Origin of the sequence: Taibaiella lutea (genome assembly GCF_008629695.1) — a bacterium.
Taxonomy (GTDB): domain Bacteria; phylum Bacteroidota; class Bacteroidia; order Chitinophagales; family Chitinophagaceae; genus Taibaiella; species Taibaiella lutea.
The window spans coordinates 378,345-1,301,090 of sequence record NZ_VWSH01000001.1; the positions used below are offsets into that span (position 1 = coordinate 378,345).

The 922,746-nt window shown below is 38.9% G+C and carries 805 protein-coding genes, 6 tRNA genes, 1 pseudogene and 2 riboswitches (2 of these 814 running past the window's edge); of the genes and pseudogenes, 384 read left to right on the forward strand and 428 right to left on the reverse strand.

Features of this window, described 5'->3' with window-relative positions; all coding sequences use genetic code 11:
* From F0919_RS01635 to F0919_RS01645, 3 genes are all read right to left on the reverse strand, one after another.
* On the reverse strand, positions 1-1,293 hold the 5' portion of the coding sequence (locus F0919_RS01635) for a hypothetical protein (RefSeq protein WP_150030966.1). The gene continues 2,223 nt to the left of window position 1, outside the view; only the first 1,293 of its 3,516 coding nucleotides appear in the window; the start codon lies at positions 1,291-1,293; its stop codon lies off the left edge, out of view.
* A 110-nt stretch (positions 1,294-1,403) separates the two neighbouring features.
* Positions 1,404-2,075, reverse strand: a complete 672-nt coding sequence (locus F0919_RS01640) for a porin family protein (protein WP_150030967.1) — start codon at positions 2,073-2,075, stop codon at positions 1,404-1,406.
* 195 nt (positions 2,076-2,270) lie between these two features.
* Positions 2,271-2,933, reverse strand: a complete 663-nt coding sequence (locus F0919_RS01645) for a porin family protein (protein WP_150030968.1) — start codon at positions 2,931-2,933, stop codon at positions 2,271-2,273.
* A gap of 337 nt (positions 2,934-3,270) precedes the next feature.
* On the opposite strand from F0919_RS01645, the gene F0919_RS01650 reads away from it, so the two are divergent.
* A complete protein-coding gene (locus tag F0919_RS01650) occupies positions 3,271-6,054 on the forward strand; it encodes a 2-oxoglutarate dehydrogenase E1 component (protein ID WP_150030969.1) in 2,784 nt (927 codons plus the stop codon).
* Positions 6,055-6,217: 163 nt separating this feature from the next.
* Positions 6,218-7,576: a proprotein convertase P-domain-containing protein gene (locus tag F0919_RS01655; RefSeq protein WP_150030970.1), complete on the forward strand. Its 1,359-nt coding sequence runs from the start codon at positions 6,218-6,220 to the stop codon at positions 7,574-7,576.
* A 58-nt stretch (positions 7,577-7,634) separates the two neighbouring features.
* Here F0919_RS01655 and F0919_RS01660 read toward each other — a convergent pair whose 3' ends face one another.
* A complete protein-coding gene (locus F0919_RS01660) occupies positions 7,635-8,996 on the reverse strand; it encodes a GH1 family beta-glucosidase (protein ID WP_235903438.1) in 1,362 nt (453 codons plus the stop codon).
* 285 nt (positions 8,997-9,281) lie between these two features.
* Between F0919_RS01660 and F0919_RS01665 the strand changes: the two genes are divergently transcribed.
* A tRNA-Arg gene (locus tag F0919_RS01665) sits at positions 9,282-9,353 on the forward strand.
* 83 nt (positions 9,354-9,436) lie between these two features.
* On the opposite strand, the gene F0919_RS01670 is transcribed toward F0919_RS01665, so the two are convergent.
* Positions 9,437-11,032 (reverse strand): L,D-transpeptidase scaffold domain-containing protein, encoded by a 1,596-nt coding sequence (locus F0919_RS01670; protein ID WP_190277227.1) that lies wholly within the window; start codon positions 11,030-11,032, stop codon positions 9,437-9,439.
* Positions 11,033-11,309: 277 nt separating this feature from the next.
* Here F0919_RS01670 and F0919_RS01675 point away from each other — a divergent pair, with 277 nt between their 5' ends.
* Positions 11,310-11,825, forward strand: a complete 516-nt coding sequence (locus tag F0919_RS01675; RefSeq protein WP_150030972.1) for a GNAT family N-acetyltransferase — start codon at positions 11,310-11,312, stop codon at positions 11,823-11,825.
* On the opposite strand, the gene F0919_RS01680 is transcribed toward F0919_RS01675, so the two are convergent.
* From F0919_RS01680 to F0919_RS01690, 3 genes are all read right to left on the reverse strand, one after another.
* Positions 11,800-12,234, reverse strand: a complete 435-nt coding sequence (locus F0919_RS01680; RefSeq protein ID WP_150030973.1) for an SRPBCC family protein — start codon at positions 12,232-12,234, stop codon at positions 11,800-11,802. The two genes, F0919_RS01675 and F0919_RS01680, sit on opposite strands and share 26 nt — an antisense overlap.
* A gap of 128 nt (positions 12,235-12,362) precedes the next feature.
* Complete coding sequence (locus F0919_RS01685; RefSeq protein WP_150030974.1) at positions 12,363-14,423, reverse strand: M56 family metallopeptidase; 2,061 nt, start codon at positions 14,421-14,423, stop codon at positions 12,363-12,365.
* 72 nt (positions 14,424-14,495) lie between these two features.
* Complete coding sequence (locus F0919_RS01690) at positions 14,496-14,882, reverse strand: BlaI/MecI/CopY family transcriptional regulator (RefSeq protein WP_150030975.1); 387 nt, start codon at positions 14,880-14,882, stop codon at positions 14,496-14,498.
* A 110-nt stretch (positions 14,883-14,992) separates the two neighbouring features.
* Here F0919_RS01690 and F0919_RS01695 point away from each other — a divergent pair, with 110 nt between their 5' ends.
* From F0919_RS01695 to F0919_RS01705, 3 genes are read left to right on the forward strand one after another with little or no spacing between them, the layout of a single operon-like run.
* On the forward strand, positions 14,993-15,778 hold the full coding sequence (locus F0919_RS01695; RefSeq protein ID WP_150030976.1) for a hypothetical protein: 786 nt from the start codon (positions 14,993-14,995) through the stop codon (positions 15,776-15,778).
* Entirely contained in the window at positions 15,775-16,221 is a 447-nt protein-coding gene (locus tag F0919_RS01700) for a hypothetical protein (protein WP_150030977.1), read from the forward strand. The genes F0919_RS01695 and F0919_RS01700 overlap by 4 nt, the downstream gene beginning before the upstream one ends.
* Positions 16,222-16,229: 8 nt before the next feature.
* Positions 16,230-16,517: a hypothetical protein gene (locus tag F0919_RS01705; RefSeq protein ID WP_150030978.1), complete on the forward strand. Its 288-nt coding sequence runs from the start codon at positions 16,230-16,232 to the stop codon at positions 16,515-16,517.
* A 4-nt stretch (positions 16,518-16,521) separates the two neighbouring features.
* On the opposite strand, the gene F0919_RS01710 is transcribed toward F0919_RS01705, so the two are convergent.
* Positions 16,522-18,549 carry a tetratricopeptide repeat protein gene (locus tag F0919_RS01710; protein WP_150030979.1) on the reverse strand — a complete coding sequence of 676 codons (2,028 nt, stop codon included), beginning with the start codon at positions 18,547-18,549 and terminating at the stop codon, positions 16,522-16,524.
* A gap of 171 nt (positions 18,550-18,720) precedes the next feature.
* Between F0919_RS01710 and F0919_RS01715 the strand changes: the two genes are divergently transcribed.
* Positions 18,721-19,854, forward strand: coding sequence for a formimidoylglutamase (locus F0919_RS01715; protein ID WP_150030980.1), 1,134 nt, complete (start codon positions 18,721-18,723; stop codon positions 19,852-19,854).
* A gap of 214 nt (positions 19,855-20,068) precedes the next feature.
* Here the strand turns inward: F0919_RS01715 and F0919_RS01720 are convergent, their stop codons facing one another.
* The 3 genes from F0919_RS01720 to prmC form a co-directional block, all read right to left on the reverse strand.
* Positions 20,069-21,745, reverse strand: coding sequence for a C45 family autoproteolytic acyltransferase/hydolase (locus F0919_RS01720; protein ID WP_150030981.1), 1,677 nt, complete (start codon positions 21,743-21,745; stop codon positions 20,069-20,071).
* 220 nt (positions 21,746-21,965) lie between these two features.
* Positions 21,966-22,529 (reverse strand): ribosome recycling factor, encoded by a 564-nt coding sequence (gene frr / locus F0919_RS01725; protein ID WP_150030982.1) that lies wholly within the window; start codon positions 22,527-22,529, stop codon positions 21,966-21,968.
* An 87-nt stretch (positions 22,530-22,616) separates the two neighbouring features.
* Complete coding sequence (gene prmC / locus F0919_RS01730; RefSeq protein WP_150030983.1) at positions 22,617-23,474, reverse strand: peptide chain release factor N(5)-glutamine methyltransferase; 858 nt, start codon at positions 23,472-23,474, stop codon at positions 22,617-22,619.
* A gap of 206 nt (positions 23,475-23,680) precedes the next feature.
* Between prmC and recN the strand changes: the two genes are divergently transcribed.
* The gene (recN, locus tag F0919_RS01735; RefSeq protein WP_150030984.1) at positions 23,681-25,339 is read left to right on the forward strand and encodes a DNA repair protein RecN; all 1,659 of its coding nucleotides are present in this window, start codon (positions 23,681-23,683) and stop codon (positions 25,337-25,339) included.
* A gap of 837 nt (positions 25,340-26,176) precedes the next feature.
* Here recN and F0919_RS01740 read toward each other — a convergent pair.
* Entirely contained in the window at positions 26,177-27,205 is a 1,029-nt protein-coding gene (locus F0919_RS01740; RefSeq protein ID WP_150030985.1) for an Omp28-related outer membrane protein, read from the reverse strand.
* A 163-nt stretch (positions 27,206-27,368) separates the two neighbouring features.
* The gene (dnaG, locus tag F0919_RS01745; RefSeq protein ID WP_150030986.1) at positions 27,369-29,309 is read right to left on the reverse strand and encodes a DNA primase; all 1,941 of its coding nucleotides are present in this window, start codon (positions 29,307-29,309) and stop codon (positions 27,369-27,371) included.
* A gap of 243 nt (positions 29,310-29,552) precedes the next feature.
* Here dnaG and F0919_RS01750 point away from each other — a divergent pair, with 243 nt between their 5' ends.
* Together F0919_RS01750 and F0919_RS01755 are read left to right on the forward strand one after the other, a co-directional pair.
* Positions 29,553-31,568: a hypothetical protein gene (locus F0919_RS01750; RefSeq protein WP_150030987.1), complete on the forward strand. Its 2,016-nt coding sequence runs from the start codon at positions 29,553-29,555 to the stop codon at positions 31,566-31,568.
* A 136-nt stretch (positions 31,569-31,704) separates the two neighbouring features.
* Positions 31,705-32,985 (forward strand): chloride channel protein, encoded by a 1,281-nt coding sequence (locus tag F0919_RS01755; RefSeq protein WP_150030988.1) that lies wholly within the window; start codon positions 31,705-31,707, stop codon positions 32,983-32,985.
* A gap of 2 nt (positions 32,986-32,987) precedes the next feature.
* Here the strand turns inward: F0919_RS01755 and F0919_RS01760 are convergent, their stop codons facing one another.
* The 9 genes from F0919_RS01760 to F0919_RS01800 all read right to left on the reverse strand — a co-directional run bounded on the left by F0919_RS01760 (position 32,988) and on the right by F0919_RS01800 (position 43,290).
* Positions 32,988-34,082: a lipase family protein gene (locus tag F0919_RS01760; RefSeq protein ID WP_150030989.1), complete on the reverse strand. Its 1,095-nt coding sequence runs from the start codon at positions 34,080-34,082 to the stop codon at positions 32,988-32,990.
* Positions 34,083-34,172: 90 nt separating this feature from the next.
* Positions 34,173-35,402 (reverse strand): serine hydrolase domain-containing protein, encoded by a 1,230-nt coding sequence (locus tag F0919_RS01765; RefSeq protein ID WP_150030990.1) that lies wholly within the window; start codon positions 35,400-35,402, stop codon positions 34,173-34,175.
* A gap of 139 nt (positions 35,403-35,541) precedes the next feature.
* Positions 35,542-36,132 carry an acyl carrier protein phosphodiesterase gene (locus tag F0919_RS01770; RefSeq protein WP_150030991.1) on the reverse strand — a complete coding sequence of 197 codons (591 nt, stop codon included), beginning with the start codon at positions 36,130-36,132 and terminating at the stop codon, positions 35,542-35,544.
* A gap of 54 nt (positions 36,133-36,186) precedes the next feature.
* Positions 36,187-36,612, reverse strand: coding sequence for an SRPBCC domain-containing protein (locus F0919_RS01775; RefSeq protein WP_150030992.1), 426 nt, complete (start codon positions 36,610-36,612; stop codon positions 36,187-36,189).
* 32 nt (positions 36,613-36,644) lie between these two features.
* Positions 36,645-37,046, reverse strand: a complete 402-nt coding sequence (locus F0919_RS01780) for a hypothetical protein (protein ID WP_150030993.1) — start codon at positions 37,044-37,046, stop codon at positions 36,645-36,647.
* A gap of 2 nt (positions 37,047-37,048) precedes the next feature.
* Positions 37,049-37,858 carry an RDD family protein gene (locus F0919_RS01785; RefSeq protein WP_150030994.1) on the reverse strand — a complete coding sequence of 270 codons (810 nt, stop codon included), beginning with the start codon at positions 37,856-37,858 and terminating at the stop codon, positions 37,049-37,051.
* Between the two features lie 121 nt (positions 37,859-37,979).
* Entirely contained in the window at positions 37,980-40,256 is a 2,277-nt protein-coding gene (locus tag F0919_RS01790; RefSeq protein WP_150030995.1) for an NADP-dependent malic enzyme, read from the reverse strand.
* A gap of 115 nt (positions 40,257-40,371) precedes the next feature.
* Complete coding sequence (locus tag F0919_RS18755; protein ID WP_190277228.1) at positions 40,372-41,022, reverse strand: response regulator transcription factor; 651 nt, start codon at positions 41,020-41,022, stop codon at positions 40,372-40,374.
* 330 nt (positions 41,023-41,352) lie between these two features.
* Complete coding sequence (locus tag F0919_RS01800) at positions 41,353-43,290, reverse strand: ABC transporter ATP-binding protein (RefSeq protein ID WP_150030996.1); 1,938 nt, start codon at positions 43,288-43,290, stop codon at positions 41,353-41,355.
* A gap of 427 nt (positions 43,291-43,717) precedes the next feature.
* Here F0919_RS01800 and F0919_RS01805 point away from each other — a divergent pair, with 427 nt between their 5' ends.
* Positions 43,718-43,918: a hypothetical protein gene (locus F0919_RS01805; protein WP_150030997.1), complete on the forward strand. Its 201-nt coding sequence runs from the start codon at positions 43,718-43,720 to the stop codon at positions 43,916-43,918.
* A 445-nt stretch (positions 43,919-44,363) separates the two neighbouring features.
* Complete coding sequence (locus F0919_RS01810) at positions 44,364-44,648, forward strand: hypothetical protein (protein WP_150030998.1); 285 nt, start codon at positions 44,364-44,366, stop codon at positions 44,646-44,648.
* Positions 44,649-44,762: 114 nt separating this feature from the next.
* Here F0919_RS01810 and F0919_RS01815 read toward each other — a convergent pair whose 3' ends face one another.
* Positions 44,763-45,146 carry a VOC family protein gene (locus F0919_RS01815; protein WP_150030999.1) on the reverse strand — a complete coding sequence of 128 codons (384 nt, stop codon included), beginning with the start codon at positions 45,144-45,146 and terminating at the stop codon, positions 44,763-44,765.
* 15 nt (positions 45,147-45,161) lie between these two features.
* The gene (locus tag F0919_RS01820) at positions 45,162-45,947 is read right to left on the reverse strand and encodes an alpha/beta fold hydrolase (protein WP_150031000.1); all 786 of its coding nucleotides are present in this window, start codon (positions 45,945-45,947) and stop codon (positions 45,162-45,164) included.
* A 192-nt stretch (positions 45,948-46,139) separates the two neighbouring features.
* Here F0919_RS01820 and F0919_RS01825 point away from each other — a divergent pair, with 192 nt between their 5' ends.
* Entirely contained in the window at positions 46,140-47,957 is a 1,818-nt protein-coding gene (locus tag F0919_RS01825) for a T9SS type A sorting domain-containing protein (protein ID WP_150031001.1), read from the forward strand.
* 48 nt (positions 47,958-48,005) lie between these two features.
* Here the strand turns inward: F0919_RS01825 and F0919_RS01830 are convergent, their stop codons facing one another.
* From F0919_RS01830 to F0919_RS01865, 8 genes are all read right to left on the reverse strand, one after another.
* Positions 48,006-48,818, reverse strand: a complete 813-nt coding sequence (locus tag F0919_RS01830; RefSeq protein ID WP_216629351.1) for an alpha/beta hydrolase family protein — start codon at positions 48,816-48,818, stop codon at positions 48,006-48,008.
* On the reverse strand, positions 48,782-49,240 hold the full coding sequence (locus F0919_RS01835; protein WP_150031002.1) for an SAM-dependent methyltransferase: 459 nt from the start codon (positions 49,238-49,240) through the stop codon (positions 48,782-48,784). The genes F0919_RS01830 and F0919_RS01835 overlap by 37 nt, the downstream gene beginning before the upstream one ends.
* A gap of 152 nt (positions 49,241-49,392) precedes the next feature.
* On the reverse strand, positions 49,393-49,845 hold the full coding sequence (locus F0919_RS01840; RefSeq protein WP_150031003.1) for a GNAT family N-acetyltransferase: 453 nt from the start codon (positions 49,843-49,845) through the stop codon (positions 49,393-49,395).
* A 157-nt stretch (positions 49,846-50,002) separates the two neighbouring features.
* A complete protein-coding gene (locus F0919_RS01845) occupies positions 50,003-50,356 on the reverse strand; it encodes a helix-turn-helix domain-containing protein (RefSeq protein ID WP_150031004.1) in 354 nt (117 codons plus the stop codon).
* Between the two features lie 511 nt (positions 50,357-50,867).
* Entirely contained in the window at positions 50,868-52,265 is a 1,398-nt protein-coding gene (locus tag F0919_RS01850) for a methyltransferase RsmF C-terminal domain-like protein (RefSeq protein WP_150031005.1), read from the reverse strand.
* Positions 52,266-52,446: 181 nt separating this feature from the next.
* Complete coding sequence (locus tag F0919_RS01855; RefSeq protein ID WP_150031006.1) at positions 52,447-53,571, reverse strand: acyloxyacyl hydrolase; 1,125 nt, start codon at positions 53,569-53,571, stop codon at positions 52,447-52,449.
* A gap of 21 nt (positions 53,572-53,592) precedes the next feature.
* A complete protein-coding gene (locus F0919_RS01860) occupies positions 53,593-54,333 on the reverse strand; it encodes a glycosyltransferase family 2 protein (protein ID WP_150031007.1) in 741 nt (246 codons plus the stop codon).
* Between the two features lie 175 nt (positions 54,334-54,508).
* A complete protein-coding gene (locus F0919_RS01865; RefSeq protein ID WP_150031008.1) occupies positions 54,509-54,955 on the reverse strand; it encodes a PaaI family thioesterase in 447 nt (148 codons plus the stop codon).
* 75 nt (positions 54,956-55,030) lie between these two features.
* Here F0919_RS01865 and F0919_RS01870 point away from each other — a divergent pair, with 75 nt between their 5' ends.
* The 4 genes from F0919_RS01870 to F0919_RS01885 all read left to right on the forward strand — a co-directional run bounded on the left by F0919_RS01870 (position 55,031) and on the right by F0919_RS01885 (position 58,493).
* Positions 55,031-55,987 carry a hydrogen peroxide-inducible genes activator gene (locus F0919_RS01870; protein ID WP_150031009.1) on the forward strand — a complete coding sequence of 319 codons (957 nt, stop codon included), beginning with the start codon at positions 55,031-55,033 and terminating at the stop codon, positions 55,985-55,987.
* 79 nt (positions 55,988-56,066) lie between these two features.
* On the forward strand, positions 56,067-56,603 hold the full coding sequence (locus F0919_RS01875; protein WP_150031010.1) for a GNAT family N-acetyltransferase: 537 nt from the start codon (positions 56,067-56,069) through the stop codon (positions 56,601-56,603).
* Positions 56,604-56,615: 12 nt separating this feature from the next.
* Positions 56,616-57,065 (forward strand): hypothetical protein, encoded by a 450-nt coding sequence (locus tag F0919_RS01880; RefSeq protein ID WP_150031011.1) that lies wholly within the window; start codon positions 56,616-56,618, stop codon positions 57,063-57,065.
* Between the two features lie 165 nt (positions 57,066-57,230).
* The gene (locus F0919_RS01885; RefSeq protein ID WP_216629352.1) at positions 57,231-58,493 is read left to right on the forward strand and encodes a DEAD/DEAH box helicase; all 1,263 of its coding nucleotides are present in this window, start codon (positions 57,231-57,233) and stop codon (positions 58,491-58,493) included.
* A gap of 71 nt (positions 58,494-58,564) precedes the next feature.
* Here the strand turns inward: F0919_RS01885 and F0919_RS01890 are convergent, their stop codons facing one another.
* Both F0919_RS01890 and F0919_RS01895 read right to left on the reverse strand, forming a co-directional pair.
* The gene (locus F0919_RS01890; RefSeq protein ID WP_150031012.1) at positions 58,565-59,386 is read right to left on the reverse strand and encodes a universal stress protein; all 822 of its coding nucleotides are present in this window, start codon (positions 59,384-59,386) and stop codon (positions 58,565-58,567) included.
* A 202-nt stretch (positions 59,387-59,588) separates the two neighbouring features.
* Positions 59,589-60,122, reverse strand: coding sequence for a hypothetical protein (locus F0919_RS01895; RefSeq protein ID WP_150031013.1), 534 nt, complete (start codon positions 60,120-60,122; stop codon positions 59,589-59,591).
* 372 nt (positions 60,123-60,494) lie between these two features.
* Between F0919_RS01895 and htpG the strand changes: the two genes are divergently transcribed.
* The 10 genes from htpG to F0919_RS01945 all read left to right on the forward strand — a co-directional run bounded on the left by htpG (position 60,495) and on the right by F0919_RS01945 (position 73,169).
* Complete coding sequence (htpG, locus tag F0919_RS01900) at positions 60,495-62,390, forward strand: molecular chaperone HtpG (protein ID WP_150031014.1); 1,896 nt, start codon at positions 60,495-60,497, stop codon at positions 62,388-62,390.
* 892 nt (positions 62,391-63,282) lie between these two features.
* A complete protein-coding gene (locus tag F0919_RS01905; RefSeq protein WP_190277229.1) occupies positions 63,283-67,824 on the forward strand; it encodes a DUF6443 domain-containing protein in 4,542 nt (1,513 codons plus the stop codon).
* 4 nt (positions 67,825-67,828) lie between these two features.
* Positions 67,829-68,443 carry a hypothetical protein gene (locus F0919_RS01910; RefSeq protein WP_150031016.1) on the forward strand — a complete coding sequence of 205 codons (615 nt, stop codon included), beginning with the start codon at positions 67,829-67,831 and terminating at the stop codon, positions 68,441-68,443.
* A 248-nt stretch (positions 68,444-68,691) separates the two neighbouring features.
* On the forward strand, positions 68,692-69,156 hold the full coding sequence (locus F0919_RS01915) for a hypothetical protein (RefSeq protein ID WP_150031017.1): 465 nt from the start codon (positions 68,692-68,694) through the stop codon (positions 69,154-69,156).
* Between the two features lie 526 nt (positions 69,157-69,682).
* Complete coding sequence (locus tag F0919_RS01920; RefSeq protein WP_150031018.1) at positions 69,683-70,291, forward strand: hypothetical protein; 609 nt, start codon at positions 69,683-69,685, stop codon at positions 70,289-70,291.
* Positions 70,292-70,304: 13 nt separating this feature from the next.
* Positions 70,305-70,658: a hypothetical protein gene (locus F0919_RS01925; protein ID WP_150031019.1), complete on the forward strand. Its 354-nt coding sequence runs from the start codon at positions 70,305-70,307 to the stop codon at positions 70,656-70,658.
* A gap of 40 nt (positions 70,659-70,698) precedes the next feature.
* Entirely contained in the window at positions 70,699-71,358 is a 660-nt protein-coding gene (locus tag F0919_RS01930) for a hypothetical protein (RefSeq protein WP_150031020.1), read from the forward strand.
* A 235-nt stretch (positions 71,359-71,593) separates the two neighbouring features.
* Entirely contained in the window at positions 71,594-71,965 is a 372-nt protein-coding gene (locus F0919_RS01935) for a hypothetical protein (RefSeq protein ID WP_150031021.1), read from the forward strand.
* A 209-nt stretch (positions 71,966-72,174) separates the two neighbouring features.
* Complete coding sequence (locus tag F0919_RS01940) at positions 72,175-72,507, forward strand: hypothetical protein (RefSeq protein ID WP_150031022.1); 333 nt, start codon at positions 72,175-72,177, stop codon at positions 72,505-72,507.
* Positions 72,508-72,512: 5 nt separating this feature from the next.
* Positions 72,513-73,169: a hypothetical protein gene (locus F0919_RS01945; RefSeq protein WP_150031023.1), complete on the forward strand. Its 657-nt coding sequence runs from the start codon at positions 72,513-72,515 to the stop codon at positions 73,167-73,169.
* Between the two features lie 418 nt (positions 73,170-73,587).
* Here F0919_RS01945 and F0919_RS01950 read toward each other — a convergent pair whose 3' ends face one another.
* Positions 73,588-76,602: a right-handed parallel beta-helix repeat-containing protein gene (locus F0919_RS01950; protein ID WP_150031024.1), complete on the reverse strand. Its 3,015-nt coding sequence runs from the start codon at positions 76,600-76,602 to the stop codon at positions 73,588-73,590.
* 309 nt (positions 76,603-76,911) lie between these two features.
* Here F0919_RS01950 and F0919_RS01955 point away from each other — a divergent pair, with 309 nt between their 5' ends.
* Complete coding sequence (locus tag F0919_RS01955) at positions 76,912-77,604, forward strand: hypothetical protein (protein ID WP_150031025.1); 693 nt, start codon at positions 76,912-76,914, stop codon at positions 77,602-77,604.
* A 127-nt stretch (positions 77,605-77,731) separates the two neighbouring features.
* Here F0919_RS01955 and F0919_RS01960 read toward each other — a convergent pair whose 3' ends face one another.
* From F0919_RS01960 to F0919_RS01985, 6 genes are all read right to left on the reverse strand, one after another.
* Positions 77,732-82,057, reverse strand: coding sequence for a T9SS type A sorting domain-containing protein (locus tag F0919_RS01960; protein WP_150031026.1), 4,326 nt, complete (start codon positions 82,055-82,057; stop codon positions 77,732-77,734).
* On the reverse strand, positions 82,054-83,022 hold the full coding sequence (locus F0919_RS01965; protein ID WP_150031027.1) for a formyltransferase family protein: 969 nt from the start codon (positions 83,020-83,022) through the stop codon (positions 82,054-82,056). The genes F0919_RS01960 and F0919_RS01965 overlap by 4 nt, the downstream gene beginning before the upstream one ends.
* Positions 83,019-84,161, reverse strand: a complete 1,143-nt coding sequence (locus F0919_RS01970; RefSeq protein ID WP_150031028.1) for an ABC transporter substrate-binding protein — start codon at positions 84,159-84,161, stop codon at positions 83,019-83,021. Before F0919_RS01970 ends, F0919_RS01965 begins: the two co-directional genes overlap by 4 nt.
* Positions 84,162-84,237: 76 nt before the next feature.
* Complete coding sequence (locus F0919_RS01975; RefSeq protein ID WP_216629353.1) at positions 84,238-84,768, reverse strand: phage tail protein; 531 nt, start codon at positions 84,766-84,768, stop codon at positions 84,238-84,240.
* Positions 84,769-84,812: 44 nt separating this feature from the next.
* Positions 84,813-85,352 (reverse strand): phage tail protein, encoded by a 540-nt coding sequence (locus F0919_RS01980; RefSeq protein WP_150031030.1) that lies wholly within the window; start codon positions 85,350-85,352, stop codon positions 84,813-84,815.
* 58 nt (positions 85,353-85,410) lie between these two features.
* Positions 85,411-85,950: a phage tail protein gene (locus tag F0919_RS01985; protein WP_150031031.1), complete on the reverse strand. Its 540-nt coding sequence runs from the start codon at positions 85,948-85,950 to the stop codon at positions 85,411-85,413.
* A 329-nt stretch (positions 85,951-86,279) separates the two neighbouring features.
* On the opposite strand from F0919_RS01985, the gene F0919_RS01990 reads away from it, so the two are divergent.
* From F0919_RS01990 to F0919_RS02000, 3 genes are all read left to right on the forward strand, one after another.
* Positions 86,280-87,029: an aspartyl/asparaginyl beta-hydroxylase domain-containing protein gene (locus tag F0919_RS01990; protein WP_150031032.1), complete on the forward strand. Its 750-nt coding sequence runs from the start codon at positions 86,280-86,282 to the stop codon at positions 87,027-87,029.
* Between the two features lie 20 nt (positions 87,030-87,049).
* Positions 87,050-87,547, forward strand: a complete 498-nt coding sequence (locus tag F0919_RS01995; RefSeq protein ID WP_150031033.1) for a hypothetical protein — start codon at positions 87,050-87,052, stop codon at positions 87,545-87,547.
* Positions 87,548-87,714: 167 nt separating this feature from the next.
* Positions 87,715-88,251, forward strand: a complete 537-nt coding sequence (locus F0919_RS02000; protein ID WP_150031034.1) for a pyridoxamine 5'-phosphate oxidase family protein — start codon at positions 87,715-87,717, stop codon at positions 88,249-88,251.
* Between the two features lie 238 nt (positions 88,252-88,489).
* On the opposite strand, the gene F0919_RS02005 is transcribed toward F0919_RS02000, so the two are convergent.
* From F0919_RS02005 to F0919_RS02025, 5 genes are all read right to left on the reverse strand, one after another.
* The gene (locus F0919_RS02005) at positions 88,490-89,569 is read right to left on the reverse strand and encodes a sensor histidine kinase (protein WP_150031035.1); all 1,080 of its coding nucleotides are present in this window, start codon (positions 89,567-89,569) and stop codon (positions 88,490-88,492) included.
* Positions 89,570-89,613: 44 nt separating this feature from the next.
* Positions 89,614-90,441, reverse strand: a complete 828-nt coding sequence (locus F0919_RS02010; protein ID WP_150031036.1) for a CheR family methyltransferase — start codon at positions 90,439-90,441, stop codon at positions 89,614-89,616.
* Position 90,442: 1 nt separating this feature from the next.
* The gene (locus F0919_RS02015; protein ID WP_190277230.1) at positions 90,443-93,802 is read right to left on the reverse strand and encodes a hybrid sensor histidine kinase/response regulator; all 3,360 of its coding nucleotides are present in this window, start codon (positions 93,800-93,802) and stop codon (positions 90,443-90,445) included.
* Positions 93,803-93,980: 178 nt separating this feature from the next.
* A complete protein-coding gene (locus tag F0919_RS02020) occupies positions 93,981-94,742 on the reverse strand; it encodes an SDR family NAD(P)-dependent oxidoreductase (protein ID WP_150031038.1) in 762 nt (253 codons plus the stop codon).
* A gap of 73 nt (positions 94,743-94,815) precedes the next feature.
* Positions 94,816-95,241, reverse strand: a complete 426-nt coding sequence (locus F0919_RS02025; protein ID WP_150031039.1) for a helix-turn-helix domain-containing protein — start codon at positions 95,239-95,241, stop codon at positions 94,816-94,818.
* 183 nt (positions 95,242-95,424) lie between these two features.
* On the opposite strand from F0919_RS02025, the gene F0919_RS02030 reads away from it, so the two are divergent.
* Together F0919_RS02030 and F0919_RS02035 are read left to right on the forward strand one after the other, a co-directional pair.
* Entirely contained in the window at positions 95,425-96,174 is a 750-nt protein-coding gene (locus tag F0919_RS02030; protein WP_150031041.1) for a GLPGLI family protein, read from the forward strand.
* 10 nt (positions 96,175-96,184) lie between these two features.
* The gene (locus tag F0919_RS02035) at positions 96,185-98,929 is read left to right on the forward strand and encodes a TonB-dependent receptor (RefSeq protein ID WP_150031042.1); all 2,745 of its coding nucleotides are present in this window, start codon (positions 96,185-96,187) and stop codon (positions 98,927-98,929) included.
* Positions 98,930-99,062: 133 nt separating this feature from the next.
* On the opposite strand, the gene F0919_RS02040 is transcribed toward F0919_RS02035, so the two are convergent.
* The 3 genes from F0919_RS02040 to F0919_RS02050 form a co-directional block, all read right to left on the reverse strand.
* On the reverse strand, positions 99,063-99,527 hold the full coding sequence (locus F0919_RS02040; protein WP_150031043.1) for a low affinity iron permease family protein: 465 nt from the start codon (positions 99,525-99,527) through the stop codon (positions 99,063-99,065).
* A gap of 87 nt (positions 99,528-99,614) precedes the next feature.
* A complete protein-coding gene (locus F0919_RS02045; RefSeq protein ID WP_150031045.1) occupies positions 99,615-102,005 on the reverse strand; it encodes a GAF domain-containing protein in 2,391 nt (796 codons plus the stop codon).
* 53 nt (positions 102,006-102,058) lie between these two features.
* Positions 102,059-105,685 carry a BamA/TamA family outer membrane protein gene (locus F0919_RS02050; protein ID WP_150031046.1) on the reverse strand — a complete coding sequence of 1,209 codons (3,627 nt, stop codon included), beginning with the start codon at positions 105,683-105,685 and terminating at the stop codon, positions 102,059-102,061.
* Positions 105,686-105,907: 222 nt separating this feature from the next.
* On the opposite strand from F0919_RS02050, the gene F0919_RS02055 reads away from it, so the two are divergent.
* Positions 105,908-106,120 (forward strand): hypothetical protein, encoded by a 213-nt coding sequence (locus tag F0919_RS02055; RefSeq protein WP_150031047.1) that lies wholly within the window; start codon positions 105,908-105,910, stop codon positions 106,118-106,120.
* 83 nt (positions 106,121-106,203) lie between these two features.
* Here F0919_RS02055 and F0919_RS02060 read toward each other — a convergent pair whose 3' ends face one another.
* The 14 genes from F0919_RS02060 to rnhA form a co-directional block, all read right to left on the reverse strand.
* Positions 106,204-106,788 (reverse strand): phosphatase PAP2 family protein, encoded by a 585-nt coding sequence (locus tag F0919_RS02060; RefSeq protein WP_150031048.1) that lies wholly within the window; start codon positions 106,786-106,788, stop codon positions 106,204-106,206.
* A gap of 27 nt (positions 106,789-106,815) precedes the next feature.
* Positions 106,816-107,679, reverse strand: coding sequence for an SdiA-regulated domain-containing protein (locus tag F0919_RS02065; RefSeq protein ID WP_150031049.1), 864 nt, complete (start codon positions 107,677-107,679; stop codon positions 106,816-106,818).
* Positions 107,672-109,690 (reverse strand): polyphosphate kinase 1, encoded by a 2,019-nt coding sequence (gene ppk1 / locus F0919_RS02070; RefSeq protein WP_150031050.1) that lies wholly within the window; start codon positions 109,688-109,690, stop codon positions 107,672-107,674. The genes F0919_RS02065 and ppk1 overlap by 8 nt, the downstream gene beginning before the upstream one ends.
* A 25-nt stretch (positions 109,691-109,715) precedes the next feature.
* Positions 109,716-110,942 carry a Pycsar system effector family protein gene (locus tag F0919_RS02075; RefSeq protein ID WP_150031052.1) on the reverse strand — a complete coding sequence of 409 codons (1,227 nt, stop codon included), beginning with the start codon at positions 110,940-110,942 and terminating at the stop codon, positions 109,716-109,718.
* A 572-nt stretch (positions 110,943-111,514) separates the two neighbouring features.
* Positions 111,515-112,978 (reverse strand): DNA recombination protein RmuC, encoded by a 1,464-nt coding sequence (locus F0919_RS02080; RefSeq protein ID WP_235903439.1) that lies wholly within the window; start codon positions 112,976-112,978, stop codon positions 111,515-111,517.
* Between the two features lie 234 nt (positions 112,979-113,212).
* Positions 113,213-113,503, reverse strand: coding sequence for a hypothetical protein (locus tag F0919_RS02085; protein WP_150031053.1), 291 nt, complete (start codon positions 113,501-113,503; stop codon positions 113,213-113,215).
* Between the two features lie 99 nt (positions 113,504-113,602).
* Complete coding sequence (locus F0919_RS02090; protein ID WP_150031054.1) at positions 113,603-115,177, reverse strand: DHA2 family efflux MFS transporter permease subunit; 1,575 nt, start codon at positions 115,175-115,177, stop codon at positions 113,603-113,605.
* Positions 115,178-115,340: 163 nt separating this feature from the next.
* Positions 115,341-116,450 (reverse strand): HlyD family secretion protein, encoded by a 1,110-nt coding sequence (locus F0919_RS02095; protein WP_150031056.1) that lies wholly within the window; start codon positions 116,448-116,450, stop codon positions 115,341-115,343.
* Between the two features lie 39 nt (positions 116,451-116,489).
* Positions 116,490-117,851, reverse strand: a complete 1,362-nt coding sequence (locus F0919_RS02100) for a TolC family protein (protein WP_150031058.1) — start codon at positions 117,849-117,851, stop codon at positions 116,490-116,492.
* Positions 117,829-118,473 (reverse strand): TetR/AcrR family transcriptional regulator, encoded by a 645-nt coding sequence (locus F0919_RS02105; RefSeq protein ID WP_150031059.1) that lies wholly within the window; start codon positions 118,471-118,473, stop codon positions 117,829-117,831. Before F0919_RS02105 ends, F0919_RS02100 begins: the two co-directional genes overlap by 23 nt.
* Positions 118,474-118,716: 243 nt before the next feature.
* Positions 118,717-119,595, reverse strand: a complete 879-nt coding sequence (locus tag F0919_RS02110; RefSeq protein ID WP_150031060.1) for an SDR family oxidoreductase — start codon at positions 119,593-119,595, stop codon at positions 118,717-118,719.
* A gap of 75 nt (positions 119,596-119,670) precedes the next feature.
* Entirely contained in the window at positions 119,671-120,705 is a 1,035-nt protein-coding gene (gene fbp, locus F0919_RS02115) for a class 1 fructose-bisphosphatase (protein WP_150031062.1), read from the reverse strand.
* Between the two features lie 57 nt (positions 120,706-120,762).
* Entirely contained in the window at positions 120,763-123,804 is a 3,042-nt protein-coding gene (locus tag F0919_RS02120) for a M1 family metallopeptidase (RefSeq protein WP_150031063.1), read from the reverse strand.
* Positions 123,805-123,857: 53 nt separating this feature from the next.
* The gene (gene rnhA / locus F0919_RS02125) at positions 123,858-124,322 is read right to left on the reverse strand and encodes a ribonuclease HI (protein WP_150031064.1); all 465 of its coding nucleotides are present in this window, start codon (positions 124,320-124,322) and stop codon (positions 123,858-123,860) included.
* Positions 124,323-124,488: 166 nt separating this feature from the next.
* On the opposite strand from rnhA, the gene F0919_RS02130 reads away from it, so the two are divergent.
* Positions 124,489-125,241, forward strand: a complete 753-nt coding sequence (locus tag F0919_RS02130) for a menaquinone biosynthetic enzyme MqnA/MqnD family protein (RefSeq protein WP_150031065.1) — start codon at positions 124,489-124,491, stop codon at positions 125,239-125,241.
* A gap of 515 nt (positions 125,242-125,756) precedes the next feature.
* Here F0919_RS02130 and F0919_RS02135 read toward each other — a convergent pair.
* From F0919_RS02135 to F0919_RS02145, 3 genes are all read right to left on the reverse strand, one after another.
* Positions 125,757-127,916 (reverse strand): S9 family peptidase, encoded by a 2,160-nt coding sequence (locus F0919_RS02135; protein ID WP_190277231.1) that lies wholly within the window; start codon positions 127,914-127,916, stop codon positions 125,757-125,759.
* A gap of 206 nt (positions 127,917-128,122) precedes the next feature.
* Complete coding sequence (locus tag F0919_RS02140; protein ID WP_150031067.1) at positions 128,123-128,332, reverse strand: hypothetical protein; 210 nt, start codon at positions 128,330-128,332, stop codon at positions 128,123-128,125.
* A 187-nt stretch (positions 128,333-128,519) separates the two neighbouring features.
* A complete protein-coding gene (locus F0919_RS02145; RefSeq protein WP_150031068.1) occupies positions 128,520-128,825 on the reverse strand; it encodes an FtsB family cell division protein in 306 nt (101 codons plus the stop codon).
* A gap of 171 nt (positions 128,826-128,996) precedes the next feature.
* Here F0919_RS02145 and F0919_RS02150 point away from each other — a divergent pair, with 171 nt between their 5' ends.
* Complete coding sequence (locus tag F0919_RS02150) at positions 128,997-129,956, forward strand: transketolase family protein (protein WP_150031069.1); 960 nt, start codon at positions 128,997-128,999, stop codon at positions 129,954-129,956.
* Between the two features lie 287 nt (positions 129,957-130,243).
* Here F0919_RS02150 and F0919_RS02155 read toward each other — a convergent pair whose 3' ends face one another.
* From F0919_RS02155 to F0919_RS02170, 4 genes are all read right to left on the reverse strand, one after another.
* Positions 130,244-131,563, reverse strand: coding sequence for a TolC family protein (locus F0919_RS02155; protein ID WP_150031070.1), 1,320 nt, complete (start codon positions 131,561-131,563; stop codon positions 130,244-130,246).
* A gap of 59 nt (positions 131,564-131,622) precedes the next feature.
* Entirely contained in the window at positions 131,623-134,727 is a 3,105-nt protein-coding gene (locus F0919_RS02160; RefSeq protein ID WP_150031071.1) for an efflux RND transporter permease subunit, read from the reverse strand.
* A 285-nt stretch (positions 134,728-135,012) separates the two neighbouring features.
* Positions 135,013-135,573: a methyltransferase family protein gene (locus F0919_RS02165; RefSeq protein ID WP_150031072.1), complete on the reverse strand. Its 561-nt coding sequence runs from the start codon at positions 135,571-135,573 to the stop codon at positions 135,013-135,015.
* 63 nt (positions 135,574-135,636) lie between these two features.
* Positions 135,637-137,169 (reverse strand): GH3 auxin-responsive promoter family protein, encoded by a 1,533-nt coding sequence (locus tag F0919_RS02170; protein WP_235903440.1) that lies wholly within the window; start codon positions 137,167-137,169, stop codon positions 135,637-135,639.
* Between the two features lie 136 nt (positions 137,170-137,305).
* On the opposite strand from F0919_RS02170, the gene F0919_RS02175 reads away from it, so the two are divergent.
* From F0919_RS02175 to F0919_RS02195, 5 genes are all read left to right on the forward strand, one after another.
* Positions 137,306-142,825: a DUF7948 domain-containing protein gene (locus tag F0919_RS02175; protein WP_150031073.1), complete on the forward strand. Its 5,520-nt coding sequence runs from the start codon at positions 137,306-137,308 to the stop codon at positions 142,823-142,825.
* 165 nt (positions 142,826-142,990) lie between these two features.
* Entirely contained in the window at positions 142,991-146,992 is a 4,002-nt protein-coding gene (locus F0919_RS02180; RefSeq protein WP_150031074.1) for a DUF7948 domain-containing protein, read from the forward strand.
* A gap of 121 nt (positions 146,993-147,113) precedes the next feature.
* Positions 147,114-148,187: a peptide chain release factor 1 gene (gene prfA / locus F0919_RS02185; protein ID WP_150031075.1), complete on the forward strand. Its 1,074-nt coding sequence runs from the start codon at positions 147,114-147,116 to the stop codon at positions 148,185-148,187.
* Positions 148,188-148,251: 64 nt separating this feature from the next.
* Positions 148,252-149,217, forward strand: coding sequence for a Wzz/FepE/Etk N-terminal domain-containing protein (locus F0919_RS02190; protein ID WP_150031076.1), 966 nt, complete (start codon positions 148,252-148,254; stop codon positions 149,215-149,217).
* Between the two features lie 65 nt (positions 149,218-149,282).
* Complete coding sequence (locus F0919_RS02195; protein ID WP_150031077.1) at positions 149,283-150,734, forward strand: O-antigen ligase family protein; 1,452 nt, start codon at positions 149,283-149,285, stop codon at positions 150,732-150,734.
* 47 nt (positions 150,735-150,781) lie between these two features.
* Here F0919_RS02195 and F0919_RS02200 read toward each other — a convergent pair whose 3' ends face one another.
* A complete protein-coding gene (locus F0919_RS02200; protein ID WP_150031078.1) occupies positions 150,782-151,342 on the reverse strand; it encodes a hypothetical protein in 561 nt (186 codons plus the stop codon).
* On the reverse strand, positions 151,327-151,821 hold the full coding sequence (locus F0919_RS02205; protein WP_150031079.1) for a dihydrofolate reductase: 495 nt from the start codon (positions 151,819-151,821) through the stop codon (positions 151,327-151,329). The genes F0919_RS02200 and F0919_RS02205 overlap by 16 nt, the downstream gene beginning before the upstream one ends.
* Before the next feature lie 301 nt (positions 151,822-152,122).
* On the opposite strand from F0919_RS02205, the gene F0919_RS02210 reads away from it, so the two are divergent.
* The 5 genes from F0919_RS02210 to F0919_RS02230 all read left to right on the forward strand — a co-directional run bounded on the left by F0919_RS02210 (position 152,123) and on the right by F0919_RS02230 (position 155,016).
* Positions 152,123-152,494, forward strand: a complete 372-nt coding sequence (locus tag F0919_RS02210; RefSeq protein ID WP_150031080.1) for a cytochrome c — start codon at positions 152,123-152,125, stop codon at positions 152,492-152,494.
* Between the two features lie 75 nt (positions 152,495-152,569).
* Positions 152,570-153,709 carry an N-acetyl-alpha-D-glucosaminyl L-malate synthase BshA gene (gene bshA / locus F0919_RS02215; RefSeq protein WP_150031081.1) on the forward strand — a complete coding sequence of 380 codons (1,140 nt, stop codon included), beginning with the start codon at positions 152,570-152,572 and terminating at the stop codon, positions 153,707-153,709.
* 68 nt (positions 153,710-153,777) lie between these two features.
* Positions 153,778-154,467, forward strand: coding sequence for a class I SAM-dependent methyltransferase (locus tag F0919_RS02220; protein WP_150031082.1), 690 nt, complete (start codon positions 153,778-153,780; stop codon positions 154,465-154,467).
* Positions 154,468-154,537: 70 nt separating this feature from the next.
* Positions 154,538-154,762: a hypothetical protein gene (locus tag F0919_RS02225; RefSeq protein WP_150031083.1), complete on the forward strand. Its 225-nt coding sequence runs from the start codon at positions 154,538-154,540 to the stop codon at positions 154,760-154,762.
* The gene (locus F0919_RS02230; protein WP_150031084.1) at positions 154,759-155,016 is read left to right on the forward strand and encodes a Txe/YoeB family addiction module toxin; all 258 of its coding nucleotides are present in this window, start codon (positions 154,759-154,761) and stop codon (positions 155,014-155,016) included. The genes F0919_RS02225 and F0919_RS02230 overlap by 4 nt, the downstream gene beginning before the upstream one ends.
* 69 nt (positions 155,017-155,085) lie before the next feature.
* Here the strand turns inward: F0919_RS02230 and fmt are convergent, their stop codons facing one another.
* Positions 155,086-156,021, reverse strand: a complete 936-nt coding sequence (gene fmt, locus F0919_RS02235; RefSeq protein WP_235903441.1) for a methionyl-tRNA formyltransferase — start codon at positions 156,019-156,021, stop codon at positions 155,086-155,088.
* A 247-nt stretch (positions 156,022-156,268) separates the two neighbouring features.
* On the opposite strand from fmt, the gene F0919_RS02240 reads away from it, so the two are divergent.
* The 10 genes from F0919_RS02240 to F0919_RS02280 all read left to right on the forward strand — a co-directional run bounded on the left by F0919_RS02240 (position 156,269) and on the right by F0919_RS02280 (position 167,838).
* A complete protein-coding gene (locus tag F0919_RS02240; protein WP_150031085.1) occupies positions 156,269-156,829 on the forward strand; it encodes an RNA polymerase sigma factor in 561 nt (186 codons plus the stop codon).
* A gap of 35 nt (positions 156,830-156,864) precedes the next feature.
* On the forward strand, positions 156,865-157,692 hold the full coding sequence (locus tag F0919_RS02245) for a hypothetical protein (protein ID WP_150031086.1): 828 nt from the start codon (positions 156,865-156,867) through the stop codon (positions 157,690-157,692).
* A 49-nt stretch (positions 157,693-157,741) separates the two neighbouring features.
* The gene (locus F0919_RS02250; protein ID WP_150031087.1) at positions 157,742-158,155 is read left to right on the forward strand and encodes a hypothetical protein; all 414 of its coding nucleotides are present in this window, start codon (positions 157,742-157,744) and stop codon (positions 158,153-158,155) included.
* Positions 158,156-158,379: 224 nt separating this feature from the next.
* Positions 158,380-160,824 carry a PKD domain-containing protein gene (locus tag F0919_RS02255; protein ID WP_150031088.1) on the forward strand — a complete coding sequence of 815 codons (2,445 nt, stop codon included), beginning with the start codon at positions 158,380-158,382 and terminating at the stop codon, positions 160,822-160,824.
* An 85-nt stretch (positions 160,825-160,909) separates the two neighbouring features.
* Positions 160,910-162,031, forward strand: coding sequence for a glycosyltransferase family 4 protein (locus F0919_RS02260; RefSeq protein WP_150031089.1), 1,122 nt, complete (start codon positions 160,910-160,912; stop codon positions 162,029-162,031).
* A gap of 239 nt (positions 162,032-162,270) precedes the next feature.
* Positions 162,271-162,423, forward strand: a complete 153-nt coding sequence (locus F0919_RS18370; protein WP_190277232.1) for a hypothetical protein — start codon at positions 162,271-162,273, stop codon at positions 162,421-162,423.
* Positions 162,424-162,685: 262 nt separating this feature from the next.
* Positions 162,686-163,636, forward strand: a complete 951-nt coding sequence (locus F0919_RS02265; protein ID WP_150031090.1) for an MbnP family protein — start codon at positions 162,686-162,688, stop codon at positions 163,634-163,636.
* 3 nt (positions 163,637-163,639) lie between these two features.
* Entirely contained in the window at positions 163,640-164,671 is a 1,032-nt protein-coding gene (locus tag F0919_RS02270) for a cytochrome-c peroxidase (protein ID WP_216629354.1), read from the forward strand.
* Positions 164,664-165,743 (forward strand): cytochrome-c peroxidase, encoded by a 1,080-nt coding sequence (locus F0919_RS02275; protein ID WP_150031091.1) that lies wholly within the window; start codon positions 164,664-164,666, stop codon positions 165,741-165,743. Before F0919_RS02270 ends, F0919_RS02275 begins: the two co-directional genes overlap by 8 nt.
* Before the next feature lie 298 nt (positions 165,744-166,041).
* Positions 166,042-167,838 (forward strand): T9SS type A sorting domain-containing protein, encoded by a 1,797-nt coding sequence (locus F0919_RS02280; protein WP_150031092.1) that lies wholly within the window; start codon positions 166,042-166,044, stop codon positions 167,836-167,838.
* Positions 167,839-167,935: 97 nt separating this feature from the next.
* Here F0919_RS02280 and F0919_RS02285 read toward each other — a convergent pair whose 3' ends face one another.
* Entirely contained in the window at positions 167,936-168,859 is a 924-nt protein-coding gene (locus F0919_RS02285) for an isoaspartyl peptidase/L-asparaginase family protein (RefSeq protein WP_150031093.1), read from the reverse strand.
* Positions 168,860-168,950: 91 nt separating this feature from the next.
* Between F0919_RS02285 and F0919_RS02290 the strand changes: the two genes are divergently transcribed.
* The 3 genes from F0919_RS02290 to F0919_RS02300 are packed head-to-tail and all read left to right on the forward strand — an operon-like array spanning position 168,951 to position 171,798.
* Complete coding sequence (locus F0919_RS02290) at positions 168,951-169,763, forward strand: DUF3658 domain-containing protein (protein WP_150031094.1); 813 nt, start codon at positions 168,951-168,953, stop codon at positions 169,761-169,763.
* A 14-nt stretch (positions 169,764-169,777) separates the two neighbouring features.
* On the forward strand, positions 169,778-170,146 hold the full coding sequence (locus tag F0919_RS02295) for a polysaccharide biosynthesis C-terminal domain-containing protein (protein WP_150031095.1): 369 nt from the start codon (positions 169,778-169,780) through the stop codon (positions 170,144-170,146).
* A 17-nt stretch (positions 170,147-170,163) separates the two neighbouring features.
* Positions 170,164-171,798, forward strand: a complete 1,635-nt coding sequence (locus F0919_RS02300; protein ID WP_150031096.1) for a S8 family peptidase — start codon at positions 170,164-170,166, stop codon at positions 171,796-171,798.
* 3 nt (positions 171,799-171,801) lie between these two features.
* Here the strand turns inward: F0919_RS02300 and F0919_RS02305 are convergent, their stop codons facing one another.
* Entirely contained in the window at positions 171,802-172,941 is a 1,140-nt protein-coding gene (locus F0919_RS02305) for an RsmB/NOP family class I SAM-dependent RNA methyltransferase (RefSeq protein ID WP_150031097.1), read from the reverse strand.
* 178 nt (positions 172,942-173,119) lie between these two features.
* Here F0919_RS02305 and F0919_RS02310 point away from each other — a divergent pair, with 178 nt between their 5' ends.
* Positions 173,120-173,692, forward strand: a complete 573-nt coding sequence (locus F0919_RS02310) for a hypothetical protein (protein ID WP_150031098.1) — start codon at positions 173,120-173,122, stop codon at positions 173,690-173,692.
* Between the two features lie 127 nt (positions 173,693-173,819).
* On the opposite strand, the gene tamL (F0919_RS02315) is transcribed toward F0919_RS02310, so the two are convergent.
* The 6 genes from tamL (F0919_RS02315) to def all read right to left on the reverse strand — a co-directional run bounded on the left by tamL (F0919_RS02315) (position 173,820) and on the right by def (position 187,318).
* A complete protein-coding gene (gene tamL, locus F0919_RS02315; protein WP_150031099.1) occupies positions 173,820-176,183 on the reverse strand; it encodes a translocation and assembly module lipoprotein TamL in 2,364 nt (787 codons plus the stop codon).
* 38 nt (positions 176,184-176,221) lie between these two features.
* Positions 176,222-181,279 (reverse strand): translocation/assembly module TamB domain-containing protein, encoded by a 5,058-nt coding sequence (locus F0919_RS02320; RefSeq protein ID WP_150031100.1) that lies wholly within the window; start codon positions 181,277-181,279, stop codon positions 176,222-176,224.
* A gap of 175 nt (positions 181,280-181,454) precedes the next feature.
* Entirely contained in the window at positions 181,455-185,156 is a 3,702-nt protein-coding gene (locus tag F0919_RS02325; RefSeq protein ID WP_216629355.1) for a sensor histidine kinase, read from the reverse strand.
* Between the two features lie 108 nt (positions 185,157-185,264).
* Positions 185,265-186,032, reverse strand: coding sequence for a nucleoside triphosphate pyrophosphohydrolase (mazG, locus tag F0919_RS02330; RefSeq protein WP_150031102.1), 768 nt, complete (start codon positions 186,030-186,032; stop codon positions 185,265-185,267).
* Positions 186,033-186,342: 310 nt separating this feature from the next.
* Positions 186,343-186,735: a hypothetical protein gene (locus F0919_RS02335; protein WP_150031103.1), complete on the reverse strand. Its 393-nt coding sequence runs from the start codon at positions 186,733-186,735 to the stop codon at positions 186,343-186,345.
* Positions 186,736-186,739: 4 nt separating this feature from the next.
* Positions 186,740-187,318 (reverse strand): peptide deformylase, encoded by a 579-nt coding sequence (gene def, locus F0919_RS02340; RefSeq protein WP_150031104.1) that lies wholly within the window; start codon positions 187,316-187,318, stop codon positions 186,740-186,742.
* A 411-nt stretch (positions 187,319-187,729) separates the two neighbouring features.
* Here def and F0919_RS02345 point away from each other — a divergent pair, with 411 nt between their 5' ends.
* The 10 genes from F0919_RS02345 to F0919_RS02390 all read left to right on the forward strand — a co-directional run bounded on the left by F0919_RS02345 (position 187,730) and on the right by F0919_RS02390 (position 197,504).
* Positions 187,730-189,010 carry a TCR/Tet family MFS transporter gene (locus F0919_RS02345; RefSeq protein ID WP_150031105.1) on the forward strand — a complete coding sequence of 427 codons (1,281 nt, stop codon included), beginning with the start codon at positions 187,730-187,732 and terminating at the stop codon, positions 189,008-189,010.
* 79 nt (positions 189,011-189,089) lie between these two features.
* A complete protein-coding gene (locus F0919_RS02350) occupies positions 189,090-189,563 on the forward strand; it encodes a hypothetical protein (RefSeq protein WP_150031106.1) in 474 nt (157 codons plus the stop codon).
* A 95-nt stretch (positions 189,564-189,658) separates the two neighbouring features.
* Positions 189,659-190,858, forward strand: a complete 1,200-nt coding sequence (locus F0919_RS02355) for a GlmU family protein (protein WP_150031107.1) — start codon at positions 189,659-189,661, stop codon at positions 190,856-190,858.
* Positions 190,859-191,164: 306 nt separating this feature from the next.
* The gene (gene tpiA, locus F0919_RS02360; RefSeq protein ID WP_150031108.1) at positions 191,165-191,929 is read left to right on the forward strand and encodes a triose-phosphate isomerase; all 765 of its coding nucleotides are present in this window, start codon (positions 191,165-191,167) and stop codon (positions 191,927-191,929) included.
* Positions 191,930-192,012: 83 nt separating this feature from the next.
* Positions 192,013-192,420 carry a DUF3127 domain-containing protein gene (locus F0919_RS02365; protein WP_150031109.1) on the forward strand — a complete coding sequence of 136 codons (408 nt, stop codon included), beginning with the start codon at positions 192,013-192,015 and terminating at the stop codon, positions 192,418-192,420.
* Between the two features lie 91 nt (positions 192,421-192,511).
* Positions 192,512-194,200 carry a DUF4836 family protein gene (locus F0919_RS02370; protein WP_150031110.1) on the forward strand — a complete coding sequence of 563 codons (1,689 nt, stop codon included), beginning with the start codon at positions 192,512-192,514 and terminating at the stop codon, positions 194,198-194,200.
* Between the two features lie 241 nt (positions 194,201-194,441).
* A complete protein-coding gene (lepB, locus tag F0919_RS02375) occupies positions 194,442-195,680 on the forward strand; it encodes a signal peptidase I (protein ID WP_150031111.1) in 1,239 nt (412 codons plus the stop codon).
* Between the two features lie 87 nt (positions 195,681-195,767).
* On the forward strand, positions 195,768-196,571 hold the full coding sequence (locus F0919_RS02380) for an alpha/beta fold hydrolase (protein ID WP_150031112.1): 804 nt from the start codon (positions 195,768-195,770) through the stop codon (positions 196,569-196,571).
* A 4-nt stretch (positions 196,572-196,575) separates the two neighbouring features.
* Positions 196,576-197,079 (forward strand): shikimate kinase, encoded by a 504-nt coding sequence (locus F0919_RS02385; RefSeq protein WP_150031113.1) that lies wholly within the window; start codon positions 196,576-196,578, stop codon positions 197,077-197,079.
* A gap of 11 nt (positions 197,080-197,090) precedes the next feature.
* Entirely contained in the window at positions 197,091-197,504 is a 414-nt protein-coding gene (locus F0919_RS02390) for a DUF423 domain-containing protein (RefSeq protein WP_150031114.1), read from the forward strand.
* An 855-nt stretch (positions 197,505-198,359) separates the two neighbouring features.
* On the opposite strand, the gene F0919_RS02395 is transcribed toward F0919_RS02390, so the two are convergent.
* A complete protein-coding gene (locus F0919_RS02395; protein ID WP_150031115.1) occupies positions 198,360-198,869 on the reverse strand; it encodes a hypothetical protein in 510 nt (169 codons plus the stop codon).
* A 430-nt stretch (positions 198,870-199,299) separates the two neighbouring features.
* Between F0919_RS02395 and F0919_RS02400 the strand changes: the two genes are divergently transcribed.
* The 13 genes from F0919_RS02400 (at position 199,300) to F0919_RS02455 (ending at position 216,114) form a co-directional block, all read left to right on the forward strand.
* Positions 199,300-200,898: a hypothetical protein gene (locus tag F0919_RS02400; protein ID WP_150031116.1), complete on the forward strand. Its 1,599-nt coding sequence runs from the start codon at positions 199,300-199,302 to the stop codon at positions 200,896-200,898.
* Between the two features lie 47 nt (positions 200,899-200,945).
* Positions 200,946-204,458, forward strand: coding sequence for an RHS repeat domain-containing protein (locus F0919_RS02405; protein ID WP_150031117.1), 3,513 nt, complete (start codon positions 200,946-200,948; stop codon positions 204,456-204,458).
* A 56-nt stretch (positions 204,459-204,514) separates the two neighbouring features.
* The gene (locus F0919_RS02410) at positions 204,515-208,987 is read left to right on the forward strand and encodes a DUF6443 domain-containing protein (RefSeq protein ID WP_216629356.1); all 4,473 of its coding nucleotides are present in this window, start codon (positions 204,515-204,517) and stop codon (positions 208,985-208,987) included.
* Positions 208,988-208,989: 2 nt separating this feature from the next.
* On the forward strand, positions 208,990-209,613 hold the full coding sequence (locus F0919_RS02415) for a hypothetical protein (protein WP_150031118.1): 624 nt from the start codon (positions 208,990-208,992) through the stop codon (positions 209,611-209,613).
* Between the two features lie 360 nt (positions 209,614-209,973).
* Positions 209,974-210,471 carry a hypothetical protein gene (locus F0919_RS02420; protein WP_150031119.1) on the forward strand — a complete coding sequence of 166 codons (498 nt, stop codon included), beginning with the start codon at positions 209,974-209,976 and terminating at the stop codon, positions 210,469-210,471.
* A gap of 237 nt (positions 210,472-210,708) precedes the next feature.
* Positions 210,709-211,587: an RHS repeat-associated core domain-containing protein gene (locus F0919_RS02425; protein WP_150031120.1), complete on the forward strand. Its 879-nt coding sequence runs from the start codon at positions 210,709-210,711 to the stop codon at positions 211,585-211,587.
* Positions 211,587-212,300: a hypothetical protein gene (locus F0919_RS02430; RefSeq protein ID WP_150031121.1), complete on the forward strand. Its 714-nt coding sequence runs from the start codon at positions 211,587-211,589 to the stop codon at positions 212,298-212,300. Before F0919_RS02425 ends, F0919_RS02430 begins: the two co-directional genes overlap by 1 nt.
* Before the next feature lie 427 nt (positions 212,301-212,727).
* The gene (locus F0919_RS02435) at positions 212,728-213,357 is read left to right on the forward strand and encodes a hypothetical protein (protein WP_150031122.1); all 630 of its coding nucleotides are present in this window, start codon (positions 212,728-212,730) and stop codon (positions 213,355-213,357) included.
* A gap of 99 nt (positions 213,358-213,456) precedes the next feature.
* A complete protein-coding gene (locus tag F0919_RS02440) occupies positions 213,457-213,822 on the forward strand; it encodes a hypothetical protein (RefSeq protein ID WP_150031123.1) in 366 nt (121 codons plus the stop codon).
* 40 nt (positions 213,823-213,862) lie between these two features.
* Positions 213,863-214,357: a hypothetical protein gene (locus F0919_RS02445; RefSeq protein WP_150031124.1), complete on the forward strand. Its 495-nt coding sequence runs from the start codon at positions 213,863-213,865 to the stop codon at positions 214,355-214,357.
* Positions 214,358-214,683: 326 nt separating this feature from the next.
* The gene (locus tag F0919_RS18375; RefSeq protein ID WP_190277233.1) at positions 214,684-214,857 is read left to right on the forward strand and encodes a hypothetical protein; all 174 of its coding nucleotides are present in this window, start codon (positions 214,684-214,686) and stop codon (positions 214,855-214,857) included.
* A gap of 20 nt (positions 214,858-214,877) precedes the next feature.
* On the forward strand, positions 214,878-215,345 hold the full coding sequence (locus tag F0919_RS02450; RefSeq protein WP_150031125.1) for a DUF6843 domain-containing protein: 468 nt from the start codon (positions 214,878-214,880) through the stop codon (positions 215,343-215,345).
* A gap of 169 nt (positions 215,346-215,514) precedes the next feature.
* The gene (locus tag F0919_RS02455; protein ID WP_150031126.1) at positions 215,515-216,114 is read left to right on the forward strand and encodes a DUF6843 domain-containing protein; all 600 of its coding nucleotides are present in this window, start codon (positions 215,515-215,517) and stop codon (positions 216,112-216,114) included.
* 68 nt (positions 216,115-216,182) lie between these two features.
* Here the strand turns inward: F0919_RS02455 and F0919_RS02460 are convergent, their stop codons facing one another.
* On the reverse strand, positions 216,183-217,046 hold the full coding sequence (locus tag F0919_RS02460) for a hypothetical protein (protein ID WP_150031127.1): 864 nt from the start codon (positions 217,044-217,046) through the stop codon (positions 216,183-216,185).
* Between the two features lie 78 nt (positions 217,047-217,124).
* On the opposite strand from F0919_RS02460, the gene F0919_RS02465 reads away from it, so the two are divergent.
* Positions 217,125-220,115, forward strand: coding sequence for a hypothetical protein (locus F0919_RS02465; RefSeq protein ID WP_150031128.1), 2,991 nt, complete (start codon positions 217,125-217,127; stop codon positions 220,113-220,115).
* 15 nt (positions 220,116-220,130) lie between these two features.
* On the opposite strand, the gene F0919_RS02470 is transcribed toward F0919_RS02465, so the two are convergent.
* Positions 220,131-222,191, reverse strand: a complete 2,061-nt coding sequence (locus tag F0919_RS02470) for a BatA domain-containing protein (RefSeq protein WP_150031129.1) — start codon at positions 222,189-222,191, stop codon at positions 220,131-220,133.
* 211 nt (positions 222,192-222,402) lie between these two features.
* On the opposite strand from F0919_RS02470, the gene F0919_RS02475 reads away from it, so the two are divergent.
* From F0919_RS02475 to F0919_RS02485, 3 genes are read left to right on the forward strand one after another with little or no spacing between them, the layout of a single operon-like run.
* Positions 222,403-223,557 carry a sensor histidine kinase gene (locus F0919_RS02475; protein ID WP_150031130.1) on the forward strand — a complete coding sequence of 385 codons (1,155 nt, stop codon included), beginning with the start codon at positions 222,403-222,405 and terminating at the stop codon, positions 223,555-223,557.
* Between the two features lie 31 nt (positions 223,558-223,588).
* Positions 223,589-224,131, forward strand: coding sequence for a GNAT family N-acetyltransferase (locus F0919_RS02480; RefSeq protein WP_150031131.1), 543 nt, complete (start codon positions 223,589-223,591; stop codon positions 224,129-224,131).
* Positions 224,132-224,156: 25 nt separating this feature from the next.
* Positions 224,157-224,915: a helical backbone metal receptor gene (locus F0919_RS02485; protein ID WP_150031132.1), complete on the forward strand. Its 759-nt coding sequence runs from the start codon at positions 224,157-224,159 to the stop codon at positions 224,913-224,915.
* A gap of 4 nt (positions 224,916-224,919) precedes the next feature.
* Here F0919_RS02485 and F0919_RS02490 read toward each other — a convergent pair whose 3' ends face one another.
* Positions 224,920-225,453 carry a hypothetical protein gene (locus F0919_RS02490; protein WP_150031133.1) on the reverse strand — a complete coding sequence of 178 codons (534 nt, stop codon included), beginning with the start codon at positions 225,451-225,453 and terminating at the stop codon, positions 224,920-224,922.
* A 62-nt stretch (positions 225,454-225,515) separates the two neighbouring features.
* Here F0919_RS02490 and F0919_RS02495 point away from each other — a divergent pair, with 62 nt between their 5' ends.
* Positions 225,516-226,448 (forward strand): beta-ketoacyl synthase chain length factor, encoded by a 933-nt coding sequence (locus tag F0919_RS02495; RefSeq protein WP_150031134.1) that lies wholly within the window; start codon positions 225,516-225,518, stop codon positions 226,446-226,448.
* Between the two features lie 181 nt (positions 226,449-226,629).
* On the opposite strand, the gene F0919_RS02500 is transcribed toward F0919_RS02495, so the two are convergent.
* Positions 226,630-228,396: a T9SS type A sorting domain-containing protein gene (locus tag F0919_RS02500; RefSeq protein ID WP_150031135.1), complete on the reverse strand. Its 1,767-nt coding sequence runs from the start codon at positions 228,394-228,396 to the stop codon at positions 226,630-226,632.
* A 294-nt stretch (positions 228,397-228,690) separates the two neighbouring features.
* Positions 228,691-229,227 (reverse strand): thioredoxin family protein, encoded by a 537-nt coding sequence (locus F0919_RS02505; RefSeq protein ID WP_150031136.1) that lies wholly within the window; start codon positions 229,225-229,227, stop codon positions 228,691-228,693.
* A gap of 133 nt (positions 229,228-229,360) precedes the next feature.
* Between F0919_RS02505 and F0919_RS02510 the strand changes: the two genes are divergently transcribed.
* The 4 genes from F0919_RS02510 to F0919_RS02525 all read left to right on the forward strand — a co-directional run bounded on the left by F0919_RS02510 (position 229,361) and on the right by F0919_RS02525 (position 232,935).
* On the forward strand, positions 229,361-229,915 hold the full coding sequence (locus F0919_RS02510; RefSeq protein WP_150031137.1) for a UbiX family flavin prenyltransferase: 555 nt from the start codon (positions 229,361-229,363) through the stop codon (positions 229,913-229,915).
* Positions 229,916-230,023: 108 nt separating this feature from the next.
* Positions 230,024-231,139 carry a M42 family metallopeptidase gene (locus F0919_RS02515; RefSeq protein ID WP_150031138.1) on the forward strand — a complete coding sequence of 372 codons (1,116 nt, stop codon included), beginning with the start codon at positions 230,024-230,026 and terminating at the stop codon, positions 231,137-231,139.
* A 34-nt stretch (positions 231,140-231,173) separates the two neighbouring features.
* The gene (locus tag F0919_RS02520) at positions 231,174-231,746 is read left to right on the forward strand and encodes a DUF4240 domain-containing protein (protein ID WP_150031139.1); all 573 of its coding nucleotides are present in this window, start codon (positions 231,174-231,176) and stop codon (positions 231,744-231,746) included.
* Between the two features lie 169 nt (positions 231,747-231,915).
* On the forward strand, positions 231,916-232,935 hold the full coding sequence (locus tag F0919_RS02525; protein ID WP_150031140.1) for a bestrophin family protein: 1,020 nt from the start codon (positions 231,916-231,918) through the stop codon (positions 232,933-232,935).
* Between the two features lie 80 nt (positions 232,936-233,015).
* Here the strand turns inward: F0919_RS02525 and F0919_RS02530 are convergent, their stop codons facing one another.
* The 4 genes from F0919_RS02530 to F0919_RS02545 form a co-directional block, all read right to left on the reverse strand.
* Positions 233,016-235,253: a Tex family protein gene (locus F0919_RS02530; protein ID WP_150031141.1), complete on the reverse strand. Its 2,238-nt coding sequence runs from the start codon at positions 235,251-235,253 to the stop codon at positions 233,016-233,018.
* Between the two features lie 157 nt (positions 235,254-235,410).
* A complete protein-coding gene (locus F0919_RS02535; RefSeq protein ID WP_150031142.1) occupies positions 235,411-235,974 on the reverse strand; it encodes an L-threonylcarbamoyladenylate synthase in 564 nt (187 codons plus the stop codon).
* 63 nt (positions 235,975-236,037) lie between these two features.
* Positions 236,038-238,308 carry a zinc-dependent metalloprotease gene (locus tag F0919_RS02540; protein ID WP_150031143.1) on the reverse strand — a complete coding sequence of 757 codons (2,271 nt, stop codon included), beginning with the start codon at positions 238,306-238,308 and terminating at the stop codon, positions 236,038-236,040.
* A 33-nt stretch (positions 238,309-238,341) separates the two neighbouring features.
* Positions 238,342-238,923 (reverse strand): hypothetical protein, encoded by a 582-nt coding sequence (locus tag F0919_RS02545; protein ID WP_150031144.1) that lies wholly within the window; start codon positions 238,921-238,923, stop codon positions 238,342-238,344.
* Positions 238,924-239,110: 187 nt separating this feature from the next.
* Between F0919_RS02545 and pheT the strand changes: the two genes are divergently transcribed.
* From pheT to F0919_RS02565, 4 genes are read left to right on the forward strand one after another with little or no spacing between them, the layout of a single operon-like run.
* On the forward strand, positions 239,111-241,516 hold the full coding sequence (pheT, locus tag F0919_RS02550; protein WP_150031145.1) for a phenylalanine--tRNA ligase subunit beta: 2,406 nt from the start codon (positions 239,111-239,113) through the stop codon (positions 241,514-241,516).
* A gap of 50 nt (positions 241,517-241,566) precedes the next feature.
* Positions 241,567-241,839 carry a hypothetical protein gene (locus F0919_RS02555; protein WP_150031146.1) on the forward strand — a complete coding sequence of 91 codons (273 nt, stop codon included), beginning with the start codon at positions 241,567-241,569 and terminating at the stop codon, positions 241,837-241,839.
* Positions 241,840-241,841: 2 nt separating this feature from the next.
* The gene (locus F0919_RS02560) at positions 241,842-242,417 is read left to right on the forward strand and encodes a DUF6452 family protein (protein ID WP_150031147.1); all 576 of its coding nucleotides are present in this window, start codon (positions 241,842-241,844) and stop codon (positions 242,415-242,417) included.
* Positions 242,418-243,197 carry a DUF6048 family protein gene (locus tag F0919_RS02565; RefSeq protein ID WP_150031148.1) on the forward strand — a complete coding sequence of 260 codons (780 nt, stop codon included), beginning with the start codon at positions 242,418-242,420 and terminating at the stop codon, positions 243,195-243,197.
* Between the two features lie 11 nt (positions 243,198-243,208).
* Here F0919_RS02565 and F0919_RS02570 read toward each other — a convergent pair whose 3' ends face one another.
* From F0919_RS02570 to F0919_RS02580, 3 genes are all read right to left on the reverse strand, one after another.
* Positions 243,209-245,326 carry an endonuclease MutS2 gene (locus F0919_RS02570; RefSeq protein ID WP_150031149.1) on the reverse strand — a complete coding sequence of 706 codons (2,118 nt, stop codon included), beginning with the start codon at positions 245,324-245,326 and terminating at the stop codon, positions 243,209-243,211.
* A gap of 183 nt (positions 245,327-245,509) precedes the next feature.
* On the reverse strand, positions 245,510-246,268 hold the full coding sequence (locus F0919_RS02575) for a zinc ribbon domain-containing protein (RefSeq protein ID WP_150031150.1): 759 nt from the start codon (positions 246,266-246,268) through the stop codon (positions 245,510-245,512).
* A 3-nt stretch (positions 246,269-246,271) separates the two neighbouring features.
* Positions 246,272-247,372 carry a Nif3-like dinuclear metal center hexameric protein gene (locus F0919_RS02580; RefSeq protein ID WP_150031151.1) on the reverse strand — a complete coding sequence of 367 codons (1,101 nt, stop codon included), beginning with the start codon at positions 247,370-247,372 and terminating at the stop codon, positions 246,272-246,274.
* 38 nt (positions 247,373-247,410) lie between these two features.
* On the opposite strand from F0919_RS02580, the gene F0919_RS02585 reads away from it, so the two are divergent.
* Positions 247,411-247,734, forward strand: a complete 324-nt coding sequence (locus tag F0919_RS02585) for an eCIS core domain-containing protein (protein WP_150031152.1) — start codon at positions 247,411-247,413, stop codon at positions 247,732-247,734.
* Here the strand turns inward: F0919_RS02585 and F0919_RS02590 are convergent.
* The gene (locus F0919_RS02590; RefSeq protein WP_150031153.1) at positions 247,727-249,055 is read right to left on the reverse strand and encodes a bifunctional folylpolyglutamate synthase/dihydrofolate synthase; all 1,329 of its coding nucleotides are present in this window, start codon (positions 249,053-249,055) and stop codon (positions 247,727-247,729) included. The genes F0919_RS02585 and F0919_RS02590 overlap by 8 nt on opposite strands.
* A gap of 160 nt (positions 249,056-249,215) precedes the next feature.
* Here F0919_RS02590 and F0919_RS02595 point away from each other — a divergent pair, with 160 nt between their 5' ends.
* From F0919_RS02595 to F0919_RS18380, 10 genes are all read left to right on the forward strand, one after another.
* Complete coding sequence (locus F0919_RS02595) at positions 249,216-251,150, forward strand: T9SS-dependent choice-of-anchor J family protein (protein ID WP_150031154.1); 1,935 nt, start codon at positions 249,216-249,218, stop codon at positions 251,148-251,150.
* A gap of 222 nt (positions 251,151-251,372) precedes the next feature.
* Positions 251,373-253,310 carry a T9SS type A sorting domain-containing protein gene (locus tag F0919_RS02600; RefSeq protein ID WP_150031155.1) on the forward strand — a complete coding sequence of 646 codons (1,938 nt, stop codon included), beginning with the start codon at positions 251,373-251,375 and terminating at the stop codon, positions 253,308-253,310.
* 158 nt (positions 253,311-253,468) lie between these two features.
* Positions 253,469-254,206, forward strand: coding sequence for a T9SS type A sorting domain-containing protein (locus F0919_RS02605; RefSeq protein WP_150031156.1), 738 nt, complete (start codon positions 253,469-253,471; stop codon positions 254,204-254,206).
* A gap of 138 nt (positions 254,207-254,344) precedes the next feature.
* Positions 254,345-255,598: an ABC transporter permease gene (locus tag F0919_RS02610; RefSeq protein WP_150031157.1), complete on the forward strand. Its 1,254-nt coding sequence runs from the start codon at positions 254,345-254,347 to the stop codon at positions 255,596-255,598.
* Between the two features lie 24 nt (positions 255,599-255,622).
* The gene (locus tag F0919_RS02615; RefSeq protein ID WP_150031158.1) at positions 255,623-256,120 is read left to right on the forward strand and encodes a phosphoribosyltransferase family protein; all 498 of its coding nucleotides are present in this window, start codon (positions 255,623-255,625) and stop codon (positions 256,118-256,120) included.
* Positions 256,121-256,176: 56 nt separating this feature from the next.
* Positions 256,177-256,545: a hypothetical protein gene (locus F0919_RS02620; protein WP_150031159.1), complete on the forward strand. Its 369-nt coding sequence runs from the start codon at positions 256,177-256,179 to the stop codon at positions 256,543-256,545.
* Positions 256,546-256,644: 99 nt separating this feature from the next.
* A complete protein-coding gene (locus tag F0919_RS02625) occupies positions 256,645-257,334 on the forward strand; it encodes a 2-C-methyl-D-erythritol 4-phosphate cytidylyltransferase (protein ID WP_235903442.1) in 690 nt (229 codons plus the stop codon).
* A gap of 12 nt (positions 257,335-257,346) precedes the next feature.
* Positions 257,347-258,282 carry a LolA-like protein gene (locus tag F0919_RS02630; protein ID WP_150031160.1) on the forward strand — a complete coding sequence of 312 codons (936 nt, stop codon included), beginning with the start codon at positions 257,347-257,349 and terminating at the stop codon, positions 258,280-258,282.
* Between the two features lie 102 nt (positions 258,283-258,384).
* A complete protein-coding gene (locus tag F0919_RS02635; protein WP_150031161.1) occupies positions 258,385-259,638 on the forward strand; it encodes a competence/damage-inducible protein A in 1,254 nt (417 codons plus the stop codon).
* A gap of 37 nt (positions 259,639-259,675) precedes the next feature.
* Entirely contained in the window at positions 259,676-259,846 is a 171-nt protein-coding gene (locus tag F0919_RS18380; RefSeq protein ID WP_190277234.1) for a hypothetical protein, read from the forward strand.
* 40 nt (positions 259,847-259,886) lie between these two features.
* Here the strand turns inward: F0919_RS18380 and radC are convergent, their stop codons facing one another.
* Positions 259,887-260,588: a RadC family protein gene (gene radC / locus F0919_RS02640; protein ID WP_150031162.1), complete on the reverse strand. Its 702-nt coding sequence runs from the start codon at positions 260,586-260,588 to the stop codon at positions 259,887-259,889.
* A gap of 68 nt (positions 260,589-260,656) precedes the next feature.
* Positions 260,657-261,766: a DNA-processing protein DprA gene (gene dprA / locus F0919_RS02645; protein ID WP_150031163.1), complete on the reverse strand. Its 1,110-nt coding sequence runs from the start codon at positions 261,764-261,766 to the stop codon at positions 260,657-260,659.
* A 120-nt stretch (positions 261,767-261,886) separates the two neighbouring features.
* Between dprA and F0919_RS02650 the strand changes: the two genes are divergently transcribed.
* A complete protein-coding gene (locus F0919_RS02650; RefSeq protein ID WP_150031164.1) occupies positions 261,887-264,043 on the forward strand; it encodes a S9 family peptidase in 2,157 nt (718 codons plus the stop codon).
* Between the two features lie 201 nt (positions 264,044-264,244).
* On the opposite strand, the gene F0919_RS02655 is transcribed toward F0919_RS02650, so the two are convergent.
* On the reverse strand, positions 264,245-264,445 hold the full coding sequence (locus F0919_RS02655) for a hypothetical protein (protein ID WP_150031165.1): 201 nt from the start codon (positions 264,443-264,445) through the stop codon (positions 264,245-264,247).
* 117 nt (positions 264,446-264,562) lie between these two features.
* On the reverse strand, positions 264,563-264,763 hold the full coding sequence (locus F0919_RS02660; protein WP_150031166.1) for a hypothetical protein: 201 nt from the start codon (positions 264,761-264,763) through the stop codon (positions 264,563-264,565).
* Positions 264,764-265,439: 676 nt separating this feature from the next.
* Between F0919_RS02660 and F0919_RS02665 the strand changes: the two genes are divergently transcribed.
* The gene (locus F0919_RS02665) at positions 265,440-266,603 is read left to right on the forward strand and encodes a ligand-binding sensor domain-containing protein (protein ID WP_150031167.1); all 1,164 of its coding nucleotides are present in this window, start codon (positions 265,440-265,442) and stop codon (positions 266,601-266,603) included.
* 223 nt (positions 266,604-266,826) lie between these two features.
* On the opposite strand, the gene F0919_RS02670 is transcribed toward F0919_RS02665, so the two are convergent.
* Positions 266,827-267,177, reverse strand: a complete 351-nt coding sequence (locus tag F0919_RS02670; RefSeq protein ID WP_150031168.1) for a hypothetical protein — start codon at positions 267,175-267,177, stop codon at positions 266,827-266,829.
* A 250-nt stretch (positions 267,178-267,427) separates the two neighbouring features.
* Here F0919_RS02670 and amaB point away from each other — a divergent pair, with 250 nt between their 5' ends.
* The 11 genes from amaB to F0919_RS02725 all read left to right on the forward strand — a co-directional run bounded on the left by amaB (position 267,428) and on the right by F0919_RS02725 (position 278,992).
* Positions 267,428-268,957 (forward strand): L-piperidine-6-carboxylate dehydrogenase, encoded by a 1,530-nt coding sequence (gene amaB / locus F0919_RS02675; RefSeq protein WP_150031169.1) that lies wholly within the window; start codon positions 267,428-267,430, stop codon positions 268,955-268,957.
* 82 nt (positions 268,958-269,039) lie between these two features.
* A complete protein-coding gene (locus F0919_RS02680) occupies positions 269,040-269,669 on the forward strand; it encodes a TMEM175 family protein (RefSeq protein WP_150031170.1) in 630 nt (209 codons plus the stop codon).
* A 140-nt stretch (positions 269,670-269,809) separates the two neighbouring features.
* Positions 269,810-270,823 carry a hypothetical protein gene (locus tag F0919_RS02685; protein ID WP_150031171.1) on the forward strand — a complete coding sequence of 338 codons (1,014 nt, stop codon included), beginning with the start codon at positions 269,810-269,812 and terminating at the stop codon, positions 270,821-270,823.
* Positions 270,824-270,868: 45 nt separating this feature from the next.
* Positions 270,869-271,189: a hypothetical protein gene (locus tag F0919_RS02690; protein WP_150031172.1), complete on the forward strand. Its 321-nt coding sequence runs from the start codon at positions 270,869-270,871 to the stop codon at positions 271,187-271,189.
* A 90-nt stretch (positions 271,190-271,279) separates the two neighbouring features.
* Positions 271,280-272,359 (forward strand): PA0069 family radical SAM protein, encoded by a 1,080-nt coding sequence (locus F0919_RS02695; RefSeq protein ID WP_150031173.1) that lies wholly within the window; start codon positions 271,280-271,282, stop codon positions 272,357-272,359.
* Between the two features lie 85 nt (positions 272,360-272,444).
* Positions 272,445-275,075: a DUF2339 domain-containing protein gene (locus tag F0919_RS02700; RefSeq protein WP_150031174.1), complete on the forward strand. Its 2,631-nt coding sequence runs from the start codon at positions 272,445-272,447 to the stop codon at positions 275,073-275,075.
* Between the two features lie 2 nt (positions 275,076-275,077).
* Positions 275,078-276,346 carry a hypothetical protein gene (locus F0919_RS02705; protein ID WP_150031175.1) on the forward strand — a complete coding sequence of 423 codons (1,269 nt, stop codon included), beginning with the start codon at positions 275,078-275,080 and terminating at the stop codon, positions 276,344-276,346.
* A gap of 74 nt (positions 276,347-276,420) precedes the next feature.
* Entirely contained in the window at positions 276,421-277,077 is a 657-nt protein-coding gene (locus tag F0919_RS02710) for an outer membrane lipoprotein carrier protein LolA (protein WP_190277235.1), read from the forward strand.
* A complete protein-coding gene (locus F0919_RS02715; protein ID WP_150031177.1) occupies positions 277,055-277,717 on the forward strand; it encodes a hypothetical protein in 663 nt (220 codons plus the stop codon). The genes F0919_RS02710 and F0919_RS02715 overlap by 23 nt, the downstream gene beginning before the upstream one ends.
* Positions 277,704-278,078, forward strand: coding sequence for a hotdog family protein (locus tag F0919_RS02720; RefSeq protein ID WP_150031178.1), 375 nt, complete (start codon positions 277,704-277,706; stop codon positions 278,076-278,078). The genes F0919_RS02715 and F0919_RS02720 overlap by 14 nt, the downstream gene beginning before the upstream one ends.
* A gap of 323 nt (positions 278,079-278,401) precedes the next feature.
* Entirely contained in the window at positions 278,402-278,992 is a 591-nt protein-coding gene (locus F0919_RS02725; protein ID WP_150031179.1) for a hypothetical protein, read from the forward strand.
* Positions 278,993-279,116: 124 nt separating this feature from the next.
* On the opposite strand, the gene F0919_RS02730 is transcribed toward F0919_RS02725, so the two are convergent.
* The 5 genes from F0919_RS02730 to F0919_RS02750 all read right to left on the reverse strand — a co-directional run bounded on the left by F0919_RS02730 (position 279,117) and on the right by F0919_RS02750 (position 283,893).
* The gene (locus F0919_RS02730; protein WP_150031180.1) at positions 279,117-279,506 is read right to left on the reverse strand and encodes a DUF3037 domain-containing protein; all 390 of its coding nucleotides are present in this window, start codon (positions 279,504-279,506) and stop codon (positions 279,117-279,119) included.
* A complete protein-coding gene (locus F0919_RS02735; protein ID WP_150031181.1) occupies positions 279,484-280,281 on the reverse strand; it encodes a HipA family kinase in 798 nt (265 codons plus the stop codon). The genes F0919_RS02730 and F0919_RS02735 overlap by 23 nt, the downstream gene beginning before the upstream one ends.
* 126 nt (positions 280,282-280,407) lie before the next feature.
* A complete protein-coding gene (locus F0919_RS02740) occupies positions 280,408-282,447 on the reverse strand; it encodes a TonB-dependent receptor (protein ID WP_150031182.1) in 2,040 nt (679 codons plus the stop codon).
* A 73-nt stretch (positions 282,448-282,520) separates the two neighbouring features.
* Positions 282,521-283,129: a YdeI/OmpD-associated family protein gene (locus F0919_RS02745; RefSeq protein WP_150031183.1), complete on the reverse strand. Its 609-nt coding sequence runs from the start codon at positions 283,127-283,129 to the stop codon at positions 282,521-282,523.
* An 80-nt stretch (positions 283,130-283,209) separates the two neighbouring features.
* Complete coding sequence (locus F0919_RS02750) at positions 283,210-283,893, reverse strand: DedA family protein (RefSeq protein WP_235903443.1); 684 nt, start codon at positions 283,891-283,893, stop codon at positions 283,210-283,212.
* A 139-nt stretch (positions 283,894-284,032) separates the two neighbouring features.
* Between F0919_RS02750 and F0919_RS02755 the strand changes: the two genes are divergently transcribed.
* Positions 284,033-285,841 (forward strand): chloride channel protein, encoded by a 1,809-nt coding sequence (locus tag F0919_RS02755; protein ID WP_150031184.1) that lies wholly within the window; start codon positions 284,033-284,035, stop codon positions 285,839-285,841.
* A 16-nt stretch (positions 285,842-285,857) separates the two neighbouring features.
* Here the strand turns inward: F0919_RS02755 and F0919_RS02760 are convergent, their stop codons facing one another.
* Positions 285,858-286,430 carry a DinB family protein gene (locus F0919_RS02760; protein ID WP_150031185.1) on the reverse strand — a complete coding sequence of 191 codons (573 nt, stop codon included), beginning with the start codon at positions 286,428-286,430 and terminating at the stop codon, positions 285,858-285,860.
* 96 nt (positions 286,431-286,526) lie between these two features.
* Positions 286,527-287,168: an HAD family hydrolase gene (locus F0919_RS02765; protein WP_150031186.1), complete on the reverse strand. Its 642-nt coding sequence runs from the start codon at positions 287,166-287,168 to the stop codon at positions 286,527-286,529.
* A gap of 280 nt (positions 287,169-287,448) precedes the next feature.
* Between F0919_RS02765 and F0919_RS02770 the strand changes: the two genes are divergently transcribed.
* The 3 genes from F0919_RS02770 to F0919_RS02780 all read left to right on the forward strand — a co-directional run bounded on the left by F0919_RS02770 (position 287,449) and on the right by F0919_RS02780 (position 291,131).
* Positions 287,449-289,086: a CTP synthase gene (locus F0919_RS02770; protein ID WP_150031187.1), complete on the forward strand. Its 1,638-nt coding sequence runs from the start codon at positions 287,449-287,451 to the stop codon at positions 289,084-289,086.
* A gap of 176 nt (positions 289,087-289,262) precedes the next feature.
* On the forward strand, positions 289,263-289,775 hold the full coding sequence (locus F0919_RS02775; RefSeq protein ID WP_150031188.1) for a hypothetical protein: 513 nt from the start codon (positions 289,263-289,265) through the stop codon (positions 289,773-289,775).
* Between the two features lie 108 nt (positions 289,776-289,883).
* Positions 289,884-291,131: a M16 family metallopeptidase gene (locus F0919_RS02780; protein WP_150031189.1), complete on the forward strand. Its 1,248-nt coding sequence runs from the start codon at positions 289,884-289,886 to the stop codon at positions 291,129-291,131.
* A gap of 76 nt (positions 291,132-291,207) precedes the next feature.
* Here the strand turns inward: F0919_RS02780 and F0919_RS02785 are convergent, their stop codons facing one another.
* The 3 genes from F0919_RS02785 to F0919_RS02795 form a co-directional block, all read right to left on the reverse strand.
* Complete coding sequence (locus F0919_RS02785; protein WP_150031190.1) at positions 291,208-291,978, reverse strand: TerC family protein; 771 nt, start codon at positions 291,976-291,978, stop codon at positions 291,208-291,210.
* A gap of 60 nt (positions 291,979-292,038) precedes the next feature.
* Positions 292,039-293,058, reverse strand: coding sequence for a quinone-dependent dihydroorotate dehydrogenase (locus tag F0919_RS02790; protein WP_150031191.1), 1,020 nt, complete (start codon positions 293,056-293,058; stop codon positions 292,039-292,041).
* Positions 293,059-293,135: 77 nt separating this feature from the next.
* Positions 293,136-293,531: a helix-turn-helix domain-containing protein gene (locus tag F0919_RS02795; RefSeq protein WP_150031192.1), complete on the reverse strand. Its 396-nt coding sequence runs from the start codon at positions 293,529-293,531 to the stop codon at positions 293,136-293,138.
* Positions 293,532-293,979: 448 nt separating this feature from the next.
* On the opposite strand from F0919_RS02795, the gene carA reads away from it, so the two are divergent.
* Positions 293,980-295,113: a glutamine-hydrolyzing carbamoyl-phosphate synthase small subunit gene (gene carA / locus F0919_RS02800; protein ID WP_150031193.1), complete on the forward strand. Its 1,134-nt coding sequence runs from the start codon at positions 293,980-293,982 to the stop codon at positions 295,111-295,113.
* Positions 295,114-295,190: 77 nt separating this feature from the next.
* Complete coding sequence (locus tag F0919_RS02805) at positions 295,191-296,144, forward strand: NAD-dependent epimerase/dehydratase family protein (protein ID WP_150031194.1); 954 nt, start codon at positions 295,191-295,193, stop codon at positions 296,142-296,144.
* A gap of 74 nt (positions 296,145-296,218) precedes the next feature.
* On the opposite strand, the gene F0919_RS02810 is transcribed toward F0919_RS02805, so the two are convergent.
* Both F0919_RS02810 and F0919_RS02815 read right to left on the reverse strand, forming a co-directional pair.
* The gene (locus tag F0919_RS02810; protein ID WP_190277236.1) at positions 296,219-297,247 is read right to left on the reverse strand and encodes a T9SS type A sorting domain-containing protein; all 1,029 of its coding nucleotides are present in this window, start codon (positions 297,245-297,247) and stop codon (positions 296,219-296,221) included.
* Between the two features lie 104 nt (positions 297,248-297,351).
* Positions 297,352-297,822, reverse strand: a complete 471-nt coding sequence (locus F0919_RS02815; protein WP_150031196.1) for a redoxin domain-containing protein — start codon at positions 297,820-297,822, stop codon at positions 297,352-297,354.
* Positions 297,823-297,981: 159 nt separating this feature from the next.
* Between F0919_RS02815 and F0919_RS02820 the strand changes: the two genes are divergently transcribed.
* Positions 297,982-300,816 carry a M16 family metallopeptidase gene (locus F0919_RS02820; protein ID WP_150031197.1) on the forward strand — a complete coding sequence of 945 codons (2,835 nt, stop codon included), beginning with the start codon at positions 297,982-297,984 and terminating at the stop codon, positions 300,814-300,816.
* Between the two features lie 156 nt (positions 300,817-300,972).
* Here F0919_RS02820 and F0919_RS02825 read toward each other — a convergent pair whose 3' ends face one another.
* The 3 genes from F0919_RS02825 to F0919_RS02835 all read right to left on the reverse strand — a co-directional run bounded on the left by F0919_RS02825 (position 300,973) and on the right by F0919_RS02835 (position 305,568).
* Positions 300,973-302,211 carry a DUF445 domain-containing protein gene (locus F0919_RS02825; protein WP_235903444.1) on the reverse strand — a complete coding sequence of 413 codons (1,239 nt, stop codon included), beginning with the start codon at positions 302,209-302,211 and terminating at the stop codon, positions 300,973-300,975.
* A gap of 33 nt (positions 302,212-302,244) precedes the next feature.
* Complete coding sequence (locus F0919_RS02830) at positions 302,245-304,374, reverse strand: heavy metal translocating P-type ATPase (RefSeq protein WP_150031199.1); 2,130 nt, start codon at positions 304,372-304,374, stop codon at positions 302,245-302,247.
* Between the two features lie 105 nt (positions 304,375-304,479).
* On the reverse strand, positions 304,480-305,568 hold the full coding sequence (locus F0919_RS02835) for a glycosyltransferase (protein WP_216629357.1): 1,089 nt from the start codon (positions 305,566-305,568) through the stop codon (positions 304,480-304,482).
* Positions 305,569-305,632: 64 nt separating this feature from the next.
* Between F0919_RS02835 and F0919_RS18385 the strand changes: the two genes are divergently transcribed.
* The 5 genes from F0919_RS18385 to F0919_RS02855 all read left to right on the forward strand — a co-directional run bounded on the left by F0919_RS18385 (position 305,633) and on the right by F0919_RS02855 (position 310,265).
* Positions 305,633-305,785: a hypothetical protein gene (locus tag F0919_RS18385; RefSeq protein ID WP_190277237.1), complete on the forward strand. Its 153-nt coding sequence runs from the start codon at positions 305,633-305,635 to the stop codon at positions 305,783-305,785.
* 58 nt (positions 305,786-305,843) lie between these two features.
* Positions 305,844-306,089: a hypothetical protein gene (locus F0919_RS02840; RefSeq protein WP_150031200.1), complete on the forward strand. Its 246-nt coding sequence runs from the start codon at positions 305,844-305,846 to the stop codon at positions 306,087-306,089.
* A 110-nt stretch (positions 306,090-306,199) separates the two neighbouring features.
* Positions 306,200-308,611: a TonB-dependent receptor gene (locus F0919_RS02845; protein WP_150031201.1), complete on the forward strand. Its 2,412-nt coding sequence runs from the start codon at positions 306,200-306,202 to the stop codon at positions 308,609-308,611.
* A 444-nt stretch (positions 308,612-309,055) separates the two neighbouring features.
* Positions 309,056-309,490 carry an Hsp20/alpha crystallin family protein gene (locus tag F0919_RS02850; protein WP_216629358.1) on the forward strand — a complete coding sequence of 145 codons (435 nt, stop codon included), beginning with the start codon at positions 309,056-309,058 and terminating at the stop codon, positions 309,488-309,490.
* 214 nt (positions 309,491-309,704) lie between these two features.
* Positions 309,705-310,265, forward strand: coding sequence for a DUF1579 domain-containing protein (locus F0919_RS02855; protein ID WP_150031202.1), 561 nt, complete (start codon positions 309,705-309,707; stop codon positions 310,263-310,265).
* A gap of 77 nt (positions 310,266-310,342) precedes the next feature.
* Here the strand turns inward: F0919_RS02855 and F0919_RS02860 are convergent, their stop codons facing one another.
* Positions 310,343-310,501 (reverse strand): lmo0937 family membrane protein, encoded by a 159-nt coding sequence (locus F0919_RS02860; protein WP_150031203.1) that lies wholly within the window; start codon positions 310,499-310,501, stop codon positions 310,343-310,345.
* 87 nt (positions 310,502-310,588) lie between these two features.
* Positions 310,589-311,812, reverse strand: a complete 1,224-nt coding sequence (locus F0919_RS02865; RefSeq protein ID WP_150031204.1) for a BT_3928 family protein — start codon at positions 311,810-311,812, stop codon at positions 310,589-310,591.
* Between the two features lie 109 nt (positions 311,813-311,921).
* On the opposite strand from F0919_RS02865, the gene F0919_RS02870 reads away from it, so the two are divergent.
* Positions 311,922-312,371, forward strand: a complete 450-nt coding sequence (locus F0919_RS02870) for a GNAT family N-acetyltransferase (protein ID WP_150031205.1) — start codon at positions 311,922-311,924, stop codon at positions 312,369-312,371.
* Positions 312,372-312,436: 65 nt separating this feature from the next.
* Here F0919_RS02870 and F0919_RS02875 read toward each other — a convergent pair whose 3' ends face one another.
* The 3 genes from F0919_RS02875 to F0919_RS02885 form a co-directional block, all read right to left on the reverse strand.
* Entirely contained in the window at positions 312,437-312,970 is a 534-nt protein-coding gene (locus F0919_RS02875) for a DUF1599 domain-containing protein (RefSeq protein ID WP_150031206.1), read from the reverse strand.
* A gap of 36 nt (positions 312,971-313,006) precedes the next feature.
* On the reverse strand, positions 313,007-314,245 hold the full coding sequence (locus F0919_RS02880; protein WP_150031207.1) for a DUF1015 domain-containing protein: 1,239 nt from the start codon (positions 314,243-314,245) through the stop codon (positions 313,007-313,009).
* A 70-nt stretch (positions 314,246-314,315) separates the two neighbouring features.
* Complete coding sequence (locus F0919_RS02885) at positions 314,316-314,708, reverse strand: DUF4783 domain-containing protein (protein ID WP_150031208.1); 393 nt, start codon at positions 314,706-314,708, stop codon at positions 314,316-314,318.
* 240 nt (positions 314,709-314,948) lie between these two features.
* Between F0919_RS02885 and gpmI the strand changes: the two genes are divergently transcribed.
* Positions 314,949-316,481 carry a 2,3-bisphosphoglycerate-independent phosphoglycerate mutase gene (gpmI, locus tag F0919_RS02890; protein WP_150031209.1) on the forward strand — a complete coding sequence of 511 codons (1,533 nt, stop codon included), beginning with the start codon at positions 314,949-314,951 and terminating at the stop codon, positions 316,479-316,481.
* 84 nt (positions 316,482-316,565) lie between these two features.
* Here the strand turns inward: gpmI and F0919_RS02895 are convergent, their stop codons facing one another.
* Together F0919_RS02895 and F0919_RS02900 are read right to left on the reverse strand one after the other, a co-directional pair.
* Complete coding sequence (locus F0919_RS02895) at positions 316,566-317,141, reverse strand: Maf family protein (protein ID WP_150031210.1); 576 nt, start codon at positions 317,139-317,141, stop codon at positions 316,566-316,568.
* A 45-nt stretch (positions 317,142-317,186) separates the two neighbouring features.
* Complete coding sequence (locus tag F0919_RS02900; protein ID WP_150031211.1) at positions 317,187-318,146, reverse strand: geranylgeranylglycerol-phosphate geranylgeranyltransferase; 960 nt, start codon at positions 318,144-318,146, stop codon at positions 317,187-317,189.
* Between the two features lie 73 nt (positions 318,147-318,219).
* Here F0919_RS02900 and F0919_RS02905 point away from each other — a divergent pair, with 73 nt between their 5' ends.
* Both F0919_RS02905 and F0919_RS02910 read left to right on the forward strand, forming a co-directional pair.
* The gene (locus tag F0919_RS02905) at positions 318,220-318,585 is read left to right on the forward strand and encodes a hypothetical protein (RefSeq protein WP_150031212.1); all 366 of its coding nucleotides are present in this window, start codon (positions 318,220-318,222) and stop codon (positions 318,583-318,585) included.
* Positions 318,586-318,701: 116 nt separating this feature from the next.
* On the forward strand, positions 318,702-319,679 hold the full coding sequence (locus tag F0919_RS02910) for a cation diffusion facilitator family transporter (protein ID WP_150031213.1): 978 nt from the start codon (positions 318,702-318,704) through the stop codon (positions 319,677-319,679).
* Between the two features lie 175 nt (positions 319,680-319,854).
* Here F0919_RS02910 and pyk read toward each other — a convergent pair whose 3' ends face one another.
* From pyk to F0919_RS02955, 9 genes are all read right to left on the reverse strand, one after another.
* A complete protein-coding gene (pyk, locus tag F0919_RS02915) occupies positions 319,855-321,276 on the reverse strand; it encodes a pyruvate kinase (RefSeq protein ID WP_150031214.1) in 1,422 nt (473 codons plus the stop codon).
* A 98-nt stretch (positions 321,277-321,374) separates the two neighbouring features.
* A complete protein-coding gene (locus F0919_RS02920) occupies positions 321,375-322,298 on the reverse strand; it encodes a PfkB family carbohydrate kinase (protein ID WP_150031215.1) in 924 nt (307 codons plus the stop codon).
* Between the two features lie 61 nt (positions 322,299-322,359).
* The gene (locus tag F0919_RS02925; RefSeq protein ID WP_150031216.1) at positions 322,360-323,337 is read right to left on the reverse strand and encodes a bifunctional heptose 7-phosphate kinase/heptose 1-phosphate adenyltransferase; all 978 of its coding nucleotides are present in this window, start codon (positions 323,335-323,337) and stop codon (positions 322,360-322,362) included.
* An 18-nt stretch (positions 323,338-323,355) separates the two neighbouring features.
* A complete protein-coding gene (locus F0919_RS02930; RefSeq protein WP_190277238.1) occupies positions 323,356-324,192 on the reverse strand; it encodes an energy transducer TonB in 837 nt (278 codons plus the stop codon).
* A gap of 24 nt (positions 324,193-324,216) precedes the next feature.
* Positions 324,217-324,621 carry an energy transducer TonB gene (locus tag F0919_RS02935; protein WP_150031218.1) on the reverse strand — a complete coding sequence of 135 codons (405 nt, stop codon included), beginning with the start codon at positions 324,619-324,621 and terminating at the stop codon, positions 324,217-324,219.
* A 12-nt stretch (positions 324,622-324,633) separates the two neighbouring features.
* Entirely contained in the window at positions 324,634-325,038 is a 405-nt protein-coding gene (locus tag F0919_RS02940) for an energy transducer TonB (protein ID WP_150031219.1), read from the reverse strand.
* A 73-nt stretch (positions 325,039-325,111) separates the two neighbouring features.
* Entirely contained in the window at positions 325,112-326,752 is a 1,641-nt protein-coding gene (gene ade, locus F0919_RS02945) for an adenine deaminase (RefSeq protein ID WP_150031220.1), read from the reverse strand.
* A gap of 85 nt (positions 326,753-326,837) precedes the next feature.
* Complete coding sequence (locus F0919_RS02950; protein ID WP_150031221.1) at positions 326,838-327,302, reverse strand: methylglyoxal synthase; 465 nt, start codon at positions 327,300-327,302, stop codon at positions 326,838-326,840.
* Between the two features lie 25 nt (positions 327,303-327,327).
* Positions 327,328-327,867, reverse strand: a complete 540-nt coding sequence (locus F0919_RS02955; protein ID WP_190277239.1) for a TetR/AcrR family transcriptional regulator — start codon at positions 327,865-327,867, stop codon at positions 327,328-327,330.
* Between the two features lie 221 nt (positions 327,868-328,088).
* Between F0919_RS02955 and ffh the strand changes: the two genes are divergently transcribed.
* The 6 genes from ffh to F0919_RS02985 all read left to right on the forward strand — a co-directional run bounded on the left by ffh (position 328,089) and on the right by F0919_RS02985 (position 336,111).
* On the forward strand, positions 328,089-329,447 hold the full coding sequence (gene ffh, locus F0919_RS02960) for a signal recognition particle protein (protein WP_150031223.1): 1,359 nt from the start codon (positions 328,089-328,091) through the stop codon (positions 329,445-329,447).
* A gap of 243 nt (positions 329,448-329,690) precedes the next feature.
* Entirely contained in the window at positions 329,691-331,640 is a 1,950-nt protein-coding gene (locus F0919_RS02965; RefSeq protein WP_150031224.1) for a thiamine pyrophosphate-binding protein, read from the forward strand.
* Positions 331,641-331,674: 34 nt separating this feature from the next.
* Positions 331,675-333,264 carry a flavin monoamine oxidase family protein gene (locus F0919_RS02970; protein WP_150031225.1) on the forward strand — a complete coding sequence of 530 codons (1,590 nt, stop codon included), beginning with the start codon at positions 331,675-331,677 and terminating at the stop codon, positions 333,262-333,264.
* 178 nt (positions 333,265-333,442) lie between these two features.
* Positions 333,443-334,015, forward strand: coding sequence for a pentapeptide repeat-containing protein (locus F0919_RS02975; protein ID WP_150031226.1), 573 nt, complete (start codon positions 333,443-333,445; stop codon positions 334,013-334,015).
* A gap of 184 nt (positions 334,016-334,199) precedes the next feature.
* Positions 334,200-334,661 carry a transposase gene (locus F0919_RS02980; RefSeq protein WP_150031227.1) on the forward strand — a complete coding sequence of 154 codons (462 nt, stop codon included), beginning with the start codon at positions 334,200-334,202 and terminating at the stop codon, positions 334,659-334,661.
* Positions 334,662-334,932: 271 nt separating this feature from the next.
* A complete protein-coding gene (locus tag F0919_RS02985) occupies positions 334,933-336,111 on the forward strand; it encodes an acetyl-CoA C-acyltransferase (protein ID WP_150031228.1) in 1,179 nt (392 codons plus the stop codon).
* A gap of 98 nt (positions 336,112-336,209) precedes the next feature.
* Here F0919_RS02985 and F0919_RS02990 read toward each other — a convergent pair whose 3' ends face one another.
* Positions 336,210-336,872 carry a DUF1345 domain-containing protein gene (locus F0919_RS02990; protein WP_150031229.1) on the reverse strand — a complete coding sequence of 221 codons (663 nt, stop codon included), beginning with the start codon at positions 336,870-336,872 and terminating at the stop codon, positions 336,210-336,212.
* Positions 336,873-336,970: 98 nt separating this feature from the next.
* On the opposite strand from F0919_RS02990, the gene plsY reads away from it, so the two are divergent.
* Both plsY and F0919_RS03000 read left to right on the forward strand, forming a co-directional pair.
* Positions 336,971-337,600: a glycerol-3-phosphate 1-O-acyltransferase PlsY gene (plsY, locus tag F0919_RS02995; RefSeq protein ID WP_150031230.1), complete on the forward strand. Its 630-nt coding sequence runs from the start codon at positions 336,971-336,973 to the stop codon at positions 337,598-337,600.
* Positions 337,601-337,706: 106 nt separating this feature from the next.
* Complete coding sequence (locus tag F0919_RS03000) at positions 337,707-338,378, forward strand: spermidine synthase (RefSeq protein ID WP_150031231.1); 672 nt, start codon at positions 337,707-337,709, stop codon at positions 338,376-338,378.
* Between the two features lie 87 nt (positions 338,379-338,465).
* Here F0919_RS03000 and F0919_RS03005 read toward each other — a convergent pair whose 3' ends face one another.
* A complete protein-coding gene (locus tag F0919_RS03005) occupies positions 338,466-339,332 on the reverse strand; it encodes a sigma-70 family RNA polymerase sigma factor (protein WP_150032088.1) in 867 nt (288 codons plus the stop codon).
* Between the two features lie 260 nt (positions 339,333-339,592).
* Between F0919_RS03005 and F0919_RS03010 the strand changes: the two genes are divergently transcribed.
* The 3 genes from F0919_RS03010 to F0919_RS03020 all read left to right on the forward strand — a co-directional run bounded on the left by F0919_RS03010 (position 339,593) and on the right by F0919_RS03020 (position 342,263).
* Positions 339,593-339,976 (forward strand): START-like domain-containing protein, encoded by a 384-nt coding sequence (locus F0919_RS03010; protein WP_150031232.1) that lies wholly within the window; start codon positions 339,593-339,595, stop codon positions 339,974-339,976.
* 133 nt (positions 339,977-340,109) lie between these two features.
* The gene (locus F0919_RS03015; protein WP_150031233.1) at positions 340,110-341,582 is read left to right on the forward strand and encodes an LptF/LptG family permease; all 1,473 of its coding nucleotides are present in this window, start codon (positions 340,110-340,112) and stop codon (positions 341,580-341,582) included.
* Positions 341,583-341,600: 18 nt separating this feature from the next.
* Complete coding sequence (locus F0919_RS03020) at positions 341,601-342,263, forward strand: phosphatase PAP2 family protein (protein WP_150031234.1); 663 nt, start codon at positions 341,601-341,603, stop codon at positions 342,261-342,263.
* Here the strand turns inward: F0919_RS03020 and F0919_RS03025 are convergent.
* The 4 genes from F0919_RS03025 to F0919_RS03040 form a co-directional block, all read right to left on the reverse strand.
* Entirely contained in the window at positions 342,257-342,613 is a 357-nt protein-coding gene (locus F0919_RS03025; RefSeq protein WP_150031235.1) for a YraN family protein, read from the reverse strand. The two genes, F0919_RS03020 and F0919_RS03025, sit on opposite strands and share 7 nt — an antisense overlap.
* A 31-nt stretch (positions 342,614-342,644) precedes the next feature.
* The gene (locus tag F0919_RS03030) at positions 342,645-343,307 is read right to left on the reverse strand and encodes a DUF4159 domain-containing protein (RefSeq protein ID WP_150031236.1); all 663 of its coding nucleotides are present in this window, start codon (positions 343,305-343,307) and stop codon (positions 342,645-342,647) included.
* The gene (locus tag F0919_RS03035; RefSeq protein ID WP_150031237.1) at positions 343,300-344,016 is read right to left on the reverse strand and encodes an RsmE family RNA methyltransferase; all 717 of its coding nucleotides are present in this window, start codon (positions 344,014-344,016) and stop codon (positions 343,300-343,302) included. The genes F0919_RS03030 and F0919_RS03035 overlap by 8 nt, the downstream gene beginning before the upstream one ends.
* Before the next feature lie 77 nt (positions 344,017-344,093).
* Positions 344,094-344,702 (reverse strand): hypothetical protein, encoded by a 609-nt coding sequence (locus F0919_RS03040; protein WP_150031238.1) that lies wholly within the window; start codon positions 344,700-344,702, stop codon positions 344,094-344,096.
* An 81-nt stretch (positions 344,703-344,783) separates the two neighbouring features.
* Here F0919_RS03040 and thiL point away from each other — a divergent pair, with 81 nt between their 5' ends.
* Complete coding sequence (gene thiL / locus F0919_RS03045; protein WP_190277240.1) at positions 344,784-345,815, forward strand: thiamine-phosphate kinase; 1,032 nt, start codon at positions 344,784-344,786, stop codon at positions 345,813-345,815.
* A gap of 43 nt (positions 345,816-345,858) precedes the next feature.
* Here thiL and F0919_RS03050 read toward each other — a convergent pair whose 3' ends face one another.
* The 3 genes from F0919_RS03050 to F0919_RS03060 all read right to left on the reverse strand — a co-directional run bounded on the left by F0919_RS03050 (position 345,859) and on the right by F0919_RS03060 (position 348,410).
* Positions 345,859-346,944: an efflux RND transporter periplasmic adaptor subunit gene (locus tag F0919_RS03050; protein WP_150031240.1), complete on the reverse strand. Its 1,086-nt coding sequence runs from the start codon at positions 346,942-346,944 to the stop codon at positions 345,859-345,861.
* A gap of 84 nt (positions 346,945-347,028) precedes the next feature.
* The gene (locus tag F0919_RS03055) at positions 347,029-347,700 is read right to left on the reverse strand and encodes a YggS family pyridoxal phosphate-dependent enzyme (protein ID WP_150031241.1); all 672 of its coding nucleotides are present in this window, start codon (positions 347,698-347,700) and stop codon (positions 347,029-347,031) included.
* A gap of 26 nt (positions 347,701-347,726) precedes the next feature.
* Positions 347,727-348,410, reverse strand: coding sequence for a metal-dependent transcriptional regulator (locus F0919_RS03060; protein ID WP_150031242.1), 684 nt, complete (start codon positions 348,408-348,410; stop codon positions 347,727-347,729).
* A 194-nt stretch (positions 348,411-348,604) separates the two neighbouring features.
* On the opposite strand from F0919_RS03060, the gene F0919_RS03065 reads away from it, so the two are divergent.
* Entirely contained in the window at positions 348,605-349,900 is a 1,296-nt protein-coding gene (locus F0919_RS03065) for an ABC transporter substrate-binding protein (RefSeq protein WP_150031243.1), read from the forward strand.
* Between the two features lie 149 nt (positions 349,901-350,049).
* Here the strand turns inward: F0919_RS03065 and F0919_RS03070 are convergent, their stop codons facing one another.
* The gene (locus F0919_RS03070; RefSeq protein ID WP_150031244.1) at positions 350,050-351,144 is read right to left on the reverse strand and encodes an acyl-CoA desaturase; all 1,095 of its coding nucleotides are present in this window, start codon (positions 351,142-351,144) and stop codon (positions 350,050-350,052) included.
* A gap of 262 nt (positions 351,145-351,406) precedes the next feature.
* Here F0919_RS03070 and sppA point away from each other — a divergent pair, with 262 nt between their 5' ends.
* From sppA to F0919_RS03090, 4 genes are all read left to right on the forward strand, one after another.
* Positions 351,407-353,200 (forward strand): signal peptide peptidase SppA, encoded by a 1,794-nt coding sequence (gene sppA / locus F0919_RS03075; protein WP_150031245.1) that lies wholly within the window; start codon positions 351,407-351,409, stop codon positions 353,198-353,200.
* Positions 353,201-353,469: 269 nt separating this feature from the next.
* Positions 353,470-353,847, forward strand: coding sequence for a T9SS type A sorting domain-containing protein (locus F0919_RS03080; protein WP_150031246.1), 378 nt, complete (start codon positions 353,470-353,472; stop codon positions 353,845-353,847).
* A 100-nt stretch (positions 353,848-353,947) separates the two neighbouring features.
* Entirely contained in the window at positions 353,948-356,200 is a 2,253-nt protein-coding gene (locus F0919_RS03085) for a RelA/SpoT family protein (protein ID WP_150031247.1), read from the forward strand.
* Positions 356,201-356,348: 148 nt separating this feature from the next.
* Positions 356,349-356,954, forward strand: a complete 606-nt coding sequence (locus F0919_RS03090) for a WbqC family protein (protein WP_150031248.1) — start codon at positions 356,349-356,351, stop codon at positions 356,952-356,954.
* A 160-nt stretch (positions 356,955-357,114) separates the two neighbouring features.
* Here the strand turns inward: F0919_RS03090 and F0919_RS03095 are convergent, their stop codons facing one another.
* The gene (locus F0919_RS03095) at positions 357,115-358,101 is read right to left on the reverse strand and encodes a 3-hydroxyacyl-CoA dehydrogenase family protein (protein WP_216629360.1); all 987 of its coding nucleotides are present in this window, start codon (positions 358,099-358,101) and stop codon (positions 357,115-357,117) included.
* Between the two features lie 293 nt (positions 358,102-358,394).
* On the opposite strand from F0919_RS03095, the gene F0919_RS03100 reads away from it, so the two are divergent.
* The 5 genes from F0919_RS03100 (at position 358,395) to hxpB (ending at position 362,225) form a co-directional block, all read left to right on the forward strand.
* Entirely contained in the window at positions 358,395-359,054 is a 660-nt protein-coding gene (locus F0919_RS03100; protein ID WP_150031249.1) for a hypothetical protein, read from the forward strand.
* 117 nt (positions 359,055-359,171) lie between these two features.
* Positions 359,172-360,155 (forward strand): pyruvate dehydrogenase complex E1 component subunit beta, encoded by a 984-nt coding sequence (locus F0919_RS03105; RefSeq protein WP_150031250.1) that lies wholly within the window; start codon positions 359,172-359,174, stop codon positions 360,153-360,155.
* 127 nt (positions 360,156-360,282) lie between these two features.
* Positions 360,283-360,540: a BPTI/Kunitz-type proteinase inhibitor domain-containing protein gene (locus F0919_RS03110; RefSeq protein ID WP_150031251.1), complete on the forward strand. Its 258-nt coding sequence runs from the start codon at positions 360,283-360,285 to the stop codon at positions 360,538-360,540.
* 75 nt (positions 360,541-360,615) lie between these two features.
* Complete coding sequence (gene porG / locus F0919_RS03115) at positions 360,616-361,530, forward strand: type IX secretion system protein PorG (protein WP_150031252.1); 915 nt, start codon at positions 360,616-360,618, stop codon at positions 361,528-361,530.
* Between the two features lie 41 nt (positions 361,531-361,571).
* The gene (gene hxpB, locus F0919_RS03120) at positions 361,572-362,225 is read left to right on the forward strand and encodes a hexitol phosphatase HxpB (RefSeq protein WP_150031253.1); all 654 of its coding nucleotides are present in this window, start codon (positions 361,572-361,574) and stop codon (positions 362,223-362,225) included.
* Positions 362,226-362,291: 66 nt separating this feature from the next.
* On the opposite strand, the gene F0919_RS03125 is transcribed toward hxpB, so the two are convergent.
* The 3 genes from F0919_RS03125 to F0919_RS03135 all read right to left on the reverse strand — a co-directional run bounded on the left by F0919_RS03125 (position 362,292) and on the right by F0919_RS03135 (position 369,597).
* Positions 362,292-367,400, reverse strand: a complete 5,109-nt coding sequence (locus F0919_RS03125; RefSeq protein WP_150031254.1) for a T9SS type A sorting domain-containing protein — start codon at positions 367,398-367,400, stop codon at positions 362,292-362,294.
* A gap of 356 nt (positions 367,401-367,756) precedes the next feature.
* Entirely contained in the window at positions 367,757-368,089 is a 333-nt protein-coding gene (locus F0919_RS03130) for an MmcQ/YjbR family DNA-binding protein (RefSeq protein ID WP_150031255.1), read from the reverse strand.
* A complete protein-coding gene (locus tag F0919_RS03135) occupies positions 368,086-369,597 on the reverse strand; it encodes a phytoene desaturase family protein (RefSeq protein WP_150031256.1) in 1,512 nt (503 codons plus the stop codon). Before F0919_RS03135 ends, F0919_RS03130 begins: the two co-directional genes overlap by 4 nt.
* Before the next feature lie 197 nt (positions 369,598-369,794).
* Here F0919_RS03135 and F0919_RS03140 point away from each other — a divergent pair, with 197 nt between their 5' ends.
* Positions 369,795-370,832: a PhoH family protein gene (locus F0919_RS03140; protein ID WP_150031257.1), complete on the forward strand. Its 1,038-nt coding sequence runs from the start codon at positions 369,795-369,797 to the stop codon at positions 370,830-370,832.
* Positions 370,833-370,892: 60 nt separating this feature from the next.
* Here F0919_RS03140 and F0919_RS03145 read toward each other — a convergent pair whose 3' ends face one another.
* Positions 370,893-371,465, reverse strand: coding sequence for a hypothetical protein (locus tag F0919_RS03145; RefSeq protein WP_150031258.1), 573 nt, complete (start codon positions 371,463-371,465; stop codon positions 370,893-370,895).
* 17 nt (positions 371,466-371,482) lie between these two features.
* Complete coding sequence (locus F0919_RS03150; RefSeq protein WP_150031259.1) at positions 371,483-372,814, reverse strand: MATE family efflux transporter; 1,332 nt, start codon at positions 372,812-372,814, stop codon at positions 371,483-371,485.
* Between the two features lie 102 nt (positions 372,815-372,916).
* Here F0919_RS03150 and F0919_RS03155 point away from each other — a divergent pair, with 102 nt between their 5' ends.
* Together F0919_RS03155 and F0919_RS03160 are read left to right on the forward strand one after the other, a co-directional pair.
* Positions 372,917-373,726 (forward strand): DUF3822 family protein, encoded by an 810-nt coding sequence (locus tag F0919_RS03155; RefSeq protein WP_150031260.1) that lies wholly within the window; start codon positions 372,917-372,919, stop codon positions 373,724-373,726.
* Positions 373,714-374,256: an RsmD family RNA methyltransferase gene (locus tag F0919_RS03160; protein ID WP_150031261.1), complete on the forward strand. Its 543-nt coding sequence runs from the start codon at positions 373,714-373,716 to the stop codon at positions 374,254-374,256. Before F0919_RS03155 ends, F0919_RS03160 begins: the two co-directional genes overlap by 13 nt.
* A 54-nt stretch (positions 374,257-374,310) precedes the next feature.
* On the opposite strand, the gene F0919_RS03165 is transcribed toward F0919_RS03160, so the two are convergent.
* Both F0919_RS03165 and F0919_RS03170 read right to left on the reverse strand, forming a co-directional pair.
* On the reverse strand, positions 374,311-374,901 hold the full coding sequence (locus F0919_RS03165) for a Uma2 family endonuclease (protein ID WP_150031262.1): 591 nt from the start codon (positions 374,899-374,901) through the stop codon (positions 374,311-374,313).
* Between the two features lie 51 nt (positions 374,902-374,952).
* A complete protein-coding gene (locus tag F0919_RS03170; RefSeq protein ID WP_150031263.1) occupies positions 374,953-376,245 on the reverse strand; it encodes a DUF2130 domain-containing protein in 1,293 nt (430 codons plus the stop codon).
* A gap of 130 nt (positions 376,246-376,375) precedes the next feature.
* On the opposite strand from F0919_RS03170, the gene coaD reads away from it, so the two are divergent.
* On the forward strand, positions 376,376-376,834 hold the full coding sequence (gene coaD / locus F0919_RS03175) for a pantetheine-phosphate adenylyltransferase (protein ID WP_150031264.1): 459 nt from the start codon (positions 376,376-376,378) through the stop codon (positions 376,832-376,834).
* 69 nt (positions 376,835-376,903) lie between these two features.
* Here coaD and F0919_RS03180 read toward each other — a convergent pair whose 3' ends face one another.
* Positions 376,904-377,539 carry an NUDIX hydrolase gene (locus tag F0919_RS03180; protein ID WP_150031265.1) on the reverse strand — a complete coding sequence of 212 codons (636 nt, stop codon included), beginning with the start codon at positions 377,537-377,539 and terminating at the stop codon, positions 376,904-376,906.
* Positions 377,540-377,649: 110 nt separating this feature from the next.
* On the opposite strand from F0919_RS03180, the gene pyrE reads away from it, so the two are divergent.
* Positions 377,650-378,279, forward strand: coding sequence for an orotate phosphoribosyltransferase (pyrE, locus tag F0919_RS03185; RefSeq protein ID WP_150031266.1), 630 nt, complete (start codon positions 377,650-377,652; stop codon positions 378,277-378,279).
* An 80-nt stretch (positions 378,280-378,359) separates the two neighbouring features.
* Here the strand turns inward: pyrE and F0919_RS03190 are convergent, their stop codons facing one another.
* The 4 genes from F0919_RS03190 to panC all read right to left on the reverse strand — a co-directional run bounded on the left by F0919_RS03190 (position 378,360) and on the right by panC (position 380,715).
* On the reverse strand, positions 378,360-378,713 hold the full coding sequence (locus F0919_RS03190; RefSeq protein ID WP_150031267.1) for a cupin domain-containing protein: 354 nt from the start codon (positions 378,711-378,713) through the stop codon (positions 378,360-378,362).
* Positions 378,714-378,744: 31 nt separating this feature from the next.
* Positions 378,745-379,083, reverse strand: coding sequence for a n-acetylglutamate synthase (locus F0919_RS03195; protein WP_150031268.1), 339 nt, complete (start codon positions 379,081-379,083; stop codon positions 378,745-378,747).
* A 98-nt stretch (positions 379,084-379,181) separates the two neighbouring features.
* The gene (gene rpsP, locus F0919_RS18760; protein ID WP_150031269.1) at positions 379,182-379,700 is read right to left on the reverse strand and encodes a 30S ribosomal protein S16; all 519 of its coding nucleotides are present in this window, start codon (positions 379,698-379,700) and stop codon (positions 379,182-379,184) included.
* A 169-nt stretch (positions 379,701-379,869) separates the two neighbouring features.
* Positions 379,870-380,715, reverse strand: a complete 846-nt coding sequence (gene panC / locus F0919_RS03205) for a pantoate--beta-alanine ligase (protein ID WP_150031270.1) — start codon at positions 380,713-380,715, stop codon at positions 379,870-379,872.
* A gap of 281 nt (positions 380,716-380,996) precedes the next feature.
* On the opposite strand from panC, the gene F0919_RS03210 reads away from it, so the two are divergent.
* The 5 genes from F0919_RS03210 to rplS all read left to right on the forward strand — a co-directional run bounded on the left by F0919_RS03210 (position 380,997) and on the right by rplS (position 385,140).
* Positions 380,997-381,824: a glycogen/starch synthase gene (locus tag F0919_RS03210; RefSeq protein WP_150031271.1), complete on the forward strand. Its 828-nt coding sequence runs from the start codon at positions 380,997-380,999 to the stop codon at positions 381,822-381,824.
* A gap of 238 nt (positions 381,825-382,062) precedes the next feature.
* Positions 382,063-383,904: a glutamine--fructose-6-phosphate transaminase (isomerizing) gene (gene glmS / locus F0919_RS03215; RefSeq protein WP_150031272.1), complete on the forward strand. Its 1,842-nt coding sequence runs from the start codon at positions 382,063-382,065 to the stop codon at positions 383,902-383,904.
* A 201-nt stretch (positions 383,905-384,105) separates the two neighbouring features.
* Entirely contained in the window at positions 384,106-384,303 is a 198-nt protein-coding gene (gene rpmI / locus F0919_RS03220) for a 50S ribosomal protein L35 (RefSeq protein ID WP_150031273.1), read from the forward strand.
* A 64-nt stretch (positions 384,304-384,367) separates the two neighbouring features.
* The gene (gene rplT, locus F0919_RS03225) at positions 384,368-384,712 is read left to right on the forward strand and encodes a 50S ribosomal protein L20 (protein WP_150031274.1); all 345 of its coding nucleotides are present in this window, start codon (positions 384,368-384,370) and stop codon (positions 384,710-384,712) included.
* 59 nt (positions 384,713-384,771) lie between these two features.
* Complete coding sequence (rplS, locus tag F0919_RS03230; RefSeq protein WP_150031275.1) at positions 384,772-385,140, forward strand: 50S ribosomal protein L19; 369 nt, start codon at positions 384,772-384,774, stop codon at positions 385,138-385,140.
* Between the two features lie 162 nt (positions 385,141-385,302).
* Here rplS and F0919_RS03235 read toward each other — a convergent pair whose 3' ends face one another.
* The 4 genes from F0919_RS03235 to F0919_RS03250 form a co-directional block, all read right to left on the reverse strand.
* Entirely contained in the window at positions 385,303-385,872 is a 570-nt protein-coding gene (locus F0919_RS03235; RefSeq protein WP_216629361.1) for a MepB family protein, read from the reverse strand.
* 43 nt (positions 385,873-385,915) lie between these two features.
* A complete protein-coding gene (gene rpsT / locus F0919_RS03240; RefSeq protein ID WP_150031277.1) occupies positions 385,916-386,170 on the reverse strand; it encodes a 30S ribosomal protein S20 in 255 nt (84 codons plus the stop codon).
* Positions 386,171-386,249: 79 nt separating this feature from the next.
* Positions 386,250-387,482, reverse strand: coding sequence for a lytic transglycosylase domain-containing protein (locus tag F0919_RS03245; protein WP_235903446.1), 1,233 nt, complete (start codon positions 387,480-387,482; stop codon positions 386,250-386,252).
* Between the two features lie 171 nt (positions 387,483-387,653).
* A complete protein-coding gene (locus F0919_RS03250; protein ID WP_235903447.1) occupies positions 387,654-387,896 on the reverse strand; it encodes a Sec-independent protein translocase subunit TatA/TatB in 243 nt (80 codons plus the stop codon).
* A gap of 211 nt (positions 387,897-388,107) precedes the next feature.
* On the opposite strand from F0919_RS03250, the gene F0919_RS03255 reads away from it, so the two are divergent.
* The 4 genes from F0919_RS03255 to F0919_RS03270 all read left to right on the forward strand — a co-directional run bounded on the left by F0919_RS03255 (position 388,108) and on the right by F0919_RS03270 (position 394,950).
* Complete coding sequence (locus tag F0919_RS03255; protein ID WP_150031278.1) at positions 388,108-390,087, forward strand: DUF3857 domain-containing protein; 1,980 nt, start codon at positions 388,108-388,110, stop codon at positions 390,085-390,087.
* 31 nt (positions 390,088-390,118) lie between these two features.
* Positions 390,119-392,083, forward strand: coding sequence for a DUF3857 domain-containing protein (locus F0919_RS03260; protein WP_150031279.1), 1,965 nt, complete (start codon positions 390,119-390,121; stop codon positions 392,081-392,083).
* Between the two features lie 20 nt (positions 392,084-392,103).
* Positions 392,104-394,050 carry a DUF3857 domain-containing protein gene (locus F0919_RS03265; protein ID WP_150031280.1) on the forward strand — a complete coding sequence of 649 codons (1,947 nt, stop codon included), beginning with the start codon at positions 392,104-392,106 and terminating at the stop codon, positions 394,048-394,050.
* A 75-nt stretch (positions 394,051-394,125) separates the two neighbouring features.
* Entirely contained in the window at positions 394,126-394,950 is an 825-nt protein-coding gene (locus F0919_RS03270) for a DUF4846 domain-containing protein (protein ID WP_150031281.1), read from the forward strand.
* Here F0919_RS03270 and F0919_RS03275 read toward each other — a convergent pair.
* The 4 genes from F0919_RS03275 to kbl form a co-directional block, all read right to left on the reverse strand.
* A complete protein-coding gene (locus tag F0919_RS03275; RefSeq protein ID WP_150031282.1) occupies positions 394,947-395,492 on the reverse strand; it encodes a hypothetical protein in 546 nt (181 codons plus the stop codon). The genes F0919_RS03270 and F0919_RS03275 overlap by 4 nt on opposite strands.
* Before the next feature lie 96 nt (positions 395,493-395,588).
* Positions 395,589-396,782, reverse strand: coding sequence for a thiolase family protein (locus tag F0919_RS03280; RefSeq protein ID WP_150031283.1), 1,194 nt, complete (start codon positions 396,780-396,782; stop codon positions 395,589-395,591).
* 477 nt (positions 396,783-397,259) lie between these two features.
* On the reverse strand, positions 397,260-397,811 hold the full coding sequence (locus tag F0919_RS03285; protein ID WP_150031284.1) for a DUF4468 domain-containing protein: 552 nt from the start codon (positions 397,809-397,811) through the stop codon (positions 397,260-397,262).
* Positions 397,812-397,983: 172 nt separating this feature from the next.
* Entirely contained in the window at positions 397,984-399,174 is a 1,191-nt protein-coding gene (gene kbl, locus F0919_RS03290; protein WP_150031285.1) for a glycine C-acetyltransferase, read from the reverse strand.
* A gap of 147 nt (positions 399,175-399,321) precedes the next feature.
* Here kbl and F0919_RS03295 point away from each other — a divergent pair, with 147 nt between their 5' ends.
* On the forward strand, positions 399,322-404,841 hold the full coding sequence (locus F0919_RS03295; protein ID WP_150031286.1) for an alpha-2-macroglobulin family protein: 5,520 nt from the start codon (positions 399,322-399,324) through the stop codon (positions 404,839-404,841).
* Positions 404,842-404,903: 62 nt separating this feature from the next.
* Here the strand turns inward: F0919_RS03295 and F0919_RS03300 are convergent, their stop codons facing one another.
* Both F0919_RS03300 and F0919_RS03305 read right to left on the reverse strand, forming a co-directional pair.
* Positions 404,904-405,635 (reverse strand): LytR/AlgR family response regulator transcription factor, encoded by a 732-nt coding sequence (locus tag F0919_RS03300; RefSeq protein ID WP_150031287.1) that lies wholly within the window; start codon positions 405,633-405,635, stop codon positions 404,904-404,906.
* A 7-nt stretch (positions 405,636-405,642) separates the two neighbouring features.
* Positions 405,643-408,654: a ligand-binding sensor domain-containing protein gene (locus F0919_RS03305; protein WP_150031288.1), complete on the reverse strand. Its 3,012-nt coding sequence runs from the start codon at positions 408,652-408,654 to the stop codon at positions 405,643-405,645.
* Positions 408,655-408,802: 148 nt separating this feature from the next.
* On the opposite strand from F0919_RS03305, the gene pbpC reads away from it, so the two are divergent.
* The 5 genes from pbpC to F0919_RS03330 all read left to right on the forward strand — a co-directional run bounded on the left by pbpC (position 408,803) and on the right by F0919_RS03330 (position 414,021).
* On the forward strand, positions 408,803-411,019 hold the full coding sequence (gene pbpC, locus F0919_RS03310) for a penicillin-binding protein 1C (protein ID WP_190277241.1): 2,217 nt from the start codon (positions 408,803-408,805) through the stop codon (positions 411,017-411,019).
* 59 nt (positions 411,020-411,078) lie between these two features.
* A complete protein-coding gene (locus tag F0919_RS03315; RefSeq protein WP_150031290.1) occupies positions 411,079-411,753 on the forward strand; it encodes a hypothetical protein in 675 nt (224 codons plus the stop codon).
* 42 nt (positions 411,754-411,795) lie between these two features.
* A complete protein-coding gene (gene ypfJ / locus F0919_RS03320; protein ID WP_150031291.1) occupies positions 411,796-412,635 on the forward strand; it encodes a KPN_02809 family neutral zinc metallopeptidase in 840 nt (279 codons plus the stop codon).
* Between the two features lie 93 nt (positions 412,636-412,728).
* A complete protein-coding gene (gene gldA / locus F0919_RS03325) occupies positions 412,729-413,643 on the forward strand; it encodes a gliding motility-associated ABC transporter ATP-binding subunit GldA (RefSeq protein ID WP_150031292.1) in 915 nt (304 codons plus the stop codon).
* A gap of 33 nt (positions 413,644-413,676) precedes the next feature.
* Positions 413,677-414,021: a nuclear transport factor 2 family protein gene (locus tag F0919_RS03330; RefSeq protein ID WP_150031293.1), complete on the forward strand. Its 345-nt coding sequence runs from the start codon at positions 413,677-413,679 to the stop codon at positions 414,019-414,021.
* A gap of 103 nt (positions 414,022-414,124) precedes the next feature.
* Here the strand turns inward: F0919_RS03330 and fabD are convergent, their stop codons facing one another.
* The gene (gene fabD / locus F0919_RS03335) at positions 414,125-415,006 is read right to left on the reverse strand and encodes an ACP S-malonyltransferase (RefSeq protein ID WP_150031294.1); all 882 of its coding nucleotides are present in this window, start codon (positions 415,004-415,006) and stop codon (positions 414,125-414,127) included.
* A gap of 334 nt (positions 415,007-415,340) precedes the next feature.
* Between fabD and F0919_RS03340 the strand changes: the two genes are divergently transcribed.
* From F0919_RS03340 to bla, 5 genes are all read left to right on the forward strand, one after another.
* Positions 415,341-416,018, forward strand: a complete 678-nt coding sequence (locus F0919_RS03340; protein WP_150031295.1) for a metal-dependent hydrolase — start codon at positions 415,341-415,343, stop codon at positions 416,016-416,018.
* Between the two features lie 165 nt (positions 416,019-416,183).
* Complete coding sequence (locus tag F0919_RS03345) at positions 416,184-417,008, forward strand: ParA family protein (protein WP_150031296.1); 825 nt, start codon at positions 416,184-416,186, stop codon at positions 417,006-417,008.
* Complete coding sequence (locus tag F0919_RS03350) at positions 416,992-417,954, forward strand: ParB/RepB/Spo0J family partition protein (RefSeq protein WP_235903448.1); 963 nt, start codon at positions 416,992-416,994, stop codon at positions 417,952-417,954. Before F0919_RS03345 ends, F0919_RS03350 begins: the two co-directional genes overlap by 17 nt.
* Before the next feature lie 211 nt (positions 417,955-418,165).
* Positions 418,166-418,666, forward strand: coding sequence for a hypothetical protein (locus F0919_RS03355; protein WP_150031297.1), 501 nt, complete (start codon positions 418,166-418,168; stop codon positions 418,664-418,666).
* A gap of 73 nt (positions 418,667-418,739) precedes the next feature.
* The gene (bla, locus tag F0919_RS03360) at positions 418,740-419,471 is read left to right on the forward strand and encodes a BlaB/IND/MUS family subclass B1 metallo-beta-lactamase (RefSeq protein WP_150031298.1); all 732 of its coding nucleotides are present in this window, start codon (positions 418,740-418,742) and stop codon (positions 419,469-419,471) included.
* A gap of 131 nt (positions 419,472-419,602) precedes the next feature.
* Here bla and F0919_RS03365 read toward each other — a convergent pair whose 3' ends face one another.
* From F0919_RS03365 to F0919_RS03390, 6 genes are all read right to left on the reverse strand, one after another.
* On the reverse strand, positions 419,603-420,493 hold the full coding sequence (locus F0919_RS03365; RefSeq protein ID WP_150031299.1) for a UbiA-like polyprenyltransferase: 891 nt from the start codon (positions 420,491-420,493) through the stop codon (positions 419,603-419,605).
* 51 nt (positions 420,494-420,544) lie between these two features.
* On the reverse strand, positions 420,545-421,069 hold the full coding sequence (locus F0919_RS03370; RefSeq protein WP_190277242.1) for a DUF1573 domain-containing protein: 525 nt from the start codon (positions 421,067-421,069) through the stop codon (positions 420,545-420,547).
* 58 nt (positions 421,070-421,127) lie between these two features.
* Complete coding sequence (locus F0919_RS03375) at positions 421,128-422,396, reverse strand: anthranilate synthase component I family protein (protein WP_150031301.1); 1,269 nt, start codon at positions 422,394-422,396, stop codon at positions 421,128-421,130.
* Between the two features lie 21 nt (positions 422,397-422,417).
* Positions 422,418-422,870: a hypothetical protein gene (locus F0919_RS03380; protein ID WP_150031302.1), complete on the reverse strand. Its 453-nt coding sequence runs from the start codon at positions 422,868-422,870 to the stop codon at positions 422,418-422,420.
* Between the two features lie 105 nt (positions 422,871-422,975).
* Positions 422,976-424,241 carry an adenylosuccinate synthase gene (locus F0919_RS03385; protein WP_150031303.1) on the reverse strand — a complete coding sequence of 422 codons (1,266 nt, stop codon included), beginning with the start codon at positions 424,239-424,241 and terminating at the stop codon, positions 422,976-422,978.
* Between the two features lie 416 nt (positions 424,242-424,657).
* On the reverse strand, positions 424,658-424,936 hold the full coding sequence (locus F0919_RS03390; protein WP_150031304.1) for a hypothetical protein: 279 nt from the start codon (positions 424,934-424,936) through the stop codon (positions 424,658-424,660).
* A 195-nt stretch (positions 424,937-425,131) separates the two neighbouring features.
* Between F0919_RS03390 and F0919_RS03395 the strand changes: the two genes are divergently transcribed.
* Entirely contained in the window at positions 425,132-425,638 is a 507-nt protein-coding gene (locus tag F0919_RS03395; RefSeq protein ID WP_150031305.1) for an SRPBCC family protein, read from the forward strand.
* 191 nt (positions 425,639-425,829) lie between these two features.
* On the opposite strand, the gene F0919_RS03400 is transcribed toward F0919_RS03395, so the two are convergent.
* The 3 genes from F0919_RS03400 to F0919_RS03410 all read right to left on the reverse strand — a co-directional run bounded on the left by F0919_RS03400 (position 425,830) and on the right by F0919_RS03410 (position 428,490).
* A complete protein-coding gene (locus tag F0919_RS03400; protein WP_150031306.1) occupies positions 425,830-426,945 on the reverse strand; it encodes an FAD-dependent monooxygenase in 1,116 nt (371 codons plus the stop codon).
* 81 nt (positions 426,946-427,026) lie between these two features.
* Complete coding sequence (locus tag F0919_RS03405; RefSeq protein WP_235903449.1) at positions 427,027-427,863, reverse strand: helix-turn-helix domain-containing protein; 837 nt, start codon at positions 427,861-427,863, stop codon at positions 427,027-427,029.
* A 249-nt stretch (positions 427,864-428,112) separates the two neighbouring features.
* On the reverse strand, positions 428,113-428,490 hold the full coding sequence (locus F0919_RS03410) for a hypothetical protein (protein WP_150031308.1): 378 nt from the start codon (positions 428,488-428,490) through the stop codon (positions 428,113-428,115).
* 139 nt (positions 428,491-428,629) lie between these two features.
* Here F0919_RS03410 and F0919_RS03415 point away from each other — a divergent pair, with 139 nt between their 5' ends.
* From F0919_RS03415 to F0919_RS03425, 3 genes are all read left to right on the forward strand, one after another.
* Positions 428,630-429,343 (forward strand): hypothetical protein, encoded by a 714-nt coding sequence (locus F0919_RS03415; protein ID WP_150031309.1) that lies wholly within the window; start codon positions 428,630-428,632, stop codon positions 429,341-429,343.
* A 36-nt stretch (positions 429,344-429,379) separates the two neighbouring features.
* Positions 429,380-430,003: a class I SAM-dependent methyltransferase gene (locus tag F0919_RS03420; protein WP_150031310.1), complete on the forward strand. Its 624-nt coding sequence runs from the start codon at positions 429,380-429,382 to the stop codon at positions 430,001-430,003.
* Positions 430,004-430,608: 605 nt separating this feature from the next.
* Positions 430,609-431,604 carry a M28 family peptidase gene (locus tag F0919_RS03425; protein WP_150031311.1) on the forward strand — a complete coding sequence of 332 codons (996 nt, stop codon included), beginning with the start codon at positions 430,609-430,611 and terminating at the stop codon, positions 431,602-431,604.
* A 316-nt stretch (positions 431,605-431,920) separates the two neighbouring features.
* Here the strand turns inward: F0919_RS03425 and F0919_RS03430 are convergent, their stop codons facing one another.
* On the reverse strand, positions 431,921-432,433 hold the full coding sequence (locus F0919_RS03430) for a TlpA family protein disulfide reductase (protein WP_150031312.1): 513 nt from the start codon (positions 432,431-432,433) through the stop codon (positions 431,921-431,923).
* 70 nt (positions 432,434-432,503) lie between these two features.
* On the opposite strand from F0919_RS03430, the gene F0919_RS03435 reads away from it, so the two are divergent.
* Entirely contained in the window at positions 432,504-433,781 is a 1,278-nt protein-coding gene (locus F0919_RS03435; RefSeq protein WP_150031313.1) for a replication-associated recombination protein A, read from the forward strand.
* A gap of 195 nt (positions 433,782-433,976) precedes the next feature.
* On the opposite strand, the gene F0919_RS03440 is transcribed toward F0919_RS03435, so the two are convergent.
* The 9 genes from F0919_RS03440 to F0919_RS18390 form a co-directional block, all read right to left on the reverse strand.
* A complete protein-coding gene (locus F0919_RS03440; protein WP_150031314.1) occupies positions 433,977-434,585 on the reverse strand; it encodes a trimeric intracellular cation channel family protein in 609 nt (202 codons plus the stop codon).
* A 9-nt stretch (positions 434,586-434,594) separates the two neighbouring features.
* Positions 434,595-435,602: a Gfo/Idh/MocA family protein gene (locus tag F0919_RS03445; protein ID WP_150031315.1), complete on the reverse strand. Its 1,008-nt coding sequence runs from the start codon at positions 435,600-435,602 to the stop codon at positions 434,595-434,597.
* A 48-nt stretch (positions 435,603-435,650) separates the two neighbouring features.
* Entirely contained in the window at positions 435,651-437,543 is a 1,893-nt protein-coding gene (locus F0919_RS03450) for a RecQ family ATP-dependent DNA helicase (RefSeq protein WP_150031316.1), read from the reverse strand.
* Between the two features lie 5 nt (positions 437,544-437,548).
* Positions 437,549-438,451, reverse strand: a complete 903-nt coding sequence (locus tag F0919_RS03455; RefSeq protein ID WP_150031317.1) for a hypothetical protein — start codon at positions 438,449-438,451, stop codon at positions 437,549-437,551.
* Between the two features lie 178 nt (positions 438,452-438,629).
* Positions 438,630-439,772 (reverse strand): DegT/DnrJ/EryC1/StrS family aminotransferase, encoded by a 1,143-nt coding sequence (locus tag F0919_RS03460; protein WP_150031318.1) that lies wholly within the window; start codon positions 439,770-439,772, stop codon positions 438,630-438,632.
* Between the two features lie 60 nt (positions 439,773-439,832).
* Complete coding sequence (locus F0919_RS03465) at positions 439,833-440,759, reverse strand: aspartate carbamoyltransferase catalytic subunit (RefSeq protein ID WP_150031319.1); 927 nt, start codon at positions 440,757-440,759, stop codon at positions 439,833-439,835.
* Positions 440,760-440,837: 78 nt separating this feature from the next.
* A complete protein-coding gene (pyrR, locus tag F0919_RS03470) occupies positions 440,838-441,368 on the reverse strand; it encodes a bifunctional pyr operon transcriptional regulator/uracil phosphoribosyltransferase PyrR (protein WP_150031320.1) in 531 nt (176 codons plus the stop codon).
* A 146-nt stretch (positions 441,369-441,514) separates the two neighbouring features.
* On the reverse strand, positions 441,515-442,201 hold the full coding sequence (gene pdxH / locus F0919_RS03475; RefSeq protein ID WP_150031321.1) for a pyridoxamine 5'-phosphate oxidase: 687 nt from the start codon (positions 442,199-442,201) through the stop codon (positions 441,515-441,517).
* On the reverse strand, positions 442,194-442,337 hold the full coding sequence (locus tag F0919_RS18390) for a hypothetical protein (protein WP_190277243.1): 144 nt from the start codon (positions 442,335-442,337) through the stop codon (positions 442,194-442,196). The genes pdxH and F0919_RS18390 overlap by 8 nt, the downstream gene beginning before the upstream one ends.
* Positions 442,338-442,484: 147 nt before the next feature.
* Between F0919_RS18390 and F0919_RS03480 the strand changes: the two genes are divergently transcribed.
* A complete protein-coding gene (locus tag F0919_RS03480; RefSeq protein WP_150031322.1) occupies positions 442,485-442,664 on the forward strand; it encodes an Arm DNA-binding domain-containing protein in 180 nt (59 codons plus the stop codon).
* A gap of 108 nt (positions 442,665-442,772) precedes the next feature.
* The gene (locus F0919_RS03485) at positions 442,773-442,946 is read left to right on the forward strand and encodes a tyrosine-type recombinase/integrase (protein WP_235903450.1); all 174 of its coding nucleotides are present in this window, start codon (positions 442,773-442,775) and stop codon (positions 442,944-442,946) included.
* A gap of 119 nt (positions 442,947-443,065) precedes the next feature.
* Here F0919_RS03485 and F0919_RS18395 read toward each other — a convergent pair whose 3' ends face one another.
* The gene (locus F0919_RS18395) at positions 443,066-443,236 is read right to left on the reverse strand and encodes a hypothetical protein (RefSeq protein WP_190277244.1); all 171 of its coding nucleotides are present in this window, start codon (positions 443,234-443,236) and stop codon (positions 443,066-443,068) included.
* Positions 443,237-443,735: 499 nt separating this feature from the next.
* Between F0919_RS18395 and F0919_RS03490 the strand changes: the two genes are divergently transcribed.
* From F0919_RS03490 to F0919_RS03505, 4 genes are all read left to right on the forward strand, one after another.
* Entirely contained in the window at positions 443,736-443,987 is a 252-nt protein-coding gene (locus F0919_RS03490; RefSeq protein WP_150031323.1) for an N-acetylmuramidase domain-containing protein, read from the forward strand.
* 122 nt (positions 443,988-444,109) lie between these two features.
* Positions 444,110-444,598 carry a T9SS type B sorting domain-containing protein gene (locus F0919_RS03495; RefSeq protein ID WP_190277245.1) on the forward strand — a complete coding sequence of 163 codons (489 nt, stop codon included), beginning with the start codon at positions 444,110-444,112 and terminating at the stop codon, positions 444,596-444,598.
* A gap of 308 nt (positions 444,599-444,906) precedes the next feature.
* The gene (locus F0919_RS03500) at positions 444,907-445,818 is read left to right on the forward strand and encodes a hypothetical protein (RefSeq protein WP_150031325.1); all 912 of its coding nucleotides are present in this window, start codon (positions 444,907-444,909) and stop codon (positions 445,816-445,818) included.
* A 240-nt stretch (positions 445,819-446,058) separates the two neighbouring features.
* Positions 446,059-446,562, forward strand: a complete 504-nt coding sequence (locus tag F0919_RS03505; protein ID WP_150031326.1) for a hypothetical protein — start codon at positions 446,059-446,061, stop codon at positions 446,560-446,562.
* A gap of 346 nt (positions 446,563-446,908) precedes the next feature.
* Here the strand turns inward: F0919_RS03505 and F0919_RS03510 are convergent.
* The 3 genes from F0919_RS03510 to F0919_RS03520 all read right to left on the reverse strand — a co-directional run bounded on the left by F0919_RS03510 (position 446,909) and on the right by F0919_RS03520 (position 448,361).
* A tRNA-Lys gene (locus F0919_RS03510) sits at positions 446,909-446,981 on the reverse strand.
* A 66-nt stretch (positions 446,982-447,047) separates the two neighbouring features.
* Complete coding sequence (locus F0919_RS03515) at positions 447,048-447,707, reverse strand: heme exporter protein CcmB (RefSeq protein WP_150031327.1); 660 nt, start codon at positions 447,705-447,707, stop codon at positions 447,048-447,050.
* Between the two features lie 69 nt (positions 447,708-447,776).
* The gene (locus tag F0919_RS03520; RefSeq protein WP_150031328.1) at positions 447,777-448,361 is read right to left on the reverse strand and encodes a nitroreductase family protein; all 585 of its coding nucleotides are present in this window, start codon (positions 448,359-448,361) and stop codon (positions 447,777-447,779) included.
* 159 nt (positions 448,362-448,520) lie between these two features.
* Here F0919_RS03520 and F0919_RS03525 point away from each other — a divergent pair, with 159 nt between their 5' ends.
* Complete coding sequence (locus tag F0919_RS03525) at positions 448,521-449,210, forward strand: nucleotidyltransferase family protein (RefSeq protein WP_150031329.1); 690 nt, start codon at positions 448,521-448,523, stop codon at positions 449,208-449,210.
* A gap of 92 nt (positions 449,211-449,302) precedes the next feature.
* Positions 449,303-449,830 (forward strand): D-glycero-alpha-D-manno-heptose-1,7-bisphosphate 7-phosphatase, encoded by a 528-nt coding sequence (locus F0919_RS03530; protein ID WP_150031330.1) that lies wholly within the window; start codon positions 449,303-449,305, stop codon positions 449,828-449,830.
* Here F0919_RS03530 and F0919_RS03535 read toward each other — a convergent pair.
* The 7 genes from F0919_RS03535 to F0919_RS03565 form a co-directional block, all read right to left on the reverse strand.
* A complete protein-coding gene (locus tag F0919_RS03535) occupies positions 449,823-450,647 on the reverse strand; it encodes a hypothetical protein (protein WP_150031331.1) in 825 nt (274 codons plus the stop codon). The genes F0919_RS03530 and F0919_RS03535 overlap by 8 nt on opposite strands.
* Before the next feature lie 137 nt (positions 450,648-450,784).
* The gene (locus F0919_RS03540; RefSeq protein WP_150031332.1) at positions 450,785-451,894 is read right to left on the reverse strand and encodes an acyl-CoA dehydrogenase family protein; all 1,110 of its coding nucleotides are present in this window, start codon (positions 451,892-451,894) and stop codon (positions 450,785-450,787) included.
* Between the two features lie 100 nt (positions 451,895-451,994).
* A complete protein-coding gene (locus F0919_RS03545; RefSeq protein ID WP_150031333.1) occupies positions 451,995-454,211 on the reverse strand; it encodes a TonB-dependent receptor in 2,217 nt (738 codons plus the stop codon).
* 127 nt (positions 454,212-454,338) lie between these two features.
* Positions 454,339-454,432, reverse strand: a riboswitch (TPP riboswitch).
* Positions 454,433-454,558: 126 nt separating this feature from the next.
* On the reverse strand, positions 454,559-455,209 hold the full coding sequence (locus F0919_RS03550; protein WP_150031334.1) for a phosphatase PAP2-related protein: 651 nt from the start codon (positions 455,207-455,209) through the stop codon (positions 454,559-454,561).
* A 118-nt stretch (positions 455,210-455,327) separates the two neighbouring features.
* Positions 455,328-455,972: an endonuclease III gene (gene nth / locus F0919_RS03555; RefSeq protein WP_150031335.1), complete on the reverse strand. Its 645-nt coding sequence runs from the start codon at positions 455,970-455,972 to the stop codon at positions 455,328-455,330.
* Between the two features lie 107 nt (positions 455,973-456,079).
* Positions 456,080-456,790, reverse strand: coding sequence for a UMP kinase (gene pyrH / locus F0919_RS03560; protein WP_150031336.1), 711 nt, complete (start codon positions 456,788-456,790; stop codon positions 456,080-456,082).
* A 48-nt stretch (positions 456,791-456,838) separates the two neighbouring features.
* Positions 456,839-457,924 (reverse strand): mannose-1-phosphate guanylyltransferase, encoded by a 1,086-nt coding sequence (locus tag F0919_RS03565; RefSeq protein ID WP_150031337.1) that lies wholly within the window; start codon positions 457,922-457,924, stop codon positions 456,839-456,841.
* A gap of 146 nt (positions 457,925-458,070) precedes the next feature.
* Here F0919_RS03565 and F0919_RS03570 point away from each other — a divergent pair, with 146 nt between their 5' ends.
* Both F0919_RS03570 and nadD read left to right on the forward strand, forming a co-directional pair.
* Positions 458,071-458,298, forward strand: a complete 228-nt coding sequence (locus F0919_RS03570; RefSeq protein WP_150031338.1) for a FeoA family protein — start codon at positions 458,071-458,073, stop codon at positions 458,296-458,298.
* A gap of 26 nt (positions 458,299-458,324) precedes the next feature.
* Positions 458,325-458,900, forward strand: a complete 576-nt coding sequence (nadD, locus tag F0919_RS03575) for a nicotinate (nicotinamide) nucleotide adenylyltransferase (protein WP_150031339.1) — start codon at positions 458,325-458,327, stop codon at positions 458,898-458,900.
* Between the two features lie 9 nt (positions 458,901-458,909).
* Here nadD and F0919_RS03580 read toward each other — a convergent pair whose 3' ends face one another.
* On the reverse strand, positions 458,910-460,094 hold the full coding sequence (locus F0919_RS03580) for a hypothetical protein (RefSeq protein ID WP_150031340.1): 1,185 nt from the start codon (positions 460,092-460,094) through the stop codon (positions 458,910-458,912).
* A gap of 301 nt (positions 460,095-460,395) precedes the next feature.
* On the opposite strand from F0919_RS03580, the gene purL reads away from it, so the two are divergent.
* The 3 genes from purL to F0919_RS03595 all read left to right on the forward strand — a co-directional run bounded on the left by purL (position 460,396) and on the right by F0919_RS03595 (position 465,894).
* Positions 460,396-464,052 (forward strand): phosphoribosylformylglycinamidine synthase, encoded by a 3,657-nt coding sequence (purL, locus tag F0919_RS03585; protein ID WP_150031341.1) that lies wholly within the window; start codon positions 460,396-460,398, stop codon positions 464,050-464,052.
* A gap of 356 nt (positions 464,053-464,408) precedes the next feature.
* Entirely contained in the window at positions 464,409-465,056 is a 648-nt protein-coding gene (locus F0919_RS03590) for an outer membrane beta-barrel protein (protein WP_150031342.1), read from the forward strand.
* A 403-nt stretch (positions 465,057-465,459) separates the two neighbouring features.
* Positions 465,460-465,894, forward strand: a complete 435-nt coding sequence (locus tag F0919_RS03595; RefSeq protein ID WP_150031343.1) for an FKBP-type peptidyl-prolyl cis-trans isomerase — start codon at positions 465,460-465,462, stop codon at positions 465,892-465,894.
* A gap of 80 nt (positions 465,895-465,974) precedes the next feature.
* On the opposite strand, the gene F0919_RS03600 is transcribed toward F0919_RS03595, so the two are convergent.
* Both F0919_RS03600 and F0919_RS03605 read right to left on the reverse strand, forming a co-directional pair.
* The gene (locus F0919_RS03600; protein WP_150031344.1) at positions 465,975-466,613 is read right to left on the reverse strand and encodes a hypothetical protein; all 639 of its coding nucleotides are present in this window, start codon (positions 466,611-466,613) and stop codon (positions 465,975-465,977) included.
* A gap of 13 nt (positions 466,614-466,626) precedes the next feature.
* Positions 466,627-467,454, reverse strand: coding sequence for a glutaminyl-peptide cyclotransferase (locus tag F0919_RS03605; protein WP_190277246.1), 828 nt, complete (start codon positions 467,452-467,454; stop codon positions 466,627-466,629).
* 566 nt (positions 467,455-468,020) lie between these two features.
* Between F0919_RS03605 and F0919_RS03610 the strand changes: the two genes are divergently transcribed.
* Positions 468,021-468,383 (forward strand): hypothetical protein, encoded by a 363-nt coding sequence (locus F0919_RS03610; RefSeq protein ID WP_150031346.1) that lies wholly within the window; start codon positions 468,021-468,023, stop codon positions 468,381-468,383.
* A 49-nt stretch (positions 468,384-468,432) separates the two neighbouring features.
* On the opposite strand, the gene F0919_RS03615 is transcribed toward F0919_RS03610, so the two are convergent.
* The 3 genes from F0919_RS03615 to F0919_RS03625 all read right to left on the reverse strand — a co-directional run bounded on the left by F0919_RS03615 (position 468,433) and on the right by F0919_RS03625 (position 471,745).
* Positions 468,433-468,972 carry a TPM domain-containing protein gene (locus tag F0919_RS03615; protein WP_190277247.1) on the reverse strand — a complete coding sequence of 180 codons (540 nt, stop codon included), beginning with the start codon at positions 468,970-468,972 and terminating at the stop codon, positions 468,433-468,435.
* 330 nt (positions 468,973-469,302) lie between these two features.
* Positions 469,303-469,833: a hypothetical protein gene (locus F0919_RS03620; protein ID WP_150031348.1), complete on the reverse strand. Its 531-nt coding sequence runs from the start codon at positions 469,831-469,833 to the stop codon at positions 469,303-469,305.
* Positions 469,834-469,951: 118 nt separating this feature from the next.
* On the reverse strand, positions 469,952-471,745 hold the full coding sequence (locus F0919_RS03625) for a BamA/TamA family outer membrane protein (protein ID WP_150031349.1): 1,794 nt from the start codon (positions 471,743-471,745) through the stop codon (positions 469,952-469,954).
* A gap of 94 nt (positions 471,746-471,839) precedes the next feature.
* Between F0919_RS03625 and F0919_RS03630 the strand changes: the two genes are divergently transcribed.
* Entirely contained in the window at positions 471,840-472,910 is a 1,071-nt protein-coding gene (locus F0919_RS03630) for a hypothetical protein (RefSeq protein WP_150031350.1), read from the forward strand.
* Positions 472,911-473,193: 283 nt separating this feature from the next.
* Positions 473,194-474,285 (forward strand): fatty acid desaturase family protein, encoded by a 1,092-nt coding sequence (locus F0919_RS03635; RefSeq protein WP_150031351.1) that lies wholly within the window; start codon positions 473,194-473,196, stop codon positions 474,283-474,285.
* A gap of 105 nt (positions 474,286-474,390) precedes the next feature.
* Here the strand turns inward: F0919_RS03635 and F0919_RS03640 are convergent, their stop codons facing one another.
* The 8 genes from F0919_RS03640 to F0919_RS03675 form a co-directional block, all read right to left on the reverse strand.
* Entirely contained in the window at positions 474,391-475,008 is a 618-nt protein-coding gene (locus tag F0919_RS03640) for an ABC transporter ATP-binding protein (protein ID WP_216629362.1), read from the reverse strand.
* Positions 474,992-475,795: an acyl-ACP--UDP-N-acetylglucosamine O-acyltransferase gene (gene lpxA, locus F0919_RS03645; protein WP_150031353.1), complete on the reverse strand. Its 804-nt coding sequence runs from the start codon at positions 475,793-475,795 to the stop codon at positions 474,992-474,994. The genes F0919_RS03640 and lpxA overlap by 17 nt, the downstream gene beginning before the upstream one ends.
* A 108-nt stretch (positions 475,796-475,903) precedes the next feature.
* Positions 475,904-477,358 (reverse strand): bifunctional UDP-3-O-[3-hydroxymyristoyl] N-acetylglucosamine deacetylase/3-hydroxyacyl-ACP dehydratase, encoded by a 1,455-nt coding sequence (locus F0919_RS03650; protein ID WP_235903451.1) that lies wholly within the window; start codon positions 477,356-477,358, stop codon positions 475,904-475,906.
* Positions 477,359-477,499: 141 nt separating this feature from the next.
* On the reverse strand, positions 477,500-478,552 hold the full coding sequence (lpxD, locus tag F0919_RS03655; protein ID WP_150031354.1) for a UDP-3-O-(3-hydroxymyristoyl)glucosamine N-acyltransferase: 1,053 nt from the start codon (positions 478,550-478,552) through the stop codon (positions 477,500-477,502).
* Positions 478,553-478,719: 167 nt separating this feature from the next.
* Positions 478,720-479,931 (reverse strand): HD domain-containing protein, encoded by a 1,212-nt coding sequence (locus F0919_RS03660; protein WP_150031355.1) that lies wholly within the window; start codon positions 479,929-479,931, stop codon positions 478,720-478,722.
* Between the two features lie 203 nt (positions 479,932-480,134).
* On the reverse strand, positions 480,135-482,555 hold the full coding sequence (locus tag F0919_RS03665; RefSeq protein ID WP_150031356.1) for a hypothetical protein: 2,421 nt from the start codon (positions 482,553-482,555) through the stop codon (positions 480,135-480,137).
* A gap of 5 nt (positions 482,556-482,560) precedes the next feature.
* The gene (locus F0919_RS03670) at positions 482,561-483,715 is read right to left on the reverse strand and encodes a S8 family peptidase (RefSeq protein ID WP_150031357.1); all 1,155 of its coding nucleotides are present in this window, start codon (positions 483,713-483,715) and stop codon (positions 482,561-482,563) included.
* Positions 483,715-484,902, reverse strand: a complete 1,188-nt coding sequence (locus tag F0919_RS03675) for a hypothetical protein (RefSeq protein ID WP_150031358.1) — start codon at positions 484,900-484,902, stop codon at positions 483,715-483,717. Before F0919_RS03675 ends, F0919_RS03670 begins: the two co-directional genes overlap by 1 nt.
* Before the next feature lie 302 nt (positions 484,903-485,204).
* On the opposite strand from F0919_RS03675, the gene purH reads away from it, so the two are divergent.
* Complete coding sequence (gene purH, locus F0919_RS03680; RefSeq protein WP_150031359.1) at positions 485,205-486,716, forward strand: bifunctional phosphoribosylaminoimidazolecarboxamide formyltransferase/IMP cyclohydrolase; 1,512 nt, start codon at positions 485,205-485,207, stop codon at positions 486,714-486,716.
* A 125-nt stretch (positions 486,717-486,841) separates the two neighbouring features.
* Here the strand turns inward: purH and F0919_RS03685 are convergent, their stop codons facing one another.
* The 7 genes from F0919_RS03685 to F0919_RS03715 form a co-directional block, all read right to left on the reverse strand.
* Complete coding sequence (locus tag F0919_RS03685) at positions 486,842-487,459, reverse strand: OmpH family outer membrane protein (protein WP_150031360.1); 618 nt, start codon at positions 487,457-487,459, stop codon at positions 486,842-486,844.
* 129 nt (positions 487,460-487,588) lie between these two features.
* On the reverse strand, positions 487,589-488,410 hold the full coding sequence (locus F0919_RS03690) for an energy transducer TonB (protein ID WP_150031361.1): 822 nt from the start codon (positions 488,408-488,410) through the stop codon (positions 487,589-487,591).
* Between the two features lie 52 nt (positions 488,411-488,462).
* A complete protein-coding gene (locus F0919_RS03695; protein WP_150031362.1) occupies positions 488,463-489,017 on the reverse strand; it encodes an ExbD/TolR family protein in 555 nt (184 codons plus the stop codon).
* Positions 489,018-489,072: 55 nt separating this feature from the next.
* The gene (locus tag F0919_RS03700; RefSeq protein ID WP_150031363.1) at positions 489,073-489,756 is read right to left on the reverse strand and encodes an ExbD/TolR family protein; all 684 of its coding nucleotides are present in this window, start codon (positions 489,754-489,756) and stop codon (positions 489,073-489,075) included.
* 58 nt (positions 489,757-489,814) lie between these two features.
* Positions 489,815-490,654: a MotA/TolQ/ExbB proton channel family protein gene (locus tag F0919_RS03705; protein WP_150031364.1), complete on the reverse strand. Its 840-nt coding sequence runs from the start codon at positions 490,652-490,654 to the stop codon at positions 489,815-489,817.
* A gap of 173 nt (positions 490,655-490,827) precedes the next feature.
* The gene (mutL, locus tag F0919_RS03710) at positions 490,828-492,669 is read right to left on the reverse strand and encodes a DNA mismatch repair endonuclease MutL (RefSeq protein ID WP_150031365.1); all 1,842 of its coding nucleotides are present in this window, start codon (positions 492,667-492,669) and stop codon (positions 490,828-490,830) included.
* Between the two features lie 82 nt (positions 492,670-492,751).
* Positions 492,752-493,795, reverse strand: a complete 1,044-nt coding sequence (locus F0919_RS03715) for an AI-2E family transporter (RefSeq protein WP_150031366.1) — start codon at positions 493,793-493,795, stop codon at positions 492,752-492,754.
* A gap of 247 nt (positions 493,796-494,042) precedes the next feature.
* Here F0919_RS03715 and F0919_RS03720 point away from each other — a divergent pair, with 247 nt between their 5' ends.
* The 3 genes from F0919_RS03720 to F0919_RS03730 are packed head-to-tail and all read left to right on the forward strand — an operon-like array spanning position 494,043 to position 495,051.
* Positions 494,043-494,240 (forward strand): hypothetical protein, encoded by a 198-nt coding sequence (locus F0919_RS03720; RefSeq protein ID WP_150031367.1) that lies wholly within the window; start codon positions 494,043-494,045, stop codon positions 494,238-494,240.
* Positions 494,241-494,261: 21 nt separating this feature from the next.
* Entirely contained in the window at positions 494,262-494,639 is a 378-nt protein-coding gene (locus tag F0919_RS03725; protein ID WP_150031368.1) for a hypothetical protein, read from the forward strand.
* 25 nt (positions 494,640-494,664) lie between these two features.
* Positions 494,665-495,051, forward strand: a complete 387-nt coding sequence (locus tag F0919_RS03730) for a hypothetical protein (protein WP_150031369.1) — start codon at positions 494,665-494,667, stop codon at positions 495,049-495,051.
* Positions 495,052-495,108: 57 nt separating this feature from the next.
* On the opposite strand, the gene F0919_RS03735 is transcribed toward F0919_RS03730, so the two are convergent.
* From F0919_RS03735 to F0919_RS03755, 5 genes are all read right to left on the reverse strand, one after another.
* Positions 495,109-495,915 (reverse strand): M48 family metalloprotease, encoded by an 807-nt coding sequence (locus F0919_RS03735; protein WP_150031370.1) that lies wholly within the window; start codon positions 495,913-495,915, stop codon positions 495,109-495,111.
* 122 nt (positions 495,916-496,037) lie between these two features.
* Entirely contained in the window at positions 496,038-498,167 is a 2,130-nt protein-coding gene (gene dcp, locus F0919_RS03740) for a peptidyl-dipeptidase Dcp (RefSeq protein ID WP_150031371.1), read from the reverse strand.
* Between the two features lie 75 nt (positions 498,168-498,242).
* Entirely contained in the window at positions 498,243-498,773 is a 531-nt protein-coding gene (locus F0919_RS03745) for a hypothetical protein (RefSeq protein WP_150031372.1), read from the reverse strand.
* Between the two features lie 89 nt (positions 498,774-498,862).
* The gene (locus F0919_RS03750) at positions 498,863-499,720 is read right to left on the reverse strand and encodes an alpha/beta hydrolase (protein ID WP_150031373.1); all 858 of its coding nucleotides are present in this window, start codon (positions 499,718-499,720) and stop codon (positions 498,863-498,865) included.
* A gap of 33 nt (positions 499,721-499,753) precedes the next feature.
* Positions 499,754-500,569, reverse strand: coding sequence for a hypothetical protein (locus tag F0919_RS03755; RefSeq protein ID WP_150031374.1), 816 nt, complete (start codon positions 500,567-500,569; stop codon positions 499,754-499,756).
* Between the two features lie 75 nt (positions 500,570-500,644).
* On the opposite strand from F0919_RS03755, the gene F0919_RS18705 reads away from it, so the two are divergent.
* The 3 genes from F0919_RS18705 (at position 500,645) to F0919_RS03770 (ending at position 502,281) form a co-directional block, all read left to right on the forward strand.
* A complete protein-coding gene (locus tag F0919_RS18705) occupies positions 500,645-501,226 on the forward strand; it encodes a response regulator transcription factor (protein ID WP_317132532.1) in 582 nt (193 codons plus the stop codon).
* Between the two features lie 108 nt (positions 501,227-501,334).
* Positions 501,335-501,892, forward strand: a complete 558-nt coding sequence (locus F0919_RS03765) for a DUF4199 domain-containing protein (RefSeq protein ID WP_235903452.1) — start codon at positions 501,335-501,337, stop codon at positions 501,890-501,892.
* A gap of 2 nt (positions 501,893-501,894) precedes the next feature.
* Entirely contained in the window at positions 501,895-502,281 is a 387-nt protein-coding gene (locus F0919_RS03770) for a VOC family protein (RefSeq protein WP_150031375.1), read from the forward strand.
* Positions 502,282-502,486: 205 nt separating this feature from the next.
* On the opposite strand, the gene F0919_RS03775 is transcribed toward F0919_RS03770, so the two are convergent.
* A complete protein-coding gene (locus tag F0919_RS03775; RefSeq protein WP_150031376.1) occupies positions 502,487-503,461 on the reverse strand; it encodes a hypothetical protein in 975 nt (324 codons plus the stop codon).
* A 189-nt stretch (positions 503,462-503,650) separates the two neighbouring features.
* A complete protein-coding gene (locus tag F0919_RS03780; RefSeq protein WP_150031377.1) occupies positions 503,651-507,064 on the reverse strand; it encodes a methylmalonyl-CoA mutase family protein in 3,414 nt (1,137 codons plus the stop codon).
* Between the two features lie 171 nt (positions 507,065-507,235).
* Between F0919_RS03780 and F0919_RS03785 the strand changes: the two genes are divergently transcribed.
* Positions 507,236-507,505: a hypothetical protein gene (locus tag F0919_RS03785; protein ID WP_150031378.1), complete on the forward strand. Its 270-nt coding sequence runs from the start codon at positions 507,236-507,238 to the stop codon at positions 507,503-507,505.
* Positions 507,506-507,579: 74 nt separating this feature from the next.
* On the opposite strand, the gene F0919_RS03790 is transcribed toward F0919_RS03785, so the two are convergent.
* Positions 507,580-512,928 carry a S8 family peptidase gene (locus F0919_RS03790; protein WP_150031379.1) on the reverse strand — a complete coding sequence of 1,783 codons (5,349 nt, stop codon included), beginning with the start codon at positions 512,926-512,928 and terminating at the stop codon, positions 507,580-507,582.
* Positions 512,929-513,173: 245 nt separating this feature from the next.
* On the opposite strand from F0919_RS03790, the gene F0919_RS03795 reads away from it, so the two are divergent.
* Positions 513,174-513,644 (forward strand): hypothetical protein, encoded by a 471-nt coding sequence (locus tag F0919_RS03795; RefSeq protein WP_150031380.1) that lies wholly within the window; start codon positions 513,174-513,176, stop codon positions 513,642-513,644.
* A 120-nt stretch (positions 513,645-513,764) separates the two neighbouring features.
* Here F0919_RS03795 and F0919_RS03800 read toward each other — a convergent pair whose 3' ends face one another.
* The 4 genes from F0919_RS03800 to F0919_RS03815 all read right to left on the reverse strand — a co-directional run bounded on the left by F0919_RS03800 (position 513,765) and on the right by F0919_RS03815 (position 523,435).
* The gene (locus tag F0919_RS03800) at positions 513,765-514,631 is read right to left on the reverse strand and encodes a hypothetical protein (protein ID WP_150031381.1); all 867 of its coding nucleotides are present in this window, start codon (positions 514,629-514,631) and stop codon (positions 513,765-513,767) included.
* A gap of 223 nt (positions 514,632-514,854) precedes the next feature.
* Entirely contained in the window at positions 514,855-515,598 is a 744-nt protein-coding gene (locus tag F0919_RS03805; RefSeq protein ID WP_150031382.1) for a GLPGLI family protein, read from the reverse strand.
* A gap of 24 nt (positions 515,599-515,622) precedes the next feature.
* Positions 515,623-518,442, reverse strand: coding sequence for an outer membrane beta-barrel protein (locus F0919_RS03810; RefSeq protein ID WP_190277248.1), 2,820 nt, complete (start codon positions 518,440-518,442; stop codon positions 515,623-515,625).
* 214 nt (positions 518,443-518,656) lie between these two features.
* On the reverse strand, positions 518,657-523,435 hold the full coding sequence (locus tag F0919_RS03815; protein WP_150031384.1) for a translocation/assembly module TamB domain-containing protein: 4,779 nt from the start codon (positions 523,433-523,435) through the stop codon (positions 518,657-518,659).
* Between the two features lie 345 nt (positions 523,436-523,780).
* Between F0919_RS03815 and F0919_RS03820 the strand changes: the two genes are divergently transcribed.
* From F0919_RS03820 to F0919_RS03910, 19 genes are all read left to right on the forward strand, one after another.
* A complete protein-coding gene (locus F0919_RS03820; RefSeq protein ID WP_150031385.1) occupies positions 523,781-524,326 on the forward strand; it encodes a DUF7935 family protein in 546 nt (181 codons plus the stop codon).
* A 322-nt stretch (positions 524,327-524,648) separates the two neighbouring features.
* On the forward strand, positions 524,649-524,969 hold the full coding sequence (locus F0919_RS03825) for a hypothetical protein (RefSeq protein WP_150031386.1): 321 nt from the start codon (positions 524,649-524,651) through the stop codon (positions 524,967-524,969).
* Between the two features lie 563 nt (positions 524,970-525,532).
* A complete protein-coding gene (locus F0919_RS03830) occupies positions 525,533-528,907 on the forward strand; it encodes an RHS repeat protein (RefSeq protein ID WP_150031387.1) in 3,375 nt (1,124 codons plus the stop codon).
* Between the two features lie 96 nt (positions 528,908-529,003).
* The gene (locus F0919_RS03835; RefSeq protein ID WP_150031388.1) at positions 529,004-533,551 is read left to right on the forward strand and encodes an RHS repeat protein; all 4,548 of its coding nucleotides are present in this window, start codon (positions 529,004-529,006) and stop codon (positions 533,549-533,551) included.
* A 5-nt stretch (positions 533,552-533,556) separates the two neighbouring features.
* A complete protein-coding gene (locus F0919_RS03840) occupies positions 533,557-534,030 on the forward strand; it encodes a hypothetical protein (RefSeq protein ID WP_150031389.1) in 474 nt (157 codons plus the stop codon).
* Between the two features lie 369 nt (positions 534,031-534,399).
* A complete protein-coding gene (locus F0919_RS03845; RefSeq protein WP_190277249.1) occupies positions 534,400-535,095 on the forward strand; it encodes a hypothetical protein in 696 nt (231 codons plus the stop codon).
* Between the two features lie 56 nt (positions 535,096-535,151).
* Positions 535,152-535,571, forward strand: a complete 420-nt coding sequence (locus F0919_RS03850; protein ID WP_150031391.1) for a hypothetical protein — start codon at positions 535,152-535,154, stop codon at positions 535,569-535,571.
* A 948-nt stretch (positions 535,572-536,519) separates the two neighbouring features.
* Positions 536,520-536,876, forward strand: a complete 357-nt coding sequence (locus tag F0919_RS03855) for a hypothetical protein (RefSeq protein WP_150031392.1) — start codon at positions 536,520-536,522, stop codon at positions 536,874-536,876.
* Between the two features lie 132 nt (positions 536,877-537,008).
* Positions 537,009-537,263, forward strand: coding sequence for a hypothetical protein (locus tag F0919_RS03860; RefSeq protein WP_150031393.1), 255 nt, complete (start codon positions 537,009-537,011; stop codon positions 537,261-537,263).
* Between the two features lie 379 nt (positions 537,264-537,642).
* Positions 537,643-538,041: a hypothetical protein gene (locus F0919_RS03865; RefSeq protein WP_150031394.1), complete on the forward strand. Its 399-nt coding sequence runs from the start codon at positions 537,643-537,645 to the stop codon at positions 538,039-538,041.
* Between the two features lie 216 nt (positions 538,042-538,257).
* The gene (locus F0919_RS18805; protein ID WP_150032097.1) at positions 538,258-538,506 is read left to right on the forward strand and encodes an IS1 family transposase; all 249 of its coding nucleotides are present in this window, start codon (positions 538,258-538,260) and stop codon (positions 538,504-538,506) included.
* Positions 538,507-538,520: 14 nt separating this feature from the next.
* The gene (locus F0919_RS03875) at positions 538,521-538,877 is read left to right on the forward strand and encodes a hypothetical protein (protein WP_150031395.1); all 357 of its coding nucleotides are present in this window, start codon (positions 538,521-538,523) and stop codon (positions 538,875-538,877) included.
* A gap of 95 nt (positions 538,878-538,972) precedes the next feature.
* Positions 538,973-539,587, forward strand: a complete 615-nt coding sequence (locus tag F0919_RS03880; protein WP_150031396.1) for a hypothetical protein — start codon at positions 538,973-538,975, stop codon at positions 539,585-539,587.
* A 300-nt stretch (positions 539,588-539,887) separates the two neighbouring features.
* The gene (locus tag F0919_RS03885; RefSeq protein WP_150031397.1) at positions 539,888-540,376 is read left to right on the forward strand and encodes a hypothetical protein; all 489 of its coding nucleotides are present in this window, start codon (positions 539,888-539,890) and stop codon (positions 540,374-540,376) included.
* A gap of 209 nt (positions 540,377-540,585) precedes the next feature.
* On the forward strand, positions 540,586-541,170 hold the full coding sequence (locus tag F0919_RS03890) for a hypothetical protein (RefSeq protein WP_150031398.1): 585 nt from the start codon (positions 540,586-540,588) through the stop codon (positions 541,168-541,170).
* Positions 541,171-541,787: 617 nt separating this feature from the next.
* A complete protein-coding gene (locus F0919_RS03895; RefSeq protein ID WP_150031399.1) occupies positions 541,788-542,315 on the forward strand; it encodes a hypothetical protein in 528 nt (175 codons plus the stop codon).
* 173 nt (positions 542,316-542,488) lie between these two features.
* Positions 542,489-542,986 (forward strand): hypothetical protein, encoded by a 498-nt coding sequence (locus F0919_RS03900; RefSeq protein WP_150031400.1) that lies wholly within the window; start codon positions 542,489-542,491, stop codon positions 542,984-542,986.
* 237 nt (positions 542,987-543,223) lie between these two features.
* Positions 543,224-543,466, forward strand: a complete 243-nt coding sequence (locus F0919_RS03905) for a hypothetical protein (RefSeq protein ID WP_150031401.1) — start codon at positions 543,224-543,226, stop codon at positions 543,464-543,466.
* A gap of 54 nt (positions 543,467-543,520) precedes the next feature.
* Complete coding sequence (locus tag F0919_RS03910) at positions 543,521-543,877, forward strand: hypothetical protein (protein WP_150031402.1); 357 nt, start codon at positions 543,521-543,523, stop codon at positions 543,875-543,877.
* Here F0919_RS03910 and F0919_RS03915 read toward each other — a convergent pair.
* From F0919_RS03915 to tamL (F0919_RS03950), 8 genes are all read right to left on the reverse strand, one after another.
* Positions 543,874-544,908, reverse strand: coding sequence for a beta-ketoacyl synthase chain length factor (locus F0919_RS03915; protein ID WP_150031403.1), 1,035 nt, complete (start codon positions 544,906-544,908; stop codon positions 543,874-543,876). The two genes, F0919_RS03910 and F0919_RS03915, sit on opposite strands and share 4 nt — an antisense overlap.
* 5 nt (positions 544,909-544,913) lie before the next feature.
* On the reverse strand, positions 544,914-546,101 hold the full coding sequence (locus tag F0919_RS03920; protein WP_150031404.1) for a beta-ketoacyl-[acyl-carrier-protein] synthase family protein: 1,188 nt from the start codon (positions 546,099-546,101) through the stop codon (positions 544,914-544,916).
* Between the two features lie 3 nt (positions 546,102-546,104).
* Entirely contained in the window at positions 546,105-546,368 is a 264-nt protein-coding gene (locus tag F0919_RS03925; RefSeq protein ID WP_150031405.1) for a phosphopantetheine-binding protein, read from the reverse strand.
* A 38-nt stretch (positions 546,369-546,406) separates the two neighbouring features.
* Positions 546,407-547,423: a BtrH N-terminal domain-containing protein gene (locus tag F0919_RS03930; RefSeq protein ID WP_150031406.1), complete on the reverse strand. Its 1,017-nt coding sequence runs from the start codon at positions 547,421-547,423 to the stop codon at positions 546,407-546,409.
* Entirely contained in the window at positions 547,413-547,820 is a 408-nt protein-coding gene (locus F0919_RS03935) for a hypothetical protein (RefSeq protein WP_150031407.1), read from the reverse strand. Before F0919_RS03935 ends, F0919_RS03930 begins: the two co-directional genes overlap by 11 nt.
* A 10-nt stretch (positions 547,821-547,830) precedes the next feature.
* On the reverse strand, positions 547,831-548,982 hold the full coding sequence (locus F0919_RS03940) for a beta-ketoacyl-ACP synthase III (RefSeq protein ID WP_150031408.1): 1,152 nt from the start codon (positions 548,980-548,982) through the stop codon (positions 547,831-547,833).
* Positions 548,983-548,994: 12 nt separating this feature from the next.
* Entirely contained in the window at positions 548,995-549,894 is a 900-nt protein-coding gene (locus F0919_RS03945) for a hypothetical protein (protein ID WP_150031409.1), read from the reverse strand.
* Between the two features lie 529 nt (positions 549,895-550,423).
* On the reverse strand, positions 550,424-552,844 hold the full coding sequence (gene tamL / locus F0919_RS03950) for a translocation and assembly module lipoprotein TamL (RefSeq protein ID WP_150031410.1): 2,421 nt from the start codon (positions 552,842-552,844) through the stop codon (positions 550,424-550,426).
* A gap of 124 nt (positions 552,845-552,968) precedes the next feature.
* On the opposite strand from tamL (F0919_RS03950), the gene F0919_RS03955 reads away from it, so the two are divergent.
* Entirely contained in the window at positions 552,969-553,712 is a 744-nt protein-coding gene (locus tag F0919_RS03955) for an RNA methyltransferase (RefSeq protein ID WP_150031411.1), read from the forward strand.
* 130 nt (positions 553,713-553,842) lie between these two features.
* Here F0919_RS03955 and F0919_RS03960 read toward each other — a convergent pair whose 3' ends face one another.
* The 3 genes from F0919_RS03960 to F0919_RS03970 form a co-directional block, all read right to left on the reverse strand.
* Positions 553,843-554,691, reverse strand: a complete 849-nt coding sequence (locus F0919_RS03960; protein WP_150031412.1) for a DUF4292 domain-containing protein — start codon at positions 554,689-554,691, stop codon at positions 553,843-553,845.
* Positions 554,684-556,363, reverse strand: a complete 1,680-nt coding sequence (locus F0919_RS03965) for a tetratricopeptide repeat protein (RefSeq protein WP_190277250.1) — start codon at positions 556,361-556,363, stop codon at positions 554,684-554,686. The genes F0919_RS03960 and F0919_RS03965 overlap by 8 nt, the downstream gene beginning before the upstream one ends.
* A 137-nt stretch (positions 556,364-556,500) precedes the next feature.
* Positions 556,501-557,508, reverse strand: coding sequence for a sugar phosphate nucleotidyltransferase (locus F0919_RS03970; RefSeq protein ID WP_150031414.1), 1,008 nt, complete (start codon positions 557,506-557,508; stop codon positions 556,501-556,503).
* A 201-nt stretch (positions 557,509-557,709) separates the two neighbouring features.
* Between F0919_RS03970 and F0919_RS03975 the strand changes: the two genes are divergently transcribed.
* Both F0919_RS03975 and F0919_RS03980 read left to right on the forward strand, forming a co-directional pair.
* Positions 557,710-558,252 (forward strand): NADPH-dependent FMN reductase, encoded by a 543-nt coding sequence (locus F0919_RS03975; protein WP_150031415.1) that lies wholly within the window; start codon positions 557,710-557,712, stop codon positions 558,250-558,252.
* An 18-nt stretch (positions 558,253-558,270) separates the two neighbouring features.
* Positions 558,271-559,005 (forward strand): hypothetical protein, encoded by a 735-nt coding sequence (locus F0919_RS03980; RefSeq protein ID WP_150031416.1) that lies wholly within the window; start codon positions 558,271-558,273, stop codon positions 559,003-559,005.
* On the opposite strand, the gene F0919_RS03985 is transcribed toward F0919_RS03980, so the two are convergent.
* The 3 genes from F0919_RS03985 to recD are packed head-to-tail and all read right to left on the reverse strand — an operon-like array spanning position 559,002 to position 567,449.
* The gene (locus F0919_RS03985) at positions 559,002-562,412 is read right to left on the reverse strand and encodes a UvrD-helicase domain-containing protein (protein ID WP_150031417.1); all 3,411 of its coding nucleotides are present in this window, start codon (positions 562,410-562,412) and stop codon (positions 559,002-559,004) included. The genes F0919_RS03980 and F0919_RS03985 overlap by 4 nt on opposite strands.
* A 2-nt stretch (positions 562,413-562,414) precedes the next feature.
* Positions 562,415-565,603 (reverse strand): exodeoxyribonuclease V subunit gamma, encoded by a 3,189-nt coding sequence (gene recC, locus F0919_RS03990; protein WP_150031418.1) that lies wholly within the window; start codon positions 565,601-565,603, stop codon positions 562,415-562,417.
* 46 nt (positions 565,604-565,649) lie between these two features.
* Entirely contained in the window at positions 565,650-567,449 is a 1,800-nt protein-coding gene (gene recD / locus F0919_RS03995; protein WP_150031419.1) for an exodeoxyribonuclease V subunit alpha, read from the reverse strand.
* A gap of 162 nt (positions 567,450-567,611) precedes the next feature.
* Here recD and F0919_RS04000 point away from each other — a divergent pair, with 162 nt between their 5' ends.
* Complete coding sequence (locus F0919_RS04000; RefSeq protein WP_150031420.1) at positions 567,612-569,318, forward strand: hypothetical protein; 1,707 nt, start codon at positions 567,612-567,614, stop codon at positions 569,316-569,318.
* 89 nt (positions 569,319-569,407) lie between these two features.
* Here F0919_RS04000 and ygiD read toward each other — a convergent pair whose 3' ends face one another.
* On the reverse strand, positions 569,408-570,265 hold the full coding sequence (gene ygiD, locus F0919_RS04005) for a 4,5-DOPA-extradiol-dioxygenase (RefSeq protein ID WP_235903453.1): 858 nt from the start codon (positions 570,263-570,265) through the stop codon (positions 569,408-569,410).
* 481 nt (positions 570,266-570,746) lie between these two features.
* Here ygiD and F0919_RS04010 point away from each other — a divergent pair, with 481 nt between their 5' ends.
* A complete protein-coding gene (locus tag F0919_RS04010) occupies positions 570,747-571,544 on the forward strand; it encodes an SDR family NAD(P)-dependent oxidoreductase (RefSeq protein WP_150031422.1) in 798 nt (265 codons plus the stop codon).
* A gap of 665 nt (positions 571,545-572,209) precedes the next feature.
* Here F0919_RS04010 and F0919_RS04015 read toward each other — a convergent pair.
* Both F0919_RS04015 and namA read right to left on the reverse strand, forming a co-directional pair.
* On the reverse strand, positions 572,210-573,211 hold the full coding sequence (locus F0919_RS04015; RefSeq protein WP_150031423.1) for an alpha/beta fold hydrolase: 1,002 nt from the start codon (positions 573,209-573,211) through the stop codon (positions 572,210-572,212).
* A 47-nt stretch (positions 573,212-573,258) separates the two neighbouring features.
* Positions 573,259-574,326: an NADPH dehydrogenase NamA gene (gene namA / locus F0919_RS04020; RefSeq protein ID WP_150031424.1), complete on the reverse strand. Its 1,068-nt coding sequence runs from the start codon at positions 574,324-574,326 to the stop codon at positions 573,259-573,261.
* Positions 574,327-574,460: 134 nt separating this feature from the next.
* Between namA and F0919_RS04025 the strand changes: the two genes are divergently transcribed.
* Positions 574,461-574,943 (forward strand): RDD family protein, encoded by a 483-nt coding sequence (locus F0919_RS04025; RefSeq protein WP_150031425.1) that lies wholly within the window; start codon positions 574,461-574,463, stop codon positions 574,941-574,943.
* A gap of 87 nt (positions 574,944-575,030) precedes the next feature.
* On the opposite strand, the gene F0919_RS04030 is transcribed toward F0919_RS04025, so the two are convergent.
* The 4 genes from F0919_RS04030 to lon form a co-directional block, all read right to left on the reverse strand.
* Positions 575,031-575,657: an NAD(P)H-dependent oxidoreductase gene (locus F0919_RS04030; protein ID WP_150031426.1), complete on the reverse strand. Its 627-nt coding sequence runs from the start codon at positions 575,655-575,657 to the stop codon at positions 575,031-575,033.
* Between the two features lie 90 nt (positions 575,658-575,747).
* Entirely contained in the window at positions 575,748-576,143 is a 396-nt protein-coding gene (locus F0919_RS04035; protein WP_150031427.1) for an Rrf2 family transcriptional regulator, read from the reverse strand.
* 106 nt (positions 576,144-576,249) lie between these two features.
* The gene (locus F0919_RS04040; protein WP_150031428.1) at positions 576,250-577,416 is read right to left on the reverse strand and encodes an MFS transporter; all 1,167 of its coding nucleotides are present in this window, start codon (positions 577,414-577,416) and stop codon (positions 576,250-576,252) included.
* A gap of 139 nt (positions 577,417-577,555) precedes the next feature.
* The gene (gene lon, locus F0919_RS04045) at positions 577,556-579,970 is read right to left on the reverse strand and encodes an endopeptidase La (RefSeq protein ID WP_150031429.1); all 2,415 of its coding nucleotides are present in this window, start codon (positions 579,968-579,970) and stop codon (positions 577,556-577,558) included.
* Between the two features lie 189 nt (positions 579,971-580,159).
* On the opposite strand from lon, the gene F0919_RS04050 reads away from it, so the two are divergent.
* Entirely contained in the window at positions 580,160-580,870 is a 711-nt protein-coding gene (locus tag F0919_RS04050) for a hypothetical protein (protein ID WP_150031430.1), read from the forward strand.
* Between the two features lie 281 nt (positions 580,871-581,151).
* Here the strand turns inward: F0919_RS04050 and F0919_RS04055 are convergent, their stop codons facing one another.
* Positions 581,152-581,808: a DUF2461 domain-containing protein gene (locus F0919_RS04055; protein WP_150031431.1), complete on the reverse strand. Its 657-nt coding sequence runs from the start codon at positions 581,806-581,808 to the stop codon at positions 581,152-581,154.
* A 99-nt stretch (positions 581,809-581,907) separates the two neighbouring features.
* Between F0919_RS04055 and F0919_RS04060 the strand changes: the two genes are divergently transcribed.
* The 9 genes from F0919_RS04060 to F0919_RS04100 all read left to right on the forward strand — a co-directional run bounded on the left by F0919_RS04060 (position 581,908) and on the right by F0919_RS04100 (position 589,211).
* Positions 581,908-582,315 carry a DoxX family protein gene (locus F0919_RS04060; RefSeq protein ID WP_150031432.1) on the forward strand — a complete coding sequence of 136 codons (408 nt, stop codon included), beginning with the start codon at positions 581,908-581,910 and terminating at the stop codon, positions 582,313-582,315.
* Between the two features lie 95 nt (positions 582,316-582,410).
* Complete coding sequence (locus tag F0919_RS04065; RefSeq protein WP_150031433.1) at positions 582,411-582,716, forward strand: DUF4286 family protein; 306 nt, start codon at positions 582,411-582,413, stop codon at positions 582,714-582,716.
* A 106-nt stretch (positions 582,717-582,822) separates the two neighbouring features.
* Positions 582,823-583,521 carry a YjjG family noncanonical pyrimidine nucleotidase gene (locus tag F0919_RS04070; RefSeq protein WP_150031434.1) on the forward strand — a complete coding sequence of 233 codons (699 nt, stop codon included), beginning with the start codon at positions 582,823-582,825 and terminating at the stop codon, positions 583,519-583,521.
* A gap of 33 nt (positions 583,522-583,554) precedes the next feature.
* A complete protein-coding gene (locus F0919_RS04075) occupies positions 583,555-584,127 on the forward strand; it encodes a D-sedoheptulose-7-phosphate isomerase (RefSeq protein WP_150031435.1) in 573 nt (190 codons plus the stop codon).
* A 17-nt stretch (positions 584,128-584,144) separates the two neighbouring features.
* Positions 584,145-585,152 (forward strand): PDDEXK nuclease domain-containing protein, encoded by a 1,008-nt coding sequence (locus F0919_RS04080; protein WP_150031436.1) that lies wholly within the window; start codon positions 584,145-584,147, stop codon positions 585,150-585,152.
* 53 nt (positions 585,153-585,205) lie between these two features.
* On the forward strand, positions 585,206-586,336 hold the full coding sequence (locus F0919_RS04085) for a glycosyltransferase (protein ID WP_150031437.1): 1,131 nt from the start codon (positions 585,206-585,208) through the stop codon (positions 586,334-586,336).
* A gap of 177 nt (positions 586,337-586,513) precedes the next feature.
* Positions 586,514-587,326, forward strand: a complete 813-nt coding sequence (locus F0919_RS04090) for a LiaF transmembrane domain-containing protein (RefSeq protein WP_150031438.1) — start codon at positions 586,514-586,516, stop codon at positions 587,324-587,326.
* A 44-nt stretch (positions 587,327-587,370) separates the two neighbouring features.
* Complete coding sequence (locus tag F0919_RS04095; RefSeq protein WP_235903454.1) at positions 587,371-588,456, forward strand: sensor histidine kinase; 1,086 nt, start codon at positions 587,371-587,373, stop codon at positions 588,454-588,456.
* 26 nt (positions 588,457-588,482) lie between these two features.
* The gene (locus tag F0919_RS04100; protein WP_150031439.1) at positions 588,483-589,211 is read left to right on the forward strand and encodes a LytR/AlgR family response regulator transcription factor; all 729 of its coding nucleotides are present in this window, start codon (positions 588,483-588,485) and stop codon (positions 589,209-589,211) included.
* 109 nt (positions 589,212-589,320) lie between these two features.
* Here F0919_RS04100 and F0919_RS04105 read toward each other — a convergent pair whose 3' ends face one another.
* Genes F0919_RS04105 through F0919_RS04115 form a run of 3 tightly spaced genes read right to left on the reverse strand, consistent with a single transcriptional unit; the run spans position 589,321 to position 591,201 of the window.
* Positions 589,321-589,965 carry an ATP-binding cassette domain-containing protein gene (locus tag F0919_RS04105; RefSeq protein ID WP_150031440.1) on the reverse strand — a complete coding sequence of 215 codons (645 nt, stop codon included), beginning with the start codon at positions 589,963-589,965 and terminating at the stop codon, positions 589,321-589,323.
* 6 nt (positions 589,966-589,971) lie between these two features.
* On the reverse strand, positions 589,972-590,517 hold the full coding sequence (locus tag F0919_RS04110) for a TlpA family protein disulfide reductase (RefSeq protein ID WP_150031441.1): 546 nt from the start codon (positions 590,515-590,517) through the stop codon (positions 589,972-589,974).
* 9 nt (positions 590,518-590,526) lie between these two features.
* Positions 590,527-591,201: a protein-L-isoaspartate(D-aspartate) O-methyltransferase gene (locus F0919_RS04115; RefSeq protein WP_150031442.1), complete on the reverse strand. Its 675-nt coding sequence runs from the start codon at positions 591,199-591,201 to the stop codon at positions 590,527-590,529.
* Positions 591,202-591,261: 60 nt separating this feature from the next.
* Between F0919_RS04115 and F0919_RS04120 the strand changes: the two genes are divergently transcribed.
* On the forward strand, positions 591,262-591,879 hold the full coding sequence (locus tag F0919_RS04120) for a hypothetical protein (protein WP_150031443.1): 618 nt from the start codon (positions 591,262-591,264) through the stop codon (positions 591,877-591,879).
* Positions 591,876-593,057, forward strand: a complete 1,182-nt coding sequence (locus tag F0919_RS04125) for a serine hydrolase domain-containing protein (protein WP_150031444.1) — start codon at positions 591,876-591,878, stop codon at positions 593,055-593,057. The genes F0919_RS04120 and F0919_RS04125 overlap by 4 nt, the downstream gene beginning before the upstream one ends.
* A 55-nt stretch (positions 593,058-593,112) precedes the next feature.
* On the opposite strand, the gene F0919_RS04130 is transcribed toward F0919_RS04125, so the two are convergent.
* Together F0919_RS04130 and F0919_RS04135 are read right to left on the reverse strand one after the other, a co-directional pair.
* A complete protein-coding gene (locus F0919_RS04130) occupies positions 593,113-593,415 on the reverse strand; it encodes a hypothetical protein (protein WP_150031445.1) in 303 nt (100 codons plus the stop codon).
* 174 nt (positions 593,416-593,589) lie between these two features.
* A complete protein-coding gene (locus F0919_RS04135) occupies positions 593,590-596,214 on the reverse strand; it encodes a transglutaminase-like domain-containing protein (protein WP_150031446.1) in 2,625 nt (874 codons plus the stop codon).
* Positions 596,215-596,413: 199 nt separating this feature from the next.
* Here F0919_RS04135 and F0919_RS04140 point away from each other — a divergent pair, with 199 nt between their 5' ends.
* Positions 596,414-597,787, forward strand: a complete 1,374-nt coding sequence (locus F0919_RS04140) for an NAD-dependent succinate-semialdehyde dehydrogenase (protein ID WP_150031447.1) — start codon at positions 596,414-596,416, stop codon at positions 597,785-597,787.
* A gap of 80 nt (positions 597,788-597,867) precedes the next feature.
* Positions 597,868-598,473, forward strand: coding sequence for an SGNH/GDSL hydrolase family protein (locus tag F0919_RS04145; RefSeq protein WP_150031448.1), 606 nt, complete (start codon positions 597,868-597,870; stop codon positions 598,471-598,473).
* A 71-nt stretch (positions 598,474-598,544) separates the two neighbouring features.
* Here the strand turns inward: F0919_RS04145 and F0919_RS04150 are convergent, their stop codons facing one another.
* From F0919_RS04150 to F0919_RS04190, 9 genes are all read right to left on the reverse strand, one after another.
* Entirely contained in the window at positions 598,545-599,525 is a 981-nt protein-coding gene (locus F0919_RS04150) for an FKBP-type peptidyl-prolyl cis-trans isomerase (RefSeq protein WP_150031449.1), read from the reverse strand.
* Positions 599,526-599,589: 64 nt separating this feature from the next.
* A complete protein-coding gene (locus tag F0919_RS04155; protein ID WP_190277252.1) occupies positions 599,590-600,561 on the reverse strand; it encodes an FKBP-type peptidyl-prolyl cis-trans isomerase in 972 nt (323 codons plus the stop codon).
* Positions 600,562-600,612: 51 nt separating this feature from the next.
* Entirely contained in the window at positions 600,613-601,575 is a 963-nt protein-coding gene (locus F0919_RS04160; RefSeq protein WP_150031451.1) for an FKBP-type peptidyl-prolyl cis-trans isomerase, read from the reverse strand.
* A gap of 25 nt (positions 601,576-601,600) precedes the next feature.
* A complete protein-coding gene (locus tag F0919_RS04165; RefSeq protein ID WP_150031452.1) occupies positions 601,601-602,599 on the reverse strand; it encodes a DHH family phosphoesterase in 999 nt (332 codons plus the stop codon).
* 119 nt (positions 602,600-602,718) lie between these two features.
* Positions 602,719-603,231 (reverse strand): YkgJ family cysteine cluster protein, encoded by a 513-nt coding sequence (locus tag F0919_RS04170; protein ID WP_150031453.1) that lies wholly within the window; start codon positions 603,229-603,231, stop codon positions 602,719-602,721.
* Between the two features lie 62 nt (positions 603,232-603,293).
* Positions 603,294-604,361 (reverse strand): EndoS/ChiA family endoglycosidase, encoded by a 1,068-nt coding sequence (locus tag F0919_RS04175; RefSeq protein WP_150031454.1) that lies wholly within the window; start codon positions 604,359-604,361, stop codon positions 603,294-603,296.
* Positions 604,362-604,564: 203 nt separating this feature from the next.
* On the reverse strand, positions 604,565-605,053 hold the full coding sequence (locus tag F0919_RS04180; protein ID WP_150031455.1) for an asparaginase domain-containing protein: 489 nt from the start codon (positions 605,051-605,053) through the stop codon (positions 604,565-604,567).
* Between the two features lie 84 nt (positions 605,054-605,137).
* Positions 605,138-606,058: a phosphoribosylaminoimidazolesuccinocarboxamide synthase gene (locus tag F0919_RS04185; RefSeq protein ID WP_150031456.1), complete on the reverse strand. Its 921-nt coding sequence runs from the start codon at positions 606,056-606,058 to the stop codon at positions 605,138-605,140.
* A gap of 109 nt (positions 606,059-606,167) precedes the next feature.
* A complete protein-coding gene (locus tag F0919_RS04190; protein WP_150031457.1) occupies positions 606,168-606,731 on the reverse strand; it encodes a hypothetical protein in 564 nt (187 codons plus the stop codon).
* Between the two features lie 268 nt (positions 606,732-606,999).
* Here F0919_RS04190 and F0919_RS04195 point away from each other — a divergent pair, with 268 nt between their 5' ends.
* The 12 genes from F0919_RS04195 to F0919_RS04250 all read left to right on the forward strand — a co-directional run bounded on the left by F0919_RS04195 (position 607,000) and on the right by F0919_RS04250 (position 618,430).
* Positions 607,000-608,052, forward strand: coding sequence for a T9SS type A sorting domain-containing protein (locus F0919_RS04195; protein WP_150031458.1), 1,053 nt, complete (start codon positions 607,000-607,002; stop codon positions 608,050-608,052).
* A 141-nt stretch (positions 608,053-608,193) separates the two neighbouring features.
* Complete coding sequence (thrS, locus tag F0919_RS04200) at positions 608,194-610,131, forward strand: threonine--tRNA ligase (protein ID WP_150031459.1); 1,938 nt, start codon at positions 608,194-608,196, stop codon at positions 610,129-610,131.
* Between the two features lie 93 nt (positions 610,132-610,224).
* Positions 610,225-610,479, forward strand: a complete 255-nt coding sequence (locus tag F0919_RS04205; protein ID WP_150031460.1) for a DUF6922 domain-containing protein — start codon at positions 610,225-610,227, stop codon at positions 610,477-610,479.
* The gene (locus F0919_RS04210; protein ID WP_150031461.1) at positions 610,469-611,101 is read left to right on the forward strand and encodes a nucleotidyl transferase AbiEii/AbiGii toxin family protein; all 633 of its coding nucleotides are present in this window, start codon (positions 610,469-610,471) and stop codon (positions 611,099-611,101) included. Before F0919_RS04205 ends, F0919_RS04210 begins: the two co-directional genes overlap by 11 nt.
* 1 nt (position 611,102) lies before the next feature.
* Positions 611,103-612,272, forward strand: coding sequence for a glycosyltransferase (locus F0919_RS04215; RefSeq protein WP_150031462.1), 1,170 nt, complete (start codon positions 611,103-611,105; stop codon positions 612,270-612,272).
* Positions 612,273-612,324: 52 nt separating this feature from the next.
* Positions 612,325-612,948: a 16S rRNA (guanine(527)-N(7))-methyltransferase RsmG gene (gene rsmG / locus F0919_RS04220; protein WP_150031463.1), complete on the forward strand. Its 624-nt coding sequence runs from the start codon at positions 612,325-612,327 to the stop codon at positions 612,946-612,948.
* Between the two features lie 166 nt (positions 612,949-613,114).
* Positions 613,115-613,861 carry an ABC transporter ATP-binding protein gene (locus tag F0919_RS04225; RefSeq protein WP_190277253.1) on the forward strand — a complete coding sequence of 249 codons (747 nt, stop codon included), beginning with the start codon at positions 613,115-613,117 and terminating at the stop codon, positions 613,859-613,861.
* A gap of 12 nt (positions 613,862-613,873) precedes the next feature.
* The gene (locus F0919_RS04230; RefSeq protein WP_150031464.1) at positions 613,874-614,821 is read left to right on the forward strand and encodes a YihY/virulence factor BrkB family protein; all 948 of its coding nucleotides are present in this window, start codon (positions 613,874-613,876) and stop codon (positions 614,819-614,821) included.
* Positions 614,822-615,021: 200 nt separating this feature from the next.
* Positions 615,022-615,624 (forward strand): redoxin family protein, encoded by a 603-nt coding sequence (locus F0919_RS04235; RefSeq protein WP_150031465.1) that lies wholly within the window; start codon positions 615,022-615,024, stop codon positions 615,622-615,624.
* An 84-nt stretch (positions 615,625-615,708) separates the two neighbouring features.
* Positions 615,709-616,236: an RNA polymerase sigma-70 factor gene (locus F0919_RS04240; protein ID WP_150031466.1), complete on the forward strand. Its 528-nt coding sequence runs from the start codon at positions 615,709-615,711 to the stop codon at positions 616,234-616,236.
* A 6-nt stretch (positions 616,237-616,242) separates the two neighbouring features.
* Positions 616,243-617,184, forward strand: a complete 942-nt coding sequence (locus F0919_RS04245; protein WP_150031467.1) for a FecR family protein — start codon at positions 616,243-616,245, stop codon at positions 617,182-617,184.
* Positions 617,150-618,430, forward strand: coding sequence for an STN domain-containing protein (locus tag F0919_RS04250; RefSeq protein ID WP_150031468.1), 1,281 nt, complete (start codon positions 617,150-617,152; stop codon positions 618,428-618,430). Before F0919_RS04245 ends, F0919_RS04250 begins: the two co-directional genes overlap by 35 nt.
* A 549-nt stretch (positions 618,431-618,979) precedes the next feature.
* Here the strand turns inward: F0919_RS04250 and F0919_RS04255 are convergent.
* The gene (locus F0919_RS04255) at positions 618,980-620,341 is read right to left on the reverse strand and encodes a M20/M25/M40 family metallo-hydrolase (RefSeq protein ID WP_150031469.1); all 1,362 of its coding nucleotides are present in this window, start codon (positions 620,339-620,341) and stop codon (positions 618,980-618,982) included.
* A gap of 226 nt (positions 620,342-620,567) precedes the next feature.
* On the opposite strand from F0919_RS04255, the gene F0919_RS04260 reads away from it, so the two are divergent.
* The 6 genes from F0919_RS04260 (at position 620,568) to F0919_RS04280 (ending at position 623,427) form a co-directional block, all read left to right on the forward strand.
* A complete protein-coding gene (locus F0919_RS04260) occupies positions 620,568-620,876 on the forward strand; it encodes a hypothetical protein (RefSeq protein WP_150031470.1) in 309 nt (102 codons plus the stop codon).
* Positions 620,877-621,059: 183 nt separating this feature from the next.
* Positions 621,060-621,287 carry a hypothetical protein gene (locus F0919_RS04265; protein WP_150031471.1) on the forward strand — a complete coding sequence of 76 codons (228 nt, stop codon included), beginning with the start codon at positions 621,060-621,062 and terminating at the stop codon, positions 621,285-621,287.
* A gap of 32 nt (positions 621,288-621,319) precedes the next feature.
* Positions 621,320-621,955, forward strand: a complete 636-nt coding sequence (locus tag F0919_RS04270) for a hypothetical protein (RefSeq protein WP_150031472.1) — start codon at positions 621,320-621,322, stop codon at positions 621,953-621,955.
* 102 nt (positions 621,956-622,057) lie between these two features.
* Positions 622,058-622,501, forward strand: coding sequence for a 5'-nucleotidase (locus F0919_RS18710; protein WP_216629363.1), 444 nt, complete (start codon positions 622,058-622,060; stop codon positions 622,499-622,501).
* Positions 622,464-623,099 carry a 5'-nucleotidase gene (locus F0919_RS18715; RefSeq protein WP_216629364.1) on the forward strand — a complete coding sequence of 212 codons (636 nt, stop codon included), beginning with the start codon at positions 622,464-622,466 and terminating at the stop codon, positions 623,097-623,099. The genes F0919_RS18710 and F0919_RS18715 overlap by 38 nt, the downstream gene beginning before the upstream one ends.
* Before the next feature lie 55 nt (positions 623,100-623,154).
* A complete protein-coding gene (locus F0919_RS04280) occupies positions 623,155-623,427 on the forward strand; it encodes a hypothetical protein (protein WP_150031473.1) in 273 nt (90 codons plus the stop codon).
* A 54-nt stretch (positions 623,428-623,481) separates the two neighbouring features.
* On the opposite strand, the gene F0919_RS04285 is transcribed toward F0919_RS04280, so the two are convergent.
* Entirely contained in the window at positions 623,482-623,883 is a 402-nt protein-coding gene (locus F0919_RS04285) for a helix-turn-helix domain-containing protein (protein WP_150031474.1), read from the reverse strand.
* A gap of 179 nt (positions 623,884-624,062) precedes the next feature.
* The gene (locus F0919_RS04290; RefSeq protein WP_150031475.1) at positions 624,063-624,761 is read right to left on the reverse strand and encodes a hypothetical protein; all 699 of its coding nucleotides are present in this window, start codon (positions 624,759-624,761) and stop codon (positions 624,063-624,065) included.
* A 115-nt stretch (positions 624,762-624,876) separates the two neighbouring features.
* Here F0919_RS04290 and F0919_RS04295 point away from each other — a divergent pair, with 115 nt between their 5' ends.
* A complete protein-coding gene (locus tag F0919_RS04295) occupies positions 624,877-625,269 on the forward strand; it encodes a hypothetical protein (protein WP_216629365.1) in 393 nt (130 codons plus the stop codon).
* Between the two features lie 103 nt (positions 625,270-625,372).
* Here the strand turns inward: F0919_RS04295 and F0919_RS04300 are convergent, their stop codons facing one another.
* The 7 genes from F0919_RS04300 to F0919_RS04330 form a co-directional block, all read right to left on the reverse strand.
* Positions 625,373-626,062 carry a hypothetical protein gene (locus tag F0919_RS04300; RefSeq protein ID WP_150031477.1) on the reverse strand — a complete coding sequence of 230 codons (690 nt, stop codon included), beginning with the start codon at positions 626,060-626,062 and terminating at the stop codon, positions 625,373-625,375.
* Positions 626,063-626,078: 16 nt separating this feature from the next.
* Positions 626,079-626,591 carry a hypothetical protein gene (locus F0919_RS04305; protein WP_150031478.1) on the reverse strand — a complete coding sequence of 171 codons (513 nt, stop codon included), beginning with the start codon at positions 626,589-626,591 and terminating at the stop codon, positions 626,079-626,081.
* A gap of 196 nt (positions 626,592-626,787) precedes the next feature.
* Positions 626,788-627,204 carry an arsenate reductase ArsC gene (locus F0919_RS04310; protein ID WP_150031479.1) on the reverse strand — a complete coding sequence of 139 codons (417 nt, stop codon included), beginning with the start codon at positions 627,202-627,204 and terminating at the stop codon, positions 626,788-626,790.
* A 130-nt stretch (positions 627,205-627,334) separates the two neighbouring features.
* Positions 627,335-627,823 (reverse strand): GNAT family N-acetyltransferase, encoded by a 489-nt coding sequence (locus F0919_RS04315; RefSeq protein WP_150031480.1) that lies wholly within the window; start codon positions 627,821-627,823, stop codon positions 627,335-627,337.
* A 12-nt stretch (positions 627,824-627,835) separates the two neighbouring features.
* On the reverse strand, positions 627,836-628,309 hold the full coding sequence (locus F0919_RS04320) for a DUF6428 family protein (protein WP_150031481.1): 474 nt from the start codon (positions 628,307-628,309) through the stop codon (positions 627,836-627,838).
* 57 nt (positions 628,310-628,366) lie between these two features.
* A complete protein-coding gene (locus F0919_RS04325) occupies positions 628,367-628,693 on the reverse strand; it encodes an ArsR/SmtB family transcription factor (RefSeq protein WP_150031482.1) in 327 nt (108 codons plus the stop codon).
* Between the two features lie 151 nt (positions 628,694-628,844).
* Positions 628,845-631,142: a T9SS type B sorting domain-containing protein gene (locus F0919_RS04330; RefSeq protein ID WP_150031483.1), complete on the reverse strand. Its 2,298-nt coding sequence runs from the start codon at positions 631,140-631,142 to the stop codon at positions 628,845-628,847.
* A 225-nt stretch (positions 631,143-631,367) separates the two neighbouring features.
* Here F0919_RS04330 and F0919_RS04335 point away from each other — a divergent pair, with 225 nt between their 5' ends.
* A complete protein-coding gene (locus tag F0919_RS04335) occupies positions 631,368-632,438 on the forward strand; it encodes a ferredoxin--NADP reductase (RefSeq protein ID WP_150031484.1) in 1,071 nt (356 codons plus the stop codon).
* A gap of 191 nt (positions 632,439-632,629) precedes the next feature.
* On the opposite strand, the gene F0919_RS04340 is transcribed toward F0919_RS04335, so the two are convergent.
* The 4 genes from F0919_RS04340 to rpsU form a co-directional block, all read right to left on the reverse strand.
* Positions 632,630-633,337 carry an SAM-dependent methyltransferase gene (locus tag F0919_RS04340; protein ID WP_150031485.1) on the reverse strand — a complete coding sequence of 236 codons (708 nt, stop codon included), beginning with the start codon at positions 633,335-633,337 and terminating at the stop codon, positions 632,630-632,632.
* A gap of 144 nt (positions 633,338-633,481) precedes the next feature.
* Positions 633,482-633,781: a ribosome hibernation-promoting factor, HPF/YfiA family gene (gene hpf, locus F0919_RS04345; RefSeq protein ID WP_150031486.1), complete on the reverse strand. Its 300-nt coding sequence runs from the start codon at positions 633,779-633,781 to the stop codon at positions 633,482-633,484.
* An 83-nt stretch (positions 633,782-633,864) separates the two neighbouring features.
* Positions 633,865-634,758: a tyrosine-type recombinase/integrase gene (locus F0919_RS04350; RefSeq protein WP_262713940.1), complete on the reverse strand. Its 894-nt coding sequence runs from the start codon at positions 634,756-634,758 to the stop codon at positions 633,865-633,867.
* 163 nt (positions 634,759-634,921) lie between these two features.
* Positions 634,922-635,119, reverse strand: coding sequence for a 30S ribosomal protein S21 (gene rpsU, locus F0919_RS04355; protein WP_150031488.1), 198 nt, complete (start codon positions 635,117-635,119; stop codon positions 634,922-634,924).
* Between the two features lie 188 nt (positions 635,120-635,307).
* On the opposite strand from rpsU, the gene tsaD reads away from it, so the two are divergent.
* From tsaD to F0919_RS04370, 3 genes are all read left to right on the forward strand, one after another.
* Positions 635,308-636,324: a tRNA (adenosine(37)-N6)-threonylcarbamoyltransferase complex transferase subunit TsaD gene (tsaD, locus tag F0919_RS04360; RefSeq protein WP_150031489.1), complete on the forward strand. Its 1,017-nt coding sequence runs from the start codon at positions 635,308-635,310 to the stop codon at positions 636,322-636,324.
* Between the two features lie 80 nt (positions 636,325-636,404).
* The gene (locus F0919_RS04365) at positions 636,405-637,148 is read left to right on the forward strand and encodes a tRNA1(Val) (adenine(37)-N6)-methyltransferase (protein WP_150031490.1); all 744 of its coding nucleotides are present in this window, start codon (positions 636,405-636,407) and stop codon (positions 637,146-637,148) included.
* Between the two features lie 264 nt (positions 637,149-637,412).
* Entirely contained in the window at positions 637,413-639,587 is a 2,175-nt protein-coding gene (locus tag F0919_RS04370) for a T9SS type A sorting domain-containing protein (protein WP_150031491.1), read from the forward strand.
* A gap of 161 nt (positions 639,588-639,748) precedes the next feature.
* On the opposite strand, the gene F0919_RS04375 is transcribed toward F0919_RS04370, so the two are convergent.
* The 4 genes from F0919_RS04375 to F0919_RS04390 all read right to left on the reverse strand — a co-directional run bounded on the left by F0919_RS04375 (position 639,749) and on the right by F0919_RS04390 (position 643,163).
* Positions 639,749-640,507 (reverse strand): hypothetical protein, encoded by a 759-nt coding sequence (locus tag F0919_RS04375; protein WP_150031492.1) that lies wholly within the window; start codon positions 640,505-640,507, stop codon positions 639,749-639,751.
* Between the two features lie 146 nt (positions 640,508-640,653).
* A complete protein-coding gene (gene mnmA, locus F0919_RS04380; RefSeq protein WP_150031493.1) occupies positions 640,654-641,754 on the reverse strand; it encodes a tRNA 2-thiouridine(34) synthase MnmA in 1,101 nt (366 codons plus the stop codon).
* A gap of 128 nt (positions 641,755-641,882) precedes the next feature.
* Positions 641,883-642,929, reverse strand: coding sequence for a glycosyltransferase family 2 protein (locus F0919_RS04385; protein ID WP_150031494.1), 1,047 nt, complete (start codon positions 642,927-642,929; stop codon positions 641,883-641,885).
* Positions 642,930-642,944: 15 nt separating this feature from the next.
* Entirely contained in the window at positions 642,945-643,163 is a 219-nt protein-coding gene (locus F0919_RS04390; RefSeq protein ID WP_150031495.1) for a hypothetical protein, read from the reverse strand.
* A 216-nt stretch (positions 643,164-643,379) separates the two neighbouring features.
* On the opposite strand from F0919_RS04390, the gene queA reads away from it, so the two are divergent.
* Positions 643,380-644,429, forward strand: coding sequence for a tRNA preQ1(34) S-adenosylmethionine ribosyltransferase-isomerase QueA (gene queA / locus F0919_RS04395; RefSeq protein WP_150031496.1), 1,050 nt, complete (start codon positions 643,380-643,382; stop codon positions 644,427-644,429).
* A 199-nt stretch (positions 644,430-644,628) separates the two neighbouring features.
* Positions 644,629-645,786, forward strand: coding sequence for a hypothetical protein (locus F0919_RS04400; RefSeq protein WP_235903455.1), 1,158 nt, complete (start codon positions 644,629-644,631; stop codon positions 645,784-645,786).
* 20 nt (positions 645,787-645,806) lie between these two features.
* On the opposite strand, the gene F0919_RS04405 is transcribed toward F0919_RS04400, so the two are convergent.
* From F0919_RS04405 to F0919_RS04425, 5 genes are all read right to left on the reverse strand, one after another.
* The gene (locus F0919_RS04405) at positions 645,807-646,901 is read right to left on the reverse strand and encodes an ABC transporter permease (protein ID WP_150031497.1); all 1,095 of its coding nucleotides are present in this window, start codon (positions 646,899-646,901) and stop codon (positions 645,807-645,809) included.
* A 104-nt stretch (positions 646,902-647,005) separates the two neighbouring features.
* Positions 647,006-647,644: a hypothetical protein gene (locus tag F0919_RS04410; RefSeq protein ID WP_150031498.1), complete on the reverse strand. Its 639-nt coding sequence runs from the start codon at positions 647,642-647,644 to the stop codon at positions 647,006-647,008.
* Between the two features lie 21 nt (positions 647,645-647,665).
* A complete protein-coding gene (locus tag F0919_RS04415; protein ID WP_190277255.1) occupies positions 647,666-649,120 on the reverse strand; it encodes a SusD/RagB family nutrient-binding outer membrane lipoprotein in 1,455 nt (484 codons plus the stop codon).
* 20 nt (positions 649,121-649,140) lie between these two features.
* Positions 649,141-652,353 carry a SusC/RagA family TonB-linked outer membrane protein gene (locus F0919_RS04420; RefSeq protein WP_150031500.1) on the reverse strand — a complete coding sequence of 1,071 codons (3,213 nt, stop codon included), beginning with the start codon at positions 652,351-652,353 and terminating at the stop codon, positions 649,141-649,143.
* 294 nt (positions 652,354-652,647) lie between these two features.
* Positions 652,648-654,429 (reverse strand): ABC transporter ATP-binding protein, encoded by a 1,782-nt coding sequence (locus tag F0919_RS04425; RefSeq protein WP_150031501.1) that lies wholly within the window; start codon positions 654,427-654,429, stop codon positions 652,648-652,650.
* 112 nt (positions 654,430-654,541) lie between these two features.
* Between F0919_RS04425 and F0919_RS04430 the strand changes: the two genes are divergently transcribed.
* Positions 654,542-654,826 carry a hypothetical protein gene (locus F0919_RS04430; protein ID WP_150031502.1) on the forward strand — a complete coding sequence of 95 codons (285 nt, stop codon included), beginning with the start codon at positions 654,542-654,544 and terminating at the stop codon, positions 654,824-654,826.
* 78 nt (positions 654,827-654,904) lie between these two features.
* On the opposite strand, the gene F0919_RS04435 is transcribed toward F0919_RS04430, so the two are convergent.
* Positions 654,905-656,752 carry an amidophosphoribosyltransferase gene (locus F0919_RS04435; protein WP_150031503.1) on the reverse strand — a complete coding sequence of 616 codons (1,848 nt, stop codon included), beginning with the start codon at positions 656,750-656,752 and terminating at the stop codon, positions 654,905-654,907.
* Between the two features lie 166 nt (positions 656,753-656,918).
* Positions 656,919-657,248, reverse strand: coding sequence for a hypothetical protein (locus F0919_RS04440; protein WP_150031504.1), 330 nt, complete (start codon positions 657,246-657,248; stop codon positions 656,919-656,921).
* A gap of 204 nt (positions 657,249-657,452) precedes the next feature.
* Here F0919_RS04440 and F0919_RS04445 point away from each other — a divergent pair, with 204 nt between their 5' ends.
* The 5 genes from F0919_RS04445 (at position 657,453) to F0919_RS04465 (ending at position 661,204) form a co-directional block, all read left to right on the forward strand.
* Positions 657,453-657,992: a dTDP-4-dehydrorhamnose 3,5-epimerase family protein gene (locus F0919_RS04445; protein ID WP_150031505.1), complete on the forward strand. Its 540-nt coding sequence runs from the start codon at positions 657,453-657,455 to the stop codon at positions 657,990-657,992.
* Between the two features lie 83 nt (positions 657,993-658,075).
* A complete protein-coding gene (locus F0919_RS04450; RefSeq protein ID WP_150031506.1) occupies positions 658,076-658,849 on the forward strand; it encodes a 3-hydroxybutyrate dehydrogenase in 774 nt (257 codons plus the stop codon).
* Positions 658,850-658,965: 116 nt separating this feature from the next.
* Positions 658,966-659,802: an alpha/beta fold hydrolase gene (locus F0919_RS04455; RefSeq protein WP_150031507.1), complete on the forward strand. Its 837-nt coding sequence runs from the start codon at positions 658,966-658,968 to the stop codon at positions 659,800-659,802.
* A gap of 102 nt (positions 659,803-659,904) precedes the next feature.
* Positions 659,905-660,849 carry a GNAT family N-acetyltransferase gene (locus F0919_RS04460; RefSeq protein WP_190277256.1) on the forward strand — a complete coding sequence of 315 codons (945 nt, stop codon included), beginning with the start codon at positions 659,905-659,907 and terminating at the stop codon, positions 660,847-660,849.
* A gap of 16 nt (positions 660,850-660,865) precedes the next feature.
* Complete coding sequence (locus F0919_RS04465) at positions 660,866-661,204, forward strand: translation initiation factor (RefSeq protein ID WP_150031509.1); 339 nt, start codon at positions 660,866-660,868, stop codon at positions 661,202-661,204.
* Positions 661,205-661,211: 7 nt separating this feature from the next.
* On the opposite strand, the gene F0919_RS04470 is transcribed toward F0919_RS04465, so the two are convergent.
* Positions 661,212-663,080, reverse strand: coding sequence for an OmpA family protein (locus F0919_RS04470; protein WP_190277257.1), 1,869 nt, complete (start codon positions 663,078-663,080; stop codon positions 661,212-661,214).
* A 267-nt stretch (positions 663,081-663,347) separates the two neighbouring features.
* Between F0919_RS04470 and F0919_RS04475 the strand changes: the two genes are divergently transcribed.
* The 8 genes from F0919_RS04475 (at position 663,348) to F0919_RS04510 (ending at position 672,011) form a co-directional block, all read left to right on the forward strand.
* Entirely contained in the window at positions 663,348-663,824 is a 477-nt protein-coding gene (locus F0919_RS04475; RefSeq protein ID WP_150031511.1) for a hypothetical protein, read from the forward strand.
* A 155-nt stretch (positions 663,825-663,979) separates the two neighbouring features.
* Positions 663,980-665,422, forward strand: a complete 1,443-nt coding sequence (locus F0919_RS04480; RefSeq protein WP_190277258.1) for a lipopolysaccharide biosynthesis protein — start codon at positions 663,980-663,982, stop codon at positions 665,420-665,422.
* Positions 665,423-665,488: 66 nt separating this feature from the next.
* Positions 665,489-666,676 (forward strand): GTPase HflX, encoded by a 1,188-nt coding sequence (hflX, locus tag F0919_RS04485; RefSeq protein WP_150031513.1) that lies wholly within the window; start codon positions 665,489-665,491, stop codon positions 666,674-666,676.
* 330 nt (positions 666,677-667,006) lie between these two features.
* On the forward strand, positions 667,007-667,435 hold the full coding sequence (locus tag F0919_RS04490) for a hypothetical protein (protein ID WP_150031514.1): 429 nt from the start codon (positions 667,007-667,009) through the stop codon (positions 667,433-667,435).
* A gap of 79 nt (positions 667,436-667,514) precedes the next feature.
* Positions 667,515-667,961 carry a hypothetical protein gene (locus tag F0919_RS04495; RefSeq protein WP_150031515.1) on the forward strand — a complete coding sequence of 149 codons (447 nt, stop codon included), beginning with the start codon at positions 667,515-667,517 and terminating at the stop codon, positions 667,959-667,961.
* An 83-nt stretch (positions 667,962-668,044) separates the two neighbouring features.
* Complete coding sequence (locus F0919_RS04500; protein WP_150031516.1) at positions 668,045-668,473, forward strand: hypothetical protein; 429 nt, start codon at positions 668,045-668,047, stop codon at positions 668,471-668,473.
* Between the two features lie 313 nt (positions 668,474-668,786).
* Positions 668,787-669,206, forward strand: a complete 420-nt coding sequence (locus tag F0919_RS04505; protein WP_150031517.1) for a hypothetical protein — start codon at positions 668,787-668,789, stop codon at positions 669,204-669,206.
* A gap of 204 nt (positions 669,207-669,410) precedes the next feature.
* A complete protein-coding gene (locus F0919_RS04510) occupies positions 669,411-672,011 on the forward strand; it encodes an outer membrane beta-barrel protein (protein ID WP_190277259.1) in 2,601 nt (866 codons plus the stop codon).
* A 28-nt stretch (positions 672,012-672,039) separates the two neighbouring features.
* On the opposite strand, the gene F0919_RS04515 is transcribed toward F0919_RS04510, so the two are convergent.
* On the reverse strand, positions 672,040-672,816 hold the full coding sequence (locus F0919_RS04515; protein WP_235903456.1) for a tRNA pseudouridine synthase A: 777 nt from the start codon (positions 672,814-672,816) through the stop codon (positions 672,040-672,042).
* Positions 672,809-673,111: a DUF3817 domain-containing protein gene (locus F0919_RS04520; protein WP_190277260.1), complete on the reverse strand. Its 303-nt coding sequence runs from the start codon at positions 673,109-673,111 to the stop codon at positions 672,809-672,811. Before F0919_RS04520 ends, F0919_RS04515 begins: the two co-directional genes overlap by 8 nt.
* Before the next feature lie 92 nt (positions 673,112-673,203).
* Here F0919_RS04520 and F0919_RS04525 point away from each other — a divergent pair, with 92 nt between their 5' ends.
* Complete coding sequence (locus F0919_RS04525) at positions 673,204-673,686, forward strand: DUF6265 family protein (RefSeq protein ID WP_150031520.1); 483 nt, start codon at positions 673,204-673,206, stop codon at positions 673,684-673,686.
* Complete coding sequence (locus F0919_RS04530) at positions 673,686-674,309, forward strand: sister chromatid cohesion protein PDS5 (protein ID WP_150031521.1); 624 nt, start codon at positions 673,686-673,688, stop codon at positions 674,307-674,309. The genes F0919_RS04525 and F0919_RS04530 overlap by 1 nt, the downstream gene beginning before the upstream one ends.
* Before the next feature lie 10 nt (positions 674,310-674,319).
* Here the strand turns inward: F0919_RS04530 and mgtE are convergent, their stop codons facing one another.
* Positions 674,320-675,702 (reverse strand): magnesium transporter, encoded by a 1,383-nt coding sequence (mgtE, locus tag F0919_RS04535; RefSeq protein WP_150031522.1) that lies wholly within the window; start codon positions 675,700-675,702, stop codon positions 674,320-674,322.
* A gap of 197 nt (positions 675,703-675,899) precedes the next feature.
* On the opposite strand from mgtE, the gene F0919_RS04540 reads away from it, so the two are divergent.
* The 10 genes from F0919_RS04540 (at position 675,900) to F0919_RS04585 (ending at position 688,103) form a co-directional block, all read left to right on the forward strand.
* A complete protein-coding gene (locus F0919_RS04540; RefSeq protein WP_150031523.1) occupies positions 675,900-676,337 on the forward strand; it encodes a hypothetical protein in 438 nt (145 codons plus the stop codon).
* Positions 676,338-676,377: 40 nt separating this feature from the next.
* Positions 676,378-677,928, forward strand: a complete 1,551-nt coding sequence (locus F0919_RS04545; RefSeq protein WP_150031524.1) for a T9SS type A sorting domain-containing protein — start codon at positions 676,378-676,380, stop codon at positions 677,926-677,928.
* Between the two features lie 17 nt (positions 677,929-677,945).
* Positions 677,946-678,395, forward strand: a complete 450-nt coding sequence (locus F0919_RS04550) for a hypothetical protein (RefSeq protein WP_150031525.1) — start codon at positions 677,946-677,948, stop codon at positions 678,393-678,395.
* An 84-nt stretch (positions 678,396-678,479) separates the two neighbouring features.
* Positions 678,480-679,001 (forward strand): RNA polymerase sigma factor, encoded by a 522-nt coding sequence (locus F0919_RS04555; RefSeq protein WP_150031526.1) that lies wholly within the window; start codon positions 678,480-678,482, stop codon positions 678,999-679,001.
* Entirely contained in the window at positions 678,994-680,151 is a 1,158-nt protein-coding gene (locus F0919_RS04560) for a porin family protein (RefSeq protein WP_150031527.1), read from the forward strand. The genes F0919_RS04555 and F0919_RS04560 overlap by 8 nt, the downstream gene beginning before the upstream one ends.
* 73 nt (positions 680,152-680,224) lie before the next feature.
* Positions 680,225-680,647, forward strand: coding sequence for a hypothetical protein (locus tag F0919_RS04565; RefSeq protein WP_150031528.1), 423 nt, complete (start codon positions 680,225-680,227; stop codon positions 680,645-680,647).
* A gap of 175 nt (positions 680,648-680,822) precedes the next feature.
* Complete coding sequence (locus F0919_RS04570; RefSeq protein WP_150031529.1) at positions 680,823-683,117, forward strand: M4 family metallopeptidase; 2,295 nt, start codon at positions 680,823-680,825, stop codon at positions 683,115-683,117.
* 461 nt (positions 683,118-683,578) lie between these two features.
* Complete coding sequence (locus F0919_RS04575) at positions 683,579-684,331, forward strand: DUF6261 family protein (protein ID WP_150031530.1); 753 nt, start codon at positions 683,579-683,581, stop codon at positions 684,329-684,331.
* Positions 684,332-684,621: 290 nt separating this feature from the next.
* Positions 684,622-686,412 carry a T9SS type A sorting domain-containing protein gene (locus F0919_RS04580; protein WP_150031531.1) on the forward strand — a complete coding sequence of 597 codons (1,791 nt, stop codon included), beginning with the start codon at positions 684,622-684,624 and terminating at the stop codon, positions 686,410-686,412.
* Between the two features lie 152 nt (positions 686,413-686,564).
* On the forward strand, positions 686,565-688,103 hold the full coding sequence (locus F0919_RS04585) for an acyl-CoA carboxylase subunit beta (RefSeq protein ID WP_150031532.1): 1,539 nt from the start codon (positions 686,565-686,567) through the stop codon (positions 688,101-688,103).
* 36 nt (positions 688,104-688,139) lie between these two features.
* Here the strand turns inward: F0919_RS04585 and F0919_RS04590 are convergent, their stop codons facing one another.
* The 3 genes from F0919_RS04590 to era form a co-directional block, all read right to left on the reverse strand.
* Positions 688,140-688,847 carry a hypothetical protein gene (locus tag F0919_RS04590; protein WP_150031533.1) on the reverse strand — a complete coding sequence of 236 codons (708 nt, stop codon included), beginning with the start codon at positions 688,845-688,847 and terminating at the stop codon, positions 688,140-688,142.
* Positions 688,848-688,913: 66 nt separating this feature from the next.
* A complete protein-coding gene (locus F0919_RS04595; protein ID WP_150031534.1) occupies positions 688,914-689,819 on the reverse strand; it encodes a 1-aminocyclopropane-1-carboxylate deaminase/D-cysteine desulfhydrase in 906 nt (301 codons plus the stop codon).
* Positions 689,809-690,711, reverse strand: coding sequence for a GTPase Era (gene era / locus F0919_RS04600; protein WP_235903457.1), 903 nt, complete (start codon positions 690,709-690,711; stop codon positions 689,809-689,811). Before era ends, F0919_RS04595 begins: the two co-directional genes overlap by 11 nt.
* Before the next feature lie 71 nt (positions 690,712-690,782).
* On the opposite strand from era, the gene F0919_RS04605 reads away from it, so the two are divergent.
* Positions 690,783-690,854: transfer RNA gene (locus F0919_RS04605), tRNA-Met, on the forward strand.
* Positions 690,855-691,147: 293 nt separating this feature from the next.
* Here the strand turns inward: F0919_RS04605 and F0919_RS04610 are convergent.
* Both F0919_RS04610 and F0919_RS04615 read right to left on the reverse strand, forming a co-directional pair.
* Positions 691,148-694,945, reverse strand: a complete 3,798-nt coding sequence (locus tag F0919_RS04610; RefSeq protein WP_190277262.1) for a PAS domain S-box protein — start codon at positions 694,943-694,945, stop codon at positions 691,148-691,150.
* Between the two features lie 43 nt (positions 694,946-694,988).
* A complete protein-coding gene (locus F0919_RS04615) occupies positions 694,989-695,351 on the reverse strand; it encodes a response regulator (protein WP_150031536.1) in 363 nt (120 codons plus the stop codon).
* Between the two features lie 263 nt (positions 695,352-695,614).
* On the opposite strand from F0919_RS04615, the gene F0919_RS04620 reads away from it, so the two are divergent.
* Positions 695,615-695,851, forward strand: a complete 237-nt coding sequence (locus F0919_RS04620; RefSeq protein ID WP_150031537.1) for a hypothetical protein — start codon at positions 695,615-695,617, stop codon at positions 695,849-695,851.
* A gap of 75 nt (positions 695,852-695,926) precedes the next feature.
* Here the strand turns inward: F0919_RS04620 and F0919_RS04625 are convergent, their stop codons facing one another.
* The 4 genes from F0919_RS04625 to F0919_RS04640 form a co-directional block, all read right to left on the reverse strand.
* Positions 695,927-696,364, reverse strand: a complete 438-nt coding sequence (locus F0919_RS04625) for a VOC family protein (protein WP_150031538.1) — start codon at positions 696,362-696,364, stop codon at positions 695,927-695,929.
* Between the two features lie 23 nt (positions 696,365-696,387).
* Positions 696,388-696,840 (reverse strand): YciI family protein, encoded by a 453-nt coding sequence (locus F0919_RS04630; protein ID WP_150031539.1) that lies wholly within the window; start codon positions 696,838-696,840, stop codon positions 696,388-696,390.
* Positions 696,841-696,952: 112 nt separating this feature from the next.
* Positions 696,953-697,993, reverse strand: a complete 1,041-nt coding sequence (locus F0919_RS04635; protein WP_150031540.1) for a hypothetical protein — start codon at positions 697,991-697,993, stop codon at positions 696,953-696,955.
* 91 nt (positions 697,994-698,084) lie between these two features.
* Positions 698,085-698,636 carry a hypothetical protein gene (locus F0919_RS04640; protein WP_150031541.1) on the reverse strand — a complete coding sequence of 184 codons (552 nt, stop codon included), beginning with the start codon at positions 698,634-698,636 and terminating at the stop codon, positions 698,085-698,087.
* Positions 698,637-698,851: 215 nt separating this feature from the next.
* On the opposite strand from F0919_RS04640, the gene porW reads away from it, so the two are divergent.
* From porW to F0919_RS04655, 3 genes are all read left to right on the forward strand, one after another.
* The gene (gene porW, locus F0919_RS04645; protein ID WP_150031542.1) at positions 698,852-702,364 is read left to right on the forward strand and encodes a type IX secretion system periplasmic lipoprotein PorW/SprE; all 3,513 of its coding nucleotides are present in this window, start codon (positions 698,852-698,854) and stop codon (positions 702,362-702,364) included.
* 104 nt (positions 702,365-702,468) lie between these two features.
* Entirely contained in the window at positions 702,469-705,102 is a 2,634-nt protein-coding gene (locus F0919_RS04650) for a tetratricopeptide repeat-containing hybrid sensor histidine kinase/response regulator (protein ID WP_150031543.1), read from the forward strand.
* A 63-nt stretch (positions 705,103-705,165) separates the two neighbouring features.
* Positions 705,166-705,672 carry a response regulator gene (locus F0919_RS04655; RefSeq protein WP_150031544.1) on the forward strand — a complete coding sequence of 169 codons (507 nt, stop codon included), beginning with the start codon at positions 705,166-705,168 and terminating at the stop codon, positions 705,670-705,672.
* 136 nt (positions 705,673-705,808) lie between these two features.
* Here the strand turns inward: F0919_RS04655 and F0919_RS04660 are convergent.
* The 14 genes from F0919_RS04660 to F0919_RS04725 form a co-directional block, all read right to left on the reverse strand.
* A tRNA-Gln gene (locus F0919_RS04660) sits at positions 705,809-705,879 on the reverse strand.
* Between the two features lie 205 nt (positions 705,880-706,084).
* On the reverse strand, positions 706,085-707,515 hold the full coding sequence (locus tag F0919_RS04665) for an aldehyde dehydrogenase family protein (protein WP_150031545.1): 1,431 nt from the start codon (positions 707,513-707,515) through the stop codon (positions 706,085-706,087).
* 112 nt (positions 707,516-707,627) lie between these two features.
* Entirely contained in the window at positions 707,628-707,963 is a 336-nt protein-coding gene (locus F0919_RS04670) for a cupin domain-containing protein (RefSeq protein ID WP_150031546.1), read from the reverse strand.
* A gap of 12 nt (positions 707,964-707,975) precedes the next feature.
* Positions 707,976-708,878 (reverse strand): nuclear transport factor 2 family protein, encoded by a 903-nt coding sequence (locus tag F0919_RS04675; RefSeq protein WP_150031547.1) that lies wholly within the window; start codon positions 708,876-708,878, stop codon positions 707,976-707,978.
* Between the two features lie 76 nt (positions 708,879-708,954).
* Complete coding sequence (locus F0919_RS04680) at positions 708,955-709,770, reverse strand: KilA-N domain-containing protein (RefSeq protein ID WP_150031548.1); 816 nt, start codon at positions 709,768-709,770, stop codon at positions 708,955-708,957.
* Positions 709,771-709,900: 130 nt separating this feature from the next.
* Positions 709,901-710,896 carry a C45 family autoproteolytic acyltransferase/hydolase gene (locus tag F0919_RS04685; RefSeq protein WP_150031549.1) on the reverse strand — a complete coding sequence of 332 codons (996 nt, stop codon included), beginning with the start codon at positions 710,894-710,896 and terminating at the stop codon, positions 709,901-709,903.
* Positions 710,897-710,899: 3 nt separating this feature from the next.
* Positions 710,900-712,423, reverse strand: coding sequence for a biotin carboxylase (locus tag F0919_RS04690; protein ID WP_150031550.1), 1,524 nt, complete (start codon positions 712,421-712,423; stop codon positions 710,900-710,902).
* A gap of 156 nt (positions 712,424-712,579) precedes the next feature.
* Positions 712,580-715,321 (reverse strand): aminotransferase class I/II-fold pyridoxal phosphate-dependent enzyme, encoded by a 2,742-nt coding sequence (locus tag F0919_RS04695; RefSeq protein WP_150031551.1) that lies wholly within the window; start codon positions 715,319-715,321, stop codon positions 712,580-712,582.
* 3 nt (positions 715,322-715,324) lie between these two features.
* Positions 715,325-715,744: a VOC family protein gene (locus tag F0919_RS04700; RefSeq protein WP_216629366.1), complete on the reverse strand. Its 420-nt coding sequence runs from the start codon at positions 715,742-715,744 to the stop codon at positions 715,325-715,327.
* 333 nt (positions 715,745-716,077) lie between these two features.
* A complete protein-coding gene (locus F0919_RS04705; protein ID WP_150031552.1) occupies positions 716,078-716,977 on the reverse strand; it encodes a carbon-nitrogen hydrolase family protein in 900 nt (299 codons plus the stop codon).
* Between the two features lie 36 nt (positions 716,978-717,013).
* Complete coding sequence (locus tag F0919_RS04710) at positions 717,014-718,318, reverse strand: aspartate aminotransferase family protein (RefSeq protein ID WP_150031553.1); 1,305 nt, start codon at positions 718,316-718,318, stop codon at positions 717,014-717,016.
* Positions 718,319-718,971: 653 nt separating this feature from the next.
* Positions 718,972-719,042: transfer RNA gene (locus F0919_RS04715), tRNA-Gln, on the reverse strand.
* 80 nt (positions 719,043-719,122) lie between these two features.
* Positions 719,123-719,485: a hypothetical protein gene (locus tag F0919_RS04720; RefSeq protein WP_150031554.1), complete on the reverse strand. Its 363-nt coding sequence runs from the start codon at positions 719,483-719,485 to the stop codon at positions 719,123-719,125.
* 33 nt (positions 719,486-719,518) lie between these two features.
* Entirely contained in the window at positions 719,519-720,811 is a 1,293-nt protein-coding gene (locus tag F0919_RS04725) for an aminopeptidase P family protein (RefSeq protein WP_150031555.1), read from the reverse strand.
* Between the two features lie 132 nt (positions 720,812-720,943).
* On the opposite strand from F0919_RS04725, the gene hemW reads away from it, so the two are divergent.
* Positions 720,944-722,071: a radical SAM family heme chaperone HemW gene (hemW, locus tag F0919_RS04730; RefSeq protein ID WP_150031556.1), complete on the forward strand. Its 1,128-nt coding sequence runs from the start codon at positions 720,944-720,946 to the stop codon at positions 722,069-722,071.
* A gap of 55 nt (positions 722,072-722,126) precedes the next feature.
* Here hemW and F0919_RS04735 read toward each other — a convergent pair whose 3' ends face one another.
* Both F0919_RS04735 and F0919_RS04740 read right to left on the reverse strand, forming a co-directional pair.
* Complete coding sequence (locus tag F0919_RS04735; protein WP_150031557.1) at positions 722,127-722,378, reverse strand: hypothetical protein; 252 nt, start codon at positions 722,376-722,378, stop codon at positions 722,127-722,129.
* Between the two features lie 80 nt (positions 722,379-722,458).
* Complete coding sequence (locus tag F0919_RS04740; protein ID WP_150031558.1) at positions 722,459-723,523, reverse strand: hypothetical protein; 1,065 nt, start codon at positions 723,521-723,523, stop codon at positions 722,459-722,461.
* Between the two features lie 115 nt (positions 723,524-723,638).
* On the opposite strand from F0919_RS04740, the gene F0919_RS04745 reads away from it, so the two are divergent.
* Positions 723,639-724,415 carry an enoyl-CoA hydratase-related protein gene (locus tag F0919_RS04745; RefSeq protein ID WP_150031559.1) on the forward strand — a complete coding sequence of 259 codons (777 nt, stop codon included), beginning with the start codon at positions 723,639-723,641 and terminating at the stop codon, positions 724,413-724,415.
* A 243-nt stretch (positions 724,416-724,658) separates the two neighbouring features.
* On the opposite strand, the gene F0919_RS04750 is transcribed toward F0919_RS04745, so the two are convergent.
* Positions 724,659-725,123 (reverse strand): hypothetical protein, encoded by a 465-nt coding sequence (locus F0919_RS04750; protein ID WP_150031560.1) that lies wholly within the window; start codon positions 725,121-725,123, stop codon positions 724,659-724,661.
* Between the two features lie 71 nt (positions 725,124-725,194).
* On the opposite strand from F0919_RS04750, the gene F0919_RS04755 reads away from it, so the two are divergent.
* The 3 genes from F0919_RS04755 to mqnE all read left to right on the forward strand — a co-directional run bounded on the left by F0919_RS04755 (position 725,195) and on the right by mqnE (position 728,318).
* A complete protein-coding gene (locus tag F0919_RS04755) occupies positions 725,195-726,112 on the forward strand; it encodes a S66 peptidase family protein (RefSeq protein WP_150031561.1) in 918 nt (305 codons plus the stop codon).
* 136 nt (positions 726,113-726,248) lie between these two features.
* Positions 726,249-726,935: a YceI family protein gene (locus tag F0919_RS04760; RefSeq protein WP_150031562.1), complete on the forward strand. Its 687-nt coding sequence runs from the start codon at positions 726,249-726,251 to the stop codon at positions 726,933-726,935.
* A gap of 231 nt (positions 726,936-727,166) precedes the next feature.
* Positions 727,167-728,318, forward strand: coding sequence for an aminofutalosine synthase MqnE (mqnE, locus tag F0919_RS04765; protein ID WP_150031563.1), 1,152 nt, complete (start codon positions 727,167-727,169; stop codon positions 728,316-728,318).
* Between the two features lie 120 nt (positions 728,319-728,438).
* Here the strand turns inward: mqnE and F0919_RS04770 are convergent, their stop codons facing one another.
* On the reverse strand, positions 728,439-729,068 hold the full coding sequence (locus tag F0919_RS04770; RefSeq protein WP_150031564.1) for a porin family protein: 630 nt from the start codon (positions 729,066-729,068) through the stop codon (positions 728,439-728,441).
* Between the two features lie 154 nt (positions 729,069-729,222).
* On the opposite strand from F0919_RS04770, the gene F0919_RS04775 reads away from it, so the two are divergent.
* From F0919_RS04775 to F0919_RS04785, 3 genes are all read left to right on the forward strand, one after another.
* Positions 729,223-729,741 carry a hypothetical protein gene (locus F0919_RS04775; RefSeq protein ID WP_150031565.1) on the forward strand — a complete coding sequence of 173 codons (519 nt, stop codon included), beginning with the start codon at positions 729,223-729,225 and terminating at the stop codon, positions 729,739-729,741.
* An 87-nt stretch (positions 729,742-729,828) separates the two neighbouring features.
* Positions 729,829-731,214, forward strand: a complete 1,386-nt coding sequence (locus F0919_RS04780) for a LutB/LldF family L-lactate oxidation iron-sulfur protein (protein WP_150031566.1) — start codon at positions 729,829-729,831, stop codon at positions 731,212-731,214.
* A 55-nt stretch (positions 731,215-731,269) separates the two neighbouring features.
* Positions 731,270-731,668, forward strand: coding sequence for an ExbD/TolR family protein (locus F0919_RS04785; protein WP_150031567.1), 399 nt, complete (start codon positions 731,270-731,272; stop codon positions 731,666-731,668).
* 68 nt (positions 731,669-731,736) lie between these two features.
* Here F0919_RS04785 and F0919_RS04790 read toward each other — a convergent pair whose 3' ends face one another.
* The 3 genes from F0919_RS04790 to gcvT form a co-directional block, all read right to left on the reverse strand.
* Positions 731,737-732,363 carry an NUDIX hydrolase gene (locus F0919_RS04790; RefSeq protein ID WP_150031568.1) on the reverse strand — a complete coding sequence of 209 codons (627 nt, stop codon included), beginning with the start codon at positions 732,361-732,363 and terminating at the stop codon, positions 731,737-731,739.
* Positions 732,364-732,494: 131 nt separating this feature from the next.
* The gene (recQ, locus tag F0919_RS04795) at positions 732,495-734,723 is read right to left on the reverse strand and encodes a DNA helicase RecQ (RefSeq protein WP_150031569.1); all 2,229 of its coding nucleotides are present in this window, start codon (positions 734,721-734,723) and stop codon (positions 732,495-732,497) included.
* A 335-nt stretch (positions 734,724-735,058) separates the two neighbouring features.
* Positions 735,059-736,147, reverse strand: coding sequence for a glycine cleavage system aminomethyltransferase GcvT (gene gcvT / locus F0919_RS04800; protein WP_150031570.1), 1,089 nt, complete (start codon positions 736,145-736,147; stop codon positions 735,059-735,061).
* Between the two features lie 175 nt (positions 736,148-736,322).
* Between gcvT and F0919_RS04805 the strand changes: the two genes are divergently transcribed.
* Positions 736,323-737,336 (forward strand): VWA domain-containing protein, encoded by a 1,014-nt coding sequence (locus F0919_RS04805; RefSeq protein WP_150031571.1) that lies wholly within the window; start codon positions 736,323-736,325, stop codon positions 737,334-737,336.
* 56 nt (positions 737,337-737,392) lie between these two features.
* On the forward strand, positions 737,393-738,097 hold the full coding sequence (locus tag F0919_RS04810) for a tetratricopeptide repeat protein (RefSeq protein WP_190277263.1): 705 nt from the start codon (positions 737,393-737,395) through the stop codon (positions 738,095-738,097).
* A 102-nt stretch (positions 738,098-738,199) separates the two neighbouring features.
* On the opposite strand, the gene F0919_RS04815 is transcribed toward F0919_RS04810, so the two are convergent.
* From F0919_RS04815 to F0919_RS04830, 4 genes are all read right to left on the reverse strand, one after another.
* Entirely contained in the window at positions 738,200-738,835 is a 636-nt protein-coding gene (locus F0919_RS04815) for a carbonic anhydrase family protein (protein ID WP_150031573.1), read from the reverse strand.
* A gap of 46 nt (positions 738,836-738,881) precedes the next feature.
* Positions 738,882-740,531 carry a SulP family inorganic anion transporter gene (locus F0919_RS04820; RefSeq protein WP_150031574.1) on the reverse strand — a complete coding sequence of 550 codons (1,650 nt, stop codon included), beginning with the start codon at positions 740,529-740,531 and terminating at the stop codon, positions 738,882-738,884.
* Positions 740,532-740,757: 226 nt separating this feature from the next.
* Positions 740,758-741,051 carry a hypothetical protein gene (locus F0919_RS04825; protein ID WP_150031575.1) on the reverse strand — a complete coding sequence of 98 codons (294 nt, stop codon included), beginning with the start codon at positions 741,049-741,051 and terminating at the stop codon, positions 740,758-740,760.
* A gap of 129 nt (positions 741,052-741,180) precedes the next feature.
* Complete coding sequence (locus tag F0919_RS04830) at positions 741,181-747,246, reverse strand: alpha-2-macroglobulin family protein (protein WP_150031576.1); 6,066 nt, start codon at positions 747,244-747,246, stop codon at positions 741,181-741,183.
* Positions 747,247-747,439: 193 nt separating this feature from the next.
* Here F0919_RS04830 and F0919_RS04835 point away from each other — a divergent pair, with 193 nt between their 5' ends.
* Entirely contained in the window at positions 747,440-748,147 is a 708-nt protein-coding gene (locus F0919_RS04835; protein ID WP_150031577.1) for a ComF family protein, read from the forward strand.
* A gap of 125 nt (positions 748,148-748,272) precedes the next feature.
* Here F0919_RS04835 and smc read toward each other — a convergent pair whose 3' ends face one another.
* The 6 genes from smc to F0919_RS04865 form a co-directional block, all read right to left on the reverse strand.
* Positions 748,273-751,806: a chromosome segregation protein SMC gene (gene smc, locus F0919_RS04840; RefSeq protein WP_150031578.1), complete on the reverse strand. Its 3,534-nt coding sequence runs from the start codon at positions 751,804-751,806 to the stop codon at positions 748,273-748,275.
* Positions 751,807-751,984: 178 nt separating this feature from the next.
* Positions 751,985-752,140 carry a hypothetical protein gene (locus F0919_RS04845; RefSeq protein ID WP_150031579.1) on the reverse strand — a complete coding sequence of 52 codons (156 nt, stop codon included), beginning with the start codon at positions 752,138-752,140 and terminating at the stop codon, positions 751,985-751,987.
* 181 nt (positions 752,141-752,321) lie between these two features.
* Positions 752,322-753,320, reverse strand: coding sequence for a recombinase RecA (gene recA / locus F0919_RS04850; protein WP_150031580.1), 999 nt, complete (start codon positions 753,318-753,320; stop codon positions 752,322-752,324).
* 177 nt (positions 753,321-753,497) lie between these two features.
* The gene (gene accD / locus F0919_RS04855; RefSeq protein WP_150031581.1) at positions 753,498-754,349 is read right to left on the reverse strand and encodes an acetyl-CoA carboxylase, carboxyltransferase subunit beta; all 852 of its coding nucleotides are present in this window, start codon (positions 754,347-754,349) and stop codon (positions 753,498-753,500) included.
* 229 nt (positions 754,350-754,578) lie between these two features.
* Positions 754,579-754,878 (reverse strand): metal-sulfur cluster assembly factor, encoded by a 300-nt coding sequence (locus F0919_RS04860; protein ID WP_150031582.1) that lies wholly within the window; start codon positions 754,876-754,878, stop codon positions 754,579-754,581.
* 46 nt (positions 754,879-754,924) lie between these two features.
* Positions 754,925-755,350, reverse strand: a complete 426-nt coding sequence (locus F0919_RS04865) for a SufE family protein (protein ID WP_150031583.1) — start codon at positions 755,348-755,350, stop codon at positions 754,925-754,927.
* Between the two features lie 137 nt (positions 755,351-755,487).
* Between F0919_RS04865 and F0919_RS04870 the strand changes: the two genes are divergently transcribed.
* Entirely contained in the window at positions 755,488-756,675 is a 1,188-nt protein-coding gene (locus F0919_RS04870; RefSeq protein WP_150031584.1) for an exo-beta-N-acetylmuramidase NamZ family protein, read from the forward strand.
* A gap of 11 nt (positions 756,676-756,686) precedes the next feature.
* Here F0919_RS04870 and F0919_RS04875 read toward each other — a convergent pair whose 3' ends face one another.
* The 11 genes from F0919_RS04875 to F0919_RS04925 all read right to left on the reverse strand — a co-directional run bounded on the left by F0919_RS04875 (position 756,687) and on the right by F0919_RS04925 (position 765,179).
* Complete coding sequence (locus F0919_RS04875) at positions 756,687-757,379, reverse strand: SCO family protein (RefSeq protein WP_216629367.1); 693 nt, start codon at positions 757,377-757,379, stop codon at positions 756,687-756,689.
* Positions 757,285-757,875 carry a toxin-antitoxin system YwqK family antitoxin gene (locus F0919_RS04880; protein WP_190277264.1) on the reverse strand — a complete coding sequence of 197 codons (591 nt, stop codon included), beginning with the start codon at positions 757,873-757,875 and terminating at the stop codon, positions 757,285-757,287. Before F0919_RS04880 ends, F0919_RS04875 begins: the two co-directional genes overlap by 95 nt.
* Complete coding sequence (locus F0919_RS04885; RefSeq protein ID WP_150031586.1) at positions 757,847-758,617, reverse strand: YHYH protein; 771 nt, start codon at positions 758,615-758,617, stop codon at positions 757,847-757,849. The genes F0919_RS04880 and F0919_RS04885 overlap by 29 nt, the downstream gene beginning before the upstream one ends.
* Positions 758,618-758,647: 30 nt before the next feature.
* Complete coding sequence (locus F0919_RS04890) at positions 758,648-759,133, reverse strand: Spy/CpxP family protein refolding chaperone (RefSeq protein WP_150031587.1); 486 nt, start codon at positions 759,131-759,133, stop codon at positions 758,648-758,650.
* A gap of 1 nt (position 759,134) precedes the next feature.
* A complete protein-coding gene (locus F0919_RS04895) occupies positions 759,135-759,410 on the reverse strand; it encodes a hypothetical protein (RefSeq protein ID WP_150031588.1) in 276 nt (91 codons plus the stop codon).
* A gap of 55 nt (positions 759,411-759,465) precedes the next feature.
* The gene (locus F0919_RS04900; RefSeq protein ID WP_190277265.1) at positions 759,466-759,990 is read right to left on the reverse strand and encodes an RNA polymerase sigma factor; all 525 of its coding nucleotides are present in this window, start codon (positions 759,988-759,990) and stop codon (positions 759,466-759,468) included.
* Positions 759,991-760,075: 85 nt separating this feature from the next.
* Positions 760,076-760,441, reverse strand: a complete 366-nt coding sequence (locus tag F0919_RS04905; protein ID WP_150031590.1) for a CoA-binding protein — start codon at positions 760,439-760,441, stop codon at positions 760,076-760,078.
* 31 nt (positions 760,442-760,472) lie between these two features.
* The gene (locus F0919_RS04910) at positions 760,473-762,365 is read right to left on the reverse strand and encodes a monovalent cation:proton antiporter-2 (CPA2) family protein (RefSeq protein WP_150031591.1); all 1,893 of its coding nucleotides are present in this window, start codon (positions 762,363-762,365) and stop codon (positions 760,473-760,475) included.
* 8 nt (positions 762,366-762,373) lie between these two features.
* Positions 762,374-762,985: an NAD(P)H-dependent oxidoreductase gene (locus F0919_RS04915; protein ID WP_150031592.1), complete on the reverse strand. Its 612-nt coding sequence runs from the start codon at positions 762,983-762,985 to the stop codon at positions 762,374-762,376.
* A 271-nt stretch (positions 762,986-763,256) separates the two neighbouring features.
* On the reverse strand, positions 763,257-764,087 hold the full coding sequence (folP, locus tag F0919_RS04920; RefSeq protein WP_150031593.1) for a dihydropteroate synthase: 831 nt from the start codon (positions 764,085-764,087) through the stop codon (positions 763,257-763,259).
* Between the two features lie 3 nt (positions 764,088-764,090).
* Entirely contained in the window at positions 764,091-765,179 is a 1,089-nt protein-coding gene (locus F0919_RS04925; RefSeq protein WP_150031594.1) for an Ldh family oxidoreductase, read from the reverse strand.
* Between the two features lie 383 nt (positions 765,180-765,562).
* Between F0919_RS04925 and F0919_RS04930 the strand changes: the two genes are divergently transcribed.
* Positions 765,563-766,735 (forward strand): TlpA disulfide reductase family protein, encoded by a 1,173-nt coding sequence (locus tag F0919_RS04930; protein WP_150031595.1) that lies wholly within the window; start codon positions 765,563-765,565, stop codon positions 766,733-766,735.
* A 12-nt stretch (positions 766,736-766,747) separates the two neighbouring features.
* Here the strand turns inward: F0919_RS04930 and F0919_RS04935 are convergent, their stop codons facing one another.
* On the reverse strand, positions 766,748-767,620 hold the full coding sequence (locus F0919_RS04935) for a diacylglycerol/lipid kinase family protein (protein WP_150031596.1): 873 nt from the start codon (positions 767,618-767,620) through the stop codon (positions 766,748-766,750).
* 9 nt (positions 767,621-767,629) lie between these two features.
* On the reverse strand, positions 767,630-768,472 hold the full coding sequence (nadC, locus tag F0919_RS04940) for a carboxylating nicotinate-nucleotide diphosphorylase (RefSeq protein WP_150031597.1): 843 nt from the start codon (positions 768,470-768,472) through the stop codon (positions 767,630-767,632).
* A 210-nt stretch (positions 768,473-768,682) separates the two neighbouring features.
* Here nadC and F0919_RS04945 point away from each other — a divergent pair, with 210 nt between their 5' ends.
* Complete coding sequence (locus F0919_RS04945; protein WP_150031598.1) at positions 768,683-769,537, forward strand: energy transducer TonB; 855 nt, start codon at positions 768,683-768,685, stop codon at positions 769,535-769,537.
* A 237-nt stretch (positions 769,538-769,774) separates the two neighbouring features.
* Positions 769,775-771,436, forward strand: a complete 1,662-nt coding sequence (gene carB, locus F0919_RS04950; protein WP_150031599.1) for a carbamoyl-phosphate synthase large subunit — start codon at positions 769,775-769,777, stop codon at positions 771,434-771,436.
* Between the two features lie 571 nt (positions 771,437-772,007).
* On the opposite strand, the gene F0919_RS04955 is transcribed toward carB, so the two are convergent.
* Entirely contained in the window at positions 772,008-774,644 is a 2,637-nt protein-coding gene (locus tag F0919_RS04955) for a putative LPS assembly protein LptD (RefSeq protein ID WP_150031600.1), read from the reverse strand.
* 255 nt (positions 774,645-774,899) lie between these two features.
* On the opposite strand from F0919_RS04955, the gene F0919_RS04960 reads away from it, so the two are divergent.
* Positions 774,900-775,787, forward strand: a complete 888-nt coding sequence (locus F0919_RS04960) for an N-acetylmuramoyl-L-alanine amidase family protein (protein WP_150031601.1) — start codon at positions 774,900-774,902, stop codon at positions 775,785-775,787.
* A gap of 71 nt (positions 775,788-775,858) precedes the next feature.
* Here the strand turns inward: F0919_RS04960 and F0919_RS04965 are convergent, their stop codons facing one another.
* Positions 775,859-778,393: an AsmA family protein gene (locus tag F0919_RS04965; RefSeq protein ID WP_150031602.1), complete on the reverse strand. Its 2,535-nt coding sequence runs from the start codon at positions 778,391-778,393 to the stop codon at positions 775,859-775,861.
* A 123-nt stretch (positions 778,394-778,516) separates the two neighbouring features.
* Between F0919_RS04965 and F0919_RS04970 the strand changes: the two genes are divergently transcribed.
* Both F0919_RS04970 and F0919_RS04975 read left to right on the forward strand, forming a co-directional pair.
* Complete coding sequence (locus F0919_RS04970) at positions 778,517-779,014, forward strand: GNAT family N-acetyltransferase (protein WP_150031603.1); 498 nt, start codon at positions 778,517-778,519, stop codon at positions 779,012-779,014.
* Positions 779,015-779,082: 68 nt separating this feature from the next.
* Complete coding sequence (locus F0919_RS04975; protein ID WP_150031604.1) at positions 779,083-779,586, forward strand: hypothetical protein; 504 nt, start codon at positions 779,083-779,085, stop codon at positions 779,584-779,586.
* A gap of 41 nt (positions 779,587-779,627) precedes the next feature.
* Here the strand turns inward: F0919_RS04975 and plsX are convergent, their stop codons facing one another.
* From plsX to F0919_RS05010, 7 genes are all read right to left on the reverse strand, one after another.
* Complete coding sequence (gene plsX, locus F0919_RS04980) at positions 779,628-780,599, reverse strand: phosphate acyltransferase PlsX (RefSeq protein WP_150031605.1); 972 nt, start codon at positions 780,597-780,599, stop codon at positions 779,628-779,630.
* Positions 780,600-780,716: 117 nt separating this feature from the next.
* Entirely contained in the window at positions 780,717-780,929 is a 213-nt protein-coding gene (rpmF, locus tag F0919_RS04985; RefSeq protein ID WP_150031606.1) for a 50S ribosomal protein L32, read from the reverse strand.
* Between the two features lie 92 nt (positions 780,930-781,021).
* Entirely contained in the window at positions 781,022-781,588 is a 567-nt protein-coding gene (locus F0919_RS04990; protein WP_150031607.1) for a YceD family protein, read from the reverse strand.
* A 183-nt stretch (positions 781,589-781,771) separates the two neighbouring features.
* Positions 781,772-782,185, reverse strand: a complete 414-nt coding sequence (locus tag F0919_RS04995; protein WP_190277266.1) for a GxxExxY protein — start codon at positions 782,183-782,185, stop codon at positions 781,772-781,774.
* A 143-nt stretch (positions 782,186-782,328) separates the two neighbouring features.
* On the reverse strand, positions 782,329-783,231 hold the full coding sequence (locus F0919_RS05000) for a DUF58 domain-containing protein (protein WP_150031609.1): 903 nt from the start codon (positions 783,229-783,231) through the stop codon (positions 782,329-782,331).
* Positions 783,232-783,403: 172 nt separating this feature from the next.
* Positions 783,404-783,550: a hypothetical protein gene (locus F0919_RS05005; RefSeq protein ID WP_216629368.1), complete on the reverse strand. Its 147-nt coding sequence runs from the start codon at positions 783,548-783,550 to the stop codon at positions 783,404-783,406.
* Positions 783,551-784,457: 907 nt separating this feature from the next.
* Positions 784,458-784,679 (reverse strand): hypothetical protein, encoded by a 222-nt coding sequence (locus F0919_RS05010; RefSeq protein WP_150031611.1) that lies wholly within the window; start codon positions 784,677-784,679, stop codon positions 784,458-784,460.
* A gap of 147 nt (positions 784,680-784,826) precedes the next feature.
* Here F0919_RS05010 and F0919_RS05015 point away from each other — a divergent pair, with 147 nt between their 5' ends.
* The 3 genes from F0919_RS05015 to F0919_RS05025 all read left to right on the forward strand — a co-directional run bounded on the left by F0919_RS05015 (position 784,827) and on the right by F0919_RS05025 (position 785,826).
* Complete coding sequence (locus F0919_RS05015) at positions 784,827-785,081, forward strand: hypothetical protein (protein ID WP_150031612.1); 255 nt, start codon at positions 784,827-784,829, stop codon at positions 785,079-785,081.
* Between the two features lie 231 nt (positions 785,082-785,312).
* On the forward strand, positions 785,313-785,510 hold the full coding sequence (locus F0919_RS05020) for a hypothetical protein (protein ID WP_150031613.1): 198 nt from the start codon (positions 785,313-785,315) through the stop codon (positions 785,508-785,510).
* 115 nt (positions 785,511-785,625) lie between these two features.
* Entirely contained in the window at positions 785,626-785,826 is a 201-nt protein-coding gene (locus tag F0919_RS05025) for a hypothetical protein (protein WP_150031614.1), read from the forward strand.
* A gap of 9 nt (positions 785,827-785,835) precedes the next feature.
* Here F0919_RS05025 and F0919_RS05030 read toward each other — a convergent pair whose 3' ends face one another.
* The 4 genes from F0919_RS05030 to F0919_RS05045 form a co-directional block, all read right to left on the reverse strand.
* The gene (locus tag F0919_RS05030) at positions 785,836-786,048 is read right to left on the reverse strand and encodes a hypothetical protein (protein WP_150031615.1); all 213 of its coding nucleotides are present in this window, start codon (positions 786,046-786,048) and stop codon (positions 785,836-785,838) included.
* A 68-nt stretch (positions 786,049-786,116) separates the two neighbouring features.
* On the reverse strand, positions 786,117-786,344 hold the full coding sequence (locus F0919_RS05035) for a hypothetical protein (RefSeq protein WP_150031616.1): 228 nt from the start codon (positions 786,342-786,344) through the stop codon (positions 786,117-786,119).
* Positions 786,345-786,548: 204 nt separating this feature from the next.
* Entirely contained in the window at positions 786,549-788,141 is a 1,593-nt protein-coding gene (locus F0919_RS05040; RefSeq protein ID WP_150031617.1) for a tetratricopeptide repeat protein, read from the reverse strand.
* A 203-nt stretch (positions 788,142-788,344) separates the two neighbouring features.
* The gene (locus tag F0919_RS05045) at positions 788,345-789,496 is read right to left on the reverse strand and encodes a DUF3800 domain-containing protein (RefSeq protein ID WP_150031618.1); all 1,152 of its coding nucleotides are present in this window, start codon (positions 789,494-789,496) and stop codon (positions 788,345-788,347) included.
* Positions 789,497-789,663: 167 nt separating this feature from the next.
* Between F0919_RS05045 and F0919_RS05050 the strand changes: the two genes are divergently transcribed.
* From F0919_RS05050 to F0919_RS05060, 3 genes are read left to right on the forward strand one after another with little or no spacing between them, the layout of a single operon-like run.
* On the forward strand, positions 789,664-790,650 hold the full coding sequence (locus F0919_RS05050; protein ID WP_150031619.1) for a hypothetical protein: 987 nt from the start codon (positions 789,664-789,666) through the stop codon (positions 790,648-790,650).
* Positions 790,651-790,680: 30 nt separating this feature from the next.
* On the forward strand, positions 790,681-791,271 hold the full coding sequence (locus tag F0919_RS05055) for a hypothetical protein (RefSeq protein ID WP_150031620.1): 591 nt from the start codon (positions 790,681-790,683) through the stop codon (positions 791,269-791,271).
* Positions 791,272-791,294: 23 nt separating this feature from the next.
* Entirely contained in the window at positions 791,295-791,954 is a 660-nt protein-coding gene (locus F0919_RS05060; protein WP_150031621.1) for a hypothetical protein, read from the forward strand.
* A 213-nt stretch (positions 791,955-792,167) separates the two neighbouring features.
* On the opposite strand, the gene F0919_RS05065 is transcribed toward F0919_RS05060, so the two are convergent.
* The 3 genes from F0919_RS05065 to F0919_RS05075 are packed head-to-tail and all read right to left on the reverse strand — an operon-like array spanning position 792,168 to position 793,748.
* Entirely contained in the window at positions 792,168-792,668 is a 501-nt protein-coding gene (locus F0919_RS05065; protein WP_150031622.1) for a hypothetical protein, read from the reverse strand.
* A gap of 5 nt (positions 792,669-792,673) precedes the next feature.
* Positions 792,674-793,366 carry a DUF3800 domain-containing protein gene (locus F0919_RS05070; RefSeq protein WP_190277268.1) on the reverse strand — a complete coding sequence of 231 codons (693 nt, stop codon included), beginning with the start codon at positions 793,364-793,366 and terminating at the stop codon, positions 792,674-792,676.
* Positions 793,367-793,370: 4 nt separating this feature from the next.
* Positions 793,371-793,748, reverse strand: a complete 378-nt coding sequence (locus F0919_RS05075; RefSeq protein WP_150031624.1) for a helix-turn-helix domain-containing protein — start codon at positions 793,746-793,748, stop codon at positions 793,371-793,373.
* Between the two features lie 136 nt (positions 793,749-793,884).
* On the opposite strand from F0919_RS05075, the gene F0919_RS05080 reads away from it, so the two are divergent.
* The 6 genes from F0919_RS05080 (at position 793,885) to F0919_RS05105 (ending at position 797,910) form a co-directional block, all read left to right on the forward strand.
* Positions 793,885-794,409: a hypothetical protein gene (locus F0919_RS05080; RefSeq protein ID WP_150031625.1), complete on the forward strand. Its 525-nt coding sequence runs from the start codon at positions 793,885-793,887 to the stop codon at positions 794,407-794,409.
* A gap of 11 nt (positions 794,410-794,420) precedes the next feature.
* Positions 794,421-795,962 (forward strand): T9SS type A sorting domain-containing protein, encoded by a 1,542-nt coding sequence (locus tag F0919_RS05085; protein WP_150031626.1) that lies wholly within the window; start codon positions 794,421-794,423, stop codon positions 795,960-795,962.
* Positions 795,963-796,036: 74 nt separating this feature from the next.
* Positions 796,037-796,255 carry a hypothetical protein gene (locus F0919_RS05090; RefSeq protein ID WP_150031627.1) on the forward strand — a complete coding sequence of 73 codons (219 nt, stop codon included), beginning with the start codon at positions 796,037-796,039 and terminating at the stop codon, positions 796,253-796,255.
* Positions 796,256-796,263: 8 nt separating this feature from the next.
* The gene (locus F0919_RS05095; RefSeq protein WP_150031628.1) at positions 796,264-797,208 is read left to right on the forward strand and encodes an LPO_1073/Vpar_1526 family protein; all 945 of its coding nucleotides are present in this window, start codon (positions 796,264-796,266) and stop codon (positions 797,206-797,208) included.
* A 103-nt stretch (positions 797,209-797,311) separates the two neighbouring features.
* Positions 797,312-797,512 (forward strand): hypothetical protein, encoded by a 201-nt coding sequence (locus F0919_RS05100; RefSeq protein WP_150031629.1) that lies wholly within the window; start codon positions 797,312-797,314, stop codon positions 797,510-797,512.
* A gap of 50 nt (positions 797,513-797,562) precedes the next feature.
* Complete coding sequence (locus F0919_RS05105; protein ID WP_150031630.1) at positions 797,563-797,910, forward strand: hypothetical protein; 348 nt, start codon at positions 797,563-797,565, stop codon at positions 797,908-797,910.
* Between the two features lie 52 nt (positions 797,911-797,962).
* Here the strand turns inward: F0919_RS05105 and F0919_RS05110 are convergent, their stop codons facing one another.
* The 7 genes from F0919_RS05110 to F0919_RS05140 form a co-directional block, all read right to left on the reverse strand.
* Positions 797,963-798,895, reverse strand: coding sequence for an IS1595 family transposase (locus F0919_RS05110; protein WP_216629369.1), 933 nt, complete (start codon positions 798,893-798,895; stop codon positions 797,963-797,965).
* A 108-nt stretch (positions 798,896-799,003) separates the two neighbouring features.
* Positions 799,004-799,429: a hypothetical protein gene (locus F0919_RS05115; RefSeq protein WP_216629370.1), complete on the reverse strand. Its 426-nt coding sequence runs from the start codon at positions 799,427-799,429 to the stop codon at positions 799,004-799,006.
* Between the two features lie 227 nt (positions 799,430-799,656).
* On the reverse strand, positions 799,657-800,166 hold the full coding sequence (locus F0919_RS05120; protein ID WP_150031633.1) for a hypothetical protein: 510 nt from the start codon (positions 800,164-800,166) through the stop codon (positions 799,657-799,659).
* Between the two features lie 71 nt (positions 800,167-800,237).
* Positions 800,238-801,545, reverse strand: a complete 1,308-nt coding sequence (murA, locus tag F0919_RS05125) for a UDP-N-acetylglucosamine 1-carboxyvinyltransferase (protein WP_150031634.1) — start codon at positions 801,543-801,545, stop codon at positions 800,238-800,240.
* Between the two features lie 112 nt (positions 801,546-801,657).
* A complete protein-coding gene (map, locus tag F0919_RS05130; RefSeq protein WP_235903458.1) occupies positions 801,658-802,476 on the reverse strand; it encodes a type I methionyl aminopeptidase in 819 nt (272 codons plus the stop codon).
* Between the two features lie 15 nt (positions 802,477-802,491).
* Entirely contained in the window at positions 802,492-803,832 is a 1,341-nt protein-coding gene (locus tag F0919_RS05135; RefSeq protein ID WP_150031636.1) for a hemolysin family protein, read from the reverse strand.
* A gap of 218 nt (positions 803,833-804,050) precedes the next feature.
* Positions 804,051-807,104, reverse strand: a complete 3,054-nt coding sequence (locus F0919_RS05140; RefSeq protein ID WP_150031637.1) for a glycosyltransferase family 117 protein — start codon at positions 807,102-807,104, stop codon at positions 804,051-804,053.
* Positions 807,105-807,224: 120 nt separating this feature from the next.
* Between F0919_RS05140 and F0919_RS05145 the strand changes: the two genes are divergently transcribed.
* Both F0919_RS05145 and feoB read left to right on the forward strand, forming a co-directional pair.
* On the forward strand, positions 807,225-807,728 hold the full coding sequence (locus tag F0919_RS05145; RefSeq protein WP_150031638.1) for a DinB family protein: 504 nt from the start codon (positions 807,225-807,227) through the stop codon (positions 807,726-807,728).
* 151 nt (positions 807,729-807,879) lie between these two features.
* Entirely contained in the window at positions 807,880-810,000 is a 2,121-nt protein-coding gene (gene feoB, locus F0919_RS05150; RefSeq protein ID WP_150031639.1) for a ferrous iron transport protein B, read from the forward strand.
* Between the two features lie 493 nt (positions 810,001-810,493).
* On the opposite strand, the gene F0919_RS05155 is transcribed toward feoB, so the two are convergent.
* From F0919_RS05155 to F0919_RS05170, 4 genes are all read right to left on the reverse strand, one after another.
* On the reverse strand, positions 810,494-816,076 hold the full coding sequence (locus F0919_RS05155) for an Ig-like domain-containing protein (protein WP_150031640.1): 5,583 nt from the start codon (positions 816,074-816,076) through the stop codon (positions 810,494-810,496).
* Positions 816,077-816,466: 390 nt separating this feature from the next.
* On the reverse strand, positions 816,467-817,735 hold the full coding sequence (gene mtaB / locus F0919_RS05160; protein WP_150031641.1) for a tRNA (N(6)-L-threonylcarbamoyladenosine(37)-C(2))-methylthiotransferase MtaB: 1,269 nt from the start codon (positions 817,733-817,735) through the stop codon (positions 816,467-816,469).
* A gap of 86 nt (positions 817,736-817,821) precedes the next feature.
* Positions 817,822-818,397 carry a DUF6580 family putative transport protein gene (locus F0919_RS05165; protein ID WP_150031642.1) on the reverse strand — a complete coding sequence of 192 codons (576 nt, stop codon included), beginning with the start codon at positions 818,395-818,397 and terminating at the stop codon, positions 817,822-817,824.
* A gap of 81 nt (positions 818,398-818,478) precedes the next feature.
* Positions 818,479-818,730 (reverse strand): GlsB/YeaQ/YmgE family stress response membrane protein, encoded by a 252-nt coding sequence (locus F0919_RS05170; RefSeq protein WP_150031643.1) that lies wholly within the window; start codon positions 818,728-818,730, stop codon positions 818,479-818,481.
* A gap of 112 nt (positions 818,731-818,842) precedes the next feature.
* Here F0919_RS05170 and paaD point away from each other — a divergent pair, with 112 nt between their 5' ends.
* Together paaD and F0919_RS05180 are read left to right on the forward strand one after the other, a co-directional pair.
* The gene (gene paaD, locus F0919_RS05175; RefSeq protein ID WP_150031644.1) at positions 818,843-819,343 is read left to right on the forward strand and encodes a 1,2-phenylacetyl-CoA epoxidase subunit PaaD; all 501 of its coding nucleotides are present in this window, start codon (positions 818,843-818,845) and stop codon (positions 819,341-819,343) included.
* Positions 819,344-819,481: 138 nt separating this feature from the next.
* Positions 819,482-820,375 carry a cyanophycinase gene (locus F0919_RS05180; protein WP_150031645.1) on the forward strand — a complete coding sequence of 298 codons (894 nt, stop codon included), beginning with the start codon at positions 819,482-819,484 and terminating at the stop codon, positions 820,373-820,375.
* A 90-nt stretch (positions 820,376-820,465) separates the two neighbouring features.
* On the opposite strand, the gene F0919_RS05185 is transcribed toward F0919_RS05180, so the two are convergent.
* From F0919_RS05185 to F0919_RS18810, 3 genes are all read right to left on the reverse strand, one after another.
* A complete protein-coding gene (locus F0919_RS05185; RefSeq protein WP_150031646.1) occupies positions 820,466-823,435 on the reverse strand; it encodes a right-handed parallel beta-helix repeat-containing protein in 2,970 nt (989 codons plus the stop codon).
* Positions 823,436-823,709: 274 nt separating this feature from the next.
* Positions 823,710-825,167 (reverse strand): aldehyde dehydrogenase, encoded by a 1,458-nt coding sequence (locus F0919_RS05190; protein WP_150031647.1) that lies wholly within the window; start codon positions 825,165-825,167, stop codon positions 823,710-823,712.
* A 57-nt stretch (positions 825,168-825,224) separates the two neighbouring features.
* Positions 825,225-825,482 (reverse strand): cysteine-rich CWC family protein, encoded by a 258-nt coding sequence (locus tag F0919_RS18810; protein ID WP_150031648.1) that lies wholly within the window; start codon positions 825,480-825,482, stop codon positions 825,225-825,227.
* A 48-nt stretch (positions 825,483-825,530) separates the two neighbouring features.
* Here F0919_RS18810 and F0919_RS05200 point away from each other — a divergent pair, with 48 nt between their 5' ends.
* Together F0919_RS05200 and F0919_RS05205 are read left to right on the forward strand one after the other, a co-directional pair.
* Positions 825,531-825,734, forward strand: coding sequence for a hypothetical protein (locus F0919_RS05200; protein WP_150031649.1), 204 nt, complete (start codon positions 825,531-825,533; stop codon positions 825,732-825,734).
* An 11-nt stretch (positions 825,735-825,745) separates the two neighbouring features.
* Positions 825,746-826,216 (forward strand): nucleotidyltransferase, encoded by a 471-nt coding sequence (locus F0919_RS05205; RefSeq protein ID WP_150031650.1) that lies wholly within the window; start codon positions 825,746-825,748, stop codon positions 826,214-826,216.
* A gap of 61 nt (positions 826,217-826,277) precedes the next feature.
* Here F0919_RS05205 and F0919_RS05210 read toward each other — a convergent pair whose 3' ends face one another.
* From F0919_RS05210 to F0919_RS05245, 8 genes are all read right to left on the reverse strand, one after another.
* Positions 826,278-828,647 (reverse strand): ribonucleoside-diphosphate reductase subunit alpha, encoded by a 2,370-nt coding sequence (locus F0919_RS05210; RefSeq protein WP_150031651.1) that lies wholly within the window; start codon positions 828,645-828,647, stop codon positions 826,278-826,280.
* A 44-nt stretch (positions 828,648-828,691) separates the two neighbouring features.
* A complete protein-coding gene (locus F0919_RS05215) occupies positions 828,692-829,660 on the reverse strand; it encodes a ribonucleoside-diphosphate reductase small subunit (protein WP_190277270.1) in 969 nt (322 codons plus the stop codon).
* A 467-nt stretch (positions 829,661-830,127) separates the two neighbouring features.
* Positions 830,128-830,517, reverse strand: coding sequence for a hypothetical protein (locus tag F0919_RS05220; protein ID WP_150031653.1), 390 nt, complete (start codon positions 830,515-830,517; stop codon positions 830,128-830,130).
* 106 nt (positions 830,518-830,623) lie between these two features.
* The gene (locus F0919_RS05225) at positions 830,624-832,435 is read right to left on the reverse strand and encodes a T9SS type A sorting domain-containing protein (RefSeq protein ID WP_150031654.1); all 1,812 of its coding nucleotides are present in this window, start codon (positions 832,433-832,435) and stop codon (positions 830,624-830,626) included.
* A 98-nt stretch (positions 832,436-832,533) separates the two neighbouring features.
* A complete protein-coding gene (locus tag F0919_RS05230; protein WP_150031655.1) occupies positions 832,534-833,925 on the reverse strand; it encodes an NAD(P)(+) transhydrogenase (Re/Si-specific) subunit beta in 1,392 nt (463 codons plus the stop codon).
* A 113-nt stretch (positions 833,926-834,038) separates the two neighbouring features.
* Positions 834,039-834,371: a four helix bundle protein gene (locus F0919_RS05235; protein ID WP_150031656.1), complete on the reverse strand. Its 333-nt coding sequence runs from the start codon at positions 834,369-834,371 to the stop codon at positions 834,039-834,041.
* 87 nt (positions 834,372-834,458) lie between these two features.
* Positions 834,459-834,779 (reverse strand): NAD(P) transhydrogenase subunit alpha, encoded by a 321-nt coding sequence (locus tag F0919_RS05240; RefSeq protein WP_150031657.1) that lies wholly within the window; start codon positions 834,777-834,779, stop codon positions 834,459-834,461.
* A gap of 43 nt (positions 834,780-834,822) precedes the next feature.
* Positions 834,823-835,956, reverse strand: coding sequence for a Re/Si-specific NAD(P)(+) transhydrogenase subunit alpha (locus tag F0919_RS05245; protein ID WP_150031658.1), 1,134 nt, complete (start codon positions 835,954-835,956; stop codon positions 834,823-834,825).
* Positions 835,957-836,260: 304 nt separating this feature from the next.
* Between F0919_RS05245 and F0919_RS05250 the strand changes: the two genes are divergently transcribed.
* From F0919_RS05250 to F0919_RS05260, 3 genes are all read left to right on the forward strand, one after another.
* Positions 836,261-836,917 (forward strand): 3-oxoacid CoA-transferase subunit B, encoded by a 657-nt coding sequence (locus F0919_RS05250; RefSeq protein WP_150031659.1) that lies wholly within the window; start codon positions 836,261-836,263, stop codon positions 836,915-836,917.
* 214 nt (positions 836,918-837,131) lie between these two features.
* On the forward strand, positions 837,132-839,576 hold the full coding sequence (locus F0919_RS05255) for an outer membrane beta-barrel protein (protein ID WP_190277271.1): 2,445 nt from the start codon (positions 837,132-837,134) through the stop codon (positions 839,574-839,576).
* A gap of 206 nt (positions 839,577-839,782) precedes the next feature.
* Positions 839,783-840,763, forward strand: coding sequence for a DUF6427 family protein (locus F0919_RS05260; RefSeq protein ID WP_150031661.1), 981 nt, complete (start codon positions 839,783-839,785; stop codon positions 840,761-840,763).
* Between the two features lie 68 nt (positions 840,764-840,831).
* Here the strand turns inward: F0919_RS05260 and F0919_RS05265 are convergent, their stop codons facing one another.
* On the reverse strand, positions 840,832-841,443 hold the full coding sequence (locus F0919_RS05265) for a 4'-phosphopantetheinyl transferase family protein (protein WP_150031662.1): 612 nt from the start codon (positions 841,441-841,443) through the stop codon (positions 840,832-840,834).
* A 186-nt stretch (positions 841,444-841,629) separates the two neighbouring features.
* Between F0919_RS05265 and F0919_RS05270 the strand changes: the two genes are divergently transcribed.
* Positions 841,630-842,220 (forward strand): NifU family protein, encoded by a 591-nt coding sequence (locus tag F0919_RS05270; RefSeq protein ID WP_150031663.1) that lies wholly within the window; start codon positions 841,630-841,632, stop codon positions 842,218-842,220.
* Between the two features lie 62 nt (positions 842,221-842,282).
* Here the strand turns inward: F0919_RS05270 and F0919_RS05275 are convergent, their stop codons facing one another.
* The 3 genes from F0919_RS05275 to gcvH all read right to left on the reverse strand — a co-directional run bounded on the left by F0919_RS05275 (position 842,283) and on the right by gcvH (position 844,078).
* Positions 842,283-843,005, reverse strand: coding sequence for a lysophospholipid acyltransferase family protein (locus F0919_RS05275; RefSeq protein WP_150031664.1), 723 nt, complete (start codon positions 843,003-843,005; stop codon positions 842,283-842,285).
* A gap of 88 nt (positions 843,006-843,093) precedes the next feature.
* Complete coding sequence (locus tag F0919_RS05280; protein ID WP_150031665.1) at positions 843,094-843,564, reverse strand: hypothetical protein; 471 nt, start codon at positions 843,562-843,564, stop codon at positions 843,094-843,096.
* 136 nt (positions 843,565-843,700) lie between these two features.
* Positions 843,701-844,078, reverse strand: a complete 378-nt coding sequence (gcvH, locus tag F0919_RS05285) for a glycine cleavage system protein GcvH (RefSeq protein WP_150031666.1) — start codon at positions 844,076-844,078, stop codon at positions 843,701-843,703.
* A gap of 264 nt (positions 844,079-844,342) precedes the next feature.
* On the opposite strand from gcvH, the gene panD reads away from it, so the two are divergent.
* The 4 genes from panD (at position 844,343) to F0919_RS05305 (ending at position 848,746) form a co-directional block, all read left to right on the forward strand.
* Positions 844,343-844,687 carry an aspartate 1-decarboxylase gene (gene panD / locus F0919_RS05290; RefSeq protein ID WP_150032105.1) on the forward strand — a complete coding sequence of 115 codons (345 nt, stop codon included), beginning with the start codon at positions 844,343-844,345 and terminating at the stop codon, positions 844,685-844,687.
* A gap of 95 nt (positions 844,688-844,782) precedes the next feature.
* Positions 844,783-845,784, forward strand: a complete 1,002-nt coding sequence (locus tag F0919_RS05295) for a lysylphosphatidylglycerol synthase transmembrane domain-containing protein (RefSeq protein ID WP_150031667.1) — start codon at positions 844,783-844,785, stop codon at positions 845,782-845,784.
* A complete protein-coding gene (gene rfaE2 / locus F0919_RS05300) occupies positions 845,771-846,262 on the forward strand; it encodes a D-glycero-beta-D-manno-heptose 1-phosphate adenylyltransferase (RefSeq protein ID WP_150031668.1) in 492 nt (163 codons plus the stop codon). The genes F0919_RS05295 and rfaE2 overlap by 14 nt, the downstream gene beginning before the upstream one ends.
* 135 nt (positions 846,263-846,397) lie before the next feature.
* A complete protein-coding gene (locus tag F0919_RS05305) occupies positions 846,398-848,746 on the forward strand; it encodes an ATP-dependent helicase (RefSeq protein ID WP_150031669.1) in 2,349 nt (782 codons plus the stop codon).
* 60 nt (positions 848,747-848,806) lie between these two features.
* Here the strand turns inward: F0919_RS05305 and F0919_RS05310 are convergent, their stop codons facing one another.
* From F0919_RS05310 to F0919_RS05330, 5 genes are all read right to left on the reverse strand, one after another.
* Entirely contained in the window at positions 848,807-849,496 is a 690-nt protein-coding gene (locus F0919_RS05310; protein WP_150031670.1) for an alpha/beta fold hydrolase, read from the reverse strand.
* A 12-nt stretch (positions 849,497-849,508) separates the two neighbouring features.
* Positions 849,509-850,807, reverse strand: coding sequence for a cryptochrome/photolyase family protein (locus F0919_RS05315; RefSeq protein ID WP_150031671.1), 1,299 nt, complete (start codon positions 850,805-850,807; stop codon positions 849,509-849,511).
* Positions 850,808-851,614, reverse strand: coding sequence for an aminotransferase class IV (locus F0919_RS05320; RefSeq protein ID WP_150031672.1), 807 nt, complete (start codon positions 851,612-851,614; stop codon positions 850,808-850,810).
* 176 nt (positions 851,615-851,790) lie between these two features.
* Complete coding sequence (gene asnS / locus F0919_RS05325; RefSeq protein ID WP_150031673.1) at positions 851,791-853,221, reverse strand: asparagine--tRNA ligase; 1,431 nt, start codon at positions 853,219-853,221, stop codon at positions 851,791-851,793.
* A gap of 88 nt (positions 853,222-853,309) precedes the next feature.
* Entirely contained in the window at positions 853,310-854,728 is a 1,419-nt protein-coding gene (locus F0919_RS05330; RefSeq protein WP_235903459.1) for a CCA tRNA nucleotidyltransferase, read from the reverse strand.
* Positions 854,729-854,891: 163 nt separating this feature from the next.
* Positions 854,892-854,957: riboswitch (Fluoride riboswitch) on the forward strand.
* 46 nt (positions 854,958-855,003) lie between these two features.
* Between F0919_RS05330 and F0919_RS05335 the strand changes: the two genes are divergently transcribed.
* A complete protein-coding gene (locus F0919_RS05335; protein WP_150031674.1) occupies positions 855,004-856,353 on the forward strand; it encodes a voltage-gated chloride channel family protein in 1,350 nt (449 codons plus the stop codon).
* Positions 856,354-856,365: 12 nt separating this feature from the next.
* On the opposite strand, the gene F0919_RS05340 is transcribed toward F0919_RS05335, so the two are convergent.
* Positions 856,366-856,785: a hypothetical protein gene (locus F0919_RS05340; protein WP_150031675.1), complete on the reverse strand. Its 420-nt coding sequence runs from the start codon at positions 856,783-856,785 to the stop codon at positions 856,366-856,368.
* A 27-nt stretch (positions 856,786-856,812) separates the two neighbouring features.
* Entirely contained in the window at positions 856,813-857,790 is a 978-nt protein-coding gene (locus F0919_RS05345; RefSeq protein ID WP_150031676.1) for a GlxA family transcriptional regulator, read from the reverse strand.
* Between the two features lie 200 nt (positions 857,791-857,990).
* Between F0919_RS05345 and F0919_RS05350 the strand changes: the two genes are divergently transcribed.
* The 7 genes from F0919_RS05350 (at position 857,991) to F0919_RS05380 (ending at position 862,332) form a co-directional block, all read left to right on the forward strand.
* Positions 857,991-858,407 carry an SRPBCC family protein gene (locus F0919_RS05350; RefSeq protein ID WP_150031677.1) on the forward strand — a complete coding sequence of 139 codons (417 nt, stop codon included), beginning with the start codon at positions 857,991-857,993 and terminating at the stop codon, positions 858,405-858,407.
* 10 nt (positions 858,408-858,417) lie between these two features.
* Positions 858,418-858,867, forward strand: coding sequence for an SRPBCC family protein (locus F0919_RS05355; protein WP_150031678.1), 450 nt, complete (start codon positions 858,418-858,420; stop codon positions 858,865-858,867).
* A 47-nt stretch (positions 858,868-858,914) separates the two neighbouring features.
* Positions 858,915-859,322: a VOC family protein gene (locus tag F0919_RS05360; protein WP_150031679.1), complete on the forward strand. Its 408-nt coding sequence runs from the start codon at positions 858,915-858,917 to the stop codon at positions 859,320-859,322.
* A gap of 12 nt (positions 859,323-859,334) precedes the next feature.
* The gene (locus F0919_RS05365; protein WP_150031680.1) at positions 859,335-860,177 is read left to right on the forward strand and encodes a VOC family protein; all 843 of its coding nucleotides are present in this window, start codon (positions 859,335-859,337) and stop codon (positions 860,175-860,177) included.
* Positions 860,170-860,826, forward strand: coding sequence for a GNAT family N-acetyltransferase (locus tag F0919_RS05370; protein ID WP_216629371.1), 657 nt, complete (start codon positions 860,170-860,172; stop codon positions 860,824-860,826). Before F0919_RS05365 ends, F0919_RS05370 begins: the two co-directional genes overlap by 8 nt.
* Before the next feature lie 99 nt (positions 860,827-860,925).
* A complete protein-coding gene (locus F0919_RS05375; protein ID WP_150031681.1) occupies positions 860,926-861,765 on the forward strand; it encodes a metallophosphoesterase in 840 nt (279 codons plus the stop codon).
* A gap of 57 nt (positions 861,766-861,822) precedes the next feature.
* On the forward strand, positions 861,823-862,332 hold the full coding sequence (locus F0919_RS05380) for a GNAT family N-acetyltransferase (protein ID WP_150031682.1): 510 nt from the start codon (positions 861,823-861,825) through the stop codon (positions 862,330-862,332).
* Between the two features lie 66 nt (positions 862,333-862,398).
* On the opposite strand, the gene F0919_RS05385 is transcribed toward F0919_RS05380, so the two are convergent.
* Positions 862,399-864,594 (reverse strand): glutamine synthetase III family protein, encoded by a 2,196-nt coding sequence (locus F0919_RS05385; protein WP_150031683.1) that lies wholly within the window; start codon positions 864,592-864,594, stop codon positions 862,399-862,401.
* 176 nt (positions 864,595-864,770) lie between these two features.
* Between F0919_RS05385 and F0919_RS05390 the strand changes: the two genes are divergently transcribed.
* A complete protein-coding gene (locus F0919_RS05390; protein ID WP_150031684.1) occupies positions 864,771-865,124 on the forward strand; it encodes a hypothetical protein in 354 nt (117 codons plus the stop codon).
* A gap of 125 nt (positions 865,125-865,249) precedes the next feature.
* Here the strand turns inward: F0919_RS05390 and F0919_RS05395 are convergent, their stop codons facing one another.
* Both F0919_RS05395 and F0919_RS05400 read right to left on the reverse strand, forming a co-directional pair.
* Complete coding sequence (locus F0919_RS05395) at positions 865,250-866,131, reverse strand: flavin reductase family protein (RefSeq protein ID WP_150031685.1); 882 nt, start codon at positions 866,129-866,131, stop codon at positions 865,250-865,252.
* A gap of 175 nt (positions 866,132-866,306) precedes the next feature.
* The gene (locus F0919_RS05400) at positions 866,307-867,665 is read right to left on the reverse strand and encodes an MATE family efflux transporter (RefSeq protein ID WP_216629372.1); all 1,359 of its coding nucleotides are present in this window, start codon (positions 867,663-867,665) and stop codon (positions 866,307-866,309) included.
* Between the two features lie 325 nt (positions 867,666-867,990).
* On the opposite strand from F0919_RS05400, the gene F0919_RS05405 reads away from it, so the two are divergent.
* Complete coding sequence (locus F0919_RS05405) at positions 867,991-870,933, forward strand: TonB-dependent receptor (RefSeq protein WP_150031686.1); 2,943 nt, start codon at positions 867,991-867,993, stop codon at positions 870,931-870,933.
* 202 nt (positions 870,934-871,135) lie between these two features.
* Here the strand turns inward: F0919_RS05405 and F0919_RS05410 are convergent, their stop codons facing one another.
* From F0919_RS05410 to tgt, 5 genes are all read right to left on the reverse strand, one after another.
* Complete coding sequence (locus F0919_RS05410; protein ID WP_190277272.1) at positions 871,136-871,978, reverse strand: energy transducer TonB; 843 nt, start codon at positions 871,976-871,978, stop codon at positions 871,136-871,138.
* Between the two features lie 103 nt (positions 871,979-872,081).
* Positions 872,082-873,062: an ADP-glyceromanno-heptose 6-epimerase gene (rfaD, locus tag F0919_RS05415; protein WP_216629373.1), complete on the reverse strand. Its 981-nt coding sequence runs from the start codon at positions 873,060-873,062 to the stop codon at positions 872,082-872,084.
* Between the two features lie 19 nt (positions 873,063-873,081).
* Entirely contained in the window at positions 873,082-873,375 is a 294-nt protein-coding gene (locus tag F0919_RS05420) for a hypothetical protein (RefSeq protein ID WP_150031688.1), read from the reverse strand.
* A 63-nt stretch (positions 873,376-873,438) separates the two neighbouring features.
* Complete coding sequence (locus tag F0919_RS05425) at positions 873,439-874,527, reverse strand: LptF/LptG family permease (protein WP_150031689.1); 1,089 nt, start codon at positions 874,525-874,527, stop codon at positions 873,439-873,441.
* 70 nt (positions 874,528-874,597) lie between these two features.
* A complete protein-coding gene (gene tgt / locus F0919_RS05430) occupies positions 874,598-875,728 on the reverse strand; it encodes a tRNA guanosine(34) transglycosylase Tgt (RefSeq protein WP_150031690.1) in 1,131 nt (376 codons plus the stop codon).
* Between the two features lie 262 nt (positions 875,729-875,990).
* Here tgt and odhB point away from each other — a divergent pair, with 262 nt between their 5' ends.
* Positions 875,991-877,223, forward strand: coding sequence for a 2-oxoglutarate dehydrogenase complex dihydrolipoyllysine-residue succinyltransferase (gene odhB, locus F0919_RS05435; RefSeq protein ID WP_150031691.1), 1,233 nt, complete (start codon positions 875,991-875,993; stop codon positions 877,221-877,223).
* A gap of 112 nt (positions 877,224-877,335) precedes the next feature.
* On the opposite strand, the gene F0919_RS05440 is transcribed toward odhB, so the two are convergent.
* Both F0919_RS05440 and F0919_RS05445 read right to left on the reverse strand, forming a co-directional pair.
* The gene (locus tag F0919_RS05440; protein WP_150031692.1) at positions 877,336-879,645 is read right to left on the reverse strand and encodes an Ig-like domain-containing protein; all 2,310 of its coding nucleotides are present in this window, start codon (positions 879,643-879,645) and stop codon (positions 877,336-877,338) included.
* 131 nt (positions 879,646-879,776) lie between these two features.
* Positions 879,777-881,150, reverse strand: a complete 1,374-nt coding sequence (locus F0919_RS05445; RefSeq protein WP_190277273.1) for a DUF58 domain-containing protein — start codon at positions 881,148-881,150, stop codon at positions 879,777-879,779.
* A gap of 330 nt (positions 881,151-881,480) precedes the next feature.
* On the opposite strand from F0919_RS05445, the gene F0919_RS05450 reads away from it, so the two are divergent.
* Genes F0919_RS05450 through F0919_RS05460 form a run of 3 tightly spaced genes read left to right on the forward strand, consistent with a single transcriptional unit; the run spans position 881,481 to position 884,429 of the window.
* Positions 881,481-882,809 (forward strand): DUF4833 domain-containing protein, encoded by a 1,329-nt coding sequence (locus F0919_RS05450; protein WP_150031694.1) that lies wholly within the window; start codon positions 881,481-881,483, stop codon positions 882,807-882,809.
* A 31-nt stretch (positions 882,810-882,840) separates the two neighbouring features.
* The gene (locus tag F0919_RS05455) at positions 882,841-883,464 is read left to right on the forward strand and encodes a sterol desaturase family protein (RefSeq protein ID WP_150031695.1); all 624 of its coding nucleotides are present in this window, start codon (positions 882,841-882,843) and stop codon (positions 883,462-883,464) included.
* On the forward strand, positions 883,422-884,429 hold the full coding sequence (locus tag F0919_RS05460; protein ID WP_235903460.1) for a phosphatase PAP2 family protein: 1,008 nt from the start codon (positions 883,422-883,424) through the stop codon (positions 884,427-884,429). The genes F0919_RS05455 and F0919_RS05460 overlap by 43 nt, the downstream gene beginning before the upstream one ends.
* A gap of 96 nt (positions 884,430-884,525) precedes the next feature.
* Here F0919_RS05460 and F0919_RS05465 read toward each other — a convergent pair whose 3' ends face one another.
* The 11 genes from F0919_RS05465 to recG form a co-directional block, all read right to left on the reverse strand.
* Positions 884,526-885,026, reverse strand: a complete 501-nt coding sequence (locus F0919_RS05465) for a hypothetical protein (RefSeq protein WP_150031696.1) — start codon at positions 885,024-885,026, stop codon at positions 884,526-884,528.
* Positions 885,023-885,613, reverse strand: coding sequence for a class I SAM-dependent methyltransferase (locus F0919_RS05470; protein WP_190277274.1), 591 nt, complete (start codon positions 885,611-885,613; stop codon positions 885,023-885,025). The genes F0919_RS05465 and F0919_RS05470 overlap by 4 nt, the downstream gene beginning before the upstream one ends.
* Positions 885,610-885,966: a diacylglycerol kinase family protein gene (locus F0919_RS05475; RefSeq protein WP_190277275.1), complete on the reverse strand. Its 357-nt coding sequence runs from the start codon at positions 885,964-885,966 to the stop codon at positions 885,610-885,612. The genes F0919_RS05470 and F0919_RS05475 overlap by 4 nt, the downstream gene beginning before the upstream one ends.
* 100 nt (positions 885,967-886,066) lie before the next feature.
* On the reverse strand, positions 886,067-886,378 hold the full coding sequence (locus F0919_RS05480; protein WP_150031699.1) for a hypothetical protein: 312 nt from the start codon (positions 886,376-886,378) through the stop codon (positions 886,067-886,069).
* Positions 886,379-886,415: 37 nt separating this feature from the next.
* Complete coding sequence (gene creD, locus F0919_RS05485; RefSeq protein WP_150031700.1) at positions 886,416-887,798, reverse strand: cell envelope integrity protein CreD; 1,383 nt, start codon at positions 887,796-887,798, stop codon at positions 886,416-886,418.
* A 13-nt stretch (positions 887,799-887,811) separates the two neighbouring features.
* Positions 887,812-888,276 carry a Coq4 family protein gene (locus F0919_RS05490; protein WP_150031701.1) on the reverse strand — a complete coding sequence of 155 codons (465 nt, stop codon included), beginning with the start codon at positions 888,274-888,276 and terminating at the stop codon, positions 887,812-887,814.
* 36 nt (positions 888,277-888,312) lie between these two features.
* Complete coding sequence (locus F0919_RS05495) at positions 888,313-888,714, reverse strand: hypothetical protein (protein WP_150031702.1); 402 nt, start codon at positions 888,712-888,714, stop codon at positions 888,313-888,315.
* Between the two features lie 51 nt (positions 888,715-888,765).
* Positions 888,766-889,197 carry a hypothetical protein gene (locus F0919_RS05500; protein WP_150031703.1) on the reverse strand — a complete coding sequence of 144 codons (432 nt, stop codon included), beginning with the start codon at positions 889,195-889,197 and terminating at the stop codon, positions 888,766-888,768.
* 43 nt (positions 889,198-889,240) lie between these two features.
* Positions 889,241-889,540, reverse strand: a complete 300-nt coding sequence (locus F0919_RS05505) for a winged helix-turn-helix domain-containing protein (protein ID WP_150031704.1) — start codon at positions 889,538-889,540, stop codon at positions 889,241-889,243.
* Positions 889,540-890,178, reverse strand: coding sequence for a hypothetical protein (locus F0919_RS05510; protein WP_150031705.1), 639 nt, complete (start codon positions 890,176-890,178; stop codon positions 889,540-889,542). The genes F0919_RS05505 and F0919_RS05510 overlap by 1 nt, the downstream gene beginning before the upstream one ends.
* Positions 890,179-890,263: 85 nt before the next feature.
* Positions 890,264-892,372, reverse strand: a complete 2,109-nt coding sequence (recG, locus tag F0919_RS05515; protein ID WP_150031706.1) for an ATP-dependent DNA helicase RecG — start codon at positions 892,370-892,372, stop codon at positions 890,264-890,266.
* A 159-nt stretch (positions 892,373-892,531) separates the two neighbouring features.
* On the opposite strand from recG, the gene F0919_RS05520 reads away from it, so the two are divergent.
* From F0919_RS05520 to F0919_RS05530, 3 genes are all read left to right on the forward strand, one after another.
* Positions 892,532-893,521 carry a hypothetical protein gene (locus F0919_RS05520; protein WP_150031707.1) on the forward strand — a complete coding sequence of 330 codons (990 nt, stop codon included), beginning with the start codon at positions 892,532-892,534 and terminating at the stop codon, positions 893,519-893,521.
* Positions 893,522-893,539: 18 nt separating this feature from the next.
* Positions 893,540-894,547: a T9SS type A sorting domain-containing protein gene (locus F0919_RS05525; protein ID WP_150031708.1), complete on the forward strand. Its 1,008-nt coding sequence runs from the start codon at positions 893,540-893,542 to the stop codon at positions 894,545-894,547.
* A gap of 74 nt (positions 894,548-894,621) precedes the next feature.
* Positions 894,622-895,335 (forward strand): Crp/Fnr family transcriptional regulator, encoded by a 714-nt coding sequence (locus tag F0919_RS05530; RefSeq protein ID WP_190277276.1) that lies wholly within the window; start codon positions 894,622-894,624, stop codon positions 895,333-895,335.
* Positions 895,336-895,358: 23 nt separating this feature from the next.
* Here F0919_RS05530 and F0919_RS05535 read toward each other — a convergent pair whose 3' ends face one another.
* Positions 895,359-896,327, reverse strand: coding sequence for a KpsF/GutQ family sugar-phosphate isomerase (locus F0919_RS05535; RefSeq protein WP_150031710.1), 969 nt, complete (start codon positions 896,325-896,327; stop codon positions 895,359-895,361).
* Positions 896,328-896,388: 61 nt separating this feature from the next.
* A complete protein-coding gene (locus F0919_RS05540) occupies positions 896,389-896,961 on the reverse strand; it encodes a hypothetical protein (protein ID WP_150031711.1) in 573 nt (190 codons plus the stop codon).
* Positions 896,962-897,207: 246 nt separating this feature from the next.
* Here F0919_RS05540 and typA point away from each other — a divergent pair, with 246 nt between their 5' ends.
* From typA to F0919_RS05580, 8 genes and pseudogenes are all read left to right on the forward strand, one after another.
* Entirely contained in the window at positions 897,208-899,013 is a 1,806-nt protein-coding gene (gene typA / locus F0919_RS05545; RefSeq protein ID WP_150031712.1) for a translational GTPase TypA, read from the forward strand.
* 158 nt (positions 899,014-899,171) lie between these two features.
* A pseudogene (locus F0919_RS05550) lies at positions 899,172-899,549 on the forward strand (peptide chain release factor-like protein); the annotation flags it as partial.
* A gap of 324 nt (positions 899,550-899,873) precedes the next feature.
* Positions 899,874-901,079, forward strand: coding sequence for a serine palmitoyltransferase (gene spt / locus F0919_RS05555; protein WP_150031714.1), 1,206 nt, complete (start codon positions 899,874-899,876; stop codon positions 901,077-901,079).
* 165 nt (positions 901,080-901,244) lie between these two features.
* The gene (locus F0919_RS05560; RefSeq protein WP_150031715.1) at positions 901,245-902,384 is read left to right on the forward strand and encodes a hypothetical protein; all 1,140 of its coding nucleotides are present in this window, start codon (positions 901,245-901,247) and stop codon (positions 902,382-902,384) included.
* A 253-nt stretch (positions 902,385-902,637) separates the two neighbouring features.
* On the forward strand, positions 902,638-903,963 hold the full coding sequence (locus F0919_RS05565) for an inositol-3-phosphate synthase (RefSeq protein WP_150031716.1): 1,326 nt from the start codon (positions 902,638-902,640) through the stop codon (positions 903,961-903,963).
* A gap of 87 nt (positions 903,964-904,050) precedes the next feature.
* The gene (locus F0919_RS05570) at positions 904,051-904,497 is read left to right on the forward strand and encodes a phosphatidylglycerophosphatase A family protein (RefSeq protein ID WP_150031717.1); all 447 of its coding nucleotides are present in this window, start codon (positions 904,051-904,053) and stop codon (positions 904,495-904,497) included.
* A 154-nt stretch (positions 904,498-904,651) separates the two neighbouring features.
* Positions 904,652-905,053 (forward strand): GtrA family protein, encoded by a 402-nt coding sequence (locus F0919_RS05575; RefSeq protein WP_150031718.1) that lies wholly within the window; start codon positions 904,652-904,654, stop codon positions 905,051-905,053.
* The gene (locus F0919_RS05580) at positions 905,031-907,577 is read left to right on the forward strand and encodes a DUF5686 and carboxypeptidase-like regulatory domain-containing protein (protein WP_150031719.1); all 2,547 of its coding nucleotides are present in this window, start codon (positions 905,031-905,033) and stop codon (positions 907,575-907,577) included. The genes F0919_RS05575 and F0919_RS05580 overlap by 23 nt, the downstream gene beginning before the upstream one ends.
* Positions 907,578-907,659: 82 nt before the next feature.
* Here the strand turns inward: F0919_RS05580 and F0919_RS05585 are convergent, their stop codons facing one another.
* Entirely contained in the window at positions 907,660-908,046 is a 387-nt protein-coding gene (locus F0919_RS05585; protein ID WP_150031720.1) for an acyl-CoA thioesterase, read from the reverse strand.
* 220 nt (positions 908,047-908,266) lie between these two features.
* Here F0919_RS05585 and F0919_RS05590 point away from each other — a divergent pair, with 220 nt between their 5' ends.
* The 3 genes from F0919_RS05590 to F0919_RS05600 all read left to right on the forward strand — a co-directional run bounded on the left by F0919_RS05590 (position 908,267) and on the right by F0919_RS05600 (position 911,439).
* Entirely contained in the window at positions 908,267-908,704 is a 438-nt protein-coding gene (locus F0919_RS05590; RefSeq protein WP_150031721.1) for an HYC_CC_PP family protein, read from the forward strand.
* A 91-nt stretch (positions 908,705-908,795) separates the two neighbouring features.
* Entirely contained in the window at positions 908,796-909,155 is a 360-nt protein-coding gene (locus F0919_RS05595; RefSeq protein WP_150031722.1) for a heavy-metal-associated domain-containing protein, read from the forward strand.
* Positions 909,145-911,439, forward strand: a complete 2,295-nt coding sequence (locus F0919_RS05600; protein WP_190277277.1) for a TonB-dependent receptor — start codon at positions 909,145-909,147, stop codon at positions 911,437-911,439. Before F0919_RS05595 ends, F0919_RS05600 begins: the two co-directional genes overlap by 11 nt.
* Before the next feature lie 560 nt (positions 911,440-911,999).
* On the opposite strand, the gene nusG is transcribed toward F0919_RS05600, so the two are convergent.
* The 3 genes from nusG to F0919_RS05615 all read right to left on the reverse strand — a co-directional run bounded on the left by nusG (position 912,000) and on the right by F0919_RS05615 (position 912,963).
* Positions 912,000-912,575, reverse strand: coding sequence for a transcription termination/antitermination protein NusG (nusG, locus tag F0919_RS05605; RefSeq protein WP_150031724.1), 576 nt, complete (start codon positions 912,573-912,575; stop codon positions 912,000-912,002).
* 45 nt (positions 912,576-912,620) lie between these two features.
* Positions 912,621-912,818 carry a preprotein translocase subunit SecE gene (gene secE / locus F0919_RS05610; RefSeq protein WP_150031725.1) on the reverse strand — a complete coding sequence of 66 codons (198 nt, stop codon included), beginning with the start codon at positions 912,816-912,818 and terminating at the stop codon, positions 912,621-912,623.
* Positions 912,819-912,892: 74 nt separating this feature from the next.
* Positions 912,893-912,963: transfer RNA gene (locus F0919_RS05615), tRNA-Trp, on the reverse strand.
* Positions 912,964-913,297: 334 nt separating this feature from the next.
* Here F0919_RS05615 and F0919_RS05620 point away from each other — a divergent pair.
* The 3 genes from F0919_RS05620 to F0919_RS05630 all read left to right on the forward strand — a co-directional run bounded on the left by F0919_RS05620 (position 913,298) and on the right by F0919_RS05630 (position 916,615).
* Positions 913,298-913,996 (forward strand): LOG family protein, encoded by a 699-nt coding sequence (locus tag F0919_RS05620; RefSeq protein WP_150031726.1) that lies wholly within the window; start codon positions 913,298-913,300, stop codon positions 913,994-913,996.
* 133 nt (positions 913,997-914,129) lie between these two features.
* Positions 914,130-914,777: an O-methyltransferase gene (locus F0919_RS05625; RefSeq protein ID WP_150031727.1), complete on the forward strand. Its 648-nt coding sequence runs from the start codon at positions 914,130-914,132 to the stop codon at positions 914,775-914,777.
* Between the two features lie 167 nt (positions 914,778-914,944).
* On the forward strand, positions 914,945-916,615 hold the full coding sequence (locus tag F0919_RS05630; RefSeq protein WP_150031728.1) for a glucosaminidase domain-containing protein: 1,671 nt from the start codon (positions 914,945-914,947) through the stop codon (positions 916,613-916,615).
* 80 nt (positions 916,616-916,695) lie between these two features.
* Here F0919_RS05630 and F0919_RS05635 read toward each other — a convergent pair whose 3' ends face one another.
* The 5 genes from F0919_RS05635 to F0919_RS05655 all read right to left on the reverse strand — a co-directional run.
* Positions 916,696-918,486 carry a T9SS type B sorting domain-containing protein gene (locus F0919_RS05635; protein WP_150031729.1) on the reverse strand — a complete coding sequence of 597 codons (1,791 nt, stop codon included), beginning with the start codon at positions 918,484-918,486 and terminating at the stop codon, positions 916,696-916,698.
* 66 nt (positions 918,487-918,552) lie between these two features.
* Positions 918,553-918,963 (reverse strand): NUDIX domain-containing protein, encoded by a 411-nt coding sequence (locus F0919_RS05640; RefSeq protein WP_150031730.1) that lies wholly within the window; start codon positions 918,961-918,963, stop codon positions 918,553-918,555.
* A gap of 71 nt (positions 918,964-919,034) precedes the next feature.
* Positions 919,035-920,549, reverse strand: coding sequence for an SUMF1/EgtB/PvdO family nonheme iron enzyme (locus F0919_RS05645; protein ID WP_150031731.1), 1,515 nt, complete (start codon positions 920,547-920,549; stop codon positions 919,035-919,037).
* Between the two features lie 219 nt (positions 920,550-920,768).
* Positions 920,769-922,307, reverse strand: a complete 1,539-nt coding sequence (locus F0919_RS05650; RefSeq protein ID WP_150031732.1) for a DUF6600 domain-containing protein — start codon at positions 922,305-922,307, stop codon at positions 920,769-920,771.
* A gap of 103 nt (positions 922,308-922,410) precedes the next feature.
* A protein-coding gene (locus tag F0919_RS05655) for an aspartate aminotransferase family protein (protein WP_150031733.1) crosses the window boundary here: on the reverse strand, positions 922,411-922,746 show its end. 885 nt of this gene lie beyond the right edge of the window; the window shows 336 of its 1,221 coding nt (coding positions 886-1,221); the start codon falls outside the window, past its right edge; its stop codon occupies positions 922,411-922,413.

Below are 922,746 nucleotides of genomic sequence, written 5' to 3' on the forward strand. Positions count from 1 at the left end.
GACTGTAGTGTCCACCATTTTGTAAAGTATCTTACTCGCCGAAAAGGTGTCCAGCTTTATTTCAGGATAATAGGCCTGATCAATGTTGTCCCCAATACTTTGGAGGAAGCGTTTTTGTTCGCCGCTAAAACTCTGGGTATATGGCTGATTTTTGGAATCCTGATTGGAATAGGCATTCAGGCGTACGTTCCATTTTTTACCGATTTGCAGTTCGTCATAAGCATACAGCAATGTATTCAGGTAATTCCTGTCCTGATATTCAAATTCAAACTGTATTCTTTTATCCTGCGTAATTAACCTGCGTGGCATAAAGGTTATTTCACCGGTATTGTAATTGATTACATAATCTTTGTCTTCGCCTCTTTCCATTAATACACCGTCAATATAAACCTTCTCGGTTCCTGCCAGTACAATGAAAAATTGCTCACCGTTATTACCTGTAAGCTTGTATGGCCCCTGATTTCCTTCAATGCCCTGAATAATATTTCTTGAAAATTGCCCTTTGGCAATGGAAATGCTTGCACCTACTTTATTCCTGACTTTTGAACTTAAAGCAAAATCATCCTGATAAAAAAGCCCCTGCACTCTTTTATTAAAATTCAGGAAATAACTGTTGGGTCTGTCGAGGTTATAATCACCGGCTGTCAGTTTATGATTATCTTTCTGGAAAGTGATATAAATACGGTCAAACTCCTGAATTTGTTGTGTATTACCATCCGGTTGTATAGGTATGTTATTGTCGGTTATGGCAGCTTCAATCCTTACACTGTCGAGGATATAACCATTCATCTGAAGATTAAAGTTGGAATTTAACGTCAGATCCTGATTATTGCCGATGGACAGGCTTCGTCCGTAGGTTCCGTTATAGTCTATACTGTTGAAATCCACAAAGCCTCTGATAGATGTATCGCCCGCCGAATAGGAATAATTGAGAATAGGAATATTGGTTTCGATTTGTTCCAAACCTTTATGGGCTTTTTTCGAAGAAAACAACAATGGCAAAACCCTGTATTGCATGAAAACCGAATCGCGCTGCGGTTTTTTTTTCCAGACGAGGTATCCGGATTCTGCATGTAATTGATATGAAGAGTCGGGAACACCTGTAATATGGAAACTGTTGGTTGCCAATGATAGAGTATCAATCTTTAAAGTATCGGAAAAAGGGAGCGCAATGGTTTTGTATCTGAGATTGGAATGCAATAGCGTGGTATCTCTTACTTGTCCTTTCGCTGAGAAGCAGGAAACAAATAAAAGTATAAAAACTAAATGCAGGTATGTATAAAAATGTTTCAAAAACAACAAATATATCCAACGGGAAAAATACCGATTTATTTTTTGATGCGGGTAAATGAAAAACCGCACTGAAATTTCAGTGCGGTTTAAATAACATAAAATGATATTACCTATTTACTTTTGAGTTTAAAAGCATAGCCAACCGTAAATGAGACTCCCTTATTCATCATTGATGCGTCTCCACCAAAGTTTGAAAGATTGGCAAGTCCGAGACCATATTGAATACGACCATAAATTCCGAACGGCGTCCTGTATCCTGCACCGAAATTTAAGCCGTAATCAAGCGCTTTTATTTCATCTTCACCTGAACCGAAATTAATATCTTCTTCAGTTGTTTCATCGGGCATTCCTGTTATTTTAAGTGTACCTTTTGTTTTGCCTGATAAACCATAACCTAAGTATGGACCAACGGTAACAAAAATTCCTCCTAAGTTACCCATATCAAAGTCATATCCCAGGTTTAACGGAATTTCAAGATAGTTTAGGCTAATTGTGGTTTTTGAACTTGCGGTAACACCTAATATCGACAATGTAGTAGTTTCCTGTCCACCCTTCATGCTATATAAGATTCCCGGTTGTATAAAAAATCCGTTTGAAATAGGAATATTGAAATACAGACCTGCTTTTGCCCCCATTTTGCCGGAGATATCCTGTGAATTTCCGTTGTCATCTTTAATAGAAAGGCTGGAAAGGTTAATACCAGCTTCCGGTGCAATTGACATTTGAGCAAAAATACTTTGGGCAACAAATACCGTTGCAATAGTTAATAAAATCCTCTTCATACAGTAAAAATTTAATTGTTTAAATAGTTATTGCAAATTTCATGCCACAATTACATAATCTAAATTAAATTAACATTTTACAAGGTTATTCCAATAAAAATACCAAACACAGCCAGCAAAATTTTATTATCTGTTACAAATAAAAAACCCGTACTAATTTCAGTACGGGTTTTTACATTATATACAATATTATATTTAAATCTTAAAAGCATAACCGAGACTTAATGCCCAACCTTTATGCTTTATAGATGCATCGCCATCGCCGTTCGAGATATTCGCAAGTCCCAGGCCATATTGAGCACGTGCATAAACGCCGAATGGAGTCCTGTATCCTGCACCGAAATTCAAACCGTAATCAATTCTTTTTGCTTCATCATTACCTGAACCGAATTTAATGTCACTTTCATCATTCTGATCGGGCATTCCTGTTATTTTAACCGAGGTTTTGGCTTTTCCTGACAAACCATAACCAAGATAAGGACCTGCTGTTACAAATATGCCGCCTGCATTTCCCAAACTATAATCGTAACCTATGTTTAACGGAACTTCAAGATAGTTCATATTTAAAGAAAGCTTATAATTCACAGTAAAGCCCAATAAAGATTCGGTTCCGTTTTGCTGAGCACCTTTCATGCTGTATAACAATCCCGGCTGTATAAAAAATCCATGTGAAACGGGAATATTTACATAGGCCCCCACCCTTAATCCTACCTTGGAGGAAAAATCTTCAGAATTTCCATTATCATCTTTGGTAGTAAGATTCGAAAGGTTAATACCGGCTTCAGGGGCGATAGAGATTTGGGCAAATGTGTTTTGAGCGGTCAGAGCAGCTGCAATGATGATGATGATTTTTTTCATACTTTAAATTTTAGTTTACAATATTTATCTGTTACAAAGAACGTGCCAATTACTTTAAATAATGTGTAACTCGTGCTAAATTAACATTTTACCAACACCTCGGATTGAAATGAAAGATAACGTTCGTAACATCATTACAAGAAAAACAATATTTTGTTTAGGCAACGGGATTTTTATTTAACACGTGAAAATAACGACATACCCCTACGCAAAGTGAAAAGATTTTTAATTAGCAATGTATTTTCATTTATGTTAACTTTGCAAGCCTTATCGGCACATTTTGTGCCGATAATTTTATACTGAATTTTTAATCATTAATATTTCTTTTAGCAACGAAATGGAAGATTTTTCGTACATCACAAATTCGCATCCGGCTTATATTGAGTCTGTTTATAACGACTATCTGATTAATCCTAACACGGTTGACCCTGAATTAAAGAAATTTTTTGAAGGTTTTGATTTCGCCATTTCCAAATCAAATGGCAACGGAAAGGCTGCAACAGCGCCAACCACAAGTACCACGACTACAGAACAAGTTGCTTTTGGCTCTTATGTTACGGCTCCTACGGGTTTAAATAAAGAGTTTGGAGTTTATGAACTAATCCGCGCTTATCGTAAAAGGGGGCATCTTATTGCAACTACAAATCCGATTCGCCCGAGAAAAGACCGTACACCTCATCTGGAATTATCAGAGTTCGGCCTTACGGAAGCGGATATGGAAACTTCGTTTTATGCAGGTCATTTTATCGGTCTGGATAAAGCGCCGTTGAAAGATATTTATGCCAAGCTTAAAAAAATATATGCAGGTAATGTAGGTATTCAATATACTTATATGAACAGAATGGAAGCGAACATCTGGGCGCAAAACCATTTTGAGGAATTAATGCAACAGAAATTCACTTTGCCGGAACAAAAAAGGATTCTGGAGAAATTAAATTATGGTGTTATTTTCGAAAAATTCCTGAATACCAAATTCATCGGCCAGAAACGTTTCGGGCTTGAGGGCGGAGAAAGTATGATTCCGGCATTGGATGCTATGATCAATACTGCTGCTGAAGGCGGAGTGAAGGAAGTAGTGATTGGCATGGCGCATCGTGGCCGTTTGAATGTGCTTACGAATATCATGCGCAAAACCTACGACCAGATTTTTTCTGAATTTGAAGGAAATATGCCGTCAGACATGACCATGGGAAGCGGCGATGTGAAATACCATTTAGGTTTCCGCAGTATTGTAAAGACGCCTGCAGGTAAAGATGTAAACCTTCAATTATTGCCGAATCCTTCTCACCTTGAGGTAGTAGATCCGGTTGTGGCGGGTTTTTCAAGAGCGAAAGCCGATGTACTTTATAACAGTGAATACGATAATATTCTTCCTATATTGATTCATGGTGATGCTGCTGTTGCAGGACAGGGTGTCATTTATGAATTGTTGCAAATGAGCAAATTGAAAGGTTATGAAGTAGGTGGCACTGTTCACTTTGTAATTAATAACCAGATTGGTTTCACTACCGATTTTGATGATGCACGTTCTGCAGATTACTGTACGAGTCTGGCTGCAATGGTTCATGCGCCTGTATTACACGTAAATGGCGATGATCCGGAGGCCGTGGTAAAGGCATCTATTTTTGCGATTAATTACCGTCAGGAATTCAATGAAGATATCTTTATTGATATGGTCTGCTATCGTAAACATGGGCATAATGAAGGTGATGAACCTAAATTCACACAGCCTGCAATGTATGCTTTGATAGACAAGCACCAAAATCCACGCGAGGTTTATACCCAATATCTATTAGACAATGGTGAGCCTGAGGCACAGCAAATGGCTAAAGATATGGAGCAGAAATTCTGGAACGAATTGCAGGCCCGCCTGGATGAAGTAAAACAAAAGCCTTTACCATATACGTATCAGGAACCGGAAAAAAAATGGCAGGAATTGAGAAAATCAAAGCCTGAAGATTTCCATGCTTCTCCGGACACTTCTATTCCGGAAGCTGAAGTAAAGGATTTGTTTGCGAAATTAATGGCTATTCCGGAAGGTTTCAGTCCATTAAAGAAAGTGGATAAACTACTGAAGGATAAATCCAAATTATTAGAAACAGAGAACAAGGTAGATTGGGCAACAGGTGAATTACTGGCTTATGCAAGCTTAGTTGCAAAAGGCCATGATGTTCGCCTGAGTGGTGAAGATGTAAAACGTGGTACTTTCTCTCACAGACATGCCTGCCTGAGAGATGAAAACAACAACAATGAATATAGCCGTCTGAGTAATCTTGGCGAAGGTCAGGGCGAGTTCTATATCTACAATTCTTTATTGAGTGAATATGCTGTATTGGGCTATGAATATGGTTATGGCATGGCTAATCCGAGCAACCTGGTACTTTGGGAAGCACAATACGGAGACTTTGTAAACGGAGCCCAGATTGTGATTGACCAATATATTACGAGTGCGGAACAAAAATGGGCTACGCAAAACGGACTTGTAATGCTATTGCCTCATGGTTATGAGGGTGGCGGACCGGATCATAGCAGTGCGCGCCTGGAAAGGTTTTTACAACAAGCGGCAGAGAACAATATGTTTGTTACAAACATTACCACTGCTGCCAACTTCTTCCATGCATTGCGCCGTCAACTGGCATTGCCGTTCCGCATTCCGATGATTAACTTCTCTCCGAAAGCAAACCTTCGTCATATACGTTCTTATTCTGACGTAAGTGAATTTACAAAAGGCGGGTTCAAAGAGGTTATAGATGATCCGAATGTGAAGGATGTTTCAAAAGTGAAACGTGTATTGCTTTGCACCGGTAAGGTTTATTTTGATTTAAGCGAAAAACAATTAAGCGAAGGCCGCGAAGATGTTGCCATCATTCGTCTTGAGCAGATTTTCCCGCTGCCACAACAGCAATTGAATGCATTGTATGAAAAATACAAATCGGCACAATGGCTTTGGGTACAGGAAGAGCCTCGTAATATGGGCGCGGCTTCCTTCTTAAAAATGAACCTTGAGCATATAAATATCGGTTACTTAACGCGTCAGGCAAGCGCTGCAACTGCTACGGGTTTTGCACGTAAGCATGTTCAGGAACAAAGCATGCTGGTAAATGAGGCATTTGCTTTGTAAAGCGTAAATGAATATTTCAACAATAATAAAAGACAACTCTCGGGGGTTGTCTTTTATTATTTAAGTAGTTGCAAACATTGTGATTAACAACTGTTTTTCGGGAATCATAATTATCATTACTTTAGGGATTGTATATTCGCAAAAAAACCAAACAAAGCCATTCATGAATTTGCAGCTGCGCTCTCTTTTTCTGTTTGTTACATTTCTCTTTTTGATTTCAGGTACATCCAATGCGCAACGTTTCTGGGCAAAGGGCGATAAAATACATGACTTTCAGCATCAGTTCAGGATTGATACTTTTTCCATTGAGGTGAGCGGCTTACCGGATTCCATCAACAGCAATTTCGGTATTGCCAAAATAGCAATAGATATTCTGCACAAACGTGTTTCGGATTTGAAAATAGAATTATTGTCTCCCGACGGGACTTCCATCTGGCTTACCAATCGTAACGGAAGGGATTCAGGCAGCCATTATATCGGCACTTCGTTCAGCAGCAATGGCTTCAATGGCTATATTCATCAGGGCACTGCGCCTTTTACGGGAGAATATATGCCGGACGGAAGAATAGAGTTCCTGAATGACGGACAAAACCCTAACGGCACATGGAAGGTATTGGTCCAGGATTTGAAAGAAGGCATCAGCGGAGAACTTTATTATGCATGGATTCAATTTGAAAAAAACCCCATTCCTGTTTTTGTAAATGGCAGGTGTTCCATGAATAATCCTTCGGGATGTGTTGTTACAAAAGGTTATAATGACTCTGCTATGTTGCCCGACCTGTTAATGATTCCATCTTTTACGGTTAATCAGATACAGGAATACAAATGGAATGATCCTTTTTATCCCGGGCAGTTACGTTTTGCTGCAACAATGGGAAATGTGGGCGAAGGGCCATTGGAAATTTTTGGCAAAAATGAATGGTTTTGCGGCGATACACCTGCCAGAGACAGCGCTTCCAAATGTCCGAACGGCATGCATGTAAGGCAGAAAATTTATCAGAATGTATATTACAAGGAAGGAAGCAAAATTGTAAAAAAAGAAAGATTTGCAGGGTATAATTATTATGATACAAAGCCCGGCCATAATCATTATCATGTAGAAGATTGGGTGGCTTTCAGGTTAATGAAATATACTTTTGATACAAAAGGGAATATTACAAAGAAGCAACAGGTAGCACAGGGGCGCAAGGAAACTTATTGTCTGTTTGACTCAGGCATCTGTACGGAGCGGGACGGATTTTGTTATTATAACGACAGCACTTATACTGAAAAGAATTTACAGAACTACGGGCTTGGCACTTACACAGGTTGCCATGCCGAGTTTCAGGGAATTTCCGTTGGCGGTTATGATACTTACGGTATGATGTATGAGGGGCAGTACCTTGATTTACCCAAAAATCTTGCATCGGGTACTTATTATCTTGAAATAGAAATTGACCCAAAACATAATTATCTGGAGAAAGACCGGAGCAATGATACTTATGTTCAGAAAGTGGAGATTGCCTTGCAGCAAGGAAATTAATATTGCCAAGCCTTCTACTGTTTCATTAATTCAGCTTTATTAAATCCAATAGCGGCGATTATACCTCGCTTAAAAAATCGCGGAGCCACAATCCTGATTGTTTTACGATGCGTTCCTGTGTATCATAATCAACGTAGATCAAGCCAAATCTTGGATGGTAGCCTTCGGCCCATTCAAAGTTATCAGTAAGGCTCCACACGAAATACCCATCCACTTTTACGCCTTCGTTTTTCGCCTTTAATACTTGTAACAGGTGATCCTGAATATATTTCGTACGTTGTTCGTCCATAACTTTTCCCTGCACTACTTTGTCGGGAAATGCCGCACCGTTCTCGGTTATTATAATCTTTCTTATTTTTTCATAAGTACCGAACTTCTTTAAGATATGATATATAGAAGGCGGAAAAACTTCCCATTTCATATCGGTACAATCTACGTTACGCCGTTCTGCTTTTACAAGAGCAGCATGTATATATGGTGTAAAAACCGAAGCTTTTACTATTTCGCGGGTATAACATTGAAGGCCGATAAAATCGAAATCAAAAACCATATCCCTGTCATCATTACCAGACCTGTACCGATCGAGTTTCCGGAGAACAGGCACATCTGACTGCGGATAGCCCATGCCTATAAGCGGCTCAATAAAGGTCCTGTTTAACAAAGCATCTACCCGGTGTGCCGCCATCTGATCGCGATACCGTAACGATGCCGGTTCTATATGGGTACAGGAAAACGTAGTACCGATATTTGCATGTGGAACAATGTTACGTAATACTCTGCCGGCTGCTGCTGTAACCAAGGTGGTATGATGTACGGCTTTCAGATAGTTTGTCAGCCCGCTTTTTCCGGGTGCATGAACCCCTAAAAAATACCCGGCGCCTGTAAATACGGAGGGTTCATTCATGACCATCCAATTGCTTACACGATCACCAAAACTACGGGCACATAGCTCCGTATAATCTTCAAACCAGGAAACAATATCACGGTTTGTCCACCCTCCCTTTAATTCAAGTGCGTAGGGTAAATCCCAATGGTATAATGTAACCCAGGGTTCGATTCCGCATTCCAGCAAAAAATCAATTACTCTGTTGTAATAATCTATTCCACGCTGATTTACTTCGCCTATGCCGTTGGGCATTAATCGGGGCCAGCTTATGGAAAATCTGAAATTGGGGATATTTAACGAACGTATGAGATTAATGTCCGTCTTGTATAAATTGTAGAAATCGCACGCTTTACGGGCATCCTGCGTGCCTTTTATTTTACTTTTCTGAGCAGTGAAAACATCCCAGATAGACAAGCCCTTACCGTCTGTATCATGTGAACCTTCAATCTGAAATGCCGCGGTGGATACGCCCCATTTGAAATCTTTTCCAAATGATTCTTTATTCAGCAAGCCATACGATTGTTCCTCCTGCACAGGTAGTGTTCGTAAGGATTAATGAAGAAATGTAGATTGCATCGCTTTTAAAAAAAGCCATTCTTTAAAAAAAACGAGGTATTTGAATCTGAAATATTTCATACAATTTCTTTCAGACAAAGTAACGCCACAGATATAAATCAATAGTTACGGCATGATTAAGGAATTGTTAGTCTTTTAAATGCTTTTCGCTTCAATAAAATTTATTTTTGTGGCTTTGATTATATTTGTTGTCATAAATGTTGTCGTAAAATCATTACATTTGCAGCCGTTTAATAATAAATTGGTCTTGTAGTTCAATGGATAGAATAGAAGTTTCCTAAACTTTAGATCCCAGTTCGATCCTGGGCGAGACCACTAAAAATTATAAAACCCAAAAGTATAAAATACAATAGCAATGAGTTGAAACTCATTGCTATTGTATTTATTGACTAAAGACTTTAATAAAACTTCCTCATACTTTCGTCTCTTTTATACACGTCGTTAAGATACCGCAACTGATTACCGACACTGTCTTCTGCAACAGTCGCGTAAATGATATAAACCGGCAAACGGCGTCCTAATCTTTCTGTTTTTGTCTTCCGTGTTGAAATGATAGTATCTATCTTGTCGGCGGTAAATTTTTCATTATTCAGAATAATTTCCGCAAGCTGTTTCGGATTCTGGACACGCACGCAACCGGAACTCAAAGCTCTGTACCTGTTGCCGAAATTTTCTCTGTGGGGTGTATCATGCAGATAAATATCCCAGGCGTTCGGCAAATTAAATTTCACTTCACCCAAAGAGTTGTCGGCTCCGGGAGGCTGACGATAGGTATATCTTTTGTAATTGGAAATATTTACATTGCTTGTTACATCCTTACCCTTAGAATCAAATGCCCTGAGACCCTTTTTTGCCAAATAGGCACCACCTGATTTCCCTACGCCGGGACCAACATCGTTCTTTAGGATTGTAGGCGGCACACCCCAGGGCGGATTAAATACTATATTGGTCATATTGGCCCATATAGTCGGTGTCTGACGCGAAACTTTACCAACCACTACCCTGCTGTGAAACTGTACTGCGTCATCTTTTATATAGTCTACTTCCATTAAAGGAATCGTCACCCAAACCTGTTCGCCTTTCAGGTTTCTTGGCAATGCTCTTATCCTGTCCATATTTAACCTAAGGTGACGTATATAATCATCCGGCATCTGCTGTAAGGAGGCAATGGTATTACTATCTAATGTTCCTGTATTTTTCAGTTGATGGTAATATTGATAAGTGCTTATCCATCTTTTCAGCGTTTTAACCGTATCATCTTCAGATACGGCCACACCTTGCAGCTCCTTATTTAAAACCTGCATCAGAACGCTGTCATTCTTTAATGTTGCAATATGCTGCTTTGCATTTACATAATCAGAATCGTTCTTTAAATCCTGCCAGTTTATCAATGCCTTTTTCATCTGGTCATATATTTTTGAATCGGGCCGGAAAGTATCCAGGGATGGTAAAGTATTATCAGCTTTTAACGATGTAATAAGCAAAGCAGCACCGTAAAAGGAGGAATCATTCCTGGCAAACCAAAGCGAATCGCCTTTTTTAATATCTATGCTGCCAAGCAATAAATCTTTGGTGGCAAGCAACCAGGAATTTGTAAGGTCTTTGTCGAAAGCTACCAGAGAATCGAAGGGGTGTTCTTTTTGATCCTGAAACTGTTGCAATCCGGCTTCCAATCCTGCTATTCCATATTTGCCCGTGTCTAATCCGTCTTCCTGAAGTGTTTTCAATTGACTGATCAATAAAGTAACGGATGGTTTCAGGCCTGAAGCATCCATCCATATTGGTTTGTATTCATTCAGTTTGTAAGCATAGGCTGTATTCAGCAGGCCGTTGTTATCTTTCATTAATTGCCTGTTGAATGTAGAATCGTCCGTATTGCAAGGCGGCAAATCCTTTTGAATGGCTTCCTTAAATGATTCCACATCTACATAATCACTACTGAAAATACTATTTACAGGGTTGCTATCTTTGCCTTGGTTACAAGAGCAACACATTATTAAAACATAACATAAAAAGAAAGCACTAAAAATCAGATTTCCGGAACGCATAATTGTCGGTGGATGATAAAACATAGGTATATCAAATATCAGGCCAAGTTTTTGATTATTCTAATATTTTAGTTTTTTGTAACAAAATTCAGAGAAGATGATGGCGGAATTTCTGAAAGGAACATAAAGTCCGTATATCTATTCTGATGAAAACATTTAATAACTATTACCTTAATAATAAAAATACAACGGCAACGTTTTCAAGTATCAAAACCTTTTACGGATGGACAATATTACCTACACGCTTGCCGACATAAACCAGACCTCCATTATAGCTGATTTCAGAATCAAATTCCTGTTAGATTTTGGTGGACCACAGCCGATTGAAATTCAAAATAAACTACGGGAAGAGTTGCACGAATATTTCAACAAACACCTTGTTAACAATTCCTATATCTGCTATTTTGCTTCTGTTGATGATAACATAGCAGGTATCGGAGGGATGAAAGTCATTGAATATCCCGGCGGTTTTAAAAATCTTCAGGGAAAAAGAGGTTATATAATGAATATGTATACCTCGCCTGAGTTTCGCAAGAAAGGCATCTGCAGCACCATCCTTAAGAAATTAATGGAAACTGCAAATAATATGGGTATCTATTCATTTGAATTACATGCTACAAAAGAAGGAGAACCCGTTTACATAAAACAAGGATTTGAAAAGCACGACGAGCCCACTTACAGAAAATGGGATGAAGCTCAATTAAATAATTCTTTTAACCCTTCTCCAGTAGTTTTTTAAGGCTTTCCAACATCATGTTCCAGTTCTTTTCAGATGATTCTCTGGCTTTCTCTGTTGCATTTTTATCCTGGCTAAGCTTTACTTCCGTTTGATCTTTATCCGGATGCAAGGTTACCGTAACAGTATGATAATTTTCTTTTGAGTCGGCAGTTCCTTCAGAAGGACTGAAATGGGTGTATTTTAACTTTTGCTGAGGAATAATTTCAAGGATTTCACCTTTGTCTTCATAGGTTTTACCATCCATTTCCCCTTTCCAGGTTATGCTGCTGCCTTTTTCCCAATCGGACGTTACGGTAGTTCCAAACATATATTGCTTAATAATCGCAGGATTCACAAAAGCATCCCAAACAGTGTCGACCGTTGCATTTATTTGAATCTGTGCGTTTGCAATCAAATTATCTGATGACATAACTCTTAATCTTTGGTTATAATGTGAAAACACAAAGTATTACTGTTTGTTCGGGTTCATCGGAAAATATAAAACAAAAGCCGCAACCTATTCAGGTTACGGCTTTGCCAATGTGTATGAAATGCCAGCTACTCGTTTTGGCTGATGGCTAAGTTGTTTTTGCTTCCGGAAATATTGAGGGAAGCATTGCTGCCTTTTGGCAAATAATCCTGATAATCTGCAACAGGAACGCTCTTACCGTTTACCATAAGCACATTATTTTTATAGCTTACGGCAAAATTCTTGCTGCGGTCAATCAATCCGTTTTGTTCCAGCTTATTTAAAAGGCCTGTTGTTTTACCGTTACTGAAAGCCTGCTTCTTTGCGTCTATAGCTGTCCTTCTTGCATCGGCTGCTGTTCTCCTTGCATCATCAGCACTCCTTCTTGCATCTGCTGCATTTCTCAGGGCAATAGCTCTTGCATTGGAGGCAATTCTTAACGTGCTGTCTCTTACGACAGAAAGCTGTTGCAATTGTGTATTGCGCAATGTTTTCAGATTATTCATAGTCTGTACCCTGATGGTACGTAATGAATCCATAATTACCCTGCTGTTCAAGCCTGCCTTCTTACATTCAATCCTGGCCTCGTCCATAGCTTTCCTGACATCCTTCATGATTTTAGCCTTCGTGGCTTTATCCATGCCTTGTGCAGACTGGAAACCTGCGTTGATGTCATTACCGATATCATCCCAATTAATCTCTTTAATAGCCTGCTGTGCATCAGCTATGGATTTATTAATATCCGCCCAATCTACATTGTCTATTTCTTTCTGGGCATCGTCTATATCCTTTTGAGCATCATCAAAGCTTTTCTGAATATCATCAAAATCAATTTTGCTAAGCTCGTCACCAGCTTGAGACATGGCATTATTGATATCATCCCAGTTGATATTTGCCATAGCAACATTTGCGACATTCATTGCATCGCTGACTATATCATTGATATTAGGTGGTGCAGGCGGTTCCTGTGGATCAGGTGGCGCCGGAGGCTCTTCATTTGATTGTGTCTCTGCAGTATTTACGTCATTCGAGGTAACAGTAGAAGTTGATGAGGAGGTTTGCTCCATCTGTTTTGTGTGTTCATCTTTTTTAGGTTCCTGGGCAACTGTTGTGTAATAACAAAACAATATAGCAAAGAACATAAGGAAAGTAAGTGTCGCGAAAATGCTTTGCGGCGAACGTTTTGATGTGTTTTTCATTTCTACGATTCTTTTAATACGGTTTAATAATGAATGTTTTTTGTTGTTGCCCGCAGCGGCCATTGCAGGTAACGGGGATTTCTTACTTAATTCCAATTGAAATAATGCTTCGGCATATTTTACAGGCTGTGCGGTATGCTGCACTGTTATGTCATCACAGCAATGTTCCCTTTCCTTTCTTATAATACCGGAAAACCACCATACAATCGGGTTAAAGAACAGGAATACTTCCATTACACTCTGCAGAATGTTGAATAAGTAATCCATCCTTTTTACATGTGCCAGCTCATGTATCAATATTGCCTCTGTCTGTTGCCAGTCCAGCTTATTGATTAATGCCACCGGTAAAATAACAATGGGTTTCAAGTGCCCCATCATTAATGGAACATTGACATGTTCAGAGAAATAAAGCGATACATTTTTTTTAATCGCAATCAGCCTTAATAAAGATGAAAACCTTTCCTGAAAAGCAATAGAAACGGGCAGTACTTGTTTACGTATAGTTCTCAGGTTACCAAAAGAAATAATCATGCGCAAGCCCAGAAGCAATATGCCTAAAACGTAACAAATACTTATGGCAGGCAATATTTTTCTGAACGCCGGGGTATGATAAAGATGCTCAAGCCTTTGCCACCAGTGATGCGGAGCATTTATGATTGCATTGAAATCACTATTCGCTGTTTTATTATTATTTATAAATGCTACTAATGAAATGCTTTGCTGCTGTATGTGGATAGCAGTGTTCCATTCCACAAGGAAAGTAGTTATAAATAGAATAAACAAAAGCATGAAACTGCCATACAGCAAGCGATAACGGATATGTGCCTTTTTACAGAAAAACAATATTATCTGCAAAGGGAAGAACAAAAGCACACCTTGCCATAGCGAATGAAAAATGGCATAACCTAAAGCTTCTAAAAAGGGATGATACCATAAACTTACTTCGTTCATAAAACTATCATTTTAAAATTGCTATAGTAAATAATATAAACCTGAAAACTAATAAGGGACTGACCCTGGCAATTATTTCTTGTTACTTAACTTATCCAGATAGGCTTTTATTTCTTCCAGTTCTTTTGGCGAAGAAGTATGATTGCCCAATGCCTGCATTACCAATTGTGAAGCCGAACCGCTGAACATGGTATCAATCATTTTTTGAACCACCTGCTCTCTTGCCTTCTCTCTTTTTATAACGGCACTATAAACATGCATTTTTCCCTGGGCCTCGCGTGTCAGCATTCCTTTTTCAAACATTATCTGCATCAGCTTCAAAGTTGTTGTATAACCTGATGGCTTTTGCTTTTCAAGTACTTCATGTATGTCCCTTACAGTTGCAGTCCCTTTATCCCAAAGTATATTCAGAATTTCCATTTCACTATCTGTAGGTTTCAATTTCTCCGGCTTTGTCATTTTGTACTACGAATTAATTCGTAGCAAACATACGAACATTTTCGTAATGACAAAATTTATTTTCACTTTTTTTTATTTCCTACCTTTAAATTCTCAAAACCTATCACATCATGAATGCTTTTAGCCAAAGAAGTTCTTTACCATCCAGTATTACAACGGGCCTTATAGGTTGGATAGGCTTTATGTTCGTAGGGCCTTTGATTTTTGGCTTTACGGCACAACCCGAATGGCAGTTTCTTACAGGACTTGTGTCTGCATTAGTACAAGTTCTGGTTTTAAGGCTCGCTTTCTTTGTATTACAGATGCAACGACATATTTTGGTTGGCGCTTTCTGGGGACTGGTAACAGCGATTGGCATGTATTACGCTACTGCAAATCTGTTCCCCGAAATGAAAGAACATAATTTCTACTGGTTACTGACATATGCTTATATAGGCGCACCTGTCGGCGGATTTCTATCCTATTTCTATATCGACGATAAAAAGATTTTTGATGAAAACGGCGGTAAGCAGCCCGATACTGATTTCGGAAGAGACGCACATTGGATGGAGCCTTTTGCCTTCGGTGCGGTTGCCTATCTGATAGCGTATTTCCCCTTTACACATCTTGATTTGACAATAAACGTTTTTATAGTCGGAGCAATAAGCGGCGTGGCTGCAGCGGGGGCAAGTCATTTTTCGCCGGATAAATGGAAGAATTCTTTTCTGTTAATTTCTCTTATCATCATAGTGCTGGGAGGCTTGCAAGGCTTTCTTACAGGTCTTTTATTAAGAAGTTACAGCAATGAGTTTTATGCAAATCATTTACTTTTGGGTGCATCCGGCGGTATACTGACTTATATTATGACCTTTATCAGAGGAAGGTATCTGGCAAACAAAGAAGCGGCACAATCATGATTTTACAATTAATCTGTCACATCCTTCATATAGCAGCAACATGCACTTCTTTCGGAGGCCTGTTTTATTCAAGGATGGTATTGATTCCAAACCTTAAATATATACCCGAACCGACACGGGAAGTATATCTTAATAAAACTATCAAACGTTTCGGATACATCAAATGGACAGGTGTTATTATTGTTGTTGTCACAGGTATTATTCAATGGTTTGACATTTATCCGGATGTTATTGATAAAACAGATTATATCCTGGCATTTGCACTTAAAATGATTGGAGCAGCAGGCTTATTTTCCATTACTTTTTTGCTGGCATTACCTAATGAAAAATTAACAGGCATGCAACGTAACCGGAAATTCTGGTCGGGTTTAAACCTTTTTTGTGCATTAATAATATTAATCGGTGCTGCCTTAATGAGAGCTGTCAGAAGCGGCACTATTTAAATTCCAACATGAATATCACCGATCTCTTAATTGGACTTACATTGATGAACGCCATGCCCCATTTCATTCTGGGCACATGGAAAGGAAAAATGCTCAGCGGGTTCGGAACAGGTAATAAGCAAAATATGTTATGGGGACTGAGCAATTTTGTCGTTTCGATAAGCTTGTTCATTTACAAATACGGCATTAAAGGCTTTATTGAAAACCAGATATACCTTGGTGCATTGATCATATTGGTAACCTTCTTTTTCACCTCAGGTTTCTGGGTGAAATATTACAATAAGAAAGACAGTTAAAGCATTATTTTAAAATACCCTGAACCTTTATAATATCGGGATCATTAGGGTCTAACTGATAAGCCTTTATCCATGCTTGCTTAGCCTTTACAAAATCCTGGGTTTTAAATAAATACCCGCCCAAATCATACCAATATTTTGCCACATCGGGATTTAAGGCTATGGCTTTATTAAACAATACAATACCCTCCTGCCAACTTTGAGTTGCCCCCAGGCTATGCCCTTTTTGATATAATGCGTCGGCAAGCAGGTTGTAACAAGCCTTTTTATTTGGATGATCCGGATAAATTGCAAATGCTTTATCGAGGCAATATAAAGAACTGTCAAATTGTTGCAACCTTGCATAAGCCAGGCCAAGATTTATATAGGCGCTCCCCAGTTTCGGGTGCAGGTGAACAGCTTTCTGACCGTAATAAACAGCATTTTCAAGAAATTCATGTTGTGCTGCCGCTTCGCTGACCAATTCAGAATGCTCCACGCTGCTTTTGGCTGCATTGTTATTCAGCAAGGCACTTTCGGGCATTATCTTCACATCTGTCATTGCTAAGGTATCATCATTTTCCCAGGCCCTGTTTCTTGAAATTGTTTTTGCGGAATACAAAAACAAAACAGGCAAAACAATAATGAATATTACTACTCCATTAGATTTAAGTTTTCCGGAAAGCCAGACAATCAACGCACCTAAAACCATACAATATCCCAATGACGCATGAAAGGCCAGCCTTTCGCCCATAGTAGCGCCGAGATTGAAAATTAAATTGCTCACAAGGAAAAGTGTCAATACATAAATAGCAATTGCAAATGCAAGCCAATGTTTCTTTATCGAAGCGATAACGCCACTTACTAATATTCCTGAAAAAATGAAAATGCTTATCCATAAACTTATATCGCCAAAACTCTTATAAGGAATACTGTTATAGCCATAATCCGAACAAAGCTGATAAGGGAAAATACAGAGCCATAAATATTTCCACAACACAAAAAGCTTTGTGGCAAGAGCCTGTGAAGGTGTTGCCAATAAATAAGGATTATTCAGCAATTCTACATCCTGAACATTGGAAAGACCTGTCGCAACACCTGAACGCAGGAAATAATAGATACCGAATAAGGCAATCATACCAGCGAACAACCCTGTGAAGTTTTTTAATTTGAATGATGTGCGGGAAAATAAATAGAGTGATAATGGCAGCAGCACAAACAGCAGTGCGCCATATTCCTTCGAAAGCAAAGCACAGAAAAAACTAAACAGGCACAACACGATGAATTTCCATTTTCTGTTTGTTTCATACCGATGTGCGAAATACAGGGTCAGAATAATAAACAGGAATGAAAAAATTTCATCGCGGCTCTTTACATTGGCTACTACTTCCGTATGCAAAGGATGGGCCACAAAAAGGAGACAAACTATTAATGCCAACAACTTCTTTTCCCTGAACACAACCGTACTCAGGAATAAAAACAAAACGCAACATGTAAGGCTATAAAACAGAATATTATCGAAATGCCTTAGTGTAAAGCCTTTGGACAGGCAATCTTTATAATTATAAGCGCCGTCGCCATTCAAATCTTCTGAAGGATCGGGTTGGCCATTCTCATTGGTATCCCAGCAATTCTTTTCAAAATTGGCATTGGGACGCGTACCGATAAATTCCTGCTCCAATGCGAAACTGAAAACAGATAAAGGCCGGTAACGGCCACCTGAAAGCTGGGCAGAAGCATTGTTCTGGCTATAATAACTTTCAAATAAATCGTTCCTGAATATATCAGAAGTACCTGCAAGCCCTTTTAAAACAGGCTCATTTTTGCAAATGATTATTTCATCATCTAATGCATATTGATAATGCAAGGTATTTCCGTAAAGAATAAAACTTAAAGCGATCAGCAATACATAAGGTAAATAGCCCGATGTCAGCTTCGTTATCCATGTCACGGGTCTATTGTTATCATCAGTGACTATTGCAACAGTACTATTTTGAGCCCGGATATCTTTTACAGGCTTTTGTTTCTTGGCGGTCATAATGGCTTTGGTCATTCTTGATTGGGGGATAAATATACATGGAATTCCGGTTTTCAGATAATGATTCCGGAGCGATATTGTTATTTTTAAATACTGCAATATTCCATAGCGGAATCTGGATAAATTCTCCCCGAAAATTTCCTTCCTTATGGTATCTTTACCCGCACAATAAAAGATAATATTTTCATGGACGATTTATATTCGTTTTTTGCTACCAAACATTTTGCAGAACTTCCTTTGAATGATGCCGAACACGATTTACAAATAGGTAAAAGGATTCAGGCCGTTACAGATTACAACAACGACTGGAGCGAGGCCGAAATCGTTATTATAGGTTGCGGTGAACAAAGAGGGAAGGATATGCAGGCACCTTACAGCAATGCTGCAGATGCAGTCAGGGCTGAATTATACAAGATGTATGACTGGCACACTTCTATCAAAATTGCCGATATGGGCAACATACTGGAAGGTGCTACACCCGGAGATACACGCGCAGCATTACGTACGGTATTGCAGGAAGTAGAAGCTACGGGAAAAATTGCAATTGTTATCGGCGGTTCGCATGATTTGACATTACAACAATATGAAGCTTATAAAAAAGCGGAAAAAACCATCAATGCGGCAGTCATTGATATGAAAATAGATCTGGAAGAAACCGAAGGCATAAGTGATACAGGTTTCCTGATGGATATGCTTACCGAACAACCAAATTTCATACGTCATTTCAGCCATCTCGGGTTTCAAAGTTATTATGTAAACCCTGCCATGCTTGAAACGCTTGACAAGCTTCGCTTTGATTGCTTCAGGCTTGGAAGGGTGCGCGATAATATGGAAGAAATGGAGCCGGTTTTACGCAACTGCGATTTGCTTAGTATAGATATGAATGCGGTGAGGCATTGTGATGCACCTTTTGTCAAAGACGGTTCTCCCAATGGTTTCTTTGGCGATGAAATCTGTCAGCTTACCAGATATGCCGGAATGAGCAGTCAGTTATCTTCATTCGGGATTTATGGTTATGAACCTGCTCTGGATCTGAATCGTCAGGGTGCAAAGCTGGTTGCACAAATGCTTTGGTATTTTGTGGATGGATATCTGATCAGGAAAAATGAAGCAGCGCTTTCCAGTTTAGATGAATTTATCGAATACAATGTTGCATTGACAGGCAATGATACACAGTTTTTAAAAAGCAAGAAAACAAATCGCTGGTGGATGCAATTACCGGACGGAAGTTATACCCCTTGCAGCTATAATGACTACCTGACCGCCGGTAATAATGAAATTCCGGAACGCTGGTTCAGAGAGCAGGAAAGGATAGTTTAAATAAGTTGCCTTAAAATGAAAGCCGATAATAATTTATCGGCTTTCATTTTTTAATTACAGCATTAAAACGAGGCAATTATTAATTATAAAATAAAATATAAAAGATCACATTCTCCGGTTTGTCGTTTTTGGCATGGTTTTTGCACTAAACCATACATCTTTTCATAGTGTGCGGTTATGGTTCACGCGTCCTTCATTTTATGGAGGGCGCTTTCTATTTTCTGTTACTACTCATTTTTGCACATTCTTTTATCTTATCTTCTATTGCTTCCCGTTCCTTTACTGTTGCAATTTCTTTTGTAAGTGCAATACGATAATTTTCAATAGCGGCTTTATAATTTTTATGTGCTTTATAATAATCGCCTGTTAACCTGTAAGCATCGTAGTACTGCGGATCATTCTGAACGAAATTATTGACATTAATATTCAGTTTATCCATCCAGTCCATTTTTGTCTGCCGGAACAATAAAAACTTACGATAAACATCCGATTGAAGAAACGTGTCAGGCGCTATATTCAGATTTTCGTCAGCAATTTCAACATCCTGATGCAGACCATTCATGGCAAATATTTTCCGTAAATCGTAACAAACATATGCACCCATTTGCCAGGGCGAAGTGCTTACCCACATTCGCAAACTGTCCGGCATGAATATTACAGAATGGTGTGCCACAAACTGGTTAACAGCTTTTTCATTTCCTACTCCGATATCTGCTCCACCCAATCCCTTATAATCCCTGAGAATATTGGCAACTTTCTGCGGGGTCAATGGATAATTTTGTTGCAACAGTTCCTGTGTACGCTGGAACCTGTATACAGAAGCGCTTCCTGCCATTTGTTCTTCGTTCAGCTTCTGTGTTTTAAACAAATCGCTCTGATAATGATTGGCACATTCAATATTGTCTTTATTCGGGTCATAAACCGCCAAAGTATCGGGCGTCTTTTCTATGATAACAGATTTATGGTCTGCAGCGGAAGCAACCAGAAAACTCTCACTGACAAACATTTTCCTTTTATGTGCAATAGCTACAGCTTCCTTAATATTTCCGGCATATTGCAACACTTCTCTTGCTACCAGCGAAACAGGTGTTGCCGCTCCTGTGGGAATAGATGACCTTGCTGCATTAATGGTTACAGACAGGCCTTTATCATTCATACCTGAAACGACTCCGATAAAACCGCCCCATGTCACGAAAGCAAACTTATGACCCATTGAAGGCGCTACAAAAGAGACAATCTTATTCTTTGCAAATTCATCGCCTACCCAGAAATCAAAATTACGGCCTACAATCAAAGCACCGTTTTCAGTCTTCGTGTCCCAGGCGCTGAAAGACGTACAACCTACCAACATAAGATTTTGTAAAGCATGACCGATATCGTGCGCCGCATGGTAATTCAACTGACGGGAATAATTAGTACCAATCCACTGAAAACTATCGGAAGCTGCCAATGAAATACCATAAATCTCCTCTTTATACTCCTCTGTAACATGTGCCGGCAAATCACGGTTCATGAAGCCGACAATGTATTTCAGGAATTTGAGGTAAGAAGAAGAAGGAATCATTTTCTTTATCTGGTGCGTAAAAGCTTCTTCCTGAGAAACCACTAACTCCTTAGATAATTTCCCGTTTATAACACCCCGTTCAAAAGGCGTACCGGAGGTGTACATTTCGTACAAACCGTATTTATTTTTACGTAACCAATTATTGCCTATGGTAAATGCAGTGCTGTCTATATTCCGGCGTTGCAATTGTTCGGCACTCCTGTCTGAAACAACAGGCGGCTTTGCATCTGAAACTTTCCAGACATAAAAACAGAAAATGAGAACGGTTATAAGAATAATGCCTATAAACCAGGCAAAAAATCTGAGTATTTTCTTAAGAATGCGCATGTGCGGCAAAGATAGGAAGCATGGAGGTAATTAAATGGTTAAATGGGTGGATTGGTGTATGGCCGGATGATTGAAAAAACTGCTGAACTAAAAGTTGCTGTTATGGTGCCGGTCCCCAGCTTTTAAGATTTGTCAACTTTTGAAAGTTGACAATCTCTTTTTTACATCTGTACAAAAAAGCCGCGCAAAATTGCGCGGCTCTACAATATTTTAATAAAAATCAGATAGTCATGATTTCTTTCTCTTTGTCTTTGCAATGTTGGTCAACAGCAGCTATATTCTTGTCCGTAATACCCTGAATGCGTGTTTCCGCATCTTTTGCTTCATCTTCGCTCAAACCGTCTTTCTGTAGTTTCTTCACTTGTTCAATCATATCACGACGGATATTTCTCAATGCAATTTTGCCTTGCTCACCCTCAGCATTTACTCTTTTCACCAATTCCTTACGACGTTCTTCCGTTAATGGCGGTAAAAACAACCGAATCATGATACCATCATTCTGCGGTGTAACACCCAGATTAGCTTGCATGATAGACCTTTCTATAGGCTGGATCATGCTTTTTTCCCAGGGCTGTAAAGTCAGTGTACGCGCATCGGCTACCGTTACGTTTGCAACCTGGTTTAAAGGCGTCGGAGAGCCATAATAGTCAACCATCAAACCTTCCAGCATTTGCGGGTTTGCTTTCCCCGCTCTTACTTTCTGTAATTCGCCTTCCAAGTGAACAATGGCTTTGTTCATTAAATCACTTGTATTATGAATAATATTATCTACTTGTTCAGACATAATTTAATGTGTTTTTCAAGGGTAGCAAAAGTAACAAACAGGAATTCAAATGCCAAATTTTAGATTTGAGATGTTAGTGTCCGGGATTCAGGATTTCCAAGCCATCAGCATCCGGTCATTTTCCTGCATGTCCTTTCTTAATGTTGTATGCCAGTTCCTGCTATTGTAAAAAGACTGCGTTTCCTTTGCAAAATCCCGGTGTAATTCCATGAAAAGAACGCCGCTCTGATGCATTTTTTCCTGGGCGAAACCTTCAATGGCTTTATAAAATTGCTGTGCATCATTATTTGTCACGAATAAAGCCTGATGCGGTTCATATTGCAAAACATTCGGCAAAATAGTTTCTTTTTCCTGTAAAGTAATATAAGGAGGGTTACTCACTATAACATCAAATTCAGGGAGCAAGCCCCATGTTGCCTTGTCTAAAATATCGTTTTGCCTCCAGTCAATCTCCAGTCCGGTATCATTGGCATTCTTTTTAGCGATGTTCAATGCCCCTTCAGCAATATCAATAGCGGTTACTTTTGATTCCGGAATATGCTTTTTCAATGCCAGTGCGATGCAACCGCTACCTGTTCCGATATCTAAAATAGCAGGCTCTGTTATGTTTTGCGATTGACAATATTTAATAATCCAGTCTACCAATTCTTCGGTTTCCGGCCTTGGAACCAAAACATTTTCATCCACAAACAATTTCATATCCATAAAATAACATTCGCCCAAAACATATTGCACAGGCCGGTGTTGCAGCAATTCATTGATATAACCCTCCAGTTCCGCTTGCTGCAAATCCGTCAGTTCCTGCTTTGCATTCATTTTTTGTATCAGTCTGGTAAAGCCTGTAAGCGATTCCAAAACCCATACGGTTATGTTTTCTGCTTCTGAAACATCATATATTGTCTGTAATCTTTCGGTTAAATATTGATGCGCATCCTGAATTGTCATGCGGCAAAAATAGATTTTAAACAGAAAATATTATCCATAAAACCTTATAGGTTTTTGAAACCTATAAGGTTTAGGAGTTGAAACCTATAAGGTTTAGGAGTTGAAACCTATAAGGTTAAGTTTTGAAACCTGTAAGGTTTACCGCAGAAATAATTCAAAATGGCTTTTATTCCTGACACAACCATTAAATTTGCCATTGAATCATTATGCTACAGAAATTATACATCCGCAATTACGTACTCATAGATAAACTTGAAATTACATTCGACCCTTACCTGAATGTAATAACAGGCGAAACCGGTGCCGGTAAGTCTATTATACTCGGCGCATTATCGTTGATTCTCGGCGAACGTGCCGACACTTCCGTGCTGATAAACCGTGAAGATAAAAGTGTAGTGGAAGCCAGTTTCAAAACCGAAAAGAATATCTATTTCAATAGTCTGTTAAAGCGTGAAGAGTTAGACATCGAGCCTGTTACTATTATCCGCAGGGAAATAAGCGCAAGCGGTAAAAGCAGGGCTTTTGTAAATGATACGCCTGTAACGCTTACAACATTGAACGAGCTTACATCGGCATTGGTGGACATGCACAGGCAATTTGACAACCGCGCCTTGCAGGAGAATACTTTTATGTATGAAGTGATAGATGCTGTTGCGGAAAACCAGTCATTGTTGCAGGAATATAAACTACAATTCTCAGCCTATAAACAATTGCAACAGCAATATAAAAAATTGGCTGAAAGTCAGAGCCAGTGGCAGAAAGAAGCTGATTACAAACAATTTCTTTTTGATGAACTGGAGCAGGCTGCGTTTAAGGAAAACGAGATAGAAGATGCAGAAATTCATTTAAAGCAACTGAGCCATGCGGAACAAATAAAAGCGACGTTGCAATTGGTTTACGGTTCATTGGAAGAAGGCGAACAGCCACTTAATAATGAATTAAAGCGCATGCTGCAACAACTGCAAACAATTGTAAATGTGCAGCCCGGCACCGAAGCATTAGTACAAAGAATGGAAAGTGCATTGCTGGAATTAAGAGATATAGCAGGTGAGCTGGATGACCTGCAAGGCAAAGTGGATTTGGATCCTGAACAATTAAGCTTTTTACAGGAACGCATTGATGCCGGCTACAGGTTATTTAAGAAACACGGCGTTTCGGCTACTGCAGAATTATTAGCCATCTATGCGCAATTATCGTCTGAACTGGAAGCACAAAACAATTCAGACACAGCATTAAAACAATTAGAAGAACAAATAGCGCAATCGGAAAAAGAGCTGAATCATCAGGCTAAAGAATTGCATAACCGGAGAATTAAAACGGCTCCTGAATTTTCAAAGAAAGTAAACGAATTATTGAAACTGGTTGGCATGCCTAACGCCATTCTTCAGGTAGAAGTCAGTGATTCCAAAGCCTTGCATGAATTCGGAACCGACCATATTCAGTTTATGTTTGACGCCAACAAAAGCGGCAAATTCTCCCCTGTCGAAAAAGCGGCATCAGGCGGTGAAATGAGCAGGATTATGCTTTGCATTAAAGCGCTGACTGCAAAAGCGCTGGCGTTGCCGACATTGATTTTTGATGAAGTAGATTCAGGCATTTCGGGTGAAGCTGCGAAACAGGTAGGCATACTGCTGCGTTCTTTAAGCCAGTATCATCAGGTACTCTGCATTACGCACCAGCCACAGGTTGCAGGTAAAGGCACCAGCCATTATTTTGTTTATAAAACTACAGGGACCGATGATAAAGTAAAAACAAATATCAGGCTGCTGGATAATGATGAAAGAGTGCGTGCCATTGCCCAGATGATTGGTGGTGAAAAGCCTTCTGAAGCAGCAATGGAAAATGCCAAAGAATTGGTTGGATAATAGCATTTATAAAAAGACAATAACTTAAATAGCCGCCTTTACAGGCGGCTATTTAAGTTCATAATCCTGAAAGAACAGCACAGAATAAATTTTCATCATGTCCGTAAGATGACAAAAAAGCACAAGATGAACATTTTTTCGTATCAATAAGTTCCAACTATTAAACAAATCTGTTACTATAATTAACTTATTTGGTAATCTAATTAACTTATTTGTTACTATAATTAACTCATTTGTTAGTTTAATTAACTTATTTGGCAATTTAATTAATTTATTTGGTAATTAAATTAATCCACATGCCACTATAATTCTCAAATAAGTTAATTTAATTCATCTTTATGAGAATAAAATTAACTCTGTTGACAATTAAATTTACATAAAAGTGAATTTAATTCACTTTTATGAGAATAAAATTAACTCCACTGACAATAAAATTTACATCTAAGTGAATTCATTTCATTTTTATGAGCATAAAACTATCTCTATTGACAATTAAGTTTACATTTAAGTGAATTAAATTCATTTATTTGGTAATTAATTTAACTTATTCGACAATTAATTTAACTTATTTAACAATTATACTTACAAATAAATGAATTTAATTCATTTATTTGTTAATAATAGTATCAAAATACGTTCATTATTTGTCAAAGGCTTGCTGCTTTCTTTCTACCAACCTAAAATGCCTGTGTGCCGTTCCTGTCAACAGGAATAGGCATACAGGCATTTTTTCAAATGAAATTGTGTTGAAGGGATAAGATAGAAGATTATAACATGGAGTGCAAACCCTGTTGTGTTAGTGATAATTTCTCCCTGTCCCTCAATTATACAGTTGTCTTAGTTGTTAATTATCAAAGCCTCATGCTGCACGCCTTCATTACCATATATATTAATGCTGTAAGCACCGCTCATTAACATGGATGTAGGAATAAAAACATTATTGACACCCGTAGCATAATCTTTTCCCTTAATAGTTTGCACCACCCTGCCGCTCATGTCGGTAACATTAATGCTTAAATAACTTGCCTTCGCTAAATCAAAAGATATATTAGCGCCATTTCTGCCTGCCGGATTGGGAAATAACTTAACTCCCTTAAGACCGGAAATTTCAGCAATGCCGGTAGTTGGCAGAGATGCTTTTTTTGCATTAACTACTTTGTAGGTTGTTCCTTCCTTTTTATAGATAATAACATAAACTTCCAGTTTATTCGCAACCCATCCCTGTGCAATATCCATTGTAAAAGCCTTTGTATATTCAGCATTGGCATTTACAGATCCATTCACCAAATTTTGTCCCCAGGGCGACAAATCCGTATTCATCGACCCCCTTAAAATATGATGATGGCCTACCATTCCTGTTTGCCCGTTCTGAGTAGCCAATACGCTATCTTCAACCACATAAGCGGCTACATAATAATCGCCGGTAGTATTAGACCAGAATTTTGTTTTGGTATTTAAGGTAATCTTATTATTGGCGATAGTGTAAACACCTGCAGGACTTACAACCGGGGCTGTTGTATATACAGGATTATACACATTTTGAACACTACTCAGAATAAACCCGCCGTCCGTATTATTCACCATAAAAGTAGGATACCCCGTTATCGGGAAATTACTTTCAAATGCATCGTAGCAATTTGCATCCATTGTTGCAGGCGTGCTGGAACCCATAACACCAATATAGTATCCTTTATCTCCTAAATCTCCGATAATATCTTCTGCTAATTCCCAGCCCCATTCACCACAAGGGCCGCACCATGTTTCTGTGAACTTGAAAACAACCGAACGGGATTTCATGTCCGGTACCTGGGCAAAAAGTGTTGCTGACGCACTAACGCATAGTGCTGCAAGTAATAGCTTTTTCATTTTTTCTTTGATTAAAATTGTGAGGCAATCATTTGGTCAATGTAAATTTAAAAATTTAGAATACATTAACAAATATCAAGACACAACATATCCATGCGGTTATCAGCTATTTGTACACTATTGATAAGGAGAGGGTTCCTTTGAAACGGGGGGAAGATTACTGTTATCTGATGATTACAATCTTCATCAGTTCTTTTTCACGTTGCTTTAGCGCCTGGTGTGATTTTTGCAACATCATTATTTTCTGAATGTCCTGCTCATGTTGCATCTGTTTCATGTTTTCATTCAGCAAACGGCGCAACAGCTTCAGTTCAAAGTAGGCAAAGGTGCTGTCTATTTCTTCAATATAGATTTGTTCGCCATGCAGCACTTCCACTTTATGCTTAATATGCCAGTTCTGGCTCGGCACATAATTGACATGTAATAAATCTGCCGTTTTCTGGCGTATTACTTTGTCAAGATGGCTTGTAAAGTGGCGATGGTCGGGTATTTGCTGTGTTTCATTCCACAGGTTATAATATTCCATAACCATGCGTTTTGCCAGCGGACTTTCAAGCAGCTCCAGATCTATGGTTTCAAAAAATATTTGAGCAACCGTTCCCTGCTCTTTATAATCTTTATTTCCGTACTCTAACAGAATACGCAATAATTGCCATTCTTCGTTGTATTCCTTCCGGCCAATCTCAACAATGATCGATTCACCGGTTTCTTCATCAAAATAAATTTCAGGTTCATCTTCCACAGGTGCAGACTGTCCCTGCTTGCGCTCCTGTTGCCTCTGGTCCTGATTTAACCTGTCCCTGATGAATTTATTGACAAGATTGATCAGGCCGCTTTCATCAATATCCAGTTGCCTTGCACTTTCCTTTATGTAATCGGCCTGAATGGAAAAATCTTCCGTTTTATTAATCTTCGAAATCGTTTCGGCAATTTCGTTTACAAGATGCGATTTTTTCACAGGGTCATTCCCTATTTCCTTCAAACCCAGTCCCAGCCTGAACCTTATAACATCCTGCTTGTTTTCTTCAATAAATTTATTGAAAGCATCCGCTCCCTTTTTCTGAACAAAACTATCAGGATCTTCCCCGTCGGGAAGCAAAACAAGCTTCACATTAAAACTTTCAGACAAAGCCATATCCAAACCACGCATGGCAGCTTTAATACCTGCAGCATCGCCATCATAAAGAATGGTAAGGTTTTTGGTGAGATTACTAATAAGCTTTAATTGCCCTTCGGTAAGGGAAGTACCGCTGGAAGAAACGACATTGGTAACGCCGCCCTGGTGTAAAGAAATGACATCGGTATAGCCTTCAACCAAATAGCATTCATCCAGCTTACCAATGCTTTGCCGCGACTGATAAAGACCGTAAAGCACTTTATTCTTTACGTACAATTCATTCTCGGGTGAATTGACATACTTAGGCGCATGTTCCGATTTTTTCAGGATACGTGCGCCAAAACCTAATATTCTTCCGGTATTGCTGAAGATGGGAAATATGACACGGCCTTTATAATTATCGTAAGCCCTGCCATCCCTGACCTTTATCAGGCCCGCTTTTTCAAGCAATTCCTGTGTATGGCCTTTTGCCAAAGCCTCTGTAATAAATGCATCCCATTTATCCAGGCAATAACCCAATCTGAATTGCTCGATAATGTTGTTACGGAAACCACGTTCCTGAAAATAAGCGCCGCCAATCAATTGGCCTTCTTCATCATTGTGAAGGATATCTTCAAAATATTTAGCGGCAAATTCATTGACAATGCGAAGGCTTTCTTCAATCTGCTGTTGTTGCTTATATTCCTGCGGAGCCTCCGTTTCGTTAAGCTCTATCTGATAATAATCTGCCAACCAGCGTATGGCTTCCACGAAAGAAAATTTCTCATATTCTTCCACAAAAGAAACTACATCACCACCCTTTCCGCAACCAAAACATTTATAAATACCTTTGGAAGGATTGACATTAAAAGAAGGTGATTTTTCATTGTGAAAAGGACAATTGGCTATATAGCTTGCGCCACGTTTGCGCAGCTTCAAAAATTGTCCGATTACTTCTACTATATCGCTTCTGTTAATGACCTGTTGTATGGATTCCGGTGCTATCATCTCGGTTGCGAAGTTAAATTAATTGTAGATAAACGTTGATGAAGGAACCGCACTATCTTAAAAAATATCAGCTATGGTTATAACACATTTATAATTAATAGCAATTACTCCACACATTATTCCAAAGTGTGCGAATCATTATTCCAAAACAGCATAATTATTCATCTGACATTCATTGAAATCATGCGCGTGTTTTGTTTTTCGGTATTTTTGAAACAGGATTACATCCAATTGTGAAATTTCATGAGATATAAGATTCAACTGCGCCTGTTATTTTCATTACTGTTATTAGTCATCTATAGTGTTGCCGCAAGCGCTCAGATAATCCCTGTCAACCATCCGCGCAATCCTCAAAAGCGTTATGAAATTGATGCAAAACGCACCGGAACAGATATTAACAGTAATGATGCCTTACCGCGGTCGAGAGAATTTTTGCGGATTGACAGCAGTTACTACATCGGGTGGATGTATGAAGGCATGTATAAAGTAAATCACGCCGCTGATTTTTTAGGTTATAAAAATGCCATCACGCCGCTGAAAAAAGCTATTTATCAGCTGGAACGCGATTATGCGCGTTTGTTAAGAATCCGTACATCAGACTTAATGACCTATTTTCCTGCTTACCGGTTTCACATGGATTATTCGGTTATAGCTTATAATCTGATGGAGTGCTATAACAATACCGATCAGCCGGAAGAAGCCATGAAGGTAATCCGCAGGACATTAAAATGGAATTTTGAGAATGAGGGATATATGCAGTCTTACGATTACCTTGCCTGGACAGTGCACCGCAATCGTTTTTATACTTCATCAAAGTATTCATTTCTAAAAGATAACATTAATGAAAATGAAAAATTAGCGAATGCTTACCTGGATTCGGGCTTAAGGAAAATACATCTGGATAATGATTTGGTAAAGGGTTTCTTCCCTGGTTACGAAGCGGCAGCCAGGCTTGGCGTCTATCATTATAAATCGCTTTTGTACAGTTATTCTTTAAAAATCGATTCTGCCAATAAATATTACAACTTACTAAAAGAAACGGCCGCATTTCCGCATAATAACTATGCTACTTTTCAGGCCATTCAGGGAAAATTCAGAACAGCCGAGAAAGAATATGAATTTGCCAGTATGCAGGATGGAGCCGACAAACGCCTGCAGGAATGGGCTTATTACGGTTCTATAATAGACATTTATAAAGCACATCCGGAGCGGGCTACTGCCAGTATGAAAGACATGATTAAGGCAGTCGGTTCCACGCCCGGTTTCGGATGGTACAATATAGCGCTGGCAAGGGCCTGCGCTTATAACGGCGACGAAAAGGAAAGCGAAAGATATATCAATAAAGCAGAAGCATTCAAGGAAGTACATATAGGAACAACTTTGGGGCAAAGCCATTATGATTTCAGCATCAATATGGTGAAACTGATGAATAATATTGAACGTATTCAACAAATAAAATTTGAAAACAAGGGCTGGTGGTATTCGCCCTCAAACCTTGCTGAGGTTGCAAAAGAGAATAGCCAGAAATATTTATTACAATATTTAATCGTCAATCAATTTGCCAATAATCCCGAACGTGACCTGGTTATTTACAGGTTGTTTTCAACAGAAAGTACTGTAAGCTGGGATGAAATATGGTTCCTGATGCGCGATTTCAGTACAAAATTTTTCATCTCAAAGTTTGAACAGCAGCTGAAGGATGACCAAAGGCCATTGGTAAAGAAGTATTTTAAACTGTTCATGGCAAAGCTGTATATGCAAAAGGGCAATTATACCGAAGCGCAAAAGCTTTTATATGACATTCTGAACAATGAAAAAACTGATATTGAATATGAGAAACTCTTTGCAGCCCGTGTGTATGAAGCTCTGGCATTGTGTGCCAAAGAGAAAGACAATGATCAGGAATACAACGAAAGCGTGAATTCTTTCTACATTAATTTTCCGCAATTGCTTCCTTTCTCAGATGTAAAACCAAACCTGCGGTTGAGCATCATCGGAACGCCTGATGCAAAGGTGATAGAACGTCTGAAAGATTGTAATATCAACTGGATTACAAAAGGCGGCACCGACGCTCCGGAAGTAACTTTTCTTTTTGCCAATAACGGCAAAAAGAAAAGCGTTACTTATTACGTAATGGGCAATGGCGGCAGGGAATTGGTAAAGCGCAGTACTTATACTTACACCGATCCTGATGAAGCAGGGTTGACCCTGGCTTATAAACTGTTCAAAATTGAAAAGCCCGCAAAAGAGCATAAATAAAGTTAATAACAAGTCAAATCCTGTATTATAATCAGCTGCCCGGCTTTCATAGCTTAGTTTTGCAATTATTTCCTTTCATAAGGCTTGCTTTTAAGACTGCCAATCGGCAATTACTGCCGCCTAACCATTTTGCAAAATGCGAAAAACTATAATCAGGTATAATTATTTTAAATTATTTCTCACCTCCCTTCTTGTCGGAATGCTGGCTACTATGATTGCCGACTCATTAAAAAGAATCACAGGTTATTTCCAGGAAAATATTTTCCACAAAGTAGAACAACTACCGTGGCTTTTTATCATATTGCCATCTGTAGGTATTACTATTATTTATTTCCTCAGGAAATATGCCTTCAGGAAAAAACAAAACAAGGGCATTAAAGAAATTTACAAAACCATTGAAACGCGCAATGATAACCTGCCTTTGTTCAAAATCCCTTCACATTATATCAATGGTTTCCTTACTGTAATATTCGGCGGCTCTACCGGCATTGAAGTTTCTACTGTGGTTGCAACGGCTACTGTAGGTGCGGTAGCACATAAAAAAGGGAAAATAGCTTTTGCCTACAAAACCGAATTAATATGCGCAGGGGTTGCAGCAGGTGTCGCTACTTTATTCGGAAGCCCCCTGGCCGGATTACTGTTTGCAATGGAAGTAATAGCGAGAAAAGTAAATAAACCCATTTTGGTCAGCTGCATCAGCGCTACTTTTGTTTCATGGTTATATATGTACAAAATGAATAGCGGCAGTATATTCCATTTTGTTGTTTCCGGATGGAAAGGAAACGCAATCCCTTATTTCATATTGCTGAGCATTTTAGCCGGTCTGTTAGCCGTTTATTTCACCAAGTCTGTTATTTTTATTAAAGAAAGGTTTGCACGGATTGACAATAATTTCTTAAGAGTCAATATAGGAGCTATTTTGGTGGGATTATCCATTTTCTTTCTGCCACAATTATATGGTGACAGTTATCATGGTATTTCTGAACTGATACAACAAGCACAACAAAACAAGCCGACGTTTTCTTTTACACTTATATTGATTGCCATAATCTTAATAAAACCATTAGTGGCATCGCTTACATTGGGTGCAGGTGGCGATGGCGGTGTGTTTGCACCAAGTATAGTGACAGGGGCGGTATTGGGAATGCTGGTGGCTTATACATGCAATCATTTGTTCGGCCTGCATTTGATAATACTGAATTTCGCTTTGGTAGGCGCCGCATCTATGTTGAGCGCTGCTATTCATGCGCCGCTGACAGCTTTATTTCTTGCATGCAGCCTGGTGCCCGGCGGCTATATTATTTTCATCCCTATTCTGACAGGCTCTTTCATTGCAAAATATACAGCTCAATTTCTTTGCAGCTATAATGTTTATACCTACAAAGAATCCAAACCTGCAAAGGTTTTAAAGGCATGATGCTAATGGCTTTCAGGCAATTTTTCGCTCAGGTATAAATAAGCCTGAAACATGTGATGAATGAAAACATTGCTTTCCGAATCGGGAAACCTTTTATAGTAAGTGCTGTCGGCATACAGTAATACATAATTACCTGTTCTGACGAAATCGGTGCTATGATAATAATCCGGTATTATCAGGTCAGGCAATTGCTTCTGTACCTGCTTTGAAACATAACGTCCGAGATATTTTTCATAAACACGTTGCGCTTTCAGACCGGGTTTGCTTAAACGATTGAAAACATATTTACCTACCCAGTTCATCGGAAACTTTTGCTTCTTCATTAATTTGGGCGCAACAGCAAATACATTGGTTTTATTAAAATCATGTAATGTCTGAATGGTAATGGGTGTTTCCGGAACCCAATCCGCCGTATTGACCACGTTATACGCCCAGCCGCCATTGGTTATTTTTTCATAATCGTAAGCAAAATAAAGATTGCCGGGTTTGGGCCCCGCGCTGCAATAAGTCTTGAATCTTATATCCTGTGGCAAAATGTTTTCCTGTTGGAGATTGTATAAATAAGCAGTCATTAAATAGGTTATGGCCCCACCCTGACTATGTCCCATAATGATGAAATCTTTAATACCCGATTGGTATAAAGAATCTATTTTAGGAAGGATTGTTTTGGAAAGATAAGCGGCACTTAGCAGCCAGCCTACATGTACGGCAGCTTTAGGATCATCTGCAAGATGGTAGGAAAAAGAATCCGTATTACTCAGATGCAATACCCCAACGGCAGGCACCATAGCGGAATAGAAATTTGCCATCCAGCTTTCTTTACTTGCGGTAGTGCCTCTTATACTGATAATTGCAACTTTATCTTTCCTTATATATAAATCCCAGCGATTCTCCAGGCCCACTACGGGTGAGCGATACAGGAAAGTGCTATTGGCAGGAAGCGGAATATTAGCACGAAATGCGCTATCGCCAAACATGGAGTTAACTTTCAGCAATTCAATATATTCCTGCTTATCAAAACCGGGTTTGAGATGTTGTGACCATCCGTTCAAAAATAAAAAGACACATGCAAACAGACACAGGATAGCACTTTTCATAATGATGGTATTTATCTCCTTTCTCCAATATACGGATATGAAATATTTATTGAAATGAGCAGGAACATTTCCGGAAAGAATACATCTATACTACTCTTCTTTATTGCCGCCGGCATCATCCCATTCCATATTGGAATGTTCTCCGGTATTTTTTACAATATTATAAACCGGTTTTGCCTGACGGTAAATAGCAGTGCTGTATTTATTGCCTAATACAATAATGGTAAAATTGTCTTTGATAAAACGATAAAAGACAGTGTTGTTGCCGTGCCACCATCCGTTATGATAAATAATTTTATAACCGTCATTAAATTGCAGCATACGCCATCCGAAACCATAATTCTTCACACCGGGCCTTTCATTGGAATAACCTGTGTATGCCATGTTCTGCACTTTTTCACTTAGCAAGGTATGATTGTAAAAAGATTGGTCCCAGCGGTACATGTCTTCAACGGTACTGTAAATCCCTTTATCGCCATACACACCGTCTTCGGGTGTTTCTTTATAAACAGACCAATTGTATTGATAGCTTTGCGTAACAAAATCATTGATATTGCTGCGGTCAGCAGGATCATAAACGAAAGTATGTTTCATGCCCAAAGGTTCAAAAATGAATTCTTTCATGAATTTTTTATAAGGCATTTTTGCAACTTCTTCAACAATCCTGGCGAGCATGGCAAAATTGGTATTGCTGTATTCAAATCTTGTATTAGGCCTGGAGTTCAATCTGGGTTTGAATTTTGCAAGCAGCTGCAATAAATCTTCATTATACATAAACGCACTGCTCTTCCAGTAAGTGTTGCCCATTTTTGTATAGTCCGGCAAACCGCTGCGCTGGCTCAACAACATTGAAACCGTAATTTCCGGATAAGGAAAATCTTTCAGGTATTTCTGAACAGGCGCATCAATATTCAAGTATTTATTCTGATATAGCCATAGTATTGCTGTCGCCGTAAACGGCTTTGAAGTAGAGGCTAACTGACTTGATATATTGCGGCCTAATTTAGCTCCTGTTGCTCTGTTGCTGTAACCAAAATAACGTTCGTAAAGAATTTTTCCTTTATAGCCCACAAGGACACTGCCGTTAAATCCGTGTGCTGTTTCCCTTCCGTAAAAAGAATCCAACCTTTTAATAATGGCCTGACCCTCTGCCGAATTGGTATCGGCAAAACTAAGCTTAATGGAAGAATAGGTAGTGTTATCGGGACGCGGCACCGGCGGGCTTGCCAGCGCATTTTGTTCCGAAACCGTCTGGCAGGCAACAAAAAATACTATAAAAGTTAAAAGGAAAAAAGATATCTTGAAGTTTGGGTTAAACATATTGGTTAATGTAATAAAAGCCTATGAATATTAATTATACATGATTTGCAAATTAAATCAAGATAGCTTTAACATCCAACAAATTAAAAAAATAAAAAGTTCAGGGTTGTGCTGACAAAGTTAAGCGCTTGGGTTCTTGTCAGATGTTGTTTAACTCATTTTTGACATATTTGCTGACGTCGTCTATAAAATCGAAATAATATTGGTTCAGTTCATAATAATGTCCCACTAAAATTTCATAGGCTTTGTCGCTGCTGTCAAGGTATTTTGCACGTCTCACAAGTCCGTCAAAAGAATTTTTCATGCCTTTTAACGTCCGGTAATTATACAGCCAGTTACTGCTTACCATATATGGCAACATCTTTTGAAATTGTTCCGGCAGCCATTCCCTTTGTTTATCCAAATCTGCATAAACCTTTTGAGAAAAATCAAACAGGCTCTTTTCGGCAGGAAAGAAGTGAGGATCGTTGGCAAGGAAATGGTCGTAAAGGCTGTCCACAAAAGCGCCGGCATACAATCGGTAATCAGGCCTGAACAGATTTTTGGCTTTCAGGCTTGCCGGATGTTGATCTGCAAAGGCATCAATTTTTCGATGCAATTGAATCCCTTTTTTTATATTTTCCGGAAAGGAATCTAAAATAACGGAACCTTTCACATAATCGCCTATCATATTACCGGCAAGGGTTTCTGGGTTGCCAAATGATAAAACAGCGTGTCCGAGATAATTCAAAATGTATAAATTAAAGGATAAGAAAAAGCCGATGGAACAGGAATGACAATATAATTATTCTTGAGATTCAGCTACTTGCTTCAATGATTGTAAGATAGCATTCTCTGCTCCTTGCGGGTCTTCCTGAACTGCGCCGGGCCTGTTGTCATGCTGAACGATAGTAAGCATTGTACCATTATCTTTTGGTTCCAGGAGATAACTCATTTCAAAATAATTTTCCGGCTTGTCCTCCAGGTCCGGTCTCGGTGCAAATAAACTATACCTTATACTTTCATAAGGATGAACTTCTATAACTTTCCCCCATTGCTCAAAAACCTTATCTTCCCATGCTGTCCTGAATTTGATAGGACTACCGGCTTCCCAGTTTGTAATAAGCTCGCTTCCGAACTGCCATAGCTTTACAAGTTCAGGCTGCGTTAACGCATTCCAGACATTTTCCTGCGTTGTATTGATAATTATGCTCGATATATTCCTTGCCATTATTGGTTGTTGATTTTTGGAAATATAAATGGTTAGTATTTTCTTGTGTATAACGTACCATTTTGTTCGTAACCTATCGGAAGCTTTAAGGTGTCTTTATTCAAAAAAAGAAGCTTTAAAGGTTTGGGATGTTCTTTTCTGCCTTCCTTTACAGAGCTTATTATTAATAGAGAATCATTAACAACTTTGAAAGAACCCATGTCTTCATATTCAACAGCACCGTCATCAATACTTCTTCCTAATTTCCAATTGTATTCGTTGGTAAATAACAGTTCTATTACAGTCTCATGTCCAAATGTACTATCCACCTCTTTCCAAATCCAGGTGCCCGCTAAAAACGGCGGAAGATTTCTTTTGGATACACTCTTTTTTTGAGCAAATAAAGTGACTGAGACTAACAATAAAACAACAGAGCAATAAAACAATTTCTTCACAATTATTTGTTTTGCGTCAGATAATTGTAATCTTTCAGTAAGGTCTGCAGGAAAAAAACGGGTTCTCCGTTCATTTTTATGTTTAACACTTCTTCAATTCTGTAAGCCACCCGCATCATATAGTTTTCCGTATCCGTATTCAATTTACCGGCCAGTAAATTCCGTATGCCGTTAATGTCCCTGTCTGTCAGTTTCAAGACTTCAGGATAAACCGGTTGATAGGTCTGCCCTTGTAAATCCATAAAAATCGTTTCATGAATGTCCATTTTATATCTGGTGTCTACAACCACAGTACCTGCAGCCAAATCACCAAACCGTTGCGAATGTTTGGTTACGGCGATACAGATAATATCAGGCAATGAAACCACTCCCATGAAGAATGCAATTGTAAATAAGTAAATCGGGCTTGTGATAAATATCACTACGATAAGGAAATAATTGGCCAGACACAAAATCCATCTTAAAAGCAATTGAGAAATGGTAGCTGAAGCCCCTTCCATATTAATTACTTTAATGCCCATGAAAAATTTGCCGGGGCTTCTGCCGTTCATAAATATCTCGAACAATAAATGATAGAGCATTACCGGCACAAGAACGGTGCCAATCAGCAAAAGCAAGGAGAGATTGTCTTTTGTTATAGCATTCCATCTGTTTTCGTCAATCACATTCTGATAGACAAAAAACAACATGATATAACAATAAATAAAAACCACTAAAAGGTCGATGAGCCAGGCAAACATGCGCTTATAAAACGCTGCCAGCGAAAACTCAAGGTCAATATTAAAAGGTGTATTTATAGTGATTAATGCCATTTTATGAGTCGATAGTTGATAGTGGTTAGTTGTTAGTGATTAGTCGATAGTAGTAGGTTCATATCAGAATCTGAAGTAGCTTCTAATTTTGTGACTAACGACTATCAACTAACCACTAAATTTATTTACATTTAACCTGCGCATCCATTACGGCCATAGCAACCATATTGCAAATCTGCCTTACAGAGCTTCCCAACTGAAGAATATGTACCGGCTTTTTCAGTCCCAGCAAAACAGGCCCGATAACTTCAAACCCGCCTACTTCCATCAATAGATTATAAGCAATATTACCTGCTGCAAGATTCGGAAAAATCAAAGTGTTTACTTCTCCGTCTATCAGCGGTGAATTAGGATAGCTGTCTTTTAAAACTTCTTTATTAAAGGCCAGTGATGCCTGTATTTCGCCATCTACTATTAAACCTGGTTCTTTTTTCTTTACCATTTCATAAGCCTGCGCCACCATTCTTGCTTCGGGTGTGGTACTGCTTCCGAAATTGGAATAAGAAAGCATCGCTATTCTCGGTTCAATATTGAACTGGCGCACCTCTTTGGCTGTCAATAGTGTAATATCAGCCAGTTCTTCCGCAGTCGGATTCAGGTTGACTGTAGTGTCTGCCAGGAACAACGGACCCTGCGGACGTAAGATGATATACATACCCGCCACTTTCTTTACGCTTTCTTCCATGCCGATGATTTCCAGTGCAGGGCGAATAGTGTCGGGATAATTCCTTGTAAGGCCTGATATCAATGCATCAGCTTCTCCGGTTTCTACCATCATGCAACCGAAGTAATTTCTTTCACGCATGATTTTTTTAGCTTCATACATGTTGAAACCCTTGCGCTGTCTCTTTTCAAAAAACAATTCACCAAAACGGTTGCGTGTTTCCGTCATATCTTCACTTCTCGGATCAATGATGACGGCATCCTTCAAATCTATTTTATTATCTTTTAAAAGCTGGTTGATCTTGCGTTCATCACCTAAAAGAATCGGATGTGCAATACCTTCATCCTTCACTATCTGTGCGGCTTTCAGCACTTTTACATTATCAGCTTCGGCAAATACAACTTTGCGTGGTTCTTTACGAGCTTTATTGTACAACACCCTTACAATATAATTATCCAGTCCAAGCCTTGCCTGCAATTCGTGGTCATACTTTTCCCAATCAGTAATAGGCTGACGGGCGACGCCACTTTCCATCGCGGCTTTGGCAACTGCAGGTGCAACAGTAGTCAGCAATCGTGGATCCAATGGTTTGGGAATGATATATTGCGGACCGAAAGAAAGATTCTTTTCTCCGTAGGCCAACATAACCATATCAGGAACAGGCTCTTTGGCCATTGCAGCCAATGCCCTTACGGCAGCCATTTTCATGGCTTCGTTAATAGTAGTGGCACGAACATCCAAAGCGCCTCTGAAGATAAAGGGGAACCCGAGAACATTATTTACCTGATTAGGATAATCTGAACGGCCTGTTGCCATAATGACCTCCGGACGTGCAGCAATCGCGTCTTCCCAGGTAATTTCAGGATCAGGATTAGCCATCGCAAATACAATCGGTTTATCCGCCATGCTCTTGACCATATCGGCGTTTAACACACCTGCTTTGCTTAACCCGATAAACACATCAGCATTTACTAATGCTTCTTCCAAAGTATTTAATGGCGTATCAATAATAAATTCCTGCTTCATTTCATCAAGGCCGGAACGGGAAGTATTGATAATGCCTTTGCTATCGAGCATCAGTATATTGGCTTTGGAAGCGCCCAATTCAATATACAACTTTGCACAGGCAATAGCTGCAGCGCCTGCACCATTCACCACTATCCTTACTTCTTCTATTTTCTTATCTACCAGCTCCAATGCATTTATCAATGCCGCAGCAGAGATAATAGCCGTACCATGCTGATCGTCGTGCATCACCGGAATCTTCAATTCTGCTTTGAGCCTTTTTTCGATTTCAAAACATTCCGGCGCTTTGATATCTTCGAGGTTAATGCCGCCGAAAGTAGGCTCCAAAGCCTTTACAACAGTGATAAATTCCTCTACGCCTTTTGCATTCAGCTCGATGTCAAACACGTCGATGTCGGCAAATATTTTAAAAAGCACACCCTTTCCTTCCATTACAGGTTTCCCTGCCTCGGGTCCTATATCTCCCAGGCCCAAAACTGCGGTGCCATTGCTGATAACTGCTACCAGGTTGCCTTTGGCTGTATATTTATAAACATCTTCAGGATTGTCTTTGATAGCTAAACATGGTTCTGCAACGCCAGGAGAATAGGCTAAGGATAAATCACGCTGTGTTTTTGTATTTTTTGTAGGAACAACTTTTATTTTTCCCGGACGTCCCTGACTGTGGTAATCAAGTGCGTCTTGCTTATTAATCTTTCTGTTATTCATAGTTGACAAATTTAATCATTTAGCTGACATGGAGCGGCAAAATGATTCTGCAAATTTTGAAGCTTTTACTACACCGAATCTACCTGAAAGAATGCTTTCAAAGGATTGAATTTTATTAAATTAAATCAAACGCCAGCGCAAATTTATTCAATTGATAGTTTGAAGTAATGTTCAGCTTTTTTCGTAGGTTTTTACGATGTGTCTCTACCGTATGTGAAGATATTACAAGCTCCCGGGCAATTTCCTTTGCAGATTTTGAAAGCGCAAGCAGCCTTAAAATTTCTTTTTCCCGGACAGTGAGGTTGAGGAACAATTTTCTGTTTTTACGGAAGAAAATATATTCTTCCAATAAGCGTTCCAGTTTGGAATTGACATGCTGCTCTGCATCAACAGGTAATGAAATGGTAATACTCAAAAGCGGGTTTCCGTCAGGGCTTTGCATCAGAATTTTTGAAGTGCTGAAATGCCAGGACCATGGCATGGTTTCATCCCTCCTTACCTGCTGAAAATAAGAAACGGATTCATTTAGCTTATTTCCGTCAAACAATGCTTTTACCTTTGGCAAATAATCATCCAGATCTTCCTTATTGAAATAATTATAATAAACGGGTCCTGACATTTTAATTTCATCTAATGTGCGACCCAGGTATGCCTGTCCTCTTTTTGAAATATACTGAACAGAAAGGTCTTCAATTAAATGGATAATCACCACACCGGGAATATCATCAGCTATACCGTCTATTTCATTTATCTTCTGTATAATCATGCTCCTGACCTTTTCAGGTAAGCTTTTCATCATCGTCAATTGCTACCGGTATTGATTTGTTGGTTAAATATTTATTCAAATGAGATATTTTATCAATATTCATTTTACTACAAATATACCTTGATACGGGTATATAAGCAACACTTCCGTTCATCTATCTTTGTTATTGTTTGAAAGCCCCTTTGAACCATCCCTGATCATCAATGCAAAGGTTTTTTCTTTTGCTTTAAAAAGAGAAACGCTGACAAGGAATCAACCTTTGTCAGCGTATTAGTTTTATAAACAATCTGCCTTTACAGGTTCAGATTTCCATTCAACATTCAACCATTTTTAAGCCTCCAGCTCAATCATTTTTTCAAAAACAGTATCATACTCTTTCTGAACTTTTTCCAGATGGCTCACACAAAGCTTGTATTCAGCTTCTGTTTTCTGAAACTTTTCTTTGTCGGCATAAATTTCAGGATTACCCATATCCTGTTCCAGCTTTGCTTTCGCAGCTTCGGCTTTACCTAATTCCACCTCAATCTTTTCAAATGCCTTTTGCTGCTTTTGAAGTTCCTTCTTCTTGTCGTTCTGCTCTTTACTGTCAACAGGTTTCACTTCTTTCTTCACTTCCGCCACTTTCTTTGGTTCCTGCTTGGCAATACCTAATTGTTTCAGACGTTCCGCTTTTTCTTCTTTCCAATCGTGCCATTCATCATAGGTTCCCGGGAAGGCATTTACTTTACCATCTTCTATTTCCCAGTATTTATTTGCTGTACGGCTGACAAAGTAACGATCATGCGAAATAAGGATATAAGTGCCCTGGTATTTATTCAATGCTTCAATCAGTAATTCCACCGATTGAATATCAAGGTGGTTGGTAGGCTCATCGAGCAACAGGAAATTAGCTTTACCTGCAATAACTTTTGCAAGTGCAACACGGGCTTTTTCACCACCTGACAATACTTTTATTTTCTTGAAAACATCATCGCCTGCAAATAAGAAGCAACCTAATAGCTGACGTAATTCCAGCTCGGTCTTACCACTGCCGCAATTCTTCATTTCTTCCAGCAAAGTATTTTCCAGATGCAAGGATTCGAGTTGGTGTTGTGCATAGAAGCTTGCCTTAACATTATGCCAGCCGCTACGTTCGCCTTCAAATGATTCCATATCCGCTATGATACGCATCAGTGTTGACTTTCCTTTACCGTTTGCTCCGACTAATGCAATTTTATCGCCACGGTCAATTTCAGCATTCGCATGTTTCAATATATTTACATCGCCATAGCTTTTGGAAACATTCTTTAAATCAACAATAATCTTACCAGGCTGCTTTTCTACATCAAAACTGATATTCATCCTCGGTCCTGAACCTCCGGGCATTTCAATACGTTCAATCTTATCCAGTTTCTTTACAAGGCTTTGTGCCTGTTTCGCTTTACTGGCCTTGGCTTTAAAACGTTCTATAAAACGTTCCTGCTGATCAATATATTTCTGCTGATTCTCATACTCACGTTCCAGAAACTCCATACGTGTGGCCTTCTCCACTTCGTAAAAGGAATAATTACCGCTATAGCTGATAAGGTCTTGCTGGAATAGCTCTACAATGCGCGTCACCATTCTGTCCAGAAAATAACGATCATGCGAAACAATAATAACGGTGCCCGGATAGCTGGTAAGATAGCGTTCCAACCATTCAATGGACGGTAGATCCAGGTGGTTGGTAGGTTCATCCAGCATAAGGATATCTGGCTGTTGCAACATTAATTTTGCAAGCAGTACACGCATTCTCCATCCACCGCTAAAATTATTATAGGGTCTTTGTAAATCTTTTGTCGAGAAACCTAAGCCTTCCAGAACTTCAGCAGTACGATGTTCCATTTCGTAGCCGCCTGCCATTTCAAAATCATGCAAAGCCTCAGAGTAAGCCAATAGCAAATCTTCGTCATCGCCATTGGTTTCCAGATCCTTCATAATGCTTTCCATAGTTTTTTCAATGGCAACTGCTTTTTCAAAAGCAGTCATACCAACAGAAAGAATGGAGTTATCTGTAGAAAAGCTCAATAGATCCTGGTTAAAGAATCCGATTGTGGTATCATTGGCACGTTGGATATTGCCGCCGTCAATCGAATATTCACCCATTATCAAACGCAGCAAAGTAGATTTGCCTGCGCCGTTGGGCCCAATCAATCCAATGCGTTCGTTCTCTCCTATCTGCCAGTTTGCTTCGGTAAGCATAGGCCGTGCGCCGAAGGAAAATGAGACATTATTTAATGCTAATAACATATATATGCTAATGGCATCAGAAGATGCCTGTTTTTTTATTTGAGGTGCGAAATTAAGCTATTTATACGGAGCGGAGCTAAAAAACGGGAACATTGTTTGCCGCAACTAAGCCTTTTTATTAATCTTTCAGCTATAAGGAACCGGATTTGCAGCAGCTGAAGAAATTATCAAAAGCTGCAGAACTTCCGGGTTCTCCATTTCATATTACAGGTTGATTTCACAAGCATCTTCCGGCTATATAACACAATATATGTTTAAGCCTGTAATGGAAAGATTATGACTTCTTTATTTTACGGTTAATATGACAATAATTTTAAAATCAGGTGATTATACCTATTATAATCACAAGCGGACATTTTAATTTTGACCTCAGATTATTACTAACACCGATAAAGTTATATCTATCTGCAAACTTAATTTTTTTATCATGAGAAAATTACTGAAACCTAATGCTATATCGCCGGAAGTCATAGAAGCTGTTAAAAAAGACAGGATGTCACATGCTTTAAATGAATTGGTGTTCAAGTACAATATATCTTATCAGAACATTTCTATGATATGTAAAGGTATTGACAGGCAAAAAACAGTGATAAATTACAGACAGGAAAACATATATAGTCAGGGCTGAATCTCTTTTCCTGTTTGCAAACTCAGGTTATCGTTCTACCCTGTGAAGCAAACTATTCAGTGACCAGATTGTTATTAGCAGTATCTAACTGTACTATGGTCAATGAAACATTTAAAGCTTGAGTCCCTGCCGGCTGAGGTTATTGAATCCATAAAAAAAGACAGAAAGACGCTATCAATTGATGAACTTATGTTTAAGTATAATGTGTCTTCTGCCAATATCTCAAAAATCTGCAAAGGAATAGTAAGACAACGAAAAAAAAGGACTCATTAAAACAATAAACACCCGGCTTATGGCCGGGTGTTTATTGTTACTAAAGCAACATCCTGTAGTGCAGTAATACGCAGGAAATCCAAATGTTCTGTAAATATCCGGAACAGGTGAACCAAAACATAACGTTATTGTTACTATATCATCAAAGAATATTAACCAAACAAAATACGTTATGAAAAAGCTCCTCATTGCCTTAATGGCTTTTATATTTATGGCCCCTGTCTCTTTTGGACAACAAACTACAACAACAAAGAAAAAGACCAGAGCCAAAACACATACCACTGCGCGCAGAACAAAAAAGCAGCCGGTAAAACCTGCTGATACCAGTACCAGCGCTGCAATGAGAACACCCAAATCGGGCATGTTAACTAATGGAGCCGGTAAGACTGCTAAAATACAAACCACTACAAAGGAAAAAACCGACAACCTGAATGATATGGATGAATCAAGGAATTAGTCCTTTTTATGTTAATTCTACAGTTCATGTCAAAATATGAGGCATCCTGATTGCTCTTTTTACATTGCAACCGGGATGCTTCTTTTCTTTACATAGCAGACACCAGACGTGTTTCTATTTTCCCATACTGCTTTGATAAAGACCAAATACATTGCCGGCCGGATCGCTGAACTTTGCGGTCTTTTCTTTTGATTGCATATCAACTGAAATGATATTGCCGCCATACCGTGTAATTAAGTCAATTGTAGCAGGAATGTTTTCTACCATAATGGAAATAAGCATGCTGCCTTTTTCCGTAGCGGGTTTGAGATGGGTAAGCCATGTGCCGCTCACCTCTCCTACTCCATCATTGAAAGCAACGCTGCCGTCATCTCTGCGTCTGATTTCCCAACCGAAAACAGCTTCATAAAAATCTGCCGATACATTGACATCAAGAGACGGCATTTCTATATAACATATTTTACCGTTGCCGTAAGTAGGATGTTTGTTATCATTCATTGTCTGATATTTTTTTCAGGCTTTATCAAGAAAGGTTTCAATTAATGGTGCAGCATTGAATGCTGGCAATTTACCGTCATCCACTGATTCTATGGCTCCTAAATAAGTGCCATGTCCACCGGGGAATACCGCTAATTCACTATAGGAAATATTGCGACATATTTCAACGGCATGTTCCAGGCTTCCGACATCTTGATTACCATTGATAACGAGTGTTGGCATTGCAATAGATTGCATTTGTTCATCGGTCCAGCCTTTAAAGTTTTTCATCCGCTGCACATCCCTGTTAAACATATTCAGCAACCCCGCTTCGTCATTATTTGCTTTTAAATAACCTTCTTTTAAAACCTGTGGCAGCTGTTCCACTGTTACGCCGTCAAAGCCATTCCAAAACTGCGGATGAACAGCGCTTCTTTTATAAAATATGGAAGCCAATATCATTTTTCGGATCAGATGCGGATGGCGAAGCGCCATAGCTATCATGGTTTGCCCTCCGTTGCTGAAGCCTAAAAAGTCGGCATGTTCTATTTTAAGATGATGTAAAAGCGCGGCAACATCATATGCATCCTGTTCAAATGACAAACCTGTATCACGGTCATTAGTATGTCCGTGTGCCTGTAATTCCATTGCTATTACTTGCCTGTTCTTTGCAAGCAGCGGAATAATCCTGCCAAAGGTCGTTTCGATGGTTGATCCGCCGCCATGAATCAGCACAAGAGGCTTGCCTTGTCCATGAATTTCATAGTACATATTCAGTCCGTTGATTGCGGCATAGCTGCTTTTGAAATGGTTTTCCGTCATTGCTGGTTATTGTTATTGGGTTCAGGCAAATAAAATTACAGCATAATCCGATATTGTTATTCTTCTTTTTGATTAACCTTTTTTAACCTTATTTGGGGCATTGTTAACCCATGCATGCTTGTTGCCGGATTACTTTTGAACTATGCAAACCCGATACAGGTTTGTTATTATTCATAAGATAAAATTAAACTAATGAAAAGATTGTCGTTAACCGCGTCGTTGTTTATATCGGCATCATTAAGCTTTGCCCAGATAAGCAGCGGTGGATTTCCTTTAAGCATCAAAGAAAAACTAAATCCGGTACAGGCTGCCATACATAGCTATGAAGTGCCTGACTGGCAAAAAGCAATACGTGAAAACAAACTAAAAGCAGACAAAGGACTGGTAACGCCTTATGTCATCGGTCTTTTTACAAATACAGATATCGGCTTTCCGGAATCAGGAAGCTTCACTTATTTGCCTGACGGCAAAAAAATATGGAAGGCTGACATTAATATTGATGGCGCTCCCGGCATTGGTTTATACTATGACAGGTTTCACCTGCCTGAAGGCGTAAAATATTATATCAGCAATGAGAGCGGCAAACAGGTTCTGGGCGCTTACACCAAAGCTAATAACCAGGACGGTGCATTTGCCAATGAAGCTATACAAGGGCATATTGCACATCTGGAGCTGGATATTGATGCGGATGTGGCAATGGATGATATTAACTTGCATATTGAAAAAGCGTTGGTATATTATGCTTCGATTGACTATTTAAGCCGGTATGAAAACACAGCAGCAAAGCCTACTGACGGCGACCCGGACCCTTATAATCTGGAAGGACACAGCTCTACATGCGAAATCAATGCAACCTGCCCACAAGGAGCAAACTATGCCATACAACGCAAAGCTACTGTCCAGCTTATCATTCCTTTAGATTCGTCGGGACAAGCCGGTGTTTGTTCCGGAGCGCTTATTAATAATACAGGCAATACGCCTGCAAGTTGCACGCCTTACATACTCACGGCCACACACTGCGATTTGGCCAACAATAGCAATGTCGATGCTATTCCATTCAGATATATGCTGATTCGTTTCAATTTTGAAAAGGAATCCTGTAACAGTACTGTTCCGGCAACTGTCAGTACTTTGAATGGCGTTAACCTTGTAGCACGTGCCAATTATGTAAATGGCGCGGAGCCTCATATAAATGGCGACTTTATGTTGCTGAAGCCTAAAGCAGCAATTCCTGATTCCTGGGATGCTTATCTAAACGGATGGAACCGTTCGGCCACAATGCCTGCGCACCTTAACCCGCCTCAGAAATATATCGGTTTTCACCATGCCGCTGCTGACATTAAAAAACTGTACACAGATCAGGACATAGATCCTGATGGAGAGGCCGGTGGTTCTGATGGGCCCGGCACACATTGGGCAATTACTTCCATAGATACGGGAGGCATTGAACAAGGTTCGTCAGGTTCTTCTTTGTTTGACAAAGACGGTTATACTATCGGCATTGCTTCTGTAGCAGGCGATCCCGACAACAATTGTGCCATCAACTCAAAAGGCGGCCAGGCTTTTTATATGAAGTATGCCGCTTTCAGCAAAATAAGCTATGACTGGGATTACAGCATAGATGGCGATTCGGCTTACCGTAAATTAAAACCCTGGCTCGACCCGGTCAACACAGGTGCGATAACACTGAATCCGGTGAAGGCCAACTGTAATGTACCGGCAACAGGAGTCACGCAGGCTAAAGGAAAAGATTTAAACGGAAGCATTAATATCTATCCTAATCCAAATACAACGGGCATAGTAAACATTGCATTTAATTTTGCAGAGCAACGGAATATTCAACTGGAGATTTATAGTATAACGGGTACTTTGCTTAAGAAGATACAACTAAGCCATGTAGCAAAAGATAATTATTTCATTGATCTCAGCGCTTTCAGCAATGGTATGTATCTTTTAAAATTCAGTGACGGCAATACATCCGACACACAAAAGATTATGTTGAACCGCTAAAAGACAGATATTTATAAGCAATTAAAGGGCTGGCATTAATGTCGCCCTTTAATCATTTAAAAAGCCAATTACATAATCCGTTATTTCCTTGCGTTGCTGTTCGGTGGCATCGTCGTCCATATCATTATGAATGGTATTGGGCAGCTTTATAATTTTTATATCAAATTCCTTTTGTTCTTTCTCTGTTGGCAACACACCTTCATCTGCAGGCTGGTCGCTCGAACGCAGGGAATACACTTTCGGATGTTTTGTCCTCGGCAAAGCCATTCTTCTGTTATCCAGTGTAATAATCTTATCAGCAATACCGGGATATTTTTGCGGGAATAATGCGGTCATATCGCCACCATTGGAATGTCCGATAAGCGTTATGTGTTTAAAATCAAGATTTGGATGGCTTTTCTTTAATTCATTAATTACAAATAAGATGTTGTCTGCACCACGATCCCAGAACGGCCTTCTTACGATTTGAGGAATACCTTCCGAAGGTATTAAACTGTCTGTCGGTAGTTCGTGCTGAATACTTACTACAAAGAAGTCTTTTGCAGCCAGGTAGGCTGACAGATAGGAATAACTTAAATAACTGCCGCCATAGTTCTGCCCGTATCCATGATTGACAATAACCACTCTTTGCTTTTTGTTTATACCGGCGGCTTTGGAAGCATAGAATGCAACAGGAATTTGCCTGTTCCGCGCTTTATCAAACAACGTCAATGTATCTAAAGACGTTTCGGCGGTCACCTCTTTTCCATTAGTAACATTATTCTTTGCGGTTGAACAGCTTGTCAAAAACGGGATGACAAGGATTAAGCAATACATCAGGGTTCTCATTGCCAGTAATTTTTCATCAGGTCTGCAACCCATTCCGGTTGTTTAATTTCTCCTTCAGGTTGAAACTCTTTAAAAACGGGTTTTATATCCAGTATGGGCGTACCATCTATTGCATCAAGGTTTCGCACTTTGATGGTTCTGCCGCTATGTTCTAAAAGCTCAACAGTGCACAAGCCTATCTTGTTAGGCCTGTCTTTTTTTCTTTGTGCTAAAATACCGGCCAAAGGATAATCGGGGTTTCCTCTCGGCCGTCCTGAAAAAACAATGCTGCTATCGACTACTTTATCAAAATAAAAGATGATTTCAAGATGTGAGAAATCGGCTATGTTGTTGAAAGCTTCTGTGGGGATATGGTCTTCAAGTTCAATTACAGAAATGATTTCGGACCAATGATCATCAACGGGTGTGGTTCTTGAATTTGTAACGGTTGCAATCGGCAGGAGATTAATGCTCATGTGTATGAATATGTATTTTACATGCCTCAAATTACGGCATTCTGTTTATTCGGTCAACAGATTCATTCAATTTTTAATTTTGCATTCAATACCATTGGTTCAAAAAACATTTAACCTTTCATGGTATATTTTTTTCTATCCAGATGATATAACTATTTTGATGAAACTTTTCTGTTCATCCAATCGTCAAAGGTCATTTCAAATTTCAGCTCATTTTTTCCGTGCATTCCTATAACTTTCCATCCGGCATTTTTATAGAACGTTTCGGCTCTTGTATCGGGCGAGGTACCTAACCATACCTTGTTTTTTGTTTGTGTAAAATACCAGTCAAGCATGGTATCATGAAGCTTTTTACCTATTCCCTTGCCTTCACATTCCGGGCGTAAAAACAAAGCCCAGATATTGTTTTCTTTCAGATCTGCAATAGCAAAACCTGCTATCCTGTTATCCATCTCACAAACCCATCCTTTCCCTCTTTCAGTTATAAATACTTCGCAGTCCTTGTCAGTTACAAGGTTTGGATCTGATAATGCATTTTCAGTAACTGCATTTCTTACTTCCTGCATCTGTTTGATATCGCTTATTACAGCTTCCCTGATTATCATTTGTGAGTGTTTATGTTTGCGCAATTAAAGGGTAAAAATAATATACAAGATGCTTTCTTTGTCAGCATGAGAATGTGATTGAGGCAACTGTATTTTGTTTTCATATTTTATATTATTTGCTAACTTGGCAATAAATAAATGATTGCTTTTAACAAGCCTACTCCTCAATCTCTTTCTTCAAAACATCCGAAATATCATTCAATTTCTTGTAAGGCACCTTCGACATCATTTTTCTGAAATTCTTTTCCTTGTCACCCGTATGCAGTAACGGCCGCAGCGGATGATCCGCCGGTACTTTGGTAACGTCTGCCGGTTCCCACAGCAACAAATCATGAGGTTCGCACCAAAGCAAAGTACACAGCCGTTCCAGATATTTAAAATTGATACCTTGCTGTTTACCTGCAATCAACAGGTTAGCAATATTATGTGTAAACCCGTTATGTGTCAAAAAGTAATAGGGCCGTTCTATGCCCCTTGCAGTAAATACGGGATCCAGATTTAGTCTTATCATATCCTGATTTTAAATTTATTAAGACGATACTGATATACTATCAAAAATCATTCCAATTTTGGAGGAATGTGGCTATAATTTTAAAAATCCCGTTTATTTGGCAAATACTGAGTTTAATAATTCAACTTTCCATTCATTTATGCAAACTTTTATTTCATTTATATAAACTTCTTTTTCATTTATTTAAACCTCCATTGCCATTATTTTATCTTACGTTTCAATTATTAAAACTTTTTTCTTCGTTTTTTAAACCTGTAATTCTATTTATTAAACTTAAAATTTCATTATTGAAACTTTATTCTTCATTATTAAAACCTCCTTTTTAATTATGGAATCTTCTGTTTCAATTATTTTAACCCCCGACCTGATTATTCAAAAACCACTCCCGATTATTCGTAATCCGCGTTTCATAAAAAATAAATGCCCCCAAAGTATCTAAACTTCAGGGGCAATAACGCAACGATAAAATTACATATTCCAATTTCTGACAACTAAAAGCTAAAGTCAATAGCTACCTCAGCTCCATCCTTATCCTCCAGTTCTTCGGAAAATAGTTATTCATCCTGTTGGGCAGCCATTTTCCCCAACCCAGACCTAATCCTTCATAAGTCAGCAATTGCCAGCCTTTCACCGGATTGTCTTTCAGTACTTCTTCTTTCTTTAAAAACAACAAAGCCGTTTCCTTATCGGCCGCTACCCTTTTCACATCTCCCGACAGATGAATGCTCAACGCCAGTTCATGATCAGGTATGATGTCCTTACCTGCGATTTTTCCTAATGCAGTACCTGTTTTCTTTATCCTTAATAAAGGTTGCAGCAATTCATAGTCCTTTTTATGCGCGGCATGTATGCCATACCATTCTTCATTCTTTTCTATCAATGCAAAATCATTGTTCAGCCAGGCTTTCCAACGTTGTGTTTCATCTTTCGCCTTAGGATTGCCGCCTTTCTGCTGCTGTTTCTTTTGTTTACGTGCAGGTTCTTCCTGTTCTGCGGCCTCTTTCTTTCTGAAAGCAGCCAGAAAGAAACCTTCCCCATTCAGTTGCCAGGGGTAAAAACGGTAACCGGCCGCATGGTGTTTTTCTGAAACGGTTTCGGTTATGTTCCATGCTGTTTCTACAGGAATTTTCAATGATTCCATGCCCATGTTTTCACAAATCCAGTCGCATACCATTTCATTTTCTTCGGCGGAATAAGAACAGGTAGCGTATAACAATACGCCGTCCTGTTTCAATGCAGGCAAGGCGTCGGCTAATATTCTTTTCTGCCTTTCGCTGCAAAGCTTTACATGATCCCGCGACCATTCGTCAAGCGCATCTGCATCTTTGCGCCATAAACCGGAACCGGTACAAGGCGCGTCTATCAGCATTACATCAAAATATTCCGGCAGTTTTGCAAAATCCTTCGGGTCGTTATTACTGACCCAGGTATTCATTTGTCCCCAGCGGGTAAGGTTTTCGGCCAATACGGATGCACGCGTTTGTATCACTTCGTTGGATATCAGTAAATCTTCCTCATGAAGCAAGGAAGCCAGCAAGGTGCTTTTCCCTCCCGGCGCAGCACAAAGATCCAATACGCGCAAAGGCACTTCGCCACGCTGAACGGTATTTTTAAAAGCATGTTCCACAAACATCGATGAAGCTTCCTGCACATAATAAGCACCGGCATGGAACAATGGATCTAATGTAAATACAGGCCGTTCTGTAAGATAAACTCCGTAACTACTCCAGGGTACTGCCGGTAATTCTGGCTGGGAAAAATTAAGCTTGCAGGGATTATATCGTATGGAAGTAAGCGGAACCTGCTGATGCGCTGCTATAACAGCTGCTTCCGGAAGATGTCCCAATCCCGGCACAGCACTTATCTGTGGTATAATAGCCGATAACTTTGCCAATGCTGCTTGTTCCATGATGATACTTTGTAAGAGGTCTGTTTGTTTAGGAGCGTTAAGAGTTCCTTCGTTCCTCAGAATGACAATGTGATTGTGCTAAAAACATTTTTGAAACACCTATTATACTCCTCCTTATCATATCCCGGAATGAAGTATTTCTAATATGCTTTTGTACTATATTATTTACAGTATAAATCTATTAAAATCCAACCCCGATGCCCATTTCAAAAAACTCGGCAGTAGCGGCATGTGTTTTTAATAGGGCTGTAAAAAAAAGTTCCTTTAATGGCCCTTTCTCTTTTTGCACTAAATAAAAATTGCCTCCGAGCTTTTCGTAGATATTATCTGTCTGTTCATCCATCTTATGCAGATAATAACCTGCCTGAAACAAAATACCGAGTCGGCCAATCAGGAATTCGTTACCGAGGAATACGGCGGCCTGCGTCGATTCTTTGTATTCCTGTCCCTGAAAGTGTTCGATGCTTTTCAACTTGGCATATTTCGCCGAGTTATAAGTATAATCCACACCACCATATACTTTATTCTTGCTCCAATATCTTTTACTTACAAAAAGGGCACCTGTATATACGGGATTAAGAGGCCCGTCTGCCGGACTGCTTTCTATAAAAGCCATACTGTAACGTGCCTGTAACAACCACCTGTTCTTTAAAGGCTGTAAAGTACGTTTGATCAGTTCCGGTTTTGATGTAACAGGAAAATAACGCAGGCCAAAATGTGCGCCATACATATTGATACCAAGATTCGGCTGCTGAAAAGCTGCATTGGATACATGCGAAAAACATACTCCTGCCTGTAAATCCCAATGTTCGTTTACCTTCCAACGTATATCGGTTGAGAAAGGGCTTATGTTATTCCAGTGCCCGCCAATGGCAACATTTTCAAGGTTCGGGTTGGGTTCGCGTTCATAAGGTCTGGTATCGTAACCTACGCCCATGCCTGCTCTTACCGTCCATTCAAAATGGTCTCCTTTTATAATATTCAGCTGTATGTTGGGAAAAATACCGAATGCCTGTCCGTAAACATCGGGCATGTTATAATTATTGTAGTAAAAACCAATTCCAATCTGCGGGTAATGCCTCCGTTGCTGCCAGTCTTTCTGTCCGTAAGTTTTCTTTATCAGGTTGAGTTCAAAAGAGTAACTATGGTCGGGAATAGGCCCTGTGAATTTAGGCGTATGCTTAATCATTTTCCCGATGGTGAAATTTGTTTCTATGCCAAAACCTTTCCAGCCACCGTTTTCCTGCGCTACGGCATTATATTGAAAACAACATGTAACAAGAAAGGTAAGCAGCCAACGGTTCATGGAAATTTGCTGTTTGATAGCTTATTGATAGATTTTGTATTTAGCCAGTTTCCATTTATGCAAACGGTGTTGCAACGAAACCCGCAATACGCCCATGCCATATTTTGCGCTTCTGCTGAAGTTAATGCTGGAGGCTTCCTCAAAGTATTTGGTAGGGCAAGTAATTTCTGCAATCTCATATCCTTTCATGAATATCTGGGAAAGCATTTCATTATCAAAAACAAAGTCATCGTTATTAGCCATGAAATTAATATTGCGCAAAACTTCACCGGAGAATGCCCTGTATCCCGTATGGTATTCGCTTAACTTCTGGCCTATCAGTATGTTTTCAAATAAGGTAAGGCAACGGTTAAAAATATATTTATACATGGGCATGCCGCCGTTTAATGCACCTTTGCCCAATATTCTGGAACCTAATACCACAGGATATAATTCATTGGCAATGATATAGCACATGGAAGGAATCAGCTTGGGTGTGTATTGGTAATCGGGATGCAGCATAATTACGATATCGGCACCCAATTCCATTGCTTTGGTATAGCATGATTTCTGGTTGCCACCGTAACCTTTATTTTTTTCATGTCTTACAATATGCTTAATGCCCAGTCTGCGCCCTACTTCAGAAGTCTCATCCCTGCTATGGTCGTCCACCAACACAACTTCATCCACTATATCAAAAGGAATTTCGTTATAGGTTCTTTCCAGAGTTAAAGCTGCATTATAAGCGGGCAACACCACCACTACTTTTTTACCGTTAAGCATAGATTAAATAAAAAGTAAAAATTTAAAAGTAAAAATCCGGAGTTTTTAGTCGTTAGTTGATAGTCGATAGTATTGAAACTATTCTCTGACCACTAATTACTATTCTCCATTCATGATCCATCCGCCACTACTACCGATTTACTAACCACTGACAACTAATCACTATCGACTAACACTACCCCACCGGTTTTATCTTCATTCCGGTTGAAACAAGATTACTTGTTGCCTTGGAAAGCAATATACCGCTTTCATTATATACATGTACTTCAGAATTGATAATCTTTTTGCCATGCCTGATGATTTCGGCTTTTGCAGTAATGCGCTCGCCTTCTGCTGCGGCGTATAAGAAATCGATATTCAATGAAATACTGGTATAATGTCCTTCCGCCTCAAGGGAAACAATGGCCCAGCCTATCGCTTCGTCTATAACCAGAGACATCATGCCGCCATGAATATTGCCAAAGGGATTACACATTTCCTTCCTGATTAAAACGGAAATCTCTATTTTTCCTTTCTCTGCGGCTTCCAGTCTTGGCTTCATCCAGTTACCTGCCGGGGAGCGCGAATTATCCACTTCTCTTCCAATCCAGCCCTTAATTATCTCCAAAGCGTTCGTAACCATTATTATTCCTGTAAATTTTAAACCGTGCAAAGCTACAATCTATTATCTTTGTTTCCACGAAAAAATCAAGATATTATGACCATAACCCAATTAGAATATGTTGTATCTGTTGCGACGTACAAAAGTTTCGTTGCAGCGGCAGAGAAAAGTTTTGTGACACAACCCACTTTAAGCATGCAGATACACAAGCTGGAAGAGGAATTGAATGTCAGGCTTTTCGACCGCAATAAACATCCGATTGCAACTACAGAGGTTGGTGAGGAAATCGTAAAGCAGGCAAAGGTTATCCTTGCCGAAGCTGCCAAAATACAGGAGCTGATTCAACACAGGCAAGGAACTGTGGCAGGTAGTTTCAGAGTGGGTATTATTCCTACACTGGCTCCTTTTATATTGCCGCAACTGTTGGAAAACCATGCCAAAGCCCATCCGGAGCTGAAACTGGTGGTAACGGAATTGCAGACAAAAGACATCATCCGCAAACTGAAAGATGATGAAATTGACTGTGGTTTATTAAGTACGCCATTGGAAGAAAACCATATCAAGGAATATCCTTTATTCTACGAATCACTGGTGGCTTACTTCGGAAAGGATGAAAAGGCGTTGAAAAAACGTACTGTTTTGCCTGAAGATATAGATTTAAAACGCATCTGGATGCTGAACGAAGGCAACTGCTTACGTAATCAGATTATGAATCTTTGCAGTGAACATGTAGAGAAGCTGCAACAAGACCGTCCTTATCAATACGAATCGGGTAATGTAGAGACATTGCGCAAGATGGTGGATAAAAACGGCGGCGTAACGATTCTTCCGGAACTGGCAACCTTTGAATTCAATGAAGATCAGGCCGACAATGTCCGTTATTTTGATGGGGAAGAGCCTGTCCGCGAGATTTCACTGGTAACGAACGATCATTTTGTAAGGCTTACGGTATTACAAACCCTGATGGATGAAATACTGAAACTGGTGCCTGAAAAAATGCGTGTTCAAAAGAAGAATAGGAAGATTTTAAGAATACAAGCTGCGAAATTGTAATAATTCTAATCGTTTGGTGTAAAAGCCAAACGATTTTTTTGTTTTATTAATAAATCCTTTAATTACCTGACAATACATAATGAATTTTGATAATTACACCGTAAGATTATTGACCAACGATGATTTGCATCCTTATTTCCGGATGATTGAAAGAAACAGACACCGGCTGATGGATTACTTTGCGGGAACAACTTCTAAAACACATACATTGGAAGATACTGCTACCTTTCTTAGTGAGAACGTCCAAAAAGCAGCAGACAGAACTTATTTTCCTTATATTATAATTGACAATACGGACAATTCCTTCATTGGTTATATAGATCTGAAAAGGATTTCCTGGAACATTCCGAAAGCGGAATTAGGCTGTTTCTTTGATGAAAACTATGCAGGTAAAGGCATTGCAACAAAAGCGCTGCAATTGGCAACCGATTATTTCTTCCATGAATTCGGTATAAAGAAATTATTCCTTCGTACACATCCAAGTAATGCTTCTGCAAGGAGAATTGCAGAGAAATGCGGCTTTGAGGTGGAAGGACTTATCCGCTGCGACCATATTACAACTGCTGGTGAAATTGTGGATTTGTTGTATTACGGGAAGGTGAATGAAAGTAAATAGTGACGACATAGAATGGATAATATTCAACTATATATTGACAGCGGGAATGTTTTAAGACTGCAATTTCATGATGCCGTTCACCCCGAATTAGTTCCTATAAAAGCAGACCATTGGAATGCCATTTATAAAATTTATCACCATCAAACTTTGTTTGATCACGGGCTTTTTAGCAATAACTATTTTATTTGCAAACAACGAAAGCTTTTAATAATTGAAGAATATAACAGAACAATTTTGGATAAGGATAGTATTAAAACAGATGATGATGTAATTAAGAATTTAAGACTGTTTGATTTTAAAAGCAATAAAACCTGCAGGTTCTCTAAATTAACCGGTGGTTCGTTTTTATTGCAAAAATTTGTTGACAATAACTTTATATTTAGCAAGCAATATTCCGGTAAAATTTCAGAATTTGAAATTGATATAACAAGTACAATTCTTGTTGACTTCGGTAAACTTTAATTACATGAGATTTTAACCGGACAATAAATCCATTTCCACATTTTATGAAACACTATAGCGCAAAAAACAATAAAACCTTTGCTCGCATTTAGTTTTTGTACCTTTGACCACAATAAAACAGGTTGCAATAAAGCAATCCTTATTAAAAACAATATTTAGTTTACATTGATATTCGACGATTTTAATTTAGATGATGATGTGTTAGATGGCATTCATGCCATGGGTTACAAAACACCGACTCCTATTCAGGAACAAGCTATTCCGCTTATTTTAGAAAATAAAGATTTGATTGCCTGTGCACAAACCGGCACGGGAAAGACGGCCGCATTCATGCTGCCTTTGTTGCATAAAATCATGAACATGCCTGCAGACGGCATCAATACGCTTATTCTGGTTCCTACACGCGAACTGGCTATTCAGATAGACCAACAGGTGGAAGCTATGGGTTATTACCTGAATGTAAAATCCATTGCGGTTTATGGCGGCGGCAGCGGCCATAGCTGGGTGCAGCAAAAACAGGCTCTTACCAAAGGAACAGATATCATTATTGCAACGCCGGGAAGATTGATAGCTCAAATGCAGATGGGTGGCATGGATTTTTCGCATATAAAACACCTTGTGCTGGATGAGGCCGATCGCATGCTGGACATGGGTTTTTATGACGATATCATTAAAATAGTAACCGCCCTTCCAAAAGACAGGCAGACATTGTGTTTCAGCGCCACTATGCCACCCCGCATACGTAAGCTGACAGCACAGATACAGAATAAACCCGAGGAAATCACTATTGCTATATCCAAACCTGCAGCAGGTATCAGGCAATTGATATATTTAGCGCATAATGAACAGAAGCATAAACTTGTACTTGAAATTTTAAAGACGGGCAATTATAAATCTGTTATTATTTTTTCTTCAAGCAAGGAGAATGTAAAGCGGCTGGAAGGCGAATTACGCCGTTCCAAAATCAATGCCAAAGCCTTTCACTCCGATTTGGTTCAAGAAGAAAGAGAAGCTTTGATGCTTGATTTCAAGAATCAGAAAATCAATGTGCTTGTAGGGACGGATGTCTTGTCAAGAGGTATTCATGTAGAAGGTATTGATCTGGTATTGAATTATGATGTCCCACCCGACCCTGAAGACTATGTGCATCGCATCGGTCGTACTGCCAGAGCGGAAAACACGGGAACGGCCATTACTTTTGTGAATGAAAAAGACATGCGCCGTTTTTCTGCTATTGAGAAATTAATTGAACGCCAACTGGAGCAGGTGCCTTTGCCGGAAGGTTTTGGAGAAGGCCCTGTTTATAAAGTCATTAGTTCGGGCGGACATAAGCATCATCCTACCAATAAGAATAAGTTTAAAGGTAAGAAGCCCGGCAATCATCAGAACAAAACACATATCCACAAGAAGGGAGATGCTCCCAAATAAAAATTCCGCTCCTATCGAGCGGAATTTTGTTTAAAAGATTTTCTCCAATCTCAAAAATCTATTTCATCGGATCACTCCTTTAGTGTAACAATTGGAAGATTGTTTATCCGTGTCAATCTTTTGGTATGCCTTTGATTGAATATGCTGTACCACATGCCATGCGTACGTGGAATGACAAGCAATAACTGAATGTCGTGTTCCCTTACGTAATTTATAATGGTGGCGACTACATCTGAATTTTCAATAGATACATAAATCGGAGTGTATTCGGCAAGGTCCTGTTCCAGTTGTTGTTTGTGCAACAGCCTTTGATGTTCGTTCTTTTTATTGGGGATGTTGACGTGAATAATATGCAATTGTATATTTTCATTCTGCATCAGGTTCTTTATAAAATCCAGTTGTGAAGATGTCAGCGGACTGAAATAATCACAGGCGAAACCCATATTTGTTATAGCCGTATAAGAAACGGTTTTGGGTATAATTAAGGCAGGAATAGGAATCAGATGGAGAATATCTATAAAACTATCGTTCCAACCCCAGAATTCACCCTGGCTTTCAGGTGCGCCTGTAATCAAAAACTCCGGGCTGTATTCTTCCATCAGGTCCTTTATTGCATTTTCCTTTGTGCCGTAAGTCAGCCGATGTATAATGGAGATTTCAGGATAATTATCTGTAGCCCATTTCTTTTCTGCAACAAGTTTTTCTTCTGTGTTCTGTATGTTTTCTTCAATGCTTCCAAATGCCAGTGCATCGGCAGCATAATTAAGCGGCGCATCAAAATTGTGGATAAGGACAATTGCGTAATTTCTTTCGGAGCATAATGCACATGCGTATTGCAATGCATTTCTTGAAGTGTCTGTAAAGGCGGTATAAACTAATATTTCAGATTTCATTTCAAAATGGTTTTAGAAATATTCGGAGATGGGTATTATCAAAAAGGCTTTATTAAAAACGCCTGATTGTCTCTTACAAATTTACCACTTTTTTACCTCATTACGACATGGATATAAGTCAATTAATGCCTCTGTGTTATCTGTCTTACACAAAGAAAGCCGGGCTGTAAAAGCCCGGCTTTCTGTTACCATTTACCCATTCTTAGTGTCTTCCGTGTCCGCGACCATGATCATCACGGTCATTTCTGTTGTTCCAATCGTTTCTGTTATTTCTGTCTCCTCTGTTATTATCATGTCTGTCATTATTCGCATATCCATTGTGGTTGCCGTTATTGCCTCTGCCATAATTCCTGTAGTTATTCCAGTCTCTGTTCATTGGCTGACTGTATACATTGCGGTATCTGCCGTACATGGCAATGTCGTTCCTGTTTTGCATAAATGGATTTGGACGGTTGACCACTACTTTATAAGATCTGTACAAATCAAAGTTGCGGTATCTCGGAGGTAATTGCGCGCCATAAATCCAACGGTTGCCATTCATATAAACATATTGATTGCGCATGACGTCGTAATAAACGTTTATAGATGGGATGTAATAAAAGTCTGCATGATTATAGCCGCTTGGTCCCCATGCAGGTTGGTTTCCTATATTGATACTTACACTTAACTGAGCATTTGCTTGTTGGCTGAAAGCCAGGCCTGTAAATAAAAACAGGGCGATCATTACTTTTTTCATCTGTCTAAAAATTTAAGATTAATAATCCAGGATTCTCTTTTCCCTTTTGCTGATACTATGACTGAACACTTGTTCATTAGTTTACACGAAGGCTGAAAATCTGCTGCCGTTATCAATTCATTAGGAAATGGATTAGTCGTATATTTTTGAGTTGCCGGACATCTTTGAGATGTACGACAACTCAAAAATTGATGATGGATTAAAACCCCGAAGCTTTTGAATTTATGTCAGTCAAATTAAAAAATACTGCAAAACATTCACGAAGCATGTGAATTATAAGGCAAAAAATGCCAATTTGGCAACTATAATGAGTTTGGAATAACCTTTGTTCATTAGTAAGAGATAGTTCAAACATTAAAACTCAGAAACCTTATGCAAGAAAAAGGAAATATATCCATACACACGGAAAACATCTTTCCGATTATTAAAAAGTTTTTATACTCCGACCACGAAATTTTCCTTCGTGAACTGGTTTCCAATGCTGTTGATGCCACTCAAAAGGTGAAACGCCTTTCTTCTCTGGGTGAATTTAAAGGAGAATTGGGTGATTTAATGGTAGAAGTTTCTTTCGATAAAGAAAAGAAGACTTTAACCATCAGCGACCACGGTATCGGTATGACTGCTGAAGAAATCAAGAAGTACATCAACCAGGTAGCTTTTTCAGGAGCAACTGAGTTCATGGAAAAATTCAAGGAAGCAAAAGATGCCAATGAAATCATAGGTAAGTTTGGTTTGGGCTTCTATTCTGCGTTCATGGTTGCCCATAAAGTAGAACTGAATACATTGTCTTATCAGGAAGGTGCGCAACCTGCACGCTGGACTTGCGACGGCAGTACGGAATTCGAAATTACGGACGGCGACCGTACAACAAGAGGTACTGATATTATCCTGCATATCAATGAGGATTCAGAAGAATTTTTAGATGAACACAAATTGCGTGGCATCCTGGATAAATATTGCCGTTTCCTTCCTGTGCCTATTAAATTCGGCACGAAGACAGAAAGAGAGCCTGACGGAGAAGATGAAGAAGGAAAACCAAAATACAAAGAGATTACGGTTGACGATATCATCAACAACACAACGCCTATCTGGACGAAATCGCCGTCTGAACTGACAGATGAAGATTATCTTAACTTCTACCGCGAACTATATCCGATGAGCGAAGAGCCGTTGTTCTGGATTCATCTGAATGTGGATTATCCGTTTAATCTGACGGGCGTATTGTATTTCCCGAAAGTTAAAAATGAGTTTGAAATACAACGCAATAAAATCAAATTGTTCAGCCGTCAGGTATTTATTACAGATGAGGTAAAAGACATCGTTCCTGAATTCCTGATGTTATTGCATGGTGTGATTGACAGTCCTGATATTCCGCTAAACGTTTCCCGCAGCTTCCTGCAGGCCGATGGCAATGTGAAGAAAATCAACAATTACATTACGAAAAAAGTAGGCGACAAATTAAGCGAATTATTCAAAGCTGACAGAAAGGCTTATGAAGAGAAATGGCCTGATATCGGTTTGTTTGTGAAATACGGTATGATTACCGAAGAGAAATTTCACGACAAAGCAAAGGATTTTGTCTTGCTGCCAAATGTAAAAAAGGAATATTTCACTTTGAATGAGTATAAAGACAAGGTAGGCGAATTGCAGACGGATAAAGACGGGAACGTTATTTATCTGTACAGCAACGACGCAGCGAAGCAACATACTTTTATTGCAGCCGCTGAACGTAAGGATTATGATGTTCTGGAAATGAATCATCCGATTGATACACACTTTATTGCCCAGCTGGAACAGAAACTGGAAAAGACGCAATTAAAACGCGTGGATGCCGATATTATAGATAACCTGATTCCGAAGGAAATTACGGTTGAAAGTGTATTAAGCGAGGACCAAAGCAAAGAGGTGAAGGAATTGTTTGAAAAGGCCATCAACAAAACTACCATGAATGTAGATGTGATTGGTCTGAATCCGGAAGAGTTACCGGTAACTGTTACCATGGACGAGTTTATGCGCCGTATGAAAGATATGGCTAAAACCGGCGGTGGCGGTATGATGAGCTTTTACGGCAATCTTCCTGATAATTATAAAGTATCTGTAAATGGCAACCATAAACTGATTCGCAGAATGCTGGAAGAAAGCGATGCTGCTAAAAAGGAAAGCCTTGCGCGTCAGGCATTTGACCTTGCATTGTTATCTCAGGGAATGCTTACGGGCGCTGATTTAACGGACTTTGTAAACAGAAGCGTTGATTTGATAGGAGCTTAATACTGTAATTTAATACAGACAATTGCCGGTGGGATTATGCTCTCACCGGCAATTTTTTATTGAAATGTAAAGCTTGAGGTAGTATTGTTTCGGTACGTTTCATTATAATTTTTGAATAATTGAGCTAAAACCGGAAGCATTGTCAGCCGACGAGGGAAGCATAGCGGTATGAAGCGGAAACATAAAGCCTGAAAGGCAAGACAAAGCATCCGGAAAGCGGAACACAAACAACAAATACCTGTACAAAACAGGTAAGACGCATACAAACAGACATTAGAGACAAACAAAGCGCTCCGGCTTAAAAGCATAACGGTTAATTTTGAATACAAACAGACCGGAGCCTGAAACATTGTCAGCTGAAACGAAAACATACTGTTTGAAAAGCAGTACATACTACCTGAAAAGCGATACAAAGTGCGGAAATCAGAAACATGCTATGGTATTTAAAAGCAAACCATATAAAACGTTGAGATTTTTTTTTGCTTCTGAATGGAGCTGCATATTTCAAATAAAAAAATTAACTACCTGCTACAAAGAGCAAAAAAAATTTCATCTATAGAAATATATTATTACCTTTATTGCTGATAATATATAACCATTGTGTTTGTTTATCGCAACCCAAAAGAATGAATGCCTGTCACCTTTCTTCTCCGGGTCTCCTGACCAATATTCCAAGGCTGTTTTTTAGTATCGGGAGCTGACCACGCCCGATAAACTGTTTTTTTAACGGGCTGTAAAGCCCTTTAACAAGGTTTCTGTGTATGCGTATAGGATACAAAAATATTTTCCGCCTCCATGCTGCCTGCCGTTACCGGCCGGAGCCGGACCGCATTTTTACAAGCTCCGCGACCTCAGTTCTGCAACTTCAAACAAGCATAAAATCAGTATGATTATGAAGAAACTTTTTCGATTTACCTGTCGCATAGCAGTCTTATGCTGCCTTGCCTTCTTACTCGGGATACAGGCGCAGGCGCAGACTGTGGCGCCTACGTTAAACAAGCCTGACGGCAGTACTCTTCCCACGGGCGCCGTTACTTACCCGGGCATACATGACCTTAACAACAACAATGACCAGTATAATTATATACGGACTATTGTACCCGACCAGCCTGTACAGTCGCTGACGGGTTCTTTTTACCGCAGGCAAAGCACCGATTACTTTGACGGGTTGGGCAGGCCTTTACAAACCGTAGTGAAACGGGGCCATGCCAAGGGCAACGACCTTGTAAACGTGCATGTGTATGACAGCCTGGGCCGCGAGACCTACCAATACCTGCCTTATGCCGCACCGACAGCAGGTACGCTCGTGTTCGGCTATGTGCCGGGCAACATCAAGCTGAAAGACAGCACGCAGATGCGAGGCTTCTATGAACAGGCAGGGGCTGACGAGCAGCCTTACGGCATGACGCAATTTGACAACTCACCGCTGAACAGGGTGGTAAAGCAAATGGCCCCCGGCAAAAGCTGGGTGGGCGGCAGCCGTGGCGTAACTTATGACTACAGGACCAATGCAGACGGCACCTATCTGCTGGGCTCTTTTTATTATGTTGCCAAAGGCGCTTTCCCCCGTTTTACCATCGGCAATAATATGGGCGACCTGCCGCAATACGTAGGCAATTATGCGGAAGGGGAACTGTATATAACGGCAGTAACAGACGAAGACGGAAAGGTAACGGAGGAGATAAAGGACAAGCAGGGCAAGGTCATCATAAAGCGCAGCCTTTATACCAAACAGACTGCTCCGCCTTATGTACCATCGGCCCCTGCAAACATGTTCCCCAACAATTATACCTATACCATTTATGTGTATGACGACCTGGGCAGGCAAAGGGTGGTGATGCCGCCGGAGGCCTGCAAGCCTTCGATGGCCTATAATATATCCGGCAGTACAAGAACTTTTACCTATACCTGGAGCGTAAGCGCAGCACAGCTGTCGGGGCTCTGCTACCAGTACCTTTATGACGGGCGCAGCCGCCTGGTAGAAAAGAAGATACCCGGCAAAGAAGTAGAGTATTATGTATATGACAAAAGGGACCGGCAGGTATTCTATCAGGATGGTAATTTAAGGGGTCAACATTACTGGGCTTTTACCTTTTATGACGCATTGGACAGGCCTACAGCTACCGGAACTGCCGAATTTGACGCACCGAGGACACAAATGGTAGCTATCATAGAGCAGGATGGCAGCGTATTCCAGAATAATTCCATTTTTTACTATAGCTGCAACTATGGCCTTTTTCATGTTTATCCCCCATCCAACCTTCCTTATTGCAAATTATTGACCTATACTTATTACGACGATTATATGCAGGGCGATTTATCCAATTTTGCTTATGACAATGCACAATTTGCAGGCATTATCCTGCCTGCCAACAATACGGTGGTGGCAGCACCTGACAATGCATCGCTTGTGACAAGGGGGCTGCCAACGGGCAGCAAGGTACGCATCATGGACCCTGCGGACCCGAACGGGGACAACTGGCTGGTATCGGTCAACTATTATGATGACAAGAACAGGCTTATACAGACCCAGAGCCAGAACCTGCAGGGCGGCCTTGACATCAGCAGCAATATCTACTTCTTCCAGGGCATGCTGTACAAGAACATATTGAGGCACCAGAACCCCAATGCAGTGGCTATACCTGCAGGCGGGGCGATAGACCTGCTTACCGACTACAGGCTGGAAAATACCTTTGAGCGGAACCTCGGCGCTGCCGGCGGCAATGACCAGGTATGGAAGCATACCCAGAAGATAAACAACGGCATAGACTACGAGCTTGCTTTTTACGACTACGACCACCTGGGCCGGAATGTGGTAAAGCAGACCACGGCAGGGCTCAACCTGAATGCCTACAACATACGAGGCTTCCTGAACTATACCGCCTTCCGCAATTATAATACCGATACCCTCTTTGACGAAGCCCTTTATTATGACAAGGGCTTTGCAAGCAAACTTTACAATGGCAATATAGCCGGCATTACCTGGTGCGGCAGCGAAAGGAACAAGCGCAGGGCTTACGGCTACAGCTATGACAACCTGAACCGGCTGAACCATGCGGAGTTCAACCAGTATGACGGCAGCGGCTGGAGCAAAACACAGGGCTATGACTATACAGCTTCCAATATTGCCTATGACCTTAACGGCAATATCCAGTCGATGAACCAGATGGTAACGCCTGCCATAGGCGGCTCCGGTTCTTTAATGATGGATCAGCTGACGTATAACTATGAAGCCAACAGCAATAAATTAATAAAAGTAACGGATGGCGTGGCAGCCGCAACTACTACGGGATGGGGCCTGCCTGACTTTAAGGATGGGGCCAATGCTGCGGTGGAGTACCATTATGATGCCAACGGCAATATGGTAACGGACGACAACAAGCATATCACTTCCATTACCTATAACTACCTGAACAAGCCGGAGGTTATTACCGTTGACAGCGGCCAGATTACCTATGTGTATGATGCGGCAGGCAACAGGCTGCAGAAAAGGGTGCTTGCCACCGGGCCCAGCAATATCCCTCCGGGACAGACCGTTCCACCCTCTTCACTGGAAACATGGGACTACACCAGTGGCTTTGTATATAAGGACAATGAATTGCAGTACGTACTCAACGAAGAAGGCAGGGCAAGGCCGGCGGCGGTTGCCGTTCAGGATGCCAATGGCAACCAGACAGGAGATTACCTGACCAAATTTGTTTATGATTATTTTGTAAAAGACCACCTGGGCAATGTAAGGAGCACCATTACCTCCAAACCGATTGATGCGGATTACCTTGCGGCTTATGAGCTGGTATCGGCCAATGTGGAAGAACTGATATTTGACAATGTTGCAAGCGTGCGCGATATCAAGGGAGGCAGCACCTCGCCGGACGATAAGTATGCGGCAAGGCTGAACGGCGGCGAGGAAGAGCACCGCGTAGGCACTGCCATTGTATTGCAGACCCGGGCGGGCGACAAGTTCCGCATGAATGTGAGCGCCTTTTATGAGGGCGACTATACGCAAAGCGATGAAACAGGGACAAGTGCGCTTATAGAATCGCTGGCAGCTACCTTGATGGGCGGCGCTACGCCTTCGGGTGAGGTATTCGGCGAAACCCGGAATGCGTCTTTGATGCAGCAGGCACTGGGCAATCCCAACCTTGCATCGCAGCTGGCAACTTTAACGGGCAGCAACAACGATGTTGATGCGCCGAAAGCGCATTTGAACTATCTTTGGTTTAACGACAAGCTGGAGCTGGACATGGCGCACAGCGGCAGCTTTCAGGTGGCGAAAAATGTAAACGGTATTAACCAGTGGGTGAATATAGGCACAGGCGGCAGCAATACCGTTGACCTGAGCGGCCAGACGGGCATTTCCGATGGTGGTGTTACGATGCCGGGTAATGGATTCCTGCTGGTGTACATCGACAACCAGAGCATAGGCAAGGATGTATGGTTTGATAACCTGAATGTGGAGAATTATCAAAGCGAAGTATTGGAAGAGGATCATTATTATCCGTACGGGTTGACGCTGAATACAACGCCAAATAACTTGCTGACAGGACAACCGTATAAGTACAATACAAAGGAATTAGAAAAACATTTTGGTTTGGAAATGTATGATTATGGTGCGAGAATGCAAGATCCCCAATTAGGAGTTTGGCATCAAATAGATGCGTTTGCGGAACAAGCGCACAGAGAATCGCCATACTGTTATGCCGGTAATAATCCGGTAAAATATATAGACGTTCAGGGTAATTTTAAGTTCAGCAAAGCTACTTTAGATTATATTAAGCAACATTATCCGACAGCCTATAAATACCTTACACAAACGGACATTACTAAGGGTGGTAATATTATGGAGGTTGTCGCAAGCGACAGAAATTTAAATGCGATGGTTAACAACACTACATATGCCAATATCCCCTATAGCAAATACAATGCGAGAAATATGAAACTTACTAAAGGGGAAATCAAAAATGCATTTTCTTTTGGTAATGGGCCTGAAATTGTACTTAATATGGCACCCGGAAGATCAGGAAATGGAGATCCTGGAGACGGCGAACTGAATTTTGGTTATAATGAAAACGATGATGGAACGTCATACAGAACGCCTATTCAATTGAATGAAAGACTTTTTATGGCTTTAGAAAATGCTAAAAGCCCCCTTGCAAAAAAGGTAGCATTGGTAAATCTAGTTAGTATCTTGATTAATGAATATATGGAAGACTTTGGGCCTGACGATGAGCCAGCTTTGGATGCAAACGGGAAAGAAACGGAAAAAAGATATGGTAATCAACACGCCCAAAAGGAAATCTTTAACGGATTTATACCAGAACCCGGTAAAACCGATGCGTATTTCTGGATTCAACAAATCATGATTGATGTGCAAAATCAAAACAAATTCGACATTAAAGTTCCTGATTCACCAGACCCTAGTATTAAAGGATAGTATTATGAAACATTTATTGATTGTTCTTTTAACTGTAACGGCCATTTTTGCAAATGCACAAGATGACAAATGTATTAGCGTGTTTCCAAATGGACACTTTCTAAAATTTTTCCCGTATACATTTTATTTCGAAAATCCTGATTCAATATTGATGACGTATAACGATGCTCCTCTTCAACGGTATGGAGATGGATTTGTATTTTATGAAAGAAAGAATTCTTTTGGAATGCTAAAAGCGTATAATGTAACTCAAAAAGACACAGCCTTATTTTTTGAAAAGAAACTAAGATTTGTGGATCCTACCTTTACTATTGAATTCGCGGGACATCAGAGTGGTGATACAATAAGTAGAGATGAATTTAAAAATAAGTGGTTTTCAGTTTATCTACTTAATAATGAGATGTCATTTAGTATTCCGATTGAAGAGGCCTATTTATTATACCCAGAAAATGGGGAACTTAAAAAAGTTAAATTAGGAACTCCGACAGAATACGACCTTCCTTATGATTTTATTAGGTATGTAGTCGATTCCAATTCAAGTTTCTTTATACTGGATGTCACCATTAAGTTTGGATGGATTAACCATTTGCCGCCTGTTGTTTTTTATGTAAACGATTAACTATTTACAATCGTTTATTATTTCTAAAGCCAACCATGCCGAAGTTGACTTAAAAGTAGTAGCTGATATGATCTTGCCAGAACTAATATATAGGTTAACATATGAAATACTTCTTATTTTTATTGTTATGTGCAACGTATAGTATTGTCGACGCACAAAATATAAAGTGCACCAATGTATTTGCAAATGGCCAATATTTAAAGTGTTTCCCTTATACTTTCCAGTATGAGAATTCTGATACGATATTAATGACGTATAATGATATCCCATTGCATAAAAACGACAATGATTTTACATTGTATGAGTACAAGAATCCTTTTGGAATATTGAAAGCATATAAAGTAATCGGAAAAGATACAGGTTTGATTTTTGAAAAGAAACTTAGGTTTGTAGATCCTACTTTTACTGTTGAATTTGGCACCAAGGAAAGTGGTGACACATTGAATAGGAGTGAACTCAAGAACCGATGGTTTTCTGTTAATTTATACAACACTGAATTATCTTTAGGAATTCCAATTGTAGAAGCAAATATTTTATACCTTGATGACGGAGATCTCAAAAAGTTTAAAATAGCGTTGCCAAAAGAAGATGAGATCCCTGATGACTTGAGTAAATATATATTTGGTTCTTCAAATTTTTTCATATTAGACATTACGATCAAACTTGGAAGAATATATCATCTGCCTCCAGCAATTTTTTACTTGAAAGACTAAATTATCATGTAATGCTTCACATTAAGGTTACTTAAAAATGGTATCATAAAATCCTTATTTTCAATACTACCAAAGTAACTTCACAAATAAAAAAACGGATATAATTATTCATCCCATCCGGTAACCTTCAGCGTTTGTTTTAACAAAAAGCAGCCGGACATTTTTGTAATGTTCGGTTGTTTAAATATTTGCCGATGTGCATCGACAACCAGAGCATAGGCAAGGATGTATGATTTTACAACCTGAATGTAGAGAATTATCAAAGCGAAGTGTTGGAGGAGGATCATCATTATCCGTTCGGGCTGACGATGAATATGACTCCCATGCAGACAGGTATTAGTCTGAATGATTTTAAATTCCAGAACCAAAGACATGAAGATGATTTTGGGATTAACATATACAGCTTTAAGTATAGGAACATGATCCGCAGATTGGAAGATTTTGGCAGATAGATCCTCTTTCTGAAAAATATGTTTACAACAGTACGTATGCTTTTAGTGAAAATAAGGTTGTTAATGCAGTAGAGTTGGAAGGGCTAGAAGCGCAACTTATTAATGATGCAGCATGGAGAGAGGTAAAAGCTAGTTTTCAAAGCTTGGCCAACTCAATTGATAATCTTCTTACTTTTAGTGCTGAGACAGAGGTCAAAACAGATATTGGACCTAATACATCAACAGTTGCAACTTTCACCAAAACGGTACGGCCCAACTTTGGGGAAACGATTAACTTTATCATGACGGGTAATACCAATCAAGGGAACACGGCGCCACTTTTTACTACGAAAACAGAGTCCGAGGCGGCTGTTGTAACACAAGTCGAAGTGAAAACGTCCTTGGGAACCGGAAGCATATCAACATCGGTTAATCAGGAAGGAACGACGACTGTTAGCGCTGAAGGCTCCGTGAATACTCGTGGAGGAATTGTTGTCGGAGGGAATCTTTCTACAAGTTCAGATGGAAAAACGGAAGTAGGGGTAAGTGCTTCTGCAGGGACAAAGACAACAACTGTAAATGCAACGGCAACAGCTACTTCGGATGGAAAAAACGTAGGTTTTCAAATGGGGATGGGAATAGAATATACACAAGGAAAGCAAAGTATTACTAACTCCGTATTTGTAAACTTTGGACAACAATAATATTTATAGCAATATGGATAAAAGAAAGTTTTTAGCACTAACGCCGTTTGTGGCAATTGGTGTCATTTTGGTATGTTCTTGGTATGAAATGTTAAGTGTTTATCATTATGCATCGACTATTAAATATATAGCCTTGGCATTTGGAATAAACATGATTGTTTATTTTCTAAAATTCAGATATGGGATAATATTGACAGGTATTTTCCTAGTACTTGCCACAATTAATCTTACTCCATTATTTGTCACTACAGTTAACTCAAGCGTGAAAATAGCAGGAATTGTACTTCCACCGGTTGATTGGCGAGTTTTTTTATTGTTGATTTACTATTTTATTATTAATAGGTCATATTGGAAATGGCGGAAATAAACGGATTTCAATCTTGCCGCTCATTAAAAAAAATATACCAATGAAAAGAATAGCTTTAGTAGTTTCAATATCAATTTTGAGTTCAACTTCTTTTGGACAAACTGACAAAGAAAAAGATTCTTTAGTGAGCGAAATATGCAAAACAGTCAAGAAAACAAAGAAAATGTCTGATTCTGCAATCATAGTTTTTGTTTATCAAAAACATCTAACCCCCTTTCTATCCAACTATCCAAGTGACAAACGAGAAGGAATATCTGATGCCATTTATTTTAGACTTCAAAGAAACTGTTGGGAATTTAAAGATATCATCAATAGAAGATATTCTCCTAAGGGCGATTGGCAAGAAGTTGCAGAAAAGCCTAAAACTAAGTTGGGCAAGAAAGCTTGTATCCATTTTCTTGACTATAAAAAATATCAGTACATAGAAGCAAGTGGAGATACTGTTAACCTCTCTATTGAAAATGGATTTTGGATTGACAAATTTAAAGATGGCTCTTATTCAAAATTGAAATTTAATTGGGTAACCGACTGCGAGTTTGATATAGAGTTTATCGAAAGTAATAATGTTACGAGAAAAGGCTATAGCAAACCCGGAGATAAATACAGGTATCAGATACTTGAAAAGGCAGAACATTATTATTTGATATCGGTTGAAATTTCAGGCACGAATAGATACATGACATTCAAGATGTATTATTAGTCCAAATGTTGTATAATGAGGATCATTATTATCCGTATGGACTATGTTTAAACACCACGCCCAATAATTTGCTGACAAGACAACCGTACAAGTATCAGGGTATTGAATTGGAGAAACATTTTGGGCTGGAACAATATGAAAATACACAAGGCTGTATCAAAGCAGGAAGCACATGTACCATGAGGTGCATGCCAAGTAAATCCACCTCAACGCGATTATTAATATATAATTAATAATGGAATTACAAACTTATCTACAACGATTAATTGGCAAGACTGTAACAAATACTGTGATAACGACAAGTACTGTTATTGCAAGAAAAATAGATAAAGATGACCCCGATAATATAAAAACTGAATTAACATTTCAATTATATATTGATGATTATACTTTAAACATTTATAATCCAATTACAATATTGCCATCTGAAAAGGATTTTGCCGATGTAAAGGGCTTAAAAATTGTTGCCGTGGAAGAAAGCGATGAAAAAGCAGAGCTAATTTTTGACAATAGTTATAATCTAATTGTAGATATGCGAGATGAAGCTTATGATGGACCAGAAGCTTTATACTTAACTGGCCCCAATCATTTTTGGGTTGCGTGGTGAGTTTTCCTGTACTTAGAGTACGATATCAAACATAACTGTCCCCCGCTTGTGCGAGCGTTCCGGCCGTTCAATATTGTGTAATGAGTAATGTTTCAGAATTGACGTTACTTAAAAATGGTATCATAAATCCGGCAGAACGTTCACAGAATTTATTATAACAAAAAGCAGCCGGACATTTTTGTAATGTTCGGTTGTTTAAATATTTGCCGATGTGCATCGACAACCAGAGCATAGGCAAGGATGTATGGTTTTACAACCTGAATGTAGAGAATTATCAAAGCGAAGTGTTGGAGGAGGATCATCATTATCCATTCGGGTTAACGTTGAATACAACGCCGGTGCAGAATGGAGCCAATCCGCAACCATATAAGCTTACTACTAAAGAACTGGAATCTAACTTTGATTTGAATGTGTATGATTTTGGAGCGAGGAACTTTAATATGACAATCGGAAGGTGGAATTCAATTGACCAGTTGGCAGAAAAGTATTACAGTATTCCTTCTATAAAAAGTTACTATCATTATAAATTCCTAAAAAATTAAGAAACGTGAAAAATCAAATAATTCTGATTTCTGTATTTATTATTTTATCTTTTGGCTGTAATAATACAAGCGAAATTCGACATAGCTCACCTAAGGATAGTTTAGCAAACAATAACGAATCTAAAATACCTATAAAAAATGACAATCTAATTGACAGAGAGTCTCTTTTCAGACATGATGGTAATTTGTCATTTTCCCCTACAGGTGGGAATCCTGAAAATTTAGTTCTTGTCTTTTATAAGTTTGGAAATAATAGTGATACCAGTTGGAGCTTAGCTGCCTACAAATGTGATAGCACAATATTTATTAAGATAAATGAAATTACCCCTAAAAATATTGCAGAGAGTTTTAGCATGAACTATGACACGTTTGCCTTCAAAAAATACGATGGTTATTCTTGCAAATTGTCAACAAGCTTTTGGGGAAATTTAATTAATAAAATAGGTTTGGATTCATATCAAGTTAAGAGTTCAAGAAGGCGCGAGGTCGTAGGAGGAAGATCATATTCGTTGTATTATAAGTCCAAAGTAATTGTTGACAGCGATGATGATATGCCTTATTTAAAAAGAGTGGATAGCATATTTACAAAGAATATTATTAACAAAATAAATTATAGAGCAGCTCATCCACCATCTAAGTATGATGGGGATGCAACGCATTAATTTTTCCTGTTCAATGCCATTATTATCTGTACGGGTTAACGCTGAATACAACGCCCATGCAGAATGGAACCAACAAGCTGACGACTAAGGAACAGGAATCTAATTTTGATTTGAATGTGTATGATTTTGGGGCGAGGGCTTATGCCCCTACTGCACCGCATTGGTAGCAGATAGATCCACTTGCTGAAAAACGTTTCTTTATAATGTCAGCTTCCACCAAAGTAGTACCATGAATAATTAGGCAAAAAATGTTTAATTTAAAAACTAAAAAGACTTGAAATCTAAAAGCTATATCAATCTTAATTTTTATGTTTGGACGAAATGCTGAGATTTCAAATGACCACAAAAATAAAGCTCACACTATTGCGTGAGCTTTATTTCATTTTGAGGAAAGGCTTCAGGTATATTCAAAACGACCTTACTTATTCTTAATAAACTTTGCCACTTGTTTGTTTCCCAAATAGTTTGGTATAGAAACTATATAAACACCGGCGGAAAGCGAACTTATATCTAAGGTAATAATGCCTTTATCAAATTCAAGATGTGATTTTAGTACTGTGGTACCAACTATATCGGTAACCACCATTTCATGGATGCCACCTTCAAGCAGGTCAAACTTGACATTTAACTGGTCTGTTGCCGGATTAGGATATACTTGTATGTTTCTGTTAGCAGATGCAACAGGCCTGTCCAGAATATGAGTAGTAATATCCGGATGCCTGAAATACAGGTCGGGCGCTAAGTTATTAGACACCAATATACCTTGCAGCAGGTTTATCCATTTGTCGTCTTTGGTAAATTGCTGTGCAAGGCTTTGCAACTCTGCTTTTGAAACAGTGATGCCCTTCAGACGATCCAGTTTTATTTTCTCTGTAACAGCCCATATTTTTTCGTTATTGCCAGAGGGATTGAAACTTTGGAGTACTGCTGCCGCACCTGTAATATTGCCTGTTGCACGGGCATAGGTATAATCCACCATAAGCTTTTCATTATCGCTTAGTGTTCCCATGCCGCGATAGCTATTATATGCTTTTTGTATTTCCTCTTGTCTGCCTGAACCTGCAACAGCGTTGATGGCATTGATGGCTGTAAGTACATTACCCTGTATCTTGTAGTCGCTGTTTGCATGGATGCCCATGGAACCGTCGCTAAGCAGGTATAAAGGATACAACAATGAATCGTAGTTATTACATACCAGCTTCGGATCAGCCACGTACTGGCTCAGGTCGGTCTGTTTGGCGCAGGAAGCGGTGGAATGGTAATTGCCGCCGTGTGAAATGACATTTACATTATTGGTGGCATTGTAGTTATCATAAATATCAATAGCCAACGCATCGCTGTAGACATCAATAGCGCTGTTGAAATTCCGGTAGAAGGTATTCAACCCTTTTTCTGTTGGAGAACCAATAGTGGAACCGGAATAACCGAAACAACTAATCCCTGCATCTTCGTAATTGAAAAGAAAATTATTACGGATAACAGGTAATGATAAAGGGCTCCAATAATAGAATTCCATAGCTGTTCTCGTATCCAGTATGCAATTGCTGTGTATGGTGCTGCTGTTATCAATAGCATGAGCATAAATGCCATAGTTGGTTCCGGGATAATAATTGTCAAAATCGAGGTCAATTTCATTGCAGTTAATATTCAGGTTATAACAGTAAGCATTGTATATGCCCATATACCTTGAGTCTATGATATTGTTTTCTGCAACAATAGAATTGTTCACATAATCTAAACTTATGCCGTCGTCAAAACCTTTGATCGTATTGTTCCTGACATTTAAATATTGTTGGCTTTCGGCATAAATTGCTGCAAATGCATAATGGCTATATGAAAGATTATTTGCCAGGTCGCTTATTTCATTGTTGAATATAGTAACAGGCGCATAGCCGTTTGAAACGGCTATCTGCGCATCTGAACCGTAGGTTTGTTCATTTACCTCCATTTTATTATTCTCAATATCGCAAACACCCGTATTGGCAACCACATCAATTGACCTATACATATTGGTAAAAGTATTGGCGGTGATGTTAGCATAAGAATTTTCAAGATAAATACCCCTGTAAGTACTGTATGGAGGCGTATTGGGGTTATTAATATTACTGGATACAAAGCTGTTCTGGGATATATTTTCAAGATGGGAAGAATTGATACTTTCTATGCCGATAAGGTTTCTGTAATAATAATTTGAATCACAGGTGCTAAACACAGGTGTATCGCGATCTATCACAAACCTGTTGCCGGTAATGGCATAAGGGTAATTATATACACCTTCTATCCGTATGCCTTTATTGTCATTCAGGAACAGGTTATTATGAATCTTGGCAGTTCCCGTATCGGTTAGCTCCAATGCAACAAGCGCATTTTTAAAAGTACATTCTTCCACAATATTTCCATCCGTCTTTATGTTTACACCTAACCATGCATTGTTAATGATACATGGCCTGAAAACAGAATTGTTTGCCCTTAATAAAGCGCCATTCCTTATTTCGAGGCCGGAACATTCGTCAAATACAACATCGGAATTAGTTGCATCCAATATGGTATTATTACCTTCTACAATAAGGTTACCTCCCGTAACAAAAACCTTGCTGCCCCATACCTGACTTGAACTGATAATGGTAGAAGAAGCATCTATTACGGTGTATCCCGAACCTGGATCTGCAAGGTGGCAGCCTACGGTACTGTCTGTACAATCGCAACTGGTATAGCCCGGTTTCAAAAAAGCATTGTTTGTAGAGGAAAGAGTACCGCGCAGGTGAAAGCCATGCGGATTGGGGTTAGGACTTGGAAAGTCGTGTACGGTAACCTGTATGGCATATGTACCCGGTGGCATTGAAAGGAGTGATATACCTGTTATAGAACTCCAGTTGGTCCAGGAGGACGGAATAGTGACAGGAGGATCATCAGGAGCCAGCGTATGGACTATTGCAGAGGGTTTTAATACGATACGAAAATCGGATATATAGTTATCACGCGCCCAGTCGAGCGGGTTTATAATAAGGGTGGTGCTGTCACAAAGAACGAATTCCCGTTCCAGCGTAAACCAGTAAACGCCGCCTGAATCGGGAGTGTACCAGGTAGTAGGATTATAAAAGGTGATCCACTCGCTGGGAATTGAATTATTGGGTGGCGGAGCGGACTGAATATTCCAGGTATTGGTGTTAACAACGGCAGGGGTAGGTGTCGGACCCAATGATGGTACTGCAATATTCAGGTCCGGTGAACGGTCTATTACCTTCCAGGCCGGATCCGGACTGCCGCCGGGAAGCGCGGCTCCTGTAGCGGGATCTATACCTGTGCTGATATTAATAGTATTGGTATGGCAGTTTTGAGCAGAGGCGAATGTAGCAGAGGCGATAATAAGCGCAATTGAGGTAAATGCTTTTTGAATAAAAGCAGCAAAGGCCGGTTTGTAATGGCGTTTCATAATAAAAGGTTTGGTTTAGAATGTTTATAGAAAAATGAATTGATTTACATCAGCATTAGTTTTATGTTCTATGAATAAATATTATCAAATATCATAGTCATATATAAACTTATAGTTATGCTAAACAAAATATTATGTTAATTCATATAAGAAAACATCCTCCGCAAACCTTCCTGATTAGGTTGATATCAGGTCTTAAAATTTTATTTAATTAATTATCAATTATTTATAAAAAAGCAGAAATTTCTGGCACGGTATTTGATATATATCAAACAGGTGAAATTTTCACCAATTAAAATAAACTTAACTATGTCAAAAAAATTAGAAAATGACGTAAGGATGGCAAAGACCTTCCACGAGGTATTGAATACTTATCGGCATTTATGGGGCGATAACAAAGGATTCAAGCAGGAGGTCAACGAAAGCGTTGAGCTGATGGAACAAATGAAGCAGAGCAGAGTACTTGCTCAACAAAGAAGCCAGGGCTCAACAAAAACCAAGGCTGACCTGAAGGAAAAGGTCGTTGCCTTATGTATGAGCATTTCAGGATGCGCACTCGTGTATGCCAAAAAGAAAAATGATCTGGAGCTGGAGCAACAACTGGATTACAGCGCAACCAGGCTAAAAAGAATGGCAGGGAATAAACTTGCCGCTAAGCTTCAATATGTGTATGATGTTTTCAAAAAGTCAGGAGATTCGCTCAATGACTATGATGTGACTCCGGAACAGATAGAACTGTTCGGTGAGATGATAGAGGCTTACGCGGCCATGATACCGAAACCCCGAACTGTTCAGGTAGCAGTAAAGAACCAGCATCGCAGTACAAAGGAGCTGATGGAACTGATAAAGAAAAGCTTCTATAACATGGACAGACTGATGGCAAATATTAACAACAAGGATTTTGAGAGTGAATATAAAAGTGCGAGGATCATTATCGGGCTGGGCAGCAGGCATGAAAAACCGAAAGAAGAAAACGATAATAATAAGGAGCAGGAAGCATAGATGACACTGCTGCTTCACTCAGCAATTTATGTTCAACAATAATTAAAAATTGTTTAAGGTAATCGCATAACAAAAGCGGCTGTTCTATTGAACAGCCACTTTATTATTTTCAAATTACCGGGGAGGATTAATTCCTGATAACTTTTGATGTATAAACCATGCCTGAGTTGCTGATGATGGTCATATTGTAAATACCCTGGCCAAGACCTGACATATCCATAACGGTTTTATTGAAACCTTTCTGAAGATTCATTTCCTGAGTCAAGACTACTTTACCCATTACATCTGTAACGCGTATGTTCATCACTTCGTCTTTAGCAGAGTTGTATTCAACTGTCAGTTGAGACTTAACCGGATTAGGATAACAATTGAAGTCTGATTTTCCATCAAAATTAAGTGTGCGAATGTCAGAATAAACAATATTGCCTTTTTTGTCTTTTTCTGCCAGGCGATAGAAATTCATTCCGTTAAACGGCACTTTATCATAATAGTTATAGGACAACACAGATTGGCTATTACCATTAACAGCTTTAGAGGCTATAGAACCTATAGTCTGATAAGTTTTGCCATCCATGCTTCTCTGAATATCGAAACCTACATTCTCCATCTCACTTTGAGTAGTCCAATACAAACCAGCTACACCATTTTCTTTCCTTACATTGAAAGAACCGATGTTTACATATAACGGCGTGCCTAATGTATTGTTGGTATGAACATAGAACTGGCTGAAAGAAGGTATTGTCAATGAAACAGTCCAGAAATGCAATGAAGGGTTCCATTTTACACTGTCCGGGTGAATTAAAGTTCGTGTACCCGTACCTGCAACCAGGTCTCCTCCACTTACTTTTGTAACTACCAATGAATCAATACCTACCTGATCGGTAGGGTTCTGAGGCAATTTAGGGAAGCTATGGGCAGTAGCATAAACGTTGTAATCGTCAAAATCCTGCTGTGTGAAATATAAATTTACACTTCCTGCTCCATTGTTCTGCGGCGTAATCTGATACCAACGGGAAACAAACGGCCTACCCTGATAAACAGGAACAGAATCAACTACCGTTACATAACCCAACAAAGCACCTAAAGAGGCATTTTGCTTTACGGAAGCCAGCGTCTTACACTCATCATTATACATATAAGTCAGGCCGCCTATTACTACGTTGGTGCTGCTTGTATCGGCACCGTCAACAGAAACCGTATTTGTTTGATTTGACTGAGCCAATACACCGCCTACAGAAACTGTAACGGTATCTTTCTTAGTACAACTGTTGACATCTGTTGCTGTAACTATATAATTGGTAGTAACCGTAGGGCTTACAGATTGTGTTCCGCCACTTAAATTGCCCGGGGTCCAGTTGTAAGTATATCCGCCTGATCCACCTGTTGCAGTTGCATTTATGCTAATTGTGCTTGGTACGCAGATATTTGTATCAGCCGAAACCGTAAGATTCAATACTGTAGGTTGCGTAATATTAACTGTCTGTAGTTTGGTACAGCTATTGGCATCTGTAATAGTACAAGTCCAAACACCTACTGACAATCCTGTTACTGAAACGGTACCATCACCTGCAGGGTTACCTGGAGTCCAGTTATAAGTCAATGCGCCGGTACCGCCGCTTGCAGAAATCGTCGCAGCTCCATTGCTGCCACCGTTACAACTTATGTTTGTCTGAGAGGTAACACTTGAAGTAATAGCCGTAGGCTGTGAAATATTTACAGTCTGTAATTTGGTACAGCTGTTCGCATCCGTAATAGTACAAGTCCATACTTGAGCACTCAGACCAGACACCGAAACGGTACCATCACCTGTAGGGTTACCCGGAGTCCAGTTATAAGTAAGTGTGCCGGTACCACCGCTTGCAGAAATCGTCGCAGCTCCATTGGTACCACCATTACAGCTTACGTTTGTCTGGGAAGTAACACTTGAAGTAATAGCTGTAGGCTGTGAAATGTTTACAGTCTGTAATTTGGTACAGCTGTTCGCATCCGTAATAGTTACTGTGTAAACCTGAGCAGAAAGGCCTGTCGCTGATGCAGCTGTACCACCGCTTGGAGCCCAGCTGTAAGTCAATGTACCTGTACCACCACTTGCCGTAACAGTTGCGGAACCATTGGTACCACCGTTACAGCTTACGTTTGTCTGAGAGGTAACACTTGAAGTAATAGCTGTAGGCTGTGAAATGTTTACAGTCTGTAATTTGGCACAGCTGTTCGCATCCGTAATAGTTACTGTGTAAACCTGAGCAGAAAGGCCTGTCGCTGATGCAGCTGTACCACCGCTTGGAGCCCAGCTGTAAGTCAATGTACCTGTACCACCACTTGCCGTAACAGTTGCGGAACCATTGGTACCACCGTTACAGCTTACGTTTGTCTGAGAGGTAACACTTGAAGTAATAGCAGTAGGCTGTGAAATGTTTACAGTCTGTAATTTGGTACAGCTGTTCGCATCCGTAATAGTTACCGTGTAAACCTGAGCAGAAAGGCCTGTCGCTGCTGCTGCAGTACCACCGCTTGGAGCCCAGCTGTAAGTCAATGTACCCGTACCCCCACTTGCCGTAACAGTTGCGGAACCATTGGTACCACCGTTACAGCTTACGTTTGTCTGGGAAGTAACACTTGAAGTAATAGCTGTAGGCTGTGAAATATTTACAGTCTGTAATTTGGTACAGCTGTTCGCATCCGTAATAGTTACTGTGTAAACCTGAGCAGAAAGGCCTGTCGCTGCTGCTGCAGTACCACCGCTTGGGGCCCAGCTGTAAGTCAATGTACCTGTACCCCCACTTGCCGTAACAGTTGCGGAACCATTGGTACCACCGTTACAGCTTACGTTTGTCTGAGAGGTAACACTTGAAGTAATAGCCGTAGGCTGTGAAATGTTTACAGTCTGTAATTTGGTACAGCTGTTCGCATCCGTAATAGTTACCGTATATACCTGAGCAGAAAGGCCTGTCGCTGCTGCTGCAGTACCACCGCTTGGAGCCCAGCTGTAAGTCAATGTACCCGTACCGCCACTTGCTGTGACAGTTGCGGAACCATTGGTACCACCGTTACAGCTTACGTTTGTCTGAGAGGTAACACTTGAAGTAATAGCAGTAGGCTGTGAAATATTTACAGTCTGTAATTTGGTACAGCTGTTCGCATCCGTAATAGTACAAGTCCATACTTGAGAAGTCAGACCAGACACCGAAACGGTACCATCACCCGTAGGGTTACCCGGAGTCCAGTTATAAGTAAGTGTGCCCGTACCGCCGCTTGCAGAAATCGTCGCAGCTCCATTGGTGCCACCATTACAGCTTACATTAGTCTGAGAGGTAACAGAAGATGTAATACTGGTAACGGTTAACGTTGCAGTATTGGAAGAAGTATTACAGGATGTACCATTATTGTAAGCAATAACTTTATACTGGTAGCCTGACATACCGGCCGTTGCACCTGTTATAGAAAGTGTATTAGTAGCAGATCCCGAGTAAGTGGCATCATCTGTTATATCTGTAAAGCCACTGCCTGTATTCACCTGCCATTTATAAGATGTAACAGGAGAAGCCGTGGCAGTAAAGCTTGTGTTGGCCCCCGCGCAGATAGTACCGCTGGACGGTTGCGCCGAAAACACCGGAGTGGTACAGGTGGAAATGTAAGTACAACCTGAAGGCGCTCCTAAAAATGCAGAAGAGCTGGTACTCATCGTCCATTTGCTCGCATCCATCACTGCTGTGCGCAAAGCTGCTACATTGGCAAAAGGTGCGCCATTCGAACAGTTAAAGCGGCCTGACAGATAAATACCTGCTCCCGGGTTACCGGTCCAGAAAGCATTTGTACCGCCTGTCAATCCCGGTGGCATAGCGCTACCGTTGACGCTGCTTGCACATGCTGACCCATCCCAGCCGGCAATGGTGGTATTATTACCTGCATTGGTACAGTAAAAATAATGAATTCCGGCAATCAACGTAACACCGGAATTCGAGACTACTCCGCTACCTCCCTGGAAAGCTATGATCTGATCACCTACATTGGAAAGATTGAAGCCATTGCTGGCCATGGTACCATCTGTACGTGCAACGGTTCCATTTACTGTTTTGACTCCCGTGCTGGGATTAATAGTAAAAGCAGTAGCACTCGTGCCGCCACCACCAATAGTAACTTCTGTTCCGACTGGCAATGCACTTCCCGATGTCCAGGTTAATGCTCCTTCAGAAGTGCCTGCTGCAACCCAGCCACTGCCGGTATAACCTCTGTCGGTAAATGAAATTTGAGTATTTGAGGAAATAGGTACCAGCAAAACAAACGAAACGGTATCGCCGATAGTTGCACCTGCATTACTACTGAATGCAGTAAAAATAATACCGCCTGCCGAGAGCGTCGTTTGGGCCTTCGCTGAAGACCCGTTCAAAACAAATCCCAATAGCATGACTGCTGCAAGGAATGCTTTAAAAAGTGGGTGTAGGAATCGTTTCATACATTGATTGGTTTTTGGTTTGTTTGTAAATTGGTAAAAATCTGTCCTTTCTTTATGCCGAAGGATTCGAGCCGGTAACCACTCATAAATCCTTCATCTGTATAAATGATATTAACTTTTAATTGCGTGTTGTCTTTACATTGAATGATAAGCCCATTCATAGCGTCGATTGCGAGAACAGTACCCGGAGTAGTAGATACATCCGGCAGAGCCTCTGTGTTTACTGATGCTTCCACAATGCGGATATGCCATCCATTCCATTGCGAATAAGCTCCTTTATTCCATGGGTTACAGGCATTGACCAGAGCTTTAACAGATGAAGCATCCTGCGCGTTCCAATTAATGCAGACTTCCGACGGGCCGGGGCGCCTGTAATAATTTGCCATGGCTTCATTTTGGTCAGTACCTGATAATCCGGCCTGTAACACACCTATGAGCTGCGGCAAAATGCGCGCAGCCAGATATGAAAGATGTGTACAGAGTAATCCATGAGTAGTATCAGATTCTAAAGGCAATGACTGCTTCAGTATTATGGCTCCTTTGTCAATCCCACCATTAACAGTATGTATTGTAATGCCGGTTTCCCGTTTTTGCTGACGAATAGATTCAAATACCGGATCGGCACCGCGCATTTCAGGCAACAAACCATAATGAAAATTATAGAATTTGCCCGGATGGCTTTGCCAGGTCACTTCAGGCACCTTCCATGGGAAAGTCATTGTAAACACAAAATCAGGTGATTTCTTTTTAAGCCAATCTCCCAATTGTGCGTTAAGATTTTCCTTTCGCAACAGCATAAGCGGAATACCGGTCTGAGCTGATAACGACTTACAGAAATCCAGAACATCCGTATTATTCTCGGGTACGCCTAAAGCACAAAGCTTCCCCATATTATATAAAGCCTGAATAGCAGGTATAGCCATACGGTTATTGCACAATACGGCTATATGAGACGTATTACTCATGAATCTAAGCAGGCATATGAATTTAACCAGGAATTTGCTGTTTCGTCCAGCATTGCCAGTATGTTTTTGTCCATAGCCTTACGGTCTTCTTCCAGTCCTTCCACTTCAATAACGTCCACCTGGCAACCATTACCGGTTGCCACATCTTTAGTAACTGTAGCATAATAAACAGGCGCTTCGGTAAAGCGGTTTGAAGGATTTATATATACAGCACCTCTTGGAGATTTATATGAATATCCATCGGCAATATCTTCCGAAAGGTTTTGGGTGCCAACAATGACCTGGGCAGCTTCCCAGCCCAATAAGGAAAATAAGTTCGCCTTTGGACCATGCCCGGTTTTTCCAAGCATTGCAACAAATTCATTATTTTCCGGTGTATCTAATTTTAATGACCAGGGTACGGCGGAATACCAATCATTGCCTGAATGAGGAATTTTGGAAATCCATCCTTCATCAGCCATAAATCCGGTGCCATAAACACTGTGCCTTGCAAAAAGCCCGTATCGCTGACCTTCACGAAAGAAATCTTCTGTCATATCGCCACAGTAACTGGTTAAAAGAGCTGTCACTTCATTGTTATCCAAATATTCTGCCAACGGCTGCAATGTAAATTCTGCTTTTTTAAGCGGCCCCACATGATTAAACAAGATATTGGCACCTTGTTCTGCTACTGACATAGCATAAGAATAAGGAATGCGGTATCCGGCATCATAAAATGAACAGGCAAAAGCAAAATCCTTATGCCCTTGCGCTGTTGCCTTGCGCGTAATTGCGCGGCTGCAAAGGTTTCCCTGGAGTGAAATAAAGTACGCGTTGTCTAATTTTCCTGCAAACGGAGGGAAATGATATCCGCTGTCGAGCACTAACAATTTACGGCCCGAAGTTTCAAATAAAGGATGGATGAACTGAGCTGCAATCGGATTAATGTAACCAACCACAATATCAACTCCATCCAACAGCATCTGTTCACATTTGGCATATATTTCCTCATGTTTTGCGCCCACTCCTATATTGACACTTACTATCTGGTAATTCGCTTCCAGCCCCTCTTTCTTCAAATAAGCCCTGAACCCGTCGTGCAGGTCAAAAGCTATAGATGGGTATAATACGGAGCGGGGTAAAAGTAAACCTATTTTCATACAAGTGATTAATGCGGGAAATCCCTAACGGCCTGTACAGCCATTAGGGAACCCGGAAGTCTGATTATAAACAATTTTAGTTCCTTGACGGGAAAATCCCGTATATACATATAACGTAATTCATTCCTATATATGGCTGCGAAATTTGCATGGGTTGACTCGCTCCTGCGACGCCAAGATTAGCTGCAACCGTAATAGATCTCAAAGCAGAATCAGGTGTATCTGAGGAGTACAAACCGGCCAGGGATGCAAGGTTATTGCCACCGGGCGCACCCGTACTTCCACCATCACCCACGGCGCTGATGGTAAGCTTGTTACTTGCTGCCCCATGGGTGTGAGCAGGTAGATTCAATAGACTAAGTGTAACTTGTTCCGCTCCGTCTACCTGTCCCAATTGATATGTGGTAATTCCCGCTGCAGTGCCGGTACCTACCGGTACACGACTACGCAAATCAGGCAAGCAAAAAGTTGTGACGCCATTGCCGCCATAGGTTGTTCCCAGGAGGCTGAAAAGTGCCTGATTCGTATTAATAGCCAAAGTCTGGCCCTGGCAATAAAACCATGATTTAGGTTGAAAGTCTCCCGCAAACATGCGGATTTCTGACATAGTACCTTCCATATAGATTTGGATAATTAGGTTAATAAATAGGGTTAATTTCTGCTTGGATAAATACCTTCCAGACAAACAATGTAATTCAAAGCCATAATAGGTTGTATTATGCTAAAGGGCTGCCCGCCACCTGCTACTCCTACAGTCGGCACAACAGTCTGCCCACCTAAAGGAGAATCGGATGGGTCAGAAGAGTATGCTCCTGCCAACCCCGCCAATACATTGCCCGAAGGAGAACCTGTGGTTCCGGCGTCAGCCACAGTCGGAACCGAAAGATTTAACGATGCAGCATGGCTATGTGCAGGCATTTGGGTAGACAACATCGTAGCTGTTTCATGACCGCCCATTTCGCCCAGTTCTATATTACTTAAACCCTGGCCCTGGCCCGTACCAACAACCATACGTCCCAAGCAATTAGGTAAGGCGAATGTGGTCTGGCCATCGCCGCCATATGTAGTTCCTATTATTGAATAAGCAGCAGTATATACTGCAATACTCATTAAAGATCCGTCACAAAAGGCCCAACCCAAGGGAGCAAAATTTCCGGCAAAAATCCGGATTTCTCCTATATTACCTTCCATATATAATATTTTTTTATTAAAGTGATTAAATTTAAAAAATGAATTGCGTTACCGGGTGTTAACCTCTTGCCGGGAATACTCCTGTCAGACAAATGATATAGTTCATACCAAGCACCGGTTCCATAATAGAAAGAGGTTGATTGGAACCAGATACCTGTACTTGTAAGGTATAATTTGCCGGCTTAAGGGGTGTATCCGGCGGATCGGAAGAATACATTCCTGACAAAGCAGCCAGGATATTATTGCTTGGCGAAGGAGAGTTGCCTTCATCTCCGTAAGCTGGGATGGAAATACTCGCAGTTGCAGGATGGTTGTGCGGCGCCAGATTCAGATTGTTGAGCGTAACAGTATTGGTACCGATTGTTTCCCCCAACGTGTAATATGACAAGCCGGGTCCCTGTCCCGCTCCTATAGCGGTACGCCCTTTCAGGTTTGGCAATCCAAATGTGGTCTGGCCGTCGCCTCCATAAGTATTGCCTAAAATGGAAAACAATGCTGTATTGCTTCGGATGGCAAGAAGTGTGCCATCACAATACCACCAGCTCCTTGGTGCAAACGTAGAGGCAAATAAGCGTATTTCTCCTATGGTTCCTTCCATGGTTAAAGTGTTTTGGTGTTAAAAAATTGGTTAGATAAAAAGGTTAAAAACTCTTCGGACAAGGAAATCGTTAAAGTTCCCCATAAAGATAAAAAGTAAAATTTATAAAATTTGAATAGTTTATTATCAATACCCATTATTAATGCCGACCAATCTTAAATATAACAGAAAACCACTCTTAAATATGAAAATTAATGAGGCTGATGAATGAATAAATAAATCACACAGCATCTTTTACATAAGGATGTTTAACTATTACTTTTATTGTTCCATAAAATTATCTTTTAAATTGTGTATTCTTGCATAAGAACATAAAGAGCCAAAAACCAATGATAAAATACCTTAAAACTTCTCTGGTTTTCGATTCTGTCACACTCCAAAATGAATTCAGGAGCCATCAGGATAATAACTGGAAATCGCACTACAACAAATCACAATATGAAGGCGATTGGACCATTCTTCCACTTCGTTCCATTAACGGAAATCCTCATAATGTAATATCTACACATATTTTGCCGAAAGGGCTATCTTATCAAAATACGCCTCTATTAAAACAATGCCCTTACATACAATCTGTCATAGAGTCATTTAAATGCGAAAAAACAAGCATAAGGCTTATGAAGCTGAATGCCGGAGCACGCATAAAGGAACATACTGATCATGACATGAATATGGAAGCGGGGGAAGCACGGTTCCATATTCCGGTTCAAACCAATAAGGATGTCGCTTTTTACATAATGGAGGATCGCATCCCCATGTCAGCGGGAGAATGCTGGTACCTGAATCTTAGTCTTCCCCACAAAGTTCATAATGCAGGCAGCGAAGACCGGATTCACCTTGTAATAGATTGTGTGGTAAATGATTGGGTTAAAGCATTATTAACAGAAAAAGGCATCATAAGAAAAGATATTGATAAAATGCCGGAGCCGCGTGCGGCTGCTACTAAAAGGAATAACATTGAAAGCCCCGGTTCACCTATAAATTTAGCTGATAAAGCAAAAATAATAGCGGAATTACGCAGCATGAATACTAATGCGGCTTTACAATTGGCAGACAGCATGGAAAAGGAACCTGATTAACTTCTTTATAATTTACATTCATGGAGCAAAATTTATTGAAACGTGCCACAGACTTTCTTGAATCTATTGGCATCAAAGTATTTTATCAATCATTGAAGGAAGATACGTTTTTACCGGGTTTAGCTATTGATAAAGGCTGTATCTACATTGATTTAGACAAACTAAAACAACCGGGAGATATATTACATGAAGCCGGGCATATTGCAGTTGTACCTGCCATAGAAAGAACAGGGTTAACTGCTGACACAATCGGGAGCCGCAAAGAAAACATTGCGGAAGAAATGATGGCTATTGCATGGTCTTATGCTGCCTGTAAATACCTGGAGATCGACCCTTATTTTGTTTTCCACGAAGAGGGTTATAACGGCGGCGGCAACTATATTGCAGATCAGTTTAACCAAGGCAGTTATTTTGGCGTCCCAATGCTTCAATATGTAGGAATGACGGCAGAAGCAAAAATGTCAGCGAAGCTGAATATGCCAGCCTACCCCGCAATGTCCAAATGGTTGCGGGAATAACATTATCTTTTGTAAAAAACCCGGGATTATCCGGCTAATTCAAGTCTAAGGATAATTTCTCTTACCGGTTATTTCTAATGCTGAAAGCTCATTGCATTAATAGTTTTATGATAAATTTTAAAACTAAGTCATCCTTTGTTTGTAACCTATATCTAAACTAAAGGATAATGAACAGCATTAATAAAAACCAACCGGAACACAATTACGAAAATCTGGAAATGGCTGAGGCTATTAAAAAAATCAAAGATCTGACAGAGAAATCGGATACTTGTTTTTTCTGTACGAAACCATCTTCAGACGAATCGATGGGCACAAGACCTATGAGCATTCAAAAAACAGATGAGTCGGGCACTATGTGGTTTGTAAGCGCCAATGACAGCCATACCAATGAAGATATTAAATACAGTCCGGAGGTGAAGCTCTATTTTCAGGGTTCTACACACTCCGACTTCCTTTATATAGAAGGCAAGGCTACCGTCTCGGCAAACAAAGACGAAATTAAAGAATTGTGGAAACCGTTAATGAAAGTATGGTTTACGGAAGGTGAAGATGATCCACGTATTTCAATTATTAAGGTAAAGCCGACTACCGGTTATTATTGGGATACGAAGCATGGCAATACAGTAGCTTTCTTAAAGATGATAGCCGGCGCTGCCATGGGTAAAACGCTGGATGATTCTATTGAAGGAAATTTGAAAGTATAAATAGGGATAGGGTTTCACCCTATCCTATTTTCTGTCGTCCTTTCAGGACTTATAAGAATTTAAGACTTTGGTTGCAAAACAGGATAGGGTTTCATCATCCTGTTGTCTATCGTCCTTTCAGGACTTATAAGAATTTAAGACTTTGGTTGCAAAACAGGATAGGGTTTCACCCTATCCTGTTTTCTGTCGTCCTTTCAGGACTTGTAGAAACCTAATGTTTTTGCTACCAATAACGGTTTTATTTTTCCCATTCGAAATAAAATGTACTACCCTCGCCCGGTACTGTGTCCAGCCATATTTTACCACCTTGTTCTTCAACGATTATTTTCATAACATTCAAGCCAATACCTGTACTGGATTCCCGTTCAGAGGTTTTATTTCCTTTCCTGAACAGGCTGAATATATCCCATTTATCTTCTTCTGTCATTCCTGCACCATTATCCTTAACGCTGAATACATAATGTTTGTCGGTAACTTCACAGGCTACTTCAACAAGCCCTATTTCTTTATCATTATACTTTATGGCATTACTGATAAGGTTCTGAAACACCTGTTGCAGCTTTAATTTACGGGTATAAAGGGTTGGTAAAGTTCCCTTAATAGATAGCTTGATATTTGTTGGCGGGAAGAGTAGCCTAAAGATATCAAGGATAAGCTCGTTTAAATCTACTTCTTCTTTCTTCTGTTCATCATAACTTTTTTTGGAATAATCCAGAATGGAATCCACCATTGCTGCAAGGTGCATCGAAGCATCTTCAACAATATTCAATTTCTCACCCAATCTTTCTCTTTCAATAGTTTCAAGTTCATACAAAATGGTATTGACCATTAAAACAATTCCTGACAAAGGAGACTTAAGATCATGTGATACTGTATAAACAAAGCGTTCCAGCTGTGCCTTAACGGCTTCTACTTTCAACAGAGATTGTTTCAATTGCTGCTGGTAGTTGTATAAATGTTCAAACACATTTACTTTCGCACGTGTAAGGTTTATATCCAATGGTTTTTGCAGATAGTCAACTGCGCCTTCTTCAAAGCCCTTTAATACGTATTGTTCTTCTTTACTTATAGCTGTAACAAAAATGATGGAAACATCTTTTGTTTTAGTATTGGATTTCAAAAGCCGTGCTACTTCAAAACCGTCCATTTCAGGCATCTGAACATCCAGCATAATAAGGCCTATCTCATTGTTGCGAAGCATTATCTTTAAAGCCTCATAACCTGAATTTGCAGTAATAAAGGTCCGGCCTTCCTGTTCCAGTATATCCTGAAGCGCTATTAAGTTTTCCGGGCGGTCATCAACTAATAATATGGTCATTTTGGTTTGGTTTAAATTTTTCTTGTTCTATCCTGATAATCGGTCTACAGCTTTTTTTTGTAAACTTTCTGGGTATTTAAATATCTTGTAAATGTTTTGCTATGTGCGGAGGTTATCAAAGATTCCTTATCTCCAAGTGCCAAAAAACCACCGGGAGTAAGGCTATCGTTAAATAATCCAATCACTTTGTCCTGAAGCTGACGGTTAAAATAAATCATCACATTCCGGCACAAAATTAAATTAAACTCATTGAATGATGATTCCGTCACTAAGTTGTGGCGGCTAAAAATAACTTTGCTCAACAAGTCTTTATTAATAACAGCCCGGTTATTCTCAATGTTATAATATTCGGAGAAGCCCTCAGTCCCGCCTGCCAGATTGTAATTCCGTATGTATTCCTTCATTTCCGACAAAGGCAGACTACCAGCGCGTGCTGTTTTTATATTTTGCGGATTAATATCCGTAGCATAAATATTGGTACGATGTAATAACCCTGCCTCTTTAAGCAAGATACAAACGGAATAAACTTCCTGTCCGGTGGCACAGCCTGCATGCCATATTCTTATAACAGGATAGGAAGCCAGAATGGGGAAAATTTTCTCTTTCAGTTCAAGAAAAAAATCAGGGTTACGAAACATGGTTGTAACGTTGACTGTTATTTTCTCAAGCAAATAAGAAAAGGTATCCTTGTCATTCAGCAGAAAATACTTGAGGCTGTACACGTCTTTTATATTTCTGTGATGCATGAATGCATTCAGTCGCCGCTGAAATGAAGCTTCTGCATATCCTGAAAAATCATAGCCATATTGTTCTTTAATAATTGCAATTATTTCAGGTAAATGTGCAGTATTAATTTCATGTATAACCGTCATATCAGGACAACCAGATTCTTATCAATGAAAGTAATTTCTGTGAATTAATAGGCTTGGACATATAATCCGAAGCGCCAGCTTCAATACACAATTCCCTGTCATTGCTCATTGCTTTTGCCGTCAATGCTATAATCGGCAAATCACTGTATTTTTTATTGGAACGGATATTTCTCATTGCTTCGTAGCCATCCATTTCGGGCATCATAATATCCATAAGAACTATATCAATCTTAGCTTCTTTTTCCAGCATTTCCAAAGCTTCCAGTCCATTGCTTGCTGTTATGACTTCCATTTTGTGATTTTCAAGCAAGCCCACCAGGGCAAAGACGTTGCGCATATCGTCATCGGCTACCAATACTTTCTTACCATCGAGAATATTGCTGTCTTTCGGGCGTTCTTCTTTTGACGATTCTTCTTCCGGCTTATGATCATTGACGTGGAACATAAATATCTCAAGTTCATCTTTCAATCTCTTATGCGCCTCTTTGGATTTCATGACAATTGCCTCCGATATCTTTTTCAGGCGCATTTCATCGGTAGGAGAAATTTCCTGATCGATGAGGAGGATTAATGATGTACCTGCAAACAAATTGTTTTCCCTTATTTCCTGCAGGTTATCGAAGTGCCCCTCTGATGTACTGATATCGGCAAGAATACAATCATAGTGATGCTGCTTACCTAATTCAATAAGTTCGTTGATCTCCGAAACCTGATCAAATTGTACATCATCGGGTAAATTAACGATTAGCTGTTTTAAAGTTGCATCATTCGTATTTGCTGTGGACCAAATCAAAAGCCTGTGTTTAACGGCAGCTATATACGAACCAATATGATTAAATGTGTGTTCCAGTTCATCAATGGTTACAGGTTTTCTTACATATTCCACTATACCATTAACAGGGGCCTTATCTTCATCCATTGCTGAAATTACATGTACGGGAATAGATCTGAGTTCCGAATCTACTCTCAGTTCCTTCAGCACTTCCCAGCCATTCATAATCGGCATTTGCAAATCGAGAATAATGGCATCGGGCTTATGCCGTTTAGCCATTTCAAGACCTTCCTGGCCATTTACGGCAATAAGTGTTTTATAGGATTTTTCTTCTGCATAGTTTTTCAATATATTGGAAAATACCGGATCATCTTCTATTATCAAAATGGTTTTACCTTCACCGGAAAGTCTGTTTTCTTCAATGCCTGCAGGTAATTTATGTTGAATAGCGGGTTTAGCAGCTTCTTCTGCTATTATGAGCGGAAGTGACAAGCGGAATGTGCTTCCTTCTTTCAATTTACTTTCCACTGTCAATGTGCCTTTCAGCATTTTCGTAAGCTCTCTTGAAATAGAAAGCCCTAAGCCGGTACCGCCATACTTGCGATTTGTGCTGCCGTCTTCCTGCTTAAATGCTTCAAAAATAAGTTCAAGCTTGGACGGATCTATTCCGATACCTGAATCTGTGACTTTAAATGAAATGGTATTCGGATTGACCATTTCAATATTCAACGATACATTGCCTCCTTCAGTAGTAAATTTAAGCGCATTGGACAGCAGGTTCTTCAATATTTGTTCCAGCCTCTGAATATCAGTATTAATAACGGTTGCAGCATTCGGATCAACGTTTATACTAAACCGGATCTTCTTCATTTCAGACATTACGTCAAATGTCTCTTTCATGTGGTTTACTATACTTGAAACGGGAACCTGCTCAATTGACAAGTCGACCTTGCCGGCTTCTATTTTTGAAAGATCCAATATATCATTGATCAGCTTGAGCAAGTCTGAGCCGGAGTTACCAATAATCCTTGCATACTCCACTTGTTTGTCTGAAAGGTTTCTATCTTTATTATCGCCAAGAAGGTTAGCAAGGATCAAAATACTGTTCAAAGGGGTCCTGAGTTCATGCGACATATTTGCAAGGAATTCAGACTTGTATTTTGTAGATTGTTCCAATTCAGCTGCTTTCAAATCTATAGCTTGTTTAGCCAGTTCCAGAGCATCATGCTTTTCTTCCAATTCAGTATTGATTTGCTTCAATTCTTCTTCCTGCACTCTTAATTCCTCTTCTGAAGCCTGCAATACGGAGGTTTGGTGCAATAACTCTTCATTGCTTTGCTGAAGCTCTTCCTGTTGATTCAAAAGTATTTCCTGCTTTTCCTGAAGCTCCTGCATCAACTGATCCCTGTTCTCTGTAACCTGCAATGCGCTTAATCTTACGGCAATTGCCCCGGGTAACATATTCAAGAACGCCCGTTCCCTTTCGCCCGGAGACTGGAAAAAAGCAAGCTCCAGTACACATAACAATCGTTCTTTAAATCTTACGAAAATATAAACAATAGTACCAGGCAATATTTTTCCTGTTGCAGAAGACAAATGCCAGAAACCGGCAGGTATATTTTCAACATAGACTAACGGTTTGTCATTGCCGTGTTGATGTGCCAATAATACATCTAGATTTGTTTCTTTAATACTTTCAAATGCAATGCCACGTGATACAGCAGGCGCCAATTTGTTTTTAGCATCTGCTTCATTTACAAGGTAAATTACGCCGGAAGTTATTTCCGTGAAATCTATAATCCCGTCAAGGATAGTCTGAAGAAATGAGTTTACATCTTTGTTCTTCTGGCTTGCCTCCATAACTTTCTGAACACCGACTAAAACTCCGTTATTCAATGCTATCTGGGCACTCAGCGCTGCCTGGTCATCCATTCTGTCTTTTAGACTCAGCTCCACTTTACTGCGCTTTCCGAATTCAGAAGTAATATTATAACCCAAACCTAAAACTACGGCCAGAATGAGTATGCTTCCAATAAGTGTGACGGCATTGTTTATATCCATCGATTGTTGATTTGTGGCACGCCTCCGGACCAACAACATATTTTCATAAGCGTCCATATCATCAATGGATACTTTAATTTCATCCATTATTTTTATTTCCTGCCTGAAATATGCTTCTTCCTTAACATCATCGCCCCTTACTTCATTCAGGTTGATAGATTGCCATAAATCAAATATTTTAGTGATCTGGCTTCTGAGGTGCACTACATTTGCTGACTGAGCTTTATTGTCCTGAACCATTAATCCAAGTTCGCTTACAGACGCAAACACATCACTATTGCTGTTACTCTGAAAGATGTTATCAATGTCTTTATACCTTCTTTTCGCTCTGTTTATTTTAGCATTATCGTTAAGCCTGGTATTAATTTCCTGTAATTTTGATTTTACGTCTATGCTATGGCTAACCCATGACTCTGATAAGCGTTCTTTTACATTGGTATAGTAAAACAATGTGCTCATTGTAATTACAAGGATAATAGCACTAACAATGCCGATGTACAATTTGCTTTTGAAATTGAACTTATTCATATATGGCGTCATTTGATTTTTTGGCCCTACAAAGTAACAATCATAATTGAATATGACCGAAAATTCTTTTCTGTCTTTTTACTATTCGCCCCCTTTTCTTTATTGAGGTGTAACAAAAAAACGGCAGATAGTATAATTAACTATCAGCCGTCCTGAGAGAATGTGTCTTTTACCTGAATTACAACATCATTCCACCTGAAACTTCTATACGTTGGGCATTCACCCATTTGGCATCATCTGTGCAAAAGAAAGCAACAACGCTTCCTATATCATCTGGAAGGCCCACACGACCTAAAGCTGTGGCAGCAGCTACCTGATCGTTCAATGCTTTATCATCTCTTACTCTCCCACCGCCGAAATCTGTTTCAATAGCACCGGGCGCAACTATATTGACACGAATACCTCTGTTGCCCAACTCTTTTGCCTGATATTTTGTAAGTGTTTCCATTGCTCCTTTCATAGCTGCATAAGCACTGTAACCGGGGAAGGAAAAGCGTGCAAGCCCTGAAGAAATGTTGACGATACCACCGCCATCATTTAAAAACGGCAATGCCTGCTGTGTTAAAAAGAAAGGGCCTTTGAAATGAATATCCGATAAGAAATCAAACTGCTCCAATGTTGTTTCAGCAAAGCCCGCATGAACGCCAACGCCTGCATTGTTAACCAGAAAATCGATTTTATCCGTGCCGAAGGTTTCTTGTAAAGTAGCGCCCACCTGCTTCCAGAATGATTCAAAAGTATTTACATCGCCTACATTCAATTGAATGGTTGCTGCTTTCCTGCCGGATGATTCCAGTGTCTTAACAACAGCCATTGCTTCTTCTTCTTTGCTGTTATAAGTGAATATTACATCCATTCCTTTCTTTGCCAATGCAAGGACCATATCTTTTCCGAGACCTCTGCTTCCGCCTGTTACCAGGGCTATTTTTGTTTGTGTCATTTGAATTTTGTTTTAATTAATGATAAGGCAAAATTAATTGCGGCTATATTAAAAAAATGGTGATTAGCACAGATTAAATGGTGATAGTCTCAGTTTTTAAATAATGCCGTGCCGTTAAAAAGGCTTCTCTATATTGTTTAGGTGTTTGTTGGGTAAAACGTTTGAAGAATTTCGTAAAATTGGATGGATCATAAGTAAGTGTAGTTGCAATAGCATTTATGGACATATTATTTTTTTCCAATAATGATTTTGCGATTGCAATAATTTTATCCTGAAAAAATACACATGGATGAAAGCCAGTCACATGCTTTATCGTATCTGTCATGTGAGTAGGATGGATATGCAATACTTTAGCAATATCCCTTAATTCATACATTTCGTCAACGCGACCTTTAAGAAGGTCTGCCAAATGTTCGTCCAAAACTTTCAGAAACGCATCTGTAATTTCATATTGGCGCGCATGTATTTTCTTTACTGCTTGTTCCTGTTGTAGTTCCATAGTCTTCAAGAAAGAAAGGCAAAGTTAGGTACAATAATGTCCTGCAATTTCGATAATGCTTATAGTGTTATAGTGATAAGTTGTGTGCAGCACCATTAACCTTATTTAACCTTATTTGGGTGGTTGTTAACCCATTGTGGCAATGCCATAAAATAGTTTTGTATTTAATAAAACGAACACAAAATGAAACAACTATTCATCTTCATTGCTATGCTACCGTTGGCAGGCGTGTCAGCTCAGGACACGACAGGTGTCATTACTTACGAACAAATTATTTCTACTAATCTTGATAAAGATAATATTCCGGAAGGGCTTAGAAATGTAGTTCCTGCCGAATCTAAATCGGAAATGGAATTATATTTTACACCGGTTGCATCCTTGTATCAGGTAAGGGAAAACACTATAGCAAGTAATAATCAGGAATTTGACCAGGGCGGCATGAAGCTTCGGATTGAAACCAAAATACCGGATGACAAATATTATACTGACTTAATATCCCATAAAGTAACAGAGCAAAAAGATTTCATGGGGCGCATTTTTCTTATTGATCATGATGCCAGCGCTTCGAAATGGAAGTTTACGGGCCGGCAAAAGAAAATCCTTGATATGCCAAGCTCGGAAGCAATAAGTATTACGGATAAGGACACTACTATTGTATGGTTTACTACAAGCATCCCTGTAAGTGCAGGACCACAAGGACATTCAGGGCTCCCTGGAATGGTACTGGAAGTATTTATAGGTTCCAATATTCATCTGGTCGCCACAAAAGTTGAACCTGCCAATAAGGAAATCATAAAAAAGATAAAAGCTCCTACGAAAGGGAAAAAAGTGGATGAAGTTGCATTTGAAAAAATAGTAAAGGATAAGGAAGAAGAGATAAAAAAGCAATATGGCGGCAACGGCAACATAATCATCATGAGACAAACACGATAAAACAGCTACTATGAAAAGACTACTCTTTTTATCGCTTGTATTAATATTATGCTCGTCTGTAAGTTTTGCAGACAATCATCTGATTTCGGGAACGGTAAAAGACACGGCAGGCTCAGGTTTGGGCGGAGCAACAGTTTCTTTGCTCGATCCTTCGGACTCAACGCTTGTAAAATTCAGCATCACAAACAATAATGGCAATTATGCGATACCAGACATCGGTGAAGGTAAATTTTTGCTGCAGATAGCAATGATGGGCTTTTATACGGAATACAAAACAATTGAAATGCCTTCAATGAATCCGGCGGAATTCAATAATATCATTTTAAAAGAAAACCCCGATGCCAATGTCCTGAATGAAGTAATCATTTCGGGAGAAAAAGTGCCTGTAAGGGTTATAGGGGATACATTGGAATATAATGCGGGTTCCTACAAAGTGAAGCCCGATGCGGTAGTGGAAGATTTGTTACGCAAGCTTCCGGGTATGCAGGTTGATGAAAACGGCAATATAAAGGCGATGGGAAAAGATGTAAAAAAGGTATTGGTTGACGGAAAAGAATTTTTTGGCGATGACCCAAAGGTTGCCACAAAAAACCTGCCTGCAGATGCTATTGAAAAAGTGCAGACTTATGAAAAGAAATCGGATGAAAGCCTGTTTACCGGTATTGATGATGGAGAAAGAGATCAGACTATTAATCTTCAATTAAAAGCGGGTAAAAAAGCAGGCTATTTTGGCGAAGTAATGGGCGGGATTGGCGTTCCTGAACATTATGACGCTTCCCTGAAAGCATTTAAGTTCAGGGAAAAATCACAGGTTGCAGTACTTGGGATGGCCAATAACATCAATAAGTTCGGATTTACGTTTGAGGATTATCTGAATTTTAACGGTGGTATTGGTTCCTTATTGAAGAATGGAAGATTAGAAATGAACGCTGATGATGTTCCTGTTGATTTTGGTCAGCCGGTAACCGGAAAAATGAATACACAGGCATTAGGCCTGAACTATGGCTTGTTAAACAAACCCACTAACAGATTTAATGTAAGCTATATGGGATATGGGCTGCAAAAGCTTTTAGAACAAAAGACACATTCCATTAATTATACGGCGAATGGCAATTTTGAAAAACAGGATCTTTCCAATGAGAAAACAAATAATTACAACAATGGCTTGTCTTCATCATGGTACAATCAACTGGATTCAAGTTTGTTGTTAACAGCAAGTATCCATGGCCAGCTGACAAACAAAGACGGCAATGAAGCATTGAATTCACAATCTTATCTGGAATCAATGGTACAAAACAGCCTGACGAGTGCATCTAACAGCAATGGAGACATTATAAAAACAAACGGCTCTGTTAGCCTGGTAAAGAAAATGAAAGGTAAATGGCCTATGCTGCAATTACAGGGAGAGGGCAGTTATTCAAACAATAAGGATAACAACAAATGGCTGAACAACACAAAATATTTATCAGGGCAGGAATATATGGATCAGCAATTCCAAAACAATAAAAATACGTTGGGCAGTACAGCTTTAAACCTTTCCATTATAAGAAACATTGGCAAAGGATATTACCTGAAACCTTTTGCAGGCTTGGAATATAATAACGAAACAAGTATCCGGAATCAGGGGCCATCGAATGAAGGTGTAATAGCTATCGATTCTTTAAGCCCGGATTTTAATATTGTATCAACTGTTATTAAAGGAGGATTGGAACTAAAAAAGAACAACAAAAAGACACAAAGCAATATTGGTCTAAAGTTTGAAACCCTGCAAATGCAATCCGAACTGAACGGAACCGGAATTTCAGATAAAAGTTATCGTTATATGCTTCCATATGCCTTCTGGCAAAGAGAAATAGCGAGCGGAACAAGGCTTGGCATACGTTATAACACACAAATCAATACGCCCAGGGCAAGTCAGTTATTGCCTACAACTGACTACAGCAACCCCTTATTTCTTAGAAGCGGTAATGCTTTTCTGAAACCGGAATATGAGCATTCACTGAATCTTAATTACAACAGGTTTGATCAGTTCACCATGTCAACATTCTTTGTGTCGATGGATGGGAAATATACAAAAGACAAAATCGGCTGGAACCAAACCGTATCAACTAATCTGGTACAAAAACTGACTACTGCAAATCTGAAATATGACTGGAATGCGGGGTTGTCGGCTTATTATGCAAGGCCCGTACAAAAGATCAAACTAAACTTTAATGTCAGTATTAAAGAACGTTTCGATCAATCAATAAGTCAGGTGAATTACATTGACAATGTCAATAAAACATTCAATCATACTTTGGAGCTAAGTGTAAATAACCTTAACAACAATATTCTTGATGCAAGAATAGGCGGCAATATAAATATATCATCAACTCAGTATTCAATTAATACGGCATTGAATACTACTTATACGAATTATACCGGTTTTGCAAAAGTCAATTACCGGCCTGTAAAGAACTGGAGCTTCCTGCTTTCGATGGATATGACGCATTATACTTCCCAAAGCTATGATCAACCCATTACCATCCCATTAATGAAAGCTGAAATTACCCGATATGTCTTCGCTAATCAAAGGGGAGCCATTACCTTGAAAGGATTTGATCTTCTCAATAAAAACAAATCTATCCTGAGGGTGAGCCAACTGAACTATTTCATAGAACAACAATCAAGTATTATCGGGCGTTATGCGTTGTTGTCTTTCTCTTACAAACTGAATAAGATTGGTCAGGGAAATGCAGTCAACATAAGGCTTTAATAATTCGTTTGTAAAGTTTACAAAAATAGCGATGGGTTAAAAAATCAATAGCGATGGGTTAAAACCCATCGCTATTGTCTTTCGCCCTTTCAGGGCTTCCTGAATTATTTGAAATTATAAGATTTAAAGGTTTTTAATCGACATCACTACCAGTTGCTTTCAGCTTTTCCTTATGATTTTTTATGGCTGCATCAATAGAGTGCGAAGAATGTATGTCTTTGTCTTTTTTTGCTTTTTCGGCAAGGGTTACATAGAATTTATGGAGTACATCCAATTCTTCTTCGGTAAGATCTTCCACATCAACGATTCTGTTGCTGGTATGCCTGTTTGCTGCTATCAATTCATTCAACTTAATCTGAATAGCTTTGGAATCTTTGTTTTGAGATTTCTGAATCAGAAACACCATCAAAAAAGTAATGATGGTAGTACCCGTATTAATTACCAGTTGCCATGTATCGGAATAGTGAAATACGGGGCCGGAAACAAGCCATGCAATCACTACGCCTAACGCACAGCCAAAAGCCAGAGAACTACCTGTCCAACTTGTAATTTTTACCGATAATTTCTCAAAGAAACTATTCCTTTTACTCTTTTCCATGTTGAATGCTGAATTAAATTGCTTTATTAAAATTATTACAATAGTTCCAATAACTCCTATGCCATTTAAACAAAGCTAAGCAAACAATTAATGATTAACAGATACTATGTTCCCGTCTTTGTCAACCATTGGCGTGTTTAATTCATCATCCATTAAAACGCTTACTCTTATGGCTTTCAGGCCGGTAACACCTTGCAGTTCTTCCAGTTCTAAAAATTCAATTTCTTCGGTAAGTATTTGTTGATCCTGTAAGTAATGAATATGGGAAATATATTCTTCCACATCTTTCGGATGAAAATAAACCAGAGCAATTTTGCCGGGCTGTGTCAGACGTTGTTCGGTATCTTTAATTTTTACTTTATCAATACGTTTCTTAATCATTTCATACCGGATGTTATACGCACCTTCTACGTCAAAACGATGTTCATCGCTACGGAAACTTATATCAATAGTATTGGAATGGACAAAAATAAGTTGTGTGGTTTCCAGTTTCCTTGGCAGTTCCTGTTTTATAGCATGAGTCAATTTGGCAATTACAGCCATCGAATTCAATTGCCATAAACGCAGGTTCTTCAGGTATAAAGGATGGAACTCTTTATCGGGTGTAATGGACTGGCCGATGTAAATATCGTATTCCACACCATCACTCCTGTATTTTTCAAAATAACAGGGATAGGTTGATTGAATTTCAACATTCATTTGTTCCAGCAGGTTGCCAATCATCTGATTGAGCATCTGCAAGGAGGTTTCTAAAGAACGCCTGTTATTGAAAGCCACGCCTGAAGGACCTATTGCAATAAAATAATCATTGATAGGTTCTTTAAGCGAAGGATTGGTCTGCTGAAAATGAAGCAAAAAGGGTGTTACTTCTTCTTCAAAAAACAGGTTCAGTAAAAACTCATCGTCTGAAGTAATAAACTCACTTATTTGTTCTGACCATTTGCGGCATTTATAAATCATTTCACTTACTATGCCCAAATCCTTTTTGTGTCTTAATTTATCCAGCAATTCAATCAGAAACTGTAACTGGCTTTGCATATCGGCGCTTAGCGCCATGTTACGTTCCAGAGTTGAATTCCGTATGTCTATTGCGCCATAAAGGGGATGTACATCTTCAAAATAGACTTGTGCAACTTCAGCTTTGCCTTTTGATTTCTTTTGCTGTAAATAATCAAATGCAACTTCATTAAAGCGCCATTCTACTGAAGGTTGCAATGAGGTAAATTTCTCTTTTACGACGTTATCCAGTGTAATGCTGAAATCATCGATGGAAGTCTGTAAAAGCTGCTCCAGCAAAGGTATTGCCGGCTCAAGTGTTGCAAGAATATTTTCATTCATTACATTATCTTCCCAGGAATATACGGAAAGAATCCCGACGATTTGTTTCTGAAAAAATATGGGCAGGACGAGTAAGCCTTTTACGCCTATTCCCCGCAATATATCATACAACTTGTCTTCGCCTTCGACGGGTTTCAGGTTCTTGCGAAAAATAACTTCGGGCTGCTCGGTAAATTTCTGAATGGCTTCCATGTAGGACTGAATAGGCATATTGTACTTATCGCAGTCCTGGCGCATATTTTCGTTCAGGTTGTCAAAACAATTATTTATAAGCCTGCCGTTAAGTTTCACTACGGGCATAAGTGTGACATCAAAATACGGACTACCTAATATTTCACGTAATGCGTCTGTAATATCAGCATACACATTTTTTTCAGGAGACAGATTTACAATAATGTCTTTGATATGTTCAATGACTTGCTGCGTGGTGACGTCTTTTATCCTGATAATGGAAAAACCTTTGAACTTAAACTTTTCCAAAGGCAGAAATTGTTGCAAAATGTCTAATGCCCCAAGCCTGCTGTCTTCCAGAAGCTTTAAATTGTCAAATGCAATTTCGGGAAGTGTTCCATCAAATTCAATATCTATGAAACGTGTATCGAAATCCAGTAAAAAATATTTATTGAGCCCTGATTTTTCATCTTTAATATTATGAATAAAACCATGTTGTGCACTCAACGAATAGTTGTAAAAGCGTTCGAGGATAATGCTATAAATGATATTCAGCCTGTGGTGCTCGTTTTCGTCTGAAACAGAGGCTTCCAGAATATTTTTCTTTACTTCACCATTATGGTTACGCAACAAATTGAAAATCGCATTTGTACCGTAAAACAATTGTGGCTTAAAGGGCAGCGTGAGCGCCCAAAGTGTTTCATTTTCATCGGTCAGAGGAGCGGCAAGTGAGAGATGAATCAATTCAAAAATACCCGCAAAAGAATCCAGCTTATCTAATGTTATATCATCTTCCCAATGCGGAAAGGATTGCAGGCGGTCAAGAATATAAGACAACTGCTGCGATCGCACATCCCGGCGCGATTTTATTCTTTCTTTAAGATGATTTACAAAGGGTACTACGCTCAAAGCGGCATCAACCGGATCTCTCGTTCTATCGTTACTTAGGTTAAGCAAACTTACTTCCATAGTTTAAATGTTTGGTTTTTAATATGACAATGTCTTTAAACGAGTCATTGTCTTTAAAATCTGAATCCCATTGAAAATGAGGGATACCAGCCTTCCCGGGAATAGGCAACATTGAAACGAAGAACAGCCAGGCCTGCGGGGGTTAAAAATATACCGGCACCAACGCCATTATGCCATTCTGAGGAATTTTCCCCACCTTGCCATACCCTGCCTATATCATAAAAGCCTGCAACGCCGAATTGTCCTTTCAATATGTAGTTTCCGAAGCCGGGAAATAATATGCGAAGTTCCATATTATTGTACAAAGAATGTTGCCCTGCGAAACGATATTGTCGATACCCGAATAAATTTCCTTGACCGCCAAGGAACATAGATTGGTAAAATGTGGAAGAACCGATGGTAATGCCCCCTCCTATCCTGTCTGCAAATACAATTGTCTGCCTCGCATTCAAGCCTTTATATAAGGCTAATTCAGGCACTATTTTAATAAATGATTTGGAATATTTGTTCATTCCTTCATATCCTTCAAGCTGCACATTGAAATAGGCGCCCCAGGTTGGCAACAATTTATTATTGCGGCTGTCAAAAGTATAATTTGCCACAAAACCGAGGTGTGTCTTATCCGATTCTATAGTTGCACTGTCATAAGAATGTATTTTATCTTCGTTATTAATAAATCTTCCGATGTTGTCATCCTTTGAAAAATGATAATATTCCAAAGCGGGGCCGATGCTGAATGAGCTGTATTTTTTGCTTCTCCATCTGAATGCGGGATTTGCATCAATCAATGTAAAACGTGTGCGATGGTATCTCTGAAATCCGTCAAATTTAAAAAATGGTGTCTCATTGCCTCGCCCATAGAAATTCTGCGTATTATCAGGCGCTTTAATATCAAGGTCAACAATTATATCAGCGTTACCTACAGCTTTAATCCATTCGCCATCATACTTAATACGGAAAGCTTTGGTAGTAAAGGAATGGGAAACCATAAACTGTTGTGCGCTGCTGTATGGCCATCTCCGGAATCCTTCCTGATGCACATACCTTGCACCCAATCCCAATATTATTCCATCATCGGGGTTTATACCTGCCGTAACCAGTGGCGTTGTGGTGTTATAAAGGTTTACAGGTGTAAAGGCAGTGTTCATACTATCAACACCGTAATGAAATGAAAGTTTGTTAGTATTACCATAATAATGCTCCGGTTTCCTGTCGTAAATTTTTATGGTTTTCCTGCTCTGAATGATGTCATACTTCTTACTTCCTTTTCCTCCTATTAACCGCAGGTTTACTGTCGAAGACTGATTATTCACTATCACACTGTCATCACCTTTGCCAAGGAAGATTCTTATTTCCTTTGTTATATTCTTCGGAAAGGTTTTATAAACCAAAGTATCTTTTAATATTCCTTCTTTATTTATTTTACGAATGGTAATCACCGTACCTTTTCCATCGGGCGCATCTTCCGCCAGGACAAATTCATTTTTATCGCTTACCTGAATATCCACAATCTTATTGGCAAACTTGTAATAGGCTTCCATTGCTTTGTCCATGCCATCTCTTCTTTGCTTTAAATCCTTTAAAAGCCTGTCATGCTTCATGGAATATATCTCCGGTGGCATTTGCTGCAGTGATGTTTCCAAAACAGAATCGGTTACCTGTTTTTGAAAAAGATTACTTGCTTCTTTAAATTCCTCCATACTCATCTGGCTGGCGGGGTGCGCATTCAGAAATGATGATTTATACAAATAATATTTTGCCCCGGACATAACGTTTCCTTTAAATCCATAAACACGCGGCATTAAAAACAAGCGTTTTGCAAGCGTTGGCAAAATGCCTTCTGTTACATTCAAAACCATATCTCTGTCGCGCGGAATGGCTATATAAAATTTGTCTTTCCCTTTAGGGTTTTTATTATAGAAACGCCACTGGTCGCCATGTCTGTCCCAATCGGCAAACAAAACGTCCATCATTCTGGCCATCAAAAAGTTATGCGCGTCATAACTGTTGTCATTGTCATCCTGCATATCATCCAGGAATTTTATATAATTTTTGGAATCACCAAGCGGTTCTCTTTCTTCAAATAAAGAAACTTTCTTTTCAAATAATTTCTGGTACATGCCCAGATTTTTATCGGGAGCAACGATGCCTATGACCGGCGCTGCTTCGGGAACACCAAGGGCTTGGGCAACGGGCTTAACAATCAATGCGGAGTAAGGATGCTGCGCACTTGTAGCATCATCAAGCAAGAGATTTACAAATGTTCCCTGAAAGGACAAAGGCACAATGAGTTCGGTACTTTTTTCTACGGTGCGAAGGGTATATTCTTTGCCTGTAACAGAATCAACCAAACGTAAAGAAGTGGACTGAAAGCCGCCTCCCAATTTACCGGGTTTCAGATTGGGGCCTAATTCAGAAACACGCAAAACGGGCAGCCTGACGGGTGTACTCCATTCTTTCCTGAAATTGGCACCAAAGAAAAAGTTATAAAAGCCGCTGTTATGTTCGTAAGCGGGATGTACAGCGGTAACAACGCTGTCTGTGGTGATACTTTCAAAGGTTACATGCTCGAATTTGTCAAAGGGTTTTGCGTTCCAGTCATAGCTGAATGATGCTGAAATCAATCCGTTATTGTATTCATAGAAGGTAAAATGTACTTTTCCGTTATCCATCATATCTGCTGTAACATAACCCTGCGTAGCTTTTCCATAAAGAGAGTTTTTACCTTTAATGGTATGGTTTTCTTTTGCGCCGCCGCCGCTCACTATCTGAAAAATATTTTTTTCTTTATCATCGATAAGCTGTAAACCATGCTCATGGCCGGATATGTGAATAAGGTTGGGAAAATCCTTAAAGATTTCATCTACTTTCTGAATCATGTTTTTATACAAGGGATGATGAATGTCTTCGGGGTGCGAAAAAACACGACGATACAGGGGATAAATGCTGCCGAGAAGGGGGACGGGTATGTAAAGGTTTTCTTTTATTGCGGTGAAGGGGAATAAATGGTCTTTAAGGGAAAATTTGCCACCATGCGTACCATATGTTTCAAAAGGATGGTGCGTGGCAAGGAAAATGGTTTTATACCTGTTCTTATAAAATAAAGCTCTTAATGAAAGCAATATATCTCTTTCCGAAAGGCAATCGCATTCTACTTTTTTGTCTTGTTTAATAAAAGGGAAAAGCCACCATTCACTATCCATAAATATAACGACTGCACTGTCGCCAATATCTATGGCAACAGGATCGGGACAGCCATCGGAGGGAAGGAGTTTTAATAAGGAATCGTTTTGCGATGCTAAAAACTGCGATTCTTGCCGGATTTTGGCAAGGCCGTCCGGGCCCATCTTGTCCCAGTCGTGGTTACCGGGTATAAAGTAAACAGGTGCGCCTGCGGCACGCATGAGCTGATACTGGGATTCGAGAATTTTTTGCCCTGCTGTTTCTTCATCGGTTCCAGGCAAGCCCATGCCATGCGGATAAATATTGTCGCCCAGATACACAACGGTGGTTTTACCGGGAATGATACGGCTTGCGGCATCGGGAATCAACATTTTCTGTTGTAAATCCATTTCTCCGGCATCACCGATAAAAATGATCCTTGCACGGATGGAGTCCTGAGCATGTATCTGAAAAAAAGAAAATAAAGCAAGGATGACGCAAGTAAAAATTCTCATCATAAGCAGTTGGCAAGTGTGTTGGTTATTCTATGTTCAGAAAACATTATGATAAGGCAAGGTACTCAATATCCTGAAATTATTTAACTGCATGGGAGCGGATATAACTGCTGTATGCGCGCGCAGGTTGAGGGAAGGGGCAAAAGACCTCAGAGAACAAACGTTAAATCCTTCTTAAGGGGACTTTGATTTGCAACTTTGTACATGTACGTTAAATCTTTGTACATGGACATCAAATCTTTGTACATGGGCATCAAATCTTTGTACATGCGCGTTGGTACTTTGTACATGCGTGTCGGAACTTTGTACATGGACATTAAATCTTTGTACATGGGCATCAAATCTTTGTACATGGGCATCAAATCTTGGGGAATGCGTGTTGGAACTTTTTACATGGGCATTAAATCTTTGTACATGCACAAAAAGCCGACAACATGAATTAAAAAAATAGCGATGGGTTTGCATCCATCGCTATTTTGTGTCGTATTTGCAGGACTTAGTCCCAATTTATTTTATAAGGATTAGTACTTGAGTATCTTCTTCGTAAGCCAATGGCTCAGATAAGCACTGCCTATGCCTACTGCGGCGCCACAAGCTACGTCGGTAGGATAGTGTCTTCCCAGGCGCATTCTTGAATAACCGACGGAACCGGCCCATACGAATGCGGGAATAGTTATATACCATTTTTTATATTCCAAAGCCAATGTGGTGGCAGTGGCAAATGCCAATGTGGTATGACCGGAAGGAAAAGATTTGCCGTCGGAGTATGTTAGTGTATTTATTTCGGGATTGGACTGATAAGGCCGCGGACGGTTAACCAATGTTTTGATGCCTCCTGAAAGAGCCAGGCAAATGCCGACACTCATTGCTGATTCAACACCATTATGGATGGCTACTTTGTCTTTAAACAATAATCCGTATCCTAATGAACCCATTGTAAAGGTAGGAGCAACATAGTAAACCGAGTTACTGGTTCGTATCCAATACATTTGCGTTGCAGGATCAGACGCATTGATGGATTTCAGAATATTCATATCCAGGCTCTGACTGTAAACCTGACTGCACGACAGGGCGCACATGCTAAGCCCCACTACAACTCTCTTCATTTAGATACCAATTTTTTAAAAAAGAAATCATTTCTGCAACCCCTTATATGGAAACTTTAAAACTGTTCCATTTGGTGTATTGCCCGCCTCATTTGAGATGTAAAGGTTATTATCTATATCGAAACTAATGCCCTCGGGTTGAGGAAATAATGATTGATTTAATGTTACTGTCTGTTTAATATTCCACCGCTCGTCTGCCACTATTAACAAATGATTCACCGATGCCAGGATGAACCATTCTTTTGTCCTGTTGTTGAATGTTAGAGCAGAGGGCCTGATACGACCTTTGGATTTGCCTTTTGCCGACTTTAAGTTTTCGGTATTTATATTGAATTTACCAGTTAAAACGGGACTTCCATCCTCTTTTAATTGTAATTCATAACCACTTACGCCTGCGCTTTTGCCTCTGTCTGCGTCACAATTCTTGCACAATATAATTAATTTTCCGCTATTTCGGTCAAAATATAAACTTTCGTATTCACCTGCGGGAATTAAACTATTCCATTCTTTTACCGTATTTAACATACCTGTTTTAATTTCCGAGTATGGAAAAGTAATTAAAACACCGTCGCTCCTTAATACCACAACATAATCTTTGGTTATTGCAACATCTTCATAATCACCATGTTTACCGAATTTAACATGCTGAACCTGTTGCGGTGTATTGACATTCCAATAAAACAGTTTACCATCTTCGTCCTGAATGGCATAAATGGTGGAAGGATCGCCGGCATAAAACGTATTTCCTGAAATTTCTTTGAGGTCTGATACCATTTCATATTTAACCGGGGCATTAAAATCATAACCTGCCGGGCTATCCTGTTGTTTTTTTGTCTGACTGCAGGCAGTCAATGCTATGGAACATAATACGATTGAAAATACTTTATTCATATACCTGATTTTGAAAGAAATTAAAAATAGTTTCCTGAGAGCTTATGAGCGGAGCATTGCCTGCAACCAAAGGAATATTACGGGCATTTTCATCAATACTTACGGCAGCTGCGGTATCCTGCCATTGCATCTCGAGGAGTTTCCATATTTGTTGTTTCAGCTTGTTATCGTACAAAGGAAAGCAAACTTCAATTCTTCTGTAAATATTACGGTTCATCCAATCTGCAGAGCCTAAAAATGTTTTTTGATTGCCGTTATTGTGAAAAACAAAAATACGCGGATGTTCAAGATAGCGATCCACTATTCTCCTTACTGTAATATTTTCGCTTAAATCTTTTACGCCCGGCCGTACGCGGCAAATACTCCTTACAATCAGGTTTATCTTAACACCGGCAGCAGAAGCTTCGTAAAGCTTATTGATTAAAACTTCTTCTTCAAGATTGTTGAGCTTAATAAAAACAGCGGCGGGAAGGCCTTGCCGGGCATGCTGAATCTCCTGTTCAATATGTTTTAAAAATTCCGACTGGAGGTTGAATTGCGCTATCAAAAGGTGACGGAATCCGAAGGTATCGTTTATTAATGGTTTCCTTCTTTTTGCAAGAAAAATGAAAAGCATTTCCGCTTCACGAAGCATGTCGTTATTACAGGTCAGTAAAATATGGTCGGTGTAAAAGCGTGCGGTGCTTTCATTAAAGTTACCAGTGGAGAAAACGCCGTAATAGGTGCTTCTGTCATTAAGCTTACGTTTTACCAAAGCTACTTTGGCATGTACTTTCAGTCCGGGAATGCTATAAATTATTTTAACACCTGCAGCTTTCATCTTTTTAGCCCATCGAATATTATTGGCTTCATCAAAACGGGCTTTCAGCTCTACAAAAACAGTAACTTGTTTACCATTCTTTGCTGCGCTGATTAATGCATTGGCAATAACTGAATCGCCTGCAATCCTGTATAATGTAATGGAGATTTCGGTAACGTAGGGATCGATTGCGGCGGCATTGAAAAACTGTAAGACTCTTTCATAGCTCTGATAAGGAACGCTTACCAATATATCGCCCTTTTCAAGACACTCAAACATACTGCCGCATGGCAATGGAAAATGCTTTGCTTTCCAGGGAAGGTAATTAAACGTTTCATTCCTGAGGGGCAAGCCAGATAAATCTTTCAGGTTATGATATGCTCCGCCTTCCACCAATGTAGCAGCCTGTAGCTGAAAGGCTGTCATAAGCTTTTGCTTCAATGATGCTGACATTGATGCGTCATACAAAAACCTGGTAGCAAGACCGAAGTCACGAACGGCAATTTGTTCTTCAATCTTCAAAGCAATATCTCCTTTGAATTCATCATGAAGCTCCAGGTCCGCATCACGTGTAATCTTAAAGCTGTATACTTCCTGTAATTCAATGCCATTCAGCATTTCTGCCAGATGTGTTTTAATAATATCATCAATAGTAACGATATATTGAATGCCGTTTATGGTTTCGGTATAAAACCTGCCACATTCTTCTGCCGGAATGTTTATTATCAACACATCGTCCATAGATTTATGCTGACATGCAAAGGCAAGATAAATCTTATTGCTTTCAGGAAAGAAGTTTGGATGCTCTGAAAGCCATATTAGCTGCAGGAAAGCGCTGATTTTGTTCAGCATGAATTCCTTTGTTTTTTCCATCATCACTTCGGGCATCTTCTCACGATACACAAAATGAATATTGGCAGCATGCAGTAATGGCAGCAGTTCTTTGTTCAATATTTGTCCGAAAGATTGCTGCTGGTTCTTTATAATATTGTCTATTTCCTTTAACAGCAGTTCATTGTTTTCATCTTTAATTTGCTGCAAGGCCCTGATGGCAGGCATTCTTACTCTATAGAATTCATCAAGGTTAGAAGAAAATATGGACAAAAAACGAAACCGCTCCATTAAAGGCACATCCGTTTTTGAAGCCTGCAGCATGACTCTTTCATTAAAATAAAGCCAACTTACATCTCTGTTATTAAATCGATTCTCCAAAACAAATGAATTAAAATGCAAAAAATCAGGCGAAAAATATACTTGCTATAATGAAGGATAAAACTGCAAGAATTAAGCCAAACATAAAAATACTGTAAGAAATGCGCAACAATCTGTACTTACGTCCAAGTACTACGCCTTGTGAATAAACATCTCTTATAAGCGAGTCATAAAGAAATTCTTTATCTTCCATTACCTGATGCATGCCATCTGCATAATCATTCAGGTTCATTTTATAGAAGTTACCGAAAAACAAAAGATTGACTGTTTTTGCTTCCATATCCTGCTGTGTGAATTTCCCTTTAGGAATGGAAGGACGTGTGGCAAGTATGGAAAATATAATAGCAGAAACGGAAACGCCCAATGTCATGTAAGTGGGTATGGCAAGATGCGGATTGTGATCGAGCTTATTGAGCAATAAGCTGATAACTGCGGAAAGGATAATGGAATTAACGGTAATCATGATATGGGCTTTGTTATCGGCCATATCGCTTAAACGTTGATTATTGTTGGATGTAATCCTGAACATGGTTTCAATTCCCTTTTCAGGCCGGTTCTTATCTTTTTTAGGCTTCTCAGTAACGGCTTCTGCAACGACAACAGGGATTGATTTTTCCGGCTTATCCTTTTTAGGTTTATCGTCTTCCTCTGATTTTTCAGCCACTTTTTCCCTGAGTTTTGAAAGATGTTTTTCTTTTTCGTCATCGAGCAAAAGCCTTGCGTAGTCTGTAAAGTAACGATGTTCGGTCATAAATTTGATATTGCCTTCACGCCATGATGTTTTATTGATTTTATCTCCTTTGAATGCTTCTTTTTCTTTTCTTAAAGCACTGTTTTTATCAGAAAATGAATCTGTACCCAAATGAAACAAATCAGCATCACAAAGAATTTCTTCGATTAAGTGCTTTGGTGATTGAGGCATTTTAGTAGCACGAATACAACTTACAACTGCTGCTGTAAATGACGGATCTTCGATACCGTTTTTATTCAGAAAATCAGTAACCAAATCAGCACTGATTTCTTCATGACGTGCAGCTTCCGTAAAATAACCTATATCATGAAACCAGGCAGCTGTAATTAATACGGCATAATCGTTTTCATTCAGCTGATAATGATCGCCAATCTGCATAGCAGCCCTGACAACATCCTGCGTATGTTGAAGATTGTGAAAAAACAGCCTCCCGTCGGTATGGGTAGCAAAATAATTACGTACGTATTCTTCAACTTTGGTTTGGAGCAATTTATAATCCATATAGCTGCAATTGGATTTTTAGAAAATATTGGTCGATAAAATTTCTCATTTTGCTTTTTTGAAAAGCAGAAAGGGAGAAGTTTTAATAATGCCTAAAGATACAGGAATGGATGGATTTTTCATTTCTCTTCCTTTACTATAAATCTATGCACTTCAAACTTCTTTCCTTTTTATTTCGCCGGAAAAGGAGCATGAGTACTGTGCAAATTTAAATGTGCCGTTGAATTTGTGCAGCAACGCTTCTGAACTTTGTTTTATAAACCTTTAAGCTTATAATGGCATTTTTAACTCAACATTATAAATGGGATTGCCAACCGTATGAAGCAACGTGCAAAATTTACGGCTTGCTATTTCAGGGGCAAGGAGAGGGTGATTGTGAAGAGAGACGCAGGTAAAAAAAAGAAAGCCAGCCCAAGAATGAGCCAGCCCCTATAAACCCTATCACCATGAAAACACAAAGATAAAACAATAATCCGGATAATATGCAAACACTTTCTTAAAATTATTGCATAATGAAGTATTAATTTATTATACCATATCGAAGTGTAAAAACAAGTAAAACTTTGGGTTGACTAAAGTTCGTCGGATGAAGTATCTAAAAGATTTAATTGGTCTTCGCCTAAAGTCGAGGCTTTATTAAGTTTACGCTGAATTACTCTTGTCCTGACACCGGCGCTGTCAATTACATTGGCGGCTTCATCGAGTTTCTTTTTGGTTTTTTCCAACATAGCGCCAAATTGATGAAATTCAGTTTTTACATTACTCAACAAATCCCATACTTCTGTGCTTCTTCTTTCTATAGCTAAGGTCCGGAAGCCCATCTGCAGGCTGTTCAGCAAAGCGCTTAATGTAGTGGGTCCGGTAATGGTTACTTTGTATTCCTTCTGCAGTTTTTCAAATAAACCCGGAATGCACAATACTTCGGCATAAAGGCTTTCAAAGGGCAAAAACATAATACCATATTCGGTAGTATTGGGCGGGTCTATATACTTTTCCTGAATGTCTTTTGCGTTCTTTATAATGCTTCCTGCAAAGGACTTCTTTGCTTTGTCAATGAATTCAGGGTTAGCTGTATCGTAGGCTGCAAGGAGATTTTCAAAGTCTTCTCTCGGAAATTTTGCATCAACAGGCAACCATAAAGATTTGTCGAGCTGAGAGCCGTTAGGCATTTTTATTGCAAATTCAACTATTGCTCCGCTTCCAGCTTTAGTCTTTATATTTTTGCCATATTGCTCATTGGTAAGAAGGTCTTCGAGGATATTCTGTAATTGATATTCGCCTATAATGCCTCTTGACTTTACATTGCTCATTACTTTCTTCAAATCGCCAACGCTTAAAGCAAGATTCTGCATATCGCCCAATCCTTTATGAACGGCCTCCAATCTTTCACTGACAATTTTGTAGGATTCACCCAAGCGTCTTTCTAATGTAGTGTTCAGCTTTTCGTCAACGATATGCCGCATTTGTTCGAGTTTCTTTTCGTTGGAATCCTGCAGTGCTGTTATAGATGTTTCAAGCGCTGTTTTTATGTCTGTGAGTTTTGCATTTATGTTTTCGTTGCCTGATGATTGTTGCCTTGCAAAATCAGAAAAATTCTCGCGAAGGTTTGCTTTATAATTTTTCAAAGCTTCATTCAGTTCTTCTTTTATATTGTTCAATTGCAGGGCCAGTTCTTTTTTGCTTTCCATATATTGCTTTTCTGCATTTGATTGAAATACGCCATGACGTTCTGTATTTGTCTGTGTTGCCTGATGCATTTGTTCCGAAAACCGGTGCAATTGTTTGTATTGCATATCTGCATTATTGGCAATGCTTTCATTAAGCGTCTTGCTCAGCATACTTATTTGTTGCATGACTTCCTGCCTCAAATCTTTTCCGGACTGAATCATTTCCAATCTGTCGGATGAAAGGTCGTCTCTAAGCTGCCTCGATAAACCGGCATTATTATTTCTGAATATTCGTACGACAATAATCAGGAGTAAAAGAAGGATAGTAATGAGTAGTATGACAATCAGAAAAATGAGGTTATTTATCATAATTATAATATTTACTTCAAATTTAAACTCGTTTTAGAAAACCCCGAAGGGTTGAAACATAATAGCAATGGATACAAACCCATCTTAGCAGATAGGGTTTACACCCTATCTTGTTTTGTGTCGTCCTTGCAGGACTTGTAAATATAATGCCCCAACAAGTGGATAGTTAACTTTTGTAAAAAAAACATCCGCCAACATAAATGCTGACGGATGTCTCAATATATTTTTAAAGGCTTATTTACTGAAATATTTCATAACAACTTCGCCCGCATAACCATTTACTTTTTGAAGATAACGGAAAGAATCCATGTCAATTATGCCTTTAATCCAGGCTTCTTCATCTGCAAATTCTTTTTCAAGTTTTACCTCAATGAGATTATAACTTTCGGGTGCGCCTGAAAAATATTCCTCAACAAATTCAGTAAAGGCTTCTTCGTTTAAATCTTCGCCTCTGTATGGAGCAATACCACTTTTAACTTTGCGGTTATTGTAATGCACACTATATGAAAAAGTAGCGTATTTCATCTTTTAAAATTTTGAGCAAAAGTAATTCTATTTTTAAGGAATACGAATCATTTAAGGTTATAATTCTATAAAAATTTCATCGTAATGCGACAACTTATATTAGTGCATTGCCTCACTCATATCAACTTTTTCTTTACCTGTTTTAATCATCAATATAAAAGGTACGCAAATAAGGAACATGATACCGATATAAAGAAATACATCCATGTAAGTCAGAACAGAAGCCTGTCCCATGGCTTTTCCATTCAACATCTGATAGGCAGCAGATTGAGCCAGATTAGGAGGCATACCGTTTCTCATCAGATTTGCCACTGTCCCGCTATATTGTTGCTGGAACATCGGGTTATCTAATCTGTAATTTGACACCAGATCATCCCGATATTTAGCGTTGCTTACAGTCATAAATGTAGTAATGATAGCAATACCAAACGAACCTCCCAATTGCCGCATCATACCTGTAAAGGCCGCGCCCTGCCCTATTTCCTGACCTTTCAATGTAGAGAGAGACATGGTGGAAACAGGGATAAACAACATACCCATTGCCAAACCACGCATCAACATCATCCAAAAGAAATCATCGCCCGAAGTCATCGGAGAAATGATTTGATGTCCCCATAAACAAAAAACAAAAAACAAGAACATACCCATTGCTGCCAGATACTGTGGTTTTGCACCTTTTTGCAATAAGGCTCCCATAATCGGCATGGTAAATGCAGTCAACAAAGCTGCCGGAACCATAATCATACCAGCCTGTTGTGCATTCCATCCTAAGGAAGTCTGCAAATAAAGCGGCACAATAAATGTAGAACCATACAAACCAAATCCCATGATAAACGAGAGTATGGTACCGATTCTAAGGTTACCGTTCTTCAACACTCTAAGTTCAACAATAGGGTTTTTAAAGGTAAGCTCGCGCCAGATAAAAAAGTAAAAGCCAAGCACTGCCGTAATTGTCAGCATCACGATGGGAGAACTACTGAACCAGTCGTCTTCCTGCCCTCTTTCCAACACATATTGTAGAGAGCCTACTGCCATAGCAAGAAATGCAATGCCCCACCAGTCAATTTCTTTAGCTGTTTTCTTTTCAGAATATTTAGGGCTTCTTACGTATTGCAATGTCAGCATCAATGCAATAATACCAATAGGAATGTTTATGTAAAAAATGAGGGGCCAGCTAAAATGCTCTACAATATAACCACCTAATGGTGGTCCCAAAGTAGGGCCGATAATAACACCCAGACCATATATTGCCTGTGACATACCGCGTTTCTCGGCAGGCCATGATTCTGTAATGATTGTCTGAGAGGTTACCAATAAGGCACCACCCCCAACGCCTTGCAGAAAACGGAATAAAACCAGTTCCCACATGGTGTGGGCGTTTCCGCAAAGGAAGGAACAGATGGTAAATAGTAAAATGGAGGCCGCAAAATAATTCCGGCGGCCAAATTGCTGCGATAACCAACTTGTCATCGGAACGATAATTACATTACCAATTGCATAAGCCGTAATTACCCAACCGATTTCACTAAGTGTAGCGCCCATGCTACCCTTCATATTATTAAGGGCTACATTGACGATAGTGGTATCTACAATTTCAAGCAAAGCACACAAGATGGCCGTAATCGTAATGATGGCCCGCCTGCTACCGTACTCAACTAATGAATCTTGTTGCATAGATATTTTTATTGATTCCTGTTTAAAGGAAAAAATGGAATAAGATTCCGGAAATGTTATAACATTCGCCGTAATTCAAGGTTGATTCTAATGGACAATTATCTTCTGTCAAACATAATTCTCTTATTATCCGAACATAACCGAAATCTCTTTTCCAATAATTTTAGTTTGCTACATGCACATCTACCGTAACGTTCATACCCGCACGTAACAATTTCAATTTCTCGTCTTTTTTGTAGACAAAATCAATCTTAACAGGAAGACGTTGTACTACTTTTACGAAGTTGCCTGAAGCATTATCAGGAGGCAATAAAGAAAATTTAGAACCTGTTGCAGGACTGAATGATGTAACGATGCCTTCAAAATCATTATCAGGATAAGCATCTACACTCACGGTAACTTTCTGACCGATTTTCATTTTGGTCAATTGGGTTTCTTTAAAATTACCTACAACCCAGATTGCATTTTCAGGAACGATATTGAATAAAGACTGACCGGCCTGTAATAATTGTCCCGGTTGCAGATTCACTCTTGAAACCTGACCATCTACAGCAGCGGTAATAACGGTATAGCTAAGATTCAATTTAGCAGCATCAATTTCAGCCTGACGTTGTTTAATACTTGCATTGGCTGCTGCTACCTGACCTGCATACACATTTCTTTGTTCGCCGATTGCAGATGTTTGTCTTGCCGCATTTTGTCTCTGCGCTTTTAAAACATCCAATTGACGTTCTGCAGTTTGCTTAGCGGCAGAAGCCTGTTCGTATTGTTGCTGTGTAATGGTATGGTCTTTGATAAGATTAGCATAACGATTGTAATCTTGCGTAGCACGCCATAAGTTTACCTTAGCTGCTTCAATCTGTGCATCAACAGTGTTGATATTTGATTCCGCAGAAGAAACATTTGCATTTACCACAGGGATACCTGCGCCGGCAACACTTGCATTGCTTTGTGCAGCAGAAAGGGCCGCTTCAGCTTCTTCCAGTTTAATTACGAAATCTTTATCATCAAGAATAACCAGCGTGTCTCCTTTTTTAACCATCTGATTATCTATAACTCTTACTTCCTTGATATAACCTGCTACACGTGGAATAACAGGACTTATCAATGACTCTATCTGAGCATCGTCTGTTTCTTCGTGTTTCTGGCCATGAATATATTTTACAGTACCATAAGTACCACCAACAAGAACCAATGCACCAAAAACAATTGCGAACCTGTTACTTTTCGGTTTTTTAGTTTCTTCTGCAGGTTGAGTTTGATTATTTGCCATTTTGAAATATTATAAGTAGATAAATTAAAGTTGATTGTTTTATTTATTTGCAGGAGCCATGCCATTAATAAGGCCCGCTGTTTCATATAGTTTGTTATAAGCAACTACCGCATCGGCTTTGGCATATTCAAAATTAATACCAGCCTGTAACTGAGCTACATCGGCATCGAGTAAATCCGTTGTTGTTGCCAGGGAATTATCGTATTTATTTTTGGTAATACGATAGTTTTCATTTGCCTGATCTACAGCTTTCTGATATACTTCTATCTTTTTAAGGCTTTCCAGATAGTTTTGATAAGCGCTGTGAATCTCCATTTTAATGCCATCTGTCATTTGCATTGCAGACCATTCCAATTGAGTTTGCTGTGCTTTTGCCTGTTTAACTTTCGATTCATTCTTATATAGTGAAGCCAGATTGTAGCTAAGGCCGACACCTACGTTTAATGCATTGGTAACAACAAGAGCGTTAGGAATATCTGCAGCTACGTAACCGCCTGTTAAAGCAAGAGAAGGATAATATTCTCCTTTAGCGCTTTTAACACCTGCTGCTGATGCATGCTGACGTTGTTGCAGGGCCAGATAATCTGAACGGCTGCTCATTGCGCTGTTTTCCCAATATTCAATGGGTTGTATTTTAGGAACACGGCCAATATCTGTAGTATCCAGCTCCAACACTGTGTTTTCGTCGATGCCTAACATCAAATCCATGTTGTAGTTTGAAATCTTCAGGTTGTTTTCGGCATCCATTAAAGCCAATTCAATATTTGATTCCTGTAACTGAACTTTCAATAAATCGTTGCGGGCAATCAAACCATTGGTTTCCAGATTGGCAAAATCGGTAACTCTTTGCTGTGCCTGTCTCAGGTTTTCATTTACTAATTTTACAGCAGCCTGCGCTTTATATAAATTATAATAAGCAGCAATGGTATTCTGAATCAAGGCATCTTTATCATTCTGTGCATCTAATTCAGCAGCTTTTTTAAGATATTTGGCAGATTCGATACCATTACGGATACGAAGCCCTGAAAACAAAGGCAGGCTTGCAGTTGCCATACCGTACATTACCTGATTAATTTTAGGCGACTCTCCGCTATTGCCGGAACCGCTGCTGTCGCTACCGCCTCCAAGCTTTAATTTAAGGTCAACGTTTGGTGAGTTGATGCGCAGATAACTTGCACTTACTTTCAAATCAGGATATTGCATCATTTTAGCTTCGCTTAATGCGCCATCTGCCTGATCTACTTTTGCACTTGAAACTTTCAAAGACTTGCTATTATCTATTCCAAGTTGGACAGCCTCCTGCAAGGAAAGCCTGCGGTTTGTCTGAGCAAACATCGTGTTTGCAGATACTAATAAGAAGAGCAGTACTGCTGCAAACTTATTTTTTATTAGATATTCCATAAGTTAAAAAAGCTTTGAACATTATTTTTATATGACCTTTTAATTTTTCGATCGCCTTAATATCGAAATCTCCGTCAGTCGGCTTAATCTTAAAATCCTCGCAAAGGAATTTATAATTGGAAAAAAAGTGGTTAACGCTTCCAAATAAGGTTATGGCAAGCATGCTCACATCAATATTCTTCTGAAAGATGCCCGCTTTCTGGCCTGCTTTTACAGCAACTTCTATAAGGCTTCTGTTTCTTCTTTTCATATCTCTGACGTAAGTATAAAGCGGCCCGTCTTTTAAAAGCACTTGTTCTCTCATCATCAGGCTATGGAAAGTCCTGTTTTCAATAATTACGTTTACATAGGTATCAATAAGCAAATCAACTTTCTCCATCGGACCATGTGCTCTGGAATGGATGATATTCTCTATCTTCCCCTTCATTGAATTTGTATTGTTCAGAAAAATTGCCTCAAGTAATTTTTCTTTGGAACCGAAATAATAAGAAATCATAGCCACATTCACATCTGCACGTTGCGCAATATCTCTCACCGATGCAGAATCAAACCCCTTCTCCGCAAAGACCTCCAGGGCCTTCTGCATTATCTGCAGTTGCTTATCATTCAATTCTGTTTCCATTTTTTAATTCATTTATAATTCATAACGACGGTGCAAAATTAAACAAACGTTTGAACTAAACAAACGTTTAATTAATTTTTCGGTCTCAAAATTATTTTTATACCTATAAACAAAAACAATAGCTTTTCGTTCGACCTCTTTCAAAATGCAGTACAGACAAGGTTTTAATAGAAACGAAAATGCCCGGATCTTAATAAATCCAGGCATTTGAAAACATTCAGATCTTTTAAAGATTGCAATTAATTAATCTTTCTTTAGATAATTTGATAGATATTCGTCAATGGTACTAAACAGAAATTCAGGATATTCGGAGGCAAATTTCATTTTTACGAAACCTCCGATAAGCGGGCGGGCAGCAGGTTGCTTCATAGATTCGGTACTTACGGGCAGCAGGTCATATTCGGCATCGGGAAAATAAGTAAGCACTCTTTGCGCCAGTTCCACCCTGTTCATGTAATCGCTTCCTCCAATATGATAAATACCTGATTTGCCATCTTTTAAAAGAATAAACATGGCACGTGCAATATCAAAGGCATTGGTCGGGCTTGCAAACTGATCGTAAGGTAAAGTAAGTGTAAGCTTTTTGCCTTGTTCGCATTGTTCAACAATACGTGCAATGAAGTTTTTCTTTCTTATTTCGTCACCATAAACATTGGTAATACGCAATACCAAGGTATTTTCCAATTCATTTAAGGCTAAGGTTTCGGCCTCGAGTTTATGCTTTCCGTAAATGCTCAATGGATTTACAGGAGCATCTTCCCGGTAGGGACCACTTTTACCGTCAAAAACATAATCTGTAGAAATGAATACAAATTTTGCGTTGCATTTTTTAGAAAGCGCAATAAGGTTCCGGGTGCTTGTTACTGTTTTCTCATAACTTTCTTCAGGATGTGTCTCACAATAATCAACATGTGTCAATGCGCCACAATGTACAATTACATCAGGCTGAAACGCTACGACATCAAAGTTTTCGGGGTGTTGTGGTTCCAATGTATTATAGAAAACGGTTTTATCTGTAGCATAAGACAAATGGGAACCTGCTACATCCCATTTCATATCCTTGAAATACTTCAAACAATTACTGCCCAACAGACCGGAAGCACCTGATATAAATACTTTCATAATTTTATTTTTTTAAAAAAGATTTGCCAAACCTTACGATTTGGCAAATATTCTATTTCACTATTAAAATCGATATTAAGAAATAGCTGAAACGTCCTGATGTTTAGCTACGTATTCCATTGCTTTTTCTACCATTTTCTTTGAACCTACATAAACTGGAACACGTTGATGTAATTCAACAGGCTGAATGTCCAATGTACGCACGGTACCGTCTGTACTCATACCGCCGGCAGCTTCTATAATAAATGCAAACGGATTGCATTCGTATTGCAGCCTTAATTTACCTTTCGGGTTTTTCTTATCGCCGGGATAAATAAAAATGCCGCCTTTAATAAGGTTACGGTGCAAATCTGCAACCATAGAACCGATATAGCGATGTGAATATGGCCTGCCTTCTTCTTTATTTATTTCCATGCAATAATCAAGATATGCTACCATACCGTCATCATAATGACGTGAATTGCCTTGATTGATAGAGTATATATTACCGCTTTCTTTACAAACCATATTCGGGTGAGACAAACAGAATTCACCGATAGAAGGTTCTAAAGTAAAGCCGTTTACACCTAAACGGGTGGCATAAACCAGCATAGTGCTGCTGCCATAAATTACATAACCTGCCGCCATCAGTTTATTACCGGGCTGCAGAAAATCTTCTTTAGTACATGGCGCTCCTAATGGAGAAACACGGCGGTAAATAGAAAAGATGGTTCCGATAGAGGCATTCACATCAATATTTGAAGATCCGTCCAAAGGATCAAACAACACTACATATTTTGAATTAATAGAATACTCATCGTCAAACGCAATAAAATCATCATTTTCTTCAGAAGCAATACCGGCGCAGTCATTACTATTGCGTAAAACATTGATAAGCATTTCGTCGGAGTAGATATCCAGCTTCATTTGCTCTTCTCCCTGTACATTGGTTGCTCCGAATTTACCGATAATATCTACCAGGCCGGCTTTATTTACTTGTTTATTAATCAGTTTACATGCAAGAGAAATATCTCTCAACAGGGCCGAAAGTTCACCGGTTGCTTTTGGGAATTCACGTGTTTGCTGAATCGTAAATTCATCAAGGGTAATTAGTTTGCGCGATGTTGACATTGTTATATTCAAAAATTTTAGGTTGCAAAGATAAGCATACTATCCCACAGATTAAATCTACATTCCGAATATTTTGGGCGGCATTTTTGACCAGTTGATATTGCCTATATTCAGACTGAAGGTAATGGTACGCAGGAATTTTTTATCTGTGTAAACAGATTTAGTATAGTCTTTAAAATCGGTGCTTAATAATAACGGGAAATAGACGCTCAGATAATCGCTTATATAAAGCTCTAAACCGGCATCAAACAACACTGATGCTCCGCTTGGGTTCTGCTGTTTTGCATCGGCAAATGTGCCGAAATCCGCAAAAAGGCGAACGGGTAGTTTTATGTATGGAATATCTGATTTCAAATTTACGGCCAACAGCCAGTTATCGGTCAAACCCAATTGCGATGCATATTGCAGCGTGGCAACTTTAAATCCGCCTTCTTTCATGCTGATTTGTTGCGACCAGAAACCTGATTGCTGGTTTCTGCCGAAATAGGTTTCATCGTACAAATAATCGTTTTGACCGCTGTATGTACCTGCAATCCTGTATCTGTAGGAATCGAAATCATTATCTGCAAGATTGAAGAATTTACCGGCATAAGCTCTGATGTATAGCGCTTTGTTTTTCTGAAAGTAATCTACTCTCAAGTTGGCTTCTACACTGAGTTTAGCGAATTGCTTGCCAATCTGGCCTTCCAGTTTATAGCTGTAAGGGTTAAAGGTTCTGTGATTATTATAATTGTATTGGACGCGACCATAGAAATTGTCAACGGCTGCACCTTTGGAGGGATAATACAGACTGTCTGTCGGGTTTTGCGTAAAATCAAACTGGTCTTCTCTTATCCAATATGCTTTTAAAGATAAGTTACGTTCAACAGGGCTTCTCCAATAAGGCTTACGGAAGTTGAAAATCAATTCCGGAGCGACTTTTATGAAGCGGTTATAAATGTAGTTTTCAATATTTACATTGGTTTTGTCACTTGAAAAGGTTTTGGCGCTTATCTGAAATTGTATATCATGAAATAAGCCATCATCATAATATTTGGTATAACTCATGAAACCCGTTCCTGCAAAAGTTTTGCTGCCAAAGGCGTACAAAGGCACAACGGCAAATTGAAATTTGTTTTGCGGAATGGTAAGGTTATGAATCAATGTGCCTGCCATAAACCCATCGTAGTAGTTAAAGCCAACCATCGGGGAAAGCCATACTTTCCGGACGGTATCTAAATTCAATCCTGCAAAGAGTTTCAGCTTGAATTTAGTATGAAGGTTATTGTTTGGCAGATTGGCATCAGGGACAACGGCGTCGATTTGAACTTGTTTAAATTCATAAGCCGGAGACTCTTTATAAACGGGGAATGTTTTGGTCCCTGTAAAAGGTTCTGTCCATGCAGTTGAGGTAATAATATCATCAGGTGCCTTTTTATCATAGAAATACACATTATATTTTACAGGGCCTGAAACATTTGTAAGGTTCTTTATAGTAATGGAAGGTTTTCCATTATCATTATTATTAACCGATACTATCTTAAAATCAACTGGCTTTGTGGTTGTCATTACCTCATCAAAAAACCAGTCGAGGTTTTTATCGGAATGCTGTTGCATAATCTTTCTGAAATCTTCGGGCTGCGGGTGCTTGTATTGCCATTGATTGAAGTAATCGGTCATGGCTTCTTTGAATTTTTCTTTACCCATATAGCCTTCCAGCCAGGCTAACAAATAACTGAGCTTACCATAAATATCGGCACCGTAATTTATAACCGGCATTACAGCTGCGGAAGTGTCAGCAGGTATCAAATCATGTGTGGCGCCCAACATAGCGTAAATAAAATAATTATCATCCTTCTTCAAACTTTTTAACGATGGCGGCGCTGTTGCAAATTTGTGCTCGTAAAAGCTATTAATGCCTTCATCCATCCAGGGATAATCCCTTTCATTGCTTCCGAGCATTCCGTAAAACCAGTTATGGCCGACTTCGTGTACAATAGCCACTTTTACTTCGTCTTCGTTATTGGATGCAGCTATAACTGTTACAGTCGGATATTCCATGCCCCCACCTGCGCTTAACGCGCCTTCCACTGCTTTTACGGTTTTGTACGGATAAGGACCTACAGCAGTACTGTAGCCACTTATGGCTGTTTTAACATGGCCCATGCTTTTGGTCCATGCCTTTTGATGATTGGGGAAGAAACAGGTGTAAGCTGTAACAGTTTTATCTGTTCCGGGAACGGCAACCGTATCTTTCCTGACAATCCAATGCTTATCTGCAAACCATGCAAAGTCATGAACGTTCTGCTCTTCAAAAACAATGGTTTTAAGATTGGAAGAGGAAGCGGGTATTTTGTTCAGCGTAGTATCTGTTAATCGTTCTGTGCCTTTTAAGTTATAACTTACTTTCGGTAGGGGAAGCCGGGAAAGGCTGTCAAGCCACGCATTTTCAGCATCATTCATAATATTTCCGGTGCCCATTACAATATAGTTTTCCGGTAATGTAATCTCTACATGATAATCACCGAATTCGCTGTAAAATTCTCCCTGATCTAAATAAGGAATCGGATGCCAGCCTTTTTTATCATACACTGCAGGCTTGGGAAACCATTGAGAAATCTGATAAGATTGTTTTGCATGACCCATTCTGGAGAATGTCAACGGAATTTTCACTTTGAACGGCGTTTCAATCTTAATGTGCGCGCCCGGAGCCAGGGGGGCGGGTAAGATTAAGCGGACAATATCATCATCTTTGGTAGCTACAACACCTGCCTGTTGCATATCTCCGGCGTCTTGTGTTACAGAAAAATGCAGGCTGTCTATATAGCCTCTGTCTTTTTCATCACTGAAATAATGCAATGTATTGCCGTCTTCCACAGCCTGCTTTTCAAAAGCGGTGCGGTCGGTTTTATAGGCATTGGGAAACAAATGAAAATAGATAAACTTCAAAGTATCGGGCGAATGATTGTAATAATCCACACTGATATGGCCCCGAAGCAGATGCTGCTTATCATCGAGTGTTACGGAAATATCGTTGTCTACTTTTTGCTGCCAGTAATTATTCTGTGCCTGAAGGCAAAGGGATATTGAAAGAAGTAAACCGGTAAGTGTATATTTCAAATTGATAATATTTTCGGATGATTTTTGTAATAACTGATATTCAATATAACGCTTTACTGCGCATAATACTCCATTTCATAAACTTCATCGGTAAGCAAATTGCCGCCGTCTGCGGCTCTTGTCGCGAGGACATCACAACGATTGTTCATAACGTTGCTGGCATGCCCTTTTACCCAATTCATTTTGATGCGGTGCTTCCGATATACTTTCAGGAACCGTTGCCATAAATCAGCGTTCTTTTTACCTGCAAAATTTTTCTTTTCCCAGCCAAAGACCCATCCTTTCTCAATGGAATTTACAACATATTCAGAATCTGTAAAAATCTGAATATCCAGGCTATCGCGCTTCAATGCTTCCAATGCTTTGATTACAGCCAACAACTCCATCCTGTTATTGGTTGTTAATTTAAAACCTTCGGAAAGTTCCATTTCTTTTTCGCCCCATTTCAGTATTGCTCCGTAGCCGCCTCTGCCGGGATTGCCACGCGATGCCCCGTCTGTATATATGATTAATGACATTCTTAGATATTAGTTGTTAGTCGTTAGTTGATAGTCATTAGCTGTTAGTCGATAGTAATATTAATTGTCAATATAAAGGCATATAAGTGCCCGTTGAAAAAACTATCCACTGCCCGCTATCGACTAACAACTATTACTCAGTACCTTTGCGACCAAAATTACACTCTTGAATCGCAAAATAAAAGTTTCTGCAGTAAGTTATCTGAATACGAAGCCTTTGCTTTATGGAATTGAAAGGCATTCGATAATAAACGATATAGATTTACAACTGGAATATCCGGCGCTGATTGCACAACATCTTCGTGAGGATACGGTAGATATCGGTTTAGTTCCGGTGGCTGCAATTCCTTCCATTCCGAATGCGAGGATTGTTTCTGATTACGGTATTGCGGCCGATGGCAAAGTTGCTTCTGTTTGTATTTACAGCAGGGTTCCCATTGAAGAAATTGATTCCATCTATCTGGATTACCAGTCAAGAACATCGGTTCGCCTGGCGCAGGTGTTACTGAAACATTACTGGAAAATAGCGGTACCTATTATACAAGCTCCTGAAAATTACATTGAGCTTATTAAAGGCAAAACTGCGGGTGTAATTATCGGGGACAGGGCTCTACAGCAAAACTCCCATTTTGAATATGTTTACGATCTGGCAGAATACTGGAAAACATTTACAGGTTTGCCATTCGTCTTTGCGGCATGGGTTGCCAATAAGGATTTACCGGAGGATTTTATCTCAAAATTCAACGAGGCGAATAAAAACGGCCTTGCACATATTGACGAAGTGGTAGCAGAAAACCGGATTGACTATTACGATTTACAGGTTTACTACAGAGAGAATATACAATATGATTTGAACGAGGAAAACCGGAAAGGGCTGGAATTGTTTTTGGAATACCTTAAGGATCCGACGATTGTCTGAGTGTTGAGCATCATTGTTAGACTGTTGAACGTTACTGTCTGACTGTTGAACGCTGCTGTTCAGGTGTTAAACGCCGCTGACTAACTGTTGAACGCCACTGTTTGGCTGTTAAAGCCTACTGTTGAGGGTGTTGAACGCCATTGTTCAGGTGTTGAACGCCATTGTCTGACTGTTGAACGCCACTGATTAACTGTTGAACGCCACTGTTTGGCTGTTAAAGCCTACTGTTGAGGGTGTTGAACGCCATTGTCTGACTGTTGAACGCCATTGTCTGACTGTTGAACGCCACTGATTAACTGTTGAACGCCACTGTTTGGGTGTTAGACGCCACTGACTGACTGTTGAATGCCACTGTCGAAGTGTCGGACATGGCTGGCAAAATATAGTAACAAATAAGCAATATGGGATATGAAATTCGTCAAATACGAATATGAAACATTAATCTATTTCACTTGCATTCAATAAAAAATCTCCGAAAACGGAGATTTTTTATTGAATGTTATAAATTGTCTTAATTAAAGTTTCTCCATAATATAATTTGTAATCCTCCTGAACAGTTGCAGCCTCGTTATGCCTCCGGAAATACCGTGATTTTTATTAGGATAATATTCAGCTTCAAATTGCTTGTTGGCTTTAATGAGTTGATCAGTTAATGCAACTGCATTTTGAAAATGGACATTATCATCTGCGGTTCCGTGAATCATCAGGAAATTCCCTTTCAATTTATTTGCCATTTTTTCGGGTGCATTATCATCGTATCCTTTTTCATTTTCGGCGGGTGTGCGCATATACCTTTCGGTATAAACATTGTCATAAAAACGCCAGTTCGTAACAGGAGCCACAGCCACGGCAGTCTTGAAAACATCTGCGCCTTTCATGATGCAGGTTGAGCTCATAAATCCGCCAAAGCTCCAACCCCAGATACCGATTCTGTCTTTGTCAACATAATCCTGCTTTGCCATGAATTTACCAACGGCAATCTGGTCGTCGCTTTCGTATTTTCCTAATTCCAGATAAGTTTTCTTTTTGAAGGCTTCGCCGCGTCCACCGGTTCCTGTACCGTCGGCACATACAATAATATAGCCTTTCTCTGCGAGCATCTGATGCCAGAAGTAATTGCCTATCGGGAATTTATCTGCAACTTCCTGAGAGCCGGGGCCGCTGTATTGATACAACAAAACAGGGTATTTTTTATTAGGGTCAAAATTGGACGGTTTAATCATCCAGGCATTCAGCATATCGCCTTTGCCGTTAGGAATCTGCAAAGTGGTAACAACGCCTAAATCATATTTTTCCATGGTTGCTTTCAATGCTGCATTATCTTCCAGCACACGCACTTTTTTACCCTGATTATTGATTAAGGTATAAACGGGTACTGAATTGAGCCTTGAATATTTGTCAAGGAAAAACTGATAACCTTCACAAGGTGTAATATCATGGGTGCCGCTTTCATTGGTAAGGCATACGGATGATTTACCGGTCAGGTCAACTTTATATAATTTCCTTTCCAATGGCGATATGACGCCGGCTGTATAATAAACACAGGCGTTCTTCTTGTCAATGCCTTTTATTTTGTCAACATCCCAGTTTCCATTAGTCAGCGGGGTAAGTTTTTTATCAACCCAATTCCATTTGTATAAATGATTGAAGCCATCTTTTTCGGATGTGAAAACGAATGATTTTCCATCGGGAAGAAAGCTGAGGTTATCATTGATTTCAATATAGTACTTATTGTTTTCTTCGTACATCACATCAGAATTGCCTGATTGCGCATCGGTCAATAATAATTCCAGTTTATTTTGCAAACGGTTCATTCTGTAAATGCACAATTCACCCGGATCGTTGGTCCATTTAATCCTTGGAATGTATTGGTCAGTTTCGGTTCCTATATCAGCTTTAACTGTATGAGCATTTTTTACATTATAAAAATGAATGGTAACAACAGAATTGTCTTCACCTGCTTTCGGGTATTTATAAGTGTATAACCTCGGATAGTTGCCGCCTTCATAAAAAGGAATGGTGTATTCTTTTACATTGCTTTCATCAAAACGGTAATAAGCGAGTGTATTGCCATCGGGCGACCATTCAAAAGCGCGGGTAAATTCCCATTCTTCTTCATATACCCAATCACAATTACCATTAATAATCTTGTTGGTTGCCCCATCGGTGGTAACTGCAACGTTATTACCTGTTTTTAAATCTGAAATGTAGATATTATTGTCTTTTACAAAAGCTGCCTGTGTGCCTTGCGGATTAAAGGTTGCATGCAAAACAGCCTCGTTATCCAGGACTTTTTTCTTTCCGGTCCGGATATCGTAAACCCAGACTTTATACAAAATGGAACGGCGATAGATAGAAGCGGGTTTTGTAAACAACAGAATCTTTTGCTCGTCGTTACTCAGTTCATAACCTGATATTGTACCTATTTCGCCTTTAATATCATTGCTGAAAATGGTTTTCAGCTTTTTGCCGTTACTCAGGTTGTAAATATTTATTTGCTGTTCAGAGCCATTCTGGTCTAACTGAGCATATTGCAGGCCATTTTTCAGGGCATTAAAACCCGGTACGTCTTTGGCGGCAAAAGTTCCGTTTTGCCAGATGTCTTCAAGCGTTATTTGCTTTCTCGTCTGAGCATTTGCCCATACCGGCAATAATAAAAATGCTAATACAGACACTCGTTGTAACAAATGATACATATAATTTGCAGATATAATTTGAAAGTGCTAATGTACGAAGCAAAAGACAGGAATCAATCCCCCTTTTTAAGGGAGAAGATTAATACAGAGAAACATCATTGCTTCTCAGGAATGAAATCAAATTACACAAGAACTCCAATGCATTTTCACAAATACATTAAGTCTTGAAATAAGTGTTAAAATGTTTAATGATGCTCTGCAACGTTTTGTTGGGCTATCATCTGAAACAATTGTTCAACAGCTTCTTTGCGAGGCTCCAGTTTGATAGTTTTCAAAACAGCCAGTTCATTTGCGAAATCCTGCTCCATACGAATCTGTTGCATGGCTTCAATAGGGTCTGTCTGTTGGTCGGAAATTGATTGTTGGGAAATAGTAATGTGTAGATGTTTTTCCATTGAAATATATTTATTTACCCTAAAACGAAAGAAGAAAATGTTTATTATGTGAAATTACATTTTATTTTTTCCCATCCAAGCATCTATTACATAATATTATCTTTCATAAATGACATTATGATGTCCGGATAAGGCCATTAAATAACAACAGAATAAAAAGAATGTTCTTTAATGCAGGGGTGAAAATTTACTTCACGGTTTTTGCGGAGTCGTGGATGATGAGGTATAAATCTTCGCCATCGCGTTTTTCATGATATTTTTCACGGGCATATTGCTCCGTTTTTGCATTGTTTGTATTGATATCATTCAGTTCCTTATCCATTCTGCCAATCTCATTGTTCAGGTGGTCTATTTTGCTTTGGGTTTCTTCCAGTTCCTTTACACGGGCATGTTGCGTAAACCAGTCATTCTGGTCAAAAAATACCATCAGCAACAAAAACAATATTGCGGTAATGAAATATTTATTGGTAAAAATCTTAAGGATATTTTTCACGAAAGCCGATTAATGAGGAAACAGTATGAATTGCAAAGTTTATAAAAATAAGCCATAATCGTCCTTTTGCCTTCACCCTTTTTTTCAACATAAATCCAAAACTTTCCGATAAGAGCATAAATAGTTTTACTTTTGCAACCACATTTCAAAAAAAATCAATATTCATTCCGCATGTTGCAGGATTTTATCGCACAAAACGAAAAAGAAACCCGCGCCGGCTTTGGTGAAGGTATTCATGAAGCTGCCAAAAAGAACCCGAATGTCATGGCGCTTACAGCCGACCTTGCAGGTTCTTTAAAACTGAACGCATTTATAAAAGATTTTCCGGAACGCTTTGTTCAGGTGGGTATTGCAGAAGCTAATATGATTGGCATTGCTGCGGGTCTGACTATCGGCGGCAAAATTCCATACACGACGACTTTTGCAAATTTTTCTACTTCCAGGGTGTATGACCAGATTCGTCAATCGGTTGCTTACAGTGGCAAAAATGTAAAAATCTGTGCTTCGCATGCAGGGCTTACTTTAGGTGAAGATGGTGCTACGCACCAGGTTCTGGAAGATGTGGGCATGATGAGGATGTTGCCGCATATGACGGTCATTGTCCCTTGCGACTTTAACCAGACGAAGGCTGCAACAATGGCTATTGCCGATTACGAAGGTCCTGTTTACTTACGTTTCGGACGTGTAAAATGGCCGAATTTTACTGCTGAAAACGGCAGTGATTTCGTTATAGGAAAAGCTCAGGTAATGAATGAAGGTACAGATGTCTCTATCATTGCATGTGGCCACCTGGTATGGAATGCGTTGGAAGCAGCGCGTGCTTTGGAAGCAAAAGGTATTTCTTGCGATGTAATCAATATGCATACAATCAAGCCGTTGGACGAGGCTGCCATCATTAAATCTTTAACTAAAACAGGTTGTGTGGTTACGGCAGAAGAACATCAAATCAACGGTGGCTTAGGGGATGCTGTAGCGAATGTAGCATCGCGCAATTGCCCGGTTCCTCATGAATATGTTGCGGTTCAGGATACTTTTGGTGAAAGCGGAAAACCTGCCGATCTTTTAAAGAAATACGGATTGACTACAGAGGATGTTATTGCGGCGGCTGAAAAAGCAATGAAACGCAAGTAATTAATTGTAAGATAGGGTTTGCATCCTATCTTATTAATATTGCTGTTGGTCAAAAGACACAACAGCGGCTATAAAAAAGCAAATGCATGAGCATTTGCTTTTTTATTATAAATTAATTGATTTTCAAATCGTTTTAGAGATCCTGAAAACATAATAGCAATGGGGTGCAATTCTTATTAAAAGATAAGGTTTGCACCTTATTCTGTTTTGTGTCGCCCTTTCAGGACTTGATATTACTGTTGGTCAAAAGACTACAGCAGCGAATTGCTTTATAAAAAATATGCCTTTTATCTCACCAGTTTATTTTCTATAACCAGCAATTTGATTTCTGCAACTTTAAGCGTATAACCGGCATCTACCAATCTTGTCAATGCTGCTACATAGCTGTTTTCAGCTTCTCTAAGCTCCAATGTATTACTAACTCCCACCTTAAAACGTGCCTGCTGAATCATTACGTTTTCGGCAGCGTATTTTATATTTTCTTTTTCAAGGTTCAGGCCTTCCAATGCATTTTTATAAGCGCGCCAGGCAACTCTATATTGCATGGCAACTCTTGACTGTGTATATTGGTATAATAAATCCTGACGGTTTACTTCGAGCCTTGCAACCTTTTTCTGTCGCTGCAAATTGAATCCGTCAAATATGGGTAGATTCAGGTTCAGGCCTACCTGCGGGCCATAGGTCCTGTTAAACAAGGTGGCGCCTGCATCATTCTGAAGGCGGTTATAATTATAAGATGCCGCCAGATTTAAAGTAGGAATCTGTAGTCTTTTCGTCAATGCAAGATCAAAGACAGAAAGTTGTTTCTGTTCAGCAGCCAATTGAACATCAAAATTATCGCTCATCCAAAGTTCTTTTGCATTGAAGGTAAGATCAGGGTTAAGCTTAAGGCTGTCTTCCACATCAAAATCAGCAAACTGGTCGCGGCTTAGTAATAGCATAAGGCTGTCTTTCAACTGGCGTAATTTAGCATCCTGTAATATGGAAGCATATTTACTGGCATTATAATCGACTTGAGCCTGAAGGTAATCCGTCTTTGCAGAGGTTCCTACTTCAAAGTTCTTTTTCGCAATTGTCATTCTTGAATAAGCCAGTGACATGGCCGTATCGAGGGCAATTAATTGTTGTTTTTCATAAACGACGCTTGAATAGGAAATTATAACCTGCGAAACGGTGGCCTGCACCTGACTCCGTAGTTGTATATTCCCTATTTGTTCCATTTCATTCAGCCTGTCTTTTGCTATAAACATTCTAAGTCCGTCAAACAATGTCCAGTTCAATTGTGCGGCGCCGCCAAGGGTCGTAGCTTGTGCATTATGTCTGTTTTGCTCTGCGCCGGTAGCCAATTCAATCTTCGCATCTGTAATGCTTTTGCTTAAGGTTCCGATTGCCGAAATAGTCGGTAGCATACCGGCATTGCCAATAGTATTATTTGCTTTAGCCTGTTCTAATGAAACCTTTGCAATACGGATATTGAAGTTTTGGTCTAAAGCTATATCAATGGCATCTTTCAATGTAAGAATAGGTCCGTTCACAGTAGTATCCTGTGCGCGAACCATCAAACACATTAAGCTTGCTATAACACTAAAAATAATTTTCTTACGCATTTTTATAGTCGTTAGTTGACAGTCTTCAGTTGATAGTTTTATTGTTTTATAACTTCATTTTAATCATTCAATTTTTCTACTGCTGTAACTTCTTTTCTTTTTCTGCGTGAAAGGAAGGTGTACATTACGGGAACAATAAATAATGATAATAACAATGAAAAAATAACACCACCAACGATTACAATACCTAATGGAATACGGCTCGTACTTGCAGCGCCTAATGATAAAGCCAATGGCAATGCGCCGCCTACCATTGCAAGACTCGTCATAAGAATAGGCCTCAAACGCATTTTTGCCGCATCTACAACTGCTTCACGTCTTGATGCGCCATTATCTCTTATGTGGTTGGCATATTCAACAATCAGAATACCATTCTTTGTTACCAGACCAATAAGCATAATCATACCGATTTGAGAAAAGATATTGAGTGTCTGCCCGAACAGAGCCAATGATATTACTGCTCCTGCAATTGCCAAAGGCACTGTCAGCATAATGATAAAGGGATCCACAAAACTTTCGAACTGGGCTGCCAGTACAAGATAGATTAAAACCAATGCCAGAATAAAAGCGAAGGATGTTCCTGATGCACTTTCGGCATAATCTTTGGAAGAACCGGAAAGGGCTGTGGTAAAGGATTCATCAATTACTTTATCCTTTTTTAATTTATCAAAAATGCGTTGCATTTCCTGAATGCCTTCGCCTAAAGTATGTCCCTGTGCGGTATTGGCGGAAATAGTTGCAGACTTGTAACGGTTGTAGTGATAAATCTGGGAAGGGCTGATGTTTTCCTGGATTGTGATAATGTTATCCAATGAAATCATGGCACCATTTGAATTACGCACATAGTAATTCCGTAAGTTTTGCGGCTCATCCCTGTTGCTTCTGTTTACCTGACCGATTACCTGATATTGTTTTCCGTTCATGGTAAAGTAACCAAGGCGGCCATTACTTAATGCCAATTGCAATGTCTGAGAAACGTCGGCCACTGAAACACCTAACTGCGAAGCTTTTGCGCGATCTATGGTAATACGTAATTCTGGCTTGTTCACTTTCAAATCCACATCCACATCGGCAAGGATTTTACTATTGTTGGCTTCATCCAAAAAGGATGGCAACGCTTTACTGAGCTTGTCAAAATTGATATTTTCCAAAACGAAAGAAACGGGCAACTTACTACCTCCGCCACGCTGTACGGCAATGGTTTGTTCCTGAATGGCAACGGATCTTCCAAAATTAAATTTGCGGAAAGCACTGTTTACCTGCTGTACAATTTCATCCTGCGAACGCTTGCGCTGATCCGGATCTACCAATCTTATATTACCGTTTGCAGAGTTAACAGCTCCGGCACCGCCATTTCCCGGAGATACGATAGTCAATACAGTAGCGCGTTCGGGAACAGAGTCCATTATGTATTGGGCAATCTGATTGGAATAATTATCCATCGCATCGTAAGAGGTACCTTCAGGCGCAGTCATGGAAAGGCGGAAACGGGAACGGTCTTCCATCGGGGCCAATTCGCTTTTCAGGTTTGAACCTATAAAGAAGATAGCAGCAAAACAGAATATAGTACCGGTTATTGCCAGCCATTTATGATCCATCACCCATTCCAATGCACTTCGGTATTTGTTTTCCATACCGGCAAAGAAGGGCTCTGTCTTAATGTAGAATTTAGATTTCTTAGTGGTATCTTTTCTTGACAGATAAACATTCAAAACGGGTGTTAAAGTCAATGATACGAAACAAGAGATGATAACAGCACCGGCTACTACGATACCAAACTCCCGGAAAAGCCTTCCTGTAAAGCCTTGCAGAAACACAATAGGCAGAAATATAACGGCAAGGGTAATAGAAGTGGCAATAACGGCAAAATAAATTTCTTCGCTTCCTTCTTTGGCAGCCCGGTGTTTCGAAATACCGGCTTCCATCTTTTTATAAATATTTTCAGCGACCACAATACCATCATCCACCACAAGACCTGTGGCCAAAACTATAGCAAGTAAAGTCAGGATATTAATGGTGAAGCCAAAAAGATACATGATGAAAAAGGCACCGATAAGACTCACGGGAATATCTATCAACGGGCGGATGGAAATCAATACATCGCGGAAGAAAAGGAAAATAACCACTACTACCAATGCGAATGCAATAAAGATGGTTTCCTGTACTTCACTGATAGATTTCTTGATTGTAACAGTGTTATCCTGTGCAATATTCAATTTTATATCGGATGGGACATCTTTTTTAATCTGTTCATACCGCTTATAGAACTCATCTGCAATGGCTACATAATTGGAGCCGGGTTGCGGGACCAAAGCGAGCGCCACCATTGTTACACCGCTTTCTTTCAGTTGTGTCTCTTCATTTTCAGGTCCTAATACGGCACTTCCGATATCTTTTAAATGGAGATCAGTACCGTTCACATTTTTTATAATGAGGCTTTCAAAATCGTCTTCTGTTTTTAACCGGCCTAAAGTACGTACTGTAAGTTCTGTATTATAACCATACACCTTTCCGGCGGGCAATTCTATATTTTGCTTATCCAAAGCAGCCTGCACATCGCTAAAGGTGATGTTGTAAGCAGCCATTTTCATAGGGTCGAACCATAAGCGCATTGCATAACGCTTTTGTCCCCATATCTGGATACTACTTACACCGGGAATGGTCTGTAATCTTTCCTGTAAAATATTTTCGGCATAATCGCTCAGTTCCAAAGCATTTTTGGTTTCGCTTTGTACTGTCATGGAAATAATGGGTTGTGAATTGGCATCGGCTTTTGATACTACCGGTGGCGCATCAATATCCTGCGGAAGACTACGGACAGCTTGTGAAACTTTATCACGCACATCATTTGCAGCAGCTTCGAGGTCTTCACCCAAATCAAATTCAACTGTAATATTACTGGTACCCTGGCTACTGGAGGAAGTAATGTTACTAATACCTGCAATACCGTTAATGGACTTCTCCAAAGGCTCGGTTATCTGTGATTCAATAACATCGGGGTTTGCGCCGGAGTAGCTGGTACGTACGCTTATAATAGGAGGATCGATGGACGGATAGTCACGGATGCCCAGAAACTTAAACGCAATAAAGCCAAAAATTAAAATAAATACATTTGCAACGACTGCAAAAACCGGTCTTTTAAGTGCGAAAGAAGGTAAACTCATTTATTTGGTTTGGCAATTTGAATATTGGAAAACAATACTTACGTATTGAAGAAACAGCATCTTTCCATTTTAGTTTAATTGTTTCACTATATGAATTTTCCTTAGTGAAATTATCCCAATAAAACTATCAAGGAATATTATCAATCTGTAATTATTATGGATGTTAAAGAACAACTTTACAGGCATACAAATTATTACAGAAAGGCCTTAGACGAGAATTTGGTTTTGTAGTTTAACGGGGATTTTATATTTTTTTGAATATAATTCAGGAATGCATTCTTAACCTTAATAAATGAATGGTATAATGCGTTTGGTACGCTTCTTATAATCCAGGTATGCATCACCGAACTGATTGATTAAAACATTTTCTTCAATCTGAATACGCCTGCTGAAGGCCATAAAAATCATTATAAAAACAACGGCTAATGACAACCAGTTATTAAGAGAAAGCCCGAAACCGATAAAGGAAAGTAAAGAGGCAAAATAAGAAGGATGTCGTACAATTTTAAAGAAGCCGTCGGTTTTAAGTTTATGTTCTTTTCTTATGGTAACATCTACCGTAAACATGGCACCCATTGATCTGATAACAAGCAGTCGCAGTATTACGCCTGACAAAATTATTGCGAGGCCTATATAAAAGATGACATTGTTATTGATAATGGGAAATGAAGATCGTTGCGTGATTAAAATTGCAAAGGAAGTACTTATTAAAATGGTCATCCAGATCATCCTCAAGGAATTTCTGTCTTCATTTTGCAGGTCTTCAGCTTTGGAACGCAGTAACCTGTTTAAAAGAATTTCGGAAAGGCCCCATATAATACAAACAATGGTAAACAAAATATTCATATCATTCAGTTTAGAGGAAACGTAAAATCTATTTCATTTACCGGGAATTTTACCGGAACTTATTTACCTGACAAAGGGCAAAATCTCTTCAATGTACTTTCGTTCATTGGACAAACGTGGTACTTTGTGTTGCCCGCCCAACTTGCCTTTGCTTTTTAGCCAACTGTTAAAGCCGCCTTTCTGCATACGATGGACAACGGGCATCCTCAACGCAATGTCTTTGTAGCGTTTGGCTTCGTAGTCGCTATTGATACTTTTCAAAGCATTATCCATTTCCGATACAAAAACAGAGAGTTCAACAGGCAAATGTTCAAATTCAATAATCCATTCATGTGCACCATTTTCGGTACCGCTCATGTAGATTGGTGCGGCTGTATAATCGTTTACGATTGCACCTGTTAATCTGCTGGCTTCTGCTATGGCATGGTCGCTGTTATCTACAATTACTTCTTCACCAAAAGCATTGATATAATGTTTTAACCTGCCGCTCACCTTTATGCGATAAGGTTCCAAAGAGGTAAATTGAACCGTATCGCCTACTATATAACGCCACAAACCCGCATTGGTGCTGATGATGATGGCATAATTTTTATCCAGTTCCACATCGCGAAGGGTAAGTGTCTGCGGATTTTCTTTGCCATATTCTTCCATTGGCATGAATTCGTAAAAAATGCCATGATTAAGGAAAAGTAACATGCCTTCTTCATCCAGATTATCCTGTGCTGCAAAAAAACCTTCAGAAGCATTATAGGTTTCCATATACTTCATGCTTGCAGCAGGAATCAATTCTTTAAACTGGTCGCGATAAGGCTTGAAACTCACGCCGCCATGAATATACAATTCAAGGTTTGGCCAGATTTTATGCAAATCGTGTTCACCCGAAATTTCAAGTATTTTTTTTATCAGTACCAAAGTCCAGGTAGGAACACCTGCGATGAATGTTATATTATCATGAAAGACGCTGTAAATCATTGCATCCAGCTTCGCTTCCCATTCTTCCATCAAAGCCACTGCCAATTCGGGAGCGCGCATTACCTGTCCCATAAAAGGCATATTCTGCAACATAACTGCAGACAAATCTCCATAAAATGAATCTGCGCTCAGTTGGTTTACCTGATGACTGCCACCGATAGTAAGACATTTGCCATTCATCATATTGGTTTGGGGAAACTGCCGCAGATAAAGGGAGAGCACATCTTTACCCGATTTGAAATGGGTATCGTCCAGAGAACTTTTGCTAACGGGAATAAACTTGCTTTTATCGCTGGTGGTACCACTGCTTTTTGCAAACCAGTTAATGGGGTCGCTCCATAAAATGTTTTGCTGACCTTCCAGAATTTTTTGAATAAAGGGCTTTAATGAGTCATAATCATTTACATGTACTCTTTCTTTAAATTCCTTTATCGAATTAATATGTTCGAAACCATGTAATTTGCCAAATTCCGTAAACTGAGCAGAGCCGACGAGGTAATTAAATACCTGTTTTTGCGTATCGATTGGATTCAACGCAAAATTATCAATTGCGCTCAGACGCAATTTCATATATCTTTTAATAGCCGGCGAAATAATGCTCATGGATGGTTCAAAATTATTCAAATTTAAACTAAAAGCCAACTGAAAGTTTTATTTTAAATTAGGTGTCGTATATTTACCCAACCCATTGAGTTTAAAATGGGTCTAAGAAATAGCGTAATAACCGTTCCAATAAAACCACACAACAAATAATACCTGTATGAAAAAAGGTCTCTACCCAAAAGCACTTTTCGTATTCACACTACTCTCATTAAGCCTTTCAGCCTCTGCTCAAAAACCATTACGAAATCATCCTGCAACGGGAGAACATCTCATAAATGTAAAAAAAGAGGGAACGGACTTCATTGAAAATAAGGGACAGTGGATTGAAGAAGCAAAATTCAGGGCGGATATCCCTGACGGAGTCATGTTCATCACCAATAAAGGTTTTGTATATAACTATGCCAACCAGGAAGATTGGGCACGTGTAAACGGCCATAATGAAGAAGCCGAAAAGCATACAGATAAAAAATCTGACCTAGTTCATTTTCACGCATATAAAGTAAATTTTGATGGCGCGAATCCCAATCCGAAATATGTAAGTACTGACAAAAGGGTTACATATCAGAATTACTTTCTTGGAAACGACAAATCTAAATGGGCCGGCCATGTGGGTCTTTACGGTAAGGTTACACAACAAAACATCTATAATGGTGTAGATGTTCAGGTTTATAGCAAAAAAAATGCATTAAAGTATGATTTTATTGTAAGCCCGGGTGCTGATGTTAATCAAATTAAACTTTCGTTTGATGGTGTAACGCCACAATTGAAACCGGACGGAAGTATTTACATTAAAACAAGTGTAAATGAAGTAACGGAACTTGCTCCTTATACTTATCAGATTATCAATGGTCAGGAAAGAGTTGTAAAAAGTAATTATAAATTAGAAAAAGGTCATTTGTCTTTTGAATTTCCTGAAGGATATGATAAAACACAAACCCTTGTAATCGATCCGATTCTTGTTTTTGCTACTTTTAGCGGTGGTACCGGAGCCGGAAACTCAGATAATTATGGTTTTTCTACAACGTATGATGCATTCGGTAACTTATATGCAGGTGCTGAATGTTACCCTTCATCAGGCTGGCCAACTACAACAGGTGCTTTTCAGCAAAATATAGGTGGTAACAGGGATGTGGGTATTAATAAATATAATGCTGCGGGTAGTACACTTATTTATTCCACCTTTTATGGCGGGTCGTCGTTTGAAGTACCCAATGCCATGAAAGTGAATGATTTGAATGAGTTGGTAGTGGTAGGTAGCACAAACTCAAGCAACCTGCCAATGACCACAACTTCTTATGACAATTCGCTTAGCGGCGTAAGTGATATGTTTGTTGCACATTTTAGTGCAGATGGAAGTACTTTGATTGGGGCATCTTATTTAGGCGGTTCGGCAAACGAACCATTTCAAGTTCTTTTCCCGGGTGGAAATCCTGTTGATGTATTAACAACCGGAAATGCATATAACAATCAATCTTCCCAACTAAGCCCTATGGAACTCACTTTTGATCCTGCAGGGAATATCTGGGTGGTTGGTAACACCAATTCTACAGATATTGATATAGTAGGTGCAAGTTCCCGGAATACATACACTATAAAAAAATGGGTTTGCCATAACAGTACTTACATCTTTGGCACACAAGTTTTGACAACGAGCGGTACTTATACACAAACTTTTGCCACGTTAAGTGGATGTGACAGTGTTGTAAAACTGATTTTAACAGTGGGGGAACCAATAGTCGACACCGTCTTTAAAAATATTTGTCCTGGAACTACTTATCAATTCGGACCGCAAAGTCTGAGTGCAAGCGGTGTTTATACACATACTTTCACATCTTTAGCGGGATGCGACAGTACAGTTGTCCTTCATCTTGGTATAAAACCATATATCACTCAGGCTGTTTCAAAAGCTATATGCCCAGGCACAGGCTATCAATTCGGACCGGCATTTCTTACTGCTCCGGGTGTATATGTTGATACTTTCCCTACCCTTGGATGTGATAGTATTGCTACACTTACCCTTTCCATAAAACCTTATAAAATCAATAACATAAGTCAGGATATTTGTGCAGGTAAAAGTTATACGTTCGGAACCATTGTTTTGCACAACGCAGGAACTTATATCGATACATTCTCTTCTACAGGTTGCGACAGTATCGTCACATTGAATCTGACTGTTAGCCCTTATGTAAGAGATACAGTTCAGGCTACATTCTGCACAGGCACAACTTATAAATTCGACAATCAATCAATAACTACTCCGGGCACATACATAGATACAATGGCTTCATTGTCAGGTTGTGACAGGATTATTGTATTGCAGTTATCAAACGGCACCGTAAATAAATACAAATATTATCCGACTATCTGTCAGGGTGGTTCTTATGCTTTCGGTTCACAAACGTTAACTACTCCCGGCGATTATACGCATACGTTTACAACGAGCGGGTGTGATAGTATGGTAACAATTCATCTTGAATACAGACCTAATATTACCAATAGCGTAACAGCTTATATATGTCCCGGCGGAAGTTATCAGTTTGGTTCACAAACACTTACTACTTCAGGTACTTATACACATGCATTCCCTACTTCAGGATGTGACAGCGTAGTTACACTTACGTTGAATGAAAGCGTACCTTATAATGATACTATTGACGTAAGTATTTGTCAGGGTACAGGTTATCCTTTCGGACCTACTACTTTAATTACTGCCGGTACTTATACGCATACATTTGCGTCAAGCCTTGGTTGTGACAGTACTGTTACTGTTCATTTAGACTTCCTGCCGTATATTACCACTTTCATTACCGATAGTATATGCAATGGCGCTACTTATGTTTTTGGCACGCAGATGCTGACTACATCCGGTACCTATTTAAATGTTTATCCTACTGCAGGTTGTGATAGTGTAATAACACTAAGCTTATATATTAAACCTGTTGACACATTTACTTTTACAGAAAACTATTGTGCGGGAAGTAACTATTATTTCGGAGATACAGTCATTACTACTCCGGGCACTTATTTCCGGACATTTGACGCAGCATCAGGTTGCGATAGTATAGTCAGATTGATATTAACGGGCCCCTGGACCAATTCAAATATTTTGAGTGGCGGCATTGACATTATTATATATAACTTAAGCCCTACTTGCGATACAATGAAATATTCGAGTTATTTAGGCGGAGCCGGTAATGATTCTCCAACCGGCCTGGTCTTTAATAACGCAGGAAACCTGATTATATCAGGTGTTACATCCAGCAGTGATTTCAGAACAACTACTACAACTTTACATCCAACTTATCAGGGTGGAACTAATGACGGATTTGTGAGTATTATAAACCCTCAGTTTGGAAGTATGATTCGTTCTACCTATTTAGGAACCAATAATATAGATCATGCTGCAGCCGTCCAGGTTGATGATGCCGACGATGTATATGTTTTGGGCAGAACCTTGGGTAATTATCCGATTTCAACCGGTGTTTATACAGGAAATGCCAATGGCGATATTTTTATTGAAAGATTGGATCCATTCCTGGAAACTTCCATTATGTCAACAAGAATGGGGAACAACCAAACAGGGGGAAGATACTTCCCATCTGCTTTCCTGGTTGACATTTGCAGAAATGTATATGTAGCGGGAACTGGTGCACAAGCAGGAATGCCATTAACTCCTGATGCTTCACAACCCGCTCAGGCTTCCTTCTGGTTTGGTGTTTTGACGCCGGATTTCGGAGGACTTTTCTATGGTTCCTATTTTGGAGTACTTGGAGATCATAACCACGTTGGGATCAACAGAATGGATCCCAATGGTATTGTTTATCAATCAGTTTGCTGTTCTAATTTTACTTATCCCGGCACAACGGTTAATAGCTGGTCTCAAACAAAACAAACTACAGGTGGTCAGGACATTGTAAGTTTCAAATTCAACTTCGAAGCAACCGGAGTACAATCTAATTTTGAATTGGCCCCTAACCAAAACGATACAGGATGTGCGCCATATACAGTTACATTTGTTAACACATCTACTGCTGCAATAACTTATCTATGGGATTTTGATGATAATACTACTTCAACTCTTGCCAATCCGACGCATACGTTTACAGATACGGGTACCTATAATGTTACATTGATAGCAACCAACCCTAATACCTGTATTACAGAGGATACTTCTTATTTTACAATAATAGTACAAAGAGCGTCTATTCCGGATCTTACCGTTAAAGACACTGTATTATGTGCTTTTGAACAAAATATAGATTTACATGTACAGATAAACAACCCGTCGAATAATAACATTATACAATGGGGCCCTGCGACAGGTATAGTAGGCCTGTCCGATCAGGTTGACGTTACTGTTGATCCGACTTTAAACGATCAATATTATGTTATAGTGAAAGACTCGGTAGTGGGTATTTGCGGATTTACAAGTTCGGACACTATTAATATTGATTTGGCACCAAGGGTATTGACACTTCTTACCCCCGATACAGTTGTGTGTCAGGGAACGGTTATTCCAATATTAGCGACTGGCACACCGGCCTACAATTACACATGGGATCCTGCAACGGGATTAAGTGATTCAACTATCTTGCAACCTACGTTGACAGCCAATCAATCACAGATATATACGCTGACAGGTAAGTATTATGCTTGTCCGGATACATCGGTTACGCTTAAAATAGAAGTGCAGCAATATCCGAACCTTGTGCTTCCTGAAGATAAATATGTTTGTCAGGGTACCGATGTAACATTGGGTTCCGGTGTAACGCCATACAGAGATGACTATATTTATCAATGGTCGCCGGCAACATCAAATTTATCAAATCCTACAGGGCCTAATACTCATTTTATTGCAGATTCAACTATTGAGTATATCCTGAATGTAAAAACGCCTATCGGATGTAGTGATCAAGATACCGTGTTAGTAACGGTTTATCCTATTGGCTTCGGAAGTATTATTGCCGATACAGGTTATTGCAGTGGCATCGAAGGTTCCGTTAATCTTTGGGCAGGCGGTGGTTCTGTTTACGAATGGAGCCCTTCTTACGGTCTTTCAGATGTAAATATTGCAAACCCGGTTGCCAATCCGCCGCAAACAACAGAATATACTGTATTAATTACGGATGCCCATAATTGTATGGATACTGAAAAAGTAACAGTACGTGTTTATCCTGCGGCTATTCTGTCTTTACCTGATAGTATAAATATTTATTCAGGAGAACAATTTCATCTGCAACCGGAATCTAATGCAAGCTACTTCACGTGGTTCCCGCCTTCAGGACTCAGCAATACGAATATTGCAGATCCGTTGGTAAGTCCCGAAGTAAGAACACGTTATTTTGTAACAGCAATCACTGAAGCAGGCTGTAAAATCAATGATTCGATTGATGTAATTGTGAAAGAAACTGTTCTTGATATGCCAAATGCGTTTGCACCGAACGGGGCCAATAATATGTTCAAACCTTCGAAACGCGGCATTGCCACATTAAGAGATTTCAGCATTTATAATCGTTGGGGCAATAAAGTTTACAGCACTTCAAATATAGATGCAGGTTGGGACGGAACATATAATGGAAAACCTCAGCCGGTTGGAGTATATATTTATACAATCGAGGCAGTAACAGATTCCGGAAAGATATTTACCCAAAAAGGAAATGTCACTTTAATTAGGTAATTAGACCGATCTCATTTTTAATAAAAGAAGCGGGATGATTCATTTCATCCCGCTTTTTGCATGTTTTAAATCAAAGTTACCAACCATAATACCACATGTACATGTCTATTGGTTTATAAAATTGGCTATATTGCGCTAAGATTTTCTATTCCAAAATTTGACTTAATGAATTTAATAAAATTAAAACATGTATTGCCGGTGTTTTTGTTAGCTATAACAGGAACTATGGCATCCGCAAAAATCAAACATCTAGCTACAGGCGAATTGCCTCATTACAACAAAGAAGTTGCCCTTAAATTTATTGAAAATAAAGGCCAATGGACACCGGAAGCTAAATACATGACAGGTATTCCGGGTGGATATATGTTTATCACCGATAATGGTTTTGTATATAACTATGAAAACATGGAGGATGAAGAAAATTATCACCATGCTGCCGAAGCTGGAAAAGATGTTTCCAATATGGTTTTTCATTACCATTCTTATAAAGTGAGTTTTATCGGCTCAAATAAGGATATTAAATATACAACAGGTGAGAAAAGTTCCAATTATAACAATTATTTCATCGGGAATGATAAATCAAAATGGGCGAGTAAAGTCGGGATGTATGGTGTTGTAAATCAAAACAATATTTACAAAGGAATTAATGCAACTATCTATAGTAAAGGCCTTTCTCTTAAATATGATTTTACTATAGCTCCGGGTGCAGAAGTAAATCAGATTAAAATATCATTTGAAGGTGTTTCTCCTGAAATAACCAAAGATGGAAATTTAAAAATCGTTACTTCTGTAAATGAGGTGACGGAGCAAGCGCCATATACATATCAAATAATTGATGGCAAACAAAAAGAAATCCGTTCCCGCTATAAACTTACCAAAGGCATTTTAAGTTATGAGTTGTTAGAAGATTACGATCATACAAAAGAGTTGGTCATTGATCCTGTTTTGGTATTTGCTACCTATAGCGGCGCTACGGGTAACGGAGCTTATTATGCTTACAGCACTACCTACGATGCACTTGGGAATACATATGCTGCCGGATTTACATCAGGCATAACCTGGCCTACTACTATTGGAGCATTTCAAACTACATCTCCAGGTACTAATAGTGTTTGTATCAATAAATACAACGCTTCCGGAAATACGCTGATTTATTCAACTTATTTTGGAGGTAACGCAAGTACGCAGCCTAATGCTTTGCGTTGCAATAGCCAAAATGAATTAGTAATGGTCGGAGCTACAATAGCCAACAACCTTCCTACTACGGCCGGTGCATTTGATAATACATTTAGTGGTGGCCCATCAGATTTATATGTTGTCAGATTCAGCGTAGACGGTTCTTCTCTGGTTGGGTGTACTTACATTGGCGGAGGAGGGCGAGATGGTGCGCTTTTGGATATATTTGGAAATACCACTCCTTCTACTCAAAGTACTTTGACTTCATCAGGCGTTTTAAGTCCCTGTGAATTGAATTTTGATAATGCAGGTAATATATGGATTGTCTCCAATACGGAATCAGCCGATTTCCCTGTAACTGCCGCCGCATTTCAAGCAGCTAATGCCGGAGGGAGTGACGGTATCGTTTGTAAATTAAGCGCAAATTGTACTTCACTTGATTACAGCTCTTATTACGGCGGTAACGGAGATGATGCATTATATGGAATCGAATTTTTATCCAATGGTCATGCAGTAGTTGTAGGCGGCACACAAAGTGCTAATATCACAACTACCGCAGGGACGTTACACACAACAGCTCCCGGTGGCTGGGACGGTTATGCAGGCATCATCAATCCAAATCAAAATACACTTATTGCATCTACTTATTTAGGCACTGCTGATAATGAGAATGCTGCAAAACTTCAGGTAGATGGCAGCGATAATATCTATGTTATGGGAAGAACAATGGGAAACAGTGGTTATCCCGTTTCAGCAGGAGTTTTTTCTATAGCGAACGGAGACGTTTATATAGATAAGCTTAATAGTACACTTACTACATCTTTACTTTCAACAAGAGTAGGTAATCCGGAGACACCTACGTCAACCAGTACCATTATAAGATATCTTCCAACGGCATTCCTGTTAGACATTTGTCAAAATGTGTATGTTGCCGGGTTAACTCCAAGTCATGCTGCTCCGAACCTGCCAACTACTCCGGATGCTTTCAGTGCAGTTTCCAAGCCATTCTGGTTTTGTGTGCTGGAACCTGATTTCAATGCCTTATTATTTGCATCTTTTTATGGAATCGGAACCGGAGACCATCCACATTGCGGCACTTCAAGACTGGATCCTCAGGGAATTGTTTACCACAGTTTTTGTTCGGCTACAAATGGTGCGACTTCTGTAGGAACTCCGGGAGCCTGGTCAGAACAGAAACAAAATACGTCTAACGATATTTATACATACAAATTCAACTTTGAGGCAACAGGTGTAAACTCAAATTTTGAATTAGATCCTGTATTGAGTGGTAACGACACAGGTTGTGCTCCTTATCAGGTGCATTTTGTAAATACTTCAACATCTGCAGAGGCATTTACATGGGATTTTGGTGATGGTTCTCCAACATCAAACCTTGCCGAACCGACACATACTTTTACAACAGCGGGAACATATACCATTTCATTACACGCAAACAACCCTGAGTCCTGTGTTACGGACGATACGGCATTTATAACTGTTACAGTCCTTCAGGTGGAGCCGCCAAGCTTTGATGTACACGACACAATATTATGTACGCTTGAACAATCAATCCATGTCGGTGCAACAATAAACAATCCATCACAATATACTTCTATTGAATGGAGCCCGTTAAATGGCATCATAGGCGCGAATAATACAGCTGATATAACAGTAGATCCTTCCATAAACACTATATATAATGTAACTGTAAAAAATGCAGCTCCGGGTATTTGTGAATTTGAAGATACTAAAACGGTAACCATTGACCTGGCGCCAAGAATTCTTGATATAATCAACTCCGACATGGTAGTATGCGAAGGAACTGTTGTTCCGATTACAGCTATAGGTGGAAATGGATATACTTATCGCTGGGTTCCATCAACAGGTGTAAGCGACAGTACTGCATTAAATCCTACCATCACGGTAAATCAACCAAATGTTTATACACTTACCGGTTCTTATGCAAATTGTCCGGATACTTCCGTAATTATAAACATCGGAATGCACTATATGCCTCACTTAACTGTTTCTGAAGATAAATATGTCTGTCAGGGAACAGATGTAACGCTGGAATCGGCAGTAACACCATTCAGAAATGATTATGTATATAGCTGGACACCTGTTACGGATCTTACTAATCCTGACGGCCCTAATACTCATTTCATTGCCGATGAGGATATTACTTATATTCTGAATATACAAACACCTATCGGTTGTGCTGATGCAGATACGGTTAATGTTACTGTTTATCCAACCGGTTTTGGAAGTATAGTTTCTGATACGGGATATTGCAGCGGAATTAACGGAGCTGTTAATCTTTGGGCAAATGGTGGCGATACTTACCAATGGAGCCCTTTGTATGGACTTTCGGGCACAAATGTTGCAAACCCGATAGCTAATCCTCCTCAGACAACAGAATATACCGTTTTGATCACCGATGCGCATAATTGTCTGGATACGGAAAAAGTAACTGTAAGTGTTTATCCTGCTGCAACTATAAACCTTCCTGATAGCGTAAATGTTTATCCGGGAGAAAATTATCAGATAGAACCCGGAACCAACTGCATGTATTTCTCCTGGTTCCCATCTTCAGGATTAGACAATTCTTTGGTTTCCAATCCGCACATGAGTCCGGAGGTAAGGACACGTTATTTCGTAACAGCAACTACCGAACATGGTTGTGCCATTAAGGATTCAGTTGATATCCTGGTGAAAGAAACAGTATTGGATATGCCAAATGCCTTCATGCCGGGCAATAATGCCAATCCGGTATTCAAACCAAGCAAACGTGGCATTGCCAAGCTGAACAGTTTCACTATTTATAACAGATGGGGTAATAAAGTTTACAACAGCACCAATATTGACGCAGGCTGGGATGGAACATATAACGATGTGGCGCAACCTTTGGGTGTTTATATGTATGTAATCGATGCTGTATCTGACAGCGGCAGAAACTTCAAAATGCAGGGAAATGTAACCCTGATCCGGTAACGTATCAGAATAAATGAAAAGAGCTTGTTCAACCGGACAAGCTCTTTTCATTTGATATGGCATAGATTTTTTATTTTTCTAAAAATGACAGCTAATATTCTTAAATTCGCGCACTTTTATTATGATAGAAAAATTAGAAGCTATAAAGGCCCGGTTTACAGATTTGGGCACTGCTTTAACCAATCCCGAAATAGTCAGCGACAATAAACGTTTTACCCAGATTTCCAAAGAATACAGAAAACTGGAGCCTATTGTCACGGAATATAATAAATACCGCAACTGCCTGGATGCCATTGAATTTGGTAAAGAAGTTCTTGAAACGGAGAGTGATGAAGATCTTAGAAATATGGCCAAAGAAGATCTTGATATTCAGGAAGCAGAGAAAGAAAAACTGGAAGAAACTATCCGTCAGTTACTCATTCCCAAAGATCCACAGGATGAGAAAAATGCCATTATGGAGATTCGTGCCGGTACCGGCGGAGATGAGGCCAGCATTTTTGCCGGAGACCTTTTGCGTATGTACATGCGCTATTGTGAAAGAAAAGGATGGAAAGTAGCAATGCTTTCAGAAGCGGAAGGAACAGTTGGCGGCTATAAAGAGATTCAGCTTGAAATTACGGGTGAAGATGTTTACGGAACTTTAAAATTTGAAAGCGGTGTACACCGTGTACAACGCGTACCCGCTACAGAGGCAAGCGGGCGGGTTCATACTTCGGCGGCAACAGTTGCTGTTATGCCGGAAGCAGAAGAAATCGATTTTGAATTGAAAGAGAGTGACGTTAAAATGGAAACTTCCAGAAGTGGCGGTTCGGGAGGACAAAACGTAAACAAGGTAGAAACGAAAGTTCAGCTAACGCACATTCCGACAGGAACAGTTATTATTTGTCAGACGGAGCGTACCCAATTAGGCAACAGGGAAAAGGCAATGAATATGCTAAGAACCAAGCTTTACGAAGAAGAAGTAAGAAAACATGAGGAAGCTATTTCAAGCCGCAGAAAAAGTTTGGTCAGTACCGGAGATCGCTCTGCCAAAATCAGGACATATAATTATCCGCAAGGGAGAGTTACCGATCACAGGATCAATATGACCATATATTCGCTGGACGATTTTATGAACGGAGACATTCATGAAATGGTAGAAGCATTGCAATTTGCCGAAAACTCAGAGAAAATGAAAGCTGGCGAAAGTGTTTAAAACAAAAACATCATTATCAGGATAATAAACAATGAATTCATTAGTTTAAATAAAAAAACAATAAATGAACGATCAAAGCTTTGACCTAATCGGCATTTTCAAACAGATTTTCAAAAAGAAGGTTTTTGTCATTTCCATAACATTGGCAGCGCTTATTATCAGTATTGTATTTTGCAGCCTGCAACCAAAAGGATATACCTCCAGGTCTGTCTTTATTGTAAAAAACCCTTTATTAATTGACCGGAACTTTGTATTCAGAAACTCAAATTTTGAAAACAAAGAGTTCTTTGCCATTGCTGATGATGTGGACCACGTTAAGACAATTGCCAAAAGCGACGCTATCTTATGGTATCTGATAGATTCTTTCAATCTGAGAAAGGCCTATAATATGGAAGACGATGGAAAGATAATTGAAGAGGTTCGCGGCAATTTTAAAGCTGTAATGGAGGATACCAAAAATATCGAAATATTCTATACAGATCCGGATCCGGAAAGAGCAGCAAAGGTTACCAACGCAGCACGTCAATTTCTGGAAACTACTTTCCTGAATTATTTCCTTCTTACAAATAAAGATGTTACGGAAGCATTGAATGACAAAGCAATTGCAATACGTGACAGTATTAATGTATTGGATGATTCCATACAAATTGCCAGAACAGCAATCGGCAACTATACCCAATTACTGCCGACGCGGGGTGAAACCATCAATTCCGGAAACAATGCAATAAATCCATCCAGTGCTTCATCGTTGGAACGACTGCAGGAGCTGGTAATCAGAAAAGACAAACTGGCTAATGATGTTGCAAATTATGAATCGCTGATGAATGAATATCAGGTTATGGCTAACGGAAAAATTCGTCTTTTCTATGTCATTCAGGAAGCACGACCCAATTTTGGCGCCACGCATCCTAAAACCTTAATCATTGTTGGGGCAAGTACCATAGCTGCCTTCTTCTTTGCTTGTGTTCTGGTATTGCTTGGCGGATTTTATCAGTTTGTAATGCAACATAAAAAAGAGAAAACTGAATAAGACATTGATCAGTTAATATACTTTTCCGTTTTACACGAAATTTCTAAAAATACATAAGGACGTACATGCAAGCTTCTTTTCAGCAGATTGAAAAAAATGCCAGATTAATAATGGTCATAGGAGCTTTATTGATGTTGTTATGCATTGCTGCGTTTTCCTTCACCGGTAATTATTTTATTTTAGCCATTCCATTTGTAATAGTAATTGCAGCGTGGGTAATACTTGACTGGAAATCTTTTTACTGGTTCTTTATTTTCTCTATTCCTTTATCAGCTGAAATTCATTTAGGTTCCATGTCTACAACGGTTCCCGATGAACAGATGATGTGGATCTTTGTTCCTTTAACTTTATTGGTTCTTGCTGTAAATTATAAACGCATTCCGCATTGGTTTCTGAAGCATCCCATTACTTTAATTATTTTCCTGCAATTTGTGTGGCTTGTTGTTGCAGTGTTTTTTTCCCAAAATCACTTTTTGTCTTTTAAATTTCTGGCTGCCAAAATATGGTTCCTTGTCAGTTACCTGTTGGTTTCATCCATGATTATAAAGGATAAAAAAGATATCAGAAAAGCCTTTCTTCTTTTTTCCATTCCGTTGATGGTTCATGCTGTTTTTGTGTTTATATGGCATGGCATCAGGCGTTTTGATTACTGGGATAGTAACTTTGTAGTGCAACCTTTTTACTTCAATCACGTAGATCACTCTACTGTTCTGTCAATGATGTTTCCATTGATGTTGATTTCCTATCAATTAACAAAGGGTAAAAAAAATCTTAACAGATTGGCACTGGCGTTGGTTATCTTCTTAATACCTGCTATATGGTATACAGGCGCAAGGGCTGCTATGCTGGGAGTCATCTTTTGTCTGGTTATAAATTTTGCAGTAAAAAAGCGACTGGTCAATTTCGTGCTTCCGATGTTCTATATTTTCGTTGCAAGTATGGCATTTTATTTAAGCAATAATTACACTTTTGTAAAGTACAGACCTAATATAAAATACACAGCAACTCAACGTACTTTCGGCGACCTGATGACTGCCACATTTCAGGGAACAGACATGTCTTCCATGGAGCGCTTTTATAGATGGATAGCTGTAGCAAGGATGAGCCAGGATCATATGATTGTAGGTGTTGGCCCCAATAATTTCTATGATTATTATAAAAATTACACTTCACCCATGTTTAAAACGTGGGTAAGCCGGAATGAAGAAAAATCTACCACGCACAACTATTTCATGTTTTTGCTGGTAGAACAGGGATGGCCCGCAACTATTTTATATGCTATATTGATGATGGCTATTTTTGCTTTTGGCCAAAGAATATATCATCGCACTCAGGACCCATACTATAGAAATCTTACCATGGGTATTGTAATGATGCTCGCTGCAGGTTTCGTGAATAACTTTTTCTCAGAGCTTTGGGAAACACACAAGATCGGAGCCATGTTTTATCTCGGCATTATTTTCCTGATTTTATTGGATCATCTTACTAAAAAACAGTTGAAAGAACAGCTTGTATAATTCTTTCAGGATTGTTACCTATCTGCGTGCAATAAGCAGACAACCATTTACCTTAGCCGGAAGTATTGTTTTATTTTAAAATCAGGATGGTTTGAAATGAAACCAATATACCAGGTGTCCAATGCCATTTTAAATATTGGCTCATTCTTTAAATGTTCCCAATATTGTTTTTGGTTTTTATTCTTTTGATTTAATGGAATAATGGCAGCGCATGTAGACTGCTTTACAATATTTATTAAAAAATCGTTTGATGCTTTGCCAGAAAAACAAACAAAGCAGGCGCCGTCTTTATAATCTTCTTTTGATATATCTAATGGAAGAACTTTAAATTTTGCCGACGATGCATGGTTGCTCAAAGCGTTTATTGTTTCAAACAAAAAGGCATCAGCATAAATAACATCTGCACCCAGATATTGAATCGACCTGTTAATCTGATTGATTTGTTTTTGGCTCAGTGGTGAATTTTTAACCTGAAATCTTTTTTTTGAACGTAAAACCTGTTCTACAAAAGCATAAACAAAAGGAGAATGCGTTCCGTGCCTGCCTTTTGCCTTCCATAAATGTTTCCCTCTTTGCAATATATGTTTCATGCTCAGATGCGTTCCCATTTTTGAAAAGTATAGTCAAATTTGTTTTTTTCGTCGGCAGTGTGCGGCTCTTCCCATGTCAGCTTCCATTCGTTTTCTGAAAGCGGCGGGAAGGCAGCGGTGCCATTTCTTAAAATCGTATGGATTCTGGTAAGATAAACCACGTCGGTAAAAGGTAGTGCAGCCTTATAAATTTGCCCTCCACCAATGATACTAATGGTTTCATTACCTTCTGACTTTAGATGGGCAATAGCATTTTCCAAAGAATCGAAGATTAAAACACCTTCCGGCAAATTGTTTAATGAAGAAGAAATGACTACATTCAAACGATTTGGAAGCGCACGTCCTAACGAAAGCCAGGTATTTTTCCCCATTACAACAGGCATCCCGGAGGTCATTTTTTTGAAAAATCTGAGGTCTTCGGGCAGATGCCAGGGCAGCTGATTGTCTATACCAATAAAATTATCTTCGGAAGCGGCAACCACTATTCTTATTTCCATGCTGCAAAGATGATTGAAATTTTAAAGTACGAAAAAATATTTTCAGCATAATATTTATTTCTCCTGATTCTGTTAAAGGAAAATTGACGGAAGAGAATTTCCGCCCAAATATCATTCACGTGATTTTGAATAATATTGCGCCTTAGACCTGAGAAATCAGACGGTTGGTTGCTCACTTAAGCATCCGGTTGAGAAAAAGGGGGTTGGTTAACTCCTCCTTAATAACAGAGATTTCTATAAAAAATATTCTTACAATTATATGACAAAACCTATCTTTGAAATTACTAAACAAAATACAAGAATGAGAAAAGCAACAATAATATTATCGTTGATGGCAGGCACTTTTATTATGGTAAAATGTACGCCAAAAGCAAGTAAAACGATTGCTGAAACACCAAAAGCAACGACAACTGATGTTGCTGCTCCGCCGGAAACTGCAACGCCATCGTCTGCAACTGTAGCCGGTACAACTTACACTGCAGAACAAATAGAATCAGGCAAAACGGTATATAATAATAACTGTGCCAAATGTCATAAACTTTTCGCAACAACTGCGTTTACTATAACACAATGGACGCCTATCCTGAAAGGGATGATTCCTAAAGCCAAGCTGAGCGAGACAGATGCTATGCTTGTTAAGGCTTACGTTTTCAGCAACGCAAAACAAGGTTAATAATAAGTTCATAGAGCCTGTCTATTTCGGACAGGCTTTATTATTGCTATCTTTGCGGTTCATTTAAAACACATTATGAAGATAGGAATTGTTTGTTATCCAACATTTGGCGGAAGTGGTGTTATGGCTACGGAACTTGGGCTTGCTCTTGCCGACAAAGGCCATGAAATTCATTTCATAACTTACCAGCAGCCGGTTCGCTTAAATGTGTTCAGACCTAATATTTATTATCACGAAGTAATTGTTCCCAAATATCCTCTTTTCGATTTTCCTCCTTATGAAACTGCATTGGCAAGTACGATGTTCAATGTGGTGAAAAACAACGGCCTGGATTTACTACATGTACATTATGCCATTCCACATGCTTCTTCAGCTTATTTTGCAAGACAAATGCTAAGGAAACAGGGCAGCGATATTCCTTTTATAACTACTTTACACGGAACCGATATTACATTGGTGGGCAAAGATTCCACTTACGGATGCGTGGTTACTTTTTCCATAAACGAATCGGACGCCATTACAGCGGTTTCTGAAAACCTGAAAGAAGAGACTTTCAAATCATTTGAGATAGAAAAAGATATTCTGGTTATCCCCAATTTTGTAGATGCCAAGCGTTTCCATCTGACTAATAAAGAGCATTTCAAAAAAATGCTGGCACCCAACGGAGAAAGGATTTTGGCGCATGTTTCTAATTTCAGAAAAGTAAAAAGAGTGGAAGATGTGCTGGCTGTTTTCCAAAAAGTACATGAAAAGATGCCTTCCAAATTATTGATGATTGGCGACGGGCCTGAAAGACAGAATGCAGAAGATATCTGCAGAAAGTTAGGTATCTGCAACGATATCCGTTTTCTTGGCAAACAAGACCAGATGGAAGAAATATTGAACATTGCTGATTTATTCCTGCTACCTTCTCAATACGAAAGCTTCGGACTGGCGGCATTGGAAGCAATGGCCTGCGGAGTTCCCGTTATTTCCTCGAATGCAGGTGGCTTGCCTGAAATTAATATTCATGGCAAGACCGGCTACCTTGCCGATGTAGGTGATGTTGAAGCTATGGCAAAATTCGCTATTCAGATACTGGAAGAGGAAACAACACTTCAAACATTTAAGGATAATGCATTGGCGCAGGCTTCTGAATTCTCCATTGACAAAATAGTGCCGATGTATGAGGCTTTGTATGAAGAAATTGCTTTGAAAAAATTACAGGTGCATTAGAATAACGATATAATGAATTTCAGTTCCGGTTTGCTTCAGGCAGCCGGAATTTTTTAATAGAACTAAGCATGAAAGACATTCTGGGCAACGCCATAATGGACTATTATAATTTTGAAAGAAACCATATCCTTTGGGTACACGACCATCATGGACCAAAGGTAGAAATGCCTGTAAAGACTTACTTCCGGAAGGAAAGTGAAATGCCCGAACTGGAACTGAAAGCTATAAGCCTTTGCAAAGGAAAAATACTGGATATTGGTGCAGGTGCAGGCAGCCATACTCTGGCTCTGGAAGACAGGGAAATGGATGTAAGGGCAATAGATATTTCGCCCCAACTGATTTCTGTAATGGAAATGCGTGGGGTAACAAAATTTATTCAGCAGGATATTTTCAAATTTAAAGATGGAAAATTTGATACCCTTTTATTGCTGATGAATGGGATCGGATTAGTTGGAAATATTGAAGGCCTGAGAAGATTTCTGAATCATTGCAAGACTTTATTGAACCCCGGCGGGCAACTTATTTTCGATTCTTCTGATGTTGCTTATTTATATGAAGATGATATTCCCGTAATGGATAATTATTATGGTGAAATTGAATGCAGATATGAATACCGCAGGCAAAAAACAGATTGGTTTTCGTGGTTATACATTGACAGGAACACCCTTCAGTTAATTGCTGAGGACGAGGGCTGGAAGATGGAGTTTGTTATGGAAGATGAAAGCGGGCAATATTTGGTGAGGCTGAGTGTGAATTGAGTTAAACATAGATAGTATAAAAAGCATCTCGTTAATAAAACTTATTTTTGCATCTACTAATATTGAAGTCATGTACACAACATACCATTTATCGTCAGCTCAGGAAATAACGCCAGACATTTTGGAATCAATTAAAGCTACTTTTAAATCGAAGCCAATTACAATAACTGTAGAAGAAGAAATAGATACGACAACTCATTTAGCCAGTTCTTCTGCAAACAAGGCTATGCTTGAAAAATCATTAAAGCAAGCTAAAAAAGGGAAGTTTATTGAACTCAAGTCAAAGGACTTATGAAAAAGATTCTTTTTACACCAATAGCTTTTGAACAATACAATGAATGGCAAACTGAAAATAAACAGGTTTTCAACAAAATCAAAAAGCTGATAAAGGAAACATTAAAAACTCCATTTGAAGGCTCAGGAAAACCCGAACCTTTAAAATATGATTATGCAGGTTGTTGGTCAAGAAGGATTACGGACGAGCATAGGCTTATTTATATTGTGAAAGAAGAATGGATAGAAATAATTGCCTGCAAATTTCATTATTAAGTAAGTCCTTAGATGTTTTTCAAAATATTATCGCACTCAAATTCTATTACTTGACAGTAACCTAACAAATTAATTCAACCTAAACCCTCTCAGGAAATCTTCTATTTTCATACGTTTCTTTCCTTCGTACTGAACATCCAGAGCATAAAGCCATCCGTCCGGTGCAGCAAAACGTAAATAAGTCTTACCGTCAGAGTCAAACGTTCCTGCTTCGGCATTAATTGTTTCTTTCTCAAACTTAGATTCAAAAATTTTCAATTGCTTATCTGCAAGGAATGTGAAGGCAGCAGGGAAAGGGGAAAGACCTCTTATCAGGTTATGAATAGATTCCACATCCTTTTTCTTCCAATAAATCTGACAATCTTCTTTGAAAATCTTTGGCGCATGCTTCAATTCTTTATTACTTTCAGGTTGCGGCATTTCAGGAATGGAATTATTTACCAACCCATCTATTGTTTTTAAAAGTAAGTCAGCTCCGGCCTGCATCAGCTTCTCATAAACGGTTCCTATGTTATCATCTTCTTCAATGGCCACTTTTTCCTGCAACAAAATATTACCGGTATCAATCTCATGTTTCAATCTGAAAGTGGTAACACCGGTTTCTGTCTCTCCGTTTATAATTGCCCAGTTAATGGGTGCAGCACCACGATATTGAGGTAATAAAGATGCGTGTACATTCACAGTTCCCATTGGCGGCATATTCCAAACCACTTCAGGCAGCATGCGAAAAGCCACTACAATCTGTAAATCAATTTGTAATGCTTTTAAACTTTCAATGAAATCCGGATTCTTTAATTTGTCGGGTTGCAGAAGGGGTAATTGTTGCGAAAGTGCATATTCTTTGACAGCAGAGGCTTTTAGTTGCATGCCACGTCCGGCGGGTTTATCGGGAGCAGTAACAACGGCAACTATATTATAACCATTTTCAATCAATGCGTTCAGTGAAGCAACCGCAAAGTCGGGCGTACCCATAAAAACGATACGAGGGCTAATTTTTGGTGTCATGCGGCAAATGTAAGATGTTTGCACCTGATGTATTCCAGATGTTGAAAAAGAACAAATCGTTAATTGTAAGTTAGAATTTTAACAGATACATCGCAAGAGCAGAACAGTTTTATATCTTGCGGTTGCTTCATAAAAATATAGTAAAAATTCGCTAATCAAAAATCACTGTGAAATAGTACATTAATTAATTTGACGATATTAGATAAATCAGAATCATTTTATTATTTTTACCCCAAAGCAAATTTTTATGACGCAACCTTTGTTGCCTGATGATGACAGGGAGTTATTAGCCGCATTCAAAGAAGAATCGACCCGTGAAAGGGCTTTTACTCAGATTATTAAAAAATATCAGGAAAAATTATATTGGCATGTCAGGAGAATGGTTGTAAACCACGATGATGCAAATGACATTCTTCAAAACGTATTTATTAAGGTCTGGAATTATCTGGATAATTTCAGGGAAGAATCGAATTTATATACCTGGCTTTACAGAATTGCAACAAATGAATCTCTGACTTTTATAGAAAAAGAAAAGAAAAGAGCCTCATTGTCCCTTTCAGACCACGAATCCGGTTTATCCAATAAGTTACAGGCCGAAAAAGGCTTTGATGCAAATAAGCTGGAGTGGAAATTGCAACAGGCTATTCAAAGTCTGCCGGAAAAGCAAAGAACTGTTTTTTTGCTAAGATATTATGACGAAATGCCTTACGAAAAAATGTCGGAAGTTCTCGAAACATCAACCGGCGCTTTAAAAGCCTCTTATCATCATGCAGTTAAGAAGGTTGAGGAATTTCTGAAACAGGATTAAACTTCCATTGCCCTTATGGGGTCTAAAATGCAATTATGAAAAAGAAAGCAGAAATATTGGAGGAATTAACAACCCTGAAATCCACATTAGGCAACTATGAGGATGAAATACAATTATTTCATGTTCCTGAGGGTTATTTTGAATATTTGCCTGGCCAAATTCTTAAAAACATAAAAGCTTCTCAAATAGAGACTGAATTTAATTTAACTATAGATAAAACAGTACCTTATACTGTTCCGACAGATTATTTTGAGCAATTCGGAAACAATGTTTTACAACAAATAAGAAAGATGCAACCTGTTATCGAAGGCAAAAACCAAAGCTTTGATGATATTGGCATGATGGAAACTTATCAGTTGCCTGACGGTTTTTTTGCTTCTTTTGAACAGAATTTATATAAGAAATTAGGCATTCAGCAAGATAGCGATATAGAAGAAACCGAAACAATTTCTCCTTTATTGGCATCTTTAAAAGATAAAACAAGTTATACAGCACCTCACACTTACTTTAACGCAATCGATTTTTCAGAAAAGATTCAACGCAAAACAATTGAAAGAAAAGTCATAGAACATCCTTCTGTAAAAAGTATTAAATGGGCAAGATGGGCTGCAGCAGCTTCTATTATTCTGATATTTTTTGTTGGCGGTTTTAGATTTTTAAGCCCTGATAATACAATATCATCTGAAGCTAAATTTGAAAAAAGCCTTGCTCAGATTCCTGAAACACAAATCAGGGAATGGCTTTCCAATAACATTGACGAAACAGACATTAACAGCTTAAGTGCAAGCCTGCTAAATTCAAAAGACCTGAAAACGAAACAGGCTCTTGAGAATATTACGGAAGATGATATTGAGGCTTATTAAGCAATTCAGTTTAACCAGACCAATAAAACAGATTAAAGAAATACAAAACATGCTAAAAAGATTTTTTTCATTAATATTATTAATAACTGCGTTTAGTTTTTCTATACATGGTCAGGAAAAGGCAACACCAAATCCTGAGATTAGAAAATTAAGAATTGCATTTATTACAGATAAAATGAGCCTGACACAGAACCAGATGCAACAATTCCTTCCCATTTTCACCAGCTATTCAGATGAATTATTATTTCAAAAAAGGGCAATAAAGGCTTTGGAAAACAATCCGAATAGCCAATATGTGGTAGAACAACGCCAAAAGCTGGAACAAAAAATGGTGGAAATAAAAGGAAGATACAAGGACAGATTTTTGAGGATCATTTCTGCACAACAACTTGCCGCAATGTATAAAGCAGAAAGTGAGTTCAAACAATTCCTGATAGAATATTTAAAGAAAAACGGAAAATAGACTAAATCAAGATAAAAAAGATGCCTGTTGCTAAACTTTGCAACAGGCATCTTTTTTTATGTTCCTTTCCAAAACTCTACATCAGGATGTATTTAGGTCTAATTATTTGGTTACTATACTATATTATCGTTATTATTTTATAATTTAGACCCATCTTTATCGAAATATTACGAGTCTTAATACATAACCATCGTTAATATTATTCCAAATTATCCCCAATAAAAATGAAACAGCTAATTCTATTTTTATCATTTTTTGTTGCAACGCTCAGTGTAAGAGGTCAGGCTTTTAATTTTGAACTTACAGGAACCCCCTTAAATACTACAGGTTGGATTAGTACCGGTTCAGGTACTGCGATCGGCGATCTTTTTCAGCTTACCTCCAATACTTCCAATCAGGCGGGTTCTGTTTATTATGGGACGCCTCAAAATCTAACCAATTGTTCGCAGTTTACTGTAACATTTGATTTCAGAATTACGCTTAGCTCTGCGCCAACGGCAGATGGAATAGCTTTTTATTACATATCTAATCCGCCAACAGGTTTCACAACAGGCGGTGGTTTAGGATTGCCATCCAATCCCAATGGCTTGGTATTGCTTTTGGATACTTATGATAATGATGGCACCCCGGCTCTTAACCCATTGGTGTCTTTGCGTAAATATGACGGAACTGTTCCGAATTATGTTGAAGGCTCCACTACGGGACAATTGGCACCGGACGCAACAGGATTATCTTTTATCACAAACGGTAACTGGCATACATGTGTATTGACTTATTATTTCGGAGCAATTACAGTTGCATTTGATGGTAATCCGCCGGTAATATCAACAACTACAACATTAAGCTTAAGCGGAGGTTATTTTGGATTTAGTGCAGGAACAGGCGCTTTATGGGCAAAACATGACATTAAAAATGTGTATGTCACCGGCGCACCGGAACCTGCTCCACCAGCAGGAACTGACGTAACTTATTGTCAGGGTAGCGTTTCCGCACCTTTAACAGCGGCAGGAACTAATTTAAAATGGTACACAGTGCCCACAGGAGGTACAGCATTACCATCTGCGCCAACACCAAGCACAGCAGTAGCAGGTACATTCAACTGGTATGTAACACAAGGCATACCTGATTGCAATATTGAAAGCTTGAGAGATACCGTAATTGTAACTATTAACCCTAAACCGGTAGCACCAACTATTTATGTTCCGCCATATTGCTCCGGTCAGACAGGATCGCCGATAACAATAACTGCCGGCACCAATGTTTTATGGTATGATTCTGCTATTGGAGGGACAAGTAGTGCTGTAATTCCTGTTGTAAATACTGCAAATGCAGGTAATACCACATGGTATGTAACGCAAACTTCTGCATTGGGTTGCGAAAGTGACAGAGCTGCTGTTACGGCAACCGTAAGACAAAGTCCTGTAGCAGATTACACATTCAATTTCGGTTTTAGCTGTAGCAGCGATACGGTTCACTTTCAGAATACGACTACAAATGGTACTTCATATTACTGGGACTTCAATGATGCTCAAATCAGCAATGACACAAACCCGACGCATATATATGCTGCTCAAGGCACTTATAACGTAAAACTAAGAGCCTTGAATGCTTATTGTAAAGACAGTGTAACAAAACCCGTAGTAATTGCACATAGTGTTCAGGCAGATTTCACACCTTCGGCAGATATAGTTTGTGAAGGTAGCCTTGTTTCATTCACCAATAATTCCAATGTAACGACAGTTAACGGAATCGGACCTGTTTATTACTGGTATTTTGGAGATGGCTCCCAATCTGTTTTACAAAACCCGGGTTATACTTATACTACGCCGGGCAGCTATCAGGTAATGCTTGTTGCCCAAAACGGCATCCCATGTACAGATACTGCTTATGCAACTATTTCGGTTGATTCGTTACCAACTCTTAAATTTAAAATAAATGATACAGCCGTATGTAAAGGCACTCCGGTGGTAATTACTGCTCAATATGTGCAAAGCGGCTTAAATGATCTGACATGGAATTTCGGAGACACACCTGATCAGATTTCTGATGTGGCAAAACCTGTTACACATGCATATGACCAGACAGGCGTTTATACTGTAACAGCAACAGCCGATTACCGTGCATGTCCTGATGAGGTTAAAACGGCAACGGTTACTATTAAGGCTGCACCCCATTTGGATCTCGGCCCCGATACTGCTATTTGCTTAGATGGCACAGCTTATATACTGTCTGATGCTATTAATGCAGCAAATCCGGCTGCAACATGGCTATGGAGCAACGGAGCAACTACCTCATCCATCGAAGTGAAACATGAAGGCACATACACGGGTACCGTTACAATTGACCAATGCTCTACCTCCGATGTGATAGAAGTTAAAAAGGATTGCTACATAGATATTCCGAATTCATTTACGCCGAATGGCGATGGTGTGAACGATTATTTCCTTCCACGTCAGCTTCTATCTTCTGGTGTGGTTGGCTTCAATATGAATATCTTTGACAGATGGGGACAAAAAGTATTTGAAACTGCTAATTCAAACGGACGTGGATGGGATGGTAAATTCAATGGTAAAGACCAACCGAATGGTGTTTTCATTTATGACATAAAAGTGTTTATGAAAAACGGCCGCACCGAACAATATACAGGAAACGTTACTTTATTAAGATAAGAACCAATATTTTCATATTACATGGCTGCTCAAATTAACGGGCAGCCATTGTTATTTTACAGCTAATATTTCGCATCTTTGTTACATGCTTAGAATTGGTTTTGACGCAAAACGGGCCTTCCTGAATAATACCGGATTGGGCAATTACAGCAGATCGGTAATCGAATCCTTATCCTTGTATTTTCCCGGAAACAGCTATCTTCTTTATACAACCAAACTCAAAGACAACAATAGAACTAAAGGTTTGCTCAATAAAGAAAATATAAGCATCCGCACTCCAAAATCCCCCTTCCTGAAATCGTGGTGGCGCAGCAGGTTCGTGGTAAGGCAATTAAAAAAAGACGGAGTCAATATTTATCATGGATTAAGCCATGAATTACCCATTGGCATTCAAAAAACAGGCATCAAAACCGTTGTAACAATTCATGACTTGATTTTTTTGAGATATCCTCAATATTATAAACCTGCCGACAGAAAAATATACAAATTGAAATTCAGGAATGCATGTAAACATTCCGATAAAATCATTGCCATAAGCGAACAAACAAAACGAGACATCATTCATTTTTTCGGAACCGACAGTTCAAAAATTGAAGTTGTATATCAGAGTTGCGATGCTTCTTTTTCGGAGAAAAGAAATGAGGAAAACCTGTCCTGTATAAAGACAAAATATCAATTGCCCGATGATTTCATTCTGAATGTGGGAACTATCGAAGAAAGAAAAAATGCACTTTTAATTGCCAAAGCATTAAAACAAACTACTTCCGAAATTAAACTGATACTGATCGGAAAAGAAACGAAATATGCGGCGCAATTAAAGTCGTTTTTAAAACAGGAACAATTAGAACATCGTGTCATCTTCCTGCAAAATGTGGATTTCCGCGACTTGCCCGCAATTTATCAGCTCGCAAAAGTTTTTGTTTATCCCTCAGCATTTGAAGGTTTTGGTATTCCTGTATTAGAAGCCCTTTATTCAGGCACCCCTGTAATTGCTGCCACAGGCTCCTGCCTTGAGGAAGCGGGTGGTCCTGATAGTATATATATATCGCCCGATGATGAAACAGCACTTGCAAAAGCCATCGATAAAATCTTAAACGATACCGCACTTCAGACAAAAATGACAGAAGAAGGCAAAATGTATGCTTCCCGTTTTACAGAAGAAGCACATGCAAGGAATATAATGAAGGTTTATGAAAGCTTGGTTTAATACCTGCTGAAATCAAAAATTACTTGTAATTTACTGCACACCCGCTTTTAGAATATTTCATTGGAAAATGTAATACTTGCATCAATACATAAAAGCATTTACCTATATTTGCCAAGTAAAAAAACATTCATTGAAGTCCCCGAAGTACATATTATTTTTACTGTTAGCATTGTTTCTGATATCAGAACCCGCTCTTTCGTTTGCATGTTGCAGCGCTGTAAAAGAACGTACAGGTAATAATGAAGCAAAAAGTTGCTGCAAAAAAGAAAACGCTGCAGCAACCGGTAAAAAATGCAGTTGCTGCAATAAGCCTTCAAAGAATAAGAAGAAAAGTTGCAGAGATTGTAATGACTATTGCCATTGTGCAACTTCGGTTTCAGGTTATGCCTTAATAAGCCATTCATTCACACAGGAAAATGAGGTTTCATTTTTCAGCGTTAAGAATACCTATAACAATTACCCGTTTCAGTTTGCTTCTTTAAATTTTGCATCTATCTGGGTGCCTCCTAAAATAGCAACAATCCACATATAGCGCCCCGTTTTTTTGTGTTACAGCCAAACTCTTATTTTGAGTTTGACCTGCGCAACTCATTATTGTGTGGCAACCAGATACATCAGGAAAATATTTTCCTTATTTCAATCAAAAATTTAAAGATGAAAAAAATACTCTTCTTACTTATATCCATCATTACGTTCAGTAAAATCAATGCTCAAAAAAATGTAACCCTCAACATAACTCACAAATTGGGGGCCAATAATTTTGCTTTCAATACAACTGCCCAAAACGATTTGACGCAGAATTTTCAGATTACACGGGTCGATTATTATATTTCCGGCATTAAAATCATACATGACGGCGGACAGATTACCCCGGTGCCAAATTATATTATGGTGAAAGGAAGCTATAATGTTTCGGAGCCTTTGGGAAGCCTGAATGTTACGAATGTTGAAGGAATCAAATTCTCTATTGGGGTTGATACGCCTGAGAACAATGCAGATCCTTCCACGCAATTCGGGCCACTTGGCTTTCAAACACCCTCTATGCATTGGGGTTGGGCGGCAGGCTATCGCTTTGTAGCCCTCGAAGGTAAAGCAGGCAATAATTTCAACACTGAATTTCAGCTGCACGGCCTTTGGAACGAAAACTATTTCCAGCAAACGGTTATGGCTCCCGGTGTTGTAAACGGGGATAATATCACTATCAACCTGGATGCAGACTATACACAGGCTTTAAAAGGCATAGATGTTGCATCCGGCCCATTATTGCATGGCGTTAATACCGCAGATCTTGACATGCTTAAAAACTTCAGAGACCATGTGTTTAAGCCCGGCTCCGGTTCAACAGCCATAAATGAATTATCGGTTGATAAAAACATTCGCATTTACCCTAATCCGGGCAAAAAAGAAATTCATATTGACCTTTCCAATTCATCCGGCACTGTTTCTCAGTACAAGATAATGAATATGCAGGGCGCCGTTACAGAATCCGGAAATGTATTAAAAAGCAATGTCATCGCATTAAAAAATACAGCTCCCGGAAATTATGTCTTGGCCTTGTACAATAAAGGTATTCTTGTATCCACACAAATGCTGGTAATAGAGTAATCCATGAAATTGCGCGCCGGAATAGTATTAATATTGTTAATGCAGGCCATCGTTTACATAGGATGCGAAAAAAGCAAGCTCGGCATTATCAGTAAGGAACCTCAACTCATGGAAATACCTGTGGGCTTCCCTTCTATGAGCATTCCGGAAGACAATACATTTACTACCGAACGCTGGCAATTAGGTAAAAAGCTGTTTTACGATAAAAAGTTATCTTTAAATAACACCATAAGTTGCGGTTCCTGCCATCGTCAGGAATTTGCCTTTAGCGATTCGCTGGCATTCAGCCCCGGCGATTTAGGGGCAATGGGCGTAAGCAATGTGCCTGCATTAGCCAACATTGGTTATCATCCCTATTATCTGCGTGGCGGCAGTGTACCGACATTAGAGATGCAGGTGCTCGTGCCTGTTCAGGAGCACAATGAATTTAACATGGAAATTCTTGATCTTGCAGAAAGACTGAAACAAGACAGCACCTATAGCGTAATGGCGCTGAAGGCCTACAAGCGCGAATTAGATCCTTTTGTAATTACAAGGGCAATTGCATGTTTTGAGAGAAGCTTAATAAGCGGCAACAGCCGTTTTGATCAATATTATTATCAAAACAAAAAAAACGCGCTTACTGCAAATGAATTAAACGGCATGAATCTCTTTTTTTCGGAGAAAACAAATTGCTCCGGCTGCCACCGTGATTTCAATTTTACGAATTACAGCTTTGAGAATAACGGGCTTTACCTGCAATACGCCGACAGTGGAAGGATGCGTTTTACACATGTGGAAAGCGACCGCGACAAATTTAAAGTACCCACGCTCCGGAATATTGCACTTACAGCGCCTTATATGCACGACGGCAGCCTGAAAAATCTGGAAGCCGTTATAGAACATTACAATTCAGGCGGCGTAAACCATCCGAATAAAAGCGTGCTGTTAAAACCGCTGCATTTATCTGCGCAGGAGAAACAAGATCTCATTGCCTTCCTTAAAACACTTTCTGATGACAATTTCATAAGAGATAAAAGATTTAAAAATGAATAAAATAAAAATAACCGGAATCTTAGCCTTATTAATGCTGACAATAGTTACCATTAATGCCTGTAAGAAAGATCCCGTTGAAGAACCCGATGAACCATATACACTGGATATCGGAACATTCCCAACTCCAAACCTGCCCGCTGATAATCCTTTGACAAGAGAAGGTGTTAAACTGGGCAGGATGCTGTTTTATGAAAAAAAATTGTCAGGAACCAATACCCAGTCTTGCTCCTCCTGCCATATGCAGCAATTTGCTTTTAGCGATACCGCAGCATTATCTATCGGAGTAAGAGGAATGCATGGTAAAAGGCAGGCCATGTCTGTTTCCAATATGGCCTGGAACAGCAATGAATTTTTCTGGGACGGAAGAGCGCATTTATTAAGAGACCAGTCATTGAAGCCTATTCAGGATGCACTGGAGATGGACGAAACACTGGATAACGTTGTAGCCAAACTACAGGCCGATGAGACATACCGGAACCAATTCAGGAAAGCCTTCGGTACCGAAACCATTACGTCGGAACTGATGTCGAAAGCGATGGAGCAATTTATGCTGACCATTGTTTCGAAATCATCCAAATTTGATGATTACAAAGCGGGGAAAGCCACGCTTACCCCTGAAGAAGAAAGGGGCCGGTTTTTATTCTTCACTGAATACAATCCCGGCTTCCCTGCACAGTCCGGCGCCGATTGCCAGCATTGTCACGGCGGAGCTAATTTCGAGAACGATGCTTTCATGAATAACGGACTGGATGCAGATGCCGATTTCATAGATATTGGAAGGGAAGGCGTAACAGGCCTGGCAAGCGATCGTGCCAGATTCAAAGTGCCATCTCTGCGCAACGTAGCCATTACAGCGCCTTATATGCATGACGGACGTTTCAAGACCTTAGAGCAAGTGGTAGGTCATTATAACCTGGTACGAAATTCTTCGACATTGGATCCTTCTTTTCAGCAACAATTGCCTAACGGCTTGCAGCTTAGTCCGCAGGACAGAGCTGCTTTAGTGGCTTTTCTCAAGACACTTACCGACAAAGATTTGACAACAAACCCGGTGTATTCAAGCCCGTTTTAAAAAGTAAGATATTTCAGTAGAAGCGAGGCCGCAATTTTGCGGCCTCGCTTCTATATTAAGATGTAACGTCCATGTACAAATATTTGATGCCCATTTACAAAGTCTCAACGCGCATGTACAAAGATTTAGGGTGCATGTACAAAGTTTCAGATAGTATAAAGCAGATTGAATAAGCTGTATTCAGACCGCAATAATTCGCATATTCTCTTTAATAAAACAAATCTATCTATACGTTTCCTTATCTTAAATATCTGTAACTTAGTATCTATATTCCGACTCACAATTTAACCGATTCATCATGAGGAAACGCTTACCTTTTCTGCTGGCATTTGGCCTGTTATTCTTTGCTGCGACAAAAATGTTTGCACAATATAATTTACCGGAAAACAAAATCTGGGCTTTTGGAAACAAAACCGGAATGGATTTTTCATCCGGCAATCCCCTACCTATAACAACAAATGCTTATAACGGAGAAGGCTGCACTGCAATAGCTGCTCCGGAAGGCGGACTGATGTTTTATACAAATGGCAATAAGGTTTGGGATTCGGCCGGCAACGTATTCCCGCACGGACAGAACCTGGATATTTCTGAAAACGAAGCTTTAACCACCACACAACCGGCTGTAATCATTCCGGTACCCGGCCAGCTTAATAAATTCTACCTGTTTGCGCATAGCACCAGGCTCTACGTTTACCTTGTTGACATGAGCCTGAATAACGGGATGGGAGATATCGACATTACCTTTCCGCTGACACACGTAAAACTGCTCGATTCATTAACTGAAAAGCTGATTGCAGCGCCGGGCTGTAACAATAATGTATGGCTCCTTACACGCGGCAATTTTTCAGACAAGTACTATGCTTTCAATATAACAACTACAGGTATAAACACTACGCCTGTAATATCGGCTGCGGGTGTTTCCACACATGACTTCTATTTTGCAACGACCATGACAGTGAGCCCTGACGGAAATAAAATTGCCGTCAACAGTTTGTCAAGGATGGAGATACTCAATTTTGATAAAACAAACGGCAAAGTCTCTATGGATAAAATCCTCGACGAGTCTAATGTTTATGGCAGCTGCTTTTCGCCAAACGGAAAGCTATTGTACGGCAATAAGGGAACCATTATACAATATAATCTGTTGGATTGCGACCCTGTAGCTACCAAAGTCATGCTTGGTGGTAGCTTTCCCGGCGATATAAGGCTGGCAGTAAACGGCAAAATATATTTCCGGGCCGGATTTATCAGTATTGCGGGCCCTAATTATTTAGGCAGTGTAGAGCAACCTGATATAACAGGCACCGGTTGCCACTTTCGCGATTCGATTACCGAAACATTGATGCCCGTAGTGCAACCGGGCCTGGCAATGAATAATTCTCTGGGATTGCACAATACGGTAGTAAAAGCCACGAATGTTGTCAAGTCGCTGAATCGTTCTTATTTCGACACCTGCATCTGTCAATTCCCTTTCAGCACCGGCCTGAATCTTATTGCCACACCTGGCTTCCAGGGCTATGTATGGTCTGACGGAAGCACAGCCACTTTTACAAATGTGCATCAGCCCGGAAAATACTGGGTAAGTTACAATACTACCTGCGGGCAGCGTTTTGATACTTTTACCGTACGAGGCAGCGTTGAGCCCGTTCATTTAACATTTAACGATCCGGTAATCAACACTTCCGGAACCTATACATCTTATAAATGGTACAAGGATGGCATAGAAATTAGCGGTGCGAATGCCGCAAACTACCAACCAACGCTTAGCGGCATCTATTCTGTTGTAGTAGCCAACAGCGAAGGTTGTACCGACTCTGCATTTATTACAATCAATAAAGGAGCTACAGGTATTGTCAACCCTGCGTTACAGGAGTTCTCGGTTTATCCGAATCCGGTTACAGATATACTTTACATCGAAAGCAGCAATCCGTTTCAAGGTACTGTTACCGATTTAAGCGGCAGGGCTATTATATATTTCGGCAACGAACAAAAAGTCAATGTCAGCCGGTTAAACAGCGGTGTTTATTTTGTGAAGCTAATGGACAAAAACGGCCATCTTATAATGGTGAAAAAGCTAATCAAAAAAGCGAAATAGATATTGTTTGTTGTTGGTGAAAAACACAGACTAATGACGAAGTATTTCAGATAAAAACAGGGCCGCAGTTTTGCGGCCCTGTTTTTATCTATTTCTATTAACGATAAATAGCAACACCCTCGGTGCCGTCACTTTTCTTGTAGCCGCGATACATGCCCGAAGAATTGAAACTGAAAGCAATATTGCCTTTTGTGTCAATAGCTATCAGACCGCCTTCTCCTTCTATCTCCACCAAATCTTTCATAACTACCTGTTCACAGGCCTCTTCAAGTGAAACCCCTTTGTACTTCATCATGCAATGCACCTGATGCGCTACAACCTGACGGATAAACAATTCGCCATGACCTGTACAGGATACGGCGCAGGTTTCGTTGTTGGCATAAGTTCCCGCACCAATCATCGGGGTATCTCCTACCCTGCCGAATTTCTTATTGGTCATGCCGCCGGTACTTGTAGCTGCGCTTATATTTCCGTATTTATCTAACGCAACCGCTCCGACTGTACTGAATTTACGGTCGCCCGCTACACTATGATCCAACTGCACTCTATCTGTTGCCAGTGCCGCTTTGTATTGTTCGTACCTGAAAGCATCAAAGAAATATTCATCAGGTTCAAATGCAATGCCATGTTTCTTTGCAAAGATTTCAGCGCCATCACCTGCCATGAAAACATGCTCTGACTTTTCCATTATTGCTTTTGCAAGCAAAACAGGATTTTTCACATTCCTCACGCTTGCCACAGCGCCCGCCTCCCTGTTCAAACCATTCATTAACGAAGCATCCATTTCATGTCTGCCTTCATGATTAAAAACGGCACCTTTTCCTGCATTGAATAAAGGACAATCTTCAAGAGACTGAACAGCGGCAACAACAGCATCTAAAGAAGAACCACCGTTATTCAGTACTTCATACCCTGCATCAACAGCGGCTTTCATGCCGTCCTCATATTGTTTTTGCTTTTCTTCATTCAACAAATGACGTTCTACCGTTCCTGCCCCGCCGTGCAATGCAATTGCAAACATATTATCTTAAAATTTAGAAAACGAATATAAGCATTTTGGGGATGCGCTATGTGATTGGCTATTCCGTAAATTAGCCTTTATTTTGCAGGATATGCGTATAATACATCTGATAGTTGGCGATGTGACTGCCAAACCTTTAATAGAAGCCTGTGCCGCACATGAGGTTATGTCGGGCGAAGTGGTTGTGCTGAAAGATATCTTACACGTAGGACCATTAAAAACAGAAGGCCTGAGTTTTAGTGAGGGCCGCTCTTTGTTCTGGAATACGGTTTCTGAAAATCAGCATAATATTCAGGTAGATGATCTGGAGCGGTTGATGGAAATATCCAGTCTTTTATCCAATGATGAAAATGTAGCAGTCTGGTTTTGGATGGCTCCCGCTCCTGCCGATATTGCAGCATATTTCTGGCTGTTGCATTTCCTTAAAAAACATCAGGGAAGATTTTCTGTTGTAAATATCAACGGCCTGCCGTTCCTTGATGAAAACGGAAAACTATTCTATCCTGAAAGCATCGGTTATATTCCTGTAAAGGAAATTTTAAAAGCAAGAAAACTGGCAAGAGTTACAACTCCTTCGGAATGGGAAACTGATATGGATGAATGGCCGAGGTTGCTTTCGGAAAACGCAGGTATAAGAGTGCATGAAGGCGGGAAACGCCTGAAATCGCAGCCGATAAGCTTTTACGATGATGCGCTGTTACAACATATTACAGCACAGAATCAGAAAGCAAACAAAATAGTGAACCTTGCCATTTCCAAAAATAAAGTACCTACAGGTGATTCCTTTTTGCATTGGCGTTTGAGGGAAATGGCAAAAGAAGGCAAAATTGATTTAGTAAAAGGAGAAGTAAAGTTAAGTACCGGAATTCAGGAAGAAACTGCTACATCTGAAGATGAAGCATAACAAAACAGTTTACTATGATAACTATAACGCCTTTAGATAAGATTGGCATTGACGAAAGAGGCTATACTTATGAATATTTTCATGAAAGATATGGAAGACATTTACTGTGTTTCAGAAAAGCGGGAAGCATAAGCGGGAATCATTACCATAAAGGAATATCGCTTACCAAAAACCCTGAGATAATAATATTGGTACATGGTTCGTTGATGTTACATTACAGAAATGTAAACGATACAGAAATAATAAAAGTACCTGTTGAAGGTCCGGTAAAGATAGAAATACAACCTTACGTCTGGCATAAATTTGTCAGCATTACAGATTGTTCTTTTCTGGAACTGAATTCGATTTCAGAACATAGCGCAGATACATTTACCGACAAGTAAACACAAAAATAAATTGCATGATGCGTAATCACTTAAAATACTGTCTGCTGATAATCATTTTATTGGTTACGCAATATGCTGAAGCACAAGATGAGCAATATGCTTTTTTTGTCAATTTTAAAGATAAAAATGCTACTACATTCAGCTTAAGTAATCCACAGGCTTACTTATCGCAAAGAGCATTGGACCGCAGGACAAAATATGGCATAAACATTGACAGTACCGATTTACCTGCCGTGCAGTCTTATGTTGACAGCATTCTGCATGTCACAAACGGGACATTGCATCTTACATCAAGATGGCAAAACTTCGCTGTCATTTTAATTCATGATTCATCAAGCATTCTTAATCTTTTAACGATTGATTTTGTAAAAGACGTGAGGATTGCAGGTTATTATCCTACCGGCTTGCATTTGTTACCCGCACCGGCAGACAGTATTCCGACAGGTGGCAAACCTACAGACTATGATGAAAACTATTATGGCCAGGCATGGGAACAGATACATCTTTGCAACGGTGAATATTTACACAGCAAAGGCTGGACCGGCAATAATAAACTGATAGCGGTAATAGATGCCGGTTTTACTGGTGTTGATAACAATATGGCATTTGACAGTATGTATCAGGAAGGAAGATTGCTTGATACGCACAACTTTATTCTGGATACTTCTTACGTTTATGACTACAGCGACCATGGCAGTTATGTTTTCTCCTGTATGGCTTCTTTGGTTCCGCAAACGCATGTCGGCACTGCTCCTTATGCTTCTTATGTATTATATGTGACGGATGATGAAAATACAGAACAGATTATTGAAGAAGGTAATTTTGTAGCTGCAGCGGAAAGAGCTGATAGTATCGGAGTCGATTTGATAACAACATCTTTAGGTTATAATGAATTTGACAATCCTGATGACAGCCATGTTTATGCCGATTTGGACGGGCATACCACATTTGTTGCTAAAGCTGCCAATACCGCTACGCAAAAGGGAATTATTGTAGTGGCAAGCGCAGGTAACGAAGGACAAAACGAATGGGAATACATTTTAACGCCCGGAGATGCAGACAGCGCTATGACTATAGGTTCGGTGAATGCTTCAAAGGTTGTTGCATCAACATCGGGACATGGGCCTAATGCAGCAAACAGATTAAAACCGGATGAATGCGGAATGGGTGTAAATGCAGCTGTCGTATCGCCTGCAGGAGTTGTGATAAACCGAAGTGGCACTTCATATTCAACACCAATAATAGCAGGGCTTACAACCTGTTTAATGCAAGCGGTTCCAAATATGACACCCTTTCAGATAAGGTCTTTGATTGCTTCCGTTTCCGATTCTTTTAATGCACAGAGTTATTTTGTGGGTAATGGTGTTCCCGATTTCAAAAAGGCTCTGGATGCAGTTACAAGTTTACAGGATATACCAGGAAAATCCAACTTTTTTAAAACATTCCCCAACCCGGCTAATGGCTATATTATGATTGAAGGCTCAGGCAATATCCGATATTCCATTTCGGACATACAGGGTCGCGAATTACAAAAAGGCAATACCCGTTCAGGAAAGCATATTGCATTAGGCAATTTAGCCAAAGGCGTATATCTCCTCAAACTCAGTAATGACAAGTATTTCCAAACGACAAAACTTCTTATTCAGTAAAAATTATTGTTTTTCAAACACAGCAATAAACATACAATCTGCCTGATTACCGATGCCGTCAATAATCTGAGTATGTTTTAAATCTAATGTTCCGGATTGTAACAATTGATTTACCACGTCTTCGTTTTCTTCCTGAAATACACTGCAGGTTATATAAGCCAGAAGGCCACCTTGTTTCACATATTTACTTGCATTTGACACAATAGGAAATTGAAGTTCTTTAAACTTCTGAAGCATCGCAGGTTTGTAAAAATGAAACTGTTCAGGCGTCCTTGCCCACGTACCGCTGCCGCTGCAAGGCACATCGCAGACAACCAGGTCAAACATCTGATCTCCTAATTTCTCTCTCAATGCATTTGCATCAGCACTGTTGACTTCCAATGATTTTACTTTTCCCAAACCATATTGTTTAAACCTTGTTTGTAAATTGTGGAGTATAGAAGCCCTGATATCTGAAACCGTCAGGTCAAATGCAGGTAATTTATCTTTCAGTAAAATGGATTTCCCTCCTGCACCGGAACATACATCCCAAGCCTTTACAGGATTGCTTTTTAACTGATTCAACAAAATATAAATACTTTGTTGCGAAGACCAGTCCTGCACAACATAATCTGCTTCATTCAATAAATTATCAATTGATTTTCCTGTCTGAATTTTCATGCAATCGGTTACATTCCCATACCAATCATTCATCACTTCAAAATCAATTTCATGCTGCTTCAGGTTCGCGACTACTTCATTTATTGATTTTCTGATTCTGATAAAAAGCTGTGGTTGCTGCCACAAAGAATGCAACCATTCTTCGCTTGAAAGACCTTGAGAAATATTGAAAGTAATATTTGGCTGAAAAAAAGGCTTAACAGTACTTTCAGTAATGTTAAATTCATGCAGCGCCTTTGCTAAAAAAGCGTTCTTGCTCTTACAAAGATGGTAACCTAAAGCAATAACATGCATGTTATTAACAGAACCATCAAAAAAATTGCGGCACCTGAAATAAATAAATGTAGCTTCAGACAGGGCTCTCCTGTCTCTTGAGCCTAATTTCGGATATGCTTTAAAATATTGGCGCAGGAATAAGGACAAAGGCAACTGGCCTTCGTAAGTATCTAAAATCCTTTGAACATGCTGAATGAAAAAGGTCATTATGTATAAAATCTATGAAAACAATCGAGAAAAACGATAAAGTTTCTATCTCATTGAATGATAATTGAATACTGCAAATTTCGGCATTTAAAACCGTAATCAGCCTCCTTTTCTTTAATCTTCCCATGAAACCTTTCTACCTTTGAATTGTTTTATTGTTAACCAAAATTTTCAGATCATGGACTATACAATTCAAAAATCCGAACAAAACACAAGACAAAATAACCTGTTAGTTGCCAAAGGCTCTTTAGCTATCGTCTGGGGTATTGCAGCATTGATATGTTCTTATTTCATACCTATGTTTCTGATTGTTTCATTTGGTATATTAAATTTTGTTGCAGCCGGGTTGACTTTGCTTTATGCTTATAACAATAGGCATCTGGAAATTGCGCATCAATGGCTGTTGTTAGAAGGGCTTATTGAATTAGCCGCAGGTTTCATATTTACATTTATTGTTAAAGATGCACATCAATTCATTTCTTACATGAGTTTTGGCATTGTATTCATCATTACGTTACAGTTTATTTACGGTTATGCGCTTATCCTTAAAGGTAAATTCAGCGCGCAAAATATGATGATGCGTTTTGCCAGCGTTACGGCAGGTACCATTATTTCCGTTGCTTTGATGGCTAATGTATTTACAGTCGGTGTATCGCTTATTGTAGTCGGTTTATTTTCGATTCTTTATGGCGCACTCAATATGCAATTTGCCACTAAGCTCAGAAATGTAGTAATGGGACACGTAGAATAAATTTCTTTTATAGTTTTCATTTCAAAGCCTTGAACACTTATGTGCTCAAGGCTTTTCTTAATTTGTAAGTCTATTATGTTTCAGCCTTTCGGGTGTCTCAAATGGTATATTGTTCCTTGTTGAGATTTTAGAAAGGATAACCTATTGCAAGATTAAACATCAGGTTTTCCCTGCGCCAATCCGGATCTCCGAATCTTATATCATTAAACCGCCAACGTTCTCCTTCAGGATACCAAGGCTTACGGACAGGGAATGCGAAATCGAGACGCAATAATAATATAGAGAAATCGAACCTTAAACCGAGTCCCACATCGCCGGCAAGTTCTTTATAGAAGTTCTTTGAGAAAGTACCTCCGGGGAAATCTTTTTGATCTCTCAAATACCAGATATTTCCTGCGTCCGCAAAAAGGCCGCCTTCAATAATGCTGTATAATTTGTGTCTGTATTCAATGCTGAATTCCGTTTTAATATCTCCTAAAGCTTCTATAATAGGCTTTCCCCCGTCATCTATTGCATCTCTGTAATTATAAGTACCTGGTCCGACAAGTCTTGAAGGAAAACCTCTCAAACTGCTGCTACCACCGCTGAAGAATTGTTTGACATTAGGAAGAGTACTTGAATTTCCATAAGTGTATCCAAAACCTAATATTGTATGGGCCGCAAAACTTGATTTTGGCGTCAGCGTTCTGTAATACCTGAAATCCAACTGTGTCTTGATGTATTGCGCATAATTGCTGCCGAATATTTTTTGCGGATTTTCCGGTGATGCTTTCTGAGCTATACCTACAATATTCCCTGACAAATCTATCAATCCATCGAAATAGAAATTATTTTTCCTTTTTACACCATCAGCCTGCGAGTTATAGGTAAATTCATAAGTAGGACCGAAAATAAGTCCGTTATAAAAGAGATTGGTCAGATTAAAATTACCTGCCTGAGAAGCATCAATCGTATCTGTCTGAACCAACGTAATATTTATCGGGAATAGCTTATGGTCTTTGCGGATATCTTCTTTCCAGTTGTAACCGTAACCAACATTGAATGAATGTATCTGATAATAACCTGAACGTAATGAATATTCATAACCTGCATTAATCAATGTTCTAGGAATATACATCCCGGAAGGTTTCACCTCCACAAAAGGGATGATAAATCTGGGGACATTCAAAGTTGTCTGCAAAGACACTGTATATTCATTAGGTCGCTGGGATATACCGCCATATTGCGCTTCAAAGCTTCCGGACAATTTGATTGTAAGTAATTCTGCACCCCTGAAAAGATTTTTATTCTTCCACCCTATTGTTCCTCTCACACCTCCTCTGCTGTCATTTTGCGTAAAACCGCCAAACTCTCCGTTGAATGATTTCTTGGCATAAGGCGTCAATAAATAATCAACATTTAAAAGATCGACATTAGTATCTTTTACCGGTGTAAATTCATTCTTTACAAACTTAAATGCTCCTAAAGTAACCAAACGGTTTAAGGCAATATTCTGATCTTTTTTATTGTAGTATTCCCCCGGAGAGAATTGCATGGCCTGATAAAAAACATATGGCCTGTAAGTGTGGTTTCTGTCAATAACCTGAAAATCGTCAAACTTAACAGTATCAGCAGAAGAGGCTTCTCTCCTGCGACTACCAAAGGTTACGGCAGAATCTTTACTCTGATTACTCCCTGCCCTGCTTTTATTGCTTAACCTGTAATTAGGATATACAGAAACTGTATTGATACGATATTGCCTGTAAGCATTTGCCGGAATTTCGTTGTATTTTACTTTTACGGTAAGATCAACCTGATTATTACCGATACCGGTATCTGCCACAACTATTAAATAATCAGGTGAAAAATAATAATAACCCTGATTCTTTAAAACGTAATCAATCCTCAAACGTTCGTCTATAGCAGCCTGCAGGCTATAAGGATCACCAGGTTTCAATAATGTCTTGTCTTGTGTGCTGAGGATATCTCTTCCTAAAGCCGAGGTATCATTTTGCTCGAAACGAACATTTCTCAGATAAGTTCTGGGACCGGTGGTAATTTCAAATTTTGCAGTACTTTTTTTCTTTTTTACATCAAGAAATCCGGAAGATTCTGCTGTAAAAAAACCATAATTCTGCATGATATTCTGCAATACTTTATTATTGCCGTTAATGCTTACATCACTGCCCAACACAGGCGGTTCTCCTATCTTGTTGCGCAGCCAGTTTCTAAGACCTGTTTCTTTTTTGGGGACGCCTGCAATATTATACAATGTCAATTTAACTCTGATGCCCAGAATAGTTGAATTCGGTTTAGGCCTTACCGCTTCTTCCAGTTGTGCCTGAAAATTTTTCTTTTCCGCAGCCGTAGTGAAAGTATCAATAATCTTTACATCGGGACCGAGATACAACGATTCTTTATCTGACAAATAGCGTGCATTGCTGCAAGCCATAGCCGTCAGCACTATTGAAATTAAAAAAGCAACATGATATGTTTTGAATTGTTTCAGCATCGCAATATTCCGGTTAATCAATTTCAGACACAAAATGATTAATCTGTCTTTTCGTTTTTAGGATTAGCTAAATTTTCTGTTTCTTCTTTTTTGGCTGCATCTTTATCCGGTTGTTCCTGACTTCTCTGGCGCTGTTTGGTTCTGTTTCTGAAAATGTATTTAAACTTATTATACTCCAACACAACTCTGAAACTTATACCTGTTTCGATAACATAACCATCTATGATATTTTGCAGCTGATTTATCCTGTAACCTCTGATCATATATTTACCATCTTTTGTAAGTTGGTAATCGGCAGAAAGGTTACCCGGTATAAGGCTGCTTTGCTGGCTTTGAGCCTGTGGCCCCTCCAACTGAAAATCATTACCTACAGTTACATTCAATCTGTCAGAAAATAATCTTTTAGATGCGGAAATACTTAAATCAGATCTTGTTTGCTGCGTGCCTGTGGAATAGTCTTCGGAAGACTGAAGATCTACATTCAACTCTACTCCTTTCACCAACTGTCCTGCAAGATTGTTTAACTGGTCACTCAAAAATCTGCTTGCGCTTTGACGGGCAGCATATTCCAATCCGCCGCCACCGCTCGACGCAAATGGATCATCGGCAACAAATCTTCCTAAAATCAATACTGCAAACACTTGTTTGTTTAATGTGGAAGGATCGTTTCTTATTTCTGTCAACTTACGTTGCACCTGATCTGTAACGCTCGAACTTGCAGTATTAGTTGTGGTTTCAGGAAGCACTATATCAAATGAGATATCGGGCTTCAATACTTTTCCTTTTAATTTCAATAAGACCTGAAAAGGCAACCTTTGCCTGTACAGATTCAGATCCTGCTGATCCACTTGTTTCTCAACTAATTCGTAAGGAGCAATCTTAGAATCATAAACCGCTGTAATATCCACTTCAGCATCCATCGGATCGCCGGATAACGCAATGGTGCTTCCCGACTGGATTCTGAATTTCTTTTTTATGAAATTATAATGTAACTCATAATAACCGTCTTCCAGCTGATAAGTACCTGTAAGCCCGACAGCGCCATCCGGCCCTATTTCTGTATTCAGGCTTGCTTCTCCTTTTACCTGAAGATTATCACCTGTTACCGGATCTATAACTACATTGAAAATGGCATTTTTTTCAATGCCTACATTCACATTCAACTGGCTACTTCTGCTTACGCGAATATTACGTCGTGATACAATCAGAGATGAATCGACAGTAAAAGTATCTCTGCTGTCAATAAACTTGACAATACCTTCAGAGGCCTGTACTCCCGGGCCTTCATCCAGCATTGCATAGGTAATATTGGTACTGTCATGAATTTGCAATTGCCCTTCTACGCTTGGTGCAGTTGCTAAACCTTTTACGGTCAAATCGGTACTGACAAGCAATTTCCCGTAAAACAGGTCATAATCTTTTTTTGTTGAATTAACGGCCAGCCATTTGTCCGCATTAACATTCAAGTTAAGGAAAAACCTTGACCAGCTTCTTGTCTTTGCAGTACCATCAATGACAAGTTTATGTTTCTTTGCATCATAAATAGTGAAATTATTAAAGGTTATTCCGGTTTTGTCAAAAAGGATTTTTTCCGACGGCATGGAATACGGCGTATTAAGCATGCTTACTGTCGTAGTAAGATTATCGGTTTGTAATTCACCCGCTATCTTCGGTCTGTTTGTTGTTCCGGAAATATCGAGCTGCCCTTTTATGGAGCCGCTGCTATTTTTTATCGAGCCGAATGTAAGCCCTTCGAGGCTCTTTAAGTACAATGCTTTTGCATCAAGCTTTATTTTGAATTCATTACTGTCCACCGGTTTTAGATAATAATCGCCGCTTACAGTCACATCATTCTGATTGCCTGTCAGTTTCAATAAGAAATTATAAAAATCGGGCCCGGAATTACTTGCGGTCAAATCAAGATTTCCAACAGGAATATTATAGGCTTTCAAATCATGAATGGCTGCTTTGGCATAGATGTCAGGGAAAGAATCTCTGTTAAATTCCATTTCAATATTTGCATCTAATTTACCATCAGCAAGAAGCGTATCCTTACTGATCATCCTTGTCAGATTAGACAGCGAAAAATTATGGATATTAAACTGGAAAGGCGATCCGAATTGAGGCTGCTGGCTATTGGCAGAAATGGATTCATCTCCTTTACTCATTAAAAAATCTCTTACATAAAACCCACCGGAACCGAATACCAGTCGATTGGCCGGATTTACATCCCATCTGTCATAGTTCAGAATAATTCCCTTAAACAAACGCACATAAGTAAAGCTGGAATCATTTTTCAAATCTTTATTCATAGCGGCTCCTATAGCAAACTGATTTTTACCGAGAGAATCGTTCAGAACAATACGTGCATATATACTATCGTTTCTAAGGCTACCTCCTATTCTCGGATACCATAACTGGTAATTTCCGGATGCAATACGTTTAGTAGAAATACTGTATTTCATAGTGTCGCCAACCTCGTAAACCTTAACCACACCGCTATCCAATCTATCGGTACCATTAATTAACCGCGGTATAAAAGCAAAAACACTGAATGTGTCAGGACGCACTACGGCAGCCAGCTTTATGGTATCGAATCTCTTTAATTGAGGAAGCCATGTTCTGAGAATCGGCTGATAAACAGCCTTGGCATTTATGCTGAAATCATAGTTCTCCGGGCTTTTGAATGTGCTGTCGGCAATTTTATAATGTGCATTTACATGCGCTAAAAACGCATTACCCGTTTGGGTTAGGGGCACACGCCCATTCATATTGAGATGCAGTACATTCGCGATATTCATATAAATATCCTGACTGTCAGCAACAGGCGTAGAACGTATGTAAATACTGTCCGGACTCAATTGATAACCCGCCATTTTCAGGATAGGATTATCGATGGTCAGTAAACCGGAAGGATAATCGGGGTTCAGGCTCTCAAAATCAGCATGCAGATTACCTTTGAAACGCATGGTATCGCTGTACAAATTCAACGCCTGCAAATCAAGGTTTTCAATATTCAAATCACCAAACAGCGAAGGATATTTGTTTCCCAGGTTTGCAAAAGCGTCAATGGTCAGATCCAGATTGGGATCTGTTGAATTACCTTTTACGGTCGCTACTTTATCCTGAACACCACCTGCCAGATGAATGTTGTTGTAATTATAACCCATCGACCACAACGACTGAACATTGACAGCAAATGTGTTATTCATTTTATTGATATCAAAGCTTGTTCCATCTGCTTTACCATCCAAGGTAACTTTACCCACAACCGAATCCTGACGGAGTATTTTACCTATGTTCAATTCTTTGGTGGAAAAAACAACATTGTACTTCTCTTTTCCTTCGCCCGGCGACATCATAACGGTTCCGGCAACAGTTGCATCGCCATCTGATGTCTGAATTTTCAAATCAGGATTGTAATCCAGCGTTGTCCCCGAAATATGGCCGTTCACCATAAACCATTCCGGTACATTCACAAGCATTTTTACACTATCTGTCAGGAAAGGTTCAATATCTTTATAGGTGCTTCTTAATCTAAGGATGTTAAGATTGTAATTCAGCTTGTTTTGATCAGGAAGACCATTCAATCTGCCATTCAGCAATATATCTGTTCCACGTAGACCTCTCGCAGCAAAGTTTTGAATCTGCAATGCATTCAGATAGCCATTCAGCTTTGCAGCTATATTGAATTGCTCTGTGCTGTAAGCGGCCAACATCTTCTTTTGTTCCGGTTGTAAAAACAACATCACATCTTTCATACTGACTTTGCTTTTCTCAACATCAATATTCAAATGCAATTTGTTCATATCCTTTTGAACAGCTGCGATAGAAGGATATTTTACATCCAGTAAATGTTGCAGTTCCGTTCCGGGTGTCAATAAATAAAGATTATTCAACAAAGCCCCCCGATTGCAATAAAGAAAATCGGTCCTGAATTCTATAATATTAAGCCCGCTCTTCTCATTAAGGGCGGCATGCCTCACTTTACCGCTAATCGTATCCGAACTATATAAAATCCCGTCGGCATTAAATGAAAATCCCTGAATGTTCAAATGGCTGTAATCCATACCGGAGGTTATTCGCGGTGCTGCATTATCATCGTAAATAAAACCGATTTTATTAAGCATCAATTTGCCGGCGTTCACTCTCCAGTGGTAGACAACAGATGTATCAACCAATTCTTCTTTAACTACAGTTTTGATGGTAGTTTTCGGCTTTCCAAAAGCAAGGGTTGATTGTACCTTTTCAATCTGAAGCGCATTTAAATCGGCAACCTGATCCAATAAACCAAACTGTTTGATGTCGGCATTCAAACTGCCCAGATTGATGCCGAAGAAAGTAGAATCCTGCTTACCTAAAAACGAAAACTGAATATTATCCAGATGAACTTTATCGGCTGTCAAACGAAAATCAGCCGGGGCGCTCGTATCTTTAGGAGGAGGAGGCAGATAAGAAGTATCGGTAGCAAAATAACTTTTCAACTGACTAACAGAAAATTCGTTCAGTTCAAACTTCATTTTATCAAGGTCCAGCTTTTTTATACGAAGCAAAAGGCTGCCAAGATTCATCGAAAAGTAAGTACCTCCTGTTTCGTCATTGTATATTAAACGAATTTTCTTCAGTGCAACTTTTCCGATATTAATATCCATCGGCTTGGATGCAGCGGTATCAGGCGCGCTTTGTGCCGTATCATTACCGGCAAAAGCTTTTATTATAAATTCGTAGTTGAAAACCGTATCCGGTTTACTCCTGTAAATATTTGCGTTGACGCCTTCCAGCAAAATATTATCAACCGATATCTTGCCTTTGACCAAAGCCCACATATCAAGATTAATGGCAAGCTTATCTACATTCAGCAAAGTATCTTTTTTCAAATCGCGTATAAAAACGCCACCTAAAGAAACCTTATCGGGAATAGAATAATCAAATGCGTCAATCCTTACTTCAGTGTGCAGCTTATTTTGCAAATAACTGACAGCCTGTTTCCGTACAAATGACTTTCCCCATGGCGTTTGAAGAAACACCACAATTAAAATCAGCAGCAACAAAATACTGCCTATAATGTACAAGAGAATTTTAAAAAATTTACGCATCCAATTTTTTCAGGAAATGTCTATGCTCAAAAATGGCAATAAAATTTGATCCCGGATAATTATTTTATTTTCAATTACATGAGCCTGTCCGGGGACATACTAATATAACTATTCTACAATTACAAAACAAAGATTAAATAAAAAGCCGGAACTTTTCCCGACTTCATAATTACATCTAATCCGGTTCACCTTTTGGTAACCTTACAAAAAATTGCGATCCTTCGTCTTCTTTTGTTATAAACCAGATTGCACCATCCGAATTTTCTATCAGGTTTTTAGTCATCGGAAGACCAAGACCTGTTCCCGATGATTTTGTAGTGAAATAAGGCTGAAACAATTTATCCTGTAATTCCTTAGGAATACCACCGCCATTATCTTCAATGATTATTACAATATTTCCGTCATTTTGTTCATATGAAACTTTTATATACCCTTGCTTATCTTCGTCTATTGATTGAATGGCATTCTGCAGCAAATTGGTGAATATTCTGATGAAGTAGCTTTTATCGATATACACCATCAATGATTTATCAGTAGAGGTCAGTTCCAGCCTGATATTATCGTTGTTTTTTTGAAACAAATCAACCAATGTTTGCAGTGCTTCATGCAGGCTGATGTTTTCAGCAAATGCATCCGGCATCTTCGCAAAATTTGAAAATTCCGAAGCGATAATATTAAGGTTTTCGATTTGTTCAATCAATACGCCTGCTACCTTAGCCGCCAGTTTATCTATATCAGGCCTGTTAGCCGATATGGCTTGCTGCAGGTATTGAATATTAAGCTTCATCGGAGTCAACGGATTCTTAATCTCATGCGCTACCTGCCGTGCAATATCGCGCCAGGCAGCTTCCCGTTCCGTTCTTGCCAGACGTGTAGCCATCGTTTCCACTTTCCGCATCATGGAATTATATTCATTTACCAGTAATGCAATTTCGTCTCTGTATGGCCATTGGATATATTCATTATGGCGTAACCTTATATTCCTGAATTGATCAATCAACAAACGGAAAGAACGGACAATACTGTTTGATATAAAAATGGCACATAATCCCGAAAGGAAAAATACCAGCGTGTACACATTGATTAAGGTTATAATAACGTTGGAAATTTCATTTTCAAAATCTTTGCCCGAAGCATAATAAGGAATATTAATGTACGCAACTACCTGATTATTTTTATCTCTGAGAGGAGCATAGATACTTTGATAATGCAATTTTCCAATATTTTCCGTCCGTAATAATTCATTTGAATTATGCTGTTCCATGCTCAATAAAACAGAACGATCCATATATCTTGACAATAACCCTTTCTTGTATAAATCAAGTTGGGAAGAAGCAATAAGCCGTCCGTTTATGTTGTAAATATTGACGTCGGCGCCCTGCTCTTGTGCCAATTGATTCATCGAATAACTGAAATCCGAATAAGTAGGAGCCAGCACCGGTTTCTTCATTTTTGACAGATTCACTGCATTATCTTCAATATAATGCCTGATGTAATAAGAATAGGAATTCAGCAATCCCTGAAGGTTTTTTTTCTGTGCATCATCATACCTGTTGCTAAGGAAAGACAAAGTAATAAAGCCTACAATAAACAAGGAAAGGAATACCGTAACAAGGATGGTGATATTTATTTTTGACCGGATTGTAAATGTGAAATTCCTGTAAATGGAGCGGATCCTGCCGGGATAAAATATAAAGTATCTGATAAGAAATACAGAACCGCTTACCAATAACAATAAGGCAAGCACATAACTAAAGAGCGAAACGATATTGGTAAAGATATTTCGCTGGTAAACTACTTTAATAATCTCTTTGCGTGCCGATGGGAAAAGTAATACGGAATTATATTGATTGCCTTCTATGAACCTTGCATTGTTACTATTTAAAGTATCAGAGAGATGATAGGGAAATACAACATCACCATACTGCGTCCATAAATTTTTGTCATGATAAATAGCGTACGAATAATGGTCATAATATTGTCTGTCGGTAGGATTGCTGTTTACGTCAAAGAATGAACGCAGGTCTCCCCGTTTATATCTTTTATCTGCAGAAATAACAAATCCGATATAACCTAATGTATCATCTGAATTATTAAACTTGTAAGGACTCAGATACCAATAGATAAAATCTCCGCCGGCAAGCGACTCAACATCCAGCAGGCCATCTTTGAATTTTGTTTGGGAAACGCTGTCCGAATACCTGTTTATTATTGCATCTATAGTATCCTTGCGTAATACAGGGTTTCTGTTTTTATCATAGAAGTAAATATCAATATTAAATTTCTTAAAAAAATCAGTGAGGTAAACGTAATTGATGTAATTGGAAACATTGTCTTTCTTGTCTTTATTTTGCATATCCGCAAAATAGGAACACACAAGACTGTCCTTTTGCAAATCATCCATTACACCTATAAACTTAAAGGCAGTATTACCGTCATCTTTTTGTTCCTGCTTGCGTGCAAATAATTTCCGGAGCTCCAGCTCCTTTGAGTAATTGAAATAGAATATTTCAATTGTCACCCATGAACATAAAATGGCAAACCATACATAAGTAGAGGTGGCTATGCTAAGGTCATAATAACTTTTGCGCTTTTTAAGTGGCAGCCCGAACCTGCTAAGCAATAGAAAAGCAAGCAAAGTCATTATTAAAACCGCTACATACAGGCTTTTAAATTCTTTACCGAATAAGCAATACATTACTATTAAAGCAATACCTGCCAGCAACAACATTTTCCAATACCATTGCTTAACAACACCCTGTAATAACTTATTGATAATAGCAAGCAGTACCAAAAAATTAATGGTAATAACGGCTATAGTGAAAATGCCGACAAATGTGTAGAAGTTCAGGTTAAAGAAATTGCCTGTTTCAAAAGATATTTTACTGTCGATAATAAGATTGGAAATATCGGAAATGGAATATTTATACAGAAAGACCAATATCAAAACTGCAAAACAAAGGCGCAATGTTTTTTCAATGGTTTTATTTAAGCCTGATATGTTTTCTTTTAACGGCACATAAGAAACTAAATAAATGAACAACCATGATTGCAGGAGCATGCTGATCAGGAAGTTACCAAGAGACTTAATGCCTTCAGACGGGTAATAGAGTTCAGGTGAAAATATGGTGGAATTCTGAAAGCCGCCCGGATATTCAATATACTTCAATAAGAATGAAACAGGCACCACTACTATTAATAAAGCACAAAAACCCAACATCGGGTTCTGCGTTTTTACACCTATGCCATAACACAATTCATGGAGCCAGAATACGACAAACAGGCATAACAGAATTGCAACAAACCATGTCCATCCATTTGCTACAAAAAACTCGTCTGTCGTCTGTTCAAAGTTGAGATAAAAAACCGGCTTATTATTTAAGTTAAAAACAGGTATGGCACCTGTTACAGGCGTATCTGATATCTCAGTTCCCCGAGGGATATTTTCATTTGCAACAAAACCCGATTTAAAATACTGGTTCTCTAACGGAAACTGAGATGCAATAGGTATAATACTTACCGCAAAATAATCTGCGCTATCGGGATGCCCGGTTTTTACCGGCCAGGACTGAATGTAATAAAAACCATTTTTCAACGCTGCAATTTTGCCCGCCCGAAATTGCCCGGGATTAAACCTCAGGTCGTCAGGCAGGTTTATGGTATTTGTATTCCATAAAACTGCAATGCTATCACTTATAATAAAGAAAGAATAATCACTTGGCAATATGGCATGCTGCCTGTCTTTCAGTATAACATCAAATAAACCGCTTTTGTAATTGTTATAAACCGCCCGTTCCTTAAATTGAAAATCATTTTGCACATCTTCAACCATGCTCTTCGGCGTAAAGTTCGATTTATCCAAATGGTAAACCTCCATACTAATTATTAGCATGGAAACTATAAGCACCAACCAACCGGGATATGGAAATTTTTTAAACCACCTGTTCAAGGAAAATAAAAATTAAAAAGTCAAAAGGGTCAAAGATTAACGGGCTATTGTTTTTGCTCTGTTCCATAAAGCATCCATCTCCATCAATGTCATTTCATGCAGCACTTTTCCTTCTGCTTCAGCTAACATTTCCATATATTCAAACCTTGCTTTAAATTTTTTGTTGGTGCGCTCCAAAGCATTTTCAGGGTCAACATTAATAAACCTTGCATAGTTAACCATAGAAAACAAAACATCACCAAACTCATCTTCAATATCAACCTGGCTTTTATGTTCAATTGCCTCTTTCAGTTCATGCAGTTCTTCTTCTATCTTTTCAAACACCTGTGTTTTGTCATCCCATTCAAAACCAACCTGTTTTGCCTTATCCTGAATCCTCAATGCCTTAACTATTGCGGGCAAAGATTTGGGAACGCCGCTCAGTACCGATTTGCGCCCTTCCTTTAATTTGAGCTTCTCCCAGTTCTGTTTTACCTGTTCTTCGTTGTCGACATCAATATGGGCATAAATGTGTGGATGCCGTGCCACCAGTTTGTTACAGACCGACTCAATAACATCGCCTATATCGAATTGTTTTTGTTCAGCGCCTATACAGCTGTAAAAAACAATATGCAGCAGTATATCACCCAATTCTTCCTTTATGCCTTGCCAATCTTCGTCGGTAATAGCATCTGCCAGTTCGTATAATTCCTCTATGGTTTGTATCCTTAAAGATTGTATTGTTTGCTTCTTGTCCCAGGGACATTTTTCCCTTAGCTCGGCTAATATATTCTGTAAACGTTCAAACGATTGTGCGTAGTTCATGTATGATATCTGATATTAAACAATGTCGTCATCTCAACCGGAATAAAAACATACAGCCGTAGCGGAATGCTTTTTATTAAGTGGAGAGACTCTATTGAAATGAGTGATTCCCTGTCCTGAAGATCGCTCCGCTACGCAATTTCATAAAACCGCTGCGGCCGAGATGAGGTTGCCACGAGGAATACAGAACTCAGGTCAATGTTTTTTTAATTAAAAATCTTATGGTACAAATCAACAAAAAAAAATTGGTTCCTGTATCTAATCTTCCTCAAGATACAAGAACCAATTTTATAAAGCAGTATTTCGAATGTTATTTCAATTTTCTGTAGAAGAAAAGAATAAGAAAGGAGAACAAAATATTTGCCGGTATCGGCATAATATAAACATCGCCAATAGCATGTTTCAAGGTAATGTCAGGACCAAAAAGGAAAAAAGCCATACCAAGAATGCTCAGTATCAAAAATCCGAGCGCTGCCCATTTTTTTCCGAAGCAAATGGGTATCCATAATAATGCATACACTAAAAATAATATCGGCCTTAACCAGTAAACAGGAAGATAACCGCCGTCGCCGGCATAATTCCAAAATTCTATACCGGCCATCACCAACAAAAACAAGCCGATTAACGGAAAGAAGACAGGCATTTGTTTAAAATACCTTTTGAGCAGATTTTGCTCCTGCGATAATTCCAATTCTTTTTCCATAAATCTATTTTGGCAATAACATTCTGTAATCCACCCTCACTTTACCTTTGGTAATATCTTCCAGTTTCTTTTTTAATAAACGTTTTTTCAACGGCGGCAGATAATCGATAAACAGTTTACCATCAATATGGTCGTATTCATGCTGAATAACACGTGCCGTAATGCCGTAATAGTCTTCTTCGTGCTCCACAAAATTTTCATCTACAAACTTCAGGCGAACATGCTCAGGGCGGTTTATATCTTCCCTGATTTTAGGAATGCTCAGGCAACCCTCATTATAAGCCCAAGGCTCGCCCGATGTTTCAACAATGCGGGCATTAATAAAGGTTTGTTTAATACCTTTTTCATCAGGAAATTCCTTGCGGTCTTCTTCGTCAAAACCTTCTACAATCTGTTCTGTATCAATCACAAAAATGCGCACAGCCCTATTTACTTGTGGCGCGGCAATACCCACGCCATTAGTGTAATACATCGTTTCCCACATATCGGCTATCAGTTTATCCAATTCCGGATAGTCCTTATCAACATCCACACATTCTTTGCGCAAAACGGGATGACCATAGGCTACAACAGGTAATATCATCTTAATTCTATCAGTTATTTGATTTTCAAAAGAGTGCAAAGATATAGTATTCGGGCGTCTTTAAAAGCAGGAAGGGATTGTAGGCATCTTTAAATGCAGATTCGACCTTAAAAATTCGCATTTATACTAAAAAAGGACTTTTAGTATTTCCGGCAAATTCTTTCCCTTAATTTTTAATTGTTTGATTAAATTAAAAGTTCTGCCGGAGCGGAAAAAGCCTTTTTAGTACGTTAACCTTTTGCTATTAATGAATGTTCTCTAAAAGAATTAGGATTTCACCACTTACAATTGTCGCATTTGGACCTCGTAATTTCAAAATTATTTTGAATCTTGCAGCTGCCTTGATTAAGAACGGTTTTTAATCTTGTCGGCAAACAAAGCTATTTTATTGCTTATTCAAAAACCAATATCATGCCAACTTCAAAAAAAGCTGCCATCAGCTTTATCTTTGTTACTCTACTGATTGACGTTATGGGATGGGGACTTATCATTCCTGTAATGGCCGATTTGATAGCACAGTTAAAACACATACCGGTAAATAAGGCCAGCACATATGGCGCTCTTTTGTTGTCTGTATTTGCTATCACACAATTTATTTTTTCGCCCGTAATCGGTAACCTGAGTGACCGCTTTGGCCGCCGTCCGGTATTATTATGTTCCTTGCTGGGTTTTGGCCTGGATTATATTATCCTTGCAATAGCACCTGCTTATGGATGGTTGTTTATCGGCCGTATTATTGCAGGTATTACCGGCGCAAGCTTTACTACGGCCACGGCATATATAGCAGATGTAAGTACGGACGAAACTTCCAAAGCAAAGAATTTCGGACTGATTGGTGCGGCATTTGGCCTGGGATTTGTACTTGGACCTGCGTTGGGGGCCTTATTGGCGACCTGGGGCATAAGGGCACCGTTTTACGCTGCGGCAGCGCTTTGCCTGCTCAATTGTATATATGGCTATTTCTTTCTGCCGGAATCCTTAAGTAAAGAAAATCGACGTGCATTTGACTGGAAGCGGGCTAATCCGTTCGGCTCTTTAAAATTCCTGACAAAGCATCCGGAACTCGGGGGACTGGCTATCAGTTTCTTTTTAATATACCTTGGTGCGCAAGCGGTACAAGGCAACTGGAATTTCTTTACTATTTACCGCTTTGGCTGGAATGAGAAAATGGTAGGTATTTCATTGGCTATAGTAGGTGTATTGGTAGGCGGCGTTCAGGCAGGCTTAACCAGAGTAGTCAATCCTAAAATCGGGAATGAAAAAAGTATTTATCTGGGTTTGTCATTATATACCATCGGTCTGGTGCTTTTTGCCTTTGCCTCACAGAGCTGGATGATGTTTGCTTTCCTGATACCTTATTGCCTTGGCGGTATTTGCGGACCTTCTTTGCAATCGGTTATTTCAGGACATGTTCCCCCAAATCAGCAAGGAGAATTGCAAGGTTCCCTTACAAGCCTGATGAGCCTGACAACCATCATAGGGCCGCTCATTATGAACAGCACTTTTACTTATTTTACTACTGATAAAGCGCCTTTTCATTTTCCGGGAATACATTTTCTGATTGGAGCAGCCTGCATGTTGCTCAGCATTCTGATTACTTATAAGGTGCTTAGCCGGGAAAAGAAGGAACGACCCGATTTGCTGAACGTTATCAAAGGTGCTGATGATAAAGGTGGCACACAAGCGCATTAATGCTTGTAAAACATTATTTCCATAAATGCTTGTCGAAAATTCCAGATTTTACATCCCACATACTATTAATAAACCTTCTATGAAACACGGTAGTTTAACATATAAATACATTAAACAACGCAATGGCAGAGGTAAATATGGGGGAGTTACTATTGAGATTATCCGTACAAATAGACAAGCATTTGTTACAGATGCATGTGAATGGGAAACCTTCAAGGGAGCCTATCCCGCATTTGTTGAGTCAGACATCTTAAAACTATGGAAGCAAAGTGCAATAAATACTGCGTCAGAAGCCATTAATAGTTTTTCTTTTCTGAACAATGTTGAAATAATACTCAGAGATATTATGGGACTTTATACAGACACATGCCCTTCCCATATAGGAGCAGCAATGATGATAGCTGTCTTTGATTATTGTGAATCACCGCTTGATCAAAAAAATCTTTTATTACTTGACGAATTTGTAGAAAGAAATGATAAGACTGACATAATTCCGGATTTCACACAATTACCTTTGGCTGGCTATAAGAATCATAGTATAAAAAACGGCTAATTTTTTATTACGTTTCAATTCCCAACCAATTTCCCGCATCCTGTTCTTTAATATTTAAAAAACACGAACTTCGCAGCTCAATTTTAACCTCGGATATGCATTATATTTTATTTGACGGAAGTGCAAGAAACCAGTTCCTGCCATTTACTCATACACGCCCTGTAGCAGACATCCGTTGCGGTATTATGACGATGAGGCAACGTTGGGAACATTTCACAGGTAACAAAACCAGCACTGCAACCATCGAATATTTACAAAAGGTATTTCCGCAAGGCAATGATAAAGAGCAGATTTACATAAACGCTGCAGTATTTGCCACACCGGAACTCTTTTTGGCTATCGGACAACTGAATGAAGGCGATGCGCTGATCAGTGAAAATATATTATTGGCCGTAAGAACAGAAAAAGCGCTTCAAAGCGAAACTGATTTTGAAGATTTCACCGCATATAATCTGATTACATACAATGGTTCCGTACAATTGCTGAAAAAAGTCTGGGATATTTTCGGGTTGAATGGGAAAGCTATTGAATCCGATTTTACATTACTTACCAAAGACAGGCAGTCGCAGCCATTACCTGCTTATGTAACAGCTATCAATCCATCCAATATTTTTGTTGAAGAAGGTGCAAAGATTTATCCCTGTATCATCAATGCAGAAGCAGGACCGGTATATATTGGCAAAGATGCCGAAATTATGGAAGGTTGTATTATAAGAGGTGCATTTGCCATGTGTGATCATTCGGTATTAAAAATGGCTTCCAAAGTTTACAGCAATACTACTTTAGGACCCGGCTGTAAAGTGGGAGGCGAGGTAAGCAATGTGGTATTTTTTGCCAACAGTAATAAAGGCCATGACGGTTTCCTGGGAAATGCAGTGATTGGTGAATGGTGCAATCTTGGCGCTGACAGTAATTGCTCGAATCTTAAAAACAATTACGATATTGTAAAAATATGGGATGAAAGCCAGATGAAATCGGTGAATACAGGTCTGCAGTTTTGCGGCTTAATGATGGGCGACCATTCCAAATGCGGTATCAATACCATGTTCAATACAGGAACAGTTGTAGGAGTCAGTTGTAATTTATATGGTGCGGGCTTTCCTAAAGTCTTTGTGCCGTCCTTCAGTTGGGGCGACCATGTAAAAATGGTAGTTTATAATATTAACAAGGCCATTGAAACAGCAAACAGAATGATGGAGCGAAGGGGATTGACATTATCAGAAGCGGAAAAAGAAGTATTGCAACATATCTTTGAACAAACCGAAAATGCAAGGACTTTGATGCATGTAGGATAATGGATGGTTTAATGGTAAATTGTTGAATGGTTTGTAAATAAGTCAATCTTAAAACATCAAACAATTAAGCAATAAAACAATTGAACGGTAAAATTTATGGTTTAATGGTTAAATGGTTAATTTCTTAAGGTTCTAACCTTATAATTTTCAAACAATTTAGCAATAAAACAATAATCAACGATAAGGACTAAATGGGTTAAATGGATTAATTGTTTAATTGTTGGTTTCAATTGAAACTACCAAAACCAATTAAATCCCTGCCACCTTAAAAACAACTCAACAATAAAACAATTCAATAATAAAAATATGTCAAGAACAAAAATAGTAGCCGGCAACTGGAAAATGAACCAAAACCTTTTCGAAGGAAAACAATTGGTAACTGATATACTTAAAAGAAGCTCCAATCTTTCTGAAAATGTAAAAGTGGTAATTGCACCTCCTTTTACGCAGTTGGAATTAGCAGCTTCTCAAATCAAGGATACAGAGGGTTTTTACCTTGCTGCGCAAAACTGCCATCAGGAAAAAGCAGGCGCTTACACCGGCGAAGTTTCCGCATATATGCTTAAAAGCGTTGGCGTTGACTATGTAATACTTGGCCATAGTGAACGCCGCCAGTATTTTGGAGAGGATGAAACTTTGCTGGCTAAAAAAGTGAATGCTGTTCTGGATGCCGAAATGAAAGTAATTTTCTGCGTAGGCGAACCTTTGGAAATCCGTGATGCAAACACACAAAATGAATTGGTAAAAAAACAAATCCTTGGCGGTTTGTTCCATCTGGATGCAACGCAGTTTGAAAAAATTGTCATTGCTTACGAACCTGTATGGGCAATAGGCACAGGCCGTACTGCCACTGCAGAACAGGCTCAGGACATGCATGCTTTTATACGTTCCGTAATTGAAGAAAAATATGGCAATGATATGGCGGCAAACACCACCATCCTTTATGGCGGCAGCTGCAACCCGGCAAATGCCGCTACCCTATTCGCATGTCCTGATGTGGACGGCGGGCTAATTGGCGGCGCTTCGCTTAAAGCCGACGATTTTGATGCTATTATCAAAGCTGCATTTTAATGTTGAAAACTTAGGCCTCCGCACTAAAAATCCTAAGTAAAAAAATCCTAACTTCGTTTTCAAATTTTATAAATAGAGATAATATGAGTTTAGAAGTAACCGGCAGATTGCACACGAAATTTGCTACGCAACAGATTAAAGATACTTTTTCAAAAAGAGAGTTCGTATTGGAATTGACTGACGAGAGCCCTACAGGTATGGTTTTCACAAATTATGCATCTTTTCAGCTTGTAAACCAGAGTTGTTCCATCATTGACCAGTTTCAGGAAGGAGAATTATTAAAAGTAAGTTTCAATATCAGAGGTAATAAATGGGAACGCGACGGACAAGTAAAATATATTACTAATTTAAATGCATGGCGCGTTGAAAGAGCAGCAGCACCGGTAGCTGCGGGAACACCTCAGCCGCAACCACAACAACAATACGCTCCGCAGCCACAACAATTCCAACCACAGCAAAACAATAATACAGCCGACGACTTACCGTTTTAATAGCTGAATTATATATTTTACTAAAATAAGCCTTGTCATTTATTGCTATATGACAAGGCTTATTTACTTTTGCATTAAATTTTAATATTCCATGCGCAAAATGCTTCGCTTTGTCCCCATTATTCTTTGCTTTTCTATTTTTTTAAGTAGTTGCAGTTCCACTGATTCAAATACAAAATACATCTCCAAAGATGCTATCGGTGTTTTAAGTATCAACACCACCCAATTGGCAAAAAAAGTTGCCATTAACGCTATTTCCGGCAGCCCTATTTTTCAGGATATGCTAAAAAAAGCAGGTTCAGACACTACTGCGCTTGATATTGAAAAAACAGGTATCGACCCCTTGAACGTATTCTATATATACGGTCTGGCCGATAAGAGATTATCGGGCAAATCAAAATTCATGATGATCATTCCGCTTAAAAATGCAACAAATTTCAAAGCGTTCATCAAAGAAAAATTCCCCGAAGCGGTATTTTCCCAAAAAGGCAAACTGAACTTTGTTAAGTTCAATACCAATATCTGCATGGGCTGGGATGAAAAAACAGCTATTGCATCTGCCGCAACACCTAACTACGACGAGTGGAATTCTTTGCCTTCAGCCGCGCCTGTAGATATGGTAACGATAATGACAGAAGATATTGAAAAAACTTTCTCACTGGATAAAGAACAATCGCTGGCAAACAATCCAAAATTTGCTACGCTTCAAAAAGAAAACCATGACATCAGTTTCTGGTTGAATTACGAAGGCTTTATCAATGGCATGCCGCAGGAACAAGTTGGTACCGCCGGTATGATTTTAGCCTCCCAAAAGAACCTGCTAAAAGATATTTACGTTGCAGGCGGACTTGATTTTGAGAAAGGAAAGATTGTAAGTGACGCTACTTATTATTTCAACCCGGCTATTAAAGGCATTTCTGAAGCGCTGGAGCCAAAATCCATCAACAATGATTTATTGAAACGCGTTCCCGGCCAACAGATGAACCTGATGATGAGCTATCATTTCAATCCGAAAGGCCTTATTAAGGTTTTGGAAACCATGAATGTTTTACCGCTGGCAGTTTCCGGCCTGAAAGAATACGGCCTGACGCTGGATGATGTTACCAAAGCATTTACGGGAGATTTCCTTTTGGCTGTAACCGATTTTTCTGTTGCATCTGAAAGCAAATCTTATACCATGAATGGCGTTTCTATCAATCAGACAGCCCCTGTACCATCTTTCAAAGCATCTTTATCCTTTAAAATAAATGATAAACCATCTTTTGACAAAATCATGCAGCTGGTAGTGAACAATGAATTGATGAGCAATCCGACACCGGGCGTTTACACATTAAGCTCTTTTGCTACATTGGTTACCAATGGCGAATATGCCGCCGTTTCCAACGATGCGGCTGTTGCCTCTGCTTTTATGCAGCCGGGTAATTCCAAATTTGACGTACCTTCCGATGTAAAGAACCAGCCTTATGGTTTCTATGCCGATATTAAAAACTCCGTAAAATCTATTCCTCTGGATTTGATTTACGGTAAAGAAGACACTGCCGTTTTCCATGACGGAAGATTGTTATTGGAATCTATAAATGCTTACGGAGGCAAACTTGAAGGCGACCATACTAAATTCCATTTTGAAATATTGTTTCAGGATAAAGGAGAAAACAGCCTGATGCAGCTGATTAAATTCTCTCAAAAAATTGCGGAAGCAGAAATGAAGCAGCCCGATTCCATTGATGAAGTCATTCCTCAGGATGAAAGCGAAGAAGCTGACTCGGCTCTGGCCATTTAAGCGACACCAAATGTGAACCACCCTGCAGTCCTTCGATTGCAGGGTTTTTCATTTAGAGCCCTTAGCCTGATATAGCATTGTCATTTTGCATTTTCCGATTAAGCATTGGTTAATTCGCCTAAGTTTTGCCGAAAGGGCAAAATAGCAACCTGCTTGTAATCATAATTTACTATTTTTGGCCTTATTCCTTTCCTTTGAAAGGGACATCTAAAGCATAACAATATAAATCTCAACAGCCATCATGCGTTTAGCTATCTGGAAAAAGAAAAAGCAAGACCCTAATAAAAAAAAGAAACCTGTTTGGAGAGAATGGCTTGATGCCGGCCTTTTTGCCATCATTGCTGCAACTATCATCCGTACATTTTTAATAGAAGCTTATACCATTCCCTCCGGCTCGATGGAGGGTACCATGCTTATCAACGATTACCTGTTTGTAAGCAAAGTGTCCTACGGCCCGCGCCTTCCCATGACACCAATTGCGATTCCATTGGTACATAATACGATGCCTGTTTTCGGTGGTAAATCCTATACGGATGCCGTTCAATGGGGCTATCACCGTTTGCCCGGCTTTGGTAACGTAGAGCGCAATGATGTGGTAGTATTCAATTTCCCTAATAATGATACGGCCATGCTTATTGATCCTGCTGCCGATTATTATGCTGCAGTCCGTTCCGCCGGCCGTGAAGCTGTATGGAACCAGACGGAAATCATTACACGTCCGGTTGACAAAAAGGAAAACTATATCAAACGTTGCGTAGGTATTTCCGGAGATATTATAGAAGTAAGGGACGGTGTGGTTTTTGTGAATGGAAAACAAGGCCAGTTGTTCCCGCATCAACGCATGGATTACAGAATCATGGCACAGCCTAACTTCGGTATTTCTGAAGATTTTGCGGAAGAAAACCATATTTTACTGAAGGGCGGCAATGCCAATACAGGCTTTGTGGTGGAAATGGAAAACGAAACGGTTCCTCTGGTAAAGAAATTACAAGGCGTTATAAATGTATCCCATTTTGTGGAAGCCAAAGGCGCTATTGACGGACCTACGGGAATGGCCGTATATCCTAACAATGTGAATTTCTTCAAATGGAATGAAGATAACTACGGGCCGATAATGATTCCTAAAAAAGGCATGACTATTAACCTTACACCCGAAAATATTGCATTGTACAAACGCGATATACAGGTGTATGAAAAGAATAAATTTGAAGAAAGGGACGGCAAGGTATTTATCAATGATGCCCCTGCTACGCAATATACTTTCAAGATGAATTATTTCTGGCTTATGGGAGATAACCGGCATAATTCCGCCGATTCACGTTTCTGGGGTTTTGTTCCTGAAGATCATGTGGTGGGTAAAGCATCTTTTGTATGGCTGAGTTATGGCAACAGTTCCGACGAAGGACAAACAGATGCTTATGCTAAAAAGGGTATCAGATGGGGTCGTCTGATGCGGGGCGTAGGTTCTCTGGAAGAATAACATTCCCTCCTTGCTCCTGTTTAAAAAAAAAAATAAATCTGAACGCAGTATTTCCATAAGAAATCCTGCGTTCTTAATTTTGCCTCCATGCAGATACAACCGGGCTTTATTAATTACGAAGACAGCAGGATTCATATACTTAAAATGGGCAGCGGCCCTAAGCTGCTCATCGCCATTCATGGCTTCGGTAATGATGCAGGTATCTTCAGGTCTGTTGCAGAAGCTTTTCAGGAAGCATATACTATGGTTTCCATTGATCTGCCGGGACATGGAAAGACGGTCTGGAACAAGACTTATTTTGAGAAACAGGATTTGATGGCAATCATTCAGGGAATTAAAATGGAATTCGGTGTGGATATGTTTACATTAATGGGATTCAGCCTGGGCGGGCGGGCATGTTTAAGCATTGTAGAATTGCAGCCCAACTGGATTGACAAGTTAATTCTGTTAGCTCCGGACGGGCTGAAAAAGAACTTCTGGTATAATGCTGCTACAAGGAATGTTTTCGGGAAGATTATTTTCAAAAAGATGATGCAGGATCCGGATGCATGGCTCCATTATGTTGATAAACTAAAGCAATGGAATATTATTGATGCTTCCCGCTTTAAATTTGCAAAGGCGCATCTTACTAATGAAGATATAAGGCATCAGTTATCTTATGTATGGCCGGTTACCAGCAAGCTGATTGTAAGCACTATATTGGCGAAGTGGCATATACGCAAGTACAAAATCGAAACGCATTTATACATGGGCAACCATGACAGGATATTTCCGCCGAGGCAGGGGCAACAGTTTGTCAAGGGACTGAAAACAGCCAGCCTGCATGTTTTGGATCAGGGACATAATCTTATAAATGAAAGATTGATTCAGGAATTAAAAACCGTACTTTAAAAAGATGCGCATTTTCTTCATAGGCATGCCGGGCAGCGGAAAATCGTACTGGAGCAAAGCATTATCAGCTCAGCTGGGGTATGCGCGTCTGGATCTGGATCATTATATTGAAACAAAGGAAGGGAAAAGCATACCGGAAATGTTTGCCATAAGTGAATCCTATTTCAGGAATGCGGAAAGCGCTGTCCTGAAATCCATACCCAATGATTTCCGGGAGAATATTATTGTGGCAACCGGCGGTGGTGCTCCTTTCTATTATGATAATATGGAATGGATGCAGGAGAACGGTATGGTAGTCTATCTGAAAGCAAGTGTGGACTATCTTTTTAGCAGACTGAAGCATGCCTATACGGAACGGCCTTTGCTGAAAAGCGGCACGGAGAAGGAATTATACGAAAAGACATCAGCCTTGTTCGAACAAAGAAAAGAAATATACTTACAGGCACCTTATATTATTGATGTGGAAACGGCTACACTTGATACCTTTGCAAAAACGCTGAAATTATAATTCGTCAGACAATGAATAAGACTCTTTACAAACCTGCTCTCAATGCGGCTATTATCTTCGCTGCTTTATGTGTTATTATCGGCGCCATGGGCGCACATGCGCTGAAAGGCGTGTTGTCAGAGGAGCTGCTGGGTACTTATGAAACAGCTGTTAAGTATCAGTTTTATCACAGCCTTGCGCTTGCGTTTACAGGTATGGTTTATTATGCTTTCCCTTCTGTCTGGGTACGCAGGGCTACCTGGGCATTTGTGATCGGTATCCTTCTTTTTTCGGGTTCTATTTATTTACTGGTTTATCTGAAACAAACTGCCACGCTTGGGTTGGGTAAATTAGGCATCCTTACGCCGATAGGCGGCCTGTTTTTAATTGCAGGCTGGATATTGCTGCTAATCGGCATCAATAAAAGGCATGTTACTTCAAAGTAACGTAGTTAGCGATGGGTTGTACCCATCGCTGTTTTGTTTCGCCCTTTCAGGGCTTTCATTTCAGTAATCATGCATAAATAAGTTTTTTCACGTGTCCCACACCTTTGAGGTGTGGGACACGTGAAAAGAGCCATGTATGATTCCATAGTAAAACTAATCATTCAGGAATATCACTTTATTTTTCTGAAACATCACCTTACAATTTCTTAGGTACAACCTTGCTTTTTCTTAGGTTCACCTAACCTTTTCTAAAATACCACCTTACCTGTCAAAAAGGGACTACCTCGTGTTTTATCAGGTATTACCTCCAAATTTTATAGGTACCTCCTGGTCTCCTTTAAAGGTACCACCTCGTTTTTTCTTAGGTTATACCTCGCTTTTTCTTAGGTATCTCCTAATCCTTCCGGTAGGCGCTACCTCCTGTTTTGTCAGGTATCACCTTATCTTTTCAATAGGTACCACCTCGTTGTCTGGTAGGCAATACCTCGTTATTTCACAGGAGGTAGCTTAAAAAACCTTAGGTGGGCGTTTTTAAATAACTGATTACCCCTGTTCAGGAAACAAGACTGTTGATTTTATCGCGGAGGGATAGCATATCGGTAGCCTTTTATTATCTGATAGAGCATTGTCCCGTAGGGACAATATTGCAATGTTCATCACATTTTATGTTTGGAGTAATTTGACTCTTACAAGGTCAGGAATGGATTGCTGATATACTCTACCAATATTGTATCCCTACGGGACAGGCTGAACGATATAATAAATGTTTCCTGAATGGGGATTGTCAAATCAAAATATATAAACAACAAAAAGCCGGCAAAGCCGGCTTTCATCATTCTATTTATGTTATTATTTTTACTGTGAGGTCTCACCCGGGTTGTTACCGGCTTCACTCTCCTTATCCTCATCTTCTATTATTTTCCCAAAACGCGCATTATAATCATCCAGTTCTTTCATAGCCTCGTCAAGGTCGCCGTCATACTTCCGCGCGTTACGCAGGCTGTTGCTGAATTTGTCCACAAAGGTCATCACATCATTACCCAAAGCTTTGTCGGTATCATCCAGTAATTCACACAGGTTTTTAGCAGCCAGTTTACAGGCCTTCAGTTTACGTAAGTATACCAGACGTTGGTTCAGGTCAGCAGCCTGATCGTCTTTTGCAAGCTTATTGTCGTACTGCGTTGACAGCTTAGCAACTATTTCCACCAGTCCAAGGCGGGAAGTACCTACCACACGTAATCCATTACGTGATTCATTACTGAGTGATACCTTAAAAGGCGTTAAGATTGTAGCAAGCCCGGTAAGCTCTGCCGTTGTTTTTTCAAGCTCATTGTTCTGAGCAAAAGAATGCACTAAGAAATTCATTTCAATTAGAATTTAAAGGTTATAAAATCATGTATAGGATGTTATATGCAATAACCGTGCCAGAATTTATGGAGAAGAAAAGAATAAGGGTTAACCCTTAGATCATTAACTCATCAGGTGTACCATACCTGATGTTTAAAATCATATAATCTCAAAATGACTTTTGTTTTTCAAAATATTTGCCTTTCTTTGTTAAAGAAATTTAAAAATAATTTGCCAGAGAGATATATGTTATTATCTTCGCAAGCGATAATATATAACCTTGATGTTTATTTTATCCACCTCCAACAGAATGAATGCCTATCACTTTCCTTCTCCGGGGTTTCTGAACCAATATTCCAAGGCTGTTTTGAGTATCAGGAGCTAACCATACCTGATAAAAAATAATTGTTTAACGGGCTGATGAAGCCCATTAAGATGCTATCGGTATATGAGTATAGTATGTAGAAACAGTTTCATTTTTATTTTCCTTCTGTTACTGACAGGAACGGGTATGTATGCGCAGGAACCCTCTCCTGCCTCCGTTTCTGAAACAACGGAAAACATTGAAAACGCCAACTCTTATCTGGACAGCAAAACAGCTTCGCTTGACAAATACCTGAGCAGGTCTGAAAAAATACAGCAACGACTGCTGAAACGCCTGCAAAGAAAGGAACAGAAGATGCTGAAGAAGCTGGCCGCTAAAGATTCGGCTCTGTATTACCAGTACCTGCAGCAACAGGGGCTCAGCTACGATTCGATTGCAGCTTTATCAAACGATACGGCTTACCGCAACAAATTTGCTTTACAAAAGAACAGTACGATTGACAGCCTGAGGGGGGTGCAAAATTTCATTCAAAAACAGGAAGACAAGTTAAATGCCGCTTCGGGCATTGCAGGCAAGGCGGGCATCGCCTCCCCTGCCGTTTCGACAAACTCAACGACCGGTAATTTATCGGGCTTACAGCAAAACCTGAATGTACAGCAAAATATAGACGGCCTGATACAGCAAAAAACGCAATCGCTCAAAAGCTTTGCTGCGCAGCATACGGACATCAAAGGGCTGGAAGGCATACAGAAGGATGTGTATTATGCCCGCGAAAAAATAAAGAACTGGCGGGAACTGGCAGAGGAGCCGGATGATGCGGAAGCAAAGGCATTGGAATACCTGCAGGGCACGGAAGGTTTTGACAAGTTCCTGAAACAGGACAACAATGCTTTTGGCGGCCTGGGGAGTAATGCCACGGCGGCGGATCTGCAACGCATGGGCTACCAGACAAAGGCTTCGGTAAATGCGATGCTGCAAAAATCGCTTGGCAATAACATGAGCGCTGTGCAGCAGCAAATGAGCCAGCAGGTACAGCAGTACAGCGAAAAGCTGAACGGTATTACCGATAAGGTAAATGATGTAAAAGGCAGCATCCATGAAGCGAAACAGGGCCTGCAAAGCGCAAAGGATGCAAAAAAAGACCTTAGCCAAAACCTCAAAGGAGAGGACTTTAAAGTAAACCCTGAAAAGGGCAAGCCGTTTTGGCAAAGGCTGGAATGGCAATATAATTTCCAGACGGCAAGGGCATCTGTTGATAACGGGAAACCTGCCACGATGGACCTGGGGGTAAACGTGGGCTATAAGCAGAACGAAAGGCTGAGCTTCGGCATAGGGCTGGGCAGCAGCATCGGCCTGGGGCAGAACTGGCAGCATATAAAACTCAGTTACGAAGGCATCAGCGCAAGGGCGTATGCCGACTGGAAATGGATATACGGCTTCAGCTTCCAGGCGGGTTATGAAAGAAGCTTTATACCTGCGGGCCGCGCTTACTTACCGGAAAACGAAACATCGGGCAACCCTGCAAATCCCCCGGCAGCAAATACGGACAATGTACTGAAAAATGCCTTTGGCGGGCAGCAGCAGACTGCCTACCTGGGTATCATGAAGCGTTACAAAATCAACAGCAACTGGAACGGCACTTTCCTTGCGGGCTATAACTTTTTGTGGCAGCAGGAAGGCCAGCGAAGCCCCTGGCTGCTGCGGTTCGGATGGGGGAAGTAATTTTAAAAAAAGAAGAAGAAAACTGACAATTCAAAACATAATTGATTATGCGTAAGAAAATAATACCTATTCTAATTGCTTCGGGGCTGGCGTTTCATGCATCGGGCCAGGGCCAGGAGCCATCAAGCGGATACCTGAAGATGATGAACAGCTATGTACCGGGCTCACCGGAGGCGGCACAGATCATCAAGTATCAGGATTTTCCGGTGAACCTTTTTACGGGAACACCTGATATATCCATACCGATATATAATGCTGCAGGCAAAGGGATTTCTTTTCCGGTATCGGTATCCTATCATGCGGGAGGCGGCATCAAGATAGATGATCAGGCGGGCAATACAGGCCTGGGCTGGAACTTGAATGCAGGCGGTGAAATAACAAGGGAGATAAGGGGCCTTCCTGATGAACGTGCAGGCAAAGGCCTTTTTGACAAACCCTACCCTGTTTCTTATTATATACAAACCCATGTGGCCAACGGGCTTCGGGACGAAGATGCTCAGTTCTGGGTAACCCAGGGCTTTGATCCCATAGACTGGGAGCCTGACGTTTATTATTTCAGTGCTGCAGGGCTTTCCGGCAAATTCATGTATGATGACGAAGCGGGGGTGTTTGTAAGCCTGAACCGAAAACAGCAATTAAAAATAAGCTATGACAGAACAGCACAAATCTGGCTGATTACCGGAGATGACGGCACCCGGTATTATTTTATCAATAAAGAATATTCTGAAAACCAGGTAGAGGCTATGGGCGTATCTGTGCAGCCTTTCGGCCCGGCGAGCATTACATCATGGAAGCTTTCAAAAATTATAAATGCGGATGCCACCGATTCCATTGTGCTGAATTATGTGCCCAACGCCTACTATTATTATACGGCAGGCACCAGTGCGGTGTATCATGCCGAATTCTTTACCACGCCTTTCAGGCCCAACCTGAACAGTTTTGTAAATAACCACATAACCGGTATTTCAAAACTGCAATCGGTAGTAAGTACCACAGACTCCATAAGCTTTGTGGATGCTACGGAAAACAGGCTTGATCTGTATCAGCAAAAGGCGGTTTCAAAAGTTATTATCTGCACCAGAGGAGGCGGGGCGCGCAATATCTTTAAGTTCAACTACAGCTATTATAACCGTCCGCAACTGGTGGGCGATATACCGCTGAATGCGGAAAGTGTCTGCAAGTACTCCTTAAAACTGGATAGCCTGACTGAATACGGCAATTCGGAAACAAATGCATTTCCGCTGACGCACCGTTTTACATATAATACGGATGTGGCGCTGCCTTGCCGTATGTCTTATAACAAAGACTTCTGGGGTTATACCAACAACAATACTTATGAAGCAACACTGGCACCTTCAGAGACAATTATATATCCGACCTATTCCCAATATTATGAAGGCGCGGACCGCAAGCCGGATGCTGCACTGATGCAGGCAGGCATCCTTAAGGGCATACAGTTGCCTACCGGCGGAAATATTGCTTTCGAGTATGAACCGAACGATATCAGTTATCCGACGGAACAGGCGGGAGGTGTTTCCTTTGCCAATGTGATGCATCTTTTACAGGAATTCAAGTCGGGCGGCCAATATTTCAACAGCACCTATACTAAAAGTTTTGTGGTGGACGAAGAAGCCAACCAGGCCTTAAATGAAGGCATGGAAGGTGTTATTGCAAATATAAGCATTACGCCTGCCCAGCCCGGCAACCCTACTGCAGCCATCAATACTGCCAATCCATATTTTATTCTGGAAGGAACTTCATCGGATCCAAACACGCCCAATACGCATATCGAACTGCAATACGGCAACCGGAACAATGTATTTCTGCCGAATGGCAATTATACGATGACAGCTTACGTTTCGCCGCTTAATAACAGCAGTGTCTCACAGGATACGAGGGTCTTCAGCTTCAAAGTATCTTACAAGATACTGGATTCGACGGCACAGGCAGCCAGCTATATCGGCGGCGGCCTGAGGATAAAGTCGATTACAGCAAAAGACAAGTACCTGAATACAACCAGCAAGCGTAGTTTCAAATACCATAACCCTGTATCGGATTCTTCCTATGGCGTTATGCTTTCGCCTATGCTGAATTCCTATATTGAGCTTTTAAACGACTTAGGTCAGGGCGCTTATTATGTAAGGATGGGCAAGACGGTAATGGCTAACAGCGCACTTGCCGCAAGCAGTGTGGTATATCCGAAAGTCATTGAAGATGTGGAGGAAGGGGACAAAGTTTACAGGACGGAGCATATTTATTCTTATGCCATTCCCGGATATGATAACAATAACTGGCCTTTTGTCCCTCCTTTTGAGAATGAAGCTGCCAGCGGTAATGTAATCGGCACCAATATTTACCAATGGAAGCCTACGGGGTTCCAGCTTGCAAAACATTCCTCGGCAGTGTATGATTATGATCCCACTCCACAGGACACAGCCAATAGCTCTTTTATTAAGGCTATTATGGGACTGAGGTCTACATTCGACAGCTATACCCAGACAACAGGCGGTGCCCCGGGCGGCGGCCCTTCCAACTCGATATTTGTACCATTTGGCATTAAAGTATATTCTACGCTTTATAACAGAGCTTACCTTTCTTCCGACTCTACCGTAACTTACGACCTGAGCAGCATTGGCAAGAGTATTACCCAATGGCATGACTATGCCTATGGCGACCATAATCAGCAGCCTATCGTAATAAGGACAGGCAACAGCGACGGCTCTTTAAGCATTCAGAAGAACTGGTATGCGATGGATCAGCCGGAAGCAAATACTAATATCAATGCAGGGTTTGCGGCACAACTGGCAGATTCCAACAGAGTGAGCCTGCCCCTGGGTACCAGACAATACAAAGACGGCCAATTACTGAGCCAACAATATACGTATGCCCATTTTGACGGCAGCAAACTTTTGGTTGACAGCCTGCGCCAGGCACTGTTTGGCAACAGCCTTGAGACGGAAATAAAGGTACTGGCTTATGATGCCAAAGCCAACCCGCTTACTATAGCAATGAGGGGCGGCAAATACCGCAAGTATATATGGAATAGCCAAAAGAACCTGCCTCTTGCTACGGCCGTAATGCCTACCGACGGTTTCTTTTATTTCAGCTCTTTTGAATACGGCGACGGAACGGCAGGCAGCGCCTTTTCGGGCAGCAATGCCCGCCAGCTTCCTTTCAGCCTGATTACGGCTGCTTTCGGACCGACAGATGTATATGTATGGGCTACGGGCAGCGCCTTTAGCGTTAATGGCATAACGCCCGTTAATACGGGTAAAACAAAAGGGAGCTGGACGCTTTATAAGGCGCAGCTTTCCGGCGGCACAAACATCAATATTGCATCGGGCGCTTCCATACGGATAGACCAGCTTGTTGCCTTGCCCGCAGGCAGCCAGTTTCAGGGCAATGTTTATGACAGCGATAACAGGGTAACAGCGGTAGTGAATGACCAGATGGTGACGGGCTTTTTTGAGTATGATAATTCCGGCAGGCTGAAGGCGGTAAGAGACGAACAGGGCAATATCCTTAAATCGAGCGATTACCAATATCAGGGACCTCAATAAGGGAAGCACTGCTTTTGCAAGCCCGCAACATCAAATAACCTAAAAACATTACGATAATGAAATATTTCGTTCCATATACCTACCGCATAGCAGGCTTATTCAGCTTTGCTTTCTTACTCGGGATACAGGCGCAGGCGCAGACTGTGGCGCCTACGTTAAACAAGCCTGACGGCAGTACTCTTCCCACGGGCGCCGTTACTTACCCGGGCATACATGACCTTAACAACAACAATGACCAGTATAATTATATACGGACTATTGTACCCGACCAGCCTGTACAGTCGCTGACGGGTTCTTTTTACCGCAGGCAAAGCACCGATTACTTTGACGGGTTGGGCAGGCCTTTACAAACCGTAGTGAAACGGGGCCATGCCAAGGGCAACGACCTTGTAAACGTGCATGTGTATGACAGCCTGGGCCGCGAGACCTACCAATACCTGCCTTATGCCGCACCGACAGCAGGTACGCTCGTGTTCGGCTATGTGCCGGGCAATATCAAACTGAAAGACAGCACGCAGATGCGGGGCTTCTATGAACAGGCAGGAGCTGACGAGCAGCCTTACAGCATGACCCAGTTTGATAATTCGCCGCTGAACCGGGTGGTAAAGCAGATGGCCCCAGGCAAAAGCTGGGTAGGCGGCAGCCGTGGCGTAACCTATGATTACAGGACGAACAGCGAAAAGCAGTACATGAGCGGGCTGCCGGAGGTCTATTACCGTGCCACGGGCAGCTTCCCGAGGTTTACCATCGGCAACAATATGGGCGACCTGCCACAATACGCGGGGAACTATGCAGAAGGGGAACTGTATATAACGGCAGTAACCGATGAAGACGGAAAGGTAACGGAAGAAATAAAGGACAAGCAGGGCAAAGTCATCATAAAACGCAGCCTTTATACCAAACAGACTGCATCGCCTTATCCTGCCAATGCACCTGCAACGACCTTTCCCAACAATTATACCTATACCATTTATGTGTATGACGACCTGGGCAGGCAAAGGGTGGTGATGCCGCCCGAAGCCTGCAAGCCTTCGATGGCCTACAGCGTCTCGGGCAATGTAAGGAACTTTACCTATACCTGGAGCGTTAGCGCAGCACAGCTGTCGGGGCTCTGCTACCAGTACCTTTATGACGGACGCAGCCGCCTGGTGGAAAAGAAGATACCTGGCAAGGCCGTGGAATACTATGTGTATGACAAAAGGGACCGGCAGGTATTTTATCAGGATGGTAATTTAAGGGGGCAACATTACTGGGCTTTTACCTTTTATGACGCATTGGACAGGCCTACAGCTACCGGAACTGCCGAATTTGACGCACCGAGGACACAAATGGTAGCTATCATAGAGCAGGATGGCAGCGTATTCCAGAATAATTCCATTTTTTACTATAGCTGCAACTATGGCCTTTTTCATGTTTATCCCCCATCCAACCTTCCTTATTGCAAATTATTGACCTATACTTATTATGATGACTATACACAGGGCGGTTTATCGGGTTACGCTTACGACAATACACAGTTTTCCGGCATTATACTGCCTGCCAACAATACGGTGGTGGCAGCACCTGACAATGCATCGCTTGTGACAAGGGGATTGCCAACGGGCAGCAAGGTGCGTATCATGGACCCGGCGGACCCGAACGGGGACAACTGGCTGGTATCGGTAAACTATTATGACGACAAGAACAGGCTGGTACAGACACAGAGCCAAAACCTGCAGGGCGGCCTTGACATCAGCAGCAATATCTACTTCTTCCAGGGCATGCTGTATAAGAACATACTGAGCCACCGGAACCCAAATGCAGTGGCTATACCTGCAGGCGGGGCCATAGACCTGATAACCGACTACAGGCTGGAAAATACCTTTGAGCGCAACCTCGGCACTGCCGGCGGCAATGACCAGGTATGGAAGCATACCCAGAAGATAAACAACGGCATCGATTACGAGCTTGCCTTTTACAGCTACGACCACCTGGGGCGCAACGTATTAAAAGAGTATTCGTCCGGGCGCAACTACCAGAATTACAATATCCGCGGTTTCCTGAATAGCCTGGCATTTGACAGCTATAACCTTGATACCGTTTTTACGGAGAACCTTTATTATGACAAAGGTTTTGCAAGCAAACTTTACAATGGCAATATTGCCGGCATTACCTGGTGCGGTGCAGACCGCAATCAATACCGCTCTTACGGTTACAGCTACGACAGTCTGAACCGGCTGAACCATGCGGAGTTCAACCAGTATGACGGCAGCGGCTGGAACAAAAGTGACGGCTATGACTATACGGCCTCCAATATTACCTATGACCTTAACGGCAATATCGGGTCGATGAACCAGATGGCGCCGAATCTTATAATTGGCAATCCAACCATACCGATGGATGTGTTGAGCTATAAATATGCCGCGAACAGTAACAGGCTTATCAATGTACGCGACAACGGCGATGATTACAATGAGCTGCCCGACTTCAAGGATGGCGCTAACCATAACAATGTAAACATAGAAGAGTACCATTACGATGACAACGGCAATTTAGTCGGAGATGACAATAAGAACCTTAATTCCATTACTTATAATTACCTGAACAAGCCCGAAGTGATTACCGTGGGTGGCAATACGATTACCTATGTGTATGATGCGGAAGGCAACAGGCTGCAAAAGAAAGTATTATCTGATAACGGCACTATTAATGAGACATGGGACTATATAGGCAGCTTTGTATATAAGAACAATGAATTGCAGTACGTACTCAACGAGGAAGGCAGGGCAAGGCCGGTGGCGGTTGCCGTTCAGGATGCCAATGGCAACCAGACAGGAGATTACCTGACTAAATTTGTTTATGATTATTTTGTAAAAGACCACCTGGGCAATGTAAGGAGTACTATTACCTCCAAACCGATTGATGCGGATTACCTTGCCAGGTACGAACTGGTATCAGCCAATGTGGAGGAGCTGGTATTTGACAATATAGCCAATGTGCGCGATATCAAGGAAGGCGGTACTACACCTGACGATAAGTACGCGGCAAGGCTGAACGGCGGAGAGGAAGACCACCGGGTGGGCACTGCCATTATATTGCAGACCCGGGCGGGTGACAAGTTCCGCATGAATGTAAGTGCCTTTTATGAGGGCGACTATACCCAGAGCGACGAATCGGGTACAAGTGCTTTGCTTGAGTCGCTGGCAGCTACTTTGATGGGCGGAACGACACCCGGAGGTGCTCCATTCAACGAATCCGGGAATGCGGCAATATTACAGTCAGCACTGGGTAATCCGGCCCTTGGCGACCAGCTCGCAACTTTAACAGCAAGCAACAACGATGTTGATGCACCGAAGGCACATTTAAACTATCTTTGGTTCAACGACAAGCTGGAACTGGACATGGCGCATAGCGGCAGCTTTCAGGTGGCCAAAAATGTAAACGGCATAAGCCAATGGGTGAATGTAGGCACAGGCGGCAGCAATATCGTTGACCTGAGCGGCCAGACCGGTATTTCCGATGGCGGGGTTACGATGCCGGGTAATGGATTTTTGCTGGTGTACATAGATAACCAGAGCATTGGCAAGGATGTATGGTTTGATAACCTGAATGTGGAGAACTATCAAAGCGAAGTGTTGGAAGAGGATCATTATTATCCTTTCGGGTTGACGCTGAATACGACATCGATGCAAAATGGAACTAATCCGCAGCCGTATAAGCTGACGACTAAGGAACTGGAATCTAATTTCAACTTGAATATGTATGATTTTGGAGCGAGAAACTTTGATATGACAATTGGAAGGTGGAACGGAATTGATCCTTTAGCTGAAATTTCAAGAAGGTGGAGTCCTTATAATTTTTGTAATGATAACCCTGTAAGATTTATGGATCCTGATGGGATGAAAGTTATTAATGGACATCAAGATGAGCTACAACAAGCAGATAATGCAATGAAAGCAGCAATGGATGATTTTAATAAGAAATACGACGGAGGTAAGACTAAGGATGATTTTAAAGGCGATAAAGATGGATGGAAACAATACAAAAAAGACGAAAAAGCTTTGAATAATGCGATAGATGCGGTGAATGATGCAAGAAAAGATTACGATAATACTCAAGAGTCGATAGACTATTATGCTGAAGTTGATCCACAAGGGTTTGCGACGATGGATAATCTTACTTATAAAGACTTTAACTCTATTGAACATAAAGTTGATGTTGTCGTAACTAAAGATAATACTAGTATGGAAACATATGGAGGAGGACTTACTACGGCCAGAATAAATCCAAATAATGGAACGATTAGCGGCGAAAGAATTAATGTAAATATAAATAAGAATCTATTACCTTATACGGATCAATTAGCTCATGAATTTGGTCATGTCAATGCAATTGCAAATGATCCTGTGGGGTACTCTCAAAATAGAGTGCGCAATTGCCAGGACCCCTTAAATAGAAATGCTCCATCTGTAAAACCAGCACAAGAATGGCAACAGCGATTTAATAATAAAAAATCAGAATATCAAAAACTTCATCCAACCGGAGGGTAATTATGAAAAAAATATTAATAATTTTATTCTTTATTTCGAGCATAAATTCATTAAATGCACAGAAAAACACAGACCCTGTTTCATTATTCAAAATGATGCTTTTCTTAGATAAAGACAATGTTGTATTTAGAGGAATGGATACAAATGTTGTAAAAAATGATTCTTTGTATGATGTGTTTCGAGACTATTATAATATATCTTTTGACACTTTAAAGCCAAATAATAACTTGGCTTTACGTGATTATTTTCAATTTTACAGACTAGATATTCGAAAATTGAAAGGGAATCGAAAATTACAAAATAACGAAGCACAATATATAGGCATTTTTACAGGTACTATGCAAGAATATATTTTAGCAATGAACTTAGAAACTGGAATTTGCTATAGATTGCAAGGCTTTAGAGGTAATGATTTTTTGATGTTTTTGACAGACTTCAAAGACATGTATAAAGAAAAGGAACAAAAGCCATTATCTAACTCAACATTCCTTAAAAAGTATAATGTGGACGGCTTGGATTTTGAATGCTTGTATAAAGGATTGAGAGCAAAAGATTATGACAGTGAAAAATATCCGTGCTTAAAAAGATGCAGCGATCCTTTCAAAGCCCATGCTCCAATTAGGTAGATAATGTTTCAAAATTGGTGTTACTTAAAAATGGTAATGTTTCAGAATTGGCGTTACTTAAAAATAGTATAATAAAATGCTTATTTTCAATAGAAACCAGTGATTTTATAAATAAAAGGCAGATATAATTATCTGCCTTTTATAATTTCAGGTAATTTTTATACCTGTAATGAAGATAAAAGTACCCTCATGTATGTGAGCTTGCCTGACGATTTATTTGTTGCAGAACATCCGTAAAAAAATAGTCTTATAATGGATTGTCCATTATAGTGGAATACTTCTTTTTGTGATTAATATTTTATACATTCGAGATGATCGAAAACATTCTCAACCCGTTTCTAATTTTACACCTCAAGAATAATGAAAAGAAAATTATGTTTTATAATAGGCCTTATTTTAACCTTTGTAATGTGTCGCGCGCAAACGATGTATCGTATAGAAGACAATACTATATTGGTAAAATACAAATTGGATTCTGTTAATACAGATAGCTTAAAAATAACAGCACAATTGACAAATAAAAGTTCAAATGCAATTTGGGTTAGTAAGACTGACCTTTTTGGTCCGCAAATTGAAAACAAGAGCCTATATCTCAATATTAGCTTTGATATAAATAGATATTCACCAATGGATTTAGTTCCTTTTGAATTGAAAAAACTTACTTCTCAAGATAGCATTGTATTTTCCAGAGTATTGCCATTAGAAAAATATGAAGATATATATATTGCAATCAGTTACCTTACTGATTATAGTTATAAAAAGGTATTACAAATAAAAAAGAAGCCGTCTAATATTAGTTTAAATGATTATTTTAGATTTATGAATTTCCTATCTACTAATATTAACCCTTCAGAGTAGCGGTAATGTTTTAGAATTGGCCTTACTTAAAAATGGTATCATAAAATGCTTATTTTCAATAGAAGACAAAGTGATTTTATAAATAAAAGGCAGATATAATTATCTGCCTTTTATAATTTCAGGTAATTTTTATAGCTGTAATGAAGATTAAAGTACCCTCATGTATGTGAGCTTGCCTGACAATTTATTTGTTGCAGAACATCCGTAAAAAAATAGTCTTATAATGGATTGTCCATTATGCAGAATGGAGCTAACCCGCAGCCTTATAAGCTGACGACTAAAGAACTGGAATCTAACTTTGGTTTGAATATTTATGATTTTGGGGCGAGGATGCAGGATATGCAGTTAGGGAGATGGTGGCAGATAGATCCGATGGCAGAAGACTTTTATAATATGAGCCAATATAGTTATTGCGGGAATAATCCTGCAAACCTTGTTGATCCGGACGGAATGAAATGGCTAAATACAAACGATGAAGAAATTGCCAAAAGACTTCAAGAAGGAATAAGCAAAAGGCTAACAACAGAAAACGCAAACTTAACCAAAGCAAATGCAAAAATTGCTGATATAAAAGCAGAAATTAAAAAGAGTGGAGGAAGTGATAAACTGAATAATAGTCTAAAAGCGGCAGAAGCTAACGTTGCATCAATCTCTTCAACTATTTCGGATTTAAACAGTTCATCAACTGAATTATCAGAGATGGGTAATGCAACAACAACTCAAGTGTTTACATTTGATAATTCATCGGATGCGGTGACATATACAGAGAAAAAATCGGATGGGGTAATTCATATGGGTAACAGTAGTGATGCAAATGCACTTCACGAAGCAGTACATGGATTCCAAATATTTAAAGGAACTATGGATAATAGTAATAGAATTGATAGGGAAGTTGTTCCATATCAACGCCAATATTCATTTGATCCAAATTCAATGACTTCCAGTAAAGTTCCGTCTGATTATGGTAGAGTTAGTTCAAGATCAGATATTACCCGTAATTGGGTATGGTTTATAAATGATTCCAAAGGTAATTACCCCTACTTTGATCCTGGTACTAAACAAAGTGCTATAAATGGGGTCTTGAAAGTTTTAAGAGAACAAGAAAAAGGGAAATAATGAAAAATTTAATTTTAATCGCAACGATTTTATTCTGTAGCTGCTCATCTTTGTTCATTCAAGGAAAGTATGCATCCAAAGAAAACAATAATTATTTTGATTTTAAGAAGGATTCTACTTTTACATATGAATATCGATTGTTTCATACTTATAGATATTCAAGTGGAACATGGAGTCTTTTAAAAAATAATAGAATTCTTTTAAAGAGTTCTTATTTAGATTCGATTGTTTTATTGGAGGTTAATGAAACAGAACAGGCAACAAAGAAGAAAACTAGTCTCAATATTGACTTTAATATTATTAATGGCTTAACTCCTCAAAATTATTACTGTCAAATGTATATCGATGATAAACCATATTTTAAGGATGATGTATTAATGGGAAAGAGATGCGATTCTTTAAAAAAGGTAGAAATAGCTGATAAAATTGACAGCCTTTATTTTGTTATTTATAGAGAACCTATTCATTTTGTAACTACTGCCACATCTTTTCCTATAAGTACAGGTAAATATTACCCTCAAAAAGGATATTCTGATATGAACATCAGAATATCCTTTAATGATTCTCTATTCTATTACAAAATCTTCAACAATGAACCTCTTTTAATTAGTAAGGGAAGGATAAAATTGTTTAATAGAGCAACCGGAAAATGGGAAGTTGTTAATAAAGTATCTGATTCTTTAAACATTATGGCAAATCCAAAGATCAGATAAGTTAGATAATGTCTCAGATTTGACGGGTAATGTTACAGAATTGGCGTTACTTAAAAATGGTATCATAAAATGCTTATTTTCATTAGAAACTAAAGTGATTTTATAAATAAAAGGCAGATATAATTATCTGCCTTTTATAATTTCAGGTAATTTTTATACCTGTAATGAAGATAAAAGTACCCTCATATATGTGAGCTTGCCGGACGATTTATTTGTTGCAGAACATCCGAAAAAAAATAGTATCATAATGGATTGTCCATTATAATGGAATACTTCATTTTATGATTAATATTTTATACATTCGAGATGATGAAAGTAATGCTGCTATTATTCTTGATAACAAAACGGTGGTTTAGAAATGAGCATTGAGATTATACTCTCGATGATACTGCAATAACGAATGTGTAGTAAATTTTAGACAATAAATATGACAAAAAATATACTTTTTAAAAGGAAATGGCACTATGTTTTTATAATAATGCAATTAGTTTTTGTGCAAATAACTTATTCACAAAATTCTACGAAAGTAAAATATGATTCTTATACAGAAATTGATTCAAGTCTATTGATGAATAAAGCTAAGCTACTGACTCTTTCAAAGTTCGGGGTAAATGATATAGATACAATAATCAAAGGGTTATTATCCCAAAAATCAAAAATTTATCATACAAGTTCAAAATTTTATGATGTGATAGAAATTATAAGTAATCAAGGATTTTCTATTGATATCAAGACAAAAAAAAGCATACAAACTCATTACTGCGGAGAAGATACAGAGGATAATTCAAGGTGTTCTTACGTTTTAATTTTTTCACATCACACCTATAGATTTTATAATTTAATTGGTTTCTCCTCAATTGAAATTGAAGCTTTAGAAAAGGAATTGAATTCATATTCGGAATCTATTTTTGATATAGTTTCTGTTCATTTAGCAAAGGAGCTATCAATAGATTTGAATTGCCTCTTGTCCAAATACTTAAAGGAAAAGAAACAATTTAAAAATCGGAAGTGTTTTAAAGAATGTGGAAGATGTATGGAATTAGGTGTGATTTATTGAGTTTTAGGAATATTTTGGGAATTGAAGTTAATTTATGGGTAATGTTTCAGATACTGTGCCCAAAAAAACTTCGTAGTTAGATTTTTAATTTCTTACTAAATGAAAAATAGAATAATATTATTTGGATTAACACTTATTACGTCCATAGCTTTTTTTTCCTGCGAGAATCAAATGAAATTTGATAAAGTAGCTTGGAATAAAAGTGATGATCCTGCCTTTCTTCCTCCTGCACGAAAAAGGATGTTAAAGGATTTACTTACAAACCATAAATTGATGGGCCTAAAATATTCACAATTAATTAATACATTGGGAGAACCAAATTACATTGATGATTCTTTATTAGGATATGGAATTATTGAAGATTATGGGAGTGATATTGACCCTGTTTATACGAAAACTCTTCAATTTACTATTTCTAAGGATTCTATTATAACTTCCTTTAAAGTAAGTGAGTGGAAGAAGTAACTATTACTGGTTATACATATCCTCAAAAAAGTCAATGATTATGTACAAACTTTTAAGCATAGCTTTCTTTTTTTTATTTATTCAGGCAAATGCACAAACAACTTATAAATACTATAACCCCAAGCATTTTAAGGGTTATAGTATTGTGTTTACAAAAGAATATAAAGCAAATTTCTTACTCCGAGAATTTAAAGAACAATTTACTCCTGCTAAAAAAGAAATTGATAGTGCCGAAGCTATCTTTATGAGAAGATATGATGTAGATATTAACAAAAAGGAAGCATACATATCGACAAATAATCCTGTAAAATTTTTTAAGTATTATTTACGCCAGTATATGGGTTTGATAAATCTTAATGATGAAAAGGTTATCCTCATTAAAATGTTGAACGTTCCTAAACCAAGACGTAAGACTATTGAGGAACATTACGAAAATTGGGAAAGCAAATATGTACTTGGCACCGGAGATTTTTATGAAAGAAATACGGTTCCATTTTTAGTCAATTTAACTACAGGAGAAATAAGTGTATTTTAGGTAATGTTTCAGAATTGGGTAATGTTTCAGAATTGGGTAATGTTTCAGAATTGGCCTTACTTAAAAATGGTATCATAAAATCCTTATTTTCAATAGAAACTAAAATGATTTTATAAATAAAAGGCAGATATAATTATCTGCCTTTTATAATTTCAGGTAATTTTTATAGCTGTAATGAAGATAAAAGTACCCTCATGTATGTGAGCTTGCCTGACAATTTATTTGTTGCAGAACATCCGTAAAAAAATAGTCTTATAATGGATTGTCCATTATAGTGGTATACTTCATTTTATGATTAATATTTTATACTTTAGGGTGTGATAAGCATGAGAAAGGATGTATGGTTTGATAACCTGAATGTGGAGAATTATCAAAGTGAAGTATTGGAAGAGGATCATTATTATCCGTTTGGGCTCATACTGATACAACCCTTAATAATCTACTTACAGGGCAGCCGAATAAGTATTAGTGTATTGAACTGGAAAAACAATTTCAAATAACAAGTCAAACTAATAAAAAGATGAAATTATTGTTGTCATTTTTTTTACTTATATCTCTCGCAAGTTGTATGGCACATGAGCCAGATATTTTTATTCTTCCAGATAATTTTAGAGGTGGTATTCTTATTATTTATAATCAAAAAAATGGAATAGCTCCTCAGTATCATGGAAAATCCAGAGTTTATGTAATTCCCAAAAATGGCATTTTGAAAACTCAGTTCCTAATGGATGAAGACTGGAAGCAATTACCACAATTCTATTACGTATCAATAAATCCACAAAATGAAATTCGTTATGTTGTTGATACAAAAAATACTCCAAAGAATGAAGTGATCGCCTATGGTAACAATTCAGGGACAGCTAATAAAGATTTTGCCGGGAAAAAAGTAGTAGAATTTACAATGTACTTCGTTGGTAATAACTCAGAAATTGACACGGCATATAATCGAATGCAGGAAATTGACATAGCGTCATTGGGCGAAGAATAATGTCATACAATCTTAGTTTTGATGCCACTTCTACTATGTTAAAAAAACAGTTGGATATTTTAAGGTTGTCGGGCTATTTAAACGTTTGCTGGTGTACATAGACAATCAGAGCATAGGCAAGGATGTATGATTTGATAACCTAAATATAGAGAATTATCAAAGCGAAGTATTGGAAGAGGATCATTATTATCCCTTCGGGTTGACGCTGAATACAACGTCAAACAACTTGCTGACAGGACAACTGTACAAGTATCAGGGTATTGAAGTGAAACAATTTCAAATAACAAGTCAAACTAATAAAAAGATGAAATTATTGTTGCCATTTTTTTTACTTATATCTCTTGCAAGTTGTACGGCACGTGAGCCAGATATTTTTATTCTTCCAGATAATTTTAGAGGTGGTATTCTTATTATTTATAATCAAAAAAATGGAATAGCTCCTCAGTATCATCGAAAATCCAGAGTTTATGTAATTCCTAAAAATGGTATTTTGAAAACACAATTTTCAATTGATTCTGATTGGTCAGCACTTCCTCAATTCTATTACTCGTCTATAAGTTCTGCTAATAGAATACGCTATGTTTATGATGCCAAGGAAATACCAGAAAATGATGTGATTGCTTTTGGAGGGAGCTCAGGTGTTGCAAACAAAGATTTGGCGGGAAAGCAGGTAATACGATTTGCAACTTATTATATTGGTAATAAATCGATCGTTGACACTGCATACCAGCGACTTGAAGATATAGATATTATTTCTTTAGCAGAATAAAGATATTTTCTCTTATTAGTTTTTAATGACCCTATGGAAATACTTATTGATTAGCTTTCCGCCGTCATTTACTTCCACCTTTTCCCGAAACTAAGCCCGACAAAAAAAGATGCCTGATAAGGATAGGCTTTGCGATCGGCAATTATTTCTATTTTAGAAGCATAGAAAGCGGCATTGGCGCCGATCATAATGGTCTTGATAAATGCTTTGGGCCTGTCGGGCTCTATGGCAAAATAAACTTCTCCGAATAACCCGGGAATGTATTTTATTTCTGTAAGCCCCTTGCTCCAACGCTCTTTACCAAGTATATTGCCTTGCTCTAAAAAATGAGCATCATTGCCGGTGCTGTATTTTTCCGATTGAATATGGGCAACCGGGTCAGGGTTATAATCCACATAAATAAGCTTTAAATAATAGGGCTTCATCATTGCAAGCGTGGGCCCGGCAATATACCTGAGGCTTACAGACAGATTACCGTCCATGAGTGAAGGAAACAGCATTTGCTCTTTACCATAACCCAGTTGCAATGTATATGCGTTGTTTACCTTACCAAAAATGTATGCGCCGGTTTTACCAAGGTAACTGTAGCTGGCATCTGTGCCTTGCTGTTTGATTTCCTTTTCCTGCCTTATCTCTGAAAAGTAAAGTTGCCATACCGTTCTGTTGCTGTGCTTTTGCTGAATTATATATTGCAATCCGCCGCTCCAGCCATTGGTATTGAGCCTGCCGGAAAGAGACAGGCCATAATTAAAGTTACTGTCAAGTCCCCATTTTTCGGCATGGCTTTTCCATTGCTTTACTTTATTCACCTTTTTGCTTCCTTCTTCCTTTACTTTTGTCAACTGCTCTTTACTTCCATCCCATATGCCTTGTTGGGCCGGGCTTAGAAACGGGATTAATAAAAAGGTGATTAACAGGGAATACTTAAACATGTTCTATGAAATATTTCCCGACAATGTTAAGGATTTTTAGATTTATTTAAGCATTTTTGTAAGAGTTACCCCTATTTTATGAATATTGTTACCGTCAGAGTGTTTTTTGTTTTAAGGTGCCTTTTTCTGTTTATTTGTTTTTATATAAGCAAGCCTGCTTTTGTTCAGAGTCAAACCACTGCTCCTTTTAACAGGTTTCAATATCATAATTATAAATGGAAGGTATTACGCACGCCATTATTCCAATTGTATTTTCCGCAGAGCTTTGACAGCCTTGCAAGCTTTGCTTCCGTTCAGCTGCCTGATGTTATTGCTGAAATAAAAACTGCTACTGCAACCGAAGTAAAGGCAGTTCCGAATCTTATTCTATATCCTTCCGTAAGCCAGTTATATGAATCCAACATCGGGATGCACCAGGAAGAGATACAAACATTTCCTACCATAAACCTGAAGGGCGACAGGGTCATGCTTGCTTTCAATGGCTCCTACGAAGATTTCAGATATGAGTTAAAAGCAGCCTGGATGCGGCTTTGCTGGGAAGAACAATTTAAGAATGATGCAGAACAGCAATTGACTAACCGGCAATCTTCCATACCACAATGGTTTAAGGAAGGCAGCATACATTGGTTCGCCTATGGCTGGGAAATAAAAGACGAAGCCTTATTGCAACAAATACTGGATAAGCCTTCCATTACTACATGGGAAAACTTAACTAAGGAGAATGCGACTATAAGCGGACAAGCGTTCTGTTATTTACTGACACACAGATACAGGGACGATGCGGTGATGCAATGTTTCTTTCAGATGCGGCAGGGAAAGTCATTGGCAAGGGCTGTACGGCTTGTTACAAAACATAGATTGGACAGCCTGACAAATGAATGCCTGCGTTATTTCAGGAGCCGTCGTTATACAAACAATGAATCAATAGTCAGTGCCGCTGATACGTTACAATCCTTCTTGGAAAAGCAATACAAAGGAAAATTATTTGCGCTGGAATATAATGGTGATAGTACGTTACTTGCTTTTGCGATAGAAAAATATAACCAGAGAACAATTTTTATCTTAAAGACAAAAGAAATATCCAATCCGAAATATAAAGCAACATCGTTTACGCATTACCTGTTACCCCCCTGGCAGCAACAGCATAATGATGATATTTACCCTTTATTAAAATGGCAGCACAACAACGCGCTGACTATAATCATGCCGGTGAAGGGACAGATAAAATTGCTTTCTTTTAATGAACAGGGAAGCCCCATAACGGACCGCACGCTTTACGGCATTGACGGCATCAATACCTTCACGCAATGGAACAGCAGCCAATGGCTGTTTTCAGCATACAGGCGAAGCAGAAGCGATATTATAAGTTATGATATCAATACATTGCGATATACGCCTGTCACAACGGACAATGCAGACCATACAACGTTTTCATTGAACCGGAGCGATAATAGTATTGCCTACCGTTCCGGATATCCTGCTGACAGCCTTTACCATAAAGATACATTGGCAAAGTCTTACGGCATCTACACAAAAGACCTGAATGTGCCTCTTAAAGAATCGGGGAAGACTAAAGATGTCCTGATTGCAAAAGATTCTGCCTATATGCATTGGTACAAGCCGGTGTACCAAACAGACGGCACACTCAGCATGGAAAACACAGCAACAGGTTTCCTGAAAACAAATGCCATACATTCATTAACTACAGAAGGCAACAGAAATGTAACAAGTCCCTGGGTAAGAGATTATTTAAAAGATTTAAAAACGAAGGATAGCATTAAAACATTGCTTGCGAAAGCCAGTAGCGGAGAGCCGTCTTTCCTGCAAGGCGTCTTGCAACCGGGCAATAGCAAAAAGGCTGCACAATTGCAAAAGGACAGCCTTCGGGAAGCAGCTGCTTATTCCTATAAAAAGCTGAGCCCCTATATACTTCAACTCCATAGCGCTTATTTCAGAGCAGCTATCAACAACGATTATTTCATTAACCGGTACCAACCCTTTCAGGCTTATCTAGGAACCTTTAAATTTCCGGAGGTGGGCGCTATGATTACCGGGGGGTTCAGCGATTTATTCGAGAATCATCAGTTCAATATCGGCTATCGCTTACCTGCGGGGACGGAGGGCAGTGATTTTTTTGTGCGTTATGAAAACTCCACAAAGAAAACGGACTGGCATGTGATGTTTTTCAGAAAAGTGGAAAGCCTGCAACCGGATCCGCAACGGGACTGGAAAGATGCCCAAGGCAACCCCTACCCTCTTGCAGCGAAAGTAAAGACGCATTATTATGAATTGGGTTTCCATACGCCTTTGCATTACGACTGGTCGTTGGATTATTCGCTTGCGGCAAGAAGGGACAGAACTATTTTTCTTGCTACTGACAGGTACAGCCTGAACTATGAAGCATTACAGTCGTGGTGGGGCATTGGCAATGTAGTGTTGAAAGCGCACAAGATGCGTCCGCTTATACCCTTGCTTGAAAAAGGCTGGGAAGGTAAAATTTTACTGGATGGCATGGCTTCTACCGGCAAACAAAGCACTGTTGTTTACGGAGGCCAGTTTAATTTCAGTTACAGCCAGCCTATTATTAAAAACATTACAATTGTGGCAAGGATACAAGGCGGGTACAGCGGCGGCCAGAGCAAGATACTTTACAATTTTGGCGGCATGGACAATAATATTGTAACAAGGGTCGATACTTCTGTTCATTTCGGCCAAAATGCGCCTTTTGCTTTTCAGACTTTAGTTACGCCATTTCGTGGTTATGAGCAGAACAGTATCTACGGCAGTCATTATGGATTGCTGAATCTGGATTTATACTTTCCTTTATTCAGAAGCCTGATTCCGTTGCACACTTCTTTTTCCTCGCTGAATAACCTTCAGATTGGCTTGTTTACCGATTTCGCAAAAGCAGGGGGAGCAACAGGCCTGCCGGAAAGCCCGTCCAATTTATCTTCTTTCGGTTTCAGTGTAAGGACAATGCTGGCCGGTTATCCGATACGTTTTGACATGGCATGGCCGGGGAATTTCAATAAAACACCGGTCTGGTATTTATCGCTGGCTTTGAAATAAATGAATGTTTTAAAATTATGCTGATTGCAGTGCAGCATCTTCGTTACTGATTTTCTTTTTTCTCAATAACATATACGTTTCTGCCGATAAGCAAAACAGGCCTAACATTACACAAATTTTCCAAAAAGGGAAAGGTGCTTTCGCTTCATTCCATCCGTTTTTAGCAATGCTCCTGTCATCAATCCAAAGAATTCTATTGGGCTTCAGCGCTGTTTCTACGTCGCTCTTTGAGGCGTATTCCAGTACGGATTCCGTACGCATGGCATTCACGCCAATATGAACGGTATCCTTGCTTGCCTCACTGTGAAGCCTGTAAAAACCGGCTTCGTTAACGGCTTTGTTGATAAACAATTCTACGCCAATGCCGGAAGGGCGTTGTGAAGGAATCGCGTCAAAACTATTTTGTGAAAGATGCCATACTTTTCTGTCATCAGAACCTTCTACCGGAAGCCACAAAGGCTGCATGCTACCGATATTCAACGCAAACATATTGCCGGAACCGCTCTGAATGGCCATTTTATACAATATCGGAACAAAGAAATAGCTTACTGCAAAATTCGAGCTGCGGTCATCCAGGGGGGAAGCACAGATATACATTTTGCCTTGTCCCAATGAATACTGTGCCAGGAAGGGCTTTCCATCCCGGAAGGTCATTAAGGATTGCTGATTGGCGGTTAAGGACGCATCAATAGGATAGCGTTCTACCGTAGTCGGCAGCTGGACATTGTCGGGAATTTTTTCAAATAAATCCTGCAGCAAAGGATGTGCTTCCTGCATGCTTACCACTTGCTGTTGTGCGGTATCTATTTTCTCCAGGGCAATATCGCCCCAGGCCTTTAATGACTGATTAAAACTTTCCACATTGTTGATGGCCCCGGGAAACATCAATACATTTTGTCCCCGTTGCAAAGCCGCGGCAACAGCGGTTTGCAATCCTGCCGGAATGCTTCCTATATTCTGCAATATTATCAGGCCATATTGCTGCCAGTCATCTTTCTGAATACCGGATGCATTCTCTTCTTTAACTTTAAATCCTTCATAGGTTCTTAATGCTGTTTGCAGAAAGGGATTAATTCCATTTTCCGTAACAACCAAAACAGACATTTCAGGAGCCGTGCGGGCCGCAATCCTGAAGGTATCATCAAAAGATACAGGATGGTCCTGCAGGGACAAAGTAATATCCTGCCATCCGCCGGAAGAAAGCTGTAAGGCAAGCGTGTCCGTCCATTCCTGCCGCTCTCCCGTTTCAATATTGCTTACTGCCCTCACCTGATTGCCAATGCTTATCTGAAGGTTACTTGATTTATTGTTATTGACGCCACTCTGCCTCACTTTTACAACCAAAGGATTCGGCTGACGATTATCAATATTTGGTGATAAAAAATAAGCGGTATCGATGTATAAATTGGAAGGTTTATTTGCTGCTAATGGATAAAAATATACGGCTTTCAATTCAGGTAATGATACTTTTGCGACATTATCTAAAAAGGTTTTCTTTTGCAAATCCGTAAAGCAATATAAATTCCAGTTTTCATTTTTCTCATTTGATTCCGCTGCATTCAGACTGTTCATTAGTTGAGACAAAGAGAATAGTTGCGCAGTCGGCCGTATTTCCTGCAAAGCCTGCAATGCTTCATTTTTCAGCATAGGCCGCATAGCCGATTTCTTATTATTGCTTATCAAAACAAATCTTGCATTTTCGACGGAGGATTCTATAAGCTGGCGTGCTTTATGTTTAGCTAATTGCAACAGGTTTTCCTGCCCGTTGCCGATAGTCATGCTGTAAGAATTATCAATATAGATGGCTGTAATATCTTTGCTTTTATCATTTTTCAATGCCCCGAAATAAGGCTGTGCAAAAGCCAGGATAACTGCGGCAAGAAACAACATCCGTAATAATAATAACCGCCAGTTGCGAATTTTGGACTGACGCTTGGTAGAAAGCTGGATATTGCGTAGAAAACGGGTATCCGGAAAATCAATCCGTTTGTATCTCCTCAGATTAAACAGATGGATCATTACCGGTATTGCAAGCGAAAGGCCTGCCAATAAAAACAAGGGGAATAAGAAGCCCATAGCTTCAAAAATAGGTTTAAAATTTCATTTCCGAATTTCAAAACCCAAAAAATAAAATCCCGTATTTCAATAACAAATTCTAAAACCCCGGATCAAATGACAAATTCAAAATTTCAGATTTCGGATTTCAAAAACAGGTAGCAGCGAGTACCTGAGCTCCGATTTCTAATTTCCCAAATATCCGATAACGTTTTTTGCCTATTTTTGAGCCATGCGTCAATACCTGCATTGGAAAACATACCTTGTCATATTTGCCCTGAGCATCGTCGGCCTTGCCTTATATTATTTCAATCAGGTGGCAAAGGATGTGGCTGTTGAAGAGCAAAACAGGGTAATCATGCTTGTGGAAGCCATTAAAACGGTAGCTATAGCGGCCCCTACATCTCAAAGCGATGTTACCTACGCCACAAAAATGATTGATGAAAACAAAACAATTCCTTTGTTCATTACAGATGAGCATTTCAAAATTATTGACACCAGAAATTTAGATTCCACCCGTTTACGCGACGATCCCCAATATTTAGAGCGGAAGTTTAATCAATTTAAATCGCTGCATCCCCCTATTCCATATGATTACAGTACACCGGGCATGAACGGCAAGGGTTACCTTGTTTATGGCGATTCCAACCTCTTAAACAGGCTTCGGTATTATCCTTTGCTGATACTTGCCATTACCTTCTTGTTCGGGTTAATTGTGGTGATTGCGATATCCAATGCACAACGCAGTTTGCAAAATCAGGTATGGGTGGGTATGTCAAAAGAAACGGCACATCAGATCGGTACGCCATTGACTTCCATTGTGGCATGGATGGAATTATTAAAAGAAACGGAAAGCAACAAGGAATGGATTGCAGAAATGGAAAAGGATGTTTCAAGATTGCAATTGATTGCAGATCGTTTCTCAAAGATTGGAAGCATACCACAATTGAAAGAAGAAAATCTGGCCACGCGCCTTCAGGCTATGGTAGAGTATATGCGTATGCGTAAACCTAAAAAGGTAACGATTGATTTTGAGCACAACGAAGATGATGTGCAGGTTCTTTTAAGCGGCCCGTTATTTGACTGGGTAATTGAAAACCTGATGCGGAATGCATTAGATGCAATGGAAGGAGAAGGCCGGATTTTCATTAAATTAGTCAATCAACCGAGGGTTGTAACCATTGATGTCTGCGACACAGGTAAAGGCATTCCGAAAAATAATTTCAAAAAAGTCTTTGCACCGGGTTTTTCTACCAAGCAACGTGGCTGGGGGCTTGGGCTTTCTTTAGCCAAACGGATTATTGAGAAATATCATAATGGCAATATTTTTGTAAAATCGTCGGAATCAGGTACCGGCACTACTTTCAGAATTATATTCAGGAGATAATTCCATCAGGGAATAAAAGGCAATGCTTCAAATGACACATAGCGACAAAAATGCTGAAATACTTATCAGGCCTGCAACAGAGGATGATTTAGCGGAGATATTATATATTTATAACGATGCCATTTTAAATACGACTTCGGTATATAATTATCTGCCGCACACGCTGGAAATGCGTAAGGAATGGTTTCTTCAAAAACAACAAGAGGATTTTCCGGTGTTGGTGGCCGAACAAAAAGGCATTGTTACAGGATTCAGTACTTATGGACATTTCAGGGCATGGGCGGCTTATAAATATTCAGTTGAGGTTTCGGTATATATTCATCCGGAATACAGAGGCAAGGGTATCGCCAAATTGCTCTATCCGCCATTGTTTCAGAAAGCAAAAGAACAGCAATTACATGCATTGATGGCAGGGATTGATGCGTCCAATATTGCCAGCATCAGGCTTCACGAACAATTTGGCTTTAAAACAGTTGGATTATTTAAAGAGGTGGGCTACAAATTTGACAAATGGCTTGACCTGCAATTCATGCAATTATTGCTGGAAACGCCCGAACAACCTGTTTCGAAATAACGTTCTGCGTTTTATTTTTATATCGATGATTTTACAGAGGCCTTCATTATCTTATATACCTAAACGGATTGTTTCATTAGTCCCGTCTCAAACTGAATTATTATTCGATTTAGGATTGGAAGATGAAACCGTTGGCATTACCAAGTTCTGTGTGCATCCTGAAAAATGGTTCAGGACCAAGACAAGAGTTGGCGGCACCAAGACTATAAATATAGAGAAAATTAAATCGCTACATCCCGATTTAATTATTGCCAATAAAGAAGAGAATGTAAAAGAACAGATTGAAGCTATAAGTATGATTGCGCCGACATGGATAAGCGACATTCAAAATCTTGATGATGCCCTGCAAATGATAAGCGATATAGGTCAACTTACAAATAAGGTATCCGAAGCCAATAGGGTCGTTACTGAAATTGAAAGCGCTTTTGGAAATATAAATATTGATAAGACAAGCCACAGCAAAGCTTTATACCTCATCTGGCGCAAACCCTGGATGACAATAGGGAAAGATACTTTCATTCATGCCATGCTTGAAAAACTTAACTTAAAAAATGCTTTTGAACATCTGAGCAGATATCCTGAATTGTCCGATGACGACATCCGCAACAGTAATGCATCATTGGTCTTACTATCATCAGAGCCTTATCCTTTTAAGGAAAAACATATAGCAATGATACAGGAACTACTGCCTGAAGCTAAGATTGAATTGGTGGATGGGGAAATGTTCAGTTGGTATGGCAGCAGGCTTCTAAAAGCGCCGGTTTATTTTGAATCATTGTTCTGATAATTTAAAAATACCCGAAATAAATCTTTGAATAAGTGCTGTATTCGATATTGATTTCGTCGCCTTCATCAAATTTCTCAAAATCATCTTTACTCACTTCAATGCTCAATTTTGTTTTGGAATCAATAAAAAAATGATAAGAATCATTGCTGCTGATATGTTGTTTCCTTTCAATAACGGCCTGTTCAACCGATTTTAAATTACGCTTTATATCCTTTGTAAGTTTCCATAATGTACGGCGATAATAAACAGCACTGGAAATGGCTACAACCAGTAGTAATACAATCATAGCGATGATATAATTCCACACAAAATCAGGGTCATTCTTATCCTCAATCTCCCTTAACATAGGTGTCAGTTCAGACCGTTTTAAAGATTCCAGTGTAATGCCCATACAACAAGGAATAATAACAAAAATTACAGAAAGATTACGTATCACCCTTGCAAGCAAACGCTTCTCCTTTATTGCTTTTTCCTGCAAAAAAGAAAGCTCCGCAGCTTCCATGGGTTCTTCATATCTGTAATTAAATCGGCTCATCTGATATTTGCTTAGCCAAAGTAGTTCAAAAAAATTATTTTTGAAACTTATTCGGCATTCAAATGTACATCAACAGTTTCTGTAGCATCACATCAGCAGGCATTATAAACCAATATTCCGCAACAAAAGAATTGCAACCGTTAAAAGCTGCAAAAGTTCTTATTGTTGAACCGGATTATAAGGATTTGATTGCACCTATGCAGTTAAGGCGTATGAGCAAACCCATCCGTACCGGAGTGGCGGCAGCAAAACTTTGTATGCAATCGCATCATAATTTCATGCCGGCATCCATTCATGTGGGAACGGCTTACGGTATGTTGGATGATTCTGAAATTTTCCTCAAAAAAATGCTGGAGCAAGAGGAACAGATGCTGAATCCTACCGCATTTATACAATCAACACATAATACGGTAAGCGGGCAAATAGCATTATCCATCGGTTGTACGGCACATAATATGACTTTTGTACACAATGCTCATTCTTTTGAAAATGCTTTGCTGGATGCCGCTTTGTTTTTAAATGACATGGACGATGATGGTAATATTCTCATAGGCGCTGTTGAAGAATGTACGGATACGAGCTATGAAATTATGAAACGTTTTGATGTTTATAGCTCGACAACCGCTGCGGGAGAAGGAGCTACTTTCTTTGCTCTTTCCAAAAATAAAAAGACAGAAAGTATTGCAAAAATTAGTGCATTTGAAATATTCAAGGCAAAAGATGCGACAATGCTTGAAATAACCCTGAATAACCTTACGGAAAAGCATGAAGCTGCGGCAGGAGATTTATTTATCGGGGGAACAGATGCGAGCTTAAGCCAATCAATATTCAATAGTGCTGAAACCTATCAGCAATATTCCGGCAAATATGCTACCATGTCGGCCTTTGGACTTGCGTATGCTTGTTTGAAATTAAAAGAATCCGACAAGGAGAAATGTTGGTTATTGAATCAATCCGGCAATTATTACAGCCTGATTTCATTGTCGAAGATTTAATTTAATTCTTCAAGTCAAAATTCATAGAAAAGGACATGCTATAAAAAGCGTTCCCAGACTAGTTTTATTTACGCGTATGGTACAAGCTGTTTAAAACAGATTTGAATAAAGGCCAATTCAGGCTATTTGATAATTGCTTTAGAATTGTATTCAGGCTTTACGGTACTACACAATTCTGCAATCACCTTTTAACCAGTTTTTGCCGTAGTAAAATGCCTTTCTGCGGTTGGTTTATAGTGAAAACATAGATACCTGCCTTAATAAGTCCGACATAAATTGAGATGCCATCATGATAAAGGCTATGGATAATAGCACGGCCATGTACATCGCTGATAGTGATTTCAGACCCGTCTAACAATTGTGCAGCACCGATCGTTTTTATGTTCAGGTAATCGTCAGCCGGATTAGGATATATTGTGATGATAGAAGAAGCGCTTTCCTGTTCGGAAACACGGGTAGGCATATCAAAAAGAACAGGCGGGCATGGGGAAGGGCTGTTCATGATAACAGTGTCCTCCGGACAACGACGGCCGAGGCTATCCATCAGGATAAGCCACCCGTAAAGATTTCCGTTATTAGGTTGTGTAGACAAAAAGGGATCATAGAAGCCATTGTATTCGCCTCCGGCTAAGATGCCGTCTCTGCCTGGCGTCAGGCTCAGGCCGAAAAGGGAATGACCAACGTACGAACCCCCGTTTTGCTGCCTGGTATAATGCATCGGTTCCCTATACCATTTTATATTGCCCAAACTATCCGACCGGAATACAGCTGCATGTTCCTCATAAGTAACACCATTCTGTTTCATCTTAGATACCAGACCTGACATGATGAGATCGCCATTTGCCGCTGTCTGAATTTGCCGCCCATAGTTATAATTATAGTCGTTGTAGGGTTGATATTGCTTTGTCCAGATAGTATCGCCCTGTTCATCCAGTTTGCCATAATAGAAAGCATACTGCGAATCCCATTCCTGGCCAACGGTTTCAAAGAACTTATATGGTGTTGACGATATAAAATAATATCCGTCAGGCGCAGGCGAGATGTCGAAGGAACTGGAAGGCGAACTCGGTTCAAGTGCAGGATGATTTGATAATGATTCCCGCAACTGTAAAGATTTTTGCCAGATTTCATTTCCGGCACTGTCTGTTTTTAATATATAAGACGTCCATCCTAAATCCAGCGTCATGGCTATGGTATATGTGGCTTGATCCGCACTAACCAGCAATTTTACAGGAAAAGTACCATCTGCGACTGACCTTATTCCATGAAAGGATTTGTGCCATAAGAGTTGCCCGTCACTATTGAATTTGCAAAGCCAGAAATAGGTGGAATCCGGTATGAAAGTCGTTCCCGATGCATTTGTAGCAATCTCGCCGGTTACTGTTGATTCATAGCCTATACCTAATATCTCGTGATTTTGTGTTACAGCCAGGCCCCGTATTACGCGATCAACCAAGGTATCTTCGATGATCACTGTTTTAATGGAATCCCCGCTGCTGTTAAAAAAGTGGATATATGGCTGAATGAGCCCGCCTGCCCATGCCCTTTTATTTATATACAGACCTTGCCCTGCCATGACATACATCTCGTTGTTTATCTTTTGCACATTACTATATCCCAAAGTATTATGATCAACGCAATCGTCGAGATTAATATGTCGCTGCATTAATTTGTGGCCCTCAAGATCGTAAATACTGAGTAGTGATTCATATACCCGCAAACCCCAGTTGTTGAACCGTTCCGAATTGCCTGTTGTTATCAATTTGGCAGAATCGGCCAAGACACTGAAATTCCACATTCCAACCTCACCGTAAGGTGTCTCATAAACCCGGTCAACAAGATTAAATCCCTGTGCAAATAAGCAACTACTTTTGGCCGGTAAAATAATGAGCAGTAAGATTGATAGTAGCCGCTGCGCCGCTACAGGGCTGACGAAAGACTTTTTCATGGTAGTTCCGTGGATTTAGGACTACTAAATTACATTCTTTACAGTGTATGGTGCCGGGCTGCCAAATGTTCATCGTAATTTAACATCGCAATGTAAGCAATTCGTGAACGAAGCAGTTTGGCAAACGTCAAAAAAAATAAATTTTTATTCTGTAATTGGACTTGTGATTATGAAGTGTTCGGTTAACCACTTCATTCATAAATAAACTAAAAAACAGTTCATATAAAAAGTTATCAATACATTTTGAGAACTTTTAAAAAGTGGACAACGCTGCGTCAGTTATTAAATGATATATTAGTTAGGCTTCCATGCCGGTTTAAAATCATGTTGCCATTCATTATATTCTTTTGTATGATTATAATTACCTGCAAAGTATTTCAGGATTCCTTCCATCTGGTATAATGGTAAATATCCGGGAACAGGCTGAGCCTCTTTGAAACCTTCATCCATAAAAACCGTCGTAGGAAAAGACATGCTGCCTTTCAAAAGTGCAACTGCCAACTCGTTTGACCTTTTTTCCGCAGAATAATTCCATACACGGCCCACAAAATTTATTGGTGTTTTTTGCTCTGCATCAAACTTAACGGCATAATAGTTTTCATTTACAAAATCAATCAGGGAATCATTTGTATAAACCTCTTTGTCCAAACGCTTGCACCAACCGCACCATGTTGTATAAACATCCACAATAACTTTTTTAGGCTTTTCTTTCATCTTGGCTTCTGCCTGTTCAAAAGTCATCCAATGAATTTCATGCTCTTTTTTATCACTTGCAAAAGAACAGGAATTGAAAAGGCTCGCTATTATAACTATGAAAAAATATTTACGCATTACTATCTATTTTATAAAATAATCAACATTCTTAAAGCAATCTTCATTGCAGAAAAGACATAAAAATTAAAGAAAATGCAATTTACTGATAAGATGCCTTAGTTTTGCCTTCTTAACAAAATGAAAAGCAATTATGAAGATTGCAGTAGCGGTGACAGGAGCAAGTGGTTCTATTTACGCGTATCAATTGCTGAAGAAGTTGGAACAAATGCAGGACCAGGTTTCGGAGGTCAGCATTGTATGGAGCGATAATGCAAAAACTGTATGGAAAGAGGAATTGAATAATAATGCTTATGAAAATTTCCCTTTCAAAGTCTGGGAAAAAAATAATTTTTATGCCCCTTTTGCGTCCGGCAGTTCCGATTATAAAGCATTGATCATTTGTCCTTGCAGCATGGGAACATTAGGAAGAATTGCCGGCGGCATCAGCGATAACCTGACGACAAGAGCTGCAGACGTAATGTTGAAAGAAAGACGTAAATTGATTTGTGTTATCAGGGAAATGCCTTACAATCTTATTCACATCAACAACATGAAAACTGTAACGGAAGCGGGCGGCATCATTTGTCCCGCATCGCCTTCCTTCTATCATAAACCACAAAATATGGAAGAAGCTACGCAAACAGTGGTGGACAGGATTATCAATTTAACAGGGCTTAATGCAAATGGTTATAAATGGGGAGGATAAGTTTGAAAACACCAAAACTCAAATTCCCAAAACCAATGCAGCAGTTAACTAAGCGAAGTCAAAATCTAAATTTCTAATATCTAAGTCTGATATCTAACATCTTAAATAATGGCTAAAAAAGAAAACAAAAAAGAGCAAAAACATATTCCTGTAGTCAATAAAAAATCATTGGCTTTCTTTGAAAAATACATCAACAATGCCGCACCAACGGGCTTTGAGAGTGAAGGACAAAAGTTGTGGCTGGAATACCTGAAGCCTTATATCGATACGCATTATGTTGATAACTATGGAACTGCTGTCGGCATTATCAATCCTGATGCGAAATACAAAGTAGTGATAGAAGCGCATGCGGATGAAATTTCATGGTTTGTAAATTACATTACCAAAGATGGCTTAATCTATGTAATCCGCAATGGTGGCTCCGACCATCAGATTGCTCCTTCTAAGCGCGTGAATATTCATACAGATAAAGGCATTGTAAAAGCAGTATTCGGCTGGCCCGCCATACATACACGCGCCGGAGAAAAAGAAGAAGCGCCGACATTGAAAAACATCTTTATTGATTGTGGCTGTGTTACAAAGGAAGAGGTGGAAGCATTAGGCATTCATGTTGGTTGTGTGATTACTTACGAAGACGAATTCATGGTATTGAACGACCGTTATTATGTAGGGCGGGCACTGGATAACCGCGCCGGTGGCTTTATGATTGCCGAAGTGGCACGTTTGTTGCACGAAAACAAAAAGAAATTACCATTCGGTTTATACATTGTCAATTCTGTTCAGGAAGAAATCGGTTTACGTGGTGCAGAAATGATTGCAAATTATATCAAGCCAAATGTGGCAATCGTAACAGATGTTACACACGATACTTCCACTCCGATGATTAATAAAATCACGCAAGGTGATTTATCAAGTGGTAAAGGACCTGTAGTTTCTTATGCACCTGCCGTACAAAATAATCTGAACAGGCTTTTAATTAAAGCGGCAGAAGATAACAATATTCCATTCCAGCGTCAGGCTTCTTCGCGCTCTACAGGAACTGATACAGATGCTTTTGCCTATTCAAACGGAGGTGTGCCAAGCGCCTTGATTTCATTGCCTTTACGCTATATGCATACAACGGTGGAGATGGTTCATAAAGAAGATGTAGATAATGTGATTCATTTGATTTATCATTCCTTATTGAGCATTAAAGACGGACAGGATTTCAGATATATCAAATAAAATTCCAAAACTCAAATCCCAAAATTCAAACATAATGAACGAACAAATTTTCTGGGACCTTATTGAAAAGGCAAGAAAAAGCACTGCTGCAAATTTTGAAACACAATGTGTGAACCTTACGGAGTTTTTAGTGCAAGCGCATACTCCTGAAGAAATCATTGCATTTGAACATATACTGAGGGAGAAAATAGAAGAAGCTTCTTCATGGCCTATTATGGCTGCAACCTTTGTTGTTTGTAGTTTTATTTCTGATGATACTTATGAAGACTTCCGTGCATGGATTGTGGGGCAAGGCAAAGATAACTTCGAAAAGATACTCAGGGATCCTAACGAAATCTGCAATATCATAAAACCTTCCAGAGACCTGGAACTTGATGGCGAATACATGCTCTTCGTTGCTGCGAATGCTTATCTTGAAAAAACAGAAAGTGACGATGAAGAAGCATTTTATGAATTGATTGAGCATCCGGCGGAGAAAGAGATTGTTCAGAAATGGCCGGAATCAAAGAATGAATATCGCAAAATGTTCCCGAGATTGTATGATGCTTTCTGGAATGAAGACCGTATCCAGCAAAAATTAGAAGAAGCTGAAGAAGAGGAAGATTAGGACAAAAAACAAAAATCAGAAAGGCAAAAACCAAATATGAAAAGGCAGAAAGTCAATGACTTTCTGCCTTTTCATATTTTCTATCATGCTATTATTTAAAAAAATTAAAGTACTATTTTTATAAGCTCAATAGCGGTTTCATTTTGACTGCAAATAATCGTTTATAATTATGCACGCCGGCAAAAGATATACCTTAAAGCAATTTTTATTCTGGACAAGAAGGGATATTTACATCCTTATAATTTTTGCAACCATACCAACAAGTCTGTACTTTTTCCTCGATTGGAAATGGCTGGCTATCCCATGGGTGCCGATTGCGTTGATTGGTACGGCCGCCGCTTTTATCGTTGGTTTCAGAAATACACAGACTTATAATCGTTTATGGGAAGCCAGGCAAATTTATGGCGCCATAGTCAATACAAGCCGCTCCTGGGGCTTATTGGTAAAAGATCAGATTGCTGTTAATTTACCCGAATCAAAACAAAAGGAAATACACCAACAACTTATTTACAGACATATTGCATGGCTTACCGCAATGCGCTACCAGTTGCGTGTCAGCAAAATATGGGAGAACATAAAGGATAAACCATCAAATATTGAGTATAGTAACTTCTATAAAGTGGAAGAATGGGAAGGTAATATGGAGGATGCAATTAAGTCATTTTTAAGCATCGAAGAACAACAATACGTCCTTTCCAAAAAGAACAGGGCCACACATATCATCAGTCTCCAGTCAAAACATCTGAAAGAATTGAGAAAGCAGGAACTGATAGAACAGCTGAATTATATAGAGTTGGAAGCCTTGCTGATAAACCTTTACGAGCAACAAGGGAAATGTGAAAGAATAAAGAACTTTCCTTACCCGCGTCAGTTTGCGACGATCAACCAAATGTTTATCAGGCTGTTCATGTCCCTTATCCCTTTCGGGACATTAAACGAATTCAGCAAGTTGAGCAAAGATTACGGTGAGTGGTTTATATGGCTTACCGTACCTTTCAGCGTAACTGTTGCATGGGTTTTTCTTGCTATGGAAAGAATCGGAGAGAGTACGGAGAATCCATTTGAAGGCGGAGCAAATGATGTTCCTATTACTTCTATGAGCAGGACAATCGAAATTGATTTAAGAGAGATGCTGGATGAAACACAGTTGCCACCAGCTATTGAACCGATGAATGATATTTTGATGTAAAACTGTCAATTCTGGCAACCGTAAAAATAGCTTTGTCAACTTTTAAAAAGTTGACAAAGCTTTATACAATATAGCAACAATTATTTCCCAAACTTCTTTCTCAACAAACTCAAAGCATCATGGATATTATCGCTTGACGCAGCGGCAGCTTTGGGCTTGTCGTCATTAGAGCGCTTGCTACGCGGCACCTGAGCAGGTGGCTCCTGTGTTTGTTTGATAGATAATGCAATGCGCTTTCTTGGGATATCAACTTCCGTTACTTTCACCATCACTTTATCATTCAACTTCAAAACTTCACCCGGATCAGTGATGTATTTATGCGCTATTTCAGAAACATGCACCAGTCCATCTTGCTTAACCCCGATATCGACAAAAGCACCGAAGCGCGTAAGGTTCGTAACCTGTCCGGGAATAATCATACCTACATGCACGTCTTCAATACCGTAAATATTGGCAAATTCAAATGCCTGCGCTTCACTGCGGGGATCCAATCCCGGTTTCTTCAACTCTTTTAAAATATCCTGCAAGGTATGCACACCAACTGTTTCCGTAGCGTATTGCTTAACCTCAATATTATTAATCACAGTTTCATTTCCTATCATTTCATTTAAAGCAACGCCACAATCTTTTGCCATTTGTTCTACTACTTTATAAGCTTCCGGATGCACGCCACTTGCATCTAAAGGATGGTCGCCGTCATTAATCCTTAAGAACCCTGCACATTGCTCATAAGCTTTGTTACCAAGTCTTGCCACTTCCAACAACTGCTTGCGGTTACTGAAGCGTCCTTTCTCTTTTCTGTAATTAACAATATTTTCTGCAATGGAAGTACCGATGCCACTCACATAACTCAACAGATATTTACCGGCAGTATTCAGGTTTACACCCACCGCATTCACACAACTTACAACAGTCTGATCCAGCTTGTCTTTCAAACGGATTTGATTAACATCATGCTGATACTGCCCTACCCCGATGCTTTTAGGGTCAATCTTTACCAGTTCAGCCAGGGGATCCATCAGTCTGCGGCCAATACTTACTGCACCACGAACGGTAATATCGTAATCAGGAAATTCTTCGCGCGCAATTTCCGAAGCGGAATAAATAGAAGCACCGTCTTCATTTACTAAGAAAACCGGCAAGCCGGTATTCAGCTTTTTAATGAATTGTTCTGTTTCTCTTCCTGCAGTACCGTCGCCAATTGCAAATGCTTCGATATTGTATTCCTGAATGTATTTCCTGATTTTATGCTCTGCATCAGTCAATTTAAAGTTCTGTTCATGCACGTAAATCAGGTCATTCTTTTGCAATTCACCCTTTTCATCAAGGATCACGACTTTACAACCTGTTCTGTAACCCGGGTCAATAGCCAAAATCCTTTTAGTACCTAATGGAGATGAAAGTAATAACTGGCGCAGGTTTTCGGCGAAAACACTAATTGCTTCCTCATCCGCCTTTGTCTTCAAAGCCATTCTGAATTCACTTTCAAGGCTTGGTTGCAACAAGCGACGATAAGCATCCTTTATAGCTTTCTTTACTTGCTCAGCGGCATCATTATTAGCTGTAACAAACTGCTTTTCTATTTTCAATAAAGCTATTTCTTCTTCAGGCGCAATATTCATCCTTAAAAAGCCTTCCATGAAACCACGCATGATGGCCAACATACGATGAGATGGTATTTTTGAAACGGGCTCGGAGAAATCAAAATAGTCTTTGTATTTAATGCCTTCTTCTTCTTTACCACTTAAAATCTTTCCCTGAACAGTCGCCGTATCTTCAAATAACTTACGCATTTTAGCACGTACTTCCGCATCTTCATTCACCATCTCTGCAATGATGTCCCTTGCTCCCTGCAAAGCTGCGGCATCATCGGCAACTTTATCGTTTATAAAAGTAGCTGCAGTAGCATTCACATCCATTGTGCCCTGCTCCAAAAGCAATAATGCCAATGGCTCCAGGCCATTTTCCCTTGCTGTCTGCGCTTTGGTTTTTCTCTTTGGTTTATATGGAAGATAGATATCCTCTAATTGGTTGAGTGTAGTGGCTTCATTGATTTTAGCTTGCAAAGCTTCCGTCATTTTATCCTGTTCCGTAATTGTCTTTTCAATAAACGCTTTACGGTCTGAGAATTCCTGCTGAAACTTAGCTTCATCCTGAATAGCTTGTATCTGAACTTCATCCAAAGCACCGGTTTTATCTTTACGGTAGCGGGCTATAAATGGGATGGTAGCGCCTTCGGCCAATAATTCAAGAACAGCAATGACCTGTTTCTCAGGTATGGATAATTTACCTGCAACAGGGTTTGAAAATGCAATCATATATTCATTAAAAAAGTTAAAAGTAAAACTTAAAAAAATCCTGCTTTGAAATTTCAAATTCCAAAAAACAAATTCCAAAATTTGAAAAAATTGCAATTAGATTATTCAAATCCGGAATCAATTAAAGGATGGCGAAGGTAACAAAATCGTGAAGGAATTATTTACGGATATATTCAAATCGGCCATCTTCTTTTATTCTTAATATCTGTGATGGCGTAACTCCGGAAACCTCATCCATGCGATGTTTCACTATATAATCAACGCCATTTTTTATCTCATCCGAAACATCATTGAAAGACTGAGGAGATGGCATGCCGGAAATATTGGCAGAAGTGGAAACCAATGGCTTTTTTAATCTTTTAATCAGCATTTTACAAAAAGGATCTTTTGTAATTCTTATTGCAATTGTTCCATCAGTATTTATAAGATTGCCCGGTAATCCTATTGCCTGTTCATATATAACAGTTGTAGGTCTTTCAAATTCACTGATTATATGAACAATATCAGGATGCGGATTGGCAACGTACTTAAAAATATCTTTTGCTTCAGCCAATAATATAATCAGGCTTTTTGAATCGTCTCTTTGTTTTAATGCATAAATATTTTTAATCGCTGCTGCGTTTGTGGCATCACAACCAATACCCCAGATGGTATCGGTAGGATATAAGATAATGCCGCCCTTATTTAATATTTCTAATGCGCTGTTTACTTCCGTGTTCATAACAAAAATAAAACCTGTAAGCTTTGACGCTAACAGGTTTTATGGTTCAAAATTAAGGAATTTCTATTGTAAGGTAATAGACTTTACTGCTTTTGCTCCGGAGTGAGTATCATTCAATTGCAGATAGTAAATACCTCTGCTTAGGTTTCCGACAGGAATGGCACTATTCTGCGTCATAAATCCGGACCATATTTTTTGACCTAAAACATTGTATAAACTTAGCGACAATACAGAACCTGAAGTATTTTTAATATTAATCAAATCCTTTGCAGGATTAGGATACACGCTTATGCCATTATTTAATGCTACATCACGAATACCTACCCCATTAGCAGGATCGTATATTTTAAAATTAGTTTGGGAAACATTAAAGAAAATATTCCCCGCTCCCTTTACTTTCACTCTTGCAGTTACAGTTGCGGTATCAGGTAAGGCTATTGTTTCGGAGCCATCATTCGGAACCCCTGTTGCAAGGGTAAAAGGATATGTAAAACCACCATCTACTGAAAGAAATATATCAACATTAGCTGCATTAACCGGCGCCATATCTGTATTAGCAACATTCCATGTAACAGTAGCGTTTCCTCCTCTCGGGAAAGAATCGGCTGCTAATGCAGGAAAGGTAACGACAAAGGGGCCGGCAGAATCCAATACATTCACATGCAATTCGTCTTCTGAAATATTAAATGTTCCGAATCCTTCATAAATGCTTCTGGCTGTAACTTTAAAATCCAATGGCCTTGAAACCGCAGGCATACGCATGCCTACATCAGATAAATTCCCGATAATCACATTTTCAATCTGAGGGAATACTCTTACAGTTTCCATACTTGGTGTAAAACTGCGAAAGCATGGCCCATCAGTATATGATGCAGATGCATCTTCTGTCTCACCGAAATTACCAAGGTTCCATTGCTCCCAGCAATAAGATATAGTATCTGTAGAATCGGTTACAGCTAAAGGAGAAATGAGTTCAAATGGTGTTCCGATTGGAATAAAAAAAGTATCCGCAATTGCCGGTAATACCGGGGCAGAAACACCTGTTTGCGTAGCGGCACATGCAGTTGCCTGTGTTGTCACAAAATCTGAAATCTGATCTAAGCTTTTTGCGTGAAAGTAAGCATCACTATGCTCCTGAATGTCATCATTGAAACAAATACCGGCATAAGCCATAATGGTTGTACCGCTTCCCGGTTCAAAGGCTGCATTATCTGCTCCATTACCCTGACAAGATCCATCATTACTGTTAAACGTATGTTCTGCGCCGAACTGATGCCCCATTTCGTGAGCTACATAATCTACATCATAAGCATCGCCTACCGGATTGGGTGAACCCGTTACGCCTCTGGCTTTATTATTATTGTTGCTCTTGCAAACACAGCCAAGCTGGGCAATGCCGCCACCGCCTGTACTGAAAATATGCCCGATATCATAATTGGCACTGCCAATCACAGTGCCGGTATTACTTGCATTTTGCCCTAACAATGTACCTCCGTTATTATTTGCAGTAAAGGGGTCCGTGTTAGGATTCAAATAAATCAGGTTATTTTGATTAGCGATAAACTGCATACTTATTCCAAGGTCTCTTTCATAAATTCCGTTTACACGATTCATAGTAGTAGTCATAGCGCTTAATACACTCAATGTAGAAGGGTTTGCGCCACCTACCGCCTGTGCATATTCACCTGTGCATGACAATGCCAATCTATATGTTCGCTGCGTGGTTCCGAATTGTTTGGCTCCCAGATGTGGCAATTCACCGTCTATTTGTTCCGGAAGGTTACCATTTGCATCAGCAATCTCATTGTTGTCTACAGCACACGCCATCCTGATGTTGATGTTGCGATGGTAATCCTTTTTATAGTAAACCATATAGTAGCCATCCAAAGCATCGGTATATGGATCAACGAAAAAAGTCCGGTTGCCATTAAAAACCATTGCATGAAAACCGTTTGATGTAAAATCAAGCTTTGCAGTCACTTGCGGATTATCCAAAGCTTCTGCAGTGAAAGTTTCAATTTCCGGATATCTTTCCTGAAGCGTTTTCTCCATCATGGAGGTTTTCCATATTTTGAATGTATGGTAAGCACCATCCGGAGTTGGCAGTTGTATGGTCTGCTCTTTACCCGGCTTCGAACTCAAACCGTGTAAAAACGACCGCAGGTTTTGGTTATTTGCTGAAAAAATCCTGTAATTATCAGGAATTATTGACTGTTTACCTGTTGACGGTGCGTAATGACCATCGAAAGTTTTAAAGTATTGTTGTCCATGTGTAACGCTGATGCTTCCAATGGTCAACATTATACTTAACCCTAAGCTTTGGATTTTTTTCATAAAAAAAATAAGTAAATAATTGCTTTAATAATTTCACCTCGTTAAACGGGACGACCCGTTGTTATCTGTTTTTTTAAATAATAAATAATACACTTTGTTTTTCACCTTGTAAGGAGCATATAAGTAATTGATGCCGTTGCAAATAACAGAAATATTCATCGAGGTTCCGTCATAATCAAACCTCACTGTGTTATACTTGTTTTTTACATCAAAACCTTTGAGAGAAACGATTTCAGGGTATTTATCATTCAGCTCTTTCGACAATGTACCGGAATTCACAACTTTAAAAGTAAGACAATCAAGTACACCCCTGGCTGAATCTATAAAGGGCAGTGTGATAGTTCCGCCGTTTTTCCTCAATAAAGTCAAATTACTGTTCAGGTTTGAGGAGACGACTTCGAAAACGATATATTTTTTCGGCAATTTCAGATTACCGCTTTTTGCCGGAAACTTTATTGACTGAGGCTTATCGATCCAATTCCATTGAATAGAATAATTACCTGATTTTTCAGAACAGTAAAGCGCTTTCGTCTTTTCCTGTCCGATTGCAAAAAAACTGCAACATACCAGCAGACTCACACCAAGCAACAAATAACACAGGTTTCGATTACGCATGTTGCGAATTTAAGTAATAAAGGGTAAAATATTGATAAATTAACATGCGGTATAAAAATTCCTTTTCTCAAATCAGAAAGCATAAAAATTGGCTTCCATATAAAAGCCAACAAATAATAGCAGTCCATTCCCAATTAGCCTAATAAACATTAACTTTACCGCCTTAAAAATTACAGAATTCTTATTTATGCAGATTGCCTATAATTGGTTGTTGGACTATTTACCTAAACCGGTACCGGTGGAGGATTTGAGCAAAATTTTGACAAGTATCGGTTTGGAAGTAGAGGGAGTGGAAAAATCAGAAGCTGTTCCCGGCGGGTTAGAAGGATTGGTTATTGGTCAGGTTATAACATGCCAGCCACATCCGGATGCAGATAAATTAAAAGTAACAACCGTGAACGTTGGCGGCTCAGAGAACTTACCGATTGTTTGCGGCGCACCGAATGTAGCTGCGGGACAAAAAGTAGTAGTGGCAACCGTTGGCACAACCGTCCATCCTACAAAAGGCGATGCATTTAAAATCAAGAAGGCAAAAATTCGTGGCGAAGTAAGTGAAGGCATGATTTGCGCAGAAGATGAAATCGGATTGGGAGAAAGTCATGATGGCATTATGATTCTGCCGGAAGATGCTGTGATTGGCATGCTGGCAAAAGATTATTTCAATATCGGTGCATCAGATTTTACATTGCATATCGGATTAACACCTAATCGTAGCGACGGCAACAGCCATATCGGCGTAGCAAGAGATGTTTGCGCTTATCAGACACATCACCTGAAAGAAGACTGGAAAGTAAAATATCCTGAAACAAAGCATTTAGCTGCAACTGATAAATTACCTGTAGATATTCATATTACTGCAACGGAGGCATGTCCAAGATATGCAGGCCTTACCATTGCAAATGTAAAAATTACGGCATCTCCGGAATGGCTGGTTCAAAGACTACAAACAATAGGTGTCCGTTCCATTAATAATGTAGTTGATATTACAAATTATGTGCTTCATGAATATGGACAACCTTTGCATGCATTTGACTATGATAAAATCAGCGGACATAAGATCAATGTCCGCTTCGCTCATCAGGATGAGAAATTCATTTCTTTAGATGACAAAGAAAGAGTTTTAAGAAGTGAAGACCTTATGATTTGTGATGCTGAAAAAGGCATGTGCATGGCGGGTGTATTTGGTGGCACCGGTTCCGGTATTACGGAACAAACAAGGAATATATTTTTGGAAAGCGCTTATTTCACGCCAAAAGTTATCCGCAGAACATCTATGCATCATGGCCTGCGCACTGATGCAGCAACGCATTTTGAAAAAGGCGTCGACATTGAAATGGTCATTCCTGCATTGAAACGTGCGGCAGCATTGATTTGTGAAATTGCCGGAGGAAATATTGCTTCCGACATTCAGGACATTTACCCTGCTGCGTTACCTGTAACTGCTATTAAAGTACAATACGATTATATCAATAAGCTTTGCGGGAAGGAATATAAGATTGCTGACGTCAACAGTATATTGGTTTCTTTAGGTTTTGAAATCATAGATCAAAGAAATGATTTTATAGAAGTAAAAGTGCCATCAGACAAACCTGATGTAAAACAAGGTGCGGATATTGTTGAAGAAATCTTAAGAATCGACGGACTGGATAATGTTGTAATTCCATCCAGATTGAATATTTCACTACATCGCCGTCCTGCCCCTGCTTCACGTAAATGGAAAGAACAAATTGCTGCATTCCTCAGTAATGCAGGTTTACAGGAAATTGTAACCAATTCTATTACCAACAGCAAATATTATCCTGAAGAAATGCCGATGGTCCGCATGATTAATAGTTTATCAAGCGAACTGGATGTTATGCGGCCTGAAATGCTGGAAAGCGGGCTCGAGGTAGTATCTTACAACGTGAACCGTAAAGCGCAGGATTTAAAATTATATGAATTCGGCAATATTTACCGTACATCAGGCGTTCATAAATACAATCAATCTTCCAAACTTAGTATCTGGATTACGGGCAATAAAGATGGTCAGCATTGGCAACATGCAGCTGAAGCGGCAGATATTTATTATTTAAAAGGGCTGGTAGCGCAGGTATTTGAACTTTGCGGCATTAAAAAAATCCAGGAACAGGAAGTTGAAGATGGTATTGAATGGAAAAGAGGCAAACAATTTATTGCTAAAGCATTTTCGGTTGATGCCAAAAAGTTAAAATCCTTTGACATCAAACAACCGGTATTCTATGCTGAAATAGATGTGCAGTCATTGACAGATGCAGCGGAAGGCGTTAAGGTAAAATACATGGAATTGCCAAAATACCCGGCCATGCGCAGAGATCTGGCATTGATACTGGACAAAGCAGTTCCTTACGCAAAAGTGGCAGGTATTGCACAGTCACAAAAATGGGAAGCGCTTAAAAACTTTGAACTGTTTGATGTTTTTGAAAGTGAAAAAATCGGTAACGATAAAAAATCACTGGCATTAAGCTTTACTTTCCAATTGAATGACAGAACACTGACAGATGAAGAGGTAGATGGCATGATGAAGCAACTGATTTCGACTTATAGAAATGACCTGCAGGCTTTAATAAGAGAATAAATAATTTTAAACAATTCCCAACAGCACAGCATTAAGCTTAAATATTTCGGATGAAAGAACTGGAATTATTACAGGAAAAACTGCAACAATTGTTGAAGCATCATAATGCTGTGCAATCGGATTTGGATCGTTTAAAAAAAATAAATGAAAAACAATCCGCTTTGATCGAACAACAAAAAACGGAAATAGTAAAAGTGCAGCAGGAGCTGACATTAAAATCTGTTGCTTATTCGGCCGGAAGTATGGAAGGTGATAAAGAAAAACTAAAACAACATCTGGATTTGGTTATCCGTGAGATTGAAAAGAATATTGAATCCTTGTAAGAATGAAGTTACACCCTAATCATTCATTGTTAAAGAAAGCATCCCTTGCAATTATAGGTTTAATGTTGCTGTTTGCAGCATGCAAACCTAAAGATCCAGATTGCTATCAATCTACGCTGGTATTGAACTTCAGTCAGTTTAAGACAAGATATTTAGATACTAACACGGTTAAAATAGATAGTTTTACAACAATTATTGATACCATTCAACGAATAACGGATAGTGTTATGCCGGCACCTGAAATGCTTGTTTTAGATGAAGACAGTGCTTATCGCGTGTCAGGTAAAGAGGTCATTAAGCTTCCTTGTCCGTTCAATCCGGCAAAGGATAGCATCAGATACAGGTTTAGGGCAGATACGAGCGGCACACAATACGACACACTGACTTTCTTCTATACATCTACGCCTCATTTCATCAACAATAATTGTGGTTATACTTATTATTACAACCTGGATAGAGTAGCATCAACCAATCATGTATTGGATTCGAGTTATATCATCAGTCCTGCGCTAACGGATGATAATACCAATAAGGCGCAAAATGCAAATGTTATATTTTATTTTAAAAGGAAGCCTTAAATGAAGAAACATATTGCATTGCTATTATTATCGGTTCTTTCATTCAGCAAAATGACTGCTCAAAGTAATGGCGGGGTTACTTTACCGGGTAATGAACTTAATAATATCGACAGCTCTAAAATTGGCAAAGTTGACAGCCTTATTATTAATAAAACAGATTCAAGCACTACTGCAAAAAAAAAGGAGCCTAAACCACCTTATGTCCATCAATTCCGAATTGGTATTGATGTAGCGAGGCTTGCAACCAATTTTATTTATAAAGATAAAAAGGGTTACGAAATGCAGTTTGATTACCTTTTGAGAAGCAAAAATTATGCAGTCTTTGAAGCCGGGTTCGGTAAAAATGCCGTTGATTATACCAATCTTAAATACGACAATACAGGTGCTTTCTTTAAAATAGGTATTGACAAAAATGTTATTGATATTGTCAATGACCATGATTACGACATTTTCTTTATCGGTATAAGATATGGCATGGGCTTTGGCAAAAGATCTGATGCTACGTTCCTTGTTCCGTCTTATTTTGGTTCACCGTCAGAAGGCACTTCGCCTGAAGAAAGTTATTTCATACACTGGCTGGAATTAAACTTAGGGCTGAGAGTTGAAATATTTAAACAGGTATTTGTAGGCTGGAATGCAAGAATTAAGTTCCTGTTGAATTCAGGAGAATTTCAGCAACTGGCGCCAAGCTATGTTCCCGGTTATGGCGCAGGCGATAAATCAACGGTGGCTGGCGGAAATTTCTATATAAACTACGCAATAAGATGGGGCGGAAAATAATCCGCCCCATCTTATTGTTGTTTCTTTCTTTTTTCTTCTTTTGCCTGAACGGTTATCCATTCATTCAATGTAACGGTAAATGGCATCTGCCCGATTTTCACTACAGCCTTTTTGCCTTTTATTTCTGCGATCCGCCCAACCTGATGATTTACGGTATGCCTTACTAAATCACCTTCTTGCGGCTCTTTTGCAAGAACTGTAAATTTCTTGTCGGCCTTCTTTGCTGCGGCCTCGTTTTGTTGAATTTGTTTCTTGCGGAATAAGATTTTTTCAGCTGATTCCAATACTTCCTGCTTATTTTCAGCGCGCTTCCAATCGTGGATTATCTGTTTGAATTTGCGTTCTGTTTCACGCAAATAATCCAGTTCTTCTTTCTTGATTTTATTCTGCAATTTCAGCGTTTCATAGTGTTGTTTCAACCGCTCTTTATCAATCAGATGTTCATACTTTTCTTTAAGCGATTCATTCTGCTCTATCAATTTCGACAAGTGCTTTTCTTTGTCCCCAAGCCTTACAGATTGCTGTTCGGTCTGGTGCAACATTTTATCCAGTTTGAAGTGACCACGCTCCGTCAATTGCCTGGCTCTCTCAATAACTTTAGGTGAAAGCTGGCTTCTTTGAGCAATAGCAAAAGTATAAGAACTGCCCGGTTTCCCGATAGTCAGTTGATACAAAGGCTCCAGTTTCTCTTCATCAAAAGCCATGGCGCCATTGTAAATACCCTTTACCTTACCGGCCATTACTTTCAGATTCAGATAGTGCGTGGTGATAATACCCAAAGCTTTTTTAGATGCCAGTTCTTCCACAATAGCTTCCGCAAAAGCCCCGCCCAGGTTAGGATCCGAACCGCTTCCCAATTCGTCAATAAAGAATAAGGTTTTGCCATTTGCGAAGTCAATGAAATATTTCATATCGCGCAAATGTGCGCTGTAAGTACTCAATTCATTTTCTATGGATTGTGTATCACCGATGTGAATGAAGATTTGTTTGAAAATTCCCATTTCCGAATTTTCATCAACAGGTACCAAAAGTCCCGCCTGCAGCATGATTTGCAACAAACCGACGGTCTTCATCGAAACGGTTTTACCACCTGCATTCGGACCGCTGATCATCAATATCCTTTCATCACGATCAAGCGTAATGTTTAATGGAATTGTCGGTTTGCCGGCTTTCAGGTTATGAAGATATAAAAGCGGATGCCTTGCCTTGATCAATTGAATAACAGGATGCGCCGTTAACCTCGGCATTTCTGCCTCCAAATCCTGGGCCAATAAAGCTTTGGCTCTTATAAAATCATACAAACCACAGACTCTGTAATAACTTTCCAGTTGCGGATGATAGCCGGAAAGATGTGCAGTTGTCTGTGAAAGAATACGTTGAATTTCCTTGTGTTCCGCTCTTTCCAAAGAAGACACTTCGTTATTCAACTCAATGGTTTCTTCCGGCTCAATAAATACTGTTTTCGAGGAATCGCTTTCTCCATGCAGAATACCTTTCACGATACGTTTATGCTCGGCAAAAACTGCTACAGTCCTTCTTCCGCTCAAAAAGCTTTCGGAAATGTCAGCAAGATAACCTTGCTTGTTCAGCTTGCGTAAAATACTGTCAAAAACTTTCCTCAACTGCTGACGTGTTTTATCGAGCTCCATTCTGATTTCCATCAAATCGCGGGAGGCATTATCTTTCACATTGCCGCTGTCGTCAATTACAGCCGAAATAATCTGTGTTATTTCTTTTTCGTAGACAATCTTCTCTGCAATCGTTCTCAATTGCGGGTATAAGGGATCGTGCGATTTCAGCCATTGCAGTATTTCTTTGATGTTCAAAGCGAGGTTACGGAAAGCCAGCAATTCTTCACCTTTCAGAATAGCGCCGCTTATGGAAAGATATTTCAATTCCCTATCCATATTCCGGGTGAAATCATTGGGAAAATGGTCATGGCTAAACAAAGTACTCTTATACTCGGAAGTCTGCTTCAAAGCCATCTCCACATATTCCAGCTTTGTGTGGAACCTTAAATTTTCAACCCGATTTTTGGCGGCATCCGTGCGGCATTTTGCCAACAGCAGTTGCCTTATTTTATTAAACTCCAATTGATCCAATGCTTGCGCAGGATATGTCAATAACATTCTTTTATTAGATATTAGGTGTTAGATACCGGATAATGAAATTCTGACACTTCATCCATCTGGCAATCATAATTCTGATAATTAAAAAAGCGGCGCTTTCGAGAAAACGCCGCTAAATAATATTTCTTCTGCTTTTCAAAATAATTTGAAAAGCCATAAAACTAAATAATGTTCAAGTATGAATTAGAATGGCTTTACAGCTTCATTCAAATCATTATCAACCAATACACGTCCGCAATGTTCGCAAACAATAATTTTCTTACGTTGATGAATCTCAGCCTGACGTTGAGGGGGAATGATGTTAAAACATCCACCACAAGAATCACGCAATACAGGCACGACAGCCAAGCCATTGCGATAGCTATTACGGATACGCTCGTAAGCGGTTAATAAACGTTCTTCTACTTTTTCTTTAGCCTTATCAGAAGTCTTAATTAATTCGTTTTCTTCGGCTTCGGTTTCTTTGATGATCTTGTCAAGCTCAGCTTTTTTTACAACCAAAGCATCTTTTTTGTTTTCCAGTCTTTCACCGGCAACTATTTTAGAGTTCTGAGCCTCTTGTAATTTCACTAAAGCATCTTTGATATGCTTATCGCAAAGCTTCATTTCAAGCTCCTGCATTTCAATTTCTTTAGTGATAGCTTCAAACTCGCGGCTGTTCTTTACATTATCTTGTTGCTTTTCATATTTTTTAATCAAAGCTTCGGCCTCTTTCTTCGCTGTTTTACGGCTTTCGATATAATCAGTGATGCTGGTAATTTCAGAATCAATGTTGTTTGCGCGTGTTTGCAAGCCCTCAACCTCATCTTCCAAATCATTCACCTCCATAGGTAATTCACCCTTCAACGTTTTAATCTCATCTCTTTTGGAATCGATCTTTTGCAAGGTCAGAACGGCGGTAAGTTTTTCTTCTATTGAAAAATCTTTTGCTACAGTAGCCATATATTAAAAATAATAATTTACAGGATTTGTGTTTGTCTTCGTAAAAAGAGTCGCAAAATTAGGAAATTTTTCCTTTAATAATTCAGAAAAAATTTCTATGGTAAATTGTTCACTTTCATAGTGTCCGATATCGGCAATTATAATGCGGTTTTCAGCATCAAAAAACTGATGATATTTATAATCGCCGGTTATAAAAATATCTGCTTTCGCAGCTATTGCCTGCTTTAATAAAAAGCTGCCAGCTCCACCGCAAACCGCCACTTTCTGAATTATTTTTGTATGCGGAACTGTATGGCGGATACAAGCTGTCTGCATCTTTTCTTTCAGATATCTGAGAAAATCGCCCACATTCATCGGCTGTTCCAATTCGCCTATCATTCCCGCACCAATGGTTTGGTTTTCATTTTCGATGGCAATCAGTTCATAAGCTACTTCTTCGTAAGGATGATTTTCCTTTAAGCTGGAAATAGCAACAGATTTTAAATGTTCAGGCACTAAAACTTCCAGTTTTATTTCAGTCACTTCTTCACGCGCGCCGCCTGCGTGGCCGATAGTCGGATTGGCATTTTCAGAAGCTTTAAAAGTTCCCGTTCCAATTGTTCCAAAACTACACTCGCTATATGCTCCGATTTGCCCCAGTCCAACCTGGAAAAGAGCTTGTTGTAATGCTGCTGCATTTGCCGCTGGAACATAAGTAAAAAGCTTGTACAATTTGTGAGAAACCGGCGCCAGAATGTGTGTTTGTTTCAACAGTAATTTATCGGCGATTCGTTTATTAACGCCCATCTGAACATTGTCCAGATTGGTATGTGCGGCGTAGATAGTAATATCATTTTTAATAGCTTTCAGAATTACGCGTTCCACATAATTCTTTCCTGTAAGGCTTTTCAATCCTGAAAAAATAACCGGATGATGCGCAATGATAAGATTAAAACCGACAGCAATGGCTTCATCTACAACTGCTTCTGTTACATCAAGGCTAAGAATTGCGCCTGTTGCATTATTATTTACATCGCCCACCTGAACACCGCAATTATCATAACCTTCCTGATAAGTCAACGGGGCGAATCGTTCTATTTCAAAGAGAATATCTCTAATTTGCATTGCCTGAATTAATAGAATTAATTAAACTTAAATGAATATTGCTGACAAAAATTAATATAAAAGAAGATACTTTCATTGCAAAGATAGCAGCCAGAAACCTGAAACAATCAAAGATGGCTATTACAATCGGTAATACCATTTATTTGTATAATGTTTCAAAGCAAGATTTTCTTTCTGATAATCATTGGCTTTGTCATGAATTGAAACACGTACAGCAATTTCAGGAATATGGTTATTTCAATTTCATCTTCAAATATTTATGGGAATCTTTACAAAAAGGTTATTACAATAATCGATTTGAAATAGAAGCAAGAAATGCAAAGACTGATTTTGAGCTATTGAATAAATTTCACATTAATTAGTATTCTTTTGTCCTTCTAAATAAACCAAAGCTTCGCCTACAATAAAAAAACTGCCTGTTATCAAAACAACATCTTCTTCAACTACTTTAAGGCTAAACTCAATAATAGCATCGTCCACCGATTTGTAAGCATTGCCGGTTAAGCCCAAATCATTTCCAATCTGCGCCAATTCGTTTGCCGGCATCGCACGAGGAATATTAGCCTGTGTAAAATAGTAAATTGCATCTTTGGGAAAATAAGACAATGCAGCAGGCACATCTTTATCTTTTACAAACCCGCACACAATATGTAATTTACTTTTCCCGTCTTTTTTTAAATTGTCAAGATTGCCTTTTAAATATTCCAGTCCGTCAGGATTATGCGCTACGTCCAGAATAATAGTGGGCTGTTGCTGATAATATTCCCAACGACCTCTTAAACCAGTTGTGCTTTTGACATGAGAAAGGCTATTTAATACTTTATCCAGACTCAGTTCCCAACCTAAATTATATAGTAACGTACTTGCTGTCAGAACGGTCTTAATGTTATGTACCTGAAAATTACCCATAAGGTCTGTTTTCAGATCATACATTTTCTGATCGGCTTTATGGATAACCTTAAAATATTGAAAATGCGCATCCTGATTTACTTTAACCAATTCCCACAAACTATCAGCATAAACAACAACTGTATTTTTTGCAAGTGCATTCAAAAAGAAAACCTGTTCTGTTTCAGGATGCGTCTCGCCCACTACTACGGGAACTTTTTCTTTAATAATTCCTGCTTTTTCAGCGGCAATCAATGGTAAGGTATCGCCTAATATCTGTGTGTGGTCCAAACCTATATTGGTAATGACAGACAATACCGGTGTTATGATATTTGTACTGTCCAGGCGCCCGCCCAATCCTGTTTCGATTACGGCAATATCAACTTTTTGTTCCGCAAAGGCCATAAAAGCCATTGCAACGTTTAATTCAAAATAAGATGGCTGAATTTCAGGAATAAGATGTTTTGTCTTTTCTACAAAATCAACTACAAAATCTTCAGAAACCGGAATGCCGTTAATTCTAACTCTTTCGCGAAGGTCTATAAGGTGAGGCGAAGTGTAAAGTCCCGTTTTATAACCCGCCTGTTGCAAGGCCCCCGCTATCATGTGGCTTGTGCTTCCTTTTCCATTTGTACCTGCAATATGAACAGAAGGGAATTTTAATTGAGGATTATCAAGAAATTCGCATATTTTACTTACATTTTCCAAACCTTTCTTTATTGCGCTCTGTCCTTGTTTAGAGAACATGGGTAATTGCTCATTTAAGAAGTTTATAGCCTGATTATACGGAGTCATTTAATTAACTTTTGAAGGTTTTTAGAAGATCAATTAATAAATAATAACTTAAAAGGGAGATAAAATTGGTTTTTTTATTTTTTTTAATAATAAATTATACTTAATTTCATGCCTCTGAATTTTGGAAAAGAAAACAATTTTAAAACAAAAAAACAGTAAAATGAAAAAAACATTACTACTTGGAGGGCTATTGCTGTCAGCATGGTTCAGCCAAGCACAACAACGTCTTGCATTGTATGAAGAATTTACGGGTGAAAATTGTCCGCCTTGCGCATCGACGAATCCTGGTTTATGGACATTGATAAGCACTCCAGGAAATGAAACAAAGGTCTTGATGTTAAAGTATCAATCGCCGATTCCTTCCGCGGGTCCTATTTATAATGCAAATCCTATTTTTACAGATAACAGGATAGATTATTATTCTATCAGCTCTGCACCCTCAGGCTCTATGAACGGAGGCACACCTGCGCATCCGGGTAATTTAACGCAAGCAAATATCAATACCGCTTCAAACGGGACAGCTGCATTTACGATTTCAGTAGGAAATCCCATGTATCAAAATGGCGGACAGACTTTTACTGCTACAATTACAGTAACAGCAACTGCTGCAACTAATATTGCAAATTTAAAACTGAGGTCTGCATTAGCAGAATCGCTACATTATGCAACTGCGCCGGGCACAAATGGTGAAAATGACTTTGAAAACGTCATCCGTCAAATGTATGACAATAACGGACCCAATCCTGACGGACAAACAATTGATGCTATGTGGACAGCAGGTCAAACCAGGATGTACACAATAAAAGGTTCTGTGCCTTCTTATGTTGGTGTCAATCCTTCGACTCCTCCTGTTAATTTCCTTGCAGCATGGGTTCAGAGAGATGACACTAAAGAGGTTTTACAGGCAGCAAGAACTCCAGGTAATATAACTATTACAAAACCACCATTGGATATTGCACTTACTGCTATTTCCGGCGTTTCAGGTCTAAAATGTCAGGTCCCAGCTACCATTACACCAAAAGTGACTGTAAAAAATACAGGAACTACTCCTCTTACTTCAGCTACATTCTATCAAAATGGTGGTACGGGCGTTATGAAGACATTTCCGACTATTGCAGCAGGAGCATCTGCAGAAGTACAATTAGATGCCATTCAAATTCCGAATGCCGGGATTCAAGCAGTTGTTGATTCTGTAGGATTTCCTAATGGAGTTACTAATACTGATCTTAATTATTATGACAATACGGTAAGAGGTGCTGCTTATATTCTGAACAGCACAGCTGCTCCGCTACCTATTTCCTACGACTTTGAAGCAGCAAATGCAGAATGGGTTCCATGGCCGGGTACTGCTGCAAATGGTTTTCCTATTCTTAGACAAAAAGCTGCAACTCAGAGTAATCCCAACTTTGGGTATGGTAACTCTGCTTATGTAGGCGTATTTTTAACTCCATACCTTTCTCAGGCAGATAACGGTTATTTAATTTTCCCTAAAGCCGAATTACCTGCAGGGCCTAAAGCGATTGACTTTTATATAGCATACGCTTTACGTGGCACTATAGGCGATAAACTGGAATTGCTTTATACAACTGATTGTGGAACCAACTGGACATCTGTTTGGACTAAATCTAATGGCGATTTGGCAAGCGCCCCTGCAACTGCTACTAATATGTATTTCATTCCGTCAAATGACGCAGGTTGGAAAAAATGGAGTGTAGACATTACAAATGTACCTACAGGAGCTAATTTTGCTTTCAAAGCTACCAGTGGTGACGGCAGTTATATATTTATTGACAATATTAAAATGCGCACAGGTACTACCGGTATCAATGAATTAATAGCTGACGGTTCTTTCAAAGTTTTCCCTAATCCTGTTTCTGATTTATTAAACGTATCAATCGATTTGAAGAAAGCATCTTCTGTAACTTATACAGTATTTAGTGTATTAGGTCAGCAAGTAAATGCTCCTGTTACAAAATCAATGAATACAGGTACTAATACAGTAACAATCAATACCAATAACCTTGCTGCAGGTATGTATTATTTAAACATTACTACTGAGGCAGGTAGCATTCAACAAAAATTCACAAAACAATAATATAAATATTATTTCTTGTTTAAGGAGCTGGCTAATAACATGCCGGCTCCTTTGTCATTATTTAAAGTGCAAAAATTGGAAATAAATTCCCCGCTCCACAGGAAGCAGGGGAATTTATTTTTTTTGGAATAACAAACAATTATTAACTTTACTTTCCAGCATGCACATTTAATGCTTCTAAAGCATGCCAATAAAACCAATTAAAACTTTTAAAAAAACAGTATGATGAAAAAAACATTACTACTTGGTGGATTAATGCTTTCTGCATGGTTTACTCAAGCGCAACAACGTCTTGCGTTGTATGAAGAATTTTCCGGAGAAAACTGTGCCCCTTGCGCAGCAACGAATCCTGGCTTATGGACATTAATCAGTGCTGCAGGAAATGATACTAAGGTATTAATGCTGAAATATCAAACTCCAATTCCTTCTGCGGGACCTATTTACTTAGCTAATACAATATTTGCAGACAACAGAGAAACTTATTATTCTGTAAACTCAGCTCCATCAGGTTCAATGAACGGTGGCGCTCTTGCACATCCTGCAAACCTGACACAAGCAAATATTAATACTGCTTCTACAGGAACTGCTGCGTTTACAATCACAGTAAGTAATCCTTCTTATCAAAACGCCGGTCAATATTTCACGGCAACTATTACAGTTACTTCTACCGGTGCAGCTACTTATGCTAACTTAAAGCTTAGATCTGCTTTGGTTGAATCTTTACATTATGCAACTGCTCCAGGTACAAACGGAGAAACTGACTTCCATAATGTAATCCGCCAAATGTATGACAATAACGGCGCCAACGCTGACGGTCAAACAATTGATGCTACATGGACTGCCGGTCAAACCAGAACTTATACAATTAAAGGCGCAGTGCCTTCATACGTTGGTTCAGCTCCTGCAACACCAGCTATCAACTTCCTTGCTGCCTGGATTCAAAAAGACGACACCAAAGAAGTTTTACAAGTTGGTAAAACAGCAAATATCACTGTTACAAAACCACCTGTGGATGTAACATTGACTTCGATTGGTATTTCCGGTTTAAAATGCCAGTTGCCAGCTACTATTCCACATACAATCAAAGTTAAAAACACAGGAACTACTGCACTTACTACTGCAAGAGTGTATACCAGTGTTAACGGTGCTACTCCAACATTCCAGGATGTTCCTTTGAATAACCTTGCTGCGGGAGCAACTTCTGCTGATCTTACATTAACAGCTTTAAATGTAACAACAGCAGGTGTACAATCAGTTGTAGATTCTGTAGTTTTACCAAACACAGTTCAGGATTACAATGACTTTGATAACGTAAGATCAAGCTCTGCGTATGTTTTAAACAGCACAGCTGTAGCTATTCCATTGACTTTCGATTTTGAAACAGCAAATACTAACTTCAGTAATTTCGTTTCTTATCCTGGTACATCTATAGTTGGAATTATTAAAGCAACAAGCCAAGGTTTGGGACATAGCGGTTCTAACGGATTAGGTTATTTCCCTTGCTATCAACTTCCACAAGGTAGCTTTGGTTATTTAATCTTCCCTAAAACTACAATGCCGGCAGGTGCTAAAGCAATTGATTTCTATACTTCTTATGCACAATACAAAGCAACAGACGGTACAATTACAGGAGATAAATTAGAACTTACTTATTCTACTGATTGCGGTACTACCTGGACTTCTATCTGGAGCAAAGCAAATGCTGATTTAGCATCTGCTGATCCAACCGGTTCAAACTTCACACCAACAACTGCTTCATGGAAAAAATGGAGCGTAGATGTTACTAATGTACCTTCTGATGCATACATTGCTTTCAAAGGAACAAGTAACTTCGGTAACAACATGTTCATTGATGATATCAATCTACGTTCCGGTGCTGCTACAGGTATTGATGAATTAGTTGCTGAAGGTTCTTTCAAAGTTTTCCCTAATCCGGTTTCTGATTTATTAAATGTATCCATTGATTTGAAAAAAGCATCTTCTGTAACTTATACAGTATTTAATGTATTAGGCCAACAAGTAAATGCTCCTGTTACAAAATCAATGAGTGCAGGTACTAACACAGCAACAATTAATACTAATAACCTTGCTGCAGGTATGTACTATTTAAATGTAACTACTGAAGCTGGTAGCGTTCAACAAAAATTCACAAAACAATAATTTAATTTTTGTTTCATTTTAATAAAGGAGCCGACCACAAATCGGCTCCTTTAATTTTAACTAAAAAAAGGAAATCAAAATGAATAAATTACCCTAACTTTGGTTTTGTCGTTAGAACGAGTTTCAAGACTCAAGTGTTTATTTTAAATTTTAAAAAAATGTTCAAAAAACTTTTACTTACAGCTATATTATTTGCTGTTTCCTTTACATTCGTTAGTGCACAAGATTTTGTGTTGGTTGCTGATACAATGCATAAAGACACTTCCGGTTCGGCTGTAACTAACCCTTGTGCTGACCATTCCGTTTTCTTCTATAATTATGTAAAAAATAATACAGGGGCTACTTTGACTGAATATAAATGGAAAATCATTCAGAAAGATTTCCCTTTCGGTTGGTCTCTTTGTCAATTCTGCGATAACAATCTTTGCAGACCAGGAACTGATTTTTCTGCTCCTTATGCTGATATAACAGCAGGATCTGTAAATGCAGGTGACAGCGGTCTTATGGAACCGGCTATAACTGTTCCTGCTGATGCAGATAACGGCGTTGGTATTTTACGCGTAAAAATATGGACAGCAAATACTACCGATACAGCAACATTCATTGTAAACAAAACACCTACGGGTATTTCAAAAATTGCAGTTAATGACGCAAGAGTGAATGTTTATCCTAATCCGGCCAATAATGCATTATTGGTTTACGCTGAGAAATCATTAAACCCTGCTAATATTTCAATTGTTTCAATAACAGGTCAAACTGTTTATAGCACTGTTTTCAATACAGGTAAAGAAGCAGCAAATGTGAGCATCAGTTCTTTAACAAAAGGAACTTATATGATTAGATTGACTGACAATAAAGGTCAATTAATTACTGCGAGAAAATTCATTAAAGAATAAAAAAATAATTGTTTAATACAAGAAAAGGTGCTGACATAATCAGCACCTTTTTCTTTATCTATTTCATTCGCGATAGTGATTAATATTTTACATTTGCGAAGGATAAAATTCTAAAGATAAATCCTACTCCATTTCTTCATGCGACAACTGCTGCAGATTTCTGTTACAAGTTTTAAAATGGCTTTCATAGAATTGAAAGCTAATAAACTTCGTACGTTTCTGTCTTTGCTTGGCATTACTATCGGTATATTTTGCATTGTTGCTGTTTCTACTGTTTTAGATAGCCTGGAAGCAAGCATCAGGACAAATGTAGCAAGCCTGGGCAGTGATGTTATTTATTTGAGTAAATGGCCCTGGACAGATGAAGGTGGCGAGTACAAATGGTGGCAATATATGAACAGGCCGGTGCTGAAGGTTAAGGACCTGAAAGCATTGGAAAGCAAAGCACAAACACTGAGATATTCAACATTGCTTTATGATAAAAATAATGTCACGGCAAAACAAAACCAGTATTCTGTTGAGGGTATAACCTGTTATGCGGCAACGCCCAATTTTGAGAAAATGCAGAATTTCGAAATTGGCATGGGACGTTATTTTCAGCCACAGGAGCTTAACGGCGGCAACAATATGGTAGTGCTGGGCTATGATGTAAAGCGGGAACTTTTTCCTGCGGGAAACCCGATAGGAAAAACAGTTTCGTTTATGGGCCGCAACTTTACGGTAATCGGAACGATGAAAAAATGCGGCGATAATATTGCGGGTTTCAATTTTGACAGGGGCCTTATCATATCTTTCTTTGCTGCAGCGGGAATAGAGGATGTCAATTCTCCGAACGCAGGTATTACGTTAATGGCAAAAGCAAAACCGGGCTTCAGTTCAGACGATTTAAGCACGGAATCGGAAGGCATTCTCAGGGCAGAACATAAAATAGAACCCGGCACAAAGAATGATTTTTCCATTAATAAGCTTAGCCAGATAACCGAACAGCTGAACCAGGTATTCGGCATGATTAATATTGTGGGAAAGATTATAGCAATATTTTCACTTTTAGTCGGTGGCTTTGGTATTGCTAATATTATGTTTGTTACAGTGAAAGAAAGAACAAAAATAATAGGTTTGAAAAAGGCAATCGGCGCCAAAAGAATCGCCATACTTATTGAATTCCTGATGGAAGCAGTTGCACTATGTTTATTTGGCGGATGCATTGGTATCATACTGGTCTTTATGCTTGCCCTGGTTTTTACTTATGGAATGGATTTTAAAGTATCTTTATCTCTCGAAAATATTATTTACGGCATTTCCATTTCAACTATTATAGGAATAATAGCAGGTTTTGTGCCTGCTTACAGCGCTTCAAAAATGGATCCGGTTGTTGCAATAAGATCCAATTAAAAAAAGAAAATACTGCAAAATAAAATGAATAAAATAGCTATCCTTTCAGCTGCTCAGATAGAACAAAAACTCAGGAGAATGGCTTTTGAAATATGGGAGAAGAATCATGAAGAAAAGGAGATTTTCATTATCGGAATTGAAGAGACAGGAGCTGCAGTTGCGTCAAAAATTGCCCAGATACTGAAAGAAATCAGTTCGCTGAAAGTTAACCTGTCCAGTATTAAAATCAATAAAAAATCGCCGCTTTCAGATTCAATCGAATTAGAAAAGATTGAATTAAATAAAAAAACTGTAATTTTAGTTGACGATGTTGCCAATTCAGGAAAAACATTGCTTTATGCTTTGAAGCCTTTAATGGATTTTGAACCGACGAAAATACAAGTTGCAGTACTGGTGGACAGGAAGCATAAAAACTTTCCGGTGACACCTGATATTATCGGCCATTCAGTTGCGACAACCATTCAGGAGAATATAATAGTAAATTATAAAAATGGTGTTTTTACGGGTGCTCATTTAGAATAACCAGCTTAAACTTTTTATTATTAATAAGGTCAAACCAAATTCCAAAAACTACTAAAATGAAAAAACTACTTTTCGCAGCAGGTCTGCTTTGCTTTGGTCTTTCAACCACAACAACATTTGCACAGGATGTTAAACAAGATGGTAATCAAAAAACAGCCAGCAGGTTAGATCCTAAAAGAGTGGCTGCTATGAGAGCCAACAGATTAGAAAAAGAACTTTCATTGACTGCTGACCAAAAAACAAAGGTGGAATCAATTCTTTCTTCGGTTGTAATGACTCCTGATAACCGTGAAGCGGTAGAAAAAGAAACAGAACAAAAAATAAAAGCCGTGTTGACTCCGGATCAAGTTAAGAAATACGATGATATGATTGCCAAAAGGCAAGAAATGAAAAAACAACAATTAGATGCTGCTCAGGCAAAATAATTATTGAATTTTCAATTACAAAAGCAAACGCCGGGATAATAATATTCCGGCGTTTGCTTTTGCCGAGTATCTTTGCACAGACTTAAATTATTACAAACATTGAACGATAAAAGTACAACATTATTGTTGGTAGCAGGAGGTAAAGGCATCAGAATGGGCAGCGCTGTTCCGAAGCAATTTTTGCCTTTGCTTGATAAGCCGCTTATTTACTATCCTATCCAAATTTTTCTTGATACTTTTCCCGATGGTAAGATTGTTCTGGTTTTACCAAAGGCCCATTTTTCTTATGCTAATATCCTATTACAGGCTTTTAACGGCAATATTGAATTAACGATTGTTGCGGGTGGTGAAACAAGATTTCATAGTGTAAGTAATGGGTTGAAGGAAATTGAAGATGGTATTGTGTTTATTCATGATGGCGTACGTCCTTTTATTGATAAAAAGTTACTGACGGATTGCTTCGGGGCAGCGCTTGAACATGGCAATGCCATTCCTGCGACTGCGGTAACAGATAGCATAAGGCAATGGGACGGGACTGCATTCAAGGCGATTGACCGCAGTCACCTGAGAAGCATGCAGACTCCACAGACATTTGACGTAAAGCTTATAAAAAAAGCTTTTGAGCAGGAATATAATGATGTATTTACAGATGAAGCAACTATGCTGGAGCATATGGGAGTGCCTATTAACTTAATTGAAGGTTCGAGAAGCAATATTAAGATAACTACACCGGAGGATATGATTATGGCAGAGGCATTGATGCAATTACAAAATAATTCAACGATCTAAACAAAAGGGATTATGAAAAGAAATGCCATAAAGTACCTGTTTTTAACCTTTTCGGTATTGTGTTTTCCTGTGTTGACAAGGGCTCAGGTATTGGATACGGGGAATTATTTTGCGCCGATTCTTATTGATGAAATTATTATTAATTCCAAAGAGAATTTTAATATCGGCGATTTCATCAACAGGATAAAAAGCGATACCACGTTTTATAAAGCCTTTCGCAGCATGCATCTGGTAACTTATAATGCGGAAAACGACATTAAGATTTTTGAAAAGAAGGGCACGAAAATAAAAGCATCGTTACAAAGCGAAACAAAGCAAATCTACAGGAATGGTTGCCGCACCATGAATGTTCTTGATGAAAAGGTTACGGGTGATTTTTACGATAAGAAGAGGAATTACAATTATTATACTGCGGAATTGTTTGCTTCTTTATTTTTTACCAAAGGAAAGGTATGTGGCGAAAATAATATTGTAAAAGGTAAGCTGGAAGAAGAAAGCGGGGGAAGCAGTATTGAAAAAAACAAGGCGAAACTGAAGCAGTTAATGTTTAATCCGGGCAGCAAGATTTCAGGCATTCCTCTGATGGGAAATAAATCTGCCATCTTTGAACCGGATGTTGCGAGGATGTACGACTTTAAATTATCAGTTGATACAAAGAACGGTATTGATTGCTATGTTTTTGAAGCAACTCCTAAGCCCGGGTTCCTGAACGATGTGGTTTACAGAAAGTTTAAAACATGGTTCCGGCAATCAGATTATTCCATTATTTCGCGGGACTATGCTTTGGTATATAATACGATTGCTTATGACTTCAATGTGGTCATCCATGTTGATTTAGAGCAAAAGGGGCAAATGCTTTTACCGTCTTATATAAGTTATAACGGAAACTGGTTTGCATTTACAAAGGGCAGGGAAAAAGTTACTTTTACTGCCAAATTTGATTATTGATCAGATATCAGATGTTAGACATTAGATGTTAGATATTAGACGTTAGATATCAGACGGATATTATCTGCTATTAAATAAACTTACTACTAAAACACGAGGACTTTGTCATATAATTCCATTATAATTACGATTGGGGACGAATTATTAATAGGTCAAACTATCGATACAAATTCGGCTTTTATTGCACAACAACTTAATAAATCGGGCATTCAGGTTAAAAGAAGAATTGCGATCGGAGATGACAGGAATGCTATTTCAGATGCCCTGAATGAATCGATTCCTAACGCAGATATTGTTTTTCTTACCGGGGGCTTAGGGCCGACTGCCGATGATATTACAAAACCTTTGCTCAGCGAATATTTCGGTGGTAAGCTAACGGTTAATGAAACTGTTTTAGCACATGTGAAGCAAATATTTTCAAGGCGCAACAGGCCGTTTCTTGAAAGAAATTTAAGACAGGCGGAGGTTCCGGAGAATTGTCAGGTATTGTTCAACAGATTGGGAACGGCGCCGGGTATGTGGTTTGAGCAGGATAACTGCATTATTATATCATTACCGGGTGTGCCGTTTGAAATGCAGACTATTGTGGAGGAAGAAGTGATGCCCAGATTGTCAGAGCGGTTTAAAGGATATTATATCTATCATAAGACGCTGATGACTGTAGGCATTGGGGAGAGCTTTATTGCAGAGAAAATACTGGATATCGAAAATGCATTGCCCGCGGATATTCACCTTGCGTATCTGCCGACGCCGGGCTTTGTAAAACTGAGATTAACAAGTGAAGGATCGGACAAAGCTAAAATGGAACATGAGGTTGAGATCAGAGCGCAGCTGATACAACAAAGATTAGGCGATTATATTGCTGCAACAGAGGATATTTCCTTGGAGGAAATAGTTGCAAATGCGCTGAAGGAGCACAGGCTGACTTTAAGCCTGGCCGAAAGCTGTACAGGCGGCTATGTTGCCAATAAAATAACTAATCTTGCCGGAAGCTCGGCCTACTTCAAGGGCTCGATAGTGAGTTATGCAAATGAGGTAAAAGAGGATTTATTGAGTGTAAAGCATGAAACTTTGATGACGGCGGGTGCAGTAAGTGAGGCAACTGTAAAACAAATGGCAGAAAAGGGACGGGAGGTTTTAAAAAGTGATATTGCGCTTTCTATTTCCGGTATTTTAGGGCCGGGTGGCGCTACTGATGAAAAGCCGGTAGGCTTGGTATGGATGGCAATTTGCAATAAAAACATTACGGTTACAAAGGAGTTTCATTTTTTCTACGACAGGCTCCGCAATAAGGAATTGGCTTCCAATGCCGCTCTGGATATGATAAGAATGTTCATTGCAGAGCATTATGCTTAACCGGCGGCAGAAATATAGATTTTCATTATAGTTTTAATTGGAGGTACTTGTTGCACAAGCCTGTGCAATCGATGCAAGAGCTTGTGCAACCGAAGCAACGGTCTGTGCAACCGATGCAATGGTCTGCGCAATCGAAGCAATGGTCTGTGCAACCGATGCAATGGTTTGTGCAACCGACGCAATGGTCTGTGCAACTGATGGAGGATAAGGCTATGCGATTGATAACGAGGCAGTATCAATATATTAAATTACAACAATCCATTATCCGCAAAGCTGAAGTGCTTATTATCGGCAATAATTACATGGTCCATCAATGTCATATCCAGAAGCCTGGCGCCCTCTTTTATTTTTTCGGTAATTGCTTTATCGGCATTGCTCGGATTCAGATTTCCGGAAGGATGGTTATGGGCAATGATAAGATTGCTGGATAAATACTGTAATGCAGTTTTAAAGATTATTTTAGGGTCAACAACAGTGCCTGTTACGCCTCCTGAACTTACAAATTCAACATGCAGTAATTTATTGTTCCTGCCCAGACAAAGAACAGCAAATTTTTCATGATGCAGGTCATTCATTAAAGGCATGAATATATCGGCAGCCTGTTTACTGGAAGTAATTATTTTTTGTTCCATACTTTCACTCAATTGCCTTCTGCGGCCTATTTCCAAGGCGGCGGCTATTGCTATCGCCCGTGCTAAGCCAATGCCTTTAATGGTTTGAAAATCTTTCAGGGATAGTTTGCCCAAAAAAGAAAGATTTTGGTTTCCCAATTGCAATACTTCTCTTGCCAGATCAACGGCAGACTTCTCTTTCGTACCGCTTTGAATCAATATTGCCAATAATTCTGCGTCAGAAAGGGCGGCATATCCTTTTTGTTGCATCTTTTCTCTTGGCCTGTCGTCTTCGGCCCAATGTTTAATCGGATTTGATTTTGTAGAATTGTCGTTCATTTTTAAATGTTAGATATTAAATGTTAGATATAGGATGATTGTTATTGAAGCTAAAGGCCCATAATTCCTCATGTCATCCTAAAGCGCTTGCCGGGCAATGCTTTCACTGCTCCGTTAAGTTCCATTGTCAATAGCATTGCAGATAGTTGCGCGGGGTTAAAGCTTGATTTTAACAGCAGTTCATCGATGTGCATTCCTTCAGCGTTGCCTAATACATCCGCAATTTTCATTTCCTCATCTGTTAAATGGTTGAATAATTTTGCCTGTACAGCTTTTCCGTGATTATCATTTTTCCAATTCATCATTTCCAACAAATCGTCTGCACCGGTTATCAGTTGCGCAATATTTGTCCTGATGAGATAATTACATCCTTCCGATTTTTTATCGATGGTTCTGCCGGGAAAGGCTGCTACTTCACGGTTGTAGCTTGCGGCGAGCTTTGCCGTTATCATCGCCCCACCCTTCTTCGCGGTTTCCACAACAATGGTAACATCGCTCAAACCGGCGACTATCCTGTTCCTCATGGGAAAATTATATTTATCGGGAATGGTTTTGGATGGATATTCTGTCAGCAATCCGCCATGTTTCACCATTTCGCGGGCAATATGCTTATGTTGGGGAGGATAAATAGTATCAAGCCCATGCGCCACAACTGCAATGGTAGGAAGCCCTGTTTGCAGGGCTTTTCTATGCGCTATTCCGTCAATGCCCAGGGCAAGGCCGCTTATGATGATGATATCTTCTAGCTTTAACCCTTCAATTAATTCTTCAGTCATTCTTGCACCGTAGTCGGTGTTTTCTCTGGAGCCTATTATGGCAACCATTTTTTTGTGTTTCAACGGTTGTGTTCCTTTATAATAAAGCATCAGCGGTGCATCATCGCATTCTTTAAGCTTTTCAGGGTAATTATCATCCAAAATAAAAAGGGGTTGTATATTATGCTTTAAAATAAATTCAACTTCAACAGCTGCTTTTTTCAAATCGGGCGCTGCTGAAAACAATTTTGCTTTTGTCTCACCAATGCCTTCAATAGTTTTCAGTTGTTTGGGAGATGCATTGAATATTGCTTTTGCGGAGCCGAATAGATGTAAGAGCCTTCTGCCGAACTTATAGCCAATCTGATCGGTATGGGTTAATGCAATACGATATAATAATTCGTCTTCCGCTTCTATATTCATGATATAAAACTAACGAATTCATATTTTATCACGAAAATCATTTTTAATAATTTTCAGGAATGCTTTCAATCCCCCATAAATTCACCCTTTTTATTAGCGATCGTTTTCTATTTTTGAAACATGAATAAAAGTTTATTATCTGTACTTATAGCAGCAGCAAGCGTTCCGGCTTTTGCGCAGCATCAGCAATTCACCATGCAGGAAGCAACATTGGGCATTAAAACCAATCTGGCACCGCAAAACTTAAAACAACTAAACTGGATACCGGGCACAGATGCTTATGTGTATGCGGTGGGAAGCAAAGAGCAGGAAGCATTGTTAAGAACAATAGTTCCTCAGATGAAGGCGGATACGCTGTTAAGATTAACGGACATCAACAATGGCTTATCTTTGAGCAAGCCTTTAACGGCATTACCTTCTGTTGAATGGATTAAAAGGAATGAGTGTTATTTCAGCGATGGAAATGATTACTACACCGGCACTTTAAAAAACAACAGATGGGAGTTCAGTAAATGGTGCTCCCTGCCTGAAAATGCCGAGAACATACAGGTAGATAATCATTCAAAGCAAATAGCATATACCATCGACAATAATTTGTTTATGGTGGATGTGTATGGAAAGACGCAACAAATTTCAAATGAACCGAACAAGGATATTCTTTATGGAAGCGCGAAGGTGCACAGAAATGAATTCGGCATAGCGGAGGGTATTTTCTTTTCACCAAAAGGTAATATGGTAGCCTTTTACAGAATGGATCAGACAATGGTCAATAATTACCCGATTATTGATTGGAGTACTAATCCGGGGAAAAACACAGATGGCAAATATCCTATGGCGGGAGGCACTTCGCATGAAGTGACATTAGGTGTTTATAATCCCATTACGAAGAAAACGGTTTTCCTGAATACGGGAACGGCGAAAGATCATTACCTGACCTGCATTACGTGGAGCCCTGACGAACAATACATTTTTATTGCCATACTGAATAGGGAACAGAATCATTTATGGTTGAATAAGTATGATGCAAAAACGGGCGCTTTTGTCAACACTTTATTTGAAGAAACAGATTCAAAGTATGTAGAACCACAACATGCTTTAACTTTTTTACCCAACAGTAATAATGAATTTGTATGGTGGAGCCAAAGGGACGGATATATGCATTTGTACCATTACAATACAGACGGCAAACTGATAAACGGGGTTACAAAGGGAGATTGGCTTGTAAATGAAATAGTTGGTGAAAATGCAGGTTCAAAAGAGCTTATCATTACGGCTACAAAGGAATCTGCGAAAGAAAAACATATTTACAGCGTCAACTGGAATAACGGCAAAATGACTTTGCTTGATAATGCAGCGGGGGTTCATACTGCTATTGTAAATGAAGCGGGTACTTATGTTCTGGATAAATATCAAAGTGCTGATGTTCCAAGAAATATCGTTGTAAAAGCAGTTAACAGTAAATGGAATAAAACTATTTTGCAAGCGGCTGATCCGTTGGCAAGCTACGAAAGGCCTAAGATTGAAAACGTTGAACTGAAGGCGGATGACGGCACACCTCTATATGGCAAAATCATTTACCCGACAGGGTTCGATGCCCATAAAAAGTATCCGGTGATCGTTTATTTATACAACGGACCTCATGTACAATTAATTACTAACGGCTTCCCTGCAAGCGGCAACCTGTGGTATGAATACATGGCGCAACACGGTTATATTGTTTTTACAATGGATGGCAGAGGCAGCGGTAACCGTGGCCTGAAGTTTGAACAGGCAACTTTCCGTCAGCTGGGCACAGCAGAATTGGACGATCAGTTAAAGGGCGTGGATTACCTGAAGTCATTGCCTTATGTAGATGCAAACAGGATGGGTATTCATGGCTGGAGCTTTGGAGGCTTTATGACTACTTCGATGATGCTGCGTCATCCGGGCATCTTTAAATGTGCCGTGGCAGGCGGGCCGGTTATTGACTGGAGCATGTACGAGGTGATGTACACGGAAAGGTATATGGACACACCGCAGGAAAACCCTGATGGTTATGCAAACAATAACTTACTTACTAAGGTGAAAAATCTGAATGGAAAATTGCTTATGATTCACGGTGCGCAAGACCCTGTTGTGGTATGGCAACAATCCATGAAGTTTGTGAAAGCATGTGTGGACAATGGCGTTCAGCTGGACTACTTTGTTTATCCCGGCCATGAACATAATGTGCTTGGAAAAGACCGTGTGCATCTGATGCAGAAGATTACGGATTACTTTGATGAATACCTGAAATAAGGTTACATACCATACAAATGGGCAGACAGCAAAAGATAAAATGGAATTGCTGCCTGCCCATTTTCATATAAGGCAAGATATAAAACATATAAAGTCGGATTGACAAAAGCCATCATTCAAGGCGCGATTACTGATTCCGGAAAAGAAAAAGAGCTAAGCCGTCGGACTTAACTCTTTATATTAACCGCCAGTAATGGCGCATCAAACTTTACTTCTTCTTGCGGCGCACAACAAAACATCTTTCTGCAATCGTTCCCTGTCTTCCTCATTCATAGTGCCATTATGTAATGCAGTGAAATATAGCTCGCCTGCTCTTAAAATGTCTTCAATAATTCCGCTGTTAATTGCCGCACAATATTCATCATACAATGATTCTATCTGCATTTCCTCCTGCCCGGACATACATTGGTTTTGTTTAATTATCAATATGCCAAAGCAGCATTCCATGTTAAAGCAGCTAAAGCAACATGAAGTTAACAGGTTTGAATGTCATTAAAGTGAAATAAATCACAAATAAGCTCATTCTATCTTTTTATTAACACAACATAGTAATATATCATTTTGCAATTGCTCTTTATCTGCGTCAGTCATTTCTCCATGCCGCAAAGCATTGAAATATAGTTGACCAAATTTAAGTGCATCATCTGCAATGCTGTTCCTGAGCGCTTGCTCATACCTGTTAAATAAAAATTTCACTTCCGCATTCGGTTCTTCTGACATGGCCCACAAATTTTAAACATATAAGCAACAACATGCATATCGGGATATTGTTGATGAAATATGGCCATTAATAAACGTGGGAAACATAAAGTACTGGATACCGTGCAGTTAATATCCGCTCAGAATAAGTTAAAAAATTCTAACATGAGTTTCGTTGTGGATTTCCGGTAAAGTAAGCCTGTTCTGGCTTAGTATATATTACCTATAGAAGATGCTACTTTATAAAACCTTAATTAAACAACACTGGACTTGTCACACAAAACTTAATTACTGATAATGCTTTTTACTGCTGTAGGATCCGTTGCGACAGACACACTTGATTACCTTTTGATATCTTGAATTATCTTTGGTTCTATGTTTATATTTCCGCATCGAGAAAAAAGGATATCAGAGACAAATTATTGAGGCAAAGGAGAAAGCGTAAAAGAAGTCAGGCAGCAATAGTTTATATTTTTTCCGGCCAATCCTTATAGGTTTTAGAAACCTATAAGGATTTTATAAAAACTTAATTGCAAGTAATGCAGTTTGTCGTCGTTGTATTCAGCTGCGACCGATACAAACAAACAGCCAATTATTGAACTACACTCAATTGTTTGGTTAAGTCTTCTTATAAAATTGATTTATCAGATTACTCCGGGTAAAATATTTTAAATTTACTATTTAACAGCCCTAACCAATGGCACTAACCTTTCAAATGATAAAGAGTAAGGTAAAAAATCCGATCTGTACAATATTAGTACTTGTTTTATTTACGTCTTGTAACGGACAGACAAAACCGTGGCAACCGAATACCGTTGTTGCAGGAAACCTATCATTTACAAGCAAAAAACCGAAGCTTACTAAAACCCAGGGAACAGACCAATACCAGAATGTCCACTGCGGTTTGCAGGATAAAGATGGCAATCTCTGGTTTGGTACAGCAGGTGAAGGTCTTTATCGCTACGACGGAAAATGGTTCACTCAATTTACTGTGGCGGACGGGCTAAGTTGCAATTTTATCAGTTCTCTTTTGGAGGACAAAAACGGCAATATCTGGATTGGAACAAGAGATGGACTTTGCCGTTACGACGGAAATAAAATTACCCCTTTCACTATCAGCAAAGGTTTTATGACTGTAGCAAACAACAATAAGGATTATTATTATTCGGAACAGTCCAAGAAGGAAACAGTATGGGATATATATCAGGATAAAAGCGGAAAGATATGGTTTGGCACCGGAGATGGCCTGTATTGTTACGACGGAAATATTTTTACCCGCTTTTTAGACAATCCGGATGTCATCAACAAAAGCGGCCTTAAACTTAAAATGGTCAGCTCTATTTTAGAAGATAAAATGGGAAACATATGGTTTGCTTCCGGGATGCCTCCGGGACAGGAGGGAATTTGCCGTTATGACGGAAGCAATCTGGTGAGCTTTAAGCCTCAAAATGAAGTTTGGTTTCGTAAAATAATTGAAGATAAAAACAAGAATTTAATCTTTGTCACAAGAATACATGGCGCCTTGTTTTGCGATCCTGCTGCAAATAACTTTGGCGAAACATCTTTTTCCAGTTTCCCTCAGCCTAAAGAATTGCTGAATAACTCGCTTACAACTATTTTAAAGGACAATGCAGGAAATATATGGATGGCATCAGATTATGGAAAGGATATCGGAGATACGCTTGGCGGCGTTTGGTGCTACAGACAGTCTGCTATGGCGAATGAAAAATTATTTACAAAAATCACTAACCACGAAGTTTCTTTTATGCTGGAAGATAAAGAGCATAATATCTGGCTTGGAACAAGGGGCATGGGACTATACCGCTACGACGGCACAACATTGACAAGTTTTTCTGAATGAAATTACCGGTCTGATACAATCATGCCAAATGTCTTTTAGTTATGTTTTTAGTAGAATCCTTATAGGTTTCTAAAACCTATAAGGATTAGCCGGAAAGAAGAAAACATTTACTGCAAAAAAACGGTTGCTCCCGGATAAATGATATTGCCGCTGTTATAAACGAAACTTAATCACTAATAATGCAGTTTACGGTCGTAATATTCCGCTACGACCTATGTTTCTATCAAGACAGACACAAGATTATTCCATTGTCTTTTTGTAAAACCTTGATGACATAAAAATAATCGCTATGCGTTATGCCATAATTACATCCGACGGTTAAATAATCGTACCTGCAACTGAAATAATTACAGTCATCAGTAAAATAATCGAGTAGGCAGGTAGAATAATCAAACAAAACATATAAATAATAATAATGCATCATGCCATAATTACATCCGAAGGTTGCATAATCGTATCTGCAACTGAAATAATTACAGTGGAATGCAGCATAATAAGACCTGACGCTCAAATAATCGGAGTTGACGATGAAATAATAAGAAAAGAAAGGTTTTGAAAGGGTTTTGCATTGCATTGAAAGGATTTGGTAATACGTTGAAAGGGGTCAGCAATTCCCTGAAAGCTTTTTGTTCAATAAACTATGCCGGAGAGAAACAGATTAATTTAGAAATGCTATGGCGGAAGCCGATACGCAACCGAGGGCACAAATAACCTGCATCAATAGTACTTCTATATCCGGTAATCACCTTGCCCGGCTCTACTCTTTTAATTTAAGAATGTTTACCTTTGCGCATCCAATTTCAAAATAATAAAATCAGATAAATATGAATATCAAAAAAGTATTGACTTCATTGGGCATCGAACCTATGAATCCGGGCGCATCTACAGGTACCAAATGGATAAAAGGCGGTGGCGCTGTCATTGAATCTTATTCTCCGGTTGACGGACAACTGATTGCAAAAACAGAAGAAGTCAACGATAAAACTTATAATAAAATCATTGAGAAAGCTCAGAGCGCTTTTACGGAATGGCGTAGCTGGCCTGCTCCGAAACGCGGTGAGATTGTGCGTCAGATGGGTGATGAACTGCGTAAGAATAAGGAAGCATTAGGCAGCCTGGTTTCTTATGAAATGGGGAAAAGTTTACAGGAAGGATTGGGCGAGGTACAGGAAATGATTGACATCTGCGATTTTGCAGTTGGCCTTTCCCGTCAGCTTTACGGCCTGACTATGCATAGCGAGCGCCCTAACCACCGTATGTACGAGCAATATCATCCGTTAGGCATTGTGGGTATTATCAGCGCATTCAATTTCCCGGTTGCCGTTTGGAGCTGGAATGCGGCTCTGGCATGGATTTGCGGTGATGTTTGCGTATGGAAACCAAGCCCTAAAACACCATTGACTGCCACTGCCTGCCAAAATATTATCACATCTGTCCTTAAGAAAAACAATGTTCCTGAAGGCGTAAGCTGTCTGGTACAGGGAAATGCTTCAGGTCCTTTGATGAGCAGTGATGCAAGAGTAGCCCTGGTTTCTTTTACAGGTTCAACGCCGGTAGGCAGAGAAGTTGGTAAAACAGTCGCAGGCCGCTTTGGTAAAAGCATTCTGGAATTGGGCGGTAATAATGCAGTTATCGTTTCCGAACATGCCGACTTGAAAATGGTATTGACCGGAACGGTATTCGGCGCTGTTGGTACTGCCGGCCAACGTTGTACTTCCACACGCAGACTGATTGTTCATGAAAGCCAGTACGACAAAACGATTGCGGTATTGAAAAAGGCTTACAGCCAGCTAAAAATAGGCGATCCTTTGGATTCCAATAACCACGTTGGGCCGTTGATTGATAAGATGGCTGTTGAGAGTTACCTGAATGCCATTGAAAAAGCGAAACAGGAAGGTGGCAAAGTATTGGTGCCGGGTGGTGTTTTAAGCGGCAAAGGCTATGAAAGCGGCTGCTATGTAAAGCCTTGTATTATTGAAGCAAAGAACGAGTATGCAATTGTACAGCACGAAACGTTTGCGCCGATTTTATACGTTTTGAAATATACGGATATCGAAGAAGCTATTGCAATGCAGAACGCTGTTCCGCAAGGGCTTTCTTCTTCTATCTTTACCAATAACCTGCGCGAGGCGGAATTATTCCTTTCTGCAAAAGGAAGTGATTGCGGTATTGCAAATGTAAACATAGGAACGTCGGGTGCTGAAATAGGCGGTGCATTCGGTGGTGAAAAAGAAACAGGCGGCGGCCGTGAAAGCGGTTCTGATGCATGGAAGGCATATATGCGCCGTCAGACAAACACGATTAACTACGGCAGCCAGTTGCCATTGGCACAAGGAATCAAATTTGACGTTTAGGAACTCAAAAAATAAGTATCGGATTTTTTCTTAGATAAGAAAGCACAATTTTTTAAATTGTGCTTTCTTCATTTTTACAGCTATGGAAAATAACAAAGAAAGAAACCTGGAGCTGGAACGGCTCGTGTTTTTCAGCGATGCGGTTGTGGCTATTGCCATAACATTGCTGGCATTGGATTTGAAGATTGCAAAGGCATCAGAAGATCATCTGACCTTTGCCGACATAGCGGCATCATGGCAAAAGTTCGTAGCGTTTTTTCTTTCTTTCCTGATTATAGCTGTCTTCTGGAAAATACATCACGAATTCTTTGTGTACATCAAACAAATCAACGGGAGGTTGCTGTTCTTCAACATAGGATGGCTCTTGTTTATAGTGTTGCTGCCATTTACAACTACGTTAATAAGCGCACATTTCTTTGATAAGCCGGCTATGTTTCTTTACAGCTTTAATATTTTCCTGATAACTCTTTTTCAGAATTTTATCTGGGACTATGCTTCGGATCATCCTGAGTTTATGAAGGAAACGCTGACAACGGAGATTAATAAAGAAAACAGGATGTCCTGCAATATTGCAATGGGAAACGGAGTTCTTGCAATAATACTTTCATTTATCAGTCCGGTTGTGGCCTTTGTTATTTTGTTCACCAGGTTGCTGATGTTCAAGCTTTCGGCAAAATTGAATAAGCGCCCTAAAAGAAAAAGACTGAAATAACAACGCGATATTCCGGTGAGATTGCATCTCCTATTTTCGTCTTCAAAAATTATCATAAATCCTGCACAAACATTAATTTGTGCGGGATTTGCATTTTTGCAAGATGTTATTTTTATAAATACCCTTTAATCGCTTGAAAAATGAACCGTTTGTTATTATTGATGCTAATAGCATTATGCATTTTGCCTGGTTGCAATCTGCCTTTTAAACAGGATACAGCTAAAAATTCCGAGATTGACAAAAACATAAAAAGTGAAGTGCAAAAAACCAACGAAGCATTGATAAATGCTTTAATGGACGGAAACATGAGTTCCTTTAAAAATATTACCAGCGACAAATTAATCGATATAATGGATAAGGACAGATCAGACACCCTTATATTAACCTATGGAAAAGCCATCAGCAATAAGCATTTCAAAGTTTTAGACGAGTTTTACACGAAAGTTCCGTTTGAAAACAAACTGGTAAATATTGAAAACAATTCCAGAAAAGGAATGGAGTATACCCTTTCATATCAGGCACTCAATAAGGAATCTTATACCTCAATGCTTGTGGCAGATGTAGATTCTTTCCATGAAGTGCTTATTACAGTTATTTATGGAAAATACGGCCCTAACTGGCTTATCAATATCATATATTTCAGCGATTACAGTTTCTTCGGGAAAAATGCCAGAGGTCTTTTTGCCAATGCAAGAAGATGCATGAAGGATTCAAATATTGTGGATGCGCATTTGAATATCATGATGGCCCAAAGCTGTTCCAAGCCAAATGGAGAGACGTTAAAATATAAATCTGATTCCGCTATAAACAATTACCTCGATTACATTAATAGGATAGCGGCAGCTAAGTACATCTTTCCTGTTCCCATCATTACAATCGACACCAAACCTGAAATACTTAAGGTAGCACCACAAATTATTTCTAATGCGGGAGTCTTTCCTATGGTGTATTATAAAACGATTGTTCCTTTGAAAGAAATTGCCCGTTTGAAAGCAGAGAATGAATTAATAAGAAAAAGAATAGGCAGTGTTTTCAAAGGAATTGACCAGAATAAAAAGTATGTTATATACAGGGCTTACAATGAAATACCGCAGGGGAATAAGGTTGTAGATTATTATGGGTTTTTAGATGATCTTTCTACAGATAAAGATTAACCTGAGGATGATATATCGTATTTTCGCCTTCAAATTTAAAAAACAATGCAAAGGATACTTTTAACGCTATTCATAACAACTATAACATTTGCTGCCTGTCAGCCCTCCAGGGATACGTACAGAAATGACTTTGTGAAAGGGTGTGTTACAAGTTATGCCAAAGATTCTACTGTCGCGAATGAAAAAGGCCGTCATTATGTGGAGGAATATTGTAATTGTGTGGGAGATAAAATGAATGCAAAAATGAATGCAGACCAATGGAGAACATTTAATAAAAGCGGCGATACGTCTTTATCGCGATTTAAAGATGACATTCAGCCGTGCAAAGATGAATTTGAGCAAAAGGTCAGGAGCCTTAAACAATAATACGCCATCATTTGGCACAGAAAATGGTTAATTTTATGTCTCAAATCAAAAAATGATTTGAGACATTTTTATTACCAAAAGAAGAAAGGAATGATTATGCATCCTGAGGAGAAAGACAATAGTTTTATAAAAGGAAGAGGTGCGCAGATAAACCCCAAAAACCATTTCCTTAAGGGTGAATACGGACAAGACCATGTAGAGGGCATAGATGACTGGGAAGAGAACGAACGCAAAACCCAATATATTTACGATGAAAGCAAGACCATTGTCAATACGGTAAAAAGCCCGGACGTTGGCATGGCTTTTTCCCTCAATCCATATCAGGGATGCGAGCATGGTTGCATTTATTGCTATGCAAGAAACTCACATGAATACTGGGGTTACAGCGCCGGACTTGATTTTGAAAGCAAGATTGTGGTGAAGCACAATGCACCGCAATTGCTCCGCAAATATTTTGAAAATAAAAACTGGACGCCTGCTCCGGTTTCGCTTTCGGGTAATACCGATTGTTACCAACCTATTGAACGCAAGATGAAACTGACCAGACAGCTTCTTGAAGTATGCCTTGAGTTCAGAAATCCTGTAGGCATCATCACAAAAAATGCTTTGGTACTCCGTGACCTCGATATTATACAAGAGTTGGCTAAACTGAATTTAATCTGTGTTTATACTTCCATTACTTCGGTTGATGAAAAACTGAGATTGATCCTGGAGCCAAGAACAGCAAGCTATAAAAGTCGTTTAAAAGTCGTTGAAACACTTAGCAAGAACAATATACCGACTGGTATAATGAACGCTCCGCTTATTCCCGGCCTGAACGATATGCATGTGCATGATACGCTGAAAGCCGCAGCGGAAGCGGGAGCCAAATGGGCGGGCTATACTATTGTACGGTTGAATGGCGCTATCGGAGAAATATTCAAAGACTGGCTTTTCAAAACATTGCCTGACAGAGCCGACAAAGTATGGCACCAGATAGAAGCCTGCCACGGCGGCCAGGTGAATGACAGCAGGTTTACAACGAGGATGCGCGGTGAAGGACAATTTGCAGAAATCATCAGACAACAATTCAAGTTATACTGCCGGAAATTTCATCTGAACGAAAGCAGGTTTGAATATGACTTGTCACAATTCAGGAGATTAAAAGGCAATCAGCTATCGCTTTTCTGATTTACTTAATAATGCATTTCAGTTTACAAATACGCATCGAATAAGCATATTTCCTATCTTTACTTCCATATAAACCTGATTTACAATGGAGGGAGCAATAGTTTTGATAATACTTGTTATTATCGTTATTTTAGTAATACCCATATTTATTGCATCGAGCAGTAACTCAAAAATATCCAATCTCAATAATGAGATTCTTGCAATCAAAAGATACCTGAAAACTTTAAGTGAACAATCTCCACAAAAACCTTCTGGAACCGACCAAGGGGTTAGTGAATTTATTCAGCTGAAGCTGATGATCGAAAAGCTTCAATCGACGCTGGATTCAATATCGTCTGATGTGTCGAACCAACAGACGCCACCGGATGCTGATACACGCTGGCAAAGAAAAGCGGCAGAAGATGTTCCTTCGATTACAATAAATGAAACGATTCCTGAAATCATCAAAGAGCCAACTCCTCCGGAAGAAATTCCAACCATAATTGAACCCGTTGAAGCGGAAGAAAAAACGGAAACAATAGAAACTGGAATACCTGAAGCATTTACAGAACCGGAGCTGATTGAAGAAGAGCCGGTTGCTACATATACCGAGGCAGAACCTGTTACAACGGATGTTAATAACACATTTGAAACGATAGCTGCAACAAACCGGCCTTACGCTCCACCGCCACCCAAAAAGAAAACAGATTTTGAACAATTTATTGGTGAAAAACTCATAAGCATTGTCGGTATCACCATATTGGTTTTAGGAATTTTCTTTTCCGTGAAGTGGGCCATAGACCGGAACCTTATCACAGATGCAGGCAAAATAATGATTGGTATTGTGTCAGGAACTATATTGCTGGGCTTCGCACACAGGCTGGCAAAGAATTACAGGGCATTTAGTTCTATACTTGCAGGTGGCGGTATTGCTGTTCTTTATTTTTCCATATACGAAGCATATCAGGCCTATCAATTGATACCGCAGGCAGCGGCATTTGGTATCATGGTATTCATAACACTCATCACAGTAATCCTTTCTGTTATTTATGATAAAAAAGAACTGGCGATAATAGCTATAGTTGGCGGTTTCGGTACGCCGTTCTTCGTCAGCAATGGCTCTGGAAATTATCAGGTCTTGTTCTCTTATCTGCTGATATTAAATGGCGGCATGTTCGTTCTTGCCAATTTCAAGAAATGGAATATCATTAATATCATTTGCTATGCTTTAACTGTATTGATTTTCGGAGGATGGGCCTTGCATACATTTGATGCAACAAAAGGACAAGCAGCGGACGGCATGTTATTCATCAGCCTGTTCTTCCTTACCTTCTTCGGAATGCACATTATATACAATTTGCGTCATCAGCGGAAATTCGGCTATACGGAAATCGTATTGCTGCTCAGCAATTCCTTCATTTATCTCGGCTTCGGGCTTTACTTCCTGCATTTTATTCAAAACGGGAAATATCAGGGAAGCTTTACGCTTGCTTTGTCTGCATTCAATTTCGTGTTCGCTTATATATTCTATCGCAGAAAGAACATCGACAAAAATCTTGTATTTCTGCTGATAGGTCTGGTGCTCACATTCCTCAGTCTTACCGGGCCGCTGCAATTGGATGGCAATTATATAACATTGTTCTGGGCTTGTGAATTAGTGGTGATGTATTGGATGGGAACCAAAACGGGCATAGCATTATTAAAGAATGCCAGCGTTGTAATATTAGGTTTGACATTGATAAGCCTGGTTATGGATTGGAATAAAGATTACTATTCTGTTCAAATCAATCCGTTGTACATCTTGTTCAACAAAGCCTTCATAACTGCTACAGTAGTATGCTTAGCTATTTTCCTAAACAGAAAATTATTGAAAAAAGATGAAGACAGCACGCTGATGTGGGGATTATTACCAATGCGGTATTATATCAGCTTTATCAATATCCTGTTAATCGTGCTGGTATATGTAAGCCTGCATCTGGAAGTAAGTTATCAGTCATTTGTGCTGACGGGCAACAATAATTTCAAACAAATGATGTTGTGGAACTTCCAGCTGCTGTTTATGATTGTACTGATGTTTATTGTCAATAAAAGAAACAATCCTCATATCAGGCTTTATACAATGGCGGCATTGGCGGCAAGCCTGGTTATTTACCCGATTGGTTTTTATACTGTTATCAGCCTGAGAAATGAACTATTGCTTCAAGGTAAGATGGGACTCTTTTTCTGGCATTATTGTATGCCTTTGCTTGCAATGATTGCAGCATATATGGTTGTTTCATTTGTAAATAAAAATTACAGGAAAACAGACCTGCAATTCAATGCAATGGCATGGGGCATAACAGCAATAATCGTATTTACATTCAGTGCGGAAGCTGTTAATATATGGGTGACTCAATCCTATCAGGTTGGATTTGATGTTCATGGACTTGCCACCAAACCAAATAAAGTTGCGCTTCCGATTATCTGGAGCATTTGCTCTTTGTTATTGATGTTACTGGGTATGCGCCACAGGATAAAAACATTGCGTATCATTTCGCTTGCATTATTCTCACTGACTATTCTTAAGCTTTTTGTGTATGATATATCGAATGTGGGACAAGGTGGAAAGATTGCTGCCTTCATTATACTTGGTGTAATACTTCTGATTGTATCCTTCATGTATCAAAAAATAAAAGGATTGTTTGTTGACAGCGATACTCAAAACGAAACAACGCCTACTGACTCTAATAAAAAATAAACATGAAACGTTTTATAATAATCATTACAACAATAATCCTGCCGATATCCTCGTGGGCCCAGCATTTCAGTAATAAAGCAAAAGTTAATCCTGTTACTGTAAATGCTTTTTATAAGATAAAAATCAATGCTGATGTTGTTGCGTACTGCAATAATCAACTGCAGGATTTGAGGTTATTTGATAATGACGGAACGGAAATTCCGTATCTTTTGAATAAAGAGCATTTATACGAACAACATACCACTTTCAACACTTATTCCTACAATCAAACAAGGGAAGGCAATAAAGACATTATTATTGTTGAAAATAAAAACAGGGATTCTATAGGCCAGTTTCTTTTTGAAATGAAAAATGCGGATGCTTCAAGGCTTATACGCATCAGTGGCAGCGACAATAAAGACAATTGGTTCGTGGTAAGGGATAGCTTCTATTTTGAATCTTACGGAGACAATAATAATACAACTGTCCGTAAATCATTACAGTTTCCTAAAACTGATTACGGATTTTATAAGATAGAAATCAGGAATAACAACAATGAATCGCCGTTGAATATTATACGGATTGGCAATAATGACAATGCTACCATTCCTGCGGTATTCCAACGTGTGAATGGCCTTAGCTATACGGTATCTGACAGTAATAAATCTACTTTTATTCACTTCAAAATCAAACCCGGCAATAAGATTGACAGATTGGCTTTTACTATAGATGCTCCGGAGATGTTCCTTCGTAATGTTATAATAAAGAAATTTATTGCAGCGGATTATTACAGTGATTATTCAGGGTCTTCATCCGGATTGAAAAAGAAGGCAAGAGCCTACAATCCGGTAACAATGGAAGCAGAGCTATCCTCGAATTATGTAAATAATATTGATTGCTCCAATTTCTTAGGTAATGAAAAATGTGATTCATTTATCATTCAAATTGTAAACAAAGATGATGCTCCCTTGCATTTCAAGTCAATCGAAGCCTATCAGCTTGGCACTACTATTACTGCAAAATTAGACAAGGATAAAGCATACTTTTTATATTTCGGAGATTCGTTGCTGACTCCACCGTCTTACGACCTTGTATATTTCAACAAGAATATCCCTTCTGACATTAAAAGTATTGATGTTCAAAACGTACAGTCAAAGCAACAGGAAGACAAAGATGAATATAATGGCAATAAAGACAAGATGATTGTCTGGATTGGATTAGGACTGGCCGGGATAACTATTTTATTGCTGACTATGAATATGATGAAGAAAATGAACAATAGCCAGAGCTGATATGAACTTATATTAACGACTTTATATCATTTCAGGCATTTTAAAGAATTACCTTTGCGGTTAAAATGAAGTACATGTTCAGATATCGTTTTTCAGTTGCGACTTTCATCTTTTTATTCATATCATCCATTGCATTTACAACTCAGGCGCAAGCTCCCAAAGGGTTTTCAGATGTTGTGAATACTATGTCCTTACAATCCTCTCTGGCAAATTCCGCCAAAAGCACGCAAACAATTTCCAGTGATTTCAGTCAGGTGAAGCATATGAAGATGATGAATGACAAGGTAAATTCCAAAGGGAAGTTTTACTTTAAAAGAGAAGATAAGATACGCATTGAATATACCAGCCCGTTTCAGTATTTATTGGTAATGAGTGGCGGACAAATAATGGTGCGCGATGAAAACAAGACCAATAAAATAAATACACGCAACAGCAAAACCATGCAATCTGTAAACAAAGTGATGATGGATTGTATGCGTGGAACGGTATTTGGGAATAAAGATTTCGCGGTTAAAGCATTTGAAAGCAAAACGCAATACATGATGCAATTGACGCCGGCCAATAGCAGTATGAAAAACTTGTTTGCACGTATAGATGTTTATATTGAAAAGGCAGATAACAGCGTTTCAAAATTGGTGATGAATGAAAACGGCGGCGACTATACCGAAATGGTTTTTACTAATAAAAAAATAAACACGACTCTTCCCTATGCGCTATTTAGCATTCGTTAGCTTAATCTTTTGTCTTGCTGCCTGTCATAAGAAAATATATACCAACAGGCAGGAAGTTGCTGCCACCAAACCTTTGACAGCTAATGATTTCAGGCCTGTGTTTGAAAAGGCTTTATATCGTTGTGAGGTGGATGGGAAATTTGCTATCAAAAAATTTCATTTAAGCGGCATATTGTATCTGAAGACTTTAGAAGATAAAAGCACACGCGTCGTCTTCCAATCTGAAATGGGGGCTACCTTGTTTGATTTTGGCTGGGATGAGCATGATTCCTTCAAGGTATATTCCATCATTGACCAGATGAATAAAGCAGCTTTGATAAAAACATTGAAAAAGGATTTTGAATTAATCCTTGTGAAGCATATTAAAAAACAATCAGAAGGGCAATATACTTTCGACAATAATCCGGATTTGTTTTACACTAAATTCAATCTTGAGAAAGGTTTTGTTTATTATGTAACTAATAAGAAGAACGAATTGACAGGTATCGAAAATGCTGACGATAAACAAAAAGTGATATTGATGGATATTGCAGCGGGTACTGCTTTAAAAACATTGCCTGAAAGCATAAAGATTAAACATCTCAAAGCAAACTTTACTATCAACTTAAAAAGAATAATTCCTGAGAATGTTGAAGAATAATTTTTATACTATTCAGTTATTGATTCCTTCGGAACAAGGCCTTTCGGCTGTCATTCATATAAATCCCGACCATGAAATATTCAAAGGACATTTCCCGGACAAGCCGGTTGTGCCGGGAGTTTGCATGATTCAGATAGTGAAGGAATTGCTGGAAGAACAACGCTCCTCTTCTTTATTATTTCAAAAAGGAAATCAAATTAAATTTTTACAATTATTAGTTCCTGTAAGGGATGAAAACATTGAAGTGAATGTTAGCTGGAGGGAAAATGAAACCGGGTTTCAAACGACTGCTGATTTTAAGAAAGAAGGTGTAGCAATTTTTAAATTAAGTGGCGTTTTCACAAGCGTTAATGAGATTTGACAAATTTAAAAAGTTGTCAAATCTTTTTCAACCATTTGGAAAATATTATTTAAACCAAAGCTTTACTCTAAAGTAAACTTTAGTTGATTTTATATGGCATTAGCATTCTTTTAAAACTACCAACTTCACAGCCCATCTTGTCATTCCGCAAGTAATCTATGTGGGTGCTATTTTAGATTCCTCCGGAATGACAAAGAACGAGTATGAAAAAGCAGAAACAATTATAATTCTTTAAACAGCTTTTAAGTAAAGGGAATCTTGTAACATTAAAATTGAGTAGAAGTTTTTCTCAAATTTCGCAGCAATATAAACTATAAATATCCATGAGAAAATTAGAAAGAATATTATTGATTACAAGCGTTTTAATGGCTGTAATAAACTTATTTGGGTTTCCCGGCACAACTCTTTTCATGACAATCTCCTATTGCTCGCTGGCATTTATTTATATGTTTATTAGCGTAATAAGCTTAGGTAAGCTTGGAATAGGTTTAATAGTAACTAAACCACTTGTAGTTGAATATGCTTCTGACAATTCTATTTTCCCATCAATAAAAGCACCAAATAATTCTGTATTTAATCCCGTTGGATGGAAACAAAAAGTTGCATTGTTTCTTGTTTGCTATTGCCTTTCTGTTATGGCATTAGCTATTTTATTCCGAATGAGCTATTGGGCTGGCTCTTCTCTTATGCTTACGTTTGGAATAGCGCAATCAGTCATTATATTGATTCCTGTTATTATTAAACAACTAAGTAAGCCCTCTTTATTCTATAAACAGATGCTTATAAGGCTTTCAATATTCTCAATTATTTGTGTTTTGCTGCTAATGCTACCTGCAAACTTTTTTATAGATATCAAATACAGAAACAACCCGAAAATGTTACAGGAAAGATCAGGACATGATCCTAATCAGTAAAAGAAAGAGTAAAAAATAAGTTCTGTCATTAAACAATTCAATCATCATTCCGTAAAGAATCCATGTGGGTGCTATTTTAGATTCCTCCGGAATGACAAAGGACGAGTATGAAAAATCGAAATGATTATAACACCAATTCTTCAAACAGTTTTTCCAAAGTTTGTACGGCATCATAGGTACGTCCGCTGTGAACCGCTGAGGTTTGAATAATGGTGCTTCTTTTTGCAGTAAGCCATCTGAAACGCTCTGCTAAAGGCAGGTTCGCAATCTTACCGGCCTTTGAATCGCCTGCGCAAATCTGTTCAAAGGACTGCAGGTTTTGTTTGATGGTTGCAATGCACATCTCGTCATTTTTGAAAATCGCCTTCAGTTTTTCTTCGTCCAGCACATATTTAACACCTGCAAACTTTTGCTGTTTACAAAATAATATCACACCGATATTTATAAATTCTTCACGTTCTACCCGAGGTACTAAACGTAAGACGGCGTACTCATATAAGGTTCTCTCTTGCATGGGCTACCTGATTTATAAAATTATCACTATGATTTATTCTGTTCATCAAAAACTGAACATATACTTTCCTTGAATCGTTTGCACTGAGATTCATAGCCTCATCCGTCAGCCATTCATCAGGAATGCTTCCAAGTATGGATTCAAAAACCCGTTCCGTAAGTATGCTTTTCATTTTTGTATTCACATCTGTAACATTATCCGCTTCCGGCAACAATACATGGTCTTTAATCTGAACGAATGGCTTTAATGCCATCTCTTGCCAGTTATCCCAACTATGATGGAAATACAATGCTGCGCCATTATCAATCATCCATAATTCCTTTTGCCAGATAAGCATATTGGTATTGCGTACGGTTCTGTCAACATTCATGAGAAAGGCATCGAGCCAGACTACCTTATTGGCTTCTTCAGCACTTATTTTAGTTACATTCCGGTCAAAGGTAATAGCGCCTTTAAGATAGTGCATGCCCAGGTTGATGCCGACACTGAACTTAATCAAATCCTGAATTTCTTCATCAGCTTCCGCTCTTGCAAAGTCTTCATTCAAATCGGCAATAACCAATTCAGGGATACGCAAACCTACTAATCGTGTAATAGCCGCACCTATAACTTCTGCCACCAAAGCTTTACGCCCTTGTCCGGCGCCTTTGAACTTCAACACATATAGAAAATCATCGCTGCAGCTTACAATTGCAGGCATGGAACCACCTTCGCGAAGCGGCGTTATATACCGCGTCACTTCTACTTCACGTAGCGTAAAATCATGCTGGTTCATAATAGCTTTGTATGGTTGCAAATGTAATTAATTAAATGCCTAATGGATTATCCTGATTGAAAACCCCATCCCGACCTCCCCCAAAGGGGAAGGGGACATGAGAAAAACATGATTAATAATAAAGGCTTAATAAATACCCATCCTCAACTGCAATGAAAAGTTCCTGCCGGGCATAGGTCTTGCATTTACAACCTGATAATCAGTATTAAAAATATTTTGAAGCTGGCCTATCATCTGCAATTTATATTTTGATAGTAATATCGCGTAACTTACCTGAATATTGGCAGTAAAATAAGGGTCTAAGTATTGGGATTCATCAACCGTTACAAATCTGTAACCGGTATAGGTCTGGTTCCAGTTTACAAACAAATTACCTTTCCATTGAATGCCAAAATTGCCTTGAGCATTGTATCGTGGCGTATAAGGAATTTGCTTACCTATACTCCCGTCGCCCGGCAGATAAGAAGCTTCGGTTGTTGATAAAACGTAGGTATAATTCAAGCCAAGATTGAATTTGAATTGTCCGGCGCTATAACTGATTCTGTTATTGGTTTCAATACCGCGGCTATGTACTTTGGCGATGTTATGCGGCGTCCATATAGCGCCACCCAGCCAATAAATCCAGTCCTGAATATTCCGGTTAAAGCCATTCAACTCATGTAAAAACAGGAATGCCTTTTTATCATTATAATTATGTTTGAACTGAAAAGTATAACCTGCATCCTGGCTCCAGCCTTGTTCGGGCTTCAAATCGGGGTTCCCACCCGGGAAATAATACAATTCATTCAATGTAGGGATACGGTAAGTCCTTTGTACATTACCTCTGATGAGCAAGGATATCAAAGAACTGTTTTCTTTTTTATTTACTTTCTTGTCATTTAACAAAGCAAAGCTTACACCAGCTCCCGGCAAAAGCGGTGCCGTCGTTCCATTCACCCATTCCTGCCTGAAAGAGGCATTTGCTTTAAGCCTGCTTTGCATGCCTTCAAAACTATATGCCGCCGCAATCGCAGGTCTGAACTGGGTTTCATTACTGCTTATATTGTTGCCTTCTGCTAATGCAAATTGCATCGGAACAAAAATCAACACCTGATGCACAGCAGGCTTCATCCATGTTTCTCTCATTTGTTTATCAGGATTATTCAGGCGATATTTAAAACCTGTTTCCTGATACACCTGATGAACATTGTTCCTGTTGTCCAATGACACAGCGCTATCTTCATAATGTAAGGACTCTTTATTGTAAGAACCTTTTACGTAAAACGTACTTCTTCTTGTATTCTTTTCATAGCCCAACAATGTTCTTAAAGATGCGTCCTTTTGTTGCTTGTCAGAAAAAGATTCAAACATTGCGGGTGGAATTTCACGGTCATAAGTTTGCCACCAAAGCTTACCATATATTCTTTCATTATTTTGGGCATTCCATTTTTCTTTCAGGTTGTAATCAACAGACAGTAAAGCTCCCCCACCCTGCAATGCAGCATTTTCAAGCCTTTTATTGTTTCCCGATTCATCTTTATAAGAAATATCGTTAGTAGCTTTCTGATAAAATCCATTTAAATGAACAGTCCATTTTTCATTCTGGAAAGAAGTATTCAATCCCAGGTTTTGAGAACCATAACTGCCGACGCCTGCAGTTATACCAATATTTTTCTTTGCAGTAAAATCTGGATATTGATTATCCAGCAATAAAGCGCCGCCTACATTCCCGCTTCCATATAATGCAGCAGAGCTTCCATATTTTAATGTAATATCACTGAACAGGCCTGTTTGCAATAAAGACAAATCGGCAACGCCTAAAGCGGGATTCATGATTGGAACGCCATTCCACAGAACAGCAGATTGCGCTGCTGAAGCACCGCGCAATGAAAGCGTAGCCATGCTGTTGACGCCATAAGATTTTATAAAAACGGAGGTTTGTTGGGATAAAAGATTGGCAAGCGATTGCGATTCATATAAATCTTTATATTCTCTTCCAATGGTCTGAAAAGATTGAGTAGCACTGAAATCGCTTTTCTTATCAATCGCAGTATCTTTTATCAATGTAGTTCTTATCTCCACTTCCTTCAAGGTATCATTCCGTTGCTGTGCAAAAAGAGGATTGGCACAACAATGGAATAAGCTGAACAGAACAATTATTAAAGTAGTTTTAGGCAGTGCATTCACTGCGCAAAAGTAAATGAAATGTATTGAGATTCATGAAGCATTTACTGATTGAGCGATGCGGTTTAATCTGGATTTACTGATATTTCCAATGCCTGGGCTTTCCTTCCGCCAGCCATTGCAACGCTTGTTCCATGCGCTTTAGCCTTGTTTCTTCTCGTTTGGCTTCCGTTATCCATTCCAGGTATTCTTTGCGATGAGATGCGGAAAACTTTTCGAAAGCCGCTTTTGCTTTCTTATTTTTATTTAATGCCTCCTGAAAATAATCAGGGACTTCCATTTCCGTTGCTGCTTTTTTTGGCGCCTTTTTTACTTTAACACCTTCGTCCGTCAGTTTCATGGATTCCTTAATATACTGCGCCATGACTTTATCGGAAGGCAAATTTTTTAATGAAGTAATTTTCCCTAAAGAACCGGCAGCATTTTTTTCATCTTTTTGTATAATGCCTAATGGGTCGGCCATTATGCCGCCTAACCAAAAGCCGAATGCCATGTGTTGTTTGAAAGAAGCCATGTGAAACTGCGGCCGTTTATTGTACTCAAAATGAGGGAAGCCCCATTTAATGGTTTCTTCAACATCAGGACAATGTTTATGAACCAATTCCCTCAGATGATTCAATACAGGCTGTGCAAATGGTGCGGCCTTTTCAATATAGGCATCTACTCTCGGGTCGTAAACAGACATAATCTTTAATTTAATAATGCCTAAAAATAAAAAATGCCATGAAATAAATCATGGCATTTCTGAAATTATATTTGAAGAGCCTATACTATGTCTGTGGCTTTCTTTTTACCAAAAATCATTTTCAACAAAACCGGTGCGGTTGTAATTAAAACAAGGCCGATGATAATAACTTCCAGGTGTTCCTTCACCCATACATTTTCGCCAAGCACAAAACCCAATACTATCAAGCTTGTAACCCAGGCAATTGCACCTAAAACATTATAGAAGGCGAATTTCTTAGCATCCATTTTCACTACGCCTGCCACAATCGGCGCAAACGTGCGCACAATAGGAAGGAACCGCGCAAATATAACGGCACCGCCACCTTTCTTTTCATAAAATTCATGAGCCTGATGTATGTGCTTCTTCTTGATAAGCCAAGTATCCTGCCTTTCAAAGAGCAGCGGTCCGGTTTTCTTGCCAAACCAATAGCCTACAAAGTTTCCGATAATCGCTGCAATTGTAATAAGTATAATCCAGAAGATAAGATTTACGATATGGTTTTCAGTGGGAAAATGAACCTTTGAACTTCCTGCAATAACAACACCTGATATAAATAAGAGAGAATCTCCCGGAAGGAAAAAACCAACCAACAATCCTGTTTCTGCGAAAATAATAAAAGCGACAAGGAATAATCCGCCATGCGCTGTAATCCAATCGGGATTCATCAATGTGGCCTTGATAGGGTCGTACATCTGATGGAAAAACTCAACTATAGAATGCATAATTTTAAATTAGAGCCTGCAAGATACTTTAAAAAATGTTAAGCATTTTAGCAATACAATTAAAAAACCTTTTTGTGTTTACCTTTGGACCTCCTGCCTAAATCCTGTTGCTATAACGTAGCACCTATAAATAAATTGCATGAATCCCAAATTGTTATCCATTGTTACAAAACTCAATTACTGGCGAAAACAAAAAATTTCGAAAGCGAATTTTCTGATTGTTGCTGCAGCCGTAGTCGGCATTTTAGGGGGTATAGCAGCATCTTTATTAAAACAGCTTACACATTTCATAGAGGATTCATTACAGAACGATTTACACTGGAAATATAAATATTACCTCTACCTTTTCTTCCCTTTGATGGGCATATTCCTGACGCTTCTTTATGTCAAAACCTTTATCAGAAAAAGTAAATTCCAACATGGTCTGACACCGATATTGTACAGCATTTCGCGTGATTCGAGCAAAATCAGTTTTCATAATATTTACTCGCAAATCATCAGCAGCGCTATCACCGTTGGTTTCGGCGGCTCTGTTGGTCTGGAAGCTCCTATTGTGTTCAGTGGTTCTTCTATCGGCTCTAATATCGGCAGGTTTTTTGGATTAAATTACAGGGAAGTTACTTTGTTATTGGCTTGCGGCGCCGGAGCGGGTATTGCGGGCGCGTTTAACAGCCCTATTGCGGGTATGGTTTTTGCAATAGAAATTTTATTGCCCACTTTTTCCATACCTGTTTTTATACCATTACTGATTGCAGTTGCCACGGCATCTGTCGTTTCAAAAATATTTTACCCAAAGCCGTTATTTGTTCTGGTTACAGAAGGCTGGCATATGAATGCACTTGTTTTTTATGTCCTGATGGCGATAGGCATCGGCTACTTCTCTGTTTATTTTTTCAAGCTGAATTTCTTCATTAAGAAACAATTCGGCAAAATCAAAAATCCATATAATAAAGTCTGGATTGGCGGTATCATCATCGGTTTGCTTATTGCACTTTTACCTGCTTTGTATGGCGAAGGTTATGTAACGATTCAGGCATTACTTAAAGGAAGATATACTTCTTTATTGGGGAATTCCATCTTTTCAGATTTCCAATCCAATCCCTGGTGGCTCATCGGTTTTGGGTTATTGACTTTGTTTGGTAAATCATTTGCGTCTTTGTTCACTATCTATGCAGGCGGCAATGGCGGTACCTTTGGGCCAAGCCTTGTGATGGGTGGTCTGTTCGGATTCCTGTTCGCATTCACAGTGAATCATCTGGGCACTTTGCTTCATCTGGATACACCTCAACTGAACATCACCAATTTTATAGTTGTTGGCATGGCAGCGTCTTTAAGCGGCATCATGCATGCTCCGTTGACAGGTATTTTTCTTATTGCGGAAATTACAGGAGGTTATGCGCTAATGGTTCCGTTAATGATTGTTTCTGCCATTACTTATTTCATCAACAAAGCCAATACCAGATTTTCCATTTATACCAAAACGCTTGCTGACAGCGGCGAACTGATGTCGCACGAGCATAAAGACGGTAATATTCTCCGGATGATGAAATTGAAATATCTGATTGAAAAAGATTTCGTTGTTCTGAAACCGACTGATACGCCCAAAAGCAGAAGTCATGACATTATCCATACGCAAAAAAATATTTTTCCTGTAATAGATAATGACGGCATTTTATTAGGAACGGTAAGTACTGAAATTTTATTGGAACTATTGGTAAATAAAGATGAAGAAGGCATTAATAAAACGATGCAAACTATTTTTCAACCTGCCCCTGACTATATCAGCATCAATACCGATATGTTTGAAGTGATGCAAAAAATGGATAGTCAGAACATCCGTATTTTCCCGGTTGTAAATGATAATATGGAATATCTGGGCTTCGTTTCAAAATCGGGAATTATGAACAAATACCGTGCTTTGCTGAAAAGAGACAGCGATTTTATGTAAAAAAATTATTGCTTCTTTATATGTCCAGCTTATATTGATTTTCGAAAATAGTGTCGAAGGCTTCGATGGCCTGATTCAGATGCCTTTGTTCATGCGTCACAATAATATCAATAGCTTTTTCCAAAGTATAAACCACACTTTGATTTGCAGGTGAAGCTATAATGGTGTCTTTCTGAATTTTGTCTTGTAAGTTATCAATCCATGTCTTCAATATCGTCTGCTGCTTATTGAATTCTTTCAGAACATCACCCTGAACCTTAGCCTGGGAAGGTTCCCAAATAGAAAATGTTTTCAGCTTTTTCCGGCGGGAGGGTGCTACACTTTTAAGTATGAGCTTGCCCATTACATTTACCAGTAAAGGAATTTTGGCAACAAAAGGGGGCTTGTACGTTCCCTGTTTTACCTGATTAAATAGGGGAAAATAACTTTCGTTCACTACAATCAGATGTTGCAGGTTTTCTGCTACGGACCAGCTTTCTGCATTGGGTTTACGTGTTATTTCATCTTTGCTTAAATCGGCAAAACGTTCTGTAAACTCTCTTGTAACATGGTCAATCTTCTTATTCCATTCCTGAATTTTGGAGGTCATTTCCTGTCGGTTAAATTTGGAAAATCGGTTTTGTTTATTGGGTTTAAAAATACTTATTCTATTTTAATATTCTGATACATACGGCATAACATTTACTTATTCATACTTAGATTTAAAAATGTCATCCTCAATAGTCATGCCTTTTTCCAGATAAATTGTTTGGATGCCTAATGTTTTTGCGGCTTCTATATGTTGCGGGCTATCATCTACAAACAATGTTTTCTCCGGATTAATACCTGTATCATCCAGAATGTATTGAAATATCTCCTTATCGGGCTTACGCATGCCCAGTCTATGCGAAAAATAAACTTTATCAAAAAATACACCCATCGAATTAAATCCGCAAACTCCTTTCAGGATTTTGTTAAATGCTTCTTCATGAATTTCATTGGTATTACTCAACAGAAACAAATCAAAATGCAATTGCAGCTGCTGTAAAATCTGCAATCTGCGCAACGGAATATCCAATAGCATTGCGTTCCAGGCATCGATGATTTTATCTTCGCTCATATCGTTTCCCGTCAGTTCTTTTATTGCTGCTACAAATTCAGCTCTTCCAATCTTACCCGTTTCCAGCTGGTTGAAAATTTCTGTTTGCTGCATCTGGGAATAACGTTCTGCAAAATCGGTTATACCAAGTTTTACAAAAGCTTCTTCTGTCTTCTTATAATCAATATTAATAATCACACCTCCGAAATCGAGAATGATATGCCTGATATTCTTAAACTTTGATTCCATAAGCTACAAAGTTAAGTATCCATCCGTTGGCAATTTGATTCTCTGTCAGGTTTTCCGACGAAGGATCAAACATTAGATATAACCAAATATAAATTTTTCAAAAATGGAAACCTTATTGAAAATCATTTGACAAATATCAAAATCAAACCGGTAGAGCATAAGCAGTTAACTAAAATTTCATTTTGATTTTCTGACCCCAAATTTTCTCTTTACCTTTGCACGACCGATAGATTTTAATGATTTAATATCTACCATCCTCCGGTCGCAAACAGGACACATTATGACTAAGTACATTTTTGTAACCGGCGGGGTTACGTCTTCATTGGGAAAAGGCATCATAGCAGCATCTCTTGCGAAATTATTACAAGCTCGTGGTTACCGCGCCACCATTCAAAAATTTGACCCTTACATCAACGTTGACCCAGGTACCTTAAATCCTTACGAACATGGAGAATGTTTTGTAACGGAAGACGGAGCGGAAACAGACCTTGATTTGGGCCATTATGAGCGTTTCCTGAATACGCCGACTTCACAGGCTAATAACGTTACAACCGGCCGTGTGTATCAATATGTGATAAATAAAGAACGCGAAGGTGCTTTTCTTGGAAAAACCGTTCAGGTTATCCCGCACATTACGGATGAAATCAAACGCCGCATCCGCTTGTTAGGTAATGATAATAAATATGATGTTGTAATTACTGAATTGGGTGGAACGGTTGGTGACATCGAATCTTTACCATACATCGAAGCGGTTCGTCAGTTGAAATGGGAATTAGGAAATGAGAATTGTATCGTTATTCACCTGACTTTGATTCCGTATCTTAAAGCAGCCAAAGAATTAAAAACAAAGCCAACGCAGCACTCTGTAAAGATGCTGAGCGAAAATGGCGTACACCCTGATATTATTGTCTGCCGTACCGAAGAACCTTTGTATGGCGACCTTAAAAAGAAAATTGCATTATTCTGTAATGTACGCCCCGAGGCAGTTATAGAAGCGCGTGATGCAGATACTATTTATGGTGTTCCGGTTGAAATGATGCTGGAAAAACTGGATGTCATTTCATTGAAATTATTGGAATTGCCATTAGGAACCGAACCTGAATTGGGAAAATGGAAAGAGTTTTTAACCAAACTTCGTTACCCGAAATCAAAAGTAACAGTCGGCCTTATCGGTAAATATGTTGAATTACAGGATGCCTACAAATCCATTCTTGAATCTTTGATTCATGCAGGCGCCATGAACGAATGTAAAGTGGAAGTCCGTAATATACACTCCGAATACCTTACGCCGGAAAATGCTGCAGAAAAGTTGCAGAACCTTGATGCAGTAATCGTAGCGCCGGGTTTTGGCAGCCGTGGCATTGAAGGAAAAATTGACGCTATCCGTTATGCACGCGAAGAAGGTATTCCTTTCTTTGGTATCTGTCTTGGCATGCAAATGGCTGCAGTAGAATTTGCAAGAAACGTTTTGGGCCATAATGATGCCCATTCAACAGAAATGAATGCGGACACCAAAAATCCTGTGATTCATTTAATGAATGAGCAAAAAGACATATTGCACAAAGGTGGCACTATGCGCCTGGGTTCTTATAAATGTGAATTGCAATCAAATTCCAATGTGGCTGCAATATACGGCAGCACACATATCGAAGAAAGACACCGTCATCGTTATGAATTCAATAATGATTATGTAGATGCTTTTGAAAAAGCAGGTATGTTGCCTGTTGGCAAAAACACGGAGACAGGACTTGTAGAAGTTATTGAACTTGGCAATCATCCATTCTTTATCGGTACCCAATTTCATCCGGAATATAAAAGCACCGTTGAAAATCCGCACCCTTTGTTCAATGCTTTTGTAAAAGCAGCGAAACAACGCCAGGAGAATAAGAAAGAAGAAGCGGTGCTATCGCATAATTAGATATTAAATTTTAGATATCAGATAAACCTTGTCATTGTTTGGCAAGGTTTATTCTTTTTTTCAGAGCAGCGATTTTTTACTTTCACATAGCATAACTGTGAAAAATCAAAAAATCCCCAAATCATAGTTCAGACGGAAATACCCTAATTTCGCAACTCAATTGATTATTACCAACAATGTTTACGCCATTATCCAGAATTCTTTTATTAGTGCTTTGTGCAGTGTTGTCAATTATTGCTGCTTCTTTTAATTTAGTGTCGGTTTTAATTATTGCAAGTATTGTCTCATTTATTATTTTGTATGGATATTTCCGCAAAGGTTCGGTAATGCTTGCTTTAAGGCAATTAAGGAAAGAAGATTATAAAGAAGCAGAAAGGGTGATTGATATGAATAGCCACCCCGACAGATTAGATAAAAAGGACAGAGCTTATTACTTATTTGTAAAGGGGTTTATTGCAAGGGAAAAGGATCAATTCGAAGAAGCTAAAATATTTCTGGAAGAGGCATTGCAGGGCGGCATAAAGAACCAAACCGATATTGCTATGGCCATCCTTGCATTGGCGGATATGGAAATGGTAAAACATAACAAGAAAGCGGCAAAAGAATACTTTTTACAAATAAAAGATTTGAAAGTCAGTAACGAATTAATGCCTTCCGTAAGAAAAATGCAGGAATGGCTGGACATTTAGTATAATTTGCTAATCATTTCTCCAGTACTAATAAATAATCAAACAATAGTCGCGCGGATTGTCAGTAAATATCTACTATCAACTAACGACTATCAACTAACGAAAAATATGATACAATTCGAGCGATTTAATTTGGCAAACGGATTAAGAGTAATATTACATCAGGACTTATCTACTCCGATGGTTGCGTTCAATATATTGTATGATGTGGGCGCAAGAGATGAAGACCCTGAACGTACCGGATTTGCGCATTTATTTGAGCATTTGATGTTTGGAGGTTCTGAGAACATTCCAAGTTATGATGAGCCGTTGCAAATGGCAGGTGGCGAAAACAATGCCTATACTACCAATGACATCACTAACTATTATATCCAGCTTCCCAAAGAAAATATTGAAACTGCTTTCTGGCTTGAAAGCGACAGGATGCTTTCGCTGGCTTTCAATGAAAATAGTCTTGATGTGCAACGAAAGGTTGTTTCGGAAGAATTCAAAGAACACTATATCAATAAACCATATGGTGATGCATGGAATCATTTGCGCAAACTGGCTTACAAACAACATCCATATCAATGGATGACAATCGGAAAAGAACTAAAACATATTGAAGAAGCACAATTACAAGATGTAAAAGATTTCTTCTTCAAACATTATCGCCCTCAGAATGCGGTTATCTGCGTTGCGGGAAATACTACATTGGAAGAAGTAAAAAACCTCACAGAAAAATGGTTTGCAAATATTCCTGCAGGTGAAAAATATGAAAGGAATATTCCTGAAGAACCGAAGCAAAACGAACCAAGAGAAGCCACTGTTACGGCTGATGTACCATATGATGCACTTTATAAAGTCTGGCACATTGGCGGAAGGTTAGATCCTCAATATTATCCCGCCGATATTATTACCGAGATTTTGGGCAGCGGCCATTCATCAAGATTATATCAAAGATTGGTGAAAGAACAACATTTGTTCAGTAATATTTCCTGCTATCATACCGGCAGCACAGATCCGGGTTTATTGGTTATTGAAGGAAAATTGATTGAAGGTATAACTGTAGAAAAAGCTGATGCTGCCATCCTTCATGAAATCAACTTATTAAAAACCGAAGGTATAAGCGAGGAAGAATTGGAAAAAGCAAAAAATAAAGTGGAAGCCATGATGGTCTTTGAAGACATGAATCTGCTGGCGAGAGCAAATAACTTTGCTTTTTATGAATTACTGGGCGATGCCAATCTGATGAACGAAGAATTAGACAAATACCTTAGTGTAACAATGAACGACCTGAAAACTGCTATGGATAGCATTTTCATCGAATCAAATTGTAGTACATTGAAGTATCTTTCAAAGAATCTGCATTCTTAGAAATAAGTAATAGGTATAAAAGAAATGGTCGGCTTTGCGAATGCAAAGCCGACCATTTCTTTTATACAGAATATAGTTATCCTTCTTTAATTTTTGCTGTATCAGAATCTTTTAGCATTACAGGCTCACTCTTTTTACGCAATTTCATATTCAGCAATTCGACCATAAACGAAAATGCCATAGCAAAATAAGCGTAATTTTTCAGGTGCAATTCTTCTGCTTTTTCACTGTTAAAGCCTTCTACCAATAAGATAAAACCAATCATTACAAGGAAAGACAAAGCCAGCATTTTAATGGTAGGATGTTTTTGAATAAACGTTGCAATCCTGCCACTAAACAGGAACATAACAATCATTGCAATTACAACTGCAATAATCATTACAGCTAAGATTTTTGCCGTACCACCGGCTGTAATAATGCTATCGAAACTGAAAACCATATCGATCAGAATAATCTGAACGACGGCCCTTCCCAATGTAAGTTGTGATTTTTTGGTTTTTACATGTTCTTCTTCACCTTCAAGCTTATGATGGATTTCCATAACCGTCTTATAAATCAGAAAAATACCGCCACCAATCATTACAAGGCTTGCAAGGTCGAAACCTTTATCCCATATAGTGATTACGGGTTTACCTTTTTGCTGCAACAACCATTGCAATCCAAAAAGCAATACGGCACGAACAGTAATACCTGTAAACATCCAGATAAGGCGGCCTCGTTTTCTTAATTCTTCAGGCAGCCTGTTTAGAATAATGCTGACAAAAATTACATTGTCAATACCAAGTACTATTTCTAAAACTACCAGGACAATCAGACTAATTAAGTTATCGGCTGTAAGCAATTCCATTTTGATATAATAACGGTTGTTTTAAAATACTATTAAATAGGTGATAGACATAAGCAGGATTCACAAACCTTCGCAGATATTCTTCACGATGCGTGGGCCTTCGTAAATAAACCCGGTATAAACCTGAACCAACGAAGCACCTGCATCCAGTTTTTCTTTTGCATCTGCTGCAGTAAAAATACCGCCCGCAGCAATTATAGGAATCGTCCCTTTACTTTTTTGATGAATGTAACGAATAACATCCGTTGCTTTTTCTTTGACCGGCAATCCACTTACGCCACCCGCACCCATTGCATCGACTTCAGCGTGATTGGTAGTTAATCCTGCGCGGCTTATAGTCGTATTGGTTGCCACAACGCCCTGAATTTTGGTAGTGTTTACGATATCAATAATATCGTCCAACTGTTCCAAGGTCAGGTCCGGAGCTATCTTCAACAGGATCGGCTTTGATTTTCCCAATTCGGAATTAATAATCTGAAGACGGCCCAATAATTTTTCAAGAGGTTCTTTTTCCTGCAGGGCGCGAAGGTTGGGCGTATTAGGACTGCTTACATTAACTGTGAAGTAATCGACAACATCATATAATTCGCGGAAGCAAATTTCATAATCGCCGGTTGCATTTTCATTTTCGGTAATTTTATTCTTACCGATATTTCCTCCGATAATAATATCGGATTTACGATGACGCAGACGTTCGGCTGCAGCTTTTACACCACCATTATTAAAGCCCATTCTATTGATGAGTGCCTTGTCTTTCGGCAGACGAAACAAACGGGGTTTATCGTTGCCATCCTGTGCTACAGGCGTTAATGTTCCTATTTCAATAAAACCAAAACCCAGGCCTGCAAGTTCATCGGTGAATTTTGCATCTTTATCAAAACCAGCGGCAAGACCAACAGGATTTTTAAAAGTAAGTCCCCAGAGTTTACGTTCCAGCTGCGGATTTTCAACAGCAAAGTTTTTTTTCAGGATGCTTTTTACAATTGGATTTGCCGACCATTTTTTCAATTGGTTCATCACCCAATAGTGAACAACTTCCGGATCCTTTTTAAAAAGGAAAAATTTTATTAACGAGTACATTGGCGCAAAGATAAAGGGGTAAAACAAATTTCAAAAAATGAATTTATTTTACCCCTGATTTATCTGTCGCAATTTCATTAAACAGGTTGTTTAGCTGATTGCTCTTTTTGCTCTCTTAATATTCTTAATTCGCTTTTCAATTCGCTTACATAACTTTCCAGTGAATTAATGCGGCTTTCATAAAGTTGTTTCAATTCAGGACTTATTTGAAATTGAAAAACATCTTTGTTCGGATTTTCTCTTCTTTCACTCACCATATCATGGATTTTTTCCACATCAAACTGAATGATAAATTCTGTGCTGTAACCTAAAAGTCCGGAGATTTTTTGAAGTCTTTCTTCTGAAAGATGAATTTCTTCGTTTTCGATTCTTGCATAGTTACCTTGAGTCATTTCAAGCTTTTCCGCCATGTATTGCTGAGTAAAGTTGCGCAGCTCGCGAAGTTTTCGGATGTTTTGCCCTAATTTTTTCATTGTAAATTAATTGGTTAGTGTAATGGTTTTTTGGCTAAAAATACATATTAAAATGCTTACTTTACAAAAGTACATTAAATATGAGAAAACAAAGTACTTTTTATAAAAAAAATCTTGAAATTTATGCTAAAAATAATAAAACTATCTGATTATCAAATAATTGAATTAAATGTTCTTTAAAGAAAAACGCTTCAATTACTTTGAAAAATTAATTAACCAACTTCTGTTAAGGGGTTTGCACAAGTAAAAATTTTACATAGCAAATCTTAGCAGAAAATCTTCACTCCTATTTCATTCGACAATATAGGATTTTTTAAATAAAAACCGAATATAAATTATTGTTTAAGAAGATTCTTAACAAAATAAGCTTAGGCTGTGGAATAGCTTTTTTAGCTTTCATATTGTATCTTTGCACGCTATTCCGAATATTAATCACATAATACATACAATGCCTCAGGAGAAAACCAGCCAAACAGCTTATTTGCTGCTAGAAGACGGTACGCTATTTACAGGAAAATCATTTGGTAAAATTGGAACAACAGGTGGCGAACTTTGCTTTACCACCGGAATGACAGGTTATCAGGAAATCTTTACGGACCCCAGCTATACCGGACAAATGCTGATAATGAGTACTTGTTACATAGGCAATTATGGAGTAAACAAGGCTGATGTAGAATCTGACAAAGTAACAATCAATGGCCTGATATGTAAAAATATAGCAGATCGTTATTCCAGAATGATTGCAACAGGTTCTTTGGAAGACTATCTTATCGATCATAATATCGTGGGAATTCAGGATGTAGATACGCGTGCTTTAGTACAACATGTCCGAACGCAGGGAGCAATGAATTGCATTATTTCCTCAGAAACAGACGACATGGAAACTTTAAAGGAAAAGCTGAAAGCAGTTCCTTCTATGAAAGGGCTTGAAATTTCTTCTAATATTACAACCAAAGAACCTTATTTTGCAGGAGATCCTGAAGCCCCTGTAAGGATTGCAGTACTTGATTTCGGCATTAAAAAACACATTCTTCATAATTTTTCGGATCGCGGCGCTTATCTTAAAATTTTTCCGGCAAAAACCTCCTTCGCTGAATTAAACCAATTTGAACCTCACGGCATTTTTGTTTCAAATGGCCCCGGAGATCCGGCGTCTATGGATTATGCAGTCCAGACAGTAAAAGATATTCTTGCTTCAAACAAACCGATGTTCGGTATTTGCCTTGGACATCAGTTATTAGCACTTGCAAATGATATTCCGACTTACAAGATGCATCATGGGCACAGAGGCCTGAATCATCCTGTAAAAAACATCATTACAGGTAAATGTGAAATAACTACACAAAATCACGGTTTCGGTGTAGACCCTGAATCAGTAAAAAATTCAGATAAGGTTGAAGTAACTCACGTTAATCTCAATGATGGTTCCATTGAAGGCATTAAAATGAAAGACCATCCTGCATTCTCCGTTCAATATCATCCTGAAAGTACACCCGGCCCATATGATTCCCGTTATTTGTTTGATCAGTTTATGGACTTGATTTATGAACATTCCGATATTGAAATAGTTGAAAATAACTAAGATTCATTCTAAAGTTTTCTTCTTTCTTTTTAAAACAAATAATCTTAAAAATCTCCTCAGGGTACTATCAATAATATATGGATAAGATTTTAATTATCGGTGCAGGCGGGCAAATAGGTGTTGAACTTACGCTTGCTTTGCGCGATATTTATGGAAGAAACAACGTAATTGCCACAGATATCAAAGAAGAACATCCGATACTTAAGGCAGACAACGGACCGTTTATGAATCTGGACGTTATGGACTTCAAAGAAGTTGCTAAAGTAATATCCCACCAAAACATAACACAAGTATATTTGCTGGCAGCTATACTTTCTGCAACCGGCGAATCAAAACCAATATGGGCCTGGGATATAAACATGCAGAGCCTCTTAAATCTATTGGAAATCTGCAGGGAAAATAAAGTAAAGAAATTCTACTGGCCAAGTTCTATCGCTGCATTCGGTTCTACAACTCCGGGAAATAATACACCCCAACATACTATTGTGGAGCCAACTACTGTTTACGGTATCAGTAAGTATGCAGGCGAATTGTGGTGTCAATATTATTTTAACCGTTATGGCCTGGACATCAGAAGCCTTCGTTATCCGGGATTAATTAGTTGGAAATCTGCTCCTGGCGGGGGGACTACCGATTATGCCATTGACATTTACATTGAAGCTTTAAAGAAAAAGCATTTCACTTGCTTTCTGGCTGAAGATACCTATTTGCCGATGATGTATATGAATGATGCCATCAGAGCTACTATTGAATTGATGGAAGCGCCTGCCGATAAAATTAAAAACAGGATGGCTTATAACCTTTCTTCTATGAGTTTCTCACCAAAGGAAGTGGCTGAATCGATTAAAAAGCATATTCCCGATTTTACAATTGACTATGCACCGGACTTCAGGCAACAAATTGCTGCAAGCTGGCCGCAAAGCATTGACGATACAGAAGCAAGAACAGACTGGAATTGGAAACCTGAATTTGATTTGGATAAAATGACGGTGGATATGCTTGAAAATATAAAAATTAAACTGGGTTTATAATCCATTAATTATCCTTAAATAAAAACGGTTCAGATAATTATCTGAACCGTTTTTATTTGTACAAAATGACATTATTATTCAACTACGAATTTACCTTGTTCTTTCGTATTATTTTTATCATTAGTTAAAGTATAAAAATAACTGCCCTTAGCCCAACCTGAAACATCTTTCAAATTAACAGCATTATTCAACTGCTCTTTTGAAATAATCCTGCCATTGATGTCAAAAATGCTCAGACTATAATCAGATGGTTTCGCAGTAGCGTCAAGGTTGAAATAAATCTGGTTCTTTCCCGGATTGGGATAAACTAAAATTTTACTTTCCGAAAATAATGGCTGACGGATGCCAACACCAGAGCTTGGTTTATAGCTGTAAGAAACATCATCTACTTTCATAGAGTTACCTTCGTGAACAGTATCAGCGGCAAAATTGCTGCTCATAAAAGTTACAATCAATTTTTCAGGAACCGTATTATCGGCATAGGTAAGCGGTATTGCAAATTCTCTGAAATCTGCGGTTCCTCTTGTTACTATAGCAGTTCCCATTCCAACTACAACAGTAGAGTCGCCGCCTGAAGATCCGGGAACAATTTTCACTGCAGTTGCCGTAATGAAACCTTCATCCATACTCGTAGTGCTATCAAGTGATACCCATGCTTTTACAGTATCTACCTGCGCCGTAACAGCAGTACCACCGTCATAACTTACAAAATTAAGGATGTCTTCAGGATTGCCGGCCATTGCGGCTACAAGATCAATATTGATTCTTGCGTTTGCAAAGATACCCGGCACATTGCCCACATCAGTACCGATAAATGCGCTCCTTACTTCAGCAGAAGATGTACCTGAATGAGCTAAATTGCTTTGGAATAATTGTTGCTGAGCAGTAATGTTAATACCACCTATGGTAGCTAATGGCGCTACATACGCAACTAATGAATCAACACCATACCATCCTCCGGTAGGAGCTGTCAGATTCATAGGAGGAAGAAATCCAACTGTATAATTGTGCCAGGTTTCAAAACTGGCGTTAGTAAAGGTTTGTGAGTGTGCCGTACTAAAAACACCCGCGACCAAGGCTGCAATAAGTAACTTTTTCTTCATATAAGGTTGTAAATTTAAAAGCATTAAAAAATGAATGCCATAAAATTAATCATTAATTAACCAACAAATGCAAATCTGAGGAAATAAAATGCGTATGCAGCTTACTAATTCAATGTCTTAAGAACATTTTGGATTGCATCAAAGTCAGGCACTTTACCGGCATCTTCCAGCACTTCGGCATATTGAATCTTTCCTTCTTTGTCAACTACAAATGCAGAGCGTTTTGAAACTCCTTTCATACCTAAAACAAAATCTTCATAAAGAGAATCATAAGCAGCAGAAACGTCTTTATTGAAATCGCTTAACAAAGGAAAGTTATACCCTTGTTCTTGTTTGAATTTATCAAGCGTAAATAATGAATCAACAGAAATAGCTACGACAGCAGCGTTCAGTCCATTGTAAATATTCATATTATCTCTTAAAGAACACAGTTCTGTGGTACAAACACCAGTGAAGGCCAAAGGGAAGAAAAGAATAACAAGGTTCTTGCCTTTATAATCCTGAAGAGAAACTTCTTTCTTGTCACTGTCACGTAATGTAAAGCCGGGTGCGGAATCGCCGATTTGTAATGCCATAATACAGGTTATTTATTTTTTTGAAAAACAAAGTTAGTAATTCTGCCTTAGCCGGGCATGTAAATACCGGTACCGGCAATTAAGAATAAATTAAAAATGCTGTTAAAAGTACTGCAAAGATTTCGGAACTTCACCGTTCTGAAAACAATTCTATTTTATATGAAGAAACCAATACTTATGATGGCCGCAGCAGCCTTCCTGCTTGCGCCGCATTGTAGTCATGCACAGGCCAGGCTTGTGGAAAAAGTAGTTCAGCAGGGAAATGAAACTGTTATTCCTTTTGAACGATATGTATTACCGAACGGGCTTACCTTGCTTATCCACGAAGACCATAGTGATCCGATTGTACATGTGGACGTAACTTATCATGTTGGTTCTGCAAGAGAGGAAATCGGGAAATCCGGCTTTGCGCATTTCTTTGAACACATGATGTTTCAGGGTTCGGACAATGTAGCGGATGAACAACATTTTAAAGTAATAACAGAAGCCGGCGGCACATTGAACGGCACTACAAATAAGGATCGTACTAATTATTTTGAAACTGTTCCTGCCAATCAGTTAGAAAAAATGCTTTGGCTGGAATCCGATAGGATGGGCTTCTTAATCGATGCCGTTACACAACAAAAATTTGAAGTGCAGCGAGCTACTGTAAAAAATGAAAGGGGGCAACGCTACGATAACGTGCCTTATGGTTTGGTTAGTGAAGTTGCTTCCAAAAACCTTTATCCTTACGGGCATCCTTATTCCTGGCTTACCATTGGCTATATTGAAGACTTGAACAGAGTAAATGCACAGGATTTAAAAAACTTCTTCCTTCGCTGGTATAGCCCGAATAATGCGGTATTGACCATTGGTGGTGATGTTAACCCTAAGGAGGTTGTTGCTATGGTTGAAAAATATTTCGGACCGATTCCTAAAGGTCCGGAGGTTAAACCGGTTGTATTGCCTATCCCTACAGTTGCGTCCAACAGATATATTTCGATGGTAGATAATTATGCTAAAAATCCGATGTTGCGTATTATTTATCCTGCTGCTCCGAGATTTCACAAAGATGAACCTGCAATGGATTGCTTAGCGGCTATTATAGGTGATGGCAAAACATCCTTATTGTATAAAAACCTTGTAAAGACGCAAAAGGCCGTAAATGCTTCTTCTTACAATGCAACCTATGAACTGGCCGGTGAATTTACTATTAACGTTACGCCTTTCCCCGGTGTAAAACTTTCAGAAATCAACGATATTGTAAATGCCACTTTGCTTGAATTTGAAAAAAGAGGCGTAACGGACGATGACATTGAGAAATTCAAAAGCCAACAGGAAGCAAACACTATTTATGGTCTTGAAAGCGTAGCAGGAAAGGTTTCGGAGCTTGCGTCTTTCTTTACGTTTACAGGCGATGCAAATTACATTGGTAAATATTTAAAGTCATACAATTCCGTCACTAAGGAAGACGTTATGAATGTTTATAAAAAATACATTAAAGGACATGCTACAGAAATCATCAGTGTTTTAACGAAGAACGATTCAACAAATATTGTTGATAAAGAGAATTATATTGTTTCGACAGATGGTTATAAAGCACCGGACTATGGTTATAACCAACTGAAATATAATAAGGCAAAAGATAATTTTGACAGAAGTAAAATGCCTGAAGCCGGCTCTGCTGTTGTGGTTAAAGCGCCTGAGTATTGGGAAAACAATATTGAGAACAATATAAAGGTCATAGGTGCACAAACCAATGAGATTCCGGTAGTAAATATTTTATTGAGCTTCAAAGGCGGGTCTATGGTTGATGCTGACGGAAAAGAAGGTACTGCAAAGCTTTTTGCAGCCATGATGAATGAAGACACGAAAAATTATTCTTCCGAAGACTTTAATGCTGCCCTCGACAGACTTGGAAGCAGTATAACCATTTCAGAAGATAATGATGCCATCAGGGTTCAGGTACGTTGTTTGTCAAAAAACATTGAAAAAACAATGGATTTGCTTGAAGAAAAACTATTGAGGCCGAATTTTACCAAAGAAGATTTTGAAAGAGTTCAGAAACGCAATATCCAGAACCTGAAAAATGCGATGAACCAACCTGCTTATGTAGCAAACATTGTTTTCAATAACGTTCTTTTCGGCAAAAAGAATCCGTTAGGCAGAACAGCAAATGAAACGACACTTTCGCATATCACGCTTGACGACATAAACGATTATTATCAGAATAAATTCACAAAAATAAATGCAGAAGCAGTTGTGGTAGGAGATGTTGAATCAAAGGAAATAATGAAAAAACTTAGTTTCCTTGCTCAACTTCCGAATACTGAAGTTATGTTGCCGGTTCTTCCTGATGCTCCAAACAGAGAAAGACTACTGGTTTATTTTGTGGATGTTCCGGGAGCCGCACAAACGGAATTCAGAGTCGGTACTGTTACAAACCTGAAATATGACGCTCTTGGTGATTTCTATAAAAGTACCGTTATGAATTATCCATTGGGAGGAGCTTTCAACAGCCGGTTAAATTTATACTTACGTGAAGACAAAGGCTGGACTTATGGCGCCCGTTCTGTTTTTGACGGTGACCAATATTCAGGTGATTTCACGTTTAGCGGAGGCATAAAGGCAGCTGCCACAGACAGCGCATTATCGGATGTAATCAGAATAATTGAAGCTTATAAAAGCAAAGGCATTACAGCAGAAGAATTGTCTTTCACTAAAAATTCAATAACTCAAAGTGAAGCCAGGAAATATGAAACAGGATTTCAGAAAGCAAGCTTCCTGAACAGAATCCTTACCTATGATTTGCCAAAAGATTACAGCGTAAAACAACAGGCTTTGCTTAATACCTTTACTCAAAAAGACATCAATGAAACTGCCATGAAATATATTCCTTCTGCCGCAAAAACAGTTGTAGTCTTAGTGGGTGACAAAAGCATGCTAAAGGATAAAATTAAAAGCAAAGGATTTGAAATAGTAGAGCTGGATAAAGACGGGAATATTTTAAATTAGAACGCTATAAAATATTTGTCAACTTTTAATAATAATAGTAACATTTTGAATTATAAGATTTGTTAACTTTTAAAAAGTTGACAAATCTCAAAGGTATCTGAACAAAATAGTGTCCCACATTTTAAAACGTGGGACACTATTTTGTTCAGATTAAAATCAGCTTATCAATTGCGTAACAGTATAAATAAGCAATCCAACCAAACCGCCTACCAATGTACCATTGATACGGATAAACTGTAAGTCTTTGCCGACTTCCAATTCCAGCTTATGGCTCAAATCCCTACCCTTCCAGTTACCAACCGTATTGCTAATTAAAGTACTGACAGCATGGGTATTTCGCAGAATATATTTATATGCCGTAACTCTTATCCATTCATCAATTCGTTGCTGCAAAACAACATCGTTTTCAAGATTTGCTGTAAAATCACTTACCGTCTTCCTAAAGTAAAGCTGCAAGGCAGAATCGTTAACGGAAAGTTCGGTATTCAATGTTTTTTTTACAGATGCCCAAACATCTTCTGCATATCTCATCAGGCTTTCTTCATTTAATAAATTGCCCGACATTTGCTTTAGAGCAAGTTCCCACTTAGGAAGATTTTTAAGATCATTTACGAATTGAAAAAGCTGTTGTTCCACTTCCTTTCTCACACGATGTTCTTTATCTTTTTCAATATCATCAAAATAACGAACAAGGCCGCTGCTAATCTTTTCAGCTAATTTATTGTCAACAAATTTCGGCACAAAAAAGAAACTTTCTTCCTTCACTTTTTCCTGAATGATGTTTTCATTCTGACCTATATACTCCTTTATCTTTGCAGCCAATAAAGTCAGCAATTTCTCATGTTCTTTCTGATTCAAAAAATATTGCAGACCGTTTGCAACAACCTGATGTAAGGGGATAGCTTCTATTAAATCCGCTCCCTTCTTCGCCAAAAAAGATATGACTTGTTTATCATCTAATTTCGAGATAATACTCTGTAACAATTTAGCTGCTTCTTCTACTAATAAATGCTGATTCCGTTCGCTTGAAAGCCAGGATGATACATATTTTGAGACAGAAAGCTTTTGGATATAAGGCCTTATGTTTCCGGAGGTAAGAAAATTTGAAACAACAAAATTTCCGAGATTATCGCCAATCGATTGTTTACGTTTTTCAATAAGATTTGTATGCGGAATAGGAATGCCTAACGGATGATGAAATAATGCTGTAACTGCAAACCAATCCGCCAAAGCTCCTACCATCGCGGCTTCTGAAAAAGCTCTTACATAACCAATCCAGCTATAAGCAAAATGCTTTAAAGCATAAATGCAACATATATATATCAGGAGCATCAGCAAAAACAACCCGGTAGCCATTCGCTTGTGATTCCTTAGCTGCCTTGCTTTTTCTTCCATAAGAATTACTCTTTATTATAGTTTCAAAATTTACTAATCTATCTTTCTGAAATTAAGGCGTAAAGAATTCAATACAAGTATTACATCGCTGAAAGCCATTATCAATGCTGCCCATATTGGCGACAGATAACCCATAGCAGCCAATGGAATTGCAAGCACATTATAGAAGAAAGCCCAAAACAGATTTTGCTTAATAGTCTGATAAGTATATCTACCAAGCTTTATTGCTTTTGGAAGACTGCTTAGCCTATTATTGGACAAAATAACATTTGCCGATTGTATCGCTACTTTCGTGGCATCACTCAATGAAATGCCGATGTCCGCCTTTGCCAATGCAGGAGCATCATTAATCCCGTCACCTACCATAGCCGTAGAGGCAGTTTGCAAAAGGTTCTCCAGATGATCCATTTTTTGTGAAGGTGATTGTTCTGCAAAAAAAATATCAATACCAACTGTTTTAGATAACGTATCTACTTTGCTTTTCCTGTCGCCACTTAATAACACTGTTTTGAAATTCATAGAATGCAAAACATCCATTGTTTCTTTGGCATCTGTTCTTAATGCATCCTCTAATACAATACCTGCAACCCAGGCATCATTCTTAAATAAATTGATATCAAAATTTTGGTCAGAAACGCCCATAGCAAGTTTTGCTGTGCCTATTTTCCATAGATTACCAGCTTCATCCCTGCCTGCCATTCCCTGCCCCTTAATCTCCTTAACATCAAAAAGACTAATTGGTTGGATGGATTGCCATTGTTTTAAAATTGATTTTGCAATAGGATGAGAAGAATAATGTTCCAGTCCGACTACAATTGATTTCATCTCTTCTTCCAGAATATCCTGCGTTTTGAAAGACTGAATCTGTAAATCGCCTGTGGTCAGCGTACCTGTTTTGTCAAAAACAATCTGAGTGATATTCTTTAATTTTTCCAGTGTATCGCCGCCTTTTATAAGAATACCATTTCTTGCCGCACGCCCAAGGCCAACTGCCACAGCTGCCGGTGTTGCCAGGCCCATTGCACATGGACAGGCAATAACGAGTACGGCAATACTTCTCATTAAAGATTGAGAAAATATTACATCGGCAATAAAAAAGTTGATGCAAAATGTAAGAATGGCAATCACTAAAACTGTAGGAACAAATACAGCGCTGATTTTATCTGCCAGCTTTTGTAAGGGCGGCTTGGCACCTTGTGCCTTCTGAACCAACCGAATGATTTCAGCTAATGCCGTAGATTCTCCTATTGCAGTAGTCCTGATTCTCAGATTACCATCAACCATTACAGAACCGCCTGTAACCAATGCACCATCTGCTTTCTGCACCGGCAAACTTTCTCCGGTAATCATACTTTCATTCACATTCGCATTTCCTTCTACAACTATACCATCAGCAGGAATATTATCTCCGTCATTAACGGCAACAATATCATTTAGCTTCAGGAACTTACTTTCAACCTGCATAATGGTTTCTTTACCTATGCTGTCTTTCATTATAACTTTCGCCATAGAGGGCTGTAACGCGGCAAGCTCTTTAATGGAAGAAGTCGTTGCGTTGGCTGTGCGTTCTTCAATATAGTTTCCAAGCAATACAAATGTTATGATAGTTGCCGTGGTTTCAAAGAACATGTACTGATGCATGGAAGATTTAAACAAGAACATGCCAATGACGGAATATATAAAAGCTGCAGAAGCACCCATTGTAATCAATACATCCATATTTGGAATGCCGTTTTTCAAAGAGCGGAATGCACTCTTGCCAAAATGCCAGACACCAATGCCATAAACAGGAAGGCATAATGATAATTGCAACCATGCATTATTCAATATATTGTCGTGGCCGACAAACATGTGAAATAATAAAGGAACTGTAAATACAGTACAAATAATCAATAGCTTTCCTAAATTACCGGTTGCATGGTTATGCCCATGATGGTGATTATCTGCTGCTTCACCGGGATTTACAACATGGTAGCCAAGATCCTGAATGCCTTTATAAATAGCGTCAATATTTACTTCTTTGGCAGCGGTAAAGTTAACTTCTCCTGATGCTGAATTTGCTGAAACATCTGTCATACCACGTTTTTCAAGAAATCTTGATACGCTTAATGCACAGTTTCCGCAAGTCATGCCTTCTACTTTTATATGAAAGGATTGCTCCATAATTTATTAAGCTGATTAATTTACACAAAGGTAAGTATTGATTTCGGGAGGATAGGATATACCTGAATAGGATGAGGTTATAGGTATAAATGAAGGATAGCGTTTTTATGATTTTATTTTTTTCATAAAAGGCTCAATAACCTTTTTCATGTTTTCCACAAATGGAATAGGCTTTTTTGCAGGGCCGGATTCAAATGCTTTCATTATATCAGATTTCAGGTTTAACAGATTTTCTGCTACTGTATGAAAAGCCCCTTTCTGAATGAGAAAGCGGGAAAGATATTCCTGCTCTGATTGTCCCGGCGTTGGAATAAGCAATGCTTTCTTTTGAAGCAAAGCCAAATCCATAATAGTTGAATAGCCGCTTCTGCAAATTACAAGGCCGGCGGCTTCCATTTCGATCAAAAGATTGGCTGCGTTCAAATGGGTGTAGTATTTTATAAAATCGGGCAAACCCGTAACTCTTTCTCCCAAAGGATTTCCGCCAACAATGACAAATTCATACTCAGGCAGGTTTCTTGCCTGTGCAATCAGCCTTGACTCAAACATAGAACGCATTGGTTCGGGTCCCGAAAGTAAAATCAGAATATTATTTTTCTTTGCTTTGTTATAATCAATTTCACAATCAGAAAATTGAGACAACAAACCAATATATGCTGAATCTTTAGGTAATCTTTCAGGATGCGCCAATTTGCCGGAATAGCCGTCATTGCTTTCTTCATCGACAATCCAACAGGCATTAAATTTCTGAATCAGTCTCATGTGCAGCTTCATTACCCAATTGTCCATCCTCTGATTAATTCCGCTTTGAATTTGCAACTGATGCGTAAGTATAACAGAAGGAACATCTTTATGATACAAACCATAACGATTATCGGAGATAATCAAATCGAATTTTTGTTCCTCCTGTATTTGCTGCAGCCATTTTTGTTCTGCACTTATGGCCGATAAGATTTTAGGAATTTGCTGCGCAATTTTCAAAGAGAAAGTTGCCTTATTGGAACTGTAAAAAATGCGATATCCTTTTAATGGAAAAACAGGAAGCGCAGGAAAATTTTCACGCAGCAATTGAGCCGATGCTGTTTCTGCCGCCGCGTACACTTCATGTCCTTCTGATATAAAATATTGTATCAAAGGAATGCAACGGGTGGTATGACCAAGTCCCCAGTCTAATGGTGCGATTAAAATTTTCAATAAGTCCGATTATAAAATTGAGTAACTTTACAAAGTTATACATTTAAAAAATCAGGAAAGCAACATGAAGCGCATTTCAAGAGTGGGATTGGCATTAATACTTATTTTTTCTGCAGGCTGCCTGTTACAAAGTTGCGCATCAAGCCGTTGCGGTTGTGGCAATGATTTGAGTAAAAATTACAAAGCACCTAAGAGCCATAAAAGAAATGTATTTTAACGTTTAGTAACTATTACAAAATCTAACCTTATATTTCAAATATCAAATCATCTTACAGATGTTTCGTCGCAGTGAAAAAATATGGAAATATTATCCGAAAAGTGTCCTGGCGTTAAGTCATGAAGAAGCGCTTTATCTGAATGAATTTCTCTTAAAAGTCAGACATACCAAGTATTACATCAATTTAATGGAAATTATTGACCTGCAGCGATATCGTCTTATCCGTAAAAGAAATATTATACAGCGTATGCTTACAATGGACTTTGACAAACAAAAATTCCTGTTTCTTTTCAATAAAAATTAATTGATTTTTTGCGTTGTTTTAATTTAAACAATCTGTAACCTCATTTACAAAGGACTTTTAGCAATAAAAGTCCTTTTTTTTCGTTTTCTTTGGCATTGGATATCCTAAGAATGAAACATTTTCTATTATTGATTTGCTGTGTGGGCAGCACTTATTTTGCAATGGCTCAGGCCACCGTTACAGGTAAAATCACGGATGATGACGGTTTGCCTGCAATCGGCGCTTCCGTATTTGTGCCTAATACAGATATCGGCGTGTTGACAGATACAACGGGCCAGTATACTGTTACAATTCCTTCAGATAAGAAAACTTATATCAAAGTTACTTATGTGCTGAGTGAGCCGGGAGGTTTTTCCGTAAGAGCTTCCAAAGGTGAAACTTTAGTGCGCAATCTTACGATGATACGACTAAACAATGTGTTGCAGGATGTAACAATTAAAGATACAAGAGGTCGTGAACAAGCCGGTGACGTAGTAATAAAAATGGAAGGCGCAGATATAAATCCAAGCCCGATAGGAGGAGTGGAAGGTATCATCAAAACATTGGTAGGAACAAAAAATGAATTGACTTCTCAATACACGGTTCGCGGTGGCAACTATGATGAGAATCTTGTTTATGTAAATGACTTTGAAATTTATCGCCCGTTCCTGGTACGTAGCGGGCAACAGGAAGGATTAAGTTTTGTAAATTCCGATTTAACGCAAAGCGTAAGTTTTTCGGTTGGGGGCTTTCAATCAAAATATGGCGATAAGATGTCCTCTGTTTTAGATGTGACTTATAAACATCCTGACAAGTTGGGAGGATCGGTACTATTAAGTTTTCTTGGTGCAAACATCAGTCTGGAAGGCGCCTCGAGAAATAAAAAGCTTACTTACTTAATTGGCGCGCGCCAAAAATCAAATCAGTATTTATTGCAATCGCAGCCTACTAAAGGTCAGTACAATCCATCGTTTACTGATTTGCAGGGTTTGCTTACTTACAAATTCAGTGATAAATGGGATATGGAAATCATTGCAAACTATGCGCGCAATCGTTTCAATTTTACGCCTGAAGAAAGCGAATCGGCTTTTGGCTATGTAAACCAGGCATTAAAGCTGACAACTATTTTTAATGGTAATGAAATGGATCAGTTTGATTCAAGATTCGCGGGTTGGTCTTTGTCTTTTCGTCCAAGTAAAAAAACAAAGATAAAATTACTGGCTTCCGCTTTTCAGACTAATGAATATGAAACTTATGACATTGAAGGGGAATATGGTTTTTATGAATTGGAATCTGATTTAGGTAAAGAAAATTTCGGTCAGGAAAAATACAGTTTAGGAACCGGCAAGATTCACAATTTCGCACGTAACTATCTTACTGCAAATGTGGGTACTATTGCTTTGCGTGGCTCTCATGATGCGAACAAGCATTTCATTCAGTTTGGCCTGGATGCGACCTACGTAAATGTAAACGATAAATTACTGGAATGGGAAATGCGCGACTCCGCAGGTTTTTCCCAACCTTATGACACAAGCGAATTAAGAATGAATTATTCCTATCACGCAAAAAATGATTTGGACTATACAAGGTTTTCCGCTTTTGTACAGGATAATATTTTGCTGAGCAATATAATGACTTTGAACATCGGTGTCCGCGCTAATTATACTCACCTGAACAAAGAACTGGTCATTAGTCCCAGAGTTCAATATTCGGTGAAACCTCAGTGGGAAAGAGACTATGTGTTCAGGATATCATCAGGTATCTACGATCAGCCGCCGTTTTACCGTGAGATGAGAGACATGGAAGGCACGTTAAATACAAATCTTAAAGCACAAAAATCTTTCCATATAGCAGCAGGCTTCGATCATAATTTTATCATGTGGGGTGATCGTCCTTTTAAGATCACAACAGAAGTATTCTATAAACAACTTTGGGATTTGGTACCTTACGAATACGATAATGTAAGAATCAGGTATTATGCAAATAATAATGGAAAAGGTTATGCTTATGGCGGAGAGGTTCGTTTATATGGTCAGCTGGTGAAGGATGCGGAATCATGGATAAGTGTAGGCTATCTTAAAACAGATAACAAGATTACAGATCCGGTAACAGGCGAAAGCACTGCTTTCTTTCCAAGGCCTACAGATCAACGCCTGAACTTTGGTATGTTCTTCTCTGATTATTTGCCAAGGAATAAAAATTTCAAGATGTATCTGAACACGATATATTCCACAGGTTTACCATTCAGTCCTCCGGGGCAGGGTTTAAATCCAAATGCGCAGTTCAGGATTCCTGATTATAAAAGAGTAGACATTGGCTTCTCTGCATTGTTGATTGATGGCAACAAACAAAAGCGCCCTGCTTATAGTTTCTTCAGCGTTTTCAAATCCGTATGGTTGAGCGCCGAAGTATTTAACCTGTTAGGTATTCAAAATACTATCTCTTATCAATGGATACAGGATTATTCAAGCGATAAAACATTTGCAGTTCCAAACAGATTGACTTCAAGATTGATTAATCTGAAATTGGCGGCGAAGTTTTAAATTCAGATGTAAGATATGAGACATTAGAAATTAGATTTCACACAATACAAGAAGCGCCGGTTTTTAAAAAAACCGGCGCTTCTTGTATATCAATGATAGATTTGGAATTTGTTCTTTACCATTTGAAGCTTAATAAAAAAACCGCTCCGGCGAAGAAGTCCGGAGCGGTGAGCTTTACTTACTAACCCATCGTAAGTACCGCAAATTTCAAAAAAAAGAATGGGAAAATGAAATGTTTTTTTCTTAATAAATGCGTGACAGCTCAAAAGTTCACTTGTCATGAAGATTTGATAGTAAAAAAATAATTAAAAAGACAACTTGTCATTTAAAATAAAAAAATAATGACAAATTGTCTTATTTTATCAATTGGAACGAGATTTGTTCTATACCATTTCAAACAAAGAATTCTAACAAAAACAATAATTTTAAAAAAACGAAATGAAAATGGTAAAGACTCATCAATTTGGCCCATTGGCCTTCAACGGTTTCATTGAAGAATTATTTAACGGCAACAATCCAAAATTTTTCAGGGATGCTCCGGTTCATGACACCCATCATGTGCCTGTAAATATTAAAGAACAAGATGCAAACTTCAACATAGAAGTAATTGCTCCTGGTGTTGCTAAAGAAGATTTTTCTATCCAGGTAAATGATAAAGTACTTTCAATTTCTTTTGAGCAAAAAGAAGAAGAAGACAAAGAAGAAGGCAAGTGGTTACGCAAAGAATATAAAGTTCGTTCTTTCAAACGCAACTTCACCTTGGGCGAAAAAGTAGATGCAGAAAAAATCTCTGCTAACCATAACAATGGCATCTTAACCTTGACGCTTCCTAAAAAAGAGGCTGCAATTGCAACCAACAGAACGATTGATATTCTGTAATTGATTTCAGGAAGATTCAGGGCTTTTAAAGTCTATCACGTCATACCGGTTCAAGCAAAGCGAAATGGAATATCCTGAAACGCTACGCTTAATCGATATGACGTTTTTTATATGGCTGCTTTTGTTATGTCGGGCCTGCTAATGATAAATTAGTAATGCGATTTTGAAATTAGGATAGTAGGATTATTTATCTTCACTAAAAATTTACATTCTTATGAAAAAGACCTTACTATTTTTATCTGCAGCCTTCTGCATTACTACAAGCTTTGCGCAATCAGGCGAAGAACAAGCATGGATGTCTTTTATGACACCCGGCGAAGAACACAAAATGCTGGCGAAAGATGATGGCCAATGGAGCGAAGAAATAACCATTTACATGAATCCTTCTGCGCCTCCTGTTACTTCTAAATCTATTTGCACCAACTCCATGATATTAGGTGGAAGATACCAAAAGAGTATTCATAAAGGCAATATGATGGGAATGCCATTTGAAGGTGAAAGTACAGTTGGCTTTGACAATGGCCGCAAAGTATGGTTCAGCACCTGGGTAGATAATATGGGCACCGGCATTATGTATGGAGAAGGTGTTTATGACAAAAGCAAAAAAGCATTGATCCTTAATGGAAAAATGACTGACCCGAATACTTCAAAAGCTGTGGACTACAAAGAAGTAATGACATGGCCTGATGCAGATCATCAAAAGATGGAAATGTATGCTATAGTTGATGGCAAAGAAATAAAAACAATGGAAATTGTTTTTACAAGAATGAAATAATTTACGGTACTTAAATATCAGAAAGCGGAATCAATCAAAAATTGATTCCGCTTTTTTGAATTTGAAATAAGGTAAACTTACACAGCGTTTCCGCCTCTGATAACTCTTAGCAACACTGCTATGATAGCGATTACTAATAACAGGTGGATTAACCCGCCTCCAACATGGAATACGAAAAATCCGAATACCCATCCGATTACCAATATTACTGCGATTAAATACAATAGTCCAGACATAACATTTTGGTTTTGATTATTACCTTTATTAACACGTTAGCTTTATTATAGTTGTATTTATGAATCACAAATAAATGCAAAAAGAACTTATTTCTTAATAATGAGCTTCTCTCCGGAGAATTCAATATCAGAAGGGTAATCGTTGTAACTCCATTTGCCAAGTATCGTTCCTGCTTTGATCAACATTAATCCCGGATTGGTACGCATGGCCGTTTTACAAACCGTAGCATCAATGGAATAATAATAGATATTAAGCTTATTATCGCGGATGAATTTCTCTGTTTCTTCCTTTGAATTTGCTGTAAGCAAATAGAATCCTACATTGCTTTTTTCACACTTGGCAAATAGCGCGCGTAATTTTTCAATATTATGTGTAGATGCTTTCTCTACATTTTTAACAAAAAAAAGGAAATTATATCCCGGCTCTTTCAATAAAGTTTCGGTAAGATCGTTGCCCTCTGCATCCTGCACACTGAATTCTTTTATTTCCGGCGCGTTATTTCCCTTTTTAATCAAAATCTGTTTGGGTTCACCATTCAACTGCCAGTTTAAGGTATCTTTCCAACCCGTATCCATGTACTCCTGATTACTCATTTCTTTGGAAGCGCCGGTCTTGATATTCTTCATCGGATAAACATAATCGTATTCATCGGGGACAGAACCAGGAGGGGGCTGCATTTTTTTCAGAATGTTGTTTCCGACTTTAAAAGGTAAGCAATCCACAAATGGAAGATGTTCCAAAACATACCATTGAATAAATATTGAAAAAGCCAACGCCAGAATCATGATAGAAGTATTGGCAGCTCTTGTAAATAAACCTTTGATATGTTTACGTCCAATCACCAGGAGGATAACAAATACAAGCAGTATAATATCCTTCATAAAACTCTGGTGCGCCGTCAATGGAATACAGTCACCAAAACAACCGCATTTCAGCTCCCGGTGATTTACATATTCATACCAAACGGCATAGGCTGTCAGATACGTAAAGAAAATCATCAGCAATAATAAAAGGTATGCAAACTGCTTGAAAAAGTAACCTAATAAAACTGCGACGCCGGCAATAATTTCAAATGCAATGATGGCAATAGAAAATATTAAGGCGTAAGGCGCCAGAAAAGTCATGTGCCATAGCTCAAAAAATTCTTCCATCTTATAAGCAAGGCCTGAAGGGTCATTAGCCTTTATAAGCCCGGAAAAAATAAACAGCACACCAACTATGACGCGTATGACCTGTAAAAGATAATAAGCAGCTCCATGTTTTGAATTAGTATTAACATGGGTTGCTCCGTTTTCGTTGAATTGACTCATCTTTGATTTGCTTTTGGTAATAATGTAAAAATAAGCAATGAAGTCTAAAAGCAAGTAAATAAGATGTTAGTGATAATGAATTAATTATCTTTAATCCTAAAAAGACGAAATGCCCTGGAAATATAAATCGTTTGAATCTCTTGACACTATTGAATTATACAAAATATTACAATTAAGGGCCGAGGTATTTATTGTAGAGCAGACATGCTATTATCAGGATGTTGATAACAAAGATTTAAAGGCAATTCATCTTTGGCATGAGGATGAAAACGGAACAATAAATGCTTATTGTCGTTTATTGCCGGCAGGTATTTCTTATAAAGAACCATCTATAGGCAGAGTTGCGACTGCCATTCAAAACAGAAAAGAAGGACTTGGCAGAATGATGATGCAACTGGCAATTGAATTTATAAAAGAATCATTCCAATCTGATGCAATACGCATCAGTGCACAGGAGTATCTGCAAGTGTTTTATGAATCTTTAGGATTTAAGAAAAACGGAGATGTTTATGATGAAGATGGCATTCCACATATAGAAATGCTGTTGGATGCAAATTAAGATTTAATACAAAGAGGCACTAAAAATAGTACCTCTTTGTATTACAATTCTTCCCGACTAATAAATCAGTATTTCATTTTTATCAACGCAAAAACGGAGTAATTCACTATATCGCAATAATTAGCGTCGATACCTTCTGAAATCAAGGTCAGCCCGTCATTTGCAAGAATTTGTCTTATACGCAGAATTTTCGAAAGTATTAAATCCACAAATGATTCCTGGCTTAATTCACGCCAGGCTTCACCATAATCATGATTTTTCAGCAACATCAAATCCTTTACAACCTTCACTTGTTCATCATAATAAGTTGTTGCTTTTTCAATACTTAAATAAGTAGGTTCATCTTTATCAATAGTCAATTGAATCAGCCCCATCAAACCATAGTTTACCATGGCCATAAATTCACTTTCGATACTATCTTCAATTTTCTGAACACCGCTTTCCTGAATCTGCCTTATTCTCCATGCTTTAATGTAAATCTGGTCGGCAATCGAAATTGTCCGGTACACGCGCCAGGAAGTACCGTAATCCTGAGCCTTTTTCAGATAAGTATTTCTGCAGGCACTTATTATTTGCTGATATTGCTCTAATGTATTCAAGGTTATGATTTCAACAGTTGAGGATAAATGACAAGGTCAGATTTTATAAACCACCAGGCCATCACGGGTTTTAGGTTCAAACCAGGTGCTTTTGGGTGGCATTACTTCGCCGCTGTCTGCCACTTCAAACAATTGCTGAATGCTGACAGGATAACAGGAAAATGCCGCAACCATATTGCCATTATCCACTCTTTTCTGAAGACCATCCATACCACGGATACCGCCTACAAATTCAACACGGGTATCTATACGCGGATCATTAATGTTCAGCAGCTTGGTCAATATATTATTTTGAAGGATACTTACATCCAAAACACCGATAGGGTCAGTAGCATAAGTACCTTCTTTAGCCGTCAGTTTATACCAGTTTTTGCCAAGATATAATCCGAATTCATGTGGCTGTTGAGGTTTATAAGCTGTCGTGCCTTTTGATTCAACAGTGAAGTCACCGGACAATGCTTCTAAAAATTCCTTTTCAGACATGCCGTTCAAATCTTTCACTACTCTGTTATAATCCATAATTTCCAATTGATTGGCAGGAAAAATACAGGTAATAAAATAGTTAAAAGCTTCATCACCTGAAATTCCGATTTGCTCTTTCAATTGTTCCGCAACTTTTGCAGCAGATGCTGCGCGGTGATGACCATCGGCTATATATGTAGCCGGTACATCTTCTGCAAACAAACTGGTTATGGTGCTTACCTTGGTATAATCACTTACCACCCATACCGTATGGCTGATACCGTCTTCGGAGGTGAAATCATAAACGGGTGCATTTTCTGATTTCCAATCTGCAATCAGCTGATCTAAAGCTGCGACATTGTTATAGGCAAGAAAAACAACACCTGTCTGCGCTCTTGTAGCTTTTATGTGATTAATCCGGTCAAGTTCTTTTTCGGGGCGCGTGTATTCATGCTTCTTGATAATTCCTTTATTATAATCATCGAGAGAAGAACCACATACCAGACCCGTTTGGGAACGGCCGTTCATTACAAGTTCATAGATATAATAACAAGGCTCCCTATCCTGGATAAGAATGCCTTTTTTTATCATCAATTCAAAATTTTCTGCCGCTTTTTCGTATACAGCCGGACTGTGTACATTGACAGTTGTAGGCAAATCTATTTCCGAGCGGGTAACATGATAAAAATTGTAGGGATTGTCTTTATACTGACGGGCTTCTTCAACACTACAAACATCGTAAGGTAAGGTTGCTACTTTATCTGCAAGATCTGGACGGGGTCTGATACCTTTGAACGGAATAATTTTGGCCATTAATATTTTTTTGTAAAAATTTTATTTGATGGGCAAAAATAGTAAAATAAGGAGAGGATAAAAATGAAATTTAGTTAAGTTCAAATTTCATTTCCTGCAAAACATGCGCTTTACCTTTTTGCTTAAAGAAAAAATATACACGATAAGCACCATGTCCTTTAGTACTTAAATCTCCAATCAAATAAAAGGATTCGTCATTTGGCGCAACGCCTTTATATTTAACCTGAAAGCCGGATACATTGTTTTTGTCAAAGAAATTTTTCATTACCATTTCTGCCTGCGCTTTGCTATAGGTTGACTGATTATCATTTATGGTAATATCTACAACATTATCAAAATACCTCACCACATTCTCAATATTAGTACCGCTAAGCACATCTATAACTTCAGCCACCTTAGGCTGAGCCATAACATTATTAAACAATAACATTACCGTAAAAAATATGGACAAATATTTTTTCATGAATTTCTGACTCCTGACATAGGTACTAAATAATATCTCCTATTATTCTATAACAAAAATTATGCCACAATTTATCCCGGTTACTTTTTTTTGGTTAAAATAGAACATCCTCTATGCAAAATAGTTGATATTTCTACTATGGTCATGCACAAAAATGGACAAAAAAGGCCGTTTTCCAAAATATTCTTTTTGGCCATTTGTCATTCTTTATGCATATAAACCTTTATTACCTTTGCAAACATGAAACAGAAAAGAGCTATACTAATTATAATGGACGGCTGGGGACACGGCAAAGTCAGGAAAGCCGATGCCATAGCGAATGCTGATACGCCTTTTGTATCAGGACTTTATGAAAAATATCCGAATTCGGAACTGATAACCTGCGGTGAAGCCGTAGGACTTCCTGAAGGTCAGATGGGTAATTCGGAAGTTGGCCACCTTAATATCGGTGCCGGAAGAATCGTATATCAGGAACTGGAACGCATTAATGTTGCCATCAGAAATAATTCTTTAAAATCAAACAAAACTTTAACAGATACATTCGACTATTGCAAGGCAAATAATAAGGTGTTGCACTTTATTGGCTTGGTGAGCGACGGCGGCGTACATTCTCATATCAATCATATCAAAGCTCTTTGCGATTATGCAAAAGAGGCAGGAATACAGAAATATGCCGTGCATGCTTTTACGGACGGACGGGATACTGACCCTAAAAGTGGCTTAAATTTCATCAAAGATTTAGATTCACACCTGCAGAATACTAATGGCGTATTGGCTTCGGTAACCGGACGATATTATGCTATGGATCGCGACAAGCGCTGGGAAAGGGTAAAACTGGCTTATGATGCTATGGTACATGGAACCGGCGTGGCAACTTCCAATATGATAAATGCCATTGCGCAATCTTATGAAGCCGATATTACGGACGAATTTATTAAACCTATTATAAAAACAGACGCAAACGGGCATCCTGTAGCGACTATTCAGGATGGTGATGCTGTTATCTGTTTCAATTTCAGGACCGACCGCTGCCGCGAAATTACGGCGGTCTTAACCCAAAAAGCGTTTCCGGAACAAGGCATGCAGCCATTGCAACTGCACTATGTAACCATGACGGAATATGACCATACTTTTAAAAATGTAAACGTCATTTTCTTTAATGATAACCTGAACAATACAATTGGCGAGGTTATTTCCAAAAATCACCTCAAACAAATAAGAATAGCAGAAACGGAAAAATATCCACACGTTACTTTCTTTTTCTCAGGAGGCAGAGAAGAACCGTTTGAAGGTGAAACGCGTATCATGCGTGCCTCACCAAAGGATGTGCCTACTTATGATCTTAAACCGGAAATGAGCGCCAATGAAATTACCGAAGCCATTTTGCCGGAAATAGAACACCAAACTGCAGATTTCATTTGCCTCAATTTTGCAAACACGGATATGGTGGGACATACAGGTGTTTGGGAAGCGGCCGTTAAAGCGGCCGAAACGGTTGATCATTGTGTCTCCCGGATTGTACCTTTGGCTCTTGAAAAAGGGTATGGCATTTTCCTTACCGCAGATCATGGCAACTCCGATTATATTGTAAATGAAGATGGCACGCCCAATACAGCACATACCTTAAACCTTGTGCCTTTATTCTTTATTTCAAATGACTATAAGGGAAAACTGGATTCCGGCAAATTAGGCGACCTTGCGCCGACAATGCTCAAGTACATGGGTATTGATATTCCAAAAGAAATGACAGGAAATATCCTGATACATGATTGATTATGAAAAAAAATAGTTGCACCTACAATAGCATTTATTATGTGGGTGCAACTACTTTTTTAACAATTATTTACATTTTCCAATTTATCCAAAGCGTTTTAAAGCAGCTAAGACTTTATTTACCGGCAATCCCATCACATTATAAAAGTCTCCGTCAATTTTTTCAATACCAATCAGTCCAATCCATTCCTGAATGGCATAAGCGCCCGCTTTATCCATAGGCTGATATTTATCCACATAATGCTCAATTTGGGCATCCGTCAGAGGAAGAAAATGAACATAAGTTGTATCACTGAAAGATTCCTTTCTTCCGGAAGATTGCAGCACCACGCCCGTAACCACTTTATGAACCTTACCCGATAATTTTTTCAGGATATGGATGGCATCAGCTCTATCTGAAGGTTTGCCAATAATCTCACCATTGAGAATAACGACCGTATCTGCTGCAATAACAATTGTTTCATCCGTCAGATTTTCTTTCAGAGATTCCAAAACTGCGACAGCTTTATTCCCGGCAATAAATCCGGGCACAAGATCGGATTCCATGTCTTTAGGAAAATCCTCATTGGCGTGTGCTGTTTTTATTTCAAAAGTAAGTTCTGCCTGTTCTAATAGTTGCTTTCTTCTGGGCGATTGTGAGGCGAGTATGATGCTGGACATTGTTAAATATTAAATGTTAGAATTGTACTAAATACTTGATGCAACTTAATACTGCAACCAATAATAAATCAATAAGGATGCAATACCGGAAAGCATGATAAACTTAAGATACCTGCTTGCCTTGCCATAATGCTGTACTGTTGATTTTCGGGGCAAAAACCATAGCCAGACGACTAATGGCACAATTAACATTAAAATAATATAAATACCTAATACAGACCATGAGCCTGAACAAAGCTTTATGGCTGCAATAAGTAATGGTAAAATAGTAATCAACCCAAAAAAAACAACAAGACGCATTGATTTTTGCAATCCTATTTTGATGGGCATGGTAACGCAGCCATCTTCCGCATCACCTTTAAAGTCCTCCATATCCTTTACAATCTCACGCATCCAGGTCAGCATAAATGCGAAATAGGTATAAACTGCAATTACTCCGAATGGATTGACCAATAACCTGGAATCTATTTTTAAAAATAAGTCAAAACTTATGAAGGAATAAAGGGCGGGCTCATATACTGCCAATATCAGAACCGTTAAGGCTGTCAGCAAAGCGACTACCACATTGCCTATTACAAATTGACGCTTGAAATGGGTGGAATAGAACCATAACAATAGAGTACAGGCCAACTGAATAATTACTACATAGTAATTACCCATTTCCCGTGCAAGATAAAATGCCAGTAAAAACCCGGCAACATTAAAAAAGCTATGCCATAATATTGCAGCACGCCTGCTGATAACTTTATCTACAATAACTTTTTCAGGGCGATTGATAACATCGATTTTCACATCAAAATAGTCATTGATAATATAACCTGCAGCTGCAATCAGTAAAGTTGACAAACTCAGCAACAAAAAATACTGTACGGAAAGAAACACCGAAACCTGTGCCCAGCCTTCCATTGGATGAATAACGCATTGCCAGATAAACCATTGCGTCAAAAACACAATGATAAGGTTGCGCCATCTGATTAACTGAAAAAAAGAAGTGATAGTTTTCATTTACAGTCACAAAATTGCAGTAAAGAAACCAAAATTGGATTAACTTGCTGTAATAATAAATTTTCATAACGGCATGATGCGATTTATCCTTGTCTTATTACTTGCAGCAATCACCTCCTATTTTGCCGTAATGGTTATGCCCTGGTGGATTTGCATGCTGCTTTCTTTTATAATCATCCTGCTGCTACCAATGAAAGGCGGCAAAGCATTTCTTGCGGCAGCTTTAGGAACTGCTATTGCTTATGCCTTCATGAGCATTCAAACGGATATGGCCAATGAACATATTCTCAGTTCTAAAATGGCGATGTTATTTCATTTACCTTCTTATATACTTATGATTGTCGTAACTGCGTTAATCGGCGCCATTACATCCGGCCTGGGCGCCTGCATGGCTTCGGCCTTGCATTTACTGTTTAGAAAGAAAAATATTCCATCCTGAATTGCGATTCCATATTTTAGTACAATACCTTTACAATCGCGTCTATAACAGGCTTTGGCAGGTCTGGTCAATATGCTGAGATTAAACACCGGACTATCTCAATAATTTAGTAATTAATGACTACATCCATCAAACTGCAAAGAAACCTTGCTTTTCTTGCCATACTGTTATTTATTATTAAAATAATAGCCTGGTACTGGACAAAGTCTGTTGCAGTTTTTACAGATGCGATGGAGAGCACCGTGAATGTAGCTACCGGTCTGATTGGCTGGTACAGTATCTGGCTGGCACAAAAACCAAAAGATAAGAACCATCCTTATGGTCATGGTAAGGCAGAGTTTATCTCAGCAGCCGTTGAGGGTACAATGATTTTTGTGGCGGGACTCATTATCATTTATGAAGCAGCCACTAATCTTGCCAAACCCAAACCTTTGCAGCGCCTTGATTGGGGCCTTGCTTTATTAGCTTTAACAGCTTTGATAAATTTTATCGTGGGAAAATATGCCATCAGTCATGGCAAAAAGGTAAAATCTGCAACGCTGGAAGCGGGCGGCAGGCATTTGTGCACCGATACTTATTCTACCGTTGGCATTATTATCGGTTTGATTTTGATGATGATAACAGATTGGGCATGGCTCGATGCCACTGTAGCCATGATTTTTGCTGTTATTATTCTGGTTACGGGTTACAGAGTATTACGCAAATCTTTAGCAGGTATCATGGACGAAGCTGACCTTGCTCTGCTGGAAGAACTGATAAGCTATTTACAAACCAACAGAAAACCTGAATGGACCGACCTGCATAATCTCCGGATGATTCAATATGGCAGTACTTTACATCTGGACGGACATCTTACCCTACCCTGGTATTTTACTGTAAAAGAGGCCCATCATGAAATCGAAAGCCTCGACCATCTTATAAGAAACAAGTTTGGTGATGCTATAGAACTATTTGTGCATGTGGATGGCTGCGAATCTTTTTCCTGCAAGATTTGTCAGCTTGAAAATTGTCCGGTGCGTCAGCATCCCTTTGAACAAATTATTGTCTGGAATCCGGAAAATGTATTGCAGAACCGCAAGCATCAGATTGAGTAACTGTTCTATGGTTAATTGCTTTTCTGCGCACCATAATAAACTTGTGATTTTGATACGCGTTTATCATTAAACATAAATGCAACAATTTAACAAAAAAACATCTAACAAAAAAACACAAAGGCATGACTAATGCCATGCCTTTGCAACTAAATCAAAAATTACATAACAATGAGTATTACGCTATTTTCGTAATCTTCAACATATTGGTAGGCAAATGCTCGCTAACCGGTGTGCTTCCTGTATTTACAACAACATCTCCTACTTTTACCAAGCCTTTCTCTTTTAAGAAATCAACCTGATCTTTAATGATGTCGTCCATACCTTCTTCCTTATCATAGTAGAAAGCCTGTACACCCCAACTCAAACTTAACTGATTAATCAGGGTTTGTGTTTTAGTGAAAACGTACAATGCAGCATGCGGCCGGAAGCTGGAAAGCATGAATCCGGTATAACCGCTTTGCGTCATACCAATCAATGCATCGGCATGCACATCCTCTACAATTTTACAGGCATTATAACAAAGCGCATCACTCAGGAAAGAAGGTGAATGCGGCTGTGGAATAAGATTTCTGTTATATACCGTTTCTTCTTTTTCTACTTCACGAATGATATTAACCATAGTCTGAACAACCAACTCAGGATGTGCGCCCATAGCGGTTTCACCGCTCAACATTACCGCGTCAGCACCTTCCATAACGGCATTTGCAACGTCTGTAATTTCGCTTCGGTTAGGACGTGTACGATCTATCATGCTTTCCATCATCTGAGTAGCGATAATAACAGGTTTAGCTCTGTGAATGCATTTCCGTACAATTTCCTTCTGAATCATCGGAATTTTCTCCACAGGCATTTCAACACCTAAGTCACCACGGGCAACCATTACTGCATCAGATGCTAAAATGATTTCGCGTAAATGCTCGACCGCTTCCGGTTTTTCAATCTTTGCAATAATTTTTGCAAGACTACCTTTTTCTTTTAAACGGTTTCTTAAATCAAGAATATCATTCGGCTTACGCACAAACGAAAGGCCAATCCAATCTATACCCTGTCCTACAATAAAATCAAGATCTGCAAGATCTTTTTCGGTAAGAGAAGGAATAGATATTTGTGTATCGGGAAGATTTACTCCTTTCTTTGGCAACAACAGCCCACCATTTACAACCATTGCTTTCACCAGGCCATCTGCTGTAATTTCCACAACTTTGGTTTCAATTTTACCATCATCCAGCAAAATGCTTTCGCCCACTTTTGCATCTTTGTGAAAGTTAGGATAAGAGATGTAAAGGCCATCTTTTGTACCTTCCGCTTTGATGTTAGTAAAAGTGATGATATCCTCTTTATGTAACATCAAAGAGCCATCCTTAATGTCCCCAATCCTGAGTTTAGGTCCTTGCAGATCGGCCAGAATAGCGATATTGAAAGGATATTCGTCATTTATCTTCTTAATATTACTGACTACTTCCGCATGTTTTTCATAAGTACCATGCGAGAAGTTCAGACGAAAAACATTGACACCTGCATTTACAAGGCCCAATAATTTTTCGAATGTATCGCAAGCAGGCCCAACGGTTGCGATAATTTTTGTTTTGTGTAGCATTTCTTAAATTGTATTTCTTAAATAAATTACTAAAAGCCAACATTCCTAAAGAGGCCGTAAACTAAGGGAATATCAGCGGTATTGAAATTATATTATTATTAAACAGTTGCAGTTTCAAAGTTAGCCAATTCTGCAAAAGCCTGCATACGCATTGCTATATCCTCTTTTGAAATTTCTTTCATTCTTTCCGGGCCGAATTTTTCCACGCAGAAAGAAGCCATTGCAGAGCCTACAATGATAGCTGTTTTCATGTTTTCAAATGAAATATCACCCGTACGAGCAATATGTCCTATAAAGCCTCCGGCAAAAGTATCACCGGCACCCGTCGGGTCAAATACAACTTCCAATGGCAAGGCTGGCGCAGAGAAAATTTTATCTTCATGGAATAATAAAGCGCCATGTTCCCCTTTCTTAACTACAAGGTATTTAGGCCCCATTGCCATGATTTTCTTAGCAGCTTTTACCAGAGAAAATTCTTCAGACAACTGGCGTGCTTCGGCATCATTTACCACCAGCACGTCTACCATTTTCAATGTTGCTTTCAAATCATCCAAAGCTATGTCCATCCAGAAGTTCATGGTATCCATAACAATCAGCTTAGGGCGATTGCGTAGTTGGTTGATAACGCTCTGCTGAATAGCAGGCGAAAGATTACCCAACATAAGGTATTCGCAATCCTGATAGCTTTCCGGCATTTGAGGATTGAATTGTTCCAATACATTCAAATCGGTAACCAATGTATCTCTGTTATTCATATCCAGATGATATTTACCGCTCCAGAAGAAAGATTTACCTTCTTTTACAATTTCAACTCCCTCAAAAGCAACGCCGCGCGCTGCTAATTGGTCAAATTCTTCGGACGGAAAATCACCGCCGACAATTGATACCTGTTTGATGGGTTGATAAAAATTAGATGCAGCCCAGGCAACATAAGTTGCAGATCCGCCAATGATTTTATCTACTTTTCCGAATGGTGTTTCAATAGCATCAAAAGCCATTGTTCCTACTGTAATTAAAGACATTTTTTATTTAGATGTTAGATTTGAGATATTAGATGTTAGATATCAGATATTAAATTCATCATTAAATCTTCCCCAGTTCCTTTAATAATTTTTCTTTGCTGATGGGCACAACGCCAACTTCCTCACATACAAGGCCACCTGCAATATTGGACCATTCAGCCATAAGCTCCACATCTCCGGTAAGCGCATAAACCATAGCAGCTACCGCAATGACTGTATCGCCTGCTCCACTTACATCAGCAATGTTCCTGTGATGCGATGGAATGATCTTGCTTTCCGTACCATTATTAAAATAAACACCTTTGTCGGACAAAGTAATGAAAGAAATATGATGCTGTAAATGCTTATTCAGAAGTTCATGCACTTCCTTCATCGACGCTTCGTTTATCTGTTGCAAAGGAATGTGCAGGCCTTCTCTTACTTCTTTAAGATTAGGCTTGAAAATATCTACATTTTTATATGCCAGAAAGTTTTTGAGCTTCGGATCAACAGCTGTTAAAATACCTAATGACTTACAATGGCGAATAATTTTATCGATAATATTCTCCTTTAAAACGCCTTTGTTATAATCTTCAAATATAACCACATCAGGCTTTTGGATTTGCAGGAAACGAAGTGTAGCATCAATGAATGCATGTTCGTCTCTGATGTTCAGATCATCGCTTTTTTCCGCATCCAGTCGCACCATTTGCTGGTTGCGGCTAAGGATACGTGTTTTAGTGGTAGTAACCCTGTCTGTGCTTTGTTGAACCAAATCGGCCTGAATATCTTGTTCTCCTAAAAGCTTCAATAACAATTTTGCATCATCATCCGCACCAATTACACTGGCAAGCGTAACTTTCGCTCCGAGCGATTTACAATTCAAGGCGACATTGGCAGCGCCACCTAAACGGCTTTCCGATTTGTGGATGGCTACCACAGGGACCGGCGCCTCAGGCGAAATACGTTCCACTTCACCCCAACGATACACATCAAGCATCACATCGCCAACAACGACGACATGCAGACCGGAAAATTTTTCTAAAATATTGTGAGGCATTTTTGTTGAAAATTCAGATTATCTATCCAACTTAAAGGTTACTGGCATTGTATAATACATACGTACGGGTTGCCCATTTTGAGTTCCCGGCTTCCATTTTGGCATAGAATTAACTAAACGAACCGCTTCTTTTCCAAAACCCGAATTGGGCACATCTCGCACCAAAACTATATCTTTAATACTACCATCTCTATCTACAACAAACTGAACGATAGCTCTTCCGGCAAGCCCATCTTCTCTGGCTCCTACTGGGTATTTCAAATGTGAATTTAAAAATTTTTGCAATGCTTCCATACCTCCAGGAAATTCTGCACTATGCTCCACAGAATAAAAAATTTTCTCTTCCGGCTCCGTAGATTGAGGTTCTTCTTTTTTTACTAAATATTCCCTGGCGTCAGGTAAGCTGGTATCTCTTGCTTGTCCCCGGAGCTTAAAGGTAACCGGTAAAGTGTAATATGTTTTAACAGCCTGGCCATTTTGTTTTGCCGGTTTCCAGTTTGGCATAGCTTTTACTACTCTCAATACTTCTTGATCCATACTAGAATCAACGCTTTTTACAATTTCTTCATTGCAGAGAGAGCCGTCTGTACAAACCACAAATTTAACAACAACACGTCCTTCTTTATTTTTTTCGCGGGCATCGGCAGGGTATCTTATACTACTGGATAAATAATTCATAAGACCTTGCTGTCCACCCATAAATTCAGGAAGTTCATCCACAGCAGAAAAAATTTTACCCATAATACCTGTGTCCTTTCGTCCAACAGGTTTATAAGTATTGGAGCCGGAGTTAACTTGAGAAAAGGTATTAAGGGATAAACATGATAATAAAAATAAACTGAAAATAGTTTTCATGACAATGCAACAAGAATTCATAATTTAAAACATCGCAAAAGTAATGGGTAAATTATAATAAACGGCAACAAAATTGCCGTTTTGCATGCCGGGATCCCATTTTGGCATCCCGCTTACAACGCGCAATGCTTCCTTATCGCAAGCTGCATCAAGGCTGCTTATGATTTCAGTATGTGTAATGCTGCCGTCCGCTTCCACCACAAAACGGACCACCACTTTACCGTGAACCGCATTTTTCATAGCTGATTTCGGATAGCGCAGATGCCTCCTTATATATTTGCTCATGGCATCTTTGCCACCCGGAAATGATGGCATTTGCTCCGCTGTTGTATACACTTCTGCAGATTGCTTTTCCTGTTGTGAAAAACAAATTCCTGCTTGTAACAGCAGGAACAAACAAAGTCCATATTTTAAAAACAGGCATTTCATTATTTTGAAGTTTTAATCAGAACCGGAAGGTAATTCAAAATCAATAGGTAAATAATACACCACTTCAATGGCTTTTCCATCTTTATGCGCAGGTTCCCAATGTGGCATCTTTCTGGCCACCCTTATTGCTTCCTCATCGCACCCCGAACCCAGGCCTTTTAAAACTTTTATATCTTCCACTTTTCCTTCAACATTAATCTTAAAACAAAGAATGACATAGCCTTCCACTTTATTTTCCAATGCAGCATTAGGATATCTGAGATTCAGGGCAAGATATTTCCTCAACTCACGTTCGCCACCGGGGAAAACGGGTTTTTCTTTTTCAGTCAGATTTACAGGCACATCTTTAAGGGCGCCTTGGGCATGTACTTCAAACTGAAGAAACAGTATTAAAATAAATGCAATAAAGTGTTTCATATTGGCTTAAATGGTAATCAGTCTCAAAAATAGTTAATATTTACGAGCTAATATGACTTCTGCAAGAAGTTCATTATAATGTTACAAAATCAAATCTATCTACATCAAATAAACCTTTATCTGTAATTTTCAAAGAAGGTATAACAGGCAATGCCATAAAAGATAAAGTCATGAAAGGCGCTGTAAGCTTGCTTCCTAATGCTTTAGCTGCTTTGTCCATCTTTTCGTACTGCGCAGCAGCAGTAAAAGCATCTTTATCGCTCATCAACCCGGCTACAGGTAAAGGCATCACATCTGTCGCTGTCCCATCACAGATGCTGATTCCACCTTTACAATCAATAATTGCATTCACCGCTTCGCAAATGGCATTGTCATCCACGCCAACAAAAACAATATTATGACTGTCATGCGCCACGCTGCTTGCTATCGCACCTCTCTGCAATCCGAAATTACGGATGAAACCCATTGAAACCGGAGCGGAATTATAACGATTGACCACACCGATTTTTAAAACATCTTGTCGGATGTCTGTTATAATATTCCCGTCAGCAACCTTTAATATTGCCTCAGACGCATTTGTAATCAATTGTCCGTCTAAAGCATCTATGATTTTGCAGGAAGCGGTTTCAGCATTTCTATCTTTTGATTTCAGCTGAAAATCCTCCTGCTTTAAAGGGCTGATAGAAAAATGATTAATGGGTTTTACAGGTGTCGTTTCAATAAACGATTTATTATTTTCTACAATCAGGCTACCATCAATGTATACCTGCTCTATTTCAAATTCTTTCAGATCTTTCACCACAATAAAATCGGCGGCCTGTCCTTCAAGCAGATAACCAACATCCAGGCCATAATGCAGCACAGGCAAAATACAAGACGCATATAGTACATTAAACAAATCGTAACCTTCGGCCACAGCTCTTTTTACCAATAAATTTATATGCCCCTTACACAATTCATCAGGGTGCTTATCATCACTGCAAAACATAATTTTACCGGGGTGGCTTTTCAATAAAGGCGCCAACGCTGTATAATTTTTTGCCGCACTTCCTTCGCGAATCAGAATATTCATACCGGCCGCAAGTTTATCATTAGCTTCTTCAATGCTGACACATTCATGATCTGTTGTAATACCGGCAGCAGCATACCTGAATGCATCTTTCCCACGCAAACCCGGCGCATGGCCGTCTACAGGCTTTCCCAAAGCTTTTGCTGCAGCTATTTTCAACATAACTTCCCTATCTTCAAACAATACCCCCGGAAAATTCATCATTTCGGTCAGGTACTTTATTTCTTTCCTTTGTAACAAGGCTTTAATATCATTGGAATCGATTACAGCACCAGCGGTTTCAAAAGTGGTAGCAGGCACACAGGAAGGCGCACCAAAATTAAACTTCAAAGGAGAATGACCTGCGTTTTCAATCATATAATCAACGCCTGCAATGCCACATACATTGGCAATTTCATGAGGATCGCTGACTGTTGCGACTGTTCCGTGCTTTACGGCAATAGCAGCAAATTCAGTCGGCACCAGCATGGAGCTTTCAATATGGATATGCGCATCAATAAAACCCGGCAAAATATAATGATCATCTGCTTTTTCTACCTTTTCGACAGATAATATCTTACCGTTTTCAACCTGAATATTTGCAGGAAAAACGGTACGGTTCAGGATGTCAACATATTGGCCGCTGATGAAAAAAGATGATTGCATTTTTGTTGGTTTGGAATAAAAATAAGAACCTTTTTACAAAGGTTCTTATTTAGCTGCAATTAATAACAATCAGAACATTTTCGGTTTATTCATTCTCATGAATATCCCTGCTCAAATAATCTGTATAATCCGGCATGATACGTTGATACTCACTATTCATATACGGAGATGTAATAATAAAATCAGCGGTGGTTCTGTCGCAGGCTAATAATATATTCCAGGTAACGCTCAGGCGCAATAAAGCTTTTACATCGGTATCGTGTGGTTGCGCATTCATCGGATCCCAATAGAAGATAATCATATCAATCTGTCCTGTTGCGATAAGGCTTCCTATTTGCTGGTCGCCGCCCAACGGCCCGCTCAGGAATTTTGTTATAGGCAAATGCAAAGCCTCTTCAATCATTTTGCCTGTAGTACCTGTAGCATACAAAGTATGCTGCGCAAGAATATCTTTATTTGCAGAAACCCAATCCAGTAAATCTGCTTTCCTGTAGTCATGGGCAACTAATGCAATATGCTTCTTTCTACTTAATGTTCTTATGTTGGCCATTTATTTGTTTAAGAAATTGGAATGGTTATTTGGCGGCCGGATATTTGGACTTAAAAAATTGTTGCATCTCCAGATATTTATTTTTCTTATCATCTCTGTGCGCAATCAGATATTTCCAGAATGCTTCTACAAAAACCAGCATCAACTCTGTCTCTTTTTCAGGAAATTCATATTTCAAATCTTTAAAAGCCTTAACCAGCATGGCATGTAAAGGCTGCATAAACCGTTGATGCTGATTCATGGAAATTTCCATGTCCAGTAAACGATATTGTAACTCCCAAAATTGAGGTTCTTCCCAAACAAGCTTGTAAGGCAATTCTATAACAGTGTATATAAAATCCAAAGGTTCTTTATCCTGAAACATGCCGCGGTTGTGCTCCACGATACGTTTATAGCCCTCTTTAATGACAAAAGCCAGTAATTTTTCTTTATTTCCAAAATGTTTAAAAATCAATGCTTCTGATACTCCGGCGGCTTTGGCAATCAATTGGGTGGAAGTGCTTTCGTAACCTCGTTCGGCAAAAAGCGCTAAGGCACTGTCGGCAATGCTTTGCTTTCTATTCATGAATGGGTAAAAAATGTTATAAATAAAGAATGAAATACTGCTGAACAGCCGTTTATCAGCATTTGGCTTTAAAATTAATACAATTATCCAATTCTGATGTGATGAGATGTTAAATGGTATATAATTTAATGCATCCGGCCAAAGTAAAATCTGTTTTTTCATCTGTAAATACATACAACATTTTAATTACCTTTGCCCCTCCAAAATTTTAAGCTAAAGAAATGTTTGATAATCTTAGTGAACGGCTCGATTCGGCCTTTAAACTGCTGAAAGGTGAAGGCCGTATATCTGAAATCAACGTAGCCTCTACGGTAAAAGAAATTCGTCGTGCATTGGTTGATGCCGATGTAAACTATAAAATTGCCAAAGACCTTACCGACAGGATAAAGGAAAAAGCATTAGGTGAAAAGGTATTGACTTCCGTTTCTCCCGGTCAGTTGATGGTCAAAATCGTAAAAGACGAACTGGCTGAATTGATGGGTGGTGAAGAAGTAGAGCTTGACTTATCTGAAAAACCAACTATCATCCTGATTGCAGGATTGCAAGGCTCGGGTAAAACAACTTTCTCCGGTAAACTGGCCAATTATCTTAATTCAAAAAAGAACAAAAAACCTTTATTGGTAGCAGGCGACGTTTACCGTCCTGCGGCTATCAATCAGTTACATGTATTGGGCGAGCAAATCAAAGTGCCTGTTTACAGCGAGCCTGAAAATAAAGATGTAGTTCAGATTGCTTTGAATGCGATAGCGAAAGCGAAGCAGGACGGCAATAATGTTATCATCATAGATACGGCAGGCCGTCTGGCGGTTGACGAAGCCATGATGACCGAGGTTGCCAATATCAAAAAAGCAGTCAACCCGAAAGAAATCTTGTTTGTGGTAGATTCCATGACCGGACAGGATGCGGTGAATACAGCCAAAGCCTTCAACGATCGTCTGGATTTTACCGGTGTTGTTTTAACGAAACTGGATGGTGATACGCGTGGTGGTGCGGCTTTAACGATTAAATACACCGTTGAGAAGCCTATCAAGTTTGTGAGCATGGGCGAAAAGCTGGACACGCTGGATGTTTTCTATCCTGAGCGTATGGCGCAGCGTATTTTGGGCATGGGTGATATCATCTCTTTGGTAGAGCGTGCTCAGGACCAGTTTGATGAAGAGGAAGCCAAAAAGATTGAGAAGAAAATACGTGCTAATAAATTTGATTTCGACGATTTCAAAACACAGCTGGGACAAATCAAGAAAATGGGTAACATCAAAGACTTGTTGGCCATGATTCCGGGTGTTGGTAAAGCTATCAAGGATATTGACATCAGCGACGATGCATTCAAAGGCATTGAAGCCATGATTGACTCCATGACACCTGCCGAACGCCGTAATCCTGATTTGATAAATCCTGCGCGTCGCAAACGTATTGCAACAGGTGCAGGCAAAGACATTTCAGAGATGAATGCTTTTATGAAACAATTTGAGCAGATGCGCGGCATGATGAAACAAATGAACAAATTCAAAGGAATGGGCATGGGTATGCCGGGAATGGGAATGCCTCCTGGAATGGGTGGTATGATGGGCAGAAAATAAAAATTCAGTCGTTAGTAAATAGTTTAAAATAGCACTTCTTTCATAGAAGTGCTATTTTTTTTGTGCTGTGATTTCAGAATTGTTCATTGAACTTCTGTTAACGGCTTTTCTAAAAAAGGGGAAATTTCCCCATCCTCTGTTATTTGCTTTGTTTCAAAAGATTACTATTTTGTGCTAATAAATAAAATATATTATTTGTTTAAAAACATCTAACAACATTTATTAACCAAACACACCATCACCATGACACTCAAACCAGCCTCACCAAATGCGGCCCAAAGCACTTCTACGCCCCGTTGGACACGCGATTATGTTTTCGATGCATTAAAGGACCTCGGCATTCATTATATTTTCGGAGTACCGGGTACTAATGAAATACCAATTATAGACGGCACTTCCTATCCTGAAAACGAAGTAAGTTATATTGAATGCTTACATGAAAATATTGCCATCGGTGCAGCGATGGGTTCTGCGCGTATGACAGGCAAGCCGGGCATTCTGGTAGTGCATGTTACACCCGGCATAGCACATAGCATCGGCAATCTTTTCAATGCCTGCCGCTCACAAACGCCATTGGTCATTTTATGCTGCCAGCAACAGAATGAGTTAGTTACACAAGAACCTTTACTTGCTTCTAATCTTGTTGATCTTGCCAAACAATATACTAAATGGGCACATGAAGTCCGTACACCGGAAGAAATTCCGTTGGTACTGCAACGTGCGTTTAAAGAAGCAATGGCGCCGCCTAACGGACCGGTATTCATTTCTATTCCCTGGGAATTTACCATGCGTAAAATAGGAGATAACGATCGCCTGAAAGGCATTACAAAAATATCTTCCCATTTCACCGGCGATCCTGAATCAATTAAGCAATCGGCTGAATTGCTTGCCAATGCAAAGAATCCTATTATCATAGCCGGCGATGCAGTTGGCTATGCAGATGCATGGAAAGAGTTGCAGGAGCTTGCCGAATTACTGGGCGCACCTGTCTGTCTGCAAACGTTCAGCAGCCTTGCCAATTACCCTAACAATGATTATCACTGGCAGGGAGAACTGCCGGGAAGCCAGGCAGCCATACAACAGGTATTTGACAAACACGATGTGGCCTTCCTGATTGGCTTTGGCGCACAGGCACAGCTGGCCGTGTTTAAATATTCCGACGGGCCGCTGATCCCTAATCATGTAAAACAGGTTTATCTTACTAATAATACATGGGATATTGCTAAAAACTTCTATGGTGAATCTGCCGTTTTCGGCGATATCAAAGCAACGCTTCCGCTGATTAATGAGCTTGTAAAAGAACAAGGTTCAAAAGGCGCTGATGCACGAAATAAAAACCTGAAAGTACTTGCGGGTAAACGCGATGTTATGTGGGCAGACTACAAAAAGACAGCTTTACAGCAAAAGGAAATATGGGCGGTACTGATAGCAGACGCTTTAAGAGAAGCCATTCTGGAAAAAGAACTGGAAAACAAATTTGTGTACGTGCATGAAGCCGTCTCTGACGGAGCACCTTTTCAATTCTTATTACCGCTTGGAACAGAAGCGGCCAAACCTATCAGCTATTATTGCGTGGCCGGCGGTTCTTTGGGCTGGTCTATGCCCGCATCGCTGGGTATTAAACTGGAACCACAAGCAATACAGGGCATTGAAACAAAATTAGTGGTAAACGCAGTCGGAGACGGCTCATCGCTTTTCTATCCTCAGACTTATTGGACTGCGGCACATCGCAAACTGGCCATTCTTTACATTATTACCAATAACCAGGAATACCATACTTTACAATTAGGGTTGCAACAAGTTATCGGCGCTTATGGCTCTGCACCAGGCTATGAATGGCAACCTAAAACAACCACACCCGAATACCTGACTATTAATCGTCCGCAATTCAACTTTGTTTCGCTTGCAAAAGCTTTTGGTGGTGAAGACGGTGAAGTCGTAAGCGATCCAAAAGCCGTTAAGGAAGCGGTTTACAGGGGTGTTGATTTTGTACTGACACAAGGTAAATCGTATATTCTTGATATGCGCACCGCTCAGGATACGCCTGCACCGGGTGCCAAAAGTACAGACGAGGTTTACAAACGTTATTTATTACAACCGGCATTGGATATTTTTCACAAAGAGGCGGCACCTTTAAAACTTGCAAAAGGCGCTACTCCGGCTATTCCTGCCAATGTTCCTGTTTTACCTTAATTATTATTACCAAACCAAAACACAAATAACCATTATGAAAAATGAAACCATTGACATCGCTATTATAGGCGGTGGCGTGTCGGGCGTTTACAGTGCCTGGAAACTAAAACAAAAATATCCTGCCAAGAAAATCGTTGTGTTCGAAGGCTGGGATCATATCGGCGGCAGATTGCTTTCGGTAACGCCTCCCAACATTCCTGATATGGTGGCGGAACTTGGCGGCATGCGCATTCTGGAAAATGCACAACCGCTGATTGTCGGGCTTTTAAAGGATCTGAATGCTGCATTACCCAAAAATCAACAAATAGAATTGTATGATTTTCCGGTAGATGAGCCTCAAAACATTGCTTATTTAAGAGGTGTTTATCTGCGCCTTGCAGATTATACCACACATCCTGACAAAGTACCTTATAAACTTGCTTTCCTTGAAAAAGGGAATTCGCCTGGCGGTGTAATTGTCAACGCTATTGAGCAAATTGTGCCGGGCATTACCAATCCGAAGCTTACAGAAGAACAACGTCGTAAAATGGCTCAGGAAGCGAGTTTCGCAGGTACGCCGTTATACAAGCAAGGTTTCTGGAATGTATTGTACAGAGTTATAAGCGGAGAAGCTTATCAATATGGAATGGATGCAGGCGGATATAATTCTACTTTGGCTAACTGGAATGCTGCCGACGCAATTCCATGGTTCCTGACTGATTTTGGCATTACACCCGAATACAAAGGTTTTAAAAAAGGATTTCAGGAAGTGCCTAAAACATTGGCTGCTTTCTTTGAAAAACTTGGCGGCGAAATAAGACTGAATACAAAACTGGATAGTTTTATAAAAGTCAAAAACCAGTTTCATCTTACGTTTGAAAAGCAAACGGTTATTGCCGATTCTATTATTCTGGCGATGCCACGCCGTTCGCTTGATTTGTTGCAACCGACTTGTCCGGAACTTCAACGTATTGAAAACCTTATAGGCAGTGTAACACCACGTCCATTATTCAAGCTTTTCACCACTTATGCAAATCCCTGGTGGCTTTCTGCAGGTTATACCAATGAAGCAGGCACATTTGTTCCGGTGCAATCGGGCAGAAGCGTAACGGATATGCCTGTGCGCCAGACTTATTACTGGCCTAAGAATGACGGCAGTCCTGCCACATCGGGTGAATCCATGCTTTTAGCCAGCTATGATGATGGTAACAATATCGGCTTCTGGGACGGCCTAAGACCAAGACGCAGCGAGGCATGGGAGAAAGGTTTGAAACTGACAAAAATTGACAATCCTTTTGAAGGTGAAGCGGCCGGAAAAAATACAAAGCTTACCTGGTTCCAGTACAAGGCTCCTGTACCAATGGTTATGGAAGTCGCAAGACAACTGCAGGTTATGCATGGTCTAAGCCATACACCGATAGTTAAGAATGCTGCCTTCCGCGATTGGGGCCAGGATCCTTTTGGCGGTGGCTGGAACAGCTGGAATATTGGTGTAAAAAGCTGGGAAGTAAGAGAGAAAATTACGAAGCCGCTTGATGACAGCAATATGTATATCTGCGGCGAAGCCTATTCTGACGCACAAGGCTGGGTAGAGGGCGCTTTGCAAACAGCAGATATTATGCTTTCGAAGTTTAAATTGAAATAGAAATACCATTAGTAAACAACGCTTTTTAAAAACAAAAAAGAATGGTCAACTTTTTAAAAGTTGACCATTCTTTTTATGAGATTCTAATTTCAAAACATTCTGGCCTTTATTCAGCCTTACTACCTACAACGAAAAGAAGAATGAATTGTACTTTTGTCTGCTTTATAAACAGCGGCACATGGAATCCATATTCGAATCAGACAAGACTTTCGATAAAATAAGCTACATCGAAGAGCCATTACCTACCGGTGAATACGAATATTGTACTTTTTCAAATTGCGATTTTTCCAATTCAGATTTAAGTAACATTCAGTTTCAGGAATGCACTTTTATAAGTTGCAATCTCAGCATAGTAAAGCTTACAAAAACAGCTTTAAGGAATATTGCTTTCAGGGATTGTAAAATGCTTGGCCTGCATTTCGAGCATTGTAATCCGTTTGGACTTTCCTTTAATTTTGAAAATTGCCAGCTTAAACTCGCTTCTTTTTATCAGACAAAACCCAGGAAGGTTATTTTTAAAAATTGCAGTTTGCAGGAAGTAGATTTTACCGATAGTGATTTTTCAGGTTCTGTATTTCAAGATTGCGATTTGCTTCAGGCCATTTTTGAAAACACCAATATCGAAAAGGCAGATTTTACTACTGCCAATAATTATTCCATTGATCTGGAAAAGAACAAACATAAAAAAGCACGATTTGCCATGCCGGGCATTGCAGGACTGTTGAATAAATACAATATTGAGATATTGTAATCAATATTTGAACGCTATTGCCGTGGTGGGTGTCTCACCCACCATCTAACATATACGAATGTTTGAAGCAAAAATCATATCTTCAACTATCATGTATACAGGCAATCACAGGCGAAAATCTACTTTAGATTATAACAACCTTTATTTTTGGACTGCTACCATTCATAACTGAAATTTACTTTTAATGGATGATTCCTTGAAGATGGAAATAATCAGTTCATTACAATATTTGAAATCCAAAAATCTGATTGAGGTCTATGGATTTGTAATTATGCCAAATCATATTCATCTGATATGGGAAATGTTTGGTAGTAATGGTAAAGAGTCCCCAATGGGTTCATTGCTGAAATTCACGGCACATCAGTTCAAAAAGCATTTACAGAATACTAATCCACAAAAACTAAGCCAGTATTTCGTTGGTACAAAAGAAAAAGTCTATCAATTTTGGCAAAGAGATTCCTTAGGAATACCCATGTTTTCAAGAGCAGTTATTATTCAAAAAATGGATTATATCCACAAAAATCCGATTTCAAAAAGATGGAACCTTGTTGAATATTATGATGAATATTTATTCTCTTCGGCAAAATATTATACAACCGGTGTTGATGAATTTAATTTATTGACGAATATTCAGACAATTCTTTAGTATCAGAATTGGTGGGTGGGACACCCACCACGGCAATGATACAATATTGAGATATTGTAATCAATATTTGAACGCTATGATACTTTAACCATGCGACAATTTAATCATCTCTCCTACCCGATGACTTTGGTCAATTAATGTGCTTCGCTGCACTACATAAATCAATGCTTATCATGGCGTTGCTTAAATTATTGATACCACTATTGCCTGCGTCAATGAACTTACGTTCATTAAATGCCTACATTTGACGCGTTTTTAAAAATATTCTCAAATGAAAGAAGTAGTCATTGTATCTGCTGTGCGCACTCCGATAGGAAGCTGGGGCGGATCGTTAAAAGATTTTTCAGCTACCCAACTGGGTGCTATTGCTATCAAAGGTGCTTTGGAAAGAATTAAATTAGAAGGAAAAGAAGTTACGGATGTTTTAATGGGTTCTGTAATGCAGGCCAACCTGGGTCAGGCTCCTGCACGTCAGGCTGCAAAATTTGCAGGCTTACCTGATACGGTGAATTGCACTACTGTAAACAAAGTTTGTGCCAGCGGTATGAAGGCTATCATGCAAGGTGCACAAGCTATTATGCTGGGCGATGCTGAAGTTGTTGTTGCAGGTGGTATGGAAAGTATGAGTAATGTTCCTTTTTACAGTCCTAACATGCGTTGGGGCAATAAATATGGCGATATTAAAATGATTGACGGCCTTGCTAAAGATGGTTTGACTGATGTTTATCATAATTATCCGATGGGTAATGCTGCTGAAAATACTGCAGCTGAAATGCACATCAGCCGCGAAGCACAGGATGCATTTGCTATCGAAAGCTATACACGCAGCCAGGCTTCTGTAAACGGCGGTAAATTTGAAAATGAAATCGTCCCTGTTGAAATTCCTCAACGTAAAGGCGATCCGGTTGTCTTTTCTAAAGATGAAGAACCTTTCAACGTGAAATTTGATAAAATTCCTCAATTGAATTCTGCCTTCACAAAAGGTGGTTCTGTAACTGCTGCAAATGCTTCTACCATGAATGATGGTGCTGCTGCGGTAGTTTTAATGAGCCGTGAGAAAGCTGCTGAATTAGGGTTGAAACCACTGGCGGTTATCCGTGGTTATGCAGATGCAGAACAAGCTCCTGAATGGTTTACCACTTCTCCGTCTAAAGCAGTGCCGAAAGCAGTTGCTAAAGCCGGTCTGAAAATGGAAGATGTTGAGTTCTTCGAGTTGAACGAAGCATTTAGTGTGGTTGGCCTGGCTAACTGTAATCTGATGAATTTGAAACCGGAGCAAGTTAATGTAAATGGCGGTGCAGTTTCTTTAGGCCATCCTTTAGGTGCAAGTGGCGCGCGTATTGTTGTTACTTTGTTGAATGTTTTGGAACAAAATAATGCAAAAATAGGTGCTGCCGGAATTTGTAATGGTGGCGGTGGTGCAAGCGCACTTGTAATTGAAAGATTATAATTAAGTTTTTTATTTAGAAAATAGCCTTCCTTTAAAAGGAAGGCTATTTTTTTTGTCTGAGCTATAATTGATTTGATTTTAATGACTTTATGGAAATCTTACTTCGACAATCCGGCAAGCACATTTACCGTCAGCGCAACAACGATAGTATTAAAAGCAAAGGCCAGCAAACTATGAAACAAGGTCAATCGTCTCAGGTTTTTGGAAGTAACTGTTACATCCGAAACCTGAAAAGTCATTCCGATTACAAAGGAATAATAAGCAAAGTCAACAAAATCAGGATGTAATTCATTAGGAAAATCAAGACCGCCGGCATGTTTGCTTTTATCATCTTCATGATTGGCATAAAACAAATGCGCATATCTCAAAGTAAAAACAGTGTGTACCAGAATCCAGGACAACAATAATCCTGCAATGGCACTGAATAAGGTATAAGACATGCCCCGGTAAGAAACACTTTTGTCCAACAACATCTTCAAAACCAATCCCATGGCTAAAATAGTTGTTACAAGGGCAATTACAAATACTGCAATTTTATTTACATTTTGAATGCTTGCCTCGGCACGGATTTGTCTGTGTTTTACGGTCCAGAAGGTAATCCAATTCAAAGTGAGGAATAAAAAGCAAAAAATATCCCAACTATTTATGCAGCGTACGGTTATATCTGGTAATTCATTTTTAGTAATAAAAAACATTAAAACACCCAAAAAAAGGCTTAAAATAAGCTTCTGAATGGCATTCAATTTATTGACGAATTTCATACTTTCAATTTAGGACTACAAGTTAATGATTTGCAGTTAAACTATGATTTCCTGAAATTGTTACTTATATTTGCCCTTTCCAACAACGACAACAATTAATGAATATTATATTCCTTTTAACACTTGCATATTTATTAGGTTCGATTCCAACAGCGGTATGGGTTAGCAAAAGAGTTTATGGATTGGATATCAGGGATCATGGAAGTGGGAATGCAGGAGCTACCAATACCTTCAGGGTTTTAGGAAAGAAAGCAGGGATATGGGTAATGATAGTGGATATGTTAAAAGGCTTTGCTGCCGTTAAGTTGTGCTACCTGTCTGCACATCCTATCCATTCGGAAGCAATGGTAAACCTGCAGGTTGGACTTGGTCTTGCAGCTGTTGTAGGACATATTTTTCCTATATGGGCAGGTTTCAGAGGAGGCAAAGGTATTGCAACTTTGTTCGGAATGATTTTAGCTATTCAATATTATGTTGCATTTAGTTTGGTAGGTGTATTCTTAGCCATGTTATTCCTGACCAATTATGTATCATTAAGCTCCATTGCTGCAAGTGTGGCCTTCCCTGTATTGATTCTTTTTATATTTAAGGACAAGGCTCCTGAGATTTCCTATAAATTATTTGCCATTGCTACTGCCTGCATGGTTGTTTTAACCCATCATAAAAACATAAGCCGCTTGTTGGCTGGCAATGAAAGCAAGGTTAAGCTGATTAAGAGGAATAAATAGATAATTTTTCTTCAGAATACAGAGCCTTTTACCGATTTGAGTAAGAGGCTTTTTTATTTTCAGCCAAAGAGCGTATTTTGCTTGAATTTCATTAAAAAAAATATTAGTGTTCCATCCATTTTTTAAAATATCTCCTTTAAAACGGCTCATCAGCTACCTTATTCCCGTAACGGTTGCCAATAGTTCAGGCAGCCAGAACCGGCATCTGGAATTTATGCTGTACCGTAATCAGTGGCAACTGGCTACGGAAGATGCTTTATATTCGGACGGTACACGTTATGAGCCTTTTAGAGTAGCATTTAAGCATGTTCCCAAAGCAACGCTTGCCGGCATTAAGGATTGCCTGATTCTCGGCACAGGACTGGGCAGCATAGTTCAGATATTGACAGGCAAATACAAAAGCACACCAAATTTTACTTTGGTAGAATATGATGAAATTATTTTGAAATGGGCATTGGAAAGTTTAAACGCGATGGGTATCAAAAAGTTGAAACCACATTGTGATGACGCTGAAAGTTTTGTTACAAAAGACAAAGGAAAATATGACCTTATATGTGTCGATATTTTTATTGGAAGAGAAGTGCCCGTTCAGTTTACAAAAATGGATTTCTTAGTTGCTACAAAAAGGCTGTTAAAGCCCGGCGGCACCTGGATTATGAATTACATTGTGAATGACAGCAAGGAAACGATGCAATTTTTAGGCAATATAAAATCATTGTTTCCTGATGTTGAAGTAATTGAAAAGAATCAGAATATGCTTTTAATTGCAAAGCATTAAAGGCGGAATTAATCAGGTCTATACAAAATTAAAGCGCCCTCTTTTTATAGAAGGCGCTTCGTTATTTAAATGGGACAGGATAATTCCTTAACCCAAATAGGATTTTAATAATTTACAACGATTGGTGGTTCTCAATTTTGTAATGGCTTTGTCTTTTATTTGGCGTACTCTTTCGCGGGTCAGGCCAAATCTTTCACCAATATCTTCCAAAGAAACCGGGTTCTCAAAACCGATGCCAAAGTACAAAGTCAATACATCGCGCTGGCGGTCTGTAAGTGTACTTAAAGAACGTGTTACTTCCAGTTTTAAAGAATCATTGTGTTCAATTTGTCTGTCTGCTTTTAATGCATTTGAATTTTCAAGTACATCCAGTAAGGTATTGTCTTCACCATCAATAAACGGTGCGTCCATGCTTACGTGGCGGGCTGCAACACCCAATGTTGTTTCAACTTCTTCCAGTCCGATATCCAGCAGTATGGCTAACTCTTCGGAAGATGGTTCACGCTCAAACTCCTGCTCCAGCATGGAATAGGCTTTGCTGATTTTATTGGTAAGCCCCACTTTATTAAGCGGCAATCTTACAATACGGCTTTGCTCTGCCAATGCCTGTAAAATGGATTGACGAATCCACCAAACAGCGTAAGAAATAAATTTAAATCCTCTTGTTTCATCAAAACGTTGTGCAGCTTTGATCAACCCTAAATTACCTTCGTTAATAAGATCGCTCAGTGATAATCCTTGGTTCTGATATTGTTTTGCCACAGATACCACAAAACGCAAATTCGCATTCGTTAACTTCTCCAATGCCTTCTGATCACCCTGCTTAATTCTTATAGCTAATTGCACCTCCTCTTCAGGAGTAATAAGGTCAACCTTCCCAATTTCCTGGAGATATTTTTCCAATGACTGGCTCTCCCTGTTGGTGATTGATTTCGTGATTTTCAATTGACGCATGGACATGAGTGTGTGTAGATTTTAATTACAAATGAAATGATTTAATTAATTTAACAAATAGAAAACATGTAAACAAAGCTAAGGATTCGGAAGTACGATTCCAAATTAAATTAATTAATTCTTAACACCCACCCAATAAGGGTTTTGGCGCGTCTCAGAATAAAAATAAAATAAAACTTCAAAAAAGCTTTGAAAATTGATTGCTTTTTCTATTATTGCAGCACAGAGAAAATAATTTCAATCATAAGAAGCCTAATAATATGAAGAGTAAAAAATCAATGTTTACGGTAGAGTTTCCGGTAAGGTGTTCTCCCGCTATTTTATATGAATTTCTATCGACCCCGAATGGCTTACAGGAATGGTTTGCAGAGAAAGTGGATCAAAAAGATGATACATTTTATTTTAGCTGGAGCAACAACACTGACGAAGCAGATCGCCTTGCTTTTGAAGAAAATGAATATGTACGTTACCGTTGGGAATATTATGATGATGAAGAGTTTTTCGAATTCAGGATTACACAAAGCGCTGTAACTAATGAAACAATTTTGCAAATCACAGACTTTGCCGATAAATCAGAAATTAAAGACCAGCAACAACTCTGGAATACACAGGTGAATGATTTGAAGCACCGTATCGGAAGCTAAAAATATTCAAAACAATTTGACAGACATACTAATAATGGTTGTCAGCCGTTTTAAAAAATACGAAGCGTATCTCAACGATACGCTTTATTTTTGCCGCATATTATAAATTACCATCCCGGTACGGAACACTAATATGAATATACGCCTTAAGAAATTAGACTTGTTGATTCTGCGCAGTTTCATGGGGCCGTTTATTGTTACGTTTTTTATTGTGTTGTTCACGTTCACCATGCAATTCTTCTGGCTTTACATGGATGAATTGATTGGTAAAGGTTTTGGCATTTTCGTCACCATCAAATTGATGGTATATATGTCAACCACATTGGTGCCTATAGCTTTGCCGTTAGGCATCCTGCTTGCGGCTATTATGACATTTGGGGGATTAGGCGAGAACTTTGAGTTAGTAGCTATTAAGTCTTCCGGTATATCATTGTATCGCTTTATGCGGCCTCTTACCATTTTCATTGCTATTATCTCCTTGTCTGCATTTTTCTTCAACAACTATGTTATTCCCGTAACAAATCTTAAAGCCTATTCTTTGCTTTATGACATGCGGAACCAGAAGCCGGCAATGAATATCAGGGAAGGTGTCTTTTATAATGAAATCGATAACTTTTCCATCAGGGTTGGTAAAAAAGGAAAAGACGGACAAACTATTAAAGACATTGTTATTTATGATCATTCTTCCGGGCGGGGCAATGATAAGATAGTGCTTGCAAAGGATGGTAAAATGTACCCTTCCAAAGATAAGCGCTCCCTTATTTTTGAGCTTAATGACGGCTGGCGTTACGAAGAGGACAATACCGAACAAAAGCATGCACAAACAAGAATGTATTTCGGTAAATGGTACAAAGTTTTCGACCTTTCAAAATTTACTTTTACCAGGACTAAAGAAGATCTGTTCAAGGGCAATAATGAGATGATGAATGTGGGCCAGCTTAATAGGAATATCGATAGCTTTACGCAAAGAAATCAAAAATCTCATGAAGACATTGCAAGATATCTGACACCTTATTTTTCCATATTTCAAAAGATGCCGAAAGACTCCCTTTTGGCGAAAAGGCTTACGGCAGATAAAGGCAAAGTTTATAATTACAAAAAGAGCTTTTTCAGCAATGTGCCTGATAGCATGAAAAGTAAGATGGCACTAACCATCGAAAACAATGTGCGGAATATGGAAAGATTGGTGAACATTGTTGCAGTGGAATCCAAAATAAGGGATACCAGCATGAACCAGTTTCAGATAGCATGGCACAAGAAGTTTACACTCTCTTTCGCATGTATGTTATTGTTTCTGATAGGCGCTCCTCTCGGAGCCATTATCCGGAAAGGAGGCTTAGGTATGCCTGTAGTCATTGCAATCGGTTTCTTTATCATTTATTTCATCATTTCAAGTACCGGCGAGAAGCTTGCACAGCAAGCCGCAGTTGCGCCCTGGTACGGCATGTGGCTTGCAACGGCTATTTTATTGCCGATTGCCTTTGTAATAATGGCTGCTGCACGTAACGATTCCAATATTTTCAACAAGGAATGGTATATAAGGATGTGGTCTTTTATAAGTAAGCTATTTAAAAAAGACAAGACAGAGATGATAAATAACAAATAACAAAATGGAGATACCAATATGCAAAAAGGTATAAATACAGTAAAAAGATTCAAAGAGATAACAATCGGAGCGCAGTATTTTATTGTGTTGTTTATCCTGTGGTTTTTTATTGGAGGTTATTTATTGATTCAGGAACAAGAAAGATCTATTTACAAGGCTATAAACAATCAGCATACAGCATTTAAGGATACCATATTTCCTTACATCACACATATTGGCGAAGCCTGGGTCATTATTCCTTCGCTGTTATTATTATTGTTTATAAAGGCATTCAGGAATAAGCGGTTTATATGGGCAATGGTTGCCTGTAACATAAGTCCATTTCTGATTACACAGGCTATAAAAGGAATTATCAATGCGCCAAGACCATTGAAATATTTTCCGGATATCAGTTTTATTCATCGTGTTGCGGGACAGCCGGAAAATTACGACTTCAGTTTTCCTTCAGGACATAGCGAAGGTTCCTTTGCATTCCTATGTTTCCTTTCGTTGATTTTGCCGAAACGTTATAGAATCTTTGGTTTACTTTTCTTTTTTATAGGGTTGATAGTTCTGTATTCGCGCATCTACCTTTCCCAACATTTTTTCAGAGATGTATATGTCGGAAGCCTTGTTGGCGGCTTTTCCTGTTTGCTTTGTTTCTGGCTGATAAATCCGTTCAGGCATAAAACGGATCAGTAAAATGCATCTTCAAAATGCATGATTTCCTTTACTATACCCGATTGAATAATAAGGCTGATAACGTCAAAACGTATTTTGATATATTGTGGTTTATCTAAACAATACTCTTCTGCCGCAACCTTCAGAAATCCTTGCTTACGTGGTGTTACTGCTTCTTCAGGAAAGCCAAAAGTATAATTACGCCTCGATTTTATTTCTGTAAAAACAAGAATGTCTTTATCCAGAGAAATGATGTCAATTTCTTTGTGGCCAAAACGAAAATTGAGTTCTAAAATTACGTGTCCTTTTTCCTGCAAATATTTGCAGGCAATGCTTTCGCCGGATTTTCCCAGTTCTATATGATTACGCACAACAGATCAATTTTACAGGAACATAATGCGGTTACATTGTTCCTTTTCCACCAAAAACATATTGAAGGATATTGGCGCCCATTTGTAAAGCTTGCAGACGTTTCTCTGCGCTGTCATTGTGAACTTCCTGGTCTTCCCAGCCATCGCCAATATCACAATCATAGGAGTAAAAACAAACCAGCCTTCCTTTATAAATAAGGCCGTAGCCATGCGGCTGCTTGCCATCATGTTCATGAATTTTGGGAAGCCCATTCGGGAAATTATATGTCTGATGATAAATGGGGTGCGAGAATGGCAATTCTACGAAATCAAGTTCAGGAAAAACTTTTTTCATTTCAGGGCGAACATATGGATCAATACCAAAATTATCATCGATGTGCAGGAAGCCACCGCTTTCTAAATATAATCTCAGATTTTTGGCCTCCGCATCAGAAAAAGAAATACGCCCGTGGCCGGTGGTATGTAAAAAAGGATAATTAAAAATATCGGCGCTTCCGACTTCGACCTGCGCCTGCTGCGTATTAAATCTGGTATGTAAATTCTGGTTGCAAAATTGCGCAAGGTTCTTTAATGCTGTAGGATTGGCATACCAATCCCCACCACCATTATATTCCATCAATGCAAGCTGCATTTGTTGGGCACCGGCAACAAAACCAAACATTATACAACACCATAAAACAAAAATTCTACGCATAGTTCAAAGCATTAAAAACAGTACAGACATACAATCCAGCAGTTTCAGTCCTCAACCTGTTTGCCCCTAAAGTCACAGGAACAAATCCTTTTTCTACACACAAATCAATTTCCTGTTTTGTAAAATCGCCTTCAGGACCAATTAAAACTACTGTATTTTTTTGGACCTGCAATGCAGTCAACAAAGAAGTTCTTTTTTCTTCATCAATACAGTGCGCTATTAATTTCTGCTCTATAGATTCGGCATGAACAAAAAATTTATTCAAGGCAACCGGTTCCAGCAATTCAGGCAAGAAACATTGTTGTGATTGCAACATAGCCGACACCAATATCCCTTCTAATCTTGAAGCATTAAATTTTTCTTTTTCTGTACGTGCGCTAATAACAGGAATAATTCGCTCTATGCCCATCTCTGTGGCCTTTTCAAGCAACCATTCATTTCTGCTGTTATTTTTTGTAAACGAAATAGCTAATGTAAACTTGTAAGGTCTTTCAGGCACTGCTTCTATCTTATCAATCTTAATACCGCATCTTTTTCTTTCAGCCGCAACAATAGTTCCCAAAACCTTTAATCCCTTACCATTTGTAAGCATGATTTGCTCGCCCTGCTGCATTCTTAAAACCTGAATAACATGTTTGGATGTAGGTTCATCCAACGTAATTGCTTTCTGGTTTTTCTCTATGGCAGGATGATAAAAATAAGGCAACATTATTGATGTGAGATTTGAGACATGAGATTTGAGAACTTACTATCTGGAATTTGCTTTTTATTTTTTGTTAACCGCTATTAATATTTGAACCTGTGTTCTATAATCCTTTCGACTACAGGCTTTCCTTCCGTTTTTTCAGATTCAATTACCTGGATGAAATCATCCCGTTTGTAAGTCATTTTGCGGGTGGTAATTACATTATCTGTTTTATGCCGCGTTTCCATATAGACAAGATTTACCGTACCGGAATACTTGTTGGCAGCCACATCCATTTTGCGCATAATAGTGTCTGGAGCAATGGCCTCATAATGAATATGAACCTCTTCCGCGTCTTCATTCTCGAAAGAATCAAAACGGTACCAGCCTAAATATTTTCTATCGCTGATATCTGCAATGTAAAAAGGATGCAATATAGTGTACCAGTTGGCGCTGTCAAAGGCAACAAATGCACTGTCTCTTTTACCATTTGCAATAACAATTTTCAATAAAGTATAAGGATTTTCCTTCTTTAAATTCCATTGTTGATTCAGATAATCCCTTATAGAAAAATAAGTATGGGTTGTATCTTCTACTTTCAAAGGAACTATTGGTGCTGCCTTTTGTTCAGTAGTAGCAGATTTTTGCTTTTCTTTGCAAGCGAAAAGCGTCAAACATAAAGCAATAGATAATATCAGAGGTAATCGCATATTGTGTTCTGTTAGAAACGCAAATGTAACAAACCTGATGCTTTATTTTTAAACAATTGCATTATACAAAACAAAATAAACATGAGTGAAGAACGTACGGAAGTAGCCTCTCTCGGAGAGTTCGGATTGATAGACCATTTAACCCGCAATAATGAAACCCGTCAGGCAAGCACAATTTTAAGCATTGGAGATGATGCAGCTGTAATTGATCAGTTCGGTAAGCAAACCGTGATTTCGAGCGATATGCTTATTGAAGGCGTACATTTTGATTTGATGTACACGCCTTTAAAACATTTGGGATACAAATCAGTGGTAGTAAATCTTTCTGACATTTGTGCCATGAATGCGACACCCACGCACATAACTTTAAACCTGGGCATCAGCAACCGTTTTTCCGTAGAAGCTCTGGACGAATTTTATGAAGGCGTTTATGCTGCCTGTAATTTTTACAATGTCGATTTAATCGGTGGCGATACGGTAAGTTCTCAAAGAGGCTTGATTATAAGCATTACTGCAATCGGTGAAATTACTCCTGATAAATTTGTAACGCGCAGTGGTGCAAAATCAAAAGACCTGTTATGTGTTTCAGGCGATTTGGGCGGTGCTTATCTTGGTTTGCAATTACTGGAAAGAGAGAAGAAAATTTTCCTCGAACACCCTGAAATCAAACCGGATCTTGAAGGCAGGGCTTATGTTACAGGCCGTTTATTAAAACCGGAAGCGCGTATTGATATTGTGGAATGGCTGGCTGAAAATGATATTGTACCGACATCTATGATGGACATCAGTGATGGTTTAAGTTCTGAAATTTTACATATTTGCAAACAAAGTAACGTAGGTTGCGTTTTGTATGAAGACAAAATTCCGTTTCATGATGAAACAAAGGAAGTTGCCTACAAATTCGATACAGACCCTACAGCCTGTGCATTAAGCGGCGGCGAAGATTATGAATTGCTCTTCACTATTAAGCAAGATGATTACGACAAGCTGAGAATGCAGGAAAAAATAAGTGTGATTGGTTATATGACAGAACCTGCGGAAGGTAAATATCTGATCACCCGAAAAGGTAACAAGCATGAACTGACCGCCCAGGGTTGGACTGCTTTTCAATAGAATAAAAAAAGATTCAGGTTTTCAAAGCCTGAATCTTTTTTTATTACTCTGTAATCTTTTTGACTTTCACCGGCATGTCTTGCTTCACTTGCATAATGCCTGTTGTCAGTATAGTATCTCCGGCCTGTAAGCCTTGCAATATCTCGACTTTAGCTTCCAGACGTTCACCGGTCTGCACCGTCACCATATCTACTTTTCCTTTACGTACAACTGCCACTTGTTTGTCACGAGTGGTCGGAATAATACATTGGGTAGGTATGGTAATTGCTTCGCTTTTCCTGTTTAATGTGATGAAAACATTGGTGAAGGTACCCGGCGACAATAAATGATTACTATTTGGTACAATAGCCCGCATGGTAATAGTATGTGTGGCAACATCAGCCTGTGGCTGGATTGCCATAATTTTACCCTGCATGGTATCATTATTTCCTGTAACCGTAAAATGCACCTGATCATTTTGCTTAACAATATCTTTGTATTGCTCCGGTACCAGAAAGTCCATTTTCAATGGATCAATCTGCTGGATGGTAGTAATTAACGTCGCAGAAGAAACAATAGCGCCAACACTAACATTACGCAAACCTATAATACCATCAAAGGATGCACGGATTTCCAATTTACGCAATTGAGCCTGATTATACGCAATATCTGCATCTATGGAGGCTATTTGAGTAACCGTATTATCGTATTCTTGCTTGCTGATGCCACTGATTGCCAACAATTGATCCTGTCTTTCTTTTGTAGTAACCTGAAGCTTTCTCTGCGCTCTTAATTTCTGAATCTGCGCATCAATGTCTGAGCTATTCAGAGATACCAATAAATCACCTTTACGCACAATACCGCCTTCTTTAAAATGAATAGCCGTAATACGACCTGCCACTTCAGGATAAACACTGATAGATTCGTTTGCCAACAGATTGCCGCTGCTTTGGTATATGCTTGATAACGGTGCCTGTTTAACAACGTATGCTTCCGCAACAAGTCCTTTAGGACCTTTACTTGTCTTCTCTTCTTCTTTCTTTTCCTTGCAACCCGTCATCAACGCGCTGCATGCAAATAAAGACATGAAAGTCAAACCCAAAAAGGGTTTTATATTGCTATCAAACTTTGAAACAAAAGTGTCTGGCATAAATAAATTTACAAAATCATCTACAATGGCGGGTTAGACCTTCAATTTCATTAGGGGTTTAACGATTCCAAAATTAATTATCTCTTATCTGTTTCCGAACAGCAGGCTGCCTATTCTGACCAGGGTACTGCCCTCCTCTATCGCTAAATTATAATCACCACTCATGCCCATTGAAAGTGTATTAAATTGATCGGAGGCTAAAAAATAACTTTGTTTCAGGATATGAAACAAAGCCTTCAGGTTTCTAAACTCGGCACGCACTTTTTCCTCATCTTCACTGAATGAAGCCATGCCCATTAAGCCATCGATTCTGACATTAGCCAATTGGGTTTGTTGCGCCGTAAACATCTCCATCAGCTCTATGGCTTCTTTTTCATCCAATCCGTATTTCGTTTCTTCCTCAGCAATGTGGATTTGTAATAAACAAGGAATTACCTTGTTATGTTTGGCAGCTTGTTTATTTATTTCTTTTAAAAGGCCAAAGCTATCCACCCCGTGAATTAAATGAACGAAAGGCGCTATATATTTAACTTTATTGGATTGTAAATGACCTATAAAATGCCAACGTATATCTGATGGCAATTGTGCCTGCTTTTCAACCAGTTCCTGCACATAATTTTCCCCGAAATCTTTCTGGCCTAAATCATACAAAGCTTTTACATCTTCAGCAGGTTTTAACTTGGAAACTGCTACCAATGTTGTTTTTGTAGGATTCAGTTCAGCAATTATCGCCCTATATTTTTCTTTGTTTACCATTATTGTTATTTGCAAAAAGGGATTGGTTATTTCTTTTTCACCGGCAATTCCACAACAAGAAGATTGGTGGTAATTTTATTGGAAAGCATAACAGGCGCAGCTTTGGCAATACTTACCATCACGCTGTGGTCAAAAGGCAATATTTCATCAATAGATAAACTCACACCAATATGCAGCCCGAATCTTTCCAGATGCTGTAAAAATGCGGAAGAAGTATCTTTTACAGCAACGAGTTTCAGGTTCTTTCCTGCTGCAGATTCCGATAAAGTTGTATTAGATGCAGGTTCCACTTCTCCGGCTGCATTCGGAATAGGATCTCCATGTGGATCGAAACGTGGAAATTCCAGAAATGCATCCAGTCGCTCTATCAGTTTAGAAGAACGTATATGTTCCAGCTCTTCTGCTACTTCATGCACTTCATCCCATGAAAATTGTAATTTTTCGTGAAGAAAAACTTCCCACAATCTATGTTTTCTTACAATCTGGATAGCAGCAGCAAGTCCCGATTTGCTTAATTGCGTCTTTTTGTATTTTTCGTAATTGATTAGTTTTTTTTCAGATAATTTGCGCAACATGTCCGTTACAGTAGCCGGCCTGGTGCTCATCTTCTCGGCAATATCATTCACCGACACTTCATGCGTGTCATTTTCCTGCTGCAAATAATAAATTGCTTTAAGATAATTTTCTTCTGTAAAACTTAATTCAGGCATATGGCGAAAGTAATAAGTTTACAATGCTTTGCCAAAAAGCTGTTGCGGAGTTGAAATATTCCTGAATGTATGTTACGCCATTATAAAAAAATTGTAAAATCGGGCTTGAGCATTATAGTTTTGTTAGATTTGCAATTCATCACCGGGGCAATTATACTTTTAAAAAAGCTTTATCTAAAGCCTTTATTTTATTTATGAGAAAAATCGTTGCAATTTCCTTCCTTACTGTTTTTTGCCTGTTTACTTCCGCCACAATTTCAAACGCTCAGTTTTGGAAAAAATTATTTGGCAAGGAAGAACCCAAATCCAATAAACCGGCACCTAAGAAAGATAATAAACCTATAAAACAAGCGCCCGTTGAAAAAAAACAAGCAGCTCCCGAATATCCCGCAACCCAAATGAAGGCGGTGTACAGAGTCGATGTTTTGTTGCCTTTATATCTGAATACGTTGGTAAAAGACGGCAAAGCCGTTTCTAAAAAATCGCCCGAATACGCAATGGGCGCCATTAACTTCTATGAAGGTATCAGCATTGCAGCAGAGGCTATGAATAAGCAGCATCTTAAGCTTGAAATCAATATTCATGATATCACGGAAGCAAATGAAAAGCCTGAAATACTGATTAAAAACAAAAAACTCGATAGTACGGATTTGATTATTGCTTATGTGCAATCCAATGACATTCCGGAGCTGGCTGCATTTGCCAAAAAGAAAAAAATCAATTTTGTTTCGGCGCTTTCTCCCGCAGACGCAGACACCAAAGACAATCCATATTTCATTTTAATCCAATCGACATTAAACACGCATCTGAATCAATTGGTTTCATTTGCTTCAAATAAATATTCAAAAAACCCGAAATTTATCTTGTATTCAAAGAATACAGGTGGCGAAAAAGAAGCTTATCAGCAAATCAAAACAGCCATTGAAACAGACAAAAATACTACCAGGGAAATTGATTGCTCCCAATTCAATTTAACAGCTGAATCTCTGGCAAAGCATTTTGATTCCACAAAAGTGAATGTGTTGTTTGTAAGCACTTTAGATATTGAACTTACAGAAAAAATTCTGAATACGCTGGCTGCAATGCCTTCTTCTTATCATTTTGAGATATTCGGGATGCCGTCATGGAAATACCTTAAAGGTTTGACGCAATCAAGTGCTTACATGAAACTGAGCATTCACTACACAACACCTTTTTATTATGATCCCACAACGGCCCCCGGAAAATATGTCAATACGGAATATGGCCTTACTTATGGTGGTGAACCTTCGGAGTTTGTATATCGCGGCTATGAATCCATGTATTGGCTATGTCATTTATTGACGCAATATGGTACTATTTTCAATACGCGTATAAAGGATGTGAGCGCGGCGCCTTTCACGCGCTTCGAAATTAAAAATACTTATTCCGAAGACAATGATTTTCTTTATCTGGAAAATAACAAATTGTATATACTGCATTACCAAAACGGCGGCTATGTGGTAGAGTAACAATAACCACAGATTCTGATCAGGTTCAATGACAGAAGTATTGTATGTTTATCATGCTAAACAATTACAATTAAAGCCTGCAATCCAGCAAATAGAAAAGCGGTTGACATTATATCAACCGCTTTTCTATTTTATTTAAAAGAAACGAATTATGCTTCCTGATTCTGTAATTTCAATTGATCTTCTACAATGGCTTTTTTCTGCGCCTGATACGGACGGTGATACTGTTCAATAAATTGTTTTTTAGAATCGCGGTAAGAATCGATGCCACCCAGAAAGTGCACGATACGCACATATACATAGGCAAGGTCCAATTGATAACCTAAGAAACCGGAACGCGCGCTTGCCGGGTACAAATGATGGTTATTATGCCATTCGCCCGCAACATACCCCGGCCATATCTGGTTGATAGACATGTCTTTTCTATTGAAATCTACGCCATCCACTCTTTTATCTTTTCCTTTACCGTGACCTTCATAGTTGAACGTACGAACACCTGCAGTCCAGACAAATGCGGAACCGAAGATGGCACAAGCTAAACCAATTCCCTGGCCGCCTAACAGATATTGTCCGATAAGATAGAAAGCACCAAACCAGAAACCCCAGTTCAGCAGCCAGCTTAACAAAACTCTTGCCGGATGATCAATACTGCCCCATTTTTTATATTGAGCATAGGTATTTGGAGTAACGCCCGTATGTTTCATCAGGTTTACAACACGTGCATAGTCTTCTTCCGAAAGGTTACGATTGATAGGCTGATGATTGGCATCTGCCAGAAAACAATACAGGAAACCTGCATTGGCATTGTAAGGGTCACCGGGTTCATCAGATTTGGCATGATGCACATGATGCGATACGGCATAGATTTCTTCAAAAACGGTTTTAACGACCAATTGCTGCGTTACAAAACGCCAGAAATTATTTTTGAAAGTATAAGCTCCGTGTGTACAATAGCGATGATACCAAATGGTACCATGTGTACCCATCAAAATCATACTATAAATAAATCCGGCAGCAACAAACCACCAGTTAAAATGGAAAAACAAAAAAACAATGAGGAAAGGTAAAAGGCTGAACATCTGAACCCAACTCGTAAAAGTCATCCAGTTTTTTCGATTTTTAAACACATTCAATCTGGATAAAAATTCACTGAAAATCTGTTTTGGTGAAGGTTTTACCAAATTGCCCTGCTCATCACGCCAACCGTAGGATGGCTGCTCCAACACATAATCAAATAGCGCCATTAAAAAAATTTAATAAAAACAAAAATAGATGATAATTATACCAAAATAACTATCCTTAATGGCGGTAAAGATAAATATAATTTGATTGATACTATCAATTAATTGTTACGAGTTCAATTAATTTATGTTATCTGTTTTAAGATAATACCGGATAAATCACATAATTTACATTAATCAATAAAAGCCTCTCTTAAAAACCACCTAATAGGGTGAAGCAAAGTGTCATCATAACTTTATCTTTGCTCAAAATGAATCTATTATAATGAAACAATTCTTTAAGTTTTTCTTTGCCTCTTTGCTGGCAATGGCAGTGGCAGGTGTGATTGTTTTCGCTGTTTTCTTTATGATAATCGGCGCTGTGTCACAATCTATTTCCGGCGCATTCAGCTCAGATGAAACTACAATCCTGAAAGACAACAGTATATTGAATATTGACCTGACAAAAGATTATCATGAATTGGGCGAAAGTAATTCACTGGCATTATTTACAGGGGGGGACAGTAAATCTACCGGATTACTGGATTTATTAAGGAGTATCAAACTTGCAAAAACAGATCCGAAAATCAAAGGCATATACCTTAAAACAGGAGGTTCCCCCAACGGTCAGGCAACGGCACAACAAATAAGGGAAGCGTTGAAAGATTTCAAACAAAGCGGAAAATTCATTTATTCTTATGGCGATTTTGTGCCTCAATCCGATTATTTCATCGCATCGGTTGCAGATGCCGTTTACATCAATCCATTGGGTTCCGTTGAATTGAAAGGGTTAGCCTCTAAACTGGTTTTCTTTAAAGGTGCATTGGACAAATTAAATGTTCAACCCGAGATATTTTATTGCGGTCAGTTCAAGAGCGCTACTGAGCCGTTCAGGATGGATAAAATGAGTGACCCGAATCGCAAGCAGATAGCAGCATTGCAACATGACATCTGGCAACAAATGGTAACAGCTATCATGGAACACACGCATGCAGACAGCAATACTGTGGCTTCCTGGGTACAGAATGGCACTATACAGACCGCATCAGACGCTATTAAATATAAATTGGCAGACGGCATTATGTACAAAGATGAAATAGAAAGTCTTTTAAGGTCGAAAACAGGCATTCCGGCTAAAGAAGATATTCGCTTTGTAGATGCAAATGATTACCTGAGCAACAGCAAACCTGATTTCAAAGGCGCACAAATTGCCGTGTTAGTTGCTGAAGGTGAAATTGTTGATGGCTCGTCTCAAAGCTCTTCTTATCAGATTGCATCGGAAGATTTTATTAAAGAAATAAGAAAAGTAAGGGACAATGATGATATTAAAGCGGTAGTAATGCGCGTAAACTCCCCGGGAGGAAGCGCTTTGGCTTCGGAAGTTATTTTAAGGGAATTACAGATTTTGAAAAAGAAAAAACCATTGGTAGTGTCTATGGGCGATTTAGCTGCAAGCGGTGGCTATTATATCTCATGTCAGGCTGATAGTATTTTTGCGTTGCCAAATACCATTACAGGGAGTATTGGTGTTTTTGGAATGATGTTTAATACACAGGCTTTTTTCAATGGTAAATTGGGCATTACTTTCGATGGAGAAAAGAATGCGCCTTATGCAGATTTTCCTAATGCAAATCGTCCTATGACTGAACAGGAAAAAACATTTATTCAAAATGGCGTCGATAGCATTTATAAAACTTTCAAAAGCAGAGTAGCTGCCGGCCGTAGATTAGATATTGCGTATGTGGACAGCATCGGACAGGGACGTGTATGGACAGGAACAGCAGGTTTGCAAAACGGGTTGGTAGATGCTATCGGCGGATTGGACAGAGCGATAACAAGTGCCGCATCTTTGGCTAAAATCAAAGACTACCACGTGGTGAACTATCCGAAGGTTGAAGACAAAATGTCCAGAATTTTATCCATGCTTGGCAAAAATTCTTCCAAAGAAAAAATAATGGCGGAACAATTGTTGGAACAGGAAATGGGTAAAGAATACCGTTGGTTCAGAATGCTGAAAATGATGCAGGAACAAAAGAACCATATCTGGATGATGATGCCTTACGTTCCTGAAATTAATTAAAAAAAACATACAACCGGATTAATGAAATGCATATACTATTCATTGCTTTAATCCGGTTTTTAAACTTTTTGGCACGGAATTTGTCTGTATTAATATAGCAACAGATAATGAACATTTCTTATCGCCATAGTTTTTGTCTATGTTATTTATTTATATTTTTAGAGCAAAAGTTATGAAGTTTTGAATTTGATTATTATCTTTGCCTTAATAGCAAGATTAAAATAAGGAGAAATCCTTTAATTTCAGCACATTATAAAAGTCATTTGACTATGAAAATTATATACAAACTGTCTCTTTTACTAAGTATGATACTTCTTGCAGAGTTAAGCTCTGTAAGTGTTTCAGCACAGCAAGGGGGTGAAAAAACATTAATTTCCAATCAAGACAGAACACTGACCGTTTATCCTATTCCTGCAAATAACAGAGTAAACGTCCGTCTTTCTTCGGCTTTACGTCAGGAAGTTGATAAAGTGGAAATTGTAAATCTTATTGGTCGTAAATTAACTGAACAAGTCATCATTGACAACAATACCACTGAAATTACTTTCAACGATTTAGGCGATTTCCCGGAAGGTATTTACATGGTAATGGCAAGGGATAAATCCGGAAAGATTATTCAGTCTTCAAAATTGGTTATCAACAGATAAAAATAAGATCGCCATTATTGAGGCGAAAAAATAAATAAAAACGGAAGCCCTCAAACGGTTTCCGTTTTTATTTGTACTTTAGTTTAATAGATATTATTTTATGAGCACTCCTTTATTATATACGAAATCAGTTGATGAAGAGCAAGAGAAGAAAATAATCCTTCGTGAATACCGCGCATTACTAAGAGCACTCAAACAACAGATTAAAAAAGGCGACAAAAAAATTATTCGCCGTGCATTTGAATTGGCTGCCGATGCTCATAAGGATATGCGCCGTAAATCAGGTGAACCTTATATTTTGCACCCATTAGCCGTAGCCAGAATTGTAGTAGAAGAAATCGGGCTCGGTGTTACTTCGGCATGTTGCGCGTTAATGCACGACGTGGTTGAAGACACCGAAATCACATTAGAAGATATTGCAAGCGAATTCGGCACTAATTTTTCACGCATCATAGACGGTCTTACCAAAATATCAAATGTAGTTGATATTAAAGCCAGCGCTTCTATGCAGGCTGAGAATTTCAGGAAAATATTACTGACTCTTGCGGAAGACCCACGCGTGATATTGATTAAGCTTGCAGACAGGCTTCATAACATGCGTACGCTCACCAGCATGAGCCGTGAAAAACAGCTGAAAATAGCATCTGAAACCACTTATATTTTCACGCCTCTTGCGCATCGTTTAGGTCTTTATGAGATAAAAACAGAACTGGAAGATCTTGCATTAAAATTTACGCAACCGGATGTCTATCTTGATATTGTACGACGACTAAAAGAAACAAAACGAGACCGTACCAAATATATTAATGAATTCATCAAACCGGTAAAAGAGGAACTGGTAAAGCATGATATTGATTTTGAGATTTATGGAAGACCTAAGTCAATCCACTCCATCCTCAATAAAATCCGCACCAAACATGTAACTTTTGATGAAGTATATGATTTGTTTGCCATCAGGGTTATTTTAAAATCACCTAAAGAAAGAGAAAAAGAAGATTGCTGGAAGGTATATTCTATTATCACCAATTTTTACCAACCCAGTCCCGAGCGGTTAAGAGATTGGTTGAGTATGCCCAAAAGTAACGGCTATGAAGCTTTGCACACCACCGTAATGGGACCGATGGGTAGATGGGTGGAAGTGCAGATCCGCACCGAACGTATGAATGAAATTGCCGAGAAAGGTCTGGCTGCGCATTGGAAATACAAAGAAGGAACACAAAGTGAAAACAAATTAGACGCCTGGTTAAAACATATCGGAGAAGTACTAAACAATCCTGATACCGACACGCTGGATTTTGTTCAGGATTTCAAATTGGATTTGTTTACCGAAGAGATTTATGTCTATACGCCCAAAGGTGATATGCGTGTTTTGCCGCAAGGCGCAACAGCACTGGATCTGGCTTTTGACGTACACTCTGATATCGGGGCCCGTTGTATCGGTGCAAAAGTAAATTACAGATTAGTACCTATCAGCCAGCAATTGCAAAGTGGCGACCAGGTAGAAATCATTACTTCTTCCAAACAAAAACCATCAGAAGACTGGCTCAACTTTGTAGTCACCGCCAAGGCGAAATCAAGGATTAAATATTACCTGAAAGAAGAAAAACGAAGAATTGCCGAAGATGGCAAAGAAGTGTTGTATCGTAAGTTGGATCACATGAAGCTACAGCCGAGCATTCAGAACCTGAATGAGCTTTGTTCTTTCTTTAAATTGCCTTCCCCGCTTGATTTATATTATGGTATTGCTGTTGGTTCGATCGACCTGAAAGTCTTAAAAACCTTTACCGTCAATGGAGACCGTTTACACCAGCCACAAAAAGAAACGAAACCTGATTCAGGCAAGCCTGCACACACACATACCGAACACGACAAGCATATTCCTGCAAAAGGTGGTGAGCTGGTAATCTTCGGCGAAAGCTCCGATAAAATCTTATATAAACTGGCGCAATGCTGTCAACCTATTCCGGGCGATGACGTATTTGGCTTTATAACTTCCGGCGAAGGCCTGAAAGTGCATCGTACTGACTGTCCGAATGCGGCACAATTAATGGCCAACTATGCACACAGAATTGTGAAAACCAAATGGGCCAAGAATAAAGAAATTTCCTTCCTTACAGGTGTTAAGCTTACCGGATTGGATGATGTTGGTATCATTCAGGGCATTACAACCGTTATCACAGGAGAGCTTCATATGAATATGCGTTCCATAAGCATTGATTCCAAAGACGGTGTTTTTGAAGGAAACATTATGGTTTTCGTTCATGACCGTGAAGAGTTGGATGAACTTTGCAGACGTCTTGGCAATATCAAAGGCATTACAAAGGTAGAAAGGATTGAAGCCAGTGAAGAGTAGATTTTAGATATCAGGCATTGGAAAGTATTTTCGTTACAGCCGTGTTTCCATTTCTTCATTTTAAAATATTTCGGGCCAAAAGTTGAAATTTATGACTGTGTAATCGTTCATAAAATTTACTTTTGGCTTTTAATTTTTTACTTCCCGAATGATATCTTCCTCTATTCCGTTTCCGCCGATATACTGGTGGGTAAAGGCTTGCCAAAGTAAAACCGTTACGATTGACCTCGGAGAGCATTATCAAAAAATGAGCTATAGAAACCGGTATTATCTGGCTGCTCCCGAAGGAAAAATATTAATGAGCCTGCCTTTGGAGAATGGAAGAAACCAAAGAATATCGATGAAAGATGTAAAGCTTTCCGATGAAACGGATTGGCAAAGCAATCAATGGAAAACAATCGTTTCTTTATACAACCGCTCCCCTTTCTTCGAATATTTTGAACATTATTTCAAACCCTTATTTGAAAAACCTTTCGACTCTTTGCATGCTTTCAACATCGCGGGTATTCATCAGATAAATAATCTTTTAAAATTAGGTTTAAACATTGAGACCACTGAAATATTTACAAAACACTATCCGGAAGGAATAACAGATTTAAGGAATACACTAAAACCACAATCAGAGCCTGAAGAAATGAAAACTACCGCGTATTATCAGGTATTTGAAGACAGGGCAGGATTCCAGTCAAATTGTTCCGTGCTGGATTTGCTTTTTTGTGAAGGAATGGCTGCGAGGGATTTTTTGCTGAAATAATAGAAATTGTTGATGTTGCTGTTGGTCAAAAGACATAACAACGTCGAAATAGCTAATAACTAAAAGGTTGTCAACTTTTTAAAAGTTGACAACCTATCACAAACAAAGAGGTCAAGCTTTCACAGCTTGACCTCTTTGCTATATATAATTCAACCAATTATTACATTTTCCATTGTTTGCTGGCGAAACGCTCGCTTACAACCAATTCTTTGCTACCCGGTGTGTATTTATAGAAACCTTCGCCGCTCTTAGCACCTAAGTATCCTGCCTGAACCATATTGCAAAGCAATGTAGCCGGAGCATATTTCTGGTTACCGAAGCCCATATGCAATACGTTCATGATAGAGAAGCAAGTATCCAGACCAATGAAATCAGCTAACTGCAATGGTCCCATCGGATGAGCCATACCCAGCTTCATGATAGTGTCAATTTCCTCAACACCGGCAACACCTTCCTGCAAAGCAAGGATTGCTTCATTAATTAAAGGCATCAAAATACGGTTGGAGATAAAACCAGGATAATCGTTTACCACACATGGCACTTTACCCAATGCTTTTGTAAGGTCATAAACTGTTTGTGTAACTTCAGCATCAGTAGCATAACCATTTATGATTTCCACCAAACGCATTACAGGAACAGGATTCATGAAGTGCATTCCTATTACTTGCTTCGGGCGTTTTGTGTAAGAACCGATACGGGTAATAGAAATAGAGGAGGTGTTAGATGCCAAAATTGTTTTTGGAGGACAAAGGCGATCCAATTCCTGGAATATTTTGATTTTCAAATCAATGTTTTCAGAAGCTGCTTCAACTACCAAATCAGCATCAGCAACGGCTTCAGCCATATCTGTATAAGTTTTGATATTGTTTACAGCATTTTGTTTCACTTCTTCTGTCAACAGGTTTTTAGCAATCTGGCGATCCATATTGGAAGCAATTTTCGCTACCGCTTTGTCCAATGCCTCTCTTGAAATATCAACCATGTGTACTTTGCAACCCATTTGTGCAAAAACATGTGTAATACCATTTCCCATTGTACCTGCGCCAATAACGGCTACAGTCTTAATATTGGCAATGCGTTCTTTTGCATTTGTATCTAATCCGATAGTTTCTGTTTTCACTGTCGTTTTTTCTTTTAATTCACTCATAAATAGTTCTAATTTTTTTTAAAAACGACTAAAGGTAGTTATTTTCATTTAAGAATTCTTTATCAGAATCCACGCCCACATGAATAATCTATTTAAAGATAATGTAACCCTAAATTTAATTTATTTATAATTTTAAAATAAGTCAAACAGTAAATTCCGTATTAGGGCTGCAAATCAATATTTTGAGAGATTACAATAACTTTAACTAAAATGAACAGGCGTTCACTAAATTTTCATGAATGGAATTATGACAATAACAGGCAGACGTAAATTTTTGACTTAAATCACTAAAAATGATTTTAAAAGAAAATCAGCAAAAATTACAAATTATTATTGGAATGCATAACTTTGCGCCCATGAATCGTAAAAATATCTTATTCGCTGCAGGTGCTGGCCTGCTATTGTTGGCATCTTGTCAAGGTGGTAACAATCCAAATATTGCCGGTAAATGGCAAGCTACATCTATCGTTGCTCCAACTCAGGATTCAATGATGCAATCTCAGATGAAGATGCAAATGGATCAGATTGATGCATTGACTACTGTTGACAGTGGCATGATCAACCGCTTCCATACTTCTGATCTTGAAACCGTTAAGAAAATGGCTAAAGAAGAAGTTGCAAAACAACCTGAGCAAATGAAGCAACAAATGAAAGAAGCTGCTGCTGAGTTTTCATTTGAATTGATGAAAGATGGTAAAGCAGTAACATTCAGCCGCGGCGGAAGCGATACAGCCAGCTGGTATCTTGGCGATAATGGCAAGAAATTATTCCTTGATCCATTTGAAAGCAAAAGCACCAATCCGATGGGAGCACAAAACGTAATGATTTTTGATATCATTCACGCAGGCAGCGATAGCCTTCGTTTACGTGTTCACCAACCTGTCGGCAACGATGTATTCGTTGATCTTCGTCCTGCAAAAGACAGCGACAAGAAAACAGAAGCAAAAAAATAATTAAAGAATTACAATAAGAAAACTACGCTATCCGACATAAACGATAGCGTAGTTTTCGTTTTATTTTTCAGAAGAATAGTTTACTTTTACCCCCTCTTAAAATAAGATTACAACTTTATGGCAGAAATAGCTTTTCGTCAAGCGTTGCGCGAGGCACTTAATGAAGAAATGCGTCGCGATGAACGTGTGTTTTTAATGGGTGAAGAAGTAGCGCAATACAATGGTGCATATAAAGTGAGCCAAGGCATGCTGGATGAGTTTGGCCCACGCAGGATAATCGATACGCCGATTGCAGAGCTTGGTTTTACTGCAATTGCAGTTGGTGCAGCTTCCAACGGCTTACGTCCGGTGGTTGAGTTTATGACCTGGAACTTTGCGGTACTTGCATTGGATCAGATTATGAACCATGCTTCTAAAATGCTTTCTATGAGTGCGGGTCAGTTTGGCTGCCCTATCGTGTTCAGGGGGCCTAACGGTTCTGCAGGACAATTAGGGGCGCAACACTCTTCCGCTTTTGAAAGCTGGTACGCAAATATTCCCGGCTTGAAAGTGGTTTCCGTTTCCAACCCTTACGATGCAAAAGGTCTTTTGAAATCTGCCATTCGTGACGACGATCCGGTTGTTTTCCTTGAGTCGGAAGTGATGTATGGCGATATGGGTGAAGTTCCTGAAGGAGAATACCTTATCCCGATTGGTAAGGCTGCTGTAAGAAAAGAAGGTACGGATGTTACCATCGTTTCTTTCAACAAAATGATGAAAGTAGCTTTGGCTGCGGCAGAAGAACTTGCAAAAGAAGGCATCAGCGCTGAAGTTATTGACCTACGTACGATTCGTCCTTTGGATAGCGAAACAATTATCAATTCTGTTAAGAAAACAAACCGTCTGGTAATTGTTGAAGAGCAATGGCCGTTTGCTTCTGTTTCTTCTGAAATCAGTTATCGCGTACAGAAAGATGCATTTGATTATCTGGATGCTCCGATTCACCGTATTTGTTCTGCCGATACCAATATGCACTACGCGCCTAATCTGGTTGCGGCTTATTTACCTGATGTACCACGTGTGGTGAATCTGGTAAAAGAAGTAATGTATATCAAAAAATAAATCAAAATTCTATCATAAAAAGGCAATCCTGTTTGGGGTTGCCTTTCTTTTTTAAAAAAATCTTCCTATTTTGTTCGGTTATAAGTTATACCTGCAAATTATTAAAATCTTTAAAACACATAATTTCATGCCCGCTGCCTCTCTTATTAAAATATTTGTATTTGCTTCTTCTGTAATTTTATTTTCTGCCTGCGATAAAGAATGCGACGCCTCAAAAGCAGCGACATGCGAATCATACGTACCTGCCAATGAACCCTGCACCACTTCATTCAAAAGATGGTTTTATGATGAAGGTTCGAATAGCTGCCAGCTTGTTGAATACACAGGCTGTGCACAAAAAGGCTTTGAAACAGAATCTGATTGCCAGGTTTGTGTTTGCGATTAAGTTTCAGGCATAAATAGATTAAGATCCGCAACCAATAATTCATTTTTTTGTTTCAAATAACAGTGCTACAATAAAATGACTTATTTTAGCGTTTATTCCAATCGAATCGCGGTAATAACCATGTTAGTATTTTCCAAAAGAATAGCATTACTTTTTCTGACTATAATAGGCGTAACAAAAGCTTCGGCACAGGAATTTTTTACGCCTACCGAATATGGGGTGCTGTTAGGCGGTTCCACTTATTTTGGTGATTTAAATCCAAATTACGGCTACAAATTCATTCGTCCTGCGGGCGGCTTATTTGTACGTTATTCCTTTAACCCCTACATTGCCATAAGAGGCGCCGTTAACTATACTAAAGTAGGATATGATGATTCTTATACAAAGAATCCGTATCAAATGACGCGCAACCTAAATTTCCGTTCCGATATCCTGGAAGCCAATGTAATGGCGGAGTTCAATTTCTTCTGGTTTGCTACGGGCGATCCCCAGCACAGGTTTACACCTTATCTTACGGGTGGTTTCGGCACTTTCTATTATGAGCCTTATACCACGTACAATGATTTGCGTTACAACTTAAGGCCATTGGGAACGGAAGGCCAGAATACCGCTGAGTTTGCAGGCCGTAAATATCATCCTTTCAGCTTTTGTATTCCGGTTGGTGCAGGCGTTAAATATTGGCTTGGGCCCGGCGTGAATTTCAATTTCGAAATTGTGAACCGCTTTACGTTTACAGACTATATCGATGATGTAAGCACCACTTATGTTGGTGCAGATAATTTCCTTTACAACCCCATGAACCCAAGCGTAGCGTCGCAATTGCAGGACAGAAGCATCCCCGATGCTGATGGCCAAAAGCTTGGCAGAGCCGGAAAACAACGTGGTGACAGCAATAACAAGGACCAATACCTGATGTTTCAGTTCTCCTTGTCTTTTCAGCTAAAAACTTACAAATGTCCTAATACTCAATTTGGGATGTGGCAACCTTAATAAGTTTATCTTTGCGGCTCAAAAACAGATTTTAATAAAGAATGGCCGCAATTTTTGACATGGATGGTTTGCTGTTGGACACAGAACCGCTATGGGGTGAAAGCATGTTGCAGGTTGCAACACATTATCAGGTACCAATCGGTGCAGATTTTTTCAAACACACTACAGGGCTTCGCATTTATGAAGTGACAGAATACTGGCAGGAAAAATTTCCATGGCCGGGGAATGCTACTTCACAGCAATTGGCAGAAGACATTCTGGACGATATCATAGCGCGTTCCAAATCGCACGGAGGCATTATGCCCGGCGCGTTGGAGCTGTTACAATGGCTACAATCCAAAGACATTAAAACAGGGCTGGCGACTTCTTCCCCGACAAGAATGCTGCAGGAACTGATTACGCATTTTGGCCTGAATGAATATTTTCATACGCTTACCTCTGCCGATACTGCTTTGTTTGGCAAACCACATCCGGAAGTATATTTACAATGCGCCCATGCGTTAAACGTTTCTGCATGGAATTGTATAGCTCTGGAAGATTCTGTAAATGGTATGATATCTGCTAAAGCAGCAAGGATGAAGGTTGTCGTTGTACCGGAAGAACATAGGTTCAATGATCCCAAATTCGGATTGGCCGACGTAAAATTACATTCGCTGGAGGATTTTGATGAATCGCTCTGGTTTAGCTTACAATAGAAATACTTTTATGAAAAGGTCCCGCAATTAAATTGCGGGACCTTTTCATATGTTGCCATACTATCCTTATTCTTTCACAATTTTCAAGGTTTCTCCTGTTTGTATTTTAAGGAAGTACATGCCTTGTGCAAGATTATCCAAAGACAACTCCTGCGATTTACTTTTTATAGTTATTGTACGTAATACACGACCGTAAGCATCGGTTAAAACAGCAAGTTGATTTATCAATTTATCATCATATGTCTGAATGTATATTATATCCTTAGCCGGGTTTGGAATTACTTTTACCAGATGCCCTGGGATATTTACGTCTTTAATACCAATAGGTTCAAACGTAACCTTAATAGTATCACTTGTACTGCAGTCATTGGCATTTGTAACAGTTACGCTGTAAGTACCATTTGTTGTTACGGTAAGTGTTTGCGTTGTTGCACCTGTATTCCATAAATAAGTTGAACCGGCATTGCCTGCATTTATGGTATAAGAGTTAGCATTAATAGTAACATCTGTCCCCAAATTAACAATCGGAACCGGATTAGCTGTAACCTGAATGGTATCACTTCCCTTACAGCCATTAATATCAGTAACTCCCACTCCATAAATACCCGTGGCATTTACATTAATGGTTTGGGCAGATGAACCGGTACTCCATAAATAAGCAGCGCCTGCATTTTGCGCATTTAAGGTTAAATAGCTGCCTGCACAGAATGCAGTATCATTCCCGAGGTTAACAACAGGCAAAGCACTGGCCGTCAGGTGTATAGTATCGCTGCCTTTACAATTGTCAGCATTTGTGACGGTTACATTATAAGTGCCCGCAGTATTGACATTAATGGTTTGAGATGTTGCAGCATTGCTCCACAGATAAGTTGAACCTGTATTCTGTGCATTCAGGGTTAAGTAGCTACCTGCACATAACGTAGTATCATTCCCGAGGTTAACAACAGGCAAAGAGCTGATGGTCAGGTGCAAAGTATCGCTGCCTTTACAATTGTTTGCATTTGTGACAGTCACATTATAAGTGCCCGTTGTATTGACATTAATGGCTTGGGATGTTGCAGCATTGCTCCACAGATAAGTTGAACCTGCATTCTGTGCATTTAGCGTTAAGCTATTACCGGCACAGATAGTGGTGTCATTGCCAAGATTGACTATCGGTAATGCATTGACGGTTACATGTATGGTATCGCTGCCCTTGCATAAGTTGGTATTGGTTACAGTTACATAATAACTACCTGTTGAAGCGGCACCAATGGTTTGTGTAGTAGCAGCATTATTCCAGATATAGGTCGAACCTGTATTCTGAGCATTAAGTGTCAACGTATTACCTATACAGAAAGCAGTATCATTACCTAAGTTAACAACAGGCAAGGATGCCACATTTACCTGAATGGTATCACGACCTTTGCAGGAGTTTGCATTGATTACGGTAACATAATAAGTACCTGCCGATGCCACATTAAGTGTCTGAGCCGTGCTTGCATTGCTCCATGTATAAGTTGAGCCTGCATTTTGTGCATTTAGAGTTAAGCTATTACCTGCACAAATAGTGGTGTCATTGCCAAGAGTGACTATTGGTAATGCATTGACAGTTACATGTATGGTATCGCTGCCCTTGCATAAGTTCGCACCTGTTACAGTTACATAATAAGTACCGGCTGTATTTGCACTAATGGTTTGTGTAGTAGCAGCATTGTTCCATAAGTAAGCAGCACCTGCATTTTGTGCATTAAGCGTTAAGCTATTGTCTGCACAGAAGGCCGTATCATTACCCAAATTAACCACAGGTAGTGGTTTGACGGTCACTTGTATTGTATCGCTGCGTTTGCATTGGTTTGCTGCTGTTACTGTAACATAGTAAGTGCCGCTTGCTGTAATACCCGTGGTTTGTGTAGTGGCTGTATTGCTCCAAAGATAGGTAGCACCTGCATTCTGTGCATTCAGTGTAAGTGTATTGCCTGCACAGAAGGCCGTATCATTACCCAGATTAACCGTTGGCGGAATACCTGTAACTATGATTATTGTATCATTTTTACTGCATTGATAAGCATTAGTCACAGATACAAAATAAGTGCCGCTGGTAGTTGCATTTATTGTCTGGTATGTATTGTTATTGTTCCATAGATAAGTGGCACCGAGGTTTTGCGCATCTAAGGTAATCGATACTGCCGAACCATTACACATGACCGTATCATTACCTAAGTTAACCACGGGAAGCGGGTTGACGGTTACTACGATGGTATCGCTGCTGCTGCCGATGTTATTTGTGGCAGTTACATAATACGTACCACTTGCAGTTACATCAATGGTTTGAGTGGTAGCCCCGGTATTCCAAACATAAGTAGCGCCTGCATTTTGTGCATTAAGTGTTACGGTATTGCCTGCACAAACAGCCGTATCAAAACCTAAGTTGACCACCGGTGCAAAGACACCAAACTCATAAGCACCCATATCTACCGTAGTATTATAAATACGGGCATGGCTTGCCAAATCGGTTATAATACCCGAAGGTATAGAATCGTTACGCCCTGCATTGACACAAGGACTGGTGCTCTGCAATTGATAATTACCTCCGGCAGTATCTATAAATAATGGGTCGGTAGTGCCGTCGATAAGGAAAGAGGCAGCACTTGCAGGATAGCCTTGTATAAGGCTGTACTTAGTATTGATAGAGGAAGTTGCAGCATTATAAATGCCGCTACTATTGCCCCAGATAATAGTATTACTTACATCAGCCACTGCATAGCTGGTATTGTAAATGCCACTGCCATTGGTACCAGCTCTATTTTGCACCATGGTACAGTTTACTACTTCGGGTCTAGAAGCACCTATACTGATAGAACCTGTATTGTAAAGAGCTGCACCCGAAATTGTCGCTATGTTTTGTGCAAAAAGGCAATTCACAATAACAGGAGATGCATTTGTATCGTAAATACCGGCACCATATTGAGCAGAATCGGCAGAAAATGTACAGTTAGCAACCTTGATAATACCCGCAACAATAGAATAACTATACATGCCGCCGCCACTGGAGCTTGCTTTATTACCTGTAAATGTGCAGTTGCGGGTACTAAGCACGGCATTGGTACTGTACATACCGTTGTTACAGATTGCGCCGCCTGAGCCATTGGTTGCAGCATTTCCGGAAAAAGTACAGTTTTGTGTATTTACAGTTCCGTAGGCTTTATTGTTGTAAATGGCACCGCCATAAAATGCAGCATTATTTGTAAATGAACAATTACTGATGGTACGAAGACTGCTGCCGGTTGTAAGCTCATTATAAATAGCACCGCCATAAGCCGTGGCGATAATAGGTGCGCTAGCAGTACCAGTAACAGTAGCAGTAACTGTAGAATTACTAAAAGCGCAGTTACTTACATCGATTTTGGCAGTACTATAAATAGCACCGCCATGAGCAGTAGCTGTAGTACCACTACCTATGGTAGGAGCAGCAGCAGTAGTAGCAGAAGCGGTAGAATTGTTAAAAATGCAGCGACTTGCATTGAGTATAGCTTTATTGTAGATAGCACCACCATGACAAGATTTGCTACCTAAATTACCAGAAGAAGAATAAGCAGAAGTAACAGAAGAAGCATTAAAAAGGCAGCTACTTAAAGTTAAGGTAGAAGCATAGTCATTGTAAATAGCGCCACCATAAGCAGTAGAGGAAGGAGAAACAGAAGCAATAGCAGTATTATTATTAAAAGTACTGTTACTTATAGTTAAGGTGGCAGCATTGAAAATAGCGCCTCCAGAAGAAAAAGAGGGGTAATCAGAAACAGCAGCAGAAGAAGAAGCCTTAAAGGCACAGTTATTGATCGTTAAGGAAGAAGCATTGTAAACAGCACCACCAAAAGAAGAAGCAGTACAATAACCTTCAGCATGAGAAGTTGAAGAAGAAGCAATAAAAGTACAGTTGTTTAAAGAAGTGCTATTACCTGAAACGTATATAGCACCACCATAAGAACGAGCATAATTATAGGCGTAATAATAATCATATTCAGCAAAAGAAGAAGAGTTTTCAAAAGTATTGTTACTTACAATATTGTTGTTACCTGAAATGTATATAGCACCACCATAAGAAGTAGTATAGGTGGTATTCCACATTGATTCAGAAGAAGCAACAGAAGTGTTATTCTTAAAACCGCAATTGCTTATAGACATGTTATTTCCCGATGCGTATATGGCACCACCATAAGCAGAAGCATAAGTAGTGTTTGTCCAATAATCAGAAAGAGAATATACCTTACTATTATTAAAAGTGCAATAACTAATAGCTGTGTTATTACCGGAAGCGTATATAGCACCACCGTAAGCATTATTAGGCCCATTAACACCAGAAGCAGCATTAGCTCTATTATTATTAAAAGTACAATTGCTTATAGCTATATTTTTACCTGAAGCGTACACAGCCCCCCCAAAGCCCGCAGAAGAAATATTGTTATTAAAAGTACAATAACTGATAATAGCTGAAAAAGTAGAATCTTTATTATATATGGCACCGCCATAACTTTCGGCTGTATTGCTATTAAAAGTACAGTTAGTAATACCCGGTGAAGAACTGCTATCATTATAAATGGCGCCACCGCTGAAAGCACTGTTACTGCTGAAAATACAATTATTAATACCCGGAGCGGAACCATTTTTATTATAAATAGCGCCACCACCGGAAGCAGTATTGCTACTAAAAGTGCAATTCCTGATACCAGGAGAAGAATTATAATTGTACATCCCGCCACCGTAACCATTGCTGCTATTATTCCCGTTCCTGATGGTAACCCCATCTATAAGTGCCGCATTGGTTAAGTTATTAGCGTTGTTATATATTACACTACTGCCATTCCCTTTCAGGACAGTAACATGCGTTTGGTAATTGCGTTGTGCAAAAGTGGTATCAGAGTTTAAAAAGCCACCGAATATCTTCACGCCTTCTTTCATAATAAAAGGGGTATTAAGTAAGGCTGTGTAAGTGCCCCTGGCAATCCAGACACTATCTCCGGAAAGTGCAGCATTAATGGCAAGTTGCGGATTTTTATAGGCACTGTCCCATGTAGCTCCATTTTGATTTGCAGTTATATTTACTGCAGCACTATCCACATACCAAACCTTGGCTTTTAATTGCAACGAGAAAAAGAAACACAGGCAGAATGCCGCAAAAAGATGCTTTAGGTTCATATTGTTCCGCTATTTGTATTGATTTATAATATTATTAACATTCTTACAAAGCGCGCAAAAATACTATAAAGAGATTATCTTATAAATATTTCTTGAGAACGTAGCCCTATTTCCTGAGAACGTCGAAAAAATACGCACCCTAAAACTTAAAGCACAAATGTCCCACACTAATGAAGTGTGGGACATTTATACTTTACGCTAATGGTCGGATAAGATAATTTGCAGAGTGACGATATTTTTGAAACTCAGGCGCCTTTCTTCTTCACCTTCCGCCCTTGTTGGTGTTTTCACCAACAAGTCTTTAATACTTTCGGAAGAAAAACACAAGAAAGTCCATTTCCTATTGCTCAGGTAAGTTACTTCTTCTTCACTTTTGGTTTCACCAAATCGTAAGAAGCATCAATCAATGATTTTATTAATGATGCTGATAATGTTCCATCCACAATAACCGTATTCCAGTGCTTCTTATTCATGTGATATCCCGGAACAATGCAATCATATTGCTCCCTTAGTTCCAATGCCTCGTCAGGATCGCATTTGGCATTGAATTGCGTAGGCATGGCGTCGAGGCTCAGCAACAGGAATATTTTGCCGCCCACTTTAAATACCAATGTTTCCTCGCCGAAAGGAAAGCCTTCTTCCGCAGCTTCTTTTTCCAGACAATAAGCTCTGATGGTTTCGATATTCATACAGAAGTTTTATTAATTTTTTCCAATAAATAATCCAGGCCGATTAATTCACCGCATACTGCAATGGCATTGATACTCACGCCCAAAACTCCATGCAGTCCTATGTTTTGTCCGACCAGCATAAGATTAGGGATTTTTGTCCTGAAAGGTATGCTTGTCTTTTCTGCATGTTTCACATCCGCCATAATTCCGTAAATACTGCCGTCGGGAGAACCCATATAATCGCGGAAAGTAAGCGGCGATGCGGTCTGAAAGCTAAGTAAATTTTCTTTTATTTCGGGAAACCGTTTAGCCACATGTCCTAATAATAAATGTGCTTTCTGGTTTTTAAACAGTTCATAACCGCGCGTTCTCTTTTCAGGCTTGGCTGCACTGTTTGTTGTATTTTCCCATTGTTTCATCTCATCCACATGCATATAGGTAAGGATGGAAACGGTCTCTGCAAAACCGGGGCAATGCTTATCTTCATTAAAATACAGCGCGTAGTTGGCCGGCCATTCTTCGGGCCTGTAATGGATAGCTGCAAGGCTGTCGCCGCTCCTGTTCCAATAATAATTACGGTCGGGATGAACAACCGTTCCCGGCTTTAAAACAATATTCATCATAAAGGCCGAGATGGAATTGACTGCACCTTTTATCCTGTTTCTGTAAACGGGCTTTATCATCTTCGATTCAATCAGATTCATTACAGTGGCGGGGTGCATATTGGCGATAAAATGCCTGCCGGTATAACGATTGCCATTTTCAGCTACAGCCTCCACAATCCGTCCATCTTTTTCAATGAGCTTTAGAATTTTTTCATTGCGGTAAACCACGCCGCCCAGGCTTTGCAATTGTTTCCATAATAATTTAGAAATCTGCGAACTGCCGCCTTCACATTTATAGGCGCTGTCCAGATAGCTTTTGCTTACCAGCGCATGCACATAAAAGGGCGTAGTGCTATGGGAACCGGCATACAAAAGGCTATTGCCCAAAAGCACGTTCCTGAGCTTTTCGTCTTTTATCTGCAACATAACATCATCCAGCGAAAGACCTGATACGCCTGCTTTCTCACTGGCATCGCCATTCCTCAGATTATACAGGGGAAAACTATTGCAGGTATCCTGCATAACTTTCAGATATGCATCCAGTTCTTCTTTCGAATCTTTAAAATAAGAAGACAGGGAAGCTTTAAAATGCTCAATTCCCTGGGCTAAAGGATAGCTGCCGGCATCGTCGTCAAACAAAACTGTATCAAAGCCATCCCGGTTCAAACGTTTCAGTTTTAGATCCGGCATAATTCCGGCGTAGCTGAATATGCGGTATTGGGTCTGGCCTTTGTCTAATGCGCCGATGTAATGAACGCAGCTGTCAAATATTTTTTTCCGGAACGAAAAAGTCTGAAGGCAACCTCCAATCTGCTTATGCTGTTCTATTACCGCAACGCGCATGCCTTCTTTGGCAAGCATTACAGCGCTCAGCAATCCTCCAAGTCCCGAACCGGCAATTACAACATCATATTCATTCATTTACCAAAAACCCATAAGGTGGATTGCGAAGATTAAATTATTTTTCCACATAAAAAACCAAAAAGGTTGATAACTGTTTTAACTAAGAAATAATATAAACACGGAATGATTTTATCCATAACTTTAGGTCACATCACAGGCTTGAAAGCCTTATGGAAATTATCATGTTCTTTTAATGTATCTAAAACTAACAGACCTTGACAGAAAGCATTATTAACCTCGAAACAGTGAATCCTATTGAATTCTTTGGAGTGAACAACAGTAAATTCGACATTCTGAAGAAAAAATTCTCCAACTTAAAAATATTATCACGCGGTACGCAAATAAAACTTGCGGGAAAACCGGAAGAAGTAGAAGCCGCGCGCGAAAAAATTGATCTTATTATAAAATATCTGGAAAGAAACGGACATCTTTCGGAAAATTACTTTGCACAAATATTAGGCGATTCTGAAGACGAAAACGGTGACGGTTCAGGCGAGAATGCCAATATCATTGACGGAAACGATGTATTGGTTTTTGGCCCTAACGGAAAAGTCATCAGGGCTAAAACTGCCAATCAGAAAAAAATGGTTGCGGTATCGGAAAAGAATGACATCATTTTTGCAATAGGGCCGGCAGGTACAGGTAAAACTTATACGGCGGTTGCGCTTGCTGTAAGGGCTTTAAAGAACAAGGCGGTTAAAAAGATTATCCTTACGCGTCCTGCGGTGGAAGCTGGCGAAAGCCTTGGGTTCCTGCCCGGTGACCTGAAAGAAAAAATTGATCCGTACTTACGCCCCTTGTATGATGCGCTGGACGATATGATTCCTGCCGATAAGCTGAATTATTTCATGGCAAACCGCATTATTGAAATTGCGCCATTGGCCTACATGCGCGGACGTACGCTGGACAATGCTTTCATCATTCTGGATGAAGCGCAGAACACGACTGACTTGCAATTGAAAATGTTCCTGACGCGTATAGGGCCTTCAGCAAAAGCCATTATTACGGGCGATATGTCGCAGGTGGATTTGCCTAAAAACCAGAAATCGGGCCTGATAAAGGCAACAAGAATTCTGAAAAACATTCAGGGCATTGCACATATTGAATTAACAGGCAGCGATGTGGTAAGGCACCGTCTTGTAAGGGAAGTTATTAAGGCTTACGACAAAGACCAGGCAAGGGAAGAGGAACTGGAAGAGCAACGTAAAGAAAGAAGAATGAATGCTGTGGCAGAAGCTGTGAAAGCAGATTAATTTACAAATCAGTTATTTAAAACAAAGGAGTCAGGTTTTTAAAGCCTGACTCCTTTGCTGTTAAGCCGATAGATCCTGAATACAGGCTTCTCTTATCTTCCAAAGCTGTTCTAAAGTAAGATTGACAGCAGCGTTTTCCGTAAGCCATTGCTTCAGATAGTTTTTATGATAATCCACCTTGAAATCGGTTATCTGCGCCGGTGTTATTGCTACTTCTTCCATCAAATCATTTACAAAATCTGCAGGTGATGCATTGTATTTGGTGAAATCCATTATTTCATTGCCATATTTCAGGTAACAATGTGCTTCGGGAATGTATTCGAGGCCGTTCTGTAATAGCCTTGTGGCAACTTTTGGCGTATTCCTGCCATTCATCCTAAAAAGCCCCATGGTTAATTGCAGGTCTTTAAATCCGTTTTCAGTGGCAAGCAATTTCAGCAAGGCATGCTTTGTGCTGCAGGTGCCGCAATTATCGGTAAAGACTGTGCTAAGGTTTAGCTTATCAGCATTGCGGCCATAAGGCAAGGCCTTTATAAATCTTGCAGCAGCTGAAAATGTGTGCAGGCCTCTATTTATACATGTACCCGAAATAGCGCCGGCAGCATGAATTTCAAAATCGATTAAAGGTTCCATGTTTGATGTTTATTTTTTCAGATAACTTTATTTTTCCATTTGCCCGACCACAAATAGATGCCGGAAACCATGAGCAAGCAACCCCAATAAACAAATTCGGAAGCCCAACCGTAATGAAGCGGCATCCGCCATTTTTCGATCACAATGGTGACATACACTACATAAGCGGCCACACAAAAAAGCTCGATGCCTAAATTCACCAAGGTATTGCCGGAACCTACCACGGCATTGAAACAAATAGTGGCAAGGCTCATTATCAACGAGGACAATGCCAATACGCGCAGACTCAGGATGCCCATGGAAACAATCTCGGGTTTATCTGTATAAAACCGCAGGAAGGTATGCGGAAAAACAAAAAGAAAGAACGAAATGCAGAGAGTATAAAGGATGCTGATTGTCATAATCTTCCGGACCAGCTTTATGACCATATCAGGCTTGCCCTGCCCCATCAGGTTGCTTACCATAGAGTTGCAGGTGGATGCGAGGGCCCATGTGCCAATGCTTACAATGCCCAGAACACTGCGCAGAATGTGTGATGCAGCCAATTGCGTAACGCCCAGATGCTCGACATAAATATAAAATAACTGCCAGCCACCGATGCCGAATAAATACTGGACAATTAATGGCGACGATACTTTCATCATTTGTCTGGTAATAGCCCAGTCAAACTTGAGGTATTGCAGCACAGGATATTTCCTGTAATTTTTTCTGTTGAAAAACAGGATGTACATCACAATACAAAACACAACTTCTGCAATAATGGAGGCTACAGCAGCGCCTTTCAATCCCATTGAAGGGAAACCGAGTTTCCCGAAAATCAATGCATAATCCAGAAAGATGTTTATCAGGTTTGCCGTTAATGCACCATAAATCAGATAACGGGAGCGACCGATAGATATGAAAAAAACGTTTACTAATTGTGTCAGCATCAGAAAGGGCAAGCCCCACATACGGAGAAAGAGATAGTCGATCGTTTTAAAATAAATGGCTTCTTCGTGAATGGTATGGATAAATAAAACGGGCGCAAGCCAGATGGTCAGCAAAATGATACAGGCAGCCATCGCTACAGATAACAGGATACTATTGGCAAAAGTGCGGCACAGGCCTTTTATATCGCGCGCTCCCACCCTTCTTGAAAGTAAAACCAGGATGCCGTTGCTTAAGCCGAAGCCAACATAGGTCAGCAATAAATAAAAAATACTGGTAAGTCCGTTCACCACCAGTTCCATTTTGCCCAGGCGCCCCAGGAATACGGCATTTGCCATAAAACTGACTTGCGGGATCAGTATTGAAAGTGAAATGGGTGCAGCCAGCTTTAATATCTGACGATTACTTACCTGGTATTGCATGAGGGACGGATATCGAATATTTAATCGCGAACAAAAATATTCTATTAATTTTGCGTCCACACAATTTTTGTGATATTTTGTCAAAACCTTCCAAAAGGAAATATGTCATTAATCAGAGAGGAAAGATTACAGCCGGTTCAGCATTTCAATATGCATGATGACCCATTGACCAATATTGAGACTTTACACCTTTTAATCTGGGACCAGGGCCTGGGCATTGCCGGTTACGGAATTGATGGAAATGTGCTGACAACCAAGGTTTATACTTTCGCCAAAGACAATATCCATGCAATAGAATCTATTTTCATGAATGAGCCTTTGGTGGCGGGGCCGCAGCCTGTAACGCATGTCTGGATTGCAGAATCAAGAAACATACTTATACCGCAGCATTTGTTCTCGGAAGATGCGGCGAAGATCTGGCTGGAAAAATTTCATTTTATTGCAGCGGGCGAGAGCATAAGAACTACCACTGTAAAGCAGCCTGATGCTTTGAGCATTGCCTATCCTGTTTCAAATGATTTGATTGCGTTGCTGAATAAAAACTTCCCGGAAGCTAAGATAGAATCGTTTTCAGGAATGGTTTTACAGCAAGGTGTTTTAGCAGACAGCAATACTGTTGATATTGTTTTTATGAATGAAACGGCAGCATTGACTATTCATCAGAAAGGCAAATTAATTGCGCATCAAATCACATCTGCAGAAGATATCCATAATCTGGTTTATAAGATTGCATCTATCTGTCAGGATTATAAAATAGGACAGGAAGATTTAAAGGTTTCGGTTTCAGGTTTTTGTGTATCTGAAGAAACATGCCATGAACTGAAAGCATTTTATCCAAAAATGTCGGTTCCGGGTTCGGAGCAATTTTCATCTTTTACGCTTCTAAGTAAATTAATAACATGCGCATCATAGGCGGCACCCATGGCGGCAGAAGGTTCAATCCTCCTTCCAAAATGCCTTATACCAGGCCTACAACGGATATAGCGAAAGAGGGTCTTTTCAATATTCTTCAAAACATGATTGATTTTGAAGGGATACAGTCATTGGATATTTTTGGAGGAACGGGCAGCATCAGCTACGAACTGGCATCGCGCGGCGCAGCAGACCTGACTATTATAGAACGTGATAAGAACATGTCTGCTTTTATAAAGAAAACGGCAGCAGAATTCGGGTTTTCAAATATCAGACTGATTCAATCGGAAGTTTTTAAGTTTCTTAAAACCTGTATAGATCAATATGACTTTATATTTGCCGGCCCTCCTTATGCTTTAGTAGAGATTGATGAAATACCGGATATTATTTTTGAAAGAAACTTAGTGAAGCCTGAGGGTGTTTTTATCCTGGAACATACGCCCAGAAACAATTACGAAGATCATCCCAATTTCATAAAGGTCAAGAATTACGGTACTACTTTGTTTTCTTTTTTTGGAAATAAGGATTGACAATTATTTATATAATTAAGTAAAATGCCAATCTTATTGAGATTGGCATTTTACTTATGAAACAAAAATGTTTTTCAAATCAAGTTTTAAATCGGGGAATAATGGACTTGTCAAGATATCGGTTTCAATAACGGGCTGTAACCCTACAAAACGGTCTTCTATTAAACTGTAACGAAATACACATTTTTCATTCAAATTTACCATCCAATATTCCTTCACTCCTGCTTCCTCATACAGGTCGAATTTGATGCGCATTTCTTTGTTGCTATTACCGGGAGAGAGTAATTCAATTATCAAATCCGGAGCACCAATACAACCTTTTTCATCAATCTTTGCAGGGTCACAAATTATACATAAATCAGGTTGCACAACAGTATATATGTCGTTATCTGAATCAGTCTTTCTTTTATCAAGCAGACGTACATCAAATGGTGCTACAAACAATTCACAGGCATTTTCCTCAAATTGACTTGAAAGCGCATTCGTTAATCTCAAAGAAACTCTTTGGTGATAAGTGCCCGGAGCAGGACTCATCTTCATTATTTTCCCTTTAATCAGCTCCAGCCGTTCCTTCAATCTCCATGTAAGATAATCGGCATAAGAATAAATACCGTTTTCTTCCAATTGTTCTATTTCTGTAATCATCACTAAAATATTTCAAATGCAATTTACGAAAAATGTTTTTGTCAGAAATTATCAATCCAACAACTCAATATCGCCTTCATCCAATAAGTTCAGGTTCACAGAGTCGGAACCGGCAATCCCTTCAACGGAACCACGTATGTGTGCAGCATTCAATAGTACTTTTTCTAACTGCTTTTCCCTTGATTTCCAAAGTCGCTCCATAGCATCCCTTTCTTTCTGAATGCTTAACTTCATGCTCATAAAACCTTCTCTGATGGCCTTCCATTGCTCACTGAATTCATGGCCAGTGAGGTAATCATACAACATCACCATTTTATCACCTTTGTTTTCGCCGCTTTTGCGTACATCCGATACTTTTAATAATCCGTTTCTTAAAAGCAAAGCCACACTTCTGACCTCCGAAAAAGTACATATATATACACCTTCCTTTTCCCCGAATCTATCCATATCTTTTGGCATTGCTTGTGTAACTATTACAGCAACATCAGCGCCTAACTGACGCATATCGGCTTTGAGCTTTTCAATCCAATCGTTCGCAAAGTCTTTGGTGCGTTTGCTTTCGTAAATAATCTTACCGGCTTCATTACCAAAATTATTGCGAACTAACTGGATGCAATCTGCACCACGAACGCCTTTACCAACAGGTGTCAGTAAATCAAAAGGGAAAGTAGACTGCAACAATTCTTCCAACAACAGCTCCTGCACTTCGCCTTGCATCTGCATACTACCCTGCTCTGCTTTGCGCTTCATTTCATCAACGAGTTTCTTCTGGTCATCAATTTGCTTTTCCAGTTCTCTGGTGCGCAATTGAAACTCCTGCTCTTTCATCTGCAAACGTTCTGCCTGCTCTGCTTTTATTTGCTCTTTAATCTTTTCTGATTCGGCTATCAGCTGTCTTTGCAGATTCAGCTCCAGCTCTGCCTCTTTACTTTTCAACGCCTCTACTTTCTGCAAAAATTCAAGTTCTTTTTTTCTCGCCTCCTGCAGTTTTTCTTTTTGTTCAGCATCCGACTGTTTCAATAAAGTAATTTGGTTCTCAAAGTCTGCGGTTAATTTCCGTCTTAAAAGAGTCTCCTGCTCTTGCTGCTGTAATTTTAGCTGCTGCTCCATTCTTTGCTGAAAAGCCTGCTCTTGCTGGTCTGCCAATCTTTTATGTTCTTCTTCTTTTTTCCTTATTTCCTCGTTTTTCTTTTCAACATCCACATCTCTTTGTTTCTTATAATCTTCCATTTTTTTGCGCAAGTCCTGCTTCTCTTTCTCAAGATTTTCATTCAATTCCAACCGAAGCGCATCATCTAAAGGAAATTCATTACCACAATTCGGGCATTTAATCATTGTTGCCATACCTACACTATTTTGAGCCTCAATATTACAAAACCATCGGGACATATTATTGCATGATAAACCGGGCTATATCTGTTGTCAATTTTCAAAAGAATCCTTTACCTTGCATTTCATTATAAACAAATCCTTTATGCAGCGCATTTGCTTATTCCCTGGTTCTTTTGATCCTATTACGAAAGGACATGTCGATATCATAAACCGTTCTATTGCTTTGTTCGATAAATTGGTAATCGGCGTAGGTGTCAATTCGGGCAAACAACCTATGTTTCAGCCGGAACAAAGAGTGGAATGGATAAGGGAAATCTTCAAAGATGATGCACGCATTGAAGTAGCGGCTTACGAAGGGTTGACTGTGAATTTTTGCAAAAAAATCAATGCCAGGTTTATTCTTCGCGGTGTACGTTATGTAAGCGATTTTGAATACGAAAAGGCAATTGCCGATATGAACCGCATGCTGGAACCCGGTCTGGAAACGGTTTTCCTTACAAGCTCTCCTGAATTTTCTACAGTATCTTCTACTTTGGTGAGGGACGTAATCCGTAACGGAGGAAATGTAAACATGTTTATTCCGGAAGAAGTGAAGTGGTAATTTTATGGTTGAATGGTTTAATTGTTTTATAAGAAACTATTCAGCAATTAAGCCATTCAACAATCATTGCTACCATTTCTTTCCTGCTTCCAGTAAAATTTCTTTGATGGCATCATAAGACTGCGTCATATAATTACCTATTTTTTTCTCGGCCACCCATCTTGCTTCCAGAATATTTTCTTCCTTCTGAGGTGTTAATTCATAGGCCTTCTTGGTGCGCATCTGATACCAGTGTGTGGTCTTTAAAAGCTCCGTTCCGTTTTGGGAATAAACATGATAAGTCTCACAGATCTTTTCGCCCATTGTAAGTTTTGGTAAACCTGTTTCTTCAATTACTTCACGTTCTGCACAGGCTTCAATACCTTCACCATCATCTCTTTTTCCTTTTGGTAAATCCCATTTTCCTCTTCTGTATATCATCAGAACGCCACCGTCGGGGTTGCTGACAACGCCGCCCGCAGCTTCAATAGGTTCGAAGGTTTCTGCAAGTTGCTTAATCAAAGCATCGATAGAAATGTCTTCAATAATAACGCCCAGGCTACGAGGCTGTTTCAGGTGTTCCTGAGCCAGCCTGAAATTACGCGCAAAAGCGCCTGTCATCATCAGATAACCACCTGCAATGGGATGTTTGCCAATATAATTTTCAAAAGAATTGGTAAGAATCAAAGGACGATTATTGATATAGATTTTTCTTTCAAAAAACATAAGCAGAGTTTGACGGTAAAGATTTTATACAACGAAGATAGACAATGGCTAAGTAAAAAAAACTACAATAACCTTTTGGAATCAAAATAACTGCCGTAGTTTTGCGCTTCATGAGCACAGCATCCATTTTTGCCGAAAAACTACTTCAGATAAAAGCACTGAAAATCAGTCCCGACACGCCTTTCACATGGGCTTCCGGCTGGAAATCACCTGTTTATTGCGACAATAGGAAATTGTTAAGTTTTCCCCATGTAAGAGATTATGTAAAAAGCGAACTGGCCAATACTATTATGGACCATTTCCCTGAAGCGGAATCGCTTGCAGGTGTAGCCACTGCCGGAATACCGCATGGAGCACTGGCTGCCGACCTTCTGCGTTTACCTTTCATTTATGTAAGAAACAAACCTAAAGGTCATGGTCTTACCAATCAGATTGAAGGTGTGTTGACGGAAGGACAAAAAGTAGTGGTTATAGAAGATTTGGTTTCAACAGGTATGAGCAGCCTCGAAGCAGTAGAAGCATTACGTGCTGCAGGTGCCGATGTTATTGGTATGTGCGCTTTGTTCACTTATGGTTTTCCGCAAGCTGCAGAAGCTTTTGAAAAAGCAAACGTGAAATTAATTACTTTAAGTAATTACGATGCTTTGGTTGAAGTTGGTGTTTCGCAAAATATCATCCGGGAAGAAGCATTAGATAAATTGAAACAATGGAGATTGTCTCCTTCAACCTGGGGGCAATAAGGTATCACATACGTAAAAGATTGTATTCAGGAACGCCGGAAAAAATCCGACGTTCCTATTTTTTATAAAATTCATTACTCTTATTGTTCAATGGTAATTCTGTCATTATTGGTGGAAGGCTGTGAGATAACAAGGAACTCAATCCTGTCCGTAGTTTCATTTGCAATGTAATGTTGAGCTTTAGCTTTAATCAGTATTCCTTCTTTTTCTGCAACCATCATTTTTTTATCATCAATATAAAATGTGGCAGCACCTTTCAGAATAAAGAAAAACTGCTGCGCTTCGGTATGAAAATGTAACTTTTCACGTGTTCCTTCAGGCATGCTTTCCTGCTTAACAGATAAGCTTTCCATGTCTGCCAAAATCCAGCTATCACAATTATCTCCCCAGAAATAATGCTTTGCCGTTTGCTTATCAATAATTTTTCCGTCCATAAGTTCAATCAAAAATTGCTTAAAGAAGTGTTTATTGCTCTTCAATAATAGACTGTCCTTTACTTTCATCTCCCGATGTCCATTGCCAAACCTCATGAAGTCTGATTTTGCCATTCGACAGTATTTCGGGCGTTGAGGTGCAAATGCCTGTCATTAGTTCGTATCTGTCATTTATCTGATGGTAACTCATTCTTATAACACCATTATCATCAACCAATCCTATCAGGTGTCCGGAATAAATTTTGCCGCCGCTATAATTTGAAGTAATGATATTGCCTTCCTGCTTGTATAAAAATACTGTAGCTTCTGATGTTTCACCATTTTCAGTATTTGAAACCGGCCTGAAAGTTTTGTTATTGTAATTAATCATGATAAACCCGGTATTGCGATATTAATTTGTAAAAATAAGCACAAAAAAAGAGATGCTTTAAAGCATCTCTTTTCAATTTTTTATTCAATAGAGGAATATTATCCTTCTTGATTTTCTTCAGTTGCAGTTTCAGTATCAGCAGCAGGTGCTTCTTCAACAGGAGCAGTAGCGGCAACTTTAGCAGCTTGTTTTTCTTCTACTAAACGTACAGAAGTCTGACTTACGCTATGACGTTTTTCTTGTTTGTTCTTACGATGCGCTTCTTCACGTTTTGCAACCAATTGCTCGTGTTCAGCATTCCATTGTTCAAATTTTTCGTTGGCTGCTTTTTCGTCAAACAAACCAAGAGATACACCACGCATAAGGTGTTTCATGTACAATACGCCTTTGAAAGAAAGGATACGGCGAACTGTATTAGTTGGTTGCGCACCTTTGTTCAACCAATCCAATGCTCTTTCGTTGTTGATACGGATAGTAGCAGGAACAGTCAATGGATTGTAAGTACCTAATTTTTCAATGAATTTACCGTCACGAGGTGATGTGCTGTTAGCAGCTACGATAAAATAAAACGGGCGTTTCTTAGACCCGTGGCGTTGCATTCTGATTTTAACCGCCATAGAAATGGAAATTGTTTTTGGGTAAATAATTAATTTTCGGATTGCAAATGTAAGCCTTATTTTCTAAATAATCTTACCTAATACCAAAATTATTAGCTTTTCTCAATAATTATTCTCAAAGAAACTTTACGCTCTATATAATGCTTTTATAGAATTAAAATATTTCAAATCAGTTCAGAAGCAAATTATCAATCAATCTGACATCGCCAATAAAAGCGGCAATAAGTGCAACCGTGTTTCTGTCTTTCACATAATCCTCTAAAGGCTCCAGGGTTTCTGCATCCGCTAAGGCCACATAATCAGGTTTGAATCCTTTTTTCGCCAGAATGTCTTCACATTCTTTTTTAACTATTGAGAAATGCTGGAGCCCTTCTTTGGTTTGAATCGATACGAGACATTGATAAATCAATCCTGCAATATTTCTTTGCGGTTCTGTCAACCTTTTATTACGTGAACTCATGGCCAAACCATCAGGTTCACGTGTTGTGGCTATGGTTTTCAATTGAATGTTAGTATTCATTAATTTCAATAAACGTCTTACAATTGCTATTTGCTGATAATCTTTTTGTCCCATATAAAGATTATCGGGCTTGATTATATCCAGTAGTTTTTCCACCACTTGTGCCACACCCTGAAAATGTCCGGGGCGGGAAGCGCCTTCCAATATTGTTTCCACAAACCCTAAATCATATTGCTTCTCCAAAATCTGCCCGTCAGGATACATTTCTTCGACGTCAGGAAGGAACAAAACATCACAACAATTATCGTGTAACAATTCGATGTCTTTTTCTGTGGTCCTCGGATATTTTTCTAAATCGGAAGGGTTATTAAACTGAGTAGGATTTACAAATATGCTGCAGACTGTAATCTTATTTTCCTTTTGGGCGGCTTTTATAAGTGAAATATGACCTTCATGTAAAGCACCCATTGTTGGCACAAAACCAATTTTCGTTCCTTCTAAACCGGCAGACTTAAGATAAGATTGAATTTGGCCTATACTTTTAAAAATAAGCATGTTATTATGTAGGATTTTTGATATAAATATGCAAAAACGAGCTTGTAAAATACAGATTGGCTGTATTTTACAAATATTACGTACCTTTGCGGCCAAACCTACGTGAATTTGACGGTATTTTTATCTTTCTGGAATAATTTTTAGAAAAAAATAAGTACCTGATATTTATCAGAAGCGCGCACTAATTTTTAACAAATTAAAAAGAAAAAGAAAGCATTTTGCCAAATTAGGAAAAATGTTTTTTCAAACAAAATTTCATTAGGAAACAACTCAATTGTTCAATGTCAGTACAAAGTAAAAAGCGCATATTAATTATTACCAACGAACTGTCGCCATATCTTGAAATTACGGATTTTGCTACCATTCTAAACAAATTATCGGTTAAGACTTTTGACTCCGGAATGGAGATAAGGGTTATTATGCCAAGATTTGGAATTATCAATGAGCGCAGACACCGTTTACATGAAGTAGTTCGCCTTTCCGGTATTAATGTAGTAGTTGATAAGGAAGATCATCCTTTATTAATTAAAGTAGCTTCTTTGCCTAATGCACGTTTGCAGGTTTATTTCATGGATAATGAAGATTTCTTCAAGAGAAAAACAGTATTCAGGGATGAACAGGAACTTTTCCATGATGATAATGCCGAACGTTTGATTTTCTTCTGCAAAAGCGCATTGGAAATTGTTAAGAAGTTTGGCTGGCCGCCTGAAGTTATTCATTGCCATGGCTGGATGACTTCTTTGATTCCTATGTTTTTAAAAACAGCTTATAAGAAAGAACCTGTTTTTGTTCATTCCAAGTCTATATTTACAGCTCAGAATCCGCAATTCCCTGAAAATTTCGGTGATGATTTTGTAAAGAAAATACTGAATAGTGCTGCGCTGAAAGAAAAAGATGTAGAACTGTTTGCAGGTGCAAATAATGAAGCTTTGACAGCAGGAGCCTGTAAATATGCTGATTATGTAATTCAGGGGCAGGAGGATTTAGATAAAGATATTTTGGCTGAAGTAAAAGCCGCCAAAGGCAAAAAGTTAATTCCTTACAATCCCGACTGGATGGAAAATATTGATCCTTTGTTCGATTTGTACCAAAATCTTACAGAAGATTAAGTATAGGTTCCGTTCGTCAAATTAATTTTTCGGTGAAATTGAAATAACATCATTTCATTGTTTATTTTTGACCTCTCAAACGGAACGTTCTTTTCAAATTTTGAAATAATAGAAAGGGTAATTTTTATCTTTATTTAAATTATCCTTATATAAAAAATGGTCCTTCATTCAGGGGCCATTTTATTATTTGGAAAAGAATAGCAAAACATAACCTAACAAACAACTAAACACTAAAAACATGTGTGGAATTACGGCCTATATAGGCAACAAGGAAGCTTACCCTATTCTTATCAAGGGCTTACAAAGATTGGAGTATCGCGGTTATGACAGCGCCGGCGTTGTGATGATTGAAAACGATTGCTTTAATTTATATAAGAAAGCGGGTAAAGTAAAAGTTCTCCAGGATTTCGCAGAATCAAACAATGTACTGGGTAATATCGGAATTGGCCACACACGCTGGGCCACACATGGTGTTCCCAACGATACGAATGCCCACCCGCATGTTTCTAATTCCGGCAGATTTGCATTGGTACATAATGGTATTATTGAAAACTATGCTTCACTGAAGGAACAATTGAAACAACGTGGCTATACTTTCAAATCTGATACAGATACGGAAGTATTGGTGAACCTGATTGAAGAAATATTTGTAAAAGAAGAAATAGCATTGGAAGATGCTGTAAGAATAGCCTTAAATGAAGTTATTGGTGCCTATGCAATCGTGGTGCTGGATAATCAGGATACAGATACTTTAATTGCTGCCCGAAAAGGAAGTCCTTTGGTTGTAGGTGTTGGTAAAGATGAGTTTTTCGTAGCTTCTGATGCCTCACCGATTATTGAATTCACCAAGAATGTCATTTACCTTGATGACCAGGAATATGTTATAATGCGCAGGAATGGCGATATAATGGTGAAGACATTGGGTAATATTGAAAAAACACCTTTTATTGAAGAACTGGAAATGAGTCTTGAAGCCATAGAAAAAGGCGGCTTCGATCATTTCATGCTGAAAGAAATTTATGAGCAACCAAAAGTTTTGGAAGATGCTGTAAGAGGCAGAATGAGCGCGGAAGACGGCTGGATTAAATTAGGTGGCGTTTCTGAATATATCAACAAGATAAATTCTGCAAAAAGATTCATTATCACAGCTTGTGGTACATCTTACCATGCCGGTTTGCTGGGCGAATATTTAATAGAAGAATTGTCACGGGTTCCGGTGGAGGTAGAATATGCTTCCGAGTTCCGTTATAGAAATCCGATTATCAGCGAAAACGATATCGTGATTGCTATTTCCCAATCAGGAGAAACCGCTGATACGCTTGCTGCTATTGAGATTGCGAAAGAACGCCAGGCGTTGATATATGGCATATGTAACGTCATTGGTTCTTCCATTGCCCGCGCTACACACGCTGGGTCATATACACATGCCGGCCCTGAAATTGGCGTTGCATCTACAAAGGCATTCTCTACACAAGTCGTAATTCTTACTTTACTGGCTTTACAAATAGCCGAACATAAAGGAACTATTACTACTTCTTATCTGCGTCAGGTTTTGTTTGAATTGAAAAACATCCCGAACAAGATTAAGGAAACATTGAAACTGGATGCACAAATCCAGGAAATTGCTGAAGTGTTTAAAGATGCTACCAATTTCTTGTATTTGGGCCGCGGTGTGAATTATCCGGTTGCTTTGGAAGGAGCTTTGAAATTGAAAGAAATTTCTTATATCCATGCTGAAGGTTATCCCGCTGCTGAAATGAAACATGGCCCTATTGCTTTAATTGACGAGCAGATGCCGGTTGTTGTTTTGGCAACAAATGACAGTGCACATGAAAAGATTGTGTCCAACATCATGGAAGTAAAAGCAAGAAGCGGTAAAGTAATTGCAATCGTAAACGAAGGCGATACTGAAATTGCTGCTTTGGCCGATTATACTATTGCCATTCCTCAAACTGAAGAAATATTGAGCCCGTTATTGACGGTAGTTCCATTACAATTGTTGTCTTATCATATCGCATTGATGAGGGGTACAAATGTGGATCAGCCAAGAAATCTGGCGAAATCTGTTACGGTGGAGTAGATTTCAGACGTTAGATATCAGATATTGTATTCAAAAGACGTGCGGTTGCACGTCTTTTGAATTATTGGGATGCTACAATTGAAAAATTACTAATGGAAAGTACCGTGTAATACAGAAAAGCTACCTATCCTTAAATATTTTTGAATTTTTCATTTTTCATTAAATATTTTGATTACCTTTGCCACCCAAATTAAAAATAACATGCCGAAAGTAAAAACACACTCAAGGGCTAAAAAGACCTTCAAAGTTACTGGTACCGGTAAGATTACTCGTCGTAAAGCGTTCAGAAAACACCTTTTGACAAAGAAATCTGCTAAGCGTCGTCGTAGCCTTGATGGTTCTGTATTTGTACACAGTGCAAACCTGCCTTTAGTAAAGAGAATGTTGAACATGAGATAAGCTTAAGTGCTTATTATCAAAATCAACAAAAAATTAATTTCATTTAAAAAAATAACAACAATTTATGCCACGTTCAGTAAACGCTGTTGCATCGCGTGCAAGAAGAAAAAAAATCCTTAAGCAAGCGAAAGGTTTCTACGGCAAACGCAAAAACGTCTATACGGTAGCCAAAAACGTATTAGAGAAAGGCCTTGGATACAAATATGTAGGCCGCAAATTAAAGAAACGCGAATACCGCACATTGTGGATCGCACGTATTAACGCTGCAGTTCGTGAAGAAGGTTTAAGCTATTCTAAATTTATGCACCTTTTGAGCCAAAAAGGTATTACCCTTAACCGTAAAGTTTTAGCAGACCTGGCTATGAATCAGCCGGAAAGCTTTAGCAAATTGGTAGCTGAAGTAAAATAAACTTTAGCAATGCTCGTAAAGGCGGGCGCTATTCAATCATATTAGTAAAAATCATTACAATGGAAGCTATTGCATTCGTACACGAGCAATTTAATACCAAAAAAGAAATGCCGGTTTTCAAAGCCGGAGATAATATCACTGTAAATTACAGAATCGTTGAAGGTGCCAAAGAGCGTATTCAATCATTCAAAGGTGATGTTATTAAACGTCAAGGTCAGGGCGCAACTCAAACTTTCACTGTTCGTAAGATTTCTGACGGTGTAGGCGTTGAGCGTTTGTTCCCTCTTTTCTCACCAAACATCGAGTCTATCGTTCTTAACAAACGTGGCCGTGTTCGTCGTGCGAAACTGTACTACCAACGTGAGCGTTTCGGTAAATCAGCCCGTATTAAAGAAAAGAAACAAGCTACTGTCGCTAAAGCGAAGTAATTTACGTTCTGAAAATAAATTTAGAAGGCCTTGTGAAATCACAAGGCCTTTTGCAGTTGCATTATTCTCTTTCTTACTGTTATTTAAAAACGAAATAGCGGAAAACTGCTGCTGAAAATATTATTGCTTCAGCTATCCAAGGCTAAACAATAACGACTTCAATTAACTTTGGTATAGTTTTACTGCCCTTTCTATATCTACCGCTTCACCATTTATTGGAATATCCAGGAAATAATCTAACTGCCATTGTTGTGTCTTCCGAGCTTGCTTATTATCAGCATCTTCCCATGGCGGATATACCCTTATACCTCTTTTCCCCTCTTTCTGGGATGAAATTATTCCTTTGGCCTCTAATATAGCCTTGGGGAGTATAAATTGTCCGAAATGCGCTTTATCTCTGGCATTTATAACTATAAGTTCAAAAGCATCTGATAACTCAAATGGCATAGTGCATCCTGTTGTATCTCTTTTCCATAATGCTACAAACTGACCTATCTTCTTTGGTGTGATTTTGGCAGTTCTATATATTATCAAAGAGTGATTAAGCTTGAAACTACAGGCCTGATATGCTTTGCTCTCTGTTTCAGATTGAAAATGGGTGCAGTTAAAACCACATAAATCATAAACAGATTCTTTTACAATTAAGAAATCAGTATAAACTGCTCCGATCATTACTTTATCAAATGCCGGCATAAATTCCATGTTGAATAAAAGCACAAAAGCAGCAACCATATTCCGGTTACTGCTTTAATATTTTGTTTCGACTAAATAAGAATTAAGCTAAAACAGCTACTTTCTTTGCCAATTGAGATTTAAGATTGCTTGCTTTATTTTTATGAATAACATTGCGTTTAGCCAATTTGTCAATCATAGAAATTACTTTAGGAAGTTGCTCTGTAGCGGCGTCTTTTTCAGTAATTTTCAACATTTCACGGATAGCGTTACGGGTAGTTTTACCATAATAACGATTACGATCACGACGCTTTAAGGCTTGACGAGCATCTTTTTTGGTAGCTTTATGATTTGCCATTTTTTACTATTATCTTTTGTTCATTTTTATTAAGGACTGCAAAGGTATGGAAAGTTTATTAATTTTAAAACTTTTTTTTCTACATCTGCATATTCTGCGAAGCGCGTTCCAAAGCGCCTAATTTTTCAAGGAAAACATCTAATTTATCTTTAGGAATACGGAAATTATAAAGATTACCTGTTTTGTATTCAGACAAATAATCGAAATAATCGTAGTTCCATCTTCCCAATTGCCTGCGGTCAATATTCAACATGGCTGATACAACCTCCAGATCCAATGGTTTTTTAATTCTTACAATAGCCATTTGCTTTACTTCAGCTTCTGTAAACTTCGACAATAAAGGATTCGCAGGTTTTTTAGCTTTTGCTATGGATGCGCTGGTTACGTTTAGCGAAGTCCAATCAAAATTGCTTGGTAAACCGGGCAACAGGAAATGATTCAGTCTTTCCATTATAGTTGCGGTTGCTACAAATGCCAGAACGTGGTTTTGTGTCTCTTTAGGCAAATATTTCTTTATAGACCAGAAATCATCTTCACCGGTTTTTTTCATTGCGTTTATTACCGGACGTGGACCACTATTATAAGCAGCTATAACCAATAACCAATCATCAAGCTGATCGTACAGATAACTCAGGTATTTTGCAGCAGCATGCGTCGATTTAACCAAATCGGTCCTTTCATCACGACGGCCGCTGACAGTTAAACCCATAAGCCTTGCGGTCGGAGCCATAAATTGCCAATAACCGACAGCACCAACAGGAGATCGGGCATTTTTATTAAGGGCAGATTCGATAACAGCAAGATATTTCAATTCTTTTGGAATGGAATGTGACTTTAACACACGTTCCATCGTTTCAAAAGTTGAAAGTCCGCGATCATTGACAACATTTAATCTGCCTCCAAAATGCGACATATATCCTTTCACATAATCAATCATATAGTTGTTCATGTTTCCGAAATAGTCGGTCTCTCCGGCTAAAGGCACTTGTTTAAACCTGTCGTTCGTTTCCACTAATCTATCGTCAAGACGATTCTGATTTTGGATAACATTAGGTTTGTTAGAAGAGGATTGGTTTACAGTACCCTTTTTAGACTCGGATCCGGTTATTTTTATAACCTTATCACTGCCATCCAACACAAATGGCATCGCTTTAGGAGCAATGCTATCCATGGCTACAGGCCTTCTGGCACCATCGTTATCATTCATGGCAATTTTCCTGCCATCTGTATTTAAATTGACACGAGGGCCCTGAGCACATAAAGTCAAAGGACTTACCAATAAAACTGAATAGAAAACTAATTTCCATTGCATGGGCTAAGTATAATTTTTAGCGGTGACACATGCAACCGGATTAATCTTTGAAAAACCGGCTGTTTATTTCGTATGTCAGAAAAATGATTTCAGACAAAGCGGCTTCACAAAATAATAAAAACTTTTTATTTTGCTAATGCTAAAACAGAAAACACAAAAATCAATTAAGAATTAAGCGTTGGATTGAGGTTGGTTGGAATTTGAAGAAGGATTTTCCTTCATGCCTGTTTCTATTTCTTTTTTAATACCATCTTTAGCATCGTTAAACTCACGGATGCCTTTGCCAATACCTTTGGCTAATTCAGGAATTTTTTTACCACCAAACAAAACTACAACCACCAATAAGATCCACACCCATTCCATACCGCCCGGCATTGATAATAACATCGTTGGGTTGATTGATAAAATAGCCATTAAAAAAGGTTTAAATTAATTAATAATAATGCGAAGGTAAGGATTTCTGCTTTTAAATCAGATATTTTTCGGTGATTAACGCTTTATTGAATGTTAATGTGTGCTGTGTCTCTAATAACGCTTACAAGACAGAAGACATCGTTTCCAAAAAATAATTAACAAAAATTATTTTTTTATATTATTATTGCAGCCAAAACAACATAAAATAATCGTGAAAAAGATTTTATTAGCCCTTACTATCACCCTAATCAGCTCATTAGCAGCCCGTTCTCAGGAAATACCTAACATAAAAAATGAAGCGCAGTTAATCGAAATTTTAAAACAAGAAAAATTCGACATAGACGCAAATGCTAAGGCTGTGATTCTTTACAAGAAGGTAGAAACTGAGATTTTAAATGGTTCATTTGAATATTATGTTGATTTTGTTGCCAAGATACTCAGTGATGAAGCAGCATCGAAACTAAGCCTGGTTGATGGAATAATTAAAACGAGATATTCTGTTATAGGGAAAATAAGCGCTGAAACTTACAATTTAGAAAACGGAGCTGTTGTAAAACAAAAAATAGAAGGAGAAGATATACTCCGTGAAAATTTCACAGAAGGGATAGATGTATATAAATTCAACCTGCCATCTGTAAAAAAAGGTTCAGTTATACACTATTCCTATAAAACAACAAGACCTAATTGGCTCTTAGTACCGGATTACTACTTACAGGAAGATTACCCCATTTTGTATGAATCATATGACCTTAATTTACCAACCTATCTGAAATACGATAAGCTGGAACGGGTGGATAATCCTTTGTTCCGCGCAAAATACAAAGATCAATTGGATACCTGCAGTGCCGGAACATGGGTAGAAGATTTAGGCGGACGCGGAATCCATACGCTTTGGGTAAGAAGAAATGTACCGGCTTTCAAAGCAGAGCCTATGATAGCATCTGAAGAAAATTATAAAGAGCGTATCAGGATACAGATAAAATCGGTGATAATAAATGGCGTAGAAAGAGGCTATGGAGATTCATGGGAAAACTATGCAAAAACGTTTCTATACGGAAACTCAGATTATATAGGACAAGTATTTAAAGGCAACGGGTTCCTGAGTGATAAAGTGGATGAATTAATTGCAGGTAAAACGACGGACATCATGAAAGCCCAGGCAATCTATAGCTTTGTCCGCGACAGTTTTAATATAAAACATACCAATAAGGATTTTGACCTCAGAACTATATTTAAAGACAGAGTTGGTTCCGAAAATCAAATAAACTTATTGCTGGCTGCCATGCTTAGAAAGGCAGGACTTTCTTCCAATCCCGTACTTCTTAATTCAAAACCGGGAGAACGGTTAAACGCCTATTTTCCTGATACTGAAAATGCTAATGACATAATTATATGTGTACAGGCAGATCATAAACCAATCTATCTTGATGCATCTCAAAAGCATTTGCCTTTTGCATATGTACTGCCCAATAACTATAATGGCTATGCAATGCTGATTGATGCAACAAGTAAAGGCATTGAATTGAATCCTAATGACATAACAGAAAAATCTACCACAATAGTCACTTTAAAGCCCGGCAGCAAGCCTAATCAATTAATAATGAAACTTGACGCCAGGCCGGGTAATTATGAAGCATACGAGTTCAGAGAAAAAATGTTTGCAGATACGTCTAAAATTCGCCTGGCAATTATGGAAAGCCTGAACAAAACATCATCAGGATTTACACTTACCGATTTGCGGGTAAACAATCTTAACACACCTGACACTGCTTTAAAAATCCATGTTGAAGCAACGTTGGATTTAGAAGACAATCAAACTATATACCTGAATCCTTTTTTTGATAAGTTTTTTGAGTCAAATCCTTTTTCTGCAAGCGAGAGAACCCACCCTATTGAAATGGATTATTTAGATGATAAGAGCTACGTGTTTTCATTGGAGTTACCTAAAGGATATATAGTAGATGATTATCCTAAATCTACAGTATATAAAATTGACGAAATGGGGCACATGACATTCAAAAGCATGTATGCGTATGATACAACAACCAATACTTTGAATGTAACTAACCGTTTTCAAAATATCGAGTCGACATATCCTGCCAGCGCATACGAGAGTATCCGGATGTTTTACAGTAAAATAGTCGGGGAACAATCACAAAAAATTGCTATTGTAAAAACAAAAGAACAATAGATATTTGCGCGGCAAAATAAATATAAACCCAATGAAAACCCTATCAACAGTTTCCCTGACTCTTTTTTCTTCAGTGCTTTTTGCTCAATCAGGCATAAACCTTAAAGACGAGTCATTTCTAAAGAAAGAGCTTGAAAAAACACGCTATGAAATAGATTCTGATGCAAAAGCAATTATACTGTTTGAAGAAGGAAGCGTTTACTTTGAAGATGATCACTATGATTATAAATATGAAATCGTTGCGAAGCTATTAAGCGATGAAGCCATTGAACATCTGGCGGAAGTTACAATTCCCCGTCGTGAGAATATGGTGATTACCGGCATCTCCGCCGAAAGTTTTAATCTTAACGGAGGAAAGATTGAAAGAACCAAGCTGGAAAGTGACAATATATTGAAGGATAAAATTGATGATAAGCTAAAGGTTATTAAATTTAATATCCCGGGCGTAAAGAAAGGCAGCATCATTCACTATTCATACAAATTCCACAAATCTTCGGCTGTTTCAGTTCCGGAATGGCCTTTTCAAAATCTGTATCCCACCTTGTATTCAAAATATTCGGTACGGCTGCCAGGTACATTTTCGTGCAACAGTATATTAAGATCCGGAAAAGTGTTCAAGGAGGCTTCTAAAGAAAAAGAACTTGAGACCTGTGATGCGTGTCAGTTTACGGAGAAGTATGAATCAACGGGCTCTTACATGGCATGGGCAACGAAGAATATTCCTGCATTTGTCAAAGAACCTTTTTCAAGCGGAAAGGATAATTTTATGGAACGCATCAAAGTGATGATAACAAGTGTTTATTTAAGCAATGGGAGCAAGTATAAACTTTTCAATAACTGGACAGATTTCAGCAAGAAATTTCTTTATGATAACAAGGAATACATCGGTCAGGTTTTCAGTCCAAACAATTTTCTCGATGACAAAGTAAATGAAATTACTAAATCCGCTGCATCTGATATTGAAAAGGCAAAATCCATTTGTAATTATGTTAAACTACATTTTAGCATGGTCCATAACGATGATGATAACATAAAATCTGTTTTCAGAAATGGCAAAGGAGATGTTTTTGGAATCAATATGCTGATGATAGCTATGATGAAAAAGGCAGGGCTTGACTGCGATCCTGTTGTGCTGAGCACTAAATCGAACGAAAGACTTTCCAGTCTTTACCCGAGTCCTTATGATCTGAATTATTTAGTGGGTTATTTTAAAGACGGGAACAACAAGACTTACTTATTAGACGCTACTGCTTATAATCTTCCTTTCGGCACATTAAAACCTGAATGCTACAATGGTTATGCAAGAATTGTAAACGAAACCGGAGATGCTATAAACCTATCGCCGGATGAAATAAAAGACAAGACTACTACTTTAGTAAGTATCAAACCTGTTGAGAATAATAGCCTCTCTGCAAAGGTTGACGTAAAACTTGGCATTTTTAAAAGCATGGACATGCGTAAAGACGCAAAAGGCGATTCGACTGATGCCAAAAATAAATTAATACAATCTTTGGCAGAAAGTATGATATCCGTTACTCCGGGAACTTTGTCGATTAAGAATTTCAATAATCCTGACGAACCTATTACCATGCACTATGAAGGAGTCATTAAATTAGATACTGCTGTTTCAACGTTTTATATAACCCCTTATCTCTCGAAATTTTATACAAAAAATCCTTTCACCGCAATAGAAAGAAATTTACCAGTCGAATTGGATTACAATGAAGACCAGACTTTGATATACAATTTCCAGTTACCTGAAAATTACAGTATTGATGATTTCCCCAAATCATACAGTATAAAATTTGACAACAATATGTCTTTCTCCAATACTTACAATTATGATGTTGAAAAAAAGACGCTTACTATGGCAAGTAAATTTCAGACCACTGCTACAACCTATCCCGCAATTGAATATAAAAACATAAGAGCTGTTTTTGAAAAAATGGTAGAAGAGCAAAATAAAAAGTTTGTTTTAAAAAGAAGTCATATTTAAACATAATAAGTAACCTTATAATGAAAAAATTAATTAACATCTGCATTCTCGCAACCCTGCCTTTTGCTTTACATGCAAAAGAGAACTACGAAGCCCTTGCTGTCAGGAATATTCCGGATTCATTAAAAAGTGGCGCCCATGCTACTTTCAGGTATGACAACACGGTAATTAATGTTGTAGATATAGAAAATGTAAAATCGGTCAGGGATTATGCCGTAACTATTTTTGACGAAAAAGGCATGGTGTTTTCTCAATTGGTGGAGAGTTACAACAAGGCATCTTCTATTGAGGACATAGATGCAACTTTAATAGATGCTGATGGAAAAGAAATCCAATCCTTAAAACAAAGAGATATACAGGACAGATCTACTTATGGATTATCCTTTGAGTTTAATAGTGACCAGCGTATGAAGTTCTTCAGCTTTCAATACAAAAACTATCCTTATACAGTAGTCTTCCATATAGAGAAAAAATTAAAATCTACTTTTCTAATCCCTTCATGGCGGGCAAGGGTATCAACTATTAGTTCGGTAGAAAATGCGCAATTAACAATAACGCATCCTGACGATTTGCCGACAAGGTATAAGGAATATGAAATGCCAGCCAATCTCATAAAAAAAGAAACAAAAGATTCAAAAGGCTCAACAACCAATTCATGGCAGATTAGTAACCTTGCGGCCTACAAAGAGCAGCCCAATAGTCAGGCCGGAAATTTTGATGCGCCAACAGTGGCGCTAAGCCCTTCTAAATTCAGGCTTTATGAACATGAAGGTGATTTAAACAGCTGGCAAACGATGGGCGCATTCTTTTATCAGCTTAATGATGGCAGAGACGAGTTGCCGGAGGATAAAAAAGCGTTGGTAAAATCAATGGTTGCAGATGAACCGACCGTTTATGGTAAAGTTCAGAAGTTGTATGCTTACATGCAGCAAAGCACAAGGTATGTGGCCGACGAATACGGCATTTCCGGCTGGCAAACTTTTGAAGCGAAGGATGTATGCAGAACCGGTTATGGCGACTGCAAGGGATTGGTAAATTATTTGAAAGCTTTATTAAAAGCGGCAGATATTACGGCTTATACAACATTGGTTTACGGCGGTGCCGAGGATATTGACAGACTGGACAGGACTTTTCCTGATAATAATTTCAATCACGTTATTTTATGTGTACCGCAGCAAAAAGACACCATTTGGGTAGAGTGTACGAGTCAATTATGCCCGGCCGGATATCTGAGCGATTTTACATCAGACAGAGATGTACTTATAACAACGGAACATGGCGGATGGCTGGCGCATACACCTGCTTATTATGAAAACGTAAACTATGTGAACAGGAAAGCAGTCATGAATTTTGATCCGGCCAACACTAACAATCAGGTTGTTTATCTGACAAATGTTTATTCAGGACCTATGCAGGATCCCACAAGCAATTTCGTAAAAACCAAATCGGCCAAAGAAGTTTCCGAAATGGTCAATAAGAAATTCTCCTTCCCTTCTTATGCGGTTAAAACATATCATTATGACCATCAGTTAAATGACAATCATATTCCTTCCTTAAACGAATCAATTGAGGCGGATGTAAACGGAATTATCAATAGCACGCAGAAAAGGACTTTTATAAATATGGCCTGGATGCGCAATCCTATGGAAGATTTATATCAGCTAAGTCCAAGAACGTTACCAATTGTGTTGAACGAATCATACGCAATAACCGACAGCATAGAAGTTACAATACCTGCCGGTGCGACAATTGAAAACATGCCGACGGATATAGAAACGAAACTACCTTTTGCATTGTATAAAGTGCATTTCAATTTTAAAGACGATAAAATAACTATGGTACGGACCTTTAAGCAAATAAAAGGTGTGTATGAAGCAAATCTTTATGAAGCTTATCAAAAGTTATACAAAGACATAGCGTCGGAGAAGAATAAACTGAATGTGGTGATTTTAAATAAGGCTTCCTAAAAAAGATTATAAAAGATCACTGTCAATTCTTGTGAACTTTTCTGCTTTGTACGTCTTCAGGAAAAATCGAATAAGATGAAACTAATTTCCCTTATAACATTTCTCCTGAGTTCATGCACACAAACGCCGTCGGAATATTTTCAACAGCATAATAACACTCCTGATATCCGGCAAAAGTTAAGTGATCTTCCTTTACCTAAAGGCTATAAAAGGATAATTGCAGGCAATAATAGCTTTGCTGTTTACGCCAGGAATATTCAGTTAAAAAGCGATAACACCGTTTATCTTTTCAGCGGGATTAAGAAAGGGAATCAATCCGCACAATATGCAGTTCTGAATATAGATGTCGGCAACAAGGATTTACAACAATGTGCAGATGCTGCTATGCGCTTAAGAGCAGAATATCTTTTTTCCCAAAACCGATACAATGATATAAAATTTCAATTTACAAATGGATTCCTATGCGATTTTGAACACTATGCAAATGGTTACAGGGTAAAATTTAACGGCAATAATTGCAGCTGGATAAAGCAGACTGGCATAAGCTACACACATGCTACTTTGAGGAAATACCTTGACCTTGTTTATTCTTATGCCGGAACAAAATCATTGTACAATCAAATGAAGCCCGTTTCATTTTCAAAGATAGAACCTGGTGATGTTCTATTGCAAAAGCGGGAACCTTACGGACATGCGGTAACGGTAATGGACATGGCTTATAACCCTCAAACCAAAGACACTATTTTTCTTTTAAGTCAAAGTTATATGCCTGCGCAGGATATCCATATTTTGCGCAATCAGATGAATGATGATTTATCGCCCTGGTATTCCGTTAATGGTGCGGATATAATTGAGACGCCAGAATGGACTTTTACTAAGAATGATCTGAAATTTTTTTAACGTTGCAGATAGACTAAATAATTGTGTGGAGTCAAATAATAGATATCAGCATATTTATTATTCAGTTCAAATAATAAATATGAGAAATCAGGCTGCAAACTACCGGGAGATGTGGAACAGGGTGTATCCTGCAACCAAGTAAAAGATTTTGGTCCTTCATGTACATTGGTAATAGAAAAGACTTTATTAATTGCCGGAATAACAATCGTATAATCATTACCTACCTTTATTTCAAAAAATCCATTCTTCACCCATTGGGAGCTACTTGCAGCATAAGCTGTATCACTTGCAAAAATGCTATTAGACAAATCTAATGTATCGGTCAATTCCAAAGTATCGAATTGACTATTGGCTACATATTTATTTAATACTACAATTTTCAATTCGTCGGCAGAAAACCCTTTAAATACAGGGCTTGCTGGAAGATAAAAACAAGATCGCCCGCATACATATTGCTGCGATTCGGTTTGTACTTTCTTTTTACAAGAACCCAATACTAATGGAATAATCAGAACAATTATAAGAAAAGACGATAGTTTCATGTCCGGGGAATTTTGCAGTTAAAACAAATGTATATAAAAAGACGAATGCCGGACTCAATAACTTGAGTCCGGCATTCTATAAATGTCTATTTCATTTTATACCAATTCGTAAATAATAGCAGCGCCCTGCCCTACTCCGATACACATGGTAGCTAAACCATAACGTACATTACGGCGTTTCATTTCATGCAATAATGTAGCCGAAATACGCGCACCGCTACAACCCAACGGATGACCGATGGCAATAGCGCCACCGTTTACGTTCACTATCTCAGGATTGATTTTTAAGTCCTGCATTACTGCCAATGACTGCGATGCAAATGCTTCGTTTAGTTCTGCAAGGCCAATATCCTCAATCGTCAAGCCTGCGCGCTGCAATGCCTTCTCCGTTGCAGGTACAGGCCCGATACCCATAATAGAAGGATCGACTCCGGCAATAGCACGGCTGACAATTTTTGCAATCGGTTTTAGGTTATATTTTTTTACTGCATCTTCAGAAGCTAATAATAGTGCTGCTGCACCATCGTTAATACCACTGCTGTTACCTGCCGTAACAGTACCGTCTTTAATAAAAGCGGGTTTTAATTCTGCAAGCTTATCTAATGGAGACATACGCGGATGCTCGTCTTTGTCGAAGACAGTAGTTTTTCCTTTTCCAAGTTCGATGGTTACCGGCACCAATTCATCTGCAAATTTACCTGCTTCATGAGCTTTCTGATATTTATCCTGGCTTTCAAAGGCAAACTGGTCTTGTGCTTCGCGGCTTATATTCCATTGTTTAGCTACATTTTCCGCTGTTTCACCCATAGTATATGGATGATATAATGCAGATAATTTAGGATTGATAAAACGCCAGCCCATAGTAGTATCAAACATTTCCTGCGAACGGCCGAAAGGTTTATCAGATTTACCCATTACAAAAGGCGCACGGGTCATGCTTTCCACGCCACCTGCTATAAATATTTCACCTTCTCCGCACTGAATAGCACGACTTGCATCCATGATAGCCTGTAAACCTGATGCGCACAAACGGTTAACAGTATTGCCACCAACAGTAATAGGTAATCCGGCCAACAATGCAGACATGCGCGCTACATCGCGGTTATCTTCGCCCGCCTGATTAGCAGCTCCGGCAATCACATCTTCAATAGCATTTACATCTAATCCGGGATTTCTTTCCACCAGAGATTTAATAACATGCGCTAACATATCATCAGGACGGACACTGCTCAAAGTACCGCCATACTTACCTATCGGCGTACGTACGGCATCTATTACATATACGGACATTGGAAATTGAGAATTTAATATTAAAGGTTTGATTTTTAAGGCTGTAAAATTAAGAATTTAATAGGAGAATGGCTAAATCTGCCATATGTTTTGATTTGAGGCAAGTCTTCTCCGAACATTTTTCTAACCACAGTTTTGATGTATTAGCCGGAAGGCTGAATGTATAACATGAAAGTTTGAATGTATTCCATAAAGGTTTGAATGTGTTATATTGAAGTTTCCATCTATCAAAATGAAGCTTTTGTGTATAACACTAAAGTCGGCATATATCATATTACTGTCTTAATGTATGATACTAAAGCTTGCATGTGTTACAGTAAAGTCTCAATGTATTAAAGTAAAGGCCGGATGTATTACATGGAAGGCTGCATTTATTACTTTTTTGAGATTTAACGAGGCTAAAATTCAAAGTTTATAGCAAAAACATGTCCCACACTTTAAAAGTGTGGGACATGTTACAAGTTGAATTCATTAATATTACCAATCGTCTTTCTTGGCTCCGCCCTTAATATTATTTTCTAAATCAATGGATAAAGCCAAAAGAGATTTATTTACTTTTTCAATTACACTTGAATTATACTTTGCACCTCTACCCGGGAACATTTTAGTTCCGTTATAAGCTACAGGAGGATCAATAGGAAAATTATTAGATTTCACCATAAGATTATCAAAACGAAACTTATATTTTCCATCCTTAAAAGAAAGTTTAATCTTAAAATTTACATAATCGCCGGGCGCACTTTTAAATTTCTCTAATACAATAGTAGGAGAGTTAAATATGATGAATTCTTTTTCATCAAATCCGGCACTATTATCTTCTGTTTTAAAGGTTGAAAGAACCCATTGTTTCGCCCTCTTAAACATTTCTTCTTTTGTAACTCCTTCTACAGGAACAATCCCTTCATAATAATAATTGGTAGCATTATCGTCTGATACAAGAACTGTTTTTACTTCTTCATCTTTATCCTGTGCCTTTATGTTTGGCGTAGCAAAGAATAAAGCTGTTGCAATCAATAAAACTCTTTTCATGGTTAATTAAAATTTTGGTTAAATAAAAAACATTGCCTCATATAATTGCAAGACATTGCCAAAGAAACATAAAAATTTATTTAAGGTCAAAACATGTCCCACACTTTTAAAAGTGTGGGACATGTTTGCAGTAATATCTAAAATCTAAAGTCTAACATTTAATATCTCATATCTACTTTATCACTCCCAACTCCTTACCCACTTTAGTAAAGGCTGCAATAGCAGTATCTAAATGGTGTTGCTCATGTCCGGCAGAAATCTGTACACGGATACGTGCCAGGCCTTTTGGCACTACAGGGAAGAAGAACCCGATTACATAAATACCTTCTTCCAATAAACGGGCAGCCATTTTTTGCGCCAATACTGCATCATACAACATTAAAGGACAAATCGGGTGTGTGCCGGGTTTGATGTCGAAACCTGCGGCAGTCATTTGCTCACGGAAATATTTGGTATTTGCTTCCAGTTTATCTCTTAATTCCGTTGTTTCGCTGATCATATCCAATACAGCAATGGAAGCGCCTACTACAGAAGGAGCAACGGTATTGCTGAACAAATAAGGACGGCTGCGCTGACGCAACATTTCGATCACTTCTTTTTTACCGGATGTAAATCCGCCGGAAGCACCACCCAAAGCTTTTCCTAATGTACCTGTAATAATATCAATGCGTCCCATTACGCCACATAATTCGTGTACACCGCGACCTGTTTTACCCATAAAACCGGAAGAATGGCTTTCATCAATCATCACAATAGCATCATATTTATCAGCCAAATCGCAAATTTTGTCCAATTCGGCTAAAGTGCCATCCATAGAGAATACAGAATCGGTAACAATCATACGGGTGCGGGCATCTTTGTGCTCTTTTAAACGTTCTTCCAGTTCAGCCAGGTCTTTATTCTTATAACGTGCTCTTTTTGCTTTGCACAAACGCACACCGTCAATAATGGAAGCATGGTTCAATTCATCAGAAATAATGACATCTTCCTCGCCTAACAATGGTTCAAACACACCGCCATTGGCATCGAAACAAGCTACGTAAAGAATGGTGTCTTCCGTTCCCAAAAACTTAGAAAGCTTTTGTTCCAGTTCTTTGTGAATATCCTGCGTACCACAAATAAAACGAACGGAACTCATGCCATAACCACGTTCATCAATAGTTTTTTTGGCAGCTTCCACCACTTTCGGATGAGAAGAAAGCCCAAGGTAGTTATTGGCGCAAAAGTTCAAAACCTTTTTACCGTTCACCAATATTTCGGCTCCCTGCTCGGAATCAATGCGACGTTCTGATTTGAAGAGGCCGTTCTCTTTAATTTCTTCAATCTCGCCTTGAATACGAGTATAAAATGAATTGCTTGACATATAATTAAGAAAGTATTTTGGGATATAAACAGGCAGCAAAGCTAATAAATTAATTGTTTCTCCACACTTAATCAAAGAATACCTACACTTGTTCAAAATGTTTATTTTGGGTGCTGAACCGAACGAATTTTGATTCAAATTTAATTCATGAAAAACCTTTTGATTGCCTGCCTGTGTATCGCAGCTATCTATTTAAACAGTTGCGGCCCCTCTTCCAGAGTTTCCAGCGCCGAATTCGGCAAATACGTTTCCGGGTTTACATCGGGGAAAGTAGACATGGATGCGGAAATAAAAATCGAACTGACAGCTGCTGTATTGGACAGCATGTCGGCGGAAAAGAGGGATTCTTCTTTTCTGAAAGACCATATCAGCATTTCACCCGATGTTGACGGAAATTTTTACTGGGTGGATTACAGGACAATCGGATTTAAACCTGAAAAACAATTCCAGCAGGGAAGGCATTATCATGTCAGATTCAAATTAGGCAAATTCATCAATACGCCTGTTAAGTTCAGGACGTTTGAATTCAATTTTGAGACAGATGAAAAGAAGATGGATATTTCTGAACCGGGACTGCAGGTAAACAATCCTTATGTTGCGGAATGGCAGAATTATACATTGATAGCCACTTCAAATTTTGAATTGGATCCAAAAGAAATACAGAAATGCTTTCATGCTACAGAAGGCGACAAATCGTTGCCTGTTACTTGTGTGCAGATAGAACCGAAAAGATATAAAATAATTGTTGACAGCATCGAAAGAAAAAACAAGGAGGAAAAGCTGCATCTGGAATGGAATTGCAAAAGCCTTGGTTTAAAGAATAAAGAAGAAAAAACAATTTCCGTTCCAAGCCTCGGCAACTTCAAAGTATTGAGCATGGAGGTGAAAGATGATGGCGACCAGCAATTGGATATCACTTTCAGCGATGCCATCCAACCGAGTCAGAAATTAGATGGTATAATAGAAATTGAAGACGCTTCCAATTTAAAATTCAACATAACAGGAAATGTGGTGTCCGTTTTTCTCAATGAAAGAATTGAAGGAACGAAAAATGTAACTGTCAACAAAGGCATACTGAATTACAAAAATTACAAAATGGATTCCACCAATACGGGCATTGTGGAATTTGAGGGGGTGAAACCCGCGTTGCGCCGGCAGAACAAAGGGTGCATATTGCCTAACAGCCAGGGTTTGTTATATCCTTTCGAAAGTATCGGTATCCATACAGTAGATGTCCGCATTATTAAAATCAGGGAAAATAATGTTCATCAATTCTTACAGGTAAATGAACTGGATGGCGATGACGGCTTAACGCGTGTAGGCAGAATTGTGGTGGAGAAAAAAATAAATATCATAGCAGATACGGTCAATCCCCAAAATCAATGGACTACGCACATCCTTGATTTAGGTAAATTAATACAACCTGAACCCGGCGCACTTTACAGGGTTTGTATCCGTTTCAAAAAAGATTACACTTACCTCGATTGCCGGAACGATAACAATAATGATGATAACAATGAAAATTACATGTATGAATCTGAAGACACAGAGGATTCGACATGGAATGAATACGGCTGGCACGGTAACGGATTTGACGGCTATGATACATGGCGCTGGAATGAAGACGAAGATCCTTGCGAAAACAGTTATTATAATGGCGGCGCCATCTGCAGCAATATTTTAGCAAGTGATATTGGTGTTATTTATCAGGAAGAAAAAGATAAAACAGCAAGAATTGTAACAACTAACCTGTTAAATGCAGCTGCATTGCCCAATACGGAAATCAGCCTCTATTCCTACACCCAGGAGAAAATTGCTGCCGGCACAACTGATGCCAATGGTTTTCTGAGATTAAGCCCTAATCAAAAGCCGTTTTTATTAGTTGCAAAAAAAGGAAAACAAAGAGCGTATTTAAAATTGACTAATTCCAACACGTTGTCATTGTCAAAATTCGACATTGAAGGAACAGACCGGGGAGATGGCCTGAAAGGCTTTCTGTATGCCGAACGTGGCGTATGGCGACCGGGCGATTCCGTGTTCCTGCATTTTGTTTTGAATGACAAGAGTAATCCTTTGCCGGCAGCACATCCTGTTAAGTTTGAATTAAGCGACCCCGACGGGAAAACGATTTTCAGCAGAACGACCACCGAAAATACCGGTCATATTTATCCATTGTATTTCAAGACTGCGGATAATGCGAGAATGGGGAGCTACACCGCAACTGTAACGGTAGGGAATGCACGGTTCTCTCAGGATATTTTGCTGGAGTATATTGTACCTAACAGAATGAAGCTGGAAAGCAATGTGGACGGCAAACTGCTGACACAAAAAGACAGTACTGTCCAATTAAAAGTAATGTGGCTGAATGGCGCTACCGGCAAGGGCTTAAAAACACAGTGCGCTGCTTCTTTAAGGCCAAACTGGAATTACTTCACTAAGTTCAGCGATTATCAATTCATAGCGCCTTACAATAAAGATTACAGAGGCAATTTTGAATTACCGGAAGTTATTACCAACGATTCGGGTATAGCGAGATATAATATACCGGGCGTTACCACTGCTGATGCTCCAGGCATCATGTCGGCAAGCTATGTGTTTAAAGCTTTTGAGCAAGGCGGAGGTTTCAGTATTGACAAATCTGTTTCCAATATCTCCGTTTTTGACAGTTATGTGGGATTGAAATCGCCCGATGGCGGCAGCTATTACGGTTCGCTTGATTATACCAAAAGTTATGCTTTCCCTTATGTTATAGTAAACAAAGACCAGGTATTGGTGGCGGGCCATCATCTGCATTTGAAAATATATGAAATGCAGCGCAGCAACTGGTACGAAGCGGATGAAGACGACATTGCAACTTTTAAATCTTATAGCGGTAAAATCTGCGTAAAAGACACGCAATGGGTTGCGGCGAAAGGTGATGGCAATTTCAAATTCGGCAATATCGGCAAACCTTATGGCAGGTATATGATTGTACTGAAAGACCTTGCCAGCGGACATGAAAGCGGCATGATTGTAGTGTTTGACAATCCGTATTGGGAAAGATATAGCTCTGATGATGCCGATTATGAAACGATTGTTCAGTTAAGTTCCAGTAAAAAAGTTTATACCGTTGGTGAACATATTAAGTTGAGCGTACCTGCACCTGAAAACGCCAATATTCTTATTAATATAGAATCTGACAGCAAAATCATTAAACAATTTTGGGTGAAGGGCAATAAGAAGAATGAGCCGATTGACATAGAAACCAATGCCACAATGGCTCCTGGAGTATATGTTCATGCTACGGTATTGCAGCCACACCATTATACAAAAGACGGCTCGCCGATAAGACAATACGGCATCATTCCGTTAAAGATTGAAAATCCTGAGACAAAGTTATTGCCTGTCATAAAAATGAATGACGAAATAAGACCTGAAACACCTGCGAATATTCAGGTTTCGGAAACAAGCGGTAAGGAAATGAATTACAGCCTGGTGTTGGTTGACGAGGGCTTATTGGATTTAACGCATTACCGTTTGCCTGATATCTGGGAATTTATGAATAGTCAGCAATCACTGAAAATAAAGACATGGGATATGTATGACCAGGTGATTGGCGCTTATGCGGGTGTTATCCAAAATGTATTTACCATTGGCGGTGATGGTTCTTATGATGAAAGCGAGGATTCAAAGGCAAACAGGTTTAAGCCTGCCATTATAAATCTGGGCGTTTTTCATTTGAAAGCCGGAGAAAAGAAAACACATACTTTCGTTATCCCTAATTACTGCGGCAGAATGAAAGCCTTTGTAATAGCCTATTCCAATTACAATTCCGGAAGTGCGGAAAAAGAGTTTTATGTAAAGAAACCATTGATGCTTTTGACCTCTGCTCCGAGAATGATGTCAGCAAAGGAAAACTATATGCTGCCTGTAACGGTTTTCAATCTGGATAAAAAGGCTAAGAAAGTAAAAGTAACATGCCGCATTGAAGGACTGCAAGGTTATAAATTCAATCAGGAACAAAATATTGCATTTAACGATGAAGGGGATGCGGTTGTAAATTTCAATCTGCAATTGCCGGAAGCTGTGGGCATTCTGAATATGGAACTTACTGCTACAGACGGCAAGGAGGTAACAAAGGAAAAAATAGAAATTCAGGTAAAGCCGACGCAGCCTGTCATCAATCATCAAAAAACGTTTGAAGTAAATGCGGGCAGCAGCATAACAATAGATGCAGGGGTAAAAGGCATGAAGGGCACTTATAACAGTACGCTGGATGTTAATGATAAAATGAATTTTGATTTCCAGAACAGGCTGAATTATCTGATTCAATATCCGCATGGATGCGTCGAGCAAACTACCTCTTCTGCTTTTGCACAATTATTTCTGAATGATGTTCAGGACGTAAATGATGATGAAGCGAAAGAAATCAAAGACCATGTTGACATTGTGCTCAAAAAACTGCATCAATTCCAGACTTATAACGGAGGATTTGCATATTGGCCTTATCAGTACGAGGTGAATGATTTTGCGAGCGTATATGTTTTACATTTCATGACAGAAGCCAGGGACAAAGGTTTTGTCGTATCTGATTATATCTGGAAGAATGCCTTGAATTATCAGAAAGAGGCTGCAAAACATCATGAAAACAGCTTCACGGCAAATTCTTATACTTATTGGGATAAAGAGCTGACACAGGCATACAGGTTGTATTTATTGGCAAGATTAAATCAGGCGGATATTACTTCTATGAATAAGATGCAGGGTGAAGTCTTGCAAAGCAATACTTCAAAAGCCTTTTTGGCTAAGGCATACAGCTTAATCGGCAAAAACGATGTAGCGAAAAACCTCCTGCTGACATTTAAAGCAAAAAGTAATAATTCGTTGGATTACAGCAATACGTTCGGCAGCGATTTAAGAGATGAAAGCATGTCTCTGATTGCGTTAAACAATATGGGTTCCAAATCTTATTGTCAGAATCTTGCAAATGACATCAGCCGTCTGTTAAGCAATAATTATTGGAACAGCACTATATCGACATCGTTGGCATTAACGGCGCTGTCCAAATATTATTCGCTGGATAAGCAGGGCATCCATAATTATAGCCTGAACGGGAAGGCATACAGTTTTTCAAAACATACGCAAACTGTGAAACTTAGTACCGTGGCTGCTTACGGTAATATTATTTTTAAAAACAGCTCGGCACAGAAAATGTACCTCACACTAAATGAAAGATATTCGGACAATAATTTCATCGCGCCATTAATAAACAGGGGCATGAAATTAAATATCAGCTACTGGGACATGAATAACCACAGCCTAAAAGAATGGAGCCTGCAACATGGAACAAATTTTATGGCTAAGATTGAGGTAAGCAATACAACTGATATATCTATGCAAAATGTGGCACTGGAATTCGGCATAGCAAATGGATGGCAGATTATCAGCAACAGGTATATGGATGATGAAACGATCAACAAGAATTCGAGCTGCGATTATAAAGATGCGAAGGATGACGGCGTATATTACTATTTCAATTTAACGCCAAAGGAAACAAAAACCTTCTATGTGCTTTTGAATGCATCGTACAAAGGAACATTCTATTTACCCTTGGCCCAATGTTACCCGATGTATAATGAGGGTTATAAAGCGCAGCAGGCGGGCAAATGGGTGAAAGTCGGGGATTAAAATAGTTTATTATCACAAGAGTTGTCAACTTTTAAAAAGTTGACAACTCTTTTAATGTAATATCATAAACTCTCCAAAGCCTTAATGACATCCTGTTTCTTCCTGCTGCTTACGGGTACCTGAGAATGATCGGATAATATCAGCAAATCATCATTCTTATGTAATTCCAGTATTTTCCTTGCATTTACCAGATGGCTGTGATGTACACGAATAAATTTATGTTCCTGCAATAATTCATCGTATTCTTTCAAGGTCTTTGAAACAACAATTTTCTTACCACCTTCCATAAAGAAGAAGGTATAATTATCTTCGCTCTGGCAACGGATAATATCGTCAATCCTGACCAGCTGAATCCGGTCCTGTGAATTCAGCGCCAATATTTCATTATGCTTTTTCTTATTACTCTCTTTCAGTAAATCATAACGTAAATGTTGTTCCGGCAATAGCTTCTGCAATTTCGAAACGGCTTTAACCAAATCGTCCGGGTCAACCGGTTTCAGTAAATAATCGACTGCGGAATACTTAAATGCCCTTAAAGCATGCCCATCATTTGCCGTGATAAATATGATGTGAAAATCAATTTCAGGTATCATGTCAAGCACATCAAAACCGCTGCCATCTTCCATCTGGATATCCAGAAAAACAATATCAATCTTGTTTTTATTCAGATATTTCACCGCTTCCACTACCCCGCTTGCTTCTGCAACAACTTCAATATCGGAACAATAAATTTCCAGATCTTTTTTGAGCGTATTTCTTGCCTGTGCAATATCATCAACTATTAATGCCTTCATAAATGTTTTATTGAAAAGGTAATATCAATTTTACCAGAGTACCTGCAGGCTTGCCTTCCGACTTTAAATCAACAATAGTAATAAACTCACCGTTGTCATTATGATGTAAGATCTGCAACCGCTTTCTTGTGATTCCAATCGCCATTGACTGATGCCCGGAGGTATCCTGCTGTTTTGCTTCCGTATCCCTGCCTTTCCCGTTATCTTCAATGATACAAATAATTTCATTCCCCTCTGATTTTATATCCAGTTTCAAACGTGCCCTTCTATCCTGAAGGTTTTTGAATCCATGTTTAATTGCGTTCTCTATAAATGGCTGGATAATCATAGACGGAATCTTGTATTCTTCCTGAAGCAATACCGGCTCAACATTTAGTTCAAAATCAAACTGCTTATTATTGCAAAATTGTTCAATCAATATATAATTTTCAATCATTTCCAGTTCTTCATTGATATCAATCCAGGCCTGTTCGCTGTGCTTCAGAATCTGGCGCATCAACTTACCGAATTTAGCCATGTAATATCTTGCTTCCTGATCATTATTATTCCCTATCTGGCTTTGGATGCTGTTCAATGCATTGAAGATAAAATGAGGATTCATTTGCAGCCTCAAAGCCTTATGTTCCAGGCTTTGCAATTGATTTTCCATTTGCAGCTCGTGTTGCTTTTCCGCCGCATCTTCTTTAATCGATTTAATACGCCAATGAACAATCCGGTATGCTATAAAGACACCAAGCAGCGATACTATTATTATAAACCACCATTCCTGCCAGAAAGGCTTCTTTATAATGATATGATATTGAAATGGTTTTGCATTCCAGATACCATCCTCATTGGATGCGTTAATCAACAAATCATATTCTCCGGGAGGAAGGTTGCTGTAAGTAACGGAATGCTGCGCAGAAACAGGGCTCCAGTCCGCGTCAAAATTTTCGAGCTTCCATTTATACATTACGCCGTCTCCGTTACCAATATTGACACCCATAAAATCGAACGTCAGGTGATTCTGATTATAAGGCAATGTAAGCGTGTCTTTTGCAGAAAAAGATTTTAAGAGGTTTTTGAAAGAAGTGTTTTCAATCGGGTTGTAAAACAGCTTAATATCTGAAAGGCTCAATAAAGGGGCTGCATTGTTTGTCGAACCCTTGGATGGATTGTATAACGTAAGTCCGTCAATCGTTCCAATCCAATAACTTCCGTCTGCATTTGCACAAACGGCATTCAGGCAGGTTTCTATTCCAAGAAAGCCTTCTCCCTTTCCGTAGTGTTTTAACCTGATAATATTATGCTGCTTATCCAAAAAAACATGTTCCAGACCCTTTTCTGTACCAAGAATCAGGTTTCCTGACTTATCAACCTGAAGTATATAAATATTTAAAGAAGGCAGTTGGGAATTATCAAATTCAACAAGTTTATTTTTACGTAAATCATAGGCCGAAATCCCTTTGTCGCTGGTTGCAATCCAGGCAATGCCGTCATTTGAAATTACAATACTTCTGGTAAGATTCGACAAGATGCCTGTACTTGTATTCAACCGGAATGCCGATTCACGCTCATTTTCAATCAAGCCGACACCTTGGTTTTCCGTGCAATAGAAAACCTTTCCCGGCAATTGTGTATTCAAATATTGAACACGTGGATTAATAATATGATCTACAAACTGACGAATATCGAAGTCTGTTAGATTGTTGTTTTGAGGCTTTAATCTATAAATACCATTACCTGCCGTAGCAAGCCATATATCACCAGCAGCAGTCACCTCTATATCTTTTATAAACTGCCTGCCAAGTTCTGCTACAAAGCGAAAAACGCTGTCCTGAAAAATATACAGTCCTTCACCTTCCGTACCTATTAATAAAGCACTGTTATAAGGCTTGATGGATTTCACTTTTGTATTTATAAAGCCATTTGAAGCATTGAAGACCGCAATGCTGTCAGATGTCATTCTTACCAGCCCTTTGTTATTGCCCACGCCTAACCATGTCTCTCCGTCATTTCTTTGAAAAACAGCATAAACAAAATTATCAGGGAAGCCGCTCTGTCTGTCAAAATGCGCAAACATCTGGCCACCAAAATTGCTGATGCCGCCGCCGCTTGTCCCGAACCAGAAATTGCCGCTTCTGTCTTTGAAAATTTTCCTGACGTGATTATTGGAAAGCCCCTTGCGTTCATCTATAGTTTCCAGCTTTTTGTTTTGAAAATTATAAATGAAAACGCCGTTCTCTAATGTGGCTATATATAAAGATTGTTTGTCCTCATACAGATCCAGCACCTTCTCTTTTGTGCTTATTACCGTGTCAAGGTACCGGTACATCCTGTCGTTTTCTACTTTAAAAAGGCCATAACCAAAAGTGCCGGCAATTAATTCGCCTTTTGAATTCCTTAATAAAGAAGTAACGCTGATACTCGGATTCGTAATGCCATAGGGCACTTTAAAGGATTTGTCATAGCCGGCTTGAATATTTATCCGGAACAAGCCAAAGTCATTTCCAAAATATAACAAGCTATCCTTGTCAATAAAAACAGTGTTGCAAACTATCTTCTGCAGATGTAATTTTTCCGTGATATTCTCAAACTTTCCGTCTTCAAATTTCACCAAGCCCACTTTGGATGCGAGCCATAACCTTTTGCGTTTGTCGACAGCGATTTTCTGAATCCAGATTTGCTCACCGATATTGGAAGGATAATATTTTGTAATCTTTCTGCCATCGTAATAATTCAGCCCGTCATTGGCTCCAATCCAGATATTCTGGTACTTATCTTTTGCAAAACAATACACAAAATCATTGGATAATCCGTTCTTGTGATTCAATGTTTTAAATGTCAGACCATCGTAAATACTGATACCACCGCCTCTTGTAGCCATCCACAATTGCCCTTTGGCGTCTGTTGTCATGTCATACACCTGACTTTGCGCCAATCCATCTTTTACATTCAGATTTTTGAACTGAATTTTTTGAGAAAATCCGGCGAAGGCAGCTGCAAGAAGAATCACGAAGAGAAATAACCGCGGGAACATAGCATCAATTTCGGGAACATTTACCCATTAAACGAAAACACTTACTCATTTAAACGAATCGAAACTAAAAATAGCTTTTTTTTGAGTATAATCTCGAAAGTACGACATGAAGAAATGGTATAAACACAAGTATTTCAAAAGAACAATATTGGTTTCAATAATACTGTTCTTTATCTGGTTTATATTCTTTTCCATTCCGAAAGAACCTTTTAATGTGCCATACAGCAAAGTCATGTATTCGCAGGATGGCTATTTACTGAATGCAAAAGTCGCAAAAGATCAGCAATGGCGCTTTCCTATGGGCGCAAGCCTCAGCCCGAAATTTGAAAAATGCATTCTGACCTTCGAAGACAAAGGATTTTACCACCATATCGGCATATCTCCCACAGGTGTTGGCAGAGCTATTGTTCAAAATATCCGACATCATAAAATTGTAAGTGGCGGCAGCACGATCACCATGCAGACGGTGCGGCTAATGAAACAAAATCCCGCGCGAACCTGGCACGAAAAAATACTTGAAATGATTCTGGCGATGCGCATTGAATTGCGCTATTCCAAGAAAGAAATTCTCACCATGTATGCCATGCACGCCCCTTTCGGCAATAATGTGGTGGGCATCGAAGCGGCATCATGGCGTTACTTCGGCAAAAAAACAACTGACCTCAGCTGGGCGGAAAATGCATTACTGGCCGTGCTGCCCAATGCTCCGGGCTTGCTGTATCCCGGTAAAAACCATGACAGGTTATTGCAAAAAAGGAACCGCCTTTTAGCACAATTACTAAAAGAAAAAATCATAGATGCCAATACTTATAATCTTTCCATTGCTGAAAGCATACCTGACAAACCTTTACCTCTGCCTGATTTGGCATGGCACTATTTTGCATCGACAGGAAGCGATAAAAACATCAATTACAGTTCCATTCAATTCAGGATTCAGGAGCAATGCTTAAGGATCGTAAAGAATTATGCCGCAAAGAATCAGGATAACCAGATACAAAGCATTGCGGTGATTGTAAGCGATATCCATTCAGGGAAAATATTGGCATACATCGGCAATACACCAAAACAATGGAATCCGCAAACAAACTTCGTGGATTGCGCAGATGCGGCAAGAAGCAGCGGCAGCGTGTTAAAGCCGTTATTATACTACGAAGCAATGAAAGAGGGTCTTATTTCACCCGGCTCAAAATTATTCGATATTCCCGTTTCTTATAATCACTTTGCACCGCAGAATTATGCCCGTAGTTATGAAGGGCTTGTAAGTGCCGAAAACGCTTTGGCTAAAAGCCTCAACATACCGATGGTCGGCCTTTTGAATGAATATGGCTTACAGAAATTCCATATCGATTTAAAGCATTTAGGCTTCAGACATCTTAACAGAAACAGCAGCAATTATGGGCTTTCGCTTATTCTGGGCAGCGGTGAAATAACACTGAAAGAATTAAATCTTGTGTATAATAACTGGGCAAGACATTTGTTGCTGAAAGATGATATCAATTATAACAAAGCCTGCATCTACGAAGCAATGGAAGCGATGACACAAGTGAATCGTCCTGATGAAAACGGTAACTGGAAAGCTTTTATCAATACCCAGAAAATTGCATGGAAAACAGGCACAAGCTTTGGCAACCGCGATGCATGGAGCGTAGGTATTTCAAGCGACTATGTCGTTACAGTCTGGGTGGGCAATGCGGATGGTTCCGGAAGGCCCAATCTTACTGGTATTGGTTATGCCGCTCCTGTTTTATTTGACATTTACAATACATTGCCAAAGTCCTATAAATGGTTTCCAAAGCCGGTTACAGGTTATGAGAATATTGCTGTATGTAAGGCAAGCGGTTTCAAGGCGGGCGACTATTGTACGGACGCACAAACAATAAGCCTTCCAAAAACATGTATACAAATGCCTGTATGTCCTTTTCACCATTTGTTGACGGTCAATCAGGAAGAAACTTACAGGGTCAATGCAAGTGTTTATGACTGGAGAAAAATAAAACAGAAAAGCTACTTCATCCTGCCGCCTGTTGTAGTTAATTATTACAAAGCTTGGAACCCTGATTTTAAAATGCCGCCCCCCTGGCATCCCGATATTAAAGAAGCCGCCCAACATTTGAAAATCATCTTCCCTGACAAAAGCACACTTTTGTGTTTTGGTGAAAATACAGCCATGACTGTAAATTTCAAAGCAATGGCGGAGGCTAAGAATACAATCCTGTATTGGCATGTGGATAATAATTACATCGGCTCGACTACCAATATCCATGAATTGCAATACAATTTACCGATCGGCAAGCATATACTTTCCATTATTGACGAAAACGGGAATGAACAGCAAACAACATTCAACATTGCAAAAACACAATAGTTACTGCAAGCTTCTGTCTGATTATCGTACTTTTGCCACTCATTTGATTTTACGGATACATGTCTTTTAAAAAAATAACATTCCTGTTTTTATGTTGCTGCCTTAGTAGCTTTTTAACGCAGGCGCAAAAATTATTGTCGGAAGGAACGATTACTTACAAAATCACGATTAGTGGTAAAATACCGACGCCCGCCAATGAGCCTTCTGTTACGGAAACAAAATCAGGAACGGTTTCTATCAGAATCAAAGGCGACAATATACGCCAGGATATAAAACTGGAAGACGGATACAGCCATGCGCAGATAAGCAATTATGCAACGGGAAAAGAAATTATCCTGCAATCTATAAATGAGCTGAAATACGCCATTGAACTGAATATAAAGGATAAGGAAACCCAGAACGCTTCCTATTATAAAGCTGCATTGACACTTAATAAGGAGAAAAAAACGTTCGCAGGTTTTGACGCCGTATCAGCATTATTGACTTATAAAAACGGCACAACATTCTCATTATTTATCGTACCCGATTATTATATCAGCTATCCGGCTATATTTGACAGGTTCCCTGATATAAAAGCCATTCCGGCCAGTTATGATTTATTGATGACCAACGGGTTCACTATGCATTTTGAGTTAACAAGCTTAAATGAAGTCCCTGTTGAAAATGCAGCCTTCAGAGTACCTGTAGGCTACAGGATAATAGGTCAGAAAGAATATGAAAAATTGCTGAGATAACAGGTTAATTGTATATTTAACCTCAAAACAAAACCGGTTTTTATGAGATGGAGAGGCGAACGCGAAAGCGGTAACGTAGAAGACAGAAGAGGGATGAGTGGTGGCGGTAAAGTGGCTATCGGCGGCATCGGCGCTGTTATAGTTGTGGTTATTGGCTTGCTGACAGGAAAGGATTTTTCAGGCATCCTGAATGGTGTTCAGACAACCAATACTGAACAATCAAGTAATTATCAGCCTCCTGCCGATGATTCCACGGCTGATTTAATAAAAGTTGTCTTGGCAAGCACCGAAGATGTCTGGGGCGAAATCTTCCAACAAAACGGTGAACAATATCAACCTTCTACGCTTGTAATGTTCACCGATGCTACTCAAAGTGGCTGCGGCGGAGCATCTTCGGCAATGGGGCCTTTTTATTGTCCGGCCGACCAGAAAGTTTATATTGATTTGTCTTTTTGTAACGAATTGCAGGACAGGTTTGAAGCTCCCGGAAATTTCGCGGTGGCTTACGTCGTGGCGCATGAAGTAGGCCATCACATTCAGGATTTATTAGGCATTTCAGAAAAAATACAACGGCAACGTTCCCAATTGAGCGAAGCGGATTATAATAAGTTATCCGTAAAGCTGGAATTGCAGGCCGATTTTCTTGCAGGTGTCTGGGCTTATCATGCTAACAGGATGCGTGGCATTCTGGAACCGGGAGATCTGGAAGCGGCACTGACTGCGGCCAATGCTATCGGTGATGATAAATTGCAGAAAGAAGCACAGGGTTATATTGTGCCCGATGCTTTTACACATGGTACATCGCAGCAAAGAATGTATTGGTTCAAAAAGGGTTTTGAAACAGGCGACATGAATCAGGGAAGGTTTCAGGATATTCATTAGTTGAGTCGATAGTAAATTCGGAATTGGGAGATTGCCATTGGCAATTGAAATATGGTTTTGAAGTTTGAACTTTGTAAATTTTCACTTAATAAAATGTCGATAAAAGTAACGGGCCTTACGAAAATATTTGGCGAACAGAAAGCAGTAAACAATATATCCTTTGAAATAGGAAGCGGTAATGTAGTGGGTTTCCTTGGACCAAACGGTGCAGGCAAATCTACAACCATGAAAATGCTGAGCACTTATATCACGCCTACATCCGGACAGGCAACTGTTTGTGGTTTTGATGTGGTTGAAAAACCAATGGATGTACGCAGATTGGTTGGTTATTTGCCCGAAAGTAATCCCCTGTACTATGACATGTATATCAGGGAATACCTGGAATTTGCCGCAGGTGTTCATCAGTTAGGCAAAATGTCTAAAAGCCGTATTGATGAAATGATTGAGATGACAGGCTTGCAAAAAGAAGTAAAGAAAAAAATAGGCGCTTTATCCAAAGGTTATAAACAAAGAGTGGGTTTGGCACAAGCTATGATCCACAACCCGAAGGTTTTAATTTTAGATGAACCTACCAGTGGTCTTGACCCGAATCAAATCATGGACATTCGTGATTTGATAATCAATCTGGGTAAAGAAAAAACGGTATTGCTTTCCACACATATCATGCAGGAAGTACAGGCCATGTGTAGCCGTGTTATCATTATCAATAACGGCAATATCGTAGCAGACGATGCTATCGGGAACATCCAATCTGCAGAAAAGCAGCAACAAGGTTTAGTTGTTTCATTTGGTAAAGATGTTACTGCCACTGCATTACAACAAATGAAAAATGTCGTTCGGGCTAAGAAATCCGATGACAATCAATGGATATTGGAAACAGCGCAACCTGATTTATTACGTAAAGAATTAATGGCCTGGTCGCTTCAAAATGACATTGATATCCTGAGTCTGCAAAACAGCAGCCAAAGCCTGGAAGATGCTTTCAGAGATTTGACAAAGGGAAAATAAAATTTAAAAACTCCACATAAACAACCTGATAAAGTGAAAGCAAAACAATTTGCAGAAGAATGGATAAGCTCATGGAATAGCCATGACCTTGATGTAATTTTAAGCCATTATTCAGATGATATTGAAGTTACTACGCCCATGATTAGAATGGCAGCGGGAATTGAAAGCGGAACGCTGAAAGGAAAGGAAGCCGTTGCAGATTACTGGCGTAAAGCATTGTCAAAAATACCCGACTTGCATTTTGAATTAATAGACGTTACGGAATGCATCAATTCTATTGCCCTGTACTACAAATCCGTCATGAATAAAATGTGTGTAGAAGTTATGTTTTTTAATGAGGAAGGAAAGGTTTATAAAATGTTTGCTCATTACAATTAATAAGTGTCCGACACCTTTGAGGTGTCGGACACTTATTGTAAAAAAGGGTTGACAACTTGTTAAAAGTTGTCAACCCTTTTGAATTAAATGAATCAACAGATATTTAATTCAATCCGCTCGTAACAGATTCCTTGTGTATCTTTTTCACCAGCCCTTGCAAAACATTACCGGGACCGCATTCTGTAAATTCAGTAGCGCCGTCGGCAACCATGTTCTGAACCGTTTGTGTCCAACGGACAGGCGCAGTTAATTGATTAATTAAATTCTTCTTGATTTCATCAGGATTCGTATATGGTTTTGCATCCACATTCTGATAAACCGGGCAAATAGGTGTCTGGAAATTCGTTGCCTCTATTGCTGCCTGCAATTCCTGACGTGCAGGTTCCATTAATGGTGAGTGGAATGCGCCACCCACTTGTAATACCAATGCACGTTTGGCTCCCGCGGCTTTCATGGCTTCGCAACCCTTTTCAATACCTGCAATGCTTCCGCTGATAACCAATTGACCGGGACAGTTATAATTTGCAGGAACGACAACTTCATCCGTTATACCTGCACAAACTTCTTCCACTTTTGCATCTTCCAAACCAAGAATTGCGGCCATTGTAGATGGATTTTGCTCACATGCTTTCTGCATGGCAATTGCACGTTGATACACTAATTTCAAAGCATCTTCAAACGACAAAGCGCCCGCGGCAACCAAAGCAGAAAATTCGCCCAACGAGTGGCCTGCTGTCATTTGCGGCTTTAATTCCGGATGTACCAGAAATGTAATAACAGAATGCAGGAATACAGCAGGTTGCGTAACCTTTGTTTGCTTCAGTTCGTCTTCCGTTCCGGAAAACATAATATCCGAAATGCGGAAACCCAGAATTTCATTTGCCTGTTCAAACAAAGCTTTTGCCTGCTCGTTTGTATCATATAGATTTTTGCCCATGCCTGAAAACTGGGCGCCCTGACCGGGAAAAATGTATGCGTGCTTCATATTTGAATTTGCTGAATTATTTTAATTGGCCAATTGTAAATGAGCAATAGTCAATGATAATAAAGAATGGCCTGTAAATTGAATATTCAATATTTACCATTCACAAATTAACTATTAAACATCTTACAAACATACAATTAAACTTAATAAATACTAATCAGGCTGCAATGTTACGGCTTAACAATGAATGCTGCAAATGATTTGGGCGAAACAAGCCTCGTATAATTTCTATTTTATCCACATTTCTGCGATATTTCATTCTTTGACGTATTTTTGTAACCAAGTTTGGGGTAATCCGCCTTATTGAACAAATACATTTTCAAATAAATAAACGATGAATTTTACGTTTTACGGTCATGCTTGCTTTGCTGTAGAAGTAGCAGGCAAAAAGTTGCTGTTTGATCCCTTTATTACAGGCAATCCTCTGGCTAAAAACATTGACATATATAGCATTGAAGCCGACTATATCCTTGTTTCACATGGACATGGCGATCACGTGGGCGATTTAATTGAAATTGCAAAGCATACCGGCGCAACCGTTATCTCTAATGCCGAAATAACAACATGGGTGGCAAAGCAAGGCTATGAAAAAGTGCATCCGATGAACTTCGGCGCACGTGATTTTGATTTCGGAAAAGTGCATTATGTCCCTGCCATGCACAGCAGCGGCCTGCCTGATGGCAGTTATGGCGGCAACCCCGGTGGTTTTGTTATCAGGAATAAAGACATCAATTTCTACTTTGCAGGCGATACCTGCCTTACAATGGATATGAAATTGATTCCGATGTACACCAAACTGGATGTTGCAATTTTGCCTGTCGGCGGCAATTTCACTATGGATGCGGAAGAAGCGGTATTAGCAGCAGACTTCATTCAATGTGATAAAATTGTAGGCATTCATTTTGATACATTCGGGTATATTGTAATCGACCATGAAGCTGCAAAACAAAAATTTGCGGATGCAGGAAAAGAATTGATTTTGCCGGAAATAGGCAAGACGATAGAGATTTAGAATAAAAACAAGTCAAATACATCAAAACAGCGCTTTTGTCATTCCGTAGGAATCTATTATTGAAACGAAAGATTCCTACGGAATAACAAATAACGATGAAGAAAATAAGTATTCATAAGATAAAGTAGTTGTTCAGATTCATTTTCTGGCTCTACAAACAGACACATGGCAAAAATAATAGCAATAGCAAACCAGAAAGGCGGCGTAGGTAAAACTACCACAGCAATTAACCTTGCAGCCAGCCTTGCAGTACTGGAATATAAAACATTACTGATTGATGCGGATCCGCAGGCAAACAGTACGACGGGTAATGGTTTTGATTTGAGGAATATTCAGGTGAGTCTTTATGATTGCATTGTGAATGAAATGCCGGTGAGTCAGGCCATGTTGGAAACGGAAACACCGAATCTTTATTTATTGCCTTCACACCTGGATTTGGTGGGTGCAGAAATCGAATTAATCAACCATCCTAACCGGGAGCATATTTTAAAAAATGCGCTGGAAAAAACAGGTAAGGATTTTGATTTCATCATCATTGATTGTTCTCCGTCTTTAGGTTTGATTACTGTAAATGCATTGACAGCAGCCAATTCTGTTGTCATCCCTGTTCAGTGCGAGTACTTTGCATTGGAGGGTTTGGGCAAGTTGCTGAACACTATTAAAATTGTTCAGACCCGCATCAATACCGATTTACAGATTGAAGGCATTTTAATGACCATGTACGATGGCCGTTTACGTCTGAGCAACCAGGTGGTGGAAGAAATTAAAAATCACTTTGAAGAGTTGGTATTCGATACCATCATCCACAGAAATACAAAATTAGGCGAAGCGCCAAGCTTTGGGAAGCCTGCGTTAATGTATGATACCGAAAGTACGGGCGCCATCAATTATCTGAATTTAGCTAAGGAGATTTTACAAAAGAACGATTTAACGAAGATTAAGAACGAGGATAAAATATTTGAAGAAGATGAGCATGGAACCAACAACTAATACCGATGTGAAAGAAAACGCGCACATGACGAATTCAAACAATAAAAAGAAAGCATTAGGATTGGGCATAAAAGCCCTGTTAAATAATATTGACGAAGAGCTGAAAGCTACGGCAGATAGCCTTCCCGCAGCTTCCAACAAAAATACCGCAGCCGTAGTGGGTGGCCGTATCCCGATGGAGCAGATTGAAGTAAACCCAAAACAGCCGCGTCACGATTTCGATGAACAGGCTTTGAAAGAATTGTCCGAAAGCATTGCATTGCATGATATCATCCAGCCTATCACAGTTGCTAAAATGGCAAACGGCAAGTTCAGGCTGATATCCGGCGAACGTCGTTTCAGAGCTTCCAAAATGGCAGGATTAAAAGATATTCCGGCATATATACGCACGGCTGATGACCAGGAATTACTGGAGCTGGCTTTATTGGAAAACCTGCAAAGAGAAAACCTGAATGCCATTGAGATTTCTTTGAGTTATAAAAGACTCATGGACGAATGTTCGCTGACGCAGGAGCAAGTGGCCGACCGTATGAAGAAAGAGCGAAGCACCGTTGCCAATTACCTTCGTCTATTAAAACTACCGCCCGATATCCAGAAATCAGTAAGAGATGGCCTGTTGAGCATGGGCCATGCAAGGGCAATAATCGGGCTGGAAAACGTGGAAGAGCAGTTGTATGTGTACCGAGAGGCCATTACCAAAGGGCTTTCAGTTAGGCAGGTAGAAGCTTTGGTTAAAAATATGGTTCATGAGAAAAAGCCATTGGAGAAAACCGAAAACAAAGAAGTAAAGTTGCCGCCTGCCTACAAACGTATTCAGGACAACATGTCAACCCATTTCTCTACTAAAGTTTCACTGGAAAGAAAGAAAAACGGTAAAGGATCCATTATGATTGAGTTCTATAACGATGAAGACCTCGAACGAATAATGGAAGCAATGAAAATATAATGATTGAAAAAGTTTCGTTTAAAACAGATGTCCCACATTTTTAAAATGTGGGACATCTGTTTTAAATACATTGCCGGATATCACCTGATATTAAATGGCGATTAGGAACCGGCTTTGTATATTTGGAATTGACAAAATTTTAAACTTCTTTTTAAAATAATAAAGGGAAATTTGAAAATTCACTCATGCATGAAATTCCAACTTTTTAAAATTGAAGCAACAAAATAAATTACCTGAAATTCCGAATCAAAACGAAGTAGACGATAGGGAACATATCAAATCAGAATCAGACAAATATGATGCACACGTAAATTTTTATTACACAAACATCATTAATTCACTTGTATTATTCACTTTTAATGCTGAACAATTAGACAAAATGACTCCCGTTTTAATTGATCCATTAACAGAATTATATGAAGAACTTCAATACGCATTCACCCCTGTTTCATTTGAAACGGTTTTCAGAAAGAATTTAATTGATCTGAAGTTTAGGGAGGATCTGTTGAACTTCAAATCGAAAGTCGAAGAAATGCCTAATGAAATTTGGGATTGGGAATTTATAAATGAAAATAAAAAATGGAAACAACTGCGAACTTACGCTGATGAACTATTGAGTAAAATTGGAGTAAGCTCAAGAACATACAATGATGAATTCACAACAATAATATTGAATACGGGAGAAATAATAAAATCAGGAAAGAAATCATGACTTAAATAAAACTTGTTATCCGGATTAGCTACATGTACACTCCCTGTTTTACACAACAACTCATTCAACCATTATGCGCACATTCATAACCATACTTCTTTTCTTCACAGTTACCAATGCATTCGCACAGAAGAAAAACGCTCCGCTCGAGATTTCACACCTTACCGGTGATTTCTATATTTATATTACCCACCAGGATATAGATGGCAGTCCTTATCCTGCAAACGGCATGTATATGGTAACAGACGAAGGCGCTGTCATTTTTGATACCCCCTGGGATTCCACACAGTATCAACCTTTACTGGATACTATATGGGCGAGGCACCATAAAAAGGTCATCATGAGCATTGCAACGCATTGGCACGAAGACAGGACAAGAGGCTTTGATTATTACAACCAGCAAGGCATCCGTACCTATGCTACTACGCAAACGGATGAACTTTGCAAAGAACATCATAAAGCCCGCGCAAAGTATCTGATAAACAACGACACAACTTTCACTATCGGCGGACATACTTTTCAAACCTATTATGGCGGTGAAGGACATACATCCGACAATATCGTAATCTGGTTTGGCAAGGAGAAAATACTGTATGGCGGCTGTCTGATTAAAAGCACCGAAGCGCAGAACCTGGGCAACCTTGAAGATGCCAATGTAAAGGCATGGGCTGCAACTATCAAAAAGATTCAGGCAAAGTTTGGCAAACCAAACTTCATCATACCCGGGCATCAAAGTTGGAAGAGTAAAAATTCACTGAATTACACCTTGAAATTAGTGGAGGAATATAACAGGAAGCACAAGTGATAACCTGATATCAGGAGCGTCTGTCGTCATCCCGACCGGAGTCATTTTATGAAATGAGATGGAATAAAATGGCACAGTGGAGAGCTCTCCAAATTATATAGTACGCGAAAGCTGAACAGTCCGCTTAACCCCTACAGAAACAACAAATCTGCAATCACGAAAGCTGCAAATACAATACTTGCAATACCGTTTGTTGTCATGAAGGCAATATTTACCTTGCTCAAATCATCCGGCTTAACCAAAGTGTGCTGATAAATAAGCAGACAGGTAAAAAAGCCCGCCCCTATCCAGTACAGTAAGTGAAAGCCCGCCATAAAACCCGCGGTAATCACAAACAAGGCAGAAAGCACATGCAGCACATTTGAAATCATCAAAGCACCTTTTTTGCCAAACGCCGTAGGTATGGAATGTAGTTGCTGGCTTTTGTCAAAATCCTCATCCTGCATGGCATAAATAATATCAAAACCCGAAACCCAGGTCAACACTGCAAAAGAAAACAATAACGGCAGCCATTTAAAATATCCTGTCACCGTAAGATAGGCTCCTATAGGCGCCAAAGACAAACCTATGCCCAATACCAGATGACACAAAGCTGTGAAACGCTTGGTATAACTGTAAAAAAGAATGACAAACAACGCAACAGGTGAAAGATAAAAACAAATACTATTGATGAAATAAGTAGCAGCCACAAACAGGATACAGTTGACAATCGTAAACGCCAGCGCATGTTGCGGCTTAATAATGCCCGCAGGAACCTCTCTTTGTGCCGTACGTGGGTTCAATGCATCAAATTTGCGATCCAGATATCTGTTAAAAGCCATAGCTGCACTTCTGGCAAAAACCATACAAAGCAACATCAATATCAGCAAGTGCCAGTGAAACGCCTGTCTTTCATAAACAATAGCCAAAGTAAACCCGATGAAAGCAAAGGGCAATGCAAAAACCGTATGGCTGAATTTCACTAACGAAAGATACTTTGCTACCGCCGTTTTATTCTGCGGCAAAACCTGCGCCTGACTCATTTTTGTTTAATTTCAGATTCCAAATAATAACTCATGATAACGGGTAACAACCTATTCTCCCGCAGATGACCCATCCGCTCTCACTACCTCAGCATCAAAGCTTACCGAAACACGGTCCCTCTTGGCGTTAGAGAAAACCATCACAGATTTATGGTTTGTTCCCAAACGACCGGCAGTATTAAACTCAACGGTAATTTCACCATGTTCACCCGGCATTACAGGCGCTTTGGAAAACGACGGAATAGTACAACCGCAGGAAGCCTGTGCATCTGCTATCATCAACGGGTTTTCACCGATATTTATAAACTTAAAAGCATGGCGCACCTTTGTATCCAGCTTAACCTTTCCGAAATCGAAATGATCCTGCTCAAATGCAATCTCTGTTTTGGGCATTTTATTGATTTCTTGCGTTCTCTTGCTACGCTCGTCCGGATCCGTTCCGTGAGAAGGAGGATTGCCGATACCGAATTTATTATACAAAGAGTGCGAACTGATACCCGTCAGTTCAACAATCGCAATGGTAAACACAGACAATGTTAATACAGTAAGCAATATGGTTTTCACCTGTGCATTCATAAATTTTATATTTTTTGGTGATTTGTTTATTCTTGTGTGTAAAGGTAATTGTAAATGCTTATAAAAAGATTTGTTCCATAGCATTTGCCTTCAATCTTACTTCCTCCCACTCTGCTTCCGCAACGCTTTCATACGTAATCGCTCCGCCCGTCTGATAAGAAAGATATTTCGATGTTTCATGGTACAACAGGCTTCTTATTACAACATTAAAATCAAAATTTCCTTCCGGGTCTATGTACCCCACGCTTCCGGAATACAAGCCCCTCCGGGAGAGCTCATATTGTTCTATCAGTTGCATGACCATTACCTTCGGCGCGCCTGTCATGCTCCCCATAGGAAAAGCATTTTTGATAATCGTTTCATTGCCGCAACCTTCTTTTATTTTACCGCAGACAGTCGATATCAGTTGATGCACCTGCGGAAAACTATAAACGCCGAACAGCTCCGGAACTATCACACTACCCGGTTCACAGCTTTTTGCCAAATCATTCCTTACCAGATCCACAATCATTACATTCTCCGCCCTTTCCTTTCTGTCATGTAACAATGCCTGCTTTAATGCTTCATCGGTAACAGCATCTTTGCTTCTCCTCGCAGTGCCCTTTATGGGTTGCGAAAGCAGCATATCATTTTCCCTGTAAATAAACCTTTCCGGGCTCGCACATAACAACCATTTTGTTTCATTGCGGTACAAAGCCGCAAACGGAGAAGGGTTCAGCGAATTCAGCTTATAAAACCGGTAAACAGCATCCATTTCCACCGCTTCGCAATATGCTTCCGTACAAAAATTCAGCTCGTAACAATCACCCGCTTCAATATGCTTTCTTATCCGTTCAACAACCTCAATATACCGCTCCTTCTGAAAACGATAATTCCAATGCGGCTTTGCATCATCATGGGTATTCCGAACAATGCCTGGCATTGCAAGTATAGCATCCAGAATAGCATCCGCATCTTCCTTTAATGTCGCTACATGCAATTCAGAAGAACCAGTCTTGATATAAACCACCGTTTCAGGCTGAAAGAAAAGCACATCCTCAAAACCCGTATTATTAATATGGTTGCTTTGCAGCTTCGGTTCTATGGCATTCTTCAAATCATAGCTGATATGTCCCAGCCACCAGTCCCTTTCAGGTAAATCAAGGGAATGCTTTGTCTGTATTGCATTACAGCCCGCAAGCATTTCATACCGGCACGGACCATGCCCGTATTCGTTATTGTCCATGTATGAAAAAATGCTGAATGACCTAAGCCAGTTCAGCATTTTATTCTTTATCAGTCTCCTTTCATTTTCAGCAAAGGAAAAACTAACTGTATTTCGTTTCAATATCGGAAGCGTTTAGATAACTTAAAAATCATCGTCATCATCGTCAAATCCGCCGCCGCCACCGCCAAAGTCATCTAAGCCCAGGTCGCTGAAATCGTCATCAAAATCATCGCCGCCCTTTTTCTTCTTGGCAGGACTTGTACCTTTCTTTGATTTAGGGATATCGAATTCTTCAAAATCAGGATCTTCATCATCAAAATCATCTTTAAAATCATCGTCACTGTTGAAGTCATCATCTTCTTCTTCGTCCATATCATCATCGTCGTCATCATCGTCATCCGCTTTTTTAGATTTCTTCGGTCCTTTAGCAGCAGCTTTCTTTTTAGGAGCCTCGTCATCTAAAAAAAGATCATCGTCTTCGTCCAAATCATCTTCTTCCGTGTTTTTGGACTTAGCGCTTTTTTTGGGCGCTGATTGGTTTTTTGCCGGAGCAGCTTTCTTCACAGCTGCTTTGTTTTCTGAGTTAGTTTTCATAGCACACAACTATTTCAAGATTCTTAAAATGGAGATGTAAATTTTTATTAGTTTTTTGGTTTGACAAAATTTTTCTTAAAAAATTTTGAACATTTTTTTCTTTTATTAGAACAATGTTAGCAGTTGGTCTCTTCCCGTTCCGTTTGATATATATTGTAACCTGGTCTGTAAAAACTCCTCAACAAATTTACAATAGTTTTTAAAAGTTTCGGGCAATTCTTCAGGCGAATTACATTCGCTTATATTTTTATCCCAGCCGCTGAAAGTTTTGTAAACAGGGTTAATTTCCGCATCACAAATATCAAAAGGAAACTCGTTTGTTTCGTTCCCGCCTATATTGTAAGCAGTTGCAACCTTTATCTCTTCAAAGTTATCCAGTACATCCGCCTTTGTAAGAATCAAACGCGTTACACCGCTCAACATGCAAACATAACGTAAAGCTACCAGATCAATCCATCCGCAACGACGGGGGCGTTTTGTTACCGCACCGAACTCATGGCCCTGCGCACGTAATTTCTCACCCACCTCATCATGCAGCTCCGTAGGGAAAGGGCCGCCGCCAACGCGTGTGCAATATGCTTTCGTAATGCCATACACCTCGCCTATCTTCGATGGAGCAACACCTAAACCCGTACATACACCCGCTACGATTGTATTGGACGATGTTACAAAAGGGTACGTTCCGTAATCCACATCCAGCATACTGCCCTGCGCACCTTCCGCAAGCACCTTTTTACCGTTTGCAATATGCTCATTCAGCCAGTATTCGCCATTCACTATATTCAAAGAACGCAGGTATTCGATAGCTGCAAAGAAATCGGCCTCCCATGTTTCCCATTCAGGCACCTCGTTGTACATGCGCAGCATCTCAATATGCTTTGCACGCAGGCGTTCGTATCTGTCCTGCCAGTTAGGCGCAAGGATATCGCCCACACGCAAACCGTTCCTGCCTGTTTTATCCATATAAGCAGGTCCTATACCTTTTAAAGTCGAACCGATTTTTTCTTTTCCTTTGGCATGTTCAGAAGCCGCATCCAGCGCGCGGTGCGAAGGAAGAATCAGGTGTGCTTTGTGCGAAATAAAAAGATTGTTTTGCAGGTTTAAGCCCAATGCTTTCAATCCTTCAATTTCCTCTTTCAAAGTAACCGGATCTATAACAACACCATTACCGATAAGGTTCAGCGTTTGTTCCTGAAACACACCTGAAGGAATAGTGCGGAGTACGACCTTCTCGCCATTTACATATAATGTGTGACCAGCATTGGGACCGCCCTGAAAGCGTGCAATGATGTCATAGTTTGCGGCAAGATAATCCACAATCTTCCCTTTACCTTCATCGCCCCATTGAAGGCCTATTAATACGTCAACCATGTTTTGATTTTAATACGAAAGGGCAAAAATAAAGAAACGACACGGGTTACAAACAAGGATTTTCTTTTTTTTTATTGCTTGTTTTTGTGTATTACGTAGCGGGAGAGGATAGATGTTAGATATAAGATGTTGGAAAGGAGATTCTTTGACAAATTGATTTCTGTGCCAGCATATCATATTGGTTCTGTCTCCGCAGCGTTTTCTGCAGAAGACGCTGCGCACGTTATCTATTATCGTAAACGCATGTAAAGGATTATATCATAAATGCTTAGCGTCCGCAATATCCAGTAAGGGGTGTTGCGGACGCTATATGAACATCATCTCTTTATTCTGCAAGATTCAGGAGTTGTCCACGCAGCGTCTCCCGAAGGGGACGCTGCGGTTATTGCGGACGTTAAGATAGGAACATCTGCTCTCTATTCCGTAGGATTCAGGAGTTCATTAATCTTATTATCCGCCATGAACTTTTCGGTTTCTTCCCTGAAAGTGGTTGCAAGAGCAGCAACGAGCTCCAGGTTTTCACTTACTTTGGTATAGATCTCACTAAGACTTTTTTCAAGCGATGTATTATTCAGATTGATGTTGTCTGCTTCTATCTGTCCTATTTTTTTGAGTACCGCAGTCTGGCTGTTGGAAAGGTCATCAAGCTCACGTACAATTTTATCCATCAATTGCCATTTTTCTAACTTTTGCATATTTCTATATTTTTATTTGTCTTAAAATAAGAAAAATATCCCACTATTCAGTTTTAATTAACAACACTTTACGAAAGACTGATTAGAAATAAATTTAGTAAAACAGGCAAAAGCTAAATAAAACATAGATTCGTGTTATCGCCGATTACAATAGACAAACATCCTTGATAATGTTTCAACCCATAAAGAAATAACATGCCTAACATACACCATCAGGTATTCATTATTGCTCCTGCCGAAAAAATATACGATGCATTGACAAGCCGTGACGGATTGGCCTCCTGGTGGACACCAAAAACGGAGACAAGTGCCGGCTTACATTCCGTTGCAAGGTTTACTTTCGGCGGAACCTATTATAAAGAAATGAAGATAAAGGAACTAAAACCTCCGGTATTGGTAAAGTGGAAATGTATTGCAGGCGCAGATGAATGGAAAGGGACCTCCCTTTCTTTCAAGCTGGAAGAGGGAACTAAAGAAGCATTGATAGAAACACATCCTGAAATGCAGGACCAGTTTCAGCAAAGCCAACCTGCCGCCAAAGGAACATTATTAATTTTCCACCATGACGATTGGAAAGCATATACACCCATGTTTGCCGAATGTAATTACACCTGGGGACAATTTTTGAAAAGCCTCAAATTATTTTGCGAAACAGGGAAAGGTAAGCCCTGGCCCAATCAACATAGCAACAGTATGGAGTAAAGCAGCCACTGTTATTAACTTAAGAAGCACCTATGTTAAAACTTGTTTTCTATGCACCCTTTCATCACAATTTCATGCTGAATAATCTGCCTATGTATCTATGTGTTTAAATCAACCCATGCTTATTTCTCCACCTTACCTCTTCTGTCCCCGCAACGTCTCCCGCAGGGGACGCTGCGGAAGTTTGTCCCTTACATCGAAAACCCATGTTTATTTCTCCATCGCACCTCTTCTTCCGTTTTTGGTAAAAGTTTATCCAGCATCTCCACCGCAGCCGACTGCACCTCTTCTACAAAAGGGCGCAAGTCTTTGTTGTATGCCTCAAAAGCCAATTCAAAATCCCCGTTGTGTTTTTCAAACGCATCAGCCAATGCCGTAGCGCCTATGATAGCCAGGGAACCGCCCATACCCGCTGCCGGCGAAGCACAATAACCCGCATCACCTACCAGCGCCACCCTGCCCTTTGTCCACGACGGCATTTTTATCTGACAAAATTTATCGAAGTAAAACGATTTGGATTGCAGCAATTCTTTTTGAAGTTCGGCAGCTCTCCAGCCTACGCCCTCAAACTGTGCTGCAATGATTGCTTTATGCTCCTCCTGGTTACGGAAATCATAAGCAATTTCTTTTTCCGGCCGGAAAGTGAAAATAATATCCGTTTTATGATTATACGCATATAGCGCAACCCCTTTATCAGGCTCCGCATACATTTGGTAAGTACCCTCTTCCACCAGCAGTTTATTGACAATAGCAATGGAAAAATATTGCCCCAGGAAATGATTGTATTCCGATTCGTGCCCGAACCATAATTTTCTTACTGCCGAATGTATGCCATCGCAACCGAACACAAGTTCAAACCGGCTCTGAGCACCATCCTTAAAAGTAACCGCTACAAAATCCTCCCTTTCTTCCAGAGATTGAATGCTGTTATGGAAGACAAAATCAACATCTTCTTTCAGCAGGTCAAACAGCATATTCAGCAAAACATCTCTTTCTATTTCAAATTCATCATCCGGCAATGATTCCCCCGGTTGTTTAAATATTACAGCATGTTCCGTAACATCATCGGCATTTTTGAACTCCCACTTCTCCGGCCCTATTCTGTTTGATTTTATTTGTTCAAAAAGCCCCATACGCTTTACAATATCAACCGTACGGTCTTTTATATCTACAGGTGTACCGCCCATTTTAAGATGACTGCCTATCTCTACCACCGTCACCTTATAACCCATCTTGTTCATCCAGTAAGCAGTCGTCAATCCTGCAAAACTTGCACCCGACACAAGTACTCTTTTATTTTGCTCCATTATTATTGATTAATTAATTCAGGACACAAAATTCCGCTCTGAAATCATTTCAGAAAATAAACGGACACAGTAAGTATTGGACTAATCGTGGTTTTTGCTTCGGAAAGACAATGCGGACATGCCTGTAGCCTTGGCAAACATCCGTGTAAAATAAGGGTAATCCACATAACCCAATTCAAAAGCTATCTCCTTAACCGATTTGTCGGTATGATGCAGCAAACGCTTTGCTTCCAGAATGATTCTATCCTGAATGTTTTGTGAAACCGAAAAGCCCGTAGCATTTCTGATACATTCATTCAGATAAGGGGTGGAAATATTCAGCAGCCCCGCATATTCACCCGGTCGCTTGATAGTGCAATAATTTTTTTCTAATAATTGCCTGAACCCCTTTGCAACTATTTCAAATCTTGAAAGATGGCTTTCCGGCTTATGCTGATTTAGAAACTGCGAAATCAGAAAAGCAACCAAAGTATTGCAACTATCCTTTAATAGCGGGCGATGCAGTTTGTTGTTTTTTTGTACTGAAAAATGTAAGCATAGCGAAAAAATAGCGGCAACGGTGGAACTGGCTTCCTTTGTTAAAAGCAATGGCTTAGCAGGAGCAATCTCTTCCAGAAATTTAAGATAATCGGGATTCAGGCTTTCATTTTTAATTGCCAGCGAACCAACAGTGATGTTTTTAAACTCTAGGATACGATGTACTTGATTAGGGTGCATATAAACAACAGCAGGAGCCGTGATGATATATTTTTGAAAATCAATTTCAATAAGCACACTGCCCTTCTCAACTATATGAAATGTATAACCCTCATCCCGGTGTGATTGTGTTGATTGTTCATATTCCTCTGCCGATTTAAAATCCGTTTTCTTAATATGGATTCTATCAATAGAAATGCCCCCGCTGAAATCGTCAGACATTGTATTAACCGGTATATTTTTATTGTTTTTCGGCATCAAAAAGCTAATCAGGATAGTAAGTAAAAGTATAACAAATAGTACTCGTCTCCGCAGAGTCCCTTTCAGGAGACTCTGCGGAGACGAAAGCAACCAATAAACTCCCATAACCTTATCCGCAAATCACATAGCTTTCAATACAACTGCCTCTAACAATTAATAATCAGTCTCTTACAATCCCGCGAAACTATTCGAATTCCAATCGAACACCTCTTACATCTGTGCGAACCCCTCAAACATGTAATCAGTTTTAATATAATACAAATCGAAGCCCTCTGACACGAAATCAAACACGGCTGACATGAAATCAAAGACCGCTGACACAAAATCAAACGCGGCTGACACGAAATCAAACACGGCTGACACGAAATCAAACACCGCTGACACAAAATCAAAGACCTCCGGAGCAAAATCGAACACCATCGACAACAAAACAATGACCGCATGCACCAAATCAGCAAATGCTGACAGAAAAACAAATGCTATCGACACAAAATCAAACACCACCATCACTGAAGCAAACACCCTATATACAAAATCGAACACCGCTGAGTCAAAGTAAATGCACAACATTTTTTCATCAACCCTCATAATAATTCATTCGAACATACGTTTTCAAATATAAATTACCCTGTGCGGTAATGTCATAAAAAGGAAAACCAAAGCCAAAAAAGAGCCGCATTGTGAAAAGATGAAAATGCTTTTTTAGAAACTTAAAAAATTCCCGACAATGACAAAACGTCAAGAAGATCAGCTGACCATGTGGACCGCAACAAATGCAGTATTGAAAAACTATGAGGAAAAATGGAAATCCATTGCTGCATTTGCAAACGCAGCCCATCTGTTCCGGAAAATAAGTCTGGAAGTAAATGCAGCAATAAGCACACAGCAACAGGACAATACCGGCATCACGCAAGGCAAGATAGCCATGCGAAGCAACCTGACCGAACAATGCAGGCAGATGGCCCTCAACATTGAATCTTATGCCTTCAACATAAAGGATTTTGCCCTCGAGCAACAATTCCATTTTACCCCTACTTATTTTGAAAGGCTCAGGGACAATGCCCTGCCCGTTGTGGCAGGCGCCATATTCCAAAAAGCATCCGACCTTAAAACCCAACTAAGCGATTATGGTGTAGGCGATGAAGAACTGAAAGAGCTGAAAACATTGATAGAAAAATACAAAGGCATGAATCCAGCTCCCAGACTGGCAAAGGGCGAAGTAAAACAAGCCACCGTCAATATTGCGGATAAGATAAATGAAGGCACGGAGCAGCTAAATCTGATGGATAAATTAGCGGGTAACTTCAGTAAAAAATCACCCGAATTTGTAAGCTCCTTCAGGAACGCCCGCATCGTCATCAATAGGACCAGCAGCAAAAAGCTGAAGAAAGCTTCCGATACCACAGTTGTAAAACAAATAACCGCAGCCATCTACCGATAATTAAATAATTTCGTCTGCACAATCTAAACCGACAACATGAGCGACAACTGGACAGACAGATGGAACGACAGATACAGCAATGAAACATTTGCCTACGGCGAACAGCCCAATAATTACCTGAAAGCACAACTGGAAAAGTTAGAGCCCGGGGCCATACTTTTCGCTGCGGAAGGAGAAGGACGAAATGCCGTTTTTGCTGCAAAGATCGGCTGGACAGCCGCTGCATTTGACATAAGCACTGAAGGCAAAAAGAAAGCCATGCAGCTTGCTGAAAGCAATAACGTCACAATCGACTATCAGGTAGGAGAACTACAGACATTGAATTACCAGCCAGGACAATTCGATGCCATCGCTTTGATATATGCGCATTTCCCCGCAGACATCAAATCACCTTATCACCACATACTTGACAAATATTTACGGAAAGGCGGCATCGTCATTTTTGAAGCATTCAGCAAAACACACCTTGATTACCTTGCTAAAAACGAAAAAGTAGGCGGCCCAAAAGAAATAGACATGCTGTTTTCCATTGAAGAAATAAAAGCCGATTTCCCTGATTACGAAATCCTTGAATTAACAGAGACCGAAATTGAATTAAGCGAAGGCGCATTCCACAACGGACAAGGTTCCGTAATCAGGTTCGTAGGAAAGAAGAAATAGACCACTGACATAAAATGTCTTTGAATTATTTTTTTGTTGCCTGGAAAATAGCCGATGTACTATTCTATGCTCTTTTCTATGTTTAGCCTTTCATGATTTTGATTAAATCATTTTAATCAAAACATTTATAGTATGTCTGTTTTATAGAAAATAGCCGATGTACTATTCTATGTTCTTTTCGTATGCTTAGCCCGGGCGTGCGGTAGCTGCACAAATTCAGCGGAGCATTTGAATTTGTGGCGCCTTTTTTGTTTCTTTTTTGGCGAAGCAAAAAAGAAAAAGAATAAACATTGTATATCTTGCAACCGATATTATTAGCCTCTTCAGGATGTGATTAAATCATTTCAATCATAGCATTTATAGTACCTCTGTTTTATAGAAAATAGCCGATGTCCCTATTCTATGTTCTTTTCGTATGCTTAACCCGGGCGTGCGGTAGCTGCACAAATTCAGCGGAGCAACTTTTCTCATGCGCACCATCTAAAATAAATAAATGCGCATATTTGAATTTGTGGCACCTTTTTTGTTTCTTTTTTGGCGAAGCAAAAAAGAAAAAGAATAAACATTGTATATCTTGCAACCGATATTATTAGCCTCTTCAGAGAATGAAACACCTGTTTAACGGAATACTTTTCGCTGCCGCAATCATTGCAGGTAGCTGTTCCTCAACCAATAATTCAGCCGAGCAAACAACGGATACTTCCGCTGAAAGCACTGCACCGCAAGTAAAAGTGCCTCTATTTAATGCCGACTCCGCCTATTCTTACACGGCGCAGCAGGTTGCCTTCGGTCCGCGCACACCCGGCTCCGCATCGCAACTGAAATGCGCAAACTGGATGGAAACACATCTAAAGATGTACACCGACACGGTGTATCGTCAGGAAACCACCGTCATTGCGGGCGACAATAAGACTAAGCTGCGTTGCATCAACTTAATCGGTGTCATAAACCCGCAAGCGCCCCGCAGGATTTTATTGTTGGCACATTGGGACAGCCGTCCCTGGGCAGACAGAGATATTGCCAACAAAAACACGCCTATAGATGCCGCAGACGATGGTGCAAGCGGCGTTGCCGTATTAATAGAACTCGCAAACCGCATCAGGCAAAATCCGCTGACAAATAAAGATATCGGTATCGACATCCTGCTAACAGATGTAGAAGATTACGGCAAAAGTGAATGGGGAGATAACTCCTATGCATTAGGCACGCAATACTGGGCAAGAAACCCGCATGTGCCGGGATATAAAGCCGAAGGCGGTATTTTACTCGACATGGTAGGCGGTAAAAATGCAAGGTTCCTCCTGGAATCTATTTCGCGCCAGTTTGCTGGCAATCTGCAGAGAGATGTCTGGAGCGCAGCCACCACAGCAGGCTTCTCTTCCTTCTTTGTGTATGACGAAGGCGGACAAATTACCGATGACCATGTGCCTGTAAACGAAATCATGCACATACCGACCATAGATATCATTTGCCTTCCCGCAGATTCGCCCACAGGCTTTCCCCTGCATTGGCATACACACAACGACAACATGAGCGTCATTGATAAATCTACCTTAAACGCCGTCGGACAAACTTTGTTACAATTTATTTATAGTCGGTAAAATTTTCCTCGCAGCGTCGCGGCGACACTGCGAGAATCATGTCAATTTCTTACAATTTATTAGAAAACACCTTCGACAGAGGCTCGCCATTGTTGCGTCTTTGATCAACAGCAGCAGCTATAATTTCCCATCCCGCTGCATCGTTGCGTCGCCGAGAGAATCATGTCAGTTTCTTACAATTTATTAGAAAACACCTTCAGCGTCTTTTGACTAACAGCAATAGTTATAATTCCTCTCGTTGCATCGTTGCGACGCTGCGAGAAAAAAACAAAACCGCTTCGATTGAAGCGGTTTCTTTCTGAGAAAACAGAATGCGTTATTTAGCATATCGTCTTAAAGAATCCAGCGGAATATCGCCCTGGAAAGTCTTGATCAGCTTCCTGTCTTTATCGTAAATATTCAGCTGAGGCAACATATGGTAATTGTATATCTTTTCAATAGCAAAAGCGCTGTCGATACCCACTACGATTTCAGGATATTTGCCGATTTTCGTAGCCTGATAAAAGCTATTCAGGTAAGACATCATTTGCGGCCCCGCCATGAATACAATATCATTCTTCTTAAAGGTTTCATAATTTTCACCCATCAGCTTTGCCATATTAATGCAATGTCCGCAGGTAGGATTGAACATAAACAGAAATAAATTGTGTTTACTGTCGAATGACTTTTCATTGTATTCTTTACGCGTACTGTCAATCAGGCGCATGGCAGGCAACGGAGCGCCCGGTAATTTGTAATTATCTAAAACAGGATCGCCCTTTTTATCCTGCGCAAAAACAATGGAACATAATGCAACGATGACCGCTGCGCTTAAAAATATTTTTTTCATCCGATGTATGAATAATTGAATTTAGCTTGGAACTTTACCTTTCAAAAATAAGGCAAAACAAATAATAATCATGTCTAAACCGCCAAACAATAACATTCCGTTAGCCGAACGCATGCGCCCGCAGTCCCTGCAGGAGTTTACGGGTCAGAAGCACCTGACAGGCGAAGGGAAAGTATTGCGCAATATGATTGAAAGCAAGCAACTGCAATCCATGATTTTCTGGGGCCCTCCCGGCGTCGGCAAAACTACCCTCGCGCAAATCATTGCAAAGCAAATGGACATGCAATTCTTTCAGTTGAGCGCCATAGAAAGCGGCGTAAAAGAAGTACGTGCCGTTATCGACTTATCGCGCAAAGCAGGAAAAGCTATTTTATTCATTGACGAAATACATCGCTTCAATAAAGCACAACAGGACAGCCTGTTGGGCGCAGTTGAAAAAGGGATCATAACGCTTATTGGCGCTACAACCGAAAACCCTTCCTTTGAAGTTATCAGCGCATTGCTCAGCCGTTGCCAGGTTTATATTTTAGAAGCCTTTACAGAAGACGAATTAAAAGAAATCATTCAGCATGCCTTTGAAAAAGACGAATGGCTCAAATCGCAGCATGCGGAAATAGTTGAATGGGAAGCGTTGATACAATTGAGCGGCGGCGATGGCCGGAGAATACTGAACCTCCTTGAATTAGTAGTACAGAGCCTCCCTGCAGATGATAAAAAAATAACCAATGAAAAAGTGCAGCAGATTGTACAACAGAAAATGGCTTTGTACGATAAAAGCGGCGAACAGCATTACGACATCATCTCGGCATTTATAAAAAGCATCAGAGGCAGCGACCCCAACGCAGCCGTTTATTACCTCGCAAGAATGATTGAAGGCGGCGAAGACCCGAAATTTATCGCGAGAAGATTATTGATACTCGCAAGCGAAGACATCGGCAATGCCAATCCGAATGCTTTGCTATTGGCTACCTCCTGCTTTCAGGCCGTTGAAATGATTGGCTATCCCGAATGCAGGATCATTCTTTCCCAGGCAGTAACCTATCTGGCATCCTCTGTAAAAAGCAATGCTGCTTACATGGCTATCAACAATGCACAGGCATTGGTAAAACAAACAGGCGACCTGTCGGTACCCTTACACATCAGGAACGCGCCCACAAAATTGATGAAAGACATTGGCTATGGTAAAAGCTATAAATACGCGCACGATTTTCCCGGCAACTTTGTAGAGCAGCAATTTATGCCCGATGCAATAGATGGTACAAAACTCTACGACCCGGGCAACAATGCTGCTGAAGAAAGACAACGCGAATACCTCAGAGCCTGCTGGAAAGAAAAGTATGGTTATTGAATTAAAAGTCAAAGCCAACAAGTGTCCGTCATCTCGACCGGAGTAAAAATTACGAAGCAAAGCGAAGTTATTTTTATGAGCGGAGAGATCTCCCCGACGCGTGCAAAAACCTCGGAGATCTCTCCGCTCGCAAATTTCCTTCATTTCATTCCGGAAATTCGCTCCGGTCGAGATGACGGACCCACCGAACTCAGACTATGATTTGAACTTTGGCAAGCTCAATTTCTTGGTTACCGCAACAAAACGAATCAGGAAAATAAATAGCCCGGAAAGTATAAAACTTAAAGTCCTGTCCATCTGTAAATGCTCCAGTCCCAGGTAAAGAAAAGCGCCTGCAAGACAAGCTGTAGCGTAAATTTCTTTTCTGAACAATACAGGTGTCTGGTTACTCAGCACATCACGGATAACACCGCCCATTACCGCAGAAAACATACCCATCATAGCGGCTATCAAAGGATGTACACCGAGGTTCAATGCTTTCTCCGTACCGAGAATGGTGAAAAGCGAAATCCCGAATGTATCGAAAAGGAAAAGCATCTTCCGTAATTTCAGTAAGGGGCCATAGAACACTTTCGCCAGTATAACTCCCGCAATAATAGCATACAGGAACTGAACATTACTGATCCACACCAAAGGATAGCTGCCTAATAATATATCCCTTAAGCTACCGCCGCCGATAGCTGTTATAAATCCGATAAAAGTAACGCCAAACCAGTCGTGTTCGTCATTATTGCTCGCAGCCAATGCACCAGAAACAGCAAAGAAACAGGTACCGAAAAGCTCAAAGATATATTGGATACTCATAAGGCAGGCTTAGGTTTTATGAACATTTGCATACATCATTTCAATGATACCCACTACCGCTTTTCCTTCCTCTGCGCCCGTCATGATTGGCATATCATGATTCAGCACATCTACCACATTTTGTATAACCTTATCATGATTACTCATAGAACCCTTATACAGCCCGTAATCGTTTTCTTTCGCAACAATATTGATCTGAGGCAAAGCTTCTCCCTGAATGCATTGGTATTCCAGCGTATTCAGGTATTGGCCGCCGATTTTCAACGTCCCGTTTTCTGCAAGAATGGTAATGGAACCTTCCATATTCTTCTCATACGCACAGGTAGAGAAATTGAAATTGATTAAAGAACCATTTTCAGCTTCCAGTACAAAAGCGCCGCTATCTTCAAACTCTGTATTATCCTGATGCGCAAAATTGCGAAGCACACCCGATGCCTTGCTGATATTACCATTCAGGTAATAAAGAATATCAATAAAATGGCTGAACTGCGTAAACAAACAACCGCCGTCTTTATCTTTCTTGCCACGCCATTCGCTTTGGGCATAATAATTATTGCTGCGGTTCCAGAAACAATTTACCTGCATCATATACACTTTGCCCATTCTTCCCGATTGTACCAAATCTTTCACAGCAGCCACCGGCGGGTTATACCTGTTTTGCTTAACAGCAAACACATGCTGCTTTGTTGATTTGGCAACAGCAATCATTTCATCACATTCTGCAATACTCATAGCCATTGGTTTTTCAACAACGACATGCTTACCGGCTTTCATTGCTTCAACCGCATGTTGACAATGCAGATAGTTGGGCGTGCAAATACAGACAACATCTATGTTAGTCCCCGAAAGCATTTCAGCATAATCATTATAAAAAGAGATCCCTGCATCCGGTAAATGTTTTGCTCCATCCGCGTCAATATCACATACCGCAACCAGCTTGCAGGCATCATTATTCAAAATATGCTCTGCATGACGCTTCCCTATATGCCCGAAACCAATAATCGCAAAATGAATCATAGAAGAATTCAAAAAGTAAAAAGTAAAAAAGTAAGCTCCATCCGTAAATCAGTTAGCAAATATAACCCCTGTGACGCTAATACGGCATAAACCCTCGTCATTCAATATACGTACCTGCTCTATGATGTCCTCCTGCTGCACTTCAGGAAAATTCGTTTGTATGTCTGCAACAGTTATTTCTTTGGATTGATCAATCAATGCCAGAAGGCCGCTCCTGAAATCTACAGGCAAATTATGCGTTCTTTGTTTTCTCAGGCAGGCATCACATTGTCCGCACTCTTTCTTTATAGATTCGCCAAAATACCGGGAAAGCAAAATATTTCTGCAGACATCTTCGTTTCTTATATAGGCAATCATTTTTGAAAGCCGCTCCTGATAAGACTTTTTGAGCATGTCAATCCTTTTCATATTCAGCCGGAACGTCGGCTTTCCTATTCTGTCGTGCAGCCAGTATAAGGTTCCTCCTGTCGTTGCAGGCTGATATTGAATAATACCCAAAGCTGCCAGTTGCCGCAGCCCTTCATCTAATTGCGGCTTCTCGATACGCAGCATCTTACTTACGTCAAAAGGCTGTATTGCCGTAGGGAAATGAAAAACGCTTCCATACAAACGCAATAAACCTGTTGCTATGTAAGCAAGCTTCGGATGGCTTTTCTCCAGATGATTCAGCGTACTCCTGTCCGTACTGAATTCCACAATTGTTTCTGTACCTGCATTTTCATTCCACACCCAAAAGCCTTCTCTGTCCAGCAACTTGATAGCGCTCAACGTCTTAAGCATTTCCAGCTGAAAAGCCTGTATAAAAGCAATGGCATCGAATGCAAGCAATTGCTCCGCGCCGCTGCCGACAGGCATTTTCATATAATCACCCACCAGATGATATATCTTCTCAAGGTATTCAGCCGGAGGATATTTAATATCCACTGAGGCCTCAAGATTAACGATATCTCTTTGGTTAAAAAACATGGAAGCCATGGCCTGTTTACCGTCGCGCCCTGCCCTGCCCGCTTCCTGATAATATTCTTCCAGATTTTCAGGAACATCGTAATGCACCACCTGACGGACATCAGGCTTATCAATGCCCATGCCAAACGCCGTAGTTGCACAAATAATGGCTTTATCGCTTTGCGTCCATTTCGCCTGTGCAAAATCACGCTCTTCTTTTGTCAGCCCGGCATGGTAAATACCTGCATCAAAGCCCTCATTCTTCAACTGCAAAGAAGTCTCCGCACAGCGTTTCCTGCTTCTGCAATACAATATACCGCTGCCGCTGTTCTGTCTGAAGGCATGATTTATATCACCCGGCTTATTTTCAGAATAATGAACCTGATAAATCAGGTTTTCACGCACCACGCTTTGCTTGAATATATTTGGTTCACGCAGTTCCAGTTGATGGATAATATCATCCTGTACCTGCTGGTTGGCAGATGCAGTCAGTGCCATAAAAGGCACATCAGGAAAACTTTTCCTTAGAACCGAAATCTTGCGGTAAGCTGGCCGGAAGTCATGTCCCCATTGCGAGATACAGTGGGCTTCATCCACCGCAATCAGATTTAAATTAAACTGTGGTAAATAATCCTGAAACAGCTCCGACTGTAACCTTTCCGGAGAAACATACAGGAGTTTATAAGCATTTTTAGAGGCCTGATACAAAACCTCATCCAATTGTTTGTTTGTAAGACCCGAATGGATAAACACCGCGTCTACACCACGCTTCCTTAGCTGCATGACCTGATCCTGCATCAAGGCAATAAGAGGACTTACTACCAGGCAAAAACCGTCCTGCGCCAACGCAGGTACCTGATAACATATTGATTTGCCGCCGCCAGTGGGCAACATGGCAAAACAATCCTTGCCGCCCAGAACAGTGTTGATAATATCTTCCTGCATCGGACGGAAGCCATCATAATTCCAATATTGCTTTAGTATTTGTCGGAGCAAGGCAATTAAATTAAACTATCTTTTTTGGACCTCAGTGTAACGAGGCCTAATGTGATAAAAAACAATCCCAAAATCAACATAAAAACAACACCTGTAGTTTTACTATTATTGTGATGCGCTGCATTATAATCCCTTAGTGCCAGGTATTCTGAAGAAACATCAGCCAGTTCAATAACATCAATACTATTGCATTTAATCGTTTTGTCCCAAAAGTTCAGCGGTTCTGTCCTGATGATTTTCTTATTGTAGTCAGCGGTTTTAATTCCTATAAATACAGAATCTCCTCTCTTGACTGTATTCACATAATCTTCGGCATACATGGCTTTATAAGCAGCACCTGATATATTGAACGTAAACTCAGGATATGATTTCAATTGAATTTCAATAGATCGCGCGCCCTTTGAACCTTTTATTATATACGGGTCATTATCCAAGACATCTGTTACCAATCTGATATCAACGGATGTCAGATCAGGATCTTCTTTTTTCACAGCCCAACAACCGGTTAGTATAAGAATTAAGACACCTAATGCCAGCAATACATAACCAATCCTTCTTGTATTTCTTAATTTTATTTCTTTTTCCTTACTCCTGTTTCTGAACGCATACCTTCCAATTTCAGATTTAAGCTTATCATAGTTTTTGTAAACACGAGAGCTAACGCTATATTTATCTGATTCACCATAAATCGTCATTTCAAACCATGACGAATATTTATCTTTTTTAGGCATCTCAATCCAATCCTGTACAGCAGGCAAATAAATTTCCTTTTTCTTATAACCTAAAATAGAATAGACAATAAGCATTTCATTTTCTATAACAATTTTGTCAAAGTTCAATATGCCCCAAAATATTACCAGAGCAGCAAGAAAAAAGAAACAAGCCATGATAAAGGTTACTAAATTCAAATAAACTCCTTTATTGGCTTGCACAGTCAAGAATACTGAAACGGCCAGGCAAACTAAAAATGCTCCCGACAACAAAAGAAACGGTCCTAATTTCTTCTTTAAAATAATCATATCAGGCAATAAAAAAACAGGCAAGAGAAATTCTTGCCTGTGTAAAAATAATCTTTTTTCTATTTCTTTAATTCGCTGTAAGCTCATTCACCACTTCAATAAAATTCCTCGTAATAAACTGCATCTCTTCCTCCGTCATTTCGGTATGAATCGGCAAAGAAATCACACGTTTATTCAAATAGTCTGTTGTTGCCAGTTCCACCTGCTCTACATCCATTCCGTCAAACATTTTTTGCTTATGGCTCGGAACAGGATAATATATCATACTCGGGATGCCACGCTCCGTAAGCTTTTCCTGTACTTTATCACGATTGACATTATCCAGTTGCAATGTATATTGATGATACACGTGATGGCTGTAAGAAGCCCGCTTAGGGGTTATGATATTCGCATGATTTGCAAAAGCATTATCATAATAATCTGCCACGGCACGTCGTGTATCACAGTAACCGTCCAGCTCTCTCAATTTGATACGCAGGATTGCTGCCTGAATGGTGTCTAACCTGCTGTTGCAACCTACCATATCATGATAGTATTTCACTTTTTGCCCGTGGTTTGCTATCATGTATAATTTTTCAGCCAAAACATCATCATTGGTAAAAATAGCGCCGCCGTCACCGTAACAACCCAGGTTTTTGGAAGGGAAAAAGGAAGTCGTACCAATGGCTCCCATTGTACCATTCATCTTCTTCGTTCCGTCAGGGAAAGTATAAGTGCCGCCGATAGCCTGCGCCGTATCTTCAATCACAGGAATATTATGCTCAGCTGCGATATCCAGAATTTCTTTCATCGCAGCACTCTGACCATATAAATGCACCGGAATAATTGCTTTGGTTTCAGGAGTGATTGCAGCTTTCAGTGATTCCGGAGTCATGGTAAAAGTAGCTTCGTCCACTTCAACAAAAACCGGTTTCAATCCCAGCAAAGCAACTACTTCAACAGTTGCGATATAAGTAAAGGATGGTGTAATTACTTCATCACCGGGTTTCAGACCTAATGCCATCAAAGCTATCTGGATAGCGTCTGTTCCGTTGGCACATGGAATGACATGCTTCACTTGTAAATAATCCTGTAACTCCTGAGCAAATAATTTCACATCAGGACCATTAATAAATGCAGTAGTATCAATTACGTTTGCAATTGCTGCATCAATCTGTGGTTTAATCTTTAAATATTGGCGTTTTAAATCCACCATTTGTAAAGGGGCCATTATAATATAGATATTAGATTTGAGATTTGGAAGCTGGGTTTTGGAATTTTATACTTTCTGCTATTCTTCTTTTTTGCCTGCAAGCAAATAAAGTACTGCCATCCGGACAGCTACACCGTTTTGTACCTGATCCAGGATAATGGAATTCTTGCTGTCTGCTACATCACTGTTCAATTCCACGCCACGATTAATGGGTCCCGGATGCATTATAATAATTTCCTTTTTCAATGAATCGAGCATCGCTTTATTAATGCCGTAATACAAAGAATATTCCCTTAACGTAGAAAACAAAGGTTTATTCTGGCGTTCCAACTGGATTCTTAAAACATTTGCAACGTCGCACCACTCCAAAGTCTTCCTTACATCATAAGAGACTTTCACACCAAGCTTTTCAATATGTTTTGGAATCAGTGTAGGCGGGCCGCAAACAATCACTTCCGCGCCCATTTTCGTCAGTAAATAAATATTGCTCAATGCAACCCTCGAATGCATGATATCGCCGAAAAGCGCTACCTTCTTGCCTTTCAGATCTCCAAGTTTCTCGCGTATGGAAAAAGCATCCAGCAAAGCCTGAGTGGGATGTTCATTAATACCATCGCCTGCATTGACAATACTTGCATTAATATGTTGCGCCAGAAAATGCGGCGCCCCGCTTGCAGAATGGCGCATTACTACCATATCCACTTTCATGGAAAGGATGTTATTAACGGTATCAATCAATGTTTCACCTTTGGAAACCGAACTACCGGATGCCGTAAAATTAATGGTATCGGCACTTAATCTTTTTTCTGCCAGTTCGAACGAAATGCGCGTCCGTGTTGAATTCTCGTAGAATAAATTTACTATGGTCGTATCTCTGAGTGTAGGAACTTTTTTAATAGGTCGTTGTAATACGTCCTTAAAATTATCTGCCGTGCGAAGAATCAAATCTATATCCTCCGGAGTCAAATCTTTAATACCTAATAAATGTTTAACGGATAACGACACTTTATAGCTTTAAATTTTAATATTTGTTACAATCTATTTTTCAGAAAAAGAGTTGTCAGCTTCAAAAAGTTGACAACTCTAATCCAACATAACTACTTCATCTTTTTTATCTTTCTCTTTCCAAAGCACTTTTACTTTTTGCGCTGCCACAGAATCAACAGTCATACCAACATAATCGGGCTGAATAGGTAATTCCCTGCTAAACCTTCTGTCAATTAAAACCAATAGTTCTACAGATTCGGGCCTTCCGAAATCAAGCAATGCATCCAGTCCCGCACGTATCGTACGCCCTGTGTACAATACATCATCAATCAACACTACTTTCTTATTTTCCAGAGAGAAATTTATCTGTGTTTCTTTGGCTATATGCAATTCGGGCGAGGTATTGAAATCATCTCTGTAAAAAGTGATATCCAACATCCCATAAGGAATAGAAACACCGGGAATCAATTCTTTTAATTTCTGATGAATCCTGTCGGAAAGAAAGACACCTCTCGGCTGCATACCAATCAACACCGTATCAGAAAAATCAAGATGATTTTCGAGCAACTGATGCGCAAGGCGCTCAATTGTTATTTGCAGATGCTGTTGGGTGAATAAGGATTTCATTTATGTGAATTGTCAATAGCTAATTGTCAATAGTGCGAAATGTTTTATTCCAAGAATTTAATGGAATTAACTTCTTTTTTTAAAAGATTTGATAACTTTTAAAAAGTTGTCAAATTTCAGTAACAATCTGAAAGGCAATTTTAAATTTACGGTGCCAATCTAAATGTTTCCCATTGGCTGTATCCCGGCAATTCGCCTTCACCATTATCTGTTTCCGGCTCACGAAAGAAAACGATTCGATCATGCAATCTATTGCTTCGGCCCTGCCAGAATTCAACTTTTTCAGGAATAACTTTATAGCCGCCCCAGTGACCCGGTCTTGGAATTTCCTGTTCCGCATATTGCTGTTCCAGTTCTATCACCTTATTTTCCAACACAGACCTTCCTTCAATAATCTCGCTTTGAGGAGAAGCGACAGCGCTTATCTGGCTACCTTGAGGCCTTGAATGAAAATAGGCATCAGATTCCTCTGCGGAAATTTTTCGTGCTGTCCCTTCAATACGCACCTGTCTTTCCAATTCTTTCCAGAAAAACAATAATGCTACCGAATCTTCGTCTGCAATCTGCCTGCCTTTTTCACTATCGTAATTGGTGTAAAAGGTAAACCCTTCTTCATCCAGACCTTTCAGTAAAACAATACGTGCAGAGGGCATGCCCCACATATTGGCAGTGGCAAGCGTCATCGCATTTACTTCTGTTATACCTGCTGCTTCGGCCTGGCTGAACCATTTTTGAAAAAACAGAAGCGGGTCGTTACCTACTTCTGTTTCGCTTAATGTAGCCATTTTGTAATCGGCACGGATTTTAGCAATATGTTCAGATGAATTAATCATTCAAATTCTCTGTATTCAAGTATTTAAACATTACCCAAATCAAGACAATAGCCATAAGAATAGTGATGCCATAAGCTGATACTTCACCGATAACATTGCCTGTTTCGTACATCGAAGCTAAAAATGTTGAAGTCATAAAAAAGTATTATAATGTTTTTTATAAAATATTTTGTGTCCTCGTAGGGACTTGAACGTTATTGATGAAAGTATTGAAAATAAAGGGTTTCACGTAAAACTTGTTACTCGTTGTTTACCATTGTTTACTAAATTTGTATGCAAATACATGGCCGCAATCACCTTAATAATACTTGATCAAAGAAGACTGAAAAAGGGTGGCACTTATCCTATAAAACTGCGCCTGACATTCAATCGTGAGCAAAGGTATTACAAAACCCCTTATAATCAAAGCCCGGATGAATTTCTAAAATGCATGGATGCAAAGCAAGTGGGGAATTCAAAATAGCCGGCCTTAAATTCAATGCAATAGAACAAAAAGCAAACAAGATAATAGAAGACCTTGGCGACAACTTTACTTTTTCTTCATTTGGGATGATAATATCATAGAATCGTATTGGCAAAGGCATTAGGAATAGATAAGCCGGTTACAACTCACTCCGCCCGGCACTCATTCGCAACAATATTAAAAAACAGTGGAGCTCCGGTAGCAATTATCAGCCAGGCACTAGGACATAGTTCTGAGGCTACTACTCAGAACTACCTTGCATCTTTGAAACAGACAAATTAAAAGACGCTACTGCGGCACTGACAGCATTTAAGTAACGATAAAATCCCTGTATATGAGATTTTGTACTATTGCTCTCCTTTAAAAACAAAAACGGGGCACTGTTATACCCAATCCTATATTTAATCCTGTTCTTTCAACACTTCTTCCAATACATTAATAGCATTGTAGATCCGCAATATTGTACTACGTAATTCAGATTCTTGCTGTTGAAGTTTTTCCAAGCGCTCTTGTGCTAAAGAATACTGATGCTTTAGTTCATTAATACGATTTTGTATTAGTACCTTATCCATCTTTATTAGTTATTAGCTGGTGTATTATTTTAAAATCTTAGACTTGACATTTACTATTCCTCCATACCGAAAAGATACCAATAAAAATCTTTGCCTGGTATAGTGTCTTTTTCTACGACTTCAAGTGGCTTTCTTATCTCCTCCCTATGCTGTTTATAGAAATATGCCCTGTCAAATATTACTTCCCTTCCCTTATCATCAGAAAATCTGCAATCTAAATACAGCATTAAAGTACCTTCAATTGTTGATTAATCATCTTCAGACTGAGTTGTTTCGATTCGGTTTTTAAATAAGGGTTCTTTAGAATTATTGCAGGCCGAGAACATAAGCAACATTCCAACAGAGAGCGTACTGGCTCGTAAGTACTTTTTCATATGTATTAGGATTTGGGACCTAAAATACACTTATTTCTTAATATTTAAAATTAGTTTTATATCTCATTAACAAAGCGAGTGAAATGAAGCCGTTCTATCGGTATGTTTCAGATAATGGGTGAACATTGGAAGCACTTGGCTATTCTTCGATTAGTGAAATGTGGGATGATTTCAAGAAAGGCGAATTTCAACAGATAGCAGCTTTGGTAAAATTCATCCGCATTGGCAACCGACTCTTTTCTGCTTTAAAATCCCACGATTGGGATAAGGTAGCAAAAATTTACAATGGCGCTGCTTACAAGGAAATGACTGTCAAATGGAAAAGGGAGCCGTATGATGTGAACCTGCGAAAAGCTTATGAAAAATTTGAAATATAGATTTGTCATTTATCCATAACATTTTAAGAATGTGTTTGTGCCGGCTTATTCTTTGGTCGGCTTTTTATATGTTGAATTTTAAGTTAAGTAATCATTATATTTGTCTTGAATTAAACCCTTTCATGAAATCAAATCTATTGTTCCTAATAATAACTGTGACGTTATTCACCTCTTGTAGCAAGAAAGACAAATTTGAATGTGGGGTAGAAAGCAATTCACCACCAACGGAAGATAGCAGCATACTTTTTATTCCAACTGCATTTTCACCCTATCAAGACGGATTAAATGACCAGTTTCTAATTACAACCATAAATATCAACTCTACTCATATTGAAATATACAATAACGAAAATGAGTTGTTGTTTGAAACTGATGAATGGAAAGGTTGGGCTCCGAATACAGAAACCGGACTTACACTATACCATTATAAAGTAACCGCTAAAAGTCTACAGGGGTATGAATATTACAGGTGTGGTGATGTTTATTCTTTTAAATGCTTAACAAAGGGGTTTGACGCTAATAAGCTTATTTTCGGAGATCAGTTCGATCCTACTCAACCCGGATATTATCTTCCTGGAACTTCTGCAGAAATTATTGAAAATTGCAAATAAAATGTTGCTGGAAGAAGCCAACAATATGTCCGTGCAAAATGTTGAAGTTTTCGGAAAATTTAAAATAAATTCAAATAAAAAACAGCCTGGAACTACCCGGGCTGTTTTTATTTTAGGGAAGCTTATGAAAAGTATTTGATTGCTTATTCTACTTTTGTTTCTCTGGTTAAGTCGATTCTATCCAGATTAAAGCACACCTTACTCCAATTCAGTGTGCTTTTTATTATTTGAAATAATAATAACTATATATCTATCGTTTGGTATAATCTTTAACCCATTGCTGATGAAGCAATATAAACCAAAATATTATGCCAGATAATTTAAGCTTAAGTAATATTAACGCAAACACAATCGACATTGACATTTCAGGAGGTGGAACTTCTGTTACATTACCAGCTGCTGATGCAACAGCAAATACAGCAGGATTAATGAGCGCTGACGATAAAGCGAAAATCATTTTACAGGATGGTAATGCTTTTAGTTCAGATATGAATATAGGAACTAAGAACTCTAATACTTTAAATTTCAAGATCAATAATACTACAGTTGGCCAATTTGCAACTAGTGGAAACTTCTACACAAACAAAATTGGTTTTTTGCAAAGCGGTGCAGGTAGTCCTAACTCGGCGTTAATTACTTTCGCATCCTCAGGCGTAACTATTTCAAGAAATGTTGCAAATTCAAATACGACGTTAACAGTCAATCAAGCTCATGCAAGTTCTACAGGAAATACTTTGACGTTACAGAAAGCTGGAAGCGATCAACTATCCATGAATAGTACAGGTATATTGAAAGTGAATAACCTTGCCGGCACAGGAACGCGAATGGTTACGGCAGATAGCACTGGCAATTTAAGCGCATCTACAGAAGTTACTTCCGGAACTTATACTCCGACAACTGCTATTACACCGACAGGAACTGCAACTCCGCAAGGTTTTACCTACATGAGAGTAGGCAATATTGTTCATGTATCTGGAAGGCTAGATTGCACAGGTATAACGGGAGGAATAAGCGATGTTCAAGTTACGTTGCCTATCGCTTCAACATTAAATGTTGCAACGGACGTTTTGGGAGTCGTTACCGGAAACGGGTTAAGTGGCGCGTCGCCTAATCTCGTAATTGGTGTTCCTGGTGCTGGTAACAATTATGCTCAAGTGAAATTTTTTGCTACTAGTGGTTCACCTGCAGTGTATGTTCAATTTCAATATCAAGTTATATAACAATTAAAAAAGCAAACATAAAAGCACATCGTAACGATGTGCTTTTATGTTTGCCTTTTTATTTCTCCGAAATCCTAAAAAGGTTCCTGGGTTACGATTCCCTCCTATTCTGACTCAATTGTTCGTTTAAATATTTGCGCAAGGTTTTCATGGTATTTTGTGATAAAATGAAAACTGAGGTAGCTTCGTTATAATAAATCTTTAACCAATTGCTGATAAGGCAATATAAAACCAAAAATCATGTCAGATTTAATTTTCGGTGCGACTTCACCAACAGACCAAGCTATTGGCATTACAGGAGGTATAGGTATTACTTTGATATCTGCCACTTCTTCTGATGCAGGCTTAATGAGTGCAAATGATAAAACAGTATTGGACCTCTTGCCTCCAGTTACTTCCGGAACTTATACTCCAGCTTGCGTAGGGCCAGCAACCTATACACCAGCTGGTTTTAGGTATATAAAAGTTGGGCATATCGTGCAGGGCGGCGGATTAGTCGAAGTTAGTGGAGGTGTAGTGGGCGATAATTCGTTTGCTTTTGATTTACCATTTTCTTCAGTAATCTACGATTTGACCAATGTAACAGGAACATTAACAGGTATAAATATAGGCGCTCCGGTTTCGACTGGTACAGGCAATTATGTTAATGCTTATTTTGCAGCCACAGCAATGGCAGCAGCGCACTTTACAGCAACAGACACTGACTCTACTGTATACATAGAATTTACTTACATAGTGCTTTAGAACCTAGACTTATTGGTTTGCGGAAAAAGGAGAAAGTATGTAACAATGCAACGGACCAATGGAAATTAACATCCCGTCCATTATTGGCCGGGGTGTTGGTTAACTCGAAGTTTGATCGGAAAGAATAGTGAGATAAATTAAAATAATTGAATCCCATCGGTGCACTTATCTGATCCCTAACGTCCTTTTTCAATTGAAGTAATTGTTTCAAAGAAGCGTTGAAAGGATGTTACAGCATTAAATCCAAATCTAATAAGGCTGAATTCTTACTCTTAAATGTATGTAAACTGTATGTAAATGAAAATAAAAAAAGCATTTACAGTTATGCAAATGCTTGATTATCAAGTGTCCTCGTAGGGACTCGAACCCTAGGCCCGCTGATTAAGAGTCAGCTGCTCTACCAACTGAGCTACGAAGACAATTTGTGGTGTAAATGTACTAAACAGCAGCGGGATTTTTAAATCCTGAATGAATATTCCTTGTTTTTATTCTTTCCATAAAAACGGGAATAAAACCATTGCCAATCCGATAATTAATACATCCATGCCAACCATCATCCATGCCATTCCTGCCCAACCTTCCTGAAGCACACTGGAAACAGCTCCCAAAGCAAGATTACTTAATACCATCAGTAACGGAATAGCAATCGGAAAACCTAAAATTGCCATCAATGCTGCATTTTGACGTGCCTGAGCCGCAATAGCGCTTAAAAAAGTAAATAATAATGATAAGCTTGATGCACCTAAGCAACATACTATAATGAATGTTTTCTTATTCTGTATCGGACTTCCGAGCAATAAATTAAATAACAGTAACGAAATGAACATCATAAAAAGCATCATTACCGTGCTGTAAATCATTTTGGCTAATATATATTGCAATGGCGTTACCAGCGTAAAATAATATCGCATCCTGCTAATACCTTCCTGCAGAAAGCTTTTTGCTACTGTGTTGACCGTTACAAAAAGTTGCGCGACCCAAAACAATGCATTCCAGATACGGCTTTCAGGCTGACCTGTCATCATAAATAAAACAAATACCGTACACCCTACGTACAGAACCACACCAAAAAAAGTATGTTTCTGGCGCCATTCCAACAAAAGGTCTTTTTTGAGAAGGGTAAGTATCTGGTTTATGTATAGCATTAGTTTGTTTTCATTTAAACCTATAAGGTTTTAAAAACCTTATAAGTTTAACCTTATTAAGTATCAGGACTATGCCCATCTGATTTTTTCTTCCATCGGAATATTACGAACCGCTTCTTTCTTTGGCTGGTCGGTGTAACCCATGTATAAAAATCCTAAAACCTCATCTTCTTCCTGAAGGTTTAAATATTGTTTCATAGCAGGTTTCAGCACCATACCACCAGTACTCCAGAAAGTAGCAACATCTAAAGCCTCGGCGCCTAACAATACATTTTGAATAGCAGCAGAAGTTGCAGCATATTCTTCCAGTTTCGGAATTTTAGCTTCCGGTGTACGGCGCATAATAGCAATTACCAGATGAGAGGCCATATCACCCATATGCTCAAAATTATCGTAAGATGCCTGTTTACGATTTTCTTCTGCTGTGTTTTCCCAATAAAGATTTGCATGGTCTTTACAAAAGTTCTTAAGGCTCTCTCCTGTATAAACCACAAAGCGCCATGGCTCTGTACGGGCATGTGTAGGTGCAAAATCCGCCAATGCCAACAATTGTTGCATTGTTTCTTTACTGATTTTATTGCCATTCATGGCTGCCGCTTTAGTCGTTCTTCTGTTGCGGATTACTTTTTCTACTTGTTCAAATTGCGGATTCATATTGTGTCTTTTATTTGGATGCTTCATTAACGGCGCAAAAGTACAAAGATTGGTTCGTTCTATTTAATTGTTATTTTTGGCGTCTTAAAAAGGGGAAGATAGTCGATAGTCGATGGTGAACTGAGAATAGATAGATAAATAAGAAATAAATTTCTACAAATGGAATGTATTATACTGGCAGGCGGATTAGGCACAAGATTGAGCGGCGTGGTGAGCGATGTACCTAAATGCATGGCTCCTGTAGCCGGAGAGCCATTTTTATCGCACATTCTGCAATACCTGGAAGATCAGTTTGTGGACCATGTAATATTTTCTCTTGGCTATAAATCCGAAGTAGTAATTGAATATCTCAGACAAAAAGCATATACTTTCAAGACTTCATGGGTATTGGAGAAAGAACCTTTAGGCACGGGTGGCGGCATTCGCCTTGCAATGGCAAAAAGTAAGGAAGATGAATTATTTGTGCTTAATGGAGATACTATGTTTGATGTTGATTTAAGAAATATGCAATCCGCTTTCAGCAAGGAACACAAGGGAATACTGGCATTAAAGCCTATGCAAAATTTCGAAAGATACGGATCAGTTCAGTTGAATGCGGCAAATGAAATTACCGCATTCAATGAGAAACAATTTATGAAAGAAGGCCTTATTAATGGCGGCGTTTACCTTATCAATAAATCATCGGCGAATCTTCAATCTTATCCTGATAAATTTTCTTTTGAAAAAGATTTTTTAGAACCGGAAGCATTAAAACATTCATTGCAAGGCTTTGTCAGCAATGGTTATTTTATTGACATTGGCATTCCTGAAGATTATTATAAAGCACAGGAAGACTTTAAGAAAGAATAAGTTATCAGTCGATAGCTTTTAGTCGTTATTAAAAAGGATTAACAATGAATCAAAAACTATCTGCTATTGACTGACCACTAACCACTAAAGAAATGGCTACAGCATTATTTCTCGACAGAGACGGCGTTATAAATGAAGAAAAGCACGGAAGCTATATCTTCCACAAAGATGAGTTTATATTTTATCCAGGTGCAGAAGCTGCATTGATAAAACTTTCCAAACAATTTGATTATGTCTTTATCGTAACTAATCAACGTGGCATAGGGCGTGGTTATATGACGGAAGCGGCTTTACACGAAATACATGAACACCTTATTTCAACAGTAGTAAATGGTGGTGGCAAAATAGATAAAGTATATTTCGCACCATCTGTTGATTCTAATCACTCGCATCGCAAACCAAATACCGGCATGGCTTTGGATGCCTTGAACGATTTTCCTGATATTGAATTTAATAAAAGCATTATGGTCGGAAATAATTTGAGCGATATGAAATTCGGCAAGACAATGGGCATGAAAACCATCTTCCTCTCTACAACTCAACCCGCTTTTAGCTTGCCGCACGAATTAATCGACAAACAATACGATTCTTTAAAATCGTTTTCCGATAATTTCAGATAAAATCTGAGACAGCCTTAATTAAAGAATTCAGGCGAAAAGTGAATGTCATTCCAATGCTGATATACACAGGAAAATTGCCTGCAATTTTTGCATTATTAATCTGATTGGCCGCTCCCACCTGAATATTTCCTTTAAAAAACTTATAGCCTCCTTCGAAATTAAAAAACGGCTCAAAAAATACATATATAGGCGCTGTCACATCCTTGCCACTATTCCCTATTTCATATTTCAATTGTGGATCGGGCGCTTTAAAATCATAAAAAGTCAGGAAAGCTGTCCTGAATCCACCGGACAATGTGAAATAGTTGCCAAGCTTAAAACCTAAAGCGGGCTGAATGAAAAAACGATTATATTTTGTATCATAATTATACTGCGGATTTGTAATCCCCACGCGGTTCAAAGATCCGTTACCATATCCGCCATATGCCTCAACAAATCCTTTGCTACCGATTGTGTCATAGTAACCAACCCCTATTTCCCAACGCTTTCCGTTAAAACGGCCACCAATCTGCTCTATTCCCCAAAAGCCGCCACCATCGTTTTCATGAATGACCCTGTCGTTTATCCATCGGTAAGAAGCAATAATACCAAAATGGTTTACAGGAGAAAATGCAAGATCAATACTGGAACCAACGCTGCTGTTTTCTTCTGAATTATCATTAGCCTGAGGCTTCATTGAAAAAGTTGCTTTGGCTTCCAGCGCTTTTGTTAATCCTGGAGAATTAGCTCTGTCCGGGAAATACATTTTTTGCTGGCAAGATGAAATTCCTATAATTAAAAGGAGAAGAATAAAGCCTTGTAGTAATTTTCTATTCATAAACGGCGGATTAGTGATTTGTAAGATAGACGAAATATTAAAGATGAACATTAGTCCGGCTATTAAAATTATGTTAGCATATATAGCAGGAAGCGCTTTGGGAGATTTCCCAAAGCGCTTCCTGCCGGTTTTGAAAATTAATTTACCTCACACATTGGCGACAGCAAATAATGTTGACTTACAACAGCTGCATCTCTCCAGATTTTATTCATTTCGTTTTGCTCTGAAACTATATTCAATCCGCAAAGGGGATATAATTCATAAATCAACTGCCTGGAAAGCTTTGCAGCACTATTTACCGACTTACGGAAATCCAAAATTAAATCTTCCGGAGGCGTTTCCTTTCTTTCATAATAATCCCAAACACTATCCAATAGATTATACATTTTCAATCTTGCTTCCAGAAAATTGGAAGAGGCTTTTTGGAATATAGTTTGCGCCACGTCATCTTCAGACAAATAAACAGTGCCGTGCAATGGCTTTTTCGCTTTTGCCAGCGCCTCATAAGACTCCATGAAATGCATAGCCAGGCCTGTTATCATACTGGTCATATTTATTTCAGCCAGATATAAAAAGGGGAAATGATAAACAGTACCATCGGCAAATGCAGAAGGCTTTTTAAGATCAAATACAAATTCGTCATTCACAAAAACATCATTAATCTCGAAATCATTACTTGAGGTAGCTTTCAGACCAATGGCTTTCCAGTTTTTATGATTGGTTGCATTTGCCTTCGGAACGATAAACGAACGGAACATGGGTTGCCCCTCTTCTACAAGCACAGCGCCGGATTCATCCAGTAGCAAAGCATTGGCAGTAAAATGTGTTGCATGATTGGCTCCGCTTGCATATTTCCAACGGCCGGTAAGTTTATAGCCTCCTGTTGTTTTAATTGCCCTGCCTCTGACTGCACCGCTTCCTGCACAACAGGTTTTGCGATGATCAAAGATATTTTTAGAAACTACTTCATTCAAATAGCCTGAAAACATATTAGCTCCTGCTCCTAAATTGACACACCATCCTACATTGGCATCAGCATAAGCCAATGCTTCAAAAAGTTGAACAGCCTGCGACAATGTGTATTCCAGGCCGCCGCTTTTCTTCGGAACCAAAACCTGAAACCATCTTTCCTTATAAATCAAATCCAGTGTTTCCTTTGGCAAACTCCTCAGTTCTTCCGTTTCAAATGCTCTCTGGCGAAGACTATCAATGATTTGTCCGGATATTATTTCTGTTGGATGAAGCATGTAATGTAAATTGGTTTTGACGGATTCAGACGCCGTTTGGTCATTGAGGTTATCTAAATGATAAATCGGTAAATGGGTATTTTAATCGGATGATATTATGTTAAAATCTCAAATTCACACCTAATAAAAAGTTGAACCCTGCTTGCGGATAATAATAATTCTGAGTGGTTAATGTACCATCAGACTGATAACTGAAAGTATAACCGTTGGATTCGTATTTTTTGTTCAAAACATTGTTCAATGCCAATGAAATGCCGAGTTCCTTTACAATATTTGTCTTAACGGTATAACGCAACCTTACATCCGCTAAACCATATGGATTGATGCTTCTGTCTTTGTTAGTCGTATTATCCATATATTGGCGTCCGACATATTTACCCAATAAATCAATAAAGAATGATTGGTTATTCAAAAGCTTTTTCAATGGTTCAAATGTTGCTGTTCCACCGGCAATCACACTTGGAGAAAAAGCTATATCAGTAGATTTATAAGTATTTACAATTTGTCCGTTGCCATCATAATTATCTATGTATTCCGTAAAGTTTTTGATTTTATTGCTGGATAATGTTGCATTTGCCTGAATATTTATCCATTCAATGGGACGCCAATGCGCAGTCAGTTCTATGCCGGCTCTATAACTATTAGGAACATTTTGACGCACATAAGAACCTACATCATTGATTTTGCCTGTAAGTATCAACTGGTCCTTGTATTGCATATAATAAAAATTCGCTCCCAAGCCATATTTATAACCTCCCCATTGGTAACCGGCTTCTGCATCATACAATGATTCGGATTTAGGAAGCTGGTTAGGCGATGCCTCGAAATCATCTCTGTTAGGTTCTTTATTAGCAACTGCAAAAGAAGCATAAGCCTTGCTTTGAACGTTGTTATTATGAGCAGCTATATAACTTAAGCCAACCTTAGGATTAAAGAAATTGTAAGTAACATCAGGCATTAAATCAGGATTTCCCTCAAACCCGTTTATCTGATAGCCCACCCTCCTGTATTGCAAATCAGCAAACAAGTACCAATGTTCAGCAAATTGCTGTTGTAATTTGGAATAGATACTAAAATCGGTTTTATGAGCCGTAAGGTTATACCACCTGTAGTTATCAGGAATGCCATAATCTGCCCAGGTTACAAAGCCATAATGCTTTGCATCATAACGATTATAACCACCACCAATAATCCATTGCGTTTTATTTTTCTGATAAACAAAAGAATAAATACCGCCAAAATAATAATTATCCAGCCATAACTGACGTGTTAAGTTTGTACTGCCGAATGTATCGCCTTTAGGCGTAACAAAATCCTGTAATCCATAATCAGAAAAGGGTTCGTCTAATTTGTATTCATTATAAAAACCTTTCCCTCTTGTCAGGAACAAAGCTGCATGAGCGCTCCAGTTTGTATTGATTTCCTGGTCAAAAAACAATTGATAATAGTCCTGCTGATAATTATCTGTCTGGTCATTATAGTAAGTCCCATCCGCCTTTAAGCCAAGCTCATTATAGGTTCTGTTTGTTTGTAAAGAATCTTGCGGAACACCGTTCCATGCCTGGCCTGTCTTTTCTTTTCCTGTAAATAAATTAAAACGCAGTGCGGTTTTTTCATTTTTTGAGGTCCAGCCACCGGTAAACTGAAAAGCTTTCATATCGGAAGAAGAACGGTCGATATAGCCATCAGAACTGATTTTAGACGCGCGCACATCAAATTGAAAACCATTTTTCATCAATCCCGTTCCTGCTTTAACCGTATGTTTCCACGTAGTAAAAGAACCGAATGAATTATTGGCTTCGGCATAAGGCTGCTTGTCCTGAGACAAATTACTGAGATTTACAGAAGCTCCGAATGCACCGGCGCCGTTGGTAGAAGAACCCACACCGCGTTGCACCTGAATACTGTTGGTTGAAGAAAGTAAATCAGGAAAATCAACAAAAATGGCTCCCTGCGATTCGGCATCGTTTACCGGGATACCATTGATGGTAAAATTAATACGGGAGGCATCCGTTCCGCGAATACGAATTCCGGTATAACCTACACCTGCACCTGCATCAGAAGTGATGACGGTTGACGGCGTCTGATTTAAAATATATGGAATATCCTGTCCTAAGTTCTGGGATTTTATATCCTTTTCATTCAAATTAGAAACGGCATAAGGCGACTTGTCGTTTACACGTACTGCCCTGATTTCAACAGGAATCAATTCCTGTTGTGTGAATGACTTTGAGGTGTCTGTATCCTGCGCCTGCGCTGCAATGGAAAGAAAGGTAGCTGCTAATGTAAGCAAAGCCGGATGTTGATTTTTTATCATAATCGCAAATTGATTTTAACAATTTCTCAAAGCAAAGAGCCTTGAACCAATAAAATTTTAAGCGACGATAACAGACACGGATTGTCTTTCATCGAAACTCAAAAAATTCAATAAGGTAAGATTGGAAAAACCATTTACTTACCATTCCTAACCGGCATTATCCGGTCAAGGTTCTACGGGTTTGATCTCAGCCTGATAGTAAGGCACCCCGTGGTTTCTCTTATAATTTCTAACGAAATATTTTTTCTAAGAGTTTTTGTAATTATTACGCTGCAAAGGTAAATGCTATTTTAACACATTTCCAAGAAAAAAAATGGTTTTGATAAAAAATCAAAACCATTCTAAAATCAGTTATTCGCCTGCGTAAGCTTTTTCCCTGCCAGAAAACATAAATAGGTTAGCGGAATGGCAGCGACCACATCAACGGTATAATGCACATGCTGCAACAATACCAGGATTCCTACGGTAATAGTCGATATTAAGGCAAGTATCTTGTCTTCTTTTTTAGGCAAACATAAAAAGTATAAAAACTGCGAAGAAGTATGACCGGAAAAAAACAAATCCTTTGTAACGAAATGAGATTTACCGTAAAAGAAATTGGATATAGGATCTATTAACGGAATAAGCCCATGCGGTGGGTTCAATGGCACCAGAGAAATAGTCAACATCCTGAATAAAGTCAATATGGTGAAGCTATACAGGCTTGTAAGAAACAATTGCGGTTGTTTTACGCATCTTACAATTACCAATGCAGTAATACCCCAGATGCAGATAAATATCGGAACAGAAGCGTCAAAAGGCTTTACATTATCGATGATAAAGTCCTTTAGCAGCCTGCCGTCTCTTTGTTCAATATGCTGGAAGAAATAAGGGAACACACATAATATTGCTACAAAAACTATTGAAACAATAATGAGCCTGATTTTGAAGAAATCATCTTTTAATGCCGCTTTCCATGTCAGAGATTCCGTATTATTATCGTTACTAAAAGATAACATGCTTTGAAATAAAATAAAAAGTCAAAAGTCAAAATTCAAAAAAACAAAGTGTTGAATTTTAACCGTTGAATACTATTACTTGAAAAAATAAAATCGATTTGTGTCTGCAAAGATGCGATTAGTTTTTCAATGTAGCCTGAAAATATTTACAGCCTTGCTGTAAACCACATATTTCACATTTGGGGCTACGCGCCACACAAACGTACCTTCCATGGAGGATAAGCCAATGATGTGCTTTGTGAATCAACTCTTTAGGAAAGAATTTTATCAGTTGTTGTTCTGCCTGCAACGGCGTTTTTGCCTGTAAAGTCAGGCCGATTCTTGCAGAAACCCTGAAAACATGTGTGTCAACAGCCATATTCGGCTGTTCGTCAATGACAGAGGTAATTACATTGGCCGTTTTCCTGCCTACACCGGGTAGTTTTATCAACTCTTCCACCTTCAAAGGTACCTCTCCATTAAAATCAGCAACGAGCATCTGTGCCATTCCGATTAAGTGTTTGGTCTTATTATTGGGATAGCTTATGCTCTTTATAATAGGGAACAATTCATCAAAAGTAGCTTTGGCAAGGCTTTCCGCATCAGGAAATTTTGCAAAAATAACAGGCGTAGTGAGATTTACACGTTTGTCGGTACATTGGGCAGAAAGTATGACAGCGACTAAAAGCTGAAACGGGTTATCATATAACAATTCCGTTTCGGCTTCAGGAGCGTGTTCGCTGAAATAATCAATAACAAACTGATATCTGTCTTTGCGGGTCATTTTGTTTACTATGAATGATAAATATACATCTCTTAAAAAAAATTGACAACTTTTAGAAAGTTGTCAATTTTAATAATGTCTTGTAATCTTGTCGTGGCAAGAAAGATTTATTTTACTAATGTTCCTACATTTTTACCGCTCACAACATCGGTAAGATTGCCAACTTTATTCATATCAAAAACAATAATCGGCAAATTATTTTCCTGACACAATGTAAATGCCGTCATATCCATAACCTTCAGGCCGCGGCCGATTACTTCTGCAAAACTGATGGTTTCATAACGTGTTGCATCGGGGTTTTTCTCAGGATCTTCTGTATAAATGCCATCTACACGCGTACCTTTCAAAATTACATTGGCATTGATTTCAATGGCACGTAATGAACCCGCTGTATCGGTTGTGAAATAAGGATTTCCCGTACCGGCACCAAAGATTACCACACGGCCTTTTTCCAGATGGCGGATAGCGCGGCGACGGATATATGGTTCTGCAATCTGCTCCATTTTAATAGCACTTTGCAAACGCGTTTTTACACCCACCTGCTCCAATGCAGCTTGTAATGCCATACCATTAATAACGGTTGCAAGCATGCCCATATAATCCCCCTGAGCTCTTTCGATGCCCGTTTCTGCTTCGTTCATGCCACGATAAATATTTCCACCGCCAATCACGATAGCCACCTGTACACCCAGGTCCGTAATAGCCTTGATGTCGTTTGCATATTGTGAAAGCATTTGAGGGTCCAAACCATAATTACGTTCGCCCATTAAAGATTCGCCTGAAAGCTTTAGTAAAATTCTGTTGTACTTTGGTAGCATGAGGATGTTTCTGAAATATATAAATGAAATTTTTCTCTATTTTATCAACTATAAAAAACGGTCGCCTTTATTACGCTTGGCTTCGGAAAGATAATCTTTAATTTGCCCTTCTTTATTTCTTTCGCACACCAGCAAAACTTCCGGCGTATCAATAATAATGTATTGTTCCAGTCCCTGCAGTATAACCAACTTATGTTCAGGCGCCTTAACCATACATCCCGAAGCATCTATCACCATAACATTTTTACCATAAACGGCATTGCCCAGATAATCTTTTTCCGAATGTTCATAAACAGACTCCCAGGTTCCCAAATCGCTCCATCCAAATCTGGAAGTAACAATAGAAACATTACGCACTTTTTCCATGATGGCATAATCAATAGAAATGTTGGTGCATTGCGCATACAGCATTTCCATGGCTTTGGCTTCCTTTGGCGTGTTTAACACATCTTTTGCCTGGACGAAAACATCATTCAGCTCGGGAAGGTATTCTTCCAGCACTTTAATGAAGGTCTTTACATTCCATGCAAAAATGCCTGAGTTCCAGAGAAAATCGCCGGAACGCAAAAAGGTGCGCGCAATATCAAGATTAGGTTTTTCCACAAAGGTTTTTACTTTATGAAAAGTATCTTCCTGATCTTTATGTTCGTATTGAATATAACCGTATTTGGTATCAGGCCTTGTGGGCTTAATGCCGATTGTTGCAATATTGGGGTGATGCGCAACATAATCAAGCGTTTCAAAAACCTGTTGCTGAAAATTGCGGTCATTTGTAATCAGATGATCGGCCGGGGTAATAATTATATTGGCATCGGGATTGATGGCGAGTATCTTATGTGAAATATAAGCGGCGCTGGGGGCCGTATTTTTCCTTGAAGGTTCTGATACGATATTTGCAATTAAAACTTCGGGAAGATGTGCATGAACGTGACTTTTGTAGGCTTCATGCGTAATGACAAAAATATTCTCAATTGGACAAATATCTTTGAAATGGTTAAATGTGCTTTGCAAAAGACTTTGTCCGGTACCTAATAAATCGAGAAATTGTTTCGGCAGTTTCTGCCTGCTTTCCGGCCAGAATTTACTGCCTATACCACCTGCAAGAATGGCTACATAGTTATTGTGAATACTCATTACCTTGTATTGGTGTTCGTCGCCGCAAAAGTAACAAGAATTTTCCTAACCATACATAAACATTTGATCTGGCTAATGGTGCCAAATGTTTATATAATTTGGCTCAGAAGAATAACAACGGTATTTTTGCAAACTTATTTGTAAATATGTTGCATAGATTATCAGAAATGAAATCGGGTTCCTCTGGTGTCATTGAACGTTTTGACGAGAATGAAGCGCAGGTAAAATTGATGGAAATGGGTTGTATTCCCGGCGAAAAAGTTTCGGTGGAGGCTATTGCCCCGATGGGCGACCCGATTGCAATTCAGGTTTCGGGCTATTGCCTCAGCATCCGTAAGAATGAAGCAAGGCATATCTGGGTAGAAATTGCTTAAATTGTTTTAAAGAATTAACGCTATACATGAATATTGGCTTATATTTCGGAAGTTTTAACCCCATCCATACCGGTCATCTCATTATTGCCAATCATGTATTGGAACATTCGGACTTAGATAAAATCTGGTTTGTTGTTTCGCCGCACAATCCTTTAAAAGAATCGCATTCGCTGCTCAATGAATATGACAGATTGCATCTTGCCGAATTAGCCATCAAGGACAATAACAAATTCAGGGCAAGCAATGTGGAATTTCATTTGCCCAAGCCTTCTTACACTATCGACACTTTAACTTATCTCAGTGAAAAATTCCCTTTAGAGAAATTTTCGGTTATTATGGGAAGCGATAGTTATCAGAATCTTCCCCGTTGGAAAAACCATGAAAAGATTCTCGAATTTTATAAAGTAATCGTTTTTGAGCGTCCGGGATTTTCTGTCTCAAAAGAAGGACTACCGGTTAACGTGCAGGTTTTAAAAGCGCCATTACTGGAAATTTCATCTACACATATACGTTCTCAAATCAGGGAAAATAAATCTATCCGCTATCTGGTGCCTGATGAGGTTATGGATTGCATTGCCGAAAACCGGTACTATAATAAGTAAAATTGCTGCTTATTTAGCAGCCTTCGGCTTTAAGGTGATTTTCTTTGCAAACAAATGCTCCCAAATGCCTTTCATGGAATGCAAATTCAAAGGAAACTCTAAATAAACATGGAGAAAACTCAGGAATAGCAAAGCGGTAAAGCCTAACTTAAAATCAATAAGATAAACGGCAATAGAAGTTATCCATAATATAACAATTACGGCCAGATTTGTTTTAGGCATTTTATGCCACTGTATTATGCTTGTCTTACTAAACCAGTTCAGATAATGATAAGTATAAGCAAAAGCGATAAATCTTGCCAGCATCAGACCTTTCTTACTTGTGTATATATCATTGGCAATGCTGCTGTAATTAAAATCTTTCATGAAGCTTTTATTGACGCTTGCAAAAATACTATCGTAGGTTTTCAAAGCATAACCGGAAATATGATAAGGTATTATTACAGGTACAAATAAAAGAAACAGCGCTGCAAGCAACAATGTAACTACGCCTATTTTGCCATAAACAGAGTTGCTTTTCAGCGCTCCGTAAAGCATAAATAATAAGGTAAAAATATAAACATGGATGAGCGTAGGGATATATGTACTAAATAACAACACCCAAAAGGAATAAGAATAATCAAGTGTAAAATCTACATCTTGAGAAAAATTATTATCCTTATTTACATCGGCACAATGCTGCCCTAATAAATCTTTTATTTCATCTATTTGCCCTCCGGTCACGAATGAAACTTTCTGCCCTGTATTATAATCGGTACAAATTAATGTTTCCCGTTCCATATTCATTACTATGCTCACAATGGCAATAATTGCAATAGCGCCCAACCGCAATGAGTTCCTTTTAATAAAAATTAAAATCAGGGAAAGAAAAAAAACAAAGATCGTGATATTGGTGATAGACATCCCCGTATTTGTTCCATGCAAAGCTCTTGTCTTCCCGACGGTCACCAGCATAACCAATAAAATGATCAATAAAGGGAACAGCAGCTTTTGTCCTTTTTCCGGAATAGCCAGAAAATATTTTTTATGATGCAGCCAACTGATTTCAGTAAGATAATGCAATGGCCCCAGAATGGCATAGGAAAACAAAAACAGTTCGAAAGGAATAAACAAAGCAATAATCAATGAAATAAGTATCAATACTACATTAGCTTTGTCAACCTGATGAGGAGCCATACGGGCAAAAGAAAACATTATGATCGTTTATATACTGGTTAAATGGGATGCCTGAAATTTCCTCTGATTTGGATGTCCGCAAGATACTAATTAGATTATAATAATCAATTATCCTTTAAAGCAAAAATCGCAATTCAGGCATCAGGTTTCCTATTCTCCATTTATATCTGCTTACCATTCCGGCTTGTGCCTGCAAAAAACGAAATATGGATGATACAAGAACATTCCGGCTACGGTTAAATAGTCTGACGCTATATTATAGAAGCAAAAAAATGGATAATCAATTTTTAACCCTTAATTTTGCCGCTTAATTGAAGTTATGATGCATTTTTTCGGGAAAAATTCTTCCGTTTTCGCAGTCCAAACCGCTAATAACCTTTCTGATAGCGACATTTCAAAACTTAGCTGGCTTTTCGGAGATGCCGCCTCTCTCGGCACCACAAACATAGTTAAAGAATACGTTGGCCCCCGTGCTGCCATGATTACTCCCTGGAGTACTAATGCTGTAGAAATAACCCAAAATATGGGTATCGAAGGCATTCAAAGAATTGAAGAATTCATGGAAGCAGGTGCTTCATTCGACCCTATGTTGTTTCAACAATACAAGGAGTTGAATCAGGATATTTTCACCATAAATATTACACCTGAACCCATTATCGAAATTGAAGATATTGCTGCATATAACAAACAGGAAGGTCTTGCACTAAGCGATGAGGAAGTAAAATACCTGAACGATCTTTCTGAAAAATTAGGTCGTAAACTTACGGACTCAGAAGTCTTTGGCTTTTCGCAGGTAAATTCAGAACATTGCCGTCACAAAATCTTCAATGGTACATTTGTAATTGATGGCAAAGAGCAGCCTACATCCTTGTTTAAGCTCATCAAGAAAACATCTTCTGAAAATCCGAATTATATTGTTTCGGCTTATAAAGACAATGTGGCTTTCATTCAGGGCCCAAGGCTTACGCAGTTTGCGCCTATCAATGCGGCTGCGCCTTCCAATTATCAGGAGCAGGAATTTGATTCGGTAATTTCATTAAAAGCAGAAACACATAATTTCCCTACCACAGTAGAACCTTTTAATGGTGCTGCTACCGGTTCCGGCGGCGAAATACGCGATCGTCTTGCCGGCGGCCAAGGTTCTTTGCCTTTGGCAGGGACAGCTGTTTACATGACTGCCTATTCAAGATTGGAAGAAGGCCGCAATTGGGAAAATGGCATGCCGGAACGCAAATGGCTGTATCAAAACCCTAAAGACATTTTAGTAAAAGCATCGAATGGTGCTTCTGACTTTGGCAATAAATTCGGACAGCCGCTTATTACGGGTTCTGTGCTTACATTCGAGCACGAAGAACACAAAAGAAAACTGGCTTTTGATAAAGTAATTATGCTTGCCGGTGGCGTAGGTTATGGCAAGCATGACCAAAGTAAAAAACAGCAACCTCAAACCGGTGACAAAATTGTTGTTCTGGGTGGCGATAATTACCGTATCGGTATGGGTGGTGCAGCCGTATCATCTGCCGATACCGGTGCTTTTGGTTCCGGTATTGAGCTGAATGCGATTCAACGTTCTAATCCTGAAATGCAAAAGCGTGTTGCCAATACGATTCGCGGTGTTGTTGAAAGCAATCATAATATCATTACTTCTATCCATGATCACGGTGCAGGTGGACACCTGAACTGTTTGTCTGAATTGGTAGAAAGCACGGGTGGCAAAATAAATTTAGATAAATTACCGGTTGGTGACCCTACCTTATCGGCTAAGGAAATAATAGGCAATGAATCTCAGGAGCGTATGGGCTTGGTGGTTCCGCAAAAACATATTGACACTTTGCGTGAAATTGCAGACAGAGAACGTTCTCCGATGTTTGTAGTGGGTGAGGTTACAGGCGATCACAGGTTTACTATTGCTTCTGAAAAGACAGGTGATACACCCATGGATTTCCACTTGGAAGATATGTTTGGAAGCTCGCCTAAAACGATTATGGATGATAAAGTTATAAACAGAACTTATGAATCCATTAATGCTACAGAGGATAAATTGTATGATTACCTGAATCAGGTGTTGCAACTGGAAGCTGTTGCCTGTAAAGACTGGCTGACTAACAAAGTAGATCGTTGTGTGGGTGGCCGTGTAGCAAAACAGCAATGTGCAGGACCTTTGCAATTACCATTGAATAATATGGGCGTTATGGCGCTTGATTATAAAGGTAAGTATGGCGTTGCAACCAGTATTGGCCATGCACCTGCTATTGCATTAATAGATGAGAAAGCCGGTAGTCGTCATGCCATTGCAGAATCATTGTCAAACATAGTATGGGCACCGCTTTCAAATGGCCTTAAAAGCGTATCGTTATCTGCCAACTGGATGTGGCCCTGCAAAAATGAAGGGGAAGACGCACGTCTTTATAACGCAGTAGAGGCTTGTTCGGAATTTGCTATCGCTTTAGGTATCAATATCCCTACGGGTAAAGATTCCCTTTCCATGAAACAGAAGTATGCTGACGGAGAAGTAATTGCACCGGGTACCGTTATTATTTCTGCAGGTGCACAATGCGATGATATTTCAAAAATTGTAGAGCCTGTTTTGCAAAAAGATGGCGGTGATATTTATTATGTTAACCTTTCGGAGGACCAATATAAGTTAGGCGGTTCTTCATTGGCACAAGTGTTGAATAAGTTAGGCAATGAAGCTCCGGATGTTAAAAATGCAGGTAATTTTAAAACCGCATTCAACACTTTACAACAATTAATTAAAGAGGGTAAAATACAGGCGGGGCACGATATTGGTAGCGGTGGGCTTATTACCACTTTATTAGAAATGTGCTTTGCGGATAATAACTTAGGTGCTGCATTAGATTTAACTGCTTTAGGTGAGGCAGACAGCATCAAACTTTTATTTGCAGAAAATATTGCGGTAGTATTTCAGGGAGATGCCGATGCAGCAAACCAATTGAAAGATGCAGGCATTGCAGTTGTAAAAATTGGTAAGGTTGTTGCTTCTAATCAATTGACTGTTACGAATCATGGTAAGCAATATGCATTTGATATTGCGGCATTGCGCGATACCTGGTTTAAAACATCTTATTTGCTGGATAAGCAGCAAAGCGGTGCTGAGAAGGCAAAAGAACGTTTTGAGAATTATAAATCACAACCGCTGCGGTTCCGTTTCCCACAACAATTTGATGGTAAAAAACCAGTCTTCCCTTCTGATGCTGTACGTCCTAAGGCAGGCGTGATACGCGAAAAAGGAAGCAATTCAGAAAGAGAATTAGCTCAGGCGCTTTTCCTTGCTGGCTTCGATGTGAAAGATATTCACATGACTGATTTGGTTTCCGGTCGTGAAAACCTGGAAGATGTACAGTTCCTCGGTGCAGTGGGCGGTTTCTCCAATTCTGATGTTTTAGGTTCCGCAAAGGGTTGGGCAGGTGCTTTCAAATACAATCCTAAAGCCAAGGAAGCTATCGAGCATTTCTTCAAACGTAACGATACATTATCTATAGGTATTTGCAACGGCTGTCAGTTATTTGTTGAATTAGGACTTATCTATCCTGATCATAAAGAACAACCGCGCATGTTGTACAATGACAGCCATAAACATGAAAGTGGCTTTACTTCCATGAAAGTACAGGACAATAACTCCGTGATGTTCTCCAGCCTTGCAGGTAGTACTATTGGCGTTTGGATATCTCACGGAGAAGGGAAATTTTATTTACCTGCCGGTGAAGGCGATTATAAGATTCTGGGTAAATACGGCTACGATGGTTATCCTGCCAACCCTAATGGTTCAGGTTACAGCGCAGCTATGATTAGTGATGACAGCGGACGTCATGTAGTGACTATGCCGCATATCGAACGCTCTATTTTTCAATGGCAATGGGCACATTACCCTGCAGGAAGAAAAGATGAAGTGTCGCCGTGGATGGAAGCATTTGTAAATGCACGCAATTGGTTAATAACGAATCAGGCAAAATAGAACCGATAAAAAAATACCCCGGGCTTTTACAAGCCCGGGGTATTTTTTTTAAAAAGCCGGCCATGGCTATCAAAAGACATATGCAAAGATGCTTTTTCTGTTCAATGAAACCAAAGATGGGTATAAGCGCTTGTAACGTTGCTCCATTTGAAGCTGATTCCGGTAATCATCTTGTTGAAAAAACAGGAACAGTAACCAAGAGCTGAAATAATAAGGAATCGTTAAGCAGACTGTTTTTTAAAAAATATTTTGGTTTCTGTTACACAATTTAAAATCTTCTTATTATTATTACGCCGTGAATCGAATAGGTTCACGGCTTTTCATTTAAGCCTTCAAAAAACATCAACAAACACAGTATGAAAAAACTGATTCTATCTGCCCTTTTAATGGGTTCTGCTGCCATTGCAGCAAATGCGCAAGCAAACAGTGTATTGCTTTTTGGTAACATCGGCTTCCATTCAGTAACAGATGATGCAAACAACAAAACCCGCGACTTCAACATTAACCCGGGTATCGGTTATCAATTCGATAATCATTGGACATTAGGTGTTTACGGTTCTTTCGGCACACACAGAACTATTACAACTTCTCAGGTTGACTGGACTTACCAAAATTCCTATGGCGTTGGCGGTTTTGCCCGTTATACTTGCCCTGTAGGAAAAATATTTGCTTTTTACAGCCAATTGGAAGCAGGATATTTCGGTTATACAACCGGTATCAGCGGTGTAGCTAACAGCGGCGGTAATGCAGGTGGTTTCCGTGCGTCTTTGACTCCGGCTGTTGCAGTATATGTAATGGACGGTTTTGCTTTGAACTTCAGCTATGGTGGTTTACAATACAACCATATCAACTCAACAAATACATTTGATTTGAACTGGGGTAACCAAATGAACATCGGTATTTCTAAAAACATTTTCTGCGGCAAGCACAAACATCATGGCATGAAAATGAACCATGGCAGCCAGGTAGAAAAAGATGATATGAATGACGAGAAAGAAGATTAATATTTTCTTCCCTGAAATATATTAAAAGAGCGCACTATTTGTTGCGCTCTTTTAATATAAAGAAGAACCTCCACCCTTGACAGAATGGAGGCTTCACAATCAAAACACTAATGACATCCCCTAATTCACTCACCAAAACACAAAAATTTAAGGGATATCATCAGCATCTTATGGCATATCGCCAATTTTTCAATTCACCGATAATATAACATCATTTCAAAAAAAAAGTTCTGTCAGCTTAAAATTGCCTTTAAATAAACTGCGATTTCATTTCGCTGATAATGACGTATTACATTACTATTTATTGGTTTTATAAAAATATTAATACAAATAAATCTAACCTTAATGTAATTATCATGGATTAGCAAATCATTTTAACTATTTTCGCTACAAATTTTCCAATATGAGTATATCTGATTTATTAGGCTTAAAGAATAAAGAAAAAGCCGAAACAAACCTTAAAAACGGTGAAGCGTTTCTTGAAGAAAACAAATCTAAAGAAGGCGTAATCACACTCCCAAGTGGCTTGCAATATTTGGTATTGAAAGAAGGAGAAGGTGCAAAACCAACTGCAACCAGCCGCGTTACATGTCATTATCATGGCACACTTATTGATGGTAAAATATTTGACAGCTCTGTTCAGCGCGGACAGCCTGCTACTTTCCCGTTAAACCAGGTGATTGCGGGCTGGACGGAAGGTGTACAGCTTATGAGCGTTGGCAGCAAATACCGTTTCTTTATTCCTTCTGCATTAGGATATGGCTCACGCCAGGTGGGAAGTGATATAGGACCTAATAGTGTATTGGTTTTTGATGTAGAATTGTTGTCGATTGCTTAATCGAAACTTTTCTGATATAAGGAGAGCTGCCATAATTATGGCAGCTCTCCTTATATCAGACCCTTGCGAATTTGTTGCTATTACAATTGCTTTACTTTCTCTATAATGCTGTCGAAATTATCATCGCGCCGGAATGATTTTATAAGAACAACCACTTCAGGATAATCTTTAAAGTAATTGCATAAAGCTTCTTTTGCTTTTTCATATTTCCCTTCTTTCATACGAATGCTATACGGAAAGCTTATTAATGGTTTTTGTTCTGTTTCCACTCTTTCAAAAACGATATTAGGATAGTATTGTATGGACTGGCTAACAGGATTATAACCTGTTATCAAAACCAGATAAATATTAAAATGCCCTTTATGGAGTATTTCACCAAATGCCTTTTTAATTTTTGTGGTTTTTCCAATCAATGTATAGTTATCAGAATATGCATCGAAATCATATAATGAAACATAGGTTAAGGTATCAACCTTAAAGCCAATTAAATCATCGGGATCATATTTTAACACATCCGCATCTTCACTTGCTTTGAATTTCACTTTATTGAATTGACCTGCCAACCATTTAAGCTGGCCTTTTCTAATAGTAGAATCTTTTAGAATAATAGTGCCGCCAACATAATTATTTGCAAAGAATTCATTTTGTGCCTGGCAGGCAAAAGCAATAAAAAGAATAAATAAAACAGATGATAATAGCTTCACTGAAAACCGAATCATTTAAGAATGCAATTTATTTATCAAACTTTATTTCATAAATCTTAGGCCACATCTTACCGGTTATATACACTTTATTGTTAGCCGAATCGTAAGCGATACCATTCATTTCCATTGAACCACGCGAAATATTTTTGGCTTCATTGGCTAAAGAGGTAAGATCCAGTTCACCTGCAACCTTGCCATCGGCAGGATTTATTTTAACTATTTTGTTGGTTGTCCAGATGTTGGCATAAATATATCCGTTGATATATTCCAGTTCATTAAGATAAGGTCTTTCAAAACCATCCTGTTTTACTGAAATAGTTTTAACTACTTTCAAATCAGCAGGATTCAGATAGGTCAAAGTATTGGTACCATCAGACATAATGAGGTTCGTACCATCGGTAGTCATACCCCAGCCTTCTTTACTCGGGAAAGTAAAATCGCCCAGCTTCTTAAATGTTTTTGCATCGTATATAAAACCGATTTTTGTTTTGTAAGTAAGCTGAAACACTTTACCGTTAAGGAAGGTAATGCCTTCGCCAAAATATTTCTCTTTATCAATCTCGGCTTTCACATCAATCTTTCCGGTGGCAAGGTCAACCGCACCAAATAAAGACCTTGTTTGCGGCAAATCGGTTGTTGCGCCTGTGCTTTCAAACAACCGGCCATCATGAACCAAAAAGCCTTCTGTAAAGGAAGTGGTATCGTGCGGGTATTCATGTACGAAAACAAAGTCTATCTGCGGAGTAAGCGGCGCTTCTTTTTCTGTAACCGGAGTATCGTTTGTGTCCGTGGTTTTATCCTTACAGGCTGTAGTGAACAAGGATAGGGCAAGTAAGGGTATTATTGTCAGTTTCATGTATTTATGCGTTTGTTTGTATCGCATTCTTTTAAAATTAAAATCCGGATAAAGATACGATTCTGCATTATTGAATGTTTTCGTACCTCGTTTTTTATCAGGCATTATTTCTTCATTTTTTGAAGAAATAAATTGTCACTGTTTTTCACAAAGCATTCATTAAAAGAAACAAAGCTGCTACTATTTGCGACAAAGTGTTTCTGGAAGAAACAAAACTGTTACTATTTGCGACAAAGCGTTTCCGGAAGAAACAAGGCTGTTACTATTTGCGACAAAGTGTTTTCAAAAGAAACAAAGCTGTTACTATTTGTGACAAAGCATTTCCTGAAGAAAACACAGGTTTCTCTGAAATTATCGTGTTTATTGTAACGTTACAATACGTATTAAAAACTTACCAATCTTTTTTCCATATTTTTTTTGATTGTCTTAAATAATGAAATCAATTGAATTACAATAAAAAATAAGTTATAAAAAATTATCTGTTCAATCTCAACACTGCAACTAATGTTTTTTGGCATGATTTTTGACTATAATAAAATTATTATTTACCTAAAATTCATTTTATCATGGCTACAAAAAGCACACAAACAAAACGCATGACTGCCAAAAGACTTACAAAAGTAGAAGATGGCCTTTTAGCAGCAAGCCAATTAGTGGACTATGCGCCCGTAAGAAAAGAATACGATTCAGAACAATTAGAAAATCTCAGAAATGAAATGCAAAAAAAACACGAAGCTGAAGAAGCGACAAGGCATGCTTATGAAGCGGCAAGAGATGCTGCAATCTCAATAGAATGGTTTGCATCAGATTTTTTAATAGAAGTAGCCAACCAGGCAAAAGCACAATATGGCGCTAACAGCGATGAATATGCAAGCCTGGGTTACAAAAAGAAAGCAGCTTACAAAAGGTCTGCCAATAAAAAGAAGTAAGCAGAGAATAAGTCAAAAAGGTGTCTGACAATTGGAATTGTCGGACACCTTAATGTTTCTTAGCAGATAAGGTTATCATTAAAGCTTCCATTCCTTTCAATGTGCCGGCATAAACATTATTCTTCTTAAATTCAGGAATGAATGCAGTGTCGATAATTGATTTAGTAGCTGCATCGCTTAATATTTTTGCAGTACCAATTCCGTTTTGGATGTACATTATTCTATATCCTTTGCAAATACCAATGAACAAGCCATTATCTTTTTCTTTTTCTCCAACACGCCATTGTTGCGCTACTTTCAGCGTGTAAGATTGAAAGCTATCTTTCTTCACCATACCAGAGTCAAAGGTTGCCAATGCTATCTGAATATCTGCTCTTTTATTATAATCCTTAATAACGCTGTCTAATGTTATTTCTTCAGACTTCGAATAAATATTCTCAAAATCATTTACAAATCCCGTTGGTTGCGGAATGTTGGGATCATTAGTAAAATCTTTCCCTTGAAAATGATTTTTGGGTGCGAAGTTGCATTGACAGAAAGCTGTCACAAATATTAAAGTGAAAAGATTAAAAAATATAGTGTGCTTCAAGAAAATCTGTTTAACTTTTATTGACTATCTGCATGTAAGAAACAAAATATTTAGATTATCCCGTAGGGATTTTAATATTGGTAGTAGAATATATTAAATCGCTCTGTAAAGGACCCCATCGGGGTCACATTGCATCATTACAAACGAACAAAAATAAATGCGGCTATCCAATTTTGTCCCTACAGGACAAACCAATAATGCGTAATCTATATTGCTACCAATATTAAATCCCTACGGGATAAATTTCCGTTTGTTGTTTGCTGTTTTGTTTCCTTAGATGCGGATAGTCAGTTAACTTTTTATAAATAACCTATTGAGAAGTTATAGTGCCTAATCATTTATAAGCGTCTTTTTCTTTTCGGGTATTATGAGTTCCTTACTTAAGTTTGTCAATACTTTTCTCATTTCATCAATGTCTGTAGTGGAAGTATCAATAAAGAACCATTTCTTTCCATTATCCATGGAAATAGCGATTAAATAAGTTTCTGAAACAATTTTACCTTTTGGTGTATTCATTTCTATCGTCTGGGGAACGACACACTGAAGTTCATCTCCTTGTTTAATAATCGCATGTGGTTCTCCGATTTTTAAACTCAGCATAGCAAATCCATCTGCCTCCATATTACCCATAAGTTCGGTCAGTGCTTTTACTTCACCTTGCTCTCCTCCCATCATTTCTTTTATTTTGGGATAAGTATATGCTGAAAAGGTTTTATAATCTTTCTTTAGAAACAACCGTGCCATTTCTTCGCCCTGGGACTTAATTTCTGTTGAAAAAATATTTGTGCTGCTCTGTTGTGCGTGAGTATTACAGACACCAATGCAGAGAGAAAAACAAAGAAGGAATAATAGATGCTTCATATTTATAGATGTGTGAAAATTGAATTGTGAATTTATACAAAAATTGATAAGTAAGAAGTTTGCAAACAGGATGTTTTTATACTTACCCCTACCCTAATAATTGAGCATAACTCATTTCCTAAAAATAAGCGGTATATCCAAAATGTATCTTGGTCTGTTTAAACTGAAAGTCATTGCCACTCGTCTTTCCAAGGCCTAATGCTATATTGAAAATGCCCGATTTGTTTTCGAGTGTAATGCCGCCGCCAAGGCTAACGGGATTATCCTTCCTTTTACCGCCGTTGTAATCGGCCTGAATAATGGAGGCATCACTGAACAAATAGAAATAAGAATTGCGGCTCAGTAAAAACCTGAATTCGAGCGTGCCTACATGATAGAGATTGGCATAAATACTTTGCTCATCAAAACCACGCAGCAATTTAAAGCCACCTAATTGATACAGCTCATTCAGGAATAAATTTTTCCCGCTGATATAGCCTCCGTTATAGGCAATCTTTATCACAAAATTCTTTAACGGCGTAATATAGTAGTTAGCAACTGCGGCGAAACGATATTGGTATTTCTCTACATTAGCACTATCGTACAACTTTTTGTAATCGTATCCCGTTCCGTCGTCAATATTTGCAATAGCATCATTTGTCTTTACTGTGCGCAAAAGCCCTGAGCCCGAGAAAGAAGCCTGCCAACCTTTCCGCGGATTCAGGCGGTAATCGGTACGATCCATGTTGAAAGTAAAAACAGCGCCTTTAGTCGATATATCCAGATTATCCGGCAGCTTTTTGTTTTCAATTACATAATCGGTATCTGCATTAATAAGATGATTGCTGTATGCCTGATAAGCAAGCTTAAAAAAGTCGGAAGCATTCAATTGATATTTAAAGCCGAGGTCAAATGTGGTGCGGTAAAAGGTGGTATCTTTTTTAAATAAATCAAAGCTCCCGTCGAAACCGACAGGCGTACCAATCAGATAAGGAATACCGGTTTCCAGATGAAAACGCGGTGATTTGTATTGCAGGTTCTGATAAGTTGCAGCAATGGTTTCACCATAACCCAAAGCATTTTTAAGACCCAGTAAAATGTCTGCGGTCAATAAAAACTTACCTGTAGCAGCAGTATTGGGTTGGAGCCCTATCAAACCATTCAATTGATTTGATTTCTTTTCTTTGAGGTAAAGATATAAGGTATTGCCGCCTACGGTAAAATCCATACGCCAGGGTTTGGAGGGTTGCAGGAAGGCCAATTCATTCAGCCTTTTGTTCACAAGCCTTAATTGGGTTTCATTGTATAAGTCGCCCTGTTTAATGCCTAAGTAATGTTGCAGATATTCCCTCGAAATGTCTGCATCAGATTCTATACTTAAGCTGTCAAACCTTGTCAGCCGGCCTCTTTCAAGTATGAAATCGGCGCTGAGGCCTTTATCTTCCTGTTTAATGTTTCGCAAAGTGGTATAGGCAAAAGGATAACCATTGTTCTCGCAGTAGTTCAGCATAATTTCGCTCAGCGCCGACAATTGTTTTGCATTTACAGGCCTGTTGCTCCATTCACGTTCCCGTATATTCATTTGTATAAGCAAGGCCGTAGGAATACTGTCGAAAGAAAGCCTTGCCCATTGATATTTCGGCCCCTGAAAAATAAATGCCTCGACTTTTGTTTCTGTCAAAACCAATGTGTCGACCGAAGCAGCGAGATAACCATTGTCCTGCATCGCAGCTATTAATTTTTTCAAGGCATCATAAGCATCCATTGCGTTATCAAAAGATTGCAGGGAGGGCGTTGTTTTGTTTTCTATAATGATGTTTTTACTTTCAGCAGAATCTATTCGCTGAAGTACAAGCTGCACCTGCTGTCCGGCGCTGAAATGCGGACAACAAAGTATAACTGACAACAAAAGAAAGACAACCCGTAACCTCATTATGAAAGAGAATAATTGCAAAGTGTTTTCAAAAGTAATTTTTTATTTATTAAAACGATTTTGAGTAATTTGTATTGTCAAACCCCCGATGTCTATGAAGAAAAAATTATTATCATTTGTTTTATGCACCGCAATTATTGGTTATTTCGGCTATATCAATGCACAAAGGGGGCCATTGCAGGCCGGTAATAACATTCATATAGATGCGGACAGCTTTACCATCCGGAAATGGGCGGAAAGACATGCTTTTGATTCGTTTCAGAATATAGCTTTACAACAATTGCTTAAAACGGGAAATTACGATTCTGTAGTTCAATATTGCAATTATTTCAGAGAGAAGGACAGCATTGACATCAATACTTATGAATTGGCTATAGCAGCAACATACTGGCCTTTTGGCGAAAGGCCCAAAGCGTATGATATCGTTATGAAAAATGTCCAGTATGATTTAAGCCTTCATGCAGGTGGCCAACATCCTTTTCAAATGTTATGCGATTACAGCATCGGCCTGAACCTCACCACAGACAAGCTGCTGGAAGACATGGTTATGAATAAGGTATCAGATTACTATTCATCGATGAATAATCCTGAAACTTCCGCTGGCCTGAAACTGATCCGGATTTTATATAACAGTGAAAAGCTCATTGCCAAATGCAATTACATGCAATCGTTGATTGATCCCAAATTTCGCAAATCAATCATAGCGCAACGGTATTCAGATGCGGTTCAAAAACAATTTGAAGAAGGACAGTCCCAAATCTTCAATGACCTGGCAGCATTGATTCAGAATAATCATCAGAAATTATATACTGATTATCAGGTTGGCACCGCTCAACCTAATCAGATGCTTATCATAAATGCATTTCAGGATTCTGTACAACATGATTATTTCGATGCTATTTTAAAAACATCTCTTGCAGATAAATCATTGACCGCAGATGACTACGTTGGCTATGCACTTCAGGGCATAAGCATGAAACATAAAGATATGAGTGAAGAAGAAACAAAGCATGCTAAAGATTCTCTTTGCAGGATTTATAAATGTACCGGTTCAAATATCAGCATGATTTTTGATGATAAGGTAGTTATACAGAAATATGATTCTACAGGTAATTTATATTTTGACACAGTACCGGTTAATAAAAGAAACAGTAATAACCATTAATGATAGTTGCCTGACCTACAGTAATTAAGCTCTAAAGCAAATGTCATTAATTCAGGCACTTAAATTCAACCTGTGAGATTTTGAAAACCTCACAGGTTTCCAAATACAATGCAAATCAAAAACAAACGGGCATCAGTTATTAAGTTTAACATTGTTGATAATCCTTTCAGCCAATGGACATTAAGCTCTAAAGCCTATATTGGGATAGAAAACAAATGGAGCTATTCCCAAAAATATTTCCGAAATTTGCGCTGAAAATAAAATTTTCAGTTAACGAGTATTCATGGAAGTAACAACATCATTGCCAAAGTTCCCCAATGTAAAGAACTCAGTGCAAAACTCATTGCATCGTGAGTTGAAGAACAGGGTGCAGCAATATTTTATTGATAACAACATTAAACAAACCGGCAACTTTGGGCTTTGGCACAAAGCTATTGTGTTGGTATTAGGCTTCTCGGCTCTATATCTTCATTTATTGATTGCACAACCTGCCTGGTACTGGGCTTTACTGGAATGTGCATTGTTAGGTGCCATAATTGCTTCTATAGGTTTCAATGTAATGCACGATGGCGGGCATGGCAGTTTCAGCGAAAACAAGGGCATGAACAAAATTGCTTCGTATGCAAGCAGCATGATGGGTGCCAGCCAGTTTATGTGGAATATGAAGCACAACATGATTCACCATACGTACACTAATATTGACGGCGTGGATGATGATATTGATACAGGCATTATGATGCGTATGGCGCCTTCTCAAAAACATTTAAAATTCCACCGCTTTCAGCATATTTATTTTGTAGTGCTGTATATGTTTATGTATGTTTTCTGGGTGTTTTTCAGTGATTACAATAAATATTTTTCGGGTAAAATCGGCATCATGCCGTTAAAGAAAATGACTGCAGGCGACCATATCCGCTTCTGGGCGGTTAAGCTTTGGCATACTGCAGTGTTTATTGTTATACCGATAATGGTAGTTGGTTTTTCGCATTGGCTTATAGGATTTGTTACATTAAGTGCTGTTGCAGGTTTTATATTAAGTATTGTATTTCAATTGGCTCATACGGTTGAAGATGCACACTTTCCTTTAGCGGATGCCGAATCTTTAAAAATGCCGGATGAATTTGCGGCGCATCAAATAAAGACTACTGCAAATTTTGCGACAAACGATAAGTTCATCAATTGGTTTGTGGGTGGTTTGAACTTTCAGATAGAACATCATTTATTTCCAAAAATTTCACACGTACACTACCCTGCTATCAGCAAGATTGTGCAAAAGGTTTGTCAGGAATATAACCTTACTTATGTTAACTATCCAACAATGACAAAGGCTGTAGCAGCGCATGTAGGTTTTTTGAGGGATATGGGAAAGGGGTAATTAAGGTTTTAAATATTAGACATTAGAAGTTAGATATTAGATATTAAAAGAAGAGGCTCACATAATTGTGAGCCTCTTCTTTTAATGTTCGTTAATTATTCTTTACTACTTATAATCCTGCATCGAAATTAAATCATGCACGCCTTCATATTCGCGTTCATCATTGGAGGCAATAATAATCAAACGATTGTGTGAGTATTGTTTCAGCCAATCCTGATAAGTTTGCACTCCTTGTAAATCAAGGTTGCTGCAAGGTTCATCCAACAATAAAAGGGAGGTTTGCGTAAAAAAGGCTTGTGCCAGTTTAACGCGTTGTTTCATTCCTGATGAAAAGTCATGGATAAATTTATGGCTGACTTTCTGCAGACCCATCGCTTCAATGATTTTATCGACTGTGAATCCGTTCAGTATTTTCTTGAAAGTAAAATGAAAAGTAAGAAATTCCTTTAAAGACATTTCCTCTATAATATCCATTCCCGGCGCGCAAAAGCTTACATGTTGAAAAAGCTTTTCGGTACTGAGTTGTGTGTTGTTGATATTGTATTCAATCGTCCCTTTATTGGGACTTTGCATGCCTGCCAGCATGCGGAGTAATGTAGATTTGCCCGAACCATTGGCTCCGAGGATAGCATATTGTTTGCCGTTTTCAAAGGTATAATCCAAACCTTTGAAAACCCAATGTTGCTGATATCGTTTGCCGACTTGATTAACCGATATCGTCATTGCCGTTTCTGCGGGTATAGCCACGCATGATGCCGCGATTGGATTCGCGAATGAAGGTTAATATTTCGTCGCGCTCGTCAGACACCGGAATTTCGGCTTCGATGATACGCATTGCTTTGGCAACGTTATATCCTTTTACGTAGAGAATGCGGAAGATATCCAGAATTTCATTTACTTTTTCGGTACTGTAACCTCTGCGTTTCAACCCCACTGAGTTTACGCCTACATAAGACAATGGTTCACGAGCTGCTTTCACATAAGGTGGTACATCTTTACGAACCATGGAACCACCGGTAACGTAGGCATGAGAACCGATACGTACAAATTGCTGAACAGCTACTAAACCGGCCAATGTAACATAATCGCCCACAACAATGTGACCTGCCAAAGTTGTGTCGTTTGAAAAAATACAATTATTCCCGATAACACAATCGTGTGCTATGTGAGAATAAGCCATAATCAGGCAATTATTCCCGATTCTCGTAACTTCTTTGTCACTTGTACCTCTGTTGATGGTTACACATTCTCTGATAGTGCAGTTATCACCGATTATTACTTGTGTATTTTCACCTTTAAACTTCAAATCCTGTGGAATTGCTGAAATAACGGCTCCCGGAAATACGCGACAATTTTTACCAATACGTGCGCCTTCCATAATAGTAGCATGGGAGGCAATGTAACTACCTTCTCCGATTTCCACATCTTTATGAATGACAGCAAAAGCATCTATTTGTACATTGTCGCCAATTTTAGCCTCGGGATGTACATAAGTTAATGGATGAATCATTTAAAAAAACTTAGTTATTAGATTTGAGATCTGAGATTGAGATTTGAGACAGTATATCGAATAGAACACAACGTAAAATTCTCATATCTCATACCTGATATCTTATATCTATTTTTGTTTTGGTAAAATTTGCGCTACCAATTCCGCTTCCGTAGCAACTTTATTGCCTACATAAGCAGTTCCCTTCATTTCACAAATGCCTCTTCTGATAGGGTTTACCAATTCCAGTTTCAATATCAAAGTATCGCCCGGTACTACTTTTTGTTTAAACTTCACCTTATCTATTTTCAGGAAATAGGTATCATAATTTTCCGGATCAGGATAATTATTCAAGGCCAGCAATCCGCCAACCTGTGCCATTGCTTCTATCTGCAAAACACCTGGCATTACAGGGTTTCCGGGGAAATGGCCCTGAAAGAAATGCTCGTTGAAAGTTACGTTTTTGATACCTACTACTTCCTTATCCGTCATGTCGATAATTTTATCGACTAAAAGGAACGGATATTTATGTGGCAAAGATTTTTCGATATGGACGATATCGTAAACCGGCGGTCTGTTAGGATCATAGGTGGGAATATCCGCCAGGTTTTTATTTTTCTTGATGTATTGTTTCAGTTTTTTTGCAAACTCAATATTTGTTGCGTGGCCGGGGCGGCTTGCAATAATATGAGCGTTGATATTAAATCCTGTCAGTGCCAAATCGCCTACAATGTCAAGCAATTTATGCCTTGCAGGTTCATTCGGATGATTTAACTGCAGATTATTTAAGATGCCTTCACTTTTAACTTCTACTTTAGGTTGATTGAATACAGTTGCCAGCTTTTCCAATTCTGCATCACTCACCACTTTATCTACTACAACAATGGCATTATTCAACTGGCCGCCTTTAATCAGATTGTTTTCAAGCAGATGTTCCAATTCATGCAGGAAGCAGAATGTACGGCTGTTGGAAATTTCTTTCTTAAAATCACTGATATGCTTCAACGTTGCATGCTGGGTACCCAATACCGGAGAATTGAAATCAATCATTGTAGTGATCTGATATTCATTTGCGGGAATGGCAAGCATATCTACATTCTTTACAGGATCGTAGAAATGTATGTTCTGATCAATAGTGTAATATACTTTTTTAGCGTCCTGTTCTAATACGCCCACGCTTTCAATCGCTTCAATAAATTGTTTGGAGCTACCATCCATTATAGGAATTTCAGGTGCATCCAATTCCAGTAAAACGTTGTCCACACTCATTCCGACCAAAGCGGCAAGAATATGTTCAGTGGTATAAATACGTGCTCCATTATGCTCAAGTGTTGTTCCGCGTGATGTATCTACTACATAATCCACATCTGCCTTTACAATAGGTTGTTCAGGCAAATCAACGCGTTTGAAACGAATACCGAAACCCGGATTGGCAGGTTTCAGCGTCAATGTTACTTCCTTGCCCGTATGCAGCCCCACACCGCTTATCGACACTTCACCTTTCAAGGTCTGTTGGAATTCTTTCATTTTTACTTTTTGTTCAAGAATCGTTGTTTGTTTGGCTTCTTTAGCGACTATTTCCATCAAATAAATTTTTTAAACCTTGCATTTCACAGATATATAAAATCAGGCTTCTTATATTTATAATTTTCAAAACCCCATATAACCGGAGTTTTCCAAAAACGGGTCGGCAAAGATAATCCAATTGCTAATATTATTAAACTATTAACTCCCTTTAACCAAAACAGCGTTCAATTTTTCTTCTAATTGTTTGATGCGTTGCGTAAGATCAGGTAAATTTCTAAAAATTACCTGACTTTTCAAATGTGCCTTGAAATCAAATGCAGGCGAACCCCAATATTCCGTGTCTTCTTTAACAACAGGTTTTAACATGCCGCTTTGAGCGCCGATTTTTGTTCCGTCCGCAATGGAAATATGTCCTGCAAAACCAACCTGACCGCCAATCATACAGCGCTTACCTATTTTCACGCTGCCCGAAATACCTGTTTGAGAGGCAATGACAGTGCCCTCGCCTATTTCAACATTATGTGCAACCTGTATTAAATTGTCCAGCTTTACACCTTTTCTTATAAACGTCGAACCTATAGTTGCTCTGTCTATCGTGGTATTAGCGCCTATTTCCACATCATCTTCTATTACTACATTTCCCAGTTGAGGCACTTTCTTATATTTTCCATCACCTTGCGGTGCAAAACCAAAACCATCTGCCCCGATAACGGTTCCTGCATGAACAATCACTCTTTTACCTAATTTACATTGATGATAAATTTTCACGCCGGCATTAATCTGACTGTCATCATCAATCACAACATTATCACCCACATAAGCATGTGGAAATATTTTTACATTATTGCCAATCTTCACATTTCTACCCAGATAAGCAAATGCGCCAACATAAACATCGTTGCCTAACTGCGCTGTAGCATCAATAAAAGAAGGTTGTTCAATGCCTTTCTTAACATTGCCCATAGCCATTACTTCATTGTATTTTTCCAGTAAAGCGGCAAATGCAGCATAAGCATCCGGCACACGGAGCAAAGTAGCGTCAATAGGTCTTTCCAACACAAGCGTTTCATTAATGATAATGATGCCCGCTTTGGTTTCGTACAAATAATGTTCGTATTTGGGATTAGCGACAAAACTCAATGCCTCTTTCCTGCCTTCTTCAATACGCGCAATATCACTAATAGCCGCATCAGGATTACCTTCCACTTTAGCATTAATCAAAGCCGCAATCTGCGCTGCTGTAAACTGCATATTATTCTAATTAAAAAGTAAAATTCATTGTCGTCGAAGACACGAACAATGATATAAAATGTTATTGCTTTATAAACACATTATAATTGCGTTACCCCTATGCTAACAATATAAAAGTAAAAATAAAATCCGGAGCCCGGCCATTATTTTGATATAACGAAAAAAACTCAGGGCATTCTACAAATATAAAATTTCTCCACAGGAACTGTAAGATCTGAACTTATCAGCGCATTATCAACATCTGAAATATTAAGTATATCACCGTTTTTCATCAGAATATTAATCTTTTCATCATACTGGTTATAAGTATTATTGCTGGTAGTGCCTTTAAATAGAAAATACTCCAGATCTTCTTCATTTATCTGTCCGGCATTCAGCACCACTTGTTTCATCTTTTCAAATTCATGTTCCAGAGGCTGGGTACTTAGCCTTACTTTATATAACCTTCTGTTTTCAAGCATGGAACAAAGCTGTGAAAGAATTTTATCGGGATGGCTTGTCCACACTTTTATTGAAGCAGCAATATCAGCATCGTCCAACAGACAAAACTTTTCAAGAATGGCGGGTTCCGAAAGGAAATCATGACCATTTATTTTTTCGTAAAGAAAAAAACGAAAGCTTGGCGTAGCAAATAAATCCACACCTTTCTGAGCCAGATCTCTCGCTCTTTTCAACACATTGATGATGAGATGCTCGGCGCCTAAAACAGTTTTGTGTAAATAAACCTGCCAATACATCAGACGGCGGGCTACAATAAATTTTTCAACTGAATGAATGCCTTTTTCTTCTACCACAAGTCCGCCATCTTTAACGGTAAGCATTTGCAGAATGCGATCGTAACCAATAACACCTTCAGAAACACCAGTATAAAAACTATCGCGATTCAGGTAATCCATCCGGTCCATATCAAGCTGGCTCGAAACCAGCTGATGTAAGAAAGTCTTCGGATGTGTATTGTCGAAAATAGCAATGGCATAGGTCAGCATTCCGTCCATTTCTTCATTAAGGCGCTGCATGATAAGCCGTGAAATAGTTTCATGCGAAATATCGTGCACAATGGTGTGCTCCAATCCATGACTAAAGGGCCCATGACCAATATCGTGCATTAAAATAGCCAGACGGGCCGCAATACATTCGTCCCGGCTGATATCGATGCCTTTGCTCCTCAATTCGGACAAAGCAATATTCATGAGATGCGCAGCGCCCAAAGAATGGTGCAGCCTTGTATGAACCGCTCCCGGGTAAACCAGATGCGCCATCCCCATTTGCTTTATTCTCCTTAACCTTTGAAACCATTTGTGTTCTATAACCTGCATCATTTCCTGCTCGGGGAAACGTATAAAGCCATAAACAGGGTCGTTGATTATTTTTCCGCGCATCAATTCAGTATTTTTCCGGAAGGAAAGAGATTTACGTTCTTTTCCGTAATTGACTGCAAATGTAAGGTTTCAGAAGGATTGGTATTTCAAAACAGAATTTCATAATATAAACCTGCAAAAAAATGATGCAGCTATCAGGTTATAGCTGCATCATTTTATCCGGCTGCGGAAATGAATAGTAATATCAATTCTATTCTGTCTCCTTAATTTTTCCTGAAATTATAACCCTTTGTTATGTTACACAAATTGAAGAAGGGTAAATCGACTGCTAAAAATACATTGAAACGCCAGGAAGGATTTCTTTCGAGAAGATCATTGGTTCCTAAATCTATTTTTCCCAGGCCGGGACCATATTGTGCGCCTGCGCCCAAAGCAAGCGGAATATTCCATGGGGCACCATAAACAAGATAAAATCCCGGTGAAATAATCTGTTGAAGCTTAATACTATAGTCTTTCTGGATGGCAGTACCTGTCTGAGTTGCTGATGTAATTACTGTATCTTTCTGAAGCTGATAATCTACAATAGCGCCGATATCGAATAAAGATGCAAATACACTGAGTGACCCTCCTTTATTGAAACCGTGACTTACGGATATACCAATGGGTGCGGTTACGCCAAAACGATCATCCCATGCATTATCAATAGGATGGTCTTTGCCTGCAAACCTGTAATATGCGCCAAGATAAGATTGTATGGAAACATTAAAGCAAGCATGCTTTTTGATGGAAGAACTGCCAACCGGAAGAATGGCGTTATCCAAAACATACTGTACCTCTTCAGGAGTTTTGGCATCAATCATATTGGCCATAAACAATCCGTATTTGTTCAGCGAACTCAATACATCTATTAATGCCTGAAGCTTATCCTGTGCATTGACTATATAATATATCTTGTTTATAACGGCACTATCAACAGCACGACCGGCGTAAGTACTGTCGAAATGTTGCTTTTCTGTCATGCTAAAGGAATTGGTCTTCATAGCCTTTTGCATAGCAACTGTATCGCTGACCGGTACTGTTCTCATAAGACCTGTATATTGCCTCTTATCAATCAGTTTAGCGGCGTCTCCTATTATTTCAATAGCATCGGAAAGTGCCTGGGTATATTCTTTTTTATAGACATGACGATAAAGGTCATTAGCATTTCTGGCGATATTGGTATAGGCTGAAACATCAAGCGTGCTGTCGAACAAAGCCGCAAAGGAGAAAGCGTATTCAATCACATTCATAGAACCGTCTATATAATCGAAATAATCGTCTTCTGTAAATGCAACATGGCTTTTGATTTTTGCTTCAAGCGAATCTGTAACCTTATCAATGGCATTTGCCAGCACTATAAATTCGGATATTTTGCTTTGAAACAGAAAAATACGCCCGGCATTTTCATTCATTATGTTAGCAAATGAAATAGTATCTTTTTCAGTACGCCATTCGATATTTTCTTTCTTTACTCTTTCCAATATCAAACCGAGATATATTTTGAACAAAGTATCATCTTCAATCAGCATTTTTGCCTGTTTGGCAGTAATCCATATTCTTTTTTCATTATTGCTTTGAGATGTGTTTTGTGATATATTGATCATTGTATTAGTATCACTCGAAATAATATTAGAAGCAAGTTGGTAGCTTGTAATAGTAAATCTCACCATTGAATCTACTTTTCTTTTACCCGTATCGGAGGAGCTGATTCTTTTGTTGATGATTGTAATGATAGTATCATTGTTGATATGGATGGTACTATCAATGTTTGTTTGTGTTCCAAAATCCGATTTATACCGAAGGCTTTGAGAAATGATATCAGCAAGTTTTACCGTATTTCCAAAATTGAAGAAAGCATCAGAAGTATTAGGCTCAGTCCATTCTTTGAAAGAAGCGAATTGAGTCAACACTTCTGCAGCATTCGATTCACCTGTTTCGATTTCCTGTATCAGGCGAACAGTTCTTACTGCAACTCTTATCTCCGGAAAATTGGCAAGCAATTCCTTATATCTTGGCAACTCCAGAACATCATCCAGATGAATGGGCAGTTTGTCCAAATCTTCAAAAAAGCTGCTTCTCAATGCAGGCAACATTTCAGGATATTTATACGCAAGCAGGTGAATCAGATTATCAGTCGTTTTAGGAAACAATACCTGGAATTCAGGATGCTTTTTTGAATAATCCTGAAAGCGGTTAAAGAATGAAATAGTTAATTCCTGCTTTGCTCTGTCAATCATCAACATAGCAACACCATTGGCAATGTTAGTGACATCAATGCCGCCGATAGAGGAAATTACGGATGAAGGAGATGTGGGAAATGAACCTAAAAAAGATCTGCTCGCCTGGCCTCCGGTCCTGTTTATATTGGAATCATTATTATTCAGAGGAAGTTTAAATAATCCATTTAAAAAATCGTTTCCTTTAATAACTACTTTTGAAATGGTATCAGCATTTATATTATCGATATTAATAGATTGTGATTTTGTCAATCTTTTCGCAAGATCTACCTTATCCTGAACGGAAAGATTACGATAACCGGTTTCAGTATATTCTTTTATTTTCATAGCATCGTAGTATTCATATTGCGCCATAAGACGAAATGAAATACCAAAAATGAGAAGCAGTAAAATATAAATTGTTTTCATGATGGTTAATTTTTAAGATTATTAATGTTTGCTAAAATGCGGTTGATATTTGGTCTTAAATATTGTATATTATTTCCCGTAGGATCATTTACTGAATCGGAATTATCTTTTAAAAACTGAATGATTCTGGTATAAGTAGCAGGTAAAACATCCTTGCCACTCTTTCGCATAAAAGAAATTATAAGTGCGATAACGCCTGCTGCAAAAGGTGTTGCAATGCTTGATTGACCGTTTGTCATTACACTTCCCAATGGATCCAGGCATTTAAGCTTATCGCCCGGAAAAATCCATACAGTATTATTGGTTATAAAAGAAGCCGGCAGAAGATTATGCAGCTGATCTTCTGCACAAACTGCCATTACATTAGGCAGTGAAGCCGGAAATTGTTTATTGTTAATCAGAGCTGCATTCATAGTATGATCTACTGCTGCCAGAATTATATATTTCTGTGCAAGCTGTGTAATAGTATCTGCTGCCTCAGAATCGTAATCGGGATTACTAAAGCTGACAGATAATATATCGAATGGCAGGTTACGATTATTCAAATCCTGCAGTCCGGTTTTAAAATCCGTAATATCTTGATCTATTGTATTCCCAAAGCATTTATAAACATAAAGATCTGCTTCGGGCGCTACACCAAATAACAAACTGCTGCCTGTAGCTGCAGCCATAGAAGCACAATTAGTACCATGCCCATCTCCATCTATAGCACTCCAATGCGGCACTTGCCGGAAACCGGTCATTTTTATATTCATGAAGTCAGCACGGTTACTTGTAATGCCCGTATCAAAAACAGCTATAGCAGCGCCATCGCCTCTTGTCCCTAATTTATTCCATGCATCTACAATGCCAAAGCCTTTATTAATAATACTATCATGTGCCCAACTCATTTTTCCTTCAATAAAACTACTTGTCTTGGAAGAAATGGGTGGAATAACTGCAGCCACTTCAATGCTGCTATCCACGCCGCCGCTCCAGACAAAGGTTCCATCCGATAATTTATACCAGATGTTATTACCTTTATATGTTTCGCCTTCTAGCTTATCAGCTATATCAATTGTTTCACCGGGCTTAAAGAACTTATTGCCGATATTGTTATCCGGTAAAACTTTAGGTTCACCGGAACGTACATTCAAATATTTCGAAACAACGGCTTTCATTATGCTTCTCTTTTTGGTGATGAAACATTGTTATTGGCATTCGCATTATCATCGTTGCTATTATCAGGTTTCACGGATGTACGAAGCTGAATAAGCTTATTCAGCATATCGAACCAGAAAGGAGCTCCTAAAGAAATAGCAATTGCAGTGATTAGGAAACCCATGAAATGGACACAAAACATGCTGAATAAATAATGCCATTTATCGCAGGAGCTAAACACATAATATTTGTTAACCGTAGCATTGCTAAGCTTGCTGATTTTCAAAGCAGCTGTTGCATCCAGTTCAGGAATATAAAGCCGTTTTCCGGTGGCGCTATCTTTTAACACCATTACGGAATCAGGTAGCCAGGAACCGGAACCCAACAGGGAGTTGGCTTTCGCAATATCCTTATCCAATTGGCTTTTAATTTTAAGCAGAGAATCCAGCTTTTGATTGAAACTTTTTACGCTCACAGAATCACATGAGTCACAGCCATTAGTTGGTGTTATCGGTATATTTTTATTATTCTGAATATAGGCCGTTGCCATCGTCACCATTTCTTCTCTGGCCTTTTTATCGGTTGAAAGTTTATGAATAATTCCAATCGTGTCAGCATTGAAGCACCAAGCCATTACAAATCCAAGTATCAATAATACTACCTGAATTTTACGTTTGTACCATTCGGTACATTGTTCCATTGTCCTGTCAAACCAATGTTCCAACGATGCTTTAAATTTTTCAATATCACCATAACTATCTTTCCACAAATTCAAAACATAAATCTTCGTTTCAGGACTGAGAATATCACCACCTTCCATAATTTTCGCTTCAATGCTATCCTTATCTATAAAACCCGCACCAAATAATTTCTGATATATTGCTCTTGAGAAACTTCCTGAACGCATGACAGAAGGCAAAGAAGAAAAACCTGTATTTTTTAATTTTTTAATTTCCGGAAGCTGATAGAATTTTTTCACAAAATCCCCATCAGGCTTTTTCATTAAGCGTAGCGAATCAATAACCTTTTCAAGTTTACTCCTGTCTTTTTCGTCTTCCAGCATCTGTCCGACGGATTCCATCAGGTTTCTTGCACGAAGTCCAAGAGCCGTGGCTATAATTTCAGAAACAACAGTCGCAAATAAACTGTAGAGTAAAAAGATGAAAACCAGTCCTATTACAACATCGAGCGCAACATTATTAAGCATAAAAATGGGTTTTAGGATTTTTAAAATTCACGCTTGCTAAACTTAAAACAAAACTAAAAATAAACAAAATAAAAAGCATAAGTACTTTTCACATTTTTAATACGTATTTATACGCGAAATGAGTGTTTTATTAAAAATTTCCCTGAAAAACTATAGTCATTAAAGTCACTCCACGGTTTATTATCAGACAATAACGATAGCTTTCACATAACCTATTTGCTGATTTTTAAATTTCCAAAGCAATTGATTTGCAGATATTGCATTCATTTCAGACCTTTGCGCCTCATTATAAAAGCATTTCAATGTCAAACAAGCAAATCAAATCTGCACTTATTTCTGTTTTCTACAAGGACGGCCTGGAACCAATAGTAAAAGAATTGGAACGTATCGGAGCTACTATATATTCTACCGGCGGCACTCAGAAATTCATTGAAGATCTTGGCATAAAATGTGTGCCTGTTGAAAATGTAACAACTTATCCTTCTATTTTAGGAGGTCGCGTTAAGACATTGCATCCGGGCATCTTTGGCGGCATACTGGGCAGAAGAGATCTGCCACAGGATCTTGAAGAAATGCAGCAATACAATATTCCCGAAATTGATTTGGTGATAGTGGATTTATATCCTTTTGAAGAAACATTGAAACAAACTTCAGAAGAAAAATTAATCATAGAAAAAATTGACATCGGCGGGCCATCTATGATTCGTGCCGCAGCAAAAAACCATAAAGACCTTACTGTTATTGCCGCTAAAGAAGATTATGCTGCTTTAGAGGAATTATTAAAAACACAAAATGGCGCAACAACATTAGAACAACGCCGTGCCTTCGCTGCCAAAGCTTTCTATGTTGTAATGAATTACGATATCGCTATCAACAATTATTTCAACGGCACTATCATTCCTGCATTTCATGGCAAACAGATATTGCGTTATGGTGAAAATCCGCATCAGCAAGGTGTTTTCTACGGCGATTTAACGGAGACTTTCGACAAGCTGCATGGTAAGGAGCTTTCTTACAACAACCTGGTAGATGCTGATGCTGCAGCGCAACTGATAGCTGAATTTGATAATAATGCCGATGCTGTTTTTGCAATCATCAAGCATACAAATGTGTGCGGAGTTGCACAAAGAGCATCTTTGCCTGAAGCATGGGATGCGGCATTGGCCGGCGATCCGGAAAGTGCATTTGGTGGCGTATTGGTTACCAACAAGAATATCGATTTGGCAACTGCTCAGAAAATTAATGAGTTGTTTTTTGAAATCCTCATTGCTCCGGGATTTGATGCAGATGCGTTGGAAGTGTTGCAAACCAAAAAGAACCGCATATTACTTGCCCAGAAAAAACCATTACAAACCAAAACTATTTTCAAGAATGTAATGGGGGGTATTTTAACGCAGGATGCCGATTCCGGCAATTACATCGATTGGAAAGAAGAAGGTGCACAACCGGCTACAGAAGCACAAAAGAAAGACATGGTCTTTGGTAATCTTATCTGTAAGCATCTTAAATCAAATGCAATTGCATTGGTTAAAAACGGACAGCTTTTAGGTAAAGGCTGCGGCCAGACAAGTCGTGTAGATGCATTACGCCATGCGCTTGAAAAGGCACACGCATTCGGTTTTGATTTGACCGATGCGGTATTGGCATCCGATGCTTTCTTTCCTTTTGACGACTGTGTTAAGATGGCACACGAAGCAGGCATTACTGCTGTAATTCAGCCCGGTGGCTCTATCCGTGATAAAGATACGGTTGCTTATTGCAAAGAAAACGGCATGGCTTTAGTGATTACGGGCATGCGTCATTTCAGACATTAATATTTTTTTTCCAAGATTTGACACCTTCTTAAAAGTTGTCAAATTTATTAAGTTGGATATAAATTAAAGGGGTGATTCAGTATAACTGAATCACCCCTTTAATTTATATTTTTGAAAAGGTATTCTTATTTTGCTTTGTCATCTTCATTCATGCCTTTTGCTACTTCTTCCGTTATGTTTAAACTTTGATTTGCAAAAAGAATGGAACCACCCTTTTGATAAGAAAGGATATAATCATACTTTTTATCCTGGTTGTATTTCAATAAATACTTATCCAGCTTGTCCTGAAGTTCCTTGGCAAACGCATCATTTTCCTTCATAAGTTGCGCACCCAATGTTTGTCTTTTATTTTCAAGGTCAACCTGCATTTTTTGCAATCTCTGTTGCGCAGCTTCGCCTTCTGCCTGCGTAGTAAAACCTCCTGATTGCGCTTTCTTTTGAAAAGCAATAGCTTCATTTTGCAGTATTTGCCCGCCTCTTGCAAGTTCTGCTTCAAGATTAGCCGATTTTTTCTCTAATTCTTCCTTTTTAGATTTCAGAAAAATATACTTTACCTGTAAGGTGTCCATATCCACATAAGCAATCCTGCCTTCGTTGGTACCTGCAATATTCGTTGTTGTACTATTTAGTTTTGTTTCTGTTTTATTTTCTGCGGCTTTTTTAGAATCACAAGAAGCAAAGCCAAAAGCTGTAATCATTCCTAAGGCCAAAAGACCTTTCACTATTCCATTTGATTGAGACATGAATATATTTTTTATGGGGGCAAATTTAACGGAATACTTTGTGGTATTCAAAAATTTAATATAGAGCCGGAGTAATAAAAAAAGATTGCCAAATTACTGGCAATCTTTTTTATAAAAGTAAATTGTTAACTATTGGTCTAACTTAAACGTAACAGGTAATGTATAGTACATTCTGACTGCTTGCCCGTTTTGTCTTCCCGGTTTCCATTTAGGCATACCGCTAACTACACGGGTAGCTTCTTTACCGAACCCACTACCTGGCACATCGCGCTGAACAACAATATTGGTAATGCTACCATCCTTGTCAACAACGAATTGCAATATAGCTCTGCCGGATAATCCATCTTCCCTTGCTTGCGTAGGGAATTTGATATTGTTTGCAAGATATTTTTGCAATGCTGCCATGCCACCCGGAAATTCTGCTGTCTGTTCAACCGAAGTAAAGATTTTATCCTCTACCGGCGCTGCTTCAACAGGAGCGTTACCTGTACCGGACGCTTTTGATAAACCCGGATCGATAGCATTCGGATCATCAGAACCTTCAACTTTAGCTGCTCCTACAACCTTATTTTCTTCAGGCTTTGGTGGTTCCGGTTTTTCATCTTCACGTACCTCTTCGTTTTTTTTGATTACAGGAGGCGTAAACTTCACTGTTGGTTTTACCGGAGGTGGTGCAGGTGGTGGCGGCGGCGGCGGTGGCCTGTGTGGATCCACAGGAGGAGCCTCAGCCAACTTCACATCTGTAATCGGAGGAAGTTCAGCTACTTTAGGTTCCGGTAATTTTATCATTGTTCCTGCAAATAAACCACCCACAGTCAAAACAGATATTATCCCCGCTATAGCTGCCCTGCGTTTATACTTCTTTCGAAGTTCATAACCGCCGTATTGCTTATTACGTCCTTCGAAAAGGATGTCGAGGTAATCGGCGTTTAAAATTTTGTTTATGTCCATGATTGTAATTTCTTTATTTAAGATGCAGGCATCTTAAAATTTCATAAAAATATTATTGCGGGTTAGCGGCTTCTGTCGCTTTGATAAAATCCTGATCAACCGGAGTAATATCAACAACTGCATAAACCGGAATCGCATTAATAGTCATTTCATCAAGGATATTAATAAGGTCTTCAGTAGTACTGGTACTGTCCGGCTTAATCAAAACGATTGCTTTATCCTGTGCATTCAGCACACCTTGGCTAATAAGACTTTGTACTGTTTTTTTCTTATTAATCAATACGTCTCTGATACCATCTTTATCTTTGAAGTATGTTACTTCTACCTGCGGCGGATTTGTCGGGTCGTCTCCAATACCATTATAATAATAAATCCTGTGATCTTTACTTAAAAGAACGGTAAGCGCTTCGTCTTTCTTGACTTTGTTCTTATCCTCATCTTTCATGTTTGGATCTTTAAACGGCATCTGGATTTCCATCGCTTTTGGCTTCGACATGGTTGTAGTAAGCATGAAGAAGGTGATAAGCAGGAATCCTAAATCCACCATTGGTGTAAGGTCAATTCGGGGGGCATGTTTCTTCCCACCTTTTACCTCTATTTCTGCCATGGTATTTTATTTAATTAAGTTAGTTAAATGTTCTTATAAAGAACCTGAATTTACTTTATTCGGCTTTATTTTTCGAATTCGATTCAGCTAAAGCCGTTCCCGGCGGTATTCCCTTTAAATTGGTAGAGAAGCTGAATTTGAATATTCCAAGATGCCCTAAAGTCCCGATAACTTTATTTATTTCAGGATATTTAGCGGCTCCATCAGCTTTGATAGCAATACGACCTTGTACATCATTGCCGTCCTTATCTTTACTTTTCACAAAGAATCGCGCCGATGCTAACCAATAGGCCAATTCATTCGTTTCATAACTCGCTGTTGTATCTGTTGGAATACCTTTTGCCGTTTTGTCAAACTGCGCTTGTTGAGCGGGCGATAAAGCAAGATATTGTTTCAATTGAGAAAAAGGAACGCCAACTCCTGCACCATTTACAAAAGATTTTACTTCAGGATCAGTAAGACCTAAATTTTTGTCAGCATTGATTTTTTCAATCAGTTCCTGTTTTTGATCCTTCTTGTCGACATCAAAGAAAACCCTTCCGTTTTTATCCAAGGTAATTAACATAAAACCTTCAGGAATGATCTTGGTTGACGTAGACGCCGGTTGAGTGATCTGAACAGGCTCTTCCGGCTTGAATTTTGTAGCCAACATAAAGAAGGTAAGCAATAGGAACGCCACATCACACATGGCCGTCATGTCTATATGCGTACTCTTACGAGGCAGTTTTATTTTTGGCATTTCTTGTTATTTTATATTAGACGAAGCGGTTGATATTTTCCACAAAGATAATTTGCGCTTATTTGTAAGTAGCAGCAAAACTTTGTGATAATGTAAATCCGCTTTCATCAATGCTATAATTCACACCATCAATAACAGTAGTATAGAAGTTATAAGCTATCATTGCAAGGAAAGAAGTACCGATACCTAATGCAGTATTAAAAAGTGCTTCGGAGATACCTGCTGCCAATGCTGTAGAATCAGCGCCGCCGCCTTCACCCATAGATGCGAATGCACGGATCATACCAACTACCGTACCCATCAAACCTAATAGGGTTGCTGCGGAAGTAATAGTAGAAAGGAATACAAGATTTTTCTCCAACATAGGTAATTCAAGAGCCGTAGCTTCTTCAATTTCATTTTGGATACTCATTACTTTTTGATCAGTAGTCAATTCAGTATTACCTATCATTTCTTTGTATTTGTGAAGGCCTGCTTTCATTACATTACCTACAGAACCGCTTTGTTTGTCACACTCAGCTAATGCCGCATCAACATTTTTATTTGCAAGATGATATTGTACTTTACGCACAAATTCACCGCCATTCACTTTACCTTTTGCCTTCATAATAGTCATTCCTCTTTCAATAACGAAAGCAAGCATCGTTAAGAACATTGCAATCAGGAACGGTACGATTACACCACCACTATACATTTGTCCTTTCCAATTGATAGGGTGACCAGCTTCATTAAAGTTTGCTTTATCACCTAATACAAAGATGCGGATAATCCATCCTGCTGCTATACAAACAGCTACGATTGCTAAATTTAACCAAAAACTATTTGAATTTTTTGGTTTGCCTGCTGCACGTGGTGCTCCGGCTGGTCTTGCTGCTGTGGCTGTTTTTACGTCTGCCATAATTCTGTTTTTTACGAATTGATTGTTTTAAAAAAAGATTGCAATAATAGTCGCCGCAAATTTATGCGTTTGGTTAAAATAAACAAATTTGCACTCCAAAATTTACGTTAAGATAACTTTGGAATCAAATATAAATCTATTATGCAAATTTCCAAAATGAAAGAAATGTTTTTCTATAATAAATTATCAAGGTTTTCTTTTGGTAAGATAGTAAATATTTTAGCTCCGTCGGGTGAATACTGCGGCTGTTCGCAGGCAAATAATTCATCAATTAATGATTGTGCTGCACCTGGTGTAAGCAGGGATGGCTGAGCCATCCGTTTGGCCATAGTTTTTAAAAGTTTTTCCTGCAACTGATTTTTCAAGTTAGATGATTCATGTTTTAATTGCTCCAATAATTCCTCCAATATGGATTGTTCACGTCCGGAAGGTATATCAGGGGGCGCACCATTTACCGCATAAGTATGACTGCCAAGCGGCGAAATTTCATATCCGAGGTTTTTAAGGAAAGGCAATAAATCTTCCAAAAGGGCCGAATCAGCAGGAGTCAGTTGCAGACTGACCGGAAATAGCAATTGTTGTGAAACCTTTTGCTCATTCGCCATCCTGCTTACCAAACGTTCATACTGTATCCGCTCCAATGCTCTCTTTTGATGCACAAGCAAAATACCCGACTTCATCGTACTTAAAAGATAATCCCTCCATTGAAGCACCGGTTGTTCATGATTACTTATTTCAACAAAATCCATTGCAGACTGGTCTGAAAGCCCGTTATCAGAATCTGCATTTACTTTATTGCTTAATGAGGGCATGGTTGGCATAGAAGGCATAAAATGCTCTCGTTGCTCTTTCCATTGCTGGCGATCATTTGTTTTTTCTATTAAATGTGCCCTTCCTGCCTGGGAAAAAGATTGATATAAATAACCGCTTTGCGTTTCCGCTTTCCTTTGCTCTGTTTGTGGCAACCTTACGGCATCCATGTTCTGAATTTCGGCATTCAGAGAAAAATCCAGAGAAGGTGCAATATTATAACGGGCCAGAGTATGCTTAATCGTTGATTGCAAATACGCATACATCAGCTTATCATCATCAAATTTCACTTCCTGTTTTGTCGGATGCACGTTAACATCAACACGTTGCGGATCTAATTCAAGAAATAAAACATAGAAGGGGAAAGCATCTTTCTCAATAAGGTTGTCAAAAGCTGTGGTAACCGCATGATGCAGGTAAGCATTTCTGATAAAACGATTATTGATAAAGAAAAACTGATTGCCACGTGTTTTGTTGGCACCTTCCGGCTTCCCGATAAATCCGCTGATGCGCAATAATTCAGTATCTTCTTCTACAGGAACCAGGTTGCGCTCCGATTTATTGCCCAGTAATTCTATTATTCTTGTTTTAAGATTACCTGTCGATAAATGAAATTGTTCTGTATTGTTATGAAACAAACGGAATGATATTTCCGGATAAGCCATTGCTACCCTTGTAAATTCATCTATAATATGCTTGAACTCGGAAGTATTTGATTTTAAAAATTTCCGGCGGGCAGGAACATTATAAAATAAATTTCTGATGGAAAAACTGGTACCGGCCGAACATGCGACAGGTTCCTGCTTTAAAACTTCAGAAGCTTCGATGATTAATAAAGTCCCGATATCTTCATGATGCTGACGGGTCTTCATTTCTACCTGAGCTACAGCCGCAATGGAAGCCAATGCTTCGCCACGGAAACCCATCGTTTTTATAGAAAACAAATCGTCGATATGCCTGATTTTGGATGTAGCATGACGCTCAAAACTCATGCGTGCATCCATTGGGCTCATGCCTTTACCGTTATCTACAACCTGAATCAATTCTTTACCTGCATCTTTCAATATAAGCTGAATCTCTGTTGCACCGGCATCAATGGCATTTTCCAACAGTTCCTTCACTGCTGAAGCCGGGCGTTGTATAACTTCTCCGGCAGCAATCTGATTGGCAAGATGATCTGGTAACAGTTGAATAATATCAGGCACTATAATTTATTTTTAATTTTATTGAAAGGTTTAAAAAGAATAACCGAATCGGCGAAGTTAGGCAAAAGCTCTTTTCGTTTAGTTAAAGAACGCCATCCACTTCCTTTTTTGATGAAAATTCGAGCCGGTAAATCTTAATCAATAAAATAAAATACGCTACCAATAACGGTCCGAAAATAAGTCCCATCAAACCAAAAAGCTGCAAACCCAGAATAACGCCGAATACTGTAATAAGCGGATGTACATCACCTATTCTTTTCAGAATAGTAAACCGCAGTACGTTATCAATATTAGACACAACTATTGCACAATAAAGCGATAACCCTATTGCAATACCAATATCTCCTTTTACAAAAACAACAACACAAATTGGAATCCAGACAATCATGGTTCCTATTAACGGCAAAATAGAAGCAACGCCGGTAAGTATCCCCCAAACAACGGGTTGTTCGATGCCAAACAGCCAATAACCTATAACAGCAATAATACATTGACATATCATTAGCACCGGAATGCCAACAGAGTTGGATACGACCATATTCTTCGTTTCAACCCAAAGCGCATCTTTATTTACTTCCTTTAACGGTAGCAGGCTCAGCAGTTTCTTTTCCATATCCCGGCCGCTCATCAACATAAAATAAAGAATAAAGAAGGCAGTCAATGTATTGAGCACCATGCTTGCCGTAGCATTTAAGGTTGCATTTATAACTGTCGGCACAATAAGCAGAATACGTTGCAGGCCTTGCTGAATCTGTTCATCATTTATTTTTAATTTAGGCAGGTTTCCTTTCACCCAATCAATAACATGAGCTGCATTTGCCATTATCTGATCAGTATGATCAAAAGCGTAATTGAATTTTGGCAGGAGTAATTGAACAATAATCCATATCGGCAATGCAAGAAGCAATACACAAAGAAAAATCAATACCATAGCCGCCATCCATTTCTTCCACCTTCGTTTGATTGTCAGATTGAAATAATATTGACGGAGCAATATATAAAGTGTAATCGCCCCGAGCAACCCGGGAATAAAATATTTCAGTTGCCAGACCAGTACGATACCTATTAAACTAATAAGCAGCAAAAGAATAATCTGTTTTAACCCGTTTGTTCTTAAAAATTCCATAGTTACAATTGCATTTGACTAAAGTTAACACAACTTGGCACACGAAGTTTGAAATATTTTAATTATATTGACAATAATGTCGCAATAAGAAATTATATCTTTGCTCATCGTGTAAAGAATTGCAAATAAATTGCTTATAATGATTATCGAAATGGTAAGATTTTATTAAAAGCAAAATTCTTTCGAACAAAAAGGATAGAAGATTGTAAATTTGTTTAGTAATATTTCACATTAAAATCTAAATTTTATGGCAAACAACGCAGGTAAAACAGTAGCAACATTATTGATCGGAGCAGCTATAGGCGCAGCAGCAGGTTATGTACTTGGAACAGACAAAGACAAACGTCAGGAACAAGTAGATCGTCTTAAAAAAAGCATTGATAAACTTAAGGACAAGATGAGTAAAAAAACTTCTGATCTTGAAGAAGAAATTTTCAGCGCTTAAGTTCTCTCCTAAATAAACCGCATGTTTAAAAATCCTCTTAGCTCGCTTAAGGAGAAAATAACCCAATACGTTCATCTGAAGTTTGAATTAATTCGCCTCGAAGTAATTGAACGCCTGGTGAATGTAATGGGTTATTTTGCTTTCATCATGATTGCAATATTCCTCTTTTTTACCTTTGGCATATTTGTCCTGTTAGGTATTGCAGAATATTTAAAAGTATTGTTCGACAGTGCCGTCTGGGGCTACCTTGCCACAGCACTGATTATACTTATCATAACCTTCATTGTAGTTGGTTTCAGTAAAAAAATTATCCGCTTTTTTGCCGGTAAGTTAACAATACTGCTTACCAAGAATTATCATGAAGAAGACGATGATTCTGATGAAAATGCAGAAGGTTAAAAACATTTCAAAGTAAAATGAACTTATGAGCACTGTTTACAAAAGGAAAAGGATTTCCAGCCTTGATGATTTAGACAAAGAAGAAGCAAGGCTCAGGAAGAAAGCTAAAAAAATAGAGAAAGAGTGGGTTCAGATTTTGGATCCGCAACAATTGGCTATTGATTTTGCATTGGGCTTTTTTACAAACAAGGTTATGGGCAAAGGTTCACCCCTGAAATTCATCCCCTCCCTTTTCTCTTCCAAAAAGAAAGCCAACAAAGAAGACAGAGAAAGCTCAACCAAAGAAAAAAACAAGAAAAGCAAAGCCGGAAAGATAATCAAAGGCGTTGGCATAGCCCTGATAGCTATACAGGCTGTTAGAATGTTGGTTTCTTACAAGAAAAAACAAAACAAGAAAAAGGAATCTTTATAAACTATAAAGATTCCTTTTTTTATAAAAATACTTCATCAATTACTTTTCAATATTCAACTAAGGCAAACTGTTTCTGAATGCAACATAGGCTGCATCGTCTTCCTGTGTCGTAATAGTTGAAGTGCAGCCGCCATCAGTAGCATGTTGATTGATATTTGCTACCCTGTTATCCGGATTGGGATGTGTACTAAGAAAAGCCGGTGGCTGGCTTCCGCCCTGAGCTATAATTTTCTCAAAGAAATCAGCTGCTCCGTTTGCCCGGTATTTTGTAGGACATAAATAAACGACAGAATATTCATCAGCCTGAGATTCGTCTGATCTGCTGAATTGAAGCGTAACTAATTCCGATGCAATCTGTGTTAAAAGATTCTGATTCTTTCCGACTACAACATCCAATAAGGCCTGCACACCATAAGCTTTTGTAAGCTGGTTAGTGGAATGTCTTTTATCTGCATGCGCCATTTCATGACCTAATACTCCTGCCAATGAAGACTTGTGATCGAGATATTTTATCAGGCCAGTATAAATATAAATGTAGCCGCCGGGTGTGCAGAAAGCATTTACCACATCATCACGTTTTATAACATACACTTCCCAGGAAAATTCATTTCTGTAAGTCACCTTTCCGCTATTCAGTATATCATCGCGCATTCCATTGAGGTAAGAATATATGGCCGGATAAGCTGACGGACTCAAAATAGGGAATTCAGAAGGATTGGATTCAATTTGCTGTTTAGTCTGCAACCCTAAAGTTTTATCATCGTCAATCGAGAAAATATTAACGGCTCCGTCCTTTGTACAACCTGCAAAAAAAGAGGATACTGTTATCGCGAAAACAGATAGTAAGGTAAATCGTTTTTTCATAAATACTTGTTTTAAGTATATAATACAAAAATCGTTCCAAAAAGATTGATTTAGCAAAAAATAAACAAAAAACCTGCCAGCGCTATGCTGACAGGCCTTTCATTTATTCCTCTTAATTGAGATTAATTTACCAGTCCCCTGTTTTTCAACATTGGTTTGATATCAGGCGTATGTCCCCTGAAGTCCTGGAACATTTTTCCTAATTCTATCGTATTTCCTCTCGATAACACCATATCGCGGAAACGTTGTCCATTGGTTCTTGTCAAACCGCCGTTTTCCTCAAACCATGAATAAGCGTCATCGTCCAGCATTTCAGTCCACAGATAAGCATAATAGCCGGCAGAATACCCATTTGACCATATATGCAGGAAGTAGGAGCTGCGGTAACGTGAAGGGACATAGCTCAGGTCAAGATGAATTTTCTTAAGCGCTGCCGTTTCAAATGTATCCACATTTTGCTCCGGAGCATCTGCTCCGATGCTGTGCCATTGCATATCAAGACCTGCTGCCGCCAATATCTCCGTCAAAGCATAACCCTGATTGAAAGTACCGGCATTCTTTATTTTAGCAACCAATGCATCAGGAATCGTTTCATTCGTTTTATAATGTTTAGCGTAGTTTTTCAATATCGTAGGATATAAAGCCCAATGTTCATTAAACTGAGAAGGGAATTCCACGAAATCTCTTGCAGTGGCCGTTCCTGAAAGACTTGGATATTGCTGGTCTGCGAAGAACCCGTGCAATGCATGTCCGAACTCATGGAACATCGTAGTTACGTCATCAAAACTGATTAAAGCCGGTTGGCCGTCAGCAGGTTTAGTAAAATTGCAAACGTTATAGATAACAGGCTTGGTACCTAATAATTTGGATTGACCAACCATATTTTCCATCCATGCGCCGCCGTTCTTATTATCACGTTTGAAATAATCGCAATAGAACAACCCGATAGCAGAACCATCTTCATTGAACAATTCAAACACACGCACATCTTTTTGATATACCGGAATATCTTTGCGCTCCTTAAATGTAATACCATACAATTGTGTAGCAGCGTAGAATACACCGTTTTTTAAAACACTGTCCAGTACGAAATAAGGTTTGATCTGACTTTCATCCAAATCATAACGCGCCTTGCGAACCTGGTCTGCATAATAATCCCAGTCGTAAGCCTCTACATTGAAAGTATCTTTTTGCTGATGAATCAAGTCCTGAATATCAGCCGCTTCTTTACGCGCCTTAGCTGTGGCAGCAGGTATCAACTGATTGAAAAAATTCATGACAGCAGCCGGTGTTTCAGCCATCTGGTCCTGCAATTGCCATGAAGCATAATTCGGCAACCCAAGCAATTTTGCTTTTTCCGCCCTGATTTTTGCTATACGGCTGATAGTTGCGCGCGTATCATTCGCATCGCCACGTTCCGCCCTGTTCCATGAAGCATCAAATAATTGTCTGCGTGTGTTACGGTTGCTTAACGAACCTAAAGCAGGTTGCTGTGTCGTATTTTGTAAGGACAATAACCATTTACCTGCTTTACCGGCGTCTTTTGCATCTTTGGCTGCAGCCTCGATATCGCCATCGCTCATACCGGCAAGCGCTTCTTTATTATCAAGCACCAATGCGCCGTTTTTAGCAGCTGCCAACAGCATATTCGTAAATTTCGCGCCCAATCCAGCTTCCTCCTCATTCAATTTTTTAAGCGCCGTTTTATTTTCATCTGTCAATTTTGCACCGGCCTTTACAAATTGCTGGTAATAATATTCAACCAGGCGTAAAGATTCTGCATCCAGGTTCAACCCGCTGCGTTTATCATAAATAGCCTGCACACGATTGAATAATTTTGCATTCAGGTAAATAGCGTCCTGATGGGCAGCAAGTTTGGGAGCAATGGCTTCCTGCACTTTTTGCAATGTTTCGTTGGTATTTGCACCGCTTACCACATTAAAGGCAGCATAAGCGCGATGCAGCAATTGCCCGGATTTCTCCATTGCCACCATCGTATTTTCAAACGTCGGTTCCGCCGTATTATTGGCTATGGAATCCATTTCAGCCATTTGTTGCTTCATGCCCTCTTCAATAGCGGGCTGGTAATCGCCGTCTTTTATTTTATTGAATTCAGGCGCCTGATAAGGCAATGTGCTTGCCGCCATTAATGGATTCGAAGAAGTATCATTACCCTTCGGCGAATCATTGTTGGAGCAGGATGTTATAATACTTGCCATAGCAATTGAAAATAGAATAGGAATTTTTTTCATTGAAAAATTGTTATTGGATTGCAACAAAGATAGCAAATCAATAAGGTTTAGATCTTTTAATAAGATGATTAACCATTAATTCAATAATTTCTTAAAAGCACGCTTAAGAAAAAGATGGGTGGTATAAACAGGACGGTTCAACCTCGAATTATCCTGAATAACAGTGAAATAAATTTCATAATCCCGGATAAAAATTATTCTTGTTTTTTTATAAAGATCAATCTCCCAATCGGAAGAATTGAAAATGAGACAATAACCGCTTTGCCTGTAAATTTCATATTCTTCTTTTATGGCAAAATCCAACAACTTTTCTTTAATTTCCTTTGCAGAAAACCGGGATTTAATTTTTATCAATCTTTTCTCCATTAACTTTCGATATAAGTTATACAAGCCAAACGTGCCACTTAATATTGCAAAAATTATTTCAAAAGTGAAATCATTTTCTGATTGAGTATTAAGTTGACTTAAGCAAATCGAAATAAATATCAATAAAAATGAAATAAGATAATTGATAGCACCATCAAACTTATCCATAAACGATTCGTCGTAAACAAGTTTACCTCTTTCAATACTTTGGTTGATTTCCAGATTTCTTAAAGAACGCATTTTTATTTATAAAAATTCAGAGGAGAAATTCATGATTTCAGACACCTCGGAGGTGTCGGACAAATTATCCATATAGTGTGTCGCAAATTTTACTTTTGATATTCCGTATGCGGATACATTAATTTGAAGGCATTGTAAACCGCCTGATGTATAACCGTTGAATGAATTTCATCCGGCATATAATCGTAGAAAACATTGGTTTCACTACCTCCCTGTTTTATTAAAACATCTTTCAGTGCAACCGCATCATTGTACATAACGGTATCTTCGTCTTTGTTACAAGCACCGACATATACGTTTATCTTGTTTTTATTTTTTGCCTGCAATAAGGAAGGTGCTTCTTTTAACAACAATTCATTACCCCACCAAAGGCTTGGCGTGATAATAATATAGGCATTAAAAAGCTGTCTGTGCCTCAGACATATTTCCGTGGTAAGCAATCCTGCAAAAGATTCACCGATAATGGTCCTGTTAGGAGTAGTTTTATAGTTCTTATCCATAAAAGGCAGTAATTCATTCTCCAGAAAGGCAATATATTTACCGGAACCGCCATAGGAGGTAAAGCTCTCTTTCTTAAAGCCTACCTTATCAAGAAAATCAAGATTATCTACCATAAAAGAACAATCTCTTTTCCTGTCTGTATTTTCAATGCCAACAACAATAGATCGTGGAAAACGATTTACCCAGGGCTGTGTATTGTATCTTACAATTCCGGCAATATGAAAGAAATCTTCCTCAATGCCCCCGTCAATGATATAAATTACAGGATAGGTTATGCTGTCTTGGGGATTGTAATCTTCAGGCAGATAAATATTGACCTTTCTTTTTTCATTTAGCTCTTTGGACTGTATTTCCTCGGTTCGTCCGATTACAATAGGTTTGGCGGATTGAGCAAAATCTTTGTTCGCGTAAAAGAACAGTAACAAAAGAGGAATGAATATCTTCATAAATAAAGTCTTTAATAAAAAAGTAGTTAAAAATTAATCCCAATAATTGAACCATGAGATTTCATTGGTATATAAATTCAATGTAACCGCTTTGTCAATTGGTTTTCTATTGTAAAGAGGAGCTTCCCATGTTAATTTATTTAAGACAGACTCTAACAAACCTCGTGGCATTTCAACACCAAACAGTGGCTGAATACCCCAAAAATTCTCAGCAAGATCTACATGAGCCACCGTATTTCCCTCAAAAGTTATAATTAAATATTCTAAAGGCCTTTCAGAAAACATTCTGCTACACATCGTATCCCAGTTTGGAATTTCTCTTTTCAATTGTGTAAGAATATTTATACTGTCTTTAAGGTATGGTAGCAATAGCCCTTTATTTTCTTTATCAAGCTTTTCTGCTTCTTTAAAAGTGCGCTCAAATACATCTACACCAAATTTACTTTTCAGTTTATCGGCAACCAAACTGTCATATTTGCGCTGATAATAAGGAATAATACATCCATGTCTGGCAGGCCTGCGTATCTTATATTTATGTTGTAAAATATATGCATAAGTAGGAGAATATTGTATTTCCAAAGCAAAACCCGGATAGGGATAATCATCTCTTATCACGACATCTTCTGCAACATGCTTTCTTACTATTAGATTTGTTATAGAATCATCAATCTCATTCCATTTTTTATTAATATGAGCGCGAGTAGTATCGAATGTGAATAGTTCATTTGCGAAGACAGTATCAGAATATAACCCGTTCATTACAGAATCAATTTCATGTTGAATATCATCTTGTGCACGAGTTGTAGTTATTGTAAAAAACAGAAGAAGGAAAAGTAATAAGCTGCGCATTAGTTCGAGACAAACGTTGATTACGATAAAGATAAAAACAAAATGTCAAGCAGGACCATATAAAACATATTACTATTGAACATTAGTTTTAAATTTGGCATTAAAAATACGGCATCTTACAATTCCGGGCTCCTTCATAAGGACGGGCAATTGACCAACAGACAACCATTGAACAGCATGATAAACATTCCGGTTCTTTTACGAAAAAATAAAGGCGCTATTATTTACAGTATCAGTTTAGCCATATTGCTGTTTTTACTCAAATGGCTGGAACTCCGTTTTGTCATATTTGATCATGCGCTCGAAATTTACATCGGTGCCATTGCGATTATATTTACCTCCCTGGGTATATGGCTCGCGTTGAAACTTTCAAAACCTAAAATAGAAACAGTTATAGTAGAGAAAGAGATAATTGTAACCAGAAACGAACAATTTATCCTAAACGAAGCTGTCATTAATCAACTCGAACTAAGCAAAAGAGAATTGGAAGTTTTAGCCTTAATGGCGGAAGGACTTAGCAACCAGGAAATCGCTGCCAAACTTTTCATTTCATTAAGCACCGTCAAAACACATAACCAAAACCTTTTTGAAAAGCTGGATGTCAAGAGGCGGACACAAGCAGCCGAAAAAGCCAGAAGATTAGGACTTATTCCTTAAAAAGCCTCCATCTTTAGCAGGAAAACAGGTTTTAAAAAGAGAAATAGCCGAAAGTATGAGCGAAAAAAGGATTGCAGGCATCATATTTGCAACAACAAAATAATTTACATGATGAAAAAAACTATTCTCATTTACGGACTTATTGCAGGAATCGTCGTTGCCATTCCGATGCTTTTCACCGCCAACCTTTGCCATTCCGACAGCAATTTTGATTATACCAAAAGCATGCTTGTCGGATATGCTTCTATGATAATCGCGTTTTCGTTGATTTTTGTCGGAGTCCGCAATTACCGTAATAATTACAATGACGGCATTATCAGTTTTGGTAAAGCATTCAAAGTCGGTCTTTTTATTGCACTCGTTGCATCCTCTATTTATGTCATCGGCTGGCTTATCGAATATTATTGCTTTATTCCTGATTTTGCAGAAAAGTACTCGGCACATGAAATGGAACAATTAAGAAAGAAAGGTGCAAGCGCGGCAGAATTAGCAGAAGAAACAAAGAAAATGGCAAGTTTTATTCAGATGTACAAAAATCCATTGGTGGTTATACTAATGACCTACGCTGAAATTTTACCGGTAGGTCTGTTGGTGACGCTTATCAGTTCCCTTATTTTAAAAAGAAAAGATAATAAAACTCAATTCAGTTTTGACCAAAATAAATAAACATGGAAAAAAGAGTAACAGGAATCGGCGGCATATTCTTCAAATGCAAAGACCCTGAAAAAATCAACGAATGGTATAAAACCCATCTCGGTTTCAATACAGATCCCTATGGTGTGAAGTTTGAATGGCGCCAGGAAGACGACGCAACAAAAAAAGGATATACCCTATGGAGCACCTTTCCTGACAAGACCAAATACTTCGAGCCCTCCACACAGAACTTCATGATTAATTATCGCGTCGAAAACCTTGAAGCCCTTGTCGAAGAATTGAAAAAAGAAGGTGTTACCATATTGGACAATATAGAAACCTATGAATATGGCAAGTTCGTCCATATTCTTGATCCCGAAGGCAACAAAATTGAGTTATGGGAAGCTTTTGATGAGAAATAAACAGTTGTCCCACAAAGGTGTCCCACACTTTTGAAGTGTGGGACACCTGTTATCCTAAAGTGCAGACACCTATACCTATTTCTTCTTTCTATCCTCTATCTCCTTTGTTAAAGCAGCAGAAAGATCCTTCAACTCCCTATAAGGCACCGTCGCAGTCATCTTTCTTAAATTAATTACAGCTTCTTTATTTAATTGAAAATGGGAATCAGTAATACTCAATTTTTCTTTCACAATAATAAGTCAGCTTACCACCCCTGTAACCTTTTACCTTTCTCCAGTTACCACGCCTGTCAATATCATAAAATGTAGATGTAGACATTGCACCTATTATCTTGCCGGAATTATCGTAAGTAGTGGTACTATTTTTATTTCCCCATTTATCGTACGTAAAAACAATATGATTATAAACGGAATCTGTTCTAAGCATGAGGCTGCTTAACTTAATTATCCGACCAAGGCTATCATAAAAATCCAGAAAACTGGTTTGTGAATTGTAGCTTTTTACAACTTGCCCCGCGTTGTTTTTTCTCGTATAGCTGGTATCGGCAACGGCAGGATTTTCAGAGCTTCGATATTCATATTGATAACAGATACGCCCGCTGTCTTCATAAACATTTTTAATATACAGCCGGTAAGGGCCGATGGTACCATCTGATTGTAACGCCGAACGCCATATTTCATCTGTCAGGTTCAGATCATTATAAGTATAGCGATCAGTGTGTATAAATGTATCGGTAATCTGTCCGCTATCATCATCCACATCATATTCCAGCTGCATTTCAGTCAATGTTTGCCTATTTTGGTTATAAGTACTGACAACTCTTTTTTCTAAAACGTTATGCTCCTCAAAGACCTCTTCTACTACCAGATTTTGCAATGAATCGTAAGTATAATGCGTGGAATCATTAAAATAGGTTTTCGCCTGAACATCTTTATCATAAATATAGTTGCCCGCTTTATTAAACAACTCCGTTTCGGAATATACCCATACTTTCTCCTGCTTGCCGGTACTATCCGAGATATCATAAATATGGGAGCGGATTTTCTTTACCGGACCTTTCAGATCCCGGTAATCTAAATCGCTTTTGACTTTAGTCTGTGCATTTACTGCATTTGTAATACTTAAAAACAAAAGCACTAAAACAAAGGCCTTTTCTGTTTGCAGCGTATTGATTGACACAATTATATTGATTTGGATAATGCAATTTATGATTAAATGATAATGAAACGAGGTGTCCCACACTTTTAAAGTGTGGGACACCTATACATCTTAATATAATAAAAATGCAAAAGAGCCGGACATCTTCAATTGTCCGGCTCTTTTAATATTCAATTTAAATATCTAATCTAATATCTAACGTCAAATATCTTACATATTCCTCCTATACTGCCCACCTACTTCAAACAACGCTCTTGTAATCTGACCAAGCGAACAATACTTCACCGTTTCCATCAACTCTTCAAAAATGTTTTCATTATGAATCGCTTTCTTCTGAAGACGCGACAGCATCTCTTCACCCTTATCGCCACTGCGTTTCCAAAGGTTATGTACATTTTCAATCTGGAATTCCTTTTCTTCTGTCGTAGAACGGATAACTTCCGCAGGAATCACCGTCTTGGAACCCGTCGAGCTAAGGAAAGTATTCACACCGATAATCGGAAATTCACCTGTATGCTTCAAGGTTTCATAGTATAAAGATTCTTCCTGAATCTTACCACGTTGATACATGGTTTCCATTGCGCCCAATACACCGCCACGTTCAGAAATGCGGTCAAACTCCGTCAGTACAGCTTCTTCCACAAGGTCGGTCAGTTCTTCAATGATGAACGAGCCTTGCAATGGATTTTCATTTTTAGCAAGACCCAATTCTTTATTGATAATTAACTGGATAGCCATCGCACGACGAACACTTTCTTCTGTTGGCGTTGTAATAGCTTCATCATACGCATTTGTATGCAGCGAATTACAGTTATCATAAATCGCATACAATGCCTGAAGCGTTGTACGGATATCATTAAAGTCAATTTCCTGCGCATGTAAAGAACGGCCGGAAGTCTGGATATGATACTTCAACATCTGGCTGCGTTCGTTACCACCATATTTATACTTCATGGCCTTAGACCAGATACGGCGCGCCACACGGCCGATTACGCTGTATTCAGGATCCACACCGTTACTGAAGAAGAAAGATAAGTTCGGTGCAAAATCATCGATATTCATACCACGGCTCAAATAATATTCCACAAAAGTGAAACCATTTGAAATGGTAAATGCCAATTGAGAAATCGGATTAGCGCCCGCTTCCGCAATATGATAACCGGAGATAGAAACCGAATAGAAGTTTCTCACCCCTTCATTGATGAAATATTGTTGTACATCACCCATCACACGCAAAGAGAATTCTGTAGAGAAGATACAGGTATTCTGTGCCTGGTCTTCTTTCAGAATATCTGCCTGCACCGTACCGCGCACCGCTTTCAATGTTCTTTCTTTGATAGAAGCATATACATCAGCAGGTAAAACCATATCACCCGTAACACCTAAAAGCATCAATCCAAGACCATTGTTTCCTTCCGGCAATTCGCTTTGCGAACCTTCTGCTTTCTGACCAATACCAACACCCTGACTATAATAAGGACGGGCAACACCACGGTCTTTATAAATAGCATCAATCTTTTTATTTACCTCTTCTTCCAATCCGTTTTCCTTAATGTACAATTCGCATTGCTGGTCAATGGCAGCATTCATAAAGAAAGCTGTAATAGTCGGTGCAGGACCGTTGATTGTCATTGAAACCGAAGTCTTCGGATCAGCAAGATTAAAGCCGCTGTATAATTTTTTGGCATCATCCAAAGAAGGCACACTTACACCTGAATTACCAATCTTACCGTAAATATCCGGACGATGGTCAGGGTCCTGTCCGTAAAGCGTAACGCTGTCAAATGCGGTACTCAGACGCGCTGCAGGCAATCCTTTGCTTACATAGTGGAAACGTTTGTTTGTACGTTCCGGTCCGCCTTCACCGGCAAACATCCTTGTCGGATCTTCACCTTCACGCTTGAACGGATAAATACCCGCAGCATAAGGAAATTCTCCCGGGAAGTTTTCCATCAAAGCCCATTTCAATATCTCGCCCCAGGCTTCAAACTTAGGTACTGCAACTTTAGGTATCTGCGAATGGGATAAAGATTCGGAATGCGTCTTGATTTTAATCTCTTTATCACGCACTTTGAAAATATAAAACTCGTCCTGATAATGACGTTTCTTGGCTTCCCAGTTTTGCAGCAAAAGCAGATTCTTTGGATCGATGTCCAATTGCACTTTTGTATAAACTTCCTGCAATTCTTTTATCAAACGATCTTTATCTTCAATCTTACTTTCCTGTAAAGTTTCAATGGTTTTATGAATGCCGAACAGCTTCTGAGCAATATTTGCCTGTTCCGCAGCTCGTTTGTCATAAGCCCTGTTATTCTCAGAAATCTCGCTCAGGTAGCGGGTTCTCGCAGGCGGGATGATAAATATTTTTTCGCTCAGTTCTTCACTCGGATGAAAAGTTGAAACCAGGCCCGCACCCGTTTTTTCAACTACTTTATCCATCAATGCACGGTACAAAGTATTCGTTCCCGGATCATTGAACTGCGATGCGATAGAACCAAATACCGGCATGGTTTCCGCATCTTTGTCAAACAATTTATGGTTACGTTGGTATTGCTTTTTCACATCGCGCAATGCATCCATCGCACCACGTTTGTCAAATTTGTTCACCGCAACAATATCGGCAAAATCCAACATGTCAATCTTCTCTAATTGGGTAGCAGCACCATATTCAGGTGTCATTACGTACATACTCAAATCACAGTAATCCGTAATCTGTGTATCGCTCTGACCAATACCGGAAGTTTCAAGGATAATCAAATCATACTGTGCTGCTTTCAAAATATTTACAGCGTCATGAATGTATTTGGAAACAGCCAGGTTGCTTTGACGTGTAGCCATCGAACGCATATAAACTCTGTCATTACGAATGGCATTCATACGGATACGGTCACCCAGCAAAGCGCCGCCTGTTTTACGTTTGGATGGATCTACAGAAATAATACCAATCGTTTTATCTTTGAAATCCAATAAATAACGACGCACCATTTCATCCACCAAAGAACTCTTACCCGAACCACCTGTTCCTGTAATACCCAATATAGGCGTTTTGCTTTCTTTTGCCTGTGCCGCAATATTCTTAAGCATGGCTTGTGTTTCAGGCAATTCAGAGAAATTCTCTGCCGCCGAAATCAATACGCCAATATCTTTCGGGTTCTTATTTTTAATATGTCCTACTTCACCATTCAGTTGATTACCTGTAGGGAAATCACTTTTTTGCAATAAGTCAATAATCATACCTTCCAGACCCATAGCGCGGCCGTCATCAGGAGAGTAGATTTTAGTTATGCCATATTCATGTAATTCTGCAATCTCTGTTGGCAAAATTACACCGCCACCACCAGCAAAAATTTTAATATGTCCGCAACCTTTTTCTTTCAGCAAATCATACATGTACTTCAGATACTCAACGTGGCCGCCCTGATAAGAAGTCATGGCAATAGCATTTGCATCTTCCTGAATGGCACAATCAACAACATCCTGCACACTTCTGTCGTGGCCCAGGTGAATAACCTCCGCACCATTTGCCTGCATAATACGGCGCATGATATTAATAGCAGCATCGTGTCCGTCAAACAAAGACGCAGCCGTTACAATTCTGATTTTATTTTGTGGTGTATATGACATAAAATAGTAAGTGATTACTTAAGGCTGCAAAATTACAATAATATCCTGCTAAAGCTATACATTTCAAAAACAAGTTTCCAGCTATACGCTCCTGAATGCAACGACACATTTTCACGTACTTTTGTTTCCGTAAACATATACAAAGCAAATATTCCTCCCGAAAATAATATTATGGATACTACCGACATCTCACAGGCGACGTATAACGCCATTATTGAAACCGCGGCAATTGCACACAAAGATCTTGCATTGCAATTTGGCATGCTCGCAAAGCTGAGCAAAAATGAAGCGGATTATATCGCAAAATCCGGCCAATTAATTGATTTAATGTCGGGCTACGATGCGGAAGAAGTAGATGCTATATTTATTGATAATCCATTAAACATAGAGGAATTTAACAATGCATTAAAATTGATTGCAAATAATATTTCCAACCTCTGACGAATTCTTTTACAATCAATGTATGAGCGGCCCTGTTATAAACTAACAGGGCCGCTCATACATTTAAAGATTACTTATTGATATACAATTTTAAATGTCCACTTCTCCTTTCCGCTTCTTACTTCCAGAATATAAATCCCGGCAGAGAGCGCCATTTCATCCATATTGAAAATATATTTCCCCGAGAAAGTATGGTCTGTTATAGCACCTGTTTTAATGGACTGGCCCGTAATGTTTAATAATCTCCATTGCAAACCATCACCATATCCTTTAAACCATTCCAGATAAAGAAGTCCATTCCTTACAGGATTTGGATAAATATTTACAACACCGTTATATCCCGACCAGTCAAGGCTTCTGATAACGCTCAAGTGTTCGGTAGTATCCAGCATGGTATATTTTACCCTGTAATAAACAACAGCGCTGTTCAATTGAACCGTATCAATATAATTATAGGTACTTCCATTTTGATGAGAGGAATTTAAAGTCGCTATTGTTGTGAAATTCATATCCGGATCTGATCGTTGCAATTCATATTTAAAAGTACGGTCGTCGATACTTGAGCTCCACTGCAACTGCGCATAACGATTGCCATAATGTGATGCGGTAAAATTAAAAATGTTTGTATTCAGTGTTTGATCATGCGTCGGGCCTCCGTCATTAAACCAAAATTCCGAGAATGACTTAACCTTGGTTTCGGCATAATAACCAATGTCATAAGGCACCCATAGTATTTTATTCCTTGGTATAAAAGTGTAAACTCCTGTTGCATTATCGTTCAATGTGTTGTTTTCAATAGCAAGATTAGGATCACTATATTTGGTAATACCCAATTCCTGCACTTCCGTAACCTTATTGCAAGAATAACAAACCTGATCATTTCTGATAGTTTTCATAGCTTCATCCGGGACATAGAATCTCAACGTTACGCTGTCATTCGGTGCACTTTCGGTTTGAACTACAAAATTCTTTGGCAGGAAATATTGTGTGCTGTCGTTATTGATAAAATTATCATGCTTGTAATCCTGCACTTTTGTTGCACCAAGACCGGACGTACCATTTGCAATATGCATTCCAATATCATTGCCATTTAAGAAGTCTGCATTTTGGCCGGCAGCAATGTTTTGTGTAACAGGTTGCGGAAATTGTGCCTGATTAAAAATAGGATGAATCAGGTCGTAAACATGTATATCATCAATTGCCAGGCCTTCGTATTCCGTACCTTGATCTGAACGCAATACAAAACGAAATGAAACAACTGATTCATCATTCGGTAATGGAATAGTTGCTACATGCCAATAGGTTTCATCACGGTTTGTCCATGCCTGCGCAGAATCATTGCCATACCAGTTTGTTCCCTGGCCGGCGGCGCCCAGCTTAATCCAGGTATGCCCGTCATGACTATATTCAACATAAGCCTTGTCATAAATGGTTGTGCCGGGTTCTTCTAAATCCGCAGCCATATTAAAACTTAAAGTTGGTTTTGTCATTTGACTGATGTCAAAACACGGGCTGTACAGATAAGAAACTTCCTGTGCATTATAATTGCCTGCCAGCGTGGTTTTCCAGGCTTTAATGCCACTTGCCGCATGATCTATTTTGGGCGATGCGGGTGTTCCGTATTCCCAACTGTTATTATTGCCTTCAGCGTAATAAAATCCTTCATTCTGCTCAAAGGTTTCCAGATAAGGGAAAGTCGTTATGACAGGCTGATTCTTGATGGTGAAATTGATAATACTATCGTTCAATCTGTAAGTATCTGTCATTACGTTTACCCATGTTGAAAGCTGATAGGTACCATTAACTGACAAATCCATCGGTTGCAAAAAAGTATAGATCAATGTATCATTGCCCTGAATGGAATCCAGCATTTCCGTAACAACAGGATTATTATCCAATTTATAAGAAACAGCAATATTGTGAACCGTATTGTTTACACCGTTACCGATTGTAACTTTTAGCGGAACCTGCGAACTCAAACCACAATTGTAATGATAAACAGAATCAACCGAAATCATAGCAACATCATCTGTAACGAGATAAAGATTAAAATTGTCGATTGTTACACCATTTCCATAATAAGAAGATTCGATCCTTGAAGTATCGTATTGCGTAAATTTAATCTGCGTGCTGCTTGTAAAAGTCTGTCCTGCGGCTGCAAACAAATCAGAAAGCTGTATGGAACCTGAATGAAACACGGCGCCATAATTAACCGTATCAATCTGATAATCCAATAAATGAATCCACGGGTCACTATCACTGCCCCTTACCCATACACTATTGCCTGTATCAAATTTCGGAATGCCTGACATTACATAATCAAATTCACATCTGACTTCCCAATTTGCAGTATTATAATTACTTAAATTGAAAGTACCTGTAAGCGTGTTGTAACTGCTTCCTGCGATATCAGTCCTTTGGTTTCTGTTGTTATCCATGCTCATGGATTTAGAACCTGAAATAGTTACAGTGCTGCTTAAGAAATTTTTGAGGCGGCCATAAGGCTGGCTTTGCGTGAAGTCCCATTTTGTTTTTCCTGGCAATCCTGTTTTACCTGTTCCAACCAGACTTATATCTGTAGTTCCTTCAAAGCCTTCTGCATACCCGCCCGATAAATTCATGACAGGATTATCTATTTGCTGTACTTCGTAAGTCAAAGTATCATTGGCGTGAAGCGGGTCTGTTATGGCAAGATTGGTTACCGCCACTGTAATAGTATAAGTACCAACTGCAGAAAGATTCAGGTTGGCTACCGTTATTTGTCTGTTTCCTGCAGGATTTATAAGATCTGTATAGTTATTACTATTCCATGCTCCGTTATTTACTTTGTAAGAAATACGATAATTATTGGCAGTCTGATCATCCAGATTATTAATCAGAATAGTTAAAGGTTGTGAGGAAGAAAGTGCAGTACCTGTCAATATTCTTCCTGAATTGGGAGCAAGTATTTTTGCCATTCTCAGATCGCCATGATTAGCCGTACCAACACAATTACCGTCGGAAGGCGTACGGCTTTTGGCAACAGAACGCATACCGATATTTCCATTTGTAATAGCTGCAACTGCAACCCAATAAGTGCTGTCCGTATTAAGTCCGGTGAATGTATAAGTAGTTCCGGTAACTGTTTCGACCGGCACCATATCAAAACCTGTTTTTTTGAATATCCTGTATTGTGTTATTCCCGGAATTGCATTCCAATTCACCTTTATGGCACCGGGACATTGTTCATTAACAGCATTTAAAGCAAGGACAGGACGTCCTGTAAGTGTAAATGCCTTGCTTTGCGAGGTCTGGGCCGTGCTGTTACGGCTTATCTTTATTAAGCATTGAGCAGAGTTGATATTTGCGGCAGGAGTCCAGGTGTAATATCTTCTGTCTGCAGCAATGTTATTATTAATAACCTGCCAGTTTGCCCCGTTATCCTGCGAAAAAGAAAGCGTGAAAGTATTGACATCTTCTGAAGCTTCCCAATAAACCATCATGGAATCGCCACCCACCAAAGCTTCTCCTCCAAACGGATAATGCATGCTTACACCTGTAGGGGTAAAATCATAAGCAACGATATATTCCTGATTTATTTCGGGAACATTAAAGCCTTTAACCTTAATGGTATAATTTCCTGCCACAGGATTGTTTATCGTAACTTGTTCCACATTATTTCTATGATCGGTTTCGGGCACGGCAGGGACCTGAACCTGAGATGGTGTAGGGTCTAATACCAAAGGCAATTGCACATTATTTGCAGGATCCGTAACAGTCAAATCAAGGTCATTGATAAGCGTGGTTGCACTTAGCGGCGCCGCTGCCGGGTCATTCCAGTAAAGCATAATTTTCGCCTTCGATGTATTTGCAGGAATGTTCAGGTTATACGTTTTGACGATATTGGTGTTGATAGTATCGACCAAATATTGTGAGCTGTCCAGCATTGTCAATGAATGTCCTACATTCAGCTGACCAAAGCCGAATTTGAAATCAGGACCAACAGGCGGGAGATCTGTAGCGCCATTCATCAAAACTGTTTTTATCAACGCTCCTTTGGGATCCTGATTGGCATGTAACTGGCGATATCGCTGATACAGAAGACCCGCAGCACCGGCTACATTCGGAGTAGCCATACTTGTGCCGCCGTTAACGCCGTATGTATTATTTTCAATTGTTGCTACCAGAAGCCTGCCCACCGCAGAAATCTCAGGCTTTAACCTGCCGTCTTTAACAGGACCTTTTGACGAATAACTTAGCGTATTAATAGGTTCCTGTGCTTTATCTGTTCCGCCAACGGTCAATACATTTTTCGCAGTGGAAAAAGAACCCGTAATAGTTCCGAATCCGATGGGAAAAGGGCTGCAATTCCTTGTTCCGTCATTTGCAGCGGCAAAAACATGCAATACCGTAGGATTATCCACCAACTGCTGATCTGTAAATTGAGAATAGACATCATAAGTTCCCGCATAATTACAATCGCCCACTATATTTCCATAAGAATTGTTGGTGATAACCATATTAAAATCCTGCAGAAAATTAGTTGTATTAGCTATTACCTGACTAAAGAAATCAGAAACTATTAGACTCTTGTTTGCAAAGCCTTTGAATTTTTCATCTACAATACCATTGCCGCCGACAGTACCCGTTGTATGAAAAGCATGGTCATTACTATAAGCAGGATTGAATGCGGTTAGCCTGTCGGCATAATCAATATGTAATGGATCTGAATTATCGCCGACACCAATTCTTACACCATCTCCATGCAAGTCATAACCACCTAAAGCAATTGGTTGATGTGCAACTGCGCTATTGGTTAAACCGTTGGCTTCAAATAAAAGTGCTTGAGGTTTTAAAATGGGCATAATTGAGAGCGCAAAGTCCTGTGCCGCGAGCTCAGAAATTTTATTTGCCGGAATATTTACTTCCCATATATGCTGCTCTTTCCAGAGTTGTTCGGGAAGTAATTTACCATTGAATGGCGTCAAATAACTTTGAATCTGGTCGGCAGAAATATTTTTGAGAACAGAAAGAAGTATTTTTTTATTTTCGGTTGATGTAGCAATATCCGTAAGAAGCGGGCTTATTTTATCTAAAGCATTTATATCGGCCCAACTTTCAATGCCGTTTTTATCTAAAAACTGTTTATCAATTTTTCCTGAAATTGCGACAAAATAAATACCGGCCTGCGGGCTTGACTGAAGCTGTATTCCATTTGAAAGCAACAACGATTTATTAACGGGCTTATTGAATTTCAGATAAACCAAAACGGGCTTTTCTACGCTGCCCAACCCATTGACTTTATCAATAAGTCCCTGTAAATTCTGATGCAGCACAATATCCCTGTTATTATAAAAGAATGTACTTCCATTTTGACCTTGTGCAGAAAAAGGTGCGGAAAAAACAGAAAGCAAAACAATTAATAAAATGTAGATTTTCTGCATAGTTAAAAGCTTTAGAATTATGAAAATTACTACTAAAATTTAGAATTCTTTAATTGAGAAAAGTGTTTTTTTATTTAACTAATTTTTGCCAACGAAAGCCAATGGTTTTGTGTCTTATTAAAGGTATGTACTTAAATTTTGTTAATTTAAAAAAAAGAACCAAATAAACTAAAGGAATTAAAAAAATTCATATCTTGTTGCATAATTATCGGTAATTCATCACTCACTTCTTAAACAAATGAAATATGATCTTTAATCGTACGTATCGTTACAACACGCCATTGTCTATGGAAGATATCAAGCAACGTCTATTGGGTCAACATATACAGGTACATCACATGGATTTTGAGATTACTGAAAAAGAAAAGATGTTGAAAATCATTCCTCATGCAGAAGAAGCCAGTGGTATTAAAACTTTACCAATTACTCACGTTGAAATGCAGGGTTTAGGTGCTTCGGGTACTAAAGTTATTGTAAGTTCGAAGCCCAGAAGAATTGATGTAGGCGGGCCTTACCTGATTGTTATATTCTGTTTGTTTTGCATACTGGGCGCAAGTGGTTTTTATATTATTAATCCAAGTGAAAGTTACTGGCCTTCTCTGGCGATGGTTGCGGTAGGAGTGATTATTTTTATCATCTTCTGGCTCAGGATGGAAGCAGGTTATTTTGATTATACCAGGAAAATAAGAGACTTTATAAAACATAATGCCAAATAGCTATAAACGAATAAGCCGACAAACAAATGTTTGTCGGCTTATTCGTTTATAAAGCACTACTTAAAACTACAATCCGGCAACTCTTTAATGCATAGGCATTTTTCCATGAAGTGTCTGTGATTATTCTCCGTAATTATAGGAACGGGTTACAATAGCGGTTAAAACATCATTGGTAAATATTTCTTTCCTTGTCCAGTTATCGTGTGTGTCGTAAGTATATCTGTTTTCTACATTTGCCTGCTCCAATCCCAAATATATCTTCTCTTTGATTTTATTCTGATGTGTGTCATATTGGTACTGAAAATAAGCAGTAACCGTACGGCCGCTATCCACCACACTTTGTTCTAAAATATTACCTGAAGGATCTTTAAGCAATGTCATACCGCCTCTAAGTGTTCCATTCCCATCAACTACGGCATAGCTTTCATCAAAGTTGCCATCCTTATTTTCTTTATAGGAAAAACGCCGTGTTTCTGTATTCCGGAATTCTTTGTCGTAATATTCCCATTCAGAAATCCTGTCCTCTTTGTATTTAAGCTTAATCATTGCAATAGCAAAATTGCCTTTGTCCTTTTTACGGATGGTAAAAACCTTTTTGCCTTTATATACATAAGTCATTTTGTAATCCACTCCGCCATTAACATCAAACGAACGATAATAATCCAAAAGACCTTTACGGAGGTAATGAAATTCAAAAGAGTCGGCAGGTTTATTCTCAGAAATATTTCTGATGCCAATTAACTTATCATTCTTATAATAAAACACACGCATGCTGTCCTTCATCTTGTTGCGTTTCACATCTACAAGAGAACTTGTTTTGAGATTTAAAATATTGCCGTTAATGTCGAAGGTTGCTTCCTCTGAACGAACAATGATAAATTTATCATCGAGCTTTATGGTTCCTATAGTATTGTAAATAGCCGTATCCTTTGTCAAAACATATTTTTGTTCTTTCATCCCTATGACATTACCATTTAATTTCAGCATCTTCCTGTTTTGAGAGACAGGCAAAAGATCATATTCATCGGCATGAATAACCGAGACAGAAAGGCATGCAATAAGAATAAAAAAGATGCTCCGAAGGAAAGTTATTGGTTTGATTTGCATAGGCTACTTAACGGCAAAACCTTGTTTTGTTGTATTCAAAGCTAAATAAAATTATTCAGGCATGCATTACACAAAATACAATAGCTTAAACGCATCTTAAAAATCAGAGTGTAAGCCACCAGGGTATTTTTTTCGGATCGCCCCACTCTCCCCAATCTTTTGTGCCGTTTTTAACTTCAGCAATCATTGCGGAAACAGATGCCTTTTTGCTTTTCTTTTCAGGTTTAAATGGTGCTACTTCCTGTGGCAGCGCTTCTACATTGGTGGCAAACCAAGTAGTATATAATCTGGGAATTGCAATGCCCAGAATCATGCCGGGCAATCCGTTAAAACTTTCCGGGCCTCCGGTTACCATAATTTCATCGCAATAAAATGCAACGATTACAACACTGTCGCAAATGCGTGTAACGGCTTTACGGCAAGGATATCCGGCAATGGTGCGCATTTCATTTACAATCTTCCACTGAAACGCAGGAATCGAATCTTCAATCAGGTAATTGTTTTCAAAAACCCTCTTTGCGGCCGTATAAGTTCCCGTTTTAAAATCGGTATAAACCATGTTTTCAGTAGCTACTTTGGCCCAATCCATTTTCCAACCACCGACCTCTTGTTCTTTCTCAAATTTGTAAACAGAAGCTTCTTTGTTAAATGTCAGGGTAAAATCAGAAATGGTAAACTGTGCCAGCTCCTTGATATGTTCTTTTACCCATTCATTACCTTCTTCGGTTTGTTTGCTTTGCCGCAAATTGGTTTTGCGTTCATAAGTAATTTTTCCCTGTGTCAGGAATTGACCGGAGGAATAATAAGCAAGACATAAAAATAAGAGGAGCAATGATATATTTTTCATCGGATTTATTTGAGTTTAAACTTCTTAATTATCTATTTCAATAACATTGTCAGCCGCAGGAGCACTGCCACCAACCTTTGTAAAGTTCCAGATAATGCTGAACATAGCATATCTTCTTATGGTGTTATAGGTCCTTTCGGAAACATAAGTTGCCGTGTTATATCTGCTGTATCCTACATTCTGATTCAACAAGTCATTTACATAAGCTTTCAGTTCCAGCGATCTGTCTTTCAGGAAGAACCTGCTTAATGACAGATTCCAGAGAAACCTGTTATTATTGGTTTCAGCCGGGTTCAGCTTCTGACGAAGGTTTAAGGTCATCTCGGAGCCAAACCTGAATTTATACGGAAGACTGATGTGGAAATTCAAGGTCTGATCAAATTGCCAATATTTGGTAGTTATATCCGGACGGATGGATGATTTGCTGAGATTGTAACCAGGCGAAAAGTTATAATCAAAATCCAGCGTAGTGTCTTTGTTGTATCTCACACCCAGATTCGGTGTAAAACTTAATCTGTTATTTACGTTCGGAAGGCCGTTAATAAAATTATTATCATGGTTATAATCTCCGTTAATGCCTGCATTTACTTCAACATCTTTTATTTTTCTGCTTCCGCCCGACCAGATGCCACCGTAATAATTACCATTTACGTTTACAAACTGAGTGACGCTCCGGCCATTATTATCCACGAATTGCTTATTGCTGATAGAATTTTGAATGACGTGAAAATAACTGCCGAAATACAAGTATTGTGAACTCAGCATTTTATAGGTATTATAGTTTACATTGAAGCCGTGGTCATAAGCCTGTTTCAAATCAGGATTACCAATAGTAATGTTCAACGGATCGGTGTTATTGCGCAATGGTTGTAATTGAGTAAGATTGGGTTGTATTGCTTTGCCATTATACCGGAATGAAATAGAAGTATTCTGGCTTTTGGAATACCTGAAACTGGCTTTGGGCAGTACATTGAAATAAGAATAATGATAGGTCGTATCAAACAATTTATCTTCCTGCGTAAAATGCGTTTCAGAAAGATTGACGCCAATACCGGCATTTATCTTCTTGGTATTATACCTGAGTCCTGCGCCGCCTAAATGCTGATTGACATTTACCAGATAATGGCTGCTATAAAAAGGATTAAAGACATCGGTATAGTTTCCGTTATCCTGGTTAATATCATAAGAGTTGTTGGCCGCATCATTATGATTCAGGTTATAATTGTAATTGAACTGAAGGTTCAGTTTATCGGTTAACGGCTCCGTATAAGTCAGGCTTAATTTACCTGTAATATTGGTATTAGTATCCGATTTGCGCTGATTAATGGAATAGCTGCTATCAATAGAAAATAAATTATAGGCGGACTGTAAAGTACCATTATTGCGGCTGTCTGTCCAGGAGCCGGTGAAGTCTGCCGTAAAAGTCCTGCCTTTTTTCTTAAATCTTTTTTTATACAGCAAATCTGCATTAAGCAATTTCTTTGATCCATCTTTTTCCTGAGCAGTGGTATTGTTGTTAATCAAAGTACCGCCTGCATCCATCGATTCGCTGACATTCCGGTTAAGGCTTTGCGTATTGTTATAACCGCCTGAAAGGTCCAGTTTAAGGGAAGATGATGTGTCAATCCAATATTCGGTTGACACTCTCACATTATGCCTGACAGCAATGTTCCGGTTACTGGATTGCTGCTTATTGAAATATTGTGTATCGGGCAAAATATATTGTGAAGTAACATTTTCAAGTCCTTCATTCATTTTCTTTGAAAACTTATAATTACTGTTGAAAATCAAAGAATCGTTCAGCCATTTATTATTGTATAATGCGCCGCCCACCCAGGCTTTGGGTAAACCTGTTCCTCTGTATTCCCCTCCCCAGTCCTCATCATCGGTGGTGTAGGTCGAGTAAAAATTTCCATCATCATCTTCTGTAAAGGTACCTCCGCCGCCACCATACTTACTCTGTTCTTCCCAACCTAATCCATTTGTATTTGTATTGGACATGATGCCGTAAGCTGCAATTTTCTGCTTGCCTTTGAAAGCATTTATCATCGCTTCGTTTTCAAAATAACCCGGCAATCCCCCACCTAACTGCGCTTTACCAAAATAGCCTTTCTTGGCATTTTCCTTTAATTGCAAATTGATTGTTTTGATACGTTCTCCATCATCTACACCGGAGAAAGTAGCCTGATCGCTTTTCTTGTCAAAGACCTGTACCTTATCAATAGCGCTTGCCCTTAAAGTTTTTGAAACAATGGCAGGATCATCACTGAAGAATTCCTCGCCATCTACAGTCATTTTTTTCACTTCCTGACCATACGCTTTTATCTTACCATCCTTACCTATTTCAATGCCCGGCAGCTTTTTAAGCAATTCGTCCACATTGTCGAAGGCGCGGGTTTTAAAACTGTCGGCGTTATATTCGATTGTATCGCCTTTTATTACAATGGCTCTTGCATCTGTAATGATCACTTCATTCAGCATCTGTTTCTTTGAAGTCATCATAATCGTCCCGACATCGGCATTTGCTTTATCTACGTCGATAATATCAATATAGGTAGCAAATGAAGGATGGGAAATCAAGAGTAAATATTTTCCTGCTGCATTTACTTTCAGTTCAAACCTGCCGTTTTCATCTGTCCTCGTAAAGGTTTGTAAAACGGAATCGGATGCATTTAATGCGGATACAGATGCATAACCTGTATTGGTAAGATTAATGGTATCTGCAAGAACTCCTGTAATGCTGAAGTTCTTTGTTGTAACCTGCTGAGGATTATTTTGTGCGACAACATTGGTTGTAGTAAATACACAAAACAATATAAAAAACAAGTAAAGCAATCTATTCATGTAATGGTGATTAAGGGAATAAACGTCTAACATACAATAATTTAGAAGACAATCCGCTTTTGGCGCCATAGTTTATTTCAGCAATGTTTATTTACAGGTTGTTGAAATGAATTATGTTATGAAGTCTAATATTTGCAATTAATTAAAACAAAAAACGCAATACATAAAAAAGTATTGCGTTTGTCCTGAAAAATATTTTTGCGTTCCTGTCTGTTTAATTGGTGACAGTACTATCGGCATTTGAAGGCATATCTTTATTCATACGTTGCTGGCGCTGTTCTTCCATTTTCCTGATATTTCTTTCCCTTATTTTTTCCTGGCTCCTGAATAAATCAAACAAACCATTGAATGATTTTCTGTAACTCAAGCCTATACCCTGCCTTGCCACCAACTGAGAGTTCAAGGCATCGAAATCGCTTGTACGGAAGACATTGAAACGTATCCTTCCATCTTCGGTCAATAAGTATTGCGCCCTGAAATCGCCCGCAAAATTGCCCACCAATTCATTGTTTGAAGTCCCTGTATTACGTCCCCAGTCATACACGCCACCAACTTCCACTACCAATCTGTTCTTCAGAAAATTCTTACGAAGGTTAAGACCGGCTTCATTTCTGTTAATAAAGTTAGCGTTCAGCGCATTGTCGCTTAAAGTGTAATACTTATACTTCACACCGATGGACAAATCCTGCATTCCCAGAATTTTGTTGGCAAAATTGGTAAACTGCGCAGAAGCAGCCGACGAAGCCAGCTCACTCATATTGTTAATCACACCTGCTGTTGCCGTATTGTTGTTGATACCTTCGGGCGGCACAAATTGCTCCAGTAACAAAAGCGAGGCCACTTGCGTATAAAGCTGTTTATCGTCTGCATTAATTCGCTGTAACTTCTGATAAGCATAAGTACCCACCGAACGGTTCTCTGCCAAATCAATCCTGAAGCGGAACTCAGGTTCTTTTAAAGAGCCTCTCATGTTCATGTTCACATTAACCATCTGCATTATCTGGGCATCCCTGATTTCAGCGCTGGAAAGATTAACCCTATCCACTTCATCCATAATCAAATCGTACAGACGGGCTTTTATCTGCGCATAAGCCGATACATCGAGATCTGCATTCGCAATATCGCCATTCCATTTTATGACGCTGTTCGGATTGATTATAAATTGCTGCTGATAATTCAGAACGGTCAGTTGCTTGAATGCGTAATCATATTTCCCTTCATCGATAATATAATTACCGTTCATGCGCATATCGCCTTCAGAAGGGATTTCAAGGATGATGTTGCCGCTGCCTTTTGCCCATATCTGCTCTTTTGTATTCGGATCTATAATAATGGTGGTTTCCAGATCGGGCGTAGCTATCGCATCTATACGGATGTTGAATTTGTTTTTGCTTTTGATAACGGGATGCTGCGATTCGCCATATTGTTTGAAATGAATATAGTCGTATTCACCCACATCATTGCCATAAACAATGGGGATGAACAAATGGGAATTACGTTGAGGCGTAGCAAATATATTAAGATTAAGGTTATTGGCAGGGCCGGAAAGCCTTAGCTGCACAGATGCCTTTACATCGCCGTAAAAATTTTCGTTCTGATAATCTTTAAGGTCAACCACCTTAATATTATCACTGCGCATGTTAAGCCTGAAATTAAAATTGCTGAGCCTTGTATGCAGGATGCTTCCTGCCATGATGCCTTCATTGCCTTCATCATCTTTTACATGAATGGAGCCGAAGTCAAATTTGGAATCGGTAACATTGATAACCGCTTCGGGAATAGTATAATGCACGCCGGTAATATCAGGCACAAAGCCAATCTTGTTTAAAGTAAGGCTTCCGGTAGTTACAGGATCAAAAGCATTTCCTTTAATGGAAATTTCCCCGTCAATTTCTCCGGTCAGCTGATGCACATAACCTGCAAGGAAAGGCTCGGCCCATTTCACTGCGGCATGGTCAAGATGTATGGTTGCGTCAATATTTTCGTGCGATTCTTTTTTAAGGCTGTAAGTGCCTTCCAAAGCAGCTCTTGAATCTTTATAAGACAGGCCGCTGCCTTCTTTCAATGTGATAAGGGAGTTGGAAACATCAAAAGAACCGGCAGCGCGTACTTCGCCTAAAGTGTCGCTGTTCATCCTGAGATTTGAAGCGGACATATCAAAGGAGACCATTTGATCTTTCAATAAATTATCGACCTCAATATCACCATTTATCCGCCCATCCACGTAGGTGTTCTCCAATCCGAGGATGCGGTTCAGCGGTGCTATGTCGAAGTTCCTGATATGAGCTACGATACTGTTGCCCGCTCCTTCTCCGTCTGCATTGATATGCAGGCTCTGAATACCTGATTCAAGCTCCAGGTTATTTATGCTGACATAATTCTTTGCAAATACAACCTGATTGCCCTGGAGGATATTCCATTTGTCATTATTGATATAAAACTGGGAGGGCTTGAAATTGACATAAAAGCTATCGTTATTTGCAAAGGCGGTACCGTTTATCTCTGCGCTGCCAAGCGTTGTAGGTGTTGTGGTAGATAACTGAAAGATGGCGGAATCCCTGAAAATATTTGTCTGAAACTGAATGGTAGAGGCCAGATCCTGGTCATTGGCTTTTAAACCGTTGGCTTCCATATTCAGGCTTAAGCCTGTAAAGGTTCCGGTGCTGTTAATGACAATATTATTCAGCCTGAAAGCGCCGTAATTAAAAGAGGGCACTGTTCCGGTAAAAGAAAGCTGCTGATGCGGCATGTCCATCGCACCGGTGAAACGGGCGCCTGTACCAAGCTGTATCTTTTTATTGAAAAGCGCAATCAAATCATTGGAAGAGCGCATGTCTATTTCAAACTGTAAATCCTGCGTCTGGTTTACATGCACAGGTGTTTTTACATATTCGGGCAAATAATAAGACAGGAACATCTGAGCCGAGGCGGGAAGATCCAGTAAGGAGAATTTTCCGGTTACCTTTCCGTTCAGTTCATTAGATGTCAGTAAAAGCTCTTTATAACCGCCCTCATTGACACGGGAAACCAGTGTTACGGAATCAATGTTTAAGGGAATGCCATTCTGTGTTATCTGCAGATTAAAAAGCTGGGCGGTCCCGACGAAATTATCAATATTGTTGCCTTCAAAGTCAAGCTGCATTTCGCCCGCCGCATAAATGGAATCGTCTGACAATCCTATTGCTTTTATGTCTGCGTATTTTACATTGGCATACATATCAAAGGCAGGCTGCGCTTTCGAGAAATCTATTTTACCGTCAAAGCCCAGTTTCAGGTTGGGGTCATCGGACTTTAGGGTACCGTCAAATTTTTTGGAGGCCAGCAAGCCATCTATACTTATGTCGTGGTAATTATAACCGTTTATATAGGCAGCATGGACTTTTCCTTTAATATCGACAGAAGCGTAATCGGCATTAAAACCTTTACCGGCAATTGTTGCGTCCATCGTTATTTTACCGAATATTTCCTGCTTCAAAAGCCTTCCGATATCAAAACCGGCACTAGAAACCGTGCCGCTGTAAGTGCTTTGCAGTCCGTAAGGGAGTTTCATGCGGACGTCTGCGGTTATGTTCCCGAGGTTGGATGTAATGGTTCCTTTGGTTTTAAAATCGGAAATGAATCCGATAAAGCTTCCTTTGAATATTACGGATTGCAATGCTTTCAAATCAATGGCATCCTGCGTGCGCAAGCCGGGGGAATATACATATGCAGCTAATCCTGAGGTCCGGATTTCGCCATTCTGATAATCCATAAAGGTAGCATCGATATCCGGCAGCCCTTTCATAGACAGATTGCCTGAAAACTTTGTAAAGCCATCGTCCAGTTTCAGGTCGGTCATGTGGAGGTTGTCTACCGTACCGGTGCCTTTTCCTGAAACGATTACGGATAAGTTTTTATACTGTTCCAATGCAGGCGCGAAATAGGCAATGTCCTGAATGCCTACTTCCGATTTGTTCAGATGCCCCACCATCACGACTTTGGTGATATAATCTTCAAAATCGGGAAAGCGGCGGTATTTCATGGCGTAATAATCACCTATGTTGCTATTACCGGTAATCAGCTGCAGGTTGCGGCATTCTGAAATGCGTGGCGATACTTTGACTTTTGCGGCCAATTTCTTAATTACAAAACCACATCTTTCCCGGCCGCTTAAATGATTGAGGTCGGCAGTTAAGGTATCGCCTGTTATGGCAATGTTTTTTATTGCAACATCAATTCCGGTAACATCCATGTGATAGGGATCGAAATAACCCGCGGGGGCTTTCGTATCGGGATCTTCGAGGAAGAAACGGCTGTTTTCGAGTTTTACCGCATCTATATTTACTTTCCAATGCCCGGGATTAAAAGGGGTAGTATCTATAACGGGCACTTTATTGCTTTTGGGATGCGGGGGGCGTCCGCCTTTATAGTCGCGCAAGCCAAATAAAACATTCTTCCCTGAAATGGTATTGATGTCTATAATCTGCTTTTTAAAATCCACTTTACGCGCATCGATACTGAAACGCTGCACTGCACCCAGCATATCGCTTCCTGCCCAGGCATCAATCATGGCGTACCTGACATTAACGAGGTCAACGTTTCTTAAATCAATATCAAAGGTGGTATTGCCTTTTTTGGAAGGGGCTGAAGATTTAGAAGCAAAGGCATCTATAACAAACTGATAGTTCCAGACGTCCGATGTGCGGGTACGGTACATTTTTACATTTGCATCTTTCAGCCCGATATAGGATATAACAGGATGTTTCTTAAAAAAGAACCAGTCGGTTATTTTTACGGACGCTTCGCCTGCATATAATAAGGTGTCTTTCTGCCGGTCTTCGATATATAATTGCTCCAGCTGAAATTCATTGAAGAGGGATATGCGTACGCTTTTAAGGCTTACTTTGGTTTTTAGCTTGTCGGAAAGTACTGCGACCGCTTTCTGCGCTATAAAATTCTGGACGGGTTTGAGGTTTACCAATATCACCAATAAAATGAGGATAGCGGCAAACACCAGGAGTATGTTTCTTAATATTTTAAAAAAACGCTTCAGCGGCAGGTATGTTTAGGGGCAAAGATAGCGTATTAGCCCGTTTACAAATGCTAAAATTAGGAAGATGACATTACCTAACTCGTTAATAACATGAAAAATAGCTTTTGCCTGGTGGATAATGACGGGCATTTTTATTGAATTTGGCAAAGACTGAAATTGTATATTTGCAACCTTATGCCATTAACTAATTTCAACCACATAGATACATAGTTCATTTTTTGTATAAAGAAAGCAATAGTTGCACATAGCAAAGCTTCGCTTATGGTTTAAGTTAATGACATTATTCACTACTAATAAAAATTTAAAATGACTGCTTTACAGACTATTCTTGAAATCCTTAAATATATCATTCCTGCAATCATAGTCCTGATTGCTACTTCCACTATTGTCAGAAAGTTTTTGGTGAACGAAACGGAGCGCAAACGCCTTTCCATATTCCAGCAGGGCATGGACACTACATTGCGCCTGCGCTTACAGGCTTATGAAAGACTGGCGCTTTATATGGAACGCATCCATCCGAGGGTATTGATTCCGAGAATGTATGAAACGGGTATGACGACACGCGATTTACAAACGGCTCTGATACAATCTATTAAAATGGAATATGAGCATAATCTTTCCCAACAGATATATGTGTCGGCGCAGGTATGGAAAACGGTTCAGAGTGTGAAGGAGCAGGAGATGGCTATGATAAATCAGGTGGCAGGTTTGCTGAATCCTGATAGCTCTGCAAAGGAGCTGCATCAGAAAATGATTGATTTTATTATCTCGAATGAAAATGATCTTCCATCAGAGGTGGCGCTTGAGGTGATTAATAACGAGGCTAAGCTTGTGCTGAGCCAGCAAGGGTAAATCATAGGAAAAACATATAATATATCTTGATAGCGATGGGTTTTACCTGTCGCTGTTTTATTTTGTGCTATCAGGGTTGTTTTTATGTGTCCCACACTTTTGAGGTGTGGGACACATAACAAGGTGTGGCAATTGAGACGATGGGTGATAATTGACACGATGGGTTGCACCCATCGCTATTCTATTTCGTCCTTTCAGGGCTGTCTTTCAGTCCGCTCCAATCAGCTATTGCTGTATGCTCTAAATCTGTTTAAACAATTTGCTTTACACTCTCATACATCTGCAGCATGAGCTTCCATCTGTGGCAAATAAGTTTCCATCTATGGCAAATTATTATGCATCTGTAGCAAATGAGTTTCCATGTGTGACAAATTATTGTGCATCTGTGACAAATGAGTTTCCATGTGTAGCAAATGAGTTTCCATCTATGGCAAATAAGTTTCCATCTGTGGCAAATTATTATGCATCTGTGGCAAATGAGTTTCCATGTGTGGCAAATTATTGTGCATCTGTAGCAAATGAGTTTGCATGTGTGACAAATGAGTTTCCATCCATAGTCATGATTTCAATTCTAAATAATTCCCTGTGTATCTATTCTTCAAACAGGACAAGTTGTGGTTTAATGAAACACATAGATAGATAGGATTAAGGTTTATAAAAAGAAAACAGTAGCTCCGGATAGCAAAGCTTCGCTTTGAGGCTTAAGAATAGCGATGGGTTTTACCCATCGTTGTTTTATTTCGCCCTTTCAGGGCTGTTTTTGAGGTGTCCCACACCTTCGAGGTGTGGGACACCTCAAAGGCCGGGTGCAGACATTCAACAGAATAGTTTTAAAAAAAATAATACATTCTTAAGACAGCGCATTTTATTTTTAAATGTTTTTCCGTTCCTTTGTTAAATAAAACAAAAATGTTTGTTTTACAGGAACGGATTTTTATTTTCGCAAAGTGATAATGTATAGCATCTGCGTTTATTTTATATCCCACCCAAAGAATGAAAGCCTTATCACTTCCTCCCCGGGATTTCCTGCCGATAATACCAATACTGTTTAATATCAGGGATTAACCATACCTGATGAAAATGTTTACTGAACGAACCTTAAAGTCCTTTGATCTTTACGTGCATGTGACATGCGAACTGTTTTTATGGTAATTGAGGAAATTGAGTAATAAAAAATAAATAAAGCATAAAATAAAATCTACAATTATGAGAAAAAAAGCATTGCTATCTGTTATGCTGCTCTGCGTTGCAGCTTTGCAGGGAAATGCCCAGCAAACGCTGAAAGGCGGCGCACCGGATACCAAACTTGCGCCGGGCCTGAGCGGCGACGGCAACCAGGGCAGTATTTACAGCCCCGACCTGTTTAACGGCACGGCGAATGTTTCGGTACCCATCTATTCCTACGGGGACAAGGGTATTTCATTGAGCTATAATACCGCCGGGGTAAAGGTGGATGAGCTAAGCGGTTCCGTGGGCCTGCACTGGAGCCTGAATGCGGGCGGCAGCATTACCCGTGTGATGAAGGATGTACCGGATGAAATCAATACTTATGACAGCTTGATACATACTACCGGAACCGGCAACGTGGGAGACTACAGCGTAGGCGTCAAGGGTAGATGGGCCCGGTATTTCGGCACCAATCCTTCTGACCCCAATGCTTATTTTCTGGATGGGGAAAGATATATGGATGACGAAAGCGACGATTTTATTTTTTCGGTGGGAGGGCTTTCCTTCACTTTTAATATCGGCCAGGACGGTTTTGTCTTTACCAACCCGCATACGAATATCAAAATAGACATACTGGTCAATGATGTCCCAGTAACTCATATGCCGCTTTCCAGCAACAACAACACGCTGAGCTTCAGGGTAAGGGATGCACAGGGAAACTGGTACTATTTTGTAAAGGGCGATGTAAGCTATAAGCATTATAACTCCACTTATGGCTCTGCAGAGCTTCAATACACCTCCCGCTGGGTGGTAAGTAAGATAGTTCAGAATAACGGCCTGGAAATTAATTACCTGTACAATGACACGCCCCTTTTTAACACCTCTACCAGCACTGCTCTCTACAATGCTTTTACGTCGGCAGAGCGCAGCGGTGTTGCACCTGTGACCGGAGCAAGCATTGTGCAGTCCAATACGCAGTATGTAAGCACCAAACAGATTGCTTCCATCAGCTACCCGGACAATACAACCGCCACTTTTACTTACCGGAGCGGCAGCCGCTGCGATGATCCTACAGGCGGGGCTTCCAATCCTGTACTGGAGCAGATAGAGGTGGCTCAGGTCGGTGCAGGGGTCCGTTATATCATGGACCAAGGCTATTCTCTTTCTACCAAGGACGGCCAGAATATACCGATGGAGATTGCGCTGGGTTCCTGTTATGATGTCAATACTACGGGCGACGATGATTACCGCTACCACAGGCTTATCTTGAAAGGCGTGCTTATTGCCGGTATAGGCAGCAGTGTAACAGAGCCTTATTATACTTTCGGTTATAAGCAACTGCGGTTGCCGCCAAGGTTCAGCGGCTCGCAGGATTATTACGGTTATTATAACGGCAAGGCGGTAAGCCAGAACGCCGGTATGCTCAGCATCCCTTCGCATTCGCCTAAATACGGTAACGGCGGCGCTTACGGTGTGGACAGGAACGATGACTTTGCTTTTGCTATGGCGGGCAACCTGATTTCCGTAAAGAATGCCTCCGGCGGCCTGACGGAATTTACTTATGAAGGCCATTCGCTCTCGAACGTAACTTCGGATGCGGGCATTACATTACCGACTGATGCTTATTTTTTCGGCGCAACGACCAATGACGGCGTAAGGCTCCAATCAGTAAAAATGTCCGACCCGCATTATCCGGGCGTTTATACCCGTCAGGATTACACGTACGATCAGGGCCAAAGGTTTATGCCGGGCGGCTATTTCGATTATCCTTACCGCAACGGCGGCAGCAATACGCTGTTCAACAACAGTTTTGTTTCCCCGCATCAGTTTGTAAACGGTTCCAACCACGGCTATACTACGGTAACTGTTGAAACAAAGAACCAGTCCGGCACATCGCTTTCCAAGCGGGAGATAATCTTTCAGAATATTTCAAGAACGGGAGGGACTTCCTATTATAAAACGGGCAGCAAAAATTATTTCCAGTATCCGTTTACCGACAAGCAATATATAAAGAATTGGGAAATAGGCCTGCCGCTGGTTGTCACCGAATATGACCAGTACGGCAATATCCTTTCCGTTACCAACAATGCTTATAATTCAGAGACGGACGATACTTCCGCCACCGGTAAAATCGGAAACCTGAAGATACTTGCCACCACAGATGCAAGCGGCTCCAACCCTGCAATAGTGGACAGCGAAAGCTACCGGCCCTTTACCGGCATCTCAAAGCTGATAAGCACCACAACGCAGAAATACATCAACGGGACAACTTTTATAACCGACCAGGTGACTTATAATTATGACGAACGCAATAACCCCATCAGCACCACCACGACCAATAGCCGGGGCGAGAAATTCATGCTAAAAAATATTTACAACTATGCTGTAAGCGGTCCCGGCGTAACAGACGGGGCACAACCCGGCACACTCTATGATATGACGGCTGCGGGACTGGAACTTAAAGTGGGCATGGAACGCTGGAAGCTGAACACTATAGGGCAGATGGATAAGCTTTTCGATGCGAGCATTACCTGCTTCCAATACCAGAGCGACAAAATCAATACCAAAAAGCTTTTTACGTTACGTTCAAAGGACCCTATCAGCTTTACCGGTTATACAGGCATCAGCATTGTTTCGAGTGCGAACCGATATAGCAAAATACTGGCAGCCTATAATACCACATCGCCTGTAGGAAGTTTCCAGCAGATGAGCGAGGTGCTGCAATATGATGCCAAAGGCAATCCTGTAGAAACAAAAATATCGGATCAGGCAATCTACAAATCCATGATATGGGATCCGGTAACCGGTGCTAAGGTAGCGGATGTAAGCAATGGACGGCTTAAAGACATAGGCTTTACCAGCTTTGAAAGTAATGCCGCCTCCACCGGTAACAGCAATGTCACCAACGGAAGATTTTCCTATAATGAATGGGGACTGCAAAACACAGCCGGTGCCATCAGTGGCAAGACGGTGTACAAACTGATAGCCCCGGGCTTTACCGCCAACAATGTAATTACTTCACCAACGCTTACTGCCGGCGTAACTTATATCCTGACTTTCTGGACAAAGGATTTTACGCCAACTATTTCCGGAGCGGGGCTTAGCAATATTGCATATACCAGTATCCATACGCTGAACAGCTGGACCCAATGGATGGCAACATTTACGCCTACGGCAAACGGCAGCCTTCAGCTTACTACTACGCAGCCATTGTATATAGATGAAATAAGGCTGTTCCCCAAAGGTTCACAGATGAGCAATGCCGTTTATGCACCGATGGCAGGCGCCACGTCAACCACGGATGCACAGGGGCGCATTACGTATTACCTGTATGATGCGCTTGGCAGGCAGACGGCGGTAAAGGATCAGGATGGCAATGTCATTTCAAAACAGGAACGCCATTTAGCACAATAGATCTTTTCATTGCTCAGGTGTCCCACACCTCAAAGGTGTGGGACACCTGAGCGGGATGAACGGAATTGTATTAGAAACAACTTAAAAATCACCTTTATGCGTTTAAAGCATTTATATATAATATTGCCGCTTTTATGTGCTGCGGGGGCAGGCAGGGCACAGACCAACAAGCCTATCCTGAGCCAGACAAGCCCTGCAGGCTCGGCAAGCAATGCATCCACACCGGCAGAGGTCAATACTACCGGAGACATCAGCTATATCAGGAGCTATGTGCCTTTGATACCGATAACCGATACGGCAGATGTCAACACCGGCAACCAGCCGGGCCTTATCAGGCAACAAACGGCTTACCTCGACGGTTTTATGCGTCCTTATCAGACAGTTACCCGTAACGCAGCGAATGTAAACGGGCAGGCAAGACACTTGGTGAATATTGCCTATAATTATCCCGCAGGGGAGCAAAGGAGCTACCTGCCCTATGCAGCGGGCAGCAGCGGGGTCCAAAGCAATGCCTTCCAGGCGCAGCAAACTTATTACAGCGGCCTATACCCGAATGAGGGTTATACGGGTTTCTCCAAAACAAAGAACACTTCGGATGCCGGCCAGTATTCGGTGACGGATTATGCGCCGGGCAAAAGCCAGGTAGGCCAGGACCGCGGAACGGTGCTGCAAAATATAAGCAATGCCGCCAATGAGATACTGATATGGGACTGGGACGAAGGCTCGGGCATGCCTGTGGCATCGGGTTATTACGCCGCGAAGCAGCTTTTCGGCAAGCAGATGACAGGGCCCTTTGAAGGCGCCGCTTATACTGCAACACAAAGCAAGACCTATACGGACAAGGATGGCAGGCTTATCCTTAAGATGGAAGCCGCTGATTACACCCTCATACCACCGTCCACTTATGTATCGGTATATAATTACACCTATTATGTTTATGACGCAAAGGGCAACCTTCGCTGCACCATTACACCCAAGGCTTTCAAGTATTACCAGGACAACAGCGGTGCACTCAGTACGGATGTGGTGAAGAATCTTTGCTTCCTGTACCAATATGACGACAAGGGAAGGCTGACAGTTGCACAGAAGCCCGGCGAGGACGGTTTTACTTATATGGTGTATGATGCCAAAGACAGGCCGGTGATGCGCCAGACGCCTAATGAAAGGCTTGAAAATAAATGGGAAGTTACTTTTTATGATGTGCTGAACAGGGTAAAGGCCAGTTCTGTATTTGCTGATAATGCCAATGCTTTCAACAGGGACCAGTGGCAGGGCGAACTGGATGGCGCTGCTGTAAACGGAGCAACAGGCGGTACGATACCTTACTATATCGGCACCGCTGCAGGCGAGGCGGAATACCCGGACGATAACATCAGCGACAATACAATGATGGCCTATACTTACTACGATGATTACAATACGGTTGACCCCAGCGGCAGTGAATGGGACAACCTGAACAACCAGCTTAATTTTACGGAAATGGTATCGTCTCCGGGCTCGGAAATGCCCGAACGCAGCATGAATGTGTATGGTGCGGTTACCGGCAGCATGGTGCGTATATTGCCTGCACCGGATGCGGATGCTTCTAAAACAGGGGACTGGCGCAAATCGGTTATATTTTACGACAGCAAGGGCAGGGCTACCTATAGCGGCAGCTCGGACCTGTATCAGGGCAATGTGATACATTTTAACCTAAGCGGCACGCAGTATGATTTTGCAAACAGGATGCTGCTGAACAAACATGCATGGTACAATGCCAACAGCGCAGATGCAGTGCAGGGGCATACCGAACTGACGAAATATACTTATGACGGTACCAGCGGCGCATTGCTTGACACCAAGCACCAGGTGGACGGCGGCACCTGGAATGCCATCAATACTTTTACTTACGACGATCTGGGCCGCGTGAAGCGCAAATCGCTGGGCGGCGGCGGCGAGGTGCAGGACATGGGCTACAATATACGCGGCCAGCTGACGGGCATCAACGGCACCTATGCCGAGACTGGCAACAAGGAAAACTACAGCCGCACTTTCGGCGAATCCATCAAATATGACTACGGCTTTGATAAAAACAGGATTGACGGCAAGATGGCCGGTATGATATGGAGGGGCAGCGATGCGGACCAGATGCTTGCCTATGGCTATGAATATACCCGCAACCAATTGCTGCAGTCGGCCGACTTCAATTACATTAAAAATAGCAACTGGATAAAAAATGACATGGACTACAGTGTCAGCGGGTTGAAATACGATGAAAACGGCAATATAACGGACATGGCCCAAAGGGGTACCAAACCGGTAGACGGGCCTGTAAATATGGACATACTGCACTATACCTATCAGCAGAACAGCAACCGCTTAAATGACGTGGTTGATAACGGCGGCGTGGCGGACTATGGGGCGGGCGACTTTCAGGACAACCCTGCGGAAAAAGATTATACCTATGACCCTAACGGCAACCTTACCACGGATGCCAACAAAGGTATCAGCCAGACCATCAGCTATACGTTTTTTAACAAGCCTGTAAATATAACAACGGGTAACGGCAATACTTTTGCCTACAGTTATGATGCGGCGGGCGGCAAGGTGCAGGAAATACTGGCCGACCAGCAGACGGGCACCGTTGTTACGGATTATATCGGCAATGCGGTGTATGAGAATGATTCACTTAAATACATACTGACAGCGGATGGACGCACCGTGTTTCAAACAGGTGTGGTGCTTCCTGTAAGGGAGGAGTTTTTTGTAAAAGACCACCTGGGCAATGTGCGCAGCACCATAAACGTAACAAGCTCGATGCCGAGGGACTACCTGGCGGATTATGAGATAGCCAGCGCCAACCTCGAAAACCTGATATTCGACAATATTGACGAATTGCGGGAAGTAAAGCCGGGCGGCGATGAAGACAACAGCATGGCGGCAAAGCTGAACGGGCGCGATGCAGCCAAGTCGGTGGGCAGCGCGCTGCTGCTGCATGTAATGGCGGGCGACAGGGTAAACATGAAGGTGAACGACTATTATGATTATTACGACCCTGAGCATGACAGTACCATAAATGCCGATGATATGATAGCCAATGTGATAACTGCGCTTAGCGGTGGCTATAACGGTTTTGAGGGCGAGAACCATAATACGAAGCTGGTGGGCGATATCTTTAACGGCAGCAACAGCAGCTTCTATAACGAGATAGTGCAGTCGCAGACGGACCTCTCGAAGCCGAGGGCTTACCTGAACTATGTGATGTTTGACGAGCATATGAATATCGTATCGGGCTCCAGCGGGGCCTTCCAGGCGGAGCATGAGGGCGGCTGGGGGCTGATAGGCACCACGGAGGCGATGGAGATGCCGGTGAACGGCTATATAGCGGTTTACCTGAGCAACAGGACGGTGCGGGATGTTTATTTTGACCGCCTGCAGGTGGAAGTGATAAAAGGTAATCTTTTGCAGGAGAACCATTATTACCCGCATGGGCTGCCGATTAAAGGGCTGGGCAGTGATGACCGCGACCTGATGGCACAGCGTCGTAAATACCAGAGTAATGAGTATATTCGCAGTGGGCTTGACTGGATGAGCTTTGGCGCAAGGCAGTACGACCCGCAGATAGGACGTTTCTTAAGCGTGGATCCTCTGGCGGCTTTTGGCGGACAGGACAGGTACAGCCCGTATGCGGCTATGGGTAACCAACCTGAAAGTGCAGTGGACCCGAATGGGTTACTACCTGATTATGGCCGCTTTGCACAGTTTACGAAAGGCGGTGCAGGACTGGGACCGGATGGTAGTGGGATAGCATCAGAGAGTTGGTTGAACGGTGGCGGTGGCGCTATGAACATGGCAACTATGTCGGGCATGGACCTTGATCCGCTAATGCTCTTTAATGCACAGCGTGCGTTTAATGTAATGGTAGCACAGATACAAGAGCGGGAACAGCAACAACAGGTCTATAGTACTATTAATGGAAATCTCAGTGCGGGTGGCATTAACTATAAAATTGAGAATGGGAAATGGGCCAAAGTATTTCCTGTCGGTTGTAATATTAGTTGGAAAAATCCATTTGAAGAAGGAAATTTGGATGGGACGATAGGCGGGAGAGATTCTGATAAGAAGAACGGAAGTAGCAGTAATAAATCTATTTCTTCTATTGGTCTGACTGTAAGTAAATTTGTAGCGTATGATAATGGAGAATCTGGAGGAGTTATTATTGATTTAGGATATAAGGATCCAGGAACTGGATATTCAGATTTTCAATGGGTTCAAACTATATGGACCGATAAAGCTGCAAAAGGGACAAATTCTCCGTATAATGATCCATATCCAGGTGATGATAATTTACCATTTTATTATACCTCGTCAGAAATGAAGGCTCATACTAATAAGGATGGTTTTGATTTAACATTCCATGATAATCCCGTACGTGATTTTGGATATAAAGATGCCACTTGGAGGGGGGAACTTTCATTAGTAGGTAAGAAAGGAATGTTTTATTATCCTATAGTGACAATTTCCTATGGTTTTCAAATAACTAATGGGGAACTTTCTTCCATATCAGCACCTCAGATTATCACACCTTCTTCCTTTGGAGTTAATTCCTTTATGTATAGAATTTTAATCAAACCTCTTTCTATTTATAATTTTTTCAAAAACTAATAATAATGAAATATCTAGCATTCATACTAATTGTCTTTTTATCATGTAATAATATAAAAGGACAAGAAAATTGTTACAATGGAATAATTAAATTTGAATATGCGGGCACTAATAGTGATAAACCTATCCGTTCAATTTTTATTACTGCAAATAATAAATTAAAGGCAGAAAATACGGATAAAGTAGATATGATCTATGTGTCAAACAAAACCTATAAAATTGTCGACCTTTTTGTAAAATCGAAACAAACAACAATTAAAAAAACTCTAACATTAACAGAAAGAGAATCATTGGGATTACTTATAAGTATTGAAGAAGATAATAAAAATAAAAAATATTCCTTGTTAAATAGAGGGGATGCTGTTATGTATCTCAATGAACTCAAGAAAAAGTTATTGATTGAAAATAGTCTGAATAAGCAGCAAGTTAACGCAATAATACAGAGTATAAATGTTTTTACTAAAAGGATAAATTGGTAATCACTTAATAGTCAAAGTAATATTAAAATAATGGTTGTTATTGGTAACATCAAATTAGTAATAGCAAGCAGAATTAAAAAAATGCCTTTCTTTTAATTAAATTTAATTTTCTCAGTTGCGTTCAAGAAAGTATTATGATTAAAAATCAATCAACGAGAAAAAAGTTGATGTAAAAGACAGGAATTATCCTGTCTTTTACATATTCAAGCCCAAAGAATGAATTATCGCCTTTGTCCATTATAGTGGAATGCTTCTATTTTTGATTGATATTTTATACTTTAGAGAATCAATAAATTGGTTTGGAAAAAGCGGGGTAGTACTAAGGGAACTCCCGGTGATATGTTTTCTGCCGGTTTTTCATCGTCCGGCATGTCTGCAGTAATGCTGAATACATTTTGGGATATTATTCCGCCAATGATTAAGCAACAAGTACTTGCTGATTATGAAAGTTACGGAAGACAACAGCAAAGCAAACAGGCTGCGAATGTGGTAGGTAATAGATTCAGAGAACTTGTGGATGCAATACTAGCTGGCAACTTCAACTTGTATTTAACCCAAAACTCTGCAGCACATTATACCATTAATGGCACTGAAGCATCGGGAGGGAAAATAAAGTATGCACAGGCGGAATCATACCTTGGAATAAATGTTTATGAAAAACAATGGATGCAAGGAGGAATTACTTTACCTCCATTTGGTATAATTGTTGAAAAGTATAATACAAACACAGCGCTTAAGCAGCATGAATATGGGCATAAATTAAATTACGACGAAAATGGTTTTACTAAATATTATAGGGACATTGCTATTCTAAGCTTATACAATACGTTTGAAAATAAATTGGATAAATGGTCTGGATCAAGTTTGTCAATTCCACATAAATATTATTTCTCTGAAACAGACGCCAATACGAGAGCACAAGAGTTCTTTGGGCCGACCGCACCAATTAATAACTGGCCTAATAATTCGCAAACCAGAGAAGCTGAATATCCCGTTGGAATAAGGGCAATGATGTATGCAGGATGGGGTATTACGGTATTTTTGGGAATGAGCACAATACATTAATATAATAATAAGCATCAATTTTATCAAAATAATTTATAATTAAAATCAGCTACATATTGAAAACCAAATCATTAATATTCCTAAGCTTTATTACAGTTTTAATAAGCTGTGAGTTAGTTGACAACAAGTTTACAATAATAAATAATTCACCAAATTTGATTAGTTATTATTTCACTAAAGATTCCACTGGAAAACTCGCTAATGAGTTTTATTCTACTTACTACTACACTACATCTAATGGCAAAATACCTAAAGAGTTTTATTTTATACAAAGTGGGAATAAAGGAACAATTGAAACTTTAGGAGAATGGGATACAGATACTAGTAGTTTTGATAATGGGACAGCTTATATTTACATTATAGATTCAATAAATATTGGAAGAGAAGACACATTAACAATGAATAAATTGATACGGAAATACTCTGTTACAATAGATTATTTAAAAGCAAAAAATTGGGTTTTCGAAGTAAAATAAACAAGTAGTACTAGCAAGTAATATTTATAATTGAAAATCTATCAATGCAGACAGCGTTTGATATAGAAGAAGACAGGATAATTCCTGTCTTCTTCTATATTTAGTGTTATAAGTTTGAAAAATGAAACTATCGCCTTTGTCCATTATAGTGGAATGCTTCCTTTTTTGATTGATAGTTTATAATTTAGTAAGAGAATATATGGGGAAAAGACTAATTAGCACATTTGAATTTCTATATTATTGTTTATATAGAATGTTTACATTAATAAAACGCGTTGGCGAACGAGATGAAAATATAGCTTCTTGGTTTTATTCACTTTTATTGACAACAAATGTAATAGCACTTTCCTTTCCATTGAAGTTTATAATACCTAAAGGTTATTTCACCCCGTATCCTTATAATTATTTAATTAATATGCTTCTTGCTTCTATATTTTTAATTCTCTATTTATTATGCAGATATTATTTTTTAAAAAAGAATAATTATAAAAGAATAATTAACGATAATGAACATAAGTATAAAGGCAGAAACAGACAAATGGCGCTAGTAGGAATTGCATATTCTCTTTTTACGTTTATTAGTTTTATTGGATTAGCCATATGGCTTAGCCGATAGTTTGCAGTTAGGCTTATGTATTAGCGACCAAAAGAGAACACATGATTGAAAATCGACCAACAAGAAGAAAAAGCTGAGGTAAAAGAAGACAGGATAATCCCCGTCTTCTTTTATTTTTATAATTCACTTAAAGAATAAAATTATTGTCTTTGTCCATTATAGTGGAATGCTTTCTTTTTTGATTAATGTTTTATACTTTAGAGAACAGAATAAATACAATTTTAACTTCTGTCAGTTTCCATAATTGGAATTGAGGACAGGCAAATAATTAACATAAACAATAATTACATATTTGTTTTAGGACATATTTCTATAAGGTCAAACTATTTATTATGGAAAAGATTATTAGAGCTCCAATGCTTCGATTATTGGTTTTTGGAGCAGTAGTTATAATTTTTATAGGATGGATTGTGATTTCCAAAATTCATGGTTCAAAAACCGAACAGAATTTTTATGAACAAAGTTTTAAAACGACTGTCGTGAGTTCAAATTCTTACTATAACAGGTCAATTGAATTTCATTTGAAAAATGGTTTAAAACTTTATTTTATGCCTTCTGATAAAAATGGTATTGAAATAGGTGATTCCATAGGAAAAAAAGGAAAAACATACTTATATGATGTCTACAGGAAAAGTGATAATGGGCAATATAAATTTTGGGCTACTTATAATTTTGAAGAATCACTTTAATAAAACGTAAAAGTTACAATATTATTCAAAATATGAAACGAAGACTGACTACAATAATCATTTTACTAATTAGTTATAGCTTTAGTATAGGATGTCACGTTAACACTTCTTATGACAATAAAAATTATTTGAATGGAACATCATTGCCGTGTTTGCGGATTATATATTGAAGATGCTCCATGGGGAGAAGATGGTAAATCTCCTACATACGAGATCTGTCCTTGTTGCGGCGTTGAATTTGGAAATGAAGATTACATTTTAGAGTCTGTCAGAAGTTACCGTAAGAAATGGCTTGATAATGGAACAAATTGGTTCATTAATAAAGCAAAGCCTTTGAATTGGACACCTGAAGAACAATTAACTTTAATTCCTGAGGATTGGTATTAGGAGTGGGGTAATATATCAGAGTTAGTGATGACGAATCAAAAGAGAACAGATGATTTAAAATCAGCTAACAAGAAGAAAAAGTTGAGGTAAAAGAAGACAGGATAATCCCTCGTCTTCTTTTATTTTTATAACTCACTTAAAGAATAAAATTATTGTCTTTGTCCATTATAGTGGAATGCTTTCTTTTTTGATTAATAGTTGATACTTTAGTAAGAGAATAAAAGACATGGAACTATATTAGCAATAAACCCAGATGCATTTTTATCCAGGGGGATGGCAAGGAGCAGCAACGGATCAGAGTATAATAATAAACGAAACCCAAAAAAGTGGTTCCAAACTTTAACTTGTGTAACGATGCCAAAGGCTGATAAATAAGAAAATGAAAAAAGCATATTATTATTTGTATTATAAGATATGTAAGGCATTCAGTAAAGACGACCATCCTTTGTTTTCTGTAGGCTTTAGGGCTGATGTGGTTGTAATGGCGCTTAAAATATGGACAGCAATTTCTTTATATTCTTATTTAAGTATTTTGCTTGGTTATAGAATAAAGTTATCCATTACAGAACCGTTAGGTCTTATTCCTATTGCTTTAGCATTAGGTTCTACCTTATACTTTTTTACTTTTTCAAATAAATGGAAGCCCTATTTTGAGGAGTTTGAGAAGCTGCCCAAGCGAAAGAACTTAATTGGAGGCATAATAGTGTGGGGTGTTGCTATACTTAGCTTTATTAATTTTATTATTTCTGTAAATCTGATGAAAAATTCTCTTAGATAGAGTGGAAAATTTCGCCCCGCAATTTCGTCCCCGCAGCGTCTCCCGAAGGGGGGGTAATGTTTCAGAATTGGCGTTACTTAAAAAGGGTATCATAAAGTGCTTGTTTTCAATAGAAACCAAAGTGATTTTATAAATAAAAGGTGGATATAATTATCTGCCTTTTATATTTTCAGGTAATAATTTTACACCTCTAATGAAGATAAAGTATCCTCATGTATCAGATATGGCGTTGAACAAAAATGTGTTCATTGCCAATCGACATATATTATCAAAAGTGGCAAAACACCTGATAAGAAACAACGGTTTCTTTGTAAATCCTGCAATAAAAGGTTCTTAGGTACTTATTTCTATATCGCCTGTCAACCCGATATTAATCAGCAAATAATTATTGGGATAGGTTTGGGAGGCGGGTTTTGGATAGGTGGGCAAAAATCAATATACTCCAGCAGCCATTCCAATAGGTAAATAATATTATAAATATGTCTTTTAAAAAAATACCTTTAATATTAAAAATATTGGGATTGTTACCAATAATAGCCGTAATAATAAAAATTTATACTTCAATTGACAATGAAAGTGAAAACGCAAAAAGATTCTATAATCAAAGTTTCTCTGCAATTGTAAGTTCTAATTCTTATGAGGGCAGGTCAATTGAGTTCCACCTTAATAATGGGTTAAAAGTATATTTTTGGCCATCATCTTCATTAGATGAAAAAATAGCTATAGGTGATTCTATTAAAAAAGAGGATAGTACTTATCTCTACTTTGTTTATCGGAAAGAAAACGACAATAAATATAAATACCTCAGTTCTTACGATTTTAAAAAAATAGAATAGTCGATTGTTATTTTAATATACTTAATCATGGAATTAAGACCACACAATCCGGAGGTCTGGATGTAGATTAGCAATAGCTTAATAAAATTCATAAAATGATTACCGGATATTTAATTGTCAGAAAAGTAGATGCTGTTGAAGTACATGAAAATAATTTCCTGAAACCCTATAATAATACTATCTACTATCACGGGATAGATCGCTTAATGTGGGGTGATATAGATAATTATTTATTTAAAGGGGGCACACTTGACAATAATGCACTAAATGAATACAAATCAATTGTAGATTCAGGAAATGACGGTTCATTCTTAAATTTGGCTAACACATTGAACTCAGCTGAAGTTTTGTTAAACCACAATAATGCCGTTGCATTAAATAATGAAATCATTGCGATAGAATCTTCATTTCTGAATGTAATCAAACCAAAAATACAAGAAACGCCTCCCATTTATTGGATGGGCTATGATCTTGTTTTGTTAGGAGGGTGGTCGCTTATCAGGCATGGCATTTTTGAAAACAATATGCTTTCATTGCTTAATAATACAAAGCTAAACAGATATGGATTATTTGATAATCCTGATTCTATATCCGGTTTCCTCGATGAATATAATCTCCTGTCTGATAATAATAAGGTCGATAAAATTATAGATTCTCTTATATTAGATACAATAAAAGTTGGCAAGCCGATTATTGATGCAAACTTGTAAATATTCGACACAGGTAATATATCAGAGTTAGTGATGGTGCCCATTAGCGGACGTTTATATTGAAATCAATCAACGGAAGAAAAAGTTGATGTAAAGAAGACAGGATAATCCCCTGTCTTTTTTTTAAATTATATCGCAATTGATTGCCAACTTCTTCCATTATAGTGGAATGCTTCCTTTTTTGATTAATAGTTGATATCTTAGGAAATCGATAAATTGGTTTGGAAATAGCGGCCAAAAGCCCGCAACCGCCGTATGGTAACGTAATTTTTGATCTAACTAAACCTTAAATAAACAAAGATGAAATATAAAAATATAGTTTTGGTAATTATTCTTTTTCTTTTTGCATTTAATAGTAATGCCCAACAGGCGAATTATAATGCATGTCAAATGATTAAAAAAGAATTGGAATCATTTATTGATACAATGAAATTAGAAAAAAGGGATAATGGGAAACATAGCGTTTACGTCCTTGATATTCTTGATGACAAGCCCGAATATATAGAATTCAAAATAAATAGCTTTAGCGATGTACATTATTTAGAACGTATAACCTGGAATCATTTTGCAATCGTAGATTCAGAAATAGTTTTAATTTGTAATTTACCTTTGCAATCAATATCGTTAATTCAATGTCTTTCTGCTCAAATGATTTCCAGAGAAAACACAGCCCTTGTAAAGCAAAAACTATACGATAAGAATATTCTAATTATAGGGGCAGAAATGCAAAAGATAGGCATAATTAAAGAAGGTAAATTAAATGTGGTAATTTATCCCAGTCGTGGATAATAGTGACCCAAAGAAAAACATTAGATTTAAAATTAATCAACAAGAAGTGTTGATGTAAAGAAGACAGGATAATCCCTGTCTTCTTTATTTTTAATGATATAGCAATGAAATTCTCACTTTGTCCATTATAGTGGAATGCTTCCTTTTTTGATTAATGTTTTATACTTTAGTAAGCACTACATTTTAAGTTATATTAAAATCGCAATAGTATGAAAATTATATTCTTATTGATATCGATGTCATTTTCTGTTTCTTTTTATGGACAAGAAATGACCTCTGTTGTTGATAGCAATACAAAGTCAGAAATAATAAAGAGATTGATATCAAATAAAGAAAATGCGATGTTTAAATACCTTTATCAAGATTTATCCTACAAATCTAAAATGATTAGGGTGTTCAATGCAGCTGTTATTGTGGATAACAAAGATAGCGTGTCTTTCAACTATGATTTTGTAAAGAATGTCAAAATAAGGTCGGCAAATGATTATTTAATATATAATATAGGCAATAAAGGAAGATTGAAAATTTTAGCTTCGTATTCTATTGATTCAACTGATATAAATTTGTATCCGCCACTCTCTGTCAAAGAATCTTTTTTAACTGATATAGAAAAGTACTACAATATTGATAGTGTTATATTTTTAGCTTTATATGGCGTTAATGGGATTTGCATTATGACTGAAAATGAAATATGGATTGTAAACGGAAATGAAAGGACTGATTTGAAAACTTATGTAAAAGAAAATTATTCCACTTTGGGCGAACTTCGAAATCTCTTTTTATTAAAGAAGTAATCAGAATTAAAAAATTTGATTGAATCAATTAATAAGAAAAATGTTGACTTTAAAAAAAAAGACAGGGTATTTCCTGTCTTTTTTTATTTTTAATGATGTCGCAATTAATTACCAATATCCATTATAGTGGAATGCTTCCTTTTTTGATTAATATTTTATATTTTAGTAAGAGGATAGGAGCAATTTAAAGTTGAAGAAACATGGGAAAAAGACTATTAAATACATTTGAATTCCTATACTATTGCCTATATAGAATGTTCGCATTGGTGAAAAGAGTAGGAGTAAAAGACGAGGACCTGGCTTCTTTCTTATATTCGTTGTTACTTTTTTTAAACACAAGTATCATATTGGGATTTTTGTTGAAATACACTTTTCCGAAAGGTTTATTAACTTCTAATGGCCTATTTGTAAGATTGGTATTAGCTTTTCCATTCTTAATCTGGTATCTTATATGTAGACATTATTTTTTGAAAAGAAAAAATTGTGAAAGGATAATAGCTTACAATGAACGAAAGTACAACGGAAGAAATAGACAGTTGGCTCTTATTGGAATCGGATATTTTATTCTTACAATTATCGCATTTATGAGTTTAATGAGGTGATTGAATAATAGCGGAATGCTTCCTTTTTTGATTGATATTTTATACTTAGTAAGAGATAAGAAAGACATGAAAACAATATTATTTAATTTGTTGTGTTTAGTTTGTTTAAGCAATTGTTTTGCTCAAACCAATAATACTGAAGGTATTTTTATTGGGCAGGCCTTCAGTGTAAGAAATTATAAAAATATTATTGCAAAGAGTAAAGCATCCGTTACTAAAATGCAAAATATTCTAAAAATTGACGGTTTGTTTTTAAAAACAAGCGTAGTTAATGAAAGGACATATTCCTGTTTGCGAAAATATATTTTAGAACATTGTGTTAGCACGGATAAATCTAAATCGAAAAATATAAATTCTGTAATTATACGTGTTTTGAGTAATAGCGGGCAACAAGTATGTTACCTTATTGACAAGGAAGAAATTGTTCCATATATTAACGACCTTAAGAAACAGATTAAAGCAATAACTAAAAAAGGTGAAAATAAAGATCTATTCGAGATCTTTGAGAGTATATTAAGGATAACTAATTATGTGCCCAAATAATATAATCAAATACATTTGATTTATAACGTGTTCTGACAAGAGAACAAATTGGTTCATTAATAAAGCAAAGCCTTTGAATTGGACACTTGAAGAACAATTAACTTTAATTCCTGATGATTGGTATTAGAAGTACTGAAGTAATTATTCTCATAGAAGTAGTAATTCTTACCAAAATGAAAAATACATTCCTATTAATTGCCTTGCTCATTTCCTTCACTTTTGCTTCTGCACAAAAAGGAGGTTTTTTAGCGCCGATAAAAATTGTACATGCCGGGCCAAGTGATGCATTTATTCTTCCTGTCGTTATCGTACCTTCTGATTACGAATATGATAATAATGATGATTCTTTAGCTGTTATTATAAATGAGATAACAATTAATAAAGTAGATAAGGATGTATATTTATTCATCCGGAAATATTTTAATGAGCATAAATACAATGTAAAGAACGTAACATCATCAAGCTTTAATCCGGGTTCTTGTGTCATTTATGAAGAGCAAGTTAATAACGATAGGAAATACTATATGTGCGGAGATCAATCCGCATCCGTAAAGTATTTAGAGAAATTTGTATCTGTATTAAAAACAAATCAGAAGTTCAGAAAAGAGGACATTGAGAAATTGATTAATAATCTGAATGTTTTTATAAGCGCGATACGCCCAAGGCTGTAAGGCATTTCTTTACTTAAAGCATTTGGAATTTAAATTTATCATACTGAAAAGGCTTATCATCTGTTTATTCTTATTCAAAAACTGACGGACAAGAAATCGGACAATGCTATACTGACATGATTGACATTTAGCTAATAATTATATTTTCATTAGATGAAATACTGTTTTGCAATTTTAATTTTTTCTATACTTTTCTATAGTTGTGAAACAAATCAGGATGTCTTAAAGGAAAAAATAATGCCTTTGAGTTTCGAAGGTATTGTTTACGAAAAATTTCTGGATTCAAATGACAGAATGACTCCAAAGGTTAGCTTGATGGTAGGAAATGTCTGCCCGATCTATGCTTACGATGCCTGGGATTATATTCAAATAGGCGATAGTTTATCCAAACCTGCGGGAAGTCTAAAACATACTATTTATAGGAAGGGCTCACTACCTGTTTCCTTTTATCCGAAAATGGATGGTAAGGAGGTTAGATAATATATTGGCATCACTGTTGAAAAATGTTTGTAATAAATTTAAACTCCATCTTTAATGGCATTTATATTGGTACTGATTTTGTCAATTGTGTGGATTTTCGTAGCAGGATTTATTCTTCCAAACTGGCACCTGAAATTAATAACAAAAAGATTTATTGTCCCTTATTTTGAAAACAAGAAAGTTTCGTTTTCATATATCAGGCCTGTTCCGTTTTCGATTCCAAGAGATAAAGGTGATTTTAATAACGAAATAATTATAAATCCCTTTTATGATACAAGGTTCAACAAAAAGAAATATTACTTTGTATTTTATTTGACTAATACCGGAGATGAAAAAAGAATAACGGCAAAAGTGTCATATAACTTTTACGGATTTCCCAAGGGTGTGGAATTTTATCCTGAAATCCCTTAGCGACTCATTAATATAAAGCTATGTTGCAAGCCTTTATAATTGTTATAAATCAGGATTTTCTTAACTGTTTCAGAAGAAGCATTTTTCTTAATTGCATGTTGCGGAATTGATTGTTGCTGTAATATATAAGCCGACAGCCAGCATGCAAAGGCAACAGCGGTGGGATATTCGCCGCTCATGTGCTTGAACCTTGCTACAGATATATGCTGAGGCAATTCATTTTCAACGGCATCATAAAATGGCTGTAAACGTATATCACCGTTTTCTCCGCTTAATAGCACATCAATGTTTTCACCGGGTTGCAAATGCCTTTCTAAAAAATGGCGCAGGCGATCTATAACAATATTTATATCAGCGGCCTGAAAAAATTGAGTGGCATCAAGACGGGCAACAGCATTTTGCGGGGATATGCCTGCCAGAAACATGACGGCACCTTCTCCTGCAATGCTCCCTGCTGTAGCTGAATCATAGAGGGCTTTATTTGAAACAGGCTCTTTCTTATAGCTTCCATCCAGGATTTCAATATTGTAATTTGCGCTTGAAATTTCATCTACTGCGCCCAGTAAATAACGGTTGGAAGGATTTTCTTTCAAAAGCATATCCACATCCATTATTGCATTTTCAAATGCAGCCGCACGATGCACATGGGTGGTATTATAACCGGTGTTCCGGCTCATCATACCCAGCTGTCCGGCAACGGCGTTATTGGTGCTCTGAACAAAATTACCGGGCGTGAGCATGCCTTCATTGTATTCCACTATCTGATCGAGGAATTTGATACAGTCTTCCATGCCGCCGTTTGCCGTTCCGATAATAATGCCATCCGGATTTTCTTTAACAAGGGGCAAACCTGCGCCCACACCAATCCTTACCGCTTTACCCATTCTGCGCAGCAAAGCAGGGGCAATGCCTTCGTAACGTGTTTCCACCACTTTCAATTTGCCTTCTTCCGCATCGTTCAGTATATTCAAATCAATATCCTGAAAGGTCTGTTGCGGCGAAATGCAGCTATGCTGATAGATATAAAACATAGGGATCAGTATTTGGAAAATATCAGAGAAGAACAATTACCGCCAAAGCCGAATGAGTTTGACATTACATGCCGGACATTCATTTGCTGTCTGTTTTGTAATGGTATAAGGTTTGTTTCTGTTATTCCATTTTCAAAATTCAGGTGCGGAAAAACTTCCTGCTGTTCAATATTCAGGATGCTGTAAACAGCTTCTATGGCACCCGCAGCGCCAAGTGTATGCCCGATATTGGATTTTGTAGAAGTGAAGGGCGGAATATTTTCAAACAAGCGTAAGATGGCTTTGCTTTCGCACAAGTCATTATTCTCCGTTCCTGTGCCATGTACATTGATAAAGCTGATATCTTTTGACTGAAGTCCTGCAATACCTAATGCCTTTTTCATAGCGATATAAGGACCATCTCCTTCGTCGGACAAAGAAGAAGGATGAAAGGCATCGTTTGAATTTGCAAAACCTGTCAGCTCTGCGTACACCTTTTTACCATTTAAATCCTCTTCCTTTTCTAAAATCAAAAAAGCCGCGCCTTCCCCTAAATTCAATCCTTTACGCTTCTGGTCAAAGGGTTTGCAAAGTTTATCAGACAGAATATGCAATGCATTGAATCCATTGACGGTAAACTTGGCGAGGCTATCGAAACCGCCTACTATAGCGCGTTTCGCAAAGCCATGCTGCATGAGCCTGGCGCCATACATAATGGCATTGGCAGCGGAAGAGCAGGCCGTATTTATGGTATTGGCAATGCCATTCATCTTATAATGCTGTTGCAAAAAAATATTGACGGAGGCACAATCATAAGAAGTCAGGTATTCAGAACCGTTTTCCCCGGCTTTGGAATCATGGTATAATTCATCGGTCAGGCACATGCCTCCTACCGTAGTTCCCCCAATCAATGCCGTATCGGAGGAGGACAGTTCCTCCCTACTCCATTCCGCATCCTTTATAGCTTCGTTACAGGCATGTAATGCCAGAAGGCTTGTTCTGGTAATACCTTTTGTATGAATATCGAGTTCGCTTTTTAAGGCTTCGCTGCTCCATTTAACTTCGCCGAAAGGCAGTGTGGAAGCATATTTAGAATCGAGAAAAGAAGATGTACCTATGCCGCATTTCCCTTCGCGGAGGGATACAAGGTTTTCGGCTACAGAATTTCCTATAGCGCTTATTACTCCCATTCCTGTAACAAAAATCCTTGCCAAGCTTTAAACGGTCTTATGTTGTTCAATGTAATCGGCCATGGTATTCACATCTGTCAATACTTTGCGGCCATCTTTCGGGTCTTTGATTTCTATGCCGTATACCCTGTGCAGCATTACTATCAATTCAAAAGAATCAATAGAATCCAATCCGAGGCCTTCTCCGAACAAAGGCTCGTCATCTTTGATGTCTTCAGGTTTGGTATCCAGGAGATTCAGGTATTTAATGATATTCTCTTTTATCTGCAATTTCAAATCATCTCTTTCCATTGATATGGTTATTGTACTTTAAAAAATATGCTACTAAATCAATTATGCCACTTTATTTTTGACAAAGCCTGAAAGGCCTGTTTTTCTACTTCAGCAATTTCAATGAGGGTATCGCCTAATAAATTAAAATCTTCCTGGGTGCTGAGCCTGCCTTTGTAAATACCGGCAGACTGAACCGCCGCATTGCGCCACATATCACCCGATTTTGTAAATGACTGTGCTATTTCCAGTAATTTTTCATCTTTATGATAAGCATAAGCTTCCTGTAAAAAAGCACCGTAAATATAGCGAAAACCGCCGCCGCCTGTCCCGATTTCTTCCTGCATGCGCACCAGCTGAGCCAGGTACAAGCCTGCTTCATGCAAGCCCAGTTTATTTCGCCAATTCTTAATGCGCTTGCCCGTAAAACGTATGCCACTCACTCCGGCAATAGGCCCGGGAATGTGTAACATATCGCGTATGTTTCTTTTAATGCCGTTTTTAATAGCGTGCTTAATTTGGTCATCTGTCACCGGATGATTCTCTTTCGGATAATATAACTGTCCTTTAGGTGCCAGCACGCCTTTTGCAAAGCGTACGCGTTCCAACTCGTAACTGCTGAGGGTGGTAGCGGTTTCCATTACGGGGTCGCTAATAAGGTAATTATCATCTTCCTTGCCATAAATAATAAGGTTATGCGCATTAAAATGGAAACGATATTCCTTCGGAAAATAGGTAAGATAATAAACACCTACCTGGCAACCGACGGGCCTGCCCGATTGCAGGCATTCATCCAGTACGCGCTGCGCTTCTTCTTTTGAACTGAATTTCCGCCTTACTACAGGAATGCCAAGCGCTTTACAGGTGCGCTTAAAAATCAGGCCGGGTTGTGTCCTGAAGGCAATAGCGGGGCCATTGTTAACTTTAAGAAAAGGGATATAAATAAAAAACAAGCCGGAGCCTATTCCAAAGGCAAGCGGTTCTGTAATTTTACTTACCCCGACATTACGCAATAAATTTGTGGTAACGCCATTTTCGCAATGGGCCGATTGTAAATGCTCAAAATTAGCCTTCATGCGTAGTCATTGTTTTTAAATCTTCAACAGTAGTATTGAATGCTTCGGCATAACGCTTCAATTTACTTTCCGAAAGTTTTTGAAAGGCAGCCGGTTTCATATGGCGTTTTACCTGCCATTGCCAGAATCCGGTGTAAGCCGCTACTGTCGCCATATCCATCAGCCTGTATTCCATAAAAAACAATACCGGGCTTGCTTCCTGGTTCAGTACTTTTTGCTTTGCCGCATTTATCCGGTTTGCAATATCTTCCCATGCGACATCCAATGCTTCCTTCTTCACTTCCCAGCCGGAACTGAGGCCGGTAACATATTTCCCCGAACCGTCCACCACATAACAAACTTCTTTGGTAAGCTTGTTTAAGGCGCCGTCGTCTTGCGGAATATCTTCTTTTTTCATGACTGTATTTTTAATCAACAACGGTAAGCAGGGCGTACATATAAGAGAAGCGCGAGCTTTCCGGAACCAATAACAACAGTTTATCGCCGGCTTTCAGTCTGCCGCTGTGGAACAACTCATCCACCATAAGATAGGAGGAAGCTGCGCCCACATTTCCAACCTGACTTAAATTCACGAACCACTTTTCGTAAGGTATATTCATGTTGTTTTCGATCAGGCCGTTGAATATTTTTTCCCGGAAAAAATTGCTGGACATGTGCGGCAGAAAGTAATCTATTTCTTCTGAATCGATGCCATGCTTGTCCAGTGTGGCTTTCAAACCAATACCGCCCAGGCGTATGATATTTGCACTGAGTAAATTCACGTCCTGCTTTATGCTGAGTATGGAGCGTTCCATTATTTCCTGCGGCGTAAAATCAAGATAACCTTTCAAAGTTCCGTCGGGCAATTTTTCGCTGCCCATATACATGCAGGGTTCTACTTCGTTGGCATAAGAAACGCCATCAATCCAGTCCACACGAAGGCTTAAACCGGTTTCATTTTTCTTATCGCTCATTAAGAATGCCGAAGCGCCATCAGACAACATCCATCTTAAAAAGTCTTTTTCAAAACTCAGTATCGGGTTCTCTTCCAGCTGAATCAGTTTTTGCACCTCATCTTCAAAAGCATCTGATATCAAAGAAGCGGAAAAACGCTCCGAACCTGTGGCTACAGCTTTTGTTGCATCGCCTGTTTTAACGGCCAGATAGGCATATTTGAATGCATGCATTCCCGCGCAGCAAACACCTGACGGCGAAACCACTTCTATGCCATTGGATTCGGGCAGCCAGCCATGTGTCATCACGGCATGTGAAGGCATCATCTGGTCTGGCGAAGAAGTACCGCAGGACAACAGGTCGACGGATTTTATATTTTCAGGCTGATCTTTGAATAATAACTTAACAGCTTCCGCCGTCATCTGTGCATTGGTATGGGTAGGTTTACCATCTTTCGTTAATGCGTAAAATCTTCTTTTAATGCCATTGTTTCTCAATACAACAGGTTTTGATTTGGACGGAGTGCCATTTATAAAACCCAGGTATGTTTCCATTTCATCATTGGCTACCGGTTCATTCGGAAAAAAAACTGAAGTGTCGTTAATGTAAACATGCTTTAGTGTCATGCGATGTCAAAATTATTTTATGCCAGAGTAATATTCTTTTTGCTTTTTAATTCGTCTGGATGAAAAAGGTTTTATAAGAATGGCATTTAATGTCAATATTATGGGGGCTGCAACGAACAATGCAATTATAAGATAATACTTGAATGCTACCAGCCATGCCGTTTTGTTTTTCTTTTTAGAGATGATTTTTGCCCATATTGCGAATATTTTTCTCGCCTTGGATTCAATAAACATCAGATTGTATTTTACTACAACCGCTTTGTTTTCCAAAAGTTCATTTTGCAGGTTATTCCATTGATTAGATGAAAGATAACGCATTATAATCTCTCCGAAAACACGGGTATGCTTTATATCTTCTTCCGCTACGCCGGGTACCGGAAAAATATTCCAGAGCCTGTCTTTTTTACCTGCAAACATCCAATGAAAAATTGTTACAAAACTGATAAAATTGGGGTGTTTATCTACCAAAGCAATATTGCCTACCAGATTTGCCTGTGCTTCTCTTAAGGTAACTTTTAAACGTTCCATTGCGCTCAGCCACATATTGCGTGCGCCTGTAACCGTTACAACCGGGGTATTTTTAATGATGTTCCTGATTTGAGGATCCTGCAGGATAGAATTGGAAGGTATGCTTGGAGAAAGGAACCAGGCCTGGTAACCGAATATCACCAGATCGTAAGCATCGTGCTTCAGTTGAATAGGCTTTAGCTTTGTTGGCACGCTTCCTACGCAATCCGGCATTTGCGCAAAAAAACTTTTACCCGTCCAGGGAAAAGGATAAGGCACTTCAGTATAAACCCTTAATATTTCAACATCAGCGCCCGCTGCAATCATTGGCGCAGTAAGATTTTGAATGATGTCTGCCAGTTGTCCCGTCTGCGAATAGCAAATGGCTAAAATTTTTTTATTCATTTATTATTTGAATAGCAATAGTCAATAATTGTTATGCGGATTCCGAATTAAATACGCTTACCTGAGAACAAAAGAAACACAATATAATGATTCCTGTTACTAAACCTGATGGAAATGATCTTGAAATAATGCAGCGGTAACAACAACTATACCAAATGTTGAAATGAACCCACATGCAACATAGGTTCCTGTCGTGAATCAGGAATATTTTAGTTCACAATAGCAGCAACCATTACTTATTCCTAATACCGAAAACTGCCTATCCGCATGTAGGAAACAAAACAGCAACAATAAACCGAATTTATCCCGTAGGGATTTAATATTGGTAGCCATGTAGATTACATATTATTGGTTTGTCCTGTAGGGACAAGATTAGATAGCCGCATTTGTTTTTGTCCATTTGTAATGATGCAATATGACCCCGATGGGGTCTTGATAAAGCGGAATAATATATTCTACCGGCATTAAATCCCTACGGGATAATCTAAATATTATGTTTCCTACATGCGGATAGTCAATTACCGAAATTCTAAAACGGATAACCGATTGCAATGTTCAGGTTAAGGTTTTCGCGGCGCCAATCAGGATCTGCAAAATTAATTTGTTTGATTACCCATCCGCTGTTCTCCATAACATATGGCTTTTTAACAGGGAAAGCCCAGTCTAAACGGAATACAAGGAAACCTCCCAGATCCAGGCGCACACCTGCACCTGTGCTCATTGCAATGTCCTGATAAAGATTGCCGAATTCAAAGTTGGCACCGGGCAGCGTAGGATCTTTTTTTGTAAGCCAGATATTACCCATATCTGTAAATACAGCACCGTTCAGGCTTATGGCACCGGAGAACAGCTTTATCATGGCAAAACGATATTCCGCATTGAATTCCAGTTTTATATCTCCTGACTGGTCAATGAAAAGATTGTCGGCAGAATGCTGCCTTGCAGAATCATAATAACTTCCCGGTCCTAACACACGCGGCCGCCATCCCCTGATACTGTAAGCGCCACCAACAAAATATTGCTTGATATAAGGCAAAACAGTAGATCCGCCATAAGGAATACCAATACCACCGTAAAAGCGGGTGGCCAACATAGAGCTGCGCCTTACGAGATATTGTCTCGCGTCAAAATCAAAACGGACATAGCGGGAATGGTTAAAATCAAGTGGGCTGCCCACTAACTCTGCAATGCCTTTTATGCCGCTCATTACCGCTCCTGCTTCCTCCAGGCCTAATTTCATATAGGCATAATGACGCCTGTTTACGCCTTCGGTATTCACCATAAACTCAATGGATTCCCCCTCGATAAATGTTTCCTGGTAACTATTTCTGATAGCAGGAATACTGTCCAGTTTTTCCTGGAAATCGGGTGAGATTTCCCGCAGGTGTTGTGTGTTTACAAAAATGGGTTTTACGCCCCATGATTTGGTACTGCTTTCTCTCCAGATATAACCAAAACTTGCATTGACACTCGTCAGCTTAAAATTATTATAACGGTCTAATGAGTTGATACCAAAGTTGAAAACTGTCCGCGGCAGGGCATTCTGACTGAATTTGCTTTGATTGACGGGTAATAGGAATTTAGGAAAAGAAAGCCTGAAATTAAGGCCGAGGTTTTGGGAAAAAAGATAAAACTGTTTCAGATAAGGTACCTGTAAATTCTTATTCTGTCCAAGTTCCAGTCCATAAGAAACGGTGGTGGTGAGCTCATTGGCGCCTTTCAGAAAATTCTTGTCCGTAACCGAAACATTGGCGGAGGTACCTATGGTATATAAGTCACCGCCGGAAACTTCCACATTTGTACCAAAATTATATTTATCACTTTTATTCATGAAAATATAACAGTTCAGGGTATGGTTAATGCTATCCTGCCTGTTGGCAAAAATATAGAGCCTCACAAACTGAAATACGCCCAAATCGTTCAATTGGCGTAGGGTTTGGTTATAATCTGACTGGGAATAAAGTTTTCCGGGACGTATAAATATTTTTTTATCCAGAATAGAGGTATTGACGTAAAGATCTTTATAACGGAATACAAGTCCGTTTACATCTGTCTGCGTCATGTGAGGATCGCTCAAATCGCCCGTATCTACAAAATCAGGAATGACCATTACTTTATTGAAAGTATATTTCTGAAATGCCATGCTGTCTTCGCCGGGATGAATAATAATCTTTACGTTCAGCGTAGGCTTTTTCTTTGTCCTGTTGAGGGTAATGAAGTTAACAGCGCTTTCAAAGGGATTCTCAAGATTACGGAAATAGGATTTATCCAAAGTGTCGAGCTCAAAATCTATATTATCGGAGCTGAAACGGTAATAACCATAATTCCTGATTTCATTTACCAAACGGCTGCGTTCTGTACCGGCAAGGGTGTTGCTATATGGTTTTCCTTTACCAAACAAAGTTTCTTCGCGCAATTTGGCCGCCAATGGCGCCATACCTGCATCTTCAATATCGAAATTCACATCGTCTATCAGATATTCGGTTCCGGTATTTACTTTATAGGTTACATAAGCTTTCTTGCCTTTCAGTTTAATGGTGTCGGAAACCTCGGCATAGAAATAACCGGAATTGCGCAGGAAGTCGGACATATTTTTTCTTGCCCTCACCACCATCATGGTATCCAGTATTACCGGTTTTTCCACTACTTTATTTTTCAACTGAAAATTGGTGGTATCTGATGCGTATTTTTTGTAACGCATATTATAAAGCCACAGCTTAATAGGGAATCTTCCGAGAAAATAATTATTGGGCTGTTGCGGCATCAGGTTATAAAGCTGATCGCTCAGGGCACTTTTATCTGCAAGCGTGCGATCGGTGGTAAGCTTGATATTTGCTTTTCTTAATAGATACTCCCCATCATTGACATGTTTGGTGGAAGAACAACCGGACAAAAGCCCAAGCCCCGATAGTAAGAAAATAACAATAAGAAGTATCGGCTGTTGGCGCATGTACAAATATATCCGAAAGCAATTTAAAAAATGACAAGGGGTTTGGTTAATTTCGCTTTTCTAAGTTTACAATCCGTTTTTCATTCCCTCAGCAGGAATAAAAATTCAGCAATAAAAAAAGAAGATGACGAAAGCCCAGATTAAGTTCATTCAATCCTTAACGCGGCAAAAATACAGAAAAGAGTATAATGCCTATCTGGTAGAAGGTGATAAAAATGCTAAAGAATGGTTGTTATCTGAAGGGCATATCCTGCAGATAGCTGCTACCGGAGCTTGGCTTGCAGAAAACGACTCGGTTATCAAACGGCATCCGGAGGCTGAAATAATAGAAACCCTGCCTTTTGAATTAGAAAAAATAACCGCTTTACAAACCGCACAATCTGTTGTACTGGTAGTTCAGAAGCCTGCTGCATTTGCATTTCAGCAACCTGTAGGACAATGGGCTTTGTACCTCGAAAAGATACAGGACCCGGGCAATATGGGTACTATTATCAGGACTGCCGACTGGTTTGGCATCCGCCATATTATCTGTTCTCCCGACTGTGTAGAGGTTTATAACCCAAAAGTTGTGCAGGCGTCGATGGGCAGCTTATTAAGGGTAAATATTGCCGAAATGGATGTACCTTCTTTTCTTGCTAAGAATCAAAGGCCGGTTTACGCTGCTGTTCTTGAGGGGCAGGATATACGCAGGTTACAACAGCCGGAATACGGAACCATTGCAATGGGTAATGAGTCAAAAGGGCTTTCGCCTGAGCTTGTAAATGCCGCGACTCATCAGTTGATGATACCGGGTTTTGGCGGAGCAGAATCACTGAATGTGGCCGTAGCTACAGGTATTTTGTGCGCAAAACTAACGGGGAGTATTTAAAATTCGGGTGTCTTTTATCTATACAATGGGTTCCACCCATTGCTGTTCTGTTTCGCCCTTTCAGGGCTTTGAGGAACATAAAACAGAAAGCAAAATAATTGCTTCCTGTTTTATTTATCCATTATAAATTCTATTTACTTTTCTTCGGAATGGAAGCCCTTTCATAGGAAGCAGGAATGGAAAAATTCGTTTCAACAGGCACATCTAATTCAGCCTTGGAAAAATCCATATCCAGTTTTATTTCCTGTCCTTTGTTCTTAATAATCACGTGACGCTCAAATGCAAAGGGTTGCTGTAATGTAATAGCGCTGTAGTTTCCGTAACTGATATTACAATTAAAGTCTTTCTCTGCAGAGGTTAACTGCAATTGCATCAGGGTCGAGTTTTTCTTATTGTAGGTCAATACCTGTGTAAAATCGTCCTGCACCTGGGTAATTTTAACCGTTGTATCCAGCACTTCAAATTTACTGACTTTTACGTCTGCGCTAATCAGCGGATTACCGATAAACAGACGTTGCAGTACCGGGAATTCAACCTGGGCGCCTATAAGCTCCTGCCCTTCTTTATAGGACAAAACATAAGCAGTTTTACCGATTTTATAAATAGCCTGCAAGCTATCGGGGGTAATTTTCGCCCTTGCTGCTTCCAATATGCCCAACGCAATAAGTGAAGCCCATATTTCTTTATCCTTTTTCATTTTGAGATTACAGGTGAGATCCTGATTTTTATCTCCTTTCTCAAAATGCATACCTGCTTTACCATTAAAGGTATTCCATGAAATATTCTTATTCAGAAAATCCTCGGCATGCAATACTTCTTTTTTAGTTGTATCGGCATTGGGTTTGGTTTCTGCAACTAATGCATTCTTTGTAGTGTGACATGCCTGCAGCCCCATCAATAATATTATACCGGCTGCTATACTTAATTTGCGAAACGACATTTGCTTTTCTTTATAAATTTCAAAATTCAGTTTAATCATGTAATTTTTGTTCTCTTATTTTCTGTTCCAAAACAGCAGACTTCATCCCTTTCGAAGCTGCTTTGTTCCAATATTCCAATGCCTTTTGCTTATCGCCTGATTTATATTCAATATCTCCCAGATGATCCCATAAAGAGGTATCATCTTCCGCCGGCGAAGTCATGGAAATGGCTTTTAAGACATAATCTTTAGCTTCCCTGAACTTGCCCTGTCTGTACAATATCCAACCATAAGTGTCTAAAAAATTAGCCTCGTTCGGGCGTAACCTTAGTGATTTTGCAGACATTTTCTCGGCTTTATCCAATTTTTCACCACGCACTGAAAGATAATAACCAAAATTATTCAAAGCGGTTGCATTATTAGGCTGAATAATTAATGCTGCTTCATAACAGCTGTCCGAACTATGGAAATTACTGACCGTATTATAAACATCACCCAAAGCAATCAAAACATCTACTTGCGCAGCTGCATTACGCTCCGGAACATTTTTAAGCGCCATGTTCAGGTATTGAATTGACGGCCTGTTTTCCCCTTTCTGATTGTATGCAAGGCCACCTAAATAATAAGACATATATTCTTTGGGGAAAATATTTACCGCCCTGTTGCTATAGTGGATTACAGAGTCCTGCTGCGACTTTATAGAATAGATATACATCACCTGCTGCCAGGGAGCATAATAACTTGAATCCATTGCGAGGATACGTTTGTATTCTATCAAAGCTTCGTCCAGATTGCCATCGGCCACCATCACATTAGCAAGCAGAAAAACGGGTTCTTTTTGCGGAGGTTCCTGATAGGCAAATTTATGTATCAGCTCCATCGTCTCTTTACGGATATTGGTATCAAGGTTCCGGTTCTGAACAAATGGCAATAACATATCTGTCCTTTCCTGTGCCGACAATTTCTGATTTAATACGATTACTTCCAGATGAGCCATTACACTCTTAAGGTCTTTGTTTCTCAGGCAATACTTCAAAATGGCAGTCTGAACTTCAGCATCATCAGGAAACCGTCTGCTCATTTCTTCGTAAGCTACAGCCGCCTTGTCTTTAAGATTGTTGTTTTCATAAACTGCAGCGAGCAAAATGGCATATTGCGGATCATTGGGGTAAAACTTTATTAATTTCCTGACTTCATTCGCCGCGCCTTCTATGTCATTCTTACTGAGAAACAGTTGTTCTCTTTGCAATAAAAGCGTTTCATCATCTTCCCCTAAATAAATAACCAACTGATCATAAACCTTTAACGCTTCATCGTATTCTTTGGCTTTTTGCAAAAGTGCGGCCTGCCTTATCAGATATTCTTCAGGGCTTCTTTCTTTTAAGGCTATCTTTTTATAAATGGATGCCGCTTCTGAAAAACTTCCGCTGTAGGCCAGCAAATCAGCATACTGCATCTGGATCCATTTATTATTGCTATCCAGTTGAACCGCCTTCTTACTTTCTTTTATGGAATAATCAACATTGTTGCGATCCAGCCATAACCGCGACAATTCATAGTGAATAGTGGCATTGTCAGGACTGATACTTGCCAATTGGCTGAAAATCCGAAAAGCGTCTTCCTTATCGTCCTGCATTTTCGCATTGACAGCATCCATGAAAAGCGCATCGGTTTTATAGCCTCTTCTGACAGCATCCTTTTCATTTATGATTTTGCTGAAACTATCTTCCATATTGGGTTTGGAAAGTTTCTTACCGGAATTGCAGGCAGCAAAAAAAATAGTTGTAAAAATTAAAATAAAAAACCTGCCGGATTGAAAAAATCCAGCAGGCTTCTTTATAAATAAAAAAATTGAACGAAATTGGTCTATCATGATACTACAGAGAAATCACCAAGACTTAATTCTTTGGCCTTGTCGCTGTAATTTACGTTTTTTCCCAACATTGAATTGGTTAAAGTTGCATTTTTAACAGTAGTTTGCTCCTGAATAATGCTATTGCTAATCAATGAATTTTCGACAATAACACCGGCTTCCAATGAAACATGCGGGCCAACTACTGCATTCTTAATCTGAACATTTTCACCGATAAAGCAAGGAGCAATAATAGTCGCATTTTCAAATTTTGCAGAAGCAGCCATTAAAGTTTCAGTATCCTTTTTTATTTCCAGAATACGTTGATTGGTATATACAGTAGCATCTTTATTACCACAATCCAGCCATTCTTCCACCTGATCAGAATAGAAGCCCAGGCCTTTATTCTTCATATTTTCCATTGCGGTTGTCAATTGATATTCACCTTTTTCAAGAATGTTATTATCAATAAGATATTGCAATTCTTTTTTAAGGTTCTCACCATCTTTGAAATAGTAAACACCAATGATGGCAAGATCGGAAACAAACGTTTCCGGTTTCTCTACAAAGTCCGTTATACGCCCGTCGGGATCTAACTTTACTACACCAAATGCAGAAGGGTCTTCTACTTTTTGCGTCCAGATAATAGCGTCTTTTTCGGTCTGAATTTTAAAATCAGCCTTAAAAAGGGTATCTGCAAAAGCCACAAATACATTTCCTTTTAAGCTGTCGGCAGCGCAAAGAATTGCATGACCTGTGCCCAAAGCTTCTTTCTGATAGCAGATTTTGCCTTGTGCGCCTAAGCTTGCAGCAACATCTACCAACATCTTTTCTACTTTTTCACCAAAAGCAGGCGAAATGATAAAGGCAATCTCCTCTACTTTTTCATTGGCTGTTGCAATAATATCTTCTACAAGCCTTTGTACAACAGGTTTTCCCGCAATGGGAATTAATGGTTTTGCAGTGGTCAATGTATGAGGGCGCATACGTTTGCCCATGCCTGCCATCGGGATAATAATATTCATATATCGTTATTGCTTAATTTAGTTTTCAGCGAAATAAACTTTATTATTGTAACTGCATTTCCTTGTTCAATAATTATTATCAAAAATGCAAAAACAGGCGCAAAGTTATTTCATTTTGTCGAATGATTTTATGAAATAAGCCGCATGTAATTCCATAATCATAAATTAATACGAATACATCCATAAAAACAAGATACAAATATGAATATAGAAATAATAGCCGGGAGTCCGCGGAATCCAAGCCTGAATGCACGTGTGGCGCATTATGTGCACCAGCAGTTAAAGAAAATGAGCGACCACAATATCGGAATAATTGAACTCAACAAAGTTCATTTTCCATTTATACAAAAAGTCTGGAGCAGCCCCGAACAAGCTACGCCGGAATTGAAACCTATCGCGGAACGTATGTTTGCAGCCAACGCATTCATCATTTCTTCTCCGGAATATAACGGCGCTTACTCACCTGCAATGAAAAACCTCTTTGACCATTTCCCAAAACAAAACAGAAAGGCCTTTGGTGTTATTACCTCTTCTGACGGCATGATGGGCGGCATAAGGGCATCTCAACAGATATTGCAACTAATACCTGCTTTATTTGGCATTGCATCGCCAAGCATGCTCATTGTTCCGCAAGCAGATAAAAAGTTTGACATGGAGGGAAATCTTCTTGCACCTGAATTTCAGAAGAATATTGATGATTTCTGCAATAACTTTTTGTGGCTGGCTGAAAAACTGCACGGATAAAAATTAATAATTGTTTCCATGTTTGACTTTAAGGAGAAATTCAAAGACAGGCCGACAAGTGAGTTGTTGCAAATGCTGGAACAGCCTGAAAAATATCAGCCGGATGCAATAGAGGCTGCCAAAACAATTATAGAAAACAGAAAGGAAAAAGATCCAAAATCTTTTGAGGAAGATGTAGCGTTTTTAAAAATAAAAGAGCATCAAACAATAAGCAGGAAAGAGATTCCGGCAAAGAAAACAATAGATATCTGGGAAGAAGATGATATTGACAAATCGAATAAAAGTATTACCAGGAATCATATTCTGGCAATACTTATCGTCTATATTGCAATGAATTGCCTATACCTGTTTCAGCTTCTGCAAATAAGGTTGAATGGCTATTCCGAAGATTACGAAATAATGCAACTGGTACCTATACTTGCACAATTTGCATTTGCAATAACCGGGAGTATTTTCTTTTTTAAGAGAGAAAAGACGGGATGGATCTTAATTGTATTTGATTTCACGTTCAGGACCATATTCAGCTTACAATTACTTGTATTATCCTTGAGATATATCTCAAATCCTTTTATACCATTTTCATTTTACAATACGATATTACCGCTAATACTTTTTGGCCTTGTATTATTCAGATTGGGCTCTGCAAGATTAATGTCAGAATATAAAGCCACAAAACAAACATATATGTTTACTATAGGTGCAAGCATTCTCTTTGCCGCCTGTATCGTTTTTGTACAGCGATTTTTCTACTAATGCACAATATTGCTATTTAACAAGGACTCTATTTTCTCAATCAGTTTTAATCCCGGCCTTGCGGTAAAAACGCCGTTACTGCTGTCTTTTCTTATACCTCTTAAAAACAGATAAATAACGCCGCCAAACTGCTTTTCATAATCAAAATCAGGCAAACGCGCTGATAAATATTTCTTTACGGCAACAGTATAAATAAGGTATTGCAGATGGTAATTATGTTCATCCATTGCGGCCTTTACATTTTCCTCATTATAATCTTCAGGTTTATATCCCAGGTAATTGGATTTCCAGTCAAGGATATAATAACGTCCGTTATACTCAAAAAACAAATCGACCTTACCGTTCATAATGCCTTCCAATGAAGCCTGCTCAAATGATCGGATAGAAATCGGATAAGCCTTATGTACAATAGCATAAAGCAAACCAGTCTGCAGGCCATCGACAGGAAAATCAAATTCCAGCTCTGAAATCCTGCGATGCTGATGTACCTTATTCAGTGAAAAAACATAATTGCCAAAGGCGATAGGTACATTCACAACATTATCTACCAACTGAAACAAAGACGGAGCAAACTCCTCCAATCTGTTAGGATTAAATTCTTTAAGGGCGCGTTCAATTCTATTCTCCCAGAATCCGGTATTCTGAAAATCAACTTCTTCTAAAATCTTATGCAATAAATTGCCGGAAGCTGCACCAAATCTAAGTTTATTGAAAACAAACCGGTCGTAATCATCTTCAAATTCATCTGTCCTGTCTTTTCTTAAATGCTTGCCTGAAAAAGAAAGACCGGTATAACTCATCTTATACCAATTGGGATGCGTCAGAGAAAACCGCTGTGGATATAAAGTCTTGTTTTCATAAACCATATCATCAGGACGATAAGGCATAACTTCCGGAAAGGGCATGTCATCCATTTCAATTAGAGGAGACTTCCGGATTTTAAGCGCTGCCACAAAAGGTTTCAGACTTGAATTTTTATAATGCCCGTTGTTAATAGTATAAACAAAACACTTGTACACCGCTCTTGTAACGGCAACATAAATCAGCCGCCGGTTCTCCTGCTCCAGTTGCGTTTCATTCCAAGATATTTCTTCATCCGTCATTAGCCTGGTTTCCCTCACCATATATTCGCCTGTTTCAGGATTCCTGAATTTCTGAAATAAATGCTTCGAATTAGTAGTCTTCAAATCGAGGAACGGAGCGAAAACGACAGGATACTCCAGACCTTTACTTTTATGTATGGTTACAATTTTAACGGCCTCTTCGTCGCTCTCCATACGGGTTTGGTATTCATCTCCCGAAACGCGCATGCCATTAACGCCGCGCTTAAACCATATTATCAGTTCCTCCTGATTTAAAGATCCTACATGCACAGACTGATTCAGCAATTCCATTAATTGAATCAAATTGGAAATTACCCTTTGACCCTGAACTGCATGATTATTCATTAATCTTTCGCGCAGATTAAAATCCTTCAGAAAGCGTGTCAGAGCAGGATACACGCCGTTATACTGCCAGATGTTTTTATACTCCTGAAAATATGCCAGTATTTTCTCCTCATCCAGTTTCAGTATATCATCAATCACAAATCCGGTAAAGCTATTCAGCAATGCTTTGTTTATGGAAGAAAAGGTGGGCTCATAAATGGCTTCCAATAACGACAACAAATCCTTAGCTTCCTGCGAGGCAAATATCCTTTTGTCATCCATTACAATAGCGGGAATGCCTTTTTGCGAAAGATAATTTTTCACACCTATGCTATCTGAATTCTTCCTTACCAAAATACCGATATCGGAAGGTTTTATACGTCTTGTCTGCCCGTTGGTTGCAATAAGATATTTTTCATCCGTCAATAAAGCCTGAATCTGTAGTGCAACGCCGTACATCGCTGTTTCCTTTTTATCAGTGCTAAACAAAGAAACAGGTGAATCAACAACTTCATCATAAAGCAATACGCCTTTCTTATTATCTTCCGGGCTCTGCACTGTTGTATAAGAAATTCTATTCGCTTTATCAGGGAAACTGAATGTATCAAAGTCGTCTGACGGCAGAAAGAAATCATTCATCGCTTCAATCAAAGGCGTTGAAGAGCGAAAGTTAACGTTCATATCAAACCGCCTTTGCACATCGTTCCTTGCCTGAAAATAAGTATGGATATCTGCTTTGCGCCAGGCATAAATACTTTGCTTCGGATCGCCAATCAAAAACAAGATGGTATTCGTAAAGAAAGCAGCTTTGAAAATTTCATATTGTTCCCTGTCGGTATCCTGAAACTCATCTACAAATACTGCCTTATACTTATGCTGCAAAGCGGTAACCAATGCCGGGTTCGGCTTCTCCGTAAGGGCTTTGTGCAGATTACCGATAAGATCATTATAACCCAGAAAGTTATTCCTGACCATATAGTCATGAACTTTGCCGCCAATCTCCTGTATGGCAAAACAATTCAGTTGCTCTTTAAAAAAGAAATCCGGCTGCGCATTCAATCTTACAAAAGCAAATTTAGCCTTTTCGATCTCGGTCATAAACGCCACAGGAAATGCTTCCGTAAGTTTATTCGAAGCTTTCTCCGACCATATCAGATTGATAAAGGCCATAGCGTCATCCAGACATGGTATATAGCGCTTTTTTACGGTTGATTTAGATTCATTACAAATTGCAGTCAAAGCTTCCTTATGTACATCAAAGACCTGACGTAGGGAAGCTTCGAGTTCCAGAGAGCTTTCCTGCAAAGAAATTTGAAATGCCTGCAATCCTTCTACTGTTAAAGATGCGACGGAATAGTTGGTTTCCTCATCATAAGCTGCATACCGTTTTCCTTCCAGGTGTTCTTTTACAATGGCTTTTAAATCGGCCCTGAGCGTTTGCACGCCAAGATTCTCCAATATTTCAACATCTAACGTAGTAATATACCTGCGCCAGAATTCATTGACTTCATTATTCAGAACATCTTCAATATCGGCAACCATTTCAGCGCCAAACAATTGATTGGTTTCAAAGGCAAACTCTCTTAAAGTCTGCTGACAAAAACTATGTATGGTAATTACAGAAAGCTCATCCAGCAATAAATTGGCTTCATGCAATCTTCTTTTTACAACATCGGCGCCGAATTGCTCTTCAGCTCTCTTAACCAACTCAACAATCGTTTCATCTTTAATTAAAATCCCTTGTATGCTTTGTTGTGCCTGCTTTAGAAATAACCTTACCCGTTCGTGTAACTCTGCAACTGCCGCCTTGGTAAATGTTACCATTAAAATTTCAGGCAATGGAATACCTTTCTCCAAAACCAACCGTAAAGCAAGTATGGCAATGGAATAGGTCTTACCTGTGCCAGCGCTTGCCTCAATCAGGTTTGTTCCTGTAAGCTCAATTGTTCCAGCATCAAAGTTATTTTCCAACAATCCCATTCCTAAAATTTTGCGCCTTTAAATATATCAAACAAAGGTTTTATCGCCACTTCAAATACGGTATAATATTTCTCCAATATCCCTTCCTGCTGAAAATAGCCAAGCGAAAAGGCATTGCCAATGTAAGGATCGGTATTGGGTACCGTAAAATCTTCAATAGCATTCTGCACAAGTAATTGTATCTGATAATCACTATAATCTTTATCCGGCCTGATGGCTCTGTAAAGCACGTCAACAAACGGAAGCATTTCTGTCAATCCGGCTTTGTATAACGAAATCAATGATTCCAGTTTGTTTATTGCCTCCGCTTCTGTCAACATGGAGATATCAGGATAAATAATTTCAGGTTTCTCCTTGCCATAAATAAAAACTGCGCTAAAGACATTTCCGGTAGCAATACCGGCCAACAGATTCAAATATGCTTCTATCAAAGGTTTCAGTATGCCAGATGTCGTGGAGATAAAAACAGCTTTCGTTCCGTAAAGATTATCCAGTTTCCCTGAAAGGATGCTATCACCTAATTGAATAGTAAAAGGAACGGACTGAGCCGGAAGATTTGAAACTTCAGCTTCAATAAGCGTCCGGAAAGGAGCCACTTGTTCCGTTATTTCTTCAAGACTAAGATCGGCGATATGTTTTAACGGAAGCTGACCCTGTCTTACCCAGGAATCTCTCAAGCCTTCTGTGGCATTGGCAAACAATAAATTTTGCTTCAGGTTCCATTGCTGCAAATTATCCAGTTCAAAAATTTCGGTTTCATCCAACACCATCTTTGATTCAGCATAATAAACACCCAAACGCTTGTTATAAAAAGATTTGATGGAATGCTTGTAAAAGCTTACAATGTCCTTAAATGCAATCTCTGAAAAATCAATTGAAACTTCTTTACTTGTATCAAAAACATCCGACAGGCTTGCCGTTTCTTTATCCGAATAGCGATATAAACCATCCTCCCGTTGATTATATTTATAGCTAAATTCATGTAAAGGTTGCTGAATAATCATGCGTTCCCTGATATCAACACGAGTCTCCATGCCTGATTGTATATAATCCAGTAATTCATCTACCAATACGGAAGCGGGAAGGTGTGCATTATCTTTTAACGATCGCCCAAGGTAACTTATATACAAATATTCTTTTGCCGAAAGCAAGGTTTCGAGAAACAAATGCTTGTCATTGTCCTTTATGTTTCTATCGCCCAGCATATGCTTCTGCTGAATCAGGTTAAAGCTGAAAGATTGTTCTTTTCTTGGAAAATGGGCATGATCCATGCCAAGCATAGCCACCACTTTGAACGGAATGCTACGCATCGGAATGAAAGAACAAAAAGTGATACCGCCATTATTGAACAGGCTTTCATTCTTCTGGCTGCTCAACGTTTCAATAATATTCTTTTTGAATATCTCAAAAGGCAACGGTTCTTTCATAATCTCTTCCAACTGATTGACCATATTCAATTGGTTTAATACCAGCGCATATTCTTCATTAAACTCTTCATCGGAAGGCCATAAAATGTCCTGTATCACAAACTCCACATAAGTTTTCCATACACTGATGGTTCTGGCTTTCCGCCTTGCCTTAATGCTATCCATCAATACTTCCACAAAATGCACAAAACGTATTAGCTCCAAAGATGCAGCCCCTTCCAGCACATCCAAAACATAAAATGTTTCCCCGTCTTTTTCAAAAGCTCCGCCACCGGACATGCAGACACCATACATCATACGTTTCAATCCATATACCCAGCTTACCAGATACGTTTCATCTTCTACCCTGCCTTCTGTTCCGAATTTTATATTTGCGGTTCTTACCAGCTCTCTCAGCAATTCAATGTCATTAAGCTGAAACCTTTCACGGATATAGCTTGCATCTAAAAGCTGCATTACATTTTCAGCAGTAAAATTATCTTCATTCAATAAAAGAATCTGCTGTAAAGCCGTAACAATATTATCACCGACAGCTATGGAAACATCTGCAATCTTATATTTGAACTTATAAGAAGTATTATCAAAAACGGCTTTTATATAAGGCGCATAAGCATCGATATCGCTTACCATTACTACAATATCCTGCGCCGAAAGCACAGCGCCCTGTTTATCCACCAGATGAACCAGGTATTGATACAAGGCATCTACCTCGCGCGCAATGGTATAACAGGATTGGATTACAATAGATTTATCTGCGATGTCATCTGTTGTAATGATATTTCTGTCTTCCAACGCATTATTAAAAACGTCATTTTGCAGTTTACCCAAAAGGCTTTGCGGCAAGGGTTCTGCCTGATCAATAACATCGTAGTTATTGATCAGGTCTTCATTTTTAAACAAAAGCCTGAATGAATTCTGAAGTACTTTTCCCCAGCTCGTGAGCAAAGGATTTCCCAGAATCTGGCTTTCTGTACCGGGTATGCCTTTCTGGCGCCACAGCACAACGTCCTTTTCATTCTTATCATCCAGCCAGTAAATATCCGGCGCCGGATTCAGTAAATAAAAATGCACTTCTATAACCGCTGCCAATGCTGTGAAAACATCCAGGTGATAACGTGTAAGGATGGATAACCCAAAAAGATAAATATGCGGAAGGCTTTTTTTCAGGTTGGCAACTTTATCCGGGTTTTTAAGGTTTTCAAAAATATAATCGCTGACAACCGTTTTATCCGGCATTTTTTGTTCCACCAGTTGCTTTGTTTTTATCCAAAGAAATGTCTGCCAGCTTAGTTGCGTATCATCTAATGTTGCTACATTCCATTCCTTGATCATTTCGGGTCTGAAAACCTGATACTGATCGAATAAATCTGCCATTCTCTCTGCCAGGCCAACCCGTTTCAAATCGCGCTCCAGGCCTTCCACATCAAAGTATGCAGCCTGCACAGGGTAACGTTTTATAAAATCAGCCTCGCCCATAAGGCGATATAAAATCCATACAAGATTCTCCCTTGAAATAGTTGTGTAAAAAGGCCCGTCTAATAAAATGTACAACTTAAAAATAAGGTCGTTAGGCTTCTTAAAATCGACATTGGCGATAATACCTAACTGTTGGGCCAAACGCTGCTTGATCCAGATATTCATCCCGTCTGTTTGCGTGACGATATATTCCGGAATAAAAACGTTGCCCTTATTTTCCCCTATTTTATTTCCCAAATCCTGAACCAGACTTTCAAGCGAATTGGAAACACTGAGTTTTATTGACATTTTATCAGATTCATTTTCAAAAACAAGCTCAACACATCTCTTTCTCTTACTCCTGCAGGCGTTCTATAATGCCTGATCCACGCTTTACCTGAGCTTTAGCTGCCGCCAGTAATACTTCCTTGTCAGCTTGAATAACCACTTTTTCTTTTGCCCTTGTAATAGCGGTATACACCAATTCCCTCGTGAGTATATGCCCCGATTGTTGCTTTGGCAATACGACTAATACATTATTGAATTCGGAGCCCTGGCTTTTGTGTATGGTCATGGCATATACTGTTTCCATGTGCATTATAAAACCAGGCAATACCGATTTCAAACTAACGGTTCCGTTTTCACCGCTTTGCAGAAACCATGCCTTCATCACATTGTTTTTATCTTTCCTTAAAATACCGACATCACCATTATAAAGCCCTAAAGTGTAGTTGTTTTTGGTAATCATAATGGGACGGTGTTCATAAAAAATATCATTTGGCTGAATGCCCTTTTCCCGCGCCAGATAAGCTTCTACTCTCGCATTCATTTGATACACCCCTTGATCGCCTTCATTTAAGGCACATAAAATCCTCAAATTGCCAAGGTTGTTTAAAGCTGCTATGATTCCATCTTCATCAAAAAGGCTTTTCTCTGTAATAATCGCTTTATAACCTTCAATAAATTTCAGAAAGACCTGTTCCTTATATAACTGATCAATCAAAACCTGTTCATCTTTCCGTTCTTCTAAAAACCGTTCCAATATCTTTTCATCATTTTGGATAACGGCCCTGGCAATCTTTCCGATTCCTTTATTCCCGTCAAAACGATAACTGTGCTGCAACTCAATAATATGCCGGAACAAAGGATGTTCAATATTCCCGCCCATTCTTTCTTTGGGAATTTTCCGGTCATCATCTGTAATAAACTGATTTATAAACGAACGCCATGACTCACTAAAATGATTCAAAGGATTTACTGCATTGCACAAATCACCGAATAGGCTGCCTGCTTCTACCGAAGCCAGCTGATCTTTATCTCCCAGAAGTATAACCCTTGTTCCCTTACCTATGGCTTGTAATAGTTTTGCAAATAAAGCAACATCGATCATGGAAGATTCATCCACAATAATCAAATCATAAGGCAAATGATTTTCAGCATTATGGCGAAAATACGGCGTGCCCTGCTGCCAGCCCAACAAACGATGAATGGTTGATGATTTCAGCCTTGCAAAATTCGATTTTATATCATCGGAAGCTGTTGCCTGTGTTTTCATCAGGCTTTCCGACATCCTTGCCGCGGCCTTCCCTGTCGGGGCTACCATAGCTACTTTCAGCGATGGATGCATGGTAAACATCAAGGTCAGTATTTTTGCAACTGTTGTGGTTTTTCCTGTACCGGGGCCGCCGGTTATAATTGTAAAATCCTGCAGGAGCGCTACCAAAACGGCAACCAGTTGCCAATCCGTTTGTGCAGTTTTATTATCTGTAAATAATTGCTGCACCAATTGCTTAAGTCCCAAAAGCTGCTGCATTCTTTGCTCATATTGCATTGCAGAAGATGCCGCCAGCTCTTTAATTTTTGATAATACCTGCGTTTCATATACAAAATAACGCTGCATATAAAACCTCTCTCCGTTCAGCACGAATGGTTTGTATTCTGTTTTTGTCGTCACTAAGGGGTGCTGCGCTATCTTTTCCAGCGAAAGGTTTTTATCAGGATAAGATTCAGGCAGAATACCGGCGTTTAAATCAGTTTCGTCAATACAGATATGCCCTTCGCTCATTTTTTGCGAAAGCAGATACAAATAAGGCTTCAATGCGGGTTCCTTAAAATATTCCGCAAATTGCTGATGTACATCATTCAATGTAGCCATAAGATTCAGGTATAGACGATTGGGTATAATTCGTATCTGCAAAGATACACGCAGAGAACAAGCAATTTAAATCAAGTATATCAAAAACCCGAATTGCCATTACATTCAACAATTTAATCCTTTTTGGTATCTTGCAACATTATAAACCATGTTGTAAGCAGTATGAAGAAATTTCTATTCCTGACATTTTTTTATTGTACCGGTATTTTCATTGCGCAAGGACAGGAAACCTTCATTCCTTTCGGTAGCGATGAGTATCATTTGCTTGACAGAATGGAAACACGTTCGGGCGACCTTTCCGATGAGCTTTTCATGAACACGCAACCTGTTTCGCGCATGAATGCCGTGAATTTCTTATTTGAAGGAAAAACAAATTTTTATAATGCAGGGTTGACTAATGTTGACTTTTATAATATCAACAGGGCTATTTCCATAAGCGGCGAATGGAAGCAACCCGACGGTGACGGCGCCATTGACAGCAAACATCCTGTTTTAAATACATTTTACAGAAAAGAGCCTGACTTAATCAATTACAACAAAAACGGTGTATTCATTGCAGTCAACCCGATTCTGAGCTTCATGGGTACTTATGATAAAGATGGTGTACGCAAATCTTTAATTAATACAACGCAAGGCGCTGAAATAAGAGGAAAAATTAAAAACGCTGTAGGGTTCTATTTTTCTGCTACCAATAATTATGAAGAGGTTCCGGGTTATGTAAACGACTGGATTGCGAAATATAATGCCATTCCGGGTGCAGGAAATTATAAAGCTTCGGGCAATGGCTATCAATACCTGAAATTCAGAGGCTATGCCAACATTCCTTTAATCCCGGAACACATTAGCCTTACCTTAGGTTATGACCAGCATTTTTTAGGTGACGGTTATCGTTCTTTATTCCTTTCAGACTTTTCAGAAGGGGCTGCTTTTGCAAGTATTAATACCAAAATATGGAAGTTCAATTATCAGAATCTTTACATGATGCTGAAACCACAATCTGCTATGCCCGGCGAGCTTCCTACCGTTGGTAATAAATACGCAACTGTCCATTTCTTAAGCCTTAACGCAACCCGATGGCTGAATATCGGCTTGTTTGAATCTGTAACTTTTTCAAGAAACGGCTCTTATCCTGCCGGCTATTTAAATCCTATTATCTTCTACAGAGCGGTAGAACGCGCCAACGGCAGCCCTGATAAGGTTTCCATAGGTTTTAGCACAAAAGCAATTATCGCCAAACATGTACAATTGTATTCTCAATTATTGATAAATGAGTTTACAACGGGTGAATTATTTAAAGGTAATGGCTATTGGGCCAATAAATGGGCTATTCAGTTCGGGGCAAAATATTTTGATGCATTCGGCATTCCAAACCTTGACTTACAGGTTGAAACAAATATCATACGGCCTTATACTTACCAGCATTACGAGAATCTGGAAGGGCGCAACACTTCAATTTCAAATTTCACAAGCTACAACCAATCGTTGGCACATCCATTGGGAGCGGGTTTGGCGGAAATAATCGGCATCATAAACTATCAACCTGTTCCAAGATTAAACATCGGAGCAAAGGCTATGTTTTATAAACAAGGTATTGACACAAACGGAACGAATGTAGGCAGCAACCTGTTATTAAACTATATGACCCGCACTGCAGATTACGGAATCAAACTTATCAATGGTCCCGAATCTACATGTACTTTATTTGATTTACATCTTGCTTACGAACTCAGGCCAAGACTATATATTGACCTGAGCGGAACTTACAGAAAGTTCACTGTTGAAAATGATATTTTACCGGAAAACAAAACGCTGTATTTTACAGCAGGCCTGCGTTTAAACCTTGCAAGAAGAAATTATACACAGTTCTAATTAAGCAACCCCATCGTTAACAGACAGATAGGGTTTCACCCTATCCTATTTTCTGTCGTCCTTGCAGGACTCGTAAATATATTACATGATTAATCCTTCCCTATTCTGAACGAAGTCATTGTGAGCGACCCCATGACAGCTTTATCATTAAACAGATAAGCATTTTCACCTTTTTCCTGTAATGCCAGGGCATATATCATAGGAAAATAATGATCAGGGGTAGGAATGGACAAATCAAATGCCTTTCCCTGGTTTTTGTAATCTATTAAAGGCAGATGATAATTCTGAAGAATGTAAGCTTTCATCTTTTCGTTTGCTTCAGTGGCCCAGTCAAAAGCATAATTATCTGTTTCCATTTTATCCCAGGCAACCATTCCAAGGTTATGGACCATATTGCCGCTGCCGATTATCAGAATCCCTTTTCTTCTCAATGCTGCCAATTGCTTCCCTAATTCGTAATGAAAAGAAGCAGGTTTATAATAATCAATGCTCATCTGTATTACCGGTACATCTGCATCAGGATAAAGGTGCTTTAAGACACTCCAACATCCGTGGTCAAGGCCCCATTCATCATCCAACCCTACAGAAACATTTTTCACTAACTCAGCCGTATCTTTTGCCAATTGCGGGCTTCCGGCAGCGGGATATTGCACATCAAACAATGCTTTGGGAAAGCCGCCGAAATCATGAATGGTTTTGGGTTGTTCCATAGCAGTAACAAAAGTACCCCGCGTAAGCCAATGTGCGGAAATACAAAGTATGGCATTAGGCTTTGGCAAATTCCTGCCGATTCTCTGCCACTCCAATGAAAATTCATTTTCTTCTATAGCGTTCATCGGGCTACCATGACCGAAGAAAAATACCGGAAAGGGCTCCGTGGATTTAAATCCATCTGCCATATTCGCCAATGCATTAAGATTAGAGGCTACACCACTTATTGAAACCATAGAAATTATTTTGAGAAAGGACAAACGGTCCATGCTTTTTGCTTTAATATGCTTGTAAAATTAATCTAAAATAGCCCGTTGAAAAGCATTACAGGCTTATCTGCGTATCAATAAATATAATTCAGCATTAAGCTAATTTTTGCAGCATACTTATAATTTCCAAAATAACTGTACTATGCCTCAAAGCGAAGCTTTGCTATCCTGAACTATTGTTTCCTTTCAATTACCCTTGATACTATGTATCTATGTGGTAAAAATGAAACACATAGATACATAGGTGAATATTCTAATAAAAATGTGATAAAAAGTTTGCTTAGAAAACAAGTTTTAAACATAGGCAATCCTTATGACATTTAGATTAACAGGAACAGGGAAATGAAGCATTCTCGCTTAATTTAAATAGCATTGAAATACAATTCTGAAACTTGTTGTTATTTTTGCAGACAGTTGCAGCATATCTGCTGTATGAAAAAAAAGAAAAATGGCAGCTATCAGGTTTGAAAATAAGTGGGTATTAATAACAGGCGCATCTTCGGGGTTGGGTTATGAGATGGCTTTACAGCTTGCATTTTCCCATAAGGCGAATTTAATATTAGTAGCAAGACGGGCAGAGAAGCTGCAGGAATTAAAAGAAACGATCGAATCGAAATCTGCTTCTAAAGTAAAAACAATAACGGCTGATTTATCCAACCTTGATGATATCGACAGGGTCATTAAAATTTCTTTGGAGGACGATAACTTATTCGGAGCAATATTGAATGCGGGCATCACTTATTTCGGAAGCCATATGGAACTGAAATGGAATGATTTTGAAATGATGCTTCAGACAAATGTTACAGGCATGGTCAGGATGACAACCGGACTAACAGAATATTTTGAACGGACGCAGCATCCCGGCGGCATTATGATTGTTTCAAGTATGGCGGCCGTGCTCCCCACACCTTATCAGGCGGCTTATTCGGGCACCAAAGGTTTTATGCTGAATTTCATTACTGCATTGTCGCATGAGATCACAAATAAAAACTTTAGTTATACTGTTTATCTTCCGGGGGGCATGCAAACAGAAATGACTAACAATGATAAATTTTCTCCTTTAAAAAGCTGGCTGATGCCGGTGAAACAAGCAGCTGCTGAAGGTATCAATGCTTTCAGGAAAAGAAAAGCGACTTATGTTCCCGGAATGACAAATAAACTGGGCGCTATTATGTCAGGTATTATTCCCAAAGGCATTATTATAAGGGGTATGGCCAAAACTTACGGCAACGCGCTGAAAAAATAGTTTTCTACCCATCCGGCAAATACTTCCGCTTTTTACTTTTATACGTTCAAAATGCTTTCACCTAAGGTTTTCTTAGGTGGTGCCTGAGATATTCCAAGGTGACACCCAAGAAAAAACAAGGTGATGCCTAAGCCACAGCTTAGGTAATAGCTAACAAATTACAAGGTAATACTTAAGAAAAAGTAAGGTAGTACCTAAGAAATTACGAGGTTATAGTTAAGAAAAGGCAAGGTGATACCTATGGGGTGGGTCAGGCGTTACCTAACAAATTATGAGGTATTACTTAAGAAAAAGCAAGCTAACACCTAAGAAAATACAAGGTGACAGTTTAGAAAAGGTTAGCTGAGCCTAAGAAATAGCAAGGTAACACCTAAGAAATAGCAAGGTAACACCTAAAAAAGAGCAAGGTGATATCTAAGAAAAAGTAAGGTGATACCTAAGAAAAAGCAAGGTGGTACCTAAGAAAAAGCAAGGTGATACCTAAGAAAAAACAAGGTAGTACCTAAGAAAAAGTAAGGTGGTACCTAAGAAAAAGTAAGGTGGTACCTAAGAAAAAGCAAGGTAATACCTAAGAAAAAGTAAGGTAATGCATAATAAAAGGTAAAATACAAGTGTCATATAAGGTCTAAAATGGGCTAAATTGCTATGATACTCCTACAGACATTTTATTTAGAAAGGAATTTAAGTAAAGGCGCTATAAATTCGGGATAAGTTTCGATATGCGGCAAATGCCCTGCGCCGGAAATTTCAACCAATGTGCCTTTCAGGAACTTCTTTGCTGTTTCTTTACCCAATACAGGATAATTTCCCATTGTTGCCTGCACTTCTTTTGAAACTTTATCTTTTCCTATTGCCGTCCGGTCTTTCTGTCCGATGATAAGCAAGGTCGGCGTTTCAATCTGCTGAAATTCATAGCAAACGGGCTGCGTAAAGATCATATCGTAAATCAGGGCCGAGTTCCATGCTATGCGCGGATAATCAATATTATTCAATAGTCCGGCCTGCATATCAAGCCATTCGTCATATTCCGGTTTCCATTCACCGTGATAATATTCATTCTGCTGATATTTTTTCAGAGAGGCATAATCCTGCTTCAATTCGCGTTGGTACCAATCGTCTACAGATTGCCAGGGAACTTTTATTTTCCAGTCTTCCAGTCCGATAGGATCTTCAAGTATTAGTTTTTCAACCGTTGCAGGATACATTAAAGTGAATCTTGTTGCCAGCATTCCACCCATTGAATGGCCAAGGAGATATATTTTTTTCACACCCAGACTATCTAAAATCGCTTTTGTGTTTTGCGCTAATTGCTGAAAGGTATATTGGATATTATCTGGTTTCGATGATTTGCCGAAACCAATCTGATCGGGCATTATAACCCTGAATCCTTTTGCGGTTAAATCAGTTGAAGTTTGCCTCCAGTAAGCCGAACAGAAATTCTTGCCATGCAACAACACAATGACTTTTCCATTCGGCTTATCGGGCATTACATCCATATAAGCCATTTGCAAAGGCTCGCCCTGAATGTTAAGGTGAATATATTTTACTGCAAACGGATATTCAATATTTTCAAAATTGGTTGCGGTTAATACCTTTTTTGATTCCTGAGCTTGTAAAGCTGATGCGGTATTCAACACAAAGCAAAGAAGGATGAAATAGCTTTTCATTTCCTGTTTATTAAAAAGTGAATAAGCTCAGAAATCATCCAAACAGTTTATTTGCTCTGAGCTCTTTCATATTGAACAGGAAAATGCGCCTCATTGTTCAATGTCTGGGCTGCATGCAATGCAAAATATGGATTGCGCAGCATTTCCCTTGCCATGAAAATAAGGTCTGCTTTGCCTTCTGTTAAAATAGCCTCTGCTTGCTGCGCTTCGGTTATCAGCCCGACTGCACCTGTCAATATGCCGGTTTCTTTCCTGATTTGCGCTGCAAAAGGAACCTGATAACCCGGTTCTATCGGAATACGGATGCCTGTTACTAAAGCTCCGGTCGAAACATCCATTAATGCAACACCTTTCTCTTTCAATACAGCCGATAGCTTTACGGAAGCCTCGATATCCCAGCCGCCTTCCGCCCAGTCTGTAGCCGATATTCTTACAAATAAAGGCATACCTTCTTTCAATTCGGATTGAATGGCTTCTACTACTTCAAGCAATAATTTTATCCTGTTTTCAAAACTTCCACCATAATCATCTTCACGTTGGTTGCTGAGCGGAGACATAAACTGATGTAATAAATAACCATGTGCGGCATGAATTTCGATGATATCAAAACCTGCGGCCACAGCTCTTTTTGCTGCGTTTTTAAAATCCAGTATTACTTTTTGAATGCCTTCCTTATCTAATGCCACAGGCGCGCGTTCCGTTGTTTTATAGGGAATAGCAGACGGAGCCAAAGTTTCCCAACCGCCCTCTTCCAACGATATCTGTGCATTGCCATCCCAGGGTGGCAGCGTGCTGGCTTTACGTCCTGCATGTGCCAATTGTATTCCTGCAAGACTATCCTGAGCATGAATAAACTGTGTAATCTGCTGCAATTTTTCAATATGCCTGTCATCCCATATACCTAAATCCTGCGGCGAAATACGCCCTTCTGCTGACACGGCAGTTGCTTCCGTAAATACCAGTGCAGCGCCACCTACTGCGCGCGTGCCCAGATGAACCAGATGCCAGTCATTGGCAAAGCCATCGACAGATGAATATTGGCACATGGGCGATACGACAATTCTGTTTTTTAGAGTGAGGCTACCTATTGAAAGTGGCCTGAATAAGTTGGACATTATTGTAAGTATTGAAAATAATTAAGGGGAAAAACAAAAGTAACAAATCAATCAGGACTGCATTATCAAAAATATTCTGAATCATTTTTCAAAATTTAAGTATAAAATATTACTTTAGCGAATAAATTTCATCAATGGAAACAAACTCGACTTCAATTTTTGAAGAATTGGAATCCCAAATCGTACTGGCTTCACAAGGAAAAAGATTTTTAAACTATCTGATTGATGTACTGGTGTTCTACGGTGTAATGATGGTAATAGGCATGGTATTCGGAATCTTAGGAATGGATGCTGCCCTTAATTTTTTAGCAAGCGACGAACCTGGCAACAAGTTACTTTCATCTTTATTTTCAATTCTTCTATATGCTCTGATTACAGGAGCTACAGAAGCAATTTTCAAAGGCAAGACTTTGGGTAAATTAATTACCGGCACAAAGGCTGTAAACGAAGATGGCAGTACAATAAGTGCGGCAACAGCTTTTAAAAGAGGCTTCTCAAGAGCTGTGCCGTTTTGCGCTTTCAGTGCATTAGGCAATCCTTCTTATCCCTGGCAAGATAGATGGACAAACACTTACGTAATGGACGAAAAGCGATCACAAATGAATACAATCGAATAATACTATTAAAGAACGACCTTAAAACATCCATAAAAGAGCCTGATAAGCAAATTGCTTATCAGGCTCTTTTGCAAAAACAAGATAATCTTATACTAATTCAAAAAGTTCCTCTTTGCTTCTTCTGACTTTTTTAGCGCCTGATAAAAAATCATTTGCTGCATCGCGGTAGCCCAATGTCATTATAGAAACACTGCTTAATCCTTTGGCTTCCAGGCCTAAAATTTCATCTACTTTTGAATTATCAAAACCTTCCATCGGCGTAGCGTCCACTTCTTCAAAGGCAGCGGCAACAAGACCTGTACCTAATGCAATGTATGTCTGACGTGAAGACCATTTGAAATTCTGTTCAGCATCCATATCAACCAATTTTCCAAGATTTGCTTTGAAGGCATCTAATGATTCAACCGGAATATTGCGTTCTGAAGCAATGAAACCTATATAATCATCTATTTTTTCTTGTGTAACATCTTTCCATGATGCAAAAATAATAACATGAGAAGCCTCCGTAAGCTGTGGTTGGCCAAAAGCAGCTTCCTTTAATTTCTCTTTGGTTGCTGCGTCTTTAATTACAAATACCTTATAAGGCTGCAATCCTGCAGATGATGCAGAAAGCCTTATTGCTTCAAGAATATTGTCTAATTTTTCCTCCGGCACTTCTTGTCCGTTCATTCTTTTGGTAGCGTAACGCCAGTTTAATTTTTGGATCAGTTCCATTTCTATTGTTTTTAATTTGTTAGTTATTGTAATATTTTTTGTTACAGTTTAAATGATGCTATTCCTTAATCTAAGTTTATCGAATGTGTTTTACTTATTGAATTGTTCTATTGAAATACTTTTCAATTTCTTCAGCAATGCTGCTTCTGCCATTTTATTTACATCTTCCATTATCAGGCCGATTTTACTTCCCATAGGACATTGAGGATTCGGCGTGTTTTTGGAATGATTAAATAATGGCTTTTCGTAGGTGGCTTTATAAACATCAGCCAATGTTATTTTCTTTGGTGAGCAAGCCAGATAGCTGCCGCCATTTTTGCCTTCTTTAGTTATAATCAGGTTAGCCTTGCTTAAACGACTCAATTCCTTACGTACCAATACAGGGTTTATATTGATATTCGAGGCAATATATTCTGACGACACGCCTTCTTCCATACTCAATAGGGAAAGAATGTGAATAGCTAAAGCAAATCGTCCGTTGATCATGACTGTAATTAAAATTATTACAGTACAAAGGTAAAAGCTTTCTTTTGGGTATTCCAAAAACCATAGGTGATCAAAATAAAATAAGGCAATAGGCAAATGCTATTAATCATTTATTCAAGCCGGACAGCCGTTTTGCCAACAGCGTAGTGCCCAAACCAAGAAAAGCGATAATAGTAAAGGAGATACGAAGGTTTGAAAGTTGTGCAATAAAGCCGATTAAGGGAGGGCCGATTAAAAAACCCAGAAAACCGATAGAAGCAACCATTGCCAATGCTGTTCCTGCCGGAAAGGTTTTGGATTTACCGGCCAGGCTATAAACCAGCGGTACAACGGAAGATGTGCCTATTCCCACTAATAAAAATCCGGTTGTCGCCACCGGAATATCCGGAAAACAAACAATCAATAACATTCCCGACAGAATCACTATTCCGCTAAACCGGAGAATTCTTGTTACTCCGAAACGGGTAACAAATGCATCAGAGATAAACCTGCCTCCGGCCATAGTGGACATAAAGGCAATGTAACCCAACCTTGTAAGATCTTTGGGCGCTTTTATAATTGTTTCAAAATAAATGCCGCTCCAATCAAACATCGTTCCTTCACAAATCATACACGCAAAAGCAATAAGCCCTAATGTAAAAATGAAAGCATCAGGCATTACAAATTTTTTCCCGCCACCGGATTCCTGTTCCGGCCTTGCATCTCTCGGAACAACAAATCTGATCCCAATAAAAATAAGGATCGCCGTAAGAACATTAATGTAAACAAAATGAAGCAAAGGACTGACATTATAAGATACCATCAATGCGGCAATCATACCTCCCACAAAACCTGCCAGGCTCCACAATCCATGAAAAGAAGCCATGATGCTACGTCTGTATAATCGCTCTACACCAACGCCCTGGGCATTTACGGAAATATTGTTAAGGTTTCCGAATACACCAAACAGAAATAATGCAGCAAACAGTTGCCATACATTATGGGCTAAACCCAGCAACAGCAATCCTCCGGGATAGAATAATGCCGCAAAAGCCAATGTTCTTTTACTTCCTAATTTATTTACCAGATAACCGGAAAGCATCATAGCGGTCAACTGTCCGATAGGCAATGCAAACAGCACGCCACCTAATTCACCGTTATTCAGATGTAAATGTTGCTGCACGTCAGGAATCCTGCTTGCCCATGAAGCAAACACAATACCCTGAACGAAATAGAAAGTACTTACGGCAATTCTATAATATCGTTGTGTAGGAAAAGAAGAAATTACACTCATTGACGGCAAAATTAAAATGCATACATGAAAACAATATTATTTTGTAGAATTCATGACATTTTTAATAAAAAAACTACTTCCAACTTAAAAGATAAAGGCAATCCTTAAGGACTGCCTTTATTTAATATTCACATTGAATTTATCGTTTCAACAAGGCTTTATCCAAAACCTCACTCATTTCATTTACATAGATAAACTTCAACCCTTTTATAAATGCGGGATTAATTTCTTCAACGTCTTTTCTGTTCTGTTCGCACATTAAAATTTCTTTCAGACCTGCGCGTTTGGCAGCCAGGACTTTTTCCTTTATGCCTCCAACGGGCAATACCTGCCCGCGTAATGTAATCTCACCTGTCATTGCAAGAAAAGGTTTCACTTTACGGCCTGTGAAAGCTGAAGCTAAGGCTGAAAGCATCGTTACACCTGCACTCGGACCATCTTTTGGTACAGCCCCTTCAGGAACGTGAATATGTATATTATACTCATCAAATTTGCTGTGTGCAATTTTATATTCCTCTGCATGTGCTTTCAGATAAGATAAAGCAGTTGAGGCGGATTCTTTCATGACATTTCCAAGGTTACCTGTCAATGTAAAACCACCTTTACCTTTGCTGAGGCTTGATTCAATAAATAATATTTCTCCACCGACATAAGTCCAGGCCAATCCTACAGCTACTCCGGGAGGATTGGTTTTTTGATAAAGGTCGTTACTGTATTTAGGTTTACCCAAAGCTTTAACGATGAGTTCACTATTCACATCTACAGATTTCAGATCATTCATCGCCACTTCTTTTGCAATGGAACGCATGACAGAAGCTAATTGTCTGTCAAGCTCACGCACACCTGACTCACGTGTATAATCTTTAATGATTTGTTGTAAAATGCCCGGTTTATATTTCAGGTTTATATTATCAAGCCCATGTGCTTTCTGCTGCTTAGGAAACAGGTGACGTTTCGCTATTTCTGCTTTTTCTTCGATACTATATCCTGAAAGCTGAATAATTTCCAGTCTGTCGCGCAAGGCAGGCTGAATATCGTTCAAACTATTGGCAGTAGCTATGAACAGGACTTTTGACAAATCATATTCCATCTCCAGATAGTTATCATAGAAACTATTGTTTTGCTCAGGGTCAAGAATTTCCAGCAAAGCAGAACTTGGATCACCTCTGAAATCCTTGCCGATTTTATCTATTTCATCAAGAATAAAAACAGGGTTTGAAGTCTTCACCTTGCGCAAAGATTGGATAATACGTCCCGGCATGGCCCCGATGTAGGTTTTGCGATGGCCACGCAATTCACTTTCATCATGCAGGCCACCTAAACTTAAACGGACATATTTACGGTTCACTGCGTTTGCAATGCTCTGCCCAAGACTGGTTTTACCAATTCCCGGAGGTCCTACAAAACAAAGAATCGGAGATTTTAAATCGCCTTTTAACTTCAATACAGCAAGATATTCAAGAATTCTGTCCTTGATTTTTTCCATGCTGTAATGATCCGCATCCAAGACTTTCAATGCTTTTTTCAAATCATATTTATCCTCGGTATATTCTCCCCAGGGCAGGTCCAGCAGCAGATCCAGATGATTATACACAACCGAATAATCGGGAGAATGCGGATGCATCCTTTCCAATTTACCGATACCTTTTTTAAATGCATCTTTTGCAGCTTCCGTCCATTTCTTTCCTTCCGCACGTTTCTGCAAATCTTTCACTTCCCGTTCATTGCCTTCGCCACCAAGCTCTTCATTAATACTTTTCAATTGCTGTTGCAAAAAGTACTCACGTTGCTGTTTATCAATCTCACCACGGGTTTTGGTTGTTATTTCATTTTTTAATTCAGCCATTTGCAAATCGCCCTGCAATAGCTCAATTAATCGATGCGTACGGATTTTAATATCATTTTGCTCCAGCAAACCTTGCTTTTCCACCAATTTGGTTTCCAGATTGGAAGCAATGAAATGAACCAGAAAAGAGAAATTCTCAATATTGCGCAGCATCATGCCCGTTTCCATCGGAATATTCGGCGAAAGAGAGATAATACGCTCTGCCATATCTTTCACAGAAGAAATCATGGCATCAAACTCTTTATCATCTTTAGGGAAGCTGTCTTCCTGATATTTTACCTGGGCCCTTAAATAAGGCGTTTCCTGCGTATATTTTTCAATTTCAAAACGCATACGACCCATAATAAATATAGTCGTATTCCCGTCCGGCAGCTTGATTTGCTTTACAATCTTCGCTATCGTTCCAAAAGAATAAATATCATCTGGCGTAGGATCTTCGTTATTCTGGTCTTTTTGTGCCAAAACGCCGATTAATCCGCCATGTTTAGCAGCATCGGCAATGGCTTTTACCGACTTTTCTCTTGAAACAGTAATCGGAAGCACTACGTTAGGGAATAAAACCGTATTGCGTAAAGCAATAATCGGAATATCTTTTGGCAGTTCTTTTTTTTCCTTTTCATCCATTTCCACTTCGCCCAAAGGCACTATGGGCATGAATTCCATTTCATTTTCCGTATTACTGTTAAATATTATTTCTCTAAATTCCATGAGTATTTAAGACATTTTGTCAACCGGCAACAATTTCTTCGTCGATTTTTTACGAATTTATATTGTTCAATTTACATGCCAATTAGTGGTTTCGGAAATTTTTGCAGACAAATACTTATATTTTGAGTAAAATTGACTTTATATTTACATCGTCAAAGCAAAAAGGTCATTTACCAAATAAATACATACATGAAATCCAAAACTACACTTAAATTTTTAACATGTGCATTGCTCTCCACAGGAATGTGTATGAATGCAAATGCCCAGTCCGTTGAAAACAGGCAAGTTAATAAAGCCTATTGGACATCCGGTATTGACGGATATGTACTGAGCACTGCCATTGACAGCAGAAATATAAAACCTGCGAACAGCGCCTCTGTCAGCACACCCCGTTTTACAGCGTTTTTTCATATCGGAGCAAATGTAAATTATGACATAACCAAACATGTCGGCATATTTACCGGCCTTAGCATCAAGAATATTGGTTTTATTGAAAAATATAACAATCCTGATTCCACAGCTAAAAGGAGAGTATATACTTTCGGTATTCCGCTGGGCTTCAAATTTGGGAATTTAAAATATGGCAGTTTCTTAATTGCCGGCGGTGGTGTTGATTTTCCGTTCAATTATAAAGAGAAAGGTTTTATTGACCGTGGCAATAAAACAAAATTCAATGAATGGTTCAGCTCAAGAACGCCTGCCGTAATGCCTTATTTCTTTATCGGAGCACATTTACGTCCGATTGTGGCGGTTAAATTACAGTACTATCCTGCAAATTTCATGAATCCTAATTATAGCGAAACCGTTGGAAACACAACCGTTAAGCCTTATGCAAATTATGATGTACAATTACTTATGCTGACTTTAGGATTTGATATTAATTACAGACCAAGATCGTAATAAAGCCTTTCGTTTGAATTTTTCAATATCGCAATAGTAAAAAAATAGCTTTTGAAATATTTTCAAAAGCTATTTTTGGTTTTACTCTCATTAGTTTTATGCGAATTGTGTCAATTGTATTCTGCATTATTATAATTGCGTTAGCTGCTTTCTTTGTATTTACCGACCATTTAGATGCGCTATTCGGTTCAGAAAGCTCGCGTAATCCACCATTGATACTGGTACTTATATTAGCTATTGCCGGTTTATGGGCAAATCTGAAAAAGCAATATTAATAAACACTATTCTACAGCCCTGTTCAGAAAATCAATAAAAGGTTTCATGGTTTCAAAAGAGCTTAAAACCTTATCTACCGCCTGCTTCGAGACAAATTCTTTATCCGGTACGGAATGCCCGACTGTAAAACTTTTATGTTTCAGGTATTCTATAGCAGGGTTTTCGACATCATAACCTTGCGGGGCTTTTTTTAGTTGTTCACCGTCAATTTTAGGATAAAGTTTTTTAAAACTCTTACCCTGAATAATTGCTTTGAAAGCATCAAAATCATAATCTATTTCCTGACGTATGCCTTTAAGCATAGCAGCTTCAGGCATCCAGCAACCTCCGCCAATAAAGGATTGACCGGGTTCTACATGTAAATAATAACCTGCATGCGGCGATTTCTTTCCACCGATGCTAAAGTATGCGCCGAAGTGGGATTTGTAAGGTGATTTATCATTTGAAAAACGAACATCTCTGTTCAACCTGAAAATACATTGCTTTGCAGTCAATTCACCCATCAAGGGTTCCATTTTTGACAATCCTCCAATAATCTGGGTTACAAACGACTCATAATCTGCTTTTGCTGCTTCATAAACCTTTCTGTTTGCATCCATCCATTCCTTATTATTATTCAATTTCAGTTGTTCCAAAAACTGAAAAGTTTCTTTTTGCAGCATAATTGATAATTTGATTTTAAAGTTTGCCAACCAAAAGTAATATTTTTGACACATCGATAATGGGCATCCCGAAAATTCATTTTAAAATAGCCATCTGATATGAAGAAAATATTTTACAATAGTTATTCGCCAACGGCTTTCAATATTGCCATGTTGGTTATGAGAATTGTTTTCGGGCTGATAATGATGCGTCATGGCTGGGAAAAATTATCGCATTTTGCAGACAAACAAGGAAAATTCATGAATTTCATGGGAATGGGAACATCTGTGTCTTTGGGCCTTGCGACCTTTGCGGAGTTCTTTTGTTCTTTATTTATAATATTAGGTTTATTTACAAGATTGGCAACAATCCCATTATTGGTAACCGTTTTCGTAATTTTGAACCTTCATCATTGGGCGTTTTTTGGCGAACACGAACTGGTACCTTGTCTTGCTGCCGCCTACATAACTTTATTATTAGTAGGGCCGGGCAAATACAGTCTTGATGCGAAAATCAGTAAAAAGTAAAAGAGAAAGTTCCAAAATGAAAAATTCCAAATTTCCAATAAATTGACTGGAAACTGAACAAGCCACGGCTTCATTTTAAATTTTAAAAAATCCGAATGATTATTTATAACGTAACCATAAAAGTAGAAACATCTGTAGCTGACAAATGGGTGCAATGGATGAAAGAAGAGCATATTAATGACATGATGAATACTGGATTATTCAGCGATTACAGAATGTGCAAACTGATGGAACAGGACGAAGCAGAAGGCGTAACTTTTGTAGTGCAATATCATACCGACAGCATAGAAAACTATCAAAGCTACGTTAACGAACACGCACCAAAAATGCGTCAAAAGGGTCTTTCAAAATTTGCTGATAAGATGGTAGCATTCAGGACAGTCATGGAAGTTATTAATTAGTCGTTAGCAGGCGGTGATTAGTCGATAGTATTAGCACGATTGTTGAGAGATTGGTAAATTTTCCTCCAAAAACTAACGGCTATTCGACTAAAAAATTGAATAAAAAATGAAAACGTACAAACACTTATTTTTTGATCTTGATCATACGCTTTGGGATTTTGAAACCAACTCCGGCATTACTTTGCAGCGGCTTTACAATCAATATGATTTAGCATCAAAAGGTATTTCCGATTTTGAAACGTTCAGGATTACTTATGAAAAGCATAATGAAAAATTCTGGGAGCGTTACAGAAAAGGTTTTATAAGAAGAGAAGAATTACGCTGGAAAAGAATGTGGCATACTTTATTGGATTTTAAAGTTGCCGATAATAAACTGGCACAGGAAATGAGCTCGGTTTATCTGGAGATGTTGCCGCAGCAAGGCCAATTAATGCCATACACAATAGAGCTTCTGGATTATTGCAAAGCCAAAAATTATCAATTACACCTTATAACTAATGGTTTTGAAACAACCCAATGGCAAAAAATGCGCACATCGGGTATTGACCATTATTTTCAGAAAGTAATAACTTCGGAAAACAGCAATAGCATGAAACCATTGAAAGGCATTTTTGATTTTGCTATTCAGGAATCAGGAGCATTGGTCGGGGAAAGTATTATGATTGGGGATGCTTTGGAAGCCGATGTTTTAGGTGCACAAAAATACGGAATGGATCAGGTTTATTTTAATCCCTACAAAAAAGCACATGCTCATAAGCCGACTCATGAAATCAGCTGCCTGAGCGAGCTTAAACAATTATTTTAACAACAAAAGACAATTCAAAAACATAAACTAACAATGCAGGATAAAATCAAGTCTATTGTACAGGCGTCTGTAAGTGTGAAGGAACAAATACTGAATGATGCAGTGATGATAGCGAAAGTTGAAACGATTACCAATGTTTTAATTGAAGCATTTAAGAATGGCAATAAGGTTTTATTCTGCGGGAACGGAGGAAGTGCAGCTGATGCACAACATCTTGCAGCGGAATTTTCAGGACGTTTTTATAAAGACAGGAATCCATTGCCATCTGAAGCATTACATTGCAATACTTCTTACCTGACTGCGGTTGCCAATGATTATGGTTATGAATTTATATATAGCCGCTTGCTTAAAGGCATGGCTGTAAAGGGAGATGTTATTGTAGGCCTGAGTACTTCCGGCAATTCAAAAAATATTTTAAATGCTTATGAAGTTGCAAAAGAATCAGGTGTAATTATTGTAAGTCTTACAGGTAAAAGCGGCGGGCAAATGAAAGACGTTTCTGATTATCTTTTAAACGTACCAAGCAATGATACGCCACGCATACAGGAATCGCATATCATGCTGGGACATATCATTTGTGAATTGGTAGAGGCTGCATTGTTTTAAAAATATTCAGACCTCCAATGAATTCAGCAAACTCCGAATATTACAATCTTATTAATAATATAGGTTCTTCCTTGATTAAAGCAAGGGAGAATGCCATCAGGGCAATTAATATAGAATTAGTAAAAGCAAATTGGGAAATTGGCAGACAAATAGTTGAATATGAACAAAAAGGAAATGAAAAGGCAGAGTATGGAAGCGCATTGCTGACAAACCTCTCAAAAGATCTGAAGAATAAATATGGCAGAGGTTTTAGCAAAAGCAATATCTATCTCTTCCGGCAATTTTTTATCAAATATCCAATTTTCCAGACACTGTCTGGAAAATTAAGCTGGAGCCATTATGGAGAATTGATAACTATTTCAGATGATCTGGCGAGAAGCTTTTATGAGAAGCAGGCCCTTAAGGAAAACTGGAGTTATAGGGAAATGAAACGTCAAATTGATTCAGCATTGTTTCAACGATTAGCTTTAAGTAAAGACAGAGAAGGAATAATTAAACTTGCCACAGATGGGCAGGAAATATCCGAACCAAACGATGTCATAAAAGACCCTTACATTTTCGAATTCCTCAATATATCACACCAAGTTATTACTAAAGAGCGTGATTTAGAAAACAAACTCATCAATAACCTGCAACATTTCTTATTAGAGTTAGGCAAGGGATTTTCATTCATTGCAAAACAATTCAAAATTACGATAGACAATGAGCACAATTTCATTGACCTGGTTTTCTACCACCGCATTTTAAAGTGTTTTATTCTAATCGACCTTAAAATCAGGAAAGTAAAGCATAATGACATTGGTCAAATGAACTTTTATCTGAATTATTTCAAAGAAGAAGAAAATGTTGAAGGAGATAATGAGCCAATTGGAATAATCATTGCTGCCGACAAACATGAATATCTTGTAAAATATGCCACAGGCGGCCTTTCTAACAAAATTTTCGTTTCAAAATATCAGCTTTATTTACCGAATCAAAAACTATTAGAGGAGAAAGTAAAAGAGATAATGGAAGAAAGTAACTAATATAATCATCAAGGAAAGGAATTCCATTTTTGGTGAAATAAAACGTCATTCATTTGAAAATCATAATCATAGGAACCGCTTATCCTTTTAAAGGAGGCCTTGCATCTTTCAATGAAAGATTGGCTTATGCTTTGCTGGAGCAAGGGCATGAAGTAAAAATCATTACATTCACTTTGCAGTACCCGGGCTTTCTGTTTCCGGGTAAATCACAATATTCTACAGAGGCGGCACCAAAGGATTTAAAGATTCAGCAATCATTAAGTTCGGTTAATCCGTTAACCTGGATAAAAACAGCACAAATTTTAAAAAGGGAAAAAGCCGATTTAATACTTATAAAATTCTGGCTTCCGTTTATGGGGCCTTCGTTTGGCAAAGTCTTAAGAGGGGCGAAACAAAATAAACATACCAAAGTCATCAGTATTTTGGACAATGTAATTCCGCACGAAAAACGAGCGGGAGATGCAGCTTTCACCAAATACTTCCTGAAGCCTGTTGATGCGTTTATCAGCATGAGTCACCAGGTAATGGATGATTTAAGAACTTTCGAAAAAAACAAACCGGCCTTGTTTTCCCCGCATCCGGTTTACGATAATTATGGTGATTTAATGGATAAGCAAGTAGCCAGGGAAAAGCTTCAAATTGCGAATGAAGGAAGGTATATTCTTTTCTTTGGTTATATCAGAAAATACAAGGGACTTGATATTTTACTGGAAGCTATGGCAGACCCGAGAATGAAACAGGAAAACATCAAATTGATTGTGGCCGGAGAGTATTATGGCGACAAAGATTATTATGATGAAATAATTAACCGTTTGGGCATTCAGGACAGGCTTCATTTATTCACTGATTTTATTCCTAACGAAGAAGTCCGTAACTATTTTTCAGCAGCCGATGTAGTGGTTCAACCATATAGAACAGCGACTCAAAGCGGCATTTCGCAGATTGCCTATCATTTTGAAAAACCTATGATTGTAACAAATGTTGGCGGGCTTCCTGAAATTGTCCCTGACAACAAAGTTGGCTTTGTAACGGATGTTGATAAGAATGCGATTGCGGATGCAATTATAAAATTCTATAAAGAAAACAAAGCTTCCGACTTTTCTGAAAATATTAAAGAAGAGAAAAAGCGTTATTCATGGCATTATTTTACAGATAACATCCTGAAGCTATTCAAGGATATTTAAACCTTGCTTTCAGTGTTAATTATCGGTGAATAAAGCTCCTGATTTGCGCTTTCAATTAATAATATTAAATTTAGAACCGTTTAAATACCATTTACCGAAAATTTCCCCCGCTTTATCGAAAGCTTATAATCTATGAAATCAAGTACTTCTACTTTTGTATTAACAAAATAAAATAAAATGGAAAACGAGGAGAGAAGAGATTTCAGGCAGATGAAGCGGGAACAACACAGACGCTTCAGACGCATGAGACACCACACAAACGACAAAACAGGAGGCATAGTCCTTATTATTATAGGCGTGCTGTTTTTATTGAACAGAATACCTCAAACAGCAGTACTATTTCCGACGTGGTTTTTTACATGGCCGGTATTGCTTATCGGCATTGCTTTGATAACGGCAATTAAAAGCCGGTTCCGAAATCCGGGTTGGGTAATTATGGGTGCAGTAGGCCTGTATTTTCTATTGGAAGAAAATGACCTGATAGGTCTTAACCTGAAACCTTTCATTATTCCCGTAGGCCTTATTCTTCTTGGTATTTTTATAACTATAAAACGTAACAGGCAATGCAATAATCAAAAATTTAAAGGGAGATTCAAGCCCTGGCAACATGAAGATATCAAGAAGGCTTTAGAAGAAACAACCGATTCATCAGAAGATATACTAAATGTGAGTTCTATTTTTGGCAGCATTGAAAGAAACGTATTTTCAAAGGACTTTAAAGGAGGCACCATATCGAGCGTATTTGGCGGCGCGCAAATAAATTTCACACAGGCTGATTTTGAAGGAACTGCCATTATTGACGTTTCAGTAATATTCGGCGGAGTGGATATTATCATCCCATCCAACTGGAACCTAAAAAATGAAATGTCTGTTGTTTTTGGTGGAATAGAAGACAGAAGGGCTGTAACAAACAACATAAGCGAATCAGGAAAGACCTTGATACTGAAAGGCGATATAGTATTTGGCGGTATAGAAATCAAAAGCTATTAGTACTCCTGCACCATCACAATTGAAATACACTAACCACTCATTTATTGGCACATTATTTCAAACCATTGAACCTTAGGCTGAGCGCTGCTATCCTGCTATTGACTATTAGCACGGGGCAATTCTACTGGCTATGTTCATTCAAAGAATTTCCTGTTGATATTGCACTGGCTGATGCATTAGGAACAAATATGCTTTTATATGGCATTTTTATGTTTCTGGAGTATGGATTCAGTTCTTATGTGCCGGTAATTGCCCGTTACGGAATCGTTGGTGCGCAAGGATTCGGATTAACTGCAGCATGGCTGTTTCTCTCTCAATGGACATTAAAGCATTCTTTTAACAACGAAGCTTATGCAAAATTCTGGAATGATACTTTTTATATAAGAGGCCTGATAGGATGGATTCTGATTTGTGATTACAGTCTCATAAACCAGTTTGTAAAACATCTTATAAAACAAGATTCCTTTACCGAGCAGGAGCAACATAGTTTACAATTAAGGAAAGAAGCGGAACTGTTTAAATTACGGCAACAGTTACACCCGCACTTTTTGTTTAACAGTCTTAACTCCATCAATGCCCTGATAGGAAAGGAACCTAAGCAGGCGAGAGTAATGGTGCAACAGCTTTCCGAATTTTTAAGACATACACTTAAAAAAGAAGACAATGACCTTATAACGATTCAGGAAGAACTGGATGACTTACGTATTTATTTGAGCATTGAACAGGTAAGATTCGGACATAGACTGACTATTGAAGAAAGTATTCATGCAGATTGCCTGGAGGCAAAAATACCACCCTTCCTGTTGCAACCTTTGGTTGAAAACGCTATTAAATATGGCTTATACGGAACTACAGGACAAGTGAACATTACCATAAACGGAACACTGGCCAATAATCAATTTACATTCGTCATAACCAATCCTTATGATCCTGATGCAGTGAATACTAAAGGAACGGGCTTTGGCCTGGAATCTGTAAGAAGAAGGCTTTATTTGCTGTTTGCGAGGAACGATTTATTAACAGTAATAAACGGCACAAAAGAACTGACGGCAGAAGATAAAACCATGAAGTTCTTTGAAGCTTCTATAAAAATACCTGTCGTTCCAAAAGATGCGGGAAGCCAGATATAATAATTCAATTTTCAAATAAACCGAAGATGAAAACAATATTAATTGATGATGAACCATTAGCAAGGTCTTTATTGGCAGAGCTTTTGGAAGATGAGAAGGATATAGAAATCGTGGCAAGTTGCAACGATGGTTTTGAAGGATTAAAAGCCATTCAGGAACATCAACCGGATTTGATCTTCCTTGATATTCAGATGCCTAAAATTACAGGATTTGAATTATTGGAACTATTGGAAAACCCACCCAAGGTAATTTTTACTACCGCTTACGATGAATACGCATTGAAAGCATTTGAAGTAAACGCACTGGATTATTTATTAAAACCTTTAAGCACAGAAAGGTTGAAAAAGGCTTTGGATAAAGTCCGCAATCAAATAACAGGCGGAACAGAAACAGCAACAGATGTCCGCCAACTGCAGCTTCCGGAGCAATCACAAAGAATAGTAGTAAAAGACGGAGGACATATAAAAATCATTCCATTACCTGATGTAATGTATATTGAAGCTGCCGACGATTATGTAAAAGTTACTACTGCTGATAAATATTTCCTGAAACATCAGCGCATGGCGCATTTCGAAGCGCAATTACCTTCACATCAATTTGTGCGTGTACATCGTTCTTATATTGTCAATGTTCAGCATATTCATAAAGTAGAACTTTATGAGAAGGAAAGCTATTGCGTAATACTGAGAAACAATGTAAAAATTCCGGTGAGCAGAACCGGCTATGCTAAACTGAAAGCGGTTTTGGGGATATAGAGGTTTAGATATTAGACGTAAAAACAAACGCTGCGAAAACCAATTCGCAGCGTTTGTTTTTATATCCGAATTTAGGAACAAATAATCCAACGGTGAATATTTAACCAATCTACAATATCATTTTTCTCGTATAAGGAAACCAATCATTATCCTCCAGATCAACAACCATCATTCCGGCATTTAATTCTTCAACACGATTTCTGATAAGGCTTGCAGCTTTCTGTGTATTGTCATTATCTAAATGACTGAAAGGCTCGTCTAACAACAACCATTTAAAAGGTTGCAGTAAGCTTCTGATTATTGCAACGCGCTGTCTTTCGCCATAAGAAAGTGTTTCGGCCCGTTGATTCCATTTACCATCCAAACCTAATTGCTCTAACCATTGTTTTGCCTGTTCCATAGAAACAGAACCGGTCAGTGTTTGTTTAATAGCAATATTTTCTTCGACGGTCAGATCACCAAACAGACGTAAATCCTGAAATACAATGCTCAAATCGTTGCTTCGGAGTTCAGCCCAGGTTTCATCATTATTTTTCTTTGTATCTTTTTGATTCCAGAGCGCAACACCATCATAATCATTTCGCAAACCATAAAGGATATGCATAAAAGTAGATTTTCCTTTTCCCGACGGTGCCTGAAAAAAAATCTTTTCACCGGCTTCTATCTTCTGTTGTTTTCCCCAAACATCAGAATACTGTGCATCCATGCGGCTTTTCAGCGGTTCAGGAATAATATTCTCTAATTGTAACTGCATAATATTTTATTGTAGCTTCGATAAAACAGGTTGCCATTCGGCCAATACTTTTACTTTATCCATCCAACCACCCAGTTGAACATCTTTCACAATTCCATCGCTACCAACAAAATATTTTGTAGGGAAACCATAAAACAAGTGCCTGTCGTAAAAATAGGCATACGGTTCATACATTACATACAGATTGGGCAGGTTAAGGTCGTCTCCAAACTTTTTTATGATCACAGCAGTATCTACTCCATCCAAATCGGTATCAAAATATACAAAATCGAATTGCGGATATTGCTTGCAGGCTTCAATGTACAAAGGCAATTCATACTTACATGGCAAACAGGATTCGGAACTTATATAAACGAAAGCTGGACGGTTTTTCTTATTGAAATTGTAGTTTTTCTGATTAAGCGTAACAAAGCTATCTCTTTCCGGATAAGGCTTTTCTTTCTTTTCCATTATGAACTGATCATTCCATGAAAGCTTTTTCTCTTGCTGTCCAAAGGAAAAAACAGACATACATAAGTTCAATGCAATTACAATAAGCGTAAACTGTTTCATATTTATAAATTAATTTCTTTCCCTGCCATTAAGCATTGGCACGAAACTAAAATTGTCTAAAATTTCTTCATCGTAGCCATCTGTTGTTTTTATGATACGCCGCATCTGTTGCACATTTCCTTCAATATCTGTATCAACGGGGATAATCATAATACCACCTACTTTCATTTGTTCAATCAGTTTAGGTGGAACATAAGGAGCGGCGGCGGTAATAATTACCTTGTCAAACGGGCCATAAGAAGGCAATCCCTGAAAACCATCGCCATAAAAGCGCTTCAGCTGAGGATAATTTTTCAGATAAGGAAATGCATTGTTATGATCGAATAATTGTTTTTGTCTTTCTATAGTAAAAACCCATGCGCCCAATTCGGCCAAAACACAAGCCTGATAAGCACTTCCTGTTCCTATTTCTAAAACTTTATCCATTTTCTTCACTTCAAGAAACTGTGTTTGGTAAGCAACGGTGTAAGGTTGTGAAATAGTCTGCCCTGATAAAATAGGAAATGCACGATCTTCATAAGCAATCCTTTCAAAAGCAGGATCCAGGAAAAAATGACGCGGGATGCGGTTCATGGCTTCTAAAACGGCTTCATCTTTAATACCTTTTTCGCGTAACTCTTCAATGAGCTGCTTTCGCATGCCCTTGTGCATAAAACTGTCTTCCTTTTCCTTTCGATGTAACATACTGCAAAGATAATTTACAGGAATGACTTAAATTAGCCGTTATTAAATTAGAAAGCGCAAATGCTCAAATATTTTACACCCTTATGTTTCATCTGTTTATCTGCATCTGCACAACAGACGGAAATCCCCATTTCTATAAGTGTCTTCAATAACGGCACTTCCTTACCCGGAAGCGGGATATTGGGTGTATTCAGCAAAACAATTCATCCGGGCTTTGATATCGGCACTTATCATCTTTACAAATCAGCAACTAAACATGATTTTATACAAACATTCAAGTTAGGTTATTTTTATCATCAATTCAATCAACATGCCATTCAGCTTTATTCTGAATTTGGCTACAGATATAAAACAAATACAGGTTTCTATGCAGAAGGGTTGCTGGGTGTGGGCTACTTGCATTCTTTTGCAGATGTGCAGCAATTCAAATTTAAAAATGGCCGGTATGTAAAGAAAGCAAATTGGGGCAGGCCGCAGTTAATGGCAACTGCTTCTATCGATGCAGGTTATAACTTTCAGACAAAACAACAATTACCGCTAAGAATTTTCCTTCAATACCAATTCTGGATGCAGACACCATTTGTAAATAAGTATGTTCCGTTGTTACCCAATGCAGCATTGCACTTAGGGATTGTCTATACATTTAAAAAAGGGCAGGATTGCTGTCACAAAATATGAAGCACATTATCTACATTATAGCATTAAGCGGAATGTTTTTTACAATAGCTGCTTGCAGTAAAAAAACGATTGAGGCAACACAAGTTTGCAATACGCCTTCATTTCCTCCTCATCCGAAAGCTGAAAAATTCCAAGCTGTTATTGATAAATTCACAGCACAAGGTTTGCCGGGCATCACTTTACTGGTAAGAGATTCCAACGGCACCTGGGCGGGTGCGTCCGGCATGGCTGATATTGATAAAGGCATTTTAATGCAACCTTGCCATATAGCCAAAGTAGCAAGTATTACCAAGATCTTCATGGCAACATTGGCTTTCAAACTTTCAGAAGAAGGAAAATTGAATATAGATGCGCCTATCAATACTTATCTGGATGCGACGCAATTAAAAGACATTGCGAATGCGAATGATGTAACCGTACGTCAATTACTTACACACAATTCCGGAATATATGATGTGATTGAAGACAATAATTTCTATCTGGATGTATTGAACAATCCTCCGAAACACAGGACACAAATGGATATCCTTGAATTTGTAAGAGGCAAAGATGCGGTGTTCCAGCCTGGAACAGGACCTGAATATTCCAACACAAATACATTGTTACTTAGTATGATAATTGACAAAATAGGTGGCAAACCCCATTGGGATTTATTGCATGAGAAAGTAATCGACAAGCTGCAATTACCCAATACTTATTATTTTTATCATGACGCATTACCGGAAGGAAAAATAGCACAAGGCTATTATGATTTATACAACAACGGCAATATAGAAAATTTATCAAGTTACAATACCGGCAGTGGCAATGGCTATACAGGTTTATATTCCAACGTTTTTGACTTACTGACTTTCATTGATGCTTTATTTATCCAGAAAACCTTGGTTAATGAAAATTCTTTAAATCAGATGCTTGATTTCAACCCTAAATCAGAACCTGAAAGTGACAGGTTATTAGGTGCGGGAACTATGAAAGATTTTATTGGCAGGTCAAATAATGAATATAGCTACGGACACCGTGGCCGTGACTTAGCTTATAGCGCCGACCTTGATTATTTTCCGGAAAGCAAACAAGTGATGGTTTTGATTGTGAATTACGGAACAGACGGCGATAGCAAATTGCGTCCGGCTTTTTATGAATTAAGGAAGGAAGTTGTGGATGCGATGATGGAAAATTGATTAAAATTGAAAGAAAACATAGAAATACATTTCGATTGCAATGCATTTCTATTCATCAAAGCATTGGTCGTTTTGACTTAATGTTCAGCCTTTTAATACCGCCTTCACCTTTTTCCATTGTTATTTTCATAACAATTTTACCAGTGGTATAAAGCCGTTCGCCATAATAATCAATAGGTAAAAAAGCGATTGTATCTTTTGGGGTTATTGCCCTTATAAAGCAGTAAGAATAGGTCTTGCTCACTTTAATGAATTTTGTGCTTTCTCCGCTTTCCAGATTTTCAAACTGAAACTTTTCACCAAGTACATTGACCTGAAGATTCATAAATTTTTCGGGACAATCATTCTTGAATTTCACAAATACTCGGTTGACGTGCAAGAGATGAAAAAAAAGGAAAAGGAAACAAGAAATATTTTTTTCATTTTGAAGCTTTTATATCAGCACAGCCAGCCACAAATAGACTATAGGTTTTGAAGTTTGTCAACTTTTAAAAATTAACAAGCTTCAGAACCTGTGGAAATCAAGCTATCATCACTCCTCTCCCACTCCAAAGAATGCAATACTTCTAAAGACTTTAAAGAAAGCCTTAAACCTGTACCCTGCACTTATTTGAGTTTTCAACCTGGAAATAAATGCAGGTAAAAATTTTTGAACAATATTTTCCTCCTGCTGCGTGAGCGCTTGTTTGGCATATTTCATTTTAAGATAAACAACCATAAAGGAAGCAAAGTTTGTGTCAAAAGTTTTATCAATAAACTGAGCATGTTGCAAGGCTGTATTTTGTTCTTTAAAATATCCCAGTTGATGCACATAAAATCCTGCGGAACGATAAGACCAGTAAGCTTTTTGCTGTGTATTTTTCGACAGATTATTTCTCATTTTGAAGTATCCGTAAATAAACCTTGGCAACAATAATATCACGATAATTATAAACAAGACTACAGCCAAAGAAGCAATTGCAATTGCTTTCCAGTTAGTTGCTCTTTCTATAGTTTCTTTTGGCGCTGTATTATTTTCCTTTTGCTTAAAGCTGCGTTTGATATGAATTTCATCAATCGGTTCGGGGCTTGGAAAGCGTTTTATCAATGCAATGCCCGTTTCGCTATTTGCCGGCGTCAGGTTTTTGAAAACCTCGGCATAGCTGACTGCGGTTATACTATCTCCATTTTGTAATTCGCTTAAAGCCACATCTGTACTATCTTTCACAATAGATGCGATACTAACATCCAGGCTTACCTGAACCGGTTGCTGCAAGTTGTATTCTTTGTCATGATACACCATTCTTGACATTTTCAGTGACACCAATTTACCTGCAGTATCAACAGAAGTTACAAGCCCGTCTCCGGCCAAATAGGCTTTAGGTGGCTGCATCGGCGGTGTTCCATCGGGAGCAGGACTTTGCTGGGCATCATCATTACCGACTGTGGTGTCAAAATCCAGCCAGCCATAACCCGGGAAATAAACCTGCACCCAGGCATGTGCCTGGTCTGCATAATACCAATACCACCCTTTATTTTTATTACTTCTGTCAACAGTCATAAAGCCGACTGTAATGCGCGAAGGAATGCCCAATGCACGTAACATAAACAAGGTTGCCCCCGCATAATAAGCACAATAACCTTTCTTGTTTTCAAACAGAAAATACTGCAATTTAGAAGCATCGGGAATATCAGGAACACCCGGATTGTCGGTATAAGAATAAATAGGTTTCCCGTTTTCATCTTTCCCTAAAAAATAATCCCTTATTGCCAGAACTTTATCCACAGGTAATTGTACACCTTTGGCGATCGAATCTGCCAATCTTTTAATGCGGTTAAATTTAGCATCGGAAGGCATGTAAGTATAATACTTCATCAATGCAGCATCTACACCGGCATAACCACTGACTTTACGTAATATCTCAAACCGCTGTTCCTGAAACTTACGTACTTGTGGTTCATCGGCATTATAAACAAAGTAAGCACTGTTCAATTCGGATATATAGCTTTTGGCCCTGTAAGCAGACCTGAATTCATGCTGAAAGTCTTTTTCGATTGTAATCGGTTGAACAAAAAAAGAAGTGCTGGGCGCAATAAATGAGCTGGCAGATAATTCCTTTTTATAAACTTCAATTTCAATTGTTTTTCTAAAATGTTCTGTCAAGGCATATTTCAGCACACTTGAATCTTGTTTGGGAAAAAACAAGGGAATCTGAGAAGGATCAGGTTCATACAAATCATTTGCAGGAATATGTTTGTCTCTTTCAAATGTTTCTGTTAACGTATCGAACTTTGAATAATAGAAAGCCGTTAAATAAAGCGGATTGGGAACATCTGAATCGGGAAAGAAGTTATTGATATGTGCAGCAAAAAGCAATTCATTACTGCGTCCCAGACTACCGCGTAATTTGGTGTATTGCTGTAAATCAAAGGTATTATCCTTGTTCTTTTTCAGCATGCTGTTTTTACCATCTTTGCCGCCACCGCCATATTCGGCAATCGTCTCTTTAATTTCTTTCTGATTCAAGAAAATAACTATGCCCAACAATAAGACACAAAGCCCTGCAAACAACAACAATCGCCTTGTTATATACCACCAGAAACTTTGATTTTTATCTTTATAACTCCTGATTAGTTCAGATGTAAAAATGATATAGACTGAAAACAATATAATGGGCGCGACAACACTCGCAAATTGCAATAACAGGTCTTTATTGCTGTCAGGAAAAAACATTTCGCTACGTCTCGAAATCAGCAGAATGCAACAACCCAAAAACAAAGCCGCTATAAATATGGAGAAGAAGCGCAGCCTGATAAAACCATAAGCCAATATCCAACCAAACAAAAACGTAATAGTAAAGACTTTGAATTGAACAGAAATGAAGAAGAAATCAAACTCGCCTATGCTAATTGCATCCAACCCTTTATACACAAGATAAAAACCTAAATAAAGCAAGGCAATTGTTGGCAGAAACCTGAAACGGAAACCATATAAAACAGCAGCCCCACACATTCCGGCTGCAACATATAAAGTTTGTTGCCACACCTGATTATTCAAAATAGTATAATACTGATTGGCATTCCACAACAAGAAATAGCAAACCAGCAATGTGGGAACTAACAGAAAAATAATCCTTGCCAAAAGGTCATTAACAGGTGTGGCTCTCTGTATACGCATAATAGTCAAATATAAGCATATCCTAAGTCGCAAAAAAGTAATTTTAACATTGCAATACTTCTACATTCATTCTTCAAAAGCGGAACAGGCAAAAATCATTTTTCAATAGTTACATTGTAAAATACAATCCGAAAATCTGTGTTTCAACCTTTTAAATGACTCACTGTTAGTACCTTTACAGTATCAAAATCGGAACATAATGACTAATACCATCAGCTCCATTAATCCTTATAATGGAAAGGAAATAAAACAATATAATATAGATACCAAAACCATCATAAAATTTAAATTGGAAAATGCTCATAAGGCATTTGAAAAATGGAGTAAGGTTTCGGTCCGTCAGCGCGCAGCTTACCTGAAAGCATTAGGTGATTATTTACAGAAGAATAAAAAGTCTCTGGCGGAAATGGCAACCATTGAAATGGGTAAGCCATATATTCAAAGTGTTACTGAATTAGAAAAGAGTGCAACAACCCTTCATTATTATGCTGACAAGGGACCCGGTTTCCTGGAACGGGAAATGGTTGAAACTGAGGCTCAGAAAAGCTTTGTAAGTTTCCAGCCCTTAGGCACTGTTCTTGCTATTATGCCCTGGAATTTCCCTTACTGGCAGGTATTTCGTGCATTAGGCCCTATTTTGATGGCTGGTAATTCCATGGTGCTCAAACATGCATCCAATGTTACAGGTTGTGCATTGGCAATTGAAAATATAATAAAGGAAGCAGGCTTACCCGAATATCTTTTTCAAACCATTATTGTACCATCTTCTGAAATGGAAGAAGTTATTGCGCACAGACTTATAAACGCCGTAACCTTTACCGGCAGCACTTCCGGTGGCAGCAAAGTAGCTGAACTTGCAGGCAAACATCTCAAAAAACAAGTATTGGAATTAGGCGGCAGCGATGCTTATGTTGTTTTGGAAGATGCGGATTTGAAAAACGCAGTTGAAGTATGTGTTACATCAAGGCTGAATAATTCAGGGCAGAGCTGTATTTCTGCAAAACGTTTTGTGGTTGACAAAAAAGTGATTGGCACATTCCAGACACAAATGGTGGCTTTAATGGAGCAAAGAAAATACGGCGACCCTATGAATACTTCCACAACTGTAGGGCCATTGGCAAGACATGATTTGCGCGACCAGTTGCATCAACAGGTTATGGACAGTGTTTCAAAAGGCGCTAAAATACTTTGTGGTGGCTTTATTCCGGAAGAAGAAGGCGCTTTTTACCCTCCAACTGTTTTAACGAATGTAAAAAAAGGCATGCCCGCATACGATGAAGAATTATTCGGGCCCGTGGCAGCAATCATCGAAGCGCAGGATGAAGCTGATGCTATCAGAATAGCAAACGATTCTGTATTTGGTTTAGGTGGGGCAATATTTTCAAGAGATATAAAAAGGGCTGAAAGCATTGCTGAAGAACAGTTACAGGCCGGCAGTATATTCGTCAATGATTTTGTCCGTTCCGATGCGAGACTTCCTTTTGGAGGTATTAAACAAAGTGGATACGGAAGAGAATTAAGTTATTACGGTTTAAGGGAATTTGTAAACATCAAGACTATTTTTGTCAGATAGTACATTATTTGCTGAATTTTTGAAAAGTTGACAAATCTGAAAAGGCGGATTATATTTGCGATGATCAAATACTAAAAATAATGAAGCTTACATATCTTGCTTTGGGAGATTCCTATACCATTGGTGAACAAGTAGCCGCTGAAGAAAACTTCCCTCATCAGACCACTGCAATATTGAAAAACAAATATAATATTGAAATCGTTGAGCCAAAAATTATTGCAGTAACGGGATGGACCACAGACGAGTTAAACGCAGCCATCAAGGAAGAAAAAATACAAGAGCATTTTGATATTGTAACATTATTGATTGGTGTTAATAATCAATATCGTGGTCGTGATACCGAAAATTACGAAACGGAATTCAGGGATTTATTAAATCAGGCGATTGCTTTTGCCAACGGGAGAATGAGTCATGTTTTTGTTTTATCCATTCCTGATTGGGGCGTTACACCTTTTGCTGAGGGGAAAGATAGGGTTGTCATTGCGAAGCAGATAGATGCCTATAATAAGGTCAATAAAGAGGTAACACTTTCTCTTTCCTGCAATTACGTAGAAATTACGGAAAGCACACGCATCAATGGTTTGGATGAATCATACCTGACGCCCGACAAACTTCATTATGCTGCAAAAGAATATAAGATTTGGTCAGAAAAACTGGCAAAATCAATAGCTGAAAAAATAGATTAAGAAATATAAAAAAAGGAGAGGCCAGGTTTTTATAACCTGGCCTCTCCTTTTGGGAAAATAATTTTATAATATTATTTGATATCAAGCAATTCAACATCAAAAATCAGGATGGCATTTGCAGGAATCTGCGCCGCTCTTGCATTTGGCCCATAAGCCATACCGGATGGAATGTACAATGTTGCTTTTGAACCTTTATTTAACAATGAAAAACCTTCGTCCCAACCTTGAATTACCATGTGCTGACCTACATTAAATTCAAAAGGACTTACATGGTTAAATGCAGGATCAACATTTGAATCAAACTTTTCGCCTTGCATATTCTGACCTGTATAATTTACAGTGGCTTTTTGACCTGGCATTGCATTGGGTCCCTCGCCTTGCTTCTCCATTACGTAATACAATCCTGAAGCTGTTTTTTTAGCGCCTTTAATATTATTCTTTGCTAAATATTCCTGAATTAATTTATCGTCGATGTCTGCCTGAACACTTTTCATAGAATCAGCAGATGCCATCATTTTCGACTGTTGTTCCTGTTGTATCTTTTCTTCGGCCTCTACCTGAGCTTTTGGCTTGATGCTCATCAATTTCACAATCCAAAATAAGTTGGCATCTTTTTTTGCCCAAGTCGGACGAGGTTGGTTATACCTTGTAACTATAGTATCTAATGGAATTCTGAAAATCGTACTGTCGCCCACTTTCATTTTCCTGATACCTTCCATTAAATCACCTTTTACAGGAACTTCCTGACATTTGAACGACACAGGGTTGCCACCATTATTGATAACGGTGTTCATAACCACACTATCACCAACTTTCTGGATAATATGAGCTTCTACAACATCACCTATTTGTGGTGTAACAAGACCGGTGCCATGCTTTAATACTTTATAGTCAAGGCTGTTTTCACCTTTAGTGTAACCGGTTCCGGCAACGCTTGCTGTCTTTGCAGGTGCTTTTTTCGCTGTACTTTTCCTGGCTGTTTGTGCATTTCCCTGTTGCGCCAGCATCAAAATGCCAGAGGCCAGGATAAGCGAACTATACTTTTTTAACATGCTGAATAAAATTTTTATTTTTTTGAATCGGCAATATAAGATGCCATGTGTATATAATTATCAACTATTTAAAACTTAACAACTCTATATCAAAAATCAATATAGAATTAGGTGGGATTTTCTCATCACCATTACGGTCGCCATAAGCAAGTGTCGAAGGGATATAGAATGTGGCCTTCGTTCCTTTCTTCATCAAAGCTATTGCTTCATCCCAACCTTTTATAACGTTCCGTTTACCTAATAAAAAACTGAATGGTTCCACATGATTAAAAGCAGGTTCTACATTTGAATCAAATTTTACTCCATCCAACCGCTTTCCTGTATAATTAACCGTTACCCGTTGTCCTGTTTTTGGCAAAGTACCCGAGCCCTGTTTTAAAATCGTGTAATAAAGTCCGGAAGCCGTTTTCTTTACATTCTGAATTTTGTGCGATTTAAAATATTCTGTCAATATTTTATCATCAATCGCCAATTGCCTGTTTTCTTTTTCAAGAGTGGCGGCTTCCATTTGGTCTTTTGTTTTGATGCTCACCATTTTCACTTCCCATGTTGCATAATCGCCCGGCTTTACCCAATTAGGTTTAGGTTGATTCGCTCTTTCGGCTAAAGTATCCATCAACATCCTGAAAACAACACTATCGCCCGCTTTCATTTTCAACAAACCACCCATTAAATCACCTTTCATACTTGGTGCCTGAAATTGTTGCGGAACCGGCATGTGGTTATTCATTTCCAGCGTATTTATCATTATTGTATCGCCTATTTTGAATACAACATTCATTTCACCGAAATCACCTACTCTGGCGGTTTGCGTATCTGTACCACGTGTAATCCATTTATAATCCAAGCCGGTAGAATCTATGGTAAAACCAGGATCAACTACAGCTTGCAACCGTTTCTGTACTGCTGGTTTTGAAACGGAATCACTTTTCGAAACAACTGATTCCTTTATAAGAAAATCTGATTTTTGCTGGGCCTTTGCCGTTCCGGCAATAAAAATGACTGACAATAATAAGGTGTTACTTTTTTTCGACATACGCATACCATTCATAGATAGATAACCAAAAATTCTACTGAAGAAAAACCCTTATTTAAAATTCAGTAATTCAATATCAAAAATCAATACTTCATTAGCTCCGATTTTCTCATCTCTTTGTTGAGCGCCGTAAGCAAGACTGGAAGGAATATAAAAGGTTGCCTTCATACCTTTGTTCATCAATGGCACAGCCTGACTCCAGCCTTGAATTACACCCTGACCGATTGTAAAAGTATAGGGTTCAACGTGATGGAATGCAGGATCAACACTCGAGTCGAATTTTTCTCCTTTTAAGTTTTGCCCTGTATAATTTACCGTTGCTGACTGGCCTTCTTTAGGGTGTGCACCGCTTCCCGGTTTACTAACAGTATAATACATTCCTGATGCAGTTTTCTTTGCATTCGTAATGTTATGTGCTTTAAAATAGGCCTGCAGTTTTTTATCGTCAATATCATTCTGGCCTTTATTCCTTTTCGCCATTTCTGCATCCATCTGCGCTTTGGTCATAATATTTTCCATTTTTACCTGCCAGACAATGTAATCGCCCGGTTTTGACCAAGGTACCATGTGCTGATGCACTCTTGCAAAGAACGTATCGGCAAGCATTCTGAATACAGCACTATCGCCGACTTTCATTTTTACCAATCCCGACATTAAATCACCTTGCATGGAAGGCGCTGTAATTTGTTGTTGAACAGGCTTGTTTTCATTTTGAACATTTGTATTAGCCAATACGCTGTCTCCGATTTTAAAAACAACTCTCAACTCTGCAATATCTCCCAAAGCAGGAGTTTGCGTACCCGTTCCGTGTGTAACCCATTTACAATCCAGGCCGGAACCATCTTTTACAAATAAAGAATCGTCAGCAGCAGGATGGCTTACTGTGGCTTCTGTCATTGTTGCCGTAGCCTCATTTGTCTTTCCTGCCTCATCGTTTGAGTGGTTATTACATGAAGCAAGCGCGGCCATTGCCACACAACCAATTGTACCTAATGTGAATTTTAATTTCTGCATAATATTAAAATCTCTGAGTCTGTTTTTAATTTAACGGGATATTTAAAAGTTCTTTTAATTTTTTCAAAGTTACTTCCAGTGAATCTTTGGAACGGCCACCTGCTGCATTGAAATGCCCGCCCCCATTGAAATTTGTGCCGGCAAACGTGCTGACATCAATAGCTCCTTTGCTTCTGAAAGACATCCGTACTTCATCTTTCTTCTCTGTAAGCAGTACAGCCATGGTGACAGATTCAATGCTCAAAGGATAATTCACCATTCCTTCCGTGTCTCCCGTCGATATCTTGAATTTGCTTTGATCTTCCAAAGAAAGTGCAATAATACCGATATTTTGTTCAGGAAAAATCTGCATTTTTTCATACAGGACATAACCCAGAAAACGCATACGCTCGGCACTCCAGCTGTCATAAATATGTTGGTGGATGATAGCATGATCCAATCCGCGATGTTTTAAATCGGCAATCATTTCATGAACAGCAGCAGTTGTAATAGGGAAACGGAAAGAGCCTGTATCGGTCATCAGGCCTGTGTAAAGACATTGGCTGACCTCATTATTTATATATTTTTCTCCTCCTGCAATCTGAATGAAATCATATACCATTTCACAGGTAGAACTTTTCTCAGGTTCGCTCATACCATAAGCAAAGCTTACTTCATCGGGCCTTAGATGATGATCTATTAATATTTTGGGCTGTGAAGCCGAAGCCAGCGGCTCTTCCATTGATTTGATACGGGAAAGATTATTGAAATCCAGGCAAAATATCAAATCCGCTTCTGTCAATACTTTTAAAGCCTGCTTAGGTTCCGATTCAAAATTCAATACCGTGTCAATTCCCGGCATCCACATTAAAAAATCAGGCACTTCAGAAGGCGATACTACAGTAGGCTTATGTCCCTGTTGAATCAGGAAATGATACAAACCCAAAGTAGAGCCAAGTGCGTCGCCATCAGGTTTATGGTGAGTAGTAATAAATATTTTTTTCGGCTCTTGAAGAAGAGGTAATGCTTCACGGATGTTTTTCATAAATGTTATACAGTGCCTGTGTTACAAAAACGATGTAACCCGGCAGGGTAGCAAATGTAAAACAAAAAATGTCCGGAGATTGATTTTTTGATTACCATGACCAAAATCACGATTTTTCATTATTTCGTTTCTGATAATCGTTCCATCACATAAAAAACGGCAGGACAGCAAGTAGCATTCTTTAAAGTAAGATTAGGCTGTTTTAATAAAATATCTTCATCCGTATAAGGATAACGTTCGCAATCGCGCGGGCGGTCTTCGTAAATACTGCAATAATTATCTGCTCCTAAAAAAGGACATGGATGTGTAGTCACTACATAATCACCGTCATCATCCATTTTTAAATAAGTATCTATAAAAACGGTTTCCTTCATTCTCAAACGCTTTGAAATACGCTTGATATCCGGCATTTTGAAACGCGGAGAATAGTTTTTACAGCAATTGGCACATTGAAGGCAATCTATTTTACTGAATGCCTCTTCATGCAATGCAGGCAGCTTTGCAAGTGTTTTATTTTTATCAGCACGCTTTAAGAAATCACGATAAGATTTTTGATGTTCTTTGGCGATCTTCTGATAATTCTGTATATCGGAATCCTGTACCGTTGCGGGAATGATTTTATCTTTACTCATTTTTGAATAAGCAAAGATAATTTAAAAATCTCATGTCAGATTTATAAACCGCTGAGATCCTTTTATGGAGCAGGATTCATAATTTGTATTGCTTTTCTGCTGACACCAAATTGTGGTGTATGATTATAATCACGGCTCATTCTGTATGCTCCGATACCTGCTCCGCCATTGGCTTTAACCCAATTTGCATAATCATATAAATCGGCAGTTGCTTTGGCATCGCCACCTGCAACATCTTCGTGGCCGTCAGGATATGTAAAGCTATCGCCATTAACAAGAAAAATAAGCTTATCCGAACCGTAAGTTGTTACTAATGAACCAAAGCTTGCAGAACCGGAACCGTGCCAGGCATGGTTTCCTGTTGTGTAAGATTGAAACAAAATATTATCAAAGTCAGACTTGTGGTTGATACACATCTGTGTTTCAAAGCCGCCGGTACCATCCGTATCATAGAAGAAAGTAGGTTTTTTGCCGGCTGTAGTCAGGCCCGCAGTACTATTAGGGCCGAAATATCGTGCTACAGCAGTTATAAGACTATCACCATTAGCAGCATTATGTCCTACACCGCCACCAAATGTTCCGCTTTCTACATCCAAATCAATTCCATCCAGGCCTTCCTGAACAATATGTTGGTTATACATATTTTTAGCCCAATGTTTATAGCTTCTGTTACCTCCGGGAGTGTAATCATTATCTCCCGCATTAGGATCGTTTGAAGCGCCGTCGTAATAAGCATCTGCAAGGAAATGGCAAACCACGATTTTAGTTCCCTTAGCCTGTGCAGTGCGCCAATGAGACTGAACAGAGTCTTTGCCTGCAAAGAATTCAAGGTAATCGATACTGTCAGGGGCATTAGCAGGATTATATCCATTATAAGGATCATTTCCATCGCCTACCAAAAAACCTACGAACAACTTATGATTGCTATTCTTATAATCAAGGATAGTTCCGTGAGAGTTATTATTGTTGTTGTTATTATTGTTGTTATTGTTGTTATTATTATTGTTGTTATTCGTGTTAGGTTCTTTTTTACAGCCGGAAACAATTAATACTAAAGAAAAAATTATAGCAATAGCGCTTATGAATCGTTTTGGGTTATTGTATTTTAAAGTTTGTTTTACGTATTGCATTTTTTATAATTTTTTAAGCAATTAATGTTATTCGGAAATCTTTTTTAATATATCACGTAAATGTAGACGAACTTATTTTCACTTTTCCGGCATTTACCCAAATGTGTAGGCAGAAAGTTACTGGTATGAGCTAAAAAAATAGTCCTTACAAGTCAAAGACCTGTAAGGACTACAAGAAAAAAATCCCGGCATGGGAAAGCTTATTATTTCAATTCTTCAAAATAGCCTGTCTTTTTATTTTTTCTGACATTATCCCAACTATAATAACGGCCATTCATCGCAACGTAAACGCCATGCGGCAAGGTTTGTAAAAATGCCAGTGCAGAACCAAGATTGAAAAATCCATCAGAACTACCGAATTTATAAGGAATCATCGCGCCTGTAATTACAATAGTCTTGTCCAATTTAGCTTGCGCTAAATAAGCTGCAGTAATTCCCATAGTATCTGTACCATGTGTAATCAGAATTCTTTCTTCAGGAACAGACTTACAATTATGTAAAATCAACTCCCTGTCATTTTCTGTCATTTCCAGACTATCCACCATCATAAGCGTTCTCACCTCACAATCAACGGTACAGCGGCCAAGCTTCAACATTTCAGGAACATGCGTTTCTTCAAAATCAAGCTTGCCGTTAATCATATCGTACTCTTTATCAAAAGTACCGCCTGTAATAAGAATGCGAATGGACATTTAGATATTAGATGTTTAGATTTTTATCAAAAAGAGCAACAGATTTGACAACTTTCTTAAAGTTGTCAAATCTGTTGCGTATAATTAAAATTTGCTGATAATCTCTGTAATTCCTTTTTGCAATTCTTCTTCACTAATAGCTTGCTTTACAAATTTCTTACCGGAAATATATTCGTATAATTCAATGTAACGATCTGTTACGCTATTTACAAATTCATCTGTCATTTCAGGAACCTGCTGACCATCTTTCCCCTGGAAACCACCGGCCATCAACCATTCACGAACAAACTCTTTTGATAACTGACGTTGGTCTTCACCTCTTGCCTGACGGTCTTCAAAACCTTCACTGTAGAAATAACGGGAAGAATCGGGCGTATGAATTTCATCGATTAAATAAATGGTATCACCAATTTTACCGAATTCATATTTAGTATCCACTAAAATCAAACCACGCTCATTTGCCATTTCGCGGCCACGTTGGAACAATGCTTTTGTGTAGTTTTCCAATTGCTCGTATTCCTTTTCAGAAACCAAGCCTTGTGCAATGATTTCTTCACGTGAAATATCTTCGTCATGACCTTCATGCGCTTTTGTAGTCGGCGTTAGAATCGGTTCAGGAAAATAATCATTTTCCTTCATTCCTTCAGGCAAAGTAACACCACAAAGCGTGCGTGCGCCTGTTTTGTAAGTCCTCCACGCATGGCCCGTAAGGTTACCGCGAATCACCATTTCAACCGGATATGTTTCGCATTTCAAACCAACTGTTGCATTAGGCAATGAGGAGCCATCCAATACCCAATTCGGAACGATGTCTTTTGTCGCATCTAAAAAGTAGGCAGCTAATTGGTTCAATACCTGACCTTTGAACGGAATAGGACGTGGCAAAACAACATCAAAAGCCGAAATGCGGTCACTTACAACCATTGCTAAATGCTTATCGCCAATGGTGTATACGTCACGGACTTTTCCTTTGTAAAATGCAGTTTGATTTGGCAACTGTAACATAATCTGATTTATGATTTTATATGAAAAAATTTGGTTTGCAAAGGTAATATATTTGGCTCAATGTCTTAACCAAGAAACTGTACAGGTTTTTTAAACCTGTACAGTTTAATTAAAGCTTTTCCATAAAATGAAGCATTACGATTAATATCAATCCTATCACAAAACCGCTCATGGCGCCGAAAACCTGAAACAAATATTTTTCTCTTTTCAGGTTCTCGTTTAAAATAGCGCTAATTTTCTCTTCCGGAATTTCTGCCAGCTTAGTGGTTAAAGCTTTTTCAAAATTCATTTTATTACCCAGATTACCTATAAATTTATTTAAAAGGCCGGGCAATAGACTGTCAATTTCCTCCATCAATGCGGTTTTCATCATGCCAATTGTCTTTTCGCCAATAAACATGGCTATAGTCGGCATTTTCTCTTTCAGCTTTTCATTCAGAAAATGATCGATGTGCCCTTCAATAAATGGCCTCACAGACTCCAATTGCTGAGGGTCGGTCAATTTTGAAGCCAATTGATCAATATTAAAGACTTTGTCTGAAACATATTTACCGGCCTTACTGCCTAATGAGGGAAGCTTTGAAGGCAATACGTTTTTAAACAAATACTGAATTAAGACAAGGTTAAATATCCAGCCTATTACAGCTGCTATAAATGGAAAGCAATAAATCATGGCGCAAAAGTAAACATGAATTTGAAATGACCATAAATTGAAAGCAGAATAACAAGAAAAAAAACAACATAACACATGAAAGTATATAAATAACAATACGACACTTAACCGACATTATTATTTTTTATAGGCGGGAACTCATTTAAGTGTAAACTCTCATTAACATATTTTTTATTAAAAAAAACTACATCTCTTTCCTATAATGCTTAATTTGTAAAAAAAATTGTAACTACTCATTATTTTTTAATTACTAAAAAAACAAGAACAGATGAAAAAAATCTATTTATCTCTACTGAGTGTTGGATTATTAGCAAGCAGTGTTCTGGCGCAAACACCGGAAAAAAAATCAATGGCTCTGATTAATAAAATTACAGGCGTTAAGTGTTACTACTGTGGTGAATGGGGTTGGGATATGGCAAAAGAGGTGAGTGAAGCAACAGAAGGCAAAGCGCTTTTTATGGAAGTTTTTGTGTCTTTTGGTGGCGACAACTCTTTAGCAAGCCCGGATGCTGTTGCTTTGAATTCAGCCTGGTTAAGCCCGGGTTGGGGTGGCATTCCTGACTTTGGTGTAAATGGAGTTGGGATAACTACAGGTTCAATAACTAATGCAACACTTACAGGAGCTGTCAATACTTTCGACGCTACTGACCCCGTTGCAAGCCCTGCAAATAAAATGACAATCAGCGGTAACACAATGACTGTAAATGCAAAAGCTCAGTTCTGGTCTGCTGCTTCCGGAGAATATTATCTTGCTGCCTATATGGTTGAAGATAGCATTGTATGGGAACAATCAGGTCCAATCGGTGCAAGTGGTCCTGTAGCGCATCATGATGTGCTGAGAGGCTCTATGTCAACAGGTATGTCATTTGGAGAGCAAATTGCCAACGGCAGTGTTACTGCTAATCAAACCTTTGATAAAACTTTTACTTTCAACATTACAGACGCAACATGGAGAAAAAGTAAAATGAGTGTTTACACTGTTATCTGGAAGAAAAACGGAACCAAATATGAGTTTGTTAATGCCAGCAAAACCAACAATGGCACTACTTCAATTGAAGATGTGATCAATACGGCAAGCGTGGATATTTTCCCTAACCCTGCAATGGGTAGTTTGTTTGTAAGTATGGATGTTGTAAAATCCTGCACTGCAACTTTCAATATTTGCGATATAACCGGTCGTCAGCTAAGCAGCACAAGTACGATGTTAAAACAAGGCAATAACAAGCAAACTTTGAACACAGCCACTCTTACTCCTGGCCTATATATTTTAAATGTACAAACTGAAAATGGTACTATTCAGAAAAAGTTTGTAAAAGGATAATAAAAATATAAAAAGGTTAATGAAAGGGAAATGGCTGCTGTCATTTCCCTTTTTGCTTATGTTTATATGCCTTTATTTACATCTCTCACAGACAAAAAACATTAACTTTGCGCGTCTTTTAAAATTACAATTCTCTATAAAATGATACATATTACACTACCCGATGGTTCTGTTCGTGATTACGAAGCAGGCGTTTCGGCTCTCGATGTGGCAAAATCCATCAGCGAAGGTTTAGCGCGCAAGGTTTTGGCCGCAGAAGTAAATGGTGCTGCGGTAGATGCTTTCGGCCCTATTAATAACGATGCTTCCTTGAAACTACTGACATGGGACAATGACGGCGGCAAATCAACGTTCTGGCATAGTTCAGCCCACTTAATGGCTGAAGCAATTGAAGATATTTTTCCGGGAACGAAATTCGGTATCGGCCCTGCCATTGAAACAGGTTTTTATTACGATATTGATTTAGGCGACCGTAAGATTGAAGAAGAAGATTTGCGTAAAATCGAGAAAAAATTTAAGGAACTCGCTTCCAAAAAAGAACAATATAAACGCACAGAAGTATCTAAAGCAGATGCTATTAAATACTTTACAGAAAAAGGCGATCAGTATAAATTAGAGTTGATTGATGGTCTGGAAGATGGTAAAATCTCTTTCTATCAACAAGGTAATTTTACCGATTTATGCCGCGGACCGCATATTCCGAATACAGGTTTTATTAAGGCTATAAAGCTTACGAATATTGCCGGCGCTTACTGGCGCGGTGACGAGAAAAACAAAATGTTGACCCGTATTTACGGCGTTACTTTTCCTGCGCAGAAAGAACTGGATGAGTATTTGCTGATGCTGGAAGAAGCTAAAAAGCGTGACCACCGTAAGCTTGGTAAAGAACTGGAATTGTTTGCCTTCTCTGAAAAAGTAGGAAGCGGTTTGCCTTTGTGGTTGCCAAAAGGCGCTATGCTGCGTCAGCGTTTGCAGGATTTCTTACAGAAAGCACAGCTTGAAAGTGGTTACCTTCCTGTAATTACACCACATATCGGAAATATCAATCTATACAAAACTTCAGGCCACTATGAGAAATACGGTGCCGATAGTTTTCAGTCTATTAAGACGCCGCATGAAGGTGAAGAGTTTTTCTTAAAACCGATGAACTGCCCGCATCACTGTGAAATTTATAAAACATCACCTAAATCTTACAAAGATTTACCGGTACGTTTTGCAGAATTCGGAACTGTTTACCGTTATGAACAAGCAGGGGAATTGCATGGCCTGACCCGTGTGCGTGGTTTTACTCAGGATGATGCGCATCTATTCTGCCGTCCTGACCAGGTGAAAGACGAATTCAAAAAAGTAATCGATTTGGTATTGTATGTATTCAAATCATTAGGTTTCACAGAATACACTGCACAGATTTCATTGCGCGATTACAGCAATCTGTCTAAATATATTGGTGATACCCATAATTGGGATATTGCCGAAAATGCCATTCGTGAAGCCACAGCTGAAAAAGGTTTGGTAACGGTGGAGGAAGAAGGAGAAGCTGCATTCTACGGTCCGAAACTTGACTTTATGGTACGCGATGCCATTGGTCGTAAATGGCAGTTGGGAACCATTCAGGTGGATTACAATTTGCCTGAAAGATTTGAGTTGGAATACGTGGACAGCGACAATACCCGTAAACGCCCTGTAATGATTCACCGTGCACCGTTCGGTTCTATGGAACGCTTTGTGGCGGTACTTTTGGAACACTGTGGAGGTAATTTGCCATTATGGTTAGCGCCGACACAAGTAAAAGTGTTGCCTATTTCCGACAAATTCCTGTCCTATGCAAAAGAGGTGGAAGCAGAATTGAAAAAGCTTGATATCAGGGCAGAAACCGATGAGCGTCATGAAAAAATAGGCAAGTTAATCCGTGATACAGAATTAGAGAAAGTACCATACATGCTTATTATCGGTGAAAAAGAAATGAACGACAGAAGTGTAGCTGTACGTCGTCATGGACAAGGTGATTTAGGTGTGGAATCTATTGCTGATTTTGCTATGAGAGTGATAAAAGAAGTAAGTGAAAAGACGGATAAATAGAATCACAAATTTCAAATAACAAGCTTCAATAAGACCTGATAACAATAGTTGTTAGGTCTTATTTTTTGTAAATTTGTAAAAGAATTAAATAAAATGCAAGATAAACCAGATATACCCGGCAAGTTTCTATGGGAATTTGATACAGCAACTTTCAATTATCATAAATCTTACAAAATCGTAATTGAAAGAGTATTAGAACGTGGTAATTTTGAGCATTGGAAAAGTATTATAAGCTTTTATGGGAAAGCCAAAATTTTAGAAACAATTGAATGGAGTGCCCAATTAAGTAATTATGATAAAGAATTTTCGAAACTTTTATTACAATCTGAATTGGTAAATGTTGCATAAAGATCCGTTCATTATAGCTCCCGAAACTTTCAAATTAATACAGGAACTTCAGAAAATTGAAGAATTAAATTCGTTCAATTTGGTTGGAGGTACTGCTTTAGCATTAAAACTTGGACATAGAAATTCTATTGACATAGACCTCTTCACGCAAAATGAATTTGATACAGCATTTATTATTGATACACTCCGTAACTATTTCAAGATTGAATTAAACAAAACTTTCAGGAATGGAATTCTATGTTATATCAATGATGTAAAAGTTGATTTCATCCGGCACAATTATCCTTTCATTAATGAACCCCAGAATGAAGAAGAGATTACTTTTCTCTCTTTAGAAGATATTGCTGCTATAAAACTACATGCTATATCTAATTCCGGCAAACGATTGAAAGACTTTATAGATGCTTATTTTTTGTTAGGGCAATTTACATTAAATGAAATGTTACATTTCTATTCTATTAAATATCCTGATTTTAATCCTGTAATTCCCGTAAGAGCCATTAATTATTTCGAAGACATTGACCCAACACTTGATCCTCCTTTAATGAAGATACCTTTGAGTCTGGATAAAATTAAAAAGCGAATCAAAGAAGCCATTATACATCCTAATAAACGCTTTTAGGATGCAATATCTATTTTACTATGAGTTCTGGGTTTATTTTTTTTGCTTTGTATGTATCATACAAATTGTCTTCCTGTTTATTTTAAAATTCAACAAAAAACAATTTAACAATCCTCAACCATTAAACAATCCAATACCTGTTTCCATTATCATCTGCGCCAAAAACGAGGCACAAAATCTGCAACAATTCCTCCCTTTTGTTTTAGAACAGGATTATCCCAAAGATTTGTCTGAAGTCATTGTAGTCAATGACCAATCTGTTGATAACTCAAAAGAAATACTGGAAGCACTTGTTGAAAAATACCCGCAATTACACATTCTTAATATTCCTGTCGAAACAATAAAAACCTTACCGGGCAAGAAATTTGCATTATCAAAAGGTATTGAAGCTGCCAGATTCGAGAGGCTGTTATTGACAGATGCAGATTGTAAACCATCTTCGGATCAATGGCTGCGCAAAATTTCTCAAATCTCAAACCTCAAACCTCAAATCTGTCTTGGTTACGGAGCCTATGAAGCTAAATTTGGTTTGCTAAACAAATTCATCCGTTGGGAAACGGTCAATACCTGTATGCAATATGCTTCTTACACTGCTATAGGATTACCTTACATGGGTGTAGGCCGGAATCTTTCTTACGACAAATCACTGCTAAAAGATTTAGATAAGGATATTGCTTTTCAGGAAGTATATAAGCATACACCTTCCGGCGATGACGATTTATTGATCTGTAAAATTGCAACCAAAGAAAACACAAGCGTGTGTTTAGATAAAGATGCCTTCACCATTTCTGTACCGCAATCAACCTGGAAAGACTGGTGGAAACAGAAAACAAGACATTCCAGCACCGGAAAATATTACCCGGAGAAAGTGAAAAGCCTATTAGGCTTATACGCCATAAGCCATAGTTTGTATTGGTTTCTGGGAATCATTTTAATCAGTTGGAGTTTGAAATCCGGAACTTTTCTCTTGCAAAGCAAAATTTGGAATTTGGCCGTTTTCTTATTTCTGCTACGACTGTTCCTTTATTGGTTGAATGCAGCAAAATGGTACAGGCAACTCAACGAAAAAAAAATATTGCTGTTTTATCCGCTCGGAGATTTGGGATGGGCTATCTATAACGTACTTTTGTCGCCATATATCTTTTGGAAAAATAAACAGAGCTGGAAGTGAGCTGAAGGAAAGTTGGCAACTTTTTCGGAACGCATTCTTTTAAAAAATAAACATGGAAGTAATCTTAAAATACTTCAGTGATTTCACTGAAACGCAAATAGAACAATTTACCAGGCTAAAGGATTTATACATAGAATGGAATCAACAAATCAATGTCATTTCGCGTAAAGATATTGACGAATTATATACACGTCACGTATTGCACTCCCTGAGCATTGCTGCGGTTTGTCCGTTTAATCCCGGCATGAAGATTGTCGATATTGGCACCGGTGGTGGTTTTCCCGGCATTCCGCTGGCTATCTTTTATCCTGAAGTCGAATTTCTGTTGGTTGATTCTATTGGTAAGAAATTGAAAGTGGTACAAGGCGTTGCTGATGCCATTGGTTTAAAAAATGTGAAAATATTACATTCGCGCATGGAAGAGATTCCGCAGCAAACTTTTGACTTTGCCGTATCCCGTGCTGTGGCTCCTTTGAAAGATTTATGGAAATGGTGCAAACCTTATATTCAGAAAAGAAAATCGACAGAACTGGCAAATGGATTGATTTGTCTGAAAGGTGGCGATTTAGCACAGGAAATCAGCGAATCGGGTTTACGCCCCACTTTATGGGATGTGGACAGGATTTTTCCCGAACCGCATTTTAAAGATAAATATGTAGTTTGGGTTGGAAAATAGTTTTGAATACATGATGTAAGATTCTGATTAAAAGCAATCATCATTAAAAGTGCCTTAATCATTATCATTTTTATTGCATTCTTACAGGTTTTAAAACCCTGTAAGAATTAACCGAAGACTATATTTTTATCATTCACCACATTTTCTTCTCTAAAACACCAATTCCTTGAGTTATTCCATTCAAATAGAAAATCTGCGAAAACATTATCCGGGTGCTGAAAATACAGCATTGCAGGGGCTTTCGTTGAATTTCAAAAAAGGAATCATTGCGGGTTTATTGGGGCCGAACGGAGCTGGCAAAACTACTACCATATCTATCATTTGCGGTTTGGTAAAAGCCGATTCGGGTCTTGCAAAAGTCCTGGAGCTCGATTGTTCAAATGATATTATAGAAATCAAGAAAAAGATAGGCGTCGTACCACAGCAATTTGCTTTGTATCCGCAATTAACAGGAAAAGAAAACCTGGAGTATGTAGGCAGGCTTTATAATATTCCTTCCAAAAGTCTGAAGGGAAAAGTAAGTGAAATGCTTGCTCACTTCGGATTGGAGAAACATGCAAATAAACGTGTAAGTCAATATAGTGGAGGCATGAAGCGAAGAGCCAATATAATTGCCGGATTATTACACAATCCTGAATTGTTGATTCTGGATGAGCCGACTGCAGGCGTAGATGTGCAATCGCGCAACATGATCCTCGATTTCCTTAAACAATACAATGTGCAGGGAAATACGATTATATATACTTCCCATTTATTGGAAGAAGCGGAAAAGATATGTGATGATGTAGCAATTATTGATGAAGGGAAATTAATAGCACAGGCAAGCCCGAAGCAACTGATAGCATCCGCCGAAGGGTGCAACAGCCTCGAAGATGTCTTTCTTTTTTATACAGGCCGAACCGTAAGAGAATAACCATTTTTCACCTTGACCAGCTTAAAATATAAAACAAACAAAAGAATCTCGCTGCTTGCTTCCGGACTAAAATACATCATTATTCCGGGTGCAAACGGCGCGAATGCTTATGAAGTCACCTCAACATTCGTAAAAAGCATTAAAGACATCCGTTTAACGGAAAGGGCAGCGGCCATTTCATATAATTTTCTGCTGGCCATTCCGCCAAGCCTCATTTTTCTTTTTTCTTTAGCTACTTTTCTGCCACCCGCAACGGTGCATGATGTAGTGCTTAACTCTATTCAATCCCTATCACCAAACCCAAAGCTGTTTGCAGCCTTAGAGGCTATCATTACAGACTTTATGAATAATAAAAAACGGGAGCTTCTTTCTTTCGGTTTTTTATTTACCGTCATCGTTTCTTCAAACGGCGTAATGGGTATCCTGCGCAGCTTCGACCGCGACTCACCTGCTCAGATAAAAAGAACGGGCATAGCCAGGAGATGGAAAGCATTATGGATAACACTCGGACTCATGTTACTGTTATTAATATCCATAACAGTCATTATCATCCAGACAAGCATCATTGACAAATTTATAATGGAGCATATCGGCAACGCAGTTCTTATAAAAATACTCAGTGGCTGCACTTTGTTCCTCGTGCTGTATTTTGCAATCTGCATTTTGTACAAATACGGCCCTTCTTTAAACCAGAAATTTCCGTTCTTCAGCACAGGCGCACTTCTTGCGAGCTTATTATTCGTAATGATATCCATTGGTTTCTTTTTTATCGCAAACAACTTTATTAACTACAATAAAGTTTACGGATCTATAGGCACACTACTGATGCTGATGATCTGGACGTTCATTACAGGACTTGTGATACTCATTGGTTATGAAATCAATCTCACCATCCTTTTGTTTGCAGAAAAGAAAAAGAATATTGCCGCAAAGGCAAATAAAGGCAGTTCAAAACCCTGAACGCTCCTTTCAACTTAGCTTTAGGAAATTTTTTCTGTAAAAAACAGCTAACTTGCTGTAGATAATTTTCTATTTAACCATTTCATTCCAAATACGATTATGAAAGGAGCATAAAAATCAGCACGCTGAATTATACCCAAAGCGATAATAATTTTTATGTGAATTCCATCTTACTTTTAAAAACAATAAAAAACAAACAGATGAAAAAGATATTGAGTTTATTTCTGGCTGCAGGCATTAGTATGGCCACATTTGCACAGGAAAAAAGCATGCCTATAGGTACCAAACTTCCGGCAGAAGGCTATCAGACAACCAATGTTTTTGATGGTAAAATCATGCATCTGCCGGATGTAAAAACAGAGAAAGGATTGCTGGTCGTTTTCACCTGCAATACTTGTCCTTTTGTAATAAGAAATATAGAACGCACCGGCCAAGTGCTTAAATATGCGCATGAAAAAGGTTTGGGTGTTGTATTTATCAATTCCAATGAAGCCCAGAGAAATGATGCTGATGCGGTTAAGTCTATGATTAAATTCGGCAAAGAACATAATTACCCTAATTACCTCGTCGATAAGAAATCAGCCCTTGCCGATATTTTCGGTGCATCGCACACACCCGAGGTTTATTTATTCAACGGCGCACAGGCACTGGTGTACAAAGGTGCGATGGATGACAATCCGGCCAATCCTTCAGAAGCAAAAATCATGTACCTGAAAAATGCCATCGATAATCTTTTGGCAGGAAAAGCCATCGATCCGGCTGAAACAAAATCTGTGGGTTGCAGCATTAAAAGATTGAATTAATTCAATCCTCCCTTCAAGATATAATTTCATTAAGACCACAGAGAAATTTTTGCTTACAAATATTTTATCCATATTTGCGCTTCTATGAGCCTGCCTGAAATAGAACAATTATTTAAAGAACATTACGAAGCGCTGTATCGTTACGCCTTTTCTATTTTGAAAAATGAAGAGGACGCTAAAGATGTTTTGCAAATCGTGTTCATTAATCTTTGGGAACGCAGGGAAACATTGCATATCAACAGCTCGTCAAAAGCATACCTCTACCGCTCTGTTTACAACGAAAGCCTGAACTATATCAAGAAAGAAAGCGTTCGCCAGAAACACGAAACCGGTGCTTTCTCTTTACAGGAAAATCCGGGACAGGAAGATGCAAACGAAGCCGGAATATGGGAACAGAAAATCAACAAGGTTCTGGAGCAGATGCCGCCGCAATGCAAGGCTGTATTTCTCAAAAGCAGGATAGAAAACAAAAAATATGCCGAAATAGCTGCCGAACTTGACATTTCCGTTAAGACAGTGGAAGCGCACATGAGTAAAGCTTTAAAAATAATCAGGGCAACAATAGGGGTTTTATGGCTATTGAGTTGTCTTCCGTTAGAATCATTAAATTAATCAGAGGTGGAATTTGATATAATCATAAAATACTTTGCAGGAAAAGCAACACCTGACGAAGCCATGCAAGTGGATGATTGGGCAAATGCTGCCGAAGAAAACAAGCTTTTTCTCGCCGAGACACACGCTTCATGGCTGGCGGCGGGAGAAGAAAACTATCAGGTTCCCGATATTTCCAGAGAATGGGAAAGTCTCCAGTCAAAAATCAAGCCGCAAAACGTTCAGGAACTTAAACCAGGCAAATATATATGGCCGGGCAGGATTGCAGCATTCCTGGCTGTTATTGTTACCGCTTTTGCAGGCTACTATTTATTCAATACACGCAATCAGAATTTACCGACTTTAACCGCTCAGGCAAACGACAAGGGAATAGAATTAAACCTGCAGGACGGCAGCCATATTGCGCTTGAACCGCAAGGCGCATTGGTTTATCCGGTTACATTTGCAAAAGATACCAGAGAAGTTACATTAGTGGGAAATGGTTCATTTGATGTGAACCATGAAGCAGAAAGACCTTTTTACGTCCACATGGGACAATTGCATATAAAAGTGCTCGGCACCTCTTTTTCTGTCAACAGGAAAAAGGAAACCATCGATGTTTCGGTAAATAAAGGCCTTGTAGCATTTTACAATGACAAAGATACTTTGCTGATTCCTGAAGGAAACACAGGAAGCTATATCAAAGATGACAGGAAATTTGTCTTGAAGCCATTTACAGGCTCTTTCCTGTTTAACAACACACCGATGAGCGAAGTTGCTTCACAAATTCAGGCGCATTTCAAAGTTAAAGTTCAGTTTGGCAATGCAGCATTTAAAGACTGTAAACTAAGCGCGGGCTTTGAGAATCAGACATTGAAAGAGATATTAATCGCTATTTCCGCTACCTTCAATACCGAATACAAAATAGAAGGCAATGTGGTGCAGCTTTCCGGCAATGCTTGTAAATAATTCCATGAAATACTTTCTGGTTCTGGTGCTTTGTCTGGCATCCATCACATCGATGGGTCAGCAGACAAATCCCATGTTTTACAAAGAGATATTGCTGACGCATAAGCCTTATACCTTACAATCCATTACCGAAGAAATACAAACCCAAAGCGGCATTTCCTTTTCTTATAATGCCGACAATATCAATCCCGGTACAAAGATTAAAATAAAAGGCGACCGTATAACGGTAGCAGAGGTTCTGGCATTGATAAAAAAGCAAACCGGCATTTCCTATAAAATAATCAGTCAGCGGCATATTATCTATACAGCCGGTGCGGGGAAAAAGCCCGCAGCATTCAAGCCAAAGAAAATAAAACATCACACACAGCGAACGGAGCAAGACGCCGAAGAACCCTTGCTTATAAATGAACCTGCCATTGCAACCCGTTCTTTCCGGACCGCAAAGACAACCACTTTTACAGATACTGCAACCGATGCAACCATTGTTGTTGTGGGCGATTCCGGTCTGGTGGCCAATTATTATTTTGGCGGTGGCGGCTCAGGCGGTGGCGGTGGTAACGACGAAACAGAGGAAGAAGAAATGGCTGCGCCCATTCCCGAACGCAAATGGCGGAGAGGTACTTCCAAAAGCTACGGAAGTGATAATTCCGGCGCAGGAAATAAAACATTACATTATCTGGGCAATAACCTGCTGTTGTCACCAGGCATATCGGTCGATGAAGTTTATTACTGTAATCCCACTTTAAAATTCGGCATGAATTTTATTTATGGCATTGCTTCCTATAATATCGGCGGCGGACAAAATACCTGGCGTTACGGCATTGGCGGTTCGGCCAATATTGACGAACACTGGAGCATGCATTTTGTGATAACAACAGGACAATCTGTTTCAAAAGCATACAGCATTCCTTCTTCAATAGATACTTCTGTTGCTGCCACACCATTGACAGCCACTTCCAAATTGATGCGTTATGGCATCAGCACGCATTATAATTTCGGCGGCGGACTTGCAATAGAAGGCGGATTGACATTCAATTCGCTCAAAACAAATTATACGAGTAACGGAAACCCTGTTTCGCTCAGCGATATCCTGCCCGCAGGTTATGATGCCGACAAAAGATATCCGGGCATAAAACCGCCTTATACGCTTGGCAACAGCTATACAGGTAGCAGCACAGGCAATACTAAAACCTGGCTGGGCATTCAGCTTACATTGCTGTATCAATTACGCTTCTCGGGAGAATAGGGGGTTAGTGGATAGTGGTTAGTGGATAGTGGATAGTGGATAGTGGATAGTTGATAGTGGATAGTGAGTAGGGAATAGGGAATAGGCAATAGTGAGTAGTCAATTGTGAATAGGGAATAGTGAGTAGGGAATGGTCATTTAACGTGCTCTTACGCCGTCGTTGGTATTTTTCACCAACAACTATTTTATAGAATCCTTATAGGGTTTGAGAACCTATAAGGATTGGCTTACTCATTTTACGCTGTTGTTAGTGTTTTTCACCAACAACTATAAAATCCCTATAGGTTTTGAAAACCTATAGGGATTGGCTTACTTATTTTACGCCGTCGTTGGTGTTTTCTACCAACAGCTACTAATTCAATTATTTTATAAATCCTTTACGCCGTCGTTGGTGTTTTCACCAACAGCTATAGAATCCTTACAGGTTTGAAAACCTATTAGGTTTGGCTCACTCATTTTACGCCGTTGTTAGTGTTTTTCACCAACAACTATAAAATCCTTATAGGTTTCGAAAACCTATAAGGATTGACTTACTTATTTAAAGCGCTCTTAAAAATATTTATCTACCAGCAGCACCATAGCAGCCATAGTCCATGCGCCGAGTTTTAATTCCCGGTGACTTACCGCTTCAAATACATCATTACGACTATGATGCAGGTCAAAATAACGTTGTGAATCCGGAAGCAAACCTGCCAACGGCACATTCAGCTTACGCATCGGGCCTATATCCGTACCGCTTTCCTCCTGCATAAAATCATAAACACCATAAGGCATAAACAACGGAGCCCATCTCCTAATCTTTTGCTTTGGTTCCAAAGGCATTTCAAGACCCACTCCCCTCGGCGTAAACCCACCTGCATCGCTTTCCATCGCAAAAATAGGTTGTTCATTTGCTTTCTTACTCGAATCCGCATAAGCATTGCCACCCTTCGTGCCATTCTCCTCATTCATAAAAAGCACCGCCCTTATGGTATGTTTAGGTCTGATGCCCAGCGCTTTTATACTTCTTAAAACCTCTATAGACTGTACACAACCCGCACCGTCATCCTGCGCACCTTCGCCCACATCCCAGGAATCGAGATGACCGCCCACTACAATAATTTCATTCGGCTCTTCCGTACCTTTTATTTCACCTATCACATTATACGAACGCTTCGTACCATTCATGCCGCAATCAGATATCAGTTGTGCTTTAACCGTATGATTGGAACAGGCCGCTGCCAGCTTGGTGGCGGAAGTATTGCCTATTGCCACCGCAGGAATATGCCTCGTAGTGTCGGTATAATGACTGGTACCTGTATGCGGCGCATCATCTGCACCTGTGCTTACCGAACGTATAATAACCGCCGCCGCACCTCTGTCCGCTGCTTTGTTTACCGCCATCCATCTGTATTTCACGGCATCGCCGTAACCTTCAAAGGTGTTGATGATATCCTGCCGGAAGCTGTAATTAAAAAATATAATCTTGTCTTTCACCTTTTCGGCAGGTAAAGCCGCAAAGGCATCCATATCAGGCACACAAATAACTTCGCGTTCCAGCATTTTGCCACCTGTGCCGTCCGTATTACCCAGCGACAACATGGAAACGGTTACAAACTCTTTACCGTCCAGTTGCAGCTTCAGCGACTCAGCGCCGCGCCGCCATACCGGCACATCCACCGGTTGCAGCCATACATTTTCTGCGCCTGCCGCTGTCATTGCCTTCCTGCCCCACTCCACCGCCTTGTCCGCTTCCGGCGAGCCACTCAAACGATGCCCGATGGTTTTTGTAAGCACACGCAGGTTTTCATAGCATGTGCCATGCAGCATGATTTCATCAGAAACATTTTTAAGCAAAACGGAATCGGCATTCTGGGAATACCCCATAAGCGTAGCAGCGAGACTTAATGCAAGACAGGCGATTTTTTTCATTCAGGAAGTTTTGTGTTGATTGGAATAACCTCACAAATATAACCATCATTCTAAAAAACCATCTGAAAGTTTGAGAAATGAAACAGAAAATACAGGACAGCCGATATATGATCTGTTTTCTTAAAAAAAGCGTGCAATATGTCGTTCGTGGACAAAAATTATACGGGATCAAAGCCATAGGGTTAGATTTGTTATACTGGATAATAAACCATCCGCCCCCTTATCTATGTGCCATCTTGAAACCCTGAAAGAAGCATTATTGCAAGTAATGCGTAAATATCCCGTCGATGCCTATACAGGTGAAATTCCTTCAAAAGTAGTGCTTCAGCGATACCTTGCAGAAGCCACCTTTTTACAAAATGAAACGGCAACTATCCACAAGATGAGCATTGCGGTATTGCAGAACGATTCTGTTACACTGGACGATGTACAAAGAGTGATAAACGAAGCCATACATCAGCACTTCCGTGTACGTGATTCCACCGTCATTTCGTATAACCGCGTACAAAGCATACCCTCACCCCGACCGGAATAAATATTTCAAAGCGTAGCATCAGGTGTGCCACACTTCAAAAGTGTGGCACACCTGATGAGATGAGTGGCAAAGACCTCAGGGTAAATACCGATATTATTTCCCTTTCAAATAAAAAAGCATATATAAATGTTGGATAATTGAAAAAAAATTTTAATCTTGGCATAACCTAAACCAACCCAAACCATGATTAAAAAGCTATTGCTCCTTTCAGGATGCATTTTAGTATTCGCTTCGTGTAGTACTACTACTCCGCAAAATCATACTTCTTCTACATTAGTGGCGCAGACTGCCGACAGCAAAACGGGCACAGAAGGTAAATGCTCCGGCGACAAATCATGCAGCGCCTGCAAGAACTGTAAATATTGCAAACATTGCAGTAAGGACGGCGGGACTTGTGGAGTGTGTAAGTGAGAATAAAGAATTAACCTCTAAAACATATCGTTATGATAAGCGTAAGATGTTCTGCTCTTGAGCAAGCAAGAAATGATCCTTCTTTTTTTGTACAATCTCTAATAGAAGGAACAAAAGGAGGTGGGTCTTTTGGCATGTTTAGGCATTGGCAAAAGGCAATTAAAGACATGCATGTAGAGAATTTAACTCCCTCAGAAGCTATTCGAAATTTACAAAACAGCTTTCTAAGGTTTAATGAAACTCGTGCCAATAAAACCAAACAGGAAAACTTAATCAGAAGTCTCGTTGCTTATGAAAAGGAGTTTAAGAAAATGAAATTTGAATTTGAAGAAGGCATTCGTAGGATTAAGTGGGATATACATAGCGAAGTACGGTTAACAGGAAATACACCTTGGATAGTAAATGATAAAAACAATTTCTTTGCTTTCTTTCCTATTGAAGAAGAAATTCCCTGGCTTACTCAATTAAGATTTCCTTTATTACAAAAATACATTGCTGACAGAATCCTTAAATGTGATGTCAACAAAGTCAATATGGGAATATTTAGACTAAGCGAAAATAAATTTGACTTTAAACGTTTTGATGAGGAGGAAATTGAAGATGCCCTAAATGAAACGAGGGGTATTTTTCAAAATGTTTATGATGAGTACGATAAAAGGAAAAAGTAATAATATTAAAGCTTTTCAAAGCATACATTCAGCTGTATTTAAAAAAGTTTGAGAAGTTTCTCACTTAAAGCCAAAAAAATAATAATCATAAATCCTCCTTTAATGCCAATTGATTTCACTAACACACTGGTGGTAGGTATTTCTTCAAGAGCTTTATTTGATTTAGAAGAAGAAAACAAAATATTTGAAGAGCAAGGTGTAGTTGCTTTTAGAGAATTTCAAAAGCAACATGAAACAACCATCCTTAAAAAAGGAACAGGTTTCCATATTGTAAAAGCTTTACTTAACCTGAATAAATTTGCGATTGACGACAAACGACTTGTTGAGGTTATTGTGATGTCTAAAAATAGTCCTGAAACAGGATTGCGTGTTTTAAATTCTATAATACAATACGAATTGGATATAACACGTTCTGCGTTTACTGGAGGTGAGCCATTGTATGATTATATTGATGCATTCAGTGTTGACCTTTTTTTATCAAAAGATGAAGAAGATGTTCAAAAAGTAATTGATTCGAATTCAGCATCTGCTGCTTTTAATTTATGATCCGCCGAGTTCTTATATTCCTGATGAATCTACTGTAAGAATAGCTTTTGATGCAGATGCTGTTTTATTTTCTGATGAATCAGAAACAATCTATAAAACAAAGGGGATCGTGGCCTTTCACAATAATGAAAAGCAAAATGAAAATAACCCTTTGCATGAAGGGCCACATGCTAAGCTATTAAAAATGTTATCTATTATTCAAAGGCAGATGAACACAGGAGTCGAATTATCGCCTTTAAGGATCGCAATAGTTACTGCAAGAAACAGCCCCTCACATATGAGAGTAATAAAAACATTGAGAAATTGGGATGTATATATTGATGAAGCATTTTTTTTAGGCGGGCTACCTAAGGATAAAATTTTAAAAGCATTTAAAGCCCACATTTTCTTTGACGATCAAGATGCCCATTTAAAAGATACAATGGCTTTGGTACCTTCAGCCAAAGTTCCATACGCCACTACATCTCCCTTGTATATTAAGAGGAAAGAGGTCAAAATTGCTAATCCTTTACTTGATTCAAAAAAGGAAATTGTAAAAATCCTTGTTCTCGGAGAAAACGGAATAGAGAACTTGAATCAAGATGAACATTTAAACTAACTTTTTTAATCTTCAGTAGCATTATCATATAAATACTTATATCGTTCACGCTAATATGCTTACAGAAAAAACAATTCATAAAGCTGGTCGTATTGATCAGGCAGTAAGAGATTATTTTAAGGATAATCCCGCTACAATTGAAATTCCTGCAAAGGACCTTATGAATTTATTTGTTTCAAAAGGCATCTTCAATAAAGATTATTCACGTCCTGGTTTACCGATAAGAAATTTATTGAGACAACTGGATGTAGTAGACAAACTTTCTCTTCTAAAGCATTGCAAGGTTATTCGCAAGTCAGTTAATCGGAATTGGTATTTTACACGTTAATTTAAAAGAGATACCCATCACGGATATCTCTTTTCTATTTTTTTGCTATAAATATTATTTCTTCCCAATCAACCTCTCCAACCGCTCCATCATTTCATCCTTCTCCTTCAGCATCCTTTCATAAAGCGCAATCTTTTCTTCATGTAGTTGAACAATCTTTTCAATTGGATGAAAAGTAGGATAATTATTTAGCATCGCATTATCAGAAAAGTTACACGAGATATTATAAATCGCCTGTTCTTCATCAAAATTCTGAAAAGCTTCTACCGGTATTTTCAATACCGATGATATCTGTTGCAACAAGGCCGGGTCAACGATTTCTTTCGATTCGAGGAGTGATATTTTCTTTTGGTTCCAGTCTTCGCCCAGGTCGGAGGCTAAGGCTTCCTGCTTTATGCCGAGCATTTCGCGGAAGCGTTTGATGTTGCGGCCTTCGTGTATTTTACTGTTTGACATAGCATTTGTGTGTTAGACGCAACAAATATAGTTTTTTATGCGGGTAATATGTTGCCACCGGCAGGAGAATGCGCGGATAAATTACCATCCTCCGCCGGATAGCTTATACCGTTTACAGCAAAAGAGACATACATGGATATGCCTCTTTTGAATTAAGCCGTTGGCCATAACGGACGCTATTATATGGTAAGCGATTTTATAAGCTTGTATTCTACCGAGCTTGCGGTGTACTGCCCTTTTACGGCTTCTTTTACTCTTTGGGTAACCTCATTGAGCTTTTCGTAGTTCTTTGTGCGAAGGTCACGGCATCTTTTCTGTGTACCTAATGTAGCTGCAACATTTCTGGCGCCATTCTCCATTTTGGTATGTAATTCCTGCAGGGCACTTATTGTTATGTGCTGATTGGATGGCGTGTATGTATTGCTGTGCCTGTCGAGGATAACAATAAGATCGGCAAGGGACTGAGCGAGGCTACCATAGGAGCTTTCGCTTTCGCTGATGGCTGCTTCATCAGGATTTTTGCCGAGTTTCTTTATTTTCTTCCCTCTTATTTTGCGGGTCAATGTCTTTATGGTTTCCACATGTTTTGAATTTTTACCTAAAGCGGCGGTAGCCGATGCATAGATGGGGGACACTAGTTTTAAAAGAGATGTAGGTTCTTTTTTAAAGAGCTTTTCTCTTTCGTTTACCGTTTCTGAATATTCATCGATGGCAAAGACGGTAATGTCATTGTGCGATTTGGTTTCGTTGATGAGGTCTTCGAGTGCAGCAACGGATAAATCCTGCGATGGCGGAGCATAACCGCTGAAGCTTTTAAGATGTGTAAGGAGGTCTTGTGCGTTGGCTATTTTTGCACCGAAGCCTCCTGAATAAGCCATGTTAATTTGAGTTTTAAAGGTTAAATATTTAATGATCCTATGCTTCATATATCAAATACCATGCCAAAAACCTATAAAACGGAAAATAATTTTTGAAAAAATATTAATTTATTTATTGTCAGTCTATTATAAAATATTTATTTTAACAATCCAAAAGAAGCATATTTATTTTACCATTGATGCAGGAGCCTATTCACCCGACGCAATGGTCCATTCACTCGTTGCACAGGGCAGTTCACTCGACGCACAAGGCAATTCACCCGACGCAATGGTCCATTCACTCGTTGCACAAGGCAATTCACTCGACGCACAAGGCAATTCACCCGACGCAAAGGGCAATTCACTCGTTGCACAGGGCAATTCACCCGACGCAAAGAGCAATTCACTTGTTGCACAAGGCAATTCACCTGATGCAGAGGTCTGTACAATCGACGCAATGGCTTGTGCAATTAATGAAGGAGTGTGTGCAATGGATAATAGGATTTCATCCTATTCTGCTGTGAAATAGGATTTTATCCTATTCTATTGTGTGTCGTCCTTTCAGGACTTGTAGGTATGCCGGGCAGGTAAGCATATAGGTATCCCACACTTCAAATTGTGGGATACCTATACTATGAAAGGAGTCTATTATCTACGGGTTTCAATCTGGATAATGCAATGAGAAATAAGAAAGACTTTATAATTTCAAATGCGTTATTCATAACCCATAGATGCCCGAGGGCTTTTTTGTTAAGAAGATGAATACAAAGAAAAAGGATGCATACACCCGATGAATTAATAAATATTGCGGTATTAGTCCAGAAAAAGGCTGATTTTCCCAGATACAGGTATTCTGCTTGCTTCAGAATGGAATTATAACTCACAAGGCATATCAAAATACAGAGAGCGGACAGACCCGACGCGCCGACATTATTAAATTCAAACAAATTATTCAAAATCTGATTGGCATCGAAATAACCGGAATGCAGAAAAGCCTTTTGACTATAGAGAAATGTACTTCCTACTTCAATAATGAAGCAACAGACAACCGTCAGCCTGAGCCACGCAAACTGTATGAAAATCTTATTTTCACGGTAAATACAATAGAGCAGCATAAAATCCACCCATATATATACATTGGCAACAAGCCCCTTGTATGCATCGGGAATTACAAATACCAGAAGCAGGTTAGATAAAAATGCTGCCGCTGCGTTCAGCCATAAAGCGGAACGCCATTTACCGGGGAAACCGCAAACGGGCAGCGATGAGGCCAGCACCGCAATAATGGTAAAGACGTTCCGAAACAGTTCTTCTGTATTCATTCAATATATTCAGGTATTACATTATCGGGTAAAGCCCTACTAAATCTGCAAAATAAACATCTCCTGTTCCACCGGCATTAAATTTCACAGCAAGGGTAACATTCCCATCTGAGTCAATGGCTTTGTAAAAATGGAATTTATCATTATCATCGACACCATACTTTGCGATAATGCCTTTAAAAAAAGCGAGCGAATATCTACCTTTGGCGACATCTTTTTCATTCCCAAGTACAATATCGTTATTGGAAGTTCGTTCGTTATCATTTGCAGTAAATTCAATGAAATGCCCTGCTGTACAATCCAGAGGTTCCATCATTTTTTCTATTTCAAGGCGTGTATAGGTTTTAGGGGCCAGAGGATGGGGTAATGTTGGTGTCTTGTCACCGAATGCGCCTATCATTGTGTCGAACATCTCTTTGGTTATACAATGTCGGTCTACAATTTTTTGCTGGCATTCTTGTTTTAGGCAGTTCATGGCTTCAAAGCATGGTTCTTCTACCTGTTGTGGTCTTTCTTTTAAAGTTTCCATTGGTAAATTTATTTAAGTGAACAATAATTAATTTGTTCACCAAAGGTATTGAACATCACATATGTTACATAAGTACTATTACCCGAAATTGATGCGTAAAAATACGCGACTTTTGAATGCATGCCACAATTAAAAGCATATAGGTATCCCACACTTCAAATTGTGGGATACCTGACCCCGTCATCTCCACTGCCTGCTACAGATTATCTGCTACGAAGCGGGCGCAATAATCTTTTATTTGTTGCCTTACTAAGCTGAATTGTTTGCGGACTTCGGTCGGGGTGCCGGTTGTTTTTGCAGGGTCGGGGAAATTATGATGGAAGCGCTTTGCGTTGGATGGAAAATAAGGACAGCTTTCTTTTGCATGATCGCATACGGTAATGATAAAGTCAAAATCAATGTCGCGGTAGGCATTTATATTATCGGAGGTATGGCTTGAAATATCCATACCGTCTTCCTTCATTGTTTCTACAGCCAGCGGATTTACGCCATGCGTTTCAATACCTGCGCTGTAAACGGCAGCTTTTCCACCTGCAAAATGCCTGAGATAACCTTCTGCTATCTGGCTCCTGCAACTGTTTCCGGTGCAAAGCACCAATATTTTCTTCGCCATTGTTTAAACGAATAACCAGATGATATTAATAATGCAAAACTTAGGGTCGAAACCAAAAATGATTTGCAACAGAATAACGCAGGTGGTAATAATAATAGGTTTCCTGTATTTAATGATATAGACTTTCATATTATAACCCGGCAATTGTGCTTCTACGTTCCAGCAAAACAGTATTGCGCCATACTCCATTCATCTGTCCTATCTTTTCACGATAACCTACCATACGGAATCCGCACTGTTCATGCAGCTTTATACTTGCTTCATTTTCAGGAAATATACCGGCCTGCAAAGTCCATATACCATTGCTTTCGCTGTCGGTAATGATTTTTTGCAACAACTGTCTGCCTACTCCTTTGCCACGATGTTGTCCGGCAATATATTCGCTCACTTCTGCAACGCCGGCATATACGCACCGGCCGCTTACCGCCGAAAGTGCAGCCCAGCCAACGATTTCATTACCTTCTATGGCCACATAGCGGCAAAATTCCAGATGGCCCTTATTCCATGTTTCCCAATCGGGCGCTGTCTTCTCGAAGGTGGCATTTTGGGTGGCAATACCTTCAAGGTATATCCTTGAAACATCTTTGTAATGCTGCTCTTTTAAATTTATTATTTCCATGATGCAGGTTTTTTAACAACAACCGGAACCGGGTGTACAGCAAGATGTTTTATCAGCAGTAAGATCGGCAAGGTTCTTTTTTTGCTTTACAGCAGGAATGCCACAGGCGTCTTGTGCAAGACAGGCGGTCATTTTATTTTTCAATACAAAAACTTCGCCGTTAAAGGTCAGGTCGTATCTGCCTATGGTATTGCTCTGGTATTCTACTTCCACATCAAAGTCACCGATGCCCAGCTGCTCTTCCGATAGCTTAATAATATGAAGCAGTTTGGCGGGCTTTAAGCGATGTTCATAATCGTCGGCATTCCAAAGCTGAAAGTTTACTACGCGTTCCTTACGTACCACACCGCCACAGTCAATAAAATCTTTGGTAACCATTCCTACTTCCGTAACATGGAAGTGTTCAGGCACAAAGCTGCCGTCTTCCAATAGGAAAGCCACGTTGCTCAGTGCGGGTAATATTTGTTTCACTTCTGATAATTTCATCTTTCTTTTATTAGAGGTTAATTGCAATATTGCGATAAACATTATTAAAAAAAATGCCTAACAGCATTTTGCCTTTGATACTTTCTGAAGGATATCGGAAAAATAGGTGTTTAAAACAGCAATGTTCTTTTCGTCAAGGCAATAGCAGACTGCATTCCCTTCAATATTGCCTTTAATGATACCGGCATTTTTAAGTTCCTTCAGGTGCTGCGAAACGGTGGGCTGCGCCAGCGGCAATTCATTTACGATATCGCCGCAAATGCATTCATTCACTTTCATTAAATACTCAATAATAGCAATCCTTGCAGGATGCCCCAATGCTTTGGCAAGTACTGCAATTTTATTTTGCCTGTCTGTAAAATGTTCCGTCTTTGTCGCGCCCATACTGCCTTAGTTTAATATTGCAATATTACGATTAATGTTTTTAAAACTCCAAATTTTAAAAATAAAAACCGGAGGTGAATAGGTGTGCCACACTTTCAAAGTGTGGCACACCTATTCACCTCCGGTTCATAATAATCATTCAGATAAATGCTTATCGCACTACTGTTATATCGCCTTTCAATTCTGTTTCTTTAGGTCCGTTGAAAGATGCACAGGTGTATTTGATATAGTAAAAATAAGTACCTGCATCCACGGGTTTGCCGTTTTGCGTACCATCCCAGCCTTCGCCCTGGTTAAAGCTGCCCCAGACTATCTGTCCGTAGCGGTTGTAAACAATCATTTTGTTCAGGAGTATCCTGCCGGTGGTTTCCATTTTGAAAATATCGTTCCTGCCATCCATGTTGGGTGTAAAAGCATTCGGCACAAATGCAAAGCAGCAAGGCACATGTTCAATTGAGAAACTATCGTTTATCTTACAGCCATTGGCATCGGTAACATCGTAGGTATAATGGTCTTCTTTCAGATTGGTAAGCTTTAAAGAAGGGCCGATATTGCTGCCGTTCAATGTAACATTGTAAGGAATGGTACCGCCCGTAAGCAGTATTTCGACATTTCCGTTAGGATTGGAACCTAATTCGCAATAATCGTCAATCAGGTTCTTAAACTGCAAAGAAAGCCTGTCGGGTTCATTGATGCTTATGGTATCGTCTCCGGTACAGCCATTGATATCTTTAAGATAAACACGGTACAGACCTGCGGAAAGGTTCTGAAACTGATTGGTCGTAACCCAGTTGGTCTGATTATTCAGCGAGTAGGAAAAAGCAGGCGTTCCGTTCGTATTTACTACTGTAATACTTCCATTGTTGTCGCCATTACATCTGGCATTGGTGGCGGTTAATGTAGCCATAAGATCAATGATTTCATTTGCCATGGTTGCCGTTTGTGTATAGGCACAACCTGCTGCCTGCGTTACCGTCACGGTGTAATTTCCTGCAGGTACATTGGTAGCTGTAGCTGTTGTTTGCGGAGGCGTGGTATTCCATTGATAACTGATAGGAGCAAGGCCGCCTGTTACGTTTGCCGTCATACTACCGCCATTGGCGGCCTGACAGGTAAGATTTACCACATCAACGGAAACATCTAAAGGCGTAGCTGAAAATGTAAAGAATGTATTGTCCGAAGGCATTACAGCGTATTTATAAGTACCTGAAGTCTGCAATGGAATGGCTGTGGTGGCGGCTTCAGGGAATGTGTTGTTTGTTGAAACGAGCAAGGTAGTTATATCTGCAGGCAGTTCGGTAGCGGTAAAGGCAATGGTAACATCGCCAACCGTACCTGTTTTTACCATTTTCCAATGACGGTCCATTCTTACAGCTCTGCCGTTCATGGCACAAACGTTCAATAAAGTGTCGGCATTATTATCACCAAACATTACAAAGCTCTGATCGGCAGCAAAGGTGGTAGTATTATCCGCATTCATGGCAGGGAATATTCCGCCGGTATTATCATTAAAAATAAAAACTTTGGATTTGGCTGTTACTGCTCTTGATTGCTTTTGAATGAGGCCGGAAGCATCATCGCGGCAGATACCTGTAATGTTATTCTGGTAAGCAGCATCGCCCGGCCAGACGATGGCAGATGCAGAAGACAGATAATCTACGGGAACAGCGGGTGTGCCCAATGAAATACCATATTTTATGGCAAAATAACTTTCTACTCTGCTGAATTCGTCGGATGTCAATTGACGGTTATGGCAAACGGCTTCTGCTGATTTATTGGTACCGTAGAAGTAACCTGTGAAGGAGCCTATGGCAAACCTGTAGGAACCTGCCGGCCTGGTTGCAGCTACGCCGGTTGCTTTTATTCCGTTATAAGTATTCTGGTGGGCAGGTGCCGCACCAACCATTGCGCGCAGTCCGAATATATTGGCATTTCCTGTGTTTAAAACTGTTCCTGCGGCAAAATTGGCACCACCATTAGTTGTTCCGGAGCCAAATTCTGTCCTGTTACCTCTTGTGCCTGTATTAGCTCTGTTGTTGCCGAATTGCCCGGAAGTGCTATTGCCGGTCAGACAAATAAGCTGATCAGGTGCAGTGCCTGCACCCATCATAGAACCTTGTGTGGTAGTTACGACATCTGTATTGGTAACTGAATTGGCAAGCCGCATACAGCCAGCGGCATGTTGCAAATAACTATGAAAGTTAAAAGGAACAGGATTATTGTTTACTAATGTTGTGGCGCCACCGTCGGGCGTAAGGTTAGTCAAGTTAGGATTAGTGGCCTGATTAGCCCATGTTGTCAACACATTGGCAGGTGAAACGGTAGTACCTGCTTCGGCATGATACCATGCCGTTAACCCTAAGGCAACACCTCCCGGAGCTTGTGCAAAAGCACCATTATTCAAACAAAGTCCTGCAAAGGCTGCAAAAAAGATGGAAATACGATTCATATCGGCTTATTATTATTTTCATTTAAAAAAACCCACATCTTTAGACAGCTACATTTTGATGGAGGTTGGACAAAAATAGAAAAATTCAGATACTTAGTGAATGTTTATTTATAGAGGAATACATTAGTGAATAAGAAATACTTTATATAATATAAACGGAACAAATAAGCTTCCTGAAATTTCTTTCCTTTTTTTATAGAGCAGGCTACCTCAAAAATCGTAAGTTTGAGGCCACATTATTGCAGCATGCCGGACGAATCCAATCCATACCAGATACTGACTATTCAAAAGATTATTGAAGAAACACCTGATGCAAGGACTTTTATTTTAGAAGCGGCAGGACAAAACATTTATAATTATAAAGCCGGACAATTTCTGACTTTCAATTTTGAAAGGATAAGCGGACCGGCACGCCGTTCTTATTCCATATCTTCTTCGCCTGTAACAGACGAGCCATTATCCATTACCGTAAAGCGTATTGAAAACGGGGAATTTTCGAGATATTTTATTGATCATGCGCAGGTAGGCGATAGGTTACAATGCGCAGGTGTTGGCGGACTTTTTACATTGCCGGAAGATATTGATAACTATACGCAGATATTCTTTTTAGCGGCAGGAGGAGGCATTACGCCTGTTTACTCGCTTATAAAAACTATACTGAAACAATACCCGCATCTTTCCATAGTACTGATTTACAGCAACAGGAGCACGAAGGAGACCATTTTCTATAATGCATTACTGCAATTGGCGGTTGAAAGCAAGGGACGATTAAAAATAGATTTTCTTTTCAGCAGCTCCAATAATATCCTGAAATCGAGGCTGAACAACAGCTTGCTTTCTTCTTTATTGAACGAATACCTGGATACGTCAAAGGAAAAAACACTTGCTTATATCTGCGGCCCTGTGGAATATATGGACACGGTAAATATTACTTTACTGACCGACGGCATTCCGAAAGCAAATATCCATAAAGAGGTTTTTGTGCCGTACAAGCCTGAAAGCATAGAATTGCCGCCTGATACTTTACCACACAAAGTGCGCATCAGGCTTAACAACAGAACGGAAGAAATAACGGTACAATACCCTGTTTCCATTCTGCACCAGGCAATGAAAGATGGTATTGCCCTGCCCTATAGCTGCGAATCGGGCCAATGCGGAAGTTGTGTGGCACGCTGTACTTCGGGCCGTGTATGGATTGCTTACAATGAGGTCTTAACAGAGCGTGAAATGAATCAGGGATTGATTCTTACCTGTCAGGGTTTTCCTGTTGGGGGTGATGTGGAACTGGAATATTGATATTAGATGTTAGGCAAAATAGTGTTGTGTGGAGATTGACACCTTTTAAAAGGTATTCATGATGCCGTTTTAGATTTGACAACTTTTAAAAAGCTATTCATGACGCCCTTTTAGATTTGACAACTTTTTAAAAGTTGTCAAATCTATGAATCAAATATCAATTCATCTCAGATTTCAATACTAACAATCTCTTAAGCCATCAGGAGAAATATGGTAGGCCGTTTATGCAAATCGGGCATTTCTTTTGCCCATTCGCCCACTGTTTTGGTTTTTATAAATTCTTTTTCATCCGTAATATCAGCAGCAATGCAAAGTTTTGTTTGTTGCTTGCAAAGACGGATAATGTCTTTCAGCATCTGGTTATTACGGTAAGGTGTTTCTATAAAAAGCTGCGTTTCTTTTCTTTCTGCAGAAATAGTTTCCAGTTCCTTAATGGCTTTGCCACGAATAGGTTCTTTGATAGGCAGATAACCGGCAAAGCGAAAGCCTTGTCCGTTAAAACCTGAAGCCATCAAAGCTAATAATACCGAACTTGGTCCTACCAATGGAATAACCGTTGCACCCATCTCTTGTGCTACGGCAGCCAAATCACTTCCCGGATCTGCCATACCGGGACAACCGGCTTCACTCATCATGCCAACATCATTGCCTTCTTTCAGCCATTGCCTGAATATATTCAAATCGGGCGACGTCTGACTGTTGATCTCCTGAAATTGAATAGCGTCAATATCCACCGATTTATCAATGCTTTTAAGATACCGGCGGGCGGTGCGCACGTTTTCAACAAAGAAATATTTAAGGGAACAACTTAATGTTTTTACATTTTCAGGAATGGTTTCCAATGCATTTTCTGCAAGGGGAACGGGAATGAGATATAGTTTTCCAATAACTTTTGTCATGTATTTGCTTATTATAAATTCTCGCTGCATCGCGGCCAGAAATAGGATATTACGATGGATTAAGATCCGGACAAAGGTAGGCATAAAAAATAGCCGCCCTTTAAACAGGGCGGCTATTATATTTTATCTCGACTAAGATTAGAGTTAAGCGTACATCTTCTCTTTTGACTTTTTAATCTGACTTACTAAAGAATCGAAAGCTTCGTCGAAAGACTCTTCAAACACTTTTGATTCATGCTTTGCAAACAAAGACTTTTTGGGTATGGACACTTTGATTTCGGCTACTTTGTCTTTAACTTTCTGCGATAAGTTTTCTAATCTCAGAAACACTTCCACGCCGGTTATTTTATCATGAAAGGTTTTCAGTTTGTCAATTCTCTTTTGTACGTGTTCCAGCAGTTTCTCGTCTGCATCAAAATGAACAGTCTGAATTTGTACATTCATAGTTCGTCATTTTTTAAGTTAAAAAAAATATTCTAAATGTAGTGTTATTCCATATTCGAAAGGTATAAAATAATAATGATAAATTAACTTTTAGGATGCGCTTTTCTGTAAACTTCCTGCAACCGGCTGATATTTGTTTGTGTATATATCTGAGTGGCTGCCAGACTGCTGTGACCCAATAATTCCTTAATCGCATTTAAATCCGCACCATTATTGGATAGCTGTGTTGCAAATGTATGCCGCAACACGTGAGGACTTTTTTTAACCAATGTCGTTACGTTTTTCAAATGTCTGGTAACAACCCTGTAAACGTAATTGGGATATAATTCTTTACCGCTCATCAAACACAACAAATTGACTGATGGTTGGTTGAAAATTTTTCTTTTTTCATCCATATAATGCTTGAGGTCAATCAGCAATTCATCGCTCACGGGAATCATTCTTTCTTTATTGCGCTTACCCAGCACTCTTATCTGCTTCCTCGAAAATTCAATATCCGATTCTTTAAGTCCTATTAGTTCCGCCCGACGTAATCCGCATTGATAGAGCATTTCAATAATAAGCCGTTCGGTATCGCCTTCAAATCCATCAGGATAATTGCGCATGGCTTCAATGGCAACAGTTTGTTCCTGTTCTAAAAACACAGGTAACCTTTTAGGGGCTTTTGGAGCTACTAATAATTTAGTAGGATTGCTTTGCACCAGTTTCAGGCGCATGGCGTATTTAAACAAAGATTTTAAGGTGGAGATTTTACGTTGTAATGTACGTTCACTCAAGCCTTCTTCTTTCATTCCCGCCAACCAGGAACGGAGATGTATATGCTTGATGTCGTCAGCATCTTCCAGTTCATACTCCTTCTGAAGGTAACTGGTAAATTGAAGCAGGTCATTATGATAAGCTGTGAAAGTCAGTTCGGACATGCGCTTTTCAAAGCGGATGTATCGGAGGAATTCGGGTATAATGTTTCGTAAAGTCAAAAACAGGATAATTAAGCAATGGAAAATACTGCTCCCGAAACATTATAGAAACAAGAATCGGGACTGTAAATATACGTATTTACAATCCCGATTTCAAAATAAATATTGATAACAAACAGCCAAAAAATGACTGCAGTTTTTGTTTTAAAATTTAAGGAAAAACTTAAATTTCAACTTTACCAGCCATGATTTGCTGACGGTAAGCAGCTTTAAGAATTTCTTTACGACGTTCTACAGAAGGCTTAGTGAAAGCTTGACGAGCGCGTAATTGGTTCAAAGTGCGAGATTTCTCAAATTTCTTTTTGTACTTTTTGAGAGCTTTATCAATATTTTCGCAATCTTTTGCATCTAAAATAAGCATAGTTATATACCCCCTTTTTTTCCTTTGGGATGGCAAAGGTAATTTCTTTTTTTAAATTGAACAAATGAGAATGAAGAAAATTAATATTTCTTCAAACGTTATTTATCTATCTCATGCAAAATCGTTATGTCAATACGCGAAATATGGTATCGTGATAAATTTTTAGATTGTATTTTTGCTATCTATTTATGCAAAGCGTTCATTCTATTATTTTAGCTATCGAGTCTTCCTGCGACGAAACGTCTGCTGCTATTGTCAAAGACGGACAGGTCATCAGTAATATTATTACTACCCAAAGCGTACACGAGCAATACGGCGGCGTGGTTCCCGAACTGGCTTCGAGGGCGCATTTGCAGCAAATAGTCCCCGTGGTAGATGCTGCCATTCAGAAAGCAGGTATTTCCAAAAAAGACATTACGGCAGTTGCTTTTACTCAGGCGCCGGGTTTAATCGGTTCTTTATTGGTAGGTGCATGCTTTGCAAAGGGCTTTGCACAAGCATTGAATATTCCTTTAATTGCCGTGCACCACATGCAGGCACATGTTCTGGCACATTTTATTGAAGATCCCAAACCTGCATTTCCATTTTTATGCCTGACCGTTTCGGGAGGCCATACGCAAATTGTATTGTGCCATTCCCATCTTGAAATGGAAATATTGGGCGAAACGTTGGATGATGCTGCCGGAGAAGCTTTTGACAAAATAGCCAAAATGCTGCAATTACCTTATCCCGGCGGGCCTTTAGTTGATAAACATGCAGCGAAGGGTAATCCTGAAAAATTTCCATTCCCGATTCCGGATATAAAAGAATTTGATTTCAGCTTCAGCGGCATCAAAACGGCCGTGCTTTATTTTCTTCAAAAACAACAAAAAACAGATCCTGATTTCATACAAAATAATATAGACGACATCTGCGCTTCGGTTCAACATACTATTATTAAAGCTTTAATGAAGAAATTTGAGAAAGCGGCAAAAGCTTATAAAATCACACACGTTGGAATTGCGGGTGGTGTTTCGGCTAATAGCGGATTGAGGAAGGCATTGCAGGAATATGGCGTTAAAAACAAATGGAATGTTTACCTCCCTAAATTTGAATACTGTACCGACAATGCAGCGATGATAGGTATTACTGCTTATTATAAAATGATGAAAGAACAGTTTGCAGATATGAGCGTAGTACCTTCTGCACGCACACAATGGACTTAGGCTTAAATTTCAAACAAAAAAGATCCAAATACCAATTTTAGATTTCTAATATCTAACATCTAATTTCTAATTCCTAAAAGATGCCTAACGATTGGTTTCAGTTTAAGCAGTTCAAAGTCCATCAGGAAAAATGTGCCATGAAAGTATCTACGGATGCCTGTATTCAGGGCGCATGGGCAGCGGCTGAATTTGCTGCATTATGCAAACCCGAAGCTAAGGTTTTAGACATCGGAACGGGTACAGGTTTGCTGACACTTATGTTGGCACAAGCCATGCCTGATGCACATTTTGATGCTATTGAAATCAATGAGGATGCATATCTTCAGGCTGTTTCCAACTTTGAAGCATCTGACTGGAAACAACATTTAAATACATTCCATACTTCACTTTCCGACTTTGCAGGTACAGCTGAAAGCACATCAAAATATGATTTCATTATTTGCAACCCGCCTTTTTTTCAAAATCACCTGGAATCTCAATCAAAAGCCAGAAATGACGCTCGTCATAGTCAATCGTTAAGCAAGCAAGAACTGGCAGATGCAGTAGCCGGCTTATTAAAAACTGATGGTGTTTTTTGTGTAATGTTTCCCGAAACAGAATGGGACAATTGGTTAAGTGCTATGAAAGAACATGGATTTGCTTTATTAAAACAATTGACGGTTCAACCGAGTATTTCAACCAAACCAAACAGAACCATCGGACTTATTGCTAAAAAAGATACACAATCTTTAATAAAGGTCGGGCTTACGATATATAATGACGACAGAAATTATACAGCATCAATGAGGCTCCTATTAAAGGATTATTATTTAAAATTAAATTAGAAGCCCGGATATATCCTATTTGCCGGCGCTTTAGCTAAGGAACAATTGAACTGGTTCTGGCCTACAATAATATACTGTTGTTCAACGCATGGTATGCATCTTACAATATCATTAAATCCAACAAGCGGCATTATTACTTTAGAGCCATTTGTCACCATACTTCCAACTTACGTTCTCAAGAAATACATCTACGTATTCAAGAATTAATGAAAGACATGCAGAATTATCTGATATCTTTAGATTTCACTAATAATTATATTAATTATGAAAAAGATGTTAAGATTTTTATTTGTTCTTACTATGCTGTTTAGCACGAAACTTTTTGCACAAACAGATAATGAATTTTGGTTTGTAGCGCCTGAAATTTCAAAAACTGCTCCCATTATTCTTGACAGCCCTGTTGTGCTTCGTATCACGGCGTATTCTTCTGCTGCAAGCGTTACAATAGACATGCCTGCGGATCCGACATTTCCAATCCTGACACCAACTGTGGCGGCAAATAGTACTATTACGGTACCGTTAGGCCTTTATTTAAGTAAACTCGAAAACAAACCGGCCAACACGGTACTACAAAAGGGCCTCAGAATTATTTCAACATCACCTGTAACAATTTATTATGAAGTAGTTACAGGTGCAGGGTCGTCACCAACTCAGGATAATCCGGAAATATTTGTATTGAAAGGAAAGAATGCCCTCGGAACAGATTTTATAATCCCGTCCCAAAATCTGCTCGACAATGACCCCGTAAGATTTAACCCTCAGCCTTATTCTGCATTTGATATTGTCGCTACGGAAGATGCCACAACGGTTGTCATTACACCTTCCAATGACATTGTCGGCCATCTGGCGAGCAGCGGGGCTTTTTCAATTGTTCTTAATAAGGGAGAAACCTATTCTGCTACGGCAAGTAGTCAATTAGCCGGCCAGCACTTGGGTGGTTCTACTGTAACATCAGATAAACCAATTACAATCACTGCAAAAGATGATTTATTGTTGGCATTAACTCCCTATGTAGGTGGTTGTGGCGACTTAGGTGGTGATCAAATTGTACCTGTTCCTTTATTAGGTACCCAATATATAGCAATGAGAGGGCAAATGAATGGTTCAGGCGATGATTATGTTTTTATAACCGCAACTACAAACGGAACACAGGTGTCAAAAGATGGCTCAGTTGTGTCAACAATAAATGCGGGACAAACACAACAAATTCCATTTTCCGCAGGATCTACTTTTATTGAAACCACCCAACCGACTATTGCATGGCAATTAAGCGGGATTGGCTGTGAAGTAGGCCTTACGCAACTACCTCAAATTAACTGTACCGGCAGCAGGTCTGTTTCTTACGTAAGATCCACTAATATGCAATTATGGATCAATCTTTTTACTCAAACAGGAAATGAAACCAATTTTACTATTAATGGTGCCCCCTTATCGACCTTATCTCCCGTTTTTACTGCAGTTCCCGGCACAGGCGGGCTATGGGTAGCAACAAAAGTACAACTTTCGCTTTCCAGTTATCCTCAGGGAAGTGTAATAAACATAGCTAATTCGACCGCAAATTTCCATATGGGTGTTTTAGATGGTGGACCGGGCAGCGGAACAAGCTTCGGATATTTCAGCAATTATGGCTCTCTTAATCTGACTGCAACAGCAACGCCTAATCCGGCTTGCATAGGAGACAATATTCAATTGGATGTTACAAGTTTCCCGGGCGCAACTTATAACTGGTCAGGCCCCGGGTTTATAAGCAGTATTCAAAGCCCGGTAATTACCGGTGCCGGATTTGGCAATACAGGAATATACACTGTTGACGCAGTTTCTTCTGACGGATGTCATGCTTCTGCTACTGTTAATGTCAACGTTATTAAGTGTCCTAAAGATTCATGCATTATTGACGCCGGGTACAGTATTAACTTCAACAATCCTTATACGCTTAACTTCTGGGCAAATGGTAATCCTCCCGGAGGAATATATACCTGGGACTTTGGCGATGGCACCCCTCCGTTTTCTACAAGCGCAACCTTCGTGTCGCACACTTATCCTGGCCCGGGAAGTTACTCTATTACTATAGTGTATCAGAATCCGCAACGTGAGAAATGCTTTAAGAAATATGAAATCTGCATCGCTAAAAACAATGTTGATCCTAAAAAAGATGCGAAAAAAACGGGTTTAGAATCAGGAAAAAACAATATTGGAGAACTGTATCCTAATCCTGCAAATTCAACTATCAATATTGCTTTTCAAAATACAGTTAAAAACAACAATCTGGTAGTTTCTGTTTTCTCTGTAGAAGGCAAATTAATAGCAAAGCATAACTTCACTCAAAAGGGAGGAAGTGAGACAATATCTATTCCGATTAATAAATATGCTCCAGGTATTTATATTGTTGAAATTAGCAATAACGGCATTTCTGAGAAAAGAAAATTCGTAAAACTATAGATATTATCAAATTATAAGAAAACCCCCAAATGCAATATCTGTTTATTGCGTTTGGGGATTTTCATTCCCTTCCATGAAAGTTTAAAAAACTATTTCCGGCGTTACTTAAATAAAAAAGCCTCCTGATAAATCAGGAGGCTTAATATTATTCAGCAAATAGATTAATTATTTTCTACTGCTTTCAAAATTACTTCATAACCTTTACGGAAACCACTGCCACCGCTACCGCCTATTTTAGGCTGAAATTCCCAATAAGTCCTTTTACGGTAAATCATCCCGACGTTATAAGCATACACTTCCTGAGCATAATTCTTATAAGCATAAGCTGTAGAATCTTCATCCGGATTGTTTAAGGAATCATCAATCTGATTAACCGTTACTGTATTGTTATAAACCTTTGCAGGTGTAGTATTGTAATCAGTATTGAAATTAGCGTAGGTATAAACCCATTTATCATTACCAAACTCTTTAGTATAATCCTGATCGTCAATCGGAATCATAGCATTACCATTCCATGTTACACCGTTACTTACCGGAAAAACCATTTTAATAAATTTCACATTACGTTCTTCCATTACAACATTATTATCAGATGGTGTAACGTAAATCACGCTGCTCGGCTCGAAAGGATCGGTGTTATTGGCGCGTCTTTCTACATCAATTCTGTATGCCAGCCGGCCTTCATGTTCCGTATCGCGGAATGTATCAACTGTAGTATAACGCAATTGGCCCTGATAATAGAATATCTTTTCTTCGTGATCATCCCAAATGGTAGAATCGTAGTTATAGATGATATATTTACCTATTTCAGTAGGATAAAAATTATTACCCTTATTTATATCAGAAAGACTGGTCGTTTCCTTCTTACAGGAAAATAGTCCAACAGTAATCAAAAAAACAGGTAGTATTAATTTGCGCATAGTTCATTTTGTTTTTAGGTGCTTTGACCAAAAAGCCTTGAATGTAAAACGGACGTAAGATAAAAAATATTTTTCCCATTTGAAAACATTTTTTAACCTACGTCCGAAAAATTATCAATTAAATTTTAAAAGTCGGAGCAAACGTACTATCCTTTCATACCTGCCCGTATAATTCCGCCTGCAATCACATCATCGCCTTCATAAAAAACAGCAGACTGGCCGGGCGCTATACCTTTTACATCTTCATAAAAATGCACTTTAACTTCAGCACCCTCTGTATGCAAATGGCTTAAAGCTCCGGAATCCTTATATCTTATTTTAGTGGTGACTTCCATACCTTGCGGAATAGTGTCGTACTTAATCATATTAATGCCTCCAACGGTCATGATATTCTGATCCAGTTCATGCATATCGCCCAAAACAACAGTGTTGGTTTCAGGAATAATTTTAGTTACAAAAACGGGGCGCCCCATGGCTATATCCAGGCCTTTCCGCTGACCAATGGTATAAAAAGGGTAACCTTTGTGTTTACCAACGATACTTCCATCGGCCAATACAAAATTACCGCCGTTCACTCTTTCTTCCAGTCCTTCCACATTGCGTTTCAGGAACCCACGGTAATCATTATCAGGCACAAAGCAAATTTCATAGCTTTCTGCCTTCTTCGACAATTCCGGATAACCCATGTCCAGAGCTATCTGACGCACTTCTGTTTTCAGATAATCGCCTAACGGATAAATACTCCTGCTTAAACAATCCTGTCCCAGCCCCCAAAGCACGTAACTCTGATCTTTGGTTAAATCTTTTGCTTTCGAAAGTATGAAACGTTCATTTTCTTCACGCACTTTTACATAATGTCCCGTTGCTATGAAATCACAATCCAATGCATTGGCACGCTTCAGCAATGCAGACCATTTAATGTGCGTGTTACAAAGTACACAAGGGTTAGGGGTACGTCCGGCTATATATTCATCAATAAAATTTTCGATTACGGCACCACCAAATTCCTCCCTGATATCAATTACATAATGCGGAAATCCGTGCTGCACTGCCGCCTGGCGCGCATCATTGAAAGAATCCAGATTACAACAACCTGTTTCTTTACGGCTGCCGCCGGCAGAGGCATAATCCCATGTCTTCATGGTAACGCCCACCACTTCATAACCTTGTTGATTCAACATCAAGGCTGTAACGGTACTATCTATACCACCGCTCATCGCTACTAATACTTTTCCGTTGCGGCTCATTTTTATTTAGACATTAGATGTTAAATATTAGGTATCAGACATTGTAAAATATCTGAGAAGGCGCAAAGTTACACAATAAAATAAAAGGAGGGAAAATGTGTGGATTGGAAAAAACTATCGTGATGCTTTTAATTAAAATCTTCCGCCCTTAAGTCAGAAAATTTCTTTTTCCCGTTCAGGAAATATTGAATGATAATACTCTTTTTGTAGATACCGGTTTTGCTTCTTACAGTTACCAATTCTTTATGAATCCTGCGCTTTTTATACCATTTCCCGAAGGTGAAGAAGAAATTCCAATGCGCTTTAACAATGGCCAGTATATTATTTATTTTACCGCCGGCTAAAAACTGCAATGCGGCAATGCCATCCAGAATAAGCCTTAAAGGCAAAAGCCATAAGAGTTTGCCAGCACTTTCATTCTTTAATAAAAGTACCAGGCTATTGCGAAAATTATAGTAGGTTTTCTGAGGACTTCCGTAAGTAATGACGCTGCCGCCTACATGAAAGACTGTACTATCGGCAACATAACCAATATCGTATCCGGCATTTTTCATCCGCCAACAGACATCAATTTCTTCCATGTGGGCAAATAAATCGGGATCAAGCCCGCCCAATTTGTGGTAAACATCAGCGCGGACTACAAAACAGCCGCCGGATGCCCAAAACAGGTCGTTCGTGCTGTCATTATATTGACCTTCGTCTTTTTCAAGGGTGGAAAAAATACGCCCGCGACAAAACAGATAACCCCATTTATCCATGAAACCACCTGCTGCGCCTGCGTATTCGAAGTATTCTTTGTCTTTATAGTAACGGATTTTAGGCTGACAGGCAACCAGATTCTTATTGGTTTCCATTGCAGTATGAATTGCAGGAAACCAATTGTCTGTTACTTCAAAATCCGAACTTAATAAAATGTAGTATTTTGATTGAATTTGCTTCAATGCCTCTGCGTATCCCCAGGCAAAACCATGATTTTCCTTTAATTCTATTAATTGTATATACGGAAAATGATGACGCACGTATTGGGCCGTATCATCAGGCGAAGCATGATCTACCACAATAACATCATAACCATCTTTAGCTTGTTCCACTATTTTTGGCAGAAACAACTCGTGCCATTTACGGCTGTTATAGCTTAAAATGACAACTGCTGTGTCTTGTCGGGTAACAATCATAAGATAGCCTCAATATTATTGAGGAGTTTCGTATTCAGGATTGTAAAGAGAGCTTTTGTTGATTTTTACCTGATCGTTTGGGTGAAAGGAAGTTGTCCATAACTTATAGCATCCTGCCCAGGCAAAAATAAACATGCCGAAAAAGCCCATTAAGAAAAAGAATCTTGAGGTAGAGGTTTTCGACGTTCTGATGTCTAATTCGTCGTCAATAAGTGGGATATTGTTATTTTCCATTGAAAAAGCATTGCAAATTGAGAGCACAAAAGTAAGAGAATTTGGCAAAAAGTCTAATTTTTTTTCTCTTGTCAGCAACAATTTAATTTCGGTTAAAACGTTCTTTTAAAAACCATTAGACCACCTTACAAAAACAATTAGATATTTTCAGTTTTTTCTTCTTATTTTTGCAAACTTTTTTTCCTCACAAATTAAAATAGACATATCCTGTAAGATATGAAGTTATCCCAATTTAAGTTTGATCTCCCCATCAATCTGATCGCTCAGCATCCATCCAAACAACGTGACGAAAGCCGTCTGATGGTTATCCATCGTGATACAGGCAAAATCGAACACAAGATCTTCAAAGATGTGATGAATTATTTTGAGGACAGAGATGTAATGATTGTCAATAACACCAAAGTATTTCCGGCAAGACTTTATGGCCGCAAGGAAAAAACAGGTGCGCGCATCGAAGTATTTTTATTGCGCGAATTAAGTAAACAAAACCGCCTTTGGGACGTAATCGTTGATCCTGCCCGTAAAATAAGAGTAGGTAATAAGCTTTATTTCGGCGAAAATGATGAATTGGTAGCAGAAGTAATTGACAACACTACTTCCCGCGGACGTACCATCCGTTTCCTTTTTGACGGTAATGAACAAGAGTTTAAAACGGTGCTTGACAGTATGGGCGAAACGCCATTGCCCAAATACATCAAACGTAAACCGGACGAAGAAGATCGTGAACGTTATCAAACCGTGTATGCAAAGTACGAAGGTGCTGTAGCTGCGCCTACGGCAGGTCTTCACTTCAGCCGTGAGTTGATTAAAAAGATGGAAATCGAAGGCGTAAAATTTGCAGAAGTTACATTGCATACCGGCCTTGGCACTTTCCGTCCTATTGAAGTAGAAGATTTGAGCAAACATAAAATGGATGCCGAATATTTCAATGTAGACGAATATGCTTGTGAAATCGTAAATAAAGGCATTGAAGAGAAAAGACGCATTTGCGCAGTAGGCACTACTACATTGCGTGCGTTGGAAAGCTCTGTAACTGCCCGTGGTTTATTAAAGCCGGAATCAGGATGGACTAATTTATTTATTCATCCGCCATTTAATTTTTCCATTGCAAACTGTTTAATCACTAATCTGCACTTACCAAAAACAAGTTTATTGATTATGGTAGCTGCATTTGCAGGATATGATTTGGCAATGGAAGCTTACGAAACCGCTATTAAAGAGAAATACAACTTCTTTAGTTATGGAGATGCCATGTTGGTAATTTAATTTTAAAAATAAAAGAATTAAAAAAACCGCACAATTGTGCGGTTTTTTTAATTCAGGAAATTGTGAAATGTTAAGCTTCAAAATTTCAATGTTATCTTTTTATTAATTTTTAAATTTTTCTTCGTAAATTAGCAATAGGTAAATTTTCTTTTAAGCCTTGAAGCAATTACGAAACATATTATTATTGTTTTTTTTACTGTTGAGTTACAATACTCGCAGTACAGCCGACACGCTTAGTCTTGAATTCAAATTTTTCGGCGACAGCATTCATAGCCGGATAAACGATTGGCATTTTGTAGATTTTGGCCGGAAAATTTCTTCTTATTCCATTCAGGAATTCTACGACAGCCTTAATCAAAGCGACTATCAGCCAATCATAAATACATTATTAGCTTTTAAGGAAAAAAACAAACTGGATGATTGGTTATATTATCAGTTAATTAGAAAGGCAGCTCAGCAAATAAGTCCCAAGAGTGAAAACTATAACAGGTACACACTTTACAAATGGTTTTTGCTGAATAAATCGGGTTATAATGCTTCACTTGCAATTCGTGATAGTGAATTATTGTTTTATGCGCAGAGCAACGATAACATTTATGATATTCCTTATTATTTCAAAGATGGCAGACAATTTGTATGCCTGAATTTACACGATTTCGGAAGGCTTGATTTTGAGGAAAAAGAACCAAATGAAGTTGCTGTAAAAATTCCCGAAGGCAAAAACCCATTTACTTATCGTATTACAAGCATGCCCGAATTTTCAGATAATGACTACGCTGAAAAAGATATTCAATTTGATTACAAAAACAAGGCTTATTTATTCAAAGTAAAAGTGAATAGCCAGATTCAAAGCATATTTGCAAATTATCCTGTTGTGGATTACGAATCTTATTTTAATATCCCGCTAAGTAAAGAAACTTACAATTCGCTTATTCCCGAATTAAAGGAACAAGTAAAGGGTATGAACCAGAAAAACGGCGTGGATTACCTGATGCGTTTTACACGCAATGCATTTTCTTACGAAAATGATCAGCAAAACTTTGGTAAAGAAAAAAGGTTATCTCCTGAACAGACATTGCTTAACAAATACAGCGATTGCGATGACAGAGCTGCTTTATTCTTTTGTCTTGTAAAGGAAATTTACAATCTTCCTATGATTGTATTAGCTTATCCTACGCATGTGACTATTGCAGTAAAATTTGATAAATCGGTGGGTAAGCCCATCATGTATAAAAACAAACAATATTCGGTTTGTGAACCTACACCGCAAACCGAGGACTTATCTGTTGGTCAACTATCTTCTAAATTGAAAGATGTGCCTTTTCAGGTGGCTTATGAATATGACCCTCAACATTAACGAGATTATTTGCTCTCAAATTATTCCCATTTAAACAATCTTGACGCAGCAAAATATCCGATTATACCCCAAAGCAATAAAACGCCTATATCCATTTTTACGTCCCAAAGAGAAGCTCCGTTAAAAGCAATTTCTCTTAAGGCGTCGTTTAAATAGGTCAATGGCAGTGCCTTTGTAATGGGCTGCATCCATTTAGGGAATGCCTCAACGGAAAAGAAGGTGCCGGCCAATAGGAATTGAGGTAAGGTAATAATATTAGACAAAGGAGGAATAGTAGATTCGCTTTTGGCGATACCACTAATGATAAAGCCAAAACTCATAAATACTAATAAACCAATGGCGCAGATAGCAAGCATATTTATTACTGTAACCACGCCATGAATCAAGGTGTATCCAAAAGCAATTTTACCAACCATGATAATCACAACGGCCCCTATTAATTGAAAAATCATACGGGCGAAACCTTCTGCCAAAATGATGTATTCGCGACGAATTGGTGTTGCAAAGAAACGTTTTAAAACTAAGGCTTGTCTTAAATTGAAAAATACAAAGGCTGTTCCGAACACGCTTGCGGCAAGCAATGAAAAGCCTAACTGCCCCGGCAATATAAAATCTATAGTGGAAAATTTACGGCTCTCTATTACTTGCTGATTAATGGAAATCAACTCTGTTTGTCTTTCGGCAGCAACAGGATCGGTAGACAAAACTATTTTTTCAATAACAGCCTTTAACTGATCAGCCTTAGCCTGGTCAGCTGCGTTGACATCCATTAAAACTTTGTATTCAGGACTGGCATTTGTCTTTTGAATATGTAGCAATACGCTCAATTTCCCGTTCTCCAAATCCTTCTTTTGCTGCCCTGTTTCAGAGCTTACAAACTTAACCATGTCAATCTGATGCAAAATTCCATAAATCGGATTCAGCGTATCTGAATCGGGTGCTACGCCTACTTTAATATTATACTTACTACCATCACCTAAAAAACCAAATACAAGAATGAATATCAATGGAAAAGCGATGGTAAAAACAACAGATGAAGGACTTTTCATAATAGACCTAAGCGCCGCTTTGGTTACCGCCAGAAAAGCTTTTAGTTGGGAATAATTATTAGCCATAATTGAGAAAATCACAGCAAAGGTAAGAAGGGATTACTTAGGAAAAGAAAAAGAGCCGGAAGTAAAATTCCGGCTCTTTGGGTTCACAACTTAAGGTTGATCACTTATTGTCTTGTAAATGTCCTTGCGGCTGTACCATAAGTTGGATTACTTATGGTATATGTATACGATGTTAATACACCATTTGCATCAAAGACAAAATTAGACGTAGGGAATTCCATATCGCCATCTGTTGTCGGCTGTGTAGGAACAATCATAGTATCAGGCGCTAATTGCAGAAAGAACGCATGCGTAGATGCCCCGGCATTTCCACCGACATTATCTGTTTCATACAAACCTCTTGCAACTTTTGTTACATTAGCTGTGCCTCCGGTTGCCGCACGCAAATATTCGCCCGAAAGGTCGATTGAATCTGCAATATTCGTTACTGCAACAACAACCGAAGCCCTACCCTCCATTTTAAAATGATTCCGGGCAGTCATAGGTACACTGTAAATACCGGGAGTAGTGTTATCAATCCCGCTTGCATCATAACTAACTTCACAAAACTCATTGTAAAATGAATCATAAGCTGTTGCGGTAATAACAGGCGCTTCATCTCCCACATGGATACTATAGTATTGCTGTCCCGACAATGTGATAGTCGGCGTAGAGTATACTTCTACGGTCGAATAGTTATCATCTCTTTTCCTGCAAGACGCTATAAGGGCAATGCAGGAAACTATTAATATTATCTTTTTCATACAATTTTCTGATTTAAGTTATTAATTGACATCCCACCAAACTTTATCCGTAATTGATTTCTGTCCAGGGAAGTTGGCATTATTGGTAACTTCCTCATCAGGATAAGGGAATCGTTGAGGGAAGTTATTACCAATGCGGGAACTTTTAGAAATGACAAAGAAACCCGGATAACCTGTTCTACGCCATTCAGTCCAGGCTTCAAGCCCTTCGTTGCCACACATGCAGAACCACTTCTGGGTGATGATGAATTCTATTTGTTCTTCCATTGTTCCTGCTGCAGGATATTGGGCCCAACGTGCATTAGCCAGATAGTCTGTAGCATCAAGACCATAAGCGTCAAAATTTGCACTAATGGCTCTGCCAAATAATTCGGCAGCATCTCCATCACCCCAACCACGTGCAGCCGCTTCAGCCTGAAGCAATAAACTTTCATAATCAGATATAAAGAGTACAGGAGCTGTAGCAGATGCAAGGTTTACAGCATTTCCACCAACTGCAGGGCCAGGGATGGCAAAACTTGAAGCATCTGTTTCGGTGCTTATATCTCCCTGGTCATTACCGACATAACCACCGGAACCCGCTGTGTAAAAAGCAGTTAAACGCTCATCTTCGTTAGCGTTCATGCTATCTGTAAGCGTAGCGCTGGCAATTAAGTTCTGGGTTTGATTTATAACAGCATTATTCATCTCTGAATATAACGGATTATAACTACCGGCAGCAGTACCATAAGTGATTTGGGCAGTTTCACCTTCTTCTAAAAATCCGATGCCACTTGCATATAAACTGTCAACGCCGGCTTCAGCCATAGCAGGAGATTTTACAGAAAGACGCATATACATTTTCAAAAGCAATGTGTTACCAAATCTTTGCCACTCACTTAAATCACCACCATAAATTAAATCGTCGGTACCGGGAGCAGGACTATTAGGGTCCAATTCATTCATGCCTTCCTGAACTAATGCAATGATGCCTTTATATACATCTTCCTGCTTATCGTAATGAGGGCTTGTAATGTTTGCAGATTCACCTTTCAAAGCTTCAGAGAAAGGAATATCGCCGAACTGATCGGTTAATACCTGAAAAGTATATCCTTGCAAAATTTTTGCAATGGCGGCATAATTTTTCTGCGAACCGGACAATTCAACTATTTTCTGTAAATCCATCAATGCATCAGCATATAGTCCATTCCATCCGTTATTTACATCGGAACCGGCAATCTGATATTGATCTACAACCCGATATTGACTCGCTACAGGGCTCTGTGTCCAATATTGACTCCACATACCGCCTATTACCTGGAATTTTCCCCCTACCTGTTGAGCAATCCCTGCTTCAGCTGAAGGCAATAGCAATTTGATATCTACGATTTCCGGGTTATTCGGATTAGTATTGATATCTCTGTATTTTTTACAACTTCCGAGCGACAGCAATGCAATTGCCGACAGCCCTAAAAGTCCTTTATATATTCGTTTCATATTTTTTTGCATTTTAGAGTTTAGAAAGTGAATTTAAGGTTGAAGCCATAATTTCTTTGAGACGGCATAGCACTAAATTCAAAACCTTGTCCGTTACCTGCACCATTAGAGCTCAATTCAGGATCTGTAAACTGATTAGATGATGGTGTCCATATAAACAGGTTGTTACCATAAACACTGACAGTCGCAGAACCGAAAGGTGTTTTGTCCATCCATTTACGTGGTAAAGTATAAGACAATCTTGCTTCTCTCATTTTCACATAGCTTGCATCAACCAATTGATATTCACCAGGGCGGTTAGCCTGACCTGTATAGAAGAAATAAGGGTTATATTTAATATCAGTATTTGTATGATATGCACCGTCTGTTCCTTCATAAACAGAATTAGCCCAAACCTGAGGATCTCTGTCTTCTGTTTCTTTGGAAGTACCTACAAAAGCAAGTATATCACGTGTTCTTGAGAAGAATTGCCCGCCTTGTTTTGTATCAAACAACATGTACAACGTGAATCCTTTGTAACTTAAAGTCGTTCCCCATGAAGCTTGCCATTTAGGCATATAAGAACCAAAGAATTTAGAGCCGGACTTATCAATAAGAGGAAGGCCGGTTGTGGCATCAACCACTACATGTCCTGCATCATCGCGCAGATAACCGTCGGTATAGAATGTACCATAAGGTTTACCAACTGTAGCTACAATGGTTGCACCGTTTATTGCATTACCGATAGACAGGTTATTAGTTTCTAATTCTTTAACCAGATTCACATTTTTTGCATAGGTTCCGAAAATTTCCCATTTGAAACCGGAACGTGTGCGTATAGGTGTAAATCTTGCAGCCAATTCGACACCATGGTTGGTTATCAAACCTGCATTCAATGTTTTATTTTTAAAACCGGAAGAAGCAGCAAGCGCTACCGGAATAATCTGATCTCCTGAGTTTTTATTATAATAAGAGAAGTCAAAGGATACACGGTCATTAAAGAAAGAGTTCTCTGTACCGATTTCAAACTCAGTAGAATATTCAGGTTTAATGTTAGGATTACCGATAACATCGCCATAGCTGAAACCGGGAACATCATTAAACGGAAATATCAGGGAACCAAAATCGCCATTCAATGTTGTTCTGCCATACGTGGTTGTCCATAAATAAGGATTGGCATCATTACCAACACGTGCATAGGACACTCTTAACTTACCATAGTTCCAGATATTTTTTGTTTTGTCATCAAATAGTTCTGAAAAGACAAATGAACCGTTTATACCACCGTAAGTTATGCTGTTTTTCACTGTAGACACCCAGTCTTTGGCACCGGTTACACCTAAGAACAACATATTTTTGTAACCAAGGCTAAGATCGGTATATACGCGTACTTTTCTTTTTGTGCTTTCACTGTTTACATCAAAGGCAGGTCCGTTTGAGTTGGTAAGGTTATAATAACCAGGAACCACTAAACCACCATCCTCATTTGTACTTGCATAGGTTTCGGTAACAGATTGTTGCGTAATATTCTGGCCAACATAACCTGTTAAATAAAAATCTTTATTCAATTGTTTGTTGATTGACAACATCAAATCATTATAAATATTGTATGAATTGATAAGATCTTCCGAATAGCGTCCCGGATTACTTTGAGGACGTGTGTATAATCCTGTTTCATCAGCAGGCTCTGAATTGAATATAGGATTTTTCTGATAACGACGATCGCTATAGACATCTGTAGCCAACCTGTCTTCCAGTTTTAACCATGGAGTAATTTTAAAACCTACGGTAACATTTCCAAAAAGACGATCTACTTTATTAGTGTTTTTGAAACTATCCAAAGTGTAATAAGGGTTAAGCGCATAAGCTCCATAATAACCATAACGATGCACACCGTTGGTATCAACATAATCCATTGAGTTAAACGGATCATTCAGATTCCTTAATTCACGAATAGGAATATCTCTCGGCATTTGATACAGATTGTCCAATATGGAAGCGTTACCTTGACCAAAAGCAGGCAAATCGCTGTTTATTTTGGAATAATCGAAATTAACGCTTGCATAAAATCTATTGCTTAAATCAACATTGCCGTTAAAAGTAACACCGTATTTATTGTAATCTTTTCCCGGGAAAATAGAATTACTGTTCAATGCATTGAAACCTAAACGGAATGCAGATGTTTCTGTTCCGCCGTTAATAGCAACACTATTATTATAAGTAGTCCCTGTATTAAAGAAATCGGAAATATTATCCGGTATTGCAGAATAAGGTTTTACCCTTGTTTTTCCATTGATAACTTGTCCCCAAGGCCTTTGTTCATTATCAAACTTGTAACCCCAGGAAAAATTTTCACGACGATCTTCAGGATAAGCACCTTCGTAAATATTACCTTGTCCATAGGAATTTTGGAAATCAGGATATTTAAGAATACTGGAAAAAGCAACACCTGTGTTTACTTCAACATCCATTTTGCTTGCACCGCCCATTCTCCTGTTACCTTTTTTAGTAGTAATCATTAAGGCACCGTTAGCACCTGAAGAACCGTAAAGCGCTGTTGCAGCAGGACCTTTCAATACAGAAATAGATTCGATATCATCAGGGTTAATGTCATTACCTCTGTTACCGTAATCAACCTGATTGCTTAAATTACCGATATTACCTGCTGTACCTAAGCCGGCATTGTTAACAGGTACGCCATCCACAACAATTAAAGCCTGGTTATTACCCAAAACGGAAGAACCACCACGCAATACTACGCGTGAAGATGAACCCGGCGCTCCCGAAGTAGTAGTTACGTTCATACCGGCAACTTTACCTGCCAAAGCATTTAAGGGGCTTACACTTCCACCTGCAGTAAGGTCGTTACCACTTACCTGAGCAGTAGAATAACCCAAACTTCTTTTTTCCCTTCTTACGGCATTTGCAGTAACAATGGTTTCATTTAACGCAGTAGAAGATGTTTTTAATTTTACTGAAAGGACATTATCACCATCTCCGGCATTAATTTCCTGATTAGCATAGCCAATTGCACTGATAACCAAAACTTCGTCATCATCAGGAACTTCCAGACTGAAGTTACCGTCAATATCAGTTATTGTTCCGGCATTGCTGCCTTTGATTTGAACACTGGCTCCGGGTATTCCTTCGCCCCTGTCATCCAGCACCTGACCCTTAACAGGCCTGCTTTGTGCCATAGCAAGCTGCACCCCCGACCATAACAGGAGGGCAACCATAAGTAGTAGTTTTTTCATACACAAACATTTTTTTGTTCACGTAAATATAATCTCCATATTTAAAAAATCAAAGCAAGTATTTGCTCAAAAACATATTTTCTTTTTCCTATGGTTAAATATAATCATGCCAAACTTCACAACTTATTGATTATCTTTTTGTTAAATTAACTTCAGCGCCTAACCTGTATATAAGACCCCGATTCCATTTTTAACAATGATTTTTGTTTTATAATATATTATCTAACTGCAAAAAAACGCCTGAACATTTAGTTGTTCAGGCGTTTTTAATTTATAACAAAATAATATTTTTATTTATTCATCACTTAAAGTCTGATAGTTAAACAATTTTGCATATTGGCCGTTTTTACCCATCAACTCATCATGATTGCCCGCTTCTAAAATCTGCCCGTCTTCAAGAACAATGATTTTATCAAAATTCCAGCTTTTGAAAATACGATGCGTAATAACAATAGCTGTCTTTTTATGATGAATCTTACCCAGATTTTGCTGAATAGCCTGTTCGGTCGTAGCATCTACTGCAGACAAACTTTCATCCAGAATCAAAAGCGCAGGATTTTTTATAATGGCTCTGGCTAAAGAAATACGTTGTTTTTGCCCCCCGGAAAGCATAACACCTCTTTCGCCCGTAATAGTTTCATAACCTTGCGGCAATTCCCGGACCTCTTTATCTATATGAGCCATTCTTGCCGCCTCCTGAATCAAATCATGATTTCTGTCCGGATGCCCCATACTGATATTATTGGCAATAGAATCAGAAAAAAGAAAAACATCCTGAGGCACGTAACTCATTTGATGACGCAAACCGGATAAATCCCATTTTTTTATCGGTAAATCATCTACCAAAATTTCGCCCTCCGTAACATCATACATTCTTAAAAGTAAATGCACCAATGTGGATTTGCCGGAACCGGTTTTACCTATTACCGCAATCTGTTCTCCCGGCTGAATCAACAAAGAGAAATTTTTCAGTGCTACAATGCCTGTATGCGGATAAATAAAAGTCACATCCCTGAATTCAACCTTGCCTTTTAATTCTTTGGTAACAGCGTCCGGGCTATTTACTATTTCAGGCTTCGCATCCAGAAATTCATTTATTCTTCTTTGTGAAACAGAAGCGCGCTGAATCATATTTGCAGTCCAGCCAATGGCGGAAATAGGAAACATCAGCATATTAATATAAATCACGAACTCGGCAATATTTCCGGGTGTAATGCTACCATCTATGGCTTGCATGCCGCCCACCAAAACTGTCAAAAGCATGCTCAACCCGATGAATAAGTTCATGGACGGGAAATAGATGGATTCCGTAAGCGAAAGATTTATCGTGCTTTTTCTGTAGGATTGAGAAACTATTGAAAAAAGTTTAATTGAATTCAGTTCTCTTACAAAGGATTTAATAACCCTGATGCCCGAATAAGATTCCTGCGCCTGTGACGTAAGCGCCGATAATTCAGCCTGAATTTTCTCTCCTTTTCTGTTCACAATTTTATTTACATAGAAAATAGAAAAAGCCAGAAAAGGTAATGGAGCAACAACGTAAAATGTCATGGAAGGACTTACCGATATCATTTTCCAAAGACAAAGACAAATTAAGGCAACCAGATTTATTATATACATGATAGCCGGCCCTGTGTACATGCGTACTCTGGAAACATCTTCAGAAATCCGGCTCATCAAATCGCCGGTAGCATTGCTTTTGTAAAATGAAGTACTTAACTTTTGATACTGGTCATAGATTTCATTTTTCTGATCATATTCAATATGACGGGACATTACAATAATAGTCTGCCGCATAAAGAACATAAAAATACCACGCAGCAATGCGTATGCCAGTAAATACATGCCCGCAATCATTACCAGGTGCATTACTTTCGAACGCAATGCAGCAGCTTCCGGTGTATTAGCCAATAAATGATAGGTGGAAATATTCTGATAAACCTGATCGAGCGTCTCCCGTACAATTTGCGGAGACAAGACAGCAAAGACATTGGCAAGTATTACAAACAGAAGACCGGAAAGCAGCCTCCATCTGTATTTTACGAAATATTTATTCAGAACTGAAAGATGTTGCAAAAAATAAATTTTATGGATAATAATAAACAGGAAACGCCTCCGGTTCTTAAGCCAGCGCAAAGTTAAGGTAAAGACGCAGGTATTAGTTAAATTTGCAGCGTAGTAAATAATTATGATGACATCCGGTAAACTTATAACAATATTAATAACAGCTTTAATTATCACTTCCTGCGGAAAAGAAGAGAAGCCGTTAACTCCGAAGCAAATCAGACAAAGAGCCGACAGTATCTATAAAAACAATCTGAAAAAAATGCAGCAGCAGGCAAAGGAAGATTATGAAAAACGATTGCCCATTGAACTGAAGCCTAAGGTAGATTCTATTCTGCAAAGAAAAATGGAAGCCGCACCTATTCCTGTTTTTCCGGAAGATAATACAGGCGTTGATGATACGATTTAGGTTTCTGAAAAAAAATTGAAGGAATAAAAAAAGTTGCCAACTTTTGAAAAGCTGGCAACTTTTTATAAAGGAAAAAGATTAATAACCTCTTCCGACCTTATTTTCCATAAAATTCATAAACGCCCTGTTTGCTACTTTGTTACCACCTGAAGTCGGATAATTACCGGTAAAGTACCAGTCTCCTTTATTTTCAGGACAGGCTTTATGTAAACCTTCAATAGATTGGTAAATAATTTCAACTTCAGCGTTCACATCATCGGGACGTAACATTTCACCGATTTTTTTACTGATTTCTTCGGGTGTAAAAGGCTCGTATATTGCTTTTACAAAGTTTTCCTCATGCAGTTTATTATGCTCTTTCGCTGCGTTGCATTTCAAATATGTTTCCGTTAGTACATTGGTCATATTCCTGTCCTTCAACAATTCAACAGCTGCCTGGAAAGCAATGAAATCACCCATTTTACTCATATCGATACCATAACAATCAGGATACCTGATTTGAGGTGCAGAAGAAACAACAATGATTTTCGTCGGGCTTAAGCGATCCAGCATTTTGATAATGCTTTGACGCAATGTTGTACCTCTTACGATACTATCATCAATTACAACTAAAGCATCCTGATTGGGACGAACGGTTCCATAAGTAATATCATAAACGTGCTGCACCATTTCATCCCTGCTGGAATCAGCCGTGATAAAGGTTCTGAGCTTCACATCTTTAATAGCAATCTTCTCAATGCGCACCCTGCGATAGATTAACTCACTGATTTCCTCATCAGATAAAGTATCTCTGCCTTTTATGATGCGCGAAATTTTCATTTCCTTCAAATAGTCTTCCAACCCTTTTATAAGGCCGTAAAAAGCTATTTCTGCCGTATTTGGTATAAAAGAAACGATGGTATTTTTCAAATCGTAATTAACAGCTTCCAATACTTTAGGTGCCAGATAATCACCTAAAAGCATTCTTTCACGGTAAATATCCGCATCGCTGCCACGGCTGAAATAAATACGCTCGAAGCTGCAGGCAGCTTTTTCAGCAGGTTCCAGTATTTGAGGAACAGAAACCGTACCGTCGGCCTTTACAATAACAGCACAACCCGGTTGCAATTCTTTAATATCTTCCAACTTGAGATTGAAACTTGTCTGAATTGCAGGACGCTCCGAAGCAACAATAACGATTTCATCATCCTGATAATAATAAGCCGGGCGAATGCCATGCTTATCTCTCATCACAAAACTATCTCCGTTCCCAACTAAGCCGCCACATACATACCCGCCATCAAAACGGCTGGTAGCCTGACGAAGCACTGCTTCAATATCAGGGTTTTCAGGCGATTTTTCTTCCTCTTCACATAGAAAATGATGAACAGTATCTATCATTGCCCCCAAATCGCTGGTACGCATTGTTTCATCCGGATTTTCTTTCAACATAGCAAACAGCTCATCGGTGTTTACCAGATTAAAGTTACCGGCCATTGAAAGGTTACGTGCAGGATTAATATCTGATTTCACGAAAGGATGGCAAAACTTAACGCTATTCTTTCCTTGTGTGCCATAACGCAGGTGCCCCAACATGGCTTCACCCATAAATCTTAAATATCCCTTCATCATTCCAGGAAATTCACGAAGATTAGGATACATACGCTCCAGCTCTACAACCTCGTCATTAACGGAATTAAATATTTCCTTAATAGCTCCCGGGCCTGCAATACGCAAACGGTGCATAAATTGATATCCGGGTTCTACATTTAACTTAAGCGTGGCAATCCCTGCGCCGTCCTGGCCCCGGTTATGCTGCTTCTCCATAAGGAGATAAAGTTTGTTCAATGCGTAGAAAGAGGTTCCGTATTTACGGTGGTAGTATGATATTGGCTTTAGCAATCGAATGTAGGCAAGGCCACATTCATGTTTAAGTGCGTCTGACATGAGGGCGCAAAGTTAAGCCGATTTTTAGAATTTTAAAAAATGGGATTCATCAATACGTATATAGACAAATGCCTTTTATAGAATTTCTCCAAAGAATCAGTACTTATTGGGAAACTGCAATAAAAAAATCCGGAACCAAACGGCTCCGGAATAATTTTTATACTGTTTAAGGATGAATTACAACTACCGGTGGCGGTGGTGGTAACGGCACTCTGACTCTCACTACTGCACGCGGACGTGGAGCGGGTGCATAATATCTTCTATGACGCGGATAATAAGGCCTTGGGGCATAATAGCCACGATGTGCATAATATCTTGGATAATGCCTTCTGTCATGTCTGTAAGCTGTTCTTGCACCATCATGATAACCTCTGTTATAGGCGTTATGACGTACTTGTCTTTGATGGTTATTACCGTGTCTTTGTGCATTTGCACTTTCATTAGTAATCAATCCCGTGAATAACGTGAATATGAATACCCAAAATAGCTTTTTCATAATACAAATTTTTTAACTGTTATAGTTTTCCTGTCTATTGGTCGAACCGGGTTTCAAGCTTTGCTGTATTTACAACCTTTCAACCAGATTCATCAATAAGACAACCACAGCACTTTATAGTTTATTGACAAAATCAAAAAGTATAACCAAAATATTGTTAACAGAATCAATACCTTTGAATATCCGGACAATTACACATTGCTTATGTTTCATTTTGAGCCGCTGCCATTAGACGGCGCTTTTTTAATAACATTGCCCAGTTTCAAAGACAATCGTGGCGTATTCAACAAGACTTACCAGGAACATTTTTTCAATGCCGCAGGTATTGACTTTCAACTAAAAGAAAGCTATTTCTCTTTATCAAAGAAAAATGTAATAAGGGGCATGCACTTCCAGACACCACCGCATCAGCATTCTAAAATAGTTTATTGCCCCTCTGGAAGCATCCTGGATGTTATCCTTGATTTAAGAAAGCATAGTGCTACCTATGGTCAATTTTACAGTACCGTACTTTCCGATGAAAACAGTAAAGCCTATTTTATACCTGAAGGCTTTGCGCATGGGTTTAAAGCGCTTACAGAAAATGCAATGACTTATTATCTTGTCGGCTCCGAGCATGACAAAAATCATGATGCAGGTGTACTTTATAATAGCTTCGGCATGAATTGGGACTGCATACATCCTATCATTTCAGAAAGAGATAATTCGTTTCCCGGATTAAACTCATTCGAGTCTCCTTTCTAATTGTCATTTACAATTCGGTAACAGCATTAATTTTTTAATCATAAAACATTCCTTGAAATTTACGTTTCTAAAAAAAAAAAAACATGGCAAAAACGGCACTCATAACAGGAAGTACAAGCGGCATAGGATTGGCTACAGCAAAGGCATTCGCTGCTAAAGGCTATAATATTGTATTTAACGGATTGGAAGAAAACGGCGCGGAAATAGCAGCTTCAGTTGCAAAAGAATATAACGTTGATTATATCTTTTCTCCTGCAAACATGCTGAAACCCGAAGAAATAAAACAATTGGCAACAGAAGCTTTGGCAAAATTCGGAAGCATTGAAGTGCTGATGAATAATGCCGGCATTCAGTTTGTATCGCCCATCGAGGATTTTCCGGATGATAAATGGGATGCCATTATTGCTATCAACCTGACTGCGGCTTTTCATTTAACTAAAGCTATATTGCCATCTATGAAGGCAAATAAGTTTGGCCGCATTATCAACATTTCATCTGCACACGGATTGATAGCCTCTCCTTTCAAAAGCGCTTATGTAGCAGCAAAGCATGGCATCATTGGTCTTACAAAAGTAACAGCTCTTGAAGGTGGCGAATTTGGCATTACCTGTAATGCTATTTGCCCGGGATATGTTCATACGCCGATTGTTGACAAGCAAATTCCCGATCAGATGAAAGCACATAATATGACGAAAGAGGAAGTAATCAATAAAGTGTTTTTAGCAGAACATGCCATCAAGGATTTTATAAGCGTGGAAACAATTGCGGAATCCATTTTATTTCTTGCAGACAGCGCAGCTGCAGCTACTATTACAGGCATTGCCTTACCATTGGATGCAGGCTGGACAGCACACTAATTTTTAGTGAATAGTCAGTAGTGAATAGTAATAGTTGATAGTTGTTAGTGGATAGTCAGAAATGAATACCTGATACTAAATATTTGATACCCCCAATATAATAGACCCGACAAAAAATGACCGAACATTTTATAAAGAGTAACAATATTGATCTTCATTTTCTGGAGCATCACCCTAAAGGAAAACCTACGTTGATTTTAATGCATGGCCTTACTGCAAATGCACACGCATTTGATGGCTTGCTCTCACATGGTTTAGCCAAGCATCTTCGTTTTATCTCACCTGATTTACGGGGTCGAGGTTTAAGCAGTAAACCTGCATTCAGATATACTTTGGAAGATCATGCAAAAGATATTCTTGGCATGCTGGATTATTTAAATATTGAGAAAGCTCTTTTGGGCGGTCATTCCTATGGCGGATTGCTTACAACTTATATTGCAGCCCGTTATCCTGAACGCGTAGAGAAGTTAATCATTCTGGATGCGGCGGCAGAAATGAATCCCAATGCCCCTGCCATGCTTGGGCCCACCTTAAGCAGACTGGATAAAACTTTCCCTGATTACGCTACTTACCTTGCAGAAATGAAAGCGGCCCCGCAAAACACATTCTGGGATAAGGATATGGAAAGTTATTACAAAGCGGATGGCCATGTACGGGAAGACGGTACGGTTAATCCTTATCCGAATTTGTCAAACATCATTGAAGTTGCGACCTGCGTTGCCCAACAACCCTGGGTTGAAACTTTTGAAAGGGTGCAACAACCTGCGTTGTTAATAAATGCGGTTGATGATTATACAATGGGAGAGCCTTTATTGCCCGATTTTAAAGCAAAAGAAACCGCAGAGCTGATGAAAGATGCTAAATATGTTGCAGTGGATGGCAATCACCAGACGATGCTTTACGGCAATAATGCAAAACGTATCGTGGAAGCGATTGAAGCGTTCTTGTTATAAGTTATCGTGTAAATTTGTACAACATTTACATCCTTAATTGTCATGCCGCAACATGGCAAGAATGTTGTTTTAGTATTGATATTTTTATATTCCCAAGCTTTGATGTCTCACAAATCTCATTATTTAACCTTAACAGAGCTCCACGCAAGACTGCCATTGTTTTTCCGGCCCTGGTGGTTAAATATGGTGAGTGATAACTGGGATATTGCAATTGCAAAAAGCGACAAAGATTTACGAGGTGTTTTTCCTTATTGTATGGAAAAAAAATTAGGCATACAAATCATCAGAAACCCTTCACTCACTCCCTACCTCAGCCCTGTTATCTTACATAACAATGAAATGGTTTATTCAGATGACCATTCAAATCATGATGAAACTCTGAAAGAACTTTGGGCTCAATTGCCGAAACATGGCAGTCTGGAAATAGAGACGACAACCGGCTTCAACAACAAATTTTTTTTTAAACACAGAGGTTACAGCATTCAGGAAAAACTTACTTATGAGCTTTCGTTGAAACCAGAACCGGAAATGCTGTTTAAAGGATTTCACAATAATCACAGAAAACTCATCAGACTTGCGCAGGACAGCCATACTATTGAAGAAGGCTTAAAACATCTGGATTTGTTTCTTTCATTACATGAAAAAACTTATACACGAAAGGGCAAAAAGTATCATTATGACGCGGCATATCTAACCGGAATAATTACTACTTGCATTAAAGAAAATGCAGGGCAATTATTTATTGCAAAAAATGAAAACAGCGAACCCACTGCTTTTTTGTTTACCGTTTGGGATAATAAAAAAATGTACTTACTCTTAAGTGCTGTCAATACGGAGACAGCGCATCACGGTGCAGGAAGGTTATTAATATGGCATGCTATTCAACTGGCAAAACAGAAAGGTTTATCCGTTTTCGATTTTGAAGGCAGCATGGATGAGCGTGTAGGGAATATCTATAAACGATTTGGCAGCGAAAGAAAAACTTACCTTTATATTTCCAAAGTTGATTCATGGATTTGGAAAATAAAGAAACAGCTATTAGGATAAATTATTTGAAATTGTCATGAACAAAAAAACATTGAACTCATTCAGCGCATTAGTGTTTTCTACCAACCCCGATGCCGTAAAACAAGAAGAACCGGAGATTACCGAAACACCTTTGCCCAAAGAACAAAGGCTGAAAGTGCGCATTGAAAAAAAGCACAGAGGAGGAAAAACAGTTACTATTATAGATGGATTTGAAGGTAAGGACGAAGATTTTCAGGAACTGGCAAAAAAGCTGAAAACCAAATGTGGCACCGGCGGCAGCGCTAAGGACGGCGAAATTATTATACAAGGAGAGAACAGGGAAAAAATCATTACATGGCTTAAGGAATGGGGCTATACGCATACAAAAGGGTAATCACCAATCACGGCCTCCTTACCGTCAGTTCTACCCTTCTGTTCAATAGCCTGTTTTCATCACTATCATTAGATACCATTGGATTGGCATCGGCCCAGCCCTGAATATGTATCTGACTTTCGGAAATGCCCATACTCATTAATGCATCGCCCAGGCTTCTCGCTCTTGCAAACGAAACCTGTTCATTAATGTCCGGTGTTCCTGTATCGTCCGTAAAACCATTTACAAAAAATTCGGCACGCGGCTCTGAAACAAAACCCTGAACCATCAACCTTAACTGATTCTTTTGCGTATCGGTAAGCACGGTAGCGCTTTTCAGAAAATTAAACCTGCCAATCATTGTATCATATAAAGGCGGGCTGTAATCAAGCGGCAACAAAGAAAAATTAAGGGTATCAGGATGGACAATATTGGAGCTGTCATAAGTAATTTCCGTATCGTAAGTCAGGTAACCGGCACGAACCACTCTAATTTTATATTGCTTATGGAGTGGTATGGAAGCCATATAAGTAGCGTCGCCCCTATTGGTCTGGAAACGGAATAAAACTTCATCTGTAACAGCATCGCGCCATTCCACCTGGGCATACGTCAGCCTGTCTTTGGTAAGGCTGTCATAAGAAATACCAAATACAAAAGTGTAGGGCTGCGGCTGTATATCTTCGGATAAAGGCACTTCATACAAATCCATAGCGCCATAACCGCCCGCTCTGTCGGAAGCCATATAAGCCTTTTTGCCGTCGGGACTGATACACATGCTTACATCATCGTAAGCTGTATTAAAGGGATAGCCCATGTTCTGAGGCGTCTGCCAGAAATTATTTTTCTTTTTGCTGAGGAAAATGTCCGTGCCGCCCAATCCGGGATGGCCGTCAGATGTAAAATACAATGTACTGTTATCAGCAGCTATATAAGGAGCTGTTTCATCGTAAGGCGTATTAATGTCCGGGCCAAGATTTTCGGGCACTTGCCATAAACCATCCTGAAAAACACTCATCCAGATATCTTTCCCTCCAAAACCGCCTTGCCGGTCGCTTACAAAATACATCACCTTGTTGTCGCAGGATAAGGAAGGCATGCCTTCATAGCCGGGTGTATTGATAGTAGCGCCGAAGGGTACTGCTTCCGACCAGCCGTCATTATCCACATAAGAGAAAAAGATATCGCAACCACCGCCGTCCCATCCATTTTCGCTCCTGACACCATCGCGCATAAAAAACAAATAATGTCCGTCTGCCGAACGCATTAAAGCTCCGTCCGGTTGCGGCGAATTAGGAGGACTTCCCATATTCCGCGGTTCAAACCATCCGCCGCAGGAATCTCTTTTCGCAGCATAAAAGTCTTCTTCTACGCCTTCAGACCTTCTTGTGAAAATGATAGTGCTGTCATCGGGAAATATGGAAGGAAAATATTCGTCGTATTTTGTGTTGATGCGCGGGCCTAAATTTTCAGGGGTAGCTGTGGGCTTTGCATTTACAGCATATTTACCATATTGAATCGTCATCCTGATTTTGTCGTACTCCAATTTCAATTTGGGGTTCAGGGAATCCGGCTTATTCCAGGCCATTAACACGGCATCAGCTTTGGCATATTCGCCGGCGCGGCATAAGGTACGCGCCAATGGAATGGCAAAATTCCTGCTGCACGCAGGACATGCCTGTGCAGCTTGCCGGAAGACATCTGCGGCTTCGGTATATTGCCTGTTATCGCAATATAACATACCAAGCGAAATATAAGCATCAGAAAATGCAGGATTCTCCGTCAGACTTTTCTTAAAATACCTGATTGCCTTTTCCGTTTGCTGTTGCCTCAAGTATTCCTGCGCTTTTTCATATGCTCCTGAACCTTTGGTTTGTGCACAAAGGTTCAGGGACATCATGTAAAATGTTGTCAGATATAAATAAAAAAGAAGGCGTTGATTATTTACCATTTCAATGCAAGCATTGCAAGAAACGGATTTTTTTAGAAATTTAAAAATTGCAATAATTTAATGCGTGATATTTTCCGCCGGGATTATATTGAATAAGGTCTGTATGTGACCAAATATTTCAGCAACAGAATATTTCTATAGGATAACATTAATAATCCGGAATAGTATTCTCCGCATTTTTCAGTTATTTTCGCAAAACCAAATTAAGAACGTATAATGCAATTGAAATTCACTTTAACACTTATTACTGCGGTTATTTCATCTTTTTGTTACGGACAAAACAATGCTGCTACCTGTAACGACACCAAGCTTCATGCCGAATTGGTAGAAGTTGACAATAGTTTTGAACTACAAGGTTTCAAACTGATTCAATACAAAACTTTAAGCATGCCTTCAGGCAATTATCTTCCGGTTTACGTAAGCCTGGAGCAAGGCAAAATGTACCAGTTTAATTTTGTTGCAAATCAAAATTACAGCCAATATACTTTCACGTTGCTGGATCAGGACAAGCAAAAGCTTATCGACGAAAAAATTAAGAGTAAAGACAACAATAATAAATTGACTAAAAGTTTCACCGCTCCTTACACAGGTAACTATGTTGTGATCCTGACGCAAAAAGTAAAGGGCCAGAAAGAAGCCTGCGGCGGTTTTTCAGTATTAAAAGCAGTAAACGACCATTTACCAGGTAAATAATTTAAAACTACTGATTCAATTGCAGTATTTATTATGGAAGCATCGTAAATACTGCAATTTCATTTTTATAAATGCCGGAACTATCCTGTTCTGAGCAAAGTTTTGGTTAATTTGCAGATGCATCGTAACCATTATTCAATCAGGCGGGATTGAATATGATATTTATAAAAGCAAGCATCATCTCTTTGGGCAAAACGAATAAATCACTTATCGGGAATTCAATCCGGTTTTTTTTAACCCGGTTTTTCAGCACTGCAGCAAGCCTGATAGTGATGATTTATTTTTCTCATTCCTTGCCTAAAAGTGAGTACGGCGTTTACCAGAATTTCTGGGTACAACTTACATTACTATCTTCCATCGGTGGTATGGGCCTGGGCTTGCTCATTTTCACTTATCCCCCGGAAGTACTTAAATCGCTCGTCCTACATCTGAAAAGAAAACATATCGTCGTTTATTTCTTTATACTGATTTTGGTCGGCCTGTGTTTTTCCATGTTACATTCTGCCGATGTAAAAACATGGTTAGAACTTGGTTTATACAGTTCCCTATTCTTTATTTTTTATACCTTCTCAATACTACTGGAGTCTTTTCTTATAGCCGTTCATCGTCACAAATTGCTGATTATTTCAGGTATTGCTTACAGCATTCTTTTTGTATTAATCGGGATTTACACATTCAAACAGGGTTTTCAGTTAAGCACATTTGTAAAATTGTTGTTGCCTCTTTCCGTTCTTAAAGTTGCTGTCTATTTAAAATCATTTACGGGCTTTCTTACATCTGACGAAGCAAAACAATCCACCGGTATAGAACTTAAGAGCGTGATATCCTTATGGCTGCATTTAGGCATTTACGATTTGCTGAATGTTTCTATTTTATGGGTAGATAAATTTATTATTTCGTTAGTGGCAAGCACTACTACGGCTGCAATTTATTCAAATGGGTCATTCAACATTCCTTTTATTCCTATTGCTTTAAGTGCGGTGGGAAATGCCACCTTAATGCAGCTCCATCATGCAAAAAATAATGTTGAGAAAGCAAGATTAATGCAGCAGGTCGGTAAAGTTTTGTCTTGTATTGCTTATCCGTTGTTTTTCTTTTTATTAGTGAACCGTACAGAATTCATAACTTTTGTCTTTTCATCGCAATACGCCGTTTCGGTTCCTATTTTTCTATGTTCCATATTTATTCTTCCGGTAAGAGCTTACAGCAATACAATCATTCTTCAGAATCTGCATAAAGGAAAAATCATCAACATTGGTGTGGCGATTGATTTCACGGTTGCCATGCTATTGCTTTATCCTTTGTACAAGTGGCAGGGATTGGCAGGTATCGCACTCAGCTTTGTAATAAGCACTTACGTTCAGGTTTTTTATTATTTATTCTACTCTGCAAAATTCCTGAGAGTGCCGGTATTAAGTCTTTTACCATTAAAAAACTGGACGCTTAAAGCCGTTATATTCCTGTCTGTTTCATTAGGTTTATATGCAGTATTACCGCACAGTTCAACAATGATGCTTGTATCAGGGATCATTCAAATGCTTATTGCATTATTTGTATTGAGGTATGAAAACAAGAACAACCATGCCTTACAGAAATAGCCGTATATTAAATAATTGTTTTACGCTATCCACAATCTTAACTTTGCAGCTTTCCAACAACACAAAATGATTGATAATAAAAATATAATAGGTAACGAAGAGCGTGCTGTATTGGTGGGTTTGGTGCAGAAAGATGTGAAAGAAGCGCAAGTGATGGAATATCTGGATGAATTGGCATTTCTGGCTGAAACAGCCGGTGCTATTGCGGTTAAAAGCTTTTTTCAGAAATTACCACATCCTGACAGCAGCACTTTTGTGGGCAAGGGTAAGCTGGAAGAAATAAAGCAATATGTAAAGCGGCATAATATTACACTTGTAATTTTTGATGATGAATTAAGAGGCTCTCAAATCAGCAATATTCAGAAGGAACTTGGCATCAAAACCATTGACCGTTCCGATTTAATCCTTGACATTTTTGCCCGCAGGGCCAAGACGGCACAGGCTAAAATACAGGTGGAGCTTGCGCAATACCAATATATCTTGCCAAGACTGAGAGGCATGTGGAGTCACCTGGAAAGACAAGGTGGCGGTATCGGCTCGCGAGGTCCGGGTGAAACGGAAATTGAAACAGACAGGCGTATTGTGAAGGATAAGATTTCTTTGCTGCGTAAACGCTTGTCAGAGATTGACAAACAATCTGCCACACAAAGAAAAGAGCGTGGCACATTTATCCGTGTGGCATTAGTAGGTTATACCAATGTCGGCAAAAGTACGTTGATGCAGGTTTTGAGCAAATCGGATGTATTTGCGGAGAACAAATTATTTGCAACGCTTGAAACTACAACACGTAAAGTTGTTTTTGAAAAGACTCCTTTTCTTTTAAGCGATACGGTCGGGTTTATCAGAAAACTACCGCACCATCTGGTAGAAAGCTTCAAGTCCACTTTGGATGAAGTAAGAGAAGCGGATATCCTGTTACACGTCATAGATGTATCGCATCCGCAGTATGAAGACCAGATTGGTGTTGTAAACAGCACGCTTCAGGATATCGGCGCATTTGACAAACCTATTCTCTTAATTTTTAACAAGATGGATCAATATGTGGAACGCACTTTTGACGAATGGCTGGAGGAAAGTGTGAAAGAAGATTTGCTGAAACAACTGCATCGCCGCTGGGATAATGAAACACATGGAAACGCCATTTTCGTTTCGGCAACCGAACGTTCCAATATTGAATTATTGCGTGAAGTTGTGCTGGAAAGAGTAAAACGTTTGTACGAAGAACGATACCCTTATCTGAATACTTTCTTTTAAATAAAAAGCCCGCAAATTGCGGGCTTTTTTGTTGCGATTAACATTTAATATCCGTTCAATATATTCTTTGATATCAGGCGCTGCGCCTGTAAATTAGTCCTTCAATTCATGAAGTCATAATATAAAAATATATCTATTATTCTTAATAATACTTATTCTTAAAATGACAAAATCTTTCTTGAATACGTTATCAAGAAAGATGACCACTCTTTCAAAACACCCGCGGTACAAGATGTAAGCTCAGCCTATCTTCGTCAGAGTTGCAAATGTAGTGCACGGCATTGGCAGCTGTATTCCAATCTTCTAACCATTTTTTAAAATTCTGACAAAATGAAACAAGTTAAATTAATGCTGTTAATGGCATTCTTCTCATTAGGATTCGCTTCTCTTTCTTTCGGACAAGTTGCGCCTATATCAAATAATACAGTAACAAGAAATGCATGTCTTCCCGGCTATTCAGGCTGCTTCAACGGAGCTGTTTCCCTTCGATTGGATAATGGCGGTAGCCCTTCTATAGGAGGCTCGTACACTTTCAGCGGAATAACAGAATCTCACAATTATCCTATTTACGGTTCTAAAATAAAAATAACCATAGGTAGTTTAACCAGTATTGGTACTTATAGCTTACCGACTGTTATTGGAGATCAGGTAATCATCACAAGCGGCCTGGATGATGGCGTACATCATGCTTATACTGTCGGTGTTCTCAAAACAGCGGACAAACAATACCTGCTTACGATTGGCGATTTTGCTTATTAATGATCTTAAATATCCCCTTAGCCGTAGTATTCTGTGGCTAAGGATTATTAATCTCTTTTAAAATTTTAAATTCTAACAAATGAAACAGTTAAAATTAATGCTGCTAATGGCATTCTTCTCATTAGGATTCGCTTCTGTTTCTTTCGGACAAGATCCAATTGGTGGTGGCGGTACCCCTGCATCAAAGTACACAGTAACGAGGAACGCATGTTTGCCTGGTTATTCAGGTTGTTACAGCGGAGCTGTTACCCTTAGACTGGATAATGGCGGTAGCCCATCTTTAGGAGGCTCTTATACTTTTAGCGGAATAACAGAATCTCATGATTATCCTACTTATGGTTCTAAAATAAAAGTAACCATAGGTAGTTTAACCAGTATCGGTACTTATAGCTTACCGACTGTTATTGGCGATCAGGTAATTATTACAAGCGGCCTTGATGATGGCGCACACCATGCTTATACTGTGGGCATCACCAAGACAGCTGACAAACAATTCACACTTTCTATAGGTGATTTTGCATATTGATGACCTTTAAATATCCCCTTAGCTGCAGAATACTGCAGCTAAGGATTATTAATCTCTTTTTAAATTTTCAAACTCTAAGAAAAATGAAACAATTAAAATTAATGCTTCTAATGGCATTCTTCTCATTAGGATTCGCTTCCGTTTCTTTCGGACAAGTAGGTGTGGTGCAAAATACCATAACGAGAAATGTCTGCGCTCCGGGGTATAGTGGCTGTTACAATGGCCAGGTCACGCTAAAATTAAGTACTACCGGCCCTTTTATAATATCTACTACAAATATTTTTCCTGCAAATCAAACAATATCCAAAGATTACCCATCCAGTTATAAAGGCATAACTGTGACTGTTGCGGGTTTAACAAGTACCGGAAGTTATGTGTTACCCGCCGCTATAGGCGACCAGGTAATCATTACAAGCGGCCTGGATGATGGTGTACATCATGCATATACCGTAGGTATCACTAAAACAGGGACTTATCAATACATTCTTGCTATTGGCGATTATGCGTATTAATGGTTTATAAAAATAAAGATCTGGTATAAAGACTATCAAAACCTTTATACCGGATTTTTTATCAAAATATTCAGCTTGACATAGAAGTCATTTTTTGATTTACCATAAAAGCATTTTATGAATTAATCGCTAATAAAAGCATAACATATTTACATAAAACAAACAAACCTATTTTGATTACGTTATCAAGATAAACCACACGTTGTCAAGAAATAGAACAGAAAAGAGAATAATACATCCTACTTTTGTCAGAGTTACAAATGCAGGCGCCGCATGTAGCATGTATTTTTTAATCTTTTAAAATTTAATAAAAATGAAACAACTTAAATTAATGCTGTTAATGGCATTTTTCTCATTGGGATTCTCTGCTATTTCTTTTGGACAAGCTACTACTACTGAACCAACCAATACTATAACTAGAAATGCATGCTTAGCTGGCTATAGTGGTTGTTATAGTGGTGCAGTAAAGTTAACTTTAACCAGCAACAGCGGCTTAGGATCCAGCTATACTTTTTCCGGGGCAACTGAGTCTAGAAATTACTCTGCTTACAATAAAAAAATAAAGATAACCATAAATGGCGCAACCAGTACAGGCACCTATTATTTACCGACGGCTATTGGTGAACAATTGATAATGACTGGCTCCGAATGCGGTTTACCGGCCTATAACATCCATATTACTAAAACTGCAAATGGACAATATACTCTCGGAGTATTTTACGGTAATCAATAATACCAGACATCTTTAGTAGCATACTAAAGATAGCTAATGAAACATCTGATATATGACAAACATATATCAGATGTTTGCTTTCTTAAGAACCGGCAATTTATTATGTTTGTTAAACCCATTTGAATGAGAATCAGATACCGGATACTGTTTTTTATAATCTGCTGCTTTTATTCAGTTACGCACATTAATGGTCAATCAAATACTATGACTGTTAATGTTCAGGTTTTTGATTCTATTAATTGGAAAGTCCCTCCTGATGTCAAACTTTTTCTGCTTCATAATAATGATACGTTAGGTAGCGGTATTGAATTGAATTCCGGCCATTTTAAGCTCTCATCGGAAACGGCTAAAAGCAAGTTGATTCTATTGGCAGAAGCGCCATTCTATAATAATTATACGGACTCATTCAGCACAAACGGAGATTTATCTATTAATCTGGATACAATATACTTAACGCCGACTCATATACTAAACGAAATAACCATACAAAGTGGCTATAAAAGTAAGATTGACAGAGATACCGCTTCCTTTACGGCTGATAGTTTTATCATCAGGCGATTTGACAATGCAGAACAATTACTGGAAAAGATTCCGGGTATTGAAATAACTCAAAACAAAGGCATACGATACTATGGGCAACCCATCAATGAAATCAGTATTGATGGTATTCCATTTTCAAATTTTGATATTCATGCTCTGTTGAAATTATTGAGAGGACGAGACGTAGACAAGCTTAAAATTTATGATGCAAAACCAAACCTGAGCAATAATTTCACAGAAAAGAGCAATCCCGAGAAGGCGCTGAATATTATATTAAAAGAAGAAGCCAAACATGGTTATTATGGAAAATTATCAGCAGGAGCAGGCAAAGTGGATAAATTTCATTGGGATAATACTTCCAATGTTTCTTCTTTTAATGACAACCGGAGCATAGTAGGCTATGTAACCTCAAACAATACAGGAAACACAAGTTCTTATGGCGAATCTGAGCTTACGGAACAAAACACAACAGACGCACCACGTGGCGTGCCTACAGATATTTCGGCAGGAGTTCACTATGACAGACGGCTGAATAAGAAACTTTCCTTTAATGCCAATTACAGGATTGGTTACAATGATCAAAATGCAAGTACGGAAATTGTTGATATTAATTTCCTGCCAACCAATCAAATAACAACTACTACACAGTCTTACTTTAGTTCAAAGGCAATTTCCAATAATGCAACCGTACAAACCTCTTATCAGATTGATTCCTTCTCTTCTTTAAATCTGGTTACAAACTTAAGTCTTGGCTTCTTTAAAGGAAATGCAAAGAATACTTCCAGTGCCGTAAATAGTGATTACACCACCGTCAATTCGTCGTTATTATATAATGAATATCACGGTAATTCGCCGCAGGCATCATTTTCGTTATCTTATATCAAAAACTTCAGAAATGGCAGCAATTTAATTTTTTCATTTTCTCCGTATTGGAATAACACTGTTACAAATGCAAGCCAATCTTCTACTTTGAATTTAATGGATTCAAACACTGCACAAAAATCTGCTCAACAAAAAAATAATCATGAAGCAAACAGTACTTACGTATTTGTTTCCCATTATAAATCCTTATTGGCAAAACACCTGAATCTTGATATAAACTGGCAATCCAATCTGTCGAAATCCAAATCCTTACTTCAAACATATGATCAGTATGCAGACAGCGATAATAACATCAAAGATTCCCTGAATCCCATATACAGCAGTGATTATAAGTTTCTCAGCATGTCAAATAGTCTAAGTACAAAAATTTCTATGAGGCGTAAAAAGTATTCATTTCAGTTGGGCACTGATTTCAATCAGACGCTATGGAATCAACAAAATGCTTATTCAGCAATAAGCCAGACACGCAATTTTATAAATGCCTTACCCTTTGCCAATATAAATGTAACAATAGGCAAAACGAGTTTTGCAAGCGTAAATTACAAACTGCAAGCTGCGCAGCCAACGCTAAATCAAATTCAGCCTTTGGTTAACAATAATAATCCGTTACAAATAATTGTAGGCAATCCTGATTTGGTACAGTCCTTCTCTCATAATGTCGGTTTAAATTACACTGCATCTTCTAAAAACGGCAACCGAAGCTTCAATGCCAATAGTAACCTTTCAATTATCAAGAATGCAATTTCCTTCAAGCAAACCATTGACGAAGACGGGCGGCAAGTATCACAATACTACAATCAGAATGGAAATTATTTTTGGAATATTTCATCAACATATGATATTTCAGTGGGAGCTAAAATAAGATTATCGGCCGGGGCTAATGGCAATTGGGCAAGAACAGTTACTGTAGTTAATAACAATGACAATATTGCTTCTACACAATCTTACGGCTCCAGGCTTTCATTCACTTATGCGCTGGACACTACGCTTAACCTAAGATTCAATTCGGATATTAATTATTCTTTGAACAACACCACCCTGAGTTCAGGAAGCAACAATATCGTTAATTATGTCACCTCATTAAATGCAACTTACAGCTTGCCGTTTTTTGGCTTAACAACCGGAACATCTGTAATATGGAATGCTATCCAAAGCAGTATTGACAATGACAATAAAAGAAATTACATCATCTGGAACGCTTATATTCAGCGATGCATCAATAAGTCGCAATCGCTTTCCGTCAAGCTATATGCTCATGATTTGTTGAATCAGAATAAAGGATATCTTGTATATGCCGACAACAATACACAGCATAAAGAAACTTATAATTCAATAGAGCGTTATTTTCTGGTAGGATTTATATGGAATTTTACAAAAAGATAGCATCTTGTTGAGGCAACTAAAAAATCAGCTACTTCAAATCCAGTTGCACCAGATAATCATCCGGATAATTAACAGCCTCAAGATACAAGCCATGCCCCGCTACGCTGAAATCAGCATTGGTACAATCTTTTGCTTCAATAATCTTTCTGAATTCATCCAAAGTATATTTGCCACGCGCCACCTGCAACTGCGTACCGACAAGCGCCCGAACCATTCCACGCAGGAAGCGGTTTGCTTCAACTACATAATGCAGCTCATCTCCCGCATCTTCCCAATAGCTTTGAAAAATGGTGCAGAGAAAAGTAAATGATTGTGTGTTACGTTTTGAAAATGTTTCAAAATCATGATATTCCTTTATAACCTCCGCAGTCTTATTCAGCGTATCCCTGTCAATGGAAAAAGGATAAAATAGTGCGCGTTCGTATAAGAAAGGGTTTTTCTTTTTATAAATGCGGTATCTGTATCTGCGGCTTGTAGCATCAAACCGCGCATTGGCCTCATCTTTGGTGCTGGTGTAGATATTTTGCACCGACATTGTATGAGGGAGAATAGCATTCAGCTTGTACCTGAATTGCGGATGCAAATCCTGCACTTCATCAAAATGATACATATTCGACAAGGCATGGACACCTTCATCCGTTCGGCTTGCTCCAAAAGTTTCAACAGGCCTGCGCAATAATGTTGACAATGCTTTGTTCAAGGTTCCCTGTACCGTTAATAGTTCGCCCTGAATTTGCGAACCATGAAATGCATTTCCGTCATAACAAACTTCTATAAAATAACGCATCGGCAATTTATCAGGCATTTTGCAAAGCTTCTTTCATCAATTTTCTTTCAACAATAAAAGGTGCTATAGGTAACAGGCTTGCAAAAAATATAAGCGCAGCTTTTCCAAAGCTCCATTTGTATTTTGCCCAGCACATTATTAACGCTACAGCATAAGCTACAAACAATACACCGTGTGCCCAACCTGCGTATTTCACAAATTCGGGCTTGTCCCAAACATATTTCAATGGCATTGCAACGCCCAAAAGCAATAAGTAGGAAATACCTTCCAGTGTCGCAATCATGCAAAACCTTTTTAATAACCTGTAATCCATATTGTTGAAAATTGCCGCAAAGGTAAGGCCATTTAGTTGCTGAGGGTTGTTTTAATTTATTATATTCGCATCATAGCTAAAAATCATTGCACATGAAACACTTCAACATACTACTCTTATTATTTTTCACAGCTTGCGCCATTCCATCATCTGCACAATGGACATATAAAGATTTCAGAAAGTTAAAAAATCTTGAAGGCAGTTGGGAAATGAATAACGGCAAAAGCTATATTCAGGAGAAATGGACAAGAGTGAATGACAGTACTTTTGAAGGTAAAAATTATAGTATTACCCGTGGTGTGGTCATTCTGGAAGAGCGCATGAAGATTGTATTGACCAATGAGGGCATCTTTTTTATTGCTACCGTAACTTATCAGAATAAGGGACTTCCCGTATCCTTTAAATTAATCAGCACTAAAAACGATGAATTCATTTTTGAAAACAAAGAACACGATTTTCCGCAACAGGTTATGTATCACGTAAAGGGTGATGACAAATTACTTGCTTTCATTAACGGCAATACGGAAAAGGGTTTCAAAAAAATTGATTTTTCATTTTACAGAATGCTACGTTAATGGATGTTTTGGCGAAATTGGCTTCGGTTTCGGGCAAAAGAGAACAGGATTTGAATATTGACCTGGCACAAGAGATTGCAACATCTGAAGATGAAAAAGCAATCAAAGATTTGCTTACAGGCCTGACCAATAAATCCAAAGCCGTAAGACACGACTGCATAAAAGTACTATACGAAATTGCCTCCATTGCCCCTTCCTTATTAAAATCACAGGCAACATCTTTTATCGGATTGCTCGGAGACAAAGACAACCGGATGCAATGGGGCGCCATGACTTCATTGTCGGCAATGGCAACTGAAATACCTCAAGTATTGTTTGAAAATCTTCCGCTCATTTTAAAAATTGCAGACGAAGGATCTGTTATCACAAGAGATCATGGAGTCAGGATTCTGGTTTCTCTGTCAGCAGATAAAAAACATGCGGCAACAACCATTCCTTTACTATTAGAGCAAATATTGAAATCACCCGGCAATCAATTGCCTTCTTATGCAGAACAAGCTTTGCCTGTAATCAACGGAGACAATAAAAATCATTTCAGAAGAATACTTGAAGCACGATTGCCGGAAGTAGTACCTGAAAGTAAAAGGAAACGCGTTGAAAAAGTCTTGAAGAAATTACAATAATAGCGGGCTTTTACAATAATACCCCACTCAGAAACAGTACTGCGCAAGTAAAATATATCAGCAACCCTGTAACATCCACTAAGGTGGCCACGAACGGAGCAGAGGATGTAGCTGGATCCGCACCCAGTTTCTTCAATAAAATAGGTAGCATCGATCCGCTTAAAGATCCCCAGAGTACAACGAAGATAAGAGAGATGCTAATGGTGAGAGAAAGTAATAACCAATGATCGCCGTAAATATCAGGCGCTATTATATGCCATATTGATATCCGCAAAAAGCCGACCAAACCTAAACACAGGCCAAGCAGAAACCCTGAAATAATTTCGCGACGCATAACACGCCACCAGTCCCTGATAGTAACCTCACCCAAAGCCATCGCCTGTATAATCAGTGTTGATGCCTGAGAACCGCTGTTACCGCCACAGGAAATAATGAGAGGTATGAACAATGCAAGTACAGTAGCTTTATGAATCTGATCTTCAAAAAAGCCCATAGCTGTAGCCGTAAGCATCTCGCCCACCATCAATACCGCCAGCCAGCCTACCCTTTTCTTTACAAGGTTAAAAATGGAAGTATCCAGATAAGGCTCATCCAAAGCCTCCGTACCACCAATCTTTTGAATATCTTCGGTATATTCTTCTTTCGCAAGCCAGAGGATATCATCTACCGTAACAATTCCTAAAAGAATATTATCCTGATCCACAACCGGTAATGCCACGCGGTTGTTCATACGAAACACTTCAATCGCTTCTTCCTGCGGATCATAAGCGCTCAGAGAAATCAAACGGTCGTCCGTCAAATCACTTACGGTTTGTTCCGGAGCTGCCAGAAGCACATTCCTGATTCTAAGATCATCCAGCAAAACCCCTTTATCATCAATTACATATATCACATCAATCGTTTCGGAATTTGTTCCGTAACGGCGTATATGCTCCAATACCTTTGCTACGTTCCAATGTTTCTTTACAGCCACATAATCGGGCGTCATCAAACGGCCCACACTATCTTCCTTATACCCCAAAAGCCCCAAAGCTTCTTTCCTGTCCTCGGCCGAAAGGTTAATGATAAGTTTCTTAACAACATCCCCGTGCAACTCACTGAAAAAAGAAGTCCTGTCATCCGGTGGCAGCTCATTAATCAACTCGCTGATTCTTGTGCCGGAAAGTTTCTTTATGATACGTTCCTGAACAGGGAAATCCAGAATACGAAATACATGAACCGATCTGTGTAACGGCAGCATTTCAATAAACATGGGGCCATATTCAGGCAATTCATCCACAAGATCCTTGACTTCAGATATATTAAGATCTTCCAACAATGCATATAACGCGTCCTTGTCATTTCGTTCAATGAGCAATTCGGTTTCGTCAATAAGTGTTTTTAAATCTTCCATATTGAGAAGCAGCTGTATTGGCCTGTGGATATTAAATTTTGGGCAAAAGTCGGGTATTTTTCCCGTGATTTACTATTAAATTCCAAGGAATTTTCGTGGAAATTATAAAAAAATACGGTGAAGTTCTAAGAACCTTCAAAGGGCTTACGTCTTTTTATACAGAGCGCTCTTATTCTCTACCTTAAAATTAAATTTTTATGTTATTACAAAATAAATCTCTTCTTATTATAACCGCATTGGCACTCGCCATTTCCTGCAATAAAATCAAACATTCAGACCCTGTTCCACCACCTCCCTGCGTACAACCGGAGGACACATGCGATTTCTGGTCGCCATCGGCCGGATTGGTTTCCATTTCCGGTCCCGCGACCGCCAGTATCGGACAAACAGTTCAATTAATCATTGGTGTTACCGGTAATAATGGTTGTGCCGATGCAGCACAGGTCAGCGCAATTGCAACAGGTAACAGCATATCCTTAACCGGAAATGTGCATTATCATGGCTGCATTTGCACACAGGCTTTAACAGAAGAAACAGCGCTCTATAATTTTACTCCGGCGCAGGCAGGTACTTATACATTTCACGGAACAACGTACGAAGGCGCCCCTGTCGTTCACACCATTGTGGTTCAGTAAGACCCTGATACAAGAACATAAACTTCTTTAAAATTCTTTTATGAAACTCAGACTAATCATAGGAACCATTCTCTTTTCATTTATAACACAAGCAGGCTTAAAGGCTCAGACATTAGATCCAGGCTTTGGCACAGGCGGACGTGTAAGGACAATTGTTGCAGGAAAAGTACAGGCTATTGCCCGCCAGAATGATGGCAAAATAATTACCGCAGGCACAAGTTATCTGGATATCAGCAATCATTTTCAATTGATGCGGTTTAATGCGGATGGTAAGGTTGACAGCACCTTTGGCCTTAATGGCGTTGTACAGACGCCAATAAGCTTTATGAGTGCGGCTGAAGCAATAGCAATTCAGCCGGACGGTAAAATTCTTGTTGGCGGCACCTATCAAACCGGCGATTTCGCAAACATCTATCATTTTGTGATTACGAGATATAAAGCAGACGGCACGCCGGACAGCACTTTCGGAACAAACGGATTGGTAATGCCTGAATCCGGCTTTACAGACGAATTGACCGACATGGTTTTACAATCAGATGGTAAGATAATTATGGGTGGCGCCATCTCAAACCTGCCAAATACCAATGTGACATCCTTTTTATTGGCAAGGTTTAACAGTAATGGTACCCCGGACGCAGGTTTTGGTACCGGCGGTTCCACCGTCACCTCAATTAACACCACATCTGAAATCAGAGATATTTCTTTACTGACAGACGGAAGCATCATTGCGGCAGGTCAATCCGGATTATATGATTCGCCCAATCCCGATTACAGAAATTTTGCGATAGCGAAATACAATGCACAAGGCAACCTCGATGCATCATTTGGCACAAATGGTTTTGTGGAAACAGATGTAGTTACAGGTGCTGCAGATTTCCTGCAATCCATGACAGTACAGCCCGATGGTAAGATAATTGCTGCCGGCTCGTTTGCGGCCAATCATTATTTAGTACGCTATCAAAGCAATGGCAGCATTGACAACACTTTCGGAACCAACGGAAAGTCAGTCCGCACAAGTCTTCCGGGAACTTTAGAGCTTACCCTTCGTAATGATAATAAAATACTGACCACTGTTTCTATAAACGGAAACGGACCCAGTACCGATTTCATGATGAACAGCTATTTACCAAACGGCAGTACGGATGCCACCTTTGGAACTAACGGAACATTGCTCACAGACTTCCCTTCAGCTATACCCGAAGGCTCCAATGATTTATCAGGTTGTATGCTTATAACACCTGATGGTAAAATGGTCGTGGCCGGAACATCGGAAGGAAGTATCGCTCTGGTAAGATATAATGCGATGGGTGAAACTGCCATAAAAGATCCATCCTTTAATAAGCTTGATTTATCTGTATATCCCAATCCATTCGAAGGTGTATTAAACCTGCGCCTGAATAACATTTCGGGTTCAGTACCGGTAACGGTTGTGCTGAATAATATTTTGGGGCAACAGCTCTTTTCAACAAAAACAATATTGAAAGAATCCGGCACAGTCATTAAACTACCCAACCTTATTCCGGGAAACTATATCTTGTCTGTTACAACAGATAACGGAGAACACCTGATTAGAAAAATCACTAAAAAATAAAACCGGGAAACCAAAAAATGAAGGCTTCTGACATTAGGATATATTTCTGCAGTGCTGTAATGCTGATGATTTGCGTCCTGAGTTGCAGGCACAAAACAACTTGTGAAACAGAAGAGCAAAAAATCAAGACAAATATCGCCTCTATATCGGGGCCTGCACACATAAATGTCGGCGAACAGGCCACCATTACTATCGGAGCCGTTAACAATGCCGGTCTATGTGTAAAAGGAGCAACAGCAGATATCAGCAATATAGGTTTTGATACTTTACTGGTTACCGCAGCATTGAGATATACAAACGATGACGTTACAGAGGATTGCAATTGCAAAACAGATTCTGTAATTTATACACTTATTTATTTCAAACCGTTAGATTCAGGCACTTATCATATTGTTACTCAAATAGATTCCAATATTTCTACTGCTATACCGGAAAAAGTAGCAGGATACAGTATAACAGCTCATTAGGCATTAACCAGGGAAAAACGCGGGAAGATAGAAACAGATAAACTCCATACCATAATAAATGGCTGCATCAGGGGCAATGCTCTGATGCAGCGGGAGTTCTATTATTTCTATTTTCCCGTTTTAATGTGCATTACCATACGCTATGCAGCTAACAGGGAAGATGCAGAATTGTGGGTTCATGATGCTTTCCTCAAGATATTTAACAGCCTTGAAAAATATAGTAACCTCGGTTCTTTTGAAGGCTGGATAAAGAAAGTAACCGTGCGCGTCTGCCTTGACAATTTAAGGAAAGACAATGCACAGAAAAATGAAGTTGTCATGAATACGGTTTATAATGAAAATTTGGCAGACAGTGCAGGGTATATCTGCAACGATATGTTGGAGAAAATGGATGCGGAAGGCGTTCTGGCACTTTTGAACACATTGCCCGAACGACAGAAAACCGTCTTTAACCTGAATGTTTTCGAAGGGTATAATCATAAAGAAATTGCCTCACTATTAAACATCACTGAAAATAACTCTTACTGGCTATTGCACCAGGCCCGGAAAAACCTGAAAGAAAATATAACACGCTCATACAAAAAGAAGGAGGTTTCGCATGAATAGGAATGAATTTGAAAACAGCATGAAAAGCAAATTGCAGGAACAGCAATTCGTGCCGCGCGAAGACATGTGGTTATGCCTGCAAGCTGATCTCCAGCAAAAACCTCCGGCAAAAAAGAACCTTATTTTCTTAGCGCCGCTGAAAATTGCTGCCGGTGTATTATTGGCAGCATTCGGAACAATGACCGTCTATTTGATTAACAACAATAAGGGCACAACAAATACTCAGGTTATAACAGTAAATAAAACAATAACGTCATCTCAACCGAAAGAAATACCACAACCTCAAAACGAGCCTGAGACAATCATCGCCGTTACCATAAATCCGGGTAAAGCTATTGCTGCACAAAAAACCGCAAACACAAAGCAACAGATAAATAAAGATGTCAAAGCAATAGAAAAAATTGTCCCCGGCATTGCATCAACTCCTGCAACAGCACAAAGCAACCATACCATTCCCGTAGCAGGCAATGAACATATGAATGATGATCCGGGCCCCAGGCTGCAACCGGAGGAAAGAAATAACTTTTATGCCGACAACAATACTTATAATCCTAAGCCGGTAAATGTAGGCTTATTGGCAAATGTAGGCAGTTCAACAGTCAGCAATGTAAGTTATCAGGTAGGTGTTATGGGCAGAGGCGATTTATCAAAGACCGTTTTTGTGGAAGCAGGACTGACGCTGGCATCTAATACGGTCAGCAACTCAAACCGGTATTCCTTCCCCGGCGTTTCCATGAGCAATGACGGATTTCAGAATTCATCCGAAAAAAACAACACAAACATCAAAGCTGATTATGCGCGTAATATTATTTCGGTGGGATTTACACCCGCTGTCGGCATCAGGGCTACAAAGCGGCTGTCTTTCACCACAGGCGCAGCTTTAAACAGGAACCTCAATCCTACATTGACACTGACAAATGAAAATGATATTGAAAGCGCAGCATTGACCAATAACATTATCAGCACATCGCAAAAGGTGGCAAACTGGGATATCGGGCTTACCTGTGCGGCAGGATATAAGGTAACCAGACAGCTTTCCCTTAATGTCAATTACAGAAAAGGGTTGACCAATTACCTGCAACAGGATAATAAGCAGCTGAAAAACTCGGGCGTGCAATTAGGCCTGAAATTCATTTTCGGGAAACAGTAATAACATAGCTAATGAATTGCGTTAGCGTTCTATTCTACTTTATTCAATATTCACCTCTTAAAAAAACAACCTTATGAAAAAAATACTGACGATACTGAGCATCGGCATATTATTTGCAGCCTGCAGCAAAAAGAAAAATCCTGTTACCGATCCGGCAGCTGTTTTTAATTGCCAGAACTTCAAGACCGGCATTACAACCGATATGTCCGACATGGTAGGAACAGAAGTAAACAAATTGTGCCTAGATTTAATGCCGGCTGCATCCAGCCCTTCGGACGAATACGGACAGTCACAAAACATAAATATCCTGGTGCAGCGACTGTCTGAGAAATGCGACGTAACAGCAACCCTCGTTTGCTATGCCTGTATCGAAACCCTACCGGCCCAAAGCGAAATAAGGATAAGCATAAATCAAAACGGCACTGTTTATAACCGCATCCTTGACATTACTGTTACACAGCAAAACATGCTTATTTATAACGGAATGCATGAATAAACGCTACAGCAAATAATTGCATTTTAAGCACATAAACGGCTCTGATTTACGGACAGGTCGCAGGCATAAGTAAAAAATTGCCATTAACATCATCCGGATGTTAATTTTATGATATTATTAATACAATTGTCTACATTCGTGTCCTAATTATTTTTATTTAATCAAGCATTATTCTATGAATAAAAAAGTCCTGGCGCTATTGCTTTCGGGTGCATTGGCTTATACGCCTTCCATTATTGCTCAAAGCAAAGCCGTTAATTTTACCATTCCTGTGAAGAGTGGCAGCGTATTTATGAGTCTTGAAGACAAACAACTGGACAAAAGTTACATCTCTCAAAACCTGCCGGCGTTATTAGGTCTTTCAAACAAACACAGTTTTACACAACTAAGGCAAAACACCGACAACCTCGGCTTTACAAATATAGATTATCAGCAGTTTTTCGATGGCATTAAAGTGGACAATGGCATTATAATGGTACACATCAAAAATGGCGTAGTAACCACTGTTAACGGCCGTATTGCACAAATAAATACTATAAATACTGCTGCTACTGTTGATAAGCAATCTGCTGCGGCTGCAGCAAAAAGCGCATTGGATATTGTAAAGCAAATGCACCAATATCCTGCCGAATTGCTGATTGCAAACGCCGGAAATTCAAAATTGCCACAATATGAACTGGCTTATAAAGTGCGCATAGATGGCAAAACATCTAAAGGCAAAGTGGTAATGATGAACGTGTTTGTAGATGCACAGACCGGAAAGATATTGAAGAAAGTAAACCTGATTGCCACGGCAGATGTAAACGCTACAGCGCAGACATTATACAGCGGTACGCAGACAATTGTTACGGATGATTCCATTCCCGGCATGTACAGATTAAAAGACAATGCCAGAAAAATCATTACCTATGATGCAAGTGGTTCAGACATTGATGAAGACGGTACAGGAACAGATTTCTTCCTGACTCCGAAAGACATCACCAATGATAACACTACCTGGGATGCAAAGCCTGCTTTGATGAAAATGACCATGAATACATTTTCCAATGATATCGGCATGAATATTGATCAAAATTTCGGAAGATTCCTTGCATCTATGGTTTTAAAAGATACAAGCAATAACCTGAGCAATGTAAAATACCAGTCATGGCCTGACCTCAGGTTCGAAGTTTCGTCTGCTGCTGACCTTCCTGTAACAACCAGAAATCTGTATATATTCCCTAAAGGCGACAATAGCTTAATCGGTTCATTCGGCATTTTTGATATCAGCGCTTTTTTTGGCGGCGGCAGTCCTAACTTACAGCCTGCTTCCTATTTCGGCATTACTAACCTTGCTTTAGGCACACACAACTGGGATGACGGACAAGGCAATACAGGCAGCTATGAAATAGCCACTGTTAAAAATCCGGCCCTTGATGCACATTGGGGCATGGAGCGCACGCACGATTTTTATACCCAGAATTTCAGCAGAAACAGCTATGACGGCAATGGCAGCGTGGTTAAGAATTATATGAACGGCGTATTCCCTACTGCATTTACACAAGATAATGCGGCAGCCTTACCTGCTCCTTATTTCAGCATGGTATATGGATTGGGTGATGGTCAGCCCTTCAGTCCTTTTGTGGGTCTGGATGTTATGGGACATGAATTTACGCACATGGTTACGGAAACAAACGGCCACGGAGGCCTTGATTACCAAGATGAATCAGGCGCTTTAAACGAATCTTTTTCAGACATTATGGGTACTTGTATCGAATTCTTTTCAGAAGGCGCAAATGCCAACTGGAACATCGGCGAAGATTGCTTTTTCCCTTCTACAAGCAATAGCTTACGTTCCATGTCCAACCCGAAATCTGCAGACGATCCACAACCAGATACTTACGAAGGAGATTTCTGGGATCTAAGCGATCCGCATTTCTGCAGTGGCGTACAAAACAAATGGTTTTATTTATTGGTAAAAGGCGGCACAGGCACTAACGACAAAAACGACAATTATCATGTTTATGGCATAGGTATTGAAAGGGCTGAACAAATTGTGTACAGAAATCTTACTACTTACCTGACTCCAAGCGCTACATTTATGGATGCCTACAATGGCTCTATTCATGCGGCAAAAGATTTGTATGGCGAAACTTCCAACGACTACCATTCTGTTAAAAATGCATGGTATGCCGTAGGTATAGGCGATGCCGATACGACGCTTCCTGTTTTAGCGGTGAATGATGTAAATGTTAACGCACAACATTTGAAACTATACCCTAACCCTGCAAGCAACAATGTTACCATTACTTCTGATATAGCTCAGAATGTAAATGCGCAAATCATAAACGTTGTAGGCGTTAAGGTTATGGACATCAACATACATAAAGGAACAAACAATATCAATATCCAGTCGCTTGCCAAAGGCCTTTATTTCGTTAAATACGATAATGGCGGCAAAGGATATGTACAGAAGCTTTCCATTCAGTAAGCAATATTTTACTTAAAATAAGTTATTACAGAGGTCGTTGTGAACACAACGGCCTCTGTTGTTTTATAGCGATTCCTTGTATCGCCTTTCTTTTTGCTATTATCCGGGGTTAAAAACATGCCCGGGTTCATGGCGGACTTTTATCCGTGGTTAAAAACATGCGCAGGTTTCCGGGAACGTTTTATCCTCCGTTAAAAACCTCCCCTGCGTTCCGGCACCACTTTATCCATGGTTAAAAACGCGCCGGCATTTCCGGCAAACTTTTATCTGCGGTTAATGATATGGCCGGGTTCCCGGTACGGGTTTATCCATGGTTAAGAACATGGACTCTGCAATAAAAATCAACGAATATTGAATGAAAGCCTACGCTTATTGATTGGTTCAGGCCATTTGGTGATTTCTGGCATGAGTTTTGCTGTAATAATTCTTTAAAGAATTATATACATTTTGAAAACTAAAAAATGAAACTACATCCCATTAAAGCCAGAAATTTAAGGCTTGCTGAAGTCGGACAATTCATTGTCCGCTATTTTACCGATATCGACTCTCTCGGACTCGACCTGAAAAAAGATATCGACTTCTATACGGTCCATATCGAACTGAAAATGCGAAGCAATGCATACCATGACGCCATGAAGCAAATTAAGGCTATGGCTGAAACCAAAGAGCTGGAAATGCTTGACATGCAGCGTGACCACATGATAACTACATTGCGCAGAGCAGTATCCGTATTTGAATACAGCAACAATAAGGATGAGAAAAATGCTTACCAGATTGCCATGATAATTATGAGAAGCTATACCGACCTTGAATCGGAGAATTACGAAGCCGAAACGTTTGATATACAAAAACTGCTAAAGGAATGGAGCAAACCTGAAAATGAAGAAATCATTGAAAAACTCGAACTACTGAAACATATAGGCAATCTGAAAAACTCGGCTGAAGCATTCGATAACCTGTTTAACAACCGTTCCACTACCACTGTCCGGAAAGTCAGCTATAATACACTGGCGCTGAAAAAACAAATGATGGATAGCTATGGCAAGCTTGTACACTATGTCACCGGCATGATCTCTGTAAAAAGCACTGATAAAGATTTCTACATTCAGATACTGGATGCCATCAATAACGGCCGGAAATACTTTGCCGATATATTGGCCAGGCGCAAAGGCATTGCCCGTAAAGATACAGCCGATACAACGAGGAAAGAATAGTATTTAATACATGTGCGACACTTTTGAGGTGTCGCACATGTATTGCATGCCACCTCTTGTGGATTCCTCAGTGTAACAAGCACCAAACATAACAATCTATATAACTTTATTTTTTCAAAAATGCCTGAAATCCTCTGTCAGGAAAGCTTCTGAATTCAAAAATAAATATCTCTTCGGTTTTGATATCATCTATTACTCAGAAAAACGTTTACAAGAAAAAACAAACGTTATCAAGTTAGTAAACCGTAAAATTTTATCGCTTTATATCTTCGCGCTAAATCAATTCATAGATGAAAAAATTATTACTTACCTGTGCAGTTATGTTAGGTTTGTTCTCTATTTGTGCAAATGCTACGATAGTATATGTGGACAGTGCCCATACAGGTGGTACACAAAATGGCATAAGCTGGGCTACGGCATTTTCCGACTTTCAGGCGGGTATCAATGCAGCCAATGCAGACGATAGCGTGTGGGTGGCAAAGGGGACGTACATCGCTCCATTAGACAATTCTTTTACTATGAAAGAAGGTGTAAAGATATTTGGGGGATTTACCAGTACGGATATATTGTTCTCTGATAGAAATTGGGAGAATGATAGTACCAAACTCCAATTGAATGGCAATAATTTAGATAACGAATTTGTCATCTCAAATGATAATAACAATTTGACCTCTGCTGCGCAACTTGACGGCTTTGTCATTAATAAAGGCGAAGCATTCTCAGGTAAAGGGATTTATAATAATTACGCTTCTCCGACCATATCGAATTGTATCTTCCGTGATGGTTACGTTTTTGGTTATGGTTTGGATCATAAGCTTAATGCCAATGGAGTAGCTATTTACAATATTCATGCTTCTTCTTCTATTATTCATTGTAGTTTCATTGACAACGAAGCTTCGACAGGCGGGGATAACGGCCATGGCGGTGCAATTTACAATGACTCATGCATCTCAGTAATTGATGATTGCATGTTTAGTAACAATACATCAACTTACGGCGGTGCCATATCTAATTACTATAGTTCATCAACCGTTATAAATTGTTCGTTTGATAATAATATGGCAAACACAGGTGGAGCAATCCATTGTGACAAGAATAGCACATTGATTGTCCGGAAATGTACATTTCTGAATAATCAGGCGAATGGCTATGGCGGCGGAATAGGTGGAGAATATTATCACGCACATATTTCAAATTCCACATTTGAAGGCAATAATTCAAGTGGCTGGGGAGGTGCTATATATAATGGCGATCTTTCGCTGGATACAATTAAAAATTGCATATTCATTAATAACAGAGCAGCTACTAACAGCGGATCGGGTGGTACCATTCTCTACAGCGCCCGTGGCGAAAACAGTATAATAAACTCCCTTTTTCTGAACACAGGATCTGTTAATATAGATGGCAATACGTCTCTTGTAATGACAAATTGCACGTTTTATGGTATTGTTCCCTACGGAAGCAGTATTGACCATGGGAGTTTCGGAACCTTAACTATAAATAATACGATCATTGCAGCTTCCAGTGGTTTGCATTTCAGCCTTGGCGGAGCCGAACTTATCGCTGCCAATAGCATCATAAAAGGCATGTCCGCCAACCTTTCAAATCACATTTTAGATGGCGATACTGACCCTCTATTTGTAGATGCTGCTAATAACGATTTTCGTTTGCAACCTGGGAGCCTATGCATAGACGCTGGCAATAATGCTGCTTATTCAAGTGTAGGCAATCTTCAAGCCGATTTAGACCTGGGAGATTCGAGCCGCCTGAAAGGAACAATTATTGATATGGGCGCTTATGAAGGACAAGGTGCATTACCGCCTACAGGCATTAATTCTTTTGATAAGGAAACAGTATCAATAAACATCTCTCCCAATCCCTCCAAAGAAACCATTCACATCAGCTTCACTGACGAAAAGCTATTGCATACAGAAGCTGTACTCACAGATATTTATGGAAGAACGGTCAGGGAAATTATGCTTAACAACAATTCTCAACAACTTTCTATGGCAGGGTTAAGTTCCGGGGTTTATATACTGAAAACAATAACGGGCAATTCAGTAAAGATTATAAAAGAGTAAATTTCAATAAAAGTAGTTCAGGTCGTTGCTTACGCAACGGCCTTTTTTATGTCTGAAACAGAATACATTTTAATATCCTTTACTTCTTAATCGTTAAATTCAATTTTCCTTTTTACTTTTGGCAACTTAATTTTTACTTTTTAATTACCATAATGGACAAACTACATATTCTTCAGGAGAAAATAAATCAGGCAAAACTGGGCGGTGGTCAAAACAGGATTGACAGCCAGCATAAGAAAGGGAAACTTACTGCCCGCGAGCGTGTGGAATTATTGATGGATGAAGGCTCTTTTGAAGAAATAGGTATGCTGGTAACACATCGCAGCAAGGATTTCGGTATGGAAAAAGAACAATACCTTGGGGATGGCGTAGTAACAGGTTATGGCACCGTAAACGGCCGTCTGGTATATATTTTCTCACAGGATTTTACCGTTTTTGGCGGCAGCCTCTCCGAAACGCATGCAGAGAAGATTTGTAAGATTATGGATTTGGCCATGCAGAACGGCGCACCTGTAATCGGACTGAATGATAGTGGTGGCGCACGTATTCAGGAAGGAGTCGTTTCACTGGGGGGCTATGCCGATATATTCTATAAAAACGTACAGGCAAGCGGCGTGGTACCGCAACTGAGCGCTATTATGGGGCCATGCGCCGGCGGTGCGGTTTATTCTCCCGCTATTACCGATTTCATTTTAATGGTGGAACATACTTCCTATATGTTCGTTACCGGACCAAACGTAGTAAAGACGGTAACACACGAAACTGTTACGAGCGAGGAACTGGGTGGCGCGCATACGCATGCTTCCAAATCGGGCGTTACGCATTTTGCCTGTGAAAATGAGATAGCATGCATCGAACATATCAAGCAATTGCTGAGCTATATGCCACAGAATTGCGAAGAAGATGCACCGGTTTATCCTTATGAATCAGGTAATGAAATCAGAACGGCTTTAAACGATATTATCCCTGCAAACCCAAATCAGCCTTATGATATGAAAGAGGTGATTGCGGAAATTGCGGATGCCGACAGCTTCCTTGAGGTGCATAAAGATTATGCCGAGAATATTGTGGTAGGTTTTGCCCGCATTGCAGGTCGCAGTATAGGCATTGTTGCCAATCAGCCCGCAAGCATGGCAGGTGTTCTGGATATTAATTCGTCCAAGAAAGGCGCGCGTTTTGTACGCTTCTGCGATGCTTTCAATATTCCTTTATTGGTACTGGTAGATGTTCCGGGATTTTTACCGGGTACTGATCAGGAATGGAACGGAATCATAACAAACGGCGCAAAATTATTATTTGCATTGAGCGAAGCAACTGTTCCGAAAGTGACGGTAATCACACGCAAAGCTTATGGCGGCGCTTATGATGTAATGAATTCCAAACACATCGGCGCTGATTTAAACTATGCCTGGCCTACGGCGGAGATTGCCGTAATGGGTGCCAAAGGCGCTGCGGAAATCATCTTCAAAAAAGAAATTGCAGATGCCGAAGACCACGATGCGAAATGGAAAGAGAAAGAGCTGGAATACACAGACAAGTTTGCCAATCCTTATGGAGCAGCAGCGCGTGGTTTTATCGACGAAGTAATTTTGCCTGATGTAACAAGAGAAAAATTAATAAAGGCATTTAAAATGCTGGAGCATAAAGTAGCGAAGATGCCGAAGAAGAAGCACGATAATATTCCGTTGTAAAAAAGAAGGCAGGTTTTAAAAAACCTGCCTTCTTTTTTAATAAATAGTTACATATCCTTTATCAAAATCCTCTTTGTTTTTCAGTAATTTGAATTTGAATATGCCGGTGGTCTGAAAGTTTCTTTTATCCAGAATCACTATCTTATCATTGATTCTCGGAATGCGCAATACTTCCTTATCATTCTGGTCGTAGAAAAATAACTGATACGTTTCTTTTAGCGCATCCTGAATTTCAATATTGATATTACCGGTAAAGGGATTGGTAAATACATATTGCGATTTCGGCATTTCCACTGTTTTAATTTCATTAATAACAGCAGTGTTTCCGGTAGCATTGATGATTTTTTGTAAAGAATCGCTTGGAGGCAGCGGCTTACGGTTTGCAATGGCAGAACTGTCCACCTCTATCGTTCCGAGGTTGCTAATCCATTCCATACCGGAAGAAAAAACGATTTGAAGCCGGTACCAGTTTTTACCTACCATTGGATGTGCATCCACAAAGCTTGCAGCGCCTTTTTTAACAGAAGCCACATAACCAATATTGGTAAAATTCAATACGCTGTCGTTTGAACGTTCTACTGCAATGGATTTGATGCCGCTTTCATAAGGATTCGTAAAACTTAAAATATTGATACCGCCTTGTGTAATGACAGCTATATTGGGAAGTTCCGGTTGTGCGTAAATCTTTGTGGTTAAATTCAACAATAGCAGAAATACGATTGCTATTCCTATTCGTTTATTCATGCTTCAAACTTACATTAATATTGGGAAAAACAGGAAATTGTCCTGCAGGAAATTGTTTATGAAATGCTATTTATAGCTCAGTAAATGCTTTATGGAATGATTTCCCTGCAAACCTCCGGTATGAATGCAAAGTATTTTACTGCCTTCGGGAAATTTTTCGCTTTTTATCAAATCGAAAATGCCGTACATCATTTTGGAGGTATAAACCATATCCAGCGGAATCCTGAATTTTTCATAAAACGCATTCATAAAATCGATCAATGATTGGTTGTATTTTGCAAATCCACCAAAATGATAATCGGTAATCAGGTCCCAATTTGGCAAAAGGCTTTTTAAAGATTTCTTAATTGCTTCTTCAAGATAACCGCCGCCTTTCATAGCTGTAAAACCCAGCATTTCAACAGTACCCGGAAGCGCATTTCTGATTCCGGAAAAGGTAGCCCCGGTTCCGACAGGAAGGACAATATGTGTAAAAGTATCAGGGATTAAAGCTGTAATTTCTGCCGTTCCTTTTCTCCCCTTTTCATTGTCGCCACCTTCGGGAATAATAAAGGACTGAGGAAATTGTTGCGCAATAGTATTCAGGAAAGCATCCGTATCCTTTTGGCTGTAGTCCCCGCGACTTATAAAATGCAATTGCATGCCCATATTAATACAAGCATGCAACGTTTCCGATAAATTATTTTCTGCATGAAATCCTCTTACAATGCCAATGGAAGAAAGACCGAAAGCTTTTGCAGCAGCTGCTGTCGCGATCAAATGATTTGAAAAAGCACCGCCAAAAGTAAGTATGGAATCAGATCCATTCCTGACAGCTTCTGCAATATTGTATTTTAACTTGAACCATTTATTTCCGGAAACTACAGGATGTATCTGATCCAATCTTAAAATACCCAATTCAATGCCCCGAGCCTGTAATATTTCATCTTCAAGAACATCAATCTTTATTTCAGCCTGAAAATCAATATCCATATTCCTTAAGATAAGTATCGTTCTCCCTCCATTTAGGCCTGACTTTTACAAACAGTTCAAGAAAGACTTTCTTATCCAGAAACTTTTCGATGCTTTCCCTGCTTTGCATACCGAGCTTTTTAATCATGCTGCCTCCGGTACCGAGCATAATCATCTTTTGCGTTTCGCGGGTAACCACAATGTCGGCCCTGATTTTCGTTACATGCGGCAATTCTTCAAAGGTTTGTACCAATACCGCAGTATGATAAGGAATCTCCTGATCGTAAATGCTGTATATTTTCTCCCGGATCATTTCAGAAACAAAGAACCGCATCGGTCTGTCTGAAATATCTTCATCAGGATAAAATGGTGGTGCTTCGGGCAGGAATTTTAATATTGCAGGTACAATTTTTTTGGTATTGATTTTCTTCAATGCCGAAATAACCATTGTTTTGTCCGGCTTGATTTTATCTTCAAAAGCTTTTACAAGCTCTGCCTGCTTTTCTTTATCTTCAATCAAATCCACTTTATTGACCAATAGAATCTTCTTGGTTTTGAGCTTCAGTGAATCGATAATCGTTGAAAAAGAATCAGGATCATCTGTAGCGTCCACCATCAGTAAAGCTACATCCGCATCTTCCACAGCACTACGCACCTGCTGCATCATTTTATTGTGCAGTTTATATTGAGGATCGATAATTCCCGGTGTATCCGAAAAAATTATCTGATAATTTTCTTCTGTAAGTATGCCTAAAATGCGATGCCTTGTTGTCTGAACTTTTGGCGAAACAATTGCCAAACGCTCGCCCAGCAAAGCATTCATCAAAGTTGACTTTCCTGCATTAGGCGGACCAAAAATATTTACAAAACCGGCTTTGTGCGTAGCTTCCATAGGTTGCAAAGGTAAGTCCAATAAAGGATTATAAATTTATTAGTAAAATAATTTTGTCAGTTGAAATAATAGCTATACTTTTGCACCCGCACCGCGAGGTAGAGCAGCGGTAGCTCGTCGGGCTCATAACCCGAAGGTCTCAGGTTCGATCCCTGACCTCGCTACTTCAAAAAGGAATACATAAACTGTATTCCTTTTTTTTATTTATTGATTGTGGCATAATCAGTCGGACTCATATCCGCCGCCGCGGACCCGGTTCTATCCCTGACCTCGCTACTTCAGAAAAGGAATACATAAACTGTATTCCTTTTTTATTTATTGATTTGTGACATAATCAGTCGGACTCATATCCGCCGCGGCTGATCCAGGTTCTATCGCTGAGTTTGTTACTTCAAAAAAGAAGCATTCAAAAATTGAATGCTTCTTTTTATTTATAGTTCCTACAGATGTTGATTTCTTATGAAAGAGGCAAAGAAAACCAAAAGCTGCTCCCTTTACCCAACTCGCTTTCAACCCATAGCTTACCGTTATGTCTTGAAATGATTTCATTCGACAAATACAGGCCTATTCCCAGGCCTGAAATATTAGGTGTAGCATCGTCGATACGATAGAAACGGGAAAATATACTTGTTAGTTTATCGGCAGGAATACCAAGCCCAAAATCCTTTACACCAACTATTACATCCTTGTCATTGCGTATCAAAGTTATTTCAACCTTGTCAGTGCCGGGCGAATATTTAATCGCATTTGTGAGCAAATTAATTACAACTTGTTCTATCCTTTGGCTATCGGCGCTGATTTTACAAACTTCAACATCCGTTTCAAAAGTAATTTTATACTTATCGGTAGTGTACTTTGTCAATTCAATAGCATCTTCAATTATTTCTTTCAGGTCAAATTCATTGATAGTCAATTTAAGCTTTCCGGCTTCAATTTTGGAAACATCTAAGAGATCGTTAACCAATGACGTAAGTTTTTGTACCTGATGATAAGCCCTTTCCACAAACTTCTGACTCTGCTCATCTTTTTTCATACGGTTCAGAATCTGCAGATAACCGCTGATACTGGCAAGCGGCGTTTTAAGCTCATGGCTGGCAAGACCGATAAATTCGTCTTTTTTATCGTTTAGTGCTTTAACCTCTTCATACAATTTGGCATTATCAATGCCGATAGCAGCCTGAGCAGCAATTGATGTTACAAGGCTTTCATGCTGTTTGGTAAATTTTCCTGCTTCAGGATGACCGAAAAACAATCCGCCTATTACAGCTCCCGAACGGGATGTAACAGGCACAGCCAGATAACTCACAACAGGCAAATGTCCTTTGGGCATACCATGATGTGGCGTATTTTTTCCGTAACGCGGATCTTTGGTAATATCATCTACACGCACTACGCCTTCTCCTGAGAATGTAGGATGAAATACAGCAGTATTACGCGGCATTCCAAACTTTTCAAAAGCCTCCCGTGGCGCACCGGAAAGCGTAAACAACATGTAAGAATCTCCTTTTTCATCAGTTTTGTTATAGAAGAAAGCGCCGAATTTAGCTCCTGTAAGTTCTGTAGTAGCGTCCGTAACTTTCTGCAATATCCTGTTCAGATCAAGCTCCTCAGAAACCGCCCGAACCATAGTGTTCATGATTTCAAGACGCTCTGTGTAACGTTGTGCAATTTCCTGCGCTTCAACTTGCGTACTGATATCTCTTGCAATTTTTGATGCTCCTATAATATTGCCATTTGCATCCATAATGGGCGAAACGGTAATAGACAATGGGACTTCCCTTCCATCCTTTGCTATACGGACAGTTTCAAAATGATCAACTTTCTGGCCTGTTTTTATGCGGCTGATAATAAATTCCTCTTCCTTTAACCGTGACTGCGGAATGATCATAGAAATATGCTTACCAATGGCTTCTTCCTGCGTGTAGCCGAACATACGTTCTGCTGCCGTGTTCCAGCTTGTAATGATTCCCTGTAATGTTTTGCTGAGGATCGTATCATCTGATGAACTCACAATAGCGGCCAATCGCGTTTGCTTCTCCGCATTTTCATGCATCCTGATTTCATCAAGCTTCTGATCAGTGATATCCAACACAGATCCTATAAAGCGAACAGGTTTATCCTGTTCGTCAAAATATGCTTTCCCTTTGGCTCTCACCCAACGTACTATCTGATCTGCTGCACCAACTGTGCGGTATTCAATATCGTAATCTCCATTGGTAAGAGATTTATCCAGAACGCCATCAATTATATTCAACACATACTCCTTATCATCAGGATGCAGACCACCTACAAAGTCTTTTTCATAAGTAATGGCATTATTGTGATTGATACCGAAAAGTGTACGGCAACGTTCATCCCATTCCAATGTTCCGTCAACCATATTCATGTCGAAAGTACCCATCTGCGCAGCCTGCTTTGAAAGACGCGCTTGTTCGTAGGCTCTCTCAAGTTCACGTCTCGCAATTACCTGTTCTGTAACATCAACAGATATTGCCAATACCCCAAGTATTCTGCCGTCTGTACTTTTGTATGGTTGGTAAACAAAATTCTGGTAAACTACATCCGGCTTCCCAAAACGAAGCAGGGAAACGGGTTGCTCATTTGCAATAAAAGGCTTGCCGGTAACATAAACACCATCCATTACCTGCTCCAGGCCTTGTTCGCGGGCATCCGGCAAAGCTTCAAAAACCGGCTTATTCATCACAGTTTCACGTGGCTTGCCCCATATCTCAAGCATTGCGGTATTTACGTGTTCTACTATGTATTCAGAGCCGGTAAGCAGACACATTGCTACCGGTGCCTGGGCAATCATGTTACGGAAATTCTCTTCACTTTGTTCTATACGTTGCTTGGCTATATTCAGATCTGTTACATCGGCAGCAGTATTCATTACGCCATATACGTTACCATTCTTATCAAGCAATGGAGTAAAGCTATAATTAAAATAAAAAACAGTCAGTACTCCATTAATTGTAAGATCTACACGCTGATTTCTTGCATGAAAAGGGATAGCGGTTGTAAATACGTTATCCAGTTGCGGATATATTTCCTGTTCTTCCAGTTCGGGCAATAATTCAAAATAAGTTTTGCCGATTACATCGCTGCCTTTTCCCCAAACATCGATAATAGCCCGGTTTGCCTGCGCTATTTTCATTTCCCGGCCTATATAAACAGCAATGGGAAAAGGTGCGCTTTCAATCAGGGAACGAATCTGCTGTTCGCTGTCAGTAAGCTTTTGCAAAGAATCTTCCAATTGCTGTTGAGCTACTGATAATTCCTCATTGGTTACTAAAAGCTCTTCATTAGAGGCTGCCATCTCTTCGTTGGTAGCAACCATTTCGTTATTAATATCTTCCAATGCAGTCCTTGCCAAAACCTTGTCTGTTACCTCCGTTGCGACAATCATAATTCCCTTTATCTGCTCTTCGGCATCTCTCACGGGTTCATACACAAAATCTACATGCACCGTTTCCGGTATCCCGTTTCTGGTAAGGACAACTTCATGTTCCTTCGCTCTGAATGTTTCACCTGTCTCCAGAACCTTCGCTGCAATGGGGCGATAAACTGCACTGATTTCTTTCATAACATCCCAATAGGGAATTGATTGAAATTGCTCGCGGCTTTTTCCGACGATTTCCAGAAATAGATTATTAACTTCTTCAACATACAGAGGCTCTCCACTGACGATACATATGCCAACCGGCGCCTGACGTATCATGTTCTGCATATTCAGCTGATTGGCCTTAAGTGTATTGAGCGCAAAAACTTTCTCTGTGGTTTCCACGCAAATCACCAATACGCCCTGAATATCGCCATCCACATCTTTTATCGGACTGTATGAAAAATCAAAATAGCAATCCTCAGCATCGGCACCGTTCCTTTCTAATGAAACTTTGAAATTCTGCAAATTGAAAGATTCCCCTTTCATAACAGCTTCAAACATCGGCCCTATGCTGTCCCATATTTCGGCATAAGTATTCTTTGCACTATTGCTAATAGCAAAGGGGTGTTTGGCTTCGCCATTAATAGGCCTGAAAGCATCATTATATAATTGTGTAAAATCATTGCCCCAGCAAATAAGCGTAGGAAACGTATTGGTCAACATCATGCTGACCATTTGCTTTAATGAATAAGGCCATGTAGCCGGCTGTCCCAATGGTGTTACAGACCAATCAACAGATCGGATAAGTTCACCTGTTTCGCCACCACCTTGCAGGAAAGGCAAATTGTTAACAGCATTATTTTTTGATGGCATTTCATTTGGGATTAAGGGTGAGCGTTTAATTTTTGATTTTATCTCAAAAAAAAGAATCCACCACATTTTGCAGATGTTCAAAATCAAAAGGCTTGGCAACATAAGTATCTGCACCTGCCCTTTCAGCTATGCCCTTTATATCATTATTTGCAGAGATATAAATAACAGGTATGTTTTTAAGCTCTTCATCGTTTTTCAACATTTGAGTTGCAAAAAGCCCGCCGGTGGTTGGTATCCAATTATCCATTAAAATCACATCAGGCGATGACATTCTCACTTTGTCGATTACATCATCACTTGTTTTATAGGTATGCACTTCCCACCCTTTTTCTTCAAAAAAGAAACGAAAGATAATGAGTAAATCATCATCATCATCAAAAACTGCGACGCGTTTAACGGCAACCATGCTTTAGGTTTTATTTGCTTTATTAAAATCAGAAATGTAATTGTGCAATATTTCCGCCCATCTTAATAAGTATCCAAAAGTATAAAATTGCGGCTAATAAACCCGTGCTGATTTAGATTAGCATTACGCTTATAACTATTGTATGTTTAAAAACATCAAAGCAGTAAAAAAGTTCTAACAATTGAAACATAAAGCTTTGTCTATGTTAGTATAAAACCTTTTTTATAAAAATGCGTTGTTATAGTTAGAAAAACATAAAATTTATGAGACGATACTTGTTATATACAACGTTATTTTTCACATTAGCCGGCATTTATTCTTGTACAGAAAATGCATCAGGCGTAAAAAGCGTTCCGATTGATTCTACAAATGCTTATGGTACGGCGCCCGTAGAATATGGAAAGAGAGACAGCACAGGTATGCTTCCTGATGCTGATCAGGGAGAAGGTTACAGAGTTAACACGCCGGGTGGTGATAGTATGCCGAACGGAGAAAAATAATTCCTGAATGATAAACACAAACAAAATCCGGCTTCTTATGTGCCGGATTTTGTTTCAATTATATTTTGAATACAATTAATCGCGTGGATAATCATAATTCACCATCCAGTAAATACCAAATTTATCGGCAAACATACCAAAGTAAGCGCCCCAAAAAGTTTTACTCATTGGCATAATAACATTACCGCCGGCTGAAAGACCATTAAAAATCCTGTCGGCATCTTCTTCACTTTCTGCATTGATAGAAAGTTGTACATTATTGCCAACTATAGTTGAGTCACCCATAGGTCCGCAAGCGTCGCTACCCATCAACGTTGTACCATCAGGCAACACCAAAGACATGTGCATAATCTTATCACCAAATTCAGCAGATGTTGATGGCATGCCTTCTGATGGCGGCATATCTTTGAAGCGTCCTACAAAGGGATATTCACCGCCAAAAACGGCCTTATAAAAATCGAATGCTTCTTCGCAATTACCTTTAAAATTAAGATATGGATTAATTTGTGCCATGTCGTTTTTTTTGTTTATAAAAATTAATGTTTTTTCATTTCTATCTGCTGATGAAACGGCAGGTAAGCAGGCAAAGCAGCAGAACCATACCAATTATATATTTCCGATTCAAAAATACCCGTACTTATAGCAGGGTCAGCTTTTAAATATTCTTCAACTTCTTCTTTCGAGTTGGCTTTAAAAATAAAGATACCTCTGTATTTATTCGGATTTTCTTCCAGTGGGCCTGCTACGATGAGCTTACCTTCATTCGAAAGTCTGATGATATTATCCATGTGCCCGCGAAAAAGAATTTTCATGGTAGCATCATCTTTAACTTCGGCTTTTCCTGTTTTCAGTATCACAAAATAATACATCTTCATCCCGTATTCGTCTGCACCAAGACTATCAGCCAATGCTTTGTTGTATTGTGCATTTGCTTTTGAAAAACAACATGCGATCATTAATAACAAGATGAATTTTAGCTTTAGTTTCATTGGAAATAATTTAACTGGTTTCACACTTAATTGTAAATACTGCCCCGGAATCAAATATAATAAATCATTATTAAACAGAAAGCCAAAGATATTTTGTAATCCAAAATTCATTTTACATCTTAACCTGCCTGATGAGTTTTTTCAGGTTTAATTCAACAATGTCAGCCATGCTATTACATTTCAGGTATTGTATGTCCTGATAATGTTCAGCAAGCCCTTCCCGTAACTGCTTGACGTTTTCCGGAGTCGAAACTTTATCCGTTCCCAGAACATCTCTTAATTGCGCTATCCTGTTTCGCTCGCTCCTTAAGCGGTGTACAATAGAAGAGGATTCTTCCTGTTGGTATTGAATAAAGGTTTTCTCTGTAAGATATTCCATCCCTAATTTCACAAACGGAAGGTTCTCTTTAAAAAACTGAGGCAAATACACTTTTTTATTACCTTCAAAAAACTGCTGATCGAAATCGATACAGCGTATGCGGAACTGAAAATCATCAAAGTCGGGCGTAACCTGCATTACAAAATTGTAAGAACGCATGTCGCCCAATAAAGTAATAAAACAACGTTCATTGAATTTGACAAATTCCTTCGCAATACGTTTTGGATTATAATCAGGATTTGTCAAATGGGTTTTGGTAAATACATCGCCCGGAATACCGGGGATATGCTCTTCAATAATAGTATCTCTATCTACCAGAAAATTCAACTGATTGGGCGACAGTAAATGTTCGATTTCCATACCGTAAATACGCGAAGCGTCAGCACGTTTAACATAGAAATAATCATAAACATCATTCAACCTGTTAATAATTTTTATGCGGAAAGGATGTGTGTTTCCAAATGTGCAATAATCAATACGGTCAATATACTTATGCTGTACAATGCGGAGATTACCGGAAGCTTTCAACATGGCATAAACCTTCTTCAAGCCATTGTGCAGCGCTTCAATTTCATGTGGCGGGTAAATGGGCGATTCCCAGAAAGTGTCTTTTCCGTTTTTATCCATCAAAGGCACTGCTTCTTTAAAATTAAGAAGGTCGGTATAACTAATCGACAAATGCGCTTCGCGCTGATAATTTTTCAGATATTTCTGAAGCGGAACGGAAACCGGGAAAATAGGTTTCTTCTTTGAGATTTTTATATCATCGGCCATTTTCAATAATATAGAATTACAATAACTATAAAAATACAAAAGGAGGATAAATGTTTATCCTCCTTTTGTAAATATTGTATAATAAAATCAATTACAATGATTGCTCGTAGATAGATTCATCTACACTACGACGAACGCCATAGTATTGCAATGTTTTGTGACGATATCCTTTTTTGTAATAAGCATCAGTATCACCTTCTTCAGGAATAGTAACCCAATCTCTTGTTTTAGGAATGTACCAACGGCAAACAGCTACACGATTATCTCCACGACGAATGGAAGCATAAAATTGAAGATGTTTTTCTTTATATCCCATTTTCAACATTGCATCATCAGAATACTCATCTTCTGCAATACTTACGATATCTTTAGTTATAGGATTGAACCAACGATATACCGCAACACGGTTTGGTCCCGGCTCACGAAACGCATAGAATACAAGCGTTTTGTTGTTATATTTCCAATTAAGAAGTTGTCCTTCCTGATATTCTCCTTCTGCTACAGTCACATAATTTCTATCAACCTGATTGAACCAGCGATAAACGGGAACCATTTCATCGCTCTCTTGTGCCTGTGCTTTGGTAGTGTTTCCCAGGAACATGCCCGCTACAACGGCAGACACAAATAATAATTTTTTGTTCATAGTTAAATTCAATTTTTCTAAATCGCTACCAAAATACATAAAAATTTTTCGGACTTGCAACAGTTTGCTAATATTTTTTTTTATTTTTTTAAAATAGCGGCTTTTTAATGCCTTAAAGCAAAATCAATATACTCATCTTTTTTATCTTCGCATATAATATTTGACCTGAAAATCAGTTATTCATTGTAATATCGTGCTTAAAGTAAAGGAAAAATTTGAAAAGGGTTACTAAGTTTCTAACAGGACTATTTGTATTAGCAATTTTATTGGTAAGTAATACGCAGGCATCGGCACAAAAAGCCGACAGCGCTGCTGTTGCACAAAAGAGAATTACTGATAGCATTGCAAAAGCCAATAAACAAAAAGCTGACAGCCTCAGATTTATCCGTAACTATAAAGAAAGCAAACATTATAAGGACAGCGTGGAGTATGCGCGTCAGGCCAGATTTGCAGACCAGGCTGCAGAAAGAAAACGTATTTCGGATTCCATAACTGCAAAGCGTAAATATATTGCCGACAGCACCATGATGGCAAGAAAACGTTATTCCGACAGCATTAAAAATTACAACGATTCCGTTAAGCTTGCAAGAGCCAGAATAATGGAGGAGCAAAGAGTACTTCGCCAAAGACGAACAGATAGTCTGGCTGCTGAAAAAAAATACAAGGAAAGTAAACGTTATAAAGACAGCGTAGAAGCTGTAAGAGCAAAACGAAAAGCCGACCTGGTCAAAGTCAGGAAGCATTATACCGATAGTGTTAAAACTGTTCAAAGAAACCGATCTGACAGTGTTTTAGCTGCACGAAAAGTCTATAACGACAGCTTGAAAACCGCCTTAAATGCGGCAAAAGAGATACGTACAAAACAACTTGACAGCTTAAAAGCATACAGGGCTGCGCGGGCCGACAGCCTTTCAAAAGTACGACAGGCAAGGGCCGAGCTCCGAAAGCAGAAATCCATTGAAAAGTCAAAAGAGGCAGAAAAGAAACACAATCTTGCTTTAGAATTAAAGATCAAGAAAAAACAGGCTGCCTACGATAACCAGAAAATGCGTAAAAAGAAATGGACTGTGCCACGACAGATTATCCAGAATACCTTTACGCGATACAATTATTATTTCAATGCCAACAAGAAGATGGAAGAGGCCGAGGACAATATGGTGCGATCGCATGTCAATAATTACGACAGCCTCATAGCTTTGTTCCCTTTTGACCCTGATGTGGATAGCAATAAGTTGAAATCAGACATGGATACCATTATCAGGAAAGCTGCATTGGGTATTCAGATTCATGACCCGAGAGCTAAATGGCAGGATGATTTGTATTTGTTACTGGGACAGGCTTATTATTACAAAGGCGATTATCGCAATGCCGGAGCGGCTTTTAAAACAATCGTTTCTCAGGCCGAAGAAGACAAAAAAGAAGAATTAAAGAAAAAAGGCAATAGTAAAGCCGACAAAAGCAAACCATCAACTTTCAGTGATCCTGAAAAAACAGGGATTGCAGGCGCATTGGAACATAAATCAGCTAAGAATGAAGCCTTGCTCTGGCTGGCAAGGGTTTTGACGCAGAGTGGCAAAGAAGGCCAGGCACAAACAGTGCTGGACTTACTGCGCAATGATGCAAATTTTCCACCAAGGCTAAACGGGAAACTTGCGCTGGAGCAGGCGTTCATTGACCTGTACAGGGACGATTATACCAAAGCCTCTCAATCATTGGCAATTGTAGCGGTAGATAAAGAACAGCCGAATTGGCTGCGCCTGAGAGCTGCGTTCCTGAATGCACAGATTCAGCAAAGTCAATTGAACTATGCTGAATCCAACAAATATTACAATATTGCATTGGGCTTGAATTCCACATTGGAAATGGAATTTTATGCCAAAAAGAATATTGCGGTTAACAATATTAATAATGGTTCGGGAACCTATACAGCCGACAACCTTTTGGAAAAAATGTCGAAAGACACTAAGTTCAAACCTTATTACGACCAGATATATTTTGCAATGGGTAAAGCTGCTTTGAAGAATAAACAAAGCGATGCGGCTCTCGGATATTTCGAAAAAAGCGTTCAGGAAAGCAAAAGCAATAAAAAGCAAAAGGGTCTTTCTTTTGCAGCTTTGGGTGATGAATACTATGTAAGAAGCAATTACTCGAGTGCAAAATTTGCTTATGACAGCGCTGCAATGTTCCTCACTCCGGCAGAAGATCCTGTTTATAGCATTGCCCAGAAAAGAGCTCAGGCACTTGATTTGGTTGCTTATCCCGGCAATGTGGTTAAAACACAGGACAGCTTGCTGCGAATGTCTTATCTCACCGAAAAAGAACAAAGAAGAATCATCCATGATTATGTAAAAGATCTGGAAAAGAGAATGCGTGACAGTCTTTATCTGGCACAAAATCAGCCAAATAATGTTATCGCTCCACCTCCGGGAATGAGTGGACAAAAAACAGTAACCTGGTATTTTGCCAACCCTAATCTTATGAGACAAGGGGAAAATGACTTTAAACAGAAATGGGGCAACAGAACACTGAAAGATAACTGGAGAATCAGCAGCAGCAATGTTTTCGTTATTGACAATACCAGCGACAACGCAAATGGAGAAGAGGAACAGAATGATTTGAATTTACCGAATGAAGACACGCTGTATGCCGCTATTCCCCATAGCCAGAAAGAAATTGACTTAGCCAATTCACAACTTTCGCAAGGCTATTTCGATTTAGGGAAAGCCTATTATACCAATCTTGAAGATTACGAAAAAGCCGTAGGCACCTTCGATACTTTGGATAAGCGCTATCCTGATCACAAAAACATGGCTGAAGAAATCTATATCCGCTATATCATCAGCATGCGTCAGAATAGTCCGACAAAAGCTGCGGCATATAATAAAGAATTACAACAAAAATTCCCTGATTCAGACTGGGGAAGATTACTCAGCGGGCAAAGCCAGGAAAGCGAATCCAATCCTTTCCCTAACGTCACTAATACCAATCAGCAAACCATCTCAAATTTCTATGACGAGACTTACGGTTTATTGATGCAAAGACAATACAATGAAGTACTGACAAGGATAAAAGATGCCGATGAGAATTACAAAAACCAGGGAAATTTCAGGAAGAAATTCACTTTAATGAAAGCCGTTGCAATAGCAGGAAACGGAAATTATCCGGAAGCTGATACCATGCTGAAACAATTTATTTCATCTAATCCGAATGATAGTCTTGTAAGTTGGGCCAATACGATTTTGGCTTACATGAAACAGCATCCTGATTTAAGCAATGCGCCAAAAATTATACCCAAAGATTCTACAGGTAGTGTGAACCAGGCATCACAATCACCGGACTCGACGGGTAATGCAAATGCATTGGTTTATCAATACAATCCGGCAACAGAACATTATGTAATTATTGCAGCCCCTTCAAGCGCCAAGTTCTCGGGTTTGCGTTCCGGCCTCTCGGATTATAATTTGATGAAAGCCTCAAGAGAAAGTATTTCGGTTACGGTTTCAACGTTGGATGCAAGCCGCAGCCTGATTGTATGTAAGTCATTTACCAATGCGTCGGAAGCAAAAAAATACATTAATGAAATCAAATCTGTCAATGTGCTTTTCCGGGAATTTTCGCCCAATGAATACGACATCATGGTTATTTCAGCAGATAATTTTCCCAAGCTTTTTATCAAGAAAGATTACGGCGTTTATAAAGCTTTTTATCTTAAAAACTACAGACAGTAATTTATCTTAATCATTCATTTTTATTAATTACTCATGAATAAAATGTCCTGCATGGCTGACCATGCAGGATTTTTTATTAACTTGACCTCGTTCAAAATTATTACATGGAAACAAAACGCTATCTGGAACTCAAAGAGCAATACGCAGAGGCAACAAGCGAAAAAGAAAAAATTGATATCCTGACCGATATGACCCTTGAAATAAGGAATACGGATGCAGAGAGAGCTATGATGCTGGCAGAAGAAATTATTGAAAGGTCTGAAGCTATTGGTTATCTGCTTGGCATTGGCAATGGCCTCAATCATAAAGGTGCAAGCTATTGGCTCATGGGCGAATATGAAAGCGGGTTGGATGAATTGACGGAAGCCTTCATTGTTGCGCAGGAAATCAAGAACAAAACGCTTGAGGCCAAAGTGCTTAATAATTTCGGACGCATCTATCGTAACCTCGGCGATCTGGACAGCGCTTTACGGGATTTTGAATCGGCTTTGGACATCAATGAAAAGCTGGGAAACGAACTGAATCTGACTATTAACCTCACCAATATTTCCAGCCTTTATTATGATCTTGGCGATTATGACACGGCTTTGGAATATGCATTAAAATGTCAGCCTATTTTTGAAAAATATAATGACAACAGCAGGCTGGTAGGCATATACAATACATTAGGCGATATTTATTTCAAGAAAAACTTCTTTGACGAAGCGCTTTCTTATTTTAAAAAAAATCAGGAATTAACAGAAGAACATACACAAGGCCGTTCGCTTTCCGATAGCGGCATGGGCAAAGTTTATTATCGTCTGAATGATTATGAAAATGCCAAAAAATACCTTGAAAAGGCCTTGTCGCAGGCAGAAGGGCTGGATAACCCGGAAGCTGAAATTGTTGCTTCTTTCTATATTGGAAGATTATATGTTTACCAGGGCGAACTGGACAGGGCATTACGCTATCTGGAACATGCTTATGAACTTGCAAAAGGCTCCTTGCGCCGGCATGATTTGATGAGCATTCACGAATATCTTTCTGACCTGTACGACAAGATGGGCAATATTCCCAGGGCGTATGAACATCTCAAAGCTTTTGAAAAACTAAAAGAAGAAATATTTCAGCAGGCTACACTAAACAAACTACGCAACCTTCAGATTAAGAACCAGATTGAAGTTGCGAAAAAAGAAAAAGAGGTAGCAGAAAAAACAGCAGCACTCAAGCAACAGTTCATGGCTAATATGAGCCATGAAATAAGAACGCCTATGAACGCAATTGTAGGTATTACAAGACTTCTGTTGGATAAAGATCCTAAGCCCGAACAACAAAAGTACCTCAACGTCATTCGTCAATCTGCAGATAATTTGTTAGTGATTATTAATGACATATTGGATCTTTCAAAGATTGAAGCAGGAAAAATCGTTATTGAACAAATTGATTTTTCATTAAATGATTTAATATTCAGCGTTAAAGAAATAATGGCTTTAAAAGCAGAGCAGAAAGGCCTTTCGCTGAAAGTGGAAGTGGACAAGCAAATACCCGACCGCCTGATTGGCGATCCAAACCGCATTAACCAGATATTCCTGAATCTGATTGGTAATGCTATTAAGTTTACTGATCACGGCTCGGTGGTTCTTAAATGCAACATCCAATCGCAGGATACAGAAAAAATAATGCTCAAATTTAAAGTAAGCGACACAGGTATCGGTATTTCAGAAGAATATGTCGGCAAAATCTTTGAAAGCTTTACGCAGGCAGGAACAGATACAGCCAGAAAATTTGGAGGAACGGGCCTTGGGCTTACTATTTCAAAGCAATTGGTTGACCTGATGGAAGGTGAAATTTCTGTAGAAAGCAAAGAAGGCGAAGGCACTACATTTATGGTTCTTATTCCTCTGACTATTGCCAAAGAACAGAATGTAACACCCAAAACAGATCATATCAACGAGGAAGTGATGGAACAGTTGAAACACATTTCATTATTGTTGGTAGAAGACAATGAATTCAACCGTTTGGTAGCAGAAGACACCTTAATGGAATTATTACCGGAAATAAAAATTGATATTGCTGAGAACGGACAGATAGCTGTAAATAAAGTACGCAATAATGATTATGATTTAGTGCTGATGGATATTCAGATGCCTATTATGAATGGCGTAGATGCAACAAGAACGATAAGAACAAGCTTACCAAAAGAAAAAAGGAATATCGGCATTATTGCCATGACGGCCAATGTGTTGCAGGAAGACGTACAACAATATCTGAATGCAGGCATGAATGCATTTGTCAGCAAGCCTTTCCAGACCGAAGACTTATTATTGAAAATGGCAATGGTGCTGGAAGGCAATCCGTCAGACGTTAAACACAAAGAAGAAGATGTTTCAAAAGGAATCGGCAATTTGCAAACCTTGCCGGAACGTGTGACAGACATGGCTTTCCTGAATCAATTTACCGGCGGAAACCCTGAAAAGAAACGAAAATATGTCGGTATGTTTTTAGACAATGCTCCAAAGCTTCTGGAAAAAATAAAATCGGGCATGGCTACATTTGATTATGAAACTGTTAAAGTTGCAGCGCATTCCATGAAGCCACAATTGTCTTACATGGGTGTAAAAGAAGAGACAAGCAATATATTTCTGATTGAGCAAACGGCCGGCCAGAGCGCACATCGTGAAAATCTGCCTCAGTTGATAACACAACTTGAAAGACTTTGCAATAAGGCTTTTGAAGAGCTTCATGAAGTAATAGACTAAGTACCTTTGACAAATCGAAAACTATTATTATCTTTCGCAATAAAAATTTAAAAAGAACAACATATGGCAAATGATAGCAAGCGTTATCTGTTTTTAGTAGATGACGAACCCATTCAAAACGAGATGTTGAAAGATTACCTCAACGAACGGTTTCTGTATGAAATAAAAGTATTTGATAATGGTGAAGATGCTATGCAAAGCATGCACTTAAACCCTGAAATCGTGGTTTTGGATTATCATTTAAGTTCGCAACACAAAGATGCCAAAAATGGTGTTGAAATTTTAAAGGCAATGAAGGACAAACATCCTGAAACGCAGATTATCGTGCTTTCCGGTCAGGACAAAATTGACGTTGCCGTTGATACTATGAAATATGGCGCTTATGACTATGTAGTAAAAGGCGAAAGTGCGTTCTCCCGTATTGAGAATTTAATCAATAACGCGAGCGAACTACATAAGATGAAAGTGATAAATAAAGGACAAAAAAATACCATTACATTACTTTCTACTGTAATAGGCTTGATTATTTTAGCTGCAGTTTATTTTTTGGTGATAAAGCCGAGAATGTAATCAAACTAAATATTGACTGCTGATAAAGCGGGCATGTTCAAAAGAATATGCCCGCTTTTTTTGTAAAAGGAGGAAGTTTAACTCAATAGAGCAAATAAAAAATCCTTATGAAATAAGGATTCATAAGGATTGAATGTAGTTCCACCAGGATTCGAACCTAGACAAACAGAACCAAAAACTGTTGTGCTACCATTACACCATGGAACTATCACCGTTTGGGGATGCAAATGTAATAACCATTTATTTTATTTTCAAAAATTACAAAGATTTTTTCTGAGGAAACTGATTGAAATTCACGAAAATACTGTTCTTCGCCAAAAACAAAAAACCTGAAAGTGTTATCTTTCAAGCTAAAGTATCTCTTGCTTCCTGACAGTTGATATTGTTTAAATTCAATTTGCGTGGAGAAATCCTAATAAACAATCAATCTTCCCTCCGTCATTTCTTCCATGGCGTACCTTAGCCCCTCGCGGCCTAAACCGGAATCTTTTATGCCGCCGTATGGCATATGGTCTATCCTAAAACCGGGAATGTTATTCATGATTACGCCTCCAACCTCTAATTCTTCTGTTGCCAACTTGTAATTTTTGAATGAATTGGTAAATACCCCTGCTTGTAATCCATATTTAGAATCATTGGTCATTTTTATAGCTCCCTCAAAACTTTTTACACTTTCTAATACGGCAACAGGCCCAAAAACTTCTTCACTTACCACTTTCATTGTGCCATTGGTATTGGTGATTAAAGTAGGTTCGTACAAATTATGTTTGTCGCTTTTTATCATCCCGCCCAACAATATTTTTGCACCTTTATCTTTTGCTTCTTTTACCCAATCGTTGATTCTGTTTAAATGGCCTTTATCAATTACCGGCCCCACCAACACCTCACTTTCTTGTGCATTGCCTACTTTTAATTTCTTTATGGATTGAATGAACGCAGATTGAAAACGCTCAAATACATTTTCGTGGACAAAAATCCGCTGGGTGGAAATACAGATTTGCCCTGCATACAAATAAGCGCCTTTTGCAATGGTATCGGTAATGCTTTCCACATCCACATCTTCATCAACAATTACCGAGGCATTGCCGCCCAGTTCCAACGTCACTTTTTTCTTTCCGCTAATGCTTTTTAAGTACCAACCTACTTTGTCGCTTCCTGTAAAAGATAATTTTGCTACCCGATTATCTTTCACCAGTTTTTCGGCTACAGGTATATCACAAACCAATACATTTATAACTCCTGCCGGATATCCAACTTCTTCCATCAAGCCTGCAAATGCCAAACAAGTTAAGGGCGCTTGTGGAGCTGGTTTAATAACAGTAGTACAGCCAACCGCCAAAGCAGGAGCCACTTTGTGCATCACTAAGTTCAATGGAAAATTAAAAGGTGTGATACATGCCACTACGCCAACAGGAAAACGTTTGGTAAAAGCAGTTTTGCCCTCACCACTTCCCCAATCCATAGGCACCACCTCGCCTTTAAAACGGGTTGCTTCCTCTATCGCTAACCTTAAGGTAGTCAGACTTCTATCTACTTCATTAATGGCATACGAGCGTGGTTTTCCTCCCTCATTGATAATCAAATTAATAAACTCTTCTTTTCGCTCCACGAGTTTATTATACAAGCTACTCATCATTGTTGCCCGTTTGCCTGCAGACCATTTTTTTGTAACCTCGAAAGCCTCCAAAGCAGCAACAATGGCATCTTCCATTTGATTTTCAGTGGCTTGAGGCACTTTAGCCATTTCTGTTCCTTGGTATTTATCCAATACGATTTGGAATTTTCCTGTACCTGCCGTTTCCCATTTTCCGGCTACAAAATTAGCGGATTGATATTTTTTCATTGAATTTATTAGTTTATTGAATCACTTTTCTTCTTAAAACCGGATTTATCATTCGAACATTTTTCTGTTTTGATAGGATAATTTGTTACATGTGCATTTCTGAGCAGCTTGTTCATTCTACCTCCGTATAATTCTCAATAATATCTTTCCTTGCCGGTGTCCAACAAGTGATGATTTCACCGGTTGGCGTGAGGCATTCCAGATTGTGCGGAAGATTGGTATGTACGTGCACAGATTCTCCTGCCGTTAAAATGGTTTTCTCGCTTCCATTGGTGGCTTCAAATTTTCCGGAAAGTACCGTATTGGTTTCTTGGTTGGTGTGATGATGCGTACCGCTAAAGCCTTTACCTGTAAACCATAAGCGGGCAATCATCATTTCCTCTGTGTAAGAAATTACCTGAAGCGTCACATCGTCGTTTAGTTTATATTTTTTGTATTGCTTCTTCATTTTTATTAAATTTTATGCCATTTTTTTCACTACATTCAGAAATTCATCTTGGTTAGAAATGACAATAATGGATTTTATTTTTCCATCCGCAGCAACTTCAATATGCAATGCTTCTCTTATTTCAAAGTCTTTTTGTGTGGGCTGATAAACCTTGTCTTTATAGTTAAAAATACCATCGTGTTTGCCGTGCATGGTATAGCCGATTGATGAACGGTTGGCCTCCACAACACTTCTGTCAACTTGATAGGTAATATTGGAAAATGAAGCGACACGGCTTTTTATTGCTCCCATAAATGCATCAGCACCGTTAATCATTTTTCCGTTCCAGTTTACTTTTACATCACCGGCCAAAAGCTTTTTAAAGCCCTCCCAATTGCGAAAATTGAAATGCCTTATATACCAATCAGTCGTTTTCGCCGTAACTTCTTTTGGCACAGACTCATCAATGGGATAAAGCGTTACTTGCTGATGTTCTTCAACGGTTTCTTCGCCTTTTATTTGTGCTACCAATTTGTCCAATTGTGTAATGGTGAGTAAGTCTTTCATTAATCCGTTTTCGTCCATCACAAAAAATTCGGCGCTCATCGCTTCCACTTTATTTCCGGTTGGTGCTAAATCGCCATATTTGCCTTTTTGTTCGCCTTGTAACAAATAATGAACAGCAGCAACGTTGTCTTCAACAATAACAATGCGGTCCTTGAGGCGCATTCCGGGAAATGGCCCGTCGTAACGCTTGATGCGGGTTACGAAATTGTCCCGCCCCACCAATATGGCATTGTTGGAGTTGACATAAATATCTTCAGTTACCAACAAACCGTTTTTATCAAAGTCGCCCGCACTGAAGTTTATGTGGAATGCCGCACCATTTTCCCTGACTAAATTGGTGTAATCTGATGTTGTGTTTTGTGTTTCCATTACTACTTCTTTTTTTCTTTTGACTGATTGCAGGATATTAAACCTATTGCGGCAACCATCACTATTAATGTTGATTTCATTTTATTTTGTTTAAAGATTTACTTTCAACCAATGATTTCATTTGGGTTATGGCCACTTTGTTGAGTTGAATAAGCCTGTCGCCTTGCGATAAACCTTGTGCGATAAGCAATGCGTTTATACTTTCCATATTACTTAATACTACCAGTTGTTCCAGTGTTGCAGAGTCTCTTAAGTTTCCTTTTTTATCAATATTGTTTTCTCTCCATTCTTTTGCCGTAACGCCAAAAAGTGCAACATTTAGTAAGTCGGCCTCGCTGACATAAACAAAGCTTGCTTGTTGTTTGGTAATTTCTTTCGGAATGAGGTTTTCTTTTATAGCGTCTGTATGAATTTGATAGTTTACTTTGGCCAATGTTCTTTGCAGGTTCCATTCTAATTTCAGACGCTCGTTCTCTTCGTTTTTTAAACGTTGAAATTCCTTAACTAATAGGAGTTGAAATCTAGGACTAATCCACATCCCAAAATGAAAGGCAATATCCTTATGGGCATAAGTTCCACCGTATCTTCCTGCTTTTGCAGTAATACCGACGGCATTTGTGGCTTCAATCCAATTTTTAACGGATAGCACAAAATTATTGCTGCCTGCCATATTTTTAATTGTACCGAATTCGGTATAATTAAAATCGGGATTGTATAGAGCCTCCCATTCTCCAATATATTCGATGGTGCTTTTAAGTGTGAGCCATTTTATGATTATGACTTCCTGCATTTGGCTTTTAGCCATGTCTGTAAGCGAAATATAATCATCTTTATTTTTCGAAATGACGCTTATATCTTTACCCTGGACGCTAATCTTTGTATTTTTCTCCATTGTTATACCCGTTTAATGATACAATATAAAAAATCCACTTCAGCTACTATCTTAATTACCTCGAATTGAGGGCAATTAAAATCAAAACAGGCTCTTTTAAACCCATCGAATTCGATGGGTTTAAAAATATTTACCCCTTACCAAAATCCCTCTTGTTTAAATTGTTGATATTCACATGCACCCGTTCTTCCTTAAAATTGTCAAAACTTTGCTTTATACTTTTATAAGGCCAGAAATAGGTGGCTGACAATTCTTCAATATCGTACTGAACACCATATAAGGTGGCAAAATTTTTGTATAAATCTTTGTTGTACAGGGGTGCATAGAGGAACTTGCTTTGCATCTGTTCCCTTGAAATACCGGGAACGGCAATCATTTCATCTAAAAATTGCTTCCGTTCTCTTGTCAGGGTCATTTCTTCATAAGCCGACCATTCCATTTTTTGCTGGTGGTTAGTAGCCACTTTTTCAAAATCTACAAAGGGCGTTTTCCCCGGAAAGAGGTACACTGTTCTATATTCGCCTTGCTTATCTATAATGGTAATGTTATAGCTCATGTGCGAGGGAATCTTCAATAAGCAAGCTACGGCATCGGCAGTGCTGGTGCAGGTTTCTAAAATATAGCGCATAATTAAAGGTATGCCAAAGCCATCGCCACTTATGGTCTTTCCGCCAAAGGTTAATGAAATTGCCAATCCATCACCGTTAATGCCATCTAACAAGCCCCAATTACAATCAGAAGTTCCCATTACGGGCTTTAGCCAGTTGGTACAGAATACGTTGCCCTCAAACCATTTCGGGTTATAATCGTAATTGCGGATAAGCGAAAACGGAGGTTTATTCCAGGCTACTTGCGTACAGCCGCTCATAAATGCCGGTGGATTGTACATGCTCAAATAACGGGCAACCAAATCTCCGCCTCCCGCCAAACGCACCACTTCTTCATAAATAGGCAATAATTCAGGCATGTATTTTTCTAATTGCCCAACTGAGGTCAAATATCCGGGACGTGCCAATAAATTATCCTGTAAGTACCAGTTTTTATAATATGGCCATGATTTATGGAAACATTTCTGCCACTTCTCTCCTACTTTATCTTCTTTTACACATTGAAGTGAAACAAGCATATTTTACATCATTTTAAAACCACCTGTTTCCATTAATTCGGCTTCTACCAATTGTTTCTGTTGCACGCCCGGCTCTATCGAGGTGTATTTTCCTTTCATGGGGTCAATCCACATTTTGGCCCTGTCTTTCAGCTCAAAATCATCCGTCATCAACCGGCCCCTAAGTACCAATATACCCATGTCGGCACCCTCGTACAAGTAATCGCCTTTTCTTGTTATCCGTAAAAAGAATGCTTCATCTTCATTTTCGATGGCACGCCTGTGCGTATCCATACGGTCATAAACAAATGCTCCGTTGTCGGCCAATCGCCAGATACCTGATTTGGGTGCTTCTGTAACCAGTTTAATGTCATCTTCGGTGTACTTAATCACCAGTTGGCACCAATCATCAATATTCTCTTTTTTTGCCCATCTTGCATTAATGGCATTCACGTTAATTTTGTAGGGCTGGTCCATCCATTCCAGTAAGTGGAACATAAACAAAGGCATATCGGCCAATGCAAAAACGGCATGGTTGGTAATAGAGCTGGCTCCCGTAATCCTTGGGTTCAACTCGCCCAAATAAATTTCATCGTTATCCTGGTCTATTAAAAAATCCAATTCAAAGTAGCCTTTATAGCCCTCTTTAATCAACTGGTCGCCAAACAATCGGGTATATTTCCTTGCCTTATCGCGAATAGGTTTTGTAAAAGCATCGGCATATATTTCGTTGCCGCACCAACCGCCTTTATACGGCGTTAATTCTTTAAAGCCTACCAATTCGGTCATTAAGGGTGCAACAATTGTTCCGTGTTGCGTAACGCAGGCTTCGATAGCTGCGCCTCTGCAATTAATGCGTTTCATTACTTTCACTTCGGCCTCGCCCTCTATTTCATCAGCATATTTTTTATAGCTTGTTTCATCGTTTATAAAAAAGGTGGTGTGGCCCGAATCGCCGAAAGGCAATTGAATTACTAAGTCGTTGCCAAGCGTTTTTGCTTTTTTTGTCAAATCTGCATACGAAGAAATTTTTGTCAGCACATACGGTACGCAAGGCACTCCGGCCTTTTCGGCAATGCGGTTGGTGTTCACCTTGTTGTCCATAAAGTTTCGCATTTTGGCCGATGGGAAACATACTTCCAGATTGTTCTTTTTGGCTAATGCTTCGGTGCGTTCATCAAACATCAGGAATAATGCTTTGCCGCCATCGCCCCTGCTTTTAATATAATCTACTACTTCTTTGTGCTCTAAAAGATAATTATTGATGTCTTCAATGCTGGTAAATTCTTCATGTGCCAACTCTTCCTGCGGCGAAAAAACATTTGGATGGTCGCCGTCAAAACATTCTATATAGCAGATAAATTTAAATTTCCGCACCCACTCATCGGCGCCCAAAAGATTGAAGTTGGTGGCGCTGATAAAATAAATTGGTTTTTCGTTCCGGTAAAAGAACCTGCGGATTTCGGGCAGTCCCTGTAAAACTTCTTTTTTCTCGGTTTTTGCAACCGGTTTTGTAATTGTTTTTGTATTGGATTTGTTTGCTATCATATTTGTGTTTTGTGAGTAATTAATATATTGTAGTATTGTTTTATTGTTGAAAAGGCGCTAAACATCAAGCCCGTGCCCTTTACCCTACACTTTTCTGCTTTGGTAAACATCTATATCTTCCGACTTTCCGACCTCGGACTCCAGACTTCTTTTGGCCTATCTTCCATTCATAGCACTCGCCCCCATCATAGCGGTTGCGGTTTTCTTTCTGTTAAGGGCATGTTGGGTAAATATCCTAAGTCCAAGTTCGTCCCTGTATCCATGAATTTCTTTTACATCGAGGTTGATAAAGAATTCGAGGATTTCGTGGCTTAATACCTGCCCGGGAACGAGTATTGGAAAACCGGGTGGATACGGAATTACAAAGGATGCTGAAACGATTTCCCTGCCGCTTTCCAAAGCTGCTTTACAATCTTCTCTTCTGATAAATTCGCATTTTGTTTCATCGTAAGATAAAAAGTACGCCTCGCGGATATTGCCGCCCGGAACACCGGGAACGGCCTGAAACGAGCTGTGGAAGTGGCTGAAATCGGGTAACGGGGGGAAATCTTCCGTTAATGATTTGATGTTTTTTTCAACAATTTTCAGCTCCACCCCGCTCATGGCCTCTCTTTGCTTTTCTAACTGGTCGGTTATCTTCAACAATACGCTAATAAGATAAGCTACAGAACTTCTGGTGGTGCCTATATTGGTCATAAACAATACCGAGTTTCTGGATGTTTTATTGATTTGAATACCGAATTGGTCCATCAGGAACTTGTTCTTAAAAGTATCGCCATCCACCCCGGTGCGCCCGATGTACAGGTTAATCTTTGTAGGGTCTAACACAAACTCGTCGTTTGCCCATGCTTCTTCCATACGCGTCCAGCCATCTTTAGGATTGAAATATTCTATAATGCCCGATTTCCGGTATTCTTCGGGAATGTTGTTTTCTACGGTAAGCACATCAAAAAACTTTTTCAGCCGCGGATGGGTCACTATCTTTGAACGCAGCACCATGGCCATTTCAATGCTTTTCTCTACCATTTCATACCCCTCAAACATCACTTGTCTCCGTCCTGCATCCAACGATGCCAGAATTTGGTACGATGGCGATGTGGAGGTGTGGGTTTTGTAGGCTTCGTGAAAGGAATCTTCTACTTTGCGCTTAAAGAGCTCATCATAAATATGTATCATGGAGCCCTGCCGCAGGGAGCTTAATGTTTTGTGTGTGGATTGGGTAGCGTAAACCCTTATTTTTACTAAATCGGGGTCGGGCATCGGTACCGGGTTTTCAGATTTTTTATTTGCCTCAAATTCTTCCCGATATGCTTGGCTCCTGTATTTTTGTTGCAGCATCCTGGCCGAGAACATTGCGGTGCGTTGTTTGTAAATGGGCGTAAAACCGGCAAAGGCAAACCATGCTTCGTCCCAAAGAAAAATCATGTCGGGCTTTATTGCCAGCACCTCGTGCATTACTTTCTGAACGTTGTAAACAATTCCATCGAATGTACAATTGGTAAGCAAAAGCATTTTTACATTATCCAATCGTCTGGCACTCTTCAATTTCAGCAATCGGTGCTTTATCTCCTCCAATGGAACCGCCCCGTACATGCTGTATTTTTCTACCGGGTAAGAATCCAGATAAACGGGCAGAGCGCCTGAAAGTACCATGCCATAATGGTGCGATTTATGGCAATCGCGGTCAATCAAAACCACATCGTCGGGACGTACCAATGCCTGGAGCACAATTTTATTGGCTGTTGATGTACCGTTGGTTACAAAAAAAGTACTCATTGAGCCATATGCTTTTGAAGCAAGCTCTTGTGCTTTTTTTAATGGCCCGGTGGGCTGCAACAGGGAATCTAACCCACCTGTAGTGGCCGATGTTTCTGCCAGAAAAATATTCTTGCCATAGAAATTGCCGAAATCTTCGAGCCATGATGACCTGAAGATTGAGTTTCCCCTCGAAATGGGCATGGCATGGAAAACGCCTGTAGGTTTTTTACTGTAATCTACCAAAGCCGAAAAGAAAGGGGTTTTGTACCGTTCTTTTATGGCATGCAATACACTCAAATGAATTTCCTGTAAATCTTCGGTACGATAAAATACACGATTGAAACAATTTAAAGTGCTGTCGCTTAGCTGCGATACCGAAATATCGGAGATGTAAAACAAGTCGATTTCAGGGCGCAATAATTTAATGATTTTCCCCAGGTTCAGCCCCAGGTCAAGGTTATCTGCTTCGCCTAACTTTATACTGTCCAGGCCTACAATAAACGACTGTATGGAAGTTAAATCAAGCGGTGATTTTTTATGGATGCCGGAGCGGATGATGGCTGTTTGAATGTTTGGATTAAACAACAGGGCGATGAGTGCATCTTCTAAATTGGAAAGGAAAATTACATCGTATGTAAACTGTTCATTATCGTTTTTCAGTTGCTCAAATTTCTCCCGCACTTTTGCCCGTTCATCATCGCCGAGGTCATCTACAACGATAACCTCAAAGTAGTTTTGCTTTTTGGGCCTGTGCAGTTTACCGTCGCCCAGCATTTTTTTTCTTTTCTCGTCAATTTCTGTAGCGCCCCTGTTTGTGCGGTAACTTTCGCTGATGAGTGAGCGGACTACTTCTGAAATGGAATTTGTAAAGGCTGCATATTGGCCTTTTTTATACATTTCTTCTAATGATTGAATGTATTTTACACCGGGATAGGCAAAATAATGCTCAATGGTTTTTAAGGCGGTAAAAGAACTTGATATGCGCCCCGAAAATGCGGCCGATGCTGATAGCTCAAAATTATTCTTGGAAAAATGATTGGCCATCAATTTCAGGTTATTCCATGAATCGCTGCGATATTGTGCGATATTAAAATAGTCTTTGGCTTTAAATTTTTTGTTATAGGTTACGTCTTCTATCATTAATTAGTTTTTAGAATGAAGTGCCATTTTATTTCCCTCGCTGTCTATAAAGAGGGCGAAGTAACCGGCAGTTTCATTGATTATTTGTTTGGGCATTAGAATTCTTCCTCCTGCGGCCTCAATTCTGTTTAACACAAGGTCTAAATCGTCGCCGCCGTTCAAGTAAATCAGCAGCCCCTTGTCGCTTGGAATAGCACCCTCTCCGAAAATGATGGCGCCGCTTATTTCGTGGTGGCCGGGAAAAAAGGCCATGGAATAGCCATTCATGAAATTGGTTTCCATATTTATCTGATAGATGTAATTGTAAAAGCCTACTGCTCTTTCAAAGTTCAGTGCCGGTATTTCAAACCAACTGATAAAGCTTCCGTTTATTTGTACTTCTTGTACTTCGTTTACCGGTGGACGCTTTGGTGGTGATTTCATATGTTAATTTTTATTTTTTTTATAATCATAAAGCATTGAAATGTCAATTTCAAATTATTTTAAACACAAATAGATTATTTAACACGCTGTAACGTGTATTTTAATGTAATAGCTAAAACGCTGAATTGAATTATTTCAATGATTGCATATTAATTAATGCAATTTTGGGTAGGAATCTTTCGGAAGATACGATTTTTTTTCGTAAAAATCGCATAAATTATCAAAAAGGATGGTTTTGTAGCCTAATTCATAGCTAAAAAAGATAAGGTGCTTATCTTTTTAAAGTAAGCACCTAATGAAAATCTAAAGAGTTATGGAGTATGTACCTTTTTATTAAATGTTACTGACGGGATACTGGTCGGTAAGTGCCTTTTCTATTTCTTTCATTCTCGTTGGTTTCGCCAAAGGCCCCAGTTTGTCCAGTTCCGGATAAATCGCTCCCTTTTCATAAATATCGAAAGCTACTTGCCTGTCCCTGAAACTTTTAAGCGGCTGCCCCAATCGTAACAAACCATCTTCACGGCTTTTTTTCACCCTTTCCAAATCAATTTCTATCGGAATTAATTCCGGTCCGGTGCTTGCTTTATACAAAACCCTGCCATCCGGCCCGCAAACAATAGAACGGCCTGTTCCGCCCTCGGCCAATCCGTTAATATCAAAAACGTAGCACTGATTGGTAGCTGCAGTTGCCTGAACCAATGCCAGTTCGATATCTCTATCAATTGTGCCGGTTAATGTAGGGTGAATAATAACCTCTACGCCATTAACGGCCATAGTTCGGGAGGTTTCAGGAAACCACATGTCGTAGCAAATGGAAATGCCAAACTTGCCTATTTCCGGAACATCCCACATTAAAAATTGGTTTCCTCCTGTAACCCCTACCTCATACGGATAGAAAGGGAACATCTTTTCGTATCTCCCAACAATTTCCCCCAAGGGATTAATCACTATCGCCGTATTAAATATTTGTCCGTCCCGCTTGTAAAACATACTTCCGGGAACAAGCCAAATGCCGTACCGCTTTGCTATTTCCTGAAATTCCGCTTCATCGTTATTGGGAAAATCCTGAGCATAATATGTCAAAGGACCATATGCGCTAAGCTCGCTAAATACTACCATTTGTACCCATGGATAAACAGAGCACATTACGTCGATTTTGTGTTTCATTAACGGAATGTTTCTCTGGTTAGCCGATACATGCATTTGGATGCCTCCTATTGAAAATGGTTTCATTCTTTTTGTTTAAATTTTAATTTTGTTTGAATCTGCCTACGCAGATAATTTCTCTAATTCGCCGGCAATAATATCCAAGCCTTTATTTAACAGCTCTTCAGAAATCACTAAAGGCACCAATATCCTGAGAACATTTTTATGAACGCCTGCAGCAATAACAATAAGTCCACGTTCGGCGCAAGCTTTAATCAATTTGTTGCATAAGTCATAATCCGGTTGTTGAGGGTCGCTGTTTTTTACAAATTCCATAGCAATCATGGCACCCAATCCCCTTACTTCTCCAATTGCTGCGTGTTTGGCTTTTAATATTTCGAACCGGTTTCGGACAATCTCGCCTACTTTTTTCGCCTTGTCATTCAGGTTAATGTCTTCCATATACTTAATGGTAGCCAACGATGCAGCACAGGCCAATGGATTGCCGATATAAGTTCCGCCAATAGTTCCGGCCCCTGCCGAATCCATTATTTCCTGTTTGCCTACTACCGCTCCGATGGGCAATCCGGAGCCCATAGATTTGGCCCATGTAGAAATATCGGGCTGAACATCAAAGTGTGCAGATGCACCCCATGCGGCAGTTCTTCCGAAGCCTGTTTGCACTTCATCAAATATCAATACTATGCCGTATTTGTCACAAACCTCACGCAGTCCTTTTATATAGCTTTTAGGCGCTACGGTAAAGCCGCCCTCGCCTTGCACCAATTCAATGATTATTGCCGCAACATCCTGATGCCGGACATGTGTTTCAAAGTATTCCTCCAGCTTGTTTAATTCGTTTATAACAAAAGCTTCTTGTGTTTTGCCTGCCCCGTTTTTGTAAAAATCCGGATAATCGACCCGATATACTTCAGGTGCAAAAGGGCCGCAACCAGCGCCATACGATGTTCTGGAAGTCAATGTCATGGCCATTAAAGTGCGGCCATGAAAAGCGCCGGAATAGCAGATTACGGCATTTCGTCCGGTAGCCTGCTTGGCAATTTTAATGGCATTTTCTACTGCTTCCGCACCCGTATTTACCAACATGGTTTTGGCTTTTCCGCCATGAGGAAAAAGACTGTTCAGCTTTTCGCACAAAGCAATGTAGGGTTCATAAGTCACAACATTAAAGCTGGTATGGATATATTTTTGCGCCTGGTCTATAATGGCATCAATTACAGGTTGCGGGCAATGGCCAGCATTAATTACGCCAATTCCGCCCGTAAAATCGATGAGTTCATTCCCATCCACATCAATTATTGTTGCATCTTTTGCCAATTGCACCGTCGCAGTATTAAAAACCCCGACCCCATTAGCTACAGCATCTTTTCTGCGAGCCAAAAGCGCTTCGCTTTTTGATTTATTCATAATGTGAAAATAATTAGCAATATTAAACTTAGGTGACATTTACAGCCCTTTTCCTGAATGTTTTAAGTCCATTTCCGATAAGCGAAAAATTCTCTTTATGGAAAAAAGAATTCAAACATTAGTTTAGAAGATTCATAATAAACCTGCAGTATTGAAAGCTTAATATGGAAGGTGATTAGTTTTCAACCGGAATTATATTACGGATGAAAGTTACAGGAGGCAGCTTGAGTTAACTAAAGCTTTCACGTTTGTGAAAGTCCGTCAATAAATCGGGATATTAAATTAACCTTCTTATTGGGCGCAAAACGAAGATAAGCATATTTAGCTGAAAAACAATAAGGTATAAGAGCAGATTTAACAATATTTGGCTTTCATCAAAGTTATACTATGCTTTAATATCAATAATTCCATTTGCTTAAGAGTCAGAAAAGGAATTAATTTAATTGTAGAAATAGTTTGCTGTATTTAAAGATGCAAGCTACAATCTGAGACAAGATTTTGAAAAATAAGCGAGGTATTCTTCGTTTATTTTGGGCCTCTATATATAATTATTTGAGGGAAAGGTTGAATCGGGATTACCTTATTGAGTTAAAAAATGTACCATCAAAACAAAAAAGAAAAAGTCCGTCTTAAGACGGACTTTTTCTTTTTTGTAGTTCCACCAGGATTCGAACCTAGACAAACAGAACCAAAAACTGTTGTGCTACCATTACACCATGGAACTTCCTTTTCCCTTTGGGGTGGCGAAGGTAGGAAACCTTTTCTTTTCAGCAAAAATATTTAGCCAAAAAAATCAGATTTATTTTAGCTCCATACAAATCTGTACATTACAAACAGTAAGAAAAACAATACCATACTTATCAATATCCCTCTTACGGCCAGGTATTGCTTCTTATTCAGAAAGTAATAAAAGGGTACCAGGTTTGCAATCATAGAAAGCGATAATACTTTGGATGCTTTGTTCATCTCATAAGCATTATTAAAGCTTACAAACGAATGCAGGTAATCGCCGAAGGTCCCTGATGTGGACCATAAAAAATATAACACTACAATGCCCAAAATAGGGAAAGCAATGCCTATAAGTAAACCGAGCGCCGCTACATCGGTACCGGACTTACCTTTTTTAGGCCTGCCGTAATTTGGAATCTGAACCGGATCATTTGCCATTATTTCCTTGAAATTAATTTTTTGATTTTATAATTATTTTTTACGCTTCATTGCGGTTTCAATCTCTTCAACCGTAATCGGAATGCCTTTAAACAAATCTTTGCTGCCCGTCTTTGTAAGCCAGTAATTGTTCTCAATACGGATTCCCATTTGTTCTTCTTCTATATAAATACCAGGCTCAATGGTAAATAACATACCTTCTTTAACAGGCGTATTTCTGCTGCCCAGATCATGCACATCTAATCCTAAATGGTGACCGATACCATGATAGAAATATTTGCGGTAAGCCGGATTTGCAGGGTCCTGGTTCTTCACATCAGATTTTGATATTAAACCTATCGACATCAACTGCTTTTCCATTTCCTTGTTTACCAGGTCAATGTATTCGGCATAATTAATAGACGGTTTCAGAATAGATTTACAAAAATTGTGCACATTCAAACAAGCGTTGTAAACTTCTTTCTGGCGTTTTGTAAATTTACCGTTCACTGGAACTGTTCTTGTCAAATCGGCGCAATAATTCCCATACTCTGCTCCAAAGTCCATTAACAGTAAATCGCCGTCTTTACATTCACGATTATTGTCCACATAATGCAAAGTTCTTGCACTGTCGCCGCTTGCTATGATATTGCCATAAGCATTTCTTGTTGCCCTGTTACGCAAAAATTCATGCATGATCTCCGCTTCAACTTCATACTCCATCACGCCCGGCTTTATAAACTGACAAACTCTTGCAAAAGCTTTATGGGTGATATCAACAGCAATCTGCGTAACCTCAACTTCTTCTTTTGTTTTGATGGCACGCACTTCTTTCATTATCCTGGCTGCACGCTCATAATGGTGCAACGGAAATTGTTTCATAAAATCATGAACAAACAGCAAATCTGTACGCAATACTTCTCCCCTGCGGTCATTTTCATTCGTATCAAGATAAACAGAATCTGCATGATGCATCCAAAGTTGAATCTGTGCATCAATGCTATCCACATATTGCACATTCTGAATGCCACTAATTGCGGTAGCTTCCTCTTTACGCAATAAGTGGCCATTCCATTTTTCCATCATCTCATCCGGACGCTGGATCACCAAAATTTCCCTTGAATTTTTATCCGCATTATCAGGATATAAAATCACCATTGTCTTCTCCTGCGTAACGCCTGAAAGCCATGTTATATTTGAATTAGCTTTGTACAAATAAACAGCATCGCCGTTTTCAGCCACAACGGGATTAGCAGCAAAAATCGCAATGGCATTCGGTTTCATTTGTTTTACAAACCGTTCCCTGTTTTGCTTATATAACTTTGAATCTATTGCTAAATATTTCATTTTATTTTCTTTTTGAAAAATGCAAAGCAAAGTAAAGAAAAATTTAAGGGAATAATCAGCCTGTTGGCGATATCACCCTTTTAAGGTTAAAAATAATCACTGCAATCCTCGTTTATAAAATAACTTTGCAACATGGCCGGCATTTACCTTCACATACCTTTTTGCAAACAAGCTTGTAATTATTGCAATTTTCATTTCTCCACTTCTTTACGTTTGAAGAATGAATTACTCGAGGCATTGAAAGCAGAAATAGTCTTGCAAAAACACTATCTGGATGGTCAGACTATTGAAACCGTTTACTTTGGCGGCGGCACTCCTTCTTTATTAAGTTCAGAAGAGATTATGGAGATTTGGGATGTTATTGAATCCTCTTTTCCCAATCAGGATTTAAAAGAAATTACATTGGAAGCTAATCCTGATGATCTTAATAAAGATTATCTGAAAGCACTGAAATATACGCCCATCAACCGTTTGAGCATAGGTATCCAATCTTTTCATGATAAGGACCTGCAATACATGAATCGGGCGCATAATGCCGGAGAAGCGGAATATGCCGTAAAAGCCGCTCAGGATGCAGGCCTCGATAACATCAGCATTGATTTGATTTACGGAACGCCTACCATGACTGATAAAGAATGGCTGCAGAATATACAAACAGCTCTGGGCTTAAATGTCACCCATATTTCTTCTTATGCATTAACGGTTGAGCCTAAAACAGCATTAGCGCATGCCATTGAAAAAGGAAAAACAAAAGAACCGGATAACAGCCAAACAGCTTACCAATTTGAACAATTGATGCAAAGCCTTACAACAGCAGGCTTCGAGCATTATGAAATTTCAAATTTTGCATTGCCGGGCAAATACGCCATTCATAATACCAATTACTGGAAGGGCAAACATTATTTAGGCTTAGGCCCTTCTGCGCACTCCTATAATAATAAAAGCCGCCAATGGAATGTGGCCAACAATGCCGCCTATATAAAAAGTATTCTGGCTGAGCGGAAGATACCTTTTGAAATAGAACAGCTTTCTTTTGAAAACCGGTTCAATGAATATGTCATGATTTCATTAAGAACGATGTGGGGAGCGGATTTGAATTATATGACCTCCCATTTCGGAACCGATGTAACGGAGGAATTCCTGAATAACTGCAAGGAGTTTATAGAAGAAGGGAAAATGGAAATAAAAGGCCAAAACGTTGTACTTACTCCGAAAGGGAAATTATTGGCTGACGGCATTGCTTCCGAATTGTTTATCTAAAACAAAAAAAATGGGCCGAATCAGATTCAGCCCATTTTCTTCGCAATAATTAATCTTAAAACAAATCACATTCTTCCACGGTGTGAATGCCATCTCTGTCATATTCCCCTGAATCTCCCTGACATTTACTTTCAGCACCGCTTTTAGTATCTTTTATTTTATATTCCCTTACTTCTCCTTCCGGCAATCCGGGTGCGCCAGTGTAAGTAAATTTACATTGGCAGGTATATTCTCTTGTACATGATGTTGCAAAAAGCAATACCATAGCCGAAAGTGCAAATAAGAAAGAAGTAAATCGTTTTTTCATTTTTAATTATTTTTCAGATAAGTTTTCCAAAGATATAGAACGAAGTTTGAAATTCCAATCAAAATAATAGAAATGCCAATCTAATTTTCTCCGGCCTGCAAATCTTTCTTTGTTTCAATAATAGCAGGCTTTCTCCACTTTTCAACCGTTTTTGCAACCCACCAAAACGAAACGGCTAGAATAGCAAAGAATAAACCTTTATTGGTTCTATCCCAGAAATATTCGAAATAACGGGTGTATATATTGACAAGCAAAAACACAAGACCCAAATCTCTCAACATAGCATCTTTTTTCCTGAAACCATATAAAGCCACTGCAATTACCAGCAAAGAATAACTAACCGCCCAATACCAGAAATAGCCCTGACGTGTTTGCGACCATGTTTCAATATTATTGCTGTTACCCAAAACAGAAAGCGTCCAGGAAGCAGTAAGGAAATAAAGCCAGGCCGCTCCCCTGCTGATGCTTCTGAAAGGTCTAAGCAGTTTAATCTGCCTGATAAGCAATACGGAAAGCAGCAAAAGAAAACCAAATACCGTATATCGTAACGGATAATTCATTCCAAGAAAATAATCGGCTCCGTGACTCCAGAAATAAGTCTGGGCGCCCCACCAACCAATAAGCCCAATCATAACCGTAATCCAAAGCAAGCCTGACTTCAAATAAACAGCGACACACGCATAAGCAATAATTGCCAGTAAGAGTATGATGGCATAATTACCGTTCTGATAACCCAGGCCACGACCTGTATAAGCAAAGGCAATGGCAATACTCATTACAATTGTAATGTTAAATGCTTCATTGGCTGTTTCTAAATGCGGCGCTTTAAGATGTCGTTTCCTGCTTATATACACCAGAAAAATGCTTACTGCAAAAAACAAAACACCTACAATCCATTCGGAAATACCATATTTCCTGCGCATTAATTCAATCCATTTCTCATCCATTATCAAAGCACCGAAGGCCAACAGGCCACATGATACGGATGCTACAATGGCAAAGGTTATCAGCACATTTTTATTGTTATCAACCAATTCAATGCTTTCTTTCATTTTAATACTCGTCGCCTCATCCACAATGCCTTCATTAAGCCAGTGCTTCACAGCTTTGTTGATTACTTCTTCTTCCTGGGGTTCAAATTTCATATTCAAAAGTTAGGGTTTCACCAATTCAAACAATCGCCAAAGTTCTTTTATTTTTTCATGCGTTTCTATAAAATTGTACTTTTACGCTTCCAACAATTATACAAAAAATCAAACAATGAGCGTACTGATAGCTACTTACGAAAATAACATTGCTTACCTGACACTGAACAGACCTGAAAAGTTTAATAGCTTCAACAAAGAAATGGCTATTGCATTGCAGCAAGAGCTGGACAAATGCATGAATGACGATGATGTGCGTGCTATTTATTTAACAGGAAGCGGCAAAGCATTTTGTGCAGGACAGGATTTGGCAGAAGCTGTGGATCCTGATGGACCTGAATTGCAATCTATCGTACATGATCATTACAATCCGATTATTGAAAGATTAAGAAGAATTGAGAAGCCTGTAATTGCAGCCGTAAACGGCGTTGCAGCCGGTGCCGGTGCTAACATAGCTTTAGCTTGCGACATCGTTGTAGCAAAGGAGAGCGCAAGCTTTATCCAGGCTTTCAGTAAAATCGGCCTGATTCCCGATAGCGGCGGTACTTTCTTTTTGCCAAGGTTAATAGGCTTTCAGAAAGCTTCGGCATTGATGATGCTGGGCGATAAAGTGTCTGCTGCGGAAGCTTCTCAAATGGGCATGATTTACAAATACTTTTCCGACGATGCTTTTGAAGCGGAAAGCAAAAAGATAGCGGAAACGTTAGCAAAGCTACCCACAAAAGCTTTAGGCTATACTAAAGTGGCGTTGAACCAAAGTTTGCATAATAACCTCACTCAGCAATTGCAGATTGAAGAAGATTATCAGACGCTTTCCGGAAAAACAGCTGATTTTAATGAAGGTATTGCGGCATTCCTGGAGAAACGTCCTGCAGTTTTTAAAGGGAAATAGAATGAAATAAGCCAGAATGTATAATTATTAGACATTTTGGCTATAACTAATAAGTCAAAATGCATAATTATTATACATTTTAACTATAATGAATAAGCCTGAATGTATGATTATCAGGCATTTTGGCTATAGTAAATTGCTTCAGCATAGTAATAAGATTGACAACTTTTTAAAAGTTGTCAATCTATAAAAGAAAGGTTCCGCTTGTAAGATTGTCAAATCTTACAAAAAGATATTAATCCGTTATTTAACACCATAATAATATCTGGTCTGCTTCAGCTTTATATTCTTATTGTCAACCGATACAAGATATAATTCCCTGAACACACCATCGCCTTCATCAAAGCCCAGAATACATTCGTATTTCTTTTCGCCTTTTTTCAAGACAGGTTTCAGTATGGTTCCTCTGTTTAGCTTCGGCAAATCGATGGTTGTTTCATTTTTATTGGCGCCATATTCCAGTTTAAGGTCAAAATGCCCTATATCACTGATTTCAGTTGCAATCACAATTACTTTAAAGAAAGCATTGTTCAGTTTATCTTCGGGAATGGCTTCTTTGCATTCATCAACTACAACACCTGCAGCGGGCGGATTCCACAGCTGAAGTTTGCTTGCAGATGAAGGCTGTTCCTTAGTTGTTTCGTTTGTGCTATTCACACAACTTGCCGCCGGGAACACTAAAAAAAACAATAAATAAATCCGATTCATGATAACTAAGTGGTTATTGTGCAAAAGAAAATTATTTTTACCAAAAAAACAGGCCTGCTCTATTTTTTAATATGCAACCAATAATTGTTCCACCTGATTTACGCAAAGGCGATACCATCGGCATTACTTGCCCATCCGGTCATTTGCCGATAGAGCGCACCATTTTTGCAAAACAAACGCTGGAATCATGGGGCTTTAATGTAGTTATGGGAAGTACGGTTGGCAGCGGTCATTTTTATTTTTCCGAAACGGATGAAAGAAGATTATACGATCTGCAATCGATGTTGGACAATGAAAATATACATGCCATTTTAATGGGGCGCGGTGGTTATGGATTGAGCCGTATTATTGACAAGCTTGATTTTACAAAATTTAAAGCACGCCCTAAATGGATTTGCGGCTTTAGCGATATCACCGTTTTACATAGCCATATTCAAAGTCAGTTTGGGATTGCAACCTTGCATAGCCCGATGTGTGCTGCATTTAAAGCGGAAAATGACAGCAGCGCACCTATTCTTTCTTTACTGAATTCATGGAAGGGAGCACCTTCGGAATATAATTTTCCTGCTAATGAACATAACAGGGCCGGTAAAGGTGAGGGCATTCTGGCAGGTGGCAATCTTGCCATTCTTGCACATTTATCAGGTTCTGTTTCACAAATAAATACCGACGGAAAAATACTTTTCATTGAAGACATAGGCGAATATCTTTATAATATCGACAGGCTGTTATTGAATCTGAAGCGGGCGGGAACACTTAGTAATCTGCAAGGTCTGGTGTGTGGCGGTTTCAGCGATATGAAAGATACGGAGCGCCCATTCGGTCAGGATATTTTTGAAATTATTAAGGATAAAGTGGCGGAATATGATTATCCGGTATGTTTCGATTTTCCGGCAGGGCATATTGAAGAAAACTTCACACTTCAGCTGGGGAAATTGCATTATCTTAATGTCGGAGCAAAGAATGTTTCATTATATGCTTCTGTTTAATGCCATTTTACATCGAAAATCAATTTTCTTTATTTGTCCATCAAATATTTAAGGAAGTATTAATTATTGTATATACAATCAACTAACTATTTTTGTCACCTCAAATTAAAACATCAAACACAAAAACAAATATAAAATGAGAAAACTAACATTGACCGCAGCAGCAGCTGCATTACTATTTGCAGCATCCTGCAACAACTCATCGTCTGACCAGGCTGCAACAAGCGCTGCACAAACTGCAGCGGCTACTACAGGTAAAGAATACACTGCTGATGCTACAGCAAGCAGCATTCACTGGCAAGCAACTCATAAAGGCGGCGCTATGCCTCGTTATGGTACTATCAACATTACAGGCGGTACAATTGCTGCTGAAAATGGCGCGGTGACCGGCGGTTCTTTTGATGTAGATATGAATACGATAAAAGTTGATTCTGCATCGGTTCCTGAACCTGCAGACAAAGGACACAAAGCTATCGATTTGGAAAATCACCTGAAATCAGCTGATTTCTTTGATGTTGCAAACCACAAGACTGCTAAATTCGTAATTACCGGTGTTACTCCTTTTGATGTTACTAAAGATAAAAGCATGCTGGAAGGCGCTACAAATATTGTAAGCGGTAATCTTACAATTAAGGATAGCACAGTTAATGTTACTTTCCCTGCAAAAATTACAGTAAGTGATGCAAGCGTTGATGTACAAGCTAAATTCACAGTTGACAGAACATCATGGGGTTTAAGATTGGGTGCTGAAGGTAATCCTGCAAACTGGATGATCAGCAAGGATCTTGAATTGGAAATCAATTTAAAAGCTGTTTCAAAATAAGTTTTTCATAGTTGTAAATTTTAGATAGATAGCCCGCTGTTCTCAGTGGGCTGTTCTTTTATCCGGCCCGAAAATATTCAGGACAGAATTATGCGGATAAGTATATTTTCAGCCTGATTAAAACTAAAATTTGAGCTTATAACTCGTGCCATTCAGCTAAACAGCCGTACATTTGCAAATGTTTTGACATTGAATTTTCAGGTCTGTGTCATTTAATTAAAAGCCAAGATTATGGAATCCCAAACAAGTTTTGTGAATGGTTTGCTTTCATTGCAACATTATGACAGCGACCTTAAAAATATTGCAGAAAAAGTTTATCGCCAGGAAAGAATTACGGAAGCGGAAGGTTTATTATTATTTGAAAAGGCCGATTTGAATTTCGTTGGTGCGCTGGCAAATCATGTAAGAGAAAGACTGCATGGTAATAAAACCTATTTCAACAGAAATTTTCATATCGAACCCACCAATGTCTGCATCTTCACCTGTGGTTTTTGTTCTTATTCGCGTACTTATAAAAATAAGGAAGATGGTTGGGAACTGAGCCTGGAGCAGATGATGGATATCGTAAGAAAATATGATGGAGAGCCTGTAACAGAAGTGCATATCGTAGGTGGCGTGCATCCTAAAATGAATCTCGATTTCTTTTGCGATTTGTTGACGAGAATTAAAGAACATCGCCCCGATTTGCATCGTAAAGGTTTTACAGCCGTCGAGTTGGATTATATGATTCGCAAGGCGAAACTTTCTATTGAAGATGGCATGAGGAAATTAAGAGACGCTGGACTTCAATCATTGCCAGGTGGCGGCGCAGAGATTTTTGCGCAGGAAGTAAGAGATGAAATCTGCCCGGATAAAGTAGATGGTGAAGGTTGGCTTCATATCCATGAAACGGCACACAATTTAGGCATGCATACCAATGCTACTATGCTTTACGGACATGTGGAAACATATGCGCACCGTATTGACCATATGAGCCAGTTAAGAAACCTGCAGGATAAAACTGGCGGCTTCAACTGCTTCATTCCTTTGAAATTCCGAAACAGGGACAATGATATGTCGTATCTTACGGAAAGTACAATAGTGGAAGATTTGAAATTATACTCCATAGCAAGAATCTTCCTTGATAATTTCAAAAACATAAAGGCATACTGGCCTATGCTTGGCCGCCAGACGGCACAATTAACATTGGATTACGGTGTAAACGATTTGGACGGAACTATTGATGACACAACCAAAATATACACAATGGCCGGCAGTGAAGAGCAAACGCCTTCTATGACAACGGAACAGCTATGCGACCTGATTCATGCGGCCAAACGTCTTCCTGTGGAAAGAGATACTTTATACAATGAAATTCATGTGTATGAAGAAACGCAAGCTTAAAAATTCTTAAAAAACATAAGCGGTATTAATAAGATTAATACCGCTTTTCTATTTATAGGAAACAAAATGAATCATCTTATCGTGGCCATCCGATAAAGACAAGACATCATTTTGGGATTTTTAGTTAAACCTGAATGAGACACCGATGTTTACATCACTCATTTTATCATAACCACCTTCGCCATAAACTCCGAATACATGCGTGAAGTAATAACGTGCCCCGACTTTAATTACAGGATAGACATCGAAATTACCGCGGTCATCGTTTTGATTAGAAAAATCATCATCATAAGAGTAAGATAATTGTCTGAAACCAAGCCCTGCACCTGCATACACGTCGAGATTGCGGACAGGTATCAACTTATTAAAGTGATAATAAGCCAGGAATCCGCCACTGAAAGCAAATATCCGGTCTGTATACCGACGATTGGGGCCATATTCATATTTAGCACCTGCCATTGAAAGGTAACCGCCAAGTCCTAATTCTGTAATAATACCATGTTCGTATTTTACATATAAGGGACCGTAACCAAACCTGTGGTCATTGCCACCCCAATAATCAATACCGGTTCCTGATTTATTGGGAAAACCGACTCCCAAACTTAGAATGCCGGTGTTCTTACTGAATGAACCTATATTACGTGACCTATAAGGAGTATTATAAAACCCTTTAGCAGACTGCGCTTCAGATGAATAATGTGACAACAATAAAGGCAGAGCCAGGCATAAAATCCATAATAACTTTTTCATAAAATCTGTGTTTTGTTTCAGCAACGAGAACAACAAATGACATAGAAGGTTTGCCTGTGAAATCAAAAATTATCATAAAACCTTGTGAAAACATTTATTAAGATTTGCATTAATTTGCTTGTTCCATTTAAATTAAATATAAAAGAAATAGACAATGAACCTTCGGGAAGCCATATTGGAAGAACATTCCAAAGCTCAGACAAAAAAGATTACGGACTGGATTGGTGCAGATGTAAAAAGGCTGGATGCTTTGATGAATTTGTTTATGAATGATGAATACAGAGTGGTGCAGAGAAGTGCGTGGATGATAAGCGAGATAGCTAAAATGCATCCGGAAATGTTTGAAAAATATTTACCTGCATTAGTGCAAAAGCTGGAAGACAAAGGTGCGCACAACGCAGTAAAAAGGAATATTCTCAGAATTTTCGATACAATAGATTTACCGGAGCCGCTTCATGGCCCTATTATGCATCATTGCTTCGAAACATTGGAAAATGTAAATGAAACGTTGGCTGCGCGTGCTTTTTCCATTGGCATTCTTTCCAGATTGACGAAAATATATCCTGAAATAAGCAATGAATTTAAAATGATTCTGGAAGATTACCTGCAACATGAATCAGCGCCAAGCTTTAAAAGCAGGGCGAATAAGGCTTTGAAACAAATGAAACCATAGCTTTAACTCTAAATTGGAATTTAGAGGATTTGATTTCAGGTTTTTCATTTTTCATTTTTATACCTTTACCGCACAGAAATTAAACCGATGAATTCCGCTACAGATATCAAAAGTACCTTTATTGCAAAAAGTGATGTAAAAGCGCATGACCTTGAACATAAACGCAAAATCAATTTCAATATTGACAAGTATAATGCGGCGGTTATAAAAGGCAAGCATCAGTTTGCGCAACTGGATACAGCACGTAAACTGGCCAAGAATACCAAATGGCAGGCTATTGAACATCTGGATCTTCACCTGGAACAATTTGAAAAGCACTTTTCGGACAGAGGGGGTAAAGTAATCTGGGCAGAGGATGCGGACGAGGCATTGGAGGCCATTCTTGCAATTTGCAAGCAGCATAATGCCAAAACCATTGTGAAGTCAAAATCAATGGTTACGGAAGAGATTCACCTGAATGACTTCCTCGAAAAAAATGGCATGGAATCTGTAGAAACAGATTTAGGGGAATATATTCAGCAACTGGATGGCGAACCGCCCTATCATATTGTTACACCGGCAATGCACAAAAGTAAAGAGGACATTGCGGCATTGTTTCATGATAAGCTTGGCGTGCCTTCGGGGCTTTCTCCTACAGAGCTTACTTTGATAGCACGCGAAAAATTGCGTGCAAAATATACGGAAGCAGAAATAGGCATTACAGGCGGCAATTTTTTAATAGCAGATACGGGCTCTGTTTGCCTGACTGAAAATGAAGGAAACGGGAGGTTGACCACTGCTTTTCCACCGGTACATATAGCTATTGTAGGCATTGAAAAGGTATTGCCTTCCATGAAAGACCTGGCTTTATTCTGGCCACTGCTTTCCACTTACGGAACAGGTCAGAACCTAACTGTTTATAATACTATTTTCAACGGGCCAAAGCAAGCAGGAGAAACAGATGGACCAAAAGAAATGTATGTTATTCTGCTTGACAACGGAAGAACCAATTTATTGCGGAAAGAGGTAAGGGAATCTATGTATTGCATACGCTGTGGTTCCTGCCTGAATGCTTGTCCGGTTTATAAAAATATTGGTGGCCATGCTTATGGCACCACTTATAGCGGACCGATAGGCTCGGTTATTTCGCCACATTTGAACGGAATGGAAGAAGCCGGACATTTGAGTTTTGCATCAAGCCTTTGCGGCAACTGCACAGAAGTGTGTCCGGTTAAAATCAACATTCATGAAATGCTGTTGGAAAACCGTCATATTTACATAGAAGAAAAGATGGAAGGCATCAGTGAAAAGCTTGCCTGGCGTTTGTTTAAACGCGGCGTCCTGCACCGTGGCCTGATGAACAGCGCTAACGGAAAGGTTAAAAACATCGTTTTTGAAAAAGCGTTTAAATCAGCCTGGGGCGACAGAAGGGCTAAATTGAATTTCGCACCGAAATCGTTCAATCAATTGTGGAAAGAAAGGCAAAAAGGCTGATAACCGCAATTCGTTCAAAAAAATTATCTTTACAGCGAAGCAAATATGCTAATAAATGAATCTAAGACCAACACTACGCGATAAAAGCGAACCGCATACTTCTGCATTAAACGATATATTGTTTATCCTGTTGTTTTTCTTTTTAATAGTAGCGACATTGGCTAATCCTAATGTCATTAAACTAACTGTCCCAAAAGCAAAAAGCGACACGAAGTCAAAGCAGACCGTAGTTGTTTCAATTAATGAAAAGCAAGAGTTTTTTGTCGGCACCACAATGATACCTGCAGCTAATCTGGAACAAGCCATAGCAGAAGTTGCAAACAAAAGCCAGGATGCGGAAAAAACGATTGTTATAAATGCAGATAAACTTGCTACAGCTGATAATATTGTTGCCGTAATGCGTGCCGCACAGATATTAAAGATAAGAACGGTTCTGGCAGTTGATAAGAATTAGACATTAGAAGTCAGATATCAGACATTGAATATTGATGCCGGATAACTAATTGTGTTGCTAATATTGAATTATAATTCTGCAAGCATGGTTTCCAGTTCTGAAAGAATCATGGCTGTTGCACCCCAGATGAATTTCCCTTCATCTAACATATAAGCAATGGTCCGGATATTGAGATTCCCTCCGGAAGCCAGCACCTGCACCATTTCCTTTTTACTGAAAATCTTATAGATGGAAAGTCGCAGGATGTTGGCTACTTCATAATCAGATGCTACCAATACCGGCTCCTCATCACAAATTGCCATAACCGGATTTACAACAAAATTACTGACAGGAATATATAACGAAGACAACCGTCCTAAAACAGTTACTGTTCCTGGCTTTAGAGAGATTTCTTCATTGGCTTCCCTTAAGGCTGTTGCAATAATATCATTATCTGTTTCTTCTTTTTTCCCTCCCGGAAATGCAAGCTGACCGCTGTGTACGCCTCCGTCATTACTTCGTTCAATCAATACCAGCTTTATATCTTCTGATGTTGGATAAAGCAATAGCAACACTCCACTCTGTCTTGCATTCTCCGGAGCTTGTGAAGCGTCAGGACGTAACACACTCATCATTTTTCTTTGAGCTTCATAGCCGGGTAGCGGTTGCTGTATTTTTTCCTGTAATTCCTTTTTAAATTCAATCCATTGGTTCATAACTCTAAGGTATAATAAAGTCAAAAAAATGAGGGTGGTTAAAACAATTATTTTCAAAAACGATATCAGTATAATTAAGAATGGCTGCAACAAAAGTTGCAGCCATTCTTAATATTATAACTCTAAAAAAATTAATTACCGTATTCACTAAGAAATTTAATACGCATCAATTGCAATTGTTCGATGCTAACGTCCCTGTCTTTAAATTCATCATAAGCTTCATCCAGGTTATCGTCGGTAGCCTCCTTGAAGAAGTCGAAAATTTCCTCTTGCTCTTCTTCATCCAGTTCTTCGTCAATGCAATAATTAAGATTCAGTTTCGTACCACTTGCAACAATGCCTTCCATTGCCTGCAACAATTCTGCTACGGACAAATCCTTATTGCTTGCAATGGCTTCCAAAGGTATTTTCTTGTCGATATTCTGAATGATATAAACTTTCAAAGCACCTTTGTTTGCAACTGTCCTGATTAAAAAATCATCCGGTTTTTCAATGTCGTTTTCAGCTACATACTTGGCAATCAATTCCACAAATTTCTTACCGAACTTCATCGCCTTACCTTTACTTACACCCTGAATTTTCTCCAACTCAGCCATCGTGGTAGGATAGCTTAAAGCCATGTCTTCCAGGGAATTTTCAAGGAAAATAACGAATGGAGGAAGATTCTTTTCAGTAGCAACCTGCTTCCTTAATTTTACCAGCATCTCCAATAATACAGGATCTGCCGATGCGCTTCCGCCGTCTGTTTTTTCTTCTTCGTCCTCGCCGGTGTCCAGATCTCTGTATTGGTGGTTCATGGCCACTTTGATGGAATAAATCTTCTTCAGGAATTTATGCCCGGGTTCGTTTATTTTCAGCAAACCATATTCTTCAATATCTTTCCTGATGAAATCTTCCAGCATCATCTGACGAATTAATGATTGCCAGAATGTATCATCCATTTCCATTATCAAGCCTGCACCAAAAGATTTCAGCTTATCGTGTTTGAAGGTTTTTATTTGAGGATTGTTTTTTCCTAAAACAAAATCAACTACATAGTTGATTCCAAAACGTTCATCCAGTTCGGTAATGGCATCAAGAATAATTTTCACACTGTCTTTTACATCCAGCAATTCTTTCGGATGACAGCAGTTGTCACAATTTCCACAGTTTTCTATACGGTCAATTTCACCAAAATAGTGCAGCAATAAACGACGGCGGCAGGCGCCGCTTTCAACGTATGCAACGGTTTCCGTAATCAATTGGGCACCCATTTCACGCTCGCTCAATGGCTTGTCACGCATTAGGTGTTCGAGCTTCTGAACATCTTTATAAGAATAGTACAAAATACAGGTGCTCTGACCGCCATCTCTACCGGCACGGCCTGTTTCCTGGTAGTAATTCTCCAGCGATTTCGGAATATTATAGTGCATCACGAAACGCACATCAGGCTTATCAATACCCATTCCAAAAGCAATGGTAGCAACAATTACTTCTACATCATCTTTCAGGAACTGATCCTGACGCTGCGCTCTTGTTACCGCATCCAGACCGGCATGGTAAGCAACTGCTTTTATTCCATTCGCCCCCAGCATTCCGGCAAGCTCTTCCGTGGTTTTACGGTTCAAAGTATAGATGATGCCGCTCTTTCCTTTTACGGAAGTGATGTAACGCACCATGTGCTTTATAACCTGTGCCTTGGAAGTTTTAGGTATTACTTCATAATAAAGGTTGGGCCTGTTAAACGATGCAATATAAATTTCGGGAGATTTAAGTTCCAGATTTTTTACAATATCATCCTGAACTTTCGGCGTTGCCGTAGCAGTCAATGCAATGATAGGCAAATCAGGATTGATTTCTGTAATCATATCACGCAGCTTGCGATACTCCGGACGGAAATCATGGCCCCATTCGGAAATACAGTGCGCTTCATCAACAGCTACGAAAGAAATATTTATATCGGAGAAAAAATCGATATTCTCCTTTTTAGTCAATGTTTCCGGAGCAACATACAGCATTTTGGTTTTACCTTCTGTAAGGTCTGCTTTTACTTTGCGTTGCTGTACGCGGCTCAGACTTGAATTCAGAAAATGGGCAACATTATCGTCATCGCTGTAACCTCTGATTAAATCAACCTGATTTTTCATCAGGGCTATCAATGGAGACACGATAAGCGCCACACCTTCGCTGATAAGTGCGGGTAATTGGTAGCAAAGAGATTTACCACCACCCGTCGGCATAATAACGAAAGTATCCTTTCCAGCTAAAATGCTCTTAATAATTTGCTCCTGCTCACCTTTAAAACCATCAAAGCCAAAATACTTTTGCAATTCCTTCTTTAGATTCGGCCCACTCTTGGTCTTTGTTTTGGTTGCTTCCATGTTTGTTTTTTATTTCGAGATAAATTACAATAAATTTAAATCGCACCTGCTATTTCAGCGTGAATTTTTTTTGAAATGGGTGCGAAATTACAAAGGAAATGTTACATAAAATGCGTTTAATATACACGTAGAACCTATATCCAATCTGCATTGTGTAATATATAGATTTTTATCAACAAAAGAGAAGGATTATCCGGAACCGGATAACTTATTATTTTCTTTCATAAACAGGAATATACCAGTAAAATAAATCATTTTAAAAACCGGGGCAAAAAAAAATGACAACCTTAAAAGTTGTCATTTTCATATTTTAAGAAATCAAATCCTACATAGCGTTATTTCAAAAATGGCATTTTTACCACTACGGCTTTTAAAGCTTTATCTCTCACAGAAACAAAAACTTCTGTGCCTTCACCCGCAAATGCTTTATCTACATAAGCCATAGCAATAGCCTTTCCTAAGCTTGGTGATTGCGTACCTGATGTTACATATCCTATTTCGTTACCATCTGCATCCTGAATCTTGTAATGATGACGTGGAATGCCTTTATCAATCATTTCCAATCCTACCAATTTGCGTGTAACACCTTCTGCTTTTTGTTTTTCAAAAATAGCTCTTGAAGTAAAATCTTTGGTAAATTTGGTAATCCAGCCCAGACCTGCTTCCATAGGAGAAGTAGTATCGTCAATATCGTTTCCATAAAGGCAAAAACCTTTCTCCAAACGAAGCGTATCACGTGCACCAAGGCCGATTGGCTTCATACCTTTAGGGTCGCCAACTGCGAAAATAGCATCCCAGATTTTATCGGCTGCGCCGTCTTTATCTTCAAAATAAATTTCAACGCCACCACTTCCTGTATAGCCCGTTGCACTGAAAATCACATTATCAACACCCGCCATAGAACCTTTGGCAAAAGTGTAATATTTCAGATTAACCAGATCAACATCTGTCAATTCCTGCATATATTCCACAGCTTTTGGCCCTTGAATTGCCAACAAAGCAGTTTTATCTGAAATATTATGCATTTCAACACCATCTGTATTTTTTGAAGAAATCCAATTCCAGTCTTTCTCAATGTTCGAAGCATTTACAACCAACATGTACACCGCATTCTCTTCTATACAATACACAATCAAATCGTCCACAATACCACCTTCTTCATTAGGCAGACAGGAATATTGCGCTTTTCCTGCAGTTAATTTTGAAGCGTCATTTGTGGTAACTTTTTGAATCAAATCAAGCGCTTTGGGGCCTTTCAACATAAATTCGCCCATGTGGCTTACGTCAAATACACCGGCATTGTTACGGACAGTAGCGTGTTCGTCATTGATACCTGTGTAAGAAATAGGCATATTGTAGCCGGCAAATTCTGCCATTTTAGCGCCAAGCGCAATGTGTTTGTCTGTGAATGGTGTATTTTTCATTTGTAAGTTTTTCATTTGTCCAAATCAGGAAAATGCGCACAAAAATAGCAATATTCAGCTTATTATTATGCCTCGTTAAAAAATGCACAATAACTTTTTATTGATTTTCGTTTATTTTACTTACCTTATTTTTGTTAATTCGAGTAAATAGCTAAAAGCAGATTTAGTTTTCAATATGTTTCGATTTCAGAATTTCGAGTATTTGTCTATGCTCCTGCTTATTCCGGTTATAATTGTTTTGTACGTTATTTATTTAAGATGGCGCAAAACAAAAATCAATAAGCTGGCTGACCCCGCACTTATAAAACATTTGGTAAAAGGCCGTATTGCAGGTCGCAGTACCACCAGAATTGTTTTATTGATAATAGCGCTGTTTTTCAGTATTGTCGGATTGGCAAATCTGCAAAAAGGTGCCCAAACCGAAAAAGCGGAACGCAAAGGGGTGGATGTATTTTTTGCATTGGATGTGAGTAAAAGCATGCTGGCAAAGGATGTGCAGCCGGACAGGCTTACGCGTGCCAAACAGCTTATTGAAACCATGATTAATCAAATGGTGAATGACAGAGTTGGATTGGTGGTGTTTGCAGGCAAAGCTTATTTACAAGTGCCATTGACTATTGATTATAGTGCTTCCAAAATGTTATTGGGAACAGTGAACCCTGACATGATACCAACACAGGGAACCGTTTTGGGTGATGCCGTTGATTTAGCAAATACATCTTTCAGCCAAAAAGAGAGAAAATACAAATCCATTATTCTTATTTCCGACGGGGAAGACCATGATGAACGTGCTTTGGATGCTGCGAAAGAAGCAGCGAAAGAGGGGGTTATAATTCATACAATAGGGATAGGCTCACCGCAAGGTTCTACTATTTTCGATCCGGAAACGGGCGCTCCGAAACTGGATGAGAACGGGCAACCTGTTATCACTAAACTCAATGAAGAGGCATTGAAATCCATAGCAGCTTCCACGGGCGGCACATACACTTACCTTACCAATACCAAGCAGACTGCAGACAAATTGATTTCATTGGTGGATAGTATGGAAGGTAAGAGTTTCGGAAGTGTTTTGTTTACTGACTATAACAGTTATTTCCAATACTTCATAGCTGCAGCGTTATTACTGATTATTGCAGAATGGATTATTCCGGCTGCATCATTACTAAAAAAACAATCGGTTTCTATTTAATGGTTATAAAAGTGAGAAATATAATTACTCTGTTATTTGTGTTGAATTACTGTCAGGTGTCAGCTCAAACGGCGCCTGCACCAAAACCTCAGAATGTAAATCCTGAATTGCGCAAAGGCAACGAATTATATAAGGACAAAAAGTATAAAGACGCGCAACGTGTTTATACAACAGCATTACAGAAAAATCCTTTATCAAGGACGGGCATGTTTAACCTGGGAGATGCTTTGTACAAAAGCAAAGATTATGAAAATAGCAGAAAGGTTCTGGAAGCAAGCATTAAGAATACAAAAGACAAAAAAGAACAGGCAAGGGCTTATCATAACATCGGCAATACTTATCTCGAAGAAAAAAAATGGGAAGATGCTATCAATGCTTATAAAGAATCTTTAAGACGCGACCCTACAGATGCCGATACTAAATATAATCTGGCTTATGCCAATGCCATGCTAAAAAAAGATGGTGGAGGAGGTAAAAACAACAAAGACAAAAAAGACAATAAGGATAATAAAGACAAGCAAAATCAGGATAAGAAGGAGCAGGATAAAAAGGATCAGGATAAAAAAGATGGTGACAAAAAAGACCAGCAGGACAAAAAAGACGAGAACAAACAGGAACAAAAGCCTCAGGGCCAGCCAAGTAAACTGACTAAAGAACAAGCTGACAACCTTCTGAATGCATTACAGCAAGAAGAAAAAAAGCTACAGGACAAGAAAGAAAAAGGCAAAGCCGTTCCTGTTAAAATGGAAAAAGACTGGTAGTATTCAGATATTAGATATTAGATAACACAAATGTTGAAATATCAAAAAAGAGGCTGCAATGTAATATTGCAGCCTCTTTTCGATTGGATTTAGAAATTTTCTTTAAGCTGTTTGCAACTCATGCTGAAAAGAAACAATCCCTGTTGAAACATCATACATTGCAGGAATTATTTTAATGGTACCATTTTCTACATAAGATCTGATGACTTCACTTTGAGCCATCATTTGCTCTACAGAATGCAATACATTTAACATGGAAACCTTGTTTACAAATATGCTGTTTGTACCTGTTCTGTTTTCTGTTTCAGTGATTTCATTGGTAACAGAATCTTTGATTTGGGCTAACAGATCAGTAAGGTTCCCTAATTTAACATCGTCACACGCACCTTTTATGGCGCCGCAACCTGTATGCCCCATTACCAAAATCAATTTGGAACCGGCAACCGCAACTGCATATTCCAGAGAACCCAGAACATAAGGCGATATTACATTTCCGGCTACACGGATATTAAAAATATCTCCGATTCCCTGATCGAAAATCAGTTCTGCAGGAGCACGGGAATCCATACAGCTTAATATAGCAGCGAATGGTTTCTGGCCATCTTTTGTTTCTTTTACTTTTTGTAATAAATCGCGGTTGGCGCTCAAGCCAGATGTAAAGCGCTCATTACCATCTTTCAATAATTGTAATGCCAAATCAGCGGTCATAGCTGAAGGATCAATATTTACAGGTGCCATTTGTTCAGTTTTTTGTTTTAAATATTATTTATTTCAATTATCAGCATTAAGATTCCAGTTCTTTTAGCAATTTGCTATACTTACCGGACCATTTTTTTGCTTCTTCGTTTGCCTCTAATTTATCCATAGAAAGATGTACACTCGATCCCTTCGGGATTTTATATTCATTCCTGAATCCGACAAGGGAGACTGTAATATTTTTGGATGGGGCTTTTGCTATATAAAACTCCCTGATTTCTTCAAGGATATCATAATCTATATATTCTGAAAGTGTTGCGTCTATCACAACTGTTATATCTTCAGGGAAGCTGTCTAATGTTTGTTTGATACTCCCTTTATTTAAGAACGATACCTCTTGTGCTAATTCCAATGTAATTACATCCTGATTTTCCAATTTGATACGTTTGTAATAATATGGGATCCTTATATTGGCACGTAACAAATAGAAAATACTCATAATCATTCCTAAACCAACTCCTTTTAACAAACCCAAAAAAGGCAGGGCTACAGCGATGGCAGTTATAACAAACGGAACAAATTCTGTCCTTCCTACTTTATACATGTGAACAAAAACCGAAGGCTTAGCCAGGCGATACCCTGTAAATATCAGAATCGCAGCCAAAGCAGACTTAGGAATCATGTTTAAAACGGTAGGAATAGCGGCCACACACGCAAACAGCAAAATTCCGTGTATAATAGTTGAAAGTTTTGATTTGGCCCCGGCATTGATGTTGGCACTGGAGCGAACAATTACGGATGTAATGGGAAGGCCGCCTAAAAGACCACTTACAACATTACCAACGCCTTGCGCTATGAGCTCACTATTGCCCGAAGTGTTCCTTTTCAATGGATCCAGTTTATCTGTCGCTTCGATACACAATAGTGTTTCGATGGAGGCAACAATCGCAATGATTAAACCATATTTCCATACCTCGGGATTCTTAAATCCGGACAAGTCAGGCCTTGCAAACTGGGCAAAAAAATCGGCTGCAGATTCCGGTACTTTCAATTGTACCAGATAGTTTTCGCTTAAACGAAGTGTATCACTGGATTGTTGAAATAGCAAAGCAAGTAAAGTCCCTATTATAACAACTACCAATCCTGCAGGAATCATCTGCACTTTCTTAAAAGGCTTGGTATTCCATAAAATCAAAAGTCCCAGACATACTATCGTTATCAGAACCGCCCCCCAGTGTATATTATCGGATATACCTGTAAGAATGTTTACATCCATTCCGCGTTCTCCGTCAAGCATACCAACGCGGTTTTTAGAATATCCCACCGCATCAGGTAATTGCTTAAATATAATCGTTAGCCCGATACCAGCTAACATTCCTTCAATAACGCTGGTCGGGAAAAAATTGGCAAATGTTCCGGCTTTTATAATACCTAACAGCATTTGCAAAGCGCCTGCGACAATTACAGCACAAAGAAAAATTTCGAATGTTTTCAATTCTGAAATTGCTCCTACAACAATAGCAACAAGCCCTGCAGCAGGACCACTTACACTAAAAGTGCTTTTACTTAAAAAACCTATTATTATACCGCCGATAACACCAGCTACAATTCCAGAAAATAAAGGCGCATTGGATGCTTGTGCAATCCCAAGACATAAAGGCAAGGCGATTAAAAATACGATAAGGCCTGAAACAAGGTCATTTTTCGCCGTTGCGAAAAAAGATTTTTTGTGTGACATATAAAAATGTGAGTTACAAAATCAATAAGATTACAAGAAGTCATAACAATATTGAAACCCGCATCCCAAGGACTCAGAAATTACATTCGAGTTATAAAGATTTTGTGGTTTTGACAAGCTGAGGCACCACACAATTATTGAACTATCAGACCTTTTCAACAAAGTCAGATGATAAAACAATAAATTCACGGAATACTCGCTTCAATATTGAGGACGTTAAAAAATCTTATTGAATGTTCGGAGGTTGCAGGAGCACTTCCAGATGCAAACATTTTATTAATGCTTCGTCGCGCAAAGCATGGAGATAACAAGGAGCATTTTCAGCAATGGTTTTGGAAGCAGAGAAATCAAGATACCAAAACTTATCATGATCAGAAGTATTCATTTTTTTTTGAAGCGGCACATGATCATGCACTTCTTCTGTCATCTGATTATTCCATAACATTTTTCCAATTGCTTTTAACGGAAGCAACTGGATACTGAAAATGGTTAAAAATATGACTGCAATAAACTTCTTCATGGACGGCGAAGATAAAGAAATGCTATCAAATTATTGTACAATAATCAATTAAGAAATTTTGAAGAGTCAATTAAAAAACTTTATAGCTGCACTTTTCGGACATTATTTAATAAAACCTAACAGCCCGAATTATTTCACTTCCACCCGGATACCTTCGGTATGGCTGCTAAATTCAGGGGCATACATACACTGAATACTGGTAATGCCATTTGTGTAATTGCCTTTTGCGCTTACCCAAACAGGATATTCAAAAACATAGGTGCCTTTCGAAAGATGGTCGAAGAAAAAATTGGTTGAAATATCCTTAGTACTTTGAAAATAACCGATGCCGCTTTGATAATGATATTGGCTTAAAACATCAACAGGCTCAAAGCAAGCAGCGCGCATATCTTTCAATTGAACATATTCCATATCTCTATCCACTTTTACAACAATCCTGATTTTAACTTTATCGCCTACCTGCAACTTATTTCCTTCTGTCAGGGCTACCAAAACAGGTCCGTTATCACTATTCGTTTCCTTATACAATTGTTTTTCCAACTGAACGGGTGTTGAAGTAACCGTCGGAATTTTATCCATCTGATCGAAATACTGCCAATAAACGGCACCCCAGCTTACCTGATTTTGCGAACCTGAATTTTCAACAATGACTTTAATATTACCCATGTCCTTGGTTATATCTTTACCTGCAATACGTTTTTTGAAATATCCTGTTCCTGCTTGTTCAGGTAAATCAGAAGATTTAATTTTTTCATTCCCTAATTGAATTACGACATCGGGCTCGTTAACTAACCAGTCATTTCCGCTTAGCAATAGCGCATAACATGCATCTGCTGTAGCTTTGGTAGTATTCCAGTTTTGGGTTTGCTTATTTTTCAATAACCACAATTTCATTGCTTCAACAGAAGGTATATCTTTTGTGATTTCAGTAAATGCTTCAATTAATAAAGACTGGCTTTCAATCGGAGCCTCCGACCAACTATAACCTCTTGGCATGTCTTTCCAGTACATACCTGATTCCTCATTCTGAATGGCCGTTTCTTTCAGGGATTGCATAATTTGCAAAGCCGTCTTCGCATCACCCGTTCTGTACAAAGCCAATGCTATCTGACCTTTCATATAGGGATTGAATTTCGACCAATATTTCCCTGCCTGCTGTTTATAATAGTCAAATGCTTTCTTGTTTTCTGCACTTAATGAACTCCCAACGTAAAAACTGCGCATATACAAATATTGAACCTGATAATTGCTGATATGCTGCAAGTTCATATCAGCTTTGTTTTTCAGCAATTCCTTGTATTCGTCATTCATTTGCGCATCAGTATAATGTAAAGCCTTTGAATAGATTTGTTTCAAATCATTGTTGTCTGAATTCTTTACATTCAGTTTTTGCAATCTCCCCATTCCGGTCAGGATATATTGCGTAATAAACCTATCGCCGTACATACCTTTAAACCACGGAAAACTACCATCCTGCGACTGCATTTGCTCAAGTTTTTCAAGCGTTTTCTTAAATTCCTTTGAAAGCTTATTTGCCTGAAAAAGCAATGCTACTCTGTGTTTTTGGGCTGTTTCGTTTTGAGCTTCCATTACCCACGGTGTCTCTTCCAATAAAGCTGTTTTAAGCTCCTCATTTTTTTCAAGATTGGATATTAAAGCTGCACTGTCTTTTCCCTGCCATTGGTTAAAAATCTGTTGTATTTTAGGTGATTGTGCAACTATATGCTGCGCCAGAGCATTGGCATAAAATCTGTTGAAAGTCTGCTCTGCACATTCATAAGGATACTCCATCAGATAAGGCAAAGACTGCACCGCATACCATGCAGGATTGCCTGTAAATTCAACAGTCAGGCTATGCGGCAATAAAGTGTTACTGGTATTGTTTACAAGGTTGTTTAATGTGTAGGTTTTGCTTTCATTACCGTTAATAGAAACAGGCAACGTTTCTGTAACCAACATACGATTTGTAATGACAGGCAATGTATTTTCTTCACCATCACTAAAGTTACCCGACTTTGCTGTAATCCTTACGATTACCGGCGTGTAGCGGCTTTCCGGAACATGAAGATTCCAACTGGCAACCGTACTCTGACCTTTGTTTACAGTAAATGGTTTTGAATCGTGTTCATCTGACGACCATGTTAATGACATGAATTGCGCGAACGGAACAGGTTGTAATGTTTGTGCATCAAGTAATTCAATAGTAGCGTTTCCTTTTAAAACATTCTCACTAAGGTTGACAATTTTTGTACTGAACTGAATGTTGTCGCCCTGACGTAAAAACCTTGGCATGTTGGGCATCACCATCAAATCCTTCTGTGTTTTTACTTTGCCTTGCAGATAGCCTGTTTTCCAATCTTGGGTATGCGCAAAAGCCATCATCTTCCATTCTGTCAAAGCTTCCGGCATAGTGAACGTAAAACTTACATTGCCCGACGAATCTGTTTTTAATTGCGGAAAAAAGAAAGCTGTTTCCTGTAGGTTTTTGCGTATTGGAATATTGCTTATCTGCTCGTTGGGTGTAGTAGCTTCCGGCAACATCATATGTCTTGGTTCTTCTTCTATATCTTCTTTGTAATCCATTGAATTAGCAAACAATACTTTGGATTTCCTTTCATTTACTTTAGCTGTAGCTCCTGGAGTACCATCAAAAGCCGGAGCTGCAAAGGACATAACTCTGCCGCCGTATGCTGACTCAGTAACATAATTATTTTCGAAACTTATAAGCTCGTCGTATCTTTTTTCAAAATATCCATATTTCGGTGACAAGCCATAAATCAATTGCCTTGAACTGTTTAAGCCAAATCCAAGATTATCGTTCCAGGCTTGCATGCTATAAACATCCGGAAATAATTTCTGCCAATTCCAGTCATGAGGCTTGAATGCATCGAGGGAAGCATCATACATACCTGCCAATAGTTCAGACGTAACTCTTTCCTTTTTATTACCTTTTATGGTTAATGTCCATTGTTCTTTCGTTCCCGGCTGTAATTTGTCCCTGTGTGTTCTCCATTCAATCTGCAAATCTTTATTGCTCCAGGGAACATTTATAGTTTTATCAATAGTATAAACGCGGTTGTCATAAACATATAACCAGGAGAAAGTCATACCGCCTCTATCCTTTTCCTGAATATCGATACGAATTGGATTGGTGCTTTTATATTGAACGGAAGAAGTGTGCACCAAATAAGGATTATCAATACCGGTTCCAAGCCACAATTCCATTTTTTCACCGGGCTCGTAACTTTCTTTTTCTGTAAAAGCAATCAATGGTTGTTGATTCGGTTCTTTTTTTCCCGGAGCCCAAACATGCGTGTATTTTTTCTCTACAATTTCATGACCTTGTGCATCTTTGGTTTTAATTTCTATTACATACCATCCATTCTGGTTCCATGTTTCCGATGGAACTTCCAGTTTTCCATTTGCAACGGTTGTCCAGTTTTTTTCAAAAAGTACTTTTTCAATTTCCCAGTTCAGGTAATTATTTTCTTCCTTATATTCATCGTTTGGAAAAGCTTTGTGAAATTCATTTTCAGTCATTACAAACTGATCAGGAACAGACCATATTCTTTTACGGAAGAACCCTGGAAATTTTAATCTTGAAATAGCAATATGAACGTTTGCCGATGTAAATATATTATTCAGATTTTCTGTTGTAATACTAAGTTGCTGCAGATCTTTTGGCTTTGATATTTCCGGAATAGATGCAACTATCTGAAGGGATGTATATCCGCTGACAAGCTGTTGCGTTCCGCTCCTTGTTTCACCATTGATGTCTGTAACATCAGCATATACTTCATAGTAAAACAATGGCATGGATTTTGGTTCAATGCTTAAATCCGGCATTGTTTTAAACGGAATTTCAAAAGAACCATCAACAGCGGTTACAATGTTTCCATTGGCAACTTCTGTTTCCGTTGCCTGCGGCATTCCCCAATAATAATAACACCAATAATATGGAAAGCGTGTCTTCCGGACTACTCTGTATTTTACAGAAGCTCCATCCACATTATTGCCAGCATAGGCCTTTGCAAAACCTTTTACAGTAACATCTTCATTCAAAGCATAGCTTCCTTTTAATGTGTCAAATTCCACATAGAATTTAGGGCGCTTATATTCTTCTACTGAAAAAGATTCACTACCATTTTCATTGCTGATGCGCATCATTCCATTCATCAAACCATCGGGCAATTGAAATGTACCGGAGAAGGAGCCGAACTCATTTGTTTTTAGCTGAAGGGAAGCCTGCTTCTGATTATTGGCATCATATAATGTAACAGTTGTGTTTTCATTTGCAACTACGTCGTTTTTCCTGTTGCCATTACTGCTCTTCACCATTATTCCTTTGAAATATAATGTTTGTCCCGGACGATAAATGGATCTGTCGGTAAAGAAAAAAGTCTGTGTATGAACGTTATCAGATTGTTCATTCGCATAACTGTTAATATTACCTCCGATATAAACCGAGTCAATTCCTTTTACAAGCAATATATTTCTGATAGCCTTGGTGTAATCATAGTTTTTATAAACCGGCAAATGCACCATTCCGTTTTCATCACTCACGCCATCGCCTAATAGTTTATAATTTGTTCTTGAATTTTGATAGCTGTCATTATAGTAAAATAGCTTTACGCCTGATAACGGATAACCGGTTTTACGATTCAAAACGTAACCTTGCTTTTCATTATTCTGCTGTGCAACAAAACTAATGCCGGAAACCTGAAATGAGCTGTAAGTAACGATTTGATCTTTGTCAGCAATATTTTCCTTACTGCTTGCTATCAATGCATAACTACCCATGGGCAAGGCATCTATTTTAATTTCGGCACTATGCTGCTCTAAGTCAGCAATACCGGGCAATAATTGCTGCCATGTGCGGAGCGGCTGTAATTTCTGAATATTATTCAACAGAGAATCTTCTGAAGTATATTCATACATATTAGTTTTAAAAGGCACTTTGTATAGCTTCAGAAAAACCGTGGGGACATTCTTATAAATTACCAATGCCTTTATGTTTTCGTCGGGAATATTGACTTGCTCTGCCTGTAAAGACAAAGAAACCTCATTGATTTGATTTAATAAGTTTTGAGCATTTACAGCGCCTTCTGATTTAGGAAATTTTGAAATAATCGATACTAATTGTTGTTGTATTGCAGGTAAATTTCTATTGCTTTTCTTCTTTGGCATTTTACGATAAACAGGAACATAATTTTCGCCTTCATTCATCTGCTGTTGTGCTATTAAAAATAATGCCTGTGCACTTGAGGGGCTTGCAGGAAATTTATCGATAATCTTTTGCAAAGCCATTACATAAAGACTGTCTTTTTGAGCATTGACACTATTTGCATGCACAAATTCCAATCGCTGCAAATCCGCATCTATCAAAGCTTCGGGCTTAGTATCATTTAAATGGAAGGCTATCAAATCCTGAAATAATCTCAGAGTTCTGAACTTAAAAGAAGAGCCATCTTTTACTTTTACACGAACAGCGCTGAATTTATTCGCAGGTTCAAACCACAGACTGCCATCTATCTGAAACGCATCTGCTACTTTCGTAACAGTTGCTTCTTCATCCTGGAAGAAATCAATCGCCTTAAATGCAAGCAAGTCATACAATGTAGGCCGCAATGCTTTTGTATTAATTCCTTTCGAAATGATGGGTTCATACTGTCCGACCGGAGTTGATTGTAAGAGTGTTTTGTCTTCAATAGATGCTTCGTATAATTCTGCAATGCGGTTTATTAAAGCAACTGCATCCCAGGTTTCTATATCATCGGAAGTAGTTTGTTCCAATTTCGTCCTGTTGTACAATTCATATCTGTTTTGCTCGTAGTAGTTCCAGTACAGGCCGGCTGTAAGATTTTGCCATATTGCTTTTTCAACACCTGAACTTTTACCTGCTAAAGATTCCGATGCCTTTATCTGTTGCTGTAAGGCATGCTCTTCATTTTCATATTTCAAATTGATCAGATAAACCTGAGCCTTTATTTTATCCGGAATATCATTCTTCGTCATAGCATCATTGAGTATCTTTTCAACCATAGGCCGGGCTGATTTGGGCAATCCTTTTTCAAGCAATGAATCAATCTTTACCCACTCAATGGCATAATGGCTGTCTCCTGCTTTATTCTGTGCAAAAGACCAAACAGGCAGATAAATAAAAAACAATAGAATAGTTATGACTTGCTTTAGCATAGCATATTTTTAAAAGAAGAATGAAGAATACAAATAAAGTCAAAATACAGATGCACTTCGTACCCAAATTGCATAATGTTGTTATAAATTTAATATCTTTATTTTTGAAAAGAAAAGACACCATCCATTACGCACTATCAAAGGGTTCAATCTTGTTCTTCAAAGGTTGATTCATTTTATATAATGATTACCCATGATAATTTCTATATTAAAAAACACGGCTGAAAGCCTACTGCATTTATTTTATCCGCAGCTTTGTGCCTCCTGCAATCGCCCGCTTCACCGCGATGAAAACAGCCTTTGCTTACATTGCATCTTAAAACTGCCACGAACCGGGTTTCACAATCATCAGGAAAATAAAGCTGCAAATATTTTCATTGGGCGCGCACCCATTGAACACGCAACATCGTTCGTCTATTTCACCAAAGATGGCATAGTACAGGACCTACTTCATACGTTCAAATACGAAGGCAAGAAAGATATAGGCCGGTTGTTAGGAATGCTTTTTGCTTCAGAACTCAAATCAACTGACTGGATAAATAAAATCGACTATATTATTGCCATTCCTCTGCATAAAAGAAAGGAGCGGCAAAGAGGATTCAATCAGGCTGAGATTTTTGCCGAAAGCATAGCAAAGGAATTAAACATATCTCTGCTAAAAAATTCAGTTATACGAACAAAGTTTACACATTCTCAAACTACTAAAAACAGATTGGAAAGAATAGAAAATGTGTCGGGTATTTTTTCTGTATTAAAAAAACAAGACTTAAAGAACAAACACATTTTGCTTATTGATGATGTACTTACAACAGGCGCCACGCTTGAGTCCTGCGCATTAGAATTATTAAAAACAAAAAGTGTGAAAGTTAGTATTGCAACTATTGCATTGGCAATGGATTAATAAACAAAATTTAAGCTTTACTCTATGCAACTAAATCTACATTATTGAAAAAATAAAAGATTACAACAAAAACAAAGCTGCCTCAAAAAAAGAGGCAGCTTTATTTTTATAAAGAATTGATTATTCTAATTCAAGCTTCTGAAATCAACCGGAACCAATTTACTCACACCGGCCTCCTGCATGGTTACACCGTAAATAACATCCACAGCAGCCATAGTTTGTTTATTATGGGTTACAATAATGAACTGCGAATTATCGCTGAACCTACGAATCATCTGTGTAAACTTACCGACATTCGCATCATCCAATGGCGCATCTACTTCATCCAAAATACAGAAGGGTGCAGGTTTGATAAGATAAATAGCAAACAAAAACGCCGTAGAAGTCAAAGTCTTTTCGCCACCCGATAGTTGCGTCAATGTACTCGGACGTTTACCTTTTGGCTGTGCATAAATCTCAATGCCGCTGTCAGCAACGTTATCAGGATCTGTCAATTTCAAATCCGCAGTATCTTCTTCGGTAAACAAAGCCTTGAATACCTGTTGAAAATTAGTGCGTACGGCATCAAAGGTTTCCCTGAACTTAGCATTGGCAGTATTTTCAACTTCTTCAATGGTTGCCATCAACATGTCATGGGCTTCCATTAAATCGGCTTTCTGATCTACAATGAAATCATGTCTTACTTTAATCTCACCATAAGCCTCAATAGCTGTAGGATTCACTTCACCCATGTTATCAAGACGCTTCTTCATACGATCGGCTTCAGCATTCAATTCCTCAACCGTCATATCATTCTTACGTTCTTCTTCCAATATTTCGTCCAGGTCAACTTTAAATTCCACACTCAATCTTTCTTTCATGCCTGCCACCTGCAGCTTCATTTCATTGAGCTTCTCTTTAATGGAATTCAATAAAGTTTCTGCTTGTTCCTTTTCTCTCCGTTGACGGCTGATTTTACTTTCATGTTCACTGATAGCATTACGCATTTCATAATAAACACGGTCTTTTTCACTCAAACCTTTTTCATCCGCTTCTTTTTTCTGCAATAGTTCATACAACTCATTATCGCCAAAGTGGAGCTTGCCACTTGTTTCAGAGATTTGTAATGCTGTTTCCTTCAGTTGCTCTTTATTATTGGCAATCTGTTGCTGTAAATCAGTCAATTGATTGTTCCTGAAACTTAATTCCTGCTTCAGATTTTCAATCTTGCTCTGCTGGCGTGTATATTGTATGTTTTGATTATTGTATTGTTGCTGCGCCATATTGAAGTCCTGCTCCACCGTGGCAAATTCTTCCGAAGCCTTCTGTATAGCGCCTTGCAGCGATTGCAACTCTATTGTAATCTCATCCAGTTCACCTCTCGTACCGCTGATATTATCCTGCGTATCTGCCAGTTGTTCTTCCAAATCCTGCAAACGCTTTTCAGCAGTCTGATTCAGGTGTTCAAAGTTTTCGATACGATGCGCAAGATTGATTACCTGATTATTCAAGCGGTTAATTTCATTCCTGTTTTGCTCAATCGCTTTATCATTCAAAGCCTGATTATAGCCCGTAATACGCGTTTGAGTTTCGGCAATCTGTTGCTTTAAATCGGTTGTTGAAGATGTCAGTCCGGCAATTTCCTGTGTAAGTTTTTCCAGATTTTTGGCACGGCCTATTTTATTGCCCTCGAACAAACCAATACTGCCGCCGCCTAATGTATATTTACCTCTTACTGATTTTCCTGATTTTTCAATCAAAACATTCCCATCCTCAACATCGGTTGTAGCAATGCTTTCAGATGAGATATAAACATGTCCCAACAGATATTCCGCTAATGCCTGATATTGTTCATCGACATTTACAACACTTAATGCAGGAATCAGATCTTCATTTGAATCCCCGACTTTGGGTTTTGGATTCTGAACGGAATCAAATTGATTCAACAGGAAAAAATTTGCTTTCCCTTTTTTATTATTGTCCAGCAAACGCACGGCCTGTGCCGCTTCTTCTACATTCTCTACAACATAATAATTCAGGTAATTGTCCAGTACGTTTTCCAACGCTGTGCGATATTCATCCTGCACCACAAAAACATCGGAAAGCAACGGCGCATTGCTGTTCCAGTCTTTATTTTTCTTCAGGAACTTAATACTATCCGGATAACCTTCCAGACTATCAACCAATGATTTCAACAAGTCATGTTCATTGCGGCGCGCATCCAGTTTCCTGTTTTGTTCTACTAATTGTGCACGCAAAGTTTCCAGCTGCTCCTGCCCTTCTAATATTTGTACTTTGGTTTCGTCCTGCTTCGTAATTAAATTTTGCAAGGTTTCCTGGCTGTCTTGCGCAAGCGCTTCCGATTCCTGCTTCTCAGTATTCAAACTACTTATTTGCGAAGTGCGTTGCGCTTTTTCATCCTGAATCTGTTGCATGGATCTTTGCAGATTCATTACAGAAGTATCTGCCACAGCCACTTTTTTCTCTGCATCAAATTGTTTGCGCTGGAATTGCTGAAGATTATTTCTTTGATGTTCCAGGGTTTGTTTCTTTGCATCAAACAGCTCTCTTTTCTCGTCTAAGGTATCGCGTAAAGTTTCCAATGCATCACGTAAATCCTCCGTTGCATCCAGTTCCGTTTTAATTTGCTGGTCCGCAAAAGCGATAGATTCGTTTAATTGCTTTAATTGGTTATCGGCATTCGTAAGAAAAAGGTTCAGACTTTTTTCTCTGTCCTGTAAATGGTCCAGACGTTGCGCAGCAAGCTTTTTATCGCTTTCCAATGAACGTATGCGATTTACAAGCTCATTGAATTGTTTTTGCAAACCATTCAATTCCTGTTCCTTCTGAACCAATTTCACTTTATTGGCTTCAATCTCTGCTTCATCTCCTGCAATCTCCGTTTCAATCTTTAGCTTCTTGTCATGCTCAATATCATGCTGCGTATTAAGGTCCTGATACTTATCGTTGAATTCCTCCAGAGAAGCTTTCGCCAATTCAATGCTTACTTCTTTATATTCACCCTTTATCTGAAAATAACGTTCTGCTTTTTTAGCCTGGCTTTCAAGCGTTCTTAAGTTATTGCCGATTTCAAAAAGCAAATCATCAATTCTCGAAATATCCTGTAATGTGGCTTCCAGCTTCGATTTGGCTTCTTTCTTCCTCGTTTTGTAAATAGAAATACCGGCGGCTTGTTCCAACATTCTGCGGCGGCTGCCTTCTTTATCTTTAATGATATCGTCCACCATGCCCAATTCAATGATAGCATAAGAATCGTTGCTGACACCGGTATCAAGAAACAGATTATGAATGTCTTTTAAACGGCAGCTAACATCGTTCAGGCGATATTCACTTTCACCACTCTTATAAAATTTACGTGTAATGGTAACCGTTGTAAATTCGGTGGGAAGAAGGTTACGGGTATTTTCAAATGTAAGCGACACTTCCGCCATGCCGGACGCAGAGCGGCTCCTCGAACCATTAAATACCAAATCATCCAGATTGTCCGAACGAAGGGATTTAATTTTATGTTCACCAATTACCCAGCGAATGGCATCAATGATATTGGATTTACCACAACCATTCGGGCCTACAATTCCGGTTATCGGGTTGTCGAGCAATATTTGTGTTTTATCCGCAAAGGATTTGAATCCTTTTATTTCAAGCGATTTTAAGCGCAATGTGTTTAGTTTATTTTTTTGAAGACAATATTTTTTGAAAATAGTATTTTTCCAAGAAATGTTTTTAAAAATGTTGACAAATGTACGAAATCAGCGATGTATTGCGATGTTTACGCGTAAAACACAACAGGCAACCTGAATCAGATTGCCTGTTGTCGGTTTTCAAACTTAAACCCAATTACCTGTAACCACCTCCGTGATATCCGCCATGATGATGATGCGGACGCCCACCATAACCCCTACGCGGCCCGTAATAACCAACATAACAAGAACTCAATGCGAATGATAAAATCAATGCCAATGCTACCAATGAAAACCAGTTTTTCCTTTTCATAATTTCTCTTTTTATGGTCTTTTGACGAATTATATAATAAATGGTTTAGCTGCGATTGCCTGAATTAACAGTTGTAACATTATTTTTACAACTATACTTTTTTGATTTTAAAAATCCAATCAAATAAAAAACGGTTGTAACTTTTGAGTAACAACCGTTTAAAGACTATTCTATTAATTTATTATGCGTCAGCTTTAGCTTTCAATGCTTCCCTGATTTTACCTTCGATTTCTGCAGCAAATTCAGGATTGTCAATCAAAAAGTTTTTCACCGCATCACGACCCTGACCAATTTTGGTATCACCGGAGCTAAACCAGGAACCGCTTTTAGTCAGAAAACCCATTTCGACACCCATATCAATTATTTCACCAATCTTGCTGATACCTTCACCAAAAATGATGTCAAATTCTACCTGACGGAAAGGCGGCGCTACTTTATTTTTTACAACCTTCACACGTGTACGGTTACCTGTAGCAACATCACCGTCTTTAATCTGAGCAATACGACGGATATCCAAACGTACGGATGCATAGAATTTTAATGCGTTACCACCGGTTGTCGTTTCAGGATTACCAAACATTACACCGATTTTCTCACGCAATTGGTTGATAAAAATACAAGTACAGTTGGTACGTGCAATAGTGGCCGTCAATTTACGCATTGCCTGACTCATCAAACGCGCCTGCAAGCCCATTTTGCTGTCGCCCATTTCACCTTCCAATTCGCTTTTGGGAACCAATGCAGCAACCGAGTCGATTACAACAACATCCAAAGCTCCGGACAGAATAAGGCGCTCAGCAATTTCCAAAGCCTGCTCACCATAATCGGGCTGGGAGATTAAAAGGTTATCGACATCCACTCCTAATTTTCTTGCATAACCCGAATCGAAAGCATGCTCCGCATCTACTATAGCGCAAATACCACCTTTCTTCTGTGCTTCTGCAATAGTGTGGATAGCAATCGTTGTTTTACCTGAAGATTCCGGACCGTATATTTCAATGATTCTGCCACGAGGAAAACCACCCACACCTAAAGCCACGTCCAATCCTAATGAACCGGTTGAAACAACTTCCATTTCGGTTGTTTGTTTCTCTCCCAATTTCATTACAGAACCTTTACCGAAATCCTTATCTATTTTGTCAAGCGTCATTTTGAGCGCCTTCAGTTTTTCCTCTGACATGTTGATTTGATTTTTATATTGTTAATTTTATTTTTCTATTTTCTGTTTCTGATATAACACTAACAACGGCCGGATTAATATTATAAAGCAAAAGTACCTACCATGTACGCCAAAACGTGGCACAGTCTAATTTCTTTATAATTCTTTTTCAAAAAAAGAAAACTCCGGTTCTGATCATTACCCTATAAACCACTCAATAGCATCACTCAGCTTACGTTTCAGGTCTTTCCTGTTTACAACATAATCCAGAAAACCTTTTTCAACCAAAAATTCGCTTCGTTGGAAACCTGCAGGCAAATCTTTTTTGATGGTTTCTTTAATAATACGCGGACCTGCAAAACCTATCAGGGCATTGGGCTCAGCAATATTAATATCTCCCAACATTGCAAATGATGCCGTAACACCGCCTGTTGTAGGGTCTGTCATTAATGATATATAGGGCAGTTTAGCATTTGCAAGCTGTGTAAGCTTTGCAGATGTTTTTGCCATTTGCATCAACGAAAAAGCACTTTCCATCATACGCGCACCGCCTGATTTTGAAATAATCATAAATGGCAGTTTATGCTTGATGCTGTAATCAATACCGCGTGCAATCTTCTCACCGACAACCGACCCCATTGAACCACCAATAAAATTAAAGTTCATGCAGGCAATTACCAATGGTTTTCCATCAATATCCCCTACCCCAACGGTCATTGCATCCAATAATCCGGTAGTTTTTTGAGCGCTTTTCAATCTTGCTTCGTAAGGCTTTACATCCACGAATTTAAGATTGTCTTTTGGTGCGATATTGCCAAAAAGTTCTTCAAACTGCCCGTTATCAAATAATATATCAAAATATTCTTCGGCGTTGATACGGTTGTGAAAATTACAATTCGGACATAGATAAAGGTTTTCCTTTAATGCAGTCTGAGTAATGGTTGTCCTGCATTCAGGACATTTGTGCCAAAGTCCATCAGGCGCTTCTTTCTTTTCTTTCGTTTCGGTAGAAATACCTTTTTTAATACGACGAAACCAGGTTGACGACATTTCTATTGTTTTATATTAATTCAAAAGTAAAAAGTCAGGGAATCTAACTTATTACTGTTTTAAAAATTCAGGGCGAAGAGGGCGACAAAAATAGCTAATTAAGCTTAGGAAATTTCAAATAACAAAATTTTGCCTGATAAGAGAGAAGTCCAGGCTCAAATAACAAATTCCAAATACAGTCAGCTTAATAAATTCAATTCTCCTCCCAATAATTATTCAAATGCAGGAACTATAAAAATCCTAATTCCAGTTTTGCTTCCTCACTCATCATATCTTTGCTCCAGGGCGGGTCGAAAGTTAACTGTACATGCACATCTTTCACCCCTTCAATAGCTTCGATTTTACTTTGAACATCAAAAATAATATCTCCGGCGGCAGGACAGGCGGGCGCTGTAAGCGTCATAAGCACATTTACTTTTCCATCCTCCACCTTCACTTCATACACTAAACCCAATTCATAAATATTTACCGGAATTTCCGGGTCATGGACGGTGTGCAAAACTTCGATAACGCTATCGTATAAATTCATTACTTATTAAATTCCAAAAATTAAAAATTCCAAATCCCAATTATTCTTATGACGGATGAACGGCATTCAATGCCACTGCATACATTTTCATCTGCTTCAACATAGCTAATAATCCATTGCTTCTGGTTGGCGACAAATGGCTCTTTAACCCTATTTTGTCAATGAAATAAATATCAGCATTTGCAATATCTTTAGGAGATTGTCCGCTTAATACGCTAATCATCAAACCAACTAATCCTTTTGTAATGATGGCATCGCTATCTGCAGTAAAATATACAATCCCGTCTTTATAATCAGCGTGCAACCAAACCCTTGACTGACAGCCTTTAATGAGATTTTCTTCAGTTTTATATTGCTCTTCGATTAAAGGTAATTCTTTTCCTAATGAGATAATATGCTCATATTTCTCCATCCAGTCTTCATAATAGGAAAAATCTTCTATGATTTGTTCCTGAATTTCGTTTATCGTCATTTTTACATTCAATGTTTCGAGCCGTCAAAGGTACGAAATATGTTTTGAGGCCTGTTTAAATTAAATCTATACCATTAATGCATTATTTTCGTTTCTTTCCAAACAGGCAGTCCCGGAAACACCGTAAAAATAACCTTATGAAATACAGATTTCCAACATTTATACTGATTCTAATTTTGAGTTTTGGCTTGTCTTTGCAATCATCAGCCCAAACATCATCGGCAGATATATTAACAGGTGCAGACAGAACCAAGGAATATCTTCCTTTATTAAAAGGGAAAAGAGTTGTTTTGATTGTCAATCAGACTTCTGAAATAAATGGTACGTTATTGCCTGATACTTTATTGAAATTGGGTATAAATGTTGTAAAAATCTTTTCACCTGAACACGGTTTCAGAGGCAATGCAGATGCGGGTGCTCATGTAAAAAACGGCATCGATGCACAAACCGGCCTGCAGGTCATTTCCTTATATGGCGACAATAAAAAGCCAAAAGCAGAGCAATTAAAAGACATAGACATCTTAGTATATGATTTGCAGGATGTCGGCGCAAGATTTTATACTTACATCTCAACTTTACAGTATGCAATGGAAGCCTGTGGGGAACAGGGAAAACCAATTATTGTACTTGACAGACCTAATCCCTTAGGTTTTATAATAGATGGCCCTGTACTGGAAAAAAGTAATCAGTCATTTGTAGGTATGCAATCCATTCCTGTAGTTTATGGCATGACAGCAGGCGAGTATGCAAAAATGTTGATTGGCGAAAAGCGGCTTTCTTCCAAAGCACCGAAACTAACTGTAATTCCATGTGATAATTACACACATAAAAGCTTGTATGAACTGCCGGTATCTCCTTCGCCCAATTTAAAAAACATGACGGCCATTTACTTATATCCTTCTTTGTGCTTTTTTGAAGGAACGGTAGTAAGCATAGGGCGCGGTACAACTATGCCGTTTCAGCAATTTGGCAATCCGATGTTAAAATCCTACTCTTATAAATTCATGCCACAAAGCATGACAGGAGCTACTGATCCGCCACTGAAAAACCAGGATTGTTATGGAAAATTAATTGCTGACAATACAAAAGATGCATTAAGTGCAATTGACGGTAAAATACAGATAAAGTGGTTGTTGGAGGCTTATAATAATTATCCTGATAAGGAGAAGTTCTTCAACAATTTCTTTATAAAACTCGCAGGTACAGATAAGCTTCAAAAACAGATACAACAAGGCTTTTCCGAAGATGAAATCCGTAAAGGCTGGGAACCTGATTTAACTAAATTCAAGGTAATCAGGAAGAAATACTTATTGTACAAAGAATAATATTGCTTCAATTATTCTTGTAACAATGCATCTATATCTTCAATTGCCCTTTCAGCATCTAATGCAATGGTACCATTATACAAACCCCTGATATGGCCATCTTTGTCAACTAACACTATATTTTCTGTATGCAGGAATTCCGTTGAATCTTTACTTAATCCGTTTGCCTCCTCCACAAAATAACTTTTACGTGCAAGGTTATAAATCTCTGTGGCTTTTCCTGTAAGCAATTCCCATTGCGGCGTATGGATATCATTGGCATCTGCATACGCTTTCAGCTTAGCAACACTATCTATTTCAGGCGTTACGCTATGAGACAAAAATAATACACGGGGATTGCCTTCAAAATGCTGATAAATTTTCTTAATATTATTTGTCATTTTGGGACAAATACCTTTGCATGTCGTAAAGAAAAAATTAGCCAGGTAAATCTTTCCTTTTAGATCTTCCGATGAAAAAGTCCGGCCGTACTGATTTGTAAAACGAAAAGGAGCAATATGGTTTAAATTATTTTTTGCCTGCGCATCTATTTTCCAGATAGGTGTATAACTCGCATCTGTGTAGAATGGAACTTTGTATTCCGCAGTATTACTGCATGCCAACAACAAACTACTTAGCAGGCTTAGCATAAGCATCTTCCCGCCATACTGAAGCACAGTTTTTTTTACCGATGTTACCATATTGTCTTCCGTTATGTGTTTCATAGTTGATCATTAAATTACCGGAATCATTCCATTCACGTTGCAGGCCTTCTTCCTGGCCGTTTTTATAAGTTTTATCCTGAAATAACCTGCCCGATTCAAACCATCGTTTCTGGATGCCTTCGTAGTTTCCATTTACAAAATGATACATGAACTTCCGGTTTCCATCAAGCCAAAAACCGCTGTGTACACCGGTTTTAAAGTTTTCTTTGTAAAAACGTTTTTCCATAATGCGGCCATTCTCATACCATTTTATAACAGCGCCATCTTGTTTACCATCTTTATAGAATCCTGAAAATAAGCTGTCATGGCTATTTACAGCCAAAGTGTACAAATGCCCGCTAAACGCCTTATCGTCTTTAAAAACAATGCCATTTTTGGTTTCAAGTCTTACGCTATCCGTATTATAGCTCAAAGTTGGCGCAGTGAAATTGCAACTTTGAGCTATAATAAATAACAGAACAAAAAGGCTATTGTGTAACCGTACCCGGTGTTCCATAAAATCCATTTCCATTTAAATAAGGATCGGCCGCAGTAATATGATAGTGGTAAATACCATTTGGGTAATCTGCTGTAACGCTGGTGTGGCCATGATATTCATCCAGGTTATCATTGGTGATAGTTGTTCCGTTTTCAGTCGGGCCATACACAGGAAAACCATCTAATAAAAAGCCCAATAAAGCATCTTTTCCCTTATTAGCAGTAAGCCAGGTAGGTTCAACATGATAATGATATTGTCCTTCCTGTTGCGGGTGGCCGCCGTATTGGTCAAAACCATTTACTTCATTGGTCAGTGGCGCTCTTTGTGCGGCATACTGATTGAAGAAAGGAACACCATTCAGGGCAATACCAATGGGGCCAAGCGGTGTTGCAGTTTTGGAACTTGCTTCTGCAGGATGCATCGGTATGCGGAAAGTAAGGTCGCTTTCTGCAATCTTATTAGGGTTTTGGCTCCAGTTTGAATTACTGCCGTTATAGGCTTCCCACAAAGTGGATTCCCATTGGGTTCCTTTGTAATAGGGCGATTTATGATCAGGCAAGTCTTTTGTAGTGATTACCACATAATCGCCATCTTTCGTTACGCTGGTAGCGCCATAAATGCGCTTATAGATTGCCAGTTCATCAGTGGGATCAGTGTTTGGATCCGGATCTTTTTTGTCCTTATGGCATGCCGAAAGTGTAAAGATACTACTGCAAAAACTCAGTAGCATAAAGGATTTAAGCGTTTTCTGAATAATCATTTTGTGTTTTTTATTTTGTTGAGAATTGAATTAAGGTCGGTCTTCCGGTGGCGGCATTCTGTTTGGCGGCGGTTGCATTACCTGCATTAACTGCGGAACAAGAATGCTGAATTTACTTTTTTGCTCAGGGCTGCAGATTGATTTTAGCTGTTCAAAATGCTGATAGGTATATTTTATCTTCAAACGAAAAAGGCTGTCTATTCTGCTTTCAAGCATTTGCTGAGTATCAATATTGTTACCTTCTTTTGTCAGATAACTAAAATATTCGCTGAACGGCGCTTTCATAGCTTCATCCAAATCCATCATTTGCTGATGATGCCGGGATTTTAACTGATTAAAGGTTTGAATCTGGTCAGGCGTTAATTGTAAAGTCTTTATAACGTTTTCGTCAAATGCAGGCCTGCCGTGATGTCTGTCATGAGTATCTCCTTTTGTAAATAACAGCAAGCCCAAAGTGACAATATTCATCAGGAATAGCAATGCCAGGACACACCACAATAATGTCTGCTTTTTCATATCAGTATATGCTTAGATTAAATGATTGCAGGTATGCATTATTGGGAACATTGTTTACTTCAGCATTGTTTTTATGCAAACTCCAAAAGACAACGGATGCGTTTATTAAAACAAGCGCAGCAACGGCAGCAGCTACCTTTTTCAGTTGATTAAAATGAATAACAGGCATTTGGGGCATTAAAGCTTTACGCAAAACCGAATCATACAAGGATGTTGTATCACTTTGCGGTACCTGGTTCCGGAGCTGTTTTAACCTATGTTCAAGATTGTCCATCATTCTGCGTTTTGAGATTAGACGAACCTGTTTTAATTTTCCTTCGGGTCAGGACAAATTATTTTTTCATTTTTTTTCTGAGGTTGGCTTTCGCGCGTTGTGTAAGCGATTCGACGGCTTTGGAAGAGAGATTCATTATCGCAGCTGTCTCATTTATACTTAATTCCTGAATTTGTGTAAGTATCAGTGCTGTCTTTTGTTGAGGCAAAAGTTTGTCGATAGTATTATGAAGGAGATTCAGGTCTTCGTCTGAATAAGGAGCATTATCAGAAGTACCGGCCGGATGAAAAAAATGAGTAAACAAAGCAAGGCGTTTTCTTGCTTTTAAATATTTCAATTTATCCAGGCATTTATTAACGGCTATGCGATAGAGCCAGGTAGAAAATGAGGAATTGGATTTAAATGTAGATGCACGTTTATAGACTGTTACAAATATCTCCTGTAAAACATCTTCTGCGTCTTCCTTATTCTGAAGATAATAAAATGAAAGCTTATAAATATCGTCTTTGAATTTGTGGTACAATTCATTAAAGGCTCGTTCATCGCCTTTTGCAACAAGACCGATTAATGTTTCGTTATTCACAGAAATGAAGGTGTATTTATTTCAATTTCCGTGTCAAGATATTAATTTGTTTTGAAGAAAATAATTTTAGCCTTCGCACCACAAATTAATATTGCCCTGTACTTAATAACACAAGCGTGCATGCCTCCATCGTTTCAATCCCTTCTCCTTCGGCTATCCTCTCTAATTCTATATTTTCCGTACCCGGATTGAAGATGATACGTTTGGGCTTTAAAGAAAGAATATAATCATAATACGCTTCCTGCCTTGATGGGTTAATATATAAAGTCACTGTATCAACATTTTCAAATGCTTCCATCTTTTTATCGAAGTTCACATCCATAACTTTTCCTGACGTTTTTCCTATTGCCACTACGTCATGTTCATGTTTACGCAAGGATTTAATGGCCATATTCGCATAGCGTGAAGGCTCTTCAGATGCGCCAATCACAAGTGTTTTCTTATTTGTCATTTTATTAGGTATTTACTTCCCTGAAAACCGCCTACACCTCTTCTTCTTCTGTTTCATCTTTCAGACGCAACGTTGTCATGTCTTTTCCTGTATGGGTGTGAATCGGCTTTTCGTGAATGTCATTTTGTATAATGGTTTCCAATTCCTGAATCCTTTTGCGAAGCACATTGATATATTTCTTTTTATCATGACGCGCTGCTGCCATTTTCTTCAATGATTTTTCATCGTGCTCCAAAAACAAATCATGCGCGCGTTGCGCAGTATAGGCCCTCACTCCCATAATTTTCAGCGCTTCCGTTCCTGCTCTTAATGAAGAATCGACCGTTTCCCTGAAAACATGCAACACACCGGCGTCCATTAATTCATAGGTATCATTCAAACCATGCGCCCTTGTTATAATGTGCATGTTTGGAAAATGCTTTTTGACAATATTCACCAATTTCAAAACCTGTGCACTATCATCCAGCGCAATGACAATAAGCTTGGCTTTATCAGCACCGGCAGCCTTCAAAAGATCTATTCTAAGCGCATCTCCATAATAAACTTTAATGCCTATTTTACGAAGTGAATCAACACGGTCGCTATTGGCATCCAGTACGGTTGTTTCAATTCCGTTTGCTTTTAAAAAGCGACCCGTTACGCTTCCAAAACGTCCGTAACCTGCAATAATTACAGCATTGTTCTCCTCAATGGTATCATGTTCTCTTGTTCTTTTGGGAAGTTTTTTTACAACCCTTGGCAATAGAAATTTCTCCATTATCAGCATCAATATAGGCGACATGGCCATACTCGCTGCTACTACAACATTCAGGATATTAAAAAGTTCTTGATTGAAGATGTAAAGGTCTTTGGCAAAGGAAAAAAGTACGAATGCGAATTCACCGACCTGCGCCAGTGCAAATGCAAATATCATAAACTGGTCCACGCGCAACTTGAATATTCTGCTGAGCAAAGCGAGTATTGCCAGTTTACATAACATCACGCCGATTACGATTTCCGCAATCAGAAAAGGTTTTTTAGCTATTAAATCAAAATCGATGGACGCACCTACCGCAATAAAAAACAGGCCCAGTAACAATCCTTTGAACGGCTCAATATCACTTTCCAATTCATGCCGGTATTCACTATTTGCAAGAACAACACCGGCCAAAAAAGCGCCCAATGCCGGACTCAATCCCACCAATGTCATCAATACCGTGATGGCAACGATAAGCAATAAAGCTGCCGCACTGAATAATTCCCGCAGGTTTGTTGCCGCTACCATTTGAAAAATGGGCCGGCTTAAATATTTACCGCCGACAATAATACTTACTACGGCACCCAATACCACTAATGTTTTACCCCATTGCGGCAAATGCTCTGTTAATGTTGCATGCGTCTGATGCACGTTTACAGCTACTTTGTCCGGGCTTAACAAAGGCAGCAATGCCAATATGGGTATTACTGCAATATCCTGAAAAAGCAAGACAGAAAATGCATTTCGACCGGCGGAAGTCTGAAGCCAGTTTCTTTCCGTCATGGTTTGCAATACGATAGCTGTTGAAGACATGGAAAAAATCAGCCCTATAGATAGTGACTGGTTAAAGTCTAAACCGACAATTTTATACGCTATAAATCCGACAATCAATGTTGTGATAATAACCTGTAATCCTCCAAGACCCAATATAGAACTGCGCCATCGCCAAAGCAATTGTGGTTCTACCTCCAGGCCGATAAGAAAAAGCATCATCACTACGCCAAATTCAGCAAAGTGCATAATGTCGGCGCTTTGCTCTCCTATTAAAGCCAGTGCAGACGGGCCGATTATCATACCCGCAAGCAAATAACCCAAAACGCTTCCTAAACCCAATCGTTTGGATATAGGAACAAGTATAACTGCAGAGCCGAGATAAATTAATGCATGAAAGAAAAATTGTGAATCCATAAGTACAGTTATTGATTTAATGCAGGCATTTCCATTTCTAAGAAATCATTCAGGTATTCCAGTCGTTTCAGTTTTTCAATATCGCAATCATCTTTTACAATCATCTGCAATAATGCTTTGAATTTTTTGGCATGCCTGATGGATTCTGTAGCAAAGGCTTTTCCCGATTCATGCAGCACATAAGGCGGCAAATAATGCATTCCGCAAACATGAGCCAACTGATTGAATGGTACCAGATACGATGATAACGGATACCTGTTATGTTCATTAGCATGATAACTCTCGCGGGTTCCGCTCGTAGTCAGTGAATTGAAAATAATTTTACCTTTTAATTTATTGCCCTCTTTTCCGTAAGCCCAGCCATGTGTAAATACCATGTCCAGATACTGCTTCATAAGCGCCGGCGTGCTATACCAATAAAAAGGATGTTGCAAGACGATTACATCACTCTCCTCCAGATAATGCTGCTCTGTTTTCGTATTTATATGAAACCTCGGGTACAATTCATAAAGGTCCCGTACTGTAACTTTGTCCAGTTCATTTGCCACACGAAGCATCCTTACGTTATTTCTCGACTTTTCTAATGCAGGATGTGCTGTTACCAGAAGTATTTTACCCATACTCAAAAGATTTGGCGTTTATTGGAATTAAACAATACCGATCCTTTCAAAAATAAAATAGTTAATCGAGAATAACTATTTTAATCCTTTATTGATGCTTTAAATAAAAGATAAATGATTTTGCTTTGTTTTACAATGAACAGGAGATTTTGTTCACCCGGTTTTCATTAAAATGAATGAAGCAATTAAAAGCAAAAGAAAGTAATAAATTTTATGATAACCAGAAGAAAAAAGGTTCCTGAAACTTTTTGAAATCATACGGTTTTCAAGCTTACACCTCTTTGTAATAAGTAAACAACCGGATGCATTCCATTGCTTCTTTCACATCGTGCACCCGTAAAATTTCTGCACCTTGTTGCAATGCCAGCATGTGCAAAGCAGTCGTACCGTTTAATGCATTTTCAGCATTTGTTTTTAATAACTTATAAATCATCGATTTCCTTGAAACACCTGCCAGTACCGGCAGCTCAAGTATCTTAAGTGTATGAAGCTCTTTTAACAGGCGAAAGTTATGCTCTGATGTTTTTGCAAAACCAAACCCGGGATCCAGAATAATGTCTTTAATGCCGGCTTCTTTACAGGCTTTTATTTTCTCAATAAAATACTCCAGTACTTCAAATGTTACATTATCATAATTCGCATTTTGTTGCATTGTCCGGGGCGTTCCTTTCATATGCATTGCGATATACGGAACATTTAATGAACCGACTGTTGAAAGCATCTGACCGTCCAGATTACCGGCACTGATATCATTTACAATATCGGCTCCGGCCTGCACCGCTTCCGCTGCAACCATAGACCTGTAAGTATCAATAGAAAGAAAACATCCGGGGAAGCTTTTTTTGATGGATTCAATAACAGGTAAAACCCGGTCTGATTCTTCTGTTTCAGAAATTTCGATGGCACCGGGGCGCGTGCTCAAACCGCCAATATCAATTATTGCCGCACCTGCCTCCATCATTTTATCTGCATTATCAACATGTTCAGCGACGCTGTTTTCCCGGCCTTTTGTATAAAACGAATCAGGCGTTATGTTAAGAATACCCATCACAACAGGTTGTGCGGAAACTAATAACCGGCCTTTACAGTTCAGGTTAAGCATGCTCTAAAACGGATGTGTTGATATGTGTAACTTTTCGGCAAGAATTCTCAAATCTTCAATAACGGATGGGAACAAAGGAATACCTTCTTTACGTCTTATTGCTTCCGTCTCCCGCTCGGGGTCTCCGGGAATAAGCACATGCTGATTCTTATTTTTCGGGCTGGCATTCCTGAATCTCGTAATCCAGTTATCCATATGTTCTTTAAATTCGTCGGCCTTTCTGAACGCATCAATGCGCATTGCGCCGAAAAAATGACCTAAACCCTTACCCGGCATATTTTCCGGCATTGGCACATAAGCCGGGAAAGGCGGAGCCCAGGGACCGTATGAACCGCCGCTCAATACGGCGGAAAAAATATCTACCACACTTCCTAACGCATAACCCTTATGGCTGCCATGTTCCCTGTCGCTACCCAGTGGCAATAAAGCCCCGTTATCCTTCAACTCTGCAGCATTTTGCGAATTTTCTCCGTATTTATCCTGAATCCAGCCAACAGGCGCATCTTTATTTTCCCTTTGCAATAATTCCAGTTTGCCATTTGCCGCCGTTGTAGTAGCCATATCCATTACAAAGGCCGGTTGTTTCCCTGCGGGAATAGCTATAGCAATCGGGTTGGTTCCCAACATTCTTTCAACCGAAAAGGTAGGTGCAACCAATGCGCTTGCATTGGTCATTGCAATACCAATCATATCTTCTTCCAAAGCCATCATGGCATGATAACCTGCAATGCCGAAATGGTTACTGTTGCCTACACTCACCCAACCCGTACCTACATTCCGTGCCTTTGCTATGGCAACTTTCATTGCGTTGGGCGCTACCACCAGTCCCAAACCTGCATCACCGTCAATTACGGCAGTAGAAGGGGTTTCATGTGTAATTTTTATCTGAGGGTTTGCATTTACTCTTTTATTTTCCCACAACCTTACGTAACCTGTCAAACGGGCAATTCCGTGGCTATCGATACCGCGCAGGTCTGCAGAAAGCAATACATCGGTTGCCGTTTTGCTTTCTGCTTCAGAACATCCTATTTTCAAAAAAATTTCTTTGGTAAAAATTTCTAATTGCCGGTAAGAAAAAGTCGTTTTGTTCATTTATTTTTAATTACAAACAGGTAAGCGCGCAATTGAAAATTAACTTCCACACAAAAATAATATTCGCAAAATCATATATTTGCATGTAGGTACAATTGTGGTAGTTGTTTAAGGTTGCAAATTAGCGCTTTCTTTAAATTCTCAGTTAAAATGGATAAAAATAAACGTGCGTTGTTTAAAATATCAGCATTTTGTGTAAAAAATCAACTAAATATATATAACTTAAATACAACTATATATAATTTAAAAATGATTAAAGCATACTAAATATAGTTTTTAAATATGCGTCTTCTTGAATTAACTTTGTTATTATGTATTTTTAGCATTTAATTATAATTGTTCGTACAATTTTTAATTAAGTTTGCAGCTTATCAATTGCCTCCATGAAAAACAAATACTGGATCCTTTTTATTTCTTTATCATTCGGTCTTTTATCGTGTTCTCACGACGAGAAACACTTTAAATTAGAGGCTGAAATTAAAGCGATGCCTAAGGAATCCATTATTCTGGAAGAAGTGGGTTATAACGAAACACAGCGCATTGATTCTACCCGTTCTGATGAGAAAGGACATTTTGTGCTTTCCGGAATTTACAAAGAACCTGCACTTTGCCGTGTAAGGATTGGAGATCAGTTTATTCTGGTTGTTATTGACGGCGAGCAAATCGATATAAAAGGCAACTGGAACGATTTACAAGGCTACACATCCAATAATTCCCCCGGAAGTACCAGCTTAGCCAATTTCTACAAAAATTATATTGTTGCGATAAAAGACATACTGGCCCTGCAAATGGTAACAGACAGTATGAATAATTCCAATGCAGCTGACAGTGTATTGACGCCCGTTAAAAAAGAACTGGAAGCTAAGACTGTTGTACTGAATACATTTATAAAAAACTACGCAGATACTACCAAAAGTTTACCCGTTGCCCTTTTCGCAGCAAGCAAATTCTTGTCTGAAGCAGGAGAAATAGACTATCTGCAAAAATTTGCAGCTAATCTGCCGCAGCGGTTTCAAAAGACAAACCTGTCCATAGAATTTCAGGAAAAAGTAAAAAAAGCTGCTGCCAATGAACCTAAACTGATAGCTCCAAGCATTGGTTCCATCGCACCTGATTTTACATTGACATCACTTGATAATAAAAGTATTTCTTTAAAAGATTTCAGAGGCAAGTATGTCCTGGTTGATTTTTGGGCATCATGGTGTGTTCCCTGCAGAGGCGAAAACCCTAATGTAGTAGCAGCCTACAAGGAATTTAAAGATAAAAACTTCACTGTTCTCGGCATTTCACTGGACAGCGAAAAAGACAAATGGCAACAGGCTGTAATGAAAGATAGTTTGACCTGGCAACATGTCAGCGAATTAAAAGGCTGGGAATCGACAGTAGCAATGGTGTATGGTGTCCGTTCTATTCCATCCAACTTTCTTATAGATCCTGCCGGTAAAATCGTTGCAATGAATCTGCGTGGCGATGATTTAAAGAGAACGCTATCAGACAAACTCAATCCACCTCTGGCTACCAATAACAAAACGGAGAAACCGGTTACAGCAAAATAGGTCTCAGTCCTCTTAGGGAATTATTACATGAAGGCTTGCGGGCTGCATTTCAATTTTCACCTCAGTACCACATTTATAAACATCGCCATCCATTTGCAAAAGGCTTAGTTCCGGATGGCGGATGGTAATGCTTCGCCCCTTAAAATGAAGCACATATTTGCTTTTCAGAATAGAACCGTTAAATGCACGTATGGCGATAACAGCGCCTAAAATTTTCGGATATTTCTTTATAATTACAATATCAAACAACCCATCCTGCAGATCTGCATGTGGCGCAATCTTGAAATTATAGCCGAATTGCGCCGCATTTGCGACCGTAAGTATAAATGCTTTCTCCTTTATGGGCGTACCGTCCACTTCTATTTGCCAGACCTTCTCTTTGTACATCCATAAATATTTGGTTACAATCCAGCTATAAATAGCCATGCCGCGCCGGTTGCTTTTGGCAAATTTACGTGCCACCAATGCATCAAAACCAACGCCCGCATTACTTACAAATATTTTCCCGTCTGCTTTACCTAAATCAATGGTAATTTTCTTCTCTTTATTTATCAACTGGATGGCTTTCGCGCTGTCCAACGGAATCTTCATGCTTCTTGCAAGACCATTTCCTGAACCCTTGGGAATGATAGCCAATGCAGCATTTGTATTGTGCAAACCCGCAATCACATCGTTAACCGAACCATCGCCACCTACTGCAACGATGATATGAAATCCATCGGCAGCACCTTGCCTGGCAATTTCAGTGCCATGCTTTGCATATTCGGTATGCGCTATCTTATATTCAAATATGGAATGGTCCAGATTCTGGTCTATCAGGCTTTTTAATGCTTTCACCCTATCCATGCCCGACTTGGGATTGATGATAAAAAGTATTTTCTTCATTCAGTAAAATCAGGAATTAAAGGTTGCTTTCAAGCTCAAATCAAGACTGACAGCATGATGTGTTAATGCACCTACAGAAATAAAATCAACGCCGGTTGCCGCATAAGATTCAATATTCTCCAATTGTATGCCACCAGATGCTTCCGTTTCATATTGCCCGTCAATCATTTCCAGCGCCTTACTAATCTGTTCGGGCGTATAATTATCCAGCATAATCCGGTGTACATTCCCGACTTCCAAAACACGCGCCACATCTTCAACAGAACGCGTTTCCACTTCTATTTTCAAATCCAGGTTATTTGCTTTCAGATATTCATTTGTCTTTATGATAGCAGCCTCAATACCGCCGCAATAATCAATATGGTTATCTTTCAGCATTACCATATCATAAAGCCCCATTCTGTGATTGTAGCCGCCGCCAATACGAACCGCCTCTTTTTCAAACCAACGGAACAAGGGCGTTGTTTTACGGGTATCTAAAATTTTCGTGTTATAATTCCTGATTTTATCAACATATACATCTGTCAGGGTTGCTATGCCGCTCATGCGCTGCATGCAGTTCAGCGCTAACCTTTCTGCTTTTAAAATCGTATGCACCTTTGCTTCGACATCAAAAGCAATTTCACCAAAGACAATACGCTCGCCGTCATTTTTATAAGCACGGAAAACAGCATCCGGTTCCAGGTATTGAAATATTCTGGCTGCAACATCCATTCCTGCAAGTATGCCTTCTTCTTTTATTTTAAGAACGGCTTTACCTCTTGTATCTGCCGGAATACAGGCAAGTGTGGAATAATCGCCAGAAGCAACGTCTTCTTCCAAAGCCCTTTCAATGAATGTTGTAATGTCCATAGCCTTATTTTAGGACGGCAAAGATAAAGGTTATTCGTTGTTTCGGCTGTATTCAAAAAATCGATGGGCAAATGCGTTAATCGTCCAATGCCGGAATTTAAAACATCTTTAGGGCTGAATTACCAAGGATTCCTTAAGATTGTTTAATTTTGAAAATTGCCTTTAATATGGAAACAGAATCATAAGTGCATCTTTTTAAAAATTGGTTTCATGAATTTTGAACAAAAGAAGAATACAAAAGCTGCGGCATGGACTATAGGCATCCATACGGTGCTGTTGTTGATTTTTATATTATGTAAATACACCATGCCTGCCGAAGCAAAAGTGGAAGACATGGGCATGGAAGTAAATCTGGGCACATCAGACAATGGTTCCGGCACAGATCAGCCCGAAGCAATGGATGACCCTGCTGCTGCCAATGCAGCTACCGCTACCAACGCTGCGGCGGCTTCCGCCAGTAACGACAAAGAAATAAATACTACGGAAGATAATGATGCGCCTTCGGTAAACATTACTCATCCAAAGCCGGTAAATAAGCCCAATACACAACCCGTTAATAATACAACTAACAGGAAACCTTCCGTTTCTAATAACAATTCCAGTGCCGCCACTACCGCACCTGCCCAATCACCGAGATATGTTTATCCGGGAGCTACAGGCAAAGGCGGCAATAGCGCACAGCAAAATACGCCCGGCACCAGCGAAGGCATCGGGACCGGCAATGGCGATATGGGTGTGCCAGGCGGAACACCCGGCGCATCAAATTATACCGGCACACCGGGCGCAGGTGGAGGTTCTTCCATGCGTGTTTCCATTGCAGGCAGGAGTTTAGTGAATCGCCCTGATCCAAAAGCAGAATTTAAGGAAGGCGGCCAGGTGGTGATTCACGTAACGGTAAACAGAGATGGTGTCATAACGGACTCAAGAGTCGTAAGGGCGGCTAACGCAACCATAAGGGCATTGGCTTTAAAGAAATTATCAGGTGTGAAATTCAATAAATCCGCAAACGCTCCGGCAGAACAATTTGGCGATATTACTTTCGATTTCAGGGCTACAAGGAAATAGACTTCATAAAAATATCTGCAGGAAACGGATGCTTTTTTAAAAGCATCCGTTTTTTTACCGGAAGATTTCAGATATTGACTTTTGTTATCGATAAGCAGTCTGAATATGCTATAATATCACTTTAAGATTTCTTTTCTAAAACCGGCATTTATCATTCTTCCAAAGATTATTTTTTTAGCGTACTTTTGCGCCCGAACGGCTCCGTTCTTTTTCTAATAAAATTACATTTTACCAGAAATGCCATTAGATACTTCCATCAAATCAGTACTTATTATCGGTTCAGGACCCATTGTTATCGGTCAGGCTTGCGAATTTGATTATTCCGGTTCCCAGGCTGCACGCAGCTTGCGCGAAGAAGGCATAAAGGTCATCCTGATCAATTCCAATCCCGCAACTATCATGACTGACCCAATTGTTGCAGATAAAGTTTATTTGTGGCCTTTGACACCGGAAAGCATTGATAAAATCCTGGAAGAAAATGATATTGATGCAGTACTTCCCACAATGGGCGGGCAAACTGCATTGAATCTTGCTAAAGAGTGTGAGGAACTGGCAATATGGGAAAAGCACAACGTACGTTTAATCGGAGTGGATATAAAGGCTATTGACAAAGCAGAAGACCGCGACCTTTTCCGTAACTGGATGTTGGAAATGAATATTCCGGTAGCACCTGCAAGGGTTGCAAACTCTATGCTGGAAGGAAAAGAATTTGCGCAGGAAGTCGGCATTCCCCTGGTAATCCGCCCTTCATTCACGCTTGGCGGTAGCGGCGGCGGATTCGTGAAACACAAAGACGAACTGGAAGCTGCATTGGAAGCAGGTTTGAAAGCTTCGCCCATACACGAGGTTTTGGTAGAAAAAGCTGTTTTGGGTTGGAAAGAATTTGAATTGGAGCTATTGCGCGATGCGAATGATAACGTGGTAATTATCTGTACGGTAGAGAATTTTGACCCTATGGGCATCCATACCGGAGACAGCATTACCGTTGCCCCTGCTATGACGCTGAGCGATACCGCTTTTCAGTTGATGCGTAATACCGCAATTGACATGATGCGTAATTTAGGCAACTTTGCAGGTGGCTGTAATGTGCAATTTGCATTAAATCCTGAAACAGAAGAAATCATTGCGATTGAAATCAATCCGCGTGTAAGCCGTTCTTCTGCGCTGGCATCAAAAGCTACGGGTTATCCGATTGCTAAAATTGCGGCGAAACTGGCTGTAGGATATTTCCTGGATGAATTGAAAAATCAGATTACAGAAACAACTTCCGCATATTTTGAACCGGCACTGGATTATGTAATAGTAAAAATGCCACGTTGGAATTTTGATAAATTCAAAGGTGCAGACGATACTTTAGGCTTGCAAATGAAATCTGTGGGCGAAGTAATGGCTATTGGCCGTACATTCCCCGAAGCATTGCAAAAAGCCTGCCAAAGCCTGGAGAACAATGCAACCGGCCTGAGCTCTATAAGCCGCAGCAAAATGCGTCCGGAAGAACTGATGGAATACCTGAAGCGCCCTACATGGGATCGTGTTTTCAGGATCAAAGAAGCGTTGGATGCCGGTATTTCCATCAAGACCATTCGCGAACTTACGCTGATTGATCGTTGGTTCCTGTATCAGATTCAGGACATTGTTAATCTGGAACGCAAAATTCAATCTTACCAGCATCTGGATAAATTACCTTTGGAATTATTGAGAGAAGCCAAGCAAATGGGCTTCAGTGATGAACAAATTGCCGATTCGGTAAAAGACTGTACTGCCGAAGAAGTATATGAAAAAAGAAAAGCAGCAGGTATAACCCGCGTATTTAAAATGGTGGATACCTGCAGTGCAGAGTTTGAAGCAAAAACACCTTATTTCTATAGCAGCTTTGAAACTTTAGCTACGAACGTTTAAATTTTTAATCAATAAATCAAAAGGGCGCAAATCATTCGATTTACGCCCTTTTGATTTATATCTGAAATCTCAGCTATTAAACAAATGCGTTAATAATAGTTTCAAATTTGTTACCATAATTAACATAAAAATGAAATAATTTCACTTATTTGGTAATATAATTAACTTTTTAGGCAATATAATTAACTTATCTGTTAATTTAATTAACTCATTTGTAAATTAATTTAACTTTTATGACACTATAATTATCATTTGAATTAATAAAATTCACTTATTTAAGAATAGATTTAACTCTATTGACAATTAAGTTTACATTTTAGTGAATTAATTTCATTTATATGATACTAAAATTCACTCTTATGATACTAAAATTAATTTTTATGACACTAAAATTAATTTTATTGATACTTACACTTACATAGAAGTGAATTAATTTAACTTATGTGATAATTTAATTCACTTATTTGACAATTAATTTAACTTATTTGACAATTAAATTTACATCCAAGTTAAATTAATTCACTTTTTTGAGAATAAAACTATCAAAATGCGTTCATTGTCTGTTAAGTTATTAATAACTCAGAGGAGAAATACTGGTCTTCCTTGTCAGTTTTAAATCCTGAAGCATGGCAGATTTTACCTGAAGCAGGAAGGAGAAGCTACGGTAGGTACCAAAAGGAACAAGATTCAGGCTCATTTGCCAGCAATGCAAATCTCTGGAAATAGCCAGGTTGGCGCCGGGAATAGATACTTTCTTAAATTCCTGAAATTGCAGCGGAAAATCGGCAGTTACTTTCCAGCGTTCTGTAAGGTTAAAGCCACCGCGAAAAATCAGATTGGGCGTAGGTGTCATTATACTTGAGGTACTTGTCGCGATAGTCGCATCATACCTTCTTACCACAGAAAGACCACCGGTTATAGAAAGGTTCCAGGGAATATTAAAATCATAATAGTTGTTATAACCGCCGTTGCTCAACAGCCTGTTGACCTCATCACTGTTTTTCTTTGCATCTTCCTGTTCCTGCTCATTCTTTTTATCGCCCTGAAAACTCATGCTGAAGCTAAGGTTGGCACTGTTTATCTGTGCAAGCCCTCTGCCCGCACCCAATAAATATTGTTTGGTTTGCCTGCCTCCCACATACACATAAGGCGTAAACAAAGCGCTTGCGCTGATATTTATCGTGTTCAGAATATTGGTACTGAAGCTCATGTTAATATTGGACAGATTACAGGAATCGGCAAACATGTTGTAGAATCCGTTAATCGAGAAGTTATCAATCAGGCTGACATTTTTTGTGGAAGCATTGCCTGCCGTATCCTTATTACGCACTTTTACCTGAAGGTTATTATCGAGTCCGAAGGTTATGGAACCCGCCGGATCGGGTGTGACTGGAGGGCCGCCCAAAGGACTGAAAGCATAAGGAGAGCTATAGGTCGTTCTGTCGTAAAAATCCTGCGTCTGGTATAAATAATTGAAAGGTGCATGTTTATAACCCGGAGTGTAGGAAAGACCTATCCTTGGCGTCATCACGTGGCGTATTCCCGCAATTTTTCCGCTCTTAAACATTTTCATACCATAAATACGTGTGGAAATTCCGGTACTCACACTTGTGCTTCTGCTCGTAAAGAAACCTGTTTTTAAAACGCTGTCAACGCTCCTGTCGGGCTGTGGGTATAAATAAAGCTGCTTGGTATTCCAGTATTCTGTGTATGGAATGGAAATATTCCAGTTGAAAAAACGAAACAAATTATAGGTTGCGGAAATGCTTGCCGTATGGTTAATGGCATTATCCATATCCTTAAACTTAATATTGTTCAAGCTGAAAAGGGAATCATAAGTATTGTATTCATTGATTCCGGAAACGGCATAGCTAACCGTTATTTTTTCATACCAACGCGGAGTTCCTGTCATTACTTTTCTCTGGAAAGGAGAAAATTGCCCGAGGTTGAAATTGACAGAAGGCAGGGTGATGGACAATGCACCTGAATTGGTGTTTTGGCTATGCCTTGCGGCTACCGTTAATGAATATGGTTTGTCCTGCCATGTTTTACCATAAGAGATGGAAGAAGCGTAACTATTTTGCACCTTACTGAGGTAATCTACCTGATTGATTCTGTTATAGGAAGAGGTACCAAAATTCACCGACGCACCAAAAGTGGTATTGGGGGTAGCTTTCGGGTCAACTGCATGTGACCAGACAACATTAAAGTCTCTTGTGCCGCCCGGTTGGCTTTCACCATAACTCGTGCTGCCCGCTGTAGTATAGCTATAATTTATCTGAAAGTTACCGTTGTAATGATAACGATTGGCATACTGAACATTGTTACGCGAAGCCCAGCTTCCTTTTGAGAAGAAATCGACATACGTTGCCCAGCCAAGATGGTCGCTGATAGCAAAATAGTAGCCCAGATTCTGCAGGCCGATACCTTTGTAATTATCGAGGTTATAGGTTGGCAAAATAAACCCCGAATGCTGCCCTTGTTTAATCGGGAACATGCCGAAGGGGAAAAATAAAGGCGTAGGTATATCCATTACCTCCAGATTTGCAGGGCCGGAAGCAATAACCCTGTCAGGAATTACTTTAATCCTCTTTGCCTGGATACCAAAATGCGGATGATCCAAATCGCAGGTGGTATAAACACTTTTGTAACCGAAAATAGAACCGTCGGCATTACGTTTTACTTGCTGGCTTATAACATAGCCGTCGCCGTATTTGGAGTGCGCATTCCTGACTATGGCACGTTTGCTCTGAAAATTATACCGCAAAGTGTCGTAAGTAAAAATCTGATCTCCCTGTTTAAATTCCTGAACCGATATTTTTTTACCGGCAGTATCTAAAACAGGAATCGCCCAAAGCATATTTTCTTTCTGATAAAAAACCAATACGCCCGATTTTATTTCCAGATCTTCGTAATTGGCTTTTGCATCGCCATACAGGTAAAAAATTTTATCTTTTACGTTTAAAACAGCCGAGTCTTTGGCGGTTGTATTTACCACAGAAGGCAATGCATCTTTTGCAATCTTAATGCCTAATTCTTTTTCCTTTGCTTCGACCGAGGCTTCTTTGGGGGTATTGGTACTATCTTTAGGAACGCCATCGAGGTTTCCGAGGCTAAGGCTGTCTCCGCTCAATGTAATTCCCTTGTCGGGAATGTTTACAGAATCTCTATGCTCCTTTTGCTCCTGCGCATGCAAATTTGTATTCATCCATAAAGAAAAGATGAATACAAAGAGTACTCGCAGGTTTTTTTTGAAATAGTAAATGGAATATCTAATAGAGCTGCTCATTTAACGGTGCAAAAGTATGTAGAGTTTTTTTAGCGTAAACAGTATTTTCTGAGGATTTTTTTGATAAAAAAATTAATTTGCAAGTTTTCCAACAATTAAACAGAGAAAAGGGTAAAATATTTTACGATTAGCAATAGATTTTAAAAAATCATCCAATAAACAAAAGAAAAGCGAATGATATCATTGAATGCACTGAGAAGAAGCCAGATCACATTAAAGATAAGTACAATTGCCCTTTCTTTCCTGATGTTTTCCGGAACTATAAATGCTCAGGCCACCAAGACATTAAAGACAATAGTTCTGGATGCGGGCCACGGCGGCAAAGACCCGGGCGCAAGGGGAAAATATTCGAACGAGAAGGATATTACGCTGGCGGTTGTATTAAGGCTTGGCAAGATATTGAAAGACAGCATGCCGCAGTTGAATGTGATTTATACCAGGAGGACAGATGATTTTATTGATCTGAAAGAGCGCGGGCCTATTGGTAACAGGGCAAATGGCGATTTTTTCCTGGCTATTCACGTAAATTCTACTGCAGGCAGAAGAGAGCAGATACAAGTAGGCACTAAAAAGGTAGGCAAGGGTAAAAAGAAAAGAACCGTACCGGTTTATAAAACAATCATTCATCGTGAAACTTCTACAAGCGGAACCGAAACGTATGTATTGGGTTTGAAACGTGCGAAGGATGAAAAAGAAAAAGCTATAGGCGAATATGCTGAAACCGTTACGGACGAACCCGGCTTGCTGGATAAAGATGATCCGATGACCTCTATTCTGATAGCACAGTATTCGCAGGCATTTTTAGGAAAAAGCGTAACATTTGGCGGGAAGCTACAGGCACAATACGCCGGAATAGGCCGTAATGATTTGGGTGTAAAACAAATGAGCCTTCAGGTTTTGGCAAATAGTACCATGCCGGGCGTTCTTACCGAAATCGGCTTCATTAATAATCCGGATGAGGAAGATTACCTGAATTCACAAGAAGGGCAGAATGAAATTGCAATGTGCTTATACAGGGCTATCAAATCTTATAAAGAATCGCTTGAGGGAAGAGGTAGATAAGATTCCCGTTTCTGATAATAAACCCCGTCAGCATTGAAGCTGACGGGGTTTATTTTATCCGGAAGGAAACATTATTCCTGATGTACATCGTCATCAGAAGCATTTTCATCTTTTGTCTGATCTTTTGAAAGGCCTTTCTTTAAAGGATCCCAGGAAATTTTCACATTACCTGCATCATCGTCTCTTGCACGCAGATAAAGTACAATACCTTTATTGAGTTTAGGGACTTTGCCTTGCGCAATCAGTTCTTTATCTTTTTCAGGATTACGTAATGGAAGCACAATGCTTATATCAGTGCCACGCTGGAAAGCATATACGCCTTCGGTGTGGATAATAGCAGCACTGGAAAGAATGGTCATCGGATTTATTTTGATTTTACCATCGTAAATCTCTAAATCGTTTTTCAGTTCGTCGAAAGTTACATGCGACAGGTTTCGTTTCTTAAAAATGAACTTTTGTATTGTTTCCAAAGGTTTGAAATTGTTAAGTTCGCCGTTCTTTAATTTAAAAGAAACCTTACCTGCCATCGACCTTTGACGTAAAGAGCCGTCTGCATTCAGCAGGCCTTTTACATTAATATCAGCAGATAAAGACCCTGCCAGGTTTTGCGGACTTAAAGTGGTTTGTCCGAAGTTATCAAAGGCATAAAACAATTTATCAATCTTCACATTGGTAATTGTTCCCTGTAATTGAAAGGGCGTCAGATTACCGGAAGTATTTGTAGTAACATTAGCCGAAAGGCTGCCACCTGCATGATTCAGGCTTACATTCTTAAAGCTCATTTCATTGTCGGTCAAAGTCACGTCTCCCAAAATATTTCCTGCAGAGAAATGATTATACTGCAGTTGCTTTACGTTGACATGCAATTGCATATTACTTTGTTGCAGCATAGTTGAAAATCCCTGCGAAATCCTGGCAGTCTTGTTATTATCCTGTTTCTGATTACTTTTTGGCGATTTCGCCTTCGGTGCAAGGAAAGATTTAAAATCATTGAGGTCTATATGGCTGCTGTTAACATTCCAGATAAAAGCAACTTTACCCGGATCAAGCAAATAAATATTCAGGAAATTACGAGCTATGCCCTGAATATTGAATGCGCTGTTTTTAGTGTACAAAGAAGTGTTGCTTAGCACTAAGTCCTGTCCCAGAAAATCAATATTGATATTGCATTTCTTAAAACTCAGGTTGCGGGGCCCATAGGTAAATGCAGCATCTTTCACTATGACATGTCCAAAAAGCGAATGCTGAAAATTATCAGTGCTTACAACGGGGCCATCGTATTTTATATTCAAATCGGCTGTACCCGATTCAAAACTGAATGTATTGCCTATTATGGAATTGAGATTTGTTACATCGAATTTAGATTTCATCCTTACTGTTATAAAAGGATTAATTAAACCGTACAAAGCAAATGAGTCTACCACAACCGGAATCTTCATGATTTCACCTTTAAATCCGGTAATGGTAACGGCAGAATTGTCATCCGTTTTACCTCTGTCCTTATAAACTAAATTGGTAAAATTACCTTTCAGTTTTGTGTCCAGAAATTTACCATAGCTTGTGCGCAACGCGTTATCTTCGGTTTGAAAATAAGCACGTACCAATGGCGTATCCGGATATTGAAAAGAACCGTTTATCATGACTTTGACGGCAATGTTTTTATCAAAATCAAAGCTGTCAAGTTTTGAAGCAATGCTGTCAGACAAATAAGAAACGCCTTCTTTAAAGCCGATGGAAGGTGCATCAATATCAAAAGAATAATCGATGGGTTTTGCGCCGAAATTGAACACAACACCGGCTTTTATTTTTGTGCCGTTTACTTTAATATATTGCTTAGGCAGCTGAAGGCTTTTCGTTTTGGTATTAAATTTAATATCCAAATCACCCTCCAAATCTTTTGATTTAAGAAAGCCGCCTTTCTCGAGATTGAAAGCCATCTGGTAAAAATGCACTCTTGTATCAGCTTTGATATTCCATATATCGCCATCGCGATGAATAACACCCTGAATGTCGCTTACACCAATCTTGAACTGTTTGTTCCTGTCATAAAAATCGTAAACAAACAATACGTTCTCTATGCCGAATTTATTTATGTCCGGCTGCTTGCCGCCTTTTTTATTGCTTTGCTTTTTCTTGGCATTAAAAAGATAGGCATTGCCGTAATTATAATCATGAAATAAATAAACGGTGCCGTCTTCGATTGTAACCTTATTTATTTCAGGATGCCTGGTAATAAGCGAAAATAAATTGAGGGAGATATAAACAGAACCAAGCTCCAGGGTGTTCTTCTTATGTTTGTAATATAAACTATCGCTTAATGTAACACCTTTTAAACGGACTGAAATACTCGGAAAATTTTGCAGCAGTGCGGGTTCTATATCATTAATATGAAAATTACCTTCCATGCTTTCGCTGACAGAAGTGGTAATTTTGGCTAAAATTTCTTTCTTGTGGTTATTGATATACCAGGATAAAACAAACCATGCAATTACAAGCAATATCAAAAACGACATCAATGTAATTATGATAACTTTTGCCCAGCGAGGCAAGCCTTTATATTTTTCTTTGCCTCTTATAAGCAGTTGCCTTTTATTGGCTGATGGCATAAAGTTTGGGGTTAATTACAAAGTAATTTAAGTAATATTCAGCATATAACGTCCGAAAAGCGCTTTTAGTTTGATAATAAATTTATTAGCTTAATCAAAACCACCTGTTTGTATATTTGCCTTATGCAAATTTCTATCACAAGAGCAACGACGGAAGATATTGTAATTATACAATCGCTGATACAGCAAATATGGAAACCTACATACCGGCATATCCTTTCTGAAGCACAAATGGATTATATGCTTGATATGATGTATTCTACCGAAGTATTGGAAGAGCAATTTAAAGAAGGCCATATTTTTCTATTGATTCTTCTTGAAGGAAAACCGGTTGGCTTCGCAGGTTATCAAAACAATTACAAACCTGACGGCGTTTGCAAACTGCACAAAATATATGTCCTGCCTGATATGCAGGGCATGCAACTGGGCAAAAAATTGTTTGAAACAGTGAAGGAGGAAACAACTAAAGCAGGCCAGCAAAAGCTGATACTAAATGTGAACAGGTATAATAAAGCTGCAGACTTTTACAAAAAACTGGGAATGCAAATAGCAGAGGAAGTAGATGTGGAAATAGGTAACGGTTACTTTATGAATGATTACGTAATGAGCATTGATTTGTAAAATAAAAGTATATTTATATTGCCGAGTGCATATTTGATATTATGTGTAAAAGCACTCAATAAATTATAATGACAGTAAGCGCATATCAGGCAAAATCTACAAATTCTTTATCTTTTGATTTAACAAAGGATGGCAAATTAATTGGTAAACTTTCTTACAAAAGTTGGTTTAAGTTTAATGCCGTAATAGAAATTACAAATAACCCAAACTACAAATTTGAACCGAAAGGCTTTTGGGGGACAACGATTGAACTTAAGGAGGGAGAGAAGGTGTTACTAAAATTCAAAATGAATTGGAATGGGGAAATTATAATACAAACTTATTTTAACAACCTTGAGAAGGATTACATTTTTAAACATAGAGGTATTTTTAAAGAATCATTCATACTTATAGATCAGGAAGGAAATGAACTTTTAGTTATGAAACCGAATCTGAAATGGAATAATATGAATTATGAATATCAGCTAACGTCATCTGACATCTTCGAGAATTTTTCTAATAAAGAAATATTATTGATGAGTTCATTACACTGCGCAAATTATTATATTTCATTAATGATGTCTTATCAATAATGACGCTGTAATGCTTTTCAGTTAAAACTATTATAGTTAAATTAAGCTGCGCCGGAAGAATTCTCGGCAAAAGATTCTTTAAGAATATTGGTGAAGTTGGATTCTACAAGATTAATAGCGCTTTCAATACTTGATTTAAAGGCTCTTGCGTTGGAAATCCCATGACCGATCAATACCGGGGCGTTAACGCCAAGAATCGGTGTTCCGCCGTAAATTTCGTAGTTAAACTGATCCAGGAATTCATCCTGAATCTTACGGCTGTCGGTGAAGATATTATAAATAGATTCGGCTACTTTCAAGGCAATATTTCCTGTAAATCCTTCGCAAACAATTACATCGCAATTGTCCAGAAAAAGATCACGACCTTCCACATTTCCTTTAAAATTAATACCGGAATGCTGCTTCAATAATGGATAAGTAGTTTGTGCAAGGATATTGCCTTTGCCCTCTTCTTCTCCCAAATTCAATAATCCTACTCTTGGATTTTCCAGTTTCAGAACATGCTTTGCATAAAGCGAGCCCATTACCGCAAATTGAACCAGATGTTCCGGCTTACAATCTGCATTGGCGCCTACGTCCAGCAAAAAGTTGAATTTACCGTCAAGTTTTGGGATAGGAGAAGCAATTGTCGGGCGAAGTACGCCGGGAATAGCTTTAACAGTGTACATGGCGCCTACTAACATGGCACCGGTGTTACCTGCGCTGAAGAAAGCATCAATTTTGCCCATTTGAAGTAACCCGAAACCAATAGCAATACTGGAATCTTGTTTCTCCTTTAAAGCTTTGGTAGGATGTTCGTGCATGTCGATAACCGTGGCAGCAGGAACTAATGTGAAATGGCTTTGATAGCCATCCAGTAATGAAAGATAAGGTGCTGCAATATCCGGACTGCCTATCAATACAAAATGCACACCGATTCCTGAATCGGAATGAGATGCCAAGTATGCCAGTACGCCTTTGATTGCTTCTTCGGGGGCGAAGTCACCACCCATAATATCAATCCCTATTTTCATTTAGTTACGCTAATGCCAGTTAAGGACAGAGAGGAAATTGCCGGCAAGTTATACAATATATATGGTTCCTGCGAACAAGACCATGCTTTTTATAACTTGCCGACTATTAAGTTTACGTTATTCTGCTGTTGATCCTGTTTCTTCTGCAGGAGTGTTGTCGATAACGACTTTACCTTTGTACACTAATTTTCCTTCGCTCCAATGCGCACGGTGACGTAAGTGAGCTTCTCCTGTTACTGCGTCTGTGCTGATAGTTGCAGCTACAGCTTTGTAATGCGTACGACGTTTAGCGCCTCTTTGCGCCGAATGGCGACGTTTAGGATTAGGCATAAAATATAATTAAAAATTAAAAAATAAAAATTCAGGTAATATTCAAATTCCAATAACCGGCTTTTCAATTTCCGGAAAAAGGAACGGATAATCTAATTCTTGTTCTCAGGTGTGTCTAAATCCTTGAATTTGTCCAGACCTGACCACAAAGTTTTTCTTACTTCTTCTCCACCACTCATTTTACTCAGCAATTTCAATGCTTCCGGATTACAACCTGACGTCCCGTCTGCCTTATCCGGATGAATATGCTGCAATGGCATACTCAACATGATAAATTCGTACACATAAGTTGAAACATCCAGAATGGTTTCGCTTCTTGGCACAAATACAATGTCAGCTTCGTCTTCATCTTCTCCGTTTTCTTCCTCGTGCTCTCCGGTAAATTTCACAATAAGGTCAAATTCATCCCAAAGGCGCATGGAAAAAGGATCTCCGCAACGGTCACAAGCCACATCCATCGAACCATCAATATCAAAGTGCAATTGCAAAAAGCCTGAATGTTTATCCAGTTTCAATACCACCGTTGCATCCAGGTTTTCAAAATCAGGATGTTCATGGCCCAATTCTTCGATTACTTTATCTGTAACCTCGAAACGGTATTCATGCAGCCCGTCTTTTAAACCTAACCAGGGAATCTCAAATTCACGATGAAACTTCATTAATAAAGCTTTTAGCGTTTCCGATTCAAAATATTATAACATCCTGCAAACCATTGCAGTCTATCCGTAAACTTAAATTCGGGCTGCAAAGGTAAGCGTTTTTATTGTTCTATCACATTTTAATTAGAAAATATTTTTCTTGATATCGTTAGAGAATTGAATTAAACACATAGAAACATAGGATTATAAATCAAGTAATTGATTATAATATTGATTTACAAACGTTTTTTGTCCATCTTTAAAAATATTAGCACAATTAAAATTTATTAAAATACCTTTTGGAGATTGCAGTAGTTTCATATAGGAGAGCAATTGCGCTTCAAATATATTCGACATCTCACCAACAGATTTTAATTCCACAACCAAACACTTTTCAATAAATAAGTCACATCTAAGATTCAGATTAATTGGTGTTTCTTTATATTTAAAAGGTATAAGTAATTCTGTTTGAAAATTTATATTTCTTTGTCTTAGTTCTACTATTAAGCATTGATGATAAATGCTTTCCAACAATCCTCTACCCATGGTTTTATGTACTTCAATGGCTGCACCAATTACAGAATACGTAAGTTCATCCAAATACTTTTTAGTAACCATTATACCAAGTTTTATATAAGACAGAGCGAAAGCTCTTACTACTGCGCCCCTACTCCTACCTAATCAAACTCATAAAAATCTATGTATCTATGTGTTCAATTAATACATGTTTTTATTTCTCCATAAATTGCAATGAACAAAAATTACATCATTTTATTTCGCTTTAATAAATAGCGATTCAAAACTTGCTCAACGGGTTCGCCCATATCGCAGGTTATCAGATCGATCCTGTTTTGCTGGCAGTGATTTTCAAGCCGTTTTCTGTAAGCTGTCATTTTTGAAATATAAGCTTCTTTAATATCAGTTGGATTGATTTTCAATACTTCATTGGTTTCCATATCCACAAATTCATAAGGACGGTTTTCAAAATCAAATTCCAGTTCCTTCTTGCCATCAACCACATGAAACAGAATAACTTCATGCTTATTGTAACGTAAATGTTGCAAAGCCGACAACAATGCCTCTCCATTTTCTGATGCATCGGGCATATCGCTGAATATAATTACCAGAGAACGCTGATGAATTCTGTCAGCCAACTGATGTAAAGCCGCAGCCGTATCCGTTTTCTTTCCCTGATTTTTTTGGTGCAATACTTTTTCGAGTTCCGTCATTAAGGTTCTGAAATGTCTTGAACTTGATTTTGCATTAGTCAGTTCATTTAGCCCTTCATCAAAAAAAGCCAAAGCCCCTGCATCCAGTTGTTTTTTAAAAAGATGAAGCAAACAAGCCGCCGCAACACAGGAATATTGAAGTTTTGTTGTTCCTGTTTCAGGAAAAAACATAGAAGCCGAAGTATCTAATGCTATATAACAACGTAGATTGGTTTCTTCTTCAAACTTCTTTACAAACATTTTATCATTCCGCCCATAAACTTTCCAATCCACATATTTCAGGTTATCGCCCTGATTGTACAACCTATGCTCTGCAAATTCTACTGAAAACCCATGAAAAGGGCTTTTATGAAGACCTATAATAAAACCTTCCACCACCTGACGGGCAATAAGCTCCAGATTCTCGATGGTGGATTGCTGAGGAATAATAGTCATGAAATAAAGGTAAGGAATTTTGGGCTTAGGGAACAAAAAGCATCCAACTTATAAAGTGAGCTTCTATTTAAAAGTGTTTTTAGAAGTTCATATATGGGTGTCAAGGGTTACTTGGTAAATGCCAACCGTTACAATCTACTGCCAACGGTTAACTCTACATTCTACAGAATCGTTACATACACCTGACCTTGACATCCATTTTAGTGAACTCGCTATCAAAGCCGAGGCCATATTTTTTGTTTAGTTCTTCGAGTCCATCCATTTGCTCATCGGTCAATTCATGCTTCTTCTTGTACTCTTCAAATTCTTCGCGTGACATTTTATGGAAGGTTTTCCTATGGTCTTCAAATTCCTCGAATAGAATTAAATACTTCATGAGTTATATATTAAAGTTGATAGGCTCTTTTCAGTAGCTGTAAAAAGTGACAGGAAACATTATATTTGTATAACAGGAATTATTATGAATTACGAAGAAAAGTTTTCAAAAGCTAAAGTAAAGGAATTGAAAAAATACCGCAGTAGAGGTATCAAGCTTTCAATCATTTATAGCATATTGGCTCTTTTAAGCATTATTGTTTTGTTCTTATTCTGTCACAATGAGGACCGTAATTGGTATATTATGTTAGTTATAATGCTGTATTTAGCTATGCTTGTTTTTGAATTTATAAGATACAAAATGGATTGTAAAAACGTGGAGATTAATCTTTGGGGAAGAATATAAAATATTGACTTACTCTTTTTCGAATTTTCTCAACCTCTCCTGTAAAAGCTTTATCTTATTTTCAAAATAACTCTTTTTGTTTGGGCACTTACAGTCTGCGGCTAATTCCTGTAGGGTAAAAAGTACTTTATATGGGTCAATAAATTCAATATCTGAAACTGCTACCTTCACACCTTTAAACACCCTTAAAAATTCTTCGGACGAATAAATGTGATGATTGTACTTAATCCAGCAACAAGGTTTCATTAGAAATAGTTAATCTACAAAGACATTTAGCAAATTTGAAAGTTCAAAAAAAACAATATTATGTGCATGACTGACCTAACTGTGTAATTTTCATATACCAATCTGCACGAAAATTACTATATTCGGATGTTGTTTATTAGTTTGATGCAAAAGTTAAGAATAACAAAAGGGCTCATAATGATAAGCCCTTTTGTTATATATAGCTGCGCCATGAGTAAAATATCTTAATTAACTTTCTTTCTTTTTTCTACTGCTGCACTTACAAGGCTCTATATTTAGCATTCTTCGTACTCTTCCTTATTGCCCAGTCTTCGTGCCCGATATTGTGTTGCCTGAAAAATCTATCATTGGCTGCTTCCTCTTCTTCCTCAGTAAGCTCATCATCTTTAGTGTCTTTACTTGTTGTTTTAAGTAAGATTGGGTCTTCGATAGGCTTGCAGAGCGGATTATCAAACTCTTCGAATAGGACTAAATATTTCATGGGTTATATATTAAGTTGTCAAGCTCTTTCTTATGGTGAGAATAAGAAGCAATGCATTAAGGGTTGCAGTAAAGCAATAATTTACTATTTTGCTGATTGAAAGACAATTACAATGTTCCCTACAAAAAAACGCATCTTATTTATTTGATGAAACTGTTACTTGTTAAGTCAAACCCCATTGAAGGTGTGACATTACTGGAGATTTTTGAGGCACAATATTCCGAAGATAGGAAAGTGTATCCAGTGAGTGTGGATGGTTATTATATGATGCTGGAGAAGTCCGAGGTAGGTTGGACAAAGAAGGGAATGGCTTTCTTGTTTCCTCCGGAGGTGATAGAATATATTATCGGGTTGCTTGAGAATTACGAGTTGAAAGGCAGCATTGATGAATCGGTTATTTGAAAGCACAAACCTTTCACAATAGATGCAATACGCAGGAACTTAATTGAAGCTGTCATGTTGTATTATGAACAGTTTCTTTTTCATAGAATGTTGACGTTTCGATTCAAAGGGTGCTTATTAGGCACCCTTTTGAATTTTCTATTGGAAAAATAAAATTGAATTATTAAGTTATTTATATTTGTAACACAAGTAGGGTCGGATTAGTGAGGAATCTACAATACATCAAGGGTTATGTCAGAAGAAAAAAATGTCCAATTAGAGTTATTGTATAATCAGTATCAGGATGTTCTCAGGAATGGAATGGTAGATGATGCGATTAAACATGGTCAGACATATTTTACGTTTCTTCATGGTGAAATGACCCAAGCAGATAAAGAACAACTACAGAACGATATATTGCTTTGCGCTGCCAAGAACAAAGGTGAATGATTTTATTTGTGATTTGTTTCACTTTAGCAATAGTTAATTTTAATACTTTTGTACTGCTTTAGCGGTCTTAGCGGTTAATTCTACTCCAGCGTTTTTCTAATCAAAGAGAAAGCCAATGTCTGGAGGGGTTGAAATAGACGTAGAGTCATTATATAATCGGTACCGTACTGCGATTAGAAATAATGATATAGAGGAAATCCTTAGAGTTGGTGAATTATATTTCAGTTCCCTGCACGATGGAGAAATGACTCATGAAGAGCGGGACCAGATACAAATGGATGTCTTAATGTGTGCTGTAAATAAAACTTCTCAATAATAGTCTTACTCACTTTTTAAGTAATTTTTTGGTTTCACTTATTGAATCCCGCATCCTTTGTTGAAGCTCGTCATTTTTCTTAGCTAAAGCTTTTCTTTTCTCAATCATATCCTTCAATGAAAGCTCTATACTGGGCTTCTTAATCTTTAGGTTCTTCTTATCATTCAAAGTCTTTGCTACAATGGACTGATAGACCTTAAAGCTACCGAGTGTGTTAATCATAACGCAAAGGTACTCCTAAATATACAATGAAGCAGCCCGAATTAATCAAATAATATCGGGCTGCTTGCTTACCTATTGTTAGTTGAATTATTCTTTTTGAACTTGTATGAATCCTCAATTCCTTTCCCTGTAAGCTTTAAGATATAATAGTCATTCTTAAAGCTGCTGAAATCCATCAACATGCCGTTGCCACCTTTTGAGGCTTTAAATGTTTCGTTGTGGACCATTCTTCCTGCAATATCGTAAACTTGACAAGTAACATCCGCTTCTGCCACTAAACTATAGTATCGGAACATTTCGGTGTTGGGCGGCATTAGGTAAATGCCAAATTGAAATTGTTTAAAGATTGAAATTAATTTTCAACTACGTAGATATTAATGAATGGATTTTTAATTAGTGAGAATACTGTGTCATCTTGGCCAAAAACAAAACTATATACTAATATGATTACAGTGAACAAGTCGAACATAATTATTTAAGTTAGACTTTTCCTGTAAGGATTAATATAGTTTGATTTCAAATTCCAAAGTTGTAATTTGATTATCCTTAATCGTTAAGAATATCAAGTTCTCTTTTTCGTTTTCGTATCCATACACATCAATGTTCACATAATTGTATTTTGTTGACTCTGAATATGGGTATAGGTTTTTTTCAGGTTTGGAGTAATTTGCTATAATTGCGCTGTTATGAAATTTTCCTTCAACTTTGTGCTTTTCATCGCCATTTTCCCAAGAAAGAACGATTGAGTCGCCATTAATATCCACCTTAACAGGTGACTGACCATAAGTGAATTCACTTCTATTATCAAATCTTGCTTTCGTTGAAAACAAACAATTACCAAGCTCACTAAAAAATTTATATTTCTGCTTTGCTGTTTTATTATATACCTCTTCAAGTTTTTCTTCAACCTCCAGTTGGTCTTTTAAATAGGATGATACTCTTGCTACATTAGTATCAACTATTTCATACGTTTCACATTGTTTTAAATAATCTTGTGCTTCTTCCATAAAGCCGCATTCAATTAACTTATATGCTATATTTGATGCAGCTAATGTACTCTCCGCTTTAAAGGCATTTTTGTAATTTTTAATTGCCTTCCCTTTCATGTTTAATTTTTCATAAGCTACGCCAGCATTATTTGAAGCACTTGAATTGTTATTATTAACCATTAATAATTTTTGGTATAAGAACAACGACAAATCAACAAAATTCTTGTCTATCTGTAAATATCTAAATGCTGAGTCAAACATTAATGATGTACTATTAGGTACCATTTCTAAAGCCTTCTGATATGCAAATGTCTCCAGTAAATCATTTCCTTCTTTTTTATAAAATAAAGCAATGCTTTTATATAACTCTGATTTAGAAGACTTGCTATTTATCGAATCTATATTTTCTAATAATATGGTTATAGATTTGTTTTTTTCGCCTTGCTCGAAGTAAATTGTTGACATTTCAGAAACAATTATTTGTTTAGCATTATCTTCTTTTGTCAGTTGTAATGAATGTGTAAGTAAAGATATCGCTTTAGTAAAGTCATTCGAATCTTTATAAAATCCACTCAAATAATACATTGCATAACTTTTTTGTTCATCATTATTTAAACCTGAAATATATTTTTCCAATTCTTCAAACGCAGTTGTATCTCCATGATGATATCTCCAATAATAACCCCACACCCTTGACTTATTGATTTTCTCTGGGTCACTTTCATCCAATGTTTGTTTTTCAACCAACTCATTAAAACGCTTAAAATCCCTCACTGACAAAAGGCCAAAGTATGAATTGCTACGGTCATCATCTGATTCGTCGACTATTGGAATCTTGTCTTCATTTAGTATCGCATTATCAATTTCAGTCATTTTCATTCTTGGTTGAACAGATACAGAAGATTCAACTGTTTCTACTGTTTTTTTACTTGCATGAACCTCTACTTCATGATTACCTGTTTTAACTCTTATTTGAGTAACTCTTGAAAGAGATTTCCATATTGTTTTCCATTTAATTATAAAAACAACGATGATGAAAGAAACAAGTAAAAATGGCCACTGTGCTCCTATTGTCTTGATAATTTCTATAGTATTTGTATTCATTCATCTTAAATTTTGAGGAGAAAATTATTTATTGTTATTTATTCGGATTATCTATTAGCTCTTGTATTTTATTCAATAAATTCTTTGCTTCTGTAGCGAAAAGTTCTTCATCTAAAAATTCTTGAAATAACCCAGTTTTTGAGTAATCCAATTGAGATTTAATAACATCATGATGGCCTTGCCATTTCAGCCATATGTATTGATTATTTAAATTTCGAAATTAGCTTTTCAATTGCTTTGAATTCCTGTGGTTGTAAAACATCTATATCATTTGAACTCGCAAGCATTACAGTATCTCTTAATTTTTCAATTCTTTTAAGCATAGGGATTATTACTTGTTTACCATGATTTACAAATTTGTGTAAATCTTCTTTACTTGATGGTAGCTTATATCCCATTTCCCCACTGCTGCTACTTGAAATTATTACTCCTTTATCTCTCAATTTTGCAATGACTTTTGTTCTAAAAGCATGCACGGTGAGTTGTGGTACTCTTCCAGCATTTAAGTGGCGCAACAGCTCATTAGTCGAAATGTACTTTTGCTTGCTGTAATTATTGAAGTAAAGAAGGAGCAATTTAGCACAGTTAACTTGGTCGATATCATCCTGCTTTTTAATCTCTTTGGATGCGATAAAATGATTAGCAGAATTGACAGCCATACTTGCTATTCTTTCATCAAAGGCAATATCCAAAGGAGTACTTGATAATTGATAGCTTGTAACTTCTTGAGGAAAGTGATTTATACTGGAAAGCCTTGGCCTAAGAATCTGTAAGAATTCTGTTCTATTATTACTCATATTATTTTCATCAAAACAATGGCCTAAAGTGCCTGCTATAATATCAGCTAATTGAATGAAATTACTGTTCTTACTACTTATGAATTCAAATTGGGACTTTGAAAATAAATCTCCTGTATGATTTGTTTGAACGTATTTCTTGAACTGCCTCATAAAGTCATTGGCTCCATGTTCATCCACTGCAAGTTTCAAATCTGGAAAATTCTTGAACAATTCACTGTAGACAAGACCATTCAGGAACTTGTAAAATGAAGCTTTATACTTAAACCCTTCCGAGTAAAGCTTTCTCTTATCAGCTACTACTGCATAAATACTGAAATCGAGAGCGACCAATTCTCTAAGAATTAATTTTCTTCTTTTATCGTTCTTACTTATTCCAGAGGACTTCATTTCTCCTGTTTGAAAATATTTCTTTCGAATTTCCTCCAGCTTGAGTTCTGTTTCTGATATATTTTCTTCGTTGAATATAACGCTTGCAACAATGAAGTGTGTCGTCTGACTTTCAAAATCAAAGGAATTATTCCCATACTCGTCCGCGAAAGCAACTTTATTATACATAGTAATGGATTTAAGCAAATATACATTTGATTTATTTCACTATCACAATATAGATTTCAACTTAATGTTCATAATTAAGTATGGATAAAGCATTAGCATAGTTGCTTTATTATTTTGATATATGTTTATGTTTTGTATTTTCACTTCAATAAAACCAAACATCACTTATGGACTCACTTCAAGATTTTTTTAAAGAATTTAAAAATCGGATAGCTAATCCTATTTTCTTCTCTTTCATTATTGCTTGGCTACTATGGAACTGGAAGGTCACTGTAGGCTTCCTGATGTATAATCAGGATACATTGAAGAATTACGGTTATTTCAATTACAGCTATTTGATTACTGAAAACGCATCATGGGAAAATTATTTCTATCATCCGTTATGTAGTGCATTATTTTATACAATTTTATTCCCCCCTATAAGAGTGGGTATAATAGCTTTTTTAAGTTGGATGGATAGAATCAATACGTGGTCAAAAAAGAAAATCATGAAGAACGCAACTGTACCAATGAGACGTTTTATGAAAGAAACGGAAAGAACAGATGGGCTTTCAAAAAAGCTTGAGGACTTATATACAAAGGATTCTGCTATTAAAGACGAAAATGATGATTTAAAAAGTAAACTTAATGATGAAATGAATATAAGTGCACAGCAAAGTACTCAATTAAGAAATTTTACTGAGGAAGTTCTTTCTCTGAATAACAATATTGGTGATTTGAAAAATAAACTCTTATTAAGTGAAGAGCGTATTCAGCTTTATTCAAAGCAATTTGACCAAACGTTAATTAATGGGGTATGGGAGATTGTTTACAAATGTAAAGAAGAGCCATCATTAAGAAACTTTTCAGGTGAAACTATTTCTGAACGAATTGTTGTAAGTATTAAGGATGGAAAATTTTATAATAAAATTCCATCTGGTTCAGAATTTATTTGGGCTTATATATTAGCCTTCAATTATAGTTATTTTGAAAAAACGGTCAACCTGACTCTGCGAATCAGTGAAGATAAATATATTCAGTATGATGAAGGTAAGTCAAGAATTTATTTTCAAACATTAACTATTCTCCACCATTTAGAGGATGGGCATATAGGAAAGATGACTGGAATTGATAGTGATTTATGTGATGTCAGTTATACGATGTTGGTGAATTAAACTATAAAATAACTTAAAGACAAACCACCTATGAATGCCGCAGAACGCCTTGTTGAAATCTATTATCGGCAAAAAAGATGCTTTACTATATCGGATGTAAAAGTATTATCTGGTAATAATCGCCAAATTGATTTGCTTGTCTATGACGGGAAAGAAAAATTACACTACCATGTTGAAGTAAGTGTTTCTCATGATATGAAGTGGGCACCTACACTTGACGATATTTATCATCGGATGCACTACAAGTTTTTTGGTGCAGTTAAGTTTGGTAAGGAAGATAATAAGAATAGTGATTCTGGGAGGGGTAAAACTTATTTGGAATCAATAAAAGCGACCTACAAAGATTACAATATCGATTATAAAGAAGTGGTAAGAGTTTATTGTGCGTGGTGTTTAAAAACAGAAAATGATTATGCTAACTTACCTAAATGGAAAGAAGAAATGGGTAAGTTGTTTGACTTGAAAGCTGATAAGTTCGAGATATTGTCATTAAAGAATGATGTTATTCCAAGCTTGTTCGAAAAGCCTGGGAAATCGAATTATGAGGATGAGCTACTTAGGTGTATAAGTCTCTTCGATGCATCAGGAGTATATCATCGACAGAATAATTTGCAATTATAGATTCAATCAGTAAAAATCAAGACATGAAAAAAATACAGACTTTATTGCAAATTCTAAAAGAAAAAAAATTGCAAGAACTATATACCGAAGCCACAGAAATAGGTGTTGAAGTTTTGAAGATAGTTGAGGATGTTGACATAGGTTATTTAAACACAGGTATAAAGACTCTGCTGTTACCAAACAAAATCAAAGAGTATTTTTTTATAAAGAAAATAACTCGCTTTATCAAGGAACTTGGCTCAATCCCAGATGATAAGAGAATAGAATTCATTATAAAGATGGAGGATGAAGAACTGGATTCCAAAGTGGGCGAAACAACCTTAATAATACTGGATAAGTTAGAGAGAGAAGAGAAGGCAACTTTATTGGGTAGATTGTTTAAAGCATACCTTGAGCAAAAAATTGATAAGGAAGACTTCTTGCGTATGAGCATTATGATAGAACGAGCTTTCTTAGAAGATTTAATTGAATTCGGGAAAAATCAACCAAGTATTTTTGGTCTAAAATCACAAACACGAATTAACCTATATGTTGTGGGATTGCTCAATCAAGTAATAGATGACCGTAAGGATTTTAATAACTATATTGAACGTAAAGCTAATGTCACATCTAACCATCCTCCTGTCTTTAAGTACAAAGTCAATGAATACGGAGAAATGATAAAGAAATATTGCTTTGAATAATTTTCAAATGATTTCATTATTGAAAAATGCAATATAAGGCTGTACTAATCAGAATTGAAATCTCGATTTATTGTTTTTTAAAAATAATATATAAATAGGTACATTTTTTTCCAAAAAAATTGTATCTTTGTGCTGTCACTGCCCAAAGGGTGATTGACTTGTCCACGCAAAGACTTGTTTGCGCTACGCACTTACGGAGTGCGTTTTTTATTTTTAACATGTGCTTGTGCCCGCTTTATAGGCTTTGAATCTATCATAGTAAGTTACTGCGCTGTCATCTTCAACACAGAATGCTGTAACAATTCGGGAATCTTCATCAATATCTCTCAAAACCACCATGAACTTTTTCGAAATGTGCCAAAAATGTTCTTTGCAAATACCATTATTATCCTGCCATTTATAATATAATATATCACTGCAAGGGTGTGCTTCAATAATAGGTTTAATCCAATGAATTTTCTCAGCTCTTTCACAGGTATAGAGCCTAAATTGACCTTCTCTTTTGGTAATAAGATGGGTGAAAGTTTCGCAATAGCAACTATACTGTGCTATTTTTGAATTTTTCATTATAACCTTTACTTTTTTTCCATTTAAAATGATTGGATTATCGATAAAATCTTCTCTAAAAATTTGATAAAGTTCATCTACTTGGTCTTTAGCAAATTGAGCATTTATTCCATCTATAAAATAAGGGGTCAAGTTAGATAGAGACATTAGAATTATTGCGGAATATGATTGAAAATATTAAATTTGTTTTCATAAGGGAAAGTTTGTAGAGTTAAATCTCTACCTAATTTTGATTCAAAATATTTAATAAATTCGATTTTTGCAGGATTTGCATTATCCTTCAAGTGTTCCTTTCTCAATTTATATGTGATTGCACCAACAAAAATATCAGAAAGTTGAATGCCGATACTATCAGATGATTGAATATGCTGAAACATGTCAAAAGGTGATGAGTGATTAAATTTCTCCGCAAGTACACTCTTAATGCCTTTAATTCTCATGCGTCCCTGAGTATCTTTAACGTCAATATATACATTGTAATTTTGATATATATCGTTTGTAGGTGTGACGATTAGCAAATAAATTAATTTAAAGTAGTATAATCCTTCATCACCATTATTAAATTTTTCATGATTAAGCACTTTTTTATCATTAATATAAATACATCTGAAGCTAATATTATTTTCAAAAAATAAATCAATTATTGATTTATAAAATTCTAATTTAGATATGGAAATAGATGTCCATTTAGGTTCAACAAAAAAATGATATTTTTTTTGGTTTTCTTTAAAAAGTGTTTTTATTTCCCCTAAATCTTGCTGGTCGATTTTGATGTATGCAATTGCCATGCAAGGGTGATTATCGTTTGCTAAATGGCAACTTTCATCTATATATAAATTTTTCAAAATTTTATTTTATTTTATTTGACAAGCAATCGATAAGATTCATTAACTTGTTGTTCTGTTCTTCAAGCCTTGCAATTGTTTCTTTATATATTTTTCTTTCCTCTTCTGCAATTCCATTATTTATTGTAATAGCATCGGAAACATTATGTACTGCGCTATTAGTAACCGTTCCAAAAAAATGATGGTCAGATAGGCTAATCAAATCCACTAAACTCAGTTTATATAAATCGGCTAATCGTCTTAGCCTGTCAATTTTTATCCCTTCACTGTTACGTTCCATTAATGAATACGTATTAGGGCTGATTTCAAGTACATCTGCAACATATTGTTGAGTGTAATTATGAGCCTCCCTTAAAATTTTTAATTTTTCTGATATATCCATGTACGCAAGATAATTAAAATTGCAATTTTATAGGAATATTCCGCAGGTTTTTGAGGAATGTTCCTATTTATTGATGAAGCTAAATAAAAGCTCAGATATAGTTTTGTGAAGTAAAATTCACCAAAACTATAAGTACATGAAAACATTCGTTGCAAGCCGAATCTCCGCAGGTAACAGGCTATTCCCAGATAAAGTTACTGTCGAAGACAATGGTATAACACTTAGAACACCAAACCTATTTGGTGGCAAAGAGAAAATGCTATTATACCGTCAAATCAATTCGGTTGAAACAAGCAACCCATTGGTAGGATTCTCCAGTATCAAATTTAAGACCAACAACTTTGATACAATCGAATGTAAGGGTTTCACAAAGGATGAAACAGATGAAATCAAGCGTCTGGTAAACATAGGTATCAATAATGCTTTTGGCTCAGGAAATGGGTCAATTTCAAGAGATAATGAAGTAAGTGATAATAGGGTCAGTCTTGAACGAGAACGGCTTGAAATCGACAAGAAAAGGCTTCGTGAAGAACGGGCTGATAAACTCAGGCAAGAAGGAAGACCTATACATGCTTTGATGGTTGAATATTCCGAAACACTATCAATAGTTGGTGGCGTATTACTTATTTTATTTTTCATTTCTCTTTCTCGTTGCAAATAAAACTACTTCCCATGAAAATCCTATTTACAATAATAATCTCTTTCTTGTTTGCATTTGCAGGCAACGCTCAATGTAACTATTATCAATTTCCACAAGATACATCTGTATGTGGAAATACTGCTACGTTTACATATCCAAATTTGATTCCGTTTAGGAGATTTCCATTCGTGGGTAACTTTGGCTCTAATAACGCTAATTTATCAGTTTATTTTGGTGTTGGAACCACAGGTAATACGTTTACTATAACGAATACTACTGGTGGTAACTTTGATACGACTATTGTTTATCGTATTGATGCAGTTGACTGTTCCCCGTGGGTAGGTTTCATGAACATACACTTTCAGTCAAACACAACTCCATTAAATATCGTTAATCAGGTTGGGCCATGTAATGAAGTGGCAATGTTGATGGTTTCGAATTCGGGAGGAGCAACACCATCGTGGTCTAAACTGGTAGGTTCAACCTATGTTCCAGTTGGTACTATTACAAGTTATACCGCAACCACAACAGGTTCTTATAAAGCAACTATTAATACAGAAAATGGTTGTCCTGCTTCTGGTATTATTAATATTACTTCTCTTGGAAGCCCAAAGAAATATCTTCATGATACAGCATATTGTCAAACAGTAGGCCAGCCAAACTTCTCCATTGTAGATGGCCAAAACACGTTCTGTAGCTATCTATGGAACAATACCAATACAGGTGATGAATGGGTCATTAATCCAAACACATATATGACTGGAGTAGGAACTGCGTGGGTAACTATTACGAACACTGCTGGTTGCGTCACCAAAGACACTATTAATTGGCAAGCATGGAACCTACCAAATCCTTTATTGAACAGCGGAGTTTATATGTGTAATGGTAGTGCGGTTACATTATATGATAGCAGTACCAATAACTATAACCATACATGGAGTTATGGTGGAACATATATTGGTGGTAGCAATTCAGTAGATGTGCATCAAACAGGAACCTATCATGTCTTTACAACAACAGAACATGGCTGTTCAGCAGATAATGATGTTTACGTGTTGGAATCAGACGCAGTTGATGTTGCAGGATTCAGTTTTGTACCACAACAACCATATTCAGCCCGTCAGATATATTTCCATGCATTAGATGTTGAAAATGTAATGGACTATCTATGGGATTTTGGTGATGGTACGACATCGAATCAGGTTACACCAAAACACACATTTACTGGTGCTGATAGTTCTCTTATTACATTGACCGTAAGCAATCCGAATCTAAATGGAGACTGCAAGACGAAGACCATATCACAGATGATATCAACTATTAAAAATTCAACACCACCAACTGGTATTAATGAATTGGGAAATCCTGCTTACCTAACTATTTATCCTAATCCGACAACTGGTATGATTCACATCAGTGGTGATTTTATTGAAGCATCGATAATGAGCATTAACGGAACTGTCATCAAGAGTTCAAAAGGAGATATTGATGTATCAATGCTTAATGGTGGTCTGTATATTCTAAAAATAGAAACAACAGAAGGATATGTTTATCATAAAATAATTAAAGATTAATTGCTGTGAAATAATAAAGTTGAAGTTATTTGCCTACTCAAATTATTTTATCTTTGATAATAAAAATAGAAACTATGAAAATAGCAATTTGTGTAGCATTCGGCTTAATTACAATTGTTCTCCTTTATATGTGTTATACGAGCCCTGATTTTTTTAAATCAATAGGTGCTGTAGTAGCAGGTATAATTTCTGCTTTTTCTGGTGGGATGTCCTATGAACATACGGTCATGAAACAAAAAAGTGGAAGCAACTCCACTTTATATCAGTCAAAAGGTAACATAACAATAAACTAAATCACATTATGAAGCAGAATTCGGGGGATTATTCAAATCCCGTTCAAGCTGGAAGAGACGTGATTTTCAATGGCCTATCTTACACTGACCAGCGTGACATGATGAAAGATATTTCGTTAGCTGTATTTAAAGATAATTATCTTGTTTTGCGTGATGAACTTCTATTATTAGTTAATAATAGAGTTGAAGAATTCCTTGAGAGTTTCTTTAATAAAATGATTGAAAACAAAATAGATATAGCGCAGTTGAATACTGTAGAAATGCAAAACGATTTGTATCAAGCACAGAAATTATATGCTACGAAAGGTGATAACTATCTAAAAGAAGAGCTCAACAGTGCATTAATTGAAAAAATGAAGAGTAATAATAGGCTTATTGATATGGTTATCTCCGAGTCCATAAAAACTCTTGAGAAACTGACATTACAACAACTCGATGTGCTTACTATTGTTTTCTTGATGAAATATTATGTTTTTGGAGAAACTACAACAATCGAAGATTTGTGCTTGGATATTGGATTTGCGTTTAACCCTTTTTTGGAAGGTCAAATAAAGAACATAGGAGATTATCAACATTTGGAATTTACTGGTTGTGTCAAATATGTTGATGGTTATAAACCTATATGGTATACATTTTTAGAGAATAGTCCTAAAATAGTTAAGCAATATAGCTTAGGCCAAACAATGAATATGACCATGATGGGTGGAGCAAGACCAGATATATTTCTTACATCTAAAGAAGGACCCTTTATTGAAGACATTAACAACCTGATTCCTTGGTTTGCAGAATTGGTTAAGTTTTGGTATGAATCTCCAATGAAAAATATACAACTTACTTCGGTCGGAATTTGCATTGCTGTTAATCATTTAAACATAAAAACCTCCAATAGACTTAATATTGATTTAGAAGGCTTATTGACAAAAACAACTTCAAGTTGGATGTATAATTATTGATAGTTTCCCAAATAAGCTAATAACTATATTGTCCTATGTATATATCATTATGTTGTCATTTTTGAAGAATCATTTTTGGAGTTCTATTCTTAATATATAGGTTATGAAAATCATAAAAACATTTGAGGAATTCACCGAAAGCTTAAAATATAAAGAGAGTTATAATCCAGCAACAGCAATGGATTCGGAAGAATTCAGTGAAGACAATAATAACGAAGACAGTGAACCAGAAATAGCTGAATCAAAAAAAAACGATTCAGAAGACCAGCCAATAGACAACTCTTCGAACAAGGACAACATTTAACAGTTTCAAAGGAGTTTAGCGACCACAGCTATTATATCGCTCGCGTGGAGATGAAAAATCTGGAGGACAATAATAAGCTGGAATACAGATACCTTTATAGAGAAATGGTAAAGAAAGGATTCATTGAATCCTTCCCAATTAGTGATGAACACAGACTTAAATTACCAAACGGCATTTATGCCATGGATGGCTCCAGTAAAGACTTAGAGAGTGTTGTTAGCTCAGCTAAAGAAGCAATTGAAAGAGCATTATACCCATTCTATGATAATGGATGGCACAGTAAATACACGCTTATCGTTACTGGACCATCTCCAATTATAAGCGAAAATTTAGAACAAAAAAATCATGACGATTCACTGTATGGTGAAACAGAAGATGACGATGGAGAAGAAGAATAAAACTTCAAATAAATTCCAGTTCAAACTCCAAAATCCTATGTTCGAAATTTGATTATGGTGACAGTATAGGATGAACCATCTTGACAAACAAATCTGAGAACATCTTTTCCAAGGTGTTTTTCCTGTTATTGAAAATATAAGTGCATTGTTTGATATATAGCGGAAAATATTTCTTGGATACCGAAACATGAGCTCTGAAAATGCGTTTGTATAGTGACCACAACGATTCCACAGCATTCGTTGTTCCACCATTTTCAGACTGGTAAACTTTCTTTTGATGATTACAGGTTTTATGGATATAATGCTTGCTGAAAAATCGGTAGACAGGTAGCTCGTCGGTTAACAAATCAGAACCTCTTTCGACAAATTGATAAATTAATGGCCGTAGGGTTTCCAGCTCTGCATTAGGTATTATCTCAGTAATAGCTCTTCCATCTTTTTCAACTAAACCAAGCACAAGACTTTTGTTCAATAATGCACGACCACGTGGTTGCTTCTTTTTGTCAATATTAAATTCCTTGTATACTTTTTCACGCCTCTTCTTATTCATCAGAGGTATAGAACCATAGAAGAAACTTTCATCTGTTTGAACAGAGCCCTTCAAAGGTGACCTATCATTTTCTATTAAAAACTCTCTGGCTATTTTGAGCATACGTAACGCTGTCTTCGGGGATACAGTCAAGACTTTAGAGAGAAATCTTGCGGTCAAGCCTGTCTTGTTACAGGCAAACATATGAATACAGTACACCCATTTAGAAATAGGAAGTTTACTACACTTTAAAGGACTATCAGCCAAAGGATACAACTGATATCCACAAGCCTTCCTGTTTCGGCATTGAAACGCCCGTCTACCTTTTATACGGGTGAATGGTTTACGATGTCCGCAACGAGGGCATTCTTTCATCCCTCCATAACGCATTTTAAAAATCTTATCAAGACATGCATCCTCATTAGGATACTGCTTACAGAATTCTTGGTAACTCATGTCGAATTCGACCATAGGCAAATTGGATTAGTTAAAAATAGCAAGCTCATGCAGGACGATGCTTACCCTGTGATTACAGTGCAATATGAAAACAAGAAAAAATGGAAATTATGAAGTAAGAGAGTATTTATATGGACGATTATCTCGGTCGCAATTAATGCGTTTCTCTTTATCAAGAAAGGATAAGTATTGAGCTGTAGTACTATCTATATACTTCATATCATCTGACTTCTCTGCGTGAAGTATATAATTACTCAGCTCTTTGGCAGTAACTGGCCCTCCAAAACTTTTCAAGCCGAAAACGATTTTATCCCGCCATGTTCCCTTTGCAGGATAAGCAGGTTCAGTAGACTGACCTTGATTATTGTAAGTTGTATTTGGAGCTGGGGTATTTACTGGAAAAGAAGAATATCCACCAACTGCTGTAGTGCTTTCGGTTGGAAGGATTCCACCATACGCTTTAATTAATTCACATAACTTTTGTAGCTTAAAATTCAAATCGCAGTATTCAAAGTAGAGTGAATTTAGAATCAAAGTGAATTAGTTTTTTGGTGGATTGCAAAGATAAGAATTTTCGCATTTACGACAAAATTTTTAAACAAAAGAATTTTTTTTATTTAGCTAAGTAACGTTTTCTTATACACTTTGAAAAAGAATACTACTTTGAAAATGTCTTTGAAAGTTTTATAAAATTATAAAGGATTTTTCTACCATGTTCAAAGTTCTACAAGCCCGGAATTTTTATTGTCAGGATTATAACATTATTCCTGTTTCTGAGTCAGAAAAATAGATTTAAAATCCTTCCTTTTCAAAATACAGATTATAAGTACTGTCACAACTACAATCGAATGATTAATATTCGAAATATTGCAATCGCCATTATAAATAGAGCCTGAATATTCAGGCCAATGCCATGGAAATATTTTTGGCAGGACAGGAATATTCAGATTCAGGTATTTGTTTAATATACCGAAAGAAAGGTCAATTAAGTCAGGGAAAATGTTGCCGGCAAAGGACGCTGCTACTATCAGTTTGTATTTTCCCTTTGCTGACAAAATTGCGACTACCATCAATAATAAACTAACAATTGCATCTGTTTGTGAAGGAATGGGATAACAGTGTGGGAAATAATCAAGTATTCCGTGAAAAATAATTCCAGTCAGAAATACGAAGCAACTATTTTTAAAAACAATGTTTTTTATTGGCTTTGAAGTATCTGTAAATGCAACAGTAAGACCTATTGCCGTTATGGAATGAAAAAGGACGTTCATATTTCCAATTTGAAAGCTTTGTCAACTTTTTAAAAGTTGACAAAGCAAATATTCCAAGAATTCAAAATTGATTATGCCATTCTGCGAATATCGGCGCCTAATGCATTCAGGCGTGTATCAATATTCTGATAACCTCTGTCAATCTGGTCAATGTTTTCGATGATACTTTTGCCTTCGGCAGATAATGCTGCAATCAATAATGCTACGCCCGCCCTGATATCAGGAGAAGACATTCTGATACCTCTTAAATTTGACTGGCGATTCAAGCCCATAACTACAGCGCGATGCGGATCGCAAAGCACAATCTGAGCGCCCATTTCAATCAATTTATCAACGAAGAACAAACGGCTTTCAAACATTTTCTGATGAATAAGCACATTGCCTTTTGCCTGTGTCGCCATCACCAGCATTACACTCAACAAATCCGGTGAAACGCCTGGCCAGGGATGATCATAAACCGTAAGTATAGAACCATCTATAAAATTCTGAATCCTGTAATGGTCCTGCTGCGGAATAAAAATATCATTGCCTTGTACTTCCAGTTGAATTCCGAAACGCATGAAAGTATCTAGCATCAAACCCAAATCATTTACATCCGCATCTGTAATGGTAATCTCACTTTGAGTCATAGCTGCCAATGCAATGAAAGAACCTGTTTCAATCATATCGGCCAGTAACCTGTGCTCACAGCCATGCAAAGATTCAACACCTTCAATCTCCAATAAATTGGAACCAATGCCTTTAATTTTAGCGCCCATGTTATTCAACATCTTACAAAGCTGCTGAACATATGGTTCGCATGCTGCATTGTAAATTGTCGTATTGCCATCAGCCAGAACGGCTGCCATTACCATATTTGCAGTACCTGTTACCGAAGGTTCTTCCAATAATAAATAAGTTCCCTTCAATTTATCGGCAGTAAGTATAAATTCTTTGCCTTCATGATCATAATCAAATTTTACACCCATTTTTTCGAAGCCACGAATATGTGTATCCAGCCTTCTCCTGCCAATTTTATCGCCGCCGGGCTGCGGTAAATAAGTTTTGCCATAACGCGCAATTAATGGTCCTGCAAGCATTACAGCGCCTCTTAGTTTGCCCGATTTCGCTTTATATTCTTTCGATTGTAAAAAATCTACATTCACATATTTTGCTTGAAAAACACAGGTATCTCTTTGCGGACGCTCTACTTCAACACCTAAATCTCCAATCAGCTCGATAAGCATATTGACATCCAGAATATCGGGAATATTTGTAATCGTAACTTTTTCCTTGGTAAGCAAAACAGCGCACAGTATCTGCAAGGCTTCATTCTTGGCGCCCTGTGGCTGAATAGAGCCATGTAATTGTTTACCTCCGCGTATTTCAAAAGTGCTCATCGTATGTTATGATTGTTTTGTTCCTGAAAAGATTCTAAAATTAATGGTTTAAAAAAACAAAAAGTTGTCAAATTTTAAATCTGACAACTTTTGCTCTGAAAATCTCAATGATCTATAAAGTATAATAACTCGAATTCAAATTCGTATTTGCTTTCTCTGCTTTCTCAATTGGTGTATAATCAGACAAAATATCGGCTTTGCCCTTTCTTACACAAACATCATGCTCAAAATGAACAGATGGCAAGCCGTCTTCCGTAACGATTGTCCATCCGTCGTCGGCAGTATAAATATGACGGGTTCCTAAGTTAATCATAGGTTCTACAGCCAATACCTGATTTTCCTGCAAACGTTTGCCTGAACCTCGTTTGCCATAATTAGGTACTTGCGGGTCCTCATGCATTTCACGGCCAACGCCATGACCTACTAATTCGCGCACCACGCCATAACCATGTTTTTTATTCGTATGATTTTCAATGGCAAAAGCAATATCGCCCGTTCTGTTGCCTGTAATGGCTTGTTGACAACCTAAATAAACAGACTCTTTGGTTACACGAATCAAGTCCAGCACTTTCTGGTCCACATCGCCAATTGCAAAAGTATAAGCGTGGTCTCCATGAAAACCATTTTTATAAAATCCACAATCCACAGAAACAATATCGCCGTCTTTCAATTCATATTCACTTGGAAAACCGTGTACCACCACTTCATTTACAGAAATGCAAAGTGAGTATGGAAAAGGGTTGGAAGGATGTCCGTAATTCTTAAAAGAAGGCACGCCACCATTATCGCGGATAAATGTCTCTGCTAATTTATCCAGTTCAATTGTTTTAATCCCCGGCCTGATAATCTTGGCAACTTCGGTTAATGTTGCGCCCACCATCAGGCAACTGTGTCTTTGGATTTCTACTTCCTCGTTTGTTTTGTAATTCAATTTAATACTCTGATTTTAGTTTTCAATAAACGCATCTTTCACTTTCAGTTGAACCGTTTCTACTGAATTACGGTACATCTTGACGATTACAGCATCATACTTATCAATGTCAATCAAACCGCCTTCTGTCAATTCTTTATCCTGATTCAGTTCGGTTATCAATCCCGCCAGTGTTTCATAATGTTCGCCTTCAGCCAGTCGGAACGGAATATATTTATTAATATCGGAAAGCGTATAATGCGCATTTACCAGATAAGTATGCTCGCTTGTTTTTTCCACGATAGGCTTTTCGTTATCGTATTCATCCTGAATCTCACCCACCAGTTCTTCGAGAATATCTTCCATGGTTACAATTCCCGTCAGCTCACCAATCTCATTAGTAACCACCGCCATCTGAATATGTTTCTGTTGAAATTCCTTCAGTACATTTTTAATTTTTGAGCCTTCCGAAATGAAAGTTGCTTTACGAAGCAAAGGCTCGATACTTTTATCTTCCGGACGGCTGAACAGATGGCGTATCATATCTTTCGTGTACAAAACACCCTTGATATTATCCATCGTTTCCTCGTAAACCGGATAACGGCTGTAACCTTCCTGAATTGCATAATCAATAGCTTCTTTCATGTTCATCGTTATTTCGATGGCTGAAATATTTTTACGCAAGGTCTGAATATTGCTTACTCTGCGATCGTCAAATTCAAAAACATTCTGAATAAGAGCACGTTCTGTTTCTTCAATTGCGCCACCTTCATGACTTTCAGTAATAATAACTTTTAATTCTTCTTCCGAATGGATTTCGCTGCCGTGAATAGGCTTGATACCGAAAATGCGTAAAATGAAATTTGCTAAACCATTCAATATCCAGATTGCAGGACGACCTACAAAGTAAAACACTTTAAGAGGCAAGGAAACAAAAAAAGTAGTTTTGGTTGGATAGCGTATAGCCAGTGATTTAGGCGCCAGCTCACCAAAAACAATATGCAAAATAGTAATAACACAGAAAGCAATAGGCATGGACCAACTATGCGCAGTAGCTTCTGAAATCGGAAGATTCAAAGCGCTGAATGTTCTGAGAATCAAATGTGTCATAACTTCCTCGCCTACCCAACCTAAACCAAGACTGGCAAGGGTTATACCTAACTGGGTGGCAGCAAGATATGCATCCAGATTGCTAAGAATAGACTTCGCAGCTGCGGATATACTTTTATTAAGGCCGGTTTTTACTTCAATTTGAGAGGATCGTACTTTGACGATAGCGAATTCTGCTGCAACAAAAAATCCGTTCAACAGAACTAAGAAAAAGGTAAAGAAGAGTTTAATTATCGAGACAGGGTCTCCTCCGGGGTCTGTAGGCATTGTTGTTTAAAATTAGTAAAAAAATAGCCTCAAGTATTTGTTTTTGAGAGGCTTATTTGAAACAATTGATGGACACAAAATCCAAAAATTGTTTTTACATTTTGTACAAAAATAAGAATATTTGCGAAAGTATATAAAGTATCTGTCTTTTAAATCCTAAAAATAACAAAAGCCATCCCCTGATAAGGATGGCTTTTGCTTATGATTCAGCATGAAATTTATTGTCCCTGATTTGAAGGAATGCCTGCAGAAAGAGCTATCATTTGCTGTTTCCAAGCATCACTCGATTGCTTGTCTCCAAACTCGGCTGCACTATTGACAAGGTAGTTCAATACACCCAGATTCTGCTGTACAATATATAAATCGCCGTTGCCGGTTCTATCGCCTAAAGAACGGTAGAACTTCACTTCATCATTTATATTCTTAACCATTTTCTCTGCAATCTTATGACCCTTGTCTACTGCTCCCGCACGATAATAAGCATCTACTATCATCATAATACTTCTGTCATAAAGCAATACATCCCACGGCATGGAAGTTTCTGAAACCATACTCATATAACGATCCAATACTTTAACGGCATCTTCTTTCCTGTTGGAACCGATAAGGTTCAATGCCAGCTCAGCTGCATTCTGACGATACACAAGGAACAACAATCTGTTCTTCTCATCATAATAAACATCCTTACCGCTTGCTTTACCCATAGTAAAGGTTTTGGTAAACAGATTGATGTTTTTATCAAGATTGGTGTATGGAGACAGACCTGGAATAACCTGCTGTTTAATCATCGGAACTAATTTACGCAATGGTCCTTCTGATTGGAAATAAGCATCCAGACCAAGGTTCGGCGCTCCGTCCGTCATATAAATAGGACGTGTCCAACCTGTTTTTGCCTGGCCTGCAATGATATTCATCAAAGCCATGTCGCCTCTTGTAGCATTGCCGCCTTTGAACTGCCAGGACATTTCGCCCGGGATATTAGCAGTGTCGGCAATATCCACCAAACCGCTTTTTACTAAAGCTGACTTATCCAGTTTTACATAGAAATTTTTAGTAGGCAAATAATTGGTTTTGTCGCCGCTTTGCGTTGACAACTGATTTGCATCCGAAGTAAAGAAGGCAATTACCTCTTCCAGGCTGAAATATTTGTTCTTCGGAATACGCGGATCTTCATAATAAGGAATGTAATTCAGCTTATCACCACGATAATCTTCCGGTTTCCAGATAGTAGGCAATGCATCTGCATCATTAATTTTAAAAGTCAATTGCTCATTCTGCCAGTCGGTGCCTAACAAATTATAGTTTATAATACGTATATCGGTACGTATGCCTTCAATTTCCTGCAGGTACCACAGCGGATAAGTGTCATTATCACCGTAAGTAATCAAAATGGCATTTTTGTCACAACTCATCAACATGTTATAGGCATGATCATGGGCAATGGTTTTTTGAGAACGGTCGTGATCATCCCATTCTTTGGCAGCCATCAATACCGGTACTGCAAGAATACAAATCAAAGAAGCAGCGATTGCGGGCATATTGCCTTTCAGCACTTTCTGGAACCAATCGGCAACCATTAATACACCTAAACCAATCCATACCGCAAACGCATAAGTAGAACCTGCATAAGCATAATCACGTTCACGAGGCTGTAACGGTGTATTATTCAGATACAAAACAATAGCTGTTCCTGTAAAGAAGAATAATAAACCCACAATAATACCATCATTCCTGTCTCTGTTGAATTGGAAAACCAATCCGAGGAAACCCAGAATTAACGGCAGGAAATACAATTCATTTCTTGCTTTGTTATGCTTGTAAGAGTCCGGCATCAGGTTTACATCTCCCTTGCCAAAGAACTTATCTATCGGTCCGACACCCGAAAGCCAGTTACCATTGTGCGATTCACCCTGACCTTCCATATCATTCTGACGACCCACATAATTCCACATTACATAGCGCCAGTACATCCAGTTCATCTGATAGCCGCAAAAGAAAGAAAAGTTATCCGAAGAACTTGGTCTTTCGCCTTCTTCCAGACCTAAATAACTACGATAAAATTGTTTATGTCCGGGGTCATTAAAATCCCAGACACGAGGAAATATCCTTGTTTCATCATAGGAATACTCGGGTTTATGATCTACTAACTGGTAAGATTTATTACCATCCTTATCCGTTACTGCGGCATAAATAGCACGTCCTTCATCTACCTTATTTACCTGCGAAGTAAAATCAGGGCCGGAAACAAGGGGTTGTTGTCCATACTGATCACGTTGCAAATAAGGAATCAAAGTCATTACATTATCCGGATTACCCATATCAATAGCTACATCCGCTTTCGAGCGGATAATGATGGCGATATAACTTGAATAACCGATAATGATGAATACAACGCATAAGGAACATAGATGCAGTAAATATCTGTTTGATTTCTTTGCCCACCTGATAAGCAATGCCAATCCCACACAAGCCAGGATAAGAAAGAAAACAGCACCGGAGTTGAATGGCATGTGGAATGAATTGACGAAAAGCAATTCAAACCAGGAAGCAAAAATGGGCAGATACTGGATTACGCCAAATTGTACAAAACCCAATACTACACATCCGGCCAGAAACGCAATAATGCCGCCTTGTAAGGTAACATTGTAGCGTTTGAAATAATAAACCATTACAATAGCCGGAATGGTCAATAAGTTCAACAAATGGACGCCGATAGAAAGCCCCATCAGATAAAAAATCAATATAAGCCAACGATCGGCATGCGGTTCATCGGCAACATGTTCCCATTTAAGGATAGCCCAGAATACGATGGCCGTAAAGAAAGAAGATGTTGCATAAACCTCGCCTTCTACCGCCGAGAACCAGAAAGTATCGGAGAAAGTATAAGCTAAAGCGCCTACAATCCCGGCACTCATTATAGCTATAAGGTTGCTCTGTGTAACTTCTTCACCTGCTTTTACCAGTAGCTTTTTGGCAAAGTGCGTAATGGTCCAGAACAGGAACAAAATGGTAAAACCACTCATTAAGGCACTCATGGAGTTGATAAAAATGGCAACTTTATCAGGGCTCGGTGCAACTACGCCAAAAAGGCGACCCAACATCATAAATAAAGGCGCACCCGGAGAGTGTCCTACTTCTAATTTGAAGGCAGTTGATAAAAATTCACCGCAATCCCAAAGACTGGCTGTAGCCTCCATGGTAAGCAGATAGGTTGCATAGGCAATGGCAAATACTATCCAGCCCGTAATGTTGTTGACTTTCCTGAAATTCATGAGCAAGGAAAAAAATTTATTTAAGCGGGACAAAAATAACAAATTAGATGAAAGCGCAAAGGGTAATAACAAAGGGTTTTCGAAAGTTTATACCTTTGAAAAAATAAAATCACCTCGTTTATGCATATTTCGGAAGAAGAATACGCACCTTTTTATAATGGCTATGTTAAAAATGTAAATGACAATGTGCTGGAAACATTAAGGCAACAATCAGATAATTTTCCTGATTTCATCAGAAGCATAAATGAAAATCTGGCAACCCATGCTTATGGGGAAGGCAAATGGACTGTAGCCGAAGTAATAGGTCATATATTGGATACAGAAAGGGTTATGGCATACCGCGCTTTATGTTTTGCAAGAGACAGGCATATTGCGCAGCCCGGCTTTGATGAAAACTTATTTGCAGATGCCGCCAATTACAAAGAAAGGACACTTGCTTCTCTGGCAGAGGAATTTCAATTATTAAGAAAGAGCAATATGATACTGTTTGAGTCTTTTACGGAAGATGCATTACTAAACAGAGGTATTGCAAACGGAAAAGCAATCAGCGTCAGGGCTTTGCTTTATGTTATTGCCGGCCACCTGATACACCATTGCAATATGCTGAAAGAAAGATATTTGTAAATAGCAACAACAACGGGAAGCCGACAAGTATAATTCCAATAAATATTTGTTTCACCATTTAAAGGTGGAACAATATTTCCGGTAAAAATTGTCATTTATAACATGACAATTCCATCAGCTATTCAAATTTATTAACTTTGCCGGCCAATTCATGTCAGAAATCTATAAGATAGCGTTAGCCGGTAATCCAAATAGTGGAAAAAGTTCGCTATTCAATGCATTGACAGGGCTAAACCAGAAGGTCGGCAATTTCCCAGGGGTTACGGTCGATAAGAAAACGGGTCGCTCAGCTATCAGTCAAAGCCTTGATGCCAGAATTATTGATTTACCAGGTACTTATAGTTTATATCCGAAAAGTGCGGATGAATATGTGGCTTACGAAGTTTTGCTGAATCCCAAAAGCAAAGAACGCCCTGACCTGACATTGGTTGTAGCAGATGCTTCCAATCTTAAAAGAAACCTCCTTTTTTGTTCTCAGATAATTGACCTTAAACTGCCGGTTATTATCGTGCTGTCCATGATGGACATTGCGCGTACCAAAGGCATTACAGTCGATGTAAAAGGCCTGGAACGCGAAATGGGCGTTCCGGTGGTGGTGGTCAACCCCCGCAAGAACAAAGGCTTGAACCAATTGAAGAAGACGATTTTGCAGATGCATGCATCGACCTTTCAGCCATTGGTAGATTTTGTTCCCTTGCAGGAGTCTGCAAACAATCTGATTCAGAAAGTAAAACGCGTAACGAATATAGAAAGTAATTACGGCGCGTTGCACGTTGCCTCCGGTATAGATAATATCGAATTCATTACAAAAGAGCAGCACAGGCAGATAAAAGAAGCGATTACAAGCTGCGATTTCCATAAAGGCAAGATACAGGCGGAAGAAGTAATGCAGCGGTATGAACGCATCGGAAGAATTATGCAGGCTACTGTTGCAGAAGAAAGCCCTTTGAAAAAACAGCTGTTTACAGAAGCGGTTGATAAGGTGCTGTTGCATCGCGTATGGGGAAATGTCATTTTGCTCGTAGTGCTTTTTATCATGTTCCAATGCGTTTTCTGGCTGGCCGAATATCCGATGAACTGGATTGAAGGGAGCTTTGCATGGCTGCAGGGACAGGTTTCACATATTTTGCCGCAGGCTTGGTGGAGCGATTTATTGGTAAACGGATTATTGGCGGGTATTGGCGGCATTTTAGTTTTTGTACCGCAAATCGCTTTACTATTCGGTATCATTACTTTATTGGAAGATAGCGGCTATATGGCCCGCATCAGTTTCCTGACCGACAGGCTGATGCGTTCTGCGGGGCTCAACGGACGTTCCGTAATGCCGCTGATTAGCGGTATGGCATGTGCTATACCCGCTGTGATGGCTGCCCGTACCATTGAAAACAAGAAAGAAAGGCTTATTACTATTCTCATTACCCCGTTAATGAGCTGCTCCGCACGATTGCCTATTTATGTAATATTAATAGCGCTTGTCATTCCTTCGCATACCTATTTAGGTTTTATCAAATTGCAGGCATTGGTAATGATGGGACTTTATTTATTAGGTTTCTTCACGGCGCTTATTGTGGCAAAGGTGATGAGTATCCTGATGAAAAATAAAGAGAACAGTATTTTCCTGATGGAGCTGCCTGTTTACAGGGCGCCAAGATGGAAAAATGCGCTGATGGTGATGTATGAAAAGGCAAAAATTTTCATCTTCGATGCGGGAAAGGTCATCCTTATCATTGCATTGATATTATGGGCATTGGCATCTTACGGGCCTCCGGGAAAAATGGATGCGGTGGAAAAACACTATACCACTATTGCCGCTGCACAAAACGATGCCTTGACAATTATTCAGTCCGAACAAAAAGCTACCGATAAATTAGAGCAATCTTATGCCGGTTTATTGGGTAAGACTATTGAGCCTGTTATAAGGCCTTTGGGTTATGACTGGAAAATGGGTATTGCACTAATTTCTTCTTTTGCTGCGCGCGAAGTATTTGTGGGAACGATGGCTACACTTTACAGTGTAGGCGACGCGGACGAAACAAGCGTACCGTTAAGGCAAAAAATGGCTAACGAAAAAAGGTCGGACGGCAGCAAGGTTTATACTTTGGCCACGGGTGTTTCCCTAATGATTTTTTATGCCTTTGCCATGCAATGCATGAGTACTATTGCTATTGTAAAAAGAGAAACCAAAACCTGGAAATGGCCTTTAATCCAGATGGCTTATATGACGGCTTTGGCTTACCTGGCAGCTTTTATAACTTATCAGCTTTTAAAGTAACAAACAGTGACCCTCACCCTGAGGGACAGTATCGGGAAAGACCGACAGCATCGCTCAACCTGAGAAACAGTATCGGGAATACCCGACAGCGCCGCACAATTTGAGGGATATTATCGGGAAGACCCGATAGCACCGCTCACCCTGAGGGAAGGCATCGGGAAGACCCGGCAACGCCCCTCACCCTGAGGGATATTGATAATCAATTATTTAGATATTTTTTCAATTATTTTTCATTCAGTTTTATATCGGGAATTATGTACCATTGGTACAAATCGTTTTAGAGAGCTGAAAAGGGTGAAACATAACAGCGATGGATATAAATCCATCGCTAACTGCGCCTGTAATCTATTGGTTATCTCCAAAAGAAAGGATAGTAAGAAAACAGGCAGAAAGTTATCGGACATCTCAAAGGTGTCCGATAACTAAAAAAATGCAAAATCATAAAAAAACGCGCCCGTTATTATACGGGCGCGTTTGCATTCATTACTATATTTTATTTCAGAATCTCAAATTTGCGGACTACTATTCCAGCCGAAGTTTCTATTCTTACGGTGTACATACCGGGAACAAATCCTGAAACATCAATTTTATGTTTCATTTTATTCTCTGCATTTGCATTATACACTGTCTGGCCAACTATATTGTAAACGGTTATATGCTCCAGATTCAGATTTCCAAGATTTTCTATTATTACCAAATCTTTTGCCGGATTAGGATACAATGTAAGGTCTTTGGTTTTTCCTATCTGTTGTATGCCTGTTGAACCACCCGGCGCATCATATACTTCCACAGTTCTGGAAGATAGCGTACTGTCTTCACATTCACCCATGAGCTTTACTGAAACGACATATTGGCCATTCTGTGCATATCTGTGTTGTACCATGTTTCCGGAAACTAAAGCAGAACCATCTCCGAAATTCCATATATAGCTGATAATATACTGCGGATTCAATACATTGAAAGTATAGGTAGCCGTATCACCGTGAACTGCATTGATAAGACCGCTTGGCAAAGGCCTCACAAAAACGTTAATAGCATCTGTACCTACGCAATTATTATTATCAGTAACATGCACATTATAATCGCCGCTTGTATTCACAACAAGTGTCTGTAATGTGGAGTTATCGTTCCATAAATAACTGCTTCCCGGATTACCCGCATTCAAAACCAGTTCCTTACCATGACATATTACCGTATCGTTTCCGAGATTAACAAAAGGAAGCGCATGTACTATTACAGAGATAGTGTCATAACCATGACAGTTGGCTGCGTTGGTAACCTGTACATTATAGGTTCCTGAAACAAGTACGTTTCTTGTCTGTTGTGTTGAACCATTGTCCCACAGGAAGGTATTACCCGGATTGCCTGCATTCAATGTTACGGCATCGCCCGCACATCCTTCTTTATCAGGTCCGAGGTTCACAACCGGAGAAGCCAGATAGGTAATAACGGCCGTATCACTTTTAGAGCAATTAAAGGAGTTGGTAACTTTTACAAAATAAGTACCACTTGTATTTACAGTTCTTGTCTGTGCAATGCTGTTATCATCCCAATGATAAGTTGCACCGGCATTCCCTGCATTCATAGTATAACTTACTCCTGTACAAACAAAAGCATCGTTACCAATATTTACAACAGGCGTAGGATTGACTGTTACCGCAATAGTATCACGTTTGATGCAATTGAAGCTATTGGTAACTCTTACATAATAATTGCCTGATGTATTTACAACTCTGGTTTGGGTTGTAGTGGCATTATCCCACAAATACGCGTTGCCTGATGTGCCTGCATTCAGTATTAAAGAATTGCCTGAGCAGAAAGTGGTATCGTTTCCAAGGTTAACAACAGGTAGAGGATTTACCACTACACTGACAGTTGCGGATGTATCTGTACAACCAGCGGGGGTAGTAACATATACTCTGTAGTTACCACTGACACCGGTTGTATAAGTGTTTGTATTTGCACCGGATAAGTTACCGGCAGCATTACGCCATTGATAAGTTCCACCGCCGGTACCGGTTAAGGTGGTTGTATTTCCGGCACAAAGCTGAACCGTACCCGTGGGAGATATGCCTGCCGTAGGAGCAGCATTGACTGTAGCAGTAATCTGCACTCTCGGAGAAGTACACTTACTTCCAAAAGTCCAGTTATACATTCCCATGAAATAGGTCTGATCATATCCGTTACCGGTAATATTTGCTACCGGAGAAGTGTACGGGTAAACAGCACCGGATGTATTTCTTTTAAGACCGGATGAGGGTAATGTTGATGTATATAATGAATAGGTTCCCGGAGCAAGTGCCGTATTTATCTGAATAGTCTGTGGTGTTGTTCCGCCACCCACATTGGTAGTGTAATTTATGGTATTTATGACTGTACCGCCCGTACCGGTTCCGTTCACAACTTTGATAACACCCGTTTCACCAGATGTAACAGGGTAGATATCTACACTTGTAAGCGTAGTACTTTGCAATACTGTAAAATTAACATCCCAGGCAACAGTTTGAGTTCCAATGGTACCTCCCTGAGCTGCAGGAGATACCGGACCAACTACTGCAGTGCCTCCGATACTGGCTTCAGCCCAGTAAGAAGTAGTTGCACTCAGACTTGGCGTAGTGAAGTTAGTACCTGTGCTTACTACGTTTCCTCCTGTTGCTGCATCATACCATGTAGTGATGCTTCCGTCTCCATTATTTGCTGCGACTAAATTTACAGTTCCCGGACCGCAACGTTCACCGGATACAGGGCCTGTAATTAATGGGTTATTTATTTTAACAGTATCGGAAATTGAATTGAAACATGTTACATTATTACTGTCTTTTACCGCAACTCGGTAATAAGTTGTGTTAGTAATTGCAGGTGTTGTATAAGTAGCGCCAGCAGCACCAATAATATCATTAAAGTTATTGCTTACATTATCTGATGAACTTTGCCATTGATATTTCACACCGGTCTGAGTTATCGACGGAGTAATATTTAAAACCGAGGAACCGGTTTGGCACGATGTTCCTGTTGCTGCCAATACCGATGCAGTAGCAGGAAGTGTTTGTACCGTTACTGTATCAATATTTCCGCAAAGCGAGGTTGTGTTTAATGCATTTGCAAAATAAACAGCAGTACCGCTTGTACCCGATTTAAAATAAACCGTATTGGCATTCGCTCCTGTATAAGGCACCGTACCTGCCGCATTTGCATATAAATTCGTTGAAGGCGTCCATGTTACATTATTAAAATCAGCTGTATTGGATGTTACTGTAAGGGCAGTAACACCATTATTACAAACTGTAGTGCTTGGCGATATAACAAAAGCCGGTGCAGGCGTTACGGTAGCTGCTACTGCAACTCTTGCACTGTTACAAACATTTATATAGAATTGAGGTCTGTTAGAGGTCGTACCGGTTCCGGTAGCTGCGCCGCAAATAGTGGCCGGTGTCTGGCTGTCTTGTCTGAAATAAGCGCAAGCCACAAAACCTACGTTATCCAATCTGGCATAACTGCTGTTACCTCCACCGTTGTTATTACTCCAGCAGAACTTAACAATAAGATTTGAAGTGCCGTCCCAAACAAATGCTGATGAGAACGGGAATGTATTAATACCTGTGGAAGGAATATAGTTTGCAGCACTATAAACAGGATTTAAAGTTCCTGTAAATAAACCTGCACTCATATCTGTATTGGTAGTAGTACCGATGCTGACCTGAAAACCGGCATAGCTACCTGTTGCAGCATTGATATTAATTCCAAGACTATTAATGTTGCCGGCGGCAATACCCATAGCTTGCAACTCTGATGCCTTAATTAAGAATTGGCTCTGACAGCCTCCGTACAGATGATAAAAAATCGCATCATAATTTGAACCGACCGTTGCTCCAGCGCCCAGAATACCGCTGTTAGGAGATTCTGCCGCCACATAAAAATTGGTGCTATTACTTATTACCGGAGTTGTAAAGTTGGTTCCAGTACCTAATGGTGTAGTATTATTTGCTGAAGCGTACCATTTTAAAGTAGTCCCCGCATTACCTGTAGCTGAGAGACTTAAGGTTCCCGCACCACATCTGGTTGCAGGTGTAACAGATAAAACGTTATTGGTAAAAGTTACCTGAACGGGTGTTGATATCGCCGAAGCAGGCCCGTTTGCACAAGTAACTTTACATCTGTAGTACGCAGACTGACCGGGTGTAATGGTATAGGTAGCGCCAGTTGCACCTACGCTGTCTACATAAGTTCCGCCCAATGTGGAGGAAGCTTGCCATTGATAAGTTACGCCAGTACCTGCGGTTGCATTGGAAAGAGAAAGCGTTGTATTGTAACCCGAACATAACGGAATATTGGAAGCCAAAGTAGCTCCGGGATTTGGAGTAGTACAAGTATAAGCAACATTTCCGTCAAATTCATCTGCGCCTATATCTGGTGCAGTACCAAAACCAAATGTTGATGGCCCGGGCCTTGTCTGGTTGTCGTAGTCAACCGATACTCCTGTGACAGCAACAGGCGCGCCTCCTGATTCAAGGAAAGATACCGTACCATTGGGTATGTGGAGATCAGTAGCAGAAGTAAAAAGCGGATTTTCACTTTGTGCCAAACCGTCTTTACCTGTAGCCTGCTGCCAGTCTGAAACAGTAGCTCTTGCAGCACCATAGTATCCTACTTTTGAAAGCGAAGCATTCGGGTAATTATTATTGTTAACAGCAGCAGCAGAAATATTGCCGCTTGCACTTGTAATAACGCCATACGCTGCAGTACTTGCAGCGCCCTGATTGTTTATTAAAACATTGTTCAATAACTGACTCAGTACAGCAGAGGAAGAAGTTAAATTAATACATGCTGAAACCGGATTACTGGTACCGTAGGTAGTTTTGTTTGCTTTGTTTAAAACAATCGTATTGTTTACAATTTTTGTTCCTGTCGAACCTGTGGAGATGTAAATCCCGTAGTTCTGATACGATGTAGTTAATGAAGTTGAATAATTCTGAGCCGTAATGTCTCTGATGAAATTATTGTAGATAAATACGCCGGTAACGCTTGCGACAATTCCTATGCCATATGCTCCGTAACCACTGGTAGAAGAGTTGGCAATATCATGAATATTGTTATTGCGGATAATTACTGCATTTGCAGAAGTGTTTAAATATATTCCCGAAGGATTAGCGCTAAATCCTGTACCATAATCTCCACCCTGTATATCGTTGCCATCTACTACAGCTGCCCCCGTACTGGCTGCAGATGTATAGGAAAGGTTAATACCGTATAGTCCTACGTTATTGGCGGCAGTACTGCTACCGATAATGTTATTCAATATCTGTATACCGGTATTATAATAAGAAGTCGAATTACCGATAGCATGAATTCCATAATAACATCTTGTAATAAGGTTATTCTGAATTATCGTGTTAATGCTCGAATACGCTCCGGTAGAAGAGCTGGAGGTACTCACACCATTCGAAAATTGAATGCCATAATTTGTGGTAGTACTTGTAGCTGAACTTCTGGAACCTGTGATAATACAATTCTTTATGGTATTATTATCTGCTCCATCCGTTCCTGATGAGGAATTTGAGGAAAGACGGATACAAGCAACGCCGGATGTAGTAACAGAAGCAGCTACGATACTAAGGTTTTGAGTACCTGCCGTCAAAGGGTCATCCCCGTCAATGGTAACGTTATCTGCACCGGCTAATTCTATAATACCTCTGCTTGCTGCCGGAGCAGCATCGGAATTTATAGTCACATTGCCTGAAGGCTTAATAGTTACAGCAGAAAAACTTGAACCAGCAGTTCCTGATGCCAACAACGGTACAGGTGTAGCCGGCTCTGTGGTATTTGCCGTAACAGTTATTGCAATAACGCCCGTATGTGTTCCTGCATTGATAGCTGCGAAGGCACCGTTAAGGGTTGTGTAAGTACCGGAAACAGTACCGCCGCTTGCTGTTAAAGATACTTGAGCCAAAGCTTTATCGGTTGTAGTAATTAACAATCCGACACACAAAGCTAATCCCGACACTATTGACTTCCTGACAGATCCGGACTTCTTTAAATGATGAAATAGCACACTAATAGTTGAATACAAAACTTTCATACAAGCTTAAAATAATTATTAAAATGAAACTTAAAAAAAATTGAGTGATTGATGATGTGGATGCACAATTATGAGTGATTGTTTATTCCTCCGTGCCCGATAATTCTTAGTAAATAGGTTTGTTGCCGAAATCTTTTCTTAAAACATAACCCTTAAAGGATTGCCGAACAAAATCATTCTGATCTATTGAATATTAATTTATTTCTTAAAAAAAAGCCAAAATAATAAAATTAAGTCATTCAGGGAACCTGCAATCGCAAAAACAACATTTAGATGTAGGACGAGCAAATATAACAAAAAAATGACCGATCCTGTACGAATCGGTCATTACAACAGTTATGCCACAAAACACTTATTATTTTTTAAAGACAAGTGTACTATATATTTTTATCATTGCATTTGCCAGTCAACGATTGCATTCACCCATTCTTTACGGTAAGGCGTTTTTATCTTGATATAATTGTCTGTAAATCCTTCCATCATGCCGTTCTTATCAGCGCTTTCAAACAAAACTTTACGGTTTGCACCCATTTGTTGCTGCGTAAAATATTGCATTTTCTGATAAGATAAATTTCTCAGAATTTTATTACGTTCATGACGAATATGCATTGGTACGGCATTTTCCATTTCCATGGCCAGAGTGTTTGCTCTCTCGGAATAGGTAAATACATGGAAGTAACTCACATCCAGCGCATGCAGAAATTCAAAAGTTTCCTGAAACAACACCTCTGTTTCGCCCGGAAAACCAACTATTACATCCACACCAATGCAACAATGCGGCATTAATTCTTTGATGCGCGTAATCCTGTCGGCATATAATTCCCTGCGGTAACGGCGGCGCATTTCTCCCAAAATCTCGTTGCTGCCACTTTGCAACGGAATATGGAAATGAGGCATAAAACGTTTGCTTGCTGCGACAAAATCGATGATTTCATTACTCAATAAATTCGGTTCGATAGATGAAATCCTATAACGGTCTACGCCTTCGGTCTCATCCAATACCTGCACCAACTCAAAGAAAGATTCTTCTCTTTTCTTTCCGCCATTCGTACCTTTTCCAAAATCCCCCAGATTGATCCCCGTAAGTACAATTTCTTTTGTGCCGGTTTGCGCAAGCTCTTTTACATTTGCGATAACACCTTCAATACTGTCGCTACGGCTATGTCCACGAGCCAACGGAATGGTACAGAAACTGCAATTATAATCGCAACCATCCTGCACTTTCAAAAAAGTACGTGTACGGTCGTTAAGAGAATAAGAAGCATGAAATCCTTCTACATCTTCAATTTCGCAACTGCAGATTTTAGCACTGTCTCCTTTTGATAATTCACGAAGATGTTCGGCAATGTTAAATTTTTCTGCAGCACCTAAAACCAAGTCAACACCTTCAATTTCCGCAATTTCCTTTGGCTTCAACTGAGCATAGCACCCGGTAATCACCACCAGAGATTCCGGTGAGCGGCGCTGAATGCGGCGCACCAGCTGCCGGCATTCTTTGTCTGCGTTTTCAGTTACAGAGCAAGTATTGATGACATACACATCGGCCTCTTCCTCAAAATCTTTCTTCAAAAAACCTTCAGCCTCCAGAGTTCTGCTAAGTGTAGATGTCTCGGAGAAGTTAAGCTTACAGCCTAAGGTATGGAATGCTACTGATTTCAATTTCTATAAATAATTAAAAAGGAAAAAGTCAAAATTAAAAACAAGGCAAGCCTGATTTTTAATTTTGACTCTTGAAACTATATTGATTAAGCAACTGCTTTAGTTGCCATTACTTTGTTTTTAATTAACGCATAAGCACCAAAAAGGATACCGCTAAAAAGCACATCGCCAATAATTCCGTTTAAAAACAATTCTGTTGCAAACTCGTTCCTGTAAAATGGTATAGCAGCAATATATGTAGCTGTCAGACCTTGTAATCCGCCACCATAATATCCGCTAAGAAAAACACCAAAATTGGAAACTAACCAGAATAATAAGGAACCGCCGATTGTAAATCCTAAAACATTTGCGGCATTTACTTTCTTCATAAAAATACCCAATAATACAACCAATGCCATTCCTCCGTAAACAAAGAATTGACTAATACCATAGAAGCCGTTTTGATGCACTAACTGCAGGTATATATCTGAAATTAAATAAGCAGTCAAAGGCAAAATGAAGGCGTAAGACTTACGTTTCAATACTGCGCCGCTAAATAAGCTCATGGCTACCATTGGCCCGAAATGATACCAATGCATTTCTGCGTTCAGAATTCTGGATGCTACGGCAACAAGTATCAACGCGATACACAATAGAAGGCTACGGCTATTATTTTCTTTCATATTCATTCATTTGAATTTGTGTGGCAAAATTAGGACATTTTTCGGGCAATTAAAAGCCATCCTGAGATTAATAGAATAAAGCTATTTGCTCCTGAAGCCCTGATAAATAAATAATAAAATCAGCGCGCCGCCAATGGCAAGGCCAAAACTGCGTAAATCAAACCCGTTAACCGTTCCCCAGCCGATTTTCACACCAATAAAACCGCCTACCATTGCGCCTACAATACCCAATGCAATGGTTATCAGACAACCTTGAGGATTTTTGCCGGGCATGATAGCCTTAGCGAGTAAACCTGCAATTAACCCAAATATTAGCCAGGATAATATTCCCATATACACTTAATTTTTTTATTTATGAGCCTTAATAATTCAAAATCATACCGGAATAGATTTAAAATGAAAATTACATCGTTTTGCGCTACGAAAAAAACTTAATTTTGCAGAGATGAGTGAAGAGAATATTGCTATGTCGCAAGTATATCAATGGCTTTCCGAAATTTCGGACCCGGAGATCCCTGCTGTTTCCATTCTGGATTTGGGAATTGTACGCGATGTTATATTGATTGATGACGGAGCCGAAATTTCTGTAACTATTACACCAACATATAGCGGTTGCCCTGCCATGGATTTGATTAGTATGCAAATCAGGATGGCATTGATGAGCCGTGGTTTTAAGAAAGTTCATATTGAAATGCAACTGGCCCCTGCGTGGACAACCGATTGGATTACCGAAAAAGGTAAAGCTAAAATGAAAGCGTATGGTATTGCACCGCCCATCCGTAAGGCAAAAGATGCTTTAGGTCTTTTTGAGGAAGATGAAGTGGAATGTCCGCATTGTCATAGTTTCCATACAGAAATGGTAAGCCAATTTGGTGCCACAAGCTGCAAGTCTATGTATCGATGTCTTGACTGTAAAGAGCCTTTTGAGCATTTTAAATGTCATTAATCTTACCGGTATTAAAATAAATTTCAGCATACTCAATTGATTCAATCATATTTTTACTATGTTTGATTATAATGGTAATAAAACAATAACATTGCCATAAAGATTACACAATAATTTTTAAGTAAAACGTTAGCATACATGGTTCCTGCAGGCAAATTAATCATAATCGGGGGGGCAGTTGACAAAGGCAGTTTCAGTGAATCCAATTTTGAAAAAGAAGTGGAAAAAAATCTGAACTTTTTTGAAACGGGAATATTGAAAAAATTAATAAAGGAATCAAGGCTCAAAGAAGATTCCAGAATTGAGGTTATAACTACAGCTTCAAAAATTCCGAGGATAGTGGGACCTGAATATTTAAAAGCATTTGAGTATTTAGGCGCAACCAATGTAGATGTACTTCACATCGAGACCCGTGAGCAAGCTATGCATGTAAGCGTTACAGAGCGCATCAAAAAGGCAGATGTTGTACTATTTACCGGCGGAGACCAGCTAAGGCTCACTTCTATTTTAGGTGGCACGGAAATGCATGACATGATGCTTGCCAAATATCAGAACGAAGATTTTATTTATGCAGGAACGTCTGCGGGCGCTGCTGCTGCTTCCAGTAGCATGATTTATCAGGGCTCCAGCTCCGAAGCGCTGCTGAAAGGTGAAATAAAAATCACCAGTGGCTTAGGGTTTATTGATGATGTAGTTATTGATACCCACTTTGTACACAGAGGCCGTATTGGCCGCTTGTTTCAGGCTGTAGTAAGCAATCCCCGCACATTAGGAATTGGTTTGGGAGAAGATACAGGCCTCCTTATTACCAATGGAAATATGATGGAAGCTATTGGCTCCGGATTGGTAATATTGGTAGATGGCCGCCAGATAAAAGATACCAATATCACGCAGGTTCCGATGGGCGCCCCCATTTCTATTAAGAACCTTATTGCGCATGTAATGAGTCATAATGATGTTTATGATTTGGCACAAAGAGAATTAACGATTATGGACGATATTATAGCTTTTAATGAAGCAGAGGATGAGTAGGGTTAACGAAAAGCAAATGGCGTATTCAGTTAAAAAGAAGGTCCCACATTTTGAAAATGCGGGACCCTCTTTTTAACTGAATATAATATCTTATTCCTTAACTATTTTCGCAGCCTGGCCGTTTTGCATTTTCAGGATGTAAATACCATTTACAAGTCCTGTTAATGGAAGTTCCTGAGACTTACGGTCCATCATAATTTCTTTGACCATTCTTCCATAAGCATCTGTAAGAATAGCTTTGGTACGCAGTAGTTTCATGTCACTGATATTGATATGAACCATTTCTTTTGCAGGATTCGGCGCAATTGTAAATGTGTTAGCTATTTTATTTACGTCATTTATACCATCCGGGCCAGGAGTCAGAGTAATGGCATCTGTCGCACTACATCCATTGCTATTGGTAACAGCTACAGAATAGGCACCTGGCGTATTTACGGTTATTGTCTGCGTTGTGGCACCTGTACTCCAAAGATAAGCAGACCCTGAATTTCCTGCGTCAAGAGTTATGGATGCACCCGCCGCAATAACAGCATCGTTTCCAAGATTGACGATTGGCAATGGATTTACCGTCACCTCAATAGTATCTGTTGCTGTACCTGCCGTATTGGTCAATGTCACAAAATAAATACCACTTGCATTGACTGTGATAGATTGCGAACTTGCACCGGTGCTCCATGTATAGGTTGTACCGGAATAGTAATCTGCCTGAAGTGTGATGCTGCCACCCACACAAAAAGAGGTATCGTTTCCTAAATTCACAACGGGTTGAAGAATAGTATATTCAAGTGCACCCATGTCTACAATATTGGCATATATGCGGCCATTGCCGGCAAGATCGGTTGTAATGTAAGATGGTATAGAATCATTATTCCCTGTATTTATACAAGGGCTGGCGCTTTGCAACTGATAATTACCTGCACCGGATGTATCAACAAATAAAGGGTTTGCCGTGCCATCCAGGTTATGAGCAACAGCATCTGCCGGAAGCCCCTGAACCAAACTGTAAGCTACATTGGCAGATGAAGTACCATCATTATAAATTCCTGAAAAATTACCCCACAATATAGTATTGCTTATTTGAGGAGTTGAACCGGAAGCATTATACATGCCACTACCGTTCAAGTTAGCTTTGTTACGCAACATGCTGCAATTAACGATACGCGGCCGGGAGTTCCAGTTGAAAATAGCCGCCCCTACACTGTCTGCTTTGTTTTGTGCAAAAATACAGTTGCTGATATCGATGTAAGAGGAAGAATAATTATAAATAACGCCGCCGGTTTTAGCTGTATTTGTTTTAAAATTACAATTCTCTATAGAGGAATTTTGTGAAGTTGAATACAGATTGAAATTATACATTACGCCACCTGAAGCACCGGCTGCAGTATTACCCGAAAAACTACAACTATCAAAATCAAAGTAATTCTGGAAGTCGGTATAGATAGCGCCGCCATTGCCGGTATTGCCTGCAATGTTATTATTGAAATCACATTCAGAAAGTATCAGACCTCCGTTATAACTGTAAATAGCTCCACCGCCGCCTTTTTTATTGTTACCATAACCTGTATTGTTTGAAAAAGTGCATTGTGTAAAATGGGCGAAACCATTAGCGTTATAAACCGCGCCACCGCCTCCTCTGTCGCTACCGCCGGTAACCTCATTCCCTTTATTACCTGTAAAAATGCATTGGCTTACATTGGGCGAAGAAGAGTAATTATACATACCGCCGCCGCCCACAAAGCCTGCACCGCCATTGAACAGATAACTACCGCTGCCGGTATTATTTGTAAAAGTGCAACCTGTAACCGTAGCATTGGCCTGGCTGTTATACATACCGCCACCACCGCCATAATCAGCGCTGCTTTTGAAAGATGTATTTGCTGTAAATACGCAATTACTGATGGTGGGCGTGCAGCCATAATTCATCATGCCGCCACCGCCTATTTTCTGGTCAGAATTTCCGAAAGAGTTGGTTGTGCTGCTGTTTCCTGTAAAGCTACAATTAGTAACAGTAGCATCTGAACCCCAGTTGGACATGCCACCACCACCGGCATTTTTACTCAGGTTATTGGTGAAGGTACAATCGCTTATAGCAGGTTCGCCTTGTTCGTTCATCATACCACCACCCCCGCCGTAGCCAGTATTGCTGGTGAACGTACAATTACTCATTACCATAGAAAGGGTGCCATAGGAATAAGTATATATGCCTCCTCCGAAATATGCTTTATTATTGGAAAAACTGCAATCAGTGATAACCGGCGCTGATGGATGACTGATAGTAAAAGATATATTGCAGATGCCCCCACCCGAGCCTCCGCTACCACTATTGGTACCGGTGCCGCTTACCACAGTATTGTTATTACTGAAAGTACAATTGCTTATAGTGGGTGACGATTCATCATTGCAGATGCCCCCGCCGCCGCTTACCTGATCAATTGTATATCCCAGATAGCCTTCCACACTGTTATTTGAGAATGTGCAATGGTTTATTACAGGATTTGAACGATAATTATACATACCACCACCTTTTAAAATGGCCTGAGTCACAAAAGGAGCGAGTGTTAATGAATTGTCGGAAAATATACAATTGCTTATGGTAGGTGATACCCCGGCATTATACATGGCAGCGCCGCTATAGGCATAGCTGCGTACTATGTGGGCGCCTGTAATGGTAAAGCCGTCTATCATGGCGGCGTTGGTTAATCCGTTCTGGTCGTTGCGGATGATGCTGCCATAGTTTGCTTTCAGCCTGGTGATGTTGCTTTGGAAATTACGCTGTGTAAAAGCAGTGTTTGTATTTAAAAATCCGCCAAAAATTTTCACCCCTTCTTTCATGACAAAATAAGAAGCGCTGTCGGGCAAATAAGTGCCTTTAGCTACCCAAACACTATCTCCTGCATTGGCGGCATTAATGCCTGATTGAAAATTTGAAAAGGCAGTAGCCCATGAATTACCGTTTTGATTACCGCCTGCCTGGGAACTATCTACAAATACAACGGTTGCAAATGCCGGTAACGAAAACAGGCTTATAGTCAATGCAAATAAAAGATTTCTGAGCGACATGGATCTGGTGGTATTTAGAATTAGTTTATAAAGGTGGTCGTAGTTCTTAAAAAAGAATGCAATTTACTAATACTCAAAAATAAAAATGCCCGAATTATCAGAAATATCAGGTATTTTTTGTTAATGTCCTTTTTGTCGTTGCTCTTTATTGATACTTCGACATAACGAATTGTAATTTGTCAGTAATCTTGACGAGTAATAATCATACACCGGATTTATCTAAAAAAATTGGCAATGAAATGAATTTCATTGCCAATTCAGATTATAGTGATCCTTATAATTCTATACAAACATTTTTTGGCTCGGTAAAGAAGCGCATCGCCTCCCAGCCGCCTTCGCGGCCAACTCCGGAGTTTTTGAAGCCACCAAACGGAGTACGTAAATCACGCAGCAACCAACAGTTCACCCAAATGATGCCACTATGAACTTTATTGGCAAGGCGATTGGCGCGGGTTACATTCTCTGTCCAGATAGTTGCAGCTAAACCATAATCACTTGTATTGGCCAACACCAACGCTTCTTCTTCTGTTTTAAAAGATTGTAAAGTCACAACCGGTCCAAAGATCTCTTCCATATTGGTACGGCAATCAGGGCCGAGGCCTTCTATGATAGTAGGCTCTATGAAATAACCATTGGCACAACGGCCTTCCGGTTTCACAGCTTTGCCACCTGACAGAATTATGCCACCTTCTTCTTTTGCGAGTTCAATACAGCTCAATACTTTTTCATAATGCAACTTGCTCACAATAGCACCCTGTTTAGATGTATCCAATAACGGATCTCCAGGTTGCAACGCTTTTACGCGTTCTATAAATTCTGTTTTGAATTTTTCATAAATACTTTCTTCTACTAATATACGGCTGCCGCAAAGGCAAATCTGGCCTTGGTTTGCGAAAGAAGATTGTATTGTAGTGCGCATCATTTTATCCCAATCACAATCGGCAAATATGATATTAGGGTTCTTACCTCCTAATTCCAGGGAAAGTTTTTTGAACATAGGTGCCGCTGTAGCTGCAATATCTTTACCCGCACGGGTACTGCCTGTGAATGAAATGGCTTTTATTTCCGGATGGCTCACAATAACAGAACCACAATTGGGACCATTGCCATGAACAATATTTAATACACCAGCCGGTAAGCCTGCCTGCTGGCAAATCTCGCTTAATAAATAACCTGTCATAGGCGTTACTTCCGATGGCTTTGCAATCACACAATTACCCATAGCCAATGCGGGCGCTATTTTCCAGGTAAAAAGATACAAAGGAAGGTTCCAGGGAGATATGCAACCAACTACGCCAATCGGATTACGCAAAGTATAATTGATAGCCTTACCCTGCATGCCATGACTTTCAGAAGCGAAATGCATAAGGCCGGTGGCAAAAAACCTGAAATTATCAGATGCGCGTGGAATATCTACTTTCTTACTGAGCCAGAGCGGCTTGCCATTATCGTTGGATTCGGCTAATGCAAAAGCTTCCAGATTTTCATCTATTAATTCAGCTATTTTATTCAATATTTTAAAACGGAACTCAGGCGAGCTGGTGCTCCATGCGGAGAAGGCCTGCTTCGCTGCATCTACCGCCAATTGCACGTCATCGGCATCACTATCTGGCGTCTGGCTATAAACCTCTCCTGTGGCGGGGTTTACATTATCCATAAACTTTCCGCTTTCAGGGTCGGAAAACTCACCATTTATATAATTCAGAATTTGTTTCGGAGCTTCTAATTTCATGAGGGCAAAGGTAAACCCAATTGGGAATATTTGAAACAGTAATATTCAGCAACCATTTTAATCCCCTTTCTGTTCTTCGGCAATTTGCTTCAGTTCCTTCAAACAATGAATACAAAGGCAATCATGGTAATTCTGTTTTGCAATAAACTTCTTTTCTGCTTCGGTAAATGAAATGCCACTACATTGACAAGCCGCAATGTTTGACGGATTACAGATGAAACCTTTGTGGCAGCGGGGACATTGTTTAGTGAAAGAAGATTGCATTGGTGTCTGTTCTGATGGCAAATATAAAAGAAGGATATTTACCGGCAACATTAACAGCAAGAAGTTCGTCTTGGAAAACTTTTGTATTTTTGTAACTCAATGGGTAAAGTAAAAATATACGACACTTCTGTACCTCGTTCTCAAATTGTGGCCGAGCGTGAAGCCGAATATTTATCCCAATCTCCCCAAGAAAAACTGAGCCGTTTGTTTGCACTCATCCGCTTGTCAGTAAAAATGAACGGAGGTAATCCTTTGAAACAACCTCAGGGCAAAGGCCTCGTAATTTCCCGCAAAAATAAATAATCATATCTTGTATGGATACAGGTAGCGAAGAAATGCTTTTGCTGATTAAGACCTTTGAAGCATTCCAGGTGAAATATCTCATTGTCGGCGGCTTTGCTGTAAACAGATATGGGTTTAACCGCACAACCGGTGATTTTGATATTTATTTAAAAGATTCTGACATTAACAGACGTCAACTTATCAAAGCCCTTGATGCAATGGGTTATGGCCAGTTCGAAATGCTTATGGATGTTCCCATAATTGCCGGTTATTGTGAAATAATGATGGATGACGGTATGTATGCCGATTTAATGACCGACATTCCGGGACTTGAGCAACCGGAATTCGATAAGTATTTCGATATGGCAACTGTTGACAATATGGACGGATATGTTGTGCGATATTTACATTACAATCATTTAATCCGAAACAAAGAGGCAACAGGAAGAACAAAGGATTTATTGGATTTGGAAGAGCTAAAACGTATTAATAAAGACAAATAAAAAACGTCCCGATTCACATCAGGACGTTATCAATTTATATAACCGATTCAAAAAACTCGGATTAACTACCGCACGCAAGACACTCATCACGATTATCCAAAGAACATGCAATTTCACTTGCTTGTGTTTCTTTGCTTTCCATCTGAGGACGATTCAGCGCAGCTACATCCACATCTACAGTGAATTTGATAGCATCTGCCGCTGCTTTCGTACGCAGGTAATACATACCTGTTTTCAAGCCTTTGCGCCATGCGTGAAAATGCATAGATGTTAATTTTGCAAAGTTCGGCTGATCCACAAACAGATTCAATGATTGTGATTGACAGATATAAGCGCCACGGTCCGCAGCCATGTCAATGATAGAACGTTGCTTGATTTCCCAAACGGTTTTGTAGATTTCTTTCAGATCAGCAGGTACTTCTGCAATGTTCTGAACAGAACCATTTTCAGCAATCAATCTGTTCTTCATTTTATTATCCCAAAGACCCAAAGCAATCAAATCTTTCAATAAATGTTTGTTTACTACAGCAAACTCACCTGACAATACACGACGGTTGTAAACATTGCTTGTATAAGGTTCAAAACACTCATTGTTACCAAGAATCTGAGAGGTAGAAGCTGTAGGCATTGGAGCCAATAATAGAGAATTACGAACACCATATTTCACCACATCGGCACGTAAGGTATCCCAATCCCAACGGTCAGTTGGTGTTACATTCCAAAGATCAAACTGGAATTTACCTTCGCTTAAAGGAGAGCCTTTGAATGTTTCGTAAGCACCATGCTCTTTAGCCAATTCCATAGATGCTTCCATCGCACCGAAGTAAATTGTTTCGAAAATATCGCGGTTCAGGATAGCAGCTTCTTCGCTTTCAAATGGCAAACGTAATAACATAAACGCATCTGCCAAGCCTTGAACACCAATACCCACAGGGCGGTGACGTTTGTTGGAATTTTCTGCTTCAGGTAATGGATAGTAGTTACCATCGATTACTTTGTTAAGATTACGTGTAACAATTTTAGAGATTTCATACAATTTTTTGAAATCAAAATTAGTGCCGTCAGAAACGAAACGAGGCAATGAAATAGAAGCCAGGTTACATACAGCTACTTCGTCAGGGGCAGTATATTCAATAATTTCCGTACAAAGGTTAGAGCATTTTATCGTGCCAAGATTCTTTTGATTTGATTTTTCATTGGCTGCATCTTTATAAAGAATGTAAGGTGTTCCTGTTTCAATTTGTGCTTCCAGAATAGAATTCCACAATTCACGCGCAGGAATGGTTTTTCTTTGTTTGCCTTCCTGCTCCAACTGAATAAATCTTTCTTCAAATGCAGCACCATAAAGCTCTTCAAGACCTTTGGCTTCATTAGGACAGAATAATGACCAGTCAGCATTTGCCTCCACGCGTTTCATGAATAAATCGGAAACCCATAATGCAGGAAATAAATCTCTCGCACGCATTTCTTCTTTACCATGATTTTTACGAAGATCAAGAAACTCCATAATATCTGCGTGCCATGTTTCCAGATAAATAGCAAACGCACCTTTACGTTTACCGCCACCTTGATCTACATAACGGGCAGTGTCATTGAATACACGCAACATCGGAATGATACCATTGCTTACGCCGTTTGTTCCTTTGATATAGCTTCCTGTAGCACGGATGTTGTGGATGTTTAGACCAATACCGCCTGCACTTTGAGAAATCACAGCACAACGTTTCAATGTTTCAAAAATGCCGTCGATGCTATCTTCTTTCATGCTCAATAAGAAACAAGAAGACATTTGTGCTTTCGGTGTACCGGCATTAAATAAAGTTGGTGTTGCATGTACGAACCATTTTTCACTCATCAGATTATAAGTCTCAATGGCTGCATCAATATCATGTTTGTGGATACCGATCGCAACGCGCATAAACATGTGTTGCGGACGTTCTGTAATCTTACCATTGGTTCGCAACAAGTAAGAGCGCTCTAATGTCTTGAATCCAAAATAATCAAAATGATAGTCGCGTTCGTAAATGATAGCGGAATCAATCTTATCTGCATTTTCTTTTACTACCGCATATACTTCATCAGAATACAAAGGCGCTTTTTCCTGTGTTTTCGAATCAATATAATTATATAAAATCTCTGCAACTTCAGAGAAAGATTTTTGAGTATTCTTGTGCAGGTTACTTACAGCAATACGGGCAGCTAACACAGCAAAATCAGGATGTTGTGTAGTGAACGATGCAGAAGTTTCAGCAGCAAGGTTATCCAGTTCGGTAGTGGTTACATTGTTATAAATGCCCTGAATTACCTTTTTAGATATTTCAATAATGTCATCAGAATTCACCTTAAGCCCGTAGCTGAGCTTCATAATTCTCGATGTGATTTTGTCGAAGTGTACGGCTTCCGGTTTGCCGCTGCGTTTAATTACGTACATATATAGAGGGGTTAATTTTTTATTTTTAATAATAGTTTATTGCACTAAAAATCTTCATCCATTGTGAACTCGCTACTTCCTTTATCCTTGTTCGCCACACCGCTTTTTGCATATTCACCTACACGTCTTTCGAAGAAGTTGGTCTTGCCTTGTAAAGAAATCATTTCCATAAAATCGAATGGATTGACTGCGTTCCATACTTTGCTGCATCCTAATGCCAATAACAATCTGTCAGCTACAAATTCAATATATTGGCACATTAAATCGGCATTCATTCCAATCAATCGTACAGGCAATGCATCACTCACAAATTCTTTCTCGATTTCAACAGCATGACGGATAATATCTTTCACTGTTTCTTCCGGCAAACGATTTACAATATGTGTGTTGTATAATAAACAAGCAAAATCGCAATGCAAACCTTCATCACGGCTAATCAACTCATTCGAGAAGGTTAAACCCGGCATCAGGCCACGTTTTTTCAACCAGAAAATAGAGCAGAAACTACCTGAAAAGAAAATACCCTCAACTGCCGCAAATGCTATCAATCTTTCAGCAAAAGAACCTTGCCCAATCCAACGCAACGCCCATTCTGCCTTCTTCTGAACACAAGGAATAGTATCTACAGCACGTAATAAATGGTCTTTTTGAGTATTGTCTTTAATGTAAGTATCAATCAATAAAGAGTACATTTCAGAATGGATATTCTCAATCATAATCTGAAATCCATAGAAACAACGTGCTTCGGGATATTGTACTTCCTGCAGAAAGTTAATGGCAAGGTTTTCATTTACAATACCATCGCTTGCTGCGAAAAAAGCCAGGATATGTGAAATGAAAAAGCGTTCATCTTCATTTAGTTTATTATTCCAGTCCACCATGTCAGGCGACAAATCTACTTCTTCAGCAGTCCAGAAACTGGCTTCTGCTTTTTTGTAAAATTGCCAGATATCGTCATGTTTAATGGGGAAAATGACGAAGCGGTCTTTATTGTCTGCAAGTATCGGTTCCATGTATATTTTGATCTATATTTCTTCTTTTAATTGTTTGCCTGAATTATTACAGAGTCGATATCTAATCCCGTTTTTTATTATAAAAAGATGACAGGAGCATTATTGACTCAAAAATCTGAACAAATTATTAGTTGTGCGTTAAAGCAATTTTCTTTATTGTGGTAAAAGCGTCAAACTCTTTCTGTAAGTGGTATTGTATGTTTAAAAGAGTCCTTCGCCGGATATTCCTTATTTCTTAGAACTTATTTCCTCTTTGAATTCGAAAATCTATCGCCTTAATGCTTTACAAAGATGTAATTCTCAGAAGAAAAAACTTGTGCAAGATTTGCACAGGATGTGTATAACGAGAGTGGAAAACAATAAAAGCCACAACTGTGGCTTTATAGGCATAAATGGTAATTTTTCTTATGATAAAAAGAAAGTTTTATCATAAGAAAGAAGATCCATTCAGATTTATTAAAAAAAAATTAATTAGAAGCAGCGGTTATCGTTTTTCTTCTCCGCCATTCGTCTAATGTAGTTCTGTCACCTTGCTCAAGGTCTTCAATATAAATCATTTTGCCGGGCAAATCAACATAGAAGTAAAAATGAGGTTGAAAACGGTTATTGCCCTGATAGCCGGCTTCAACTTTATATAAGTTTGTAACTGCATCAGGCGGGGTAATGTGTAATTGAATACGTTGCACCCGGCTTGTAATAGAATCATATACTTTGTCTTTGGCTCGTACTTCAGGCAAAGCCATAATGATTTTCTTTACCGAATCTTCTGAACCAAAGTTAATCTGATTATCCTCTTGACTGAAAGCAGGTGTTGCAGTGGTCAGGATTAGTAAAACAATGTTATATATCCTTTTCATGACTATATAACATCTAATCTGGTTTTTTGTTTAAGATGAATTTTCAGGGCAAAAAAATGGTCTCCTGTAAAGAAGACCATTTCCTATTTATCTGAATAACATTATATTATTTAGCTAACATTATTTTTTTCGTTGTAAAATTATCACCATTGCTAAATCTGATAAGATACACACCATTAGCATAAGCACTCAAATCAAAAGTGTAAGCTCCGTTCAATATGTTCTTTAAATGATAGGTACCTTGTTTTGCTCCTGTAACATTAAAAATATCTACATCCACATCTGAAGCGGAAGCAAAATTAATCCTTGCAGTTACAATACCTGTTGAAGTCGGGTTTGGATAGATGCTGATATTATTGTCTAATAAAGCGTTATTATTAGTAATACCTGTCGAACCAAAATCTGAACAATTTGATTTTAACGGGTCCAATGTCATAACACCTGAATTAGTTGGATCCAGCCATGGTTTCAACATTCTGTTATCAAAGTTTCCATCTTCTGAATAATCCCACGCAAGACTGAATTTTCCATACTCTACAAATCTGTAGAAGTCGGAATGATCGCCTTTTCCGCTGGTAGCGCAACTTGGGTCAGGATTACCTGCAACAGAAGCAATTCCAATAATGCGACCGTTACCATCAAACAAAGAACTGCCGGAAGAACCACCTTCAATGCCGCCTGAATCTATATCAGAAATCAACCAATGGGTGCCTGGTCCCATAGAACCGCCTGCTTCGCCATTTGGGTTAAGTGCATTATAAGTAGTTACTTTTTTCACATCGCCTGCCGGATGATGAAATCCGATATATCTTTTAGGATAAACCAGGTTTGCAGGCATAGTTGTTGCTCTGTTCCAGCCTGATTGATAAACATCCCATGAAACAGGAATTGCATTTTTCAATTCCACTAATAGAAAGTCGCCATTGATTTCCGGAGGGCTGGCATCTATGTAATTAGCTCTTGCTCTGAAATTAACACCTGTTAAAGTATTTACCTGAGCTGCTGCTCCAAGCCCACAGCTCTTTCTCTCAAAGTTGAATCTTACAAGCAGTTGTGAAAACGGAGCACCACTTGTATCATTATTAGGTTCACAGTGTGTTGCTGTTAATAGGTAATTTTTACAACTTGATGCAGTATTACCTGTATTATTTACTAAAGAAGCGCTACAAAAAAATCCGTCCGGATGAATAATCTGAACAGTTGATTTACGTTGTTTCGGATAATTTACACCTAGAGGACAGATAGCATTTATCTGACAGGTAGAAGAACTTCCTTCTATTCCCAAAGGATCGACATCCGTTGGTTTGGATTGATTAGCATCCTCTGCTTGCTGATATTTGTTTAAATATTCATAAGAGCGGAAATACACCAACGCCTTATTCATGTGTAGTTGAATTGCATTCAGATCTACACCCGGCTCAATATTTAATTCGATATTTACGATTTCGCCTAATACCGGTTCGTTTGCAAATAAATTATCATCAGAATTGTTTGCAGATGTAAAAGATCCTAAGATTTGATTTTCATTATCATTTGATAAGAACATTTTTACACCTTCGGGTAATCTGAAGTTATCATAATACAGACCGATGGCGGGTGCTCCCTGAATTTGAATCTGGGCACGCCATACCTTTGAATTGTCTGCCTGTGTAACCATTGAGCCACTGGATGGAAAACTTAATTCAGTATTGACAGGAAGTGCAACCTGGTAAGGTCTTGCCAAACCGATGCTCTCGTCTTTTTCTCTTTTTGCAATAAAGGTGTTCCAATCCGGAGCTACGTAACTCAGTTTAGGTACATAACCTGCATTCTTTATTGGCGACTGCATGCTTTTGGGCAATCCGCCATTACTTAACTGAGCCTGAGCTGTTAAGCCACATGTCCCGAGGAGGAACATGCTTAAATAAAATTTCTTCATAAAAGAGTTAATATATAATGAAACAATTTTTTGGGAATGTAAAATACTATGTTAAATTCAATTTAAAAGTTAACAACAAATATTTGTTTTTCCCTAACTTAAAGCGCTTTCAATTCTCCTACCAGATCCTGCAATACTTTCTTTGCATCTCCAAACAACATAGAAGTCTTAGGCTTAAAGAATAAATCGTTTTCTATACCGGCATAGCCCGGCTTCATGCTACGCTTGTTAACTATAATATGTTCGGCTTGCTCCACTTCCAGAATGGGCATACCATAAATAGGGCTTGATGGATCTTCTTTTGCAGCCGGATTCACAACATCATTCGCTCCTAAGATCAGAACAACATTTGTTGTGCCAAACTCTGAATTTGCATCTTCCATTTCCATCAGTTTTTCATACGGCACATCTGCTTCTGCCAACAAAACATTCATATGCCCTGGCATACGGCCCGCCACAGGATGAATGCCATATTTCACTTCCACGCCTTTTTCCTCCAGCAATTTTTCCAATTCATGACAAGCATGTTGTGCCTGCGCTACTGCCAATCCGTAACCGGGAATGATAAATACTTTTTGAGAATAGGCTAATAACACCGCAGTATCGTTCAGGCTGATTTCTTTATAAGCACCTTGCTCTTTAGAGCTACTTCCACCGCTTGCAGCATTATTACCAAAAGAACCGATTAATACATTTTTAAGAGAGCGGTTCATGGCCTTACACATCAGCATGGTAAGAATGGTTCCTGCTGAACCTACTAAAATACCACCCGTCAACATTACGGGGTTATTATAAAGAAAGCCGCCGAAAGCTGCCGCAACACCTGTAAAGGAATTCAATAAGGAAATAACAACAGGCATGTCAGCACCGCCAATAGGCATTACAAACAAGACACCGTAAAGAGCAGCAACTGCTAATATGCCATAAAATACAACAGGTGTTGCACAGAAGCCGGTAATGAGCATTACAGCTAATACAACTAAAGCTGCCCAAAGAATAAAGTTGATAATTTGTGCACCAGGAATAGCTTTGTCTTTTATCTTGCCATTCAATTTGCCCCATGCAATTATACTTCCTGCAAAGGATACGGTTCCTATTATCATACCAAGCACGATAACAATAAGCATGCCTTTGTCAGCGCTTGGATTATGATGATATTCAATCACCGAAATCAACATCGCACAAGCACCGCCCATACCATTGAAAAGGCTTACCATTTCAGGCATTGCCGTCATTTGTACTTTCTTTGCTGCCAAGGTTCCTAATACCGTCCCTATTACAAGTCCGCCAAAAATCCAGGGATAATTTCCCAGAGTATTACCTTGTTCATCATGGTATAGAAAGATGGTAGCAAAAATTGCAAGTGTCATACCTGCAGCAGCTACAAGATTTCCTTTCCTTGCAGAATCAGGATGGGACAACATTTTAAGCCCTACAATAAAAGTAATTGAACCAATAAGATAAGAAAGCGGAAGTATGATGTTTTCCATAATTTATAAAATTTCAAAAATCAAATCCCAAATTCCAAATATCAAATCCTGAGCTATCACTCTGGAACTATCAAATTAAAAAATGGATTTAAATTTTCTTAAGAAGTAATGTTTTAAGATAGTTTATTTAAGATTGCAGATAATATTCGCTTTAGTTCCTCCGCTTCCTTTTCTAATATTTGTTTTTGCTTTTCATCATCAGATATTAATAGTTTTAACCAATATTGAGTTTCTTTAGCTTCCTTTCTCGAGATATTTATTTTCATCTTCATATCTTGCTTGCCAAGGCTTTCATTGGCCTCTATATAATTAGCTCCAATCGAGGATGAAGAACGAATAATTTGTTTTATGTAAACAAGATTAATAGTATCATGCTTCAACACTTTGCAAAAATCCCTTATCGCCCTTGCAAAGACTAAACACCTTTCCTCTAAATCGTAAATCATAATCAAAGTTTAAAATTGCGATTAATAGATTCATTGGTTCAATATTTTGCCTTGGTTGTTGGGATTTGCCATTTGGAATTTGTTATTTTATTTCTTCTTTTTCTTCGAAAACATTTCCAGCATTCTGTCCGTAACTACAAATCCGCCTACCACATTTAATGTTCCGAGAATAACAGCCAGGAAGCCTAAGGTCAATGCCAGATAATCATCTGAGGGAGCCTGCCCCATAACGATAATGGCCCCGATGATAACAACACCGTGAATCGCATTGGCGCCACTCATTAATGGCGTATGTAAAACGGACGGAACCCGACCTATTACTTCTATTCCTAAAAAGATACTGAGAATAACAATAGTCAGCAAACGATATGTTGCCGGATCCGAAAAGAGGTTTTGCAAAAAGTCCATTTGTATATTTTTAATATAGGTTAATCAGAATATTTCTTTACAACTAAACCGCCTGCAACATTCCTGCCACACGCTCATTTACAATTTTACCTTCATGTGCTATACAAGCGCCTTTTACTAAATCATCTTCAAAGTTGAGGTTCAGCTGACCATCTTTGTCGATAATAAGTTTAAGGAAATTCTGAATATTCTTGCTGTACATTTTACTGGCATCGGAAGGTGCAGTTGCATACAATGCAGAATCGCCTATTATGGTTACGCCATTTTCCACAATGGTTTCGTTATCTTTTGTAAAATCGGTGTTACCACCCGAAAATGCCGCCAAATCAATAATTACGGAACCGGCTTTCATATTAGCAATCATTTCTTTTGTGATAAGAATAGGTGCCTTTCTGCCCGGGATCTGAGCCGTAGTTATAATTACGTCTGCCTTAGCTGCATGTTCCGCAATTTTTGCTTTCTGCCTTTGCTGAAAATCTTCGCTTTGTTCCACAGCATAACCTCCGGCTTTGCTGGCATCAGCGGCGCCTTCTACCTCCACAAATTTTGCACCAAGGCTCATCACCTCTTCTTTAACCGCAGGACGTGTATCAAAAACATCTACCACACAACCCAGACGCCTTGCTGTTGCTACTGCCTGTAGCCCGGCCACACCTGCGCCCAATATCAACATTTTAGCAGGAGGAATACTCCCGGCGGCAGTCATGAACATGGGAAAATAGCGTGGAAAAACATTTGCTGCAAGCAATACCGCTTTATAGCCTGCAATATTTGCCTGGGAACTCAATACATCCATTGCCTGGGCACGTGTTGTCCTCGGTAGCATATCCAGACTGAAAAGTGTAATATCTTTCTTTGCCAGTTCTTCCATTTTTGCAACATGAAACAAAGGCTGAAATACACCAATGATAACACTCCCCGGTTTCAGGTTATTTAATGTTTCGTGGTCGGGAAGATTAATGGAAAGCAGGATGTCATTTTGAGTCAGTATCTCACTGCGGTTAGCAATTTGCACTCCGGCGCCTTCATATTGCTGATTGGAATGAAAAGCTTTTGCCCCGGCATCGGCCTCCAACAAAACCTTGATGTTATTTTTCACAAAAGACGCGGCAATGTCCGGGTTCAGCGATACGCGCGTTTCTTTCCCGGGTTCTTTCAATACACCGATTGTTAGCATGCTTGTTGTTGTTTTTTTCAATGAATGATTTGCGGAGACACAAACCACAGCTCTTTGTTTTTCAATACAATTCTTCTCACAATATATAAAAAAATCCAGTTCCTGAAAAAACAAATTCAAAAATCAAAAATCAAAAACTCAGATCCGATTCCTGGTTTCAATAATGTACGACAGGACCTTTATAAAACATTCAAATGCATATTCCCCGAAATTCATTTATTTTGCGCAGCAATAACAAAGTCAATCTCGTGTTTGATTTTTTGTTATCCGGAGTTTTTTACTTTTTAATTTTGAAATATTATATATGGCTTTAGATAAAACACAAATTGCTAAACGCATTTCTCAGGAATTAAAAGACGGTATGTATGTCAACCTGGGCATTGGCATTCCTACACTGGTGGCAAATTTTGTGCCGACCGATATTGAAATTGAATTGCAAAGCGAAAATGGCATGTTAGGTATCGGCCCATTCCCTACAGAAGAAAATGTGGATGCAGATTTGATTAATGCAGGCAAGCAAACCGTTACATTACGCACCGGCGGCAGTTATTTCGACAGCGCTTTAAGTTTCGGAATGATTCGCGCAGGGAAAGTCGATCTTACGGTTTTAGGTGCAATGGAAGTTGCTGATAATGGTGATATTGCCAACTGGAAGGTTCCGGGTAAAATGGTAAAAGGCATGGGCGGCGCAATGGATTTGGTTGCTTCTGCAAAAAATATCATTGTTGCCATGCAGCATACAGATAAAGCAGGCAATTCAAAACTACTGGACAAATGTTCTTTACCGATCACGGGATTGAAATGTGTGAAAAAAGTAGTTACTGATTTAGGTGTGTTTGAAATTACATCCGATGGTTTCCTTTGTACGGAATATGCACCCGGTGTAACAATTGAAGAGATCCGTTCAAAAACAGCCGGTCGTTTAACTATTGCTCCTGACGTAAAAGAGGTAAATGTTTAATTGATTTACAGAAGATATAATGGTTAGTAGAGACGTTGCATTGCAACGCCTCTACTTGTTTAAAGAAACTTCATTTGGCTTCCTTCATTAGTACATTATAAAAATCCCCCTTCTTGGGTGATGCCAAAAACGGCCACAGTAAAGCATTTCACCCGATTGGGGTTAATGATCAGTTATGAATCGGAATTACCTTTATGGCATAAAATCCGGGTTCATGAAAAAGGCTTTACTTACTTCCATTCTTTCTTTATTAACGTTAATGGTTTCATTCGGTCAGGATAAATTTACTGTATCAGGTTCTGTTAAAGACATCAAGCAAGAAGCTGCAATCGGAGCTTATGTGTTGTTGATGAAGGATACCATTCTTATTAAAACTGCTTTAACAGATGCAGATGGTAAATACTTATTTGAAAACATAGCGACAGGTTCTTATTATATGAGTGCGTCATTGATGGGATATAAAACATTTAATTCCGACACTTTTCAATTGAATGCTTCAAAGCAAATGCCTGACTTTATTTTGCCTCAGGGAGATAATGCATTGAATGAAGTGGTTATTAAATCCCTTAAGCCCTTTATAGAAGTGAAACCCAATATGCTTGTGGTGAATGTTGACAATAGCATTGTAAGCGCAGGCAGTTCTGTAATGGATGTATTGCAACGTTCTCCGGGCGTTAACGTGGATAATAATGACAATATTTCATTGAAGGGGAAACAAGGTGTTGTTATCTGGATTGACGGCAGGCCAACACCCATGCAGGGCGCTGATTTGGCGACTGTATTGAGAAGCATGCCTTCCAATTCTGTTGATAAAATTGAGATCATTTCCAATCCGGGAGCACGCTACGATGCAGCAGGAACAGCGGGAATTATTAATATCAAAACCAAGAAGGATAAACGTTTTGGTATGAATGGAACTGCAAGTGTAAATTACGGACAGGGGAAATATCCCAAATATGGTGCAGGCCTGAATTTAAACTATCGTAACAAGAAAGTGAATGTTTATGGGAATTATAATTATGCCTATCGTTATTGGTTCAATCATCTTAAGTTAGACCGCCGGTTTTTAGATACCACAACTGCACATAAGGATGAGCAACAGTTCCGGTATTTGCAAGACAATTACGCTTTATTCAACTTCAAAAACCATATAGCCAATACAGGTGTTGATTACAGCATTTCTCCCAATACATCTATTGGCGCTGCGTTCAGCTTTAGCACAAACAATTTTGAACCTGATGTAGAAAATCATTCGGAGGCTCTGGGCAGTAATAATGCATTGCTTTATGATTTTAACACTATTGGCCATCATGACAATTATTATTACAATTACTCCGGCAACCTGAATTTCAAACATGATTTTGATTCATCCGGAACAAATTTAAGTATTGATGCAGATTATGCAGCTTTTGGAAATTCAAGCAACCAGAATTTTGTCACGAATTACATTGCGCCCGATGGCAGCAAGTATCTGCCCGATTATTATTTAAAAAGTAATCTAAACGGTATTACTACCATTCAATCAATCAAAGCAGATTTTACCCATCCATTTAAAAGCGGGTTGAAAATGGAAGCAGGTGTTAAATCAAGCTTTGCAAAAGCTGACAACAATCCTTTGTTTTTTGAAATGGTGGACGGAAGCTATGAGCTGGACCCTAAGCGCAGTAATCATTTCATCTATAAAGAAAATATCAATGCAGGTTATGTAACATTCAGTAAAGAAGGACAGAAAATAAGCACACAAATAGGTGCAAGAATTGAAAACACCAATGCTAATTGGGAACAACTTACCACTAATCAAAAATATGATACAAGTTACGTACAGTTATTTCCAAGCATTGCCGCCCAATACCATCTTTCTCCCAAACATGATATAGGCCTGACATTGAGCCGACGTATAGAGCGCCCAAATTACGATCAGCTTAATCCGTTCAAATATTTCATAGACAAAACAACTTATAGAGAAGGCTATCCATATCTGAAACCTGCTTCTTTCTATTCCGTTGAATTATCGCATACTTTCAACCAAAGATTTGTAACAACCTTTACAGTCGGTGTCAATAAAGGTGTGATAGTTGAAGTAATACAACCAAGTGAAACAGAAGATTCTGTTACAGTGCAAACAAATAAAAATCTGAATCAGATGACTTTTGTGGGATTAAGCGGCGCTTATCCTTTCCAGATAACAAAATGGTGGAACAACGTTACCAATATTAATGTCTATTATGCTTTGTATCAGGGAAATATAGCCAATACGCCTTTACGCAACGGTAAACCTACCTTTGATTTGAATACCAACAATTCTTTTATGTTACCCAACGATTTTAGTGCGGAGTGCGGTTTATACTATCAGGCCAGACAGATATATGGCTATCTTGATGTAAACGCATTATGGATGCTGAATTTAGGTGTGCAGAAACATCTATTCAACAAAAAAGCAACATTGCGATTTAACATTCAGGATGTGTTTTTTAAAGGTTATCCAAGCGCACGTTCTAATTATACCGGCTATCAGGAAGATTTTGTAGCGATAAGAGAAACGCGTGTTGCCAATCTGAGTTTTACCTACCGGTTTGGTAAAAATACGGTTGCGCCGGCAAAACGCAGAAGTGGTGGTGCAGAGGAAGAGAAGAACAGGGCGCGCAGCGGAAACAGTTAATATCAATCTTTTTCATACACAAACATTTGTTTTGGAAGCCGTTGTTCTCAACGGCTTTTTTCATTTTCAGGATTCCGGGGAGAGATTATTATCATTATTTTTTGTAAATGTTTTAGATGGATGAATATGGTATAACCAATTCTTTTTGCGAACTTCGCAGCCTCTTAATTAATTACATTAAGTCCATTAATTGACAAATATCGCAGGTGCTAAATATTTTCAGGAATTATAATCCATTTTCGGTTATTGCATTGTTCGTATTGGCGCTATTTTTGAAATTGGCCATACTGATACACCCTGAAACTGTATTTGTTGCAAACAAAAGCCAGATAATGTGGCTTAAATTAAGCTCCTTTTTACAACTCATACTTGGTGGTTCTTCGTTTCTTATTACATTTTTTGCAGTTTGTAATATATTCGGGCAAGCTATATTTTTAAACAGTATAGCTAACCGGCATCACCTTTTCCCCAAATCTAATTATTTCCCGGCCCTGACATATGTTCTTGTAACATCTTTATTCAAAGAATGGAACTATTTATCAGCGGCTTTAATAAGCAACTGGTTGATTCTGGCAATGCTTTCATCCATTCTGAAATTATATGCGGTTTCAGACGCCAGGAAACAGATATTCAATATCGGTTGCTTCATTTCACTAACAGCGATGTTGGTATTCCCCAATATCATTTTCATTTTTTTATTATTGCTTGCGTTAGCTATTTTGAGGCCTTTCAAGGCGGCGGAATGGATGGTTGCGTTATTAGGAATTCTCACGCCGTTTTATTTTTTAGCGGGCATTCTGTATTTGAGCGATGACTTGCACCTGATGAAAAAGATGATAGCAATCGGTGTTTCGTTACCCAGCAAATTGGATAATGCTCCGGTTGAATTAGCCGCATTTTCGATGTTGGTGATAATGATTGTAACGGGAATATATTACCTGAATAATTTTATGAGCCGCATGCTGTTTCAAAATAAGAAATGGTGGTGGGTGTTATTTGCCTGTTTTTTCATAAGCCTTGTTGCGGGTGTATTCACGGTAGCAAAAGGTTTTAACCAGTGGATGGCCTTGTTGATTCCGGGAAGTTTTGTAATTGCAAATGCCTGGTTTGAAGAGAGGAAACGGTGGGTTACAAATGTTTTATTTTACTTGTTTATAGCAGTTATTATTTTTGCGCAATGGTTTTAATCGGGATGTTGGATTTCTTCAGGCATCAGGTTGCGGGATTCTTTATTTTCAACAATCACAGTGATTTATCAGACAGTAACCGACCATGCAAAATCATTTTCTATTCCACCCAGCAAATTGATATCAAATACTGCAGCATCTTTTGAGAATGCCATTTTCAAAGTTGCAAAATCTTCACTGAATTGCATTTCAGTTATCGGCATGTGTTGTATAAAATCTACCGAACCCAATCCATAACGCTTAAAAGCCGCTTCTTTTGCTGCCCAGGCAAGCGTAATTTTATCGGTTTTATTTTCCGTAATCAGTTGCTCCTGTTCCGATAAGAACTTATACTGAATTCTATGGATGCGCTCCTGAATAGTTTGTACGTCTATGCCTATTTCTTTCTCAAAATCAATAGCAACGCCAATATACGGGAAGGAATGTGTGATGGAAAAATGAAAGGAATTATCTTTCATAAATGGTTTGCCAAGCTCGCTGATGCCTATATTATTGAACTCTAACTGTGGCAATAAATATTTCAGCAAAAATCTGCCCGCAAGATGTTCCAGTCTTTTTACCTCTTTTTTTTTATTTGATATGAGTCCTGTTTGGTCGCTAAAGAAATTTTCATGCTCTTCCACCTTCCATATCGCAGTTTTTGAATGAGGAGAAAGATTTAGTTCTTTGTATATTGGCATATTGCAAAGTTCATGAATAGATTTGAGAAAACAGATTTATAAACCTCAAATTCAAAAATGGAAAGCTCTTCAATCACAACTCATATTAATATCTAACATCTAAATACTTCCATCAATAATAACTTTTATGGATTTTGGTGAAACAAAAAATGCAATCCTTACCTTTGCTTTTTAAATAAAAAGATTATGTTGAAAACCGGAAGCACTATCGTAAGCATATACACCGAAATGACTCCCAATCCGGAAACCATGAAATTTGTTGCCAACAAATTATTGTATCCGGGCAAAAGCATTGATTTTCCTGAAGAAAAGGATGCAACTCCGTCTCCTTTGGCACAGGAATTATTTGCTTTCCCATTTGTCCGTGGCGTGTTTATAGCAAGCAATTTTGTGACCCTTACCAAAACAGCAGAAACGCTTTGGGAAGAAGTAATTCCATCTATCCGTCAATTTCTGAAACAATACCTTGAAGAGGGAAAAGCAGTGATTAATGAAGAATTAGTTCCTGTCTCTGAACCCGATTATAAAATTAGCGACAGTGATAAAGATGTGGTAGAACGCATCAAGGAAATGCTGGAAAACTATGTAAAACCTGCTGTGGAGATGGATGGCGGTGCTATCAGTTTCCGTGGTTATGACGATGGTGTTGTGAAATTGATGTTGCAGGGAAGCTGTTCAGGATGCCCTTCTTCTATGATTACCTTGAAATCAGGTATTGAAGGCATGATGAAGCGTATGATTCCGGAGGTGAAAGAAGTTGTAGCAGAAGCAGAATAATTTTAATACTTTATAATACAAAAAGATGTCGGGCATTTTTAAAATGTCCGACATCTTTTTATTTAACTTCTTGCCTCAATCATTTCCTCTTTCATTATATCAAAAACTTTTTGTTTCAATCCCGACATGTTATTTTTAAATGTTTCTACTTCCACGGGAGGCAAAAAGATAGCTGTAATTTGCCCCGGGCTCCAATGAAAAATGCCTTTATAATGCCATCGGTTAACGGCATCAGGAAAAATAACAGGAAGAATAGGCGTATTGGTTTGTAACGCCAGCCTGAAAGCACCGTCGTAAAAAGGCTTCATTGCTTCGGTTGTTTCGTTAAAAGTGCCTTCAGGAAAAATAAAAATACTGCCTTCTCTGTTCAATGCCCTCCGCAGCTTTTGTACGCTATGCGCTTTACTTTTATTATCACTCCTGTCAACCAGAATAGCTACCTGACGATATAAAAACCCAAACAAAGGGATTTTTGCCAATTCTGCTTTTGCCAGAGGCCTTACAAAAAAAGGAACGGCACGGAAAATGAATGGAACATCAATATAAGAGGCATGATTGGCAACAACAATATAGTTTCTGCTTTTATCAAATTTACCTCCATGATATTTAATTTTCACAATCATTCCAATCATAAAAAACCAAACAAAACTCCAGCCTCTTATAACAGCCCATATTGCTTTTCGTCCGCCATTACCAAACAAACTAAGTAGCACAAATACGGGAAACAAAGCTAAAAATGTAGTAACGAACGTGAGGATACACCAAACGGAATATAAGTAACGCATGAAACGAAAGTGAAAATCATTTTCAAGAAAAACCTATGAAAGCTACAGCTTCATAGGTTTTCAAAATATAAATCAGCATTATTGCAGATTAATGAGGCATCCAGCCACGACCCAAAGCTTCTCTGAATGGCCATGGAATACTTGCGAGAATAACGATTAATGCAATTAAAAAACACCAGAATGCTTTATTGAATTTCTTTTGATCGGTTGCTGCATTCTTTGTAGCGGAATAACCAACGTGAACCAATACAACCGCTATCAGCATGGCAACCAAATGTTCCACAGCAAAGAAGCGTAGGATTGCTGTGCGCATGATTTCTCCAAAACTATATTCCTGGAAACTTGCAAAACCAAGTGTTGCACTCGTAAAATATAAATAAAGTCCTACCAATAATTGTAAGTCCATAAATATAAGGAAAAATAATGCAGGCCTTTTATCGGATGTTGTAAAAGGTTTATTCCCGCTGCGACCCGCAGCCATTTTAATAATAGCCCAAAGTGCCACTAAAAGAATAATCCAGCGCAAAACGCTGTGGAGATGTAACATTCCTGTGTGCATAAGATAGATATTAGAAGTTAGAAATTAGATTAGAACTTAGATATTGAAATTTAAATCCTTGGTTTCCTAAAAAGAAACAGCATAAAAAGTATGTGATAACATCCTCTTTATGCTGTAAAAAAATATTAAAGATGAATTATCCTACCAATGCTTCGTAAGCTTTTGCATCCATTAATGAATCCACATCTGCCGGATTAGCTAAAGTCATTTTAATCATCCAACCTGCACCATAAGGATCGGAATTTACAGATTCAGGATTTGCACCCAAACCCTCATTCACTTCAGTTATAGTACCGGCAACCGGTAAATACAAATCGGAAACAGTTTTAACTGCTTCTACAGAACCAAATACGTCTTCGGCATTTAGTGTCTGACCTACCGTTTCAATTTCAACATAAACGATATCGCCTAATTCGCGTTGTGCAAATTCAGTGATACCGACAGTAGCAGTATCGCCTTCTACTAAAACCCACTCGTGGTCTTTGGTGTATTTCAGATTTTCAGGAAAGTTCATTTGTCATTTATTTTATGGGGCGAAAATAAGAGAAAAAAATTACAAAGGCGAAAAAATGGATTGGCAAAAACAATTAAGTCTAAATGACATTCATGTTATTTTCCAAATGGGAATATAGTTGTGAATGTCTGTGATAAGGATATTGACCATTCTAACTGAATTACTTGCAGATATTATTAGCATTTCCAATATCAGTATTGTTATAATTCGATATCCATATTATTTATTCTTTGTAGCTTTGCGGCGCAAAACATTTGAATGCCTATGCAAATCCAGGTAATGAAATCCAAGCTTCACCGCGTGACGGTAACGGAAGCCGATCTTAACTATATCGGCAGTGTTACTATTGACGAAGATCTGATGGAAGCTGCGAATTTTATAGAACACGAAAAAGTTCAGATCGTAAACCTCAATAACGGCGAGCGTTTGGAAACTTATATCATTAAAGGAGTAAGAGGTAGCGGCAGTATTTGTTTAAACGGTCCTGCTGCACGTAAAGTCAGCCCCGGCGATATGGTAATAATTATTTCCTACGCTTTAATGGATTTTGAAGAAGCCAAGACACATAAGCCAACGGTTATTTTTCCGAAAGAAGGGAATAAGTTATAGTTTATACGAGCTTAAAAGAATTGGAAATTAGAAGTTGAAAATTATTTTTGATTTCTGTTTCCTTTTTTATTTTACTGAAATCGAAAATTCGCTTAATGACTAAAAAAAATAAATCTACCATACTTCAACTTATTATTTTTTTGGGCCTTGCTGTGGCCTTAATTGTATGGAGATATAATGAAATGTCTGCCGATGATAAAGTTGCGATGTTCAATGCTTTCAGACATGTACGCTGGATTTATTTGTTGCCCATTTTTGCGATCACCTTCTTCTCTCATTATTTCAGAGCCTTAAGATGGAAACAGCTACTGACCCCGCTTTCTATCTTCCCCACAACAGCCAATACCGTATTTTCCGTTTTGATAGGTTATCTGGTAAATACATTGGTGCCACGCCTGGGCGAAGTTGCCAAATGTACTGTTCTGGCAAAATATGAAAAAGTACCCGCTGATAAATTGATTGGAACGATTATTGCGGAAAGGGCTTTTGATACTGTTTGTTTGTTAATCATTATTTTACTGACCCTTGCGTTGCAATATGATATTATTTATCCGATTGCAAACGAAATATATCATAAAATGTTTTTTGATGCAACCGGCGCTTTCATCTGGACGCGCATCTTACTTGCATTAGGCATTGTAATTGTAGGAATCGTTGCACTGATTTTACTATACAAAAAGATAAAAGATTCTAAAATAGGCCATATTATAAAAGGCATTGGGGATGGACTAAAAGCTATTGCTTTGGTAAAAAATAAATGGAAGTTTTTTCTAAATACAATTCTGATATGGGGTTGTTATACAGCTTCTGTAATCGTAAGTTTTCATGCGCTTCCCGAAACGGAAAACTTACCGATGCTTGCAGGGCTTTCTATTATTTCCTTTGGCAGCATCGGCATGATTTTAACACCCGGTGGCGTTGGGGCTTATCCTATTATTGTTGCTAAGGTTTTAGTACTTTATGGATTGGCAGAAGGGCTGGGACTGGCTTACGGATCTGTAAGCTGGGTGGCACAAACTTTGATTATCATTCTTCTTGGCCTGATTGCATTGATTTTATTACCGCTTAATAACCGAACCAAACATGCAAAAATCTAAATTGGAAAGCGTACAAAGCAAAATTGTTGACAGCGAGACATTAGCGAGGATATGCGCAGGATGGAAAGTGAATGACCACAAAATAATCTTTACTAATGGCTGTTTCGACATTTTGCATCAGGGACATATCAAACTTTTATTAAGTGCGGCTGAATTGGGAAACAAACTGATTTTAGGCCTGAATACAGATGCTTCGGTAAAGAAGTTAAAAGGTGAAAACCGTCCGGTAAATGATGAATATTCAAGAGCTTTGGTTATGGCTTCCCAATTATTTGTAGATGCAGTTTGTTTGTTTGAGGAGGACACGCCTTTAGAGTTAATACAAATCATTAAGCCTGATGTGATTGTAAAAGGTGGTGATTATACTCCGGAAACTGTTGTCGGGAATGATTTTGTACAATCTTATGGTGGGAAAACAGTAATTATTCCTACTGTGGAAGGTTTTAGCACTACAAATATTATCAGTAAAATGAAATAATATTTCCGGTAAGGAATGTTTTACAGAGACGCAAAAAAACTTTGCGTCTCTGTTTTTTTCGGGCGTTCAAACCAGTTTTCCACATCAATTGTCACTTTTCTCTGAACCCGATTTTACTACGTAACTTCGCAAACTATGCACGATTACTTAAAAGAATTGAACGATAATCAGCGGGAAGCTGCTTCGCACATGGAAGGGCCATTGATGATTGTAGCCGGTGCCGGAAGCGGAAAAACAAAAGTATTGACTACCCGCATTGCACACTTATTGAAACAAGGTGTAGATGCATTTAATATTTTGGCGTTAACTTTTACCAATAAGGCTGCTGCCGAAATGAAAGAACGTATCGAAAAGATATTGGGTAACAGCGAGGCACGTAATCTTTATATTGGTACTTTCCACTCTGTTTTTGCACGCATCCTGCGAGCAGAAGCACATAAAATCGGTTATCCTAACAGCTTTACCATATACGATTCCGATGATGCAAAAAGCTTGCTGAAAACAATTATCAAGGATAACAACTTAGACGATAAACTTTATAAGCCTCAATATATTTATGGTCGCATATCTGCTGCTAAAAATAACCTGATGGGTCCTATTGAATATTTGCAGGACAAAAGCATTGCCCAGGAAGATGCAAGAAGCGGACGGCCATTGACAGGACAATTATATGCACAATATGCCGCACGTTGTTTTAAGAACGGCGCCATGGATTTCGACGATTTGCTTTTCAAAATGTATGAATTACTGGTTAAGCATCCGGATGTATTGGCAAAGTACCAGCATAAGTTTCGTTTTGTATTGATTGATGAGTATCAGGATACCAATATTGCCCAATATCAAATCATTAAGATGTTGGCAGCAGTGCATGAAAACATTTGTGTGGTAGGCGACGATGCACAAAGCATTTATTCTTTCCGTGGTGCAACAATTGAAAACATCCTGAAATTCCAGAAAGATTACGAAGGAGCAAAAGTGATTAAACTGGAACAAAATTATCGCAGTACACAGAATATCCTCAATGTTGCGAATAAAGTCATAGGGCTCAATAAAAACCAGATTCAAAAAAACCTCTGGACTCAAAATGATACCGGCGAAAAATTAAAACTGGTCAGGACTCTTACTGATAATGATGAAGGCCGTTTTGTAGCCGATGCGATTATGGAACAAAAATTGCGCTATCATTATAACAATAAAGATTTCGCCATTTTATACCGTACCAATGCCCAGAGCCGTTCTTTCGAGGAAAGTCTGCGCAGACTGAATATTCCATACCGTATTTTCGGAGGTCTATCTTTTTATCAAAGAAAGGAGATTAAAGATTTCATAGCCTATCTGCGTGTCATTGCCAATCCTCAGGATGAAGAAGCACTAAAACGAATTATCAACTATCCGGTACGTGGCATTGGTAAAACAAGTATTGAGCGCATCATCATTATAGCCAACGAAACGGACAAAACTTTTTGGGAAGTATTACAAACACCGCATCTGGCTGGCTTGAAAGGGGCCGCAGCAGCGGCAATTGACAATTTTGTACTGATGATGAAAAGTTTTCAGGCATTAATGAAAACCAAAGATGCGTATGAAGTGGCATTTGAAGTCGGTAAGCATACCAACCTTGTAAAAGAATTATACAACGACAAATCAGTAGAAGGCCTTGCTCGTTATGAAAACGTACAGGAGCTCTTAAATGCCATCAAAGAATATACGGAAACACCGGACGAAGAAGGCGAATTAACAGATAAAAGCTTAGGAACTTATTTGCAGAATATTACCTTGCTGACGGATGCCGATAAAGATGGCGATGAAAATCAGGATGTTGTAAAGCTTATGACCATTCATGCTGCGAAAGGCCTGGAATTTCCATGCGTATTTGCTGTCGGCCTGGAAGAAAATATTTTCCCATCTGCTATGAGCCTGTATGACAGAGATGATTTGGAAGAAGAGCGTCGTTTATTTTACGTTGTTATTACACGTGCCAAACACAAGCTTTGGATAAGCTTTGCAAACAGCCGCTATCGTTTTGGTTCTTTGGTACAAAATGAACCAAGCCGCTTTGTTGATGAGGTACCACCTGAATACATGGATAAGAGTTTTGCCGGGCTTGCTGGCGCGCGCACCGGTGCTATTGCCCGTAATACTTCTGCTCAGCAGCAGCAAAGAAGTTTTACTCCAAAGGAAAAGACAGAAAAGGTCTATGTACGACCGGGTTCAAAAGCGGAAGAGACAACAACAGCAAGAGAGGCTGCTATTCAAAAAGTAAAGGCACAGGTTAATACGCATATACCATCAGCAAATTTCACGGCAAGTGATCCTGAAGATATGGAAGCAGGAATGAAGGTAGAACATCAGAAATTCGGTATCGGAACGATTATGAAAATGGATGGTGGCGCGCATAACCGGATTGCTACTATCCAGTTTCCAAACGGTGGTGGTGAGAAGAAGATTATGCTGGCTTATGCCAAGTTAATGATTATAAAATAACATGAGAATATTAGTAAGAGTTGGCAACTTTGAAAAGCTGCCAACTCTTTTTTTTACAAATTATATCTTCCAGAAATCCTTCATCAGTCCAATCAATAGTTCAGGACGAGCCATTTCAATCGGATGTTTTGTATCAGGCAATACTGCAAAGTTTGCGTTTGGAATATTCTTTGTGGCAAATAAGGTTTCGTCAATACTGACCATTGCATCTTTATCTCCCACCATCATCTGAACAGGCAGGTTTAACGATTCATATTGCGTTTGCGTCAATAAAGGCTTTACAGCAAGTCTGGTCATTAATGTTGCAATGGCCGGTAACAATTGCTTCCAGTGGTTTTCGCCATGTAAAGTCATTAATTGAGCGGCATACCTGGGCACTTTTGATTCAATTAATTCCGGCTCTAACATCTTAACTTCTTTTGCAGCGCCTTCAATAGTCCAATTTAGTTTTGTGGCTAAAGTCAATATGGACGTTATCTTGCCGGGATATTGCAACGCATGGCACATTGCAACATACCCACCCATACTGTAACCAAAAACATAAATATCATTCAATTCTTGCTGTTCAAGATACTGTTGCAATTGTTCTACATAAAGTTCAATACTCAAACCGGCTGCAGGAATTTCACTTCCGCCATGTCCATGAAATAAAACTTTATGAACGTTGAAATGTTGTGACAAAAAGGATTCATAAGGCTCAAAATTGCTGCTGTGGCCTAATGCGCCATGTAATAATATCAGATTTTTCATGTTCGGAGTTATTTATCGCTGTAATGATTTTTTATAAACTGCCAGACATCTTTCTCTGGCAAATGTATGTTCAACAATCGGTTGCGGATAATCGAATGTTTCTAATTCAGGTACCCATTTCCGGATATAAACCAAATCGGGGTCAAATTTTTTAGTTTGGGTTTCAGGGTTAAAAATTCTGAAATACGGTGCAGCATCACAGCCGCAACCTGCGGCCCATTGCCAGTTTCCATTATTAGCCGCTAAATCGTAATCCAGCAATTTTTTTGCAAAATACGCCTCTCCCCATCGCCAATCGATTAATAAATGCTTGCAAAGAAAGCTTGCCGTTATCATTCGTACCCGATTATGCATAAAGCCTGTAGCATTCAGCTGCCGCATTCCTGCATCCACAATAGGGTAACCGGTTTTACCTGCACACCATGCTTCAAATTCATGTTCATTATTGCGCCATTGTATATTTTCATATTCCGGCCTGAAAGATTGATGTACCACCTTCGGATAATGCCACAATATTGTCATAAAGAACTCCCGCCAAATCAATTCATTCAAAAACGTCTCGTTAAGCTTCAATGCTTTTTGTACCAGATGCCGGGTACTGATTGTACCAAACCGGAGATGCAATCCTAACTTGCTTGTGCCTTCAATACCGGGTATATCGCGGGTTTCGTTATAATGCGAGATTATGGATTTATCCATTTCTATTGATGGAAAAGAAGTATGAACATCTTCAAAACCCAAATCAGCAATAGTCGGAACCGGGAAAGGTTTGGTTTTATAAAAATTATCTTTATATCGAAGAGTAGGATAAGCCTTTAAATAAAAATCATTCAGGTTGTTTTTCCATTTTCGGCTATAAGGTGTAAAGATTGCATAAGGTTCTTTATCATCTTTTACAATCTCCTTTTTATCAAAAATGACCTGATCTTTATATGATTTAAATGCAACTTTATGCTCTTTCAGAAAATTTTCAATTTCGTTGTCACGCTGCATTGCATAAGGTTCATAATCTCTGTTGGCAATAACCTGCCCGACAGAATAATTTGATAAAAGCTCTTCAAAAGCTTTCAACGGAGTACTGTTAAAACATTTCAGCGTACTGCCAAATTCTGTAAACTGTTTTTGCAGGTATTCTATTTGACGATGGATAAATACTAAACGCTTATCTTTTTTATCGGATAAATCATCCAGAATATTGGTGTCAAAAATAAATACAGGCAATACCGGATTCGGACCTTTCAATGCATGATAAAGACCGGCATTATCTTCCAGTCTTAAATCTCTCCTGAACCAAAATATAGTAAGCTTCATTTATCTCCCCGCAATTAAATCAAAAATATAGCGGGTGGCATTGGTTGAGTAAACCCTGCCATTTATTGAATCAACAGGCTGAATGCCTCTCACTGCATTTGTTAAAAATACTTCATCTGCATCAGCCAACATCTCTTTAGAAATAACTTTTTCGCTGATAGTTATCCCTTCTATTTCTTTTTTTTCAAGCAGGAATTTGCGCATTACACCACTTACACATCCTTCTGAAAGCGGTGGTGTATATATTTTTTGCTCTTTTATGATAAAGATATTTGAGTGTGTGCTTTCTACAATATTCCCTTTGGGATTGCAGATAAGAATATCATCCAGCTTATTTTGAATAGCCTCTTGTCTGGCAATAACGTATAGAAGTCTTGAGCAGCTTTTTATATGTGAAATACTATCGGGGCTTTTAACTACTTTATTCGAAATATCTAAGGCAAGCCCTCTGGAGCGCCATTCACCGTAATCTTCCTTTACGTGAATAAATTCAATCCAAAACTGCAATTCAAATACCGATTCATTCAGGAAAAACTCAGCACGCAGAATGCCTTTCTGAGGATTTTGGTTTGCTATAATGGTTTTTGCAAGTTCTTTTTCAAAAGCATACTTCTCGAAAGATGGAAAATGAAGCTCTTCCAGACTATGGTTGAGTCGTTGATAATGAAGGTCGAAATGCCTTAATGTTCTCCCTTCAAAAAACATTGTTTCAATCAAGCCTTCTCCGTATCTCAAAGCCCGGCTTTGGATATGAATTATTGCTTCATCCTGCAGATGAATAAGGCCATTATGATTTACAAAGGGCATGACAAATAACTTGAGAACACCTAAATTAGAAAATAGTTCAATGAAATCACACAAGGTACATAAACTATTATACTAAATATATTAATCTTTCATCTATTGATTTACAAATTGTTGCATAGCAAAAGGCCATCACATATAAAAGATGGCCTTATTGATAAATTAATATGTTTGAAAGATTAAAATTCTGCGTTTTTAGGTGTTCTTGGAAATGGAATAACGTCGCGAATATTGCCCATACCTGTTACGAATAATACTAACCTTTCAAAGCCCAATCCGAATCCGGCATGCGGCGCTGTTCCAAACTTGCGGCTGTCAATGTACCAATACATCTCCTCTTTAGGAATGTGCATTTCTTCCATTCTTTTAGTCAACATATCCAGGCGTTCTTCTCTTTGTGAGCCACCGACAATTTCTCCGATACCCGGAGCCAGAATATCCATTGCCGCAACCGTCTTTCTATCATCATTCTGACGCATATAGAACGACTTGATATCTTTTGGATAATCAGTTACAATCACAGGTTTTTTGAAATGCTTTTCAACCAGGTAACGCTCGTGTTCACTCTGCAAATCAGTACCCCATTGCAGCTCATACTGGAACTGCTTTTTCTTATAAGGTTTTGACTGCAACAAAATTTCGATTGCTTCGGTATAAGTGATTCTTTCAAATTGATTGTTCAGTACAAACTCCAATTTTTCAATCAGTCCCATCTCGCTTCTTTCAGCTTGTGGTTTTGATTTTTCTTCTTCTATCAAGCGTTGCGCAAGGAATTCCAGATCATCGCGATTATTATCCAAAGCATAACGGATTACGTATTGAATGAACGCTTCGGCCAGATCCATATTGTCTTTCAAATCGTTGAAAGCAACCTCCGGTTCAATCATCCAGAATTCGGCCAGATGTCTTGCAGTGTTTGAATTTTCAGCTCTGAATGTTGGTCCGAAAGTATAAACCTCGCCTAAAGCCATAGCGCCCAACTCTGCTTCCAACTGACCGCTAACGGTAAGATTGGTAGCACGACCGAAGAAGTCTTCTTTAAAGTCAACGGAACCATCTTCATTACGTGGTGTATTTTCAAATGGTAAAGTAGTTACTTTAAACATTTCACCTGCTCCTTCCGCATCGGAAGCAGTTACAATTGGTGTATGCAGATACACAAATCCTTTTTCGTTAAAGAACTTATGAATGGCAAATGCCAATGAATGACGCAGCCTGAAAATGGCACTGAAAGTATTGGTGCGGAAACGCAGATGTGCAATTTCTCGAAGGTATTCCAACGAAGGTTTATTCTTTAATTGCAATGGAAATTCTTCAGCATTACAATCGCCCAGAATAGTCAGTTGAGAAGCCTTTACTTCCACGCGCTGACCTTTACCCTGAGAAGCAATAACCATACCGTCCACCTGAATGGCGGCACCGGTTGTGATGCTTTTTATAATTGCTTCACCCGTATTTTCAAAATCAATAACGACTTGCAGATTATTAATAGTAGAGCCATCATTCAATGCAATGAATTGGTTGTTGCGGAAGCTACGCACCCAGCCTTTAATGGTTACTTCATAATCTGTTTGTTCGTTTAGCAGTATTGCTTTGATTTTTGTACGCATTGTATTTTATTTGAGAAATATATTTTTCTTTTCAGGATTGCAAAAATAAGGGTTCCATTTTATCTATTGTATGGAAATTTTAGCGGTTTCAAAAACGCCTGATGCTCAGTTTTTCAGCTACTTCTATCATATAATTCCTTGCCGCTTCGTATTCATTCGGAATAATACCGTCTAAAATTGCTTCACGAATAGCAGTTTTTATATTGCCCACTTCGCGGGATGGAGATAAGCCAAAAGTTTCCATTATTTCTTCACCGCTGATGGGAGGTTGCCAGTTACGTATCCTGTCTTTTTCTTCCACTTCTTTCAGCCGCTCGCGTACCATCTCAAAATTTTCCAGATAACGAACCACTTTCTCCTTATTCTTCGATGTGATATCTGCTTCGCAAAGTGTCATCAAATCGTCGATATCATCGCCCGCATCAAACAATAAACGCCTGATAGCAGAATCTGTAATATTTTCCTTTGTCAATGAAACAGGACGATGGTGTAATTCAATAATTTTCTTTACATACTGCATCGGGTCATGTAATGGCAGCTTCAATTGTGCAAAAACTTTAGGCACCAATCTGCCACTGATGACTTCATGTCCATGAAAGGTCCATCCATGTCCGGGTTCAAACTTTTTTGTCGGTGCTTTTCCAATATCGTGCAATAACGCAGCCCAGCGCAACCAAAGGTTATTGGTATGCGGAGCAATATTATCAACCACCTGTATGGTATGGTAAAAATTATCTTTATGGCCTTTATTGTCCACATATTCTGTTCCGGCCAATGCAGTCAATTGCGGTAAAAATTTAGCTAACAAACCAGAACGAAACAACAAGTCCAATCCTACAGATGGCTTCGGCGCCATCATAATTTTATTCAATTCATCAGCAATTCTTTCTTTTGAAATGATATTGATCCTGTCTGCCTGCGCCTTAATGCTTTCAAAACAAGAAACCTCGATATGAAATTGCAATTGCGTAGCAAACCTTATAGCGCGCATCATCCGCAAAGGATCGTCGCTGAATGTCTGAGCGGGTGCCAAAGGCGTTCTGATGATTTTATCTTTAATATCAAGCAAACCGTCAAAAGGATCTAACAATGCGCCAAAGTCTTGCTGATTGAGACTTATAGCCATTGCATTAATAGTAAAATCCCTTCTGTTCTGATCATCTTCCAGCGTACCTGTCTCTACATTCGGATTACGTGAACCACGCTCATAAGATTCTTTTCTTGCACCTACAAACTCCAGTTCTATTTCGGGCAATTTAATTTGCGCAGTACCATAATTTTTAAAAAAATTGACCTTAGGTTTTGGTTTGAATAAAGAAGCTACCTCATGTGCCAAAGCAATGCCATCGCCCACGCAAACGATATCTATATCCTTTGTTTTTCTGCTTAAGATTTTATCGCGCACAAACCCGCCAATGGCATAGGCAGGCACCTCAAGTTTTTCTGCGGCAGATGCAATTTTCCTGAATAATGTTTCTTCAAATGCTGTAAGTACTATCTGAGTCAAGGTAATTGTATAAATATTGGGAATGCGAAGGTAAATTAATTTGATGATTAGCAGATTTGGCAATATGACCCGGCCAATGAAAAATACATTCGGCCTGTAACATCAAACTTTAATCATTAAACATGATAATTTTATTACATCATCAAATCAAATTCCTATCTTTGTGTCTCAAGGTGATGGTGTTCCACCTATTTGAACCGCTCTCCGAGCTGATGACGCCTGCAAAATCTTTTAAACATTGGGATAGCAATATTCCATCATTTTAATTTGCAGGTATGTTTTCAAAAAAATCTACAACCAATTATTTTTCCATCCTTATTCATTTACTTAAATGGACTTTAATCGCTTTTCCTGTAGCGGCTTTAGTGGGTTCTGTCGTAGCATTGTTTTTATGGCTGCTGGATGTTGTTACCAACTTTCGGTTTACGCACGGATGGCTTTTGTATCTTTTACCCTTAGCAGGTTTGCTAATCTGGTGGCTTTATAAAACAGCAGGCAAGAATGCAGAATCCGGCAATAATATGATTCTGGATGAAATACACCAACCTGGTGGCGGCATCCCGTTAAGAATGGCTCCATTGGTTTTAATTACAACCATTATTACACATTTATTTGGCGGCTCTGCAGGGCGTGAAGGTACAGCAGTACAGATAGGCGGTAGCCTTTCCAGTCTGATTGGCAAAAGATTAAAACTAAGTACCGATGAAACCAAACTGCTGCTAATGATGGGCGTAGCAGCGGGTTTTGGCGCCGTATTCGGCACACCATTAACCGGCGCTATCTTCGCGTTGGAAGTAGTCTATATCGGCCGTATGAACTATAAGGCGCTGCTACCCTGCCTTATTGCTTCCTTTCTTGCAGATATGATTTGCAGCATGTGGCATATACATCATACCCAATACCATATTCAGATAGTTGAATCCCTAAAAAGCAGCACATCTATTTTTCATTTTGACCTGCTTCTGATTGGAGAAGTAATTATCGGAGGTGCTTTATTTGGCATTACAAGTTTGCTCTTTTCAGAATTTACACATACTGTGAAAAGCTATTCTAAGGAATGGATAAAAGTGCCGTGGCTGATTCCGGTTATAGGTGGCGGCATAGTTATTCTTCTGGCTTTTTTATTAGGTACAAATGATTATTTGGGCCTGGGTGTCAGCAATCCTGATCCTAATGCTGTTTCCATTTTAAATTGTTTTAAAGCCGGAGGAGCTGATACATGGAGTTGGCTATGGAAATTGATCTTTACCGGAATTACGCTGGGCATGGGTTTCAAAGGAGGAGAAGTTACGCCTTTGTTTTTCATCGGAGCAGCTTTGGGGAATACGTTAGGAACCTTATGCGGCGCTCCCGTTGATCTTATGGCAGGGTTAGGATTTATTGCCGTTTTCGCCGGGGCAACTAATACACCCATTGCCTGTACATTAATGGGCATAGAATTATTCGGTGGCGAATATGCCCTTTATTATGCTATTGCTTGCTTTACAGCTTATTACTTTAGCGGACATACCGGCATTTACACTGCCCAAAGAGTTATCAATAAAAAAGGAGGAATGCAGGATGAGGCTGAAATTCAGACTTTAGGAGATATCAGATCGAGGAGAATAAATAACCGGAAGAAATAATTATTGCAGAGCTCAATTTTTACTGAACATTTTTTTAATCCACTCCATTTTCAAATATCTTTCATAAACATAGACTCCGTCATTTTCTTCTAAATATTTATACAGTAAAAGGCTTTGTTGTAAGGTGTCTGCATATTGTCTCCCATCTTCACTTTCAAAATAAAGCTGCGCTATCTTAAAATGAATATCCGCCACCTGACCTAAATGTTCTATTGTAAAATCATTACTCAACTTTGTAATCCAATAAGAAGCAGGCAAACGCAATAATTCTTCGAAAGTAACGCCCAATACTTCTTTCAATGTAGTTTCAGAAGCATCAAATTGATTTTGCAAATCGCCAAAATCCTTAAACCCGAGAAAGTTTGTCAGCACTTTACCAAGTAATTGCCCTAATTGGTCTATAACCTTCTGAACATAATCTTTACGAAACATCTGTTTTCTTATTTGGAATAATTTTTACTATGCCATTGCCATTTTATTATAACGATTCCGGTATTCTACAGGCGTTAAACCGGTTATCTTTTTAAATATAGTCCTAAAAGCCTTGGTATCAGTGTATCCTACATCATACATCACTTCATTTATATTTTTCCTGCTGCTTTCAAACTGTCTTTTTGCGCCTTCAATTTTTACACGTTGTATGTAAGCCAATACCGAGTTATTGGTAGCTTGCTTAAACCTCCTTTCAAAGGTCCTGCGGCCAACTGCCACTTTATCTGCCAGGGTTTCCACTGTTATCTTTTCATCAATGTTTTGTTCAATGTATTCCTGCGCTTCTTTAACAGCTTCGTCCAGATGTGTCTTCTGGCCTTTGAACATTGCAAATGCAGACTGGCTCTGCCTGTTGATATCAATGGCAAAATATTTGGAAACGGAAATAGCAGTTTCCCTATCGGTATATTTTTCTACAAGGTGCAATAAAAGATTCCAGTAAGAAGTAGCGCCGCCACTTGAATAAATCCGGTTTTCTTCTGTAACAATCGTGCCGTCCTGAATGTCAATTTCGGGAAACATTTGCCGGAAGGCTGTGCTGAAATGCCAGTGCGTAGAACATTTGCGGCCATTCAATAAGCCTGTAGCAGCCAAAAGGAAAGCCCCCACACATAAAGAGGCCACTTCTGCACCTTTGCTATGTTGCTGTACAATCCATGGAACGAATGCTCTATTCAATTCTATACATTGTTGCATATCACCAAAGATAGCCGGAATGATAATGAGGTCTGTTTTTTCGACTTCATTTAATTGCTTATCAGGATGAACTGAAAAACGGTTCCGGTTCATCTTTATTAAATCCTTGAAACTCACCAGATTCACATCAAACAATGGCTCTTTACCATTTTCAATCAGGAATTGATTGACGGTATTAAAACAATATTCAGGATCTGCAATTGCCTGCACCACTGCATTTTCGGGAATAAGAATGCTCACATGTTTCATTTCATGAAAGATTTTCAGATTGAAGAAGAATAGTTAATTTCATTTCAAAGATATAGAATGATTTGTCGCAAATAACCCTTTTATATTCGCTTTCACACATCTTCGATTATTGAATATCACTCTAAGTTTGCATAAGAAATCGAAACAAAAATGATTTCAAAACGCAACACGATATTATTCAATATTAAAAACTAATAACAATGGAAAAAACAGTTTTAACTATTAATGCAGCAATCAATGCGCCTGTAAAAAAAGTATGGGAAATGTTCAACGATCCGCAACATGTTACAAAATGGAACAACCCATCACCCGACTGGCATACTCCAAAGGCAGAAAATGATCTTCGCGAAGGAGGCAACTTTATTTATCGCATGGAGGCAAAAGATGGCAGTTTCGGTTTTGATTTCGGTGGCACTTATGATGAAGTAAAGCCGCATGAACGTATAGCTTATACCATGGGAGACGGTCGTAAAGTGCATGCTACATTCAGAGAAGAAGGCGGAGTAACACATATTATAGAAAACTTCGAGGCAGAAACACAGAATACATTGGAGGTGCAACAAACAGGCTGGCAGGGTATTCTGGATAATTTTAAATCTTATGTCGAATCAAACTAAAAAGAGGAATATGGGAAATTTACATTTTGAAATTGCAATACAGGCGCCTGTAGAAAAGGTGTACAATACCATGCTGGCTGACGAAAGTTATCGCAAATGGACAAATCCTTTTTTCCCGGGCTCTTATTATAAAGGTTCCTGGGACAAAGGAGCCAAGATTTTATTCCTTGCTCCCGGAGAACAGGGTGAAGGAGGAATGGTGAGCCGGATTAAAGAGAACATTCCGGAACAATTTGTTTCCATCGAACATTTAGGTATGCTAAAAGATGGCAAAGAAATTACAAGCGGCCCGGAAGTAGATTCATGGGCGGGAGCTTTGGAAAACTATACGTTTGAATCTGTAGATGGCGGCACCTTATTGAAGATAGATATGCACGGCGGAGAAGATCCGAATATGACACAATATTTTAACGACACCTGGCCTAAAGCTTTGGAGATACTTAAAAAGCTTTGTGAATAGTATTTTAAGAAACTGTTATTCCTTTAATTCAACAAAAACTAATTTACATGAAACCAAAAATTTTCATCAATCTGCCGGTGGCGGATTTGAAAAAGTCTATGGACTTTTATACACAAATCGGATTCAGCGTGAATCCACAATTTACAGATGAAACTGCCGCTGCTATGGTTTTCAGCGATGAGATATTTGTAATGTTACTGACACATGAAAAGTTTAGTATGTTCACCACAAAGCCTATTTCAAATGCAGGCCAACATGCCTCTGCCATTTTTGCTTTGGAAGTGGAAAGCCCGGAAAAAATGAACAAGATGGTAGACAGCGCTCTCGCAGCGGGTGGCAGGGAGCCTTTGGAAGGAAAAGATTATGGCTTCATGCAACAACGAAGCATGGAAGATCCGGACGGACATTTATGGGAAGTATTATTTATGGACATGAGCAAATTTCCTCAACAATAAAAACTAACAATCATGACACAGCCAATTTATCCTTGTCTTTGGTTTGATGGCAAATCCAAACAAGCAGCAGAATTCTATTGTACCGTCTTCGAAAATACTTCTATAAAGGATGAGAATCCAATGGTTGTTACTTTTGATCTGGACGGACAACGTTTTATGTGCCTTAATGGCGGGCCCATGTTTAAACCCAATCCTTCCATTTCCTTTTTTGTGACATATCAGAATGAAGCAGAACTGGATGTAGTATGGAATAAGCTTGCCGAAGGCGGCAAAGTTATGATGGCATTGGATAAATATCCATGGAGCAGCCGCTACGGCTGGCTTACCGATAAGTTCGGTATCAGCTGGCAATTATATCTGGGCGACGTATCTGATGTGCCGCAAAAAGTTTGTTCCTGCTTTATGTTTACTAAAAATGTAGCCGGCAAAGCGAAAGAGGCCATCAATTTTTATACTTCTTTATTCGAAAATTCTTCCGTTGGCGGTATTATGAAATATGGGCCCGACGGACAGGATAATCCTGAATATGTTGCACACGCGCAATTCTTATTGAACGGCGAAACTTTCATGTCGATGGATAGCTCCATGTCACATGATTTCACTTTTGATGAAGGCATATCGTTAGTGGTTACATGTAAAGACCAGGAAGAAATTGATTATTTCTGGAACAAAATGACTGCAGATGGCGGACAGGAAAGCCAGTGCGGTTGGCTCAAAGATAAGTATGGGGTAAGCTGGCAGATAGTTCCGGCTGTATTGCAGCAATTAATGAGCGACCCTGAAAGGTCTAAGCGCGTGGTACCGGCATTTATGAAAATGAAAAAATTCATTATTCAGGATTTATTGGATGCCTGATAAGACGCTGCTTTCAGTACAAAGGGCCCTTGCTGTAGCAAGGGCCCTTTGCTTTATATCCATTTTCATCAGTAAATTTGAAATCATCTTTAAAGCAGCATTAGCAATGTATAACCATTACATTTTTACATCACAAAGATTAGGTTTCAGAAATTGGGCAAATAATGATGTGCCGCTTATGACTGTTATAAATGCCGATATCGATGTAATGGAATTTTTTCCTGCAACTGTTACGCGGGTGCAAACAGAGCAATTTATAGAACGTATGCAAGATATGTTTGCAACAAAAGGCTATTGTTACTTTGCTGTTGACAGATTGGAAGATGGAGCTTTCATAGGATTTATAGGATTAGGCTATCAGGATTATGACGCGCCCTTCACGCCATGTACTGACATTGGCTGGAGACTGGATAAAAATTTCTGGAATCAGGGTTATGCCACCGAAGGCGCGGAAAGATGTCTGGAATATGCTTTTGAAGATTTGAAGCTGCAAAATATCAAAGCTATTGCTCCTGAAATCAATACGCGATCGATTAATATAATGCAGAAAATCGGCATGAAAAAACAATCTGATTTCCTTCATCCAAAACTGGCGGATGACGAAAGATTGAAACATTGTGTTTGCTATGAAATAGGTGCTTCGCGATAAAATTGTAATCTTATTGTAGCTATGGACAATAAGTCATTTTGAATATCGTTCTATTTCACGTATCCTGAAATCTGAAGGGGTATGATGTAATAGATTACCATGAAACGAAGTACATTTATCAAAGGCTTGCTCGGCTTTGCAGGCGCAGGACTGCTTACGGGTTTATATTCCTGGCAAATAGAACCATACTGGCTGGAATTTGTAGAAAAGGATATGCCTGTAAAAAATCTCCCGGAATCTTTAGAGGGGCTTACATTAATGCAAATCAGCGATATTCATATCGGCAACAGATTTGACTGGCATTACATTATCGAATCTTTCCAAAAAGCACAAAAACTGGCTCCTGACTTTGTAGTTTACACAGGCGATTATGTCACTTATAAAGACAGGGAACAATTAAGTCAGTTAAAAGAAGTGCTGAAATATACGGTGCATGGAAAGTTAGGCACGTCAGGTATTTTAGGCAATCATGATTATGGTCATGGCTGGAAAGAAAGTACATTGGCAAATGAAATTCAAGGTATGCTTGAAAAGCATGGCATTACTATGCTGCGTAATGCACAGCAAGATTTTAACGGATTAAATATCATCGGGTTTGATGATTATTGGGCTACCAATTTTCATCCGGAAAATGTGATGAAGGATTATGATGCATCGAAAGCGAATTTATTGCTGTGCCACAATCCTGACGTTTGCGATTTGGGTGTATGGAATAGTTATCAGGGCTGGATTCTGGCGGGTCATACACATGGCGGACAAGTAAAACCACCTTTTCTGAATGCACCTATGTTACCGGTTAAGAACAAAAAATATGCTGCCGGAGAAATTGACTTAGGCGATGGCAGAACTTTGTATATCAACAGGGCATTAGGTTGTTTATGGCAGGTCAGACTGAATGTAAGGCCTGAGATTACGGTATTCAGGTTGAAGGTGGGATAAGGTATGATTTTGTTAGATTTGTATTCTATTAAAACCAAAATAGAAAACCAAGAATAAATGGAAATACTATTGAGTCAAATGACGGATATAGATACTATTTTTGAACTGTATGATGATGCAATCGCTTTTCAAAAACAAGTATCGACAAAGCAATGGCGTGGTTTTGAGCGGGCGCTTGTCGAAACAGAAATACAGAAAGGATTGCAGTATAAGATTATAATAAATGGAGCAGTTGCCTGCATTTTTGCCATTGCATATAATGATGAAATTTTTTGGGGTGCAAAAGATTTACAACCTTCTATTTATCTTCACAGGATAGTTACCAATCCTACATTCAGAGGGCATTCGTTTGTAAAAGTAATTATTGAATGGGCGAAAGAATATTGTAAGGAGAATAACAGACAATTCATTAGAATGGATACATGGGGCGATAACCAACGACTGATTGATTACTATATTACGTGTGGTTTTGAGCATACTGAAACCATTCTGCTCTCGAATACGGAAGGTTTACCAGCACATTATACTGCTATGGAATTGGCGTTGTTTGAAATTGAAGTAATTTAATTGAAAGATAAAAATGAAATAGCCGCACGATTTTCGTGCGGCTATTTGTCTTTATAATGAAAATGCTTATCTGATAAACAACAGCTCTCTGTACTTAGGCATTGGCCAGATTTTATCTTCAATGATCAATTCCAATTTGTCAGCATGGTAACGAATTTCGTCGAATTTCACTTTTACGTTATTACAATATGCAAAGGCGCGATCACGTGCATCTTCGATTTTGTTGGCCTTCTTGCGTTCGTCAATCATAGTTTCTACCATATCATTGATGTTTTGGATATGGTTTGAAACTACCTCCAACAAATTCATCTGAGCTTTATAAGATGCAGGTTTCAAGCCTACTTCTTTCAAACCGCGAACATTTTCTATCAAGGTATTTTGATAATGAATGGCAGCAGGCAATACGTGATTGGTACATAGGTAACCTAAAATACGTGCTTCGATTTGTACTTTCTTCACATACTCTTCCATTACAATTTCGTAACGGGCATGAAGTTCACGCTCAGAATAGATACCTAATTCTGTAAATAATTTTACGGTTTCCGGTTTTACCAGCACTTCCAATGCTTCAGGCGTGGTTTTGAAATTGCTTAAGCCGCGTTTCTCCGCTTCTTTAGCCCAGGCTTCGCTGTAGTTATCTCCTTCAAACAAAATGTTGCGGGATTCGTGAATATAATCACGCAATACTTGAAGGATAGCAATTTCTTTCTTTTCGCCTTTATCAATCTTCGCATCAACCGTAACTTTGAATTGTTTCAAAGTATTAGCCATGATACTGTTCAAAGTTGACATGGAAGATGCGCAGTTTGCCGAAGAACCTACCGCGCGGAATTCAAATTTATTGCCTGTGAATGCAAACGGACTGGTGCGGTTACGATCCGTATTGTCCATCATCAATTCAGGAATATGTTTGTGCAAATCCAATTTAAGTATTTGCTCATCTTGCTCCGTGAATTTACCTTTTACTCTTTCTTCAATTTCATTTAAAACAGAAGTAAGATAAGTACCGATAAATACAGACATGATAGCCGGTGGCGCTTCGTTTGCACCTAAGCGGTGATCATTGCTTGCAGATGCAATCGCAGCTCTTAACAAATCAGCATTATCGTGGAAAGCTTTGATGGTATTAACGAAGAATGTTAAGAACAATAAGTTGGTACGTGGCGTTTTGCCTGGTCCTAAAAGATTTACACCTGTATCAGTTGCAAGGCTCCAGTTATTGTGCTTACCGCTACCATTTACGCCTGCAAATGGTTTTTCGTGGAATAACACTTTTAATTTATGACGTTTCGCCACTTTATTCATCACATCCATCAACAAGGTGTTGTGATCAACAGCAATGTTACATTCTTCGAAAATAGGAGCACACTCAAACTGAGCCGGTGCAACCTCGTTATGACGTGTACGTAATGGAATACCTAATTTATAAGCTTCTTGTTCGTAGTCTTGCATGAAAGCAAAAACACGTTCAGGAATAGAACCGAAATAATGATCTTCTAATTGTTGTCCTTTTGCAGGTGTATGGCCAATCAATGTTCTGCCGCACATCAGAATATCCGGACGGGCATTCGCCATAGATTCATCAATCACGAAATACTCTTGCTCCCAACCTAAAGTCGCCGTTACTTTGGTTACGTTCTTATCGAAGTAATGACAAACATCCACCGCTGCTTTATCCAATACTTCAATTGATTTCAACAAAGGCGCTTTATAATCCAGAGATTCACCGTTGTAAGCTACGAAGATAGTAGGAATGCAAAGTGTTTTACCTTGTGCTGTTTCGATAATGAAAGCAGGAGAGTTCGGGTCCCATGCAGTATATCCACGCGCTTCGAAAGTAGCACGGATACCACCATTCGGAAAACTGGAAGCGTCCGGTTCTTGTTGGATCAATGCATCACCGTCAAAAGTTTCGATAGCTGTACCGTCTGCTTTTAGAGTAAAAAAGGAATCATGTTTTTCAGCAGTGGTTCCGGTCAATGGTTGGAACCAGTGTGAAAAGTGGGATGCACCACGCTCTTCAGCCCAGGTCTTCATGCCGGCAGCAATTTGCTCCGCCATTTTGCGTTCGATCTTTGTGCCGTTCTGGATAGATTTAGTCAGGCTTTTGTAAGCCTCGTCGGTTAAATACTGGCGCAATGCAGCCCCTGTAAAAACGTTGGTTCCAAAAATGGCAGTTATCTTTTTGCCATTATAGCTGTTGATCTGCATCTTGCTGTGCGCATCAACACTTTCAATCGACTCAAAACGAAATGAAGACATTGTGGTTTGAATTTTATATTAAAAATTAAATAATGTAGACTTATTTTTTAATTACAGTGCAAAAATGAGAATAATTTTCTGAATAATGCAACATTAAAAAATAAAAAATTCATTTTTGTTTACCAAATTACAAACCATCTTTCTCCGTCTTTGACTATAATAATCCTATATATTACATGAAAATATTTTTCAAAACTACTTTCGCCATAATATCAGCATTGATTTTTTCTTCCTGCGATCCTCAAACCTGTGGCACGGCTTATATAGAAAATCAAAGCTCAGGAGATATTTATTTAGAAGTAGACTCCAACAGGGTTGATACATTAAGCGCAGGACAAGTGAAAACAATCGGCCCCGTTTGTGGATTGGCTCAGGGTCAAACACCTTCTGCCATGGTATTATACAATTCAGTAAAAAATGATGACACTTTCTGCCGTAAAGATATCAGGTGGGACAGCAATTGGTCGACTATACAGGTAGAGAAATACAAATGGGAACATCGCTTCACGATTAATGATTCGGATTTTTAAATGAAAATGCCCAGGCAAAATTAATCATGTCAAAATCATTCGGTATGAAAATTTACCGCATTAATATCTTAATAAAATAAGGGCTGTCCGGAATTCCGGACAGCCCTTATTTTATTGAAAAGATTTTATATTTCTGCCAATAAAATCTGCCAGGCATGTTCTACTTCGTGTCGTTGCAACAATTCTTTAGCGTATTGATGCAAGGCATTATTCAATAAAGAGGGCTCATTATTATAGTCCTGCAAAATCTGTCTTAAACGTTCATCTTCTGAAATGCTTGTAATTACAGGTATTTCTGTGCTGTTAGCTAATAACCCCAGATCATTGCCGCTTAATATAGAACTGTTTCGAACGTTTTCGGGAAGGTTATCAAAGCCAATGCCAAGATTCAGATTGGGCTTGGGTACTTCAAATACGGCATCGCCGGAGGCGCGGCAATAATAGTCGCCACCCATGCGGGCTACCAAATCTATTTTATGTGGGTCAATTTGCAAATCATCTCCCAGTACATTGTCGTTGATGTGCATCCTTAAAATTTCGCAGATAATAAGATTGGCTGCGCCGCCTTCATTACCTGTTTCAATAACCTGCATCAGCTTGCATTCCAATGCTACCGGCGACTCTTTTACTCTGAAAGGCCTTACCAATTCAGACGCAACGGGTGTAAAGCCGGATTTGACAAACTCGTTGGTGCCTTTAGGATATTCACAACTGGCAAGGCTCATTTGCTGCACCATGTCATAATTCACTACATTGATCACTACTTCTTTGGTTTCATAGATATTTTCCAAAGTATGTTTAATGGTATTGTCTCTCACACGACGTGCGGGTGAAAAGATAGCAATGGGAGGCTTACTGCCAAAGACATTGAAAAAGCTGAACGGGGAAAGGTTCATATTGCCTTCGTTGTCGATAGTACTTGCAAAACAAATGGGGCGAGGTGCAACGCTCCCCAAAAGATAAGCATGTAATTGTTTGGTACTGATTTCTCCGGGTGTAACAATCATAATCTATATTTTATAGCGGCTTTACAGACCGTTTAATTGTAAAAATTTAGGGTTGCAAAGATAGGCGAACTCTTTTGTACAAAAAATTATCAGCATACTATTGAAAGTGCTGTGCGTGCGGCAAAACACGACATTTTTTTTAAATCTAAATGAGGTTTATAGCATTTCAGTAATTCTAACCGGGAATAAGTTTATTTTTCCCTGAAATCCTTAAAAAACGGATGCTTAAAAATAAAGATGAAAGAGTCAACCCTATTATGAAACCAAGCCAGATGCCTACTGCACCTAAATGAAACTGCTTAGCCATAATATACCCGAAAGGAATGCCCACTACCCAATAGGCGACTGCTATAAGTATTGTTGGCGTTTTTACATCTTTGATACCACGCAACAATCCGGCACTGACGGCCTGCGTACTGTCGGAAATCTGGAATATGGCGGCAAACAACAATAAATATCCTGCTAAAGATGCTACTTCTTTAGCGCCTGTTTCATTTTCTTTTGTGAAAAAAGCAGGCAGGTAATTGCGTAGCGAGGTGAACAAAACCGCACAAAATATACCATACATCAGGGCCATAATCAAAGTGCTCCTGCCAATGGCATTAATTTTTGTCCAGTCTTTGCGGCCAAAGGCATTGCTGGTACGTATAGAGCCGCCTTGTGCCAATCCCATAGAAACCATAAAAGTAAAGGATGCACAAACCAGTGCAATCTGGTGTGCTGCCTGAGCTACAGGGCTTATGGTGCCGATAATGATACCTGAAATACAGAATGCACCGGCTTCCATGCCAATCTGCAAACTGCTCGGAACGCCTATCTGCAATAATCTTTGCATGGTAGCGCGGTTTATTTTCCATTGATTGCTGCGGACAGCAACATATTTCCTGAATGTTTTGTGAGATAAAATCACCAGACCCAAAACAATAAAAACGAGGCTGCGTGTAATAAGGGTACCGAAACCTGCGCCTACTAATTCCAATCGTGGAAATCCCCAGTTACCGAAAATCAACAGCCAGTTAATAAACACATTAATAGGTAAGGCCAATATGGAAAGTAACATGGCTGTCCTGGTAAATTCAAGTCCGTCGGTAAATTGCTTTAAAGCCATAAACAGAATCATGGGAATGATAGACCATCCCATTAACTGAAGAAAAGGAACAGCGAGCCTTGCCACTTCCGCATCCTGACCTAAATGGAAAAGAATGTTTTTTCCTAACTCCAAGCCTCCTGAAATAATTAATGCCGCTATGGCACACAACCAGAAACCATTATAAAAGTAATGGGATACCAATTGCCCGTCGCGACGGCCATGCGCCATAGATACCATTTGAGAAACAGCAAAGGTTATACCAATGCCAAATACAAAAGGGATATTGATTACGCTCATTACCAATGCCGCTGCCGCCAATTGTTTGTAATTGCCGATATTGCCAATCATAGCCGTATCAATAATATGCAAGGCCATTTGCGCCAGTTCGCCAAAAATAATAGGCAAAGCTAATTTCATGGTGCTTTTCGCCTCATTCACCAACATAATTCCAAATATTTAAATCTTTTGCCGATGCAACATTTAAACAAAAAATATTGTTTCCTTCTTGTTGCAGTTTTAAGGTGGCGAAGTTAACTAAGTTTTATGGCAGATAAATTGAAAATGATTCAAGGCAAAAAGTACGTTGCTATTTGTGAAAAAAATATTAATTCATTGTGAACTTTATTATTCTGATGCGGCCAAAAGAAAGAATGTGCCGGTCAACTATTCATTTTGAAAAAACCTTTGGTTAATTAGTGTAAATGAGCTCTCAACTAAATAAACTATCAGATATTTGCGCAGTCAAAAGCCACGCTTTCAAAACAAAAAAATGAACCAAATATTTAAAACCTTTCTTTTTCTGCTATTATTAAGCACCTGCTCCATTGCTGCTTTTTCTCAAAATGGTTCTAAAATTTATGGTATCATTAAAGATAATGTGAATGAACCATTGACAGGCGCAACCGTTGCTTTAAGGAATAATGCAGATTCTTTCGTAGCAGGAACTGCTGCCGATATCGACGGTAATTTCATTATCAATGATGTTCCTGACGGTTCTTATAAGATGACTATCTCTTATCTGGGTTATGAAGATTATAAAAAAACTATTGATATTGCAGGAAGTGAACTGAATCTTGGTATTCTTAAATTGGACCCTTCAAAAGGCACAACGCTGGACGAAGTGAAGATTGTAGAGAAAGCGCCGCCTGTTCAGCAAAAAGAAGACACTACGCAATTCAATGCAGGTTCGTATAAAGTAAATCCTGATGCCACTGCAGAAGATTTGATCAGAAAGATGCCGGGCATGGATTTAAGCACAGGTAAACCACAGGCACAAGGTGAATCAGTTACAAAGGTATTGGTAGATGGAAAGCCTTTCTTTGGCGATGATCCCAGCTCCTCTTTAAAGAATTTACCCGCAGAAGTAATTGATAAGATTCAGGTGTATGATGAGAAAAGCGACCAGAGCCAGTTTACTGGTTTTGATGATGGCAATACTTCCAAAACAATCAATATTATAACGAAGCCTAACAGAAAACAAGGTGTGTTCGGAAAGCTATATGCAGGCGGAGGTACAGACGGAACGAAGGACGCAAGCGACAACTATGATGCCAAGTATAATGCAGGCGGCAATATAAACTATTTTGAAGGAGACAGAAGAATCAGTTTGATTGGCCAATCCAACAATATCAATATTCAAAACTTCTCCTCTCAGGATTTAGTGGGTATTTCAGGAACAAGCGGTGGTCGTGGCGGCGGAAGCCGTGGTGGTGGTCCCGGCGGTGGTGGCGCAAGCAGCAGTTTTACTACTAATCAGTCAAGCGGTATCAACAAAACAAATGCAGTCGGGTTTAACTATTCCGATAAATGGGGCAAAAAAGTGGATGTAACTGCAAGTTACTTTTTCAATAATTCGGATAATACTACGACACAAACAACAGAAAGAGATTTTGTATTACCATCTGATGCAGGTAAAATATATAATGATACCACCTTGTCAAATGCCGTAAATAACAATCATCGTTTCAATATGCGCTTCAACTATACTATTGATTCGTTCAATAGTTTATTGATTGTGCCTTCGCTTTCATTCCAGAATAACAACAGCACATCTTTATTAAATGGTTCAACCATGTTGAATCATACTGATTTGCTTAATTCAACCATCAACAGATATTCCAGTGATAAAAGCGGCAATAATCTATCAACTATGTTGTTGTACCGTCATAAATTCAGAAAACAGGGAAGGACATTATCGTTAATGGCGAATGGCGGTTATAATAAAAATGATGGCAATTCAAGTCTTTTTGCTCCTGTCGTAAGTGAAGACGGCATTGATACAACAGACCAGCAAGCCGTAAGCAAACAACATGGCTGGAATATTAATTCCAATGTAAACTATACCGAGCCATTGTCTAAAAAGAGTTTCCTTCAGGTTCAATATGGCTTGAATTATCAGCAAAGTTCTTCGGACAAAAGAACCAATGATTTTTCTTACATAACCAATGATTATACGGACCTGAATACTGCTTTGAGTAATAAATTTACTACAAACTATATTACCAACAAAGGAGGTCTGACTTATCGTTATAATGACACTAATTTTAATTTCAATATCGGAGTAGATTTCCAGAACGCAAACCTGGATAATCAACGTGAATTGCCGCAAAACAACGCTATTCAGAGGAGCTTCAATACTGTTTTGCCCAATGCAAGGTTCCAGTATAATTTCAGCAAAAAGAAAACATTAAGATTGTTTTACCGCAGCTCAACATCAGCTCCATCTGTTTCGCAATTACAGGATGTGGTAGATAATTCTAATCCATTGCAGATTTCGACCGGTAACCCTAATCTGGTACAGACTTATAATAATAGTTTGTTCATGCGGTATAATGCTACGAATACGAAGAATAACAGTACATTCTTTGCTATGTTATCTGCCCAGAATACAAGAGATTATATTGCAAACAGTACCATAATCGTAAATGACTCCACCAATTTAAACGGTGTCGTAGTTCCGGCAGGCGGCCAATACACCAGACCCGAAAATATGAACGGTTATTGGAACTTCAGAGGCTTTGCAACTTATGGTGTACCTATCAATGCATTGAAAAGCAATATCAATGGTAATGCTACTTTAGGCTACGTAAGGACACCGGGTATGGTGAATCTGCAAAAGAACTATGCCAACAATACTTCTATGGGATTGGGTTTGGTGCTGAGCAGTAATATCAGCGATAAAATTGATTTCACCTTATCAACCAATGCCAATTATAATATTATAAGGAATACATTGAACACCAATTCCAACACGCAATATTACAATCAGTCAAGCAGGCTTTCGCTGAACTATATTTTCTGGAAAGGCATTGCATTTAATACAGAGTTGAATCATCAGTTATATCGCGGTCTTTCTGCTGCATACAATCAAAATTATCTTTTGTGGAACATGAGCCTTGGCAAAAAACTTTTCAAAAAGCAACAAGGTGAAATCAAGTTCTCTGTTTATGATTTGTTGAAGCAGAACAACAGCATTGCTACGACTGTAACAGAATCTTATATCCAATACACGCAAACAAATGTATTGCAGCGCTATTTTATGCTGACCTTTACTTATAACCTGAGATTTTTCAAAGGCGGTGCCAGTATGAAAGATACAGAGAATAATGAAAGGAACGGTGGTGAACAAAGAATGTTCGGTCCTCCTCCGGGAGCGCCACCGGGCGGCGGACCAGGTGGGCCTTCTCCGGGAATGATGCCTCCGATGGATTAAATATTTTAAGCAAAAAGATTCAAGCTAAAGGCTTGAATCTTTTTTTTATTTTGCTCATTTTTATTCAGCTTGTGTATATTTCACAACGTGTAAAAGTTCAAGATTTGATAACTTTTTAAAAGTTACAAGTTTGGCAATGTTTAAAAGTTACAAGATTTGACAACTTTCAAAAAGTTGTCAAATCTATAGAATACAAACATTATTAATCCAGCCTGAATGTTATGGGCAAGGTATAATATGCCTTAACTGCTTTGCCTTTCACTTGGCCGGGCTTCCAGGTTTTCATAGCGTTGACTACCCTCAGTGCTTCTTTATCGCAACCATAACCAATACCCTTTTGAACTTCCGCACCTTCAATTTTCCCTTCTTTGTTTACAACAAATCTTACAACAACTCTTCCTTGTATCTGATTTTCTCTGGCCTCGTTTGGATAGCGTATATTTCTTTGCAGATATTCGAGTAAAGCCGCCATTCCGCCGGGGTATTCAGGTGGAACATCTGTGCCGATAGCAATAACTTCTTTTGTATCTGTTCCTCCTATCTTGCCATTGGGATCGCCTCCGCCATCTCCGGCAGGGCCACTTGGTGGTGTTGGGTCTTTTGCAACGTTAAGCCCATCATTGCCCGGATTAGTTACAGGGCCAGCAATTGCACCTTTTAAATCATCCGGCTTCGGCGGATCCGGTTTGATGACATTATTATCTTTGGCTATAACGGGCTCAGGGTTTTGAAATGTCTTTGCAACAGATGCATTGTGTGTTTTTGCGGGCTGAGCAGGAGGCGGTATTATTTTCTCAGGAAGTGTAACTTCAGTCATAACAGCATCAATGATTGTTTTCGGATTAAAAGCCACGGTGCTTTTCTCATGATTATCCATCAGGCAAGGGATGCTGCCGGCAAGAACAAGCAACGAAAGCATTAGTCCTAATGCCTTGGCAGCACGCCTTTCATAATGCTTACGCAATTCGTAACCGCCATAATTTTTATTTCTGTTATCATAGATTAAATCCAGATAATCGGCCTGAAGAATTTTGTTGATTTCCATAACGAAGAATTTATTATACAGAAACCAGTATTGATTTTTTCCATAAAAAAATCTCCGGCAACAGATTTTGTCGCCGGAGATTTTCAACTTGATAATTTCTTTATTAATAGTTGGAAGCCTGTTCCAGATAATATTTGAGGTAATCGGCAATGCCTTCTTCCAGCGTAAAAAAAGATTTGTCATATCCTGCCATCTTTAGCTTGCTCATGTCTGCCTCAGTGAAATATTGATACTTTTCCCGAATATCTTCGGGTGTGTCAATATATTCAATCTTACCCGCAAGGTTTAATTTGCTGAAAATGGCATTAGCAAGGTCATTGAAGCTTCTTGCTTTTCCTGTGCCGAGATTGTATATGCCGCTTTCAGGTCTGTTTTCCATAAGCCAGATACATACCTGTAATACATCCATTACATACACAAAGTCTCGCAACTGTTCTCCGTCTTTATATCGGGGATTGTGGGAACGGAACAATTTTATATAGCCCCTGTCTTTTATTTGCTGGTAAGCATGAAAAATAACAGAAGCCATCCTGCCTTTATGATATTCATTAGGGCCATAAACATTAAAGAATTTCAGCCCGGCCCAGAAAGGCGGCTGCCTTTTTTGTTCCAATGCCCAGATGTCAAATTCGTTTTTGGAAACACCGTAAGGATTCAGGGGATGTAATTGCGGAATGACTTGCTCATCATCCTTATAGCCATGCTCACCGTTGCCATAAGTAGCAGCAGATGAAGCATAGACGAGTGGGATATTATTTTCGATACAATACTCCCATATACCTTTGGAATAATCGAGATTCAGTTTCCTGAATATTTCATAATCAGGTTCGGTAGTATCGGTGCGGGCCCCTAAATGGAAAATATATTGTATGGTGTCAGGGTGGTTCTTAAGCCAGTCGGCAAATTGCTCGCGGTGCACTTTGTGCAGATATTTCTTACCCGTCAGGTTATACACCTTTTTGCTGTCAGAGAAATCATCTACCAATACCAGATTATCGTAACCTGATTGATTCAGATAACTGGTCAGGCAACTGCCAATAAAACCGGCAGCACCGGTCACGACAATCACATCGTCCTTTCCCATAAATACGTTTTACTGAATATTAATGATGCGCTTCCTCAGCAGCAGGTTGCGCTTCATGATGTGCGGTATCGGTCGCAGCATGCTCTTCCGTAGCAGGAGCAGCAGTTGTATGCGCTTCGCTTGCGGCAGCTTCATGATTAGCAACACCTTCTACATGTTCCGTTGCAGCACCGTGTTCTCCGTGTCCTTCGCCTTTGTTTTCAGCTTGTACGAAATTGATAGCTGCAATAATAAGGCCTACAAATATGATAACAGCCCATAATGCAGATGAACTTGGAATATTGGTTTTTTCAGTTGGTACGGAATGCGACATAAATTTTAAATTCTTTAGATGGCAAAAGTAATTTTTTTTGACAAAATTAAAATGCCTGAGATTTTATTTTATTTGTTTCCTGTAAAAGTAAATAGCTACCAAGGCAAAAATCAGGTTAGGTATCCACACTGCTATCAGGGGATCAAGGCCCGCATTAGTAGAAAAAGTCTGCGAAAATTGCAGAAACATCATATACAAGGCACTCATTACAATTCCTACAGCCAGATGAAGCCCGCCGCCACCGCGCACCTTGCGGGAGGCAATGCAGGCACCGATGATAGTGAGTATAAAACCCGCAAAAGGCTGCGCAGTACGCTTATGCAATTCTATCAGGTAAAAATTAACACTTTCCTTGCCTCTTTGTTTTTCCTGAGCAGTATATCTTATCAGTTCGGGAGTGGTCATGGCTTCCTTGTTCCGGTTATCCTCATTCAGATCTGTAGGCGTGAATGCATATTTCTGCTTCAGGGAATCCTTCAAGGTCAATGTTTCCTTTATGCCGTCATTCTTTCTGATAACTACATTCACCAATTTCCATTCTTTCTTCAATGAGTCATAATAAGCCTTTTCGGCCATTATTTTCTGCGTCAGCAGGGTTCCGTTCATTTGTTCAAATGTAAAACGGCGGCCATAGCCATCATTGAAATTATAGCCTTCCATATAAATATAGGAATGCGGGCTTAATCTCAAATGTGCATTATGACTTGTAGATACTTTTTTAGACCAGATATATTTAATGGAAAAATCCCTGATGTTCTTATTGGCAATCGGTACAATCCAGTGGTTAGCCAACAACGAAAGCATGCCCAGAATAATACTGCCATAAACATAAGGCCTCAGAAACCGTTGAAAAGAAACACCCGCAGCCAGCGTTGCAATAACTTCCGTTTTATAAGCCATCTTGGAGGTGAAGAAGATGGTGGAAATAAATATGAATAAAGGAAAAAGTAATGCCGTTATGGACGGAATGAAATTGATAAAATAGAAAAACACAGCGCCCGCCGGAGCTTTGTTCGATACAAGGTCATCTATCTTTTGCGAATAATCAATTACACAGGCAATCACCGCCAATATCATAATGGCGAAGAAGAAAGTCGTAAGGAATTTCTTCAGGATGAAAAGGTCGATTATTTTAAAAAAACGATGGAACAATCTTAGGTTTTAATATTTAGGTTCTTCAAGCTTTATTTACACTTCGGTCGAGATGACGCATTCACTCTTCTTATAATCTGCGTTTTACAATCTCCATTTGTTCACGTCTCCACTTGCCATAATCGCCTGCAATAATATGTTTGCGTGCTTCTTTTACCAGATGCAGGTAAAAAGAAAGGTTCTGCAAGCTTGCCAGTTGTAAACCCAAAATCTCCTGCGCGGCAAATAAATGCCTCAGATATGCTTTGGTATAAGTATTGCTTGAACCGCCATCCAGACCCGCATCTATCGGACTGAAATCATCTGCCCAACGCTTATTCTTAATATTAATAACACCTTCCGTTGTGAATAGCATACCATTACGTCCGTTACGGGTAGGCATCACACAGTCAAACATATCTACACCCAGGCCGATGCACTCCAATATATTCCAGGGAGTGCCTACACCCATCAGATAACGCGGTTTTGTCTTCGGAAGTATGCCGGTCACCAATTCGCACATCTCATACATATCCTGTTCCGGCTCTCCAACTGATAATCCACCAATGGCATTGCCGTCTGCTTCCATGGAAGCTGCAAATTCAGCCGATTGTATCCTTAAATCTTTATAAGTGCTGCCCTGCACAATGGGAAATAAGCTCTGCTCATAACCATATTTGGGCTCCGTTTCATTAAATCGCTGAAAACAACGTGCCAGCCAGCGATGCGTCATTTCCATCGATTTCTTTGCATCATTATATTCGCAGGGATAAGGCGTGCATTCGTCAAAAGCCATTACAATATCTGCGCCGATGCTGCGCTGGATGTCCATTACACTTTCAGGCGTGAACAAATGCCTTGAACCGTCGATATGCGATTGGAACAATGCCCCTTCTTCTTTCAGTTTACGGTTGGCAGAAAGCGAAAATACCTGATAGCCGCCGCTATCGGTTAGGATGGGCTTATCCCAACCATTAAATTTATGTAAACCACCTGCCTTTTCCAGAATTTCGGTACCCGGACGAAGGTAGAGATGATAAGTATTTCCCAGAATAATCTGAGCCTTTACATCCTGCTTTAATTGCTCCTGCATAACGGCTTTAACACTGCCCACTGTGCCGACAGGCATAAAAATAGGTGTTTCGATAGTGCCGTGAGCGGTATGCAGCAGTCCGGCGCGGGCACCTGTTTCAGGATCGGTGGCTATTAATTCAAATTCCATGCGGCTGCGAAATTAAGCATTTTGATGAAGTGAAAATGATTTAAAGTTGTTCTTAAACAGGAGGTCATGTTATTATATAGATGCAATCCTGTCGCTCCGGAATTTGATTTTAATGACATTTCTCATTGGTAATTTTCTAAAACAGCCTATTTTGCAAATAACCTTTGTTAAATGAACTGTGTTTCCTAATTTAGCAGCCCAATAGCAAAATGCGCATTTTTTTGCTGTTTTTCAATAATTAGCTAATTATATTATTCTTTCCATGATTGAGATAAAAGTTCCCCCGGTTGGAGAATCCATTAGTGAAGTGACACTTGTAAAGTGGATCAAGAAAGATGGTGACTGGGTTGATCGCGATGAAGTTATTTGCGAATTGGAATCTGAAAAAGCGACCTTTGAATTGAACGCCGAACAGGCGGGTATCCTTCATACCGTTGCTAAAGAGGATGACACCCTCAACATAGGTGATATTGCCTGCAAGATTGATGAAACAGCAGAAAGGCCTGCCAATGCCGCTCCTGCAAAAGCTGCAGAAGCGCCTAAAGCAGAGACTAAGGCCGAAGCTCCGAAAGCTGCTGCTCCCGCAGACGCGCCTGCAAAACCTGCTGCCGATGTAAAAGCTACTCCGGTTGCAAATGCCATCATGGCTGACAAGCAGGTGAGCCCTACTACCGTAAAAGGTACAGGTTCCAACGGCCGCATCATGAAAGGCGATGTATTGGCGGCATTGGAAAATCCGGGTAGAACGCCGGGCAAACCAATGAACAGCCGCGAAGACCGCCCTGAAAAGATGAGCAATTTGCGTAAGACTATTTCGCGCAGACTGGTAGAGGCGAAAAACTCAACAGCAATGCTTACGACTTTCAATGAAGTGGACATGGACCGCATCATGGAAATACGTACCAAGTATAAAGATAAGTTCAAAGAAACACATGGCGTAAACCTGGGCTTTATGTCCTTCTTTACCAAAGCATGTACCATTGCATTGCAGGAGTGGCCTGCAGTAAATGCGTATATTGATGGCGACCATGTTATTTACCATGAATATTGCGATGTCTCTATTGCAGTTTCCGCTCCGAAAGGATTGGTTGTTCCTGTAATCCGTAACGCGGAAAGCATGAGCATGTTTGAAATAGAGAAAGAAGTGGTGGTTCTGGCAGGTAAGGCGAGAGAAAACAAATTGAGTGTGGAAGAAATGACAGGTGGTACTTTCACTATCACAAACGGTGGGGTATTCGGTTCATTGATGAGCACACCTATTATCAATATTCCGCAATCTGCCATTCTTGGTATGCACAAAATACAAGACCGTCCGATGGCTATCAATGGTAAAGTAGAGATTCGTCCGATGATGTATCTTGCTTTAAGTTACGACCACCGCATCATCGACGGCCGTGAGTCAGTAGGCTTCCTGGTAAGAGTAAAAGAATTACTGGAAAATCCTGAATTGCTGTTAATAGGTAAAGATCCTGTAAAAGCTTTATTGGAACTATAAACGTTTAGTTATCCCACACCTTGAGGTGTACGACAACTAAACGTCTTCACATAAATAAAGGCAACCAATTAGGTTGCCTTTATTCGTTTATGAACATTGGTCAATGTTATTTTTATCTCAATACCTCAAATTTCTTTACTACAAAGCCTTTATCGGTCATAATCCTTACGGAATAAATACCTGCAACAAAACGGCTTACGTCCAGCCTTTGTAAAGAGGCATTGTTTGTTACCTCCTGCTTGTAAACCATTGCACCTAAAATATTGAATACTGTAATCTGAGTCATTTTCACATCTGTGCTCTGGTTCTGAATGCTTACATAGTTATTGGAAGGATTGGGGAAGAGCATAATATTAGCCTGCTCCGGTTTTAAAGTTACGGTGCCTGTTGGCAAGTCAACATTAATCACCTGACGGGCTTCATAATCACCGCATCCGTTAAAGACTTTCAGCGTTACTTCATAATCGCCTCCGGCAGCGTAAACATGCGAAGGATTGACAGATGTGCTTACAGGTGTATTGTCTCCAAAATCCCATTCGAAACTATTCACATTGGTAGGGTTTAGCGGAGAAAAATGAACTTTTCCCAGCTCATCGTAAAACTCAGGAATAAAATTGAATCCTTCTACTTTTGGAGAAGGCAGGAAAGCTACTGCTTTATCTTCCGTAAGTGTACAATTATATGGCGTTGTTATAGTAACTGTGTAAGTCCCGGAATCAGATATATTTATCATTTGGGTATTGGCTCCCGTATTCCATGCATAGTTATAACCGGGGTTTCCGGCATCCAATACAATCACCGAGCCCTCGCAGATGCTGGTATCATTGCCTAAGTTAGCCACAGGCAATGGCCTTATGATAAGTTGCGTAGTGCTTGTGATTTTACAGCCCGTATTGCTTTTAATAACTACGCTGTAATTATCTGCCGCAGATGCGGTAATGGTTTGGGTAGTAGCGCCGCCGGGAGTCCATACATAACTATAGCCCGTGTTTCCCGCATTCAATGTCGCAACATCGCCATCACACAGATTGGTAGTGGCCGGCAATACATTTACAGGCACTGTGCCCGGCGTAATAATAATGGAATCCGATTTCTGGCAGCTATTTGTCGCTGTTACTCTCACCCAGTAATTGCCCACTGCATTTACATTGATAGTTTGTGTAGTTGCATTGGTGCTCCATAAATAAGCAGCGCCGGGGTTTCCTGCATTGAAAGTATAAGCCACACCGGGGCAGATAGTGGTATCGTTTCCGAGATTAACAACCGGATAAGGCTTAATAGTTGCCGTCACGGCCTGCCGGGCGCTTTCGCAGGTAGCACTTGCATAGGCCGCAACATAATAAGTAGTGGTGCTTGCAAGTCCGGTAATGGTATAAGGCGATCCGGTAAATAAAGCAGTACCTCCGGTCGAAGCCGCATACCATTTAATGGAAGCGCCTGCAACGGCTGTAGCCTCCAGCGTAACATCGCCGGGGCCGCATCTCGCTGTGTCTTTCTTTGTCAGTAATGCAGGCGGGTTACAAAGTGTGGTGAAATTTTTCACAAGCGACCAGTTACTGGTATCGCCTGCACCGCAAATGGCTCTTACATAAACATCGTAAGAAGTAGCATTTGCCAAAGGCGGGTTTAAAGTATAAGGATTGCTATTAGTGAAAATAGATGTTCCTGCAGTGGCGGGAGCAAAGCCCGGCGCGCCGTATTTTATCTGCCAGTTAGTAGCAGAACCCGTTTGCGTCCAGCTGAGCGAAGCAGAAGTGCTTGTAATCGATGTTGCATTCAAAGCGGTAGGCGTAGGGCAGCTGCTTGCTGTACCAACAGTAAAGTTTATAGTTCCCACAAACCCCCTGGGTGTAAATGTAGCGCTTGCCCCTTCTGAAGTAGCCGCATAGCTGATGTTTGCGCCAGTAAGGATATTGCAGCCACTGCCCGAAATGGTGACATTAGCCGGTGTGGCAGGTATGTTATAATATCCCAAAGCTCCGCCTATAGTTACAGTCGGAATAAAACCTGATACCGCCATGGCATACGTAGTATTTGCCGGAATAACAATGGAAAGAGTTGGTAATACAGGTTCCTGTGTCTGCCCGTTTACAACGCCAATGCTGGATGTGTAAGGGTTTGAGCCACCGAGTGTCCAGCCGTTTGATGCATCTACAATTCCCGGAGGTCCCGATATAGGAGTAGTTTTGTACCATACTTTAAAAACAGCAGGCGACTGTGAGTAAACTGGTGTTGCAATGGAAGTAATTGTTACAGGCGAGGCATTTGTATTCTGGAAATTGAAAGTAACGAGACCGGAACCGTTGTTGACCACAAAGCCGGAGGTTGCGGTATTAATCATTTGCGCTGATGCGGGCAATCTGCAGATAAGGAGTAAAAAAACAGCTACGGATTGCCATTTAATGTTGTAAGAATGCTTCATGAAATACTAAATTTTAAGAAAGAAGTCAATGTCAATCCATTAAATTTAATTATAGTATTTCAGAAAAAAGAGGGATTATATTAATTATAACATTTTTGAATGGGTTAACATCATAACTGCCTCATTAGCAATTAAAGCGTTACTACAGTAAGGTCAAGTTTATTTAAAATATTCTCTATTTCCTTTTCTTTTTTTACCAGTTTCCAACGCATCGGTGTCAATATCCAGCGGGAACGGATGCGCTTCAATCTGTCATTGGGTGGCAAAATGAAGACACGTTTCAGCCAGGTTAATGGCGCAATGGTTCTGAAAGTGTTGGATAGCTTTACATAATACACCACCACTTCATTATTGCATTGCTCCAAAACTTCTTTAATCTCCTCTATGCTGTTCATGGATGAAATACATAAAACCGAACCGTATTTTAATTCAAAATAATCGGCCAGGCTCCGGCTCTCCTGCCAATGGCTGTTGCTTATAAGTTTTTGGACAAAAAGATCTTTGTTGGTCTGTTCCGGCAAATGTAATTCCTGGTCAGGAACAAAACGTACTTCAAACTCCTTCCTGCTCAATGTTTCATAAACAGTCCATATGCGGGTTTTGTAATAATTGAGCATCTCTGCCGTAAAATCATTCTCTGCAAAATCATTCGTTTTATGAAAACTGGCATAACAATATATATGAGAGGCGTAAGGGTCGAAAATTTCAGGAACACGCACCATCAGTTCTCTGTTCTTGGCATAAACCTTCCAGACAACTCTTCTTACATCATCGCCGCTTTCAAAATCTTTATAGTTCAGGTATTCACCGTCCACTCTTCGCAATTGCTCGATGCGTGTGTCGGTATCTTCCGTTTTACGGGGAATGGCGGGATTATCTTTTAAAGTAATGCTTTCAGGGGCATTATGAAAATGGCTTTTCAAATCCTGTTTCACGGGCAGGGAAAACAACTGCAGCATGTCTTCGAAAAACACAAAACCACCTTGAAGCTTATATTCTTTAATGTCGGGTAGTTGCATTTTACTTTTTCCGGAAACTCCCTGTCGCCAGAACCGATGCTTTATCCTTTGGTTGGAGGCAAGCGTGAATTTATCAGTTATCTTAAAATCATCGTAGAATAATCTTGCCTTGATAAATCCCAGAAAGGGGCGGCGTGCTTTCTGCAATAAAGTTTGCATCCATAAGCCCATACCTTTTTTGGCGGGTTGAAATTCAATATCCAGCTTATAGCCTTTTCCGGAAAGGAACAGAAAATGAATCCAGCAAACAAATGTACTCAAAACAGAAAAGGAAATCAGCCCGGTTACAAACCACAAAGTTATTTTACCTATAAGTAAAATAACAGGAACAAAAGAAGCTGTTGCATCGTCTTCGGCAGTTGCGCTGCCTGGTTTAAGCCATTGAAAACATAACCACAGTGCAACGCCGAGTATAAATGCATTCAACGTAAAAGGAAAATACTGCAGATAATAGCTGACGCGTTTTTTAATGCTGTTCCACTTCATATTCAAGCCGAATTTACGGGTTATAATTAAACCATGAAGCATAAATTTCATCTTTAAATAACGATAAATGTTTTGAGGCGGAATAATATCTGCAAGGATTTTCAGTTTATTAAATCCTGTATAAACAAAATATTAAAGATTAATAAAATTTTGGCTACGGTTTTTCATAAAACATTCCGAACTTTGCCGCCGTTAAGGCAATCAAAGAATATATTTTTTGAATACGAAAAGCCCTGATTGGTTTTTTCTATCGGGCAATTAATTAAACGTTTGTTTAATTTAGGGAATTGCCTAATTTTGCGGCGATAAATAAGCAATAATTTTTGGTGTATGAGTGAAGTTTCTTTCAGGGATAAAGCACAGCAGGGGATTTATAAAGTTATAAATCCTTTTGTTCGTTTCCTGATAAAATTGGGCCTTACGCCTAATGCCGTAACAACGATTGGTTTAATATTAAATATTGGTGTTGCGGTTATTTTTATCATTGGCGCCGAAAAAGGTAACAGAGGCGATTATAGCTATGTGGGTTGGGCCGGCGGCCTTATTTTATTTGCCGGTCTTTTTGATATGCTGGACGGACAGGTGGCGCGTTTAGGAAAAATGTCTTCTACTTTCGGTGCATTATATGATTCTGTTCTGGACCGTTACAGCGAACTGGTATTATTTCTGGGTATTTGCTATTATTTAATATCACATCATTACTTTTTGAGCTCTCTTTTAGCTTTTGTTGCAATGATTGGTTCTATGATGGTAAGTTATACCAGAGCAAGAAGTGAAGGGCTTGGTATTGAAAATAAAGGCGGATTGATGCAGCGGCCTGAAAGGGTTATTCTGATAGCGTTATCAGCCATAGCAACCGGTGTAGCTTCGGCATTTGTAGAAGGAGACGGCAAGGTTTATATTAAAGGTATCAGTTTCCATGTGTTTGAACTGATGAGCATTTTCACTATTCCTATTGCAGTATTGGCAGTCCTGACAAATATTACAGCATTTAAACGTTTGATTAATGCAAAGAAAGCATTAGATAAAATAGACCAGGAAGATAAAATGAAAAATAAGAGCAACAGCAATATCGCTGCTATTATAATGTTTGCCCTGATATTGGCAAGCGGCTTTTCTGCAAAGGCGGATGGCCTGATTGATGACGGGAAGACTTTTAAGGAAGCAGTAGATACTTTTCCGGTTCCAAAGCTGAATGCGCGTTCTTTATTTTATGTGCAACGTACACCCAATACCAATACCATCATGTATGAATTGAACATGAAGAACGGGGTATTGGATGAAGATAACCCGGTGCATGTATATTGGATCAGATATACGGAAGGCGGCAAGACGGCAGAATTATCATTTATTCAGCGTAAATTTGCCTACGGCGTTAAAGTCAGTAAATTAGCGGGAGAAAAATACAAATTGCTTTTTGCAGCTTATGATAAAATTCCTTTTTACCTGATGAAGTCAACAGCTGGTATTTATCATACTTATGTAGAGCTGGATGGTAAAATGGTTGTGTTAAACAGGCTTTATATACGTATTGACCCGGGTGGTACTTTTTGGGCACCTAATGTCAAATATGTTGAGTTTAAAGGCATAGAAGTTGCGACGGGCAAGGAAATCATTAAAAAGATAAATCCTAAATGGACGCCGCCTAAGCAATCCTGATTATCTTGAAATTTGAATTTAATAATATACAATGGCTAAGAATTTTGTTTCCAATTCTACCGAATCTGTAAGGATGTTCAAAAGTGACTTTATGGAGTTCTTTTCCAGGGTGCATTGGACTGTTCCGATGATTACTTATATTCCGGTGGTTTTGTTTTTTATTTACCGTTCTTTCTTTGTAGCACACATTTCCGGTCTGTTATTTACAGGAATGTTTGTTGCGGGGCTTTTAAGCTGGACTTTATTTGAGTATATCATGCACCGCTGGATTTTCCATTTTGTACCAAAATCAAAATGGGGCCTGAGATTGCATTTTATTTTTCATGGCGTGCATCATGATTATCCGAATGACATGAAACGATTGGTATTGCCTCTTTCTGTAAGTGTTCCGTTGGCGTTTGGTGTATATTTTGCTTTACGTGCTTTCATGCCGCCGGTTTATTTGTATCCATTCTTTTCGGCCTTCGTATTGGGTTATATCTTTTACGATACCGTTCACTATGCATTGCATCATTTTAATTTTAAAGGTGAATTCTGGAAGAAGATAAAAAAGCATCACATGCTGCATCATTATCAGGATTCATCTAAAGGGTTTGGCGTTAGTTCCGAATTATGGGACAAGGTTTTGAATTCAGGATTCCCGAAGAAAAAGTAATGAACCACCACAGTACAACAAAAGTTTCAAAAATGCACAGCGGTATGATGATACCGTTGTATAAGAGAATTATAATTGCCGCAGCAATTGCTATAGGCTATCTGGGCCTCTCTTCTGTCGTTGTCGGCTTCAGGCCTGACGAAGTATTTATTGCGGGCTTATTCTTTATTCTATACATCGCATCAAAGAAGACAAGGAATTTTGTCCTGACACTTGCACCTTTTCTTGTGTTTTGGGTCATCTTTGACTATATGAAGGCGCTTCCGAACTACAAATTCAATACAGTGCACATTGGTGACTTGTACGAATTTGATAAGAAATATTTTGGTATTCACGTTAATGGTGTCTTGCTTTCGTTGAATGAGTATTGGGAATTGCACAGAACTGTATTTCTCGATGTCATTAACGGATTCTTTTATCTGTGCTGGATGCCTGTTCCTATAAGCTTTGCGGCATATTTATATACCAAAAACAGAAGAGGCGCTTTGGAGTTTTGCCTTACCTTTCTATTGACAAATTTTGTAGGCTTTATCGGTTATTATGGTTTTCCCGCTGCCCCACCCTGGTATGTTTATTATCATGGTACTGCGTTTAATGCTGCTACACCGGGTAATGTTGCAGGACTTGCAGGGTTTGATAACTTTTTAGGCGTAAATATCTTTCATAGCCTTTATGCCAAGAGCTCCAATGTATTTGCGGCAATGCCTTCCCTGCATTCAGCTTATGTAGTGGTTTCGGTATTTTATGCCTTTAAGAAAAACGTTTCAACAGGCTGGAAGATATTCCTTACAACTGTAATGGTGGGCACATGGTTTGCCGCAATATATACGCACCATCATTATATTTCAGATGTGTTGATCGGAATTCTTTGTGCCCTAATCGGAATAGCAATTTTTCAGAGAATATTATTGCGCAACAAAGGATTTAATAAATTTATGAACGCCTATTACGGACAGGTAATTTAGCTGATAAAGATTATTATAATGTAAATGGTGACCTATTCGGTCACCATTTTTTCATGGCGTATCGGAAGAAATGATTGCAGCAATTTGTTTCGTTGCTTATATACTTACGTGCGATAAAAATACAATCGCATAAATATAAATGAAGAAAAAAGTGCGGTAATTAAATTTCCCCAATAGCTGTTGGGTTTGTAAGGGGCATTTTATGAAATAGACTGCGCATAATGTAAAAGCAAACGAAGGCAATATATCCAGCCAATCGAAACTTCCCGGCATCCAATGAAGCAACTGTAGAAACTCTAATAAAACAGCATAACATAAAGGTGTCCATGCAAGATGAATATTCTTTCTTCCGAGTTTTATAAATAAATGTTTAGAAACCAGTGTCGCCGCAAAAACCCATAAGGCTTCAGGTAAATTGTATATTACAAATTCCGGCAGTAAGAAGTGTTTCCGGATATAAAGAATGGCGGCTAATGCATTTCCGTAACTTAATTTGTCCAGCATAATATTTACGACAGTATGTTGCGTTCTGTAAAATAAATATATAAACAGGCCGGCGAACAAGGCAAGGCTGATGATGGTACAGTACCTTTTCATTTTCTGAAAGCAAGTATTTTGTAATAACCGAATGGCTTTGACGGAATCATATATTGTAACCTGAATAAGTCAAGGGATTTTAAATCATTTATCAAAAAGTAAGAACGGAATTGAATCAGGTGTGCAAACGGGTGAAATATTATATTTATAAATCTTAAAGCATTGCCGGGTGTAAAGTGATTGAGAATAAACAGCTGTCCATCAGGTTTCAATACTCTGAAAGCCTCCTGCAGCATCGTTTCAGGGTGAGTAGTTACTGAAAGTACATGATTGATAATCACATAATCGAAGCTTTCCTTCTGAAATTTCATATCCTCACCATCGGCCATAAACAGATGCACTCTTACTTGTGTTTCCCTCCTTTTAGCTCTGGCAAGCATTTTTGTTGAAAGGTCCACACCTGTAACAATATGCTTTTGATAAAGCGGCAACATGGAACCATTGCCGACACCTATCTCCAATACATTCCCGGAAGGAAGGTTATTAATGATATTGGCCAGTTGTTTCTTCTGCTTTTTAAAAAATCTGTCCACAATGGGGTATAAAGGATACATGTAATTATAGAAATTGCCGGAATTATTTTTCATGATGGCGAAAAGAAAAGAATGATGCCGATGATAACGGCTGCAATTGCACATATAAGCACAGCAGCAGAGCTGATATCTTTTACCTGCTTGATAACAGGATGGTACTCTGTCTGAACTTTGTTACAAAGCCGCTCAATGGCTGTGTTAAAAGCTTCTGCCATCCACACCATTGCAATAATGCCAATCAGTATGCACCATTTTATAGTATTGAATCCACGGTACCAACCGGATGCAATGGCAATTATGGTTGCCATTAAATGAATCAGCATATTATGTTCTGTTGCGAATAATGTTTTAATACCTGTGAAAGCATATCCGAAACTTTTGAAATGATATTTAAATAACTTTTTCATTTTTGTCATTCCTTATCCGTTTTAATTGCGTCAACAATGTTTAATAACAGATTGATAGTGCAGTATTATAGTTGCACTATCAATCGTTTCTAAGTTTTACTTAACTGCCGGCAAAAGGCGAACCAAAAATACCGACGGCAAGCTCAGCCCAGATAAGGAAAAATATTATAATGAGAATAGCACAAAACATCAGCCTTAATTTTATAGCTCTTGTTCTTCTTAAGATAAATTCACACCCTAAGCCCAAACTCATTAATAGCGTGCCGCCTACAGCAAAATCTGCTGCCGACCATTTTACTTCATTGGTAAACTGCATAGCAATTAATGGAATGATTAACAGAAGCGGCACAGCAAGTACAATGGCTGTAAGGCGTAGGTTCTTTCCTAATGTGATTTTTTGATTGTTTTCCATTTTATTTGATTTTAAGTTTTAGTGTAAATAAATTGATTTATGCTCTGTTTAAATTCAGCTCTTTTTTGCCTATCTGATACCAATCTACTTTTCTGGAACTATACATCACCAGAGCAACTACGAAAAACAGGCCGATGCTGCCAAACAGTAAGGCATAATCCTGCAATTGAATCAGGAAGAAAATGTATCCGTACAATGCGCTTAACGCTAAAGTGAAGCCCAATGCGATTTTTCCGGTTTTGAAAATATTCCATACATATAACCCAATCAGTGAAACCGTTGCCAACACTGCAATTGCATAAGCAATATTGAAACCTGTATACTCGGAAAGAGAAAGTAAAAGCGTATAGAATACGGTTAGCGCAATGCCTACAAGAAAATATTGCAAAGGATGTATCTGATGCTTCTGTAAAATTTCAATAAAGAAAAATATTGTGAAACTTAGGCCAATAAAGAGCAAAGCATATTTAACGGCCCTGTCTGTTTTTGCATAAGTGTCTATTGGTTGAATCAGTCTCACACCAAATGCATACGAGGCTAAGTTTGTGCGGTCCTCTATCCATGATTGAGATATGACTCTTGCTGTTTGCGGAATTTTCCATTGGCTGTTGAATCCGCCATTTGCAGTTTTGGTATTGTTGGCGGCTAAATATTTTCCATCGAATTTTGGATTCTCCCAGGGAGATTGAATATTAACTGAAGTTGTTTTTCCGGCGGGAGTAAAGTACAAATATTCAGAGCCTTTAAACTTAAGATGAATATTGAAATTGAAGTTTTCCGTTGGATTGCAAGCAATATTAGTTACCAGGCCATTCCCGATAATGTTATTCTCAGTTACAGTTGATTCAATTGTTTTATCAATATTATTCCAATTAAGCATTGCTTCGTCTTCTAATCCACTTGGGTCGTTCAAGCCAATAAGTAACTGTGCTTCGGACCATTGTACATTTTCCGGCATGATGTTTAACGAAGCTAAATTCAACTTATTAAATGTGCCTGACAAAGACAAATCCGAAGTATATAATGTGACAGCGTAAATGCTTCTTTTCCGTTCCTGTGGTTGAATATTTCCGTTAATATTCAGTCTGTCAGGTAAAAAGTAAGCCTTCTTTTTAATTGCAGTTTTATTGCCGTTATTATCGGTTTCAATATAAGGCAGGATCAGGATGGGTCCGTTAATGACTTGAGGTAAGGCCCATTTGCTACTCACATCTTTCATAACTTCATCTTGCCGTTCTGCACGTTCTTTTACAAGACTTGAAATAAAAGAAGAGGGGATTAACATAAGGAAAATAAGCACAGCAATAATGGCAGCTTTGATAAGTACTTTGTTTGATTCTGTAAACTTAGGTGGCTTAGGTCTTACATTATTGTAATGCTGTTGCGGTTGCTGCGGATTTTCTTCAGAAAAACTGTCCATGTTGTTATATCTTTTATGGTTGAAAAATTTTGTTAGTAACGATGTTAAGCTGTTGCGGCACTAATCCGAACCAATCCAGGTTTTTCAGTGAATGTGTTGTCCGCCCGCGTTTCCAGGCTTTGCTGAAAACGTTCCATTTGTCAGGCATGATAATCAATCCCACCATAACACTGAAAAGAACCGGAAATGTAATGCGGCCGTTTGCCAGCATGAAACATTGCAAGGACACCTCTCCTTCTTCTGTTGGCGGGTAGCCAAGCACAACATGTTTAATGTCATGTTTTTCATAATAGGGAAGCATATCCAGTTTGTTATTCATGAAAAAATGGAATAGCTCCTTTCCTACTGTCCCATCCGGGAAACGTTGTAATTGTTTGACTGTATATGGGAATTTATAGCCTTTGCGCATAAGCCTGAAATAAGGCAACGCTATTTCATGCGCGAGGTAGGTCATTATTCTTTTACGTATGTTTTTCATAAAATGATTCTTGAAATTTTAATAATAAATCTGGTATTAATACTCATAATATGAATCGCTGTCTTTGCTGTCATCATTCACCAGGAAAGCTGTCTTTGCTTTTTTATGACTAAATGCGACAGCCCCCAAAGCCGCTATCGTCGCAGGGATAGAAAACAATAATGCTTCATTATCAGAGGCGCCAATGTCCATATTTTCGCATTTTAGAAATAAGTAGCTGCTAAGAAATCCAAGTGCGCCTGCTGAAATAAATAATGTCAGATATTTTGTTGAAAAAGGTATATCTGATTTTAGAAGTATCTGGACTATTATCCCGAAAATGATAATGCCGGGAATACTTCCTACAAGCTCTATTGGAATGATAATAGGTGCCAATGGGCCAAAACAAATTGGCTGGATAACGAGCGATATTGCCCAGATGCGAAGTGTGAGATTCATAATAATATAATTGTGTATTTAAACAGATTTATTCATCAAATGCTTATTAAATCAGTCATGTGATTCAGGCAATTCAGCGATATCATCCATCTGTATTAGATTTTCTTTCAGCATTTTATGTACCGGAACAGCAAATGTGAGAAGCGATAATAATGCAGCAATAGGTGCAGGAGCTATAAGTCTCGCCCCTTCACCAAACGGGCTTGAAAAAGGAATGCCAAGAACCAAACCCGTTAATGATGTTGTGAACCATGCCGTTGCAAATGACCCGATAATTAAATAAATCCATTTAGATTGCAAGCTGTTATAGCTTTTAGTCTGGTGATTAACAATAACACCAAACAGGAAAAGCCCGGGGAGCCCGCCAATAAGCTCTATTGGAATCAGAATAATAATAACTTCTCTTATTTCATCTAATAGAATAAAGAAAATGATTGTTTGATATACTATAGCAAGGAGCCATATCTTCAATGCTTCTTTCATGATTAAAAGTACTTTGAATTACAAAGTAATTAGGCAAAAAAATTTAGTTAACCGATTTGATAATTTTTTCAAGGGCATCAAGGTGGCTGCGAAAAGCTTTTTCACCGGCCTTGGTAACGGAATACAACGTATTCGTTTTTCGTCCGATAAACCCTTTCTCAACCTTGATATATTTATGCTCCTCCAAAGTTTTCAGATGCGTGGCAAGGTTTCCGTCGGTTGCGTCTATCAATGCTTTCAGGTCATTGAAGTTAATATCTTCATTTACCATCAAAGCACTCATAATTCCGATTCTTATTCTGCTGTCAAAAACTTTGTTGAGCTGCTCTATTTCTTTCCTCATTATAATTCATATTTACGCCACATGATAATACCATACACAATGTGTAACACACCAAATCCAAAAGCCCAAAGATACAAACCATAACCCGGCGAAATAAATAATCCTATGCAACCTAATACCACCTCCAGCAATCCCAGATATTTAATGTCGGAAACAGTGTATTTGCTGCCGTTTATTAATGATAAACCATAGAAAATAAGGCAACCTGAGGAAACGTATTGCCAATCACCATTGTTAATAAGTGCCAGTACGAAAACTGCCCCTGCAGCAAACGGAATGCCAAGGTTTACAATCATTTTCTTTGAAGCGCTGTTCCAGATACTTACACCTGCTTTTTTATTCTTTCTGTAGGTGAAGTAATAACCGCCTAAAAGTGCAATAACGAAAACTATTATTGCTAATGGAAGTAATTCAAGGGTTAAAGCCTGAATATCGTTTCTTGAACGTTGATGGCCTTCAATCAAATTTTGTTCGTACTCCTTTAATTGAAAATACGCAATACCGGCACCAATTAATCCAACACTGCCCGCCCAGATACCGCTCCATCCGCTCAATGACAAAAACCTTGCAGAACGTTCCATCATAGAACGTATTTCTTTCAATGTTTCAAGAGATGATTCTGTTGTATGCTCGCTCATAAAAAAGGACTTTGAAATACAAAGTAAATGAATGCTTTTTAAATATCCAAATGTTTTTACAGAAAATATTATAAGACAAAAAACATTAGCTGATCTTATTCCATTGCTGTACCTGCTTATTGCGGCTATGATGAATTTGTATTTGTAATGCTCTGTGCATTGGCTGCTCCAACATAGGATCATTATTCAGGATGGTTTGAGCCGCTACTTTTGTTTCTTCCATTATTTCCACATCATGTATGATGTCTGCTATCTTAAAGTCCAGTGCACCGCTTTGCCTTGTACCATAAATATCACCGGGTCCGCGCATTTTCAGATCTTCTTCTGCAATAACAAAGCCATCCGAAGTCTGCGTCATTATAGACATACGTTGACGGCTTTCTTTCGATATCTCAAAACCGGTCAGTAAAATACAATAACTCTTTTCACTACCACGACCAACACGTCCGCGTAGCTGATGCAATTGCGACAAACCAAAACGTTCCGAACTTTCAATAACCATAACCGAAGCATTCGGAACATTAACACCCACTTCTATGACGGTCGTAGCCACCAGAATATGCGCATCGCCGCTTACAAAACGATGCATATTGCGTTCTTTCTCGTCTAAAGGCTGTTTGCCATGCACCATTGCTACTCTGTATTTCGGGTCAGGAAACCAGGCCTTTACTTGTTCATAACCTGCTTTCAGGCTTTCATAATCCAGCTTTTCGGATTCTTCAATAAGAGGGTAAACGATATAGATTTGCCTTCCCTTTTCAATTTCATTTTTCAGGAATTGCATCACTTTCGGCCTGAAATTTTCACTCCTGTGAATGGTTTCAATCGGCTTTCTTCCCGGAGGCAATTCATCAATCACCGATACATCCAGATCACCGTAAACAGTCATCGCTAAGGTACGCGGAATGGGCGTTGCAGTCATGACAAGCACATGGGGCGGATGGTCGTTTTTTGTCCAGAGTTTCGCTCTCTGCGTCACACCAAAACGATGTTGTTCATCAATAATAGCCAGACCAAGATTTTGGAATTTGACGGTATCTTCTACCAATGCATGGGTGCCGATAACAATAGGTATAACGCCTTTTGCCAGTCCTTCCAATACTTGTTTGCGCTCTTTTCCTTTAACAGTTCCGGTAAGTATAGCAACCGGAATATGCAGCGGGGCAAGTAATTCTTTAATTCCCTGATAGTGTTGTTGGGCAAGAATTTCGGTAGGTGCCATTAAGAGCGACTGAAACCCGTTATCCCATGCCAGAAGCATAGACATCAATGCTACCATGGTTTTCCCGCTTCCTACATCGCCCTGCACCAAGCGGTTCATCTGCTTACCGCTGAAAGTGTCCTGCCTTATTTCCTTGATGACACGCTTTTGTGCATTCGTAAGGCTGAATGGTAAATGATTATTAAAGAATTCGTTGAAATGCGCCCCCACATTAGGAAATATAAAACCAGCCTGTTGGTGATGGTTCAGCTTTAATTTTAAAATTTTCAGTTGCGACAACAATAATTCTTCCCATTTCAAACGCCTTTCCGCATGCCATTTGTGCTTTTCGGATGCGGGAAAATGTATCTGTCTGAATGCCTCAAAACGTGGCATTAATTTATAATGCTGCAATACATCGGCAGGTAAAATTTCAGGAATACTTTGTTCATTTATTTTTTCAAATAAACCCTGCATCAACTTTGCAAATGAACGGTTGGTAACACCTTTAGCCTTTAATTTTTCTGTGGTTGAATAAACAGGCTGCATACTGTTTACAGGTGCAGAAGCATTGAACAACTCAATCTCCGGGTGCGATATATTTGCATTTCCGTTAAAGAAACTCAACTTGCCGAAAACATTGTAAACGGCATTTGGCTGAATGTTTTTCTGTACGTAGCTGCCACCCTGAAACCAGATTAATTCAATACTGCCCGTTTTGTCGTAAAGTGTTGCCGTGTGCCGTTTGCGGAAAGATTGTCCTTCTTCTTTAAAATTGAAAATAACACCACGCAGTTGTACATACTCGTGCTCATGTGTAAGTTCACTTATGTTTGTTATACCCGCAGTATCTATATATCTCATCGGGAAATGCTTCAGCAAATCGCCGTAGGACTGTATATTTAATTCTTTAAGCAATAAGGCACCCCTGAGCGGGCCTACGCCTTTCAGAAATTCAACGGGGGTATCTAATATGTTGTTGTTGAGAGTCAAAATCTAAGCCCCAAAAATAGAAAAGAAAACAGAGTTATTTTGTTTTGTACAATAATCACAAGTTTAATTGGCCTGATTTTCGATAAGCTGTTGTACTTCAAAGCAAATTGATTGATTATTCTCAATTAATGATAGCAACGAGCATCTATTTTGCTATAAATGTCGTGTAGCCGACATTCCGAAGAAAATGAGTTCTATAGCTTTACGATTATGAATGGCTTAAATAAAATTATCGGCTTTTTTTCATGGAGCGTTGCGGTTATCATGTTTAGCTGTGATGCACATGCTCAAGGTTGCTCCGATGCAGGTTTTTGTACTGCAGGCGCAATACAGGCATCAGATAATAAAAATGAGTCAAAATTTAATGCTGTAGGCTTAGGCATGAATATAGCAAATGGCGAGAAGAAAACGGCTGTTTTGATACCGCAATTATCTTATACCAGAAATCTTAATCAGCATTCGTTTTTAGAGATAAGGTTGCCTTATTATATTGCTTCCGGAGATTTGGGGAATTATTCAGGTATTGGCGATCCGATTATTTCTTATACCAATAAATTTTTCGGTGAAAAAGATTTTCAGCTTTCTTTTACCGGAGGTATCAAAATAGGCTTAGGTAAAACAAATGCTATAACAACAAAGGATCATCCATTGCCAATGCCTTATCAGCCGGGCCTGGGCACTACGGATATTATTCTGGGCTTACGTGCCGATTATAAGAATTTCCTTTCGTTTGCTGCGGGTTATCAGCAGCCCTTGTTTCAATACAATAACAATGGTTACTTAAGCGCTCAGTATCCTGATGAACCGGAGGCTTACAAATCTTTTCCCGATTCAAGGCATTTAAGGAGGAAAGGTGATGCTTTGTTAAGAACTGATATTCATTTCGATGTCAGGAGATTTCGTATTACCGCCGGACCGCTGCTTATATATCATTTAGGAAATGACAAAGCGACTGATTTGAGCGGAACACAATTTGAAATTTCCGGCAGTAAAGGAATAACACTGAATGCCACCGCCGGATTGCAGTACGTAAACGAAAGAGTTACGTTACAATTACTGGCCGGTGCGCCCGTAATTGCTCGCAAAAGCCGTCCTGATGGACTTACGCGCAGCTGGAGCATTACACCCACATTTATTTATAAATTTTAATTCTTTAATACTGAAAATATGAAAAATATGAAAATTGCATCCGGGACTTTAATGGTTATGCTTATGTTTTCTTTCTCAAGCAAGGGACAGCAAGTAGATAAACAAGTGGTGGTAGAACACTTTACCAATACTTATTGTAGCGTATGTGCCAGCCGTAACCCGGGATTCTACAATAACCTTATGAACTTTCCACAGATTATTCATATCGTTTATCATCCAAGTTCGCCTTATGCATCCTGTCCTTTCAGTCAATATAACAAAGTAGAAAATGATGCACGTACTAACTTCTATGGAGTTTTTGGTGGCACACCACGTTTGGCTATTCAGGGAGCTCCCATTCCTGCCAGCGATAACTATGCAAATCCAACAATGTATGACGAGGCGTTAACAGGCAAAACGTCATTTGCCATGACGGCTGATCTAAAGCGGGAAGGCGGAAACATTAATTTGCGTATCGTAGTGAAAAAAGTGGATACATCTTCCGTTAATGCCTTGAGCTTATATGCTGTAGTTGTAGAAGACACTATAAATTTTACGGGAAACAATGGTGAAACATTGCAGCAGGATGTATTCCGTAAATCCTTTGCAGGAGCCGCTCCTACTACTTTTGCCGTTCCTGCAAATATTGGGGATTCTACAGTATATACGCAATCGATGGCTATTGATCCGATCTGGGAAATCAATCAGGTTTATGCAATCGGTATATTAAGTACTCCGGACAAAAAAATAGAACAGGCAGCCAGATCATTAAAGCTGACAGGTAATACAACAGGCATCGGTAAAATTTCTACTGAAAAGAACTTTAAGGTTTATCCGATACCAAATAATGGTAAACTATACATATCCGGGCCGTTCCATTCTGGTATGCACGCAGAAATCTGGAGCATTACAGGCAAATTATTAAAGACGGCTGCAATAAGTGCCAAAAACAATTTAATTGATATACATAGCCTGGCAAAAGGCAATTATATTTTGAAGATAAAAACGGAACATGGATTAGAGATAACGAAATTCAATCGTTTGTAATGGTTTTAGTTGTGTCTGCAAGTAAATAAAAGCATTTAGCCGTCGCAAATATTTGTATTTTTATAGCGATGAGCATGGAAAACCATTTACTTATAATCAGGCAAAATGATTTTTTGGCGCAGCTATCCGATGATGATTATGAGAATCTCGATATTGCGCATAATATCGTTTTGGCTGAAAAAAGCTCATATATTTATTTTGATGCACATCAGATTGATAAACTTTATTTTGTGAAAGAAGGGCTGGTGCGTATTGGTAATGTAGATAATGAGGGCAACGAATTTATAAGAGACATATTGCAGCCCGGAGATGTTTTCGGACAGGTGAATTTAATGCCGGATAACTTAAGGGGTGAGTTTGCACAAGCGTATAAAAGCGATGTAGCATTGTGCTCTTTTACAATACAGCGTTTTGAAAGGTTATTGGGACAACGTCCTGATCTTGCTATAACTTTTGCCAAAAAAGTTGGATTGCGTATGCGACGCATTGAAAACAGATTATTGAACCTGTTACAGAAGGATGTGCGTACCAGAGTACTTTATTTTTTCTGGACTTTGGTAGCCCAAAACGGCGAATCGGATTTAAATACTTTTGTTTTGCCTAATTACCTCACACACGACGATATTGCCCGCCTCACAGGTACCAGTCGTCAAACCGTAACTATGCTTATCAACCAGTTTGCGGCCGAAGGTTTACTTGAAGTAGACAGACAGACTATTAAATTGCATGACATTAAGCTTTGGAGAAAGAGGCCAAAATCGGATAAACAAAGCCTCCCTTATCGGTGAGGTTGTCAATATTACTGAAGTGCTTATATCAATCCCTCCCGCACCAAATCGTGTAAATGGATCATGCCGGCATAGGAATTATTTTCGGTTACTATGAGCTGAGTAATGTCATTTTCCCGCATTAACTCCAGTGCCTGTACCGCAAGTTCAGTAGCCTCAATGCTTTTGGGATTTTTACTGCAGATGTCTTTTGCTTTCAATGAAGAAGGATTGCTATTCGTTTCCAGCATCCGGCGTAAATCGCCGTCCGTAATGATGCCATATAATTTTCCATATTCAAGAACTGCTGTTGCACCGAGATATTTACCGGAAATTTCAATAATGATTTCACGCAACGAAGCAGTGGTTGTCACTTGTGGCTGTGCATTTTTGCTGCTCAAATCCTGTACTTTAAGATAAAGTCTTTTTCCAAGATTCCCTCCCGGATGAAACCTGGCGAAATCCCTGTCTGTAAAGCCTTTTAACTGCAATAAACTTACAGCCAGTGCATCGCCCATTACCAATTGCGCAGTGGTGCTTGTTGTCGGAGCAAGATTATTGGGACATGCTTCAGAATCGACTGTCGTATTAATGAAATGATCTGCGTTTAATGCCAGATAAGAATGGCTGTTTCCACAAATAGCTATAACCTTATTTCCGAAATTTTTAATAAAAGGCAGCAAAGCCTTTATTTCAGGGCTTTCGCCGCTTTTGGAAATCAGGATGACCACATCGTCCGGTTGTATCATGCCCAGGTCTCCGTGAATAGCATCAGCTGCGTGCATGAAAAGGGCAGGTGTACCTGTGGAATTCATGGTGGCTACTATCTTCTGAGCTATAATAGCGCTTTTGCCTATACCCGTAATAACAATCCTGCCTTTGGCTTTATGCATCAATGTTACAGCCTCGACAAAAGCTTCATCAACGAAGTCATGCATTTTTTGCATGGCATCAATCTCGCTTTGTATAGTGTCTTTAGCGTATTTACGGATGTTGTCGGAATATGGTAACATGTTGGCAAAGGTAAGGGCTGTAGATTAAACATAAAATTGCTGCTGTATATAATCCGGGAAGCTATTTTTCTATTATATAAACACTATTATCCGATTCAGAGCCACCTATCCTGAATGCAAGAGAGTCGGTGTTCATCTCTTTTCCATTTATTTTAATTTCAGTTATCTGATGAGTACATTGACAAGGAACAGAAGTTATTTTGTTGTCTGCTACCGATTGTATTTCTATATTCAATGTGTCAATTTTCCCGTCAGCAAACTGCAAATAAAAGTCATGAACCCCTGATTTTGCTACGATATTAAGGACATAATAAGAAGAAAAAATGCCCGGAGCTTTGTATTCCGAAACACCATCATAAGCATATGGTCGTTGTAACAGTACTGTATCATTGTACATTATGCTGTTTGGACTGTTTTTATCCTTATTTGGATCAGTTATTTTAATTCCATCCTGATAATAATACATTTGAACATCATTCATAAAGCTATCAGGATATGGCTGTCCGTGTTGTTTGACAGACAGATATAAATTACCGGGGTTAGGTGGGATTGGGTCGCAGCATTTATTGCAATTACTGCAACCTGATAACACTGAAAATAATAACAGAATTAAAAGCAAGTTTAAATTTTTCATATAAAATAGTTGGTTTATAATTTATTCAGACGATTACAAAGAAAATAACCTTTGGTAATCAATATTCTAATGTTATTAAAATTCTCAATACCCGTAATTATATCTTTCCATAAATCTAAACTATTTCGCTCTCAACTATTTTCCATACCTTTGCACCCTTTTAGAAGAAAACATTAGGGAAAAGGCTATTTTAATTTAATGGAAAAATAAACCAAAGCCTCTTTTTCTAAGCTTTATTTTGCATTTATGAATATACGCAACATTGCCATCATCGCCCACGTTGACCACGGCAAAACATCTTTGGTGGATAAAATTATCCATGCTACGCAGGTATTCCGTGATAATCAGGAAACCGGCGAATTGATTATGGATAATAATGACCTTGAGCGTGAGCGTGGTATTACTATCCTGAGCAAAAACATTTCTGTAACATACAAAGGCACAAAAATCAACGTTATTGATACTCCGGGTCACGCCGATTTCGGTGGTGAAGTAGAGCGCGTATTAAAAATGGCTGACGGTGTATTGCTATTGGTAGATGCATTTGAAGGTCCGATGCCTCAAACGCGTTTCGTGTTGCAAAAAGCTTTAGGTCTTGGTCTTCGCCCGATTGTTGTAATCAATAAAGTGGATAAGCCAAACTGTCGTCCGGATGAGGTTCATGACAAAGTTTTTGACCTTTTCTTCCAATTGGATGCTACAGAAGAACAATTAAACTTCCCTACTTTGTATGGTTCTGCTAAACAAGGTTGGTATAATACTTCATTAACGCAAACCGAAGATATCAATCCTTTATTGGATGCGGTATTGGAGCATGTTCCGGAACCTGCGGTTTCTGAAGGAACAGTTCAGATGCAAATCACTTCTTTGGATTATTCTTCTTTCTTAGGTCGTATCGCCGTAGGCCGTGTAGCTCGTGGCGTACTTAGAGAAGGTCAGAATATTCAATTGTGCAAATTAGACAGCAGCCTTGTAAGAGGTAAAGTAAAAGAACTTTACGTATTTGAAGGGATGGGCAAGAAGAAAGTAGCAGAAGTAGCTGCAGGTGATATTTGTGCGGTTGTTGGTATCGAAGATTTCCAGATTGGTGAAACAATCGCTGATTATGATAATCCTGAAGCATTGCCGGTTATCGCTATTGATGAGCCTACAATGAACATGCAGTTCAGCATCAATAACTCTCCTTTCTTTGGCCGTGAAGGTAAATTCGTAACCAGTCGTAATTTGCGTGACCGTCTTTACAAAGAATTGGAAAAAAACCTTGCATTACGTGTAAAAGATACAGATGATGCTGATAAATTCCTGGTTTATGGCCGTGGTATCCTTCACCTTTCCGTATTGGTAGAAACCATGCGTCGTGAAGGCTATGAATTGACAATTGGTCAGCCACAGGTTATCACTAAGGAAATTGACGGTGTTAAATGTGAGCCATTTGAAAATCTGGTTGTTGACGTTCCTGATGAATTTGCAAGTAAAGTAATCAATCTGGTTACAATACGTAAGGGCGAAATGCTGATAATGGAGTCTAAAGGCGAAATGCAACACCTTGAATTCGATATGCCATCCCGTGGTTTGATTGGTTTACGTTCACAAATGCTTACTGCTACTGCAGGTGAGGCTGTAATGGCGCATAACTTCTCCGAATACAAACCCTGGAAAGGTGTTATCCCCGGACGTAACAACGGCGTATTGGTAGCTAAACAAGGTGGTACTTCTACCGGGTATTCTATCGATAAGTTACAAGATCGTGGTTCGTTCTTTATCGATCCGGGTGAAGAAGTTTACGGTGGTCAGATTTTGGCAGAGCACATCAAACCGGGCGATTTAAGCGTGAACGTTATTGAAGGTAAAAAATTGACAAATATGCGTTCGAGTGGTACTGATGGTGCTGCAAATATCGCTCCTAAAATTCAATTGAGCCTTGAAGAATGTATGGAGTATATCCAACAGGATGAGTGTATCGAGTGTACGCCTCAAAGCATTCGTATCCGTAAAATTTATCTGGACGAAAACGATCGTAACAAGTATTCAAAAACACAAAAAGTTAGTTAGTTGTCAGTGAATAATTGATAGTCAATCGTAGAAAGTTTCTGATAAACGTATTCGCAATTGAGCATTCAAAATTCACTATTTACTACACATAATAATAGAAAAAGCTGCCCAAACGGTAGCTTTTCCTATTTATAGAGGGGCTTATGATTGATTTTTCATCAGAAATATTCTTCCGGACTGCCAGAAGCGGAGGAAAAGGCGGACAAAATGTGAACAAGGTAGAAACCATGGTGGAAGCATATTGGCAGGTGAGTTCGTCCGTTTTCTTTAATGCTGAACAGAAAATGATGATTGCTGAAAAGCAGCAAAACAGAATTAATTCGGAAGGTTTTTTGATTGTAAAAAGCAGTGAATCCCGCACTCAGTTAGCTAATAAGAAAATTGTATTGGGAAAAATACTGCTTCTGGTAAATCAGAGCATTGTAAAACCTAAAAAACGATTGGCCTCAAAACCAACTAAAACCATCATTCAGAAGCGCCTGGATGCCAAGAAAATGCTTGGTGAAAAGAAGATGCGCAGACGAAAGGATTGGTAAAATTTGGTTTATTGAGAAAAATTACTAATATTGTTGAATAGAAATGAGCCTTAAAAGCCTTCTCCGACCATTGAAAGGGAAGTAAACGATATCAGATGAATTTTTTATTAACTTTCGTTTAGGAAATTAATGATATAGAAACGGGTGTAAACAGTTGTTTAATTTTAATTTTGTACTTTATATTTTTAGATTGATTCAGAGAGAGATATTGCAGATCAGAAAGCTTGGTAGTAACAGGTGGAAAGAAATAAAACATCTCTAAAAACAAAAAAGGTACCACTAAATTAAATTTATATTAATTTAGCACCTTCAATTGGCCTTTACATGCAGAAACGGTTACAACAGAAAGTAGCAAGATATACCGCTCCGGCTCAAGCCAGGGAGCAGGGTATTTACCCTTATTTCAGACCAATATCATCGGGTCAGGACACAGAAGTTTATATTAACGGCAAAAGGGTATTAATGTTTGGTTCAAATTCATATCTGGGTTTAACCAATCATCCGAAGATAATTGAGGCGGCAATTGCAGCTACGCAAAAGTATGGTACCGGTTGCGCCGGTTCCCGCTTTCTGAATGGAACTTTGGATATTCATGAAGAATTGGAAAGGCGTTTGGCAGCTTATGTAGGGAAAGAATCAGCAGCAATTTTCAGCACAGGCTTTCAGGTAAATTTAGGCGCATTATCTTGTCTTACAGGCCGTAATGATTATTTGATATTAGATGAATACGACCACGCTTCCATTATTGACGGTAGCCGGTTGTCATTTTCCAAAGTAATAAAGTACGCTCATAATGATATGGCCGACTTACGCAAAAAGCTAAGTCAGTTGCCCGAAGATGCCGTGAAACTTATTGTGGTGGATGGTATTTTCAGCATGGAAGGCGATATTGTTAAGTTACCTGAAATGGTAGAAATTGCAGATGAGTTTGGCGCCAGTATTATGCTGGATGATGCACACAGTTTTGGTGTAATCGGAGACAAAGGTGCAGGTACCGCTTCTCATTTCGGACTTACAGATAAGGTTGATATTATTTCAGGGACATTCAGTAAATCATTGGCTTCCTTAGGCGGATTTATTGCAGCAGATAACGAAGTAATTGAATTTTTAAAGCATCATGCCCGTTCTTTGATTTTCAGCGCAAGCATGACGCCCGCATCTGCAGCCAGCGTAATGGCAGCGCTCGATATTATTGAATCTGAACCGGAACGCATTGAAAAACTTTGGGCTAATACCAATTATGCCATGAAGATTTTAAACGATGAAGGTTTTGATTTAGGCCCGACAGAAACGCCTATTATCCCGATTTACATCCGCGATAATATGAAAACCTTCAATCTGACCTGCGGCCTACAGGAACAAGGTGTTTTCGTAAATCCTGTTGTTTCTCCTGCTGTTCCACCCGATAGTACTTTAATTCGCTTTTCACTGATGGCTACCCATTCATTTGCTCAGATTGATGAAGCCTTGGGTAAATTAATCAGATTAGCAAAAGAATTAGGCATACAAACAATGAAAGAAAAAGTATAAATTATATTGTACTTGTCAGACCTTTAAATGTCAGACAAGTAATTTTAATAGAAAATGTCCTGTAAATTTTTTGCAGGACATTTTTTGTAGAATATCCGATCGTTAACCAGTTGCTATTTTCATGTAAATAGTAACAACATTTCATTTCTGTTTTATCTTTATGACATGATCCAGATTAAGCCAATCCAAAATAAGGGAAGTGAACTGCGCACCTTCATTGACTTTCCGCACGATTTATACAAAGACGACCCGTATTATGTGCCAGAGCTATTTATGGCACAACGCGATTTGCTTTCACCAAAACATCCCTTCTTTCTGCATGGAAGAATCCAGTTGTTTCTTGCTTATCAGGACAATAAGGTTGCAGGCCGTATTGCTGCCATTTTTAATGGTAACCACAACGATTTCAACAAAGTCAACGATGGCTTTTTTGGCTTTTTTGATGTTATCAACAATCAGGAAGTGGCAAATGCACTTTTGAGCGCCGCTGAAAAATGGTTGAAAGATCAAAAAGTCGATTCCATGATTGGTCCTGTAAATCATTCTACCAACGAAGCCTGTGGTTTATTGGTTGATGGTTTCGATTCCTCTCCCATGGTATTGATGACCTATAACAAACCTTATTACCTTCCCTTGTTGGAGCACTATGGCTTGACAAAGCAGGTAGACCTTGTTGCATATGCTTTATATGATAATGATTTGGGAGATAAGCCTGTTCGTTTGCAGGAAGCATTGACGCAACGCCTTGCTCAAAAAGGCATTACCATCCGTTCCTTTGATTTGAAGCATAATTTCAAAAGTGAGCTTGAAAAGTTCGGGAAAGTATACAATGCAGCATGGGATAAAAACATGGGTTTTGTGCCGATGACTGCCGAAGAATTTAATTTTATGGGTAAGGACCTTAAGATGATTGCAGATACCGATTTTTGCCTTGCTGCCGAGCATAATGGAGAAGTTGTCGGTATAGCGCTGTGTTTGCCCGATATCAATCAGGTTTTAAAGAAAATCAAAAGAGGCCGTTTGTTTCCTACAGGTATTTTCAAATTATTATTTGGCAGGAAAAAAATCAATGCGCTCAGAATTATTGCTTTAGGCGTAATGGAGCCTTATCGTAAAATGGGTATTGAAGCATGTTTTTATGCTACTATTATGAAAAACGGATTAGGAAAAGGAATAAAATTTGGCGAAGCTTCCTGGATGCTGGAACATAATGATATGATGAATAAGGCTATTGAGCACATGAACGGAAAACGATATAAGACTTATCGTTTGCTGGAAAAGAAACTCAATACTGCAGAAAATTAATTAAAAAGTAGAATTTCAGAAGGATAAAGGCTGCTTTCATGCAGCCTTTATTTTTTTATTTCAAAATAAATAAGCCTGAATTTCGTTTCTGTTTTTGAAATACAGGAAAAAATCAGTTGACTACTTCAACTTTTCTAAATAAGGCAATTGATAAAACTAATTAAACGTTTGTTTAAATGGTAGATTAATTATTATCTTTGCACCCTGAAAAGGAGAATACGAGTATAAAATATTTTATAATAAAACAATGAATATGGAAAATCAAGTAGCAGCAGCAAGTGGTAAGTTGGGCGTTCTGGTACCGGGTATGGGTGCCGTAGCCACCACGTTTATCGCGGGTGTAGAAGCAACCAAAAAAGGATTAGCAAAACCAATTGGCGCATTGACTCAAATGAGCAACATCCGTTTAGGTAAACGCACTGAAAACCGCTATCCGAAAATTAAAGATTTCGTTCCCTTGGCAAGTTTGGAGCAAATCGTTTTTGGTGGTTGGGACGTTTATAATGAAAATGTATATCAGGCTGCAACCAATGCGAAAGTTTTACAACAAACTCAATTAGATGCTATCAAAGCGGAATTGGAAGCTATTACCCCAATGCCTGCTGTATTTGACAGAGAATATGTTAAGAATCTTGACGGACAACACATTAAAGCAAAAGACACCAAATGGAACTGGGCATTAGCTTTGATGGAAGATATCAAAAATTTTAAAGAAAAAAATAATTGCGAACGCCTGGTAATGGTTTGGTGTGCTTCCACTGAGAAATACATTGAAACTACCGACATTCATGAAACTATTGAAGCATTCGAGGCAGCAATGCAGGCAGACGATGATCGTATTGCACCTTCAATGATTTATGCTTACGCGGCTATTAAAATGGGTGTTCCTTTTGCAAACGGCGCGCCTAACTTAAGTTGCGATATTCCTGCTTTGGTTGATTTAGCTAAAGAATTGGGCGTTGCAATTGCAGGTAAAGATTTCAAAACCGGTCAAACCTTAATGAAAACAATCGTTGCTCCCGGTCTTGCTGCACGTGCATTGGGCGTTAACGGTTGGTTCTCCAGCAATATTTTAGGTAACAGAGATGGTTTGGTATTGGATGATCCGGATAACTTCAAAACAAAAGAAGTATCTAAACTAAGCGTTTTAGAAGAAATATTCCAGCCTGAAGACAATCCTGATCTTTATGGTGAATTATACCACAAAGTTCGCATCAACTACTATCCGCCGCACGGTGATAACAAAGAAAGCTGGGATAATATCGACATCTTCGGATGGATGGGCTACCCTATGCAAATCAAGATCAACTTCCTGTGCCGTGACTCTATTTTAGCTGCACCGATTGTACTTGATTTGGCTTTATTTATGGATTTGGCACAACGCGCCAACATGAGCGGCATTCAGGAATGGTTATCTTTCTATTTCAAATCTCCGCAAACTGCCGAAGGTTTGAAACCGGAACATGATATCTTCAAACAACTAATCAAATTGCAAAACACATTACGCCACATGATGGGTGAAGATTTGATTACACACTTAGGTTTGGATTATTATCAGGATTTAGTAGAATCGTTGTAAATAATGGTTGAATTATCAGATGGTTGAATTGTTTCCATATTATAACCATCTGATAATTAAGCAATAAAACCATTAAACAATTAATCAATGAAACTAATCGCTTCCATTTTTGGAATTGGATATATACGCAAAGGCGGTGGTACGGTTGCTGCCGCCTTTGCTGTACTTATTTGGTGGCTTTTGTTTAAAAATATTGGCACGGATTTTGCTGTAGAGATAGGTATTACATTTTTAGTAACAGCATTAGGAGTCTGGGCAGGCAATAAAGTAGAACCCGAATGGGGGAAAGATAGCTACAGAGTTGTAATTGACGAAGTAGCCGGTATGTTTATCAGTCTTTTATTCATACCCCTTGATTGGAAATGGCTTTTAACAGGATTTGTATTATTCCGCTTTTTTGATATTGCGAAACCATTGTATATCAGACGTATGGAAGCCTTTAAAGGAGGCTGGGGTGTTATGCTCGATGATGTTTTGGCCGGCATTTACGCAAATATTGTTTTGCAAATCATCATTTTATTTGTGAATAAATAATCTCCGGTTCCCGGACCAAATTTATTTACATACCCTTCTCTTCCGTTTAAAAGAGGAAATTGATTTAAAAAAATAGCAGCAGCTATAGGGGTTTTATTGCATCAGAGTGTTTCTATATATTGGAAGAGATGCACGTAAATTTTAACAAACAGACATGAAAACATTTCTAAAAGCACAAGCAACATCTCTCATTTCAACAATGGTGGATTATGTTATGTTTGGACTGCTTCATGAAATTTTTGGTGTTTGGTACCTCATTGCAAACGTAATAGGCGTTGCATCAGGAGGATTGACAAATTTTCTATTAGGAAGATATTGGGCTTTCTCGTCTAAAGAAGAAGAAATTCAGGGGCAAGCCTTGAAATTCTTCATTGTGTGGATGGGAAATCTGATCTTAAACACAAGCCTTCTGTTCGGCCTGAACGAAACGCTTGGAAATAAAAATGCGTGGATATCAAAAATTGTGGTATCCATAATAATTGGAATAGGTTATAACTATGTACTTCAGAAATTTTTCGTTTTTAAAAAGGACAATGACCAGCTCGCAGAAGCCTAAACAACTCATTGCGCTTGTCCTCGTTATGTTGACGGCGTTCAGCATTCATGCCCAGACCTTGATAAAAGGCGTTGTCAAAGATGCCAAGTCGGGTCAGGTTATGCCCTTTGTCAGTGTTGGCATTAAAGGAACCACATCGGGTACAACTACCGATGTGAATGGCTATTATGAAGTCGGCACTTCAGAAAACGTAACTAAAATCGAATATTCTTTTTTAGGTTACATTACCGTTACAAAAAGTTTTACCGTCGGGCAGACTCAAACCATAAATGTGACTATGGAGGAAGATGCACATACGTTAGATGAAGTTGTCGTTAAACCAAAAAAAGAAAAATACAGAAATAAAAATAATCCTGCTGTCGAACTCATTCGTCAGGTAATTGACCATAAGGAGCAAAACAGGATGAAGCACTATGACTATACCCATTATCTGGAATATGATAAAATGCAGATGGCGCTTAATAACACACCTCAGGGTTTTAAGAACAGCAAATTATTAAAGAAATATCAGTTCGTATTAGATAATGTAGATACAACGAGATTTGAAGGAAAAGCATTATTGCCTATTTATATCGAAGAGAACATCTCTCAAAAATATTTTAAAAGATCACCTGAAAAACATAAAACAATTGTTACTGCCAACAAGCACGTAACCTTTGATGAAAGATATATCAACAACGAAAGCATTTCTACATATATGAAGAACCTGTATCAGAATGTGGATCTGTATGAAAACAATATTTACGTTGTTACTAATTCCTTTTTGAGTCCCATTGCAGACATGTCGCCTTCATTCTACAAATTTTACATTACCGATACGGTTATGAACCAGGGCGTCAAATTGGTGGAGCTCTCTTTCTACCCCAGAAATAAAAGCGACCTTTTGTTTCAGGGTAAAATGTACGTAACCTTAGACGGCCATTACGGTGTGCAAAAAGCCGTAATGACAGTAAATAAAGATATTAACCTTAATTGGGTTACCGATCTTCACCTTACCCTCGATTTTGAACGCAGTGCTGATGAAACCTTTCATTTATCCAAAACAGACTTGTTAGTAAACTTTGGCGTGTTCCAGGGCAAAAAAGGATTGTTTGGTGAGCGTACTGTTACCATCAAGAATTTTGACATGACCACACCGATTGCCGATTCTGTATTTGATGGTCCGTCTACTGTAACACTTGCAGATGCTTCTTCGCATTCCGATAGTTATTGGATGGAGAACCGTCCGGATTCTTTGTCTACTACTGAGGCCAATACCTATAAAAATATGGACAGCCTCAACAACATGAAATCCTTCAAAAGACTGATGTGGTTTACCACAACTTTCCTTGCGGGCTATAATGTGAACGGGCCCGTAGAGTTTGGTCCATTAAGTACTTTTTACAGTTTCAACCCTGTTGAAGGTTTCAGGTTAAGGTTTGGTGGCAGAACAACCCCCGAACTGAGCAAACGTGTGTTTGGCGAGGCTTACGGCGCCTATGGTTTTAAAGATAAACGATGGAAATACTACGTTGGAGGCACCTACTCCCTCAACAATAAAAGTATTTATGCCTATCCCTTAAATTATATAAGAGCAAGCGTGCAGGAAGAAACCAGTATTCCCGGACAAAGCCTTCAGTTTGTACAGGAAGACAACTTCTTGCTTTCCTTTAAGCGTGGTGTGAATGATAAATACATGTACAATAAAATCTACAGCCTGGATTGGGTTGCAGAGTTTGGCGACCACATGGGTGTAAAAGCAACTTTTAAAAACTGGAAGCAGGAAGCTGCCGGCGGTTTGAACTTCATTCATGCCGATGGCACCAACGATACTATCCCTACCATCCATACATCAGAAGTAGGACTGGAATGGAGATGGGCCCCGCACGAACAATTCTTTCAAAGAAAACTGTACAGAACGCCCATACCAAACGTTTATCCTATTATGACCTTAGGTGTGAAATGGGGTATTCCTGATTTCCTGGGAGGTGATTATAAATACAAAACTTTTTACGGAAGCGTTTACAAAAGATTCTATTTATCGCAATTAGGTCTTGCTGATGTAGTAGTAAATGCCGGTTATATTTTCGGAAGCGTGCCTTATCCCTTATTGAATATTGCACAGGCCAACCAGACCTATGCCTATCAATTGCAGGCTTACAGTATGATGAACTTCCTGGAATTTGTAAGTGATAAGTACGTGAGCTTAAATGTTGATTATCACATGTACGGTTTCATCTTTAATAAAGTCCCTTTATTTAAAAAGCTGAAACTACGTGAAGTTGCTACCTTTAAATTATTGTACGGTGGTTTGAGAGATGAAAACCGTCCTGATAAAAATCCTGATCAGTTGAAATTCCCTACCGATCAGTTTGGGAACGTGTCAACTTATTCATTGGAGAAACAACCTTATATGGAAGTCAGCGTTGGTGTGGAAAATATCTTCAACCTCATTCGTGTCGATTTCGTGAAAAGGCTTTCTTACCTCGAGTATCAGAACGTGCCTAAATATGGTGTCAGAGCAAGAATCAATTTCGATTTCTAATTATTAGCAGTCAGTAAATAGTCGTTAGTTGTTAGTAAAAGATATCCTCCATTACTATCCGCTAACGACTATTTACTACGACTCAATCAGAGATCTTTACCGGCTTTTTGTTTTCATCAAGAGCCACAAAAGTGAAAGTGCCTGTAATGGCTTTTTCACGTACCTCTGAATACATTTCCTCTATAAAAATATCCACCTTTACCTTCAGGCTTGTAGAACCTATATAACTTACCTTTCCTATCAGTTCTATAATAGTGCCACCCGGAATAGGCATTTTAAAATCTATTTTATCGGAAGAAACCGTAACCACCTTTTTTCTTGTAAATCTGGTAGCAGCAATAAACGCCACCTCATCCATTAATTGCATGGCAGTACCGCCAAATAAAGTATCGTAATGATTGGTATCGCTTGGGAAAACTGCCTTGAATATTCTTGTTTCCGATTGTTGAATTTTTTGTTCTAAGGTCATTGATTGGCTTTGATGTGATTGCTTTACTTTTAGCGGGCCAAAGATAAGTTATCGCAGCAGTATAGCTTCCATCTTAATTCATAATTGCTGTATTTGCAATATTCAAGACCTATAAAATCAATCGTTGTTCTTTTTATCTTTCACAAAAAAAGAATACAAATAATCGAATAAGCAGAAATTAACAACCACGTCTTAAATTTTTACGATATTTGCATTCTATATGCGTAAATTAATTGCCATACCATTACTTGTCTTGTACATCACAGCCGTTTCGGGCATGATGATACAGTTGCATTTCTGTGGCAGTAAATTACTTTCGTGGAATGTAAATAAAGCAAAAGCATCCTGCTGTTGCGAGTCTACGCCAAAATCAACAAAGAAAAATCCTGAAGCAAAACAGCTGGAAAGCAAAGGAGATGATTGCTGCAAGGATAAAACTATTACACTAAAGATAAATCAGGATCAGAACAGGGCAAGTCAGTTACAATTGCAATTAGGCGAATTGCAAACAGTTGCAATGATTACCTATGTTGTACCACAGGTTTTCGCATTATCACAATCTGATACGCATGCTGCTTATCAGGCCAACGCCCCACCCGGCCTCTGGCAAAACATTCCGCTTTATAAACTCCATGCCCGTTTTACTTATTACGGTTGATTTGTTTTTATGAGATCACTTCTCTTTGCTTCAAAACAAGAGAAGAAAATTTTATTATTAAAAACATTTCTTACCAGATAATTAAAACAAAATGAAAACAATATTCGGCATTATTGCCATCCTTCTGAGTTCCTTCACAGTTTCTTTTGCACAAGACAATAAAGACATCACTACCGAAAAAATCAAAGTTTCGGGCAATTGCGGCGATTGCAAAAAACGCATTGAAAAAGCTGCTTACATACCGGGTGTAAAAAGAGCAGAATGGGACAGCCATTCGCAAATCCTGACAGTTGTCTATCGCCCTTCCAAAACATCGGCAGAAAAAATCGAAACGAGCATAGCCAATGTTGGTTATGATGCCGGAGATATTAAAGCCACAGACGAAGCCTACAAAAAATTACCTCAATGCTGCGCTTATAGAGAAGATGATGCGCATGTTCATGAAGATTAATTTCGCATTACATCAAACTTTTAAAATAAAAAGACATACCCCTCTTTTTATTACCGGAATATTGACTTTATCCGGCTTTCTCCTTTCCGCCAAAACATCTGCGCAGGATGCAGGAAAGCATACGGTTAGCGGAAAAGTCTCTGATATTCAAACTAAAGAAACGTTACCCGGTGCGGCTGTCAGTACAATTCCTGCAGAAGCCGGGACATTCAGTGCTGCCGACGGGACATTTTCTCTGGAGCTTGAAACAGCCCGGCAATTAGTGGTTACTTATGTGGGTTATAAAAATGACACTATTCCTCTGTCACAAGGGCCGGAACAGCTTTCCATAGAACTAAAACCTTTGAAGACGCTGAAAGAGGTAACCATTACAAGCCGCAGAAAGAGTACGGAGATCGGTTTATTGGAGCCCGCAAAAATGGAGAAAATCGGTTCCAAGGAATTGATGAAAGCTGCATGTTGCAATCTCAGCGAGAGCTTTGAAACCACACCTTCCGTAGACGTTGGCTTTACAGACGCAGTGAGTGGTTACAAACAAATCCAGATGCTCGGACTTGCGGGCAGCTATACTTCTTTCACAAGGGAAAACATTCCTGACGTAAGAGGATTGGCGGCTATTACAGGCCTTACTTTTACGCCGGGCGCTTTTGTGGAAAGCATGCAATTGAGCAAAGGTACCGGCAGCGTAGTAAATGGTTATGAAGGCACTGCCGGACAAATCAATATTGAATGGCGCAAACCTTTTGAAGAAAAGGAGCCTGCTTTATTCCTGAATGGCTATCAAAGCGCTCAGGGGCGTTCTGAAATGAATGCTATATTAAGCCATAAGTTTAATGACGAATTGAGCAGTAACTTATTGCTGCATGCCAAGAGCAATTGGATGAAAGTAGACCAGAATCATGATGGCTTCCTCGATAATCCTTTGGGTAATTCTTTTGTGGGTTCCAACCGTTGGTTCTGGTTCAGTCCGAAAGGCTGGGAAATTCAGGGTGGCGTAAAAGCTGTTTACCTTGACAATACAGGTGGACAAAAGTCCTTCGAAAAAGGTACGGAACAGATTGCAGGCAACCCCTGGGGCTATCAACAAAGCCTGACAAGAATGGAAGCCTGGGCCAAAATAGGGAAAATAAACCTTACCAAACCCTACCAAAGCATGGGATTGCAATTGTCGGGTGTATATCATGATCAGCAAAGCCAATATGGTATAAGGGAATATGACGGCAGACAGCAGAGTTTTTATGCCAATTATATTTACCAGAGCATCATCAATAATACCAATCATGTTATTAAAGGAGGTGTCAGTTTCTCTGCCGATGCTTATAAGGAAACATTTGTAGGCACTGCTTATAACCGTACCGAAATTGTGCCGGGCGCTTTTATGGAATATGCTTATAACTATCAGAAGAAATTCAATATGGTAGCAGGTTTGAGGGCAGATTACCACAATCTTTTCGGGGCATTTGTAACACCTCGTTTACATCTCAGGTATGCACTATCCGATAATAGTGCTTTGAGGGCATCTGCAGGCAGGGCGCAAAGAACAGCAAATATTTTTGCAGAGAATACAGGCTATCTGGCCAGCAGCCGCAATTTCGTAGTATCGGGCACCGACCCCGAAACACCTTACGGACTGAAGCCCGAAGTGGCCTGGAATATGGGTTTGAACTATACAAAAAAGTTTATGCTCGATTATCGTGACGGCGCTTTCAGTGTAGATTATTATTATACAAACTTCACCAATCAGGTAGTAGTAGATGTTGAAAAACCGGGTGAAGTTTCGTTCTACAATCTGAATGGTAAATCTTATGCTCATAGTTTTCAGGCACAATTAGATTATGAGGTAATCCATAAACTGGATGTAAGGCTGGCTTACCGTTTTTATGACGTAAAAAGCACTTATAACAATATCCTGAAAGAGAAACCATTGGTGGCTGCCCATCGTGCATTCATCAACCTGGGTTATGAAACAAACAGCAACTGGAAGTTTGATTATACGTTCCAATGGACGGGCTCCAAGCGTTTACCGGAGCGTTATACGCATCATGAAATGATTGTAGCGGAAGGTAATTCTCCTTCCTTTATCCAGATGAATGCACAGATAAGCAAAAGCTGGAAGGAAGGAAAAATTGAAGTTTATGCCGGTGGTGAAAACCTGACGGGTTATATGCAGCACGATATGATTTCAGGCGCTGAAAATCCTTTTGGCAAAAGCTTTGACGGCTCACTTATCTGGGGGCCTGGCATGGGGAGGAATTTCTATGTTGGGTTCAGGTATGGGTTGTAGTATAATTGCTGATAAATGATTGATTAACAAGAGCTCTGAAGATTCATCATCTTCGGAGTCTTTGTTTTTATGAATAATAATGTGCTCCAAAACAACTTAGTTCCAAAAAAATCCGGTTAACAGGTCCCTGAAATAGGTCTTAATACGTATAGGAACGTCCTTTAGTACGTCTCCATACCTCCTTTGGTACGTTCCGGACGTATCAGGAGTACGTTCAGGGACGTATAAAGACCCATTTCAACAACGTCCAAAAGCCCTTTTTAGGCATAACTATGATGGTTCAAGTACACACATAATGAAAATATATCATTTTAGATAAGAGAAATTAATTGATTTAAAAAATCGCTTAGGAACTACTAAAGAAGTAACATTATAGCAATAAGTACAAATTTATCGTTAACAGATAGAATTGGTGCCCTATCCTATTGTCTGCCGTCCTTGCAGGACTTGTAAATATATCATCCGAGCATGTATATAATTGCCAAAACAGCTCCTCCCCATAGCAATCAAAAAGCGCCCTGCAAATTTTGCGGGGCGCTTTGTTTATAAATTCAGTCTGATTAAGCAATCTTTTCTACCTGAGAATAGTTCAACTCTACCGGAGTAGCGCGGCCAAAGATTTTTACTACAATCTTCAGTTTCTTTTTCTCTTCGTTTACTTCTTCAATAGTACCGTTGAAATCGTTGAACGGACCGTCGATAATTTTAATAGTTTCACCAACGATGTAAGGTTCTGCATAGCCAATACCTGCTTCAGAAACTTCATCCAGCTTACCGAACATTTTGTTTACTTCACTTTTGCGCAAAGCAATCGGATGTTCCTTGCCTAAAAAGTGTATAACGTTGGTTACACTTTGAATGCCTTGAATCATAGTATCGTTCAATTTGCCATCCAAAGCCTCCATCATGATATAACCGGGAAACAATGTTTTTTCGCGCAGCACTTTCTTGCCATTCACCACTTTGAATACCTTTTCTACCGGGCAAAGGATCTGAAGAATTACATTTCCCCAACCATAAATCTTTACCTCTTTATCAAGGTGTTCTTTTACTTTTCTTTCTTTACCGCTTACTATACGAAGCACATACCATTTGGTATCCTGCTCGGTTGCTTGCGGCGTATTGATATCACTCATTATTTGTATATTTCTGGTTTTCAAAAATTGAAATACCCTGGTTTATTAGTTTGCAGCCATGCCGTAAACAAACTTCATAATTGCTTCAGATCCTGCATCCATACCGAAAATCATTGCGGTAACCAGAATCAACGCTACAATTACAATAGCAGTAGTTTGTTGAAGCTCACTCCATGAAGGCCAGCTTACTTTGTGTATTAATTCGTCGTAAGACTCCTGAATGTATGTTCCGAAATTGCTCATAAAAAATATTGTAAATTAAAAATGCAAAAATCAAATTTAGAAAATAAAATCAATTTTTGCATTAAAAAAATTAGCACGGGCACTAGGATTCGAACCCAGATCAAAGGTTTTGGAGACCCGTATGCTACCGTTGCACCATGCCCGTGTGTATCAAAAAGAACTGCAAACAAAAAGCCAAAAGAATCCTTTTGACTTTCGAATGGAGTGCAAAGAAACGAAGCTTTTTTGTAATCAGCAAATTTTTCAGGAAAAATTAGTCGGTGAAGAAGTCGTTAGTGATTAGCTCTTGGTGAATAAACGATTCCATACCGGCTATTTATTTTATCACACTATCAAATTCCAATTATACCCATAAGGCGTTATGCCCCTTACTATCAACTAACGACTTCTTCACATCCTGTAAAAGATTTAACCCTATCTTTGCCCCATAGCTTTTTGCATTTTTTAATACGAAGGCTATATAAGAAAGGATAATTAATATGAAGGATCAAATTCAGCAAATACCGGTTCGTGATTGGACTGAAACACAGGCGCATTCCAGTTGGCAGATATTTAAGATAATGGCGGAATTTGTGGATGGCTTTGAAAAACTGGCTAAAATCGGCCCCTGCATTTCCATATTTGGTTCAGCAAGAACACAACCGGGTCATAAGTATTACGACCTTACTGTCGAGATTGCCCAAAAGCTTTCCAAAGAAGGTTTTGGCATTATAAGCGGCGGCGGCCCCGGCATTATGGAAGCGGCTAATAAAGGCGCAAATATGGCGGGAGGTATTTCAGTAGGACTTAATATTGATCTTCCGTTTGAACAACATTACAACCCTTATATTGACCGGGACAAAAATCTCAATTTTGATTATTTCTTTGTCAGGAAGGTAATGTTTACCAAATATGCACAAGGCTTTGTTATGATGCCGGGTGGTTGGGGTACTATGGATGAATTTTTTGAGGTAGCTACCTTGGTTCAGACAAAAAAATTCACACAGACACCTTTAATTTGTATTGGCCGTGATTACTGGAAAGGCTTGTTTGACTGGATGCGTACCATTATGCTGGAAAGAGACAGCAATATCAGCCCGGGTGATCTGGATTTAATTAAAGTTTTTGATACGGCAGATGAGGTGGTAAATTATATTGGTGAGTTTTACACACACAATAAATTGAAACCGAATTTCTAATTCCGGATTTTGCCCTTAATTTTTAGTAAAAAAAGAAACAATCGTTATCGATTGTAAAAGATTCATTTTACTTTTACTAAGTATTCATTTCGAAGCAAGGCATATTTTGTTTCTCAACGAAAATATATACCATATGCAACACACAATTACTCCGGATCCTATCAACTACTACGCAGAACAATATACAACTCCCGAAAATCAGGTACAAGCTGCATTGAACAGGGAAACGCATGCTAATGTACGCGGTTCTCAAATGATATCAGGCCATTTGCAAGGCATGGTTCTGGAAATGCTGAGTTGTATGATAAGACCAAAGCAAATTCTGGAATTAGGCACTTATACAGGCTATTCGGCTATCTCACTGGCAAAGGGCCTGCAGGATGGCGGCAAACTACACACTATTGATATTGACCCTTATTTACAGGAGATGCGCGACAACTATTGGCAGATGTCGGGCATGAGTAATAAAATTGTACAGCATGTGGGAGAAGCATCTGCGATTATACCCAAAATTAAAGGTGACTTCGATTTGGTGTTCATTGATGCTGATAAGAAAAATTACGGCCTTTATTTCGACATGGTTATCGACCGCATTCCTTCAGGTGCATTTATGATTGCAGATAATGTTTTGTTTCAGGGCGAGGTTATCTTACCACAGGAACAACAAAGCAATACTTCTTTGCATATGCACGATTTCAATAAAAAAATAGCAAACGACAATCGGGTGGAACAAGTAATAATGCCACTCAGAGATGGCCTGATGTTGATTCGAAAAAAATAAAATTGCTGTTACAGAAAGGGCTTCCCGCCCTTTTCTGATTATAGTGACTTTCTAATCCGGATATACAGTGTAATTAAATCACGGGGTTTCAGGGAACAAACAATTGCATCGAAATTCAAAAAATCAATCTGCTAAAGAACATAAAGCACTCTTTAAACAAAAAATTCATGATTCGTAAATTAATACTGCTGCTGACACTGACGGCAGGAACAATAACAGGTTTCTCACAACAATCTTATGATGACCAGGTGGCTGATTATATTGCAAAATATAAAAGCATGGCCATTGAAGAACAAAAAAGGAGTGGTGTACCTGCTTCTATCACATTGGCTCAAGGCATTCTGGAAACTTCTGCCGGTCAAAGTGAACTTTGTAATAACGCCAGCAACCACTTTGGTATTAAATGTAAAAATACCTGGACCGGTGAAACTTATTCTTATACCGATGATGCGAAGGATGAATGTTTCAGAAAATACGATTGCGCAAAAACTTCTTATGCCGATCATTCCGATTTCCTGAAGAGCAATAAGAGATACAGCAATCTGTTCAGTCTTTCTCCTACTGATTATGCAGCCTGGGCTTACGGCCTGAAACGTTGCGGCTATGCCACCAATCCTCAATATGCACAGAAGCTGATTAAGTTTATAGAAGATTATAAACTGCAACAATATACTTACGCTGCGCTTGATAATAGCGGAGAAGAAATATTATACGCAGCAGCGCAACCCAAAGCCATTTATAAAACCACCAATGTTTCGAACGTAACACCGGGTGAAAATATTCCGCGCAATGATGCAAATTATACTTCATCCGGTACGCTGAACGAGCAACCTGAAATCTACGTTGAGAAAGCAAGACAACAACAGGAAGAAACAAATAGCGTGGCAAAAGATTATTACACTATCACAACAAAAAACGGGTTAAAAGGCTTCTATGCCCGCAAAGGTGATATTTTACTGGAGTTTGCCATTAAAAACAAAGTGCGCTATGCCAAGCTATTAGAGTTCAACGACTTGCCTGACGCACCGTTGGAAGCTGATATGTTTATTTATTTATCCAAAAAACCTAAAACTTCAAATACATTTACACATACTGTGGTTGCAGGTGAAACAATGCTTCAGATAAGCCAGGATGAAGGCATTCAGCTGGGGGAATTATTGGCATTAAATCATTTATCAAAAGGTCAGGAAGCTGTGCCGGGAAGTGTACTTAATCTTCAATCGCCGTCGGATAAAGTTCCTGAAATTTATGTAAATGCGCCTGCGAACAATAACAATGCACCTACCCAACGTGTAGTTCAGTTATCTAATGATGCAGGATTTGTGCCGGCAGGAAAACCTGTAGAAATCAATGATTCGGACAATGAAACAGTAACAGATTTGTCACAAGGCCGGACTGAAGCTCCGGTAAATATTGCCAACGAACAACCGGTTGAAGAAACAATAGTAGAAACCAGGCCTGCTAAACAACAGCCACAAATCACGCCTAAAAACCAGACAGCTTTGGACAAGCTAAAAGCGCACATGGATAAGGTTGTGTATAACCAGACTGAATTTGAACCAAAATCCAGCGGTAATTATGATCGTAATGATTCAGATGAAGAGACAGTAACGCCGAGTACTACTAAAAATGAAACTGTAAAAACTACTGCTAAGCAAAACAAAACAAAAATAACGCCAAAAGCTGCCGCAAAACCTAAAGTACATACGGTGAAAAAAGGTGAAACATTATTCGCCATTGCAGACAAATATGGCATGACAGTTAAGGAACTACAGAAACTCAACAAATTGAAGTCGAACAATATTCAACCCGGCACAAAATTGAAAGTGGTAAAATAATTGAACTATCAATAAAGCAAAAAGGAAAGCGGTTATGCCTGATCAGGCATAACCGCTTTCCTTTTTATAAAATAATTTTACTATCTCAATAAAGTAACATCACCTTTAAAGTATTTCTTTGTTCCATCTACAAACTGAACATCGATATAGAAGTAATAAGTTCCGGTCGGAGCACTTTTGTCTTCATTAAAATAACTGCCGTTCCATCTGGCTCTCTTTGTAGCGGCAGCCTGATAAATCAGTTTACCCCATCTGTCAAAAACCTTAAAGTCCTTTACAATATATCCGCTTTTGTTTACAAAATAAGGTTCAAAAACATCGTTCAGTCCATCGCCGTTTGGAGAAAATGCATTGGGCATAATAACTACAGGAACCAATGTATCGGCTTTAACAAAGATCTTAGCTGTATCAATACATCCGTTCGGACTGGTGCCAACTACAATAATAGTATCGGAATGAGGAATAATATAGCTTTGTGAGAAAGAAGACTGATTTGGAAAAAGCTCAGAAGGGCTCCAGGATTGAACACCATATCCATCGACATTACCCGATACTGTAAGCGTAACATAGTCGCCGATAACTGGTTCAGGCGGATCCGCAGTAACCGATATTGTCAAATGTTCCGGAACAATATGATAAACATGCAACAAGCTATCGCAACCCAGATGGTTTTTGAAAGTATCAATTACAGTGGCTTCTGAGGTATAAGTAGTCCCACGAAAAGTCACAGAATCACAATGGCCTACTGTTTCATTTACAGTAAGAGGATTTAACGGATAAACTGTAATGTTTGCTATATAATAAATACTGTCGCAGCCGCCTGCGTTGCGGACTGTATCGTGAAGTACTATACTCTGAGTATATGTATTACCATTAAAGACAACAGAACCACAGCCTTCTGTATCTACCGGGATAGTAACCCTCTGATCCGGATAGACGGTAAATTTTATAGAATCGCCCACGTTCATGGGAAGATTACAAAGATCAAACAGCGTATTGTTATCTGTACCGTTTTTAATTTTTAAATAGTAAGTTCCCGAAGATAAACTCTGATTAAATGTTACGGTCATTTCGTCGGAGTAACCCTGATTCAGACTGTTACAATTCAGGCCGGCGGCAGAAGTAACAGTAGCAGTCGTAGGTCCTATCAATGTAAAATCACTTCCATTGGTAGCTATTGAGCTGCATAAAACGTCTTTGTTAAGTGCTACCGTTACCTGTGAACCCTGGATACAAATATTGGAAGCAGACGCAAACTTAGGCGCCGCATTATTATTATAAATAGCAGTAGAACCGGAAAAATCTATTGTAAAACCGGAGCCCAAATCTCCGCCTGTAGCACCGGAACCGAAATTGTTCACCATAACAAGATAAACTTGCCCTGCCGTTACGTCCAGTTTTCTTAAAAAGGAATGTCCTGTAATTCCTGAAGTTGCACTTAATTCGTTGGAGGAGGTATTTAAACCCGTAACCCCGCCATTAAAAATAGGACTGTTATTATTGAAATTACACCTGACAACATCCGTTTCATTAAAGTTATCACAGGGTTTACCCGTAATGTCTACTACAGCCCAGTCATAGTCATCTGAAGATACATTGGGCGTTACTGTAAATACAATTACACCTGAAGTAACAATATTTAGTTTTAACCATACGGAATTGCTCTCACCTGCACCACATTGCGTACCTGGCAAATCAAGTTCGAAACCTTCACCCTGATAACTATATGGAGTATGAAACTGATTACCGCAAATTTGCAATGCATTACAGGCATCCTGCTCTGCTCTGAAAGCCGGTAACAACTGAGCATTTAAAGTATTGGTAATAACCAAAAAAGATAACAGCAAGATTCCTTGCAATAAGTATTTCATAATTTCAAAAAAACAATCTATTCAAATGCAAAACAACGAAACATTTGACTATAATAAAATTAAATCCTATCTATTCCTTTCAAAAAGCATTCCGGCTACAATTTTATCAATGGGTAATGAGATTTCAGACATAAGCGTATCGTCAATTTCCCTGAAGTAAAAATGCTCTCTGCCATTAAAGACCGGAATACTAAACGTATGAGTTGGACAAATCGTATAATAAATGCTAATAACTTGAGAATTATCAAAGGCGGATGGCTGAAAAAAGTCTGTAGTATAAAAATGTGCTGAAATTTCAATCTCAGCATTCAATTCTTCCATCCATTCTCTTTTGAGGCAATCAGTAGTTCCCTCCCCAAACTCCAAACCACCGCCGGGAAATTTCACAATCTCCTTTCCTCTGATATTTTCCTTACAAACCAGCACCTTTTTATCTTCCAGCCAGAGCCCGTAAACCCTGATATTAAAATTCTTCATTGAACAATAGATTAACAATAAAAACCCCTTCTAAGTGTTAGAAGGGGTTTTTAAAAATTTTTATTGTTGGATTAACCACGTTTACGCTTTCCGAAGATATTTCCACCCGGATCATTATTGAATCCTGCGCTTCCTAATCTATCCATTACACAACGGAAACCTACAGTACTGCTTGCATGGGCTGCCTGCATGAAACGACGTGTACCCGGAGACAACCAATATGCTCTGTCATTCCATGAACCACCTTTGATAACACGGCTATCATTGTTGATTAATGTGGTATTACCATAGTCATACGTGAAGCGTGATGTTGAATCACCATCTTCGATATTACGGGCATCATAACCAGTATAATCACGGTCATAGCGGCCGGCAAGATCAGTTGAATCAATGTATTTTTTACTAAGATTTCCTAAACTGTCTTTTTCAGATAATGTTCCGTCAGCTTCGTAGATATTTTTAGTAAACTCATTACCACGATAAGGGTTAACATCATTTACGTCATAACTTGAACCAGGACGGTAAACATCCAACACCCACTCATTTACGTTACCGGCCATATTATATAAACCATAAGCATTTGGCAAGTAAGAATATATGTTTTCAGTGTAGACAGCACGGTCATTCAAACCACCGGCAACACCCATCGCATCACCGCCTGAACGTTTGTAGTTAGCTTGGTATTGACCACGATATTTATTACGGGCTTGAGTACGAGTGCTACGTGTATCACCCCAAGGATAAACTTTACGGTCAGTTATAGCTTCTTCACCACGGCGACGTTTAGTTTCAGGTTCAGGATTTTTTTCAACCAGAGCTAATGCAGCATATTCCCACTCTGCTTCTGTCGGAAGACGATAGTTTGGCAATAAAAATCCATCAGAATAGCCTGTATTTCTTCTACCTGCACCATTTGGATCCAAATCACGTTTTTGTCCTTTACCCGGAGTTCCAAGATATTGACCGGAAGTGTATGTTTCAGAAGTAAATACATCTTCATTTACCTGATTCTGATTTTTCTTCAACATACCATTCTTAATCAAAATCATTTCATTCACACGGTCACTACGCCATTTGCAATAAGCGTTAGCCTGATACCAGTTAACACCGACTACAGGGTAGAAGTTGTATGCAGCGTGACGAAAATAATTAGTTACCATCGGCTCGTTATAAGACAATGCTGAACGCCAAACAGTGCTATCAGGCAATGCTTTAGCTATTTCTTCCGGATAATCGGCAGCATAAGAACGCGAAAGCCAATATGTGTATTCACGATAATGAACGTTGGCAACTTCTGTTTCATCCATATAGAATGAAGAAACGGTTACGTTACGAGGAATATTATTACGCTCATAAGTAAGGTCTTCTTCGGTCTGTCCCATGGTAAAACGTCCACCTTCGATAGGTACAAGACCCGGGCCGGTTTGTTGTCCTGGGTAGTTTGCCACATCGAAACCGCCTAAACGGGAATCGTTGTAGTTCCATCCGGTTTTATCCGAAACACCCTTGGTTTTAGATGAACAGGCCGAAAAGATGGTCGCTGTTCCGACACATAACAAACTCAAGCCTAATAGTGTTCTTTTCATAATAAAAAAACAGTGTGTTTTGCTGTAAAAAACAATTGCATTGTAAATTTCCGCTGCAATGATAATATTTAATAGTCGTAAATGAGTTACAATGATAGAATATTCTTTTTGAAAAGCAAAGCCAATTGAGAAATTTCTTTCGATTTTTTTTTAACAAAAGAAAAAAGAGCCTTTTGAGGCTCTTTTTTCTTTCAAATCAAAATATACATTTATTTACTACTACCTTCTCGTGTTGGGTGCCGGAGCCATTCTTACCGGTTGCTGGCTCCTTTCCGATTGTTGAGGTGGTGGAGCAGGTTGTTGCTGAACACGCTGTTGCATTTGTTGTTGCGCTCTTTGCTGTTGTTGCATTTGTTGCTGCTGTATTCTCTGTTGTTGCATTTGCTGTGCTTGTTCCTGCTGCATCCTTTGTTGTTGCATTTGTTGCTGTTGAACCTGCTGTTGCTGCATTCTCTGTTGCTGCACTTGCTGTTGTTGTATTCTTTGTTGTTGTGCTTGCTGCTGTACCTGCTGTTGCTGTATTCTTTGCTGTGCTTGCTGCTGTTGTGCTCGTTGCTGCTGCACTTGTTGTTGCTGTACTCTTTGCTGTGCTTGCTGCTGTTGTACTCTTTGTTGCTGCACTTGTTGTTGCTGAACCTGCTGCTGCTGTATTCTTTGCTGTGCTTGTTGCTGTTGTACTCTTTGCTGCTGAACCTGCTGCGTTGAACGTGTTTGTTGGATTTGTTGCAATTGTTGACTGTTTTTCAACTGCATTTGATTCGAACCTGATGTTACATTTCTGCCGGTTTTTACTTGTTGTTGTATTGAAACCGGTGTTCTGGCAGGTGCTTTTCCTCCACCGGGATTTGTAACTACAGATGCATCTAATCTTTTAACTTTTGCAGGTGCAATTTTTGCAACTTCGGTATTTGAAACTCTTCCGATTGTTGGTCTGTAAATATTAAGTTTATTACCTGCAATCTGATTAGCGCCTCTACCAGATGCATTATTTACTTTATAGACACTAACAGGTCTGTGCGTAACATTTTCAATATCAGATCTGCGTGGGCCGCTTACATAAGTATTACGGGAACGATTATCTATATAGGTATTATTAATGATGGTAGTATTATTAATGATATTCACAGTACGGCGGGGAGCGTAATAATTACTATAATCATGTGCATATATATTTCCGCAAGGAATAAATGTCCACCATGGATTAGGAATGTTAAATCCTGAGCCAAAAGAAATGGAAATACTTATTCCGGGACCCATTGGCGCCCATCCATAGTAACCACCACCCTGACGCCAGCTTACCCAGGCAGGTCCCCATGTATTACCCGGAATCCAAATCCAGCCATAATAACTGCTTTGTGCCCAACGACCGTAATGGAACGGAGCCCAACCCCATGGATAACCTGAAACCCAAGTATTTCCGTATTCTGTCATTACCCAATAACCATTGGTATAATAAGGACGAAAATTATTACCACCGTAAGGAGCCCAGACATATCCATATTGAGGGTCAGAAAGCCATTGTCCGTAAGGTGCTAAATCATTGTAGAATTCACGGTAATCACCATAAGCGCTGTAACCATAATCGTTATTACCATAACTATTATTGCCATAACCGTCATCGTAGTTTTGGTAAGCGTCATCGTTATAATCGTTATTATTATATTGTGCTCTTACAAGTGGTGTGATGCTCATTGATAGTAAAAAAACACCTGCAAACACGCTCATTATTGTCGTCATTCGATTGCTAAGAGATTTCATGATATTGCCTTTTTTTAAGAAAAATATTGTTCAATTAATACATAGACCTTTAGCATCGCAAAACGTTTAGTCAATACTCCTAAACTATTGCTAAATATTACTTTTATTGATGTATATCAGATGTTTTTTCAATAGCAGAAATCAATACAGCGCATGCTTTCCTGATTTCCGCCTCTGTAATATTTAAGGGTGGCACCAAACGAATGCAGTTGGGAGCAAACAAAAACCAGTCTGTAAATACTCTGCTCATGCCGTTTTCCAATTCATAACCTTTCAGGCAATTGGTAATTACATTTTTCACCACTTCAAAATCTGCCAACTCTATTGCCATCATTAACCCTTTGCTTCTTACTGCTTTTATTGCCGGATGTTTTAATAAAGACAAGAATAATTGTTCTTTTTTAAAAACTTCGTCCGGCATTTTTTCTTCTAAAAGCGC

Coding starts and splice junctions, on each gene's coding strand:
- F0919_RS01845 (WP_150031004.1), bottom strand. CDS start 50,356: ATGATAAGACTAAATCTGGATCCCGTATTTACTGCAAGGGGCATAGAA.
- kbl (WP_150031285.1), bottom strand. CDS start 399,174: ATGTCAAGCAATTCATTTTATACTCGTATTCAAGGCGAGATTGAAGAA.
- F0919_RS01835 (WP_150031002.1), bottom strand. CDS start 49,240: ATGAGCATTAATCTCCTGCCGATTGCAACCGTTACAAATTCAAGAACC.
- F0919_RS02405 (WP_150031117.1), top strand. CDS start 200,946: ATGCGTAAGAAAATAATACCTATTCTAATTGCTTCGGGGCTGGCGTTT.
- F0919_RS03130 (WP_150031255.1), bottom strand. CDS start 368,089: ATGAATATCGAAACCATCAGAGCTTATTGTCTGGAAAAAGAAGCTGCG.
- F0919_RS03630 (WP_150031350.1), top strand. CDS start 471,840: ATGAAGAAAAAATTATTATCATTTGTTTTATGCACCGCAATTATTGGT.
- F0919_RS01890 (WP_150031012.1), bottom strand. CDS start 59,386: ATGAAATCTGAAATATTAGTTTATACCGCCTTTACAGACACTTCAAGA.
- rplT (WP_150031274.1), top strand. CDS start 384,368: ATGCCACGTTCAGTAAACGCTGTTGCATCGCGTGCAAGAAGAAAAAAA.
- F0919_RS02200 (WP_150031078.1), bottom strand. CDS start 151,342: ATGGGAACGCATCTGAGCATGAAACATATATTGCAAAGAGGGAAACAT.
- F0919_RS02075 (WP_150031052.1), bottom strand. CDS start 110,942: ATGGATTATAAATTGCTCCAAACCAAAGTTGAAGAATACGTACGTAAT.
- F0919_RS03095 (WP_216629360.1), bottom strand. CDS start 358,101: ATGAGTGAATTAAAAGAAAAAACGACAGTGAAAACAGAAACTATCGGA.
- F0919_RS02015 (WP_190277230.1), bottom strand. CDS start 93,802: ATGAATAAGTTCAATTTCAAAAGCAAATTGTACATCGGCATTGTTAGT.
- F0919_RS03930 (WP_150031406.1), bottom strand. CDS start 547,423: ATGAAGGCTAATTTTGAGCATTTACAATCGGCCCATTGCGAAAATGGC.
- F0919_RS02195 (WP_150031077.1), top strand. CDS start 149,283: ATGCAAGCTTCTTTTCAGCAGATTGAAAAAAATGCCAGATTAATAATG.
- F0919_RS03180 (WP_150031265.1), bottom strand. CDS start 377,539: ATGTTTTTTGAAAGAAAAATCTATATCAATAATCGTCCTTTGATTCTT.
- F0919_RS05505 (WP_150031704.1), bottom strand. CDS start 889,540: ATGAGGAAAGAAATAGAGCAGCTCAACAAAGTTTTTGACAGCAGAATA.
- F0919_RS05355 (WP_150031678.1), top strand. CDS start 858,418: ATGGGAAATTTACATTTTGAAATTGCAATACAGGCGCCTGTAGAAAAG.
- F0919_RS04330 (WP_150031483.1), bottom strand. CDS start 631,142: ATGAATCGTATTTCCATCTTTTTTGCAGCCTTTGCAGGACTTTGTTTG.
- F0919_RS02095 (WP_150031056.1), bottom strand. CDS start 116,450: ATGGCAAATAATCAAACTCAACCTGCAGAAGAAACTAAAAAACCGAAA.
- F0919_RS02245 (WP_150031086.1), top strand. CDS start 156,865: ATGAAAAAGAAAGCAGAAATATTGGAGGAATTAACAACCCTGAAATCC.
- pyk (WP_150031214.1), bottom strand. CDS start 321,276: ATGCTACACAAAACAAAAATTATCGCAACCGTTGGGCCTGCTTGCGAT.
- recN (WP_150030984.1), top strand. CDS start 23,681: ATGCTACAGAAATTATACATCCGCAATTACGTACTCATAGATAAACTT.
- folP (WP_150031593.1), bottom strand. CDS start 764,087: ATGCTTAACCTGAACTGTAAAGGCCGGTTATTAGTTTCCGCACAACCT.
- plsY (WP_150031230.1), top strand. CDS start 336,971: ATGAATATTATATTCCTTTTAACACTTGCATATTTATTAGGTTCGATT.
- F0919_RS04090 (WP_150031438.1), top strand. CDS start 586,514: ATGGAAAACGAGGAGAGAAGAGATTTCAGGCAGATGAAGCGGGAACAA.
- mazG (WP_150031102.1), bottom strand. CDS start 186,032: ATGAACTACGCACAATCGTTTGAACGTTTACAGAATATATTAGCCGAG.
- F0919_RS05525 (WP_150031708.1), top strand. CDS start 893,540: ATGAAAAATATGAAAATTGCATCCGGGACTTTAATGGTTATGCTTATG.
- recC (WP_150031418.1), bottom strand. CDS start 565,603: ATGTCAATAAAACTCAGTGTTTCCAATTCGCTTGAAAGTCTGGTTCAG.
- F0919_RS01695 (WP_150030976.1), top strand. CDS start 14,993: ATGAATGCTTTTAGCCAAAGAAGTTCTTTACCATCCAGTATTACAACG.
- F0919_RS04030 (WP_150031426.1), bottom strand. CDS start 575,657: ATGGAACTGATCCAAAAATTAAACTGGCGTTACGCTACCAAAAGAATG.
- porG (WP_150031252.1), top strand. CDS start 360,616: ATGACTTATTTTAGCGTTTATTCCAATCGAATCGCGGTAATAACCATG.
- F0919_RS05450 (WP_150031694.1), top strand. CDS start 881,481: ATGAGTGAAGTTTCTTTCAGGGATAAAGCACAGCAGGGGATTTATAAA.
- amaB (WP_150031169.1), top strand. CDS start 267,428: ATGAATATCAAAAAAGTATTGACTTCATTGGGCATCGAACCTATGAAT.
- F0919_RS02560 (WP_150031147.1), top strand. CDS start 241,842: ATGAAGTTACACCCTAATCATTCATTGTTAAAGAAAGCATCCCTTGCA.
- mnmA (WP_150031493.1), bottom strand. CDS start 641,754: ATGAGCCGCAACGGAAAAGTATTAGTAGCGATGAGCGGTGGTATAGAT.
- F0919_RS02600 (WP_150031155.1), top strand. CDS start 251,373: ATGATGAAAAAAACATTACTACTTGGTGGATTAATGCTTTCTGCATGG.
- F0919_RS02305 (WP_150031097.1), bottom strand. CDS start 172,941: ATGACCTTTTTCATTCAGCATGTTCAAAGGATTTTAGATACTTACGAA.
- F0919_RS03665 (WP_150031356.1), bottom strand. CDS start 482,555: ATGAAAACAATTTATATTTTACTGCTTCTCATTTTTGGTATTTCATTT.
- F0919_RS02615 (WP_150031158.1), top strand. CDS start 255,623: ATGAATAAAATAGCTATCCTTTCAGCTGCTCAGATAGAACAAAAACTC.
- F0919_RS04610 (WP_190277262.1), bottom strand. CDS start 694,945: ATGCCATCAAAAAATAATGCTGTTAACAATTTGCCTTTCCTGCAAGGT.
- F0919_RS02840 (WP_150031200.1), top strand. CDS start 305,844: ATGTTTCGTCGCAGTGAAAAAATATGGAAATATTATCCGAAAAGTGTC.
- F0919_RS04065 (WP_150031433.1), top strand. CDS start 582,411: ATGATTATTTATAACGTAACCATAAAAGTAGAAACATCTGTAGCTGAC.
- F0919_RS04435 (WP_150031503.1), bottom strand. CDS start 656,752: ATGTCAGACGCACTTAAACATGAATGTGGCCTTGCCTACATTCGATTG.
- F0919_RS02525 (WP_150031140.1), top strand. CDS start 231,916: ATGCACGCCGGCAAAAGATATACCTTAAAGCAATTTTTATTCTGGACA.
- F0919_RS05305 (WP_150031669.1), top strand. CDS start 846,398: ATGCACGATTACTTAAAAGAATTGAACGATAATCAGCGGGAAGCTGCT.
- asnS (WP_150031673.1), bottom strand. CDS start 853,221: ATGCGTACAAAAATCAAAGCAATACTGCTAAACGAACAAACAGATTAT.
- F0919_RS02685 (WP_150031171.1), top strand. CDS start 269,810: ATGAACCGTTTGTTATTATTGATGCTAATAGCATTATGCATTTTGCCT.
- dnaG (WP_150030986.1), bottom strand. CDS start 29,309: ATGATAGCACCGGAATCCATACAACAGGTCATTAACAGAAGCGATATA.
- F0919_RS03955 (WP_150031411.1), top strand. CDS start 552,969: ATGACGAAAGCCCAGATTAAGTTCATTCAATCCTTAACGCGGCAAAAA.
- F0919_RS03190 (WP_150031267.1), bottom strand. CDS start 378,713: ATGGACGGAAAAATTATTGATAAGCAAACGGCAAAGCATTATTTCTGG.
- F0919_RS03055 (WP_150031241.1), bottom strand. CDS start 347,700: ATGGTAAACAAAGAAAAATATAGGGCGATAATTGCTGAACTGAATCCT.
- F0919_RS05225 (WP_150031654.1), bottom strand. CDS start 832,435: ATGAAGAAATTTTATTTAAGCATGTTCCTCCTCGGGACATGTGGCTTA.
- F0919_RS18385 (WP_190277237.1), top strand. CDS start 305,633: ATGAAGCGCATTTCAAGAGTGGGATTGGCATTAATACTTATTTTTTCT.
- F0919_RS02010 (WP_150031036.1), bottom strand. CDS start 90,441: ATGACGGTTATACATGAAATTAATACTGCACATTTACCTGAAATAATT.
- F0919_RS03610 (WP_150031346.1), top strand. CDS start 468,021: ATGGCTACAAAAAGCACACAAACAAAACGCATGACTGCCAAAAGACTT.
- F0919_RS03380 (WP_150031302.1), bottom strand. CDS start 422,870: ATGAAAACTAACTCAGAAAACAAAGCAGCTGTGAAGAAAGCTGCTCCG.
- F0919_RS04240 (WP_150031466.1), top strand. CDS start 615,709: ATGAGCCTGCCTGAAATAGAACAATTATTTAAAGAACATTACGAAGCG.
- F0919_RS02180 (WP_150031074.1), top strand. CDS start 142,991: ATGAATTTAATAAAATTAAAACATGTATTGCCGGTGTTTTTGTTAGCT.
- F0919_RS04505 (WP_150031517.1), top strand. CDS start 668,787: ATGAAACAACTTAAATTAATGCTGTTAATGGCATTTTTCTCATTGGGA.
- F0919_RS04510 (WP_190277259.1), top strand. CDS start 669,411: ATGACTGTTAATGTTCAGGTTTTTGATTCTATTAATTGGAAAGTCCCT.
- F0919_RS02750 (WP_235903443.1), bottom strand. CDS start 283,893: ATGCATTCTATAGTTGAGTTTTTCCATCAGATGTACGACCCTATCAAG.
- F0919_RS04530 (WP_150031521.1), top strand. CDS start 673,686: ATGGATGTTTTGGCGAAATTGGCTTCGGTTTCGGGCAAAAGAGAACAG.
- F0919_RS03050 (WP_150031240.1), bottom strand. CDS start 346,944: ATGCCAGACACTTTTGTTTCAAAGTTTGATAGCAATATAAAACCCTTT.
- F0919_RS04815 (WP_150031573.1), bottom strand. CDS start 738,835: ATGGCACCTGTAAATATTGATCCTTCAGCTATGACCGCTGATTTGGCA.
- F0919_RS04930 (WP_150031595.1), top strand. CDS start 765,563: ATGAAAAACAAATACTGGATCCTTTTTATTTCTTTATCATTCGGTCTT.
- F0919_RS03135 (WP_150031256.1), bottom strand. CDS start 369,597: ATGAATGAATATGATGTTGTAATTGCCGGTTCGGGACTTGGAGGATTG.
- F0919_RS04410 (WP_150031498.1), bottom strand. CDS start 647,644: ATGAAAAAGATAATATTAATAGTTTCCTGCATTGCCCTTATAGCGTCT.
- F0919_RS01975 (WP_216629353.1), bottom strand. CDS start 84,768: ATGTCAGAAATCCGCATGTTTGCGGGAGACTTTCAACCTAAATCATGG.
- F0919_RS04805 (WP_150031571.1), top strand. CDS start 736,323: ATGTTTCGATTTCAGAATTTCGAGTATTTGTCTATGCTCCTGCTTATT.
- F0919_RS04630 (WP_150031539.1), bottom strand. CDS start 696,840: ATGAAACTAAAGCTAAAATTCATCTTGTTATTAATGATCGCATGTTGT.
- F0919_RS05060 (WP_150031621.1), top strand. CDS start 791,295: ATGAAAAAAATACAGACTTTATTGCAAATTCTAAAAGAAAAAAAATTG.
- F0919_RS05460 (WP_235903460.1), top strand. CDS start 883,422: ATGGGACAAGGTTTTGAATTCAGGATTCCCGAAGAAAAAGTAATGAAC.
- F0919_RS03820 (WP_150031385.1), top strand. CDS start 523,781: ATGACTGCTTTACAGACTATTCTTGAAATCCTTAAATATATCATTCCT.
- F0919_RS03005 (WP_150032088.1), bottom strand. CDS start 339,332: ATGCGTCAATTGAAAATCACGAAATCAATCACCAACAGGGAGAGCCAG.
- F0919_RS02985 (WP_150031228.1), top strand. CDS start 334,933: ATGAAAGAAGTAGTCATTGTATCTGCTGTGCGCACTCCGATAGGAAGC.
- F0919_RS04880 (WP_190277264.1), bottom strand. CDS start 757,875: ATGGAACACCGGGTACGGTTACACAATAGCCTTTTTGTTCTGTTATTT.
- F0919_RS04745 (WP_150031559.1), top strand. CDS start 723,639: ATGAGCGTACTGATAGCTACTTACGAAAATAACATTGCTTACCTGACA.
- F0919_RS02540 (WP_150031143.1), bottom strand. CDS start 238,308: ATGAAAAAAATCCAAAGCTTAGGGTTAAGTATAATGTTGACCATTGGA.
- F0919_RS03195 (WP_150031268.1), bottom strand. CDS start 379,083: ATGATTAATTACAATAACAAAACTTTCAGGCCGGTTTCAAATACTGAA.
- typA (WP_150031712.1), top strand. CDS start 897,208: ATGAATATACGCAACATTGCCATCATCGCCCACGTTGACCACGGCAAA.
- F0919_RS02735 (WP_150031181.1), bottom strand. CDS start 280,281: ATGAACCAGCATGATTTTACGCTACGTGAAGTAGAAGTGACGCGGTAT.
- F0919_RS04755 (WP_150031561.1), top strand. CDS start 725,195: ATGCAACCAATAATTGTTCCACCTGATTTACGCAAAGGCGATACCATC.
- F0919_RS01940 (WP_150031022.1), top strand. CDS start 72,175: ATGTGCATCGACAACCAGAGCATAGGCAAGGATGTATGGTTTTACAAC.
- F0919_RS02655 (WP_150031165.1), bottom strand. CDS start 264,445: ATGTCCGGGCAGGAGGAAATGCAGATAGAATCATTGTATGATGAATAT.
- F0919_RS05185 (WP_150031646.1), bottom strand. CDS start 823,435: ATGTCGCTCAGAAATCTTTTATTTGCATTGACTATAAGCCTGTTTTCG.
- F0919_RS02825 (WP_235903444.1), bottom strand. CDS start 302,211: ATGGAAGAAAAAGCAAGGCAGCTAAGGAATCACAAGCGAATGGCTACC.
- F0919_RS04385 (WP_150031494.1), bottom strand. CDS start 642,929: ATGATTGTTACCCGACAAGACACAGCAGTTGTCATTTTAAGCTATAAC.
- F0919_RS05205 (WP_150031650.1), top strand. CDS start 825,746: ATGGATACAGGTAGCGAAGAAATGCTTTTGCTGATTAAGACCTTTGAA.
- F0919_RS03085 (WP_150031247.1), top strand. CDS start 353,948: ATGAGCACTCCTTTATTATATACGAAATCAGTTGATGAAGAGCAAGAG.
- F0919_RS04560 (WP_150031527.1), top strand. CDS start 678,994: ATGAATAGGAATGAATTTGAAAACAGCATGAAAAGCAAATTGCAGGAA.
- ffh (WP_150031223.1), top strand. CDS start 328,089: ATGTTTGATAATCTTAGTGAACGGCTCGATTCGGCCTTTAAACTGCTG.
- F0919_RS03905 (WP_150031401.1), top strand. CDS start 543,224: ATGCCTTTGAGTTTCGAAGGTATTGTTTACGAAAAATTTCTGGATTCA.
- F0919_RS03520 (WP_150031328.1), bottom strand. CDS start 448,361: ATGAATCCGCAATTTGAACAAGTAGAAAAAGTAATCCGCAACAGAAGA.
- F0919_RS05085 (WP_150031626.1), top strand. CDS start 794,421: ATGAAAATCCTATTTACAATAATAATCTCTTTCTTGTTTGCATTTGCA.
- coaD (WP_150031264.1), top strand. CDS start 376,376: ATGCAGCGCATTTGCTTATTCCCTGGTTCTTTTGATCCTATTACGAAA.
- F0919_RS05445 (WP_190277273.1), bottom strand. CDS start 881,150: ATGAAGTGGAACAGCATTAAAAAACGCGTCAGCTATTATCTGCAGTAT.
- F0919_RS05360 (WP_150031679.1), top strand. CDS start 858,915: ATGAAACCAAAAATTTTCATCAATCTGCCGGTGGCGGATTTGAAAAAG.
- F0919_RS02855 (WP_150031202.1), top strand. CDS start 309,705: ATGAAAAAGACCTTACTATTTTTATCTGCAGCCTTCTGCATTACTACA.
- ypfJ (WP_150031291.1), top strand. CDS start 411,796: ATGAGATGGAGAGGCGAACGCGAAAGCGGTAACGTAGAAGACAGAAGA.
- F0919_RS02715 (WP_150031177.1), top strand. CDS start 277,055: ATGCGCTATTTAGCATTCGTTAGCTTAATCTTTTGTCTTGCTGCCTGT.
- F0919_RS04740 (WP_150031558.1), bottom strand. CDS start 723,523: ATGAAATTTGAACCCCAGGAAGAAGAAGTAATCAACAAAGCTGTGAAG.
- F0919_RS04270 (WP_150031472.1), top strand. CDS start 621,320: ATGATAAGCGTAAGATGTTCTGCTCTTGAGCAAGCAAGAAATGATCCT.
- rfaD (WP_216629373.1), bottom strand. CDS start 873,062: ATGGGAAAGGACGATGTGATTGTCGTGACCGGTGCTGCCGGTTTTATT.
- rpsP (WP_150031269.1), bottom strand. CDS start 379,700: ATGGCGGTTAAAATCAGAATGCAACGCCACGGGTCTAAGAAACGCCCG.
- F0919_RS02205 (WP_150031079.1), bottom strand. CDS start 151,821: ATGGAAATAAGAATAGTGGTTGCCGCTTCCGAAGATAATTTTATTGGT.
- F0919_RS04430 (WP_150031502.1), top strand. CDS start 654,542: ATGATGACATCCGGTAAACTTATAACAATATTAATAACAGCTTTAATT.
- F0919_RS04120 (WP_150031443.1), top strand. CDS start 591,262: ATGCTCAAATATTTTACACCCTTATGTTTCATCTGTTTATCTGCATCT.
- F0919_RS03525 (WP_150031329.1), top strand. CDS start 448,521: ATGGAATGTATTATACTGGCAGGCGGATTAGGCACAAGATTGAGCGGC.
- F0919_RS03750 (WP_150031373.1), bottom strand. CDS start 499,720: ATGAAGATATTCATTCCTCTTTTGTTACTGTTCTTTTACGCGAACAAA.
- F0919_RS02320 (WP_150031100.1), bottom strand. CDS start 181,279: ATGCGTAAATTTTTTAAAATTCTCTTGTACATTATAGGCAGTATTTTG.
- F0919_RS01640 (WP_150030967.1), bottom strand. CDS start 2,075: ATGAAGAGGATTTTATTAACTATTGCAACGGTATTTGTTGCCCAAAGT.
- F0919_RS03500 (WP_150031325.1), top strand. CDS start 444,907: ATGCCAGATAATTTAAGCTTAAGTAATATTAACGCAAACACAATCGAC.
- F0919_RS18810 (WP_150031648.1), bottom strand. CDS start 825,482: ATGTTGCCGGTAAATATCCTTCTTTTATATTTGCCATCAGAACAGACA.
- F0919_RS04185 (WP_150031456.1), bottom strand. CDS start 606,058: ATGTTACAGTTGCCAAATCAAACTGCATTTTACAAAGGAAAAGTCCGT.
- F0919_RS05025 (WP_150031614.1), top strand. CDS start 785,626: ATGTCTGGAGGGGTTGAAATAGACGTAGAGTCATTATATAATCGGTAC.
- odhB (WP_150031691.1), top strand. CDS start 875,991: ATGATTGAGATAAAAGTTCCCCCGGTTGGAGAATCCATTAGTGAAGTG.
- F0919_RS03460 (WP_150031318.1), bottom strand. CDS start 439,772: ATGGCCCCTTTACAAATGGTGGATTTAAAACGCCAATATTTAAAGATT.
- lon (WP_150031429.1), bottom strand. CDS start 579,970: ATGGAATTTAGAGAAATAATATTTAACAGTAATACGGAAAATGAAATG.
- F0919_RS05135 (WP_150031636.1), bottom strand. CDS start 803,832: ATGCCTACAGACCCCGGAGGAGACCCTGTCTCGATAATTAAACTCTTC.
- F0919_RS03425 (WP_150031311.1), top strand. CDS start 430,609: ATGAAACACCTGTTTAACGGAATACTTTTCGCTGCCGCAATCATTGCA.
- F0919_RS03060 (WP_150031242.1), bottom strand. CDS start 348,410: ATGCCTGAATTAAGTTTTACAGAAGAAAATTATCTTAAAGCAATTTAT.
- F0919_RS04260 (WP_150031470.1), top strand. CDS start 620,568: ATGTGCCATCTTGAAACCCTGAAAGAAGCATTATTGCAAGTAATGCGT.
- F0919_RS03410 (WP_150031308.1), bottom strand. CDS start 428,490: ATGAGGGTTGATGAAAAAATGTTGTGCATTTACTTTGACTCAGCGGTG.
- F0919_RS18390 (WP_190277243.1), bottom strand. CDS start 442,337: ATGACTTCAACATTTTTAGCTTCGATGTACGAAACAGGCAATGTTATC.
- F0919_RS03110 (WP_150031251.1), top strand. CDS start 360,283: ATGCCCGCTGCCTCTCTTATTAAAATATTTGTATTTGCTTCTTCTGTA.
- F0919_RS04735 (WP_150031557.1), bottom strand. CDS start 722,378: ATGAAAAAACGATTTACTTCTTTCTTATTTGCACTTTCGGCTATGGTA.
- F0919_RS02280 (WP_150031092.1), top strand. CDS start 166,042: ATGAGGAAACGCTTACCTTTTCTGCTGGCATTTGGCCTGTTATTCTTT.
- F0919_RS04060 (WP_150031432.1), top strand. CDS start 581,908: ATGAAGAAAATATTTTACAATAGTTATTCGCCAACGGCTTTCAATATT.
- pheT (WP_150031145.1), top strand. CDS start 239,111: ATGCAGATTGCCTATAATTGGTTGTTGGACTATTTACCTAAACCGGTA.
- F0919_RS01980 (WP_150031030.1), bottom strand. CDS start 85,352: ATGGAAGGTAATATAGGAGAAATCCGGATTTTTGCCGGAAATTTTGCT.
- F0919_RS02225 (WP_150031083.1), top strand. CDS start 154,538: ATGTACACAACATACCATTTATCGTCAGCTCAGGAAATAACGCCAGAC.
- F0919_RS02820 (WP_150031197.1), top strand. CDS start 297,982: ATGAAGAAACCAATACTTATGATGGCCGCAGCAGCCTTCCTGCTTGCG.
- spt (WP_150031714.1), top strand. CDS start 899,874: ATGCAGAAACGGTTACAACAGAAAGTAGCAAGATATACCGCTCCGGCT.
- F0919_RS02770 (WP_150031187.1), top strand. CDS start 287,449: ATGACTAAGTACATTTTTGTAACCGGCGGGGTTACGTCTTCATTGGGA.
- F0919_RS03910 (WP_150031402.1), top strand. CDS start 543,521: ATGGCATTTATATTGGTACTGATTTTGTCAATTGTGTGGATTTTCGTA.
- F0919_RS03660 (WP_150031355.1), bottom strand. CDS start 479,931: ATGCGCGGAAAAATAATCAACGACCCTGTTTATGGCTTTATACGTTTC.
- F0919_RS04460 (WP_190277256.1), top strand. CDS start 659,905: ATGTCTCACAAATCTCATTATTTAACCTTAACAGAGCTCCACGCAAGA.
- F0919_RS01700 (WP_150030977.1), top strand. CDS start 15,775: ATGATTTTACAATTAATCTGTCACATCCTTCATATAGCAGCAACATGC.
- F0919_RS04125 (WP_150031444.1), top strand. CDS start 591,876: ATGAAGCACATTATCTACATTATAGCATTAAGCGGAATGTTTTTTACA.
- F0919_RS04015 (WP_150031423.1), bottom strand. CDS start 573,211: ATGAAAAGCTATTTCATCCTTCTTTGCTTTGTGTTGAATACCGCATCA.
- F0919_RS04150 (WP_150031449.1), bottom strand. CDS start 599,525: ATGTTAAAAAAGTATAGTTCGCTTATCCTGGCCTCTGGCATTTTGATG.
- F0919_RS04565 (WP_150031528.1), top strand. CDS start 680,225: ATGAAAAAAATACTGACGATACTGAGCATCGGCATATTATTTGCAGCC.
- dcp (WP_150031371.1), bottom strand. CDS start 498,167: ATGAAAAAAATTCCTATTCTATTTTCAATTGCTATGGCAAGTATTATA.
- F0919_RS02025 (WP_150031039.1), bottom strand. CDS start 95,241: ATGGAACTACAACAGGAACAAGCAGTAAAGAAAATACATGCGCGCCAA.
- F0919_RS02435 (WP_150031122.1), top strand. CDS start 212,728: ATGACAAAAAATATACTTTTTAAAAGGAAATGGCACTATGTTTTTATA.
- F0919_RS02620 (WP_150031159.1), top strand. CDS start 256,177: ATGAAAAAACTACTTTTCGCAGCAGGTCTGCTTTGCTTTGGTCTTTCA.
- tpiA (WP_150031108.1), top strand. CDS start 191,165: ATGTCAAGAACAAAAATAGTAGCCGGCAACTGGAAAATGAACCAAAAC.
- F0919_RS04500 (WP_150031516.1), top strand. CDS start 668,045: ATGAAACAATTAAAATTAATGCTTCTAATGGCATTCTTCTCATTAGGA.
- accD (WP_150031581.1), bottom strand. CDS start 754,349: ATGTCGTCAACCTGGTTTCGTCGTATTAAAAAAGGTATTTCTACCGAA.
- F0919_RS04575 (WP_150031530.1), top strand. CDS start 683,579: ATGAAACTACATCCCATTAAAGCCAGAAATTTAAGGCTTGCTGAAGTC.
- F0919_RS03695 (WP_150031362.1), bottom strand. CDS start 489,017: ATGGCAGAAATAGAGGTAAAAGGTGGGAAGAAACATGCCCCCCGAATT.
- F0919_RS04875 (WP_216629367.1), bottom strand. CDS start 757,379: ATGAAACACATAACGGAAGACAATATGGTAACATCGGTAAAAAAAACT.
- F0919_RS01710 (WP_150030979.1), bottom strand. CDS start 18,549: ATGACCAAAGCCATTATGACCGCCAAGAAACAAAAGCCTGTAAAAGAT.
- F0919_RS04955 (WP_150031600.1), bottom strand. CDS start 774,644: ATGAATACAAATTTGCATGCGCAGGAGCAAAAGGAGCATAGAGATTCT.
- F0919_RS04725 (WP_150031555.1), bottom strand. CDS start 720,811: ATGAAATATTTAGCAATAGATTCAAAGTTATATAAGCAAAACAGGGAA.
- F0919_RS02395 (WP_150031115.1), bottom strand. CDS start 198,869: ATGAATTTCTTAGTGCATTCTTTTGCTCAGAACAATGAGCTTGAAAAA.
- F0919_RS01865 (WP_150031008.1), bottom strand. CDS start 54,955: ATGGTTACGAACGCTTTGGAGATAATTAAGGGCTGGATTGGAAGAGAA.
- F0919_RS02265 (WP_150031090.1), top strand. CDS start 162,686: ATGAAAAAAATACTCTTCTTACTTATATCCATCATTACGTTCAGTAAA.
- F0919_RS05455 (WP_150031695.1), top strand. CDS start 882,841: ATGGCTAAGAATTTTGTTTCCAATTCTACCGAATCTGTAAGGATGTTC.
- F0919_RS02895 (WP_150031210.1), bottom strand. CDS start 317,141: ATGTCCAGCATCATACTCGCCTCACAATCGCCCAGAAGAAAGCAACTA.
- F0919_RS01860 (WP_150031007.1), bottom strand. CDS start 54,333: ATGCTTAACGGTAAAAAAGTAGTGGTGGTGTTGCCCGCTTATAATGCA.
- F0919_RS04635 (WP_150031540.1), bottom strand. CDS start 697,993: ATGGCCGATGATATAAAAATCTCAAAGAAGAAACCTATTTTCCCGGTT.
- F0919_RS03770 (WP_150031375.1), top strand. CDS start 501,895: ATGGAAAAAAGAGTAACAGGAATCGGCGGCATATTCTTCAAATGCAAA.
- rpsU (WP_150031488.1), bottom strand. CDS start 635,119: ATGCTTATTTTAGATGCAAAAGATTGCGAAAATATTGATAAAGCTCTC.
- F0919_RS05350 (WP_150031677.1), top strand. CDS start 857,991: ATGGAAAAAACAGTTTTAACTATTAATGCAGCAATCAATGCGCCTGTA.
- F0919_RS04265 (WP_150031471.1), top strand. CDS start 621,060: ATGATTAAAAAGCTATTGCTCCTTTCAGGATGCATTTTAGTATTCGCT.
- F0919_RS05090 (WP_150031627.1), top strand. CDS start 796,037: ATGAAAATAGCAATTTGTGTAGCATTCGGCTTAATTACAATTGTTCTC.
- F0919_RS04055 (WP_150031431.1), bottom strand. CDS start 581,808: ATGCTGCAAAAAGAAACTTTTCAGTTTTTGGAACAACTGAAATTGAAT.
- F0919_RS04690 (WP_150031550.1), bottom strand. CDS start 712,423: ATGATAGCAAACAAATCCAATACAAAAACAATTACAAAACCGGTTGCA.
- F0919_RS02880 (WP_150031207.1), bottom strand. CDS start 314,245: ATGGCCAAAATTATTCCGTTCAAAGGTATCAGACCCCGTCCAGATCTT.
- F0919_RS03400 (WP_150031306.1), bottom strand. CDS start 426,945: ATGGAGCAAAATAAAAGAGTACTTGTGTCGGGTGCAAGTTTTGCAGGA.
- F0919_RS04830 (WP_150031576.1), bottom strand. CDS start 747,246: ATGCTAAAGCAAGTCATAACTATTCTATTGTTTTTTATTTATCTGCCT.
- gcvT (WP_150031570.1), bottom strand. CDS start 736,147: ATGAAAAATACACCATTCACAGACAAACACATTGCGCTTGGCGCTAAA.
- F0919_RS03430 (WP_150031312.1), bottom strand. CDS start 432,433: ATGAAAAAAATATTTTTAAGCGCAGCGGTCATCGTTGCATTATGTTCC.
- F0919_RS04885 (WP_150031586.1), bottom strand. CDS start 758,617: ATGATTATTCAGAAAACGCTTAAATCCTTTATGCTACTGAGTTTTTGC.
- F0919_RS02045 (WP_150031045.1), bottom strand. CDS start 102,005: ATGGAAGTAAGTTTGCTTAACCTAAGTAACGATAGAACGAGAGATCCG.
- F0919_RS04175 (WP_150031454.1), bottom strand. CDS start 604,361: ATGCAATACGTAAAACAAACTTTAAAATACAATAACCCAAAACGATTC.
- F0919_RS05080 (WP_150031625.1), top strand. CDS start 793,885: ATGAAAACATTCGTTGCAAGCCGAATCTCCGCAGGTAACAGGCTATTC.
- F0919_RS03595 (WP_150031343.1), top strand. CDS start 465,460: ATGAGTATATCTGATTTATTAGGCTTAAAGAATAAAGAAAAAGCCGAA.
- F0919_RS02570 (WP_150031149.1), bottom strand. CDS start 245,326: ATGTTATTGACATATCCTGCGCAAGCATTGGATCAATTGGAGTTTAAT.
- F0919_RS05295 (WP_150031667.1), top strand. CDS start 844,783: ATGACTAAAAAAAATAAATCTACCATACTTCAACTTATTATTTTTTTG.
- F0919_RS04990 (WP_150031607.1), bottom strand. CDS start 781,588: ATGAAGTTTCATCGTGAATTTGAGATTCCCTGGTTAGGTTTAAAAGAC.
- F0919_RS02500 (WP_150031135.1), bottom strand. CDS start 228,396: ATGAAAAAGTCTTTCGTCAGCCCTGTAGCGGCGCAGCGGCTACTATCA.
- F0919_RS02865 (WP_150031204.1), bottom strand. CDS start 311,812: ATGAGTCAATTCAACGAAAACGGAGCAACCCATGTTAATACTAATTCA.
- F0919_RS02425 (WP_150031120.1), top strand. CDS start 210,709: ATGCAGAATGGAGCTAACCCGCAGCCTTATAAGCTGACGACTAAAGAA.
- rpmF (WP_150031606.1), bottom strand. CDS start 780,929: ATGCCTAATCCTAAACGTCGCCATTCGGCGCAAAGAGGCGCTAAACGT.
- F0919_RS02690 (WP_150031172.1), top strand. CDS start 270,869: ATGCAAAGGATACTTTTAACGCTATTCATAACAACTATAACATTTGCT.
- F0919_RS01995 (WP_150031033.1), top strand. CDS start 87,050: ATGGAGCAAAATTTATTGAAACGTGCCACAGACTTTCTTGAATCTATT.
- F0919_RS01655 (WP_150030970.1), top strand. CDS start 6,218: ATGAATTTGCAGCTGCGCTCTCTTTTTCTGTTTGTTACATTTCTCTTT.
- F0919_RS03385 (WP_150031303.1), bottom strand. CDS start 424,241: ATGGTTGACGTATTAATAGGCCTTCAATGGGGCGATGAAGGTAAAGGG.
- F0919_RS01950 (WP_150031024.1), bottom strand. CDS start 76,602: ATGAAACGCCATTACAAACCGGCCTTTGCTGCTTTTATTCAAAAAGCA.
- F0919_RS03765 (WP_235903452.1), top strand. CDS start 501,335: ATGATGAAAAAAACTATTCTCATTTACGGACTTATTGCAGGAATCGTC.
- F0919_RS02275 (WP_150031091.1), top strand. CDS start 164,664: ATGAATAAAATAAAAATAACCGGAATCTTAGCCTTATTAATGCTGACA.
- F0919_RS03580 (WP_150031340.1), bottom strand. CDS start 460,094: ATGTTTTCTTTTGCCCGTATGGCTCCTCATCAGGTTGACAAAGCTAAT.
- F0919_RS02190 (WP_150031076.1), top strand. CDS start 148,252: ATGAACGATCAAAGCTTTGACCTAATCGGCATTTTCAAACAGATTTTC.
- F0919_RS03305 (WP_150031288.1), bottom strand. CDS start 408,654: ATGTTCCCGCGGTTATTTCTCTTCGTGATTCTTCTTGCAGCTGCCTTC.
- F0919_RS03790 (WP_150031379.1), bottom strand. CDS start 512,928: ATGCAGAAAATCTACATTTTATTAATTGTTTTGCTTTCTGTTTTTTCC.
- rfaE2 (WP_150031668.1), top strand. CDS start 845,771: ATGCAAAAATCTAAATTGGAAAGCGTACAAAGCAAAATTGTTGACAGC.
- F0919_RS03170 (WP_150031263.1), bottom strand. CDS start 376,245: ATGGCAACAATGATTAAATGCCCGAATTGTGGTAATGAATTTCCTTTA.
- F0919_RS04550 (WP_150031525.1), top strand. CDS start 677,946: ATGAAGGCTTCTGACATTAGGATATATTTCTGCAGTGCTGTAATGCTG.
- nadC (WP_150031597.1), bottom strand. CDS start 768,472: ATGGACATTACAACATTCATTGAAAGGGCTTTGGAAGAAGACGTTGCT.
- F0919_RS03985 (WP_150031417.1), bottom strand. CDS start 562,412: ATGGGATTGTTGGAAAATAACTTTGATGCTGGAACAATTGAGCTTACA.
- queA (WP_150031496.1), top strand. CDS start 643,380: ATGAAGTTATCCCAATTTAAGTTTGATCTCCCCATCAATCTGATCGCT.
- F0919_RS03795 (WP_150031380.1), top strand. CDS start 513,174: ATGATCTTTAATCGTACGTATCGTTACAACACGCCATTGTCTATGGAA.
- F0919_RS04455 (WP_150031507.1), top strand. CDS start 658,966: ATGACCGAACATTTTATAAAGAGTAACAATATTGATCTTCATTTTCTG.
- F0919_RS02260 (WP_150031089.1), top strand. CDS start 160,910: ATGCTTAGAATTGGTTTTGACGCAAAACGGGCCTTCCTGAATAATACC.
- F0919_RS02760 (WP_150031185.1), bottom strand. CDS start 286,430: ATGACCTCCAAAATTCAGGAATGGAATAAGAAGATTGACCATGTTACA.
- prfA (WP_150031075.1), top strand. CDS start 147,114: ATGATAGAAAAATTAGAAGCTATAAAGGCCCGGTTTACAGATTTGGGC.
- F0919_RS04790 (WP_150031568.1), bottom strand. CDS start 732,363: ATGAACCAATGGATTGAATTTAAAAAGGAATTACAGGAAAAAATACAG.
- F0919_RS04655 (WP_150031544.1), top strand. CDS start 705,166: ATGGCAAATGATAGCAAGCGTTATCTGTTTTTAGTAGATGACGAACCC.
- F0919_RS05310 (WP_150031670.1), bottom strand. CDS start 849,496: ATGAAAAATCTGATATTATTACATGGCGCATTAGGCCACAGCAGCAAT.
- F0919_RS03540 (WP_150031332.1), bottom strand. CDS start 451,894: ATGCTTCATCCAACAGAAATAATATCCGGACAAATCATTGATAGTCTT.
- lepB (WP_150031111.1), top strand. CDS start 194,442: ATGCGTTTAGCTATCTGGAAAAAGAAAAAGCAAGACCCTAATAAAAAA.
- F0919_RS03210 (WP_150031271.1), top strand. CDS start 380,997: ATGTCAGTACAAAGTAAAAAGCGCATATTAATTATTACCAACGAACTG.
- F0919_RS04995 (WP_190277266.1), bottom strand. CDS start 782,185: ATGGTTACTAAAAAGTATTTGGATGAACTTACGTATTCTGTAATTGGT.
- F0919_RS02905 (WP_150031212.1), top strand. CDS start 318,220: ATGATGCGATTTATCCTTGTCTTATTACTTGCAGCAATCACCTCCTAT.
- F0919_RS02980 (WP_150031227.1), top strand. CDS start 334,200: ATGGATGATTCCTTGAAGATGGAAATAATCAGTTCATTACAATATTTG.
- rpsT (WP_150031277.1), bottom strand. CDS start 386,170: ATGGCAAATCATAAAGCTACCAAAAAAGATGCTCGTCAAGCCTTAAAG.
- F0919_RS02745 (WP_150031183.1), bottom strand. CDS start 283,129: ATGTCTGTTTACGACCCGAGAGTAGATGCCTATATTGAAAAGGCCGCA.
- F0919_RS05105 (WP_150031630.1), top strand. CDS start 797,563: ATGAAAAATCTGGAGGACAATAATAAGCTGGAATACAGATACCTTTAT.
- F0919_RS05495 (WP_150031702.1), bottom strand. CDS start 888,714: ATGAATCTCACACTTCGCATCTGGGCAATATCGCTCGTTATCCAGCCA.
- F0919_RS04650 (WP_150031543.1), top strand. CDS start 702,469: ATGGAAACAAAACGCTATCTGGAACTCAAAGAGCAATACGCAGAGGCA.
- F0919_RS05235 (WP_150031656.1), bottom strand. CDS start 834,371: ATGATTTACGATTTAGAGGAAAGGTGTTTAGTCTTTGCAAGGGCGATA.
- F0919_RS03265 (WP_150031280.1), top strand. CDS start 392,104: ATGAAAAAATTAATTAACATCTGCATTCTCGCAACCCTGCCTTTTGCT.
- F0919_RS02815 (WP_150031196.1), bottom strand. CDS start 297,822: ATGGCATTACAAATCGGCGATTCCGCACCCGGCTTTACATTACGTGAC.
- F0919_RS02515 (WP_150031138.1), top strand. CDS start 230,024: ATGGCTAAAAAAGAAAACAAAAAAGAGCAAAAACATATTCCTGTAGTC.
- F0919_RS05640 (WP_150031730.1), bottom strand. CDS start 918,963: ATGAAGAATTTTAATATCAGGGTTTACGGGCTCTGGCTGGAAGATAAA.
- F0919_RS05420 (WP_150031688.1), bottom strand. CDS start 873,375: ATGTCGCATTCCGTACCAACTGAAAAAACCAATATTCCAAGTTCATCT.
- F0919_RS03800 (WP_150031381.1), bottom strand. CDS start 514,631: ATGCTGAAATTAAATGGTAATGTCATAGGGATGAAAGAACAAAAATAT.
- F0919_RS02900 (WP_150031211.1), bottom strand. CDS start 318,146: ATGAAAACTATCACTTCTTTTTTTCAGTTAATCAGATGGCGCAACCTT.
- F0919_RS01715 (WP_150030980.1), top strand. CDS start 18,721: ATGGACGATTTATATTCGTTTTTTGCTACCAAACATTTTGCAGAACTT.
- F0919_RS05510 (WP_150031705.1), bottom strand. CDS start 890,178: ATGAGCGAGCATACAACAGAATCATCTCTTGAAACATTGAAAGAAATA.
- F0919_RS03745 (WP_150031372.1), bottom strand. CDS start 498,773: ATGCGTTCTTTAAGAAATCTGGAAATCAACCAAAGTATTGAAAGAGGT.
- F0919_RS04545 (WP_150031524.1), top strand. CDS start 676,378: ATGAAACTCAGACTAATCATAGGAACCATTCTCTTTTCATTTATAACA.
- F0919_RS05180 (WP_150031645.1), top strand. CDS start 819,482: ATGGTTCCTGCAGGCAAATTAATCATAATCGGGGGGGCAGTTGACAAA.
- F0919_RS18710 (WP_216629363.1), top strand. CDS start 622,058: ATGCCAATTGATTTCACTAACACACTGGTGGTAGGTATTTCTTCAAGA.
- F0919_RS01685 (WP_150030974.1), bottom strand. CDS start 14,423: ATGAACGAAGTAAGTTTATGGTATCATCCCTTTTTAGAAGCTTTAGGT.
- F0919_RS05375 (WP_150031681.1), top strand. CDS start 860,926: ATGAAACGAAGTACATTTATCAAAGGCTTGCTCGGCTTTGCAGGCGCA.
- F0919_RS01960 (WP_150031026.1), bottom strand. CDS start 82,057: ATGAAACGATTCCTACACCCACTTTTTAAAGCATTCCTTGCAGCAGTC.
- F0919_RS02440 (WP_150031123.1), top strand. CDS start 213,457: ATGAAAAATAGAATAATATTATTTGGATTAACACTTATTACGTCCATA.
- F0919_RS04585 (WP_150031532.1), top strand. CDS start 686,565: ATGGACAAACTACATATTCTTCAGGAGAAAATAAATCAGGCAAAACTG.
- htpG (WP_150031014.1), top strand. CDS start 60,495: ATGCAAGAAAAAGGAAATATATCCATACACACGGAAAACATCTTTCCG.
- F0919_RS03235 (WP_216629361.1), bottom strand. CDS start 385,872: ATGGTTGCTGCTTTTGTGCTTTTATTCAACATGGAATTTATGCCGGCA.
- rnhA (WP_150031064.1), bottom strand. CDS start 124,322: ATGTCATTAATCATATATACAGACGGGGCATCGCGTGGCAATCCCGGC.
- F0919_RS03725 (WP_150031368.1), top strand. CDS start 494,262: ATGTTTAAAAATCCTCTTAGCTCGCTTAAGGAGAAAATAACCCAATAC.
- F0919_RS01815 (WP_150030999.1), bottom strand. CDS start 45,146: ATGAATGATAACAAACATCCTACTTACGGCAACGGTAAAATATGTTAT.
- F0919_RS05005 (WP_216629368.1), bottom strand. CDS start 783,550: ATGTCACGCGAAGAATTTGAAGAGTACAAGAAGAAGCATGAATTGACC.
- F0919_RS02020 (WP_150031038.1), bottom strand. CDS start 94,742: ATGACACAAACAAAAATAGCCCTGGTAACAGGCGGAAGCAGAGGTCTC.
- F0919_RS04490 (WP_150031514.1), top strand. CDS start 667,007: ATGAAACAAGTTAAATTAATGCTGTTAATGGCATTCTTCTCATTAGGA.
- F0919_RS02700 (WP_150031174.1), top strand. CDS start 272,445: ATGGAGGGAGCAATAGTTTTGATAATACTTGTTATTATCGTTATTTTA.
- F0919_RS04775 (WP_150031565.1), top strand. CDS start 729,223: ATGAACCTTCGGGAAGCCATATTGGAAGAACATTCCAAAGCTCAGACA.
- F0919_RS02085 (WP_150031053.1), bottom strand. CDS start 113,503: ATGAAATACGCTACTTTTTCATATAGTGTGCATTACAATAACCGCAAA.
- F0919_RS05480 (WP_150031699.1), bottom strand. CDS start 886,378: ATGGAAAACAATCAAAAAATCACATTAGGAAAGAACCTACGCCTTACA.
- F0919_RS04760 (WP_150031562.1), top strand. CDS start 726,249: ATGAGAAAACTAACATTGACCGCAGCAGCAGCTGCATTACTATTTGCA.
- F0919_RS03030 (WP_150031236.1), bottom strand. CDS start 343,307: ATGCGTAGAATTTTTGTTTTATGGTGTTGTATAATGTTTGGTTTTGTT.
- F0919_RS04540 (WP_150031523.1), top strand. CDS start 675,900: ATGTTATTACAAAATAAATCTCTTCTTATTATAACCGCATTGGCACTC.
- F0919_RS04300 (WP_150031477.1), bottom strand. CDS start 626,062: ATGAATACAGAAGAACTGTTTCGGAACGTCTTTACCATTATTGCGGTG.
- F0919_RS02860 (WP_150031203.1), bottom strand. CDS start 310,501: ATGTCTGGACTATTGTATTTAATCGCAGTAATATTGGTAATCGGATGG.
- F0919_RS03480 (WP_150031322.1), top strand. CDS start 442,485: ATGGCCGCAATCACCTTAATAATACTTGATCAAAGAAGACTGAAAAAG.
- F0919_RS02530 (WP_150031141.1), bottom strand. CDS start 235,253: ATGATTGCATTTTCAAACCCTGTTGCAGGTAAATTATCCATACCTGAG.
- dprA (WP_150031163.1), bottom strand. CDS start 261,766: ATGAATATAGAAGCGGAAGACGAATTATTATATCGTATTGCATTAACC.
- F0919_RS03570 (WP_150031338.1), top strand. CDS start 458,071: ATGTTGCATAGATTATCAGAAATGAAATCGGGTTCCTCTGGTGTCATT.
- F0919_RS05140 (WP_150031637.1), bottom strand. CDS start 807,104: ATGAATTTCAGGAAAGTCAACAACATTACGGGCTGGATAGTATTTGCC.
- F0919_RS02680 (WP_150031170.1), top strand. CDS start 269,040: ATGGAAAATAACAAAGAAAGAAACCTGGAGCTGGAACGGCTCGTGTTT.
- F0919_RS04780 (WP_150031566.1), top strand. CDS start 729,829: ATGAATTCCGCTACAGATATCAAAAGTACCTTTATTGCAAAAAGTGAT.
- F0919_RS02660 (WP_150031166.1), bottom strand. CDS start 264,763: ATGTCAGAAGAACCGAATGCGGAAGTGAAATTTTTATTTAACAGGTAT.
- F0919_RS05200 (WP_150031649.1), top strand. CDS start 825,531: ATGGGTAAAGTAAAAATATACGACACTTCTGTACCTCGTTCTCAAATT.
- gcvH (WP_150031666.1), bottom strand. CDS start 844,078: ATGAACTTTCCTGAAAATCTGAAATACACCAAAGACCACGAGTGGGTT.
- F0919_RS03015 (WP_150031233.1), top strand. CDS start 340,110: ATGAATATACGCCTTAAGAAATTAGACTTGTTGATTCTGCGCAGTTTC.
- F0919_RS04140 (WP_150031447.1), top strand. CDS start 596,414: ATGACTAATACCATCAGCTCCATTAATCCTTATAATGGAAAGGAAATA.
- fbp (WP_150031062.1), bottom strand. CDS start 120,705: ATGTCAACATCGCGCAAACTAATTACCCTTGATGAATTTACGATTCAG.
- F0919_RS02230 (WP_150031084.1), top strand. CDS start 154,759: ATGAAAAAGATTCTTTTTACACCAATAGCTTTTGAACAATACAATGAA.
- F0919_RS04390 (WP_150031495.1), bottom strand. CDS start 643,163: ATGGAAAATAACAATATCCCACTTATTGACGACGAATTAGACATCAGA.
- F0919_RS02410 (WP_216629356.1), top strand. CDS start 204,515: ATGAAATATTTCGTTCCATATACCTACCGCATAGCAGGCTTATTCAGC.
- F0919_RS05590 (WP_150031721.1), top strand. CDS start 908,267: ATGCGTAAATTAATTGCCATACCATTACTTGTCTTGTACATCACAGCC.
- recQ (WP_150031569.1), bottom strand. CDS start 734,723: ATGGAAGCAACCAAAACAAAGACCAAGAGTGGGCCGAATCTAAAGAAG.
- F0919_RS03675 (WP_150031358.1), bottom strand. CDS start 484,902: ATGCTTAATAATGTTGCGCTCGATGTTGTAATAGGACTGGTTTTCATC.
- F0919_RS04440 (WP_150031504.1), bottom strand. CDS start 657,248: ATGAAAAAGCTATTTTGGGTATTCATATTCACGTTATTCACGGGATTG.
- F0919_RS02055 (WP_150031047.1), top strand. CDS start 105,908: ATGGACATCAAATCTTTGTACATGGGCATCAAATCTTTGTACATGCGC.
- F0919_RS01785 (WP_150030994.1), bottom strand. CDS start 37,858: ATGGCATTAATCACTATAAATACACCTTTTAATATTGACCTTGAGTTT.
- F0919_RS04620 (WP_150031537.1), top strand. CDS start 695,615: ATGAGACGATACTTGTTATATACAACGTTATTTTTCACATTAGCCGGC.
- pyrR (WP_150031320.1), bottom strand. CDS start 441,368: ATGAAATCCTTATTCACCCAACAGCATCTGCAAATAACAATTGAGCGC.
- F0919_RS02050 (WP_150031046.1), bottom strand. CDS start 105,685: ATGATGAGAATTTTTACTTGCGTCATCCTTGCTTTATTTTCTTTTTTT.
- F0919_RS04770 (WP_150031564.1), bottom strand. CDS start 729,068: ATGAAAAAGTTATTATGGATTTTATGCCTGGCTCTGCCTTTATTGTTG.
- F0919_RS03160 (WP_150031261.1), top strand. CDS start 373,714: ATGCGCATCATAGGCGGCACCCATGGCGGCAGAAGGTTCAATCCTCCT.
- F0919_RS03150 (WP_150031259.1), bottom strand. CDS start 372,814: ATGCAATACCAGGTAAGTAATCGTCAGATATTAAAGCTGGCTGCACCC.
- F0919_RS04945 (WP_150031598.1), top strand. CDS start 768,683: ATGAATTTTGAACAAAAGAAGAATACAAAAGCTGCGGCATGGACTATA.
- F0919_RS03390 (WP_150031304.1), bottom strand. CDS start 424,936: ATGCAAAAGTTAGAAAAATGGCAATTGATGGATAAAATTGTACGTGAG.
- F0919_RS04750 (WP_150031560.1), bottom strand. CDS start 725,123: ATGAATCGGATTTATTTATTGTTTTTTTTAGTGTTCCCGGCGGCAAGT.
- F0919_RS04960 (WP_150031601.1), top strand. CDS start 774,900: ATGATATCATTGAATGCACTGAGAAGAAGCCAGATCACATTAAAGATA.
- def (WP_150031104.1), bottom strand. CDS start 187,318: ATGATATTACCTGTTGTAGCCTATGGTCATCCCGTTTTGCGCAAAGAA.
- F0919_RS02060 (WP_150031048.1), bottom strand. CDS start 106,788: ATGAAGAGAGTTGTAGTGGGGCTTAGCATGTGCGCCCTGTCGTGCAGT.
- F0919_RS04970 (WP_150031603.1), top strand. CDS start 778,517: ATGCAAATTTCTATCACAAGAGCAACGACGGAAGATATTGTAATTATA.
- F0919_RS04910 (WP_150031591.1), bottom strand. CDS start 762,365: ATGGATTCACAATTTTTCTTTCATGCATTAATTTATCTCGGCTCTGCA.
- F0919_RS04235 (WP_150031465.1), top strand. CDS start 615,022: ATGAAAAAGATATTGAGTTTATTTCTGGCTGCAGGCATTAGTATGGCC.
- F0919_RS02220 (WP_150031082.1), top strand. CDS start 153,778: ATGAAAGACATTCTGGGCAACGCCATAATGGACTATTATAATTTTGAA.
- frr (WP_150030982.1), bottom strand. CDS start 22,529: ATGTCTGAACAAGTAGATAATATTATTCATAATACAAGTGATTTAATG.
- F0919_RS02885 (WP_150031208.1), bottom strand. CDS start 314,708: ATGAAAAAATATTTGTCCATATTTTTTACGGTAATGTTATTGTTTAAT.
- F0919_RS01690 (WP_150030975.1), bottom strand. CDS start 14,882: ATGACAAAGCCGGAGAAATTGAAACCTACAGATAGTGAAATGGAAATT.
- F0919_RS05625 (WP_150031727.1), top strand. CDS start 914,130: ATGCAACACACAATTACTCCGGATCCTATCAACTACTACGCAGAACAA.
- F0919_RS05020 (WP_150031613.1), top strand. CDS start 785,313: ATGTCAGAAGAAAAAAATGTCCAATTAGAGTTATTGTATAATCAGTAT.
- F0919_RS05595 (WP_150031722.1), top strand. CDS start 908,796: ATGAAAACAATATTCGGCATTATTGCCATCCTTCTGAGTTCCTTCACA.
- F0919_RS04195 (WP_150031458.1), top strand. CDS start 607,000: ATGAAAAAAATCTATTTATCTCTACTGAGTGTTGGATTATTAGCAAGC.
- F0919_RS04670 (WP_150031546.1), bottom strand. CDS start 707,963: ATGAAGAAGCAATACAAAAAATATAAACTAAACGACGATGTGACGCTT.
- F0919_RS04290 (WP_150031475.1), bottom strand. CDS start 624,761: ATGGCTTATTCAGGAGGCTTCGGTGCAAAAATAGCCAACGCACAAGAC.
- lpxA (WP_150031353.1), bottom strand. CDS start 475,795: ATGATTCATCCATTAACTTATGTACATCCCGAGGCTAAAATTGGCGAC.
- F0919_RS02575 (WP_150031150.1), bottom strand. CDS start 246,268: ATGGCTACTGTAGCAAAAGATTTTTCAATAGAAGAAAAACTTACCGCC.
- F0919_RS02590 (WP_150031153.1), bottom strand. CDS start 249,055: ATGACTCCGTATAATCAGGCTATAAACTTCTTAAATGAGCAATTACCC.
- F0919_RS04495 (WP_150031515.1), top strand. CDS start 667,515: ATGAAACAGTTAAAATTAATGCTGCTAATGGCATTCTTCTCATTAGGA.
- F0919_RS02520 (WP_150031139.1), top strand. CDS start 231,174: ATGAACGAACAAATTTTCTGGGACCTTATTGAAAAGGCAAGAAAAAGC.
- F0919_RS01670 (WP_190277227.1), bottom strand. CDS start 11,032: ATGTGTTGCTCTTGTAACCAAGGCAAAGATAGCAACCCTGTAAATAGT.
- F0919_RS05395 (WP_150031685.1), bottom strand. CDS start 866,131: ATGATTGTTACACCCGGAGAAATCAGTACCAAACAATTACATGCTTAT.
- F0919_RS04480 (WP_190277258.1), top strand. CDS start 663,980: ATGATATTTATAAAAGCAAGCATCATCTCTTTGGGCAAAACGAATAAA.
- F0919_RS04720 (WP_150031554.1), bottom strand. CDS start 719,485: ATGGCAAATGATCCGGTTCAGATTCCAAATTACGGCAGGCCTAAAAAA.
- F0919_RS01755 (WP_150030988.1), top strand. CDS start 31,705: ATGCGAAAAACTATAATCAGGTATAATTATTTTAAATTATTTCTCACC.
- F0919_RS02110 (WP_150031060.1), bottom strand. CDS start 119,595: ATGAAAGTATTTATATCAGGTGCTTCCGGTCTGTTGGGCAGTAATTGT.
- F0919_RS03010 (WP_150031232.1), top strand. CDS start 339,593: ATGAAGAGTAAAAAATCAATGTTTACGGTAGAGTTTCCGGTAAGGTGT.
- F0919_RS03960 (WP_150031412.1), bottom strand. CDS start 554,691: ATGATTAAACTGAATTTTGAAATTTATAAAGAAAAGCAAATGTCGTTT.
- F0919_RS03420 (WP_150031310.1), top strand. CDS start 429,380: ATGAGCGACAACTGGACAGACAGATGGAACGACAGATACAGCAATGAA.
- F0919_RS04375 (WP_150031492.1), bottom strand. CDS start 640,507: ATGCGCAAATTAATACTACCTGTTTTTTTGATTACTGTTGGACTATTT.
- F0919_RS03495 (WP_190277245.1), top strand. CDS start 444,110: ATGAAATCAAATCTATTGTTCCTAATAATAACTGTGACGTTATTCACC.
- F0919_RS03260 (WP_150031279.1), top strand. CDS start 390,119: ATGAAAACCCTATCAACAGTTTCCCTGACTCTTTTTTCTTCAGTGCTT.
- F0919_RS05065 (WP_150031622.1), bottom strand. CDS start 792,668: ATGTCTCTATCTAACTTGACCCCTTATTTTATAGATGGAATAAATGCT.
- F0919_RS04070 (WP_150031434.1), top strand. CDS start 582,823: ATGAAAACGTACAAACACTTATTTTTTGATCTTGATCATACGCTTTGG.
- F0919_RS05410 (WP_190277272.1), bottom strand. CDS start 871,978: ATGGAAATCAACAAAATTCTTCAGGCCGATTATCTGGATTTAATCTAT.
- F0919_RS04525 (WP_150031520.1), top strand. CDS start 673,204: ATGAAACACTTCAACATACTACTCTTATTATTTTTCACAGCTTGCGCC.
- F0919_RS01675 (WP_150030972.1), top strand. CDS start 11,310: ATGGACAATATTACCTACACGCTTGCCGACATAAACCAGACCTCCATT.
- F0919_RS01740 (WP_150030985.1), bottom strand. CDS start 27,205: ATGAAAAAGCTATTACTTGCAGCACTATGCGTTAGTGCGTCAGCAACA.
- F0919_RS02920 (WP_150031215.1), bottom strand. CDS start 322,298: ATGTCTTTAATTACAGTAGGAACAATGGCTTTTGATGCTATTGAAACA.
- F0919_RS05240 (WP_150031657.1), bottom strand. CDS start 834,779: ATGGACTTTTTGCAAAACCTCTTTTCGGATCCGGCAACATATCGTTTG.
- F0919_RS03370 (WP_190277242.1), bottom strand. CDS start 421,069: ATGAATGCACAGGTGAAAACCATATTGCTTACTGTATTAACATTGTCT.
- F0919_RS02040 (WP_150031043.1), bottom strand. CDS start 99,527: ATGGAAAAGAGTAAAAGGAATAGTTTCTTTGAGAAATTATCGGTAAAA.
- F0919_RS04280 (WP_150031473.1), top strand. CDS start 623,155: ATGCTTACAGAAAAAACAATTCATAAAGCTGGTCGTATTGATCAGGCA.
- F0919_RS02775 (WP_150031188.1), top strand. CDS start 289,263: ATGTTTACGCCATTATCCAGAATTCTTTTATTAGTGCTTTGTGCAGTG.
- F0919_RS04010 (WP_150031422.1), top strand. CDS start 570,747: ATGGCAGCTATCAGGTTTGAAAATAAGTGGGTATTAATAACAGGCGCA.
- fmt (WP_235903441.1), bottom strand. CDS start 156,021: ATGACACCAAAAATTAGCCCTCGTATCGTTTTTATGGGTACGCCCGAC.
- F0919_RS04365 (WP_150031490.1), top strand. CDS start 636,405: ATGCCTAACGATTGGTTTCAGTTTAAGCAGTTCAAAGTCCATCAGGAA.
- F0919_RS03080 (WP_150031246.1), top strand. CDS start 353,470: ATGAAAATTATATACAAACTGTCTCTTTTACTAAGTATGATACTTCTT.
- F0919_RS05465 (WP_150031696.1), bottom strand. CDS start 885,026: ATGAAAAGGTACTGTACCATCATCAGCCTTGCCTTGTTCGCCGGCCTG.
- carB (WP_150031599.1), top strand. CDS start 769,775: ATGCCATTAGATACTTCCATCAAATCAGTACTTATTATCGGTTCAGGA.
- F0919_RS03685 (WP_150031360.1), bottom strand. CDS start 487,459: ATGTCTCAATCAAATGGAATAGTGAAAGGTCTTTTGGCCTTAGGAATG.
- F0919_RS02290 (WP_150031094.1), top strand. CDS start 168,951: ATGCGTATAATACATCTGATAGTTGGCGATGTGACTGCCAAACCTTTA.
- F0919_RS04520 (WP_190277260.1), bottom strand. CDS start 673,111: ATGGATTACAGGTTATTAAAAAGGTTTTGCATGATTGCGACACTGGAA.
- gldA (WP_150031292.1), top strand. CDS start 412,729: ATGTCGATAAAAGTAACGGGCCTTACGAAAATATTTGGCGAACAGAAA.
- panD (WP_150032105.1), top strand. CDS start 844,343: ATGCAAATCCAGGTAATGAAATCCAAGCTTCACCGCGTGACGGTAACG.
- F0919_RS04890 (WP_150031587.1), bottom strand. CDS start 759,133: ATGAAAAAGCAGACATTATTGTGGTGTGTCCTGGCATTGCTATTCCTG.
- F0919_RS02925 (WP_150031216.1), bottom strand. CDS start 323,337: ATGCCTCACAATATTTTAGAAAAATTTTCCGGTCTGCATGTCGTCGTT.
- F0919_RS03100 (WP_150031249.1), top strand. CDS start 358,395: ATGATTTTAAAAGAAAATCAGCAAAAATTACAAATTATTATTGGAATG.
- F0919_RS04615 (WP_150031536.1), bottom strand. CDS start 695,351: ATGGTTGCCGTTAAACGCGTCGCAGTTTTTGATGATGATGATGATTTA.
- F0919_RS02030 (WP_150031041.1), top strand. CDS start 95,425: ATGAAACAACTATTCATCTTCATTGCTATGCTACCGTTGGCAGGCGTG.
- F0919_RS03720 (WP_150031367.1), top strand. CDS start 494,043: ATGGCAAACAACGCAGGTAAAACAGTAGCAACATTATTGATCGGAGCA.
- F0919_RS02300 (WP_150031096.1), top strand. CDS start 170,164: ATGATGCGTAATCACTTAAAATACTGTCTGCTGATAATCATTTTATTG.
- F0919_RS05645 (WP_150031731.1), bottom strand. CDS start 920,549: ATGAAAAGAACACTATTAGGCTTGAGTTTGTTATGTGTCGGAACAGCG.
- F0919_RS01930 (WP_150031020.1), top strand. CDS start 70,699: ATGAAAAGAATAGCTTTAGTAGTTTCAATATCAATTTTGAGTTCAACT.
- F0919_RS05100 (WP_150031629.1), top strand. CDS start 797,312: ATGAAAATCATAAAAACATTTGAGGAATTCACCGAAAGCTTAAAATAT.
- F0919_RS04475 (WP_150031511.1), top strand. CDS start 663,348: ATGCAATTGAAATTCACTTTAACACTTATTACTGCGGTTATTTCATCT.
- F0919_RS03640 (WP_216629362.1), bottom strand. CDS start 475,008: ATGACGATATCGGTTAATCAAGTCGGCAAACGATATCAGCAACATTGG.
- F0919_RS05000 (WP_150031609.1), bottom strand. CDS start 783,231: ATGACTATTATTCCTCAGCAATCCACCATCGAGAATCTGGAGCTTATT.
- F0919_RS03065 (WP_150031243.1), top strand. CDS start 348,605: ATGAGAAAAATCGTTGCAATTTCCTTCCTTACTGTTTTTTGCCTGTTT.
- F0919_RS05270 (WP_150031663.1), top strand. CDS start 841,630: ATGTTGAAAACCGGAAGCACTATCGTAAGCATATACACCGAAATGACT.
- F0919_RS05390 (WP_150031684.1), top strand. CDS start 864,771: ATGAAAATATTTTTCAAAACTACTTTCGCCATAATATCAGCATTGATT.
- F0919_RS03345 (WP_150031296.1), top strand. CDS start 416,184: ATGGCAAAAATAATAGCAATAGCAAACCAGAAAGGCGGCGTAGGTAAA.
- F0919_RS05055 (WP_150031620.1), top strand. CDS start 790,681: ATGAATGCCGCAGAACGCCTTGTTGAAATCTATTATCGGCAAAAAAGA.
- F0919_RS02210 (WP_150031080.1), top strand. CDS start 152,123: ATGAGAAAAGCAACAATAATATTATCGTTGATGGCAGGCACTTTTATT.
- F0919_RS01875 (WP_150031010.1), top strand. CDS start 56,067: ATGAATTTTGATAATTACACCGTAAGATTATTGACCAACGATGATTTG.
- F0919_RS02595 (WP_150031154.1), top strand. CDS start 249,216: ATGAAAAAAACATTACTACTTGGAGGGCTATTGCTGTCAGCATGGTTC.
- F0919_RS04640 (WP_150031541.1), bottom strand. CDS start 698,636: ATGAACAAAAAATTATTATTTGTGTCTGCCGTTGTAGCGGGCATGTTC.
- F0919_RS01925 (WP_150031019.1), top strand. CDS start 70,305: ATGGATAAAAGAAAGTTTTTAGCACTAACGCCGTTTGTGGCAATTGGT.
- F0919_RS03545 (WP_150031333.1), bottom strand. CDS start 454,211: ATGATAAAAAATCAACATCCGGCTTTGCTTACATTAGCAGCTACCTTT.
- mgtE (WP_150031522.1), bottom strand. CDS start 675,702: ATGGAAGATTTAAAAACACTTATTGACGAAACCGAATTGCTCATTGAA.
- F0919_RS02650 (WP_150031164.1), top strand. CDS start 261,887: ATGAATAAAAGTTTATTATCTGTACTTATAGCAGCAGCAAGCGTTCCG.
- nusG (WP_150031724.1), bottom strand. CDS start 912,575: ATGAGTGATATCAATACGCCGCAAGCAACCGAGCAGGATACCAAATGG.
- tamL (WP_150031410.1), bottom strand. CDS start 552,844: ATGCGCCAACAGCCGATACTTCTTATTGTTATTTTCTTACTATCGGGG.
- F0919_RS02175 (WP_150031073.1), top strand. CDS start 137,306: ATGAAAAAAGGTCTCTACCCAAAAGCACTTTTCGTATTCACACTACTC.
- F0919_RS03880 (WP_150031396.1), top strand. CDS start 538,973: ATGATTACCGGATATTTAATTGTCAGAAAAGTAGATGCTGTTGAAGTA.
- F0919_RS02805 (WP_150031194.1), top strand. CDS start 295,191: ATGGATAAGATTTTAATTATCGGTGCAGGCGGGCAAATAGGTGTTGAA.
- F0919_RS03435 (WP_150031313.1), top strand. CDS start 432,504: ATGTCTAAACCGCCAAACAATAACATTCCGTTAGCCGAACGCATGCGC.
- F0919_RS02080 (WP_235903439.1), bottom strand. CDS start 112,978: ATGATAAATAACCTCATTTTTCTGATTGTCATACTACTCATTACTATC.
- F0919_RS03925 (WP_150031405.1), bottom strand. CDS start 546,368: ATGGAAAGAGATGATTTGAAATTGCAGATAAAAGAGAATATCATTAAA.
- F0919_RS05095 (WP_150031628.1), top strand. CDS start 796,264: ATGAAGCAGAATTCGGGGGATTATTCAAATCCCGTTCAAGCTGGAAGA.
- F0919_RS01765 (WP_150030990.1), bottom strand. CDS start 35,402: ATGTTTAACCCAAACTTCAAGATATCTTTTTTCCTTTTAACTTTTATA.
- F0919_RS02610 (WP_150031157.1), top strand. CDS start 254,345: ATGCGACAACTGCTGCAGATTTCTGTTACAAGTTTTAAAATGGCTTTC.
- F0919_RS03070 (WP_150031244.1), bottom strand. CDS start 351,144: ATGGCGCTATTTGATTATGTGTTGGAGCAGCCATCCTACGGTTGGCGT.
- F0919_RS01965 (WP_150031027.1), bottom strand. CDS start 83,022: ATGAGTAATACGTCTCATATAGCCGTATTGTGCAATAACCGTATGGCT.
- F0919_RS01680 (WP_150030973.1), bottom strand. CDS start 12,234: ATGTCATCAGATAATTTGATTGCAAACGCACAGATTCAAATAAATGCA.
- F0919_RS05580 (WP_150031719.1), top strand. CDS start 905,031: ATGACCAGCTCGCAGAAGCCTAAACAACTCATTGCGCTTGTCCTCGTT.
- F0919_RS02545 (WP_150031144.1), bottom strand. CDS start 238,923: ATGCGTAATCGAAACCTGTGTTATTTGTTGCTTGGTGTGAGTCTGCTG.
- F0919_RS02385 (WP_150031113.1), top strand. CDS start 196,576: ATGCGCATTTTCTTCATAGGCATGCCGGGCAGCGGAAAATCGTACTGG.
- F0919_RS03670 (WP_150031357.1), bottom strand. CDS start 483,715: ATGAAAGCCGTTGTTTCGAAATATTTGAATGTACGTTCCGGTGAACCT.
- F0919_RS03590 (WP_150031342.1), top strand. CDS start 464,409: ATGAAAAAACTGATTCTATCTGCCCTTTTAATGGGTTCTGCTGCCATT.
- F0919_RS04470 (WP_190277257.1), bottom strand. CDS start 663,080: ATGATGTCCCTGAACCTTTGTGCACAAACCAAAGGTTCAGGAGCATAT.
- F0919_RS03970 (WP_150031414.1), bottom strand. CDS start 557,508: ATGAATATTATTATCCCGATGGCAGGCATGGGCAAACGTATGCGCCCT.
- F0919_RS03315 (WP_150031290.1), top strand. CDS start 411,079: ATGTCTTTTAAAAAAATAACATTCCTGTTTTTATGTTGCTGCCTTAGT.
- F0919_RS02460 (WP_150031127.1), bottom strand. CDS start 217,046: ATGTTTAAGTATTCCCTGTTAATCACCTTTTTATTAATCCCGTTTCTA.
- F0919_RS03145 (WP_150031258.1), bottom strand. CDS start 371,465: ATGGAACCTTTAATCGATTTTGAAATTCATGCTGCCGGCGCTATTTCG.
- F0919_RS02505 (WP_150031136.1), bottom strand. CDS start 229,227: ATGCGTAAATATTTTTTCATAGTTATAATAGCGAGCCTTTTCAATTCC.
- F0919_RS03600 (WP_150031344.1), bottom strand. CDS start 466,613: ATGATTCGGTTTTCAGTGAAGCTATTATCATCTGTTTTATTTATTCTT.
- F0919_RS03035 (WP_150031237.1), bottom strand. CDS start 344,016: ATGTTGCCTTATTTTTATCATCCTGCCATAGAGAAAAACCAGAAAGCA.
- F0919_RS04580 (WP_150031531.1), top strand. CDS start 684,622: ATGAAAAAATTATTACTTACCTGTGCAGTTATGTTAGGTTTGTTCTCT.
- F0919_RS04680 (WP_150031548.1), bottom strand. CDS start 709,770: ATGGAGAAAAATACAAAGATTAGCGTCCAGGGTAAAGATATAAGCGTC.
- F0919_RS04935 (WP_150031596.1), bottom strand. CDS start 767,620: ATGAAGAAAATACTTTTTATCATCAATCCCAAGTCGGGCATGGATAGG.
- F0919_RS03865 (WP_150031394.1), top strand. CDS start 537,643: ATGAAAAAAGCATATTATTATTTGTATTATAAGATATGTAAGGCATTC.
- F0919_RS02785 (WP_150031190.1), bottom strand. CDS start 291,978: ATGGAATTGCTTACAGCCGATAACTTAATTAGTCTGATTGTCCTGGTA.
- F0919_RS02415 (WP_150031118.1), top strand. CDS start 208,990: ATGAAAAAAATATTAATAATTTTATTCTTTATTTCGAGCATAAATTCA.
- F0919_RS03890 (WP_150031398.1), top strand. CDS start 540,586: ATGAAAATTATATTCTTATTGATATCGATGTCATTTTCTGTTTCTTTT.
- F0919_RS03900 (WP_150031400.1), top strand. CDS start 542,489: ATGAAAAATACATTCCTATTAATTGCCTTGCTCATTTCCTTCACTTTT.
- purH (WP_150031359.1), top strand. CDS start 485,205: ATGTCAAACAAGCAAATCAAATCTGCACTTATTTCTGTTTTCTACAAG.
- F0919_RS04905 (WP_150031590.1), bottom strand. CDS start 760,441: ATGACAAATAAGAAAACACTTGTGATTGGCGCATCTGAAGAGCCTTCA.
- F0919_RS04570 (WP_150031529.1), top strand. CDS start 680,823: ATGAATAAAAAAGTCCTGGCGCTATTGCTTTCGGGTGCATTGGCTTAT.
- F0919_RS01855 (WP_150031006.1), bottom strand. CDS start 53,571: ATGAACCGTTGGCTGCTTACCTTTCTTGTTACATGTTGTTTTCAATAT.
- hxpB (WP_150031253.1), top strand. CDS start 361,572: ATGGCCGCAATTTTTGACATGGATGGTTTGCTGTTGGACACAGAACCG.
- F0919_RS04835 (WP_150031577.1), top strand. CDS start 747,440: ATGATAATTTCTATATTAAAAAACACGGCTGAAAGCCTACTGCATTTA.
- prmC (WP_150030983.1), bottom strand. CDS start 23,474: ATGACAATTCAGGATGCGCATCAATATTTAACCGAAAGATTACAGACA.
- F0919_RS03530 (WP_150031330.1), top strand. CDS start 449,303: ATGGCTACAGCATTATTTCTCGACAGAGACGGCGTTATAAATGAAGAA.
- pdxH (WP_150031321.1), bottom strand. CDS start 442,201: ATGATTAATTCATCTGAACATATTGCTAAAATCCGTGCCGATTACAAA.
- F0919_RS05230 (WP_150031655.1), bottom strand. CDS start 833,925: ATGGAAAACATCATACTTCCGCTTTCTTATCTTATTGGTTCAATTACT.
- F0919_RS01800 (WP_150030996.1), bottom strand. CDS start 43,290: ATGTTATTAGCATTAAATAATGTCTCATTTTCCTTCGGCGCACGGCCT.
- F0919_RS04160 (WP_150031451.1), bottom strand. CDS start 601,575: ATGCAGAAATTAAAATTCACATTAGGTACAATTGGTTGTGTGGCAATG.
- F0919_RS05620 (WP_150031726.1), top strand. CDS start 913,298: ATGAAGGATCAAATTCAGCAAATACCGGTTCGTGATTGGACTGAAACA.
- F0919_RS02370 (WP_150031110.1), top strand. CDS start 192,512: ATGCGCAAAATGCTTCGCTTTGTCCCCATTATTCTTTGCTTTTCTATT.
- F0919_RS18755 (WP_190277228.1), bottom strand. CDS start 41,022: ATGATTATACAGAAGATAAATGAAATAGACGGTATAGCTGATGATATT.
- thiL (WP_190277240.1), top strand. CDS start 344,784: ATGAGTGAAGAACGTACGGAAGTAGCCTCTCTCGGAGAGTTCGGATTG.
- F0919_RS02605 (WP_150031156.1), top strand. CDS start 253,469: ATGTTCAAAAAACTTTTACTTACAGCTATATTATTTGCTGTTTCCTTT.
- F0919_RS05215 (WP_190277270.1), bottom strand. CDS start 829,660: ATGGAACCGATACTTGCAGACAATAAAGACCGCTTCGTCATTTTCCCC.
- F0919_RS04785 (WP_150031567.1), top strand. CDS start 731,270: ATGAATCTAAGACCAACACTACGCGATAAAAGCGAACCGCATACTTCT.
- F0919_RS04405 (WP_150031497.1), bottom strand. CDS start 646,901: ATGGCTAATAATTATTCCCAACTAAAAGCTTTTCTGGCGGTAACCAAA.
- F0919_RS03845 (WP_190277249.1), top strand. CDS start 534,400: ATGTCTGCAGTAATGCTGAATACATTTTGGGATATTATTCCGCCAATG.
- tgt (WP_150031690.1), bottom strand. CDS start 875,728: ATGGAATTTGAATTAATAGCCACCGATCCTGAAACAGGTGCCCGCGCC.
- F0919_RS02465 (WP_150031128.1), top strand. CDS start 217,125: ATGAATATTGTTACCGTCAGAGTGTTTTTTGTTTTAAGGTGCCTTTTT.
- F0919_RS02490 (WP_150031133.1), bottom strand. CDS start 225,453: ATGAGCCGATTTAATTACAGATATGAAGAACCCATGGAAGCTGCGGAG.
- F0919_RS04870 (WP_150031584.1), top strand. CDS start 755,488: ATGAAATACAGATTTCCAACATTTATACTGATTCTAATTTTGAGTTTT.
- F0919_RS04895 (WP_150031588.1), bottom strand. CDS start 759,410: ATGATGGACAATCTTGAACATAGGTTAAAACAGCTCCGGAACCAGGTA.
- F0919_RS04075 (WP_150031435.1), top strand. CDS start 583,555: ATGCAGGATAAAATCAAGTCTATTGTACAGGCGTCTGTAAGTGTGAAG.
- F0919_RS04105 (WP_150031440.1), bottom strand. CDS start 589,965: ATGCAGTTACAATTAGAGAATATTATTCCTGAACCGCTGAAAAGCCGC.
- F0919_RS04975 (WP_150031604.1), top strand. CDS start 779,083: ATGACAGTAAGCGCATATCAGGCAAAATCTACAAATTCTTTATCTTTT.
- F0919_RS03860 (WP_150031393.1), top strand. CDS start 537,009: ATGGAACATCATTGCCGTGTTTGCGGATTATATATTGAAGATGCTCCA.
- F0919_RS03690 (WP_150031361.1), bottom strand. CDS start 488,410: ATGGACATAAACAAAATTTTAAACGCCGATTACCTCGACATCCTTTTC.
- F0919_RS04685 (WP_150031549.1), bottom strand. CDS start 710,896: ATGCTTGTTTCACTTCAATGTGTAAAAGAAGATAAAGTAGGAGAGAAG.
- F0919_RS05335 (WP_150031674.1), top strand. CDS start 855,004: ATGTTTTCAAAAAAATCTACAACCAATTATTTTTCCATCCTTATTCAT.
- F0919_RS02475 (WP_150031130.1), top strand. CDS start 222,403: ATGCGTCAATACCTGCATTGGAAAACATACCTTGTCATATTTGCCCTG.
- F0919_RS03755 (WP_150031374.1), bottom strand. CDS start 500,569: ATGCGCAGCTTATTACTTTTCCTTCTTCTGTTTTTTACAATAACTACA.
- F0919_RS05560 (WP_150031715.1), top strand. CDS start 901,245: ATGATCCAGATTAAGCCAATCCAAAATAAGGGAAGTGAACTGCGCACC.
- F0919_RS05120 (WP_150031633.1), bottom strand. CDS start 800,166: ATGAACGTCCTTTTTCATTCCATAACGGCAATAGGTCTTACTGTTGCA.
- F0919_RS02810 (WP_190277236.1), bottom strand. CDS start 297,247: ATGAAGAAAAAGTTACTTATTGCAGCCTTGGTCGCGGGTGTTTTTAGT.
- F0919_RS03395 (WP_150031305.1), top strand. CDS start 425,132: ATGCCTAACATACACCATCAGGTATTCATTATTGCTCCTGCCGAAAAA.
- F0919_RS04255 (WP_150031469.1), bottom strand. CDS start 620,341: ATGAAAAAAATCGCCTGTCTTGCATTAAGTCTCGCTGCTACGCTTATG.
- F0919_RS03415 (WP_150031309.1), top strand. CDS start 428,630: ATGACAAAACGTCAAGAAGATCAGCTGACCATGTGGACCGCAACAAAT.
- F0919_RS04965 (WP_150031602.1), bottom strand. CDS start 778,393: ATGCCATCAGCCAATAAAAGGCAACTGCTTATAAGAGGCAAAGAAAAA.
- rplS (WP_150031275.1), top strand. CDS start 384,772: ATGGAAGCTATTGCATTCGTACACGAGCAATTTAATACCAAAAAAGAA.
- F0919_RS03730 (WP_150031369.1), top strand. CDS start 494,665: ATGAGCACTGTTTACAAAAGGAAAAGGATTTCCAGCCTTGATGATTTA.
- F0919_RS03565 (WP_150031337.1), bottom strand. CDS start 457,924: ATGAGTATTCACAATAACTATGTAGCCATTCTTGCAGGTGGTATAGGC.
- F0919_RS05165 (WP_150031642.1), bottom strand. CDS start 818,397: ATGAAAGAAAATAATAGCCGTAGCCTTCTATTGTGTATCGCGTTGATA.
- murA (WP_150031634.1), bottom strand. CDS start 801,545: ATGAGCACTTTTGAAATACGCGGAGGTAAACAATTACATGGCTCTATT.
- F0919_RS04305 (WP_150031478.1), bottom strand. CDS start 626,591: ATGGAAACTTTAAAAGAAAGACCACAACAGGTAGAAGAACCATGCTTT.
- F0919_RS02380 (WP_150031112.1), top strand. CDS start 195,768: ATGCAGATACAACCGGGCTTTATTAATTACGAAGACAGCAGGATTCAT.
- F0919_RS04825 (WP_150031575.1), bottom strand. CDS start 741,051: ATGAAGAAGTTTATTGCAGTCATATTTTTAACCATTTTCAGTATCCAG.
- F0919_RS05575 (WP_150031718.1), top strand. CDS start 904,652: ATGAAAACATTTCTAAAAGCACAAGCAACATCTCTCATTTCAACAATG.
- F0919_RS05470 (WP_190277274.1), bottom strand. CDS start 885,613: ATGAAAAATAATTCCGGCAATTTCTATAATTACATGTATCCTTTATAC.
- F0919_RS05400 (WP_216629372.1), bottom strand. CDS start 867,665: ATGTTGGTGAATGAGGCGAAAAGCACCATGAAATTAGCTTTGCCTATT.
- F0919_RS18375 (WP_190277233.1), top strand. CDS start 214,684: ATGAGAAAGGATGTATGGTTTGATAACCTGAATGTGGAGAATTATCAA.
- F0919_RS02870 (WP_150031205.1), top strand. CDS start 311,922: ATGCCCTGGAAATATAAATCGTTTGAATCTCTTGACACTATTGAATTA.
- F0919_RS04700 (WP_216629366.1), bottom strand. CDS start 715,744: ATGAAATCACCACCAAAGCGTCCACCGGTAAACGAAGTACAAGAAGTA.
- F0919_RS03280 (WP_150031283.1), bottom strand. CDS start 396,782: ATGTCCGTATATGTAATAGATGCCGTACGTACGCCGATAGGTAAGTAT.
- F0919_RS02725 (WP_150031179.1), top strand. CDS start 278,402: ATGAGAAAATTAGAAAGAATATTATTGATTACAAGCGTTTTAATGGCT.
- F0919_RS02935 (WP_150031218.1), bottom strand. CDS start 324,621: ATGAAATGCCTGTTTTTAAAATATGGACTTTGTTTGTTCCTGCTGTTA.
- F0919_RS03285 (WP_150031284.1), bottom strand. CDS start 397,811: ATGAAAAGAGTTTTATTGATTGCAACAGCTTTATTCTTTGCTACGCCA.
- F0919_RS04415 (WP_190277255.1), bottom strand. CDS start 649,120: ATGAAACGAATATATAAAGGACTTTTAGGGCTGTCGGCAATTGCATTG.
- F0919_RS03835 (WP_150031388.1), top strand. CDS start 529,004: ATGCGTTTAAAGCATTTATATATAATATTGCCGCTTTTATGTGCTGCG.
- F0919_RS02535 (WP_150031142.1), bottom strand. CDS start 235,974: ATGAACACGGAAGTAAACAGCGCATTAGAAATATTAAATAAGGGCGGC.
- F0919_RS02255 (WP_150031088.1), top strand. CDS start 158,380: ATGAAACAGCTAATTCTATTTTTATCATTTTTTGTTGCAACGCTCAGT.
- F0919_RS02930 (WP_190277238.1), bottom strand. CDS start 324,192: ATGAAAACTATTTTCAGTTTATTTTTATTATCATGTTTATCCCTTAAT.
- F0919_RS02420 (WP_150031119.1), top strand. CDS start 209,974: ATGAAAAGAAAATTATGTTTTATAATAGGCCTTATTTTAACCTTTGTA.
- F0919_RS05650 (WP_150031732.1), bottom strand. CDS start 922,307: ATGAAATCTCTTAGCAATCGAATGACGACAATAATGAGCGTGTTTGCA.
- F0919_RS03605 (WP_190277246.1), bottom strand. CDS start 467,454: ATGAAACTGACAATAATACCCTTACTTGCCCTATCCTTGTTCACTACA.
- F0919_RS02000 (WP_150031034.1), top strand. CDS start 87,715: ATGAACAGCATTAATAAAAACCAACCGGAACACAATTACGAAAATCTG.
- F0919_RS03935 (WP_150031407.1), bottom strand. CDS start 547,820: ATGAAAAAAGAAGATATTCCGCAAGACGACGGCGCCTTAAACAAGCTT.
- F0919_RS02165 (WP_150031072.1), bottom strand. CDS start 135,573: ATGAATATTTTGTTTACCATTGTTTGTATTATATGGGGCCTTTCCGAA.
- F0919_RS03300 (WP_150031287.1), bottom strand. CDS start 405,635: ATGAAGGCATTAATAGTTGATGATATTGCACAGGCAAGAAATACGCTC.
- F0919_RS01985 (WP_150031031.1), bottom strand. CDS start 85,950: ATGGAAGGAACCATAGGAGAAATACGCTTATTTGCCTCTACGTTTGCA.
- F0919_RS03620 (WP_150031348.1), bottom strand. CDS start 469,833: ATGAAGCATCTATTATTCCTTCTTTGTTTTTCTCTCTGCATTGGTGTC.
- F0919_RS01830 (WP_216629351.1), bottom strand. CDS start 48,818: ATGGGTTGCAGACCTGATGAAAAATTACTGGCAATGAGAACCCTGATG.
- F0919_RS03895 (WP_150031399.1), top strand. CDS start 541,788: ATGCTTCCTTTTTTGATTGATATTTTATACTTAGTAAGAGATAAGAAA.
- F0919_RS02955 (WP_190277239.1), bottom strand. CDS start 327,867: ATGAATAGAAAGCAAAGCATTGCCGACAGTGCCTTAGCGCTTTTTGCC.
- F0919_RS04320 (WP_150031481.1), bottom strand. CDS start 628,309: ATGAAATTATCAGAAGTGAAACAAATATTACCCGCACTGAGCAACGTG.
- F0919_RS03635 (WP_150031351.1), top strand. CDS start 473,194: ATGGAAGTAACAACATCATTGCCAAAGTTCCCCAATGTAAAGAACTCA.
- F0919_RS04035 (WP_150031427.1), bottom strand. CDS start 576,143: ATGATCAACGGACGATTTGCTTTAGCTATTCACATTCTTTCCCTATTG.
- F0919_RS03505 (WP_150031326.1), top strand. CDS start 446,059: ATGTCAGATTTAATTTTCGGTGCGACTTCACCAACAGACCAAGCTATT.
- F0919_RS01870 (WP_150031009.1), top strand. CDS start 55,031: ATGACCATAACCCAATTAGAATATGTTGTATCTGTTGCGACGTACAAA.
- F0919_RS05015 (WP_150031612.1), top strand. CDS start 784,827: ATGAAACTGTTACTTGTTAAGTCAAACCCCATTGAAGGTGTGACATTA.
- F0919_RS03040 (WP_150031238.1), bottom strand. CDS start 344,702: ATGCGATTACCTCTGATATTATCTATTGCTTTATGTTTGACGCTTTTC.
- radC (WP_150031162.1), bottom strand. CDS start 260,588: ATGAACGACAATTCTACAAAATCAAATCCGATTAAACATTGGGCCGAA.
- F0919_RS02510 (WP_150031137.1), top strand. CDS start 229,361: ATGAAGATTGCAGTAGCGGTGACAGGAGCAAGTGGTTCTATTTACGCG.
- F0919_RS04925 (WP_150031594.1), bottom strand. CDS start 765,179: ATGAACAAAACGACTTTTTCTTACCGGCAATTAGAAATTTTTACCAAA.
- rsmG (WP_150031463.1), top strand. CDS start 612,325: ATGGAAGTAATCTTAAAATACTTCAGTGATTTCACTGAAACGCAAATA.
- F0919_RS02485 (WP_150031132.1), top strand. CDS start 224,157: ATGATTTTACAGAGGCCTTCATTATCTTATATACCTAAACGGATTGTT.
- F0919_RS05040 (WP_150031617.1), bottom strand. CDS start 788,141: ATGAATACAAATACTATAGAAATTATCAAGACAATAGGAGCACAGTGG.
- F0919_RS05250 (WP_150031659.1), top strand. CDS start 836,261: ATGGCTTTAGATAAAACACAAATTGCTAAACGCATTTCTCAGGAATTA.
- F0919_RS01905 (WP_190277229.1), top strand. CDS start 63,283: ATGAAGAAACTTTTTCGATTTACCTGTCGCATAGCAGTCTTATGCTGC.
- hpf (WP_150031486.1), bottom strand. CDS start 633,781: ATGAATGTACAAATTCAGACTGTTCATTTTGATGCAGACGAGAAACTG.
- F0919_RS02105 (WP_150031059.1), bottom strand. CDS start 118,473: ATGGAAACAGAATTGAATGATAAGCAACTGCAGATAATGCAGAAGGCC.
- F0919_RS02990 (WP_150031229.1), bottom strand. CDS start 336,872: ATGAAATTCGTCAATAAATTGAATGCCATTCAGAAGCTTATTTTAAGC.
- tsaD (WP_150031489.1), top strand. CDS start 635,308: ATGCAAAGCGTTCATTCTATTATTTTAGCTATCGAGTCTTCCTGCGAC.
- F0919_RS03445 (WP_150031315.1), bottom strand. CDS start 435,602: ATGATTCATTTTGCGATTATTGGTTTCGGGCATATAGGGAAGCGTCAT.
- gpmI (WP_150031209.1), top strand. CDS start 314,949: ATGAAACAGAAAAGAGCTATACTAATTATAATGGACGGCTGGGGACAC.
- F0919_RS02365 (WP_150031109.1), top strand. CDS start 192,013: ATGAGTTTAGAAGTAACCGGCAGATTGCACACGAAATTTGCTACGCAA.
- F0919_RS01910 (WP_150031016.1), top strand. CDS start 67,829: ATGAAACATTTATTGATTGTTCTTTTAACTGTAACGGCCATTTTTGCA.
- F0919_RS05170 (WP_150031643.1), bottom strand. CDS start 818,730: ATGGGAATATTATCCTGGCTAATATTTGGGTTAATTGCAGGTTTACTC.
- F0919_RS02710 (WP_190277235.1), top strand. CDS start 276,421: ATGTTCAGATATCGTTTTTCAGTTGCGACTTTCATCTTTTTATTCATA.
- F0919_RS02335 (WP_150031103.1), bottom strand. CDS start 186,735: ATGGAAAAAGAATTGGAATTATCGCAGGAGCAAAATCTGCTCAAAAGG.
- F0919_RS02100 (WP_150031058.1), bottom strand. CDS start 117,851: ATGGAATATCTAATAAAAAATAAGTTTGCAGCAGTACTGCTCTTCTTA.
- F0919_RS04155 (WP_190277252.1), bottom strand. CDS start 600,561: ATGTCGAAAAAAAGTAACACCTTATTATTGTCAGTCATTTTTATTGCC.
- F0919_RS03700 (WP_150031363.1), bottom strand. CDS start 489,756: ATGCCAAAAATAAAACTGCCTCGTAAGAGTACGCATATAGACATGACG.
- F0919_RS02450 (WP_150031125.1), top strand. CDS start 214,878: ATGAAATTATTGTTGTCATTTTTTTTACTTATATCTCTCGCAAGTTGT.
- F0919_RS03945 (WP_150031409.1), bottom strand. CDS start 549,894: ATGAATAAAAAAATTTTAGCCATTTGCTATTCGCAGACGGGACAACTG.
- F0919_RS02695 (WP_150031173.1), top strand. CDS start 271,280: ATGATTATGCATCCTGAGGAGAAAGACAATAGTTTTATAAAAGGAAGA.
- F0919_RS05265 (WP_150031662.1), bottom strand. CDS start 841,443: ATGCCAATATACAAAGAACTAAATCTTTCTCCTCATTCAAAAACTGCG.
- sppA (WP_150031245.1), top strand. CDS start 351,407: ATGAAACAATTCTTTAAGTTTTTCTTTGCCTCTTTGCTGGCAATGGCA.
- F0919_RS02565 (WP_150031148.1), top strand. CDS start 242,418: ATGAAGAAACATATTGCATTGCTATTATTATCGGTTCTTTCATTCAGC.
- F0919_RS05520 (WP_150031707.1), top strand. CDS start 892,532: ATGTCGTGTAGCCGACATTCCGAAGAAAATGAGTTCTATAGCTTTACG.
- lpxD (WP_150031354.1), bottom strand. CDS start 478,552: ATGCAGTTTACAGCAGCGCAGATTGCGGCTTTGATTAATGCTAAAGTG.
- F0919_RS04285 (WP_150031474.1), bottom strand. CDS start 623,883: ATGTCAAACAGTAAAATACACGAAGGCCGCAACATCAAACGCTTCCGC.
- F0919_RS05145 (WP_150031638.1), top strand. CDS start 807,225: ATGCATATTTCGGAAGAAGAATACGCACCTTTTTATAATGGCTATGTT.
- fabD (WP_150031294.1), bottom strand. CDS start 415,006: ATGAAGCACGCATACATTTTTCCCGGTCAGGGCGCCCAGTTTTCAGGC.
- F0919_RS04250 (WP_150031468.1), top strand. CDS start 617,150: ATGTGGTGCAGCTTTCCGGCAATGCTTGTAAATAATTCCATGAAATAC.
- F0919_RS05600 (WP_190277277.1), top strand. CDS start 909,145: ATGAAGATTAATTTCGCATTACATCAAACTTTTAAAATAAAAAGACAT.
- F0919_RS03810 (WP_190277248.1), bottom strand. CDS start 518,442: ATGAATAGATTGCTTTACTTGTTTTTTATATTGTTTTGTGTATTTACT.
- F0919_RS02780 (WP_150031189.1), top strand. CDS start 289,884: ATGATACAATTCGAGCGATTTAATTTGGCAAACGGATTAAGAGTAATA.
- F0919_RS03405 (WP_235903449.1), bottom strand. CDS start 427,863: ATGTCTGACGATTTCAGCGGGGGCATTTCTATTGATAGAATCCATATT.
- nth (WP_150031335.1), bottom strand. CDS start 455,972: ATGACCCGCAAAGACAGATATCAGTTTGTTATTGATTATTTCAGCGAA.
- F0919_RS03515 (WP_150031327.1), bottom strand. CDS start 447,707: ATGCTATACATAAACCAGATACTTACCCTTCTCAAAAAAGACCTTTTG.
- F0919_RS05320 (WP_150031672.1), bottom strand. CDS start 851,614: ATGCCCTTTGTAAATCATAATGGCCTTATTCATCTGCAGGATGAAGCA.
- F0919_RS01935 (WP_150031021.1), top strand. CDS start 71,594: ATGGAATTACAAACTTATCTACAACGATTAATTGGCAAGACTGTAACA.
- F0919_RS04450 (WP_150031506.1), top strand. CDS start 658,076: ATGGCAAAAACGGCACTCATAACAGGAAGTACAAGCGGCATAGGATTG.
- F0919_RS04205 (WP_150031460.1), top strand. CDS start 610,225: ATGCAAGATAAACCAGATATACCCGGCAAGTTTCTATGGGAATTTGAT.
- F0919_RS02150 (WP_150031069.1), top strand. CDS start 128,997: ATGTTGCAGGATTTTATCGCACAAAACGAAAAAGAAACCCGCGCCGGC.
- F0919_RS02555 (WP_150031146.1), top strand. CDS start 241,567: ATGAAAGAACTGGAATTATTACAGGAAAAACTGCAACAATTGTTGAAG.
- F0919_RS05530 (WP_190277276.1), top strand. CDS start 894,622: ATGGAAAACCATTTACTTATAATCAGGCAAAATGATTTTTTGGCGCAG.
- F0919_RS05380 (WP_150031682.1), top strand. CDS start 861,823: ATGGAAATACTATTGAGTCAAATGACGGATATAGATACTATTTTTGAA.
- F0919_RS03840 (WP_150031389.1), top strand. CDS start 533,557: ATGAAATATCTAGCATTCATACTAATTGTCTTTTTATCATGTAATAAT.
- F0919_RS04865 (WP_150031583.1), bottom strand. CDS start 755,350: ATGACGATAAACGAAATTCAGGAACAAATCATAGAAGATTTTTCCTAT.
- F0919_RS01970 (WP_150031028.1), bottom strand. CDS start 84,161: ATGAAAATAGGTTTACTTTTACCCCGCTCCGTATTATACCCATCTATA.
- F0919_RS03825 (WP_150031386.1), top strand. CDS start 524,649: ATGGCAAATTATTATGCATCTGTAGCAAATGAGTTTCCATGTGTGACA.
- F0919_RS02350 (WP_150031106.1), top strand. CDS start 189,090: ATGAAACACGGTAGTTTAACATATAAATACATTAAACAACGCAATGGC.
- F0919_RS04590 (WP_150031533.1), bottom strand. CDS start 688,847: ATGAATAAACGAATAGGAATAGCAATCGTATTTCTGCTATTGTTGAAT.
- F0919_RS01760 (WP_150030989.1), bottom strand. CDS start 34,082: ATGAAAAGTGCTATCCTGTGTCTGTTTGCATGTGTCTTTTTATTTTTG.
- F0919_RS02845 (WP_150031201.1), top strand. CDS start 306,200: ATGAAACATTTTCTATTATTGATTTGCTGTGTGGGCAGCACTTATTTT.
- F0919_RS01720 (WP_150030981.1), bottom strand. CDS start 21,745: ATGCGCATTCTTAAGAAAATACTCAGATTTTTTGCCTGGTTTATAGGC.
- F0919_RS04135 (WP_150031446.1), bottom strand. CDS start 596,214: ATGCGTATACAGAGAGCCACACCTGTTAATGACCTTTTGGCAAGGATT.
- F0919_RS03965 (WP_190277250.1), bottom strand. CDS start 556,363: ATGGAAGATAGTTTCAGCAAAATCATAAATGAAAAGGATGCTGTCAGA.
- plsX (WP_150031605.1), bottom strand. CDS start 780,599: ATGAAAATAGGGATTGATATTATGGGTGGTGACTTCGCCCCCGAAGAA.
- mqnE (WP_150031563.1), top strand. CDS start 727,167: ATGGAATCCCAAACAAGTTTTGTGAATGGTTTGCTTTCATTGCAACAT.
- F0919_RS02705 (WP_150031175.1), top strand. CDS start 275,078: ATGAAACGTTTTATAATAATCATTACAACAATAATCCTGCCGATATCC.
- F0919_RS05570 (WP_150031717.1), top strand. CDS start 904,051: ATGAAACTAATCGCTTCCATTTTTGGAATTGGATATATACGCAAAGGC.
- pyrE (WP_150031266.1), top strand. CDS start 377,650: ATGAGCACAGCATCCATTTTTGCCGAAAAACTACTTCAGATAAAAGCA.
- F0919_RS03625 (WP_150031349.1), bottom strand. CDS start 471,745: ATGAGGTTACGGGTTGTCTTTCTTTTGTTGTCAGTTATACTTTGTTGT.
- F0919_RS05255 (WP_190277271.1), top strand. CDS start 837,132: ATGAAAAAGGCTTTACTTACTTCCATTCTTTCTTTATTAACGTTAATG.
- F0919_RS05405 (WP_150031686.1), top strand. CDS start 867,991: ATGAACCAAATATTTAAAACCTTTCTTTTTCTGCTATTATTAAGCACC.
- F0919_RS03295 (WP_150031286.1), top strand. CDS start 399,322: ATGAAAAACCTTTTGATTGCCTGCCTGTGTATCGCAGCTATCTATTTA.
- F0919_RS02250 (WP_150031087.1), top strand. CDS start 157,742: ATGCTAAAAAGATTTTTTTCATTAATATTATTAATAACTGCGTTTAGT.
- F0919_RS04465 (WP_150031509.1), top strand. CDS start 660,866: ATGAACAAAAAAACATTGAACTCATTCAGCGCATTAGTGTTTTCTACC.
- F0919_RS02470 (WP_150031129.1), bottom strand. CDS start 222,191: ATGGGCTTCTTATTCCCCTTGTTTTTATTGGCAGGCCTTTCGCTTGCA.
- F0919_RS03805 (WP_150031382.1), bottom strand. CDS start 515,598: ATGAAAAATATATCATTGCTCCTCTTATTTTTATGTCTTGCTTATTAT.
- F0919_RS05440 (WP_150031692.1), bottom strand. CDS start 879,645: ATGAAGCATTCTTACAACATTAAATGGCAATCCGTAGCTGTTTTTTTA.
- F0919_RS01840 (WP_150031003.1), bottom strand. CDS start 49,845: ATGATAATCAGGGAAGCTGTAATAAGCGATATCAAACAGATGCAGGAA.
- F0919_RS18395 (WP_190277244.1), bottom strand. CDS start 443,236: ATGGATAAGGTACTAATACAAAATCGTATTAATGAACTAAAGCATCAG.
- creD (WP_150031700.1), bottom strand. CDS start 887,798: ATGGACAGTTTTTCTGAAGAAAATCCGCAGCAACCGCAACAGCATTAC.
- F0919_RS03550 (WP_150031334.1), bottom strand. CDS start 455,209: ATGTTATCTTTTAGTAACGATAATAATACGGAATCTCTGACATGGAAA.
- F0919_RS03165 (WP_150031262.1), bottom strand. CDS start 374,901: ATGATTACAGAAATAGAACAATTGGAAGAAAACGGTATTTATTCTTAT.
- F0919_RS02390 (WP_150031114.1), top strand. CDS start 197,091: ATGAATAAGACTCTTTACAAACCTGCTCTCAATGCGGCTATTATCTTC.
- F0919_RS02090 (WP_150031054.1), bottom strand. CDS start 115,177: ATGCAACAAGATTCATTAGTTGAGTACGGTAGCAGGCGGGCCATCATT.
- F0919_RS03940 (WP_150031408.1), bottom strand. CDS start 548,982: ATGACACTAAAGCATGTTTACATTAACGACACTTCAGTTTTTTTTCCG.
- F0919_RS02445 (WP_150031124.1), top strand. CDS start 213,863: ATGTACAAACTTTTAAGCATAGCTTTCTTTTTTTTATTTATTCAGGCA.
- F0919_RS01650 (WP_150030969.1), top strand. CDS start 3,271: ATGGAAGATTTTTCGTACATCACAAATTCGCATCCGGCTTATATTGAG.
- F0919_RS02325 (WP_216629355.1), bottom strand. CDS start 185,156: ATGGAGGTTTACCATTTGGATAAATCGAACTTTACGCCGAAGAGCATG.
- F0919_RS04190 (WP_150031457.1), bottom strand. CDS start 606,731: ATGATTTATTGCTTTCCATTTATAGCAGCTGTAATAGGCTGGATATTT.
- F0919_RS02670 (WP_150031168.1), bottom strand. CDS start 267,177: ATGCAATGCAAAACCCTTTCAAAACCTTTCTTTTCTTATTATTTCATC.
- F0919_RS04370 (WP_150031491.1), top strand. CDS start 637,413: ATGAAAAAGATGTTAAGATTTTTATTTGTTCTTACTATGCTGTTTAGC.
- F0919_RS04310 (WP_150031479.1), bottom strand. CDS start 627,204: ATGGCGAAGAAAATATTGGTGCTTTGCACCGGAAACAGTTGCAGGAGC.
- F0919_RS04025 (WP_150031425.1), top strand. CDS start 574,461: ATGGAAACAAACTCGACTTCAATTTTTGAAGAATTGGAATCCCAAATC.
- F0919_RS04625 (WP_150031538.1), bottom strand. CDS start 696,364: ATGGCACAAATTAATCCATATCTTAATTTTAAAGGTAATTGCGAAGAA.
- F0919_RS05540 (WP_150031711.1), bottom strand. CDS start 896,961: ATGAAAAATTTAAACTTGCTTTTAATTCTGTTATTATTTTCAGTGTTA.
- recA (WP_150031580.1), bottom strand. CDS start 753,320: ATGTCAGAGGAAAAACTGAAGGCGCTCAAAATGACGCTTGACAAAATA.
- F0919_RS03245 (WP_235903446.1), bottom strand. CDS start 387,482: ATGCAATGGAAATTAGTTTTCTATTCAGTTTTATTGGTAAGTCCTTTG.
- F0919_RS03980 (WP_150031416.1), top strand. CDS start 558,271: ATGTTTGACTTTAAGGAGAAATTCAAAGACAGGCCGACAAGTGAGTTG.
- thrS (WP_150031459.1), top strand. CDS start 608,194: ATGATACATATTACACTACCCGATGGTTCTGTTCGTGATTACGAAGCA.
- F0919_RS02155 (WP_150031070.1), bottom strand. CDS start 131,563: ATGCGTAAGAAAATTATTTTTAGTGTTATAGCAAGCTTAATGTGTTTG.
- pyrH (WP_150031336.1), bottom strand. CDS start 456,790: ATGCTACCAAAGTACAACAGAATTTTACTAAAGCTTTCAGGCGAATCT.
- F0919_RS03705 (WP_150031364.1), bottom strand. CDS start 490,654: ATGGCAGACGTAAAAACAGCCACAGCAGCAAGACCAGCCGGAGCACCA.
- glmS (WP_150031272.1), top strand. CDS start 382,063: ATGTGTGGAATTACGGCCTATATAGGCAACAAGGAAGCTTACCCTATT.
- F0919_RS02910 (WP_150031213.1), top strand. CDS start 318,702: ATGACTACATCCATCAAACTGCAAAGAAACCTTGCTTTTCTTGCCATA.
- F0919_RS05585 (WP_150031720.1), bottom strand. CDS start 908,046: ATGACCTTAGAACAAAAAATTCAACAATCGGAAACAAGAATATTCAAG.
- F0919_RS03350 (WP_235903448.1), top strand. CDS start 416,992: ATGGAACCAACAACTAATACCGATGTGAAAGAAAACGCGCACATGACG.
- F0919_RS04340 (WP_150031485.1), bottom strand. CDS start 633,337: ATGACAAAAGTTATTGGAAAACTATATCTCATTCCCGTTCCCCTTGCA.
- F0919_RS01825 (WP_150031001.1), top strand. CDS start 46,140: ATGAAAAGATTGTCGTTAACCGCGTCGTTGTTTATATCGGCATCATTA.
- F0919_RS02495 (WP_150031134.1), top strand. CDS start 225,516: ATGTACATCAACAGTTTCTGTAGCATCACATCAGCAGGCATTATAAAC.
- F0919_RS01820 (WP_150031000.1), bottom strand. CDS start 45,947: ATGACGGAAAACCATTTCAAAAGCAGCTATGCCGCAATCAACGGACTG.
- F0919_RS02400 (WP_150031116.1), top strand. CDS start 199,300: ATGAGTATAGTATGTAGAAACAGTTTCATTTTTATTTTCCTTCTGTTA.
- F0919_RS05340 (WP_150031675.1), bottom strand. CDS start 856,785: ATGTTTCGTAAAGATTATGTTCAGAAGGTTATAGACCAATTAGGGCAA.
- F0919_RS05035 (WP_150031616.1), bottom strand. CDS start 786,344: ATGTTCCGATACTATAGTTTAGTGGCAGAAGCGGATGTTACTTGTCAA.
- F0919_RS03780 (WP_150031377.1), bottom strand. CDS start 507,064: ATGTCATATACACCACAAAATAAAATCAGAATTGTAACGGCTGCGTCT.
- F0919_RS05475 (WP_190277275.1), bottom strand. CDS start 885,966: ATGAAAAAGTTATTTAAATATCATTTCAAAAGTTTCGGATATGCTTTC.
- F0919_RS04215 (WP_150031462.1), top strand. CDS start 611,103: ATGCAATATCTATTTTACTATGAGTTCTGGGTTTATTTTTTTTGCTTT.
- F0919_RS01775 (WP_150030992.1), bottom strand. CDS start 36,612: ATGGCAAGGAATATATCGAGCATAATTATCAATACAACGCAGGAAAAT.
- F0919_RS04145 (WP_150031448.1), top strand. CDS start 597,868: ATGAAGCTTACATATCTTGCTTTGGGAGATTCCTATACCATTGGTGAA.
- F0919_RS02665 (WP_150031167.1), top strand. CDS start 265,440: ATGGCACTAACCTTTCAAATGATAAAGAGTAAGGTAAAAAATCCGATC.
- F0919_RS02730 (WP_150031180.1), bottom strand. CDS start 279,506: ATGCAAGAGAGAACCTTATATGAGTACGCCGTCTTACGTTTAGTACCT.
- F0919_RS04100 (WP_150031439.1), top strand. CDS start 588,483: ATGAAAACAATATTAATTGATGATGAACCATTAGCAAGGTCTTTATTG.
- F0919_RS01850 (WP_150031005.1), bottom strand. CDS start 52,265: ATGGAACAAGCAGCATTGGCAAAGTTATCGGCTATTATACCACAGATA.
- bshA (WP_150031081.1), top strand. CDS start 152,570: ATGAAGATAGGAATTGTTTGTTATCCAACATTTGGCGGAAGTGGTGTT.
- F0919_RS03270 (WP_150031281.1), top strand. CDS start 394,126: ATGAAACTAATTTCCCTTATAACATTTCTCCTGAGTTCATGCACACAA.
- F0919_RS01705 (WP_150030978.1), top strand. CDS start 16,230: ATGAATATCACCGATCTCTTAATTGGACTTACATTGATGAACGCCATG.
- F0919_RS02765 (WP_150031186.1), bottom strand. CDS start 287,168: ATGGAATCAAAGTTTAAGAATATCAGGCATATCATTCTCGATTTCGGA.
- F0919_RS04705 (WP_150031552.1), bottom strand. CDS start 716,977: ATGAAACCATTTTCAATAGGAGGCATCCAAATGCATGTATCGGCTAAC.
- F0919_RS04860 (WP_150031582.1), bottom strand. CDS start 754,878: ATGAATTTATACGATAGCGTTATCGAAGTTTTGCACACCGTCCATGAC.
- recD (WP_150031419.1), bottom strand. CDS start 567,449: ATGGCTACATTGAATGATGTACATCAGCAATTTGCGGAATATTTTAAG.
- F0919_RS05345 (WP_150031676.1), bottom strand. CDS start 857,790: ATGAAACATGTGAGCATTCTTATTCCCGAAAATGCAGTGGTGCAGGCA.
- F0919_RS03875 (WP_150031395.1), top strand. CDS start 538,521: ATGTCTTTTAAAAAAATACCTTTAATATTAAAAATATTGGGATTGTTA.
- F0919_RS05315 (WP_150031671.1), bottom strand. CDS start 850,807: ATGAAGCTTACTATATTTTGGTTCAGGAGAGATTTAAGACTGGAAGAT.
- F0919_RS02065 (WP_150031049.1), bottom strand. CDS start 107,679: ATGAATAAAGTATTTTCAATCGTATTATGTTCCATAGCATTGACTGCC.
- nadD (WP_150031339.1), top strand. CDS start 458,325: ATGAATATTGGCTTATATTTCGGAAGTTTTAACCCCATCCATACCGGT.
- F0919_RS03785 (WP_150031378.1), top strand. CDS start 507,236: ATGGATACTACCGACATCTCACAGGCGACGTATAACGCCATTATTGAA.
- F0919_RS02755 (WP_150031184.1), top strand. CDS start 284,033: ATGAATCCCAAATTGTTATCCATTGTTACAAAACTCAATTACTGGCGA.
- F0919_RS04115 (WP_150031442.1), bottom strand. CDS start 591,201: ATGTTACATCGAAAGGAAAAGGAAGACAGTTTTATGCACAAGGGCATG.
- F0919_RS03915 (WP_150031403.1), bottom strand. CDS start 544,908: ATGTTTTATATCTATCAGCATAGCTGCATTTCGCCGCAACAGACCTTT.
- F0919_RS04595 (WP_150031534.1), bottom strand. CDS start 689,819: ATGGATATTGATTTTCAGGCTGAAATAAAGATTGATGTTCTTGAAGAT.
- F0919_RS03715 (WP_150031366.1), bottom strand. CDS start 493,795: ATGGAATTTTTAAGAACAAACGGGTTAAAACAGATTATTCTTTTGCTG.
- F0919_RS02240 (WP_150031085.1), top strand. CDS start 156,269: ATGACGCAACCTTTGTTGCCTGATGATGACAGGGAGTTATTAGCCGCA.
- F0919_RS04325 (WP_150031482.1), bottom strand. CDS start 628,693: ATGGGCGCGACAAAGACGGAACATTTTACAGACAGGCAAAATAAAATT.
- F0919_RS04210 (WP_150031461.1), top strand. CDS start 610,469: ATGTTGCATAAAGATCCGTTCATTATAGCTCCCGAAACTTTCAAATTA.
- F0919_RS04050 (WP_150031430.1), top strand. CDS start 580,160: ATGAAATCCAAAACTACACTTAAATTTTTAACATGTGCATTGCTCTCC.
- F0919_RS02830 (WP_150031199.1), bottom strand. CDS start 304,374: ATGGAGCAATCCTTTCATATAAAAGTAGAAGGCATGACTTGCGGAAAC.
- F0919_RS01895 (WP_150031013.1), bottom strand. CDS start 60,122: ATGAAAAAAGTAATGATCGCCCTGTTTTTATTTACAGGCCTGGCTTTC.
- F0919_RS05110 (WP_216629369.1), bottom strand. CDS start 798,895: ATGAGTTACCAAGAATTCTGTAAGCAGTATCCTAATGAGGATGCATGT.
- ygiD (WP_235903453.1), bottom strand. CDS start 570,265: ATGGTTTCAATAAGTGGTGTAGCCTCTAATCTTAATGCATTGGCGAAT.
- F0919_RS01990 (WP_150031032.1), top strand. CDS start 86,280: ATGATAAAATACCTTAAAACTTCTCTGGTTTTCGATTCTGTCACACTC.
- F0919_RS03855 (WP_150031392.1), top strand. CDS start 536,520: ATGGAAAAGATTATTAGAGCTCCAATGCTTCGATTATTGGTTTTTGGA.
- F0919_RS18370 (WP_190277232.1), top strand. CDS start 162,271: ATGAAGCAAAAAGTTGCTGCAAAAAAGAAAACGCTGCAGCAACCGGTA.
- F0919_RS05210 (WP_150031651.1), bottom strand. CDS start 828,647: ATGTACGTAATTAAACGCAGCGGCAAACCGGAAGCCGTACACTTCGAC.
- F0919_RS01915 (WP_150031017.1), top strand. CDS start 68,692: ATGACGTATAATGATATCCCATTGCATAAAAACGACAATGATTTTACA.
- F0919_RS02950 (WP_150031221.1), bottom strand. CDS start 327,302: ATGGCCAACATAAGAACATTAAGTAGAAAGAAGCATATTGCATTAGTT.
- F0919_RS04675 (WP_150031547.1), bottom strand. CDS start 708,878: ATGGAAACACAAAACACAACATCAGATTACACCAATTTAGTCAGGGAA.
- F0919_RS04695 (WP_150031551.1), bottom strand. CDS start 715,321: ATGATAGAAGACGTAACCTATAACAAAAAATTTAAAGCCAAAGACTAT.
- F0919_RS02035 (WP_150031042.1), top strand. CDS start 96,185: ATGAAAAGACTACTCTTTTTATCGCTTGTATTAATATTATGCTCGTCT.
- F0919_RS05370 (WP_216629371.1), top strand. CDS start 860,170: ATGCCTGATAAGACGCTGCTTTCAGTACAAAGGGCCCTTGCTGTAGCA.
- F0919_RS05010 (WP_150031611.1), bottom strand. CDS start 784,679: ATGAAATATTTAGTCCTATTCGAAGAGTTTGATAATCCGCTCTGCAAG.
- F0919_RS03885 (WP_150031397.1), top strand. CDS start 539,888: ATGAAATATAAAAATATAGTTTTGGTAATTATTCTTTTTCTTTTTGCA.
- F0919_RS04170 (WP_150031453.1), bottom strand. CDS start 603,231: ATGAGTAAAGATAAAATCATTCCCGCAACGGTACAGGATTCCGATATA.
- F0919_RS04110 (WP_150031441.1), bottom strand. CDS start 590,517: ATGAAACAGTTTACGCTTATTGTAATTGCATTGAACTTATGTATGTCT.
- F0919_RS05500 (WP_150031703.1), bottom strand. CDS start 889,197: ATGAAAGAAGCATTGAAGATATGGCTCCTTGCTATAGTATATCAAACA.
- F0919_RS01750 (WP_150030987.1), top strand. CDS start 29,553: ATGAGATATAAGATTCAACTGCGCCTGTTATTTTCATTACTGTTATTA.
- F0919_RS02140 (WP_150031067.1), bottom strand. CDS start 128,332: ATGGAAAAACATCTACACATTACTATTTCCCAACAATCAATTTCCGAC.
- F0919_RS05385 (WP_150031683.1), bottom strand. CDS start 864,594: ATGTCTTCATTTCGTTTTGAGTCGATTGAAAGTGTTGATGCGCACAGC.
- F0919_RS02850 (WP_216629358.1), top strand. CDS start 309,056: ATGGTAAAGACTCATCAATTTGGCCCATTGGCCTTCAACGGTTTCATT.
- F0919_RS02310 (WP_150031098.1), top strand. CDS start 173,120: ATGGACTATACAATTCAAAAATCCGAACAAAACACAAGACAAAATAAC.
- F0919_RS05030 (WP_150031615.1), bottom strand. CDS start 786,048: ATGATTAACACACTCGGTAGCTTTAAGGTCTATCAGTCCATTGTAGCA.
- F0919_RS04315 (WP_150031480.1), bottom strand. CDS start 627,823: ATGGAAATAATAAATTTAAAAGAGCAGCATTACAAAGATGTTTCAAGG.
- F0919_RS01955 (WP_150031025.1), top strand. CDS start 76,912: ATGTCAAAAAAATTAGAAAATGACGTAAGGATGGCAAAGACCTTCCAC.
- F0919_RS03250 (WP_235903447.1), bottom strand. CDS start 387,896: ATGGCTATTTTATCAATCAACCCAACGATGTTATTATCAATGCCGGGC.
- F0919_RS02795 (WP_150031192.1), bottom strand. CDS start 293,531: ATGAAAAAATTAGGGCAAAACATCCGAAAACTTCGCGAGCTGCGCAAC.
- F0919_RS04845 (WP_150031579.1), bottom strand. CDS start 752,140: ATGAAAAGGAAAAACTGGTTTTCATTGGTAGCATTGGCATTGATTTTA.
- F0919_RS03830 (WP_150031387.1), top strand. CDS start 525,533: ATGAGAAAAAAAGCATTGCTATCTGTTATGCTGCTCTGCGTTGCAGCT.
- F0919_RS03155 (WP_150031260.1), top strand. CDS start 372,917: ATGTCATTAATCAGAGAGGAAAGATTACAGCCGGTTCAGCATTTCAAT.
- F0919_RS02285 (WP_150031093.1), bottom strand. CDS start 168,859: ATGTTTGCAATTGCATTGCACGGCGGGGCAGGAACGGTAGAACGTCAT.
- F0919_RS03535 (WP_150031331.1), bottom strand. CDS start 450,647: ATGAATAGAAAATTACTACAAGGCTTTATTCTTCTCCTTTTAATTATA.
- rpmI (WP_150031273.1), top strand. CDS start 384,106: ATGCCGAAAGTAAAAACACACTCAAGGGCTAAAAAGACCTTCAAAGTT.
- F0919_RS02005 (WP_150031035.1), bottom strand. CDS start 89,569: ATGACCATATTATTAGTTGATGACCGCCCGGAAAACTTAATAGCGCTT.
- F0919_RS04665 (WP_150031545.1), bottom strand. CDS start 707,515: ATGAAAAAATATCAATCCGCTAATTTTGTAGCCGGAAAATGGGAAACG.
- F0919_RS02940 (WP_150031219.1), bottom strand. CDS start 325,038: ATGAAACACTTTATTGCATTTATTTTAATACTGTTTCTTCAGTTTGAA.
- F0919_RS04080 (WP_150031436.1), top strand. CDS start 584,145: ATGAATTCAGCAAACTCCGAATATTACAATCTTATTAATAATATAGGT.
- F0919_RS02630 (WP_150031160.1), top strand. CDS start 257,347: ATGAAAAGAAATGCCATAAAGTACCTGTTTTTAACCTTTTCGGTATTG.
- F0919_RS05280 (WP_150031665.1), bottom strand. CDS start 843,564: ATGCACACAGGAATGTTACATCTCCACAGCGTTTTGCGCTGGATTATT.
- bla (WP_150031298.1), top strand. CDS start 418,740: ATGCGCACATTCATAACCATACTTCTTTTCTTCACAGTTACCAATGCA.
- feoB (WP_150031639.1), top strand. CDS start 807,880: ATGTCAGAAATCTATAAGATAGCGTTAGCCGGTAATCCAAATAGTGGA.
- F0919_RS05630 (WP_150031728.1), top strand. CDS start 914,945: ATGATTCGTAAATTAATACTGCTGCTGACACTGACGGCAGGAACAATA.
- F0919_RS04040 (WP_150031428.1), bottom strand. CDS start 577,416: ATGAGTGTAATTTCTTCTTTTCCTACACAACGATATTATAGAATTGCC.
- F0919_RS05050 (WP_150031619.1), top strand. CDS start 789,664: ATGGACTCACTTCAAGATTTTTTTAAAGAATTTAAAAATCGGATAGCT.
- F0919_RS02790 (WP_150031191.1), bottom strand. CDS start 293,058: ATGTACTCGTTAATAAAATTTTTCCTTTTTAAAAAGGATCCGGAAGTT.
- F0919_RS02430 (WP_150031121.1), top strand. CDS start 211,587: ATGAAAAATTTAATTTTAATCGCAACGATTTTATTCTGTAGCTGCTCA.
- F0919_RS03735 (WP_150031370.1), bottom strand. CDS start 495,915: ATGAAAAAACGATTTACCTTACTATCTGTTTTCGCGATAACAGTATCC.
- F0919_RS03275 (WP_150031282.1), bottom strand. CDS start 395,492: ATGAAACTATCGTCTTTTCTTATAATTGTTCTGATTATTCCATTAGTA.
- F0919_RS03125 (WP_150031254.1), bottom strand. CDS start 367,400: ATGAACCTAAAGCATCTTTTTGCGGCATTCTGCCTGTGTTTCTTTTTC.
- F0919_RS03975 (WP_150031415.1), top strand. CDS start 557,710: ATGAATATAGAAATAATAGCCGGGAGTCCGCGGAATCCAAGCCTGAAT.
- F0919_RS05365 (WP_150031680.1), top strand. CDS start 859,335: ATGACACAGCCAATTTATCCTTGTCTTTGGTTTGATGGCAAATCCAAA.
- carA (WP_150031193.1), top strand. CDS start 293,980: ATGCCTCAGGAGAAAACCAGCCAAACAGCTTATTTGCTGCTAGAAGAC.
- hemW (WP_150031556.1), top strand. CDS start 720,944: ATGGCCGGCATTTACCTTCACATACCTTTTTGCAAACAAGCTTGTAAT.
- F0919_RS02480 (WP_150031131.1), top strand. CDS start 223,589: ATGACACATAGCGACAAAAATGCTGAAATACTTATCAGGCCTGCAACA.
- F0919_RS04915 (WP_150031592.1), bottom strand. CDS start 762,985: ATGGGTAAAATACTTCTGGTAACAGCACATCCTGCATTAGAAAAGTCG.
- F0919_RS03340 (WP_150031295.1), top strand. CDS start 415,341: ATGAATTTTACGTTTTACGGTCATGCTTGCTTTGCTGTAGAAGTAGCA.
- F0919_RS03650 (WP_235903451.1), bottom strand. CDS start 477,358: ATGGAAATAGTCGCTAAAGAAGCCAAACAAACAACGATTCTTGAACAA.
- F0919_RS04420 (WP_150031500.1), bottom strand. CDS start 652,353: ATGAAAAAACTACTACTTATGGTTGCCCTCCTGTTATGGTCGGGGGTG.
- F0919_RS02965 (WP_150031224.1), top strand. CDS start 329,691: ATGACACTCAAACCAGCCTCACCAAATGCGGCCCAAAGCACTTCTACG.
- paaD (WP_150031644.1), top strand. CDS start 818,843: ATGAGTGAAGAGAATATTGCTATGTCGCAAGTATATCAATGGCTTTCC.
- F0919_RS03105 (WP_150031250.1), top strand. CDS start 359,172: ATGGCAGAAATAGCTTTTCGTCAAGCGTTGCGCGAGGCACTTAATGAA.
- F0919_RS02160 (WP_150031071.1), bottom strand. CDS start 134,727: ATGAGTTTACCTTCTTTCGCACTTAAAAGACCGGTTTTTGCAGTCGTT.
- F0919_RS05275 (WP_150031664.1), bottom strand. CDS start 843,005: ATGCGTTACTTATATTCCGTTTGGTGTATCCTCACGTTCGTTACTACA.
- F0919_RS04555 (WP_150031526.1), top strand. CDS start 678,480: ATGCAGCGGGAGTTCTATTATTTCTATTTTCCCGTTTTAATGTGCATT.
- F0919_RS02580 (WP_150031151.1), bottom strand. CDS start 247,372: ATGCAAATTAGAGATATTCTCTTTGAAATAGAACGATTCGCCCCGTTG.
- F0919_RS03365 (WP_150031299.1), bottom strand. CDS start 420,493: ATGAGTCAGGCGCAGGTTTTGCCGCAGAATAAAACGGCGGTAGCAAAG.
- F0919_RS05190 (WP_150031647.1), bottom strand. CDS start 825,167: ATGAAATTAGAAGCTCCGAAACAAATTCTGAATTATATAAATGGTGAG.
- F0919_RS04445 (WP_150031505.1), top strand. CDS start 657,453: ATGTTTCATTTTGAGCCGCTGCCATTAGACGGCGCTTTTTTAATAACA.
- ade (WP_150031220.1), bottom strand. CDS start 326,752: ATGCAATCATCTTTTTTCATCAGCGGCCAATATGTTGACATCCTGAAC.
- F0919_RS02345 (WP_150031105.1), top strand. CDS start 187,730: ATGCCAACTTCAAAAAAAGCTGCCATCAGCTTTATCTTTGTTACTCTA.
- F0919_RS05565 (WP_150031716.1), top strand. CDS start 902,638: ATGGAAAATCAAGTAGCAGCAGCAAGTGGTAAGTTGGGCGTTCTGGTA.
- F0919_RS02295 (WP_150031095.1), top strand. CDS start 169,778: ATGATAACTATAACGCCTTTAGATAAGATTGGCATTGACGAAAGAGGC.
- F0919_RS01880 (WP_150031011.1), top strand. CDS start 56,616: ATGGATAATATTCAACTATATATTGACAGCGGGAATGTTTTAAGACTG.
- F0919_RS03090 (WP_150031248.1), top strand. CDS start 356,349: ATGATATCTTCCTCTATTCCGTTTCCGCCGATATACTGGTGGGTAAAG.
- F0919_RS04710 (WP_150031553.1), bottom strand. CDS start 718,318: ATGAATAAATCAAAAAGCGAAGCGCTTTTGGCTCGCAGAAAAGATGCT.
- namA (WP_150031424.1), bottom strand. CDS start 574,326: ATGTCCAACTTATTCAGGCCACTTTCAATAGGTAGCCTCACTCTAAAA.
- F0919_RS04820 (WP_150031574.1), bottom strand. CDS start 740,531: ATGTCACACAAAAAATCTTTTTTCGCAACGGCGAAAAATGACCTTGTT.
- F0919_RS02355 (WP_150031107.1), top strand. CDS start 189,659: ATGCATTATATTTTATTTGACGGAAGTGCAAGAAACCAGTTCCTGCCA.
- F0919_RS05075 (WP_150031624.1), bottom strand. CDS start 793,748: ATGGATATATCAGAAAAATTAAAAATTTTAAGGGAGGCTCATAATTAC.
- F0919_RS05245 (WP_150031658.1), bottom strand. CDS start 835,956: ATGCTAACAATCGGTGTATTGAAAGAACCCGGGAAAGAAACGCGCGTA.
- F0919_RS05220 (WP_150031653.1), bottom strand. CDS start 830,517: ATGAAAAGGATATATAACATTGTTTTACTAATCCTGACCACTGCAACA.
- F0919_RS03440 (WP_150031314.1), bottom strand. CDS start 434,585: ATGAGTATCCAATATATCTTTGAGCTTTTCGGTACCTGTTTCTTTGCT.
- F0919_RS02270 (WP_216629354.1), top strand. CDS start 163,640: ATGAAATTGCGCGCCGGAATAGTATTAATATTGTTAATGCAGGCCATC.
- F0919_RS04000 (WP_150031420.1), top strand. CDS start 567,612: ATGAAGAAATTTCTATTCCTGACATTTTTTTATTGTACCGGTATTTTC.
- F0919_RS01790 (WP_150030995.1), bottom strand. CDS start 40,256: ATGAATAACAGAAAGATTAATAAGCAAGACGCACTTGATTACCACAGT.
- purL (WP_150031341.1), top strand. CDS start 460,396: ATGATGCATTTTTTCGGGAAAAATTCTTCCGTTTTCGCAGTCCAAACC.
- F0919_RS04515 (WP_235903456.1), bottom strand. CDS start 672,816: ATGCCTGATAAATTGCCGATGCGTTATTTTATAGAAGTTTGTTATGAC.
- F0919_RS05155 (WP_150031640.1), bottom strand. CDS start 816,076: ATGAAAGTTTTGTATTCAACTATTAGTGTGCTATTTCATCATTTAAAG.
- F0919_RS01645 (WP_150030968.1), bottom strand. CDS start 2,933: ATGAAAAAAATCATCATCATCATTGCAGCTGCTCTGACCGCTCAAAAC.
- F0919_RS02720 (WP_150031178.1), top strand. CDS start 277,704: ATGTTGAAGAATAATTTTTATACTATTCAGTTATTGATTCCTTCGGAA.
- F0919_RS05490 (WP_150031701.1), bottom strand. CDS start 888,276: ATGAAAAACATACGTAAAAGAATAATGACCTACCTCGCGCATGAAATA.
- F0919_RS05045 (WP_150031618.1), bottom strand. CDS start 789,496: ATGTATAATAAAGTTGCTTTCGCGGACGAGTATGGGAATAATTCCTTT.
- F0919_RS05535 (WP_150031710.1), bottom strand. CDS start 896,327: ATGTTACCATATTCCGACAACATCCGTAAATACGCTAAAGACACTATA.
- F0919_RS05635 (WP_150031729.1), bottom strand. CDS start 918,486: ATGAAATACTTATTGCAAGGAATCTTGCTGTTATCTTTTTTGGTTATT.
- F0919_RS01810 (WP_150030998.1), top strand. CDS start 44,364: ATGAAAAAGCTCCTCATTGCCTTAATGGCTTTTATATTTATGGCCCCT.
- tamL (WP_150031099.1), bottom strand. CDS start 176,183: ATGCTGAAACAATTCAAAACATATCATGTTGCTTTTTTAATTTCAATA.
- F0919_RS02970 (WP_150031225.1), top strand. CDS start 331,675: ATGAAAAATGAAACCATTGACATCGCTATTATAGGCGGTGGCGTGTCG.
- secE (WP_150031725.1), bottom strand. CDS start 912,818: ATGAGCAATTTCGGAACATACATTCAGGAGTCTTACGACGAATTAATA.
- F0919_RS03020 (WP_150031234.1), top strand. CDS start 341,601: ATGCAAAAAGGTATAAATACAGTAAAAAGATTCAAAGAGATAACAATC.
- hflX (WP_150031513.1), top strand. CDS start 665,489: ATGATTGATAATAAAAATATAATAGGTAACGAAGAGCGTGCTGTATTG.
- panC (WP_150031270.1), bottom strand. CDS start 380,715: ATGCTTATTTTTAAAAGTATAGGCCAAATTCAATCTTATCTTAAGTCT.
- F0919_RS04165 (WP_150031452.1), bottom strand. CDS start 602,599: ATGAAAAACATCCGTGAAGCATTACCTCTTCTTCAAGAGCCGAAAAAA.
- F0919_RS02975 (WP_150031226.1), top strand. CDS start 333,443: ATGGAATCCATATTCGAATCAGACAAGACTTTCGATAAAATAAGCTAC.
- F0919_RS01805 (WP_150030997.1), top strand. CDS start 43,718: ATGAGAAAATTACTGAAACCTAATGCTATATCGCCGGAAGTCATAGAA.
- F0919_RS04180 (WP_150031455.1), bottom strand. CDS start 605,053: ATGTCCATTCGCATTCTTATTACAGGCGGTACTTTTGATAAAGAGTAC.